General features: G+C 62.0%; 831 protein-coding genes, 15 tRNA genes, 3 rRNA genes, 1 other RNA gene, 14 pseudogenes and 2 riboswitches (2 of these 866 running past the window's edge). Of the genes and pseudogenes, 339 read left to right on the top strand and 525 right to left on the bottom strand.

Features of this window, described 5'->3' with window-relative positions; genetic code table 11:
- The 5 genes from M1D88_RS08360 to M1D88_RS08380 form a co-directional block, all read right to left on the bottom strand.
- Positions 1-244 carry the 5' end (the start) of a lysophospholipid acyltransferase family protein gene (locus M1D88_RS08360; RefSeq protein ID WP_247045276.1) on the bottom strand. It extends 425 nt beyond the left edge of the window, so only the first 244 of its 669 coding nucleotides appear in the window; the start codon lies at positions 242-244; its stop codon lies off the left edge, out of view.
- Positions 231-947 (bottom strand): HAD hydrolase-like protein, encoded by a 717-nt coding sequence (locus M1D88_RS08365; protein ID WP_458114057.1) that lies wholly within the window; start codon positions 945-947, stop codon positions 231-233. Before M1D88_RS08365 ends, M1D88_RS08360 begins: the two co-directional genes overlap by 14 nt.
- A gap of 109 nt (positions 948-1,056) precedes the next feature.
- Positions 1,057-3,984: an excinuclease ABC subunit UvrA gene (gene uvrA / locus M1D88_RS08370; RefSeq protein ID WP_458114058.1), complete on the bottom strand. Its 2,928-nt coding sequence runs from the start codon at positions 3,982-3,984 to the stop codon at positions 1,057-1,059.
- A gap of 46 nt (positions 3,985-4,030) precedes the next feature.
- Positions 4,031-4,411 carry a GntR family transcriptional regulator gene (locus M1D88_RS08375; RefSeq protein ID WP_458114059.1) on the bottom strand — a complete coding sequence of 127 codons (381 nt, stop codon included), beginning with the start codon at positions 4,409-4,411 and terminating at the stop codon, positions 4,031-4,033.
- 99 nt (positions 4,412-4,510) lie between these two features.
- Entirely contained in the window at positions 4,511-5,287 is a 777-nt protein-coding gene (locus M1D88_RS08380) for a trans-aconitate 2-methyltransferase (RefSeq protein WP_458114060.1), read from the bottom strand.
- A gap of 65 nt (positions 5,288-5,352) precedes the next feature.
- Between M1D88_RS08380 and M1D88_RS08385 the strand changes: the two genes are divergently transcribed.
- The 3 genes from M1D88_RS08385 to M1D88_RS08395 are packed head-to-tail and all read left to right on the top strand — an operon-like array spanning position 5,353 to position 9,766.
- Entirely contained in the window at positions 5,353-7,899 is a 2,547-nt protein-coding gene (locus M1D88_RS08385; RefSeq protein ID WP_458114061.1) for a DEAD/DEAH box helicase, read from the top strand.
- A 21-nt stretch (positions 7,900-7,920) separates the two neighbouring features.
- A complete protein-coding gene (locus tag M1D88_RS08390) occupies positions 7,921-8,418 on the top strand; it encodes an N-acetyltransferase family protein (RefSeq protein ID WP_458114062.1) in 498 nt (165 codons plus the stop codon).
- A 52-nt stretch (positions 8,419-8,470) separates the two neighbouring features.
- Positions 8,471-9,766: an alpha/beta fold hydrolase gene (locus M1D88_RS08395; protein ID WP_458114472.1), complete on the top strand. Its 1,296-nt coding sequence runs from the start codon at positions 8,471-8,473 to the stop codon at positions 9,764-9,766.
- A gap of 54 nt (positions 9,767-9,820) precedes the next feature.
- Here the strand turns inward: M1D88_RS08395 and M1D88_RS08400 are convergent, their stop codons facing one another.
- The 4 genes from M1D88_RS08400 to coaE form a co-directional block, all read right to left on the bottom strand.
- Positions 9,821-11,206 carry an MFS transporter gene (locus M1D88_RS08400; RefSeq protein WP_458114063.1) on the bottom strand — a complete coding sequence of 462 codons (1,386 nt, stop codon included), beginning with the start codon at positions 11,204-11,206 and terminating at the stop codon, positions 9,821-9,823.
- Between the two features lie 136 nt (positions 11,207-11,342).
- A complete protein-coding gene (locus M1D88_RS08405; RefSeq protein ID WP_309106866.1) occupies positions 11,343-12,371 on the bottom strand; it encodes a TerC family protein in 1,029 nt (342 codons plus the stop codon).
- A 252-nt stretch (positions 12,372-12,623) separates the two neighbouring features.
- Positions 12,624-14,723 (bottom strand): excinuclease ABC subunit UvrB, encoded by a 2,100-nt coding sequence (gene uvrB, locus M1D88_RS08410; RefSeq protein WP_458114064.1) that lies wholly within the window; start codon positions 14,721-14,723, stop codon positions 12,624-12,626.
- Between the two features lie 64 nt (positions 14,724-14,787).
- Entirely contained in the window at positions 14,788-16,014 is a 1,227-nt protein-coding gene (gene coaE, locus M1D88_RS08415) for a dephospho-CoA kinase (protein ID WP_458114065.1), read from the bottom strand.
- Positions 16,015-16,036: 22 nt separating this feature from the next.
- Here coaE and M1D88_RS08420 point away from each other — a divergent pair, with 22 nt between their 5' ends.
- Positions 16,037-16,729 carry a YigZ family protein gene (locus tag M1D88_RS08420; RefSeq protein ID WP_458114066.1) on the top strand — a complete coding sequence of 231 codons (693 nt, stop codon included), beginning with the start codon at positions 16,037-16,039 and terminating at the stop codon, positions 16,727-16,729.
- Between the two features lie 155 nt (positions 16,730-16,884).
- Here M1D88_RS08420 and rpsA read toward each other — a convergent pair whose 3' ends face one another.
- From rpsA to polA, 6 genes are all read right to left on the bottom strand, one after another.
- Positions 16,885-18,366 carry a 30S ribosomal protein S1 gene (gene rpsA / locus M1D88_RS08425; protein WP_309106871.1) on the bottom strand — a complete coding sequence of 494 codons (1,482 nt, stop codon included), beginning with the start codon at positions 18,364-18,366 and terminating at the stop codon, positions 16,885-16,887.
- A gap of 153 nt (positions 18,367-18,519) precedes the next feature.
- On the bottom strand, positions 18,520-19,269 hold the full coding sequence (locus M1D88_RS08430) for a benzoate/H(+) symporter BenE family transporter (protein ID WP_458114473.1): 750 nt from the start codon (positions 19,267-19,269) through the stop codon (positions 18,520-18,522).
- Complete coding sequence (locus M1D88_RS08435; protein WP_458114067.1) at positions 19,157-19,513, bottom strand: hypothetical protein; 357 nt, start codon at positions 19,511-19,513, stop codon at positions 19,157-19,159. The genes M1D88_RS08430 and M1D88_RS08435 overlap by 113 nt, the downstream gene beginning before the upstream one ends.
- 39 nt (positions 19,514-19,552) lie before the next feature.
- Positions 19,553-19,675, bottom strand: a complete 123-nt coding sequence (locus M1D88_RS08440; protein ID WP_458114068.1) for a hypothetical protein — start codon at positions 19,673-19,675, stop codon at positions 19,553-19,555.
- Between the two features lie 64 nt (positions 19,676-19,739).
- Entirely contained in the window at positions 19,740-21,029 is a 1,290-nt protein-coding gene (locus tag M1D88_RS08445) for a GNAT family N-acetyltransferase (protein ID WP_458114069.1), read from the bottom strand.
- 83 nt (positions 21,030-21,112) lie between these two features.
- Positions 21,113-23,755, bottom strand: coding sequence for a DNA polymerase I (gene polA, locus M1D88_RS08450; protein WP_458114474.1), 2,643 nt, complete (start codon positions 23,753-23,755; stop codon positions 21,113-21,115).
- 244 nt (positions 23,756-23,999) lie between these two features.
- On the opposite strand from polA, the gene M1D88_RS08455 reads away from it, so the two are divergent.
- On the top strand, positions 24,000-24,464 hold the full coding sequence (locus M1D88_RS08455) for a hotdog fold thioesterase (protein ID WP_458114070.1): 465 nt from the start codon (positions 24,000-24,002) through the stop codon (positions 24,462-24,464).
- Here the strand turns inward: M1D88_RS08455 and M1D88_RS08460 are convergent, their stop codons facing one another.
- The 3 genes from M1D88_RS08460 to M1D88_RS08470 all read right to left on the bottom strand — a co-directional run bounded on the left by M1D88_RS08460 (position 24,465) and on the right by M1D88_RS08470 (position 26,514).
- Positions 24,465-25,007 (bottom strand): dihydrofolate reductase family protein, encoded by a 543-nt coding sequence (locus M1D88_RS08460; protein ID WP_458114071.1) that lies wholly within the window; start codon positions 25,005-25,007, stop codon positions 24,465-24,467. It lies immediately after the preceding gene.
- 77 nt (positions 25,008-25,084) lie between these two features.
- Positions 25,085-25,306, bottom strand: coding sequence for a hypothetical protein (locus tag M1D88_RS08465; RefSeq protein WP_458114072.1), 222 nt, complete (start codon positions 25,304-25,306; stop codon positions 25,085-25,087).
- Entirely contained in the window at positions 25,303-26,514 is a 1,212-nt protein-coding gene (locus tag M1D88_RS08470; protein ID WP_458114073.1) for an anion permease, read from the bottom strand. The genes M1D88_RS08465 and M1D88_RS08470 overlap by 4 nt, the downstream gene beginning before the upstream one ends.
- Before the next feature lie 238 nt (positions 26,515-26,752).
- On the opposite strand from M1D88_RS08470, the gene M1D88_RS08475 reads away from it, so the two are divergent.
- On the top strand, positions 26,753-27,208 hold the full coding sequence (locus M1D88_RS08475) for a CHRD domain-containing protein (RefSeq protein WP_458114074.1): 456 nt from the start codon (positions 26,753-26,755) through the stop codon (positions 27,206-27,208).
- A 172-nt stretch (positions 27,209-27,380) separates the two neighbouring features.
- On the opposite strand, the gene M1D88_RS08480 is transcribed toward M1D88_RS08475, so the two are convergent.
- Positions 27,381-28,721, bottom strand: a complete 1,341-nt coding sequence (locus tag M1D88_RS08480) for an erythromycin esterase family protein (RefSeq protein ID WP_458114075.1) — start codon at positions 28,719-28,721, stop codon at positions 27,381-27,383.
- Between the two features lie 151 nt (positions 28,722-28,872).
- On the opposite strand from M1D88_RS08480, the gene M1D88_RS08485 reads away from it, so the two are divergent.
- Positions 28,873-30,504 (top strand): LuxR C-terminal-related transcriptional regulator, encoded by a 1,632-nt coding sequence (locus M1D88_RS08485; protein WP_458114076.1) that lies wholly within the window; start codon positions 28,873-28,875, stop codon positions 30,502-30,504.
- A gap of 183 nt (positions 30,505-30,687) precedes the next feature.
- A complete protein-coding gene (locus M1D88_RS08490; protein WP_458114077.1) occupies positions 30,688-31,818 on the top strand; it encodes a class I SAM-dependent methyltransferase in 1,131 nt (376 codons plus the stop codon).
- 3 nt (positions 31,819-31,821) lie between these two features.
- Here the strand turns inward: M1D88_RS08490 and M1D88_RS08495 are convergent, their stop codons facing one another.
- Together M1D88_RS08495 and ligD (M1D88_RS08500) are read right to left on the bottom strand one after the other, a co-directional pair.
- The gene (locus tag M1D88_RS08495) at positions 31,822-32,241 is read right to left on the bottom strand and encodes a VOC family protein (protein WP_458114078.1); all 420 of its coding nucleotides are present in this window, start codon (positions 32,239-32,241) and stop codon (positions 31,822-31,824) included.
- A 140-nt stretch (positions 32,242-32,381) separates the two neighbouring features.
- On the bottom strand, positions 32,382-33,407 hold the full coding sequence (ligD, locus tag M1D88_RS08500) for a non-homologous end-joining DNA ligase (protein WP_458114079.1): 1,026 nt from the start codon (positions 33,405-33,407) through the stop codon (positions 32,382-32,384).
- Between the two features lie 110 nt (positions 33,408-33,517).
- On the opposite strand from ligD (M1D88_RS08500), the gene M1D88_RS08505 reads away from it, so the two are divergent.
- Positions 33,518-34,183 (top strand): alpha/beta hydrolase family protein, encoded by a 666-nt coding sequence (locus M1D88_RS08505; protein ID WP_458114080.1) that lies wholly within the window; start codon positions 33,518-33,520, stop codon positions 34,181-34,183.
- Between the two features lie 34 nt (positions 34,184-34,217).
- Here M1D88_RS08505 and M1D88_RS08510 read toward each other — a convergent pair whose 3' ends face one another.
- Entirely contained in the window at positions 34,218-34,805 is a 588-nt protein-coding gene (locus M1D88_RS08510; protein WP_458114081.1) for a helix-turn-helix domain-containing protein, read from the bottom strand.
- Between the two features lie 78 nt (positions 34,806-34,883).
- On the opposite strand from M1D88_RS08510, the gene M1D88_RS08515 reads away from it, so the two are divergent.
- Together M1D88_RS08515 and M1D88_RS08520 are read left to right on the top strand one after the other, a co-directional pair.
- Positions 34,884-35,813 (top strand): NAD(P)/FAD-dependent oxidoreductase, encoded by a 930-nt coding sequence (locus M1D88_RS08515; RefSeq protein WP_458114082.1) that lies wholly within the window; start codon positions 34,884-34,886, stop codon positions 35,811-35,813.
- 65 nt (positions 35,814-35,878) lie between these two features.
- Complete coding sequence (locus M1D88_RS08520; RefSeq protein ID WP_458114083.1) at positions 35,879-36,130, top strand: hypothetical protein; 252 nt, start codon at positions 35,879-35,881, stop codon at positions 36,128-36,130.
- A gap of 21 nt (positions 36,131-36,151) precedes the next feature.
- Here the strand turns inward: M1D88_RS08520 and M1D88_RS08525 are convergent, their stop codons facing one another.
- A complete protein-coding gene (locus M1D88_RS08525) occupies positions 36,152-38,329 on the bottom strand; it encodes an elongation factor G-like protein EF-G2 (RefSeq protein WP_458114084.1) in 2,178 nt (725 codons plus the stop codon).
- Positions 38,330-38,622: 293 nt separating this feature from the next.
- Between M1D88_RS08525 and M1D88_RS08530 the strand changes: the two genes are divergently transcribed.
- Positions 38,623-42,492 carry a family 43 glycosylhydrolase gene (locus M1D88_RS08530; protein ID WP_458114085.1) on the top strand — a complete coding sequence of 1,290 codons (3,870 nt, stop codon included), beginning with the start codon at positions 38,623-38,625 and terminating at the stop codon, positions 42,490-42,492.
- A 357-nt stretch (positions 42,493-42,849) separates the two neighbouring features.
- Here the strand turns inward: M1D88_RS08530 and hrpB are convergent, their stop codons facing one another.
- Complete coding sequence (gene hrpB, locus M1D88_RS08535; RefSeq protein WP_458114086.1) at positions 42,850-45,495, bottom strand: ATP-dependent helicase HrpB; 2,646 nt, start codon at positions 45,493-45,495, stop codon at positions 42,850-42,852.
- Between the two features lie 94 nt (positions 45,496-45,589).
- On the opposite strand from hrpB, the gene M1D88_RS08540 reads away from it, so the two are divergent.
- From M1D88_RS08540 to bsaP, 4 genes are all read left to right on the top strand, one after another.
- The gene (locus tag M1D88_RS08540) at positions 45,590-45,850 is read left to right on the top strand and encodes a hypothetical protein (protein ID WP_458114087.1); all 261 of its coding nucleotides are present in this window, start codon (positions 45,590-45,592) and stop codon (positions 45,848-45,850) included.
- Between the two features lie 24 nt (positions 45,851-45,874).
- Entirely contained in the window at positions 45,875-46,471 is a 597-nt protein-coding gene (locus tag M1D88_RS08545) for a 2'-5' RNA ligase family protein (protein WP_458114088.1), read from the top strand.
- A gap of 751 nt (positions 46,472-47,222) precedes the next feature.
- Positions 47,223-48,245 (top strand): biotin synthase BioB, encoded by a 1,023-nt coding sequence (gene bioB / locus M1D88_RS08550; RefSeq protein WP_458114089.1) that lies wholly within the window; start codon positions 47,223-47,225, stop codon positions 48,243-48,245.
- Entirely contained in the window at positions 48,242-48,487 is a 246-nt protein-coding gene (gene bsaP / locus M1D88_RS08555; RefSeq protein WP_458114090.1) for a biotin synthase auxiliary protein BsaP, read from the top strand. Before bioB ends, bsaP begins: the two co-directional genes overlap by 4 nt.
- Here bsaP and M1D88_RS08560 read toward each other — a convergent pair.
- Complete coding sequence (locus M1D88_RS08560; RefSeq protein ID WP_458114091.1) at positions 48,476-49,483, bottom strand: LysR substrate-binding domain-containing protein; 1,008 nt, start codon at positions 49,481-49,483, stop codon at positions 48,476-48,478. The genes bsaP and M1D88_RS08560 overlap by 12 nt on opposite strands.
- A 96-nt stretch (positions 49,484-49,579) precedes the next feature.
- Between M1D88_RS08560 and M1D88_RS08565 the strand changes: the two genes are divergently transcribed.
- The 6 genes from M1D88_RS08565 to M1D88_RS08590 all read left to right on the top strand — a co-directional run bounded on the left by M1D88_RS08565 (position 49,580) and on the right by M1D88_RS08590 (position 54,355).
- Complete coding sequence (locus M1D88_RS08565) at positions 49,580-50,869, top strand: MFS transporter (protein ID WP_458114092.1); 1,290 nt, start codon at positions 49,580-49,582, stop codon at positions 50,867-50,869.
- A 149-nt stretch (positions 50,870-51,018) separates the two neighbouring features.
- A complete protein-coding gene (locus tag M1D88_RS08570) occupies positions 51,019-52,086 on the top strand; it encodes a sulfite oxidase (protein ID WP_458114475.1) in 1,068 nt (355 codons plus the stop codon).
- A 21-nt stretch (positions 52,087-52,107) separates the two neighbouring features.
- The gene (locus M1D88_RS08575) at positions 52,108-52,584 is read left to right on the top strand and encodes an NUDIX domain-containing protein (RefSeq protein WP_458114093.1); all 477 of its coding nucleotides are present in this window, start codon (positions 52,108-52,110) and stop codon (positions 52,582-52,584) included.
- A gap of 85 nt (positions 52,585-52,669) precedes the next feature.
- Positions 52,670-53,263, top strand: coding sequence for a sulfite oxidase-like oxidoreductase (locus tag M1D88_RS08580; RefSeq protein WP_458114476.1), 594 nt, complete (start codon positions 52,670-52,672; stop codon positions 53,261-53,263).
- Positions 53,264-53,273: 10 nt separating this feature from the next.
- On the top strand, positions 53,274-54,011 hold the full coding sequence (locus tag M1D88_RS08585; protein ID WP_458114094.1) for an FAD-binding oxidoreductase: 738 nt from the start codon (positions 53,274-53,276) through the stop codon (positions 54,009-54,011).
- Entirely contained in the window at positions 54,008-54,355 is a 348-nt protein-coding gene (locus tag M1D88_RS08590) for a DUF6510 family protein (protein ID WP_458114095.1), read from the top strand. Before M1D88_RS08585 ends, M1D88_RS08590 begins: the two co-directional genes overlap by 4 nt.
- Before the next feature lie 34 nt (positions 54,356-54,389).
- Here M1D88_RS08590 and ggt read toward each other — a convergent pair whose 3' ends face one another.
- The 7 genes from ggt to M1D88_RS08625 form a co-directional block, all read right to left on the bottom strand.
- Positions 54,390-56,237, bottom strand: a complete 1,848-nt coding sequence (ggt, locus tag M1D88_RS08595) for a gamma-glutamyltransferase (RefSeq protein WP_458114096.1) — start codon at positions 56,235-56,237, stop codon at positions 54,390-54,392.
- 136 nt (positions 56,238-56,373) lie between these two features.
- Positions 56,374-59,730, bottom strand: a complete 3,357-nt coding sequence (locus M1D88_RS08600; RefSeq protein ID WP_458114097.1) for an alginate lyase family protein — start codon at positions 59,728-59,730, stop codon at positions 56,374-56,376.
- Between the two features lie 38 nt (positions 59,731-59,768).
- Entirely contained in the window at positions 59,769-61,319 is a 1,551-nt protein-coding gene (locus M1D88_RS08605) for a DUF3502 domain-containing protein (protein WP_458114098.1), read from the bottom strand.
- 101 nt (positions 61,320-61,420) lie between these two features.
- Positions 61,421-62,431, bottom strand: a complete 1,011-nt coding sequence (locus M1D88_RS08610; protein WP_458114099.1) for a carbohydrate ABC transporter permease — start codon at positions 62,429-62,431, stop codon at positions 61,421-61,423.
- On the bottom strand, positions 62,428-63,429 hold the full coding sequence (locus M1D88_RS08615; protein WP_458114100.1) for an ABC transporter permease: 1,002 nt from the start codon (positions 63,427-63,429) through the stop codon (positions 62,428-62,430). Before M1D88_RS08615 ends, M1D88_RS08610 begins: the two co-directional genes overlap by 4 nt.
- A 235-nt stretch (positions 63,430-63,664) precedes the next feature.
- Complete coding sequence (locus tag M1D88_RS08620; protein ID WP_458114101.1) at positions 63,665-64,723, bottom strand: LacI family DNA-binding transcriptional regulator; 1,059 nt, start codon at positions 64,721-64,723, stop codon at positions 63,665-63,667.
- A 78-nt stretch (positions 64,724-64,801) separates the two neighbouring features.
- Positions 64,802-65,227 (bottom strand): ChaB family protein, encoded by a 426-nt coding sequence (locus M1D88_RS08625; RefSeq protein WP_458114102.1) that lies wholly within the window; start codon positions 65,225-65,227, stop codon positions 64,802-64,804.
- A 257-nt stretch (positions 65,228-65,484) separates the two neighbouring features.
- On the opposite strand from M1D88_RS08625, the gene M1D88_RS08630 reads away from it, so the two are divergent.
- Complete coding sequence (locus M1D88_RS08630) at positions 65,485-66,384, top strand: SDR family NAD(P)-dependent oxidoreductase (RefSeq protein ID WP_458114103.1); 900 nt, start codon at positions 65,485-65,487, stop codon at positions 66,382-66,384.
- 22 nt (positions 66,385-66,406) lie between these two features.
- Here the strand turns inward: M1D88_RS08630 and M1D88_RS08635 are convergent, their stop codons facing one another.
- Positions 66,407-67,198, bottom strand: coding sequence for a TIM barrel protein (locus M1D88_RS08635; protein WP_458114104.1), 792 nt, complete (start codon positions 67,196-67,198; stop codon positions 66,407-66,409).
- Between the two features lie 157 nt (positions 67,199-67,355).
- On the opposite strand from M1D88_RS08635, the gene M1D88_RS08640 reads away from it, so the two are divergent.
- Both M1D88_RS08640 and M1D88_RS08645 read left to right on the top strand, forming a co-directional pair.
- Positions 67,356-67,925 (top strand): MOSC domain-containing protein, encoded by a 570-nt coding sequence (locus M1D88_RS08640; protein ID WP_458114105.1) that lies wholly within the window; start codon positions 67,356-67,358, stop codon positions 67,923-67,925.
- Positions 67,926-67,975: 50 nt separating this feature from the next.
- Entirely contained in the window at positions 67,976-68,914 is a 939-nt protein-coding gene (locus tag M1D88_RS08645; RefSeq protein WP_458114106.1) for a 5'-3' exonuclease, read from the top strand.
- Here the strand turns inward: M1D88_RS08645 and M1D88_RS08650 are convergent.
- The 3 genes from M1D88_RS08650 to M1D88_RS08660 all read right to left on the bottom strand — a co-directional run bounded on the left by M1D88_RS08650 (position 68,886) and on the right by M1D88_RS08660 (position 74,394).
- Complete coding sequence (locus M1D88_RS08650) at positions 68,886-69,932, bottom strand: MsnO8 family LLM class oxidoreductase (RefSeq protein ID WP_458114107.1); 1,047 nt, start codon at positions 69,930-69,932, stop codon at positions 68,886-68,888. The two genes, M1D88_RS08645 and M1D88_RS08650, sit on opposite strands and share 29 nt — an antisense overlap.
- A 103-nt stretch (positions 69,933-70,035) precedes the next feature.
- Positions 70,036-70,611: a dihydrofolate reductase family protein gene (locus M1D88_RS08655; RefSeq protein WP_458114108.1), complete on the bottom strand. Its 576-nt coding sequence runs from the start codon at positions 70,609-70,611 to the stop codon at positions 70,036-70,038.
- A 108-nt stretch (positions 70,612-70,719) separates the two neighbouring features.
- On the bottom strand, positions 70,720-74,394 hold the full coding sequence (locus M1D88_RS08660; RefSeq protein ID WP_458114477.1) for a BTAD domain-containing putative transcriptional regulator: 3,675 nt from the start codon (positions 74,392-74,394) through the stop codon (positions 70,720-70,722).
- 161 nt (positions 74,395-74,555) lie between these two features.
- Here M1D88_RS08660 and M1D88_RS08665 point away from each other — a divergent pair, with 161 nt between their 5' ends.
- The 8 genes from M1D88_RS08665 (at position 74,556) to M1D88_RS08700 (ending at position 83,289) form a co-directional block, all read left to right on the top strand.
- Complete coding sequence (locus M1D88_RS08665; protein ID WP_458114109.1) at positions 74,556-74,984, top strand: hypothetical protein; 429 nt, start codon at positions 74,556-74,558, stop codon at positions 74,982-74,984.
- Positions 74,971-75,246, top strand: a complete 276-nt coding sequence (locus tag M1D88_RS08670; RefSeq protein ID WP_458114110.1) for an SRPBCC family protein — start codon at positions 74,971-74,973, stop codon at positions 75,244-75,246. Before M1D88_RS08665 ends, M1D88_RS08670 begins: the two co-directional genes overlap by 14 nt.
- Before the next feature lie 87 nt (positions 75,247-75,333).
- Entirely contained in the window at positions 75,334-76,641 is a 1,308-nt protein-coding gene (locus M1D88_RS08675) for an SWIM zinc finger family protein (RefSeq protein ID WP_458114111.1), read from the top strand.
- Positions 76,638-78,119 (top strand): DUF5691 domain-containing protein, encoded by a 1,482-nt coding sequence (locus tag M1D88_RS08680; protein WP_458114112.1) that lies wholly within the window; start codon positions 76,638-76,640, stop codon positions 78,117-78,119. The genes M1D88_RS08675 and M1D88_RS08680 overlap by 4 nt, the downstream gene beginning before the upstream one ends.
- Entirely contained in the window at positions 78,116-79,222 is a 1,107-nt protein-coding gene (locus M1D88_RS08685; RefSeq protein ID WP_458114113.1) for an ATP-binding protein, read from the top strand. The genes M1D88_RS08680 and M1D88_RS08685 overlap by 4 nt, the downstream gene beginning before the upstream one ends.
- A gap of 51 nt (positions 79,223-79,273) precedes the next feature.
- Positions 79,274-81,571 (top strand): DUF5682 family protein, encoded by a 2,298-nt coding sequence (locus M1D88_RS08690; RefSeq protein WP_458114114.1) that lies wholly within the window; start codon positions 79,274-79,276, stop codon positions 81,569-81,571.
- Positions 81,568-82,761 (top strand): VWA domain-containing protein, encoded by a 1,194-nt coding sequence (locus M1D88_RS08695; protein ID WP_458114115.1) that lies wholly within the window; start codon positions 81,568-81,570, stop codon positions 82,759-82,761. Before M1D88_RS08690 ends, M1D88_RS08695 begins: the two co-directional genes overlap by 4 nt.
- Positions 82,762-82,809: 48 nt before the next feature.
- Entirely contained in the window at positions 82,810-83,289 is a 480-nt protein-coding gene (locus M1D88_RS08700) for a GNAT family N-acetyltransferase (RefSeq protein ID WP_458114116.1), read from the top strand.
- On the opposite strand, the gene M1D88_RS08705 is transcribed toward M1D88_RS08700, so the two are convergent.
- The 3 genes from M1D88_RS08705 to M1D88_RS08715 are packed head-to-tail and all read right to left on the bottom strand — an operon-like array spanning position 83,284 to position 85,686.
- Positions 83,284-84,024: a CE1759 family FMN reductase gene (locus tag M1D88_RS08705; protein WP_458114117.1), complete on the bottom strand. Its 741-nt coding sequence runs from the start codon at positions 84,022-84,024 to the stop codon at positions 83,284-83,286. The genes M1D88_RS08700 and M1D88_RS08705 overlap by 6 nt on opposite strands.
- Entirely contained in the window at positions 84,014-84,493 is a 480-nt protein-coding gene (locus M1D88_RS08710) for a MarR family winged helix-turn-helix transcriptional regulator (RefSeq protein WP_458114118.1), read from the bottom strand. The genes M1D88_RS08705 and M1D88_RS08710 overlap by 11 nt, the downstream gene beginning before the upstream one ends.
- A 2-nt stretch (positions 84,494-84,495) precedes the next feature.
- Positions 84,496-85,686, bottom strand: a complete 1,191-nt coding sequence (locus M1D88_RS08715; RefSeq protein ID WP_458114119.1) for an LLM class flavin-dependent oxidoreductase — start codon at positions 85,684-85,686, stop codon at positions 84,496-84,498.
- A 195-nt stretch (positions 85,687-85,881) separates the two neighbouring features.
- Between M1D88_RS08715 and M1D88_RS08720 the strand changes: the two genes are divergently transcribed.
- The 5 genes and pseudogenes from M1D88_RS08720 to M1D88_RS08740 all read left to right on the top strand — a co-directional run.
- A complete protein-coding gene (locus M1D88_RS08720) occupies positions 85,882-86,802 on the top strand; it encodes an SDR family oxidoreductase (protein ID WP_458114120.1) in 921 nt (306 codons plus the stop codon).
- 52 nt (positions 86,803-86,854) lie between these two features.
- Complete coding sequence (locus tag M1D88_RS08725; RefSeq protein ID WP_458114121.1) at positions 86,855-87,430, top strand: HhH-GPD-type base excision DNA repair protein; 576 nt, start codon at positions 86,855-86,857, stop codon at positions 87,428-87,430.
- Positions 87,431-87,515: 85 nt separating this feature from the next.
- On the top strand, positions 87,516-88,100 hold the full coding sequence (locus M1D88_RS08730) for a histidine phosphatase family protein (protein ID WP_458114122.1): 585 nt from the start codon (positions 87,516-87,518) through the stop codon (positions 88,098-88,100).
- A 92-nt stretch (positions 88,101-88,192) separates the two neighbouring features.
- Entirely contained in the window at positions 88,193-88,561 is a 369-nt protein-coding gene (locus M1D88_RS08735) for a nuclear transport factor 2 family protein (protein ID WP_458114123.1), read from the top strand.
- An 18-nt stretch (positions 88,562-88,579) separates the two neighbouring features.
- A pseudogene (locus M1D88_RS08740) lies at positions 88,580-88,798 on the top strand (Rid family hydrolase); the annotation flags it as partial.
- 46 nt (positions 88,799-88,844) lie between these two features.
- Here the strand turns inward: M1D88_RS08740 and M1D88_RS08745 are convergent.
- The 5 genes from M1D88_RS08745 to M1D88_RS08765 form a co-directional block, all read right to left on the bottom strand.
- Positions 88,845-89,456, bottom strand: a complete 612-nt coding sequence (locus M1D88_RS08745; RefSeq protein WP_458114124.1) for a TetR/AcrR family transcriptional regulator — start codon at positions 89,454-89,456, stop codon at positions 88,845-88,847.
- A gap of 127 nt (positions 89,457-89,583) precedes the next feature.
- On the bottom strand, positions 89,584-90,378 hold the full coding sequence (locus tag M1D88_RS08750; RefSeq protein WP_458114125.1) for a strictosidine synthase: 795 nt from the start codon (positions 90,376-90,378) through the stop codon (positions 89,584-89,586).
- Between the two features lie 32 nt (positions 90,379-90,410).
- Entirely contained in the window at positions 90,411-91,268 is an 858-nt protein-coding gene (locus M1D88_RS08755) for an alpha/beta fold hydrolase (RefSeq protein WP_458114126.1), read from the bottom strand.
- Between the two features lie 72 nt (positions 91,269-91,340).
- Positions 91,341-92,336, bottom strand: coding sequence for an NADP-dependent oxidoreductase (locus M1D88_RS08760; protein ID WP_458114127.1), 996 nt, complete (start codon positions 92,334-92,336; stop codon positions 91,341-91,343).
- Positions 92,337-92,520: 184 nt separating this feature from the next.
- Positions 92,521-93,540, bottom strand: coding sequence for a LacI family DNA-binding transcriptional regulator (locus M1D88_RS08765; RefSeq protein ID WP_458114128.1), 1,020 nt, complete (start codon positions 93,538-93,540; stop codon positions 92,521-92,523).
- A 112-nt stretch (positions 93,541-93,652) separates the two neighbouring features.
- Here M1D88_RS08765 and M1D88_RS08770 point away from each other — a divergent pair, with 112 nt between their 5' ends.
- Complete coding sequence (locus M1D88_RS08770; RefSeq protein ID WP_458114129.1) at positions 93,653-95,569, top strand: glycoside hydrolase family 127 protein; 1,917 nt, start codon at positions 93,653-93,655, stop codon at positions 95,567-95,569.
- Positions 95,570-95,705: 136 nt separating this feature from the next.
- Here M1D88_RS08770 and M1D88_RS08775 read toward each other — a convergent pair whose 3' ends face one another.
- Complete coding sequence (locus M1D88_RS08775; protein ID WP_458114478.1) at positions 95,706-96,962, bottom strand: LuxR C-terminal-related transcriptional regulator; 1,257 nt, start codon at positions 96,960-96,962, stop codon at positions 95,706-95,708.
- Positions 96,963-97,182: 220 nt separating this feature from the next.
- On the opposite strand from M1D88_RS08775, the gene hxlB reads away from it, so the two are divergent.
- Positions 97,183-97,779, top strand: a complete 597-nt coding sequence (hxlB, locus tag M1D88_RS08780) for a 6-phospho-3-hexuloisomerase (protein WP_458114479.1) — start codon at positions 97,183-97,185, stop codon at positions 97,777-97,779.
- A gap of 78 nt (positions 97,780-97,857) precedes the next feature.
- A complete protein-coding gene (hxlA, locus tag M1D88_RS08785) occupies positions 97,858-98,481 on the top strand; it encodes a 3-hexulose-6-phosphate synthase (RefSeq protein ID WP_458114130.1) in 624 nt (207 codons plus the stop codon).
- 76 nt (positions 98,482-98,557) lie between these two features.
- Here the strand turns inward: hxlA and M1D88_RS08790 are convergent, their stop codons facing one another.
- From M1D88_RS08790 to M1D88_RS08810, 5 genes are all read right to left on the bottom strand, one after another.
- Positions 98,558-100,786 carry an RICIN domain-containing protein gene (locus tag M1D88_RS08790; RefSeq protein WP_458114131.1) on the bottom strand — a complete coding sequence of 743 codons (2,229 nt, stop codon included), beginning with the start codon at positions 100,784-100,786 and terminating at the stop codon, positions 98,558-98,560.
- Positions 100,787-100,841: 55 nt separating this feature from the next.
- The gene (locus M1D88_RS08795; protein ID WP_458114132.1) at positions 100,842-101,765 is read right to left on the bottom strand and encodes a carbohydrate ABC transporter permease; all 924 of its coding nucleotides are present in this window, start codon (positions 101,763-101,765) and stop codon (positions 100,842-100,844) included.
- Positions 101,762-102,718, bottom strand: a complete 957-nt coding sequence (locus M1D88_RS08800) for a carbohydrate ABC transporter permease (RefSeq protein ID WP_458114133.1) — start codon at positions 102,716-102,718, stop codon at positions 101,762-101,764. Before M1D88_RS08800 ends, M1D88_RS08795 begins: the two co-directional genes overlap by 4 nt.
- Positions 102,719-102,793: 75 nt before the next feature.
- A complete protein-coding gene (locus M1D88_RS08805) occupies positions 102,794-104,143 on the bottom strand; it encodes an ABC transporter substrate-binding protein (protein ID WP_458114134.1) in 1,350 nt (449 codons plus the stop codon).
- A 68-nt stretch (positions 104,144-104,211) separates the two neighbouring features.
- Complete coding sequence (locus tag M1D88_RS08810) at positions 104,212-106,314, bottom strand: beta-galactosidase (protein ID WP_458114135.1); 2,103 nt, start codon at positions 106,312-106,314, stop codon at positions 104,212-104,214.
- A gap of 150 nt (positions 106,315-106,464) precedes the next feature.
- Here M1D88_RS08810 and M1D88_RS08815 point away from each other — a divergent pair, with 150 nt between their 5' ends.
- From M1D88_RS08815 to M1D88_RS08825, 3 genes are all read left to right on the top strand, one after another.
- Positions 106,465-107,538, top strand: a complete 1,074-nt coding sequence (locus M1D88_RS08815; RefSeq protein WP_458114136.1) for a LacI family DNA-binding transcriptional regulator — start codon at positions 106,465-106,467, stop codon at positions 107,536-107,538.
- Positions 107,539-107,589: 51 nt separating this feature from the next.
- Positions 107,590-108,012, top strand: coding sequence for an alternative ribosome rescue aminoacyl-tRNA hydrolase ArfB (gene arfB, locus M1D88_RS08820; RefSeq protein WP_458114137.1), 423 nt, complete (start codon positions 107,590-107,592; stop codon positions 108,010-108,012).
- Positions 108,013-108,185: 173 nt separating this feature from the next.
- Positions 108,186-108,893 (top strand): SDR family oxidoreductase, encoded by a 708-nt coding sequence (locus M1D88_RS08825; protein ID WP_458114138.1) that lies wholly within the window; start codon positions 108,186-108,188, stop codon positions 108,891-108,893.
- A 110-nt stretch (positions 108,894-109,003) separates the two neighbouring features.
- Here the strand turns inward: M1D88_RS08825 and rhaI are convergent, their stop codons facing one another.
- The 7 genes and pseudogenes from rhaI to M1D88_RS08860 form a co-directional block, all read right to left on the bottom strand.
- The gene (gene rhaI / locus M1D88_RS08830) at positions 109,004-110,170 is read right to left on the bottom strand and encodes an L-rhamnose isomerase (protein WP_458114139.1); all 1,167 of its coding nucleotides are present in this window, start codon (positions 110,168-110,170) and stop codon (positions 109,004-109,006) included.
- 141 nt (positions 110,171-110,311) lie between these two features.
- Complete coding sequence (gene rhaS, locus M1D88_RS08835; RefSeq protein WP_458114140.1) at positions 110,312-111,406, bottom strand: rhamnose ABC transporter substrate-binding protein; 1,095 nt, start codon at positions 111,404-111,406, stop codon at positions 110,312-110,314.
- Between the two features lie 49 nt (positions 111,407-111,455).
- Positions 111,456-112,472 (bottom strand): ABC transporter permease, encoded by a 1,017-nt coding sequence (locus tag M1D88_RS08840; RefSeq protein ID WP_458114141.1) that lies wholly within the window; start codon positions 112,470-112,472, stop codon positions 111,456-111,458.
- Entirely contained in the window at positions 112,462-113,484 is a 1,023-nt protein-coding gene (locus tag M1D88_RS08845; RefSeq protein WP_458114142.1) for an ABC transporter permease, read from the bottom strand. The genes M1D88_RS08840 and M1D88_RS08845 overlap by 11 nt, the downstream gene beginning before the upstream one ends.
- A complete protein-coding gene (locus M1D88_RS08850; RefSeq protein WP_458114143.1) occupies positions 113,481-115,052 on the bottom strand; it encodes a sugar ABC transporter ATP-binding protein in 1,572 nt (523 codons plus the stop codon). The genes M1D88_RS08845 and M1D88_RS08850 overlap by 4 nt, the downstream gene beginning before the upstream one ends.
- Before the next feature lie 411 nt (positions 115,053-115,463).
- A pseudogene (locus tag M1D88_RS08855) lies at positions 115,464-115,798 on the bottom strand (hypothetical protein).
- Between the two features lie 66 nt (positions 115,799-115,864).
- Positions 115,865-117,373, bottom strand: a complete 1,509-nt coding sequence (locus M1D88_RS08860; protein ID WP_458114144.1) for an MFS transporter — start codon at positions 117,371-117,373, stop codon at positions 115,865-115,867.
- Between the two features lie 310 nt (positions 117,374-117,683).
- Between M1D88_RS08860 and M1D88_RS08865 the strand changes: the two genes are divergently transcribed.
- Entirely contained in the window at positions 117,684-118,235 is a 552-nt protein-coding gene (locus M1D88_RS08865; protein ID WP_458114145.1) for a hypothetical protein, read from the top strand.
- A gap of 15 nt (positions 118,236-118,250) precedes the next feature.
- Here the strand turns inward: M1D88_RS08865 and M1D88_RS08870 are convergent, their stop codons facing one another.
- From M1D88_RS08870 to M1D88_RS08900, 7 genes are all read right to left on the bottom strand, one after another.
- Complete coding sequence (locus tag M1D88_RS08870; RefSeq protein WP_458114146.1) at positions 118,251-118,865, bottom strand: dihydrofolate reductase family protein; 615 nt, start codon at positions 118,863-118,865, stop codon at positions 118,251-118,253.
- Positions 118,866-119,004: 139 nt separating this feature from the next.
- Complete coding sequence (locus tag M1D88_RS08875; RefSeq protein WP_458114147.1) at positions 119,005-120,957, bottom strand: FAD-binding monooxygenase; 1,953 nt, start codon at positions 120,955-120,957, stop codon at positions 119,005-119,007.
- Positions 120,958-121,124: 167 nt separating this feature from the next.
- Positions 121,125-122,603 carry an ABC transporter ATP-binding protein gene (locus M1D88_RS08880; protein ID WP_458114148.1) on the bottom strand — a complete coding sequence of 493 codons (1,479 nt, stop codon included), beginning with the start codon at positions 122,601-122,603 and terminating at the stop codon, positions 121,125-121,127.
- Positions 122,600-123,457 carry an ABC transporter permease gene (locus M1D88_RS08885; protein WP_458114149.1) on the bottom strand — a complete coding sequence of 286 codons (858 nt, stop codon included), beginning with the start codon at positions 123,455-123,457 and terminating at the stop codon, positions 122,600-122,602. The genes M1D88_RS08880 and M1D88_RS08885 overlap by 4 nt, the downstream gene beginning before the upstream one ends.
- A complete protein-coding gene (locus M1D88_RS08890) occupies positions 123,454-124,479 on the bottom strand; it encodes an ABC transporter permease (protein WP_458114150.1) in 1,026 nt (341 codons plus the stop codon). The genes M1D88_RS08885 and M1D88_RS08890 overlap by 4 nt, the downstream gene beginning before the upstream one ends.
- 11 nt (positions 124,480-124,490) lie before the next feature.
- Entirely contained in the window at positions 124,491-126,041 is a 1,551-nt protein-coding gene (locus M1D88_RS08895) for an ABC transporter substrate-binding protein (RefSeq protein ID WP_458114151.1), read from the bottom strand.
- Between the two features lie 245 nt (positions 126,042-126,286).
- Positions 126,287-127,795, bottom strand: coding sequence for a CoA-acylating methylmalonate-semialdehyde dehydrogenase (locus tag M1D88_RS08900; RefSeq protein WP_458114152.1), 1,509 nt, complete (start codon positions 127,793-127,795; stop codon positions 126,287-126,289).
- A 311-nt stretch (positions 127,796-128,106) separates the two neighbouring features.
- Between M1D88_RS08900 and M1D88_RS08905 the strand changes: the two genes are divergently transcribed.
- Positions 128,107-128,679 carry a helix-turn-helix domain-containing protein gene (locus M1D88_RS08905; RefSeq protein WP_247045473.1) on the top strand — a complete coding sequence of 191 codons (573 nt, stop codon included), beginning with the start codon at positions 128,107-128,109 and terminating at the stop codon, positions 128,677-128,679.
- A 102-nt stretch (positions 128,680-128,781) separates the two neighbouring features.
- Here M1D88_RS08905 and M1D88_RS08910 read toward each other — a convergent pair whose 3' ends face one another.
- Positions 128,782-128,946 carry a zinc transporter permease gene (locus M1D88_RS08910; RefSeq protein WP_247045475.1) on the bottom strand — a complete coding sequence of 55 codons (165 nt, stop codon included), beginning with the start codon at positions 128,944-128,946 and terminating at the stop codon, positions 128,782-128,784.
- A 201-nt stretch (positions 128,947-129,147) separates the two neighbouring features.
- On the opposite strand from M1D88_RS08910, the gene ligD (M1D88_RS08915) reads away from it, so the two are divergent.
- Complete coding sequence (gene ligD, locus M1D88_RS08915) at positions 129,148-130,392, top strand: non-homologous end-joining DNA ligase (protein WP_458114153.1); 1,245 nt, start codon at positions 129,148-129,150, stop codon at positions 130,390-130,392.
- Positions 130,393-130,899: 507 nt separating this feature from the next.
- Here the strand turns inward: ligD (M1D88_RS08915) and M1D88_RS08920 are convergent.
- The 8 genes from M1D88_RS08920 to M1D88_RS08955 all read right to left on the bottom strand — a co-directional run bounded on the left by M1D88_RS08920 (position 130,900) and on the right by M1D88_RS08955 (position 139,907).
- Positions 130,900-131,115, bottom strand: coding sequence for a hypothetical protein (locus tag M1D88_RS08920; protein WP_458114154.1), 216 nt, complete (start codon positions 131,113-131,115; stop codon positions 130,900-130,902).
- A 48-nt stretch (positions 131,116-131,163) separates the two neighbouring features.
- Positions 131,164-132,537: an L-serine ammonia-lyase gene (locus M1D88_RS08925; RefSeq protein WP_458114155.1), complete on the bottom strand. Its 1,374-nt coding sequence runs from the start codon at positions 132,535-132,537 to the stop codon at positions 131,164-131,166.
- Positions 132,537-133,175: a sarcosine oxidase subunit gamma gene (locus tag M1D88_RS08930; protein WP_458114156.1), complete on the bottom strand. Its 639-nt coding sequence runs from the start codon at positions 133,173-133,175 to the stop codon at positions 132,537-132,539. The genes M1D88_RS08925 and M1D88_RS08930 overlap by 1 nt, the downstream gene beginning before the upstream one ends.
- Positions 133,168-136,110: a sarcosine oxidase subunit alpha family protein gene (locus tag M1D88_RS08935; protein WP_458114157.1), complete on the bottom strand. Its 2,943-nt coding sequence runs from the start codon at positions 136,108-136,110 to the stop codon at positions 133,168-133,170. Before M1D88_RS08935 ends, M1D88_RS08930 begins: the two co-directional genes overlap by 8 nt.
- Positions 136,107-136,526, bottom strand: coding sequence for a sarcosine oxidase subunit delta family protein (locus M1D88_RS08940; protein ID WP_458114158.1), 420 nt, complete (start codon positions 136,524-136,526; stop codon positions 136,107-136,109). Before M1D88_RS08940 ends, M1D88_RS08935 begins: the two co-directional genes overlap by 4 nt.
- A 15-nt stretch (positions 136,527-136,541) precedes the next feature.
- Complete coding sequence (locus tag M1D88_RS08945) at positions 136,542-137,762, bottom strand: sarcosine oxidase subunit beta family protein (protein ID WP_375164768.1); 1,221 nt, start codon at positions 137,760-137,762, stop codon at positions 136,542-136,544.
- Positions 137,759-139,057, bottom strand: coding sequence for a serine hydroxymethyltransferase (glyA, locus tag M1D88_RS08950; protein ID WP_458114480.1), 1,299 nt, complete (start codon positions 139,055-139,057; stop codon positions 137,759-137,761). The genes M1D88_RS08945 and glyA overlap by 4 nt, the downstream gene beginning before the upstream one ends.
- A 172-nt stretch (positions 139,058-139,229) precedes the next feature.
- The gene (locus M1D88_RS08955) at positions 139,230-139,907 is read right to left on the bottom strand and encodes a GntR family transcriptional regulator (RefSeq protein WP_458114159.1); all 678 of its coding nucleotides are present in this window, start codon (positions 139,905-139,907) and stop codon (positions 139,230-139,232) included.
- Positions 139,908-140,025: 118 nt separating this feature from the next.
- On the opposite strand from M1D88_RS08955, the gene purU reads away from it, so the two are divergent.
- The 13 genes from purU to M1D88_RS09020 all read left to right on the top strand — a co-directional run bounded on the left by purU (position 140,026) and on the right by M1D88_RS09020 (position 156,518).
- A complete protein-coding gene (purU, locus tag M1D88_RS08960; RefSeq protein ID WP_458114160.1) occupies positions 140,026-140,940 on the top strand; it encodes a formyltetrahydrofolate deformylase in 915 nt (304 codons plus the stop codon).
- A 52-nt stretch (positions 140,941-140,992) separates the two neighbouring features.
- Positions 140,993-143,485, top strand: coding sequence for a GcvT family protein (locus tag M1D88_RS08965; protein WP_458114161.1), 2,493 nt, complete (start codon positions 140,993-140,995; stop codon positions 143,483-143,485).
- Positions 143,486-143,501: 16 nt separating this feature from the next.
- Entirely contained in the window at positions 143,502-144,128 is a 627-nt protein-coding gene (locus tag M1D88_RS08970; RefSeq protein WP_458114162.1) for a cyclodeaminase/cyclohydrolase family protein, read from the top strand.
- Positions 144,125-145,000, top strand: a complete 876-nt coding sequence (locus M1D88_RS08975; protein ID WP_458114163.1) for a bifunctional 5,10-methylenetetrahydrofolate dehydrogenase/5,10-methenyltetrahydrofolate cyclohydrolase — start codon at positions 144,125-144,127, stop codon at positions 144,998-145,000. Before M1D88_RS08970 ends, M1D88_RS08975 begins: the two co-directional genes overlap by 4 nt.
- Positions 145,001-145,060: 60 nt before the next feature.
- Positions 145,061-145,936: a methylenetetrahydrofolate reductase gene (locus tag M1D88_RS08980; RefSeq protein WP_458114164.1), complete on the top strand. Its 876-nt coding sequence runs from the start codon at positions 145,061-145,063 to the stop codon at positions 145,934-145,936.
- 12 nt (positions 145,937-145,948) lie between these two features.
- Positions 145,949-148,276, top strand: a complete 2,328-nt coding sequence (locus tag M1D88_RS08985) for an FdhF/YdeP family oxidoreductase (protein ID WP_458114165.1) — start codon at positions 145,949-145,951, stop codon at positions 148,274-148,276.
- On the top strand, positions 148,273-148,875 hold the full coding sequence (gene folE, locus M1D88_RS08990; RefSeq protein ID WP_458114166.1) for a GTP cyclohydrolase I FolE: 603 nt from the start codon (positions 148,273-148,275) through the stop codon (positions 148,873-148,875). The genes M1D88_RS08985 and folE overlap by 4 nt, the downstream gene beginning before the upstream one ends.
- A gap of 312 nt (positions 148,876-149,187) precedes the next feature.
- The gene (gene fdhA / locus M1D88_RS08995; RefSeq protein WP_458114167.1) at positions 149,188-150,405 is read left to right on the top strand and encodes a formaldehyde dehydrogenase, glutathione-independent; all 1,218 of its coding nucleotides are present in this window, start codon (positions 149,188-149,190) and stop codon (positions 150,403-150,405) included.
- A gap of 127 nt (positions 150,406-150,532) precedes the next feature.
- Positions 150,533-151,828, top strand: a complete 1,296-nt coding sequence (locus tag M1D88_RS09000) for a molybdopterin molybdotransferase MoeA (protein WP_458114168.1) — start codon at positions 150,533-150,535, stop codon at positions 151,826-151,828.
- Positions 151,816-152,697: a formate dehydrogenase accessory sulfurtransferase FdhD gene (fdhD, locus tag M1D88_RS09005; protein WP_458114169.1), complete on the top strand. Its 882-nt coding sequence runs from the start codon at positions 151,816-151,818 to the stop codon at positions 152,695-152,697. Before M1D88_RS09000 ends, fdhD begins: the two co-directional genes overlap by 13 nt.
- Before the next feature lie 146 nt (positions 152,698-152,843).
- Positions 152,844-153,647: an IclR family transcriptional regulator gene (locus M1D88_RS09010; RefSeq protein ID WP_458114170.1), complete on the top strand. Its 804-nt coding sequence runs from the start codon at positions 152,844-152,846 to the stop codon at positions 153,645-153,647.
- A 645-nt stretch (positions 153,648-154,292) separates the two neighbouring features.
- Positions 154,293-156,233, top strand: a complete 1,941-nt coding sequence (locus M1D88_RS09015; protein WP_458114171.1) for a BCCT family transporter — start codon at positions 154,293-154,295, stop codon at positions 156,231-156,233.
- A gap of 84 nt (positions 156,234-156,317) precedes the next feature.
- Entirely contained in the window at positions 156,318-156,518 is a 201-nt protein-coding gene (locus M1D88_RS09020) for a hypothetical protein (RefSeq protein WP_458114172.1), read from the top strand.
- Positions 156,519-156,535: 17 nt separating this feature from the next.
- Here M1D88_RS09020 and aztA read toward each other — a convergent pair whose 3' ends face one another.
- On the bottom strand, positions 156,536-157,240 hold the full coding sequence (gene aztA, locus M1D88_RS09025) for a zinc ABC transporter ATP-binding protein AztA (RefSeq protein ID WP_458114173.1): 705 nt from the start codon (positions 157,238-157,240) through the stop codon (positions 156,536-156,538).
- A gap of 56 nt (positions 157,241-157,296) precedes the next feature.
- On the opposite strand from aztA, the gene aztB reads away from it, so the two are divergent.
- The 5 genes from aztB (at position 157,297) to M1D88_RS09050 (ending at position 162,828) form a co-directional block, all read left to right on the top strand.
- Positions 157,297-158,235 carry a zinc ABC transporter permease AztB gene (aztB, locus tag M1D88_RS09030; protein ID WP_458114174.1) on the top strand — a complete coding sequence of 313 codons (939 nt, stop codon included), beginning with the start codon at positions 157,297-157,299 and terminating at the stop codon, positions 158,233-158,235.
- Positions 158,216-159,436, top strand: coding sequence for a hypothetical protein (locus M1D88_RS09035; protein WP_458114175.1), 1,221 nt, complete (start codon positions 158,216-158,218; stop codon positions 159,434-159,436). Before aztB ends, M1D88_RS09035 begins: the two co-directional genes overlap by 20 nt.
- Positions 159,433-160,350: a zinc ABC transporter substrate-binding protein AztC gene (gene aztC / locus M1D88_RS09040; protein WP_458114176.1), complete on the top strand. Its 918-nt coding sequence runs from the start codon at positions 159,433-159,435 to the stop codon at positions 160,348-160,350. Before M1D88_RS09035 ends, aztC begins: the two co-directional genes overlap by 4 nt.
- Before the next feature lie 40 nt (positions 160,351-160,390).
- A complete protein-coding gene (gene aztD, locus M1D88_RS09045; protein ID WP_458114177.1) occupies positions 160,391-161,611 on the top strand; it encodes a zinc metallochaperone AztD in 1,221 nt (406 codons plus the stop codon).
- A gap of 146 nt (positions 161,612-161,757) precedes the next feature.
- Positions 161,758-162,828 (top strand): DNA polymerase IV, encoded by a 1,071-nt coding sequence (locus M1D88_RS09050; RefSeq protein WP_458114178.1) that lies wholly within the window; start codon positions 161,758-161,760, stop codon positions 162,826-162,828.
- Between the two features lie 201 nt (positions 162,829-163,029).
- Here M1D88_RS09050 and M1D88_RS09055 read toward each other — a convergent pair whose 3' ends face one another.
- Positions 163,030-163,377, bottom strand: coding sequence for a cupin domain-containing protein (locus tag M1D88_RS09055; protein WP_458114179.1), 348 nt, complete (start codon positions 163,375-163,377; stop codon positions 163,030-163,032).
- A 690-nt stretch (positions 163,378-164,067) separates the two neighbouring features.
- Positions 164,068-164,226: a hypothetical protein gene (locus M1D88_RS09060; RefSeq protein WP_458114180.1), complete on the bottom strand. Its 159-nt coding sequence runs from the start codon at positions 164,224-164,226 to the stop codon at positions 164,068-164,070.
- 163 nt (positions 164,227-164,389) lie between these two features.
- On the opposite strand from M1D88_RS09060, the gene M1D88_RS09065 reads away from it, so the two are divergent.
- The 10 genes from M1D88_RS09065 to M1D88_RS09110 all read left to right on the top strand — a co-directional run bounded on the left by M1D88_RS09065 (position 164,390) and on the right by M1D88_RS09110 (position 174,325).
- Positions 164,390-165,085 carry a haloacid dehalogenase type II gene (locus tag M1D88_RS09065; RefSeq protein ID WP_458114181.1) on the top strand — a complete coding sequence of 232 codons (696 nt, stop codon included), beginning with the start codon at positions 164,390-164,392 and terminating at the stop codon, positions 165,083-165,085.
- A 15-nt stretch (positions 165,086-165,100) separates the two neighbouring features.
- On the top strand, positions 165,101-165,586 hold the full coding sequence (locus M1D88_RS09070) for a RidA family protein (protein WP_458114182.1): 486 nt from the start codon (positions 165,101-165,103) through the stop codon (positions 165,584-165,586).
- 134 nt (positions 165,587-165,720) lie between these two features.
- Positions 165,721-166,827, top strand: a complete 1,107-nt coding sequence (locus M1D88_RS09075; protein ID WP_458114183.1) for an alanine racemase — start codon at positions 165,721-165,723, stop codon at positions 166,825-166,827.
- Positions 166,828-166,863: 36 nt separating this feature from the next.
- The gene (locus M1D88_RS09080) at positions 166,864-167,598 is read left to right on the top strand and encodes an SDR family NAD(P)-dependent oxidoreductase (RefSeq protein ID WP_458114184.1); all 735 of its coding nucleotides are present in this window, start codon (positions 166,864-166,866) and stop codon (positions 167,596-167,598) included.
- A gap of 36 nt (positions 167,599-167,634) precedes the next feature.
- The gene (locus M1D88_RS09085) at positions 167,635-169,038 is read left to right on the top strand and encodes an NAD(P)/FAD-dependent oxidoreductase (protein WP_458114185.1); all 1,404 of its coding nucleotides are present in this window, start codon (positions 167,635-167,637) and stop codon (positions 169,036-169,038) included.
- A 43-nt stretch (positions 169,039-169,081) separates the two neighbouring features.
- Positions 169,082-170,014: an ABC transporter substrate-binding protein gene (locus M1D88_RS09090; protein ID WP_458114186.1), complete on the top strand. Its 933-nt coding sequence runs from the start codon at positions 169,082-169,084 to the stop codon at positions 170,012-170,014.
- Between the two features lie 65 nt (positions 170,015-170,079).
- Entirely contained in the window at positions 170,080-171,213 is a 1,134-nt protein-coding gene (locus M1D88_RS09095; RefSeq protein ID WP_458114187.1) for an FAD-dependent oxidoreductase, read from the top strand.
- A 60-nt stretch (positions 171,214-171,273) separates the two neighbouring features.
- On the top strand, positions 171,274-171,972 hold the full coding sequence (locus M1D88_RS09100; RefSeq protein ID WP_458114188.1) for a GntR family transcriptional regulator: 699 nt from the start codon (positions 171,274-171,276) through the stop codon (positions 171,970-171,972).
- Positions 171,973-172,011: 39 nt separating this feature from the next.
- The gene (locus M1D88_RS09105; RefSeq protein ID WP_458114189.1) at positions 172,012-172,674 is read left to right on the top strand and encodes a GntR family transcriptional regulator; all 663 of its coding nucleotides are present in this window, start codon (positions 172,012-172,014) and stop codon (positions 172,672-172,674) included.
- Positions 172,675-172,873: 199 nt separating this feature from the next.
- Positions 172,874-174,325: an MFS transporter gene (locus M1D88_RS09110; protein WP_458114190.1), complete on the top strand. Its 1,452-nt coding sequence runs from the start codon at positions 172,874-172,876 to the stop codon at positions 174,323-174,325.
- Here M1D88_RS09110 and M1D88_RS09115 read toward each other — a convergent pair.
- Entirely contained in the window at positions 174,223-174,576 is a 354-nt protein-coding gene (locus M1D88_RS09115; protein WP_458114481.1) for a TraR/DksA family transcriptional regulator, read from the bottom strand. The two genes, M1D88_RS09110 and M1D88_RS09115, sit on opposite strands and share 103 nt — an antisense overlap.
- Positions 174,577-174,707: 131 nt before the next feature.
- Here M1D88_RS09115 and M1D88_RS09120 point away from each other — a divergent pair, with 131 nt between their 5' ends.
- From M1D88_RS09120 to M1D88_RS09130, 3 genes are read left to right on the top strand one after another with little or no spacing between them, the layout of a single operon-like run.
- Positions 174,708-175,310: a helix-turn-helix domain-containing protein gene (locus M1D88_RS09120; RefSeq protein ID WP_458114191.1), complete on the top strand. Its 603-nt coding sequence runs from the start codon at positions 174,708-174,710 to the stop codon at positions 175,308-175,310.
- Positions 175,303-176,025 carry a B3/B4 domain-containing protein gene (locus M1D88_RS09125; protein ID WP_458114192.1) on the top strand — a complete coding sequence of 241 codons (723 nt, stop codon included), beginning with the start codon at positions 175,303-175,305 and terminating at the stop codon, positions 176,023-176,025. Before M1D88_RS09120 ends, M1D88_RS09125 begins: the two co-directional genes overlap by 8 nt.
- Positions 176,026-176,056: 31 nt before the next feature.
- Entirely contained in the window at positions 176,057-177,274 is a 1,218-nt protein-coding gene (locus M1D88_RS09130; protein WP_458114193.1) for a trans-sulfuration enzyme family protein, read from the top strand.
- On the opposite strand, the gene M1D88_RS09135 is transcribed toward M1D88_RS09130, so the two are convergent.
- A complete protein-coding gene (locus M1D88_RS09135; RefSeq protein ID WP_458114194.1) occupies positions 177,240-178,511 on the bottom strand; it encodes an MFS transporter in 1,272 nt (423 codons plus the stop codon). The two genes, M1D88_RS09130 and M1D88_RS09135, sit on opposite strands and share 35 nt — an antisense overlap.
- A 29-nt stretch (positions 178,512-178,540) precedes the next feature.
- On the bottom strand, positions 178,541-179,497 hold the full coding sequence (locus M1D88_RS09140; protein WP_458114195.1) for a dihydrodipicolinate synthase family protein: 957 nt from the start codon (positions 179,495-179,497) through the stop codon (positions 178,541-178,543).
- A 57-nt stretch (positions 179,498-179,554) separates the two neighbouring features.
- On the opposite strand from M1D88_RS09140, the gene pdxR reads away from it, so the two are divergent.
- Positions 179,555-180,964, top strand: coding sequence for a MocR-like pyridoxine biosynthesis transcription factor PdxR (gene pdxR / locus M1D88_RS09145; protein WP_458114196.1), 1,410 nt, complete (start codon positions 179,555-179,557; stop codon positions 180,962-180,964).
- Between the two features lie 12 nt (positions 180,965-180,976).
- Here the strand turns inward: pdxR and M1D88_RS09150 are convergent, their stop codons facing one another.
- A complete protein-coding gene (locus M1D88_RS09150; protein ID WP_458114197.1) occupies positions 180,977-181,783 on the bottom strand; it encodes an alpha/beta fold hydrolase in 807 nt (268 codons plus the stop codon).
- A 624-nt stretch (positions 181,784-182,407) separates the two neighbouring features.
- Between M1D88_RS09150 and M1D88_RS09155 the strand changes: the two genes are divergently transcribed.
- From M1D88_RS09155 to M1D88_RS09195, 9 genes are all read left to right on the top strand, one after another.
- Positions 182,408-183,769: an aspartate aminotransferase family protein gene (locus tag M1D88_RS09155; RefSeq protein WP_458114198.1), complete on the top strand. Its 1,362-nt coding sequence runs from the start codon at positions 182,408-182,410 to the stop codon at positions 183,767-183,769.
- Positions 183,770-183,811: 42 nt separating this feature from the next.
- The gene (locus M1D88_RS09160) at positions 183,812-184,945 is read left to right on the top strand and encodes an ROK family transcriptional regulator (protein ID WP_458114199.1); all 1,134 of its coding nucleotides are present in this window, start codon (positions 183,812-183,814) and stop codon (positions 184,943-184,945) included.
- Positions 184,946-185,181: 236 nt separating this feature from the next.
- Complete coding sequence (locus tag M1D88_RS09165) at positions 185,182-186,108, top strand: ABC transporter substrate-binding protein (RefSeq protein ID WP_458114200.1); 927 nt, start codon at positions 185,182-185,184, stop codon at positions 186,106-186,108.
- 47 nt (positions 186,109-186,155) lie between these two features.
- Positions 186,156-187,058 carry an amino acid ABC transporter permease gene (locus M1D88_RS09170; RefSeq protein WP_458114201.1) on the top strand — a complete coding sequence of 301 codons (903 nt, stop codon included), beginning with the start codon at positions 186,156-186,158 and terminating at the stop codon, positions 187,056-187,058.
- Entirely contained in the window at positions 187,055-187,822 is a 768-nt protein-coding gene (locus M1D88_RS09175; protein WP_458114202.1) for an amino acid ABC transporter ATP-binding protein, read from the top strand. Before M1D88_RS09170 ends, M1D88_RS09175 begins: the two co-directional genes overlap by 4 nt.
- Positions 187,823-187,824: 2 nt before the next feature.
- A complete protein-coding gene (locus M1D88_RS09180; RefSeq protein WP_458114203.1) occupies positions 187,825-188,958 on the top strand; it encodes an FAD-dependent oxidoreductase in 1,134 nt (377 codons plus the stop codon).
- A 38-nt stretch (positions 188,959-188,996) separates the two neighbouring features.
- Positions 188,997-190,451 carry an NAD-dependent succinate-semialdehyde dehydrogenase gene (locus M1D88_RS09185; protein ID WP_458113056.1) on the top strand — a complete coding sequence of 485 codons (1,455 nt, stop codon included), beginning with the start codon at positions 188,997-188,999 and terminating at the stop codon, positions 190,449-190,451.
- Positions 190,452-190,494: 43 nt separating this feature from the next.
- On the top strand, positions 190,495-191,199 hold the full coding sequence (locus M1D88_RS09190; RefSeq protein ID WP_458114204.1) for a GntR family transcriptional regulator: 705 nt from the start codon (positions 190,495-190,497) through the stop codon (positions 191,197-191,199).
- Between the two features lie 70 nt (positions 191,200-191,269).
- Positions 191,270-191,944: a GntR family transcriptional regulator gene (locus M1D88_RS09195; protein WP_458114205.1), complete on the top strand. Its 675-nt coding sequence runs from the start codon at positions 191,270-191,272 to the stop codon at positions 191,942-191,944.
- 20 nt (positions 191,945-191,964) lie between these two features.
- Here M1D88_RS09195 and M1D88_RS09200 read toward each other — a convergent pair whose 3' ends face one another.
- The 4 genes from M1D88_RS09200 to M1D88_RS09215 are packed head-to-tail and all read right to left on the bottom strand — an operon-like array spanning position 191,965 to position 196,529.
- Positions 191,965-192,942: a D-2-hydroxyacid dehydrogenase gene (locus tag M1D88_RS09200; RefSeq protein WP_458114206.1), complete on the bottom strand. Its 978-nt coding sequence runs from the start codon at positions 192,940-192,942 to the stop codon at positions 191,965-191,967.
- Between the two features lie 28 nt (positions 192,943-192,970).
- Complete coding sequence (locus tag M1D88_RS09205) at positions 192,971-194,518, bottom strand: aldehyde dehydrogenase family protein (protein WP_458114207.1); 1,548 nt, start codon at positions 194,516-194,518, stop codon at positions 192,971-192,973.
- Between the two features lie 34 nt (positions 194,519-194,552).
- Positions 194,553-195,830: an NAD(P)/FAD-dependent oxidoreductase gene (locus tag M1D88_RS09210; protein ID WP_458114208.1), complete on the bottom strand. Its 1,278-nt coding sequence runs from the start codon at positions 195,828-195,830 to the stop codon at positions 194,553-194,555.
- Positions 195,831-195,857: 27 nt separating this feature from the next.
- Positions 195,858-196,529 (bottom strand): haloacid dehalogenase type II, encoded by a 672-nt coding sequence (locus tag M1D88_RS09215; RefSeq protein ID WP_458114209.1) that lies wholly within the window; start codon positions 196,527-196,529, stop codon positions 195,858-195,860.
- A gap of 315 nt (positions 196,530-196,844) precedes the next feature.
- Between M1D88_RS09215 and M1D88_RS09220 the strand changes: the two genes are divergently transcribed.
- From M1D88_RS09220 to M1D88_RS09265, 10 genes are all read left to right on the top strand, one after another.
- A complete protein-coding gene (locus M1D88_RS09220; protein WP_458114210.1) occupies positions 196,845-197,915 on the top strand; it encodes a phosphotransferase in 1,071 nt (356 codons plus the stop codon).
- 16 nt (positions 197,916-197,931) lie between these two features.
- Positions 197,932-199,293 carry an aspartate aminotransferase family protein gene (locus tag M1D88_RS09225; RefSeq protein WP_458114211.1) on the top strand — a complete coding sequence of 454 codons (1,362 nt, stop codon included), beginning with the start codon at positions 197,932-197,934 and terminating at the stop codon, positions 199,291-199,293.
- A gap of 199 nt (positions 199,294-199,492) precedes the next feature.
- Positions 199,493-200,341 carry a pyridoxal 5'-phosphate synthase lyase subunit PdxS gene (gene pdxS, locus M1D88_RS09230; protein WP_458114482.1) on the top strand — a complete coding sequence of 283 codons (849 nt, stop codon included), beginning with the start codon at positions 199,493-199,495 and terminating at the stop codon, positions 200,339-200,341.
- 228 nt (positions 200,342-200,569) lie between these two features.
- Positions 200,570-201,385 carry a hypothetical protein gene (locus M1D88_RS09235; protein ID WP_458114212.1) on the top strand — a complete coding sequence of 272 codons (816 nt, stop codon included), beginning with the start codon at positions 200,570-200,572 and terminating at the stop codon, positions 201,383-201,385.
- Between the two features lie 21 nt (positions 201,386-201,406).
- Positions 201,407-201,793 carry a VOC family protein gene (locus M1D88_RS09240; protein ID WP_458114213.1) on the top strand — a complete coding sequence of 129 codons (387 nt, stop codon included), beginning with the start codon at positions 201,407-201,409 and terminating at the stop codon, positions 201,791-201,793.
- Positions 201,794-201,908: 115 nt separating this feature from the next.
- On the top strand, positions 201,909-202,700 hold the full coding sequence (locus tag M1D88_RS09245; RefSeq protein ID WP_458114214.1) for a PIG-L deacetylase family protein: 792 nt from the start codon (positions 201,909-201,911) through the stop codon (positions 202,698-202,700).
- Positions 202,701-203,065: 365 nt separating this feature from the next.
- Positions 203,066-203,497: a hypothetical protein gene (locus M1D88_RS09250; RefSeq protein WP_458114215.1), complete on the top strand. Its 432-nt coding sequence runs from the start codon at positions 203,066-203,068 to the stop codon at positions 203,495-203,497.
- Between the two features lie 138 nt (positions 203,498-203,635).
- Positions 203,636-204,067, top strand: a complete 432-nt coding sequence (locus M1D88_RS09255; protein ID WP_458114216.1) for a hypothetical protein — start codon at positions 203,636-203,638, stop codon at positions 204,065-204,067.
- A gap of 95 nt (positions 204,068-204,162) precedes the next feature.
- A complete protein-coding gene (locus tag M1D88_RS09260; protein ID WP_458114217.1) occupies positions 204,163-204,837 on the top strand; it encodes a DUF6766 family protein in 675 nt (224 codons plus the stop codon).
- Positions 204,838-205,070: 233 nt separating this feature from the next.
- Positions 205,071-207,374, top strand: a complete 2,304-nt coding sequence (locus tag M1D88_RS09265; protein ID WP_458114218.1) for a SulP family inorganic anion transporter — start codon at positions 205,071-205,073, stop codon at positions 207,372-207,374.
- Positions 207,375-207,378: 4 nt separating this feature from the next.
- Here the strand turns inward: M1D88_RS09265 and M1D88_RS09270 are convergent, their stop codons facing one another.
- From M1D88_RS09270 to M1D88_RS09280, 3 genes are all read right to left on the bottom strand, one after another.
- Positions 207,379-207,540: a hypothetical protein gene (locus M1D88_RS09270; protein WP_458114219.1), complete on the bottom strand. Its 162-nt coding sequence runs from the start codon at positions 207,538-207,540 to the stop codon at positions 207,379-207,381.
- 84 nt (positions 207,541-207,624) lie between these two features.
- Positions 207,625-207,768, bottom strand: coding sequence for a hypothetical protein (locus tag M1D88_RS09275; protein ID WP_458114220.1), 144 nt, complete (start codon positions 207,766-207,768; stop codon positions 207,625-207,627).
- Between the two features lie 124 nt (positions 207,769-207,892).
- Positions 207,893-208,873: a LacI family DNA-binding transcriptional regulator gene (locus M1D88_RS09280; RefSeq protein ID WP_458114221.1), complete on the bottom strand. Its 981-nt coding sequence runs from the start codon at positions 208,871-208,873 to the stop codon at positions 207,893-207,895.
- Positions 208,874-209,074: 201 nt separating this feature from the next.
- Here M1D88_RS09280 and M1D88_RS09285 point away from each other — a divergent pair, with 201 nt between their 5' ends.
- The 3 genes from M1D88_RS09285 to M1D88_RS09295 all read left to right on the top strand — a co-directional run bounded on the left by M1D88_RS09285 (position 209,075) and on the right by M1D88_RS09295 (position 212,329).
- Positions 209,075-210,256, top strand: a complete 1,182-nt coding sequence (locus M1D88_RS09285) for a Gfo/Idh/MocA family protein (protein ID WP_458114222.1) — start codon at positions 209,075-209,077, stop codon at positions 210,254-210,256.
- Positions 210,253-211,251, top strand: coding sequence for a sugar phosphate isomerase/epimerase family protein (locus tag M1D88_RS09290; RefSeq protein WP_458114223.1), 999 nt, complete (start codon positions 210,253-210,255; stop codon positions 211,249-211,251). The genes M1D88_RS09285 and M1D88_RS09290 overlap by 4 nt, the downstream gene beginning before the upstream one ends.
- Positions 211,252-211,345: 94 nt before the next feature.
- Entirely contained in the window at positions 211,346-212,329 is a 984-nt protein-coding gene (locus M1D88_RS09295; protein WP_458114483.1) for a substrate-binding domain-containing protein, read from the top strand.
- A gap of 120 nt (positions 212,330-212,449) precedes the next feature.
- On the opposite strand, the gene M1D88_RS09300 is transcribed toward M1D88_RS09295, so the two are convergent.
- Entirely contained in the window at positions 212,450-213,376 is a 927-nt protein-coding gene (locus M1D88_RS09300; RefSeq protein WP_458114224.1) for a LysR family transcriptional regulator, read from the bottom strand.
- Positions 213,377-213,537: 161 nt separating this feature from the next.
- Here M1D88_RS09300 and M1D88_RS09305 point away from each other — a divergent pair, with 161 nt between their 5' ends.
- Complete coding sequence (locus M1D88_RS09305; RefSeq protein WP_458114225.1) at positions 213,538-214,839, top strand: aromatic ring-hydroxylating oxygenase subunit alpha; 1,302 nt, start codon at positions 213,538-213,540, stop codon at positions 214,837-214,839.
- Positions 214,836-216,245 carry a ferredoxin reductase gene (locus M1D88_RS09310; RefSeq protein WP_458114226.1) on the top strand — a complete coding sequence of 470 codons (1,410 nt, stop codon included), beginning with the start codon at positions 214,836-214,838 and terminating at the stop codon, positions 216,243-216,245. Before M1D88_RS09305 ends, M1D88_RS09310 begins: the two co-directional genes overlap by 4 nt.
- Positions 216,246-216,270: 25 nt before the next feature.
- On the opposite strand, the gene M1D88_RS09315 is transcribed toward M1D88_RS09310, so the two are convergent.
- The 14 genes from M1D88_RS09315 to M1D88_RS09380 all read right to left on the bottom strand — a co-directional run bounded on the left by M1D88_RS09315 (position 216,271) and on the right by M1D88_RS09380 (position 233,006).
- Entirely contained in the window at positions 216,271-217,305 is a 1,035-nt protein-coding gene (locus M1D88_RS09315) for an AAA family ATPase (RefSeq protein WP_458114227.1), read from the bottom strand.
- A gap of 99 nt (positions 217,306-217,404) precedes the next feature.
- Positions 217,405-219,120, bottom strand: a complete 1,716-nt coding sequence (locus M1D88_RS09320; RefSeq protein ID WP_458114228.1) for an APC family permease — start codon at positions 219,118-219,120, stop codon at positions 217,405-217,407.
- A gap of 121 nt (positions 219,121-219,241) precedes the next feature.
- On the bottom strand, positions 219,242-220,795 hold the full coding sequence (locus M1D88_RS09325) for an aldehyde dehydrogenase family protein (RefSeq protein ID WP_458114229.1): 1,554 nt from the start codon (positions 220,793-220,795) through the stop codon (positions 219,242-219,244).
- A gap of 25 nt (positions 220,796-220,820) precedes the next feature.
- On the bottom strand, positions 220,821-222,554 hold the full coding sequence (betA, locus tag M1D88_RS09330) for a choline dehydrogenase (RefSeq protein ID WP_458114230.1): 1,734 nt from the start codon (positions 222,552-222,554) through the stop codon (positions 220,821-220,823).
- Positions 222,555-222,948: 394 nt separating this feature from the next.
- Positions 222,949-223,533 carry a TetR/AcrR family transcriptional regulator gene (locus M1D88_RS09335; protein ID WP_458114231.1) on the bottom strand — a complete coding sequence of 195 codons (585 nt, stop codon included), beginning with the start codon at positions 223,531-223,533 and terminating at the stop codon, positions 222,949-222,951.
- Positions 223,534-223,578: 45 nt separating this feature from the next.
- The gene (locus tag M1D88_RS09340) at positions 223,579-224,313 is read right to left on the bottom strand and encodes an SDR family NAD(P)-dependent oxidoreductase (RefSeq protein ID WP_458114484.1); all 735 of its coding nucleotides are present in this window, start codon (positions 224,311-224,313) and stop codon (positions 223,579-223,581) included.
- Positions 224,307-224,537 carry a hypothetical protein gene (locus tag M1D88_RS09345; protein ID WP_458114232.1) on the bottom strand — a complete coding sequence of 77 codons (231 nt, stop codon included), beginning with the start codon at positions 224,535-224,537 and terminating at the stop codon, positions 224,307-224,309. Before M1D88_RS09345 ends, M1D88_RS09340 begins: the two co-directional genes overlap by 7 nt.
- Positions 224,538-224,709: 172 nt before the next feature.
- Entirely contained in the window at positions 224,710-225,846 is a 1,137-nt protein-coding gene (locus M1D88_RS09350) for an alpha/beta hydrolase (RefSeq protein ID WP_458114233.1), read from the bottom strand.
- 191 nt (positions 225,847-226,037) lie between these two features.
- Positions 226,038-227,516: a mannitol dehydrogenase family protein gene (locus tag M1D88_RS09355; RefSeq protein ID WP_458114234.1), complete on the bottom strand. Its 1,479-nt coding sequence runs from the start codon at positions 227,514-227,516 to the stop codon at positions 226,038-226,040.
- 6 nt (positions 227,517-227,522) lie between these two features.
- Complete coding sequence (locus M1D88_RS09360; protein WP_458114235.1) at positions 227,523-228,527, bottom strand: carbohydrate kinase family protein; 1,005 nt, start codon at positions 228,525-228,527, stop codon at positions 227,523-227,525.
- 50 nt (positions 228,528-228,577) lie between these two features.
- Entirely contained in the window at positions 228,578-229,639 is a 1,062-nt protein-coding gene (locus M1D88_RS09365) for an NAD(P)-dependent alcohol dehydrogenase (protein WP_458114236.1), read from the bottom strand.
- A 39-nt stretch (positions 229,640-229,678) separates the two neighbouring features.
- Entirely contained in the window at positions 229,679-230,629 is a 951-nt protein-coding gene (locus M1D88_RS09370; RefSeq protein WP_458114237.1) for a carbohydrate ABC transporter permease, read from the bottom strand.
- On the bottom strand, positions 230,626-231,594 hold the full coding sequence (locus M1D88_RS09375) for a carbohydrate ABC transporter permease (protein WP_458114238.1): 969 nt from the start codon (positions 231,592-231,594) through the stop codon (positions 230,626-230,628). The genes M1D88_RS09370 and M1D88_RS09375 overlap by 4 nt, the downstream gene beginning before the upstream one ends.
- Before the next feature lie 62 nt (positions 231,595-231,656).
- Entirely contained in the window at positions 231,657-233,006 is a 1,350-nt protein-coding gene (locus M1D88_RS09380; protein WP_458114239.1) for an ABC transporter substrate-binding protein, read from the bottom strand.
- A 293-nt stretch (positions 233,007-233,299) separates the two neighbouring features.
- On the opposite strand from M1D88_RS09380, the gene M1D88_RS09385 reads away from it, so the two are divergent.
- Positions 233,300-234,238: a helix-turn-helix domain-containing protein gene (locus M1D88_RS09385; RefSeq protein WP_458114240.1), complete on the top strand. Its 939-nt coding sequence runs from the start codon at positions 233,300-233,302 to the stop codon at positions 234,236-234,238.
- A gap of 21 nt (positions 234,239-234,259) precedes the next feature.
- Here M1D88_RS09385 and M1D88_RS09390 read toward each other — a convergent pair whose 3' ends face one another.
- The 9 genes from M1D88_RS09390 to M1D88_RS09430 all read right to left on the bottom strand — a co-directional run bounded on the left by M1D88_RS09390 (position 234,260) and on the right by M1D88_RS09430 (position 241,394).
- Entirely contained in the window at positions 234,260-235,531 is a 1,272-nt protein-coding gene (locus M1D88_RS09390) for an MFS transporter (protein WP_458114241.1), read from the bottom strand.
- A 48-nt stretch (positions 235,532-235,579) separates the two neighbouring features.
- On the bottom strand, positions 235,580-236,119 hold the full coding sequence (locus M1D88_RS09395; RefSeq protein WP_458114242.1) for a cyclophilin-like fold protein: 540 nt from the start codon (positions 236,117-236,119) through the stop codon (positions 235,580-235,582).
- A 176-nt stretch (positions 236,120-236,295) separates the two neighbouring features.
- Positions 236,296-236,391, bottom strand: a complete 96-nt coding sequence (locus tag M1D88_RS09400) for an SDR family oxidoreductase (protein ID WP_458114243.1) — start codon at positions 236,389-236,391, stop codon at positions 236,296-236,298.
- A gap of 76 nt (positions 236,392-236,467) precedes the next feature.
- A complete protein-coding gene (locus M1D88_RS09405; RefSeq protein ID WP_458114244.1) occupies positions 236,468-236,821 on the bottom strand; it encodes an SDR family NAD(P)-dependent oxidoreductase in 354 nt (117 codons plus the stop codon).
- Positions 236,822-236,844: 23 nt separating this feature from the next.
- On the bottom strand, positions 236,845-237,510 hold the full coding sequence (locus tag M1D88_RS09410; protein WP_458114245.1) for an SDR family NAD(P)-dependent oxidoreductase: 666 nt from the start codon (positions 237,508-237,510) through the stop codon (positions 236,845-236,847).
- Positions 237,511-237,635: 125 nt separating this feature from the next.
- Complete coding sequence (locus M1D88_RS09415) at positions 237,636-238,532, bottom strand: helix-turn-helix transcriptional regulator (protein WP_458114246.1); 897 nt, start codon at positions 238,530-238,532, stop codon at positions 237,636-237,638.
- Positions 238,533-238,816: 284 nt separating this feature from the next.
- On the bottom strand, positions 238,817-239,299 hold the full coding sequence (locus M1D88_RS09420) for a hypothetical protein (RefSeq protein WP_458114247.1): 483 nt from the start codon (positions 239,297-239,299) through the stop codon (positions 238,817-238,819).
- 9 nt (positions 239,300-239,308) lie between these two features.
- A complete protein-coding gene (locus M1D88_RS09425) occupies positions 239,309-240,037 on the bottom strand; it encodes a DUF6152 family protein (RefSeq protein WP_458114248.1) in 729 nt (242 codons plus the stop codon).
- A 559-nt stretch (positions 240,038-240,596) separates the two neighbouring features.
- A complete protein-coding gene (locus tag M1D88_RS09430) occupies positions 240,597-241,394 on the bottom strand; it encodes an SDR family NAD(P)-dependent oxidoreductase (protein ID WP_458114249.1) in 798 nt (265 codons plus the stop codon).
- Positions 241,395-241,466: 72 nt separating this feature from the next.
- On the opposite strand from M1D88_RS09430, the gene M1D88_RS09435 reads away from it, so the two are divergent.
- On the top strand, positions 241,467-242,057 hold the full coding sequence (locus tag M1D88_RS09435) for a TetR/AcrR family transcriptional regulator (protein ID WP_458114250.1): 591 nt from the start codon (positions 241,467-241,469) through the stop codon (positions 242,055-242,057).
- A gap of 97 nt (positions 242,058-242,154) precedes the next feature.
- On the opposite strand, the gene M1D88_RS09440 is transcribed toward M1D88_RS09435, so the two are convergent.
- Entirely contained in the window at positions 242,155-242,424 is a 270-nt protein-coding gene (locus M1D88_RS09440; protein ID WP_458114251.1) for a hypothetical protein, read from the bottom strand.
- 274 nt (positions 242,425-242,698) lie between these two features.
- Between M1D88_RS09440 and M1D88_RS09445 the strand changes: the two genes are divergently transcribed.
- On the top strand, positions 242,699-242,995 hold the full coding sequence (locus M1D88_RS09445) for a putative quinol monooxygenase (protein ID WP_458114252.1): 297 nt from the start codon (positions 242,699-242,701) through the stop codon (positions 242,993-242,995).
- A 120-nt stretch (positions 242,996-243,115) separates the two neighbouring features.
- Here the strand turns inward: M1D88_RS09445 and M1D88_RS09450 are convergent, their stop codons facing one another.
- The 3 genes from M1D88_RS09450 to M1D88_RS09460 all read right to left on the bottom strand — a co-directional run bounded on the left by M1D88_RS09450 (position 243,116) and on the right by M1D88_RS09460 (position 246,095).
- A complete protein-coding gene (locus M1D88_RS09450) occupies positions 243,116-243,610 on the bottom strand; it encodes a hypothetical protein (RefSeq protein ID WP_458114253.1) in 495 nt (164 codons plus the stop codon).
- Positions 243,607-244,932, bottom strand: a complete 1,326-nt coding sequence (locus M1D88_RS09455; protein ID WP_458114254.1) for a protein kinase domain-containing protein — start codon at positions 244,930-244,932, stop codon at positions 243,607-243,609. The genes M1D88_RS09450 and M1D88_RS09455 overlap by 4 nt, the downstream gene beginning before the upstream one ends.
- Positions 244,933-245,216: 284 nt before the next feature.
- Positions 245,217-246,095, bottom strand: a complete 879-nt coding sequence (locus M1D88_RS09460; protein ID WP_458114255.1) for a biopolymer transporter Tol — start codon at positions 246,093-246,095, stop codon at positions 245,217-245,219.
- A 327-nt stretch (positions 246,096-246,422) separates the two neighbouring features.
- On the opposite strand from M1D88_RS09460, the gene M1D88_RS09465 reads away from it, so the two are divergent.
- The 5 genes from M1D88_RS09465 (at position 246,423) to M1D88_RS09485 (ending at position 250,642) form a co-directional block, all read left to right on the top strand.
- A complete protein-coding gene (locus M1D88_RS09465; RefSeq protein WP_458114256.1) occupies positions 246,423-247,334 on the top strand; it encodes an RNA polymerase sigma-70 factor in 912 nt (303 codons plus the stop codon).
- A gap of 42 nt (positions 247,335-247,376) precedes the next feature.
- On the top strand, positions 247,377-247,943 hold the full coding sequence (locus M1D88_RS09470; protein ID WP_458114257.1) for a low temperature requirement protein A: 567 nt from the start codon (positions 247,377-247,379) through the stop codon (positions 247,941-247,943).
- 478 nt (positions 247,944-248,421) lie between these two features.
- Positions 248,422-249,165 carry an SDR family oxidoreductase gene (locus M1D88_RS09475; RefSeq protein WP_458114258.1) on the top strand — a complete coding sequence of 248 codons (744 nt, stop codon included), beginning with the start codon at positions 248,422-248,424 and terminating at the stop codon, positions 249,163-249,165.
- A gap of 193 nt (positions 249,166-249,358) precedes the next feature.
- Positions 249,359-250,102: an SDR family oxidoreductase gene (locus tag M1D88_RS09480; protein ID WP_458114259.1), complete on the top strand. Its 744-nt coding sequence runs from the start codon at positions 249,359-249,361 to the stop codon at positions 250,100-250,102.
- Between the two features lie 96 nt (positions 250,103-250,198).
- The gene (locus tag M1D88_RS09485) at positions 250,199-250,642 is read left to right on the top strand and encodes a carboxymuconolactone decarboxylase family protein (protein WP_458114260.1); all 444 of its coding nucleotides are present in this window, start codon (positions 250,199-250,201) and stop codon (positions 250,640-250,642) included.
- A 612-nt stretch (positions 250,643-251,254) separates the two neighbouring features.
- Here M1D88_RS09485 and M1D88_RS09490 read toward each other — a convergent pair.
- The 4 genes from M1D88_RS09490 to M1D88_RS09505 form a co-directional block, all read right to left on the bottom strand.
- Positions 251,255-251,635: a DUF7793 family protein gene (locus M1D88_RS09490; RefSeq protein ID WP_458114261.1), complete on the bottom strand. Its 381-nt coding sequence runs from the start codon at positions 251,633-251,635 to the stop codon at positions 251,255-251,257.
- A gap of 372 nt (positions 251,636-252,007) precedes the next feature.
- The gene (locus tag M1D88_RS09495; RefSeq protein ID WP_458114262.1) at positions 252,008-252,358 is read right to left on the bottom strand and encodes a YciI family protein; all 351 of its coding nucleotides are present in this window, start codon (positions 252,356-252,358) and stop codon (positions 252,008-252,010) included.
- A gap of 309 nt (positions 252,359-252,667) precedes the next feature.
- Positions 252,668-253,135 (bottom strand): nuclear transport factor 2 family protein, encoded by a 468-nt coding sequence (locus M1D88_RS09500; protein ID WP_458114263.1) that lies wholly within the window; start codon positions 253,133-253,135, stop codon positions 252,668-252,670.
- Between the two features lie 228 nt (positions 253,136-253,363).
- Complete coding sequence (locus M1D88_RS09505) at positions 253,364-253,900, bottom strand: carboxymuconolactone decarboxylase family protein (protein ID WP_458114264.1); 537 nt, start codon at positions 253,898-253,900, stop codon at positions 253,364-253,366.
- A 111-nt stretch (positions 253,901-254,011) separates the two neighbouring features.
- Here M1D88_RS09505 and M1D88_RS09510 point away from each other — a divergent pair, with 111 nt between their 5' ends.
- Together M1D88_RS09510 and M1D88_RS09515 are read left to right on the top strand one after the other, a co-directional pair.
- Positions 254,012-254,617: a CGNR zinc finger domain-containing protein gene (locus M1D88_RS09510; RefSeq protein ID WP_458114265.1), complete on the top strand. Its 606-nt coding sequence runs from the start codon at positions 254,012-254,014 to the stop codon at positions 254,615-254,617.
- Between the two features lie 1,065 nt (positions 254,618-255,682).
- Positions 255,683-256,066: a PAS domain S-box protein gene (locus tag M1D88_RS09515; protein ID WP_458114266.1), complete on the top strand. Its 384-nt coding sequence runs from the start codon at positions 255,683-255,685 to the stop codon at positions 256,064-256,066.
- 66 nt (positions 256,067-256,132) lie between these two features.
- On the opposite strand, the gene M1D88_RS09520 is transcribed toward M1D88_RS09515, so the two are convergent.
- Positions 256,133-256,342: a hypothetical protein gene (locus tag M1D88_RS09520; RefSeq protein WP_458114267.1), complete on the bottom strand. Its 210-nt coding sequence runs from the start codon at positions 256,340-256,342 to the stop codon at positions 256,133-256,135.
- Between the two features lie 512 nt (positions 256,343-256,854).
- Here M1D88_RS09520 and M1D88_RS09525 point away from each other — a divergent pair.
- Entirely contained in the window at positions 256,855-257,478 is a 624-nt protein-coding gene (locus M1D88_RS09525; protein ID WP_458114268.1) for a hypothetical protein, read from the top strand.
- Positions 257,479-258,095: 617 nt separating this feature from the next.
- Here the strand turns inward: M1D88_RS09525 and M1D88_RS09530 are convergent.
- Both M1D88_RS09530 and M1D88_RS09535 read right to left on the bottom strand, forming a co-directional pair.
- The gene (locus M1D88_RS09530) at positions 258,096-259,151 is read right to left on the bottom strand and encodes an isopenicillin N synthase family dioxygenase (protein WP_458114269.1); all 1,056 of its coding nucleotides are present in this window, start codon (positions 259,149-259,151) and stop codon (positions 258,096-258,098) included.
- A gap of 276 nt (positions 259,152-259,427) precedes the next feature.
- A pseudogene (locus M1D88_RS09535) lies at positions 259,428-259,580 on the bottom strand (TraR/DksA family transcriptional regulator); the annotation flags it as partial.
- Here M1D88_RS09535 and M1D88_RS09540 point away from each other — a divergent pair.
- Together M1D88_RS09540 and M1D88_RS09545 are read left to right on the top strand one after the other, a co-directional pair.
- On the top strand, positions 259,513-259,941 hold the full coding sequence (locus M1D88_RS09540) for an SDR family NAD(P)-dependent oxidoreductase (protein WP_458114270.1): 429 nt from the start codon (positions 259,513-259,515) through the stop codon (positions 259,939-259,941). The pseudogene M1D88_RS09535 and the gene M1D88_RS09540 sit on opposite strands and share 68 nt — an antisense overlap.
- Positions 259,938-260,456, top strand: a complete 519-nt coding sequence (locus M1D88_RS09545) for an SDR family NAD(P)-dependent oxidoreductase (RefSeq protein WP_458114271.1) — start codon at positions 259,938-259,940, stop codon at positions 260,454-260,456. The genes M1D88_RS09540 and M1D88_RS09545 overlap by 4 nt, the downstream gene beginning before the upstream one ends.
- Before the next feature lie 329 nt (positions 260,457-260,785).
- Here the strand turns inward: M1D88_RS09545 and M1D88_RS09550 are convergent, their stop codons facing one another.
- Complete coding sequence (locus M1D88_RS09550) at positions 260,786-261,907, bottom strand: IS110 family RNA-guided transposase (RefSeq protein ID WP_458113828.1); 1,122 nt, start codon at positions 261,905-261,907, stop codon at positions 260,786-260,788.
- A gap of 216 nt (positions 261,908-262,123) precedes the next feature.
- Between M1D88_RS09550 and M1D88_RS09555 the strand changes: the two genes are divergently transcribed.
- The 3 genes from M1D88_RS09555 to M1D88_RS09565 all read left to right on the top strand — a co-directional run bounded on the left by M1D88_RS09555 (position 262,124) and on the right by M1D88_RS09565 (position 263,426).
- Positions 262,124-262,462 (top strand): SDR family oxidoreductase, encoded by a 339-nt coding sequence (locus M1D88_RS09555; RefSeq protein ID WP_458114272.1) that lies wholly within the window; start codon positions 262,124-262,126, stop codon positions 262,460-262,462.
- A gap of 41 nt (positions 262,463-262,503) precedes the next feature.
- Positions 262,504-263,028, top strand: a complete 525-nt coding sequence (locus M1D88_RS09560) for a hypothetical protein (RefSeq protein WP_458114273.1) — start codon at positions 262,504-262,506, stop codon at positions 263,026-263,028.
- A 179-nt stretch (positions 263,029-263,207) separates the two neighbouring features.
- Complete coding sequence (locus tag M1D88_RS09565) at positions 263,208-263,426, top strand: hypothetical protein (protein WP_458114274.1); 219 nt, start codon at positions 263,208-263,210, stop codon at positions 263,424-263,426.
- Positions 263,427-263,944: 518 nt separating this feature from the next.
- On the opposite strand, the gene M1D88_RS09570 is transcribed toward M1D88_RS09565, so the two are convergent.
- On the bottom strand, positions 263,945-265,363 hold the full coding sequence (locus tag M1D88_RS09570; RefSeq protein ID WP_458114275.1) for an aldehyde dehydrogenase family protein: 1,419 nt from the start codon (positions 265,361-265,363) through the stop codon (positions 263,945-263,947).
- 68 nt (positions 265,364-265,431) lie between these two features.
- Here M1D88_RS09570 and hisC point away from each other — a divergent pair, with 68 nt between their 5' ends.
- Positions 265,432-266,571 (top strand): histidinol-phosphate transaminase, encoded by a 1,140-nt coding sequence (gene hisC, locus M1D88_RS09575; RefSeq protein WP_458114276.1) that lies wholly within the window; start codon positions 265,432-265,434, stop codon positions 266,569-266,571.
- Positions 266,572-266,712: 141 nt separating this feature from the next.
- On the top strand, positions 266,713-267,402 hold the full coding sequence (locus tag M1D88_RS09580) for a GntR family transcriptional regulator (RefSeq protein ID WP_458114277.1): 690 nt from the start codon (positions 266,713-266,715) through the stop codon (positions 267,400-267,402).
- A 140-nt stretch (positions 267,403-267,542) separates the two neighbouring features.
- On the opposite strand, the gene M1D88_RS09585 is transcribed toward M1D88_RS09580, so the two are convergent.
- The 10 genes from M1D88_RS09585 to M1D88_RS09630 form a co-directional block, all read right to left on the bottom strand.
- Complete coding sequence (locus M1D88_RS09585; protein WP_458114278.1) at positions 267,543-268,397, bottom strand: hypothetical protein; 855 nt, start codon at positions 268,395-268,397, stop codon at positions 267,543-267,545.
- Positions 268,398-268,408: 11 nt separating this feature from the next.
- Complete coding sequence (locus tag M1D88_RS09590; protein ID WP_458114279.1) at positions 268,409-270,013, bottom strand: thiamine pyrophosphate-dependent enzyme; 1,605 nt, start codon at positions 270,011-270,013, stop codon at positions 268,409-268,411.
- 3 nt (positions 270,014-270,016) lie between these two features.
- Positions 270,017-270,907, bottom strand: a complete 891-nt coding sequence (locus M1D88_RS09595; protein WP_458114280.1) for an MBL fold metallo-hydrolase — start codon at positions 270,905-270,907, stop codon at positions 270,017-270,019.
- Entirely contained in the window at positions 270,904-272,535 is a 1,632-nt protein-coding gene (locus M1D88_RS09600) for an FAD-dependent oxidoreductase (protein WP_458114281.1), read from the bottom strand. The genes M1D88_RS09595 and M1D88_RS09600 overlap by 4 nt, the downstream gene beginning before the upstream one ends.
- 113 nt (positions 272,536-272,648) lie before the next feature.
- Positions 272,649-273,377 carry an amino acid ABC transporter ATP-binding protein gene (locus M1D88_RS09605; protein WP_458114282.1) on the bottom strand — a complete coding sequence of 243 codons (729 nt, stop codon included), beginning with the start codon at positions 273,375-273,377 and terminating at the stop codon, positions 272,649-272,651.
- Positions 273,378-273,472: 95 nt separating this feature from the next.
- Positions 273,473-274,339 (bottom strand): amino acid ABC transporter ATP-binding protein, encoded by an 867-nt coding sequence (locus tag M1D88_RS09610; RefSeq protein ID WP_458114283.1) that lies wholly within the window; start codon positions 274,337-274,339, stop codon positions 273,473-273,475.
- 51 nt (positions 274,340-274,390) lie between these two features.
- Entirely contained in the window at positions 274,391-275,155 is a 765-nt protein-coding gene (locus tag M1D88_RS09615; RefSeq protein ID WP_458114284.1) for an SDR family NAD(P)-dependent oxidoreductase, read from the bottom strand.
- Positions 275,156-275,195: 40 nt separating this feature from the next.
- Positions 275,196-275,873, bottom strand: coding sequence for an amino acid ABC transporter permease (locus M1D88_RS09620; protein ID WP_458114285.1), 678 nt, complete (start codon positions 275,871-275,873; stop codon positions 275,196-275,198).
- Positions 275,870-276,526, bottom strand: coding sequence for an amino acid ABC transporter permease (locus tag M1D88_RS09625; RefSeq protein ID WP_458114286.1), 657 nt, complete (start codon positions 276,524-276,526; stop codon positions 275,870-275,872). Before M1D88_RS09625 ends, M1D88_RS09620 begins: the two co-directional genes overlap by 4 nt.
- Positions 276,527-276,563: 37 nt before the next feature.
- Positions 276,564-277,523 carry a substrate-binding periplasmic protein gene (locus M1D88_RS09630; RefSeq protein WP_458114287.1) on the bottom strand — a complete coding sequence of 320 codons (960 nt, stop codon included), beginning with the start codon at positions 277,521-277,523 and terminating at the stop codon, positions 276,564-276,566.
- 285 nt (positions 277,524-277,808) lie between these two features.
- On the opposite strand from M1D88_RS09630, the gene M1D88_RS09635 reads away from it, so the two are divergent.
- Positions 277,809-279,218 (top strand): aldehyde dehydrogenase family protein, encoded by a 1,410-nt coding sequence (locus tag M1D88_RS09635; RefSeq protein ID WP_458114288.1) that lies wholly within the window; start codon positions 277,809-277,811, stop codon positions 279,216-279,218.
- An 84-nt stretch (positions 279,219-279,302) separates the two neighbouring features.
- Here M1D88_RS09635 and M1D88_RS09640 read toward each other — a convergent pair whose 3' ends face one another.
- The 3 genes from M1D88_RS09640 to M1D88_RS09650 form a co-directional block, all read right to left on the bottom strand.
- Entirely contained in the window at positions 279,303-279,569 is a 267-nt protein-coding gene (locus M1D88_RS09640) for a GMC oxidoreductase (protein WP_458114289.1), read from the bottom strand.
- A gap of 133 nt (positions 279,570-279,702) precedes the next feature.
- On the bottom strand, positions 279,703-279,915 hold the full coding sequence (locus M1D88_RS09645) for a hypothetical protein (protein WP_458114290.1): 213 nt from the start codon (positions 279,913-279,915) through the stop codon (positions 279,703-279,705).
- Positions 279,916-280,540: 625 nt separating this feature from the next.
- Complete coding sequence (locus tag M1D88_RS09650; protein WP_458114291.1) at positions 280,541-282,541, bottom strand: primary-amine oxidase; 2,001 nt, start codon at positions 282,539-282,541, stop codon at positions 280,541-280,543.
- A 123-nt stretch (positions 282,542-282,664) separates the two neighbouring features.
- On the opposite strand from M1D88_RS09650, the gene M1D88_RS09655 reads away from it, so the two are divergent.
- Positions 282,665-283,255 (top strand): TetR/AcrR family transcriptional regulator, encoded by a 591-nt coding sequence (locus tag M1D88_RS09655; RefSeq protein WP_458114292.1) that lies wholly within the window; start codon positions 282,665-282,667, stop codon positions 283,253-283,255.
- Positions 283,256-283,430: 175 nt separating this feature from the next.
- A complete protein-coding gene (locus M1D88_RS09660) occupies positions 283,431-284,387 on the top strand; it encodes an AraC-like ligand-binding domain-containing protein (protein ID WP_458114293.1) in 957 nt (318 codons plus the stop codon).
- Positions 284,388-284,541: 154 nt separating this feature from the next.
- On the opposite strand, the gene M1D88_RS09665 is transcribed toward M1D88_RS09660, so the two are convergent.
- The 3 genes from M1D88_RS09665 to M1D88_RS09675 all read right to left on the bottom strand — a co-directional run bounded on the left by M1D88_RS09665 (position 284,542) and on the right by M1D88_RS09675 (position 287,790).
- Positions 284,542-286,020, bottom strand: a complete 1,479-nt coding sequence (locus M1D88_RS09665; protein ID WP_458114294.1) for an APC family permease — start codon at positions 286,018-286,020, stop codon at positions 284,542-284,544.
- A gap of 111 nt (positions 286,021-286,131) precedes the next feature.
- Complete coding sequence (locus M1D88_RS09670; RefSeq protein WP_458114295.1) at positions 286,132-287,436, bottom strand: flavin monoamine oxidase family protein; 1,305 nt, start codon at positions 287,434-287,436, stop codon at positions 286,132-286,134.
- Positions 287,437-287,445: 9 nt separating this feature from the next.
- The gene (locus M1D88_RS09675) at positions 287,446-287,790 is read right to left on the bottom strand and encodes a cupin domain-containing protein (RefSeq protein WP_458114296.1); all 345 of its coding nucleotides are present in this window, start codon (positions 287,788-287,790) and stop codon (positions 287,446-287,448) included.
- Between the two features lie 184 nt (positions 287,791-287,974).
- On the opposite strand from M1D88_RS09675, the gene M1D88_RS09680 reads away from it, so the two are divergent.
- Positions 287,975-288,562 carry a TetR/AcrR family transcriptional regulator gene (locus M1D88_RS09680; protein ID WP_458114297.1) on the top strand — a complete coding sequence of 196 codons (588 nt, stop codon included), beginning with the start codon at positions 287,975-287,977 and terminating at the stop codon, positions 288,560-288,562.
- A gap of 1 nt (position 288,563) precedes the next feature.
- On the opposite strand, the gene M1D88_RS09685 is transcribed toward M1D88_RS09680, so the two are convergent.
- On the bottom strand, positions 288,564-288,758 hold the full coding sequence (locus M1D88_RS09685) for a hypothetical protein (RefSeq protein WP_458114298.1): 195 nt from the start codon (positions 288,756-288,758) through the stop codon (positions 288,564-288,566).
- 477 nt (positions 288,759-289,235) lie between these two features.
- Between M1D88_RS09685 and M1D88_RS09690 the strand changes: the two genes are divergently transcribed.
- From M1D88_RS09690 to M1D88_RS09700, 3 genes are all read left to right on the top strand, one after another.
- Positions 289,236-289,346: a hypothetical protein gene (locus tag M1D88_RS09690; protein ID WP_458114299.1), complete on the top strand. Its 111-nt coding sequence runs from the start codon at positions 289,236-289,238 to the stop codon at positions 289,344-289,346.
- A gap of 54 nt (positions 289,347-289,400) precedes the next feature.
- Positions 289,401-290,102, top strand: a complete 702-nt coding sequence (locus M1D88_RS09695) for a hypothetical protein (protein ID WP_458114300.1) — start codon at positions 289,401-289,403, stop codon at positions 290,100-290,102.
- Positions 290,103-290,250: 148 nt separating this feature from the next.
- Entirely contained in the window at positions 290,251-290,469 is a 219-nt protein-coding gene (locus tag M1D88_RS09700; protein WP_458114301.1) for a hypothetical protein, read from the top strand.
- Positions 290,470-290,579: 110 nt separating this feature from the next.
- Here M1D88_RS09700 and M1D88_RS09705 read toward each other — a convergent pair whose 3' ends face one another.
- Positions 290,580-292,283: a BCCT family transporter gene (locus tag M1D88_RS09705; RefSeq protein WP_458114302.1), complete on the bottom strand. Its 1,704-nt coding sequence runs from the start codon at positions 292,281-292,283 to the stop codon at positions 290,580-290,582.
- A 78-nt stretch (positions 292,284-292,361) separates the two neighbouring features.
- Between M1D88_RS09705 and M1D88_RS09710 the strand changes: the two genes are divergently transcribed.
- Positions 292,362-293,024, top strand: coding sequence for a cob(I)yrinic acid a,c-diamide adenosyltransferase (locus M1D88_RS09710; RefSeq protein ID WP_458114303.1), 663 nt, complete (start codon positions 292,362-292,364; stop codon positions 293,022-293,024).
- Between the two features lie 767 nt (positions 293,025-293,791).
- Here M1D88_RS09710 and M1D88_RS09715 read toward each other — a convergent pair.
- The gene (locus M1D88_RS09715; protein WP_458114304.1) at positions 293,792-294,088 is read right to left on the bottom strand and encodes a hypothetical protein; all 297 of its coding nucleotides are present in this window, start codon (positions 294,086-294,088) and stop codon (positions 293,792-293,794) included.
- A 131-nt stretch (positions 294,089-294,219) separates the two neighbouring features.
- Here M1D88_RS09715 and M1D88_RS09720 point away from each other — a divergent pair, with 131 nt between their 5' ends.
- On the top strand, positions 294,220-294,759 hold the full coding sequence (locus M1D88_RS09720; RefSeq protein ID WP_458114305.1) for a LysR substrate-binding domain-containing protein: 540 nt from the start codon (positions 294,220-294,222) through the stop codon (positions 294,757-294,759).
- Positions 294,760-295,304: 545 nt separating this feature from the next.
- On the opposite strand, the gene M1D88_RS09725 is transcribed toward M1D88_RS09720, so the two are convergent.
- Positions 295,305-296,117, bottom strand: a complete 813-nt coding sequence (locus M1D88_RS09725; RefSeq protein ID WP_458114306.1) for a LacI family DNA-binding transcriptional regulator — start codon at positions 296,115-296,117, stop codon at positions 295,305-295,307.
- A 31-nt stretch (positions 296,118-296,148) separates the two neighbouring features.
- Here M1D88_RS09725 and M1D88_RS09730 point away from each other — a divergent pair, with 31 nt between their 5' ends.
- The 9 genes and pseudogenes from M1D88_RS09730 to M1D88_RS09770 form a co-directional block, all read left to right on the top strand.
- Positions 296,149-297,123, top strand: coding sequence for an MFS transporter (locus M1D88_RS09730; protein WP_458114307.1), 975 nt, complete (start codon positions 296,149-296,151; stop codon positions 297,121-297,123).
- A 59-nt stretch (positions 297,124-297,182) separates the two neighbouring features.
- On the top strand, positions 297,183-297,623 hold the full coding sequence (locus M1D88_RS09735) for a RidA family protein (protein ID WP_458114308.1): 441 nt from the start codon (positions 297,183-297,185) through the stop codon (positions 297,621-297,623).
- A gap of 131 nt (positions 297,624-297,754) precedes the next feature.
- On the top strand, positions 297,755-297,922 hold the full coding sequence (locus M1D88_RS09740; protein ID WP_458114309.1) for a hypothetical protein: 168 nt from the start codon (positions 297,755-297,757) through the stop codon (positions 297,920-297,922).
- 604 nt (positions 297,923-298,526) lie between these two features.
- Positions 298,527-299,834 carry a glycoside hydrolase family 26 protein gene (locus M1D88_RS09745; protein ID WP_458114310.1) on the top strand — a complete coding sequence of 436 codons (1,308 nt, stop codon included), beginning with the start codon at positions 298,527-298,529 and terminating at the stop codon, positions 299,832-299,834.
- A 162-nt stretch (positions 299,835-299,996) separates the two neighbouring features.
- The gene (locus M1D88_RS09750) at positions 299,997-301,877 is read left to right on the top strand and encodes a glycosyltransferase (protein ID WP_458114485.1); all 1,881 of its coding nucleotides are present in this window, start codon (positions 299,997-299,999) and stop codon (positions 301,875-301,877) included.
- Positions 301,867-302,199, top strand: a complete 333-nt coding sequence (locus M1D88_RS09755) for an STAS domain-containing protein (RefSeq protein WP_458114486.1) — start codon at positions 301,867-301,869, stop codon at positions 302,197-302,199. The genes M1D88_RS09750 and M1D88_RS09755 overlap by 11 nt, the downstream gene beginning before the upstream one ends.
- The gene (locus M1D88_RS09760) at positions 302,196-302,648 is read left to right on the top strand and encodes an ATP-binding protein (RefSeq protein ID WP_458114311.1); all 453 of its coding nucleotides are present in this window, start codon (positions 302,196-302,198) and stop codon (positions 302,646-302,648) included. The genes M1D88_RS09755 and M1D88_RS09760 overlap by 4 nt, the downstream gene beginning before the upstream one ends.
- Positions 302,649-302,806: 158 nt before the next feature.
- A pseudogene (locus tag M1D88_RS09765) lies at positions 302,807-303,886 on the top strand (PP2C family protein-serine/threonine phosphatase); the annotation flags it as partial.
- A 174-nt stretch (positions 303,887-304,060) separates the two neighbouring features.
- Positions 304,061-304,432: pseudogene (locus M1D88_RS09770) on the top strand (response regulator transcription factor); the annotation flags it as partial.
- A gap of 373 nt (positions 304,433-304,805) precedes the next feature.
- On the opposite strand, the gene M1D88_RS09775 reads toward M1D88_RS09770, so the two are convergent.
- From M1D88_RS09775 to M1D88_RS09785, 3 genes are all read right to left on the bottom strand, one after another.
- Positions 304,806-305,012: a phosphatase PAP2 family protein gene (locus tag M1D88_RS09775; protein ID WP_458114487.1), complete on the bottom strand. Its 207-nt coding sequence runs from the start codon at positions 305,010-305,012 to the stop codon at positions 304,806-304,808.
- 30 nt (positions 305,013-305,042) lie between these two features.
- Positions 305,043-305,432, bottom strand: a complete 390-nt coding sequence (locus M1D88_RS09780) for a hypothetical protein (RefSeq protein ID WP_458114312.1) — start codon at positions 305,430-305,432, stop codon at positions 305,043-305,045.
- A 109-nt stretch (positions 305,433-305,541) separates the two neighbouring features.
- On the bottom strand, positions 305,542-306,276 hold the full coding sequence (locus tag M1D88_RS09785; protein WP_458114313.1) for a GAF and ANTAR domain-containing protein: 735 nt from the start codon (positions 306,274-306,276) through the stop codon (positions 305,542-305,544).
- Between the two features lie 414 nt (positions 306,277-306,690).
- Here M1D88_RS09785 and M1D88_RS09790 point away from each other — a divergent pair, with 414 nt between their 5' ends.
- From M1D88_RS09790 to M1D88_RS09800, 3 genes are all read left to right on the top strand, one after another.
- Positions 306,691-308,025, top strand: coding sequence for an FAD-binding oxidoreductase (locus M1D88_RS09790; protein ID WP_458114314.1), 1,335 nt, complete (start codon positions 306,691-306,693; stop codon positions 308,023-308,025).
- Positions 308,026-308,107: 82 nt separating this feature from the next.
- Positions 308,108-308,347 (top strand): hypothetical protein, encoded by a 240-nt coding sequence (locus M1D88_RS09795; RefSeq protein WP_458114315.1) that lies wholly within the window; start codon positions 308,108-308,110, stop codon positions 308,345-308,347.
- A gap of 143 nt (positions 308,348-308,490) precedes the next feature.
- Positions 308,491-308,871: a DUF7793 family protein gene (locus M1D88_RS09800; RefSeq protein ID WP_458114316.1), complete on the top strand. Its 381-nt coding sequence runs from the start codon at positions 308,491-308,493 to the stop codon at positions 308,869-308,871.
- A 1,037-nt stretch (positions 308,872-309,908) separates the two neighbouring features.
- Here the strand turns inward: M1D88_RS09800 and M1D88_RS09805 are convergent.
- The 4 genes from M1D88_RS09805 to M1D88_RS09820 all read right to left on the bottom strand — a co-directional run bounded on the left by M1D88_RS09805 (position 309,909) and on the right by M1D88_RS09820 (position 314,670).
- Positions 309,909-312,410 (bottom strand): signal peptidase I, encoded by a 2,502-nt coding sequence (locus M1D88_RS09805; protein ID WP_458114317.1) that lies wholly within the window; start codon positions 312,408-312,410, stop codon positions 309,909-309,911.
- A gap of 27 nt (positions 312,411-312,437) precedes the next feature.
- Entirely contained in the window at positions 312,438-313,061 is a 624-nt protein-coding gene (locus M1D88_RS09810; protein ID WP_458114318.1) for a hypothetical protein, read from the bottom strand.
- A 615-nt stretch (positions 313,062-313,676) separates the two neighbouring features.
- The gene (locus M1D88_RS09815; RefSeq protein WP_458114319.1) at positions 313,677-313,850 is read right to left on the bottom strand and encodes a hypothetical protein; all 174 of its coding nucleotides are present in this window, start codon (positions 313,848-313,850) and stop codon (positions 313,677-313,679) included.
- Between the two features lie 34 nt (positions 313,851-313,884).
- A complete protein-coding gene (locus M1D88_RS09820; protein ID WP_458114488.1) occupies positions 313,885-314,670 on the bottom strand; it encodes an SDR family NAD(P)-dependent oxidoreductase in 786 nt (261 codons plus the stop codon).
- A gap of 98 nt (positions 314,671-314,768) precedes the next feature.
- On the opposite strand from M1D88_RS09820, the gene M1D88_RS09825 reads away from it, so the two are divergent.
- The gene (locus tag M1D88_RS09825; RefSeq protein ID WP_458114320.1) at positions 314,769-315,284 is read left to right on the top strand and encodes a MarR family winged helix-turn-helix transcriptional regulator; all 516 of its coding nucleotides are present in this window, start codon (positions 314,769-314,771) and stop codon (positions 315,282-315,284) included.
- A 340-nt stretch (positions 315,285-315,624) separates the two neighbouring features.
- Here the strand turns inward: M1D88_RS09825 and M1D88_RS09830 are convergent, their stop codons facing one another.
- On the bottom strand, positions 315,625-316,077 hold the full coding sequence (locus M1D88_RS09830; protein WP_458114321.1) for an N-acetyltransferase family protein: 453 nt from the start codon (positions 316,075-316,077) through the stop codon (positions 315,625-315,627).
- Between the two features lie 132 nt (positions 316,078-316,209).
- On the opposite strand from M1D88_RS09830, the gene M1D88_RS09835 reads away from it, so the two are divergent.
- From M1D88_RS09835 to M1D88_RS09850, 4 genes are all read left to right on the top strand, one after another.
- Positions 316,210-316,614, top strand: a complete 405-nt coding sequence (locus tag M1D88_RS09835; protein WP_458114322.1) for a VOC family protein — start codon at positions 316,210-316,212, stop codon at positions 316,612-316,614.
- Between the two features lie 210 nt (positions 316,615-316,824).
- The gene (locus tag M1D88_RS09840; protein ID WP_458114323.1) at positions 316,825-317,103 is read left to right on the top strand and encodes a hypothetical protein; all 279 of its coding nucleotides are present in this window, start codon (positions 316,825-316,827) and stop codon (positions 317,101-317,103) included.
- 161 nt (positions 317,104-317,264) lie between these two features.
- On the top strand, positions 317,265-317,450 hold the full coding sequence (locus tag M1D88_RS09845; protein WP_458114324.1) for a hypothetical protein: 186 nt from the start codon (positions 317,265-317,267) through the stop codon (positions 317,448-317,450).
- Between the two features lie 228 nt (positions 317,451-317,678).
- Positions 317,679-318,170: an ester cyclase gene (locus M1D88_RS09850; protein WP_458114325.1), complete on the top strand. Its 492-nt coding sequence runs from the start codon at positions 317,679-317,681 to the stop codon at positions 318,168-318,170.
- A 154-nt stretch (positions 318,171-318,324) separates the two neighbouring features.
- Here the strand turns inward: M1D88_RS09850 and M1D88_RS09855 are convergent, their stop codons facing one another.
- Both M1D88_RS09855 and M1D88_RS09860 read right to left on the bottom strand, forming a co-directional pair.
- Positions 318,325-318,597, bottom strand: coding sequence for a hypothetical protein (locus M1D88_RS09855; protein ID WP_458114326.1), 273 nt, complete (start codon positions 318,595-318,597; stop codon positions 318,325-318,327).
- Positions 318,598-318,734: 137 nt separating this feature from the next.
- On the bottom strand, positions 318,735-319,577 hold the full coding sequence (locus M1D88_RS09860; RefSeq protein WP_458114327.1) for an alpha/beta fold hydrolase: 843 nt from the start codon (positions 319,575-319,577) through the stop codon (positions 318,735-318,737).
- An 862-nt stretch (positions 319,578-320,439) separates the two neighbouring features.
- On the opposite strand from M1D88_RS09860, the pseudogene M1D88_RS09865 reads away from it, so the two are divergent.
- Both M1D88_RS09865 and M1D88_RS09870 read left to right on the top strand, forming a co-directional pair.
- Positions 320,440-320,532: pseudogene (locus tag M1D88_RS09865) on the top strand (LacI family DNA-binding transcriptional regulator); the annotation flags it as partial.
- A complete protein-coding gene (locus M1D88_RS09870; protein ID WP_458114489.1) occupies positions 320,533-321,450 on the top strand; it encodes a LacI family DNA-binding transcriptional regulator in 918 nt (305 codons plus the stop codon).
- 985 nt (positions 321,451-322,435) lie between these two features.
- Here M1D88_RS09870 and M1D88_RS09875 read toward each other — a convergent pair.
- The 8 genes from M1D88_RS09875 to M1D88_RS09910 form a co-directional block, all read right to left on the bottom strand.
- Entirely contained in the window at positions 322,436-323,098 is a 663-nt protein-coding gene (locus M1D88_RS09875; protein ID WP_458114328.1) for an ATP-binding cassette domain-containing protein, read from the bottom strand.
- A 31-nt stretch (positions 323,099-323,129) separates the two neighbouring features.
- The gene (locus tag M1D88_RS09880; RefSeq protein WP_458114329.1) at positions 323,130-325,193 is read right to left on the bottom strand and encodes a hypothetical protein; all 2,064 of its coding nucleotides are present in this window, start codon (positions 325,191-325,193) and stop codon (positions 323,130-323,132) included.
- Positions 325,194-325,352: 159 nt separating this feature from the next.
- Complete coding sequence (locus M1D88_RS09885) at positions 325,353-325,646, bottom strand: lactococcin 972 family bacteriocin (RefSeq protein ID WP_458114330.1); 294 nt, start codon at positions 325,644-325,646, stop codon at positions 325,353-325,355.
- A 198-nt stretch (positions 325,647-325,844) separates the two neighbouring features.
- On the bottom strand, positions 325,845-328,025 hold the full coding sequence (locus M1D88_RS09890) for an FtsX-like permease family protein (protein WP_458114331.1): 2,181 nt from the start codon (positions 328,023-328,025) through the stop codon (positions 325,845-325,847).
- Positions 328,022-328,735 (bottom strand): ABC transporter ATP-binding protein, encoded by a 714-nt coding sequence (locus tag M1D88_RS09895; RefSeq protein ID WP_458114332.1) that lies wholly within the window; start codon positions 328,733-328,735, stop codon positions 328,022-328,024. The genes M1D88_RS09890 and M1D88_RS09895 overlap by 4 nt, the downstream gene beginning before the upstream one ends.
- Positions 328,732-329,259 (bottom strand): PadR family transcriptional regulator, encoded by a 528-nt coding sequence (locus M1D88_RS09900; RefSeq protein WP_458114333.1) that lies wholly within the window; start codon positions 329,257-329,259, stop codon positions 328,732-328,734. The genes M1D88_RS09895 and M1D88_RS09900 overlap by 4 nt, the downstream gene beginning before the upstream one ends.
- Before the next feature lie 135 nt (positions 329,260-329,394).
- A complete protein-coding gene (locus M1D88_RS09905) occupies positions 329,395-329,937 on the bottom strand; it encodes a hypothetical protein (RefSeq protein WP_458114334.1) in 543 nt (180 codons plus the stop codon).
- 163 nt (positions 329,938-330,100) lie between these two features.
- Positions 330,101-331,126: an AvrD family protein gene (locus M1D88_RS09910; protein WP_458114335.1), complete on the bottom strand. Its 1,026-nt coding sequence runs from the start codon at positions 331,124-331,126 to the stop codon at positions 330,101-330,103.
- 81 nt (positions 331,127-331,207) lie between these two features.
- Here M1D88_RS09910 and M1D88_RS09915 point away from each other — a divergent pair, with 81 nt between their 5' ends.
- From M1D88_RS09915 to M1D88_RS09925, 3 genes are all read left to right on the top strand, one after another.
- On the top strand, positions 331,208-331,807 hold the full coding sequence (locus M1D88_RS09915; RefSeq protein ID WP_458114336.1) for a TetR-like C-terminal domain-containing protein: 600 nt from the start codon (positions 331,208-331,210) through the stop codon (positions 331,805-331,807).
- Between the two features lie 1,004 nt (positions 331,808-332,811).
- Positions 332,812-333,912, top strand: a complete 1,101-nt coding sequence (locus M1D88_RS09920; RefSeq protein WP_458114337.1) for a hypothetical protein — start codon at positions 332,812-332,814, stop codon at positions 333,910-333,912.
- A 454-nt stretch (positions 333,913-334,366) separates the two neighbouring features.
- Positions 334,367-335,530, top strand: coding sequence for a serine hydrolase domain-containing protein (locus M1D88_RS09925; RefSeq protein WP_458114338.1), 1,164 nt, complete (start codon positions 334,367-334,369; stop codon positions 335,528-335,530).
- A 792-nt stretch (positions 335,531-336,322) separates the two neighbouring features.
- Here the strand turns inward: M1D88_RS09925 and M1D88_RS09930 are convergent.
- Positions 336,323-336,404 (bottom strand) — tRNA-Leu (locus M1D88_RS09930).
- A gap of 208 nt (positions 336,405-336,612) precedes the next feature.
- On the opposite strand from M1D88_RS09930, the gene M1D88_RS09935 reads away from it, so the two are divergent.
- Positions 336,613-337,218, top strand: coding sequence for an ANTAR domain-containing response regulator (locus tag M1D88_RS09935; RefSeq protein ID WP_247044559.1), 606 nt, complete (start codon positions 336,613-336,615; stop codon positions 337,216-337,218).
- Between the two features lie 87 nt (positions 337,219-337,305).
- Here the strand turns inward: M1D88_RS09935 and pyk are convergent, their stop codons facing one another.
- The 11 genes from pyk to hisI all read right to left on the bottom strand — a co-directional run bounded on the left by pyk (position 337,306) and on the right by hisI (position 352,678).
- The gene (gene pyk / locus M1D88_RS09940; RefSeq protein WP_458114339.1) at positions 337,306-338,796 is read right to left on the bottom strand and encodes a pyruvate kinase; all 1,491 of its coding nucleotides are present in this window, start codon (positions 338,794-338,796) and stop codon (positions 337,306-337,308) included.
- 72 nt (positions 338,797-338,868) lie between these two features.
- On the bottom strand, positions 338,869-340,326 hold the full coding sequence (locus M1D88_RS09945) for a glutamate synthase subunit beta (protein ID WP_458114340.1): 1,458 nt from the start codon (positions 340,324-340,326) through the stop codon (positions 338,869-338,871).
- Positions 340,319-344,935, bottom strand: coding sequence for a glutamate synthase large subunit (gltB, locus tag M1D88_RS09950; RefSeq protein WP_458114341.1), 4,617 nt, complete (start codon positions 344,933-344,935; stop codon positions 340,319-340,321). Before gltB ends, M1D88_RS09945 begins: the two co-directional genes overlap by 8 nt.
- 262 nt (positions 344,936-345,197) lie before the next feature.
- The gene (gene lgt, locus M1D88_RS09955) at positions 345,198-346,358 is read right to left on the bottom strand and encodes a prolipoprotein diacylglyceryl transferase (protein ID WP_458114342.1); all 1,161 of its coding nucleotides are present in this window, start codon (positions 346,356-346,358) and stop codon (positions 345,198-345,200) included.
- Between the two features lie 3 nt (positions 346,359-346,361).
- Positions 346,362-347,180, bottom strand: coding sequence for a tryptophan synthase subunit alpha (gene trpA / locus M1D88_RS09960; protein ID WP_458114343.1), 819 nt, complete (start codon positions 347,178-347,180; stop codon positions 346,362-346,364).
- A complete protein-coding gene (gene trpB, locus M1D88_RS09965; RefSeq protein ID WP_458114344.1) occupies positions 347,177-348,508 on the bottom strand; it encodes a tryptophan synthase subunit beta in 1,332 nt (443 codons plus the stop codon). The genes trpA and trpB overlap by 4 nt, the downstream gene beginning before the upstream one ends.
- 159 nt (positions 348,509-348,667) lie before the next feature.
- Complete coding sequence (gene trpC, locus M1D88_RS09970) at positions 348,668-349,486, bottom strand: indole-3-glycerol phosphate synthase TrpC (protein ID WP_458114345.1); 819 nt, start codon at positions 349,484-349,486, stop codon at positions 348,668-348,670.
- 2 nt (positions 349,487-349,488) lie between these two features.
- Positions 349,489-349,791 (bottom strand): HGxxPAAW family protein, encoded by a 303-nt coding sequence (locus M1D88_RS09975; RefSeq protein ID WP_458114346.1) that lies wholly within the window; start codon positions 349,789-349,791, stop codon positions 349,489-349,491.
- A gap of 66 nt (positions 349,792-349,857) precedes the next feature.
- The gene (locus tag M1D88_RS09980) at positions 349,858-350,562 is read right to left on the bottom strand and encodes a Trp biosynthesis-associated membrane protein (protein WP_458114347.1); all 705 of its coding nucleotides are present in this window, start codon (positions 350,560-350,562) and stop codon (positions 349,858-349,860) included.
- On the bottom strand, positions 350,562-352,157 hold the full coding sequence (locus M1D88_RS09985; protein WP_458114348.1) for an anthranilate synthase component I: 1,596 nt from the start codon (positions 352,155-352,157) through the stop codon (positions 350,562-350,564). The genes M1D88_RS09980 and M1D88_RS09985 overlap by 1 nt, the downstream gene beginning before the upstream one ends.
- Positions 352,158-352,222: 65 nt before the next feature.
- Complete coding sequence (hisI, locus tag M1D88_RS09990) at positions 352,223-352,678, bottom strand: phosphoribosyl-AMP cyclohydrolase (RefSeq protein ID WP_458114349.1); 456 nt, start codon at positions 352,676-352,678, stop codon at positions 352,223-352,225.
- A 101-nt stretch (positions 352,679-352,779) separates the two neighbouring features.
- Between hisI and M1D88_RS09995 the strand changes: the two genes are divergently transcribed.
- Positions 352,780-353,424 carry a TIGR03085 family metal-binding protein gene (locus M1D88_RS09995; protein ID WP_458114350.1) on the top strand — a complete coding sequence of 215 codons (645 nt, stop codon included), beginning with the start codon at positions 352,780-352,782 and terminating at the stop codon, positions 353,422-353,424.
- A 30-nt stretch (positions 353,425-353,454) separates the two neighbouring features.
- On the opposite strand, the gene hisF is transcribed toward M1D88_RS09995, so the two are convergent.
- From hisF to M1D88_RS10065, 14 genes are all read right to left on the bottom strand, one after another.
- Positions 353,455-354,231, bottom strand: coding sequence for an imidazole glycerol phosphate synthase subunit HisF (hisF, locus tag M1D88_RS10000; protein ID WP_458114351.1), 777 nt, complete (start codon positions 354,229-354,231; stop codon positions 353,455-353,457).
- A 45-nt stretch (positions 354,232-354,276) separates the two neighbouring features.
- Entirely contained in the window at positions 354,277-355,122 is an 846-nt protein-coding gene (gene hisG, locus M1D88_RS10005; protein ID WP_458114352.1) for an ATP phosphoribosyltransferase, read from the bottom strand.
- A gap of 64 nt (positions 355,123-355,186) precedes the next feature.
- Positions 355,187-355,450 carry a phosphoribosyl-ATP diphosphatase gene (locus M1D88_RS10010; protein WP_247044674.1) on the bottom strand — a complete coding sequence of 88 codons (264 nt, stop codon included), beginning with the start codon at positions 355,448-355,450 and terminating at the stop codon, positions 355,187-355,189.
- Positions 355,451-355,535: 85 nt separating this feature from the next.
- Positions 355,536-356,024: a 6,7-dimethyl-8-ribityllumazine synthase gene (gene ribH, locus M1D88_RS10015; RefSeq protein WP_458114353.1), complete on the bottom strand. Its 489-nt coding sequence runs from the start codon at positions 356,022-356,024 to the stop codon at positions 355,536-355,538.
- Between the two features lie 89 nt (positions 356,025-356,113).
- Positions 356,114-356,824, bottom strand: a complete 711-nt coding sequence (gene ribA, locus M1D88_RS10020; protein WP_458114354.1) for a GTP cyclohydrolase II — start codon at positions 356,822-356,824, stop codon at positions 356,114-356,116.
- A complete protein-coding gene (gene ribB / locus M1D88_RS10025) occupies positions 356,824-357,510 on the bottom strand; it encodes a 3,4-dihydroxy-2-butanone-4-phosphate synthase (protein ID WP_458114490.1) in 687 nt (228 codons plus the stop codon). The genes ribA and ribB overlap by 1 nt, the downstream gene beginning before the upstream one ends.
- Positions 357,511-357,545: 35 nt before the next feature.
- Positions 357,546-358,214, bottom strand: a complete 669-nt coding sequence (locus M1D88_RS10030) for a riboflavin synthase (RefSeq protein ID WP_458114355.1) — start codon at positions 358,212-358,214, stop codon at positions 357,546-357,548.
- On the bottom strand, positions 358,214-359,332 hold the full coding sequence (gene ribD / locus M1D88_RS10035; protein WP_458114491.1) for a bifunctional diaminohydroxyphosphoribosylaminopyrimidine deaminase/5-amino-6-(5-phosphoribosylamino)uracil reductase RibD: 1,119 nt from the start codon (positions 359,330-359,332) through the stop codon (positions 358,214-358,216). Before ribD ends, M1D88_RS10030 begins: the two co-directional genes overlap by 1 nt.
- Positions 359,333-359,458: 126 nt before the next feature.
- Positions 359,459-359,609, bottom strand: a riboswitch (FMN riboswitch).
- Between the two features lie 105 nt (positions 359,610-359,714).
- Entirely contained in the window at positions 359,715-360,371 is a 657-nt protein-coding gene (gene rpe / locus M1D88_RS10040; protein ID WP_458114356.1) for a ribulose-phosphate 3-epimerase, read from the bottom strand.
- Between the two features lie 101 nt (positions 360,372-360,472).
- The gene (locus M1D88_RS10045) at positions 360,473-362,077 is read right to left on the bottom strand and encodes an RsmB/NOP family class I SAM-dependent RNA methyltransferase (protein WP_458114357.1); all 1,605 of its coding nucleotides are present in this window, start codon (positions 362,075-362,077) and stop codon (positions 360,473-360,475) included.
- Positions 362,074-362,994, bottom strand: a complete 921-nt coding sequence (fmt, locus tag M1D88_RS10050) for a methionyl-tRNA formyltransferase (protein WP_458114358.1) — start codon at positions 362,992-362,994, stop codon at positions 362,074-362,076. Before fmt ends, M1D88_RS10045 begins: the two co-directional genes overlap by 4 nt.
- Positions 362,991-363,560: a peptide deformylase gene (def, locus tag M1D88_RS10055; RefSeq protein WP_458114359.1), complete on the bottom strand. Its 570-nt coding sequence runs from the start codon at positions 363,558-363,560 to the stop codon at positions 362,991-362,993. The genes fmt and def (M1D88_RS10055) overlap by 4 nt, the downstream gene beginning before the upstream one ends.
- Before the next feature lie 84 nt (positions 363,561-363,644).
- On the bottom strand, positions 363,645-364,511 hold the full coding sequence (locus tag M1D88_RS10060) for a cytochrome (RefSeq protein ID WP_458114360.1): 867 nt from the start codon (positions 364,509-364,511) through the stop codon (positions 363,645-363,647).
- A 117-nt stretch (positions 364,512-364,628) separates the two neighbouring features.
- Positions 364,629-364,700: transfer RNA gene (locus tag M1D88_RS10065), tRNA-Val, on the bottom strand.
- A gap of 262 nt (positions 364,701-364,962) precedes the next feature.
- On the opposite strand from M1D88_RS10065, the gene M1D88_RS10070 reads away from it, so the two are divergent.
- The 6 genes from M1D88_RS10070 to M1D88_RS10095 all read left to right on the top strand — a co-directional run bounded on the left by M1D88_RS10070 (position 364,963) and on the right by M1D88_RS10095 (position 365,902).
- Positions 364,963-365,035: transfer RNA gene (locus M1D88_RS10070), tRNA-Gly, on the top strand.
- Between the two features lie 46 nt (positions 365,036-365,081).
- Positions 365,082-365,152 (top strand) — tRNA-Cys (locus M1D88_RS10075).
- A 40-nt stretch (positions 365,153-365,192) separates the two neighbouring features.
- Positions 365,193-365,267 (top strand) — tRNA-Val (locus M1D88_RS10080).
- Between the two features lie 55 nt (positions 365,268-365,322).
- Positions 365,323-365,395: transfer RNA gene (locus M1D88_RS10085), tRNA-Gly, on the top strand.
- Positions 365,396-365,427: 32 nt separating this feature from the next.
- Positions 365,428-365,499, top strand: a tRNA-Val gene (locus tag M1D88_RS10090).
- A gap of 133 nt (positions 365,500-365,632) precedes the next feature.
- Positions 365,633-365,902, top strand: a complete 270-nt coding sequence (locus tag M1D88_RS10095) for an antitoxin (RefSeq protein ID WP_458114361.1) — start codon at positions 365,633-365,635, stop codon at positions 365,900-365,902.
- Positions 365,903-365,992: 90 nt separating this feature from the next.
- Here the strand turns inward: M1D88_RS10095 and zapE are convergent, their stop codons facing one another.
- On the bottom strand, positions 365,993-367,030 hold the full coding sequence (gene zapE / locus M1D88_RS10100) for a cell division protein ZapE (protein WP_458114362.1): 1,038 nt from the start codon (positions 367,028-367,030) through the stop codon (positions 365,993-365,995).
- 206 nt (positions 367,031-367,236) lie between these two features.
- On the opposite strand from zapE, the gene M1D88_RS10105 reads away from it, so the two are divergent.
- From M1D88_RS10105 to ybaK, 3 genes are read left to right on the top strand one after another with little or no spacing between them, the layout of a single operon-like run.
- Positions 367,237-368,178: a sulfurtransferase gene (locus tag M1D88_RS10105; RefSeq protein ID WP_458114363.1), complete on the top strand. Its 942-nt coding sequence runs from the start codon at positions 367,237-367,239 to the stop codon at positions 368,176-368,178.
- Between the two features lie 51 nt (positions 368,179-368,229).
- Positions 368,230-368,691 carry a SufE family protein gene (locus M1D88_RS10110; RefSeq protein WP_458114364.1) on the top strand — a complete coding sequence of 154 codons (462 nt, stop codon included), beginning with the start codon at positions 368,230-368,232 and terminating at the stop codon, positions 368,689-368,691.
- A gap of 14 nt (positions 368,692-368,705) precedes the next feature.
- Positions 368,706-369,200 carry a Cys-tRNA(Pro) deacylase gene (ybaK, locus tag M1D88_RS10115; protein ID WP_458114365.1) on the top strand — a complete coding sequence of 165 codons (495 nt, stop codon included), beginning with the start codon at positions 368,706-368,708 and terminating at the stop codon, positions 369,198-369,200.
- A 29-nt stretch (positions 369,201-369,229) separates the two neighbouring features.
- Here the strand turns inward: ybaK and M1D88_RS10120 are convergent, their stop codons facing one another.
- Genes M1D88_RS10120 through M1D88_RS10135 form a run of 4 tightly spaced genes read right to left on the bottom strand, consistent with a single transcriptional unit; the run spans position 369,230 to position 375,099 of the window.
- Entirely contained in the window at positions 369,230-370,075 is an 846-nt protein-coding gene (locus M1D88_RS10120; protein WP_458114366.1) for a fumarylacetoacetate hydrolase family protein, read from the bottom strand.
- Positions 370,072-370,758 (bottom strand): RraA family protein, encoded by a 687-nt coding sequence (locus tag M1D88_RS10125; protein WP_458114367.1) that lies wholly within the window; start codon positions 370,756-370,758, stop codon positions 370,072-370,074. The genes M1D88_RS10120 and M1D88_RS10125 overlap by 4 nt, the downstream gene beginning before the upstream one ends.
- Positions 370,755-372,992, bottom strand: a complete 2,238-nt coding sequence (locus M1D88_RS10130; protein WP_458114368.1) for a hydantoinase B/oxoprolinase family protein — start codon at positions 372,990-372,992, stop codon at positions 370,755-370,757. Before M1D88_RS10130 ends, M1D88_RS10125 begins: the two co-directional genes overlap by 4 nt.
- A complete protein-coding gene (locus M1D88_RS10135; protein ID WP_458114369.1) occupies positions 372,985-375,099 on the bottom strand; it encodes a hydantoinase/oxoprolinase family protein in 2,115 nt (704 codons plus the stop codon). The genes M1D88_RS10130 and M1D88_RS10135 overlap by 8 nt, the downstream gene beginning before the upstream one ends.
- A 154-nt stretch (positions 375,100-375,253) precedes the next feature.
- Between M1D88_RS10135 and M1D88_RS10140 the strand changes: the two genes are divergently transcribed.
- On the top strand, positions 375,254-376,267 hold the full coding sequence (locus tag M1D88_RS10140) for a LacI family DNA-binding transcriptional regulator (RefSeq protein ID WP_458114370.1): 1,014 nt from the start codon (positions 375,254-375,256) through the stop codon (positions 376,265-376,267).
- 41 nt (positions 376,268-376,308) lie between these two features.
- Here M1D88_RS10140 and M1D88_RS10145 read toward each other — a convergent pair whose 3' ends face one another.
- From M1D88_RS10145 to M1D88_RS10165, 5 genes are all read right to left on the bottom strand, one after another.
- Complete coding sequence (locus M1D88_RS10145; protein WP_458114371.1) at positions 376,309-377,592, bottom strand: TRAP transporter large permease; 1,284 nt, start codon at positions 377,590-377,592, stop codon at positions 376,309-376,311.
- On the bottom strand, positions 377,592-378,173 hold the full coding sequence (locus M1D88_RS10150; protein ID WP_458114372.1) for a TRAP transporter small permease: 582 nt from the start codon (positions 378,171-378,173) through the stop codon (positions 377,592-377,594). The genes M1D88_RS10145 and M1D88_RS10150 overlap by 1 nt, the downstream gene beginning before the upstream one ends.
- On the bottom strand, positions 378,170-379,195 hold the full coding sequence (locus M1D88_RS10155; RefSeq protein ID WP_458114373.1) for a TRAP transporter substrate-binding protein: 1,026 nt from the start codon (positions 379,193-379,195) through the stop codon (positions 378,170-378,172). Before M1D88_RS10155 ends, M1D88_RS10150 begins: the two co-directional genes overlap by 4 nt.
- Before the next feature lie 89 nt (positions 379,196-379,284).
- Entirely contained in the window at positions 379,285-380,226 is a 942-nt protein-coding gene (locus tag M1D88_RS10160; RefSeq protein ID WP_458114374.1) for a dihydrodipicolinate synthase family protein, read from the bottom strand.
- A 128-nt stretch (positions 380,227-380,354) separates the two neighbouring features.
- Complete coding sequence (locus M1D88_RS10165) at positions 380,355-381,668, bottom strand: alpha/beta hydrolase family protein (protein WP_458114375.1); 1,314 nt, start codon at positions 381,666-381,668, stop codon at positions 380,355-380,357.
- A 96-nt stretch (positions 381,669-381,764) separates the two neighbouring features.
- Between M1D88_RS10165 and M1D88_RS10170 the strand changes: the two genes are divergently transcribed.
- The 9 genes from M1D88_RS10170 (at position 381,765) to M1D88_RS10210 (ending at position 392,009) form a co-directional block, all read left to right on the top strand.
- Positions 381,765-382,256 (top strand): hypothetical protein, encoded by a 492-nt coding sequence (locus tag M1D88_RS10170; RefSeq protein WP_458114376.1) that lies wholly within the window; start codon positions 381,765-381,767, stop codon positions 382,254-382,256.
- A 14-nt stretch (positions 382,257-382,270) separates the two neighbouring features.
- Entirely contained in the window at positions 382,271-382,711 is a 441-nt protein-coding gene (gene msrB / locus M1D88_RS10175) for a peptide-methionine (R)-S-oxide reductase MsrB (RefSeq protein ID WP_458114377.1), read from the top strand.
- 166 nt (positions 382,712-382,877) lie between these two features.
- The gene (locus M1D88_RS10180; RefSeq protein ID WP_458114378.1) at positions 382,878-384,278 is read left to right on the top strand and encodes a DUF6421 family protein; all 1,401 of its coding nucleotides are present in this window, start codon (positions 382,878-382,880) and stop codon (positions 384,276-384,278) included.
- On the top strand, positions 384,275-384,997 hold the full coding sequence (locus M1D88_RS10185) for an SDR family oxidoreductase (protein WP_458114379.1): 723 nt from the start codon (positions 384,275-384,277) through the stop codon (positions 384,995-384,997). The genes M1D88_RS10180 and M1D88_RS10185 overlap by 4 nt, the downstream gene beginning before the upstream one ends.
- A 196-nt stretch (positions 384,998-385,193) precedes the next feature.
- A complete protein-coding gene (locus M1D88_RS10190; protein WP_458114492.1) occupies positions 385,194-386,243 on the top strand; it encodes a threonine aldolase family protein in 1,050 nt (349 codons plus the stop codon).
- A gap of 61 nt (positions 386,244-386,304) precedes the next feature.
- Positions 386,305-386,958 (top strand): DUF3000 domain-containing protein, encoded by a 654-nt coding sequence (locus tag M1D88_RS10195; RefSeq protein WP_458114380.1) that lies wholly within the window; start codon positions 386,305-386,307, stop codon positions 386,956-386,958.
- Between the two features lie 52 nt (positions 386,959-387,010).
- Positions 387,011-388,366 (top strand): HRDC domain-containing protein, encoded by a 1,356-nt coding sequence (locus M1D88_RS10200; protein ID WP_458114381.1) that lies wholly within the window; start codon positions 387,011-387,013, stop codon positions 388,364-388,366.
- 164 nt (positions 388,367-388,530) lie between these two features.
- On the top strand, positions 388,531-389,829 hold the full coding sequence (locus M1D88_RS10205) for a thiolase family protein (RefSeq protein WP_458114382.1): 1,299 nt from the start codon (positions 388,531-388,533) through the stop codon (positions 389,827-389,829).
- Entirely contained in the window at positions 389,826-392,009 is a 2,184-nt protein-coding gene (locus M1D88_RS10210; protein ID WP_458114383.1) for a 3-hydroxyacyl-CoA dehydrogenase NAD-binding domain-containing protein, read from the top strand. The genes M1D88_RS10205 and M1D88_RS10210 overlap by 4 nt, the downstream gene beginning before the upstream one ends.
- Positions 392,010-392,084: 75 nt before the next feature.
- Here the strand turns inward: M1D88_RS10210 and M1D88_RS10215 are convergent, their stop codons facing one another.
- The 12 genes from M1D88_RS10215 to M1D88_RS10270 all read right to left on the bottom strand — a co-directional run bounded on the left by M1D88_RS10215 (position 392,085) and on the right by M1D88_RS10270 (position 407,293).
- Positions 392,085-393,650 carry an ABC transporter ATP-binding protein gene (locus M1D88_RS10215; RefSeq protein ID WP_458114384.1) on the bottom strand — a complete coding sequence of 522 codons (1,566 nt, stop codon included), beginning with the start codon at positions 393,648-393,650 and terminating at the stop codon, positions 392,085-392,087.
- The gene (locus M1D88_RS10220) at positions 393,647-394,429 is read right to left on the bottom strand and encodes an energy-coupling factor transporter transmembrane component T family protein (protein ID WP_458114385.1); all 783 of its coding nucleotides are present in this window, start codon (positions 394,427-394,429) and stop codon (positions 393,647-393,649) included. The genes M1D88_RS10215 and M1D88_RS10220 overlap by 4 nt, the downstream gene beginning before the upstream one ends.
- A 3-nt stretch (positions 394,430-394,432) precedes the next feature.
- Entirely contained in the window at positions 394,433-395,251 is an 819-nt protein-coding gene (locus M1D88_RS10225; protein ID WP_458114386.1) for an ECF transporter S component, read from the bottom strand.
- Positions 395,252-395,316: 65 nt separating this feature from the next.
- Positions 395,317-396,366 (bottom strand): nucleoside hydrolase, encoded by a 1,050-nt coding sequence (locus M1D88_RS10230; RefSeq protein WP_458114387.1) that lies wholly within the window; start codon positions 396,364-396,366, stop codon positions 395,317-395,319.
- Positions 396,366-397,343, bottom strand: a complete 978-nt coding sequence (locus M1D88_RS10235) for an aldo/keto reductase (protein WP_458114388.1) — start codon at positions 397,341-397,343, stop codon at positions 396,366-396,368. The genes M1D88_RS10230 and M1D88_RS10235 overlap by 1 nt, the downstream gene beginning before the upstream one ends.
- A gap of 56 nt (positions 397,344-397,399) precedes the next feature.
- Positions 397,400-397,627: a helix-hairpin-helix domain-containing protein gene (locus tag M1D88_RS10240; RefSeq protein WP_247044842.1), complete on the bottom strand. Its 228-nt coding sequence runs from the start codon at positions 397,625-397,627 to the stop codon at positions 397,400-397,402.
- Positions 397,628-397,660: 33 nt separating this feature from the next.
- Positions 397,661-398,221 carry a hypothetical protein gene (locus M1D88_RS10245; protein WP_458114389.1) on the bottom strand — a complete coding sequence of 187 codons (561 nt, stop codon included), beginning with the start codon at positions 398,219-398,221 and terminating at the stop codon, positions 397,661-397,663.
- The gene (locus M1D88_RS10250; protein WP_458114390.1) at positions 398,218-398,778 is read right to left on the bottom strand and encodes a DUF402 domain-containing protein; all 561 of its coding nucleotides are present in this window, start codon (positions 398,776-398,778) and stop codon (positions 398,218-398,220) included. The genes M1D88_RS10245 and M1D88_RS10250 overlap by 4 nt, the downstream gene beginning before the upstream one ends.
- A complete protein-coding gene (gene dxs, locus M1D88_RS10255; protein ID WP_458114391.1) occupies positions 398,775-400,748 on the bottom strand; it encodes a 1-deoxy-D-xylulose-5-phosphate synthase in 1,974 nt (657 codons plus the stop codon). The genes M1D88_RS10250 and dxs overlap by 4 nt, the downstream gene beginning before the upstream one ends.
- A 198-nt stretch (positions 400,749-400,946) precedes the next feature.
- Entirely contained in the window at positions 400,947-403,790 is a 2,844-nt protein-coding gene (locus tag M1D88_RS10260) for an aconitate hydratase (protein ID WP_458114392.1), read from the bottom strand.
- A 162-nt stretch (positions 403,791-403,952) separates the two neighbouring features.
- Positions 403,953-405,320: a class I SAM-dependent RNA methyltransferase gene (locus tag M1D88_RS10265; RefSeq protein ID WP_458114393.1), complete on the bottom strand. Its 1,368-nt coding sequence runs from the start codon at positions 405,318-405,320 to the stop codon at positions 403,953-403,955.
- The gene (locus M1D88_RS10270) at positions 405,317-407,293 is read right to left on the bottom strand and encodes an APC family permease (RefSeq protein WP_458114394.1); all 1,977 of its coding nucleotides are present in this window, start codon (positions 407,291-407,293) and stop codon (positions 405,317-405,319) included. Before M1D88_RS10270 ends, M1D88_RS10265 begins: the two co-directional genes overlap by 4 nt.
- Before the next feature lie 155 nt (positions 407,294-407,448).
- On the opposite strand from M1D88_RS10270, the gene M1D88_RS10275 reads away from it, so the two are divergent.
- Positions 407,449-408,120 carry a potassium channel family protein gene (locus M1D88_RS10275; protein ID WP_458114395.1) on the top strand — a complete coding sequence of 224 codons (672 nt, stop codon included), beginning with the start codon at positions 407,449-407,451 and terminating at the stop codon, positions 408,118-408,120.
- On the top strand, positions 408,121-408,879 hold the full coding sequence (locus M1D88_RS10280; RefSeq protein WP_458114396.1) for a potassium channel family protein: 759 nt from the start codon (positions 408,121-408,123) through the stop codon (positions 408,877-408,879). It begins immediately after the preceding gene.
- On the opposite strand, the gene M1D88_RS10285 is transcribed toward M1D88_RS10280, so the two are convergent.
- From M1D88_RS10285 to dut, 4 genes are all read right to left on the bottom strand, one after another.
- Positions 408,846-409,697 carry a DUF3159 domain-containing protein gene (locus tag M1D88_RS10285; RefSeq protein WP_458114397.1) on the bottom strand — a complete coding sequence of 284 codons (852 nt, stop codon included), beginning with the start codon at positions 409,695-409,697 and terminating at the stop codon, positions 408,846-408,848. The genes M1D88_RS10280 and M1D88_RS10285 overlap by 34 nt on opposite strands.
- Positions 409,694-410,101 carry a hypothetical protein gene (locus M1D88_RS10290; RefSeq protein WP_458114398.1) on the bottom strand — a complete coding sequence of 136 codons (408 nt, stop codon included), beginning with the start codon at positions 410,099-410,101 and terminating at the stop codon, positions 409,694-409,696. Before M1D88_RS10290 ends, M1D88_RS10285 begins: the two co-directional genes overlap by 4 nt.
- Positions 410,094-410,807 (bottom strand): DUF3710 domain-containing protein, encoded by a 714-nt coding sequence (locus tag M1D88_RS10295; protein WP_458114399.1) that lies wholly within the window; start codon positions 410,805-410,807, stop codon positions 410,094-410,096. Before M1D88_RS10295 ends, M1D88_RS10290 begins: the two co-directional genes overlap by 8 nt.
- 134 nt (positions 410,808-410,941) lie before the next feature.
- Complete coding sequence (gene dut, locus M1D88_RS10300) at positions 410,942-411,472, bottom strand: dUTP diphosphatase (RefSeq protein ID WP_458114400.1); 531 nt, start codon at positions 411,470-411,472, stop codon at positions 410,942-410,944.
- A gap of 105 nt (positions 411,473-411,577) precedes the next feature.
- Between dut and M1D88_RS10305 the strand changes: the two genes are divergently transcribed.
- Positions 411,578-412,060: a DUF3093 domain-containing protein gene (locus M1D88_RS10305; RefSeq protein WP_458114401.1), complete on the top strand. Its 483-nt coding sequence runs from the start codon at positions 411,578-411,580 to the stop codon at positions 412,058-412,060.
- Between the two features lie 9 nt (positions 412,061-412,069).
- Here the strand turns inward: M1D88_RS10305 and M1D88_RS10310 are convergent, their stop codons facing one another.
- Complete coding sequence (locus M1D88_RS10310; protein WP_309105666.1) at positions 412,070-412,369, bottom strand: DUF4193 domain-containing protein; 300 nt, start codon at positions 412,367-412,369, stop codon at positions 412,070-412,072.
- Between the two features lie 288 nt (positions 412,370-412,657).
- On the opposite strand from M1D88_RS10310, the gene sepH reads away from it, so the two are divergent.
- The gene (gene sepH, locus M1D88_RS10315) at positions 412,658-414,163 is read left to right on the top strand and encodes a septation protein SepH (protein WP_458114402.1); all 1,506 of its coding nucleotides are present in this window, start codon (positions 412,658-412,660) and stop codon (positions 414,161-414,163) included.
- Between the two features lie 31 nt (positions 414,164-414,194).
- Here sepH and M1D88_RS10320 read toward each other — a convergent pair whose 3' ends face one another.
- From M1D88_RS10320 to M1D88_RS10335, 4 genes are all read right to left on the bottom strand, one after another.
- Positions 414,195-414,926, bottom strand: coding sequence for a thymidine kinase (locus M1D88_RS10320; protein WP_458114403.1), 732 nt, complete (start codon positions 414,924-414,926; stop codon positions 414,195-414,197).
- Positions 414,919-416,157, bottom strand: coding sequence for an alkaline phosphatase family protein (locus M1D88_RS10325; protein WP_458114404.1), 1,239 nt, complete (start codon positions 416,155-416,157; stop codon positions 414,919-414,921). The genes M1D88_RS10320 and M1D88_RS10325 overlap by 8 nt, the downstream gene beginning before the upstream one ends.
- Position 416,158: 1 nt before the next feature.
- Positions 416,159-416,911, bottom strand: a complete 753-nt coding sequence (locus M1D88_RS10330; RefSeq protein ID WP_309105548.1) for a DUF5998 family protein — start codon at positions 416,909-416,911, stop codon at positions 416,159-416,161.
- Positions 416,912-416,977: 66 nt separating this feature from the next.
- Positions 416,978-419,671: a bifunctional acetate--CoA ligase family protein/GNAT family N-acetyltransferase gene (locus tag M1D88_RS10335; RefSeq protein WP_458114405.1), complete on the bottom strand. Its 2,694-nt coding sequence runs from the start codon at positions 419,669-419,671 to the stop codon at positions 416,978-416,980.
- A gap of 101 nt (positions 419,672-419,772) precedes the next feature.
- Between M1D88_RS10335 and M1D88_RS10340 the strand changes: the two genes are divergently transcribed.
- From M1D88_RS10340 to M1D88_RS10350, 3 genes are all read left to right on the top strand, one after another.
- Positions 419,773-422,289 (top strand): DNA gyrase/topoisomerase IV subunit A, encoded by a 2,517-nt coding sequence (locus tag M1D88_RS10340; RefSeq protein ID WP_458114406.1) that lies wholly within the window; start codon positions 419,773-419,775, stop codon positions 422,287-422,289.
- Positions 422,290-422,321: 32 nt separating this feature from the next.
- Positions 422,322-422,840: a DinB family protein gene (locus tag M1D88_RS10345; RefSeq protein ID WP_458114407.1), complete on the top strand. Its 519-nt coding sequence runs from the start codon at positions 422,322-422,324 to the stop codon at positions 422,838-422,840.
- A 200-nt stretch (positions 422,841-423,040) separates the two neighbouring features.
- Positions 423,041-424,465 (top strand): FAD-binding oxidoreductase, encoded by a 1,425-nt coding sequence (locus M1D88_RS10350; RefSeq protein ID WP_458114408.1) that lies wholly within the window; start codon positions 423,041-423,043, stop codon positions 424,463-424,465.
- Positions 424,466-424,506: 41 nt separating this feature from the next.
- Here M1D88_RS10350 and M1D88_RS10355 read toward each other — a convergent pair whose 3' ends face one another.
- Positions 424,507-425,982: a glycoside hydrolase family 43 protein gene (locus M1D88_RS10355; RefSeq protein WP_458114409.1), complete on the bottom strand. Its 1,476-nt coding sequence runs from the start codon at positions 425,980-425,982 to the stop codon at positions 424,507-424,509.
- Between the two features lie 327 nt (positions 425,983-426,309).
- Here M1D88_RS10355 and M1D88_RS10360 point away from each other — a divergent pair, with 327 nt between their 5' ends.
- From M1D88_RS10360 to M1D88_RS10390, 7 genes are all read left to right on the top strand, one after another.
- Positions 426,310-427,644, top strand: a complete 1,335-nt coding sequence (locus M1D88_RS10360) for an ABC transporter substrate-binding protein (RefSeq protein ID WP_458114410.1) — start codon at positions 426,310-426,312, stop codon at positions 427,642-427,644.
- A 103-nt stretch (positions 427,645-427,747) separates the two neighbouring features.
- Complete coding sequence (locus M1D88_RS10365) at positions 427,748-428,647, top strand: carbohydrate ABC transporter permease (RefSeq protein WP_458110821.1); 900 nt, start codon at positions 427,748-427,750, stop codon at positions 428,645-428,647.
- 11 nt (positions 428,648-428,658) lie between these two features.
- Complete coding sequence (locus M1D88_RS10370) at positions 428,659-429,609, top strand: carbohydrate ABC transporter permease (protein ID WP_458110822.1); 951 nt, start codon at positions 428,659-428,661, stop codon at positions 429,607-429,609.
- A gap of 32 nt (positions 429,610-429,641) precedes the next feature.
- Positions 429,642-430,949 (top strand): family 43 glycosylhydrolase, encoded by a 1,308-nt coding sequence (locus M1D88_RS10375; protein WP_458110823.1) that lies wholly within the window; start codon positions 429,642-429,644, stop codon positions 430,947-430,949.
- A 2-nt stretch (positions 430,950-430,951) separates the two neighbouring features.
- The gene (locus tag M1D88_RS10380; protein ID WP_458110824.1) at positions 430,952-431,623 is read left to right on the top strand and encodes a DUF624 domain-containing protein; all 672 of its coding nucleotides are present in this window, start codon (positions 430,952-430,954) and stop codon (positions 431,621-431,623) included.
- 136 nt (positions 431,624-431,759) lie between these two features.
- The gene (arfA, locus tag M1D88_RS10385; protein ID WP_458114493.1) at positions 431,760-433,274 is read left to right on the top strand and encodes an arabinosylfuranosidase ArfA; all 1,515 of its coding nucleotides are present in this window, start codon (positions 431,760-431,762) and stop codon (positions 433,272-433,274) included.
- Positions 433,274-434,323: an arabinan endo-1,5-alpha-L-arabinosidase gene (locus tag M1D88_RS10390; RefSeq protein ID WP_458110825.1), complete on the top strand. Its 1,050-nt coding sequence runs from the start codon at positions 433,274-433,276 to the stop codon at positions 434,321-434,323. Before arfA ends, M1D88_RS10390 begins: the two co-directional genes overlap by 1 nt.
- Here M1D88_RS10390 and M1D88_RS10395 read toward each other — a convergent pair.
- From M1D88_RS10395 to M1D88_RS10415, 5 genes are all read right to left on the bottom strand, one after another.
- Complete coding sequence (locus tag M1D88_RS10395; RefSeq protein WP_458110826.1) at positions 434,320-435,363, bottom strand: LacI family DNA-binding transcriptional regulator; 1,044 nt, start codon at positions 435,361-435,363, stop codon at positions 434,320-434,322. The two genes, M1D88_RS10390 and M1D88_RS10395, sit on opposite strands and share 4 nt — an antisense overlap.
- 74 nt (positions 435,364-435,437) lie before the next feature.
- The gene (locus tag M1D88_RS10400) at positions 435,438-436,481 is read right to left on the bottom strand and encodes a GNAT family N-acetyltransferase (protein WP_458110827.1); all 1,044 of its coding nucleotides are present in this window, start codon (positions 436,479-436,481) and stop codon (positions 435,438-435,440) included.
- A 9-nt stretch (positions 436,482-436,490) separates the two neighbouring features.
- Positions 436,491-440,030, bottom strand: coding sequence for a thiol reductant ABC exporter subunit CydD (cydD, locus tag M1D88_RS10405; protein WP_458110828.1), 3,540 nt, complete (start codon positions 440,028-440,030; stop codon positions 436,491-436,493).
- 6 nt (positions 440,031-440,036) lie between these two features.
- Positions 440,037-441,086, bottom strand: coding sequence for a cytochrome d ubiquinol oxidase subunit II (gene cydB, locus M1D88_RS10410; protein WP_458110829.1), 1,050 nt, complete (start codon positions 441,084-441,086; stop codon positions 440,037-440,039).
- Positions 441,087-441,107: 21 nt separating this feature from the next.
- Entirely contained in the window at positions 441,108-442,721 is a 1,614-nt protein-coding gene (locus tag M1D88_RS10415; protein WP_458110830.1) for a cytochrome ubiquinol oxidase subunit I, read from the bottom strand.
- Positions 442,722-442,989: 268 nt separating this feature from the next.
- Between M1D88_RS10415 and M1D88_RS10420 the strand changes: the two genes are divergently transcribed.
- Positions 442,990-443,376, top strand: a complete 387-nt coding sequence (locus tag M1D88_RS10420; RefSeq protein ID WP_309105564.1) for a BlaI/MecI/CopY family transcriptional regulator — start codon at positions 442,990-442,992, stop codon at positions 443,374-443,376.
- Positions 443,377-443,382: 6 nt separating this feature from the next.
- A complete protein-coding gene (locus M1D88_RS10425; RefSeq protein WP_458110831.1) occupies positions 443,383-444,372 on the top strand; it encodes a M56 family metallopeptidase in 990 nt (329 codons plus the stop codon).
- A gap of 54 nt (positions 444,373-444,426) precedes the next feature.
- Here M1D88_RS10425 and M1D88_RS10430 read toward each other — a convergent pair whose 3' ends face one another.
- Complete coding sequence (locus M1D88_RS10430; RefSeq protein WP_458110832.1) at positions 444,427-446,535, bottom strand: DNA gyrase/topoisomerase IV subunit B; 2,109 nt, start codon at positions 446,533-446,535, stop codon at positions 444,427-444,429.
- Positions 446,536-446,758: 223 nt separating this feature from the next.
- Here M1D88_RS10430 and M1D88_RS10435 point away from each other — a divergent pair, with 223 nt between their 5' ends.
- Positions 446,759-446,980 (top strand): DUF7455 domain-containing protein, encoded by a 222-nt coding sequence (locus tag M1D88_RS10435; RefSeq protein WP_247044971.1) that lies wholly within the window; start codon positions 446,759-446,761, stop codon positions 446,978-446,980.
- Positions 446,981-447,174: 194 nt separating this feature from the next.
- Here M1D88_RS10435 and M1D88_RS10440 read toward each other — a convergent pair whose 3' ends face one another.
- The 4 genes from M1D88_RS10440 to M1D88_RS10455 form a co-directional block, all read right to left on the bottom strand.
- Entirely contained in the window at positions 447,175-448,482 is a 1,308-nt protein-coding gene (locus M1D88_RS10440; RefSeq protein ID WP_458110833.1) for an RNA polymerase sigma factor, read from the bottom strand.
- Positions 448,483-448,768: 286 nt separating this feature from the next.
- Positions 448,769-450,064, bottom strand: coding sequence for a DUF4192 family protein (locus M1D88_RS10445; RefSeq protein ID WP_458110834.1), 1,296 nt, complete (start codon positions 450,062-450,064; stop codon positions 448,769-448,771).
- A 131-nt stretch (positions 450,065-450,195) separates the two neighbouring features.
- Positions 450,196-451,530 carry an MFS transporter gene (locus tag M1D88_RS10450; protein WP_458110835.1) on the bottom strand — a complete coding sequence of 445 codons (1,335 nt, stop codon included), beginning with the start codon at positions 451,528-451,530 and terminating at the stop codon, positions 450,196-450,198.
- Positions 451,531-451,565: 35 nt separating this feature from the next.
- A complete protein-coding gene (locus M1D88_RS10455) occupies positions 451,566-452,504 on the bottom strand; it encodes a proteasome assembly chaperone family protein (protein ID WP_458110836.1) in 939 nt (312 codons plus the stop codon).
- A gap of 304 nt (positions 452,505-452,808) precedes the next feature.
- On the opposite strand from M1D88_RS10455, the gene M1D88_RS10460 reads away from it, so the two are divergent.
- The 6 genes from M1D88_RS10460 (at position 452,809) to M1D88_RS10485 (ending at position 460,384) form a co-directional block, all read left to right on the top strand.
- On the top strand, positions 452,809-454,335 hold the full coding sequence (locus tag M1D88_RS10460; RefSeq protein ID WP_458110837.1) for a leucyl aminopeptidase: 1,527 nt from the start codon (positions 452,809-452,811) through the stop codon (positions 454,333-454,335).
- Between the two features lie 229 nt (positions 454,336-454,564).
- Positions 454,565-455,200 carry a ScbR family autoregulator-binding transcription factor gene (locus M1D88_RS10465; RefSeq protein ID WP_458110838.1) on the top strand — a complete coding sequence of 212 codons (636 nt, stop codon included), beginning with the start codon at positions 454,565-454,567 and terminating at the stop codon, positions 455,198-455,200.
- A gap of 502 nt (positions 455,201-455,702) precedes the next feature.
- Complete coding sequence (gene lpdA, locus M1D88_RS10470) at positions 455,703-457,085, top strand: dihydrolipoyl dehydrogenase (RefSeq protein WP_458110839.1); 1,383 nt, start codon at positions 455,703-455,705, stop codon at positions 457,083-457,085.
- 117 nt (positions 457,086-457,202) lie between these two features.
- Positions 457,203-458,981 (top strand): 2-oxoglutarate dehydrogenase, E2 component, dihydrolipoamide succinyltransferase, encoded by a 1,779-nt coding sequence (gene sucB / locus M1D88_RS10475; RefSeq protein WP_458110840.1) that lies wholly within the window; start codon positions 457,203-457,205, stop codon positions 458,979-458,981.
- A 162-nt stretch (positions 458,982-459,143) separates the two neighbouring features.
- A complete protein-coding gene (locus M1D88_RS10480) occupies positions 459,144-459,494 on the top strand; it encodes a hypothetical protein (protein ID WP_458110841.1) in 351 nt (116 codons plus the stop codon).
- A 458-nt stretch (positions 459,495-459,952) separates the two neighbouring features.
- The gene (locus M1D88_RS10485; protein WP_458110842.1) at positions 459,953-460,384 is read left to right on the top strand and encodes an OsmC family protein; all 432 of its coding nucleotides are present in this window, start codon (positions 459,953-459,955) and stop codon (positions 460,382-460,384) included.
- Between the two features lie 139 nt (positions 460,385-460,523).
- Here M1D88_RS10485 and M1D88_RS10490 read toward each other — a convergent pair whose 3' ends face one another.
- Entirely contained in the window at positions 460,524-464,024 is a 3,501-nt protein-coding gene (locus M1D88_RS10490) for a S41 family peptidase (protein WP_458110843.1), read from the bottom strand.
- A gap of 84 nt (positions 464,025-464,108) precedes the next feature.
- Between M1D88_RS10490 and M1D88_RS10495 the strand changes: the two genes are divergently transcribed.
- Positions 464,109-465,020, top strand: a complete 912-nt coding sequence (locus M1D88_RS10495; RefSeq protein ID WP_458110844.1) for a TIGR01777 family oxidoreductase — start codon at positions 464,109-464,111, stop codon at positions 465,018-465,020.
- Here the strand turns inward: M1D88_RS10495 and M1D88_RS10500 are convergent.
- Entirely contained in the window at positions 464,996-466,774 is a 1,779-nt protein-coding gene (locus M1D88_RS10500; RefSeq protein WP_458110845.1) for a protein kinase domain-containing protein, read from the bottom strand. The two genes, M1D88_RS10495 and M1D88_RS10500, sit on opposite strands and share 25 nt — an antisense overlap.
- 119 nt (positions 466,775-466,893) lie before the next feature.
- Here M1D88_RS10500 and lipB point away from each other — a divergent pair, with 119 nt between their 5' ends.
- The 4 genes from lipB to M1D88_RS10520 all read left to right on the top strand — a co-directional run bounded on the left by lipB (position 466,894) and on the right by M1D88_RS10520 (position 469,909).
- Positions 466,894-467,562 carry a lipoyl(octanoyl) transferase LipB gene (gene lipB, locus M1D88_RS10505; RefSeq protein WP_247045032.1) on the top strand — a complete coding sequence of 223 codons (669 nt, stop codon included), beginning with the start codon at positions 466,894-466,896 and terminating at the stop codon, positions 467,560-467,562.
- Positions 467,559-468,566 (top strand): lipoyl synthase, encoded by a 1,008-nt coding sequence (gene lipA, locus M1D88_RS10510; RefSeq protein WP_309105583.1) that lies wholly within the window; start codon positions 467,559-467,561, stop codon positions 468,564-468,566. The genes lipB and lipA overlap by 4 nt, the downstream gene beginning before the upstream one ends.
- A 96-nt stretch (positions 468,567-468,662) precedes the next feature.
- Positions 468,663-469,427, top strand: coding sequence for a DUF4191 domain-containing protein (locus M1D88_RS10515; protein WP_458110846.1), 765 nt, complete (start codon positions 468,663-468,665; stop codon positions 469,425-469,427).
- Positions 469,428-469,546: 119 nt separating this feature from the next.
- A complete protein-coding gene (locus M1D88_RS10520) occupies positions 469,547-469,909 on the top strand; it encodes a DUF3817 domain-containing protein (protein ID WP_458110847.1) in 363 nt (120 codons plus the stop codon).
- A 58-nt stretch (positions 469,910-469,967) separates the two neighbouring features.
- On the opposite strand, the gene M1D88_RS10525 is transcribed toward M1D88_RS10520, so the two are convergent.
- Positions 469,968-470,405, bottom strand: coding sequence for an RDD family protein (locus M1D88_RS10525; protein ID WP_458110848.1), 438 nt, complete (start codon positions 470,403-470,405; stop codon positions 469,968-469,970).
- Between the two features lie 301 nt (positions 470,406-470,706).
- On the opposite strand from M1D88_RS10525, the gene glnA (M1D88_RS10530) reads away from it, so the two are divergent.
- On the top strand, positions 470,707-472,131 hold the full coding sequence (gene glnA / locus M1D88_RS10530) for a type I glutamate--ammonia ligase (RefSeq protein ID WP_309105587.1): 1,425 nt from the start codon (positions 470,707-470,709) through the stop codon (positions 472,129-472,131).
- A 118-nt stretch (positions 472,132-472,249) separates the two neighbouring features.
- Here the strand turns inward: glnA (M1D88_RS10530) and M1D88_RS10535 are convergent, their stop codons facing one another.
- The 5 genes from M1D88_RS10535 to glnA (M1D88_RS10555) form a co-directional block, all read right to left on the bottom strand.
- The gene (locus tag M1D88_RS10535; RefSeq protein ID WP_458110849.1) at positions 472,250-472,510 is read right to left on the bottom strand and encodes a hypothetical protein; all 261 of its coding nucleotides are present in this window, start codon (positions 472,508-472,510) and stop codon (positions 472,250-472,252) included.
- Positions 472,511-472,648: 138 nt separating this feature from the next.
- Positions 472,649-473,170: a GNAT family N-acetyltransferase gene (locus M1D88_RS10540; protein WP_458110850.1), complete on the bottom strand. Its 522-nt coding sequence runs from the start codon at positions 473,168-473,170 to the stop codon at positions 472,649-472,651.
- A gap of 57 nt (positions 473,171-473,227) precedes the next feature.
- Entirely contained in the window at positions 473,228-473,647 is a 420-nt protein-coding gene (locus M1D88_RS10545) for a VOC family protein (protein WP_458110851.1), read from the bottom strand.
- An 86-nt stretch (positions 473,648-473,733) separates the two neighbouring features.
- Positions 473,734-476,745 (bottom strand): bifunctional [glutamine synthetase] adenylyltransferase/[glutamine synthetase]-adenylyl-L-tyrosine phosphorylase, encoded by a 3,012-nt coding sequence (locus tag M1D88_RS10550; RefSeq protein ID WP_458110852.1) that lies wholly within the window; start codon positions 476,743-476,745, stop codon positions 473,734-473,736.
- A gap of 9 nt (positions 476,746-476,754) precedes the next feature.
- Entirely contained in the window at positions 476,755-478,095 is a 1,341-nt protein-coding gene (gene glnA, locus M1D88_RS10555; RefSeq protein ID WP_247045066.1) for a type I glutamate--ammonia ligase, read from the bottom strand.
- Between the two features lie 282 nt (positions 478,096-478,377).
- Between glnA (M1D88_RS10555) and panB the strand changes: the two genes are divergently transcribed.
- Positions 478,378-479,283 (top strand): 3-methyl-2-oxobutanoate hydroxymethyltransferase, encoded by a 906-nt coding sequence (panB, locus tag M1D88_RS10560; protein ID WP_458110853.1) that lies wholly within the window; start codon positions 478,378-478,380, stop codon positions 479,281-479,283.
- A gap of 9 nt (positions 479,284-479,292) precedes the next feature.
- Here the strand turns inward: panB and M1D88_RS10565 are convergent, their stop codons facing one another.
- Entirely contained in the window at positions 479,293-479,457 is a 165-nt protein-coding gene (locus M1D88_RS10565; RefSeq protein WP_247045068.1) for an SPOR domain-containing protein, read from the bottom strand.
- A gap of 157 nt (positions 479,458-479,614) precedes the next feature.
- On the opposite strand from M1D88_RS10565, the gene map (M1D88_RS10570) reads away from it, so the two are divergent.
- Together map (M1D88_RS10570) and ppgK are read left to right on the top strand one after the other, a co-directional pair.
- Positions 479,615-480,493: a type I methionyl aminopeptidase gene (gene map, locus M1D88_RS10570; RefSeq protein WP_458110854.1), complete on the top strand. Its 879-nt coding sequence runs from the start codon at positions 479,615-479,617 to the stop codon at positions 480,491-480,493.
- 67 nt (positions 480,494-480,560) lie between these two features.
- Positions 480,561-481,364: a polyphosphate--glucose phosphotransferase gene (ppgK, locus tag M1D88_RS10575; RefSeq protein WP_458110855.1), complete on the top strand. Its 804-nt coding sequence runs from the start codon at positions 480,561-480,563 to the stop codon at positions 481,362-481,364.
- A 46-nt stretch (positions 481,365-481,410) separates the two neighbouring features.
- Here the strand turns inward: ppgK and nrdR are convergent, their stop codons facing one another.
- The 3 genes from nrdR to M1D88_RS10590 form a co-directional block, all read right to left on the bottom strand.
- On the bottom strand, positions 481,411-481,908 hold the full coding sequence (gene nrdR, locus M1D88_RS10580) for a transcriptional regulator NrdR (RefSeq protein ID WP_458110856.1): 498 nt from the start codon (positions 481,906-481,908) through the stop codon (positions 481,411-481,413).
- Positions 481,909-482,026: 118 nt separating this feature from the next.
- Positions 482,027-483,397, bottom strand: coding sequence for a histidinol dehydrogenase (hisD, locus tag M1D88_RS10585; RefSeq protein ID WP_458110857.1), 1,371 nt, complete (start codon positions 483,395-483,397; stop codon positions 482,027-482,029).
- 74 nt (positions 483,398-483,471) lie between these two features.
- Complete coding sequence (locus M1D88_RS10590; RefSeq protein WP_458110858.1) at positions 483,472-483,978, bottom strand: hypothetical protein; 507 nt, start codon at positions 483,976-483,978, stop codon at positions 483,472-483,474.
- A 164-nt stretch (positions 483,979-484,142) separates the two neighbouring features.
- On the opposite strand from M1D88_RS10590, the gene M1D88_RS10595 reads away from it, so the two are divergent.
- Positions 484,143-484,613 carry a flavin reductase family protein gene (locus M1D88_RS10595; RefSeq protein WP_309105669.1) on the top strand — a complete coding sequence of 157 codons (471 nt, stop codon included), beginning with the start codon at positions 484,143-484,145 and terminating at the stop codon, positions 484,611-484,613.
- A 17-nt stretch (positions 484,614-484,630) separates the two neighbouring features.
- Here the strand turns inward: M1D88_RS10595 and dnaE are convergent, their stop codons facing one another.
- The 23 genes from dnaE to dinB all read right to left on the bottom strand — a co-directional run bounded on the left by dnaE (position 484,631) and on the right by dinB (position 511,674).
- Entirely contained in the window at positions 484,631-488,161 is a 3,531-nt protein-coding gene (gene dnaE, locus M1D88_RS10600) for a DNA polymerase III subunit alpha (protein ID WP_458110859.1), read from the bottom strand.
- A gap of 35 nt (positions 488,162-488,196) precedes the next feature.
- Positions 488,197-489,123, bottom strand: coding sequence for an RluA family pseudouridine synthase (locus M1D88_RS10605; RefSeq protein ID WP_458110860.1), 927 nt, complete (start codon positions 489,121-489,123; stop codon positions 488,197-488,199).
- Complete coding sequence (gene lspA, locus M1D88_RS10610) at positions 489,116-489,694, bottom strand: signal peptidase II (protein ID WP_458110861.1); 579 nt, start codon at positions 489,692-489,694, stop codon at positions 489,116-489,118. Before lspA ends, M1D88_RS10605 begins: the two co-directional genes overlap by 8 nt.
- 155 nt (positions 489,695-489,849) lie before the next feature.
- Positions 489,850-490,545 (bottom strand): DivIVA domain-containing protein, encoded by a 696-nt coding sequence (locus tag M1D88_RS10615; RefSeq protein WP_458110862.1) that lies wholly within the window; start codon positions 490,543-490,545, stop codon positions 489,850-489,852.
- Between the two features lie 170 nt (positions 490,546-490,715).
- On the bottom strand, positions 490,716-491,003 hold the full coding sequence (locus M1D88_RS10620; protein ID WP_458110863.1) for a YggT family protein: 288 nt from the start codon (positions 491,001-491,003) through the stop codon (positions 490,716-490,718).
- Positions 491,004-491,123: 120 nt separating this feature from the next.
- The gene (locus M1D88_RS10625; protein ID WP_458110864.1) at positions 491,124-491,654 is read right to left on the bottom strand and encodes a cell division protein SepF; all 531 of its coding nucleotides are present in this window, start codon (positions 491,652-491,654) and stop codon (positions 491,124-491,126) included.
- A gap of 87 nt (positions 491,655-491,741) precedes the next feature.
- Positions 491,742-492,479, bottom strand: coding sequence for a YggS family pyridoxal phosphate-dependent enzyme (locus M1D88_RS10630; RefSeq protein ID WP_458110865.1), 738 nt, complete (start codon positions 492,477-492,479; stop codon positions 491,742-491,744).
- Positions 492,472-493,188 carry a polyphenol oxidase family protein gene (locus tag M1D88_RS10635; protein ID WP_458110866.1) on the bottom strand — a complete coding sequence of 239 codons (717 nt, stop codon included), beginning with the start codon at positions 493,186-493,188 and terminating at the stop codon, positions 492,472-492,474. Before M1D88_RS10635 ends, M1D88_RS10630 begins: the two co-directional genes overlap by 8 nt.
- A gap of 106 nt (positions 493,189-493,294) precedes the next feature.
- Complete coding sequence (gene ftsZ, locus M1D88_RS10640) at positions 493,295-494,527, bottom strand: cell division protein FtsZ (RefSeq protein WP_458110867.1); 1,233 nt, start codon at positions 494,525-494,527, stop codon at positions 493,295-493,297.
- Between the two features lie 189 nt (positions 494,528-494,716).
- The gene (locus tag M1D88_RS10645) at positions 494,717-495,607 is read right to left on the bottom strand and encodes an FtsQ-type POTRA domain-containing protein (protein ID WP_458110868.1); all 891 of its coding nucleotides are present in this window, start codon (positions 495,605-495,607) and stop codon (positions 494,717-494,719) included.
- A complete protein-coding gene (gene murC, locus M1D88_RS10650; RefSeq protein WP_458110869.1) occupies positions 495,600-496,973 on the bottom strand; it encodes a UDP-N-acetylmuramate--L-alanine ligase in 1,374 nt (457 codons plus the stop codon). Before murC ends, M1D88_RS10645 begins: the two co-directional genes overlap by 8 nt.
- Positions 496,974-496,987: 14 nt before the next feature.
- The gene (murG, locus tag M1D88_RS10655; RefSeq protein WP_458110870.1) at positions 496,988-498,094 is read right to left on the bottom strand and encodes an undecaprenyldiphospho-muramoylpentapeptide beta-N-acetylglucosaminyltransferase; all 1,107 of its coding nucleotides are present in this window, start codon (positions 498,092-498,094) and stop codon (positions 496,988-496,990) included.
- Positions 498,095-498,101: 7 nt separating this feature from the next.
- Positions 498,102-499,421 carry a putative lipid II flippase FtsW gene (gene ftsW, locus M1D88_RS10660; RefSeq protein WP_458110871.1) on the bottom strand — a complete coding sequence of 440 codons (1,320 nt, stop codon included), beginning with the start codon at positions 499,419-499,421 and terminating at the stop codon, positions 498,102-498,104.
- Between the two features lie 2 nt (positions 499,422-499,423).
- On the bottom strand, positions 499,424-501,040 hold the full coding sequence (gene murD / locus M1D88_RS10665) for a UDP-N-acetylmuramoyl-L-alanine--D-glutamate ligase (RefSeq protein ID WP_458110872.1): 1,617 nt from the start codon (positions 501,038-501,040) through the stop codon (positions 499,424-499,426).
- Positions 501,022-502,131: a phospho-N-acetylmuramoyl-pentapeptide-transferase gene (mraY, locus tag M1D88_RS10670; RefSeq protein WP_458110873.1), complete on the bottom strand. Its 1,110-nt coding sequence runs from the start codon at positions 502,129-502,131 to the stop codon at positions 501,022-501,024. The genes murD and mraY overlap by 19 nt, the downstream gene beginning before the upstream one ends.
- Positions 502,128-503,615 carry a UDP-N-acetylmuramoyl-tripeptide--D-alanyl-D-alanine ligase gene (locus M1D88_RS10675; RefSeq protein ID WP_458110874.1) on the bottom strand — a complete coding sequence of 496 codons (1,488 nt, stop codon included), beginning with the start codon at positions 503,613-503,615 and terminating at the stop codon, positions 502,128-502,130. The genes mraY and M1D88_RS10675 overlap by 4 nt, the downstream gene beginning before the upstream one ends.
- Positions 503,616-503,621: 6 nt before the next feature.
- A complete protein-coding gene (locus tag M1D88_RS10680; protein WP_458114494.1) occupies positions 503,622-505,181 on the bottom strand; it encodes a UDP-N-acetylmuramoyl-L-alanyl-D-glutamate--2,6-diaminopimelate ligase in 1,560 nt (519 codons plus the stop codon).
- A 205-nt stretch (positions 505,182-505,386) separates the two neighbouring features.
- Positions 505,387-507,189 (bottom strand): peptidoglycan D,D-transpeptidase FtsI family protein, encoded by a 1,803-nt coding sequence (locus M1D88_RS10685; RefSeq protein ID WP_458110875.1) that lies wholly within the window; start codon positions 507,187-507,189, stop codon positions 505,387-505,389.
- A gap of 56 nt (positions 507,190-507,245) precedes the next feature.
- Positions 507,246-507,950: a hypothetical protein gene (locus M1D88_RS10690; protein ID WP_458110876.1), complete on the bottom strand. Its 705-nt coding sequence runs from the start codon at positions 507,948-507,950 to the stop codon at positions 507,246-507,248.
- Positions 507,947-508,945, bottom strand: a complete 999-nt coding sequence (gene rsmH, locus M1D88_RS10695; protein WP_458110877.1) for a 16S rRNA (cytosine(1402)-N(4))-methyltransferase RsmH — start codon at positions 508,943-508,945, stop codon at positions 507,947-507,949. Before rsmH ends, M1D88_RS10690 begins: the two co-directional genes overlap by 4 nt.
- Positions 508,946-509,128: 183 nt before the next feature.
- Positions 509,129-509,557 (bottom strand): division/cell wall cluster transcriptional repressor MraZ, encoded by a 429-nt coding sequence (gene mraZ / locus M1D88_RS10700; RefSeq protein ID WP_247045223.1) that lies wholly within the window; start codon positions 509,555-509,557, stop codon positions 509,129-509,131.
- Between the two features lie 313 nt (positions 509,558-509,870).
- The gene (locus M1D88_RS10705) at positions 509,871-510,239 is read right to left on the bottom strand and encodes a DUF3040 domain-containing protein (protein ID WP_458110878.1); all 369 of its coding nucleotides are present in this window, start codon (positions 510,237-510,239) and stop codon (positions 509,871-509,873) included.
- Between the two features lie 274 nt (positions 510,240-510,513).
- Positions 510,514-511,674, bottom strand: a complete 1,161-nt coding sequence (gene dinB / locus M1D88_RS10710) for a DNA polymerase IV (RefSeq protein ID WP_458114495.1) — start codon at positions 511,672-511,674, stop codon at positions 510,514-510,516.
- 137 nt (positions 511,675-511,811) lie between these two features.
- On the opposite strand from dinB, the gene M1D88_RS10715 reads away from it, so the two are divergent.
- Positions 511,812-512,363, top strand: a complete 552-nt coding sequence (locus tag M1D88_RS10715) for a hypothetical protein (RefSeq protein WP_458110879.1) — start codon at positions 511,812-511,814, stop codon at positions 512,361-512,363.
- Positions 512,360-513,454: a polyprenyl synthetase family protein gene (locus M1D88_RS10720; protein WP_458110880.1), complete on the top strand. Its 1,095-nt coding sequence runs from the start codon at positions 512,360-512,362 to the stop codon at positions 513,452-513,454. Before M1D88_RS10715 ends, M1D88_RS10720 begins: the two co-directional genes overlap by 4 nt.
- 38 nt (positions 513,455-513,492) lie before the next feature.
- On the opposite strand, the gene M1D88_RS10725 is transcribed toward M1D88_RS10720, so the two are convergent.
- Positions 513,493-513,846 carry an Rv2175c family DNA-binding protein gene (locus tag M1D88_RS10725; protein WP_309105620.1) on the bottom strand — a complete coding sequence of 118 codons (354 nt, stop codon included), beginning with the start codon at positions 513,844-513,846 and terminating at the stop codon, positions 513,493-513,495.
- 255 nt (positions 513,847-514,101) lie between these two features.
- Between M1D88_RS10725 and M1D88_RS10730 the strand changes: the two genes are divergently transcribed.
- Together M1D88_RS10730 and pknB are read left to right on the top strand one after the other, a co-directional pair.
- Positions 514,102-515,469: a LysM peptidoglycan-binding domain-containing protein gene (locus tag M1D88_RS10730; protein ID WP_458110881.1), complete on the top strand. Its 1,368-nt coding sequence runs from the start codon at positions 514,102-514,104 to the stop codon at positions 515,467-515,469.
- Between the two features lie 96 nt (positions 515,470-515,565).
- A complete protein-coding gene (gene pknB, locus M1D88_RS10735; protein WP_458110882.1) occupies positions 515,566-517,632 on the top strand; it encodes a Stk1 family PASTA domain-containing Ser/Thr kinase in 2,067 nt (688 codons plus the stop codon).
- A 103-nt stretch (positions 517,633-517,735) separates the two neighbouring features.
- Here the strand turns inward: pknB and M1D88_RS10740 are convergent, their stop codons facing one another.
- Positions 517,736-519,172: a class II 3-deoxy-7-phosphoheptulonate synthase gene (locus M1D88_RS10740; protein ID WP_458110883.1), complete on the bottom strand. Its 1,437-nt coding sequence runs from the start codon at positions 519,170-519,172 to the stop codon at positions 517,736-517,738.
- Between the two features lie 66 nt (positions 519,173-519,238).
- Positions 519,239-520,087: a lysophospholipid acyltransferase family protein gene (locus M1D88_RS10745; RefSeq protein ID WP_458110884.1), complete on the bottom strand. Its 849-nt coding sequence runs from the start codon at positions 520,085-520,087 to the stop codon at positions 519,239-519,241.
- 111 nt (positions 520,088-520,198) lie between these two features.
- On the opposite strand from M1D88_RS10745, the gene M1D88_RS10750 reads away from it, so the two are divergent.
- The 3 genes from M1D88_RS10750 to M1D88_RS10760 are packed head-to-tail and all read left to right on the top strand — an operon-like array spanning position 520,199 to position 522,319.
- The gene (locus tag M1D88_RS10750) at positions 520,199-520,987 is read left to right on the top strand and encodes an alpha/beta hydrolase (protein WP_458110885.1); all 789 of its coding nucleotides are present in this window, start codon (positions 520,199-520,201) and stop codon (positions 520,985-520,987) included.
- Complete coding sequence (locus M1D88_RS10755; RefSeq protein ID WP_458110886.1) at positions 520,984-521,793, top strand: alpha/beta hydrolase; 810 nt, start codon at positions 520,984-520,986, stop codon at positions 521,791-521,793. The genes M1D88_RS10750 and M1D88_RS10755 overlap by 4 nt, the downstream gene beginning before the upstream one ends.
- A complete protein-coding gene (locus M1D88_RS10760; RefSeq protein ID WP_458110887.1) occupies positions 521,780-522,319 on the top strand; it encodes a hypothetical protein in 540 nt (179 codons plus the stop codon). The genes M1D88_RS10755 and M1D88_RS10760 overlap by 14 nt, the downstream gene beginning before the upstream one ends.
- A gap of 42 nt (positions 522,320-522,361) precedes the next feature.
- On the opposite strand, the gene M1D88_RS10765 is transcribed toward M1D88_RS10760, so the two are convergent.
- Complete coding sequence (locus M1D88_RS10765) at positions 522,362-523,462, bottom strand: ROK family glucokinase (RefSeq protein WP_458110888.1); 1,101 nt, start codon at positions 523,460-523,462, stop codon at positions 522,362-522,364.
- Between the two features lie 173 nt (positions 523,463-523,635).
- Here M1D88_RS10765 and M1D88_RS10770 point away from each other — a divergent pair, with 173 nt between their 5' ends.
- Positions 523,636-525,456 carry an AMP-dependent synthetase/ligase gene (locus M1D88_RS10770; RefSeq protein ID WP_458110889.1) on the top strand — a complete coding sequence of 607 codons (1,821 nt, stop codon included), beginning with the start codon at positions 523,636-523,638 and terminating at the stop codon, positions 525,454-525,456.
- An 84-nt stretch (positions 525,457-525,540) separates the two neighbouring features.
- On the opposite strand, the gene M1D88_RS10775 is transcribed toward M1D88_RS10770, so the two are convergent.
- The gene (locus M1D88_RS10775) at positions 525,541-527,037 is read right to left on the bottom strand and encodes a nucleotide-binding protein (RefSeq protein WP_458110890.1); all 1,497 of its coding nucleotides are present in this window, start codon (positions 527,035-527,037) and stop codon (positions 525,541-525,543) included.
- 121 nt (positions 527,038-527,158) lie between these two features.
- The gene (locus M1D88_RS10780; RefSeq protein ID WP_458110891.1) at positions 527,159-530,554 is read right to left on the bottom strand and encodes a pyruvate carboxylase; all 3,396 of its coding nucleotides are present in this window, start codon (positions 530,552-530,554) and stop codon (positions 527,159-527,161) included.
- A gap of 316 nt (positions 530,555-530,870) precedes the next feature.
- Between M1D88_RS10780 and M1D88_RS10785 the strand changes: the two genes are divergently transcribed.
- Positions 530,871-531,692: a ParA family protein gene (locus tag M1D88_RS10785; protein ID WP_458110892.1), complete on the top strand. Its 822-nt coding sequence runs from the start codon at positions 530,871-530,873 to the stop codon at positions 531,690-531,692.
- Positions 531,693-531,863: 171 nt separating this feature from the next.
- Here the strand turns inward: M1D88_RS10785 and M1D88_RS10790 are convergent, their stop codons facing one another.
- From M1D88_RS10790 to gcvH, 5 genes are all read right to left on the bottom strand, one after another.
- The gene (locus M1D88_RS10790; protein ID WP_247045148.1) at positions 531,864-532,457 is read right to left on the bottom strand and encodes a MerR family transcriptional regulator; all 594 of its coding nucleotides are present in this window, start codon (positions 532,455-532,457) and stop codon (positions 531,864-531,866) included.
- Between the two features lie 237 nt (positions 532,458-532,694).
- Complete coding sequence (locus M1D88_RS10795; RefSeq protein WP_247045150.1) at positions 532,695-533,198, bottom strand: bifunctional nuclease family protein; 504 nt, start codon at positions 533,196-533,198, stop codon at positions 532,695-532,697.
- A complete protein-coding gene (gene ftsR / locus M1D88_RS10800) occupies positions 533,198-533,914 on the bottom strand; it encodes a transcriptional regulator FtsR (protein WP_458110893.1) in 717 nt (238 codons plus the stop codon). Before ftsR ends, M1D88_RS10795 begins: the two co-directional genes overlap by 1 nt.
- Before the next feature lie 23 nt (positions 533,915-533,937).
- A complete protein-coding gene (locus tag M1D88_RS10805) occupies positions 533,938-534,411 on the bottom strand; it encodes an FHA domain-containing protein (RefSeq protein ID WP_309105634.1) in 474 nt (157 codons plus the stop codon).
- A 183-nt stretch (positions 534,412-534,594) separates the two neighbouring features.
- The gene (gene gcvH / locus M1D88_RS10810; protein WP_458110894.1) at positions 534,595-534,981 is read right to left on the bottom strand and encodes a glycine cleavage system protein GcvH; all 387 of its coding nucleotides are present in this window, start codon (positions 534,979-534,981) and stop codon (positions 534,595-534,597) included.
- A 132-nt stretch (positions 534,982-535,113) separates the two neighbouring features.
- Between gcvH and M1D88_RS10815 the strand changes: the two genes are divergently transcribed.
- Positions 535,114-535,986 carry a DNA-formamidopyrimidine glycosylase family protein gene (locus tag M1D88_RS10815; RefSeq protein ID WP_458110895.1) on the top strand — a complete coding sequence of 291 codons (873 nt, stop codon included), beginning with the start codon at positions 535,114-535,116 and terminating at the stop codon, positions 535,984-535,986.
- Between the two features lie 104 nt (positions 535,987-536,090).
- Here M1D88_RS10815 and M1D88_RS10820 read toward each other — a convergent pair.
- The 10 genes from M1D88_RS10820 to M1D88_RS10865 form a co-directional block, all read right to left on the bottom strand.
- A tRNA-Pro gene (locus M1D88_RS10820) sits at positions 536,091-536,167 on the bottom strand.
- 138 nt (positions 536,168-536,305) lie between these two features.
- A complete protein-coding gene (gene der / locus M1D88_RS10825) occupies positions 536,306-537,856 on the bottom strand; it encodes a ribosome biogenesis GTPase Der (protein WP_458110896.1) in 1,551 nt (516 codons plus the stop codon).
- A gap of 10 nt (positions 537,857-537,866) precedes the next feature.
- A complete protein-coding gene (locus tag M1D88_RS10830) occupies positions 537,867-538,550 on the bottom strand; it encodes a lysophospholipid acyltransferase family protein (protein WP_458114496.1) in 684 nt (227 codons plus the stop codon).
- Between the two features lie 25 nt (positions 538,551-538,575).
- Positions 538,576-539,289 (bottom strand): (d)CMP kinase, encoded by a 714-nt coding sequence (gene cmk / locus M1D88_RS10835; protein ID WP_458110897.1) that lies wholly within the window; start codon positions 539,287-539,289, stop codon positions 538,576-538,578.
- Positions 539,289-540,398: a prephenate dehydrogenase gene (locus M1D88_RS10840; RefSeq protein ID WP_458110898.1), complete on the bottom strand. Its 1,110-nt coding sequence runs from the start codon at positions 540,396-540,398 to the stop codon at positions 539,289-539,291. The genes cmk and M1D88_RS10840 overlap by 1 nt, the downstream gene beginning before the upstream one ends.
- A 3-nt stretch (positions 540,399-540,401) precedes the next feature.
- Positions 540,402-541,607, bottom strand: coding sequence for a pseudouridine synthase (locus M1D88_RS10845; RefSeq protein WP_458110899.1), 1,206 nt, complete (start codon positions 541,605-541,607; stop codon positions 540,402-540,404).
- Positions 541,608-541,716: 109 nt separating this feature from the next.
- Positions 541,717-542,286 carry an SMC-Scp complex subunit ScpB gene (gene scpB / locus M1D88_RS10850; protein ID WP_458114497.1) on the bottom strand — a complete coding sequence of 190 codons (570 nt, stop codon included), beginning with the start codon at positions 542,284-542,286 and terminating at the stop codon, positions 541,717-541,719.
- Positions 542,287-542,372: 86 nt separating this feature from the next.
- On the bottom strand, positions 542,373-543,215 hold the full coding sequence (locus M1D88_RS10855; RefSeq protein ID WP_458110900.1) for a segregation and condensation protein A: 843 nt from the start codon (positions 543,213-543,215) through the stop codon (positions 542,373-542,375).
- Between the two features lie 6 nt (positions 543,216-543,221).
- Complete coding sequence (locus M1D88_RS10860) at positions 543,222-544,121, bottom strand: ParA family protein (RefSeq protein WP_458110901.1); 900 nt, start codon at positions 544,119-544,121, stop codon at positions 543,222-543,224.
- 281 nt (positions 544,122-544,402) lie between these two features.
- Entirely contained in the window at positions 544,403-545,743 is a 1,341-nt protein-coding gene (locus M1D88_RS10865; RefSeq protein WP_458110902.1) for a cation:dicarboxylate symporter family transporter, read from the bottom strand.
- A gap of 139 nt (positions 545,744-545,882) precedes the next feature.
- On the opposite strand from M1D88_RS10865, the gene M1D88_RS10870 reads away from it, so the two are divergent.
- The 6 genes from M1D88_RS10870 (at position 545,883) to M1D88_RS10895 (ending at position 552,630) form a co-directional block, all read left to right on the top strand.
- The gene (locus M1D88_RS10870; RefSeq protein WP_458110903.1) at positions 545,883-547,505 is read left to right on the top strand and encodes a sensor histidine kinase; all 1,623 of its coding nucleotides are present in this window, start codon (positions 545,883-545,885) and stop codon (positions 547,503-547,505) included.
- Positions 547,502-548,215 carry a response regulator gene (locus tag M1D88_RS10875; RefSeq protein WP_309105647.1) on the top strand — a complete coding sequence of 238 codons (714 nt, stop codon included), beginning with the start codon at positions 547,502-547,504 and terminating at the stop codon, positions 548,213-548,215. Before M1D88_RS10870 ends, M1D88_RS10875 begins: the two co-directional genes overlap by 4 nt.
- Positions 548,216-548,339: 124 nt before the next feature.
- Complete coding sequence (locus tag M1D88_RS10880; RefSeq protein WP_458114498.1) at positions 548,340-548,981, top strand: GntR family transcriptional regulator; 642 nt, start codon at positions 548,340-548,342, stop codon at positions 548,979-548,981.
- Between the two features lie 10 nt (positions 548,982-548,991).
- Positions 548,992-550,512 (top strand): MmgE/PrpD family protein, encoded by a 1,521-nt coding sequence (locus M1D88_RS10885; protein WP_458110904.1) that lies wholly within the window; start codon positions 548,992-548,994, stop codon positions 550,510-550,512.
- Positions 550,513-551,418 (top strand): methylisocitrate lyase, encoded by a 906-nt coding sequence (gene prpB, locus M1D88_RS10890; protein ID WP_458110905.1) that lies wholly within the window; start codon positions 550,513-550,515, stop codon positions 551,416-551,418.
- A 72-nt stretch (positions 551,419-551,490) separates the two neighbouring features.
- Positions 551,491-552,630, top strand: a complete 1,140-nt coding sequence (locus M1D88_RS10895) for a bifunctional 2-methylcitrate synthase/citrate synthase (RefSeq protein ID WP_458110906.1) — start codon at positions 551,491-551,493, stop codon at positions 552,628-552,630.
- Positions 552,631-552,710: 80 nt separating this feature from the next.
- On the opposite strand, the gene M1D88_RS10900 is transcribed toward M1D88_RS10895, so the two are convergent.
- From M1D88_RS10900 to M1D88_RS10925, 6 genes are all read right to left on the bottom strand, one after another.
- Positions 552,711-554,174 carry a hypothetical protein gene (locus M1D88_RS10900; RefSeq protein ID WP_458110907.1) on the bottom strand — a complete coding sequence of 488 codons (1,464 nt, stop codon included), beginning with the start codon at positions 554,172-554,174 and terminating at the stop codon, positions 552,711-552,713.
- Between the two features lie 40 nt (positions 554,175-554,214).
- Positions 554,215-554,724 carry an RNA polymerase sigma factor gene (locus M1D88_RS10905; RefSeq protein WP_458110908.1) on the bottom strand — a complete coding sequence of 170 codons (510 nt, stop codon included), beginning with the start codon at positions 554,722-554,724 and terminating at the stop codon, positions 554,215-554,217.
- Positions 554,725-554,795: 71 nt separating this feature from the next.
- On the bottom strand, positions 554,796-555,287 hold the full coding sequence (locus M1D88_RS10910) for an 8-oxo-dGTP diphosphatase (protein ID WP_458110909.1): 492 nt from the start codon (positions 555,285-555,287) through the stop codon (positions 554,796-554,798).
- A 21-nt stretch (positions 555,288-555,308) separates the two neighbouring features.
- A complete protein-coding gene (gene xerD / locus M1D88_RS10915) occupies positions 555,309-556,310 on the bottom strand; it encodes a site-specific tyrosine recombinase XerD (protein WP_458110910.1) in 1,002 nt (333 codons plus the stop codon).
- Entirely contained in the window at positions 556,310-556,972 is a 663-nt protein-coding gene (locus tag M1D88_RS10920; protein WP_309105656.1) for an NUDIX hydrolase, read from the bottom strand. The genes xerD and M1D88_RS10920 overlap by 1 nt, the downstream gene beginning before the upstream one ends.
- Before the next feature lie 26 nt (positions 556,973-556,998).
- The gene (locus M1D88_RS10925) at positions 556,999-558,777 is read right to left on the bottom strand and encodes a CTP synthase (RefSeq protein WP_458110911.1); all 1,779 of its coding nucleotides are present in this window, start codon (positions 558,775-558,777) and stop codon (positions 556,999-557,001) included.
- Between the two features lie 227 nt (positions 558,778-559,004).
- Here M1D88_RS10925 and M1D88_RS10930 point away from each other — a divergent pair, with 227 nt between their 5' ends.
- On the top strand, positions 559,005-559,367 hold the full coding sequence (locus tag M1D88_RS10930; protein WP_458110912.1) for a DUF2867 domain-containing protein: 363 nt from the start codon (positions 559,005-559,007) through the stop codon (positions 559,365-559,367).
- Here the strand turns inward: M1D88_RS10930 and recN are convergent.
- The 6 genes from recN to M1D88_RS10960 are packed head-to-tail and all read right to left on the bottom strand — an operon-like array spanning position 559,364 to position 565,164.
- Entirely contained in the window at positions 559,364-561,103 is a 1,740-nt protein-coding gene (gene recN / locus M1D88_RS10935; RefSeq protein WP_458110913.1) for a DNA repair protein RecN, read from the bottom strand. The genes M1D88_RS10930 and recN overlap by 4 nt on opposite strands.
- Before the next feature lie 3 nt (positions 561,104-561,106).
- Positions 561,107-562,171 (bottom strand): NAD kinase, encoded by a 1,065-nt coding sequence (locus M1D88_RS10940; RefSeq protein WP_458110914.1) that lies wholly within the window; start codon positions 562,169-562,171, stop codon positions 561,107-561,109.
- A gap of 13 nt (positions 562,172-562,184) precedes the next feature.
- Complete coding sequence (locus M1D88_RS10945) at positions 562,185-563,009, bottom strand: TlyA family RNA methyltransferase (RefSeq protein ID WP_458110915.1); 825 nt, start codon at positions 563,007-563,009, stop codon at positions 562,185-562,187.
- Entirely contained in the window at positions 563,006-563,287 is a 282-nt protein-coding gene (locus M1D88_RS10950; protein ID WP_458110916.1) for a hypothetical protein, read from the bottom strand. The genes M1D88_RS10945 and M1D88_RS10950 overlap by 4 nt, the downstream gene beginning before the upstream one ends.
- Positions 563,288-563,296: 9 nt before the next feature.
- On the bottom strand, positions 563,297-564,286 hold the full coding sequence (locus tag M1D88_RS10955; protein ID WP_458110917.1) for an HAD-IIA family hydrolase: 990 nt from the start codon (positions 564,284-564,286) through the stop codon (positions 563,297-563,299).
- Between the two features lie 5 nt (positions 564,287-564,291).
- The gene (locus M1D88_RS10960; protein ID WP_458110918.1) at positions 564,292-565,164 is read right to left on the bottom strand and encodes a hypothetical protein; all 873 of its coding nucleotides are present in this window, start codon (positions 565,162-565,164) and stop codon (positions 564,292-564,294) included.
- 225 nt (positions 565,165-565,389) lie between these two features.
- Between M1D88_RS10960 and M1D88_RS10965 the strand changes: the two genes are divergently transcribed.
- Entirely contained in the window at positions 565,390-566,313 is a 924-nt protein-coding gene (locus M1D88_RS10965; RefSeq protein WP_458110919.1) for a hypothetical protein, read from the top strand.
- Positions 566,314-566,368: 55 nt separating this feature from the next.
- Here the strand turns inward: M1D88_RS10965 and M1D88_RS10970 are convergent, their stop codons facing one another.
- Entirely contained in the window at positions 566,369-567,049 is a 681-nt protein-coding gene (locus tag M1D88_RS10970) for a hypothetical protein (protein ID WP_458110920.1), read from the bottom strand.
- Positions 567,033-568,814 carry a hypothetical protein gene (locus M1D88_RS10975; RefSeq protein WP_458110921.1) on the bottom strand — a complete coding sequence of 594 codons (1,782 nt, stop codon included), beginning with the start codon at positions 568,812-568,814 and terminating at the stop codon, positions 567,033-567,035. The genes M1D88_RS10970 and M1D88_RS10975 overlap by 17 nt, the downstream gene beginning before the upstream one ends.
- A 559-nt stretch (positions 568,815-569,373) precedes the next feature.
- Between M1D88_RS10975 and M1D88_RS10980 the strand changes: the two genes are divergently transcribed.
- On the top strand, positions 569,374-570,801 hold the full coding sequence (locus tag M1D88_RS10980; protein WP_458110922.1) for a polysaccharide deacetylase family protein: 1,428 nt from the start codon (positions 569,374-569,376) through the stop codon (positions 570,799-570,801).
- Between the two features lie 97 nt (positions 570,802-570,898).
- Here M1D88_RS10980 and rrf read toward each other — a convergent pair.
- The 7 genes from rrf to M1D88_RS11015 all read right to left on the bottom strand — a co-directional run bounded on the left by rrf (position 570,899) and on the right by M1D88_RS11015 (position 581,919).
- Positions 570,899-571,015 (bottom strand): 5S ribosomal RNA (gene rrf / locus M1D88_RS10985).
- Positions 571,016-571,244: 229 nt separating this feature from the next.
- Positions 571,245-574,378 (bottom strand): 23S ribosomal RNA (locus tag M1D88_RS10990).
- A 564-nt stretch (positions 574,379-574,942) separates the two neighbouring features.
- Positions 574,943-576,466, bottom strand: a 16S ribosomal RNA gene (locus tag M1D88_RS10995).
- The 16S, 23S and 5S rRNA genes sit together here, the layout of an rRNA operon.
- 540 nt (positions 576,467-577,006) lie before the next feature.
- Complete coding sequence (gene tyrS, locus M1D88_RS11000; protein ID WP_458110923.1) at positions 577,007-578,320, bottom strand: tyrosine--tRNA ligase; 1,314 nt, start codon at positions 578,318-578,320, stop codon at positions 577,007-577,009.
- 43 nt (positions 578,321-578,363) lie between these two features.
- Positions 578,364-580,592 (bottom strand): HelD family protein, encoded by a 2,229-nt coding sequence (locus M1D88_RS11005; RefSeq protein WP_458110924.1) that lies wholly within the window; start codon positions 580,590-580,592, stop codon positions 578,364-578,366.
- A 79-nt stretch (positions 580,593-580,671) separates the two neighbouring features.
- On the bottom strand, positions 580,672-581,229 hold the full coding sequence (locus M1D88_RS11010; protein ID WP_458110925.1) for an adenine phosphoribosyltransferase: 558 nt from the start codon (positions 581,227-581,229) through the stop codon (positions 580,672-580,674).
- Between the two features lie 9 nt (positions 581,230-581,238).
- Positions 581,239-581,919 carry a DNA-3-methyladenine glycosylase gene (locus M1D88_RS11015; RefSeq protein WP_458110926.1) on the bottom strand — a complete coding sequence of 227 codons (681 nt, stop codon included), beginning with the start codon at positions 581,917-581,919 and terminating at the stop codon, positions 581,239-581,241.
- Between the two features lie 94 nt (positions 581,920-582,013).
- Here M1D88_RS11015 and M1D88_RS11020 point away from each other — a divergent pair, with 94 nt between their 5' ends.
- Together M1D88_RS11020 and M1D88_RS11025 are read left to right on the top strand one after the other, a co-directional pair.
- The gene (locus M1D88_RS11020) at positions 582,014-583,522 is read left to right on the top strand and encodes an AlkA N-terminal domain-containing protein (RefSeq protein ID WP_458110927.1); all 1,509 of its coding nucleotides are present in this window, start codon (positions 582,014-582,016) and stop codon (positions 583,520-583,522) included.
- Positions 583,519-584,013 (top strand): methylated-DNA--[protein]-cysteine S-methyltransferase, encoded by a 495-nt coding sequence (locus M1D88_RS11025; protein WP_458110928.1) that lies wholly within the window; start codon positions 583,519-583,521, stop codon positions 584,011-584,013. Before M1D88_RS11020 ends, M1D88_RS11025 begins: the two co-directional genes overlap by 4 nt.
- Positions 584,014-584,064: 51 nt before the next feature.
- Here M1D88_RS11025 and M1D88_RS11030 read toward each other — a convergent pair whose 3' ends face one another.
- The 9 genes from M1D88_RS11030 to argC all read right to left on the bottom strand — a co-directional run bounded on the left by M1D88_RS11030 (position 584,065) and on the right by argC (position 593,660).
- Positions 584,065-584,817 carry a maleylpyruvate isomerase family mycothiol-dependent enzyme gene (locus M1D88_RS11030; protein WP_458110929.1) on the bottom strand — a complete coding sequence of 251 codons (753 nt, stop codon included), beginning with the start codon at positions 584,815-584,817 and terminating at the stop codon, positions 584,065-584,067.
- Between the two features lie 91 nt (positions 584,818-584,908).
- Complete coding sequence (gene argH, locus M1D88_RS11035) at positions 584,909-586,384, bottom strand: argininosuccinate lyase (RefSeq protein ID WP_458110930.1); 1,476 nt, start codon at positions 586,382-586,384, stop codon at positions 584,909-584,911.
- Positions 586,381-587,586: an argininosuccinate synthase gene (locus tag M1D88_RS11040; RefSeq protein WP_306904756.1), complete on the bottom strand. Its 1,206-nt coding sequence runs from the start codon at positions 587,584-587,586 to the stop codon at positions 586,381-586,383. Before M1D88_RS11040 ends, argH begins: the two co-directional genes overlap by 4 nt.
- Positions 587,587-587,688: 102 nt before the next feature.
- Complete coding sequence (locus M1D88_RS11045) at positions 587,689-588,219, bottom strand: arginine repressor (RefSeq protein WP_458110931.1); 531 nt, start codon at positions 588,217-588,219, stop codon at positions 587,689-587,691.
- Entirely contained in the window at positions 588,219-589,208 is a 990-nt protein-coding gene (argF, locus tag M1D88_RS11050; RefSeq protein WP_458110932.1) for an ornithine carbamoyltransferase, read from the bottom strand. Before argF ends, M1D88_RS11045 begins: the two co-directional genes overlap by 1 nt.
- Positions 589,205-590,512, bottom strand: coding sequence for an acetylornithine transaminase (locus tag M1D88_RS11055; RefSeq protein ID WP_458110933.1), 1,308 nt, complete (start codon positions 590,510-590,512; stop codon positions 589,205-589,207). Before M1D88_RS11055 ends, argF begins: the two co-directional genes overlap by 4 nt.
- Positions 590,509-591,450, bottom strand: a complete 942-nt coding sequence (gene argB / locus M1D88_RS11060; protein WP_309107216.1) for an acetylglutamate kinase — start codon at positions 591,448-591,450, stop codon at positions 590,509-590,511. Before argB ends, M1D88_RS11055 begins: the two co-directional genes overlap by 4 nt.
- Positions 591,451-591,465: 15 nt before the next feature.
- Positions 591,466-592,632: a bifunctional glutamate N-acetyltransferase/amino-acid acetyltransferase ArgJ gene (gene argJ / locus M1D88_RS11065; RefSeq protein ID WP_458110934.1), complete on the bottom strand. Its 1,167-nt coding sequence runs from the start codon at positions 592,630-592,632 to the stop codon at positions 591,466-591,468.
- Positions 592,629-593,660 carry an N-acetyl-gamma-glutamyl-phosphate reductase gene (gene argC / locus M1D88_RS11070; RefSeq protein WP_458110935.1) on the bottom strand — a complete coding sequence of 344 codons (1,032 nt, stop codon included), beginning with the start codon at positions 593,658-593,660 and terminating at the stop codon, positions 592,629-592,631. The genes argJ and argC overlap by 4 nt, the downstream gene beginning before the upstream one ends.
- A 196-nt stretch (positions 593,661-593,856) precedes the next feature.
- On the opposite strand from argC, the gene M1D88_RS11075 reads away from it, so the two are divergent.
- Positions 593,857-594,948: a fatty acid desaturase family protein gene (locus M1D88_RS11075; protein ID WP_458110936.1), complete on the top strand. Its 1,092-nt coding sequence runs from the start codon at positions 593,857-593,859 to the stop codon at positions 594,946-594,948.
- Positions 594,949-595,094: 146 nt separating this feature from the next.
- Entirely contained in the window at positions 595,095-596,060 is a 966-nt protein-coding gene (locus M1D88_RS11080; RefSeq protein WP_458110937.1) for a quinone oxidoreductase family protein, read from the top strand.
- Between the two features lie 96 nt (positions 596,061-596,156).
- Here the strand turns inward: M1D88_RS11080 and pheT are convergent, their stop codons facing one another.
- Together pheT and pheS are read right to left on the bottom strand one after the other, a co-directional pair.
- Positions 596,157-598,700, bottom strand: coding sequence for a phenylalanine--tRNA ligase subunit beta (gene pheT, locus M1D88_RS11085; RefSeq protein WP_458110938.1), 2,544 nt, complete (start codon positions 598,698-598,700; stop codon positions 596,157-596,159).
- Between the two features lie 2 nt (positions 598,701-598,702).
- Positions 598,703-599,764, bottom strand: coding sequence for a phenylalanine--tRNA ligase subunit alpha (gene pheS / locus M1D88_RS11090; RefSeq protein ID WP_458110939.1), 1,062 nt, complete (start codon positions 599,762-599,764; stop codon positions 598,703-598,705).
- Between the two features lie 240 nt (positions 599,765-600,004).
- On the opposite strand from pheS, the gene M1D88_RS11095 reads away from it, so the two are divergent.
- From M1D88_RS11095 to M1D88_RS11105, 3 genes are read left to right on the top strand one after another with little or no spacing between them, the layout of a single operon-like run.
- Entirely contained in the window at positions 600,005-600,523 is a 519-nt protein-coding gene (locus M1D88_RS11095; protein ID WP_458110940.1) for a hypothetical protein, read from the top strand.
- Positions 600,524-600,532: 9 nt separating this feature from the next.
- Entirely contained in the window at positions 600,533-601,177 is a 645-nt protein-coding gene (locus M1D88_RS11100; RefSeq protein WP_458110941.1) for an SIMPL domain-containing protein, read from the top strand.
- A gap of 51 nt (positions 601,178-601,228) precedes the next feature.
- On the top strand, positions 601,229-602,398 hold the full coding sequence (locus M1D88_RS11105; RefSeq protein ID WP_458110942.1) for an Rv2578c family radical SAM protein: 1,170 nt from the start codon (positions 601,229-601,231) through the stop codon (positions 602,396-602,398).
- On the opposite strand, the gene M1D88_RS11110 is transcribed toward M1D88_RS11105, so the two are convergent.
- Positions 602,385-602,840 (bottom strand): (deoxy)nucleoside triphosphate pyrophosphohydrolase, encoded by a 456-nt coding sequence (locus tag M1D88_RS11110; protein ID WP_458110943.1) that lies wholly within the window; start codon positions 602,838-602,840, stop codon positions 602,385-602,387. The genes M1D88_RS11105 and M1D88_RS11110 overlap by 14 nt on opposite strands.
- 151 nt (positions 602,841-602,991) lie before the next feature.
- On the opposite strand from M1D88_RS11110, the gene M1D88_RS11115 reads away from it, so the two are divergent.
- Entirely contained in the window at positions 602,992-604,203 is a 1,212-nt protein-coding gene (locus M1D88_RS11115; RefSeq protein ID WP_458114499.1) for an MFS transporter, read from the top strand.
- 168 nt (positions 604,204-604,371) lie between these two features.
- Complete coding sequence (locus M1D88_RS11120) at positions 604,372-604,641, top strand: GlsB/YeaQ/YmgE family stress response membrane protein (RefSeq protein WP_247048690.1); 270 nt, start codon at positions 604,372-604,374, stop codon at positions 604,639-604,641.
- Positions 604,642-604,769: 128 nt separating this feature from the next.
- Here the strand turns inward: M1D88_RS11120 and M1D88_RS11125 are convergent, their stop codons facing one another.
- The 4 genes from M1D88_RS11125 to infC all read right to left on the bottom strand — a co-directional run bounded on the left by M1D88_RS11125 (position 604,770) and on the right by infC (position 607,695).
- Complete coding sequence (locus tag M1D88_RS11125) at positions 604,770-605,666, bottom strand: TrmH family RNA methyltransferase (protein ID WP_458110944.1); 897 nt, start codon at positions 605,664-605,666, stop codon at positions 604,770-604,772.
- A gap of 37 nt (positions 605,667-605,703) precedes the next feature.
- Positions 605,704-606,153: a 50S ribosomal protein L20 gene (rplT, locus tag M1D88_RS11130; RefSeq protein WP_247048688.1), complete on the bottom strand. Its 450-nt coding sequence runs from the start codon at positions 606,151-606,153 to the stop codon at positions 605,704-605,706.
- Between the two features lie 117 nt (positions 606,154-606,270).
- Entirely contained in the window at positions 606,271-606,465 is a 195-nt protein-coding gene (rpmI, locus tag M1D88_RS11135) for a 50S ribosomal protein L35 (protein WP_009358635.1), read from the bottom strand.
- A gap of 114 nt (positions 606,466-606,579) precedes the next feature.
- Positions 606,580-607,695, bottom strand: coding sequence for a translation initiation factor IF-3 (gene infC, locus M1D88_RS11140; protein WP_458110945.1), 1,116 nt, complete (start codon positions 607,693-607,695; stop codon positions 606,580-606,582).
- A 388-nt stretch (positions 607,696-608,083) separates the two neighbouring features.
- On the opposite strand from infC, the gene M1D88_RS11145 reads away from it, so the two are divergent.
- The gene (locus M1D88_RS11145) at positions 608,084-608,470 is read left to right on the top strand and encodes a DUF1844 domain-containing protein (protein ID WP_309107204.1); all 387 of its coding nucleotides are present in this window, start codon (positions 608,084-608,086) and stop codon (positions 608,468-608,470) included.
- Between the two features lie 118 nt (positions 608,471-608,588).
- Here M1D88_RS11145 and M1D88_RS11150 read toward each other — a convergent pair whose 3' ends face one another.
- The 8 genes from M1D88_RS11150 to M1D88_RS11185 all read right to left on the bottom strand — a co-directional run bounded on the left by M1D88_RS11150 (position 608,589) and on the right by M1D88_RS11185 (position 614,838).
- Positions 608,589-609,887 carry an MFS transporter gene (locus M1D88_RS11150; protein ID WP_458110946.1) on the bottom strand — a complete coding sequence of 433 codons (1,299 nt, stop codon included), beginning with the start codon at positions 609,885-609,887 and terminating at the stop codon, positions 608,589-608,591.
- A gap of 54 nt (positions 609,888-609,941) precedes the next feature.
- On the bottom strand, positions 609,942-610,811 hold the full coding sequence (locus M1D88_RS11155; protein ID WP_458110947.1) for an SseB family protein: 870 nt from the start codon (positions 610,809-610,811) through the stop codon (positions 609,942-609,944).
- Positions 610,812-610,813: 2 nt separating this feature from the next.
- Complete coding sequence (gene priA, locus M1D88_RS11160; protein WP_458114500.1) at positions 610,814-611,560, bottom strand: bifunctional 1-(5-phosphoribosyl)-5-((5-phosphoribosylamino)methylideneamino)imidazole-4-carboxamide isomerase/phosphoribosylanthranilate isomerase PriA; 747 nt, start codon at positions 611,558-611,560, stop codon at positions 610,814-610,816.
- Between the two features lie 52 nt (positions 611,561-611,612).
- Complete coding sequence (locus M1D88_RS11165) at positions 611,613-611,771, bottom strand: hypothetical protein (RefSeq protein ID WP_309107201.1); 159 nt, start codon at positions 611,769-611,771, stop codon at positions 611,613-611,615.
- Positions 611,771-612,559 carry an imidazole glycerol phosphate synthase subunit HisH gene (gene hisH, locus M1D88_RS11170; RefSeq protein WP_458110948.1) on the bottom strand — a complete coding sequence of 263 codons (789 nt, stop codon included), beginning with the start codon at positions 612,557-612,559 and terminating at the stop codon, positions 611,771-611,773. The genes M1D88_RS11165 and hisH overlap by 1 nt, the downstream gene beginning before the upstream one ends.
- Positions 612,556-613,182, bottom strand: a complete 627-nt coding sequence (gene hisB / locus M1D88_RS11175; RefSeq protein ID WP_309107199.1) for an imidazoleglycerol-phosphate dehydratase HisB — start codon at positions 613,180-613,182, stop codon at positions 612,556-612,558. Before hisB ends, hisH begins: the two co-directional genes overlap by 4 nt.
- Positions 613,183-613,243: 61 nt before the next feature.
- Entirely contained in the window at positions 613,244-614,362 is a 1,119-nt protein-coding gene (locus M1D88_RS11180) for a histidinol-phosphate transaminase (RefSeq protein WP_458110949.1), read from the bottom strand.
- A gap of 77 nt (positions 614,363-614,439) precedes the next feature.
- Positions 614,440-614,838 (bottom strand): LysM peptidoglycan-binding domain-containing protein, encoded by a 399-nt coding sequence (locus M1D88_RS11185; protein WP_458114501.1) that lies wholly within the window; start codon positions 614,836-614,838, stop codon positions 614,440-614,442.
- Positions 614,839-615,321: 483 nt separating this feature from the next.
- On the opposite strand from M1D88_RS11185, the gene lexA reads away from it, so the two are divergent.
- Positions 615,322-616,071, top strand: a complete 750-nt coding sequence (gene lexA, locus M1D88_RS11190; RefSeq protein WP_458110950.1) for a transcriptional repressor LexA — start codon at positions 615,322-615,324, stop codon at positions 616,069-616,071.
- Positions 616,072-616,085: 14 nt separating this feature from the next.
- Here the strand turns inward: lexA and M1D88_RS11195 are convergent, their stop codons facing one another.
- Both M1D88_RS11195 and hflX read right to left on the bottom strand, forming a co-directional pair.
- Positions 616,086-618,152, bottom strand: a complete 2,067-nt coding sequence (locus M1D88_RS11195; protein WP_458110951.1) for an ATP-dependent DNA helicase — start codon at positions 618,150-618,152, stop codon at positions 616,086-616,088.
- Positions 618,145-619,713 (bottom strand): GTPase HflX, encoded by a 1,569-nt coding sequence (hflX, locus tag M1D88_RS11200; RefSeq protein WP_458110952.1) that lies wholly within the window; start codon positions 619,711-619,713, stop codon positions 618,145-618,147. The genes M1D88_RS11195 and hflX overlap by 8 nt, the downstream gene beginning before the upstream one ends.
- Before the next feature lie 575 nt (positions 619,714-620,288).
- On the opposite strand from hflX, the gene M1D88_RS11205 reads away from it, so the two are divergent.
- A complete protein-coding gene (locus M1D88_RS11205) occupies positions 620,289-620,903 on the top strand; it encodes a class I SAM-dependent methyltransferase (RefSeq protein ID WP_458110953.1) in 615 nt (204 codons plus the stop codon).
- On the opposite strand, the gene dapF is transcribed toward M1D88_RS11205, so the two are convergent.
- The 6 genes from dapF to M1D88_RS11235 all read right to left on the bottom strand — a co-directional run bounded on the left by dapF (position 620,884) and on the right by M1D88_RS11235 (position 626,505).
- On the bottom strand, positions 620,884-621,828 hold the full coding sequence (gene dapF / locus M1D88_RS11210) for a diaminopimelate epimerase (RefSeq protein ID WP_458110954.1): 945 nt from the start codon (positions 621,826-621,828) through the stop codon (positions 620,884-620,886). The two genes, M1D88_RS11205 and dapF, sit on opposite strands and share 20 nt — an antisense overlap.
- A 92-nt stretch (positions 621,829-621,920) precedes the next feature.
- Positions 621,921-622,853 carry a tRNA (adenosine(37)-N6)-dimethylallyltransferase MiaA gene (gene miaA, locus M1D88_RS11215; protein WP_458110955.1) on the bottom strand — a complete coding sequence of 311 codons (933 nt, stop codon included), beginning with the start codon at positions 622,851-622,853 and terminating at the stop codon, positions 621,921-621,923.
- A 3-nt stretch (positions 622,854-622,856) separates the two neighbouring features.
- Entirely contained in the window at positions 622,857-624,413 is a 1,557-nt protein-coding gene (gene miaB, locus M1D88_RS11220) for a tRNA (N6-isopentenyl adenosine(37)-C2)-methylthiotransferase MiaB (protein WP_458110956.1), read from the bottom strand.
- Between the two features lie 100 nt (positions 624,414-624,513).
- The gene (locus tag M1D88_RS11225; RefSeq protein WP_458110957.1) at positions 624,514-625,056 is read right to left on the bottom strand and encodes a regulatory protein RecX; all 543 of its coding nucleotides are present in this window, start codon (positions 625,054-625,056) and stop codon (positions 624,514-624,516) included.
- Positions 625,043-626,095, bottom strand: coding sequence for a recombinase RecA (recA, locus tag M1D88_RS11230; RefSeq protein ID WP_309107189.1), 1,053 nt, complete (start codon positions 626,093-626,095; stop codon positions 625,043-625,045). The genes M1D88_RS11225 and recA overlap by 14 nt, the downstream gene beginning before the upstream one ends.
- 185 nt (positions 626,096-626,280) lie before the next feature.
- Positions 626,281-626,505, bottom strand: a complete 225-nt coding sequence (locus tag M1D88_RS11235) for a DUF3046 domain-containing protein (protein WP_247048670.1) — start codon at positions 626,503-626,505, stop codon at positions 626,281-626,283.
- A 41-nt stretch (positions 626,506-626,546) separates the two neighbouring features.
- Between M1D88_RS11235 and M1D88_RS11240 the strand changes: the two genes are divergently transcribed.
- On the top strand, positions 626,547-627,077 hold the full coding sequence (locus M1D88_RS11240) for a MarR family winged helix-turn-helix transcriptional regulator (protein ID WP_458110958.1): 531 nt from the start codon (positions 626,547-626,549) through the stop codon (positions 627,075-627,077).
- Positions 627,078-627,227: 150 nt separating this feature from the next.
- On the opposite strand, the gene M1D88_RS11245 is transcribed toward M1D88_RS11240, so the two are convergent.
- The 4 genes from M1D88_RS11245 to M1D88_RS11260 form a co-directional block, all read right to left on the bottom strand.
- Positions 627,228-627,680, bottom strand: coding sequence for a helix-turn-helix domain-containing protein (locus tag M1D88_RS11245; RefSeq protein WP_309107186.1), 453 nt, complete (start codon positions 627,678-627,680; stop codon positions 627,228-627,230).
- A gap of 153 nt (positions 627,681-627,833) precedes the next feature.
- The gene (locus tag M1D88_RS11250; RefSeq protein WP_458110959.1) at positions 627,834-628,313 is read right to left on the bottom strand and encodes a CinA family protein; all 480 of its coding nucleotides are present in this window, start codon (positions 628,311-628,313) and stop codon (positions 627,834-627,836) included.
- On the bottom strand, positions 628,310-628,936 hold the full coding sequence (pgsA, locus tag M1D88_RS11255) for a CDP-diacylglycerol--glycerol-3-phosphate 3-phosphatidyltransferase (protein ID WP_458110960.1): 627 nt from the start codon (positions 628,934-628,936) through the stop codon (positions 628,310-628,312). Before pgsA (M1D88_RS11255) ends, M1D88_RS11250 begins: the two co-directional genes overlap by 4 nt.
- A gap of 9 nt (positions 628,937-628,945) precedes the next feature.
- Positions 628,946-631,858, bottom strand: a complete 2,913-nt coding sequence (locus M1D88_RS11260; RefSeq protein ID WP_458110961.1) for a DNA translocase FtsK — start codon at positions 631,856-631,858, stop codon at positions 628,946-628,948.
- 258 nt (positions 631,859-632,116) lie between these two features.
- On the opposite strand from M1D88_RS11260, the gene M1D88_RS11265 reads away from it, so the two are divergent.
- Positions 632,117-634,003 carry an anthranilate synthase family protein gene (locus M1D88_RS11265; protein ID WP_458110962.1) on the top strand — a complete coding sequence of 629 codons (1,887 nt, stop codon included), beginning with the start codon at positions 632,117-632,119 and terminating at the stop codon, positions 634,001-634,003.
- 84 nt (positions 634,004-634,087) lie between these two features.
- On the opposite strand, the gene M1D88_RS11270 is transcribed toward M1D88_RS11265, so the two are convergent.
- Both M1D88_RS11270 and dapA read right to left on the bottom strand, forming a co-directional pair.
- Positions 634,088-635,779, bottom strand: coding sequence for a ribonuclease J (locus M1D88_RS11270; RefSeq protein WP_458110963.1), 1,692 nt, complete (start codon positions 635,777-635,779; stop codon positions 634,088-634,090).
- Between the two features lie 42 nt (positions 635,780-635,821).
- A complete protein-coding gene (gene dapA, locus M1D88_RS11275; RefSeq protein ID WP_458110964.1) occupies positions 635,822-636,730 on the bottom strand; it encodes a 4-hydroxy-tetrahydrodipicolinate synthase in 909 nt (302 codons plus the stop codon).
- Positions 636,731-636,881: 151 nt separating this feature from the next.
- Between dapA and M1D88_RS11280 the strand changes: the two genes are divergently transcribed.
- Positions 636,882-637,709 carry an alpha/beta fold hydrolase gene (locus M1D88_RS11280; protein WP_458110965.1) on the top strand — a complete coding sequence of 276 codons (828 nt, stop codon included), beginning with the start codon at positions 636,882-636,884 and terminating at the stop codon, positions 637,707-637,709.
- 62 nt (positions 637,710-637,771) lie between these two features.
- On the opposite strand, the gene M1D88_RS11285 is transcribed toward M1D88_RS11280, so the two are convergent.
- Together M1D88_RS11285 and M1D88_RS11290 are read right to left on the bottom strand one after the other, a co-directional pair.
- A complete protein-coding gene (locus tag M1D88_RS11285; protein ID WP_458110966.1) occupies positions 637,772-638,524 on the bottom strand; it encodes a carbon-nitrogen hydrolase family protein in 753 nt (250 codons plus the stop codon).
- A gap of 9 nt (positions 638,525-638,533) precedes the next feature.
- Entirely contained in the window at positions 638,534-638,986 is a 453-nt protein-coding gene (locus tag M1D88_RS11290) for a hypothetical protein (RefSeq protein WP_458110967.1), read from the bottom strand.
- A 105-nt stretch (positions 638,987-639,091) separates the two neighbouring features.
- On the opposite strand from M1D88_RS11290, the gene M1D88_RS11295 reads away from it, so the two are divergent.
- The gene (locus M1D88_RS11295) at positions 639,092-640,327 is read left to right on the top strand and encodes a heparan-alpha-glucosaminide N-acetyltransferase domain-containing protein (RefSeq protein WP_458110968.1); all 1,236 of its coding nucleotides are present in this window, start codon (positions 639,092-639,094) and stop codon (positions 640,325-640,327) included.
- A gap of 211 nt (positions 640,328-640,538) precedes the next feature.
- The gene (locus M1D88_RS11300; RefSeq protein ID WP_458110969.1) at positions 640,539-641,507 is read left to right on the top strand and encodes an IS481 family transposase; all 969 of its coding nucleotides are present in this window, start codon (positions 640,539-640,541) and stop codon (positions 641,505-641,507) included.
- Here M1D88_RS11300 and M1D88_RS11305 read toward each other — a convergent pair.
- From M1D88_RS11305 to M1D88_RS11345, 9 genes are read right to left on the bottom strand one after another with little or no spacing between them, the layout of a single operon-like run.
- On the bottom strand, positions 641,504-641,980 hold the full coding sequence (locus tag M1D88_RS11305; protein ID WP_458110970.1) for a hypothetical protein: 477 nt from the start codon (positions 641,978-641,980) through the stop codon (positions 641,504-641,506). The genes M1D88_RS11300 and M1D88_RS11305 overlap by 4 nt on opposite strands.
- A gap of 6 nt (positions 641,981-641,986) precedes the next feature.
- Positions 641,987-642,745, bottom strand: coding sequence for a 4-hydroxy-tetrahydrodipicolinate reductase (gene dapB, locus M1D88_RS11310; RefSeq protein ID WP_458110971.1), 759 nt, complete (start codon positions 642,743-642,745; stop codon positions 641,987-641,989).
- Positions 642,746-642,768: 23 nt separating this feature from the next.
- Complete coding sequence (locus M1D88_RS11315) at positions 642,769-643,227, bottom strand: molybdenum cofactor biosynthesis protein MoaE (RefSeq protein WP_458110972.1); 459 nt, start codon at positions 643,225-643,227, stop codon at positions 642,769-642,771.
- Positions 643,217-643,729, bottom strand: coding sequence for a MogA/MoaB family molybdenum cofactor biosynthesis protein (locus M1D88_RS11320; protein ID WP_458110973.1), 513 nt, complete (start codon positions 643,727-643,729; stop codon positions 643,217-643,219). The genes M1D88_RS11315 and M1D88_RS11320 overlap by 11 nt, the downstream gene beginning before the upstream one ends.
- On the bottom strand, positions 643,726-644,220 hold the full coding sequence (gene moaC, locus M1D88_RS11325; RefSeq protein WP_458110974.1) for a cyclic pyranopterin monophosphate synthase MoaC: 495 nt from the start codon (positions 644,218-644,220) through the stop codon (positions 643,726-643,728). Before moaC ends, M1D88_RS11320 begins: the two co-directional genes overlap by 4 nt.
- Positions 644,208-645,467, bottom strand: coding sequence for a molybdopterin molybdotransferase MoeA (locus M1D88_RS11330; protein ID WP_458110975.1), 1,260 nt, complete (start codon positions 645,465-645,467; stop codon positions 644,208-644,210). Before M1D88_RS11330 ends, moaC begins: the two co-directional genes overlap by 13 nt.
- A gap of 23 nt (positions 645,468-645,490) precedes the next feature.
- Entirely contained in the window at positions 645,491-647,020 is a 1,530-nt protein-coding gene (locus tag M1D88_RS11335) for a molybdopterin-dependent oxidoreductase (protein WP_458110976.1), read from the bottom strand.
- Positions 647,007-648,233 (bottom strand): sensor histidine kinase, encoded by a 1,227-nt coding sequence (locus tag M1D88_RS11340; protein ID WP_458110977.1) that lies wholly within the window; start codon positions 648,231-648,233, stop codon positions 647,007-647,009. Before M1D88_RS11340 ends, M1D88_RS11335 begins: the two co-directional genes overlap by 14 nt.
- Positions 648,220-649,005 (bottom strand): response regulator transcription factor, encoded by a 786-nt coding sequence (locus tag M1D88_RS11345; RefSeq protein ID WP_458110978.1) that lies wholly within the window; start codon positions 649,003-649,005, stop codon positions 648,220-648,222. Before M1D88_RS11345 ends, M1D88_RS11340 begins: the two co-directional genes overlap by 14 nt.
- A gap of 132 nt (positions 649,006-649,137) precedes the next feature.
- Between M1D88_RS11345 and moaA the strand changes: the two genes are divergently transcribed.
- Positions 649,138-650,271, top strand: a complete 1,134-nt coding sequence (moaA, locus tag M1D88_RS11350; RefSeq protein WP_458110979.1) for a GTP 3',8-cyclase MoaA — start codon at positions 649,138-649,140, stop codon at positions 650,269-650,271.
- Positions 650,272-650,275: 4 nt separating this feature from the next.
- The gene (locus tag M1D88_RS11355; RefSeq protein ID WP_458110980.1) at positions 650,276-650,542 is read left to right on the top strand and encodes a MoaD/ThiS family protein; all 267 of its coding nucleotides are present in this window, start codon (positions 650,276-650,278) and stop codon (positions 650,540-650,542) included.
- A 48-nt stretch (positions 650,543-650,590) separates the two neighbouring features.
- Here M1D88_RS11355 and M1D88_RS11360 read toward each other — a convergent pair whose 3' ends face one another.
- The 7 genes from M1D88_RS11360 to M1D88_RS11390 form a co-directional block, all read right to left on the bottom strand.
- Positions 650,591-651,052 (bottom strand): DUF1579 family protein, encoded by a 462-nt coding sequence (locus tag M1D88_RS11360; protein ID WP_458110981.1) that lies wholly within the window; start codon positions 651,050-651,052, stop codon positions 650,591-650,593.
- A 157-nt stretch (positions 651,053-651,209) separates the two neighbouring features.
- A complete protein-coding gene (locus tag M1D88_RS11365) occupies positions 651,210-652,553 on the bottom strand; it encodes a M16 family metallopeptidase (RefSeq protein ID WP_458110982.1) in 1,344 nt (447 codons plus the stop codon).
- A gap of 134 nt (positions 652,554-652,687) precedes the next feature.
- Positions 652,688-654,958, bottom strand: coding sequence for a polyribonucleotide nucleotidyltransferase (locus M1D88_RS11370; protein WP_458114502.1), 2,271 nt, complete (start codon positions 654,956-654,958; stop codon positions 652,688-652,690).
- Positions 654,959-655,206: 248 nt separating this feature from the next.
- Positions 655,207-655,476 carry a 30S ribosomal protein S15 gene (gene rpsO / locus M1D88_RS11375; protein WP_247048644.1) on the bottom strand — a complete coding sequence of 90 codons (270 nt, stop codon included), beginning with the start codon at positions 655,474-655,476 and terminating at the stop codon, positions 655,207-655,209.
- Between the two features lie 242 nt (positions 655,477-655,718).
- A complete protein-coding gene (gene kynU, locus M1D88_RS11380; RefSeq protein ID WP_458114503.1) occupies positions 655,719-656,960 on the bottom strand; it encodes a kynureninase in 1,242 nt (413 codons plus the stop codon).
- 35 nt (positions 656,961-656,995) lie between these two features.
- Positions 656,996-657,850, bottom strand: a complete 855-nt coding sequence (gene kynA / locus M1D88_RS11385) for a tryptophan 2,3-dioxygenase (RefSeq protein ID WP_458110983.1) — start codon at positions 657,848-657,850, stop codon at positions 656,996-656,998.
- A 29-nt stretch (positions 657,851-657,879) separates the two neighbouring features.
- Positions 657,880-658,893 carry a bifunctional riboflavin kinase/FAD synthetase gene (locus tag M1D88_RS11390; RefSeq protein ID WP_458110984.1) on the bottom strand — a complete coding sequence of 338 codons (1,014 nt, stop codon included), beginning with the start codon at positions 658,891-658,893 and terminating at the stop codon, positions 657,880-657,882.
- 355 nt (positions 658,894-659,248) lie between these two features.
- Here M1D88_RS11390 and M1D88_RS11395 point away from each other — a divergent pair, with 355 nt between their 5' ends.
- On the top strand, positions 659,249-660,541 hold the full coding sequence (locus M1D88_RS11395) for a hypothetical protein (RefSeq protein ID WP_458110985.1): 1,293 nt from the start codon (positions 659,249-659,251) through the stop codon (positions 660,539-660,541).
- Between the two features lie 203 nt (positions 660,542-660,744).
- Here the strand turns inward: M1D88_RS11395 and M1D88_RS11400 are convergent, their stop codons facing one another.
- Positions 660,745-660,993 (bottom strand): hypothetical protein, encoded by a 249-nt coding sequence (locus M1D88_RS11400; RefSeq protein ID WP_458110986.1) that lies wholly within the window; start codon positions 660,991-660,993, stop codon positions 660,745-660,747.
- Positions 660,994-661,108: 115 nt separating this feature from the next.
- Here M1D88_RS11400 and ftsH point away from each other — a divergent pair, with 115 nt between their 5' ends.
- Together ftsH and M1D88_RS11410 are read left to right on the top strand one after the other, a co-directional pair.
- A complete protein-coding gene (gene ftsH, locus M1D88_RS11405; protein ID WP_458110987.1) occupies positions 661,109-663,130 on the top strand; it encodes an ATP-dependent zinc metalloprotease FtsH in 2,022 nt (673 codons plus the stop codon).
- A 358-nt stretch (positions 663,131-663,488) separates the two neighbouring features.
- Positions 663,489-664,482, top strand: a pseudogene (locus tag M1D88_RS11410) (IS481 family transposase); the annotation flags it as partial.
- Positions 664,483-664,841: 359 nt separating this feature from the next.
- On the opposite strand, the gene M1D88_RS11415 reads toward M1D88_RS11410, so the two are convergent.
- Complete coding sequence (locus tag M1D88_RS11415) at positions 664,842-665,693, bottom strand: phosphotransferase (protein ID WP_458110988.1); 852 nt, start codon at positions 665,691-665,693, stop codon at positions 664,842-664,844.
- A 677-nt stretch (positions 665,694-666,370) separates the two neighbouring features.
- Between M1D88_RS11415 and M1D88_RS11420 the strand changes: the two genes are divergently transcribed.
- From M1D88_RS11420 to M1D88_RS11465, 10 genes are all read left to right on the top strand, one after another.
- Entirely contained in the window at positions 666,371-666,874 is a 504-nt protein-coding gene (locus M1D88_RS11420) for a 2'-5' RNA ligase family protein (RefSeq protein ID WP_458110989.1), read from the top strand.
- 307 nt (positions 666,875-667,181) lie between these two features.
- Positions 667,182-667,433 (top strand): dihydrofolate reductase, encoded by a 252-nt coding sequence (locus M1D88_RS11425; protein ID WP_458110990.1) that lies wholly within the window; start codon positions 667,182-667,184, stop codon positions 667,431-667,433.
- 23 nt (positions 667,434-667,456) lie between these two features.
- Positions 667,457-667,693: a dihydrofolate reductase gene (locus M1D88_RS11430; protein WP_458110991.1), complete on the top strand. Its 237-nt coding sequence runs from the start codon at positions 667,457-667,459 to the stop codon at positions 667,691-667,693.
- Between the two features lie 98 nt (positions 667,694-667,791).
- Entirely contained in the window at positions 667,792-668,415 is a 624-nt protein-coding gene (locus tag M1D88_RS11435; RefSeq protein ID WP_458110992.1) for an AAA family ATPase, read from the top strand.
- A 120-nt stretch (positions 668,416-668,535) separates the two neighbouring features.
- Complete coding sequence (locus tag M1D88_RS11440; RefSeq protein ID WP_458110993.1) at positions 668,536-668,994, top strand: hypothetical protein; 459 nt, start codon at positions 668,536-668,538, stop codon at positions 668,992-668,994.
- Positions 668,995-669,483: 489 nt separating this feature from the next.
- On the top strand, positions 669,484-669,831 hold the full coding sequence (locus M1D88_RS11445) for a PadR family transcriptional regulator (RefSeq protein WP_458110994.1): 348 nt from the start codon (positions 669,484-669,486) through the stop codon (positions 669,829-669,831).
- Positions 669,828-670,790: a hypothetical protein gene (locus M1D88_RS11450; protein ID WP_458110995.1), complete on the top strand. Its 963-nt coding sequence runs from the start codon at positions 669,828-669,830 to the stop codon at positions 670,788-670,790. Before M1D88_RS11445 ends, M1D88_RS11450 begins: the two co-directional genes overlap by 4 nt.
- Positions 670,791-671,054: 264 nt before the next feature.
- Positions 671,055-671,579, top strand: coding sequence for an AAA family ATPase (locus tag M1D88_RS11455; RefSeq protein ID WP_458110996.1), 525 nt, complete (start codon positions 671,055-671,057; stop codon positions 671,577-671,579).
- A 14-nt stretch (positions 671,580-671,593) separates the two neighbouring features.
- A complete protein-coding gene (locus M1D88_RS11460; RefSeq protein WP_458110997.1) occupies positions 671,594-672,265 on the top strand; it encodes a class I SAM-dependent methyltransferase in 672 nt (223 codons plus the stop codon).
- 30 nt (positions 672,266-672,295) lie between these two features.
- Complete coding sequence (locus tag M1D88_RS11465) at positions 672,296-672,862, top strand: hypothetical protein (RefSeq protein WP_458110998.1); 567 nt, start codon at positions 672,296-672,298, stop codon at positions 672,860-672,862.
- Here the strand turns inward: M1D88_RS11465 and M1D88_RS11470 are convergent.
- A complete protein-coding gene (locus tag M1D88_RS11470) occupies positions 672,859-673,017 on the bottom strand; it encodes a hypothetical protein (protein WP_458110999.1) in 159 nt (52 codons plus the stop codon). The two genes, M1D88_RS11465 and M1D88_RS11470, sit on opposite strands and share 4 nt — an antisense overlap.
- A gap of 81 nt (positions 673,018-673,098) precedes the next feature.
- A complete protein-coding gene (locus tag M1D88_RS11475; protein WP_458111000.1) occupies positions 673,099-673,530 on the bottom strand; it encodes a MarR family winged helix-turn-helix transcriptional regulator in 432 nt (143 codons plus the stop codon).
- A 102-nt stretch (positions 673,531-673,632) separates the two neighbouring features.
- Here M1D88_RS11475 and M1D88_RS11480 point away from each other — a divergent pair, with 102 nt between their 5' ends.
- A complete protein-coding gene (locus tag M1D88_RS11480) occupies positions 673,633-674,268 on the top strand; it encodes an NAD(P)-dependent oxidoreductase (RefSeq protein ID WP_458111001.1) in 636 nt (211 codons plus the stop codon).
- On the opposite strand, the gene M1D88_RS11485 is transcribed toward M1D88_RS11480, so the two are convergent.
- A complete protein-coding gene (locus M1D88_RS11485; protein WP_458111002.1) occupies positions 674,183-674,545 on the bottom strand; it encodes a GrpB family protein in 363 nt (120 codons plus the stop codon). The two genes, M1D88_RS11480 and M1D88_RS11485, sit on opposite strands and share 86 nt — an antisense overlap.
- A 702-nt stretch (positions 674,546-675,247) precedes the next feature.
- Here M1D88_RS11485 and M1D88_RS11490 point away from each other — a divergent pair.
- The gene (locus M1D88_RS11490) at positions 675,248-675,397 is read left to right on the top strand and encodes a hypothetical protein (RefSeq protein ID WP_458111003.1); all 150 of its coding nucleotides are present in this window, start codon (positions 675,248-675,250) and stop codon (positions 675,395-675,397) included.
- Positions 675,398-675,437: 40 nt separating this feature from the next.
- Here M1D88_RS11490 and M1D88_RS11495 read toward each other — a convergent pair whose 3' ends face one another.
- Entirely contained in the window at positions 675,438-677,084 is a 1,647-nt protein-coding gene (locus M1D88_RS11495) for a hypothetical protein (RefSeq protein ID WP_458111004.1), read from the bottom strand.
- 496 nt (positions 677,085-677,580) lie between these two features.
- Between M1D88_RS11495 and M1D88_RS11500 the strand changes: the two genes are divergently transcribed.
- Positions 677,581-678,678 carry a hypothetical protein gene (locus M1D88_RS11500; protein ID WP_458111005.1) on the top strand — a complete coding sequence of 366 codons (1,098 nt, stop codon included), beginning with the start codon at positions 677,581-677,583 and terminating at the stop codon, positions 678,676-678,678.
- Positions 678,679-679,109: 431 nt separating this feature from the next.
- Here the strand turns inward: M1D88_RS11500 and M1D88_RS11505 are convergent, their stop codons facing one another.
- From M1D88_RS11505 to leuS, 4 genes are read right to left on the bottom strand one after another with little or no spacing between them, the layout of a single operon-like run.
- Positions 679,110-680,129 (bottom strand): hypothetical protein, encoded by a 1,020-nt coding sequence (locus M1D88_RS11505; protein ID WP_458111006.1) that lies wholly within the window; start codon positions 680,127-680,129, stop codon positions 679,110-679,112.
- An 11-nt stretch (positions 680,130-680,140) separates the two neighbouring features.
- The gene (locus M1D88_RS11510; RefSeq protein WP_458111007.1) at positions 680,141-680,965 is read right to left on the bottom strand and encodes a helix-hairpin-helix domain-containing protein; all 825 of its coding nucleotides are present in this window, start codon (positions 680,963-680,965) and stop codon (positions 680,141-680,143) included.
- Positions 680,966-681,014: 49 nt separating this feature from the next.
- Positions 681,015-682,058 carry a DegV family protein gene (locus M1D88_RS11515; protein ID WP_458111008.1) on the bottom strand — a complete coding sequence of 348 codons (1,044 nt, stop codon included), beginning with the start codon at positions 682,056-682,058 and terminating at the stop codon, positions 681,015-681,017.
- 56 nt (positions 682,059-682,114) lie between these two features.
- Positions 682,115-684,640 (bottom strand): leucine--tRNA ligase, encoded by a 2,526-nt coding sequence (leuS, locus tag M1D88_RS11520; protein ID WP_458111009.1) that lies wholly within the window; start codon positions 684,638-684,640, stop codon positions 682,115-682,117.
- A 666-nt stretch (positions 684,641-685,306) separates the two neighbouring features.
- Here leuS and M1D88_RS11525 point away from each other — a divergent pair.
- The 3 genes from M1D88_RS11525 to M1D88_RS11535 are packed head-to-tail and all read left to right on the top strand — an operon-like array spanning position 685,307 to position 692,068.
- Positions 685,307-688,468, top strand: coding sequence for an efflux RND transporter permease subunit (locus tag M1D88_RS11525; protein WP_458111010.1), 3,162 nt, complete (start codon positions 685,307-685,309; stop codon positions 688,466-688,468).
- Positions 688,468-688,923, top strand: a complete 456-nt coding sequence (locus M1D88_RS11530; RefSeq protein ID WP_458111011.1) for a hypothetical protein — start codon at positions 688,468-688,470, stop codon at positions 688,921-688,923. Before M1D88_RS11525 ends, M1D88_RS11530 begins: the two co-directional genes overlap by 1 nt.
- A 1-nt stretch (position 688,924) precedes the next feature.
- Positions 688,925-692,068, top strand: coding sequence for an efflux RND transporter permease subunit (locus M1D88_RS11535; RefSeq protein ID WP_458111012.1), 3,144 nt, complete (start codon positions 688,925-688,927; stop codon positions 692,066-692,068).
- A 136-nt stretch (positions 692,069-692,204) separates the two neighbouring features.
- Here M1D88_RS11535 and glpK read toward each other — a convergent pair whose 3' ends face one another.
- The 3 genes from glpK to M1D88_RS11550 all read right to left on the bottom strand — a co-directional run bounded on the left by glpK (position 692,205) and on the right by M1D88_RS11550 (position 696,472).
- Positions 692,205-693,719, bottom strand: a complete 1,515-nt coding sequence (glpK, locus tag M1D88_RS11540; protein ID WP_458111013.1) for a glycerol kinase GlpK — start codon at positions 693,717-693,719, stop codon at positions 692,205-692,207.
- 92 nt (positions 693,720-693,811) lie between these two features.
- Entirely contained in the window at positions 693,812-694,561 is a 750-nt protein-coding gene (locus M1D88_RS11545) for an MIP/aquaporin family protein (RefSeq protein ID WP_458111014.1), read from the bottom strand.
- A 156-nt stretch (positions 694,562-694,717) separates the two neighbouring features.
- On the bottom strand, positions 694,718-696,472 hold the full coding sequence (locus M1D88_RS11550; RefSeq protein WP_458114504.1) for a glycerol-3-phosphate dehydrogenase/oxidase: 1,755 nt from the start codon (positions 696,470-696,472) through the stop codon (positions 694,718-694,720).
- A 178-nt stretch (positions 696,473-696,650) separates the two neighbouring features.
- Between M1D88_RS11550 and M1D88_RS11555 the strand changes: the two genes are divergently transcribed.
- Genes M1D88_RS11555 through M1D88_RS11570 form a run of 4 tightly spaced genes read left to right on the top strand, consistent with a single transcriptional unit; the run spans position 696,651 to position 700,567 of the window.
- Positions 696,651-697,613 carry a sugar-binding transcriptional regulator gene (locus M1D88_RS11555; protein ID WP_458111015.1) on the top strand — a complete coding sequence of 321 codons (963 nt, stop codon included), beginning with the start codon at positions 696,651-696,653 and terminating at the stop codon, positions 697,611-697,613.
- A gap of 52 nt (positions 697,614-697,665) precedes the next feature.
- Positions 697,666-698,535 carry an aldo/keto reductase gene (locus tag M1D88_RS11560; RefSeq protein ID WP_458111016.1) on the top strand — a complete coding sequence of 290 codons (870 nt, stop codon included), beginning with the start codon at positions 697,666-697,668 and terminating at the stop codon, positions 698,533-698,535.
- 11 nt (positions 698,536-698,546) lie between these two features.
- A complete protein-coding gene (locus M1D88_RS11565) occupies positions 698,547-699,476 on the top strand; it encodes an alpha/beta fold hydrolase (protein ID WP_458111017.1) in 930 nt (309 codons plus the stop codon).
- Positions 699,473-700,567, top strand: a complete 1,095-nt coding sequence (locus tag M1D88_RS11570; protein ID WP_458111018.1) for a glycosyltransferase family 4 protein — start codon at positions 699,473-699,475, stop codon at positions 700,565-700,567. The genes M1D88_RS11565 and M1D88_RS11570 overlap by 4 nt, the downstream gene beginning before the upstream one ends.
- Before the next feature lie 33 nt (positions 700,568-700,600).
- Here M1D88_RS11570 and M1D88_RS11575 read toward each other — a convergent pair whose 3' ends face one another.
- From M1D88_RS11575 to pyrR, 13 genes and pseudogenes are all read right to left on the bottom strand, one after another.
- Complete coding sequence (locus M1D88_RS11575) at positions 700,601-702,745, bottom strand: primosomal protein N' (protein WP_458114505.1); 2,145 nt, start codon at positions 702,743-702,745, stop codon at positions 700,601-700,603.
- Positions 702,746-702,954: 209 nt separating this feature from the next.
- Complete coding sequence (metK, locus tag M1D88_RS11580) at positions 702,955-704,187, bottom strand: methionine adenosyltransferase (RefSeq protein WP_458111019.1); 1,233 nt, start codon at positions 704,185-704,187, stop codon at positions 702,955-702,957.
- Between the two features lie 106 nt (positions 704,188-704,293).
- Positions 704,294-705,571 (bottom strand): bifunctional phosphopantothenoylcysteine decarboxylase/phosphopantothenate--cysteine ligase CoaBC, encoded by a 1,278-nt coding sequence (gene coaBC / locus M1D88_RS11585; RefSeq protein WP_458111020.1) that lies wholly within the window; start codon positions 705,569-705,571, stop codon positions 704,294-704,296.
- A 31-nt stretch (positions 705,572-705,602) separates the two neighbouring features.
- Positions 705,603-705,863: a DNA-directed RNA polymerase subunit omega gene (rpoZ, locus tag M1D88_RS11590; RefSeq protein ID WP_309107109.1), complete on the bottom strand. Its 261-nt coding sequence runs from the start codon at positions 705,861-705,863 to the stop codon at positions 705,603-705,605.
- Between the two features lie 39 nt (positions 705,864-705,902).
- Positions 705,903-706,475: a guanylate kinase gene (gmk, locus tag M1D88_RS11595; protein WP_309107153.1), complete on the bottom strand. Its 573-nt coding sequence runs from the start codon at positions 706,473-706,475 to the stop codon at positions 705,903-705,905.
- Positions 706,476-706,580: 105 nt separating this feature from the next.
- Positions 706,581-706,823: pseudogene (gene mihF, locus M1D88_RS11600) on the bottom strand (integration host factor, actinobacterial type); the annotation flags it as partial.
- Positions 706,823-707,689, bottom strand: coding sequence for an orotidine-5'-phosphate decarboxylase (gene pyrF / locus M1D88_RS11605; protein WP_458111021.1), 867 nt, complete (start codon positions 707,687-707,689; stop codon positions 706,823-706,825). The pseudogene mihF and the gene pyrF, both read right to left, overlap by 1 nt.
- Positions 707,682-711,011 carry a carbamoyl-phosphate synthase large subunit gene (carB, locus tag M1D88_RS11610; protein WP_458111022.1) on the bottom strand — a complete coding sequence of 1,110 codons (3,330 nt, stop codon included), beginning with the start codon at positions 711,009-711,011 and terminating at the stop codon, positions 707,682-707,684. The genes pyrF and carB overlap by 8 nt, the downstream gene beginning before the upstream one ends.
- Complete coding sequence (carA, locus tag M1D88_RS11615) at positions 711,011-712,324, bottom strand: glutamine-hydrolyzing carbamoyl-phosphate synthase small subunit (RefSeq protein ID WP_458111023.1); 1,314 nt, start codon at positions 712,322-712,324, stop codon at positions 711,011-711,013. The genes carB and carA overlap by 1 nt, the downstream gene beginning before the upstream one ends.
- A complete protein-coding gene (locus tag M1D88_RS11620) occupies positions 712,305-712,823 on the bottom strand; it encodes a PH-like domain-containing protein (RefSeq protein ID WP_458111024.1) in 519 nt (172 codons plus the stop codon). The genes carA and M1D88_RS11620 overlap by 20 nt, the downstream gene beginning before the upstream one ends.
- The gene (locus M1D88_RS11625; RefSeq protein ID WP_458111025.1) at positions 712,823-714,187 is read right to left on the bottom strand and encodes a dihydroorotase; all 1,365 of its coding nucleotides are present in this window, start codon (positions 714,185-714,187) and stop codon (positions 712,823-712,825) included. Before M1D88_RS11625 ends, M1D88_RS11620 begins: the two co-directional genes overlap by 1 nt.
- On the bottom strand, positions 714,187-715,185 hold the full coding sequence (locus M1D88_RS11630) for an aspartate carbamoyltransferase catalytic subunit (RefSeq protein ID WP_458111026.1): 999 nt from the start codon (positions 715,183-715,185) through the stop codon (positions 714,187-714,189). Before M1D88_RS11630 ends, M1D88_RS11625 begins: the two co-directional genes overlap by 1 nt.
- Positions 715,182-715,766 carry a bifunctional pyr operon transcriptional regulator/uracil phosphoribosyltransferase PyrR gene (gene pyrR, locus M1D88_RS11635; RefSeq protein WP_458111027.1) on the bottom strand — a complete coding sequence of 195 codons (585 nt, stop codon included), beginning with the start codon at positions 715,764-715,766 and terminating at the stop codon, positions 715,182-715,184. Before pyrR ends, M1D88_RS11630 begins: the two co-directional genes overlap by 4 nt.
- Before the next feature lie 211 nt (positions 715,767-715,977).
- Between pyrR and M1D88_RS11640 the strand changes: the two genes are divergently transcribed.
- Positions 715,978-717,243 (top strand): PrsW family intramembrane metalloprotease, encoded by a 1,266-nt coding sequence (locus M1D88_RS11640; protein WP_458111028.1) that lies wholly within the window; start codon positions 715,978-715,980, stop codon positions 717,241-717,243.
- A 192-nt stretch (positions 717,244-717,435) separates the two neighbouring features.
- On the opposite strand, the gene nusB is transcribed toward M1D88_RS11640, so the two are convergent.
- The 15 genes from nusB to M1D88_RS11715 form a co-directional block, all read right to left on the bottom strand.
- On the bottom strand, positions 717,436-717,846 hold the full coding sequence (gene nusB / locus M1D88_RS11645; RefSeq protein ID WP_458111029.1) for a transcription antitermination factor NusB: 411 nt from the start codon (positions 717,844-717,846) through the stop codon (positions 717,436-717,438).
- Positions 717,846-718,409: an elongation factor P gene (efp, locus tag M1D88_RS11650; protein ID WP_247040184.1), complete on the bottom strand. Its 564-nt coding sequence runs from the start codon at positions 718,407-718,409 to the stop codon at positions 717,846-717,848. Before efp ends, nusB begins: the two co-directional genes overlap by 1 nt.
- A gap of 144 nt (positions 718,410-718,553) precedes the next feature.
- Positions 718,554-719,072, bottom strand: coding sequence for a tetratricopeptide repeat protein (locus tag M1D88_RS11655; protein WP_458111030.1), 519 nt, complete (start codon positions 719,070-719,072; stop codon positions 718,554-718,556).
- Complete coding sequence (aroB, locus tag M1D88_RS11660; RefSeq protein ID WP_458111031.1) at positions 719,072-720,163, bottom strand: 3-dehydroquinate synthase; 1,092 nt, start codon at positions 720,161-720,163, stop codon at positions 719,072-719,074. Before aroB ends, M1D88_RS11655 begins: the two co-directional genes overlap by 1 nt.
- Positions 720,160-720,729 carry a shikimate kinase gene (locus M1D88_RS11665; protein ID WP_458114506.1) on the bottom strand — a complete coding sequence of 190 codons (570 nt, stop codon included), beginning with the start codon at positions 720,727-720,729 and terminating at the stop codon, positions 720,160-720,162. The genes aroB and M1D88_RS11665 overlap by 4 nt, the downstream gene beginning before the upstream one ends.
- A gap of 59 nt (positions 720,730-720,788) precedes the next feature.
- Complete coding sequence (gene aroC / locus M1D88_RS11670; protein WP_458111032.1) at positions 720,789-721,988, bottom strand: chorismate synthase; 1,200 nt, start codon at positions 721,986-721,988, stop codon at positions 720,789-720,791.
- A 26-nt stretch (positions 721,989-722,014) separates the two neighbouring features.
- Complete coding sequence (locus M1D88_RS11675; RefSeq protein ID WP_458111033.1) at positions 722,015-722,875, bottom strand: shikimate dehydrogenase; 861 nt, start codon at positions 722,873-722,875, stop codon at positions 722,015-722,017.
- Positions 722,872-723,612, bottom strand: coding sequence for an endolytic transglycosylase MltG (gene mltG / locus M1D88_RS11680; RefSeq protein WP_458111034.1), 741 nt, complete (start codon positions 723,610-723,612; stop codon positions 722,872-722,874). The genes M1D88_RS11675 and mltG overlap by 4 nt, the downstream gene beginning before the upstream one ends.
- On the bottom strand, positions 723,576-724,589 hold the full coding sequence (locus M1D88_RS11685) for a hypothetical protein (protein WP_458111035.1): 1,014 nt from the start codon (positions 724,587-724,589) through the stop codon (positions 723,576-723,578). The genes mltG and M1D88_RS11685 overlap by 37 nt, the downstream gene beginning before the upstream one ends.
- Complete coding sequence (gene ruvX, locus M1D88_RS11690) at positions 724,586-725,185, bottom strand: Holliday junction resolvase RuvX (RefSeq protein ID WP_458111036.1); 600 nt, start codon at positions 725,183-725,185, stop codon at positions 724,586-724,588. Before ruvX ends, M1D88_RS11685 begins: the two co-directional genes overlap by 4 nt.
- 9 nt (positions 725,186-725,194) lie before the next feature.
- Positions 725,195-727,873, bottom strand: a complete 2,679-nt coding sequence (alaS, locus tag M1D88_RS11695) for an alanine--tRNA ligase (RefSeq protein WP_458111037.1) — start codon at positions 727,871-727,873, stop codon at positions 725,195-725,197.
- Positions 727,874-727,999: 126 nt separating this feature from the next.
- Complete coding sequence (locus tag M1D88_RS11700; protein WP_309107131.1) at positions 728,000-728,230, bottom strand: DUF6167 family protein; 231 nt, start codon at positions 728,228-728,230, stop codon at positions 728,000-728,002.
- Positions 728,231-728,250: 20 nt separating this feature from the next.
- Positions 728,251-728,625: a DUF948 domain-containing protein gene (locus M1D88_RS11705; RefSeq protein ID WP_458111038.1), complete on the bottom strand. Its 375-nt coding sequence runs from the start codon at positions 728,623-728,625 to the stop codon at positions 728,251-728,253.
- Positions 728,626-728,821: 196 nt separating this feature from the next.
- The gene (rpsD, locus tag M1D88_RS11710; protein ID WP_247040174.1) at positions 728,822-729,448 is read right to left on the bottom strand and encodes a 30S ribosomal protein S4; all 627 of its coding nucleotides are present in this window, start codon (positions 729,446-729,448) and stop codon (positions 728,822-728,824) included.
- Between the two features lie 187 nt (positions 729,449-729,635).
- Positions 729,636-731,054: a replication-associated recombination protein A gene (locus tag M1D88_RS11715; RefSeq protein ID WP_458111039.1), complete on the bottom strand. Its 1,419-nt coding sequence runs from the start codon at positions 731,052-731,054 to the stop codon at positions 729,636-729,638.
- A gap of 87 nt (positions 731,055-731,141) precedes the next feature.
- Here M1D88_RS11715 and M1D88_RS11720 point away from each other — a divergent pair, with 87 nt between their 5' ends.
- Positions 731,142-731,819: an acVLRF1 family peptidyl-tRNA hydrolase gene (locus M1D88_RS11720; protein ID WP_458111040.1), complete on the top strand. Its 678-nt coding sequence runs from the start codon at positions 731,142-731,144 to the stop codon at positions 731,817-731,819.
- A gap of 5 nt (positions 731,820-731,824) precedes the next feature.
- On the opposite strand, the gene M1D88_RS11725 is transcribed toward M1D88_RS11720, so the two are convergent.
- Together M1D88_RS11725 and aspS are read right to left on the bottom strand one after the other, a co-directional pair.
- A complete protein-coding gene (locus M1D88_RS11725; RefSeq protein ID WP_458111041.1) occupies positions 731,825-732,595 on the bottom strand; it encodes a GNAT family N-acetyltransferase in 771 nt (256 codons plus the stop codon).
- Between the two features lie 26 nt (positions 732,596-732,621).
- Positions 732,622-734,400: an aspartate--tRNA ligase gene (aspS, locus tag M1D88_RS11730; RefSeq protein ID WP_458111042.1), complete on the bottom strand. Its 1,779-nt coding sequence runs from the start codon at positions 734,398-734,400 to the stop codon at positions 732,622-732,624.
- Between the two features lie 110 nt (positions 734,401-734,510).
- Here aspS and M1D88_RS11735 point away from each other — a divergent pair, with 110 nt between their 5' ends.
- Positions 734,511-735,782 (top strand): APC family permease, encoded by a 1,272-nt coding sequence (locus M1D88_RS11735; RefSeq protein ID WP_458114507.1) that lies wholly within the window; start codon positions 734,511-734,513, stop codon positions 735,780-735,782.
- Between the two features lie 10 nt (positions 735,783-735,792).
- Here the strand turns inward: M1D88_RS11735 and hisS are convergent, their stop codons facing one another.
- Entirely contained in the window at positions 735,793-737,139 is a 1,347-nt protein-coding gene (hisS, locus tag M1D88_RS11740) for a histidine--tRNA ligase (protein WP_458111043.1), read from the bottom strand.
- A 246-nt stretch (positions 737,140-737,385) separates the two neighbouring features.
- On the opposite strand from hisS, the gene M1D88_RS11745 reads away from it, so the two are divergent.
- Entirely contained in the window at positions 737,386-738,198 is an 813-nt protein-coding gene (locus tag M1D88_RS11745; RefSeq protein ID WP_458111044.1) for a peptidylprolyl isomerase, read from the top strand.
- Between the two features lie 67 nt (positions 738,199-738,265).
- The gene (locus tag M1D88_RS11750) at positions 738,266-739,948 is read left to right on the top strand and encodes a DUF349 domain-containing protein (RefSeq protein WP_458111045.1); all 1,683 of its coding nucleotides are present in this window, start codon (positions 738,266-738,268) and stop codon (positions 739,946-739,948) included.
- Between the two features lie 124 nt (positions 739,949-740,072).
- Here M1D88_RS11750 and M1D88_RS11755 read toward each other — a convergent pair whose 3' ends face one another.
- The 10 genes from M1D88_RS11755 to pdxT all read right to left on the bottom strand — a co-directional run bounded on the left by M1D88_RS11755 (position 740,073) and on the right by pdxT (position 751,307).
- Positions 740,073-740,564 (bottom strand): NUDIX domain-containing protein, encoded by a 492-nt coding sequence (locus M1D88_RS11755; protein ID WP_458111046.1) that lies wholly within the window; start codon positions 740,562-740,564, stop codon positions 740,073-740,075.
- 772 nt (positions 740,565-741,336) lie between these two features.
- Complete coding sequence (locus tag M1D88_RS11760; protein WP_375164755.1) at positions 741,337-743,730, bottom strand: RelA/SpoT family protein; 2,394 nt, start codon at positions 743,728-743,730, stop codon at positions 741,337-741,339.
- Positions 743,731-743,863: 133 nt separating this feature from the next.
- Positions 743,864-744,892: a protein translocase subunit SecF gene (secF, locus tag M1D88_RS11765; RefSeq protein ID WP_309107142.1), complete on the bottom strand. Its 1,029-nt coding sequence runs from the start codon at positions 744,890-744,892 to the stop codon at positions 743,864-743,866.
- On the bottom strand, positions 744,893-746,650 hold the full coding sequence (gene secD, locus M1D88_RS11770; protein WP_458111047.1) for a protein translocase subunit SecD: 1,758 nt from the start codon (positions 746,648-746,650) through the stop codon (positions 744,893-744,895).
- Between the two features lie 116 nt (positions 746,651-746,766).
- Positions 746,767-747,162 (bottom strand): preprotein translocase subunit YajC, encoded by a 396-nt coding sequence (yajC, locus tag M1D88_RS11775; protein ID WP_458114508.1) that lies wholly within the window; start codon positions 747,160-747,162, stop codon positions 746,767-746,769.
- A 231-nt stretch (positions 747,163-747,393) separates the two neighbouring features.
- Entirely contained in the window at positions 747,394-748,482 is a 1,089-nt protein-coding gene (ruvB, locus tag M1D88_RS11780; RefSeq protein WP_458111048.1) for a Holliday junction branch migration DNA helicase RuvB, read from the bottom strand.
- Positions 748,475-749,119, bottom strand: coding sequence for a Holliday junction branch migration protein RuvA (ruvA, locus tag M1D88_RS11785; RefSeq protein ID WP_458111049.1), 645 nt, complete (start codon positions 749,117-749,119; stop codon positions 748,475-748,477). The genes ruvB and ruvA overlap by 8 nt, the downstream gene beginning before the upstream one ends.
- An 85-nt stretch (positions 749,120-749,204) precedes the next feature.
- Positions 749,205-749,780: a crossover junction endodeoxyribonuclease RuvC gene (ruvC, locus tag M1D88_RS11790; protein ID WP_247040160.1), complete on the bottom strand. Its 576-nt coding sequence runs from the start codon at positions 749,778-749,780 to the stop codon at positions 749,205-749,207.
- Between the two features lie 9 nt (positions 749,781-749,789).
- Positions 749,790-750,545 (bottom strand): YebC/PmpR family DNA-binding transcriptional regulator, encoded by a 756-nt coding sequence (locus tag M1D88_RS11795; RefSeq protein ID WP_458111050.1) that lies wholly within the window; start codon positions 750,543-750,545, stop codon positions 749,790-749,792.
- A 3-nt stretch (positions 750,546-750,548) separates the two neighbouring features.
- Positions 750,549-751,307 (bottom strand): pyridoxal 5'-phosphate synthase glutaminase subunit PdxT, encoded by a 759-nt coding sequence (pdxT, locus tag M1D88_RS11800; RefSeq protein WP_458111051.1) that lies wholly within the window; start codon positions 751,305-751,307, stop codon positions 750,549-750,551.
- A 91-nt stretch (positions 751,308-751,398) separates the two neighbouring features.
- Between pdxT and M1D88_RS11805 the strand changes: the two genes are divergently transcribed.
- Entirely contained in the window at positions 751,399-752,703 is a 1,305-nt protein-coding gene (locus M1D88_RS11805; protein WP_458111052.1) for a MurT ligase domain-containing protein, read from the top strand.
- Positions 752,704-752,762: 59 nt separating this feature from the next.
- Positions 752,763-753,440, top strand: coding sequence for a type 1 glutamine amidotransferase (locus M1D88_RS11810; protein ID WP_458114509.1), 678 nt, complete (start codon positions 752,763-752,765; stop codon positions 753,438-753,440).
- Between the two features lie 15 nt (positions 753,441-753,455).
- Here the strand turns inward: M1D88_RS11810 and M1D88_RS11815 are convergent, their stop codons facing one another.
- Positions 753,456-754,694 (bottom strand): CapA family protein, encoded by a 1,239-nt coding sequence (locus M1D88_RS11815; protein WP_458111053.1) that lies wholly within the window; start codon positions 754,692-754,694, stop codon positions 753,456-753,458.
- A 67-nt stretch (positions 754,695-754,761) separates the two neighbouring features.
- Here M1D88_RS11815 and M1D88_RS11820 point away from each other — a divergent pair, with 67 nt between their 5' ends.
- A complete protein-coding gene (locus M1D88_RS11820; RefSeq protein ID WP_458111054.1) occupies positions 754,762-756,774 on the top strand; it encodes a M3 family metallopeptidase in 2,013 nt (670 codons plus the stop codon).
- Positions 756,775-756,983: 209 nt separating this feature from the next.
- Here M1D88_RS11820 and pdxS (M1D88_RS11825) read toward each other — a convergent pair whose 3' ends face one another.
- From pdxS (M1D88_RS11825) to M1D88_RS11850, 6 genes are all read right to left on the bottom strand, one after another.
- The gene (gene pdxS, locus M1D88_RS11825) at positions 756,984-757,910 is read right to left on the bottom strand and encodes a pyridoxal 5'-phosphate synthase lyase subunit PdxS (RefSeq protein WP_308198279.1); all 927 of its coding nucleotides are present in this window, start codon (positions 757,908-757,910) and stop codon (positions 756,984-756,986) included.
- Between the two features lie 221 nt (positions 757,911-758,131).
- Positions 758,132-758,767: a phosphatidylinositol phosphate synthase gene (gene pgsA, locus M1D88_RS11830; protein ID WP_458111055.1), complete on the bottom strand. Its 636-nt coding sequence runs from the start codon at positions 758,765-758,767 to the stop codon at positions 758,132-758,134.
- Positions 758,760-759,350, bottom strand: coding sequence for an HIT family protein (locus M1D88_RS11835; RefSeq protein WP_458111056.1), 591 nt, complete (start codon positions 759,348-759,350; stop codon positions 758,760-758,762). The genes pgsA (M1D88_RS11830) and M1D88_RS11835 overlap by 8 nt, the downstream gene beginning before the upstream one ends.
- Positions 759,351-759,371: 21 nt before the next feature.
- Positions 759,372-761,381 (bottom strand): threonine--tRNA ligase, encoded by a 2,010-nt coding sequence (gene thrS / locus M1D88_RS11840; RefSeq protein ID WP_458111057.1) that lies wholly within the window; start codon positions 761,379-761,381, stop codon positions 759,372-759,374.
- 102 nt (positions 761,382-761,483) lie between these two features.
- Positions 761,484-765,005, bottom strand: a complete 3,522-nt coding sequence (locus M1D88_RS11845) for a DNA polymerase III subunit alpha (RefSeq protein WP_458111058.1) — start codon at positions 765,003-765,005, stop codon at positions 761,484-761,486.
- The gene (locus M1D88_RS11850) at positions 765,002-765,346 is read right to left on the bottom strand and encodes a DUF6504 family protein (protein ID WP_458111059.1); all 345 of its coding nucleotides are present in this window, start codon (positions 765,344-765,346) and stop codon (positions 765,002-765,004) included. Before M1D88_RS11850 ends, M1D88_RS11845 begins: the two co-directional genes overlap by 4 nt.
- Before the next feature lie 154 nt (positions 765,347-765,500).
- On the opposite strand from M1D88_RS11850, the gene M1D88_RS11855 reads away from it, so the two are divergent.
- Positions 765,501-765,887, top strand: coding sequence for a hypothetical protein (locus M1D88_RS11855; protein ID WP_309105296.1), 387 nt, complete (start codon positions 765,501-765,503; stop codon positions 765,885-765,887).
- Positions 765,888-765,894: 7 nt separating this feature from the next.
- Here the strand turns inward: M1D88_RS11855 and M1D88_RS11860 are convergent, their stop codons facing one another.
- Positions 765,895-766,215 (bottom strand): chorismate mutase, encoded by a 321-nt coding sequence (locus M1D88_RS11860; protein WP_458111060.1) that lies wholly within the window; start codon positions 766,213-766,215, stop codon positions 765,895-765,897.
- Positions 766,216-766,357: 142 nt separating this feature from the next.
- On the opposite strand from M1D88_RS11860, the gene M1D88_RS11865 reads away from it, so the two are divergent.
- A complete protein-coding gene (locus M1D88_RS11865; RefSeq protein ID WP_458111061.1) occupies positions 766,358-766,498 on the top strand; it encodes a hypothetical protein in 141 nt (46 codons plus the stop codon).
- Positions 766,499-767,100: 602 nt separating this feature from the next.
- On the opposite strand, the gene M1D88_RS11870 is transcribed toward M1D88_RS11865, so the two are convergent.
- On the bottom strand, positions 767,101-767,319 hold the full coding sequence (locus M1D88_RS11870) for a hypothetical protein (protein ID WP_458111062.1): 219 nt from the start codon (positions 767,317-767,319) through the stop codon (positions 767,101-767,103).
- A gap of 258 nt (positions 767,320-767,577) precedes the next feature.
- Here M1D88_RS11870 and M1D88_RS11875 point away from each other — a divergent pair, with 258 nt between their 5' ends.
- The 4 genes from M1D88_RS11875 to M1D88_RS11890 all read left to right on the top strand — a co-directional run bounded on the left by M1D88_RS11875 (position 767,578) and on the right by M1D88_RS11890 (position 770,937).
- Positions 767,578-768,513 carry a phosphotransferase enzyme family protein gene (locus M1D88_RS11875; RefSeq protein WP_458111063.1) on the top strand — a complete coding sequence of 312 codons (936 nt, stop codon included), beginning with the start codon at positions 767,578-767,580 and terminating at the stop codon, positions 768,511-768,513.
- A gap of 31 nt (positions 768,514-768,544) precedes the next feature.
- The gene (locus tag M1D88_RS11880) at positions 768,545-768,925 is read left to right on the top strand and encodes a VOC family protein (RefSeq protein WP_458111064.1); all 381 of its coding nucleotides are present in this window, start codon (positions 768,545-768,547) and stop codon (positions 768,923-768,925) included.
- 138 nt (positions 768,926-769,063) lie between these two features.
- A complete protein-coding gene (locus tag M1D88_RS11885; protein ID WP_458111065.1) occupies positions 769,064-769,894 on the top strand; it encodes a hypothetical protein in 831 nt (276 codons plus the stop codon).
- Between the two features lie 17 nt (positions 769,895-769,911).
- Positions 769,912-770,937, top strand: coding sequence for an NAD-dependent epimerase/dehydratase family protein (locus M1D88_RS11890; protein WP_458111066.1), 1,026 nt, complete (start codon positions 769,912-769,914; stop codon positions 770,935-770,937).
- Here the strand turns inward: M1D88_RS11890 and M1D88_RS11895 are convergent.
- Positions 770,927-772,015, bottom strand: coding sequence for a LacI family DNA-binding transcriptional regulator (locus tag M1D88_RS11895; RefSeq protein WP_458111067.1), 1,089 nt, complete (start codon positions 772,013-772,015; stop codon positions 770,927-770,929). The genes M1D88_RS11890 and M1D88_RS11895 overlap by 11 nt on opposite strands.
- Before the next feature lie 108 nt (positions 772,016-772,123).
- Here M1D88_RS11895 and M1D88_RS11900 point away from each other — a divergent pair, with 108 nt between their 5' ends.
- From M1D88_RS11900 to M1D88_RS11910, 3 genes are all read left to right on the top strand, one after another.
- Positions 772,124-773,050 (top strand): carbohydrate ABC transporter permease, encoded by a 927-nt coding sequence (locus tag M1D88_RS11900; protein WP_458111068.1) that lies wholly within the window; start codon positions 772,124-772,126, stop codon positions 773,048-773,050.
- Between the two features lie 2 nt (positions 773,051-773,052).
- Entirely contained in the window at positions 773,053-773,994 is a 942-nt protein-coding gene (locus M1D88_RS11905) for a carbohydrate ABC transporter permease (protein ID WP_458111069.1), read from the top strand.
- Between the two features lie 102 nt (positions 773,995-774,096).
- Complete coding sequence (locus tag M1D88_RS11910) at positions 774,097-775,437, top strand: ABC transporter substrate-binding protein (RefSeq protein WP_458111070.1); 1,341 nt, start codon at positions 774,097-774,099, stop codon at positions 775,435-775,437.
- A gap of 82 nt (positions 775,438-775,519) precedes the next feature.
- On the opposite strand, the gene M1D88_RS11915 is transcribed toward M1D88_RS11910, so the two are convergent.
- The 3 genes and pseudogenes from M1D88_RS11915 to M1D88_RS11925 all read right to left on the bottom strand — a co-directional run bounded on the left by M1D88_RS11915 (position 775,520) and on the right by M1D88_RS11925 (position 778,683).
- Positions 775,520-777,331, bottom strand: a complete 1,812-nt coding sequence (locus M1D88_RS11915; protein WP_458111071.1) for a glycoside hydrolase family 15 protein — start codon at positions 777,329-777,331, stop codon at positions 775,520-775,522.
- Complete coding sequence (locus M1D88_RS11920) at positions 777,328-777,825, bottom strand: hypothetical protein (protein ID WP_458111072.1); 498 nt, start codon at positions 777,823-777,825, stop codon at positions 777,328-777,330. Before M1D88_RS11920 ends, M1D88_RS11915 begins: the two co-directional genes overlap by 4 nt.
- Positions 777,826-777,906: 81 nt before the next feature.
- A pseudogene (locus M1D88_RS11925) lies at positions 777,907-778,683 on the bottom strand (SOS response-associated peptidase).
- Positions 778,684-778,818: 135 nt separating this feature from the next.
- Here M1D88_RS11925 and M1D88_RS11930 point away from each other — a divergent pair.
- Complete coding sequence (locus tag M1D88_RS11930) at positions 778,819-779,088, top strand: mycoredoxin (RefSeq protein WP_309105310.1); 270 nt, start codon at positions 778,819-778,821, stop codon at positions 779,086-779,088.
- A 32-nt stretch (positions 779,089-779,120) separates the two neighbouring features.
- Here the strand turns inward: M1D88_RS11930 and M1D88_RS11935 are convergent, their stop codons facing one another.
- Together M1D88_RS11935 and M1D88_RS11940 are read right to left on the bottom strand one after the other, a co-directional pair.
- Positions 779,121-779,864: a lipoate--protein ligase family protein gene (locus tag M1D88_RS11935; RefSeq protein ID WP_458111073.1), complete on the bottom strand. Its 744-nt coding sequence runs from the start codon at positions 779,862-779,864 to the stop codon at positions 779,121-779,123.
- Positions 779,861-780,667 (bottom strand): thioesterase family protein, encoded by an 807-nt coding sequence (locus M1D88_RS11940; protein WP_458111074.1) that lies wholly within the window; start codon positions 780,665-780,667, stop codon positions 779,861-779,863. Before M1D88_RS11940 ends, M1D88_RS11935 begins: the two co-directional genes overlap by 4 nt.
- A gap of 210 nt (positions 780,668-780,877) precedes the next feature.
- On the opposite strand from M1D88_RS11940, the gene M1D88_RS11945 reads away from it, so the two are divergent.
- Positions 780,878-781,582 (top strand): endonuclease/exonuclease/phosphatase family protein, encoded by a 705-nt coding sequence (locus M1D88_RS11945; protein ID WP_458114510.1) that lies wholly within the window; start codon positions 780,878-780,880, stop codon positions 781,580-781,582.
- Here M1D88_RS11945 and M1D88_RS11950 read toward each other — a convergent pair.
- Both M1D88_RS11950 and M1D88_RS11955 read right to left on the bottom strand, forming a co-directional pair.
- Positions 781,549-782,088: an NUDIX domain-containing protein gene (locus tag M1D88_RS11950; protein WP_458111075.1), complete on the bottom strand. Its 540-nt coding sequence runs from the start codon at positions 782,086-782,088 to the stop codon at positions 781,549-781,551. The two genes, M1D88_RS11945 and M1D88_RS11950, sit on opposite strands and share 34 nt — an antisense overlap.
- The gene (locus M1D88_RS11955; protein ID WP_309105314.1) at positions 782,085-782,282 is read right to left on the bottom strand and encodes a DUF1918 domain-containing protein; all 198 of its coding nucleotides are present in this window, start codon (positions 782,280-782,282) and stop codon (positions 782,085-782,087) included. Before M1D88_RS11955 ends, M1D88_RS11950 begins: the two co-directional genes overlap by 4 nt.
- A 93-nt stretch (positions 782,283-782,375) precedes the next feature.
- Between M1D88_RS11955 and M1D88_RS11960 the strand changes: the two genes are divergently transcribed.
- Positions 782,376-782,930: a metallophosphoesterase family protein gene (locus M1D88_RS11960; protein WP_458111076.1), complete on the top strand. Its 555-nt coding sequence runs from the start codon at positions 782,376-782,378 to the stop codon at positions 782,928-782,930.
- Entirely contained in the window at positions 782,927-783,058 is a 132-nt protein-coding gene (locus tag M1D88_RS11965; RefSeq protein WP_458111077.1) for a hypothetical protein, read from the top strand. Before M1D88_RS11960 ends, M1D88_RS11965 begins: the two co-directional genes overlap by 4 nt.
- Here the strand turns inward: M1D88_RS11965 and M1D88_RS11970 are convergent.
- The 4 genes from M1D88_RS11970 to M1D88_RS11985 form a co-directional block, all read right to left on the bottom strand.
- A complete protein-coding gene (locus M1D88_RS11970; protein ID WP_458111078.1) occupies positions 783,055-784,263 on the bottom strand; it encodes a type II toxin-antitoxin system HipA family toxin in 1,209 nt (402 codons plus the stop codon). The genes M1D88_RS11965 and M1D88_RS11970 overlap by 4 nt on opposite strands.
- Positions 784,260-784,457, bottom strand: a complete 198-nt coding sequence (locus tag M1D88_RS11975) for a helix-turn-helix transcriptional regulator (protein ID WP_309105318.1) — start codon at positions 784,455-784,457, stop codon at positions 784,260-784,262. The genes M1D88_RS11970 and M1D88_RS11975 overlap by 4 nt, the downstream gene beginning before the upstream one ends.
- Positions 784,458-784,634: 177 nt before the next feature.
- A complete protein-coding gene (locus tag M1D88_RS11980; RefSeq protein WP_458111079.1) occupies positions 784,635-784,904 on the bottom strand; it encodes a hypothetical protein in 270 nt (89 codons plus the stop codon).
- Positions 784,905-784,957: 53 nt separating this feature from the next.
- Positions 784,958-785,614, bottom strand: a complete 657-nt coding sequence (locus tag M1D88_RS11985; RefSeq protein WP_458111080.1) for a DNA alkylation repair protein — start codon at positions 785,612-785,614, stop codon at positions 784,958-784,960.
- A gap of 45 nt (positions 785,615-785,659) precedes the next feature.
- Here M1D88_RS11985 and M1D88_RS11990 point away from each other — a divergent pair, with 45 nt between their 5' ends.
- Entirely contained in the window at positions 785,660-786,556 is an 897-nt protein-coding gene (locus M1D88_RS11990) for a ribonuclease Z (protein ID WP_458111081.1), read from the top strand.
- A 13-nt stretch (positions 786,557-786,569) separates the two neighbouring features.
- Here the strand turns inward: M1D88_RS11990 and M1D88_RS11995 are convergent, their stop codons facing one another.
- On the bottom strand, positions 786,570-786,965 hold the full coding sequence (locus M1D88_RS11995) for a GNAT family N-acetyltransferase (protein WP_458111082.1): 396 nt from the start codon (positions 786,963-786,965) through the stop codon (positions 786,570-786,572).
- A 151-nt stretch (positions 786,966-787,116) separates the two neighbouring features.
- Here M1D88_RS11995 and M1D88_RS12000 point away from each other — a divergent pair, with 151 nt between their 5' ends.
- Positions 787,117-788,388, top strand: coding sequence for an MFS transporter (locus M1D88_RS12000; protein WP_458111083.1), 1,272 nt, complete (start codon positions 787,117-787,119; stop codon positions 788,386-788,388).
- Between the two features lie 29 nt (positions 788,389-788,417).
- Here M1D88_RS12000 and M1D88_RS12005 read toward each other — a convergent pair whose 3' ends face one another.
- Together M1D88_RS12005 and M1D88_RS12010 are read right to left on the bottom strand one after the other, a co-directional pair.
- Positions 788,418-789,881 (bottom strand): protein adenylyltransferase SelO, encoded by a 1,464-nt coding sequence (locus M1D88_RS12005; RefSeq protein WP_458111084.1) that lies wholly within the window; start codon positions 789,879-789,881, stop codon positions 788,418-788,420.
- Positions 789,882-789,890: 9 nt separating this feature from the next.
- Positions 789,891-790,661, bottom strand: coding sequence for an MBL fold metallo-hydrolase (locus M1D88_RS12010; RefSeq protein ID WP_458111085.1), 771 nt, complete (start codon positions 790,659-790,661; stop codon positions 789,891-789,893).
- Positions 790,662-790,750: 89 nt separating this feature from the next.
- Between M1D88_RS12010 and M1D88_RS12015 the strand changes: the two are divergent.
- Positions 790,751-792,278: pseudogene (locus tag M1D88_RS12015) on the top strand (DUF222 domain-containing protein).
- Positions 792,279-792,312: 34 nt separating this feature from the next.
- On the opposite strand, the gene M1D88_RS12020 reads toward M1D88_RS12015, so the two are convergent.
- The 4 genes from M1D88_RS12020 to M1D88_RS12035 form a co-directional block, all read right to left on the bottom strand.
- Positions 792,313-792,561 carry a hypothetical protein gene (locus M1D88_RS12020; RefSeq protein WP_247045912.1) on the bottom strand — a complete coding sequence of 83 codons (249 nt, stop codon included), beginning with the start codon at positions 792,559-792,561 and terminating at the stop codon, positions 792,313-792,315.
- 75 nt (positions 792,562-792,636) lie between these two features.
- The gene (locus M1D88_RS12025) at positions 792,637-792,978 is read right to left on the bottom strand and encodes a dienelactone hydrolase family protein (protein WP_458111086.1); all 342 of its coding nucleotides are present in this window, start codon (positions 792,976-792,978) and stop codon (positions 792,637-792,639) included.
- Positions 792,979-792,994: 16 nt separating this feature from the next.
- Positions 792,995-793,423 (bottom strand): hypothetical protein, encoded by a 429-nt coding sequence (locus tag M1D88_RS12030; protein ID WP_458111087.1) that lies wholly within the window; start codon positions 793,421-793,423, stop codon positions 792,995-792,997.
- Positions 793,424-793,494: 71 nt separating this feature from the next.
- Entirely contained in the window at positions 793,495-794,397 is a 903-nt protein-coding gene (locus M1D88_RS12035) for a LysR family transcriptional regulator (RefSeq protein ID WP_458111088.1), read from the bottom strand.
- Between the two features lie 93 nt (positions 794,398-794,490).
- On the opposite strand from M1D88_RS12035, the gene M1D88_RS12040 reads away from it, so the two are divergent.
- The 4 genes from M1D88_RS12040 to M1D88_RS12055 are packed head-to-tail and all read left to right on the top strand — an operon-like array spanning position 794,491 to position 799,050.
- Positions 794,491-795,696, top strand: coding sequence for an NAD(P)/FAD-dependent oxidoreductase (locus M1D88_RS12040; RefSeq protein WP_458111089.1), 1,206 nt, complete (start codon positions 794,491-794,493; stop codon positions 795,694-795,696).
- A 41-nt stretch (positions 795,697-795,737) separates the two neighbouring features.
- Positions 795,738-797,150, top strand: a complete 1,413-nt coding sequence (hglS, locus tag M1D88_RS12045) for a 2-oxoadipate dioxygenase/decarboxylase (protein ID WP_458111090.1) — start codon at positions 795,738-795,740, stop codon at positions 797,148-797,150.
- A gap of 26 nt (positions 797,151-797,176) precedes the next feature.
- Positions 797,177-798,715, top strand: a complete 1,539-nt coding sequence (gene amaB / locus M1D88_RS12050) for an L-piperidine-6-carboxylate dehydrogenase (RefSeq protein WP_458111091.1) — start codon at positions 797,177-797,179, stop codon at positions 798,713-798,715.
- Positions 798,716-798,747: 32 nt separating this feature from the next.
- Complete coding sequence (locus M1D88_RS12055; protein WP_458111092.1) at positions 798,748-799,050, top strand: FAD-binding protein; 303 nt, start codon at positions 798,748-798,750, stop codon at positions 799,048-799,050.
- Between the two features lie 452 nt (positions 799,051-799,502).
- Here M1D88_RS12055 and M1D88_RS12060 read toward each other — a convergent pair whose 3' ends face one another.
- Positions 799,503-800,120: a MerR family transcriptional regulator gene (locus M1D88_RS12060; protein ID WP_458111093.1), complete on the bottom strand. Its 618-nt coding sequence runs from the start codon at positions 800,118-800,120 to the stop codon at positions 799,503-799,505.
- 52 nt (positions 800,121-800,172) lie between these two features.
- Between M1D88_RS12060 and M1D88_RS12065 the strand changes: the two genes are divergently transcribed.
- On the top strand, positions 800,173-800,610 hold the full coding sequence (locus M1D88_RS12065; protein ID WP_458111094.1) for a hypothetical protein: 438 nt from the start codon (positions 800,173-800,175) through the stop codon (positions 800,608-800,610).
- A 145-nt stretch (positions 800,611-800,755) separates the two neighbouring features.
- Here M1D88_RS12065 and M1D88_RS12070 read toward each other — a convergent pair whose 3' ends face one another.
- The 7 genes from M1D88_RS12070 to nrdH form a co-directional block, all read right to left on the bottom strand.
- Positions 800,756-801,631 (bottom strand): carbohydrate ABC transporter permease, encoded by an 876-nt coding sequence (locus tag M1D88_RS12070; protein ID WP_309105336.1) that lies wholly within the window; start codon positions 801,629-801,631, stop codon positions 800,756-800,758.
- Complete coding sequence (locus M1D88_RS12075) at positions 801,628-802,509, bottom strand: carbohydrate ABC transporter permease (protein ID WP_458111095.1); 882 nt, start codon at positions 802,507-802,509, stop codon at positions 801,628-801,630. Before M1D88_RS12075 ends, M1D88_RS12070 begins: the two co-directional genes overlap by 4 nt.
- Before the next feature lie 3 nt (positions 802,510-802,512).
- Positions 802,513-803,868 carry an extracellular solute-binding protein gene (locus M1D88_RS12080; RefSeq protein ID WP_458111096.1) on the bottom strand — a complete coding sequence of 452 codons (1,356 nt, stop codon included), beginning with the start codon at positions 803,866-803,868 and terminating at the stop codon, positions 802,513-802,515.
- A gap of 691 nt (positions 803,869-804,559) precedes the next feature.
- The gene (gene nrdF, locus M1D88_RS12085; RefSeq protein WP_458111097.1) at positions 804,560-805,534 is read right to left on the bottom strand and encodes a class 1b ribonucleoside-diphosphate reductase subunit beta; all 975 of its coding nucleotides are present in this window, start codon (positions 805,532-805,534) and stop codon (positions 804,560-804,562) included.
- A gap of 85 nt (positions 805,535-805,619) precedes the next feature.
- A complete protein-coding gene (gene nrdE, locus M1D88_RS12090) occupies positions 805,620-807,695 on the bottom strand; it encodes a class 1b ribonucleoside-diphosphate reductase subunit alpha (RefSeq protein ID WP_458114511.1) in 2,076 nt (691 codons plus the stop codon).
- Between the two features lie 71 nt (positions 807,696-807,766).
- Positions 807,767-808,240, bottom strand: coding sequence for a class Ib ribonucleoside-diphosphate reductase assembly flavoprotein NrdI (nrdI, locus tag M1D88_RS12095; protein ID WP_458111098.1), 474 nt, complete (start codon positions 808,238-808,240; stop codon positions 807,767-807,769).
- 44 nt (positions 808,241-808,284) lie between these two features.
- Positions 808,285-808,530 carry a glutaredoxin-like protein NrdH gene (gene nrdH, locus M1D88_RS12100; protein ID WP_458111099.1) on the bottom strand — a complete coding sequence of 82 codons (246 nt, stop codon included), beginning with the start codon at positions 808,528-808,530 and terminating at the stop codon, positions 808,285-808,287.
- Positions 808,531-808,990: 460 nt separating this feature from the next.
- Between nrdH and M1D88_RS12105 the strand changes: the two genes are divergently transcribed.
- The 12 genes from M1D88_RS12105 to M1D88_RS12160 all read left to right on the top strand — a co-directional run bounded on the left by M1D88_RS12105 (position 808,991) and on the right by M1D88_RS12160 (position 821,418).
- Positions 808,991-809,548, top strand: coding sequence for a dihydrofolate reductase family protein (locus M1D88_RS12105; protein WP_458111100.1), 558 nt, complete (start codon positions 808,991-808,993; stop codon positions 809,546-809,548).
- Positions 809,549-809,745: 197 nt separating this feature from the next.
- Complete coding sequence (locus M1D88_RS12110) at positions 809,746-810,438, top strand: GntR family transcriptional regulator (protein WP_458111101.1); 693 nt, start codon at positions 809,746-809,748, stop codon at positions 810,436-810,438.
- A gap of 57 nt (positions 810,439-810,495) precedes the next feature.
- Positions 810,496-811,470, top strand: a complete 975-nt coding sequence (locus M1D88_RS12115; protein WP_458111102.1) for a tripartite tricarboxylate transporter substrate binding protein — start codon at positions 810,496-810,498, stop codon at positions 811,468-811,470.
- A gap of 2 nt (positions 811,471-811,472) precedes the next feature.
- Positions 811,473-812,048: a tripartite tricarboxylate transporter TctB family protein gene (locus M1D88_RS12120; protein WP_458111103.1), complete on the top strand. Its 576-nt coding sequence runs from the start codon at positions 811,473-811,475 to the stop codon at positions 812,046-812,048.
- Complete coding sequence (locus M1D88_RS12125) at positions 812,045-813,601, top strand: tripartite tricarboxylate transporter permease (RefSeq protein WP_458111104.1); 1,557 nt, start codon at positions 812,045-812,047, stop codon at positions 813,599-813,601. Before M1D88_RS12120 ends, M1D88_RS12125 begins: the two co-directional genes overlap by 4 nt.
- On the top strand, positions 813,598-814,737 hold the full coding sequence (locus M1D88_RS12130; protein ID WP_458111105.1) for a sialidase family protein: 1,140 nt from the start codon (positions 813,598-813,600) through the stop codon (positions 814,735-814,737). Before M1D88_RS12125 ends, M1D88_RS12130 begins: the two co-directional genes overlap by 4 nt.
- Positions 814,734-815,612: a dihydrodipicolinate synthase family protein gene (locus M1D88_RS12135; RefSeq protein ID WP_458111106.1), complete on the top strand. Its 879-nt coding sequence runs from the start codon at positions 814,734-814,736 to the stop codon at positions 815,610-815,612. The genes M1D88_RS12130 and M1D88_RS12135 overlap by 4 nt, the downstream gene beginning before the upstream one ends.
- 43 nt (positions 815,613-815,655) lie before the next feature.
- The gene (locus tag M1D88_RS12140) at positions 815,656-817,290 is read left to right on the top strand and encodes a fucose isomerase (RefSeq protein ID WP_458111107.1); all 1,635 of its coding nucleotides are present in this window, start codon (positions 815,656-815,658) and stop codon (positions 817,288-817,290) included.
- A 10-nt stretch (positions 817,291-817,300) separates the two neighbouring features.
- On the top strand, positions 817,301-818,866 hold the full coding sequence (locus M1D88_RS12145) for an FGGY-family carbohydrate kinase (RefSeq protein WP_458111108.1): 1,566 nt from the start codon (positions 817,301-817,303) through the stop codon (positions 818,864-818,866).
- Between the two features lie 19 nt (positions 818,867-818,885).
- Positions 818,886-819,860 carry a ribokinase gene (locus M1D88_RS12150; protein ID WP_458111109.1) on the top strand — a complete coding sequence of 325 codons (975 nt, stop codon included), beginning with the start codon at positions 818,886-818,888 and terminating at the stop codon, positions 819,858-819,860.
- Positions 819,861-819,947: 87 nt separating this feature from the next.
- Positions 819,948-820,865: a LysR family transcriptional regulator gene (locus M1D88_RS12155; protein WP_458111110.1), complete on the top strand. Its 918-nt coding sequence runs from the start codon at positions 819,948-819,950 to the stop codon at positions 820,863-820,865.
- Between the two features lie 46 nt (positions 820,866-820,911).
- A complete protein-coding gene (locus tag M1D88_RS12160; RefSeq protein ID WP_458111111.1) occupies positions 820,912-821,418 on the top strand; it encodes a DUF2004 domain-containing protein in 507 nt (168 codons plus the stop codon).
- 78 nt (positions 821,419-821,496) lie between these two features.
- On the opposite strand, the gene metE is transcribed toward M1D88_RS12160, so the two are convergent.
- The 8 genes from metE to M1D88_RS12200 form a co-directional block, all read right to left on the bottom strand.
- Entirely contained in the window at positions 821,497-823,839 is a 2,343-nt protein-coding gene (metE, locus tag M1D88_RS12165) for a 5-methyltetrahydropteroyltriglutamate--homocysteine S-methyltransferase (RefSeq protein ID WP_458111112.1), read from the bottom strand.
- 107 nt (positions 823,840-823,946) lie between these two features.
- A complete protein-coding gene (locus M1D88_RS12170) occupies positions 823,947-824,915 on the bottom strand; it encodes a methylenetetrahydrofolate reductase (protein WP_458111113.1) in 969 nt (322 codons plus the stop codon).
- Between the two features lie 421 nt (positions 824,916-825,336).
- Positions 825,337-826,077, bottom strand: a complete 741-nt coding sequence (locus M1D88_RS12175) for a hypothetical protein (RefSeq protein WP_458111114.1) — start codon at positions 826,075-826,077, stop codon at positions 825,337-825,339.
- Positions 826,067-827,098, bottom strand: a complete 1,032-nt coding sequence (locus tag M1D88_RS12180; RefSeq protein WP_458111115.1) for a vWA domain-containing protein — start codon at positions 827,096-827,098, stop codon at positions 826,067-826,069. Before M1D88_RS12180 ends, M1D88_RS12175 begins: the two co-directional genes overlap by 11 nt.
- A complete protein-coding gene (locus M1D88_RS12185; protein ID WP_458111116.1) occupies positions 827,095-828,096 on the bottom strand; it encodes a vWA domain-containing protein in 1,002 nt (333 codons plus the stop codon). Before M1D88_RS12185 ends, M1D88_RS12180 begins: the two co-directional genes overlap by 4 nt.
- On the bottom strand, positions 828,087-828,551 hold the full coding sequence (locus M1D88_RS12190; RefSeq protein ID WP_458111117.1) for a hypothetical protein: 465 nt from the start codon (positions 828,549-828,551) through the stop codon (positions 828,087-828,089). Before M1D88_RS12190 ends, M1D88_RS12185 begins: the two co-directional genes overlap by 10 nt.
- Positions 828,541-829,380, bottom strand: a complete 840-nt coding sequence (locus M1D88_RS12195) for a DUF58 domain-containing protein (RefSeq protein WP_458114512.1) — start codon at positions 829,378-829,380, stop codon at positions 828,541-828,543. Before M1D88_RS12195 ends, M1D88_RS12190 begins: the two co-directional genes overlap by 11 nt.
- A 43-nt stretch (positions 829,381-829,423) precedes the next feature.
- Complete coding sequence (locus tag M1D88_RS12200) at positions 829,424-830,431, bottom strand: AAA family ATPase (protein WP_458111118.1); 1,008 nt, start codon at positions 830,429-830,431, stop codon at positions 829,424-829,426.
- A 162-nt stretch (positions 830,432-830,593) separates the two neighbouring features.
- On the opposite strand from M1D88_RS12200, the gene M1D88_RS12205 reads away from it, so the two are divergent.
- Positions 830,594-830,797, top strand: coding sequence for a hypothetical protein (locus M1D88_RS12205; RefSeq protein WP_247045837.1), 204 nt, complete (start codon positions 830,594-830,596; stop codon positions 830,795-830,797).
- A 46-nt stretch (positions 830,798-830,843) separates the two neighbouring features.
- Here M1D88_RS12205 and M1D88_RS12210 read toward each other — a convergent pair whose 3' ends face one another.
- The 16 genes from M1D88_RS12210 to M1D88_RS12285 form a co-directional block, all read right to left on the bottom strand.
- Positions 830,844-832,100: an ROK family transcriptional regulator gene (locus M1D88_RS12210; protein WP_458111119.1), complete on the bottom strand. Its 1,257-nt coding sequence runs from the start codon at positions 832,098-832,100 to the stop codon at positions 830,844-830,846.
- Between the two features lie 135 nt (positions 832,101-832,235).
- Entirely contained in the window at positions 832,236-833,423 is a 1,188-nt protein-coding gene (locus M1D88_RS12215; RefSeq protein WP_458111120.1) for a class I SAM-dependent methyltransferase, read from the bottom strand.
- Positions 833,407-834,537: an NAD(P)-binding domain-containing protein gene (locus tag M1D88_RS12220; RefSeq protein WP_458111121.1), complete on the bottom strand. Its 1,131-nt coding sequence runs from the start codon at positions 834,535-834,537 to the stop codon at positions 833,407-833,409. Before M1D88_RS12220 ends, M1D88_RS12215 begins: the two co-directional genes overlap by 17 nt.
- Positions 834,538-834,765: 228 nt before the next feature.
- Positions 834,766-834,838 (bottom strand) — tRNA-Ala (locus tag M1D88_RS12225).
- Positions 834,839-835,026: 188 nt separating this feature from the next.
- Positions 835,027-835,099 (bottom strand) — tRNA-Ala (locus M1D88_RS12230).
- 147 nt (positions 835,100-835,246) lie between these two features.
- Complete coding sequence (gene rsfS, locus M1D88_RS12235; RefSeq protein ID WP_458111122.1) at positions 835,247-835,648, bottom strand: ribosome silencing factor; 402 nt, start codon at positions 835,646-835,648, stop codon at positions 835,247-835,249.
- A gap of 30 nt (positions 835,649-835,678) precedes the next feature.
- On the bottom strand, positions 835,679-836,974 hold the full coding sequence (locus M1D88_RS12240) for a hypothetical protein (protein ID WP_458111123.1): 1,296 nt from the start codon (positions 836,972-836,974) through the stop codon (positions 835,679-835,681).
- A gap of 11 nt (positions 836,975-836,985) precedes the next feature.
- Positions 836,986-837,600 carry a nicotinate-nucleotide adenylyltransferase gene (gene nadD, locus M1D88_RS12245; RefSeq protein WP_458114513.1) on the bottom strand — a complete coding sequence of 205 codons (615 nt, stop codon included), beginning with the start codon at positions 837,598-837,600 and terminating at the stop codon, positions 836,986-836,988.
- Between the two features lie 55 nt (positions 837,601-837,655).
- Positions 837,656-837,901, bottom strand: a complete 246-nt coding sequence (locus M1D88_RS12250) for a hypothetical protein (protein ID WP_458111124.1) — start codon at positions 837,899-837,901, stop codon at positions 837,656-837,658.
- Positions 837,902-837,981: 80 nt separating this feature from the next.
- Positions 837,982-839,337, bottom strand: a complete 1,356-nt coding sequence (locus tag M1D88_RS12255; protein ID WP_458111125.1) for a glutamate-5-semialdehyde dehydrogenase — start codon at positions 839,335-839,337, stop codon at positions 837,982-837,984.
- Positions 839,338-839,363: 26 nt separating this feature from the next.
- The gene (gene proB, locus M1D88_RS12260; RefSeq protein ID WP_458111126.1) at positions 839,364-840,515 is read right to left on the bottom strand and encodes a glutamate 5-kinase; all 1,152 of its coding nucleotides are present in this window, start codon (positions 840,513-840,515) and stop codon (positions 839,364-839,366) included.
- A complete protein-coding gene (gene obgE, locus M1D88_RS12265; protein ID WP_458111127.1) occupies positions 840,505-842,094 on the bottom strand; it encodes a GTPase ObgE in 1,590 nt (529 codons plus the stop codon). Before obgE ends, proB begins: the two co-directional genes overlap by 11 nt.
- Before the next feature lie 119 nt (positions 842,095-842,213).
- Positions 842,214-842,477 carry a 50S ribosomal protein L27 gene (rpmA, locus tag M1D88_RS12270; RefSeq protein ID WP_247045811.1) on the bottom strand — a complete coding sequence of 88 codons (264 nt, stop codon included), beginning with the start codon at positions 842,475-842,477 and terminating at the stop codon, positions 842,214-842,216.
- A gap of 60 nt (positions 842,478-842,537) precedes the next feature.
- Positions 842,538-842,846, bottom strand: a complete 309-nt coding sequence (gene rplU, locus M1D88_RS12275) for a 50S ribosomal protein L21 (RefSeq protein ID WP_247045937.1) — start codon at positions 842,844-842,846, stop codon at positions 842,538-842,540.
- Between the two features lie 342 nt (positions 842,847-843,188).
- Positions 843,189-844,760: a bifunctional hydroxymethylpyrimidine kinase/phosphomethylpyrimidine kinase gene (locus M1D88_RS12280; RefSeq protein ID WP_458111128.1), complete on the bottom strand. Its 1,572-nt coding sequence runs from the start codon at positions 844,758-844,760 to the stop codon at positions 843,189-843,191.
- Positions 844,743-844,840: riboswitch (TPP riboswitch) on the bottom strand. Its footprint overlaps the gene before it by 18 nt.
- Positions 844,841-844,959: 119 nt before the next feature.
- On the bottom strand, positions 844,960-848,178 hold the full coding sequence (locus M1D88_RS12285) for an Rne/Rng family ribonuclease (RefSeq protein ID WP_458111129.1): 3,219 nt from the start codon (positions 848,176-848,178) through the stop codon (positions 844,960-844,962).
- 488 nt (positions 848,179-848,666) lie between these two features.
- Between M1D88_RS12285 and M1D88_RS12290 the strand changes: the two genes are divergently transcribed.
- Positions 848,667-849,344 (top strand): vitamin K epoxide reductase family protein, encoded by a 678-nt coding sequence (locus M1D88_RS12290; protein WP_458111130.1) that lies wholly within the window; start codon positions 848,667-848,669, stop codon positions 849,342-849,344.
- Positions 849,345-849,456: 112 nt separating this feature from the next.
- Here M1D88_RS12290 and ndk read toward each other — a convergent pair whose 3' ends face one another.
- The 5 genes from ndk to M1D88_RS12315 all read right to left on the bottom strand — a co-directional run bounded on the left by ndk (position 849,457) and on the right by M1D88_RS12315 (position 856,308).
- Positions 849,457-849,873 carry a nucleoside-diphosphate kinase gene (gene ndk, locus M1D88_RS12295; RefSeq protein WP_458111131.1) on the bottom strand — a complete coding sequence of 139 codons (417 nt, stop codon included), beginning with the start codon at positions 849,871-849,873 and terminating at the stop codon, positions 849,457-849,459.
- 39 nt (positions 849,874-849,912) lie between these two features.
- On the bottom strand, positions 849,913-850,377 hold the full coding sequence (locus tag M1D88_RS12300) for a DUF4233 domain-containing protein (RefSeq protein WP_458111132.1): 465 nt from the start codon (positions 850,375-850,377) through the stop codon (positions 849,913-849,915).
- Between the two features lie 3 nt (positions 850,378-850,380).
- A complete protein-coding gene (locus M1D88_RS12305) occupies positions 850,381-851,742 on the bottom strand; it encodes a bifunctional folylpolyglutamate synthase/dihydrofolate synthase (protein WP_458111133.1) in 1,362 nt (453 codons plus the stop codon).
- Positions 851,743-851,745: 3 nt separating this feature from the next.
- The gene (ileS, locus tag M1D88_RS12310) at positions 851,746-855,084 is read right to left on the bottom strand and encodes an isoleucine--tRNA ligase (protein ID WP_458111134.1); all 3,339 of its coding nucleotides are present in this window, start codon (positions 855,082-855,084) and stop codon (positions 851,746-851,748) included.
- A gap of 459 nt (positions 855,085-855,543) precedes the next feature.
- On the bottom strand, positions 855,544-856,308 hold the full coding sequence (locus M1D88_RS12315; RefSeq protein ID WP_458111135.1) for an SDR family oxidoreductase: 765 nt from the start codon (positions 856,306-856,308) through the stop codon (positions 855,544-855,546).
- A gap of 90 nt (positions 856,309-856,398) precedes the next feature.
- On the opposite strand from M1D88_RS12315, the gene valS reads away from it, so the two are divergent.
- Positions 856,399-859,077, top strand: a complete 2,679-nt coding sequence (gene valS, locus M1D88_RS12320; RefSeq protein ID WP_458111136.1) for a valine--tRNA ligase — start codon at positions 856,399-856,401, stop codon at positions 859,075-859,077.
- A 320-nt stretch (positions 859,078-859,397) separates the two neighbouring features.
- On the opposite strand, the gene M1D88_RS12325 is transcribed toward valS, so the two are convergent.
- The 6 genes from M1D88_RS12325 to M1D88_RS12350 form a co-directional block, all read right to left on the bottom strand.
- Positions 859,398-860,012, bottom strand: coding sequence for a mycothiol-dependent nitroreductase Rv2466c family protein (locus M1D88_RS12325; protein WP_458111137.1), 615 nt, complete (start codon positions 860,010-860,012; stop codon positions 859,398-859,400).
- A gap of 67 nt (positions 860,013-860,079) precedes the next feature.
- Positions 860,080-861,369, bottom strand: coding sequence for an ATP-dependent Clp protease ATP-binding subunit ClpX (clpX, locus tag M1D88_RS12330; protein WP_458111138.1), 1,290 nt, complete (start codon positions 861,367-861,369; stop codon positions 860,080-860,082).
- 184 nt (positions 861,370-861,553) lie between these two features.
- Positions 861,554-862,213, bottom strand: a complete 660-nt coding sequence (locus M1D88_RS12335; RefSeq protein ID WP_066291976.1) for an ATP-dependent Clp protease proteolytic subunit — start codon at positions 862,211-862,213, stop codon at positions 861,554-861,556.
- Between the two features lie 36 nt (positions 862,214-862,249).
- Positions 862,250-862,846: an ATP-dependent Clp protease proteolytic subunit gene (locus M1D88_RS12340; RefSeq protein WP_309105495.1), complete on the bottom strand. Its 597-nt coding sequence runs from the start codon at positions 862,844-862,846 to the stop codon at positions 862,250-862,252.
- Positions 862,847-863,090: 244 nt separating this feature from the next.
- Positions 863,091-864,473 carry a trigger factor gene (gene tig, locus M1D88_RS12345; RefSeq protein ID WP_458111139.1) on the bottom strand — a complete coding sequence of 461 codons (1,383 nt, stop codon included), beginning with the start codon at positions 864,471-864,473 and terminating at the stop codon, positions 863,091-863,093.
- An 80-nt stretch (positions 864,474-864,553) separates the two neighbouring features.
- A tRNA-Pro gene (locus M1D88_RS12350) sits at positions 864,554-864,628 on the bottom strand.
- A 147-nt stretch (positions 864,629-864,775) separates the two neighbouring features.
- Here M1D88_RS12350 and M1D88_RS12355 point away from each other — a divergent pair.
- Positions 864,776-864,849: transfer RNA gene (locus M1D88_RS12355), tRNA-Gly, on the top strand.
- A gap of 62 nt (positions 864,850-864,911) precedes the next feature.
- Here M1D88_RS12355 and M1D88_RS12360 read toward each other — a convergent pair.
- The 4 genes and pseudogenes from M1D88_RS12360 to M1D88_RS12375 form a co-directional block, all read right to left on the bottom strand.
- Positions 864,912-865,462, bottom strand: a pseudogene (locus tag M1D88_RS12360) (squalene cyclase); the annotation flags it as partial.
- A gap of 39 nt (positions 865,463-865,501) precedes the next feature.
- Complete coding sequence (locus M1D88_RS12365) at positions 865,502-866,398, bottom strand: Fpg/Nei family DNA glycosylase (RefSeq protein ID WP_458111140.1); 897 nt, start codon at positions 866,396-866,398, stop codon at positions 865,502-865,504.
- Positions 866,398-866,892, bottom strand: coding sequence for a ribose-5-phosphate isomerase (locus tag M1D88_RS12370; RefSeq protein WP_309105384.1), 495 nt, complete (start codon positions 866,890-866,892; stop codon positions 866,398-866,400). Before M1D88_RS12370 ends, M1D88_RS12365 begins: the two co-directional genes overlap by 1 nt.
- Positions 866,893-866,960: 68 nt before the next feature.
- A complete protein-coding gene (locus M1D88_RS12375; RefSeq protein WP_458111141.1) occupies positions 866,961-867,953 on the bottom strand; it encodes a hypothetical protein in 993 nt (330 codons plus the stop codon).
- 145 nt (positions 867,954-868,098) lie between these two features.
- Between M1D88_RS12375 and pepN the strand changes: the two genes are divergently transcribed.
- Both pepN and M1D88_RS12385 read left to right on the top strand, forming a co-directional pair.
- Positions 868,099-870,654, top strand: coding sequence for an aminopeptidase N (gene pepN / locus M1D88_RS12380; protein ID WP_458111142.1), 2,556 nt, complete (start codon positions 868,099-868,101; stop codon positions 870,652-870,654).
- Between the two features lie 3 nt (positions 870,655-870,657).
- Positions 870,658-871,137 (top strand): OsmC family protein, encoded by a 480-nt coding sequence (locus M1D88_RS12385; RefSeq protein WP_458111143.1) that lies wholly within the window; start codon positions 870,658-870,660, stop codon positions 871,135-871,137.
- A gap of 3 nt (positions 871,138-871,140) precedes the next feature.
- On the opposite strand, the pseudogene M1D88_RS12390 reads toward M1D88_RS12385, so the two are convergent.
- Positions 871,141-872,150, bottom strand: a pseudogene (locus M1D88_RS12390) (NAD-dependent epimerase/dehydratase family protein).
- Between the two features lie 135 nt (positions 872,151-872,285).
- Between M1D88_RS12390 and M1D88_RS12395 the strand changes: the two are divergent.
- Positions 872,286-872,951, top strand: coding sequence for a mechanosensitive ion channel family protein (locus tag M1D88_RS12395; RefSeq protein ID WP_458111144.1), 666 nt, complete (start codon positions 872,286-872,288; stop codon positions 872,949-872,951).
- A gap of 2 nt (positions 872,952-872,953) precedes the next feature.
- Positions 872,954-873,424, top strand: coding sequence for a globin (locus tag M1D88_RS12400; RefSeq protein WP_458111145.1), 471 nt, complete (start codon positions 872,954-872,956; stop codon positions 873,422-873,424).
- 10 nt (positions 873,425-873,434) lie between these two features.
- On the opposite strand, the gene M1D88_RS12405 is transcribed toward M1D88_RS12400, so the two are convergent.
- Positions 873,435-874,100, bottom strand: coding sequence for a hypothetical protein (locus tag M1D88_RS12405; RefSeq protein ID WP_458111146.1), 666 nt, complete (start codon positions 874,098-874,100; stop codon positions 873,435-873,437).
- Between the two features lie 63 nt (positions 874,101-874,163).
- Here M1D88_RS12405 and M1D88_RS12410 point away from each other — a divergent pair, with 63 nt between their 5' ends.
- Positions 874,164-875,141, top strand: a complete 978-nt coding sequence (locus tag M1D88_RS12410; protein WP_458111147.1) for an acyl-CoA thioesterase — start codon at positions 874,164-874,166, stop codon at positions 875,139-875,141.
- Between the two features lie 98 nt (positions 875,142-875,239).
- Here the strand turns inward: M1D88_RS12410 and ettA are convergent, their stop codons facing one another.
- The 3 genes from ettA to M1D88_RS12425 all read right to left on the bottom strand — a co-directional run bounded on the left by ettA (position 875,240) and on the right by M1D88_RS12425 (position 878,277).
- Entirely contained in the window at positions 875,240-876,922 is a 1,683-nt protein-coding gene (ettA, locus tag M1D88_RS12415) for an energy-dependent translational throttle protein EttA (RefSeq protein WP_309105393.1), read from the bottom strand.
- An 83-nt stretch (positions 876,923-877,005) separates the two neighbouring features.
- Positions 877,006-877,491, bottom strand: a complete 486-nt coding sequence (locus M1D88_RS12420; protein WP_458111148.1) for a DUF6993 domain-containing protein — start codon at positions 877,489-877,491, stop codon at positions 877,006-877,008.
- A gap of 192 nt (positions 877,492-877,683) precedes the next feature.
- Positions 877,684-878,277: a single-stranded DNA-binding protein gene (locus tag M1D88_RS12425; RefSeq protein ID WP_458111149.1), complete on the bottom strand. Its 594-nt coding sequence runs from the start codon at positions 878,275-878,277 to the stop codon at positions 877,684-877,686.
- 219 nt (positions 878,278-878,496) lie between these two features.
- Here M1D88_RS12425 and M1D88_RS12430 point away from each other — a divergent pair.
- Together M1D88_RS12430 and M1D88_RS12435 are read left to right on the top strand one after the other, a co-directional pair.
- Positions 878,497-878,569, top strand: a tRNA-Arg gene (locus M1D88_RS12430).
- Positions 878,570-878,662: 93 nt separating this feature from the next.
- Positions 878,663-879,859 (top strand): MFS transporter, encoded by a 1,197-nt coding sequence (locus M1D88_RS12435; RefSeq protein WP_458111150.1) that lies wholly within the window; start codon positions 878,663-878,665, stop codon positions 879,857-879,859.
- A gap of 39 nt (positions 879,860-879,898) precedes the next feature.
- Here the strand turns inward: M1D88_RS12435 and M1D88_RS12440 are convergent, their stop codons facing one another.
- Entirely contained in the window at positions 879,899-880,435 is a 537-nt protein-coding gene (locus tag M1D88_RS12440) for a PRC-barrel domain-containing protein (RefSeq protein ID WP_458111151.1), read from the bottom strand.
- 224 nt (positions 880,436-880,659) lie between these two features.
- On the opposite strand from M1D88_RS12440, the gene M1D88_RS12445 reads away from it, so the two are divergent.
- Positions 880,660-881,106, top strand: coding sequence for a LapA family protein (locus M1D88_RS12445; RefSeq protein ID WP_458111152.1), 447 nt, complete (start codon positions 880,660-880,662; stop codon positions 881,104-881,106).
- Between the two features lie 41 nt (positions 881,107-881,147).
- Here M1D88_RS12445 and M1D88_RS12450 read toward each other — a convergent pair whose 3' ends face one another.
- From M1D88_RS12450 to M1D88_RS12465, 4 genes are all read right to left on the bottom strand, one after another.
- Positions 881,148-881,324 (bottom strand): hypothetical protein, encoded by a 177-nt coding sequence (locus M1D88_RS12450; protein ID WP_458111153.1) that lies wholly within the window; start codon positions 881,322-881,324, stop codon positions 881,148-881,150.
- A gap of 188 nt (positions 881,325-881,512) precedes the next feature.
- Positions 881,513-882,352, bottom strand: a complete 840-nt coding sequence (locus M1D88_RS12455) for a sugar phosphate isomerase/epimerase family protein (protein ID WP_458111154.1) — start codon at positions 882,350-882,352, stop codon at positions 881,513-881,515.
- Positions 882,349-883,563 (bottom strand): dihydrodipicolinate synthase family protein, encoded by a 1,215-nt coding sequence (locus M1D88_RS12460; protein WP_458111155.1) that lies wholly within the window; start codon positions 883,561-883,563, stop codon positions 882,349-882,351. Before M1D88_RS12460 ends, M1D88_RS12455 begins: the two co-directional genes overlap by 4 nt.
- Positions 883,563-884,732 carry a Gfo/Idh/MocA family protein gene (locus M1D88_RS12465; protein ID WP_458111156.1) on the bottom strand — a complete coding sequence of 390 codons (1,170 nt, stop codon included), beginning with the start codon at positions 884,730-884,732 and terminating at the stop codon, positions 883,563-883,565. The genes M1D88_RS12460 and M1D88_RS12465 overlap by 1 nt, the downstream gene beginning before the upstream one ends.
- Before the next feature lie 166 nt (positions 884,733-884,898).
- Between M1D88_RS12465 and M1D88_RS12470 the strand changes: the two genes are divergently transcribed.
- The 3 genes from M1D88_RS12470 to M1D88_RS12480 are packed head-to-tail and all read left to right on the top strand — an operon-like array spanning position 884,899 to position 887,518.
- Positions 884,899-886,062, top strand: coding sequence for a LacI family DNA-binding transcriptional regulator (locus tag M1D88_RS12470; protein ID WP_458111157.1), 1,164 nt, complete (start codon positions 884,899-884,901; stop codon positions 886,060-886,062).
- Complete coding sequence (locus tag M1D88_RS12475; RefSeq protein ID WP_458111158.1) at positions 886,050-886,868, top strand: alpha/beta hydrolase; 819 nt, start codon at positions 886,050-886,052, stop codon at positions 886,866-886,868. Before M1D88_RS12470 ends, M1D88_RS12475 begins: the two co-directional genes overlap by 13 nt.
- A gap of 32 nt (positions 886,869-886,900) precedes the next feature.
- A complete protein-coding gene (locus M1D88_RS12480) occupies positions 886,901-887,518 on the top strand; it encodes a GNAT family N-acetyltransferase (RefSeq protein WP_458111159.1) in 618 nt (205 codons plus the stop codon).
- Here M1D88_RS12480 and M1D88_RS12485 read toward each other — a convergent pair.
- The 3 genes from M1D88_RS12485 to mptB all read right to left on the bottom strand — a co-directional run bounded on the left by M1D88_RS12485 (position 887,508) and on the right by mptB (position 890,862).
- Positions 887,508-888,410: an aldose 1-epimerase family protein gene (locus tag M1D88_RS12485; protein ID WP_458111160.1), complete on the bottom strand. Its 903-nt coding sequence runs from the start codon at positions 888,408-888,410 to the stop codon at positions 887,508-887,510. The genes M1D88_RS12480 and M1D88_RS12485 overlap by 11 nt on opposite strands.
- Positions 888,411-888,512: 102 nt before the next feature.
- Complete coding sequence (map, locus tag M1D88_RS12490) at positions 888,513-889,280, bottom strand: type I methionyl aminopeptidase (RefSeq protein ID WP_458111161.1); 768 nt, start codon at positions 889,278-889,280, stop codon at positions 888,513-888,515.
- 28 nt (positions 889,281-889,308) lie between these two features.
- Positions 889,309-890,862, bottom strand: a complete 1,554-nt coding sequence (gene mptB, locus M1D88_RS12495) for a polyprenol phosphomannose-dependent alpha 1,6 mannosyltransferase MptB (RefSeq protein ID WP_458111162.1) — start codon at positions 890,860-890,862, stop codon at positions 889,309-889,311.
- 201 nt (positions 890,863-891,063) lie between these two features.
- Here mptB and orn point away from each other — a divergent pair, with 201 nt between their 5' ends.
- The 3 genes from orn to def (M1D88_RS12510) all read left to right on the top strand — a co-directional run bounded on the left by orn (position 891,064) and on the right by def (M1D88_RS12510) (position 892,573).
- On the top strand, positions 891,064-891,693 hold the full coding sequence (gene orn, locus M1D88_RS12500; RefSeq protein ID WP_458114514.1) for an oligoribonuclease: 630 nt from the start codon (positions 891,064-891,066) through the stop codon (positions 891,691-891,693).
- Positions 891,694-891,824: 131 nt separating this feature from the next.
- A tRNA-His gene (locus M1D88_RS12505) sits at positions 891,825-891,897 on the top strand.
- A gap of 103 nt (positions 891,898-892,000) precedes the next feature.
- Positions 892,001-892,573 (top strand): peptide deformylase, encoded by a 573-nt coding sequence (def, locus tag M1D88_RS12510; protein WP_458111163.1) that lies wholly within the window; start codon positions 892,001-892,003, stop codon positions 892,571-892,573.
- Positions 892,574-892,579: 6 nt separating this feature from the next.
- Here def (M1D88_RS12510) and M1D88_RS12515 read toward each other — a convergent pair whose 3' ends face one another.
- The 4 genes from M1D88_RS12515 to rnpB form a co-directional block, all read right to left on the bottom strand.
- Positions 892,580-893,377: an HNH endonuclease family protein gene (locus tag M1D88_RS12515; protein ID WP_458111164.1), complete on the bottom strand. Its 798-nt coding sequence runs from the start codon at positions 893,375-893,377 to the stop codon at positions 892,580-892,582.
- 167 nt (positions 893,378-893,544) lie between these two features.
- A complete protein-coding gene (locus M1D88_RS12520; RefSeq protein ID WP_458111165.1) occupies positions 893,545-893,757 on the bottom strand; it encodes a hypothetical protein in 213 nt (70 codons plus the stop codon).
- Between the two features lie 63 nt (positions 893,758-893,820).
- Entirely contained in the window at positions 893,821-895,263 is a 1,443-nt protein-coding gene (locus M1D88_RS12525; RefSeq protein ID WP_458114515.1) for a glyceraldehyde-3-phosphate dehydrogenase, read from the bottom strand.
- Between the two features lie 315 nt (positions 895,264-895,578).
- An RNA gene (rnpB, locus tag M1D88_RS12530) (RNase P RNA component class A) lies at positions 895,579-895,972 on the bottom strand.
- A gap of 106 nt (positions 895,973-896,078) precedes the next feature.
- Between rnpB and M1D88_RS12535 the strand changes: the two genes are divergently transcribed.
- On the top strand, positions 896,079-896,843 hold the full coding sequence (locus M1D88_RS12535) for a YaaA family protein (RefSeq protein WP_458111166.1): 765 nt from the start codon (positions 896,079-896,081) through the stop codon (positions 896,841-896,843).
- A gap of 26 nt (positions 896,844-896,869) precedes the next feature.
- Here M1D88_RS12535 and M1D88_RS12540 read toward each other — a convergent pair whose 3' ends face one another.
- Positions 896,870-897,607, bottom strand: coding sequence for a zinc ribbon domain-containing protein (locus M1D88_RS12540; RefSeq protein WP_458111167.1), 738 nt, complete (start codon positions 897,605-897,607; stop codon positions 896,870-896,872).
- A 120-nt stretch (positions 897,608-897,727) separates the two neighbouring features.
- Complete coding sequence (locus M1D88_RS12545) at positions 897,728-898,651, bottom strand: Nif3-like dinuclear metal center hexameric protein (protein WP_458111168.1); 924 nt, start codon at positions 898,649-898,651, stop codon at positions 897,728-897,730.
- Positions 898,652-898,750: 99 nt separating this feature from the next.
- Here M1D88_RS12545 and msrA point away from each other — a divergent pair, with 99 nt between their 5' ends.
- The 3 genes from msrA to epsC all read left to right on the top strand — a co-directional run bounded on the left by msrA (position 898,751) and on the right by epsC (position 900,902).
- Entirely contained in the window at positions 898,751-899,275 is a 525-nt protein-coding gene (msrA, locus tag M1D88_RS12550) for a peptide-methionine (S)-S-oxide reductase MsrA (protein WP_458111169.1), read from the top strand.
- A 65-nt stretch (positions 899,276-899,340) separates the two neighbouring features.
- A complete protein-coding gene (gene cysK, locus M1D88_RS12555; protein WP_458111170.1) occupies positions 899,341-900,276 on the top strand; it encodes a cysteine synthase A in 936 nt (311 codons plus the stop codon).
- A 41-nt stretch (positions 900,277-900,317) separates the two neighbouring features.
- A complete protein-coding gene (gene epsC / locus M1D88_RS12560; protein ID WP_458111171.1) occupies positions 900,318-900,902 on the top strand; it encodes a serine O-acetyltransferase EpsC in 585 nt (194 codons plus the stop codon).
- Between the two features lie 92 nt (positions 900,903-900,994).
- Here the strand turns inward: epsC and gndA are convergent, their stop codons facing one another.
- Positions 900,995-902,431, bottom strand: coding sequence for an NADP-dependent phosphogluconate dehydrogenase (gene gndA / locus M1D88_RS12565; RefSeq protein WP_458111172.1), 1,437 nt, complete (start codon positions 902,429-902,431; stop codon positions 900,995-900,997).
- Positions 902,432-902,670: 239 nt separating this feature from the next.
- Here gndA and M1D88_RS12570 point away from each other — a divergent pair, with 239 nt between their 5' ends.
- The gene (locus M1D88_RS12570) at positions 902,671-903,396 is read left to right on the top strand and encodes a FadR/GntR family transcriptional regulator (protein ID WP_458111173.1); all 726 of its coding nucleotides are present in this window, start codon (positions 902,671-902,673) and stop codon (positions 903,394-903,396) included.
- A gap of 69 nt (positions 903,397-903,465) precedes the next feature.
- Positions 903,466-904,521: a D-2-hydroxyacid dehydrogenase gene (locus M1D88_RS12575; RefSeq protein ID WP_458111174.1), complete on the top strand. Its 1,056-nt coding sequence runs from the start codon at positions 903,466-903,468 to the stop codon at positions 904,519-904,521.
- Positions 904,522-904,874: 353 nt separating this feature from the next.
- Here M1D88_RS12575 and M1D88_RS12580 read toward each other — a convergent pair whose 3' ends face one another.
- From M1D88_RS12580 to M1D88_RS12590, 3 genes are read right to left on the bottom strand one after another with little or no spacing between them, the layout of a single operon-like run.
- Positions 904,875-905,588, bottom strand: a complete 714-nt coding sequence (locus M1D88_RS12580) for a hypothetical protein (RefSeq protein ID WP_458111175.1) — start codon at positions 905,586-905,588, stop codon at positions 904,875-904,877.
- A complete protein-coding gene (locus M1D88_RS12585; RefSeq protein WP_458111176.1) occupies positions 905,585-905,737 on the bottom strand; it encodes a sigma factor-like helix-turn-helix DNA-binding protein in 153 nt (50 codons plus the stop codon). Before M1D88_RS12585 ends, M1D88_RS12580 begins: the two co-directional genes overlap by 4 nt.
- Before the next feature lie 13 nt (positions 905,738-905,750).
- Positions 905,751-905,993, bottom strand: coding sequence for an RNA polymerase sigma factor (locus tag M1D88_RS12590; RefSeq protein ID WP_458111177.1), 243 nt, complete (start codon positions 905,991-905,993; stop codon positions 905,751-905,753).
- Between the two features lie 110 nt (positions 905,994-906,103).
- Here M1D88_RS12590 and M1D88_RS12595 point away from each other — a divergent pair, with 110 nt between their 5' ends.
- Positions 906,104-906,853 (top strand): class I SAM-dependent DNA methyltransferase, encoded by a 750-nt coding sequence (locus tag M1D88_RS12595; RefSeq protein ID WP_458111178.1) that lies wholly within the window; start codon positions 906,104-906,106, stop codon positions 906,851-906,853.
- Positions 906,854-906,972: 119 nt separating this feature from the next.
- Here M1D88_RS12595 and M1D88_RS12600 read toward each other — a convergent pair whose 3' ends face one another.
- From M1D88_RS12600 to M1D88_RS12630, 7 genes and pseudogenes are all read right to left on the bottom strand, one after another.
- Positions 906,973-908,322 (bottom strand): MFS transporter, encoded by a 1,350-nt coding sequence (locus M1D88_RS12600; RefSeq protein WP_458111179.1) that lies wholly within the window; start codon positions 908,320-908,322, stop codon positions 906,973-906,975.
- A 194-nt stretch (positions 908,323-908,516) separates the two neighbouring features.
- Positions 908,517-909,314 (bottom strand): IclR family transcriptional regulator, encoded by a 798-nt coding sequence (locus tag M1D88_RS12605; protein WP_458111180.1) that lies wholly within the window; start codon positions 909,312-909,314, stop codon positions 908,517-908,519.
- A gap of 351 nt (positions 909,315-909,665) precedes the next feature.
- Entirely contained in the window at positions 909,666-909,950 is a 285-nt protein-coding gene (locus tag M1D88_RS12610) for a hypothetical protein (RefSeq protein ID WP_458111181.1), read from the bottom strand.
- Between the two features lie 94 nt (positions 909,951-910,044).
- Positions 910,045-910,117: transfer RNA gene (locus M1D88_RS12615), tRNA-Val, on the bottom strand.
- A 106-nt stretch (positions 910,118-910,223) separates the two neighbouring features.
- Positions 910,224-911,145 (bottom strand): annotated as a pseudogene (locus M1D88_RS12620) (NAD-dependent protein deacetylase).
- Positions 911,146-911,154: 9 nt separating this feature from the next.
- Positions 911,155-911,646: a peroxiredoxin gene (locus tag M1D88_RS12625; RefSeq protein ID WP_458114516.1), complete on the bottom strand. Its 492-nt coding sequence runs from the start codon at positions 911,644-911,646 to the stop codon at positions 911,155-911,157.
- A 2-nt stretch (positions 911,647-911,648) separates the two neighbouring features.
- Positions 911,649-912,068: a DUF3052 domain-containing protein gene (locus M1D88_RS12630; RefSeq protein ID WP_309105427.1), complete on the bottom strand. Its 420-nt coding sequence runs from the start codon at positions 912,066-912,068 to the stop codon at positions 911,649-911,651.
- A gap of 428 nt (positions 912,069-912,496) precedes the next feature.
- Between M1D88_RS12630 and aceE the strand changes: the two genes are divergently transcribed.
- The 6 genes from aceE to M1D88_RS12660 all read left to right on the top strand — a co-directional run bounded on the left by aceE (position 912,497) and on the right by M1D88_RS12660 (position 920,545).
- Complete coding sequence (aceE, locus tag M1D88_RS12635) at positions 912,497-915,238, top strand: pyruvate dehydrogenase (acetyl-transferring), homodimeric type (protein ID WP_458114517.1); 2,742 nt, start codon at positions 912,497-912,499, stop codon at positions 915,236-915,238.
- A gap of 148 nt (positions 915,239-915,386) precedes the next feature.
- Positions 915,387-916,631: a PucR family transcriptional regulator gene (locus M1D88_RS12640; protein WP_458111182.1), complete on the top strand. Its 1,245-nt coding sequence runs from the start codon at positions 915,387-915,389 to the stop codon at positions 916,629-916,631.
- 88 nt (positions 916,632-916,719) lie between these two features.
- A complete protein-coding gene (locus M1D88_RS12645) occupies positions 916,720-917,649 on the top strand; it encodes an ACP S-malonyltransferase (protein WP_458111183.1) in 930 nt (309 codons plus the stop codon).
- Entirely contained in the window at positions 917,646-918,758 is a 1,113-nt protein-coding gene (locus M1D88_RS12650) for a beta-ketoacyl-ACP synthase III (RefSeq protein WP_458111184.1), read from the top strand. The genes M1D88_RS12645 and M1D88_RS12650 overlap by 4 nt, the downstream gene beginning before the upstream one ends.
- A gap of 131 nt (positions 918,759-918,889) precedes the next feature.
- Positions 918,890-919,135, top strand: a complete 246-nt coding sequence (locus tag M1D88_RS12655; RefSeq protein ID WP_214840220.1) for an acyl carrier protein — start codon at positions 918,890-918,892, stop codon at positions 919,133-919,135.
- Between the two features lie 174 nt (positions 919,136-919,309).
- Positions 919,310-920,545 carry a beta-ketoacyl-[acyl-carrier-protein] synthase family protein gene (locus tag M1D88_RS12660; RefSeq protein WP_458111185.1) on the top strand — a complete coding sequence of 412 codons (1,236 nt, stop codon included), beginning with the start codon at positions 919,310-919,312 and terminating at the stop codon, positions 920,543-920,545.
- 178 nt (positions 920,546-920,723) lie between these two features.
- Here the strand turns inward: M1D88_RS12660 and M1D88_RS12665 are convergent, their stop codons facing one another.
- From M1D88_RS12665 to M1D88_RS12675, 3 genes and pseudogenes are all read right to left on the bottom strand, one after another.
- Positions 920,724-921,227, bottom strand: coding sequence for a DUF3145 domain-containing protein (locus M1D88_RS12665; protein WP_458111186.1), 504 nt, complete (start codon positions 921,225-921,227; stop codon positions 920,724-920,726).
- A 232-nt stretch (positions 921,228-921,459) separates the two neighbouring features.
- Complete coding sequence (locus M1D88_RS12670) at positions 921,460-922,386, bottom strand: tyrosine recombinase XerC (protein ID WP_458111187.1); 927 nt, start codon at positions 922,384-922,386, stop codon at positions 921,460-921,462.
- A gap of 161 nt (positions 922,387-922,547) precedes the next feature.
- A pseudogene (locus M1D88_RS12675) lies at positions 922,548-922,746 on the bottom strand (DNA-processing protein DprA); its annotated part runs 281 nt beyond the window's last position; the annotation flags it as partial.

Below are 922,746 nucleotides of genomic sequence, written 5' to 3' on the forward strand. Positions count from 1 at the left end.
CGAAGAATGACTTCATGACGCGGCCCTTAACGCCGCCGGTTGTAAAGTATTCTGCCTTCGCAAAAAAGGCCACCGGACGGGGCATCAACGCCTGGACAATTACGCTGTCCAGGAAGGACAAGTGATTGGGTGCCACAATAAAGGGGCCGTCAGCAGGAACGTTTTCCAGCCCGATGACAGTGGGACGGCACGATCCTGAAATGAGGCCTCGAGTAGTCCATCGGATTGCATCAAACAATGCCATCGTTGTGCACCTCATTCAGAATGGCTGTCCGGACTTCGTCCAGTCTGTTGATGGTCGCGGCAAGGGCAGCCGAGTCATCGACGATTACCATGGCGCCGGCGTCCTGCAGTTCGCCGTCCAAGGCGAACCCCCATCCAACGCCGATGCAGTCCAGTCCGTTGGCCAGGGCGCCTGCCACGTCCTGGGCGCGATCGCCGACCATTACTGCTGACTGGGTACCCAGATCCGCCAGCGCGGCTGCGACAATTGCATTCTTGCCCCGTGGACCCGACTGTTCAAGCGTTTCGTCTGCTGCGGAACCCCTGGTGGCCTTGAAGAATTCAGCGATCCCGTGATGCTCCAGCACAATCCGCGCGAGGCCCTCCGGTTTTTGGGTGGCAACAGCGATGGGCCTGCCGGCCGATGCATAAGCTTCGACCAAATCGCCGATGCCCGGATACAGCCGGCCTTGGGCAATGCCGCGCTCCAGATAGTACGCGCGATACAGCCTGATGGCTTCCGGGAGCAGCCCTTCGGGGACGCCTGCGACGTTCAACAGAGAATCACTCAGCTTCGGACCGATCATCGCTTTGAGCTCTTCCGGTTCCGGAACCTCAAGGTTGAGCTCAGTCAAAGCGGCGGCGATGCCGTCGGTGATACCACCGGCAGGGTCGACAAGAGTGCCGTCCAGGTCGAAGATTACAGGCACTGTTGAATGAGTCACCGGCTTAGTTTCTCACGACTGCGCACGAGCCTGAAACTCGCATTCCAAGTACGGAATATATCGCGGCCCCACCCGATGCCGAACGGTCTCTGGCTGAGCGTGCGGGGCGTTACCCGAGAATCTCGGCCAGGAAGGTGGCGGTGTAGCTGTCCTTCGACCTTGCGACCTGCTCCGGGGTGCCCGTGGCAATGACCTGCCCGCCGCCGGAACCGCCGTCGGGACCGAGGTCCACAATCCAGTCGGCACTCTTGATGACATCGAGGTTGTGCTCGATGGTAATCACCGTATTGCCTTTGTCCACCAGGCCTTGGAGCACCAGGAGGAGTTTACGGATGTCCTCGAAGTGGAGTCCGGTGGTGGGCTCATCAAGGACATAGACACTGCGCCCGTTGGACCGCTTTTGAAGCTCGGCCGCCAGCTTGACCCGCTGCGCCTCGCCCCCGGAGAGTGTGGTTGCTGGCTGCCCCAGGCGTACGTACCCGAGGCCGACGTCGACCAGGGTGTTCAGGTGCCGGGCAATAGGCGAGAAGGCTGCAAAGAACTCAGCGCCTTCTTCGATGGACATGTTCAGCACGTCTGCGATGGTCTTGCCCTTGTAGTGCACCTCCAACGTTTCCCGGTTGTAGCGGGCGCCATGGCAGACCTCGCAAGGCACGTAGACGTCCGGAAGGAAGTTCATCTCGATCTTGAGCGTTCCATCGCCCGAGCACGCCTCGCAGCGTCCGCCTTTGACGTTGAAGGAGAACCGGCCAGGCATGTAACCCCGGACCTTGGCCTCAGTCGTGTCGGCGAACAGCTTGCGGATGTTGTCGAACACTCCGGTGTACGTCGCGGGGTTGGAGCGGGGTGTCCGGCCGATGGGACTTTGGTCCACGTGCACCACTTTGTCGAGGTGCTCAAGGCCCTGGACGCTCTTGTGCCTGCCGGCAACCTGCTTGGCCCCGTTGAGTTTATTGGCGAGCACCTTGTAAAGGATCTCGTTCACCAAGGTGGACTTTCCTGAACCGCTCACCCCTGTTACTGCAGTCATCAGTCCAAGGGGAAACGCTGCATCCACGTTCACCAGGTTGTTTTCCTTGGCACCGATGACCTTCAGTTCGCGCTTCTTGTCGTATTTCCGGCGTTTCTTCGGAACGTCGATGGATTTGCGTCCGGAAAGGTAGTCACCGGTCAGCGACTTCCTGTTTTCGAGCAAGGCACTGTATGAACCGGAGTGAACAACCTGGCCGCCGTGTTCACCGGCGCCTGGTCCAATGTCCACGATCCAGTCGGCCTCCTGAATGGTGTCCTCGTCATGCTCAACGACAATCAGGGTGTTCCCGAGGTCCCGGAGCCTGGTGAGAGTCTCGATCAGCCTGCGGTTGTCCCGCTGGTGGAGCCCGATGGAGGGCTCATCCAGGACGTAGAGCACCCCCACCAGGCCCGAGCCGATCTGGGTCGCCAGGCGGATACGCTGCGCCTCGCCTCCAGACAGCGTGGCAGAAGGCCGTTCAAGATTGAGGTATTCCAGGCCGACGTCGAGAAGGAAGGTCAGCCGTGCCTGGATTTCCTTGAGCACCTGGTGGGCGATTTGGGCTTCACGGCCGGTCAGGACCAGGTTGTTGAGGAAGTGAGCACATTCGCGCATGGGCAGGGCGGCGACGTCGGCAATGGACTTGCCGTTGATGAGCACGGACAGTGAGGCAGGGTTGAGGCGGGCACCGTTACACACAGGGCACGGGATCTGCCGCATGTATTCCTCGTAGCGGTCACGGGCCCAGTCTGAGTCCGTCTCGCCATGCTTGCGGTGCACATACTGGATGGCACCTTCAAAACCTGTGCTGTACTTCCGCTCGCGGCCGAAGCGGTTACGGTACTGCACCACGACGTTGTGGTCCTTGCCGTGCAGGACGGTCTGCCGTACGTCGGGGGCCAGGTCTTCCCAGGCCGTATCCATGGAGAAGCCAAGTTCATGGGACAAGCCCTCCAGCAGCCGGTTCCAGTACTCCGTGGTGGCTGTGCCGAGCGACCAGGGTGCGATGGCGCCCTGGGAAAGTGACAGCTCAGTGTTCGGGACGATGAGGTCCTCATCCACCTCAAGCTTGGTCCCGATGCCGCTGCACGCCGAACAGGCACCAAAGGGGTTGTTGAAGGAGAACGAGCGCGGTTCGATTTCGTCGATGGCCAAAGGGTGTTCGTTAGGGCAGGCGAGGTGCTCGGAAAACGCTCGAAGCCGGCCGTCATCCGTAGGATCCAGGTCCACGAATTCGGCCAGTACCCTGCCTTCAGCGAGACCCAGGGCCGTTTCGATGGAATCGGTGAGCCGCTGGCTGATGCCTTCCTTGACCACGAGCCGGTCAACAACGACTTCAATGGTGTGCTTGAACTGCTTCCCAAGCTTGGGGGGATCACTCAGTTGCACGAGTTCGCCATCAACGCGGGCGCGTGAATACCCTTTGGCTGTGAGTTCTTTGAAGAGTTCAACAAACTCGCCTTTACGGCCGCGGACCACCGGCGCCAATACCTGGAACCGCGTGCCCTCCCCCAGCTCGAGCAACTGGTCCACGATCTGCTGGGGGGTCTGCTTGGTGACCGGCTCGCCGCAGGTGGGGCAATAAGGACGGCCTACCCTGGCCCAGAGCAAACGCATGTAGTCGTAGATTTCGGTAATGGTGCCCACCGTTGACCGGGGGTTTTTGCTCGTGGACTTCTGGTCGATGGAGACGGCGGGAGAGAGGCCTTCAATGAAGTCAACATCCGGCTTGTCCACTTGACCCAGGAACTGGCGGGCGTACGCGGAGAGCGACTCGACGTATCTGCGCTGCCCTTCGGCGAAGATGGTGTCAAAGGCCAGGGAGGATTTTCCCGAGCCCGAGAGGCCGGTGAAAACGATCATGGCGTCCCTGGGCAGGTCCAGGTCCACGTTCTGCAGATTGTGCTCCCGGGCACCCTTGACTATGAGGCGCGACAGGTCGGGGCGGAGCGGCGTGGCACGGGTGAGCGGCGCTACGGCAGAGTGGACATCAACGGCTGGATCTTCAGCTACGGCTTTAGGCACCCACTAATGCTAATCGAAAACTTCTTCGAATTTCCATGACCTGCCATTATTCCGCATCGTAGGCCGCAGCCAGCAACTGCACGGCAGCGGCAAAGCTGGCCCCCTGTGCTTTTGCCCTCGACGCGTACTCGGCGGCAGCCTCCGAAAGCGAGCTCCAGGCATCATCGCGGGCACACACCACCGTGCCGTTCCTGCCGCGAGTGGCCACCACACCTGCGGCCTCAAGTTCCTTATAGGCCCTCGCGACTGTATGGGGAGCCACGCCCAACTCAGCAGCAAGGCTCCGTACCGCTGGCAATCTCGTGCCAGGCGCAAGCCTGCCGGCGTCGGCCTGCTCAATAACGTTCAGCCGCAGTTGCTCGAAGAGCGGCACCGAGCTGCTGTGGTTGGGTTTCCACGTTCCGGGGAACGCTTCAGCGGCACTCACAGTGTTATCTCCATGATGAGAATTAGATCAGCGTACTTCTGCCTGAACAAGCCGCTGTCCTGCCCTTGAAGAGAATCGTCCGGGCCTCCACAGGGAAACTCAGGCAGGCTTGTGGGCAACCGCGAAGGTCCTTCGGAACGGGAATACGGTGCCATGGCCGGTGGCAGGGTACGCCTGGTCAAGCAAGGCAGAGTATTCGGACTCAAACTCAACTGCTTCGTCGGGCGGCAGCGCCGCCAATATGGGCCTGAGCCCGGCACCCCGGACCCACTCGAGAACGGCATTTTCCCCCTGAAGCACCTGATAATAAGTGGTTTCCCAAGCGTCAGCCTCATAGCCGGCGTCGAGCATCACCTCCAGGTATTCATCAGGTTCTCCCGCTGCGTCGCTGTGGCGGAGAATTCCAGACAGCCTGTCCGCCCAGGACGCCGATTCAGCAAGTTCACGCATCAGGGCATGGGAGGGTGCATTGAAATTGCCGGGCACCTGCAGGGCAAACCACGCCCCGGGTTCAAGGGCGTCCAGCCATTTCTTCAACAGTTCCATGTGACCGGGCACCCACTGGAGGGCTGCGTTGGTGACCACAACGTTGGTCGCGCCAGACGGCACCCATTCCGGAATCTGGCCGAGGCTGAAAGTGAGGTTGGGCAGCACGGTCTCGGCAGCGGCATGACGCAGCATTTCTTCAGAGGAATCCAGCCCGATCACTTCCGCCTTAGGCCAGCGCTGAGCGAGGGTCGCCGTGAGGTTACCCGGGCCGCATCCAAGATCCACCACCACTCGGGGTTTCTCGGCCCGGATGCGCCCCACCAGATCAAAGAACGGCCTGTTGCGGTAGTCGCCGAACTGCACGTACCTCGCCGGATCCCACTTCATAAGTGCCTCGCTCCCCATCGTCTCCGTAACAGCGAGCGTAGCAGCGGGCACTAAGCTGGAAGGCAATGAAACTCGTTGATCAGCTCCCCGTTCCCTCCGCACTTTCTTCCACAGGAGCAGGTCCGGATGCAGACGTGCTGTACAGCCGGTTCGTGGAATGGACGGAGAGCCGCGGACTGGCGCTGTATGAGGCCCAGGATGAAGCCATCATGGAGCTTGCGGCCGGCGCCAATGTCATCCTGGCCACGCCCACCGGATCCGGAAAATCCCTGGTTGCGATCGCGGCGCATTTCCAGGCCATGGCGCGGGGTGAACGGAGCTACTACACAGCGCCCATCAAGGCCCTGGTTTCAGAAAAGTTCTTTGCCCTTTGCGAGATTTTCGGCGCAGATAATGTTGGCATGATCACCGGGGACTCCGGCGTGAACCAGGACGCCCCCATCATCTGCTGCACAGCGGAAATCCTCGCCAACATCGCGTTGCGTGAGGGCGCGGAAGCCGACCTGGGCGCCGTCATCATGGACGAGTTCCACTTCTACTCCGACCCTCAGCGCGGGTGGGCGTGGCAGGTCCCGCTCCTGGAACTTCCCCAGGCCCGGTTCCTGCTGATGTCTGCAACTCTGGGTGATGTCAGCCGTTTTGAGGACAACCTGACGGAACTGACAGGACGCCCGACGACGACCGTCAGTTCCGCTGAACGCCCCATTCCGCTGCACTACTACTATCAGCAGACCCCCGTTCACGAGACCCTGGAGGAGCTGCTCTCCACCAAGCAGGTGCCGGTATACGTCGTGCATTTCAGCCAGCTGGAAGCGATCGACCGCGCCCAGAACCTCATGAGCATCAACGTCTGCACGAGGGATGAAAAGGACAAGATCGCGGAGCTGATCGCGAATTTCCGCTTCGCTGCGGGTTTCGGAAAAACCCTCAACCGCCTGGTGCGCCACGGCATCGGCGTGCACCATGCCGGCATGCTGCCGAAGTACCGGCGCCTCGTGGAGCAACTGGCGCAGGCCGGATTGCTAAAAGTCATCTGCGGCACCGACACCTTGGGAGTGGGGATCAATGTCCCCATCCGCACAGTGCTCCTGACCGCGCTCAGCAAGTACGACGGCGTCCGCACCCGGCTGCTCAATTCCCGGGAGTTCCACCAGATAGCGGGCCGGGCAGGCAGGGCAGGCTACGACACAGCAGGCACCGTGGTGGTCCAGGCACCCGAACACGTCACCGAGAACATCAAAGCCATGGCCAAGGCAACAGCTAAATTCGGAGATGACCAGAAGAAGCTGCGGCAGGTGGTCAAGCGGAAACCGCCGGAAGGATTCGTCTCCTGGGGCGAACCCACGTACAAGCGCCTCGTTGAGTCTGTTCCCGATCCCCTGACATCGAGTTTCGCCGTGACCCACGCCATGCTGATGAACCTGATGGAACGGCCCGGTGATCCTTTCACCGCCACCCGGCGCCTCCTGACCGAAAATCACGAGCCGAGGTCCTCGCAACTGCAGCTCATGAAGAAGGCCCTTGGTATTTACCGGGAGCTGCTGGCCGCGGGCGTAGTGGAACGCATCCCTGAACACGAACAGGGTCCGGACGGCAGAAGTGTCCGGCTCACAGTGCACCTGCAGGCCAACTTTGCCCTGAACCAGCCGCTGTCCCCCTTCGCCCTCGCGGCCCTTGAACTGCTTGATCCGGAGTCGCCGTCGTACGCCCTTGACGTGGTCTCCGTCATCGAAGCCACACTCGAAAAGCCCCGCCAGATCCTCTCCGCCCAGCAAAAGAAGGCGCGCGGCGAAGCGGTGGCCGCGATGAAGGCTGACGGCATTGACTACGACCAGCGCATGGCCATGCTGGAGGAAGTCAGCTATCCGCAGCCGCTTGCGGAGATCCTGGGCGAGGCCTTCGACGTTTACCGCAAGGCAGCACCATGGGTCGGCGATTTTGAGTTGGCACCGAAGTCCGTGGTGCGGGACATGTACGAACGCGCCATGAACTTCGGTGAATTCGTTCAGTTCTACGGGCTGGCCCGTTCTGAAGGCATTGTGCTCCGCTACCTCGCAGACGGATACAAGGCCCTGCGCCAGACGGTGCCGCAGGATGCGTTGAGGGAGGACCTGGAAGATCTCATCGCCTGGCTCGGTGAGCTGGTCCGCCAGGTGGACTCCAGCCTGTTGGACGAATGGGAGGAGCTCACCTCCGGCGCCGCGCCCACTCCGCACGACGCTCCCCCGCCGCCACCTCCGTCATTGACCTCGAACATCCGGGCCTTCCGGGTTATGGTGCGGAACGAGATGTTCCGCCGGGTGGAACTTTTCGCCGATGAAGCCGCCAGTGCCCTCGGGGAGCTCGACGCCGGCACCGGCTGGGACGCCGACCGCTGGGAAGATGTCCTGGACGACTACTTCGACGAGCACGACGACATCGGTACGGGGCCGGATGCCCGCGGCCCGGGACTCCTGATCATCACCGAGGAACCGGGGGTCTGGAAGGTCAGGCAGATCTTTGACGATCCCGCCGGGAACCACGACTGGGGTATTTCGGCCGAAGTGGACCTCGCCGCTTCCGACGAAACAGGGACGGCTGTTGTCCGGGTGACGGACGTCAACAGGCTCTGACTGCCCTAGTATGCTCGGATCATGAGTGTAATCAGGCCCGCCACGGCAAGCGACGTTCCCGCCATCCTGCAAATGATCCACGACCTGGCCATCTACGAAAAAGAACCCGACGCCGTCCGGAACACCCCGGAGATGCTCATGGCGGCGCTCTTCTGCGAGCAGCCAAGCGTATTCGCCACCATGGCTGAAAACGAGGCCGGCGATGTGCAGGGGTTCGCTGTCTGGTTCCTGAACTACTCCACCTGGGAGGGTGTCCACGGCATCTACCTTGAGGATCTCTACGTCACTCCGGATTCCCGGGGCGAAGGCCACGGCAAGGCGCTGCTGCAGTACCTGGCCGACACCGCCGTCGAACGCGGCTATGCGCGCGTGGAGTGGAGCGTGCTCGACTGGAACGAGCCCTCCATCAACTTCTATCGGAAACTCGGGGCCGTGCCTATGGACGGGTGGTCCACGTTCCGCCTCACGGGTAATGCCTTGGAAGCCTTTGCCCGGCAGGAAGCCAGGATCGGTGGCTAAGTTCGCGGCCACTGTCCCGCACCTGGTCAAGGCGAGGCACGAATTCCGTGGCATGCGGACCACCGAGCACTTCTTTGAGCTTCCGCTCGACCACTTTCGCAGCGGCAATAACGGTGAAACGATCACCGTTTTCGCCAGGGAATATGTCTCGTCAGACCACAGTCCGGAAGCCGCCGAAGAATTGCCTTGGCTGATCTACTTTCAGGGCGGGCCCGGCGGCAGGGGCAACCGCTTCACCTCCCTGGGCGGCTGGAGCAAGGCAGCGGCCAAGGATTTCCGCATCCTGATGCTGGATCAGCGGGGAACGGGACTCTCCTCCCCCATTGACCGGAACACCCTGCCTCTCCGCGGGAATCCCCAGGACCAGGCTGAGTACCTGACCCATTTCAGGGCAGATTCCATCGTGGCGGACGCCGAAGCAATCCGGCTTGCCCTCGGTTCGGGTCCCTGGACAGTTTACGGGCAGAGTTACGGCGGTTTCTGTGCCCTGAGCTACCTCTCCCAGGCACCTGCCGGTCTGCGGGAAGTCCTCATCACCGGAGGGCTTCCTCCCTTGTCCGGACCGGCTGAACGTGTCTACCGTGCAACATTCCCCCGGGTCGCAGCCCGGAATGCCGAGTACTTCACCCGGTATCCCGAGGACCGTCCGGTACTGCAACGTATTGCCCGGCATCTTGCCCGCGAGGACGAGCGGCTTCCCAGCGGGGAACGCCTGAGCGTGGAACGTCTCCAGATGGTGGGGTCTTTCCTTGGCGGCAATACCCGGATGGATGCGCTCCACCATTTCTTGGAAGACGCTTTTTCGTCCACACCCGACGGCGACCGCTTGTCCGACACGTTCCTGGAGCAGGTATATTCCCTGGTTTCAAGGGCGTCCGGTCCGCTTTATGCCCTGATGCATGAATCGATCTATGGGCAGGGCGGGCCAACTGACTGGGCTGCTTGGCGGGTCCTTAGGGAGTTTCCTGAATTCCTTCCTGATGCTGACCCTGTCCTGCTTACTGGCGAAATGGTGTACCCGTGGTATTTCGAGCAGGACCAGTCGTTAGTACCCCTGCGGGCTGTGGCGGAGCTCCTGGCCCGAAAAAGCGACTGGAAGCAGCTGTATGACCCTGTCCGCCTGGCCGCCAACACCACGCCTGTGGCCGCTGCCGTGTACGCGGAGGATATCTACGTGGACAGGGAGCTTTCATTAGAGACGGCGGCCGCCGTGCGCGGACTCCAGGTCTGGGAGACAGCCGACTTCCACCACGATGGCATTGCCGACGACGGCGAGGCCATCTTCCGGCGGCTCCTGGGCATGGTCCGGTCGGTCCGGCCCGCCGCCCTGTCAGCCATCCGCACCTGATTTCAGCCGGCTTATCCCGGCTTGTCTGTGCCGACGCTGCGTTCGGGCCCCGCCCTAACCAGAGGCTATCTTGCTGCCCTGCTGGGTCTTGGTCCTTTCGGCGAGGATCCTGGCAACGGCGGCGGCAAGCACGGCCGCAGCCACCAGCCCGCCAGCCATGTTGAGTCCCTGATAGCCCACCCAGCTCAGGACAAGGCCTGAGAATGCCCCGCCCACAGCGCCCGCCATACCCATGAGCATGTCCGATGTTCCTTGAACGACGATCCGCTCCCCCGGGCTGACACTCTCGGCCAGCAGGGTTGATCCTGCGATGCTTGCCGCCGACCAGCCTAGCCCCAGGAGAACCAGTCCGATGGCCACTGATGTGGTGGAGGCGTGGCCGAGACCGGAAACCATGACGGCCGCTACAAGTGTCAGATATCCCAAGGCGATGGTTTGGATCCGCCCGGCCTTATCCGTCAGCCAGCCCATCACAGGGGACAGGGCAAACATCCCCGCGATGTGCAGGGAAATCGTGATTCCGATAATCACCAGGACATCCCCGCCGGCAGAATGATCGGAATGGGACACCCCGGGCCCCGCCACCAGGTCCTGCAGGTGCAGGGGTGTCATGGACATGACGCCGACCATCACTGCGTGGGCACCCACCACAGCGGCAAGGGCAAGGATTGCCGCAGGTGAGCTCCGCACGGCACGCAGCCCCCGAGCCAGCGAACCGCGCCTGGCAGTCCCCGGTGTCTGCTGGCCCGCGGAAGGCGGACCCGCCTGCTGGGCAGCATCGGCGGCTTGGGCGGTGTCGGCTGCTGCCAATCGCCGCGCAAGCAGCAGCGGGTCAGGACGGAGTCCCACCAGCAGCAGGGCTGCGGCCAGAAGGAGTCCGGCCGCTGAAATAACAAATGGCCCTGCGATGGGCGGCAAACCCAGCGCCTGGCCGACGACGGCCCCTGGCTGGATCAGGTTGGGCCCGGCAACGGCGCCGACGGTTATGGCCCACACCACCGCCGACAGGGCGCGGCCGCGGTGTTCTGAGTCGGCAAGGTCGACGGCGGCAAACCTGGCCTGAAGGTTCGAGGCTGCGCCCACTCCAACCCCGGCAGCACCCAGGATGAGCAGCACGAAAATTCCGGTGACAACTGAGAGCACCATCAGCAGCGTGCCCGCGAGGGCGGTGGCAAGCCCTGAGACGAGGCCGATCCGTCGTCCCCGGCGATCGGCGAGTGAGGCCAGCGGCAAGGCCGCCAGCGCAGCCGCAAGGGTCATCACGGTTGCCACAGACCCTGCCCAGGCGTTGGAACCGGAGAGGTCCACTGCCAGCAGGGAGCCGATGGAAACGGTGGCTCCTGTGACGATTGCGCTAAGAAGCTGTGCCGATCCGAGGATTAGGACTGTGCGGCGCTGTACCTGTATGACAGTGGGTTCGGCCTTGGAGGAGGTAGCCATTCTCAGAGCATAGACCGCAAGGGCACAACCTGACAGGCCGCTCGGCGTGCCGGCTGCATGCCCCTGAAAAAGAACAACCCCGGCCATGGGAGTGGCCGGGGTTGCAGATGAATCTCAATGCTGTGGGGCGTGACCCTTAGTCGACGTCGCTCAGGCTTTTCCGTGAGTCTTCCTCGAGGCGTGCGTCCAGCTTTGCCTTGGTGGCCTTGGAGCTGACAAGGCTGGCGATGACCGCAACCACGATAGTGCCTACGATTACTGCCAGGGAGACGTACGTGGGGATCTCGGGTGCCCATTCGATGTGGTGGCCGCCGTTGATGAACGGAAGCTCATTGACGTGCATGGCGTGGAGAATAAGCTTGACGCCAATGAATGCCAGGATGACCGAGAGTGCGTGCTTGAGGTAGATGAGCCTGTTCATCAGCCCGCCGAGCAGGAAGTAGAGCTGACGGAGTCCCATCAGGGCGAAGATGTTGGCCGTGAAGACGATGAAGGCGCTCTGGGTCAGGCCGAAGATTGCCGGGATGGAGTCCACAGCGAAGAGCAGGTCCGTCATGCCGATCGTCACAAAGACGATGAGCATCGGCGTGAAGACCTTCTTGCCGTCAACCACGGTACGCAGCTTGCCGCCGTCGAACTTCTCGGACATGGGAAGCACCTTGCGGATCCGGGCGATCAGCGGGTTCTCGGTTTCTTCCTCATCCTCGCCCTCGTCCGTGGCCTGCTTCCAGGCAGTCCACAGCAGGAAGGCACCGAAGATGTAGAACACCCAGCTGAACTGTTCGATCACGATGGCGCCGAGCAGAATGAAGATGCCTCGCAGGATGAGGGCGATGATGATGCCCACCATGAGGACTTCCTGCTGGTACTTCCGGGGCACCGAGAAGCGGGCCATGATGATGATGAAGACGAAGAGGTTATCGATGCTGAGGCTGTATTCCGTTACCCAGCCTGCTACGAACTGGCCGCCGTATTCCGGACCGGCAAACGCGAACATGCATCCGGCGAAAACGAGCGCCAATGCGACGTAGAAGGTGACCCACAGGCCGGCTTCCTTCATCGAGGGTTCATGCGGCCGCTTAACCACCAGCAGCAGGTCGAAAAGCAGGATGACACCGAGGACGATGAAGGAACCGATCTCAAACCAGACGGGAAGTGTGGGCACGGGTGCTACCTTTCGCAGGGTACAAAAAAATGGTGTAAGTCTCTCCGGCTGACCGCGCACTTTGTGCTGAATGGCCGCCCGCTACACCCGGCAAGGCGTCTGTGCCTTGCGTGTTGACGTTCGTAGCGCTTGGGATACTCCCCTACGTCAGAACAACTTTACCTTACCGTCCCGCGTGCCCGTCACCCGGACGTGACCTTTGGGCAGCGCACGTGACCTAAACGTGACCTGAGCGATATCGAGAAGCGCCCGCTAGGCGTGCCCGGCGGCCTGCATCTGGCGGAGTTCCTTCTTCAGGTCCCCGACTTCGTCGCGGATGCGTGCAGCCAGTTCAAACTGCAGTTCGGCTGCGGCAGCATGCATCTGCTCGGTCAGCTGTTCGATCAGACCAACGAGATCCTCTGCCGGAGCAGCAGCCAGGCCGTCCGCCCTGACAGTGGCCGGACCCTTTCCGGCAGGCTTTCCACGCTTGGCGCCCTTTGCCAGGCGGTTGTTGTTCAAGAGCTCCTGGGTGTCGGCGTCTTCCTTGGCAAGCTGGTCGGTAATGTCCGCGATCTTCTTCCGCAGTGGCTGCGGGTCGATGCCTTTTTCGGTGTTGTAGGCCACCTGGATCTCCCGGCGCCGGTTTGTTTCGTCGATTGCCTTCGCCATGGAGTCGGTAATGCGGTCCGCGTACATATGGACCTGACCGGAGACGTTACGGGCGGCGCGCCCAATTGTCTGGATGAGTGAGGTGGCGGAGCGAAGGAAGCCTTCCTTGTCTGCATCCAGGATGCTCACGAGGGAAACCTCGGGCAGGTCCAGGCCTTCGCGAAGGAGGTTGATGCCCACCAGGACGTCGAAGCTGCCCATGCGCAACTCCCGCAACAGTTCCACACGCCGGAGCGTGTCGACATCCGAGTGAAGGTACTGGACCTTGACGCCATGACCGAGCAGGTAGTCAGTGAGGTCCTCGGCCATACGTTTGGTCAGCGTGGTGACCAGCACACGTTCGTTCTTCTCCACGCGGGTCTTGATTTCGCCCAGGAGATCGTCGATCTGGCCCTTGGTGGGCTTGACGATAACTTCCGGATCGATCAGACCGGTGGGACGGATGATCTGCTGCACATAGCCGTCGGCTTTGCCGAGTTCGTACTTGCCGGGAGTGGCGGACAGATAGACGGTCTGGCCGACTCTTTCGAGGAACTCGTCCCATTTCAGCGGCCGGTTGTCCATTGCTGACGGCAACCGGAAGCCGAAGTCCACGAGGTTCCGCTTTCGCGACATATCGCCCTCATACATCGCGCCGATCTGGGGCACGGTGACGTGGGATTCATCGATAACAAGCAGGAAGTCATCAGGGAAGTAGTCAAGGAGGCAGTGGGGGGCGGTCCCGCGGGCGCGGCCGTCAATGTGAGCGGAGTAGTTCTCGATGCCGTTGCAGAAGCCCATCTGCTGCATCATTTCCAGATCATAAGTGGTCCGCATGCGAAGCCGTTGGGCCTCCACGAGCTTGTTCTGGCTTTCCAGTAATTGCAGGCGTTCCGCGAGTTCGTCTTCGATTCGCTTGATCGCCCGAGCCATCCGCTCAGGTCCCGCCACGTAGTGTGAGGCCGGGAAGACATACATTTCCTCTTCGTCCCGGATCACCTCTCCGGTCAGCGGATGCAGGGTGTGGATGGCCTCGATCTCATCGCCGAAAAATTCTATCCGGATGGCCAGTTCCTCGTACATCGGGATGATTTCCACCGTGTCGCCGCGGACCCGGAAAGTGCCGCGATGGAAGTCCATATCGTTGCGCGCGTACTGCATGGAGACGAACTTCCGGAGCAGATCGTCGCGGTTCATTTCGGCTCCCTTGCGGAGCGTCACCATTCCCGCGATGTATTCCTCGGGGGTGCCAAGGCCATAAATGCAGGAAACCGTTGCCACAACGATCACGTCCCGGCGGGTCAGCAGGGCGTTGGTAGCTGAGTGACGGAGCCGTTCAACTTCCTCATTGATGGAAGAGTCCTTCTCGATGAAGGTGTCCGTCTGCGCCACATAGGCCTCGGGCTGGTAGTAGTCGTAGTAGGAGACGAAATACTCCACCGCATTGTTTGGCAGCAGTTCGCGGAATTCGTTGGCGAGCTGGGCCGCAAGGGTCTTGTTCTGCACCATCACCAAGGTGGGCCGCTGGATCTGTTCTATCAGCCACGCCGTGGTGGCGCTCTTGCCGGTACCCGTCGCGCCCAGGAGCACAACGTCCTTCTCGCCGTTCCTGATGCGCTCCGTCAGTTCCGCAATGGCTGCCGGCTGATCACCGGCAGGCTTGAACTCACTGATGACCTCGAACGGGGCCACGACACGGTTAATTTCCTGCGCAAGACTCATGGTTCTAATCTACCGCCGGCCAGGGACATGGAAAGCGCGCCTCAGGACAGGCACTGTCCGCAATCTATGTATTCACCCTTGAGGCGTACGACGGCGGCCTCCAGCCGCTGCGCTTCACCCACCGCTCCATCCCCGGGTCGGCGACCTCCGTGAACCAGGCTTCCTTGTCCACTGCATAGCCAACCGTGGACGTGTCGTTCGCATGGAGGGCGGCCACCCTGCGCTTCTCGGCGCGGTACGCCTCCAGCGCTGAGGCATCTGCTCTGAGCCAGTCGCGGAAGCACAGCGCATAGCGCCATCCCGGGGAGCCGGCCGCCCGAATGTGGAGGTTCACATCCTGGCCCGGATCAGCGTTGCCGTGCAGTCTTTTCCGCCACTCGGAGGGATGCGGGGAGGACGGCCTGGGGTGGTCGGCCAAGACATCAGGAAAAGGTGGAAAACCAGCGCCCGCGAGCAGCGGCGAAATACGGTCGGCGGTTTCCAGGTCCTCCACCGCGAGCTGAAGATCAATGACATCCTTGGCTTCCAAGCCCGGGATGGCAGTGGAGCCGACATGGTCAATGGCCACCACATCATCGGGTGCCGCTGCCTTGATGCGGGCCATCAGCAGGGCAGCCTGCCTGCTCCAGTCCGGATTGGGTGCCACGAGGACGGGTCCTCCCGTCCGGGGAGCCCGGAGTCCATGCTCCAGGTTCTCCGCGAAGGGAACCAGCCTGTCCCGCCATAAGCGGTCTACTTGCTGCAGGAGCGCCTCTGGGGGGCCGGAATTGTCCAGGACGACGTCCGCTGCGGCGAGGCGGACTTCCCGGGACGCCTGAGCCGCCATCCGGGCAGCTGCTTCCGGCTCGCTCATTTGGCGGTACTTCATCATGCGGCGGACACGCACGTCGTCGGGAGCATCGACCACAACCACCAGATGGAACGCCGCTCCCTGGCCGCTCTCGACGAGGAGCGGGATGTCCTGGACCACAACTGCGCCCTGGGGCGCTGCAGTGGCCATAGCCGCCGCCTGTTCCCTGACAAGGGGATGGACAATGCCATTCAAGACCGCCAGCTGTTGCGGGTTGCCGAAGACGACGGCGGCCAGCTTTGCCCTGTCGAGCCGGCCCTCCTCCCCCAGCATCCCGGGCCCGAACGCATCCACCACCCGGGCCAGGCCCTGGGTTCCGGGTTCGACCACTTCACGGGCCAGCGCATCGGCATCGATGACAACTGCTCCGAGCTCACGCAAGCGCGTTGCCACCACTGACTTCCCCGAGGCGATTCCGCCCGTCAATCCAATCTTCAGCACTCCACCAGACTAAACTGATGCGGTGCTGAACGACGCTGATCCGGTGGAAGGCAGGGCAACGTCCTATGCAACGCTGCCGGAAGGACGTGATTTCCGCTCCGAGCTTGAAATCCGCCGCTCCCGGTTCATCACTGTTCTTCGCCGTACGGACACTGAGGACGCCGCCCGCTCCCTCATCACAGAACTCCGCAAGGAGTTCCACGATGCACGGCACCACTGCTCAGCCTTCGTGCTGGGCGCCGATCGCACCGTCCAGCGCTCCAATGACGACGGCGAGCCCTCCGGATCCGCCGGCATCCCCATGCTCGAGGCATTGCTGAAACGGGAGACCGCACCAGGAGGTACAGGCCTAAGCGACGTAACCGCCGTCGTCGTCCGTTATTTCGGCGGTATCCTCCTGGGGACGGGCGGATTGGTCCGCGCCTATTCGGACTCGGTCGCCACGGCCTTGGACAAGGCTCCGCTCGTGCAACGCCGAAGGCTGAGGCTTTGCAGCGTTGCCGTGGCTCATGCCCAGGCCGGCCGATTGGAAAATGAACTCCGCAACAGCGGCTATCTCCTGGCACAGACCCGCTATGAGGCCTCCGCGGCTGTTCTGACACTGGCCCTGGAGGATGATCCCCAGGCGCTGTCTGAAGCAGCAGACCGCATCGCCACCCTCACGTCCGGCGCAGCCACCCTGGTTCGCGGCGGCACAGAGTGGGTCGATGGATAACCACAGATACTCAGCTCCCTGAAGGAAAGCATTCGGGCCAGATCGCCTGATCCGTAACTCCAAGCGTTTAACGAAAGGTGGCCGCCCCCCAACGGGGACGGCCACCTTTCGTTTGCTGGATCAGCTCACTCTCGTGTGCCGGTCAGCGGGACAGACTAGTTGCCGGTGAGCTTTTCGCGCAGTGCTGCGAGAGCCTCATCCGAAGCAAGGGTGCCGGCGTTGTTGTTGTTCTCGGCGGCAGCCGGCTCGGAGGAGTAGCTCGTGGTGCCTGAGTCACTGTCACCGGACGTTGCAGCTGCAGCGTCGTCAGCAGCGTGCTGGGCAACCTGCTTCTTGTGGGCTTCCCAGCGGGTCTGGGCGTCAGCGTACTGCTGCTCCCAGGCTGCGCGCTGGTTCTCGTAGCCTTCAAGCCACTCGTTGGACTCCGGGTCGAAGCCCTCCGGGTACTTGTAGTTGCCCTCTTCGTCGTACTCAGCGGCCATGCCGTAGAGAGCCGGGTCGAATTCGGTGCTCTCGGCGTCAACGCCCTCGTTAGCCTGCTTGAGGGAGAGGGAGATGCGGCGGCGCTCGAGGTCGATGTCGATGACCTTGACGAACAGCTCGTCACCAACGGAGACAACCTGCTCAGCCAGTTCAACGTGGCGGACTGCGAGCTCGGAGATGTGGACCAGGCCTTCGATGCCGTCTTCGACGCGAACGAACGCACCGAACGGAACCAGCTTGGTGACCTTACCCGGCACAACCTGCCCAAGGGCGTGCGTGCGGGCGAAGGTCTGCCACGGGTCTTCCTGCGTAGCCTTGAGCGACAGGGAAACACGCTCGCGGTCCAGGTCGACCTCGAGAACCTCGACGGTGACTTCCTGGCCAACTTCGACAACCTCGGACGGGTGGTCGATGTGCTTCCAGGACAGCTCGGAAACGTGAACGAGGCCGTCTACGCCACCAAGGTCCACGAATGCACCGAAGTTGACGATGGAGGAAACGACGCCGGGACGGACCTGGCCCTTTTCCAGCTTGTTGAGGAACGTGGAGCGGACCTCGGACTGGGTCTGCTCGAGCCATGCACGGCGGGAAAGCACAACGTTGTTGCGGTTCTTGTCCAGCTCGATGATCTTGGCTTCGATCTGCTGACCGATGTACGGAGCAAGGTCGCGCACACGGCGCATCTCGACGAGGGACGCCGGCAGGAAGCCGCGCAGACCGATGTCGAGGATAAGACCACCCTTGACAACCTCGATGACGGTACCGGTGACGACACCGTCTTCTTCCTTGACCTTCTCGATGTCGCCCCAGGCGCGCTCGTACTGAGCACGCTTCTTGGAGAGGATCAGGCGGCCTTCTTTGTCTTCCTTGGTGAGCACCAGGGCTTCGACCTGATCGCCAACGGAGACGACGTCTCCGGGATCAACATCGTGCTTGATGGACAGCTCGCGGGAGGGGATGACACCTTCGGTCTTGTAACCGATGTCGAGCAGAACTTCGTCGCGGTCGACCTTGACGACGGTACCTTCGACGAGGTCTCCGTCATTGAAGTACTTGATGGTGGCGTCGACTGCTGCGAGGAAGTCCTCAGCGGTACCGATGTCGTTAATCGCGACTACGGGGGTACCGGGCTTCTCGGTGGAGGTGATGGTCATGTAGTAGGGGCTCCGTTGTGGATAGTTAGTCGGTCAGGCAAACCGCCAGGCACACGTTATGGAACGCACGACTGGAAAACGGCAGAACACGCGGAACTGCCGGGTCATCCTGATTTTGTGGATTCTAGATACGTGCACGTAGTACACGCCCGTTTATTCTAGTCGTACCCGCCAAGCGGGGTCAAAAGGGGCGGCTATCAGGACTTGCGCTCCGGCGCTTGCTCGCGAAGGGCTCTGACGCCTTCCCCTTCCAATGCCCAGGACACTGCAACGCCGAAGACCAACGACCAGAAACCCAATTACTGCCAACCCGGCGATTCCTACCAGCAGTTCCAACGGCAGGACCACCCTGGCGGCGGCTGCGAAGCCTGCAAGAGGTGTCATCGCCAGGAAGATGACATACGTCAGGATGACGGCTCTGTAGCGGTATCGGTGAGGACCGGCGTCGGGCCCGGCGACAATTGCCGTGGCCGGAAGCGAAAGAGAAAGTCCTGAAGGGCCCAGGAAGGATGCCGATATAGTTCCGATCCCGCTGACGTAGTCCATTGTTCGAACGGGAGGACTGTAGAGCTGGTTCTGCAGGAAGACCAGGGAGGGAACGTTGGACTGAAGGACAATGAGAACCACCATGACCGGAGTGGCCGTTAAGACTGCGTCCCAGGTAAACACCGGCAGCGTTAGGGCCGGTAGGGGCTGGAAAGTGTCTCCTCCGGCGTGCGCGAATCGGCCCAACGCCACTGCAGCAGTAATCCCCACCACCATTGCAAGAAAAACTGACGGAACCCGGCTGTCAAGATACTTTCTGCCCAGGAGGTAAGCAAGGAATGCCAGGCCAATCACCACGGGTTCGGATCCCATGACAGTGAAAACGTCGGCAACAAATGGGAGGGTGGAACCGGCCAGGAGACCGACCACGATTGGCTCGGGGGATGAGGCGTGCCAGCTTGTCTGCGAGCCCCAGGGCCGTGATAGCCACCACTGCAACTCCCGCAACCATTGAAGCCCAGGCGAGTTCCGCGAACGGAAGCCGGCCTTGAAGGGAGACGATGAAAATGAGGACGAAGATGTTCCCCGTCAGGAGGAGCGGCTGTCTGAACCGCAGACACAGAACCAGGCCGACTAAGCATGGCAACGTATAGATGGTCATGACCCAAGCAGTCAGCTGCCTGCGTGACAGGTCCAGTTGTTAAGCGCCGGACAACGGAATGGCAACGAGCGAAGTAGCCAGGGTGACCATGGCCAGACTCGTGCCCAAGGAGGGAGACCACTCCCGGAACCAGTGCGATCCGCCGTCGGAACTCTGACGCATGCCTCACCATACGCCCCTGCTGCGATCCAACGGAATCGCTCCGGGGCGCACGGTGGTACCGGATTTAGAAGTGCGTCATGCAGTGCGCCGAGCGTTCAACAGCAAACATCTGCCGCGCCTTGAGCGCTGCCCCTGGGGTGTTCTCCCCGATTCTCCCCGCCGCGGTAAGGGTCACCGGGCAAACGGCTCCCAGATAGATGGAACCCAGCTCGGCGACGTCCAGGGTGAGGTCCGGTGCCTGGTCTGCCGAGGCGTTGGTGAGGCCGGCTTCCCCATCACGAACCTCCAGGCGGTAGGTGCCCGAGGCGAAACCCAAGGTGTCCGAGATCTTGAGAGTGAGCGTGCCGTCAGCCGAGTAGCGGCGGGCCGTGAGCGCGCCCGCGACGTCGAGGATGCGAAGCCAGAGCATATCCCGGTGGTCTGAAGACTCAATGCACCGCGGATCCTCAAGTGCCCAGCCCAGGGGGTCGTCCACCGGCGCCTCCTCCCAGCTGATGCGCTGGATGAGGTCGATGGTGCCCAGGAATTTCCACAAATCCAGGTAGGCGGCGTCGGAAGCTGCCACCAGGTCCACAATGTTCACGGTGTAGGGCTTTGTCTCCCACCCGGAAAACTTGTACGAGACGTAGCCGTCGATCTCGCCGTCGGAGTTGTAATGGAGAGCGCACCTGATCCCCGGGTCTTCGGCACCATCATGCCCGTAAGCTCCGGAAACCCGCTGGCGGTAACCTTCCTGGCGCACGATCGAGCCAGGCGTAAGATGATGGGCGTCCGCGAACACCCGTGGCGCAACATCGAGCAGCACCTTTCGATCCGCGATCTCCACGGTTCCTGCTGGCAAGTGCCGCAATTGGAACCTGGGGCCGGTATCCACCTTGATGCTCCGTTCGAACGTAGCCACACCGTATCCAAAGCGCCCATAGATCGACCCCTCAGAGGCAGTCAGGGCCGCCATGGCCAGCCCTTCCGACTTCGCAGCAGTCAGGTCCTCCGTCATCATCCGGCGCAAGAGCCCGCGACGGCGGTGAGTGCCCCGAACCGTAACCGCGGTCACCAGGCGCGTGGCCAACTGCCTGCCGTAGCCGGTGTTCAGCGTCTTCAAGAGCGTCCCGAACGTCGCCACCGGGATGTCAGCTGCCAGGGAATGGACCGGAACGGAACCTGTTTGGTAAACACCAGTCAGCTCGCGGTCGTCCGTCCGGTACATGGAAATGATCTTGTCCACGAACTCCGCACTGCGCCGGTTATCGTGGAATCCGTCCTCAACTGCGCGCATCCAGTCAGTGCTTTTTGAATAGTCAGGAGAGTCCTTTTCGGCTGCCCGGAATCGCCTTACTTCATAGTTCTCTACCACGTGATTCTCCCCAAGTTCGGTTACCGGCCAGCGCACGATCGACGCGCGCCGGCCCTCTAAAATGCCTGCTGTTGGTTTTTGACTCAGTGCCCGGCTTCGTACCAGCTGGAACCCACGCCAATCTGTACGTCCAAGGGAACAGTCAGCTGGGCCGCTGCACCCATCTGCTCTGTCACGAGCTTCTCCACCGCAGCCCGTTCGCCGTTTGCTACCTCCAGGACGAGCTCATCATGGACCTGCAACAGCATCCGTGACTTCAGCCCCTGGGCCTCGAGTTCGTACTGCACTCCGAGCATTGCCCGCTTGATGATGTCCGCGGCCGATCCCTGGATGGGCGAGTTCAGTGCGATGCGCTCCGCATTCTCGCGAAGCTGGCGGTCTGTGCTGGTCAGGTCCGGGAGGTAGCGGCGCCGTCCTTCGATGGTAGCTGTATAGCCGTCGACCCTGGCTTGGTCCACCACTCCGCGAAGGTAGTCGCGCACGGCGCCGAAGCGGTCGAAATAATCCTTCATAAGCGTCCGCGCCTCATCGACGGAAATCTCCAGCTGTTTGGAGAGCCCGAAGGACGTCAGCCCGTAGGCCAGTCCGTAAGACATGGCCTTGACCTTTGAACGCATGGCACTGGTGACTTCTTCGGTAGGGACATGGAAAATGTTGGAGCCGACAAACCGGTGCAGGTCTTCCCCTTCCTTGTATGCCTGAATGAGGCCAGCGTCCCCGGAGAGGTGCGCCATGATTCGCATCTCGATCTGCGAGTAATCGGCGGAGAGCAGGCAGTCATAGCCGTCGCTGACCACGAAGATGCCCCGGACCCGTCGGCCTTCCTCGCTGCGGATGGGGATGTTCTGCAGGTTGGGGTTGTTCGACGAGATCCGGCCCGTAGCTGCAACGTTCTGCGCGTAGGTGGTATGGATCCGGCCGTCGTCCGTGACGGATTTCTTGAGAGATTCCAGCATCTGGCGCAGTTTCGAGGACTCGCGGTGGGCCATGAGCTGAACCAGGAACTCGTGCCCCGTCTTCTCCAGCAGGTTCTTGAGCGACGCCGCATCGGTGGTGTAACCGGACTTGATCTTCTTGGTCTTCGGCAGCTGGAGTTCCTCGAACAGGACAGTCTGGAGCTGCTTCGGCGATCCAAGGTTCACCTCATGCCCGATCGCTGCGAAGGCCAGCTCCTGGGCGTTGTCAATCACTTTGGAGAGATCGGCCAGCTGCTCGTCAAGGCGCGGCATGTCGATGGCAATTCCAGCCAGTTCCATATCGGCAAGGACCCGGCTGACGGGCAGCTCCAGGGTGGTGAGCAGGTCCTCGGCCTTGCGTTCCTTGAGTTCGGATTCAAAGTGCCGGCTCAGCGCCTGCACCACAGCGGCTGCCTGGACCAGGGCACCGGAAGCGGCGGCGTCGTCGCCGTCGAACGACAGCTCAAGCTGGCCCGCCTTGGCGGTCTCGGGCGAGATGCTGATGTTGAGGTGGTGCTGGGCCAGTTCGGAGAGCTCATAGGTGCGGCGGTCCGGCTGGATGAGGTAGCCGGAAATTGATGTGTCATCCACCACCCCTTCCAGGCCCAGGCCACGGCTGGACAATGCCTTCAACGCCGCCTTGTAGCCATGCATGACCTTCGGTGCTTGCTCGTCCCGCAGCCAATCCGCCAAGACGTTTTCGGCTGCAGCATCCTGGGCGGCGAGGTCGATATAGACGGCGGCGTCGTCACGGACGATGGCCAGCGCGGCGGCGTCCTCGCCGATCCTGCCGGGCACCAGGTCGACGGCGACGGCGGACCGCTTGCCTGCGCCTGCAGCCAGGAACGCACTCAGCTCCGTTGCACTGGAGGGGGTGATGAAGTCAGGCGTGTCGATGTTCTCGCGCTCAGCGGATTCCAATTCGTCGCTGCTGTAGAGGGCAAAGAGCCGGGTGCGGATGGTCTTGAATTCAAGGTCGTCGAACAGTTGCTCGAGTGCGGCCTCGTTCGGGCGCGGTTCCGCGAGATCGTCCAATGTGAGCGGGAGATCAAGGTCTGTGTGGAGCCTGTTCAGCCGCCGGTTGCGTTTGACGGCCTCCACGTTTTCGCGGAGCGCGTCCCCTACCTTGCCGCCGATGGCGTCGACGTTTTCGAGGACCCCCTCGAGTCCGCCGTAGAGGTTAATCCATTTGGCTGCCGTCTTGGGGCCAACTCCCGGGATGCCTGGGAGGTTGTCCGCGGACTCCCCCACTAATGCGGCCAGGTCCGAGTACTGCGGGGGCGTCACAAAGTACTTCTCCTGAATTGCGGCAGTGTCCAGCCGGGGAATGTCGCTGACGCCCTTCCTGGGGTAAAGCACAAAAACGTTGTCGGTGATGAGCTGAAATGCGTCACGGTCACCTGTCACCAGGAGCACCTCGTAACCGGCCTTTTCGCCCATCGCGGCGAGTGTTGCCAAAATGTCGTCAGCTTCATAACCCGGCATTTTGATGGTCTTGATGCCCCACGCCTGCATGACCTTGTCGATGAGGTCGATCTGGCCGCTCATCTCGCTGGGAGTTTCATTGCGGCCGCCCTTGTACTCGCTGTACTCGGCCTTACGGTGGGTGGTCTCATCCGATACGTCGAAGGCCACGGCGACGTGGGTGGGCTTCTGTTCCTTGATCAGGTTGATAAGCATGGACGTGAATCCATGAATGGCATTGGTGTGCTGCCCGTTTGCCGTGGAGAACTTGTCCGCCGGCAAGGCGAAGAAAGCCCGGAAGGCCATCGAGTGCCCGTCCAGGACCAGGAGGCGCGGTTGATCGGTAATAGGAATCACAGGGGCTTCCGTGGCCGAAACAGAACGATCACCGGGCGGCGGGATCTTCACGTCCTGCAAGGCAGCGTCAGTGGGCAGGGCTGCGTCAGCAGGGGCGTTGGCCTTCAGGGCAGCATCGTCCTGAAGGTCAGCGGTTTCGAACGGGAAGGGGGCCGGTTTGGTAGTTTCACTCACAGGTGCCAGCCTAGTTGGCATGATGGACAATTTCACGCCCCACCGGTTTGCGGACGAACTGACCTCAGCCGGAATCCCCGAGGAACTGCATGATTGGCTCGGCGGCTACGGAATCGGTGCCTTGGTGGTCAAGATGGGCATCCGCTTTCTCGAGATGAGTCCGGCACGCACCGTGGCCACGATGCCCGTGGAAGGCAACACACAAGTGGCGGGTATCCTGCACGGCGGGGCCCACGTTGTCCTCGCCGAGACCCTGGGATCCTTCGCGGCAGGAATGCATGCAGGTCCCGGGAGGCAGGCGCTTGGAATCGAGGTCGGCGCTACCCATCACCGGTCCACCTCCGCGGGTACGGTGACGGGAACCTGTACCGCCATTCACCTGGGCCGCACGCTCACCACCCACGAGATCGTCATGACTGACGAGCAGGGCCGGAGGTTGTCGACTGCGCGAATCACCAACCTCATACGTGATATCGACGGCTGATCAGGGATTTAGCCGGTACCGCAACTCCACTACGCCGCGCCCCAGTGCCGCTGAGGAAACCAGTTCCAAGGGTGGCGTGGGCTTCCGCAGCGGCAGGAGCGGCTTGCCATCGCCAAGAATTAAGGGGATGACCGAAACAATCAGTTCATCCAACAGGCCGGCATCGGCAAATTGCGCTGCGAGGTTACCTCCGCCCACCACCCACACGTTCTTGCCATCGGCATCTGCCTTCAGATCGCCGACAAACGTCCTGACGTCGCCGTGGGCAAAGGTAATATCAGCGTCTTTGGGAACCGTGCCCTCATGATGGGTGAAAATCCAACAAGGTGTGGTGGGATAAGGCCAGTTGCCGGGCTCGTGCTCCAGCAGCCACCGGTAGGTCTCCCCTCCCATGACGATGCAGCCGACGCCCTCCATGAAGGAGTCATAGCTCTCCTTCCCGCCTTCGAAACCGTCGAATTGCAGGAGCCAGGAAAGGTCGTCGTCGGGAGTTGCGATAAAGCCGTCAAGGGAGGCGCCGACGTAATACTGGAGACTCGACATGGCCCCAGCCTAATCACTTCAGGTCCGGGTTCAAATACTGCGTTCGAACCTCTTGGCGCCGGACCGGCAGGTTAAAGCTACTTGCTGAAATACGGAATGATCAGGTATAGCCCAAAGAGGACTGCCAGGCCGCAGAGTCCGAAACAGATGTAGGCCAGAGGCTGAACCCACCGGGGGGCCTCGGGAGTAACATCTCCGGCTATGGCTGTCAGCCGGACTCCAAGGGAGTACAGTCCCACAATTGTCACCGCCGCAACCAGGGTGGCTCCGCCCACCATCAAAAGCTCCAACCACTTCATTTCTGGCCGCCATTCTTCTTGTTCGCCCGTGCTGCCGCTGCCGCCTTCGTCTTTTGGAACCTGACGGCGTGTCCGGCTTCTTCAACCTCGACGGCGTTGTGGTGGCCGACGTGGGATTTGCGGGATTCGAAGTACATCAGCAGCACTGAGGCAAATCCTGCGGCACCAGCGATGACGACGCCGACCATGCCGGTGCTGACCAGCCAGGCCGTCAGAGCACCCATGATGCCGGCAGCCGGGAGGGTGAACAGCCAACCGATGGCGATCCGCCCCGCCGTCGCCCACCTCACCGAGGTTCCTTTGCGGCCAAGCCCTGAACCGATGACTGAACCCGAAGCCACCTGCGTGGTGGACAGGGCGAACCCCAGATGGGATGACGCAAGAATGGCTGAGGCCGTGCTGGTTTCAGCGGCGAACCCCTGCGCGGGCTTAACATCAGTCAGCCCAGAACCCATTGTCCTAATGATCCGCCAGCCGCCGGCGTAGGTGCCGATTGCAATAGCGAAGGCACAGGCAGCAATGACCCAGAACTGCGGCCCGGAACCCGTGGGCTGGGTTCCTGCGGCGATCAGCACCAAGGTGATGATGCCCATAGTCTTCTGCGCATCGTTGGTTCCGTGGGCGAGTGCCACCAGGCTGGAAGTGAAGATCTGCCCTGTGCGGAAGCCGCCGCGCTTCTGCGTCAGTTTGTCCCCTGTTTCGGGATCGTGCCTGGAGGTCAGCGCATAGGCCAGGCGGGTACAGACGTAAGCCACAGCGCCCGCAATGACCGGGGCAAAAATCGCCGGAAGGATCACTTTTTGCATCAGGGATTCAAAGTTGATCGAGTGCAACCCGATGCCGGCAATCGCGGCGCCGATGAGGCCGCCGAAGAGGGCGTGTGAGGAACTGGACGGCAGGCCTTTGAGCCAGGTGATCATGTTCCAGAGAATGGCTCCCATGAGCCCGGCAAAGATGATCTCCGGAGTGATCTGAATGCCTTCGGAGCCTTCCCGGATAATTCCTCCCGAAACAGTCTTGGCCACTTCCGTGGAGAGGAACGCGCCCACGAGGTTCAAAACGGCTGCCAGTGCCACTGCCGTTTTGGGTTTGATGGCCCCTGTGGCGATCGGCGTAGCCATGGCATTGGCTGTGTCGTGAAAGCCGTTGGTGAAGTCGAAAAATAGTGCCAGCGCTATAACCAGCGCCACCATGAAGGTGATATCCACCTGTTGCCCAATCTGCAGAGTCGACGGTCAGCAGTTCCACTCCCCGTTGCCCAAAGCCGAACAGCACAGTTCACGGGGAGTTCACCGGGGTATGTACGGTTCAGCAAGCAGGCTTGAAACCCTATAGATCGTACGCGTCAACAGCATCACGACAAAACATAGGCGGTGAAGCCATTGTGCGCTGCTTCCCAGCGGGCGTACCGTGACGTTGCTGGGGCTAATCGAAGGAGAAACGATCATGCTAAACGCTCACTCGACCAGGTTCCGTGCCATGGCCGTTTTGGCTGCCGTAACTGCCCTTGCCACTGCCAACGTTGGCGCTGCAACAGCGGCGCCTTTTGGTGATGGAGCCGCCATTCCACTGAATGTTGGACAAGAGACCCCCGCTCCGAACTCCCGTGCCCATGGATTCTTCAGTTATGAGATCGTCAATGGGGAATTTTGCTACCGGTTGCGTGTTCAGAACCTGTCGGCCGATGTGTCCGCAGCACACATTCACATCGCACCGCGCAATATGGCCGGTCCCGTGGTCATTCCGCTCGAAGTGGGCAAGGGGACGTCCTGGAACCAGAACGATTGCACTCTTGTGGATTCAACGCTCTTGGCCGCAATTGAGGCCAACCCGCGGGACTACTACGTGAACGTCCATACAATAGCCGTCCCAAGCGGGGAGATCCGCGGACAGCTGAAGTAGTTCCGGACGCCCACAACCACACCGCGCTTGCCCCGGCACAAATTCCCGGGGAACCACCACTGCCGGACAGTCCGACGCCGATACGATCTGGAGTGCCCGGTCAGTTAGCGGACCGCCGTCGGGCCACTGTCGCGTATGGGAAGCTTAAGGGCAGCATTCGGCCTCCAAGCGGTTAGAAGCCGCTGGGCTCAGTTTCGAATTCAGGCCCGACGGGTGGACCCTCATGGTGGAGCGGGCGCAGTGCCCCCGTACGTTCCAGCCAAATAAGAGCGTCATACCGGCCGCCCATCACGGTCGGAACATAATTGGCCTGCTCGCTTTCCGGACTGTAGACGACGCCTATGGCCCGGTGGCCAAGGCTCCGGGACAACCATGGTCCGGGACGGTTCCTGCCGAATTCCAGGATGGCAGGCACACCCAGGCAATGGTGAAGCAGATATTCATGACTTCCTGTCCGTGCCTCGGGCACTCTGACAACCTGTTCGCGGGACCCCCAGTCATCGGCGGCAACCACGGTACCGCCGTAGCCGGCGAACCCGACCAGCAGCACCCGGTCCGCCCCGTACCGCTCCCGGATCAACTGGCCAACGTTCACCAGTCCGTTACGTGCCATATCGGTGGCCCTGGCATCCCCGATGTGAGAGTTATGCTCCCAAATGATCCCCTTCGACGGCGGACCCAAGTGCTGACGGACGCGCTCAATGGTGTCTGCCATGTGGCGGTCGCGGATGTTCCACGAGTCGCGGCTGCCGTTGACCATGGTGCGGTAGTAGTGCTCGGCGTTTGCCGCCACTTCGGCGTTCTGCAAGGCGTCAAAAGCGTCGTCGTGGTCCATGGCGGCGAGCGCACGCTTCCGTACTTCCTCCAGTAGCGCGACAACGTCGGTTTCGCAGGTTTCCGGAACCAGCCGTGTCTTCCACGCATATTCATGCGGATCCTCATGATGCGGCTGAAAACAATGCCAGGCGCGTTTGGCTGCGGGCACAGCTTCCGGAGCATGAAGTTCCAACCAGCCGATGGTCTCACGCAGCGAGTCCCACAGTGAATAGACATCGAGACCGTAGAAACCGACACGTTCAGGCAGCGGACGTTCCATGTTCCAGCCGCGAAGCCAGTCCAGGAACCCGGCCACTTCCTCATTGGCCCACATCCACGTAGGCCACCTTTCAAAGCGTGCCAGCAAGGCGTGCACTCCGACGTCGAGCCCGCTTTGCCCCTTGACCCACCGGTTGATCCGCCAGCAGTCCGGCCAGTCACCTTCGACGCCTATCCAGTTGTAGCCCTGCTCCTCGATCAGCCGGATGCTCAGGCGTGACCGCCATGTGTAGTACTCATGTGTTCCATGTGACGCTTCACCAATGGCCACGAGCTCACACCCTGCAGAGCGCCGGACCAGGCCGTCGAGGTCGCGCAGCCCAGCGAGAGGGCGGGCAAGCGCAAGGATCTCCGCCGTAACTGCTGGGTTGACAGTGACGTCGGTCATCTTGGATCCCCTGTTTTGGCTGTCTTCCATGACGTTCTCCGCTTGCCCTTCTCACTCCAGCTTCCCGCCACTGCGGCCCTCCGTAAAGGGCCCAAGGTCATCGGAGTTGAGGTTCATTGGTTCTCTTTCCCGCTCATCGGGCGAGCAGTACTCTGGAGGAACCATCCGGAAGCCCACTGACATGACCGAAGTTACGGACCTGATTTCCAGCGCGCGAGCCGCCTTTGTCCGCAAGGACTGGGATACCGCCCGCCGCGATCTGCTCGCTGCCCGAAGCAGTTCCGAACTGGAGACTCCGGAGCTGGAAGTCCTCGCCGAATCCGGCTGGTGGCTGGGAATAGTGCCGGAGTCGCTTGCCCACTGGGAGCATGTCTACCGACGCCTGAGTGGAACCGGAGATCACTCTGCTGCTGCGATGAAAGCCATTGAATTGTCCCTGCAGTGGGCAACCCGGGGAGACATCGTTGTGGCTTCCGGGTGGATGAACCGTGCCAGGCGCTTGGTGCAGCAAAATCAGGAAACAGCGGAGTATGGATACCTTCTGTATTTGGAATGCTCCCAGTCCATAGACCTGGAGGAAGATCCCGGCCCGGCTTGGGAGGCAGCCGAGGTGCTGGACCACCTCGCCGAGTTGTTGGACGACCCCACTCTGGCCTCCTTCGCCCGTGTGCTGAACGGGCTGGCCCTCGTTCGCGGAGGACAGACGGAGTCGGGCTTCAAGGAGCTGGACGAGGCCATGCTTTCTGTTCTGGCGGGCGACATGTCCCCCATCTGGGCAGGAGACATCTACTGCACGGTTGTGCATCTGTGCCATATTCTTGGCGACCTTTCCCGAATGCGCGCTTGGAACAGCGCTTTGGACCGCTGGACCGCCGGACTATCTGCCACGTTTATCTATGCCGGAGTCACCAGGATTCACCACCTTCAGTTGATCAGCGCGGAAGGCGACTGGGACACCGTGGAACGGGAGATAGGTCCCCGCAGTGACCAACTCGTGGATGCGCACGGCTGGATGGCCGGCGCTGGCTATTACGAACTGGGCGAAGTCAGGCGCCTCAGGGGAAATGTCCAGGGCGCGCTCGCTGCCTATGCCGATGCAAGAAATGTAGGCGTCGACCCGCAACCCGGAGAGGCACTGCTTCATGACTCCGCCGGCGAACACGACCTCGCGCTCAATCAGCTGAGGGCAGCGATCGGTGAAAGCGGCCCGCTGGAACGGGCACGCCTGCTGCTGCCGGCCGTGGAACTCGCGCTTGCCCAGGACCGCCGGGCGCTGGCGGATACTTGGTCTGACGACCTCCAACGCGTCGCAGCCAAGTACGCTTCGCCGGGAATCCAGGCCTCGGCCCGGCATGCCCGCGGCGCTGTGCTTCTCGCCACAGGCCGGGCAGCTGAGGCGGTTCCCCACTTGGATTCGGCTGCCCGGACTTACCGGGAACAGCGTTTCCGCTACAGCACCGCAAAGATCCACGAACTGTTGGCGGAATGCCGGCGGCAGTTGGACCAACCTGATGCTGCCGACGCTGAACTTGCTACTGCTTTGGCGATCTACCGGCAGCTTGGGGCCATCCAAGACGTCGACCGCGTCGAAGGTGGACCCGCACCGGGCGGACTGACGGCACGTGAAAGCGAAGTCCTCTCGCTGGTCTGCGGCGGGGCCAGCAACCGGCAAGTCGCCCACACGCTGGTCATCAGCGAGAAAACGGTGGGGCGGCACCTGGCCAATATTTTCACCAAGATCGGTGTGGAAAGCCGGACCGCGGCGGCCGCTTGGGCAAGTGAACACAGCCTCCCGCGTCGGATGCCGCGCTGATCAAATCCTGATGACCTGGTCAAGCTTCACATTGCCGGCTGGTAAGGACCGCTGTTCTGCATGATTTGACCCATGCCCGACAGGAAAAGATGAGGCGGATGCCCGACGAAGGGGCAGGGTCCAGGCACGTACTTTCGAGGTATCGGATTCATTAGTCCGTCCAACAGCCGAGAAAGGACCATCATGACCACGCTCGAAGAGCCAACAATCCAGGGTTCTGCCATAACCGCTGAATCCGGCGTCACTGCTGAGGCAACAGAGGCCGCCGCCGAGAGGTTGGTGGACATCCTTAACGATGGGGCCGCGGCGGTGCTCGCAAGTATTGGCCACCAAACAGGCCTTTTTGACACCCTCGCGACGCTGCCGGCTACCACCAGTGAGCAGATTGCCGATGCAGCAGGATTGCAGGAGCGCTATGTGCGGGAATGGCTCGGCGGCATGGTTACCGCCGGGATCGTGCAGTATGAACCCGCTTCCCGCACGTATCTGCTGGATCCTGCCGTCACACCCTCGGTCAGCGGACCGGGGGTGGAGAACCTTGCCCGGACCCTGCAGTACGTCGCGCTGATGGGTGCCGTTTCCGGAAAGATTGCGGAAAGATTCAAAATCGGTGGCGGCCTTGGCTATGAGGACTACCCCGGCTTTGTCCAGTTGCAGGCGGCCGACAGCGGCTCGGTCCATGACGCTTCCCTGATCGACACCATCCTTCCATTGTCAGGCTGTATAGACCGCCTTAGTAGCGGGATCGACGTCGCCGATATTGCCTGCGGTGCCGGACACGCCGTCAACCTCATGGCCCAGGCGTTTCCCGCCAGCAACTTCACAGGATACGACTTCTTCGAAGAAGGGCTGATTGCAGGACGCGCCGAAGCTTCCCGGCTGGGACTGGACAATGTCCGGTTCGAAACCCGTGACGTCGCCTTACTCGATATCCGTGACGGGTTTGACCTGGTCACAGTCTTCGACGCCATACACGATCAGGCACATCCCGCCGCCGTCCTCAGAAATATCCACGAAGCACTCCGCCCGGGTGGGACGTTTCTGATGGTGGACATCAAGGCCTCGAGCAGGCTTGAGAATAACATCGGGCTCCCCTGGGCAACCTTCCTTTACGCCGTCTCCACGACCCACTGCACATCGGTTTCCTTGTCGCAGGGCGGCGATGGCCTCGGAACGGTCTGGGGTGTCGAACTGGCCGAGTCCATGGTTCGCGACGCCGGCTTCGAGCATATAGAGGTCAAGGATCTGGAGGAGGACCCCTTCAATGCTTACTTTGTGGCAACAAAGGCGGCGTCTGTGGTAGCCGGACGATAACTGCTAGGCGGACGGCGCCCCGGCGGCATTGACCAACCAGGAAACACCAAACTTGTCGGTGCACACGCCGAAGGTGTCACCCCACGGAGCCGGCTCGAACGGGACTGTGACCATACCGTCCGAAGAAAGCCGGTCCCAGTAACCCCGCAGTTCAGCTTCGTCCTCACCGCTGAGGGAGACAGAGAAGTTGTCACCCGGGTTGTAGTTCATGCCATTAGGTGTGTCCGCCCCCATCAGCACCATTCCCGAATCTGTGGTGAGCATGGCGTGCATGATCTTGTCCTGCTCACCAGGATCTTCGCTGGCCTGAAACTCGCCGAAAGTACTCATGGTGAGTTCCCCGCCGAAGACTGACTGATAGTAAGTCATAGCTTCGCGGGCGTTGTCGCGGAAGCCAAGGTAGGGGTTGAGGCGGGTTGGCATTTGGGATCTCCTTGGAGTCTGGCGGAGGCCCGGGCGGCGACAAAGCAGCGCGGCGGGCTGGGAACACTTCATATGGTGCCCCAATTCATGTGCCGTTCCTAGACCCTCACAGACACTTTCCGTGCCTGTCCAGCGGGTTGTCAGCCGGCAGCTTTTTTCGCCCGGCTGGGCTGGACCCGGGGCGGTTCACCGGGCATTTTCGGATAATCCGGAGGGAACGGGAGTTCACCCAGACCGGCGTCGATATCGCGCTGCCACCAGCCCAGGAGGGTGTCGATGTTCCCCGGCTTGGAGTGCATATCCGCCCAGGGGTCACCGGTTGTCTTCAACCGCTCGGGAACTGTCAGGATGGTGAATTGCCTGGGATCCACGCTTTCCAGTTCATCCCATTCAATCGGGCAGGAGACCGGCGCATGGGCAAGGGGCCGAGGACTGTAAGCCCCGGCCATGGTGCGGTCACGGTTGGCCTGGTTGAAGTCCACGAAAACCTTCACGCCTCGCTCTTCCTTCCACCAGGCCGTAGTGACCTTGTCCGGCATGCGGCGCTCAAGTTCGCGAGCCGCTGCAATGACCGCGTGCCTGACGTCCAGGAATTCCCGGGTGGCCTCGATGGGGGCGAACACATGCAGGCCGCGGTTCCCGGATGTTTTGATGAACGCAGTAAGCCCGGCTTCTGCCAGCACAGTTCTCAGCTCGATCGCCGCCGGGACGGCGTCGTCGAAGTCCGTTCCGGGCTGAGGATCCAGATCGATCCGCAGCTGGTCCGGGTTGTCCGAGTTATCCGCGCGGGACGGCCAGGGGTGGAAAACGATGGTGTTCATCTGCACCGCCCAGACAGCCGCCGCGGGTTCGTCGATGACCACCTGGGGATGGGTCCGCGCGCTCGGATAGACCACCTTGACGGACCGAATGAAGTCCGGTGCCCCCTTGGGAGGATTCTTTGAGAAGAACTGTTCGCCGTCGATATTCTCCGAGAAGCGCTGGAGCGTAATGGGGCGGCCGCCATTTGCCCTGACGAAGGATTCCCCCACGTCCACCATGAAATTGGCCAGATCCAGTTTGGTGATGCCAGGCTCCGGCCAGAGAACGCGGCTGGGACTCGATATCCGCATCTCCCGGGGACCGTTCGGACCGTCGACGGTGAGGGTGGTTGCTTCGCTCGCCATGGGAACAACCTACCCCGCAGAAGTAGCCACGTCAGCAGATCCGCCGTGTGGATGGCAGACACTCTTTGAGTTGGGTACGGCCGGGCAGCGGGTTCAGGCATTATTGAGGCATGCCCGTCCCCCAAATCCCCCTCAGCATCTCCGTTGGTGACAGTCCAGTTTCCGCGGCTTACGGACGTCCTGACAGTCCCTTCGCGACACTCGTGGTTGCCCACGGCGCCGGCGCCGGCATGGATCATCCGTTTATGGTCGGCTTCACGGCCGCCCTGGGTGATCAGGGTGTTGCCACCCTCCGCTTCAATTTCCCGTACCGCGAGGCCGGTAAGAAGTTCCCGGACAGGCCGCCGACGGCGATCGCGGCTTGGCGGGCGGCCATGGACGTCGCTTCGAAACACTCGGAAGGTGAGCCCTTGTGGGCGGCCGGCAAGTCCTTTGGTGGGCGGATGGCGTCAATGGCGGTTGCCGAAGGTATGCCGGCTGCCGGATTGATTTACCTCGGCTACCCCCTGCATCCTCCAGGAAAGCCCGAGAAGATCCGGGACGAGCACCTCTACGGCCTCACGCTGCCCATGCTCTTCCTCCAGGGAACGGGTGACCCCTTCGTGACGCCTGCCTTGCTTGAGTCTGTAGTCGCACGGATCGGCGACGCGGCGACGCTGAACTGGGTGGAGGGCGGAGACCATTCCTTCGCTATCAAGGGCTTCAAGCGCAGCCCTGAAGAAGTGGGGGCATCGCTCGCGAAGCCTGTGGCAGATTTTCTCCGCGGGCATTCCTGAGCAGCACTATGAGGCGAGCCAGGCCCGCCCATAATCACTCTTTGCTGGCCTTGGCACGTACATGCATCCTCTCCCCTTGTCCTCCGAATACACTCAGAACTTCTGCCGGCTGGTCTCCTGTACTGCCGAACCAGTGAGGTACGCGGGTATCGAATTCTGCTACTTCACCTGCCCGGAGGACGAGGTCATGGCTGCCCAGAAGCAGTCGCATACGGCCGGAAAGAACGTACAGCCATTCGTATCCTTCGTGAGCCTTGAGGTCCGGGTCGGCTTTGGAGATGGGAATGATTATTTTCCAGGCCTGCATCCCGCCCGGCTGTCGGGTCAACGGTACGACTGTCCGGCCGTTCGCCTTATGGGGTTTGAGACGGATCCGGGGGTCCCCGATTTCGGGTGCCCCCACCAGCTCTTCCAATGGCACGCGGTAGGCCTGGGCCAGCGGGAGGAGCAGCTCCAAGCTTGGACGGCGTTGCCCTGTCTCCAGACGCGACAGGGTGCTCTTGGAGATACCGGTAACTGCGGAGAGACCGGTCAGCGTGACGCCACGCTGCATTCGTAGTCGTTTGAGGCGCACTCCAACCTGATCGAGCGCCGCAGCAATCAATTTCGTCGTGTCATTCACAGAACCATCCAACCTTCGTTTCCCGGAAACAGCAACGTTTGTTGTCGGAACAGGAACCCGGGGCCCAGCCTTGGAGACATGAACGATTTTGATGTAGTCATAGTGGGCGGTGGCGCTGCAGGACTGTCAGCCGCATTGGTGTTGTCCCGAGCCCGACGCAAGGTTCTGGTGGTGGATTCAGGGGCGCAACGCAACTCCCCTGCCTCCCATATGCACGGGTTCCTTTCGCGCGATGGCCTGCCTCCCGCCGAGCTTCTGGTGATTGCCCGCCAGGAGGTGACGGGCTACGGTGCCCACGTCTTGAACGGTGAGGTCACAGATCTCGTTGCTTGCGGAAAGTCTCGATTCCAAGCGCTGCTTTCCGGCGGGAGGCGGATTGCGACCCGGCGTCTTCTGGTGGCCACCGGGCTGCAGGACGAGCTGCCCGGCATTCCGGGCCTCGCCAACAGATGGGCGCGGGACGTTCTGCATTGCCCTTACTGCCACGGCTATGAAGTCCGTGACCGGCAGCTGGGTGTTCTGGGCGGCGCACCGGATGCGGTCCGTTACGCCCAGATCGTCCGCCAGTGGGCCAAGGATGTCGTGTTGTTCGTGCCCGCTGAATCGCTGACCAACGTTCACCGCTCGGAGCTGGTTGCCCGGTCGATAGGCATCGTCGAAGGCGATGTCAGACGGGTCGTCGTTGAGGACGATCATCTCTCCGGCGTCGAAATGGAAGACGGGGCCATCATCCGACGGGACGCACTGTTCGTGCCGCCGCGCTTCATCCCGAACAACAGCCTCCTCATCGGTCTCGGCTGCGAACTGGATGAGGCAGGCTGGGCCGTCCGGGACAGTAGCGGCCGCACCACTGTTCCCGGCGTCTGGATAGCCGGGAATGTTGCCAACCCTCGAGCTCAGGTGATCACGGCCGCCGGGGAAGGATCCGCCGCAGCCATGGCCATCAACGCGGACCTCGTCGAGGAGGACATCCGAAACGCCGTCCGCGATTTCAACAGGGGATTTTGACAGGCAGCAACTTGCCCTTCCCCACTTCGTCCCGCCCACTGCCTGCAAGACTCCGAGGAGAACCTATGTCCATCCAGTCAACGTCAACCCGTCCCGCACAGCCCAACAAACATCAGCTCGCGCTGATGATCTGGCTGGCTGTGTTCCCCACCCTGACCCTCATCAACCTGGCTTTCGGAGAGTGGCTCGGGATCCTGCATCCTGTACTGCGGACCTTCGTGCTGGCCACAGTTGCGGTTCCCATCGTCATTTACGGGATCATGCCGCACCTTCACCGCCTGCGCGCACTGCTGCTGAGCCGAGCCGCACGCCGCTGACCTCCGTTTGGGGAGGAAGCGTCAGGCTTTCACAGATGCCGGAATCGCATTCGACGGGACCGGATCATGGCGGACGTACCGGCGGCTAAAGCGTCCAGTGCCTGCGGTCAGGGCGCGCAACTCCACGGCGTACTTCAGCAACTCCTGGTCCGGAACCTCGGCGCTGATCTCGGTCATGTCTCCGACGGACGTTGTTCCAGTTAGTCTCCCCCGCCGCGATGACAGATCACTCATAACGGCACCGACGTAGTCATCTGACACGGTAATAGTCACGGCTGAAACCGGCTCAAGCAGCTGAATGCGGGTGGCCGAAGCCGCCTCCCGCAGGGCAAGCGCGCCCGCCGCCTGGAAGGCGGCGTCGGAGGAGTCAACGCTGTGGGTTTTGCCGCCCACGAGCGTGACGCGGATATCCACCACAGGGAAGCCGGCTGCTACCCCTTTTTGCATCTGCGTCCGGACTCCCTTCTCCACAGATGTTATGTAAGGTCCCGGGATCACGCCGCCAACGGTCTTGTCCACAAACTCAAAGCCGGATCCGCGGTCCAGCGGCTCCACCTCGACGTCGCATACGGCGTATTGCCCATGGCCGCCGGACTGTTTGACATGCCGGCCGTGGCCAGCCGAGGGAGCCGCAAAGGTCTCGCGCAGCGGAGTCACCACCTCCACTGTCTGCAGCTTCACACCCTGCTCCCTCAACCGGTCCAGCACCACTTCAGCGTGCGCCTCGCCCATGCACCACAGGATCAGCTGATGGGTTTCGGAGTTGCGTTCCACCCTGAGGGTCGGATCGCCGGCGGCAACCTTGCCGAGGCTTTTCGCAAGGGCATCCTCGTCGCCATGGGAAGCCGCCTCGATGGCCACAGGCATCATAGGTTCGGGCATATCCCAGGCCTCCACCAGCAACGGCCGCTCACGCGAGGAAATGGTGTCCCCGGTTTCGGCGTTCCCGAGTTTTGCCATCGCGCAAATGTCACCGGCAACACAGAAAGGCACAGGCCGCAGGGATGCGCCGATGGGCGCGTACAAGTGGGTGATGCGCTCGTCGCTGTCGTGATCGAGGTGTCCGCGATCCGCCAGTCCCCGCCCGCCTACGTGAATTGCCGAGTCCTCCCGCAGGGTGCCCGAGAAAATGCGCACGAGGCACACACGTCCCAGGAACGGATCGATGGTGGTCCGCACCACTTCGCCCACCAGTGGACCCTTGGGATCGCAAGTCAGCTCCACTGTGGAGGTACCGTCGACCTGCCTGACCACCGGAAGCTCCCGCTCCGCCCCGGACGGAAATCCGCCGCGCAGGACCTCAAGCACTTCCAGCATTCCGACACCGGATTCAGCGGCGGTGGCCAGCACTGGAAAGAAGGAACCACGGGCGACGGCGGTCTCCAGATCGGCAACGAGGACCTCAAGGGGGACCTCTTCACCCGCCAGATACCGCTCCATCAGAGTTTCGTCCTCGCTTTCGGCGATGATTCCTTCGATGAGCGCTCCGCGAGCCTCTTCCGCGACGGCCAGTTCGCCGTCGTCGGCTTCCCGTACCTGGCGCTCCGCGCTGCCGTCCGTGTAGGTCGATACGGTCCTCGACAACAGGCCGAGCAGACTGATCGACCCGGCGCCGGAGGACAGCGGCAAATACAGCGGCAGTACGGAATCGCCGAACGCCCGCTGGCAGGCCCCTAGGGCTGCGTCAAAATCGGCGCGCGGATGATCGAGGCGGCTGATCACCACCGCACGCGGCATCCCGGCGGCTTCGCATTCCCCCCAGAGTGCGATCGTGGCGGTGTCGATCTCGTCAACGGCTGACACAACGAAAAGCACTGCGTCCGCCGCCCGGAGCCCTGCACGCAACTCACCAGTGAAGTCCGGGTAGCCGGGAGTGTCCAGCAGATTCACTTTGATGTCGTCAAAAACCACGGGCACGACGGCGAGAGCCACTGAGCGCTGTTGGTGGATCTCTGAGGGATCGGCATCGCTCACGGTGGTGCCGTCGGCTATGGAACCCATCCTGGTGATGGCACCGGTCGCGGCCAGCAGGCCCTCCACCAGCATCGTTTTCCCCGCGCCCGAGTGCCCCACCAAGGCAACATTGCGGATTTGCTCCGGGCGCTCTGCCGGCGACCAGGTGGAGGCGTCCGAGCGGCGCGGGTCCCCATTGCCCCGGCCCGAACTTCTCGCCGGGCTCTTTGCTCCTTTTCCCGACATGTGCATCTCCTGCGTGTCCGTGCGCCTTTTGTCTTTGTTAAGGATTGGACACCCTGAGGCACCTGAACAGCAAGAGGGGCCCCGAAGGCTTAACCAAGGTGGGTCTTTGCTTTGGCATCGATTCCAGCAACCCGGGCTTGCACTGGGTGTTCTGGTGTTCTGCTGTGATCATTTCAGTTCGAAAGTGTGCTTTTTGTTGTTTTGGGGGAAACCGCAGGATTAGCTGTGGGCGGGACAAACGGGTGCGACGACGCACCCGGCAAACAAGACCGCACGCACCTGGAGAACCAATCATGATCAGACCCAGAGTCAGGGCCGCCCTGGCCGTAGTCGTGATGGTGGCCACCGGCCATCTTGGCATTGCGACGGTGCATGCCACCGAGCTTCCCACTCCCCCGCCGCAGAGCTCCTTCCTGCTCGCCTTCGGTTCCAACGCTGCCGGGCAGACGACCATCCCTGAAAGCCTCGCCAGGCAACCCCTGAAGGCCCTCGCAGCCGGAAACGGCCACACCATTGCTCTTACCAGCGCTGGCCGGCTCTCAGCATGGGGCAGCAACGTGCAGGGGCAGTCGACGGTACCCCTTAACGCTGAGCGGAAGTTTATGGCGATTGCCGCCGGCGCCAGCCACTCCCTCGCCCTCAGCACGGACGGGAAAGTAGTCTCGTGGGGCGGAAATGCGTCCGATCAGGCAACTGTTCCCGAAGCGGCCCGCACCGGAGTTGCTGCCATCTCAGCGGGCGGAAGCAACTCTCTGGCACTCAAAACGGACGGAACCCTGGTGGGCTGGGGTGACAACGCCTTTGCCCAGAACCAGATTCCCGCATCCCTGGCAGGACAAACTATTAAGCAAATTGCCACGGGCGTCGGGTTCAACGTGGCGTTGACGTCCGAGGGCAAGATGACGGCCTGGGGCAGGAGCGATTACGGACAGATCGAGCTTCCCGCAGCTATAGGCACAGCGAACATCAAGGCCATTTCCGCCGGAGTGACACACTCGCTGGCTCTCACTGATACAGGGGCAGTGCTGGCGTGGGGCTCGAACACCTACGGGCAGCTCAACGTGCCGGCTGAGCTTGGTTCCGAAAAGGTGACGGCAATCGCGGCTGGCGGCTACCACAGCCTCGTCTCCACCGAGTCAGGAAAAATTTACGCCTGGGGAGACAACAACGCGGCGCAAAGCACAGTTCCGGCGGGGTACGGACCCAGGATCGTGGCGATGGCCGCCGGGGAAGCGCACAGCGTGGTCTTTACCCGACCGGATGACGATAGCGCCCCTGCCGCCGTCGTTCTTCCTGGTTCGCCAGCAAGCGGTGCGCCCCTGGATCCGGCGAATGGAATGACCGGCTTTATAACTGCAGCCGTGACGTATGGAGCTGTGCCGTATCTTGCGGGTGCAGCCCTGCTGCTGTCCGGAGCCTGCATGGTGGCATTCCACTCCCGGCGGCCACATCACTCGAGGCGGATTGTGGGCGCGGCGCTGACAGCCGCTGTCGGAGCCGCATTGCTGGTGCCGGCGTCGCCCGCATTGGCCGAGGAGTCAGTCCCGCTGGCGAAACCCAGCCTCGAACAACTGGTGGCGGCCGACGGCGCACTCTACTTCGCGAACAGCGGAGCCACTGTGACAGACAAAGTTGCTCCCGGCGACACCATGGGAATCTATCAATCCCGCTCGGACCAGGCCTTCGGGCCCGACGCCAAGACCGGCGGCAGCTGGGGCTTCGTTTCCGACGCCTTCTCCAATCCGAAACGCAACACCAACAGCACGCTCGGAAAATACGACTCAATCCTGTACGACGCACCGCCCGCAGGCTCTGTACTTTCGAGCCGGGCAGTGAAGTACGACTTCGCGCTTCCCAACGGGAACTACGACGTCACGTTCGGCTTCACGTTGCCCGGCGGGTGGGCCGGACGAACGCTGGACCTGATGGCGGAAGGCCAGGTCCTCGGAACTGCAGCCACGAGCAGCGCAGGGCTGGAGAAGACCTTCAACAGCGTGGCCGTCACCGACGGCATGCTCAGCCTGCAGGCCCACAGCCAGGCCGGCCGCACCAACACGTTCCACGATCCGGCCCTGAACTTCATCGTGATCAGGCAGCCCCTGGACTACACACCGGAACTGCTTGCAGAGAAAATCCGCCAGGCGACGCTTACTCCCGAACAAGCGTCCCTGTATGCGGCGGACTCAGTGGCTGCCCTCAGGGAGAAGCTGGCCGCGGCACAGTCCCTGGTGGATACTGGCTCGGCCGACGCGGCCGCCAACAAGGCAGCCTACGAGGCCATTGGGGCGGCAACCGCCGGGCTGAGGAAGCTTGTCACCTACGATTCCTTCAACCCCGGCCAGCCTTGGCTCGATAACAATGGCCGCGCCATTCAGGGCCACGGAGGCCAGGTGATCCCGTCCAAAGACGCGCAGGGGCGGACCATCTACTACTGGTACGGCGAAGACCGTACTCAGGGCTACCAGCCCATGGCTGGCCTTCACGGCTACTCCTCGTACGACCTCTACAACTGGAAGGATGAAGGACTGGTCCTGAAGACCGCAGAAACCCGCGCCCAGCTGGACACTGATCCCTACTTCACCGCTCTCTACGCAGACTACACAACGCACGAGAAAGACGCTGTGTTCAGGGACTTGGACAGCAAGGGTGCGGGCAACGCCGTGGGCCGAGCCATCGTCCTTGAGCGCCCCAAGGTGATGTACAACGAGTCAACCGGCAAGTGGGTTCTTTGGGTACACACTGATGGCCCGTCAACAACCTCGAATGCCCAGTACGCCAAGGCAACCGCCGGTGTCGCCGTCTCAGACACCCCGTTCGGCCCGTTCCGTTACGTGGACAGCTACCGCCTGGACCGCATTTCCGCGGACAACCCGAACAACCAGTACCCGTCGCAACTCGGAATGGCCCGCGACATGAACCTCTTCAAGGACGATGACGGCACCGGCTACATCATCTATTCCAGTGAAGAGAACCGGACCATGTATGTGTCCCGGCTGAACTCCAGCTACATGTACCTGAATGTCCCGTGGCACCGCTCGGTGGAGGGGGTGGACTTCAGCCGTAACTTCCAGGGCGTGGCCCGTGAGGCTCCCGCCATGTTCAAGTACGACGGCACGTACTACCTGATCACCTCGGGCGCTACCGGCTGGGATCCCAACCCTGCACGGTACGCGACGTCCCCCACGCCCATCGGGCCGTGGACGCAGCACGGCAGCCCCGCCGTTGGGCCCGGCTCGGAAACAACCTTCCGCACCCAAAGCACCTCAGTGATCCCGATTGACCCCGCGGCAGGAAAATTCATCTACATGGGCGACCGGTGGATACCTTCGGACCTCGGAAACTCACCCATGGTTTGGCTCCCGCTCACTTTCGGGGCTAACGGTGACCTGAGCTTCCGCTGGACGGACCGCTGGACCCTGGCAGACCTGGAGAACCGGGGCAAGTTCACTGTGGATATGGCTATGCCAGCCAGCGTTCCGCTGGGATCGGGGCCGTCCGCGCTGCCGGCTACCGCCGTTGTCACGCAGAACGGAAGTTCGACGACGTCGGCAGTCACCTGGACCGGCGCAGACTTCTCAGTACCGGGCTCGGCGACGGTGACTGCCACTTTCGCCTCCAACGGCCGCACCGCCAGCTACACCGTCCTGGTGGTGCCTTCCGGGCTGGTCTACTTCGCAGATCCGGGGTCGACTGACACCGCTGATTACGCCGCGATCCGGGGTGCGGCATCGGCAGCAGGCGCGCTCTCAAATTCGACTAAGGATCAGCCATTGGGAGCTGATCCCGGAACCGGCAAGACATGGGGCTATGACAATCCAGGCACAGCCACCGTGGGCGGCGACAACATGTTCGGCACCCTGCGGTATGTGACCAAGGAGTCCGCGCGGAAGGACGTCAGCTATGTGTTCGGCAACCTTGAGGCCGGCGCCTACACCGTTTACGTGGGGCTTTACGATCCCTGGGCACAGTATGCGCCGAACCGGGCCGCCAAAATCAGCATCAACGGCACCGTGGTTGATGCCAGCAGGCGGATCAGCGGAACCAACACCACGATGAAATACGCCGGGCACTCCCCTGATGGCGAAGGGAAACTGAAGGTGAATCTGGCACCCACCAGCCCCGACGACGTCCAGGTCAGCTGGATCATGGTGGTCAAGGGTTAGGAGCCCGGATAGCCGGCAGCACCTCCTGCCGGCTATCCCGCTTCACCCCGCCCCTCGCTCACCTTTCGCCCCCAAAACGCCGACCCTCCTTCACCTCTCGCCCCCAAAACGCCGACCCTCCTTCACCTCTCGCCCCCAAAACGCCGACCCTCCTTCACCTCTCGCAAGGAAATCGCAATCTACCTCAGTGGGGGTTCCTTCAACTCGGGGAAGATTGTCGCGAAACGTGAAGGAGCGTCCCCGTTTCAACCCCGAAACGTGAAGGAGCGTCCCCGTTTCAACCCCGAAACGTGAAGGAGCGTCCGCATTTCAACCGCGAAACGTGAAGGAGCGTTGCCGGACTGGCCCACGCTGGCCTCACATCCTGGACTTGACCTTCGCGGTGGCGGGAGCTGCCCACGGATCCTCCGGCCAGGGATGCTTCGGATAGCGCCCCCGCATTTCGGAGCGGACCTGTGTATAAGGACCGGACCAGAAGGAAGCAAGGTCATCCGTCACAGCCAACGGCCGCCTGGCTGGCGAAAGCAGGTGGAACAGGACAGCCACCTTGCCTCCCGCTAAACGTGGTGTTTCAGCCCAGCCGAAGCACTCCTGCAGCTTGACCGCAACCACCGGCCGGCCGTCGTCGTCTCCCACGGCCGGGTAGTCGATCCGAACCCGGGAACCGCTGGGCACTTCGAGCCACTCCGGCGCCAGCTCGCCCAGCCGCCCAGCTTCGGGCCAGGGCAGCAGTCGCCGCAACGGCTCCGTCAGGTCCATTCTGTTGGTGGGCGTTCCGCCTGCCAGTGCTTCCAGTTCGGGGGCCAGCCACTCTTGCAGCCGCGCCAGCAGAGCCGGTTCGGATACGTCAGGCCAGGGACTGCCGACTTCCCGGTGCAGCAAGGCGAGGCGGCGACGCAATCCCTCTGCCGCCGTCGACCATCCGATGGTTCCCAGTCCATCCTTCTGCAATGCCTGCGCCACAGCCGTGCGCCCCTCTTCCGCTGAGGGGCGCACCGGCGTCGACGTCAACGTGATTGTTCCCAGCCTGCGTTCCTTCCGCGCCGTGAGGCGGCCCTGGCTGAACTGCGCCTCTACTGTTTCGCTCAGAAGATGCCGGCCGGCGGCCTCCGCCAGTTCCTGGGACAGCGGCGCGGCGGAACGGATGACGGCGCCGGTACCGGCTGCGTCGCGGCCCTGGGCGCGCGACACCTCGGCTACTGCCAGCCATTCGTGTCCGGCCAGGGCACTGCCGGCAGGTAAACCGGCCCTGGTGCCGGATGAGAGCAGGTACCGGTCCGGACCTTGGCCGGGGACACGGCGCGCCAGACGATCCGGGAATGCGAGTGCGACGACGAAGCCCACCATTTCTGCCGCGCTCGCCGATACGGCGATCTCCGCCGCAAGTGCTTCAGGCACGACGTCGGATGCTTCCTCACGCACAATCGCCTCCATCCGCCGGACGTCCTCGGCCCAGCGTCGGGCAGCCGGGTCCTGGCCGCTCCGCAGGATGGTGAGAAGGCGGGTAAGATCCGCTCCGGGAGCGCGCTGGTCGCCGGAAACGACCGCCACGGTTTCTGAAGCAACCCGGCTGCCCACGGCAGCCGCTCCATCCAGCAGTGCACGTCCGAGGCGCGGGTCTGCAGGTATCCGGGCCAGAGTCTTGCCAAGATCGGTGGCCTGACCATCGGTTCCAACGGCGCCGAGTTCCTGGAGGACTTCCATGGCGTCGTCCATGGCGGCTGGGGGTGCCGTATCGGGAAGCGCCAGACCCCGGCCGCCGGGCGAACCCCAACAGGCAAGGACCAGAGCGGCACCCGTCAGATCAGCGACGGCGATCTCCGGGGCCTGGTGGGCAGGTGCGGCGCCGAAGGTCTTTTGGTCGTAACACCTGACTACCTGGCCGGGTCCTTGGCGGGCCGCACGTCCGGCGCGCTGATCGGCGGAGGCGCGGGAGCAGGACACCGTGACCAGTCCCGTCATGCCGCGGCTTGCGTCCCTTCGCGGTTCACGGGAGAGCCCGGCATCGATCACGAGGCGGACCCCGGGCACGGTCAGGGACGATTCCGCGAGCGCCGTCGAAACGATGATGCGTGGGGGGCCGCCGGGTTTCCGTCCCGTGACCGCCCGGTCCTGCTCCGCTGGGCTAACCTGCCCGTGAAGCTCCAGGACTTCCGCACCCACCTTGGCCCGCAGCCGGGAGGCGACGTAGGCGACTTCCCACGCCCCCGGGAGAAACACCAGTGCGTCCGTGTCCCTGTCTTTGGCCAGTGCCCGGGAGTGCGAGGCCGCAGCCGTGTCCGCCACGTGGTTCAGGAAAGCACTGGTGACTCCCCTGTCGTCCAGCCGCGGCAAAGCCGCTGGCGCCCATTCCACTTCCAGCGGGTACAGTGCGGACGGACAGTCGACCACCGGGGCCGGCCCGCCGTCGTCGTGGTTCCCGTCCTGGGCAGTTCCAAGCAGGGCGGCGAACCGGGGCGCGTCCAGGGTTGCGGACATGGCAACCAGCGTGAGGTCGCCCCGGAGTTGTCGGACCTCGGCGAGCATGCCGAGCAGCAGATCTGTTTCCAACCCCCGCTCGTGGACCTCATCCAGGACTACTGCGTCGGCCGACTCGAGCCCTGGGTCCGCAAGCAGACGGCGCAGCAGGATCCCCGGCGTGACAAACTCGATCAGCGTTCCGGGACCGGACTGGCGTTCCCCGCGGACGGTGTATCCGACGCGGTCGCCCACACGGCTGCCATCCAATGAGGCAAGGCGGCGGGCTGCCGAGCGGGCAGCCACCCGCCGCGGTTGGGTGACCACAACACGCGGATGGCGGCCCCCGGCCCGCATTTGGCCTGGAGCCTGACTGGACGCGAGGTTGGCGAGCAGCGGCGGAACGAGCGTGGTTTTGCCCGTGCCCGGAGGAGCCTGGACCACGGCCGTCCCGGCCGGACCTCCCGCCCGCAGCGCCCCGGTGAGCTCCCCCAGCGACTCGGCAAAAACCAGGCCTGCGCCGATGACAGCTAGATCGAAGGTCATCCGTCCATTGTGCCCGCAATCTTGATCCCCGATCTCAGCACGACTGCTACATGGGCGAGAATGGAGGTCATCCAACATGAAAGCGGGAAGACCATTGATCAATCTCCAGCAGGACTCCGAAGGCTTTATTCGGATGAACAGGCACTTCCCCGCCAGCGCCGCCATATCCATCACATTCACCGACGGGAGCGAGGAAGCAGTCACCGGCGCGCGGCTGAATGAGGCCTACGACGAAGCCTTGGCTGTGTATCGTGCCGAGAATCACCTGGACGCCAAGGGATACTCCCGCGGCCCAAAGAAGAAGGTGCAAGCCGGTATAGATTTCGTTCCGGTCCACCCTGGAATGTCGAACTAGCTCGAAGCAGGGGGCGGGATTCCTGTGCAGGTCCTTCCGCGCATCACGGTAGAGGTTCCGGTCCTGAGCATCGGCCGGGGATCCTCAGACTATGAGCACTTGGGCCGCTACGTCGACGCCTTGCGCCGGCCGCAGGGCCTGCACATGACACTCCTGCACCTTGGCGTTCTTGAGGATTTCAGCCAGGACGTTACAGATTGGACCAAAGGGCTCACCAGTGCGGAGGCTGCCACGCGCAAGACCGTGGCTTGGTTACAGACTCTGCCAGTTCTGGGGAGCTTCTCCGGCTGGGCCGCGAGACTGATTGTGCTGGGCGGCGGGAATGTGAGCGGCCTCGAGGTGGACGTGCCCGCTCATGTGCATGACTACCAGGTCTCCCTCGTGAAGGCGCTTCACGAATTACTGGAGGATCTGCTCGTGGATACTGTCGACGACTTCATCCTCAGCTCCCGGGCACTTGGCTTCCGGTACCCGCGTTGGACTCCGCATGTTGCCGTAGGCCGCCCAAAGACGAGGGGCGGCGGATCGTGGGTGATTGAACCCCTAGCCCTCGAGTTCGGCGAGTCCCGCATTAGGAACCAGCGCTTCCTTCCCGCGTTCGACGACGAGCAGGGCGCCTGACTGCCGACGCTCCTTCACGTCTCGCGGGTATTGTGCCGACGCTCCTTCACGTCTCGCAGGTTTTGTGCTGGCGCTCCTTCACGTCTCGCGGGTATTGTGCCGACGCTCCTTCACGATGCCGTTCCCGATACGGCCACGGAAAATGGCGCCGACTTGTCGGGCGTAGCTGGTATCAGTGAAATGGATGAGCCTCTTGGCAAGGGAAGCGTAAAGACCTGGCACGCAGATCAGGGGTGGGGGTCGATAGAGATTGAGGGCGTAGCCGCAGAGTGCTTCGCCCATTTCTCCTGCATCGTCCAGAGAGAACGAAGATCCTGAGCTTATGCCAGGCGAACTGGTGATGCTCACCTGGCACGAGGCGCAGCAGGATGAACTCTGGATCGTCGCAGACCGGATTGAAAGTTCCTGACGGAGTGCCATCCTGAATGCGGGAGGGGCTTTGCTCACGGGCCTTCTAGGGTCACCGGCATCGGACCTGTTCCGCGAAACGTGAGAGAGCGTCCCCAAAAAACCCGCGAAACGTGAGCGAGCGTCCCCAAAAAACCCGCGAAACGTGAGAGAGCGTTTGGCAAAAAACCCGCGAAACGTGAGAGAGCGTCCCCAAAAACCCGCGAAACGTGAGCGAGGGTCGGGGTTTGGGCGCACCCAAAGTCCCGGCTGCAGGCTTGTAGAAACCCGACAAAATCCCGGCAACGCAGGGGAACTAGCGTCGGCTGTGAGGTAAATCAGCAGCCAGCGCAAAGGACCATCAATGACGATTCAGGCAAACCTCCCGACGAGCTACGAAATCCTGGCGGTCGCCCGCAAGCAAGTCCTGGAGGAGGGCCGGGGCCTGACGCAGGAGCAGCTCGTGGACGTCCTGAGCCTGCCTGACGAAGCCCTCCCCGCTGCTCTGCAACTCGCCCACGAAGTGCGGCTCAGGCACTGCGGCGAGGACGTGGAGGTGGAAGGCATCATCTCGATTAAGACCGGAGGCTGCCCCGAAGACTGCCACTTCTGCAGTCAGTCAGGCCTGTTCGACTCTCCTGTGCGGGGTGTCTGGCTGGACATCCCGGAACTCGTCAAAGCCGCCAAGGAAACTGCCGCCACCGGCGCCACCGAGTTCTGCATCGTCGCCGCAGTCCGTGGCCCGGACATCAAACTCATGAACCAGATCAAGTTCGCGATTGACCGGATCAATGAAGCCGTGGACATCAACATCGCCTGCTCGCTGGGTATGCTGACCCAGCGGCAGGTTGACCAGCTGGCGGAGTGGGGGGTGCACCGCTACAACCACAACCTGGAAACGGCGCGCAGCTACTTCCCAGAAGTGGTGACGACCCACAGCTACGAGGAGCGGCTGGAAACCTGCAACATGGTCAAGGCCGCCGGCATGGAACTGTGCTGCGGAGCCTTGATCGGCATGGGCGAATCCCTGGAGCAACGCGCCGAACTTGCCGTCCAGCTCGCCGCACTTGAACCACACGAAGTCCCTTTGAACTTCCTCAATCCGAGGCCCGGGACCCCTTTGGAAAACCAAGGCATCATGGACGGCAAGGATGCCCTCCGCGCCATCGCCGCGTTCCGCCTTGCCATGCCCAGAACGGTACTGCGCTACGCGGGGGGCCGCGAACTGACCCTCGGCGACCTAGGCACCCGCGAAGGACTGCTGGGCGGCATCAACGCCGTCATCGTCGGCAACTACCTCACCACCCTGGGCCGTCCTGCAACAGCGGACCTCAGCCTGTTGGTCGAGTTGAATATGCCCATCAAGGAACTCCAGAAGTCACTGTGAGCGCCGGCGTACCGGCCCACTCGGACCACCTGGATCCGGCCGCCGGCAGCTTCTGCGGGCAGTGCGGGGAGCCCGACGACGGCGTCGCCGGCCCGGCATGGGATCCTCACCTTCGCTGCCGGGAACAGCTGGAACTTGAACCTCCGCGCTACTGCGGTCGCTGCCGCCGTCGGATGAAGGTTCAGGTGACGCCGCTTGGCTGGGCCGCTCAATGCGCCCGCCACGGAGTGTTATCCCGGTGAAAGGGAGTCAGTCTCCTTACCGGACCGGGTCCGGACCAGCCCTGCCAGCAGGCCCGGACCCTCAGTCAGCACCAACTCCCGGAACAGCCTCACTTGATCGGGTTCTGCATCGAAGCCGCCCCGCCGTTCCCGCCACGCCAGTCCGATTTCGCGGTACGCAAGCCCGGACTCCAAGGGAACATCGACCCACCCCAGGTTTCCCGTGTGGGGCGAAACATCCCGGGCTGGCTCCAACCCGTCGGGCGGCAGGATACTGACGCCCAGGTTCGCAGACACCAGTCCTCTGACCGTATGGGAATCCTGGCTTTCAAAGGCGATTCGGGGGCGGAAGCCCGCTTCCCTGAACAGGGCGTCAGTGAGTGAGCGCAAGCCATAGCCAGGGCCGAGAGCGACAAAAGGGTCCTGTCTGATGTCAGCAAGGCGCGCTCGACGGCGGCCCGCGAGAGGGTGTTGGTGGTGAACCACCAGGCCCAACGGTTCGCGATACAGGGCAGCGGAACCGATGGTGCGCGTGGCTGGTGCCACCGGGGCGGTGAGGGCAAGGTCGGCGGTACCGGCAGCAAGCTCAGCAAGGCAGCCATCCCTGGACCCCTGGCTAAGGTCAAACGCTGTCTGCGGATACCGGCTCCGGAATGCGCTGATGAGCAGCGGCAGGGTCGCCTCCCCAAAGGTGTGCTGGAAGGATACCGAGATCCTGCCCCGCACCACCTCCGATTGATGGCGGACCACGTCCAGTCCCGTCTGGAATTCATTGATGGCAGCCTCAACGTAGGGCAGCAGCGCCCGGGCTGCGGGCGTCAGCCGCACTCCACGGCCCTCGCGGATCAGCAGTTCCGTGCCCACAACGGCGCTCGCTCTGGCTAACGCGCGGCTGACAGTGGATTGAGGAATGCCGAGCAGTTCGGCCGTTTCGGTGACGTGCTGGGTCCGCCCCAATTCCGCAAGCACCGGCAGGAGCGGCAGAAGCTGCACCAGTTGTTTGTGTTCAATAGTCACGGCTACCGTCCCGCTCTGGAATCAATCCACTTGTGCGATTGATTCTATGAGAATCATGCATTGGAGGCATCCTTTTGCAAAACCTAGGCTGGATTCATGCCACACGTTCCGACGCACGCCGCCGTCCCCTCAAGTCCCGGCGACCCCGGGGACCTAGACTCAGGGGACGTACACTCCTGGGACGGGCACGCCAAGGGCTCGGTTGGGTACCGCAAAGCCCTGGCCGGGCTGGCCTTCGCGGGCGTGGCTACGTTCGCCCAGCTCTACTCCACCCAGGCCGTGCTGCCCATCATCGGGTCGGAACTCCGCATCACAGCAGCGGAGGCGGCGTTGACGATTTCCGTGGCCACCGTCGGACTGGCAGTCACAGTCATCCCATGGTCCTTCCTGGCCGACAGGATCGGGAGGGTACGGGCCATGTCCATAGGCATCTGCGCAGCCACCGTCCTGGGCCTGTTGGTCCCGCTGGCGTCCACCTTCCCCATGTTGCTGGGCCTGCGACTGCTCGAAGGGATGGCTTTGGGTGGCATTCCTGCCATCGCCATCGCCTACCTGAACGAGGAGGTCCACCGGGCACACGCAGCCCTCGCCGCGGGAAGCTACGTGGCAGGTACAACGCTGGGAGGACTTGCCGGCCGGCTGGTGGCAGGGCCGGTGGGCGAGCTCTGGGGATGGCGGGCGGCAGCCTTGGCTGTGTCTGTCCTGGCAACAGTGGCGGCCGTGCTGTTCCTGGTGCTGGTACCCAGGGCACGTGGGTTTGCGGCGGAACCGGCGGCCGGATTTCGGGCAGCATTGAAGACCCTGGCCGGTCATGGCCGCAACCCACGCCTGCTGGTGCTCTATGTTCAGGCTTTCCTGTTGATGGGCGGCTTTGTGGCCGTCTACAACTATCTGGGATTCCGCTTGTCAGGGGAGCCTTTCAGCCTGCCCGCCACCGTCATCAGCCTGATTTTCCTCGCTTACCTCTCAGGGACAGTCTCCTCGCGCTGGGCTGCAGGCCTGACCCTGAGGTTCGGCCGGCGGAACGTTCTCTTGGCAGGAATTGTCCTGATGGTCCTAGGGCTGGCGTTGACGCTGACCCAAGTACTGGTACTTATCCTGATTGGACTTCTCGTTTTTACCGGCGGCTTTTTTGCGGCCCACAGCATCGGAGCAGGCTGGACGGGCGTGATCGCATTGTCCGGCAGGGCACAGGCGGCATCGCTCTACAACCTCGCTTATTACCTCGGCTCCAGTCTCCTCGGCTGGGCAGGCGGACTCGTTTTCCAGTCGCTTGGCTGGAATGCCCTCGCCCTGACCGTTATGGGACTAGCGTGTACGACGGCGGCAATCACCGCCGTCGTACACACCCGTTCATATCGTGGCGGGATTGAGCAGCGGTCTTGACCCTCCACGCGTGGCGGCGTAGACCTGTGTTCAACGGAAGACCGGCCATCAATGGGGCCGGTCCTGAGCAGAATCGCAGCGCCATGACCGAGCAGCTACCCCGTTCCCAGTCCACGAATTCGGCAACCCCCGTCCCGCCGCCCCAACCGATGCCGCACGCGTCGCCCCCCACCCTGGGCCCGCTGACAACCGAGGAACTGCAGCTGTCAGCCAGGAACCACTCGATGCCGCTGGAGGCGCTGCAGAGGGACATCACTCCCCCGGGCCTGCATTACGTGCTCACCCACTTCGACATTCCCTTCATCGACATCAACTCCTGGCACCTGCGGATCGGCGGAGCGGTGGAGCGTTCCGTGGAGCTGAGTATGGCTGCACTGCGCAGGGACCCGATGATCAGCATCCCCGTGACCCTGGAGTGCGCCGGCAACGGGCGATCCCTGCTCACTCCCCGGCCCCTCAGCCAGCCCTGGGTGCTCGAGGGGGTGGGAACAGCGGAATGGTCAGGAGTTCCGCTTGCCTATTTGCTGGCCCAGGCAGGGGTGGACTCCGACGCCGTCGAGGTACTGTTCACCGGAATGGACTCTGGCGTCCAGGGAGGCGTTCCCCAGCGCTATGCACGGAGCCTGCCCATGGCGGAGGCGATGCGTCCCGACGTCGTGCTTGCCTACGCCATGAACGGCAGCGAACTCCCGCCCCAGCACGGCTACCCGCTCAGGCTCGTGGTGCCGGGCTGGTACGGCATGACCAGCGTCAAATGGCTCGAATCCATCCAGGTCCTGAGGCAGCCGTTTGAGGGATTCCAGCAGTCGGTCGCGTACCGCTACCAGGAGGACGCGGACGACGCCGGCACGCCGGTTTCGAGGATCCAGGTGCGTTCCCTGATGGTCCCTCCGGGTATTCCGGACTTCTTCACGCGCCGGCGGATCCTTCCGCATGGACCAGTGTTGCTGCAGGGCCGGGCGTGGTCCGGGGAGGGTGCCGTGAAGCGGGTGGAAGTAGGGATCGATGGCAAGTGGAGCGACGCCCAGCTGAAACCGCCGGCCGCACCTTTTGCCTGGTGCTCCTGGTCCTTGCCCTGGGTGGCGGATCCTGGCGAACACGAGCTTTCGTGCCGGGCCACGGATTCAACGGGGGCAGTGCAGCCACTTGAGCAAAATTGGAACTATCAGGGGCTGGCGAACAATCAGGTGCAGCGCATCGCAGTGACCGTTGATTAGCCCCGTTCGTCAGGAGCGCAAGTGACGGTTCGCAGCGCAGGCCTCCTGCTGTACCGGTGGAGCAAATCATCGGAGCTGGAAGTATGGATTGCCCACATGGGCGGACCCTTCTGGGCCCGTAGGAAGGATCATTCGTGGTCCATTCCCAAAGGCGAGTACCTCGACGACGAAAACCCCCTGGCAGCTGCGCTGCGCGAGTTTGCTGAGGAAATGGGCAGCCCCGCGCCGCCCGCTGATTACGTCGAACTTGGCATCTTCCGGCAACCCTCGGGAAAGCTCATCACGGCCTTCTCAGCGGAATCCGACTTCGATCCCGGGCGCGTTGTTAGTAACACCTTCTCATTGGAATGGCCTAAAGGATCCGGCACAGTCCGGGAGTTTCCCGAGATCGACGACGCGCGTTGGATAGGAGAGCATGAAGCACGGCTAAAGCTGGTGAAGGGCCAACTGCCCATCCTCGACGCGCTCATTCAGCGTGTCACGACGGGGAACCCGTGAATGTCTGGATACTCTCTGGCCGTTGGCATATCGTTGGGGAACCGATCGCAGTCCGACCGGCGGAGCTCCGTAGCGGAGGTACATGATGGGCATTATTTCGTCCGGTTTTCATGGAAGACGCCAGACCGGCAATCCGGCGCTACCACCGGGACAACACGAGACGGCCGACTTTCCTGTACTGACGGCGGGCCGTGCACCTGAGATCCTTACGCAGGACTGGGAATTCTTCATTGCCACCGAGCAGGGACGGCGGCACGTCTGGTCTTGGGATGCTTTTATGGCCCTTCCGCAAGTCGAAATCCGGACCGACATCCACTGCGTGACAAGCTGGTCCAAGCTTGGGACGACATGGCGCGGGGTATCGCTGGACACCTTGTTCGAAGAGGTGGAAACAACCTCGGAGTTCACCACCGCACATTCCTACGGTGGATATACGGCCAACGTTCCACTGCAGGACCTTCTGGAGGGCCGCGGGTGGGTGGCCTGGGAATTCGATGGACACCCCCTTGAACGCGCCCACGGAGGACCTGCCCGCCTCCTGGTGCCTCACTTGTACTTTTGGAAGAGCGCCAAGTGGATCAATGGCATCGAGCTGACACAGGACGATATTCCAGGGTTCTGGGAATCCAACGGCTACCACATGTACGGCGACCCCTGGCGGGAAGAACGCTACTCATGAGGCAGAACGCATGAGCACCTTGTGGCGCGTCGCGGACGTTGTCAGCGGGACTCCGGAAACTGAAACAGCCAGGACCATCGGGCTGCGGGTGGACGGCCTGATGGGCAACCTCGCCGGCCAGCATATCGATATCCGGCTCACGGCGGATGATGGCTACACAGCTGTCCGCTCCTACTCGGTGGCGACGGCTGGCATGGACGAGCTCCTCGAAATCACCGTGGACGAACTGGCTAACGGGGAGGTCTCACCCTACCTGGTCAGGCACCTGTCGGTCGGAGACCAGCTGGAAATCCGTGGACCCGTAGGAGGCTGGTTCGTCTGGCGGCCGACCAACACCAACCCGGTTCAGCTGATTGCAGGAGGATCCGGCGTCGTGCCCCTGATGTCGATGATCCGGGCTCACGAGGCATCTCCGAATCCGTCACAATTCCAGCTGCTCTACTCACTCAAATCACCGGCATCCGCATTTTATCGGGAGGAGCTGCTCACCCTGAGTCGGGAATCCCCCAAACTCAGTGTCGACTACGTCTACACGCGCGAAGCACCCCCGGGCTGGCCAACTGCTGCAAAAAGGCTTACGGCAGAAACACTGTTGGCGAAGATGCTTCCTGCTGACGATATGCCGGACTTCTTCATCTGTGGTCAAACAGTCTTTGTTGAGACGGTCGCAGAATGGCTCGTGCAGGCAGGCTATCCGGCGGCGTCCATCAAGACTGAACGCTTCGGCGGAACGGGAGGGACGCCGTGACTGTCAACAACAGCTCTGATGACGGGCGCGCTGAAGATCTGCGCATCGAGGACCAGGACATTGCCGGGACCGCACACAACCCAATCCCCCATCTCGACGGGAATGCGGCAGCAGGCGCACTCTGGGAACTCTTCCGCATTGACATCATTGCGGCGATCGGACGCTGCAATCACTGCGGCGCCATCCGGGCGTTCGGAGAGGCGTCGGTCTATGCCGACGGCCCGGGAATCGTTGTGCGCTGCAAATCCTGCGAGGGTGTCCTCCTGCGCCTGGTGGAGACTCCCACCCAGTTCTGGCTCGATCTGAGTGGCCTTAGCTACTTGCAGATCGATCGCGAGGACTAGGCGGGAGCTCTCCCTTCCAGGTCAGGCCCGGCGCTTACGGTGACGGTTTGACCACCATGGCCGAACCGCCCCCGCGCCTCACGGGCTCAGCCGCGGCAACCGTGCGTCCGTCGGGCAGGAACTCAATAGCTGTCGCTGCGCCGATCTGTGCTGCCGAGGTGAACGCGTCACCCGACGGCGTGAACAGGTGCCGGTAGGGCGTCAGCTGGCTTCCGTATGCCGCAATGAACTCAGGTTCTGCCGTGACCTTTTCGGTGTTCCGTTGCGATGCCCGCGGTGCCGCAAGAGCTTCCGGGGTGCTCATCCCCAGATCCACACGGTTCAGAATTGTCTGCAGAACCGTGGTGATGATCGTCGATCCCCCGGGCGAGCCGAGTGCAAGGAACGGCTTGCCGTCCTGGAGGATGATGGTGGGCGACATTGATGAGCGCGGGCGCTTCCCTGGCTCGATCCGGTTCGGATCCGTGGGACTGTACACGGTAGTGAAGTCCGTGAGCTCGTTGTTGAGGATGAATCCGCGCCCCGGTACAACGATGCCGGACCCACCGGTCTGCTCGATCGTGAGGGTGTACTCAACCACGTTTCCCCACTTGTCAGAGACAGTCAGGTTGGTGGTGGAGATGTTCTCAGTGTCGCTGTCATCGGCAAGCGCCGCGGCTGGAGCGGGGCACACGCCGTCGTATCCGGTGACGTCGCCGGGTGCGACGGGCTTCGTGGCAGCCTGCAGCGGATTGAGCTGGCACGCGCGCTCCTTGCCGAAGACGGCATCGGTGAGCTCTGCCGTCGGGACGTCCACAAACGCCGGGTCGCCCACATACTTGCCGCGGTCCGCGAATGCCAGGGCGCTCGCTTCGAGGTAGTGATGGTAGGCAGCAGGTATGTCCTTGGACGAGAGGTCAAACTGGGCCAGGATGTTCAAGGACTCTCCCACAGTGGTGCCGCCGCTGCTGGAGGGCGCCATGCCGTAGACGTCATAGCCGCGGTAGTTGACATGGGTGGGCGCCTGGTCCAGCACCCGGTAGCCGGCAAGGTCCGCCGCCGTCATGTGCCCCACAGGGACGGGCAGCGAGGTTGTGGGCGACTTCGGCGGGTTCTGAACGGTTGCCGCGATCTGCTCCGCGAGCGGGCCTGTGTAGAAGGCGTTCATGCCATGGCGGGCCAGTAGACGGTAGGTCTCGGCGAGGTCGTGGTTCTGGAAAACGGTGCCGACGGCGGGGGCATCCCCACCGGGCAGGAAGAGGCCGCTCGTTGAGGTGAAGGCCTCGAAGCGGAGCTTGTTGTCGAGGGTCTGCTGCCTGAAGGTATCGTCAACCACGAAACCGCGCGTAGCTACCTTGATTGCCGGCTTGAGTGCTTCGGAGAGCTTCACTGTGCCCCACCGCTCGAGGGCCCGCTCCCAGGTGGCCGGAGTCCCCGGAACACCCACGGAGACGCCGGATGTCACGAGCTCAGGGGTGAAGCGGTAAGGGCTGCCGGTGGGGTTGGCGGGCGTGATGGTCGCCGGGTTGATAAAGGCGTCGTTGGGCATGGCGGCCGGCGCGGTTTCGCGGCCGTCAATCGTACTGACCTCCCCGGTCTTCGCATCGTAGAAAACGAAGTAGCCTCCGCCGCCGATGCCCGCACTATATGGCTCGGTGACGCCCAGGGTTGCCGCTGCGGCGACGGCCGCGTCCGCAGCGTTTCCGCCCTTACGGAGAACCTCGATTGCGGCAGCAGACGCCTCCGGGTCCACAGTGCTCACAGCGCCGCCGTACCCCTTTGCTGTTGCGGTCTTTTCAGTCTCCCGGGGATCGGCAAAAGCGGGGCTCCCGACAGCACCGCTCGTGACGCTCATAGCCAACACTGCCGTGACGGCAGCCAATCGACGTCTCACATAAGGCATGGTTTCTCCCGAGTCAGAGTGATGCGAGTTGAAGGTGTGGGCCACGTTACTACGCGGCGGTGCGACACTCAACGCCGCCAGAAACCGGCTGCACGCGTGTCGCACCGCCCGCTAGGAACCGCCTTCGGGCTGCTCGTCAGAAAATTTCCAGGCCTTCGAAAACCCCCTTGGTGAGTAGGCGCTGGCTCCCGGAGCAGACAACAAGCCCAATGTAGTAGGGCGCGTCGCCGAAGCCCGGCAGCTCCTGCTCGGCCAGACCGGTCCAGGTGATGCCGTCCACTGAAACTGCCGCCGTGAAGACGTTGCCCCTTCGTACCAGCCGCACCCACGTCCCGCTAGCGCCGCCGCTGATGGTGGCGCGTCCAGCCACCACAGGACGACGGATGAATTCGCCTCCTTCGGCCGGGGCGAGGACTGTCGCAGCCATGAGGTCGAACGGGGAAAGCGACTTCGACATGATGACGCCTATTCGTGAACCCTGGGCTGCATCTACCCGGTCAGCAACGCGGGCAGTAATCGTTTTGTTTCCCTGCACCGTTTGGTGCGCCACGTGGGCAACCATTCCCTGGTTGTTGACGTTCAGTCCAGGTCCGGCACCTCGGACAACGAACTGTCCTTGATTCTCATGGGCGACACCTGCCACATGAAGGGCAACAACACCCACAGGGCCGAGCATGCGTTCATCCAGCACAAGGTCGCCGAAATCTGCTGAGCTCCACGGGGATGGCAGAGGCTTTCCTACCGTGATCCTGAGTGGTGCCGACGAGGATCCAGCTCCCACAGTCGACTCGAATATGCCCGCTAACCGGGGCGTTCCCGAGATGACGCCCGTCCTGTGGTCGGCGGTCGCCCCAGGCGGGAGATTCCGCCCCCAGTACCGGCCGGAAGCAGGCGTTGACGTGATCCGGTATTCAAAACCGGCTCCGAGGGTCGCAAAGGCCTCGGCGGCCTGCATGGCAGGTGCAACCGCCTCGGGCATGGTGGCTGAGACGGCTTCCGAGTCCGGCCCTTCGCCGGAAAGGTTGGTCTTGGCCAGCTTGAAAAAGTAGAGACGGCCGGGAACGCCGCTGGGGTCCGAATAGCTCAGATGCACACCAAAACCGACCGGTCCGACGTCGGCCGCTATCGTCTTATAGTCCCCGTCGGGCGATTCCGAGCGCTTAACCACATATCTTGCTGCCGGATCGGGGTCGCTCCAGGAAAGTTCAATCGCAGACACGCTGGCAGACGCTGTAGGCCCCTGCGCCATTCCTTCTGGTTTTGGCACTGACCACCGGCCCACAGAGACGTTGTCGAATGTTGAGGTTCCGGACTCCAGGTCCCCAAGACATGAACAACTGGCGAGGCCGGCATAAACGTCGCCTCGAAGATCCAGCTCCAACGAACCAACTTCTGTCCATGATTTTCCATCAGGGGAAATGGAGCCTGCCACCCGTTTTCCCATGCGGGCGATCCGCACCCAGTACGGCATGCGCAGGCGGTATCCGTCGCCTGCACCTTCAACATACGGGGCTGCCAAGGGAGTAGCCGACTCCGGCAGCGACCCGTGATCCATGATGGGAAAGCCGGCCTTGGCGGTAATTGCCTGCTGCTGGGTGGGCGGCACGGGAACGCTGCCGCTTCCATTGCTGGGACCACCCGTTGCTGTTCTTGTGGTCCAGACGCCGCTCCAGGTGTGGAGCGGCAGGCCTTGCAGCAGCATTGCGGCATGCACCGACCCCGCATCGAGGGATGATCGGATCATCACCCCGACCTTGGCGTACTGGGAACTGAGGGGATGGACAATCCGGGCGATGACAGCCCCTTCGTCCGGGAGGCGGGTATAGGTAAACCGGAAGCTGTCGGCATTCCCGGCGATGTCGCTGCCGTGGTCTTCGGTGGTGAAGCGTTCGCCGTCGAAGACTGCATTCCCCGCTTCGGAGGTAGTGCCGATTGCTGCAGTTGCCCAGGCGTCAGGAAGTCCCGTTGTGCCCGCTACCGCCGCTGAATCTTCGCTGGTTCCTGCCTCGTTCGCAGCTGTGACGGCGTAGTAGTAGGTACGCCCGGAACGTGCTGTACGGTCCTCGTATTTCGTGTCCGGCACCTCGGAGGCAATCACGGTGAAGTCTCCACCAAGGTGCTCGGTACGTTTGACGCTGTAACTGCTCGCAGTTGCGCCACTGACGGGATCAACGGAACCCACCCACGAAAGCGATACGGCGCCGCCGGTCCCGGATGCGCGCAGGCCACTGGGAAGGCCGGGGGCGGATGCAGGCACTCCGATCGGCATTGCCGGACGGGCATAGGTCAGGGTTCCCCAGCCCGGGTCATCCTCATGCCAGCCTTCAATCACCCTGGTTCCGCCGGCCCCTCGAAAAACAACCCCGCTGGTGCCCGGGGCGGAAAGTCCCAGGCGGCTGACGTAGTGGGAGTAGGCCAGTTCATAGATGGGACGGAGCTGCCCGCGCCCTGTCGGTGAAACTGTTTGCTTGAAGTATTTGCCGGTGCGGTCCAGGTCGGCCACGAAGGGAACGTCATTGAAACCGAGGTTGTAACGGGCGTTGTATTCATAGCCCGCGAGGATCCGGTTGTCCGCCATGCCAAAAAGGTTTACGCCTTGGTTCCAGGCAACCTGCGCACAATATCCGAGCAGGCCCTGGCCAAGCTGTTCGTGGGGCTGGTCCCGCCCGCTCTCCTGCCCCTGGCCCGATTCGTTGACCACGCGGTTCAGGACTGAGCCGTTACCCGAGCCGTAGGCGGCAAAGCGGAGGCCATTCTCGAACATCACCCTGTCCTCGCTCAGAACGGCTATGGCAAGGATTGTTTGGAGTGCTGCATCATCCCAGTTCCCGTTGGCAAAGAGCGCATAGCCGGACAGGGATTCGTACCAGACACTTCGCAGGGAATCCACACAGGCCTGGAAGTCCTTCTCGGGCCAGCCGTTGTAGCCTGAATGCCTCAGCAGCTCGGCAGCGTTCGCGAACTTGAAACCTTGAAGTCCTGAGCCAAGCTGCCCATCGGCGCCGGTGATGGACTGCAGGCTGCGCGCCCAGGCATTGAGGATGTCGCGCGCTTTGTCAGCATGCCGATGGTCTCCTGTCAGAGTCCACATCAACGCGTTCTGGTAGGACGCTGCGGCATCCCCTACTGACTGGCCTGTGAAGTTTGAAGGTCCCCGCCCCCAGGACTGAATCTGGCCGGTGTTCTGGACCTTGTAGGAAAACGAGGAGCGCGGGTTCGCCGCCATGGCCAGAAAGCCGTCGTAGATCGGGGACTCTTTGGCCGCCACAGCTTTCTTCATCCGCTCCAGGTCCTCGGCGCGATGCAGAATGCCGGGGTGACTGAGGGTACGCCCGGGGCCTGGCACTGTGGACGATTGGTAGCCCCCCTTCACAGACGGGGCCGCCTGCGCCGCGTCCATGAAGGCGAACTGGTAGACGCCTGCGGCTACTCCCGCGAGTCCTGCAGACTGCAGAAGACTGCGCCGGCTGAATTCGAACTTCTCTGTTTTCATCTATTGGGTCCTTGGAGTGGGTTCAGGAGGGGGACGAGTCAGGCCTTCTTGAGGTGGGCGTTGGCCTGTTTGTCCATCTCCTCCTGGAGTTTGGCGACCCCGGCGCCGTCTGCGGCTTTCTTCAGTTTGTCGAGTTGGGAATCAACGTCGACGACGCCATAGAAGAGCGGGTTGGCGAATTGGGTGATGACGTTGGTCATGGCGGCAACCTGCTGCTTGACCGGGGTGGCGTCAGGAATGAAGGACGCGAAGGGATCGACGGTGAAGTTGTCGAAGTTCTGGGCCCATTCGAAGATCTTCTCTTCGGTGGCACTGATGCTGAGCGACTTCCGCTCCAGGCTGGCCCGCCATGACAGTGCGTAGCCAGGAAAGGCATAATCGCTGAGGGGCTTGAATTTGTTGCCGTCCGCGGGTTCCCAGTCGGTGCCTTCGATGCCGTAGGAGATGAGATCGTGGTTCTCCTTGATGGAGAGCCAGTCCTGCAGTTGCATCGTCCGGTCCAGGTTGCCGCCCTTGGAATTGACTACCACCATGTTGTCGGCCTGGAACGTCTGGTTGGGTTTGGCCGACAACCCGTCCTTGAGCGGCATGATGTTCGCGAGGGCGGCAGCGGGGACAGCTTTCTGCAGCGTGCTGAGGGTGTTGCTGGATGTACCGTCCGTCATGGCCCAACCCGCAGCATATTTGCCGGCCGTCCACTGGCTCTTCAGGGTGGCGGCGTCGGTGTTCAAGGCGTCGGCGTTGATAATGCCGTCGTTGTAGTACTTGCGGATCCGGTGCAACGCCTCCACCACCCCTTCGTCGTCCCAGAACGGCGTCGGGGCGGAGGACCCGGTCATCACGGCGTCTTTGGCCAGCATGAAGAACATGCCCTTGCCGCTGAACGCCCGCGCAATGGTGTCCGGATTTTCCCAGGACGTGGCGTTGAACATACCGGTGGGCACCGGCAGCGCATGGAGGTAGCCGCTGTTGGATGCCGCGCCGTAAGCCACGGTGCCGTCGTTTTTCTGCTTCACCGCGTAAAAGTAACGCTCCAGCTGTTCGAAGTCCTTGATGGTGGAGAAGCCGAGGGCGTCGGCGAGGTCCTGGCGGATGACGAAGTGCTGGACACGGGCTGCGCTGTTGACCTGCGGGATGCCCCACAGCTTGCCGTCCCAGCTGTTGGATTCCAGCAGCTTCGTTGGCAAGGTGGCACTGAGGTTCTTGTACTTGGGGATTTCAGTGGTGAGGTCGGCAAGTGATCCGCTCTGCTGCAACTGGGCCATGTTCAGCCACAGCGCCTGCAGGGCCGAGTCGAACTTCTCACCGGCCGTGAACTTCAGCAACGACTGCTGCTGGTAGTTGGACCAGTTGATGAACTGGGCATCCAGCTCGAAACCCCGATCAGCCTTGAGCTTGCCGTTGACTTTGGCCAGGACCGCATTCCAACTGGTTGGGGCGGTGCTGGGGAGCACCGCCGTCGAAGTTCCCGTAACGGGGCCGCCCGAGGAATTGCCGGACGTGCCACAGCCGGCGAGTGCCGCTGCAACGCCGAGGCCTCCGGCTAGGCCAAGGAAACCGCGGCGGGAAACTGCTGGGTTAGCGATCATGTGGTGCACTCCTTTGTACGCTGGCACCGGCGGGCCAGGGAACTTCTCTTGGTGGGTGATGAAGACGGAACGGAGAGAAACTGATGGGTGGGGTCTGTGGCTCAGCCCTTGGTCGCGCCCAGGGTGAGTCCCTTGACGAAGTAACGCTGCGCGAAGGGATAAGCGAGCAGGATGGGGCCGATGGTCACAACTGTCAGGGCCAGGCGCAGCTGGTAGATCGGGGCCACGGAACCTGATCCGGGGAGCGTTGCTGCATTAGTCACGTTGGCAATGAGGTTCTGCAGCATCAGCTGGAGCGGGTATTTGTCCGGGTCGGAAATGAACAGCATCGCCGTGAACCACTCGTTCCAGTAGGACACGGCATAGAACAGGCCGATGACAGCCAGGATTGGTTTAGACAAAGGCAGAACGATCTCAAAGAACACCCGAAGCTCGCCGGCGCCATCCACTCTTGCGGAGTCGAGGATTTCCTCCGGAAGCTGACGGAAAAAGCTGACGGCTACGAATACCAGGAACGGGGCCATCATGTGCGGAAGGATGACGGCGAACCAGTTGTTCTGCAGGTGCAGCACCTGGGTGACGAGCAGGTACAGGGGCACCAGTCCGCCGGTAAAGAGCATCGGAAGGTACGCGAAGATCGTTAGAGGCCGGCTGATCCGAGGCATGCCCCGGGCAATCACCCAGGACAAGGAGGCCGTCGCGCTGAGTGAGAGCGCCGTGCCGATGAAGGTGATGAAGAGTGTGGCCGCGTAGCCCTCGAATACCGCCGTCCCGGAGAAGATCGCGACGTAGGCGTCCAGCGAGAAGGGTTCGGGGAAAAAGCTGTAGCCGCTGCGGGCCAGGGTGGATTCAGCGGTCAGCGATCCTGCCACGATCATCCACAGCGGGATGAGGGCGAACAACCCAAAGACGGTAACTCCGACATAGCTCACAGCCGTGAACGGTTCAATGCGCAGTCTCTTGCGGCGGCCGGGCCCGGACCTCAGCGAATCACCAGTACGCGGCGCCGGCGTCTTTGCTTTGACCAGGGTCCGTCGCGGCCGCCGGGGCACAGTCTTATCAGCTTCCACGATGTCCACCGGGATCATTTTCGGGGTTATGGATGTGCTCACAGGATGCTGCTTTCTTTCGAGTAGCGGCGCTGGATGAGTACTGCCGCCGTGACGAGGATGAACCCGACAACCGACTGGAACAGTCCAATGGCGGCCGTGGTGCCGAAGTCACCGATGGTCCTCAACGAACGGAATACATAGGTGTCGATCACGTCGGTGGTGGAGAACAAGGTGCCGTTATCGCCGATGATTGCGAAGATGGTGCCGAAGTCGCCGTAGAAGATCCTTCCGACGCCGAGCACTATCAGGATGGCCGCTGTTGGCTTCAGCAGCGGCAGCGTGATGGACAACGCCATCCTGGCCCGGCTGGCGCCGTCGAGCATTGCGGCCTCATAAACATCTTCGGGAATGGCAGTGATGGCCGCGAGGAAGATCACCGACATGTACCCGCCCAGCTGCCAGACCTTGACAATGGTGAGGATCCAGGGCCAGGGACCGGGCTCGGTGTACCAGCTCACCTCCGGAAGACTGAAAAGCCCCAGGGCGTCATTGACTGCTCCCCCATGCCCGCCAGCCCCGGCAAGAATGACCTGCAGCATGATGCTGATGACAATCGGGGAGACGAAGTACGGGAAGAAGATCGCGGACTGCATGAACTTCTTAAAGACGCGGGCGCGCAGTTCATTGAGCATGATCGCCAAGGCAAGCCCTGCCCCCAGCGTCGCCGCAAGGAACAAAACATTCAGCACCAGGGTGTTCAGGACAATCGCCGGAGCATCGCCGCTCTCGACAAAGTACTTGAAGTTATCCAGACCGCTCCAGGGGCTGCCGAAAATGCCCTGACTGACATCGAAATTCTTGAAAGCCACCACCAATCCGGCCATCGGGGCGTACGCAAACACCAGGAACCACGCAATTCCCGGAGCGGCCAGCAGCAGCAACACTCCGGAGCCCCGGGACCGCTGGCTGCGCGTGCGCTTCGTCTGCGGCTTGCGGGCGGACGGGGCACTCCGAGAGGACAGGTCAGCCGCCCCTGGTCTCCCTTGTTGGGCCGTCATGCTCTCTTGCATGGCACTCTCCCTTGAATGTAGATGATGTAGGTCGCGGGGATCTGGATGGAACAACAGGGAAATCGTTATCCTGCCTAACAGTCCAAACCCTTGCCGGGAAGGTAGGGGTGGGGGTCAGTGGAATTGGAAATCGCCCAGATTTGCCTGGTGTGAGATCCGCATCACTGATATCGATATCAGGCTAAGCCATGCTTTGGGATAGCGCAATCCCAAACCTTGGGAATTAAGGTTCTATGAAGGTGGGTGGCGAGACTGCGCTGCGGCGTGCGTTTGCAGAGGCTGTCGACTCGCGCTCCAGCAGGAGCGGCACAGCTGTGGAGTCCTGAACCGCATCGGGAACCGCCAGGCTTTGCTGCAGCAAACCAAACGCTCTGCCGCCCAGGCCCTTGAAGTCCGGGGCTACTGTGGTCAGGGCGGGCCAAGTGAATTCACTGAAAGGCTGGTTGTCCCAGCCGACAATGGAAACGTCCTGGGGCACCCGGATTCCCTTCTCCAACAGTGCCCGCATGGCAGCGACAGCCAGGCCGTCGTTGGAACAGAACAGCGCGGTGATGTCAGGGTCGGAGGCGATCCGAAGACCCTGCTGGTACCCGGAGTGCGCGGCGCGGGAGGCTTCGAGCACAGCTGGAGGGGCGATCCCGGCATCGGTGAGCGCGTCCTTCCAGCCTTGGTATCGGCCTGAGAACTGACTGAGGGGGAAGAGACCCAGATGGTGGACGGTGCGGTGCCCGAGCCCCAACAGATGCTCCGTTGCCTGGCGTCCGGCAGCATATTCGTCGATGAAAGCGTAGGGGAAGCCCGCTTGGCCGGCCTGGAATCCTGACGCGGCAACGGTGGGAACGGTTTTGGGCAGCTGTTGGAGCACTTCAGCTGCCGAGGGGTCGAAGTCCAATACGATAATGCCGGCGAGTTGCTGTTGCAGGACCAGTTCCAGGGCAGCCTGAACATCCGGAGGATCAGGAGACTTCACCGCGGAAATGACGATCGTATAGCCGGCAGCCTTGGCCGCTTCTTCAATTCCGGCAATGGTGTAGGCGTAACCAAAGGATTCCGTGCTTGCTGCGAAAATGGCAACCACTGTCCGCTTACCGCTCTTGAGGGCCCGGGCCAGTGGACTCGGGTGGTACTGGAGCTCCTTAATCGCATCCAGTACGCGCTTCCGGCGCTCTTCACTGACGGGGATGTTCCCGGTCAGCACGCGCGAAACCGTCGGCACAGATACCCCAGCCAGCCGTGCGACGTCGGCAATGACGGGCACCCGCTCGTTCTTAGCTATCCTCATTGTTCCGCCCCAGTGGTCCGGCTTCGATGTCTCAGCGAAAGGTTACCCGAATAGCGGTGATATCGATATCAAGACGGATTAATCCGCGCGCGCCTTCCGCGTTGCAGCGTCGTTGGCCTTCTGCAGCGCTTTGACCAGCTGATCCTTGTCCATCTTCGAACGCCCCGGGACGTTCAGTTCCCGGGCCCGCTTGTAGAGGTACTCCTTCGAGGCATTCGCATCCACGCCTCCGGCGGTGGGTACGGAGGAATCGATACCTTCCTCCGCGCGCTTGTCGGACGGGCCACGTTTCCTCTTCGGCTCCCAGTGGTCCCCCACTTTCTCGTAGCTGTGCTTGAGCGATGCGTAGGCAGCGCGGGCTGCCCGGCTCTCGTCATTGTCATAGCTTTCGAGGGCAGCATCGTATGTTTTGGCGAAGGTGTCCTGGGCTTTCTGCTCAGAGCGTTGCAGGGTGGAGGGAAGCTCTTCCTTGCGGGCGTGATCATTCTTTCCGGTTTTTGGCACTGCACCCACACTCCTTTCATCAGCAAGCTGATTATCCGGATGTAACCAGCTTAACCACCGTTGGCTTTGCCCGGACCACCGGCGCTTGCTTTGCCCACTGTTCCGGGCCCGCCTCAGCAGCCCCGGTGTCCCGGCGACCGTCCCCTCGCCAAACTGAGGGAATCGTGCTGGGATGTTGCTAGGTCCGGCTCCTTCGAGCGGACCATTCAGACCGTGGTCGCCCTCAGGGCGAGCATCGCCTGACCGAGGAGACATCAATGCCATCCATGGACGGACGGGTGGCGCTCGTGACGGGAGCCACGGGTGGCATGGGCAAGGCAATCGCGACGGCGTTGGCAGGCGAAGGCGCTACGGTGGCGGTTGTAGGGCGCTCAACCGCCCGAGCAGAAGAGGCGATGCAGGACATTATGATGGCTGTTCCCACAGCGAAGCTAGAGCCGCTTGCCTGCGACCTTTCAAGCCAGGCATCCATCCGCTCTGCGGTAAGCGAGTTCCTTTCCCGGCACCACAAAGTCGACGTATTGGTCAATGCTGCGGGGGTGTTCCGCAAGGAGCGGCAGGTAACCCCCGAAGGGCTCGAGATGACGTTTGCCACCAACGTCATGGCCTACTTCCTCCTCACAAACCTGCTTTTGGACGCGCTCAAAAGGGCTGCGTCCACGGGAGACGGCGCCGATGCCTCAGGGTTCGGCCCTACCGACGGCAATGTGAACACGTCGCGGGTGGTGAATATCGCATCGCGGTACTCGAATACGAAGATCGACTTCGACGACCTCCAGACCGCGAAAGGCAAGTACTCGTACCTGCGCTCGACACCTCCTACGATGCTCGGACGCGTGCTTCTGACCCAGGAGTTCGCGGAACGGCTACAAGGAACGGGCGTCGTTGTAAATGCAGTCCACCCCGGCCTGGTCAAGGACACAGCCCTGCTCCAGGACGTCGGCGGGCCGTTCCGCTGGATAACCAACAAATTCGGCAAGCCGGCAGACAAGGCCGTTGACACCGCCGTTTGGCTAGCGACGGCCCCGGAGGCGGCTGCGGTCTCGGGCAGGGTCTGGTCCAAGGGCAAGGAAATGCCGACTCCGGGCATGGGTTCGGACCCGGAAGCCCGAAAGCGATTCTGGGATGCGTGTACCCGCCTGGCCAATCCCGGCTGAGCAGGGCAATCCCGCCGTTGTGTCAGGCAGTGGACACATCCACGACTGCATCCCTGATGTGGCGGAGGGATTCTGCTGAGTTACCGGTGGACGGCGTGTATTCGAGACCGATGCCTCCCCGGTATCCCAGCTCTCTGAGAGTGCGGACCTGTTTTTTCCAGTCCACAAGCCCGGATCCCGGTTCGTGGCGGCCGGGGTGATCGGCCACTTGGACGTGGCCTATGAGCTCAACAGAGCCGGCGAGAACATCTGCGGGGTCCTCATCCATCACCACAGAGTGGTAGAGGTCGTAGAGCATTTTGACGTTGGCCGACTCCACGTCGCGAAGGATCTCAAGCGCCAGCGGGGTTGAACTGAGGTAGGTGCCAACGTGGTCAATCCGGCTGTTCAGGTTCTCGAGGACCAGGGTGATTCCAGCTTCCTCCGCGTAGGGTGCAGCGGCCCGCAGAGCATCGGTCAAAGCCTTCCTCTGCCCGACATCGGTGGCAACTTCCCGGGTCTCCCCCGCCACCAGAACAAGATTGGGAATCCCAAGCCGCTGCGCGATTGGGAGCGACTCCGTCACAGCCGTGACGAACTCGTCCAGCCGCGCGGGGTCAACAGCACGGCTCTGGGGCTCACTGACCATGGTGACGGTCGAGAGTCCTGTTTCTCCCAAAGCCCGTTCCATCGCGTCTACGTCCTTGTTGCGCCAGAACCAGAACTCCACCGCGTCGATGCCGGACTCTTTGACAGCCCTCAGCTGCGGGAGCGACATCGGCTCGCCGAACTCGCGGAAGAGCATCTCGGTGCAGACCGATAGTTCGTAAGTCATTCGCTGGCCTTTCTCCGTGTTCTCGTGGAAACAACCGCTAGGGAGATTATGCCCAACAACCCCTGCAGAGTCCGCATGGGAGTCCCCGCTCTCGCTCCGGAGAGGCATCGGCCACTTAGCATGGAAGAGGGCCGACGGGATGGAAGGGGTTTGAGCGGTGAAGAGCTACAGGTACGACGTCGAGATCATCCACCTGCTCGTGTCTCCGGAACACGCCTACTTCGGTCGGGCGAAGGACGGAGCCGCGGACGTCCCAACTTCAGACGCCGAAAGGGTGGAACTGGTGGCCGGAAAAGGGATTGTCGGTGATCGGTTCTTCGGCAAAGCCGCCCACATGGATGCGGCAGTGACGCTGTTCGCCGTCGAGGCCCTCGAATCGATTGCCTCAGACCTCGGCGTTGGACCCCTGGATCCGCTCCTGACACGGCGCAACATCGTCTTCAGAGGCGCCCATCTCGCCCCGCTTATCGGAGAGGAGTTCGCGTTGGAATCCCATGGAGCTCTGATCCGGCTACGGGGTGGACGGCCTGCCCACCCGTGCGCCTGGATGGACAAGGTCCTAACTCCCGGGGCACATGCGGCGATGCGTGGACGTGGAGGCCTGCGCTGCCAGACGCTTTCGGACGGCATCCTGCATCGTGGGCCGGCCACACTGCTCAGTCCTGTACCCCTGGAACCTGAGCTGGCCGGCACGGCCACGTTGCTGAGACCAACACGGTTGCCGTAAACCCACTGAGCCGAAGAACCTGGCGGCCCGGATCTGTGTCAGGATCAGTTATGCCTGACCGCCTGATGCTGCTCGACACTGCGTCGCTGTACTTCCGAGCCTTTTATGGCCTGCCCGATACGATCCGCCGCTCCGACGGCACACCGGTGAACGCCGTTCGCGGCCTCCTGGACATGATCGCGAGGCTGACTACCGACTACGACGCGACGCACCTCGTTGCATGTTGGGACGATGACTGGCGCCCGCAATGGCGCGTAGACCTCCTCCCGAGCTACAAGTCGCACCGGGTCGTCGAGGTGGTAACGGGCGCTGCCGATGTTGAGGTGGTGCCGGATGCGCTTGAGGCGCAGCTTCCACTGATTCGCCGGGTACTGGAGCTCGCCGGCGTCGCCGTGGTGGGGGCTCCCGAGCATGAGGCGGACGACGTCATCGGCACCTACGCCAGCCACGCTGACCTTCCTGTCGATGTGGTAACGGGTGACCGCGATCTCTTCCAAGTGGTCGACGACGCCCGTCAGGTGCGCGTCATCTACACCGCCCGCGGGATGAGAAACCTGGAAGTCGTCACGGAGATCGTCATCGTGAGCAAGTATCGTGTACTGCCCCAGCAGTATGCCGACTACGCAACCCTCCGCGGCGACTCTTCGGACGGGCTGCCGGGCGTTGCCGGCATCGGCGAAAAGACTGCTGCCTCATTGCTCAAGGAGTACGGCACCCTCGATGGGCTTTTGGAGGCGGCGTTGATGGCGGGGAGCGGGCTGTCTGCGCCGGTTCGCTCGAAGCTCGCCGCGGCCGCTGACTATCTCATGGTGGCGCCAGCAGTCGTAAACGTCGTCCGCGACCTGAAGCTGCCGACGCTCGAGGAGGCGGGGGCACAGTTGCATCCCGTTCTCAGCGATTCGCGCGCCGAACTTGAACATCTGGCCACAGAGTGGAACCTCGGCGGCTCCGTCAGAAGGCTCATCGAAGCGCTCGACCGGCGCGACTAAGGCTTTCGGTGTCCGTATGGCCACTTCGCGAGAAGATCCTGGCCAACAGCCGGTCGGATTCTGACTGGCCTGCTACGTCGAAAGCCCCTCCGGTGACCAGCAGTTCGTCGGCTCCCGTGGCTTCGGCCAGGCTTTCAAGCTGGCGCCGAACCTCGGCGGTGGTGCCGTAAATCGACGTCGACAGGCTGCTCTCCACGGCAGCCAACTCGCGGGGAGTGAGCCCGCTCCCCAGGGCGCTACCTGCAGGCGCCAGGGCAGCGAATTCGCCTGTAGTCCGGGACCGCGCAAGCGCGATCGCTTCAGGCAGCAGCAGGTCCCTGGCGTCATCCCGGCTCGAGCCGACAGCAATGTTGACGGCAACCATGACGAAGGGCTTGTCGAACCAGCGTGATGGACGGAACCGGGCCCGGTACCTCTCCAAAGCCTGTATCTTTCCGCTCTGATCGGCCTGGAACACCGCTGGCCCTCCTAAGACCACCGCCAGGCCGGCGCGAGCAGCAATGTCGATTCCGGATCCGGTGGCCAACACGAAAACCGGAGGGAGCGTAGCGTTTCGGGGGCGTACAGTGACCGGTGCCGAACCGGACAGGTAGCCGAGGAGTTCGGTCAGATCATCTTCAAACCGTTCCGCGTCCTGCTTCCCGTTCTTCAGGGCTTTCCGGACAGCCTGTGTGAAACCAAGGGAGCGGCCCAAGCCGAGGTCGATCCGTCCGGGATGAAGGGCCTCGAGCGTTGCTGCCTGCTCTGCCACCACGAGCGGCTGGTGGTTGGGAAGCATAATGCCGCCCGAACCGACCCGTATGGAATGGGTCCGGCCGGCAATAGCCGCCATAAGGACGGCGGGGACTGATCCGGCAATGCCAGGTACTGCATGGTGTTCGGCGACCCAAAATCGGTGGTAGCCCAGTTCCTCGGCGAGCACGGCGCGGTCCAGCACCTGATGCAGAGCATCCGAAGGGGGAAGCCCCACCCTGGTGTTGGCGCGGTCGAGAATGGATATCCGTGCGGGTAGGGGCATATTGGGTTGAACCACGTCCGTCCCGGAGGAATTCCTCCTCGACGCTGGAAGCTCGTAGGCGTGGACTCAAGGGCCGGCCGAACGTCCTTGCAAGGGAATGGATTTACCGGTACCCGACTGCATATTCGAGCTCGATCAGCCCTTTGTCGTACGGTTTCGCGCTGAGCAGGTTAAGCAGAATTGGATCGTGGCCGGCGGGAAACACTCCCCTGCCCTCCCCGATCGCGACGGGCATAACAACAAGGCGTACGCCGTCAACTTCGCCGGCGGTGAAGAACGCCTCGCTCAAGGTGAGGCTGCCCCAGAGAACTATGGTGCCCTCGATCTCGCTCTTAATCCGGCGGATCGCCTCCACGGCATCGCCGGACTCAATGGTTGCCTCCTGGTAGTCTCCCCACGGTGCCTTCTCGAGCTGCCGTGAGAACACAAAGCGGCGGAGCCCGTTCAAAGCCGGCGCAATGATTTCCCCCTCTGATGCAGGCGTGGACCAGTACTCCACAAACATCCGGTACGTGGATGCTCCGAGCACCATGGCGTCGACAGTGTCGAGCCAGGTGAGCTGGTTGTGGTCGAACTCCGCGGTGCCACCCTCGAGCAGTTCGTACGCGTTGAACTCGTTGTTGGCGTTGGCTGCGAACCCGTCTGCGGTCACGAACTGCTGGACAACCAGTTGTCCCATGATCGACTCCTCCCTTGCGTCGTTCGAGGGACTTTACGCCGGGCCTGGACAGCCTTCAACCCCTGCGCCTATGCCAATCGTTACCTGCCCTGGCCGAACGCCGCGGCGTCAAAGAAGCTGAGCGACGGCCGCCAGGTTCCCCTTGGCCTGATAGCAGCGCCGAGCTTTCACAAGTGCAGCCTCCCCGCTGGCGGGGTCGCCCCGGGCAAAGTAGACGTCAGCCACGATCCGGTGCACGTCACCGCGCAGGTTCGGCATCTCTGCCGGCGCCCATCGAAGAGCCTCGAGGGCGAGATCAATTGCGCTGTCCGGATCTCCCGACGCCGCGACTTTCGCGGATGCCGCTGCGGAGAGGGCCTGTGCCTCTACGGCCTCGGCCGGTGCTGTCGCGGTTGCCAGCGCGGCCAGCTCGGCGGTCTCGTCGGGGCGCCCCTTCTCGTGCAACAGCAGCGACAGACGGGCGGCGGCCACTGGCAGCTTTTCCCGCTCGCCGGTACGTCGGGCAGTGTCGAGCCAGGTCCGCACGGCGGCTTCGGCCTCGTCGAGGTCACCGGCGAGGAGCTCGGCCGCTCCCCGCGCCGCGGCCACGAACATGAGGAGCCGCGGCGCGTGCAGGGCCTCCCGCACCGCCCGCTGGGCTCGGTCCAGCAGCTCCCGGCCCTCGTCGAAGCGGCGGTCCATCGCGCACAGGACGCCCGAATGGATCAACAAGCCAGGGTGCTCCATCCCGGGGAGAGCGAAGGAGTCGATCTCGGCAAGGCACTGGCGCACCGGCACCGGGCCCAAGGTCAGAGCCTCTGCCAGCACCCAGCGGTTGGCCATCTTCTCCCGCATGCTGTCGGCCTGGTCGGCGAGTTCGATATTTGCCCGGAAAGCCCGCTCCGCCTCGATGAGACGCCCCTGCCTCAGCCGAATACAGGCCTTTAGAAAAACTGCGCGGCAGCGGCCACCGTCGTCGTTGCGTACGGAGAAAAACGCTTCCGCCTCGGCGGCTTCCCGCTCGATAGACGACAACGGCAAGGGTTCCGGACCGATGATGAACTGGATGCGGGCGTGCTCGAGGCTGGCCGCCCGTGCGGCCACGTCGTCCCCCGCGGCGGCGGCATCCTGGGCCAGCTCGAGCAGGAGTTGCTGTGCCTCGGCAAACCGGCCGAGCACGAGGTCGACTTCGGCAAGGCTCTGGGTGAGTGCAGCCCGCTCCGGGTCGCCGCTTGCCATCATGGCGCGCGCCCGGGACAGCAGGTTCTGGGCCGCGGTCTCGTCGACCCTGGCAACAGCGCGTCCCCCCGCGCAGGAAAGGTGCGCAACTGCCTGAGCTGCCAGCGACTCGTCGGCGGCGCCGATGGCCCGAAGGTTGAGCACCGCTTGCTCCAAGTGGTAGCCCACCACTTCGTCGAGCCCTGCTTGCCGCTGCGAGCCGTCCAGGAGCCACTCGGCATAGCGTCGGTGCAGCGCGGCGCGGTCCGGGTGCGTCATGGAGCGGTAGGCCGTGAGCCGGATCAGCACGTGCCCGAAGCGGACCACGCTGCCCTTGTCCCTTGTCAGCAGGCGCCGGCGCTCGAGGGCGGAGAGATGCCGCTCGATGTAGGTCCTTGCCTCGTCCGGCAACAGTGCTGCAAGCGCATCGCGGCCACAGTTGTCACCGACGACGGCGGCCACTCTGAGCAGGTCCCGCTCGCCGGGTCCGAGCCGGTCCAGTCGCGCCGCAAGAAGGGCACGGAGCGATGCCGGGAGCGCGTCGAGGTCCGCCTCCCCCTGTGCTGCCAGGAGCTGTTCTGCGAACAACGGGTTGCCGCGGGCGCGATCGATGATCGTGGTAACAGCGTCGTCGTCGATCCCGGGCGCCCGGGCGCGCAGCAACGTCGCCACATCAACCGAGGGTAGCGGCTCAAGGACGAGCGCGTCAGTCCACTCGGCGCGCTGGTCCAACAGCTCGGAACGGCCGAGACACAGCACGAGCAGCCTGCCGTTCCCGGACCCGACAATCTGGTCGACAAGGTCGAGCATCGTCGGCTCGGCCCAGTGCAGGTCGTCGAACACCAGTACGAGGGGGTGCGCGACCGAGAGTGCATCCAGCAACCGCACGGCCGCGCGCAACACGGCCGGCACGTTGACCGTGCCGTCAACCAGACCCAGCCCTGCTGCCACCACCGGGGCGTCCTCTGGCAGGAGCTCGTCCAGCGCCGGCCAGCCACGGTCGCCGGCGGCGTCGAGGAGGGCCTCCCGGAGCGGCAGGAACGTGATTCCCTCGCCGTATGACGCACAGCGGCCCCAGACTACTAAGGCTTCGCCATGCACGCTCTCGGCGAATTCTGTGGCGAGCCTGGTCTTGCCGATGCCGGCCTCGCCCACCACTAGGCATCGCCTCGGTCGCCCCGACCGGACGGCCGAGCGGAAGGCAGCCCGGATCCTGGCCACCTCCTCCGCGCGCCCCACCATCATGGAGTCAAAGCGGAGCCTGCCACGGGTGTCATCCATCATCCCGATGACCCGCCACGCCGCGCCCGCACCGGGTACGGGGACGACAACGGCCGCACCCCGCACCAGCTGGAGGGCCCGCGGGCCAACGAGGACGTCGCCGTCGCGCACGAGGCGCTGGAGCCGGAAGGCAGAGGTAACCGCTGGACCTGACACCATGTCCGCAAGCGACCCACCCGAGCCGGTAACGACGATGTCGCCGGTTTCGACGACGATGCGTGCGGCATGGCGAACAACCCGTTCGTCGGCCGTCCCGATCCGGTCGCAGACTTCGACGGCGGCACGGACCGCCCGCACGGCGTCGTCCTCGTGCGCGACCGGGAACCCGAAGAAGGCGACCATCAGACCACCGACGACAGACTCAACCCGCGCCCCATGAGTGCGCAACACGTCGGCAGCGACGGCGTTCGCACGTGCGCCGGCCGCCACCAGTGCCTCAGCGTCCATATCCTCGGAATCCTCCGAGGCCGGCACAATCTCGAGGCCGACCACTGTGACCATACGGCGTTCGTTGGGCAGCCAGCCTCCTGCCGAGGTGCGTGTCGGGGGCCGCCGCCCCAGCGAGGGGTCCTGGCGGAGCACCGCGGCCTCAATCTCCCGCAGGTCGGGACCAGGTTCGACGCCGAGCTCGTCCATGAGTAGATCCCGGGCACCGCGGTACGCCGCCAGCGCGTCGGCCTGTCGGCCCGCCCGGTAAAGGGCGAGCATCTGGAGGCCACGCAGCCGCTCCCGGAAGGGATTTTCGGCGACGAGCGTGTCGAGCTCAGCAATCACGCCGTAGTCCCGGCCCATCTCAAGATCGGCCTCTATCCGGGCCTCGAGCGCCACCAGCCTCAGCTCATCCAGAGTGGCGATAGTGCTCTGGGCGAACGGATGGTACGTGAAATCAGCGAGCGCCGGGCCGCGCCAGAGCGCCAGCGCATCCGCGAGGAGTTTCGATCGCCGCTCCGCCGGCTGGCCCGCGGCCTCATCGAGGAGTTGCTTGAAACGACCGGCGTCAACGTCCCTGGGCTCGATGGCGAGCCGGTAGCCACTTCCCTGAGTGACCAGCAGTGTCGGGCGTCCTGGGTCTTTGCGGTCGGGTTCGAGCAGCTTCCGCAGCTTCAAGACATGCAACTGCACAACGGTGCTTGCGGTTGCGGGTGGCTGCTCGCCCCACAGCTCGTCGACGAGGCGCTCGGACGGTACGGCGTCGCCTGCATGCAGGACAAGCATCGCGAGGAGCGCACGGGCACGGCCGGCCGGTACTTCGAGGCGCCGGTCTCCTTCGCGAACCTCCATCGGCCCGAGGATGCGGAATTCCACCAACAAGCCTCCCCGCCAGTTCCTTCCGCACACCAATCTAGCACCGCCGCACCCGGCGCTAACGAGGCCTTACCCAGGCTTTAGCGAGGCTTTAGCGGCCGGGCAGACCCTAGAAGAAAGCGATCCCCCAAAAGAAGAAAACGGAGAGAAGGAGAGACACCATGAACGCAACATTCGTTTACGTCGGCAACTATAGGATCAAGGAAGGAAAGGTTGAGGATGCGCGGAAGCACCTAACTCAGCAAACCGAGCTCTATGAGACAAATGAGCCGCGGCTCATCTCGTTTCACTTCTACATCGACGACGACACACGCCAGGTGACGTGCGTCCAGGTACACCCGGACGCGGATTCCATGGCGACCCACATGGAGCTGATCAGCAAGCACCTCACGGCCGGCCTGGACTGGATGGATGCGATCGAGCTCGAGCAGTACTACGGCGAAAAGTCGCAGCGCCTCGCAGAGCTCCTGGAGCCTTGGTCTGCCCCGCACATCCCGGAGCGGTACCTTCCGGAGCATCTGGCAGGCTTCAACCGCAGTACGGTCCGCCACCTTCCGAACCCGGTTCAAGCCGTTCATGGGACAGCCTGAAGGGACGGGCACCGTTAAGGTGTACGAGCCCCCGCGCACGGTGGTGCTCACGTCGCAGATGGGCAATATGAAGCCTGTCCTGACACTCACCGTGGAACCCGACGGCGGCGGTTCGCGAATCACCCGCCGTTTGGACATGGAGCCCAAGGGGATGCTCCGGATCGTGGCGCCGTTCACCGGTGGAATGATGCGCAAGCGTAACGCAGCCTTCCTCACCAACCTCAAGCGGGTCCTCGAAGCCAACAACCCCGAAAAACCATGATTCAAAACGGCCCAGGAGACATTGCCCTGCCTCTTGGGCCGCCAACACAGCCCTCCTTCCCTTGCGGCACGCCAAGCATCGGGCACAATGAGCATCATGGTGCGTTGGAGCGAGGAAAGAGTGATCGGCGCTGCCCCGGACCAATCTTCTCTGGCGGCTGCCCGCAGGCTGGCTCATCCGGGCCCTTGGTCCGATACCGGCAGCAACGATGTTTTGGTGTGGGGCAAATGTCAGGGCAGCGGAAAGACCCCTTACCAGGTGAGCGTGGACACTGCTACGCCTGCCTATCGTTGCTCGTGCCCGAGCCGGAAATTCCCGTGCAAGCACGCGCTGGCATTGCTTATCCTCTGGGCCAGGGGCGAGGCGGCTGACGCCGGCGAGGAGACCGCTGACTTCGCCCAGGAATGGGCAAAGCAGCGGGAGGACCGGGCCGCAGACCGGGAACGTCGCCAGTCCGGGCAGCAGCCGGACCCAGTAGCCCAGGCCAAGAGGCTGGCTGACCGATTGGCGCTGATGGATGCCGGGATCGCGGACTTTGCCCGTTGGTTGACCGATCTGGTGCGGACGGGGCTGGCTGGCGCACGCAACCAGCCGTACTCCTGGTGGGATGCTGTAGCTGCCCGCCTGGTCGACGCACAGCTCCCCGGTCTGGCCGATCAAGTACGCGCCATGGGATCTGAGGTGCACGCCCGCACGGATTGGGCCGATTATCTGCTGTTTCACGCAGGTCGCTGGTGGGCTCTCACCAAAGCCTGGGGCATGAGGGACCAGCTGACCCCTGACGAGTTTGCGGACCTCCGGGTGGCCGTGGGATGGGCCACGGCCACCGCCGAAGTTCAGGGTACCGGGGCGTTGCCTGGTCCATGGCTGGTTCTCGGCGCACACCGGAGCGATGACGGGCGCCTCCAGCAACAACGCACTTGGATTCGCGGACCCGGCGGGAAGGTCGCCGTCGTCCTCGATTTTGCTGCCCAGGGTCAAGCACTCGCGACGCCTCAACTGGCCGGGGCTGAGTTGGACGTCACCGTCGCTTTGTACCCTGGCTCGGCACCGCAGCGGGCCATGTTTACTACCCCTGTTGCACCCCGCGGGTTGGCCCGCAGCCTGGGTGAGGGCTGCAGCATTGCCCAGGCTCTGGAACAGGAATCGGTGGCCGTCGCTCTGTCGCCATGGCGCGGGCGTTATCCGGTGCTGTTAAGTGGGGTCCGGGTCTCCGCTGGTGACGCCGGCTGGCTGCGTGATGGATCTGGTGACGCCCTGCCAATTGTCGATGCGTCCCTGGACTCCTTGCTGGCACTTACCGGCGGTTATCCTGTCGACCTGTTCGGCGAACTGGAGGAGGGCCGCGTGCGGCCGCTGACCGTCGTCGTCGGCGAAGCTGTGATGACCCCATGAGCTGGCTGCCTGAGCTCCGGACATCTGCGCTTCTCGGCACGGGAAGGCACTCACCGCCGTCGCCGCCCGAAGATTTTGGTTTCCGCCCGCCGGATGGCCTGTCGCGGGAGGAGTCTTTGCTCGACCAGGCAGCTTTGGCCGACGTCATCACCCGTGCAGTTCGCCGCCCCAGCAGTATCGATAGAGCGATCGACACCGCGTACCGGCACAATGATGCAGCGCCGCCTGACGATGCCCCCGAAGTTTCCGGTGATGCCGCCCGGTTGCTGGAACTGCTGCTCACCCAGCCACCGGTCGGCCTGGAACTCCGGGCGCAACTGGTGACGGACTGGCTGCAGCTCGCCAAGGAGTCCCGACGGCGGGTACCGCACCGGCTGCTCCCGGCTCTGCTCACCCTCGCTGACACCAAGCCAGGTGTTGAAGAGCATTTGCAGCCTGCGATCGGAACCCGGGGCCGTTGGCTTCAGGACATCACCCGGCCCAAGGAGGCAGTCCCGTCTTCTGCGAATTCTCCTGGAAGCGCGACTGATTGGGCAGAGCTTGGGACTGCCGATGCCGCCGTAGAAATCGAACGGCTCCGGCGAACCGACCCCGGGGCCGCCCGCGACCTGCTGCGCACGCAATGGGACGCTCTCAGCGCGAGGGAACGCGCCACCCATCTGGGCACCTTCGCTACAAACATCCAGGCGGAAGACGAAGACCTGCTTGAAATGGCCCTGGACGACAAGGCGAAGAGTGTGCGGGAGGTGGCTGCGACCCTGCTGGACAGGCTCCCCGCCAGCGCCCGCGCCCGCAGGATGGAGGCCCGGTTGCGTCCGCTGCTGCGCGTGAAAGGCTTGCTGCGCAAGCAGTTCGAGATCGATCTTCCTCCTGAGCCGGATGCCGCGGCCCTGCGCGACGGGATTGCTCCGGAACCCCGCACCGGTGAACCGGACCGGCTCGGCCGGCTGGAAACGATCATCAGAGGTGCGCCCCTCGACGTGTGGACGACGGCGGCCGGCCGCAGTCCAGCGGCAACCATTGCACTGCTGGAGGGCGAAACCCGGGTCATCAACGCGATTCTCGACACAGCGGTGCTTCGGGCTGACCTCGACTGGGTCCGCGCGCTGTTCAGCGTCCGCAAGGACGTGCGGCTGCTGAACTGCCTGCCCGACCGCGAGCGCGAGCTCTCACTCGTGCGTTACATCCGCGACGGCGGCACGAACCCAATATCACTGGTCCCACTGCTGCGGGACGTGCCAAGGCCATGGGCCCGGCCGTTGGCTGACGAAGTACTCAAACTGGTCACCGCCAAGAACGGCGGCCAGCTGGCCGCGATGCTGGCCGGGTTCCTGCCCCTGGCGGTTCCGCTCGACCTGGCCGATCAGTGCCGCGGGCTGCTCGAGCGCTCAGACGAGGACGCCGCGCGGCGCCGGGTGCTGCGTGATGTCGTACAGTACCAATCATTCCGACAATCATTGACGGAGGCCTTCCGATGACCGATGCCTACTCCCCTACTGACGTTCTTCGCGCCCACGCCGAGGACGCCTATGCCGAGGAACTCAGGGAGTTGGCCGCTGCGGACGACCGGCCCCGGCCCCCCAGCTGGCGCCTCTCGCCATGGGCAGTGGCCACCTACATCCTCGGCGGCACTCTGCCCAACGGCGTCGTGATCAGTCCGAAATATCTGGGCTCGGCGCGCCTCGTGGAAATCGCCGTGGCATCACTTGCCACCGACCGGGCGCTGCTGCTGCTAGGGGTACCCGGCACTGCGAAGACGTGGCTGAGTGAGCATCTGGCCGCGGCCATTTCGGGTACGTCCACCCTCATAGTTCAGGGCACCGCGGGCACCCCGGAAGAGGCACTGCGGTACGGCTGGAACTATGCGCGGTTGCTGGCCGACGGGCCGTCCCGCGCAGCAATGGTCGCCGGGCCGGTGATGCGCGCTATGGAGACCGGAAGCCTGGTGCGGGTGGAGGAGCTCACCCGCATCCCCTCGGACGTGCAGGACTCCCTCATCACGATCCTCAGCGAGAAGATCCTGCCCATCCCTGAGCTGAATGCCGAAGTCCAGGCGCGCAAGGGATTCAACGTCATCGCCACGGCAAATAACCGGGACAAGGGAGTCAACGACCTCTCATCGGCACTGCGTCGGCGCTTCAATACCGTGGTGTTGCCGCTTCCTGACACCCTTGACCAGGAAGTGGAGATCGTCAGCACCCGGGTCCGCAGCCTCGGCACGGCCCTGGAGCTTCCGGCCGATCTGGCGGCACTCTCCGAGATCCGCCGGGTGGTCACCATCATGCGGGAACTGCGTTCCGGGGTAACACAGGACCAGCGGACAACGCTCAAATCGCCGTCAGCCACCTTGTCCACCGCGGAGGCTATCTCTGTGATGACGAACGGACTGTCGCTGGCCGCGCACTTCGGTGACGGAACCGTCAGGGCACCGGATGTCGCCGCAAGTTTGGTGGGCGCTGTGGTGAAGGATCCCGTGCAGGACAGGGTGATCTGGCAGGAGTATCTGGAGACAATCGTGCGCAACCGTCCGGACTGGAAAGACCTCTACCGTGCCTGCCGCGACCTTGAGACCCCGAATTGACCGCCGTCGAAGCGGCCGCCGTCGAACCGCTCCCATGACACGAACCGATCCGTGACAGACGTCCACGTCCTGGGGATCCGGCACCACGGTCCCGGTTCCGCGCACTCGGTCGCCGAAGCCCTGGCAACCCTCCGCCCGGATCTGGTGCTGGTTGAGGGTCCGCCGGAACTTGACCAGGTTCTGCCGCTGCTCTCGGATCCGGAGATGACGGCGCCCGTGGCAGGGCTGATCTACGTGGCTGACCAGCCGCGGCTGGCCTCGTTCTACCCGCTGGCGAGCTTCTCCCCGGAGTGGGTGGCCATCCGCTGGGCCCTGTCGACCGGAACAGAGGTGCGCGCAATTGACCTGCCCGCGGCGCACACCTTCGCGCTGCACCTGGCTGCTGTGCCCGCCGAACCGCAGTTATCAGAGAACGACGGCGGCACTTCCGTTGAAGACGCAGGTCCTGTTGTGGACGTGCAACAGCCATACCGTCCCGACGCCATTGCGATGCTGGCGGAGGCTGCAGGTTACGCCGACGCCGAGCGCTGGTGGGAGGACGCAATCGAGCACCGGAACACAGGTCCCGTGGACCGGTTTGCTGCCATCACCGACGCCATTGCGGAAATCCGGGCGGTTGACAACAGGCCCGGTGACCACCCGGATGTGAAGGAGAACAACCTGCGGGAGGCTGCCATGCGCCGGCTCCTGCGCGCTGCCATCCGTGAAGGGCACGGAACCATTGCTGTGGTGTGCGGTGCCTACCACGCCCCGGCGCTGCTCCCCGCCGGCTTTCCCCCGGTTTCCGCCGACAACAAGCTGCTGGCAGGCCTGCCCAAAGCAAAAGTTTCCGTCACGTGGGTGCCGTGGACCTCGGATCGACTCAGTCTGCGCAGCGGATACGGTGCGGGCGTCACCGCGCCCGGTTGGTATCAGCATCTGTTCGCCCACTGGACTGGGAAAGATTCCACCGGAGATGTGGCCACCACCTGGCTGGTCCGCGTTGCCCGTACTCTGCGCAGGGAAAACCTCGACGCTTCCACAGCGTCCGTCGTGGAAGCAACCCGGATGGCAAATGCCTTGGCTGCGGTACGTGGACGGCCTAGCCCCGGACTCACTGAATTGGACGATGCCGCGCAGGCCGTACTCTGTGACGGCTCACCGCTGCCGCTGGCCCTGGTGCACCGCGAAATCACCGTCGGACTTGAGCTGGGGAACGTGCCGGAGTCAGCGCCCACCGTTCCGCTGGCCGCTGATCTCGCTGCCACTCAGCGCACGCTGCGGTTGAAACCCGGTGCAATGGAAGAAGTCCTGACGATCGACCTGCGCAAGCCGAATCAGCTGGCTCGCTCGGTACTGCTGCACAGGCTGGCGCTGCTCGGAGTGGACTGGGGTATCCCCAGTGAGACCGGCCGGACCACAGGCACGTTCAAGGAGGCGTGGACACTGCGCTGGGAGCCCGAGTTGTCTATCGCCGTGGTGGAAGCCAGCCGCTATGGCACCACCGTTGCCTCAGCCGCCGCAACATATGTTTCCGAACGCGCCCAGGCTGCCACTGGCCTCACCGAACTCAGCGACCTGCTCGCAAGCTGTCTCCTCGCCGATCTTCCTGACGGGATCAGCGCCGTAGTGTCGGTCCTCGCAGAGCGCGCCGCTTTGCAGCAGGATGTCCCGCCGCTGCTGGAAACCATTGCACCTCTGGCCCGGACCTGCCGATACGGCAACGTACGCGAAGTGGACGTTACGGAAGTGCGGAAAATTCTTGACACGACTGTGGTGCGGGCCTGTGTTGGCCTGCCGGTAGCTTGCGCCGGCCTGGACGATGAAGCCGCTGCAGTAATGAGACGGGCCATTGACGCAGCACAGCATGGTTTGTCACTGTTGCCGGAGCTGCCGCTGGCCGACTGGCACCGGGCGCTGGCCGCCGTTTCAGGTTCGGATCGGATCCACGGAGCTGTCGCCGGGCGCGCCACGAGGCTGTTGCTGGACGCTGGCCTGGTGGACAGGGACCAGGTTGCGGCCAGGCTCAGCCGTCGGCTTTCAATCGCCACTCCCGCCCCGGAAGCCGCCGCATGGCTCGATGGCATGCTGTCCGGCGACGCCGTGCTGCTGATTCACGACCGGCGCGTGCTGCAGATCGTCGATGAATGGATCACCGGGGTACAGGACGAAGTCTTTGACGACGTGTTACCCCTGCTGCGCAGAACCTTTTCATTGTTCGGCCCGCCAGAACGGCGCGAGATCGGCGAGCAGCTAAGCCGGGTTGATGATCTCAGGCAGACTGCAAACACGATGGCGCTTGACCTGGCAGACGCGGGGCCGGCAATCCGCACGATGGCGAGGTACCTGGGATGGAAGACGAAATCGTGACTGACACGAACTCTGATGGCCGCGACAGGCTCAGCCGCTGGCGCCTGGTGCTCGGCGGACATGGAGCTGACGGCGTCACAACAGCCGAAGGCCAAAGCGTAGCCCTCTCGGCAGCCGACCAGCTCCGTGACCGTGCCCTGGATGAACTGTACGGGCCTCCGAAAAAGGGCCCGGGAAGCCTGGGCGCGTCCAGTCCCCGGGTGGCCCGCTGGCTCGGCGATATCCGGGGATATTTCCCTTCCTCCGTAGTTCAGGTGATGCAGGCGGACGCCATGGAGAGGCTCGGCCTGCGGCAGCTGCTCCTGGAACCGGAGATGCTGCGCACCGTGCAGCCGGACATCGGACTGGTGAGCACGCTCATCGGGCTCGGCCGGGTTATCCCCGAGCACTCCCGCGAGACCGCCAGGATGGTGGTCCGCCAAGTGACCAGCCAGCTCGAGGAGCGGCTGCGCTCCAAAACAGTTCAAGCCGTTTCCGGAGCATTGAACAGAGCGGCACGGACCAGACGCCCCCGCCATCGGGACATCGACTGGAACCGCACCATCGCGGCCAACCTCAAGCACTACCAGCCTGAACATCGCATCATCGTGCCCGAGCGGCTGGTCGGGTTTGCACGGCGCAGCACGGAAGTACAACGCGAGATAATCCTGTGCATCGACCAGTCCGGGTCCATGGCCGAGTCGGTGGTGTACTCCAGCGTGTTCGGGGCGGTGCTGAGCTCGCTTCGGTCAGTGCGCACCCGCTTGGTGGTCTTCGACACGGAAGTAGTTGACCTGTCAGAGGACCTCGAGGATCCGGTGGACGTGCTCTTCGGCGTGCAACTCGGCGGCGGAACGGACATAAACCGGGCGCTCGCCTACTGCCAGAACCAGATCACCCAGCCCACCGAGACGATCCTGGTGCTCATCAGTGATCTCTACGAGGGCGGCATAGCCGAGGAGATGCTGAGAAGGGCCGCCGCCATCGTGGGATCAGGAGCCACCATGATAGCCCTGCTGGCGTTGAGCGACAGCGGCCACCCGACCTTTGACGCAAACCATGCCGCCGCCTTAGCGGGCATCGGAGTCCCTTCCTTCGCCTGCACGCCAGATCTGTTTCCGGAGATGATGGCAGCGGCCATTGAACGCAGGGATGTGGGCGAATGGGCAGCTGCGCACGACATCGTGACAAATCACGAGACGCAGCAATGAGGATTATTACTTGTGGACGCCGGGTCACGGGCCGAGGATGATGAAGCAGTGACTGCTGATGACTCTGCAAGCGCTAGGATCCCCCGGCGGGCCACTACAGCCGATGCCGCCACCGTTGCCCAACTGCTACATGATTTCAATACCGAGTTCGACACCCCCACCCCCGGCCGGGACGCCTTGAAAAGGCGCCTGACGTACCTGCTGCCCGGGGACGATCTGGTCGCATTGCTCATCGGCGAGCCGGCAACCGGACTCGCTGTGCTCAGCTTCCGGCCCAACGTCTGGTCCGACGGCCCCGTTGCGATCCTGGACGAGCTCTACGTCCGTCCCGGCTTACGAGGCCGACGTTTGGGCAGTGCGCTCCTCACCGAAGCCTGCGACCTGGTCCGCCGTCGGGGCGGCGAACTGCTGGAAATCAACGTTGACGGCGACGATACCGAGGCACGCCGGTTCTACGAAGCCCGGGGGTTCAGAAACACCGAACCGAATCGGACTGACCCGCTGCTTTACTACTTTCGAGAGCTATGAGCCGCTGTCTGGGTGCGACCTTTGAGCGTTGGAGTTTCGGCCCGACCCGCCTGCTGCGAGCTGCATGAGTGTGGAGTCGAAGTCGAGGTCCTGGGTGGTCTGCGCAGCCCTCGTGGCCCGGCTGGCGAACTCGTGCTGGTAGCCATTCCAGGCAGCGTCCGCGATAGCGCGGCCGACGCCCGTACCGATGACCTGGGCGAGTTCCTGAGCGGCGCGTCCGATCCGTTCGCCAAATGCCGGCGAGCCCCAATCCTCGGGCGCTGCGAACACTGATGTGGGCAGGGTCAAGGCGCGGAAATAGGCAAAGAGTGAGCGCAAATGGTCGTCGACGACGAGCGCGTGACGTGCCGTTCCTGCCGTGGCGGCGATCATCACGGGCTTACCGATGAGGAGGTCGTTGTCGATCAAATCCACAAAGGATTTCAGGAGACCGCTGATACTGGCCTTATAGACGGGAGTCGACACGATGACTGCGTCGGCCTCCGAGAGTGTTTTCATGGCCTCTTCGATGGTGCTGCCGGGGAAACCTGCGGTGGTGGCGCGGGCAATATCAATGGCGAGGGGAGCCAGCTCAATGACGCGAACCCGCGCGGAGCCGCCCCGTTCAGCCAGCAGGGCGGTGGTTTTCCCGGCCAGGCGGTCTGCCAGCATACGGGTCGACGACGGTTCACTGACCCCCGCCGTGACGACGACGAGAGAAACTGCAGCCCGGGTTGGGCCTGGATCAGCGCTCATGGTTGTGGGGTCCGTTCTTTGGGGCTGTTGAGGGGTGTGGTGTTGCTGCGAGTTCCCGGCACAGATCCCGCAGCAAGGCGAGCTTGCCGGCGTCGAGCGTTCGGGTCATCGCGTCGGCGACCTGCATGGCGTGCCGGGCTCCAACCCTGCGCTGGAGAGCGGCACCGGCAGGCGTGAGCCGCATCCGGGATACGCGCTTATCGTCAGGATCGTTGAACCGCTGGACCAGCCCGCTCTTCTCAAGGCGGACGAACAGCCTCGACAATCCGGGCTGGGTGAGGAGCACGTCCTCACCCAGTTCGGTGATGCGTTTGCCTTCCGGTGCGGTCGAGAGGGCATACAGGACGCCGTAGTCGCGAGGCGGAAGATCGGCCCAGATATCGCTTTGTTCGAGCTCTCTCACGATCGCTGTCTGCGCCCGGAAGAGCGCTTCCCAGGCCTCGTTGGCCAGGCGGGCGTCGCGTGTCATCGTCAGACCACCGTCGGGAAGCGGGCGATCAGATCCGGATCGCTGTCCTGGTAAGGCGAACTGCCGGTCAGGTTGTCACCGCGGTTGGCGCGGGGTTTTGGCTGACGGGGAGCACCGGCGCCGTACTTGGCCTGCACCAGGCTGGCATGAGTGGGGGCATCGGGAACGCCCGGTGCGCGCCGCGCGTCCATTTCCTTACGCAGGACCGGGACCACTTCAGTTCCGAGCATCTCGATCTGTTCAAGTACCTGCTCGATCGGGAGGCCGAACGCGTCAACCACCCACAATTGGCGTTGGTAGTCGCCGAAACCCTCCTGGAAGGACAGGGTCTTATCAATCACCTGCTGAGGGCTCCCGACGCTCATCGGGGTGCTTTCCATATAGTCCTCGAGGCCGTAACTGTGGCCGTAGATCGGGGAGCCTTCGAAGTACGGACGGAAGGTGTTGACGGCGTCCTGGGAATTCCTGGCGATGAACGAATGGCCGCCCAGCCCCACAATCGCCTGCGCCGCAGTGCCGTGCCCGTAGTGCTCAAAGCGTTGCCGATACAGGTCCACTAGCGGCTTGAAGTGGAAGTTTGGAGCGAGCAGGTTGTTCGCAAAGAAGCCGTTGCCGTAGTAGGCGGCCTGCTCGGCGATCTCAGGGGTCCGGATGGAACCGTGCCAGACGAACGGCGGAACGTCGTCGAGCGGGCGCGGAGTCGAGGTGAAGCCCTGGAGGGCAGTGCGGAACTCACCCTCCCAGTCGACCACGTCCTCACGCCACAACCGGTGCAGGAGGTTGTAATTCTCGAGCGCGAGCGGAAGCCCCTTGCGGATGTCCTTGCCGAACCACGGGTACACGGGAACTGTGTTGCCGCGGCCGACCATCAGGTCCAGCCGTCCCTTGGCGATGTGCTGGAGCATGGCGTAATCCTCGGCCAGCTTGACGGGATCGTTCGTCGTCATCAACGTGACTGATGTGCTGAGGATGATCCGCTTCGTCAACGCAGCAACCGCCGCGAGGAGGGTCGTGGGGGACGACGATACAAACGGAGGGTTGTGGTGCTCCCCTATCGCAAAGACGTCAAGTCCAACCTCATCTGCCTTCTGCCCTATCCGCAGAAGCGCCTGGATGCGCTCTGCCTCGCTGGGGGTCTCCCCTGTAACAGGGTTCTTTGTAACGTCGCTTACCGAAAATATACCGAACTGCATGATGTCCGCCTTTCATTGTCCTGAGGTACAACAACATGCGCAGTCATGTATTCCCGGTGGACTTTCTTCGTTCGCAGGACAAGGGCCCCGGGGTTTGCGACACTACGTGTATGGGAAAACAGAACGGTCCCGACAGTCGGGTATTCCCCGCGAAACGGGCTATGAGTACGTGACAACGGAACTAGACGTCCTGCGATGAGTGACGACAGACCCGTCCTGGTGGTGGGCGGCACCGGTATGCTGGGAGGTCAGGTTGTGACCGAGCTGCTGGCGCGAGGAAAGCAGGTCCGAGCCCTCGTGCGTGTCGGCTCGGATGCGGCCCGCCTGAAAGCCGCCGGGGCCACCATTGCCCGTGGGGACATGATGATCCCGGGCTCGCTGCGGCGGGCGATGGACGGCGTCGACTGCGTTATCACCACGGCGGCGGGCTATACGCGGCATCGGAAGGGTGACACACCCGAAACCGACATCGTCGGCAACGCCAACCTCGTCGAGGCCGCAAGTGTCGCCAAGGTCCGCAGATTCGTCCTGACGAGCATCCTTACCTGCGACCAGACTCCCGGCGTCCCGCACTTCTGGCACAAGAAGCTGGCCGAGGACCGGCTTGAGGCCTTGGGCATACCGTTCGTGGCGCTTCGGCCCGGCGCGTTCTTCGACCAGGTCACCCGTTTTGGTGGCGACCCGGTCACCAATGGACGCTTCCGGTGGCTCGGCGACCCGCGAATTCCGGTCACGTTCGTGCTGACGCCTGACGTTGCCGGCTGTCTTGCAGCGGCAGTGGATGCTCCCGGCGTGGAAGGCCAGCGGATCGATATCGGCTGGGACCGGCCGGTAAGCATGCAGCAGGTGGCCGAGATCTCCGGACGGCTCCTCGGCAAGAGGATGAAGGTGCAGGCGATCCCCGCCAGATACGTCCGCACAATGAGCACCGTCCTTGGGCCTGTGAACCCCATGTTGAAGGACCTCGGTTCGATGATCGACTGGTTCCAGACCGGCCGGTACGTCGCCGACACTACCCGACAACGGGAGGTCTTCGGCGCCCTTCCCACTCCTGAGGATTCAATAGCGCGGCTGATCACCAGCCTCGGCCATGCAATCGAACGCCAAGCGCTGTAACTCAGTGCAACTTCCCCTGACTCCGAAACACCGCCCATGGGAGGATGGGCGCATGGAACTGCATATCACCGGTGATTCAGCCGCCGACCAGCTACTCAGCAATGACGCCTTCGCACTCCTGGTCGGCATGCTGCTCGACCAACAGGTGACCATGGAATCCGCATTTGCCGGACCCGAAAAGATCCGGACACGCATAGGATCAATGGCCCCGGCCGCAATCGCCGAATACGACCCCGCGGGCTTCGTTGAGGTTTTCAAAGAGCGTCCTGCGATCCACCGCTTCCCCGGCTCCATGGCCGGCCGGGTCCAGGCGCTCGCCGAGACTATTCAGCGTGACTGGGATGGGGATGCGGCTGCCATCTGGACCCGGGACGAACCCGATGGACAGGAAGTGCTCCGCCGGTTGAAGGAATTGCCGGGGTTCGGAGAGCAAAAGGCGAAGATCTTCCTGGCGCTGCTCGGCAAACAGCGGGGGCTTCAGGCAGCAGGCTGGCGTGAGGCTGCTGGTACTTATGGCCAGGAGAACGCATTTCTTTCTGTCGCCGACATCGTTGACCAGGAATCGCTGAGAAAAGTGCGCGCCAGCAAACAGGCTGCAAAGGCCGCAGCCAAAGCCGCGAAGACGTGATATGAAAGCTCACGCACTGTAACCATACGGCGTAGAACGCGCCTCTCTTTGGGCGCATGCACCCCTGTCGGGGCAGAATCAACGCGTGACTCTAACGACTTTCGCCCTCGTCCGCCATGGTCAAACAGATTGGAACGCGCAGCGCCGGCCGCAGGGAGCCACCGATATCCCACTGAACGACGTCGGCCGTGGCCAGGCATGTGACGCCGTCGCTGTCCTGTCCGGCTACGAATGGGACGTGATCGTATCCTCACCGCTGAGCCGTGCCGCTGAAACAGCCGACCTGATTGCCGCGGGGCTGGGGCTCCACGTGACCCGGCGGGTGCCTGGTCTCGCCGAACGGAGCTTCGGACCCGCCGAAGGCCTGTGCGCCGGCCCCGAATTGGACGCATTGCGCATCCCCGGTGGCTACCTCGGGGCCGAAACGGAGGATGATGTTGCCCGCCGCGGGCTGGGCGCCCTGGAAGCACTGGCCGAGGAATTTCCAGGCGGCCGTGTCCTTGTCATCGCCCACGGCACGCTCCTCCGTGTAAGCCTCAGCCGCGCCATTGGCCGCACACTCCACAGCATCGACAACGCCACTCTGAACCTCGCCCACCACCACGCTGTTGATGGCTGGCAGCTCGAATATTTCAACGGCGAACAGGTAACTGTAGGCGTCCCAGGCTGACGGAAAGGTTCGCCAAGGCTTAGCGGAACTCTTGTCGGCGGTGCCATCCGCACGTAACCTTTGAGCGAAACGGGTCGGCAGGAGGTCCAATCATGACATCAACAGAGTCAAACAAAGAGACCGTGGCACGTCTTTTCGACGCCTTTCGAGCCGGTGACACGGAAGCTTTCGGAGAGCTGATTGTGGACAACTACAAGCAACACAATCCGATGCTCGGCGATGGTTTGCAGGCTGTAAAAAGTTTTTTCGCTCAGTTCGGTCCCGTCGACGTCGAAGTTCACCGTGTCATCGCCGAAGGTGATCTCATCGCAGTCCATTCGCACTACAAAACGTTCAATTCTGCCGGCGTTGACATATTCCGCTTCAGCGACGACGGCAAAATCATCGAGCACTGGGATGTTCTCCAGGAAGTCCCTGCCACGACGGCCAGCGGGAACGACATGTTCTCGCAACTCACCTGAACTCAAGGCATAATCGGCATGGCACCCATCCAACGAATCCGGCCGGAGGGACTCGTTTCAAGCCCGGCCTTCAGTCACGTGGCCATCGTGCCCCCTGACGCGACCACCATCTACGTCGGCGGACAGAACGCTGTCGACGCCGACGGCTCGCTCGTCGGTGCAGGCGACGTGGCCATGCAGTCTGCCCGCGCCCTCGAAAACGTCAGAAAGGCCCTCGCAGCGGTTGCGGCCGTGCTCCCGTGAAAATGCTCTCCTGAACGTGCGGCTATTCCACACGCGGAGTTCAGGATGAGCTCGTCGGCAAGAGAACACGGACCTGCTCGCTGATCTCAGTGAGGATTTCGTCGACAGAGCTGGAAATGTTGATGGTGGCCGCCATGCTGACAAACATGATGGCCGAGACGATGTGCGCGAGCTTTGCAGCATCGCCGGGCCCGACGCGCGGGTCACGCCCCAACACACCGGCAATGGCTTCCTCGGTCTGAACGGTCAGAGTGAGGGCATCGCGGTGGTGTGGTTCCTGGGGGTCGCCAAACACCAGCTCCCGGAGATACGTCCGGCCATTGTCGATCTGTTTCCGGTTGCACTCCACCACCGGGCGGACGATCGCCATGACCGCCTCAAGTACGCCGGGGATCCCCTCGGCGGCCGCTCTGCCCGTGACCAGCGCATCGGCGTAGGTGGAGTTTTGTACCAACAGGAGTAGTTCCGCCTTGGTCTTGGCATAGAGGAACAGGGTGCCAGTGCCGATGTCAGCTTTGTCTGCAATCTGCTGGGTAGTGACCTCATCCACACCGTACTCGGAGAAGAGCTCGAGGGCGGCTGCCGTGATGCGGTCGAGCTTGTGCTGCTTGTTGCGCTCACGCCGCCCAACCTGCTGAGGGGTGACTGACATTACGTTTCCTCCGGAAAAGTATTCTGATTTTGCTGGTTACGGAGCTTAGTCAGAACTGTTTAGCTCGAATCTGCCTTCGTTCATTCTTTCACGCAGCCATCCTGGTACCGAGGAAGACCGCCGGCGTCTACGCCTCGTAGTGCGGGAGTATGCGCCCGTCCTTCACGAAGGTCAGCGCGTCGGAGAGGTCGTAGGCGTGCACGGCGGAGGCGAATGCCGACAGCGGCCCTGACAGCTTCTTCACGTCATCGCTGTCGAAGAACGCCGCCCGAGCAGATGCGTCGGCGAAGCCGAGGGTCAGCGAGGCGTGGAGCCGCTGGTCGGTGGGATTGTCGTGCGCGACATCCGGCGAGTCCCAGAGCTTCTGGTTCCAGGGCATGAACACCTGAGTTCGCAGCTCGCTCAGCATGCTCGTTTTCGCGAGCACTGGCACGAGCTCGTCGGCGATGTACTTCCGGAACTGTCGGGTGCCGACTCCGTCTCGTCTCCTGAGATAGACCAGGGCTCGAGCCCCGGTCTGCTCGTTGGGCCGGGCGACGTGGTACCAGCGGGTCGAGTTCGGCGGCCCGGCATAGAGGATGGTGCGCCGGAACACGTTGATCTCGTCCTTGTAGGCGAGGCGGGTCTGCTTCCTGCCGAACAGCGGCGACAGAGCGGACTGGAACGTGACTTCGGCGACGCCGTCGATCCTGCGGTCCGCGGGAATCGTGGTCTCGACGCCGGGGGTTGCGGGCCAGAGCCCGGGGTTGGAGGCGGCGAGATGGTTCTGCCGGTACTCATCGAACCCCGGGCTATCCGAGAGGAGCTTCGCGTGCGGGCCCTTCCAGTGGTTCATGCCGGCCTGCCGGGGCTGGTCGGTGCGCATCCAGAGCAGGATCGATGATGCGAACGGCTTCTTCGTGTACGGAGTTGTGGTGGTCATGGCTTTTCCTTCGGGTGACTTCGGATGCCGGCTCAGCGGGCGAGGAACTCAACCGCGACGGGCGCGAACCGGTCGTGGAACTGGAAGATGCCGCCGTGGCCGGAGTCGGGGTAGATGATCAGCTCGGATCCGCTGATGCGGCGGTGCAGGTCGTTGGAGAGTACCGAGGGCACCATCCGGTCGTTGTCGCCGTTGGCGATCAGGGTGGGCTGGGTGAGCTTCGACAGGTCGGCGGGCGCCGAGCGGCCCCACTTCTTGATCGCCTTCAGCTGCGTCTGGAGCACCTTCACCGTGGCCGGGGCGTCACGGTCGACGGTGCGCTCCTGGAGCCGCTTCACAAACGCCTTGCCGGCCGGCTTGCCGGTGGCGTCGCGGTTGAAGAACAGGAATTCCTTCGGGTCGGACCGGGTCAGCGTCGCGCGCAGGATGTCCAAGTACGTGATTCCGGCGACCTTGTCGATGTCCTTGCCGCCGGCTGGCCCCGTGCCGGTGAGCACGAGCTTGCGCACGAGCTCGGGGTGCTTGACCACGAGGGCCTGGGCGACCATGCCGCCGAGGGAGAACGAGAAGATGTCGATCTTGTCGAAGCCGAGTGCTCGGATGAAGGTGTAGGCGTCGTCGGCCATCGCCTCGACGCTGTCGGGCACCTGGCCGGTGGACGCGCCGATGCCGCGGTTGTCGAAGGTGATGACGTGGCGGTTCTTCGCGATCGGGTCGACGATGCGTGGGTCCCAGTTGTCGAGGGTCGCGGCGAGGTGCACGAAGAAGACGACGGGGATGCCGCCCTTCGGGCCGAGCTCGCGGTAGGCGAAGGTGACGCCGCCGGCGGTGATGGTGCGGGCCGGTGTTTTGGCGTAAGAGGTGATGACGGGTGCATTCAAGGCATTCATGATGGTGCTCCTATGAGAAGAGTTGTTGATTGTGCTGGGCGAGGGGCATGCCTCGCTTGGTTCCAGGCAGGGCTAGCTGTTGCTGATGACTGCTTTGCCGCGAATCCCGCCCTTTTCAAGGCCCTGAAGGGCCTGGGCAGTCTGGTCGAAGGGGAAAACCCGTCCGACGATAGGGCGCAGTGCACCGCTGTCGATGAGGGCGGTGATCTGGCGCAACTGGTCACCGCTGGCGCGCATGAACAGGAACTCGTAGCTGACGCCCAGCTTCCTGGCCTGACGGCGGATGCCAGCGCTGAGGCCTGTGATGGCGAGGCGCAGCAGCGGATTCAGGCCTGCTTCACGGGCAAATGCCGGGTCCGGAGGTCCGGTAATCCCGATTGCCTTACCGCCGGGCCGCAGCACCCGCAGCGATTTTTGAAGGGTCTCGCCGCCGAGGCTGTCCAGCACAAGGTCGTAGCCGCTCAGAAGCTGTTCGAAGTCCTGGCCACGGTAGTCGATGGCGATGTCTGCGCCGAGTCCGCGCACGAAGTCCAGGTTCCCGGCACTTGCGGTGGTGGCGACGGTTGCACCCAGATGCTTCGCGAGCTGGATCGCGATCGAACCGACTCCCCCGGCGCCGGCGTGGATGAGGACCTTCTGTCCCGGCTGGACATTGGCGCGCTCAACGAGGGCCTGCCATGCGGTTAATGCCACCAAGGGCAAGGATCCGGCCTCCTCCATACTGATCGATTCCGGCTTGAGAGCCAGATCAGCCTCGTCGACGGCGATCCGCTCGGCGAATGTGCCGATACGGTCCTGATCCGGCCGGGCGTAAACCTCGTCCCCCGGCTTGAATGCGAGTACGGCGGCGCCTACCCGGATTACGGTTCCGGCCACGTCATTGCCAGGAATCAAAGGCAGCCTGTAGGGCAGGATCTGCTTGAACTGGCCCGCACGGATCTTCTCATCGAGCACGTTCAGGCCTGCAGCCTGCACCCGCACGAGAACATCACGCTCCCCCACCGTTGGCTCGGGAACATCCGATTCCTCGAGTGGACCCTTGTACTCCTTGATGACGAACGCTCTCATGCTGCCTGCTCCTGGTTGGTGGAAGTTGAGTGAATGGGCATGCGGCCCAATCAAATAGACGAGCTCACTCAATTATGAGTTCACTCATTTATTTTGTCAAGGGGGGCAGCCGGCATCGGCCTCAAAGAGAGGAAGCCTCTACCAATCGGCAGAGGCTTCCTCTATTGATTTCAGGAATAAAAGGTCACTCAATGCTCCCCCGGTCCACGAGGCGGCCGGGGAGTTTGTGGATTCCCGCAACAGGTCCGCCGGGGGTGATGAGTGCTTGGACGGCCGCACGCCCGAGCGCATCCAGGTTCAAATCGATGCTGGAGAACGGCCGTCGCACATCCGCGCACAGCACTGACCAGTTATCGAACCCGACCACTGCAACGTCTCCGGGCACGCTAAGCCCTCGCGCTTCCAACGCGTCCATTGCTCCACGGGCAATTTGATCGTTACCGCAAACGAGCGCATCAAATTCCCGTGCTTGGTCGAGGAGCCGATGCACCGAGGACCAGCCCCAGGTTTCGTGCCAATCCCCCATCGCAGGTGCGCCCCCAGCGAGTTCCAGTCCCGCTGCGGTTGCAGCCAGACGTGTTCCTTCGGCACGGTCAATTGCGGCCAACGACTGCGCTGGACCTCCCAGATGCACAATCCTTCTTCGGCCGGCACTGATAAGTCTTTCAGTGGCCAGCTTCGCGGATGCAGCGTTGTCGCAGACGAAGGACGTGTCGGCAGGATCCAATGACGGAGCGTAGACGTAAACGACGGGCACGGCTGTCTGAAGGCGCAGCGGCAGCCTGGGCTCAGGAGCATCGCCGACGAGGAGCAGACCATCGACACGGCGGCTCAATAGCGCTTTGGCGTGTTGTAGTTCCAGCTCCTGATTTCCCCGCGAATTGGATAGCAGTACCGTGGACCTGTCGGCGGCCATGGCGCCTTCAGCTCCAATCATGATCGGGAGTGAAAACCGGCCTTCAAGATCGCTCGTGATGATTCCAACAGACTGGGTTCGGCCACCGAGCAGGCCGCGGGCCAGGAGGTTCGGTGAAAACGAAAGCTCCTCGGAAGCCTTGAGAACGCGCGCCTTTGTTGTCTCGGCGACGTCGTAGCGATTGCTTAGCGCTTTTGAAGCGGTCGCTATTGAAACTCCGGCGGCGGCTGCCACATCTGCCAGCGTTGGGCTTTTGTGGGGTGCCGTGCCGAATGGTTGAACTCCCATGAACGCTTCCCTTTCCCTTGACAGTTGAAGATCCACGCTACTACATTTGGGCTTCGAAAAGCCTTTCGAAAAGCTTTTCGAAAGGCTTTTTCATACTTCTAAGGATCAGACCATGGCATCCCCAGCCTTTGCCCGGACCGGGCGCCTCCTGTCTCCGCTGCCCCTTGCGGCTGTCGTTATTGATGACCGCTTCTGGTCGCCGAAACGTGAAGTCGTGCGCAGCCGGACCTTGCCCCAGCAGGAAGAGCAGATGCGCAAAGGTGGTCAGTTTGAGGCACTGAAGCTGGCCTGGAAGACCGGGGAGCCTGAGCCACACATCTTCTGGGAAAGCGATGTAGCCAAATGGATCGAAGCCGCAAGCTACTGCCTGGCCACTTCCGCGGATCCGGAACTTGAAGCTGCCGTGGACGAGGCGATCGAGCTTCTGGAGGGCGCCCAGCAGGAGGACGGCTATCTAAACGTCTACTTCACTGTGGTTCGCCCGGGTGATCGGTTCACCGACCTGAGGGACGGCCACGAACTGTACTGTGCCGGGCATCTGATTGAAGCCGGCGTTGCCCACTACCAGGCCACGGGCAAAACCAGTCTCCTGGGGGTAGTTCGACGCTATGTGGACCTCATTGCCGCCACGTTCGGCCCCGGAGGGCAGTGTGAAGGCGGCTACGACGGGCACCAGGAAATCGAGCTTGCCCTGGTCAAGCTCTACCGTGCCACCGGGGAGCGCCGGTATCTCGAACTGAGCCATCAGCTGATCACGAACCGCGGGCAGCAGCCGTTCTACTTCGACCTTGAAAAGGAGCGCCGTGGCAACGAGGGCTACTTCGCCGGAATGTTCCCGCAGCGGCCCGGGCAAGTCCAGCGTTTCCGTGAATACAACCAGAGCCATCAACCTGTCGCTCTTCAGGAGGAGGCAGTCGGGCATTCGGTGCGGGCTGTCTACATGTATTCCGCTCTGACTGACCTTGCAGCCGAATACGGCGATACTGAACTCGCCAAAGCCTGCGACGTGCTCTGGGAGAGCCTGACCAGCAAAAAGCTCTACATCACTGGCGGCATCGGCTCTGATCACTCCATCGAGGGATTCGGCCTCGACTACGACCTCCCGAACGAAGATGCTTACGCTGAGACGTGCGCCGCCATCGGTCTGGTTCAGTGGGCCCAGCGGATGGCCAACACGCGTCACGACGGACGCTGCGTAGATGTCCTGGAACGTGCCCTCTACAACGGAGTCTTGAGTGGCGCCTCTGCGGAGGGAACGCACTACTTTTATGGGAATCCCCTTGCCAGCAAGGGCGGTGTGCACCGTCAGGAATGGTTCGGGGTGGCCTGCTGCCCGCCAAACCTGGCCCGGCTCCTGAGCGAGCTCGGACGGTACGCCTACTCCCAAGGGAGCAACGAAGCTTTGATCAATCTGTTCATCGCCGGCACCGCACAATTCGCCTTGGACGATGGCGACATCACCCTCAGGCAGATAACCGAGTACCCACGACACGGCAAAACGGAGGTCATCGTGGGCACACCAGGAGCAGTGGCCTTCACCCTTTCCGTGCGCATCCCGTCTTGGAGCAGGCCAGTGGCCACGCTCAACGGCCTGCCCTTGGACACAACGGATGTTCGAGACGGTTATTTATCCCTGACCCGAACCTGGGATGACGGCGACACCTTGATCCTGGACCTGAATCTTGCGCCCCGGCGGACCTGGGCAAACGCCAAGGTGGCCTCGGCGATCGGCAAAGTGTCTCTGGCCTGGGGACCGCTTGTCTACTGCCTTGAAGGAGTGGACCACACCGTGCCGGTAAGCACTATCTCCCTGCCCCGGTCCAGCGATTTGACGGCGGTTGCCGACGACCGAACCGGAGCCGTCACTCTGCATGCCGCCGCAACTGCCCTCAGTTCATCCGATGACGGGGACCTCTATCCGACGTCGCCAATTGACCCTGCACCGCTGGCGCTGACGGCTGTACCTTACTTTTCCTGGGCGAACCGTGGCCAGTCAGACATGACCGTGTGGATCCATGAAACCTCCTGATGTGGTGACAAATCACGTCGTGAAGGGGCCGGGAAGGTGGCGAGGAACATGTGTACGGCAAGGAGGAAGTGGAAAACCGTCATCATCTACCCAAAGGGATAGCTGAAGCTGCGCACAGCCGCTGATGATCCCAGGTTCAGCGCAGGCCATGGCTGTGGGCCAGCGCGATGGCCTCGGTGCGTGAGCCGACGTCGAGCTTTTTGAAAAGGTTCCTTACGTGGAACTTCACCGTGTTCTCGCTGATGTTCAGAGCGGAGGCGATGGTGCGGTTGCGTTCTCCTGCGGCCAGATGCTGAAGGACCTCCAGCTCGCGGGCAGCGAGATTCCAAGCGGCCACATCACCTGCCGGCTTTGCCGGTGGATCCAGCGGCAGGGTGACGCTGACGTCGGCGCCCCAGCCGGCCATGACATCGATCTGCATGCGGCCGGACAGCGCCTGGACCCTCCGGTCGAGCCGGCCAATTCCGGGGTCCTCCGCCGAGAGGGCACCCAGTCCGTCGTCGCGCACATTTATTAGGAGGTTTTCTCCATCGCAGTCCCACTGCGCCCGCACCCTCCGGACCTCAGGCTGTTCCATCATTGCCAGCAGCAATCCCCTGACAATCGCCCTCGCCGCATGGGCAACCTCGCCGGGCAGGGCCCTCCCGCCCAGAGGCGGTTCGATGAACTGGACGCTGATGCCGCTGAACCGGGTCAGTGGCCTAAGATCCTCCCGCAGCCGCTCAAAAGCTGTTGCGACCGGCTCCTCCACGAGATCGGCCGTCCGGTCGCTCAGCGTGCGGAGCCCTACCAGCGCCTTGGCGGTCAGCGACGTGACCGTTGAGCGAGCCCCGGCATCGTCCAGTGAAGTTGACCGAAGGGCCGCCAGGAGTGTTTCCAGGGTGGTGGAGTGCTGGTCCACCAGTTCCCCCGTTACGCGTGTGCGCTCGGTGGATGCCGCTCGGGATTCCAGCAAGTACGACGGCGGAGCGTCCCTGACCTTCTCCTGAATCCTTTGCGCGGCCAGCTGCCAGAAGTACTGAATCAGCTCCAACGACGGGTCGGCCGCAACCCCTTCCATGGAACGGCAGGGATCGGTGATGACGAGCAGGGCGTTGCTGGGTACGTGCTTGATGGCGAGAACCGGCCGGTTTTGAGCCGCAATCTCAGCTTCACCCTGCCAAGGATGATCGTCTGCCAGGGACGCACGCAAACTTTGAAGTTCAGGAATCGAGACCCGGGAAATGATCCCTTCCTCACCCGCCTTCTTCTGCGGACGTCCCGTGCAGTCCTCAGTGAAAATGACCAGGGAGCTGCCGCCTGAGTGTGGCATTAAAGCGTCGAACAACCGCTCTGCGATGGTAGTCAGGGGAGCTTGCGCCACAGCCATTATCGGGCGCAGAACGGACCACATACCGTCGACGGGGAATGGTGGCGGCGCTGATACGAGTGACTGCCCGGGTGTGCTCATTCCGACAGGCTATCCGGAAAAGGACAGCTATCCGAAAGTGTAGCCAGAACCGTCACAAATCAGCGTTATGCCTATCCCCTGTCTTGGACAGGATGAAGGGAGACGAAAAGAAGCTCATCAGCGAAAGGTCGCCGATGACGAAACAAGGAAACCCAAAAACGTGATTCCAACTACAGCTGGTGCAACCACAGTTGATGAAACCGTCAGCATCATTGCCTTCAACCTGTCCCTCGTCCGGAATGAAATTGCCGACACAGCCGCACAAATAGACGACAGGCAACTCGCCGGGCTCACGCTGCACATAGGTCAGGCAGACCGCGTATTTGTCGCAGGGGCCGGCAGGAGCGGACTCGTCCTGCGAATGACGGCCATGAGGCTGATGCATCTGGGCCTCATCGTCCATGTTGCCGGGGATACCACCACCCCTGCCATCAGCTCAGGCGACTTGCTCCTGGTTGCGTCCGGATCCGGAACCACGTCCGGGGTAGTCAAGGCGGCAGAAACAGCGGCCACTGCCGGGGCCCGGGTTGCGGCCTTCACCACTGACCAGGGATCGCCGCTGGCCCTGCTCAGTGACGATCTGGTCATCATTCCGGCTCAGCAAAAGACCGATCACGGATCAGGCGTATCCCGTCAATATTCCGGGAGCCTGTTCGAGCAAGTGCTGTTCCTCGCCACCGAAGCCGTCTTCCAGACGCTCTGGGGGAAGGCTGACGTGCCGGCGGAACAACTCTGGCTCCGGCACGCCAATCTCGAATAGCCACCCGTCGTTCCGCTCACGTCTTCTCCACAGTCTTTCCAGGATCACCGTAATTCCAAACAGAAAGAAAACATCATCATGAAACTTCAGGTTGCCGTGGACCTTCTCACCGTCGAAGACGCCCTCGAGCTGGCCGGCAAAGTTGCCGAATACGTAGACATCATCGAGCTCGGCACACCCTTGATCAAGGCCGCCGGACTGGGCGCCGTCACCGCCGTCAAGGCTGCCCACCCTGACAAAATCGTCTTCGCGGACATGAAGACCATGGACGCCGGCGAGCTGGAAGCGGACATTGCTTTCAAGGCGGGCGCGGATCTGGTGTCCGTCCTTGGCAGCGCTGACGACTCGACCATCGCAGGCGCAGTCAAGGCTGCCAAGGCACACAACAAGGGCATTGTTGTGGATCTCATCGGTGTTCCGGACAAGGTCACGCGAGCCAAAGAGGCCAGAGCCCTGGGTGCCACGTTAGTAGAGTTCCACGCCGGCCTGGATGAGCAGGCTCAGCCGGGCTTTGACCTCAACGGGCTGCTCAGCGCAGGGGAACAGGCCCGTGTTCCCTTCTCAGTTGCCGGTGGCGTTAACCTCAGCACCATCCCGGCCGTTCAGCGGGCAGGCGCCGACGTCGCCGTCGCCGGTGGTTCCATCTACAGCGCGGCAGATCCGGCTCTCGCAGCCAAAGAACTGAAGGCAGCAATCATCTAGCACGGCGCAAAGTTGGTGCGGGCCTCCGGGAAGAACCCGCACCAACCCGATGTGTCCTTACCGCCCCGATTTGTTCCTAACGCATGGTCCACTGCTGGTTGGTCTGGCTGCTGCAGCTCCATATCACCACCGGGGAGCCATTTGCAGTGTTCCCCTGATTTACATCCAGGCATTTACCCGACTGCTGCCCGACCAGCTGCCGGGTGACCTGGTTGTACGTCCACTTCTGGTTGCCGCCTCCTGTGCAGGACCATTGCTGCACCAGGGCACCATTTGAGGTTGATTGGCCCTTGACGTCCAGGCACTTGCCGGAGTGGGCATTGACCAACTGCCCGGAGGAGTCGAGAGTCCAGTTCTGGTTCATGCCGCCGTCGCAGTTGTAGATATCTACCACTGCACCATCCCGGGTATCGAAGCCGAAAAGGTCCAGGCATTTGCCGGATTGCGCCCCGAGGAGGGTCTTCGCCTGCGGCTGCAGCTCAGCCACCAGCTGCCAGTCCTGGGAACCGTCCGTGGCAGCATTCTGCAAGGTCAGCGGCGCATCAGCGGCAGACCCAGTCAGGAACACACTGGTGTTCTTTATGGCCTGGAAGCGGACGAAACCATTGCCGTTATCGATGAGGTTCCACAGCCCAGGGGCGCTGTTATCGACCCATTGGCCGATCCGTTGCCCCACAGTGGCGCTTCCCGTCCAGACGGCCGCTTCACGCCCTCCCGATTTGTTCAGCAGCGTCTCGTTACCGTCCGCCTTGGTTACTACGTGCCAGTACTGTGTATCCGGGTTCTGCGCTGCGCCGGAGTTTTCCAGGACCACGTCGGGGACGTTCGCATTGCCGATGTTGGCATCATTGGTGCTGTTCCCGGTGCCCATGACCTGGCCGGTCTTCCTGTTCACGAGCCGGTAATAGGTGCCCACCGAGTTCCCCAGATCAACCTCGCCGTGCCGGATAGTGGCCTGGGTACCTGCGCCTCCCCAGCTCGCCTGCAAGATGACCACCCGTCCGGTGCCCTTTACATACTGGAGGTTCCGGCTGTAACCGCCCCCGAGCGGGGTCTGATACTCCGTCCATACGCCGTCACTGCGCCCGCTGTCGTTGACCCAGACGTTACCGCTGCCCGAGGCGTTATAGACGATCCGTCCGTCCGGGAGAGTGATCAGGACCGGACTGCCACCCTGAGCCAGGGCACGGGAACCTGCGTCCACGGGCAACCCGGTGATCTCGTTGCCGTCGAAATCACTGGCGGCATGGAACTTCAGCGGATCATCGGCGATTTTGAATTTCACGTTGGTCCCGCCGCCCCAGTACTCATACGTCAGGAGCCATTTGCCGTCGGTGGTCATGGCGACAGTGGTCATGCCGGGGCGGCCACCGCCAATCTGGGTCTTTCCGTTTCCCCGGTTCTCAGTGGCGCCCGCCACGTCTACAACGGGGGTGCTCCAGGAGGCACTGGTCCCGTCCCAGGTCTTGTGGACCAGGATCTGGCCCAGCGAATCCGGAGCCGTTGAGTTGTTGGGGTCTATGACCGGCACTCCCGTGGCCGGGTCGAAGCTCAGGTAGTCATTCTCGTCCGAGTAGTAAGCGACGAGCTTGCCCTCCCGCACCATGAGGTAGGGCTCCCAGAGGGGATCGACCTGCCTGTTGGTGTTGGCCGCGGCAATGTTCTGACCCGTTGCACCGGCGCTGCCGCCCTGCCATCCCCCGGTGGCGATGACGTTGACGACGTTCCAGGTCACCCCGCTGTCGGTGCTTGAATAAAGGGCGATGGAGACGTCGCTGCGGTCGCCGTCGTTATTTGGCAACCAGTTCGGATCCGCGGCCTTGTGCTCCTTGTAGTAAGCGTCCTCGCCAGACACAACACTGGCGAGGAGCAGAGTGCCCGACTTCAGGTTCCCCACATCCTGTGGCAGTACGTAAAGGTAGGGGTTGGTCCAGTTGCTGGTGTACTTCGCAAACTGGGGGTCGCTCGAGAGATACGCAGGGGCCTTGACCTCAGAGAGCGGCTGCCACGTCGTTCCATCGTCGTCGCTCTTGTAGACCGGGAGCGTTTGTCCCGCAGCACCCTGACTTTCGGGTACAACAGTTGACCTCTCGAACGTCGCCACAAGACGCCCGCCCGGCAGTTGAGCCGATTTCGGATAGATGGCGCAGTTGCCCCGCCCCTTGAGGCACGGCTGGGCATCGGGCACCTGGTACACGATCCCTCCCTCTGGGGCGTAAGCCTGGGCAGGGATTGCCGGTAGCGACAGCATCGATGCTGCGGCTGCGAAAATTCCTAGAGCCGTTCCTAACCTGGTTTTCTTCATAGCCCCTCCTTTGGGGATGTGGTCCGGTGACTCTGCGGCTGGCCGCGGAGTCGGTTTATTCCTTGACTCCCCCGGTCGCCAAACCGGTTTCCCAGTAGCGCTGGAGGAACAGGAAAGCGATGATCAGTGGCACCACACTGATGAGTGAGCCCGTGATGACAGTGGAGAACAGCGCCTGGGCGCCTCCACCAGCGGCGCTTGCGGACTGTTGTTGTGCCAGTCCGACTGTCAGCGGATAGAGCGATGACGTGTTCAGCATGATCAGCGGCAGGAAGTAGTTGTTCCAGGTGGCTACCAACGCAAAGAGGAAGACAGTGACAACCCCTGGGCCGAGGAGACGGAAGGAGACCTGCCAGAAGATCCTGAATTCCCCTGCTCCGTCCACACGGGCGGCTTCGATCATTGAGTCCGGGACCGCGTTGGCGGCATACACACGCATCAGGAAAACCCCGAACGGGCTGACAAGTGAGGGAAGGATGATGGCCCAGGGGGTGTTGGTGAGGCTGGCCGCGTTGAACAGCAAATAAGTGGGCAATGCCAAAGCGGTGAGCGGAATCATGATGGCCCCGAGGGTAATGCTGAACAGGGCCCGTGATCCGGGAAAGGAGTACTTCGCGAATCCGTAGCCGGCCATGGTGGCGATCAAGGAGGCTCCGACCGCGCTCACGCCGGCGTAGAGAACGGTGTTCAACGTCCACCGGAGGTAGAGGCCATCGCGGACCGTGAACACAGACACCAGGTTGTCCCACAAGGAGAACCTCTGCCCGAACCAAAGCCCGAAGGTGCTGAAGAGATCCGAGTTGTCCTTGGTGCTGGCAATCAGCAGCCAGAACAACGGGAGAAGGAAGTAGAGCGCGCACAGCCACAACATGATGGTCAGCGGCATGCTGCGTTCTTGCCCGCGACGTACTTTCCCACCACGAGATGGAGCGGGAGCCGGGGTTTTTCCTGTGGCGGGAGCGAGTTGGGTGGTGGTCATCGTGCGGCCTTTCGCTGCTTGCGTTCACTGCGCTGCGTGCCCAGTTGGACGACGTAGGAGACGACGGCGATGATCGCCCCGAGGAGGAATGCCACCGCTGCGGCGTAGTTGACGTCCTGGTTGACGAACGCGAGGTTGTACGCGTAAAAGTTCGGGGTGAACCCGTTGGTGATGGCGCTGGGGGCGATGGCGTCGAGCAGACTCGGCTCGTTGAACAGCTGGAAAGTTCCGATGATCGAGAAAATGACGGTCAGCATGATCGCCGGGCGGATCGCGGGGATCTTGATGCTCCACGCAATTCTGTACTGGCTGGCGCCGTCGATGGCCGCAGCCTCGTACAGTTCAGCAGGAATTGACCGGAGGGCCGCGTACAGGATGATCATGTTGTAGCCCACGAACTCCCACGTGACGATATTCATCATCGATCCGAGGATGTTCTGGGAGTTGAGCAGATTCGGGGATTCCAGGCCGACTGCGCGGAACAGCTGCGAGATGGGGCCGAAATCGGGGCCGTAGAGGTATCCCCACATCAGCGTCGCCACTACACCGGGGACGGCGTAGGGCATGAAATACAGGAGGCGCAGCGCCTTGGCACCATGTGCCCGTCCGCTGTCGAGTCCGAGGGCCAGGAACAGTGCCACGCCGAGCATGATAGGCACCTGAACGAGCAGGAAAATCAGCATCCGGCCAATCCCGCCCAGGAAGTCCGGGTCTGAGAAGGCCTGGATGTAGTTGTCCAGGCCGATGAATGAGAGTCCGCCGACGAGCTGGTTCTTGAACACACTGAGGTAGCCCGCATATCCGAGCGGGATGACAAGCATCGTAGCGAAGACCACGAAGAACGGCAGCACAAAGAGGTAGGCGGCGGTCGTTTGCCTGCGCTTGCTGACGGATGAACGTCTGGCGCTGCGTGCGCCCGCCGTCTTCCCCGCGGGAATGGACCTTATGGCCACGGCTGATCCTTTACTTAGAGAGATGGGAAGGGTGGGAGGCGCCGCCACTGCTGGCGGCGACGCCTCCGGGCCGTCTTATTTGACGGTGAACCCCTGGGCCTTCGCGTACTTGACGAGTACGTCCTGCCACTGGTCAAGGGCTGCGCTGAGGTCCTTCTTCTCACCTATGGCTGTGCCGACAATCTCGTTGAACTGGGAGTAGGCGTACTCGGTGAACGGAAGCCACGCGAACTCGGTGTCGACGGTTCCGGAGATGTCGGCGAAGAGCTCGTTCACCTTCTGACCGCCGAAGAACTCCACGGCTTTCCCGCTGAATTCGGGGCTTTCGAGAACCTTCTTGGACGCGGGGAAGAGGAACTGCTCGTTCGCGAACATGGTGGTTGACTCTTCATCATGGTTGATGAATTTTGCCAGTTCCTGCGCAGCGATCGGGTTCTTAGTGGTTGACAGCACCGCGTCGGAGGAGCCGCCCCAGTTCCCTGACACCTCCTTGGACGTATCCCACTGCGGCAGCGGGGCAGCGCTCCACTTTCCTGAGGTATCAGCGGCCGTGCCCTGCAGGAAGATCGGGCCCCAGGCAGCGGTGAGCCATCCAGCGTACTTGCCGCCGGCGAGGCCCTGGTAGAACTGGTCGTTGAAGTCAGCGTCAGTGGAAACGAGATCCTTTTGAACCAGGTCCTGCCAGTAGCTGAGAACCTTTTTCGATTCGGCGCTGTTGACGTTGATGCTGACCGTCTTGTCGCCGTCGTAGCCGAAAGGCTTAACCCCGGCCTGCCACAACAGTCCGACAACCTGCGCGGGGTCGTTGGTGGCAAGGTTGGAGATGTACGACCCCGTTGAGTCTTTTACTTTTTGGGCCGCTGCCGCGTACTCCTCATAGGTCTTTGGGGCCTCGGTGACGCCTGCCTGGTTGAGAATATCGCTTCGGTACAGGTTGCCCATGGGTCCGATGTCCTGCGGGATAGCCCAGACGGCGTCGTCGGTGGAGACCTGGTTCCAGACCCAGTCCACGTAGTCGCCCGAGATGTCCTTTGCCCCGTAGGGAGCTAGATCCAGCAGCGAATCCGTCAGGGTGAAGGACGGAATGTACTGATATTCAAGCTGTACAACGTCCGGAGCGCCTTCCTTGGACTGCAGCGCCGTCCGGACCTTTTGGTAGTGCTCGAGTCCTTGCCCCACGTTCTCAACCGTGACGTCAATGGCGGGATACTTCTTTTCGAAGAGTGCCACCTCTTTTTCAATGTCCGGTACCCAGGTCCAGAACGTCAGTTTGGTGGGGGTGGTGAGCGCCTTGTCGATCTCGTCCTGCGAGACGGTCTCCGTGGTGGGGGTTCCAGCGGGTGAGCTGCTGCAGCCGGTAAGGAGCAGTGCGGCCATTGCGGCGCTGCTCACCAGCGTCATTGCTGTTTTTGGTGCCTTTTTCATCGTTACTCTTTCTGTGATTTTTGGTCTTGCTGATGTTTCGGAGCGGCATCCGGCTGACCCGGACCAGCTCACTGGCTGATGAAAGTACGTGTTGACCATGCAGCGAGCGAAAGCTCTGTTCCCGCCTCATGAACGGCATCGACGGCGATGTCGCTGACCCTCTGGGCGAGCGTCACATTCCGGTTTTCCCACCCCCAGTTGAAGACGAACCACACACGGCGGCCGTCGGGCAGCGAGCCCGAGGAAACTGTGAGCGGACGCTCCACCTCCCCCGCTAGGGACGAGGACGCGTCCGGGACGGCCCAGCGGACAATGGATTTGGCGAGGGCAGGAGACGGCACGCACCCGACAACAGTCACGCGGCCGGAACCATGGATCTGCGTTGTTACCGCTGGGAAGTCACCGAAGCGGGGATGCTCATAAGAGGCCAGCGACTGGGCGCCCTGCAGGATGAGCCCGTCCACCCACAGCCGGGCGTACGACGCACCGTCAATCTCCAGTTCAGCGCCGGCACCGTTTACTGTCACATCCCGTTCCAGGTTGGAGAATTCCTCGTATCGCACGCCGGCAGCCTCATGAAGGCGGTCAGGTGCGACGGCGACCCGGGCACGCGCCTCTTCGTCCCCATACCCGGTGCGCACGCCGAGGATGAGGTGGCCGCCCAGCTCGGCATACTCCCGAAGCAGCTCAAGTTCATCGTCCGAGGCGATATAGACGCCCGCCGCCACCAGTACCGGGAACTGCTTGACCAGCTGCGCTGCCCCGAGGGCCGCCGCCTGCGGGAGATGCAGCACCCGCGACTGCCGGCCGGAGTCGATAATCCCACGGTGGAACGCGTCAATGATGTGCTCGTAGGATTCCCCGTCAGGCTGACCGTCAGCAGCAAAGGGAGGCATGAACTGCATGGCAAACCGGCTGGGGTTCGACCACAGAATGGCGACGTCGGCGTCCGGCTCATACCCGTCCAGCAGCGTTCCGATCTTCCCGAGTTCGGATCCCAGTTCAGCGAGTTCCGTATAGACCCGTCCCGGCACCAGGCTGTGGGGCAGAACCCCTCCCCAGTACGTTTCGGCTCCATACGGCAGGGTGTGCCAGTGCCAGTACTCGATCATGGCGGCACCCCGGGAGATGAAAGCGTAAGCGGACTGCTTCAGTTGACCCGGGTAAGGTGGCAGGTTCGTTTCGGCGGCGCCGATGGTCTGGGCGTTGGTCTCCGTGACGAGGTACCTTCCCTGCTTGGACCCGTAGAGCCGGTCAGCCTGCCGGAAGAGGCCTGCCACTCCCGTGGTGGTCCAGTAGTTGGGCTGGTCAAGCTCCTGGAGCCCGTCAAGGTGGTCCTGCATGCCGTAGTAGGGGTTGCCTGCTGCGATGTCGAGCCTGGCGAAAAGCTGTTCGTCGTCCAGGCCGCGGCGAGGGTACTGCAAACACGTGGTGATGAACTGGTCGCTTCGCCGATACTCCGCCACGAGGTCCGCTTGCCAGTCAATGAATTCGGTGGTGAGATCGGCCTGGTAACGGCGCCAGGCGAGATCGTACTGGGGGAAAGTGTTGCCGTCCGGGCGCCAGAGTTCGGACCAGTCTGTTATCCGGTGGGACCAGTAGGTGAGGCCCCATTCGCGGTTCAGGGTCTCGACGTCGCCGTACTGCTTTTTGAGCCGCCGCACGAAGCGTGTGAAGGCACCGTGGTTGTGGATGAGTTCCAGCCCGGGCTCGTTATCCACTTGGAAGCCGATGACTGCAGGATGCGTGGCGTGGTGCTCAAGGACTTTGCGGATGACGCGTTCTGCATGGAACAGGAACGCGGGGTGAGAGTAATCGATCTCCTGCCGTGCGCCCCAGGGTATTTTGATACCCGTGCTGCGTTCGGCCGCGATTTCCGGGTAAGCCGCCTGCAGCCACGGGGGAACTGCATAAGTCGGGGTGCCCAGGATGACTTTGATGCCCCGCTCATGGGCGCCGTCCAAAACAGGTGTCAGCCATTCGACGTCGAACTCTCCGTCCTGGGGTTCCCAGGACGACCAGACTGACTCGCCCACACGGATGACGTTGAATCCGGCTTCCTTCATCAGGTCAAGATCTATTTTGAGCCGGTCTGCCATGTGGTATTCGGCATAGTAGGCCGCTCCAAAGAGGATGCCGCTGGGCATAGGGGCGGGGACTGACGGTTGCATTCAGAAACACTCCGTTGGGTTTGGTGCGGGAAGGTTCATTGCATGTTAGCGCTAAATGTTACCGGAAACATAGACCTTCGGAGAGAAATGTTTCCGGTAAACTCGATTAGAGTGGCAGGAGCCGCCACAGGAACGCTGATTGGGGACCGTATGAACGACGAGGGGGCCGCGAAGGTGGTGGAAGCAGGGCAGGCCACTGTGCAGGCGTCGCCGGCGACGAGACAGGCCACCATTTACGACGTCGCCGCGGCAGCAGGAGTCTCCCATCAGACGGTCAGCCGCTTCCTGCGCGGCTTTGAGGGTATCCGGCCTCAAACAAAACAGCGGGTTGTCGATGCACTCGAGAAGCTCAACTACCGGCCCAACCTGTCGGCCCGCTCACTGACCACCGGTGAATCGCATCGGATAGGCGCCCTCACCCATGAAATAGCGCATTTCGGTCCGAGTAAGGTCCTGCAAGGCGCAAGTGCCGCGGCCAGGGAGGCCGGATACTTGCTCGACATCGTCACTCTGGATGTAAGTGACCGCGCTTCGATCGAGGAAGCACTGGCCCTCGTGATGCAGCACGATCTTGCCGGTGTCCTTGGCCTGGCCTCGACCGACCAGATGAGGGAGGCTTTCGAGAGGACCGAATTCCGCGTTCCCTCGTACATCGGGGCCGAAGAGGACGACGCCCTGAGTGGCCGCCCCTCACAATTGACCACCGTTGGCTTTCCAGCTCTCATTGAGCACCTGGCATCCCTCGGTCACCGCAGGTTCCTTCACATCGCAGGGCCTACCACGTTTCCGGCGGCCCGAAACCGCGCGCGGGCCTTCGAGTCGGTCATAGCAGAACAAGGCCTCCAATCCGAAGGAATCGTCTTCGGCGACTGGTCCGCCAGGTCCGGGTATGAGGCTATCTCGCTGGTGTCCCAGGATCTCCGGGCCACAGCCATTGTGGCGGCAAATGACCAGATGGCGCTTGGTGCCATACTCGCACTCTCCGAAAGCGGCTTCAGGGTTCCTGACGACATAAGCGTGACGGGCGTCGATGACATCCCGGAAGCCGCCTTTTTCATGCCGCCCCTCACCACTGTCCGTGTCGACTTCGCCGCGCAAGGGCGCGCCGCAGTCCACGAGCTGCTTGGGCAGATCAACGGCACCCCCCATCTGCCGGGTGATCTCCTGGCTTCAGAGCTCATTTCACGGCGCTCCACTGGCCCTGCTGCCGGAACGCTCGGCTAACGCTCCCATGGGGGTGCGTCCGTTGCGCCCATGTTGTGCGACGCTGGATGCATGGATCTTGAGGTGTTGCCCGCGCTCACGGTTCCCACCTCGGAACTGAATTGGCGGTTCTCCCGTTCGTCCGGGCCCGGCGGCCAACACGTGAACACTTCTGACAGCCGCGTTGAGCTTTCCTGGGACGTTGTAAACTCTGCAGCTCTTTCAGATTCTCAACGGCTGATGCTGCTCACGCGGCTCCAGCGACGCCTGATCGACGGCGTGATCACGGTGACAGCTTCCGAGCGGCGCTCCCAATTGCGCAATCGCGAGATCGCACTGGCCAAGCTTTCCGACCTCGTGGCGGAGGCTCTTGCTCCCGAGGCCGCTCCGCGCCGGGCAACCAAACCCACGCGGGCATCGAACCGGCGTCGCCTGGCCGCAAAAGAACAGCGGGCCGCGACCAAACAGCAGCGGAAGGGACCGTCGGCAGAGTAGAACCGATCAGTACAACCCGTCGGGAATTTAAACTGATTACACTCGGTTTTGAGTAGAGTCATCGTCGCGGGAGCGGATCGCCTTGTTCCGCCCGGGGAAAACCGGCCAACGGTGGCAGACCTATCTCTGCAGCTGAAGTTGCGGAGACCACTCATAACCAGAAAGTTCGTGATATGCCTTCACTTAATGGAGCAGTCGTCCTGGTCACCGGAGCAAACGGCGGCATCGGAACCCATTTCGTCCATGATGCCCTCGCCCGCGGCGCAAACAAGGTCTACGCCACCGCCCGTAACCCCCGAACCTGGGAGGACGAGCGCATTGTCCCGCTCACCCTGGACGTCACAGATCCCGCTTCCATCCAGGCAGCTGTCGAGGCAGCGGGGGACATCACAGTGTTGATCAACAACGCCGGTGCGTCCGTGTCCAGCTTCGGCATCCTTACTCACACCGCTGAGGAAATCCGGAACAACGTGGAGACGAACTTCCTCGGCCCGCTGTTCCTTGCGCGGGCCTTCGCACCGATCCTTTCAGCGAGGGACGAAGCCGTCATCATCAACATCCACTCGGCGATGAGCTGGTACGCCGTCGGTGGCATTTACAGCGCCACCAAGGCAGCCCTCTGGTCGGCCACCAACTCACTGCGCCTGGAACTCGCCCCGGCAGGGGTCCACGTCGTGGGCGTCCACGTCGGCTGGGTGGACACCGCCATGGCAGCGCACAGCACCGATCCCAAGACCGACCCGGCTGATCTGGTGAGCACCGTACTGGATGCAGTCGAAGCAGGCGAGTACGAGGTTCTCGCGGACGAGACATCCGTGCAGCTCAAGGCCGGGCTCAGCGCCCCCATCGAGGCTCTGTACCCGCAACTGGCCCAAGCTTAGGAATAGGGAAGGGCCGTGGTCATGACTCAATGTCCTGACCACGGCCCTACCAATCCAGCCTGAATCAAACCGCCAAGGTTGGCCGCCGTCGCTATCGGTTTGTATGGTTTTCAGGCGCCCCATCCGGCTTGCTGGCCGCCGACGCGGTCCTCGTTGATTTTCTTCTGGTAACCGCTGGCCTTGAACGCGGCCAGCGGGTCCGCGGGAAGCCCGCGGGATTCACGCCACTGGGCCAGAAGAGGCCGGACGTCGGTGTAAAAAGCATCGTTGAAGATACCGTTAGCAGCCAGGACATCCCCGGACCGCTGCGCCTCCGCGAGGGCTTCGCGGTCCACCAGCAGCGCCCGGGCAGTCATCTCCTGCACGTTGAGCACCGAGCGGATCTGCCCCGGGATCTTCTCCTCCAGGTTGTGGCACTGATCCAGCATCAAAGCCACCCCGGAGTCCTTCCCGTACCCTCCCCCGCGGATGACCTCAACCATGATCCGGAACAGCTGGAACGGATCAGCCGCGCCCACGATCAGATCATCATCGGCATAAAAACGGGAATTGAAATCAAAGGACCCCAGCTTCCCCAGCCGCAGCAACTGCATCACAATGAACTCAATGTTCGTTCCCGGCGCATGATGGCCGGTATCCAGGCACACCAACGCCTTCTCCCCCAACGCCAGCACCTGCGCATACGAGGTCCCCCAGTCCGGAACATCGGTGTGATAAAACGCCGGTTCAAAAAACTTGTACTCCAGCACCAGCCTGTGGTCCTCACCAAGACGTGCGTAAATCTCCGCCAGGGACTCCGCCAACCGGTCCTGCCGTCCCCGCAGATCATCCTGGCCCGGATAATTCGTCCCGTCAGCGAGCCAGATCTTCAGGTCCCGGGAACCGGTGGCGTGCATGATGTCGATGCATTCAAAATGATGGTCAATGGCCCGCCGCCGCACCGACGCATCCGAGGACGTCAACGAACCATACCTGTACTCATCATCCTGGAACGTGTTGGAGTTGATCGTCCCCAGGCCCATCCCCAGGCCGGCCGCATACTCCTTCAACGCCGCGTAATCATCAACCCTGTCCCAGGGAATATGCAACGCCACCGTCGGCGCCAGACCCGTCACCTCATGGACCATGGCCGCATCAGCCATCTTCTCCTGAATCGTCCTCGGAGTCCCCGGCGTCCCAAACACCCGGAAACGGGTCCCCGAATTCCCATACGCCCAAGAGGGAACCTCGATAGCAAGCTCCTCGAGCCTGCCCAGCGCCGTCGTCGTGTTGTTCATGAGTGGATCTATCCGTTCTGCGTGCGCGGTACGTCTGGATGAAGGATGGACAGGGCTGGGGGCTCAGATCGGGGCCACTGCGGGCAGGGGCCCCGATCCGGGTTTGCAGCCACCGGCAGCTCGAAGCGGCCGGCTGTTGTCTTAGAAGTTGAACTTGTCCACGTTGTCTGCGGTGAACACCGTGGGATCTCCGAGCAGGACGGTCTTGTTGGCTCCGATGGTGAATTCGCCCATGGTGCCGGCCTTGAACTTCTCTCCCTCTGCGCCTGTAATCTGGCCGGATGCGAGAGCGGCGCCTGTGTAGGCAGCGAGGTAGCCGAGCTTTTCAACGTCCCAGAGGGCGAAGGACTTCATGGTGCCGTCCTTGACGAATTCCTTGAGGTGGCTGGGGAATCCAAGACCGGTGAGCTGGACTTTGCCCTTGTACTCCGAGCCGGACAGGTACTGTGCGGCTGCCGCGATGCCAACCGTGGTGGGCGAGATGATTCCCTTGAGATTCGGGTGCTGTTGCAGCAGCGCCTGGACTTCCTGCTGGGACTTCTGGGCATTGTCGTCCCCGTAGACAGTTGAGACCAGCTTCAGTTTGGAGTATTCGGGCTTCTGGAGCTCTTTCTTCATAAGTTCGATCCAGGCGTTCTGGTTCGTGGCGTTGGCTGTGGCGGAGAGGATGGCGATCTCGCCACCGTCGGCCCCGATTGCCTCGGAAATAAGCTTGATCTGGGTTGACGCAATCCCTTCGGACGTTGCCTGGTTTACGTAAACGTCGCGGCATTCGGGATCTGTGTCTGAGTCGAAGGTTACAACCTTGGCGCCGGCGTTGCGGGCTTCATCGAGGGCCGAACAAATGGCCTTAGGGTCGTTGGCCGAGGTGACGATCACTTCAGTGCCCTGCTGGGTGAGCGTGTTAATGTAGCTCACCTGGCTGGAAGCGCTGCCTTCGGACGGACCAACCTCCGAGAAGTCACCCTTGAACTCCTCTACCGCCGTCTTGCCACCGCGGTCGGTGACAGTGAAGTAGGAGTTGTTCAGCTGCTTGGGCAGGAACGCCACTTTGAGCCCTTCCTTGAGCGGAGCGTTGGGGTCAGCGCTGGCAGTTGACGTGCCGCCTCCGGCATCTGCGGTGGATCCTGAGTTGACTGTGGTCCCCCCGCAGGCTGTCAGGGCCAGGGTAAGGCCGGTGACGACGGCGAGATAGGCCGGTGCGACGCGGCTGGTTCCTCTTTTGCTGAATTTCATGGTGATGCCTTTCGGGTTGAACATCGTTGTTGCAAGTGGGTGGTAGGGGCTAAGTGGTGAGAGGTCTCTTTCGGGCCGAGCGGGCCCAGGTAATTGCATTTGGAGCGATGACCGCAGCGATCAGGAGTCCTCCGGTCAACATTGAGAGCGTGTCCTCCGGGACGCTTGCCAGCTGGAGGGCGTTGCGGAGGATGGCAAGCAGTGCCACGCCCGCAATAACCCCCGGCAGGTTGCCCTTACCGCCGAAGATAGACACGCCTCCAAGAAGTACGGCTGCGATGACTGACAGCTCCAAGCCGGTGGCGTTATCCCCCCGTGCACTTCCGTAGCGCAGAGTCCACCAGATGCCGACCAGAGCCGCGATGGCGCCGGAGACCACGAAGAGCCAGAACTTTGTCCGTGCAACCGTGATCCCGGAGAAGCGGGCAGCGTCTTCGCTGTAGCCGATGGCGAACAGTGACCGGCCGAAGGCGCTGAAGTGCAGGATCACCCCGAAGACAACTGCAAGAAGCAGTACGGGGATGATCCAGACCGGAATGCCAGATGTTCCAATCTTGGCTTGCAGTCCGGAGGTGATGACGCGGCGAAAGCTGGTCACTGCCTGGTCCCCCAGGACCACAAACGCCAGCCCCCGGTAAAGAGCCAAGGTGCCGATAGTCACCGCGAGTGACGGCAACCCCAGGACCGAGACAAGGAATCCGTTTACGGCTCCGGAGATGGCACCGAGCACGAGGCACAGGGGAATGATGGTTTCCAGCGGGAGCCCGCCGCTCCAGAGAGCGCCAAAAACGCAGCTGATGAACCCGGCGATGCTGGCAACCGAAAGGTCAATCTCCCCCGTGAGGATGATCAGCGTCATCGGTAGTGCCAGCAACAGGATGGGGATCATGTCTATCAGAAGAAATCCTGCATTGCGGGGTGAGGCAAACCCGTCCACCGTCACTGAAGCGACAAGGATGCTGAGGAGGACCGCCGCGATGATTGCTGTGTCCCAGCCCTGAAGGAAGCCCCAACGGGAAGCCGCGGGACGGGTTGCCGTAGGGTGTGGTGCAGTTTCAGCCAACATGGGTGTCGTGTCCTCTCAGCCGTCGCTCAGTGCGCAGGGCCAGGTAACGGTCAAGTGCAATCGATGCCAGAATCAGGGCACCGATCATCGCCCGCTGCCAGAACGGGGATACTCCCAGGACCGGCAGGGCAGAGGTAATGGTGGTCAGAAGAACGGCACCTATTGCCGCCCCATAGACAGTTCCAACGCCGCCTGCGATCGCTACTCCGCCAACGACGGCCGCTGCCACAACGTTAAGTTCCAGGCCTTGACCAGCCGTGGCGTCCAGGTTTCCGTACTTTGCAGCGTAAATGACACCCGCCAGTCCGGCCAGAGCGCCGGAGACCGCAAAGGCAATAAAAACCCTCCTGCCCACCCCGATGCCGTAAAGCCGCGCAGCGAGATCATCTGACCCGACTGCATAGAATTCGCGGCCGGAGCGCATGTTCTTCAGGTAAAGCCCGAAGAAAAGAACGACGGCCAACGCTATAAGGGCGAGATAAGGGAGTGCGAAGAGTGATCCGCTCCCAAGATCCAGGAAGGCCTGGGGAAGGTTGGACGGGCTGATCTGCTGCCCCTGCGCCCAGGCGAAATCAACACCCCGGAAGATGTAAAGAGTGCCAAGAGTAACAACCAGGGATGGAACCCTGGCAATGGCAATCAGCGCCCCGTTCAGCGCCCCCAGCAGCATTCCCAGTCCAATGCCGATCACCAACATCGCCAGGACGGGAAGCTCGGGCAGTGCGATGAAAATCTTTCCCGTCGCGAAGGCCGTAAGGCCAAGCACTGCCCCCACCGACAAGTCGACGTTCTTGGTGATGATGACCACTGTTTGACCAACAGCGAGAATCACCAGGATGGAGGAATTCAGGAGCAGGTCCTTGGTGCTCTGGGCGCTGAGAAATCGCGGGTTTGCCGCGACTGTTGCTCCGATGAGAACTGCAAGGGCGAGGAAGACGCCGAATTCCCGGGAGCGGGTCAGGGTCCCCAGCCAAACCAGCGAGGGCTGGCGTTGAAGGGCTAGTGTGGTCACGCTTTTGGCTCCTTGTTTGGGGAATCGACGCCGGTGGCTGCGGTCATGACGGTCTCCTCGGTGGCCTCGCTGCGGCTAAGTTCAGCCGTGATGCGTCCTTCGTGCATGACCAGGACCCGGTCAGACATCCCGAGGATTTCCGGAAGTTCTGAGGAGATCATCAGGACAGCCAGACCGTTTCCCGCCAATTCGGAAATAAGCCGGTGCACCTCGGATTTTGTGCCTACATCAATTCCCCTGGTGGGTTCATCGATAATGAGGATCCTCGGCCCGGTGGCCAGCCATTTGCCGAGAACGACTTTTTGCTGGTTTCCTCCGGAGAGCGTCGAAATAGGTGAATTTGGCGAGCCTGCCTTGATCTGAAGCTTTTTTGCCCAATCCCTGGTGGTTGCGGCCTCGGAGCGGTTGGTCAGCACCCCAAAGCGGCTGAGCTTATGCCTCAGGGTGAGCGTCAGGTTGCGGCTCACAGGCAGTTCCATAACGAGGCCCTGTTTGCGCCTGTCTTCGGGCACCAGACCTATACCTGCTGCCATGGCTGCACTCGGAGAGAGTGGCTTGAGCGGCTTGTCGCGTATCAGGACTTCGCCGGCATCGTATTTGTCCACGCCGAAAATAGCCCGCGCAACTTCTGAACGCCCTGCTCCAACCAGGCCGCTCAGTCCCACGATCTCGCCGGCATTGACGGTGAAAGAGATGTCGTGAAAAACGCCTTTGCGGCTTAGCTTCCTGACTTCCAGGGCAACGTCGCCTATCTCGGCGTCCTGCTTGGGAAAGAGGGACGCGACGTCGCGTCCAACCATTTGGCGGATGACCTGGTCAACGGTGAGCTCAGCGGCGGGTGCTGTGACGACGTGCGCCCCGTCGCGCATGACCGTTATCCAGTCGGCGAGAGCGAAGACCTCCTCGAAGCGGTGCGAAATGAACAGCACTGCCGCTCCCCTGTCCTGCAACGTCCGGGTCACTGCAAAGAGCCGCTCGACTTCTACGCCGCTCAATGCCGCCGTCGGCTCATCCATGATCAGGACACGCGCATCCAGGGAGATCGCTTTGGCAATTTCGACCACCTGCTGATCGGCAATGGAAAGACCCTGTGCAATGCGGTCAGGATCAATCCGCACCCCAAGCTGGGTGAAAAGCTCCACGGCCATGCGCCGCATCTGCTTTCTGTCGATCCGCCGGAAACGCCCGAGGGGCTGGCGGCCCATGAAAATATTCTCGGCCACAGTGAGGTCCGGAAACATTGTTGGTTCCTGGTAGATGACGGCGATTCCTGCTTCGCGGGCCTGAAGCGGATCCCGAAAGGAAACCTCCTCGCCATCCAGGAGGACGCGGCCCTGGTCCTGCTGATGAAGGCCGGCCAGAGTCTTGACCAGGGTTGACTTCCCGGCCCCGTTTTCGCCCACGAGGGCGGTAACCTGCCCCCGGAGGAGGCTGAGGTTGGCGCCCCGGAGGGCCTTGACTGCTCCGAAAGCCTTATGGATACCGCGAAGCTCCAGAATCGGGACAGGATCATCGGCGGCAGCCGGACTGCTGCGCAGGTCGACGCCATGCGTGTACGTGTCGTCCATGCCGGTTACTCCTTTGTAATGAATCGATTCATTGTGAACGTGATCACAACCTAGGGCATGCTTTGGGAGCGTGTCAACAAGCCCTGGAATTTCGCGCCAAGGAAGGCCTTGTCTCCAAAATGTGAGCTGTGCTGCCAGATTGAAACTTCTATTGATTCGATTCATTAAGAAAGCGTTTTATGGAGGGATCCATTCGAAGTAAAGCGCATTCCAAGGGCTTTATAGTACTTTTGGCAAGGCCCTGAATCCTTTGGGACAGTTCCCCTGATGCAGGCGAAAGGTTGCGGACATCATTCGATGGCACCGCTGGTCCTGGATCGATTCACACAACTCTTAGAGAAGCGACGAAGTGCGCCGGCATGGCGAACCAATCCCCCAAAAAGGTCGAAGGCAGTGCTCTTGCCGACTGACTCACACCGATGGGCCGCCCGGCGGACCGGCGAGGACTGTGGGGATGTACTCAAGCAGTTGGAGCCGGCCGTCGAAAGTCCTGCTGTCCACCATCTCAAGCGCAACGTCGGGATAGCCGTCATAGATCGGATCCCGCCCGCTGCGTCCCGTGATCACAGGCGGAGTTCGGCCAGGTCGGTGGCGCCTGCAGGGTCCTGCTCGAGCCAGGCCAGGTATTCGGGCCCCTCCAGGCCCCACCAACCGGGCCATCCCTCCGCCGATGCATACCCATCCAGGGAGATGATCAGATCGACCATGGGCTCCGCTGATGATGTGCCTGCCGTTGTCTCGCTCATAGCCATCTCCTTGATCTGGTGGACGCGCGCCCTTACGCGTGTGTCATGCCGTAAGCGTCAGATTGCTTACCCGGAGGACGGAGAGTCCGCGTTCGCGGTTTCCTTCGCCTCTACGGCCGCCTTCATGTACGACGCCGAAACCCGGCGGTACACCGGGGTCAGGAAGGCCAGCAAGGCGGCTACCACCATGATGATCCCCGCAATCAGGAACACCAGGGCGATGCCGCGGGAGACGCCCTCGCCCAGCAGTGGGGCCAACTGCGCAGCGCCCTCCTCGGACCGGGCATACGGGATGATCCAGAACTGGGCGATCGGCGCAATAAGGAACGCGGTGATGGGTGCTGCAGCGGATTCGAATGCCATGGCGAATCCGAACACCCGGCCCTGACGCTGCAGCGGCACCACCTGTTGGATGACCGTCTGCTCCGCAGCCTCCACGACAGGGATGAGAACCAGGTATAGCCAGATTCCTGCGATGTACAGCCAGGCCCACTCCCGCACTGTGAACACAGCACCGAGGACCCCCATGACCACCACCGCGCAAAGCATGGTTCGCAGCGGGTTGGCCCCAAGTCCGAACTTGCCCACAAGCGCTCCTCCTATGATGAAGCCCGTGGATCCCAGCGCGAAGACGGCTCCCCAGATTTCAACCGGGAACATCTCCAGGCCATAGGGATCCATCAGTGCCATGTACACGCCGCCGATGAAGTTGTTGAACGTGGAGAACAGGATGAGGGCGAAGAGTCCGGTGATGGCCAGCACGGCGGCAATGGAACCGCGCAAGTCGAACGCACCGTGCGCGTCCGTGGAGGCCACCCGCACTTCCTCCGGCATGCGGAGAGTGAGCAGGTGCGCGAAGGCCAGCACGGTCAGCACCACGGCGACGACGACAGTCCAGCCCATGCCCAGGAGCCCGATGGACAATCCGGAGAGCACCGAGGTGACGATAAACGCCAGTCCCTGCACCATGCCCACCATTCCGTTGGCATTGGCCCGCCGGTCCGGCTCGATGAGGATTGTGACAATGGTGGAAAGAGCCACATTGCGCATGTTCTCCACAACTGCGCCAACGAGGATGATCAGGGTGAACAGCCAGAACCACGGCTGTGTAAGGTCCAGCAACTGCGGGGTGGGCGTCAGCAGGAACATGACTCCGGACAACACAAACATCACCAGCGTGAAGCCCGCTGCAAAGCGCATCACAGCAAGTTTGCGGTAGCGGTCCACGAAAGTGCCGAAGCTGATGCTGGAAAGGGCGATCAACAGCATGTACGCACCGCCGACTACCCCGGTGGCGATCACGTTGCGCGTTTCCAGATACACCCAGAATGTCAGCGCGAACCACAGGTAGCTGGTGGTGATGTTGGCCAGAGCCGTGTTGACCAGGATCCCGGCGAATGTGCGGAAACGCTGGGCCGGACTTCGCAAGGATGTGTCGACGGCGTCCGGATCAGTTAAGTGCGGAGCGTCACCGTCCTCGACCTGCGTGGAGCTTAAGGCCGTCTCCTCAGGACGGATCCCATCGCTTTCTGGAGCTTCAGCGGCCCTGCGGCGGACCGGTTCCTGCTCAGTCATGCGTCCCAGTGTAGTGAGAACCTCGCACCGCGGACAGGGTCCGGACCTGACGAAAATTTTCTGGAATAGAGGTGCAATGTGGACAGCGTTTCCTATTTCGTCAGCGACCCAGCAAGCTATATAGGGGCTCAGTAACAAGGTGCGATTGTGACGCACCGCCGCAAAGAAAGGCCCACAAGCCGTGCCACGACCAGAACGGCCACGCAATCCGTTGGTCCGCAAGTACCTCAAGGCCAGCCAAAAAAACCTTGCAGGTGCCAGAGGCCTTGGCGAATTAAAGTCTGTGGAGCCCGCCGCTCGACAGGACGGGATGCCAATCCTCGGCGAGGATCAGGTTTACGTAATAAAGTACGGAATGGAGTACCACAGGGCGTGGTGCCGGGTTGTGGCCAATGCATGGGACCAGGCACCCAGGGGCCTGCACGTGACCCTCTTGGCTGATGTCGGAGAACGAAACGGGTGCATGGAATGCGATGTGGTCCTGAAGAAGGCGTCATCTGCGCTGGACCAGCAGGTGCAACCCCAACTCTCCCCGGAACTTCCGCCGTCTGACGCATTGATCCCGTTGAGGGTCATCGGGGTTGCCCATGGAATCCTCTTCCTAGCAGCGGGGCAGGAACATCAGGAGCGCCTTAACGAGACTGCGGTGGAGCCCGCGACCCCGCTGTCTGTAGACGGGCGGCGTGACGGCATGGTGGTGCGGCTGGATGCCACCCGCACCGAACCACTCCTGGTTGTGCAGTTGGATCCGCGTGCCACCGTAACGGACGGGCCTTACCAGATGCACCTGCGTCGCCCACTCCAGCGATCGGCGACCAAACGTTATGCCGTTGAGTGCGTCGAACCGGTACCGTGCCCGTAGGTCACCCGCGTTGCGCTACCCCTGGCTGATATCGACGCCGGTGATTGGTACCCCCGCCCGCTCGTAGACCAGAGAGACGGCGCCCTTAGGGAACGCCTGGGGCGGCTGAGCGAACCGGAACGCAGCCGGCACCCCGGTGCCATCGGCGAAGAGCCGCTTGCCTGATCCGAAGGTGAGCGGGTAAAGGAAGAGGTTCAACCGGTCGACGAGGTCAGCCTCGAGCAACGATCGTGCGAGATGCCCGCTGCCGATGACGTGGATGTCGTCGAACCGGTCCTTCACCCCCGCCACCTCCGCGACGTCCGACAACGCCGTCGTTCCCTCCCATCCCGGATCCTTCAGGGAGCGCGACACAACGAACTTCGGCAGGGCGTTGAACGTCACCGCAATCGGGTCATCGCCGCCCCTGGTCGGCCAGAATCCGGCGAAGATGTCGTAGGTCTTGCGCCCGAGCAGGAGCGCGTCCATGCGGTCAATTCCGGCGCCAATCGCCTGCCCGGTCTGGTCGTCAAAATACGCGCCCTGCCAGCCGCCGAACTCGAAGCCGCCCTCGCGATCCTCGTCCGGGCCGCCCGGCGCCTGGTACACGCCGTCGAGGGTGATGAACAGGTCAACGGAGAGGATTCCCATGGTGTGCTCCTTCGCATGAACGGCGACCGGGTGCCGCCTCTGCCTGCGCGTCGATCGTGATGGCCGGGAATCGACGCCGCTGGGTGCCAGACTAGCGAGCAACGCACCACAGGTCGAGAGCTGGACGGGCGCAGCCTGGTTACGGTGCCGGGTGCTCCGCCGGACGGACTGTCGCTGGTTGCCTGTTCTGCAGGAGAGGCGCGAAGAACGCACCCAGCTCCGCCGTTGCCGTGAGTGGCAGGACGTTCGCCACGTACTGGTCCGGGCGCACCACCACGACAACGCCGCCCCGGTCAAGGCCGCGCAGTTCGAAGATGTCTGCCGTGGGATCCGTCGCGTAGACCTTCTCGTAATCGGTGAGTTTGAACGGTCCGACCTGGGGTTTGAAGACAGCGGGAACTGCGCCGATATCGATGCCGGCATGCTCCTGCTGGTAGATCACCTTCACATCGAACCATGCGTCAGGATCCGCGCCCTCCGGGGTGGCTGCGAGCGGCGATTCCCGCGAGTTCGCTATCCACTCGGCGAACTGTTCGGTAGGCGAAGCGGTTCCTTGCTGGTCGCTTTCCTGCTTACCGGACGGGGTGGCAGGATCGGCGAAGACATAGATGCGCCAGCGCCCGTCCGCCGTTGCGTGGTGGCCGAGGTGCATGGGGTTGGTGTCCCCGACCCTCACCACGGGAGCTGACTTGAAGCGCTTCCCGACCGTGAAGCCGGTGGCCAGGTCCTGGTGTTCAGAGCCACCGACAAGTACGGACGGTGCGTACTCGGTCATAAAGCCGGCGGGGAACTCGGCGGTGCGGACATAGAAGTCCTCGAGGTCCGAGGGGTGTTCAAACTCCTCGGGCTTTTTGGCCATCATGGTGGACCACTCTTTGTCGAAGTCGATGAGGTTCTTCGCCACCACCTGCCGCTCGGCCGAGTACGTGGACAGCAGGCTCTCCGGACTCCGGCCTTCAAGCACGTGGCCGAGCTTCCAGGCGAGATTGAAGCCGTCCTGCATGGAGACGTTCATGCCCTGGCCGGCCTTCGCGCTGTGAGTGTGGCAGGCGTCGCCGGTGATGAATACGCGTGGTGTGCGGGTGCCGCGTTCGTCCGGGAGAACGTCGTCGAACCTGTCAGTCAGGCGGTGGCCCACCTCGTAAACGCTGTGCCAGGCGACGTTGCGCACATCGAGCGTGTAGGGGTGGAGGATGTCATTGGCCTTGCCGATGATCTGCTCGATGGTGGTGCCGCGCACTGCGCCCTTGTTCTTCGGGTCCACCTCACCGAGGTCAACGTACATACGGAAAAGGTGCCCGCCTTCCCGGGGAATCAGCAGGATGCTGCCGCCTGCGCCTGACTGGATGGCGCACTTAGTCCGGATATCAGGGAAGTCCGTGACGGCGAGGGCATCCATAACACCCCAGGCATGATTGGCCTGGTCCCCCGTGAGGGTACAGCCGATCGATGCCCGCACCTTGCTGCGGGCACCGTCGGCGCCGACGACGTACTTCGCCCGGACGATGCGCTCCTGCCCCTCATTGAGTCCTGCCGTTTGGAGAAGTGTCACCGCGACCGGGTACTCCCCATCATTGGTGACCTCGAGGCTGAGGAACGCGAAGCCGAAGTCCGGAGACATGCGGGCCGGTGAGTTCGCCATGAACTCGGCGAAGTAATCCAGCACACGGGCCTGGTTGACGATCAGGTGCGGGAACTCGCTGACGCCGGCCGCGTCGTCGACAGCACGGGCTGTCCGGACGATCCGGGCCGGGTCAGCGGGGTCGGGCTTCCAGAAGGCCATTTCAGTGATGCGATATGCCTCGGCGATGATCCGCTCAGCAAAGCCAAAGGCCTGAAAGGTCTCCACGCTCCGGGCCTGGATGCCATCGGCCTGCCCAATTGCGAGCCTCCCGGGACGACGCTCGATGATTCGCGTCGTCACACCGGGAAACTGCGACAGCTGGGCAGCTGTGAGCATGCCGGCAGGTCCCGTGCCGACGATCAGCACGTCGATCTCGTCCGGAAGATCTGCCGGCCGGTTTATGCCGACGCCGGCAGCCGGCTGGACGCGCGGGTCTCCGGATACATAACCGTGGTGGTGGAACTGCACTGGCTTTCCTCACTTCACTGTGTGGCTGTTTGAATCAACGGAGCCGTTCTATAATAGAATTCATGTTTCTATAGTTGAAACGGCTCTGATCCAATACTGTACGGCACATGTGACGAGAACAACAAGGGATGCAGATTCCTGCATCCCTTGTCCCCCACCGTGCGTTCTTAGTGTGCTGACAACTCCAATTCAGGCGCTGTCACCGGCGATTGCGCCCCGAACGCGATGGTGCGGGTGGTGACGGCGGCGGCAAGGGCGTCGTCGTGCGTTACCAGCACCAGTGCACAATCCAGCTTGTCCACCTGTTCCATCAGGCACATCATCGTTTCTTCCTGGGTGATGAGGTCCAGGCGGGAGGTGGGCTCATCAGCGAACATGAGGACGGGCTCAAGCAGCATGGACCTGATGATGGCGATCCTCTGCAATTCCCCGCCCGATATCTGCCCTGGTCTGCGGTGAAGCAGCTCGGGGGCAAGCCGCAGTGAGCCCATCAGTTCCTCAAGGCGTGCGCGGTCCAGTCCGTGGCGACGCACCACGTCACCCAGCGAGTCCGCCAGCGATACACGTGCGGGAAAAGCCAAGGCCGGGTCCTGGTAAAGCTTTTGGAGCCCGCCCCGCTGGAGGAGATCTGAGTGCTGAACGGTTCCGGCGTCGGGCGGGAGGAGCCGGAGCAGTACATTGCCCAGGGTTGTCTTTCCGCTGCCGCTGGGACCGCTTAATGCGACGCGCTCCCCCGCTCTGACTTCAAGGGACAGATCAGTGAAGAGCTCTCGACCGCCGAATGATTTTCCGAGGCCAGCACCGGACACCAGCACGGTACCCGAACTTTCGATGGACCCGCCAACCGCACCGTCGGCGCGTTCGGTACCGTCCGTGTTCCTCATCCACTGATGCCGCCAACGTGAGGGTTCGGCGGCCAGGAGACGGCGGGTGTAGGGGTGCGCCGGATTGGCGAGGACTTCACCCGCTGCTCCCTTCTCCACAACATGGGCGTCCTTCATGACCAGGACCTCCCCGCCGAGCTCGCGGGCAAGGTCAAGGTCATGGGTGATGGTCAGCAGGATGCCGCCATTATTGATATGGCTTCTTAACAGTTCCGCCAGTTCGGCCCGGGCGCGGTGATCCAAGCCCTTGGACGGCTCGTCTGCGATGAGGACGGGAGCTCCGCCGATGGTTGCGGCAGCGAACGCGACTCTCTGAGCCATGCCGCCGGAGAGGGTATGCGGGAATGCGGACGAAGCGTGCTTCAGCCCCAGGGAGGTCAGCAGGGCGTCGGCTGCGCGCCGGGAACCCTGTTTGTCGGTCCTGAAGGTGGGAGCGCCCTCTGCCACCTGGTCCCTGGTCCGCATTGTGGGGTCAAGGGCAAGCACAGGTTCCTGGGGAAGAAGGGACATGGTGCGCCCCCAGAGCCTGCGCCTGTTCGACTGGTCGCTTAAGTCGTACACCTGCCCGTCCACAGCAAGGCTTCCCTGTGCTTTCAGGTTGTGCGGAAGGGTGCCCATTATTGCGTGGGCAAGCAGGGATTTTCCGGACCCGCTCTCCCCCACAATCGTTACGGGCTTGCCTGGCTGGAAGTCCAGTTGGGCGGTCTCGACGAGTACTTTGCCGGCGTGGCTGACTACGAGGTCGTTGAGGCGCAGGCTCATGCTGGGGACTCCTTGCTTCGCAGGCCCAAGAGCCCGATCAGGATGGTGGTGAGAACCAGGACGGGCGCCAACGCCATCCAGGGTGCTTCGTGGTAGAACGGGAACGCCTCGGTGATCATCAATCCCAGCTCGGGCGTCGGCGGGCGGACACCGATCCCCACGAAGCCAAGAGTGGAGAGTGCGAGGATGGCGGATCCTACGCCGAAGGTTGCCATGGTGGTCAGCAGTGGCCGCAACTCCGGCAAAAGGTGCCGGCGGATGATATGGACCGGGCCGAGCTGGAGCAGGCCCGCGGCTTCCACAGCCGGACCTGCAAGCACCAGGCCACTCCGGGCGCGGACCATGCGGAAATACTCCACCCATTGGGCCAGCGCGAGTCCCAGGCACAGAGTCCAGAGGTCGCCATTTGCGATGGCCGAGACGACGAGAACCACCAGCAGGGCCGGGAGTGCGATGAAGACTTCGGACAGGCCGTGCAGCAGCGAATCCACCCAGCCTCCGCGCCAGGCGGCAGCTATGCCCGCGAGGGATCCGAAGAGCAGGGCAGCACTGACGCACAGCACAGCCATCACGAGGGACAGCTGCGTGGCGTGGGCCAGCCGCGCAACAACACTGCGGCCCAGGTGGTCACGCCCAAGCGGTTCGCTGGCGCCCGGTGCCTCAAGGAACCGGGAAAGGTCCTGAACAGCGTGATCCGGCCAGATCAGCGGCCCGGCCACGGCGAAAATGACCAGGACGGCCAGCAGTCCGGCCGAAACGAGCTGTGTTACCGTACGGCCAGCCAGCCACTTCGGCAGTTTGGAATCCCGGGCCGGGGCGGGAAGAAGTTCTTGCATGGCGACGGCGTTCGTCACAGTACTGCCTCCTTGTGGCGGGGCCGCGGATCCACAGCCGCTGTTGCGAGGTCAACGAGAGTGTTCATGGCGACCACAAGGAGCGCGAGTGCCAATGCTGCGGCCTGGATCATGGGGATATCCCGCCAGAAGATGGCGTGGACGAGTGCATGCCCTAGTCCGGGCCACGCGAAGAGGCTTTCCACCACCACAACCCCTTCGATGAGAACCAGGATCTGGACGCCCACGTAGGCAATCAAAGTGACGCCGGTGTTCCGGACGATATGCCGCAGGAACACAAGCCAGCTGCCGAGACCCTTGGTAGCGGCGAAACGGACGTAGTCCGATTGCCGGATGTTTGCCATCGTGTCGCGGGTCACCCTTGCGAAGAGCCCGGAGAGGCCGACGGCGAGTGTTACCGCAGGAAGCACGATGTTGTTCGCTTCTCCATGGCCCGCTGCGGGCAGCACGCCAAGATGGACCGCAAACAGCAGGATCAGGACCAGTCCAAGCAGGAAGGGTGGGAGCGCGCGCGTGGCAGACACCCAAACTGTGGTGAGTCGGTCAAGGATGCCGCCCGGCCGGGCAGCTGCCAGGGCTCCCGCCGTCGTCCCAACAATCAAGGCAAGGATCAGTGCAACTGCAGCGAGCTGCAGGCTGCTGCCGAGATTGAGTCCAAGCTCTCCCGCCACACTTGCTCCGGTGACCAGGGAATTGCCAAGGTTCAGGGACACTAAGCCGCCCAGCCAGTCCAGGAACTGAAGCCACGCAGGCTGGTCAAGGCCCAGCTCAGCGCGGACACTGTCCGCTGACGCGGCAGTCACCTGGTCATAACCGTACCTGCCGGCGGCAATCCGGAATGCGATGTCCCCGGGGAGGCTTTGCACCATAGCGAAGCACGCCGTGGAGACGAGTACAACTACTCCCGCCGCCTGGAGTGCCCGGCGCCCTAGAACCCGTGCTGTAGTGCCCAGTGCCGGACGGAGAGAGGGACCGGCGGAGCTGCCGGGTTTGGTAGGCGCTTTGGTAGCCAAGGAAGTCATGCTTGCCCTTCCTACTTCGCCCAGGTCAGGTCGCTCAGGCGCCAAGAGCGCTCGAGCGGATCCAGGACAAGGCCTGCAACCCGGGGGCTGACCACGGCGCTCTGGCGATACCATGCCACGGGGATGACGGGCAGCTGGGTCTGCAGGATCTCGGTTACTTTTTGGCGGTTCTCCACCGATTTGTCCGTATCCTTGCCGCTGGCCAGGGCGTCCAGGGCTGAGGTGAGGGCTGGATCATTCCAGCCCATGGCGCCGAAGTCCGACCCTGCGGGCGCAAAATCTTCGGCCAGGGTTACCAAAGCATCCGGAACAAGTGCGTAGTTTCGCGAGAAAAGTGCCAGTTCCAGCGAGCCATCCTTGTGTCCGGCCGGAATCTCGCTGGAGTTGCCCACTTTCACGTCGAGGGCAATCCCTACTTCCTTCAGCTTGGCTTGGATGGCTGTGGCCAGTATGGGCAGTTCGGGGCGGTCCGGGAACGTGCGCAGGGTGACGGAGAACTTCTTGCCGTTGCGTTCCAGAATGCCGTCGCTCCCCGGGGTCCATCCGGCTTCAACCAGCAGTTTCCGGGCTTCGGAGGGATCATGGGTGAGTGGTGCGGCCGACTCCTGGTGCCACTCCGGCAGCGAGGGCGGGAAGAGCTGGGTGGCTGCCATCTCGCGGTCCCGCAGCAGTGCTGTGGCCATCGCTTCCCGGTCCAGCGCCAGGCTCAGGGCCTGCCGAACTTTAACGTCGCCCAGCATCTCGTGTCCGGCGTTGACCTTCAGCAGGATCGAGCGGGGCAGGGTCACGGCGGCAATGTCCAGCTTGCCTGCCTGTTTGATCCTTTGGAGGCTGGTGGGGTCCATTCCGAAGGTGACATCGGACTGGGCACTTTCGGCCATCAGCGCCCGGCTCTCAGATCTCCCGACGGCCTGGTAGGTAACCTCGGAGATCGCAGGCTTCTTGCCTTGCCACTGCTCGAAGGCAGTCACGTCAATGTGGGCCGGCTGCTCAATGTGTTTCACCTGGTAGGGGCCGGAGCCCACCACCTTCGTTACCGACCGGTCCGCGCCGTAGGAGCTTGGCGCGAGAATCTGGGTGCTTGTGTGTGCCATGACCGCGGGCAGCGGCGCATAAGGTTTGGTGAGATCAACGCGGACAGAATCACCTGCGGCAGAGATCCCCTTGACGGGAACCGTCGCCAGCGGAGTGCCGGCCTTGCCCTGTGCGATGTTGAGTGAGGCGGCTGCCGCTTCGGCCGTGACCGCCGTACCGTCATGGAAGAGGGCGCCCGGGCGGAGAGTGAATCCCCATGACAGCCCATCAGCGGAAACATCCCACCTTTCCGCGAGGCCCGGCTGGAGGACGCCCTTAACGTCTGCGTCCACCAGGGTTTCGACCACCTGCAGTCGGGTGAAGAAGCCACCCGCGGTAGACGGATCCAGGCTGTGCAGCTCGAACTGGCCCACCACCCTCAGCGGCTGGTCGGCTGCAGGACTCTCATTCCCTGCAGCCGCGCACCCCGCCATCATCAATAACGCAACGGCGGATGCGCCCGCCACCCTCAACTTCTGCCAACCCATTTTTCCAGTTCCTTCTGTGTTGCAAATCCGTACGGTTCGACCCATCACACTAGATGCAAACCATTATCATTAGCAATTCAGAGGAAGTTGTGTTGCGGACTGGGTGTAGGAGTTAGCCACTTGCATCGGTTGCTGAGTTGATGCCCTTTTGGAGGCTCAAAAGGGCATCTGCTCAGCAACCGTTGGGTGGGCCCACGCCGCCAGGGTTCCCTGCCGAGCTTGCGAGGCGAGGGTGGCGGTGGGGATTAGTTGGAGGGGAAGTTGTAGGAGGCGCCGGAGGCGTGGGTGGGTTCGGGCCAGCGGGAGGTGACGACTTTGCCGCGGGTGTAGAAGGAGACGCCTTCGGGACCGTAGATGTGTTTGTCCCCGAACAGTGAGGCTTTCCACCCGCCGAAGGAGTGGTGCGCGACCGGGACCGGCAGCGGCACGTTGATCCCGATCATGCCCACGTGCACCGAGCGCTGGAACTTCCGGGCGTTCGCCCCGGAGGAGGTGAAGATCGCCGTGCCATTCCCGTACGGGTTGGCGTTGATCAGGGCGATCCCCTCATCCAGGCTGTTGACGCGGACGACGACGAGGACCGGCCCGAAGATCTCCTCCGTGTACGCGGTCATCTCCGCCTTGACGTGGTCGATCACTGTCGGGCCCACCCAGAACCCGTCCTCATGCCCGGGAACCACCAGATCCCGGCCATCCACCACCATCGCAGCCCCCGCCTGTTCGGCTTCGGTGACGATCCGCACGATCCGGTCCCGGGACTCCGGCGTGATCACAGGGCCCATCTCCGCCCCGGGCACCGTCCCGTTGTCCACCTTCACGGCCAGGGCCCGCTCCTGAACCTTTTTGACCAGCAGTTCAGCGGCGTCCCCCACGGCGACGGCGACGGAGATGGCCATGCAGCGTTCCCCGGCGGAACCGAACGCGGCCGCGGCGAGATGGTCGGCGGCGTTATCCAGGTCAGCGTCGGGCAGGATGATCGCGTGGTTCTTCGCCCCGCCCAACGCCTGCACCCGCTTCCCATGCTTGGTGGCTGTTTCGTGGACGTACTGGGCGATCGGGGTGGAGCCGACGAAGGAGATCCCGTCCACATCAGGGTGGGTCAACAACCCGTCCACTGTTTCCTTCCCGCCGTGCAGGACCTGGAACACGCCGTCCGGCAGGCCGGCGTCCTTCCACAGCTTGGCCAGCAGCATCGACGCGGACGGGTCACGCTCGGAGGGCTTGAGGATAAACGCGTTCCCGGTCGCGATCGCCATCGGCGCCATCCACAACGGCACCATCACCGGGAAATTAAACGGCGTGATCCCGGCGACCACCCCCAGCGGCTCCCGGAACGAAAACACATCAATCCCGGTGGACACCTGATCCGAATAATCACCCTTGAGCAGCTGCGCGATCCCGCACGCGAACTCCACCACCTCCAGGCCCCGCCCGATCTCACCCTTCGCATCCGAAAGGACCTTCCCGTGCTCGGCAGTGATCAACGCAGCCAGCTCATCAACATGGGCCGCCACCAGCTCACGGAACCTGAACAACACCCCCGTGCGCTTCGCCAACGAAACATCACCCCACGAATCCGCAGCGGCCCGCGCCGCAGCAACCGCCGCGTCCAGATCAGCACGGTTCGCCAACCGCAACTCCCCCGAAACAGCACCAGTCGCAGGATTGAAGACGGGACGCGTGAGGTTACCTTCGCCGGCTGTTTCAGAGCCATTGATGAAGTGATTGATGAGAGTGATTGTTGACGTTGTCATAACCAGTTCCTATAGAAGATGAGAGTTGAAGCAGGTTGAGCGGTTCAATGGCGCGTCAGAGCGGTTTTGCGGTTCTCGGCAGCTCCACCCGTTCGGACACGCGGCGCCGGAGAGCGGAGATCCTGTAAAACTCGAGTCCATTCCACTAAACAAAAGTTTAGTGCCACTAATTGCTAACAGTGTGGGCTCTACCTCGGGGCAGTGTCAACAGGAGTGCCTGTCACCTTGACAGCTTCGTGGCCCCGGAGCCAGACTGTTCCTGGCTATTCAGCTAAATATTTGTTTAGTACAGGCAAACCGGAAGTTTCCCCATGACCAGCGAAACTGATCTTTCTCAAGCCCAACTCGGTCAACGGGTTCTCCAGTTTCGTTCTTTACGGCGTATGTCGCTGAAGGAACTAGGCGAAGCAACCGGGACCACCGCGGGGTTTCTTAGCCAGCTTGAGCGCGGTCTAACCAATGCCAGCATCGGCGTGCTTCGGCGGATCGCAACCGCTTTAGGAATGACGCTTGCAGATCTTTTTGAGGAAGTACCCGCAGGCTCACCACGATTGTTGCGCAGGGAAGCGCGCCCGGAACTGTCAACCAATGCGGGAATACACAAGTTTCTGATCTCGCAGCGACCCCTTCGCCACCTCGAGGTCTATGCCGGAGAATTTGAGCCCGGAGCGTCGACCGGAGACGATCCCTATACGCACGGAGACTCGCAGGAGATTCTCTACGTAGTATCGGGCGAGATTGTCATAGAGCTGGATGGGGAGCCTCATTCAATGCAGCAGGGCGACAGTATCGACTACATGTCCTCGTTGCCCCACAGATTAACGAACACCAGCACTCTCCCGGCTGAGGTTCTGTGGATAGTCAGCCCGCCAACCAGTATCTAGCCGTGTGTGATGGCTCCTGGTGAAGATAAACACCCAATGCAAGGGACCGGCGGCCGTGACGGCCGCCGGTCCCTTCGTATCTAACGAGTACGTTTTCCGCGATCAATGCTCGTCGTAATGGCCTTCATGTTCGGCATGCCGGTGACCGTCATGAATGTAGTCCACATGGTCTCCGTGCTCCACGGTCTCATGGGCGCAGTCCGGGCCGCCGTGTTGGTGCTCCGCAAGGCTGTGCTCGGCGTGGACTTCCTCTGTCATTTCACTCATATTCCGTCTCCTTCGAATTGGTCAGGAAAAACCTTGCCGCGGCTTCTTCCTCTGTTGGGTTGACCACTACAGCAATACCTAAGCACCTTTACCTGGGCCCCCGCTAGCCTTCAAGGCTCCAGCGGGTCCTTCCGGCGAGTGAATTTTGGTTGTGGCGCAAAAGCTCTGGCTGGGACATGCGATCGTTGCTAGCGTGGCGCCATGAACCCCTCGAAGACCCCGGCCGAAATCCTCAGTATCGCGGGCAACGAAGTTCGTATCTCGAGTCCGGACAAGGTGGTGTTCCCCGAACCCGGGCTAACCAAGCTCGACCTGGTGAACTACTACCTCGCCGTCGCTGATGGCGCGCTGCGCGGTGCCGGCGGCCGCCCCATGGTACTCAAGCGCTTCCCGAAGGGAATCGATTCTGAGCCGTTCTTTCAGAAGCGCGTGCCCGAAAACCACCCTGACTTCATCGACACCACCACCCTGCGCTACGCATCGGGAACGTCAGCGGAGGAGGCTGTCATCCGGGATGCCGCGGGCCTGGCGTGGGTGGTGAATCTCGGGTGCCTGGACCTCAACCCACACCCCGTTCGCGCCGAGGACCTCGAGCACCCGGACGAGCTCCGCGTCGACCTCGATCCGATGCCGGGGGTCGACTGGTCCCAGATCGTCGACGTCGCCTATGTCGCACGTGAGGTGCTCGACGACGTCGGGCTGGTGGGATGGCCGAAAACGAGCGGATCGCGGGGGCTCCACATCCTGGTGCGCATCGCGCCGCAGTGGTCCTACCGCGACGTGCGGCTGGCCGCCGAGACCCTGGCCCGTGAGGTGGAGAACCGTGCTCCCGGCCTTGCCACTGCACGGTGGTGGAAAGAGGAACGCGGCGAGAGTGTGTTCGTCGACTTCAACCAGAACGCGAAGGACCGCACCGTGGCATCCGCATACTCTGTCCGGCCTCTTCCCGACGCCCGTGTATCGACGCCCCTCTCGTGGGACGAGGTCCGTTCCACCCGGCCGGAACAGTTCACCGTGCGTACCGTGCCGGAGCGTTTCGCCGCCTTGGGCGACCCTCACACCGGAATCGACGACGCCGTCGGCACACTCGATGGACTCCTCGCCCTGGCAGCCGAGCTGGGTCCCGCCGAAAAACCACCACGCAGTGGTGACAGCGTCGGCCGCCGGCAGTCCGTGATGCCTCTCATCGAGGTGGCCCGCACCAAAACGAAGCCAGAAGCGCTGGCGGCACTAGAGGAATGGAAGGCCAGTCATGCCGACATGGTCCCTCTCTTGCATCCCGCGGACGTGCTCGTCGACGGCATGCGCGGATCGAGTTCGCTCTGGTACCGGGTGCGGGTGAACCTGCAGCACGTCCCCGAGAGGGAGCGTCCATCCCAGGAGGAACTCATCGCCGACTACGACCCCTGGGCCGGCAAGGAGTGGCCCGGGCGCACGGGCTCCTGACCCGACTTGCTACCCTCGAACCGAATTTCCGCGGGATGGTGCGCCGCAAGACTTCCGAGCAGGCCCAGAGCTTGATCAGTGGAGGACCGAGGCTCGGCTGTGAAGCCAACGAACCCGAGCCCCGGATCGGTCATGAGCTGCATGGCTTCGTAACTGAGATCGGTGTGCCTCCCAGAGCGCCGCGCACTCGCTACTGCCATTTTGAGAGCTCGTCGATGAGGTTGCGGAGGACATGATCGGAGGGCACTCGCCCTGATTCGGCGCGGAGCAGGGCGACTATTTGCTCAGAAACCGCAGGTGCTGTTGCTGACCTGATCGCCGAGGGCAAGGTTTGACGGCCCATCGGCCGGAGCAACCCCGGCGCAGACCGCCCTCGCCTGGTTGATGACCCGAGCCAACGACATCGCACCGATCCCCGGCGGCTGGGGAACGGCACAACGAGGCCAACATGGCCTCGATCGACCTTTGACCCTTGGGTCAGTGGACGCCGGGGCCCCGGGCGCCTGGCTAAACCCAGATCTGGTATCCCGTCCGCCTATCGAAAAGCCTCCGCGTCTCGGCTCCGGCGGCCGCGATCCACAGGACTGAGTCGTCTGGCGAAGCCTGGTCCACAACACCGGTCATGATGTGTTCCCCCAGGAGCCATACCTCCACCGTGCGGCCGGTCAACCGGGCCCAGTCTTTACGCAATCCACGCCTGGCACCAATACTGGTTGATCCCATATCCAACATGACTCCGCCCTTACCGGTCACCCGAGTTACTTCACCCGATCAGCATTCGATGACGTTCACCGCAAGGCCGCCCCTGGAAGTCTCCTTGTATTTGTCCTTCATGTCCGCTCCGGTTTCCCTCATGGTCTTGATGGCCTTGTCGAGGGATACCTTGTGGCTGCCGTCGCCGTGAAGGGCCAGGCGGGCGGCATTGATGGCTTTGACACTTGCGATCGCGTTCCGCTCGATGCACGGGATCTGCACCAGGCCGCCCACGGGGTCGCAGGTAAGGCCGAGGTTATGTTCGATGCCCACTTCGGCAGCGTTTTCCACCTGTTCGGGTGAGCCGCCAAGCACCTCGCAGAGCCCGGCTGCGGCCATGGAGCAGGCTGAACCAACCTCACCTTGACAGCCAACTTCGGCGCCGGAGATGGAGGCATTGATCTTGAACAGAATTCCGACGGCGCCCGCCGCCAGCAGAAAGCGGACCACGCCGTCGTCGCTGGCTCCCGGGACAAACTTCACGTAGTAGTGCAGCACTGCGGGGACGATTCCGGCCGCCCCGTTGGTCGGTGCGGTAACAATCCTGCCCCCGGCCGCGTTCTCCTCGTTGACCGCCAGCGCGAACAGGTTCACCCATTCCATCGCCCGGAGCGGGTCGGTGACGCCGGTATCCGCCGTCAGGGTCTGGAATAACGACGGCGCGCGGCGCCTGACGTTCAAGCCGCCGGGAAGGATTCCTTCCGCCGCGCAGCCGTTGTCCACGCATTTACGCATGACTGCCCAGAGCCGCAGCAACTTCTCACGGAGCTCTGCCTCGCTGCGCCACGTTACCTCGTTGGCGAGCATGACGTCCGAGATGGACATGCCTTCGCGGCCGCAGATCGCCAGGAGTTCGTCGGCTGTTGTGAACGGGTAGGGCAGGACTGTGGAGTCGGCAACCACGCGGTCACCGGCATCAGCGTCCCCGTCAACGACGAAGCCGCCCCCAATAGAATAGAAGCTTCGCTCGCTGAGTAGCTCTCCGGCATGGTCCAGGGCACGGAACGTCATGCCGTTGGGGTGGGCCGGGAGGGACTTGCGCCGGTGCAGCACCACGTCCTCGTCCCAGTTGAAGTCCACCCGGTGGTCCCCGCCTACCCACAGCTCAGCATCGAGCGCAGCGGCAGCAACCTGATCATCAGCTGTGAAGGTGTCCACGGTTTCCGGGTCCAGCCCCTGGAAGCCCAGGACCACGGCCTTGTCGGAGCCGTGGCCGCGCCCCGTTGCCCCCAGAGAGCCGAACAGTTCGGCCTGGACCCGTGTGGTGGAGCTCAGGTGTCCGTCGTCTTTTAGCCCGTCGGCGAACAACTTGGCAGCCCGCATCGGGCCGACAGTGTGTGAGGACGACGGCCCGATGCCAACGGAAAAGAGATCCAGGACGCTGAGGGCCATTAGGGAACCTCAGGAGAGGCATACTCCCGCATGGCATCCAGGATCCAGCGGCCCAGGAACTCTGCAAACGAGGCACGTGGGTGGATCCGGTAACTCTCATCGCCGGTCTTCCAGAGGACCACGGGGATGTTGCCGATCTCCGTGGACAACGCCGTTCCGGCCTTGAACCCGCGGGGGTGAAGGTCCAGGGAGCAGCCCTTTTCCAGGACTGCACGGGACCGCGGCCCGATGAGTTCGAACGTGGTGCGGTTGGCGGAGAGGTCCACCACCTGGCCTGCGCCGTCGCCGAGGGCTTCCCTCAACGCCTGGATGAGGTCGCCGCCGAGGGATTCGTGGGCTTCCACGGGGGCCACCACCAGGAATTCCTCGGGCCCGAGCCAGAGCACGGAGGTGTCGCCGGTGCCGCTCACGGCCCCGCACGTCGCGGGCAGACCGCCGGTAACCGATGCGATCCGCTCCGCCGCGTCGGTGTCGCGGGGAACCCGGAGGCCCACCATGGTGAGGAAGGTGATTTCGCGGAGCTCAACAACGCCGGGCACGGAGCCGGTTTGAAATGCTTGCCTGAGCAGCTCAGCCGGACTGGTCCGGAGCGACAGGTCAGTCTCAGGGGAGGTTTTGGGTGCTGCTGTTTCAGCCATCTTTGCGGGTCCCTTCAGGGTCAAAAAGTACGGTTTCCGCCACAACAACATCCACCAGCTGGTTTCCGGCGGCGGCCACCAGGGTTTCGCCGATCCGGTTGCGGCCATTCTTGATCAGTGCCAGGGCGAAGGACCTGCCCAGGGCCGCACTGTGGTAGCTGGAAGTGACAAATCCCTGCATGGGAACGGGGCCATAGGCCGGGGTCACGGGGATGCCCTTTTCCACCAGCTGGGTGCCTTCCGGCAACCGGATGCTGCCGTCAATGGGCAGTACGCTGACCAGGTGCTTACGGTCCTCGCGCTGGGCATCGACGCGGGCGTAGGAGCGCTTGCCGATGAAGTCCTTGGCTTTGGAGACGATCCAGTCCATCCCGGCGTCCTGCGGGGTGACCGTACCATCGGTGTCCTGGCCAACGATCGGGTAGCCCTTTTCGGCACGGAGCACGTGCATGGTCTCTGTGCCGTAAGGGGTGATGTTGAATTCGGCGCCGGCGGCCGCGACGGCTTCCCAGGTGTTCAGCCCATACCAGGCCGGGACGTTGATCTCGTACGCCAGCTCACCGGAGAATGAGATCCGGCAGATCCGGGCGCGTACGCCCGAGGCGAGGGTGGTTTCGCGGAACGTCATGAACGGGAAGGCTTCTGCTTCCAGTCCCCCGTTGGCGGCGAGCTCAGGTGCCACCTTGGCGAGGACCGCCCGGGATTTTGGCCCGACGACGGCAATGGTGCTCCATTGTTCGGTCACCGAGGTGCAGTGCACGTCCAGATCGGGCCACTCGGTCTGCAGCCATTCCTCGAGCCAGTCCAGCACCTTCGCGGCTCCACCGGTGGTGGTGGTCATGAAGAAGCGGTCCTCGTCCAGGCGCAGGGTCACGCCGTCGTCGAAAATCATGCCGTCCGCCTGGCACATCACACCGTAGCGTGCAGAACCGGGCGCGAGCTTCTTGAAGGCGTTGGTGTAGATCCGGTTGAGGAACTCGCCGGCGTCCTTGCCCCGGATTTCGATCTTGCCGAGCGTGGTGGCGTCCATGAATCCGACGGACTCCCGGACCGCTGCGCATTCACGCAGGACGGCCTGGTCCATGTCCTCGCCGTTCTGCGGGTAATACCAAGGTCGCTTCCACTGTCCGACGTCCTCGAAGAGGGCGCCCTTGGCGACGTGCCAGGGGTGGATGGATGTGACGCGGGCGGGGTCGAACAGTTCGCCGCGCTGGCGTCCGGCCAGGGCCGCAAACGCTACGGGCGTGAACGGAGCCCGGTACGTGGTGGTGCCGATGTCGCCGATGCCGCGGGATGCTTCCCCTGCATGCTTGAGTGCGGCGGCGATGACGCCGATCGCGTTGACGCCGGAGGTTTTGCCCTGGTCGTTTGCGGTGCTGATGGAGGTGTAGCGCTTGATGTGCTCAACGGACCGCATTCCGGCTCCGGTGGAGCGCAGGACGTCGGCGACGCTCTGGTCCCGCTGGAAGTCAACGAAGTGGTGGTGCCAGTCATCCGGAGTGCCGCTCTGCCCTGGCACCAGCCACAGCTGCCGGGTGGGGGCCGACGCCTTCGGCTCGCCAATCGGTGAAGGCTCGACAGTGGATTCGAAGCCCGCGGCAATGGCCGCCATCACACCGGCGTAGACGCCTTCGGCGACGCAGTCCTGGAGTTCGAAGCTGCCTCGGCCGGAGCCGACTATCTGCTGGTTCGGGACAGCGGTGCTGGGCACAAAGGCTGCCAGGTCATCGTCCCAGCGCAGCTTGCCCTGCCGCTGGGAGTGGAGGTGTACCAGCGGGCTCCAGCCGCCGGAGACTGCCAGCAGGTCGCAGGCGATATCTTCGATGCCAGAGGTGAGTTCGCCGTTGTCGTTGATACTGCGGACGGTGACGCCGTCCAGCCGGCCATCCGTTCCGGCGGCGGTGGCGGCCACCGCGCTGCCGATCAGCACGCGGGTCCCGGCTTCGACGGCGGCAGCAGCCACCTCCGTGAGTTTGGGACGGGCGTCAACAATGGCGGCGATCCTGATGCCGGCCGCCCGCAGGTCGGCGGCCAGGGCGTAGGCGCTGTCGTTGGTGGTGCTGATGACCACGCGCTGCCCGGGGGCCACCGCGTAGCGGTTGAGGTAGCTGCGAACTGCCGAGGCGAGCATGATGCCGGGGCGGTCGTTGTTCTCAAAGACCAGCGGGCGTTCATGGGCGCCTGGGGCCAGCACCACCTGGTTGGCACGGATGTGCCAGATGCGCTGCCTGGACACACCGGGCGCGGCCGGAGTGGACAGGTGATCAGTGCGGTTCTGGACGGCGATGACGTAGTTGGCATCGTAGGCACCGAAGGCGGTGGTGCGGTTCAGGACGGTTGATTCGGCGCCGGAAACGAGTTCGGCTTCGATGTCCGCCACCCATTCAAGGGCCGGCTTGCCTTCGATGATCTGAGCCAGTTCGGGGGCCGTGGAACCGGAAAGCAGAGAACCGCCCAGTTCGGGCTGGTCGTCCAACAGCATGACCCGCGCGCCGGTGCGGACGGCTTCGCGGGCTGCGGCCAGGCCGGCGGGGCCGCCGCCAATCACCAGGACGTCGGTGTGGACGTACTTTTTGTCATATTCCGCGCGGTCCTCCTCGGGATCCAGGCGGCCCAGGCCGTTCAACAGGCCGGCGTTCAATCCGTCCACCAAAGTGACGGTGGTAGCGGGAAGCATGGATTCTGCAACGTGGCCGGGGAATCGCGGTTCCACCTTGACCAGGGCGTTGGATTCCTCAACCCCGGCGGACATGATGCCGCGGGGCCGGTCCTCGTAGAGGGAGTTGCCGACGGCAATGCGGCCGTTGGCGAGCAGGGCGGAGGCGAGGGTGTCCCCCGGGTGGCCCGTGAACTCCTCCCCGTCCACAGTGAAACGCCAGGAAATGGTGCGGTCGATCCGGCCGCCGGCGGTGAGGCGTGCTTTCTGGGAAGTCACTTTGTTGCTCCTTCCGGGGCGGTGGTGCTGGGTGATGCAGTACTTGTGCCGGTGCTGGTTGCAGCAATGCTGGGCCCGGCAGTACCTGTTGTGGTGCTGTCCGGGGCGGTGCTGGCGGTTCCGGATTCGGCGGCCGGCGGGGCGGCTGCGGGCCGGGGCGAGCCCATCGGGTAGACAGCCTGGATCTCGTAAGTGACTGTGTCGCGGAGCATGTTGAACCACTGGCGGCAGCCGGTGCTGTGGAGCCAGCGTTCGGCGAAGGCGCCCTTGGTGTTGTCCCGATAGAACAGGAACTCGGCCCATTCGCGGTCGTTCAGTTCGTTCGGGTTTTCCGGATAGGCCACATGGGCCTGGCCGCCGTAGTGGAACTCGGTTTCGTCGCGGGAGCCGCAGTTGGGGCATGAAATGAGAAGCATGACCGGACTCTCTTCTTAGTGGGCCACGGCGGCTGCGCCGTGTTCATCGATCAGGGCGCCGGTTTCGAACCGCTCCAGCGCAAACGGCTTGTTCAGGTGATGCGGCGTTCCTGTGGCAATGGTGTGGGCAAAGGTGAGGCCGGCGGCAGGGGTGCCCTTGAAGCCGCCGGTGCCCCAGCCGCAGTTGACGAACATGTTTTCCACCGGGGTGATGCCCACAATCGGGGAGGCGTCCAGGGTGGTGTCCACGATTCCGCCCCAGGTCCGGAGTACGTGGGCCCTGGCGAAGATCGGGAAAAGTTCGACGGCGGCCGCCATCTGGTGCTCGATCACGTGGAAGGACCCGCGCTGTCCGTAACCGTTGTACGAGTCCACGCCGGCGCCCATGACCAGCTCGCCCTTGTGTGCTTGGGAAACGTAGACGTGCACGTGATTGGACATGACCACTGTCGGGTGGACCGGCTCATGCAGCTCGGAGACCAGCGCCTGCAGCGGGTGGGACTGGATGGGAAGCCGGAAGCCTGCCATCTCGGCCAGGACCGAACTGTGCCCGGCGGCGCAGAGGCCCACCTTTTCGGTGTTGATGGTGCCGCGGTTGGTCTTGACGCCCACCACCTTGTTGCCGTCCTTGAGGAAACCGGTGACTTCGCAGTTCTGGATGATATCCACGCCCAGCTCGTCGCACTTGCGGGCGAAGGCCCAGGCCACGTGGTCGTGCTTGGCGATGCCTGCCCGGGGCTGGTAGGTGGCGCCCATGACGGGGTAACGGATGTTGTCGTTGATGTTCAGGATGGGGCAGAGTTCCTTGACCTGCTGCGGATCCAGCCACTCCGCGTCCACACCGTTGAGTTTGTTCGCTCCGACGCGCCGCATGCTTTCGCGGACATCACCCAGGGTGTGGGCGAGGTTCATCACGCCGCGCTGGCTGAAGAGGAAATCGTATTCGAGTTCTTCCGGCAGGATTTCCCAGAGTTTGAGGGCGTGCTCGTAAATGGCCGCGCTCTCGTCCCACAGGTAGTTGGACCGGATGATGGTGGTGTTCCGGGCCATGTTCCCGCCGGCCAACCACCCCTTTTCGAGGACGGCAATATTGGTCATGCCGTGGTTTTTGGCGAGGAAGTAGGCGGTAGCCAGGCCATGCCCGCCGCCGCCAACGATCACGGCGTCGTAGGAGGACTTGGGCTCAGGGTTCCGCCAGAGGAAATCCGGATGCTCCGGAAGCAGATCGGCCATCATGCCACCTCGATCGCGTCAGAGGAAAGGTTGGGGTAGAGCGGGAACTTCCCGGCCAGGATTTCAACCCGCTGCCGGAGTTCTGCCACGGTCTCTTCATTGAAATCGTGCTTGAGGGCTGCGGCGATAATGTCTGCGACCTCGGTGAATTCTGCCTTCCCGAACCCACGCGTGGCCAGTGCCGGCGTGCCGATTCGAAGCCCGGAAGAGACCATCGGCGGACGCGGATCAAAGGGGACGGCGTTGCGGTTGACCGTGATCCCGATACGGTGCAGGCGGTCTTCGCCCTGCTGGCCGTCCAGTTCCGAATTCCGCAGGTCCACCAGGACCAGGTGCACGTCGGTCCCGCCGCTGACCACAGTGACGTTGGACTCGGCAACATCAGCAGCCAGCAGGCGCTCGGCGATGATGCGGGCGCCTTCCAGGGTGCGTTCCTGACGGTCACGGAACGCCGGCTCCGCAGCAAGCTTGAACGCAACTGCCTTCGCGGCAATGACGTGCTCCAGCGGGCCGCCCTGTTGTCCCGGGAACACCGCGGAGTTTACCTTCTTGGCGATGTCGGCGTCGTTGGTCAGGATGACCCCGCCGCGCGGACCGCCAAGGGTCTTGTGTGTGGTGCTCGTAACGATGTGGGCGTGAGGGACGGGGTTGGGGTGGAGTCCTGCGGCCACCAGGCCGGCGAAATGTGCCATGTCCACCATCAGGTAGGCACCCACCAGGTCGGCGATACGGCGGAATTCGGCGAAGTCCAGCTGACGGGAGTAGGCGGACCAGCCAGCAACGATCAGCCGGGGCTTGTTCTCTACGGCCAGGCGCTCCACTTCAGCCATGTCAATGAGCATGGTGTCTTCGCGGACTCCGTACGGGACCACCTTGTAGAGCTTGCCGGAGAAGTTGATCTTCATGCCGTGCGTCAGATGGCCACCGTGTGCAAGGTTCAGCCCGAGGATGGTGTCGCCGGGCTGGATCAGGGCGAACATGGCCGCTGCGTTGGCCTGGGCTCCGGAGTGGGGCTGCACGTTGGCGAATTCTGAGCCGAACAATGACTTGAGTCGGTCGATGGCGAGCTGCTCGACCACATCGACGTGTTCGCAGCCACCGTAATACCGCTTGCCAGGGTAACCCTCGGCGTACTTGTTGGTCAGTACAGACCCCTGCGCTTCCATCACGGCAGTGGGCGCAAAGTTTTCGGAGGCGATCATCTCCAGCGTGCCCTGCTGACGCAGGAGTTCCTGCTCCACAGCGGCGTGGATCGCAGGATCGGTCTCTGCGAGCGTGCGGGTCAGAACGTCGACCATCATTTCTCCCTAGCTGTTGCCTAATATCCTGTTGATATATTAGTTGCGTAGCTCCCAGTATGCTACCGGCAGCTATAGGTGTCAACAGATTTTTAGGGTCAGTGCAGAGACGCCAAAAGCGCGGCATTGAGGGCCGCGCTTTTGGGTGACAACTGCAGAGGTGAGGTTTGGACTAGGTGAACAGAGCCCTGCGGACGGCATCCTCGAAGCCGCTGACGTGTGCCCTGGCAAGTTCCGCGGCCCGGGCCTCGTCCCCCTCGATCACTGCTCCGAGGAGCTCCACATGCTCATGCACGTGATGGGAGAGATCCGGAAGGCGATCCAGCACCATGCACCAGATGCGCGTGGCGAGGTTGTCATAGCGGATGAGGACATCTTCGAGGTGTGGATTGGCTGCGGCGGCATAGATTCCCTGGTGAACCTGTGCGTCCAGCCGCAGGGTTTCGACGACGGAGGCCGCGTGCGTGTCAAACGACTCAATCGCACGCATAACAGCGCGCAACTTCTCACGCTGCCCCTCTGTGGCCACGCGGGCAGCCCGAGCGGCTGCGAGGGGTTCAAGCTGGGTCCGGATTTCGGAAATGAACGCAAGGTCGGTTACTTCCACCCTCGTAGCAAAAGTTCCCCGGCGCGGGTACGAAACAACCAGGCGGTCAAGCTCAAGCCGCTTCAAGGCTTCCCGCACTGGAGTCCTCCCCATGCCCAGATCCTTGGCGAGGTGGTCGTCATTGAGAAGATCACCCGGTTTAATGTCAAGCATCAGCAGCCGGTCGCGGATGCGCCCGTACGCCTCTTCCGCCAGCGACTTCTTGACGGTATCGTCCGCGATAGCCAAGACTCCCACTGCCATAACCGGACCCTTTCCGTTGGAGCAAACAGGCTATTGACCTCGCCCAATGACCAGTATACGCTGATGCCAACCCTAATATATCAGTTCATGATTTGAAAATATATCTAAAGGAGTTGACATGGCTCTAGTAGCTACAGACTTATCAACCAGCACCCTGGCTCAGACGGAGCCCCGTTTGGAAGACAAGGCCCAGAAATTCGTACTCACATTGTCGTGCGTCGAACGCGCCGGGATTGTCCAGGCGGTCACTACCTTTCTCTTCGAACGTGGCTTTAACATCGACGAACACCAGCAGTTCGACGACGGGCTCCGCCAGACACTGCACCTGCGCACCGCATTCTCCGGTACCCCTGAGTACACGCCGGAGAGGCTCCAGGAGGAGTTCAACGCAATCGCGGACCGCTTCGAAATGAAGTTCAGCTTCCACGACCAGACCAAGCAGCGCGTCCTGGTGATGGTGTCCAAGTTCGGGCATTGCCTGAATGACCTGATCTTCCGCTGGCGCGGTGGCAGCCTCGGCGGAGACATTGTCCTGATCGTTTCCAACCACGAGACCCACCGGGCCATGGCTGAGGCAGCGGGACTCCCCTTCGTCTACGTCCCGGTAACGGCCGATACGAAGGCAGACGCCGAACAGCGTCTCCTGGATCTCATCGACGAGTATGACATCGACCTCGTGGTGCTGGCGCGCTACATGCAGGTGCTGTCCGACGACCTCTGCCGCTCCCTTGAGGGCCGTGCCATCAATATCCATCATTCCTTCCTCCCTGGATTCAAGGGCGCCCGCCCGTATCACCAGGCGTACGATCGTGGAGTCAAGCTGGTGGGCGCCACCGCCCATTACGTGACCGCAGAACTGGATGAGGGGCCCATCATCGAACAGGAAGTCATCCGGGTGGACCACAGCTATGGACCGACTGCCCTTTCCACAGTTGGGCAGGATGCCGAAGCCCTGGCGCTGTCCCGTGCCGTGAGGTGGCACTGCGAACACCGTGTGTTGCTGGATCAAACCAGCACCGTCGTGTTCCGGTAAGCACCACCACCACATCAGCAGAGAACACACGAAAACCAGCAGGAGAAACCACATGGCTTCCACGCCAAGCATTGTCATTATTGGAGCTGGAATCGTCGGCACGAACCTTGCCGATGAACTGGTCACACGGGGTTGGAACAACATCACTGTCCTGGACCAGGGACCCCTGAATATGCCCGGCGGCTCCACGTCCCACGCCCCCGGCCTCGTTTTTCAGACCAACCCTTCGAAGACCATGGCACTTTTCGCCAAGTACACGGTGGAAAAGCTCCTGTCCCTCACGGAGGACGGCCAAAGCTGTTTCAACCAGGTGGGCGGCCTTGAAGTTGCTACCACGGAAACCCGTCTGGCAGACCTCAAGCGCAAGCTCGGTTACGCGCAGTCGTGGGGCATCGACGGCAAGATCCTCTCCCGCGAAGAGTGCAAGGAGCTCTACCCGCTGATCAACGAGGAAGACATCTTGGGCGGCCTCCATGTACCTACCGACGGCCTGGCCCTGGCTGCCCGCGCAGTCCAGTTGCTCATCAAGCGCACCGAAGCAGCCGGCGTGAAGTACATCGGCAACACCGCGGTGACCGGGATCGAACAGTCCAACCGCCGCGTCACCGGCGTCGAGACCGCCGACGGCGTGATCCCGGCGGACATCGTGGTTTCCTGCGCGGGCTTCTGGGGCGCCAAGGTTGGCGAGCTGATCGGGATGTCCGTCCCGCTCCTCCCGCTGGCCCACCAGTACGTCAAGACCACGCCGGTTCCCGCCCAGAAGGGCAAGAACGAATTGCCCAACGGCGCCCAGCTCCCCATCCTGCGCCACCAGGACCAGGACCTCTACTACCGCGAGCACGGCGAGCGCTACGGCATCGGCTCCTACGCACACCGACCCATGCCCGTGGACCTGGACGAACTGGGCAGCTACGAGCCCAGCAGCATCAGCGAACACAACATGCCTTCCCGCCTGGACTTCACCCTGGATGACTTCCTTCCCGCGTGGGAAGCAACCAAGCAGATCCTGCCGGCACTGCGTGAAAGCGAAATCGAGGATGGCTTCAACGGCATCTTCTCCTTCACCCCGGACGGCGGCTCCCTGGTGGGCGAGTCCAAGGAAGTGGACGGCTTCTTCGTTGCCGAGGCCGTGTGGGTCACACACTCCGCCGGCATCGCCCGTGCCGTGGCAGAGCTCCTCGTGGACGGAAAGTCGCAGATTGACCTCGGCGACTGCGATATCCACCGCTTCGAAGAGGTCCAGCTGACCCCCGAGTACGTCAGCGAGACCTCCCAGCAGAATTTCGTGGAAATCTACGATGTCCTGCACCCGCTGCAGCCCAAGCTCTCTCCGCGCAACCTTCGCGTCAGCCCCTTCCACGCCCGCCACAAGCAGCTGGGCGGCTTCTTCCTGGAGGGCGGCGGCTGGGAGCGCCCCTACTGGTTCGAAGCCAACGCCGAACTGCTCAAGGAGATGCCTGACGAATGGCAGCCGCCGGCACGTGACGCCTGGTCCGGGATGTTCAGCTCGCCCATCGCCGCGGCCGAAGCCTGGAAGACCCGCACCGCGGTGGCCATGTACGACATGACTCCGCTCAAGCGCCTTGAGGTCTCCGGCCCCGGAGCCATGAAGCTGCTGCAGGAGCTGACCACCGCCGACATGACCAAGAAGCCGGGGGCCGTCACCTACACCCTCCTGCTGGACCACGCAGGCGGGATCCGAAGCGACATCACCGTGGCCCGCCTGAGCGAAGACACCTTCCAGCTCGGAGCCAACGGAAACATCGACACCGCTTACTTCGAGCGGGCCGCACGCCACCAGACGGAAAGCGGAAGCGCCAGCGACTGGGTCCAGGTTCGCGACACCACCGGCGGCACATGCTGCATCGGCCTGTGGGGGCCCCTCGCCCGGGACCTGATTGGCACGGTCAGCAGCGACGACTTCACCAACGACGGCCTGAAATACTTCCGGTCCAAGAAGGTGGTCATCGGCGGCGTCACCGTCACGGCAATGCGCCTGTCCTATGTCGGCGAGCTGGGTTGGGAACTGTACACCAGCGCAGACAACGGCCAACGCCTGTGGGATGCACTGTGGAAGGCCGGGCAGCCGTTCGGCGTTATCGCCGCGGGCCGCGCCGCGTTCAGCTCGCTGCGCCTTGAAAAGGGCTACCGCTCGTGGGGCACAGACATGACCACGGAGCATGACCCGCTGGAAGCAGGACTTGGTTTCGCCGTGAAGATGGCCAAGGAAAACTTCGTCGGAAAGGCAGCGCTGGAAGGCAGGACCGAGGAAAACTCCGCCCGCCGCCTTCGCTGCCTGACCGTTGACGACGGCCGCAGCATCGTGCTGGGCAAGGAACCTGTCTTCTACAAGGACCAGGCAGTCGGCTACGTCACCAGCGCCGCTTACGGCTATACCGTAGCCAAGCCGATCGCGTACGCGTACCTCCCCGCCGCTGTGTCCATTGGTGACTCTGTCGAGATCGAATACTTTGGCCGGCGCATCCAGGCCACAGTCACGGCCGATCCGCTGTACGACCCCACGATGACCAGGCTCCGCGGCTGACAGCCCAGGAAGACACATGATCAGTTCAGAATCAATACACGACTACCTCACCAGTCTTGCATCGCGTCAACCCACCCCCGGCGGCGGCGCAGCCGCGGCGCTCCACGCAGCCCAGGGAGCGGCACTCGTCGGAATGGTTGCCAGATACACCACCGGGACGAAATACGAGCAGCATGCCGAACTCGTGACAAGGGTCATCGCCTCTGCCGACAGGCTGGTGGTCGAGGCGCTGCGCCTCGCGGACGCCGACCAGCATGCGTTCCAGGGTGTCATCGATGCGTACAAGCTCCCGACCGGTACTGATGATCTCAAGGCCGCTCGAACGGCATCCGTCCAGGACGCACTCATCCTGGCCGCGAAAACGCCCGCGCAACTGATCCTCCTTGCCGGCGATGTGGTGGATCTTGCCACGGAACTTTTCGAGGTGGCCAATAGCAACGTGATCAGTGACGTCGCCGCCGCCGTCGACGCAGCCCGGGCAGCCGCCACGACTGCCCGAGTCAATATCGACATAAATGTGGTTGCCATCAAGGACAGCGAAGCCCGGTCCCGGCTGGCTGACCAGACCGACGGCCTTGAGGAAAAAGTCATCCTGGCCGCCGACTCGCTCGCCAAGCGCGTTCGCGAAAGGATCCTCGGTTGAACACTACCCTCCTCTCCGGGCGGACCCTCGCCAGGCTCATGCAACAGAGGGCCCACGACGACGCAAGGGACCTCGAAACCGAAGGCCTGCGCCCGACGCTTGCCGTTGTTGTGGCCACCGACGACGGCTCCGCTCACTGGTATGTCCGGTCGATCGAACGGGCTGCAGGAAACGCCGGCATCATGTGCCGGATTGTGGACTTGGGCCACGACGCGACAGAACAGGTGTTGGCCAGTGTCCTGAAAGACCTCAGCGCCGAGCCGTCGGTGCACGGCATCATCCTGCAGACCCCGTTGCCGCCCGGCGTCGATGCAGATGCCCTGGTTGGACATATCGCCCCTGAGAAGGACATCGACGGCGCGAATCCACTGAGCCTCGGCCGCCTGGCAGTCGGCCAGCCCTCGTTCGCGCCCGCCACGGCCCGCGCCGTCATCGAGATCCTTGACCACTTTGATATCCCGGTGGCGGGCCGGAACGTCGTCGTCATTGGACGCTCGGCCGTTGTTGGAAAACCGCTGTCCCTGCTGCTGCTGGAACGCGACGCCGCCGTAACCGTCTGCCACTCCAGGTCAGGGCCGCTCGAGAAATACACCAGGACGGCCGACGTCGTGATCGTTGCCGCCGGGCGCATCGGCCTGCTAAACAGTAGCCATATTTCTCCCGAGGCCGTAGTGATCGACGTTGGCACCAACGTCCTTCCGGACGGGTCCCTCGTAGGGGACGTGGATCAAGCCAGCGTCCGTGGCGTTGCTGCCGCACTGACTCCAGTTCCGGGCGGGGTCGGGTCAGTCACCACGTCCCTGCTTCTCCTTCACACGATCGAAGCCGCCCGCGAACAGTCGCGTGCCTTCGTCAGGAGAGGAGTCGCGTAATGTCGGATGAATGCGATCCGCCCGAGCGGTTGTTGCTGTGACGTGGAAGAACGGAGAGCAATGAGCAACGAAGCTGTTGCGCGGGTACGGCTGGAAGTTGTTCCGTCTGCCGATCTCCTCAAGCAACTCTCCACGGCTTTTGACAGCAAGAGTTCCGTCAGCGTGACGTGTCTCCCCCACCACGGGCCTGGCAGAACGGTGGAAGCCTCAGTAAACCTGGCACGCAAGGGTTATCACACAGTTCCCCATCTCGCTGCCCGCAGCATCACCAGCCAGGCAGAACTGCATTCCCTGCTTCTGCCGCTCCAGGAAGCGGGCGTCTCCGAGCTTTTTCTTGTTGCCGGGGACCGGCGAACGCCTGCAGGTCCCTACTCGTGGAGCGGAGAACTTCTTGAGGCGGTTAAGGCGTATTCTTCTGACTTCTCCATAGGCATTGCCGGCTACCCTGAAGGCCACCCGCAACTCAGCCAGGAGCAACTCAGCGGCAGCCTGCACACGAAAGCACCTTTTGCGTCGTCCATAGTCACGCAAATGTGCTTCTCAGCCGAGGCGATCAGCCGGTACGTCACGACAATCCGCACTAGTGGCCTGGAGTTACCCGTCTGGGTTGGAGTCCCCGGCCCAGTCTCCATCAGGAAGCTGGTGTCCATGGGAGCACGCCTCGGGGTGGGCCGCTCTCTCAAGCTTGCCCGGGGTACGGGGATGGCGGGAGCACTCATGCGCGGAGACGACTTCCTAAGCTACGACAGCGGACGCCTGATTCGGGAGGTCCACCAGGAATTGGCGGGCGATCCCCTCTTTGCCGGATTCCATGTCTACACCTTCAATGACCTCAGCCGCTTGCCTGGCCTCCTGCAAAGTCTGCCGGCCTTGCAGCCCACCGCCACGCTGGCTCGGCGCAATGCCACCACTCCACTGTTTCCTGCGAAGATCTGAAGGGAAGACCCCATGGCTTCCAAAGCCCCTAAGCACAATATCGACGAGTCAGAACTGAGCGTGACGAAGCCGAAGTCCAAGGCCGTCGGCATCCCCGCGGTCGTTAACTCGCTGAAGATCTCCCTCGAGCAGATGGGCCCGCTGCGCAGCGTCCAAACGCTGCTGGCAGTCAACCAAGTGGATGGGTTCGACTGCATGGGTTGCGCCTGGCCTGAGCACGAAAAGCGCAATGCCGCTGAATTCTGCGAGAACGGTGCCAAGGCAGTTGCAGAAGAAGCCACACGCCGACGTGTCACCCCTGAATTCTTCGCGCAGCACTCGATTGCCGACCTGAAGATGCGCGACGACTACTGGCTGGGTCAACAAGGCCGTTTGACGCATCCGATGCTGCTCGACGAAGGTGCCACCCACTACAGGCCAATCGACTGGGACGACGCTTATGAGCTGATCGCCCAGGAAATCAGAGACATGGATCACCCCGACCAATCGGTCTTCTACACTTCCGGCCGGACGTCGAATGAGGCAGCCTTCGCCTACCAGCTGCTCGTCCGGGGCATCGGGACGAACAATTTGCCGGACTGCTCCAACATGTGTCACGAATCATCCGGCTCAGCACTGGTCGAAACCATCGGCATCGGCAAAGGTTCCGTCAGCCTCACCGACGTGGAGACTGCGTCCCTGATTTTCGTGGCGGGTCAGAATCCAGGCACCAACCACCCCCGCATGCTCAGCGCCCTGGAGAAGGCAAAGAAGAACGGCGCCGTCATTATCTCCGTCAATCCGCTTCCCGAGGCCGGGCTGCTTCGGTTCGAGAACCCGCAGACCATTTCCGGAATGGTGATGGGCACCGAATTGACCGACGACTTCCTGCAGATCCGCGCAGGTGGCGATCAGGCCCTCTTCCAGGGGCTTGGCAAGTACCTGCTCGAAGCCGAAGCGCAGGGGCGCAAGACCCCTGGCCTGGGCACAGTGCTGGACCATGAATTCATCAAGCACCACACTGTGGGCATTGACGAATATCTGCGGCACCTTGAAAAGGCCGAATGGGACGACATCGTCGAAGCCACCGGACTCACACTGGAACAGATCCAGTCCACGGGCGAACGCCTGCTGGCCTCCAGCGCCACCATCGTCTGCTGGGCCATGGGCCTGACCCAGCACAAGCACTCGGTACCCACCCTTCGTGATGTGGTCAACGTCCTGCTTCTGCAGGGCAACATCGGGAAGCCCGGAGCCGGCGTCTGCCCTGTCCGCGGCCACTCCAACGTCCAGGGTGACAGGACCATGGGTATCTTCGAAAAGATGCCGGAGACTTTCCACGACCGGCTTGACGAAGAATTCCGTTTCCTCTCCCCCAGGGCCCATGGGTTCGACACCGTGGCTGCCATTCGCGCCATGCGGGACGGAAAGGTGCGGGTCTTTATCGGTATGGGCGGCAACTTCGTACGGGCGGCCCCGGATTCCGAGGTTACGGAACAGGCGCTGGCAAACACACGGCTGACCGTGCAGATCTCCACGAAACTGAACCATTCCCACGTCTCGACGGGCCGTCGCGCCCTGATTCTTCCGACGCTGGGACGCACCGAGAAGGACACCCAACGCACAGGCGACCAGAGAGTGACCGTGGAAGATTCCATGAGTGCGGTCCACGCCTCCCGCGGACGCCTTAAGCCCGCCAGCGAGCACCTGCAGTCCGAAGTGGCCATTGTGTGCAACCTCGCCCATAAGCTGTTCACGGACAATGCAAACCACCCGCTGCCCAACACCCCGAAAGCCGACTGGCTCGCCATGCGGGACGACTACTCGATTATCAGAAAACACATCGAGGGCGTCCTCAGCGGCTTTGAGAATTTCGAGGAACGAATCAAGAACCCCGGCGGGTTCATCCTCCCCCACCCGCCCCGGGACGCCAGGGAGTTCGACACCGCTTCAGGCAAGGCCCACTTCACAGGCAATGACCTCGAATTCATCAGGGTCCCTGCGGGACGGCTGGTCCTTCAGACACTGCGATCCCACGACCAGTACAACACCACTATCTACGGCAAGGATGATCGGTATCGCGGAATCCATGGCGGGCGCCGCGTCGTCATGATCAACGCCGAGGATATAGCGGAACTGGGGTTCACGGACGGGACCATGGTGCATCTCATCTCCGAATTCAAAGGGACGGAACGCCGGGCCGAAAACTTCCGCATCGTGGCGTACTCGACGCCGAAGGGATGCGCGGCAGCCTACTATCCGGAAACCAATGTCCTTGTTCCGCTTGATTCAGTAGCAGACACCAGCGGTACGCCCACCTCCAAGTCCGTCATCATCCGACTCGAGCGCGCTGCACCGTGAGTGCCCGCCTGAGCACACAAACGACAGTGGCCAAGGGGGTGGACGGGCCCAGGGTGGAACGGGCAGTTCGAGAATACCTTCTGGCCATCGGAGAGGATCCTGAAAGGCCCGGACTGGCGGACACTCCCGCCCGGGTGGCCCGCGCCGCCGCGGAAACGTTTGGCGGGCTCCATGAGGATCCCCTGGCAGTCCTGGACAGGACGTTTGACCTGGGTCACGGTGAGATGGTCATCGTCAAGGACATCGCTTTCTATTCCACATGTGAACACCATCTGGTGCCGTTCCATGGCGTGGCGCATGTGGGCTACATCCCTTCGGCAGAAGGACTCGTAACCGGCCTCAGCAAACTGGCCAGGCTGGTGGACGTGTTTGCGCGACGCCCGCAGGTACAGGAGCGACTTACCACCCAGGTGGTGGACGCGCTGGTCTCATCACTGCGTCCGCTGGGCGCGATTGTGGTGGTCGAATGCGAACACCTGTGTATGTCCATGAGGGGCGTCCGTAAGCCAGGGGCAAAGACCATCACCTCCGCAGTCCGCGGCGAACTACGCCTGCCGGCCGCCCGTGCTGAGGCACTGAGCCTCATTCGCAGCCGGTAAGAAATGTCTGGACACTGCCTTAAGGACTACTCTACGATGTAACTGATATATCTTTAGTTGTCATGCAAAAATATCAGTCTCTTTGCATGACCGGTACGGCATCCCGCTGACAGTCTTCGTCTTCGCGAAGTATGAGCTGTCCCGTTCCCGTGAAGGGTGCTTCGGTGGTTTTTGACGCCTGGGGAGGTACATCGAAGCACCGTTTTCGGGTGACGGGGCACTCCGGCGATTTACCGGACCAGTGCAGGGCCAACCGTGAGGCAGGCCTGGCATCAAAATCCCAGCACCACCCCCGTATCCAAAGGAGTGTCCATGTCAGGAAACAGAGCCGTTGCCTATAAGGAACCCGGCGTCGTCGAGATCATCAATACCGACTACCCGACGTTCGAACTTAAGGATGGACCCGGCGTCAATCCCGCCAATGTCGGCCGGAAGGTTCGCCACGGTGTGGTCCTCCGCACGGTTACCACCAACATCTGCGGGTCGGACCAGCACATGGTGCGCGGCCGGACCACGGCGCCGCGGGACTTGGTCCTGGGGCACGAAATCACCGGTGAGGTGGTGGAAGTCGGCCCGGATGTCGAATTCATTAAGGTCGGCGATATCGTCTCCGTGCCCTTCAACATCTCCTGCGGCCGCTGCCGCAACTGCAAGGAACGCAAGACAGGTATCTGCCTGAACGTTAACCCCGACAGGCCCGGCAGCGCCTACGGCTACGTGGACATGGGCGGCTGGGTTGGCGGCCAGGCGGAGTACGTATTGGTTCCCTACGCAGACTGGAACCTGTTGAAGTTCCCCGACCGGGACCAGGCCTTGGAGAAGATCATGGACTTGACCATGCTCTCGGACATCTTCCCCACTGGCTTCCACGGAGCAGTCACGGCAGGAGTGGGCGTCGGTTCCACTGTCTACATCGCAGGCGCGGGTCCGGTGGGCCTGGCGGCCGCCGTCGGTGCGCAGCTGCTTGGTGCGGCAGTGGTCATTGTCGGAGACATCAACGAAGACCGCCTCGTTCAGGCCAGGTCCTTCGGATGCGAAACGGTGAACGTCTCCAAGGGTGACCCGAAGGACCAAATTGAGCAGATCCTCGGCGTGCCCGAAGTGGACTGTGGCGTGGACGCAGTCGGATTCGAAGCCCGCGGGCACGGCAAGGACGCCTCGCACGAAGCGCCGGCCACTGTGCTGAACTCCCTCATGGACATCACTGCAGCAGGTGGCGCCCTGGGCATCCCGGGACTCTACGTGACCGGTGACCCCGGCGGAATCGACGAGGCGGCCCAGCACGGGTCCCTCTCGCTGTCGCTGGGAACCGGATGGGCGAAATCCCTGTCCTTCACCACTGGCCAGTGCCCGGTGATGAAGTACAACCGCCAACTGATGATGGCCATCCTGCATGACAAGGTGCAGATTGCCGAGGCAGTGAACGCCAAGGCAATCCCGCTCGATGAAGCGCCGCGCGGATACGCGGAATTCGACGCCGGCTCGGCAACTAAGTTCGTGCTCAACCCGAATGGATACGTCAAGGCGTAGCAGGCCGCTAACGGGGCCGGAGATCGGGGCAAGCACCGTATGGTGCGATCCCACATTCTCCGGCCCCACCTTTCAGTGCATCATTACCTTCAGAAAAGGGGCACCTTTGCTCGTCCAGGAAACCACCATGAGCAGTCGCACATCGAAGTTGCTCCCTGCTTGGGGCCCATCCGAGCATGCCTCCCCCACCTGGTCCGAAGCGCGCCAGCTGGCTTTCGATTGCGCTGCCCCGCTCGCACCGGTGGAGGTCCCGCTCTCATCGGCAGCAGGCCGCACCCTGACCCGCGACGTCGCCGCCCTGCAGGAGCTCCCCCACTACGACTCCTCTGCCATGGACGGCTGGGCCATTAGCGGATGCGGTCCATGGGTCGTTACCGACAAAAGGAAATTTCTCCTACCCGGGAGTGCCGGCGTCATAGCGACAGGCGGGCTGGTACCTGCCGGTGCCACGTCGATACTCCGCAAAGAAAGCGGGGAGATTCACCAAGACGCTGCAGGCAACACTCTCCTGCGGCTTAATGACGCTGCAAAGCACGGTGAGCCGGGTCAGGGCCGCCATATCCGTCCTGCCGGCGAAGAAGCTGCGGCCGGTGAAGTGCTGATCCCCGCCGGTACGGAATTGAACCCCGGCCACGTTGCGCTCGCAGCCGTGGCCGGCCATGACCATCTCCAGGTGCGGGGCAAACCGCTGGTTGGAATCGTACTGACCGGTGCCGAAGTAGTGACGGCGGGTGTTCCGGAACCAGGACATGTCAGAGACGCTTTTGGTCCCCAGCTGGGCTCAGTCATTTCCCTTCTGGGCGGCACACCCGCCGGCTCCCTGCGCGTCGGGGATTCCTACGGTGAATGGCTCACGGCATTGGGCGGCTCAGAAACATTACCCGGACCAAGGCCGGACGTAACCATCACCACTGGTGGAACCGGATGTTCCGGGACAGATCATTTTCGCAATGCCATCGCCGCTCTCGGCGGACACCTGCTGCTGGATGGCATCGCCATGCGCCCCGGCCACCCGGCTGTCCTGGCCGGGCTGCCGGACGGCCGCTTCGTCGTCGGACTGCCCGGCAACCCCTTGGCAGCAATGATGGCCCTCATCAGTATTGGTGCACCACTGCTGGATGCACTGGGAGGAAGGTCCCTCTCCGCCATCGGGCAGGTGACGTCTGCAGCAGACGTTGATCCCTGCCCCGGCCGTACTCGCCTGATTCCCTTCAGGCTCATCGAGGGGTTGGCCTTTCCCGTCCCGCACACCGGCCCCGGAATGCTCCGTGGACTGGCCGCAGCTGATGGTGTCATGGCTGTTCCCCCTGGCGGAGTCCTGTCCGGCGAGACGGTTTCTGTGCTCCCGCTCCCTTGGACAAAGTCCAACAACACGATCCTGTCCACCGCCAACCGAGTGCGGAGCACCACATGGCACGCATGACTCAACGCCGGAGGATCCATCGCTTCCACCTCGACGGATCCGGCACTGAATACCCGGTACGGTTCAAAGAAGACTTACTTGCCGCTGAGGAGCCCCTGGAAATCCGTATCAGCGGCCGCTCTTTCGCGGTCACCATGAGGACCCCTGGGGACGATTTTGACCTTGTGGCGGGGTTTCTGGTTTCGGAAGGCATCATCAGCTCCCACTCCGAGCTGGTATCACTGCGCTTTTGCAGCGGAGATGCGGGGGCAGAACAGACGTATAACGTCATCGATGCCCAGCTGAGACCGGATGTTCCCATGCCCGACACCATGCGGCATGTCTACACTTCAAGCTCCTGCGGCATCTGCGGGACGGACTCGATCGATTCCGTCCGCAAGACCCTTCGCTTTGACCCGTCCCGTGACGCGCTGCGGATTCCCGTGGATGTCCTCGCCGAACTCCCGGAGCGGCTTCGCGAAGCCCAGGCGGTGTTCGATAAGACGGGCGGCGTGCATGCGGCCGGCCTGTTCAAAGTGGACGGCACCACCCCGGAGTTACTCTGTCTCCGTGAGGATGTTGGACGCCATAACGCCGTGGACAAAGTTGTAGGTTGGGCGTTACGCCAGAACCTGTTGCCGTTGAGCGGCACCGTCCTTCAGGTTTCAGGACGGGCCTCCTTCGAGCTTGTCCAGAAGGCAGCTATGGCGGGCATTCCTGTCTTATCTGCCGTGAGTGCGCCGTCAAGCCTGGCCGCAGATCTCGCCGTCGAGACCGGAGTGACCTTGGTGGGCTTCAGCCGGGGACACAGCCTGAATGTCTATGCCGGCAGGGAGAGGCTGGGCCGCCCGCAGAACGTGAGCCGAGAGGAGAACCATGTCCTGCTTTGACGTCATCTAGGCCGCAAGAGTGAACGGACACATGCTTCCGTTGTAACAGGGGAATTGCGGGGGTCTAACCATTCCGGTCTAGGATCAAACACAAGGCGGGTGTTTTCAGCCTCTTGTTTGGCCACAGAAAGACGTAGGTGTGGATCATGGCCAGAAATGACCTTGACGCCCAAAAGAATGCAAACGGGCAGGCTGGCGGCGTGCAGTCCGTTGACCGTGCCCTGCAGATCCTCGAGATCCTCTCACGCGACGGACATGCAGGCGTGAGTGACATCGCGGAGGAAATGGGGGTTCACAAGTCCACCGTCTTTCGGCTGCTCGAATCCCTTGCGGGCTCTGAAATGGTCCAGCAGAACAGCGGCCGTGGAAAGTATCAGCTTGGCTTCGGCATCCTTCGTCTCGCAGCCTCCATCCCCGCCCGCCTCAGCCTGGTACGGGAGGCCCGGCCGATCCTGGAGCATCTGGCGCATCAGAGCAAGGAAACGGTCAACCTTGCAGTCCTGCGTTCAGGTTACGCCGTCAACGTTGACCAGGCGCTTGGACCCTCCAGTCTGGCCACGCACGACTGGGTCGGAGGCCTGACCCCTCTCCATGCCACTTCCAGTGGCAAGGTTTTTCTGGCAGCGCTGCCCGCCGATGAACGCCGGAAGATCCTTGATGAGGTTGGCCTGTCTGCCCGCACACCCCGCACCATCACCAGCCGGGAAGCACTGGAAAAGCAGTTGCTGGATGTCGCCCATAACGGGTATGCGGAGTCGAGAGAGGAACTCGAGATCGGCTTGAACGCTCTTGCTGTTCCGGTCTATAACCACGTGGCCGCAGTAGTTGGCTCGGTGAGCATTTCAGGACCGGCCTTCCGCTTCGACGCCGAAAAGGTCCCCGAGCTCATCACATCCCTCCGCGAAGCGGGACTGCGGATCAGCGAGAAAATGGGCTACACGCAACGGTGACCCCGCACCCTGGCGGCGTTGAAGTCCTGCTGGTTGATGCGCTGGAGGAGCTCCGCTGAGGTGGCCGCAAAGCTCAAGACCCCGCGGGCGGCCCTTGCTACCGACAGGTCGGCCAAGGAAGCTCCCACGACCGCTGGTGTCTCTACAGAGTGACCCTTCCAAAGTCATCTCGATTGCTCATTGCGCAACAGCTATCAGCATCTGCAACACGGGACGTAGGGCCACGCTTACTGTCAAGGGTGGTTTGGAGGCTCAGAAATATCTTGACATTGAGTGTGACGAGGCGCACGCTGTTGCTTAGCGCGAATTCTGTTGTCCCATGCGGAACGTTATAGAGGTTCCCCCTGCAGCATTCGCTATCTGTTCCCCGACCCTGGAAAGGTGCAACGTGCACAAGCCCTGCCCGCTCAGTGAACTCGCTCCAGGGTTGGCACTTCGGCTTGGCACGGCTCCGCCGATTGCCCGCAAACCGGAAAATCAATGCCCCACCAGCCAAACTGCCCGTCCGGTCCCATGAGGTCAAAGTCACAAACGGCGACATCATGATCACCGAATCCACGGAACCCCCAACCTTCCTGCCGGACTGACGGTCAACGGTCACCTCTAAAACACGCAGTCCATGACTCCCAAGCAAAGGACCAAATCATGGCTATAAACAGCGACACAAAACCCCCCAAGAAACCTCCCGTCAGCGAAGCTGACGCGGATAGGCTAAGAATCGAGGAACTGGCTTCAGAGGACGGTATCGACGCAGTCGTGCTCATCCCTGAGGATGGAACTGCCAGCACTTTGCCGGATTCAGAAGAATACGACCAGATCCTGGAAGAGCTTCGCAATGCCAAAACCGAGCAGGCCGTTTCGGCACGCCGGAAGACGAAACTCACCCTGGACAAAGTCACCTTTGGGATCACAGGCGCCATTGCCGTCGCCTTCGTGATCTGGGGATTCGTTGGCCGGGACAGCCTCTCAGCCTCCTCGACGAGCGCCCTGGGTTGGGTTATGGAGTACACCGGATGGCTCTTTATGGTCCTGGCCTCCCTCTTCGTCATCTTTGTGCTGTGGCTGGCCTTGGGCAAGTTCGGCAACATCCCGCTGGGCAAGGACGGCGAGAAGCCCGAATTCCGCACCGTCTCCTGGGTGGCCATGATGTTCGCCGCCGGCATGGGCATCGGCCTGATGTTCTACGGCGTGGCCGAGCCTCTCTACCACTACGTTTCCCCGCCGCCGGGAACCGTTGACGGCAGCACCCCGGCTGCCATCCAGACTGCAATGGCCACGTCAATCTTCCACTGGACCCTGCACCCGTGGGCCATGTACGCAGTGGTGGGTATAGCCATGGCCTACGGAACCTACCGGCTGGGGCGCAAACAGCTGATCTCCGCTGCCTTCACGTCCCTTTTTGGCATCCGCGTAGTTGAAGGTCCTGTCGGCAAATTCATCAATATCCTTGCCATTTTCGCCACGCTCTTCGGCACGGCGGCATCGCTGGGCCTTGGCGCCTTGCAAATCGGCAGCGGCATGACGTCCAACGGTTGGGTGGGGGAAATCGGCACTCCGGTGCTCGTGGCCATCGTGGCCGTCCTGACAACCTGTTTCGTCGCCTCCGCCGTTTCCGGCATCAGCCGCGGAATCCAGTGGCTCTCCAATATCAACATGGTCCTGGCCGTGATCCTGGCCCTGATCGTCTTCGTTGCAGGACCCACCCTTTTCATTCTCAACCTGATCCCCGCAGCAGTCGGCGACTACGCGAGGGACCTCGCCGAAATGTCCTCCCGGACCGAAGCGGTGGGCGACGAGGCGCTGCGCAGCTGGATGTCTGGCTGGACCATCTTCTACTGGGCCTGGTGGGTCTCCTGGACACCCTTCGTGGGCATGTTCATCGCCCGGATCAGCCGCGGGCGCACCATCCGTCAGTTTGTCACCGGCGTGCTGCTGGTGCCCAGCGTCGTCAGTGTGATCTGGTTCGGCATCTTCGGCGGCACCGCCTTCCATGTGCAGCAGGAAGCCGATAAGGCCGGCACGCCCGGCCTGGTCACCATGGTCGACGGCGTCCCGTCCGTTAGCTTCGACGGCGCCCTTTTCGATCTGGTCAAGAACCTGGGCATGCCGGCCTGGGCTGTCGCGGCAGTCATCGTCCTGGCAATGGTCCTGGTAGGGATCTTCTTTATCACCGGCGCAGACGCGGCCTCCATCGTGATGGGATCGCTCAGCTCCAACGGCGCCGAGGAACCCCGCCGCGGAGTGGTCATTTTCTGGGGCACCCTCACCGGGGCCGTCGCCGCCGTCATGCTCCTGGCGGGCGGAGACGTGCCCTCCGAGGCCCTGTCCGGCCTCCAACGCATCACCATCGTCGCCGCCCTTCCCTTCGTGGTGGTGATGCTGCTGCTGTGCTTTGCCCTCGTCAAGGACCTCCGCCGCGACCCGCTGGCGCTGCGGCAACGTCTGGCCACCAATGTGATGGAACGTGCGATCCGTACGGGCGTGGAGCAACACGGCCATGTCCAGTTCGACCTCGTTACCAGGCATGAACACCACGACGGTTGTTCGGACGGGACACCCTGCCCGGGGAACGACAGAACCAACTAGATACGGCGGCCGAAGATCCTGGCCCTCCGGTGTCAGGATCTTCGGCCTCCCCTTGTCCTCTTGCCTTTAGAAGAACGGAAGCAAATGCACGACTCCCAGCAAAAAGAAAAGGTCCTTCGCATATCAGGTGAAGGCAACACCTCGTTTACCGTCAGCCTCGAAGATGCGGAACCCGTTACAGTCCGGCTGGAAATCGACGCCAAGTGCGGCTGCCAGGGGGACGGCCGCGCAGTTAGCCGCCCCGGGTCATACATCGATACCGAGGTGCCCGGCCAAAAGAATTAGCCACCCATCCCCCTGTCTTATCCAGGCGCCCCGCAGGCAATCCTGCGGGGCGCCTGCGCGTCCAATCCCGGCGTCCGCGGCTTCTGCCGGGTATCGGAGTTGACTCGTCCCCGATCGAGGGTGATGACTCTGCCCGCGCGTTCGATATCCCTCAAGTCATGGGATGACTCAATGACGGTCACACCGCGCCGTAATTCTTCATCAATCGCTGTTCTGATCAGTTGGTATGCTGCCCGGTCCAGGCCAGTCGTGGGCTCGTCCAGGATGAGGACGTCCGATTCCTGCGCCAGCCCTTGTGCGACGAGCGTCCGCTGGTGCTGACCGCCTGAGAGTTCGCTGAGCTGACGGTTGGCAAGGTCCGCGATCCCCATTCTCTTCATCGCCGTTGCGACCACCTGCCGGTCCAGGGCCCGCAGTGGCAGTAATCCGCGCCGGTGCGGCCATCTGCCCATTTCCACTGCCTGGCGGACAGTGCAGGGCATGGATTCAGGTGTCCGCGCCTGCTGGATGACGAAAGCGGCCCGTTGTGTGGTGGTGACGGATACTGTTCCCTGTGTCGGCCGCAGCACCCCCGCCGTGAGCGCGAGCAGTGTTGACTTCCCGGATCCGTTCTGCCCCGTCAGCACGGTGTGGGTTGACGGTTCGAAGCCAAGCGACACGTCGGCTAAAGCCTGCCTGTCCGGGTAGGCAAATCCAGCGTTCCTGAAGATCACCGAAGACATTTCGTCTCTTTTCTTATTGCGAATAAGTCTCATTAGCTAGTGTACGATGAGCGACGATGGAATGGTTATTTGATCCCCTGAGCGCTTCATTTGTACAACGCGCCGTGCTCGGCGGCGCCCTGGTCGCGGTCGTCTGCGCCGTCGTCGGAACCTGGGTGGTAGTACGGGGAATGGCCTTCCTTGGCGACGCGATGTCGCACGGGCTGCTGCCCGGCATCGCCATCGCGTCACTGCTGGGCGGCAACCTCATCCTTGGTGCAGCCTTGAGCGCGGCGGCAACGGCGGCCGGGGTCTCCGCCATCACCCGGAACCGCAAGGTCTCCCAGGACACCGCCATCGGATTGTTGTTCGTGGTGATGTTGTCGCTCGGGGTAATCATCGTGTCGGCCTCGGGCTCATTCGCTGTGGATCTCACCGGCACCCTCTTTGGCGACGTCCTCGCCGTTGGAACCACGGACATTATGGTGCTGTCGGTCGTTGGGATCTTCGTCCTGGCAGCGGCTGCTGTCTTCCACCGCGCGTTCATGGCGGCAGCGTTCAACCAGCAGAAGGCGGCAACCCTTGGGCTGCGGCCCCGGCTCGCCCACTTCGTGTTGTTGTGCCTGATCACCCTCGCCGTGGCCGCGTCATTCCAGGTCGTAGGAACACTCCTGGTCTTTGGCCTGCTCATCGCTCCGCCCGCGGCTGCCCTGGTGTGGGCAAAGACGATCCGGACGGTCATGATCCTTGGCTCCGTGATCGGCGTCGCCAGCGTGGTCGCCGGTCTCTGGATCTCCTGGTACGCATCAACCGCCGCCGGCGCAACCATTGCCCTCGTTGCGGCCCTGTCCTACTTCGTTTCCGCCCTCGCCCGATCCGCGGTCCGCAAGGATGCCACGATCCCCCGCGCCACCGTCCGTAAAGACGTCCTGCCGGCACCCGCAGACGCTTCCCCCCTCACCCCCGTATCAGAGCCAGAATTGGAGCCCCTTTCCAGTGCACCGCACCACCCGTAAACTCTCTTCCCTTCTGCTTGGCCTCCCGATGCTGCTTTCTGCCTGCGCGGGTAACAGCCCAGGCAACCAGACCGCTCCTACAACCGACGCTACGCCCCACGGCTATATCGCAGGGGCACAGGAGAACAGCGAGCCGCAGACCGGCCTGCTTACCTTCGACCGGGAAACCGGGCAATCGCAACTGCTCTCCCTCCTTACTGAAAAGACGGTCGACGCCGGGACGTTCGGCGCCATCGACGCCGTCCAGCAGGATGGCCGTTACGCGCTGGTCACTACGTCAGACGCCGTCAAGGTGTTCGATACCGGTGCGTGGACGGTGGACCACGGTGACCACATGCACTACTACAGCTCCGAGCCCCGTCAGGTGGGCAACATCACCGTTCCGGATCCTGGTGTTGTGGCCGGAGACGGCATTTCCCTGGCGGTGTTCTCCGAATCCGGTGGCTACGCTTCCATCTACGAGCACAAGGACCTGGACTCTGGCGTTGTCGTCGAAGCTGCGCGTATCACCACCACGGCTCACAAGGGCTTTGTGATCCCCTACGAAGGGCACTTTGTCGCCAGCATTGCAGGCGAGGGCACCGCTGCCGGCGCAGTGGAGGTCCGCGACGCCAAGAACAACGTGGTGCTCGGCGAACAGCAGTGCGCCGGTTCATTAGCGCATGCCACTACCCGGGTTGGCGTGGTGCTGGCATGCAAGGATGGTGCCCTGCTCATCACCGAGGACGACGGCAAGTTCGAGGCGGAGAAGATCGTGTACCCTGCCGACGCAGCCGGCATTCCCCCCGCAACACGTCTTGCTCACCGACCGGGCTCCAACGAACTCGCCGCGTTTGCAGGCGACGGCGGCGTCTGGCACCTGAACGTGTCACAACGTACCTGGAAATACCTGAAGACTCCCCTTCCGGTGGTCGCTGCCTCAGCCGTGGGCGACACCAAACGCGTGCTGGCCCTCGGCGTCGACGGTTCTCTGATGACCATCAATCCGTCCTCCGGAGAAGTGACCGCCCAAGCGGCAATGCTCAAACCCCTTTCGGCACAAGAAGGCACCATCCCGCAGCTCCATATTGACGCCGCCCGGGCCTACCTCAGCGACCCTGCCGGTTCAACAGTCCGCGAAATCGACTACGCGGACGGGCTCCGGGTCGCCCGGACCTTCAACGTTCCCGCCGCCGACGTCGTACTGGAGACGGGACTGTGAAGCGCGGCACAGCAGCCAGGGCGGCCGCGGCCCTTCTGGCGCTTGGCCTCGCGCTGAGCGGGTGTTCGGCAGCAACGGCAGAGCGGCCCGCCGTCGTCGTCACTACCAATATCCTGGGCGACATAACCCGCAACCTGGTGGGAGACCAGGCGGAGGTCGTGGTGTTGATGGAATCTAATGCCGATCCGCACTCCTTCGGCATCTCAGCTCAGCAGGCCGCCGTCATCGAGAACGCCGATCTTGTCATCCACAACGGCGCAGGCCTGGAGGAGGGGGTCCTCAACCACGTGGAGGCCGCCGCGGCAGAAGGCGTCCCCACGCTGGCCACCATGGACGCCGTCGAACCTCTGAATTTCACCCACGATGACGGTGACAGCGCTGCAGACCCCCATTTTTGGACGGACCCGTCCCGGGTGGCGCTGGCCACTGAGGCAATCGCGGACAGCATCGTGGAGCACGTGGACGGAGTTGACGGCGCGGCTGTGCGCTCCCAGACGGCCAGCTATGCCGCAGAGCTGGACAAGCTTGAGGCTTCAATGGAAGAAAGTTTCGCCAGCATAGATCCCGGCAAGCGCAAGCTCATCACCAACCACCACGTCTTCGGCTATCTGGCACAGCGATTCGGTTTCGATGTCATCGGAGCGGTCATCCCTAGCGGAACCACCTTGGCCTCCCCCAGTTCGGCTGATCTCAACGACCTCACCGGCAAGATCCGCGAAGCAGGCGTGGTTGCAATCTTCGCAGATTCCTCCCAACCGGAACGCCTGGCGAAAGTGCTCGCCGCGGAAGCTGGACAGGACATCACCGTGGTCCCACTCTTCACTGAATCTCTGGGAATAGAAGGATCCGGTGCACACACCTATCTCGAAATGATGCGGTCCAACACTGAGCGCATCACCAAAGCATTGTCTTGAGTGATCACTCGTCAACCCATAGGAAAAGGAAAAAACACGCATGCATTACCGCACTACACCCGCCCGCCTAGTAACAGCCCTGGCCGTCACAGGCTTGCTGCTCACAGGCTGCGGAGCTAACGCCACCCCGGCCGGGAGCAGCACCACGAGCCCGTCAGCCAGCGCGTCCACTGTTGCCGATGCGGTCGCCCGCCTCGTAACCACCTACGAAGGCGGTGTTAAAGTCCTCGACGGGAAGACGTTCGAGGTCCTCGGCGACTTTCCGATGGACGGCTTCAACCGTGTAAACGCTGCAGGAGACGGCCGCCACGTCATCATCGCCACCACCGAGGGATTCAAGGTGCTGGATACCGGTGCGTGGAGCGAGGGCGACAAGCACTATGCCCAAGCCCCGGCCATGACGGACATCAACTTCCCCGCTAGCAAGCCGGGGCACGTGGTCCGCCACGATGGCAAGACCATCCTCTTCAGCGATGGAACTGGAGAGGTGACCATTTTCGAATCGAGCAGCCTAGCCAACGGGCAGCCGAAGACGGAGATCCACAAGGCCGCGGAAGCCCACCACGGTGTCGCCGTCGAACTCTCCAACGGTGAACTGGTCCTCACCCTGGGCAATGAGAAAGAACGCCCGGGCATCGTTGTCTTCGACAAGGACGGCAAGGAAATCGCCAGGAACGAGAACTGCCCGGGCGTGCACGGCGAAGCCGCGGCCTCCGGAGAAGCGGTGGTCATCGGTTGCCAGACGGGGGTCCTGATTTACTTGAAGGGCGAGATCACCAAACTGGAAAGCCCCACCAAGTACGGCCGCATCGGTAACCAGGCTGGCTCCGAGGAATCCGCGGTGACTCTGGGCGACTACAAGCAGGAGAAGGATGCCGAACTTGAGCGCCCAGAGCAGATTTCACTGATCAACACCAAGACCAAGGAACTCACTCTGGTGGACCTGGGAACCAGCTACAGCTTCCGCTCACTGGCCCGCGGACCGCACGGTGAAGGTCTGGTGCTCGGCACAGACGGCGCCCTCCACGTCATCGATCCGAAGACAGCAGCGGTAACCAAGACCATCCCGGTGGTTGCGCCTTGGGAAGAGCCTCTGAAGTGGCAGGATCCCCGGCCGACGGTTTTCGTGAATGAGCACACAGCCTTCATCACGGAACCGTCCAAAAATACTATCCATGCTGTGGATATCGAGTCAGGGAAGATCACCGGTTCGGGCACCCTGAAAGAGACGCCTAACGAACTCACGGGCGTCACCGGATAGCTCACTTTCCTTCAGCGTCGATTGCTGAGTAGGTGCCCTTTTGGAGGTTCAAAAGGGCGTCTGCTCAGCAATCAATGGCTTCCGAATCGAAGAGGGACTGCAGATAAACGGTGGTGCGGAGCGCCCTCCCGGGGCAGACTGGGGCTGTGATCGAACCATGGGTGCTGCATGTGGACCTTGACCAGTTCATAGCAGCTGTCGAAGTGCTGCGTCGGCCCGAGCTTGCCGGGAAGGCAGTGATCGTTGGCGGCCGCGGTGATCCGACGGAACGGGCGGTAGTCTCGACGGCGTCCTACGAAGCAAGGAAGTACGGCGTCGGCTCGGGAATGCCGCTGCGCATCGCAGCACGAAAAGTGCCCGACGCCGTCATCCTGCCCGTGGACGCTGATGCTTACCTCGCTGTGTCCGAAAAAGTCATGTCGGTGCTCCACTCGCAACCGGGCGCCACGGTCCAGGTGCTCGGCTGGGATGAAGCTTTCGTTGGGGTGCTGACGGAGAATCCCGAGGCGTACGCCCGGCGATTGCAGCAGGCGGTCCTTGAGGAGACCCGGTTGCACTGCAGCGTGGGCATCGGTGACACTCTGGTCCGTGCCAAGGTTGCGACGACGTTCGGCAAGCCAGCCGGCGTCTTCCGGCTCACGCATGCTAACTGGCTCGAGGTCATGGGGAGCCGGCCGACGATCGAGCTGTGGGGCGTGGGTACGAAGGTGTCGCGTCGCCTTGCCACGCTCGGCATCGAGACGGTTGCACAGCTTGCAGCGTCCAATCCTGATGACCTTGTCCCCGAGTTCGGTCCGAAGATGGGCCCCTGGTATGCCCAGCTCGGGCGGGGTGACGGCGCACGGACAGTCGATGACACGCCTTGGGTGGCCCGCGGGCACAGCCGCGAAACCACCTTCCAGCGGGATCTGACTGAGTCCGGGCAGATTCACGACGCCGTCAGGGAGTTGGCGGCGCAGGTCCTGGAAGATGTCGCGGCCGAGGGGCGGCCGGTGATCGGGCTGACGCTTAAGGTCCGCTACGCCCCGTTCCTCACCAAGACGTACGGCCGGAGGATCCCCCAGACGTCGGACCCGGCAGAAGTGCTCGCACGCACCCTCGACCTCGCGGCGAAGATCGAGCCGGATCGCCCCATCCGGCTCCTGGGGCTGCGGGCCGAAATGCCGATGCCCGAAGACTCACGGCAAGGGCATACCCCTACCCGCAGCGGATGGTGACAGAGCGGCCGCAGATCCCTCAAGGATGCGACGCAATGGCAAATCCGAAAGTGGCCGAGTGATTTGAGAGGTCACCGGCCCGTCCGGGCTGCTGGAGCGCTCAACGACGCGACTCGATCCTGCTACAGTGCCGGAGACGCAGGCGGACCGCACCCTCAATGAGGGTACGGCCCGTTAGCACGGCGTGAGGTTAGACGACGATCAGTCGAAGCCGTGGCAGTAAACCTTGCGGATGGTCTCGGTGACCTCCCAGCGGCCCGTCCAGCCCTTGGGCTGAACCACCACGTCGCCGGCAGACACTTCATAAACGTTGCCGGTGGCGTTGTCGGTGACGGTCACGCGGCCGCTCACAATGTAGCAGAGCTCGGTGTCCTCGCGGGGGGTTATGTCCCAGCCGCCAGGCTGGCACTCCCAGACGCCGGTCTTGACCTCGGTGTCGAACTTCAGGATTGCCGTCTTGGGGTCACCTGAGTCGTAGCCGGCGCGGTAGCCGTTAGGCTCGAGTTCGCCCTGAACCTCAGCGGCAGGGACGTATACGTATGGACGCATGATTTTTCCTTCCAGTGGATCGTGAATTGTTGACAATCCTACTCTATTGGATCAGTACGCGTCTATCGCACTCGCGTTTCGACGCTGGCCCCCGGACATCCCTGCAGTCGACTGCGCGCTTGACCTGGTGCTTGCAGCTGGGATGTACCCGCGTCAAGAGGTCAGTTCGGCGTCCGCGGCATCGAGCATCTGTTCTACCGGCGCGCGTAGCTCGTCGGTCATCCGATCTTCGGCGTGAATGCGAATTCGTCTGCAATTATCCGGGCAGTTTCGAGTGCGGATAAGTTCGTGTTATCTATTTTGAGGTAGTTATTTTTGATGAAAGAACCGCCGTCAGAATTCAGCTTGTATTTCTTGTCGTCTTCCAACAAACGCTTCCTGGAACTTTTTATATCCCGCTTGGATGCCTTGTGTGACAACCTGACTTCCGTTTCGTTCCGGCTCAGCCGCTCCTCCAGATCAGCCTGGAGCTCAACGAAGTAGTGTGCACCTTTGTTGGAAAAGTCTGAAGCCGGTGATTTTCGAAAGCTCGTGGCCCACAGTCATTTTGCCAACTGCAGGGGGTCCGAAATATGACGACAAATTTCACAAATTTTCCTATCGAAGCGGCTTCGTGCACCGGCAGACAGCTTCTTCCAGGTCGGCATGTCCCGCATGTCCGGGGGACGCCGGCCTTGCGCGACTAAAGGTCTAGCGTAATGGTCCGGGGCTGGGCGTCTGGACCTCCGGGAGGACCTGCTGAAGTACTCCCTGCAGGATCAGCGGGTTGACGTGCCACGTGTAGCGCATGATCAAGCCGAGGCCCTGGATGCACCAGTCGGTCACCACGTCCCCGTCGTCGCTGATCATGCTGCCCCTGACGTACTACGTACTACGTACTCCTGCTCCTTCTTCCCCAAAGCGTCACAATGAATCGTTGACACCCCCCAACCAAGCGCGTATCGTCGACAATCGACGCAGTTACCAATGTGCCGTCGACAATCGACGAAACATCAATAATTTGGAGGATGAAATGGCATTCGAATTCGAAACCAAGCCGAAGTTCGTGACGTTCGACATGAACGGAACGCTGATCAAATTCGCTATCAACGATGCGATCCGTAAGGTCCTGGGTAACCGGTTGCCGGCTGAGATCGCCGATGATTACCTGCGGGCCTGCAAGGCGTACCGCATCGATGAGTGCACTGGCGAGTACAAGCCGTTCCACCAGATTGTCGCCGACTCGATGGAACGCGCCTCGCGTCGGCTCGGTCTGGAGTTCCATGCGGCTGACGCACGGGCGGTTTATGAGATTGTCCCCTCTTTTCAGCCGTACCCGCGTGTCACAGAGGCATTGAACCGCCTGGCTGAGGCGGTTCCGCTGGTCATCATCACGAACAGCGACACCGCGCATGCTGTGCAACTTGCAGAGAACCTCAAGGCCCCGTTCGAGGTCATCATCAGCGCCGAGCAGATGGGGATGTACAAGCCGCGGCTCGGTGCGTTTGAGTACATGTTCGACAAGCTTGGTGTGACACCGGATGAGATCGTGCACGTTTCCGCGAGCCCGATGTACGACCACCGCCCCGCGGCCATCATGGACATCAAGAACAAGGTGTATGTCGACCGCGGCTTCGAGCACGACGAGCACTGGCTCGGCTACGAGCGGATCACCGACATCGCCGACCTCCCCGTCCTCTTCGGCCTGCCGCGCCCCGCAGCCTCCTAAGGGAGACCTGTACAGATGAGTTTGCCACTGCCACAAACCGTAAAGGGCCACTGGGCTTCAGATCGTCTCGGGGCCCTGGGCCTGGAGCTGCCCGTCCTCGCTGATAATGCGTACTACGTGGATCACAGGGCTGTGGACTCCAGCATCCATATCTCCGGCCAGCTGCCGTTCAAGGACGGTGTGCTGCTGGGACAGGGCGTTGTGGGCCGGGACGTGGACCTGGAGACGGCGCGAGAGCTCGCGCGCCATTGCGCGCTGAACTGCCTGGCTGCCGCTGTGCAGGCGGTAGGCGATCTGGACCGCGTCCGGATCGTGCAGATGCTGGTCTTCGTGGCCAGTGGGCCGGACTTCGGTCTGCAGTCAAAGGTCGCCAACGCGGCCAGTGAGTTGCTCATCGAGGTCTTGGGCGAGAACGGTCGGCACGCCCGCACTGCGATCGGGGTCGCCGGGCTGCCCCTGAACACGCCGGTAGAGATCCAGATGATCTGCACGGCAGTTTAGTAACAGGCACGACGGCGGCAACGCGCGACGGCGATGTTGTTCGGGACCCGCTGCAGCGGGTCCCGAACAATCAGCATCCGAGGAGGCCAGCACCGCGTTCCTCGATTCATAAACAGAATTACAAGGAGTACAGCGTGAACCGCATTCAATCAGCACTCGAGGCTCTCCTCGAGCGAATCGATAGCCCCTCACCGATCGTGCTGGCGCACGTGATGCAGGAGAACATCGACCGCATGCAGGCCTTCGCCAACGCTCAGAACCTCGACGTCAGGCCGCACGTCAAGACCCACAAGTGCGTCGAAATCGGGCGGCGCCAGGTCAAAGCCGGGGCGGTCGGAATCACCGCAGGCAACGTCGGTGAGGCAGAGGTCTTCGCAGCCGCCGGGTTCGACCACATCTTCATCGCCTACCCGGTCTGGGCCGCCGGAACGAAAGGTCCCCGGATCCGCAAACTCGCCGAAACCACCCGGCTGCGAGTCGGCGCCGATAACGTCGCGGCAATCAACGCCCTCGCCGATGCGATGGGGGACGAGCCAGGGCTGCTGCAGGTCGTGATCGAGGTCGACTGTGGTGCCCGCCGTTCCGGGGCTGCTCCCGAGGCCGCAGGCGATCTCGCCCTGGCCGCGCGAAAGCGCGGCCTGGTGCCGGCCGGGGTCTTTACCTATCCGGGCCATGGGAGCGCCGGTCCGGATGCCCGCAAGCGTGCCGCAAGTGACCAGGATGCCGCGCTCGTGACGGCGGTGCGCAGCCTCACCGCAGCCGGAATCACCCCTGAGGTGGTCAGCGCCGGTTCCACACCCACCGTGGAATTCGCCACCAACAGCGTCATCACCGAGATCCGGCCCGGCGAGTACGTCTTCAACGACTTGAACAACACCAGGCTCGGTGCCTGCACCGCGGATCAGATCGCGCTGTTCGTCGCCGGCACCGTGGTCAGCGACTGGGTCCCCGATCAGGTCATCCTGGACATCGGCACCAAAGCCCTCGGCCGCGAAGGCAACCCCGAGATCGGCTACGGCGGCATTGCCGGCACCAACGCCGTCCTGTCCAGGCTCAACGAATACCACGGCTTCCTCCCCCTGCCCGGCGGAGACTTCCGCCCAAGCGTCGGCACGGTGCTTCCCGTGGTCCCCAACCACGTCTGCCCGGTGGTGGTCAATTTCGAGGAGTACATCGTCACCGACAGCACCGGCACAACCCTGGAACGGTGGCCCGTCGACGCCCGCGGGTTCCTCAACTGACCACCCCGAACTAAACCCCACGAAGGAATGTCTGACATGAGACTTGATAAGACCACCGCCCTGGTCACCGGCGCCAACAGCGGGATCGGGGAAGCAGTGTGTTCCCAATTCCGCAACGAAGGTGCCCGGCTGCTGCTGACCGGCCGCAGGGACCAACTCGACAACGCCCAGCCAGAGGACCTGTACGTCCCGGGAGACCTCAATGACGAGGCCTTTGTCGAAAGCCTTGCACGCCAGGCCGCCGAGTCCTTCGGCACCGTGGACGTCGTCGTCCTCAACCACGGCCTGCAGGTCAGCGGCCCGCTGACAGAGATGGCCTACGAGGATGCGAAGAACGTCCTCCACAGCAACCTGCTCAGCTCGTTCCTGGTGATGAAGCACTTCGCGCCGCTGATGCCCGCCACGGGGGGCTCGTTCGTCCTCGTCAGTTCCCGGTTGGGCATGGTCGGCAAGCCCGATGAAGTCCTGTACTCCGCGGCCAAGGGAGGCCTGATCATGCTGGCGAAGGGCGCCGCGATCGAATGGGCGTCACGCAACATCCGTGTGAACGTCGTCGCACCGGGGCTGACCGCGACGCCGATCATTGAAGCATCGTTCCAGCGCAGGGAGGACCCCGAAGCCTACCGGGCCCAGCGCGAGGGCCAGATCCCGCTCCAGCGCCTGGCCACCCCCGCAGAGATCGCCGACGCCATCCTTTTCATGGCGTCGAAGGAATCGTCCTACATCACCGGAGCGGTCCTGCCCGTCGACGGCGGATACACCGCAGCCTGAACACCACAACCGTTCCCAGACAAATAAGGACAACTCATGACAGCGCTTGCGGCAACACCCCGAAACGGAGAACTCGGCTTTTGGATGGCCGGACTCGCCGACAGCAGGCCAACCTATCCCCACTTCACAGGTCAGGACACTGTAGACCTGGCAATTGTCGGCGGCGGCTACACCGGCCTGTGGGCTGCGTACTTCGCCAAGAAACTCGAACCCTCACTCAAAGTCGCGGTATTTGAGGCAGAACAGATCGGCTACGGCGCCTCCGGACGAAACGGCGGCTGGCTCTCGGCAATGCCCCCAGGAAACCGGGCCACCTTCGCCCGCGCCTCCGGCGGGCTGGACGCCAGCATTGCACTGCAGCAGGAGTTTGTCGCCGGCGTCGATTCCGTCCTGGATATTCTCCGGGCCGAGGGCATTGATGCGGATCAGAACAAGGGCGGCGCGCTCGTCGCAGCCCACACCAAGGCGGGGCTGGGCCGGCTCGTGACCAGGCGTGACACTGACTGGAAGTACGGCCTGACCGAGGACGACGTCCACCTGCTGGACCGGAACGAATTCCAAAGCCAAATCAACATCTCCACCGTCCACGGCGGGCTCTTCTATAAGCATTGCGCGCGGATAAATCCGGCGAAACTTGTCTACGGTCTCGCTGAGACCCTGACCTCGATGGGGGTGAGCATTTACGAAGGCAGCCGGGTAGGCAGCATCGAGAACAAGACCCTCACTGTGAACAACGGGCGGGTGACCGCGGCCAAGACGTTCATCTGCACCGAAGGCTATTCCGGAGAGCTGCTTGGCAGCAGGACCCTGATACCGATCAATTCCTCGATGATCGTGACCAAGCCGCTGTCGGAAGAGGCGTGGCAGCAGATTGGCTGGAACGGGCCGCAGTGCCTTAACGACTCCGCGCACACTTTCATCTATTCGCAGCGGACAGCGGACGGCCGCATCGCCATCGGTGGCCGCGGAGCGCCTTACCGCTACGGCTCAGGCACAGGAGGCGCTGGTTCAACACCCCAGTCCACCATTGACCTGATCTCTACAAAGCTTCGCTCCTTCTTCCCCGGTATCCCCTTCGAAGTGGATCACGCCTGGTCCGGAGTCCTCGGGGTTACCCGTGACTGGAACGGCGGCGTGCACTGGGACCAGGCATCCGGGATCGGATCGTCCACCGGCTACGCAGGACACGGCGTCACCGCAGCCTACGTCGGCGGCAGAACCCTCGCGGAACTGGCCTTCGAACACAAAACGGAACGGACAACACTCCCCTGGGTCGGCTACCGCTCACGGAAGTGGGAACCGGAACCCCTCCGCTGGCTCGGTGTCCACGGCATGTACAGGCTCTTCGGACTTGCTGACCAGTGGGAAGAGCGCAGGGACTCCACCAAGACCTCGCTCCTGGCAAAATTCGGCAGCAGACTCGCCGGACTCCACGAATAACCCACGCACCACCCTTCACCCCCAACCCCTTAGAAGGAACACCATGAAGACTACAAACAAGATCCAGACGGCGGCCGCGGGGCTCGCTGTCATGGTGGCCCTGACTGCCTGTGGCGGCGCAGCCACCGGCACCGGCACGCAGGCAACCGACCTGCCCAAGACACAGAACACCCGTGACATCTCAGAAGGCGTCCAGCCCGACGCCACCGCGGTCGCACTGCTGCCCGAGTCCTTCAAAACCAAGGGCGAAATCACCGTCGCCATGGACCTGAGCTCCCCGCCGATGACCTTCCTGGCGGAAGACAACTCCACCCCGATCGGACTCAACCCCGACCTCGCCCGCCTCGTCGCCAAAAAACTCGGCCTGAAGCTGAAGTTCGAAAACACCGCCTTCGACACCATCATTCCCGGCATCGACGGCGGACGCTACGACTTCACCGCCACCACCATGTCCGCCACCGAAGAACGCCTCAAGGTCCTGGACATGATCAACTACCTCAAGGGCGGCTCCGCCGTCGCCGTAGCCAAGGACAACCCGCTCAAACTGACCAACGACACCCTCTGCGGCAAGAACATCGGCGTGACCAAGGGCTCCACCCAGCAACTCAAACACCTGCCCAACGTCTCCAAATGGACCTGCGAGGAAAAGGGCCAGCCCGCCATCAACGGCATCACCCTGCCCAACGTCCAGGAAGCCCTCACCCAGCTCGACTCCAAGCGCATCGACGGCGTCTTCTACGACGCCAGCGCCCTGGCCTGGGCCAACGAGCAGCAGCCCAACCACTTCCACATCCTCGAACCCCGCATGGACACCCGCACCAACACCAACGTCGCCATGGGCCTCAAAAAGGGATCACCCCTGACCCCAGCCCTGCAGGCAGCCATCCAGTCCGTACTCGAAACCCCCGAATACAAGGAATCCCTGGACTACTGGGGGCTCGGCGAATCAGCCATCACCGAAGCCGCAATCCGCTAATAGCCGTCCATTAAGCAAATAACTACCGAAAGAAGCAAACCCGACATGGAACAGGTGCTCTAAACATGGACGGAAAACTGGCAGTCATCGGACTGGGCAGCATCGGAAGCATGGCACTCTGGCAGGCCTCCCGCCTGTCCGACTCCGTCGTCGGGTTCGAAGCCCAGGTACCTGCTCACGGCCGTAGCGCCGTGGGCGGGGACACGCGGCTCTTCCGGATGATCTACCGTGGATTGCCTGACCTGTACCCCATTCTGGAGCGTTCACGGGATCTGTGGGCTGAACTCGAAGCAGAAACCGGACAGGACATCCTCACACGCTGCGGCGGCCTGTCCATCGGGGCCAAAGACGGGCCCTACCTCTCAGCCCTGCTCGAAACCACAACGGCCAACGGCGCCGAACACGAAGTCCTCAGCCGCGAGGAGATGGCCGAACGCTACCCGCAGCACAACCTCGGCCCGGACGACATCGCCGTCTACGATCCGAACGCAGGGGTCCTGCGCACCGACCGCGCAGTCATCGCTGCCGTCGCTGCTGCCGAGGCCAACGGCGCAACGATCCACACCGACACCCCGATCCACAGCATCAGCGAATCGGCCGACGGCGTCGTTATCACCTCGGGTGATAAGTCCTGGACCTTCGAGAAGGTCATCGTCTCCTCCGGTGGCTGGTCCCAGCACCTCATGCCTGATTATCTAAAGGCGCACACGGAAACGCGCAGGGTTATCCTGACCTGGTTCGTTGCCCGAGACGGAGCAGAGTTCAGCCCGGAAAGGTTCCCTACTTTCAGCCGGATCTCCGGGGACCGCGCCATGTACGGGGCACCCGCCGTCGACGGCGTCACAGTCAAAGCAACCTTGGACGGCCGCGGCAGACCAACCCCTCTCGCTGACGCAGTACCCAGGGATCTGACCCTCGCAGAAATCACGGAGACCACCGAAACGATTTCGGACTTCCTCCCCGGTCTCAACCCGACGATCGTCCGCTCCGATGCCTTCCCGGAACTCTACACCGAGGACCGGAACCCACTGTTGGGATGGTTCGGTGAATCAACCAGGATGTACGGCGCCACAGGTTTCTCCGGCGGAGGGTTCAAAAATGCCACCGGCTACGGTCACATTGCCGCCTATGAAGCACTCGGCAAGGGGACGGTCGAGGGTCTGGATTTCGTCAGGCCCGGACGCTTCAAGACGAGCTAGGCCAACCTGCAGCCACAACGAGCTGCCGTATGAAGAAAGCGTGAGATGAGTGGGATGTCAATGGTGGCACCAGAAGAACTGCTTGCCCTGGAGGAAAGACCCACAGCCCAACTGATCGCTGATCATCTGCGCGAACAAATCGTCCAGGGATCCATCCGCCCCGGGCAACAGATCAATGAATACGTCCTGGCGAGCCAGCTCAACATGTCCAGAAGTCCTGTCAGGGAAGCAGTACAGCGTCTGTGCCAGGAAGGGATCCTCGTCTATCGGCGCAACCACGGAGTGTTCGTCTCCCAAATTGAAAGGCATGACCTTAAAGAGATCTACAAGGTCCGCGAGTCCGTCGACTCCGCCGCGGCCGGCAGGCTGTTGGATGGCAGCCCGCGGCAGATTAAAGCTACCTGTGAAGTCCTGAAGGAAATTGTGAATGAGATGGCGAAGCAGGTGGACACGTCCGACCAGCACACAATGGCAGGCCTAGAGCTGCAGTTCCATTCAGCCCTCGTTTCGGGCGCGGGAAATTCCCGTCTCATCCGTATTTACAAGACGCTGGCAGCTGAATCAAGAATGTGCAACGTCGACTTGGTTTTCTCGCACGAACAGAGGGTGGTTCTGGTTGAGGAACATCAAGATATCGTGGATCGCCTGGAGGCCGGCGACAGGGAAGGTCTCCTCACGGCCATCAAGCGCCATATGCAAAAAGCCGTTGAGGACCTCGCCGCAACTCAGCAGGCGCAGTACCCCGGAATACCTAGGTAGTGCGCTGTATAATCGACAATCGACAAGAGGGGCGGAATTATGGACGGCAAGTTCAAGTGGCAGGAACAACGGACGACGACGCCGGACGGCGTGTACCGCGTGCTCCGAACAGCCATCCTGGATGGAACTGTGCCCCCAGGGGAACAGCTGCGCGAGACGCACATTGCTGCCGATCTCGGAATCAGCCGGTCCCCGCTGCGTGAGGCGCTGACCAAGCTTGAGGAAGAAGGGCTGGTAGTAAAGATCCCCTTCCGGGGATCGTTCGTTGTGGAGGTGAGTGCTCGCGACGTCGCCGAGATCGCAGCAATCCGTTTACTCGTGGAGCCTTACGCTGCTGAGCTCTCGGCCCCGGCTTTGCGCGGCCCTGAACAACTTCGGCTGAAGCAAACCATCGAGGAACTTTACCGGGCCACGGACACTCACGATATCCCGGGCAGCGTTGATGCTCACCTTCGCTTCCACAGGCTCTTCTACGAATTCTCGGGAAACTCGGCCCTGCAGGCTCTTTGGAACGGTTGGGAGAACAAGCTGCGTCTCTACTTTGCAGTCGATCACCCTACTTACAGCGACCTCCATGAAATCGCCGTTGAGCACGAGAGACTGGCTGCGCTTGCCTTGGACGGCGACTTCGACGCCTTCCGTCAGGAGATGGGCGGTCAGTTCCGCAACGCGCTCAGCGCTGAAAGTCCGCAGCAAACGTAACCTGGCGTCCGGCGTCGAGAGCGCTATGGCTTCTTCGTAATTTCCGCAGGGGTGTCTTCCATCTGGAAGGCACCCCTGATGTCATATACCGCCACATCAATATTATTGCGAACCATTCTTGATAAGCTTGGAGGACATCCCCACCACCTCTGCACTAAGGATCCGTCATGTTCTCCGCCATCCCAGCAGGCAGCAACAGATGAAGCCGACGGCGGCGCGAAAGTTGCGCCTGAAACCCACCCGGCGCCCTGCAAGAGTTGAGCCTGCGCCGCAGCTACTGCTGGCCAGCCCGCTCATCTTCAACATCGGCTTCTTTGCTGTGGTCCCGTTCCTCGCGGTCGCCATGCGGAACGACTTCGGCATGGGCGCGATGGCCATTGGAATCGTCCTTGGTGCGCGCACTTTCGCCCAACAGGGCATGTTCCTTTTCGGCGGGGTAATCGCGGATCGGTGGGGAGCCCGGCAGTCGATGATCGCCGGCTGCCTGGTGCGGATTTCGGGCTTCCTGACGCTGGCCTGGGCCTCCGACTTCCCGCTGTTCCTGATCGGTGCCGTCGTTACCGGCATTGGCGGTGCCCTGTTTACACCCGCCCTTCAAAGCCTCGTAGCGGCCGCTTCCCAGAGAGGCGCCACCCGGAAGGCGGATGCCGGGGAAGGTAGAACAAAAGAGGATGCCGCCCCCAGCGGCAGGGGCAAGCAGCACAACAGATCATCGCTTTTTGCCTTGGTGGTGGTGTTCGGGGAGATCGGCACGGTCGTTGGTCCCCTGCTGGGATCCCTGCTGCTCCATACCGGCTTTGATACCGCCCTGTTGGCTGGGGCCGCCGTGTTCGCCGTCATGGCCCTGGTCTTTTGGCTGTTCATCCCCAAACCTCAAATCCAAGCAGCCAAAACCTCAAGCGAAGTGCCCGGCCATTCACAGACGTCCGGCCTTTGGTCCTGCCTCAGGGAGAAAAGGTTCATCGGCTTCGCGGCCTTTTACAGTGTCAATCTCCTGGCGGCCAATCAACTCTACTTCGGCCTTCCCGTAGAACTGGAACGCAGCGGTGCGGGCATCCAGGCCCTGGCGATAGTCTTTGCATTCGCGTCCGTCCTGACAATCACTCTTCAATGGCCTGTTGCACGGCTAATGCGCAAGGCCGGACCTAAAACAGCGCTCCCCCTCGGCTTTGCCCTCCAGTCCACGGGCTTCGCTTCCGTCGCTGCGTTGGCGATCATTGCACCGCCAGCCGATCTGCCGATGCTGCCGGCCCTCGTACTGGTGACAGGTCTTGCCCTCGGCAACATGTGCGTGACACCCATAGCGATGGGACTTGTACTCGAGTTTTCCGCCGGACGTCCCACCGGGGCCTATTACGGGCTGCTCGCCAGCGCCGGAGGGCTCGCCGTCGTCATCGGCAACACCGCCCTGGCCCCGCTTTACGAACTCGCCTACACGCCCTCAATCACGGCATTCGCTCCCTGGCTCCTCCTGTCCCTGCTCGGAGCGATAACCGCAACGTTTATCCACAGGTTCGTTCCCAAACCGCCCTCCCCCGCCGCAGTGACTCAGGACCTTCCAGAAGCGTGCTCGATACAGAACGGTGTCCAGGGCCTGGCCTCAAGACGGCCTTCGGGAATGGCAGAGCCACACACTGCACAGAGTCCGTAACTGCCATTGGCAATCCGGGCAAGAGCTGCCTCAATCTGCTCCAGTCCCGCCCGGCTTTGCTCCAAGAGTGCAGTGGCCTGGGAAAGCTCGAAAGCGATGGTGCTGCCTTCGGGATCATGCTCATCATCAACATTGGAGTTCTCCCGGGCTGCACTCACCGAGCCGATGTCCCGGCGGAGTGCCTTCAGGAGGGCATCTTTTTGGTCCCGCTCTCCCTCGAGAAGGACCCGGAAACGTGCCATGTCCACCATGGTCTGCAGGCTACCCCCAACACCGGGCACCGTCGAGGATTCCAGCATTAGAACCGGGCCAACCTTGGCAAATCGGCCTTGGGCGGGTAGCTGTCATTGAAAGTGCACTATGAGTGCATTATGCTGCATGTATGAATGCAAGCATAGCGTCCCTGGCGTCCGCAATCGGCGCCCGGGTCAAACAGGAACGTCAGGCCCGCCGCTGGACCCTGGACCAGTTGGCCGAAGCGGCAGGCGTGAGCCGTCGCATGATCATCAATGTGGAACAGGCAACCATGAACCCCAGCGTGGGCACGCTGCTGCGAATCAGCGATGCCCTCGGAATTGGTCTCCCTGATCTGGTCCAATCCCCCGAACCCAAGGCCGTCAAGGTGATCCGGAAGGGTGAGGGTGCAGTCCTATGGAGCAGCGAATCCGGCGGCCGCGGCGTGCTAGTAGCCGGGACAGAACCTCCCGAAATTGTTGAATTGTGGGATTGGATCCTCGGCCCGGGCGACAAGCACACCAGCGAGGCTCACACGCCCGGCACGAAAGAACTCCTGCAGGTTCAGGAAGGCTCAGTCGCAGTCAGCGTCGCGGACCAAACGGTCGCCCTCAACACCGGGGATTCGATAACCTTCCCCGGGGATGTGGCCCACTCATACGCCAACAACAGCACCGAACCGGCGAGGTTCTCGCTCGCCGTCTTCGAGCGCGGCGTGGGGTCACAGCATAGGGAGGCCGGCAATGCGTAACGCCGAAGCACTCCAGGAAATCCTCAAGGCAGGGCACGTCGAGCCTGCGGTATTCGAGCTCCGGCCCGACTACCGTGCCCTGTTGATCGCCGTCGACGGACTCGTGCCGGGACCGAGCGATGACGCCAGCATCGCCTTGCTGGAGCAGGCGGAAGCAGCAGCCAAAATGGCATTCGCGGAGCAAAAAGTGGAACACCTCCCCCACGTCGCAGCATGGCGGGAGGCGTACCAAGCCTTTGGAGCTAAGCCCAACCGCACCCGTAACAGCCTTGAAGCACTGGTCCGCCGCGCTGATGCCGGGCTCCCCAGGGTCAACAGGCTCACCGACCTCTATAACGCTGTCTCGGTGCTGCACCAGATTCCGCTCGGCGGCGAAGACCTCGCAGGCTACGTCGGGGCACCGCGTCTTATCCGTGCCACGGGTCAGGAACCGTTCGACACGGTGGCAAACGGAGCGCCCCTGACTGAATACCCGGATCCAGGTGAGGTGGTCTGGTGTGATGACGACGGCGTGACCTGCCGCCGCTGGAACTGGCGTCAGGGCCGGCGCACTCAACTCCGCGACGAGACCACCACAGCCTTGTTTATCCTCGACGCACTCGAGCCAATGACCACCGAAGCCCTCCTCGCCGCGGGCGAAGACCTGACAACACACATCGTCCGCCTTGGCCCCGACGTCGTCACCACTCAGCACCTCATTGAGTCCGCTCAGTGAAGCCCAATACTTTCCGAAGGAAACCACAGCAATGAAGCGAACCCCTGATAAGCACAACCGGGCCTCTGTCCATGACTCCACCTGGGCGGTCCATGGAGGAAACAGCATCGACAAAGGTACCGGCGCGCTCCGCACGCCCTTGGTCATGGCAAATTCCTATGTTCTCCCGGACGACCCCTCCGCAATGGATTGGTCGAGTGTTGACGAAGGGCTGGTTTACACGCGAAACGCCGGCGCCAACCAGGTGGCTCTTGAAACCAAGCTCGCGGCCATGGAGGGCGCTGAAGCTGCCGCCGCCTTCGCGACTGGTGTGGCGGCACTGCACGGCGTCTTCTTCACCCTGCTGAAATCAGGCGATCACGTTGTGGTCTCCAATGTGACGTACGAAGCGGTGTACCGCCTGTTCGGCGAACTTCTTCCGGAAAAATACGGTATTCAGGCGACGTTCGTGGACGCCGATGATCTCGACGCAGTACGGGCTGCTGTGCGTCCCAACACGAAGCTGATCCATGCCGAAACCATTGCGAACCCGACAACCAAGGTGGCCAACGTCGCAGCACTGGCAGCCATCGCCAAAGACGCCGGCGTACTGCTGACCATCGACGCCACGTTCACGCCGGCACCGTTCTACCGCGCGCTTGACGACGGGGCCGACCTGGTCATCCACTCCCTGACCAAATACATTAACGGCCACGGCGATGCCATGGGCGGAGTGGTCATCGGGCGACGCGAGCTGGTCCAGCACATACGGCACGACGCCATCGTGGATGCCGGTGGCGTGATTTCCCCGTTCAATGCATGGATGATCATGCGCGGCTCCGTGACGTTGCCGCTGCGCCTCAAGCAGCAGTTCTCAAGCGCCGAGAAAGTGGCGGCGTTCCTGGAATCCGAACCCCGGATTGCCTACGTGCTCTACCCCGGATTGGCCTCCCATCCACAGCACGAACTGGCCGGCAAACAGTTCGCTGGCCGCGGATACGGCGGCGTGCTCGCGTTCGCCATCGAAGGAGACTCGGAGACCCAAAACCGCTTTGTAAAGAACCTGCAGGTCATCACCTCCGCGGTGTCCCTTGGACACGATGAAACGCTCATTGTGCACGTGGGCCCGGACGCCCGTGGAGGATCGGAAAATTACCCGGCCTCGTTCCACAAGTATGGTCACCTGCGACTTTCGATCGGCCTCGAGGACCCGGAAGACATTATTGACGACATCCTCAGCGCCCTGGATAAGACGTTCGGGGAAAACTAACGCCGGAAGCCTGCCGCCCAGCCCTCCCACTCCAGTAGCGGTCCAGGATCGAGGCGATTACAGCGACACCAATGAACCCGCCTGCCAGAAACAAGGGAAGTTGGGCGGCAGGAGCGATGATCGCCCCTGCCAAAGCTGTACCGGCCGAGCCTGCGGTAATTTTCAAGGCACCTACCCAGACAAACACCTGGCCGCGCGCCTCAGCAGGTGCGTACTCGCTTCGCGCTGCCAGGGTTGCGGCGAAGAAGCAGGAGTTGACTACCCCAGCCAAAGCGTAGGCCGCGATGGCCGCCGGAAACACCCCGACGAGCCCAGCCCCGCACAGGGCAGCACCCACGGCAGCCCCGAGCCAGGTCATCAGAGGGTCCGCATCGGTTCTCATGGGCCGGATCATGACACCGGCAGATCCGGCAAGGCCGCCGAGCCCATAAGCTGCCGTCAGTAGCCCGGCGGCAGCCGGTTCAACCCGGAGCATCCCGGTGGACGCGACGGCGGTGATGGGCAGCGCTGCGACAGACAGGGCGACGACGACAGTCAGGTAGAGCGTGCGCCGCAAAGGACCGCTTCCGACCATCATCCCCAGTGTCCGTCCCGGCCGCGGAACGTCCGAGGGAACAGCTACAGGCGCCGAATAGGGCAGGAGCCTGACCAGAGCGGCCGCAATAACCGTTGATGCGGCAAGGAGAAGTGCCGCGATGGCGGGATCCGCCCACGCCGAGACAGCCGCCACCAGCGCAGGCCCAATGGTGCCGCCGATACCGTAAGTGGCAACGTCCCACCCCTGAGCCCGACGCTGGCTTGTTCTGTCACTGCCGGCGATAGCTGCCAGGCGGCTACTGATGCCACCGGTCAGGAGCGGGCCAACCAGGCCAGAGGCCAGGAGCAGTGCGCCCGGCACGATGGGCGGCGTCACCGGGTACAGCAGGACAGCAGCAGCCAGGGTCACACCATGCGCAATGCAGGCCAAGGCGATCACCGTTCGGCCATCACGGGCGGTGTCCAGACGCCTGGCAATGAGGGGACCAAAGAGATGCGGTGCCGTGATGCACGCACCAAGGATCCCGGCCACCCATCCGGGGGCGCCGCTGGTGGTCACGAGCAGGACGATGGCGACGACGGCACCGCCGTCTGCGCTGCGGGCCAACGTGGCCGCAAGGACGTAACGTGCAAGACCTCCGGAAACCGTGGACTTTCCCGTCTCCTTCCGGGTCTGGCTTTTTCCACCGAGAAGACTCACGGTGCCCTCCTCCAAGTCACTCGCACTGGTTATGCCTTCAACCCGCTCTGGCGGATGGCTTGTGCAACCTTTTCCCTGCCCTCGCTGTCCAGCCCGCGCAGGGGTAGCGGCAGCGCTGAAGACCTTACGATTCCGAGGTCTTCTGCAAGGGCCGCAGTTACCCGGAGGCTGCCGTAAGTTCGGAACAACTGCCACATCGGCTCAAGCTCTGCCGACGCTTTCAATGCAAGCTCGCGGCGACCGGCCAAGGCATGATCCACGATGGCCTTGGCCTGTAGCGGAAGCACCCCTGCAATCACCGAATACCAGACGTCGCAGCCGGCCAGCAGCGCCTCGGCCGCAACCCAGTCCCCGCTGATCCCCACGGATGTTCCCTGCGGCAGCCGGGAGCGGAGCTCTCCGATCCGGGCGGAAACCTTACCGGCAGCGGGTGGTGGAATCTTTATCCCCGCGATTCCCGGGATCCTTGCGATGCGAGCGTGAAGATCGTCCGAGAATGTGAAGCCCGTTGTACCCGGGTTGTCGTAGACGACGATCGGAAGGGCTGTTTCAGCGGCGACTTGCTCATACAGGCCGAATACTTCCGCCTCGGTGAGCCGCTGGTAGGAGACTGGAGCCAGAAGCAAGGCAGATGCACCTGCTGCCTGTGCATCCCCTGCCAGTGCAAACACGTCCCGGGTACGTACTGCCCCTACACCGGCCAAGACAGGAACGCCATGAGCGGCATCCACGGACGCCTCCAGGACGGCCCGCCGTTCATCACGGGACAGGTAGGCGTAGTTCCCCGTCGAACCAAGGACACCCAGGGAGTCCACTCCGGCCTGGGCTGCGCGGGATACCAGCTGGGCAACAGCTTTGAGATCGACATCTTCGCCCTGCATGGGCGTGAGGGGGAATGCACTGAGGCCGGTGAACACGGAGTCCTTCTTTCGTGTGGCTGTGCAGGCAGAGGCCAGAGCGCAGCGGGAGGTAGTTACAGATTTCATGCTGTCAAAGGCTTTGGTCCTACACTAGGTCCAAGAATCACCAAGTTTGGAGGTCCAATGAGTGAAGCCGAAATCCCCATCGATCTGGACAGGGACAGCTCTGTTTCCTTGGCCGCGCAAGTAGCCGGCCAACTGCGTGCCGCCATCCTCAACGGAATCCTCCAACCCGACCACACCCTTCCTGCTACCCGCAGGATGGCTTCAGAATTGGGCATTTCACGGGGTGTGGTGGTCCGGGCATTCGAGCAGCTGTCCGGGGAAGGGTTCCTCGAGAGCAGCGGAGCAGGCGGGACCACGGTGGCCGTCCGGCCCGACATCCAACGACCCCCAAAAAAGGAGCAGCATCCCAGCCGTGGCTCCGAGACGGCTGACCTGATAGATCTGACTCCCGGGCGGCCATCAGGGTCACCGTTCAAGGACCGCGAATGGCGCAATGCCTGGAAAAAGGCGTTATCGGAACAGGGAAACACCCACCTGCCGCCGGCACTTGGAACGGTCGCGCTGAGGAAAGCTGTCGCAGGGCATCTGGCGGTGTCACGGGGCCTCGCCGTCGAACCTGAAGATGTCATTATCACTGGCGGAACCAGTGATGCCCTGCACCTGATTGTGTCCATGCTGCGCACCCGCGGAGCTGATCCGCGCATCCTGCTGGAGGATCCCGGCTACCCAAGAGCCCGCCGCGTCATGAGAGCCGCCGGCGCTCAGCTGCAGACTGTTCCATTGGACGAAGACGGTCTGCGAACTTCACAGCTGGCCGCACTCACGGACATTCCGGACGCGGTTCTCATAACGCCCAGCCACCAGTATCCACTCGGGGGCCGAATGGCTGTCCAGGAACGGCTGGGGCTCCTGAAATGGGCCGACCAACACAATGTGCTCGTTCTGGAAGATGACTACGACAGCGAATTCCGTCACAGCAGAATGCCCCTTCCTGCCGTTTCCTCACTTCCCACAAATGCCGAAGTAGTACTTTTGGGAACGTTTTCCAAGAACCTGAGCCCCTGGCTGCGTTGCGGTTACCTCGTGGTTCGCGGCGAATCGGGCCGCGGGCTGAAAGCACTACGTGAAGCCCTGGACACGCCTGTGGCAGGAGTGCTGCAATCAGCCCTGGCGCATTACATCCAAGGGGGAGGACTTTCACGCCACGTCACGCGCGCGCGTCGGGAGTACTCGCACCGCCGTGCCCTGCTTATCGACCGCCTCGGGGCCCGCGAAGACTTGGAGCTCGGCGCTCTTGAGGGAGGGCTCCATGCTGTTATCCGTTTCCAGGAACCCAAGGCTACAGCTGTGGCTGCGAAAGCTCTCGAGCAGGGCATCCGAGTGGTGCCCCTGGCTGACTACTACGCCGACCGGCCCCCAATGAACGGCCTGGTCATAGGGTATGGCGCAGTCACCGACCTCCAGCTGTCCGAAGCTCTCAACGTCCTGGGAAGCCTTCTCGACGCGGACCCAGTAGCGGAAGATTAGCTGCCGCCGGCGTCAATCCAGAAAGGTGGTTACAACATCCCGCACCAGTTCGGTCCTTGCCAGTCCGAAGAAATGTGTTGTGCCGGGAAACACTGCGAGCTGCGAAGCGGGCACTCCTTCAAAGTCGCCGTTCACATCTCCCCCGCGCAGCTGAAGGAAACGCACCGCATGCTCGAGCTTGACCATGTCGCAATCACCGACGGTGATCAGTGTGGGCGCGGCAATGCCGCGGATCTCGTCGTCACTCCAGCCTGTGGCACCCGCATCGTAGCCTCCGAGCTTGTCCAAGAGCACCTGGAGATGCTCGTGGTCCGGGTGCGGCGAAACAGCCAGATAGCGCTCTTTCATTGGGGTACCGGCAATCATATCGACTGTCATCGCAGCAACCGCTTCGGCGTTTCCGCCCCGGTCGCCGTCGGGGCGAAATGACACCGACGAGACAATGAGTTTGCGCACAAGGTCCGGACGGTTGACGGCAAGATGCAGTGCAACCGCGCCGCCGACGCTGAATCCGAACACATCGACCTCCCGGACCTGCAGATGGGCAAGGAGCCCGACGACGTCGGAGGCCAGGTCGGGGGTGTTCAGTGGACGGTCGATGTCGTTGGTTCGGCCGTGACCTTGAAAGTCCGTGGCGATGACCTTGCGTCCGGCCGACAAGCTTGGGATCAATGCCCCAAACTGCTGCTGGATATCGAACAGCCCGCCATGCAGGAGCAAGAGCGGTGTGCCGCCGGCACCATGCAGCTCGTAGTACATCTGCATTCCGTTGACTGGGGCATACCCGCTTCCGGGACCTTCGGTCACATCCGGGTGCATCGCCGCGTCCTCCACTCCCCGTCCACCGCTTCGTTTCGGGCTATCCTAGTCCGGATGCTGTCTCGGCGGCAGGGCAATCAGACGCCCCCTGCGAAGCCCCTGCTCCCTCACTTCCAGGTCCTGCAACAAACTCACCCGAAGCTGGGCACTCCTGAGCCTAGGAACTTAGGTGGAGCGCCGATTCGAGTCCCAGCCCCCGGCTTCCGCCAACCGCCCCTGTCAGTGTCCAGGACGCAGGGGTGCCGCTCAATGCAGGCATTACCTCTCCCCTGATGATGAACCTCGCGTCGCCCGGATCACCACCAGCCGACCACCAGCCGGTTGTTGGGCAGTGATGACCAGTGCGTGATGGTTCCTCGAGAATGAGAGTCGAAGCAGCGGGACGACGTTTCTTCATGACATTCCTTTATTAAGAGGCCGGACGGGTACCGTCCTCGGTTGGTAATGCACATGGTCAGTCTAGCCGATTGTCAACAATCCACAATAGGTCGGAGGGTTGGTTTTCGCGTTTTGTTGACAGTTGAACAGTGGGCATTTAGATTCATAGTGAATCAAATAACCGCAACTCAGCTCGAACCGATGCACTGGGCTCCGAACTGGACCCGCTAGCACCAAGGAGAAATCATGAGCAATAACCCCCAGACCATCCGTAAGCCGTCCCGGGCCATGATCAACGGCTTTGATCCGAACCGCCTCGGTGAGCTACCGGCTCAGATGCAGAAGAACATCCGACGCCGTGACCAGAGCCTCGGGCCGAGTTACCGGCTCTTCTACGACACCCCCCTGGAAATCGTTCGTGGCCAGGGCGTCATCCTGTTTGACCAGGAAGGCAATGACTACCTCGACGTTTACAACAACGTTCCCTCGGTCGGGCACGCCCACCCGAAAGTCATAGCGGCCGTCCACGAACAGATGCAGATACTGAACACCAACACCCGTTACGTCCAGGAATCGATCCTGGATTACTCGGAGCAACTGCTCTCCACGTTCCCCGCAGAACTTGGCCACGTCATGTTCACCTGCACCGGCTCCGAAGCCAACGACCTCGCCATGCGCGTAGCCAAATACGCCACCGGCAACCAAGGCATCATCGTCACCTCCGGCGCCTACCACGGCCTCACCACCGAAGTAGCATCATTCTCCCCCTCCCTGGGCGCAGGCGTGCCCCTGGGCGCAAACGTCCGCGTCATCGACGCCCCCGACGCCCTGCGCTTCTCCTCCGATCAAGGATCCCTCGAAGACCAGCTCCGCAACCAGGTCCGCGCCGCCATCGCAGACCTCCACCGGCACGGCATCGGACTCGCCGCCTTCATCGCCGACAGCATCTTCTCCTCCGACGGCGTCTTCGCCGGCCCCACAGGGTTCCTCAACCCCATCATCGAAGAAGTACACGCCGCCGGCGGCCTCTACATCGCAGACGAAGTCCAACCAGGCTTCGGCCGCACCGGTGAGCAGTGGTGGGGCTTCCAACGCCACGGAATCGTCCCGGACATCGTCACCATCGGCAAACCCATGGGCAACGGCATCCCCGTCGCGGCAGCCATCTTCAAACCCGAACTCCTCGTAGAGTTCGGCAAGAACATCCGCTACTTCAACACCTTCGGCGGAAACTCCGTAGCCATCGCCGCCGCCCAAGCCGTCCTGGACGTCATCCGCGAGGAATCACTGATAGAAAACGCCCTCAAAGTCGGCGAAAAAATCATCACCGGACTCAAAGACCTCAGCCAAGGCCTGGACCAGGTCGCCGAAGTCCGCGGAAGCGGCTTCTTCATCGGCGTCGACCTCGTCACCGACCGAACCACACTCACCCCCAACGGCGACGCCGCCGCCACCATCGTCAACACCCTCCGCGAAGACCGCATCCTCATCTCCGCCTGCGGCGCCCAAGGCAACGTCCTCAAACTCCGCCCCCCAATGCCCTTCTCCAGCACCGACGCCGACCGCCTCCTCGACGGAATAAGCCGCGCCTTCAAAACACTGCACTAAACCCGAACAGACTGGCCGTGCAGACTCACTTAAGGTTGGGCTATGAGTAGCAACCCCTCGGCACGTGACTACAGCAAGGCGTCGGTTCTTGACGCGGTTCTTTCAGAGGCGCCTTTGACTCGTAGCAGGCTTATCGAATTGACGCATTTGAGCCAGCCGACTGTGTCCCGGAAGGTGGATGAGCTTCTTCTTGACGGTTTTGTCGTCGAGCAGGGAGTGGATGCGGTAGTGCGGCGCGGCCGGCGCTCGATTTATTTGGATGTACCCGGTACAGCAGGGCACATTGTCGGCATCGCTTTCGGAGCGCGCACCACTTGTGTCCTGGTAACAGATCTGAGAGGTCGCGAGGTGAGGCACGTGATCGTTCCCAGCCTCGAGGGGAAAGATGGCGCGATCACTGCCCAGTGGCTGGTGGACTTGATTGTGGAGACAAGTGATTCCGCCGAGGGGCCTTTGCGCCAAATTGTTGCCGCACTGCCCGGCCGTTTTGTCAGTGGCAGCAACTCGTCGGCAGGATCAGAATCAAGCAAGATTTTGATGAATTCGCTGCTCCAGAAGTCGCTTGAAGACCGATTGAGAGCTCCGGTGGTCCTTGAGAGCGATGCCAGTGCGTCCCTACGCGAAATCCTGAAGGATGACTCGAGCATCGGGAATGCAGCTTTGTTCATGCTTAGTACTGTGCTGAGCTTCGCCAGTTGCAGGGATCATGAGATCGCGCAGGGGCGGACACCCGCTTTCGGTAATCTGGGCGCTGTCCTCTTTTCCGGCGTCGGCAACGAAACCCTCGATGGGCTCTTGAGCACGAAGGGGCTCCTCCGATTCGCCAAGGGTCGGGGACTGGGCCTGGCGGGCATCGAAGCGCTCTGGGCCCAACCGCACGAAGTGCAGTCCCGCGCGGAAGTGGTGGAGGCGTTTACGACGGCGATCGTGACCGCCGTCGGTGCCGTTGCAGTTACCCTGGACCCGGAATCCGTGTATTTTGTGGGGCGCTTAAGTCCGCTCGTGGACGAAGTGCTCCCCGAGGCGCGCGGGCGACTCGCGCGAAGCCTTCCCGTCGTCCCGGAGATCAGGGTCGTATCCCAAGTGGCCGGACTATCGGTGGCCCGGGGAGCAGCGTATGCGGGACTGGCTCTGGCCCAGTCCCGGCTCAGGGAATTGATGCTGACCAGCTCTTGAATTAGTCGTTTTATCGAGCACATCTAAAGCTGCAATAGTAGTACTGTTCAACTGTTGACATTGAACGAAAAGCAGGGTTTTATTGCTTTACGGAACGAGAGCTGAGTCACAGCTCACATGAGGCATTAGTTACATCGCCGCCCCTCGCACATTGCATGATGACGCCGAGCGGCAGGCATTGGAAAGACTGCACCTTCGGCCGGCACTTGCCGCTGAACCCATTGAAGGGAAACACCATGAAGACCAGAAACACGATCCAGACCGCGGCCGCAGGACTTGCTGTGCTGCTGGCCCTGACTGCCTGTGGCGGCGCGGCCACAGGCACCCAGGCCACGGACCTGCCCAAGACACAGAACACCCGTGACATCTCAGAAGGCGTCCAGCCCGACGCCGCCGCAGTCGCACTGCTGCCCGAGTCCTTCAAAACCAAAGGCGAAATCACCGTCGCAATGGACCTCAGCTCCCCGCCGATGACCTTCCTGGCGGAAGACAACTCCACCCCGATCGGACTCAACCCCGACCTCGCCCGCCTCGTCGCCAAAAAACTCGGCCTGAAGCTGAAGTTCGAAAACACCGCCTTCGACACCATCATTCCCGGCATCGACGGCGGACGCTACGACTTCACCGCCACCACCATGTCCGCCACCGAAGAACGCCTCAAGGTCCTGGACATGATCAACTACCTCAAGGGCGGCTCGGCCGTGGCAGTACCCCATGGCAACCCGCTCAAACTGACCAACGAGACGCTCTGCGGCAAGAACATCGGCGTCACCAAGGGCTCCACCCAGCAACTCAAGCACCTGCCCAACGTCTCCAAATGGACCTGCGAGGAAAAGGGCCAGCCCGCCATCAACGGCATCACCCTGCCCAACGTCCAGGAAGCCCTCACCCAGCTCGACTCCAAGCGCATCGACGGCGTCTTCTACGACGCCAGCGCCCTGGCCTGGGCCAACGAGCAGCAGCCCAACCACTTCCACATCCTCGAACCCCGCATGGACACCCGCACCAACACCAACGTCGCCATGGGCCTGAAGAAGGGCTCCCCGTTGACACCGGCCCTGCAAAAAGCCATCCAGTCCGTACTCGAAACCCCCGAATACAAAGAAGCCCTCGAGCACTGGGGCCTCAGCGAATCAGCCATCACCGAAGCCGCAATCCGCTAGTGGGTGACCCTATGTTGAAAACGATTCCCCAAGGAAGCGGAACCATAATGACCGGGACGGATTCAGCGCTCAAGCCAAGGCTCAAGCGGCGCAGCACGTTCGAGTACGTCGCCTGGGTGGTGTGCAGCCTGATCGGCATCGGCATCCTGGCTTCGGTTTCGACGAACCCGAACTTCAGGTGGGGCATTGTCGCCCAGTACTTCACCCACGACACAATCATCCGCGGGCTGATGCTCACACTCTTCCTGACCTTTGCCAGCATGGCCCTCGGAACGCTCCTGGGGCTGGGCCTGGCAATCATGAGGGGCTCGAAAATCAAGCCGATCGCGGCCACCGCGAATGTCTACATCACCCTGTTCCGTGGCACGCCGGTCCTGGTGCAGCTGATCTTCTGGTTCAACGTCTCCGCGTTGTACCCGGACCTGAGCATCGGCATCCCATTCACCGACATCGGCACCAAAATTGACACGAACGCCCTGATGGCGCCCATCACCGCAGCATTGGTCGGCCTGACCCTGAACGAAGCCGCCTACATGGCCGAGATCATCCGTGGCGGGTTCTCCTCGGTGGGCAAGGGCCAGATCGAAGCCGCCGACTCCCTCGGCATGAGCGGTGCGATGAAGATGCGCAAGGTCATCATCCCCCAGGCCATGCCCTCCATCATCCCGGCCACCGGCAACCAGGTCATCGGCATGTTCAAGGGAACCTCCCTCGTCAGTGTCCTGGGCGTCGCGGAACTGCTCCAAAGCGCCCAGCTCATCTACGCCCGCACCTACGAAACTATCCCGCTGCTTATCGTCGCCAGCCTCTGGTACCTCGTGATGACGCTGCTGCTGAGCTACCCGCAATCCAAGCTCGAACAGAAATACTCCCGCGCAACCTCCAGGCTCCCCCGGAAGGCCAAGAAAGTTGTTGTGTTGGACGAACCGGAAGAAGGTAACCTCCGATGAGCACCGACGGAACGATTCTTGCCCAGAAAATCCGAAAGTCCTTCGGACCCAAAACAGTCCTCAAAGACATCAACCTGGAAATCGCCAGCGGAGAGATCTGCTGCATCATCGGCCCCAGCGGATCCGGCAAATCCACCGTCCTGCGCTGCATCAACGGCCTGGAAACCGTCGACTCCGGAGTGCTGAAAGTCAACGGCGAGGACTTCGGCTACTACGAGACCGCGCACGCCTACCACGCACACAGTCCCAAGAAGCTCGCCGAGCAGCGCACCAGGGTTGGCATGGTGTTCCAGTCGTTCAACCTGTTCCCGAACATGACCGCCCTGGAAAACATCATGTCCGGACCTGTCCTGGTCAAGGGCGCAGCTAAGAAACAGGCGGCCAAGCGGGCGCACGAACTGCTCGCCAGCGTTGGTCTGGCCGGGTTCGGGGACTACTACCCGGCCCAGCTCTCCGGCGGGCAGCAGCAGCGCGTCGCGATCGCCCGGTCCCTTGCGATGGATCCGGAGATCATGCTCTTTGACGAACCCACCTCAGCCCTGGACCCCGAAAAGGTCGGCGAAGTCCTCGCCGTCATGAAGGACCTCGCCAAAAAGGGCATGACCATGGTGGTGGTCACCCACGAAATGGGCTTCGCCCGCGAAGTCGCCGACTCCCTGGTCTTCATGGACGACGGCTACATCGTCGAAAGCGGCGACGCCCGCGAAGTCCTCTCCAACCCCCAGGAACCCCGCACCCAGGCCTTCCTGGAACAGGTGCTCTAACCGTGGATGGAAAACTCGCCGTCATCGGCCTGGGCAGCATCGGTTCCATGGCACTCTGGCAGGCCTCCCGGCTGTCCGACTCCGTCACCGGATTCGAAGCCCATGCTCCCGCCCACGGCCGCAGCGCCGTGGGCGGGGACACCCGCCTCTTCCGTATGCTGTACCGCGGACTGCCTGACCTCTACCCCATCCTCGAACGCTCACGCGAACTCTGGACCGATCTCGAAGCTGAAACAGGCCAGAACATCCTCACACGCTGTGGGGGGCTTTCGATCGGAACCGCGGACGGGCCCTACATCGCGGCCTTGCTGGAGACCACCAGGGCGAACGGCGCCGAGCACGTAATCCTCAGCCGCGAAGAGATGGCCGAACGCTACCCCCAGCACAACCTCCGCCCGGATGACGTCGCCGTCTATGACCCCAACGCCGGCGCCCTGCGCACCGACCGTGCGGTCACGGCGGCGGTGGCCGCAGCGGAAGCCAACGGCGCAACAGTCCACAGCAACACCCCGATCGACAGCATCACCGAAACCGCCGACGGCGTCGTCATCACCTCAGGCGGGAAGTCCTGGACCTTCGAGAACGTCATCGTCTCCTCCGGCGGCTGGTCCCAGCGCCTGATGCCCGATTACCTGAAGGCAGCAACCCAGACCAAGCGCGTCTTCCTGACCTGGTTCGTCGCCAAAGACGGGGCCGAATTCACCCCCGAGAACTTCCCCGTCTTCATCCGGATCTACGAGGACCGCTCCATGTATGGGGCGCCCGCCGTGGATGGGGTTACGGTCAAGGCAACCCTGGACGGCCGCGGAGGACCGACGCCGGACGCCGACGCCGTGCCCAGAGAACTGTCTCCCGCAGAAATTATCGAGACCACCGAAACCGTCACCGAGTTTTTCCCCGGTCTGTTTCCCAACATCGTTCGGTCGGACGCCTTTCCAGACCTTTTCACCACGGACGGTCACCCCCTGCTCGGTAGGGTCAAAGAAGGAAGCAGGATCTACTGTGCCACAGGCTTCTCCGGTGGCGGCTTCAAAAATGCCACAGGATTCGGCGAAATCGCTGCACACGAAGCCCTCGGCAAACGATCTTTCGACGGCCTGGAGTTTGTGCGTCCCCAACGATTCAAAACCAGCTGACCCGGTAGCCCTTTCCCTTCCATCATTGAAAGCGTGACATGAGCACTTCATTTGATTCCAGTACCCTCTACACCGACCTGTTCATAGATGGCGCCTGGCAGAAGGCCAGCAGCGGGGCGACGTTCCCTGTTGAGAATCCGGCCACAAATGAAGTCATTGCCCACGTCGCCGATGGTGGTCCCGAAGATGCTGCCCTGGCCATCCAGGCAGCGGGCCGCGCCCAGGCAGCGTGGGGCAAGTCCACTCCGCGGGAACGGGCGGACATCCTGCGCCGTGCCTTTGAGCTGGTCATTGCCAACACCGACCGGTTGGCTGCGATCATGACAGCGGAGATGGGCAAGCCGCTGGCCGAGGCGAAGGGTGAGGTGGTGTACGGGGCCGAGATGCTCCGCTGGTTCTCCGAAGAGGCTGTCCGGATCGGCGGGGACAACACCACCTCGGTGGACGGCAACACCCGGATTATGATCACCAAGGAACCCGTTGGTCCCTCGGTGCTGGTGACCCCGTGGAACTTCCCGCTGGCCATGGGGGCGCGCAAGATCGCCCCCGCGGTCGCGGCCGGCTGCACCATGGTGTTCAAACCTGCCGAACTGACCCCGCTGACTTCCCTTGCCCTGGTGGACATTTTCCGCCAGGCGGGCCTGCCGGACGGTGTGCTGAACGTCGTGACCACCGCCAGCGCCGCCCCCGTGGTGGAGAACTGGACCGCCAGCGGCATCGCCCGCAAGATCAGCTTCACCGGCTCCACCGGGGTGGGGAAGATCCTGCTGAAGCAGGCTGCGGAGAACGTGATGCGCTCGTCGATGGAACTGGGCGGCAACGCCCCGTTCATCGTCCTGGCCGACGCCGACATCGAAAAGGCCGTCGACGGGGCCATGAAGGCCAAGATGCGGAACATGGGTGAAGCGTGCACCGCAGCGAACCGCTTCTTCGTGCACCGCTCAGTGGTCACCGAATTCAGCGAGAAGTTCGCCAAGAAAATGTCCGAACTGCAGGTCGGCAACGGCGCCCTGGCCGGAACCGACGTCGGCCCCCTGATCGAGCAGAAGGGCCTGGACAAGGTCGAAAGCCTCGTCGCCGACGCCGTGGCCAAGGGCGCCAGCGTCCTCACCGGCGGGAACCGTCCCGAAGGTCCCGGCTACTTCTACACCCCCACCGTCCTGACCGAGGTGAGCCTGGACGCGGACCTGATGAACACTGAGATCTTCGGGCCCGTAGCCGCGATCACCACCTTCGATAGCGAAGACGAGGTGCTGCGCGTGGCCAACGACACCGAATGGGGCCTGGTGGGCTACGTGTTCACCGAAAGCACCGCCAAGGCCCTGCGGTTCTCCGCCGAACTCGAAGTCGGAATGGTCGGCATCAACACCGGCCTCGTCTCCAACCCGATCGCCCCCTTCGGCGGCATCAAACAATCCGGACTCGGACGCGAAGGCGGAAAGATCGGCATCGAGGAATTCCTTGAATACAAATACACCGCAATAGCAATCTAGAAATTATGCAGTAATGCCGAAAAGTGAGACGAGGGGGATGTCAATGGCGGCACCAGGAGCACTGTTTGCACTGGAGGGAAGACCCACAGCGCAGCTGATCGCAGACCAACTGCGCGAACAAATTGTCCAGGGGATGTTCCGTCCGGGAGAACAGATCAATGAATCCTTTCTGGCCGTCCAGTTGAACACGTCCCGGAGCCCCGTCCGGGAAGCCGTGCAGCGGCTGTGCCAGGAAGGCATCCTCACCAACCGGCGTAACCACGGCGTCTACGTGCTCGAACTAACGGCCCAGGACAGCAAGGAAATCTACGCCGTGCGTGAGGCAGTGGAAACCAACGCTGCCGATAACCTGCTCAGCAGCAGTCCCAAGCACATCAAGGCCACCTGCCAGGCCCTGAGAACAATTCTCCGGAACATGAAAAGGCGAGTTGACGCAAACAATTGGCAAGCGGTGGCCCAACTGGACATGCAGTTCCACACCACCCTCGTCGCGGCTGCCGGTAACAGCAGAATGACGCGAATCTACAAAACCTTGGCCGCGGAATCAACCATGTGCATCCTTAACCTGGAAATCGCCTACCCACAGGCTCAGACCCTGATCCAGGAACACGAGAACATCCTCTACCTGCTCGAAACCGGCAATGGGGAAGAACTCAATAAAGCCCTCAGACAACACATGCAAAAAGCCGTTCACGACCTCAGTACCAAGGAGAAACAAGCCGTGGCCAGCACATCTCAGGTGAACTAACGGCAAAAGAAGTCCTGCCCTATGGCGTGGTCTACTGCCCTACAGTTGACCATTCATGTACGATGAACGCATGGTTGAGCAGATTAAGATAGTCCATTCATCTACCGTGCAACAGGTCGCGGATGGTCTCACAGCCATGATTCTTAGTGGAGGACTCAAGCCAGGCGAACGGCTGAGGGAGAGTCTCCTCGCGGACAACCTTGGACTTTCCAGGAACACTATCCGTGAAGCCGTCCGCATAGTTCAAGCGGGCGGCCTCATTCGTCATCGCGCAAATCAGGGCGCCATCGTTTGGGACCCCACCGACGCGGAGATCATGGACGTCTACAACGCGCGATACCATCTGGAGACCACAGCCGCACGGAGTATCTCCGAAAGCACCTCCATGGACGAGGTTCACGCCGCCATGGAGGAGTTCCGGGCAGTTTTGAAGAGTGGAGACCCATTCAAGATTGTCGAGAAGGACCTTGCGGTTCACAGCGCGATAGTCGGACTCCTCGGAAGCCAGAAATTGCGGACCTTCTATCAGCAATTGGTGACTGAGCTGAGGTACTTCATGTTTGTGCTTTCTATCGAGCATCACGAGTACGAGGACCCGGATACGCTCGAATCTGAGCACCAAAACATTGTTGACGCACTTGACTCACGTGACCCAGTACTGGCGGAGAAGGTCATTTCAGACACGATCATCCAGTATCGGGAATCCATCCGAGGCATTATCGCCGAGAGGCATAAAGCAAAGTAAGTTCTGACGCGCAGCGCCGGTCAGGTTGTGGCGACGAACCCGAGTTGTTTGTCCACTATGTTTCCCAGTGGTTCGCCGTTGCAATAGCGTTTGAGGTTGTCGACGAAGAGTTGGCCGAGGTCATCGAGGTAGTCTTCGGTGTCGCCGCTCATGTGCGGGGTGATGATGACGTTCTCCATGCTCCAGAGCGGATGTCCGGCGGGGAGCGGTTCGGGGTCCACAACGTCCAGGGCGGCGCCGTCGATCGAGCCGGTGGCCAGCGCGTGGGTCAGGGCTGCGGTGTCCACGAGCTGGCCGCGGCCTACGTTGATGAGCCGGGCTGAGGGTTTCATCGCTGCGAGCACGTCGGCGCCTGCGAGGCCGGTGGTGTCGGCGGTCAGCGGCGCGGCGAGGACGAGGTAGTCGTAGTCTCCTGCGACGCGGGCCAGGTCCCGGGAGGAGTGGATGACGTCGAAGTCCGCGTCTCCTGGCCGGGTTGTTCTGCCGGCTCCGCTGACTTCCATGCCGACGGCGCGGAAGAGGCGGGCGATTTCGCGGCCGATGGATCCTGTGCCGACCACGAGGGCGGTTTGGCCCTGGATTTTGCGGGTGATCCGGTGCTGCCAGCGCTGTTCCTGCTGGAGACGGTAGGACCCGTGGGAGTCCTTGGCCATGTCCAGGACGAAGCCCAGGGCGAACTCGGCGATGGCCCGGCTGAGCACTCCGCGGGAGTTGGTGTAGACGACGTTGCTGTGGACGAGTTCGTCGAAGAGGAGCTGGCTGACGCCGGCGGCGGAGACGTGGATCCATTCCAGCGTGGACGCGGCGGCCCAGTTCTCCTTCAGCGCGGGTGAGAAGGAGTGCCACTGGTAGTGCACGTCCGCGCCGTCCATGGCTTCGGCGAGTCCGTCGGCTTTGGTGAGGCGGACCTCTGCGAGTTCCTGGACTTCGGCGATGCGTGGCGGGAGGGCCTCGCGGTAGAGGGCCGCGACGACCGGCCGCCTGGGCACGGGGCTCATGCTGTTACCGCGGCGCTAGTGTAGTTAGTCATGGTGTGGTCCTTTCGGTCAGGCCGCCGAGGACCTGCCAGCGGGCCTGTGACTCGCCGAGGTTGATGATGGTGTTTTTGGGTTCTGTCATTTCGCGGACCGCGTGGCGGACCCCTTCACGGCCTACCCCTGATTTTTTGAACCCGCCAAAGGGCATGGAGTCGATCCGGACGTCGGACGTCTCGTTGATGACCACGGCGCCGACGTGGAGTTTCTCCGCTACCGCCAGGGCCAGGTCGATGGACCGGGTGAAGACCCCGGCCTGGAGGCCGAACTCGGTGTTGTTCGCTTCGAACACGGCGTCCCGGACCTCGATGAACGGCAGGATGCTGACCACCGGGCCGAAGATCTCGTCCCGGATGACCCGGGCGTCGGAGGGCACATCGGTCAGGACGGTCGGTTCGTAGTAGGCATTCCGGCGGATCCCGCCGGTGTGGACGGTTGCGCCGGCGGCCGTGGCTTCGTCCACCCATTCCTCTACCCGCCGGGCTTCGGCTTCGGAGATCAGCGGGCCAACGTCGGTGGCCCGGTCAAGCTTCGGCCCCGTGCGCAGCTCCCTCGTCCCGGCCGTGACCAGCTCCAGGACCTGATCGAACAAGGAAGTGTGGACGTAAACGCGCTGCACGGACAGGCAGTTCTGCCCGGCCACTCCGAACGCGCCGGCCACGATGGCCTTCGCCGCGGCCTGCGCGTCAGCGTCCGCGCACACGATCGTGGCGTTGTTTCCGCCGAGTTCGGAGAGGATCTTTTTCGCTCCGGCCGCCGCGGCGATCCGTTCCGCGGTCGCGGGGCCGCCGGTGAAGGAAATCAGGTCCACCCGCGGGTCAGTGACAACAGCCTCGGACACGCCGGGGCCGGTGACGATCGCGGCGATCCGTCCCGACGGGACACCCGCCTCCAGCAGCAGCTGGACAAAAGCCAGCCCGACCAAAGGGGTGCGGGTCGAGGGCTTCAGCAGGACCCCGTTGCCGCCGATGATGGCCGGGCCCAGCTTGTGCGCCACGAGGTTCAGCGGATCATTGAACGGCGTGATCGCCGCGACAATCCCCACCGGCTTCCGGTTGTACCAGCCGATCTTGCCAGCCCCGGCCATACTGTCCTCAAACCCCAGGGTCTCCCCCGCGAGCTCCTCAGAAGCAGCGGCGGAAAGCCGCAAGGTCTCGGCGCAACGCCGCACCTCACGCTCCGCCTCGGTGATGGTCTTGCTGCTCTCAGCGGCAATGATGTTGGCGAACCGCTCAGCCTGCTCCCCCAACAACACCACCGCCCGCTCCAGCGCCTCCCGGCGCAAACGGAGCGGCCACTCGTCCGCCTGAAGGTGGCGGTGGATGTGCAAGGTGGCACGCTCCACGTCCTGTGACGTGGAGGTGCACACCCGGCCGAGCAGGACACCGTCTTCAGGATCCCGCACCTCCAAGGTCAACTCGGAGGTCTGCCACTGACCTTCGAAAAAAGCTCCCCCTGGCAGGTTGGCAAATCGTGCACGCCTGTAGGCAGATTCCTCTGTAGTTTTTGGGCGCGCTTCAGCGACAGTTGGTGATGACATGGGGACCCTTATCTTGCCTGGAGGTGAGAAACGTCTACTTGACTCGGTCGATTATTTTTGCTGCTGCGCCGATGAAGGGCAGGAACCATGGCGGGCCGAAGTGTCCAGGGACGGGAGGATTCTTCAAGTCTTCCCACACGTTCGCGGACTTGTCGCCGGCCATGTAATGGGCCATCCGCTTACCCATGTGCGCTGCCATCTGGACGCCGTGGCCGCTGTAGCAGAGGGAGTAGAAGAGCCCATCGTGCTGGCCTGCATGCACCATCTGGTCCATGGACAGGTCCACCAGTCCGCCCCAGATGTAGTCAACCTTAGCTTTGGAGAGGTACGGGAAGAGTTCGAGCATGGCCTTGCGGAGGATCTCGGCGCTCTTAACGTCCGAATCCGGGCTGGACAGAGCAAACCGGGCACGGCCACCGAACAGCAGCCTGTTATCCGGGGTGATCCGGAAGTAGTAACAGAGCATCTTGCTGTCCGACGCCATGCGCCGGTTCGGCAGGATACGGTTGACCACGTCTTCGGGCAAAGGCTCGGTGCAGATGATGAAGCTTCCCACCGGAATCAGACGGCGCTGCAGCCAAGGCGTCACGTTGCCCGTGTAGCCGCTGGTGGCCACCAGCACCTGCTTGGCGCGGGTAATGCCCCGGGTGGTGTGCACGTCATGCACAGTCCCGGAGACCTTCTTCAGCTCGGTCACCGCAGCGTTCTCGCAAATATCAGCTCCGGCTGCAACAGCCACTCCGGCCAGGCCGTGCACGAACTTGCCCACATGCAAGCCTGCTCCCAGTGGGTCAAGCATGGCCCCCTGGTAGAAGTCGGTTCCGATTTCACCGTGGATCTCGGACTTCGGGATAACAGTGACATGGTGGTCGGCCAGGGCGGCCATCTTCTCCTGCGACCTCAGGAAGCCCTCATAGTGGGACTTATGGAAGGCCAGCGAGAGCTTCCCGTGGCGTTCGTAGTCACAGTCGATGCCATTGTCATGCACCAGCTTCTCGATGCTGTCGATGGCGTCGTTGTATTCCTGGAACATCTCCACGGCACGCGTGCTTCCATACCGCTTCACGGCCGTGCCGAAACCGATGGCCAACCCGGTAGTCGCCATTCCCCCGTTGCGTCCCGACGCGCCCCACCCCACGGTGTGGCGTTCGAAAACGGCAACGCTCGCGCCTTGCTTGGCAAATTCCAGAGCCGCTGACAGCCCGGTAAAGCCAGCGCCGATGATGGCGACGTCGACATTCTCCAGTACCGGCGTTCGCCGGTAGTCCCCGGATGGTTCGGCAGTGTCCAGCCAATAGGGGTTAAGTTTCACGGGTTGGCCTTTCGCCTCGAAGCCGGTTTAGAGACCGAGGTGCTTGTTGATCTCGTCCAGGGACTTAACTGCGTTGTAGTCATAGCCCCCGGTGATCGGGTCATAGCCACGGTCCAGCACCCAGAGGTTACGGAAGCCCATGTCATGCATCGGATGCATGTCGTAGCGGGTGTGCGAGGCGATGTGCAGGAAGTCCTCCGGCTTGGCGTTCAGGGTATCGAGCATGTACTCGAAGGCCTGGTACCGCGGCTTGTAGGCCTGCGCCTGCTCAGCGGTCAACACAGCGTGGAACTCAGCACCGAGCTTCGGAATGCTGATCTCCAGGAAGCTGTCGTCGGCGTTGGACAGAGCCACCAGCTTGTAGTTGTCGCCCATGAGCTTCAGCGGAGCCGGCACGTCATCGTGGGCACCAAAACTGCGAACAGCATCAGCGAACTCTGCGCCCGCACCAGGGGTAGGCCCAATGCCAAAAAACTTGCATACCCGGTCAAAGGAGTTCTGAAGGATCTCCTCGTAAGGCTTGTAGTCACCCAGGACCTCGTCGAACCGGTAACCGCGGAAGACCTTCTTGAAAGCAGGCCACTGCTCTTCGGGCAGACGGCCCGCGAGAAGCCGGAGGGTAGTGGAATCAGTATTCCAGTTGATCAGTGTGCCGTAGATATCAAAAGAGATGTACTTCGGCCGGTTGGAGTCTGCCATGATTCGTCCGTTCATTGAAGGTTGAGAGGCCTGCATGTGGCCTTCCGCTTTTATGAGGTGTCTGGGCTCCACGGCTTCCTTGAGTGAAGACCGGCCGCCCAACACGTCGACTCTAAATCCCCACTTCAGTTTCTGTCAACAGTTGAACAGTTGACACGAGTGCGAGGGCGATCTCACCCTAAAGCGAGACCACACGGCCATCCGCTGCGCAGTTCGAATCCTTGCGAGATCGGTTGGCGTCATGTCATACTCGTTGTAGAACTGTTGAACAGTTGTGCAGCTAGACATCAATCCCTACCGGCAGGAGCCCACGACATGAACGTCAGTACCGACTCCGAATTTATCGATGCCGTGGCATCGGAGAGTGGTCTCCTGGCGGAGCAGTCTCAACTCGCCGACTCGACTGTTTTTGAGCTCCTTGAACAGTCCTACGGGCTGAAAGGGACCCTTGTTCGGATCCCCACCGAGAAAGACGACACTTTCCGGCTCCGGGACGGAGAAGAAACCTATCTGGTTAAGGTGTCGCCACCTGATGAGGATCCGGTGATCGTCCACCTGCAGACGGCATGCATGGAGCATCTGGAACGGACTGCCCCCGAACTGCCGGTCCAGCGTCTTATCAAGAGCCTCGCCGGAGACCCGCAAGTCCTCATCCCCGCGCCTGGTGGACCCTTTGACCGGGTACTCCGGGTTATGCGCTTCATGCCTGGAAATTTGCTCGCCACCAACGAGGCCACAGCCGGTCAGCTTGAGTTGGTCGGCTCTAGCCTTGCCCGTCTGGGCGTTGCTTTGCAGGACTTCGATCACCCTCGTGCGGACCGATTGCTCCTGTGGGACCTCAAGCACTTTCACCGGATGCGTCCGCTGCTTGACTACGTTGATGATGAGCACAAACGCTCCCTGGCCGAAGACATCTTCGATCAGTTCGACCAGAAGGTGGTTCCGCTTCTCGACACCCTCACCTCCCAGGTTGTCCATGGGGATTTCAGCCCGTTCAATGTCCTTGTTGACCCGGACGGACTGGACTACGTGATAGGGATTATCGACTTCGGCGACGTGGTGCGAACCCCCGTGATCTTCGACATCAGCGTCACCATGGCCAACCTCCTCGGAACAAACCCGGCCAATCCATGGGAACAGGCACTTCGCATCGTGGATGGCTACCTGAGCATTCGTCCGTTGCCCGACCATGAGCTGGAGGCCCTTATCGTCTCAGCCCAGGCCCGGCTCCTCCTGCGGGCACTAATAACACAATGGCGGGCAAGTCAATTGCCTCAAAGGCGCGATTATCTCCTCTCCCACTCAAAGCCGGACTGGGACCGACTCGCCGCCACAGCCACAGCCCAGGCGCCAACCCTGCCTCTCACGCTCAACCAGACCCGCTAGCCACCAAGGAGAAATCATGGACAACTCTTCCCAGATCATCCGCAAGCCCTCCAAACCCATGGTCAACGGGTTTGATCCCAACCGCCTCGGTGAACTACCGGCTCAGATGCAAAAGAACATCCGACGCCGTGACCAGAGCCTGGGACCCGGCTACCGGCTCTTCTATGACACCCCGTTGGAAGTCGTCCGCGGCAAAGGCGTCACGCTGTTTGACCGTGACGGGAACGAGTACCTCGACGTTTACAACAACGTTCCCTCGGTCGGGCACGCCCACCCGAAGGTCATAGCGGCCGTCCACGAACAGATGCAGATACTGAACACCAACACCCGTTACGTCCAGGAATCGATCCTGGATTACTCGGAGCAGTTGCTCTCCACGTTCCCGGCCGAGCTTGGCCATGTCATGTTCACCTGCACCGGCTCCGAAGCCAATGACCTCGCCATGCGCGTGGCCAAATACGCCACCGGGAACCAGGGCATCATCGTGACCTCCGGCGCCTACCACGGCCTGACAGCCGAAGTAGCATCATTCTCCCCCTCCCTGGGCGCAGGCGTGCCCCTGGGCGCAAACGTCCGCGTCATCGACGCCCCGGACGCCCTGCGCTTCTCCTCCGATCAAGGATCCCTGGAGGACCAGCTCCGCAACCAGGTCCGCGCCGCCATCGCTGACCTGCACCGGCACGGCATCGGACTCGCGGCCTTCATCGCCGACAGCATCTTCTCCTCCGACGGTATATTCGCGGGACCGATAGGGTTCCTCCGCCCCATCATCGAAGAAGTACACGCTGCGGGCGGCCTGTACATCGCCGATGAAGTCCAGCCAGGCTTCGGCCGCACCGGTGAGCAGTGGTGGGGCTTCCAGCGCCACGGAATCGTTCCGGATATCGTGACCATGGGCAAGCCCATGGGTAACGGAATCCCCGTCGCTGCGGCGGTCTTCAAACCGGAACTGCTCGTAGAGTTCGGCAAGAACATCCGCTACTTCAACACCTTCGGGGGAAACTCCGTAGCCATTGCCGCCGCCCAGGCCGTACTGGACGTGATCCGCGAGGAATCACTGATAGAAAATTCCTTCAAGGTCGGCGGAAAGATCCTTACCGAACTGAAGCACCTCACCCAGGGTCTGGACCAGGTTGCCGAAGTCCGCGGAAGCGGCTTATTCGTAGGAGTCGATATGGTGACCGACCGCTCCACGCTGACCCCTGATGGCGATACAGCCGCCGGGATCGTGAATAAGCTCAGGGAAGAACGGATCCTCATCTCCGCCTGTGGCGCTCAAGGCAATGTTCTGAAACTCCGCCCCCCGCTGCCGTTCTCCAGCAGCGACGCCGACCGCCTCCTCGAAGCACTGGGACGCGCCTTCAAAACACTGCGCTAGGGGCGGGCTCCCAGGGCTCAGGCCTAAAGTTTGATAGCCCAGAAGGGGTGCCCTCCAATTGGAAGGCACCCCTTCTTTCAACAAGTGCTGCCCTCCACCGAAGCCGGGCTTGTTTTTCATCCACGATTGTTGGTTCACCACAAGGAGAATCTTGAACACCTTCTTTTCCACTACGGGCAGCAAGCGCGTCAAGCGCGGTATGGCTGAGATGCTCAAGGGCGGCGTCATTATGGACGTCGTTAACGTCGAGCAGGCCCGCATCGCCGAAGACGCCGGTGCCGTTGCAGTTATGGCGCTGGAACGCGTTCCGGCCGATATCCGTGCCCAGGGCGGCGTGTCCCGCATGTCCGATCCTGACATGATCGACAAGATCATCGAAGCGGTGTCCGTGCCGGTCATGGCCAAGGCCCGCATCGGCCACTTTGTGGAGGCGCAGGTCCTGCAGTCCCTCGGAGTGGACTACATTGACGAGTCCGAGGTCCCGACCCCGGCGGACTACACCAACCACATCGACAAGTGGGAATTCACTGTTCCCTTCGTCTGTGGTGCCACCAACCTCGGTGAGGCGCTGCGGCGCATCAACGAGGGCGCGGCGATGATCCGGTCCAAGGGCGAGGCCGGCACCGGCGACGTTTCCAACGCCACCACCCACATGCGCCAGATCCGTGCCGAGCTCCGCCGGCTCTCCTCGCTGCCCGAGGATGAGCTGTACGTGGCCGCCAAGGAACTGCAGGCACCGTACGAACTGGTCAAGGAAGTAGCGCTTTCGGGCAAGCTTCCTGTGGTCCTGTTCACCGCCGGTGGCATCGCCACCCCCGCTGACGCGGCCATGATGATGCAGCTTGGCGCCGACGGCGTGTTCGTCGGCTCGGGTATCTTCAAGTCCGGCAACCCGGCCCAGCGTGCCGCGGCCGTCGTGAAGGCCACCACCTTCTTCGACGACCCGGACGTCATCGCCAAGGCCTCCCGCGGCCTGGGCGAGGCAATGGTCGGCATCAACGTGGACGAGATCCCGCAGCCGCACCGCCTCGCCGAACGCGGCTGGTAGCGTTCGGGCGCTTCTCAAGCAGCGTGGCGCTTGGCGCCCCGCTTCTTGAGCCTCTGCGCCCTCTCTTATTAAGCCGAGAGAGTTAGGCGCCATTGTCGCCAGACTTAATTTACGACGGCGGTCGGTCACCAAAGGTGACTGGCCGCCGTCGTCCGTTAACCCACTAGGTAGAGGAGGGGGAACTTGGGCCTGCACCACGGTTTCCCGCCGCGATAAACTGGATTGATCATGACCGGTGCCCAGCTCCGTCTTCTGGCGTGGTTCGTCATCCCAGCCACCCTCCTTTCGGCATGCGTGCCGGCTGTCAGCCTCGATGAGGCTGCCACCGATCGACCGAGCCAGACCGCCTCGGCACCGGCGGCCGCTGTCGATAACGTGACTGCTCCTCCCCCGCCTCCTTCCCCCACCCCGACACTGGTTCCCACGCCGCCCCCGGCCCCCCAGCCGTTCGCCCTCAACCTCTACCAGGAGGGGGACTACGTGCCGCAGTACACCTTTGAGTGGTGTGTGGCGGCGAGCATCCAGATGATGCACAACCTCATCGACGACACGGGAGCCGGCACATGGGCCGATAGCGTTCAGCAGGGCGAGCTGTGGGAGATGGCCCGGGCACGGTCGTCCAACTCGTTCAACGGCGCCAACCCCCTGGGCTGGGCGCAGGTGCTGAACGAAGTTGGAATGGGACCGTACACGGTCGTTAGCATCGCCGACTACAAGGAAGCACTGCAGACGGCTGCTCGCGCCATCGTCGAGACGGACCGGCCGGTCGGGCTGGTCCTGTGGCGTGGTCGCCATGTCTCAGTGATGAGCGGTTTCGAGTCACTCGGCCATCCGGGCCAGTTCCGGGAGTTCGCCATCACGGGCATCCGAGTCCAGGATCCGCTCTACCCGTACGGCGGCGATCCGTGGGGACCCTCCCCTGCACCCAACTCCCTGCTCACTCCTGAGCAGTTGGCCACGCAATTCGTCGTCCGCGAGCCCCGACGCTGGAGCAGTAATCTACCCACCGGTTACATGCTGGTGCTGCCGGTCCACAGTGCCTGACAATCCACAAAGTTGGTCATCATGACGGTCAGTTTCAACCACACCATCGTCTATGCAACGGACAAGCGCCGATCGGCGGAGTTCCTCACAAACGTGCTCGGTCTGCCGAAATCCCAAGCAATGTGGTCATTTATGACCGTGCCCCTCGACCACGGCGTGGCCCTCGATTTCGCCACGGCGGACCGGCCCATCACTCCGCAGCACTACGCCTTCCTGGTCAGCGAAGAGGACTTCGACGGACTCTTCGCAAGGATCCAGACCCAGGGCATCCCCTACTGGGCAGACCCGGGACGGTCCCGCCCACAGCAGATCAACCACAACGACGGCGGACGTGGAGTCTACTTCGCGGATCCTGACGGTCATTTCCTTGAGGCGATCACGCGGCCATACGGATCGGGTGCTACGTGAGTCCCAGCTTCGCAAAGGGTCACCCATGGCCGGTCTCCTTCGGGTAAACCTTCCTCAATCCCACCATTGGCCAATGACCTGTTGTTCTGAGTCATAGAGGTTTAGCCTCTCTCGTATGGATGAACCACATTCGCTGGCAGTTGTGGTTGCGCATCCGGACGACGATGCCTACGGTTGCGCGGGCTCGATTGCCATGCATGAGAACGATCCGGGGTTCCGGTTCTGTCTGCTTCTTGCGACCGACGGTGGGGCCGGGCAGATCGCCGAGGGCGTCCCAACCACGCCTCACGAGCTAGGTGCGTGGCGCCGGAAGGAAAGCGTCAATGCCTGGCGGGCCCACGGCACAATTCCGGACCGGCACGAATGGCTGGACTACGCGGACGGGCATGTGGCGGAAGTGGGTTTCGAGGAGCTGGTACGGAGGATTCTGGCGATCCTCCTGCAGGAACGCCCACAGGTAGTGGTGACTTTTGGGCCCGACGGAATCACCGGACACCGGGACCATATCGCCGTCGGCAGGGCTACAGATGAAGCCTTCACACGGGCGCGACAGGTGCCGGGCCCTGGTCTGAAACGACTCGTCCATGGGGCCTTGCGCGCGTCAACCTTCGAACGCTGGAACCGGACGCGACAACAACAGGGCCTGGAGCCTTGGGACCCTGCCCGCGAGTATCATCTGCGTCCGGTGCCTGATGAACTGATCGATATTGACGTGGACACGAGCCACGTAGCGCACCGGATAGTCGCCGGCCTGCTAGAGCACAAATCCCAGCGGCACGTCATCGTGGACCCCGGGGTGAACGAGCGCCGGTGGGCCAGAATCGTATCCAGGGAATCCTCGGTCATGGCGTGGCCTCCGAGGCCGCCCGGCAGTCCATTGCTGTCAGACCTTTTTGAGGGGCTCTGACTCGTCTCAACCTTCCTGGCCGAAGCACTTAACGGCGGTCCCGGAACCGACCTCCCCCACCACCGGCCCCCACCACCGTTGTGACGAGATGAACTCAGGCGGTGATCTACCGGCCCGGACCGCTCTATACAGCACGGGCCCACACGGGGTATTTTCGATGTAGGCCTCCTGCGTGTCAGCGTTCTTCCGCAGAGGAACCACTCCCGGCGTTGTGCACCGCCTGGAGGTAGCGCTGCTGTAGCCTCACGGCGGCCCATCGTGCACCCCAGGAAAGAGCCTGACATGGCGACCTCCCGTTTCCAGAAGTTCCTTCACGACGCCACCTCCCCCGCTCCCCACACGGAATTCCCCCTGGGGGCATGATCATGTCACTTGGATCACCGGGCTTCCGCAGTGACGGCGCCGGCCAACCGCCCCGCGTGCTGCCCGTGATGTGCTTCAACTGCGGCACCGATCGCCGTCTCAGCATCTCAGCGGTCACGCATTTTCCTGATCATCCTGCCGATGTGGTCATGGTGTCCTACACGTGCAGCCGATGCGGACGCTTCGACGAACACCCTGCCGGGGTTGCCGACGTGTCCTTGGTCCTGGCCAACACTGATCAGACAGGTGAAGTGCTCATATTCGGCGGCCATTACATGCATTGCGGACAACCAATGGAAAAGGCAGGCTCGGAACTGCGCAGACTGTCTGCTCCCTTATCCACAGAAGGCGCTGCCGCTGACGCCCTGGACGTCTACCTCTCCACCCGCGTTCTCAGATGCGCCTGCGGCTTCCAAATGGAACTGCCCGAATGATGCTCCGCTAAAACGCCCTGACCTTCGGGCCGGCAGAAAACGGCACCTCACGACGGCGGATCCCGCCGTCGTGAGGAAAATGCCCGTTTTTGGGTACTTCTCCTTTAGGAACAGTTACGGCCACTGTCAGGAGGATGTGTGAGCGAGATGCTACCGGTGTCCCGGTCAAAGAGGGCACCAGGAATCAACGGGACAGTGGGTGGAGTGCTGGTGCTGGCGTTGCTGTCCATCCTGGGTTGCGCACCCGAGGGAAGCGGAGCCGCCGAGGCGGCCTCGTCGTTCCGCGAGGAAATCACTTCCGGAAACACGGCCGCCGCTTGCTCGATGTTGGGGCGGGAGACCCTGGAGAAAGCGGGCGGGGAAAGCACATGTGAGGAGCAACTGAAATCCTTGGATTTGGACGACGCCGGAGCACCGGTGCGGACTGAAATCTATGGGCGGAACGCAATCGTCGAGTTCGAAAATGATGCCGTGTTCCTCAATTCCTCGGGCTCCGGCTGGAAAATCACTGGCGCCGGCTGCACGCCCCAAGGAGAACAGCCATACAAGTGCGAAGTAGGAGGCGAGTAGGCATGCGCTGGAGCTTTGCGCTTTACCTGATCCTGATACTGGGCGGGCTGGTTTACATGGCCGCCGTCGGGCTTGCCCACGGATAGGGGAAGAACGTGAAAACAGCTATCAGAAACAACGGCTTGAGCCTCTTCTTCGGAGTGATCTTCCTGCTGGCCCTGCTCGGACAAGGCCTGTCCGGTCACTTGCTGTTCAACGAAGAGCAGATATCCGCCGGGCTCGAGGAAATCAGCCTCGCCCAATACCTGACCTCATCGAGCTTTGCAGTGGATGTCTCCGAGAACTGGCAGTCCGAGTACCTGCAGTTCCTGCTGTACATCATGGCCACCATCTGGCTGGTCCAAAAAGGATCGCCCGAATCAAAAGAACTGGACCAGACCGGCCCTGAATCAGATGAAGATCAACTCGTCGGCGAGCACAGCAACGAGAAGTCACCGGCCTGGGCCAGGATCAATGGCTGGCGCCAAGTACTCTTCGCGAACTCACTCGGCCTGACCATGGGCGTGATTTTCGTCCTGTCCTGGCTGGTCCAGTCCCTTACCGGGAACAGCGCCTACAACGAAGAACAGCTGGCCAACTTCCAGGACCCCGTTCCCTGGAGCGAATACATTGCCTCTCCGGAATTCTGGAACAGAACCCTGCAGAACTGGCAGTCCGAATTCCTTGCCGTGGGGTCCATGGTGGTGCTCTCGATATATCTTCGCCAACGCGGCTCACCGGAGTCCAAACCTGTCGGAGCGGCCCACGACGATACCGCCTCAACCGGCTGAACTTGGAAACGCCACGGCTACCCACAGCCTTGGCATGTCATCTGCGTCGCTACCTTCGATGAGGGTTACCGGACGAGAGCGTCCAACGCACAGCACCCCTAAAAGGTTCCTATTGTTCCCCAGATGACGGCCCTTGCTCACAAATCCTGTCACACCGGTCACATCGCCTTGTCACCTCACGTGACAGGTTTTCTAGGCTGGAGGAGTCATCATTCGCGAGCCAAGGAGACCTAATGCCACATTCGTCAGATTCCGCCGCCGTCCCCAACGACGCTCACAGCCCGCCCGGCAAGAAGGCAACCAGGCAAGGCAAGGCCAGCCTTCTTAGCAATCTCGGGGCCGACCTCCCCGCATCCCTGGTGGTCTTCCTTGTCGCGCTCCCCCTCTCGCTCGGTATTGCCGCTGCTTCCGGAGCACCGATCATGGCGGGGCTCATCGCAGCAGCCATCGGCGGACTTGTCGCGGGCAGCCTGGGTGGCTCCCCATTGCAGGTGAGCGGCCCGGCTGCCGGCCTCACCGTCGTCGTTGCCGGTCTGGTTGACGAGTTCGGCTGGCAAGTGACCTGCGCGATCACCGCTGGAGCCGGGGTCGTGCAGTTGTTGCTGGGCATCAGCCGCGTTGGGCGGGCCGCACTGGCAGTATCGCCCGTGGTGGTCAAAGCCATGCTCGCCGGTATTGGCATCACGATCATCCTGCAGCAGATTCACGTACTGCTCGGCGGCCATGCTGCTGGTTCCGCCGTAGAGAACCTGACTGGCCTGCCAGCAGCCGTCATCAACGTGGAGCTGCATTCTGCACTGCTCGGTTTGGCGGTTGTGGCCGTCCTCCTCGGCTGGAAGTACCTGCCAGCCGCGGTGCATAGGATCCCCGGACCCCTGGCAGCCGTCGTCGTGGTCACTGCACTGTCCGTGCCGGTGGCACCCAACGTCGAGCGCATCAGCTTCAGCGGTTCGCTGTTCGACGCAGTTGCCTTGCCCAGCTTGCCAGACGGTAACTGGCGTGCCGCCGCCATGGCCGTCATTACCGTGGCCCTGATCGCGAGCATCGAATCCCTGCTGTCCGCAGTTGCCGTGGACAAGATGCATGCCGGCGCGCGCACCAACCTTAACCGCGAGCTCGTGGGGCAAGGCTCCGCCAACCTGGTTTCCGGTATGCTCGGCGGCCTCCCGGTTACCGGTGTGATTGTCCGCAGCGCCACCAATGTTGAGGCCGGCGCCAAGAGCCGGGTATCGGCCATACTGCACGGCGTCTGGGTTCTCGTGTTCTCTGCCCTGTTCGCCGGCCTTATCCAGTTGATTCCGCTGTCAGTGCTGGCGGGCCTGTTGCTGGTCATCGGTGCGAAGCTCATCAAGGTCGCCGACATAAAAACAAGCCTGCGCACCGGTGACCTTCTCGTCTACGTAGTCACCCTGGCTTGCGTCGTCATACTCAATCTGCTCGAAGGCGTCATCATCGGGCTGGCCCTCGCAGCTCTCTGCGTGCTGTGGCGCGTGCTCCGGGCGCAGATCCACGCACACGCACCCTCAGCCGGCTCCCTGCCGTGGCGCGTCACCATCGCAGGGTCCTGCAGCTTCTTCGCCCTGCCGCGACTCAATCGCGTACTCCATTCTGTGCCCGCAGGCGAGGATGCGGTCGTCGAGCTCAATGCCGACTACCTCGACCACGCCTTCCGTGAGGCCTTGGTTGCCTGGCAGATGCAGCATCGGAATACCGGAGCTTCCGTAACTCTCGAGGAGCACGGCACCACCGCGTTCCGCGATGCCGCGGACAACACTCCCCAGCGGCAGGACCCCCGGGAGTTCCCGCTGCCGCCCCGGACTTCCTGGCAGCCGGCACGGCCGGGCGCTGCTCATCAAGCGGGGCACGACGACGGCGCGTCGCTGCCACTGCGGTCGATCCTCCTGGGCATCGATAAATACCATCGCCGGCACGCGGACAAGGTGCGCCCGCTGGTGCAGGACCTCACTGAAGGTCAGAACCCGGACACACTGTTCGTCGCCTGCGTGGACTCGAGGGTCAATCCGAACCTCATCACCAGCAGCGGCCCCGGCGACCTCCTGACACTCCGGAATATCGGGAACGTCGTGTGTAGTGACGGTCGGGATGCCTCGATTGATTCGGCATTGTCCTTCGCCGTCAAAGGGTTGTCCGTTGACTCGATCGTGGTCTGTGGACACTCCAACTGTGGCGCCATGAAGGCTGTTGTTGCCGACGCGGAGGGGGCTTCTACAGCCGCTTTGGGTGCCGGCTTTGATGCATGGCTGGAGCACGCACGGCCGAGCTATCGTGAGCTCCTTGGCGGTCACCCTGTGGCGGTGGCTGCTGAGGCGCAGGGGTACAGCCGCCTCGACCAGCTCAGCATGGTGAACGTCGCGGTTCAGCTCCGGAAGCTGGAAGAGCACCCAGTCACCGGTCCGGCCATGGCTTCTGGTGATCTGCAAGCCACAGGTCTGTTCTACGACATCCCTACGGCGCGCGTAGTCTTGGTGACTCCGCAGGGCATCGAGCAACTGGATCCAAGCATGGCGGTTCGCTAGGCCCTCACGTGATGTGCCAGTTCGCGGTGCCACACTGACCGTCGTCGTTGTTGCCGGCTGCCAAGACGGGCCCATCCGCGCGAAGTCCGAGCGTGTGGGTGGAGCCGGCAGCGACGGCGACGACGTCACTCCACGACGAGACGTCGCACTCCCGTCGCTGTTCCAACGGGCTGCGAGGACGGTATCGTCTGCGCGCAGTCCCACGGTGTGTGATCGGCCAGTGTTCGATGCGTATGGACGTTTCCGACTGCTACTGCGACGATGCCGCTCCACCCGTCGACCCGGCACTCCCCGCTTCAGAAATGCCCGCAGTCAGCACCAGTCCATCCGCCGTCACCCCAACAGAATGACGACGCCCGGCGGCGATAACAGAGCGAGTGTCTTCTCTGGTCACCTGTAGATCGTCTCAGAAGTTACGGTACGGAAGCGGGGGTGAGTGCCAACGTGCAGCTACTGGCACGGACGCTGTTGGCCGCACTTGACGGCCTGGCGCTTCGATATCTCGCGGTCTCCAGCAATTACAGGGGCCGGCTTGTGCTGTGGCGCAGTACAAGCCGGGGTGGCAGGATTTCCGTGACCGGAGCGGCTGTTCCGCCTTGCATCCTGAGCTTGAGCCGCTCAGCTCCGCGGCGCCCGATTTCGTAGCTGACGTTGTCAATGGTGGTAAGTGCGATGCGACCGATGCTGGCGATCGAGGTGTTGTCGTACCCCACGATCGAGACCCTTTGCGGAACAGGAAGGCCGAGGCTATCGGCTGCAGTAAGGGCGCCAACGGCCATCATGTCGTTTGCAGCAAAGATGGCAGTGGGCCGGTCAGGCCGTTTCATCAGTTCCAGGCAGGCCGCGGCTCCGCTGTGCTCGGTCATTTCTTCGGCCGCGGCGATCATGATGTGGTCCGCCAGCCCGTGGCCGGCCATAGCCTGCCGGTAACCCTCGTTGCGGCGTTGCGCGGCTTCGCTTCTGGTTCCGTAGATATGCGCGATTCTGCGGTGGCCAAGGTCAATAAGGTGTTCGACGGCGAGCCTGGCTCCCAGGTGGTCGTCATTGACCACCAAATCCGCGTGAGACATGGATCGCGATGGCGAGCCAAGCACCACTGTTGGAATACTCTTGGCTGCCTTTTCAAGCAGATCTGCCTCGTCGACGTCTCCGGCTATGACCAACGCGTCCACACGCAATTGCAGGAAGGGACTGATCCGGCTCTCTCCCGGGAATGTGAAGAAGTGCGGATCCCCGACGATCATCCGGAGATGCTCTTCCTTCAGCCCTTCCCTCAGTCCCCTCGCCAGGTCCACATACCAGGGGTTGGAGAGATCGTCGACCAACAGCCCGATGATGCCCGTCCGCCCACCGGCAAGGGAACGGGCAGCAGCGCTAGGCAGATATCCAAGTTCCTTGATGGCTGCTAACACAGCGTCCCGCTTTTCGGCGCGGACTTGGGGGGAGTCCTGAAGCACCAGTGACACCAGGGACCTGGAGACCTTTGCCCGTTCCGCCACATCGTTGATGGTGACCTTCGCTGGCCGCTGCCTGTTGTTCCTGGTTTCGATGGCGGCTCCCCTCCCCCTGTGAATTCGTCTGGATCATTTGATAGCCAGACTACCCGCCACTTTGTATTGACAAACATTCATTCCCCAGATTACCTTTCACTTGGAGCGCTCCAAGTAGGAGCCACATCATACTGTGACAGGAGTTCCACCATGATTCAAGAGATTGGCGTGGCCGTTATTGGTGCCGGTATGGCTGGCCGGGCGCATGCCCAGGCCTACGCAACTGCCCCAGCGCTTTATGCCCCTTCGCTCCCACCGATCCGCCGGATCGCCATCGCCGACGTCAACCCTGAAGCTGCTCAGCTTGCCGCCCGAAGGTTCGGATACTCCCGCGCCGAAACCTCCTGGGAAGCCATCGCAGAGGACCCTTCCATTCATGCGGTGAGTGTCGTCGTCGCCAATCACCTCCACAGACCGATCGTGGAGGGACTGCTGGCCGCAGGCAAGCACGTGCTCTGCGAGAAGCCGCTCGCGGATACGGAAGCCGACGCACGGGCAATGGCCACAGCGGCTCAGCAGTCAGGAAGGGTGGCCCGGTTGGGATTCACCTACCGGCGAACCCCGGCAATCAACGCCATCAAGGGGCTCATTGATTCAGGCAGCCTCGGCAGGGTCCTGCATTTCAGCGGCAGGTACTGGACAGACTATGCAGCAGATCCCGCGGTCGCCCTGAGCTGGCGCTTCACAGGGGCACCGGGCAGCGGTGCACTGGCGGACATCGGAAGCCACATCACCGATGTCGCCGAATTCCTTGGCGGCCCGGCCCTCAGTGTCCAGGGCGGGCGTCTGTCCACCGTAATTGCCACCAGACCGTTTCCGCGGGGAAATGCCAGCGGCCATGGCAACAAGGATGTCAGTGCTGAAAGGGGCGACGTCGGCAACGAGGACCATGCGAACTTCTCCCTACAGCTCGAGTCAGCCCCGGCGACCATCGACGTTTCACGGGTGGCTTACGGCCACCCGAACACCCTGACCTTCGAGGTCTTCTGCGAAAACGGCTCGGCCAGCTTCGACCAGCGCAGGACCGGTGAATTTCTGCTGGCTGACTCCACAACGGCAGGGCCTGATAACGGATTCCGCCACGTTCTTCTCGGACCTGAACATCCGTACATCTCGGGCGGACTGGCGATGGACACACCGGGCGTGGGCTTCGGCGTAAACGATTCCTTCGCGTTCCAGGCCCGGGCGTTTCTTGACGAAGTCGCCGGCTTCAGCGAAGACGAATCGCTGCCGCGGTGCGCCAGCTTCAATGAGGGGCTCCACAATATGCAGGTCCTCGCCGGTGTGGTTGAGTCGGCCAACGCCGGAGGAAAGACAGTGGTGCTCTCATGAAGCTGGGCGTCTACACCGCGATCCTTCACGACCGGGATCTGTCGTCGGCCTTGGAAACCATCTCCGCAGTGGGTCTGGAGGGAGCCGAAATCAACTCGGGTGGATTCATTGGAACCCCGCACCTGCCGGTCGATGAGCTCCTGGCGTCAGCAGCAGCCCGCGCCCGTTACCTGGACCTGTTTGTTGCCGCCGGAGTTGAGCTGACCGGCTTTAACGTCAACGGGAACCCCCTGCACCCGGACCCCGCTGTGCAGCACAAGCACTCCGAGGACCTCAAGCGTTCAATCGACTTGGCCGGCCTCCTCGGAGTGAAGCGCGTCGTCGCAATGTCCGGGTTACCCGGCGGCCATCCTGGCGCGACGGCCCCCAACTGGGCAGTCAATCCGTGGGACAGCGCCTATCTGGACATCCTTGACTACCAATGGGACCTCGCGGTCCCCTATTGGCGGGACATTGACGCCAGGGCAGCTCAGGCGGACGTTAAGGTCGCCATCGAAATGCACCCGCACAACATTGTGTTCAATCCCGCGACCCTGCTGCGCCTTATCGAACGCACGGACGCAACACATGTCGGAGCGGAGATGGACCCCAGCCACCTGTTCTGGCAAGGCATCGACCCCATCGCAGCAACCCGCGCCTTGGGGGATGTGGTCTTCCACGCTGCCGCAAAGGACACCCGCATCAATCCTGCCTGCGCCATCAACGGGGTACTGGATGACCGGTTTCGCAGGCTTGGGGCCCAAGAAGAACGCATGAACATCGGCGGCCGGTACTTCGTCAATGAGTGGCCCCGGAATTCCAGCTGGGACTTCGTCTCCGTCGGAAAAGGACACCCCGTGGAATTCTGGTCCAACTTCCTGGCCGTCCTCCAGGAAATTGACCCCGACATGGCAGTCAACATCGAACATGAGGATGCCGAGCTGGGCCGCGTTGAAGGCTTGGAATTCGCGGCCGCAACGCTGAACCGGGCCCGCGCCACCGTCCTGTCCATGTGACCTGGGTGCCGCCTGGGCCGGGGCTCCCTTCCTTGGCGGGCTCGCCTAACCAAACAAAAAGTGCACACCAACAAAGGAGTTCGTTGTGAAAATCATGAAACAGAAACTGGGAGCCATATCAGTGCTGGCCGCCGCCACACTGTTACTGGGTGCCTGTTCGGGAACCGGTGGCCGCCCGGTCGAGAGCGGCGCTTCAGGAGGCGGGCAAGTGGCCTCCACGGAACGTATCAAAGTTGCTTTCATTACCCATGCCGGTCCAGGTGACACGTTCTGGGACGTCGTCCGGAAAGGTGCAGAGGAAGCCGCTGCAAAGGACAATGTGGAGCTGCTTTACACCGCCGATCCGGAAGGTGGCAAGCAGGCCCAACTCGTCCAGCAGGCCATCGACCAGAAAGTTGCCGGCATAGCCGTAACGCTCGCGAAGCCCGATGCTTTGCGCGACGTCCTCAAGAAAGCCCAGGAAGCAGGCATCCCCGTGGTCAGCATCAACTCCGGGGCGGATGTTTTCGCCGAGGTCGGCGCTTTTACACACTTCGGTTCCGACGAGAAGCAGGCAGGACGCGCTGTTGGGGAACGTCTCGCCGCCGAGGGGATCCAGCACCCGGTCTGCATGGTCCACGAGCAAGGCAACGTGGGCTTGGAAGACCGATGTGCCGGTATCAAGGAGAAGCTCCCCGCCACCGAGAACCTCTATGTGCAGGGAACGGACATGACCCAGGTGGAATCCACCCTCACGGCGAAAATCCAGGCAACCTCGAGCGCCGACGTCGTCGTCGCCCTTGGCGCACCCTTCACCGTGACCTCCATGCGTGTGGTTGAATCCACCGGCAACAAAGTCAAAGTTGCCTCAGTGGATATCAGCGCCGACCTCGCCCAGGCCATTCTTGATGACAAGCTTCTCTTCGGAGTAGACCAGCAGCCATGGCTTCAGGGCTACGGTGCTGTGGATGCCCTCTGGCAGAACAAACGCGGCGGCTTTAAGATCGGCGGCGGCGCTGCGGTCCTGACAGGACCGAGCATCATTGACAAGACCAACGCCAAGGACGTCATCGCCTTCGGCAAAGAAGGCATCCGCTAAATCCCCCAGCGGTTCCGGGCGATGATCATCGCCCGGAACTGCTCCTTTGTGTGACAGTCGTCCGGCAGCAGTGATTCGCTGGCCCGTCGGCGACGAATCTTGACCATGCGATTTCAAAGTTCAATCTTCGGGTCTGGCGGCGAGGATCCGATCAGCCCTGAGCTGCAGGATGCCGAGCGACTCCTGGATCAGGGGGGATGCGATGCTGCCCCTGCGCACCGCAGCGACAATTCGGCGCGCAGGCTTCCCCTTGCCAGTAATGCGCAGTCGAACCACGTTTTCGGCACCACGCAGGGGTGCCAATCGCGGCAGCAGGCCCACCCCCAGCCCTGCACCAACGAAGGCGATCTGGGTTTCCCATTCAACGGCCTCATGGGCAATCCGCGGCGTCACCCCGACGGCCGTGAACGCCGCGGTGAACAGGGAATGGTAGGTGGAACCGGCGGCCTCGGTGATCCAGGGTTCCGACGCCAACTCTTCGAGCGTCACCGATTCCCGCGATGCCAACGGATGGTCGGAGGGGATGATCACGTCAAGCGGATCGTCGAGCAGAACGGTCTGCTCGAAGCGCGGATCGTCCTCAACATAGGTGTCGGACTGCATGGCGACGATGACCGCGAGGTCGATTCGCTCGGCAACCAACAAGTCGAAGCAGCGGGCCGGATTTGCCTCGAGTACCTGCACCTCCAGCAGGGGGCGCGTTGAGCGCAGGGTGGCCGCCAGTGGCGCGAGCAACTGGGCGGCCGCCGTGGAGAATCCACCAAGACCGAAACGGGACTGCACCTGGTCGCCGGCCTCCATCGCAGCAGCGCGCAGGCTCTCCCATTCGGCAATGAGGGTGTCCGAGCCCTCCACGAGAAAGCGGCCCGTGGTGGTCAGCCGCACACCCCTGCCGTCCTTCGTCAGCAGCTGCAATCCAAGCACGCGCTGTAGCTCCCGCAATTGCGCTGAGACGGCGGAAGGAGAATAACCTGTGAGCTCCGCGGTTGCGCCTATGGTGCCGGATCGGGCAAACACCCGGAGTGTGATGAGCCTTGGATCGATCATGCAACTATTGTGCACGGTTATCAGCCAAATGTTGCGCTTTTGCTGCAGATCGATCGGCCCTAATCTCGTGAATACAAGGTTTTCGACAACGCCGCTTGCACCGACGCAAGCCGTGGTCGCAACGCATCGCCCGCTTATCCACGCCTCCCGGGAGGAAACACATGTCTGCTCCAGTCTTGCCCCTCAATTCACGCGGAAAACTCGCCTCATCATTGCCTGCCGAGCAGCTGGCGGAAATCAACGAGTTGTTCGATTTCCGGCGCGTGGGATATTCCCTCGATGCCCCCTTCTACACCGACCCGACGATTTTCAACATCGACATGCAGGCCATTTTTGGCCAGCACTGGATCTTTGCCGGCAGCATCGCCGAACTCCCGGAGCCGGGCGACTACATCACCGTCGACTACGGGCCCTACTCCCTGATCGTGCTGCGCAACGACGACGGCGGCGTGAACGTCCTGCACAACGTGTGCCGCCACCGCGGCGCCCGCGTCCTGACTGAGCCCGCGGGGTCAGCGGGAAACCTGGTCTGCGGCTACCACTCCTGGACCTACTCCCCCGAAGGAAATCTGATCCATGCCTCGGCGCCTGGGGAGACCAAGTTCGACAAGGGCTGCTTCGGCCTCAAGCGCGCCCACAGCCGCGTGGTGGCCGGACTCATCTTCGTCTGTATTGCGGACGAACCGCCGGCGGATTTTGACGAAACCTCTAAGATTTTCGAGCCTTACCTCGCACCCCACGATCTGTCGAAGACGAAAATCGCCTATCAGCAGAACATCGTCGAGGAGGGCAACTGGAAGCTCGTCATGGAGAACAACCGTGAGTGCTACCACTGCGACGGCCACCCGGAGCTCGCCTGCTCCCTCTTTCCCACCTGGGGCCTGACGGAGGGCCTGATCCCGGCCCACCTTGAAGAAGTATGGGACCGCAACAAGCAAGCACAGTCCTCGCTCGAGGAACGTTGCCGCCGCTATGGCCTTCCCTACGAGGTCGTCGAGGAGCTCGACACACGCATCGCGGGTATCCGCATCTCACGGGAATCACTCGACGGAGAAGGCGAATCGTTCTCGCCCGATGGGCGCCGGCTCTCCAAAAAGCTGCTCGGCGACTTGCGGGACTTCCGCCTTGGCCGCTGCTCGATGCACCTGCAGCCCAACAGCTGGTTCCATTTCCAAGGGGACCACGTCATCACCTTCGCCGTCTTCCCCGTTAACGAACACCAGACGCTGGTACGCACCACCTGGCTGGTGGCAGACGACGCCGAGGAAGGCGTCGACTACGATCTGGAGAAACTCACCTACACCTGGAAGCAGACAAATCTGCAGGACAAGGCGTTCGTGGAGCTGTGCCAGAAGGGCGCCGGCAGCCCCGCCTACGAGCCCGGCCCGTACATGAAGAGCGAATACCAGGTTGAGGCGTTCATCAACTGGTACGTGCAGCGTGTCCAGGAGCACCTGGCATGACGGAACTCCTCACTGAGACGGTAGTCCACGAACCACATCGCATCCGCGGTCTTGAGATGCCGTGGAACAGGGTCATGGGCAGCACCGAGGGACCAGCCAGTGCGGCCCGTGCCCTGGGTCCCTGGCATCCGCAGGAGTTCATGGCCGAATGCGTCGAGGTTGTTCCCGAAGTGGGCGGCATGATGACCTTCGTGTTCCGTCGCTCCGACGGTGCGCCCTTGGCGTTCCGTGCTGGCCAGTACGTCAATGTTGCCTTCCCCGTGAATGGCGAGGACCAGGATCCGGCGGACCGCAGCTACTCGCTGTCCAGCGCACCCACCAAGCCGTGGACCTTCGACATCACGGTCAAACGCGATGCCACGGGTCTGGTCTCACCATGGGTGCACGAGAACATCAAACCCGGCACCGTCCTTGAGATGCTCGGACCGGTGGGGGCATTCCACCTGCCCGATGCAGACCGGCGGGCACGGTACCTCCTGCTGGCCGCCGGAGCAGGCATCACCCCCATCATGTCCATGGTGCGAACCATTCACTCCCTTCCCGGACAGGCCGATGTGGTGGTGCTTTACCACGGAGCTGCGGCCGAAGACTTTGCCTTCAACAAGGAGCTCGCCTACATCGCCTCCGTGGACTCGCGCATCAAGGTCTTCTACTCCCTGGGCGACCGCGGCAAACCCGAGGACTGGGAAGGGCTCAGCGGAAGGCTGACGGCCGCCATGCTCGACCACGTGGCCCCCGATGCCAACGGCCGCCAGGTCTATGCCTGCGGCCCCGAGGGCTACCTGAACACTGCCACTGAGCTCCTCGGGAAGGTGGGCGTCGACGACACGTCCATCCACATGGAGTTCTTTACGGGAGATCGCCAGACGATCCTTGAATACCAGGCGGAGCTCGCGCTGGCGGCCGACATTGCAGAGGAAATCGCGGAGGAAATCGCCGATTCCGCCGAGGAGTACTACGAAAGCCAGCCCACGGCGTTTGGACTCTACGAGCCAGGGTACGACGCCGAGGGAACCCTGAAGGCCACGGGTCTGCCGCTGGAAACAGCCGATCCGGCCGTATCAGAAGCTTCCGACGCTGGTTCGGACGTTAAGCAGGAGGCTGTTACTCCTGACGCGTCGAGCTTCGACACGGTAGGAACAGGAAGCCTCACCTTGTCCTTCATGCGCACCGGCATCAATGTGCGCATCGACCCCACCGAACACATCCTCGGGGTGGCCCAGCGTGCGGGCGTCAGGATCGGGGCGAACTGCAAGGAAGGAATGTGCGGCTCCTGCAAGGTCGTCAAGCTTTCCGGGGAGGTCGACATGAACCACCAGGGCGGGATCCGGGCACGGGAAATCGATGCAGGCAAGTTCCTGCCCTGCTGCTCCACTGCACAGACCGATTTGGTAATCGATGCCTAGCCGCTTCCAGCTGCTCTAGGGCCTGTCAGACCAGCCAGCGCCACCAGCCTGACCGCTCCGGTTCCGGCGTCGGTTCCGGCTCCGGCTCCTCGCCCAAGGCCAGCGCGGCCTCGACGATGTCGTCCGCGGTGAGCGTCGTGACGGCCTCGCGATCGAGCGCGTCGAGACTTTGTTCCTCGTCGAGCGACAGCCGCAGCGCCTGGCGGTTGAGCGCCTGCTCGAACAGCGTGCGGGCGAACCGTGCGTTGCCGGAGTCCTCACCCGCGTGGAGCCCGGTGAAGATGCGGCGCAGCACCTGGTCCGCACCCGGCTCCAGTGTGTACTGGTGCTGGGCCAGCATCTGGTGGAAGATCGTCTGGAGAGCGTCGACGGAGTAGTCGGGGAACGTGATCTCGCGGGCGAACCGGGAGCGCAGTCCGGGGTTCGAGAGCAAGAAGGACTCCATCAGCCGCGGGTACCCGGCCACGATCACGACCAGGCGGTGGCGGTGGTCCTCCATCCGCTTGAGCAGGACCTCGATCGCCTCGGGGCCGAAGTCCATCCGGCCGTCCTCCGGGGCCAGCGCGTAGGCCTCGTCGATGAACAGGACGCCGTCCAGCGCACGCCGGATCACCCGGTCCGTCTTGATCGCGGTCGCGCCGACGTACCGCCCCACCAGGCCCGAACGGTCGACCTCGACCAGGTGGCCTTTCTGCAGCAGACCAACCGCGCGGTACATCTCGGCCAGGAGCCGCGCCACGGTGGTCTTGCCCGTGCCCGGGTTTCCGAGGAACACCAGATGCTGTGATGTGGCCACCTCAGGCAGGCCGTGCGCCTTACGGCGGGCCTGAACCTGGAGCAGTGCGACGAGGGCCCGCACCTGTTCCTTCACGGTCTCCAGGCCGACCAGCGCGTCGAGCTCGGCCTGCACCTCGGACAGCGGCCGGGCCGGCCCGGGCCTCGCACCGATGAGATCGCCGACCAGGTCGTCGACACGCTCCGAACCGGGCAGCTTGAGCTGATCGGCCAGATGGCCGATGGTTTCGCGCAGGTCCTCGAGCGGATTACGGCTGGCAGCCATGCATCCACTCTAGTACTCGATTCCGCCGGAAAGGCATCCCTCCGCCGGAGCCCGGCGAAGGGATGCCTGAGCAGGACTGGCTACGCCCCGCCGTCGTGCCTAGTTCCGAAAGGTAACCCCGCTATGACCCCGGACCTTTCCCGACGTGGCACCCTGGACCGCCAGTTCATCGGGAGCCTCACCGCCCATGTCCGGAGAGGAGTGCGCCGCCATGGCGTGAGCGGGGGGCGAAACGAGTCCGGTGGCAGCAGGGGATCCCATTGAGGCTGAGCCCTCCGAAGGGTCCACGGAGGCAGGCGCCGCATGCGCGGCCAGCACACCGGTCTGGTGCCTGATCTTCAACCGGTAGAGGAGCGCCCCGCCGCCGGTGACGGCGCCGACAAACAGGACACCGCCCCACTGCAGGTACCACTCAAACGGGGGCACCGAGTTGTAGATTTCCGGGCGGGGCCAGATCAGGTTCACGGTCATGGCGCCGCCCCACAGCACCGCCATAATGTTCACGGGCAGCCCCCACTTGCCCAGGCTGAAGCCGGGCTCGGTGTCGTCGTCCGCGAGCGGCCACTTCTTCTGGAACCGCTTGCGGAGCAGCGGAACGGTGACCAGCAGGTAGGACAGGTAGATCAGGACGATACTGATGCTCGAAAGAATGGTGAAGATGGCCGGCTGGGAGACGTTGACGATCAATGGAATGATGGCAATGATTCCGATAACGATGGCCGCCACCGTTGGCGTCTTCCGCTCCGGATGGACCTTGCTGAGCTGGCGGCTAAAGGGCAGGTTGTTGTCCCGGGCCATGGCAAACATCATGCGGATGGCAGCGGCGTGAACGGCCAGGGTACAGACGGTCACGGCCACGACGATGCACACCAGGAACGCCTTGCCGAAGGGGCCTCCCAACACGGAGAGCACGATGTACTGCAAGCCGCCGTCGGCAGCGCCCAGCTTGGGGTCGTTGAGGTCGGGTGCGGCCAGGAGTCCGCCAAGGAGAATCAGGCCGCCGAGGATGAAGGACGCCGTGATTGCACGAAGGATGGCCTTGGGTGCTGTCTTTTTCGGGTCCTTCGTCTCCTCGCCGAGGGAACTGGCGGTGTCAAAGCCATACATCACGTAACCCGAGGCCATGGCGCCGATGAGGAACACCCCGAAGAAGCCAAGGTCGTGGTCCATGCCGTAGCCTGCGGTGCTGAAAAGGACTTCCGGCCCCCGCACCACATGCCAGGCAAGGGCCAGGATGAGGAGCACGGCGGCAGCGAGCTCCACGAAAACGCCGATGCTGTTAATTTTGGTCATCAGCTTCACGCCGAAGGCGTTAATGATGGTGGAAATGGAAATCATGATGCTGGCGAGCAGCACGCCGTTGAGGGCGAAATCGTAGGTGCCGGTGCCGTCGCCGATGATCTGGAAACCGGACCAGATCTGGGGCAGGGTGAGCTGCAGTGCAAGAGCCACGGCTCCGAGCGCCACGATCGAGGAGATGAGCAGCAGCCAGCCGGCCAGCCAGGCGAACGTCCCTGAAGAGAGCCGCTTCGCCCAGTTGTACACCGAACCCGCCACAGGGTAGCGGCCGGCCAGCTCAGCGAAGCAGAGCGCCACCATCAGCTGGCCGGCGAAAACGAGGGGCCAAGACCACGCGTAGGCAGGGCCGGCCATGGAAAAACCAAAGTAGAAGAGTTGGAATACGCCGGTGAGGATGGAGATGTAACTGACGCCTGCAGCGAAGCTGGCGAACTTGCCGATGCTGCGGTCCAGGGTCTGGGCATAGCCGAATTCGTCCATGCCGCTTGCGTCTGCACGCTTTGTGGGTTCTAACATCTGAGCTCCTAAGTGAGAAAAGCACGATGGTGATGACCCGCGGCCGCCATTGGACGCGGGTTTATATCAGGGCCGGGCACCGCGCTGGGCAGCGCCCGGCCGTTCCCCCAATAGCCGTTGCCTATTCGGCCGGAACCGCCCCCGTTCCGTCCGGAGACGAGCCGAACCAGCCGCTGGGTGCCGGCTGGATGTTCTGCCAGATATGTTTTGCCTCGCGGTATTCGTTGAGGCCCGCGCTGCCAAGTTCACGGCCAATGCCGGACTTGCCGAAACCGCCCCACTCCGCCTGCGGGACGTACGGGTGGTAGTCATTGATCCACACTGTTCCGTGCCGGAGGGCCCCCGCAACGCGCTGCGCTTTCGACGCGTCAGATGTCCAGACCGCCCCCGCCAGGCCATACTCCGTGTCGTTGGCTATGGCAACGGCCTCGGCTTCGGTACGGAACGTCTCCACCGTTAGCACCGGGCCGAATGACTCCTCCCGCAGCACGCTCATACCCGAGCGGCAGTTACCGAGCACGGTGGGCGGGTAGAAGAATCCGTCCGCGAGCGTCCCGTCGTCGGGGATGTAGCCGCCGCACAAGAGCTCGGCGCCCTCCGCGATTCCGGCCTGGACGTAGGCGTGAACCTGTTCGCGGTGCTTGGCGGAAATCAGCGGGCCCGTTTCTGCGTCGGGATCAAACGGCCCGCCCATCCGGATCCTTTTCGCCCGTTCCACCACCTCGGCAACGAAGCGCTCCGCAATTGTCTCCTCGACGAGGAGCCTCGCCCCGGCCGAGCAGACCTGGCCGGAGTGCAGGAAAACAGCTGTCAGGGCATTGTCGACGGCGGCGTCCCAGTCGGCGTCCGCGAAGACGACGTTGGGGTTCTTTCCGCCGAGCTCGAAGGCGACGCGCTTCACAGTCTCCGCGGCGGCCGCCATGATCGTCTGGCCCGTGGCCAGGCTTCCGGTCAGGGAGACGAGATCCACACGCGGGTCGGAACTCAAGGGAGGACCTACCCTCGATCCGCTTCCCGTGACCAGGTTTGCGACGCCGGCGGGAACCCCGGCCTCTGCCAGCGTTTCCATAAGCAGGATGGAAGTCGACGGCGTGAGTTCGCTGGGCTTGAGCACAAAGGAGTTTCCGGCGACGAGTGCCGGTGCCACTTTCCAGGCCGCCTGGAGGAGCGGGTAGTTCCATGGTGCGATGAGGGAACAGACGCCAAGCGGTTCGTAGACCACGCGGCTGATGGCATTCGGCCGGCCCGTATCGATGACCCTGCCCGCATCGAGGCCTGCTATCTTGCCGTAGTAGCGGAAGCATGCGGCAATGTCGTCAATATCGTATTCGGCCTCGACAAGGCGCTTGCCTGTGTCCAGCGCCTCGGCGCGGGCATACGCCGCCTTGTCCCGCTCAAGCAGCCCGGCGATGCGAAGCAAGACTTCGCCGCGTTCGATGTCCGTCAGCCGGCGCCACGCACCGCCGTCGAACGCTGCCCGGGCACTGGCGATTGCCCGCTCCGCGTCCTCGACGGTGGACGAGGCGACAACTGCAACCTCGCGGCCGTCCGCAGGGCAGCGCACAACTGTTGTCCCGCCGTCGGATGCCTGGTGCCAGGCGCCGTCAATGTACAGGCCCTTGACGGCATCCTGCGTCTTCCCGGTGTGGTGGATTTGTTCAACTGTGGCGGTCATTGTTTCTCCTTCTCCGGTTCATCAATCATGCTTGGGCCCTAGCCGCGGGGGCAGTTGCAGTACCGGCACTGTTACGCTCTGTGCCGTCCTTTTCAAGGGGAGAGATCCCGTGGCGGTAGAACTCGGCATGCTGGGCGGCCAGCGGCGCCTTCCCCGAGATCAGATCGGCGGCCTTCTCGGCGAGCATCATAACGGGGGCGTAGATGTTGCCGTTAGTCACGTACGGCATGGCCGAGGCATCCACAACGCGGAGGCCCTGGGTTCCATGGACTGACATGTCAAGCGGGTTCACCACCGCCATCGGATCGGAATCCGGGCCCATCTTGGCGGTGCAGGAAGGATGCAGGGCCGTTTCGGCGTCCCGGGCCACCCAGTCCAGGATTTCGGCGTCAGTCCGGACGCTTTGCCCGGGTGAAAGCTCCCCGCCACTGAAGGGCATCATGGCGGACTGGCCCAGGATATCGCGGGCCACGTGGATGGCCTCCACCCATTCGCGCCGGTCCTGCTCAGTGGAGAGGTAGTTGAAGAGCATGGACGGATGGACGGTGGGGTCGGTGGACTTGATCTTCAGGGTGCCGCGGGCATCGGAGTACATGGGGCCGATGTGCACCTGGTAGCCGTGCTTTGCGTCCGCCTTCTGGCCGTCGTAGCGCACAGCCACGGGCAGGAAGTGGAACATCAGGTTGGGGTACGCAACGTCCTCGTTGGAGCGGACGAACCCGCCGCCTTCGAAGTGGTTCGTAGCCGCTGGGCCCTTGCGTCCCAGCAGCCACTGCAAGCCGATGAGGGGGTAACGCCAGAGGTCCAGGTTTGGCTGCATCGACACCGGCTGGGTGCAGGCGTGCTGGATGTAGACCTCAAGGTGGTCCTGCAGGTTCTCCCCCACGCCGGGAAGGTTGATGACAGGATTGATACCCAGGGAGTCCAGGTGTGCGGCTTCGCCCACGCCGGAGAGCTGCAGCAGCTGCGGGGTGTTGATGGCGCCGCCTGACAGGATGACCTCGCCGGCGTTGACCAGATGGGTCTGTCCGTTGCGGCGGTAGGTGACGCCGGTGGCCATGGTGCCCTTGAAGTTGACCTTGGTGACCATCGCCCGGGTCAGGACCGTCAGGTTGGGACGGCTGGTGTTGGGGCGGATGTGGGCCCTTGAAGCTGAGAGGCGCTGGCCCTTGTGGACGTTGCGGTCAAAGGCCGCAAAGCCCTCCTGGCGGTAGCCATTGACGTCGTCCGTCAGGGGGTAGCCGGCTTCCTGGGCGGCCTTGAAGAACGCCTGGAAGAGCGGGTTGGTGGCCGGTCCGCGCTCCAAGACCAGCGGGCCGTCGTGTCCGCGCAGTTCGTCGTCCGGGTCCGCTGCCAAGGCGTTTTCCATCTTATTGAAGTAGGGCAGGCAGTGGGCGAAGTCCCACGTTTCCATTCCGGAGTCGGCGCCCCAGCGCTCGTAGTCCAGGGGATTGCCGCGCTGGAAGATCATGCCGTTGATGGAGCTTGAGCCGCCCAGGACCTTGCCGCGGGCGTGGGCTACGCGGCGGCCTCCCATGTGCGGTTCAGGATCGGACTGGTAACGCCAGTCGTACAACGGGTTGCCGCTGGGGAATGTCAGCGCCGCAGGCATCTGGATGAAAAGGTCCCAAGGGTAGTCGCTGCGTCCGGCCTCGAGAACCAGGACGCTGCTCTGCCCTCCTTCGCTCAGCCGGTTGGCGAGCACGGAACCCGCGCTTCCGCCGCCGACGATGACGTAGTCGTAGTGGGTTTTTATCATGCTGGAAAGTCTCCTTCTACCTGAATGCAGAACTCGCCGCTGGGGCTAGTGGTCCTTCATGCGGAGGCTGGCGAAAAACCGCTGTGCCCCGGAAAGCTTTGTGGATCCCTGAGTTATTGGATGCGCACCGTCACCGGCAAAGGCCGTTAAGGGACCTGACTGCTGGTGTGGTGTAACTCATATCCATGCACAGTAGTGCACCTTGAACAAGTGTTCAATAGTTCGACTGAACAAATGTTCAAGATTTAACTACGACGAAACAACGGACCGCAAAATGGTTGGGAATACTGCGCCCCGCCATTGAATATGACGAGCGTTGGTCATGAAAAGGCCAGGGAAGGGCCTTGCCGCGGCGGACGGTTTCGACGTCCGCGAATGAGTGTTGCAGCCGTCGCTAAGCGGCGAGTGCGATCTCTTCGGTGCGGGCGATGCTCCGCCGGATGGATTCCTTGTCAACACCAAGGAGCACTGTTAACCACATCCCGTTTTGCACGACGACGATGTCAGCTGCCCGTTCCCTGCACGCCTCAGTGGAAAGCTCGGGCCTGGCATTTCGGATGAGCGTGGCGAGCCCGTCGAGATAGCGCTCGAACGCTGCCGCATTGATGGATGCAAAGTCTTCATGGGCTTGAGCAAGCGCCCACAGATGGAGACGCAGGGACAGGTACTGGGTGGTCAGGAGGTCCGGGCCAGCAACGCGACGGAGGGCCTTCCGGAGCTGTTCTTCGGGGGGTAACTCCGGGTCAGGCGCGACGAGCATCAGGTCATGCTGGTCAATCCGGTGCAGGGCTGCACGGATAAGGCTCAACTTGTCTTCGTAGTAGTAGTTCACGAGCCCGAGTGCGACGCCGGCTTCACGGGCCACTGCCCGCATATTGACTCCTGCGATGCCGTGGCGTGACAGCAGACCCAGTGCCGCTTCAAGGATGCGCGACTGCCTGTCGACCTGTTCGCCGGACTTCACGGTGTTGGTATCCACTTGGCCAGACTATGGCCAAAGCCGTGGTGGCGCATCTTGCCTCCATCAGCGAAGGGGTGCGCCGGTGCGCTGCACGTAAGCCTCCAGCAGAAGATCCTGCGCAGTGGTGTTGCGGACATCGGCATGCACACGTGTTTCCGGTTCGCGATGGAAGAAGAATCCTCCCGTGACCCGGCTCCCGGGCTCGAGACCTTCCGCTAGCAGCACCTGGGTCATGTAGCCTTCGCGAAGGTCGTCCGGGGCGTAGGGGCCATTATGGAATCCCATGGTGGTCGGAACCCATCCCGGAGCCACGGCATTGACCTGCACTTCGGGACGAATTCGGGCGACAGCCATGGCGAGCGTCAGGATTTGAGTCTTGGTGTCGTCGTAGCTGAAATCACGTTCACCCGATCGCACTGCCTCCGGTTTCAGCTCGCCGCTAAGATGCAGGTCCGAGGTGAGGTAGATCAGGTGCTTAGGAGCGTCGACCAGTGCCGTGAGTACGTAGGGTGACAGCGAATTCGCGTTCAGCATCTCTTCGCCGGTTAGGCGGTACTCCCCCGCGTTGTTAATGACGACGTCGAACGCCCCCAACTTGTTGATCGCCCCGGCCAGTGCCTGCGTTTCGTCGAGGTTCCTCAATTCGCCGACGACGACGGCCTCAAGACCCGGCAGGTCTCGCCGCACATCCGCAGCGCGCTGTTCATTGCGCGCATGTGCGACAACCCGGTGACCGCGGGCGAGGAGATGCGCGGCGGCAAGCTGGCCGATACCGGCGGTGGAGCCTGTGATCAGTATTCTTTTCCAATCCCCTCCCCTGTGGGAAGTGGGCGGATGTTCTGCTCGATGTAGCGCAGTTCGTCCGCGACTTCCTGGGTGTTGTAGCGGCCCACACCGTACGGGGCTTCACTCACGGTAGACCGGGGGTTCTCGGGAGATGGTTCCTGGGTGCAAGCCGTCAGGATGCCTGTGCCGAGGAAGGCTGTCGACAGGAGAAGAGTGCGTCGGGTGACTTCGGTCATGGCCGTGTGCTTCTGCTTTCGTCGAAAGGGTGCCCGCCGAAGTCGGTGAACGACGATTCGAGCGGCAGCTGAGCGATAAGGCTTCCTGAGTCGTGGCGGGCTTCGCCGATGGACGAGGAGGATGGCACGAGCGTGGCCGTCTCACCGTCCATCGGCGAAGTGACGGTGCTGATTAGAGCTTGGTCTGGAAGAAGTCCGTGAGCTTGTTGAAGGGGATAAGGCCGACGCGGTCGTAAAGATCTACGTGGCCCGCTCCGGGGACCCAGAAGAGTTCCTTCGGGCCTGTGGCGAGCCGGTAGGCCTCTTCACTGAACTCCCTCGAATGAGCCTGGTCACCGGCGATGAAAAGCAGCGGCCGCGGCGAGAGGAGGTCCATATCCGCGAACGGGTGGAAGTTCATGAACTTGGGGTTGGTGGCCAGGGTGGGATGCGTGGTGGTGTTGGGGTGGTATCCGCGGGCGGTGCGGTAGAAGTCGTAGAACTCCCGGTCCACTGCTGTAGATTCCGGGGTGAGGACGTCGGGTGTTCCCCCGGTGTACTGGATCGCGCCGCCGGCGAACTCGAGGTCCCGCTGCGCAGCTGCCTGCGCGATGATGTCCTTGCGCTGTTCCAGGGTGACGGATTTGCGCAGTCCGTCGCGGTTGGCGGCGCCCATGTCGTACATGCTCACCGTGGCGATGGCCTTGATCCTGGGATCGAGCTTCGCGGCGCTGAGCACAAAGCTGCCGCTGCCGCAGATCCCGATGGCCCCGACACGTTCCTTATCCACAAACGGCTGTGCCCTCAGGTAATCGACGGCGGCGCTGAAGTCTTCGGCATAGACGTCGGGTAAGACCGCGTTGCCGGGTTTCCCTGCACTCTCTCCCCAGAACGAGAGGTCGAAGGAAAGAGTGACGTATCCCTGCTCGGCCATCTTGGTCGCATAGAGGTTGGCGCTCTGTTCCTTTACAGCGCCCATGGGATGCCCCACCACCAGCGCCGGGCCGGGTGTCCTGCGGTCCAGATTGGTCGGGACAAACAGGTTGCCCACTACCTTCATCTGGAATTGGTTCTTGAACGAGATTTTCCGCACCGTGACGCGGTCGCTGGTGTAGAAGTTGTCTGCCCCATTGGAGGTATCGCCGGGTTCCAGATCCTTGCGGGAAGCGGGAGCGGCGAAAGCCTGATCCGCTCCTGCCAGCCCTGCTGCGCCGGAGAGGCCGACGGCCGCCGCGCCGGCACCTGTTAGCTTAATCAGGTTCCGGCGGGAGAAGCCCGCAACCTGGATCCCGTGAGTCGTGGTGTTGTGTGCGGTGGAGTCCGTGCTCATGTATTCATCCTCGTGTTCGTCGGTTACGTAACTTGATGGACTTCGTCGTCCCTTCGAGCACACCACACCCCCACCACCTGTGGGAGTCCCTCTTGTGAGGGGTACTGTCAGGGCCCCCGGGAACTCTGCTGGACTGCTGTCATGCCCGCTCGGGATCAAATTGCCGGCACGAACGCCTGGTTTCCTCCGGCTTAGGGCTGAGAAGTAAGAGATTCCAGAGTCGCCCTGGCCCCGCCATTGTGGAGATTGTTCAGAGCTTCGGTGTAGGCCCGGACGAACTGCTCGTTGTCGATCAGGTCGCCGAAGACTTGGCGGTTGGAGATGAACGCCAAGGGCTCCTCGCGTTGGCGTGCACCAGCTGCCATCAGCGGTTCTTTTAGCCGGTCGACGATGTCGATGGTGTTTCCTTGCTCATCAATACCTTCGGCGTAACGCGCCCAACTGGCCACTATGGCGGCCGAGCGGTGTATTTCCCCGCCCCGTTCCAGGTTCGTGTGGATGACAGGCAGCAACCATTTGGGGATGCGGTCGGAACTTTCGGCGCACAGTCGGGCGAGGGTGTCCCTGATGTGCTCGTTGGAGAAACGCTCAATGAGAGTTCGCTTGTAGCTGTCGAGGTCTATTCCCGGTACGGGCTCCAATGTGGGGGTTGCTTCCTTGTCCATGTAGTCGAGCAGGAACCGGGCAAACAATGGGTCCTGGGCGGCTTCGTGGGCATAGGTGTGGCCGGCGAGGTGGCCGAAATAGCACATGCCTTGGTGGCTGGCGTTGAGCAGGCGGAGTTTCATCAGCTCGTACGGTTCTACGTCGGTGACAAGTTGGACGCCGGCGTCCTCCAACGCGGGCCGGCCGAGGCTGAAGTGGTCTTCGAGGACCCATTGTTCGAACGGTTCGCAGATAACCGGCCAGGCGTCATCGACACCATATTCCCGTGATGCGGCCAGGCGGTCCTCGCCGGTGGTGGCGGGGGTGATGCGGTCGACCATGCTGTTGGGGAAAGGGACATTCCGCCGTACCCACGCGCCAAGTTCCGGGTCTTTGAGGGCTGCAAAGGCGGTAAACATTTCCAGGGCAACGTTGCCGTTGCCCTGGATGTTGTCGCAGGACATCACGGTGAAGGGGGCCAGTCCGCGCTGCCTTCGGCGGGCGAGGGCTGCAGTGATGAGACCGAAGGTCGTCCGAGGCACGGCTCCTGGTTGAAGGTCGTGGACGACGTCGGGGTTGTCCGCGTCGAATTCTCCGGTGACGTGGTGGAAGTTGTATCCACCTTCGGTGACGGTAAGGGAGACGATACGAATGTTGGGAGAGGCCATCTTCTCAATTACCGCTTCGGGGTTGTCCGGGGCGAAGAGGTAGTTGATGATTGAGCCAATAATTCTGGCCTGTCTGGTCCCGTCGGCACGCTTCACGGTGAGGGTGTAAAGGCAGTCCTGGCTGTCCATGACCTTCTTCATGTGGACGTCGCCGGGCAGGACCCCGACTCCACAGATGGCCCAGTCAAGGGCTTTTCCGGCATTCATGAGCCGGTCCAGGTACATGGCCTGATGCGCGCGGTGGAAGCCGCCGACTCCGAAGTGGACAATTCCCTCTGTCAGTTTTGACCTGTTGTATCTCGGTTGGCTGATCGGGCCCGGAACGCCGGGCAGGGTGTAGTTACTCAGGGGTGGCATGGGTGCCTACGCTTCGAGGAAGGACGATGGGATTGCCAGCGGGCCCAGATCAGCCAGTCCCGGCGGGTCTGCGCCCGGGCGGGAGCAGGTGATGCCAGCAGCTTCGTTTGCATACCGTGCCAAGGCATGAAGCTGGTCCTGGGTAATCCCGTGGAGGCGCTCGCGGGCTGCCGCGCCGAGTGCGTTAAGTTGTACGAGCCCGGAAATCAGCGTGGCCATAAAGGAGTCTCCTGCTCCGACGGTATCTGCCACCGCCACCTTGTCACCTGTGATATCAACCCTGCCGGACTGGCTGAGGAGGACCGGGCCGTCGGCACCGCGGGTCAATGCCACCAGGGCCGGGCCCAGAGCCAGCCATGCGTTCATCGATTCCTCCAGGGTCCTGTCCGGGTAGAGCCAGCGCAGATCCTCATCGCTGGCTTTGACGATGTCGCTGGAGGCGACAAAGCCCTCCGCCTGCTTCCGGGCAATGGCCCTGTCTGGGCTGATTGCAGGCCTGCAGTTGGGGTCGAAGCTGATCGTGGCGTGGTGGCGGGCCTCTTCGATCAGTCCCATAACCGAGGTGCTGCCCGGGGGCAGAATGGTGGCAATGGACCCGGTATGGACGTGCATGGAACTTTTCGCTGCTGCCAGGATGGGGACGGAGGCGCCGTTTATGTCCCAGCTGATGGCGAAGGTATACCTGGCGGCTCCTGTGTCATCCAAAGTCGCCACAGCTGTTGAGGTGGGTTGAGAACCGCCGACGATGGTTTCGACACCGTTGTTCTCCAGGTGCTCGGCGATCAACTGGCCAAAAGCGTCATCGGCGAAGTGCGTGACGATCTGGGTCTGAAGGCCCAGCCGGGCGCAGCCGACGGCAACATTCAGAGGGCTGCCGCCCGGATGGGTCTCGCATGCCGCCTTCCCTCGGCGGGGGTCTTCGATGATGTCGACAAGTGATTCACCGATGACAGTGACCAGGGCTTTACTGTCGGAGAGCTTTGCTTGGTGGTCGTTCCCTTGTGATGACATGGCTGCTTCCTCGCAGGTCGGTGCTTGGATTGGGCTGTTGATGCTGGGATTCAGCGGCCCGGGTAGACGACTGCTTTGAGCTGACCGGTCTGTTTGCCGGCTTTAAGCGCGTCCTCGGATTCAGTAAGGGGGAACCTGCCGGTTACCAGAATGTCCAGGTCCAGTTTCCCGTCGGCGATGAGTTGGATGGCCAGGGGCCAGGTGTTGGTGTAGCGGAACACGCCCGAGAGCCAGATTTCGCGGTTTTGAATGTAGGAGACGGGAAGCTCGACGTCATCCGCCCCCAGGCCGACGAGGATGACCCTGCCTGCAGGGCTTACGGCCTTGATGCCTGAACGGACCGCCTGGGGCGCGCCGGATGCATCAATGAACGCGTCGACATCGAGCCCCTCGACCGTGTCGGTCTTGGGGTTGAGCGCATGCGTTGCCCCGTGTTCGAGGGCGAAGGCGAGCCGGTCTTCGGCGATGTCGGAAACGTAGATTTCGGCCGCACCGAAGGCACGGGCAGCTTGCGCCGCAATGATGCCGATGGGCCCGGCACCGGCAATCAGAACCCGGCTGCCGGGCTTGATGTCGGCGCGTTCGCAGGCCCACAGACCGACGGAGAGCGGCTCGATAAGAGCGGCTGCCTCGTCACTGACGCTGTCCGGGATGTGATAGGCGAAATCGGACTGGATGGCCACGTATTCCGCGAACGCGCCGTCGATGGGCGGGGTGGCGTAGAACTCGATGTCCGGGCAGAGGTTGTAGCGGCCGGCTTTGCACTGTTTGCAGGTGCGGCAGGGGCGCTGAGGCTCTACCGCGACACGCTGGCCGATGCGGAAGGGGTCGACGGCGGTGCCGACGGCGGCGATCCGGCCGGAGAGTTCGTGGCCGAGGATCAGCGGATGGTCCACAACGTAGTCACCGATACGGCCGTGCTCGTAGTAGTGGACATCGCTGCCGCAGACCCCGACGGCGGCGACCTGCACCAGGACCTGGTCGGCGTCGAGCTTCGGGAGGGGCAGGGTTTCCATGGCCATATCGCCCTGGCGCCTCAAGACGGACGCCCGCATCGTCTGGGGAAGCGCTGCCCTTTCGGCTGACGGAGCCTGGGTTATAGGTGTTGTCATTAGGAGAAATCCTCTGTGTATGGGAGCGGTGATGTGCGGTTACTTGACCGCACCGAGGGAGAGGCCTTGGACGAGTTTGTCCTGGGCGGCGAACCCTGCAAACAGAACGGGAAGGGAGATCACGACGGCCGCGGCGCAAACTTTCGCCAGGAACAGGCCCTGGCTGGAAACGAAGCCGGTCAGGAAGACCGGCGCCGTCCCGGCCATGACGCCGGTGAGGACCCGGGCCAGGAGCAGTTCGTTCCAGCTGAAGATGAAGCAGATCAGAGCAGTGGCGGCGATGCCGGGCATCGCCACGGGAGCCACCACCGCGCGGAGTGTCAGGAGGAGGCCTGCTCCGTCGATTTGAGATGCTTCGAGCATTTCCACCGGGACTTCAGCAAGGAAGGAGCGCATCATCCACACTGCGATGGGCAGGTTCATGGACGTGTACATCAGGATCAGGAACCAGATGTTGTCCAGCCCGCCGATGGTTTTTGCGAAGAGGAACAATGGCAGGACAGCCGCGACGATTGGCAGCATTTTGGTGGAGAGGAAGAAGAACATGACGTCTGTCCACTTTTTGATCGGCCTGATCGAAAGCGCGTAGGCGGCCGGGATGGCCAGGACCAGCACCAGGACGGTGGACAGGACAGAGGCCGTAGCCGAGTTGATCAGCGGGGGCCACGGGCTGACGCCGGAACTGGCGCCGAAGAACTCCTCGTAGGCATCAAGGGTCAGGGGCGCGAAAAGGGATGGCGGATTCGTCGCGGCGTCCGTCTCGGAGTGGAAGGACGTCAGGACCATCCACAGGACCGGGGCGACAAACAGCAGGGCCAGCAGCCAGGCGGCCATGCCTGCGGCGGTGTTGTTTCGGGTGGGATCCATCCGCGACTTGCCGCGGCCGGATGTGAACAACCCGCGCCGGCCGGGGCCGGTGTTCAGGGCCGTGGGCGATGTTGAACGGGCATGGTCCGAGTTGCTGGGTGCGGCAGGAGTGTGGATGCTCATCGTGCTGCCTCCTTCTTGAAGAGCGAGAAAACGGTGCGGAGCGCGAAGGTGGCAACGATGATCGTGCCGATGACAACCACGACGCCGGTAGCTGAGGCCAGGCCGTATTCGTTGGCGAAGTAGAACGTCTGGTAGATGGAGTACGGCAGGTTCGCTGTGCCCAGGCCGCCGGACGTGAGGGTAAAGACGGCGTCGAAGTTCTGGACGATGTAGATGGCGCCAAGCAGGCCGCCCAGTTCCAGGTACTGGCGAAGGTGCGGCAACGTCAAGTGGCGGAAGATTTCCCAAGGGCTTGCGCCGTCCATCTGGGCAGCTTCCACGGTGTCCATGGGACGGGACTGCAGACCGGCCAGCAGAATGAGCATCATGAAAGGCGTCCACTGCCAGACCAGGGAAAGGATAACGGCCGTCAACGGAGCCTGTGAGAGTAGGTCCGGCTGAGGTGGTGTGTTGCTTCCAAAGAGTGACCAGATCCAGGTCAGGATTCCGTTGATCAGCCCGTATGTCGGGTTCAGGAGGGCATGCTTCCACACCAAGGCGGCAGCAACCGGAACCACCAGGAACGGGGCAATCAGCAGCGTGCGGGCAAGTCCGCGGCCGATGAACTTCTTGTCCAGCAGCAGTGCCAGGACCAGCCCGATGAGCAGGCTGGCCAGGACAACCGAGACCGTGAGGATGACGGTGGTGAAGATGGCTTGGCGCAGGTCCGCGTTGGTGAGGACTTCCACGTAGTTGCTTAAACCGGCGAACCCCGTCTGGTCCGGGCGCAGGCTGTTCCAGTTCATAAAGGAAATGATCAGGGTGGCAGCGAAGGGAAGCTGCGTGACGATGATGAGGAAGATCAGGGCAGGCAGCAGCGGCGCGCGCCGTGCCCACGCCGCGGCGCGTTCACGGGCCCTGGCGTCTTTGGAAGGTTTGAGGGCGCTGTGTCCTTGACGGGCCACGCGCGCTGTTGCGGTAGTCATCATGTTCTCCTGCCGTTCTGTGGCCCGCCCGCAGGCGGGCCACAGCTCCGCTTGGTGGGTGGTTACTTCTTGTACTTGTCGCCGATTTTCTGAGCGGCTTCCTGGCCCTTGGCCAGCGCGTCCTCAACAGTCCCCTGTCCGGCGATGGCCGAACTCACGCCCTGCGAGACAGTTGTGCCGAGGTCGGCGAATTCAGGAATTCCGACAAACTGGATGCCGACGACCGGACGTTCCTGCACGCCCGGGTTCTTCGGGTCTGCGTTTTCAATGGCGGAACGTTCTGCTTCGAAGAACGGGGCTGCCTTCTGGAATTCGGCGTTCTCGTACGTGGAGATGCGCTTGCCGGACGGAACCTTGGCCCAACCCAGCTTCGACGCCACCAGTTCTTCATACTTCTTGGAACTGGCCCACGCGATGAACTTGCCAGCAGCATCCTGCTTTTTGGACGCTGCCTGCACGCCCCAGGACCAGGTCCAGAGCCAACCTGAGGAATCCGTCTCCTTCACGGGAGCCTGGGCGTAACCGATTTTTCCCTTTACGGGCGATCCATCGGCTTCGAGGGCGCCTGCTGCGGAGGTGGCGTCGTACCACATGGCCACCTTGCTCTGGCTCATGTTGTTCAGGCATTCTGTGAACCCTGCCTGCGCCGCGCCGGCTTCACCGTGCTTCTTCACCAGATCCACATAGAACTTGGTGGCTTCGACGAATTCCGGGGAGTTAACCTGGGCATTCCAGTCTTTGTCGAACCAGGTGCCGCCGAAGGTGTTCACCACGGTGGTCAACGGGGCGAAGACCTGCCCCCAACCCGGCTGGCCGCGGAGGCAGATGCCCTTCATGCCCGGCTCGGCACCATCAGCCTGGGCTGCAAGTTCGGCCACCTGGTCCCAGGTGGGCTTCTCCGGCATGGTCAGGCCCTTGGCGTCCAGGATGTCCTTGCGATACATCAGGAAGGAAGACTCGCCGTAGAACGGTTCGCCGTAGAGCTTGCCGTCCTCTCCCGTCAGGGATGCCGTGTAGGCGGGAAGGATATCCTCCTGGTTGAACTCGGCGTCGTTGGCCACGCTATCCAGCGGTGCCAGCCATTTGTTCGCGGAATAGAACGGGATCTCATAGTTCGAAAGGGAGGCGACGTCGTACTGGCCGGCCTGGCTGGAGAATTCCTGGCTGATCTTGGCGCGTACATCGTTCTCCGGCAGGATCGTGTAGTTGACCTTGATGCCGGTTTCCTTGGTGAAGTTATCGGCAGTGAGCTTCTGCAGGTCCTCCATCTGGGGGTTGTTCACCATCAGGACGTTGATACTGTTCTGGTCACCGGCAGACGTGCCTCCGCCGGCGCCCGAACAGGCTGAGGCAGCCAGGGCCAGTGTCAGGGCACCAGCGGCGAGGGTGGCAGCGCGAATTTTCGGGCGCATTTAAGGACTCCTTTGTTCTTCAGGGGGTGCACAACCCATCCGCTGACTGCTGTGTCAGGCGGTGGGCTGAAGCGCGAGGCAAAGACTAAGTAGGGGGACATGCCTCGCTGATGTACTTCAAGACTAGGCGTGTGGGATAGGGCACAACTAGCGCCCCTCTTTCCAATTTCTGATACAAATTTTCCGGCTGTGGCAATGGCATCAGCGCTATCATAGGAACGAGCGGCATCCGTCCTGTCCACAGTTCATAAGCATTATTTTCGAAGATTTGAGCATGATATTGGAGACTTGCCATGGCCACAGCCATTTCAGTTGACGCCGGCTCCGTCGATGGCGCTGCGGCCAGGCTTGCCGAACGCCTTCTCGGGATGCAGGCCAACCGTGAGGTCATCCCGACCGATCCAAACCACTCCGTAAGATGGCATGAACACGACTATCCGAGTCCCATTGCACGCTGGAACTACCACCCCGAATATGAGATCCACCTGATTCGCAAGGGAACAGGAAAATTCATCGTGGGTGACCACATCGGCACCTTTGAAGCGGGCCATGTTGCCCTCATCGGGTCCGGACTCCCCCACGACTGGGTCAGCGACCTCCAGCCCGGTGAGGTCCTGGAACGGCGAGACGCCGTCATCCAGTTCGACGGTAAATGGGTCCAGCAGTGCGCCGCCCTGATACCCGAGCTGGCCGAACTCCATTTGCTCCTGGATCAGTCATCGCGGGGGATCCAGTTCCTGGGCCAGACAGCGCAGAATGCAGCGGTGTCCATAGAAGCCATGGGCGTATCTGACGGGCTGTCCCGGCTACGTCACCTGTTCGAACTGTTCGCTGTCCTGGCCCACGCCCCGCTTGAAGACCGTCTCTACCTCGCAGATGAGTGGTTCCGGCCCCAGCTGGACCGACAGGCCGCCGCCGTCGTCGATATAATTCTCGAATACGTCTTCAACAACCACACCGGCGACGTCAGAATGTCTGAAGCGGCGTCCCTGGTAGGAATGTCCGAGCCAACTTTTTCGAAGTATTTCAAGCGCGCCACCGGCCAGAACTTCAGCGACCTCGTGCGCAAACTACGCCTTGCCCACGCCCGACGCCTCCTCGAAGCCACGGACACTCCCATTTCCACCATCTGCTACGAAGTCGGCTTCTCCAACCTGTCCAACTTCAACCGGCATTTCCTCAACGACACCGGAGAAACCCCTAGAGACTTCCGCCGGCGCGTCCAGAGCTGACCATCCCACTTGTCAGCTTGCCTATGTGGGAAACGCGGTTCTTCGCGCGGCAACTGCGACGAAGAGAGCAGCAGCAGCAAGCCCGGCCATGACGATCGGCAGGACTAAACCATCGAAGTTGCTGATCAAGACTGCACCTGCCACAGCGGCGGCAAAGATTGCAAGGTTGAAGGCTACGCCAAGCATCGAGTTGGCGACGTCGGCATTTTCGCCGCTTGCCGCACTGATGGCCGTCTGCAGTTGGGCTGCTGCGCCTCCGAAGGCGATGCCCCACAGGACGATCGCTACAAGGACTGCCGCCAATGACCCGTTACCCACAACGAAGATTACGCCGGCCACAATGAAGGACCCGAGGCTCAGCAGAACCAGGCGTCGGAGGCCTTTGTCGATCACTGCACCGGTGAACGCAATTCCGGCGATGGCCGCCACACCGAACGTCAGGAGTGCGACGTCGACCGAGAGCTGAGAGCCTGCCGTGCGGAGATAGGAGCCAATGTACGTGTACATGATGTTGTGCCCAAGCATCCACGCGACGATGATGGCCAGGACTGCTGCGACGCCCGGGATGCCGAAGACGCGGACCAGCGGCACACGAGTCCCTTTCCTTTGACCTGGTGCATCCGGCACAAGGATGGCGGCGAGCAGGACGGTGACGATCGTCAGGATCGAGAGCACGCCGAAGGACCAACGCCAGTCAAAGGTCGTACCAAGCCACGAACCGAAGGGCGTTCCCACTGCCAGGCCTATGGGCGTTCCAAGGGATGCAACAGACAAGGCACGGCCGGAATGTTCAGGAGCTGTGATGCGCCGGGCGTAGCCGGCGAGCATCCCCCACAGCAGGCCGGAAAATGCACCCGCCAGGAACCGCGCTCCCAGGGAGAGCATGATGTCAGCGGAGAACCCCGTAATGAGGTTCGCTGCCAGGAAACCGAGGATTCCAAAAATGAAAACAGGCTTCCGGCGTATGCCACGTGTCACGGTGATTGCGGGTATTGCCGCAATCACTGTTCCCAGGGCGTAGGCACTGACGAACTGTCCGGCGGTCCCCTCAGTGATGTTCAGCCCCGAAGCGATCTGCGGCAATAGGCCGGCGGGCATGGTTTCGGTGGCAATTAAAATGAATCCCATCAGGGCCATGACCAGCAGGGCTGCCCAGGGAAAGCGCCCGGCCCGGACGGAAAGATCGCCCTCCCGTGGCGATGCCTTCGTATCCTCAAAGGTGCCGAGATTTTCGTGGGTCAGGCCCTCGAAGGGTGCTTCGCCCACGGGATCCTGAAGGGTTGCTCGAGTCAAAACGGCTCCGTTCTTAGGGAGAGTATTCGGAGTGGCTGGGGCTCCCGCTCAGTCTGAGGAGGCCAACGTGGCGGTGAATTCGCCCGTCCGGTCCCGGATCGAGGCGAGGTCGTCAAACGATCCGACCCGCACGATTCCAGGGAAGTACCCGACGTGCTCGTAGTAGAGAACGAGGGCCTGGTCAGGCGCGTAGTAGCCGATGGTCAGTGGATCTGCATCATCACCGGCGGGTACGCCGTCGAGCGAAAGGGGCTCCGGAAGCTTTGCGATTTTTTCTTGCCCACCGTGATCGCTGAAGGAGAGCGTCAGCGGAAGCTGCTCGATCAGGGAGCGTGCGGTCGCGTTGCCTGAGAGGGTTCCGGTCACGGCCTCGCCATCGATCCGGATGGTGATCCTGGTGCTGTCTGCGGCGCTGGCGGAGGACGGACCTGGCGAGGATGCGGATGACACGGCGGCCGCCGAAGTTAGTTCTGGCTGGGAGGGCGCCGGCGTCGTGGCGGAGCCAGGACCGTTCGAAGGTGTGCTGCACCCTGCCAGGGGCAACGCCGGCACGATGATCGCAGCCAAGATGAGTTTCTTCAGGCGCATGGGAGATGGTTCCCCTTCGAGTCAGGTGAAAGTTTGGTCCATTCCAGCAAAGCAGTCGGCAAACAACAGAGGGAGCCTCTGTTGTTACGGGCACTGGGAGGGACCCCTAAAACGGTGAACCGTCCCGCCAATGAAAGTTCATTCCACACAGGACGGCCCCAAAGCTGCTACCGCTCCTACGCGGTGTAGCCACCATCGACAGGAAGCGCGACGCCGGTAACGCAGCTGGCGGCACCGCTGCAGAGCCACAGCACAGCAGTGGCGATCCTCATGCCGGTCATCCTTGGATCCTGCTTCCCGTGTAGTCGGCCAGCGAGCCGAGGAGCGCCGCCTGGAAACGTTCATCGTTTACGGCCTGATGCGGTAAATCAACCGCCCAGGCCGATGCATCTCCGCCGTAAGGACGAAGGGAGCGACGACGTTCACCGGTAAGAGGGACGGCCCGCCGATAACGCCGGCGTTGTGGATTACTGCGTCAAAGCGCCCCAAGGTGTTTGCTTGCTTGACCAGACGACGTAAGTCGTCGGGCTTGGCCAGGTCACCCACCACAGCCTGTGCGCCCCGGTCGAGGAGATCATGAACGGCAGGCAGTCGGTGGGCGGTGCGGGCATGTGCGACGACGTCGTGGCCGTCGTCAAGCAGCGCTTCGGCAGCGGCGCGTCCTAGCCCGTCGCTGGAACCGGTAACGAGGATGCGGGACACTTTTCTCCTTGCTGTTAGGGCGCTCAGTCGAGCGGTGTCACGAAGGTGCGGAAGTCCTTCCCATCGCTATAGATGCCCCAGAGTGTCTCGGACAGGGCAGCCGGCTCGTGGGCGGGGTCGCCTCCACCTATCCCCAACGGAATAATGAGCTGCGCAACATGGATTCCTTCGGGCGCCAGAGCGTCGTGCAGCATCTGAGCGTACGCGGATTCTGCGGCAAACGCGGCGGAGGTGCCGGCGTACTTGTGATTGGGCCGCACGGCGCTGGAGCCATTGATGAACAGGGCTGTTCCTCTGCCGAGGGCGCGCATGCCGGGAAGTACCGCCTTGACCGCGGCTGCCGCGCCCAGCGCAGAGAATTCGAGCGCCCAGCGCAATTCTTCGTGTGTCGTATCAAGAACGGGCCGCAGATATTCCCTGGATGGCACGGGGCTGTACTGGAGGACTTCGACGACGCCCAGTTCCTCGGCGACCCTGGTGAGGGCGGCGTTGAGCGACTCAGTATCGCGGACGTCGGCGGCGTAACCGCGGGCGGTGATTCCGTCGTCGGCTAATTCCGCGGCGAGCGCATCGACCTTTTCCTGGGTACGGGAAAGGAGAGCAACGTTGAAGCCTTCGGCGCCGAAGCGCCGGGCGGAGGCGAGGCCAAGGCCAGGTCCTGCACCGATGATCGCGATCGTAGTCTTCATGGTGTTCTTCCTTCTTGCACGTAGGCAGGACGAAATGTCCCGCTGATCGGGGCCTAAAGGCTGCACTCTTATACGGTGCAGCTCGGAGTGTCATGGGGCGTTCAGCGGCGGCAGCACCGCCGTCGTCAGCCGTCCGTGTGTGTCCTTTCGGGTGCCGGCCGGACGGCGTCTCCGTATTCGCTCGCCGCCCACGACGCAAGTAGTTGCATGCGCTGAGCCGACGGGGACCCTGGCTCCGCGGTATAGATCGTGAGTGTCAGGCCGGGCTCAGCAGCCATCTCCAGGCCTTCGAACGCGAGGGTCATCTCTCCGACCACCGGGTGATTGAACGTCTTGAAGCCAGTGCCGTGGTGCCGGACGTTGTGGGCACCCCATCGTTTGCGGAACTCCTCGCTGCGGGTTCCCAACTCACCAATGAGGTCATGGAGCTCCTTGTTGTGCGGGTCCCGGCCCGCCTCCGTGCGGAGGATGGAGACAGTCACCTCCGCGAAAGCATCCCAGTCCGGGTAGAACTCATAGGCACGCTCATCAAGGAAGGTGAACCGGGCGATGTTTGGCGGATGGCCCGGCATGTCATAGCAATACTTGTAGAAGGCGCGTGCCAAGGGATTGACCGCCAACAGATCCATACGGCCATTGCGAACAAATGCCGGACCAGCCGTGATCGCATCGAGCGCCCACTGCAGGCTCTGGTGCGGCACATAGGACTTCGAGGTCCGCCGCCGCGGCGGTCGTGCAACCGGGCTGGCCGCGTGAGCAAGGTCGAACAGGTGGGCCCGCTCAGCGTCGTCCAGGCACAGAGCCCTGGCGATACTCTCGAGCACCTGCGGCGAGGCCCCGCTGATCGCACCGCGCTCCATGCGCGTGTAATACTCAACGCTCAAACCAGCCAATGTGGCTACCTCGCTACGGCGCAAGCCGCTGACACGCCGGTTCGTCCCGGCAGGCAATCCCACCTGCTCAGGGGCGACCTGAGCGCGCCGCGAGAGGAGAAATTCGCGTACTTCCGCTCGGTTGTCCATGTCGTCAACGCTAAGCCAACCCAACCGCCCGTGGGAGTCCCTTGCAGTACCCCTATCCCCCCGTATCGCCCGTGCGGCTGAAATTCACGCCTGACAGCGCTCCGCCATCTTTCCGTTGAGGGAATCGAGGTCCGGGCTCTCGCGCGTCGCGCATCACCGGCGGTGACGTAAAGCATGCCATCCGGCTCAAAAGCCAAGCGACCGCCATCGTGGTAGCTTGCAGCGGCGATCCACCGACCATGGCGCCCCCAACGCGGGTCGCCACGGTTTGAGTGTTGCCCGAATCAGGTGTAGGCCAAGAGGCTTCCCGCGACTGTGACGCCTGACCACGACGTGAGTGAGATGACGGCGGCCACCTGCGCAGCTACGGGCGTTGACCGGCCTGTGTCCCAGTCGGCCACGCCGCGGTAGGTGCGCTTATGAAAGATCAGGATGTTCACGCCTGCGAGCACGATGAGGCTGAGCTTCCATAAGGCGCTGCCCCGGTCGGCGATGAGGGTCGCGCTGGACAGGAACATCACCACGCCGGTGGCCGCTGCGATCATGAATCCGAGTTGTGACAGGGGAAGGAGATGGTTGGCAGCGGTCGTCACCCGCAGCGTCTGCCGGCCCAGTCCAAGCAGCCGAAGATCGAAGGCCGCGGCCGGACCGATGAGGAGGGCGATACCGATGATGTGGAGGCTCCCGAGGACCGGATACAGGTAGTCCGTGCCACGGACAGCCTCGGCGAGCCAGCCGTCTTCCAGCCAGGAGAGGATTTCACTCATGACTGGCGCCTAGAGCCGACGCGTGCGTGCTCGCAGATAAACGGCCCCACCCGCGACGATGGCCACCAGTGCGCCGCCGACCACTGCCCACACCGCAATCGGTGTGATGTTGTCGGAATCCGCGTTGCCCGAGATGGCTTCGTTGGCCTCCTCCGCGCCTGGCGCGGCACCCACGGCGCGGTCGGGATACGGGGCCGTCAGCGGCGTCGCAGGCAGCTGGCTACCAAGCACCTGGTTTACCGGGCGGCCGTCCTCGAACCAGAACACGACCGGACGGAACTCATCGGTATGGCTCAGGCCGATGTACCCGACCGCTTCGACCCTCTCTCCGTCTACGAGTGGGCGGTCAAGACCCCATCTGCCTGTGTAGCTCGGAGGGGCGATGACGACCGCCAGTTCTTCATGGGAACCACTGTAGGACGGAGCCTCGTTGATTGGGCCGCTGGCCTCGGGAGCCTGGAGCTGCTCGGGCAGATCCAGTTCAGGGGTGTCAGCAGGCAGGGCGTTGTCGATGGTTAGAGTGAAAAAGGAATGTGGCTCGCCCCATCGGACCTCCGAGACGGTACCCGCAATGTAGTAGGGGCGGGCGGTGTCGAAGTCATCGAACCCGTGATGTGCCTGAGCGGGACCGGCGGAGAACACGGTGAGCATGGCAGCAGAGGCTAAGGACGCGGTCGCCAGCTGGAGAGTACGGGCGTTGGTGCGGGTCAGTGGTGCGATCATCATGCTGATGCCCATGTGAGTTGGTCCTTTCGAAATGATTCGCATCCAGCAAACCCCATCCCGCAGGGAAGAGGGAGACCCTGTGATGAGAGGTACTGACAGGGTCTCCCTGAGAATTGAGCTGGCTCTCGGGCCAGCGCGACCGGTGCTTTCGACACAGGCGTCGAGCAGGCGATGTCAGGTTTCTGGAAGGGACCGGTTAGCCCTGGGACCAGCAGTTCGAGATGACCGTCCCACCGATCCTTCACAATGACCAGCGACGGAAAGCCCCGTTGGGCAGGGCTCCTCTGTAGCGATGCGGGAGGACTAGAGAATCGCCGCACGGCGTTGACGATCAGCGTCATGTTCAGGCCCTTGCCGAGAACCCGGCTGATCATAACTCTGACCACAAAGCCGGTGGCTCCGATCATGAGCAGGAAAAGCACCATGAAAGACGCCGTATCGTCCTTTTTCGCGCGCTTCGTGCAAGTCATGCGAAAAAATGCTACGTCCGTGTCCGCACTTCTGGGGGTTTTGTACACATGGTCTGCTCGTTGCTGGTGGGAGTGGGCATCGGTCAATGTGGGTGGAGTTGTTAGACATGCTGAGCTGGCCGTGCCATCCGGCCCATGGCCTGCACCACCATCCGGCGGGGCAGGAACTTGGTTGCGATGGCCAGCGGCCGGCCGTTGGTCACCACCGACGGCGGCGCGAAGCGACGGTCGAGCGACTCGAGCGCCATCCGCACAACGTGCTGCGGTGTCGCCCTGGCGGCGCCGTAGTCGGCGGACTGACTGCCTGCGGCGTCGAAAAACTCGGTCTGCATCGCACCCGGACACACTGCGAGCACGCCGAGTCCGGAGCCGCGAGCCTCCTCCCACAACGACTCTGTGAAGCTCAGGACGAACGCCTTGGTGGCCCCGTACACACTGAGATAGGGGGTCGGCTGGAGACCGAGAAGGCTCGCGACATTGATGAGCACCCCCTTGCCGGTCTTCAGTGAATCGAAGTACGCGTGACTCAGGTCCACGAGGGAACTGACATTCAAGGCGATCATGCTCTGGAGGCGCTCGGGGTCCTCGTCGCCGAACTCGTCATGGCTACCGAAGCCGGCGTTGTTGATCAGGCTCGTCGCCCGGATACCCCGGCCTTCGAGCTCGGCACGAAGTGTTCGCCCGGCATCTGGTCGACCGAGATCGCGTGCAATGACGGTTACTTTGACCTGGTGGGCGAGCGTGAGCTCCTGCGCAAGCGCCTCTAGGCGGTCGGCGCGCCTGGCAACGAGGACGAGATCGGAGCCCCGGCCCGCGAGCTGCCGGGCGAACTCGGCTCCGAGGCCGGAGCTTGCACCGGTCACGATGGTGGTTTCGGTTGTGTAGTCGACTTTGCTCATACCTACATGATATGCACAGCCATGCACTCAGTGCAAGGATTCGCTTAGCGTGCAAACGTGTACCATAAGTGCATGGTTGCTTCACCTCCTCCCCTTCGTCAACAGACGCGCGCCGTCGTCCGCTCTCTCATTGCCCAGACCGCCATGGCCGTGTTCGCCGAAAAGGGCTACGACGAGACCACCGTGGACGAGGTGGCCGCCGCCGCCGGCGTCTCCAGACGCACGCTGTTCAACTATTTCAAGAGCAAGGAGGACCTGGCCCTCAGCGGACTGGCAGAACAGGGCGAGCGGATCGCTGAACGCTTCGCAGCCTCCCCTGCAGATGAAGACATCTGGGAGTCCCTCCGTGCGGCCTTCCGTGTGCTTGAAGAGATCGAGACCACCGCTGAAAGACGGCTTGAGATCGTCACCCTCCTCTTCGGCAGTGAATCACTGCGCGGCGGGCACGCGGAAAAGCAGTCGCGCTGGCAGGAACTGCTCGCGCCCCAGATCGAGCAGCGACTCCCCCACTCCGAGTACCGACGGCTTGAGGCCCGAGCGATCGCAGCAGCGGCGATCACATCCCTGCAAGCCGCCACGGAGGAATGGTCGCGCCTGGGCGGGCGAGTCGACCTCTTCGAACTCTACGATGCGGCAGTCCAGGCGGTCCGCCGCGCACACTGAATCGCCTGACCGATTCGAACGCAGTCCCACACCGATATGGTTCCGCACAGCTATGCCGGGGCCAGCTCCTGTCGTTTAGGGTCTTCCTGATCCGATCTCAGAAGGACGGTGCCAGCGAGCCAGGAAGTCTAGGCCGACGCGTCAGCGGGCGTCCCACGAGGCGAACGGCGCGCGTTGCCGCGCCAACGACGAGATTGAAGGCCTCGTCAGGGCTGAAGTCATGGCGGTAGCCGTTGATCCAGAACATCAGAACCATCAGCGTCCAGGTCGTGGGCTTATTGCCGTCGATCAGCGGCTGAAACCGCGCCACCGACTCGAGAAGCGCCGTTGCCTTCATCGCTAACTGCGGATAAGCTTCGACCCCCATAACAGTGGTCGCAGGCGTCGCCAGGGCCGAGGCCAAGAGCCCATGTCGCGGATATGGAACCCATATCGGTCAGCGCCCTGTAAAGCGTGCTCAATCGCGAGGTAATCGGTCACCCATCCTAAAGGGAATACGTGCAAATAGAGCTTTTCCTGCCCATCATTCGCGGAGGTTTTCTACGAGTCAGCGCGGACCATTGCCTGTTCCGGAAGGGCAGCCCTAGACTTCCGTCAGGCTGGTTCCTTGCCGGTTCGGATAAATGACTTAGGAGATCACTGTGGCGCCCAAATTCGGCCTTCTTGCATTATTTGAGGCAAAGCCCGGGAAGGAGCAGGAAGTGTGGGATTTCCTGAACGGTGGCCGTGAAATCGTGCTTGACGAACCCGGCACGCGTACTTGGTATGCCTTCCGCGCCAGCGAAACCACCTTCGGCATCTTTGACACTTTTGACACTGAGGAGGACCGGCAGGCGCACCTCAACGGGGCTATTCCGGCCGCGCTCAGCGAACACGGGCCGGCAATGCTGGCAGGGGACCCGAACATCCGGATGATCGAGCTGATCGCCGTTAAGTAGGTTTGCTCCTAACTGGCCCGTCCGGCTTTGACGGCTGCTTGTTCGTCGGTTGCCAGAGCCGCATGACGGACTTGCTGCGAATCAGCGTTTTCCAGGCAGGCAGCAAACGGCTCGCTTAGGTCAGCCGTTGTTTCGCTGCTCTTCGGCAAGTTCCTCGGCCTTCTGGCGTCGCTTTTCGGCCTCCTTCTGGGCCTCTTCACGCTGCTTGTCGGCTTCCTTTTGCGCGTCCTCCAGCGCTTCCTGCTGCTCTTCAGTGAGTGAAGATTCAGGTGCAGAGACGGTCGGGGCCGGAGTAGTTGGTGCCGGAGCGGGGGTCATGGCCGCTTCCAGGTCAGTCCTGATGGTGCTGATGGCGGCTTCGATGCGGGCCTTCCGCTGCCCTGACATCTTTCCCTGCCCAGCAGCTGCGGTGACCTCCTGGCCCAGCTGCTCGAGCTGGGCCAGTGCTGCTGGGTAGTCCTGCTCCGCGGCGGATTGTTTTGCCGCAGCCACGCGCGTCTGCAGGTTCGCGGCCACACCGCCGTCGAGATCCGGCCCGGCCGAGCAGCCAGCAAGGAGGAAAAGGCCAAGGCAGGCGGCCAGGACAGCAGTCAGCGTTCTTGGGCATTGGTTCATGGCGTGACGCTTTCTTCCAGTTCCTTGAAGTGTTCGCCGAGCTGTCCGGGGACTGCCGACGTGGACGTGTCCACCGGCGCGGGCGCAGGCTGCCGGATGGATGTCAGCAGCACGGCCAAGAGGAAAACCACGACGACGGCGGCCGCGGCCAGGAGCCACAGCCGGCGGCCCCGGAGGCGGCCCAGTTTCTCCCGCGGACCCTGCCGGGCAGGTTTCGGTTCTGCCGAGGCCGGGCTGCGTGACGGCATGGTGGGTGCCGGGTGCCAGGACGTGGCGTTGGTTGCCTGGCTGTCCGCGAGGGCGGGCAACCGGGTGGCTGCTCCCGCCGCCTTCTTGCCGACCGGATCCGGTTGGCCTTGTTGACCCGCCTGGCCCGGGGGATGAGGAATAGGAGGTTTGGTGGAGTTCAGGACCCGGGTGGCCGGGGAAGGTGCAGCCGCCATCGATTCTGTTGCCGGCGCCGAGCTGGTCGGAATAGACCACTCGCCGGCGGTGCCGAATGTTGCGGCCACGTTTGCCGCGTCCGGGCGGTCCTGCGGGTCCCGGGCGGTCATGCCGGTGAGCAGGGACTTCCAGCGCGGGCCCAGGGAATCAGGAATCTCAGGACCGCGGGAGAGCCGGGCAACGGCGGCTTCCAGCGGAGGGCCAGGGAAGGCCACGGTCCCGGTAAGGGCTTCCAGCAGCACCAGGCCCAGGGAGTAGACGTCCGCAGGCGGTCCCACCTTGTCTCCGCGGGCCTGCTCCGGGCTCAAGTAGGCCGCTGTTCCGGGGACCATGTTCGTAGCGGTGAGGCGGGCGCCGTCGAGCATTCTTGCGATGCCGAAGTCGGCGAGCTTGGGCCGCAACGGCGACTCTGCCGCGTAGCGGGTCAGCAGGATGTTTGCAGGCTTCACGTCGCGGTGCACCACGCCGCGGTGGTGGATATAGTTCAGTGCTTCGGCGAGTTCGGCGCCGAGCCTCGCCGTTTCCGCGCCGGTCAGCGGTCCGGCTGCGAGATGCCGGCGAAGGTCGGTTCCGGAAACCAGTTCCATGACCAGGAAGGGGACTTCCCGGTGGCCGCGAAGCAGCGTTCCGGTGTCGAAGAGCGTGACCAGGCCGTGGTGGTTCATCTGGGCGAGCATCCGTGCTTCCGACTGCTGCCGGGCCAGTTCCTCCGGGTCGGTGATGTCGTCCCGGAAGATCTTCAGCGCCACCTCCCGGTCGAGGACCAGGTCGGTTCCGCGGTGGACGCTTCCCATGCCGCCGTGGCCCAACACTTCCCCCACCCGATAGCGCTCGCGCAGGACCGTCCCGGCCATACCGGTGTCCGTACTTTCGGTCATGGAACCTGCCTTCCGTCACCAATCACTTTAGCCGGGGCTCCACACGGCAGATTCTGTGGCCATGCGCTTTATGATTCTCGAATGGGGGAAAGTCCGAGTGGAGAAGCATACGGTTAAGCACAAGCCGACCTACGTGGAGATTGGCATTCGGACATTCATTCCGCCAGCCAGAGTTGACGCTTCCATGTGTAACTATGCGCATTCGAGCTACACATTCGGTGGCGCGATGCCGGCTAACCCCTGCGACCACTTCCACACCGCCGTCTATCGGAGGCGAATGGATCTCAGGCAATCGGATAGGCCACAAAAGCGAAACGTGTGCCATCTGGGGACCAGCTGTGGACGTTGATCGTGCCCTGTCCGCCGAAGACCGGGTAGCGCTGAATTGGGCTTGACCAATCCCCCGGAGAGACGACTACGACCTCGACGTCGAGATCCCCAGGGTGACCCAGTGTTCCGGCTGGGTAAGAGATGTAGGCGGCAGCGCGATTGTCAGCGGACAGATGTGGGAACCAGTCGACCGTCTCGCTGGTGACGAGACGCTGGATTGTTCCACTGCTTTCGTGGATCCGTGCCAGCTGAGCGTGCCCTGGGGTGTTGGTAAAGCCTTCCGTATTGAAGTAGATCCACTGACCATCGGGGGACCATTCGGGGCCGTCGATATGCCCGTATCCGGTATCGAGGCGAGATACTTCGCCCCCCGACGTTGGCAATACCGCAAGCTTCCCGTGGTCTCCAAATTCCTTGAGTTCAACGTAGGCCAGGCGCTTGCCGTCCGGCGAGACTCCATGAAGGAAGTGCCTCATACCGTCGTTGGGCGTCATCTGCTCGACCGCACCCCCGTTGAGTGCAGCGCGGTAGATGTGTCCGTCATTCGCCGAAAGGAATATGTGTTCTCCATCCGGGTCCAGCACGTGGTCATTGTTCAGTTCGGGAAGCCCATCGAACATGATCGGCCGAAGACCGGCTTCCGGGTTTGCGACATCCAGTGCCCAGAGCAGGCCGCCACCGTTAAGGTAAAGGTTCCTGCCGTCAAGGGACCAGTTCGGTGCTTCGATCCGGAGTTCGTCGGTCTCAAAGAGGAGGGTCGGATGGGCGTAGGTCGGTCCGCCGATGAGTACCTGGCATCGTTGGCCGTCGGCGAGGTGGGGAGCAAGTGACATTCGAGAATTCTCCTATTCACGTGTCCAACCAACTTAGGCGCCTGCCGCAGCTCAGGGCCGTAGGACACAGGACGGGCTAACCGTTGCCGCCCCGGTACGGTCTGGACAGCGCCCTAAACAAGGGAATGTCCATAAACAGCATCCGAATGTCTATTTCTGCATCTCAGTGATGCACCTAACGTTCAATGTGGTTCTCCTATTGAGCTCGGAACAAGATTAACGGCCTTGGGTTTGCACACGCTTTGGCACATATACCGCCAGATGGCCCGGCGTCGTATGGCCTACTCATGGCCGGGGTCCAATCCTTGGAGCAGTAATATTGGGCGCATGGATGCCGATGCGCGGTCAGCCGCCGAATTAGAGACTGCGTCGACGGTATTCGCGGAGGTCCGTTCTCGCTTGTTCGGAATTGCCTACCGGATGCTCGGCAGCGTCGGCGAGGCGGAGGACATTGTCCAGGAGACTTGGGTTCGATGGCAGACATGCGATCGCAGCCTTGTCCGGAATGCGCCGGCGTTCCTGGCGACCACCGCCACCCGTCTTGCCATCAATGTGGGGCAGTCGGCACGTGTCCGTCGTGAAACGTATGTCGGTCCTTGGCTGCCCGAGCCGGTGGAGACAAGCGCCGACCCTGAACTGGGCGCCGTTAATGGTGAAGCGCTTGAGTTTGCCGTGTTGCTGATACTGGAAAAGCTGTCACCGACAGAACGGGCCGCGTACGTGCTGCGGCAAGCATTCGACTACCCGTATGAGCAGATTGCGGAGATCATCCAACAGACAGAAGCGAATGCCCGTCAGTTGGTCAGCCGGGCGCGCAAACGCCTTGCCGAGGAGAAACGCGCAGCGGTGAGCGTCAGCGAGCAGCGGCGTCTGCTGGAAGCATTCCTAGCTGCGGCGCGTACCGGGAACCTGACTGCGCTGGAAGAACTCTTCGCCGCGGACGTCATCAGCTACTCCGACGGCGGCGGTAAGGTTCGGGCTTCCAAGTTCCCTGTTGTAGGCAGGGAACGGGTCGCGAAGTACTACCGTGCATTCGCGGCGCGCTTCTGGGATGGTGTCGATACCGAGCTCTTCATGGCTAATGGCCAGCCTTCAGCACGGCTGGCGCAGGATGGGGTGGTGTTTGCTGTGGTGACTCTCACGGCGTCTGCCGATGGTATTGATCGGCTTTTGTGGACGATGAATCCGGACAAGCTCTCCGGCGTGACGAGGGTTGAGCCGGTCATGTGGCGCCGCTAATGTCTGAGACTAGCCGGGCCCAGCATGGTCTGGTGGGCGTGGATGAACTTCACTTGGTTTGCGTCCGCGTTCGACACGGACGATGCGTTTTACCGGCTGATGACGATGCTGCAGATGGGAGGTGTGCTGCTGCTGGGTGCAGGTGTGCCCGCGGCATTCAACGACGGTGACTATCTGGCGGTCACTCTTGGTTTCATTGTGATGCGCGTCGGGTTGATCGCCCAATGGCTACGGGCTGCGATTGAGAATCCGGCCAGCCGCCGGACGGCGTTCCGATACGCAGTCGGGTTCGCGGTCATTCAACTGGGCTGGGTCCTGCGGTTGGTGTTGCAGCAGGCGGGGTTGTTGTCGGGGCAGTTGCAGCTCGTCGCGTTCGTGATGCTCGCTATTTTGGAGCTCACCGTTCCGTTATGGGCCGAACGCACAGGTCACAGCAGCTGGCACCCGCATCATATCGCCGAGCGGTATGGCCTGTTCGCGATCATTCTGCTCGGTGAAAGCGTGCTGGCCCCATCGAATGGAGTGGCCGCTGAATTGAGATCCGGCGGCGTGAGCGTATACCTGATTGCTGTCTCTGCGGCCGGCCTCGCGTTGTTGTTCTCCCTGTGATGGCTGTACTTCCTACACCCCGCGGGTGACGCGTTGTCTGCAAATCGTGACAAATCGTACCAATGGGGATATTGGCACTTCGCCATTTTGCGGCTCGCCGCTCACGACCCGGCCAGCCATTCGTCCGGCGCTGATATTGCCAGCGGTGGGGACGGTGCTGGTGATGCCGGCGAGCGTCAGTGCGATCGGGGTTGTCGGAGTGGTGGGCGGAATCGCGGTTGTATGTGCGCTGGTCGTCGTGGTGACGGCATTGCAGCCCGGACAGAAGAGGGAAGCAAGCTGATCGGATCACGGATTCTGCCGTATGGCACTTTTCAACTGCTCCCAAAGTTGGCCCAGACAAGCTCACCGGATTTACGAAATACGGCGCTGAACTAGCGCGCAATCTTCCAAGGCTGTCACAGATTGATTTGGTACCCGGTCATAGCTGGTGGACGGAATGCCACACATTCCGTATGCCACTAACGGAAGGAAGATCATGAAGATCGTAGTTATCGGCGGCACTGGCCTGATCGGCAAGCAGGTTGTGGAAATCCTTAGCAGTCAGGGCCATGAGGCGAAAGCGGCGTCCCCTTCTACCGGAGTGGATTCGGTGACCGGCCAGGGATTGGATGAGGCGATGGTGGGGGCGGACGTAGTTATCGACCTGACAAACACTGCCGAGTTCGATGAGAAGGTAGTCGTTCCCTTCTTCTCCACTTCATCCCGCAATCTTCTCGCCGCCGAGAAAAGGGCCGGCGTGCAGCATCATGTGGCTCTGTCGGTCGTTGGAACCGACCGTATCGGCGTCGGCTACTTTGCCGGAAAAACTGCGCAGGAGAAGGCTGTTAGAGAAGGCGGAGTGCCCTACACCATTCTGCGGGCTACTCAATTCTTTGAGTTCATCCCGATGATCGCTGACGCCGGAACACGCGACGGGTCCGTTTATGCGACAAGTTACCTGATGCAGCCGATGGCTGCTGCGGACGTTGCTCGCATTGTGTCGGAGACGGCGGTCTCGCCTGCGATTGACGGCGTCCTTGAGATGGCGGGCCCTGAGCGCGCAGGACTTAATGAATTCGTGTCGCGGGTTCTCGCGGCCCGCAATGATTCCCGCCCAGTGGTCATTGATACCGAAGCCGGCTACTTCGGTATACGGATTGAAGAGACGAGCATCGTTCCCGTCGGTGAAACCCGCATCGGGGACATCACCCTCAAAGAGTGGCTGAACGTGAGGTCATAGTCTCTCCGGCGTTACAGGGGCAGGCATCTGACCGACGGCCGTTGTGAGCCTATGAACGGCACGACTATGAGGCAGAACCCGGACTTGGACGGGACCACCCTGCTCAGGTTGTCACAGATTGTGTTGGTACCCGGTCATAGCTGGTGGACGGATGTAGCTGCATCCCTCTACGTCACTTATCGGAAGGAAGATCATGAAGATCGTAGTTATCGGCGGCACTGGCCTGATCGGCTCGAAACTGGTCAGCAAGCTCCGCGAACACGGACACGAAGCAGTGGCCGCTTCCCCTGACAGGGGTGTGAACACCCTCACGGGCGAAGGTCTCGCGGACGTGCTCCAGGGAGCCGACACTGTAGTCGACGTGTCCAACTCGCCATCGTTTGAAGATGCAGCAGTGCTGAACTTCTTCACTACATCTACCGGCAACCAGCTCGCCGCGGAGAAGGAAGCCGGTGTCCGGCACCACGTCGCGCTGTCGGTCGTGGGCACCGAGCGCCTGCTTGAGAGCGGCTACTTCCGGGCGAAAATCGCCCAAGAGAAGCTCATCAAGGAATCAGGCCTGCCCTACTCGATTGTTCATGCGACGCAGTTTTTTGAGTTCGTCAAGAGCATCGCCCAGGCCGCGACCGAGGGAAACACTGTTCGTCTGTCACCTGCCCTGATCCAGCCTATGGCCGCTGAGGACGTGGCCACCGCGGTTGCCCGTACCGCCGTCGGAAGTCCACAAAATGCCACCGTTGAGGTCGCCGGCCCAGAGCAATTCGGTCTCGACGAGCTCATCCGCAAGGGCCTCAGCTTCCGTAGCGACCCCCGCGAGGTCGTCACCGACCCCAACGCACGCTACTTCAACGCCCTGCTCCAGGATGGCGAACTGCTTCCTGGCAACGAAGCGACCATTTATAACACCCGCTTCGAAGAATGGCTGAACCAGCAGTAACCGGACAGAGAGGGGTGCCCTTCACAGAGGACGTTGAAGGGCACCCCTCCCCCAGCTTGTTCGATAGAAGGCAATACTTTCTGAAAGCAGACCGCCATGGGCAATCACATTCGCTTGAACCAAGCCGTACCAGCGGCATACAAGACCTTGCTCCTCCTTAACGACGAGTCCTCTACCGCCGCCGGCGTAGCAGGACTGGAACCCCTCCTCATCGAACTCGTCAAGATTCGCTGCTCCCAAATCAACGGCTGCGCGTTTTGCCTCAGAATGCACATCCGTGACGCCATCACTCACGGCGAAACCCAGGATCGACTCGCCGTCCTGCCCGCCTGGCGGGATACGCAGTACTTCACCCCAGAAGAGCGACATGCCCTTGCCATCGCGGAGAGCACCACCCTGATCTCCGGCCGACTCTCCCTGCGCCAAGACGACGCGGCAGCACTTAACGAGGACCAGATAGCCGCAGTGGAATGGGTGGCAATCACAATCAACGCGTTCAACCGGGTGGCAATCTCCAGCCACTACGATGTCCGCAACTGACCTCGGGCATACCGAGGCTCCGCTCGGGCCGCGGATTTGGATCCACAGCTCGACACTTCGCGGTTTGACGACACGCTGACAACCTTCTCTTGCCCGGTTCGATGTAAGGAGCTGATCTCGGTACTCCTCACGCTGAACCAAACCGGTCCGAAAACGGTCGTTTTTGAACAAGCGAGTCAAAGGCCAGCGATGCTTCGTCCGCCCACTATGGCCCTTGACGTCAGTCGGGAATTGGTCTAAACGCAGAGCGCCCCACGTTGCTCGACCCGATATTTATCACAGCAACAGGCGGATCTATCCAGCAGGGTCCATGAACGGACCTCCCCCGGTCTGAATCACCTTGCGTTTCATACGGAAACAGAGGCACAAGTCGATGCCCTCGCCCAGGAAGCCGCGGCAATTGGCTGGGACTCCCTGTTCCAGGACAAGTACCCGCACGCAGGCGGGCCGGGGCACTATGCCGCTTACCTGGCGAACCCCCACGGTTTCGAAGTCGAACTCATCGCCACGGAATGACTTCCAGTACCGGAGAATGCACGAAAAAACTCCGCTGATGCTGCCGGCTCAGTCCCTTCGAACCGGAACGCCTTGGATGGAAGACTTCTCGCGGATCTAGGCGTGGGGTGTCTGGTGAAGCCAGTTCATGGCCTCGTCGCGGGAGGTGAAAAACCGGGTGGGACACGGGAGTGTCCGCCGTGCCATAGCGAAGTTGGCAATGACACGACTGACCGGGCTTGAGCCAAGCAGGGCAATTCGCGAAGCGGCGCACTTTACGCTGAAAACGGACTTGGCCTGACGGGTCACCGCTTGGGTGTTCGTTATGTCGATCAACATCGGATACTCGGCACCGTCGGCAACCTCATTGACGCTTGCCATCGCCGCATGAACATCATCGGCCGCCAGAACAGTCTCCGGCTTCCACACAAGGTGGAGAACCCCATCGGAGTCGAGTTCCACAGTGCCCTTGCCGCCGTCAACAGTAATTGGATTCATTTCTACTCCCCCAAAGCATCTCGTGAAGCTAAGACTAACTGCCTGCTTGGAGGTAAGACCGCGAGAACCACCGACGCGATCTGAGTCACGTCCAAACCGTCAGTCTCAATAAGGTGATCCGCCGGCGTCGACTGAGCGGTAAAGTAGCGGTGCTCATAGAATTCGTCTATGGCTGAAACTCTCCGTTTAGGTAGACCCAAGTCACGATCACAACGTCAACGCCGGCCGTCTCCGCGTTTTCCGGCATGGCCTGGAGGTAGGTTCGTCCCACACCCTTGGAAACGGGACCTCCCATTGGGACACTCCCCCGCTTTTCTGGCGGCCAAGTCACCTTTGCAACGAACGGCATGGGTGGAATTCGACAGCGTTCCCTCAGGTAGGGGCGACGACTCCGCCGCTGTGCACAGGACGGACCTCCACTCCACCGCCGGTGAGGATGGAAGGATCTTTGCGGGCCAGGTCCAGCGCTTCGTCGATATCCGTCGCGTTCAGGATGTAGAACCCGGCGACGACGTCACCGCCGGCGCCATAAGGGCCGTCTGCAGGGCCGGCCGCTCGGATCGTGCGCGCATGGTCCCGCGGCGTGAGCGCATACGCGATGTGCATGCGACCCGTGGCGACGAGAGAGTCGAAGTGCTCGTCGCACTCCTTGAGATCCTCTTTCGTGGCTTTAGGTGCGTGCGAGGAGTCGTTTGCGTAGATCAGTACAGCGAATTCAGGCATTCGTTCCTACCAGGCTCATGGCCAACTGTCGTCAGTTTTTGTCCCAAGGAAGGGATACTACCGGAAGTATGTATATCCCGCCGTTGACCGCACCGGGAGTAGCATTCTTGTTGCCGGCTGACCTGTCCGCTCGGTCTCAGGGGTGTCCCGTTTCCTTTGGTTGTGGGACGCCTCGGTGGGTGAGATTCCTGGGCAGGCACCGCATAGATCATTGCCAGGGCCTGCTTCCAGCGTCTTCAATCCGTCCCTTCTAAGAGTGAATCTTGGAGATGCTTTCATCAGTAATCGGGTTATCTCGTCCTACCCAGGTCAAAGGCCAAGTTGGGAGAGGCCTGGATGGTTAGCCGGGCGAGGTCCGGAACGGTCCCAGTGGAACAGTCGTTCTGACTCCTGGATGGGAACATCGTTGATGCTGGCGTGCCGCTGGGCCATTAGCCCTTCGGCGTTGAAGAACCAGTTTTCGTTGCCGAAGGCACGGAACCATTCCCCATTCTCGGATTGCCACTCGTACGCGAACCGTACGGCGATCCGCGCATCGCTGAACGCCCATAACTCCTTGATCAGCCGGTACTCGTGCTCGCGCTCCCACTTGGCGGTGAGGAAACGCACGATCTCGTCCCGCCCGGTGATGAACGTGGAGCGGTTCCGCCAGCGGGAATCCTCAGTGTAGGCAAGGGACACTTTCTCCGGATCCCGGGAGTTCCAAGCGTCCTCGGCGGCTCGGACCTTCTGCGCGGCAGTATGGTCGGTAAAAGGTGGTAGCGGGGGTCTCGTCATGGTTTTTCCTTTCGCAGGGAGGGTGTTGAAGTTGAAGGTGAGAGGCGCACGGGCGGTTTCGGTACATCGACACCGCCCGTGCGCGGGCTTCAAAGATCGGAAGTCAGGGCCCGAACTGACCCCAATAGACATAAGGAGCTCTCGGTCGGACCGCTCCAAAGCCCTGGCCGGCGGACCGTCCCCTCTCACACTTCTCTGCGCTCGACGCCGTAAACAACTGCAGCCTTCTTAGGCGTTGACGACGGGAAAGTCAATCTCGACCTTGGCGGCCTTGTTGAAGTAGTTAGTCAGCACGTTCAGAGCGACGTGACCGGCAACTTCTGCGAGCTCTTCATCGGTCACGCCAGCGGCGCGAACCCTTCCGACAACAGATTCATCAACCAGGCCCCCGCCCTCGTTCAGCGCGGCTGCGTAAGCCAGCAGTGCGTTGACATGGGGGTCGATGTTCTCGCCGTGGCGAGCGGCCTTAATGTCCTCGACGGACAGCTTGCCAACATGCTCGCCGAGATAGGTGTGTGCCGAAAGGCAGTAATCGCAGCTGTTGCCTTGCGCGATGGTCAGTGCAATCCGTTCGCGGGTAGCCGCTGCGATGACGCCGCGGCTCAACGCCTGGGACATCGTCAGGTAGGCATCAAGAAGGGCCGGGCTGTTGGCCATCGCCTTCGTCATGTTTGGTACGACTCCCAACCGGCTCTTCACCGTCCCCAGCAGTTCGGCGCGGCGGGAATCGGTCGTGTCAATGTCAACGAGCGGAAGAGCGGTCATGGTGATCCTTTCAGGAGCACTTTTATAACGGGTTGGTGCGTTTGCATCCGTTAGAGAAGCTAGCAGTGATTTCTAACGGATGCAAGACTCCTTATGCGTTATACTCTTGATATGGCTGACACTGATCGCGCTTGGGTCCTCCCGGATGAGCCCAGACCCGTTCGTCTGATGAACACCATCTGGGCGGACCGCGGGCAGATATGCGACGACCTCAAGGACACCGGCGACCTAGCAGCATGGCTCGAGCAGGTCGGCCTCACCGCAGTCGTACCGCCCACCACAGTGGAATTGAAGAAGGCACGGGACCTCCGGGACGCGCTTCGCCGTATTGCAGCTTTTGCCACCGAGGACCGCCGGGTCTTGGCGGAGTCGGCAATGCCAGACATCACCCAAGCAGTCGACGTCATCAACGAACGCCTCGGCACCGGAGCCCCAGCAGAACATCTAGTGATCAAAGCCGGAACCCTCGGCCGCAAACAGTCCGATACACGCTCTCCCGTCGCGGCAAGCCTGGCCGTCGTCAGCACTGAAGCTGTCGAACTCTTCACCGCCCCCGACGCCCCCATACTGCGAGCATGCATGGCACCAGGATGCGTGCTTTACTTCGTGCAGACTCACCCGCGGCGCGAATGGTGTTCGGTAGCCTGCGGCAACCGAGCCCGCGCCACCCGGCACTACCACCGGCACCGCGAAAACGCTGTGCTATCCACCACCTAGCAGTCCCACTTTCTTGGTTCTGGGACAGTCCCGGGCAGTTGGACAGCCGACTGCCGTGTCTTCCGCTTTCTTCAACTCGAAGTCATAATTACACCCGCGTAACCTGCCAGCGGAAGGTCCATCGATCCCCCAATTGTCGGCGGGCCTTCTTCTTCCCGAGCCTATGGGGCTGTACCAGTTCGAGGAGCCATTCATCGTGAACAGCAGCAAAATCACGAAAAAGCTTGGCGCAACTGCCACTCCATTCGACAAGGCAATCAGCGGAACACTATTCAGCTACAGCAACACCGAGAGCTGACAACCCCGCGGAACGGCATGTTCAGCTGCCAGCATCCGCATCGGTCCAGTCCAGCGCTGCCGTGAGCCGGTCAGCGTCCGGCAGGTCCTGACGAACATCCGCTGGAAGGGCGTCGTAGGTGTAGGAAGCAACAGCCATGGAGCAGCTGGACGTTAGTCTTCGCTCGCGCTGGCGTGTCGACGGCGATCGCTTGAGGGGTTCCTGGCATAACGCACTGGCTGTGTCCGTGAGTTTCAGTAGCGTTAGTCGCAGACTTTCAGGGGTGCCAGTGCAGCCGTTCTAGGGTCGAATGCCGGCGAGAGCCAACATCACAAGGTCTCCGCAACGATCGCTGTTCAACCCAGGCAACTTCTCGCGGGACGCACACCAGGGGATGGGCTACCGGACACTACGACAGGCGCTTCAGGACCGCATCTCCGGGAAATTTATGACTCGCTCATGCTTAGAGGTTAGAAGGTTGACTTGGCAAAGGTGGGACTGCAGTATCTGTCTATGACGGTCCGCTCGCTTGCTACAGTCCCTCATGTACTCGATCGACTACTACCTGCGTGAGTACAAGTGCGAAATCGAAACAGCTCGCCGAGTGGGGCGCCGACCTGACCACGTGGTTTCTCGATCTCTACGCCCCTGCTCATGGGCGAAGGGCAGCCGTCGCGGGCTACTTCCTGGACAACCGCGTATTTGGGCTTTCAGGACCCAGGAGTCCCCGCGGCTTGACCCAGCCAAGTCCCCCTCCTAGCGTGGTGGCAAGTGAAAGGAGCCTTACGATGACCGTGTCGCATGAGACCGCCTTAGCAGAGCTGGCCGGGCATTTCAAGCCGGTCTTCGAGCAAAGCCCTGACGGCGTTTACCTCTGGCTCGACGAACAGCACAAGGTGTGCAACCAGCGGTTGGCCGCCATGTTCGGGTACGACGTCCGCGAGTGGCAGAAGGTCGACGACTTCGCCCACACGTTCATCGCGGACGAGAGTAGGTCACTGTACGTCTGGCACTACCAGCACCAAGTCGGCGGCCTGCAGTATCCGGTGTCCTTCCGCTTCCGCGGCAAGCGCAAGGACGGGTCAACTTTCGAGGCGGAGACGGACATGATTCCGCTGACGTACGCCGGCCATGTCGTGGCCTACCACTTCGTCCGCCAGATCGGCGCCTAGCTACAGGGGCGGACTGGGGGCGATGAGTGCACCGCCCCCAACCCGTTCCGGTGAGAAGAAGCTCGATCAGCAGGCGAACTGCCACATGTAGCGGCGGCACTCCAGCGAGTATCCGCGCACAGCGGCGTTGTGGGCCGCTGTGCGGAACGCGAATGTGTAGAACATCAGCGGGGCAACGAGCGGTCGCATCCGCGTGGTGATGCCCGGGAGCTCGAGCTCGCGGCTGTCCACGCGGAACATCTCGCCGCTGTACTTCTCGAGAAGCGGTTGACCCACTCGGCCAGGGTGGCCAGCAGGGCGGGGCCAGGGCCGGGGGGCCCACAGAGCTACTTCACGGGGCTGCTATTGTCCTCTCTTTGCTGACCACCGAGCCGAGGCCCCGCGGACTGGGGTGAAACTACCCCGCCACCCCCCCCGAGACTCACGGACAAACCAGGTATACCTGCGGTGACGTGATCGGTGGTCCTGGGGCATCCCCGGTACTCCTCGTGGGGAAAGTTCGCGTCCTACCCGCACGCCTTCGCGGCGGCAGCCAAACTCAAGGACCTCCGTGATGCAGGTGTCCAGATCCGCATCATGGTCCCGACAGTGACGGAGTTCCGCGGCAAAGACTACCGCGGCCACGACATCGTCCTCGGCCGCCCGTCGAATACACCATCACCCGACTCATGGCACGCCTCCTGGCGGAACATCCCGGCGCAGGGAACCTCGTCAAGAATGAAGGCGCCCGCGTTTGAAGTCCAGCATTGCTGTTACTGTGAACCATCGCAGATGACTTGGGGGAAATCATGCACCAACGTTTCGCCACGGTTCTTACCGCCGCATTGACAGCACTTGCCTTGTCCGCGTGTGGGGGCCAGCAGCCGGCCGCGGACGTGACCACCACTCAGCCAGCAGCTCCACAGCCCTCCGCAGCCACCTCAGCGTCGGCGACAGCGAACCCCTCTGCCGAAACGCCGATACGGGTGCCGACAACAGGGCTGCCGTCCGCACAGTTCTGTGATGCCGGCGAGACATACCTTGTGAAGTTTCCGAACCTGCCTCGGGTCCGGCCCCCGGCCGGATCAACCACACCGTCGGCATCAAGTATGTGCGTCTACACGGCGGTCACCGGCGACCTCACTGGTGCCCCGGCCGCAACTCTTGCCCGAGGAGACCTCACGGGTGACAGCCATGAGCTCCCCACGTTCAAACGACTCTGCGCCAACGACACCGAGCTCGTACCCGGCGGCGTCACCATCAAGGCGGAATGGGTTCTGGCCCGCGGATGGTCCGGATGGACCGCTACAAAGGACGGCGCTCAGATTGCGATGCTTTGCACAGCCGAACACCGATTCAGCGGCTCGTTGATGAACGTACCGGGCTCGACTCCGGAGGATGCGCTCAACATCATCCTGGCAGCCATCGACTGAAGCCACTCCCAAACCGAGTAAGACGTACCCTGACGCCCGCTTGCTCAGGATCTGCCAGCACGGGTGCGTCGTATATTCGTGAACAGTCGCCACAGTTTTCCCCGAGTATGGCCGGATAACCCGGCCGACGTACTGGACCAATCTGCCTTTGAATGACACAGGCGCTGCAAGAAACAGGGTATCCAGTTTGGGGCAGTCAAAGCCTTCTCCAATGTATGAGCCGGTACCCACGACCAGCAGGGGCTGCGCATCATCGGTGGTGGCAAGAAGGTCGACGGCGGCCTGTCGTTCCTTGGCGTTCAATGGACGTCCTTTACGGGAACGTGCACGGAGCGCACGGTTCATGCCGCGCAGCGCGCAAAGCCATCTCTGACACCCGCCGCGCCCCTACCTGTGCTGCTGTGGCGGCGCCCGCGAACAGTCCTCCTTCACCTACTGCGGCAACAGTGGGGACGGAATGCGCATCCTGGGCCTCGCATCGGGTCTCCTGGGCGCGCGACGTTCAAGATCGTGGTCGCGGTGTATCGGTAGGAATCAGGTGCCTGGTCTTGGGAATGATCCTTCTGCGCGAGAGCCGCAAGGCCCGGATGTGGACAATGCACACGGGACGTACCCAGTCAGCCTTTCATCAGGTCCGCGTGGTGCACTGCGACAACGTTCGGGTGGGCCCGAAGCCGGTAGCGAAGAGCGTTATCACCGTAGGTTTCCAGAATCGGGCTGTTCGTTGGGTCAACCGAAAGGCCGCGCGCCTTGGTTTGGAACTCTGGGCTCACCGCTAGCTGCGGCATCCTCGCGTCCAGTGCCGGGTTATAGAAGAACGGAAGGGAGACCCTGTCCGTGCCGCGAGGCGGCGAGACCACGCGGTGCAGGGTCGCCTTCAGGTAGCCGTTCGTGGCCAGCTCGAGCATCTCGCCGATGTTGACCACGAAAGTTCCGGGCACCTGAGGTGCGTCGATCCAAGTACCTTGGTACTCGACCTGGAGGCCACCCTTCCCGGGCTCCACCAAGAGGAGCGTCAGCACCCCGCCGTCACGGTGGGAGCCCACACCCTGCTTGGGTTCCTCGCTGGATGATCCCGGATACCGTACAACCTTAAGCACGGGGAAAGCCCGCGCGGCGAAGGCCTCATCGAAAATGTCCTCCGGCACTCTGAGGGACACCGCCAGAGCCCGCAGGAGAGCCAACGAGATCGTGCTTAGCCGCTCCATCCACTCGGCGACAATCTCCCGCATTTCCGGCAGCGCCTCCGGCCACAGGTTCGGCCCCTCCAGGCGCCAATAATCCGCGACCCCCGCGCCCGGCGCCACCACGTGCCTGTCTACCCCGATGTCGATCTGCTCGCGCCAGTCGACTGCACCCTCCGTGAGTTCCCCGCCGACCCGTGTGTAGCCACGAAACTGCGGGCTGTGGACATTCTCAATCGCGAGCTTCTGCTCTTCGGGCAGCTCAAAGAAGCGGCGGGACACGTCCAGCATGGCGTCCGTGAGCTCCTGCGGGATGCCATGGCCGGCCAGATACAGGAAACCGACCTCATGCATGGCGTCGCGCAGTTCGTCACGAAACCGGGATGCCTCCTCCGCGCCCGCGTTCAATCGGGAGAAGTCGACTACGGGCAGTGTTTCGATCGGCAACGTCTCCAGTCCTTTTCCAGCAAACTTGCCAAGCCGGCGCATGTGTCTGCTTCCATGTTACGGCCGGGCAAACTACCTTGGGCAGGAACGTGGCCAAATACCACATCCGGACCGGCGGCACCTCCTGCGCAAAGTCGCGACCAATCGACCGCCCGTTAACGGTTGTGGCATGCCATGAACAGGACAGATCGTTCATGAGCGTTTGTTGAGCTCCTTGCCCGAGGGCCACATCGTGTACCCCCAAACGGCGTTCCTCCCTCTACAGGCGCCGCAATAATGCATAGGACAATGCCGCGAATCCATAACTTCATCGGAAGTCCGCCCAAGAGCGGCCTCGATCTGCCCCAGCCCGGTCCGGCTTTGCTCCAACAGCGCGGTAGCCTGGAACAACTCGAAAGCGATAGTGTTGCCCTCCGGATCATGCTCATCATCGACATTCGAGTTCTCCCGGGCAGCACTCACCGAGCTAATATCTTGGCGGAGTGCCTCCAGGAGTGCATACTTGCGGTCCCGCTACCGCGAACACCCATGCACCGTCGAGGATTTTTCCAAGGCCGCCGTCGTCGCCTTCACCAAGAACCTGGCCCGCGACTACGCCCAGTACAACGTCCGGGTCAACGCCGTCGCGCCCGGCGAAGTTCGCACACCCATGCTCGAAGCCGGGCTGGCACGCAGCGGCCGCACCGTCGCCGACCTCGACGTACTGGTACCTTTTGGGCGCATCGGCAAGCCGGAAGAAGTCGCCGCGCTCGTAGCGTTCCTCGCCTCTGACGAGGCGCCCTATATCTGCGGATCCGTCGTCGAAATCACTGGCGCACAGGCCGTCGCATGAGCGCCGGAATGTTGGCCGGGAAGACTGTCCTGGTCACCGGCGCCTCCCGCGGCATCGGCAGGGCGACCGCCTTCGCGCTTCACCGCGAAGGTGCGAATGTTGTCCTGCACTACGGCAACGACAAAGACTCCGCCCAGGCCACAGCGGATCGGCTCGGTAACCGTGTGAAGCTTGTCCAAGGGGACCTCAGTGAGCCGGCCGAGCGCGGCAGGGTCTGGGACGAGGCTGCCCAATGGCGGGACGGCGTAGACGTCCTGGTGAACAACGCCGGCGCGTGGCTGGCCTCCGAGATTGACGACACTGGCGCGTGGCAGCACGGCTGGCAGGCGAACTACGAGCTCAACCTTCTGACTCCTGCCGATCTCTGCCGGCAGGCAATCCTGGAGTTCCGGGAGCGGGGCGGGGGAATCATCATCAACGTCACCAGCCGCTCCGCGCATCGGGGTGACGACGCCGAACACCTGATATGTAGTCCTGCGTTGTCAATAGGCATGGGGAAGCGGTCCCGGGGTTGAGTTGCCTGGGACCGCTTCCCTGATATGTAGTCCTGCGTTGTCAATAGGCATGGGGAAGCGGTCCCGGGGTTGAGTTGCCTGGGACCGCTTCCCTTTGTGGCCGGGATGGGCGTTGGTGTGTGGTCAGCGTGTCGTTGGCGACGGCGCGGTCAGACTGATATGCGCGGGTTGGTTACCGCAGGACGAAGTGTTCGGCTGGAGGTTACCGCTGGTCTAGCAATGACGGGCGTGGCCATTCCGGTTGCCCATAGGTGTATCGCGGGTTTACTCCACGCGCTGCAAGGACCACTCACGACTTTCACTTCCCGGGTTTTTCCTTGCCCCCTGGATCAGGGGCCGGAAGCTGTCGAGCGGGGGCCGACTTCGGCCTGATGTGCGCCGGTGGCCAGGGACCAGCACCACCCGGAGAGCTCGCGGGCGATGGCGACGTTGGCGATGACCGGACGCTTACGGCGTTCGAGATAGTTGATCCAGCGGTTATGCAGACGCCGATTACCGGCATGGCCGCGGATCCGTGCTTCGGAACTGGCTTCTTCCCACCGTGACCGCATCAGCCGTGACGGGTTGTCGTATGGTCTGCGGTGGTGCCAGGCTGCCTCGACGAGCAGCCGGCGGGCGTGTGTGTTGCCGGTTTTGGTGATGGAGCCCAGAGACCGGGACGCTCCCGATGAATGCTCTGTCGGGACCAGCCCGAGGTAAGCCCCGATCGTGGCGCCGGTAAAGCGATGCCAGTCACCGATCTCCACAGCCAATCCGAAGGCAGTCAGGGTCGAGATTCCCCGCAGGCACTGCAGCGCCCGGACAACGGATGTGTATTCGCTCCCGTACGCCATCGCAGTGATCGCCTCATCGAGGCGGTCGCGGCGGTCCGAGATCTCGTGCATCGCCTCAAGAGAAGACTCGTAGGTCAGTTGCCGGGCAGGGGCATCGAAATGCTGCCGGGCCAACCAGAGCTGATGGGTTCCGGTCCAGGCCTGCCCGCCCGAATACACCATGCCCTGGCGAAGCAGGAGCTTGGAGATCCGGTGCCGGGACCGCATCAGATCCCCGCGGACATCTTCCCGGGCGCGCACGAGGTCCCGTGCCGCTTCTTGGTCCGCTGACGGGATCCTGACCGACGTAATCTCGCCGAGTTTCAGCAGCCGGGCCAGATGGAGTGCGTCCTTGGCATCGGTCTTCACTCGGTCCCCGGACGGGCGCTGGAGTTTGGACGGAGCCGCGACCACCGTGTCGATCCCCGCCGCGAGCAGGAACCGGGCCAGACCGAAACCCGTCGGGCCGGCCTCGTAGACCACCCTCACCGGGGTAGGCAGGGATACGATCCAGGCAAGAATCTCGCCATGGTCCGGAGTCATCCGGTGCGGAATGACTTCACCGGTCTGCCCGTCCAACGCGCATGCGACAACGGTACGGGCATGGACATCCAAGCCAACGCTTGTACGCTCGAACATAGCTGGAACCTCCAATTTTCAAATGTGGCTCTACCTGTCCGCCAAGTGTGGCAGGCAACCCACGCCTTGCTTTGAAAAGGAGGTTCCAGCCCCTTCGGGCCACACTTCCTGGTCCTTCTGGCAGAGGCCATCAGCGCCGGGACCAGGATCCGGAACGCCACTACACTTTTACAAGCGCCCCCACGAACCTGGCGATCCGGATCCGCCCCGGCGACAATGGCATTCAGAAGGACCGCCCCTCGGCAGCGAGCCCCTCCTGCCTCATATCGTCTAGCCTACGGTGCAGCCAAGGGCGGGTTACTCGCCCTGACCAAAGGCATCGCCCGCGGTTACGGCAAAGAAAACGTCCTTGCATACGCCATCGCACCAGGCTGGGTTGCCCCAGACATCGCCGCCCACCTCACCCCAGAAAGATCCATACTCCAAGGCCTTCCACTCAGGGAGGTCACCCCGCCGGAGGATGTCGCCGAGGTCATCACCTTCCTGGCCTCGGGCCGCTCACGGCACACCACGGGCGCCACCATCGATATCACAGGCGCCGACTACGTGCGCTGAGCTCAAGCATCGCAAACCAACACCGAAAGGGCGAGCCGCCAATGGAGCTTAGGCGCATTACTGACTGGACCCTCCTGCACGGAGCCACCATCGAAATCCGCCACCATGGCAGTCCTGTCTGCAGCGGCCATGTCGACGCCGTCACCGACGACGGAAAGATCCTATGGCTGCGGCCCACCGACCAGAACCGGAGGCTGTTCGAAAAGGCCGAGTTCTACGAGGCCTGGGCAGCGGATGACCGCCCAAGCTTCCACTACGAAATTACAAAAGCTCTCCGCGAGCATGCCCCGGTCACGTCAGCTGCTTACCCACGCCCTGGCACCGAAGCGGGATATAGGGTCCATTTCGGCTTAGCCACTGGATCAGTCGATGAGCCCTACGTGCATTGCGACCGGCAACGAGCAGGAGTCGACTCCTGCAGCTGGTCGGCCACACACACTCGCATCATGCTGCTGTCCTTCTACGCGTCCATGAATGACCAAAGCATCAGGGCTGTTTGTCATTCTGATGCTCCATATCGCTGGTCGGCACCTGCACGCAACCCGGGGCGCCAAGCGCCGGGCTAAATCAGGAATTTCCCTCGGCGCTCCTCCGTCGCATATTTCCTCAAGAAATTCCTGACCATCGGCGGCACCTCAAGTTTGTACTCCGGCGCCTATACCCAGCACTGACTCCTGTATCAGAACGCCCAACAGATCCAACGACCGGGCACAACGCCCGCGCCGCGTTCGAAGGAGAAGGAAACATGAAAGCGCTCACCATCAAAACGCCAGCCGACGTCCTCAGCTTTCCTCGCCCTCGCCGCCATCAGGCAGTCACGTCGAAAACCGTCCACCCGGACCTGGCGATGAGCGCAAAAGAACCAACCCAAGGTCATATGGCATATACCTTCTGGCTGCATGAACTCGTGTCAGCAGAAAAGGACAAGGAGAGGGCACCTGATCAACCGCTGCATCATTTGTAGACCGGTGTTGACACTGTCAACACCCCATTTGGACGGACAAATAGCGGCCCGCCCCCGCTCAAACAGCACAGAGGGCACGAACCGGCGAAAAAACGTCAAGAAACTACCTGCAGATCATGTCACCACCGCAACCCAGGGCATGAATAAGTGGAAGGCCAACCACGGCCACCAAAAACAAGCCAGAAAGGAGACATGAATGGCCCCGCAATCCAGCAGGCGGAAGGCCCACTAGCCAGGGTCCGGAAACCACCACCCACACACCTAAGTAGGCCACCGCGGCCGCCAGGCCACAGCCCATGCACTAGCGTGGACATTGTCCACACTTCCTTTTTGCCACCACGAAGCACCTCGGAGCTGCAGGCGAACGTGCGGCTAGCCTCTTAGTCTGTTTCGGGGCCGCTGCAGAACTGGCAATCTTCTTCACACCCGCCCTTGTAACGGGTTGGCACGTAACCGCCCGATTTCGTTCGGTTGTTCGTCACTGGATTCTCCTCAACTGTTTGGTTTGCCTGCGGATGTTAGAAGTGGAGTGACTGGGTCGTGAGGAATTCTTCGATGCCATAGGCCCCCCGTTCCCTGCCATAACCGGACATCCGAAACCCACCGAAGGGCGCATCGGGATGTGTGGCCGCACCGTTGATGGATACGCTCCCGGTACGGATTCGTGCAGCGACCTTGCCCGCCTCGGCGGAGTCGGGTCCCCATACCGCACCGCTGAGTCCGTAAGGGGAATTGTTTGCCATGGCCACTGCTTCGTCGATGTCGCTGTATGGCACTACGGCCAGGACCGGTCCAAACACTTCTTCCTGGGCGAGTCCGCCGTCGGCGTCGGTGAGGTAGGCCTCAGCCGGAACGTAGAAGCCTGCGGGGTCGCCCCAGACTGGACCGGAAGCAAGGAGTTCAGCGCCGGATTCGCGGGCGGCGGCTGTCAGGCTAAGCACTTTGTCTCTCTGGTCCGCGGTTGCGACAGGCCCGAGCACCGTGCTGGCTTTCGAGGGATCGCCAACGGGGAAGGAAGCAACCTGAGTTTTGAGTGACGCGGACACCTGTGCGAGGGCCTCTGATGGAACGATGAGTCGGGTCAGAGCGGCACAGGTCTGACCCGAGTTTTGAAAGCTCTTTTCCAGGGTTTTGCTTACTGCCAGCTGAACGTCGACGCCGGGGAGTACCAGGCTTGCTGACTTTCCGCCTAGTTCCAGAGATACCTTTTTGATGTGCTGGCCTGCTATGGCGGCGATTCTGGCGCCGGCGCGGGTGGATCCTGTAAAGGAGACGAAGTCAATTGCCGGGTGGCTTATGAGAGCCTCTCCTGTGGTGGGTCCGTTCCCGAAGACCACGTTGAAAACTCCTGGCGGCAGGCCCGCTGCTGAGGCGACGTCGGCGAGGATAGCTGCGTTGGTTGGTGCCACTTCGCTTGGTTTGAGGACTAAGGTGCAGCCGGCCATGAGTGCAGCGGCGACCTTTGAGGCTATCTGATAGAGCGGGTAGTTCCACGGCGTGATGCAGGCCACCACGCCGACCGGCACCTTGCGGATCCATGTAGCGTCCAGTTGTTCATCGACGAGCACTTGATGTCCGAGCCTTGCCGCGCTCCTGAACGTTTCGACGGCAGGAGTGACCTGCATTCGGACACATTTGTGCCGGGGTGTGCCCACTTCCAGTGTGATTCCGTCGGCAAGTTCTTCTGCCCGGGCAGCGAGGCCGTCAGCGATACGGGCGACGACGGCCGCCCTTTCGCCCACCGCGGTGTCACGCCAGCCCGCGAATGCCTCTGAGGCGGCGAGGCTGGCGTGCTCCACGTCATGGACACTTGCAGCCGTGACCTGGCCGATGCGACTGCCGTCCGCGGGGTTGTACACATGCATAATGTCTGTTCCGGTGACGGGAGTCCAGCGCCCTCCGGCGAAGATGCGGTTCAACTCTGCGATTTCAGCCATTGTCCTTTTTCCTCAGCGTGTATAGAATCGTATAGGAAAGTCTATAGGAGATTTAGGGATGGGTAAATATGCAAACCGCTATTTCAGAAACCGGCTCGGGTCCAAAGATTCGGGCAGCGATCGAGGAGCTCCCGCCCTACAGTGCAGGCAGGAGCGTCCGTGACGCAGCAGGGGAGGGCGCAGTTCTCGAATTGCTGGGTCTTGCTGCGAATGAAGGGCCGTATGGCCCATTCCCCTCGGCTGCCAAGGCTGCACTGGAACAAGTAGGCCGGGCCAACTTGTATCCCGAGTCAGGTTTCCGCACTCTTCGCGCAGAACTCGCTGACATGCTTGGGGTAGATATCGCAGACGTTGCCGTTGGGGCCGGCGGGATCGGACTGATCCACCATCTCTCAATAGCGCTCCTGGATGAGGGCACAAACATCGTTGTTTCCGCACCCACTTTCCATGCATATGCCCTGGACGCCCGAAAGCAGGGCGCCACAACGCTCAGTACACCTGTCCGCCAGGATGGGAGCTACGATCTTGGTTCTATGCTGGGTCTTATCAGCGATGCAACGCGCATCGTCTACGTCTGCAACCCGAACAATCCCACAGGCGGCATTGTCAGCAGGGAAGAGCTGCTCAGCTTTATTGCGGCCGTCCCGGAGCACGTCACAATTGTCGTGGACGAGGCCTACTTTGAGTACGCCAAGTCTCCGGAGTACGCGGACACCATCGCCGAAAGGGACTTCAAGCGTCGTAACTTGGTCACGCTGCGGACGTTCTCCAAGGCCTACGGCCTGGCGGGTCTGCGGGTCGCGTACCTGGTGGGCTCGCCCGAAATCATCGGGGCTGTTCAAAAGGTGCAGAGCAACTACGAAGTGTCCAGCGTGGCCCAGGCTGCGGCATTGGCAAGCCTGCGAGAGCGAGAAGAGCTGGAACGCCGTGTGGGGCTAAATGAGCATGGCCGCAACGAGCTTACCGAAGGCCTCCGCAGTCTCGGATTTGAGCCATTAGTCTCACACGCGAATTTCGTCTACGTGCGAGTAGGTGACGCGAAGGCGTTCACCAAAGCACTTGAGGCGGAAGGCATTATCGTACGCCCCGGTAACGCCATGGGTGATCCTTCAAGCGTTCGGATCACCGTAGGAACCCCGGAACAGGTGAACGCTACGATTGCAGCCTTGGACAGAGTCGTGACGAAAGGTCTAAGCAGCGGCGCGTAAAGGCAGTTCTACGATCCTCTTTGAAAATCAAGGCAATCGCATAGGATTAGCTATACGCTTTGTTGGCTGTTGGTTGCTGACGCGGAAACGGGCAAACCATGAGCCTTGATTTCGTCCATAAAGTTGCTCCGAGAGGGAAACATGACAGCTGTCCAGTCTAAGGTCGACTTTGCCCATGAAATATTGCGGACACGCATTGTGGGCTCTCAGTATGCAGCCGGACAGCGTCTGATCATCGACAACCTCGTCAAGGACATCGGCGTCAGCCAGGCCCCCATCAGGGAGGCACTTCGTCGGCTGGAAGCCGAGGGACTGGTTGAATACGGGACAAACTCAGGACCTTCCATCGTTCAGCTTGATAAGACACATTGGTTCAACCTTATGGAGATGAAAGCCGTCCTGGAGGCGTACGCCACCCGCGCCGCAGCCCCCCTGCTGTCCCGTGAGGAGATCTCAGCGCTCCGCGAGACCAACGGTAAGCTGTTGGGCGCCTTGGAGGAGTTCGATTTTGAAGCATGGACAACGCTGAACCGTCAATTTCACGAGATGATTCATAGTCGCTGCCCCAATGTTCTCCTGATCCGGGAGCTTCAGCGGCTCTCCCAATGGACCGATACTGTCAGCAGCTTGGTGTTCGCCCGCGAACGCGGCATCATCATTCAGACCTTGGGACTATCTGCGGGTAAGGAAACCATCGGCTTCCATACACGGATCATCGACGCCATCGAGAACGGCGAAGCCGACACTAACCTCGAAGAGATAAGCCGCGAGCACACGCTGGTCCTGGTACGCCGTGTCCAGGAGAAACTGAGCAATCGCAGCGCAGCCTAACTGGATTCCAATTCCCAAAAACGGCGAGGCAGCCCTAAGGGGCCGGCCTGCCTCTTTCGTTGGGTCGCTGCCAAGCTCGAGCTGTCTACTCCAACGCAGGCTGTATGACCGGCAAAGGGCCTACTTCCTACGGCCAACGCCTACGAGCGGAACCAGTCGCTCGTATGTTGGACCAGTTCCTTTTGTGACATGGATTCAACAACGTCCAAGGACCGTTGAACCTGTTCTTCCGTTGCCCAGAGCCTGCTGGACTTGTCTCCCAGTGAGTAGACGGATCCAGTAACCTTCATGAGCTGGTCCGGGCGCAACACGAGAACGTTTCTGTGCCGCAGAACATGTTGCATGAGTTCTGCGTATAGCTCCGGGTCGTATCCGGTGGAGGAGGTGCTCACTATCCCCAGCTCCTGGGCCGGTCCACGCAACGAGTTCGTGAGCTCATCCAGGAGATCCGGCGAGGCGTTGTTACTTTCGTACGAGCCCTCCCCCTGGCTCTCCATGTCCGCGGCTCGCTGGCTTTTCAGCCTCAGCTGAAGGTCCTTGGTAGGGGCCACCAGAACGAATAGCGTGCCCGGCCCCCGCAGGCCTGGTTCGGCCACGTCGTCAACGACGTGGGCGAGTTCTGAGAACCTACCGCCGATGTGTGGGGCTTCGACGATGAGCAAATCATCCCTGTCGGCGTGCTGGGCATACCAGTCTCCGACGGCCTCCCGGACCCAAGTGCCCATCGCCGTTCGGATGCCCTCATGGGTGACGCCATCAATTTCGGGATATGTAGCCGACGCCGAAGGGTGACTGTCCCAGGATTCTCGCGAGACGTCCCATTGCATGACGGTGCTGGGGCGTCCGTCTGTGTCGGCTGCCGCCGCGATCTCACGGACGAGGAGGCTCTTCCCTGTACCGGGCAGTCCGACGACGACGATACAGCGGAGCCCTGCGATTCTGCTCCACAGTTCGTGAAGGTATGGAGCCGGAGGACTCTTCGGTTTGTCTGTCACGGGTTTTCCCGTCACCGGAACTGGTCCACGCTGATCATGTCGCCGACTACAACCTCCACCACGGTGGGTTTGCCGGACCTGAAGGCGTTCTCGAGTACCGGGGCCAGTTCCTGCGGCGATGTGGCACGTCCGTAGGAGGCTCCGAATGACGTGACGAACTGCTCGAAGTTCGGGTTAACCAGGTCGGTGGCTATCACCTTTCCACCGTAAAGGTCCCGTTGCATCTGCTGGACGTTGCCGTACTGGGAATTGTTGAAAAGAACCGTGACCAGTCCGATATTGTGCTGAACTGCAGTTGCCAACTCCGTTGCGGCGAACATGAAACCACCGTCGCCTGTCACCGAAAGCACGCGCGTGTCTGGTTTTGCCACCTTGGCTCCCAGGGCAGTGGGGAAGCCATAGCCGAGCGTGCCCATATAGCCGGTGGAGATGAAAGTCCGGGGCTTGTAGACGGGCAGCAGGATGCGGCTGGCAAAGCCGACTTGGGTGAGTTCATCGACGAAGATGCCATCAATGCCGAGCGCCTCGCGAATGACAGTGAGATAGGCGGTCTGCTGGTCCAGTACGGCGCTGCGTTCCTGCCACTCCTTATGCACCAGTGTCATTTGCTCGGTGATGTCGGCATTTTGGATGCCTCTCTTTTCCAATCCTTCGATGAGGACCGGCAGGTGTGATTCGAGGCGCCCCGTGATTGCCGCATCGGGCTGGCCATAGCGGCCGTGGACAGTCTGGTCGACGTCGATCCGGATCACCTTGCGCGCACCTCTCCCCCAGCCCTGGAGAGCTGAACGGGCGCTGCCGCCCAGAGCGATGAGCACATCAGTCTCGGCCCACAGGGGCTTGGCCTCGGGCAGGAAGCAGCTTAGGGGATGCCGGCTGTCGACGATGCCGCGTCCTGTGCGGTAGCCGACCACGGGTGCCTGAAGAATTTCAGCAAGCCGTGTGGCTTCAGCTGAGACATCCTGTGCCCCGTTGGCGACGAAGATCATGGGATTCTTGGCGTTGGCCAGGATGGAGAGGGCTTTTTCTATTCCTTCCTCATCGATGACGTCTTGGGGACCGTGAGCGACGGGGAACCGGTCCGGGACCGGAGCACGATGCTCCAGCACGTCCATCGGCACCTCAATCGCAGCCGGACGGGGCCGTCCGGTGTTCAGGGCGCGGATGGCAGCCGCAATTTTGGTTCCCGCTTCTGCTGGATGAGTGACCCTGTCGTAGTGCTTTGTCAGGGAACGAAGGAGCCCAGGCTGGTCCGGGACCTCATGCAGCGTTCCCATTTCCCGGCCAATCATCTTCTGCGGGACCTGACCGGTGAGGAACAGCATCTTTGCATTCAGGCCGTACGCAGTGGCAAGCGCCGCCCCGGCGTTTAGTACGCCTGGCCCCGGCACAACATTGCAGACGCTTGGCTTGCCCGTGGCCATGGTGTGGCCCAGAGCCATGTATGCGGCGCCCTGCTCATGACGGGTGTGGATCACGCGAATGTCCTCTCCCGCGTCATAAAAGGCGTTGTAGAGCCAGTCGTTCTGTACGCCAGGCAAGCCGAAAATGGTGGTCAGGCCGTTCGCCTTAAGGCTGTTGACGACGGCTTCGCCGCCGGTGTTGTACGTGGTCATAACTTAGATCTCTCCTTTGATGGGAAGTGGGACTCGCAGGAAGTCTCTGCCAACCCAGGTCTTTCCGGGAAACTCGACGCCGGCTTCGGCCAGTATTTCCTCGTCAGACACCGGTCCGAAGGTGCCGACGGGGCTAAGGAGAAGGGCTTTCGCCTTGGCAGAGGCCGCGATCCGGGCGGCGCCCGTTGGGTCGCTGTGGACTGAATTCATGCGGGGTAGTACGCGGGCTGCCCTCGCTGGGCTGAGGTAGTCCGCAGCGTTGGCCAGATACGTGGTTTCGTGGACGAGCAAGTCCGCGTCCTGAGCGAGCCTGGCCAGGAAATTGGAGGGCCGCGTGTCCCCTGAGAAGCACACACTCAGGCCCGACTGGTCAATTCTGTAGCCGAAGGCATAAGGCACCGGTTGATGATCAACCAACACCGCGGTGATCACCGCATTGCCAAGTTGAATGATCGCATCCGCCTCGATTTCGATGACCTCGACAAACTCCCTCAGATGCTTCCGTCCTTCGTCATCCATGCGGGAGCGGATGTCGAATTCGAAAGCTTCGTAATGGAGCTCGAAAAGTCTTTTCAAGGGCGGTGGCCCGATGACCTGGATAACCCTGTCCAGCTGAGACCACGCCAAGTGCAGCAACATGGCGACGTCAGCCACATGGTCGATGTGATGGTGCGTTATGAGAATCCGTCTGAGCCTGCTCAGATCCAGCCCTGCGGTGACAAATTGGTTGACCGTGCCGTTTCCACAGTCGATGACCGTCACCCCATCATCGATGACGAGAGCATGCGATACCGGGCGCCGGCCGGGCTTGGGTGTGGGGCCACCGGCAGAGCCAAGTACTACGACTTCATTTACGCTCGGGCGTCCGGATACCGTGTCTGCAGTGCTGTTCATTGTCCTGCCCTTTCCGTCCTCGTCATCATGCCTGCGTGGGAGCCCATGGACTCCGGGGCGGGGGGCGAAAGCTTGACTGCAAGGGTGAATGCGGATGTCAGCGCCGGACCGAGAGAGGCACCGGATCCGGCATAGCCGGGGCCCATGAGGGCGGCTGCGGATTCGCCAGCGGCGAAAAGGCCACGGATAGGTTCGCCGCGGTGGTCAAGTACACGTGAAAATTCGTCGGTGACCAGACCCCCCTTGGTGCCATTTGCGCCCAGGGTGATGGGCACGGCAAAGAACGGCGGTTCAGTGATGGGGCCAAGGCACGGGTTGGGTTGATGCGCTTGGTCCCCGTTGAACCGGTCGTGCGCGTTTGCGCCGCGGCTGAACCTTCTGTCCGCTCCGGTTCGGGCTGAGTTGTTGTTCTCTGCCACAGTCAGGTGCAGGGCTGCGGCATCGATGCCGCAGTTCCGGGCAAGGGATGAGAGACCGTCCGCCTCGATGAATTCCTTGGGCGCCGGTGCCGAGGGCCCGATGCCTGCTATGGATCGGGTGCTCCTGAAGTTCGCATCGAAAATGAGCCATGCGGGTTGGTTGGGGAACCGATGACCCGCAGCGTCAAACGTGTAGAACGACTTGCCCAGATCGTTGTAGGAGCTTGCCTCATTTACGAAGCGGACGCCGGCCGCGTTCACTAAAATCGAGCCTGGGAAGGCGAGCTCCCGAACCACATTCCTGTGGAGACTTACGCCGTCGATGGTCTCTCCCTCAATAGATGCGGCGGCAGTCCACCAGGCTTCGCTCATTCCGCGTAGCCTGCCTCCCAATGCCGTGCCCAGCCGGAGACTGTCCCCTAGCGAACCGGGAGCAGCCGTCGGAACAATCTCCACGGGCGGAAGAAAGTCCTTCCGAAGATCGGCGCTGCGGGCAAAACCGCCTGAGGCGAGGACGACGTTCTGGGCCACGATCTCCCCTTCCTCCATGCCGAGCAGGAAGTCTCCAGCCAACCGGCTAACGGACGTGACCCGGGCGAGGGTTCGCAGTTCAACGCCACGCCGCAAGGCCGCCCTTACGAGTCCCGCAACAAGTCCGGATCCCTGGGTCCGCACATCCGACGCTTCCCGCTCCGCCACGAGAACGTTGTCTATCCCAGTGCGGGTCTCGGGCCCCGTGAGGGGACGCCTTGTAGGAGAGGTACGTGTTCGTTCCTTCCAGGCGCCGAGATCCTGGGCCGGAACGGGTAGGGGTTCAACAGTGCGGCCCATCGCCGCGCCGGCCCAGTCCGGGTGGTAGTCGGGGCGGTCAATATTAACGACAGGTATGTTGAGCTCATCCTCAAGGTAGGTGACGAATTTGGGTGCATTTTCCAAGAAAGACCGCAGACTGGCCGCTGGGGATACCCCAAGCGTCACCCGCTGAAGGTAGGCCATTGCTGCGTCGGCAGAATCACTGAAGCCTTCACGGATCATTGCGGGCGAACAGGGAATCCACATCTGGCCGCCCGACAAGGCAGTGGTCCCGCCAAGGAAATCTGTTGATTCCAGCACGATCACCGAAAGACCGCGGTCAGCTGCCGCGCAGGCTGCAACGAGGCCCGCTCCGCCAGAGCCGACCACCGCTAGGTCATATGTACGCCTGCTCATGGTGCTGTTCCTTCAGTAATAGTCGAGAACACTATTGGAAATCCTATAGGATGAAACCGGACTAGATAACTGAACTCGTGCCGCAATCCCTTTCGCATACAGCAGTGTGGCAACTAGAGCACCAGGATTTTGGAGAGAAAGTCGCGGGCACGCTGTGTGGTTGAGTTGGTGAAGAAATCTTCGACGGGAAGATCCTCCAGGATTCTGCCGTGGTCCATAAAAACCACCCGGTCGGCCGCTCGTTTGGCAAACCCCATTTCATGGGTAACGCAGAGCATAGTCATACCCTCCTTTGCCAGACCTGTCATCACAGCAAGTACTTCGTTAACCATCTCTGGATCAAGCGCAGAGGTTGGCTCGTCGAAAAGCATGATTTTTGGGTCCATGGCCAAGGTGCGGGCTATCGCAACCCGCTGCTGTTGCCCTCCGGACAAGCTCTGCGGGTACTTGTCTGCGTGCGCCTCCAGGCCTACACGGGCCAGCAGCTGCGCGGAGCGCTCCATCGCTTCCTTTTTACTCCGACGGAGTACTTTGACCTGCGGCAGAGCCACGTTCTGCAGTGCTGTGAGGTGCGGAAAAAGCTCGAAGTGCTGGAACACCATTCCCACGTTGAAGTGCAGCTTCCGGGGCACTTTCTTCCTTGGCTGCAGCGTGAAGCCCGCGATGTCTATGGATCCGGAGTTGATTGGCTCCAATCCGTTCAGGGTCTTAATGAAGGTGCTCTTGCCCGAACCCGAGGGGCCGCAGATTACGACAACCTCCCCTTTCTCCACCTGGAGGGAACAATCGGTCAGAACCTCTACGTCCCCATAGGACTTCGATACGCCCTTAACACTGATCATCTGTTCTTCCTTTAGTCGGATATCGGGGTGCTTCTTTCGGCACGCCCTGTACCAGGGCGGGTATTCCGTTCATCAAGGCAGATGCGCTTCCGGGGTCAGTGGTGAAGCGCACGGAGGAACTCGATAAAACGGGGATGGGTGGCGTTGTCGATGGTTTCCTTTGCCGGTCCGTCCTCTGTGATTTGGCCGTTCTCCATGAAGATCACCCGGCTGCCTACTTCCCTCGCGAACGCCAGTTCGTGTGTTACGACCACCATGGTCATTCCCTCGGAGGCGAGCTGTTTCATTTCCTCGAGAATGTCGATCCGCAGTTCCGGGTCCAGGGCGGACGTGGCTTCGTCAAAGAGCATGACCTCCGGCTGCATTGCGAGGGCTCGAGCAATCGCAACCCGTTGCTTCTGCCCGCCGGAGAGGCTGCTGGGGAAATAGTCCTTCTTATCCTCCATGCCCACTTTGCGGAGCCCGGCCAGCGCTAACCTTTCTGCCTCAGCCCGGTCGGTGTTTTTGGCCCGGAGGGGACCGATCATTGCGTTCTGCAGCACCGTCCGGTGCGGGAACAGATTGAAGCTCTGAAATACCATGCCCATGGACATTCGCCATGCGGCGATGGCCCGCATTTCTGCCCGTCGGGCCTTGAAGTCGAAAAAATCAATCTGGCTGTTGGACCACGTGCTGCCCTTGAAAGTTATCCTTCCGGTGTCGGGGGGCGCGATGAGGTTCATGGACCGCAAAAGGGTACTCTTTCCGCAGCCACTGGGACCGACCAAAACCACTACTTCACCCGGATAGATATCCAGATTGATGCCTTTGAGGACAGTCACTTCCTTGGGCGTCCCTGCGTTATAGGTTTTCCGGACGTTTCGAAGGGAAATAATTGGCACCCGCGCCTCGGTCGCCGCCGGCTGCGCATCTGGTTCCTGCGTGGGCTTGAACTCGCCGGCTTCGATGTCCTCATCAGTCATGAGTTCATCCTCATTCCTAACTAGCGGATCAGTCATGGCTTTGGGCCCCTTTCATACGGTGAGTCCACCGTCCGCTGTCAGCGCTGCTCCTGTGATGTAGGAGGCGTCGTCGCTGGCCAGGAAGGCCACAACGTTGGCGATCTCCTCATAGCGTCCTTCTCGCTTGAAAGGGACAATTTCCCGCACTCGGTTCCGGCGATTCTCGATCATCTCGTCCGATGAGATAGCTTTCCGATCGGCCATAAAATTTTCGAGAATGCCAGCACAAACTGCGTTGGCCCTGATGTTCGAACCGGCGAAGTCACGGGCGGTCACTTTGGTGAGTTGCAGCAGGGCGGCTTTGGAAACGCTGTAGGCGGCTTCGTTGTTCGATGCCTTGAAGGAGGCAATGGACGCGGTGTTTACAATCACCCCACCGCCGGCTCTGACCATTCCGGGTACAACGCGGGACGTCATCATGAACGCGGACCGAAGATTGATATTCATCGTCAGATCCCATACTGCAAGGCTCGTTTCAACAACGTTTCCTGTCGGATTGACTCCCGCATTGTTGAACAGGACGTCGATCCTGCCGAACTCCGACAGGCCGGCAGCCACTACATCGTTCACGACACTTTCTTGGGCAATGTCACCGCCCAATGCCACCACAGATGAACCGAATTCGGCTCTGCATTTGGCAGCGAGAGTTTCTACCTTCTCCTGGTCCAGGTCTGTGAGGATCAGCTTGGCGCCTTCCGCGGCGAACTTTCTGGTGGACGCCTCACCCAGACCCCCGGCAGCTCCTGTTATCAGGACTACCTTTCCTTGGAAACGCATGAGAACCTTTCGATTTGATGAGTGGTGTCCACGAACGTGATCATGGAATGCGCAGCTTTCTCTCGACCCAGGAGCTGAAGGTGGTAAGGATGAACACGACCACCACATACATGAGTCCGACGAGCGTGTAGTACTCGAAGTACTGGAACGTCAACGCCGCCGTGTGGCTGGCCCGGTACATGATGTCAGCGACACCGATGACGCCAATGATGGACGAATCCTTCAGGATGATGGTCAGCTGGCTCACCAAGGACGGTATGGCCACGCGGATTCCCTGCGGCAGGATGATGTCCGTATAGGTGCGGCCCGTGGACATTCCCAGGACGGCTGCAGCCTCGCGCTGCCCGCTTCCGACGCTGGAAAGCGCTGATCGGAGGATTTCGGCGATGTAAGCGCTGTTGAGGATAGTGAGGCCAATGATGCCTGCGACGATGGGTGGAATGGGGACGCCTATGATGGCAGGCAGTGCGAAGTAGATAAAGAGGACGTAGACATAGGCCGACAGCGATCTGAAGATTTGCGTCAGAGTGAATGCCGTCCTTTCGAGCCACTTCAGCCCGCTCAAACGCATCAGAGTCAAAACCAGGCCACCAACACAAGCGAGGCCGAAGGATGCAAATGATACAGCGAGAGTGATGTAAATGCCCTCAGAAATTGCCCCTGTTGAGCCCAGGACAGGACCCCAGGTGGACCATAGCTTCTCGAACCAGTCGGTCATTTGATCTTTAGCCTCCGTTCAGTGAGGTTGAAGGCGAAGGAGGCTGCGAAAGCCATCAGGACCAGAACTATTGCCAGTGCCCCATAGGCTTCGAACGGCAGGAACAGACTCGTGGAGATTTCCTGGGCCACGAAGACGGCCTCCGCGACACCGATAACAGCAGCGTAGGTGGCTCCTTTGAGCTGCATCACGAAAACGTTTCCCAACTGGGGCAAAGCGATGCGGATCGCTTGGGGGAAGAGTACCGATGTGTAGGCCTGCCACCGTGTCATGCCAAAGGACTTTGCTGCCAGCGCCTGTCCCTTGTCGAGGGCAAGGAACGAGGACCGGAAGACCTCTGCGGTTACCCCGGAGGTTGCTATGCCGAGAGCGATGATCACGGCGGCTATAGGTGGGATGTTGATTCCGATGACCTGAGACACGCCGAAGTAGACCCACAGCAGCAGGACGTACAGCGGCGCTCCTCGGATGATCTGGACAAGAATGTACGAGACGGTCCGGGAAAACCCGTTTCCGCGAGACATCGAGGCCAGGCAAAGTCCAATGACGACCGTGAGGGCGAAGCTTGCCAGCGCGATGTAGATGTCCACTGCGGCTCCGGCAAGGAAGAGGTCATACCGGCTGAGGACTGCGCCCCAATTCATATCAGGCATTATTTCCTATGTGCGTATTGGGCGGCCAGCGTTCGGGTTAGACCTGTATGAGGCCGCCGCCTGGGCCGACGGTCACGACCGGGAGCTTGAATTCACTCCGAAGCGCGTCGCCGACCCATTTGTTCCAAAGCGCAGCGATCGTTCCGCGTCCGGCATGATGCCGCAGCCAGTTCGAAATCCAGATGTGTGACTTGTAGTCACCATGAGGCAACAGGAAAGTGTTAACGTCCACATAAAGGGGCTCGCCCGGCAGGACGGTCAGGCCCGGGTTGTTTCGAAGCCCATTCATGACATTGAAGATTGAGGCCAGTGTAATGTCAGCCCGTCCGGAAGCCACCTCTGCGATCGCCACCGTCGCGTCAGCCAGAGCAACGAACGTGGCCTTCGGATAACGCTGGGCGCCAATTGATGCCTGGGAGGATCCCTGGATCACGGCGATCTTCACAGCGGGATCGTTCAGAGCCTCATCCGTTTCGATAGTGCTCCCGGGCTTACGCAGCGCGTAGATGGGTGCATAGTTCGCAGGGATGTCAGCGAACAGGCCCTCATTGGCCCGGGCGGGCAGATTCGTGACGGGTTCGAGCATTTCAACCTTGCCTGACACCAGCGCGGGTACAAGCTGCGCGAAGGGCATTTCCGTGAAGTTGATCTTTATGTCTTTGTCCAGATCCGCCATCATCATCTTGACCATCTCCACACTGAACCCGTCCGGCTCACCGGCGGAGTTGCGGAACTGCATCAGCGGAGTGGAGAATTCCCAGCCCAGGTTTGCCTCTTTCGTCCGCCGCCACTTGTCCACCAAGGGTTCCTTGTCGGCAGAGGAGCCCGCGCCGGTGGCGCCCGCGCCCCCGTCTGCTCCCGGGATGAGCCGGGTCAGTCCAAAGACTGCCGCGCCGGCTGCTGCGCCGGCGATCAGCCCCCGGCGGCCAGGATGTTCGTTCGTGGTAGTTACAGGCGAAGTGTCGGAGTCATGCTCGGTCTTGTCGCTGATGGCCATTTCAGGTCCTTTCCTGATTTGGACGTGCCCTCGCGGCCACGTCTCTGTGATGATAATCATGCTATCGCATATCGTATAGGAAAACCTACAGGTTTCTTTCCTGGTTGAAAGTTTTGCCGGATTTCCAGTGAGCAGCTCGGAATTGGGAGAGCGCGTTGTCGTTCCCTTGATGACAAGCGTCCTGCACAAAAAGACAAGGTAGCTGCCAAGAACCTGAACCAGACTTGCAGTAACCTGATCGGCTATCCGGCCGTGCTCAGCTGCCTACTCGAAGTGGAGTAACCCATGGAATCCTACGATGCACTTCTCGCGTCCATCTCTGACACCTCCGAGACCACGCGGACGATTTTTGATCCTGCAACAGGCGAACCGGTGGGCGAAGCGCCTGTCCATACGCTCGAATATCTTGAGCAGGTAATCGACGCCGCCCAGGCAGCCCAATCAGGCTGGGCGGACTTGGGCCACGACGGCCGGTCCGCCGCGCTCCTCAAGGCAGCCGACGCCGTCGAGCGCTCAGCGGAAGAACTCGCCCAGCTTCTCTCGCGCGAACAAGGCAAACCGCTCAACGGACCCAACGCACGCTTCGAAGTAGGCGCCTGCGCCGCCTGGCTGCGCACGGCCGCCACCATCCCCCTGGACCCGGAAACAATCGTGGACGACGGCGAGACCCGCGCCGAACTGCACTACAAGCCAATCGGCGTCGTAGGGGCCATCGGGCCCTGGAACTGGCCCATGATGATTACCGTCTGGCAGATCGCGCCTGCCCTGCGGATGGGCAACGCCGTCGTGGTCAAGCCGTCCGAATACACGCCGCTCAGCGTGCTCGCCCTGATCCACGTCATTAACCAGGAGCTGCCGGAAGGCCTCCTGAGCGTGGTCTGCGGCAGTCGCGAAGTCGGTGCCCGCATGACCGAGCATCCCGCCATCGGGAAAATCATGTTCACCGGCTCAACCGCCACCGGCAAGGCCATCATCAAGTCCTCCGCGGACACCGTCAAACGGCTCACGCTAGAACTCGGCGGCAACGACGCTGGCATCGTGCTTCCCGACGTGGATTCCAAAGCCATCGCTCAGGACCTCTTCTGGGGCGCCTTCATCAACACCGGCCAGACCTGCGCGGCCCTCAAGCGCCTCTACGTCCACGACGATGTCTACGACGCCGTCTGCGAAGAACTCACCGCCGTCGCGGCCGCAATGCCCATGGGTAATGGCATCAACGAGAACAACGTACTTGGCCCTCTGCAGAACAAAGCACAGTACGATATTGTGGCCGGCCTCGTGGACGCCGCCCGCGACAGCGGGGCACGCATCCTGATCGGCGGTAACCCCGACCCCGACCAGCCCGGCTACTTCTACCCCACCACGCTGGTAGCCGATATCGACAACGACAACCCACTTGTGGCCGAGGAGCAGTTCGGCCCGGCCCTGCCGATCATCCGGTACAGCAACCTGGACGACGCCGTGTCAAAGGCTAACGGCCTCGACGTCGGTCTCGGCGCCTCTGTCTGGTCCTCCGACCTTTCTGCCGCGCGGGAGGTAGCCGCACGCATCCAGGCGGGAACAGTCTGGATCAACAAGCATGGCGCTGTAGATCCCCGGATCCCGTTCGGCGGAGCCAAGCAATCCGGCTATGGCCTCGAGTTCGGTGTTGAAGGGCTCAAAGCACTCGGCGTACCGCAGGTAATCAACGGCTAAAACCGCCACAAGCGTCTGGCAACGACGAGATGCCCCCGTTGTGTGACGGGGGCATCTCTTGTGGTCTGGAGTTGAAGGGAAGCGTCACCTTTCGGCGTGGCGGCTCCCTTGTTCCTTGATGAACTTCGTAGCCCGCTCGGCGATCATGACTGTCGGCGCATTCGTGTTACCTGTCGTCACCAACGGCATTATTGCGGCGTCTGCTATACGGACCCCCGCAAGGCCCCGGCCCCTTAGCGTCCGAGGGTCAACAACGGCGTTGACGTCGACACCCATCTTGCAGGTTCCGACCTGGTGGTGGTAGGTGATGACTGTCCTGCGAACATACTCTTCGAGCTCGTCATCGGACACGTGGGGTCCCGGTAGAGTAGAGCTCGACGGCGCCACGCTCGGCCAACGCCTGTGCTCGGCCTAGCTCACGGCACTGCCGCTGAGGCGACGAGGGCTTTTAAGTCCTGCTCCTCATTCAATGCGCCCAGATCGATCAGCAGAGGATCCTCGTGGGCAGGGCCGGAGAGTTTGACGGCTCCCCGGTCTGATGGTTGTGCACGTCGAGCAGGCCTGGCATCAAAAACGAGCCGTGGAGATCAACAATCCGGGTCTGAGGCCCGCATGCCAGCTCCGCATCATGGCCGAGCGCCAGAACCTTGCCGTCCTTCACCGCCAGTTTGGAAACCAGTGGTTGAGCGGTATCCATGGTAGCGATGGTTCCATTGACCAGTACCAGATCCGCAGTATTCTCAAGAACGCGAACTCAACCCCTTCAGTAGTGATGACATGACTCCAGCGTGAGCCCGGGGCCCACCTCGTTGTACTTGCGCGCACGCCACTTGACTCTCCGCGACTAGCCCAGATCCAGAACGCTCTGGCGAATCTGCAGGAATGTAAACGCGGGGAACTGAGCGCAGGCGGGCGACCAGGGTTGCGGCGAGCAACGCCGTCGCTATTTCCAGCGCGATGACCATCAAGAGTCCGCCGTCGCCGCTGACGCCGTGAACGTTCGACGGCGGCAAACCGGAGTGAGTGTGGCTCCCGATTGCACCGCCCACCAGTAACATCCCGTGGAGGGCAACCATGACGATGGCACAAACCATGACCCGGTGCAGGGCTCTTACACGACTGTGCTGCCAGATATGGACGGCGCAAGGCAGGCACACAGCCGCCAGGCCCGTCATCAGCGCACCTAGCCAAGGGCCGTGCTGGTTTTGGAACGCAAGCCATACGTGCACGGCACTGGAGCCGGTCACCAGCAGGGCGCACAACCGCGGATGCAGGACGGGCCCGCTGATGCTGACCCGTCGTCTAAATGTCACGGAATTTCCCTAGCCGTGGCAACTGGCGGAGCCGGCGCTGGAGCCGGAAGCGCTGTGGCAGCTGCCCGCCGCGCTTGATCCGCTGGAGCTGGCGGGCACGTCCAGGACCGGGCTTCGGTCGAAAAAGCCTTCAGGGCGCAGCTTGAAACCAACCGTATCCACGGGCATGATGGGCCAGTCCTCCACGCGCGGGAAATGCGTGAGGCCGAAGGTGTGCCAGACGACGATGTCCTGGCCATCGATCTCACGATCCTGGCCCACGTATGCCGGCAGGCCTGCTCCGCCCGGGTGCTGGTTCACGAAATCGCCCGTCGGGTAACGCTCGTTGTCGGCGTAGCGGGTAACCCACACGTCCTTGGTGGCGAAGGCAGCCCGCCGGGCAATGGACGAATCCGGATCCGCCAGCAGCGTGGGCTGGTTCTGCGAGTGGAGCTTGTAGCCCACGGGCTCGCCGAGCCGGTTGCGGGATTCGGGGTTGGAGATGATCCAGGTCCGGCCGGCTTGAGCATCAGCCTCACGGACGGCGTCGGATTCGCGGGTGAGCACGGTCCGTTTGCGGGAGAAGGCGTTGCCCCGCTCGTTCCCCTCCCCCATGGACTGTCGGATGACGTCTTCCTCCTCCACGCGGTTGGTAAAGCCGTCAATGGCCATGTCCAGGCGGGCGCTGAAGAGGTGCTGGTGGAAGGGCGCCCCAAGGCCGGGTGCAAGCTGGGAGATGTTGTCCGAGCCGGCCTCCGGAAACGCGCTGGTGAAGACGACGCCGGTGGCCTTGGCTTCGAATTCGATGGTGCCGTCGAGGTAAAGGTACCAGTAGAAGCCGTAGTCGTAGTTGCCGATGGTGGTGAAGAACGAGATCACGAGCCGGCGGTTGCGGCGCGTGTAGCTGATGCCGCTCCAGAGGTCACTGTGCTTGGACAGGATGCCCCAGTCCTCCTCGTGCATACAGATGCCGTTGCGGATCTCGCGCGGGTTGCCGAACGCGTCGCTGATCACGGGGCTGAGATAGGTGATGTCACCGAGGCAGTCGCAGCCAAGCTCCAGGGAATTGGCGTACTGCCCCACCAGATATTCGCCGGTGTCGAAGTAGTTCTGCCAGGACCGGATGGGCGACGGGTCACCGTACGGAACCACCATCTCGGCGATGGAGGCCCGGTTGATGATGGGCCGCATGCGGTCACCGTCCTGGAAGGCAACGTTGTGGAGCACCACGCCTTCCCTGACGTCGAAGCAGACATCCACGCTCCACTTTTCCCATTCGACGTGGTTGCCGCCGATGACCTTGAAGCTGGGGCCTTCAGGCTGGGTGATGTTGATGGGCTTTTGCGTGGTGCGGAGCGGCCCTGTCAGCTCCGGGTCCGTGTAGTTGCCGTGCTCGGACGGGATGGGCATGGCGCCGAGGTCTATGACCTGCGTGACTTCCTTGCTGACTACGTCGACGTAGGCCACAAGGCCGTCCACAGGATGGGCCCAGGCGCTGTCCTCCGGAAAATCCTGAACAAACGCCAGGCCGCGAAGGATCCGGCGGCCTCTCTCCTCCGGGTACTCGAACACCCCTGCCGAGAGCGGGGCAACGCGGACCTTGGTGACGTCGAGGCCCCGCTCTCCCAGCGCTTTCAGCCAGCGGTTATCGGTGGCCAGGAGCGACTCGACCACCTCGAATTCCTCTTCAAGGACGGGAAGCTCTCCCGTGACGGCTGTATCGAGTTCGACGGCGGACACGACCTCCCGCATGAACGTTGAAACCACCACGTCCACGGGCGCCCCGCCGGTCAGGTCATGGATAAAGATCCGGAAGCGCCGGTCCCCGACGGAGCCCGCGACAGCGGCAGCATCGGCGTCGGCAGTCCCGACGGCGACCGTCACCCGGGCGGGATCCAGCAGGCCCAGGTAGGCGATGCGCTTCTCCGGGCCCAGGTGGCCGGCGGAGCGCAGGATGGCTTGGACCTCTGTGATCTCGCCAGCTGATGCCAGGCGGTACGGGGAAGCTTTGTCAGCTGTTGCAAGCGTCATGAATGACCTTTGTCCGGGACCGTGGCGGTCGTGGTTTTTATTTTCTATACTTGTAGAGAATAAGCATCCGTAAGATGGCTCACAAGAGTCTGAGCGAAAATATTTCCCCCGGGAGTGGACGCGGTGCCGAAAATAGTTGACCATGACGAGCGCAGGCTGGAACTGGTGGATGCCACATGGCGGATCATTGCGCGGCTCGGCATTGAAGGCGCCACCATGCGGGAGATTGCCTTGGAGGCAGGCTTCGCCAACGGGGCGCTCAAACCATATTTCCCCACGAAGGACACCCTTCTGGAGTTTGCATTCGGGCACGTCTTCAACAGGACCAACCAGCGCATCGCCGCAGTGACGGAAGGTAAAACCGGACTGTCGGCACTGCGGGCCTTCTGCCTGGAGGTGCTCCCGCTGGACGAGGAACGGGTCAACGAAGCGCGGATAGTGATCCCGTTCTGGCAGAAGGCGATCAACGATCCCCAGAAGGCGGAGATCCACCAGAAGTCCATGGAGGAATGGCTTGCTGCCATCCGGCAATATCTCGCGGAGGCGCGGGAGGCTGGGGACGTCAGTGCCGCCGTCGACGACGACACGGTGGCGAGCCAGCTCCTGAACATGCTGCTGGGTGCACAGATCGGGGCAGCACTGGGCGCCGGTTCCAGCGCCGGCCCCCGACTTCCAGACCAGCTCGAGGGATTTCTGGCCCTGGTGGCCAACTGAGCCCACCCCTACCCGGAGGCCCCCCGCACGCTTCAATTGGCACTCCAGTAAAAGATTCTTTTTTCGACAACTGTTGAAAAAAGACCTGTTCCGGCGTTAACCTGAGTGGACTGTGTCCCAGGACACATCCATGGGGGAACCCACGCTATGCGGCCATCCGTCGTCAGGAACATCCATGCCAGTTGCAGTCCAGCCCGCCAGCCAGAACGTCAGGTCCAGCGTCGCGCTGACGTTCGACCACTGGAAACACCTCGTAGCGGAGTCCTTTGTGCCGCTCAGCGCCAGGACAGAAGACATTGACGGGTTCCGCGGCCAGATGCGCTTGCGCGTGCTGGACCGGATGTCCGTCGTCGAAGTCACCGCAACCTCCCACGAGGTCCACCGCACCCCCGCCCTGATCGCCCGGGCCACTGAACGCTACTTCAAGCTCAACCTCCAGCTGGAGGGCACGGGACTGCTGATCCAGGACAACCGCGAGGCCCTGCTCCAGCCCGGCGACCTCGCCATCTATGACACCAACCGTCCCTATACCCTCGCCTTCGAGGAAGAGGCGCGGATGATGGTGGTGATGTTCCCCTGCGATGCCCTCTCGCTGCCCACGGACTACGTGGGCCAGCTCGCCGCAGTCCGAATGGCCGGAAGCACCGGCCTCAGCGGGATTGTGGGGCAGTTCATTCGGCAGCTGTCCGAGAACCTTGACGTCCTGAGCGGTCCCAGCGGTTCCCGGCTGGCCACAAACGCCCTGGACCTTGTATCCACCATGCTGCACGCCGAAATGGACATCGCCCCGGACCAAATGAAGCCGCAGGCTCTCCTTGCCGTGTCGGTGCGGGAATACATCGAGGCCAACCTGTCCGATCCACTGCTGTCACCGGCGAGCATTGCGGCCGCACATTTCATTTCCACGCGGCACCTGCACAACGTCTTCCATGAATCAGGGACCACCGTGGCCAGCTGGATCAGAAGCCAGCGACTGGACGGCGCTCGCCGCGAACTGCGGGATCCGCTGCATGCCGGGCGGTCAGTAGGCGCTGTCGCTGCCCGTTGGGGTTTCCTCGACGCAGCGCATTTCAGCCGCATCTTCCGCGACGCCTTCGGCGTTTCCCCTAGCGACTGGCGCCGCGCAGGCTGACCAGGCCGCCCGCCGCAACAACCGCCGCCGTCTGGCGGCAAGCAACCAGCCGCCGTCGTGCGTTGGGAAAATCACCGGCCGCAAGCAAATGACCCGGCCCGGAGTAATCCGAGCCGGGCCAATGCCGCAGTTGCCTACCTCGCTGCAGGCGCACCTAACTGACGGAGTCCCCCATGACTGCAGCCCCGCTGCGCCGCTCCACCCGGCCTTCCACCAGTACACCGGCCAGGAACACCACCGGGACCGCTGCTAACAGGGCATTTGCGGTCTCTGCGCTGCCGCCTATCAGCGACGTAAAGTTGCTGACCACCAGATACAGGACCCAGGCCAGCAACACGGACGCCAGCGCCGGCGCCAGTAGGGTCTGCCAAAGCTGACCCGTGGCCTTTTCCCTGCGAAAGAAGCCGACGACGGCGATGGAGCAGAGCATGTACAGCACCAGGAGTGCCGCAACAGCCAGCCCGCTGAACCACGAGAAAAGAGTCAGGACCGGGTCCAATGCCAGCAGCGCGAAGGGCGCCACCAGTACGACGGCGGAAGCGGTCTGGATCCAGGCAGCCGTGGCGGGTGCACAGTGCCGGTTGGTCCGGGCAACGATTGCGGGCAGGGAACCGCGGAGTGCCAAGGAATGGAGGTAGCGGTTGATGCCGTTATGGAAGGCAATGATCCCCGCCAGCAGGGAGGTGACCAGCAGGATGCCCGTGGTGACTCCCGCCCAAGGCCCGAAAAGTTCCACCATCGGCGTCAGGACAAAGGCGGTTGAATCGCCGGACTCCAGTGCCGCGCCTGCGGCATCGATCACCTGGGACGGGCCGTAGTAGCTCACCAGCATCCACGAGATGAACGAGAAGAAAACAGCAATAACGCTGACGGACAAATAGGTTGCCCGCGCCACCGTGCGGTGCGCATCCTTGGCTTCTGCAGAATAGATAGCCGTGGACTCAAAGCCGAACATGGAGGCCACAGCGAACATGATGGCCACCCCCGGGGCGCCGGAGGCAATAGCTTCCGGCGAGAAGGACGCGGCCAAGCTGAGGCCTTCGGGACCGCCACCGCGGAACAGGACGGTCAAGCCAAACATCAGCAGGACGGCCACTTCCAACCCCACCAGGAGGGCCAGCACTCGGGCGCCAAGTTCGATGTTGAGGGAACCCAGCACCTGTACGCCGGCCATGGTGACCAAAGCCAGCAGCCACCAGGGGATGTCCAGTCCGGTTGAGGCTAGCAGGCCGGAGAACGCGGCACCATAGAGCCCGTACATCGCTGCCTGGACTGTACTGTAGGCCAGCAGGGCCAGCCAGGCCGTGCCGGCGCCGATCTTCCGCCCGAAGGCGGCGGTCACATAGGCGTAGAAGGCGCCGTTCGCCTGGATTCTGCGGCTCATCGCGACGAAGCCGACTGCGAAGATCACGATTACGATGCCGACAATCAGATAGGCACCGGGGGCACCGGCGCCATTGCCGAGTGCAACCGCGAGCGGCGAAGCCCCGACGATCCCAGTGAGGGGCGCCTGGGCGGACAGGACAAAGAACAGGATGCCCATGACGCCGATACTGCCGGCGCGAAGGGCGGTTGAATGCTCGGTGCGGGGAGAGGCTTCAGTGGTCCGGGACTCGGAATTCGAAATACTCATTGGATCCTTCTTAACGGTCATGAGTGTTGGGGAAAGGGTGCCACCCTAGGGGGCAGGTACCGTGAAATCCAGCATCGCAGCGGGCAGGTGGTTCGCCTTGTCGTGCAGCGATCAGTTGTTGTTCCTAAGCGCAGCAGCAGTTGCGAGGGCGGCTTCCATGCCGCTCTCGATTGCGCCATCGATGAAACCACCCCAGCCGTTGGCGATGTCCGAGCCTGCAAACCGGACGTGGCCATGGGCCGACTGCAGGACTGCGAGGTGGGTCGACAGGAATCCGGTGGCGTGCATGGGCCACGTTTCACCGGACAGCGGATCCTCCACCCAGTTGTGGCTGGCCACTCCCGCGACTTCAGCGTCCGGGACAAGGCGCACCAGCTGCTCCTGGACCGCGGCCGCGTCCTCCACGTCGATTTTTGCGGCGTCCGGTCCGAATCCCACCACAATGGTGCCGCCATCGATGCCGTATTCCGTCTGGAAGAAGTTCAGGGGCCAGTCGGCGCCGCCGAGGGCCACGAAGGGTGTGTGGTCTCCCTTCAACCTGATCCAGACCTTCGTTCCTTTGGACACCTGGCCGAGGCGGATTCCTTCGGTCTTGGCGGCCGACAGTGGCGGCTCGAAGTTCACCGCCTGCATCGCATGCAGAGGAATGGTGATAATCGCGGCCAGCCCGCGAACGGTCCGCCCATCGGTGCTGCGGATGCGCACCGACGTGCCCGCGTCGTGCACGCGGTCCACCGTGAAACCGTGTTCGACGCCGACCCCGGAGTCAGCGAGGATCGCGTCGGCGAGGGCAGCTGTGCCGCCGACTATCTTATAGGTGGCGCAGGCCTCGAAGCTGACCGCCCAGTCTCCGTTGGTCAGGGCGACCCAGCGAAGGGCCTGTGTCAGGGCCGCATTCTCCAGCGGACCGTTGAAGTTCAATGCCCAAAAGGACTCCAGGATGTCGCGCTGGGCGCCGGCAGGGAACTGCTGGCGGATCCGGTCCTGGACGGACACATGGTCGATTGCCTTGAAATTGTTGCGGGACAGGGGCCTGAACGGCTCCGGAAAGTACTCGCGGGAGTACTTCACGAATTCGCCATTCATCCCGCCGATGAGCCGGAGCAATTCGTCCGGCCCGCCCTCATGGCGGCGCCCGTCCGCCCACCAGAAGGCCCGTTCCGGTTCAGGGCTGGGCGTGGTGTCCAGGCCGTAGCGCTTCAGCTCAGCCCAGACATAGGGCTGGGTCCAGTGCACCCAGGTGCCACCGATTTCCAGGTCGCGCCCCAGCCGCCGGTCCAGCCAGGTACGTCCGCCGATCCGCTCGCGGGCCTCCACGATACGGACGGACAGTCCCTGCCTGCTGAGCTCGCGGGCGGCCGTGAGCCCCGCGAAGCCGGCCCCAACCACCACAACGTCGTACAGTTCGTGGTCCACGGCCACCACCTAGGAATACACAAAGAATTCGACGGTGGGCGCCAGCACTTCCCACCTGGTGCGGGCGCCTTTGTTGAAGGACGCTGCGGATCCGGCGGTGAGGTCATAGGAGTCCCGGCCCTCCACCTCGATGCGGAGGTGTCCTTCAACAAGGGAAATCGTCTCGTCGGCATGAATCACCAGGTCGAAGGGGTCGGGCGCCTCCGCCGGAGTGACATGCCAGTATCCGCAGGCGAGGTCCGTGCGGCCGCCCTCTCCAAAGCGGCGGACCCATTGGACCTGGCCGAGTTCGAAGGGTTCATTCTTGTTCGGGTCGAGGGCGGACGAAGTGGTGAAAGCAGGGGTTTCCGGCACGTTGGGCTCCAGTGGTTTGCCTTACCGGCGGTTGAACCGGGGCGGTAAGGGAATTTCAGGTGAGGCAGCAACGCAGAATCGCCAATCAGTGATCCACATCACCACTGAGATGAATCTAAGCACTTGCTTAGTTTAAGTCAAGAGGGGTTGCAGGGAAGCCGGAAGCAATGGCTAGACTCGGCATATGAAAAGCTCCGCCGCTCCTGCCGCTCCGTCCAAATACGGAACGGGCAAGGAAGCCCTGCTGCGCGCCGCCGTCGGCGTGGTGGCGGCCAAAGGCCTGCGTGGGCTCACATATCGTTCGGTGGCGGAAGCCGCCGGTGTGAACAACACACTGGTGGCCCACCACTTCGGAACCCGCGATGCGTTGATCGCCGCGGCCCTGGACTGGGCGGCCGACCAGTCCATCAACGCGTCCCAGCTGCGGGAAGCGGCAGCCGTGGGCCATTCCTTCGCAGAGTCACTCCTGGAGCTATTGCTGGCCGAACCGGAACTGCAGGTCTTCCAATACGAGATGATCCTCGAGGCCCGGCGGCGGCCCGAACTGGCGGACGCGGTTACCGCCCTCTATGAGAACTATGTCAACACCCTGGCTGATGGCCTCACCGCGTCCGGGGTCACCACCAACGTGCAGATCGTGGCACGGACGCTGTTCGCGGCACTGGACGGCCTGGTGCTCCAGTACCTCGCGGGTGTGGACCGCGCACTCATTGCGGCGTCCCTTGAGGAAGTTCACGAAGTGCTGCTCCTCCGGACTGGCCCACAACGCTAAGCTAACGCTCGTTTGGCCCGCTGCGTCGATCCAGCCACGACGTTTGCTGCTCACTTAGTTCGATGCCCAGACCCGTCATCGTGCCGCGATACTCTGCGATTGACCGTGGCCCAACCAATGCAAAGGTTGGGAATTGCTGGGCCAGCACGTAGGGCAACGCCACGGCCGTAGCCGGCACTCCGAATTCATTTGCCAACTGTTCAGCCCGGCGCTTCCGTTCAAAGTTCGCATCGCCGTAAAAACAACGTACGAGATCGGGGTCACTGAGGTTGTCAGGGTTCGCGCGGGCGAAAAACCCGCGGGCCTGGGAAGATCAGGGCAGGAGCGCAACGTCACGTTTGTGAGCCAACGCTTGGACTCCGGGTCGGTAGCAGTGCGGCATCCGGCCCACGGGACATCGTAGGCCTCCGCCAAGCCGAAGTAATTGCTCACAACTGTGAGGGGCCGCCTGCCATTCGCGGCCGCCCAGGCATTGGCTTCATCAAACCTCTCCAACGTCCAGTTCGAACCGCCAAAAGCCGAAATACGCCCAGCGCCGGCATGCTCATAACGCCCTCGGCGCTGATGCAAACTGCACTCACGACAGCCCGCTCTGCACCACCAACCCGGTCACACCCCCGCGCTCCCGGAGACACCGGCTGCCAGTCCCCTGGCCAACACGGGATCTCCCGCCATGAACGCACTCCTGCTCCTCGCAGGCCTACAGTTGGCAGCAGGCGGGAGCCTGAGGCTCATGCGCCGCCGCAAAGCCAGCCAGGAAGAGGAAGGGGCACTCCCAACCTAAATCTTCGGTCACCGCTGCTTCCCCCTGGTGTGGCGGTGACCGGAAGCGGCACTGATGAAAACCAGCCGCAAAAAAACAGATGCATGCCCCCATGAGACCGGAGGCCTGTATCTGTTCCATGCCATGGCGGCCCGATCGACGAACAGCACCGCTCTCCTGGTCGTTGGCGTCCCCTCCGGTGGGAGCGACCCGCGAACCAGCACAGACCAAGATCAACACGGGAAGAAAGAAGCCCTACCCATGGGGGCAATGGCTATGTCGAAACCGTGGAGACGCTTTTTGCTTGCTGCCGTCTTATCCATCATGTGCTACGGCTTCGTCGGTCTCCTCGACAAAGGGCTGATGGTTCATCAGTTGCCCAGCATCACCTTCCCTTGTCTCAATGGGTATTTGCCATCAGGGACCATTCAAAATCCTGAAGGCCAACCTGTGCAGCCAGGGGCTGATTACGTCTTCGTGCCTTTGGGGCTGCAATGCACATACACGATGACTGACGGGTCCATCACGCAGTCCTTCCACCTTCGGTACGTCCAGACGGTTATCGCGGGTCTGCCCCTCGTCCTCACTCTGGCCCTGGTGGCAAGGTCTCTCAGAACATCTTCAAAACAACGGGGAAAAATGAATAGAGCAACATTCCGGGTCTGTGTGGCTCTTATAACAGCGCTTATTTCAGCGTCATTGGCAGCCATGCCGGGCACGGCATCCCCGGATATCCCCTTCGAGATGACAAGAGCCGCCGGTTATCGACGCCAATAGAGCACAGGCTTCAACATTCCATTTCACTCCAGGACGCTGCTTCCGAAGCTCCCGGTTTCCCCAGACGGGGGGGTGGGGCTGTTCTGTTTTCTGCTCCAAGAGTCTTCCGGACCGGGCTTGCCGCCAATCGGCCCTCCGCGATGGCTGGATGCTGAAAAACTGCTTCGCGACGAACGCGCTCTGCTCTCCTAGCCGTCCATCGATTCTCACCGGGACCTACAGCCACATCAACGGGGTGACCACCCTCGAGACCCAGATCGACGCTGGAGCATCTCGACCGCACTGGTCCTGCTCAGCGCACTGGCGCTGCACCGGCGCGACGTCGGCGCATAGTGGGCGGAAGTGGCCCACTCAGGCAGCTCCATAGTTCCGCTGCCCCTGGTTCTCGGCGCGCCCAGCTCGGCTGACGCCCAACAAGAGGGGCGCCCTGGGCAAATCCGGCCGAGATCCGCTCCCATCAGCGGGCGGCCAAGGTGTCTATTTTGTCCCGCTTCCGTCGTCGTCGGCCGCTTCGGCACCTTCTTCCGCTTCGACCATGGCCGCCTCGCTGAAGGGGACGGCTGCCTGCAGCCCCGTCGTTCCCCGAACCGGGCCGAGCCGGCGCTGGCGCAGCGGGTCGCGGCGCAGGTCAGCGTACAGTGCGACACAGAGCCCGATGATAATCAGCACAAACGGGCTGGCGGCCAGGATGGTGAAAGTCTGCAGGGCGGCGAGCCCGCCGACGGCCAGCAGGACCGCGGCCACCGCGCCGGTGAGGAGGGCCCAGAAGATCACCAGCGGCTTCCAGGGATGCTTGCTGCCGCGTGTGGACAAGGTCCCCAGAACCAGGGCGCCGGCGTCGGCACCGCTGATGAAGAAAACGGCGGTCAGAACCATAACGACCAGCGCCGCCCCGATGAAGAAAGGGTAGTTCTGCAGGGCTGCGAAGAACCCTGCCGCCTCGCTGCCGGTGCCGGCGATGTCCACGCCGTTCAGCTGCTGGTTCATGCCGGCTCCGCCGAAGATGACAAACCACACAATGCTGACGGCGGTGGGCACCAGCAGCACGCCCAGGACGAATTCCCGGATAGTGCGCCCGCGGGAAATCCTGGCGATGAAAGTGCCGACAAACGGGGTCCAGGAGATCCACCAGGCCCAGTAGAAGATGGTCCAACTGGCCAGCCAGTCACTGCCTCCGAAAACAGCCGAATGGAAACTCATCGGGACCAACTCGGTCAAGTAGGCACCGATGGCAGAGGGCAGCAGATCCAGGATGAAGAGCGTGGGGCCGGCCACAAAGACGAACAGCAGCAGGACCCCGGCCAGGACCATGTTGGTGTTGCTCAGCCATTTAATGCCCCTGGAGATACCGCTGGCGGCGGAGAGCACCACGCCGACGGTCAGCACACAGATCACGATGATCGGCACCGCGGCCGTGGGGTCTTCCTCGAATTTGCCGGTGCGCAGCAGCGCTAGGCCCGCAGCGATCTGCAGCGCCCCGAGACCGAGCGAGGTGGCGGTACCGAATTTGGTGCAGATGATGGCCAAGACGTCGATGGGCTTGCCCCAGCCCCTCTTTTCGATGCGTTCCCGGCCAAACAGGGACTGGAACGGGGCGCTCATCAGGTTGCCTCGGCCCATCCGGTAGGTGGAATAGGCCAGCGCCAGCCCGACGACGGAATAAATCGCCCAGGGATGCAGACCCCAGTGGAACATCGTGTAGGCCATGGCGGTCCTGGCGGCCTCCGGGCTGCCAGGCGCGACGTCGACAAAGGGCGGCGGGGAAGCCAGATGGGTGACGGGTTCGTACACACCGTAGAACATCAGTCCGATCCCCATGCCGGCGCTGAACATCATGGCGACCCAAGAGAGGGTGCTGAATTCTGTCGCTTCGCCTTCATAGGAGAGCGGGATCCGTCCGTAGCGGCCGAAGGCCAGGACCAGGGAAAATACGACGAATCCGGAGGCGCCCAGGATGAACAGCCAGCCGAAGGTGCTGGTGATCCAGGACAGGGCCGCCGCGGCGCCGTCCCCCACGGCGTCCGTGAAGAATACGCCGAGGAGGATGAGCACCAGAATGATCCCGGCCGAGACGCCGAAGACCGTCTTGTCAACGCTCGCCCAGCCCTGGGCCGGCGGCAATGATGCGGGTTCCCCCAGCCGCTCCTCCAGGTCCTGGTCGTCGCTTGAATGATGGTTCATCGGACTCCTCACAAAATCGTGGGCTATGCCGGTCCTTGTGCAGTCCACCGTCCGGGAGGATAGCTAGTTGTTCGCCGCGTGGCCTTCGTCAGTATAGTTGCCGCCATGACTCCCAGTGAAGAATCCCCAGCCCCGGAGCCCGCCGACTACACGCGGGACGGAGACGACGGACACACGGAATTCGGCGGCCACGGACGCGTGGCCAAGCGGGATGCACGGGTTGCCGCCTCTGCTGAGTGCGATGAAGCCAACGCGTCCATCAGCGTCGCCGTCGCTATCGGCGGTCTGCCAATCAACCTGACATCCATGCTGGCGAGCGTGCAGAACGACCTTTTCGATCTTACGGCGGACCTCTCCGTCCCGCTAAGCCGGCCGGAGACGGCGCGGGCAAGGATTGTCCAGGGGCATATCGACCGGCTGGAACGTGCCGCACAACATTTCGCCGCGGATTCCGAGGGCGTCAGCGGCACCGTGCTCCCCGGCGGCACTGCCGGGGCGGCGCTGCTGTATATGTCCCGGGCCGTGGTCCGGCGCGCCGAGCGGGCGGTCTGGATCGCCGTCGAGGAATATCCGGATACGGTCAATCCGGTGACCGCGCGCTATCTGAACCGCTTGTCGTCCCTGCTGTTCGTCCTGGCGCGCGGGGCCAATGCCGAGCACGGGGATATCGTGTGGATCCCGGAGGCATCGGTGCAGCCGGTTGGCACTGACACCGCCGCCGCCCAAAGCCCCGACGAGTAGGAACAGGCGGACCGGCGGCTCAGCCCTCGACGCCGGTGGGCTCGTTCGGCGTGTGGGCGGCAGTTCGGTGCTGAGCCGGATTTCGCCGGAGTCGACGTCCACGGCATGTAGCCCCTGGCAGGCGCGGGGCTGCTGCCATTCGTCCTGCTCGATCCACGCCTGCACCACCGGAATGCTCCGCGGTTCGCGCCCGAGTCCGGATCCGGGACGTGCGGTGCCCCATCCTTCCCGAGCACCACGGCCTCACGCTGCGGGCCGCGGCCCAGCCACTGGTAAGAGTAACTGGCGCCCAACTCCACGATTTTCAGCTCCGCTGTGGCGCTGTCGACGAGCGAGATTCGCTCGGGCCGTTCGAGTTCGGTGTCCGGATCCGTCTTATAGTCGCCCAGTACTACCGCGGATTTGTTCCGGTAGTTCCGGTAGGAGCAGGCCGAGCGCCGGCCCACTTCGTCGCAAGGTTCAGATGCGATGACCTCCACCGCCACCTTGGTCATGTTGCGACCTGAACGAGCAGCAGTGCATCGTGCTTGGAGCGCACATGGTTATATAGCGCGGAGGGCGAAATTTCCAGCCCCTGGGCAGCGCCGTGAAAGTCAGAGCTGACAACATCAATGATGCAAGATCAGTGAAGACCTCCAGCAGTACCTGCGTGATTTCGCCGACCACACCGCACAGATCAATGAAACGCATCGACGGCTTCCAGCTCATGCTCCGGGACATCCTCACTGTCAACGCCACCTTGGTCGCCCAACGCCAGAACGGGGAAATCAAGAGAACAGCTCGTCAAGGTTGCCGAGACTCTTCGCTGACTGAGTTTTGTGCAGCAGAAGCAGGTCGTTATCGCTGGCGATCCCCAGTAGACTCCGGAACTTGCGCGAGAAGGATGAATGCTGGTCAGTCACCGCGGCCGCCTGCGGCCAACTGGACTTGATCTTGGTCTCCAGTCCGTTGCGGGCGAACTCCTGGAAGTCTGTCAATAAGGCGTCTTCCTGCAAGGCCACGTGCAGTTCGCTGACCTCGGCCGGGGAGTTGCTGCCGCGCTTGAGATGGTAGAGCTTCGCCAAGACGACGGGCTCCGCGGCCAGTCCGTTCCGATACCGAAGCAGGATGCCGCTCCAAGTGGCACAAGGACCCAAGTGGTCGCTGGCTACCTCCCAACGTGACTTCATCCGCCTGGCGCCGCCGGGCACCTCGGATGCAGCTAACTATTGGCCGATCTTGCCCACGGCTCATGCTGCTCGCCGGGGAACTTGATGTCGGACTCATGTACTCCCTGCACATCAACACCGAGATGGAGCAGACCACCATTGCACCCGTACGGCTCCAGCTCCTGCTCAACCCCGACCACCCGCTGGCCGTTCAGAACGAAATAGCCCTGCGCGACCTGAGCGACTCCCCCGCCGCGCTCCTGGGCCTGCAGCCTGCACGCGACCTGGCCGAAACACAGCTGCCCAGCGCAGGATTCGAGCCGCATATCAAATGGGGCAGCACCAACGCCGAAACCACCCGTTCACTCGTTGCACGGGGTCTGGCATACTCCGTCCTCATGGGACGACCCCTCGGAGACCGCACCTACGAAGGACTGCCCCTGGCCTACCGGCGCATTAAGGACGAACTGCCGGACAATGCAGTCGTCGCAGCCCATCCCCGCGGCACTACCCCCTCCCAAAAGGTTCGCGCCCTCCTCAAATACTGCCAGGACGAATTCACCCTCGACCGGTCACCGGTGCAGTAACAACCCGACACGGATCAGGCGCGCCCGGCATACCCCCGCAACCCGTCGTCAACAGGACAAGCCGGACGCCGATAACGGCGCATATGTTCTGAACTGTCCCTTCCCTACGACGCCTCAATTGCGTTCTGCGATGCCTTTTCCTCGCGAGTCCGGATAGCTAGGACGGCGTGGCTGTCCCCATCGTCCATCGTCGCTGGTCAGATCATCCGTGCAACTAAGGCGCTACGAGCGCTGGCATCCGCAAAAAATTTCCCTTCGGCGCTCCTGCGTCGCTTACCTCCTCCTGAAATTTCTCGGGCTTTGCCCGGTTCCCCTAGTTGCGCTCCGGACGCTGACTCACCCGCTGGTCGGATATCAGATGGGCGCAGAAATAAAATCGCGGAGGACTTCCCCGGATAAACCCTGAGGTAAACCCATAACTGGCCCAGCGCCAGGAGTTGCCCGGCGCATTCAGTGGACAGAACGTCCGTTGTCGGCAGATAAAGCAAGGGGGTGGATGGAATCGTCCTAGTTTGCACCCGCAACCCGTAGGCAGGCTCCCGCCGTCAGGCAGTAGAAATACGGTTTGGTAGACGCCCCTCAGCCAGACCGGCTTCCGGCACCGTGGACTCTCTGACAATTAGCTGCGGCTCCAGGGTGCGTGAGCTGATTTCCTGACCGTTTATGCGGGCAAGAATCAATTCCAAAGCTTGCTTTCCCATTTCAGTCATTCTCGATCGAACTGTGGTCAAGGGTATGGGGAGGGCTCCAGCTATGGAAACGTCGTTGAACCCTACGATTCCGACGTCTTGGCCCGCTTGCAGCCCCTCTTCACGTAAGGCGCTGAACGCCCCTATTGCCGCAAAATCGTTGACGGCGAAGAGTGCTGTGGGGCGTGGTTGGAGCTGCAGTAACTTCGTGGCTGCCTGGTGGCCAGACTCTACATCGAAGCCTGAGATGAGTACACGGTCTTTATGGATGGGCAGACCGGCATCCGCGTACGTTTTAAGGAAGCCGGCCGTCCGATCAAGGCCTGTGCTTGCATAGGATGCACCGGCAACTACTGCCGGGCTCGTGTGACCCAGGGACAGTAGGTGCCGGGGATCGTCACCGCTGTTTGCGACAAAGACGTTGTAGCCGCGCTCCCGCGCCGCTTCCTCGATGCCCTGGTAGATCGTGGCCAGAACCAAGTCGGTGAGTCGAGGCACGAGGACGCCGATGAGGCTGCTGCGGCTGGTGCGCAGCCCCGTGGCATGCGGATTTGGAGCATAGCCAACTTCCCGGGCAACCTCTCTGATCCTTGACGAGGTCGCCTCAGATGCTGCCTGAAGACCGGGCGTCTTAGACGGCGAGAGAACCCGCGAAACATTCAACAGCATTGCAGGCTTCCGTTTTCTCCTCGGCGTCGGCATGGGCGCCGAGTTCCCGGTCGCGGCAGCATTGATTGCTGAATTCATGCCCGCCAGCAAACGCGGCCGGTACGCCGCACTGCTCGAAGGAGCCTGGCCGGTAGGCTTCATCACCGCAGGCGCCATCGCCTACTTCATGGTGCCGAACTGGGGCTGGCGCGGTTTCTTTGCCCTCCAGGCCGCCCTGGCCCTGTGGGCCCTTGTCATCAGGCGCAGCGTTCCCGAATCACCGCGCTGGCTTGCTTCCCGCGGCCTCACACTCGAAGCGGACCGCATGATGACCGGAATTGAAAATGCCGTTTCCAAAGCCACCGGCGCTTCCCTCCCGGCCTACACGGTCGATGCCTCCACGCATGCCAGAGCAGACAGCCAAGGCGGAATCCGCTCACTGTTCGTTCCTGAATACCGCCGACGGACCCTCATGCTCTGGCTCGTCTGGTTCTGCATCCTTTTCGGCTACTACGGCCTCACCACATGGATCGGCAAACTGCTCACCGACAGCGGATTCGATGTCACCAAGAGCATCGGCTTCATTCTCCTCATGGCCCTCTGGGGCATCCCAGGGTTCCTGTCCGCAGCTTTCCTCATCGAAGTCATCGGCCGGAAATACTGCCTCGCCCTCTACACAGTTCTTTCCGCCATCGCCGCATTCTTCTACGGCCAAGCCGCCGGCGAAACAGAACTGATGATTTATGGCTCGCTCCTGCAGTTCTTCTTCGGCATGTGGTCCTCCATCTACGCATTCACGCCCGAGCTCTTCCCCACACGGGCCCGCGGTATCGGCGTCGGAACCGCCACCGCCGCAGGACGCCTCGGCGCGCTCCTAGGCCCCATCGTCGTCCCCCTTCTGCTCGCCGCGGGAGGAACCAGCCTCGTATTCACCGCAAGCGCCGCACTATTCGTACTAGCCGCCGCCATCGTTCTGATCACTCTCCCCGAAACAAAACGCGCCGTTCTTGAAGACATTTCCCACTAAACCCTCCATCGGGCCAACCCAAAGCAACCGTTGACTATCAAGCAGGACAAGGAAAAACAATGAGCGTGCTAATCCAACCCTCGGGCACCGTCCGAAGAATCACAACTGACACTGCCCCTGCGGGCCCCTACTCCCAAGCAGCCGCCCACAGCAACGTCCTTTACCTGAGCGGCCAGCTCCCGATAAGTCCCCACACCCAAAGAATCGAAAGCCCAGACGACGCTATCGCTCAAACCCACCAAGTGCTCGAGAACATCACCAAAATCCTCAACCACGCGGGCAGCAGCCTCGAACACGTACTCAAAGCAACCATCTTCATAACCCGCACCGAGGACTTCCCCGACGTCAGCAGCACCTACAGCACATACTTCGAAGGCAAATACACTGCACGGTCATGCATCGTCGTCTCGGCCCTCCCCCACCCTGACGCCGTCGTCGAAATCGAACTCATGGCAGTAATCACTGGCGGGAATTCCTCCCCAGTGGAAAGAGCCTTCTGAAAGTCACCACTCACCACCCGGGGGTCAGCGGTCACCAGCCGTTGACCCCCGGACACGGGAACCCGAAAGGAACGTGCGTGGACACAGCTTTCATCCGATTCGATGATTGGTGCACGCTCGAAGGAGTGGAAGTGCAAGTATGGCAATATGGAAAGCTAGTTCGAACCGGCACTATTGACACCGCAACCTCCGACTCGGAAATCGTCTGGACGGCGAGCAATGTCAACGTCATCGACAAGGCCAGCGGCTATGAACTTCGAATAAGCCTCGAACAGATGATCCTGAGGCGCCAACGTTAGGCGTGTCTCTGGCCCACTTCCCAGGTTCCCATCCTGGTTACCCGCCGGAAAGACGACAGCTCTCGATAACTGGACCTGTAAGACGTTGCGTGCCGTTACGCCTGGTCGATGTCAGGAGGTCTCACGACGGGCCGCAAACCAGAAGGCAGCACCGTGAGGACCCTGACTCCAAAAAAGTTCACGGTTCCGGGCATGGCCGGCTACATTGCCAGACTGAACGAAGAATAGCTTGCCACTCCCCTCGGCGGTAGGCGACGCTTTCCCTTGGTGGCGATGAAAACTGCTCGTGCTGCCCGGATGCGGCACCTCCGCGATCGGAATCGGCAGCGCAGGGTTTGCCCAAGATTGTCCAAGCTTCGTCAGGACGTGCACAGGGTTTACCAAGGATTCCTTCCGGTTCCGGATCATGGCCTCTACGGTTTGCGAACATGGTCTGGGGCTCCTTTTCCAACCCGCTGAGCATGGGACTTGGAAGGGGAATGGGGGCGGCCTCGGCGGCCAGGTTGAGCGCGAGTCACCGCGCCTCCCCGTCTAGGGCCACCGAGGCCGGAACTCTTTGCCCCATTACTGGGGCTTCATTTTTCATCGATGCTGGGGAGTGTTTGTGCGTAAGAATCGATTAGTTCGGCTCGTGGTGGCTGGCTTGGTCCTGCCATTGGTTGTTTTGTTGGGCATCGCCGTGCCATCGCAGGCTGCAGGACGGGCAGAGATCACCCTGAGTTCCTTAGCCGGTCCGGCGGGAGCGTCCGTCACCGTGACCGGCGCCGGCTTTGCCCGGCAGTCTTCCGGAACTGTGACGGCTGGCTCATCGAGCGTCCCATTCACTACAGGAGCCAACGGTTCCTTCACAGCGGACGTGATCATCCCGACGACAACCAACGCAACCGTTGTACTGACAGCCACGGCAAGAAAGGCATCGGCGGCCGCGGCGTATACCGTCACGTACAGCCCGGCCTCCCTCAATGCCGGACGTGACAGCGTGGCGGCCGGTTCTGAACCAATGACGATGGCCGCCCGGACGAAGACGTCCACAACAACGTCCACCCCGCCGATCAGTTCCGATCCGCTCAGGTTCGGCGTGTCGACCCCTGGCGGTCCGCTGGCAACCAGCGAGCTCGACGCCGTCGCCACCTTGGTCAATGAAAGCCCCTCCATCGTCATGTCCTACAAGGACTTCAGCCAGGCCGCCCCAATCACGGACCTGAACGCCGTCGATGCCCGCGGCGCCACCAGCCTGATCACCTGGGAGCCCTGGCTGTGGAGCGGAAACGGCGCCAACCAGCCGGCGTACGCCCTGGACCGCATCACTGCCGGAGACTTCGACACCTACATCGCCCAGTGGGGCAATGCCCTGAAGACCTGGGGCAAGCCCGTCATGCTGCGGTTCGCCCACGAAATGAACGGCAACTGGTACCCCTGGGCCGAAGCCGCCAACGGCAATGGCCCCGGAGACTACGTAGCCGCGTGGCGCCACGTCCACGATGTCGTCGCCGCCACCGGTGCCACCAATGTGCAGTGGGTCTGGGCTCCGAACGTTCCGTACTGGGGATCCACACCGCTCACCGGGCTCTACCCCGGCGCCGCCTACGTCGACATCGTGGCCCTGGACGGCTACAACTGGGGCACGTCCCAATCATGGAGCTCCTGGACGTCGCCGTCCGCCCTGTTCGGCGAGGGCCTGACCGCGCTTCGGAGCCTGGCCCCGGGCAAGCCGATCATCATCTCCGAGACCGCGTCGGCCGAGGCCGGAGGGTCCAAGGCAGACTGGAACACCGCCCTGGTCTCCTACCTTGCGGCCCAGCCCGACATCACCGGTTTCGTGTGGTTCCACCACAACAAGGAAGTCGACTGGCGGATCAACAGCTCCACCGCTTCGGCGAATGCCCTCGCCACGGCCCTGGCGGCCCGCTGACCCGCCGGCTCCGCACAGCCGACGTCGCCCCGCACCTGCTGGTAACACTGCAGCGGGTGCGGGGTGACGAACCGGAACCAAAGCTTGAAAGGCCGCTCCTTGAACCACCAACTCATTGTCCGGCTCCTCACCGCACTGACCCTGATTCTGGGCGTGAACTACATGGTGTGGCGTTGGTTGTTCTCGGTGAACTGGTCCGCAGCGTGGATCAGCGTGCCGCTGGTCATGGTCGAAACCTACAGCCTCATCGATGCCTTCCTCTTCGGGCTCACCATGTGGAAGCTCCGCGTCCGCGACACCCCGCCTGCCCCGCCCGAGGGCCTCACGGTGGACGTCTTCATCACCACCTACAACGAGCCCATCGACCTGGTCATGACCACGGCCCTTGCCGCCCGGCGCATCAGTTACCCGCACCAGACCTGGATTCTGGATGACGGGGCCCGTCCGGCAATGAAGCAGGCTGCTGAAGACGCCGGCATTGGCTACATCACCCGCTCCCCGGATTGGGAGAACCTTCCCAGGCATGCCAAGGCCGGCAACCTCAACAATGCCCTGACCGCCACAGAGGGCGAGTTCCTGCTCGTCCTGGATGCTGACCAGGTCCCGGAACTCGGCATCGTGCACAGCATGCTGGGCCACTTCACCAATGAAAAAGTCGCCCTGGTCCAGACCCCGCAGTGGTTCCACAACGTCACCGACGACGACATCCTGGGAAGCCAGGCACCACTGTTCTATGGCCCCATCCAGCAAGGCAAGGACGGCTGGAACGCCGCCTTCTTCTGCGGCTCCAACGCCATGATCCGGCGCGAAGCCCTTATGCAGATCGGAATCACCGGCTACGTCCAAGGCGTCCGGACCACCGTCCAGCAGACCCTGAAAGCCGCGGACAGGGTCATCACCAAGGCACGCAGCGAACATGCCCCCACCGGACCGCACGTAACCCGGGCACTTAACGAGGTTGGGCTTGCCGTCCGCGTCGCCCGGAAGGAACTGCATGAAAACAAGCCGGTCGCGAATATCACCTATGACTTCCAGCGAAAGGTCGACGCCGCGGCCCGGAGCATCGTCGCGGTCGACGTCGCCTCCCTGCAGGAAGACCTGGACGAGATCGCCCGCCTCTCCGGAGACGGCAGGACCCGTGGTTTCATTGACGATGCCGCCATCGACCGGCTCGCACAACGGGACTGGTCACCCATCGGCGCCATAAAATCGGTGCGCAAAATGGTCCAGGCACTGGACGTGGACCGCTCCGAGGAGGCCCTACCCGTCATGCCGATGGCCACCAACTCCGTCACCGAGGACATGGCCACCTGCATGCGGCTCCACAGCCAAGGCTGGGAGAGCGTCTACCACCACGAGATCATGGCCAAAGGCCTCGCCCCCGAGGACCTCGGCACCATGCTGACCCAGCGGCTGCGCTGGGCCCAAGGCACCATGCAGGTCTTCCTCCGCGAAAACCCCCTGCTCCAGAAGGGACTCAGCGCCGGGCAGCGGCTGATGTACTTCTCTACCATGTGGAGCTACCTCTCCGGCTTTGCCGCTGTCGTCTACATCGCTGCCCCCATCATCTTCCTGTGCTTCGGGGTACTGCCGGTGGATGCGTTCAGCGTCGACTTCTTCGCCAGGCTCATCCCCTTCCTGGTAGTGAACCAGATCCTGTTCTTCGTTGCCGCCCGTGGCCGGAAAACCTGGCGCGGGCAACAATACAGCATTGCCCTTTTCCCGATCTGGATCAAAGCCTGCACGACGGCGGCCGCCAACGTCCTGTTCGGCCGTGACCTCGGATTCGCCGTCACCTCCAAAACCCGCCAGGACAACGGTCCGCCCTGGTCCCTCATCCGACCCCAGCTCGTAGCCATCACAGCCCTGGTCGTTGCCGCCATCATCGGGCTCGTTCGGATGTTCACCGGACTCGGTGCACCCGCCGGTACCCTCGTAAACATCGCCTGGGTCATCTTCGACCTGGTGCTCCTCAGCGTGATCATCCGCGCCGCCCTGTACCAAGGATTCACCGGAACGAAAGAGGTAAATGATGGACTTTGACGTCGAACTGTCCGACGGCGACGGGGCCGTGATCCGCACCAGCGGCCGCCTGAACATGGTCGCCGCCCCCAAGCTGCGGGATCTGGTGGCCCACCTTGTCCGTCAGGACGGCCGCTCCCACGTGGTGGTGGACCTCGCGGACACAGACTTCATGGACTCCTCGGGACTGGGAGCCCTGATCGCGGGACTGAAGACCGCACGCGCCGCCGGCGGGGACCTGCGCATCGCCCGCGCCCAGGCCCAGGTCCTGACCGTGCTGCAACTGACGAACCTGGACCAGATCCTCCACCCTCACGAGACCGTGGAAGAGTGCTTCCGGTGAGCGCGGACGGACGCCTGCAGGTCCACGAACTCCACGCCTGCACCGACCCGGAATGCCTGGGCAAGGTCCATAACCTGCTGGCGGACATGTGGGCCACCTCAACGGACGTATCCGAAGTGGACCGAATGATGTTCGAGACCGCCGTCATCGAAATCGCGGCCAACATCGTCCAGCACAGCACGGAGGAGGGACTCGTCAACTGCAACCTCATCCTCGAGGTCTACCCGGACCGTCTGGACGCACACTTCAAGGACGACGGAGTCAGCGCCAACGTCGACATCGGCGCCGTCTGCATGCCGGACGCGTTCGCCGAAACCGGTCGCGGCCTGGCCATGGCCAAAGCCGCGGTAGACATCCTCACCTACGAACGGCGCAACGGAGACAACTTCTGGAAACTCAGCCGAACCCGTACCCCGACTGACAAACCGGAGGACCAATACCCTCACTGACGGGTTCGAGGGCTCCCCGCCCTCTGCAGATGATGATGGCGCACAGCCTCCACGTGATAGACGGACAATCCATCCAATCCAGATCAGCAGTCCGAGCGCGGATTCCTTCGGGATATGACATATTTGTCAATACACTTTAACGGGAGAAGAGGCCATCCATGTCTGAACTGAGACGGGCCGTCGTGATCGAGGACGATGCGGACATCCGCGGCCTGCTGGTCAGCGTCCTTGCCAAGCAGGGCTTCCACGTCACCGCAGCGGCCTCCGGGCTGCCGGGAATCGAGGCAGTCCGGACGGGAAAACCCGAACTGGTCACGCTGGACCTGGGTCTTCCCGACATGGACGGCATGGAAGTCTGCAGGCGGCTGCGCGAGTTCTCGGACGCGTTCATCATCATGCTCACCGCGAGGAATGACGAACTGGACAAGCTCCGGGGCCTGGACAATGGCGCCGATGAATACCTCAACAAACCCTTCAGTCCACGCGAACTCCAAGCACGGATCAGTGCCCTCTTCCGCCGGACACGCACTCCCGCAGCCGATCCTGCCGCCCAACAGGAACTTGACCGGGCGGCCCACGTCCAACAAAGCCTGCTGCCCCGGGTAGAAGTGCAGCTGACCGGCTACGAGATCTCCGGCGCCTTCCGCCCTTCCCGCAGCGTGGGCGGAGACTTCTACGACTGGTACGAGACCCCGGACGGGCTGCACCTGACATTCGCCGACGCCATGGGCAAAGGGATCGGCGCCGCGCTCATCGCCGCCACCGTCCGGGCCGTCATGCGCTCAGTCCAACATGAACCGGACCTGAGCAGCGCCTTCAAGGCTGCGAGCCGGTCCATCACCTCAGACCTTGCCCACTCCGGATCCTTCACCACCCTGTTCCACGCCCGACTGGATGCCCGTACGGGCACTGTCAGCTATGTCGATGCCGGCCATGGCCTGGCCCTCCACATCACGGCAAACGGGACCGCGCAAAGGCTACCGGCCTCCGGCCCCCCGGTAGGTGCCTGGGCAGACGCAGAATGGCCAGTAGCGCACCTGACACTGGCGCCCGGCGATTCGCTCATAGTCGTCAGCGACGGCGTGCTCGACGCGTTTTCCACAGTGGAGGACTTCACCGAGGCCGTGCGGCACGCCGCCTCCCAGCATTCCGACGCCGACGAAGCATGCGCCGCCCTGATGCGCCTGGCCCCCGCCGAATCCGCACAGGACGACGTCACCTCCGTCGTCATCCGACGGAACGCGGCCAGTCACACCGTCCGAGCCACGGCCAGCCCGGCAGACATCGCAGCAAGCCCCATGGCACTACCGCCGAGCCTCCCGTCGCATCACGAGATGAATTCACGCGTTTGCCTGGTCATCGAAGACGACCAGGACATCCGGGACCTGCTCTCCACGATCCTCACCGGACTGGGCTTCACCGTGCACGCCGAAGCCACCGGCGACGCAGGGCTTCGGGCAGCGGAAACACTCGATCTCGACCTCATCACCCTGGACCTGGGCCTGCCGGACGTCAACGGTCTGGACGTAGCGCACCACCTCCGAGCACTCTCAAAGGCACCGATCATCATGATCACTGCATGGACCGAACCCGGAGACGAACTCAACGGCGTGGCCTCCGGCGCCGACGCGTACCTCACCAAACCATTCCGCCCCCACCTGCTCCGGGAACTCGTACAACGGCTCTGCCCACCCCAGCCCCACCACGCCCTACAGGCACACGCCCAAGAAACGGCCAATAGCTCATCTACCCGGTCTACGCCTCCCGGCCTAAACGACCGTTAACCCGGCGCAAATAAGACCCTTTCCACATCCTTGGAACTGGGACACCGCCCGGGTTCCGGGACCCCGTGATCTTCGGCCCTCGCCAACCTGGCAGCCACCCCTCCTCCACCGCACCAGTGAATGAACCCGCACCGCTGGACAGGGAATTCTAAGACAATGCAGGGTGGGCGGGTCCGGAACCTGGTCCAACTCCCATCCACCACACCCTGGCCGGGGTAACCGCATGGCCGCCCTCCCATCCGAGCCTCAAACCATCCCATTCTCGAAAGTCCACTCGATGTCCGAAACGGCTACCGGTACTGTCGGATCCGGAAAGCCCACCTATCCCCCATCTGGTGGGCTTTCTTCATTCATTCGGATGTGACCGGATTATTCATTTGGGCCACCAACCTCTCGTCAGCACCGCCGCGAGACCGATCCCCGAACCAAGCAGGACATCCGAGGGCCAGTGTGCGCCGGTGTGCACGCGGGAATAGGCTACGCCGACGGCGAAAGGAAGAACGGCAATACCCCACCCCGGGCTCACCAGGGCGACACCGGTGACGAACGCCGAGGCGGACGCCGAATGGCCCGAGGGCAGCGAGGAACTATCCGAGTGGGGATGGCCGAACTAGGGAAAACCCAGGTGCTCCGGCCTTGGCCGGGAGGGAAGTATCCCCTTGAAAACCGCGTTCATAGCTGAAGCCACGCTGAGTGCGATCAGGCCATGCACCGCGGCTCGCCGTGCTGGGCCCGTTCGCAGCGCCATCACCGCGGCTATCGCGAGCCAGAGTCTGCTCTTATTCGCCGCAGCGGACAGGCCTCCAAACAGAACGTCGGCTGCCCCGGCCGGCTGGCAGCTACCACGGGCAACCAACGTTCTGTCCAGCTGGCGGACAGTTTTAACTGCCTCCTGCAGGGCTCTCGCCATGGACCGGAACCCATTGATAGGAAGGAGGGCGATGACCAGCAGACCCGGAAGATCGGGCGCATCGAGATTGTGCTTTTTCTTCCTCACCATAACCCCCGTAAAGCCGGACTGCCCCAAGATACCTCCCAGTCATCACAGCACGAATCAACGGCTACGGCGAGCAGGACGTGTGCTGCCGCAGTTGCTTCGCTCCGCTTGATCAGGGCTCGAAGTGGGTCTTCCCGGAGGTTCCAGAGATGCCTGATATAACTCCCCCGGCAACATCGTGCAGCTTCTCATTCCGGTTGCTTGAAGCCAGTCGCAGAATTTCAAAAGCCTCATCGGCGGTACAGCGGTTCTGCGCCATGATGACGCCGCGGGCCAGATCAATGACTGTCCTGGAGTCCAACGCGGCGGTCAGCTCCTCGGCCCTGACTTCGGCAGCAGCGATCCGTATTCCCAGGCGCAAAGCCCGCCCGGCAACGTCCGCGAAGCGCTTCGCTTCAGCCACCATGCCCTCTGTGAAGATGCCCGTATCAACGGCGAAGAAATTCAACACTGCCGAGGCATTACCACCAAGATCCAATGGCACGCCCAAGGCGCTGCGGAAGCCTTTGTCGGCAAGCTCCTGCGCGAAATCAGGCCAACGCGGATCCGAGGACGCGTCTCCCAGCAGCACAGGCGTTCCGGTACGAAGCGCCTGAAGGCACGGGCCGTCGCCAAGACGCTGCTCGATGCCGTCCAGAATGATCGCGTCATCGCTGCTTCCAGCGATCGTATTGGGGCGCTTTCGGCGCTGCAGAGTCACGGCGCACTCGATCCTTGTCCCCGATGCCCGGGTCAAGGCCTCCCCAGCCAGGCCGGTCATGCCATCCAAGAAACCCTTGATATCGCGCATCTCTGCGACCAGATCCTGCAGCCGCTCGAAATCGTCCATTTCCTCCGGCGTCTCCATTAGGTCAATCTATGGGAGCGGCACCAAGGCCACAACGAGTAGGTGATCTGCCATCAGTGAAAACTGCGAGGCAACGACGGCAAGCCGCCCGCATCGACCTCGAACTGGTGCGCACCCGCCGGGCCTGATCGGCGGAATTGTCGACTGGAACGCCGAGCGATCACGGTAATCCTCGGCACGGTCTCCACCAGCGCCACGAGCCTCGGCACCGTTAGCACCGTATCCGTCAGAAAGCGACTCTTACCAGATTGTTTTGCCTGCCCGACTGCGACGGGGGTTAGCCCGCTCGGACGCCCCGGGATCCGCGAACACTTACGGATAGTTTTTCGTAAGCTTTCGCCGTAGTCCCGCACGCCCTGAAGTCGTAACCTTTCTGGTGGAGGCTGGGGGCCGCGAGCGTGAAGGAGTGTCGCCATGAATTGGATCAGGCCCGGTAGTTCGGACTACCACGAAGCCAGGAAAGTTTTCAATGCGATGATCGACCGGCACCCGGCCGTAATCGCACAATGTGCCACCCCAGAGGAAGTGGCCGAAGCCCTCGCCTACGCGCGCAACCAGAACCTCAACATTGCGGTGCGGGCAGGCGGTCACTCGGTGGCCGGCATGTCCACTAACGACGGCGGACTGGTAGTTGACGTCCGTCCCATGAAAGCCATCTCCGTGGATCCCGAGAATCAGACAATAACCGCTGGCGCGGGCGTTACTTGGGGCGAATTCGATCGCGCGGCGCAGGAGCATGGACTTGCAGTGACGGGCGGCCGGGCCTCGACCACCGGTGTGGCCGGCTTCACTCTAGGCGGAGGCTCGGGATGGCTGGAACGCTCGTTTGGTTTCGCGTGCGACAGCCTGAAGTCGGTTGACCTGGTCACGGCCAAGGGGGATCGGGTGACGGCGAGTGCGAATGAGAACCCCGAACTTTTCTGGGCGCTGCACGGAGGCGGCGGAAACTTTGGCGTGGCGACGTCCTTCACCTTCAAAATGCACGAATTGGGGCCCACAGTACAGGCCGGACTGATGTTTTGGCCGGGCGAATCCGCGACGGAGATTTCCCGCAGTTACCGGGATGCGGCGCTGGCCGCCCCGAATAGCGTGGGCAGCGCCCTCGTTTACCTCACGGCCCCTCCGGAGCCCTTTGTCCCTGAAGGCATGGTGGGCAAGATGACCGTGGCCGTGGCCTACCTCTACGCCGGAGACATTGACCGGGGAGCCGAACACGCAGCGCCGTTCCGGCAACTGAAACCGGCCGTTGATCTTGTGGAACCGATGGCCTATGCCGACTTCCAGTGCATGATCGATGATCCACCGGACCACTACAACTACTGGAGCGCCGACTATCACAATGAGCTGAGCGACGACGCCCTGGACCTTTTTGTGGAATCGGCGAACCGCTTGCCCGGCCCGCACTCGCAGCAGCTTATCGCCCACTGGGGCGGAGCCGTCCAGGGACCCGCCGCCGCCCAAACGCCGCTCCAGCACCGGAACGCGACGTGGGTGAGTCATCCCTTCGGCCTTGCCGAAACCCCAGAAGGCGGTCAGGAGGCCAGGGCCTGGGTGAAGCGGTTCCGGCAGGAAATCGCACCGTACACCACCGGTGGCGTGTGGCTGAACTTCATCGGAAACGAAGGCCAGGACAGGATCGTGGCTGCCTACGGCGAGGAGAACTATCGCCGGCTCTCCCGGGTCAAGCGAGACTTCGACCCTGACAACACTTTCCGCGGCAACCAGAACATCCTCCCAGCCGAACATTAGGGGACCGTCTGGGGACCTAACAAAATCCGCTTTTTTGTTGGAAGGTTAGGGGCTGCTTCGTGTTGGGCGAATGCCGGTCGACATGGCATCCACGGAGGCCATCGACAGAGATGCCGGGTCAAGACTCGCCATTCCCTGCACAGCCTCACGGATCGCGCTGCCTGGCTCCAACCCGGTAGACCGCGTCATGGCCAACTTTTTCCTTGCGTCCACCAACCTCCCTGTCCTACCGCTTTTTCAGCTCCAGGACCGAGGCCATGGACTGGCTTGCCCCGGGCGGGGCCAGACCCTGCCGGCTCTCCCAGCCCTTGCGCAGGGTTAGCCAAGGTTTTCCCTAAGAACGGTTCGTCCGGCTTTCCCCCTGTGAAAATTGTTAAGGGACGATAATCACCCCGACGCGCCTCGCCCCGTTATGGAGAAGTGAGGATGATGCGTCCAGTCATTGGTTAATTGGGAGGACGGACAATGGAGCCCCTAGTGGTCGAAGGTGGCAAAGGTACGGTGGAGCTGAAGGCTGACGGGGTAATCCACCTTATCTGGAAACCCAGAGTCAACATCGAGGCTGTCGACGCCCAAGCGGCAATGGCTGCAGTTAATGAAGTCGCCAAGGAGTCGGAATACCCGATGCTGGTCGACATGGCCACCACGGAGTCCGTGCATCGTCAGGCCCGTGCAGTTTTCTCTATCGCTTGTGCGGCCTCCCGAATCGCTTTGCTTGGTACAAGCCCTGTGGACCGTGTCCTGGCAAACTTCTTCCTTGGCGTCCACATCCCGCCATGTCCCACCCGTTTCTTCACCTCGAGAAACGATGCAATGGTCTGGCTGACCCAAGACCTGGCCTACTGACCCCGGGGCTTCCTTGAGCGGGAGGCTCGATCTGCGCCGTCCCACTTCCTTGGAGCCGGGACACCCATCGTGTCCTTAAGCGACAGAATGGCCCGGGTGAATACCAGAGCCATTCGTGCCACCCCGCCTGCCGCATGGCACAGGGACTTTTCGCCTCACCTGCCTACAACCATCGACCAACCCCGCGGTGAGAGCTCCGGAGGTAAAATTGACGGCAGACCGGCGGCGACCGAGCCTGCAGGCGCCGCCCCCCGTGCCTCGGCTCAACCCAGCCGCCGCCGGTCCTGGAATCGGGAACCCGCTGCCGGTGACTCTCAGGATCAAAGGGCAGATACTTTCCGCGACCGCTCATCTTCGCAGTATTTAGTCTGCCTCGCTCACAGGACAGTGGCGCCGGAGGCTCTCTTCTCGATGTTCCGTGCGGCCCGGCGAGCATGTGCTGCCCGGGTAAAGCTCTCGGGCTAATAGGCCATGTAGTAGCTGACGGGCTGCAAAGCCCTCCACCGCCAGCCTCCGTCCGCATGCGGATATATTTCATACTTCGCCCGGGACGCTGCCGACTTGAACGTAGATGCCTCCTGCTGAGGCGAGAGCCAGTGAAACAATGTACATGCCTGCCCAGGCCAGTACATCGTCGTCTGCGCTGTAGAGCCACCAGGAGGGGGCCCGCCCTGGCCAAGCGCTACACGAAATGTCACCTTATTGGCTCCGTTCCTCATGTCGGGACAGAGAATAGAGGGGTCCGCTTCTCCGCCGCTGCCCAGGGACATACCGGGGCGAGCTACCTGCATGATGGGGGCCAAGCGCAAGTTTTGCCCCTGTAAGCGACCAAGAGCTGATGAAGAAAGGCGGCCCGGCCTTCGTCAGGGCCAGGGCGGTGGAGCTGTTCCGGCGTTGGTGCTGTCTCCTGCGCTGGCTTGATAAGAAGCTTGCCCCCGCTTGGGTGTGGCCATCGCAGCAGACCCGCCACGTCGTAATCCGGCATCGATGGCCTCGGCCTCATACCCCGAGTCATCAAATCATCGGGCCCTCTTGTTTTAGAACTCCTGGTCCAGGGGGTTGGGTTCGTTGACGGGCGCGGTCGAGGATGGGGTGCCTGTGAGGTTGGTGACGGCTGCGGTGGGGATCCAGACCATGGTGGATGCGGTGCTCACGGTGCGGAGACTGGTGGCGCCGCTCGAGACGGTGCCGAGGCTTACCGTGATCACAGTGCTGGGTACACCGTTAATGATGGCAGTGGTCGCGGTCATGGTGGCGTTGAAGACGGCGGTCTTGCGGCTCTTGGCATAGTTCTGGTTGAGGTTCACGCTGCCCAGGTTCACGGTGCTGCCGGTGCGCTGGATGTCCACGGTGTCCCCGTTGTTGCCCAGGTTCAGGAGGTTGCCGTCGCGCAGGCGGAGGGTGGCGGCCAGTGGGCTTCCGTTCCAGCCCGGGGAGACGGTGGCTGGGTTGACCTGCTGGCTGTAGGTGAAGGTCATGGTGTCGCCGGTTTCGAGTTTGCCGGTAGTGGCTGATCCGTTGGCGGTCTGGATGTTGATTCCGCGCAGGGGGCTGTTGTCGACCCTGCGGGAGGCTACAGTGGCGGAGATCGTTTCTCTGGCTGCCCCGTCGGTGAGGACGGCACGGAAGTCGTAGAGCGCATCGGCTACGGCCCGGGTGTCCCAGTTGCAGGTGTAGGGGGCCGTGGTGACAGTGCAGCGGGTGGTCCAGGTCGTTGTCCCTGCAGGGGCGGTTTGGATCCGCACGGAGCTGACACCGGCAGTGGAGTTCGCCGATGCAGTCAGCGCTACGGTGCCGGTCAGGTAGGCGCCCGGGTCTTCGAGGGAGACGGATGAGATGGTGTTGTCGATGACCCGGTTGGCGACCGCCGTGGAAGTGGTGCTCCAGCCGGCAGCGTCGGTTGCGATGGCTCTGAAGCTGTAGGTGCCGTTGGCCAGTGTAGTGGTGTCGAACCGGCAGGAGTAGGGGGTGGCGGTGAGCGTGCAGAAGGTCGTCCAGGGCCCGGTGCCGGAGAGGGAGTATTGGAGGGTGAGTTGAGCGATACCGGAATCGGCGTCAGTGGCGGTAGCGGCGAAGGTGCGGGTTCCGCTGAGCGAGGTGCCGGGGTCAGTCATGCTGACCGTGGGCGCCGTATTGTCGACGAGGATGTCGGTCACCGGCGCGGAGGTCGTGCTGGTGGTGCCGGAGACGGCGACCGAGCGCAGGTCGTAGTAGCCGTTGGTGAGCAGGGTGGTGTTCCAGGCGCAGTTGTAGGGGGAGGTCAGGTTGGTGCAGAGGGTCCTCCAGTTGTTGGCTCCGGCGGCGGAATATTCGACCCTGACTGTGTAGGTGCTCGTGCCGGGGTTGTGGAGGGTGGTTGCGAGGTTCACAGTGCCGCGCTGGATTTCACCAGGATCGGTCAGGACCACCAGGAGGCTGTTCGCGACCGTGGTGTTCACACTCGCCGAGGTCGTGGAGTGTGAGGCGTTGTCCGTGGCGATGGCCCGGAGGCTGTAGGAGCCGTCGGTCACGGTCTTGGTGTTCCACGCACACGAATAGGGCGCTGTACTTGCGGTGCACAGAGTCGTCCATGATGAACCCCCGGAGGGCAGGTATTGGATCACGATGCTGCGGACACCGGTTTCGGCGTCAGCTGCCGTCGCGGTCAATATGATCGTGTCCTTCACCGGGGTCCCCGGATTGGCCAGGCTGACCGTGGGTGGAACCCAGTCCACGGCAGCCCTGAACGTGTTCCCGGAATTGGTGGTGGTGGACGTGAACGCCGCGGCTGTGAACCCGGCCGCGCCCAGAACGACCAGGAGACACAGGGCCACGGTCAGGGCGATGCCTACCGCGGTCTTCAACCGGCGCTGCGCCCCCCCATGCCGCCAAGGTGCCTGCTTCAGCCACCGGGTGAAGAATAGTTGGCGGCTCCCGGAAGCCCCCGCAGTGTCCGATGCACCCCGTCCACCCGCCTGGGCTACGGTAGTTGCTGTTGCTGGTGTGCCTGCCGCGCGGGGCCCGTACACTGCGGCGGCAATGGCCGCCACCGTCAGGGACGCCCAGACGCCCAGAGCTGGCAGGTTCTCGGTGCCGAGCCAGAGGCCGGGCAGGCCGATGGCCGGGACCAGCAGGCGGGGCTGGCCGATGATCTGCTCCCGCCTCAGCGGTGTGCTGTCAACATCTGCGTTCGCGTCCCCTGCGGTGATGAAGGTCCCGTCAGGGTTCACCCCTACGATCCGGTGCAGCCGGGTCCTCGCTTGCCCGTCCGGTTCCGCCGCCGCCGGGCTGGTGTACCTGATCACACCGCCAACCGGCACGGGGTCGGCGTTACCGAAACCGGTTGTGACCACGACATCTCCGGCGCCGATGTGCGGCTCCATTGATCCGGTGCGCACCACACTGGCCTGCCACCCGGCAAGGGCGGGCAGCACCGCGATGACGGCAAGGCTCAGCAGGACGCCCAGATACAGCCGGGACACCGTGGCGGCGAGGAACACCGCCCAGCCATCCGCTGAGAACAGAGCGCCCTGAAACCGTCCCGTCGTTTCCCGGGTCACAGGGTCATCATCGCCGCGTCGTTCAGGTCAGGGAGTGGGTGAGTCGTCCGACTGGAGTTCCCACACCAGATCAATGCCAACCCGGGCGCCCTGGAGCGCGTTGACATCTTCCTGGCTCATGCCCGTGGTGTCGAACCGCCATGTTCCGCGGTAGCTTTGCGTCTCCCCGGGGGTTCCGGCGGTCTGCCAAGGTGCCCCGCCTGTGGCGAAGTCATGATTGACCGAAGCCAGCGTGGAGATAGGCAGTTCCGGGACGTTGTTCGCAGTGGGGGTGAACCCGGTGCAGTCATTGAAGGAACCGCCAGTACCCTGCTCCAGATCAAAGAAAATCCTGTTCTCCAGGCCTTTGGAAGTGATCAGGTTCTGTGTGTAGGCCCGGACCTCGCCGGCTACGTTGGAGTTCGAGGTGACAACAATGCATTTCTGGCCCGTTTGCCCGGGAACGATGTTTTCCACGGTAAACGCCGCGGCACCGAGGTCATCGTCAGTCAGGAACACACTACCGGTACTCCAAGAGTTTCCAGAGTTCCGGGTCGAAGCGGTGAAGGCCGCCTGGGAGCCCTGCCAGACCAAGCCACCGGCGATAAGCACGGCAACAGGCCCGGCACTGAGAGCGGCTATGGTGCGGATACGCGCAGAAGGAGTTTTCATGATGAGACCTTTTTCAGTTGGGAGTGCGTAAAGGAAATAGCGTCCACCTCAAGTTCCCCCCGGAACTGTGGGCGCCGCACACGGCGAATGATTTCAGAGTAGACGAATTGATGCGGGATACAAGGCATGCCCGAACGGGAACGACGGGCATTGACGAGAACCGCGGACTAGTGGAAGCACTCCTCGAAGGTTTCATGGGGTTGCTGGATCCCGATCCAGCTTGGTCAGTTGAAGCACCATCTTGACTGGGGAGCCGGCGCGTGCGAAACCTTTTCAGGCTCCAGAAACCATGGTCGCAGCCTAAGTGCGTCGACGACAGCAATTGGACCGAATCCTTTTCTGATCCTGAGCCAAAAGGGAAAACCTGTCAGAATTCTTCGCGAATATCGTGAAATCCCTGCGCTTTGGGCCATCAAAGCGGTATGTGGCGCAGCCGCAGGCGTAAGGCCTTGCATAACTGGATCACTGACGAGCAGTTGGTCGAAGTGCTCGTAGGGAAGCGCGAAGAGGCCGAGGAGACCTGAACCCCAAACACTAGCGACTTCGACGCTGGCTGTGGTTATAGCTGCCGGCCCGGCGATCCCAGTCCGCGCGGCGAGCTTCTTCCTCTGCCCATTACCTTCGATATTTGTGACGCATAAAGAAGAGGATCACAGTCCCGATCCGGAAGAGGGCCAGAAGTACAGCGGACACGTATTCCCTGTCCCGCAACGGGTTGGAGCCACTCGTGGCGGAATAGCTGCGGGAGGACTGCTGCTTGCTAAGCGTTTCGGGCTGGTAGGTGTCCATGACAACTTCAGGGGCGCCACTGCCCGTTTACCAGTCAGAATATTGTGGTCAGTACTCCGCCGTCAGCGCGTACGGCAGCTCCGTTCGTCGCAGAGGAGAGCGGGCTTGAGAGATAAACGGCGAAGTTCGCGATTTCGTCAGGCTCGATGAAGCGCTCGAGGAGAGACGTTTGGTTCTTGCCAATGATGGCTGCCTTCAGATCTTCCGTTGAGAGTCGCTGCGCCTCGGCGATGTTACGGACGGTACTGGCCACGCCGTCTGAGTAGGTCGGGCCTCCGACGATTGTGTTGACCGTCACGCCGGTACCGCGCGTGAGCTTGGCGAGTCCGTTACTCAAAGCGAGCATCCCAGCTTTGGTCACTCCGTAGTGCGCCATGTCAGCGGGGATATTTACACCTGATTCGCTTCCTAAGAAGATGATCCGCCCCCATCCTGCGTCGAGCATCCCGGGTAGCAGCTCCCGGGAAAGTCGGACTCCGCTCATCAAGTTGACGTCAAAGTAGCGCGACCAGTCCTCGTCGGGTATTTCGGCGAAGGGCTTTAGCTCGAAGAGGCCGACGTTGTTGACAAGTATGTCTACGTCGCCAAGCGAAGCCAGCAGGCGCTGCACCTGGGCGGCGTCTGCGAAGTCCGCCGCAATACCAGACACGCTGCCGCTGGGCACTTCGGCTTCGAGACTGTTCACCGCTTGGTGGACCCGGCTGTCGTCGCGGCCGTTGATAACGACCGCGACACCCTCCCGGAGAAGAGCCTTCGCGATCGAATACCCGATCCCCTGTGTTGAGCCGCTTATGAAGGCTCGTTTGTTTTTCAGTTGCATATCCACGGTCGTGCCATCCTTTAGTTTTTACTTGCTCAGTCAAGTAAAAACTAGCCTCGTTTTGCTTGCTCAGTCAAGCAACCTTGTAACCTGTAGGGATGAGTGATTCCAGCGCCCCCAACCGTCTTGTGGGAGACAACCTCGCCACGTGGGCTGCCCTTGCGACGGTACTGGAATGGTTGCCGCCCGCCCTCGACGCCCCTCTGGTCCGTGATTTCGACCTCACACACTTCGAGTACGGCATCCTTTTCGCGTTGGCTGACGCGCCAGACCACGCGCTTAGAATGACCGTTCTGGCTAGTTACGCAAACAGCTCACTCCCACGGCTGTCTCGAGCCGTTTCGCGGATTGAGGCTCGCGGTTTGGTACACCGCACTAGAGACCCCCTGGACGGGCGATCGACCTTGGCCACCCTGACCGAGGCCGGGCTGGAGATATTCGAGGAGGCCACTCCCGTTCAAGCTCAGACGGTTACAGAATTAGTCCTCGAGCCTCTCACGAAAGCCCAACGGGGTCAGTTGCGCGAGATCAGTCTGCGGATTCAGCGAGCCATCCGGGAGCAGGAGGGATGGCAGCCTCCACGACCGTCCTCACCAGGACCTAACGACACGTAGCGAAAACAGAACAACGCCACCCAACGCTCAAGTCCATACTGATCCTCGCCTGTGACCATACACGTCCGAAAACTGTCGTTTTTGACGTTGGCAGCGTTGGCGGCTGATGAAACGTGCTTCCGAGTTAGGGGCATGCCGCGTTGTCCTCGACGGCAGTTGGTGTTAGCGCCCCCTCAACGTTCATTTCACCGTGCGGGTCATACGTACATCGCCCAGACCCGGCGTCACTCGGATCTAATCAGCGGCTTTCAGCGGCACGCTGATCGACCGGCTTATGGGCATCGCTGGGCACGTCCAGCGGTCGCGTTGCACGTTGTATCCATGATCGAACAGCAGGGCCTCACAGTTGAGGACGTTCAAGTAGGTAGGGTGCAGTCACAAAGCCCTCTGCTGAATAGATCGAAGCGGCGGCGGCATTCGCGCTCACTGTCACTCTCGGTACGCCTCGCTCGTCTGCCGCGTCGATCAAGGAGCGAACGAGCGCGCTGCCGATCCCTCGCTGTCGGTGTTGCGGAAGCACGTACACGCTCTGAATGTCACCTGTGAGACGAGTCCGATCGTGAATATCGGGAACCCGTTCGAAGAGCACCAGCCACGCCATGCCCACGAGTTCACCATCGATATCGGCCACATGGCACATTAATGCCTGCCCTTGTGAACGCATCCAGGCAGCAAGGTCTTCAGCAAACTCTCGCCGCTCGGACTCGGATACTGGGCGGGAGAGTTGGGCCCAAGCTTCCTTCAAGGCGGCCAGCCTCGCAACGTCTTCGGGCTTGGCCGGTCTAACGATCATGTTGTTCTTCACGTATCGAGCATCGCCGCAAGGACCGAATGACCGCAAGCCGACCGGCTTACGGGACGACATGTTGATGGACTTTCACCGCCGGTGACTTACGGGATCTGGGTGCCATGAAAAAATCGCGATGTGAACGATGACTACAAAGGCGCCCTGCACCATATCGAACTATGGGTGCCTAATCTCAAGCGTGCCAAGGATGAATGGGGCTGGATCTTGTCCCGCTTGGGGTACGAGCCGTATCAGACTTGGAGCAACGGAATCAGCTGGCGGCTGGGTCCGACCTACATAGTTGTCGAAGAATCACCGGACTTGAGTAGCCGCGAACATCAGCGCACTGCGCCCGGGCTGAATCACCTGGCGTTTAGAGCCGGAAGCCGAGACGGTGTAGACGATTTAGCCGGAGACGGCGCACAGCACGGCTGGAGCCCGTTGTTCGTGGACAAGTTCCCGAACGCCGGCGGGCCCGAGCACTACGCTGCTTACCTCGTTAACTCCGATGGCTTCGAGTTAGAGCTCGTTGCCACAACATAAGAGAACGACGTCCCGCTAAGAACGTCCGCTACACCTTCGGCTTACGTGCACCAACAGTGCGGTGCCCGACCGGCTTACGGGACGTTATGCCGACAACGGGCCTAATGGACAATTTGGCATGATGGGGTGCGGAAATGACACCGGCCTTGACTCCTACTGCCCCGCATACACCATGCCTGGACGAGAACTGCATCGAATAGCATGTCGGGCATGGACGTCATGAATCTCGTTGAGTGCTTCGTCGGGGAGGTTGGCATACGGCAGGTATGGCCGTTCATTGTTTTCTGCGATAACAGAGAGACGCCGGAGACGGAAACCCGCCTCTACATCGATGCGGAATGGACGATAAACGAGACCACTGATGCGGCGGATTCTGACGGCGCCAAGTGGATGATTTCCGCCTTAAAGCTCAACAACTGCACCGTCACGAACGTTCTGCTTGACGCTGACCACAACCTCCGCCGGAAACCGCTGATGGCGATTCACTAACGGTCTCTGGAGAGCCGACACGCACAACCGTAGGGGAACCGTGGTGGCTCGCCCCAACGAGAAGTCTTTGATTCTTCAATCTATCCCGCTCAAGGTTCGGCTATCGGGCGGTAACAGTGCGGTGAGGGATCGGCTTACGGGACCTATGGCAGAGTTACTACATGCGCTTGCTCGTGATTTTTGGTCCGCCCGCCGTCGGTAAGATGACCGTCGGACGCGAGATCGCTCAGCGGAGTGTCCCCCTCCCCTCGGGCCGGCCTAACACACACTTCCAGGCCTTCCCCACAGCCGCGGATACCTCGCTGCGTATTTGTGCAGCCGAACGCAGTCCGGAAAGCCTGACGTGAATCAGGGGTTCCGTCTAATAGCGGTACACCTCAACCTGACGAACTTGAGCGGTAGGTCCCTTCACGGAGATCTGCTCCTGTCTTAGAATGGGGCTGACCGCCTTATGTGCGGCTCTGCTCACGGATTGCCGGGAAACGCTGTTGGGGGCTTTCAAGGCCGCCCCGCATTCAACGCCACGGGCTGGGACTGGCACCCTAACCGGTTTTATCAAGCAAAGAAGCAAGCACATGTTCATTCGTAGATTCATCACGACTCTACTGACCACCCAGAGCCATGACGAAGAGGGCCGAGACCAAGCGATGGATGGCCGGCAGACCCTTGAGGCGCAGTCACGGGCCATTAACGCCCATGACGGCCCTACCTTTGCCAGCTACTATGCAGATGACGCTGTCGTCGTCGATCCCCAGTATCCCGAGCCACTGCGCGGCCGCGCCGCGATAGAACAGGACGTGGCGACGTTCCTCAGGGCCTTTCCTGACCTTGAATTCTCTCTGACCAGCATGCTTGTCGACGATCGCATGGTCGCTGCCGAGGGAAAAATCAGCGGTACCCACAACGGGTCCATCCAGCTGCCTGGCGCAGAAGAGATCCCGGCAACGGGCCGGCGGCTGGAATTCCCCATGGCATTTTTCAGCCGCCTGGACGAGTCCGGCAAGATCATTGAGGAACGCCGCTACTACGATTTGGCGAGCCAGCAAGAGCAACTCGGCCTAACCTAGATGCACTGGTAGAACCGAGGGAAACCGCGGCATACCGTGGTCGCTCCATCCGATTTCCCCCGGTGCCGGGAGGCGGCGATGACAGCCTTCCGCACCCAATGAGCTCGACATCACCGGGCAGCGACACTCCTGTCGATGCCAACATAATCCCCGGTCACCACGGGCCCGCTTGACCAGCAGCACCGAACTGGAGGTCGATGACGACGAAAGCAGGCTTCCGGGCCGGCGGCGGCTGTCCACGAAGATGCAGGCAAAAGACTGCGCGGGTTTTCGCTGCGGGATGCCGGATGGCTGGGGCCGCAGATCTCTGCCCGCGGTCTTTACAACGCAGACCTTCAAGCAGCGCTCCCGGCCGCCGGAACGGTTCCAGGAGTTCTCCGCGGATAAAGTCCTCGCGCAGCACCACAGGGTGGACTGCGATTGTCAACGAGCTCAGCGCCTTAAAGGGCGCGGAGGCAGGGGGATCCTTACGACCGGGGGCGGGAAATGCTGCTCACGACGGCAGTCTTCAGCACGATGTTTTGCAGCGAACTCCGTGCACAATGAAAGGCAACCCGGGGCCGGTCAGCGACCCGGCAAGTCCGTTCCGGCCTGCGCAGGCGATCCGGGCGGCAGATGCCTGCGGAGAAAATCCAACACGGCAGGCCCCGCCGGATCAATGATATGTCCGCCCGCCACGAGTGCCGTCTCCGCGTTGGGCAGCAGATCGGCCAGGCGCCGGTTGACGGCGTGAAGGGCTTCCGGGGAGTCCTCCGCGGAAACGACCAGGGTCGGTTGCCGTATGTGACCGGCTTCCGCTCCGCTCAACTCCAGCGGCGCCTGGCTCAGGTCCAGGCCTCTGCCCCTGATCTCGGCCAGCACGGCAGGGCTTGCTGCAGTGAAGTGCTCGCGTAGCGGGGCGGGGAACGATTCCCACGCCTCACCACCTAGCACCTCCCGGAACACGACTTCGGAGGCTGAAGAGGGGTCTTCCTCCGCTGCGTCCAGCACCGCCCGACGCAGCTGCTGCGCCCACGCCGCAGCGTCCGGATGCAGTGTCAACACTGCTGGCTCGAGCAGCACGAGTGTCCTGACCATCTCAGGGTGGCGGCGAGCCAGTTCCAGCGCAATCAAACCGCCAGTACTGCGACCGATCACCACCGCCGGGGTTGCGGACAAGACCTCCAGCACCGTGGCCGCGTCCTGAACGTGATCGGCGAGATCGACGGCGCCTAACAGATCGGGCCGTCCGCTGCGATAGAAGCCCCGGCGGTCGTAGATGATGCACCTGCTGTTACGGGCGAGCCGCCCGGCGGCGTCTTCCCACATCAGCGCCGAACTGGGCGTGCCGTGGATGCCCAGGACAGGCACTCCCTCGCCGTGGACCTCGTAATATAGGCCGACACCGTTCGCCATCAAGATGGGCATGGCTTCAGCGTAGGAGCAACAACGATCCAGAAACAAGGCGCGGTGCCTGTCCTGAATGCTGTGGCCGCCGCCCTCCGTTTCCATCCCCATCAACGCCGCACAAGTCCCCCGCGCCTTGACCCCTCAAGGGCCAGAACACACTTCGTCCTGCGCCTCACCTGACGCCATCGGAACAGCTTGACGAATCTCCATTATCGGCACTTAAAGCACGGGAGTAGCATGTGGCACTGACCGGTGACCGAGGTGCCTACTTCCTGTCAACCGATTCCTAGCGCTTGCTGCCCGAGTGGCGTCAGGAAGAGACAAAGTCCGCCGCTGTCCGGGTTATCCCACGCTTCAGAGGACGCGATGGAGTCCATCGCGGCTTTGCCTGTCAGCAAGTCGTCCGAGTCTAGGAAGTACGTTCCAACCAGTCCGATATTGATCAACCGAAGAAGCGTCCGACGAGCCGCCGACAGCTCTAGCTCAGGATGGTCCTGCTGCATGCCGTCCTTCGTACCTACAAAGCTCGGGGAAGTAGATCACGCACATAGCCCTCCTCCCATGCGTTGATGAGCACTTTCCGCTCGGCCGCATCGCGCTCTCGCCAGCTGACGGAATCCTGGGGCATTGCACAACGGTAGCGCCTATTAGGTACGGTTCAGCACAGAACCTTCGCCACGCCCGTCAAAAGACGGTCCTAACTCCCGGCTGACGAATAACCGTGCATGCCAGTTACAGCAGCGGGTTCTTTCGGCTACCAAAACGGAGCTGCCACAAATTCAAGCATCGGAAATTCGCGGCGCCCTTCAACATGGCCCTGCCGTATGGAACGTTCCACCAAGATGTTGGTACTCTCGATTCAGCAGAAAGGTTGTGTGTGATGGTTAGAGGGCGGATCACCCTTCATGACGTTGCCGCTGAGGCAGGTGTTTCCAAGAGCTCGGTGTCAAATGTGATCCGGAACCAGCCTCACGTGAGGGAGTCGGTTCGCAAGCGGGTCTATGATGCGATCGAGAAGCTCGGGTATCGGCCGTTGGCCATCGGGCAGAACTTGGTCACGGGCAGCACCGGCGTGGTGGCCCTGGCCATACCAAACTTTGCCCAGCCCTACTTCGCCGAAGTTGCGAGAGCTGCTGTAGCTGCCGCCTCACGGCACGGGCTCAAGCTCATTGTTCAGCAGACAGATAATGATCTGCTGCGTGAGCGGGAAGTTGCTGACGCATGGAACCTGGGGGCCGCTGACGGCTTGATTTTCAGCCCCTCCACCATCACGGATGAGGAGATTGAGGAACGGCGCGGCGGGATGCCCCTGGTCCTTCTCGGAGAGCGTTCCAAGCTCAAAAGTGTGGACCGGGTCGGTATCGACTCAGTTGCCATCGCTAAGCTGGCAACCCAGCATCTGATTGAGCAGGGGCGCCGGCACGTGGCGATGATTGGACACAAAGACACCGGGGACCCCTTCGTCGTTTCCGAGCGCGAAGAGGGGTTCCATAAGGCATTGGCAGGAGCCGGGCTCGTCGAAGCAACGCAGATCGGCTACGTCCAGGACTGGACACGCCAAGATGGAGAGGCTGCCATGGCTGCCCTCCTGAAGCGGGGCGACAAAATCGACGCCATCTTCTGCGCCAATGACCTTCTAGCCTTAGGCGCCATGAAAACCCTAGCTGAGCGCGGCATCGCAGTACCTGCCGAGGTGGCCATCGTTGCCGTGGACGACATCGAGGAGTCGTCATTCGCCAACCCCTCACTCTCCAGCGTGTTCATCGACCGGACTTGGATGATGGACAAAGCCTTCGCCCTCCTCAGCGCCAGGCTCAAGGACCCTCTCTCCCCACCCCAGCAGGTCGACGTCCCGTTCCGGCTGGTAGTCAGGTCATCGACCGGCGCCTGATCCGCGTTGTCCGGCGGGCCTCGTCGGGGTGAGGTCGGTTTAGGTGACGTCGACGAGTGCCCAGGTCAGAACTTTTCTCGGCGGTAGTCATATCGTTCGGCCCATGTGCCGTCAATGAATGCTTGTAGGGCTAGGAGAGAGGAGCAAGCCAACCGTGACCAGGTGCTAAAAAGCAGACTTAAGTGTGGCTAGTGTCCACACGATCTTTGGCCCGACAAATGTCCTTACCGGCCCACACACTTAGACGACTGGGAGCAGGCAGTCAGGAAGAAACTTTAGAAAAAGTTCCCCCAAGTCATCTCATCAAGACAGGCACGGACCATGAACAGGTAAGCGGCCACCCGGGCCGCCACAACGAAGAAAGGAACGCATAGCCCCACTACACAGCAGGCGGAGGGTCCACTAGCCAGGACCCTGACCCCGCCATCCCACACCTGAATAGGCCACCGCGGCGGCCAGGCCAGGCTACAACCCGCGAACCTAGCGTCAGAGGGACGCCATTACAAGCTTTGTACACACGTTGAAGCAAAAATCCCCTCCGACGAGGGGATCTGCTGTGCCCGAGGTGGACTCGAACCGCATTCCAGCCCTTGCAAACACAGGGAACTCCCGAAAACATACCGAATCCGCGCAGTCCGGCCCATGTACGACCCGATCCGAAGCCAAAAGTGTGGACAATGTCCACACTTCTTTTATGTGCCGACATTGAGCAAGCAATTGCCCCTCCCGGTTTAGGTGCGGGCATTTGCGCGACTTCCAGCGAAGAGAACTCGCCGGGCCGAAATAGGCCGGTTCCGCTATGTGGTCTGCGGGTCACGAGCCCTGGAACCCCGCGAGCCGCGCGTGCGGGGACCGATCGGTGATCAGTGGCACCGCCAGCCTCCGTATCAGCTGCAACACCCGGACAAGGACTTTGCCCCGACGGTAGAAGGGTCCTGCGCTCCGATCACTTTAGGTTCACTCGTGCGAGCCGCCTCATTCGGCGTCAGTTCAGAGCAATCGTCCGATCGCACTGCTCAACAACTCGAGGGTCATGAGTAGAAATGAGAACCATGGCGCCATTCGCCTGAAATTCCTTCAAAATTCTCATCACAGTGTCTGCGTTGGTTCGGTCGAGAGACCCGGTAGGCTCGTCGGCTAGTATCACCGACGGACGCTTGAGCAACAATCGAGCCAAAGCAGTTCTTTGCTGTTCGCCCCCGCTAATTTTGAAGACCTTTTCATGCTGAAGATCGGCTAGGCCAACTCGCTCGAGCGCAGTTAGCTTTTCCCGTACCTTTTCAGCTGATCGCAACTTTGAGTAGGCCAAAGCGACATCCAGGTTCTGATCTACGGTCCACGAGTCGACTAACCCGAAATTCTGGAATAGATACCCCAGCTTTTTCCGGAAGAAATTTCGCCGGCCTGCCCCTCTTATTTTTGAGACATCCTGGTCCCCGATGGTTAGAGAGCCCGTGCTGATTTTTTCGAGGAGGCCGATGCAGTTCAGGAGCGTAGTTTTGCCGGAACCGCTGACGCCCGAGATGGCGACCATTTCACCACCACGAATGGTGAACGACATGCCGTTCCACAAATTGCGATCTCCAAACTGCTTTCCTATTCCGCTCGCCTTGATAGAAATCGGGTCAAGAGCAATCGTTCGTTTCATCTCTGTCTTCTCCAAATTCAGCAGTTGTGGTTCACGATCGCTTGACATAGTCCCCTCGAGTCTTCTTTTCATCTGCTTGGACGGCGACCATTACCCCGGTAAGGGCGAAAACAAGGAGGATGCCTCCAATCAGCAGCGCTAGCGTTCGTTCAGTACGGGCCAGCTCGCTGATCGTATTTGTGGCTACCAAAAGTGCTAATGCACCGCCCATCCCATTGATGAGCACGTAAAAACCATGAGTCCTAAAGTAGGTCCACCCGTGAACATGCTTCAGAAAAACGGACACTCTATTGCGGTCGACATAAATCGCAGCCAGGATGCTGATCGAGAGCAAGAGAACCAAGAAGGAAACGGCAATGTTAACTAGGTGCATGGCCATCTCTGTCTTGCGCTTATCCAACTCTTCGAGCGCCCTGATGCTGGAGGAACTGACTCCAACTAGGTGCTTGTCCAAACCGGAAGCCACGACTGCATTGTCCAATTCCTTTGGTTCCGTGAACGTTATCTGCCCGCTGTTCGCGGCTACGGTTAGCAGATACCAGCCGCTGAAGAAATCAGATGCCTCTGTCACTACAGCGATGACCGGGTCCCGCTGGATCCAGCTCTTCATGTCTGCTGTATCGCCGTAGTTGAAGATATCTTGGCCGTCCTTCGTATACGTCACAGATATGTCCACTGGCGGAAGCGTGCCCATCGGGGTACCGAGTTCCCACGTGTGCCAATTCAGGTTTCGGAACTCGTTGACGATTCGGGCAGTGTCGCTTTTCGCGCTGCTCGGCACGAGGAGCTCGATGTGATTGCGTTGTTTGGGCAAAGCGACGATCCGCCCACCTGATTCATCCAAGACCGCATTTCTGTCAAGGTACGTATTGTTGACGATCAGGCTGTTTCCACTTTCGGGGTTGTACGGGCTCAACCCTCTCGCCTCAGTTTGATTTGGATTCTGTCGGGGGTGAACACTCAACACGGCCATGCCTCGAGAATCCATCTCGGTGTACGTAGGGAGGAAATCGCGAAAAACCTGGCGAACGGCTGGGTCAATATTCTTTGAATCCCGGTCGTTGAGTGTGTAGGGGTTGATTTGCATGGTGACGGAGTGTTCTTCGCCGGCCCACCGCTCAAGGCTCAGCTCATCCTTGGTCAGAGTCGAATAGCTTGTCCATGCCGTGGTTGCGACTGCATATACGAGTACTAGGCTCACCGCCTGTGTAAGTCCCGCGGCCATCCCCAGCTGCGTCAAGGGCTTCTCACCCTTGAGTAGCTGCGCGATTCTCAATGGAGGTAAGGCAATCAATGCCGCAGCATAGGCCAGGAGCATGAAAATGTAGATGACTCCAAGGGAGGCCAGCAACCAGGCCATGAACTGAAAATACTGATTCAGCCCGTTATACAAGAGCAGGAAGACGGTTGTGCACGCTGATAGCGCCAGCCCGGCGACGAAAAAAAGGCGGCTGAAGGCAAACAACTCAGCGGCCGCGCGTCGGACGGTTCCATAGCCGTGCAGGAATTTAATGCCAGACGACTTGCGGTTATAGCTTGCGGTATAGAAGACGCTAAGACCCAATGCCAAAAGTAGTGCGATCAGAATGGGTGCTGATGAAGTAGTGAGGACGCCGCGAAGAAAAGTTTCAAGGGCCGTTTCACTCGTGATCTCGTTTTCGATACCGGCGGTGTCTAGGGCCACGAGCAGAGATTTGAGTACGGGGCCGCCGGCTGTCGTTGTGTATGAGCCGGTGACACCTTGGTTGCCAATTTCACTTCCGCTAATTGTGGATGGCGACCGTGATGGGTCAAAGGCGGGGTAGCCGTGTACCCCCATGTTTTTGTTGTGGCTCTCCGAATTACCTATAAACGAGAAGTACCAGGGGGCGGCTGATACCTGAGCAGGATTGGTTCCCCGCTTGTAGACATTGATATTGAGCTTCTGGGCAGCCGTTTCGATGGCCGCTATGGCTTCCGGCTGGGTAAGGGAGCTGCGGGTCACCGCGAATTGGCCCTGCGTTCCCGGCGGGATGCTCGCGTCCTTCATTTGATAGGACAGGAAGACTACGACGATGGCGAATATCACGGCAGAAATAATGCTGATTCTCAGCACGGGATGAGCAACTCTAATAAACACGCGAAATCCCGTCAGGGTGGGCCATTTAGGTATGTGTGGTGCGAGCCGATATCGGCCTGTTCTATCTCATGATGAGAGCTGGTCTGCTATCGACTGGGCGTCGGTAGAAAGCAGCGATGAACATGCGTCTGGGATCTAGTAGCTGTAGTAGTAGTTGCAGCCGCTGGCTGCCCAGAGTCCAGCATTGGACCATGACCCGGGTCCTGCAGTTTTCCTGTCAGAGTTCGCTCCACAGACAACCGTCGAAGCATGGTTATATCCGATATTAAAGTCCGAGTAGTTCCACCCCACGGAGTTTCCATAGTTCCACGTGCCGCCGCCCGGATACTGGGTCGCGGCTTGAGCAGGCACAGCAACACTGAGTCCTGCGACTCCGATACCGATAGCCATAGCGCCCCCAAGAGCGATCTTTTTGATCTTCGTCTGCATAAGCTCCGCCTTCGCTAAATAAGGGCCGCAAACACTCCGTTTGAAGTGCGCATCTCCCTCGAACGTTCACAGACTATTCCCAGTTTCATAAATTTACAAACTGGTCCGTAACGTAAAGATTGCGAGAGATAGAATGCAGGACGCACCTGGAAATCCCTGAATCTAAGAGGGTGGTGCTGGAGTATGGGTCCGGCGATCCTATTCGAAGCGCGTGGTGTGGTTCTCGGTAATTTTTCGGGCGGTCTTGAAAGTGGCGGCAACTGCCAAAACGGCTAGAAGGATACTCATCGCCAGAACAGCGTAGTAAGCGGGGTCAGGCCAGGAAATCGTTCGTCTGCCCTCGGTCAGGCCAGCGAGGATTGCCCAGGCCACAAGGAAGCCTAGCGAGATGCAGACGCCGAAAACACTAGCAAGTGGTAGTGCCGTTTCACCAACGATGATTCTCCGCAGGGTTCGAGCCGGCATTCCAGTGAGCCGCAAGAGGCCGAAAACCCGTCGCCGATCAAGAATGCCGGCCGTGGTCGCCACAGCCAGTGAAATCGCCGAGATAAGCGTTGCCACCAAGATCGCCAGATTTGCCAAATCTGCGAAGCTGCGCGCAATGCTGATCATATCCGTTGACTGCGCCTCACCCCGCGTGCGGGGTGAATCTACAAAAGGTATTCCGCTGGCCACAGCTGCGGTCCGTGCCCGCTCTAATCCTTCCTCCGTACCATCGGTCTCCATAAGGACGATGGGCTGGCTGAGCTCATTCGGGTCGACGTGGGGGGCTTCAGCAGCTGTGATGGCCTCGTTTCCTAGGAAGCCCGGGTTCAGCTCGACGAATTCAGCGTGCTTGATACCATCGCCTTTCGTAGACGGGATAAGTCCTAATGCTTCCGCATCAGCCCGGTGAAAGAAGGGTCCACCAAGACTCCGGTGATAGTAGCCGAGGCCAACATTTTGGATACTTGGTGACTGCTCCAGTTGGGCGAGCTCATTTTCGGGTGGCGCAGAGTGCGTGCTGATAGGCCCTATGAGCGTGGACATTGACAGGTGTTGCGAATCATCGACAGGTCCGCTCTCCTGCTGCACGGTCGTGATCGACGCGGCGATTACTGACACCAAGAACAGAGCCAGTACTAGGCCACTTACAGATCGGAACGTTGCGCGGGGAGTCCTGGAAATCCGGTTCAGGGCTATAACTCCCGCAGCTCCGCGTGCAAAACGTAGTGCCGCTCGGCTAATGATGTACGTGATGTATGTGCCCGCGTAGAGCAAACCTATGGTCGTCAGGATGAAACCCGCGATGAGCACCAAATCAGCGTGGGGGACCTTCAGTTTGTTGGTGCTAGCAACGCCGATGGAAACCATACTGCTCACACCAACGGCGAGGGGTAGCAACGTCACAAGTCTTGGTTTGCGCTCATGCTGCTGCTTCGAATTGCCCAAGGGGCCAATTTCCGCGCGTCGTGTGCGGTGCCACGCCACGAGCGTAGTGGCCAGAACGGTTCCGACTACGACGACTCCGGTGGACAAAGGGCCCACGAAAAGATCAGAGGGGAAGAACGAACCCTCGTCTATGGAGATCCCAGCGGCCAAAGGAACGAAAAAAAGGGCCAAAACCACACCCACGAGGGCCCCTGCGAAGCTGGTGATCGCCGTCTCGGTTGCGGCTATCCGGGCGACTGTACGCGGTGTCGCCCCGATCAGACGGAGAGTCGCGAACCTCTCCCGCCGTTCGGTGGCTCCCAAGTCAGCAACAATACCAACTAGGAGGAGAACCGGGATCAGTACGGCTATCCCTCCGATCACGGCGACGGTCTGATAAGCGGGGTTCCCGCCGAAGGCACTGCCCTCAAAGTTGCTTACCACCATCACGCTGGGAGCGGCCGCTAACTCGTCAAGTGTCTGGCCGACGACGATGACTAGTGAATCGGGACTCGCAAGGGCGCCGTCCGGCAAGGCTCCCATCGAGTTCCCGTACCGTTGCCCTAACTCGTCAGGCGGCACGGAGCCAATCATGTCGGCAAGAGCCGGAGAGGCCAGGTACATGCCCGGCTCCGGGATGTGCCGGGTTCCAGGGATCGACAGCGAAGCTCCCTGAGGTGCGGCGACATTCATTCGGGTAATTATGCGTCCCTCGAAGTAGTCATATGAAACAGCGGCAAGTACTTGGTCCCTTCCGACTTCGCTAACCCCTGTGGTCAACGGCTCCGCCGAGGCACCGGAGAGTTGCGTCCAAGCTGAACGCTGGTCCCGTTCGATGAGCCCGTTATATGAGCCCAACAGCAGCAAGAACAGGGCAACACCAACAGCCACGCCGGAAGAGATTCCCGCCAAACGCCACTTTGATTCCTGATTGCCGGCCACAAGAAGCTTGGTGACTTCGACGCTCATGCAGAAACCGCCGTTACAGACTGGCCAGCAGTGATTCGACCGTCCCGAACGATAATCTCGCGGTCAGCATAGGATGCAGTCCGCGGATCATGCGTAATCACGACCACTGTTGTTCCCAGTGACCTCGCCAGTTCCGTTAGCGTTACCATCACTTTTTCTGCCGCAAGCGAGTCTAGCGATCCGGTCGGTTCATCTGCGAAGACTACCCGTGGTCCAGTGACCAACGCCCGCGCTATTGCGACTCGTTGGGCTTGCCCTCCGGAGAGTTCAGCGGGACGTTTATCGCCGTGGCCGTCCAGGCCCAATCGAGTCAACCAACTCTCGGCCTCGCGAAGCGCCTGCTTTCGCTTCACTCCGGAAAGGAGGAGAGGAATCGTGATGTTGTCGAGCGCCGTGAGGTCCGGCAGAAGCTGTCCAAACTGAAACACAAACCCAAAATCTCCTAGTCGCAGCTGTGCCCGCCTGGCCTCATTTAGACGGGTGAGGTCGGTTCCGTCGTACGAGACGGCTCCCTCGTCAGGGACAATTACCCCCGCCAAGGCATGCAAGAGCGTTGATTTTCCAGACCCTGATGGTCCCATTACTGCGAGAATTTCACCTGGATAGATGTCGATGTCCACGTCTCGGAGCGCTTTTGTCTGGCCATATGTCATCTGCAGCGCGCGCCCACTCAAGATGGGACGGATGGAGGAATCGGTCAACTCATTCACGCGCTCATCACCTGTCCTCGAAGGTCGGTCAATCTCGCCGCAGTAAGATCGATCCAGCGCAGATCCGCTTCGATGTGAAATAGGGCGTAGTCGCACAACAACACCGTCATTAAATCGGCACCCCGTTTTGCACTTGTTAGTTCCCTAAGACGTGTCATGTGTTCCGTTCGTTGCACATCTAGCAGACGGTCAGCGTCATCTTCCAATAGCAGTGCGATGACGGTTTTTGCGAAAAGATTGCTCTGCAACCGCTGGGCCGGGACCTCTGGAGTGAACATCCATTTGTTCACGTGGTCACGGCCTGGGGCTGTGATTTCATACCTTTTTCGTTCGGGTCCGATTCCGGCTTCCTGGCCTAAAGCAATTATCAAGCCGTCGCGGATCAGTCGACCCAAAGTTGCATACACCTGGCCAAAAGCCAGCGGCTTCTTCGACCCAAAAAAGCGATCGTAACTCTGCTTCAAGTCGTACCCATAACTCGGGCCTGTCGCCAGTAGCCCTAACAGGGTTTGTGTGTTGTCCATGTCTGAACTATACACTGCAGATATACACCCCGTGTATATGGCTAGTTTTTCCCGATGCCACGTCCAATATCCGGTCCGATTTTGTCAGCGCTGAGTCCGCCACTGGCAATAGGTTCAATAGGCGCCGGATGATCCTCATACAGGCGTAGGGAACCCATTTGCCTGTCCTTCGGAATTGGTGCTGATTAGGCCCAGCACAGTATCCAGAGCTACATCGAGGCGCTGGCTCACCTCGTCCCAAGCACCTGTAAAGCTGACAAGCTCTTTCGTTCCCATGCCTGAGGAAACCAGAAGCCACGTGACGGCCTCAATATCAACTTCGGGATTCAGCATTGCCTGATCCCTAGCGTCCGAAAGTTGGGCGAGGATAAAAGCCCGCCAAGTCCGATAGGGGTCGATATTGCGTTCAGGGAATTGCTCGTGTGATTCGATGGCCAAGCGCATACCCGCACGTACCACGGGCATTGTTTGCATATTGCGGCCTACGATTCGAAAGGTGTGCCTCAGGACGTCAAGAGGTTGGCCTTGGGCACGTAAAATGGCAACTTGTTGGGCAGTACGCATGCTTGCCCCTTCGGCGTCGAGAATGGCGATAGCAATGCTGCGCATGTTTCCGTAAGTGGCTTCGACGTCACATAGCGGCAACCCGCCCTCAGCTGCCACATCATCAAGGCACACATCCAGGTATCTATTCCGCGTGAGTATCTGTGCGGCTGACTGAAGGATCAGCTCTGGTCTAAGAATTAGGTCAGAACCATTCATCTGGCTACACCACCTGTTAGGGCCATTGGGACTGTAGGATATTCATCCGCAGTCCCTTGGAGAGCCCCGCGCCGCTGACTCATCGTTCACCAATGTCGGTGGCTGCCCCGCAGACGAAAGCTAACGATGCCTCTGCCTGGACCCCATCGGAGGTTCGCGAAGTGACCCGAAGCGTGCGCAGGCGAGTTTGACCTATGGTTATCTCAGAGTCCTGCTCGATACTTGTCCTTGCCCGATAGCGAAGACTGTTGGCTGTGGGCTGAAACGGCATCGAAATTCGCAATGTACGCATCCAAAGATTCCCCACTGTTGCTCTGTTGGTCTCGCAGACTCGATATACGAGGGCCTGAGTCAGTTGCCCCATGGTCACCAGATATTCAATGGCTGTGGGCGCAGGCCAGTACTGGGTCCCCAGCCCTTGAGGCGCCGCGCTCGTGACATGAGTATGGAGCAGCTCATGTTCAGATTCGATGGCGCGGCTGTCCGAACTGAAATTTGTAATTACTGAACGGGAGTCAGTGGGCCAGTAGCCTCCAGCATAAACGGATCTCGGAAACGCAACGGTAGGCGTTGGGGTCAGATTGGTGTTGGAGCACCGTCCTTTTACAAGTTCTATACGGACGCGCATGTTTCCCACGGTGGCTTGCATTTCTGTGCTTTCCTGGAACCGGAGCGTGGGCAAAGCCGAAAAGGAAAGCGGTACCCGAGCGAGGTCTGTCCACGGCACTCTCCCTCCGCGAAGTTCCAGCTTCCTCACCCAACGATGCGGCATCAGGCTTGCCATCGAGGCGTCTTGATATTGGCGTTCAACTGCAAGTATGGGGAGCACAACTGCGTCCACTGAACTGAGATGAGGCGCCCGCTCTGTCCCATCAGCATTGAGCGACCAATTTAGGGGATAAGCGACTTCTCCCCTCCACTTGTTCTCGCCGTTTCCTGGTGAAATCAGCGGCTCCTCGGAGACCACGTGACGAACGTTCCTGTAGCCCGCGCCAAAGTAGCGCCCCTCTGACGGCCCAAGTGCGTCTTCTAACAGCATCGAACTGGCGGCAGCCCCCAAGGTGCGCCCTCCTTCTTGTCCCCACAACCCTCTTACGGGCCGCATTTATTTACAGACTATCCTTTAAACAAAAGAAGCTTGTCCCGGTAACTCAGACGTGCTTCCCAAGGTTGATAGGCTCATCAGATGTCAATCAAGCGTGGCCGCCCCCAAGACCGTGAGATCGGAGATGCGCTGCGTCAGGCGGCTGAACGAGTTATGACCTCAGAGGGATTCTCAGGGTTGACCATTGATGGACTTGTCAGCGAGGTCGGCACCACCCGTCCGAGTTTTTATCGCCGATACCGAAACGTGGCCCATTTGGCGTTTGATGTGATCAGACATCGCTTCGGGACTGAGGCACAGGTCGACACCGGATCTTTGGCTGAAGATTTGCTCCGGCTCCAAAATGATGAGGTCGCCATGTTTGCAGATCCTCTGATGCGCAACAATCTTCCCGGACTGCTCGAATCCGTGCGCACCGACGCTCATGTCAGAGAGCTGTATGCTGAACAATTCATCCGACCGCGACGGGCGGTAGTTCTCGGTGTGGTTAGCGCCGCGGTGGAGCGGGGGGAGATATCGGGATCCGGCTTCGATATCGACTGGGTATGCGACCTGCTCCTCAGCCCTATCCTCACCCGGGCACTGCTCCCGGTGACAGGTGAAGGTCTTGGCGGCGAACTGGCCCGCCGTACCACTCAACTGGCGTTGAACGAACTCCAAGGGCATGTCGATTTCAGCTGAATGGCAAAGACCTCTAGCCATTCTAAGTCAGCTCCGACTTAGCCAGGAATTTCCCTCGGCGCTCCTCCGTCCCTTATTTCTTCTCGAAAATTCCTGACCCGCCGGTACTCAAGTGCATTCCGGCGCCTATTACCCAGCACTGACTCCGATATCAGAACCCCCAACACATCCAACGACCGGTCAGTCCGGCCCATGTACGACCCGGTGCGAAGCGAGAAGTGTGGACATTGTCCACACTTCTTTTCCGGCCCTATGCAGTTTGAGAGGGGCATCACCTGGGGCACAGACCTGCGCTAGATCGTTGCCGAGATCAGTCGCTGTCGGTGCCAGATGGAGGTGGTGCGGCATGAGCGAGGACTCGCAGGGCACGATGGCGGTGGTCTCACCTCTCACACGCATTCATGTCCGGAAGCCTGGGGAATGGCATGACCACAGTCCAGCCGGCAGGTAAATCAATGAGGAGATGCTTCATGACTGCTGCTTGTCGTTCTGATGATCCATCATCGCTGGGCCGGGCTGTCAGTTCCAGAAGTCGACTGCACAAAATGTCAGAAGTCATCTGCACACTTCATTTTCAGAACCCGCACCGCCCATCGACCCGATCACTGCAGCCCGGCTCCTGGCTTATTCCTACGGGAATCCGTCATCGTCTGATGTTCCCTCGCGCTCAATTCGAACAGGATCGGCGTGCACGCGTCCCTCGTTTGGGAACAGGAGTACCGAGCAGAAAGGACCTTTGTGCAGAGGGATACCGACAAGCCAGCGTTCAGAAGTCTTCACGACCCCCGAAAACACGGGAAGGTTTGTGCCGTCACCTTCTGAAAGTGACAACCGGGCAGTGAAAAGCTGCCCCAAAATTTGGCGCCGTACAACTCTTCATTGTCACGGGTTCTGTGCCGGAGGAGACTTGAGGCGACGGTATCCCATCTCGGGCCGCCCGCGGGGCCACCCGGCTGCGGGGCCTCACAGTAACCCTGTAGCGGCTTGGTGGATCGATGAGCTCCATGACACCCCTCGAAGGTGAAGGTGTGGAAGCGAGCAGCGGGGTGTGGAGTCGTAAATCAGGGCGTAAGCGGGTAGCGGCGCTCATTATCAGCCTGGGATTGACGTTTTGGGTCGGCGGCTGCACCTATGAGGAGCCGGATGGGGAGAGACCGCTTCCCGGTTCGGCCTTTCCGGTGCCTTCGACTTCGGAATCTGAATTATCTGATGCCGCACGCGAAGGCTGGGGCCCTGATGCCCTGTTCTACACGGATGCGGGAAACCTATATGTCGGGGAAAACAGATGGCCACCGGCTCGCGTGGCGTCATTCACAACGACATCCACTGGTGTGGTCTATGTGGATGCCGAGACGTCGAGGCTTCTTTGGGCAGACTGGGAACACGGCAGCAGGGAGCTCGCCTGGATGGAACCCAAAGAAACCCGCGCGGGCCGTCAATGGGGTGAGTTTCGGGACATTCGGGACATAGTCGGTAACCCCAGCCATGACCTGGTCTCTTGGGTCCAAAGGGGCGCATACAGCGGGGACATCGTCGTCGTCCGTCCAAGCACCGGGGAGGTGCTCGCCCAGGCACCAATCCCGTCTCTACCCGCCGAAAAAAGTGTGGTTTACGGATCAATCGATGATGCCGCCGTCTACTACGCAACCTCCCCAGGTGGAGGGGCCACCGGGGATGTGTGGGTTTGGCGGTGGGCCGCCGGCGAAGTTCCTCAACTGAGCGACCGGCCCGTTGCCGATGTCAGCGGAGACATTTGGGCGGTGGAGAGGGAGGATCGCATCGATTTCGAGAACGCTGACGGAACTGTCTTGTCATCGGTCCACTCTTCCTATGGAGACCGGACGGCTTTCGGCAGTGCCCTCAGCCCTGGTGGCCGGTTTTGGTACGCCCCGGCCTATGACCTGATCGTCGAGACGGCGACCGGGGCAGCGGTCAAGATCGAACGCGGTTTCAAGCAGCGCTACGGCTGGGCCGGGCCTGAAGAGTTGAGCCTGATCGGCCCAGGTATCTCGGTTTGTTCAGCAATAACGGGAACATGCGAGGAACCATTCAAGTCCATGAACGCGACGAGCTACACCCACCACTTCGGACTTCCACTCAACTAAGAGACCGGGCTAACCATCCCTCCCAAAAGCGTTAAGCAGGTATTCAAAAACGGTCGAATATGGCGCACTTGGCGCATCTCGCCTCTACTTGCACACCAGCGCCTGCGTTCGCTTCTGACTTGCGGAGATCTAATCGCTGGCAGGGACGTTTCTCCTGCCCGTTCGCGTGGCCCCTTGTTTACAGGTTTAGAACAGCGTTATGCCTGACGCAAGACGAACCTGAAACCAGAAGTCCCGCTTACCGGCGGTGCCGGGAATTCGCCGCGTCCACGGATTTCGCCCAGAGAGCCACAACAGGATCCCCAGAGGGCGGAGCGCTCCCTTGTAGGATCCCGACGGTCGCGCCGATCGGCCGGCTATTGACCACCGGGCATCCCGTGAGGAACATGAGGATTCTGGCAGGTATGGCCGATTCCCGGCGCAAATGCCGGCAGGCACAAAAGGATCTGATGCCATGGCGGGATTCCGGCTTCAACCACCGTTCCTGCGGCTGGTGGCATTCACGGCCGCAGCGGCGATGATCGTTGGTACTGGAGGCTGCACACCGGCTCCGAATCCGCCCGAGCAGCCATCTGCATCCCCCAACCCCTACTTGGAACTTGAAATATTCGGCAAGGCGATGATCGAACGCGGCGCACCAGCCGTCCTGATCCACGTCAGGAAAGACGGCCAGGAATGGTCCCAGGCGATCGGCGTCCGAAACCTGGAGAGCAAAGAACCCGTGCAACTCTCAGATCCTGTAGAAATCGCCAGCGTCACGAAGTCCATGGTTGCCGTGACTGTCCTAAAACTTGCTGAGGAAGGCAAAATCAAACTAGATGACCCGGTCGGCAAACATTTGGCCGACTTCGATGGCCTCATGCGTCCTCCCGGGCCCATCACCATCCGCGAACTCCTGAACCACACATCAGGGATGCCGGAGTACACCCGGGACGTGTTCGCATCCAAGCCCCTGAACGAGGTACTTGGTACGAGGCTAAGCCTCACTGAACGGCTTTCCTCGTCTGCAAAAACGCCGTGGACGAACGGCCCTGTCCCGGAGACCGATTACTCGCACTCGAACTACGTTGCGCTGGGAATGCTGGTGGAAAAGCTTCGGGGGCAACCCATCGGCGACGTCATAGAGACGGACATCATTGAGCCACTGGGATTGAAGGGGACGTCCATGACAGCAGCTGGACTGCCACCCCCGAACATGGCCCACGGTTACCTACTCATAGACGCCAAGCTAGTAGATGTTACATACCCCGCGTACCAAATTGGCTCACCGTCAGGCGGTATCGTTTCCACCGTTTCGGACCTGAACACGTTCTACAGGGCACTAATGCAGGGCGAACTCCTGAAGCCAGCCACCGTTGACGAGATGAAAGGAGCCGACGCTTCCTTCTACGGATTGGGCCTGTGGCGCTGGAACGACGCCTGCACGAACGGCTTCGCCTTCGGCCACCCGGGCGACATCCTCGGATACGGCACCGCCTCTATGACCAGCGCCGACGGCAACCGCCAAGTGAGTATAGCCATCACCTATCCGCCCGCCCCGTACGTCGAAGGCGGAGAAAACCGGTTGGACGCGGAAATCGTGGATATCGCGCAAATGACCCTCCGCGACATGTGCTGATCCGCTGGTCGGAGCGCACTTAGGCAAAGGGCCCCATCATCCGCCGCCCTCGGATGATGGCCATGGCTGAACGAATGCAGCTTTACGCACGCGCCGTTAGCAGAATGCAGAAACTCGACGACAAACACCGTGACGGACGGCGGAGGGGCCTTGAAGCTCCCTAATCAATTGGGCTTTCATGCCCCGCTCTCCAAGAACCGTCGGCTCGCCAGTCGACGGTTCTTTTTTGTGTCTGTCAGCTCCCGAGCGCCCCCGCGCCCCGAGGCCTATGACAAGGAAGGCCCCTCGGACGAAGCAACAGCCTCCGTCAGAACTTTGCTCGGCGATAGTCATGTCGTTGGCCCATGTGCCGTCAATGAACGCTTGTAAGGCTAGGAGATCGGAGCAAGCCAACCGTGACCAGGTGCTAAAAACAGACATAAGTGTGGACAATGTCCACACCCACTTTGGCAGGACAAAGCGAGCACATAGGGCTTCTGCGAACGTCTAAGACGAGCCCCCAGAAGACTTTCTTACCAAAGCCAACGCAGTCATGTTGTGCCCGCAACCCCAAACCATGAATAGGCGTTGGCCACCCACGACCAACCCAACAGAACCGACAGGAGGAATCACGCAACAGCTCCACAGCAGGCGGAGGACCCACCAGCCAGGGTCCTAAACCCGCCACCCACCTATCTGAATAGGCCACCGGGGCGGCCAGGCCACAGCCCGCGCACCAGCGTCAGAGGGACGCCATCACAAGCTTTGTACACACGTTAAAGCAAAAATCCCCTCCGACGAGGGGATTTGCTGTGCCCGAGGTGGGACTCGAACCCACACACCTTTCGATACCGCATTTTGAGTGCGGCGCGTCTGCCAATTCCGCCACTCGGGCGCGGATTACACCGAAGTAACAATCGTAGTCTCAACGCGAGGGTGAGAGCAACGCGATAACTTCCAGTGCGCGGAATTACTCTACATGCAGATAGGCTGAATTCCAGAATCGCGCCAACGCCGCCGCAACGAACCATGTACGTCCGAGTACTGGCGGGAGCGCAACCTAAAATGGTCATGTTCCCGCCGTACCTTTCCAAGGAGATCCCGTGTCAGAACAGACGGAGTCAAACCCCACATCCCAGCCGGCGCGCAGAGTTGTAGTCGCGGAAGACGAAACACTCATCCGCCTCGACATCATCGAGATCCTGCGCGGCGAAGGCTACGACGTCGTCGGCGAAGCGGACAACGGCGAAAAGGCAGTGCAGCTCGCAGAGGAACTGAAGCCGGACCTCGTCCTGATGGACGTCAAGATGCCCGTCATGGACGGCATCTCCGCCGCCGAAAAGATTGTCAAGGCCAGGATCGCCCCGGTGGTCCTGCTCACGGCCTTCAGCCAGAAGGAACTCGTGGAGCGTGCCCGCGACGCCGGAGCCATGGCCTACGTGGTCAAGCCCTTCACCCCCGCTGACCTGATCCCCGCCCTGGAGATCGCGCTGTCCCGCCACGAGGAGATCAAGGCCCTCGAAAGTGAAGTATCCGACCTCCAGGAGCAGTTCGCCACCCGCAAGCTCGTAGAGCGCGCCAAGAGCCTCCTGACCACCAAGATGGGCCTCACAGAGCCGGAAGCTTTCCGCTGGATCCAGAAGACCTCCATGGACCGCCGCCTGAGCATGCGCGAAGTGGCCGAAACCATCATCAATCAGGTCAACTAAACAGCATCAGACTAAAACAACTAAGGAGGGTCCCCGCCAATTGGCGGCGACCCTCCTTAGTTGTCTAGCGCCGACACCGCAAAGGTGTCAGGCCTTCTGCTTCCGCTCCGGCCACGGGCCCAGCTTCTCCTTGTTGCTGACCGCTTCGCCCTGGCGTGGGGTGTCGGCGAGGTCGCCTACCTTGTGAACCTTCAGCGAGTTGGTTGAACCGGCTTTTCCGGGAGGGGAACCGGCAGCGATGACCACGAGGTCGCCGTCGTCCACCAGTTCCATGTCCAGCAGACTGCGGTCGACCTGGGCAGTCATTTCATCAGTGTGGCCAACCATCGGCACGAGAACCGGCTGGATGCCCCAAGTGAGTGCCAGCTGGTTCCAGACGTGCTCTACCGGAGTGAACGCGAACACCGGCTTGATGGGGCGCAGACGGGAAAGGCGGCGGGCGGAGTCACCGGACTGGGTGAACGTACAGATGTACTTTGCTTCCAGCTGATCGGCGATTTCGACGGCGGCACGCGTGATGGCGCCACCACGGGTCTTGGGTTTGGTGCCCAGCGGAGGAACGCGCTCGAGTCCGTGAACCTCGGTGGACTCGATGATGCGGGCCATCACCTTGACGGTTTCGATCGGGTACTTGCCAACGCTGGTTTCGCCGGAAAGCATGACTGCGTCGGCGCCGTCGAGCACTGCATTGGCGCAGTCGGAGGCCTCCGCGCGGGTGGGGCGCGGGTTGTCGATCATGGATTCGAGCACCTGCGTGGCGACGATGACCGGCTTGGCCCAGCGTCGTGCCAACTCGATGGCGCGTTTCTGCACGATGGGCACTTCCTCGAGCGGCAATTCAACGCCGAGGTCACCACGGGCAACCATGATGGCGTCGAAGGCGTCGATGATCTCGTGAAGCTGGTCCACGGCCTGCGGCTTCTCGATCTTGGCGATGACCGGCACACGGCGGCCTTCTTCGTCCATGATTTCGTGAACGCGCTTGATGTCGGAGGCATCACGAACGAAGGAGAGGGCAACCAGGTCCACTCCACGGCGCATCGCCCAGCGGAGATCGTCTTCGTCCTTTTCGCTCAAGGCGGGAACGTTGACGGCAACACCGGGCAGGTTGATTCCCTTGTTGTTGGAGACCATGCCGCCGACAGTCACCTGGGCGACCACCTTGACGTCGTCGACCTCAATAGCGCGCAGGGCCACCTTGCCGTCGTCGATCAGCAGCGCATCGCCCACGTTGACGTCATCGGTGAGGCTCTTCAGCGTGGTGGAGCAGATGTCCTTGGTGCCCGGGACGTCCTCGGTGGTGATCGTGAAGGTGTCCCCCACGTGCAGCTCGTGCGGTCCGTCGACAAACCGACCCAGGCGGATCTTCGGACCCTGGAGGTCAGCCATGATCGCGACGGCCTTGCCGAGATCCGCAGCGGCCTTGCGCACGTTCTCGTAGGTGTTGTCGTGCACGGTGTAATCGCCGTGGCTCATGTTCATCCGGGCCACGTCAACGCCGGCTTCCAGCACCGCGAGGGTGTTCTCATAGCTGGAAATAGCCGGTCCGAATGTGGCAACAATTTTTGCGCGTCTCATATGCCTACCCTAGTAGTGTGTTGCGTTGATTAAGCTGTCGCGGAGATGAATTTCCGCTGCCCGCGGATGTGGCTACAGAACGGCGATTGCCCGGTCTGTCGGAGCCACAGGAGCGGGAAGGATGGTGCTTCCCATCAGGAATTTGTCCACAGCTGCCGCGCATGCACGGCCCTCTGCGATGGCCCACACGATGAGTGACTGCCCGCGCCCGGCGTCTCCGGCAACAAACACACCGTCGGTGTTGGTCATGTAGTAGCCATCGCGGGCCACGTTGCCGCGTCCGTCGAAGTCCGCGTGGACCTGCTCGGTAATACCGGCCGGTTCCGGACCCGTGAAGCCCAAGGACAGGAACACGAGGTCTGCGGGGATAACCCGCTCGGTTCCGGCCTTCGGGAGGCGCTTGCCGTCGACGAATTCCGTCTCCGCAACCTTCACGCCCGTCAGCTTGCCGTTCTCGCCGACAAACTCAACCGTGGAGGCCAGGTAGGTACGTTCCCCGCCTTCTTCGTGGGCACTTGCCACTTCGAAGAGTGTGGGAAAGGTGGGCCAGGGCTGGTGCCCCGCACGCTCGGCCGGCGGCTGCTTGCCGATGGCGAGCGTGGTCACGGAGGCTGCCTGGTGACGGTGAGCCGTGCCGAGGCAGTCAGCGCCGGTGTCTCCACCGCCGAGGATCACCACGTGCTTGCCCTTGGCATGAATCTGGTTCTCCACGGCCTCCCCTGCAACCACGCGATTGGCGGGGACAAGGTAATCCATGGCGAAATGAACGCCCTCGAGTTCCCGGCCGGGGATGCGCAGGTCGCGGGGAACGGTGGCACCCGTGGCGATAACGACGGCGTCGTAGCGGCGCCGGAGCTGTTCCCAGGTCACGTCGACACCGACTGCAACGCCTGTCCGGAAGCGCGTACCCTCGGCCTTCATCTGCTCAAGACGGCGGTCAACCTGCTCTTTCTCCATCTTGAAGTCGGGGATGCCGTAGCGGAGCAGTCCGCCGATCTTGTCGTCGCGCTCGTACACAGCCACAGTGTGGCCAACCCGAGTGAGCTGCTGCGCAACCGCAAGGCCTGCCGGGCCGGAGCCGACCACTGCCACAGTCTTGCCCGTGAGCCGGGCAGGGGGCAACGGATTGACCCAGCCGTTGTCGAAGGCCTCATCGATGATGGAGACTTCCACCTGCTTGATGGTCACGGCAGGCTGGTTAATGCCCAGCACGCAGGACGCCTCACAGGGAGCGGGGCACAGGCGGCCGGTGAATTCGGGGAAGTTGTTGGTGGCGTGCAGCCGCTCAATCGCTTCCTCGCCCTTGTCCCGCCACATGAGGTCATTCCACTCGGGGATCAGGTTGCCGAGGGGGCAGCCCTGGTGGCAGAACGGGACGCCGCAATCCATGCAGCGCCCGGCCTGGCTTTTCAGGACACCCTTTTCCTGGGCCTCGTAAACTTCCTTCCAGTCCATGATGCGGACGGGAACGGGACGGCGTGGCTGAGTCTCACGCTGGCGTACTTTTAGAAATCCGCGTGGATCAGCCACCGGTCACCTCCAGGATTCGAGACCATACTTCTTCGCCGTCGGGGTCCAGGCCCTCTTCGATGGCGTCAAGACGGGTTTGCAGGACGGCCGCGTAATCGCGCGGCAGCACTTTGGTAATACGGGCAGCGGTGTCGTCGAAGTTCTCGAGCAACCGCTGGGCAAGGAGGGATTCGGTCTCCTCGACGTGCTTGACCAGCAGTCCGTGCACAATGTCACGGTCCTCTGCGTCCAGCTCGCGGAGCTGCAGCTCCCCCGACTCCAGGGCGTCCTTGTTGACGCGGGCGACCTGGAGGTCCAGCACGTAGGCCGTTCCGCCGGACATCCCGGCGCCGAAGTTCCGCCCGGTCCTGCCGATGATCAGGGTCTGGCCACCGGTCATGTATTCGCAGCCGTGATCGCCGATTCCCTCGACGACGGCCGTGGCACCGGAGTTCCGCACCAGGAAGCGTTCGCCAACCTGGCCGCGGAGGAACATTTCACCACTGGTGGCGCCGTAACCGATCACGTTGCCGGCAATGACGTTCCGCTCTGCCTGGAAGATGTTGCTGCGGTCCGGTCGCACAATGATGCGTCCGCCCGAGAGACCCTTGCCGACGTAGTCGTTGGAGTCCCCGTACATGCGCAGCGTGATGCCGGCAGGCAGGAACGCGCCCAGTGATTGCCCGGCGGTTCCCTTCAGGCTGATGTCGATCGTGTCGGTAGCAAGGACGTCGGTACCGAAGGTCTTGGTCACAACGTGGCCCAGCATCGTTCCGACCGAGCGGTCAGTGTTGATGACGTCGAGCGAGATCCTGACCGGGCTGCGGTCAGTAAGAGCCTCGGTGGCCATGGTGATCAGTCGCTGGTCGAAGTGCTTGTCCAGCTCGTGGTTCTGGCCGGTCAGGTTACGCAGCGGCGCGTCGTCGTCGAACTCGAGGCCGTGCAGGATCGGATCCAGGTCCAGGCCTTCGGCCTTCCAGTGGTTGATGGCTTCACGGGTGTCCAGCATCTCTGCATGGCCGATCGCCTCTTCCAGGCTGCGGAAGCCAAGCTCCGCAAGGATCTCACGGACTTCCTCAGCCAGGAACTCGAAGAAGTTCACCACGAACTCCGGCTTGCCGTTGAAGCGGGCGCGGAGCTCGGGGTTCTGGGTGGCGACACCCACCGGGCAGGTGTCCAAGTGGCAAACGCGCATCATGATGCAGCCGGATACCACCAGCGGAGCCGTTGCGAAGCCGAACTCCTCGCCGCCGAGCAGCGCGGCGATCACGACGTCGCGGCCGGTCTTGAGCTGGCCGTCCACCTGGACCACAACGCGGTCGCGGAGGCCGTTGAGCATCAGTGTCTGCTGCGTCTCAGCAAGCCCCAGTTCCCAGGGAACACCGGCGTGCTTGAGCGAGTTCAGCGGCGAGGCGCCGGTACCGCCGTCGTGACCGGAAACCAGTACGACGTCGGCCTTCGCCTTCGTTACACCGGCGGCAACCGTGCCGATCCCCACTTCGGAGACGAGCTTGACGTGAACCCGGGCCGAGGGGTTGGCGCGCTTCGCGTCATAAATGAGCTGGGCGAGGTCCTCGATGGAGTAAATGTCGTGGTGAGGGGGCGGCGAAATGAGGCCGACACCAGGGGTGGAGTGCCGTGTCCGGGCAACCCAGGGGTAGACCTTTTGCGCCATCAGCTGGCCGCCTTCGCCGGGCTTGGCACCCTGCGCCATCTTGATCTGGATGTCGTCAGCGTTGGTGAGGTAAAGGCTTGTAACACCGAAACGGCCTGAGGCGATCTGCTTGACCGCGGAACGGCGCTCCGGATCCAAGAGGCGGTCAACGTCCTCGCCGCCTTCACCGGTGTTGGACTTTCCGCCCAGCCGGTTCATGGCGATGGCAAGCGTTTCATGCGCTTCCTTGGAAATGGATCCGTAGCTCATCGCGCCGGTGGAGAAGCGCTTGACGATGCTCGAAACGGACTCCACTTCCTCAAGCGGCACCGCCGGACGCAGCCCTGACTTGAACTTCAGGAGGCCACGGAGGGTCATGAGGTTCTCGGACTGGTCGTCCACGCCCTTGGTGTAGGACTTGAAGATGTCATAGCGCCGCTCACGCGTGGCGTGCTGCAGGCGGAAGACCGTCTCCGGGTTAAACAGGTGGGGTTCGCCGTCGCGCCGCCACTGGTATTCGCCGCCGCCCAGCAGGGGCTGGTGCGGCAGTTCGATGCCGTTCTCCGGGTAGGCCATCTGGTGGCGGGCCGAAACTTCCGCCGCGATGACGTCCAGCCCGACGCCGCCCAGCTGGGAATGCGTTCCGGAAAAGAATTCGTCCACGAGTTCCTGGCCAAGGCCCAGGGCCTCGAACGTCTGGGCTCCCGTGTAGGAGGCCACAGTGGAGATGCCCATCTTGGACATGATCTTCAGGACGCCCTTGCCGAGGCCCTTGATGAGGTTGTAAACGCCGTCCTGCGGAGTGACACCGAGGACGTCGCCGGAGCTGATGAGCTGCTCCACGGATTCCATGGCCAGGTACGGGTTGACGGCTGAAGCGCCGTAGCCGATCAAAACGGCAACGTGGTGCGTCTCGCGGACGTCGCCCGCTTCGACCACGAGAGCGGTCTTTGTGCGGTTGGCGCTGCGCAGCAGGTGGTGGTGCACAGCACTGACCAGCAGCAACGACGGGATGGGGGCCCACTGCGCGTTCGAGTCACGGTCAGAAAGGACGATGTACTGCACACCGCGGTTGATGGCACCCGAAACCTGCTCGCAGATTTCAGTGAGCCGGGCACGCAGCGCGTTTTCGCCGCCCTCGGGCCGGTACAGCCCGCGGACCTTCATGGCAACCCTGTCGCCGTCGGGGCTTTCGATGTTGGCGATCTTGGCCAGCTGATCGTTGTTGATCACCGGGAACGGCAACTGAACCTGCGGCTGCCGGACCTGCTTTGTGTCCAGCAGGTTTCCGTTGGGGCCGATGGCACACGTCAGGGACGTGACCAGTTCTTCACGGATGGCATCCAGCGGCGGATTGGTGACCTGGGCAAAGGACTGCACGAAGTAGTCGAACAGCAGGCGCGGCCGCTTGGACAGAACAGCCACAGGGGTGTCGGAACCCATGGCACCGAGAGGCTCGGCTCCGGTCCGCGCCATGGGGCCGAGCAGGATCTTCAGCTCTTCGGTGGTGTAGCCGAACGTGCGTTGGCGGATGTTGACGGAGGCTGCGGTGTGGACCACGTGCTCACGCTCGGGAAGATCCTTGAGGTCAATGAGGTTGTCCTTGACCCACTCGGCCCAGGGATTGGCGGCGGCTACCTCGGCCTTGACCTCGGCGTCGTCGATGATCCGGCCCGCGTCGGTATCCACAAGGAACATCTTGCCGGGAGAAACGCGGCCCTTTTTGACCACCTTGGAAGCTTCGACGTCGATGACGCCTACCTCGGAGGCGAACACAATCAGGCCGTCCTCGGTGATCCAATAGCGGCCGGGGCGCAGGCCGTTGCGGTCCAGCGTGGCGCCGACCAGGTTGCCGTCAGTGAAAGACACGGCTGCGGGGCCGTCCCACGGTTCCATCAGGAGGGAGTGGTACTCGTAGAACGCCTTGCGGGCGGGATCCATGGTGGCGTGGTTTTCCCAGGCCTCCGGGATCATCATCATGATGGAGTGCGTGATGGGGCGGCCGGAGAGCCACAACAGCTCGGCTACTTCGTCAAATGAAGCGGAGTCGGAGGCACCCGGGGTGCAGATGGGATACAGCTCTTCGGGGGCATCCCCCAGCAAGGGGTTGGCCAGCTGGGACTGGCGGGCACGCATCCAGTTCCGGTTTCCCTTGACCGTGTTGATTTCGCCGTTGTGGGCGATGGTGCGGAAGGGCTGTGCCAACGGCCACGAGGGGAACGTGTTGGTGGAGAAGCGCGAGTGGACGATCGCCAGCTTCGTCTTGAAGCGCTTGTCCGACAGATCGGGGTAGAACGGCTCCAGCTGGGCGGTGGTCAGCATGCCCTTGTAGACGATGGTCCGGGACGAGAACGACGGGAAGTACACGCCGAACTTGTTCTGGGCGCGCTTGCGGATCCGCCAGGCACGCGCATCGAGTTCGTTGCGGTCCAGCTGCTCGCCGGTGCTGGAGGCAAGGAAAGGCTGGGAGAAGTACGGCATGCAGGCACGGGCCATGGCACCCACCAGATCAGCCACGATGGGAACCTCGCGCCAGCCAAGGACTGTCAGGCCCTCATCTGCAGCAAGCCCTTCAATGCCGGCCTTGGCAGCGTCCGACTCCCTCTGCTCGGCGGGGAGGAAGGCTGTACCCACGATGTACTGCCCGGGAGCGGGAAGTTCGAAGTCAGTGACAGCGCGGAAGAACTCGTCCGGCACCTGCATCAGGAGGCCGGCGCCGTCGCCGGTACCTTCATCCGCGCCCACGGCGCCACGGTGCTCAAGGTTACGCAGGGCAGTCAGTGCAGCATCAACAATGTCGTAGCCGGGTTCACCGCGGAGCGTAGCGATAATGGCCAGGCCGCAGGCGTCCTTCTCCTGCTCAGCGTTGTACAGACCGCCGGACGCCGGCAGCATGGCGAACCGCTTGAACGGCGACATGGCCGCCTGGGACTGGCTTGGTTCTGACCAGTTGGGGCTGTGAAGAGTTTGGGTCATGGGAGACGTCCTTCCTCCTGATCGTGCGTATGGAAGGGACAACGTTGGCCCCACTTTGCGCACCACTGTGATGGGCACAACAAAGTGTTAGTACTTGGAATTGTAGGCCAGAGGGCCCTGCTCAACTAACAGTTACGCAGGTCCCAGACCCGGGCTTGACCGGTCAGCAGCTGTGTGCTGACAGGGCGGGCCCTCTTGCCACGACGCTGTGGAGCGGGCTCTCGGAGCGGTAACTCTGATGCCCTGCTATGCCGTTACTGGCCTACTTGGTGCTGCCAGCCTCCGGCGCGGTTTCCGTAACCTCATCAGCGGACTTTGCGGCCGGCTGCTTTTCCTGAAGGGAAGTGCTTCCACCGGCTGTATTGTCCGCCACTTCCCTGGAGGAAGCACGGTCTGGATCGCTTTGGTTATCAGGGAGATTACCACGCGCTTCACTATCTGAGACATCCTCGTCCGCATTCCGGATGCTTTTGACGTCACCTGATTCGTCTGTTTCAACTGCCGCTGCGGCGTGGTCCGCAGGACTCCGGCCGTCCAGATAAGGGGTGTCCGGCTCGTCCGGCTTCCTCCTGCCCAGAACGATGAAGACGATCAGTGCCACAACAAACACGAAGATGCTGGTCCAGACATTGAGCCTGGTAGTAATGCCGAACAGGTTGATCTGCTCGGCGTCGTCGATGCGCATGGCTTCGATCCAGACACGGCCGAGGGTGTAATACATGGCGTAGAGCCAGAAGAGCCGCCCGCGCCGGAAGTTGAACCTCCGGTCCAGGATGAGCAGGAGGGCCACGCCAACCAGGTTCCACAATGACTCGTACAGGAACGTGGGGTGAAAGAGCGTGTCAGCAGGCATCCCGGGCGGGAAATTCGCGTTATCGGCGTCGACCTGGAGACCCCAGGGCAGGGTGGTGGGGCTGCCGAAGAGTTCCTGGTTGAAGTAGTTTCCCCACCGGCCGATGGCCTGGGCGAGCAGCAGTCCGGGTGCAGCTGCATCGAGGAAAGCGGTGAGCTTCACTCCTGCACGGCGGCAGCCGATCCAGGCACCGACTGCGCCCAGCAGCACGGCGCCCCAGATCCCCAGGCCCCCACGCTGGATCTGCGGAATCAGGGAAAGGTCGCCTGTGCCGTCAAAGCCCGGGCCGAAGTAGGCATCCGGGGATGAGAAGACGTGATAGAGGCGTCCGCCGATGATGCCGAAGGGAATGGCCCAGATGGCGATGTCCCACAGGCTGCCTTCAGGCGTTCCTCTCTTGTTCCAGCGTCGGGACGTGAGCCACAGGCCCGCAATGATGCCTGCAAGGATACACAGGGCGTAGGCATGGATGCGGAGTGACCCCCACGGCAGCGGGATATCGAAGCCGGACCAGTCCGGGCTCGGGATGCTTGCCGGCACGAGGGCGGCAGCGTGGAGGACAGTCTGCATTATTTAGGCTTCTTCCCTGTTAAGTCCGGTCCGGAGATCTTTGGTGAGCGCGGCAACCGCGTCCACACCGCCGTCGCGGATGGCGGCCACAAGAGCCGTGCCCACGATCACGCCGTCGGCGTACTCAGCAATTTCCCGGACGTGCGAAGCGGTGGAAACACCGAGTCCCACACACACGCGTTCGGCGCCTGCCGCCTTGGCTGCAGCCACTACATCCTTTGCGGCGCTGCTGACAGAGGACCTTGCACCCGTGACGCCCATAATGGAGACGGCGTAGACAAAACCGCGGCTGGCGTCGACAGTGCGGCGCATCCGTTCAGGCGATGAGGAGGGCGCGACGAGGAAAACCCTGTCCAGCCCGTACTTGTCGGAGGCATCCATCCATTCGGCTGCTTCATCAGGGATGAGGTCCGGGGTGATGAGGCCGGCTCCGCCTGCTTCCGAAAGGCGGCGGGAGAACTCGTCCACGCCCATCCGGATCACCGGGTTCCAATAGGTCATGACCAGTACTGCCGCATCGGTTTTGCTGGTGATGCCGGCGACGACGTCGAACACCTGCCGCACGGAGAAGCCCTTGGCCAGGGCCTCAGTGGTGGCTGCCTGGATAACCTGGCCATCCATCACCGGGTCCGAATACGGGATGCCGATCTCGATGAGGTCGGCACCGTTCTCGGCGAGGGCGATGCCGGCGGCAATAGTGTCTTCAACGCTTGGGAACCCGGCCGGCAAGTACCCGATGAGTGCCGCCCGGCCTTCGGCGCGCGCCTTATCAATGGCTGCTGCCGATTTGCTGGTGCCGGTGATGTCCTGAACGGTACTCACAGCTGCTCTCCCTCTTTGCCGATCTCGGCTTCTGCCGAATCCTTGTCCAGGAGATCGAACCATTCAGCGGCTGTCGCCACATCCTTGTCCCCGCGTCCGGACAGGTTCACGAGCACGATCTTGTCCGATGCTTTAGCATCGGCGTCGCCGTCTTCTGTGGCGAGCCGCTGCCCCACCTTGATGGCGCCGGCCAGGGCGTGCGCTGACTCGATGGCGGGAATGATGCCTTCAGTGCGGCACAACAGACGGAAGGCGTCCATGGCCTCGCTGTCGGTGATGGGCTCGTAGCTGACCCGTCCGATGTCCGCAAGGTAGGAGTGCTCCGGTCCTACGCCGGGGTAGTCCAGTCCGGCTGAGATGGAGTGGGACTCGATGGTCTGGCCGTCGTCGTCCTGCATCAGGTAAGAGCGGGCACCATGGAGGACGCCGGGCTTGCCGAGGGTGATGGTGGCTGCGTGGCGGCCGGTGTCGACGCCGTCGCCGCCTGCTTCAAAACCGTAGATCTTCACGGAGGGGTCATCGAGGAAACCGTGGAAAATCCCGATGGCATTGGATCCGCCACCGATGCACGCGCAGACGGCATCCGGCAGACGGCCGGTCTGGTCGAGGATCTGGGCGCGGGCTTCCTCGCCGATGACCTCATGGAAGTAGCGGACCAGCGCGGGGAACGGGTGGGCCCCGGCGGCAGTACCGAGCAGATAGTGGGTGTTTCCGACGTTCGCAACCCAGTCACGGAGCGCCTCGTTGATGGCGTCCTTGAGGGTCTGTGAACCGTTGGTGACGGGGATGACCGTGGCGCCCAGCAGTTCCATCCGGGCCACGTTCAGCGCTTGCCGGCGGCAGTCCTCAGCACCCATGTAGACAACACATTCGAGGCCAAGCAAAGCGGCGGCAGTGGCGCTGGCAACACCATGCTGGCCTGCACCGGTCTCGGCTATCACGCGGGTCTTGCCCATACGCTTGGCAAGGAGCGCCTGGCCCAGCACGTTGTTGATCTTGTGTGAGCCGGTGTGGTTGAGGTCTTCGCGTTTGAGGAACACCCGCACTCCCCCAGCGTGAGCGGAGAACCGCTTGGCCTCAGTGAGCAGCGAGGGACGCCCTGAGTAGTTCTTGTTCAGGTCCGCGATCTGCGCGATGAAGTCGGGATCGGCCTTGGCCTTCTCGAAGGTATCTTCAAGCTCATCCAGGGCGGCGATCAGCGACTCCGGCATCCAGCGCCCGCCGTAGGAGCCGAAGTAGGGGCCGGGTGCATGGCGCAGCGACGGTCCCCCTTGAAGGAATGCGTCCACGGCATCCTTGTCAGAGCCGGCTGTTGGTGCGTCGACCATCAGTCTCACCATCCTGTTCCACTGTTTCAGTGTCTATGTAGTGCTCAGTGTTCTGTGTCGCTCAGCGCTCTTCGTTGTGCGCCGTAAGGTGTCGTGCGGCAAAGCGTCGTGCGGTGGCAGACCGTTGCAGACGGCCGCCTGCAACGGAGTGCCTGGCTGTCAGACGCGGGCGGCGATAGCTTCAGCGCCGGCCGCTGTGAATTCGGCTATGCGCTCCCGCGGCGTCGCATCGCTGACCAGGGCTTCGCCGACGAGGATCGCGTTGGCGCCGTGAGCGGCGTAGTGGGTGACGTCGTCGATGCCCCTCACGCCGGACTCGGCGACAATAACAGCACTTGCCGGGATGCTTCCTGCCAGGGAGGCAAAAACGGAACGGTCGACGTCGAGAGTCTTCAGATTGCGCACGTTGACGCCGATGATTCTCGCCTCCGCCGCGACAGCCCGCTCGATCTCCTCGGGCGTATGCGTTTCCACGAGCACGTTCATCCCCAGTTCCGTGCTCAAGGCGCTGAACTCCTGCAGCTGGGCATCGGAAAGGGCTGCCACAATAAGCAGCACCATGTCCGCCCCGTGTGCGCGGGCTTCCCAGATCTGGTACTCGTCCAGGGTGAAGTCCTTGCGGAGCAGCGGGATATCGACACTTGCCCGGACGGCATCGAGGTCGGCAAGGGAGCCGTTGAAGCGGCGCTGTTCGGTCAGGACGCTGATTACTGAAGCTCCGCCGTCGGCGTACTGGACGGCCAGCGCGGCAGGATCACTGATGCTGGCGAGGTCCCCCTTGGAGGGACTGCGCCGCTTAATTTCGGCAATGACCTTGAGCTGTTCGCGGCTGGCGGAGTTTCCGCCCAGGGCCGCCCAGGCATCGCGGGCAGGGGCGACTGCAGACGTGAGGTCCTTCAGTTCCGCAAGGGAAACGAGGCGACGCCGTGCCTCCAGATCCTCCCTAACACCGGCGTTGATGTCATCGAGAACTGTCACTGCTAGTGGCCGGAGTTCTTCAGCTTGCTGCCGCCGACGCCGTAGCCTGCCTTGCGCATCGCGAAACCGAGGATCAGGCCGACCAGCATCACGATCCCGCCGGCGATGAAGATGGGGGTGCTGGCAATGACGAACGCGATGGAGGCAATGAGTGCACCAACGAGCATCACGATGACGCATGTCCACGCTGCCGGGCTGTTGCCATGACCAAGCTCGATGCTGTGGTCTACGCCTAGGTTGGCATCGGCGGCGGAGGCGCCTGCCGGTGAACCTGACTTGGATGCGGAAACAGTGGCTTTGCTCATGGAAATCTCCTCAGGATGAATACTGCTTACATTCTGCCATTTTTTGTCCTTGCCTTGGACATCGGCTCAAGTGGGGTCGTCGCCTTTTGACAACCGGTCCCAGCTGTCAATCTCGTCAGCGGGACCGGAGGCTTCAGGATTTGTGCCGGCTGCCGCAGCGTCAAACCGCGTGCGCGCCTTCCAATACCGGCTCGCAGGGATTATCAGCAGGGCGCCCAACCCCAGCATTGTTCCGGCAACGACGGCGAGGGCCGGGAAAGCCGTGACGCTCACCTGGACGTTGCTTCCGGAAATGCCGGTTGCTGCGGCTATAGCGCCCTGGGACGCAGTCAGCGGATCAGCCAGGACCGTCAGGGCCGCCGCCACGATTCCCGCAGAAGCGGCGACCACAATCCCCGTAATAATCCAGCGCGCGATCCTGCCGGCGATCGAGGCCGCAAGGCCGCCGGCCAAGGCGACGAGCGCAAGTGCTGTTACCGCTGTTGCGGCTTTACTCCCCTGGACCGGCAAGCCATCCTGGCTGTTGACCGCCTGGCCAAGCTGCGCGGGATCCAAATGGACGGTTATCCAGGTCTGGGTGGTGGTTCCGACGACGGCCAGCGCCATCAGGGCAATGATCATGACGAGGGACGGTTTTCGTGCCCAGGCCGGTATGGGCCTGGTTCCGGTTCCTCCCGCCACGGTTCCCGTAGCGGTGGAGTCGCTGCCGCCTTCTGTGGAGCCCGAGGCGGAAGCAGCACTGGCGCCGCCGGACTTGTCGAGACGGCGCATCAGACGCCCGGACCTGTAGCGGCCGGCGATGGCGGGAAGCTGCCTGGAACGGGCACGCCTTCCTCCTGGATGTTGTGGAGCGAGCCCGCTATGTGGACTGCCCGGAGCGGGGCGGCGGCCTTGTTGACCGTTTCGAGGGCTTCGGTGGGATTGACCGAATCCGCCACGATCCCGCCGCCGGCCTGGACGTAGGCGCGGCCCTCACGCAGGAGTGCTGAACGGATGGTGATGGCCATGTCCATGTCCCCGGCAAAGTCCAGGTAGCCGACCACTCCGCCGTAGATGCCCCGGCGGTGCGGTTCGAGTTCGTCCAGCAGGCGCAGCGCACGCGGTTTCGGAGCACCGGAAAGCGTTCCCGCCGGAAAAGTAGCCTTCAGGACGTCATAGGCCTTGGCTGTGGGGGCGAGGTTGCCCACCACTGTGGAGACGAGATGCATGATGTGGCTGAAACGCTCCACCTCCATGAACTGGGTGACATCCACAGTGCCGGCAACACAGACCTTGGAGAGGTCGTTACGGGAGAGGTCAACCAGCATCAAATGCTCAGCCCGCTCCTTTTGGTCGGCCAGCAGTTCCTCGGCCAGTGCCTTGTCCGCTTCCACGGTCTTGCCCCGAGGGCGGGATCCCGCGATCGGGTGGGTGATGACTTCCTCGCCGTTGACGGTGACGAGTGCCTCCGGCGACGAGCCCACGATCGAGTAGTCACGCCCGTCGGCATCCTGGAGGCTGAAGATGTACATGTACGGGCTGGGGTTGGTGTTCCGGAGCACGCGGTAGACGTCGAGCGGGCTGGCCCCGCATTCCATCTCGAAACGGCGCGAAATGACCACCTGGAAGACCTCGCCGTCGACGATTGCTTCCTTCCCGCGGTCGATAGCGGCCAAATATTCCGGCTCGTTCCAGCGTTCCTGCACGCTGGATGCAAAGTCCAAGGCTGCAGGCTCCAGGACCGAGACGGGCTGCTGCACGGGGGCGCTGACCCTGCTCAGCAGCCCCTTCACCCGAGCGACGGCGTCGTGCCAAGCCTCATCGACGCGTTCGGTGCTGTTATCGAAGTTGATGGCATTGGCGATGAGCAGCACTGTGCCGTCTGTGTTGTCGTGAACTGCCATGTCGGTGACCAGGTTGAGCGCCATCTCGGGCAGCTGGAGATCATCCTCCGGCGGACTGGTGAGCTTCTCCCAGTGGCGCACCGTTTCCCAGCCGAGGAAGCCGACCAGCCCGGACGTGAAGGGGGGCAGGCCCTCGAACCTGTCAGTCCGCAAGGCCTCAATGGTGTCCCGCACAGCGTCCACAGGGTTGCCGTCGACCGGGACACCCTTCGGTGGCTCGCCGAGCCAGTGCGCCTGGCCGTCTTTGGTGGTCAGGGTTGCCCGGGACTTGGCGCCTATGAAGGAGTACCTGGACCAGGAGCCGCCCACGGCCGCGGATTCCATGAGGAAGGTGCCCGGCTGTCCTTGTGCGAGCTTTCGGTAGAGGCCGATCGGCGTTTCAGCGTCCGCCAGGACCTTCAGCCGGACGGGGATGACGCGGCTGTGGCCTGCGAGTTCGCGGAACTCTTCCAGGCCCGGGCTGATGACTCCAAGGTCCTGCATGGCTATGGTTCTCCGCCTGTTCTATGAGTGGCAATTGAAAGTAGGGGGTGTGCTGCAGGTCCTGGTCAGGAGGAACTGCCTGTTACGGCGTCGAGTTCGCGGCCGTCGAAGCATGTGCGCGTTCCGGTGTGGCAGGCCGCGCCTACCTGGTCCACCCGGACCAGCAGGGCGTCTCCGTCACAGTCCAATGCCACCGACTTGACCCACTGGACATGTCCCGACGTGTCTCCCTTGCGCCAGTACTCCTGGCGGGAGCGGGAATAGAACGTCACCCGACCGGTGCTCAGGGTCCGCTGGAGTGCTTCATCGTCCATCCAGCCCAGCATGAGCACTTCATTTGTGTCGAACTGCTGCACGACGGCGGCCACCAGGCCGGCACTGTCACGCTTGAGGGCAGCGGCGATTCCGGCCGGAAGGTCACTGGCCTGTGGCGACGAACCAGCCCATGAACCAGATGCGGCTACAGGCGTGGAAACGGGCGGGTTTGACGCGCGCGGGGCGGGGGCGGGCTGCTCAGACATCAGGTCAAGTCTAGTGCCTGCCGAAAGTGTGAAGATCAGCCACAACCGAGGCGGCGGTTCCACTGCGCGTGTCCCGCCCTCTCGTGCTACTTTCACAAGTGATGCATTTCGTCGAACCGTCCCGAGAAGTTCTGGCCGAGACCCTGCTGGCGGCCGGTCCGGACTCCCCCACGCTCTGCACAGGATGGCGAACCCGGGATCTCGCCGCGCACCTCTATCTGCGTGAGCGGAAGGCCGCCGTCGGCTTGGGGCTCCTGTTCAAGGGCCTGGCAAAGGCCTCAGACAAAGCGACGGCGAAACTGGCCGCCAAACTGAAGACCACTGAGGACTACAACCGGTTGGTCAACACCTTCCGCGCAGGTCCTCCGGTCCTCTCCCCCATGAATATTCCGGCGCTGGATGAAAGCTCGAACCTCATTGAGTACTTCGTCCACACCGAAGACGTCCGCCGCGCAGTTGACCGGTGGGCTCCCCGCGCCTTGGACGCCGAATACTCGGACGCACTCTGGGACGAACTTGTTAAGCGCGCTGCCATTCTGTACCGCGGCGTGGACCTCGGCGTGGTGCTGGTGCGCCCTTCAGGCCCGCGGCACGTTGCCAAGCGCGCGCCTGTTTCAGTTGCGATCGTCGGGGAACCCGGTGAACTGCTGATGCATGCGCACGGCCGGACGAAACACGCCCTCGTAACATTTGAAGGCCAGCCGGACGCCGTTGCGCTCCTCCAGTCAGCAGAAGTCGGCCTGTAGCGCTTTCCTTCAGGTGGTTGGGCCAGCGGGTCAGCGGACTTCGAAACCGGCTTCGCGGATTGCCGTCTTGACCTGTGAAATCATGTCATCTGGCCCGAAGTGGAAGATTGATGCGGCCAGGACTGCGTCTGCTCCCGCGGCTACGGCCGGTGGAAAGTGCGCCGGCTCGCCGGCTCCGCCTGAGGCGATGATGGGCACCCGCACCGCCGCACGGACCAAACGGATGAGCTCCAGGTCGAAGCCGTCCTTGGTTCCGTCAGCGTCGATGGAGTTGAGCAGGATTTCGCCCACGCCACGGTCCGCTGCCTCTTTGGCCCACGCGATGGCATCGATTCCAGTCCCTTGACGGCCCCCGTGGGTCGTCACCTCGAAGCCGGACGGGGTGGGTTTGGAACCGGGGCGGTTGCGTCGTGCATCCACGGACAGCACCAGCACCTGGGAGCCGAAGTGGCGGGTAATCTCATCCACCACGTCCGGGCGTGCCACAGCGGCTGTGTTGATGGACGCCTTATCTGCTCCATAACGCAGAAGCTTGTCCACCTCAGCAACGCCCCGCACGCCGCCGCCTACTGTCAGCGGGATAAAGACTTCTTCGGCCGTCCGGCGCACGACGTCGAAGGTGGTCTCGCGGTTGCCGGAGGACGCTGTGACATCAAGGAACGTCAACTCGTCGGCACTGCCATTGTCGTAGCGGTGAGCGAGCTCCACTGGGTCTCCGGCATCGCGAAGGCCTTCAAAGTTGATGCCCTTGACCACGCGGCCGGCATCAACGTCCAGGCAGGGGATGACGCGTACGGCTACAGCCATGACTACTCCTGAAAATTCATAAAGGAAACTCTGTGGACGAGGCTCTCAGATGCGGCAGGCGTGGATGCTGCTGACAAGGATGGCACGGGCACCCAGGTCATAGAGCTCGTCCATAATCCGGTTGGTTTCCTTCTTCGGCACCATGGAGCGCACTGCCACCCAGTCAGAGTCGCGCAGCGGGGAGACAGTAGGAGACTCAAGGCCGGGGGTCAGCGCGGCTGCCTCTTCCACCAGTTCCTTACGGATGTCGTAGTCCATCAGAACGTACTGGCGCGCTACGAGGACACCCTGAAGACGGCGGATCAGGACATCGGCCGCAGGATTCTTTTCACCCTTGCGTCCGATGAGTACCGACTCGGAGAGCAGGATCGGTTCCCCGAAGATTTCCATCCCGGCAGCCTTGAGCGTGGTCCCGGTCTCGACGACGTCGGCAATGGCGTCCGCGACACCGAGCCTCACGGAGGACTCGACGGCGCCGTCGAGCCGTACCACTTTGGCGTTGATGCCTCGCTCGGCGAGGTATCCGCGCAGCAGTCCGTCGTAGCTCGTGGCGAGCCGCTTGCCCTCAAGCTGTTCGACGGCGTCGAAGTCACCCACGGGCCCAGCGAAGCGGAAAGTGGAGGCGGCAAACCCAAGGCCGAGCAGCTCCTCAGCCTCCACCTCGGCGTCCAGCAGAAGATCCCGGCCGGTGATCCCGACGTCGAGCGTTCCCTGTCCTACGTACACGGCGATGTCACGCGGGCGGAGGAAAAAGAACTCAATGTCGTTGTCCGGATCAACCAGCACGAGCTCGCGGCCGCCATCGCGGCGTTGGCGGTAGCCTGCCTCGGCGAGCATCTCGGAGGCGGCTTCGGACAGGGATCCTTTATTGGGAACGGCAACTCGCAGCATGGAGGAAAATCTTTCTGGGTGGGGACGGAATCGGTTCAAGCAGGGTATGACCGCAACGGGGCGGCTAAAGATGCTTGTAAACGTCTTCCAGGCTTAGTCCCTTGGCAAGCATCAGAACCTGCAGGTGGTAGAGCAGCTGGGAGATCTCCTCAGCGGCTGCTTCGTCGGATTCATACTCAGCAGCCATCCAGACTTCCGCTGCTTCTTCGACAACCTTCTTGCCGATGCCGTGGACCCCGGACTCCAATTCAGCGACCGTGCGGGAGCCGGGCGGGCGTGTTGCAGCCTTCTCACTGAGTTCTGCAAACAGCGTCTCGAAATTCTTCACGCCCTCCAGCCTACTTGCTCAAGGCTGGAGAGCGCCTGCCGGGCCGTAGCATGACGACGGCGTTGTGACAGAAAGCACAGAGGGCTCACTGCCGGTACTGGCTCAGGGTCACTGCCGTTGCGAGGGCTGCCGTCACGGCTTCATGGCCCTTGTCCTCGGAGGAACCCGGAAGGCCGGCCCGGTCCAGGCCTTGCTGTTCCGTGTCGCAGGTCAGCACACCGAATCCAACGGGGACGCCGGTTCTGACGCTGACATCGGTCAGGCCCATCGTGGCGGCCTGGCAGACGTAGTCAAAGTGGGGCGTGCCTCCCCTGATCACCACACCGAGGGCCACGACGGCGTCAAAGTGTGGCGCCAGCCGGGCCGCCGCAACGGGAAGCTCGAAGCTGCCGGGTACCCGCAGGACGGTGGGCTCGCTGATGCCGGCCTCTTTGGCAGCCCGGAGCGCACCGTCAAGCAGGCCGTCCATGATCTGCGTGTGCCAACTGGCAGCAACAATCGCCAGTTTCAGGCGTGACGTTTCGTCAGGGTTCAGGGTGGTCAAGTCGATTTCGGGCGCGCCGTGTCCGCTCATTACGAGGTTCCGTTCAGTAGTTGTGGTGAGTCGTGGTGTTCAGTTTTGACGAGACAGCTCAGCCTGGGTCAGTTCAGGCAGAGGCCGGCTCAGTCCTGTTCGTGGTCAAAGGGGGTGGGGGCCATACCGGGGGCAATGGTTGCAACGGCAGCTGACTCAGGTCCCAGGACGAGCCGATGGTCCATCCGGTCCTTCTTGGTCTGCAGGTACCGGATGTTCTGCTCCCGGGAGGGAACCTCGGTAGGAACCATCTCAATCACTGTCACTCCGGCCTTGGCCAACCTGTTCTGCTTGTCCGGGTTGTTGCTCAACAACCGGATTTTGGTGAGGCCCATTTCTGCCAGGATCTGAGCCGCAGCCTTGTAGCGCCGGGCGTCAACCGGCAAACCCAGCTGCTCGTTTGCTTCTACGGTGTCCAATCCGGCTTCCTGGAGGGCATAGGCCTTGATCTTGTTGGCCAGGCCGATGCCGCGGCCTTCCTGCCCGCGGAGGTACAGCAACGTCCCGCCGTATTCGCTGATCATCTCCAGCGCGTAGGCGAGCTGTTCACCGCAGTCGCAGCGGTAGGACCCGAAGACGTCGCCCGTGAGGCATTCCGAGTGCAGCCGCACCAAGGGTGCCTGCCCATCGGTGGGCGGAATGGGAGAGCTCACTGCCAGGTGCTCGGCACCGGTTTCGAGGTCAATCCACGCCTGGGCAACCAAACCGCCGAACTCGCTGGGCAGCTGGACCACCGGGCCACCGCTGACCGGGTGGGGCTCTGCGCCGTTAGCTGCCTTTTGAGCCTTCGAAGCCGTCATTATTTCTCCTCTTTTCCGGCCGGAACCGATGCCCGCCTACTGTGGTCCCCATTGCCCAGATAGCTCACAAGGTCCTCGATCGAGATGAGTGGGCAGCCATGTTCTGCAGCAAAAACGCGCAGTCCATCCAGCCGCATCATCTCTCCGTTGTCATACACCAATTCTGCAATCACACCCACGGGCGACAGTCCCGCCAGCCGGCACAGCTCAACAGCCGCTTCCGTATGGCCCGGACGTTCCCGTACACCACCCTCAACAGCACGAAGCGGAAAAACATGCCCGGGACGTGTAAGCGAGGCAGGCTGGCTGGCCGGATCGGCCAGCACCCTGGCAGTCAGGGCACGGTCTGAGGCCGAAATTCCCGTGGTCACGCCGTCGGCCGCATCACAGGAAACAGTGTAGGCAGTTCCCTTGGAGTCTTCGTTGACTTCAACCATCGGCGGCAACGCCAGGGCATCAGCGCGGGCACCGTCGAGGGGAACACAAATGACGCCCGAGCTGTAGCGGACGGTCCAGCCCATCAGAGCCGGCGTGGCAAACTCCGCCGCGAAAATGATGTCGCCCTCATTTTCGCGGTCCTCGTTGTCCACCACGATGACCGGTCGGCCCGCGGCGATGGCCCGTACGGCTTCTTCAATGCTGTCCAAAGGTGCAGGAACAACGTCCAATTCGACAGGAGCGCCCAGATCTACAGGGTGGCCGGCCGCAATGGAGGCCGGGCTCACAGCGAGACCCCCGTGTCTACTGCCTGCGGCGCCGATGCGGATTGCTCCCGTGCCGCCGGCAGCGAGAACGCCAACAGGCGCTCCGTGTACTTTGCGAGCACATCAACTTCCAGATTCACCGGGCTCCCTATGCTCTTTGCTCCCAGACCGGTCTCTGCCAATGTGGTGGGGATCAGTCCGACCTCAAACCAGGGCGCCGGCTCCTGCGGCGGGCTGACGGCACTAACGGTGAGGGATACGCCGTCGACCGCAATGGAGCCCTTTTCGGCGATATACCGTGCAAGACCGGACGGCACTTCGAACCTCAGCCGATCCCAGTTATCCAGGGATTCCCGTTCCACCAGGCTGCCGACACCGTCCACGTGGCCCTGGACGACGTGGCCGTCGAGGCGGCCGCCAGCGGGAACACACCGCTCAAGGTTGACGGCGTCCCCCGCCTGCAGCTGGCCAATCGTGCTCCTGAGGAGGGTCTCGCCCATGACGTCGACGCTGAACTCCTTGCCCGCTATCTCAGTCGCAGTCAGGCATACGCCGTTCACTGCAATGGATCCGCCCAGAGCGAGGCCCTCGGTGGTCCCGGGCGCCTGCAGGCGGAGGGTTGCGCTGCCGTCTCCCCTGTCCAAGGACAGGACTTTGCCCTGTTCGGCGATAATTCCGGTAAACATCAATAGCCTCCTGCTGCGCTGCCGGCACCTGTCAGGTGCACGGTTGAATCGGTTGAAGTTGCCTTGGAAAGTTCGGTGATGGCGGAGGCGGCTGATGTTTCTGAGCCGGCAGGACGAAGATGGAGCCGAAGGTCGCGGCCAAGGGACTGAACGGCTCCGCCTCCGGCGGGGTCCCATTCCCAATGCTGGGCATCGGACAGCGTTGTAACTCCGAGGTCGCCCAGCGCTGCGGTGCCGGACCCCAGCAACGTGGGTGCCAGGTAAATAATCAGTTCGTCCACCAGCCCGGCGGCCAGGAAAGCGCTGAGGATGCGGGAACCGCCCTCCACCATCAGGTGGCGCACTCCGGCAGCGAAGAGGGTGTCCAGGGCCTGCCGGGGGTCCCTTGTGGCGAGATGGAGTACGCGGCCCTCTTCTCCATGGATAGCGGCATTCTCGGGAATGCTCCGGAGCCCCATGACAGCCCGCAGTGGTTGCCGGCCTTCGGGCTCACCGGCGGAATTCCTGGCTGTCAGCCGGGGGTTGTCGATCAGAACTGTTTGGGTTCCTACAAGGATCGCATCAATCCGGCCGCGGGTACTGTGATTGTCGGCCAGCGACTCCGGACTTGAAATCCACTGGCTGGTGCCGTCCTGGGCCGCAATTCTGCTGTCGAGGGTCTGGGCGATGTGGAGGGTGACGAAAGGCCGCTTGGACAGTACGGCCTCGAACCATCTGCGGTTCAGGTCAAAGGCGCCCTCGGCGTTCAGGCCTGAACATACCTTGACTCCCGCCGCCAGCAGGGTGGCCGCTCCACCGGCAGCCGGATCATGCGGGTCATCGACGGCATAAATGACTTTGGCCATGCCTGCATCGATGATTGCCTGAGCGCAGGGACCGGTGCGGCCGCAGTGATTGCAGGGTTCAAGGGTGACCACCATGGTGGTGCCTGACAGATCCAGTCCCTGCGATCCCGCCCGCGCAATGGCGTCAGCCTCGGCGTGGGGGGTTCCGGCTCCGCGGTGATAGCCGGTTGCCATCTGGCGGCCGTCGGCATCGAGGATTACCGCTCCCACCAAGGGGTTCACCCCACGGGGTCCCTTGAGGGCCTCTGCCAAGGCGCGTTCCATTGCTGCCATTTCAGGCTGCGTGAATTCACCGTCTGAGAGCACCTGTGCGTCGTTCCTTCCCTCGAAAACCGCGTGGGCTCCGGGGGTATACGACAGCAAAAATCCGTGGCGCATGTAAGCGCCACAGAAACAGCCGTACGTGCTTCTCTCATCCAGACTTTAACTGTCGGTACCGGAATTTCACCGGTTCAACCGTCCGCCGGACACCTTCAAAGAGAAAGCACCGGCTCGCGGGTCGCGGACTGTCACCGCCGGTTCGGACTTACACCGACCCCGGAGCACGTATTGTGTGTTGTTATTCTGTCACAACCTAACTGCCCGCCCGGGTATTCCCGTCAGAATGCGTCACGGGGAATTCTTTTCGCCGTAAACCCGAGGGCGTCACAGACGGCTAGCGGCTGCCGGCCTTCCGAAGCCGCTCCACGGCTTCCGACGGGTCCTCGGCGCCATAAACTGCGGAACCTGCCACAAAGACATTCGCTCCGGCTTCAGCTGCCCTGATGATGGTTTCTTCCGTGATGCCGCCGTCCACTTGCAAGGCCACGCCCGTTCCCGCGCCGTCGATGGCAGCCCGTGCCCGGCGGATCTTGGGCAGCGTGAGGTCCAGGAAGGACTGGCCGCCAAAGCCCGGCTCCACGGTCATGATGAGGAGCAGGTCCAGTTCCGGCAACATGTCCAGGTACGGCTCCACCGGGGTTCCCGGCCGTAAGGCCATTCCTGCCTTCGCTCCCCTTGCCCGCAATTCGCGGGCAAGTTTGATGGGGGCGATCGAGGCTTCGACGTGGAAGGTCACGGAAGCCACGCCTGCGTCGGCGTACGCCGGGGCCCAGCGGTCGGGGTCGTTGATCATCAGGTGGGCGTCCAGTGGCACAGGGCTCACGGCCTGGATCCGCTGCACCACCGGCAGGCCGATCGTCAGGTTGGGAACAAAGTGGTTGTCCATAACGTCAACATGGACGGCGTCGGCGTTGCTGATGCGGCGAAGCTCAGCCTCGAGGTTCACGAAGTCCGCAGAGAGGATGCTGGGATTGATACAGCACTGGGCCATGAGGGAGTCCTTTCACAGTAAGGGCGCTGCCAAGCCAACAACGGCCGGCGTTTTTCAGTTGAAGGTGCTTGCGGGATGGATGATGCCTGGCAATCCCGGTGTCAGGGCTTCTTCCGGATCAGGGCAAGGAACATTGCGTCAGTGGCATGGAGGTGAGGCCACAACTGCGCCGTCCCCTCATGCCCGGCCTCCAAGTGCCCGGTCAGGCTCACGTTGTCCAGCACAGCTCCGGCATCCAGCAATTCAAGGTCATCACGCTTGCGGAGGGCATCGCTGACCACGGCGGTGGTTTCGGCGGGGTGCGGGGAGCAGGTCACGTACGCCACCACTCCGCCGGGCCGGACCGCAGCCAAAGCCGACTTGAGCAAATCCCTCTGCAGGGGGCCCAGGTCTGCGAGGTCTTTCGGAGAACGGCGCCAGCGTGATTCCGGACGGCGGCGCAGGGCTCCCAAACCGCTGCAGGGAACATCCACGAGGATGCGGTCGAACGTCTCGGGCTGTTCGCTGCCGAGCTCCCGGCCGTCGCCGGTGCGGACTTCCCACACGTCGTCCGGCACAATCGACAATGCCTGGCGGACCAGCTTGGCCCGGTGCGGCAGGGGCTCGTTGGCCAGCAAGCGTGCACCCCTCTGGTTGGCGAGGGCTCCCAGCAGGGCTGCCTTTCCGCCGGGTCCTGCGCAGAGGTCCAGCCAGAGTTCAGCCTCTCCGGCGCTGGCGGAACCAGCGTGCCCAGCAATGTCCCGGCCTGCGCCTCGACGATTCCCCTGAAGATCGACGGCGGCCAGCGCACGGGCAACCAATTGGGAACCTGCGTCCTGGACCCTGGTGCTGCCTTCCCGGATGGATGCCAGCCTGCCTAGGTCTCCTCCGCTGGAAAGTGCCGAGTCCTCAACAAGCTCACCGGGTATCGCACCATTCTCCAGCGCTTCGTCGAGGCTCCCCAAGCCGGGCAATGCCACAAGGTTGACCACAGGAGCCGCGTTGTCCGCTTCAAGCAGCCCGGTGATTTCCGTTACCGGCCGGCCGTGCGCCACCAAAGATTGCCGCAATGCCCTGACGATCCACTCCGGATGGGCATGGCGGACTGACGCAATGGCGGTTTCGTCGGTCTCGTCCCGAAGGAGCTCCTCAAGCCATTCATCAAGGCTGCGGGCAGAAACCTTCCGCAGCACCGCATTGATCAGTGCGGACGGCCCGGCTCCGATAACAGCGCGGGCAAGGCCGACTGTCTGATCCAGGGCAGCGTGCGCAGGGACACGCATCGCCAACAGCTGATGGGCTCCGATCCGAAGGGCATCGAGGATTGCCGGATCGAGCTGGTCGAGGGGACGGTCAACGCAGCGGGCCAAAACGGCGTCGTAAGTCCCCTGACCGCGGAGGGCGCCATAGCTGAGCTCGGTGGCAAAACCCGCGTCGCGCCTGTCCAGCCCATGGTGCCGGATGCGGGCGGGGAGGACAAGGTTTGCATAGGCGTCCTCGGACGCAACGGCCCGGAGCACTTCAAAAGCCACCAGGCGGGCGGGATCGGCACGGCGCGTGCGCTGGGAAGGTGCGTTTTCAGTAAAACTGCGCTGCGATGTCCGGTTACGTTCCCGGCCCTGCGCGTTCCGCTGGCTGCCGCCGGCGCCGCTACTCCGCTGCCCACCACTCCGTTGCCCACCGCTGCGCTGGCCACGGCCGTTGCCGCCTGTGCCGGACCCGCTCATTCGAACACCATGCTTTCCACTGAAGTCTGTCCGCGCACCCAATCAGCGGCGGCCATCATTTTCTTGCCCGAGGGTTGGATCCTCGTTAATTCCACAGCGTGTGAGGCTGTTCCTACCAGCACAGCCTTTTCCCTCAGGGCGACGCGGCCCGGTTCCAGGTCAAGGGTATCCGGGCGGAGAATCACTGGCTCCAGCTTCAGACGCTGGCCCTCAAATGTTGTCCAGGCTCCCGGCTCAGGAGTCACGCCCCGGGCACGCCGGCCAACCGCGAGAGCGGGCTGATGCCAATCGAGGCGGGCGTCGTCAATGGTGAGCTTGGGTGCCAGCGAGACCTCGCCGCTCTGGGGCACGGCAGCAGCGGCGCCGGCTTCCACTGCCGAGAGAGTCTGGGCGAGGAGAACGGCTCCGCTGTGCGATAACCGCTCCAGCAGCTCGCCGGAGGTGTCGTCGTCGTGTACCTTTTCGGTGAGCGTGCCAAAAACGGGACCCGTGTCCAGGCCCTCTTCCAGAAGAAAGGTCACGGCCCCGGTCACGTCATCACCGGCGATGACAGCGTGCTGGACCGGTGCGGCACCACGCCAGGCCGGCAGCAACGAGAAATGCAGATTGATCCAGCCGTGTTGCGGGACGTCAAGAGCCGCGCGGGGTATGAGCCCGCCGTAGGCCACGATAGCCGCCACCTCGGGTTTCAGGTCCGCGATCCTGGCGGTGACTTCAGCATCCACCTTTGCTGCGTGAATCACGTCAATTCCGAGTTCCGCGGCCCGGGCTGCGACCGGAGAGGGGGTCAGCACGCGCTTGCGGCCAAGGGGTGCGTCGGGTCGCGTGAGCACGGCGACGACGTCAAACCCGGCACCAAGCAAAGCATCCAGGGAAGGCACTGCGACCGCTGGTGTTCCAGCAAAGAGAACCCTCATCCGGCTGTTCCGGAACCGATGCCAAAGCTGGAACCGACAGTCCGTGCCCGCTTCGCGGTGGTTTGTTCCGCAACGGAGTGGTAGTTGGCGGCGCGGATGGCGCGAAGGGCAGCCTTGCGGTCCTCTCCCTCAAGACGGTCCGTAAAAAGGACGCCGTCGAGGTGGTCAGTCTCGTGCTGGAAGCAGCGGGCGAGCATGCCGTCAGCCTCCACGCTGACCGGGTTGCCGTTCAGGTCTACGCCTGATGCCTTGGTGGCCCGACGACGGCGGACGGGGAATCCAAGCCCGGGAATGGACAGGCAACCTTCCACTTCGTCCTCCTGGAAGTCGTCACTGTTTTCCAGCACCGGGTTGATGATGTGCCCTTCAACCCCGCCGATCCGGTAGGTGAAAACGCGGAGGCTTACTCCGACCTGCGGAGCCGCGAGTCCTGCACCGTCAACATCCTCCATGGTTTCGACCATGTCAGCGACCAGTTTTTCCAGCTCCGGTCCGAAGTCCGTCACGGGATCGGCCACGGTGCGGAGCACAGGATCCCCGATGATACGGATGTTCAGAATGGCCATGGGCAGTCTTTCCTCACGGTGGAGAGGTACGGGATCCCATCCAGTTTAGATGCAGCATCTGTCAGGAGGGGCACGAGGTGTCGGCTAAGGCAGTGGTGTGGCTGGCTGGTGGGACACCGGCGGGGCAACAGGCAGCAGCGCACTTCCGGCGCTTCCCGTGTCGGCGGCCATTTCCCAAACACGCCGGAGAGCACAGAACTTCCACCAGTGATGCTTAAGGACCTCGGGGTTGGCCCTCGAGGGACGCACTTCGGTCTCGCCCAGGGCCACGGCCAGGAGCACGGGTGCTTCTCCGTGCTTCCAGGGTTCCCATTCGCCGGCTACAGGGTCTACGAGGCTCTCTTCGGCCTTCATTCCCGCCACCAGCTGCATCACCACTTTGTCGTCCAGGGGCTTGACCGTTCCATCCCTGGTGGTGCCTTTGGTTTTGTAGTCGATGAGGCAGGTCCGGCCGTTGATGCGGGCCACCAGATCCAGGGTTCCTGCATAGCCCACTGTTTGGTTCCAGACTGTGATCTCCGGAGCGATGGGCTCAACGCGGTACAGCTCCCACCATTCATCAAACCGGGCGGCAAAGGCTTCCTCGCCGTTGGCCGCCAGGGCCTCGCGCGTTTCCTTCATGCGGTGCGGCTTGCCCAGCGCCCTCAGGGCCACCTGCTCGCAGTAGTCATGAACACGGTCACCACGTTTCGCTGCAACATCGCGGTAGGCCTCCGCTGCCTTGGCGGCCCTGTTGACCGCCTGCCTTACTTGCGCCGGACTGCCCAGAATGCCCGGGAGCAGGGGGTCGCTGGCAAGGCTGCTCGCACCCATATAGCCGAACCATCCATCCAGGCCATGAGGCTGTTGCCCTATGACGGTGGTGATGGATGGAACAGAGAAGTCCGCGGTAGTGGAACGGGCGTACATGCGGCCATAATCCGTGGCGTGGGCAAGCAGTGGAGCGGTCATATCTCAACTCTTTCACAAAGGACCGACAGGAAGTCCAGCTCACTGAAACCGTCTGGACCACAAGTAAGAAACACAAAAAGACCCGCTCCGTTGCAATAACGGAACGGGCCTTCGGGGTGGGCGATACTGGGTTCGAACCAGTGACCTCTTCGGTGTGAACGAAGCGCGCTACCACTGCGCCAATCGCCCCTGATGCCTTTGAATGCTAGCCCAGTCCGGTCGATTATAGAAATCGGCTGCCTGACACCATTATCCCACTTCCGGACTGCGCCAAAAGCAGCGGGAATTACACCGCTGTAATTAGCCAAAACCCCTAGAAATCAAGGAAGCAGCGGGGTTCATGTCAGTGGGCGGGAAAGCGATTTGGAGAATCCTTGAACCTCCTATAGAGTTTTTACTCGTTGGAACGCGAGGAAATGCCCGTCAGGGCACGGAATCAACCCTCCAAACTGCGGACGTAGCTCAGCTGGTAGAGCACCACCTTGCCAAGGTGGATGTCGCGAGTTCGAATCTCGTCGTCCGCTCGCAGGACACTGTCACGGCAAGGGTTCTTCGGAACCGTGCTAACACGGTGGGTTGGCCGAGAGGCGAGGCAGCGGCCTGCAAAGCCGTATACACGGGTTCGAATCCCGTACCCACCTCGGTGAAAACCATGGTTTCCGGTTCAGGCTGGATGGCAATGGGCGATTGGCGCAGCGGTAGCGCGCTTCCCTGACACGGAAGAGGTCACTGGTTCGATCCCAGTATCGCCCACCAGAGCAATTCATTTTGCTTGTTGTAGAACGCCTCTGAGGCGTAACGATCTACATGTGCGGACGTAGCTCAGCTGGTAGAGCACCACCTTGCCAAGGTGGATGTCGCGAGTTCGAATCTCGTCGTCCGCTCTCTTTTCTTTTAAACCGCGTTATCTTTGCGCGGGCGATTGGCGCAGCGGTAGCGCGCTTCCCTGACACGGAAGAGGTCACTGGTTCGATCCCAGTATCGCCCACCCACGAAAGCAGCTCCCCCGGAGCTGCTTTTTTTGCTGTTAAAACACCCCCAAACGGTTGGCACCTCCATACTCCCCGGTTAGGATCGAAAGGCCAGGAGCGATCTGGCTCCGCGACTGAAGGGAGGTGCCCGTGGGATTACTTGACGATCTAAAGGGCAAGGCTCAGCAACTTATTGGTGGCAAGGAAGAAGCCATCAAGGACGGCATCGGCAAAGCCGGTGACTTCATCGATACCAAGACCGGTGGCAAGTACGCCGACAAAATCGATTCCGTCCAGCAAGGTGCAGCCGGCCTCGTGGACAAAGCTAACGGGACGCCCAACGCGGCGCCTGCAGCTGATGATCCCCACGTCGACGGTGAGCCACCTGTAGCCGGGGAACCCCGGCAGCAGGGCCTCTGACCCAACTAGGTACGTCAGCGAGGTGTCGGTCCCGCCGAGAGGCGGCGCCGGCACCTTCGGCGCTTAACAGGGCCTAGGAAGGCACAGCCTTCACGAAGGCTCGTGGTTTTGACCCTCGCGGGCCAGGGCTGTCAGGCGTGAGACTGCCCTGAAGTACTTCTTCATGTAACCGCCGGTCATCATTTCCTCGGTGAAGAGGCGGTCGAACGGAACACCGCTGGCCAGGATGGGGACGTCCTTGTCATACAGCCGGTCAGCCAGGACCACGAACCGCAGGGCAACTGCCTGTTCAGTGATGGTGTCCACATCGCGCCACACCACTCCGTCGATTCCGTCAATCAATTGCCGGTAGCGGCTCGGGTGGACGCCGGCCAGGTGGGCAATCAGGGTCTTGAAGTCATCCCTGGCCACAGTCTTGCCGTCGAACTCTGCCTTCATGTGATGGTTCAGTTCGTCATTACGCAAAGGCAGCGGCGCCGCCGGCAGACCGCGGTGGCGGAAGTCCTCGCCGTCGATCCTCACCACGTCGAACTGATCGGCCAGAACCTGGATCTCGCGTTGGAAGTCGACGGCGGCGAAGCGCCCGTCACCCAAGGAACCGGGAAGCGTGTTGGACGTCGCTGCGAGCTTGACGCCGGCGTCCGCCAACTCCCGCATCAGCCGCGACATGAGGACGGTATCGCCCGGATCATCCAGCTCGAATTCGTCGATGCAGACGAGCTTGTAGTGGCTGAGCGCTTCAACGGTCTTGCGGAAGGACAGCGCTCCCACGAGGTTGGTGTACTCAACAAATGTGCCAAAGGCTTTCGGGCCTGGCGTCGCGTGCCAGAGGGACGCCAGGAGGTGCGTCTTGCCGACACCGAATCCGCCGTCCAGGTAGATCCCGGCGCGGGAGGTGTCCTTTTTGCCAAAGAGCCGTTTGAAGAGGCCGTCGCCGTCGCGCGCGCCGACGCCGGTTGCGAAACCTTCAAGGGCTCGGACCGCTGCCGCCTGGCTTGGCTGGGAAGGATCGGGGCGGTAGCTGCCGAAGGAGACCGCGCCGAATCGTGGCGAAGGATAAAACCCCTTAAGGAGGTCATCCACGGAAACCGCCGGAGTGCGCGCGGCGAGCTGTTCGATCTGTACCAAGGTGGTCCGTTCTGCTGGTCTGTCCCCAGAAAGAATACCGGTATCGGCCTGACGGCAGCCGCCACGTGATGAAGGCCATATGTCCCTGTGTTAACGGAGGGAAGCAATAGTCCGGGGGCGTGGCTAGTGTTGGAGCAGGTCCGGCTGCCGTGACAACCCGTGCCCGGCCAGGACCCACTGACCGTTTTCAATGAAAGGCCATCAGAATGCCCTACCCCGTTGAACAGAACGAGAAATTTTCCGGCTATGTCCACCCGGAGCGGCTCGTATCCACCGAATGGCTCGCCGCGGCCATCGAGTCCGGAGCCGTGGGTGACGGCGGGCTTGTCGTAGTGGAGTCCGACGAAGACGTCCTTCTTTACGAAACCGGTCACATTCCGGGCGCCGTGAAGATCGACTGGCACACCGACCTGAACGACGAAGTCACCCGGGATTACGTGGAAGGCGAGGCCTTCGCTGCCCTCGCTGCAGCCAAGGGTATTTCCCGGGACAGCACTGTGGTGATTTACGGGGACAAATCAAACTGGTGGGCAGCGTACGCCCTGTGGGTCTTCACCCTGTTCGGCCACGAGGATGTTCGCCTGCTGGACGGCGGCCGCGACAAGTGGATCGCAGAAGGCCGTGAACTCAGCACGGACGTACCTTCCCCGGCTCCGGGCAACTACCCCGTAGTGGAGCGCAATGACGCCCCCATCCGCGCCTTCAAGGAGGACGTGCTCGCCCACTTGGGCAAGCCGCTGATCGATGTCCGCTCCCCTGAGGAGTACACCGGGCAGCGCACGCACATGCCTGCCTACCCTGAAGAGGGTGCGCTCCGCGGCGGGCACATCCCCACCGCGGCTTCCATTCCCTGGGCCCGGGCAGCTGCACCGGACGGCACCTACCGCAGCCGCGAAGAACTCGAAGCGCTGTATCTCGGAGAAGCAGGTCTGACCCCGGGCGACGACGTCGTGGCCTACTGCCGTATTGGCGAGCGTTCCAGCCACACCTGGTTTGCCCTCAAGTACCTTCTTGGGTTTGACACCGTACGCAACTACGACGGGTCGTGGACTGAATGGGGGAACGCTGTCCGCGTTCCGATCGTCAAGGGTGCAGACCGCGGCACTGTTCCTTCTTCACGGCCGGCAACGGCAGAGGCGTCGAACTAGCCGGGGAAAGCCCACACCACTCCCCTGCAAATACTGCGTAAGCTGGAACTGATGAATACCGATTCCCTCCCCGCCACCCTTGCGGAAATTGTTGATGATTTCCAGGCCCTCACCGAACCTGAGCGGCTCCAGCTGCTCCTGGAGTTCTCACGTGGACTTCCGGAACTGCCCGAGCATCTCAAGGACCACCCTGAACTGCTCGAACAGGTGGTGGAGTGCCAGTCACCGTTGTTCCTGACAATCGAGACGGAAAAGGGCGACGGCGGTGCTCCGGACAGCGTCCGGCTGTACTTTAAGGCGCCACCGGAAGCTCCCACCACTCGGGGATTCGCCGGTGTCCTCCATGAGGGACTTGATGGTTTGTCCGCTCAGGAAATCCTGGCCATACCGGATGACATGCCGGAGCTACTGGGACTCACGCGCGCCATTACCCCGTTGCGGATGAGGGGCATGACGGCAATGCTGGGCCGCATCAAACGTAAAGTTGCGGCCTCAGCCCGCTTCCAAGGCTGAGCCCGCACCAGCGGATGGCAAAAAAACAGGCTTCACAAGGAACACCGGCCACAGCTGCTTTAACTGCGGCCGGTGTTGCTTTTGTGTTGCATCCGTACCATCACGATCCCGCCACGGCGAGCTACGGTATGGAAGCCGCCGAGGTGCTGGGCATTGACCCGGCCAAGGTGTTCAAGACCCTCATGGTCGACGTCGACGGGCAGCTGGCCGTGGGAGTGGTTCCCGTCAGCGGCAATCTGGATCTGAAGGCGATGGCCGCATCACTGGGGGGCAAAAAGGCCGCCATGGCCGATGCCGCCGTCGCCGAACGCCGTACTGGTTATGTACTGGGCGGGATTTCACCCCTGGGACAGCGCCAGGCGGCCCGCACCGTGGTTGACGACAGCGCGTTGGAACAGGAAACAGTGCTCATCTCCGGTGGCCGGCGGGGCCTGGACATCGAGCTGAATCCCCACGACCTGATCCGGCTCACCGGAGCCATCTCCGCACGAATCAGGACGGTCAGGTAAGGGTACCTGCGATGGTTGGTCCCGGTCCTCTAATCGACGACGAACCTGTTGCGGATGGTGCCGAGCCCCGTGATGCCGCATTCCACAACGTCCCCGGGTTGGAGGAAACGGGGAGGCTTGAATCCGAGGCCGACACCGGGTGGTGTGCCAGTAAGAATCACGTCACCGGTTTCGAGAGTGATGGTGGTCGCCAGATAGAAAATCAGCTCACTGATGTTGAAGATCATGTCGGCGGTGGAACCAGTCTGCCGGGCCTCCCCGTTCACGGTGGAAGTGACACTCAGGTTGTAGGGATCGGGAATCTCTTCTGCCGTCGTCAACCACGGGCCGATCGGGCAGAACGTGTCGGCACTCTTCGAGCGGGAGAACTGCCCGTCTGACTTCTGAGCGTCACGGGAGGATACGTCGTTGGCCACTGCATAGGCAAAAACGTGGGAAGCGGCATCCTCGCGGCTGACCCGCTTCGCCGGCCTGCCGATGATGACCGCCAGTTCGGCTTCATAATCGGCCTGATCCGTTACCCGCGGACCGATGACGACATCAGCGAAAGGTCCATTGAGCGAACTGGAGTACTTCGCGAAAATTAGGGGCTTCTCGGGCGGAACGGCTCCCGTCTCCTGAGCGTGGCTTGCGTAGTTGAGGCCAACGGCCAGAATCTTGCCGGGACGAACGACGGGGTTGAGAAGCTCTTCCTGGGCCACCTCGAGGGTGGGCGTTGTGCCGGCCAACCTGCTGTGTACATTGTTGATGTCTTCAATGAGTGCCCGTGTGTCCGGGTAGCTTAGTCCGAGCGAGGTCAGAGGCGTCCATGTGCTCGACTCATCGCTGACGATAAACTCGGGGCCGCCGTCGAACATTGTCCGTGCAATTCTCATCTTGTTTCTCCTGACTGGGCGGCGCTTGCTGTACTTCCCTTGGTTACAGCAGCGTCTTCCTTAGTGACGTGGCCAGGCCTCAGGCCGAAGAACTCGGCCGTACTGAGGCCGTCCAGGATCTGTGCCATGAGACTCTGTTCACGTTTGAGGGTGGCGCGGGTGGAGGCCGCAACGGTTTCCCGCAGCTCCCACGGCACGACAACCACGCCGTCCTCGTCAGCCACTACGAGGTCGCCTGTGTTCACACTGACTCCCCCGCACGAAACGCCTGCGCCCCAGGTGCCCCCACATGCCTTGTGCGGCCCGGCGGCAGAGATCGCTGCGCTGTAGACCGGAAAGCCACGTCGACGGATTGCAGCGACATCACGGACGGCCCCGTCTATAACAGCCCCCACCACTCCGCGATGTTGAGCAGCAACGGTCAGAACCTCTCCCCATACTGCACGGTCAGCGAAACCGCCGGCATCCACAACCAGCACGGATCCCGAGGGCACAACCTCGAGGGCCTGGTGCAGGGAACCGCTGTCCCCCACCACTACCCGCACACAAAAAGCACGGCCAACAAGTCCGCTGACCGTTTGGGGACGGATGCGGGAGGACAGCACCCCTTGGCGCCCATTGCTGTCGGAGATTGCAGGCGTGCCGAAGGCGAGCCACTCCTCTGCCATGGTGCCCTCACTCATGCGCTCATCACCCCTCCACGGAAAATGTTGGAGGAGGGACCGGGGCCGCCGGGGACGACGAGGTCTGCTTCAAGCCGCCGCCCGCAACCCGGACAATAGAACGACCGGATGGCAACCATGACCTCGTCCCCCTCGACGTAGTCCTCTCCACGAATGGGGCCGATCACAGATGCGGGCACTTCTTCGCAAACGCAGCCGTGCCGCAAGTCGGCAGCGGCCGGGCCGAGAGTGGTGCCACATCTGACACAAGCCATGGTGTCCGTCCCGTGATCGATGGCAACAATGTCCCAGTAGTGCACCGCCTCACGTTCAACAGCACTCTCGGGATCACTGGCGGGCATCGATTGCACCCCCGGGAGCGGATGCTTCTCAACAAAGGGCACGGCCCTGCCCAGACGCTGCTTTCGGAGTCCCTGTCGCGTGACGTCGGTCTGCTCGCGGTCCAGCTCGAGGGTTCTTCCGGCTGTCAGGACAACGCCGTAGGTCCTGGCTGCCTCATCCGCGGAGACAAGCCCCGTTCGAACGTCCTTGAGCACTTTGTCCGGATCCCGGTCCAGCGGATCTCCGAATCCGCCTCCGCCTTGCCAGTTGTGATACTCGACAGTGTTTGGACCGAATTCGATCTTCGAACTGTTCAGCGGGCCAACCGTCCGTTCACCGTCGATCTGCTCAAGCGTGCCGACGAGACCGGTGTTTTCCGTCCCCTGGTCCAGCCTGGCGGCGTCGAGGAACCGAAGGTAGCGTACGGTGGCGCCGGGCAGCCCGCCGGCCACTCCGATGGCGTTGGGGGTCAGCGATCCGACTCCGGCAAAAGATGTCGACAGCGGGCCCTTTGCCTCGTAGGGAACAATCGCAACCTCGCCTGACACTCCACCCCGGAAGCGGCCGGCTCCGCCCGAATCAGTCAGTTGGCGACGGAACAGGTACAAAAGCGGGTAGGCGTCCTCCGTCGCCTCAATCGAGGGGATGTTCGCGGTGGTGTTGATGATGATCCCGCCGGTATCGACTCCATCCGCATATGTTCTTGCCCCTGTTCCGGCGGCAAAGTGGCTTGCTTCCGGGGCGACAGTGAACGTTCCGTCCCGGTTGACTCCCACCATGGAGACGCCAAGCGAGGTCGCACACCAGCTGGCCATGGCTTGCTCGTGGTGCTTTGGGCTGGCTAGAAGCATTCGGGACAACACGACGAGCACGAGATTCAACGTCACGATGATTGCGGAGATGGTGGACATCGACACCGGCGTGGGGAATTCGGCAGTCACGATGGTTCGGGGCGGGGCCTTGATCTCGACACAGTCGGCGGCGCCGTCATTCCATGTCAGGTCGTATCCGAGCGCGATGCAGACGCCGGATAAGACGGCCGCCCGAAGCCCTCCGAACGCAGTGTTGGCAAAGCCCTCGACCTGCGCGTCGGAGCCTGCAAAGTCCAGGGTCAGCTGGTCGCCTGTCTTTGTCAGGGTGCAAACGATCTTACGGACGTTTTGCCTATGCCCGTCGTGGTCCAGATACTGCACCTCGCGCCACTGACCGTCCGGCAGCGACCGCAGACGGGAACGCATCCGCCGGGCAACGTGGCCGATGCCGCGACGCATTACCTCATTAACGACAGAGGGCCCTACCTCGTCGGCAACCTCCAGCAATCGCGTGCGCCCGACCTCATTGGCCACAAGCTGCCCCCGTAGGTCCAGTTCGGCTAAGGGTTCGCGCACCTGGGCCATGATGAGGTCGACGATGTCCTCCCGAATCTCGTGGGCTTCAACGATCTTCGTCGGCGGAAGGCGGAGCCCCTCGTCGAAAACCGACCTGGCGGTCATGTTGAATCCCCCGGGTTCGCTGCCGCCAATGTCGAGCCAGTGGCCGGACGAACCCACCCAGGCAAGAAGCTCTCCGGAATGGTGGACCGGAGCGACAGTGGCGACATCCGGTTGGTGCGTGGCACCCAGGTACGGGTCATTGCAGATGAACATATCCCCCGGGTTGATGCCTGGATGCTGCTCGCGTTGCTTGATGACTGAGCCCACGATGAGCCTTAGCACGTGGGCCTGGGTCGAGATGTACGGGCCCATGGCAACCAGCTTCCCGTCGGGCAACGTGATGCCCGTGCTGGCATCATAGGCGCCGACCAGGATCGGCGACCCGGAGGTGCGCATGTACTTGATGCCCATTTCCTCGGTGATATCAAGCAAACGGTGCCACACCACCTCGAACAGCACCGGGTCAATTTTTTCAGTCATCAGTTTCTCCTGCAGCCTCGAGAGAAATAATCAGGTTGCGCAGCTCGTCGACCTGCGCAGTCGCTCCTGGGGGAACTGCGACGCTGGTACCCGGTTGTTCGATGATTGCCGGTCCCGAAAAGTCGTGGCCAATCTCCAATTGGTTGCCGGAGTAGACGGCAGTGGATATCCAGCCACCCGCCTCAGGCCAGTAGACGTCACGGCGGTGCATCGGAGTGTCCAGCTGCGTTATGACAGGAGCGGACCCCTCTTGCCCCACCTCGATCCCGCTGGCGGCAGTTGCATCGACTCCTATCCGGAGAATACGAGGCACCGCATCCTTTAGCCGGGCCGTCTTCCCGAACAACACTTCATAGCGCTCGCCGAAGGCTTTGGTGAAGGCATCCACGATTGAGCCACCGGCTGCTCCGTTTCCGTGAAGATGCACGCGGACATCATGCAGTTGCCGTTCGTAGCGCATATCCGCCCACCGTGTGATGCTGATCCGCTCGGTGGCGACGCCTTGGGCGTTGAGCGCGGCGATGGCGTTCTCAGCGACGTCTTGGAAGCTTCTGGCCAGTACCTCGTCGTCGCGTCCGGCCTCGGTGCTGATGGACCGCTGAACGGTGCGAATGGTGTCCGAGATCACCACCCCATAGGCGGAGAAGGCAGTCGCACTGAGCGGAATCACCAAGCGGGACACTCCGGCTGCCCTGGCATAAGACGCCGCGTGCACAGGTCCCGCTCCGCCATACGCTGCCAGTACGAACTGACGGGGGTCATAACCCCGCTCAAGTGTTGCCTTGCGGATGAGATCCCCCATCTGCGAGTCCACTACTTGCCGGATCCCTGCCGCTGCCGCCACAACGTCCCCGTCGAAGAGTGGATCGGCGATGTAGTCCTTGATTGCGGTCTCAGCCAGATCGAGCCGCAACTGGATCCGCCCCTCCAGGAACCGTGTGGGGTCAAGGTAGCCGAGCACGGCGTCCGCATCGGTGACCGTTGGCCTCATACCTCCCCAGCCGTAACAAGCCGGCCCAGGTGATGCCCCTGCAGACTCCGGACCGATCCTCAAGCGCCCGGCGTCTTCCCAGGCGATACTTCCACCGCCGGCACCGATGGACACGACGTCGATCATGGGCGAGAGCAGCGTGTATTGGTTGATGATGGTTTCCGGGGCCATCGACCATCGGCCATCAACAATGAGGCCAACCTTGAAGGTAGTACCACCCACGTCTGTCGCGATGACGCGCTCCTGCTTCATCGCAGCCGCCAGCTTCTGCACAGCAACCATTCCACCGGCGGGCCCGGACTCAATGGTGCTCACAGGGAGAACAGACGGGATATCACTCACTCCTCCCCCGGCCTGGAAAATGAGAATGGGAACGCGCAGGCCTTCCGCCGTGAGGCGCTGGTTCAGTCGCTCAAGGTACTTCTCCAGGGTCGGCGCAATGAATGCATTAACCACCGTTGTCGATGTGCGTTCGTATTCCCCCGTAACCGGTGAGATCTCACTCGACAATGAGACGTGCGCGTCCGGCGCTAAGTCACGGATCACCTCGCGCACCAGCTGCTCATGCGCGGGCCTTTGATGGCTCCAAAGCAGCGTGACCGCGAACGACGTGACTCCTTGGGCAAGGAGGCTCCGGACGCCGGACTCTACATCCTCCCTCCGAAGAGGCTCGATAACCCGCCCCGACCGGTCTACCCGTTCGGGAAGTTCAGCGATCCTTTCCCGCGTGACGATCTGACGCGGTTTATCAGTCGCCCGCAAGTGGCGGCGTTCGGTGAGCCCAAGCCCTGCCACGCGGCCTCGTGCGCGCATAATGAGGATTTCGTCCCCGAAGCCCCTCGTGGCCAGAAGGCCGACCACTGCACCCTGCTGCCAGGTAAACATCACATTCGTAGTCTGTGTGGTTGCATGCGAGAAGCGCTCGGTCTCTGACAGCAGCTCGGTCAATGAAAGCCCGAACTGTTCCGCAGCCCTCGTTACGCCGTCGAGCAGCCCTTCCATCAGGTCCAGCGGCGTGGTGGGCGACTTCGCGATCACTTCGCACTGGGTTGTTCGATCAAGAACGACGACGTCGGTAAATGTTCCGCCGATGTCGACCCCGATAACGAAAGGCATTTTGCTTCCTCCGTGACTACCCCAAGGACTGGATCTTCCATAGTGCACAATCGTTTGCGCTAATATACAAACGAAGAACCCCAGGGGTCAAGATCCCTGGCAGCAGTACATTTGGATGTGGTGAATGCGAATGAAGTTGGGCGAAAGAGAGAGCATGGAATCAACTAATCGCAAGACGACAATCAAGCACATCGCGGAAGCGGCAGGCGTGCATCCCTCTACCGTCTCCCGAGCCCTCAACGGCCTGCAGGAGTCGCGGATACCGCAGGAAACGGTTGATCGCATCCATAAAGCCGCGGCTGAACTGCGGTACGAACCCAACCCGTGGGCGCAAAGCCTGCGTACCAAGAGGGCCATGATGATCGGACTCGCGATTCCCCGCTTCACCGATTATGTGCTCGCCCAGATGTTTGAGTCCGCGCAGATCCGGGCGACGGAGTTCGGTTATGACACACTGACGGCGGGAGCGGAGGTCGGAGGAAAAGGCAATGCCGCGATCAAGGGTTTGATGGACAGACGAACGGACGGCCTCATCCTTGCCACTGCAAAGATCCATGACGAATACCTGGCGGAGATAGAGCGACGAGGTGTTCCGTTCGTCCTGCTCAACCGCAAGTCCGGCGCCTACCCGGCAGTGACCGGCGACGACGAACTTGGCGGCTACCTCGCGACCCGCCACCTCATTGACCAGGGCCATCACCGCATTGGCCACATCAGCGGTCCGCTGACCGTCAGCACAGCGGACAGTCGCGCGCGCGGCTATCGGCGTGCATTGGAGGAAGCAGACCTGCCCCTCGATCCTGAATTGACGCAGGAGGGCCGTTTCGATGCCGGGTCGGCTGGCGATGCTGCTGAAGCACTCTTGAGCCTCCCCGATCGCCCGACAGCTATCTTTGCGGTCAATGACATCAGTGCACTCGCCGCCATGGCCACCGCGCGCCAACGAGGACTCGCTGTCCCTGAGGATATCGCAGTGGTTGGCTACAACGACTCGGAAGTCAGTTCGCTCCTTCCCATCCCCCTCACGAGCGTCCGGGTTCCCCTGCTGGACATGGGGAGCGCCGCCGTCGACCTTCTCCTGGCTTTGATGAACGGTGAGCCTGTCGAATCGATCGTAAAAGCTCCCGAGCTGATTCCCAGGGAGTCGTCACTGTTCTCCCGCTCCTAGCGTGACCAGACATATTGGAGGAAGCTGATACACGGCAGGGGTTATCCCCCAACCAGGAGCCAGTTGTAGATCTGGGGCACGAAGGTAATGAGGACTGTCAGTGCCAGCAGCGCGATGATAAATGGCGTGACGGCCACCGAGAGGCGTCCCATTGGCACTTTGCTGATGGACATGGCCACGAAGAGACTCGCTCCGACAGGCGGAGTGGCCAGTCCGAGCGTGAGCGCGAGCACGGTGACGACTCCGAAGTGCACGGGATCAACGCCGTAACTGATTGCGGCGGGCAACAGCACAGGGGTAACGATGATGATGGCAGGAACCGGGTCCAGCGGCATTCCGACCAGCAGCAACACAATCAGCGCAATCAGGAGGAACACGGTCTGGCTGTCGGTAATCGACAACATCAGTTCCGCTACGAGGCCCGGCAGCCTCGAATACGCCAGCGCCCAGTTCAGCACGGACGACGAGGCCACGATGATCATGACGGTGGCGGTCATGATCACCGATGCACGAAGCACATGGAGGGCTTTCTCCACGTTCAGTGTGCGGTACACCAGGCCCACGATGAGAGCGTAGAAAACGGCCACCGCCGCCGCCTCGGTTGGGGTGAAGATTCCTCCGAGGATGCCGCCGATGATGAGTACGGGCATAAAGAGCGCAATGAGCGCGTCACGGACAGAAATCGCCAGGTCTTTTCCCTCCAGCACCTGGTCGGGCCGCAATTTCGGGGTGACGAAGCCCTGCCGCCTCAGAAGCACGAAGTTGGTGATCATGACGGTGACACCGATCAGGATTCCAGGGATGATGCCGGCGATGAACAGGTCCCCGATGGAAGTCTGGCTTTGGACGCCATAGATGATAAACGGGATGCTGGGCGGAATAACGGCACCCATGAGGGAAGCGGCCGTAATCGTTGCCACCGAGAACTCCCGCTTATATCCGTCCCGTTGCATCTCGGGAATCATGGTGATGCCAACTGCCGCGAGATCGGCTGCTGCAGCACCGCTGACTCCGCCGAAGACCATTGATACCAGTACGGCGACCTGGGCCAGTCCCCCGTAAATCTTTCGCAGGAGATACCGCGTAAGCCGGACGAGCCGCTCGGTAAGCCCGACTTCATTCATGAGGTAGCCGGCGAGAACGAACAGTGGAATGGCCATCAGAGTGAAATCGTCCATTCCCACGAACAGCCGCTGTGCAACTACAGTCAACGGCGCAGGGGTTGCCAGCATGATGTAGATGAGGCCGGTTCCGATGATGACAATCGCCAACGGGACACCCAGGGACATCAGGCCAACGAATCCGCCAATCAAAATGCCAGGCATCAGATCTCCTCCAATTCAGGGTCGGCAGGCGGAGGAGGTACCGTCGAGAACATGCGGACAATCCCTTGCAAACCCATTAGTGCAAACCCCACCGGAATTGCGAGATAGGCCCACGCAATCTGGATCTGCAACGCCGGGCTCACCTGATTCCGATCGAAATTGGCAGCTGTCCCCTCGGCCCCGTACCAAACCACAGCGAAACTCACGAGGACCGTGATCAATTCGCCGATCCTCCTCGCTACCTCGGGGCTGAAACCGGGGATCCTGCCGAGCAGGGATTGGAGCGCGGGGTGCTCACTGCGCCGGTGTGCGCAGGCAAGCCCCAGGAATACCAGCCAGATTGAGAGGTATCGGGCCAGCTCTTCGCCCCAGCTCAGTGAGGCGTTGAGGACATACCGGAAAAAGACCGCTGAGAGCACCACACCCACGACGCCGACGAATAGCAGGCTGCAGACCCAGAGCAGGACCTGGTCCACCAGGCCGAGAACCCGATCCAGACCCTTCACCACGCGTGCCCCGGGGGTGGACCGGGAGGGTGGGTCGCTTCCGCTCTCGGCCTTGCGGGCAGGTTCTAAGGTCATTCCCTCAAATCCCGGATGGTCTTCAGCATCTCTTCTGCATCCAGATCGGCTGCCCACTTGTTCCAGACGGGCTCGAGAATCTCAAGGAAGGCCTGCTCATTGATCTCGGAAACCTGTACACCGGCGCCCTTGACCGCTGCGATGGCGTCCTCCTGCAGGTTGACGAAGAACTGGCGTTCGTAGGTGGCTGCCTCGGTCATGGCCTCGGAGATAGCGTCTTGCTCAGCCTGGTTCAGCGTGTCCCAGAAATCTGCCGAAACTATCACCGGACGAGGTTCCGCGAGGAATGCCGCCTCCGGAGCAGTGGCATGCTTGATCAGTTCGAAGAGCTTCAGTGAGTTGACGGAGCCCCAGTCAAGGGTTGCACCTTCGATGACCCCGGTCTGGATCCCGGTGTAGACCTCCCCGTAGGGCATTGGCGTGGGGTTCGCACCCAACGCCCTGAGCGCGTCGGTCAGCGCGGGGTTCTCGATAGACCGCAGCTTTAGTCCGTTAAGGTCGGAGGGTTCATTAATCGGGACATCCACAGTCTGAATGGAGCTGTCTCCCGTACTGAACCAGTCGAGCACATGGAATCGGCCTTCGTTGCGGATACGCTCCGCAAGCTGATCGGCGGCCGGCGAGTCAACGATGCGCTGCATGTGGGCCTGGTCCTGGATCAGGAACGGCAGTTCCAGCAGGTTCATCACGGGCGCCAGAGTTGCGAGCGCTCCGGCGCCCACGCCGATATGGATCGAACCATCCAAAATCGACTCGTTGATATCACGTTCCTGGCCCAGTTGTCCGCCAGCGAAGACATCAACGGTGATCTTGCCGCCGGTCTTCTCTTCCACTACCTGCTTGAACTTTTCGGCGCCGTCAAAATAGGGGAATGATTCTGGAGTAATCAGGGCGAAGACGAGCTTCCGCTCGCGAATCTCCTCAGAGTTGCCCCCTCCGGGAGCGCCGCCCTGACATGCCGTGAGAACGAGGGCTGTGGCGGCAAGCATCGCTGCAGCAATGCCGCGTTTTCTGGTACGCAATGTTCCTCTCCTTGCACTTGATCCGTGTAGACGATTCACAGGTGCTCATGAGGGTTCGCCCAGCCGGTTGTCGACGGCGGACGCGACGCTCAGGTGAGCAGACCTACCTTGATCAGCGTTGAACGAACCTCTTCCTTGTCCTGCGGTGTGACGGCCGGCTCGGGTGCCCGCGTTGTTCCCCCTGGAATGAGCCCCATCTGAACGAGCGCCTCCTTCACCCGGGCGATGAAAGAGAATTTGGTCTGCCCCAGGTCCCGGCTGAAAGTGTTGATGAGAGGCACGATCTTGGAGTTCATGTGCTCGACGGCCGCCGTGTGCTCCCCGCTTGATACAAGTCGGTAGAGCTCGGTCCACAGGTGAACGCCAACGTTTCCAATGCCCACCATGGATCCCTGCGATCCATACAGCAGCATGCCAAGCAGGGTGTACGTGTTGTTATCAGCAAAAACTGCCGTCTTGCCTTCCACAGCCTTGTAGTCGGCCTCGTAGGTCTCCATGGACGTTGCTTCCTTGATGCCGATAACATGCTCGATCTCGGCCAGGCGGGCAATGGTCTTTGCCGGGTAGTTGACTCCGGACGACACCGGATACTGGAAGACTGTCATTGGCATATCGATGCCCTCCGCGAGGTCCTGGAAGAACTTCACGACGACGTCTTCATTGTTGATGAACCCCCGCCGAAGGATGTTGTAGAACGGCGTGTTGATTTGGAGCACCGTCGCCCCGGCATCCTTGAGCTGATTGCCGAAGGCGATGGTGTCCTTAGTTGACGTGGGTTCCACTCCCGTCAGGATTGGAATCCTGCCATTGACCACCTCGGCGACTGCACGGACAACTTGCAACTGCTCCTCCCGGTTGAGGCTCGTGACCTCACCCGAATACCCACAAGTGAGAATCCCGTTTACTCCCGGAACGTTCACGACGTGATCGACGTATGACCTCAGCGAGGCGAGATCCAATGATTCGTCGTCGTTAAAAGGCGTCACGACAGCAGTGACCACGCCCTCCAGCTTGACCTGTTCCACGCTCACTTCCCTCTCTCAGCGCAATCGATTGTGCGGATTGAAAAAAGGATACCTATCAGCGTGTGCGCACTGTCAAGAGGGCCCCTTAGTCCCTCCGGCCACCGCCCCTAAGGCCGTGCCTTAGGGCCAGCCCCTTATGGCCCTACGGCTCCCGGAACTATTACTCCCGGGTTCGTCCTGGGCGCCAGCTGCTGCCGTAGCCATGCCGAAACCAGCGACTCCCAGCGCTGAGGATCAACGTTCCATTCCTTGGTGTGCCTGGCCCGGCTGAAGCTTTCGAAGGTGACCATCTCGGGGTTCTTCTCGGCGAGCTCTGCCGAAGGTCCGTAGGGCACATACTCATCGTCCACACTGTGAATAATGAGGGTGGGCGTCCGCAGCTCGACAGCCCTCGCCACCCAGTCCATGGCTTTCAGGTCCACCGGAGCCGCGAGTCCCGTAAGCCTTCGTCCGAGGCGGTGGCTCATCATCAGCTGGCCATACCGGCCGACGCCGGACGGTATCCGATGAATTTGGGCATGGTGCGCCAGGACCTCCACCCAGTTGATGACAGGAGCATCCAGGACCATGGCACGGATCAGGTGCCGGTACCGCGATAAATCGGCGGCTTGAAGACAAATCGCCCCACCCATGGACCAACCGAAAAGGACCACCTCTTTGGCGCCATTGGAGAGGGCATAAGTAATAGCGGCCTCGACGTCGCGCCATTCCGTGGAGCCGAGCCCGTAGCGTCCGTCCGGTGCCGACGGTGCCAGGCCGTCATTCCGGTAGGAGATCAGGAGGCTGGTCAGGCCGTGCTCCCTCGCTGTATGGACGGCCCGTAATCCCTCCTGCCGGGTAGCTCCCCGGCCGTGCACCATGATGGCCCAGATGTCCGTTGCCGGCCCGGCCGGAACCATGATGGCCGGCGCTGATCCGCCGTCGACATCAATCAGCACCTCCTTTGAGGGGAGGCCGATAGCGGCGGGATCGGGGTAGGCAACGCCGCTCCACCAGCCACGCCGGGCAGTGGCAAGGTCACCACTGTACACCGCCTCCACTTCGCGAAGCACCGTGCGCTCTGCGGGCGAATACGACAGGATCCTGCCGATCCGGGCATGGCCGCGGCCGGTGTCGAAAAAGAGTCCGTAAACCCCTTCCACAATGGCGTCATCAGTTGCGTCGAGGATGACCTGTTGCTGGTTGCCTTCGCGAATGACGGCAAGGATTTCCTGGTTCTCGTCACGGATCCGGGCAGGGGTGATCACCCTCCGTGCGAAATACAGGGCGAGGGCAGAGGAACCAGCCCCCATCAGACCCGCCAGGCCGGAACCTGCAATGACTCCCCCCAGAGCCCACTTGGCACCGAGCGACTTCGATCCTGTCGTCGCGGTTCCCGTTACTGAAGGGGTCAGTAATGCGCGCAGCGAAGTACGGGAGGTGTCCGGGCGGCGCATCGGGAATGCCATGCAACCATTCTTACCGCTAACTCACATCTGACATATTCCGGACATGCCGCAGCCGTATGTACTGCGGCGATGATGCGGCCGGACTAGGCTGAGGTCATGAACGATCCGATCGTCATCATGACGGAAGAACCGCTGGGTGCGGATGACCGCGTCAACATTGAACGCCTTGTGGACGGCGGTGATATTCCGTTGGTGGTGCTTGTTCCGGCCAATACCGAGCGCCATATGCTCGTAGATTTCCTCGAGCACCTGTCCTTGCTGGAGATCGCCAAGGCTTTCCGGGAGTTGACAGCACACACTCCCGATCCCGAGTCTGAACGTGCAGAGGCCGCTGAGACCCTTACTGTATCCCTTGCCGCTCTGTCAGGAGTGGGCGCGGGCGTGACAGGCGAGGTTGTGGACGGCCGCGCTGTCGACGGACTTGTGTCCAAGGTTAAGGAACTCGGTGCCAGCCAAGCTGTGGTGATTACCCGTCCGCACGCAATAGCTGACACTTTCCACACGGACTGGGCCAACAAGGCGCAGGACAGGCTGGGACTGCCTGTGCTCCATCTCTATGCAGGTTCGGGATTTATCGGCGACTCCTAGACGTTGACCAAAGTATGAGCACTCAAGGAGACCACGGCAACAGCGAGGCGCCCGTTGTGGCCCGGACCGACGAGGAATGGCGCCGGGAACTTTCGCCCGAAGAATACCGGGTGCTGCGCCAGGCCGGAACCGAGCGGCCCTACACCGGCGAATACTGGGATACCCACACCGAGGGCGTCTACCAGTGCCGGGCTTGCGGAACGGAACTGTTCACCAGCAAGGAAAAATTCGATTCACACTGCGGCTGGCCCTCCTTCTGGGCTCCCTTGGCGGAGGGAAAAGTACGGTACATCCACGATCGCACCATGGGAATGGACCGGGTCGAAGTGCGCTGTGCCACCTGTGATTCGCACCTGGGGCACGTCTTCGAGGGCGAGGGTTACGAAACTCCCACGGACCAGCGCTTCTGCATCAACTCAGTTTCGCTGCGGTTGGTCAATAGTGAACAGGGCTGAAGAGTAGCCGGCCCGGTTTCAGCCAGCTTCGCGCTTGATCTGGATGACTCTTTCTCTGTGCCTTGCCCAAGACTCTCTTATGCTTGATGGCTTTTTGGATTAGAGCCTCTGATTGGTTGCTACGCTCGCCGTAGAAGCACCAGCGACCAGAGAGGCCACTGCCACCATGAGCATTCCCGTCATCACCAGCCAGGACACGATCGTCACTGCCGCGCACCCGGAATGGGTCCGGTTGAAGACTGCAGCCACAGCGTTGCAGTCCCTGCAGGCAATGGACGGCTCCGTTCCTGAGGGGGCCCACCACACTGAAGCGGCGGCTCATGTTGCTGTTATTGTCGGCGCCATCACGGCCTTGGCGCCGTCGTTCCCCCACGACGCGGCCTATCTGGAACTCCTCGCACAGGACTTCGATGCCTGGGCAGACGGAGGCTTTGGCGTGCCTGACTTCCTCGATTCCCTGCTGGCGTTCCAGCCGCAGCAGCACCGGGAAAACGGGCTTCAGCATTTGGTCGTTTTCCCCATGTACACGCAGAACGGCAGCAGCAGCCGTCTCGTCGAGGCCGTGCTGATCGAGGTCATCTGGCCGGAGTTCATCGCCGACCTCGAGGGCGGCGAGTACTCAAACAGGCTTTTTGTTCCCATCCGCTTCCTGGATTTCACCCCCGGCTACGATTCCAATTCAGCTGTCCTGTTCCCGGAAACAGTCGGCGTCCGGGAAACACCCACGTTCACGTGGGGAGCAATTTTTGCTGACCGGGAAGCCGCAAGGTTCCGCAAGGTGCTGCGGGCCGCCGCCCAAATCACCTCGCTGGAGCTTCCGCCAGAAGCCAGGGAGTTGCTGGAAGACCAGCAACTGACGCAGGAAACCTTTGTGATGTGGGACCTGATTCACGACCGGACCCACATGAGGGGCGACCTCCCCTTCGACCCCTTCATGATCAAGCAGCGGATGCCGTTTTTCCTGTACTCCCTGGAAGAACTGCGCTGTGACCTTACAGCGTTCCGCGAGTCCGTAAAGATTGAAAAGGACGAAAAAGCCAGCCCCGAAGCCCGTAGGCATGCCAAGCTCGTGCAGTACGCCGTGATCTTCGACCGGATTTTCCGCTTCGCCATCACCGGCAGCCGTGTCCGCAACTACGACGGCCTCGGCGGGCAGCTCCTTTTTGCCTGGATGCACCAGCACCGGGTGCTGCACTGGACCGACAGCAGCCTCAGCATCGACTGGGATGAAGTCTCCCAGGTGGTCATCGAGCTGGGGCTCCGGATTGAGGAGCTGTACTGGCGCTCCATCGACCGCCCCAAAACAGCACACTGGTTGGCAGCCTATGAGCTCGTATCCGGTACCGTGACTCCTAACCCCGCATCTGTCTGGGCCAAGGGGCCGGAAGCTTTGCCACTCGCCGGGCCACCCCGTGGACTCACCGACCAGGTGCTGGACGACGAATTCCCCCTGTCCATGTTCTACGAAGCCCTGGAGAAGAAGATGCGGCCCATCATCGAATCGACTGCCGGAATGACGGGGACGTCCACCATCACATCCAGCACGGAGGCTTTGAACGCCCTATGAGATCCGGACGCACCCTGAAGGTACTGGTCACTGGCGGCAGCGGAGCCTCGGGGGTGGCGACTGCCAAGGCCCTGCGGCACGCCGGCTTCAGGGTCCTCACTGTGGGCTCTGACAAACAACGGATTGTCGCTGCAGCTGCCCAGGCGGGCGAGGGGGTCATCCCCCTCGTCTGTGATCTCGTAAACCTGGCAGAGGTCCAGGCACTGCATTCGGATGTCACGACGGCCCATGGCGGGATCGACGGCGTCATCCACCTTGTCGGCGGATGGCGCGGCGCCAAGGGCATCACCACTCAGACGGACGAGGACTGGGACTTCCTGGAACGCAGTGCCGTGACCACGCTCCGGAACGTTTCCAGGGTGTTCTACAACGACCTCTCAGCATCGGACACAGGCCGCTTCGCCATGGTGTCATCCACCGCAGTGAACTCCCCCACCGCCGCAACGGCAAACTACGTGGCGGCAAAAGCGGCGGCTGAAGCCTGGACTATGGCTATTGCCCAGGGCTTTGAAGCAGATAAGGACGAGAACGCCGGTCTCCGCAGTGCCGCCGTCGTGTTTGTGGTCAAGGCGCTGGTAGACGACGCCATGCGCCAAAAAGCGCCGCAGCGCACCTTCCCTGGCTTCACTGACGTCCGGGACCTCGCTGCCGCCGCCGTTGACCTGTTCCGCACGGACGCCGTGGAGCTAAACGGACGGAAACTCCTGCTGGTTCCCTGACTGCTGTCCTTCCCTGACGCGGCGGCCCTTTTCTGACTGCCTTTCTCACAGTCTGTCCTCGGAGGCACCTTCGAGGACAGACCTCCCCGCGCATCCCTAAAATGAAAGTGTGACCAAAGCAATGACATCCACAGTAGAGACTTCTCCCGCCTCTGCCGCCGCCGAAGCTTCAACCGCGGGTCAGGAACCGGGGCAGATGCAGCTGCATGACCCGTCGGTGCGCGGCTTCGCCTCGGACAACTACTCCGGTGTGCACCCTGAAGTCCTGGCAGCGCTGGCAGCGGCAAACGGCGGGCATCAGGTCTCCTACGGTGAGGATGACTACACGGCCAGGCTTCAGCTGCTGATGGAGAAGCACTTCGGTGAGGGCATTGAATGCTTTCCTGTTTTCAATGGAACGGGGGCCAACGTTCTCTCCCTGCAGTCCCTCCTGCCCCGCTGGGGCGCAGTGATCTGTGCCGCCACGGCCCACATCAATATGGATGAAAACGGCGCCCCGGAGAGGGTGGGCGGCATTAAGCTGCTCGCGGTGCCCACGGCCGATGGCAAATTGACTCCCGAGATCATCGACCGCGAGGCGTGGGGGTGGGGAGATGAACACCGCGCGCAGCCGCTGGCCGTGTCCATCACCCAAACCACTGAAATGGGGACCTGCTACACGCCTGAGGAGGTCCGGGCCATTGCCGATCACGTCCACGCCAAGGGCATGAAGCTGCACATGGACGGAGCCCGCCTTGCCAATGCGGCAGCCCATCTCCAGGTTCCGCTGCGGGCCTTTACGCGCGACGCCGGCGTGGACATCCTATCGTTTGGCGGAACTAAGAACGGTCTGCTTTTCGGGGAAGTGGTGGTGTCGCTGAATCCGGAAGCTTCCAGCGGCTTGATCTATCTCCGCAAAATGAACATGCAGCTCGCGTCCAAGATGCGCTTCTTGTCCGCGCAGTTCGTTGCCCTGCTGGAAGGCGATCTGTGGCTTCGGTCGGCGGCCCATGCAAACGCAATGGCAACGAGGTTGCGCGCTGGGGTGGAGGATATTGACGGCGTCGAACCCACCCAAAAAACCGAGTCCAACGGGGTCTTTGCTGTCCTTCCTGCAGGAGTGGCGGACAGGCTGCGGAAATCCTTCCGGTTCTATGACTGGAACGAGGCAACCAGGGAGGTCCGATGGATGTGTTCATTCGACACCAGCGAAGAAGACGTGGACTCCTTCATCGCCGCCATCAAACGGGAGTTGACTGCCGGTTGATCAAAGAACCACGACGGCGAGCCTGCAGGAAAATGCTGCGGCCCTTGCGTACCCTGCGAAGGTGAACGCACTCGCCCAGGTTCCTGCAGAGTTTCTCCACGCTCTGGGGACCCTTAGAAAAGCTCGTTGCAGAAGTGAACTTCGGCTCGATGAGATCCCCGCGCCTTCACGGCTGGCACCCTACGCTGTTGCCTTGGGCGCCGAAGTCATGGCGCCAAGCCATCGTCCGGGACCAGCGTCGATCCATGGACCGGCTGCCGCAGCCCTTTCAAGGGCATCCGGCGGCGAGGAGCCCGACGACGAACTGGCCACCGGGCGCTTTATCCTCCTCTACGACCCCGACGGCTCCGCTGTCTGGGACGGGGAATTCCGCATCGTGACGTACATCCGAGCCCAATTGGAACCGGAAATGGGAAACGACGAAATGCTCGGTTCCGTGGCCTGGACGTGGCTGGTAGAGGCCCTCGAAAACCACCGTGCGCCCTACCGTGCTGCCGGGGGAACTGCCACCCGCGTCCTGTCCGAAAGCTTCGGCACCCTCGCTGACCGCCGGGAGTCAATCGATATCGAACTCCGGGCCTCCTGGACCCCCGCCTCGTCGGACGTCCGAAGCCATCTGGAGGCGTGGTCGGACATGGTGTGTACTTTTGCAGGCCTCCCGCCACTGCCCGACGGCGTGTCTGCCCTGCCACGCAGGCGGACCCATTGGCAGTGATGGAGAGGGCGCAGGACATCCGGCCGTGCGTTGTCGGTAAACTGTTGGAATCATGACCCCTAACATTCCGGAACACACCACAGCCGGCGTCCCGGCTGCTGACATCAACCCGCACATCACGGTGGAAGGCTTCGACAGCCTCGTCCCGGAAGTCATAGATCTTGACTCCCCCCGTGACGGGGTGCCGCTCGTTATTGAAACCCCCGCCGGCCTGGAACGCTGTGCCGCCGCGATAGCCGCCGGTACGGGCCCTGCCGGAGTCGACGCCGAACGCGCCTCAGGCTTCCGCTACGGGCAACGCGCCTTCCTTGTCCAGATCCGCCGCGAAGGCTCCGGAACCTGGCTCATCGACCCGGAACCGTTTGGGGACCTCCGGATCATCAACGACGCCCTGCAGGGGGTCGAATGGATCCTGCATGCGGCCAGCCAGGACCTGCCCTGCCTCTCGGAACTGGGCATGTGGCCCGACAAACTCTTTGACACTGAGCTGGCGGCCAGGCTGGCGGGCCTCCCAAGGGTAGGCCTTGCCGCCGTCATCGAGCAGCTGCTGGGCTTTGGCCTGGCCAAGGAACACTCGGCCGCGGACTGGTCCACACGGCCTCTCCCCGAACCATGGCTCAGGTATGCGGCACTGGACGTGGAAGTGCTCACGGAGTTGCGGGAAGAGCTCATCGACCTGCTCGAGGCAGACGGCAAACTCGAATTCGCGGAACAGGAATTCGCCGCCATCCTAGCTAACGGCCAGGCGCCGCCGCGGATTGACCCTTGGCGCAAAACCTCCGGCCTTCACCAGATCAGGGACCGCCGGCAGCTCGCCGCAGTCAGGGAAATGTGGGTGGAACGGGACTCACTGGCACGCAAGCGCGACGTTGCCCCCGGCCGGCTCCTCCCTGACTCAGCGCTGGTTGCTGCAGCCAAAGCCATGCCCTCGACAGTGCCGCAGTTGCTGGGAACCAAGGGTTTCCATGGCCGGGCTGCCCAACGGGAAGCGCCGCGCTGGCTTCGCTGCATCAGCATTGCCAGGAACCTTGAGGAACTCCCTCCCCTGCACCTGCCAACCAATGCGCCGCCACCTCCCCGTGTTTGGGCGGACCGGGATCCTGAGGCGGCCCAGCGGCTTGCAACCGCCCGGCCCCTGCTGCAGGAGGCGGCCGATACGCTCAAGCTACCGGTGGAGAATCTGCTGACTCCCGATTACCTGCGGCGGGTGGCATGGCGCCCCCCGGCCGGGATGGATGAGTCCTCTATCGCCGAAGAGCTTCGCAGGCTCGGCGCGCGTGAATGGCAGGTGGGGATCGTGTCGCCACTCATCACCGAAGCATTCCTCAATCCTCAGCCCCTGCCTTTCAAGGAGCCGAAGGAAGGCCCGGCTGTAAAAGGCAACACAGACGGTCCCGCAGTGGCCTGATAACGGCTGAGCGTCCAGCGGCGGCCCGCTAAGGCCACTCCTCCTTGCAAGCTAAGTTACTCACGAGTAACATGGGTTTCACTTGTCGCCCGGTTCACTGCTGCCTGTGGCCATTTCGGCCCGGACCAGTGCCGCGGCACCCATGTCTCGATGAGGAGTAGCACGTGAGCCAAAGCAGCGGTAATCCGCGGATCAACCGGAACATCAGGGACATAGTGTTTGTGGACGGTGTCCGCACACCATTCGGCCGCGCCGGAGAGAAGGGCATCTATGCCGGCACCCGCGCGGACGACCTGATCGTAAAGTGCATCCGGGAACTTATGCGGCGTAACCCTTCGCTGCCGGCAGCCCGCATAGATGAGGTGGCGATCGCAGCCACCACCCAAACAGGCGATCAAGGCCTCACCATTGGCCGGACAGCGGCCCTGCTTGCCGGTCTGCCGCGGACCGTCCCGGGATTCGCCATAGACCGTATGTGCGCCGGCGCCATGACGGCGATCACCACCACTGCAAGCGGCATCGGTTTCGGCGCGTACGACGTCGTGATCGCCGGCGGTGTGGAGCATATGGGCAACCACCCCATGGGTGAAGGGGCTGATCCCAATCCCCGCTTCATGTCCGAACGGCTGGTGGATCCGGCTGCACTCAATATGGGCAACACAGCGGAGAACCTGCATGACCGCTTCCCCGCCATCACCAAGGACAGGACGGACGCCTACGCCGTCGCCTCCCAGAACAAACTGGCAGCAGCCTACGAAAAGGGCCAGATCCAGCCAGACCTGGTCCCCGTGGCAACGATGAAACCGGGCCAAGGCTGGACTCTCCACTCCACCGACGAACCGCCACGCCCGGGCACCTCACTGGAGGACCTCGCCTCGCTGCGGACGCCTTTCCGTCCCCACGGGCGGGTAACGGCGGGCAATGCTGCCGGACTCAATGACGGCGCAACTGCAGCAATCCTCGCTTCGTCCGATGCGGCTGAGGAACTGGGCCTTCCAGTAAAGATGCGCCTTGTTACCTATGCGTTCGCCGGCGTCGAGCCCGAGGTGATGGGCATCGGACCTGTCCCTGCCACTGAAAAGGCCCTCAAGAACGCAGGATTGGGCATTGATGACATCGGGCTGTTCGAAATCAATGAGGCCTTCGCGGTGCAGGTCCTCAGTTTCCTGGACCATTTCGGGATGGACGACGACGACCCCCGGGTCAACCGCTATGGCGGTGCAATCGCCGTGGGTCACCCCTTGGCCTCCTCCGGAGTCCGGCTCATGAACCAGCTGGCACGCCAATTCGAGGAGGACCCCTCTGTTCGCTACGGCATGACCACTATGTGCATCGGCCTCGGCATGGGGGCGACGGTTATCTGGGAGAATCCGCACCACGCCAACTACAGCGGAGCGCGTCCCGGCAATGACGCCCACACTGAAGAAACCAGCACCACTACTGAGACTGGAGCCGCAGCATGAGCGCCGCAGATTTCCGCAAGCTTGCCAATCTTTTTCCGAACGAGACAGTCACCCATTCCTACGTCCAGGACATTCAACTGCCGCCTGCAGCAGGAAATGGAGGACGTGAAAGTCCAGGCACGTTCGCCCTGGTGACCCTTGATAACGGGCTCGACCACTCCAAGCCCACCACGCTGGGACCGAACACTCTTGTGGAACTCGGTACGGTTCTTGAGGGCCTGCGGGAACGCGCAGCCCGCGGTGAGATCGTCGGCGTCGGGGTTACCGGAAAGCCGTACTACCTCGTCGCCGGCGCGGACCTCTCCGCCGTCAAATCCCTGGACAGCAGGGAACATGGCTTGTGGATGGCCCAACTGGGCCACGACGTTTACGCCACGCTGGCTAATCTGGGCGTTCCAAGCTTCGCCTTCATCAATGGTGTCGCCTTGGGCGGCGGGCTCGAGATTGCCCTGCAATCGACGTACCGCACAGTTTCCACCGGTGCGGGGGCACTCGCCCTGCCGGAGGCTTTCATCGGCTTGGTCCCTGGCTGGGGAGGGGTCTACCTCCTGCCACGGCTCATCGGCCCGGAAAATGCCGTCAAGGTCATGATTGAGAACCCCCTCAGCAACAATCGCAGCCTTTCCGGACCCGAGGCCTTCAAACTGGGCGTAGCGGATGCCATCTTCGAGCCTGCCGACTTTGTGGAACAGTCCATTGCGTGGGCAGCGAGAGTCATCTCAGGCGAGGTCACTCCTGAACGGTCCAACGCCGTCAACACCGCTGACCCGGATGTTGCCCGACGCTGGGAAGCCGCCGTGGCGGCAGGACGTTCTTTTGTGGAGGCAAAAACATCCAACGCTTCCCCGGCGCCCGGCAAAGTCCTGGACATCATGGAAGCCAACCGCACCATGCAGCAACAGGAATCGGCAGAGCTGGAGTGCGATACGCTCGCAGACCTCATGCAGACCGATGAATTCCGGTCCACGGTGTACGCATTCCTGGACCTGGTTCAGAAGCGTTCCAAGCGCCCCGCAGGCGCTCCCGACCGGAAACTGGCCCGTCCCGTGACCAAGATCGGTGTGGTGGGTGCAGGGCTGATGGCCAGCCAACTGGCCCTGCTGTTCGCACGCCAACTCAAGGTGCCTGTTGTTATGACGGACATCGACCAGGCCAGGGTGGACAAGGGCGTAGGCTACGTCCACGCCGAAGTGGACAAGCTGCTGGAAAAGAAGCGCATCAGTCCCGACGCAGCGAACCGTACCCGGGCCCTGGTGACCGGTTCCGTTTCCAAGGAAGCCTTCGCCGACGCTGATTTCGTCATCGAAGCCGTCTTTGAGGAACTCAACGTCAAGAAGCAGGTCTTTGCGGAAGTGGAGGCCATCGTTTCAGCGGACTGCATCCTTGCCACAAACACGTCCTCACTGTCCGTCACGGCCATGGCTGAGGACCTGCTGCACCCCGAGCGGCTGGTCGGTTTCCACTTCTTCAACCCGGTGGCCGTTATGCCGCTGCTGGAAATTGTCCGCGCACCCAAGACCGACGACGCCGTGCTGGCCACCGCCTTCGAACTCGCCAAGGGCCTGAAGAAGACCGCCGTCCTCGTCAAGGACGCGGCTGCCTTCGTCGTCAATCGCATCCTCCTGCGCCTCATGGGTGAAGTAACCGCTGCCTTCGATGAAGGAACGCCTGCCGAAGTCGCTGACAACGCCTTGCGGCCCATGGGCCTCCCCATGACTCCCTTCACCCTGGGGGCCATGGTGGGCCTGCCTGTTGCGCAACATGTCCAGGAATCGCTGCATGCCGCCTTCGGTGACCGTTTTGCCGTGTCGCAGAACCTGCAGAAGCTCATCGACAACGGGATAAAATCCATCTGGGCGCCAGGTTCGGAGAAGACGAGCCCCGACGGCAAACCGGTCATCCCGGCGGAAACGCTGGCCCTGATGTCCTTTGGCTCCTCCCCTTCCACTGCCGAGGAAGTCCTGCGCCGCACCCAGGACGCCCTTGCCGAGGAAATCGGGCTCATGCTTGCCGAAGGAGTGGTGGCAGGCCCGGAGGACATCGACCTGTGCGTCATCATGGGCGCCGGCTGGCCCATGTTCCTGGGCGGTATCACCCCGTATCTTGACCGGGTTGGCGCCTCCGAGCGGGTCAATGACAAGCGCTTCCTCGCACCCGGGGTTGCTTCCCGTCCCGCCTGACGCCCAGGGATACCAGGAGTCTTAGGACGGTTAAAGGACCGGTCGAATGGACCGTGGATGCAGGGTGGGAGGCTCCTAAATTTCGTGGAGCCTTCCAGCCTGCAGCCTGAGCACGCGCCGGCTTACTGTCCTGGCGTAGGCGAGATCGTGCGTGACGATCAGGACAGCAGCACCCCGGAGTGTGACCGCGTCGAGGGCTCTTTCGAGGTGGGCAAGGCCGTGACGGTCCAATCCCACCGTTGGTTCGTCCAGGGCGATGACGGCGGGCTGCCGCGCAAGAACCGTGGCCAGGGCAAGAAGGCGCTGGCCTGACGCCGGCAGATCGTGGGGATGGGCCGAGGCAACACTTGCCAGGCCCACGTCCTCCAGCGCCTGGATGGCACGTACCTCCGCTTCGGCACCAAACAGTCGGTCAAGCCCAAAAGCCACTTCCCGCACCAGGGTCCGCTCGAACAGTTGGTCCCGCGGATGCTGAAAGAGCAGGCCGACGTCTGCGGCAATGACCCCCGTGGATTTTCCCCTGATGGGAAGTCCTCCCACCAGCACTTCCCCGCGCTCAGGACGCAGCAGCCCGTTGATATGGCGCAGCAGCGTGGATTTTCCGGCTCCATTTGGCCCCGTAATGGCCACAGTCTGGCCTGGTCCTACCTCCAGATCCACTTCGGCCAGGACGGCACGGTGCCCGCCTTGCCCGCCTTGCCCGCCGGGCAGGGAATAAGTGACGTTCCGGAAGCTCAGTCTGGACGCTCCGGTTCCGGCTCCGGGGGAAACCTTGTTCGCGGCCGCGGCGCTCCCGTATTCCGGTTCCGGGGCCGTCGCTTCAGGACGGCAACGTCCGTGGCGCACTGCCTCCGATGGCACCACCACGCCCGACTCTGCCAGGCCCCGGCTGAGTAGCACGTCAGCCGGCATACCTTGGGCAGCGACCGTACCGCCGTCGAGCACCAGGCAGTGGGTGGCCTGGAGGAAAAGGCGGCCCGCCACCTGTCCGAACTGGACGACGGCGGTCCCCCGGGCAACCAGCCCCGCGATGAGGTCCCGAATCAGTTCGGCGCCCTCGCCATCCAAGGAGGACAAGGGATCATCCAGGATGAGGACCGCCGGGTCTGTGATCACGCAGCAGGCGATGGCAAGGCGCCGCAGCTCGCCTCCGGAAAGGCTCCCCGGGTCCCTGTCGAGCAGGGGGGAAAGACCTGTTTGCGCGGCCACGTCAGCTACCCGACGATGCATGTTATCGCGATCCATGCCGCGGTTTTCCAGCCCGAATGCGAGTTCTTCCGCCACTGTGGAACGAATCCCGGAAAGCATCGCAGCGGCGTCCTGGGACACATAGCCCACGTGCCTGGACCATGCTGCGGGACTGATCCTCGGGTCGTCCTCGGTTCCGGCGAAGTCAAGCCGTTGGGCACCATTGGGCACGCCGTCCCCGCTCAGCGTCAACCGTCCCTTCAGTTGGCCATCACCACTTCTGAGCCAGCCTGCAAGCAGCCTGCCGAGCGTTGATTTGCCGCTGCCGGCCCCGCCCAGCACCGACGTCAGCGTGCCTGCCTGCACCGTGAGGCCTACGCCATGCACAGCCGGTGCTGTCTCCCCATGGAAACTGAAACTTTCGATGCAGGCGTCCAGAACCGGCGTCGTCATGCGTTTCCTTCCAACGGCGGGGGAAGAACCGGCACGCCAAGCCAGGAAGCTCCCAGCCTCAGGATCACGGCCGCAGCAGCCAGCCCCAGAACTGTACGGCGGAATGTCCGCTGCCCCCGGGAATCGGCGACCTCACGATACGTGCTCCTGGGGCCTGGAGAATTGAACCCGCGCGCGTCAAGGGCATGGGCCCTTTCCCCTGCGTCCTGGATGAGTGCCAGGACCAACGGAACCATCTGCAAACGTGCAGCGGCGAGGCGTTGGAGCAGGCTGCCACCCAGGACCAATCCGCGGGCTTCCTGGGCCTGCCGGATCCTGGTCAGCTGATCCGTGATGGCCGGGGCCAGCGTGAGCGTGGATGCGAGTACGTAGCCGAACTGCGGCGGGATCCTGCGAGTGGTCATGGTCGCCACAAGCTCCGGAACGTTCACTACGAAGGAAAACAGCAACAGCACCAGGACACAGGCTGTGGTCCGCGTTCCCATCTCAAGGGCGAACGCCAGCCCCTCAACTGTGATGCGGGCCGGTCCCCATCCCGCCAGGACGGTGCGACCCTCAGGAAAGAACAGTCCGTGCAGTACCAGCAGGGAGAACCAGAGCGGCAAGAGGATGACGGCGGAGGCAGCGAGGACCCGGCGCAGGACCCCCGCGCCCACGCCCGCACCGAGGGTAGCCGCCACAACAGCAACGGACACCGGCCAGTTCGACGCCGCCATCGTGAGGGTGACCGCGGCGCCGGAAGCAGCGAGGGTGGTGAGTGGATTGAGGCGGGAAAGCACGGGCTAGGAAGCGGCTACCGGGGCCTTGCCGGCGAGGACCTTGAAGCGGCGCACAAACGGGAAGCGGAAGGTGGCCCGGCGCGGCAGGGCGTAAACCAGGAGGGCGGCGATCGCGAACACGATGGCCTTATCCATCGGATCTGAGATCAGGGCCTGCTTGGTGATCGCTGCGAGGAGGGTGTCCCCCATGGCACGGAAAGCGCTGACAATTGCACCGGTCCCGGCTCCGGAAGTGCCTCCAAAAACAAACGCCGCGATGGGAGCCGAGACCACACCGGCGATGATGCCTGTGGCGAATCCCGCAACCGGAGCCAGGTAGAAGCGGCGGAACAAACCGTAACGGGCCGCCATGCCCGCCAGGAACCCGATGAGGGCTGCTCCTGCCGCAAACGGCAGGACTGTCGGGTTGAAGAAGGACCATACGATGCTGCTCAAAGCCCCCGTGGCCGCTCCGGCCGCCGGTCCGGCCAGGACAGCTATCAGTACGGTGCCGATGGCATCGAAGTAGAAGGGCAGGCCGGTGGTGCCCATGATCTGACCCAAGGCAATGTTCAGGACCAGCGCAACCGGGATAAGGACCAGCGTGGACGTGGGCAGGGTCGGGAGCACGCCCAGGATCAGCAGGATCGCCCCGAGGAGGAATCCGCCCAAGGCCACGAGGGTGGAGGCACTCCCCACGCCGTTGGCGATATCCGACGGCTGGGCAAGGACCAGGAAAATAAAGGTGGCCGCGATGGAAGCGGCACCCAGAAGCTCAAGCAGGCGGCGTTTTTTGTCCGCCGCCGCACCAGGAGCGGGAAGAGTAAGGGACTGCTGCGACATGGTGGTTCCTTTGGCTGGGGCCGGTACGCAGGGATTCCGGGTACTGGCAGGGCACAACGATCCGCCTATGTCACCTCGGCGCGGGTACCATGATACCGGCTCGCCGCCAGCCGGCCCACGGAACTGATCAGCTCATCAAAGCACTGCGCGGGGTTGTTGCCCGAGACGATCCTGGTATTCGGCGGCTCGCCCCAGATGCCCCTGAAATCTGCCACCGTGGTGCCCATCAGCAGCCGGGAATCGGTTTCGACATGAACGGTTGCCGGCCTGGTGCTGAACTCTGTCCGTCCCACCGCCACCGCAGCGGCGAAGGCATCGTGCATGTGGGAGATGAACCCCTGGTCATAGAGGCGGTGGAACTCCATGTAGAAGCGGATGGCATCTGACAAGCACGCCACAAGTGGATTAGCTGACTGGCTGCGTTGGCCCTCCGGCTGCTCCGGCAGTACCAGCTCTGGCTCAGGCACTCCGGCGGCTTCCCCCAAACGCCGGACGTGCTCGGGCCGCATCTCAATCCGTTCCGTGGACTCGAGGGCGCAGACTATCGGCAGCTTGTCCTGGGCAACGCCCCGGTAGGCGGCGAAGACCTCCTTGGCCGCGTGCGGATCAACCGAGACGTTCCATTCGGCGGTGGGCGTGGTGTTTCCCTGATAGTTGAAACATCCGCCCATGATCACCAGACCCTTGAGCAAGTGAGGCAGCTCCGGCTCGCGGCGAAGGGCAAGCGCGAAATTTGTCAGCGGTCCGGTGATAAGGCCGGTGATCTCACCGGGATGGGCACGCACTTCCTCCACCCAGATATCCACAGCATGCCGTTGGGAGATCTTCCGGGCCGGAGCAGGCAGCACCGCGTAGCCCATCCCCTGCGGGCCGTGGGTCTCTTCCGTGGTGCGAAGCGGAATCTCCAGCGGCACCTCTGCTCCGATGGCTACCTCGATGTCCTCGGCGCCGCAAAGTTCGAGCAGTGCGAGGTTGTTGAGGGCCACCTGCCGGGCACCGACGTTTCCCGCGGTGCACGTGATGGCCCGAATGTGCACTTCAGGGCGGGACAGCAGGTAGACGAGCGCCAATGCGTCGTCGATGCCGGTATCAACGTCAACCAGGAGCTGCCGCATCAGAAGAGGGCAACCTTTGGGGTGAGCGGGAAAATGTCGTCCAGTTCAGCGCGTTCCCCGGCCGAGGGCACCCATGCAACGGCTTCTGCGTTTTCGCGGACTTGTTCAGGCCTGGTGGCACCGGCAATCACGCTTGCCACTCCCGGTTGCGCCGCCAGCCATGAGAAAGCAACCTGGACTTCGCTGAGGCTCCGTTCCGCGGCAAACATGCTGAACCTGCTGAGCTGGTCCCAGTCGGCCTCGTGAACCAGATGGGTCCGGGTATGGCTCAGGCGTGAACCCTCCGGGGCATCGCCTGGACCGTACTTCCCGGTGAGGAGGCCGTTGGCCAGTGGGAAATATGGCAATACGCCGAGGCCCAAGGCCTGCGCGGACGGGATGACCTCGAGCTCGGCCCTTCGGTCCAGCAGGTTGTAGTGGTTCTGCGTGGAGATGAAGCGCGCTCCGCCCAGGCTCCGTGCCACGTATTCGGCCTGGGCAATCTGCCATCCGGCCATATTGGAGTGGCCGATATACCGCACCTTGCCGCTGGTGACGAGGCGGTCCAAGGCGGCAAGTGTCTCCTCAATGGGAGTAAGCGGATCCGGGGTGTGGTACTGGTAGAGGTCGATCCAGTCCGTTCCAAGCCTGCGGAGGGAAGCCTCTGCCGCCTGGACGATGTAACGGCGGGAGCCCCGGGCACCGAAGTCCTTGCCGTTGGCGCCCCGCATGTCCAGACCGAATTTGGTGGCGACTATGGCGTCGTTCCGCCGGCCCGCCAATGCCTTGCCCAGCATCGTCTCGCTGAGGCCGGGATCCCGCCCATAGACGTCGGCGACATCGAAAAGGGTGATCCCGGCGTCGAGCGCGGCATGAACGACGGCGTCTGTTGCCTCCTGGGATTCGGTCAGGGTGTTTGCCCGTCCCAGATTATTGCAGCCAAGTCCCACGACGGAGACAGTGAGTCCGGAGGCTCCAAGCCGGCGATATTGAATCATGAATTCACCCTATAACGCCGGCCCGGATGCCCGCCCAACGTGTGGCGGCGGGGTGCTCAGCCCGTTTGGCGGGAAGGGAACGTCAGTCCGTGCTCGTCCATTGCATCTTCCAGTTGGGCCATAGTCTTGACGCCCATCCCGTGCAGTTTTGTCAGGTCCGTGTGACCGAACTGCACTACCTGCTCCAGGGTTACCACGCCCGCGTGGGCGAGGGCCCTTCGTGCCGGGGCACCTATGCCCTGAGGCAGTGGTGTGTGGCCTGGTTGGATGGATTTTGGCGTCATAACAGATCCCTTCCAGTGGTTTGATACCCCCTATTAGAGGGTAAAGCCCGAAGCCGGTTTGGGCGAGTGCTTGAGCCTGAAAGCTTCGGGATCAGTGAACGGGGCGGCGCCGATACTGAGCTTGGTGAAGTCCAGATCTTCGCCGCGAATGCACACCTTGATGGCGTTTACGGCTTTGTTCACATCGGGACACAGGCAGAAAATATTAAGCTTCGAGTTCCCGAATTCGGACCGGTCCACAATGCCGAGCCCCCGCCAGGCCAGGTGGCTGATGAGCGCGTCTTTGGCCTTCTCCTCGAGATAACGGTCCCGGTCGGTGCCGTCCTTGGTTTTCAGGGCATATTGTGCCACCACCCAGAACTGCTCCTCATCGGGGATTTCCGCATATCCGTCCTCTCCGCACTGGGCGGCGAAGGCTGCCATGAGTCCCTCGGCCGCCTCGGCATCGGCGACGTCTGTCTCTTCGGTTTTGCTCTGGTGGCCCACCACGCCGTAGTTCATGACCAATTGGCTGTAGTCCTCATCGAACCAGGCCTCCCTGAAATTCAGGATTCCCTCGTCGTCGCGCTTATAAACCCGGATGATTCCGCTCATGCCCGTCCCTTCTTGAACCATTCCACGGCCGAGCCGTCGAATGGTGCGTGGTGTGCCTTCACGGCCTGGTAAAGCTGTTCGGTTTCGCGCAGGAGGAGCTCGACGACGTCAGCCGGGTAGTCCATCCTGACGCGGTGCTCGTCGAATTCGTCTTCGTCGTCCACGTAGACGCCGCGTTTGGTTGATCTGATGACGTCCAGGTCCATGTCGATAACGTGGAACTCGACCGTCCCGGGCCGGATGCTGGTCCACCCATGCTCAAGCGCCAAGTCGACGTACACCCTGAAGTCCCCGGGGTACGTGTCGTCATAAAATGTGGCCACATACTCGCCTGCCCGTGGAACCAGCAGCACGGCGTCAGACTGCGCGTGGAAAGCCGCGCCAGGGCGCGAGCAGAAGGAACCGGCGGGCTGGAAGATCCACCAGCCGTGCGGGTCCTCGCCCAGATAGGTGCCCGGGACCACCCAGTGGGCACCACCGTCCCACTTGCGGTTTCTGGCCACTACCAGGTCCCCCCCCTGGACGCTGTCCGGGGGGATGCGCTCGTGGAGTGTCACAGTTTCGGCAGGCTGCCGGTAGTGGGGTGTTCCTGGCCGGGAAGCGGACGCGCGAAAGGCACCTTGGTCCCCAGAACCTGAGCCACGACGTCGTGCGTTATCTGCTGGGCAGTCAACCCCACGCGGGCAAGGACCTGGCTCCGTGAGCCATGATCCAGGAACTCTACAGGCAAGCCAACCTCGTTCAGTGCGGTGTCCACTCCGGCCGCACGCATCTCCTGCCGGATCCGCGAACCCACACCGCCGGCGCGAACGCCATCCTCAATGCAGATCACCAGGCGGTGCCGTGCCGCCAAGGCCACGATGGACCGGCGGACGGGAAGCACCCAGCGGGGATCCACAACAGTAGAGCTGATGCCTTGGGCACCGAGCCGGTTGGAGACATCGAGCGCAAGTTCGGACATGGCGCCGACGCTGACAATCAGGACATCGTTCTCTGTGGAGCCGGACGGGCGGCGAGCCAGGACATCCACGCCGTCGCTAAGCCGCTCGATAGCCTCTACCTCGGCACCCACACTGCCCTTGGAGTACCGGACCACAGTTGGGGCGTCGTTGATGGCCACGGCCTCACGGAGCTCCTCACGGAGCCGCGTGGCGTCCCTGGGGGCAGCAAGGTGCAGTCCCGGAACGATCTGCACCATGGCCATGTCCCACATGCCGTGGTGGCTTGCCCCGTCGGGGCCGGTGACTCCAGCGCGGTCCAACACGATGGTGACGCCTGCCTTGTGCAGTGCAACGTCCATCAGCAGCTGGTCAAAGGCACGGTTGAGGAAGGTGGCGTAGACGGCCACAACAGGATGAAGCCCGCCGAAGGCCATTCCGGCAGCAGATGTCAGCGCGTGCTGTTCAGCGATGCCGACGTCGAAGACCCGGTCCGGGTGCCGCTCTGCGAATTTGTGCAGCCCGACGGGAATGAGCATGGCGCCGGTGATGCCGACAATGTCCGGCCTCTCATCAGCGATATCCGCGATTTCGTCGGCGAAAACGGAGGTCCAGGACTTGGCTCCGACGGGATCCGTGGGCTCCCCTGTTTCAGGGTCGATGATCCCGACTGCATGGAACTGGTCAGCCTCGTGGGCGCGGGCGGGAGCGTAGCCGTGGCCTTTCTCGGTCATGGCGTGCACAATGACCGGTCCCCCGTAGTTCCTGGCGGTCGAGAGGGCGTGCTCCATGGCCTGGAGGTTGTGGCCGTCAACAGGGCCGATGTACTTCATGCCGAGGTCTTCGAACATGCCCTGCGGGGCCCACCAGTCCTTAACGCCCTTCTTCATGGCATGAAGGCTCCGGTACGTGAACTGGCCCAGCGAGCCGCCGTTCTGCAGCCTTTTCTTCCACCAGTCCATGGCGCCTTCGTAGGCGGGCGCAGCGCGGAAGGAATCGATGGTGGGACGCAACGACGCCAGGTAGTCTGCGAAGCCGCCCACGGTAGCTGCATAGGAGCGACCGTTGTCGTTAACAACGATCACCACGCGGCGGCGCTTGTCGGCGGCAATGTTGTTGATGGCTTCCCACGCCATGCCGCCGGTGAGGGCGCCGTCGCCCACTACCGCGACGACGTAACGGTCGCCTTGGCCTGTCAATTGCCGGGCGCGGGAAATTCCGTCGGCCCAGGAGAGGGAAGAAGATGCGTGGGAGCTTTCGACAATGTCGTGCTCGGATTCAGCGCGGTCCGGGTAGCCGGAGAGGCCGCCCTCCTGGCGCAGTGTGGTGAAATCCTGGCGTCCGGTCAGCAGCTTGTGGACATAGGACTGGTGTCCGGTATCAAAAACAATGCTGTCGCGGGGGGAGTCGAAAATCCGGTGCACGGCAATGGTGAGCTCCACGACTCCAAGATTGGGACCGAGATGGCCGCCGGTCTGTGAGACGCTGCCGATCAGGAAACTCCTGACTTCTGACGCCAGTTGTTCCAACTGCTCGCCAGAGAACTTACTCAGGTCCTGCGGATCCCGGATGGTTTCCAAAATACCCAACGGCCCCTCCTTCGGATGATAGACATGCCGTTTAACTCTAACGCCTCGGACTCAAGCGGCGTGCCGCAGCAGCCGAAGGCCCCGGCGGTCTTGGACCGGCCGGGGCCTTCGGTGGTGCGGCTCTGCGCTCACTCTGTTTCCCCCGTTTTTGGGGACTCAGCTGGGTGCGCTCACCTGGTACAGCTCAATGTGTGCTGATCAGTTGGAGGAGATCTGGCGCAGCACGTACTGCAGGATGCCACCGTTGCGGTAGTAGTCCGCTTCACCCGGGGTATCGATGCGGAGGACGGCGTCGAAGGACTTCACTGAACCGTCTTCAGCGGTGGCTGTGACCTTCAAAGTCTTGGGCGTCGTGCCTTCGTTGAGGGCAGTTACACCTTCAACCGCGAAAACCTCCGTGCCCGTCAGGCCCAGCGTCGCCGCTGACTCCCCTGCCGGGTACTGCAGCGGCAGGACGCCCATTCCAATGAGGTTGGAGCGGTGGATGCGCTCGTAGCTCTCGGCAACGACTGCCTTGACACCCAGCAGCGCGGTGCCCTTTGCTGCCCAGTCACGCGAGGAGCCTGAACCGTATTCCTTGCCTGCCAGGACAACCAACGGAGTACCGGCGGCCTGGTAGTTCTGCGCGGCGTCGTAGACGTAGGCCTGCGGCCCATCAGCCTGCGTGAAGTCGCGGGTGAAGCCACCCTCAACCCCGGCGCCGTCGTTGAAGCCGGCAAGCAGCTGGTTCTTGATGCGGATGTTGGCGAACGTACCGCGGATCATGACTTCGTGGTTGCCTCGGCGTGAGCCGTAGGAGTTGAAGTCCTTACGCTGCACACCGTTGGCCAGCAGGTACTGTCCGGCCGGGGTGTCCGACTTGAAGGAACCGGCCGGGGAAATGTGGTCCGTCGTTACCGAATCGCCGAGCTTCAGCAGCACACGTGCGCCGGAGATGTCAGTCACGGGTTCAGGCTGTGCCTTCATGCCCTCGAAATACGGAGGCTTCCGGACATATGTGGAGCTCGGGTCCCAGGCGAACGTGTCGCCGGCGGGGGTGTCCAGGGCCTTCCAACGGTCATCGCCGTCGAACACCCCTTCGTAGCCGCGAGCGAACATGTCCTTGTCGATCGAGGAATCGATAACCTGCTGGACCTCGACCGGGTTGGGCCAGATGTCCTTCAGGAAGACGTCGTTGCCTGCTTCGTCCTGGCCCAGGGCATCGGCTTCGAAGTCGAAGTCCATGGTGCCGGCCAGGGCGTAGGCGATGACCAGCGGCGGCGAGGCCAGGTAGTTCATCTTGATGTCGGGGTTGATGCGGCCCTCAAAGTTGCGGTTTCCGGACAACACGGCGGTAACGGAAAGATCGTTGGCCTGGATGGCCTCCGACACTTCGGCTTCCAGCGGTCCGGAGTTGCCGATGCAGGTAGCGCAGCCATAACCCACAATGTAGAAGCCGAGCTTCTCCAGGTAGGGCGTCAGGCCGGACTTCTCGTAGTAGTCGGTGACCACTTTGGAGCCCGGAGCGACGGAGGTCTTGACCCACGGCTTAGCCGAGAGACCCTTGTCGACGGCGTTGCGGGCCAGCAAAGCGGCGGCCAGCATGACCGACGGGTTGGACGTGTTGGTGCACGAGGTGATCGAGGCGATGGCGACAGCACCGTGATCAAGTTCGAACTCGCGGCCATCCGCCGTCTTGACGGAAACGGCTTTGGAGATCCGGCCGGCTGCTCCGTGGGCAGCGGAGTAGACCGGAGGTTCGCGGTCCGTATCCGTCACGTGGGAGTCGGGCTGGGTGAACGACGGAGCGTCCGAGGCCGGGAACGTCTCCTCGAGCGACTCATCCACTGTGCCGGCGTCGGCAGCATGGGAGACGTAGTTCAGGAGGTCGTGACGGAACTCGTCCTTGGCGTTGATGAGCTCGATGCGGTCCTGGGGACGCTTCGGACCCGAGATCGAGGGAACAACGGTGGACAGGTCCAGCTCAAGGTACTCCGAGAAGCGGATTTCCTTGGAAGCGTCGTGCCAGAGGCCCTGTTCCTTCGCGTAGGACTCCACAAGCGCCACGTTCTCGTCTGAGCGGCCGGTGAGGCGCAGGTAGTCGAGTGTGACGTCGTCGATCGGGAACATTGCGGCTGTGGAACCGAATTCCGGGCTCATGTTACCGATGGTGGCGCGGTTGGCCAGGGGCACCGCGGCAACACCTTCGCCGTAGAACTCCACGAACTTTCCAACAACACCGTGCTTGCGGAGCTGTTCGGTGATGGTCAGCACGACGTCCGTGGCGGTGGCACCGGCGGGAATGGATCCCGTTAGCTTGAAGCCCACAACCCGCGGGATCAGCATCGAGACAGGCTGGCCGAGCATCGCTGCTTCGGCCTCAATGCCGCCAACGCCCCAACCCAGTACACCCAGGCCGTTGACCATGGTGGTGTGCGAGTCAGTACCAACGCAGGTGTCGGGGTAAGCACGAAGAACGCCGCCGACTTCGCGCGTCATAACAGTGCGTGCGAGGTATTCGATGTTGACCTGGTGGACGATGCCGGTGCCCGGCGGAACCACCTTGAAGTCATCAAATGCGGTTTGGCCCCAGCGAAGGAACTGGTACCGCTCGCCGTTGCGCTGGTACTCAATCTCCATGTTGCGCTCAAGGGCGCCGGAGTTGCCGAAAGCGTCGATCTGCACGGAGTGGTCAATAACCATTTCCGCGGGAGCAAGCGGGTTGACCCTCTTCGGGTCACCGCCCAGCTCCTTGACGGCCTCGCGCATGGTGGCGAGGTCGACTACGCAGGGCACACCGGTGAAGTCCTGCATAATGACTCGGGCCGGTGTGAATTGGATCTCTGTTTCGGGCTGGGCGTCAGGATCCCAACCCGCCAAGGCACGGACGTGATCGGCAGTGATGTTCGCGCCGTCCTCGGTCCTCAACAGGTTCTCTAGCAATACCTTGAGGCTGAACGGAAGGTTTTCTGCACCTTCAACGGAGTTCAACCGGAAAATTTCATATTCGGTTCCGGCTACATTAAGTTTGCCTTTTGAACCGAAACTGTCCACTGTGCTCATCGCAGGACTCCTCTCGCAACAGTTTCATCTTTGTCGCGCGGTAGACCGCTTGCTAGTTAGGTCCTCCTAATTACTGCTAATTAGTCAAGGACTTAAGAATTGCAGGAGGTCAGCCGTGATTACGGCTCGCGACGCGGGACTACTACGCTCATCCTAGTGGCATCATCCCCGCGGAGTCAGCAACGCCACAGTCTCCAGGTGATGGGTGTGGGGGTAAAGGTCAAACGCCCGTAGCTCCTGCAGGGCCCAGCCCCTGTCCTGGAAGTAACCGAGATCACGTGCAAAGGACGCCGGGTCGCAGGACACATACGCGATGGCCCGCGGGGCCGTGTCAACCAGCTGGTGGACCACTGCCTTACCTGCCCCGGCACGGGGCGGGTCAAGAACCAGTGCGTCGAAGTTCCTTGGCTTGTGGCGAAGCACCCGCTCCACCTTTCCCTGAACGATCTCCACCTGAGGAGCGCCGTGCAGGTTCTTCCTCGCGTCCCGGCTGGTGCCGGGGGCACCTTCGACCGAAAGCACGGAACCCGTTGTGCCTACAGCGTCCCCCAATGCGGCGGTAAAGAGGCCGGCACCGGCATAAAGATCAGCTACTACAGCTCCGGCCTCGAGGAACCCGCCGTCGTGCAGGAACCCGGTCACTGCTCCCACCAGCGTTTCAGGTGCATCCCGGTGGATCTGCCAGAACCCCTCTCCGGTCACCCGGAACTCATGGCCGGCGGCAGACTCCTGCACCCATGTGCGGCCCTTCAGCTGGTTGAGATCGCCAGCGACGGGGTCAATTGACGCTACGGAGACGTCGTCAGGGAGTTGCGCAATGATCGCGCTGATCCGTTTTGCCTTGGTTCCGGGGGCGGGCGCCAGCAGCACCAGCCGCCGTGATCCGTTGGCCGGGGCAGCCACCTCCACCCGCTCTATCCCCTGAAGATCGATGTCCCAGAGGTTGAGCGAAGTGATGCCCTCGACGGCCAACGGCATGTCCTGGATGGAGATCACCTGGTCGGAGCGGTGGGCGTGCATGCCGAGCTTGCCCCCGGCGGTGACGGCAAAGCTCGCCCGCGTGCGCCAGGCGAGCCCGGGGACGCCGGCGGGGGCAGCAGTTCCGGCGTTGACAGCAGCGCCGCCTACCGGTTCAACTTCCGTGACAAGCTCAACGCCGGCGAGCCGCTTGAGCTGTTCGGCGAGCACTTCGCTTTTGAGCCGCCGCTGTCGTTCCAGCGAGACATGGCCGAATTCGGCCCCGCCTACCGGAGGATGTCCGTGCGGCCAGGACCGCAGTGAGTCTGCCACGTGCCAGAAGTGCGGAACGCGGTCAGGGGACCGTTCAAGGACCTCGACGACGTCGGCCCGCCAGAATTTGGCGGACTCCCCAGCGTCGGTCAGCCGGATCCGGACCTTTTCGCCGGGGATTCCATGCCGGACGAACACCACGCGGCCTTCATGCCGGGCGACGCAATGGCCCCCATGGGCCACAGGCCCGACGTCGACGACGAGGTCCGCCGGGGTGCGGGTCTTGGTGGCGTGGTTCATTGGATATCCTGCAGTTTCTTGGCTTCCTCAGATGATTTCAGCTGCCAGGGAACGCTGGCAACCATGACTCCCGGTTCAAAGTGCAACCGGGTCTTGATGCGCAATGCCGTTTGGTTATGCACCAATTGTTCCCACCATTTACCGACAACGTACTCCGGGATGTACACCACGATGAGGTCGCGGGGGGAATCACGCCGCATGTTCGTGATGTAGTCCATGATGGGCGTGATGGTTTCGCGGTAGGGGCTGGCCAGCACCGTCAACGGGACTGGAATCTCCAGCTTTTCCCAGTCAGCGAGCGTCTGGGCGGTTTCCTCCGGACTGATGTCCACAATGACGGCGTCCAGCCGTGACGGGCGGGAGGCCCGGGCGTATGCCAGCGCGCGCAGCACGGGTTTTCGCACATGCGAAACCAGGAGGACAGCGTGGACCCGAGTAGGAAGGGCACGCGGTGTCGAGTCTTCGTCCAACGCGAGTTCCTTGGCCACGTTGTCGTAATGGGCACGGATGCTCCACATGATGAGGATCAACACGAACATGGCAAGCAGAGCGAGCCACGCCCCCTGTTCGAATTTGGTGATCAGCACGATCGTCAGGACCAGCGCTGTCATGACGAATCCAATGGTGTTCAGGATCCGGGACTTGATGATCCGCCTGCGCCCGGCCTTGTCCCTTACGCGCCTCAGCTCCCGGCCCCAATGCCTGATCATTCCGAGCTGGCTCATGGTGAAGGAGATGAAAACACCCACAATGTAGAGCTGGATGAGCTTGGTGACGTCGGCGTTGAACGCAAAGATCAGGACCAGGGCTCCGGCCGCCAGTGCCAGGACACCGTTGCTGAAGGCGAGGCGATCGCCGCGGGTGCGCAACTGGCGGGGCAGATAGCCGTCCTGGGCAAGGATGGAGCCGAGAATGGGGAACCCCTTGAAAGCGGTGTTGGACGCAAAAACCAGGATCAGAATGGTGGCGGCAATAACTACGAAGAAGAGGAAGGACCCGATGCCAAAGATCGTCTGGGCGATTTGGCCCAAGGCCGGAGTCTGGATGTAGTCGGCTGCCAGCGGTTTGCCGTCCAGGAGCAGCTCGGTGGCCGGGTCAAAGACAATTTTCACCTTGGTGGCATTGGCCAGGTAGATGACGCCGGCGAACATGACCGAGGCGAAGACTCCGACCATCAGGAGTGTGGTTGCCGCGTTCTTGCTCTTTGGCTTCTGAAAGCTTGGTACGCCGTTGCTGATCGCCTCTACACCGGTCAGGGCGACCGCCCCGGATGAAAAGGCCCGGAGTAGCAGGAACGCACCCGCCAGTCCCACGAGGCCCTCGTCGAAGTGCTCGGTCGGCACAATGGTGAAACCGGCGGAGGGAGCTTCGCCAAGCTGCCCGGTGGCGGCCTGAAAGACGCCGACGGCGGTCATACCGAGAATGGCCGTCATGAAGATATAGGTAGGCGCTGCGAAAAGAGTTCCAGCTTCCTTAACGCCCCGCAGGTTGATCAGAGCAAGCAGAGCAACGCCAGTGGCGGCCAGCATCGCCTGCTGGCCGTGAAGAGCAGGAACAGTGGTGGACAGATAGGCAGCTGCTGACGACATGGAAACGGCCAGTGTAAGGACATAGTCCACCAACAGGGCGGATGCGACGGTCAGGCCTGCATACCTGCCCAGGTTCACTGTGGCAATCTCGTAGTCCCCGCCCCCTGAAGGATAGGCATGGACATTCTGCCGGTAGGAGGCAATCACAGTGAGCAGCACCACCATGACGGCGAGCCCAACCCAAGGGGAAAACGCGACGGCGCTTACCCCGGCCAGCGCGAGCGTCAGCAGGATCTCATCCGGAGCATACGCCACCGATGACAAGGCGTCGGAGGCGAAGACGGGGAGAGCAATCCGCTTCGGCAGCAGTGTGGGAGACAGGCGGTCGTTCCGGACGGGCCTCCCCACCAGCACCCTCTTGGCGGCATTCAGAATTGTCAGCACCAGACAAAGCTAGTCGGATTCGCGCGTGATGTCATGACGGCCCGGACCGTCCTGCTGATGTGACCCGTCTCCCTGCCTGCCCCAGCTGCCCGGCCATGGCTCCTGCTGCCGGTAGAGTCGTACAGGCAGCAGGATTCAGCATTGAGGAGGAACCGGTGGCCCACTTCGTCATCATGGGTTGCGGACGTGTAGGGGCGACGCTGGCGCACACACTGGAGGATGCCGGCCATTCGGTGGCCATCATCGACCAGGACGACCGCGCCTTCCGGCGCCTGCGCAGCGGCTTCTCCGGACGCAAAGTCACGGGAGTAGGGTTCGACCGGGAGACCCTCAAACAGGCCGGGGTGGCTGAAGCCTATGCCTTCGCCGCGGTGTCCAGCGGTGACAACTCCAACATCCTGGCTACCAGGGTCGCGCGGGAAACGTTCCATGTCCCGCATGTTGTGGCCAGAATCTATGACCCTGGCCGGGCTGAGATCTACCAGCGCCTGGGAATCCCCACCGTTGCCGCGGTCCGCTGGAGCGCGGACCAGGTGTTGAGGCGCATACTGCCAGAACAGCACTTGGCGGGTGATTTCCGCGAGCCCTCTGGCAGGCTCGTCCTGGCAGAAATTGAGTTGGATCCGGCGTGGATCGGACAGTCCCTGAGCCAGATCGAAAGTGCAGCGGACATCAGGATCGCCTACCTGACCCGCTTTGGGGAGGGCGTTCTCCCCACGCCCGCAATGTCCTATCAGGACGGTGATACCGTCCACGCCATGCTTCGGGTGGAGCGAAGTGCCGAAGTGGCGCACCTCCTTGCCAAAGCACCCGTGAAGGAGTCTTGAGTGAAAGTCGTCATTGTTGGAGCAGGCAGTGTTGGTTCCTCGATTGCCCGCGAACTCCTGGCCCACAAGCACGAAATCCTGCTTCTTGATCTGAAGCCGGAGGTGATCGGCCGAAGCGGGTTGCGTGGGGCGCACTGGCTTGTTGGTGACGCCTGCGAGCTCAGCACTCTTCAGGATGCCAGGCTCGAAGATGCCGACGTTGTGGTCTCGGCCACCGGCGATGACAAGGTCAACCTGGTGGTATCACTGCTGGCCAAAACGGAGTTCGGTGTTGGACGCACTGTTGGCAGGGTCAACAACCCCAAGAACGACTGGATGTTCAATGATTCCTGGGGAGTGGACGTAGCAGTCAACACCCCGCAGCTCATGACCGCGCTGGTGGAGGAAGCTGTGGAGATCGGGGACCTTGTCCGGCTCCTCACGCTCCAGACGGGAGTGTCGTCACTGGTTGAATTCACTGTGCCCCACGACTCCTATGCCATCGGGCTGACCGTTGGAGACATCAATTGGCCTGAGGATTCCACTCTGGTGGCCATTTTGCGCGACCAGGCACCCATCACGCCCACCCGGGATGACGTTATCGACGGCGGCGACGAATTGTTCTTCGTCACCACCATCGCAGCCGAGGATGAACTGCGTGCTTTGTTGTCCCCTGAGTCGGCCCACGATCAAGAGGAAGGTCCGGCAGAATATTCCGCTGGCGCTGATCAGGCTCCGGAGGCTGTTCAGGCCCCCGAGGACGACGGCTTCGAGGGCTGAGCGCTATCTGCCTCAGGCGATGGGGCAGGCTTCGTTATCAGCCAGGCCACCCAGATGCCGAGGATGTAGAGTGGCGCGCCCATGATAAGCCGCATGGTGGCCAATGCCGCGAGGCCCTCGCCCCCCATGAAATACAGGGGAACCTGAACCAGGAGCCGAAGCGCGAGCACGGCGACTATTACCCAGGTGCCTAAGGAGTAAGCCCGGACGCGTACCGGGTCCTTGCGCCAATCAAGCCCTTCGTTGCGGATGAATCCAAACAGCAGTCCGGTCACCGGCCATTTAATCGCGATGGAAACGATCATGGCGACGATATACGCGGCATTGGTGAAGAAGCCAGGGACGTAGAAGTCCTCGGCCTTCCCCGTGATGTTGGCAAGCCACGCTGAAATTCCTACGCCCACAACGCCGGCGAAGGCCTGGGTCAGCGGCCGCCTCTGGATCAGCCTCGCTACGGTAAAGAGGGCGGCTGCTGACAGGGCCGCGACAAGGGAAACCGTCAGATTCGCGGTGATCGTGAAAGACACCAGGAAAACGAGCCCGGGAAGGATGCTTTCCGCAATTCCCTGGACCCCGCCCGCGGTCTTGAGGACGTTGATGCGGCCGTCGCTGTGACGGTGGAGTCCTGCCTTTGCCGCATAGCCCTCAGCAAGAGCCGCGACGGTTGGTGGAGGAGTCCCATCCACATTGCGTGCAGGATCGCCTGAAACCGGCGTGGGTAGCGACGGATCCTGGGACGGTTCCTGCGGCGTCTCCTCTGTCGGCTTGGGGGCCCGGGATGAATTCGGGGCCGGAGGCGGCGTTTCGGACTCGGTCATTCGTGCTCCTGGCGGGAAAGTATTTCATAGCGGGGGTTGAACATGGTGGGAAGGCCGTCACGGAGGGTCAGCATCCCTTGAAGCTGCAGTTCTACGCCGGCAGCGATGCCGGGGACCCGGCGTCGGCCGAGCCAGGTGACGCGCAACCTGGCGGGAAGTGCAGACGCCCCCGTTACCTTGCTTTCTGCTCCTGAGGAATCAACGGACTTTTTAAGAGTGCTCAATAACCCGGCGCTTTTTGTAACCGTATGGCGGTCCCGGACCACTGCCGTAAAGGACGCGACGTCGGATGCGGGAACAAATGTCACTGATTCAATGAACCCGTGACACACCACTCTCCCCCTCTCCGGCAGTTCACTCACTGACAGGACGGGGCCTTCCGGTACCTGCGCGTGATCAGCCAATCTGGGTAATCTCAGGTCCGCGTTCAGGCTTCTGGAATTCGGGGGCGCCTTGGGGTGTCGTGGTGGCGTCCTTGGGCAGCCGCAACTGCAGGAGATCCCGCGGCGGCATCGGGTTATCACCGCGAACGACGACGATCTGCCGGAAGAGCCCTTCAAGGGCAGCTGCAGCTTCACGGTCGACGGCGGCCTCCCCGCCCAGGACTCCCCGCAGGAACCAGCGGGGGCCATCCACGCCGATGAATCGGGCCACCCGGTAGCCTCGGCTGCCATCGGCCTGACCGGCCGGAAGCTTGGCAACAAGCTCCGTCCCGAAGCTGCCCTGCACCTCCTCCACCTGACCGCCCTGGCCGCTGACGGACTGACCGATCTGTTCGCGGATCTCATCCCAGAGGCCCTCCGAACGGGGGGCGGCAAATGCCTGGAGTTGGAGGCTTGACCCCTGGAGGTCCATGGTGACAGCGACTACCCGCTGCGTGGCCTCTTCCACCTCGAGCCGAAGCTGAAGCCCTTCTGTGGGCGCAATAAGGAGAGCACCAAGGTCAACGTAGCCGTCCTGGCTCTCAATCTCGGCGGCATCGAACGGGCCGCTGGAACGTGGACCCGTTGACTCCTCGCCGCCTTCGGAGGTCCCGTCGTCGGTTTCCGGCCACTCTGCGGACTCTGCCGCCTGTTCCTTCTTGGCTTTCCTGCCACGCCCAAAAACCATGGGGTTGTCTCCTTAGTTGTTCTTGTCCCACGTGGGGAGGACACCTGTCCGCGCTGCTAAGAGCCGGTTATGGTGCCGACGCCCGGCTTCTTTGAAACCTGCTGCTTCGTTGAAACCCTGCCGCTGGGTGGGGATTACACCGGGGATTGACCGAATCCACCGGTTGAGCCGAAGCCGCCGCTGCCGCGGACAGAATCACTGAGTTCCCCTACAGCAACGAAGTCCGCATACTCAACGCGCTGAATCACCATCTGTGCAATTCTATCGCCGCGACTCAATTCAATGGCGTGTTCACGATCCGTATTCAGAAGCGTCACTGAGATCTCGCCCCGGTAGCCGGCGTCGACGGTTCCGGGGGCATTAACAATGGTCAGGCCGTGCTTCGTGGCGAGACCCGAACGGGGATGAATGAGGGCGACGTAACCCTCAGGCAAGGCAATTGACACTCCCGTGGCAACCAACCGGCGCTCACCCGGGGCCAACACCACATCCTCACGGGAGCGGAGGTCGGCGCCCGCGTCTCCGGGGTGGGCATACGACGGAGCCTCCAGGCCGTCGTCGAGCATTTTCAGCTGTACCGTCAAAGTCCTCTTACCGGTTGACGAGGAAGGATCCACCGGCGCATCTCCGGGCACTATCCGCACCGCTGCTAGTTCATCAGTCACAGTCACTCACTCTATCGTCCGAGCCGGAAATCGGCCTAGCCGCCGCTCGTGGCAGGAAGGAGGGGCAAAGATGAATTAGCCTGCGAAAAGTGGAAAGCTTGGCTCATGCCGGAATCCAACGCAGGTTCGCCTGCTCCCAACAGCACTCCCAGCGCCACTGTACTTTTCCGAGAAAAGCTCTGGCCCACCTTTTGGATCTGGCTTATCGCGGTGGGACTGGCCGGTGCGGGCATCCTCGTATTTGCTCCTATCAGCCTGGCTGCCGGCTTCACGGCGGCCGCGGTCCTGTTTGTGATCATGGCCGTCATGCTGATGACGTCGACGCCGACCATTACCGTTACGCCTGAAACCCTCCAAGTGGGCCGCGCGACCATAGAACGACAGTTCGTCGGGGATGCAGCAGCTTTCCGTGGCAAAGAAGCTACAGCGGAACGTGGGGTGCGGCTGAACGGCCTCGCTTACCTTTGCATCCGGGGGTGGGTGGACCCCGTGGTGCGGATCGAAATCACTGATCCGTCAGACCGGACTCCCTACTGGCTTGCGTCCACCAGGCGCCCCGACGAACTGCTGGCGGCACTTCAGCGATAACTGGCCCGCCTAGCCTTCGCATTCTTTGCAGAACTTCATTCCGTCCTTCTCCCGGGCCACCTGGGACCGGTGCCGGACGAGGAAACAGGACGCACACGTGAACTCGTCCGCCTGGGGAGGCAGGACACGAACCAGGAGCTCTTCCCCGGAAAGGTCTGCGCCGGGGAGTTCATAGCCCTCGGCAATATCAGATTCATCCTCGTCCACCACCGCGGTTGGCTTGTCCGTCCGCCGCGACTTCAGTTCTTCAAGGGAATCTTCGCTGAGGTCTTCTTCTGTCTTCCTTGGCGCATCGTAGTCTGTCGCCATGATTTGTTTGCTCACACTCCGCATTGGCTCGGTTGGATCCCCGGCCCCAGGGGAGCCTGGGGCCGGTTCACCGATGTAAACGTTGCGCCATCGGATTTTGTGCCCGATTTCCGCGCTATTTTTCCCTAAGAGGAATGGGAATGCCAGAGCCCCGCCGCTCCTTTTTCCGAACCCCGGCAAGGGGCGGAAAGTCGCGGAAAATCGCGGCGCGCCCTCCGTCCTAACAGCAATTGGTCCCGCCGAGTGGCAGAGTTTCGATTGTTAGTAATGCCAGGGTGGAGGATTTGTATGCAGGATCTAAGGCTTGTAGGCGTCCACGACGACGGAGAGCATCTCCTGTTGAGCGGCACCGGCGGCGAGATGTTCCGGCTGCCGATCGATGAAGCACTCCGTGTCGCGGCCAGCCGCACTTCCGCGAACGCCGCAGCGCGCGCAGCGACCACGCCCATTGCCATGTCTCCACGTGATATCCAGGCCAAAATCAGGAGCGGTTCAACGGCCGCCGAGGTGGCTGACTTGTCCGGAATACCCCTGGCGAAGGTGCAACGGTATGAGGGGCCGGTGCTTGCCGAACGCGAATACGTCGCCCAGCAAGCCCGCAAGATTGAAGTCGCAGCTCCGGCTCCCGGCCATGACATCTATCGGTCAGCCTTTGGGGACAACCCGGCCTCCCTCGGCGAAATGGTTGCCCACCGCTTGACCGCCCATGGCGTCGAGCCTTCCACTGTCGAGTGGGACTCCTGGCGCAGGCCGGACGGAACCTGGACAGTGGTTGCAAGGTTCGAGGCAAGAACGGGCGGACCGTCGAACATCGGCGAGGAGCCCCCTGCGATGTGGACCTTCAGTCCAAGCAGGAAGTCTCTGCAGAATGCCAACCGCTGGGCCCAGCAGCTGAGCGAACTGGAACCGTTGGACGGACCCCTTCCCACCCGCAGGCTCTCTGCCGTCTCAGACCGGCCCTTTGATTTTGAAACCGATGCCGGCGCGGGCCGGAACGCTGCCGGAAAGCAGGGGAAAGACTCCGACGGGCTGCTCGACATGCTGCGCTCCCGCCGGGGACAACGGCTCGGAGTTGACGAAGACAGCGACGACGCATTGGCGCTCCTGCTGACCAACGGGGTTCCCGCAGCTCATCCGAGGCCTTCGGAAGTAGTTCCTGAAGCTGACGGCGAACCCGAAGCGGCAGGGCCGGAAGTCGGAAAGGACGCAGCCAGGCCGGCAGAACGTTCAGATTTCCACGACAGCAAACGGGATGCCAAGGTGTCCATGCTGTCGCGGCTCAGCCTCGCCCCCCGCCCGCAGAGCGATGACGAAGATTCCCTGAAGCTGCAGGACGGCGTCAGTACGGATACACGGGAGATCACCATCGTTCCTGGTCCCCGCCGCCCCGGCGCAGGTGGTGCCGGCAGCGTAGGCGCTGCTGGCAATGCGGGCGGTGCCGCCAATGCGGGGGGTGCCGGTGGGACAGTTAACAGTGGTGGGCAGGGTCTGAGCGGTGCACCTTCACGTCCGGGCCATGAATCCGGCGGAAATGGTTCACGTGATCCCGCTCCTGGCCAAGCGACGAGAAATGCCGGCGGCATGCAAAGTGTCGGGCTCGACGAGCTGCTGGGAGGGCGTGGTGGCCGCCGCTCCGCCAGCGATTCCGCAGGCACCCGGGAACGGGAAGGGAACCGCGAGCGGGAGGGAATCCGTGAGCGGGACGGGGACCAGCCCGAGCGGCAACCATCCAAACCCAAGCGGTCAAGCGTCCCGAGCTGGGACGAGATTGTGTTCGGAACCCGCGGGGATTGAAAGGATCGCGCCGCAAAAAAGCGCTTTGCTCCTAGGAGTCCTTTGCGGGCGGCAAGCCTGTTGCATTCCAGACACAGGCATCAGTATCAAACGGCAGAAGCTGGTCATGCTGGGCTAGGATATTGGCGCCGTGGGCAGTGACCCGGCGCATGTAGTGCCTGCGGCATAGCGTTTCATACCCCACCACCGGCGGCTGAAGTGAGTCTGTACTTCCGGTTCCTCCGCCAATTCCCCGGTCGACGTCGCCGACCACAATCTGCTCCCCTTCCACGACCATGACTCCGTCAACAGTGCGGGCATTCTGGGTGGCCCGCCGCCCGCACCAGCACAATGCCTCCACTTGGAGGACCTGGACGCGGTCGGCCAGCTCAATGAGCCGCTGGGAGCCGGGAAACAACCGCGTACGAAAATCTGCGGTGATGCCGAAGGCGAAAACGTCGAGCTCCATCTCGTCCACAACACGGGCCAGCTGTTCCACCTGCAAAGGCGAATAGAACTGCGCCTCGTCGCAAATCAGATAGTCCACGCGGCCGCCTTTGGTTCTGCGCTGCACCACCTCTTCCCAGAAATCTGTGGAGTCAAGCACTTCCACGGCGTCTGTTTCAAGGCCCAAGCGGCTCGAGATACGGGAGCCGCCGGCACGGTCATTGCGGCTGAATCTGACTCCGCCCCGGCCCCGCGCCCGGTGGTTGTAGTCCATCTGCAAGGCAAGCGTCGATTTGCCGCAGTCCATGGTTCCCGAGAAAAAGACGAGTTCAGCCACGCCTGCCCTTTCTGCCCTGAGCACGGAAGCACAAAAGAGGAACCTCACGTTCGGCTTTGGTCAATGAACCGTGCTGACCGACCACCTCCAGGGCTGTCGGCCGCACCCTGCGGGTGTCGTAGAGGGCCAGCGCGTCCCTTGCGGCGATCATGACGTCGCCGATCCTGGGAACCACCTGCTCGCGGACCCTGCCGAATAGTCCGGCGGCGATGGCCTCCTCACGGGTAAAAGCCCAGATGCGTTCGCCAAATCTGGAACGCCAGGCTGCCAGCAACCGGTCCCGCCCCTCTTGCCCGAGATCGGGCTCGACGTAAAGATGGAGCATCCGGGGCTCACCAGCTGTATGGCGAACGCCTGCAATCAGGGCCGGATCTGCGGAAAAGTCGAGCCGTTGGGACTCTGGGACATCCAGCATCCCGTGATCTGCAGTGAGGAGCATTGTGGTGCCGGCCGGAAAGGTGGAACTGAGCCTGCGGACAGTGGCATCCAGTTCTTCCAGCTGATGCTCCCACTGCGGGGACTGGCAGCCATGCCTGTGGCCTGCCTTGTCGAGTTCATTGACGTAGAAGTACATGAGGGCCCGATCTGTGCTTTCCATCGCTTCAGCAGCGGCCTCTGTCCTTGCATGGGCACTGATTCCCGAGACGTGACGGCCACCGCGCAGGGCGGCCTGGGTCATGGGCGAACTGGTGAACTGGGGAAGGCTGACGGTGATCACGTCCAGGTGCTCTGCCGCGCGCTCCAGGACAGTCGGGAAAGGCTGCCACGTCTGGGGGTCCACGCAGGAGTCCCAATTTCCGAGCATATTGACCACTTTGTCCTGGTCAGGGTCCAGGATGTCGTAGCCCACCATGCCGTGCTGGCCGGGCTCAAGCCCTGTCCCGAGGCTGGCAAGGGAAGCAGAGGTGGTGGAAGGAAAGGCTGCATCCAGCACCACGGGAACGGAGCCCTGACCCGCCAGCACCAGGCTCCGCAGGAACGGTGTGTGGGCAAGTTTTTGCTTCAGCAGGCTGCGTCCCAGGCCATCAGCAACAATGACGCAGATCCGCTGTCCCTGCGGAAGATTGAGACGATTGTCAAAGCCCTCGATGCCCAGGCTGGCGGCTGCGCTGGGAAACACTTCGGCAACCGAGCGGCTTCCGAAGGCCGGGGCGGAAGGAAGGGAGAGAGCACCCGACGGAAGCGGCGGCGCTGTCGCAGGGATCGGGCCAGGACTTTGCGCAGGCGCCATCCTAACGCTGGTGCCCGCGGCTGAGGCGGTTGCCGAAAACGCCCATCCTGGGTCGAGGATGAGCCGAGCCTGCATGGGCGGTGGGAGTGGAAGATCCGGTGTTCACGGCGCGCAGAGCACGGGCGAAAAGCTTCGCGTCCTGGACGGCCTGCAGTCCGTCGGCTTCGGCACTGATCCGAAGGACAATGTCCTCCTGGGCAATGGTTCCGCTGTAGCCGTGATCGGCTTCGCACTGTGGATCTCCACAGCTGGCCGGCCCGACGTCGAGGCGCTGGCCCCCGGACCAGGCGATCGAGAGAGTTACCTCCCGGACGGGATCCGACGACTTGTAGTTTTGCGGCTGGGCGTACATGTAGCTGAGCACGACAGACCGGATCTGCGCGACGGGCACGGACTCGGTGGAAATCTGGGCTACGATCTGCTCGCCGGCTTCGTCGAGCTGCTGATCGTCCACGTGGGTGATGACCAGCATGTCGTCGGTCAGGACCAGCACTGTGATGTGCCGGCGTACTTCGGCCCGGTCGAAGTGCGTTTCCAGATGGACAAGGTGCGCCACGCAGTCCCGCCCATCCAGGGCGTCATCAACGACGTCGGCCACGAGCCGGGGGTAAAAACCGGCCTGCTGAAGCGCTCCCTCCAGGCTCTGTCCTTGGACGCTGTGGTTGTGTGAGCTGTGGGAATGCGGGACCTGCTGGCCTGGCTGGTTCCCGGTCACGGGCGTTTGCGGCTTCGAGGTGGGAGGCTGGGAGCTCATGACCCCATTTTCACAGATCGGCTGGGGAGTTGCTAACTGCAGGCGTGCAGGACGGCGGTGCGGTACCTATCCCAGCATGATCCTGCGGGCGGTATCCGTGCGCTTGGAGGCGTTGGCAATCCGCACGTCTGCAGCCAGGATGGAGAGCCCTGAGGTGCCTGCGAGTACCGGGTTGAACTCCACGAGGGCAACCTCCGGATGATTGTCCTTCAGCATCGTCAAGCGAACGGCCAGGTCTTCCAATGCCGCAACATCCACGGCGGGAAGTCCCTGGTATCCGAAGAGTTTCGGGGCTGCCCGCGGGGCACGAATGAACTCGCGGACGTCCGACGCCGACAGCGGAGGCACCCGGTGGGCCCAGTCATCCAGGAGGTTGACGGCGTCGCCCGCGAGGCCAAACGAAATGACCGGTCCCAGCAATGCATCCTCGATGGCGCGGAACGTGCACGCCTGGCCCACCGGCGCCATGGACTGCACCTCCAGGGTTGTGGAGCCATACAGGTCCAGCACCCGCTGCATCTCCTGGATATTCCGGCGGAGCGAGTCGGCGTTCTGGATGTCCAGCCGGACGCCGCCAAGATCCAGCCTGTGCCGAAGGGTGGGATCCGTTGTTTTCAGGGCCACCGGCCAGCCCAGCCTCCCGGCGGCTTCCACCGCCTCATCCAGGGTGGAGAATTCTTCTGAAAGGACTACCCTGATGCCGTAATGCCCCAGCAGTTGCGCCGCAGTGGACTGATCCAACTGGACAAGCTGCTCCCCGCGGACGCCGTGGAGTAACCCGTCCAGTACTGCGCGGGCAGCCTCAGGATCGCAGCCTGCCGGCTCCACGAAAAGCCCCTGATCGCGGTTTACCCAATGCACATAGCGAACTACGGCAGCCAAGGCCGCCACGCCCGCCTCGGGGTTGGAAAAGCACGGTAAGGGAAGGCTGGCCGGCTGTTCGGCTGCCACCATCCCTTCCACGTAAACCGAGGGATCCAGGATGCCCGTGAACGCGGCGATGACAGGCTTGCCGGCCGCAGCTGAGCACTCTGCCAGCACCTCCGCTAGGTTCTCCACCGTCAGTCCCCGGGCGGGCAGCAACGCCACCAGCACCGAATGAACGGACTCTGCAGCCAGCGATTCGGCCAGCGTCCGACGCAGGGCAGGAAGGGCAATAGACATCCCTGAGTCCAGGTCCACGTCCGTTACGGTGTGCTCCACGGTGAGCCCATGGGCCGTCGCGCTGTCCGCCACCACCTTCCCCAGAGCCTGGGAGTTGCTGACCACTGCCATGGCCGGTCCTGCCGGGAGCGGCTGGCGGGAAACAACCTGGGCAACGTCCATCAGCTGTTCGATCGTTTCCACCGGAATCACTCCGGCCTGCCGCATCATCGCGTCCAGCGCGCCGGCGGGTGCCTGGGTGGTCCGGACCGCGTGGCCAGGCGGCAGTTGCAGGCCCATCGAACCTGACTTGGCCACGATGACCGGCTTGGTCAGCGCCAGGCGCCGGGCGAGACGCGAAAACTTGCGCGGGTTACCGATCGACTCCAGATAGAGGCCCACGGCGGCGGTATCGGCGTCGTCCTCCCAGAACTGCATCATGTCGTTACCGGATACATCCGCCCGGTTGCCTGCAGAGAGGAAGGTCGAAATTCCCAGCCGCCGGCGGCTGGAGGCCGCGTAGAGAGAGACTCCGATAGCGGCGGACTGGCTGAACAGACCCAGCCCTCCCCGCAGGGGCAGGCTTGGCGCCATTGAAGCGTTGAGGGACACAGCCGGGTTGGTGTTCACGATCCCCAGGGAGGCGGGACCGATAACCCGCATGCCGTTGGCCCTGGCCTGCCGCACCAGTTCGCGTTGCCTGGCCAGCCCTGCTTCGCCAGCCTCGGCGTAGCCGGCGGTGGCCACGACCAGCCCCTTGACGCCTGCAGCGGCGCATTCGTCGACCACCTTGGGGACCTCGTCCTGCGGGACGGCCACAATGGCCAGCCGCACGGCGTCGGAGACCTCGGACAGGCTGCCAAAAGAAAGCATGCCGGCCAGCTCAAGTGCCTCGGGGTTGATGGCATAAACGGGTCCGGTGAACCCGCCTTCGATGATGTGTTCGAGGAGCTGATAGCCGATAGAGCCCCATTTACGGCTTGCGCCGATAACTGCAACGGAAGACGGCGCGAGCAGTTCCTGGATACTTCTTGCCTCGGCACGGTGCTCGCGGGATTCCATGACTGCCCGGGATTTATCAGTGGGGTCGATGTTGAATTCGAGGCTGACCACGCCGTCGTCGAAATGACGCTTTACGTCATAGCCGGCGTCGGAGAAGACCATCAGCATTTTCCGGTTCTCCGGCAGGACCTCGGCACTGAACCTGCGGATTCCCTTTTCCCGAGCGGCTGCGGCGAGGTGCTCGAGCAGGATTGAACCGATGCCCCGCCCCTGGTGGGCGTCGGCGATATTGAAGGCCACTTCCGCTTCCACCGGATCATCAAGCCGGTCGTACCGGCCGATTCCTATTATTTCGCCGCCAATCGTGATAACCAGCGCAACCCTGTCCTGGTAGTCGACTTCGGTGAAGCGTTTGAGCTCCTTGGCGCTCAGGCGGGATTTGAACGCGAAGAAACGCATGTAGATTGAATTCTGCGACTGCCCGGTATGGAAGGTCTGCACGGCGTCCGCGTCAGAGGGATGAATAGGGCGCAGATGAGCTGTCCCACCATCCCTGAGGACGACATCGGCTTCCCAATATTCCGGATATTCGCCGTCCCCGGGCTGATCCACCATAGGCTTAGCCTAGCCAAAAACTCCCGCGGCGCACCGCCGCTGCTTGATCAGTAGTTTTATACAGGTACTAACCCGCAAGATACAGAGGAACCTCCAGCCCCATGGCCCGCCGCCAAACTCCCGCCGCAGCCGCATTAGCGCAGGACTACACCGAGAACATTGTTGACATTGACGTCACTTCCGAAATGGAAGGCTCATTCCTTGAGTACGCCTACTCGGTGATCTATTCGCGCGCCCTTCCTGATGCCAGGGACGGCCTGAAGCCTGTTCAGCGGCGGATTCTGTTCATGATGAGCGAGATGGGCCTCCGTCCTGACCGTGGCCATGTGAAGAGCGCGCGCGTCGTTGGTGAAGTGATGGGCAAGCTCCATCCCCATGGCGATACTGCCATTTATGACGCCATGGTCCGTATGGCACAGGACTTTTCCCTGCGGCTTCCGCTCATTGACGGCCACGGCAACTTCGGATCGCTCGACGATGGCCCTGCGGCTCCGCGGTACACCGAGGCCCGCCTTGCGGCCGCCGCACTGACTTTGACCGACCACCTCGACGAAGACGTGGTCAACTTCATCCCCAACTACGACAACCAGCTGACCCAGCCCGAGGTCCTGCCTGCGGCGTTCCCGAATCTCCTGGTCAACGGTGCCACCGGTATCGCCGTCGGCATGGCCACCAACATGGCTCCGCACAACCTCGTGGAAATCATCACCGCGGCCCGTCACCTCATAGCCAACCCGGACGCCACCCTCGCTGACATCATGAAGTTCGTCCCCGGACCCGATCTGCCCACCGGCGGACGGATCGTCGGCCTGGACGGGATCCGGGATGCCTACGCCACCGGGCGCGGCTCGTTCAAGACCAGGGCCAGAGTTGAGGTCGAGCAGCTTTCAGCCCGACGCACCGGCCTCGTGGTTACGGAACTGCCGTACATGGTGGGTCCGGAAAAAGTAATCGAAAAGATCAAGGATGCCGTCAACAGCAAGAAACTGACGGGCATCAGTGACGTTGTGGACCTGACCGACCGGAAGCACGGGCTGCGGCTGGTCATCGAGCTCAAGAACGGCTTTAACCCCAACGCCGTACTGCAGCAGCTCTACCGCTACTCACCGATGGAAGACTCCTTCGGCATCAACAACGTGACCCTGGTGGACGGTCAGCCGCAAACCCTTGGTCTCCTCCAGCTTCTGTCGGTGTATGTTGATCACCGCATCAGCGTGGTCAGACGGCGCACCGCCTTCAGGCTCGGGAAGAAGAAGGACCGGCTGCACCTGGTCGAAGGCCTGCTGATTGCCATCGTTGACATCGACGAGGTCATCCAGATCATCCGTTCCTCGGATGAAGCGTCAGCGGCCCGTGAGCGCCTCATGTCGATTTATGACCTCTCCGAAATCCAGGCGAATTACATCCTGGAACTGAGGCTCCGGCAACTCACTAAATACTCCCGCATCGAACTCGAAAAAGAGCAGGATCAGCTCCGGCGTGAGATTGAGGAGCTCGAGGCGATCCTGGCTTCGGACGAGCGGCTCCGGGACCTCGTGTCCAGTGAGCTGGCGGAGATCGCGGAGAAGTACGGAACCCCCCGGCGGACGGTGCTGCTGGAATCGGAAGCCGTCTCCCCCACCGTTGCCGCAGCCCTTTCCGCCGGTCCGGGGGCCAAAGGCAAAGCCGTTCCGCTGGCCTTGGAAATCGCCGACGACCCCTGCTGGGCGATCCTGACAGCCTCAGGCCAGATCGCCAGGACGTCCAACCGGGACGAACTCGCAGAGACAGGACCCCGCACCAAGCACGACGTCTTCCGTTCCGTCGTGAAAACCTCTGCCCGGGGTGAGGTGGCAGCAGTTACCTCGTTGGGAAGGATGTTGCGTGTCCAGGTGATGGATATGCCGGTGCTCCCTCCGACTTCAGGCCTTCCCAACCTCGCAGGCGGGGTGCCTGCAAAGGACTTCATCACCTTGCTGAAGGGCGAGTCGCTGGTGGCGTTCGCTCCCTTGGATGAAGTGCTGGCCATTGGCACGGCGCTTGGAGTGGTCAAACGTGTCCAGCCCGATTACCCGCTGAACCGCGAGGATTGGGAAGTCATCACTTTAAAGGACAAGGACACCGTGGTTGGGGTGGAGTCCGCCGCCGACGACGATCATCTCGTCTTTGTGACGCGCCAGGCGCAGCTGCTTCGGTTCACCGCTGGTGCTGTCCGTCCGCAGGGCAGGACGGCAGGCGGCATGGCCGGGATCAAGCTGGCCGACGGCGACGAAGTCCTGCACTTCGGCACCGTTCGTCCGGACGACGATGACGCCGTCGTCGTGACCATTGCAGGCACCAACGGTGCCCTTCCCGGCACAGCGCCGGGAACGGCGAAAGTCACAGCGCTGACTGAATATCCGGTGAAGGGGCGTGCCACAGCAGGCGTCCGCGCGCACCGCTTCCTCAAGGGGGAAGACGTCCTGCTGCTTGGGTGGGCAGGACACGGTCCCGCCAGGGCATCATCTCTGGCCGGAGTGGCACGGTCCCTTCCCCAGGAGCATGGCCGGCGGGACGGTTCAGGTATTCCGTTGTCGCAAGCGATCGACGCGATCGGCCCAAGCATGACGTGGTCCGACACCGCCGAGGCTGCTTCCTGAGCCCAACACCTTCCGGGCCCTAGACTACTGGCATGCCTATCATCCCCGATGAAAAAGACTGGACCTGGGTGCTGTCCCGGCCCTGCCCCGAGTGCGGATTCGATGCTTCGACGGTGACTCCTTCCACCGTTCCGGGGACAGTGACCAACATGCTCCCGCGGTGGCGGGCAGCCTTACGGCGCCCGGACGTGGCAGAGCGGCCCGACGACGCCACCTGGTCTGTTCTTGAGTACGCCTCCCATGTGCGGGACGTCTTCAGCCTCTTTGATCGCAGGCTCAACCAGATGCTGACGGAGGACAACGCCCGCTTCGAGAACTGGGACCAGGACAAGACAGCCATCGAGAAGGATTACGCCAACGCAGATCCTGCTGTGGTCAGCTCGGAGCTGACAGCCGAGGGGCACCAGGTGGCTGAGTCCTTTGCCGGCGTGCGCCAGGACCAATGGGGCCGGAGGGGCATCCGCAGCAACGGTTCGGAGTTCACGGTGCTGACCTTGGCGCAGTATTTCCTCCATGACGTCGTGCATCACCTCCACGATGTGGATGGATGAGTCGTGGATGGGTGAGTCGTGAACGGGGTGAGCTGTGGATGGATGGGCTTTGGACTGGTTGTCGGATTGAACTCAGCAATCGTTGACCGGCCACGGCGGTAATCCTAGACTCGGGGCAACGCCGCGGCCAAAGTTTTGCTCAGCGACGTCACCTCAATGTCCGTTTGAGGGTTCATCCATTCGTGCGAAAGCAGAAATCGATGACAACACTTCACCACGGTGACCACGAATCCACAGTCGATGATGCACTTCAGCAGTTGCGTCGCCGGCTCTCCGGGTCGCTGATCGAGCCGCCGGATCCGCAGTACGAGGATGCGCGTCGCGTGTGGAACGGAATGGTCGATCTCCGTCCCCGTGCCATCGCCCGGGCCGGAGCAGCGGCAGACATCGACGCAGTGCTTGACGCCGTCCGGCAATCCGGCCTGCCCCTCGCCGTCCGGGGCGGCGGGCACAACGTCGCAGGCCACGGCACGGTCGATGGTGGCCTCGTGCTGGACCTGGGTCAACTACGCGACGTGACGGTGGATCCGGACCAACAGCTCGTGACTGTCGAACCCGGTGCGACCCTCGCTGATGTGGACGCGGCGACAACTCTGCATGATTTGGCAGTTCCTCTCGGTGTGATCAGCGCCACCGGGATAGCAGGACTGACCTTGGGCGGGGGTGTCGGCTGGCTGACGCGCTCCTATGGACTGACCCTGGATAACCTGCAATCGGCCGACGTCGTCACCGCCGAAGGGGAGCACGTTCGCGCCAGCAGGGAGGAGAACCCTGACTTGTTCTGGGGACTGCAAGGCGGCGGCGGGAACTTTGGTGTTGTCTCCTCCTTCACCTTCCGGGCCCACCGGCTTCCTGATTCGCTGCTGGGCGGGAATCTCTTCTATCGTCCCCCGCACTGGGAGAAAGCCCTGGCCGCCTTCAGTTCGTGGACGCGCGGTCTGCCCGAGGAAATGAACCCGATCATCTCTTTTCTGGTACTTCCACCGGAGTTCGGGATGGGCGACGAACCATGGATGATCATCGGATTTGCCTGGCTTGGCGAGACCCACCAGACCGGGCTTGATTTGGTGGAGCAACTCGCAGTGGAGGCGCCGCCGGATGAGCAGGAGGTGGGGCCGGTCCGGTGGGTCGAATGGCAGAGCGCAATGGATACCGTCTTTCCCAAAGGCTCACGGGGATACTGGAAGAACGTGTCCTTCTCACGGCTGGACGAGGAAGTGATAAAGGTCCTGGTGGGATTCGCCTCCGAGGTGACCTGGCATGGGACCGGGATCGACATCCATCACATGGAAGGCGCCTTTGGCCGTGTGCCGGAGGACGCTACTGCTTTCCCGACCCGGTCACCCCGCTACTGGCTCAACGTCTACGGATTTTGGCGCGATCCGGAAGAGGATGAACGGCTTACCGCGTTCGCCCGAAAGGCCCATGCACTCATGCGCCCCTTTGCCGAGCACGGTGAATACGTCAACTTCCTCGGAGCCGAACTCCACGCCGGAGAGGATGACGCAGCACGCCAGGCCTACGGGCAGGATAAGTATCAGCGGCTCATGGGCATCAAGGACCGCTATGACCCACAGAACATCTTCCGCCTCAACCACAACATCAGCCCAGGGCGTGGGTCCTGAGGCGTGGACGGCCTGGCACCCGCCGTCCACGCCCGGCACTGCTAACCGGTTACAGTCAGCCTGGCAGGCTCCGTAACCGCCTTGCCATGGGCATTCCGGAACACCGCGCGAATCAGGAGTCCGTCCTGCCGAGCGGTCACGGGCGTAAGATCCAGGCTTGAGACGTACGTACCCTCGTCAGTTCGTTTGGTGCCGGCTTTCCCTCCCGCCGCTTTCCATGTAACACCGTTGTCCGACGACGCTTCCCAGACTGCAACGGGTCCCGGCACACCGGTCGCCGTCGCTTTGAAGACGGCAGGCTTGCCGGAATGTGCCGTGACGGGCCGCGGCTGCTTGGTAATCGCAGGAACGCCGACTGTCTGGTTGAATTCGGGCCAACCATCCACCCAGGCAATTTTTTGGATCCCCAAGGTGGGGAAATACGGAATGTCCTCGTTGGATGCGTCGTAGTAATGGAAGGCCAGGTAGTCACCGAAGACGGACTGACCGCCAGGACCGGTCACTGCACCGTGGCTGTCCAATACCACTGAGCCACCGCCACCGAACATGTCTTTGCCATCCTTGTCCAGATAGGGACCGGTGACGGACTTTGACCTTCCCACGGCCACCTTGTAAGTGGAATCGGCTCCCCGGCAGCAGAAGCCGAAGGAAACGAAGAGATAGAAATACTCACCGTGTTTGGTGATGTAGGGCGCCTCAATGGGGTTGCCGGCCATGAAGCGGTCCGCAATATTGACCGTCTTCGACTCCCAGTTCTCCACCGGCTTGCCGCTGGGCCACTCGATCGGGACCAGGAAAATGCCGTACCAAAAGGATCCGATCGCCATGTACGGCGTACCGTCAGCATCTTCGACGATCCCGGCGTCGATGGCGTTGAAGGTCTTGTTCGGGTTATTGGGATCAAGCCCGGTCACTGGGGATGCCACCACCAATCCCCTGTCCACCCATTCGTAATCCGGGTCGGCTGGGTCCAGGGTGGTGTTGGTTGCCAGTGCCGTCAGGGACTTGTTGCCGCCAAAGCGCGAGGCCGAGTAGTACAGATAGTACGTTCCGTCGTTTTCTACGATCTCCGGAGCCCAGAGGTTGTCCGGGAGCTGGCCGTCTGCGAAGTGCTCATCAATCCATGTTGGAATCCGGTCCCAGACAAAGCCCGCGCGCTGCCAGGTAGTGCCGGCGTCGTGCGAGGACCAAATCTGGATGGTCCCGCCGTTTTCACGATTCAAGAGTCCTGTGGAGTACACGTACCAGGTGCCATCATTATCGATGATCAGCGCCGGGTCATGTATGGGCGAGGTCTCCCCCACGACGGATTTGCCGCCCGGCAAGTCCTCCTGGACGGATTGCCGCTCAGTGGCACGGTTTTTTAGTGCGCTGGTCGGTTGGTAGGACGACGGGCTTGCCTTCGCTGGCTTCACGGCTTCGGGCGGCAGCGCCGAGGCCGTCAGGGAGAGGCTGAGCAGAGCTGTCAGGCCGACCAGCCCCGCACCCCAAAGACGTAACAGACGTGACTTCACCATCACGTGTTCCTTCCGAAAGTTGGCTTGAGGGGTAGGTTCCGCGACGCAGGATGCACTGGACGGCAGAAGAATTGCAACGTTGTAACGACGAATATGGCACGCAGGTTTCGAGGAGTCAAGGGTTTTACAGCAGCCGCACATGGCGCAAGTGGCGCCGTGACATCAAAAGAAGTTAGCGTGAACAATTCCTCAAGCGACAGTCTTGACGCAGGGGCAAGGAGCGTGTGATATTTCTTACAACGTTGCAAATCATCCGGGCCCGGATGCCGGTCTGCCTCGACGCCGACCGCTGGCCCTCATCGTAATACCAACCGGAAGGACTACGTGATGAAGAAGTCACGTCCCATGGCCGCAACCCTGGCATTCGTTGCCGCGGCCGGTCTTATGCTCGGCGGTTGCTCCGCCCCCACCGGCGCAGAAGCCGGCGAAAAGAAGCTGACCTTTATGTTCCGAGGCGGAGAGGACGAAAAAAAGGCGTACGAACAGGCTGTCTCCCAATTCGAAAAGGACAACGGCGTCGACGTCGACATTATTGTTACCACCGCTGATCAGTACGCCACCAAGCTGAAGGCCGCCATCGCCGGCAAGCAGGTTCCAGATGTGTTCTACATCGGTCCTGGCGATGTACAGGCGTACGTGCAGAACGGGATTGTCAAAGACATCACCGAATATGTAGAGAAGTCAGACACCATTGACCTGGACAACATTTGGGAATACGGCGTAGACAGCTACCGCTTCGACGGCAAACTGACAGGCCAGGGAGCCATCTACGCCCTGCCAAAGGATGTCGGACCGTTTTCCTTTGGCTACAACAGGACAATGTTCGAAAAAGCCGGGATTCCGCTGCCGGACAAGGATAAGCCCTACACCTTTGACCAGTTCGTCGACATCTCCAAAAAGCTCACGGCCGACACAAATGGTGACGGCAGCCTGGATCAGTGGGGCACCGGCCTGAACGTCCAGTGGAATCTCCAGCCCTTCGTATGGTCCAATGGCGGCGACTGGCTGAATGAGGACCGGACCAAAGTCACGGTGGACACCCCTGAATTCTCCGAGACCCTGCAGTGGTTCGCTGACCTCCAGAACGTCCATGGCGTAACTCCTTCCGTGGCAGAGGCACAGACCCTTGACACCTACCAGCGATGGATGAAGGGCGAAATCGGGTTCTTCCCCATCGCGCCGTGGGACCTGTCGACCTACCAGAAGCTTGGCTTTGACTGGGACGTCATCCCCTACCCTGCCGGCAAGACAGGCAAACCCGCGACTTGGACGGGAACCCTGGGGATCGCAGTATCGGAAAATACCCAGCATCCCGAGGAAGCCGTGAAGCTTGTTGAATTCCTGACAGCAAACAAAGAGGCACAGGAATCGCTGGTAAAGGCCGGCATCCAGATCCCCAACCTGAAGGATATGGCCGAGACCTGGGCCGCCGACACCACCACCAAACCGGCCAACAAGGCTGAGTTCCTGGAGATCGTCAAGGACTACGGACGGGCACTTCCGGGTGGAAACACTTACAACGCAGAGTGGTACGACGAACTGTTCACCAACATCCAGCCTGTGCTGGACGGCAAACAATCGGCCAAGGACTACCTGAAGGAAGCACAGCCCAGGATGCAGCAGTTCCTTGATGCCGCAAACCAGCAGGCTGGTATCGGCTGACCTCACCCACGGTCCCCAAGACCGGTGCCGCGGCTGCATCCGAGCGCAGCCGCGGCACCCCTTCCGTACCCCTCATCACCGCCAAATCAAAGAGGATCCGCCGATGTCCATGACCATGCGCCGCTCAAGGCTCCACCGGAAGGAACACCTGGCCGCCCTGCTCTTCGTGGCTATCCCGGTGATCGGGTTCCTGTTGTTTACACTTTTTCCGCTGCTGTTCTCCGTATACGCGTCGTTCACCAATTGGAACGGCATTTCGAGTCCCAAGTTCAAGGGCGTCGACAACTACGTCAAAATGTTCGAGGACCGGTACTTCCTGAAGTCCTTGTGGAACACGTTTTACATGATGATCGGCATTCCCGTGGGCCTGGTCATCTCCCTCGCCCTTGCCTTGGCCCTGAACCGCAAGATGCGCGGCACAACTTTCTTCCGGACTGTGTACTACCTGCCGGTCATCTCCTCCATCGCGGCAGTAGCCATCCTTTGGCAGTGGGCCTTCAACGGAGACTTTGGACTGATCAATCAAGGCCTGTCCCTGGTCGGCATCGACGGGCCGAACTGGCTTCAGGACACTTCCACCGTCAAGCCTGCCCTCATCATCATGGCCGTCTGGAAGGGCCTGGGCTACTCAATGCTGCTGTACCTGGCAGCTTTGCAGTCTGTCCCCCGCTACCTCTACGAAGCCGCATCCCTGGACGGAGCCAGCCCGTGGCAGCAGTTCCGCCACATCACCATCCCGATGGTCCGGCCGGTCACATTCTTCCTGATTGTTACGAGCATCATCGGAGGCAGCCAGATCTTCGTTGAAATCAACATCATGACCCCTACGGGCGGCCCGGAATTCGAGTCCGCCTCCATCGTCTGGTACATCTGGCAAAAAGCCTTTGACAACCTGCAGATGGGTTACGCCTCCGCCATGTCCGTGGTTCTGGGGCTCCTGGTGTTCATCATCACTTTCATCCAGTTCCGGCTCAACCGCCGCAACCAGTTCTCGATCGATTGAGGCAGGCAGCCATGTCGACACAGCGCGTCATCACCCCAGCGCCCCTGAAACCGGTCCACAGAATCCCCGAGGGGTCCGGCAAGGGCAGCAGCGACGGTAGCCCAACCGCCGTCGTGCCCCAACGCAGCAAACGCAGGACCAACCCCGGGAACATCCTGGTTGGAATCATCCTGTCCCTTGGAGCCGTCATTATGATTGCTCCGCTCGCCTGGACCTTCTCCACCTCGCTCAAGACCCGCGAGGGCGTCTTCGAGCTCCCGCCCCAGTGGATCCCGGATCCTTTCGTGTGGGAAAACTACGCCAGAATCTGGACGGCCGGGCCGTTGCTGAGCGGCATCCAGAACAGCCTGATAGTGGCATGTTCCGTGACGATTGTCGGGTCCCTGACCTCTGCCCTTGCTGCCTTTGCCTTCGCGAAACTGCGGATGCCCTTCAAAAACGCCATCTTCCTTGGGCTGCTGGCCGGGCTGATGATTCCGTTTCCCACCCTGATGATTCCCCAATTCACCATTTTCGCGAGCATCGGCTGGGTGGACACGCTGCTTCCCTTGATCGTGCCGGGTTTGTTTGGAAACATCGTCATGATCTTTTTCCTCCGTCAGTTCCTCAACAGCGTGCCGGACTCTATCGTGGAGGCGGCCAGAATCGACGGCGCTTCCTACTTGCAGATTTTCTGGACACTGATCCTGCCGGCTGTGAGGCCTGCCCTTGCGGCACAGTTCATTCTTTGGTTTATGGCCATGTGGAATGACTATCTGGCGCCGATCATCTACCTCAATTCACCAGGCACACAAACCCTGCAGCTGGTCATTGCCAACTTCAACGCCCAGTACGCCATCCAGACGGACTATCCCCTCATCATGGCTGCTTCCTTCGTGGCGCTCCTGCCGGTCCTGATCGTCTTTGTCGTCTTCCAGCGGCAGATCATTGAATCCATCGCGCTGACGGGAGCCAAAGGGTGAGCGCCGGCGTCATCCCCCAGAGGCTGCAGCCAATGCGCCCGGAACCCACCGGAGTGCCCGCAACGTGGGGTGGCCGGCACGCCCATGACCCAACTGTGGTCCAGTCAGATGACGGAACCTTCTACATGTACTCCACCGATGCTGTCGCGAATTCGGCATCGGTTCCCGCGGGGGTGCACATCCGGACATCGAGGGACCTTTTTACCTGGAGTTATGCCGGAACAGCGCTCGACGGCGTTCCGGGTCCGGCTTTTGACTGGACGGGAGCACAGGGATTGTGGGCTCCCGAAGTTGTCCGCTGGCATGAGGGCAGGTGGCATATGTACTACTCGGCTTCCACCTTCGGATCGAACACGTCGGCCATAGGCCTGGCCGTTTCACCTGACCCTTCGGGGCCGTGGGAGGACCTTGGCCTTGTAGTGGCTACCCGGAGCGGGGAGCACACACAGAACGCCATTGACGCCGCAGTGACCTTCGACGCAGACGGGGCAGCCTGGCTCACTTACGGATCGTTCTTTTCCGGCATCTATACCTTGCCGCTCGACAGGTCCACAGGCAGGCCAATCAGAGATGGTGACCTCGGCTCGCTCATTGCGTGCCGCCAGCTTTCGGTTGAAGGTGCCATCGAAGGCGCCTACATCATGTACCGTCCGGAAGAGGATAAGTATGTCCTGTTCGCTTCCTATGATTCCCTCTTCGCCACCTACAACGTGCGGATTGCCGTCGCCGGCTCGATTACCGGGCCCTATCGGGACTTCAATGGCGCTGCCATGACGGATCTTGAGCAAGAACCGGGTTCCATAGGCACCAAGGTGCTGGGAAGCTACCGTTTCGACGGCGACACCGGTTGGCTCGCACCTGGCCACAATTCTGTTTTCACCCGCCCGGGGCAAGCAGGTGACGAGCACTTCATGGTGCATCATGTCCGCTTTGCCGATGACCCGTCCCAGCACACGGTACAGCTCCGACGGCTGTTTTTTACGGAAACAGGCTGGCCCGTTGTATCACCCCAGCCCTTCGCCGGGGAGGCGGAGGAGGTGATCAAGACACCCCAGGTGATTTCCGGCAAGTGGCGGGTCATCCGCCTGGATCCGTCATCCACGGAGCTGGTGAACGCTGTGGCCGCGGAACTGGAGGCCGATGCCGCAGTGCCGTCGGATGGGTCGCCGTCCAACGTGATGGTCCGTGTCAGCGTTGAGATCGACGGCGTCGAACTCGATGGCGTTGATGTGGACTCTGTGGTGTTTGCCTCCTGGGACTGGTCAAAGGGTCAAGCGGCGCTCTCCTTCAGTGGGATCGACAAGGACGGCGTCGCCTGGTCCGGGACCAAGGAGTCGTAACCATGAACGAGGAAGCCTTGGGTTGGGCTGGCCGGCTGATGAGTTGGCTAGACTTTGCCGTGAATTTGGTCCTGATCAACCTGCTGTTTGTGGCAGGAGTCCTGGCGGGGGGTGTTGTTCCCGGGCTCTTCCCTTCGGCCGTGGCCGCGTCCACCATGCTCGCCCGGCTGCGGACGGGAACCCTGGGTGAGCACCCCGTCAGGGATTTCATCACGGCCTATCGCTCCCAGTTTCTTCACGCCAACAAGGTGGGCAGCATCTTCTGGGTTGCAGCCGCCGTTCTTGTGCTGAACGGACTGTCCCTGGTGAGCCCCGCTTCGCTCCATTCCCCAGCATTGGACCCAACCGCACCGACAACAGGGTCCTCCCCGGTCCTGGCAGTGTTGCTGGTCCTCTCAGTGGTTGCAGGGGCAGCCACGCTGGCCGCAGCCGGGACCGCCGTAGATGTCTGTACGCGCTACCGCGACACCGTGTTCAGGACGTGGCGCCTGGCGTTCATGCTTCCTTTGGCCTCTCCCCTGCTTGGCCTATCCCTGATAGCCAGCTACGTGGCAATGGCCGTTGTCTTCGCAGGCATAAACGTTCTGGTCCCGCTGATGGGCGCTTCACTCCCGCTTTTGCTCTCCGGGTGGCTCGTAGGACGGCATCTAAGCGCTCTGGAACCCTCCTACTAGCCGGATCTGCAATGCTGTGTGGCCCCGGATGCTCCGGCCACCCTTTACAACGTTATACAGAATAGGAAACAGACAATTGACTTCTCCTACCAGCACCAAAGTCGGCAACACGGACACCCCGGACAACACCGTCCAGCTGGACGCGGTCGCCCCGTCGGTCATTACCATTGACCGTTCTGCCGTCGTTGCCCCTGTAAGCCGCCGTATCTTCGGTTCGTTCGTGGAGCATTTGGGCCGGTGCGTCTACGACGGGATCTACGAGCCCGGCCACCCTACAGCCAACGATGATGGCTTCCGGCTCGATGTTGTGGACCTCGTCAAGGAACTTGGCTCAAGCACCATCCGCTACCCCGGTGGCAACTTCGTCTCCGGCTACCGCTGGGAAGACGGCGTCGGGCCCAGGGACCAGCGGCCTGTCAGGAGGGACCTCGCATGGCACTCCCTGGAAACAAACCAGGTGGGGATCGACGAGTTCGCCCGCTGGTGCGCCCTCACGGATTCAGAGCTGATGATGGCGGTCAACCTCGGTACCCGCGGGATTGATGCCGCGCTGGACCTGCTCGAGTACGCCAATCACCCCTCCGGCACCACCCTGAGTGAACAACGCATCGCCAACGGTGCCAAGGACCCTTACAACATCCGCATGTGGTGCCTGGGCAACGAAATGGACGGACCGTGGCAGATAGGCCACATGTCCGCTGACAACTATGGAAAGCTGGCCGCACGAACGGCATCTGCCATGAAGACCGCGGACAAGAACCTCGAGCTGGTGGTCTGCGGCTCTTCGAGTTCCTCAATGCCGACCTTCGGCGAGTGGGAGCGCGTGGTCCTTGAGCACAGCTACGACTATGTGGACTACATCTCCTGCCACGCCTACTACCAGGAACGCAACGGAGACCTCGGCTCGTACCTGGCATCCTCCCTGGACATGCAGTACTTCATCGAGACTGTGGTGGCTACCGCCGACCACGTCAAGCACAAGCTGAAGAGCAAGAAGACCATCCAGCTTTCCTTCGATGAGTGGAACATCTGGTACCTCGATGAGCACCAGGCCTCCGACGAGGTGAATGAGGAATGGGTCCACGCGCCCCGCCAGCTGGAGGACGTCTATTCGGTGGCCGACGCCGTGGTGTTCGGTAACCTGCTGATCACCCTGCTCAAGAATCATGACCGGGTGGCGTCCGCGTCGCTGGCCCAACTGGTCAACGTCATCGCCCCCATCATGACAGAACCGGGTGGGGCCGCCTGGCGGCAGACTACGTTTTTCCCCTTCTCAGTGACGTCCCGGTTGGCTCGTGGCGAGGTACTGCGGCCCCGGATCGATGCCGGAACCTATACAACCGCCGTTTACGGAGAAGCTCAGCTCGTGGATGCCGTCGCCACCGCCGACGCCCGAACCGGACAGTCGGCACTTTTCCTCGTAAACCGGAGCCAGACGGAAGCGATCGAAATTACGGTCAGGGTGGCTGAACTCAATGCCACGGTCATCAGCGAGGCTGTCACTCTGCACGATGAGGACGTTTACGCCAGGAACACGCTCCAGGACCAGAACCGCGTCGGTCTCAAACCGCTCAACGGCACTGTCCTGGAGGACGGTGTGCTCACGGTGACATTGCCTCCGGTGTCCTGGTCCGCCGTCGCGCTCGCCTAATGGGGTTGTTACGCGGGCCCAGCACCGCAGCCAGCCGCACGAAATGGGCGCTGGCAGCGGTGCTGGCCGCAGGACTTGCCGTGGCAGTGGGACTGTCCGGTTGTACGACAGCAGGGACAGACGCTGCGGCAGCTCAAGGAAGCACAAAAGAGCTCACCGGGGACTTCTTCACGCACGACCCCGCCCTTGTTGCAGGGAAAGAAGGCGGTCCTTGGTTTGTATACTCGACGGGCAACGGTCAGACGGCCGACGGAAACATCCAGATCCGACGCTCCGAGGACGGCAAGGAGTGGACCTACGCGGGCGAGGTGTGGCAGAAGAAACCCGAGTGGCTGAAGAAGGCCGTGCCTGGGGTGGACAACCTTTGGGCCCCCGAGCTCTACGAGCACAACGGCATCTGGTACCTCTACTACTCGGCGTCTACCTTCGGCAAGAACAACTCCGTTATTGCCCTTGCCACGAACACCACCCTGGACCCCGAGGAGCCCGGCTACCAGTGGGTTGATAAGGGCGAAGTGATCTCTTCGGGGGGCCAGCACTTCAACGCTATCGACGCCGGCATCGTGGAGGATGACAACGGCACTCCCTGGATGGCCTTCGGATCCTTCTGGACGGGGATACAGCTCGTGGAACTGAAGTGGCCGGGAGGCCTCCGGGCCAACACGGCCGAACCGGTTCGCATTGCCGACAGGAAATCGCCGCCCAACGCCATCGAAGCGCCGTACATTCTGCCGCGGGACGGCTATTACTACCTCTTCGTCTCCCGAGACTTTTGTTGTCAGGGCTTGGAAAGCACCTACAACATTGCAGTGGGGCGTTCCGAAGAGGTGACAGGCCCATATATCGGTCAGGATGGTGTGGCATTGCTCGAGGGCGGCGGCACCCCTGTCCTGACCACGGCTGATGAAAGGGTGGGGCCAGGCGGACAGTCTGTTTCCGGGGACACGCTCGCCTTCCACTACTACGATGCCAAGCTCGACGGCGCTTTCCGCCTTGGCCTGCTCAACCTGCAGTGGGTGGACGGCTGGCCCGTTACCGGCTGGGACTAGGGCCGCGAATGCGGAATCGCTGGACCAGCCGCCTGGCCCAGGGTGGACTCCCGGGCCACCACCTTGAAGGTGGTTTCGATTTCCTGGGGAGCCGAGCCGTCCGGGTGCATGATCCGCTCGAGGAGCACCCGGATGGCCGTCTCGGCAATTTCCACACGGCCCGGGTCCACAGTGCTGAGCGTTGGCAATGAATAGCGTGTCTCGTCCAGGTCATCAAACCCGATGATGGCCACATCCTCGGGCACCCGGTAACCCGCCTGCTGGAGTACGCGCATTGCACCCTGCGCCAGGGTGTCGTTCATGCCGAACACAGCATCAAAAGTGACTCCCCTGGCAAGGAGTTCGCGCATCGCGGCCGCACCGTTGGAACGATGCCAGGACCACATATAGGCCACGATGGAATCGTCATAGGCTATGCCTCGTGCCGCCAAGGCTTCACGGTATCCCCGGAGCCTCAACCCTGCCGAGCCGATGACTTCACCGTCGTGGGCACCCACCACGGCTATGCGGCTGCGGCCCAGGTCCAGCAAGTGATCTGTGGCAGCCCGGGCTGCAGCTACGTTCTGCATCGTGACGTGGTCGCAGTCGCCGGAAAAAATGCGCTCGCCCAAGAGGACCATCGGCACGTCAGACTTCACCAGGGCGGAGTCTTCTTCGCCGAGTCCCAGGGGGCTGAACAGCAACCCGTCCGACATCTGCAGGCGCGGGCTGGAAAGGACCTCAAGTTCGCGCTCGCGGTTCCCACCTGTTTGTTCGATCAGTACAACGAGCCCCCTCGCCTCGGCGGCTGCAATGACGGCATCGGCGAGCTCGGCGAAGTAGGGCAATTTGAGCTGCGGAACTGCGAGGGTGATGGCACCCGTGTGGCCGGATCTCAGGCTCCGCGCCGCCAGATTGGGCCGGTAGCCCAATTCCGCGATGGCCGCCTCGACCTTGCTGCGGGTGACTGGGCGCACGTGAGGATGATTATTGATGACATTTGAGACCGTCTTGAAAGAGACTCCTGCCACCCGTGCAACGTCATGAAGTGTCGCTGCCATGGAGGTTCCCCTTATTTGTGTTCGAAAGAAGTGCCGTTGCTCAAAATATTACAACGTTGTATGGCTGACTGCGCCTACAATTCCTTATCCCACGCCATACTTCGGTTCACAACGGCGTAGCCCATCTTCGTGTAGAGCGCGAGGGCACCTGTCGGGTTCTCCGAGTCGACATCCAGGGAAGCTTTATCCATCCCGGCCGCCGCGAACCTTCTCATGGCGTCTGCAAGGAGTGCACTCGCGATGCCCCGGCCGCGATATTCCCGCCTGACCCCCAGCAAATCCGTGTACCCCTCGGTGTAACCCCGGATCACGGCAATGTGAGGATCATGCGTGGCCAGTTGATAACCTGCAACCCTTCCGGTGAGGGGGTCCAGGACAACGGCACTGAGGTCCGGGCGCGCCAAGGGACCGTTCACAGTATCCGACCAGGATTCCTCGTCCCGTGGTTCGCTCCCCCAATGGTCCCGGAAGGCATCGTTGTGGGCCTCCCGCACTGGCTCGCTAAGGTGCGGCGCCATCCCCACAAGCTCCAGACCGCTATCGAGGTAGGAATCGGGCAGCGGCGTATTCAGCGGCCGGTGCATCTCGTTGTAGTAACGGACGACGACGAACCCGATCCGGTCGAACAGTCCGGCCTGGTGGCGGTGCTGCTCTTCCATATGGAGGCGAAGACGCGCGCGCCGAGACACGGGGCTTTGGTCCGGGCCACCTCCGTTGGCAGCCAGGTCCTCCGCGAACCTGGCTACGGTCCGTGTCTCCAGCCAGCCAAGCAGGGCCGTTCCTATCCCCCTTCGCTGCCACTCCGGATCCACACAGCCAAAACCGTAGGCCTTGTCCCCGTCCGGGTTCTTGGTGATGCGTGCGTACGCCCGGGGAATCCCCTCTTCGTCCACACCGATGATGGTGTTGGCTGCAGGGTGGTTTTTCTTTGACTCCAGGATCTGGATCAGGTCCTCCCGCCGTTCGAACCAGACGGGCTGTTCCACGGCTGCAGTCCGTTCAATCAGTCCGGCCCAGGAATCAAGGTCCTGCAGCGTGGCCGGGCGCCATGACAGCAGTCGTGGCAGTATTCCGGCCTGCCGGGGTGGATTGCGGTAAGTGGCAGGGTCGTGATCCATGGCAACAGGCTAGCCTCCTGCTCCTGCCCGCGCCAGAATAGGCCTCGTAGTACGGCCCGCGTGCTCCTCAAGACGGATGACGTGGTCAGTCGAGTGGATGTCGGCCGGGTTGTGGCTCACCAAAACAACTGTCTTTTCTTTCAGCCCGCTACGAAGGTCCGCCAGCATAGCCCGTCCCGATGCGGCATCCAGATGCGCCGTGGGTTCATCCAACAGAATGACGTCCGCCCCGGCCATCAGCGTGCGGGCCACCGCAAGCCTCTGACGCTCGCCACCACTCAGGAAGGACCCGGACGGCCCGATCCTGGTGTCCAGGCCCTCGGTCAGCCTGTCCATCAGCTGAGCCAAGCCCACCGCGGTAAGGGCGGCCTTCATCGCAGCGTCCGCAGTCTGACGCTGAGCCCCTTCACCCTTCGAGTTTCCATTTTCAGAACCAGGCAGTCCCAGCATCAGGTTTCCCCTGATGGTGGAGTCAAAAAGATGCGCCTCCTGGGGGCACCACGCCACTTTTCCGGTGACGAGAACGCTGCCCTGCCTGGCCGGCAGGAAGCCAAGGATGACGGACAACAGCGTGGACTTACCGGATCCCGAGGCCCCGGTGACAGCCAGCCAGGTCCCGGGTTCGGCAGCGGCTGACAACTCCTCAAAAACCGGCAGCCCTCCCGGCCAGGCTGCAGTAAGGCCATCCAATTCGACTCCCGCCCGATCCCCGGCGCGCCCGCGGACCGGGACCAGACCATCTTTGGTCTTTGCTGCCGGGGCCGGGTTCATCCCAAACTTGTCCCCACCGGCAGGATTCTCCCCGTCGGAACCAGCCAAATCCCCGGCTCCGCTGGTGCGCTGCAGTACCGAGCGGAGGGCGGGATACTGCCGGACTGAGCTTGCTATGGCGGAGTACGGTTCCACGAGCGCCAGCTGAAGCAGAACAACAACTGCCGCCGTCGCAGGTTCCACAGCCCCCGCCAACACAACCGGTGCGGCGAGCACGGCAGAGATCAGGGCCGCTCCCCCGCATGCCAGAACGGTGAGGGCCTGCCCGAGGCCCTCAGCCCAAGCCGAGCGCAGCGAGGCCGCCGTGGCAGCACGGTCAGCGTCCCGGATCACCGAGAGAACAGGTCCTGTGGCGTCGTTTGCATGAAGCTCAAATCGGGCATCCAGCGCTGCCGCCACATCCCGGAGCACCCCGGTTCGAAGCCGCTGTTCCGTGCGGGATGACATCCTGTCGGCAAGGAGCGCCAGAACCGGAGAAACCAGCAGCGACAACAGGGCTGCAACTGCCGTGGCAGGCAAGGCCGCGGGCAGCAGGAGTCCGGTAGACAGGACAGCCGCTGCAGCCACAGCGATTGCGGTCAACGGGGGCAGTACAACTCTGGGCAGCAGGTCACGCACGGTGTCGACGTCGTCGATGACAGAACCAAGCACCTGGCCGCCTTGCAGCAGTTTCCGGACCGCCAGCGCCCGTCTGCTGAGCGATTCCCACAGCTGTCCGCGGAGGGAAGTTAATGCGGCGAAGACGGCATCGTGCAGGAGCAGCCGCTCACAGTAACGCAGGACGGCACGGCCGATGCCGAAGAACCTGACGCCAACGATGGCCGTGAGCAGATACAGAATGGGTGGTTGCTCACTCGCCCGGATGATTAACCAGCCGGACAGCCCTGCGAGCGCGACGGCGAAGAGCGAGGCAAGCACTCCGACGACCGCCGCTGAGGTGAACTTCAGCGCTTCGGGGGCGAGCAGGCTTCGCAATGCCCGGAAGGTACTGCCCCTCCACGCACCCTCTGTGACTGCGGGGATGGAGCTGGAGCTGGAGCGCATTACGGAATGGGCGGAAAGTGCAGTAGAGACGACGGAGGAGACTGCGCCGGAACCGAGCTCAGCTGCCGGCAACTCTGCAACCGGAGCCTCTGCTTCGTGTGAATCCGCCCGGGCGCCAGGTTCAGGTGCCACGTGAACAATCTTGTCGGCCAGCTGTCGAGTGGCCGGATCATGGGCGACGAGGACGATTGTCACGCGGCCTCGCAGTGCCCGGATGACGTGGTTGATGACGGAAGCTGTCTCAGGATCCAGGTGCGCTGTGGGCTCATCCAGCAGCAGCAGGGAGGCTCCCGCTTCGATTCTGGCCAGTCCACGGGCCAGCGCAACGCGCCGCAGCTCTCCTGGGCTCAACTCGGCCGGATGCTTGCCTGCAAGGTGGGCCGCCGCCACTTCAGCGAGGCAGCGCTCCGCAGATTCTCTAATGCCCTCGGCGTCGGGCAGGACACCCTTGTGCGAAGCAGTCAGATAAAGCTCCACCTCATCCCGCACGGTCGGTGCGACCATGACAGGGTGCTGTGGCACCCATGCCAGATCCCCACGGTTGAAGCCTGCTATTCCGCCAAGGACTCTGGTGGAACCACTGTTTCCGACCGTTCCTGCGAGCACGCCAAGCACAGTGCTTTTTCCTGCGCCACTTACTCCGTCCAGGGCAGTGATGCTCCCGGCTGCCGCCTCAAAGCACAGTGGCGCGACGGCGGGAGTGTCTCTTCCACTGAACATCACCTCCAGATCACGGACGACGACGGTTGGCGGACCGCCGTCGTCGTCGTTCCTATGGTGGTCCGCGTTCAGCGGTACGGCTTGTGGCGCGTCAAGGACCCGCGTGGCCTCCGCGAGCGCTGCCCGGCCGTCGTCGCTCGCATGATGGGCAGTGCCCAGCTCGCGCAGGGGAAGATAGCAGTCCGGGGCCAGGATCAGTGCCAGAAGCCCCGCCTCCAGCGGCATCTCCCCGTGGACCAGGCGCACTCCGATAAACACGGCCACGACAGCTACGGAGATAGTAGCAATCAGTTCAAGTGCCAGAGCGGAGAGGAACGCGGTACGCAGTGTCCCCATGGTGCGGATGCGGTATTCATCCGAGATGTCTTCAAGCGCTTTCCTCTGGGCAGTGGCACGTCCCAGGCCAACCAGCACGGGCAGGCCCTTTGCAAGTTCGAGCATGTGCCCGGACAGTCGAGCGAGTGCCGTTTGGGCATCCCTGACACGATCTTCCGTGTACCGGCCGATCAGGACCATAAACACGGGTACGAGCGGGACTGTGAGCACAATGACTGCCGCGCTGATCCAGTCGGCAAAGAGGATACGTGCCCCCAGCAGGAGAGGAACCGCGGTGCAATTGACCAGCGCCGGCAGGAACTGGGTGTAGTAGCTGTCCAGGGCGTCCAGTCCCCGAGTGGCCAGAATGGCGAGTCCCCCATCTGAGGGGCCGGCACCGCGGGTCCCGGTCCGGAGGGCCCGCTCCAAGAGCTCGGACCGCAGTTGTTCCTTGACGCCCAATGCCGCCCGGCGGGCCGCGACTGATTGGGCCCACGTGGTGAGCGAGCGCAGCACAACGCCGGCCATCCCCCAGGCCAACTGCTGGCCCCAGGCCGGGTCGTGGGCCATCAACCCGGCAAGTACAGAGGCAACTGCCTGGGCCATCAGCACAAGAGACAATGCCTTCAGGGCGGCGAGGAGCCCCAGGAGGTAGATGGCGGACCTGGTGGCCGGTCCCGAGGGAAAGCTGGGTCTCACAGCGGATCAGTCCTTGGTGGCTAGGGCTTTGGCAGCAATCGCGGGAAGGAAGCTGTGCGCCTCGGGGATGTGGCTGGCGCTGACCCGGCGCCGGAATACCCAGTAGGTCCACGCCTGGTAAGCGAGGACCAGGGGAAGCCCGACAGCGGCAACAACGCTCATCAGCCCCAGTGTGTAATCGGATGAAGAGGCATTGAACACCGTGAGGCTGAAGTCCGGACTGATGGTGGACGGGAGTACCACAGGGAACGCAGCACCGAAGATTGAGGCAGTGCCCGTCACGAGGAAGACGCCAAGAGCCAGGAAGGCCTTGCCTTCGGAGCCGCGCCGGGCGAACCTCCAGGCCAGGACGGCCGCAACCACCGCCATAACAACCGCACCCCACGTCCAGGGTTCGCCGCTGAGCAGCTGTACGCTTACCGCCCACGCGGCCATGGGCAGCAGCAGGACAGGCAAAAGCCGGACAAACCAGCGCCGTGCCCGGTGCCTGACACCGCCGTCGGTCTTCAGGGCCAGGAAGGCGAGGCCGTGCACTATCGCGAAGCCCACGACGGCGAATCCCCCGAGCAGCGCGTACCCGCTGAACCAGGCAAACGGGCCGCCTTCCCGGTCCCCGTTTGCGTTGAGCGGAAGGCCTGTGGTGGTCAGGGCCAAAGTCGCACCGACGCCAAACGCGGCCAGGAACGAACCGGCAGCAATCGCCACGTCCCAGCGGGCACGCCAACGTTCAGTGTCCACTTTTCCCCTGTACTCAAAGGCGACAGCGCGGAAGATGAGCGCCACAAGGACCAAAAGAAGTGGCAGGTAGAGGGCAGAGAACAGGGAGGCGTACCAGAGCGGGAAGGCTGCGAATGTTGCACCTGCCGCTGTCAGGAGCCACACCTCGTTTCCGTCCCAGACCGGCCCGATCGTATTGAGCAGCACGCGCCGGTCGGTGTTGTTGCGGGCGAAGAGCTTCATCAGCATGCCGACGCCAAGGTCGAAACCTTCAAGAAAGAGGTAGCCGGTCCACAACAAAGCAATGGCGACGAACCAGATGGTGGGTAGCAATTCCATGCTCAGATTCCTCTGCTTTTCCTAGTAGGCGAAGGCCAGGACATCGTCCGGAGCGCTTTCTTTGATGGAGCCGGACGCTCCCGGGCCTTCGTGGTCGTCGGCGGGATCTTTTCCATCAGTCCGTCCATCCATGAGCTCCGGCATGGCCGAAGCCACACCACCGCGAATGTACTTCACCAGCAGCTTCACCTCCACCACGAGCAGCACCGCGTAGATCGAGGCCAGGACCACCAGGGATGTCAGGAGCTCCCCGGCGGAAACCCCGGGCGAGACAGCAGCGGCGGTAAACATAAACACCTGGTCAATGCCGCTGGGATCGGGATTGGGTGCCACAACGAATGGCTGGCGGCCCATTTCCGTGAAGATCCAGCCTGCGGCGTTGGCTCCGAATGGTGCCAGGATCCCGAAGACGGCGAGGCGCATCAGGCCCCGGGAGGCCGGAACCGTTCCCTTCCGGGTGGCCCAAAGCGCCAGGAGCGCCGCGAAGGCCGCGATCCCCCCAAAGCCGATCATCATGCGGAAGCCCCAGTACGTCACCTCCATCACCGGCACATACTCAATTTCCTGGCCGGCCCGGTCGCCGTAAATGGGGTTGTCGGGAAGGTTGGTGCCGTACTTGGCCTGGTATTCCGGGAGGAGTGTGTTGACGCCCTTGACCTCGGTGGTGAAATCGCCCTTGGCCAGGAAGGAAAGGATGCCGGGGACTTCGATGACGGCGACAATATCGTCACAGTCCTGAGAGCCGACGTTCCCGACGCTGAGGACTGAGAAGCCGGTCCCGTCATGGCATGCTGCTTCGGCCGCGGCCATTTTCATGGGCTGCTGCTCAAACATCAGCTTGCCTTGCAGGTCCCCCGTCAGGGCAGTTCCGGCGAACGAAATCATAGCCACCACGGCACCGATCCGCAGCGAGCGGATCCAGACGGTGTGGTCAGTCAGATCACGGCCGGGAATGTCAGCCTGACCGGGGATGACCTTTCCGTCAGGCCCCACGGTGTCGATACCGTCATGCCGACGCCGCCATAGGTGGTACCAGGCGATCCCCAGCAGGAAAGCTCCTGCCACTGCAAGGGCACCAAAGATGGTGTGGGGAACTGCGACCAGCGCTGTGTTGTTGGTAAAAACAGCCCAGGCGTCCGTCATCACGGGCCTGCCGTTGATCATCTCCACGCCAACCGGGTGTTGCATCCAGCTGTTGGCAACAATGATGAAGTACGCCGAGAAAACGGAGCCCACCACGGCAATCCAGAGGCAGGCAAGGTGCACGGCCGGCTTGAGCTGTTTCCAGCCAAAGATCCACAAGCCCAGGAAAGTGGATTCAACGAAGAAGGCGAGCAGTGCTTCCATGGCCAGCGGGGCGCCGAACACATCACCGACAAACCGGCTGTACTCGCTCCATGCCATTCCAAACTGGAATTCCTGCACAATGCCGGTGGCAACCCCCATGATGAAGTTGATCAGGAAGAGCTTGCCCCAGAACTTGGTCATCCGCAGGTACTCGGGCTTTCCAGTGCGGTGCCACAGTGTCTGCATCAGCGCCACCACGAGACCAAGACCAATCGTGAGGGGCACCATCATGAAGTGGTAGACGGTGGTGATTCCGAATTGCCAGCGTGCGATTTCCAAGGCGTCCAAGGCGGTCCCTACTGTTGGCCGGGCTATCAACGGTTGAAACTTCTACAAGGCGTAGAACATCTAACTTCTACAAAGTGTAGAACAAATCCAGGAAGTCTGGAAGCTGCGCTTTCAAACAGCAAAAAATGCCGGCGACACGCGGGAGGGGTGTTCTACCTCATGTAGAAAGAAAGCGGGAAACCGGGTAGATTTGGAGCAGAAGCTTTTAAGATTCGCGCCCTGGCCGAAAACCCGGCCCGGGCGCCGGCGGGACCAGAAGGATGTACGAATGGCAAGTCTTGGGGAACTGGAACGGGCAGTGATGGACCTGCTCTGGGCGGGCCAGGAGGCAGCCACTGCAAACAGGCTTCGTGATCTGCTGGCTCAGAGCACACAGGCGCAGGGCGGATCAGCCGGCCACGTGGGCAAGGATCTAGCCGTGACCACCGTGCTGACTGTGCTCTCCCGCTTGGAGAAGAAGGGGCTTGTGGAGCGCGAACGCGGCACACGCCCGCACCGCTACCAAGCGGTCTCCAGCAGGGAAGACCACACGGCCGAACTCATGCATGAGGTCCTTGGCTCCGCCCCGGACCGCGAAGCAGTCCTCGCCCGCTTCATTGGATCGGTCACTGAAAGTGAAGCTGAAACGCTCCGCAAGCTGCTCGGCCACATTTAGCAGGCCATGTTCTGGACCTCGTATTTTCTGGCGGTCCTGGCGATAGCGCTGGCGTGGCCGGTGCCTATCCTTCTTTCCCGTGCGCGATGGCCTGCCCGTTCGCCGTTTACCGCCATGCTGCTGTGGCAGGCAATAGCCTTGGCCGGCGGCCTCTCCATGATCGGCGCAATGCTGGTTTACGGCCTGGAACCACTTGGGGACAACCTGCTGGCAGGACTCAGCGCCTTGGCGGCCATGGTCCTGCACAACGCTCCCACCACCGAGCTGGGCTTCTGGCACATCTTCGCGTTGTCCGCCGCGGCTCTGCTGACCGCCCACCTGGTTTTTACTCTGTTGCTGACGTACTACCGGATCGAACGCCAGCGCCGCCGGCATCGGGAGCTCCTGGCGCTTCTTGCGTCTCCCTCTGCAGATGGGCCCCGAACAGTCGTGATCAGTCACGATTCCCCTGTTGCCTACTGCCTTCCGGGCGGGGCGCGATCGGTCACTGTCCTGTCAGACGGACTGATGTCAGCATTGGAGCCTGCGGAGCTTCGAGCCGTCCTCAACCATGAGAACGCGCATCTGAACCAGCGGCACCACCTTCTGTTGTGGGCTTTCGCAGCGTGGCGACAGGCTCTCCCCTGGCTCCCCACCACCCGGCTGGCCCAGGAAGCGGTCAACTCACTCATCGAGATGCTGGCCGACGACGTCGCCCTTAAGACGGAGAGCAAAGCCACGCTCATCAAGGCAATCGCCATCGTGGCAAGCGGACCGGTTCCTGCCCCGAACGCCGGTTCCGGATTCACCGGCCAGATTGCGGCGGACGGCGAATCCCAGCCTGAAGGCGCAACCGGAGGTGCAGGGTCGGCAAGGACCACGGCAACTCGCGTCAGCCGGCTGCTGTCGGCCGAACCACCGCTTTCCGCTGCATTCCGTGGCCTGGTTCTCGCAGCCTGCGTGCTGCTCCTTGCTGTTCCCACCGCCTTACTGATTGTTCCCGGCCTGCTTGGCTAGCGCCCTCCTGCGCCCGGAAACTTCCCGGGCGGATTCAGGCGGAGTAAGACGGACTCAGGCGTCAATACGTTCGCGGTCCAGGCTTGCCGCACCGGCGATAATAAAATCCTTCCGCGGAGCCACGTCAGATCCCATGAGAAGGTCGAAGGTCTCCTCGGCGTGCTTGGCGTTCTCGATCCCCACCTTGCGCAGCGTGCGGTGCCGCGGGTCCATGGTGGTTTCTGCCAGCTGCTCGGCATCCATCTCGCCCAGACCCTTGTAACGCTGGATGGGCTCTTTGTAGCGCTTGCCCTCCTTCGCCAGCCTCGCCAGCAGCCCATGAAGCTCGGCCTCGGAATACGTGTAGATCATCTCGTTGGCCTTTTGGCCTGCATTGATGACCTCCACACGATGCAGCGGCGGTACAGCGGCAAAGACCCTGCCTTCATCCACCATCGGCCGCATGTACCGGAAAAACAACGTCAACAGGAGGGTGCGGATGTGGGCACCGTCGACGTCGGCGTCCGTCATCAGGATGACTTTTCCGTAGCGGGCAGCACTGATGTCGAAGCTGCGGCCTGACCCGGCCCCCACAACCTGGATGAGGGCAGCGCACTCGGCGTTGGAGAGCATGTCGCCCACCGAAGCTTTCTGTACGTTCAGGATCTTGCCGCGGATCGGCAGAAGGGCCTGGAAATCCGACGAACGAGCCAGTTTGGCAGTTCCGAGGGCCGAGTCCCCTTCCACGATGAACAGTTCCGAGCGTTCGACGTCGTCTGTCCGGCAGTCAGCGAGTTTCGTTGGCATCGACGACGTCTCCAGCGCATTCTTTCGTCGCTGGGTCTCCTTGTGCACCCGGGCCGAGATCCGCGACTTCATCTCACTGACGATCTTCTCCAGCAGGAGCGCCGATTGGGCCTTGTCGTTGCGGTTGGCAGAGTTGAGCCGCGCTGTCACTTCCCGCTCCACGACCTTGGCCACAATTGCCCTGACGGCGGAGGTGCCCAGGATCTCTTTGGTTTGGCCCTCAAACTGCGGCTCGGCCAGGCGGACCGTCAGGACGGCGGTCAGTCCTGCGAAGATGTCGTCTTTTTCAATCTTGTCGTTCCCCGCCTTGAGCTTGCGGGCATTGGTTTCAACAGCCTTACGGAACGTCTTCACCAGGGCTTGCTCAAAGCCTGACTGGTGGGTTCCGCCCTTTGGTGTGGAAATGATGTTGACGAAGCTGCGGACGGTGCTGTCGTAGCCAATGCCCCACCGCAGGGCAACGTCCACTTCGCATTCCCGCTCGACTTCTGCGAGCTGGCTGTGACCACGTTCATCAAGGACCGGGACTGTCTCCTTGAACTTGCCCGAGCCATGGAGGCGCCAGACATCAGTCACGCCCGGATCGGCAGCGAGGAACTCCACGAACTCTGAAATGCCGCCGTCATGGTGGAACACCTCCTCGTGTGCCCCTGATTCACCCGGGGTACCGGGAAGGCGCCGCTCGTCCCGGACTGTCAGTTTCAGTCCGGGGACAAGGAATGACGTCTGGCGGGCACGTGATGCGAGTTCTTCATAGGAAAAACGCGCATCCGGGGTAAAGATCTGACGGTCGGCCCAGTAGCGGATCCGCGTCCCGGTAACCCCGCGCTTGGCCCTGCCGATGATGTCCAGCACTGAATCTTCGACGAAAGGTTCGAACACAGCCGACGGGTCCGGCTTTGGTCCGACATCCCGGAACCGGCCAGGCTCGCCCCGGCGGAACGACATGCGGTACGTTTTGCCCCCTCTGTCCACTTCGGCGTCCAGCCTGGCTGACAGTGCGTTCACCACTGAAGCGCCGACTCCATGAAGGCCGCCCGATGCTGTGTAGGAGCCGCCACCAAACTTTCCGCCGGCGTGAAGCTTGGTGAAGACCACCTCGATGCCGCTGAGCCCTGTTTTAGGTTCGACATCGACGGGGATACCGCGGCCGTCATCGTGGATTTCCACTGAATTATCAGCGTGAAGGATGACCTTGATGTCATGGCCGAATCCGGCCAGGGCTTCGTCAACTGAGTTATCGATGATCTCCCAGAGGCAATGCATCAGTCCGCGGGAGTCAGTTGAGCCGATGTACATGCCGGGACGCTTCCGGACGGCCTCCAGGCCTTCCAGGACGGAGAGGTGCCGGGCAGTGTAATCAGAACTGGGTGTCACGGGTGGTGAACTCCTTCAGTGACGGAATAGCTGGGGGTGGAAATGCTCTCTCTAGGGTAGTCGCCCCGCCCGCCTGCCCCTGTTTGCCACTCCCCTGAGGCTTCGTAACGCTACGACTCGTTACGCACCTGTGATACGCGGACAGCGAACTTGATCAATCCTTGCCGTGGATCAGCAACGAATGCTGGTTATATAGAGTTACCGATCTACTAAGGAGGCCGAAATGACAACAGCAGTAGCGGACCGCACGCTAAACGCACTGGACCGGTGCGATCGTTGCGGGGCACAGGCATACGTCCGGGTTGTTCTCGGTTCCTCCGGCGGTGAGTTGCTGTTCTGCGGCCACCACGCCCGCGCGGTCGAAGCCACCCTGAAGCCGCTGAGCTCCGACTGGCACGATGAGACCAGCCGGCTTCACGAGAAGGAACCGGTTCCAGTCGACTAGCAGCTCCACTGATCACGTCAGGGCTCCTCCATCTTGGAGGGGCCCTGATTTTTGTCCGGCCCAGGGAAGGCGGGATTCGCCCAACCAGGGTAGCCGGAACAGCGGGGTGGGAACAGCGGGAACAGCAATGGCCTCCATCGGTGATACCGACGGAGGCCATTAGCGTTAGTTCGGACTGCGTTGGGCGGCCGCGTTTAGTCGAGGTAGTCGCGCAGGACCTGCGACCGCGACGGATGGCGCAGCTTCGACATCGTCTTGGACTCTATCTGGCGGATACGTTCACGCGTGACGCCGTAGACCTTGCCAATTTCGTCTAAAGTCTTCGGCTGGCCATCTGTCAGGCCAAAGCGCATGGCTACAACACCGGCTTCGCGCTCGGACAAGGTGTCCAGAACGGAGTGGAGCTGTTCCTGCAGCAGCGTGAAGCTCACAGCGTCAGCAGGAACCACCGCTTCGGAATCTTCGATCAAGTCACCGAACTCGGAATCGCCGTCCTCACCGAGGGGGGTGTGCAGCGAGATGGGTTCGCGGCCATACTTCTGAACTTCAACGACCTTTTCGGGGGTCATGTCCAGTTCAAGGGCCAGTTCCTCCGGCGTGGGTTCACGCCCGAGGTCCTGAAGCATCTGCCGCTGCACGCGGGCAAGCTTGTTGATGACTTCAACCATGTGCACAGGAATGCGGATGGTACGGGCCTGGTCAGCCATGGCACGGGTGATGGCCTGGCGGATCCACCACGTGGCATACGTCGAGAATTTGAAGCCCTTGGTGTAGTCGAACTTCTCAACAGCACGGATCAGGCCCAGGTTGCCTTCCTGGATAAGGTCCAGGAACAGCATGCCACGGCCTGTGTAGCGCTTGGCCAGCGAAACAACCAGGCGGAGGTTGGCCTCCAGCAGGTGGTTCTTGGCCCGCTTTCCATCGTGGATCACGAACTCAAGCTCACGCTTGAATTTCGGATCCATGCTGCCGTCGTCGGCGTTGATCTTCTCTTCGGCAAAGAGTCCGGCTTCGATGCGCAGCGCAAGGTCGACTTCCTGCTCTGCATTCAGCAGCGCCACCTTGCCGATCTGCTTCAGGTAGTCCTTGACGGGGTCAGCTGTAGCACCGGCGGACATGACCTGCTGGACCGGGGCGTCGTCATCATCGGCATCCGAATAAACAAATCCGGAACCAGTGGCGGCACCGGCAGCCTTGGCACCCTCTTCGCCTTCCTCGGTGAGTTCTGAGGGATCAGGGACTACGTCGTCGAGGTCTTCCTCGACGTCCACGTCATCGGAATCGTCGTCATGCGACTTACCGGCAGCTTCCGCTGCCGCTTTGGCGCCGGGCTTAGGCCCGCGCTTCTTGGGTTCGGCTGCGGACACGGCGTCATCGCCGCCTCTGACAGCCTTGTTGGCTGCTCGGGTGGCGGCACGCTTCGCGCTCGTGGCCGCCTTTTTCTCCTCTGGAGACAATTCGGCCTGGTCGGCGGGTTCCTTCTTCGCGGAAGACGGGGTCACAGAAAACCTTTCTAGCGGCGGTCTGTGGAATCACCATACGGGCAACACCACTATGACCCTGTCAAGTCCGTGATTCACATCAGGTGCAACCACGGCCGGCAGGGCCACTAAGTAGAACTGCCGGGATGGCTGCAATGTTCCCGTTTCGGGGTACACGGCTCGCACCTGATTCACGGACCCAACCGGGTCTCGGCATCCATTGTCTCACGGATTTCCGAATCAACCCCTCATGAATCCCTTGTTACCGCATTTTCCGGAGACGCTCGCAGGCAGCGAGCTCAACTGCTCAGGCAGCCTCAGAACCAATTTTTTGCCAGGCAGCCTCCCTTCGTGCCGCCCACCCGCAGACAGTGCCCCGCCGCACCACCTCGTTCAACAGACCCGCGAGCCTGTAGCCAGGGAGGATGTCTGCTGCCTGCCCGAGCAGCGAATGGGCATATGAGCCCCGGCCCCGGCACCATTCGATCCACCCCCGCGCTGTGAGGGCAGCCGCGCTAGCCTCCCCGCCGCCCGGTTCATCCAGGTGCACCAGCAGCCTTTCCAGCCTGTCCATCGACGTCCAATCCGGACGTCGCGGCGCCAAACCCAGGAGCACTTCGCCGTAGTTCGGGACGGACGCTCCCGCAGATGGTGGGGCTGCCTCCGCCGTCGGGTTTCGTCCGGCCGCAGGAGCGGTGCCGGGAAGTGAGCCGGCGATATGGGGACTATAGGGTCCGTCCGGGTGTTCATCGTCATCGGCCTGGAATACACCGAATTCCTCAGCACCTTGAATTGCCGCCTCAGCTCCAGCCGCGGCCATAACGAGCACGGCATCACGCCAGGCCGGGATGCAGAGCGAAGCGCGAAGGAAGCCTGATACCTCCGGTGGCGGCAGCTGGGCTGGCACCGCCGCCAGAACCGAATTCCAGGCCTCCAGGACGGCGTCGAATTGCTGTCGGCTGGCGCTGCGGCGGGCGAACGTTCCGGCCCATGCCAGTTGGGCCGTTGCCATTACCGGATCCGGAGCGCCCTGCTTGACCTGGGAACTGCGTCCCGCCGGAGTGTCCGGGTTTGGGCCGATACTGCTCCCCCGGAAGACCATTTCAGCGTTCAAACGGCTGTCGCGGATCTCATCCAGGGACCGGCCCGGCTGCGGGCAGCAGGAGTCGTCAGCGCAGCCGGCGTTCCGCCAGAAGTCCTCGCCGACCAGCCACACGTCCCTGACAGGCATGCCTGAGTAGTCAAGGACTTCTTCCACCGCGGCAAGCAGCCCGGAGTGCGGGACAGCTGGACTCTCAAAAGGCCCGGTGGACGCATGGTGCCGCGTGTCCCCGGTGAGCTGGCCCCAACCGTCATTGCTGAAGATGATGAGCAATGATCCGTCGGCGGCCTCGTCAGCCTCAAGGTAGGTGCCCACAGCCTCGGCATAGTGCCCGAACTCCAACTGATCCTTCGGCGGAAGATCCACCCGAAGCGTCGCCCCCAGTCGTTTGCCCTGCATGGTCATCGCCACCAGGCTGTTGCTCGGCCAATAGCCCAGCGTGTGGGGAATGAAGCCAAGGATATCTTCAGGACCGCTGATAGTGAGATGGTCTTTTGTCATGCCTCCAGCGTCACCAAGCAACCGCCACCTCCGGGAGACCTGCCTTGGGCTATGTGGACAACCGAGACGGGAACACGGATAACCAAACCGGCAGGGCCTTGTGGAGGAATGGACGCCCGGCAGCACACCCCTTAGCCAGGTGTGCGCCGCTTTTCCGCATTCCGCAGCCGCTGCTCTACCATGGACTTAAGCAGCGGCGGAACAACCACGCCTTGTGCCGCCAGCTGACGCCGGACCTTGCCCCGGCACACGAGGACCGCGCTGACACCGAACGCCAGCAACAGGAAATGGACGCTGAGTGCGATCCTGAAAGGCTCGAGGCCGTACAGTTCCCCACGCGAAAATCCGGTGGAGTAAAGGAGGTCCAGGACCAGTCCGACAAGGTAGATACAAACAAGGGCGGCAATGAATCCACCCACATTAACAATGCCTGTCGCGGTTCCTATCCTGTGGGCAGGATTGAACGTGCGGGCAAAGTCGAATCCGATCATGGAGCCAGGTCCGCCGATCGCCAACACCACCACCAGTCCCGCCAGGAGCCAGAGGGGCGACCTGCCGGGCATCAGCAGCACGGCTCCCCACGCGACGGCTGTGGCCGCCGCGATCAGGAGCACCATTGTTGAGCGGCGCAACGGATGCCGCGAGACGAACCTGCCGATGAGCGGGCCGGTAGCCATAGCCGCGGCAACGTAGACGGCCATCAGGACGGAAACCACACCGGTGTCCAAACCTTGGGCCGAGATGAGGAACGGGTAACCCCAAGTCATGGCAAATACCGTGCCGCTGAACTGAATGGTGAAGTGGCTCCAGAGGCCCAGCCTGGTGCCCGGTTGGCGCCAGGCCCGCGATAAGGACGCACCCGTGGCGCGGAGTCCCTGGACCTTGTCGGAGCGGGGATGTCCAGCGGGCAGATCCCTCAGCAGGACCAGGACCAGGACGACGGCGACTCCGGACATTCCCGCCAACGTCAGAAATGCGGGCGTCCAGCCTGCCAAATGAAGTATGAGAGCGAACGGCACAACACTGAAAAGCTGGCCGAGCTGCCCTGACATCCCGGTGAGTTGGGTAATAAGGGGAACCCGCGCCGGCGCAAACCACAAAGGAATCAGCCGGATCACCGAAATAAAGGTCATCGCGTCTCCGGCGCCCACCAGGACACGACCGAGGACACCGCCGGGAATGTTGACGGCAAATGCCAGCTGGAGCTGACCCAGGCACATCAGGATGGCGCCGCCTGCAATCATGGCCCGCGACCCAAACCTGTCCACCAAAATCCCGACCGGGATCTGCAGACCGGCGTACACCAGCAGCTGCAGGACAGTGAAGAAGGAAATCTCCGCGGCGCTGGCATGGAACCGTTCTGTTGCCTCCAGGCCAACCACACCGAAGGACGTCCGTTGGCTGACAGCTACCAGGTACGCGAAGACACCAATGGTCCAGATGAGCCAGGCGCGGGGTGCAGTCACCACTCCATTATGCCCGCGGGCCGGATAAGTCGTATTTATTGACCCGCTTCTTTGCTGGCCAGATAGGCCTCCACTGCCGCACCAAGATCATCGGCGTTCGGCAGCTGGTCGTTCTCGTCGGCCAGCAGCGATCGGCGGACCGTGCCTTCAGCCTTCTCGTCATACCGCGACTCCAAGCGCGACACGACATTCTGCACTTCTTCAGACGCCTCAATCTGCTCGGCAATCTGCCTCCCGACTTCACGACCCGCTTCACGAAGCCGGTCCGTCGGAAGCATCAGCGACATCGCTGCGCCGAGGTATTCAAATCCTGCGACAGCCGCGGGAGGATACTCCGCCTCGGCGAGATAGTGGGGAACATGGATAACGTATCCAGCCACCTTGCGCCCGGCCTCTGTCAGCCTGAGTTCGAGAATGTGACCCACTGCGGCGGGCACCTCAACTGTGGGCTTCCAAACCGAAATGCCCTCGATGAGTTCCGGCCTGTTGCCGTGAACCGTTACTCCCACGGGCCGGGTATGCGGTACCGGCATGGGAATGGAGTGGATCCAGGTGACGAGGTTTACCTCAAGCTGCTCCACAATGTGCAGCACTGCACGGGCGAACCTTTCCCACTGAAGGTCCGGTTCGAACCCTGCCAGCAACAGAAACGGCTTTCCCAGACCATCAACAAGCCTGTACAGCGAGAGGCTCGGTGCCTGGTAATCCTGCAAATGGTCCTCCACGAAGCTGACGTGGGGGCGCCTGGACCTGTAGTCGATGAGCTGGTCCGCGTCGAAGACAGCCACGGGTTCCGATTCCAGCGTTTCGAGGAGTTCGGTGGTGATCTGCTTGACCACATGACCGGCATCGGCAAAGCCGGTGAACCCCATGACCATGTCCAACCCGCGGTTCGCGGGGTCGTGGAACAGCTCGCTGTCGCTTGCATAAAGCGCATGGGGGTCCAGCAGCGAGCCGGATATCCGTTCAAGCATGGCATGTTCCTTTCACAGTTGCGGTGGGGAGGAGGTGACACCGCACGGGGCGGGCCGGAGGACCGGCACGCCGGACTAATCTTTACAACGTCGAAGAAGCGCCAAGCATTCCTCCCGCCCGATGTGCCGCACATCTCACGGAATTCAGTACGCACCCCAGTGAGAGGCTACGATCGGAACTGGCCCAACATCCGGCAGGAAGACTCCGGATTGCGTCACAAACCGATGCTGGCCGGTCCCCCGGCAGGGGCACCCAACATGTACTCCCTGCCAAGAAATCACAGAGAATTGAGGACTGATCCTCGTGGTCAAGAATACTGAGATCAAACTTAGCGCCATCGCCCGGGACCTGAAAAAATCCCCCAGCGAAGCCCTTGTCATCGGCGTGGGGCAGGGACCGGACGGTCCCGTCCTCCTTGAGAACCCGTTGACGGCGAAGTCGGCCGAAGCCCTCGCCGAATCGCTGAAGGTTCTTGGGGTCACCGGAGCCGCAGACCAGTTGATCCGTCTTCCGGGCCTTCCCGAGACAGGTGCCTCTTTGCTGGTATTGACCGGCCTGGGCAAAGTGCGCGATGGCCAGAAGATCTCCGAGGAGTCACTGCGCCGGGCGGCCGGGTCAGCTGTCCGCCAGCTCGCCGGGCTCTCCAGCGTCACTATTGCGTTCCCGACGGCGGCCCTCGGCGACGTCGCTGCCATCGCCGAAGGTGCCTCCTTCGGCGCCTACTCCTTCACAGAGCACCGTTCAGAGAAAAACGGACTCAAGGACCCGGTGAAGACCGCAGTCATCTTCACCGAACTCGCTGGCGACAAGGAACTCCCCCACGCGTTAGAACGGGCATCACTCATCGGGAAGGCAGTCAACGCAACCCGGTCCCTGGTCAACCAGCCGCCAAGCCATCTCTACCCGGAGTCGTTCGCAGAGGCGGTGAAGGAGTTGTCCAAGGGCCTGCCTGTCAAGGTGACGGTGTGGGACGAAAAGCGTCTGGAGAAGGAAGGCTTCGGCGGCATCATGGGCGTCGGCAAGGGCTCTGCCCGTCAACCGCGCCTGGTCAAGGTCGAATATTCTCCGGCGAAGGCGACGGCGAAAATTGCCTTGGTGGGCAAAGGCATCACTTTCGACACCGGCGGAATCTCCATCAAGCCGGCCCTTGGCATGGGTGACATGAAGAGCGATATGGCCGGCGCCGCCGTCGTACTCAACACAGTCCTGGCGCTCGCAGGGCTCGGTCTGCCGGTCAAGGCGACCGCATGGCTGTGCATTGCCGAGAACATGCCCTCAGGCGCTGCCTCCCGTCCCGCCGACGTCCTGAAGATGTTTGGCGGCAAGACCGTCGAAGTGCTGAACACCGATGCCGAGGGCCGCCTGGTAATGGCGGACGGTATCGTCGCGGCAAGCCAGGAGTACCCGGACGCGATCATTGATGTTGCAACACTGACAGGCGCGCAACTGATCGCACTCGGTAACCGGACGGCCGGCGTCATGGGATCGGACAGTGTCACCGCGCCGCTGAAGGCCGCCGCCGACCGCGCCGGCGAGCTGGTCTGGCCGATGCCGCTGCCCGAAGAACTGCGCCCCAGCCTGGACTCCCAGGTTGCCGACCTCGCCAATATCGGTGAACGTCACGGCGGCATGATGACCGCAGCGGTGTTCCTGCAGGAGTTCGTGGGCAAGGGCAAGGACGGCGAGCCTATTCCATGGGCCCACATCGACATTGCCGGCCCGTCCTTTAACAACGGCAGTCCCTATGGCTACACCCCCAAACAGGGCACCGGCTGCACCGTCCGAACATTGGTTGCCTATGCCGAGGACCTCCTGGCCGCGTCAGCCTAGTTGGACTACTGATCCGGGTGTGCCGGTTTTCGGGAGAGACTGCAACCGGCACACTCGACTGCCACCCGGGCCGGCCCTCGTGGTGAGGCACCCCCTGAAAACGCTTGAGCGTCTCTAAAACTGAGGGGCAAAGCTAAAACATTCATGTTGTTAGGATCAGAAGTCCGCCGGCAGGCACGGGGCGGGGATTTTCGCCGGAGAACGCTTCGTACAGAGTTGAGGTCAATAAATGGTCCTTCAGGATCGCGCCAAAGCAACCCGTGAGGCGATCATTGCAGGCGCGGCTGCCGTCTTTGAAGAGCACGGCTACGGCAACGCAAGCCTGACCCAGGTGTCCCAGGCGGCCAAAGTGACTAAGGGAGCCCTCTACTTTCATTTCCAAAGCAAGGAAGACCTTGCCCGTGCAGTGATCGAAGAACAGCACCGGATAGTTCTCGCGGAGGGCCAGGCCATCCTGGCTGAAAGCCGTCCGGCACTGACAACGATGATCCTGATGTGCCGGGCGTTCGGACTCAAGCTCATCCATGAACCGGTAGTCAGGGCCGGCATCCGACTCACGCTGGAAGCGACCGCTTTCGGACAACCTGTGCGCGGACCCTATGAGGACTGGATCGACGCCATGGGACATCTGGCAGAACAGGCCCGGGAGGAGAAGCAGATCCGGTCATCCGTTACTGCTGCCGCCTTTGCGCGCTACTTGGTCGCTTCCTTCACAGGGGTCCAGATGGTGTCCGGGATCCTGACCGACCGGCGGGACGTCATGCAACGCATCGAAGAGATGTGGTCCATCCTTTTGCCCGGAATCATGCACGAGGACTATGACGAGGACCCCATGGCTCTCGCGGCTCTTATCTCAGGTAAATAACGATCCGCCCATAAACCGGTCAACCATATTGTTTTAGACCCCGGTTGCGCATACCCTCGTCTAGGTACCAATGATTCCCGGCCAGCCATGATGGGGGCCTGGAACGAAGTCTGTGTGCCGGCGCAAGCTTTGGGGGGCGTCGGCAACGCCTGGATCAAGCCGGGCTGTACCGTGATCCGCCTTCCTCGCGGGTCTGCTGGCGGGCAAGCCATTGATGGCCCAGCCCTTCGCAGGCCCGCGACAGGTGTGCCATCGCCCCCGCGTCCGCCGATGTTGAACCTCCCGGCCCTCTGATCCCTTCGACACAAAGCTGCGTGACACTGACCACAAGCGCTCCACAAACGCCGCTCCAAGGTGGAGCATGGATAAGTGGTTCGCTAAGGTGAACTTTGGTAGTCACAAATGCAAGAGAACCTGCCTGCTGGCATAATCACGGCAGAACAAGTTCCAAGACCAGATGATGCGTACTCTCGCGTCATCGTTCACGCGAGGGAGCGTTTTAGTGGCCGATCAGGCAACTGCGCAAGAATTCGACATCCTGGTACTCGGTGGTGGCAGCGGCGGATACGCCACCGCCCTGCGTGCTGTTCAGCTCGGCTTCACTGTTGGGCTGGTTGAAAAAGCCAAGCTCGGTGGAACCTGCCTCCACAACGGCTGTATTCCCACCAAGGCACTCCTGCACTCCGCTGAATTGGCAGATCATGCCCGCGATGCCTCAAAGTACGGGGTCAACGTGACCCTTGACAGCATCGACATGACTGCGGTCAACGCCTACAAAGACGGCATCATCGCCGGAAAATTCAAGGGCCTGCAGGGACTCATCAAGTCCAAAGGCATCACCGTTATCGAGGGTGAAGGCAAGCTCCAGGGCACCGACACCATTGTCGTGAACGGAACAGCCTACAAGGGCAAGAATATCGTGCTGGCCACAGGCTCGTACTCCCGCTCCCTGCCGGGGCTGGAAATCGGCGGACGCGTCATCACCTCCGACGAAGCTTTGACCATGGACTACATCCCCAAGAGCGTCATCGTTCTGGGCGGCGGCGTCATCGGCGTCGAATTCGCTTCAGTCTGGAAGTCGTTCGGAGTTGACGTCACCATCGTCGAAGGCCTGCCTTCGCTGGTTCCCAACGAGGACGCCGCCATCGTCAAGCACCTTGAGCGTGCCTTCAAGAAGCGGGGCATCAAGTTCTCCACCGGCACCTTCTTCCAGGGAGTCGAGCAGGACGAAAACGGTGTCAAGGTCACGCTGGTCGATGGCCAAACCTTCGAGGCCGAACTGCTCCTGGTAGCAGTCGGTCGCGGACCGGTTACTGCCAACCTCGGCTACGAGGACGCCGGCGTCACCATTGATCGCGGTTTTGTCATCACCAACGAGCGCCTGCACACCGGCGTTGGCAACATCTATGCCATTGGCGACATTGTCCCAGGGGTCCAGCTGGCGCACCGCGGTTACCAGCAGGGCATTTTCGTGGCCGAGGAAATCGCTGGATTGAAGCCAGTGATCGTCGAGGATGTCAACATCCCCAAGGTCACCTACTGCGATCCCGAAATCGCGACGGTCGGCTACACGGAAAAGGCCGCCAAGGAGAGGTTCGGCGACGACCAGGTCCAGACCCAGGAATACAACCTTGCCGGCAACGGCAAGAGCTCCATCCTGGGCACTAGCGGCATCGTTAAACTGGTCCGCCAGAAGGACGGCCCCGTCGTCGGTGTCCACATGATCGGTGCGCGCATGGGCGAGCAGGTCGGCGAGGCCCAGCTGATCGTGAACTGGGAAGCCTACCCGGAGGACGTGGCCCAGCTGGTACACGCCCACCCGACGCAGAATGAGTCACTGGGCGAGGCCCATCTTGCTCTGGCAGGCAAGCCCCTTCACGGCTAATCATCCCGCAAGGCAACAGGGTTTAGTGCACCCGGCAGTAACTGCTGCGTGCACTAAGCTCGAACAACGCAGCAGCAACCATCCGCACTAAAGATCAATAAGGAGAACGGGGACGATATGTCTGAATCCGTTAACTTGCCCGCCCTCGGTGAGAGCGTCACTGAAGGAACCGTTACGCGCTGGCTTAAGCAGGTAGGTGACCGGGTAGAAGTGGACGAGCCGCTGCTCGAAGTATCCACTGACAAAGTAGACACCGAAATCCCCTCTCCGATCGCCGGTGTGATCGAGGAAATTCTCGTTGCCGAAGACGAGACCGCCGAAGTAGGTGCGCCCCTGGTCCGAATCGGGGACGGCTCTTCTTCGAACGGCGCGGTGGCTCCGGCCGCTGCAGAGGAAGCACCCGCTGCTGAGGCTGAGGCACCGGCCGCTGAAGCGCAGGCAGCACCTGCCGCAGAGGCGCCTGCCGCTGAGTCAGCCCCGGCGGCTCAGGCGCCGGAAGCTGGAGCTGCACCGGCTGTTGGCGGCGAGGGCCATGAAGTCACACTTCCGGCCCTGGGCGAAAGCGTCACTGAGGGTACGGTGACCCGCTGGCTCAAGGCTATCGGTGACAGCGTCGAAGTTGACGAGCCGCTGCTCGAGGTCTCGACCGACAAGGTGGACACTGAAATTCCGTCGCCTGTGGCCGGAACCCTTCAGGAAATCCGTGTTAACGAGGACGAGACCGCCGAGGTCGGCGCCGTCCTGGCTGTCATCGGTTCCGGAGCCGCGGCTCCGGCACAGGAACCCGCCCCTGCGGCCCCGGCACAGGAACCGGCACCTGCCCCCGAAGCAAAGCAGGAGGCACCCGCTCCTGCTGCTGCACCGGCACCCGCTGCCGAAGCCAAGCAGGAGGCACCCGCCGCCGCACCCGCACCGGCTCAGGCTCCTGCTGCGGCGGCTACCGAGCCGGCTGCAGAATCCGGCTACGTGACTCCCCTGGTCCGCAAACTGGCCAACCAGCAGGGTGTGGACATCTCCTCGCTCACGGGAACAGGCGTCGGAGGCCGGATCCGCAAGCAGGACGTGCTGGATGCAGCAGAAGCGAAGGCAGCAAGTGCAGCTCCGGCTGCTGCTCCTGCGGCGGCCGCACCTGCCGCATCGGCCCCGTCAGCTGCATCGGCTGCCGCTGCTTCCCTCCGCGGTACGGTACAGAAAGCGCCCCGCATCCGTCAGGTTATCGCCCGGCGCATGCGCGAGTCGCTTGATGTTTCGACCCAGCTGACCCAGGTCCACGAGGTGGACATGACGAAGGTTGCGAAGCTCCGGCTCAAGGCCAAGAACTCCTTCCAGGCGCAGAACGGCGTGAAGCTGACGTTCCTGCCCTTTATCGCCAAGGCTGTTGCCGAGGCGCTGAAGCAGCACCCGAAGCTGAATGCAGCCTACGACGAGGAAAAGCAGGAAATCACGTACCACAACGCCGAGCACCTGGCGATTGCCGTGGACACAGACAAGGGCCTCCTGGTTCCTGTCATCTCCGACGCCGGCAACCTGAACCTCGCCGGCCTTGCCGGCAAGATTGCCGACGTCGCCGACCGTACCCGCAACGGCAAGATCGGCCCGGACGAGCTCTCCGGCGGAACGTTCAGCATCACCAACATCGGATCGGTCGGCGCACTGTTCGACACCCCGATCATCAACCAGCCGCAGGTCGGCATCCTGGGAACTGGAGCCATCGTCAAGCGGCCTGTAGTCGTCACTGATGAGAACGGCGATGACTCACTGGCCATCCGCTCCATGATGTACCTCTCCCTGACGTACGATCACCGACTGGTCGATGGAGCAGATGCAGGTCGTTTCCTGCAGACCCTGAAGGCACGCCTCGAATCAGGTGCCTTCGAGTCTGACCTGGGGCTCTAACCCTCAGCAGGGCTGACATTTCAAGCACGGCGGCGGCGCGGGCAACGGTGGAACATCCACCAGAAGCCAGGGCCGCCGTCGTCGTTTGACCTGTAGTTTCCGGAAGCGAAACGCGCGACCGCCTTACTACAGGCCGTAGAACTCTCTGACTAGACTGATGCAATGAACATCGTCTTTGACATCATGGTCTTCCTTCACATCGTTGGCGCCGCAATGATCGTCGGCATCTGGATCGGCAACATGAAAAAGCCAACGGTCCACCCGCGGCAGTTCGACGGCGCCGCGCTGCAGCTCCTCACAGGCATCGTGATGATGGGTCTCATCCCGGCATTGGACAGGGATGCCAACTACCTGAAGCTCGGCGTCAAGATCGTGATCGCCCTTGTGGTCGCCGTCCTGGCTTTCATCGGTAGCCGCAAGTTCAAGAAAGGCGAACCAGTCAGCACGGGACTGGCACACAGCGTGGGCGGACTTGCCCTCCTGAACGTTGCCATTGCAACTCTCTGGAACTAGGTCAATATCTCCCCGGCATGTCTCCGGCGCCTGTTCTCAGGGTTGGGGCTGCCCGGCTATAGGTAAAGGTGCCGTGGCACTGCGAATGTTGAACCCAGCGGCTACGACTGGCCGCACCCTGCGGCCGTCTGCGTCGACGTCGTCACCGTTCCTGATCCCGAAACGGTGAAGTACAGCGTGCACCTCGATCTCGCCACCACGTCTGTTTGCCTTGGGGGCCACTGACGCCGACGTCGGACACGGCAATGTGCCATGGAGGGTGCCTCGCAAACACCGAGGGCAAGGAGTTCTGCGTCCTGTCTCCGGGCTGAGCGAGGAATTCACGTCCCGCAATGTATTAGTTCACAATCCTCTAACAGCGGACACTGCTGCACTTCAACTCGGGAATCCATAGGATTGACCCGGAGGGAAAAAGGCCCCAGGCCTGACCCGGTACCAATTCAAGCTGAGGAGCGGACATGGCAGCAACACGCAACGCACACACTGTATGGAACGGCGACCTGATGACGGGTTCAGGCGCAACGACTCTGGATAGCTCCGGACTGGGCACTTTCGACGTGACCTGGAAGGCCCGCACCGAAGAGGCCGAGGGCAAGACAAGCCCAGAGGAACTGATTGCCGCAGCCCACTCGTCATGCTTCTCCATGGCCTTCAGCAACATGCTTGCCAAGGCCGGGCACACCCCCGAGGAGCTGTACACCACGGCTGCGGTAACGTTTGTTCCCGGCACCGGAATCACGGGAAGTCACCTCACCGTCAATGCCAAGATTCCGGGCATCTCGGAAGAAGAGTTCCAAAAGATCGCCGCGGAAGCCAAGACCGGCTGCCCCGTTTCCGGCGCGCTGGCCAGTATCGATATCTCCCTGGAGGCGACGCTCGCCTCTTCCTGATCACAAGGCATCACGAAGATTCCTGATCCGGGCGCCGCAGCCGTGACGCACCGGGTTGGGACAGCTCAAAGGCCCCGTTGAACTGATAGTCAGGAAAGCCTGACATCAGCCCGACGGGGCCTTTGGCGTCGGCTCGAAGTCAGTCTGCCTGCTTCCGGGCAGGCAATGGAGCAGGGACCACCCGACGGTAACCTTCCCGAAGCGGCGGACGGTCCGTGGGGAGCTCCTGGATCATTTCTTTCAATGCCCCGATGCCATATTCCAACTGCGGATCGCGTCCGGCCGCGTAGGCATGGGGCGGGAACGTTACCTCGATGTCAGGGGTAACACCGAAATTCTCTATGTCCCACCCGACTCCCCCGCTGAACCAGGTGGCATACCGGGGCTGTGTCACTCCGGTGCCGTCGGCGAGCGTAAAGCGGTTGTCGATGCCCACGACGCCGCCCCAGGTCCGGGTGCCGATAACCGGCCCGATTCCCCGCAGCTTCGAAACCTGGGTGATGATGTCGCCGTCGGAACCGGCAAATTCATCCGCGAGGATCACAACCGGCCCACGCGGGGCATGGTGAGGGTAGGTACGGGGCTTCTCTCCCCGTGGCATGCTCCACCCCGTCACCTTGCGTCCGATAAGCTCGGCCACCAGCTGTGATGTGTGTCCACCTCTGTTCCGGCGAACATCCACTATCAGCCCGTCAAGGGCCGTTTCAGTGTCCAGGTCCCGGTGCAGCTGTGCCCATCCATTCGGCATCATATCCGGGATATGGAGGTAGCCAAAGGTAGCGTCAGAGGCCTCCCTGACGGTGCGCCGGTTGGCGGTTACCCATTCCTGGTAGCGCAGCCGCTCCTCGTCCTTCACTGGAACTACAGCGATCCGTCTCTGGTGTCCTGTCGCGTCACCGTGACCGGCGCCGTTGAGGATGGTCAGCTCCACGGCCCGTCCAGCGGCGCCCACCAGCTGGATGGCCGGCGTGAGAGTCTCAGAAAGTTCGACGCCGTCGATGGCCAGGATCACGTCCCCGGCTTTGGCATCGGCTCCTGGACGTGTCAATGGTGACGTGGCGAGGGGATCCGACGATTCACCGGCGAGTATCCGGGTTATTTCCCACCCCTGCCCGGTGAAGGCGAGATCTGCACCCAGGCGGCCCTGCCCGTTGCTGCCGTTTTCGGTGACAGCGGCCGGACGCACATAGGCATGTGACGTGCCAAGTTCACCGTGGAGTTCCCACAGGAGGTCCACAAGATCATCGTGTGACCCCAGACGATCCACAATGGGGCGATACCGGCTGTGCACGGACTCCCAGTCCTGGCCGGCCATGTCCTCAGCCCAGAAGAAGTCACGCTGCAGGCGCCAGGCTTCATCAAAAGCCTGTGCCCAAACACTCACAGGATCCATCAGCACCCGGACCCTGCCCAGATCCACGGAGACCAGCTTGCCGGATTCTTCATCCGCCTTGGCCCCTGACGGCGCGACCTTGACGGCTTTCTCGTGGACGAATACCACCTTCTTCCGGTCTCCGGACAGGGTGTAACGGTCCAGCGAGTCGACGATCGTGGCGTCCTTGCGGGTGCTCAGGTCAAAACGCACCAGCCGAGGCGTGGGTTTCTTGTCTTCGAGCGTTGCCCTGCCGTCCCCCGTCGCTCCGGCAAGGGGGCTGTCCATCCAAAGCAACCCACCGTCGGTTGCCGAGAGAGCGGAATAGTTGCCTTGCGGAATGGGGACGCTGATCACACGGTGGGCCAACCCGTCCGGGTCCACCCTCACCTCGGGAGCCTCCGCTCCTTCCGCCGTCGGATCGTCGCCGTCAGAATTCGGCGCTTCGCCGCCGTCCTGCAGATCCACCGTCGGCCCAAAAGGCGAAGGGGTGGCGGCTGCCAGCGCCACAAGATAGGGCTTGATGGGACTCGGGAAGGACAGGTCGAAGGAATGTCCGTCGTAAACAGGGTCAAAACTGCGGTTGGAGAGGAACGCGAGGAACTTACCGTCAGGCGTGAACGACGGCGACTCGTCCCGGAAGCGCCCATCAGTGACGCTGATGACTTCCATGCGATCAGTCGAAACGCGGGCCATCCTGATCCGGCTCCGGGATCCGAAGGAGGTCACCGGCTCGGACCACCCCAGCCACGAGGAGTCCGCCGACCAGCATAGGCCTTCTATGGTGCCCTCGCCGATGCTGGTAACGAGTGACAAAGAACCCGCACGGGTGTCCGCCAGATAGACGTCGCCAAAGGCGGTGCCCACGGCGAGCCATCGTCCGTCCGGGCTGGCCTCCAGGGCGCTGGCGCGTGTGGGCTTCGGGAAGTCAATGCGCAAGGCCTGTGTCGCGGGGACACTCGAAGCAGCCGATGGCCCGGCAGACCCGCCAGCAACATCAGCATCCTCAAAAGCGTCGTGCTGGCGGCCTTCAGCCGGGAGGCCGGCAGGCGGGCTCTCGTGACCCGCCCCAACCGGGCGGTTCAGGCCGGCAGCCGACACGGGGCTGGGCAGCACGGTTCCCTTGCTTTGCCCGGAATTGGCCTTGGCGGCCTTAATTCCGGCCGGGGCCGGGACGAGCAGGCCGGCGATGGCCTTAACGTAAAGGGCCTCAACCCCGCCATGATCAGCAACATAGGCGATCCGCCCATCCGTCAGCGGCCGCGGAAGCCGTCCACGCACTCCGGGTGTGGCTTCAATGATTCGCGAGGGGCCGTCTTTGTGCCGGAGCCAGTGGATGGTTCCATGGGCTTCAACAGCGCTTGATGTTCCCGTATGATCCGGAATCACTTCCCCAAGATGCTTCGCTGTCTTAAGGAGCGAGCTGCGTCGGGACTGGGACGCCGAGCCCAGCGAGATGTCCAGCCTCACGGCCTCCGAGGCAAGGTCAGGCAGAACCCACAGCTCGCCTGCCGATTCAAAGATGATGCGCTTTCCATCAGTGGCCGCGTGGCGGGCGTAGAAGTCCTCGTGGTCCGTGTGCCTGCGAAGGTCAGCCCCGTTCGGCAGCACTGAATACAGGTTCCCGTACCCTTCATGGTCTGACAGAAAAGCGATCCGTCCGTCCACCCACATGGGGTCAGTAAGGTTCCCGTCAATCTCCGGAAGAAGCCTTTCGAACTCGCCGTTTCCGTCATCATCGATCCACAGTTTGCCGGCTGTTCCGCCACGGTAGCGTTTCCACCAGGCGGGCTCCCGCGACAACACGCTGGCCAGCACGACCGGCCGCTCGTCGCCGATTTCCGGGCCAAAGGCCACGGACTCTACTGGCCCGAACGGAAGCTCCTCCGCCCAGCCGCCATCCAAGGGCACACTGTAGGCGTGGGTATGACGCCCTTCAGCCTGGCGGAAAGCACTAGTGACGACGACGTCACCGGTTGCCGTAAATCCCTTGACGCGCGTGGTGGCGTGTCCGAAGTACGTCAACTGACGGTAACCGCCGCCGTCGACATCGGACGTGACCACTTCCGGGTTGGTACCCTGCACCACTGTCCACACCAGCCGCTTGCCGTCCGGAGTGAACCGGGGATTGCGGGCGGGCAACTGAAGAGACGAGACCCGCCAGGCGCGGCCCCCTCCCAGAGGTGCAATCCAGACGTCGTCCTCGGCCACGAAGGTGATCAGGTCGCCGTGCAGATGCGGGAAACGTAAATAGCTCGAAGAGGTCATCAGTTGATCATAGTCAAAGTCCTGCACTCAACTGTCATGGACTGACACGCATCCGGCGGACGTCTTCCCGTGGTGAGATTGCACATGCAGATAGTCATTTCAGGTGCTTCAGGGCTTATTGGAAGCGCACTGATCCGCAGCCTCCGCGGGAACGGTCACAATGTTCGGACCCTCGTTCGCAGGCCGCCCGCCTCAGCCTCGGAAATACGATGGGATCCTTCGCAGGGTGTTCTCGACCCGAGTGCCATCGAGGGTTCAGACGCCATCATCAATCTCTCTGGCGCGGGAATCGGTGACAGGCTCTGGACTCATGCCAGGATCCGGGAACTGTCTGCCTCACGGGTCCTGTCCACCCGAACCCTTGTCAAAGGAATGAAACAGCTGGGGTCTCCGCCCTCCGTCTTCATCAGCCAGTCGGCTTCCGGCTACTACGGGGATGCCGGCGCAACCATCCTCAGCGAAGAATCACCGGCCGGAAGCGGAGTCTTGGCCAGGCTCTGCCTCGAATGGGAAGCGGCAGCCACCGAAGCCCCACACGGTGTCCGTGTAATCACACCGCGGACGGGAGTAGTGCTCAGCCCGGCTGGAGGAGCCTTGGGCAAGCTGCTTCCGCTCCTGCGGCTCGGGCTGGGAGGCCCGTTGGGCAACGGCCGGCAGTATTGGCCGTGGGTAACCCTTCCCGACGTCGTGTCCGCCTTTTCGTTCCTTCTTCGGTCGCCGCTCGCGGGACCCGTCAATCTGGCAGCACCGCACGCGGCCGAGCTCCACTCCCTTATTTCCCATCTGGGGTCCGCGCTGAACCGGCCGGCGCTTTTGAGGGTTCCAGCGCCCCTCCTGCGCCTCGGCATGGGCAAGCTGGCGGATGAACTCCTGCTGGCAAGCCAGCGGCTCGATCCCGTGGTGCTCACGTCAGCCGGTTTCCAATGGCAACATCCATCGGTGAAGGACGCAGCCAGATGGATCGCAGGCCGTCAGGTGGGAGGCAGGATCTCCTGAATGCGCCATCGGCCGTCCACCAGAAGCAGGACCAGCCGGAGTTGTTCCTCACCGCCGGCCGCCAGATTGGCCACCAAAGCACCTGAAGCATCCAGTTCCTGATAGGCGGATGTGGACGCAGTAATGCTGAGAACTGCCCGATCGGCCGTGCTTTCGCGCTCAGTGTCTACCTTGGAGAGTGTGGTGGTGAAACCTGCCAGCCTGTGGCCGGACCTGGCCAGCACCGCAACAGTCCTGGCGTCAGCCTCCGCCGCATCGGAACCCTTAACATTGACTTGGTTCAGCAGTTCGTGTCTGCCGGAGCTGAATGCTGTTGATCGCAGCCAGGCTAACCCCCGCGCCGCCTGGTCGGGCGCGCTGGAATCAATCTGCTCACGGATCTCCTGAGGCATTTCCGCTGGGAGGTTTCCGGGAACGCCAGCGGAACTCTCTGCAGCGGAGCCTGCCTCATCGCCGGCTCCCCCGGCCCGCGGTGAAACAATCCCTGCTTCTGGCCAGGAGGCCAAGGCAGCCCCAAAAACTTCGGGCAGCCACCAGTTGATACCCGCGCCTGTCGACAACAGCAGCAGGGCGATGCCGGCAAGGCGAAGCGGCCGGGGACTCCTTCGCCTGCAGGCTGTCCGCCGTCCACGCCTGGTCTCCTGACTTGCACTGGCTGTTGCCGATGGGCGCGACTCCAAAAGATTTGCCGGACCGGAAGGAGGTCCTTTGCGTGCCGGATGCCTTGGGAACCGGCGCCTCCACTCCCGGTACCGCCGCATCCATTCCCTGTACCCGATGAAACGGACCAAAGGATGATCCTGGGGAGGCAGGCTCCTTCGCGTCAGCAGTTCCGGAATCACGGTGGGGTGGACGGAGGCGGCAAGATCGACAGGAGCTGCTTCCGCGCTTCGATACACTGCTGTCGCGAACTCGCGTGCGGTGGGGCGCAGTCGTCGCTCATCATGAAGTGCGGCTTCAAGCGCCGCTGCAAGCTCCGGCGGCGCATCCTGCAGCAAAAGTGTCAGAGGGGGCCTGCGGGAAGTCTTCGGCGGCGGGTTTCCGGTCAGGCAGTACCAACCGACAGCGGCAAGGGAATATACATCCCGCTCCGGCTGAAGTCCGGCCCTGAGGGTGTGGTCCGGTGCAGGATCCTTGAAGCCCAAGGTGCCGTGTCCTGAAACGGCTACGGCATCCCCGACCATTTTGCTGACACCGAGGTCTGCCAGCAGAGGCTTACCCTCTGCGGAAAACAGGACATTGCCCGGTGAGACGTCCGAGTGCGTGAATCCCTGGCTGTGAAGGTATGCCAGAGCTTGGGCCATAGGCGTCAGGACGGTGACCGTTTCGCCAACAGTGAGCTTTCCCCGTGTTGCCACCAGTTCAGCAAGAGAGCCACCCGCGGCAAAATCCATGACCAGACCCAAGCTGCCGTCACCAACGCCTCCGAGCCTGACGACGTCGTACGCCCTGACAAGATGGGGGTGATCCAGGGCCGACAGGATACGGATCTCACGGCGAATGGATTCCTCTTTGGAGACGTCATCAGAAGCATCCTCCATGCATTTCAGGGCAAAGCTGCGGCCCGTCGCTTTCTCGCTGACGAGCCAGACGGCAGCTGAAGCGCCTTTGCCCAGTTGACGCCCCACCTCGTAGCCGGACACCAAAGGCCTTGTGTCCCCAATGTCGGCGGCAGCCAGGGCAGGGCGCGTAACGAACGATTCCCCGCCAGTTTCCATGCTGATCTCCGGCCTGGCCCGCTGGAATTTATCCATAGTCAAGGAATAGCCGATTCCGCAGAATCCCGCAGAAGTTATCCACAGCCCCCTCTGTTGCGGTGAGAGCTTAAGCACAGAACCGGGCACGACGGCGGACGGGGTCTAAGCTGTTAGGCATGACTCTTGAGTTTTCCCAGCTGGGTCTGGCCCCGGATTTCGTTGACTACACGCGTGCTTGGGAAATCCAGCGCGAACTCCACGACAACGTCGTCGCCGGCAAAGCACCCAGCACAGTCCTCCTCCTCGAGCACTCCCCCGTTTACACAGCGGGCAAGCGTACTGAGGAACATGAACGTCCCTTCGATGGGACACCGGTGGTACCGGTAGACCGCGGGGGCAAGCTCACCTGGCACGGTCCGGGCCAGCTGGTAGGTTACCCCATCATCAAGCTGAAGAACCCTGCAGGTATCCGCGACTATGTGGAACGCCTTGAAGCAGTAATCATCGCCGTTCTGTCGGACTACGGCCTGAAGGTGGAACGAATCAAGGGACGGGCAGGTGTCTGGATCGACCAGGACGAGAAGGGCCCGGCCCGCAAAATCGCCGCGATCGGGATCCGTGTCAGCGACGGCGTGACAATGCACGGCTTTGCCATCAACTGCAACAACGATCTGGCACCCTATGGCCAGATCATTGCCTGCGGTATCACTGACGCCGGCGTGACCACGATCGCCCAGGAAATCGGCAGAGACGTAGCTCCGGCGGATCTCGTTTCGCGGATCACGGAAGAACTGCGCAAGAATGAAGACGCCCTAGTTGCGATTCCCGAAGGAGCTCTACTGTGACACTGGCACCAGAAGGCCGGAAAATGCTGCGCATCGAGCAGCGCAACTCGGCCACACCGGTGGAGCGGAAACCGGAGTGGATCAAAGCGAAGGTTCAAATGGGACCGGAATTCGTTAACCTCAAGAACCTGGTGAAGAAGGAAGGCCTCCACACGGTCTGTGAAGAAGCAGGCTGCCCCAACATTTTCGAATGCTGGGAGGACAAGGAAGCGACCTTCCTGATTGGCGGCTCCGAATGCACCCGGCGCTGCGATTTCTGCCAGATTGACACAGGGAAGCCATCGCCGGTGGACATCTTCGAACCCACCAAGGTTGCGCGGTCGGTCCAGTCGATGCAACTGCGCTACGCCACGGTCACGGGCGTCGCGCGCGACGACCTCGAAGATGAAGGCGTGTGGCTGTACGCGGAAACAGTCCGCAAGATCCATGAACTTAACCCGGGCACCGGCGTCGAACTGCTGATCCCGGACTTCTCCGGAAAGCCGGAGCACATCGAGGCGATCTGCGATTCCAAGCCTGAGGTGTTCGCCCACAACGTGGAGACCGTACCGCGCATTTTCAAGCGCATCCGGCCAGCGTTCCGTTACGACCGTTCGCTGGACGTCATCACGCAGGGCCGTAAGCTCGGCATGGTCACAAAGTCGAACCTCATCCTCGGAATGGGCGAAACACGGGAAGAGATTTCCGAAGCCCTCAAGGACCTGCACGACGCCGGCTGCGACCTCATCACCATCACGCAGTACCTGCGGCCAAGCGAACGCCACCTTCCGGTGGACCGCTGGGTCAAGCCGCAGGAGTTTGTAGACCTGCAGCAGGAAGCGGATGAGATCGGCTTCCTGGGAGTCATGAGCGGACCGCTGGTGCGGTCCTCGTACCGCGCCGGCCGTCTCTGGGCAACCGCAATGCGTAAAAAGGGCTGGGAAATCCCGGCCGAGCTCGCCCACATCGAGAGCTCCGGCAGCACCCGCCAGGAAGCCAGTTCGCTCATCGCAGCCCGCTCCTAGAACCGCACCCCGAACAATTGCGCAGTGGCTGAGGGCCGGATGCCGGGCTTCCCGGCGTCCGGCCCTCAGCCATCAATCACGTAGAATTGAGGCACTATGGCGAAATCCCCTGATTCCAGCAACACCACTCCGGCATCCTCCGATGAGCCGAAACGTGGCCTCTTTTCACGTAAGCCCAAAGTAGCGAAGGTCAAGAAGCCAAGCCGTCTGAAGCAGATCGGCGAGGTCTTCCAAATGACCCGGCGCCACGACCCCATGGTGCCGTGGCTGATGCTGCTGGTATTCCTTGGCGTCGTCGCTGTCAGCTTCCTGGTCGGTTTCTGGCTGGAGAACTGGGTTACCGGACTCATCATCGGCATCCCTCTTGGTCTGCTGGGGGCAACGCTGATCCTGTCCCGCCGCGCCGAGCGCGCGGCGTTTGCACAGATTGAGAACCAGCCCGGAGCGTCGGGGGCCGCCTTGGGCACACTCAAGCGCGGATGGATCACAGAAGAGCAGCCGGTAGCTGTTAACCCCAGGACGCAGGATGCTGTCTTCCGGGCCATTGGGCGCCCGGGCGTCGTGTTGGTCAGCGAAGGGCCCACTCATCGTGTGAAGCCGCTGATCGAGGCCGAGCGTAAGAAGCTCGCACGCATTCTTCCCAACGTTCCTGTCCACGTGATCCAGAGCGGCCGGGGCGAGGGTCAGGTCCCCCTCAGCGAAGTCGCCAAGAAAATGGGAAAGCTGAACAAGGAGCTCACCAAGATCGAGGTCAGCGCCGTATCGAAGCGGATTGGTTCGCTGGGAAACCGTCTCCCGATCCCGAAGGGTATCGATCCCTACAAAGCACGTCCTGACCGCAAAGCAGCACGCGGCCGCTAGCTGGACCGCAACGCCCCGGTAACGGCCAACTCGCCACAACCGGGGCGTTTCCTTTTGCCGCGGCAGCAACCTCTCGCCTGCCCCCTGAACGCGCCACCCTTGAATCGGAGAACCCGCACATGAAATTTCCCTCGAAACCTGCCGTAATCCGGATCTTCAAAATACTCGCGGTGGCGGAAGCTTTCAGCTGGGCTGCCCTGCTGATCGGAATGTTCCTCAAATGGGTGCTGAGAATTACCGAGCTGGGAGTTGAGATTGCCGGACCAATCCACGGCGGCCTGTTCATCGGCTACGGCATCGCCGCGCTGATCCTGTGGCGCCTGCAGCGCTGGCCGTTTCTCGTGGCGCTCTTCGCGGGACTTTCCGCGGTTCTGCCATTTGCCACGTTGGTGTTTGAACAATGGGCTGACCGTCGCGGTTACCTGACGGCTTCAGCGGAGACTTCCCCGGCAGCGGACGCACTCCAGGAAGCCGGAGTCTGATCGGCCACGCCGACGGCACATACTGGCACGCAAGCCTGCGGGGCCGGGAGGGCCGGCTTTACAGGCGGACGAGTACCGTATTCATCGCCTTGTCATGCAGGCCGCGCTGATCGGGGTCAAAAATTACTGCTGGAATAACCAGGCACAGCAGAAGGGCCCGGACCAGTGCCCGCAAGGGTCCCGCGGGCCCGCCGCCGAGCTTGGTGACGTGGATTCCGGCGATGCGGTGACCAATGCTGTAGCCCAGCGTGCCAACCAGCAGGATCTGCTCGGCGGCAAAGACGGCCAGAGTGGCCCAGGGATCACCCGCAAAGGCAAAGTTGCTGATGAGGAGGGCGATTCCCCAATCAATGCAGATGCCGAGGATGCGTCGGCCCGCCCGCGCAATGGAACCCGGGCCTGATTCGGGCAAATTAAGCCGTTCCCCCGGATATTTGGACGTTCCCGAAGTATCGGGCCCACTGAGCCATGAACCTATGTCTTTTCGATCAACCACTGAACAAGACTATCGGCTTCCCAGGCGCCGGGTGCTCCGCCCTCATCCCCGTGACACCATGGGCGCTCACAGTGTGGAAGCAGGTAGACCACACTGTGGACGCCCATTACCGTTTACATAGCAGGCGCTTCTGTAACCTGCCGGAAACAAAGCCGACACAGCAGAGAAATCCCTTATCCCTAGGGTGTTAACAGTTGCTAGCGAGCTATGAACGGGGACGGCGATTCGCTTTCCCCGCTGTTGTATTGCGCTGGACAGTTTGGCTTTCCAGCCAGTTATTCCACATGCATAAGGAGCATAGATGTTCAAGACTGCGGACGAAGTCCTCACGTTCATCCAGGACGAAGATGTTAAATTCGTTGATATCCGCTTCACCGACCTCCCTGGCGTCCAGCAGCACTTCAATGTGCCCGCCAAGAGCGTTGACGCTGACTTCTTCGTCAACGGGCAGCTCTTCGACGGGTCCTCCATCCGCGGCTTCCAGGGCATCGCAGAGTCCGACATGCAGCTCATCCCCGATGTCACCACCGCTTTCCTGGACACGTTCCGCATGGAGAAGACCCTTGCGTTGAACTTCTCCATCGTGAACCCGCGGACCGGAGATCCTTACCACCGCGACCCGCGTGGCGTGGCTGAAAAGGCCGAAGCCTACCTCGCCTCCACCGGCATTGCAGACACCGCGTTCTTTGCTCCCGAAGCCGAGTTCTTTGTGTTCGACAACGTCCAGTACCAGTCCACGCCCCAGGGCAGCTTCTACAAGATTGACTCTGAAGAGGCTCACTGGAACACCGGCCGTGAAGAAGAAGGCGGGAACCTGGGCAACAAAACCCCGGTCAAGGGCGGCTACTTCCCGGTTTCCCCCACCGACAAGCAGTCTGACCTCCGCGATGCCATGTGTATTGCACTTGATGAAGCAGGCCTTGAAGTCGAACGCAGCCACCACGAGGTCGGCTCGGCCGGTCAGGCTGAGATCAACTACAAGTTCACTACTCTGACTCACGCGGCAGATGACCTCCAGAAGTTCAAGTACGTCGTCAAGAACACCGCTGACGCCTGGGGCAAGTCAGTAACCTTCATGCCCAAGCCGGTCTTCGCGGACAACGGTTCAGGCATGCACTGCCACCAGTCCCTCTGGAACGATGGCGACCCGCTGTTCTACGACGAGAAGGGCTACGCGGGACTCTCGGACACCGCCCGCTGGTACATCGGTGGTCTGCTGAAGCACGCTTCTGCTGTCCTCGCCTTCACCAACCCGACGGTGAACTCCTACCGCCGCCTCGTCAAGGGCTTCGAAGCTCCTGTCAACATGGTGTACTCGCAGGGCAACCGCTCCGCTGGTATCCGTATCCCCATCACGGGCACCAACCCGAAGGCCAAGCGCATCGAGTTCCGCGCTCCGGACCCCTCGTCCAACCCCTACCTCGCATTCGCTGCCCAGCTGATGGCCGGTATCGATGGCATCCGCAACCGCATCGAACCGCCTGCTCCCATCGACAAGGACCTCTACGAGCTGCCGGCCGAGGAAGCCAAGGACATCCCGAAGGCTCCCGGCACGCTTGAAGAAGCACTGACCGCACTGGCCGAGGACAACGAGTTCCTGCAGGCCGGCGGCGTCTTCACCCAGGACCTGATCGACACCTGGATCGAATACAAGTACGAGAACGAAATCCGCCCGCTGTCGCTGCGCCCGAACCCCTACGAGTTCGAGCTCTACTACGGCGTGTAGCAGCATTACAGGGACTTGAACATGGTTCAGTCCGCAGAGAGTCCGCACGCGCTGCCGGCAACGGCAGCACGTGCGGACTTTCTTTTGTCTGAACCTCTTTGCCCTGACTCTGTGCGCTTCAGGGCCCTGACTCTTTGCGCTTTACGCGGATCGGGGGGAAGTCGTCGATGGCAAGCTCAGCGAGCTTCGCATAGATCGCCTGCATGTATCCTACGCTGTCTGCATGGACAAGGATGGACACCACCCGCGGGCCAATCCAAAGCTCCACCAGCAGATCTCCGTTGCTTCGCGTTACGAAAACATCTTCAGCCACCCAGGCCACACCACCCTTGATGCCAAACAGGGCTGTGGCACCCCTGTCCCTTTGAGCTCCACTCATGGGCCGAAGGTAAGTCACATCCCATAGTCGAAACACCAGTAACCTGTACGCGCGTTTATCCAGCCACAAGCCCACGGTACTCAGGTGATGAAGAGAATCAACCTGACGTATGTCCGCCACAAGGGGCCAGGGCAAGATTCAGCGGACGAACGCTCTGTACATGGTCCGCTGAGGGCCTGCTGCGCCGCCCAGATAAGCGCCCTGATCCTCAAACCCGGCTTTTTTGTAGGCGGCCTGTCCGGCGGGGTTGCCCTCATTCACTGAAAGTACGACGCCGGTCTCGCCGCCGCCCAGCCTCGCAGACAAACGCCCTGCTTCCTGGAAGGCCGCCTGGGCTGCGAGGGTGCCCAGGCCCCTTCCCTGGTCCTCCCTGCGGATGAGGAAGCCCCGAAGCAGCCAGGCGCTCTGATCGTCTGCCCAGCCAGCCAGCCGTGCCGCTCCCAGCTGAAGCGTCAGAACTCCGACCGCCCGGCCCTCGGATTCCACGATGTAGGGGAACCGGGACTCTTCTGCCAGCCCCATCAGCATCATCCGCAGCGGGTCTCCGACCAGGTCTGACTGACCCGGCGCCAATTCCAATTGGGCGGCTTCGGCGAGCTGAATGGCGCGCCCGTCTGCGTCGAGGCTCTTCAGGGGGATAAGCCAGACGAAAGCGTGCATGCCTATCAGGTTACCGAACGGGCGGCCTGTGCCGGCCGCCGTCGTCCGCGCTGGGAGCTATTCCTCCGCAGAGTCTGCGGGCGGACCGGCGGGGTCCATCCACATGACTTCCCAGAGATGGCCGTCCGGGTCCTGGAAGCTGTGGTTGTACATGAAGCCGTAGTCCTGGACCTCCTGGGATGGACTTCCACCGGCCGCAAGGGCCTTCCGCACGGTTTCGTCCACGGCTTCACGGCTGTCGACTGAGAAGGCCATGATGGCTTCAGTGGTCTCCGTACTGTCCGCGATGCTCTTGGACGTGAACGTCTTGAAGAAGCCCTCCACCAGGAGCATGACGAAGGCGTTGTCGTTGATGATCATGCAGGTGGCATTCTCATCCGTGAAATCCGGGTTGAAGGAGAATCCAAGCGCGCTAAAGAACTCGACGATCCGATTGAGGTCCTTGACGGGAAGATTCAGATAAATTTGGGTTGCCATCCGCTCAAACTAGCACCCTGAATTGTGCGTGTCAGCCCTTTCGCAGCCGCTGGCGGGCACCTAAGATGTCCTGGGAAACCGCTCGCCTACTGCCCGTAAAATATCCTCTCAAAGACTCCACGGGCGAGCCTGCTCACGCGCAGGTAGTCCTCTTCCAAGGCAGCGGCGTTGCCTGGCTGGTAACCGCACCAACGCGCCACTGCTTCAAGGTCGCGCCGGGACGAGGGCAGGAGGTCTGAGGCCCTGCCGTTCCAGATCACGTTTGCAGACCTGATCCGGCTCGCGAGCCGCCATGCCTTCAGCAGCAGTTCAGCGTCATTCTTTCCAATGAGCTCGAGGGACCCGGCGGCCTCCAGCGCTTTGATGGTGGAGGTGGTCCGGAGCCCGGGATGATGGGCGGCATGCTGCAGTTGCAGCAGTTGAACAAGCCATTCCACATCGCTCAACCCGCCGCGGCCTAGTTTGAGGTGCCTGGCCGGGTCCGCGCCCCTGGGCAGCCGCTCGGATTCGACACGGGCCTTCACCCTCCGGATTTCGCGGATGTCCTGCTCTGAAAGAGATTCCGGATAGCGAATGGGGTTGATGAGGCTCACGAAATCGGCGGCAAGTTCGTCGTCTCCTGCGATTGGCCGCGCCCGCAGCAGCGCCTGGGCCTCCCAGATCAGGGACCACCGGCGGTAATACTCCGCGTAGGAGTCCAGGGACCTGACCATCGCCCCGCTCTTACCCTCCGGACGAAGATCGGCGTCGACCTGCAGGACCCTCTCGGCCATAATCGCCGGCTTCAGCGGCTGAGTCAGGAGGCTGGAGATGTGCCCCACGATTTGGGCAGCCTGCAGCTGGGCTTCCTTTTCCGGAACGCCGGGCAAGCCCCGATGGACATACATGACGTCGGCATCGGAGCCATACCCGATCTCACGTCCGCCTTGGCGGCCCATGGCCACGACGAGGACTCTCGTCTTGAGCGGACCTTCGGAGGATACGATGCCTTCCGCCACCCGGAGCGCCCCGACGATAGCCGCCCGGTCTGTCTCAGCCAGCGCGACACTCACCTGGTCCTGGTCCAGGAGCCCTGCGCTGTCAGCGATTGCCGTGCGCAGGATTTCCCGTCGGCGGATCAGGCGGATCAGCCGCATGGCACTCTCCGGATCCGCATGCCTGGACATCTTGGAGGTGATTTCCAGCCACTGTGCATCGAAGCCAAGCGGTGTGAGGTCCTTTTCCGAGCCCAGCCAGGCCACGGATTCCGGCGAGACCTCCAGCAGGTCCGCGATCAGCCTGGAGTTGGACAGTACGTGGCAGAGCCTTTCGGCCGCGGCTGTGGAGTCTCGCAGCATGCCCAGATACCAATGAGTGGTACCGAGGCTCTCGCTGATGCGCCGGAAGCCGAGCAGGCCGGCGTCGGGATCAACTCCTTCGGCGAGCCATCCCAGGAGGATGGGCAGCAGATGGCGCTGGAGCGCCGCGCGGCGGCTGACCCCGGCAGTCAGGGCCTCGATGTGCCGCATGGCCCCCTGGGGATCGAGATAACCCAAGGCTGCAAGCCGTGCCTGGGCCGCCTCCGGTGAAAGGCGGGCATCTTCGCTGCTGAGCTTGGCCGCCGTGTTCAGAAGAGGCCGGTAGAAGATGCGATCGTGGAGTTCGCGGACTGACCGCTTGGTTTTGTGCCAGGCGGCCAGCAGCGTGTCGGGGTGCGGACGTTCCCGGGAAAAGGGACCAAGCATCGCCTTGGCCAGAGCCCTCAGCGCTTCCTCCCGCACTGGCATCAGGTGGGTGCGGCGCAATTGGAACAGTTGGATGCGGTGCTCAAGGACCCTCAGGTACCGGTAGGCATGGTCAAACCCCGCAGCGTCAGAGCGGCCAATGTAGCCACCAGCGGACAAAGCCGCGATGGCCGACGTCGTATCCCTGTGCCGGAGCGTCTCATCAGACTTACCGTGCACAAGTTGCAGAAGCTGCACGGTGAATTCGACGTCGCGCAGGCCGCCCCGCCCGAGCTTGATTTGCCGTTGTTCCTCTGCCGGCGGGATGTGCTCCGTAACCCTTCTGCGCATCGCCTGGACAGACTCGACAAAACCGTCACGTCCGGCCGAAGCCCAGATGAGCGGTGACACAGCCGCCTCATATTTCGCACCGAGCTCGGTGTCCCCGGCGATGGTCCGTGCCTTCAGGAGCGCCTGGAACTCCCAGCTCTGCGCCCACCGCGCATAGTAGCTCTCGTGGGACGCCAGAGTCCGCACGAGGGGACCTGATTTCCCCTCTGGCCGGAGGTTGGCGTCGACCTCCCACAATCCGGGTTCACGTCCCACCGAGGAAATGGCCCGTGATATTCCTGTGGCCAGGGCGGTGCCGATGGTGTTGGATCGGGCGTCATCCAAGGATCCGCCCTCGATGACGTAAATGACATCGACGTCGGAAATGTAGTTCAGTTCCCGCGCCCCGCACTTCCCCATCCCGATGACCGCAAGGCCCACGTTTGCGACGTCGGACGAGCCATACTGTTCCGCCGCTTCCGCCCGGGACACGGCGAGGGCGGCCTCGATAGCGGCACCGGCAAGATCGGCCAGTTCCCCTCCTGCAGCCGGCATGAAATCAAGCGGATCCGCTGCGCAGAGATCCTTGATCGCGAGATCCACTACTCCCCGGCGGTAGGCAGTGCGAAGCGCCTCATACGCCTCCGGCCCGGTCAGAGCCGCCACCGGCCGAGCCGACCTGGAGTCCGCCTGCACGGAGCGCAGCAGCCGCTCACGGAGTTCCGCAGCATCAGCGGCTGCCGGTTCAGGGCTGACCCTCACGTTGAAGGCGTCCAGATGCTCAGGATGACGGATCAGGAATTCCCCGAGGGCCTCCGAGGCACCGAGGACCCGGTAGAGGGCTTCACTGGTGTCCGGATCGCCGGAAGCAAGGGTTCTGAGCTCCGGATGCTTCTCAAGGAGACGAACAAGGGATTGAAGCGCAGTGTCCGGGCTGGCGGACAGCTGGAATCCGGCAAACAGGACGTCCGGGTGGATGCCTTCCAACTCCGGCATGGCCAGGAAGCGTTCGGCCTTTTCCAGGTCGCTGAAGCCGGTGGAAATCAGCCGACGGGCAAGGCTCATCGCGACGCCCTACAGAATACCGAGATTGCGCTGCAGCTCGTAGGGGGTCACCTGGAGACGGTAATCCTGCCACTCGGCTCGCTTGTTCCGGAGGAAGTACTCAAAAACCTGCTCCCCAAGGATCTGCGGCATCAGCTCTGAATCTTCCATGCTTCGGATGGCGTCGTGGAGGCTTGCGGGCAGAGGATCGTGTCCCATAGCGCGGCGTTCTGCAGAACTCAACGACCAGATGTCGTCCTCCGCCGCTGCCGGCAGTTCATACCCTTCTTCGATGCCCTTCAGTCCAGCCCCAAGCAGCACGGCGTACGCAAGGTAGGGGTTGGCAGCGGAGTCTATTCCGCGGTACTCGATCCGTGCGGACTGGCCTTTTCCGGGTTTGTACAAGGGAACCCGCACCAGGGCCGAACGGTTGTTGTGGCCCCAGCTGAGGTAGCTGGGCGCTTCTCCCCCGCCCCAAAGCCGCTTGTAGGAGTTGACGAACTGGTTGGTGATCGCCGTGAATTCCGGCGCATGCTTGAGGATTCCCGCGATGAACTGACGGGCCGTTTTGGACAGCTGGAACTCTGCACCGGCTTCATAAAAAGCGTTGGTATCGCCTTCAAACAGTGAAAAGTGCGTGTGCATGCCGGAACCCGGGTGATCGGTGAACGGCTTGGGCATGAACGTGGCGTAGGTACCCTGCTGCAGGGCTACTTCCTTGATGACGGTCCGGAAGGTCATGATGTTGTCAGCGGTCTGCAGGGCGTCGGCATACCGAAGGTCGATTTCGTTCTGCCCCGGACCTGCTTCGTGGTGGCTGAACTCGACCGAGATCCCCACCGATTCCAGCATCGTCACGGCGGTGCGCCTGAAGTCCTGCGCCACGCCGCCCGGGACGTGGTCAAAGTACCCGCCCTCATCCACTGGTACGGGAGCACCGTCGGGGCCAGGCTCCTGGGACTTGAGGAGATAGAACTCGATCTCGGGATGGGTGTAGCAGGTAAAGCCCATGTCCGCTGCCTTGGCGAGCGTGCGTTTGAGGACGTTACGCGGATCGGCGGCTGAAGGTTCGCCGTCGGGCGTCAGGACATCGCAGAACATTCTTGACGTCTGCTCAGTCTCACCACGCCACGGCAGGATCTGGAAGGTTGAAGGATCCGGCTGGGCCAGCATGTCTGATTCGAAAACACGGGCGAGGCCTTCGATTGCTGACCCGTCAAAACCCAGGCCTTCCTCAAAGGCCCCCTCAACCTCAGCCGGAGCCAGAGCCACAGATTTAAGCGAACCCACGACGTCGGTGAACCAGAGACGCACGAATCGAACGTCACGTTCTTCGATCGTCCGCAGGACAAACTCTTGCTGGCGGTCCATGATGGCCTCTTCTCCGGTTCAACGTGCGTGCCCCGGGTGTCTCGGAAGCCGGCGGCAGTCTCACGATTCACTTTACTAAGCATTCCGGCCTGATGCGGGAGCCAGTGCCCCGCGTAACACAGCGTTAACACGGAGAGCCTTTATAAGTCACCGATTCGGGGTGTAAGCCGGGTATTCCCGGCCTCGCTAACCGCACTCAGCGCGCCAGGTGTGACTCTTTTCACCTGTCTGGCGGCTACGGGCCAGTAGCTAGGACGCTTGGTATCGCATTACGCTCTAGCCATGGCCACAAGCAACAGCTCCGATTCCAGCATGCCCGCAGAAGTACCTGCCCCTTACGGAAACGGGCCTGTCCCCGCTGTCGGGCCAACTGCGGAGACGGCTCCCAAGCGGCTTCCGAAGGTCCGGACCCATCACCTGCAGCAGGCCAAGAACGAAGGCCGGCGCTTTGCCATGCTCACTGCCTACGAGCAGTACACTGCGGAGATTTTTGATGAAGCCGGCATCGAAGTACTCCTGGTAGGTGACTCCGCGTCAAACAACGTTTTTGGAAACGAAACCAGCCTTCCCGTGACCGTGGATGAGCTCCTCTCGCTCTGCCGTGCCGTTGCGCGCTCCGCAAAGCGTGCCCTTGTGGTGGCTGACCTTCCGTTCGGCAGTTACGAAATTTCTCCCCAGCAGGCTGTAGCTACCGGCGTCCGCTTCCTCAAGGAAGGGCTTGCCCATGGCGTAAAGATTGAGGGCGGGAAGTTCTACGCTGAAACAGTGCGGGCCATGGTTCAGGCCGGAATACCGGTTATGGCGCACATTGGCTTTACACCCCAAAGCGAGCATGCGTTGGGTGGCTACCGGGTGCAGGGGCGTGGCGACGACGCAAAGCGCCTCATCGAGGATGCAACTGCTTTGGCCGAGGCCGGCGCCTTCTGTGTACTCATGGAAATGGTGCCCGCCGACACGGCCGCCGCCGTAGACGCGGCAGTGGACGTACCGACCATCGGCATCGGTGCCGGCAATGCCACCACGGGTCAGGTCCTTGTGTGGCAGGACATGGCCGGGTTGCGGGGCGGCCGGATGGCCAAATTTGTCAAGCAGTACGCGGACCTCCGCACTACCTTGAGCGATGCAGCCCGTGCGTACGGTGAAGACGTCCGCTCCGGCCAATTCCCCGGGCCGGAGCACAGCTTCTAGCCGGGGCGTTCAGTCCTCTTCGTCCTTCTCCCACGCTTCGTTACGGGCCCGTACTTTCTCCAGCGCGTGTTCGGCCTCTTCGCGCGTCTTGTACGGGCCAATCAGCTGGCTCCAGTCAGACATCGCGTCCTCTTCCACCTCGTGGGTGTTGACGTTGTACCAGTACTCGGTCATGGTTCCTTCCCTGCATCCGCTCCACGTGGCTCCAATGCTTCGTGAGCCCTGTAACTTGATCGGCTGAGGCTTCGCTGACTGTTCGGTTCCGTTTCCGGTTCTGTTACATTGCCGATTCTGTTACTTGGCCCACGACGGCGCCTTATATGATCAATCTATGCCTTCCCTAGCCTCGACTGCACCCATCGGCACCCTCATACCGGGAACCGTGAGTCCCCAACTGCCGGTTCCCGCGTCGATCCCCCGGCCCGAGTATGTGGGGAAGCCCGGGCCTGCGAAGTTCACGGGTTCGGAGATTAAATCCGCTGAGACCATCGAGAAGATCCGCGTTGCCAGCCGCATTGCTGCGCGGGCCATCGTCGAGGTGGGCAAGCATATCCGGCCAGGTGTCACCACCGATGAGCTGGACAGAGTTGGCCACGAGTTCCTTCTTGATCATGGTGCTTACCCCTCAACACTGGGCTACCGCGGTTTTCCCAAGTCCCTATGCTCCTCGCTTAATGAAGTCATCTGCCATGGGATCCCTGACAGCACCCGCGTTCAGGACGGGGACATCCTCAATATCGATATCACCGCCTACATCGACGGCGTCCACGGCGATACCAACTACACCTTCCTCGTGGGCGACGTCGACGAGGAATCACGGCTTCTGGTGGAACGTACGCAGGAATCGCTAAACCGGGCCATCAAAGCTGTCGCCCCGGGCCGTGAGATTAATGTCATCGGCCGGGCCATCCAGTCCTATGCAAAGCGGTTCGGCTACGGTGTCGTTCGGGATTTCACCGGCCATGGCGTCGGTGAAGCCTTCCACACAGGCCTCATCATTCCGCACTACGACGCCGCTCCCGGCTATAACACAGTGATCGAGACCGGCATGGTGTTCACCATCGAGCCGATGCTCACTCTGGGGACTGTGGAGTGGGACATGTGGGAGGACGACTGGACAGTAGTGACCCGCGATCGGAAACGCACCGCACAGTTTGAACACACGCTCCTGGTGACTGAGACCGGCGCGGAAATCCTCACACTCCCCTGATAGCCCAGTACCACCTCAGCCGCCGAGCTGATCCCCTAGCCCGCAACCTGCCACGAACGGAAGCCCATTGGCCAAGAAGGACGCTAAAACCGTGAAAAATGCCCCGCTGATCGGAATCGACATTGGGGGCACCGGAATCAAGGGCGGAGTCGTCGACCTGAAGAAAGGCAAACTCCTGGGCGAACGGGTTCGGATCCCCACACCCCAACCGGCCACACCGGCCGCGGTTGCCGAAGTGGTGGCCCAGGTGGTCCAGGAACTCGCCACCCAGCCCCACGCCCCGGCCCCGGACTCCCCCGTGGGTGTCACCTTTCCCGGCATCATCCAGCACGGGATGGTGCTGTCGGCAGCCAACGTTGATAAGTCCTGGCTCAATACCGATATCGACGGCATGCTGACTGCGCGCCTGGGACGGCCCGTGGAAGTGATCAACGATGCTGACGCGGCCGGCCTTGCCGAAGCCCGCTTTGGAGCCGGTGAAAACGTCAAGGGCACGGTCCTGGTCATCACGCTGGGTACCGGAATCGGTTCAGCATTCATCTTCGACGGGAAACTGGTCCCCAACGCCGAACTGGGGCACCTGGAGATCGATGGCTTTGACGCCGAAACGAAAGCCTCTGCTGTCGCACGTGAAAGGGATGGACTGAGCTGGGAAGAGTACAGCGTGCTGCTGCAGCGGTACTTCTCCCACGTCGAGTTCCTCTTTTCCCCGGAACTCTTTATTGTCGGCGGCGGAATCTCCAAGCGGGCGGATGAATACCTGCCAAGGCTGAAACTGCGCACCCCGATCGTTCCCGCGGTGTTGAAGAATGACGCAGGGATTGTTGGCGCAGCGGTTGAAATCGCACTGAAGCACAAGCTCGTCAAGTAGGGGCCGGCGGCGGCCGCGGCTTCCCCTCCGCGGCCACCACCGGAGTCTAAAGCTGGCTGGTCTCCGTGCTCTTCCCCTGAGCGCTTTTCGCTTCCACTTCCGCTTCATGGCGGAGCAGCGAAATGGCGGACTCGAAGTCCTCCAGGGATTCAAACGCCTGATACACGCTTGCGAACCGCAGGTAGGCCACCTTGTCCAGCTTCTGAAGGGGGCTCAGGATCGCAAGACCAACTTCGTGCGCGTCGATTTCGGCTGCGCCGGATGCGCGGATGGTCTCCTCGACTTCCTGCGCCAGCATGGCCAGGTCATCCTCGGTGACAGGACGGCCCTGGCAGGCTTTGCGAACGCCGTTGATGACTTTGCTCCGGCTAAAGGGCTCGCCGACACCGGAGCGCTTGATCACGGACAGGCTTGTTGTCTCCACTGTCGTGAAGCGGCGGCCGCATTCAGGGCATTGGCGACGACGGCGAATGGCAGAACCGTCGTCGGCCATCCGGCTATCGACCACGCGGGAATCAGGGTTACGGCAAAACGGACAATACACGTTTGGTTCTCCCCTCGTCCGCCTTCAGTTTACGACTACATCTAGCGGAATAACAAGGCTGTAATTACTACATATGGTAAAAGCAAGGGCAATCGGCCGCCTGCTTTTGCTTTTTGGACTAATCCGCGAAACGCGCTGTTACCGCCTGGCCGTGGGCGGGGAGGTCTTCTGCATCCGACAGGCTAAGGATGTGGCCACTGACATCGCGCAGTGCTGATTTGCTGTAATTGATCACTTGGATAGCACGCAGGAAAGTGGTGACGTTGAGGCCGGAAGAGAACGCGGCCGTGCCGCTGGTCGGAAGGACGTGGTTTGATCCTGCACAGTAATCACCAAGGCTCACCGGGCTGAAATCTCCCACGAAGATGGCCCCCGCGTTGCGGATACGCGCCGCTACAGATGCAGCGTCCTCCGTCATGATCTCCAGGTGCTCGGCAGCGTAAGCGTCACAGACGGCGATGCCTTGTCCGATGTCGTCGACCAGAACCACTCCGGACTGGGGACCCGAGAGCGCCTTACGCACACGGTTGCTGTGCTTTGTGGCAGCGACCTGCAATGCAAGCTCTGCACGGACTGCGGCGGCGAGGGGTTCGGAATCAGTGATCAGCACGGAAGCGGCCTTGGGATCGTGTTCCGCCTGGCTGATCAGGTCCGCTGCCACCAGGGCCGGAGTAGCACTGGCGTCTGCGAGGATGGCGATTTCCGTGGTTCCGGCCTCGGAATCAATCCCGACTACCCCCTTCACCAGGCGCTTTGCTGTAGCCACGAAGATGTTTCCAGGCCCGGTCACCACATCTACCGGATCGAGTGCAGGCCCTGTGGACCCGCCGGGAATTCCGTAGGCGAACGCGGCGATGGCCTGGGCACCACCGATGGCATACACCTCGTCGATGCCCAACAGGGCAGCTGCCGCAAGAATAGTGGGGTGCGGGAGCCCACCGAAATCCTTCTGGGGTGGCGAGGCCAGGGCTATTGACTCGACTCCTGCCGCCAGCGCGGGCACAACGTTCATGATCACCGAAGAGGGGTAGACGGCAAGACCGCCCGGAACATAAAGGCCCACCCTGGCAACCGGAACCCAGTTCTGGCTTACGACCGCCCCCTCGCCAAGCTCGACGTCGATACTGGCCGGCCGTTGGGCTTCCGCAAACCGGCGTGCCCTGCTAATAGACTCCTGGAGAGCGGACCTGACCTCAGGATCAAGGTTCTCCAGTGCGCGTTGCAGTTCTTCCGCCGGGACCCTCGGATGACGCTGCTCAACGCCGTCGAATAACCTGGCCAGGTCCCTGAGGGCATCAAATCCCCTGCTGCGGACGTCGCTGATGATTTCCAGTACCTTCTGCTCAGCGTCGTCGGCAGTGCTGCCCTGCGCACGCGGCATGGCCGTACGCAACTCGGCCAAGGAGAGAACCTGACCCCGGAGATCAACGCTGCGGAAATTCAGCGTCGGCGAAGGGGCGCTCTGGGTGGTGTCTGGAGAAGAGGTCACCCGAACATTTTACGGGCTAACTCCGGCGGGGCCGCGCCGCCGACAGGACGAAGACACAAAGGCAACCAAAAGCGTCAGTCAGCGATCTCTGCCGGCCGGCGCATAAGACTCACGAGATTGACGACAAAGACCGACAGCGCTGTGGCGGCCGGCCACACAAGAAGCACCGGGTAGGCCCGCAGCGAGAAAGCGATGCTTGGATTAGCTGATGCATCCTCTGCCGTTCCCCACCACTCTGCTGCGAGGATCCCCACCCGCCAGGCGATCACCGATGCAACCGCTCCGCAAAGCACAGCGATCACTATGTTCCGGACTGTCGGCCCGTCCTTTCCGGAAATCAGTACTCCGGTCATGCACCCGCCCAAGAGGAGGAGCCCGGCCAGGACCAGGTCCCGGGGCAGCCATCCGGTGGTGTTCATCCCGGATGCCAGCCCGGGATCTCCGCTCAGGAGATTAAGGCCGCTGGGGGCAAGCAGCCACCAGGCGACGCCGAGCGGGATCCCGGCAAGCAGGATGAGCGCCGGCGCGATGACCGCGGTCCACCTACGGGGAGCGGTGCGGGGCGTCGCTGGCTGTTTCATGAGGGAAACGCTAACAAAGGATCGCCCTTCTATAACAACCGGGGAGCGGCCGGCACCGGCGGAACGATCCCCCGCAGCGCCGGATAGGCTGGGAACCGGGATTTTTACGTTCAGAAGCAGGGAGTTCGATCACAGTGGCCCCAAATGAGGCAGCCTTCGAGGGCATGTTCCGGGAAATGTTCCGCCGCCACGCTGCCGGTGTGTCCATTATCACCGTCAATTACAACGGCGTTCCGTTCGGTTTCACGGCAACGTCAGTCGCTTCGCTCTCGGCCAAGCCGCCCCGTTTCACCTTCAACATGGCCCGCAGCTCCAGTTCCTGGCCCGCGGTGGCGAACACTTCGCATATCGGGCTGCATATGCTCGGACTTGAAAACCAGCCCCTCGCTGACCGGTTCGCACGAACCAAGGACCGCTTCGAGGGCGACCACTGGGCGCTCGGACCACACGACGTGCCTATTCTGAAGGATGTGACGGGCTGGCTGATCGGCAAGATCCAGATGCGGCTCTCCTTCGAGAACAACGCCGTAGTGGTCGTTGAGGTCGTGGACGGCCAGGTGGGCGAGGATGGCTCGCCGCTGCTCTACCACTCGGGCGGATATGGCCAGCCCGTCCCCCTGGATTATGAGATCTGATTCGGACTGACTCGGCACTAGTTGTCCAGGCAGGTTGGCCCCAGTAGCACCTTCAGGTCCCCGAACAACGACGGCGTCGGGTTGACCCGGAGATGAACCGGCAGGCCCATCACCTCTACCCTTGTATCCCCCTGGAGCAGCAGCCGGACCTCGGACGTTCCGCGGTGGGTTCGCAACACATCGCCGAGTTCGGTGACGACAGCTTCGGTTGCTTTATGGGTCTGCATGGTGATGACAACGGGACCGTTCATGTTATCGCTGAGGTCCGGGACGGACAGCTCCATGCAGTTCAGCGTGACAGCACCGTCGTCGCGTTTCTGCAGCCGGCCCTTGACCACAACGATCAGGTCTTCGGCGAGCACTGAGGCGATGGGGCCGTATACCTGGCCAAAGAACATCACCTCCATGGATCCGCCAAGGTCCTCCACTTCGGCGCGGGCGTAGGCATTTCCACTGGCTTTGGCTATGCGCCTGCTCAAAGACGTGATCATGCCGGCGATAGTGATGATGGCGCCGTCGTTGGGTCCGTCCTCACCGATCACTGATGTGATGGTCTGGTCGGCGTGCTGGCTCAACAAGCCCTCCAGGCCCTGCAAAGGGTGATCCGAGACGTAAAGGCCCAGCATGTCTCGTTCAAAGGAGAGCTTGTCCTTCTTTTCCCATTCCGGCAGGTCAGGAATCTCGGTGGTGAGGGACGCTTCCGGCTCCTGGTCCTCGAAGCCGGCAAAGAGGTCGAACTGGCCTATCGCCTCGTTGCGCTTCAGTGTGATGACGGAATCGATGGCCTCTTCATGAATCATGGCCAGTGCTCGGCGTGGATGCCCCAGCGAGTCAAACGCCCCGGCCTTGATCAGCGACTCAATGGTCCGCTTGTTGCACACAATGGCCGGAACCTTGAGCAGATAGTCCTTGAATGAGGTGAAGGCACCCTCTGCTTCCCGGGCAGCCACCATGGCCTCAACCACGTTGACACCAACGTTGCGGATGGCGGCCATGCCAAAGCGGATGTCCGTCCCCACGGGGGTGAAGTTAACGCTGGACTCGTTGACGTCCGGGGGAAGCACAGTGATGCCCATCTTCCGGCATTCGTTCAGGTACATCGCCAGTTTGTCCTTGTCATCACCAACGCTCGTGAGCAGGGCAGCCATGTACTCAGCCGGGTGATGGGCCTTGAGATAGGCCGTCCAGTAGGAGATCACCCCGTACGCGGCGGTGTGTGCCTTGTTGAAGGCGTAGTCGGAGAAGGGAAGCAGGATGTCCCACAAGGCTTTAATGGCGGCGTCAGAATAGCCGTTGTCACGCATGCCCTGGGAGAAGCCTTCGAACTGCTTGTCCAGTTCTTCCTTCTTCTTCTTACCCATCGCGCGCCGGAGGAGGTCTGCCTGGCCCAAGGAGTATCCGGCTACCTTCTGGGCGATGGCCATGACCTGCTCCTGATACACAATCAGGCCGTGCGTGGTGCCCAGGATTTCCGCCAGCGGCTCTTCGAGCTCTGCGTGGATGGGCGTGATCTCCTGGAGCCCGTTCTTACGCAATGCGTAGTTGGTGTGCGAGTTGGCACCCATTGGTCCGGGCCGATAGAGCGCCAGCACGGCCGAGATATCTTCGAAGTTGTCCGGCCGCATGAGCTTGAGAAGCGACCGCATGGGCCCGCCGTCGAGCTGGAAAACACCGAGAGTGTCACCGCGGGCCAGAAGTTCGTAGGAGGCCTTGTCCGTGAGCTCAAGGTCCTCCAGCACGAGGTCAATGCCCTTGTTGAGCTTGATGTTCTCCACGGCGTCGGTGATGATCGTCAGGTTCCTCAGCCCGAGGAAGTCCATCTTGATCAGGCCGAGGCCTTCACACGTGGGGTAATCGAACTGCGTGATGACCTGGCCGTCCTGCTCCCGGCGCATGATCGGGATGATGTCGATCAAAGGGTCCGAGGACATAATGACGCCGGCAGCGTGTACGCCCCACTGCCTCTTCAGCCCTTCAAGTCCCAGGGCCATTTCGAAGACCTTCTGGGAGTCGGCGTCCGACTTCAGGAGCTCGCGCAGCTCATCCGCTTCCGAATAACGCTTGGCTTCAGGATTGTGCACATCGGCGAGGGCGATGCCCTTGCCCATTACATCCGGGGGCATGGCCTTGGTCAGCCGTTCGCCGGTGGAAAAGGGATAGCCCAGGACACGTGAGGAGTCCTTCAGCGCCTGCTTGGCCTTGATGGTGCCGTAAGTGACAATCATGGCCACGCGCTCATCACCGTACTTCTCAGTGACGTACCTGATAACCTCGGACCGCCGCCGATCATCGAAGTCAACGTCGAAGTCGGGCATGGATACGCGGTCCGGGTTGAGGAACCGCTCGAAGATCAGGCTGTGCTCCAGCGGATCGATGTCCGTGATCCTCATGGCATAGGCTGCCATTGAACCTGCACCGGAACCGCGGCCGGGACCCACCCGGATGCCGTTGTTCTTTGCCCAGTTGATGAAGTCGGCCACCACCAGGAAGTAGCCGGGGAACCCCATCTGCACAATAACGCCGACCTCGTAGTCGGCCTGCTTGCGGACGGCATCGGGGATGCCCTTCGGGTACCGGTACTGCAGCCCGGCTTCGACTTCCTTAACGAACCAGGATTCCTCGTTCTCACCTTCAGGAACGGGGAACCTTGGCATGAAGTTGGCCTTGGTATTGAACTCGACATCGCACCGTTCCGCGATCAACAGGGTGTTGTCGCAGGCCTCCGGGTGGTCGCTGAAGATGGCCCGCATCTCCTGCGGAGACTTCAGGTAGAACTCGTCGGCGTCGAACTTGAAACGTTTGGGATCGGCCATGGTGGAACCCGACTGGACGCACAACAGTGCCGCGTGGCTGGCTGAGTCCTCTGCATGCGTGTAATGCAGGTCGTTGGTGGCCACCATGGGCAGGCCGAGTTCCTTGGCGAGCTTGATGAGGTCGCCCTGGATGGCCCGTTCGATGTCGAGGCCGTGGTCCATCAGTTCGCAGAAGAAGTTCTCCGCACCGAAAATGTCCCGGAAATCCGATGCCGCCTGCTTGGCTTCCTGGTACAGGCCCAGCCTGAGTTTTGTCTGGACTTCGCCGGAGGGGCATCCAGTAGTGGCGATCAGCCCCTGGCCGTAGGTCTGTAGCAGGTCCCGGTCCATGCGCGGCTTGTACAGATAGCCTTCCAGCGATGCCAGCGAGGACATACGGAACAGGTTGTGCATGCCTTGGGTGCTTTCGGCCCACAGGGTCATGTGGGTGTACGAACCTGCGCCTGACACGTCATTGCGGCCGCCATCGCCCCAGCGCACACGGGTTTTGTCCTGGCGTGCCGTACCCGGTGTCAGGTAGGCCTCCACGCCGATGATGGGCTTCACTCCCGCATTGCGGGCCTTATTCCAGAAGTCGAAGGCTCCGAAAACGAATCCATGGTCGGTGGTAGCCAGGGAGTTCATCCCCAGTTCCTTGGTGTGGCTGAAGAGGTCGCCAAGCCGGGCGGCACCGTCCAGCATCGAATACTCGGTGTGGTTGTGGAGATGGACAAACGAGTCGTTGCTGGAAGTCACCGAATCATTCTAGTGCCGACGTCGGACAACCTGCTTCAGGCTTGGCCCGAATCCAGGATCTCCAGGGCGTGAGCCAGGTCCTGCGGATATTCGCTGGTCACAGTGACACGATCCCCCGTCCGGGGATGATCGAACCCAAGCTGGCGGGCGTGCAGCCACTGACGGGTCAGCCCCAGGGAGGCCGCCAACCGGGGGTCGGCGCCGTATGTCAGATCGCCGGCGCAGGGGTGACGCAACGCCGAAAAGTGGACGCGGATCTGATGGGTGCGTCCGGTTTCGAGGTGGACTTCCACCAGCGAGGCCTTCCCGAACGCTTCGAGAACCTCATAGTGGGTGACAGAAGGACGCCCGTCCTCAATCACGGCGAAGCGCCAGTCGTGACCGGGGTGCCGGCCAATCGGTGCGTCGATGGTGCCGGCCAACGGGTCAGGGAGGCCCTGGACAACGGCATGGTAGACCTTGTCGACGGTTCGCTCCTTGAAGGCACGCTTCAAGGCTGTGTAGGCATCTTCGGTCTTCGCCACCACCATCACGCCGGACGTTCCGACGTCGAGTCGGTGGACGATACCGGTCCGCTCAGGAGCACCGGACGTGGAGATCCTGTAGCCGGCACCGGCCAGGCCACCCACGACTGTGGGACCGACCCATCCCGGAGACGGGTGGGCAGCGACTCCTACGGGTTTGTCGATGACCACAAAATCGTCGTCGTCCAGCAGGATTTTCAGGCCTTCCACGGATTCCTCCACGACTTCAAGGGGGTCCCGCCGTTCAGGCACGACGACGTCCAGCACGGTGCCGGGCGAGAGTTTGAGGGACTTTCCGACAGCTTTGCCTGCCGCCGTGACATTCCCCTCGGCGATGAGGGTGGCGGCCAGTGAGCGGGAGATGCCCATGAGCTTGGCAAGACCCGCATCTACACGAGTCCCGGCGAGCTCAAGGGGCACTATAACGCGTTCAGGCACTGTGATCCGTCGATTTTTTGGTGTTCGTGTGGATGTGGCGCGACCCGTCAAGGCCTATTCCCTTAAGGGTCAATATGCAGATGATTGCCACCGCGGAAACCACCGCCGAGTCAGCAATGTTGAAGATGGCGAAATTGGGCAACTGAATGAAGTCCACCACGTGCCCCATGGCAAACGAAGGTTCCCTGAAGAGCCTGTCCGTCAGGTTACCCAGTGCGCCCCCCAGCAGGAGCCCCAAGGCGAGTGCCCACCAGGCCGAACCCAACCGCCGGAGCTGGAAAAGGATGGCGATCGAGACCACGGACATGATGATGGTGAAAACCCAGGTTACGTTCTCGCCAATGGAGAAGGCGGCCCCGGAGTTTCGGATGTAGTACCAGTGAAGCAGCGGGGGAAGGACAGGGATGCGTTCGCCCTCTACCATCGTGCTGGTTACCCAGAGTTTGGTCAGCTGGTCAAAGACATAGGCGAATACAGCGAAACCGGCAAACAGGGACATCAGCCGCAGCCGTCGCGGCCTGGGCTTGGCAGGGGACGGTTGCGCAGCGTCAGGGGCGAGTTCGTCAGTCATGAGGGCTTTCATTCCGGTGCCAGCGAAGCGCTGGGAGACGGACCGCGGGTACGGACCTGTCAGGTGCTGTCGTGGGTTCGTGTCGATGGACTTAATGGAAAAACCGGCGGCCAAGGAATCCCCAGCCACCGGCTTTCAGAATACTTCTTACAACATTAGTTGTTGGCTTCGACTTCCGGCGCCGCCACAGAACCACGGGCATCCAAGTCGCGCAGCTGGCCTTCGATGTAGGCCTTGAGGCGTGAGCGATAGTCGCGTTCGAATCCACGGAGCTGCTCAACCTTGCGCTCCAGCACTGACCGCTGCTGCTCAAGTGCACCAAGGACCTTGCGGGACTTCTCCTGCGCGTCGTTGACGAGGCTGCTGGCTTCGATCTGTGCTTCCGCAATGATCTTGTCACGCTGCTGCTCACCGTCGGCAACGTGCTTGTCGTGCATCTGCTGAGCCATGGCCAGGAGCCCGGCAGCGGATTCAGCCGTTGGCGTGATGCCACCGGCAGCAGGAGCGGCTACGGGAACCGCTGCCAAAGCTGCAGCCTTCTCCAACTCCTGCTTGCGTGCGGCTTCAGCAGCCTTCGCCTCGGCTTCGGCCTTGGCGCGGGACTCTTCTTTGTCCGCCTTGACGGGGGCCGGAACCTTCTCTACGACGGGAGCCGCGACAGTCGACGTCGCAGGCGAGCCGGAACCGCCTTCTGCGAGCTTCTTACGAAGTTCGTCATTCTCCTGGTTCAGGCGCCGCAGTTCGACGACGATTTCGTCCAGGAAGTCGTCAACCTCGTCCTGGTCGTAGCCTTCGCGGAACTTGGTCGGCTGAAAGCGCTTGTTGACAACGTCTTCTGGCGTCAAAGCCATCTGGTCACCTCGTTGGTCTAGTTAGTCGGCGGCCTTCCGGCCGTCAAAACTACGGTACCTAAATATGGTCTCGTTCCTCTAATTCAACACGTCAGTGTCAAACCAGAGTTTTTTCACGGCTTAGTGACCCGTTTTCGGGGCCGCTTGCCAGCCGCAAGCTGTTATGAAAATTACGCGAAACCCCGGACGATTGCCATAGCGATGCTCACCGCAATGAACAACAGCAAAAATCCCAGATCCAGGGAGATCCCGCCAAGCCGCAAAGGCGGAATGAACCGCCGCAGGAGGTTCAGGGGTGGGTCTGTGATGGAGTACACACCATGGGCAGCCACAAGGGCGGCCCCACGGGGCCGCCATTCCCGGGCAAACATCTGGACCCAGTCAAAAACCAGGCGGATGATCAGCGCCACCAAAAAGAACAACAGAACCAGGTAGACAAGACCGAAAACAATTCCCATGAGCTAACTCATATCTCCATGTTCATTCCGGAAACCGAGGTGTCCTGTAGAAGTCGTCTTGTCTATTTCAGCACAGATGCCAGACAGGCGGACCTGTCCGGCACCGATAACAGGGCTGCTCTAGCTCTGGTTAAAGAAGCTGGCTTGGGTCTCGCTGGCCTTCTTGTCGTCCCCGATGACCTCGATGTATGAGGGCGACAGGAGGAAAACCTTGTTGGTGACCCGCTCGATACTCCCCCGAAGTCCAAAGACGAGGCCGGCAGAGAAGTCGACGAGCCGCTTGGCGTCGCCCTCCCCCATATCGGTGACGTTCATGATGACGGGGATGCCGTCACGGAAACTCTCACCGATGAGCTTGGCGTCGTTGTAGGACCGCGGATGGATTGTGGTGATCTGGCGGAGCCCGGAGCTTTCTTCGCGACTCGATGCCGCACGTTTAATAGGTGTCACTGGGGCACGGTACTCCTCTTCGGAGGCGTAGGACGCTTCCCGGGAGACCTCGCGGACAGGTGCCGGTGCGCGGCGTTCCTCGCGGTCATGCTCCATCGAATTGTCCTCACCCTTGTGCGATGTGTGATGCTCAGACTCGTAGTGTTCGTCGCCATCAGCGAGCCCAAGATAGATCATTGTCTTGCGCAGAGCGCCTGCCATGGTCGACTCCTATCGTGTCCGTCAGCGGGCAGCTCAATTGACTTGACAGTACCGGAATCCCCGCCATTCTCATCCAGTACTTTGACGCTACCCCAACGCCGGACGCGAACCGAGAATATCCGAACCAATTCGGAGGTGTGTCGCCCCGAATTCTATTGCCGCTTCAAGGTCCTGGCTCATCCCTGCGGAAATGCCTGTCGCCTGAGGGTGGACTGAGGTCAGGGACGCAGAAATTCCTGCCAGCTTCGCGAAGGCTTGCCGGGGGTCACCGCCAAGCGGCGCCACGGCCATCAGCCCAGCCAGCTCAAGGCCCTCCAGGTCTGCCAGGCGGTCGGCAAGGGACTCCACGTCAGCAGGCAGGGCACCACCACGGTGGCCCTGGGGATGGTCATCGAGATTGACCTGAATAAAGCACTTCAACGGATCACGGCCGGAGCCCTCAAGGTGTGCAGCAACAGCTTTAGCCAAGGCGCCGGCGATTTGAGGCCGGTCCACCGAATGGACTGCGTGGGCGTAGCGCACCACTGATTTGGCTTTGTTGCTCTGCAATTGGCCCACAAAGTGCCACCGCAGCGGGAGGTCTCCCAGCAGAGCTGATTTTTCTGTTGCTTCCTGATCCCTGTTCTCTCCGAAGTCCATGACACCCAAGGAGGCCAGGCGCCGGACATCCTCGGCGGGATGAAACTTGCTGACCACAATCAGCTCGGGAGCAGCGGTACGTCCCGCCGCTGCTGTTGCTTTCCCGATCCGAAGGCGGACCGCATTGAGTCGTTCCCGGAGTTGAGAGGTTCTGGAGTCGTCCACGTGCACTGAGGGATCAGTCATCTGTCCATACCAATCCCGCAAACCGTCCAGTGTGCCGGTTCCGGCGGTAGGAATACAGTGACTCATTCTCCAGTGTGCATTGTCCCGAGTATTCGATTGCGACGCCTTCAGCTTCCAATTGGCTCCTTACGCCTGCCGGAAGATCCAGCCCGGGCGTCCCCCACGAGGTCTCCGACCACGCCGCCGGAACGGTGGTGGTCACGCTATCCCTCATGCTGCCAGGGACCTCGTAGCACGAGCCGCAGATCGAGGGTCCTATCCAGGCCCGGATGTCCGCGGCACCGGCGTCGCGCATCTTTTGAATCGCCCCGGGCACGATTCCCGCCGCCACACCGGGGCGTCCGGCATGGACGGCGGCAAGAATCGGCAGGGAGCCTGTACCCGACGGCGGCTCAGCCACCATCACGACGGGGACACAGTCAGCCACCATCACCGCCAGGGGCATCCCGCGCGAGACCAGGCCATCGGCAGTAGGGACGGCTGTGCCATTTGCCTCAGCGCGGGTTTCCAAGAACAGGACATCGCTGCCGTGGACCTGATTCATGTACTGGAAACGCCGCGGTTTGATCCCCGACGCCGCTTCCAGCAGGTCCCTTCGACGCCTGACCTCAGCAGGATCATCACCCACATGCAACGCCAGGTTCCCCGCCCCGGCGTCAGTGAAGGCCACCCACGTGCCGGGACGGACTTCGGTTCGCCACGAAAACAATCAGAACACCTTCAAGCAATAGATCGGCGCCGGGTGCGCCCCGTGTTACCACGAAGCCTAAGCCTACGTCGCCCCAGGAAGCCGATTCACCTCAGGACGTCCGGCGTTACTTCAGAAAGTCGGGGACGTCCAGGTCGTCAGAATGGCTCCCGGAGAGGTCCGGTTCCACAACCGAGGGGAGGTCGACGTCGAAGCCTGAGTCGGCGGGCACAGCGGAGTGCCGCTGTTGACCCCAGTTGCTCAGGCCGGAGGCACCAATCCCGGCGTGCACCGGCTGGGCCTGCACAGGCGACGGCGCCTGCGCCGGTACTCCAACCGGAGCGGATGCCGGCACTGCCGGCCGCTGCGGTGCTGCCTGCGCAGGCGTCTGGTCCATGGAGGGGGAGGTTGCCTTGACGTCGTCGAAACCCGCTGCGATAACCGTTACGCGGGCTTCGTCCCCCAGGGCATCATCGATAACCGCACCGAAGATGATGTTTGCTTCCGGGTGGGCAACCTCTTGTACGAGGCGGGCCGCTTCGTTGATCTCGAACAACCCAAGGTCGGAGCCGCCCTGGATGGACAGCAGCACTCCGTGGGCGCCGTCAATGGATGCCTCGAGCAGCGGTGACGCGATGGCGAGTTCTGCGGCCTTGACGGCGCGGTCCTCGCCGCGGGCGGAACCGATACCCATCAGCGCGGACCCCGCACCCTGCATCACGGACTTTACGTCGGCGAAGTCGAGGTTGATCAGGCCCGGGGTAGTGATCAGGTCGGTGATGCCCTGGACACCGGACAGCAGGACCTGGTCGGCAGAGCGGAAAGCATCCAGGACAGAGACGTTCCGGTCGCTGATGGAGAGCAGGCGGTCGTTGGGAATGACGATCAGGGTGTCGACCTCGTCGCGGAGGGCGTCAATTCCAGCCTCGGCCGAGCCTGCACGGCGCCGGCCTTCGAAGGTGAACGGGCGGGTGACAACACCGATTGTCAGTGCACCGAGGGAACGGGCAATCCGCGCCACAACGGGGGCGCCACCGGTACCTGTGCCGCCGCCTTCGCCGGCGGTGACGAAGACCATGTCCGCGCCGCGGATGACCTCTTCAATTTCGTCAGCGTGATCCTCGGCGGCCTGCTTGCCGACCTCGGGGTTCGCCCCGGCGCCGAGGCCACGGGTCAGCTCGCGTCCAACGTCAAGCTTGACGTCAGCGTCACTCATGAGCAGGGCCTGGGCATCTGTGTTGATCGCGATAAATTCCACGCCCCGCAGACCTACCTCGATCATGCGGTTGACTGCGTTCACGCCACCGCCGCCGATGCCGACGACCTTGATGACGGCCAAGTAATTCTGCGGAGCTGCCACGTTACGTGTCCCTTGTTCGTGTCCTGATGCGAAACCTGATGGAGTCTAGCTTGAAGCTTTCAACCTTAACCCTCGACCTGAGGGTTATAGTTATGTCAACTAACTCATGCCTGTGACGCTATTTCCTCTGCTTGCCACATTCAATTACCACTACCGCGTGTCGTAGGAAAACCCCCGAAATAGTGCTGTTTAGCGGGTTACGGGGTGTCTGGGGACACTGACGTCGTAGACACTGACCGGGTTCTTCGGGTCAGCCGGTGCCTTGAGCAGCGCCTCCAGCACCTTCGCTTTGAGCTCCTTCTCCCCCGCGTTTCCCCAGACGATGGTTTGCCCGTCCACGAGCTTGAGCTCAACGGCATCCACGGACTTTGCCGAGGCATCTGAAAGCTTTTTCAGTACGTCGGCCGGGAGGGCACCAAGCACACCTGTGATGGCATGGAACAGATCCTTTCCCATGGCCCCGGCGCCGCCGTCGATGACGGGTAGCTGGATACTGGACGGATCCGTGGTGCTGCTGAGCTGGACGCCCTCGATATCAACTAGTTGAAAAGTCTCGCCTTGCTTCAGGAGTGCCACCGGGACGCGCTCCTGAACCTGGACCAGCAGCCCTGAAGGAGGCCTGGCCTGCGTCGTAACACCCTTGATTTGGACAAGTGGCTGGAGCAATGCACTGACCTCGGAGTCACTTACCTGCGGCAGGGGCTTGCCCTCCAGAGGTTCCAACGCCGCCTTGATCTGCTCAGTTGTCAGCATCTTGGTGCCCTGCACCGTGATGGTCCTGACCGCAAGCGCCGGGGAGTAGATGGCGGCCGCGAGTAGACCGGCCACCAGCGCTGCAACGATGCAGGCCGTGATGATGATGTTCCGCCTGATCCGCCTGGCCCTGGGCTCGGGAAAGTTGACTACATTGTCCGGGAGTGGCGCGGAGGGCTGATCGCCCGGGCCATCCGCAGATTTGGATGCAGAAATAATCCCGGAACGTTTCCGGTCACCACTGGCTTGCGGGCTGCCAACGGGTGGTTTACCAGAGCTTGGCTTGCTGCCGGAGGGCTTGTACGTTGGCCTCCGGGTGCTAGCCACTCAGCGCCTCCACAATGAGCGGGCCATAAGCTGTGACGTCCCCCGCACCGGCTGTCAGGATGACGTCGCCGGGTCGGGCCGCCGCCGTCAACTGGGATACTGCTTCCGTTCCGGCCCCTACAAGCCTGCCGCCTGCCTGAAGGTACTGCGCAATCAACTGGCTGCTGACGCCCGGGATAGGATCTTCGCGCGCCGGATAAATGTCCAGCACCAGGGCGGTGTCGGCCAGGTTGAGGGCTTCTGCAAAGTCGCGGGCAAACTCCCGGGTGCGGGAGAACAAATGAGGTTGGAAGAGCACATGCACCTTATGGGCTCCGGCCACCGAACGGGCGGCCGATAATGCCGCGCGCACCTCGGTGGGGTGATGCGCGTAGTCATCGTATACCCGGACGGCGCGGCCTTCACCCTTGAATTCGAATCTCCGGGACGCACCGGAGAAGTCAGCAAGGGCCGTGGCTGCCAGCTGTGGTCGGACACCAAGTTCACGGGCCACGGCAAAGGCCGCTGTCGCGTTCAGGGCATTGTGCAGCCCAGGCACCTTGAGGTCCAGCTTGAAGCGTCCCTCAGGCATTGACAACCAGATGCCGTCCGGACCGCCGTGATGCAAGCGGACCTCACAGTCCTCAGCAGTTCCGTAGAGCAGGACCCGGGTTGCGCCTCCTGCCCTTGTCCGTTCAGCCAGGGCGCGTGCGCCGTCGTCGTCTCCGCAGACGATCAACAAACCATCATCCGGAAGGAGCGCCGCGAACCGGTCAAACGATTCATAGACTGCCTCCGGTGTGCCGTAATGGTCCAGGTGATCCGCTTCCACATTGGTCACCACGGCGATCCGTGGCCGGTAGTTCAAGAAGGAGCCATCAGACTCGTCCGCCTCGGCAACGAAGATTTTGGATGCCCCATTGGCGGCATTGACGCCGAGGGCGGGTACGTTGGCACCGATTGCATAGGATGGGTCCAGCCCGGCCCCCTGGAGCAGTACGGTCACCATGGATGTAGTGGTCGATTTTCCGTGCGTGCCGGCAACCGTCACCACGTCATCGTCACCCATCAGCGCAGCCAACGCCTGCGAGCGATGCAACACTGCGATGCCCCGGTTGCGTGCTGCTGCAAGCTCGGGATTGTCCTCGCGGATGGCGGATCCGGCGACCACCGTGTCGGCGTCCCCGAGGTTTGCCGCTCCATACCCGACGGCGATGCGCGCCCCTGCAGCTGCCAGCTCGGCCATCACAGGAAGATCTTTGGCATCGGAACCGCTCACCGCCACCCCACGGGCAACCATGATCCGGGCAACGGCTGACATTCCAACTCCTCCGATGCCGATGAAATGGACCTTGCCGAGGGATTCCTGCTTCCGCGGCTCAGTCATCAGCCCTGGTTGATTCATCGGTTTACCGCTTCCAGGACGAGGCCGGCCATCAGCTGGTCGGCGTTTCTGATACCAAGTTGTTGGGCTTGTGAGGCCATCCGGCCGAGGCGTTCCGTATCAGACAGCAACGGAATGATCTCCTTGCTGACCCACTCGGGGGTGAAGTTCTTATCGTTTACCAACAGAGCGGCTCCGGCATTCACCAGGCCGGAGGCATTCAGGGCCTGTTCCCCGTTCCCGATGGGCAAGGGAACAAATACAGCCGGTAAACCCACCGCGGCCACCTCGCAAACGGTGGCGGCTCCGGCGCGGGCAAGGAGCAGATCGGCTGCAGCATAAATGGATTCCATGCCGTCCACGTATTCGATCTGCAGGTAGCCCGCTGCCTCTAACCGCCGGCCGTTCGAATCCTGCAGGGACTTTCCCCTGCCGGTGATGTGGAGCGTCTGGATGCCCGCAGCGGCCAATGCCTGAAGAGATGCTGCGATGGTGCGGTTGATGCTCTGGGCGCCCAAGGAACCACCCGTGACGATGAGGGTAGGGCGCTCAGGGTCCAGCCCAAGCGACAACCTCGCCGCCCGCCGCGCTGATGCCCGGTCAAGCCCGGAGATCTCCGGACGCATGGGCATTCCGACATGCCGTGCACCTTGGAGCCTTGTCTGCTCGAAGGCGACTGCGACATGGTTGCTGAGCCGGGCACCGATGCGGTTTGCCAGTCCGGGCCTTGTGTTGGCTTCATGCAGGACGATCGGGATTTTGCGCCGCCAGGCAGCGAGGTACATCGGGGTGCAGACGTAACCCCCGACTCCCACCAAAACGTCGGCACCGGCATCGTCCAAGATTTTCCCCGCCTGCCCTACTGCCGCAGCAAGACGTGCAGGCAGGCGGAGGAGATCCAGCGACGGCTTGCGCGGAAACGGGACTCTGTTTATGGTCGCAAGTTCAATTCCTGCAGCCGGGACAAGCCGCGTTTCCATACCGTTTGGCGTCCCGACGGCGAGCAGCCTGGCTTCTGGACGGGCTTTCCGCAGGGCGTTGGCGATGGCAAGGAGCGGGCTGACATGCCCGGCCGTTCCACCGCCGGCAAGGACCACGGACAGGGAGGAGGACTTCGGCTTCATTGGAATGCTATTTCCGCTTTCGTGGGGAGTTTATGCGACCGGCCTTTGCCTGGCCCGGAAGCAGCCGCTTGGGCTGGATACCGGGTGCCATCTGGGCCCTCGCCAACGACAAGACTACGCCGATGGCGCATAGTGACATCAGCAAGGCCGAGCCACCGTAGGAAATAAATGGCAGGGGCACACCGATCACGGGAGCCAGGCCTGTGACGACGGCCATGTTGACGGTCGCCTGTCCCAACAGCCAGACCATGATGGTTCCCGCCAGTACCCGGTGGAACATGTCTTCCTGGGCGACCACAACCCGATAAATGGCTGCACCGAGAATGGCAAAGAGGATCAGCACAACGAGGGTACCGACGAGGCCGAGTTCTTCTCCGATGATGGCAAAAATGAAGTCGTTGTGGGCTTCCGGGATCCAGCTGTACTTTTGCCTGCTCTGGCCCAGCCCCACTCCCAGCCAGCCTCCCGAGGCCAGGCCGTAGAGGCCGTTCGTGGATTGGTAGTTGGCATCGCTGCCGTTGGTGCACGCCCCGCCCGTCCACCAGGACGTGATGCGGCACATGCGGTTGGAGCTGGTGAGTGCCATGGCTGCGGTGCCTGCGGCTCCAACCAGTCCAGCTAAGCCGAAAAGGTAAAGCGGTACGCCGGCAAAGAAGAGCGCCGCAGCAGTAATCATCATGATGATCATGGCCGTGCCGAGGTCATTGCCCAGGACAACCAGACCGATGATGATGCCGGCCAGGGGCACAGCGGGGATCAGGGCGTGCTGCCAGCGGTGGAGGAGCTTCCTTTTCATCGCCAGTACGGTGGCCATCCAAAGGGCCAGCGCCAGCTTGGCTGCCTCGGAGGGCTGGAAAGTGATGCCGCCCAGATCAATCCAGTTTTTGTTGCCGTTGACCTCGTCGCCGATTACCTGGACCAGGATGAGGAGGACGAGGGCAATGCCCACTCCGGGCCAGGCAAAACGCTTGAGCCAGACGACATTAACGCGCGAAAGGATGAACATAAAGAACAGGCCGATGACGGCGAACATGCCCTGTTTGAGGGCAGCGGAATAGGGTGATTCCCCTGCCGCGATCGCTTCCACGCTTGAGGCAGAAAGGACCATCATGATGCCGATGGCAGTAAGGGCCAGTGTGGAACCGAGGATGAGGTAATACGTGGAGCCGTTGCGGGACGTTCCGGTCCCCTCAAGTACTGACCAGAAGCGACGGTATGCATTCCGGACTTTGACGGGAAGAGATGTGTTGGCCTGCCGTGCCGTCGAAGCCTGCCGCGGCTTTGACCCGCCGGCCGTTCCGGGGGTGCGTATTGGCGTGCTGGCCATTCCTACTCCTCGCCGGTCCGGGCCTGCCCTTCCACGAGCTCGCTAACGGCCTCGATGAAAGCGTCGCCACGATGAGCGTAGGAAGAGAACTGATCCATGGAAGCAGCCGCCGGCGCCATGAGCACGGTATCGCCTGGTGAGGCGATCTGGGCCGCCGCCGCAACGGCTTTCGCCATCACGTACCTGCCGGAGTTCGGCCCGGAACCCGTGGAGGCACCACCCGTTCCGGCAGTCTGCGTATTGTCAGTGTCACCCGTTTCAGCCCTGATCACGGGAACATCCGCAGCGTGTCGCTCTAGGGCGGCCGATAGGTCAGCCACATCCTCCCCTATGAGGACCACAGCTTTGAGGCGGTGCGAATTTTCCCGCACCAGGTCGTCATAGCTGACGCCCTTCGAGAGCCCGCCCGCAATCCAAACGACGTTCTGGAAAGCCCCCAGCGATGCCGCAGCAGCATGGGGGTTGGTGGCCTTGGAATCATTGATCCACAGGACGTCGTTATAGCGGGCCACAAGCTGAATGCGATGATCGCCGGGGATGTAGTTCCGTAGGCCCTGGCGGATTGCCGACGCGTCCACACCATACGCCCGCACGAGGCCGGCGGCGGCGAGGGCATTTGCCACCATGTGGCGCGGCGCAACCGGGCCGAGATCGGATCGGGCAGCAAGCTCAGCGGCGCTGTCCTTGCGTTCGGCTATGAAGGCACGGTCTACCAGGAGCCCTTCAACCACACCGAGCATGCTGACGGCAGGGGTCGTTGTGGTGAAACCGATGGCACGGCAGCCTTCCACGACGTCTGCGTTTTCAACCATCCTTTCGGTTTCGACCTGTTCGGCATTGTAGATGCAGGCGACCCGGGTCCGCTCATAGACCTTTGCCTTGTCCGCGAGGTACGAATCGTACGAGCCGTGCCAGTCAACGTGATCTTCGGCTACGTTGAGGCACACGCTTGCGAGAGGGGAAACTGACTCGCTCCAGTGCAGTTGGAAGCTTGAGAGTTCGACGGCCAGGACATCGTATTCCACGGGGTCCCGGAGTGCATCCAGGATGGGCGTTCCCACGTTTCCCACGGCGATGGCCTTCAGCCCTGCAGCCTGCAGCATGGACTCTGTCAGTCCCACAGTGGTGGTCTTGCCGTTGGTGCCGGTGATGGCAAGCCACTCCGCCGTCTTGCGCCCCGCGCGTTCACGTACCCGCCAGGCGAGTTCGACGTCGCCCCAGATGGGGATGTGCGCGCGCGCAGCAGCCGCCAGGAGGGCCTGGTCAGGCCTCCAGCCGGGCGAGGTAACAATAAGGTCAGGTACCGCGCCGTCCACCCTGGGTACGGACTGAACGGCATCTTCCCCGAGGAGGACGTCGACGGCGCCGACGATCTTCAGGGTGTCAGCCTGGGCCTGGGCCTTTGCACTCGTTGAGGCATCCACGACGACTACCCTTGCACCCAGTTCGATGAGGGTGTCGGCTGCCGCAAAACCGGATACGCCGATGCCAGTGACAACGACACGGAGCCCGGCCCAGTCTGAATCCCAGCTGACAAGGCTTTTGAGCCTCAACAGGTTCGCTGACCGGGCTGCGGGGTTCAGTCCACGGATCAGCGCGTTCACAGCAGCACTACCCATTCTGCGTAGAAGATTCCCAAGCCAGCGGCCACGCATAGGCCTCCCAGTATCCAGAACCGGACCACCACAGTGACCTCGGCCCATCCCTTGAGTTCGAAGTGATGCTGCAGCGGAGCCATTTTGAAGAAACGCTTGCCCTTGGTGGCCTTGAAATAGCCCACCTGGATGATCACTGACAGCGTGATCAGGACAAAGAGGCCTCCAATGAAGGCCAGAAGAAGTTCAGTGCGGGAAAGGATCGCGAAGCCGGCCACAGCTCCACCAATGGCGAGCGATCCCGTGTCCCCCATAAAGATTTTGGCCGGCGAGGTGTTCCACCACAGGAAGCCAACCAATGCAGCGCTCATGATGGCCGCGAGCAGGGCCAGATCCAACGGATCACGGACCGAATAGCAGCCGGCGCCGGCCTGTCGTGGCGAGCCACATGCCTGGTTGCTTTGCCAGATTCCCATAACGGTGTAAGCGCCGAAGACCATCACGGAAGCCCCCGCGGCCAGCCCGTCGAGCCCATCGGTCAGATTGACGCCGTTGGTCGCCGCCGTCACGATCAGGTTCGACCAGATCACGAAGAGAATAGCGCCGATGACCGTGCCACCGAAGGCGAGGTTAAGCCACGGGATGTCACGTACCAGCGAAATATGAGTTGATGCAGGGGTGACGCCGTCCGCATCCGGAAATCCCAATGCCATGATGGCGAACGCGACGCCCACCACACCCTGGCCGATGAGCTTGGCGGCAGGGTTCAGGCCCAGGCTCCGCTGCTTTGAGATCTTAATGTAGTCATCCAGGAAGCCCACGAGGCCCATGCCGACGGCAAGGAACAGGAGCAACAGCGCTGACGCGGAGGGTCCGGGCGAACGCGGATTCATCATCCACATGATGAGGTGGGTCAGCCCATAGCTCAGGATGACTGCAAAGACCACCACCGTTCCGCCCATCGTTGGCGTGCCACGTTTGGTGTGGTGGGACGTGGGTCCGTCATCCCGGATGAACTGGCCGTAGCTCTTGTGCACGAGCAGGCGGATGAACAGCGGGGTACCCACCAATGCGAACAGGAGGGCCAGGCCAGCGCCGATCAGCAGTGCGATCACAGCAGTTCGCTCCCTTCGTTGGTGGTTGGAGTGGCAGTTGCCGGAGCATGTGGGGGTAATGCTATCCGATCGCCCAAGTGCCTTAGTCCGATGCTGTTGGAGGACTTGAAGAGAACGAGGTCCCCGGGCCGGAGTTCAGATTGGAGCAGATCGTACGCTTCATCGGCGGTCTCGGTGAAAACACATTCGTCGCCCCAGGATCCCTCCTGGATCGCTGAAACATACAATGACCGGGCCTCCCTGCCGACCACGACAAGGCGGGAGATGTTCAGCCGCACCACTTGCGTGCCCACGGCGGCGTGCTCGCGGATCGAGTCGGGTCCGAGTTCAAGCATGGCTCCAAGGACTGCCCAGGTGCGCCGCCCTTGCCCCAGGTCCGCAAGGGTCCTCAAGGCCGCCCGCATGGACTCAGGGTTGGCATTGTAGGCGTCGTTGATGATGGTAACGCCGTCGGGACGCTCAGTGCGTTCCATCCGCCACCGACTGACAGCCGTCTGTGAACTGAGGGAACGGGCAATCTGCGGTCCGGCAATGCCTGCAGCGTGGGCTGCTGTGGCAGCGGCCAGCAGGTTGGTGACGTGATGAGCCCCGATCAGCTGGCTTGACACCGGAAACCCTTGGCTTTCCCCAGGAAGGGACAGCAGGAACTCAGGATTTCCAGCGCCGCTGGTTTCGGCGTTGACCGCCTGTACGTCTGCCTTCCTGCCCTGCCGGTCGGGCTGTGCCGAGAACCCCAGGACCGAAGATGACGTCCGGTTCTCCATGGCGGCCACCCGCTGATCATCGAGGTTGATCACGCCGATACCAGCCTCAGGAAGTGCTTCCAGCAACTCCCCCTTGGCCTTGGCAATGTTCTCCACGCCGCCGAATTCTCCTGCGTGGGCTGTTCCAACTCCAAGGACCACTCCGATGTCCGGGTGGACCATGTCTGCGAGGTAGCGGATGTGCCCGACTCCGGTGGCCCCCATCTCGATAACGAGGTACCGGGTTTCGAAATCGGCTTTGAACACGGTGAGGGGAACGCCGACCTCCCCGTTGTAGGAGCCCTGCGGCGCTACCGTTTTACCCTCGGTGGCCAGGACCCCCGCAAGCAGGTCCTTGGTGGTGGTCTTGCCGGCTGAGCCTGTGATGCCAATGACCGTCAGCTTGGCGCCCGCGGCCTCACGGTATGCGCGGATTCGCCGCACGGACTCCGCGGCCAGCGCTCCCATGGCAAGCACGGCGTCGGACACAACGACGGCGGGATACGGCCTACCGGTGGCGTCCGCGATGTCATGCTCTACGAGCGCGAGCACAGCGCCACGATCAAAGGCCGCGCCAGCGAAATCATGCCCGTCCGCGTTTTCCCCCGGCTTCGCGACGTAGAGGGACCCGGGCGAGGCTTCGCGGGAATCAGTCACGACAGAAAGTGGCTTGATGGCGGGATCGGCGGCCAGGCGGCCGTTTGTTATGTTGGCAATTTCAGCCGCAGTTAATGCAATCATCTCGGTTTAGGACTCTATCCGCTGGTCTTCGAGAGCCGAGAATCCACGGGCTGTCAAGGCGGCGCGGAGTTCCTCGCGGTCGTCCAGCGCAAGATTGACCCCCCGTACTTCCTGCCAGACCTCATGCCCCCTGCCTGCAACAAGGATTGTGTCCTGGGGGCGGGCGAGTTCAACTGCCTGCCGTATCGCCACATCGCGGGGGAAGCTCTCCATAATGGCGCAATCCAGCCCTTCAGCTTCTTTCGCGGCTGCCGCACCGGCAAGGACATCGGTCCGGATTGCGGCTGCATCCTCATCGTGGGGGTCGTCATCCGTGACTATGACGATGTCCGCAGACCCCGCCGCAATGGCACCCATTGTAGGCCTCTTGCCTTTATCCCGTTGCCCCGTTGCACCAAAAACCACGATCAGACGTGCGTCAGGGGTTGACGGGCGTAACGCCTCCAGGGCACGTGAAAGGGCATCGGGGTTATGAGCAAAGTCCACGACGGCGGCCGGCGACGTCGCCACGAGCTGCATGCGGCCCGGAACCGAAGTACTGAAGGGGTCAGCAGCGTCCAGCGCCTGCTGAAGCCGTTCCTGGTCCACGCCGGATTGGAGCACCATGATGGCGGCCAATGCCGCGTTGGACACGTTGAAGGTGCCGGGTAATCCTGTGTGCACCCGGATCTCCCTGCCATCACGGTGCTGGAGCCTGAAGCCTGTGCCGAGTCCGCGGGGAACGGCTTCCACCACGTTCCAGTCAGCATAGGCGGCCCCCTGACCAACCTGCGTGGAGAGCGTGACGACCGGGATGTCTGCCGTTCTCGCGAGCCGCCGGCCCCACTCATCGTCCACCGTGATGACACCGGCCGCGGCGTGCCTGGACGTGAACAGCTGAGCTTTGGTGAGGAAGTAATCCTCCATGGTGCCGTGCAGGTCCAGGTGGTCCTGGGTGAGGTTTGTAAACCCGGCGACATCGAAGATGACGCCGTCGACGCGGTGGAAGGAAACGGCGTGGGAAGAAACTTCCATGGAGACTGCGTCCAGTCCGCGCTCCCGCATCAACGCGAGGAGCGCATGCACGTCGGTGGATTCCGGGGTGGTCAGCAGGCTGGGGATGGGATCGCCGCCGGCAAGAATTTCAATGGTCCCGATCAGCCCGGGCGTCATGCCAAGGCTCCTGAGGAGGGCATTGATGAAGTAGGTCGTCGTAGTCTTGCCGTTGGTACCCGTCACTCCAAAAACGGTGGGCGTGCCCTCATTGCCTGCGCCGGTCCCGTAGACGTGGGCAGCAAGCCTGCCCACCAGCGAGCGGGGGTCCTCTGCGATCAGCACCGGCACATCGATGTCTGTCGACAGGGCAAGCTGGCGAGCACCGGCGTCGTCCGTTATGACCGCCACGGCACCGGTGGAAACGGCCTGCCCGACAAAGTCGGCGCCGTGCCGTGTAGCGCCTGGCAATGCCACATAGACGTCCCCAGGTTCCACTGTCCGTGAGTTGAGGGAAATGCCCGTGACGGGGATGGCCACCGAAGCCTCGGGGACAACCACGCCTATTTCCTCCCCCAGGCTTCCAAGCGCCACGGCACTGACGGAGGCTGGACGGAAAGAGCCGCGTGTTGTGTTGTGCCGGCTTGTTTCGTCCCGATTTGTGTTGTCCCGAGCGGGAGCATTCTGGCCGGTGTTGGCGGCATGGGCATTGAGCTCTGACAAGTGATCTCCGTTGGTGCTAGTTGATCACACCCCGGGCGAGAGAGTGTGCCCCCGAATACATGCGGTTGTGGACGTGCTACTTGGCGTACTGCGGCAACCGGGCGGGCTCGCCGGTGGATGGCGGGACGTTGTAGGTCCGCAGCGTCTGGCTCATCACGGAACGGAACACCGGACCGTTGGTGATTCCGTAGATGCTGCCCTTGGGCCGTTGCAGGACCACTTCAACAATAAACCGCGGATTGTCCATCGGCGCCATTCCGACCATGGACGCGGTGTAGCCGCAGTAGCCGGACTTGCCGTCATCGCACGGTGACTCCGACGTTCCGGTCTTGGCACCGACGCGGTAACCGTCGATGGCCGCATCCTTGATCTGGCCTTCGGTTACGGCGCTTTCGAGGATGTCCCGGACCTGTTGGGCCGTTTCCTTGGAGACGACCTCCCGTGCCGGTTTGGCAGGCACCTTTTCCTCAGTGCCGTCAGGACTGAGGTAACTGTCGATCAGCCTTGGCTGCAGCATCACTCCGTCGTTGGCGATCGTCTGGTAAGCGCGGACGGTCTGAAGAGTTGACTGCGAGACGCCCTGTCCGAACAGAACCGTGTACTGCTGCCGGTCATCCCATTGGTCAGCAGGGGTCAGGATGCCCTTGGCTTCTGCAGGCAATCCGATTTCAGGAGCCTCGCCGATGCCAAATTTCTTGAGCCAGTCATAGCGTTCCTGCTTGGTCAGCCGCTGACCAGCCATTACTGTTCCTGTGTTCATGGACCAGCCGAGGATCCCGGCCAGCGTGCGGTCCTCGGTGCCGTGGTCAAATGAGTCGTTGAAGGTCTGCCCGTCCACGCTGTACGACGGCGGAATGGTGAACTTTTCGAGGGGGCTGGACCTGCCCTCGTCAATGAGGGCGGCCGCGGTGATCATCTTTTCCACCGAACCCGGCTCATACGCCGCCGTAACGGACCTGACACCTCGATCCTTGGCATCAACCTTTCCGGGGTCGTTAGGATCCGGAGCATTCGTATCAGCCATGGCCACGATGTTTCCGGTCTTGATATCCAGGACAGTGAGGACGCCCCATTCCGCGCTGAGCTTGTCAGTCTGGCTTTGGATCGCCTGCTGGGCAAAGTACTGGAGGTCTGAATTGAGGGTGAGTTTGATGTCCTTGCCGTCCTGGGCAGGAGTGAACTGGTCCACGCCGACGGGAATCCTCAATCCATCGGCTCCAATTTCAAAGAGCCGCTTGCCCGGAGTGCCTTTCAGGATCTCATCCTGCGTCTGCTCCAGGCCGGCCTGCCCCGTGGTTCCGTCCTTGAGGAATCCGACGATTCCACCAGCCACCGGACCGTTCGGGTAAACACGTTTGCTGGTTCCTTCGGTTACGATTCCTGGAATCCCCAGCTTGGAAATCCTGTCTTCAACATCCGGCTTCAAATCCTTGGCCACAATGTAATATCTCTGATCGCCCGTGAGTGCCGCTTTGAGCTCCTCTGAGTCCCTGCCCAGTACGGCGGCGAGCTCGGAGATGCCCTGGTCCCGGGATACGTCCACATACTTTTCTTCGCCGTTTACGGTTTCGAGGCGGGGGAACGAATCTGTTTTGGTGTTGAGCTTCTGGTCCACCACCACGTTGTAGCGGATGACGCTGCTGGCCAGGACAGTACCGTTGGCATCGAGTATGCTTCCGCGCTCAGCGGGCAGCACCGTGGGCTTGAGTCTGTTGTTCAGCGCGGCTTGGGCCAATCCCCCTGCGTCCAGGCCCTGAACCAGGAACAGCTTTCCGCCCACCACAAGGAGCAGCGAGAGCATCAGGCCTAAACCCAACCGCAGGCGCCTGGTGGGGCTCGCCACTTTCTTGGCTGCCGATTTGCCGGTGCTTCGCGCCACAATCGAATCCTTGCTGGTTATCCGTGGGTGGTCTGGGCTGCCCGGGCCGGGATGTTCTACTGGCCGGGCGTCTTCTGCTGCGGTGCCGGCACCGATCCCCCGTGAAGCTCTGCTGCCGGAGCGGCAGCTACCGGAGCAGGTGGCCTTACGGCCTGGGCGGGCGGCCCTGCTGCGCCAGGGGCCGCAGAAGCGGAAGCCCCTGCATTGGGCGCGCCATCCGGCTTCCGGACGGCCAGCGGCTCATTCGCACTTGCAGGCGGAACGACGGCCAGCTGACCGGCAACTGCAGGGGCGGCGATGACGGCGCCGGGATTTGCCCCCTTGGTCGCCGGTAATGCCTTTCCGGTGACGCTCAGGTTGGACAAGTCAATCTGGCCTTTGCCTGACGAGGGAACCATGCCCAGTTCCGTGGCCTTCGCTGCCAGGTTTTGTGGAGCATCGTAATTCTGCACCTGCTGTGTCAGATCCTGGTTCTGCTTCATCAGGCTGGACTGCTCGCTTTTGAGCTGCACCAGTTGATACTGCGATGTCGAGACCTGGATGTTCAGCACAAGGACCAAAATGAGCGCAGCTGCCAACAACGCGAAGCACAATACGACAAATGGGGCGCGTCGTTTGGACGGCATGGAGCGCACAACGGACAGGGGCGTCCGGGATTTGGTTCCTTGGCCTGGTTTAATCCCGGTCACCGACCGGGGGTTCAGGGAATGGGCAGAGCTGCCGGAGACAACTGGAAAGTTCTTGGCTGCTGCGGTGCTCATGCTGATCTCCTGGCTCTGATACGTTCAACTGCGCGCAACCGGGCTGAGGCCGCACGCGGGTTCTCGGCTATCTCATCGGCAGTGGGCACCTCGGTGCCCTTGGTCAGGGTCTTGAGCTCGGGTTTGTGCTGTTCCAGCTCCACGGGGAAGCCGAGCGGTGCTGACGACTTCGAACCTGCCTGAAAGACAGCTTTGACGATCTTGTCCTCGAGCGAGTGATAGGACATCACCACCACACGTCCCCCCACGGCAATCGCTTCCACTGCGGCGGGAACAGCACGTTCAAGCACTTCCAGTTCCTCATTGACTTCAATTCGGAGAGCCTGGAAGGTTCTCTTGGCGGGGTGACCCCCTGATTTCGCCGCAGCCGAGGGCACCACAGAGCGGATTTGCTCGACCAGTTGCCCTGTGGTCTCGAATGGCTTTTCTGCCCGTGCGGCCACGATCCGGTTGGCAATCCGGCCCGCGAATTTTTCTTCGCCCCATTTGCGGATGATCCGCACCAGATCTTCTTCGCTGTAGCCGTTGACGATGTCAGCTGCGGTCTGTCCGCGGCTGGTATCCATGCGCATGTCCAGTGGAGCGTCAAAGGAGTAGGCGAATCCGCGCTCCCGTTCGTCCAGCTGCAGTGACGAAACTCCCAGATCCATCAGGATCCCATGGACTTCCACCACCCCAAGGTCCTGCAGAACTTCAGGAATCTCATCGTAAACGGCATGGACGAGGTCAGTGCGGGAGGAGAAGGGCTTCAGCCGCTCACCTGCAAGAGCGAGTGCCTCTTCGTCCCGGTCTATGCCAATCAGGTGGAGGTCGGGATAGCGCTGCAGCATCGCTTCCGAGTGCCCGCCCATCCCGAGGGTTGCATCAATGGCGATAGGGGTTTCACCGCGGCGGCGTGCTGCTTCGAATCCAGGAGCCAGCAAATTGATGCACCGGTCCCTTAGGACCGGCACGTGGCGTTCGGACGTCGGTTTCGCCTGGTCTGGATCAGTCATACCTTCGTCCTTCCTTGCCATGGTCCTTGCGTGTGCTTCTTGAGCCAGATCCCCATCCGCGCCTATCGTCCTGTCCGCCTGACTTCGGGGAAGTAAGCCAGGAGGACCATCCGATGGGCGGCTGGAGATCTCGTTCAAGAAACGTGATCGGGTCACTCGAGCCCGGGAGCCCAAGCCAGGGACTCAAAGAATTCCCGGAATGGGGTCGTCGGTCTCCGAGAAGGAGGTTTCCTTCTCAGCCAGGTACTCATTCCAGGCTTGGGCATCCCAGATCTCTGCGCGGGATCCGGCACCAATGACTGCCAGTTCCCTGCCGAGACCTGCATATGCCCGAAGCGCGGGAGGAATAGTCACGCGCCCCTGCTTGTCAGGTACCTCGTCCGAGGCTCCAGAGAGAAAGACCCGGATGTAGTCACGAGCCTGCTTGGAGGAGATGGGCGCCTCCCGCATTTGCTCGTGAATTCTTCCGAACTCACGCTCACTGAAGACGTAGATGCAGCGTTCCTGGCCTCGAGTGAGAACCAAGCCGCTGGCAAGTTCCTCGCGGAACTTCGCTGGGAGGATGATCCGCCCCTTTTCGTCCAGACGTGGTGAGTGCGTGCCAAGAAACACCTGGCCCCACCGCCCGTCTGTCGTCGGAAGCTGCACGTCCCCTGTGCTGCCACTACCCTCTTACATCCTCCACTTTACTCCACATTCCCCCACAGTCAACGCAACACGGCAAAGCGTGCGGCGCTTGTCAAGGGCAACTTCCGCAGAAATCCGAGGTTTTTCATGCATGGGGAGAAGTGGAGGGACAAACAGCCCCTCCGGAGGCAGGAGGCCTTAAAAGCAAAAGGACCCGACTCTGCGGGTCCTTTATCTTGCCTTTACGCCAGCGCACAAAACGCGGTGTGGGGGAAAGTGGGGAATCAGCGATTCACGGTCAGGAGTCGCCGCGTCTCCGCTCGTCCCACCTTTCTTCCAAGCCATTCATGAATGAGCTGCGGGGTTTCCCCGGCTTTCGGCCTTGACGGCCGTTCGCACTGCCGGTTGATCTCCGCATGGTGGCGAAATAGACGCCCGCCCCCATCACGACGAACCCGAGGACCCCGACGAAGATAATCTGCACTGATACGCCAATTAACAGCAGCAGCACACCGGCCAAGGTAGCCAGCACGCCAATTACCATGTGCCGGGTAGACCATGTTCTGCCAGGATCCGAGCCCATGGAACTGGCAAACTTTGGATCGTCCTCATGCAGCTGCTTCTCCAGCTGCTCCAGCAGCTTCTGTTCGTGCTCCGAGAGCGGCATCACGACCTCCTTAAGTCGGCCAGCGTCGGGACTGTTCGCGGCCCTTGCCTCTCATCCCTCAACGTCCAACGTGCGTCTGAGGTTCCCGGCCACCTTCTGTGGTGAATTCCGGGAACATCAAGTTGGTCGAGGGGACTGTCGGAGGGTTCAGGCTGAGAGTTCAATATGTCCAGACGTTCGAAATCTATGTACCTCTAAGGATAGTTTGTTGCGCCCGGTTCTGAAAGATACCGGGGAAGGACCTGTGGTATTTACAGGCGTCCGCCAGTGCGGATCAGCGCGGTTGATCCTTGGGGCCAAGGAGCCGCGCCGGAAGGAGCGATTTACTGCCAAATTTCCCGGTCACCCTGTCCAGTGCCTGCTCGGCGGAACGCCAGTTGTCTTCCCTCCGGTCCAGGCTGAGTTGCAATGCCGTCTGCCCTGTTTCCTCAAGGTGTTCGGCGCGCACCCCTATCAGCCGGACGGACATGGGGCGGTTGCCGAGCGAATCCAACAATTGACCCGCCACACCGTAAAGAAGTTGGGCACTGTCAATGGGTGTGGTCACGCTGCGGCTGCGGCTAATGGTGGAGAAATCTGCAAACCGGATTTTCAGAGCCACTGTCCTGGCCACTAAACCCGCACTGCGCAGTCTCGCTGCCGTCCGGTGGGAAAGCCTCAGCAACTCCCGCCGCAGCACTGCGTCGTCGGCCGTATCTTCGGCAAAAGTCTCCTCAGCGCTTATGCTCTTTTCCGCTCTCACCGGGGTTACCACTCGTGGGTCGATTCCCCAGGACAAGCGGTGGACGTGCTCTCCGGATACTCCCAGGACCTTCTTGAGCGATTGCACCGGGGTTGCCGCGACGTCAGCGACTGTCCTGATGCCCATTCGGGCGAGGACTTCGACTGATTTCGCTCCAACTCCCCACAATGCATCCACAGGGAGGCTGTGAAGATACGGGATGGTTTCCTCCGGAAGGATAAGGAGGAGCCCGTCCGGTTTGCATCGCGTGGAGGCAATCTTCGCAACGAACTTGCTGGCGGCAATTCCGACGGAGGCGGTAATGCCCAGCTCCTCCCTGACCCTGAGCCGGATAAGTTCACCGATATCCCGGGGTGAGCCGAGACGCCGGATAGCACCCCCGACATCCAGAAAGGCCTCATCGACGCTTAGCGGCTCCACAAGCTGGGTGATGGATTCGAAGATCCCCATCAGCTCTGCTGAGACTTCGTAGTAGAGCTTGTGACGCGGCTCGATGATGACCGCACGGGGACACATTCTCTGCGCCACAACCATGGGCATGGCGGACTTGACGCCAAATGAGCGGGCCTCATAAGAGGCTGACAGCACAACGGACCTGTCAGCAGGATGCCCGACAATCACCGGTTTTCCCACTAGTTCAGGCCGGCTCCGGAGCTCCACAGAGACAAAAAAGGCGTCCATATCGACGTGCATAATGCTGCTGCGCCGGAGTTCCCGAAGAGCTGCTCCGGGCGGCTGAGGGTTGTTGTCCGGCACCACAGCTCAATCCTAGTCCCGGGGACTGACTAAACTGGAGGCTGAATCCGGCGTCGACCCTAGAAGGAGTACCTGTGAAGGGTATGGGAAAGCTGAAACCAACAGGCCTTGCACTATTGGCAGCCGCAACACTGTTTGCCACGGCCGCGTGCACTCCCTCGGCTCCCGGTAACGGCTCCTCCCCCGAGCCCTCCGCCTCGAACCAAACCGCAACGTCAACCGGATCGGCTGCTGCGACAGCATCGGCTCCGGCTTCACCGGATCCTTCGGCTTCGCCCTCGCCATCGGCAACGGTCGGAGCGCTTGTCGAAGGTTTTCCCTCCAAGCTGCTGCCACTGATGCCTGGAGCAAAAGTTGTTTCGAGCAGTTTCGATAAGACAGGCACCCCCGCGACGGCGGCGATGGTCGGCAGCGTTGGGGTCCCGGCCGCTGATGTCCTGGCCTTCTACACGAAGGAGTTGGAAGCACAGGGCTTCAAAGCCGTCCCCGGGGAGTCGGTAGAAACTGTAGCTTCCAAGGACTTCCTCCGGGGTGAGAACGAAACCATCAACGTGGCGGTGGTTCACAGCGGAGGGGTGTCAACCTTCACGATCGGCGCCAACGTCTCCCCTGAGTCCGCCAAGTGACCACAGCGGAACAGCTGCGGCTGGAGCAGACGGCCTTTGTCGCCGCAGTCGCCGGCAAGCTAAATGACTTCCTGACCTCGCGGCAAAGCATCATGTCCACTATTTCCCAGGACATCGACCCGCTCATGGGCTCCATCGCTAACTTGGTGACGGGCGGCAAGCGGCTGCGGGCGCTGATGTGTTACTGGGGATGGCGCGGGGCCGGCGGAAATGCCTCTGCCACGGAAGTTGTCACTGCCGGATCGGCCCTCGAGCTGTTCCAGGCCGCTGCCCTGATCCATGACGACATCATCGACCGGTCCGATACCCGGCGCGGCGGACCCAGTGTCCACCGCCGCTTCAGCCAATTGCACGCGGATCAGGGCTGGTCACTGGACAGTGAACGCTTTGGCCATGCTGCAGCCATCCTTACCGGCGATCTCTGCCTGTCCTTCAGCGAGGAGTCGTTTACAGACATCGGGGAACGTGCTGCGTCGGGAAGCCAGGCACGGCTGATCTTCAACCTGATGCGGGCTGAAGTCATGGCCGGCCAATACCTGGACATCCTGGAGGAAGTAGCCGGACCGCTGCGGGACCGGGCGGGTGCCGTGACCCGTGCACAATCAATCATCAGGTTCAAATCCGCCAAGTACTCCACCGAACATCCGCTGGCGCTCGGCGGAGCTCTGGCCGGAGCCTCGGAGGAATTGCTCCGCGGGTACTCGGCTTTCGCTCTCCCGCTGGGAGAGGCATTCCAGCTGCGCGACGACGTCCTGGGCGTCTTCGGGGATCCTGTTACTACAGGAAAACCCGCCGGGGACGATCTGAAGGAAGGCAAACGGACTGTCCTGGTCGCGTTCGCCTTGGATCTGGCCACGCCTCAGGAGTCGGCTTTTATTGATTCACGCCTTGGCCGGCCGGATCTCACTGATGAAGACGTTGCAGAGATCCGGCGCATCATTGTTGACTGCGGGGCACTGCAGGCAACCGAGGTGCTTATCGACGAGTTTGGTGCCGCAGCCTTCGCCGCTTTGGACCTGCTCCCCTTGGAGGACCTGCCCAAAACGGCACTGCGCAAACTCGCAGAAGCCACGGTCAGCCGGGCGGCCTAAGTAGAATTCCACCCAGGCCGCACCGGCCTCGAGGCCAGTTACCAGGCCATCGTCTGGGCCCTGCGGCGGATTTCCGTCTTGCGGCCTTCGCGAAGCGCGTCAATCGGCCGGCCACGAAGGGACTCGTCAGGAGTGAACAGCCAGGTAATTAGCTCTTCGTCTGAATATCCGGCGTCAGATAAAACGACGATAGTTCCCTTCAGGCTTTCAACGGCGTGGCCGTCCTGAATAAATGCCGCAGGAACGGACCGGATTCGCCGATCCCCAACCCTTAGGGCGGCCAATGCTTTTTCATCGAGCAGGCCATGCACTTTGGTAATTGACACATCAAGCAGCTGCGCCACGTCGGGCAAGGGCAGCCATTCGCCTACGAGGCTTTCTACATTACTCACGGATCAAGGTTGCCACGGCGGGAGGCACTGCGCCTAGTCAATGGGCGCCTGACGTGGCGCCAAGGCACTGCTCTTCCTGCAACACTCCCAAAATGTCAGTGATTCCGAAAAAACCACAATTCTTGTGCTAATTGGCAATTTGTGAGAGATTCACATTGATCACATTAGTAACAGAACTATCATTAGTCACACAGGCATCATCAGCAACAAAAAGGGCATTCGCAGTATTTCGCCGCCTAGAAGAGGATTTTCCCAATGACGACGTTCCGATCGCCAAAGCAGCAACCCCGGCCGAGCCTCCCCATGATGGCGGCGACAACTGCAGCCCTTCCCGCCGTCGTACTTTCATCCTTGGCGATGGCCCAGCCGGCTGCTGCGGAAAATCGGCCCAAGGCCGTCCCCGCAACCCTTGCCGCCGCAATGCACGCGCGTGCCGTTGCCCTGCAGGCGGAAGTCTCAGCAAAGGCTGCCACCATTCCCGCCGCTGCGGTTTCCACCGCGATGCCGTCTGCACTCCGCCCGACGCAACAACAGGCTCCGGCCGAATACACGGTCGTCAAGGGTGACACGATCAGTGCAATTGCCCGGCGGTATGGTCTGGATACCAATGCAGTTCTCAGGCTGAACAATTTGCAGGCCAACACCGTCATTTATCCCGGTCAGAAGATAAAACTGGGCGGCTCTGCCTCGTCTGCGTCCACACCAAAGGTTGACGCCACGCCCGCTCCGGCTCCCTCAAACGGCGGCAGCGTGTACACGGTAAAGCCAGGAGACACTCTCGGAGCAATCGCTGCACGGCACGGCGTCAAACTTTCCGACGTTCTCTCCTGGAACGGCCTGAATATGAGCTCCATCATCTACCCTGGCCAAAAAATCAAGATTGGTGGGGCCGCCCCCGCACCGTCCCCTTCGTCTCCTGCCCCTGCCGGCTCTCCGGTTGCCACCCCGGCTCCATCCAGCCCCGGCTCCTATACCGTCAAGTCAGGCGATACTCTGTCCGCCATCGCAGCCAAGCACAACGTCAAGCTTTCAGACCTCCTGGCAGCCAACAAGCTGACAATGACCAGTGTCATCTATCCGGGCAACAAGCTGGCTATTCCGGGGTCAGACGTCCAGCCGGTGGGAAGCGTTACACCACTGGTGCCCAGCACGTTCCTCGGCTTTACCTATCCCCCGGCCGTTGTGGACTCCGCCAACAAAAACAAAGCACTCCTCAACGCCTCGCCGGTCCCGTCAAGGGAACAAATGCGGTCCATTGTGGCCGATACTGCGCGTCGGATGGGTGTTGACCCTTCGCTTGCCCTGGCCTTCGCCCATCAGGAGTCAGGATTCGACCAGCGGGCAGTGTCACCTGCCAACGCCATCGGCACCATGCAGGTCATCCCGTCATCAGGCGAGTGGGCGTCGGATCTCGTGGGGAGAAAGCTCAATCTGCTGGACCCCTATGACAACGCCACCGCCGGAGTGGCCATCATCCGCCAGCTGATCAAGACCAGCAAGGACCTTGACCACGCCATAGCCGGCTACTACCAGGGTCAGTACTCTGTCAGTAAGTACGGAATGTACGAGGACACCAAGAGTTACGTTGCTTCCATCAAGGCTCACCAAAAGAATTTTTCCTAGTTCCTCCAGTACCTGATCAGCCCCGTGGGCAGTTCAGAAAGGGTTCGGATCGCATGTCGATTCGGACCCTTTCTTCGCACCAATTAGGATCGTAGGGTGCAGGAACATGGGTCGGGCAATCTCGTTGGAACACTGGTGGACAATCGCTACCAGGTGAAGTCCCGGCTGGCACGCGGCGGAATGTCCACGGTTTACGTGGCAACTGACCAGCGGCTGGAGCGGGATGTAGCCCTGAAAGTGCTCCACCCGCACTTCGTCAGTGACGACACTTTTCTGGACCGGCTCGCGCGTGAAGCCAAAGCAGCCGCAAAACTGTCCCACCCGCACGTCGTCGGGGTTCTCGATCAGGGCACGGACGGCCAGATTGCCTACCTGGTCATGGAATACATCAGGGGCCATACCCTGCGCGACGTCCTGAATGAGAAGGGCGCCCTCTCCCCCCGGCTGGCGTTGGCACTGATCGATCCGGTGGCGGAAGGATTGGCCGCCGCCCACATGGCAGGATTGATCCACCGCGACATCAAGCCGGAAAACGTGCTGATAGCCGACGACGGCCGCATTAAGGTCGGTGACTTCGGACTTGCGCGGGCCGTCACGACGTCGACCAGCACCGGAACCCTCATCGGCACGGTGGCCTACCTGTCCCCTGAGCTTGTATTGGGAAAGCCAGCCGATGCCCGCAGCGACATCTATTCAGTCGGGATCATGCTCTACGAGATGCTCACTGGCAAACAGCCGTTCGAGGGCGATGTTCCCATCCAGGTGGCCTATCAGCATGTCCACGGGACAGTCGAGGCGCCGTCGGCCCAAGTTCCCGGCCTGGCATCGGAAGTGGATGAACTGGTCCAGTGGTGCACCGCAAGTGACCCGGAGAACCGGCCGGTGGACGGGAATGCCCTGCTGTCCGAATTACGGCACATCCGCACCAATTTGAGCGATGCGGAACTGGATCTCCGGCCGCCGGCCGCACGCAGGGACAACGCCGCCGTATCAGGAGTGAAGGAACCAGGGGGGCGGCAAGAAGCAACGGAAGTGGTTATCGGGGCTGCGGAACCGACGGAAATTATTGCCCGCACCAACAATCCCACCACGGTGCTCCCAGCCAGTATTTCACCGGCTGCATTGAAAGCCTCCGGGTCCGTCGGGCTGCCCGAAGATCCCGAACTTCCTGTGAGGCCGCTGAGCAAGCGGGAGCAAAGGAAGCTGGAGCGGGACGACGAGCGCGCCCGTAACCGCGCCGCAGCCACTCCCGTCCGCAGCTTGCGGGAAGGGGATCCGCGACGCCGCGGAGCGCTGTGGATCGTGGTTCTGGTCATCGCGGCTGTTCTGGCTACGGGGGCTGGCTGGTTCTTCGGTATGGGCCCTGGTTCGCCGGGCACCATTCCGGATGTGGCCAACAAGACAGTGGCCGAGGCGCAGCAACTTCTGGGCACGGCAGGGTTTCAGTCGAGCACCAAGGATGTGTTCGACGACGACGTGCCTTCCGGTTTGGTGGTGGGATCCGAGCCTGAAGCCGGACGGGAGATCAGAAAATTCCAGCCGGTCGCCCTCTTCGTCTCCAAAGGACCCCAGCTGTTCCCCCTGCCGGAGATGACAGGAAAGTCACTGGACGAGGCAAAGTCAACGCTCAACGAGGCCGAGATGGCCCTGGGTCCCGTCACTGAGAAGTTCGACGAAACCGCCGCGGTCGGAACCGTTCTGGCGCAGGACCCCGCACCGGGAACTGCCGTAAAAAGGGGAACGCCTGTCAGTCTCGCCGTTTCCAAGGGGCCCCAGCCCATCCCTGTACCGGATGTCAGGGGGAAATCTCAGGACGAGGCCGTGAAGACTCTTGGAGCAGCCGGCCTGAAGGCGGTTATCGCACCTGAGACGGTGAACGACAAAAACGTCCCCAAGGGAGCTGTAGCGGCCCAGGCACCTGCCTCCGGAACTTTGACCAAGGGGCAGTCCGTAACGCTCACTGTTTCCAAGGGACCGAAGCTTGTGGAAGTGCCAAGTTTCATCGGTAAGCAGGCGGATGACGCCCGAAAAGCCCTCGAGAAACTGGGCTTCCAAGTTCGGATCAACAACATCCTTGGCGGTTTCTTCGGCACAGTAAGGGACCAGGACCCGGTTGAAACCGAAGTTCCCGAGGGGTCTGTGGTCACACTCACCGTTGTTTAAGCGGTGTCGTCGATTCAAAGCCCGCGGGGGCCTGTGCCCGCGGGGGCGATAGTCCAGAGCCCCCGCCGGCTCAACGCCAGCCGATGCGGGGGCCGTGCGGGTGCTACCGCTTGGACAGTGAACCCGCTACAAGGAATGCCATCTCTAGGGACTGCATGTGGTTCAGTCTGGGATCGCACACCGACTCGTAACGGTCCAGGAAGGCTTCCTGATCGATCGGGTCTGCTCCACCCAGGCACTCCGCGACGTCGTCGCCCGTCATTTCAACATGGAGGCCGCCTGGAATGGTACCGAGGCTGTGGTGCACCTCAAAGAAGCCGCGCACCTCGTCAATGACGTCGTCGAAGTTGCGTGTCTTGTAGCCGTTGGGAGACGTGACTGTGTTCCCGTGCATCGGGTCCGTAACCCAAAGAACCTGGGCGCCGGAGGCCGTAACCTTTTCGACCACTGCAGGGAGCTTTTCGCGGATATTCCCTGCGCCCATGCGGGTGATGAAGGTCAGCCTGCCAGGCTCTCGGTTCGGATCCAGCTTGTCGATAAGCCTCAGGGCGTCATCACCGGAGGTGGACGGGCCAAGCTTCACGCCAATGGGGTTACGCACCCGCGACAGGAAGTCGATATGGGCGTGATCAAGCTCGCGGGTACGCTCACCGATCCACAGGAAATGAGCTGACGTGTCGTAGGGCAGCCCGGTCCTTGAATCGATGCGTGTCAGCGCCCTTTCGTAATCGAGGAGCAGTGCCTCATGGCTGGCGAAGAACTCCACCCGCTTGAGGGCCTCGAAATCGGCACCGCAAGAAGCCATGAACTGGATTGCCCGGTCGATGTCCCGTGCCAGGGACTCGTAGCGCGCGTGCGCCGGGTTCTCAGTGAACCCCTTGTTCCAGTGGTGGACCAGGCGAAGATCTGCAAAACCGCCCTGGGTGAAGGCCCGGATCAGGTTCAACGTCGACGCGGACGTGTGATAGGCCTTGAGCATCCGGCTGGCGTCGTGGCCCCGGGACTCGGGCGTGAAGTCATAACCGTTGACAATGTCCCCGCGGTACGCCGGAAGGGTGACGCCGTCGCGCGTTTCATCGTTGGACGATCGGGGCTTGGCAAACTGACCGGCCATGCGGCCCATCTTGATGACAGGGAGCGCAGCCCCGTACGTAAGCACAACGGCCATCTGGAGGATGGTTTTCACGCGGGCGCTGATCTTGTCTGCCGTGGCTGCCTCGAAGGTCTCAGCGCAATCCCCGCCCTGGAGAAGGAACGCCTTGCCTTGGGCCGCGGCAGCCAGCCGCTCACGAAGGATGTCCACTTCGCCGGCGAAAACCAAGGGTGGCAGGACTGACAGTTCCCGGACTGAGGCGTCGAACACGGCCTTGTCCTGCCAGCTCGGCTGCTGGGAAACCGGCAGGTTCCGCCAGTTGTCCAGTCCCGGGTAGTCAGCAGCGCCGCTCTGGGCAGTGGCTGTCATCGCGCTCCCCGGCAATGATGCGCCGGAAACAGTTACGCCGGGAACAGGGGAGGCAGATTTTGAAGATAGCTCAGTCACACTACAAGAGTAGTTGCCGCTGAACTGATCGGGGCACAGCAAACGTCATTCGCACCGAGAGTACCGTCACACTTTTGCTTGGCCGGGTGTACCGTCGTCGGTTCCGTCGCTCATGCCGTCCCTCTTGCTGTCGGCAGTGTCGCCTGCAGTGCTGTCCCCAGTGTCGTCTCCAGTGCTGTCCACAGTGCCGTCTGCAGTGCTGTCCACAGTGCCGTCGTCGCTCTTTTCCCTGGCCTTTGCGGCGAGCGCAAGTTTCACGGTGGCAGCGTACTCATCCACGTATTCCTGGCCGGAAAGCCGCATCAGCTCATACATGATCTCGTCCGTGACGGACCGCTGAATGAGCCGGTCATCCTCCAGTCCGTAGTAGCGGCTGAAATCCAGCGGCTCGCCGAAAATCATGCCGATGCGGCGGATGTGCGGCATTCTTTTCCCTATGGGCTGCACTTTGTCCGTACCAATCATCGCAACGGGGATGACCGGAACCCGCGCCTGCAGCGCCAGCCTGGCGACACCCACCTTGCCGCGATACAGCTTCCCATCAGGGCTACGGGTGCCTTCGGGGTAAATCCCCAGGAGCCCGCCACGGGTCAGGACATCCATCCCTGCGTTGAGGGAGAGCGCGGATGCTGCGCCGCCTGACCTGTCCATCGGCAGCTGGTTGGTTAGCCGGAAAAACAAAGCGGTGAGCTTTCCCTTCAACCCGGTACCCGTAAAGTACTCCGATTTGGCCAGGAAAATCACGGGCCGCGGAACCATCAATGGCATGAAAATAGAGTCGGAAAACGACAGATGGTTTGAAGCCAGGATTGCCGCGCCTTCGTGGGGAATGTTGTCCAGACCCTTCACCCAGGGGCGGAACAGCAGCTTCAGAACCGGACCCAGAAAGATCCTTTTCATGACCCAATAGAACACGTGTCGTACCTCTCCGGAGGGCAGCCGGCCAACCCTGCTCCGGGTGTGACCGGGACTTCAGTGCAACCCTACTCTAGTGAGATTTGTCCCCAACAGTGACACGATGGGCACATGACAGAAAGCAGCAATCAACCGGTACCCGCGGCTTTCAGCTACCCGGGTCACGGCCCCAACGCGAGAATCGGAATTGCTATCTGTCACGGCTTCACGGGCAGCCCCCTCAGCGTCCTGCCCTGGGCCGAGCACCTCGCCGCACAGGGCTTCGCGGTCTCGGTTCCCCTGCTTCCCGGGCACGGCACGCATTGGCGGGAACTAGCGCGATCCGGCTGGCGGGACTGGTATGGCAGCTACGAGGCCGCTTATCTTGAACTGGCGGCCCGCACGGAAGCATGCTTCGTGGCTGGGTTGTCCATGGGTGGTGCGATCGCGCTCTTGGCGGCCTCCCGCCACACGGTAAAAGGCGTCGCGGTGGTTAATCCCGGCTTGAGTTTCTATGACCGCCGGGCCCGTTATGTGGGCATCCTTAAGTACTTCCAGCCGACTACCGTTCCGATTGAAGAAGAGAATCCGACGGCGGCCGCGACCCAGGACGGCGACTACTCCCGTACACCGCTCGCCGCGGTGCACCAGCTGAGGAAACTTTTCACCTCCGCCATCCGGGGGTTGCCCCGGATCACCGCACCTGCATTGGTGTTCAAGTCCGAGAAGGATGTTGTGGTGCCGCCCTCTTCCCTGGAAATGATCCGACGCCGTTTGGGGACAGACCAGTTGGAGGTGGTCCCTTTGACAGGCAGCGGCCATGTGGCGACCCTGGACGTTGACGCCCCTGTGATCTTCGAACGGTCAGTGAAGTTTTTCTTGGAGAACGCGGCCAAGGAAGTATCCTCGGAGACATCATGAGCAGCTTCCCGGATCACAGCCCGTTCGTCAGCCCCTTCACCGGTAATGGACCTCGAGTGGGCGTTGCGCTGTCCCACGGCTTCACCGGAAGTCCCCATGGAGTGCGCGCCTGGGCCGCAGCCCTGGCTGAACAGGGGTATGCCGTCCGGATTCCCCTGCTTCCCGGTCACGGAACAAGCTGGCAGGAGCTGGCACGGACGCGCTGGCAGGCCTGGCATGCTGCCTACGATGAGGCTTATCGCGAACTCGCCAGCGAATGCGACTACGTCTTTGCAGCCGGGCTGTCGATGGGCGGAGCTTTAGCGCTGCGTGTTGCCGCGACACGGCCCGTCGCCGGCACCATCCTCGTTAATCCCGGGCTCGTCATTGACGATCCGCGGGCCCCGATTGCCGGCATTCTCAAGTTCGTGCTCAAGAGCACCCCTGCCATTGCCAATGACATTCTGAAACCCGGGATCGACGAAGGCGCTTATGCCCGGACACCTGTGGCCGCCGCTCACGAGCTGAACAGGATGTTCAAGGACACCGTGCGGCTCCTTCCGAGGATAACCGCCCCGGTCCGCGTGTTCCGCTCCACGGTGGACCATGTGGTCTCCGATAACAGCATTACTGCTCTGAGGCGTGGACTGACGCATGCCCCCTTGGAACTGACCATGCTGGAGAACAGCTACCACGTGGCTACCCTTGACAACGACGCCGACAAAATCTTCCAGGGCTCCTCTGCTTTTATCCAGGACGTCCTCCTGACTTCCGGGGCGGAGCACTCCCCGGCGCACCTGAAGGGCAGCTTCCATGACAAAACCTGATGCCAACTCGCCGGATCCGGGCACCAATCCGGACGACGCCGCGTGGCTGGATCTGGTATCAAGGCTGGAGCATGGTGACACGGAGCTGTCCAAGAGCACTGGCAATGAAGGTAACAAATCCACACGTCCGTTCAGCGACTTCGACCCCCTGGGACTTTCCGGCACTGCGCCAACGGAGCCGTCCGCCGCGGAACGCCAGCTGGCGGCCGACGCTCCACAGAACAAGGCAGATGCAGCAGACCCTTCGGAGCCAGGTGGCCCCCGGGACTATGAAGTAGAAGACGAGGATCATGGTTTCGTACCGGAGGAGCCGCCAAGCCTTGCCGGCGTCGATCCCTTGACCATGCTGGCCTGGGTAGGCGCCATAGGCGGACCGGTTGCCTTGTTGCTCGCAGCCATGTTCTGGCGCTCCGCACCGCTCCTGGCGATTCTGGGGATAGTTGCCGTGTTCGTTGTTTCGGTGATTTACCTGATCATGAAACTGCCCAAGGACAAAGACGAGTACGACGACGGCGCCCGCGTCTAGTTAATACCAGCCCTTAGTAGCGTACTAGCGCTTCATCAGGTACTAGCCATGCATGCGGCTGCTGACCCGCGATAGGTCGGCCGCGCCAATCAATCCGGCGTTGGGCCCGAGGGCTGCCAGGGCAATTTCCGCGGCGGGACGGAAGCCCCGGCCGGTGAGATTCCGCGCAAAGGCTTTCCGTGCAGGCGCCACCAACAGCTCGCCGGCGTCGCAAAGGCCTCCGCCGATCACAAACTTCCCGGGATCGAGCGCAGCAGCCAGGTTGGCCAGGCCCAAACCCAGCCATTCCCCCACGTCCTCCAAGAGCTCCCGGGAGGTGGCATCGCCGGATTTAGCCAAGTCGGTAACGATGACACCGGTGATGTCCTCCACCGCCCCATCCACAGCCTTCAGAAGTTCCTGGGCCACGGGGGAGTTAGCAGCCGCCAGTTCCCTGGCCTCGCGGCCCAAGGCATTTCCGGAAGCATACTGTTCCCAGCAGCCCCTGTTTCCGCACTCACAGCGGTGGCCACCCGGCATGATGATCTGATGCCCGAACTCCCCCGCTACCCCAAACCGTCCCCGTTCCACCCGCCCATCCATCACCATGGCTCCGCCGATCCCTGTTCCCAGGGTGATGCAGACCAGCCGGCTTTGGCCCTGGCCAGCGCCGAACCGCCATTCAGCCCAAGCGGCAGCGTCGGCGTCGTTGGTCAGCAGAACGGGGCGTCTGAGGAGCCTCTGGAGGTTCTCCCTCACGGGCTCATTCCGCCAGGCGAGATGGGGGCTGAAGAGCACAGTCCCGCCGTCGAGGTCCATCCAGCCGGCAGCCCCGATCCCTACCGAACGGATCCGGTGACCTTGGCCCAGTTCCTCCACCAGCTCGACGATCACGTGTTCAACTGCCCGAGGGTCATTTCCGGGAGTGGAACGTCGCGCCTGGCTGAGGATCCTTCCCTCCGCGTCCACGACGCCGGCCGCCACTTTGGTTCCGCCGATGTCCACGCCGATGGCCAGGCCCCGACGGCCCAGCCTCAAGTGTTCCCGCAGGCCAAGGCCGGAGATGCCCGAAAGGACTGAATCCTGTCGGTACGGCTTCGGACTCCGCCAAGCTGCCGTCCTGCGATAGGGTCTGGACGAGGGTGCGGGCGGGACTGTGTGCATGGGTCCACTCTATTAGCCCTGATTCCCGAGGCGCGCAGACCACGCTGCCGGTGGCCGTCATGGCGTTAATCATAAAGTTACCGGCTAGTAGGTTAAATTGGGCCCACTCTTGAGGGCCTCGTATTAGTCTTAGATCACCCCGTTGCGGGCTTATGGATATCAAAGGAGCTATCGTGCGCGAATACAGTGTCCCGCCCCTCGTGAATGTGCCTGCGGAAAGCAACATCACCGACCTCGTGCTGCGTCAGGCAGCCAAGGCATCCAACCCCTCGTTGTTTTCGCGCCTCGACTCCGCGGGGCAGTGGCAGGACGTCAAGGCAAAGGACTTCCTGACTGACGTTTCCGCCCTTGCTAAGGGCCTCATCGCCAGCGGAGTAGGCGCCGGGGACCGCGTAGGCATCATGTCGCGCACACGGTATGAATGGGCGCTCGTTGATTTTGCGATCTGGTTCGCCGGTGGCATTTCCGTTCCCATTTATGAGACGTCATCGCCTTCGCAGGTGGCCTGGAATCTGGGTGATTCCGGAGCGGTGGCAGCGTTTGGAGAAGCGGCGCACCACGAGGACATCATCCGGCAGGCGGCCTCCTCCGAGGGCCTGACGGCGCTCACACACGTCTGGCAGCTTGAGGGCCGCGGCCTTGACGAGCTCCGGGCGGCTGGAACCGGCGTGAGCGATGAAGACCTGGAGGCCCGGCGCAGCCAGGCACACCTGAGTGACATCGCCACCATTATCTACACCTCCGGAACAACCGGCCGGCCGAAGGGTTGCGAGCTGACCCACGGCAACTTCGTGGAGCTTTCCGAGAATGCACTGGCCACCTCGCTGCGCACGATCGTGAACGAGAACGCCAAGACGATCATGTTCCTGCCCCTGGCGCACGTCTTCGCGCGGTTTATCTCCGTCCTGGCCGTGGCGGCCGGTGTTACCGTCGCCCACACTCCTGACATCAAGCACCTGCTCCCCGACCTCCAGAGCTACCAGCCCACCTTTATCCTGGCCGTGCCCCGGGTTTTCGAGAAGGTGTACAACTCCGCACTGACCAAGGCGGAGGACGGCGGCAAGGGCGCCATCTTCCACAGGGCCGCGGACACGGCCATCAAGTATTCCCGTGCCCGGCAGGAGGGTTCCGTTGGGCTTGGGCTCAAGCTCCAGCACGCCCTGTTCGACAAGCTCGTTTACAGCAAGCTCCGGGCAGCGATGGGCGGACACGTGGCACACGCTGTCTCCGGAGGCGGCCCGCTCGGCGAGCGTCTGGGACACTTCTTCCAAGGCATCGGTCTCCAGATTCTCGAAGGCTACGGCCTCACAGAGACCACCGCGCCCGTCTCGGTCAACACTCCGGATCTGATTAAGATCGGCACCGTAGGCGTACCGATTCCGGGAAACACGGTGAAAATTGGCGACGACGGCGAAATCCTCGTCAAGGGCGTGTGCGTTATGCGCGGCTACTACAAGCGCGAAGACCTGGCTGCCGAGACCTTCGTGGACGGCTGGTTCCGTACTGGCGATATCGGCCAACTCGATGACCAGGGATTCCTGACCATCACCGGACGCAAGAAGGAAATTATCGTCACGGCTGGTGGCAAGAATGTCGTTCCGGCAATGCTCGAGGACCAGATCCGGGCCGACGCGCTTGTGTCACAGGTTCTTGTAGTGGGTGACAACCGGCCGTTCATCGGAGCCCTGGTGACCTTGGATGAGGAAGCACTGCCAGGGTGGCTCCAGCGCCATGGCTTGCCCGCAACCACAACCCTCCAGGACGCAACTGAGAATCCGGTGGTCAGGGCGGCCGTCCAGGAACTGATCAACCACGCCAACGCCTCAGTTTCGCAGGCCGAAGCCATCAAGTCCTTCCGGATTGTTCCCTCGGACTTCACGGAGGCATCAGGTCACCTGACTCCCTCGATGAAGGTCAAGCGGGCACAGGTCATGAAGGACTTCGATTCCGTGATTGACGAAATGTACGCTGCTCCCCGCCCGACTCACGCCTAAAAGGTAAGTTCACGTGTAAAAGCGGTCAGCCTGCGCAGGCCTGGGGCCTGCGCAGGCTGTGAGCCTACTCAAGGGGGATGCAACTCAGCTTTGCTGAAGCTCCTCCACCACCAGCGCGGCCAGTTCGACTGCAGCTGCCCTTGTGGCGGGCCGCAGTTGGCGAAGGTCAATTTTGGATCCTTCTGCCAAGTGACGGTCGTGGGGAATCCGCACCACGTTTTTGGCCCGGGACAGGAAATGCTGTTCTATCTCGTCAACGTTGACCAGGGTCCCGGCACCGGCAGCCATGTTGATCACTACCGTGGCCTTTGCCACCAGGTCGTGACGTCCATGGGCTTCAAGCCAGGACAGCGTTTCGGACGCAAGCCTGGCTTCATCCACGCTTCCGCCTGAAACCAGCACAACGGCATCGGCTTTTTCCAGGGTGCCCTTCATCACGGAGTGAACCATGCCAGTGCCGGAGTCGGTCAGCACGATCGAATAGTAGCGGCCAAGGATGTCGGTTACTGCCCGATAATCCGCGTCGTCGAACGCATGGGCCACCATCGGGTCGGCATCGGAAGCCAGGATGTCCAGGCGCGAACCGTCCCGCGCCGTGTAATTGGAAAGCTGGGCGAAGGAATCAACTGTAAAACGGTCTTTGACCAGTTGGCGTGCCGTGAAGTCCGCTCGTCCTGGTGAGCGGTCCGACAAGGTGCCACGATCAGGATTTGCGTCCAATGCGATGACGCGGTCCTCTCGCAACTCGGCCAGGACCATTCCCAATAGCGTGGTGACGGTTGTCTTACCGACACCGCCCTTGCGGGAGAGCACAGGAACGTAGCGGGTTCTGTCCCCGAGTCGTGAGGCGATGCGGTGCTCTGTGGCCCTCTGGATACGGACCCTGTCCGAATCCCCTACGTTGACGTAGCCCATTGTTGCGTTGTACAGCCACAGACGCCAGCCGCCCACGGGGGTGGCTGCGGTCTTATTCAGGAGGCGGTCAGCAGTCAGGGATGCCGCTGACTCGGGCCCCTCAGCCCGCTCCCTTCGCTCGCTGATGGGATTGTTCCGCCCGCCTTGGGAACCGTCAGCAGAGGTCTCCACAGGTGCGGCCTCCAACGCCGGGTTCTCCCCGACAGAGACGGGAGTTGCCTCCCCCGCAGGCAACCCGTCTCTCAGGGTTTCCGCTGAGGCGGTTTCAGTGGTGACCTGTTGGAAGGGACCGGCGGTGACAGTGGGCATTCCCTCGGCGGTGGTCGCCGGGACGGACAACATGGTGAAGGATCCGAGGGAGTCTGCAGACGAAAACTCCTGGCCTTTCGTCACAGCCACCACGGAGATCTCATCCTCCTGCATTGGTATTACGGGCGGCGAAGCCGCAGGTTCGGGGGACGTCGGAGCTTCTGGGGCAGAGGCGGGCAGCGATGACGTTTCGGACGCCACGGTTGAAGCAACATCCTCGGCGGCTGCAGGCTTGGGTTCTGGCTTAGGTGGCAGTTTCACGGGCGGTTTCGCGGGCGGTTTCTGCGCAGCGGCGGCCTTGGTCCTTGGACTCCGGACAGGCCGGGGAGTTGGCTTGGGCGTGTTCGTGTCAGTCATGACTTCCCTTTGGTTTGGAACAGGCAGTGGGGGCGGTACAAGAACCGCCCCCACAGTCTTCCGTCAGCCCCAGCTTAACCCGTACACGCTCCGGATTGGGGCTCTAATTCGCTCCTGGTCTCTACTCGACGACCAGCAGCAAATCCCCGCCTTGAACCTGCTCGATGCTGTTGATCGCAACCCGCGACACGGTACCAGCCAGCGGAGTAGTGATCGAGGCCTCCATCTTCATGGCCTCGATGGTTGCAACGGTATCGCCGGCCTTGACCTCATCCCCCGGCTTGGCAGTCAGAGTCACAGCGCCGGCAAATGGAGCCGCTATGTGCCCTGGCTGCGAAGTGTCCGCTTTTTCAGCTGCCTTGACGTTGCTGACCACCGAACGGTCGCGGACCACAACGGGCCTCGATTGGCCGTTCAAGGTACACATCACGGTCCGCATGCCCTTTTCGTCGGGCTCCGAGACTGCCTCCAGGGAGGCTATCAACCGCACGCCCTTCTCCAACTGGATCACATGCTCTTCGCCGCGCTGCAGGCCGTACAGGTAGTCACGGGTATCCAGGACCGACAGATTGCCGTAGCTTTCGACGCTCTTGAGGTAGTCCTTGGTCGGGCCCTCAAAAAGGAGCCTGTTCAGCGTCTGTTGGCGGGTCTGGGAATCGGATTGCAAAGCCGCGCTGTCCGCGGCGCTCAGCTCCGCATCCCTGACCTTGATGCTGCGCCCCTGAAGTGCCTTGGTCCGGAAGGGTTCGGGCCAGCCACCCGGCGGGTCACCGAGCTCACCGGAAAGGAACCCGATGACGGAGTCAGGGATGTCGTAGTTCTGCGGGTTCTCGTTGAAGTCCGCGGGGTCTGCATTGAGGCCGACGAGGTGCAGGGCAAGGTCCCCGACGACCTTTGATGAGGGAGTCACCTTGACGAGGCGCCCGAGGATTCGGTCGGCGGCGGTGTACATGTCCTCGATGGCTTCGAACCGTTCACCAAGCCCCAATGCCATTGCCTGCTGCCGCAGATTGGAAAGCTGCCCGCCTGGAATCTCGTGCTGGTAAACACGGCCTGTGGGACCGGGCAGTCCCGACTCGAAGGGCGCGTACACCCGACGAACGGCTTCCCAGTAGGGTTCCAGCGAGCTCACCTTGGCGAGGTCCAGCCCGGTATCGCGCTGAGTGTGCGCAAGGGCCGCCACGAGGGCTGACGCTGAGGGCTGGCTGGTTGTTCCCGCCAGCGATGCAGAGGCGACATCCACGGCGTCGACTCCCGCTTCCACGGCCGCCAGCAGCGTGGCGAGCTGGCCGCCTGCAGTGTCATGGGTGTGCAAGTGGACCGGGAGGCCGAAACGTTCCCGGAGCGCCGTTACGAGGCGTGCAGCAGCGGCAGGGCGCAGCAGGCCTGCCATGTCCTTGATTGCCAGAATGTGGGCGCCGGCGTCGACGATCTTCCCTGCCAGATCAAGGTAGTAGTCCAGCGTGTACAGCTGCTCATTCGGATCCAGCATGTCGCCGGTGTAGCAAAGTGCAACCTCAGCGACAGCCGTGCCCGTGGCCCGCACAGCCTTGATGGCAGGAGCCATCTGGCTGACGTCATTGAGGGCATCGAAAATCCGGAAGATATCAATACCCGTGGCGGCAGCTTCGTTGACGAACGCCACCGTTACTTCCTCCGGGTACGGTGTGTAGCCGACAGTATTCCTGCCCCGCAACAGCATCTGGAGACAGATGTTAGGCAACGCCTTCCGCAAGGCTGCAAGCCGCTCCCAGGGATCCTCGCCGAGGAAGCGGAGTGCCACGTCGTAGGTAGCCCCTCCCCAAGCCTCTACAGACAGCAGCTGGGGCAAAAGCTCGGAGACGGCGGGGCCCGCTGCTACCAGGTCCCGGGTCCGCACACGTGTAGCCAGCAGCGACTGGTGGGCATCACGGAAGGTTGTGTCCGTGACCGCTACAGGCTGCTGTGCTCGGAGCTCCGCGGCGAAGCCCTCGGGCCCGAGTTCCAGCAGCCGCTGGCGCGAGCCTGCCGGGAACGTTGACCCGGCTACAACGGGAAGCTTGGACGCGGGATCCGAGTGGACGGTGAGCTCCCCATGGGGTTTGTTGACGGTGACGTCGGCAAGCCAGGTGAGGAGCTTGGTTCCGCGGTCCGCTGAAACACGGGACTTCAGGAGCTGGGGGCGTTCGTCGATGAACGATGTCACCACATTGCCCGCAACAAAGTCGGGATCCTCAAGGACAGCCTGAAGGAAGGAAATGTTCGTGGACACGCCTCGGATACGGAATTCAGCGAGGGACCGCTTGGCCCGTGCCACCGCCGCAGGGTAATCGCGCCCGCGGCAGGTGAGCTTGACCAACATGGAGTCGAAGTGCGGACTGATCTCCGCGCCCGAGTAGACCGTGCCGCCGTCGAGCCTGACCCCGGCGCCGCCGGCAGAGCGGTAGCCGGTGATCTTCCCGACGTCTGGCCGGAATCCATTTGCCGGATCTTCGGTGGTAATCCGGCACTGGAGGGCGGCGCCTTTGAGCTGCACGGTGTCTTGGGAAAGGCCAAGGTCGGCCAGCGTTTCGCCTGACGCGATACGCATCTGCGCCTGAACCAGGTCGACGTCGGTCACCTCTTCGGTGACCGTGTGCTCCACCTGGATGCGGGGGTTCATTTCGATGAAAACGTGCTGGCCGGCCCGCTCGCCTACTGTGTCCACGAGGAACTCAACAGTACCCGCGTTCACGTAATTGAGTGCTTTGGCGAACTTGACGGCGTCGCGGTAAAGAGCCTGCCGGATCCCTTCGTCAAGGTTCGGTGCCGGTGCGATTTCGATGACTTTCTGGTGCCGCCGCTGGATGGAGCAGTCGCGTTCGAAGAGGTGCATCACGTTCCCCTCCGCATCGGCGAGGATCTGCACCTCAATGTGACGGGGGCGCAGGACAGCCTGCTCGAGGAACATCGTCGGATCGCCAAAGGCGGCGTCGGCTTCCCTCATGGCTGCCTGCAAGGCCTCCGGGAGAGCCTCGCGGGTGTCCACCCGGCGCATGCCTCGCCCTCCGCCTCCGGCCACGGCTTTGGCAAAGATGGGGAACCCGATCTCGTCCGCAGCGGCGATGAGCTCGTCAACGTCTTTCGAGGGTGCGCTGGATTTCAGCACCGGCACGCCCGCGTCCCGTGCTGCCTGGAGTGCTGCCACTTTGTTTCCGGCAAGTTCAAGGACGTCGGCCGGTGGGCCCACAAACGTGATACCTGCCGCTTCGGCTGCCCGCGCCAGGTCAGGGTTCTCCGAAAGGAAGCCATACCCGGGGTAGATTGCATCTGCTCCGGATTCCTTGGCCACACGGACGATTTCATCAACATCGAGATACGCCCGGACGGGGTGACCCTCTTGGCCGATCAGATACGCCTCGCCCGCCTTTTGGCGGTGAATCGAGTTGCGGTCCTCATAGGGGAATACAGCAACTGTCTTGGCTCCCAGCTCATAGCCGGCGCGGAAGGCGCGGATAGCGATTTCACCGCGGTTTGCCACCAGAATCTTCGAAAACATACTTCTCCTGCATCATCGCGGGTGTATCGGTAGGTGGTCACAGTGTCTAAGACGGTTACGTTCAAAGACAAATCATTGTGTCCGCTATCACAGAATTATCCGTCATGTCGGACTCCATCTGCAGCGGAACCGCCAGCGGAAGCGCCGTGGACAACCGGGATCAGGCCTCTTCCCCGCCTCGGGGACGGATAAAGCAGGATTTGACTCCAGGTCAACATATGATGAGTTGGGCGGCGCACGGTCGCCCCGGGCTTCGGGACACGCCGAAGCCGACTCTACCCCAACACGGCAACCGGCGTTAGGTATTGGTTTTTCAGTGCAAGTAGTCAGCATCAGCAGCCTCAAAGGCGGTGTCGGTAAGACATCCGTTACCACCGGACTGGCGTCTGCGGCACTCGCCGCCGGCATCCCGACCCTCGTTGTGGATCTTGATCCGCACGCCGACGCCAGCACAGCCATGGGCGTCCAGCCTGACGGTCAGCTGGACATCGGGAGAATGCTCAAGAGTCCCAGGCGCGCCCGGCTGGGCGACAACGTCGTGCCCAGCGGCTGGCTCAAGCGCACCCCCGCGAATGGTGCCGCCGCGCCCGTGCTGGACGTGGCCGTGGGTTCGGCCTACACGGGTATCTATGACCGCCCTGACCTGGGCCGCCGCGATCTGCGAAGGCTTTCGCATGTCTTGGCGACGGCGGACAATTACGAGCTTGTCCTGGTTGACTGCCCGCCCTCACTCAATGGCCTCACTCGGATGGCATGGTCCGCCAGCGACAAGGTAACTCTTGTGGCAGAACCCGGATTGTTTTCTGTTGCCGGGACAGAGCGCACCATGCGTGCCATCCAGCTGTTCCGGCAGGAATTTGCTCCGGGCCTCTCCCCCGCCGGCATTGTCGCAAACAGGGTTCGCAGCGGATCATCAGAACATGCGTTCCGCCTGGCCGAGATGCAGACCATGTTCGGAAAGCTCCTGCTGACCCCCCATATCCCGGAGCAGGCCAACTGGCAACAGATTCAGGGCGCGGCCCACGCAGTCCACCACTGGCCGGGAGATTCAGCCAAGAACTCATCAGCCCTCTACGACGCGCTGCTGCAGAACCTTCTGTCCGCCGGGGAGGACTCGCAGAGGCGGGCGAAGCGTTAGGTACGTCTCCAGGGACGGCACGGCAAACGCCTTCTGGGTAATCATGTTCTGATGTACGACGGCGAAGGCCGCCTTCCTGGTGGAAGGCGGCCTTCGCCGTCGCTGTCTAAATAAATCCGAGCAGCTCACCTGCGCGCAATTTCGAGCCCGGCAGTTCAGCTGCCAGCGGGGTCAACTGATTTTCCGCGCGGCCCGGCGCTTGCTGAGTTCGTCGTCGGGAAAGGACTCCGTGGCATGTTCACTGGGCAGTGCCGCGAGGCTCCCTTCCACTTCGCGCCAGACGCGGCCGACTGCGATACCAAATACGCCCTGGCCGCCTTGGACAAGATCGATAACTTCGTCGGCAGAAGTACATTCGTAAACGCTGGCGCCGTCGCTCATGAGAGTGATCTGCGCGAGGTCTTCGACGCCCCGCTCGCGCAGGTGTTCAACTGCAGTGCGTATCTGCTGCAGGGAAACTCCGGTATCCAGGAGTCGCTTGACCACCTTGAGAACCAGGATGTCACGGAAACCGTAAAGCCGTTGGGAGCCTGAACCGGCTGCACCCCGCACTGCCGGCTCAACCAATCCTGTGCGTGCCCAGTAGTCCAGTTGACGGTAAGTTATCCCCGCTGCCTTGCATGCGGTAGGGCCACGGTAACCTGCATCTTCGTCAAGGACGGGAAGGTCCTCGGTGAAGAGGAGGCCCTGGGCACCGCTTGCGGGCAGGGCAACGCCAGCCGTCGAGGGCTGCTTTAGCTCGCCTGCTTCGCCTTTAGGACTCACGTGGACACTCCTTGTCATCTGCTCCCCCAAGGAAGTTGCAACACAGCGGCACGAACAAAAATCCATCCGTGTAATTCTGCCGCGGCTGCACATTCCAGTGTGACTTGCGCGGCTGCTGTATGCAATGGGAACTTGTATCTTCGACGTTAAGCCTGTGGAGGCGCGAGGTCAAAGATGTAGGGGTGTTTGGAAGGGCGTGTCGAAACTTTCAGGCTGAGCTTTAACCTTAGCGTGACCTCAGCCGTCGAAATCCTCGGGTTCCACGTCATCCAGGAACTCACGGAAGCGCCGTAATTCGCGCTCCTCGTCTACTGTGGGGCCCGGATCGGTCTCTTCACCGTCGTCATGCTCAGTGATCCGGACCCCGGCTTCCTCCATCACAGAGTCGGCGCACCAGATGCGGCATTTTGCCCTCAAAGCCAAAGCCAAAGCATCCGATGCCCGGGAGCTGACGGTGCTGCCATTCTCGAACTGGAGCTGTCCGTAGAAGATGTTGTCCTCAACGGCGACGATGTTGACGCTGACGATGCTGTGGCCGAGGGTCTCCACGACATCAATGAGGAGGTCGTGGGTCATGGGGCGTGGCGGGACAACGCCCTGCTGGGCCAGGGCTATGGCACTGGCCTCGGGAGTTCCGATCCAGATAGGAACATGGCGTTCCCCGTGGATCTCCCGCAGGAGAACCAGTGGCTGATTCGAGGGAAGCTCAATCCTCACCCCGACGATCTCTACTTCTATCATCAGATGTCCATCCGGGAGATTCGGTCCTGAACAAGCGCCCGATGCAAGGACAGGCAGATGTCACTGATCTCACGGGCCGCTTCGGCCGCGCGTGCCTGCGACGCAGCATCCTTGCGTGAGGTGAGGGTGGCAACGGCCCGCTCCACCAGTCCGAATTCACGTTCCGCGGCGGCCTGGAACGGGCGGAGGTGCCGTGGTTCCAGTCCATGGCTCTCCAGCTGGACGCAAGCCCGCGCTACCTGGAGGGCGTGTTCATCGAAGGTGCCGTTGACATGTGAAATGAGTCCGAAGCTCAGCAGTGACTGAAGGAGCGGAACACTTGCCCCTGACTCCGCCCGCAACTGGTCTTCGCTTAGGCGGCGAACGCGTGTCTGCAGTTCCACTGCCAGGTCATCCGAAACGATGCGGGGGGACACATTGACGCCCGGAGGCATGTTGTCCGGGCGTTCCCCCCGGTCTATGGCGTCAAGGTAATCCTTGATCACCTTTAGCGGCAGGTACTGGTCGCGCTGCAGAGCAAGTACGAACCGCAACCGTTCGACGTCGCCGTCTGAATACTGCCGATATCCTGCAGGAGTCCGCTGCGGATTGATGAGGCCCTTTTCCTCAAGGAATCTGATTTTCGACGCGGTCATATTGGGAAAGTCATCGCTCAGCTGCGCCAGCACTTCCCCAATATTCAGGACTTGCGGTCCCCGCCGTTCCGGCTGTGCCATGGCCACAGGCAACTACTCCGTAATCAGCCCTGGCCTGCGCGGGCAGGGCTCAGGTAGAACGTAAGACGGAATTTTCCAATCTGGACTTCGTCTCCGGACCTGAGCTCAAGGGCGTCGACCCGGTCATGGTTAATGTAGGTTCCATTGAGGCTGCCCGTATCAACGACTTCGAAGCTGCGATCGGTACGGCGGAATTCCACATGCCGGCGAGAGACCGTGACGTCGTCGAGGAAGATGTCCGCATCAGGGTGGCGTCCCGCCGTGGTCACATCCGAGTCCAGCAGAAATCTTGCCCCCGCATTTGGACCGCTGTGTGCTACGAGCAGGGCAGAACCGTGAGGCAGGGCCTCGACGGCGGCCCGCTCCTCGCGGGACAACTGCGGAGCAATGGCCGGCTCATCCCGAACAGGGGTGAGATTGATGGAGGTGGTTTCCGACGACTTCGTCTCACCCTTACCGAAAATACCTCTGGCTCGGTGACGTTCATGGCCAACCATGGTTCCTCCTCATCCGTTGCAGCCGCCCCGCCTGCAAACAACCCGTCTCGTCCGGAAATGCCTGGCACATCCGATCTGCGGCGCGTCGTCCGGCCATCGATTACTCAATCGAACATCCAAATCGATCGCTCGAATCAGACGCTCATCAAAGTTCAATGGCCGGACGTCGCTGCCCAGTAATCTTTAGCCTACCTGTTGTTCGTACTCGGCTGCACTGAGTAGTGAATCAACCGCGTCAGGGTCCGCCAGCTTCACTTCGATCAGCCAGCCGTCGCCGTAAGGATCTGAATTGATCAGGGCCGAATCGGTGTCCAACGATTCGTTGCGGGCGACCACCTCGCCCGTGACCGGTGCATAAATGTCGCTGACGCTCTTGGTTGATTCGACTTCGCCAACGACGTCGTTTGCCTTCACCGTTGTTCCTACCTCGGGCATCTGCGCGTAGACGACGTCGCCGAGTGCGTCCTGCGCGAAGTCCGTGATTCCCACGCGCACAACGCCGTCGGCATTGGGCGCCGAGACCCATTCGTGTTCCGCAGTGTAGGAGAGGTCTTCCGGGATGTTGCTCATCAGGGGGCCTTTCATCGGGTCAAACACCAATGTCAACGGAAGCCTGCTGAACAAGCCGCCGCTGAAAGTATAGGCACATCAAACCCTCCGAAGGCCGCTGATTTTGCGACCTCCCTGTGGCACAGTGGTGACATGCCAGAACTCCCCGAAGTGGCCGGGCTGACTGCCTTCCTGGGCTCCCAGCTTCGTGGTGCAGTAATGACGCGGTTTCAGGTTGTCTCCTTCGCCGTGCTCAAGACGGCCGATCCGCCTTACTCGGCTCTTGAGGACAGGGAAATTAAGGGAGTACAACGCTATGGAAAATTCATCAGCATAGATGCCGGCAACATCTTTCTGGTCTTCCACTTGGCGAAGGCCGGCTGGCTGCGGTACACGGAATCGCCGACTTCAACCCAGCTCCGTATGGGCAAAGGCCATATTGCCGCACGCTTTGCCCTGACGCGTGGACCGGACGTGCACATCGGTATCGACCTGACTGAGGCAGGGACAAGGAAAAGCCTTGCCGTCTACGTTGTCCGGGACCCCCTTCACGTGCCCGGTATCGCCACCCTCGGGCCGGATCCGCTGAATCCTTCTTTCGACTTCGAAACTTTTGCCGCGATCTTGGCCTCGAACCCGCACCAGATCAAGGGAGTGCTGCGTAATCAGGGAACAATTGCGGGCATAGGAAACGCGTACAGCGACGAAATCCTGCACGCCGCCAGGATCTCACCCTTCGCCGTCGCCAAGTCCCTGGACCGGCCTACAGTCCAGGTGCTCTATGACCAGATCCACACAGTGCTGGGAGCCGCCGTGGCCGAGGCCGTCGGCAAGGCTCCAAACGAGCTCAAGGACGCCAAACGAAGCACAATGCGGGTCCATGGCCGGGCAGGTCAGGTATGCCCCGTGTGCGGTGATACGGTCCGGGAGGTTTCTTTCGCGGACACAGCCCTGCAATATTGCCCCACCTGCCAGACCAAAGGGAAAATTCTCGCGGACCGCCGAACTTCAAAGTTCCTGAAGTAAGCCGGGCGCGCGGTCGAAGTTCCTGACGCACAGGGGAACTGTCGCAATCCCGCGGACACAACAAAACCCCGCCGATCCAGTAAAGGATCGACGGGGTTTTTGGTTGGTCGGGCTGACAGGATTTGAACCTGCGACCCCTTGACCCCCAGTCAAGTGCGCTACCAAGCTGCGCTACAGCCCGTCAGTTCCGCCGTTCTCCGCTTCGATGAGATCTGAGAATTTCATCTAAGCAGTCCGGCCGAACCACCTCCAAAAGCTTACACGATTCCGGAGGGTGTCTGTGACACCTAAGGGGCATCACAGGCCAGGTGTGTCCAGATTAACGCTTCTTGCCGCGCTTTTCGCGCACCCGCATGTTGACCTCGATAGGGGTGCCCTCGAAGCCGAAGGTTTCGCGCAGGCGGCGGGTGATGAAGCGGCGGTATCCCGGGTCCAGGAACCCGGTGGTGAACAGGACGAACTTCGGCGGACGGCTCGACGCCTGGGTGCCGAAGAGAATACGGGGCTGCTTGCCGCCGCGGACCGGGTGCGGGTGTGCCGCGACTAGCTCACCAAGGAAGGCGTTGAGCCTGCCCGTGGGGATGCGCTTGTCCCAGCTCTCAAGGGCCACGTCAAGGGCAGGGACCAGCTTGTCTTTGTGCCAACCGGTCTTCGCTGAGATGTTTACGCGGGGTGCCCAGGCCACATGGGCGAGATCCTGGTCAATTTCACGCTCCAGGTACTTCCGGCGCTCGTCATCCAGCAGGTCCCACTTATTGAATGCCAGGACCAGTGCGCGGCCGGACTCGATAGCGAGCTGCAGGATGCGGACGTCCTGCTCGCTGAGCACCTCATCCACTGCCAGGAGCACGACCGCAACCTCGGCCTTCTCGAGCGCAGCCTGGGTCCTCAGGGAGGCGTAGAAATCCGCACCCTGGGCCATGTGCTGCCGGCGGCGGATGCCCGCGGTGTCGACAAAACGCCAGGTCCTGCCGCCGAGCTCGATGAATTCGTCGACGGGGTCGCGGGTGGTACCGGCAGTATTGTCCACCACGACCCGCTCCGAACCGGCCAACTTGTTGAGCAGTGAAGATTTGCCGACGTTTGGCCGGCCGATCAACGCGACCCGGCGCGGGCCACCGGAGCGCTCAAGGCCCTCGATGGTGGAGAACTCCGGGAGCGTGTCCATGACGTGGTCAAGAAGATCTGCCACACCGCGGCCGTGAAGCGCCGAAACAGGGTAGGGCTCGCCGAATCCCAGGCCCCAGAGTGTTGACGAGTCTGCTTCCTGCGCGAAGTCATCCACCTTGTTGGCCACCATGATGACCGGCTTCTTGCTCTTCCGGAGCATCTTCATAACGCCTTCATCGGTAGCTGTAGCACCGACCGCGGAATCGACTACGAAGAGCACGGCGTCAGCCAGCTCCACCGCCATCTCCGCCTGCTCTGCAACCCGGGCGTGGATACCGCGGGCATCATGCTCCCAGCCGCCGGTATCCACAATGGTGAAGTTGCGGCCATTCCAGTGCGCCGAGTACATCACGCGGTCACGGGTGACTCCGGGGGTGTCCTCTACTACTGCCTCACGGCGACCAAGGATCCTGTTGACCAGTGTGGATTTGCCCACGTTCGGGCGGCCGATGATGGCTAGAACGGGATCCAGCTTGACCGGTCCGTCAAAGTCCTCATCCGCGTAGAGCCCGTCAAGGAGGGCTGCGTCTTCCTCATCAAGGTCATAGTCTTCCAGCCCGGCCCGAAGGGAGGCCGCGCGGACCTCCGCCTCGTCGTCGTCCAGGGCTGCAAGGTTCTCCGCCACCTGGTCCGTGCCGGTGGGCGTGTATTCGTCTTCGCCGGGGCCAAAATTGCCGGAGGTTTGAGTCGTATCGCTCATTGCACTTTCCTTAGTGGTGGTCTGCCGGCGTCCCGGCTACTGCTTCATAACGTTTTTGCGGGGAATCCGCGAGGGGCAGAGGCTGCCCGCTGACTTGAATTGCTTGCTGGATGTGCTGCGCCAACGCAGCACGGATCTCGATCCCCGCCCTGTCCATTGAAACACGCCCGGTCTCGCCGGGTTTGCGGGCAACGTGGAGGGGCTCACCGAAATGGACGTGAAGTTGCCTGCGCGGCCGGGGCAAGGCGTCGAGGTGCTCGCCCGTGATCCTGGTGCCGAGAATTGCAACCGGCACAACCGTTGCACCGGAATTGAGCGCCAGCCAGGCCACCCCATTATTGATCGAGGATGCTGACCCACTCCCCCGGGTTCCTTCGGGAAGTATGCCTATGCACCGGCCGGCGTCGAGCATGTTCTTGCTGAGCTGGAGCGCTTGGCGGTCGCCCGCGCGGTCAACCGGCAACTGGCCGGACGCGCGGAGAACCTGTCCGAGGAAGCCGGTGAACAACTCTTTTTTGACGAGGATGTGCATGGGCCGTGGGGCCGCACCGAACATCAGAGGCCCGTCGAGGAAGCTGATGTGGTTGGCCGCGAAAATCAGCGGACCGGTCGACGGCACCTTGGCGCGGCCAAGGATTGTGGTGCGGTAAAGGACATGGGTCAGGAACCAACCAACGGGTCGGCTCCATGCCATGCTCAGACCGGCCCGAAGTCCGGGCTTAGTCACGGTTGAGTGCCTTGGTGACGATGGCGAGGGCGGCGTCCACGGTCCCGTCAAAGTCGAGGTCTGAGGAGTCAAGGGTGACAACGCCGTCGGCGGCCTGGGTGAAGTTCACAACTGTGGAATCCTTGGCATCCCGATGCGTCACCTGGGCGGCAAGCTCCTGCTCGTTCTGTGAGCCGCCGAGCTGGATGCCCCGTCTGCGTAGCCTTGCTTCTTCGCTTGCGGTCAGAAGCATCCGGACTTCAGCGCCTGGTGCCACAACAGTGGTGATGTCCCGGCCTTCCACCACGATGCGCCGGTGGTGCTGTTCGATGAGTTCGCGTTGGCGCCGGATCAGCTCGGTGCGCGCGCCAAGGGTGGTTGCAACGTCGCTGACAGCCGCGGAAATAGCGGGCTCCCGGATCTCCTGGGTCACTTCCGCACCGCCAACCCTGACGTATTCCTCCAACGGACTCGTGCTGATTTCCAACGGCAACTCCTCGGCTGCCTGCTCCACGGCGGCCCGGTCCTCCAGGTCGATGCCCTGGTCAAGGCAGTACCAGGTAAGTGCCCGGTACATTGCGCCGGTATCCAAATAGGCAAGGCGGAGTCGGCGTGCCACTTCCCGGCTCACACTTGACTTGCCCGAGCCTGACGGACCGTCGATAGCCACAACAAGGTCCCGGCCCTGCCGCAGCGCAGGCAATGTATCGATGAGTTCCTGTGTCATTACTGAAGTACCCGCCATCCGCGGTCGTTGAGCGCCTCGATCAGCAAATCATGCTTGTTTGGCAGAACGGATAATTCCACCATGCCAACATTCTGCCCTGAAGAATGGTCCAGGCGCAGGTCCTCGAGGTTAACGCCAATCTCGCCGATCTCGGTGAGGAGGCGCGCGATTTGGCCTGGCCGGTCATCCACAAGGACAGTAAGCCAGGAATATGCCTGCGGCGGGCCGCCATGTTTGCCGGGAATGCGCGATTGCCCGGCGTTGCCCTCGCTGATGAGCTGAGCAAGGTCCAGGCGCGCTCCGGGAGCGAGCGGATCCTCCAACGTGCCGATGAGCCGATTAAGGTCTTCGCGGACTCCGTGAAGAATATCCACGACCTTCTCCGCATTCGCACCAAGGATCTGAACCCAGAGGGTGGGATCACTCGCTGCTATGCGGGTGGTGTCACGCAGACCGTTTCCGGCCAGCGACAGGGCGTGCAGGGGGGTACCTTGCAGGCGGCTGGCCAGCAGCGACGACATCACTTGAGGCAGGTGGGAAACCAAAGCCACAGCTTCGTCGTGTTCACCGGCGTCGAACTGGGAAACAATGGCCCCAAGATCCGTCGCCAGCGCGTGCGCCGTCAGGAGGGCATCGGGCAGAGTTTCCTCGGAAGGGCACAGGACCCAGGGCATGGATGTGAAAAGTTCACCCCTTGCCGCAACCGGCCCGGCTTTCTCCCGTCCGGCCATGGGATGTGTGCCCACGTACCTGCCAAGGTCTGCGCCACGACGACGCAGTTCCTGCTGGATCCCCGCCTTCACGCTGGCGATGTCGACGACGACAGCCCCGGGGTAGTCCCCCAGGGCACGTTCGACGACATCGGCGGTAACGTCCGGAGGAACAGCCACCACCACCAGTTCGGGCTGCTCCGTTCCGAGCCCGGACAGGGGAAGCCCTGCCCCGATGTCAACGGCAACTGCCTGGTTGGTAGGTGACGGATCCGAAAGGAAAACGGGGACACCCCGGCCGCGGAGGCCAAGACCGATGCTGGTACCGAGCAGCCCGGTACCAATCACCACCACGGGGCCATTCAGGTGGCCGCGCCCGTGAGTACCGAATGCCGACATTCCTTAGAGCCCCACTGATGCCAGCAGGTGGCCGACTTCCTGCTTGCCCAGGTTCCGGATGCTGCCCTGGCGCTGGTCGCCCAGACCGATGGGACCGACCTTGACCCGGACAAGCCGGAGAACAGGGAAGCCCACGGCGTCGAAGAGTCGGCGCACGATCCGGTTCTTACCGGAGTGGAGTACTACTTCGATCAGCACGTGCCCGGGTGTGGAATCCACCAGCTTGAAGGAGTCGACAGAAGCAATGCCGTCCTCAAGCTCAACGCCGGCACGCAGTTGGGCGCCGACTCCCTGGGGGAAAGGGCCCCGCACCTGGACGAGGTACGTCTTGGGCACTTCGTAGGAAGGGTGTGTCAGGCGGTTCGCCAGCTCGCCGTCGTTGGTCAGCAGCAACAGACCCTCGGTGGCGACGTCGAGACGGCCCACGTGGAACAGCCGTTCGCCATGGCTGTTACGGACAAAATCGCTGATGCACGGGCGTCCGTCGGGATCCTCCATCGTGGAAACAACACCCTTGGGCTTGTTGAACACCATGTACACGAGGGACTCGTCGAGCTGGATGCGCAGGCCGTCCACGTGGATGACTGCAGTTTTGGGATCGACGCGGACGCCGAGTTCGGTAACAACCTGGCCGTCGACTTCCACGCGGCCTTCAGCGATCATCTCCTCGCACACGCGCCTGGAGGCAACGCCGGCCTGAGCCATGACCTTCTGCAGCCTGATGCCGTCGGCATCGTGGAGCTCTGACTGGGGTACTTCGTTGCGCGGGCCGCGTTTTCGGGCAGGCTTCCGCACCGGCCCAAGGTTCTGGCCGAAGCGTTCGCTGCCGAAGGCGCGCGGGCCCGCGGAATTCTGTGCACCGGTCGGCGGCTTGGGCTTCAGCGCCCCGGGTGTGCCGGGAGTTTTTCCTGCGCCGGGCTTCCGGGCGGCAGGCTTCCTGGCCGATGGCTTCGCACCGGTCTTCCAGTCACCAGACTTGGCTGCGTCGGTTCCCCTGCCCGCCGGGGCGCTGCCCGTGGGCTGCTCATCGGGGTCGATGAAGCGCTCCTCGCGGGGCTTGGGGTGCTTAAAGGGGCGGTCTCCGCCGCCCTTGGAGAAATCGCGCTGGCCAGCATTACGCTGCGCTCCAGTGCGTGGTCCTGCATTGCGTCCTGAACTGTTACGTCCTGAACTGCTACGTGGTGAACCCTGGCGTCCCGCCTGTGTCATGACCCGTCCTTCGTTAATGTGGCCGAACTGTGTATCTCTCTTCAACACACTAGCCAGCCGTGCAGAATCTTTCTGCCCTTGTGGTTACTCTCGCGCAGGCCTGAGCGGCCTACATTCTTCCGGCATCATAAAATTCTTCTATGCCTTCAAGCCCCGGAAGATGGGGTGAAAGCTGAGGCAACTCAGCCACCGAGCCGATTCCCATGCGTTCAAGGAAATACGACGTTGTGCGGTACAGGATGGCCCCGGATTCGGGGTCGTTTCCTGACTCCTCAATCAGTCCGCGTTGGGTGAGGGTCCGCACGACGGAGTCAACATTGACCCCTCGAATTGCAGACACCCTTGCCCGCGACACGGGCTGGCGGTATGCGATGACGGCGAGCGTCTCCAACGCCGCCTGCGTCAGCCTGGCTGTCTGTCCTTCAAGCACAAAGCTGCCGACCAGATCGGCGAACTCTGCGCGGGAATAGATCCGCCAGCCTCCGGCGATACTCCGCAATTCAAAACCCCGGGGGCTGGTTCCGAAGCCAGCATCGCTGGCATCGTCCATGTCCGGGGCTTTAACAGTATAGCCGTTATACTCGCGCTGCAGTTCCGTCAGGAGCTGTTCGACGACGTCGACGGTCAGGTTGAGCCCGGCAGCAAGCTCAGTGGGCGTGGCCGGCTGGTCGATAACCATCAGAACGGCTTCCAAAGCTGCGCGGGCGCCGCCCGGGAGTTTTGACAGGTCGTTTCCCGTCTGATCGGGTGCCGCAACCGGTTCATTCACGGCTGTTCCTCATATTCTTCGCTCAGATTCTCGCTGCTCCAGGAAGCAGTATCAGCCGTCCAATGAATTGTCAGGTCGCCCAGCGGCTGGAGCTGGTCAAATCCGACCGCCTTGTCCCGGTACAACTCAAGCAGCGCCAGGAAGCGGGCCACCACCACGAGGGTGGACTCGGCATCGGAGATCAGGGCCCTGAAAGACAGAGGCTTTCCCTGCTGCAGCTTCAGCCCGATGATCTCTGCCTGCTCTTTGACGCTCACAGTAGAGCCGTGAAGGTGGGCAAGGCCCACCTGGGTAGCGGGGACATCCTTTGGCTTCAGGGCCGACTGGGCGAGGGCAGCGAACTGTTCGGGAGTATGCCGCCAGACGAGTTCAGGAAGCAATGCCGCAAAATGGCCCTCGAGTGCCACCTGCCGCGGGTAGCGGCCTGCTTCCAGTTCCAGTGTTGAATTGATGAGGCCGGCAACCTCTTTGAAGGCCTTGTACTGGAGGAGCCGGGCGAAGAGGAGGTCCCTGGCCTCGAGCAGGGCAATATCCTCGTCGTCCTCGACTTCTCCAGCAGGAAGGAGCCGGGCTGCCTTGAGGTCAAGAAGTGTTGCGGCTATCACCAGGAATTCGCTGGCCTCATCCAGGGCCCATTCCTCGCCGAGTTTCTGCAGCCCCCGGATGTATTTGATGAATTCATCGGTGACCGTTGCCAGCGCCACCTCCGTGATATCAAGCTGATGCTTGGAGATAAGACCAAGGAGGAGGTCGAAAGGGCCGGTGAAATTCGCCAGGCGCACTTCGAAGCCCGGCTTCTTAGCTACGCCCGTCTCCGCAACATCGACTGCTGTGGTCATCGGTGGCTAGGGTGCGCCACCGCGCGAGATCAGTTCTTTGGCCAGGTTCCGGTACGCATCAGCGCCTATGTGGTTAGCCGCGTAGCTGGTGATGGGTTCAGCGGCTACGGTTGCGTCGGCGAACTTGATGGAACGCTTGATGACGGTTTCGAAGACTTTGTCCCCAAAGGCCTCCACCAGCCGCGTGATGACCTCACGGCTGTGCAGCGTCCGGGCGTCGTACATAGTGGCCAGCACACCGTCCACCTGGAGCCTGGGGTTCAGCCGGTCCTGCACCTTGTCGATCGTTTCCACGAGCAGGGCCACAGCGCGCAGCGCAAAGAACTCACAGATCAGCGGAATGATAACGCCGTGGGCCGCAGTAAGGGCATTGACGGTCAGCAGGCCGAGAGAGGGCTGGCAGTCGATGAGAACGACGTCGTAGTCATCCTCAACGCTCTTCAGCGCCCGGTCCAGAACCTGTTCACGCGCGACTTCATTAACCAGCTGGACCTCGGCCGCGGAGAGGTCGATGTTTGCCGGGAGCAGGTGAACGTTCTCCACGCCTGTCTGGTGGATGGCATCGCGGATGTCCACCTTGCGGTCCATAAGCACGTTATAGACGGTCAGGTCGAGCTCATGCGGGTTAACGCCGAGGCCCGCGGACAAGGCGCCCTGGGGATCGAAGTCCACCAGGAGGACGCGCCGCCCGTACTCGGCCAGGGCCGCGGCGAGATTGATAGTGGAGGTGGTTTTACCCACCCCACCCTTTTGGTTCACCATGGCTATCACACGCGCCGGCCCGTGGGATGTCAGCGGCGCGGGTTCCGGAAACTCACGGTGGGGGCGTCCTGTGGGACCCATGACCGCGTCTTCCAGATCGAGGTCCATGCCTTCCAGAGTTGCTGAACCGTGTTCGCTGCTCACGTATCTATCCACACTTTCGATGACGGTGATTATTGCCGGCGCATTTTTCCGGTGATTGTTGCCGCTGATCTCCTGCCGCTGGCTTCCCAGCGCCGATCCTGCTTCTTCCCAAGGTTACAGCGCCACGCCTGGTATTCAACGAACCACGACACGCCCCCTTGCCCGCGCCTTTACCTTCTGGTATAGCTTCAAGGTTGCCGACGGGAATACGGAAACCGCCCGCTCAGCGTCTGCTGTTCGGGCGGCTTCCGTAGGAAATGTTGAGGGTGTTGCCGGGACTCCTAGACGGTGGCCGGAACGGCCTGGCCCTTTGTTTCCTCGACCTCGTGGTGATGGGCGATCATGGTGGTCTCGTCGAACGGCTCTTCACCCGAGAGCACGCGCTCAACCTGGCCGCCGTCGATTTCCTTCACCCAGGTTCCGATGAGGACCGTTGCCACGGCGTTGCCTGTGAAGTTGGTCAAGGCGCGGGCTTCTGACATAAAGCGGTCGATGCCGACGATCATGCCGACGCCACCGAGCAGTTCCGGCTTGTGGGCCTGGAGGCCTGCGGCCAACGTGGCCAGACCGGCACCGGTCACACCGGCTGCGCCCTTGGAAGCGATGATCATGAAGATGAGCAGTGAGATCTGGGCTCCGAGGTCCAGCGGCGTTCCCATGGCGTTGGCAACGAACAGCGACGCCATGGTCAGGTAGATCGCGGTGCCGTCGAGGTTGAATGAATAGCCCGTGGGAACGGTGACGCCAACAACAGGCTTGGAAACACCCAAGTGCTCCAATTTTGCGATGAGGCGGGGAAGCGCCGCTTCGGAGGACGATGTGGAGAAGATCAGCAGGTATTCGCGGCCCAGGTACTTCATGAGCCGGAAGATGTTTACGCCTGAAACAGCCTGCAGCAGCCCACCCAGGATCACAACGATGAAGAGTGCGCAGGTGACGTAGAAGGCCGCCATAAGCGTGAACATGCTCACGATAGCCGCAAAGCCGGTGGCGCCGACGACAGCAGCGATAGCACCGAAGGCACCGACCGGAGCAAGCCACATGATCATGATGAGGATCCGGAACACGACCGCCTGGCCATGGCCGATTGCCTTGAGAACGGGAGCGCCCTGGGCACCCATCTTCTGCAGTGCGAAACCGACGAGGATAGCGGCAAAGAGAGTGGGCAGGACCGGAATGTCGCCCGGAATGATGCCCAGGAGGAAGGCGACAGTGCTGTCTACTTCAGCCTTCTTGTTGGGGTCGTACGGCGCCAGCTTCAGGCCCTCGCCCGGGTGGATCAGGTTGCCCACCACCAGGCCGATGCCCAGGGCGAATGTCGACATGATGACGAAGTAGCCCAAGGCAAGGCCGCCGACCTTGCCAACCGTTGCAGCCTTGGCGATGGAGCCGATCCCCAGCACGATGGTGCAGAAGATAATCGGAGCGATCATCATCTTGATCAACTTGATGAAGCCATCGCCCAACGGCTTGAGCGATTTTCCAACTTCGGGAAACAGCAAACCGACGAGGGCGCCCAGGATAACGGCGGCGATGACGGCAATGTAAAGGTAATGGGATTTGTCCAGCCCCTTGCGGGCGGCCTTGGCAGGCGCTGCTGACTCTCCTCTTTGAGAAGCCATGATGTGTCTCCTTATGGATAATCTGGAAGACGTTCGGCACAGTCTCTGAGCTCTTCACGTCGGTCCGGTGTGATATCCATCATTGGGTACATAGTGATGTGGCTCACCGTTGCGTTCATATTGGTCATGAAAGGTACCCATGAGGCACAAATGGAGCATTGCCCGCAGGCTGTTCGTGGCGCACCTGCTGTTTGTGCTTGCCCTCACCGCGATCGTAGGCACGGCAACGTTCCTTGATGCGCGCGATCATGCTTATGCAGAGGCGGGACGGCGGATGGCTGGAGTGGCGACGGCGATAGCAGACAACCCGCTGGTCCTGGAGGCGGCGGCCACACCGGATCCCACAGGGACGCTCCAGCCATATGCACTTAATGTCATGAGGGACGCCGGCGCTGATTTCATCACCATCATGGCTCCTGACCGGACCAGGTGGACCCATCCCCGGGATGAAGAAATCGGGCGCCCTTACATTGGCTCCATTGACGCCGCCCTGGCCGGGAGTGTCTACACAGAAGTCACCGCCGGGACACTGGGCCCCTCAGTGCGCACAATTGCGCCCGTCAAGGATGCTGCGGGAAACGTCAAGGCCCTGGTTTCGGCCGGCGTAACGGTGCGGACAGTGGATGTCGCGGTTTCGGGGCGCCTGCCAGCCGTTCTGGCCATCGCTTTCGCGCTCCTGGTGGGCGGTTCGGTGGCGTCGTGGCTCCTCGGAAGGTATTTGCGCCGGGTCACCCGCGGCTGGGGGCCCGAACAACTCGCGCAGCTCTTCGCCTATTACGAATCTGTCCTGCATTCAGTCCGCGAAGGAGTCATCCTGATTGACAGCAAGGGCAAAGTGGTGATGTACAACGACCAGGCAGCGGAACTCCTGGGGCTGACCCCAAGGGAAACTGACGGCGATCCGAGCGATCCGCCGTCGCTCTCTGAGCTGCCTTTGGCGTCAAGCCTGCAGACATTGTTCGAATCGGGAAGGCTGGCCCACGACGAAATTCATCTGACGGGCTCCCGCATCCTCGTGGTAAACCAGGGTCCGGCACTTGGGCCACCCTCCCAGGGCCGCCAGCGCGACCAGGTCTTCGGCACAGTGGCCACCATCCGTGACAGGACGGAAATTGAGTCCCTTGGTTCCGAACTGGAAACCATGCGGACATTATCTGCTGCCCTTCGTTCCCAGACCCACGAACACGCCAACAGGCTGCATACGCTGGTCTCCCTGATGGAACTGGGACGAACGGAAGATGCCCTGGATTTCGCCACCAAAGACCTCGAGCTCAGCCAAAAGCTCACTGACGAGTTGGTTGATTCCGTTGAGGAGCCTGTTCTCAGCGCGTTGGTTATGGGTAAAGCCGCGGAGGCGCACGAGCGCGGCGTCGAACTGGTCCTTGACGCGAAGGGGTCAACAGAGCTTGCCGGCCTTGCCGTCCAGGATCTGGTGACCATCCTCGGCAATCTGTTGGATAACGCCATCGACGCCGCCGCTGAAGCCCCCTCCCCCAAACGCGTGGAGCTGGCTTTGCACTCCACCGGGGAGAGTCTGGAGATCACCGTGCAGGATACTGGTAGCGGAGTTGATCCACGATCTGTAGATGACGTTTTCAGTTATGGTTTCAGCACCAAGGCACCCGGCAAGTACGGTCGGGGCATCGGACTGGCACTGGTCCGTCAAGCAGTCCAGCGTTTGGGTGGAACGTTGACCATCACCAACCCGGGCGGTGCGCTTTTCCGCGTTGTTCTGCCCTCGGGTACTAAGGAGCAGTTTTGAGCGATATCCGCGTGCTCGTCGTCGAAGACGAACCAATCGCCTCCGCTGCACATGCCGCCTATGTGCAACGTCTCGACGGATTCTCACTCGCAGGGACAGCCCCGGACGGGCAGTCGGCGCTCCGGCTCCTGGCGGAGTTTTCCGCTGCCGGGAACCAAGTGGAGTTGGTGCTCCTCGACATGAATCTGCCGGACCTTCATGGGCTGGACATAGCCCGCCGGATGCGGTCCTCCGGCCTGTTTTCCGACATCATCGCCATTACCGCCGTACGGGAGCTGAACATCGTGCGCAGCGCCGTCGCGATTGGAGTAGTCCAGTATCTGATCAAGCCGTTCACGTACGCCACCTTCGCCGAGAAGCTCACAAACTACAGACTCTTCCGCGAGCAGCTGGCATCATCTGACGACGGAAAAACCAAAACCGGGGCCTCCCAGAGCGACGTCGATCAGGCCTTCGCAAGCCTGCGGACACCGTCGGAACTCCAGTTACCCAAGGGTTTGTCCGTATCCACGTTGGACTCGGTCAAGGACTTTCTCCGCAAGGAAGATGCTGCTGTATCCGCCAGTGAAGTGATGGACGAGCTGGGAATGTCCCGCGTGACTGCCCGGCGCTACCTGGAGTATCTGGCGGACGCAGGATCGGTATCGCGAGCGCCGCGATACGGAGCGCCCGGGAGACCCGAGAACGAGTATCGCTGGACCCGCGGCTGACCGAGCCGCAAGGTTCCCTCTGTATACAAAAGCTGTTGCCGATACGAGAACTCCGGTTCTTTCTCCCGATACAGCCCCTTTTGTGTATACACTGAAGGTAAATCAGGATGAAGGCGGGGTGATCATGCGGGCCAGCGATCGGGCTTATGAGGCCCTGCGCGACGACATCATCGAGTGGCGCCTTCGTCCAGGCACCGTGCTCGGAGAAGTCGAGCAGTCGGAGCGCCTGGGCATCTCGCGGACACCCCTCCGGGAAGCCCTCGGCCGCCTCACCGCTGAAGGACTGACGACGGCGTCAGGAGGGCGCGGCGTCGTCGTCACCGACATTTCACTGAACAATATCGACCAGCTGTTCGAACTGCGGGAAACCCTGGAAGGACGGGCCGCTGCCCTCGCTGCCGAACGCGGTGATCCCGCCGCGTTTCAGAAACTCCACGCAGAGTTCCTGAGTGCTCCCGCTTTGATTCAGTCCGATGACCCTGCCCGGCACGACTACTACGGTCTGGTGGGGCGCCTTGATTCAGCGATCGACTCAGCCATAACCAACACTTACTTCGCACAGGCCTTGCGCAGTTTACGCGTACATCTGGTGCGTGTCCGGCGGTTGGCAGCCGACGACGCCGGCCGGCTCACCTCCGCCGCCGCCGAGCACGCCGCCATTGCCGAGGCTATCGCCGCAGGCAATCCCCGCCTCGCCGAAGCGGCCACCATGCTCCACCTGCACCGCAGTCTCTCCCACGTCAAAGCCACGCATACACCTCTTTAGAAGGAGCCCCATGGTCAAGGAACACCACGTCCGCGTTTACCGGAGCGAGGAAAAACTGCCCCGCGAAGAGCAGCTGGCCCACAAGATCGCCCTGGTTGCGGCAGATCCCGTCGCTGTGGCCGATGACGTTATGGCCATGGTGATCAACAGGATCATCGACAACGCCTCCGTTGCGGTTGCCTCCCTGAACAGGGCTCCCATTGTGGCGGCAAGGGCCCAGGCACTGACCCACGGTCCCAGCACCGGTGGCAAGGGAGCAAAGGTGTTCGGGATTGACGAGCGGGTCTCCCCCGAGTGGGCTGCCTGGGCTAACGGCGTGGCGGTTCGCGAACTCGATTACCACGACACGTTCCTGGCCGCTGACTACTCTCATCCCGGCGACAATATCCCGCCCGTCCTGGCCGTGGCCCAGCACGTTGGCTCCAGCGGGCAGGATCTGATCCGGGGGATCGCCACCGGGTACGAGATCCAGGTAAACCTGGTAAAGGCTATCTGCCTCCACAAGCACAAGATTGACCATGTGGCCCACCTTGGCCCCTCTGCCGCCGCTGGCATCGGCACGCTTCTGGGGCTCGATGCCGAGACCATCTTCCAGTCAGTGGGGCAAGCCCTTCACACCACCACCGCCACCCGACAGTCCCGCAAGGGCGAAATCTCCACCTGGAAGGCCCACGCCCCCGCCTTTGCCGGCAAGATGGCCATTGAAGCCGTGGACCGTTCTATGCGGGGCCAGACCTCGCCTGTGCCGATCTACGAAGGCGAAGACGGTGTCATTGCCTGGATGCTCGATGGCCCCGAAGCCTCCTACCTGGTGCCGTTGCCCGAGGCCGGTGAAGCCAAGCGGGCCATCCTGGACACCTACACCAAGGAACATTCTGCTGAATACCAGGCCCAGGCGTGGATTGACCTGGCACGGAAACTTCACGTCGAGCACTTTGAAGTAACCAATCCGGCGAACGTGAAATCAGTATTGATCAAAACCAGCCATCACACGCACTTTGTGATCGGATCCGGAGCAAACGATCCGCAGAAGTACAGCCCGGATGCCAGCCGCGAAACCCTGGACCACTCCATCCCCTACATCTTTACGGTCGCGCTGCAGGACGGCAGCTGGCACCATGTGGATTCCTACGCACCGGAGCGGGCACGCCGCGCGGACACTGTTGAACTGTGGCAGAAGGTCAGCACCGTCGAGGACCCCGAGTGGACGCGCCGCTACCACTCCCTGGATATTTCCGAGAAGGCGTTCGGCGGGTCTGTGGAAATCACCCTCACCGACGGATCCGTTGTCACCGACCAAATCGCCGTCGCTGACGCCCATCCCTTGGGCGCCCGGCCGTTTGCCCGCGAGCAGTACATCACCAAGTTCCGCACTCTCGCTGCAGGGCTGGTGGACGAAAAAGAAATCGACCGCTTCCTCGACGCCGCCGCAAGGCTTCCGGAGCTGGCCGCCGGAGAGCTTGACCAGCTGAACATCACTGCGGCTACTGGTGTCATTGATTTCGCCGCGGCACCGAAGGGACTGTTCTGAGTGCTGTACTCCCACACCACCCCCGAGCAGAAACGGATCCGGCTCCGCGAACTCCTGGCGTCAGGAACGATCCAGCAGTTTCCCGGAGCCTTCAATCCCCTTTCTGCGAGGCTGATCGAGGAGAAGGGCTTTGCCGGGGTCTACATCTCAGGTGCCGTACTCGCCAATGACCTTGGCTTGCCTGATATCGGCCTCACTACCTTGACGGAAGTAGCCACGAGAGCAGGCCAAATTGCCCGCATGACGGAGCTTCCGGCCATTGTGGACGCAGACACGGGTTTCGGCGAGCCAATGAATGTTGCCCGCACTGTCCAGGAGCTGGAAAACGCGGGCCTGGCCGGGTGCCACATTGAGGACCAGTTCAACCCAAAACGCTGCGGACACCTGGATGGCAAGAACGTAGTGGACCTCGACACCGCCACCAAAAGGATCCGGGCCGCAGCCGACGCCCGGCGCGATCCGAACTTCCTGATTATGGCCCGTACGGACATCCGCGCAACTGACGGCCTTGAAGCTGCCCAGGACCGTGCCGTAGCCCTGGTGGAAGCCGGCGCCGATGCGATCTTCCCGGAAGCCATGAAGGACCTGGGCGAGTTCAAGGCCATCCGGGAAGCCGTGGACGTGCCGATCCTGGCCAATATGACTGAGTTCGGCAAGAGCCCGCTGTTCACGGTTGAACAACTGCAGGAAGTCGGCGTGAACATAGTGATCTATCCCGTGACCCTCCTCCGTAGTGCCATGGGCGCTGCGGAGCGTACGCTGGAGACGATCAAGGCTGACGGCACCCAGGAGGCACAGGTGGAGAGCATGCTCACCCGAGCGCGGCTGTACGACCTTGTGGACTATGAGGCCTACAACCGCTTCGATACCGGTGTGTTCAACTTCCAGATTCCCGGAAAGAACTGACACCCGGATCCCACCGGTTTTGCCGGCCCAGGAGGGCCAATAGCGTCTCAAAGAAACAAAGGAGTTTTCAGCATGGCTGCAGAAGAGATCAAAAAGGGCCTCGCCGGCGTCGTGGTGGACACCACCGCAGTCTCAAAGGTCAACCCGGACACCAATTCGCTCCTCTACCGGGGATATCCGGTACAGGAACTCGCCGCCAGGTGCAGCTTCGAGGAAGTTGCGTTCCTGCTCTGGAATGGTGAGCTCCCCACGCCCGATGAACTTGCTGGGTTCAAGGCAAGGGAGCGCTCGGGCAGGGCACTTGACCCGGTCGTCAAACAAGTTATCGATGCCCTGCCCGCCACCGCGCATCCCATGGACGTGTGCCGGACTGCCACATCGGTGATGGGTGCCCGCCACAGCCTTGCCGAGGACTCGTCCCGGGAGGCCAACATGACCAAGGCAATCGACCTCTTTGCCGCAATGCCGGCCGTAGTTGCCTACGATCAGCGGCGGCGCCACGGCCAGGCGCTCGTCGAGCCGCGGGAGGATCTGGGCTACTCGGCGAATTTCCTGTGGATGGCTTTCGGTGAAGAGTCAGTGCCTGAGGTGGTGGAGGCGTTCAACGTCTCGATGATCCTGTATGCCGAGCACTCCTTCAACGCCTCCACGTTCACCGGGCGCGTCATCACGTCCACACTGTCCGATCTTCATTCTGCTGTCACAGGTGCCATCGGCGCCCTCAAGGGCCCTCTTCATGGCGGCGCCAACGAAGCTGTTATGCACACCTTCGATGAAATCGGCATCCGTCCGGAGGAGTCCCTGGAAGAAGCGGCAGCCAGGGCTAAGACCTGGATGGAAAACGCCTTGGCTCAAAAGAAAAAGGTCATGGGCTTCGGCCATCGCGTGTACAAGCACGGCGATTCCCGCGTGCCAACGATGAAGGCAGCGCTCGACAAGATGATCGCGCACTATGGCCGGCCGGAGCTCCTGGGCCTCTACAACGGCCTTGAGTCGGCGATGGAGGAGGCCAAGGGCATCAAGCCGAACCTCGACTACCCGGCAGGGCCTACGTACCACCTCATGGGCTTTGACACCGCCACGTTCACTCCCCTGTTCGTGGCCAGCCGCATCACCGGCTGGACCGCGCACATTATGGAGCAGGTGGAATCCAACTCCCTGATCCGTCCGCTCAGCCTTTACAACGGTGCCGAGGAACGGCACGTCCCGTAGTTCCTTCTATTCCACGTACGACGCCGGCCCGGTTACCTTCACAGGTGACCGGGCCGGCGTCGTACTGCTTGAGTGCTGCGCTAGCCGTTGATCTTCAACGACGTCACGATCCGCTTCAGGGTCTTGAACTCTTCGGTCTCCATGTAGGCACGAGCCTCTTCCATGGAGTAGAACTTCAGGTCGGATGCGGCCCCGGTGTTGTAGTTCTGGGCGAAGAAGTACTCGCCAGACGGAAGGCCGCTAACAACATTCTGGGGATCGCACGTGGTGCCATTCACGCCCCAGCTCTCGTCAGCTATGCCGAGGTTGGCACTGTAGGGCGCGTACATCCCGGAGTTTGTATACGCGCTGTTGTCCCAGACCCGGAAGATAAACTGTGGCGGAATGGCCCGCTCCCCCTGCCTGCTGCTCGGGAAGGACATAGGGGTGCTGTCCAGGACCGTAAAGGGCGGGCACGGGGAAACAAGATTAGGTACATTGCGGGTTTGTCCGAAGCCCAGGGTGAGCAAAGTGCGGCCCTGCTCGTTGACTACATCCGAGTAGCGTCCGTCCTCCCGGCTGGCGATGGTCCAGTTGTCCGGATAGTCGAAGCTGCCAAGCCCGTTCTGACTCGTGTAGTTCTTCCACGTCACCGGCTTCTTCACTGATCTCAACTCGAGCGAGATGAGCATCCGCTTGATGTCCTTGTACTCTTGCGTTTGCATGTAGGCCTCGGCCTCGGCAACGGAGGCAAAGGTCATTGGAGCGTTCTCTCCGTCCTGTTGCAGTGACCACGTATCCCCAAAGGTGACAAGCGGAACGTCTTCCGGTCCGAGAAAGTTGTTGTAAAGGGCGCAGACAGCCGACGGAGGAACTAATTCACGATCGTTCAGAGCCATGGTTCCATACACTTTGTCGGACTGGATGATCCGGAAGGCAAACTCTGAAGGGCCCCGGGGAATCTCTTTCAGTTTCGCCGCTTTCTGCGGAATGTCCAGGACCACAGAGTCCAGCGTGTAGTACGGCTTGGGCTCGGGGCACATGTAACCGGCAGCGTGTGGTGATTCCTGCATTTTGCCCATCACCTTGCCTGCCTCGTTCAGCACCACGATGTTGCTGCCCCAGTACCCCGACGCGAATCCACCCTCGACAGGTGTTTCCTGGACGGTCCAACCCACCGGGTGCTCGAAGGTGGCTTGGCCTGAGGCGTCAGTGAACTTGGTCCAGGCGACGGGGGCCGCCGTCGGCGTGGGGGTGGGGGTTGAACTGGGAGTAGCGGTTGCGGTCGACGCCGGAACCGTCGTCGCTTCATTCGAAATTTCGACAGTAGCCGTGCTGGCGGGTTCGGGAAGTGCAGTCAGCGCACCCAGGTTTGTGGTCACGAGCACTCCCGCGGTCACGGCTGCGGCAGCGATGGTCAACAGGCCGGCAAGCCTTGCCGGCCGGCGACGGGCCGCGTCAAGGGAAGCGACCGGCGGAAGGGTATCGGTAAATGCTGCCGGCTCCGAAAACATCCGGCGCAAGGCCTCTTCCCCGTCCGGAACGGGGTGCGGATCCGATTTCATCGGGTCCGTACCTGAAATCAAATTCTTGATCGGATCCATGTTAGGCGCCCATCTTCTGTGTGACGGATTCGGTGCTGGCGGGTAGGAGTTTCCGGAACGCAGTACGCGCACGGTGAAGCCGGACCTTGGCTGCGGATTCACTGCATCCCAGGACGGCGGCGATTTCCGCCATGGTCAGCGCGTCCCAATAGGCGAGCTGGAGAATGTCCCTGTCCTTCTCGCGCATGGCATCCATCGCTTCCTGGACGGGAGCGTTTTGGTCATCCGCCTCGTAGCGTATTCGGACGTTGTGTTTGAGCTTGTCCTGCAGAGCCTGCTGCCGCTCCCGGCTGCGATAGGCATTTCCGATAAGGTTCCGCGCAATGGTCAGCAACCAGGGGACGGCTTCCCCGACGCTCTCGTCCTGCTTCTGCCAGGCAACCCGAAACACATCCGCGGCCAGTTCCTGCGCGAGCTCAGGATCGTTCACTCTTCGCTGGACGAACGTGTAGACGCGCGGATAGTTGTCCTTGTGAAGGGCGATAAACGCCAATTCGCGCTCTGAAAGCACGCTTTCCCCCTGTGAAACGTAGTGTCCTGACCCGCAGGCTAAATGTGTAGTTTCCAGCCCGAAGGGGATGGTTACAAAAACTCGGAAATTGTCACCGCAGATTGAACTGTCTCGTTGTCCGGGTTGAGCGTCACCACAACGTTGACGTCACCCTTGGTGAGAGCGAGCGGAAGCCAGTGTTCGGCGTCGGCCCACATCCGCTCCAGCGGCAGGGATTCAAGCAGAAACCATTCGGGGATGATTTCAATGCTTTCGGCCGGCTCTCCTTGCCAGGTACGGGTCGTAAAGAGGATTGCCGACATGTTCCAGAGAGGACGGGCCGGAAAAACAAAGTCGACTTTGCCTGCAGGCCGCAGATCGGATTGGAGAACGGTAATTCCGGTTTCCTCGTAAACCTCCCGGCACACAGCTTCAGCTGCCGACTCGCCGGGTTCGATATGGCCTCCCACACCGACGATCTTGCCGGTCCCGAAGCCGGTCTTCTTGAGCCCCAGCAGCACCTCTGTGCCTACTCCCTCAAGATCGCGGAGGAGGAAGCAGAGCGTAACAGGCGCGGAGGTCATACCCCCAACAATATCCCCGGCTTAGCCGAGCGCGCGGGGATGCGCCGCTGCGTAAATTTCGCGCAGGGTATCCGCTGTCACCAGCGTGTACACCTGGGTGGTGGTAACTGAGGCGTGGCCGAGAAGTTCCTGGACCACCCGCACGTCAGCCCCGCCTTCCAGAAGATGGGTGGCGAAGGAGTGCCGGAGCGTGTGCGGTGAGACGTCCTTGGTGATCCGGGCTTTCTCTGCCGCTGCTTTGAGAATGGTCCAGGCGCTCTGCCTGCTGATCCGCCCTCCCCTCGCATTCAGGAACAAGGCTGGAGTCCCTCTCCCCTTGCCCGCCAGGAGGGGGCGTCCCCGGACCAGGTACGAATCAAGTGCCCGTGCACCAAAGGAACCCAGAGGCACCAGACGTTCCTTGGATCCCTTGCCAAAAAGACGCACGATGGCCGGCCCCTCGTCCGCTCCTTGCAGCGAGATATCGTCGACGTCGAGCCCCACTGCCTCACTGATGCGCGCACCAGTGGAGTACAGGAACTCCAGGAGCGCGCGGTCGCGCAGGCCTGTGGGGGTGTCTGTTGCCGCTGCCTCGAGAATCCGCGTTACTTCTTCCACGCTGATGGCTTTGGGGAGCCGCTTGCCAGGCATAGGCGGGTGCACATCACTGGCAGGGTCCGCCGTCGTCGTTCCTTCAAGCGCCCAAAACTTGTGCAGCCCGCGTACCGCAACCACTGTCCGCGCGGCCGAGCGGACACCGAGCACCGATCCCCCATCAGAGCCATCCGACAATGCCTGCACAAACGCCGTCACGTGCCGCCGCGTCACGTCGTCAGGGCGCGCGACGCCGGCCGACGCAAGGTAGTTGGCGTACCTCGAAAGGTCCCTCCGGTAAGCCGACAGGGTGTTTACCGCCAGTCCTCGTTCCACGCCCATGTGCTGCAGGTAGTCGGTGACACCCCGATCGATTGCGGACGGTGGCCGTGGCGTCTGTGAAGTGCTGTCCGGTGCTTCCGCCCCCTCAACCGTCGCAGTGTCGGACATCAGCGCTGGCTGGGGTGAGCCGGCCACGGTGCATCGGCCGGACGGAGGTGCTGAAAGTCATTACCTCTGGCAGCTGCGGCCGCAAGGATTCCGACGACGGCGGAAGGGTTGTGAAGGCGGCCATCCAGCACGGCTTCAACGGCCTCGTCCAGGGAGGTCCAGTGCAGTTCGATTTCCGCTTCCTCGTCAGTGCGGACGTGGAGTTCGTGGTGAGGTACAGCGGTCAGGTCCCGTGCAAGGTAGATGCGGATGGCCTCGCTCGAGGAACCTGGAGAATTAAAGAAATCAACGAGGACGTTCCAGGTTTCTGCGACGAGATCCGCCTCTTCGGCCAGCTCACGGGCGGCACCCACAACGAAGTCCTCGCCATGAACGTCCAGCAGTCCCGCCGGGATCTCCCAAAGGTCCATTCCCACCGGATGCCGGTACTGCTTGATCAGCAGCACCTCGCCAGCGTCGTTCATGGGCAGCACTGCCACCGCGCCGGGGTGGTCGATGTAATCCCGGGTCAGGGCATCGCCGTCGTCGGTCAGTTTGAAGCTGTCACTGACAACATCCCAGATGCGGCCCTCATAGACGGTCCGGGACGACAAAAGACGGCGCGGACTCGGTACATCCGAAACCTGCCGTGCAGCGTTGGGGGTTTCAGATATATGAGGCATCGCGCCGTCCTTTTGTCGTGCTGGGCTTACTTGGCCGGCACCACGCTGTCCGCTTTTTCCTTGCGGACCGGTGCCTCAGCACCCACTGTATTACGTTTTGTGGTGGCTCCCTGCTGGTGGTCCAGCGCAGCCTTCACCAGACCCGCGAAGAGCGGGTGAGGGCGGGTGGGCCGTGAGCTCAGCTCGGGGTGGGCCTGCGTCGCCACGTAGTACGGATGCGTCTCGCGGGGCAGTTCAACGAACTCCACGAGCTTGCCGTCAGGAGACGTGCCTGAGAAGACGAGCCCTTCAGCAGCGATCTGCGCCCTGTACTTGTTGTTGACCTCATACCGGTGGCGGTGCCGTTCGCTGACCGTAGTGACGCCGTAGGTCTCTGCGATAACGGAGCCCTCGTCCAGCTTGGCCTCGTACAACCCGAGCCGCATCGTGCCGCCAAGGTCGCCCTTGCCTTCAACGATGTCGAGCTGTTCTTCCATGGTGGCAATGACAGGATGCTTGGAGTCGGGTTCAAACTCGCTGGAGGAAGCGCCTTCCAGCCCCACCACGTTGCGTGCATATTCAATCACCATGCACTGCAGCCCCAGGCAGAGGCCCAGGACCGGCAGCTTGGTCTGACGTGCGAAAGTCAGGGCGCCCAGCTTGCCTTCGAGGCCGCGGATTCCAAAGCCGCCGGGAACACAGATCGCGTCGACGCCGGCGAGGGAAGTTATTGCACCCTCCTGCGTCTCGCATTCGTCCGATGGAACCCAGCGGATCTTTACCTTGGTGTCGTTCGCAAACCCGCCTGCTCGGAGGGCCTCGGTCACCGAAAGGTAGGCGTCCGGAAGGTCAATGTACTTGCCCACAAGCGCAACTTCGACCTCGTGCTTGGGATTGTGTACAGCTTCCAGAAGCTTGTCCCAGCTGGTCCAGTCCACGTCCTTGAACGGCAGGTCGAGGGCTCGGACAATGTACGAGTCCAGGCCCTGGGAATGAAGGGTCTTGGGGATGTCGTAGATGCTGGGGGCATCCGGGGCGCCAATGACCGCGTCAATATCGACGTCGCACATGCGGCCGATCTTTTCACGCATGGGCTGCGGCACCTCCCGATCCGACCGGATCACGATAGCTTCCGGCTGGATGCCGATGGAGCGCAGCGCGGCCACCGAGTGCTGGGTCGGTTTGGTCTTCAGTTCCTGGGACGGACCGATGTACGGGACCAGGGAGACGTGGAGGAAGAAAACATTGCCCCGGCCGATGTCCTGCCGTACCTGGCGTGCTGACTCCAGGAACGGCTGGGACTCAATATCGCCGACGGTCCCGCCGATTTCGGTGATGATGACGTCAGGGGCATTCTTGCCCTCGGACGGAAGCCGCATGCGCCGCTTGATTTCGTCCGTGATGTGGGGAATGACCTGCACAGTATCGCCCAGGTATTCGCCACGGCGTTCCTTGGCGATAACAGTGGAGTAGATCTGCCCGGTGGTGACGTTGGCCGAACCCTCAAGGTTCTCGTCCAGGAAGCGCTCGTAGTGTCCGATGTCGAGGTCTGTCTCAGCGCCGTCGTCGGTGACAAAAACCTCACCGTGCTGGAACGGGTTCATTGTGCCGGGATCCACGTTCAGATAGGGATCCAGCTTTTGCATTGTTACAGACAAACCGCGTGCCCGCAGCAGGTGTCCGAGGCTTGAAGCCGTCAGTCCCTTACCGAGCGAGGACGCCACACCACCGGTGACGAAGATGTGTTTGGTCGTCTTGGACGAGCCCGGGAACCGGGAATTTACACGGGAATTTGATCGCTGCACCACGGAATTCGAGCCTATCATCAATTGCGCCTTCCACGGGTCCATCCGGTTGTTCCCCCAAAGCCTCAAGTCTCGCTTGTTTGGACGGCTACGATCAAGGGGTGACGACGCCGGATCCCGCACACCCGCCCAATGAAAGCAGCCAAACGCCAACTTTCCCTCCGTCTTTCGTGTCGCTGGCCCTCGCATCGATTCCGGTGCCGGACTATGCCGATGTGATTGTTCTCCCAGTGCCTGCAGGAAGCCCTGTGGAACCACGGCTTTGGGCAGAGACGATCTTTTCAGTCGCCGGCGTCCCGCTCTGGGTCAAGTGGCTGTTGGGCATCCGCCAAGCCTTGGTGCCCTTGATCGGAGTCAAACCGGCACCGAAAGACATTTTCGCCGTGGCCAGTGTTGTTGGTGAAGAAGCTCTTATCAGCGCCGACGACAAGCACCTTGATTTCCGTTGTGGAGTGGCCATGGATGCTTCAGGAAAGCTTCTGCGGGTCACCACGGCCGTGCGGTTCAAGGGATGGAGTGGCCGTCTCTATTTCCTGCCCGTGAGGGTGCTGCATCCGCTCGTGGTGCACGCCATGATGGCCAGGGCCATCCGGGTGCTGGCTCCCCGCTAAGCCCGCTGGGGCAGGAGGCGGGCGTCTTCCAGGAGTTCTTTCGCGTGGGCTTGTGCCGATTCCGAGTCCTCTTGCCCCGCCAGCATCCTCGCAAGCTCCTTGATCCGTTCGGATGCGTCCAGCAACTGCACATCACTGGAGGTGAATCCAGTGGCAGTAGCGCCGTCGGAGCCGCGTACAGAGGTCTTGGTGACGCGGATGTGCTGGTCAGCGAAAGCCGCCACTTGGGGCAGGTGGGTCACCACCAGCACCTGGACATGCTGGGCCAGCATGGCCAGCCGGCGCCCGATTTCCACGGCCGCGCGGCCGCCAACGCCGGCATCCACTTCATCGAAGACGAACGTCGGCACGGGATCTACCGCGGCCAGCACCACCTCGATGGCCAGCATGACGCGGGAGAGCTCACCGCCGGAGGCGCCCTTGCCGAGAGGACGTGCAGGGGCTCCCGCATGCGGCTGAAGCAGGAACGAGATCTCATCCACGCCAAAGGGACCTAGTTGTCCGCCCGCTTCGAGGTTGATGACCAGCGTTGCATCCGCCATGGCCAGCGCCTTCAGCTCGGAACTGACACGGGCTGAAAGATCCTTGGCTGCCTTGGCCCTGATCTTGCTGATGGCTGCTGCCTGTTTCCTCAATTCGGCCTCCGCGCGGACAACTTCGGCGTCGAGCGCCTCGATCCGCGTGGAATCGTCCTGGAGTTCGTCGAACCTGACCCGGGCGTTTTCGGCCCAGACCAGGACTTCGTCGATGCTCGGTGCGTACTTGCGGACCAGCTTGGCTAATGCGGCCCGCCGGTCCTCGATCTCGGCGAGCCGCTCCGGCCCCTCCGAGTCCAGTCCCGCCTGGTAGCTGGCCAGCTCCGTAGCGATGTCGTTGAGCAGGAAGCCGACTTCGGCAAGCCGGGCAGCGGCCGCACCCAGCTCGGCGTCGTGCTCCGCAACATGCTCCAGGGTCCGTTTCGCTGCATCCACCAAGGTGGTTGCGTCACCGGAATCGCCGAAGTCCTCCGCAATAAGAGCCTGGTGCGCGGTATTCGCGGCAATCCTCAGCTCTTCCACATTGGCCAGCTTCACGGCCTCGGCCTTGAGGGACTCGTCCTCACCTGGTTGGGGATCCACCTCATCAATTTCGGCCAAGGCGATCTCCAGCGACTCGGCTTCACGCAGCCTGTCACGGGCGGCGCTGCGGAGCGTATCGAGCTCCGCCTGGATGGACTTCCAGTGACTGTACAGCGCCTGGTAGGTGGCGAGCGGAGCAGTGAGGGAATCACCGGCAAACTTATCCAGGGCACCACGCTGGGCGGTAGCGCCCTTCAACCTGATTTGATCCGACTGGCCGTGGACCACCACGAGGGTTTCCCCGATTTCGGCGAGGACGCCGACCGGGGCGGCCCGCCCGCCAAGGAAAGCACGGCTGCGGCCGTCCGCTCCCAGGCGCCGGGCGAGGATAAGTTCAGCGCCGCCGTCGAACTCCTCCACGTCTGCGCCGGCCTCCAGCGCCCGCACAACGGCGGGATGCCCGTTTTCCAGCTTCAGTACCGCCTCAGCGGTGGCACTTTTTGCCCCGCTCCGGACGGCACCGGCGTCTGATCTTGCCCCCAGCAGGAGACCGACGGCGGTAACCACCATGGTTTTACCCGCGCCGGTTTCGCCGGTCACGACACTCAACCCGGGGCCTAGCGGCAACGTAGCATCCGTGATGACGCCGAGATCGCGGATTCTCAGTTCTTCAAGCACGATTCACCTCGCAGTGGTGGGGTCGGGGGCTGCCGGCGGTTCTTCCGGATGTTCTTCCGAAGAAATTGCCGGCCGGGAAGCTGAAGGCAACGGCGTCGGCGGCAAAGGCATCGGCTTGGGTGTACGGACAATGGGGATGGGGCCGGTGTGAACGGATTCCGCTTTTGGTACAGGCCCCCTCCAGCCGTGGATGGGCAATTCGAACTTCCGGACCAGCCGTCCTGAGAATGGCGTGGGATGGGTCCGGGCCAGGCGTACGGGCGTGGCCGATCGGGTAACCTCCACCCGTGAACCGGGAGGGAGATCAACAGAGCGCCGCCCGTCGCACCACAGAACTCCCTGAGCGTCAGTGCGGCCCAGAACTTCGACAGCGAGTTTCGAGCGGGGCGAGACCACCAACGGTTTGGCAAAGAGGGCATGGGCGCTGATCGGGACAATCACGAGGGCTTCCACTTCCGGCCACACCACGGGCCCTCCGGCGGAAAAAGCGTAGGCAGTGGAGCCGGTAGGGGTTGCCAGCACAATGCCGTCGCACCCGAAGGTGGTCAGCGGGCGTTCGTCCACTTCCGTAACCACTTCGAGCATCCGCTCCCGGTTGCCTTTTTCGATGGCAGCTTCGTTGAGCGCCCACGTGTGCCAAATCTTTTGCCCGCGGACCCAGACCTGAACATCGATGGTCATTCGCTCTTCCACGGTGTACTGCCTGCTGGCGATCCACTCAACAGTCTGGGCGAGGTCTGCCCGTTCACTTTCGGCAAGGAAACCAACGTGGCCCAGGTTGACGCCCAGGAGCGGCACGTCCACTTCACGGACAAGTTCAGCGGCGCGGAGAATGGTCCCGTCTCCGCCGAGGACCATAACAAGTTCAACATCGGGCAGCTGGATGTGATCATGGAGGACCTCAACAGGGTGTTCCAGCCGGCCGAAGTAGCGCTCCATGTCGCCAAGCTCCGACTCCTGCATCACAGGCACAATCCCGGAGGAATGGAGCTGTTCGCAAGCCTCCCATGCAGCTTTCAGTGATTCCTCGCGGCCGGTGTGGGCAAGGACCAGTACACGCCTGCTCATCGGGTTCCGCTTTCTAGTGGTTCTTTAATGGACTCGGCCAAATACTTCCAAGCAACTCGGCAACAGCTGCTTCACGCCCTTCGATCTTAGGCAAGTCTGGAACCATCCTGCGTTTTATCCACAGGAAGTATTCAACGTTTCCGTCCTGGCCGGGCAAGGGACTGGCTGCCAGCCCCCGCAATTCCAGTCCCGACTCTGCGGCAGCCGACGCTACTTTAGCCACTGCCCGGCGCCGCTCCAGCTCGGAATTGACCACACCGGTCCGGGCCAGCCTGTCCTTGCCGATCTCGAACTGGGGTTTGACCATGAGCACCATGTCTCCGCCATGCTCTGTGCAGGCCGCCAGCGGTTCAACCACCAGGGTGAGGGAGATAAAGGACAAATCGGCCACAGTCAGCTGCGCCGGGCCGCCGATATCATCAGCCTTCATGTAGCGGACATTGAGCCCTTCATGGACGTCTACACGCGGATCTGACCGAAGTTGCGGCACCAGCTGTCCATGCCCGACGTCGACTGCCACCACTCGTGCTGCACCGTGCTTGAGCAGCACCTCCGTGAAGCCGCCCGTGGACGCTCCTGCGTCCAGGCAGCGTTTTCCGCGGACGACAATTTCCGGGAAAGCCGTGAGCGCGCCGGCCAGTTTATGGGCGGCGCGGCTGACGTAGAGATCCTCCGCCGCCTCGGCCACGCTTAGTTCAGTTTGTTCCTCGACCTGGAGGGAAGCCTTTGACAGGGTGGTCCCGCCAGAGCTCACCTTTCCTTCAACGATGAGCCGCGCGGCATGGGTACGCGATCTTGCCAGCCCTCGGGCCACAAGCATCTGGTCCAGTCGGGTCATGGGAAGCGGGCGTCCGACGGCGCTTGCGAGTCAGCATTCAGAACCTCGGCGTTCAGCGCCTCCAGCAGGGCATCGTGCAGTTGGGCGTAAACAACCCCGTGCTCTGCCACCGCCAGCTCAGGCAATTTGTTCAGCAGCCCAAGGGCCTTGTCCACGTCTTGGTCACTGGTGCCCGGATCATTGATGCCCGGATCTGAGGAGGCCTGCAACCTGGGAGCCTGAGGCCAGCGGGCTTCCGCGTGGGCGACAGGGTTTGGCGGTTGGTTCAGCTCGGTCATTTCACCAGTCTAATGATCAAGCCATTCGAGGTCTGGCACCTTTGCCGTTGTGGCTCCGGGGTTCGCGGCCCACCACGCTGCGCATGCGGCCCGCCACGAATCCACATCAGAACGGTCCCCGCTGATGCTGACGCTGTTCCCGTCAACAACTGCATGGGATCGGCGGCAATAGTAGCTTCCGTCACGTCGCTCCACGTCCGGGTAGGGCTCATAAAGCTCAGATAACGTGTTGATGAGATACGCGGGGCGTTCCTCAGCCCGGGCAGCCAGGATCGACTCCCGTGTATCGACGCCGGTCAGGACGGCGACAGTGGCGAAGCCGGCCCGGTTGCCCCCGAGGATGTCAGTGTCCAGGCGGTCACCAACGACGAGCGGGCGCTCAGAGCCAAGCCGTTTGGCGGCTGCATGGAACAAGGGAGCTTCCGGCTTGCCCGCCACCAACGGCTTCTGCCCTGTGGCCGACGCCACGGCGGCAACCAGGGTGCCGTTCCCCGGCGCGATCCCCCGCGCCTGCGGAATGGACATGTCTGTGTTCGTTGCCACCCAGAGCGCCCCGCCCGCCACTACGTATGACGCCTCGGCAAGATCCTTCCAGGCGATTTCCGGGTTGAATCCCTGAACCACGGCCACGGGGTGTTCCAAAGCACTGTGGACGGGGATAAGCCCAACGAGTTCAAGCTCATGGGCAAGGGCACGGCTACCCGTCACGAGCACCCGTGAGCCGGCCGGAAGCATGCCCGACAAAAGTTCTGCTGCCGCCTGGGATGAGCTCACCACTTGATGGTCCTCCGCGGGAGCCCCGAGTTCGCGCAGATGAGCAGCCACCTGGGCAGGGGTCCGGGAGGCATTGTTGGTGACATAACCCAGGCCCACGCCTTCACCTTCAAGCTTCCCGAGGGCCTCTACGGCACCGGGGATTGCATGTGGACCGGCATACACCACACCGTCCAGATCCGACAGCAGGGCGTCGAACATCGAAATGAGTGAAGCGGAAGGCATAGGGTCTAGTCCTCTGTGCGGTTCACGCGTTCGGAGTCGTCCGCTGTTTCCGACGCACTGGTCTCGGTCTCTTCGACATCTTCTTCGACTGAATCCTCATCCGACTCTGCGTCATCTGACTCAAAGTAGTCGGACTCGGCGTCGTCTGAGCCTTCGTCGAGTTCTAGAGGGGCAGACGTTGTTGTCGCCGGCCTCGGTTCAGCCTCAGCTGCCTTGGTGCTCCCCTGCGCACCTTCCGTCGTCTCCGCGTTTTGCCGGGCATGTAGACGGCGCAATTCCTCGTCCTGCCGGGCTTCCTCTTCCTCGTCCCAGCCAAGATCGATGATGTCGGGCTCTTCAGAGGCGCCAAGGCCCAGGGCGTTCTCGGCCACGACAGCCTGGCGCTGCCACTTCTCAGCTTCTTCACCACGGCCGACTGCAGCCAGAGCATCCGCATAGGCCCTGAACAGGCGCGGGCTGTAGGAGAAGGCCCGGTTCATGTCCAGCTGGGGGATCTCCAACTCAGCCACGGCAGCGTCCAACTGGCCCAGGTCAGAGCGGGCACCTGCGGCCACGATGGCCAGTTCGACCTTGCCTGGCGCATCCAGGTCCTTGGCTTCCTCGGACCGCACGACGTCCAGGGCCCTGTCCGGCCTGCCCAGCCCTCTTTCACAATCGGCCATCACCGGCAGATGCACATTGGATCCACTGATGCGCCGGTAGGTCCGGAATTCCCGCAACGCCTCGCCATAGTGGCCAGCAGCATAGGCCGTGAGCCCCACGGCCTCGCGCACCGCTGAAAGCCTTCCGCCCCGGCGGCTTGCAGCCAGGGCATGCTGGAAGGCCAGTTCGGGCTCGTCATCGATGAGCCGGCCAGCCATCACCAAGTGGCGTGCCACCCACTCGGCGCTGTTGGCTTCGAGTGTCTTGATTTCGTGCTTGGTGGCCCGATCAAGTTCCTGGCCTGTGACATCTTCGTCGATTTGGGGCGATCGTTCCCGATCGGGACGGTTCGCGCTGCGCAGGTCGCGGGCATTCGGTACGCGTACGGGACGGTCCCTGTCCTCGTCGCCTCGCCCGAACTGGCGGGGGCCTGAGTCGCCACGATCGAAGGTTCTGGGGGCATGGTCCTGACGGTCGCCAAAGGGTCTGCGGTTTTCGCCACCACCGAAGCTACGACGCTCAACATCACCCTCCCGACGCGGACGATCACCAAAAGGCTTCCGGTCCCGGTCACCACCACCGCTAAACGGCTTACGGTCCCGGTCACCACCACCGCTAAACGGCTTACGGTCCCGGTCACCAAACGGCGGCTTACGATCCCGGTCACCACCGCTAAACGGCTTCCGATCCCGATCGCCACCGAAACTCCGACGCTCACCATCACCCTCGCGACGCGAACGATCACCAAAAGGCTTCCGATCCCGATCACCAAACGGCGGCTTACGATCACGGTCAGCACCACCGCTAAACGGCTTCCGATCCCGGTCAGCACCGAAACTCCGACGCTCACCATCACCCTCACGACGCGGACGATCACCAAAAGGCTTCCGATCCCGATCACCAAACGGCGGCTTACGATCACGGTCAGCACCACCGCTAAACGGCTTCCGATCCCGATCGCCACCGAAACTCCGACGCTCACCATCACCCTCACGACGCGGACGATCACCAAACGGCGGCTTACGATCACGATCACCAAACGGAGGCTTACGGTCGGCGTCGCCCTGCGGGCGCTGGCGGTCACCAAACGGCGGACGCGAGCCCTGGCCGTCACGATCCTCGCGGGAACGGAATCCGCGTGGATCTCCGCCCGAATTATTGGTTCCCCGGAAGGGGCCACCAGAACCCCGTCCGCTGGAACCGCCGCGATCTTTTCCGCCGCGGTGTCCGCCGTTGTGCTCAGCCATTATGGAGTCCTCCTATTGCGAGCTGACCACTGGCGCAATCGCAGCCGCTCTTCTCGGTGTTCGTCGTCCTACGCAACCCGAATTCAAGCGCTTCGAAGTCCGTACATCTCATGCAATTCTAGGCGAGGGCAGGCATAGTGGGCACCGCAAGCAGAACGGAAGGTCCAACAGTGACCATGATCATAGCCAGGGACTAAAAACCCGCCTGCCGGGCAAGGTCCACCAGCATCCTCTTAGCCTCGTCAGGCCCCGGCCCCGGACCGCTTGCAGGAGTTGAGAGGAGGAGTCGGGAAAGGCTGGTTCCCGATACCGAGACGACCACGTACTCCGTGCTGCCCGACAGAGAGTTAACGCCATACCGTGCATCACCCTGCAAGCCGGACAGGGGCTCGGGTTTCATCAGCATGGTAAACGGATCACTGCTTTGAAGTGCCTGTGCAGAAGCGAAGGTTCGGCGTTCAACAATCAGGCTGTTGTCGGTGCCACTCCCTGCCGCAAGCGGGTAGACACAGGCATCGATTGACGTACCGACCCGGTCAATCGACACCTCACCCTGGCCGGCCTGTAGTGACCCTGCCCAGGAGCCAAGGACGGTGCGCAAGACCGATTCCGACAACACAGAGCAGGAATCAGCTGACTTTCCAGGCTCCACGGTCCGGCCGTCCTTGCCGATCTGGCTGGTGCCGGTGGGGCTTGGTGATGCCGCAGGAGTACTGGAAGCATCAATCCCGGAGACGGAAGGACCGGGACTGCCACCCGGAGTGGGCGACCCCGGTCCGGTACAGGCCGCAAGCGCTGCACCGGAAAGGAGAAATGCGGCAACAGACATGGCAAGCCGTCGTCGTCGCATTGTTCCCTTATTCGAACACGTCATTGCTTACTCCCATGATCAGCCGATCCCCGGAACTGGCCGTACGCAGGAATCGTACGACATTTGATTCGGTCAGGGAGATGCAGCCCCAAGTTGGCACGGGGTTGGCATGCAGGAAGATCGCGAAGCCGGCATTCATAACAATCTCGGAATCGGGAGGCCTGTTGTAGTTGATGACCGCGCCCTGGCGGTAGTCACCGGAGGGTCTGGTGGCGTAGTACCACATGTTCTCATCCGGAAAAATGTCGGCGCTTGATTCGAAGTACTTGTTGTAGTTGGAATTAAGGCGCCCTCCCCAGCGGGAGTATGGATTCAGTGTCTGGTAGGGCAAGGAAGTACCGGGGTTGGAAAGTCCAAACGCAAGGGTGATCGAGTAGGACCCCGTCGGTGAATACTTGCCCGTGGTGGGCCCGGTGGCAGCACCCGGCGGGGCGAATCCGCTCTCGCCGGCATAACCTGCTGCCGTCCAGTCGTGAACGTATTTGCCGTCCCGCTTCACGCAGTTGGTGAATGTAACAGGAGTGGTTCTGTAGCCTTGGGAAACCGCGAAGGCAACCCGGGGCGCTCCCCCACCGGAATATTTAGTGGCTCCAACATTCAGTGCCCGGCAATATCCCCACTCGGAGTACCTGTGGCCAGCCCCCTGACCCGCGATCCAGTGAATCCACCCACCCTCAAATCGCTGGGTGCAGCTGGTGCTTTGGCACTCTTCTTCGGAAACCGGGTAGCCCAGAGCTCCGTCCTGGGCGCGTTTGGACCCCCACACCTGACCGTAGACGCCGTATACGGAATGGAATCCTATGCCCGCGGCCCAGTAGACATAGCCGCCTTGAAATGACTGAACGCAACCGGAGGCTGCCAGCCCGCATTTTTCTGACGAGACCGGGTACCCCAGGCGGCCTCCCTCCCGTCCGTATTTACTCCAGATCTGGCTGTATCCTCCATAGACGGGATAGGCACCATTGCCTGAGTTCCAATAGATCGCCCCCTTCGCGAACTGCTGGAAACAACCGAGCTTGACCAAACCGCAGACTTCAGCGGCTACGGGATAACCAAGTGGCCCGGCGGCACCGCCATGGCGGGACCACGTTGTGGCATAAATGCCCGCCAGCAGAGTGGTGCCGACACCCGGGACCCATGCAATATAGCCCTTCTGGAACTGCTGGGCACATCCACTGCCGTTCGCGCTGCACACTTCGTTGCCGACAGGGTAGCCGAGCCTTCCGGTTGCTTTTCCGCTGGCCGCCCAAACGCTTTGGTAAGGCTCATGGACAGCAGATGTGCCATACCCTGCCACCCAAATAATCAGTCCTCGCTGAAACTGTTGAGAGCAACCTGCTCCGGATGAGTCGCAAACTTCCGTTCCGACGGGTACTCCAAGGCGGCCAGCGGAGCCCCCGAACGACGTCCATACGCGCGAATACGGCGAATAAACGGCGAAGGTGCCTATGCCTTGACTCCAGACGATAAAGCCTGACTGAAAGGACTGCTGACAGGTGGTGGCCCCTGGTGCGCAGGCAAAGGACTCCACCGGATACCCCAGGCGGCCCGAAGCTTCACCATGGGTAGCCCACACAGTTGCTATTGCACCACTCGTCGCCACGGCACCGGTTGCACTTGTCCAGTGAATTTTCCCGTTTGAAAACTGACGGCGACACCCGTTCTGCGACAGCCCGCATTCCGTTGCACTGACGGCGCTTCCCAATGTTCCTGCAGCTCCCCCCAAGCGCTGCCATTCGGCCTCGATAGCAGCCTCTCCCGGGGACATCGCCTCGGTATCCGGCGTGCTCTGGATGGACTGTGATGGGCCAGCTGCCGGTGGGGAATTTTCAGGTGCGGGGGCTGGGGAGGGCTCCTCCGCCTCTGAAGGCGCTGGTTCGACTGACGTTGGCGAAGGGGACGGAGTCGATTCCGCAGGATCGGTTGTTGGGCTGGGAAGGTCTTGTGCGGGTTCGGCCAAGGAGGGCTCGGCTGCAACGGTAGGTTCGCCGCTTGGATTCGGTGGGGCGGTTGCCGCCGGCTGTATCGATGTCAGCACCAGTGAAAGAGCCAAAAGGACAATTGCGCCCCAGCTTCTCCGAGATTTCACCAAACCACGCCCCCCAAAAATGCAGTTTTAAAAGTTCCAGGCTCTTTTTTTGCAGCCCGGCCCTAAGCCAGAACTAGAGGCTACCCCAACAGCTGCACAGGCCAGAAGATAGAAACCGGAAGTTATTGAATTGATGCCTAGTTTGGCGAACAGATTCACAAAAGAAATTTCACATCTTGCGCAAATCGATAGAATGAGCTATATCCCAATTCGGGATCCCTGCTACTGGGGAACGACCATGACAATCAGAAAACGGCTGACGGCCTTTACCGCTGTTCTCTCCCTCGTTCTTCTCGGCTTTGGAGCGGTCGACACCGCCAGGGCCGCTCCGATCGCCGATGGGTACTACGTACTTGGCTACAACGGCGCCGTCTATCAGGTCAGCTCGAGTGGTTCATCCGTCCGGCACATCTCCTACCAGGAATGGGCTGCAGCGGGATTTCCCACGCCTCAACCTGCCCCCACAGATTACGTAAAGTACTCTTGGGCGCCGACTATCAGCGCAGTAACATACTTCGATCCTGAGGACCCCTCTTCATGGCTGTGGGAACCCCTTAGCCTCCAGTCCTGGCAAAATGCAGGCAAGCCGCAGCCCCGCGATGTGGCGTACGTAGGCGGGAGCTACTTCTACCAGTGGGGTACCTCCTCCCAGATCCTGGTTGAGGAGCCAGGCGGAGTTCGCCACGTTCTCACGTATCCCGAGTGGGCAGATTCCGGATTCCAACCGTTTGATGCACGGCGCAATGAGGGATTCCTGAAGCTGTCTTGGACATCATCCATTGCCCGAATGTCCGACCTTGCCAGAGGAAGGGGTACCCCGATCACCTACGCACAGTGGAGTGAACAAGGCTTCCCGGCGCCCCGCGTGGTGAATCGTGTATCAGGCGACCAGTTCTACCGGGAATACACCAGCCCAACCATCTGGTATGCGGGTCCCACGGAGAACCGTCCCATCACCTATGCAGAGTGGACATTGGCAGGCTTCCCGCCACCGTTGGTGATCAACGTTCCGCCTTCCTATGTTGTCCCGAACCACTGGAGGGGTGTAGACCTTGAGCGCATCCCCACGAACCAGAAAGTGGTGGCCCTGACATTTGACGCCGGCGCCTCTGACGCTGGTACACGCTCCATTCTGGACACTCTGGTGAGGTACGACGTCGACGCCACCTTCTTCATCACAGGCGCCTTCGCCCGTTCTTACCCAGGTGCAGTACAGGGCATGGTCCTTGGGGGGCATCCTGTTGGAAACCACAGCAACACGCATCCGGAGTTCCCCGCTCTGACTGACGCCCAGATAGTGGCTGAACTGGCTGCGGCAGATGCATCGATCAAGGCCGCTGGCGGCCGGGGAACACGGCCATTGTTCCGTTTCCCTTTTGGCGCCCGTACAGCAGCGGATATCGCGGTGGTCAACGACGCCGGATACGTTCCATTCCGCTGGACTGTTGATTCTCTCGGTTGGCAGGGAACCAGCGGCGGACGTTCCGTAGCCTCGGTACGGGACCGCGTCCTGGCGGCCGCTACACCCGGTGGGATAGTGCTGATGCATGTAGGTGCCCATCCGACTGACAGGTCCACTTTGGACGCAGATGCCCTGCCCCAGATCATTGAAGGGCTTCGCGGCCAGGGCTACGGGTTTGTTACCCTCTCATCCCTGATTCCCTGACAGCCTGGACGCTTTTATGCGGATGGCACCATTTGCTTTAAATGAGGGAGAGCCCCAACCGTGTGTGGTTGGGGCTCTCGACCCTTTTTTAATGGTTGTCCGGCGGTGACCTACTCTCCCACACCCTCCCGGGTGCAGTACCATCGGCGCTGTGGGTCTTAGCTTCCGGGTTCGGAATGGGACCGGGCGTTTCCCCCACGCTATGACCGCCGTAACCCTGTGTCCCGTACCCCTGGGGGTGGGAAATCTGGTGGTTACAACATGTTCTCTCTGCCCTTTTGGGGGGCAGGTGTGGTGTTGTTATTCAGTTGTGTTCCCTTGTCAGCAAACCGGTGGTGCGGGTTTGTTGGTTGGGAACCACATAGTGGACGCAAGCAGTCTTGTTTTCTTTTTACCGCCCCCTGGGTGCAAACGCTTTTGAAGTTCGTTTGCGGGGGTGGTGTGTGGTGTAAGTTATCGGCCTATTAGTACCGGTCAGCTTCACGAGTCGTTAGTCCTCGCTTCCACATCCGGCCTATCAACCCAGTGGTCTGGCTGGGGGCCTCTCACACACAAGGTGTATGGAAATCTCATCTCGAAGCGAGCTTCCCGCTTAGATGCTTTCAGCGGTTATCCCATCCGAACGTAGCTAATCAGCGGTGCACTTGGCAGTACAACTGACACACCAGAGGTTCGTCCGTCCCGGTCCTCTCGTACTAAGGACAGCCCTTCTCAAATTTCCTGCGCGCGCAGCGGATAGGGACCGAACTGTCTCACGACGTTCTAAACCCAGCTCGCGTACCGCTTTAATGGGCGAACAGCCCAACCCTTGGGACCTACTCCAGCCCCAGGATGCGACGAGCCGACATCGAGGTGCCAAACCATGCCGTCGATATGGACTCTTGGGCAAGATCAGCCTGTTATCCCCGAGGTACCTTTTATCCGTTGAGCGACGGCCATTCCACAATGTACCGCCGGATCACTAGTCCCGACTTTCGTCCCTGCTCGAGATGTCTCTCTCACAGTCAAGCTCCCTTGTGCACTTACACTCGACACCTGATTGCCAACCAGGCTGAGGGAACCTTTGGGCGCCTCCGTTACTTTTTAGGAGGCAACCGCCCCAGTTAAACTACCCATCAGGCACTGTCCCTGACCCGGATTACGGGCCGAAGTTAGATGTCCAAAGTGACCAGAGTGGTATTTCAACGATGACTCCACCCGAACTGGCGTCCGGGCTTCAACGTCTCCCACCTATCCTACACAAGCCACTCCGAACACCAATACCAAACTATAGTAAAGGTCTCGGGGTCTTTCCGTCCTGCTGCGCGTAACGAGCATCTTTACTCGTACTGCAATTTCGCCGAGTTTATGGTTGAGACAGCGGGGAAGTCGTTACTCCATTCGTGCAGGTCGGAACTTACCCGACAAGGAATTTCGCTACCTTAGGATGGTTATAGTTACCACCGCCGTTTACTGGGGCTTGAATTCTCAGCTTCGCCTTGCGGCTAACCGGTCCTCTTAACCTTCCAGCACCGGGCAGGAGTCAGTCCGTATACATCGTCTTGCGACTTCGCACGGACCTGTGTTTTTAGTAAACAGTCGCTTCCCCCTGGTCTCTGCGGCCCCTGCACGCTCCGGACAGCAAGTGTCCATCACGATGGGGGCCCCCCTTCTCCCGAAGTTACGGGGGCATTTTGCCGAGTTCCTTAACCATAATTCTCTCGATCGCCTTAGTATTCTCTACCTGATCACCTGTGTCGGTTTGGGGTACGGGCGGCTAAAACCTCGCGCCGATGCTTTTCTAGGCAGCATAGGATCACCGAATCCCCCCTTACGGGAGTCCCATCAGATCTCAGGCATCATGAACGGCGGATTTGCCTACCGTTCGCCCTACATCCTTAGACCGGGACAACCATCGCCCGGCTCGGCTACCTTCCTGCGTCACACCTGTTAATACGCTTACCTCCCAGGATCAGGTCCCGCGCTCCACCAAAAACCTCACACCACAAGGGTGATCGGTCAGGTCTCGGGCGGTTAGTATCCCCTGTTCAGCATGGACGGTTTTTCGCCGGTACGGGAATATCAACCCGTTGTCCATCGACTACGCCTGTCGGCCTCGCCTTAGGTCCCGACTTACCCAGGGCAGATTAGCTTGACCCTGGAACCCTTGATCATTCGGCGGACGGGTTTCTCACCCGTCTTTCGCTACTCATGCCTGCATTCTCACTCGTGTAGGCTCCACCGCTGGTTTACACCGCGACTTCACTGCCCACACGACGCTCCCCTACCCATCCAGACGCCTGAACCACAAGGGCTTAGCAAAAATCTGAATGCCACAACTTCGGCGGTGTACTTGAGCCCCGCTACATTGTCGGCGCGGAATCACTTGACCAGTGAGCTATTACGCACTCTTTTAAGGATGGCTGCTTCTAAGCCAACCTCCTGGTTGTCTTCGCAACTCCACATCCTTTCCCACTTAGCACACGCTTAGGGGCCTTAGTTGGTGGTCTGGGCTGTTTCCCTCTCGACTATGAAGCTTATCCCCCACAGTCTCACTGCTGCGCTCTCACTTACCGGCATTCGGAGTTTGGCTGACGTCAGTAACCTTGTAGGGCCCATCGGCCATCCAGTAGCTCTACCTCCGGCAAGAAACACGCAACGCTGCACCTAAATGCATTTCGGGGAGAACCAGCTATCACGAAGTTTGATTGGCCTTTCACCCCTACCCACAGCTCATCCCCTCCATTTTCAACTGAAGTGGGTTCGGTCCTCCACGACGTCTTACCGTCGCTTCAACCTGGCCATGGGTAGATCACTTCGCTTCGGGTCTAGATCACGCCACTGCAACGCCCTGTTCAGACTCGCTTTCGCTACGGCTTCCCCACACGGGTTAACCTCGCGACGTAACACTAACTCGCAGGCTCATTCTTCAAAAGGCACGCCGTCACAACTACACAGCAAGCTGCGGCTGCTCCGACGGATTGTAAGCACACGGTTTCAGGTACTGTTTCACTCCCCTCCCGGGGTACTTTTCACCTTTCCCTCACGGTACTGGTCCGCTATCGGTCATTAGGGAGTATTTAGGCTTATCAGGTGGTCCTGACAGATTCGCACGGGATTTCTCGGGCCCCGTGCTACTTGGGATACTCTCCAGGCGGTACACAACATTTCGGTTACGGGGCTCACACCCTCTCTGGCCGGCCTTTCAAGACCGTTCACCTATGCCCGTACTCTCACCTCACTGTCCCGGCAGAGACAGAACGGAAAGTCCCACAACCCCGACCATGCAACGCCCGCCGGCTATCACACATGGAACGGTTTAGCCTGATCCGCGTTCGCTCGCCACTACTAACGGAATCACTGTTGTTTTCTCTTCCTGCGGGTACTGAGATGTTTCACTTCCCCGCGTTCCCTCCACGCACCCTATGTGTTCAGATGCGGGTCACCAGATCACTCGCGCGTCTGGCGGGGTTTCCCCATTCGGACACCCTGGGATCACAGTCCGGTTATCGACTCCCCCAGGCTTATCGCAGATTCCTACGTCCTTCTTCGGCTCCTAATGCCAAGGCATCCACCGTGTGCTCTTAAAAACTTGACCACAAAAGATCAAAAAAACATTTCGAGAGAACCTATGGAAACCACACCACAAACACAGCCACACCAAACCCCGAAGGGAACAGCACAACCACATCCGCAGCACAGATCCAGGTTCATATTCTTGGAAATTGCTTCTTATAAAAGATGCTCGCGTCCACTATGTAGTTCTCAAACAACAACCCCATGCCACACACCCCACACACACCCCCACCAAAGGGAGCAAAAAACGTGCATGATCGGTCCGACCAGGAAACCAGAAACAAACAAACCCGGACAAAGAGTCACCCCTTCCCCCGGCCCTGTTGCCTCAGGACCCAACAGTGTGCCAAACACCACCCAACAACCCGCACCGGAAACCTTCCTGAACCCCGCACCCCACCCCAACAAAGGAGAAGAGCAACCAGGATCCGTACTAATAACCGGCCCGTGCCACCAGGCACCTATTCGTTGATATTCCACCCTTGAGCACCCACCGCAGAACAATCGCCTGCGCAATGGGCCTTTACTCCTGACAACCCCTCCACACTCACATACATGAGGCAAGGTGACTGTAGGTGCTCCTTAGAAAGGAGGTGATCCAGCCGCACCTTCCGGTACGGCTACCTTGTTACGACTTAGTCCCAATCGCCAGTCCCACCTTCGACAGCTCCCTCCCACAAGGGGTTAGGCCACCGGCTTCGGGTGTTACCAACTTTCGTGACTTGACGGGCGGTGTGTACAAGGCCCGGGAACGTATTCACCGCAGCGTTGCTGATCTGCGATTACTAGCGACTCCGACTTCATGGGGTCGAGTTGCAGACCCCAATCCGAACTGAGACCGGCTTTTTGGGATTAGCTCCACCTCACAGTATCGCAACCCTTTGTACCGGCCATTGTAGCATGCGTGAAGCCCAAGACATAAGGGGCATGATGATTTGACGTCGTCCCCACCTTCCTCCGAGTTGACCCCGGCAGTCTCCTATGAGTCCCCACCATCACGTGCTGGCAACATAGAACGAGGGTTGCGCTCGTTGCGGGACTTAACCCAACATCTCACGACACGAGCTGACGACAACCATGCACCACCTGTGAACCGGCCCCAAAGGGGAAGGACTGTTTCCAGCCCGGTCCGGTCCATGTCAAGCCTTGGTAAGGTTCTTCGCGTTGCATCGAATTAATCCGCATGCTCCGCCGCTTGTGCGGGCCCCCGTCAATTCCTTTGAGTTTTAGCCTTGCGGCCGTACTCCCCAGGCGGGGCACTTAATGCGTTAGCTACGGCGCGGAAAACGTGGAATGTCCCCCACACCTAGTGCCCAACGTTTACGGCATGGACTACCAGGGTATCTAATCCTGTTCGCTCCCCATGCTTTCGCTCCTCAGCGTCAGTTAATGCCCAGAGACCTGCCTTCGCCATCGGTGTTCCTCCTGATATCTGCGCATTTCACCGCTACACCAGGAATTCCAGTCTCCCCTACATCACTCTAGTCTGCCCGTACCCACTGCAGAACCGGAGTTGAGCCCCGGTCTTTCACAGCAGACGCGACAAACCGCCTACGAGCTCTTTACGCCCAATAATTCCGGATAACGCTTGCGCCCTACGTATTACCGCGGCTGCTGGCACGTAGTTAGCCGGCGCTTCTTCTGCAGGTACCGTCACTTTCGCTTCTTCCCTACTGAAAGAGGTTTACAACCCGAAGGCCGTCATCCCTCACGCGGCGTCGCTGCATCAGGCTTTCGCCCATTGTGCAATATTCCCCACTGCTGCCTCCCGTAGGAGTCTGGGCCGTGTCTCAGTCCCAGTGTGGCCGGTCACCCTCTCAGGCCGGCTACCCGTCGTCGCCTTGGTGAGCCATTACCTCACCAACAAGCTGATAGGCCGCGAGTCCATCCAAAACCACAAAAAGCTTTCCACCCCCCACCATGCGATGAGGAGTCATATCCGGTATTAGACCCAGTTTCCCAGGCTTATCCCAGAGTTAAGGGCAGGTTACTCACGTGTTACTCACCCGTTCGCCACTAATCCAGGAGCAAGCTCCCTTCATCGTTCGACTTGCATGTGTTAAGCACGCCGCCAGCGTTCATCCTGAGCCAGGATCAAACTCTCCGTTGAAGTAAAACAAAAACGAAACACAACCAGGAACCACGGGAAAACGCGGAAACCCGGCCGCACAAAATTTGAAACCAGCCAAAAAAACCAGACCATCCACGGGGTGGACAACCTGGCCAATTCAACCAATCAATAAAACAATTGGTATCAACAAACTTGGCACACTATTGAGTTCTCAAACAACAGACACATTCGAATAATTCTCGAAACAATGTTTATTCGAATTACTTCAAATTCTTTTGTTTCGCATTTCTTCGCTGCGATGTTTCCAGCTTATTTCATTCATTTTCACTTTGCAAATCCGGATATTCTCCGGAAATTCACTTCGTTTACAATGAATCCGCCCAGCATAATTTGAAACAATTTTTCATTTTGTGCGCCTTGCGCATGAAGAATTGCTTCTCATTTGTAGGGGGTCTGTCACCACTCAGCGGCGGCGACTCAGAAGACATTACACGCTCCTCTCCGGCCGTGCAAATCGGCGGAAAGGAGCGTGCCCTGTTCAGGTTGTGCGTGGTGCTTTGACCAGGTGGTGCCGTGTATTCAGCGAGCCTCGACTTCCACTGTTGCCAGGTTTTTCTTGCCTCGTCGCAGCAACAAGTAGCGGCCGTGGAGCAGTTGCTCATGGGCAATCACTGCTTCAGGATCGGAGATCTTGGCGTTGTTCACGTAAGCGCCCCCCTCCCCTACGGTGCGCCGGGCCGCCGACTTGCTATCGGAAAGCCCTGAAGCCACCAGGAGGTCAATGATGCCGAGGCCGCCGTCGTCGATCTTCGCGGAGGGAAGCTCTGACGTGGCGGCTGCGAGGGTCTTCTCATCGAGCGCGCTGAGATCGCCGTTGCCGAACAGCGCAGCCGAGGCGGCAATGACTTTTTCGGTTGCCTCCACGCCATGAACCAGTGACGTGACCTCATACGCCAGCTTCCGCTGCCCTTCGCGCGCGAAGGGCCGCTCCGCCACCGAGAGCTCGAGTGCCTCGATCTCAGCCCTGCTCAGGAAGGTGAAGACCTTCAATCGTGCTGTAACGTCCGCATCAGCAGTGTTCAGCCAGAACTGGTAGAAGGCGTACGGGCTGCACATGTCCGGATCCAGCCAGATTGCGTTGCCTTCGCTCTTGCCGAACTTGGTTCCGTCCGAGTTCGTGATCAAGGGTGTTCCCAGGGCGTGCACATGCTTCCCCTCAACCTTGCGGATAAGCTCAGTGCCGCTCGTCAAGTTGCCCCATTGGTCCGAACCGCCGGTCTGGAGTACGCAGCCGTAGTCCCGGAACAGCTGCAGGTAGTCCATGCCCTGCAGTATCTGGTAGCTGAACTCGGTGTAGCTGATGCCCTCTTCGGAACCGAGCCGGGACGCCACGGCATCCTTTCGGAGCATGGTGCCTACGCGGTAGTGCTTGCCGATTTCGCGGAGGAAGTCGATAGCGCTCAAAGGGGCAGTCCAGTCCAGGTTGTTGACCATACGGGCCGCGTTGGCGCCCTCAAAGCTCAGGAACCGGCGCACCTGGGCCTGAAGGTATCCCACCCACTCCGTCACCGTGTCCTTGGTGTTCAGCGTGCGTTCAGCTGTCGGCCGAGGATCACCGATAAGGCCGGTGGAGCCGCCCACAAGCCCAAGAGGCTTGTGGCCGGCAAGCTGCAGCCTGCGCATGAGCAACAACTGCACCAGGTTGCCCAGATGGAGGCTCGGCGCAGTGGGATCGAATCCGCAGTAATAGGTGATCGCGTCACCGGCGAGGAGCTTTTCCAGTTCCACTTCGTCGGTGGATACGTGGACAAGTCCGCGCCATTTCAGCTCCTGCCAGATGTTGGCGAAGCTGGGATCGTTCTGCTGGGATTCAAGATCAGTTAGTTGTGACACGTGATCTAAGTTAGCAGGATTGACGGGTCAGCAGCGCCGGGGTTCAGCCTTCGATGCCGGCCGGTATCCCTGCTGATGCAATGAGTCTCAGCCGCTGGGTGGGCCGGGTCATGGCCACATAGAGATCGCCTACGCGGCCGTGCTCATGGTTGAGCATGGCTGAAGGTTCCAGAACCACGACGCCGTCGAACTCCAGGCCCTTTGCCTCGCGCGGGCTGATGACCACAATGTCCTGTTCGTAGCTTCCCGCGCCGGTTCCGACCCTGCGGCCATAGGCGGCGCGCAGTGCGGTTGTGGCTTCGGGGAGCAACGGACCGTCGGCAATCACTGCCAGCAGTCCGCCGTCGAGCGCTTCCAGTTCCTCGGGGAGTACGTCCACAAGACGACTGACAATGGCACCCTGCTCCACCTCGTCAATGATCGGTGACCAGCGGCCCTCGCGGACAGCCTTCGGCGCTGACACCACCAGGCCAGCCGCATTTGCCATCCGCGCGGCGGCCTCGGCGATCTGGGACGGCGTCCGGTAGTTCACGGTCAGCTCTTCGAGCTGCCAGCGGTCGCCGAAGAGAGGTTCCAACGCTCCCTGCCAGGACTTCGCGCCGGCAACGGAACTGGTCTGGGCGATATCACCTACGATGGTGAAGGACTTGAGCGGGCACCGCCGAACCAGCAGGCGCCACTGCATGGGCGACAGCTCCTGTGCCTCGTCCACCACAATGTGGCCAAACGCCCAGGTTCGATCACTGGTGGCGCGCTCGGCCGCGGTAAGCCGGGCTTCGCGCTCCTGGTTCTGGTCGACCAGTTCCTCGGCGCTCATGAGGACGTCCACGCCGGCAGTCTCCATGTTCACCAGCGTTTGGCGGGCATTCGCGAGATCGCGGGCACGGTCGTGTTCCTGCTGGGCCAGTCCACGGCCGGCAGCGGCGTCCAGTTCGCCGAGCAATTCCGCAGCCTCGTCCAGCAGCGGCACATCAGATTCTGTCCAGGGAGAATCCGCGGGCCGCAAGAGGAGGGCACGCTGCTCTGGGGTGAAGCCTGGGGTGCACGCTTCCAGGATTGCCGGTTTGCTGAGCAGTTCGCCCACCAGCTTTTCCGGAGTCATGGGCATCCAGCACAGGTTCAGGGCGATCCTGACGTCCCTTGCGGAACGGACATCCTCCGCAAGGTAGGAGCGGTCGGCGTTGTTGCCGATACTGCCGGCTTCGACCAGCTCGGTCATTTGCTCCGTCAGCTCCCGGAGCAGGATCTTCACGAAAGTTACCCTGGCCTCGTTGTGGGGCTTGCCGGTTCCACGGGCCTTGTCCCTCGCACGGCGGACCTGACGGGGAGTGAGAACGAGTTTGCGGCCGTCCACCTCGAGAGTCCGGTTCTCCGCTGGAATCCGTTGACGGTTGGCCACTGCATTGGCCACCACTTCAGCCATCTCCAGGCTGCCCTTGAGGGCGGCGACGTCCCCTTCCGGCTCGCCTATGGCATTGATGCCCGGCATCAGCCTGCCGAGGCTGGCCATCACGACGCCGGTCTCACCCAAGGATGGGAGGACGCGTTCGATGTACTTCATGAAGGACGACGACGGGCCGACCAGCAGGACGCCTGCAGTCTTCAGCCGGTCGCGGTGCGTGTACAGCAAATAGGCGGCGCGGTGCAGTGCCACAGCCGTCTTACCGGTGCCCGGACCGCCTTGGACAACCAAGGCTCCGGAAATGGTGGAGCGGATGATCCTGTCCTGCTCGGACTGAATGGTGCCCACGATGTCGGACATGCGTCCGGTGCGTTTTGAATCGAGGGCGGCAAGGAGCGCACCCTCCCCTTGCAAGGACGCGTTGTCAGCCAGCATGTCTGCGTCGAGGACATCATCTTCGATGGCGCGTACCTCCCGTCCCTGAAGGATGAGATGGCGACGGCGGCGTACGCCTTGCCGGTCAAAGGCGGTGGCCTGGTAAAAGTGGCCCGCCTCAGGTGCCCGCCAGTCGACCATGAGCCGCTGGAGATCCTCAGTGGTGAGGCCGATGCGCCCGATGTACTGGGCTTCACCCGAGTCAAGGTCCAGCCGGCCGAACACGAGGCGGTCGTCGACGGCGTCGAGCTGCGCCAGGCGGTCTTCGTAGAGCGCGGCAAAGGCATCACGCTCGGACACGTTCTGCATGGTTCCGACAGCGCCGGCACGGCGCACTTGCGCCAGCTGGGCGCGCTTTTCCTCGCGCAGTTCATCCAAACGGGCATACAACCCAGCTACGTAGTCCCGTTCATGGGCTAAATCAGCGTCGAGCATCGAGACGTTCCCCTATCGCAAAAGACAGACCTAACATTCTACAACCAATCCGTTGCCCGCGTGTGAGATGACGCGCTTGCTACAGGCGCAGTAGCGAACGGACCCGGTGACCGGTCAGGGCTGACCGTCCACGGAGCTCGCCCAGCTCCATCACCACTCCGATCCCGGCCACATGGATGCCACATCGTTCAAAGAGCCGGGTGGCCGCACCGAGTGTGCCTCCGGTTGCGAGGACGTCGTCGAGAATCAGCACCCGGCTTCCGGCCGGCAAATCCGAGGTGTGCAGCTCCAATGTTGCCGTGCCGTATTCCAGGGCATAGTCCTCGGCAAAGACAGTCCGGGGAAGCTTCCCGGCCTTCCTGACGGTCACCACTCCTGTATTCGTTGCGTAGGCGGCTGCGGCAGCCAGCAGGAAACCGCGGGCTTCCACTCCCGCGACGGCGTCGAACTGTCCCCTGAAGGGTTCCACCAAAGATTCGACGACGGACCTGAACGCTGTGGGATTGGCAAAAACGGGAGTGAGGTCCTTGAAGGAGATGCCGGGTTTCGGGTAGTCCGGCACAGTGATGCAGAGGCTCGTGATGAGCTCGTCCACAGGGACGGGGCGCCGGGTGGTAACTGGCTCGCTTGGATTCACGCATCCACCCTACTGGGTGCTGGCCGACTTCCCGGTGATCGCCTTGCTCTTGGCGGCCTTGTAGCGGGAGACTGTGGGGTCACCGGTCAGCCAGAACCGCCAGGGATATTCATGGGTTCCGCCGGCGCCGGCGACACCTACGCGGGGTCCGGCACTGATGGCGGAGGCAGGGGTGGCAGGCAGTTCCAGCGCGAAGGGCGCCTTGAGGACGTCCCTGCCGCTGTCCGCCGTCGTCAGTCCGAGTGCAGTGGCGAGGCGGGCTGGGCCGCTGGCCAAATCAACGGGCGTTTTGGAGGCGGGCCGCCGGGCGAGGGCAACGTCCTGACCGGCAACCACCTCCCCTGCGCGCAGCAGCAGCGCGGATGCCACACCGTCAGGCCCGCAGACAATGTTGGCGCAGTAGTGCATGCCGTAGGTGAAGTAGACGTAAAGATGCCCGGCCGGGCCGAACATTGGCGCGTTCCGGGGTGTCAGGCCCCGGAAAGTATGCGATCCGGGATCAGGATGCAAGGAATCGTGAGGGCCAAGATAGGCCTCGACCTCTGTAATCCGGACAGAGACCGTCCCCGCCGGACTGATGTGGGTGAGGACCGCTCCCAACAGCAAAGGTGCAACATGCCGAGGATCGGCGGAAAGCACCTCGCGCACCGGAGTCGGCTGTGGAGCACCGGTGGGCTGGCTCGCATTCATGGTCAAAACCTTAACAAAGATGGGACGGTTGGCATCCCACGGCCATGTCCGAATTCCGCTAGCCCGGCTGTCCCGGAGCTGACAGGATGAAGACATGGACTTCTGGCAGCGGTACAGGGCAATAGACGCCCGCGATCCCCGTTTCGACGGGCAGTTCTTCACCGCCGTCCGGACGACGGGGATTTACTGCCGGCCGTCCTGTCCCGCGAGGACTCCCAAGGCTGAGAACGTGACGTTCTATGAAACATCGGCCGCTGCGCACGAAGCCGGTTACCGGGCCTGCAAACGCTGCCTTCCGGAGGCCGTACCTGGAACCCCCGCCTGGAACATGCGCTCGGACGTAGCGGGACGGGCGATGCGCCTCATCAATGACGGCGTCATCAATCGCGATGGAGTGGAAGGGCTGGCCTCGCGGCTGGGCTACTCGTCCCGCCAGCTCAACAGGATCCTCACCTCAGAACTCGGTGCTGGGCCCCTGTCGCTGGCGCGAGCGGGCAGGGCACAGACAGCAAGGACACTGCTGGTGTCGACGTCGATGAAGTTCGCCGATATTGCATTTGCCGCGGGCTTCAACAGCGTGCGCCAGTTCAACGACACCGTTGTGGAGGTCTTCGATATGACCCCGACAGCTCTCCGCGGCACAGCCAGGCAGCAGAAGGCTCCGGTGGCCACCACTACGGCGCTGACGCTCCAACTCCCCTATCGGGAACCGTTCAATCCCGACATCTTCACTTTCCTGGCCGTCCGTGCGATCCCAGGCATAGAGGCCGGCACGCAGACTTCCTACGCCCGAACGCTCCGCTTGCAGCACGGTGATGCCCGGTTCAAGGTGGAGTACGACGACGGCGCCCCCGGCCATCCGTTGATTCTCACCATTGGTGCCGTGGATCTCCGTGACCTTCCTGTCCTGTTGAGCAGGGTGCGCCGGCTCCTGGACCTCGACGCCGACCCCGGGGCAGTGGACTCAGCACTGGCGGCAGAACCCCGCCTCGCACAATCCGTTGCCGAAGCCCCCGGTATGCGTCTGCCCGGCGCCGTGGACCCCCGGGAATTGCTGGTTCGGGCCATGGTGGGCCAGCAAATCACCGTGGCGTCGGCCAGGACCGCCCTTACTCAACTAGCCGTAAGCGGCAGCGAGACCTCCGTGCCCGGCGACGGCCTTGATCGCCTGTTTCCAACGCCGGCCCAACTGTCAGAATCAGCGCCCCTGTTACTCAAGGGCCCTCAGCGGCGGACCGACTCGCTGGTGTCGGTGGCAGCCGCCATGGCAGCAGGCGACCTGGCATTTGGCTACGGAGACAACTTCGCCAGCCTTGCGGACAAGCTCTTGCCCTTGGCCGGAATCGGTCCCTGGACCGTGGGATACGTGGCCATGCGCGTTATCGGGGCGCCGGATGTTTTCCTGGCCAACGATGCGGCCGTCCGCAACGGAATCCGTTCCCTTTCGGCCAGCCGGCCTGTGACCAACCAGTACACCGGGACCCCGGATTTCCGGGAAGTGAGCCCCTGGCGGTCCTACGCCACGATGCATCTGTGGCGGGCCGCTTCGTCCGCATCTCCACCAACACGCACAGGCGCCACCGCAACGAAAGTGAAATCATGAAAGCCGAGCTTCTGACCCTGTCCACCCCCGACGGTCCCTTCACCATCATTGCCCGGGATGGCGAAGTCCTCGCGTCCGGCTGGACTGCTGAGCCCGACGAACTGACCGGCCAGGTACACCCCTTACTGCGTCCCTCCGAATTTGTGGCCGTCCAGGAGATGGGTTCCGTTTCTGAGGCCGTGGAATCTTACTATGCAGGAGATCCTGATCCGGCCATGCACGTTCCGGTGCTGCAGAAATCCGGTCCTTTCCGCAACCACGCCTGGGACATGCTTCGCACCGTAAGCCCGGGTACGCCGGTTACCTACGCCCAGTACGCCATGCTCGCCGGGAATCCGCTGGCTGTCCGTGCGGCGGCAAGCGCATGTGCGTTCAACGCTGCAGCCCTTTTTGTACCCTGCCACCGGGTGATCAGGACCGACGGAACGTTGGGCGGCTTCCGGTGGGGCCTTGCTGTCAAGGAAAGTCTGCTGGCGCGCGAGGCCAGGTGAGGCTTGCTGCGGGCTCCGCTTTGGCTCCGGGCCCTGGTCCTTACTGCAGGTCTAGGGCCGGGCGGCCGGAACGCCTGCAGGCCATGGCAGAAGCTCCGGGAGGTCCACACCGTCAGCGGCGGCCGAAGCCCTGAGGCTGCCCAGCGAAGGAGTCCTACCGGCAAGCCAGGCGGCAATGTCAGTCAGCATGCCGCTGACCACCGTTGTTTTCCCTCCGGAACCAAGAGTGATGGGAGGCAGACCGAGCGGCTGGAACACAAACCGCTCGGGAACCCGCGCAGCGAGGAAATCGAACAGGTGCCCGCAAAAGTTCCTGCTCCAGGTCTCCGGACCGCGGCCCATACCGAGGTCAGCGGCGTGGATGGTGAGTTCACGCCAGAGGGCCAGGCCGCCGTCGTACACCACGCCGCCGCGGTACGAGATGGGAGCCTGCCAACCGGCCTCCCCTAAACCCTCGAGCCTGGCTAAACCATCGAAAGCGCGCAGGACCCGCCCCAAGGCAGCGTCGAGGGCTGTCCGGTGCTCCGTAAAGGAACGACTGGCCGCCATATCGATGGCTTGGTTCCGGCCCTCAAAGCCGCCGTCATACAATTCCACGGTCTCGCCACGGGCTGCGTATTCCAGCTGGCGGGCCATGGCGTTGGCTATGCCGCTGATGTGCGCCAGCACGTGTCCCCGGCTCCATCCCGGCAGTTCGGAGGGCGCAGGAACGTCCTCCTCGCTCAGTTTGGCGGCAAGGCCGTCCACGACATCGGCCGCTTTATGGAGCTCTACGAGGAGATCGTCAGTTCTGATCGTGGTCATTGCGCCATCCTAAACGCGAGATGGCACTTCACGGCAGTTATCCCGAAGAATACTGCTGCAAAGTGCCATCTCGCGCGGACTGGTGGCCTGGTCAGCCGGCGTACGCCCTGACCATGGAGACTTCCACTTCGAGGGCTTTCAACTGGCGTTCGACGGCGGCCGGCGCCGTCCCGCCCTGGGAGTTCCGGCTGTTGAGCGAACCTTCCGTGCTGAGGACGGTCCGTACCTCGGGAGTGAGGTGCTCCGAGATGGCTCCGTACTCCTCGTCCGTCAGGTCCCAGAGTTCGACGCCGCGGCTCTCGGCCTGCTTGACGGCGGCGCCGGAAAGCTCATGCGCTTCCCGGAACGGCACGCCCTGACGCACGAGCCATTCGGCAATGTCGGTCGCGAGCGCAAATCCCTGAGGAGCCAGTGATTCCATCCGCTCCTTGTTGAATTTCAGGGTGGCGATCATTCCCGAGACCGCCGGAAGCAGCAGCTCGAGGGTGTCGGCGGCGTCAAAGACCGGCTCCTTGTCCTCCTGCAGATCGCGGTTGTACGCGAGAGGCAAGCCCTTGAGCGTGGCCAGCAGCCCGGTCAGGTTGCCGATCAGGCGTCCCGCCTTGCCACGAGCCAGCTCGGCAACGTCGGGGTTCTTTTTCTGCGGCATGATCGACGATCCGGTGGAATAGGAATCATGCAGGGTGACGAAGGAGAACTCCTTGGTAGCCCACAAAATCACTTCCTCCGAAACCCGAGAAAGGTCCACTCCGATCATGGCCGTCACCCAGGCAAACTCGGCGAAGACATCGCGGGAAGCGGTGCCGTCGATTGAGTTATGGGTTGCGGAGAAGAAGCCAAGGTCCGCAGCAACGGCTTCCGGATCCAGTCCCAATGAAGAACCCGCCAAGGCACCGGAACCATACGGCGAAACACCTGCCCGCTTGTCCCAGTCCTGGAGACGCTGCACATCACGAAGCAGGGCCCAGGCATGGGCCAGGAGATGATGGCTGAGCAGGACCGGCTGGGCGTGCTGAAGGTGGGTCCTGCCGGGCATGGCCACGCCCTGGTGCGCCTTGGCCTGGTCGACGAGGGCGTCGATGGTGGCCAGCACTCCCCGCGCGATGATGCGGGCGTGGTCCCGCAGGAACATCCGTCCCAACGTTGCCACTTGGTCGTTGCGTGAACGTCCGGCCCTGAGCTTTCCGCCCAGCTGCGTTCCGGCACGCTCAATCAGCCCGCGTTCCAGGGAGCCGTGAACGTCCTCGTCTGATTCAGCTGGCAGGTAGGCCCCTGAAGCCACGTCCTCGTCCAGCTGTGCCAGCGCAGCCAGCATGCCCTTGAGCTCGGCCTCGTCCAACAGCCCGGCCTTGTGGAGCACGCGGGCGTGCGCCACCGAGCCGGCAATGTCATAGCGTGCCAGCCGCCAGTCAAAGTGAGTGGATTTGCTCAGGGCTGCCAGGGCATCCGCGGGGCCGCCGGCAAAACGGCCGCCCCACAGTGCGCCTTCATTGGTCCCCGAACGCTCCCCAACCTCGCTGCGCTCGGACGGGGACCCCTGCGTTCGTGGGCCCTGCTGCTGACTCACTGTCCTGCGACGCGGATGTCGCGGCCGGAGGCAACCTTTGCAGACATGCCCCAGAGCTCGATGAAGCCCCGTGCCATGGACTGGTCGAAGGTGTCGCCGGTGTCGTACGTGGCGAGGTCGAAGTCATACAGCGAGGTCTCGGAGCGGCGGCCGTTGACGATGGCCTGGCCGCCGTGGAGGACCATACGGATATCGCCGGAGACGTACTTCTGGGTGTCCTCGATGAAAGCGTCCAGGGAGCGCTTGAGCGGGGAGAACCACTGGCCGTCGTAGACCAGTTCGGCCCAGCGCTGGCCAACAGTGGCCTTGAAGCGGGCCTGCTCGCGTTCGATGGTGATGTCTTCGAGGTGCTTGTGGGCCGTGATCAGGGCCATCGCGCCCGGTGCCTCGTAGATTTCGCGGGACTTGATGCCCACCAGGCGGTCCTCCACGACGTCGATGCGGCCCACCCCCTGCGCGCCTGCGCGGCGGTTCAGTTCCTTGATGGCCTGCAGCGGGGTGACCTTGACGCCGTCGATCGCCACCGGCACTCCGGCCTCGAACGAAATGGTGACCTCATCCGGGGCCGGCGGGAACTCCGGGGTGGCGGTGTAGTCGTAAATGTCCTTGGTGGGGGCATTCCAGATGTCTTCGAGGTAGCCGGTTTCGACGGCGCGTCCCCAGACGTTCTGGTCGATCGAGTACGGGTTCTTCTTGGTGGTCTCGATCGGCAGACCCTTTTCCTCGGCGAAGGCAATGGCCTTGTCGCGGGTCAGGGCGAGGTCGCGGACAGGGGCGATGCACTTCAGGTCCGGGCCGAGAGTCTGGATGCCAACTTCAAAGCGGACCTGGTCGTTGCCCTTGCCGGTGCAGCCGTGGGCAACGGTGGTGGCGCCGAATTCGCGGGCGGCCTTGACGAGGTGCTTGACGATGACCGGACGCGAGATGGCAGAAACCAACGGATAGTGGCCCTGGTAGAGGGCGTTCGCCTTCAGCGTGGGGACGCAGTACTCGTTGGCGAACTCGTCGCTCGCGTCGGCAACGTAGGCTTCGACAGCCCCACAGCCCAGTGCGCGCTGGCGGATGGTCTCCAGGGACTCGCCGCCCTGTCCGACGTCGACTGCCACGGCGATGACCTCGGCACCGGTGGCTTCGCCGATCCAGCCGATGGCTACGGAAGTATCAAGGCCACCGGAGTAGGCCAGCACAATACGCTCAGTCACGGAAATGCTCCTCAGTTGTGTTTGTTGTTGTTGTTTGTTGGTTAGCCGTCAAGTGGTCGCACGGCTGGTCTGCTTACAGCTTAGGGGTCCGCCCGCTAAACCTCATTGGCCTGCTTCATCAGCCAATCTAAGGAACCGGGCAGCAAGTTCGGCTCCGCCTTCAGGATCACGCGTCACCAGCATGACGGTGTCGTCGCCGGCGATGGTTCCGAGGATGGAAGGCATCACCGAATGGTCGATGGCCAATGCCAGGAAGTTGGCTGCCCCCGGTGGCGTCCTGAGCACCACGATATTGGCCGACGCTTCGGCCGTGACCAGGAGTTCCCCGCACAACCGTGCGAGACGGCTGTCCAAAATTTCCTGGGTGACGCCGCTCTTGGCTGCCCGCTCCCCGCCCTCGCCGGGCACCGCGTACACCAGAACGCCTTCCTTGCCGCGGACCCTGACGGCTCCAAGTTCAACGAGGTCACGGGACAACGTCGCCTGGGTGACCTGGACGCCGTCGTCCGCCAGCAGTGCTGCCAGCTCTGCCTGGGAACGGACCGACTCCCCCGTCAGGATGGCGATGATGCGGGCCTGCCGGGCCGTCTTAGTGGCGGGGCTGGCGCCAGGTGAAACAGAGGGAAGGGACACTAATTGCCGTCCCTGGTCACCGGCGGAAGGCCTTCCACCACGGCCAGTCCGGACTGGTGCATCAGCCACGCCATCAGCGCCTTCTGGGCGTGCAGCCGGTTTTCCGCCTCGTCCCAGACGATCGACTGGGGACCGTCGATGACTCCTGCAGAGATTTCGTAACCTCTGTAGGCCGGCAGGCAGTGAAGGACGACGGCGTCAGGTGCCGCGTGCTGCATTGCTGCCTCATCAACGGAGTACTCCCGGAACAGCTGCAGCCGGGCTTCCTTTTCGGCTTCCTGTCCCATGGACACCCAGGTGTCCGTGGCGACGACATCGGACCCGGCCAACGCTTCGGCTGCATCGGTGGTGATCAGGACCGACCCGCCGGTCTCTCCAGCGCGCTTCTCGGCGGCTGCCACGATGTCCGCTGATGGCAGGTACCCTTCCGGGCCGGCGATGCGGACGTGCATTCCGGCTGTCACTCCGGCCAGGAGGTAGGAGTTGGCCATGTTGTTGGCGGCGTCACCGAGGTAGCTCATGGTGAGACCCTTGAGCTCGCCTTTGTGTTCCTTCACCGCCAGGAGGTCGGCCAGGAGCTGGCAGGGGTGGTAGTCATCGCACAGAGCATTGATGACCGGAACGCTGGAATTTTCCGCCATCGCAACCAGGCCGGAGTGCGCTCCTGTTCGCCACACAATGGTGGAGACCATGCGTTCGAGGACCTTGGCGGTGTCTTCCACCGATTCCTTGTGGCCGATCTGTGCTTCCCCTGGGTTGATGATCAGCGCGTTGCCGCCCATATCCGCCACACCCGCCGCGAAGGAGACGCGTGTCCGGGTGGACGTCTTGTCGAAGATCACGGCAACGGTCTTGCGGCCGCTTCCTTCACCGGCGAACGGCTGGGCACTGTAGGGCGCGGCCTTCAGCCGGATGGCCAGATCAAGCACTTCAGCCTGCTCGGCCGCGGTGAGGTCGGTGTCCTTAAGGAAATGGCGCGTGGTGGTCACTGGGCGTCCTTTGCGATGGTTAGGAGCACGGGCAGGGCCTTGATAAAGCGGTCGGCCTGTTCGACGGTGAGAATGAGCGGCGGAGCCAGGCGGATGGTACGCGGGCCCGGGCTGTTGACAATGAACCCGTTCTCGAGGCCGGCTGTGACCAGCGCAGGAGCAATGTCGGCGTCGAGGTCGAAGCCGATCAGGAGCCCTTCGCCCCGCACTTCAGTAACGCCTTCCACGCCGGCGAGGGCCAGCCGCAGATGCTCACCTACCACCCGAGCGTTTTCGAGGACGTGCTGGTGCTCGAGTGTGTGCAACGTCGCCAGGGCAGCCGCCGTCGCCACGGGGTTTCCCCCGAAGGTGGTTCCGTGCTGGCCGGCCGTAAGGAGCGACGACGCCAGCTCGCCGAAGGTGATCAGTGCACCAACCGGGAACCCGCCACCCAACCCCTTTGCCAGGGTTATGGCGTCAGGAACAATGCCCGCGTCCTCGCTGGCCAGCCATTTTCCGGTCCTGCCGATACCGGTCTGGACTTCGTCGAGGATGAGCAGGGCGCCGGCCTTGCTGGTGGCTTCCCGGGCAGCCTGCAAGTAGCCGGCCGGGAGTGGCCTGACACCGGCTTCGCCTTGGATTGGCTCCAGGAAGACAGCGGCGACCGACTCGTCAATGGCGTCCAGAAGCGCATCCACGTCACCGAACGGGACGTGGACGACTCCGGCCGGCAACGGCTCAAATGGCGTACGGTACGCTTCCTTCGCCGTGAGAGCCAGGGCGCCCATGGTCCGCCCGTGGAATGCACCCTCAAGCGCGATGATCTTGGTCCGTGGCTTTCCTTCGGTGCCGGTGTTGCGGCGGGTCAGCTTGAAGGCTGCCTCGTTCGCTTCAGTGCCGGAGTTGGCGAAGAACACCTTCGAACCCGCGGGGGCGTTGGTGACTGCCAGCAGTTTCTCAGCCAGCGCGATCTGCGTGGGACTGGTGAAGAAGTTGGAGACGTGGCCAAGGGTGGCGAGCTGGCTTGAGATCACCGAGGTGACGAAGGGGTGTGCATGACCCAGGGCATTGACTGCGATGCCGCCCAGCAGGTCAAGGTACTCCTTCCCGTCCGCATCCCACACAAGGCAACCGGCTCCACGGACCAGGACGCGCTGGGGAGTTCCGAAGACGCCGATGAGGGACGACGAATAGCGTGCCAGCCATTCCGCGCCGCTGCTATGGGCTGCTACGAGCTCCCGGATCGGAGAGGATTCCACCCCTGTTTGTCCCTGTGCCGCCTGTCCTGCCGCAGTGTGTTCCGTGGCGTTCTCAACTATGTTCATGCGTTTATGTCCTCGTCCGAAACAACCTGGGTGCCAATGCCGGCGGTGGTGAAGGTTTCCAGAAGCATGGAATGGGGAAGCCGGCCGTCCACGATATGCGCCTGTCCCACGCCGCCGTCGACCGCCTTCAGGCACGCCCCCATCTTGGGAATCATGCCCGACTCCAGTGACGGCAGGAGCTTGCGGAGTTCGGACGCGGTCAGTGAAGAAATCAGTGAGCTCCGGTCGGGCCAGTTGGCGTAGAGGCCTTCAACGTCGGTGAGGATCACCAGCTTCGATGCGTCCAGCGCCTCAGCCAAGGCGGCGGCGGCTGTGTCAGCGTTGACGTTGAGGACCTGGCCGGTGGTCTGGAACCCGGTACCGTCGTCGGCGATTTCAGGAGCAACAGTGGAGATCACGGGAATGCGGCCTGCTGCCAGGATGTCCAGGATGCCTTCCGGATTCACGCCCACGACTTCGCCCACGAGGCCCAGGTCCACTTCTTCCCCGTCCACCACCGTTCCGGTGCGCACCGCACGCAACAGTCCGCCGTCTTCCCCGGACATGCCAACGGCATAAGGCCCATGGGAGTTGATGAGGCCCACAAGTTCGCGGCCGACCTGGCCCGTCAGCACCATACGGACCACGTCCATGGCTTCGGGGGTGGTGACGCGCAGGCCGCCCTTGAATTCCGACTCGATGCCGAGCCGGCTAAGCATCGCGTTGATCTGCGGGCCGCCTCCGTGCACCACTACAGGGTGGATGCCCACATGGTGTAGGAACACAATGTCCTCGGCAAAAGCCCGGCGAAGGTCCTCGTTGACCATGGCGTTTCCGCCGTATTTGATCACCATGGTGGTGCCGGCAAAACGCTGGATCCAGGGCAGCGCCTCGATGAGTGTCTCAGCCTTGCTCTGGGCCGCGCTGGTCGCCGTGGGTTCACGGGTCTGGGTGTTCATTGCTGCTGTTTCTCCCTAGCTGGAGTAGGCGCTGTTCTCGTGAACGTAGTCGTGGGTGAGGTCATTGGTCCAAATGGTGGCTTCGGCGCCGCCTGCCTGGAGGTCGATCTCCACCAGGACTTCGCGGGGCTCAAGGTCCACAAGCCCGCGGTCCTCCCCGATGCTGCCCTTCTGGCAGATCTGGACACCGTTCATGGAAACGTTCAGCTCGTCCGGATCGAACGCAGCATCGGTGGTCCCGACGGCTGCGAGCACGCGGCCCCAGTTGGGGTCCTTGCCGAAGATCGCTGCTTTGAAGAGATTGGAACGGGCGACGGCGCGGCTCACGATTTCAGCGTCCCGCTCGCTCTCAGCGTTGAAGGTCCTGATGGCGATATCGTGGCTGGCGCCTTCAGCATCGCCGATGAGTTTCCGTGCCAGTTCGGCGCAGACCTTCGTCAATCCTTCACCAAAGTCTTCGGCGCTGGGTACCGCGCCGGACGCACCGGAAGCCAGCAGCACCACCGTGTCGTTGGTGGACATGCAGCCGTCGGAGTCTGCCCGGTCAAACGTGACCCTGGTGGCGTCCCGCAGGACGACGTCGAGCATTTCCGCCGGGACGTCGGCATCAGTGGTGAGGACCACCAGCATGGTGGCGAGCCCGGGTGCCAGCATGCCGGCCCCCTTGGCGATGCCTCCGATGGCGAATTCATTGCCCTCGGCATCCTGGCCGATGAACACCGCCTGCTTGGAGACGGAGTCCGTAGTCATGATGGCGGTTGCTGCGTCCGAGCCGCCCTCGTCGCTTAAGGCCGACGCAGCGGCATCGATACCGGGCACGACTTTGTCCATCGGCAAGTGCTCGCCAATCAGGCCGGTAGAGCAGACAATAACGTCGGTGGCCGACAGGGACAGCGCCTCAGCTGTCTTCTCCGCCGTCGTGTGCGTGTTCTGGAATCCCTGGGGACCCGTGCAGGCGTTTGCGCCACCGGAGTTGAGGATCACGGCGTCCACCCGCCCGTCCTTTATCACTTCCCGGGACCAGTGAACGGGCGCAGCGGCCACACGGTTGCTCGTAAACACTGCCGCTGCCGCCTTCGACGGCCCGTCGTTGACCACCAGGGCGAGATCCGGCTTACCGGACGCCTTCAGGCCTGCTGTGACTCCAGCAGCGCGGAACCCCTTGGGTACGGTAATGGTCACGGTGCGACTCCCTGCAGGTTGAGGCCGGCGGTCTCTGGGAGGCCAAGGGCAATGTTCATGGACTGTACTGCTCCGCCCGCTGTCCCCTTGGTGAGGTTGTCCAGGGCGCAGGTGATGATGACGCGGCCGGTGTGCTCGTCGAACGCAAGCTGCATGGCCGCGTGGTTGGATCCCACAACGGACTTGGTGGAGGGCCATTGGCCCTGAGGGAGCAGATGGACAAAAGGCTCGTCGTCGTACGCATCCGCCCAGGCCCTGCGGAGGTCCTCAGCTGTCACACCGGCACGGACTTTCGCCGTGGCGGTAGTCAGGATGCCGCGGCTCATTGGAGCCAGGGTGGGAGTAAAGGAGACGGTCACAGCTTCGCCCGCCGCTTTGGACAGGCCCTGCTCAATCTCAGGCGTATGCCGGTGCCCGCCACCCACCCCGTACGGGCTCATGGAGCCCATGACCTCGGAACCGATGAGGTTTACTTTCGCCGCCTTTCCGGCGCCCGATGTCCCGGACGCCGAGACAATGACGACGTCGTCAGGCTGCAGCAGGTTATTCGAAAAGCCAGGAGCGAGTGCCAGGAGAGCGGACGTCGGGTAGCAACCCGGGACGGCAATGCGCTTTGCGCCTTTAAGGGCCTCGCGCTGACCCGGAAGTTCCGGCAAGCCGTATGGCCAGCTGCCTGCATGGGTGGACGCATAGAACTTCTCCCACGCGGCCGAGTCTTCCAGACGGTGGTCCGCGCCGGCGTCGATCACCACCGTGCCTCCCGGCAGTTTTGCTGCAATCTCGGCAGAAGCGCCGTGCGGAAGCGCCAGGAAAACGACGTCGTGGCCCGCAAGGTTCTCGACAGTGGTGTCTTCCAGTATCCGGCTGGCAAGGCCATGGAGATGGGGCTGCAATTCGCCTAGTCTGGAACCGGCGTTGCTGTGCGCTGTGATTGCCCCGATGGTCACGTCCGGGTGAGCGGCAAGCAAGCGCAGGACTTCGCCACCGGCGTAGCCACTGGCACCTGAGACGGCAACAGAAATAGTCATACTACGACCCTACAGCAAAACTATGCATATGTCTCGATATTTATGCACGGCCTTTTCCCGCCCTCTTCGGTGACCGAAGCAGCAAAACGACGATTGATGCTGACCGGACAGCGTATGCTGGGTGGAGGGTGATCCAGACCGTGCAGGCCGAGTGTCGGATGCAGCGTTGCCCGTAACAATGGCAAGGCAGACATCTATGACCCCAACCATCACCTCGGAGCGCCCGAAATCACGTGTCGTGAAGGCAAACCCGGTTGTTCAAAGCTATTCCGAACTCTTGAAGAGCGTCAAAGCCGCAGGCCTGCTTGAGCGCCGTGTCGGTTTTTACGTCACAGTCTTCTCCAGCCTCGTCCTCCTGATGACCGCAACGTGGTTCGGTTTCGCCCTGATCGGTGACAGTTGGTTCCAGCTCCTGATTGCCGCAGCCTTGGGCGTCATTTGCACCCAGCTAAGCTTCCTGGCGCATGAGGCCGGCCACCGGCAGATCTTCGCTTCACGCCGTGCCAATGACTGGTCGGCACGGCTTCTCGCCACCTCTGTCGCCGGAATGAGTTACTCCTGGTGGGAGCAGAAGCACGGTGCCCACCACAATCACCCCAATGTGATTTCCAAGGATCCTGACATCATGGACAGCCCCATCGCTTTCCATGTCGAGGAGTCGACCTCCCGACAGGGACGGCTGTCCTCCATGCTGACCCGCAGGCAGGGCTGGTTCTTCTTTCCGCTTCTCTTGCTCGTAGGCCTGGGCCTTCAGATCGATTCGGTCAAGTTCGTCTTCCGCCGCGCCAAGGTGACGCACCGCTGGGTTGAGCTGCCCATCCTCGTCGTCCGGCTGAGCATTCTGCCCATCCTCGCCTTTTCATTCCTCCCGATTGGAATGGCGTTTGCCTTCCTCGCCGTTCAACTGGTCGTTTTCGGTTTCTACATGGGCGCATCATTTGCTCCGAACCACAAAGGCATGCCCGTCCTGCCCACGAACAGCCGCGTTGACTTCCTCAGCCGCCAGGTCCTGACGTCCCGCAACATTTCCGGTGGCCGCTTCATGGACATCCTCATGGGCGGCCTCAACCGCCAGGTGGAGCACCACCTCTTCCCGGACATGGCCCGACCCCAATTGCACCGCGCAAGCGCGATCGTTCGTCAGTACTGCGACAAGCACGATATCCCATTCACCGAAACCACTCTGCTTCAGTCGTATGGAATTATCGTGCGCTACCTCAATGACGTGGGACTGGCAGCGGGGCGTCACTTTGAGTGCCCCATGGCTACTGTTACCCGCCGGTACTGATTCCCGCTTCGCCGGCTCCTTCTTAACCCGCGCCTCACCTGCGCGCCTGCCTCACCTACGGTCGTGTTCGCTGTGACCGTCATGGATACCTAGGATGGGATTCACGACCCGGGCACAGGAAGTCCCTGCCCCGAGAAGGAGTTCCCATGACGCATGCCATCCTCGCCCAGCAGCCGGGCGGACCTGAGGTCCTGGAATACGCCGACGTTGACCGCCCGCAGCCGGGACCTGGCCAGGTGCTGGTCAAGGTTGCCGCAGCCGGCGTCAACTTCATCGACACCTACCACCGCAGCGGCACCTACAACGTCCCCTTTCCGTTCACTCCAGGCTCCGAAGCCTCGGGTACGGTGGAGGAACTTGGCGAAGGAGTGAGCGACCTTGCCGTGGGAGACCGCGTCGCCACGGCAGAAGGCTCCCGCTGCTACGCCGGCTATACAGTGCTCGACGCCGCTAAGGCTCTGCCTGTGCCGGACAACGTTGATCACCTCACCGCAGCCGCCCTGCCGCTGCAGGGCATGACGGCCCACTACCTGATCAATTCCTCTTTCAGGGTGGAGCCGGGCCACACCATTTTGACTCATGCCGGAGCAGGTGGCGTCGGCCTGCTGCTGATCCAACTGCTCAAGGAGAGAGGCGCCCGCGTCATCACCACAGTCTCGTCCGATGCTAAAGAAGAGCTGGCACGGGAAGCAGGCGCCGACGAAGTCCTGCGGTACGTCGGCTTTCCGCACCACGTCCGCGAACTGACCGGCGGCAGAGGGGTGGACGCCGTGTACGACGGCGTCGGCCGCAACACTTTTGATGGCTCACTCTCGTGCCTGCGCACCCGGGGTTCACTGGTGCTTTTCGGGGCAGCCTCCGGCCCTGTTCCGCCCTTCGACCCACAACGGCTGAATGCCGCCGGCTCGCTGACGCTCACCCGCCCCTCGCTGGCTCATTTCCTCGGCAATCCGCAAGAACGCCGTTGGCGCTCCGGGGAAATCTTTGCCGCCGCAGCCAACGGAAACCTCAAGGTCCGGATTGGCGCCACCTATCCGCTAAAGGATGCCCATCAGGCCCACAGCGACCTCGAAGGCCGGCGCACCACCGGGAAGGTACTGCTGGTTCCCTAGCATCCACCCTTATAGGCATGTAGCTGTGCTGAACGCAGAAGATCCCCCGCAATATTGCGGGGGATCTTCTGCATTCGGTGTCATGGCTGAGACGAATCAGCGCTGAACGGCACCAAACCGGCTGGCGGCCAGGGCAACAGCGCTCTCACGGGCAGCCGACGCTTCTTCCGCCGTCAGGGTGCGGTCAGCGGCGCGGAAGCGGAGACTGAACGCCAAAGACTTCTTGCCGTCCTCAATGCCTTTGCCGGCGTAGATATCGAATAGCGCTACATCCTCCAGCAGTTCCCCGGCACCCTCACGGAGTGCAGTCAGGACCTCATCTGCAGCCACCTCTTGCGGCACCACGAGGGCCACGTCCTGGGTAGCTACGGGGAACGTTGAAATATGCCGGGCCACGATCACATCAGCCGCTGCCTCGAACAGGACATCGGCGTTGATTTCCACGGCTACCGAGCGTTCAGGCATGTCCTGCGCCGCAAGCAGCTTCGGATGAAGCTCACCGGCGTAACCCACAATTTCTCCGGAGCGCAGTGACAGGCGGGCTGCACGGCCTGGATGGAAAGCCTGGTGCCTCCCCTGGCTGACAACCAGTTCCACCCCGAGGACGTCACCGGCGAGGCGGGCTATGTCCAACGCATCTGCCCAGTCCCAGGGACGGGGCGTGTGGTTGGCTGCCGCCGGTGAATCGTGCCCGGTCAACACCGCGGCGATGTGCAGCGGCTGGTCCGGAACGCCTTCGTACAGCGCATCCAGCACCTCATCGGCAGGTTTGACGCCAAGCGGCGGTATGGAAGCTGTCCCCACCTCGCCGGCCGGCAGGAACACCAGCCCGGCTTCAAAAACAGCGAGGTCGCGGAAACCCCGTGAATGGTTGCGTTTGGCTACCTCGATGAGTCCGGGAAGGATGGACGTCCGCAGGAACCCCTGTTCCTCGCTGATGGGGTTGGCGAGCTTGACCGCGGGACGGGGAGCCCCTTCCTCGGGCACGCCGAACGTGTCGTTCGCCGCCTTCGAAACAAACGGGTAGGCCAGCACCTCAGTGAGCCCGGCATCGGCGCAGGCCTGGATGAGCCTCCGGCGCTGCTGCTGCACACGGGTCAGGCCGCGGCCTGGAGGGGCTACCGGAAGTGTTGCAGGAATCTGGTCGTATCCGACCAGACGGGCAATCTCCTCTGACAAGTCTTCCTTGGTTTCCAGATCATTGCGCCAGCTCGGCGCCGTGACCCGCCAGCCGCCGTCGTACTTCTCAACCGCGGCACCGAGGTCCTCCAGCGAGGTGACGATCTGCTCTTCCGTGAAGTCGATGCCGATCCGCTCGGCGGCGAAAGCCGCCGGCAGGGCGATGGACACGGCGTCCGGCGCGGTTCCGACGTCGGTACCCGCCTCGTCAGCGGTGCCCCCCGCAAGCTCCACGAGCAGATCGACCGCACGCTGGGCGGCGATGTTCGCCACCTGCCAGTCAACCCCGCGCTCAAAACGCTTCGACGCTTCGGACGGCAGCTTGTGGCGACGGCGTGAGCGGGCGATCGAGACTTCCTCAAAGTGCGCGGCCTCTATCAGCACAGTGGACGTGGCCTCGGAGACTTCGGTGGATGCTCCTCCCATGACGCCCGCGACGCCGATGGGGCCTGAATCGTCCGTGATCAGCAGATCCTCAGGATCAAGCGCGCGTTCCTTGCCGTCGAGAGTGGTGAGCGTCTCCCCCGCCACGGCACGCCGGACCACGATCTCGCCTGACAGCTTGTCCTGGTCATAGAAGTGCAGGGGCTGGCCGAGTTCAAACATGACGTAGTTGGAGATGTCCACGGGCAGCGAAACGGAACGCACACCCGCCAGCCGCAGGCGCGCAGCCATCCACGGCGGCGTCGGCCGGGAAGCGTCAACACCACGCACAGTGCGGGCGACGAAACGGTCGCAACCTGGCTTGCCGTAGATGGGGGCGTCGTCGTTGAGCTTGACGCCGTAACCACCGGCGAGCTCCGAGGGTGCATGCACCTTGGCAGCCGGGTCCGTGAAAGCAGTTCCCGTGGCGTGAGCGTATTCGCGGGCAACACCGCGGATGGAGAATGCGTAGCCGCGGTCCGGGGTGACGTTGATCTCGGCAGCTTCGTCATACAGCCCCAACAGCTCCATGGCGTCCGTACCGATTTCAGGGTCAAGGCCAATACGGGACAGAACGAGGATGCCGTCATGATCCTCGCCGATTCCGAGCTCGCGCACGGAGGCGATCATCCCGGCCGAGAGGTGGCCATAGGTCTTGCGCGCGGAGATGCGGAAGTCGCCGGGCAGCACAGCGCCGGGCAGCGTGACCACCACCTTGTCCCCTTCAACGAAGTTGTGGGCACCGCAGATGATGCCCTGCACTCCTGACGGATCAATGCCGTCACCGGTGAGGGTCTGTTCCCGTCCCTCGGGGACAACGCGGACCTGGCACCAGTTGATGGTCTTGCCGTTGGACTGCGGTTCCTTTACGAGGCTGAGCACCTGGCCCACCACGATGGGACCCTGAAGGGTGTCTGTAGGCCGGTGGACTGCTTCTTCTTCAAAACCGACCTTGACCAGCTCGGCCATAACGTCCTCGGCCGTGGCTCCGGCCGGTACCTGCGCGAATTCACGCAGCCAGGAAAGTGGGATACGCACTGTTAGATCTCCATCCCGAAGTGCTCGCTGAAACGTACATCGCCTTCGATCATGTCGCGCATGTCGCCAACCTCGTTGCGGAACATGAGGGTCCGCTCGATGCCCATGCCGAAGGCAAAACCTGAATAGACGTCCGGATCGATGCCTGCTGCCCTGAGGACGTTGGGGTTGACCATGCCGCAGCCGCCCCACTCGATCCAGCGCGGACCGCCTTTGGCACCCGGGTGCCAAATGTCCAGCTCAGCGGACGGCTCGGTGAACGGGAAGTAGTTGGGGCGGAGCCGGATCTGGGCTTCGTCACCGAACATCTGCCGGGCAAAGTGTTCCAGGGTACCGCGAAGGTCCGCCATGCTGAGGTGCTTGTCGATGGCGAGGCCTTCGAACTGGTGGAAAACAGGGGTGTGGGTGGCGTCCAGTTCATCAGTGCGGAACACCTTGCCGGGGCACAGCACGTAGATGGGAAGATCGCGTTCCAGCATGGAGCGGACCTGCACGGGTGAAGTGTGCGTACGCATCAGGAGGTGGGCTTCGGGGGGCTCCACGAAGAATGTGTCCTGCATTTCGCGGGCAGGGTGGTCCGGCTTGAAGTTAAGGGCGTCGAAGTTGAACCATTCGGATTCGACTTCCGGGCCTTCAGCGATCTCCCAGCCCATCCCCACGAAAATATCCGCGACGCGGTCCTGCAGGGTGGATAACGGATGACGGGCACCGGCACGGCGACGGCGCGGTGCAGCCGTGACGTCCACTGTTTCCTCAACAAGGATCCGGGCGTCGTTCTCTGCCTCAAGCTCCGCTGTACGGGCTGCGAGCGCCTGGTTGACCCGTCCACGGGAGGAACCCATAAGCTTCCCGGCCACAGCCTTCTGGTCCTTCGGCAGTGAACCGATTTCACGGTTGGCAAGGCTGAGAGGCGCCTTCTCCCCCGTGTGGGCCAGGCGAACAGCCTTAAGCTCCTCGAGGGTGGCCGCGGCGGCGATGGCGGCAATGGCATTTTCAACGGCGGCAGTGATGGCAGCTTCATCCAGAGGGTTCGGGATGGCAGCGTCCGGCAAAGTTTCAGTCATCTACTGTTCTTAGCTACGAGTCGGATGGCGTCAGTGCCTGATTGCACCGGGGCCTGTCCGGTCCGGCAATAGTCTCTGCACTGACAAGTTGTTCGACGGCTCCGATGAAGGTCCCGGCAAAACAACAAAGGGCGGAGCGTACCGGATTTAGTCCGGGACGCGCTCCTTCCCAGTCTAGTAGAGAGCAGCGGTTGGCCTGAACCTGATTGTTCCATTTCCTGCGTTCGCTACCATGGCCACATGACGCCAGCACAGCGGCTCCGGCAGGTTGCCAACCTGCTCAATGGATCTACCGTCCTGGGTCTGGTGCTGGCACGCTTCGCGGGATGCGGTATCCGTAAGGGACCACGTGGACTGGTCATCGCCACCGGCTACCGGCCCCGGTTGCCCGTTGCCGGGGCGTTCGCCGTCGGCAATGTGGTGCTCTTCCGGGGTGGTGCCGGGCAGGTGCGGGGAAACCCGGTGCTGCTTGGACACGAGGAGCGGCACTGCACGCAGTACGCGTGGTGCCTCGGATTGCCGTTTCTTCCCTTGTACTTCCTTGCTGCGGGCTGGTCATTCGTGCGCACCGGCAGCGTCGGGAGCGGCAACATCTTTGAGCGGATGGCCGGCCTTGAGGCCGGCGGGTACGTGGAGTCACATCGGTACCGCCGGACCGGCAACCGAAGCCTGACCAAGAACCGGCGCCGGATCAACCTCATTGGCAAGCCCCGTCGAAGTGTGCCTGCCAGCAAGCTGCCCGGCCAAGAAGAAAAGTGAGGCAAAACCATGAAGAGCCTTCCCAGGACCATTTCGGTCACCGGCACCGGCACGGCTGAAGCTGCACCGGACCTGCTGACCCTGTCGATCGGCGTTGACTGCCATCGCCAGGATGTTGCTGCTGCTTATGGCGACGCAGGAAGATTATCCGGGCAGATTTCAGCTTCGCTCCGCACATTCGGCGTCAGTGCAGCGGACATCAGCACCACCGGCCTGAACGTCAGGGCTGACCTGGTCTGGCAAGAGGGCCATGGGCAGACAGTGACGGGATACATCGCTAGCAGCATTCTCCAAGTACGCCTTCGCGACTTTGCGCGTTCGGCTGAAGCTATCGCTGCAGCCGTTGAGGCCGGGGGAAACGATGTGCGGCTCAACGGCCTGGAACGCGGCTTCACCGATCCTGCAGGCGTCCAGGCACGGGCACGGGAAGCCGCCTGGAAGGACGCCCTCGTAGCAGGGCAACAATACGCAGCGCTCTCGGGCACTGTGCTGGGCAGGGTGGTTTCACTCACTCAGCAGCCGTCGTCGTCCATCCCGATTCCCGTCGCGAAAATGGAAAGGGCAATGGCCGCAGACTCCCTGACGGTGGAAGCCGGGGAAACAAACGTCAATGCACAGGTCCACGTCGTGTGGGAGCTGCGCTCCCCTGACTGAGGATCCCTTCCGCACCTTGACTTTCATTAGAACATAGATTCGAATGGACGTATGAGATGGGACGCACAGGCAATCACTCCGGTTGCTGAAGACGGCAACAAGGACTTAGCTCCCACAGCCGTGCCGTCCGACGCTTTGTTGCCTCTCGCCGGGCTTGTCCGGTCTGTCACCACGCCTGAATTCGCGGGAATTACCTTTCACGAGGTGGCCGCCAAATCGGTCCTCAATAAGGTACCTGCCGGATCCCGGATGCCCTTCGAATGGACCATCAACCCCTACCGTGGCTGCAGTCACGCCTGCGTCTACTGCTTTGCCCGCAAGTCCCACACCTATCTGGACTTCGACGCCGGCCGTGACTTTGACAGTCAGGTGGTAGTGAAGATCAACGCAATCGAGGTCCTCAGAAGGGAATTGGCCAAGCCCTCGTGGGGGCACCACCAAGTGGCGCTGGGCACGAATACGGACCCTTACCAGCGGGCCGAAGGGCGTTATCAGCTCATGCCGGGCATTATCGGCGCGTTGGCGGACTCGGGCACTCCCCTATCCATTCTTACCAAGGGCACGCTCCTCGCCAGGGACATACCGCTGCTCAAACATGCCGCAACCCAGGTACCAGTGGGCATAGGCATCTCCCTGGCCATGACGGACGAAAAGTTGTCAGAGGCTATCGAGCCGGGAACCCCTGGGCCCCGGGCACGCTTGAAACTGGTTATGCGTCTGCGGGAAGCGGGGCTGCCCTGCGGAGTGATGGCAATGCCCATTCTGCCGTGGCTTTCCGATAGCGACGAGGCATTGGACCACCTCTTCAGTTCGCTCGCGCAGGCCGGCGCAACCGGGGTTACCGCCGGGGCGCTATACCTGAAACCGGGCACAAGAGAATGGTTTATGAAGTGGATCGCAGCTCACCACCCGGAACTTGCCGGTAAATACGGCCGCTTGTATGCCTCAGGTTCGTATGCGTCCAAGGAATACCGGATGTGGCTCGCGGGCCGGGTCAAATACTTCAAAAAGCTGCACGGTTTCACTGACGCTTCAGGGTTCAGCCATAGGGACATGGAGGCCGGGGCCACTCAGGACATCGGGGCTCAGTCGGCCGGCACACTTGATGCCAGGGACGAAGAAGCGCAGTATCCGGCAGGCCTTATTCCCGGCGCGGAAGCGGAAACAGCCGTTCGCACTCAGCGCCAAAGCCACGCCCCCGCGCAGCCTACGTTGTTCTGACTCCACTTCTGGCCTGTTGGGCCACTGTTTCCAGCAGCCTGCGCACGATTGGAAGATCGGCCGGAATCCACGGAAGATCAAGCGCCTGGGCCTCGGAACCAAGTTCCACCCAGCGCAATTCATCGTGGTCCTCCAGAGGGGCCGGGACGCCCTCAGTGATTTCGGCGAACCACACCCGCATTGAGGCGTTGGGGTTCAGCGGCCACCCGTCCTCCAGCTCTGAGTGAAGCTCTGCGCCCAGGCGAACCCCTATGCCGAGTTCTTCCCTCAACTCACGATGCAGTGCGTTCTCTGCTGACTCGCCAGGTTCCACTTTGCCGCCGGGGAACTCCCACATACCGGCGTATTTCGGCGGCGACGTACGGCGGGCACTGAGCAGCCGCGTCGGTTCTTCAAGCGAATCCAGGACGGCTCCGCCCACCACTTTGATCAGTCCAGTCACCGCATCAGTCTATGGGGGACAATGGAGAAGCAGCTGCCCACCCTTTCCGGGAATATGCCTCGCAGGGTCGAGGTTATACCCAAGCAGCTAAAATCTGATTTATTGGTGCCATTGCCGCGCCGTCCATCGTTGTCTCGTGAAAAGCAGGCTTATGTCCGTCGCCACCACCCTCCCCGCCCTCAAGCCCAGGCTCAACAGCAGGCAGCTTGCTTGGGCAATCTTCTCGCTCGCCATGGGTGGTGTTGGCATCGGAGTGACGGAATTCACCATGATGGGCCTACTGAAGGAAGTGGAGCTTGGACTCAACATCAGCACTCCTGAGGCAGGTCACCTGATCTCCGCTTATGCTCTGGGCGTGGTCATTGGAGCTCCCCTGCTGGCCGCGGTGGGCGCAAAGCTTCCCCGGAAGTACCTGGCCATGGGACTGATGCTGTTCTTCACCCTGGCAAATCTCACCTCATATATTGCCCCGGACTATGGCACCATGCTTGTCTCGCGATTCGCTGCCGGCCTCCCGCATGGCGCATTCTTCGGAGTCGCAGCCGTCATCGCTGCTTCCCTTGTGGCTCCCACAAAGCGGGGATGGGCAATCTCCATGGTGATGTCCGGCCTGGCCATATCCAACGTGGTGGGCGTTCCGTTCGCAACGTGGCTGGGTCAGACCTTCGGCTGGCGCCTCCTGTTTGTCCTCGTCGGCATGATCGGCTTCGCCACCCTCGCCTGCCTCTGGAAGTACGTCCCGTTTGAAAAAGCTCTTGCCGATGCGAGCATCCGCAGGGAGCTCGGCGCGTTGAAGCGTCTCCAAGTGTGGCTTGCCATCCTGATCGGCATCGTCGGCTTCGGCGGCTTCTTTGCCACCTACACCTACATTGCCCACACCATGACGGGGGTGGCAGGGATTCCGGCCTCGCTGCTGCCAGTGGTGGTTGCCCTTTACGGCGTGGGTATGGTGGCAGGAAACATCATCGGCGGCCGGATTGCAGACAAATCAGTGATGGGCACCATCTATTGGGTGCTACCGGGGATTGCCGTGGCGTTGGTCGTCTATGCCATTGCCGCTCACTGGCCGTGGTCCGCGTTGATTATGGTGTTCGTCGTCGGCGCCGCGGGCTCCCTGCTCATCCCAGCGCTTCAAACCCGGCTGCTCGATGCATCACCGGACGCACCCTCGCTTGCATCATCCCTGAACCACGCTGCCCTTAACGTTGCCAACGCCCTCGGGGCATTCCTTGGCGGCCTCGTCATCGCCTGGGGCTGGGGTTACGTGGCTCCGGCTTTGGTGGGCGCGGTCCTGGCCGTCCTCGGTTTGGGCGTAGCCCTGCTAAGTGGCCTCCTCGAACGGAAAAAGCCGCTGGCCCCTTAGCTGCCCCTCAAGGCGGGTAGAGCGCTGCAGTCCCTGATGCACCCGGAGGCAGGCTCAGACAGCCCCAGAAGGCAAAAATAAGCATACTGACAAGGTACAGGCGGTGTGTTAGCTTGAAGCCATAATCGGGAGCTGTAAAGGAATCCCGACGAATATGTAGGAGGAGAAATGGGCTTTCTAGGCTGGATCATTCTCGGACTCATTGTTGGAGCAATCGTCAAGGCAGTAATGCCTGGGCGAGTCGGCGGGGGCTGGGTAACCAGTCTTGTGCTCGGCGTCGTCGGCGCGATTGTTGGCGGCTGGATCGGCGACCTTCTGTTCGGCGGTGGCAGGATGGAATTCTGGAACCTTGGTTCCTGGATCCTCGCTATTGTCGGCGGCCTCGTCGTAGCCGGCATCTACGGCGCAATCACCGGCCGCAACAAAACCACTACATAACCAACGAATTGAGAGCTTCTGACGGCTCAGCGTCAGGGCGGATTAGCGGCGGGGCTCACCACCAGGTGGGCCCCGCCGCTCTTTAGGCGGCTATCCCCGCTGTTAGGCGGCCGCCGCTGTTTAAGCGACTATCCCCGCTGTTGCGACCGGGCGCTTGCGTAGAGGCAGACAGTAGCGGCAGTGCCAAGATTCAGGCTCTCCGCTGCCCCGTACACCGGCACGGCCACCCGATGATCAGCCAGGGCAAGTTCTTCGTCTGACAGGCCTTGGGCTTCGTTCCCGAAGAGCCAGGCTGTGGGCCGTTCCAAGTGGTAGCCAGAAGGGCCCTCCCGCAGGCCAAGACGCCGGGCTGCGTTTTCGTCCTGCAGTTTGTCGAGGTTCAGCTGTCCGTAGCCGTCCGCCGCCAGGATTCCGATCCCGCGGTCCCGGCATTGAGCGGCGAAGTCCTGGACGTCGACGCCGAGCACGACCGGCAGGTGGAAGAGGGAACCGGCAGTCGAACGAACGGCCTTGGGGTTGTAGACGTCCACGCTGGACTGGGTGAGCACCACGGCGTCGGCGCCGGCTGCATCAGCCGCCCGAAGGACTGTTCCCGCATTTCCGGGATCTCTGACCTGACATAGAACAGCGATCAACCGTGGTGAGGCTTCGAGAACCGATTCGAGGCTCACATCAATAAAACTGCAGACGGCGATGATGCCCTGCGGATTGACTGTATCTGCCATGGCTGCAAGGACTTCGTCACTGGCGAGCCTGGCGTTGGTACCCTCGGCCAGCTCATCAAACTCGGGATAACGGTCGAGGCATGCCTCGCTGGCGAAAACCTCCTGCACCACCCCCGGCTCACCGGCTGCAATTCGTTTTGCATGGAGGACAAGGGCTTCCCTGACGGACTGCGGCCCTTCAACGAGGAACTGTTCCCGTTTTAAACGGGCCGGGCGCCCTGCAAGCTTTGCCACATCCCTCACCCGATCAGCTCGGGGATTGGAGAGTGGAAAGACTTGCGGGCGCCCGGTTTCGTTCATACAAGAACTTTAGTTGCTGTTGCCAGCAGTTCCTGAATTACTCAGCGGCTGCAGCAACCGGCTTCTTGGCGGCCTTGGCCTTTGCGGCCTTAGGTGCCGTCTCTGCCTTGACGGCAGGAGCTGAAGTGTCAGCAGGCAGGGAGTCCTTGGCGATCTTCACCAGAGCGGCGAACGCGTTGGCGTCGGACACTGCGAGTTCGGCCAGCATACGGCGGTCAACCTCGACCTCAGCGGCCTTGAGGCCCTGGATCAGACGGTTGTAGGTAAGGCCGTTGGCGCGCGATGCAGCGTTGATGCGCTGGATCCAGAGGCGACGGAAATCGCCCTTCTTCTTCTTGCGGTCGCCGTAGCTGTACACAAACGAGTGCAGCAGCTGCTCTTTTGCCTTGCGGTACAGGCGTGAGCGCTGTCCACGGTAACCTTTGGCGCGTTCGAGGATAACCCGGCGCTTCTTGTGGGCGTTTACCGCCCGCTTCACACGTGCCACGTGCGTACTCCTTTAGAATTCTGATCCCAAGCGTCTACTGCCGGAAACCCGGCCGGCCTGAGAAGGCTTTTTGGTAGTTGGCTGCTGCCAGGGGGCATCAGCCAGAGAACTTGGAAATTAGATGCCGAGCATCTTGCGGATGACCTTGGCGTCGCCCTTGAAGACGATCTTGTCGCCGGCAAGGCGACGGGTCAGGCGCGAGGACTTGTGCTCGAGGTAGTGACGGCGGTTGGCCTGCTGGCGGCGCAGCTTGCCGCTGCCGGTCAGCTTGAAGCGCTTTTTAGCACCGCTGTGGGTCTTCATCTTCGGCATGGGAACCGATCTCCTTACGTATCCGCAGACAATGTCTGCAGTTCTTTCGAGCAGCCACCTGTGGAGCGGCATGCTGGTTGCTTACTGCGGAAGCAATGCCTCTGCAGCTTTGAACTAGTTGGTCTTCTTCCCCGCAGGCTTGGGAGCCTTGGGGGCTGCAGGCCGTGCAGCAGGCTTCGGTGCCGCTGGCCGGGCCACTGGCTTCGGCGGCGACGGTACTGCTGCCGGCTTGGGAGCCGCAGCAGCCTCAGAGGCAGGCGCCTGGGCTTCCGCAGCCTTGGCAACGGGAGCCTTGGCCGGTGATGCCTTAGGTGCAACCGGTGCTTCGCGCTTCGGGGCAGGTGCCTTGGGAGCAGCCTGACGGGGAGCCTCGGCGGCTTCTTCCTTCACCGTTTCGGTCACCGGAGCTTTTTCAGCTACCGGAGCCTTGACAGCCGGAGCTTCAGCAACGGGAGCGTCCTGGGCAGGCGCCTCTTCCACGGGGCCCTCCTTTACGGAAGCCTCGTTCCCTGCGTCGGGAGCGGATGCCTGCTGTTCCTGGACTGCATCTTCACCATCGATTTCGACTGCCTCCGGGTGAACGCCTTCGGTGGTTTCATCGGTTGAAGACAGGAAACCTTCAGGCAGAAGATCGCCCAAGGTCTGCGTCAGGGAATCCTGGTTTTCGCCGCTGGTGTCTACGCGGCCGGAAGCCTTGGCTTCGTTCTGCGCCTTGGCCTCTGCACGCTGAGTTGCACGGCGTGCTTCTGCCTTTGCTTCGGCCTTGTTCTTCAGCGGACCAACAACCATGACCATGTTGCGTCCGTCGATGCGCGGGCTGGACTCAACCACACCCACCTCGGCAACATCATCCGCAAAGCGCTGAAGCAAGCGGATACCCATCTCCGGGCGCTGCTGCTCCCGGCCGCGGAACTGGATCATGGCCTTGACCTTGTCCCCGGCACCGAGGAAACGAAGCGCATGGCCCCGCTTGGTCTCGTAGTCGTGGGTGTCGATCTTCAGACGGAAACGGATTTCCTTCAGAACAGTGTTGGTCTGGTTCTTCCGGGCTTCGCGTGCCTTGACGGCAGCCTCGTACTTGTACTTGCCGAAGTCCATCAGCTTGCACACCGGAGGCTTTGCCTGCGGCGCAACTTCAACGAGATCCAGATCGGATTCGGCAGCCAAACGCAGCGCGTCCTCAATACGGACGATCCCTACTTGTTCGCCTGCAGGGCCGACCAGCCGCACCTCGGGGACGCGGATACGCTCATTGATTCTTGGCTCGCTAATGTTAAAGCTCCTGTGGTTGTGATGAGTACTCCACCGGCAAACAGAGAAGGCCCCCAATTGCCGGAGCAATCGAAGGCCTCGAGGATCGGATGTGCCCGCCTCAAGGGTGAGGTGGCACGCGCTTCAATCAGGCAATTGCCTAATTGAAACGCCCGACCGCTACCCGGCAACCTTGCTGCCACAAGGAAAGTTCCTCGTGGAAAACGGCTGACGCGGGTGGGAGAGATCTCCGCTTGCAAACTAGATGCCAATTCTACAGAAAGATACCCGTTCTCCGCACATTGGCGGGAATGGGCATCCATAGCAAAATAACGACATCCAGTCGGTCTGTGACAAGCTTACCAGTATGAGCACTCCAGACAGTAATTCACACGTGTATGAGCCCGCGAATGAGCAGGGCAATGTGGCCCAGCAGATCCGGGACATCTCCGAGGTGCCGGCAATCGAGGTGATCACCACTGCCGCAGTTCATCTGATGAGCGCTTCAGCCGTGAAGCTGGGCCTTGCCGCCGAGGACAATGCAGCAGAACTGAAGGACCTCGACGAAGCCCGCAAGCTTATTACCGCCCTGGCAGGCCTTGTCACGGCAGCGGCGCCGGAAATCGGATCCCAGCATGCGGGTCCGTTGCGCGATGGGCTGCGCTCACTTCAGCTGGCATTCCGGGAGGAATCCACCATCCCGGACGCTCCTGGCAAAGGCCCTGGAGAAAAGTACACCGGGCCGGTCAACTAGCCACTACTGTTTGCCCCTGACACACAGCATTTACTGCTGACTGACCACGACGGCGGCCCTCCACCTTTTAAGGTTCGGGTCGCCGTCGTCGTCGTTTGGTCACTTAACCGGGGTTTGGTTACGACGCCGCCTGGCTCCGGCGGCGCTGCTGGAGCAGAAGCCCCAACAGGCAGATGGCTACGCCTGCCACACCGACGGCGACAAAACCTGCGGAGGGTCCGATCCCGTCGATGAAAAGCCCGGCCAGCGGGGCGCCGAGAGCGACGCCGGCGGTGAGGGCGGAGCCGTACCAGCCCATTGCCTCGCCCCGGCGTGCCTCGTCCACGAGGTCAGCTACTTTTTCCGAGGCAGCTGACAAGACGGGAGCGCAAAGGAGACCCGGCAGCAGTGACAGGAGCCCGAGCGTCAGCGTATCCTGCGCGAAGCCCATGGGAATGGTCAGGGCAGCCATTCCCAGCAGCAGGACCAAGGGGGAAACCGTGCGGTGCATGGCTCCATAGATCAGACCACCGGCCACCGAAGCGGCGCACCAGAAGAAGAAGACAAGTCCGATCTCGGCCTGGTGACCGCCTGTCTCAAGCAACGCGACGATCCCGACGTCGGTTCCGCTCAGGACCATTCCGGCCCCGGCCGCGACCGAGAAGACCGCGGCCACTGAGGCGGTAAACCAGGTGAAGTTGCGCGCGACGGCACCCCTGAGGCGTGACGGGGCCCGCTCACCGGAATTCGCCGGCTTCAACCCGGCCGCCGCCTCCTGAACGTGGGCGGGGGCCGCAGCCACGACAGCCAGTTCAGCTGCCTGCTGCTGCTCGGCAGCGCAGTCCTCGTCGGCAGCTTCGCTTCGGGTGGGCGGGTTGAACCACATCAGGAAAAGTCCCGCTGCCGACGTCGTTATTCCCACCACCGTGAGCCCCAGAACGGAGAATCCGCTGGTGGCGACAATTGCTCCCGCAGCGGGGCCGATCATAAAAACCATCTCAGTGGAGATCGCATCGAGGGCGAATGCAGTGCGGCGCTGCTCGCCGGTGGCCATGACGCCGAGCGACTGACGTACCACGCTGAAGATCGGAAGCGTGAACAGTCCGCCCACAAAGACCAGCGGCAGCAGCCACTCGTAACTGACGTGAGGCACTACCGACCAGATCAGGGCCTCCGAAATTACGGAAGGTATCAGGGCTTTCCGCAAGCCGACAGTGTCAACGCGTCGGCCACGCCATGGCGCGCCGACGGCGATGCCAATGGTCATGACGGCGGCGGCAGCCCCGGCGGCTGCGTAGCCCTGGCCCAGAGACAGGACTATATGCAGGGTAAGAAGTACCCCGGCGGCTGAGTGTGGAATGCGGGCGATCATTCCGACGATCAACAGTCGCCGGACGGGCCGGACAGCAAGCAGCTCCCTGTACAGAGCGAAATTCACGGGTTACATCCTTAATCTTGCCAGCGGCAGGAGGATCCATCCCCTGACCGAAAGCTACTCTACTGCGCGCCGCAGCTTGACCTCGATGGAGTCAACCCGTTCGGCCAGCAATTCATTCCGGGCCCAGGCGCCATTCAAGCCTGACACCACTTCCTGGACTCCGGCGGCGTCCAACCCGTCCACCAAGTACAGGACGATGCGCAGCTCCGGACCTGCACCGCCGCCTTTGAGCTGCAGTCCTCCGGATGTCAGGGTGCCTACTCCCCCGCCACGGTGGAGCTCGATGCGCCGAATCTGGGGAACATTAGAGGCAGTTGCTGCCACAGCATCCGCTACATCTGTGTCGGCATAGGACGGTGACCAGGGGAGTTGTTGAGCCAACGCCCAGACGGCAGGCCGCCTAACAACTATGGTGACCTCCGAGCCCGGATCCATCACCATCAGTTCCGCGCCCTCGGCGGCTGCGGATAAGGCAGCCCTGGCAGCGTAGACCGCAACGGGCCTGGCCTCCTGATGCCAAGCGTGGAGGGACTCGGCTGAGGAGAAAACCGGCAATGCGGTGCGCCCGTCAGGAGCCTTCAGCGTCACGAGTGCCATGTCTGCCTGTTTGTCCGCCTGGAGCCCTGCAGCGCCCTGCCCCTCTTGGCCCAGCTGAGCGACTATGGGAACAAAAACCCTGGCATGGGCCAAGGCCTTCACAATGTCTTCTTCGTCACCGGTACCCGCCACCATGGCTGAAACGGCGGCGAGGTATCCGGCGTCGGCTGTGCCGTCGTCGTCCTCAAAGTTGTGGATCCGGGCATCCTCACCGGCGAGGCTGCGCCCTGTCCACGGCTGACCCGCCGAATCGGCGGCGCCCCCGGCACCGGCCAGGGCTGCAGCAATATGGCCTGGCAAGGGCCGGGAGCCGGGTGTGCCTTCCACTGTCAGCGGCGGCCGGCGACGTCGAGCGCCTGGGGCAGGGTGAAGGCGCCGGCATAGAGGGCCTTGCCCACGATGGCTCCTTCGACGCCCAAGGGAACAAGTGAACGCAACACCCTGAGGTCTTCCAGGCTCGAGATTCCTCCCGAAGCGACTACAGGCTTGCGGGTCTTCTCCACCATCTGGCGCAGCAGCTCCACATTTGGACCCTGCAGCGTGCCGTCCTTGGTGACGTCAGTGACAACGTAGCGGGCGCAACCGGCCGCCTCAAGCCGCTCCAGTACCTCCCACAGGTCGCCGCCTTCCTTCGTCCAGCCGCGGCCTGCAAGGGTGGTGCCCCGGACGTCAAGCCCGACGGCGATGCGGTCACCGAAGCGGTCTATGGCACGTTGCGTCCACTCCGGGTTTTCAAGGGCGGCAGTCCCGAGATTGACCCGGGCGACACCCAGATCCAGGGCCCTCTCCAGTGATTCGTCGTCCCGCAACCCACCCGAAAGTTCCACTTTGATGTCGAGCTTGCCAACGACTTCCCGCAGCAGCTCCGAGTTCGAGCCGCGCCCGAAGGCAGCATCGAGGTCAACAAGGTGAACCCACTCGGCACCCTGCTGTTGCCAGTTCAGCGCAGCCTCGAGTGGAGTCCCGTAGCTGGTCTCGCTTCCTGCTTCGCCCTGGACCAGTCGTACGGCCTGGCCGTTCACTACGTCAACGGCCGGGAGCAGTTCAAGTACCGGCAGCGGAGTTTCGTCGTTCATCATGGTCCTCAAGGGTGGTGGAGCGGAGTAGGAAATGTAGCTGGCTGTGATGTCAGGCGGCAGGCAGCGTCAGCATGTAGGCGGCCAGGAGCGCCATTCCAGCAAGGGTATAGAACACCACCTGGATCCAGCGTGGTGCTTTCTGTTGCCGGAAGGACAACGCCCCGCCGACCAGCAACCCGGCGAGGCCCATCAGCACTATGGACCACACTATGCGTCTGCTGCAGGTTGAGCTGAAGAGGGGTTGGCGGGAGCGGTTTCCGCCGAAGCAGGAGCCTCGGCACGCCGCCCACGATGCAGGCCGTTGACCCAGTTACGCAAGAGGCGGGCACCTGCATCACCTGACTTCTCGGGGTGGAACTGCGTGGCAGCCAGAGGCCCGTTTTCAACCGCCGCAATGAAGGGTGCCCCGTGCTCGGACCAGGTGACCAGTGGCGGAGCCATCCGCGGCTGGATCACATCGAAGTCCCACGTCTGGACGCCGTAGGAGTGAACGAAGTAGAAGCGCTCATTCTCGACACCTTCAAAGAGGTGCGAACCCTCGGGAACCTTGACCGTGTTCCAGCCCATGTGCGGCACGACGTCGGCCGGGAGCAACTCGACTTTCCCAGGCCATTCACCCATTCCTTCGGCCTCTGTGCCGTGCTCAACGCCGGCTTCGAACAGCACCTGAAGTCCGACGCAGATGGCCAGGACGGGCCTGCCGCCGGCTACGCGTCGGCCGATCATCCGAATACCGTCTACGGCTTTCAGTTCGTTCATAACGGTCTCGAAAGCGCCGACGCCGGGGACCACCAGGCCATCGGCGTTCAGTACGTCCTGGGGCTTGGCGCTCAGGATTACTTCGGCTCCGGCACGCTCCAGCGCCCGGACAGCAGAGCGGACATTGCCCGAGCCGTAGTCCAGGACCGTGACGGTGGGCTTACCCTCCGGCGAGGAGGGCTTGACGGCGGCGTCCGGATCAAGGATCGCGCCGTCCTGGATGAGCTTTCCGGTCACAATGCCCCCTTGGTTGATGGGATTCCGTCCACGCGTGGATCGGTTTCCACGGCCGCCCGCAGTGCACGGGCGAACGCCTTGAACTGTGCTTCCACAATGTGGTGGGGGTCCCTGCCGGCCAAGACGTTCATGTGAAGGCATATTCCCGCGTGCAGGGTGATGGCTTCGAAAACGTGGCGGGTGAGTGAGCCTGTGAAGTGGCCGCCAATGAGGTGGTATTCCTGGCCGGCAGGTTCGCCGCCGTGGACGAGATAAGGCCTGCCGGAGACGTCCACAACTGCGTGCGCCAGTGCTTCATCAAGGGGAACGGTGGCTTCTCCGAAACGCCGGATGCCTGCCTTGTTACCCAAGGCCACTTTCAGGACTTCTCCAAAGGTAATCGCGACGTCTTCCACTGTGTGGTGGACATCGATGTGGGTGTCACCGGTGGCCTTGACCGTGATGTCGATCAGGGAGTGCTTGCAGAGCGCCGTGAGCATGTGATCGTAAAAGGGAACCGAAGTATCGATATCCGATGTTCCGGTTCCATCCAGATTGATCTCTACCAGCACAGACGATTCACTGGTCGCGCGCTCCATGCGCGCAGTCCGTGCCGCGGCAGCAATGGATCCGGTGTTGCTCATGGTGATGTGTCCTTAGGAAGAAGGGCCTGAAAGCGTGGGGCTTCTGGGTCTTGGTTCAAGTTTAGGCCGGTACTGCGGTTTGCCTTGTCAGGATGCGCTCCAGTGCCTCAAGGAATGCTGTGGTCTCGGCCTCTGTTCCTGCCGTCACCCGCAAATGTCCGGGAATGCCGACGTCGCGAATCAGGACTCCGCAATCAAGAAGTGCCTGCCAGACTGCGTGCGGATTCTCCAGTCCCCCGAAGAAAACAAAGTTGGAATCGGAAGCGGCAGGTGTCAGGCCCATTCGTGTCAGCTCCGAGACAATCCTGTCGCGTTGAGCTTTGATGTCCTCGACGTCGGCCATCAACGCTTCCCGGTGCTGCAGGGCGGCAAGGGCTGTTGCCTGGGTGACTGCTGACAGGTGGTATGGCAAGCGGACCAGGCGCAAGGCATCAGTGACTTCTGGCGCTGCCGCCATGTAACCGAGCCGGGCTCCGGCCAGTGCAAACGCTTTGCTCATGGTGCGCGTTACGATCAGGCGTTCCCGCCCGGGGAGGAGCGTGAGTGCACTGGGAGTACCATCGTGTGCGAACTCGTGGTAGGCCTCGTCCACGATAACAATGGTGCGGCTCTCCTCACCGGCTTCGTAGACAGCCTTCACTACGTCCAGGCCAAGGCCGGTTCCGGTGGGGTTGTTAGGTGAGCTCAGGAAAACTACGTTCGGTCGAAGCTCCCGGACCTGTTCGGCCGCGTACTCTGCGCTTAGCCCGTAATCGGCAGCGCGCAGGCCGGAAACGTATTCGGTGTCAGTACCGCTGGCAAGCAAGGGGTACATGGAGTACGTGGGGGGAAAGCCCAAAGCTGTCCTGCCAGGTCCGCCAAAAGCCTGCAGTGTCTGCTGCAGGACTTCGTTGGATCCATTGGCTGCCCAGATATTTTCGGCCTCGAGCCCATGCCCCAGATACTCCGCCAGGGCTGACCGGAGCTCACTGAACTCCCGATCGGGATACCGGTTCAGTCCGGCGGCTGCAGCGGTTACGGCCTCGGAGATGGCCTTCAGGACATCCTCTGGCACGCCGTGAGTGTTCTCATTCACGTTCAGCAGGATGGGCACATCCAATTGCGGCGCACCGTAAGGCGTCAGGCCCCGGAGATTGTCGCGGAGTGGCAGTCGGTTCAAGCGCGCTAGCTGGTCAGTCACCAGAACAGTTTAAGTGCCTGATGCCGGGGCCGGAAAACTGTGACGCCTCCAGGCGAAGCCGGGCTCGAGGACAGGGCTCACGCGGAGGGGACAAAGAGCTGCTGCCCCGGACTGACCGCACCTCCATCGAGGTTATTCAACTGCACGATGTCAGCCACGACATCCCGCGGATCGCGCTCAGGTGCAACAGTGCCGGCGATGGCCCACAAGGATTGGCCCTGCTGCACGGTGACGGTCACAGTGGGAGTCAGGGAGAGCTCGGCGACGGTGTCAGCTGCCTTGGCCGGAGACGTAAGGAATCCCGAGAGCGACATCAGCAAGGCAGTCAGCAGCATAAGGGGCAAGACCACCAGGACAATCCATCCGCGCCGGGTAAGCCGCAGCGGTGCCTGCACCCGGCCATGGGCTTGACCAGGGGTGCCAGCACCGTAGCCACTGGCTTCGTGGGCGCGGGCCCCGTGACCGGCAGGTGCCATTTCGGGCTCATAGACAGCGGGCCTCTGCGGGGCGAGGGAACTGTGCAGCGTCGTCGCCGACTGAGACTCCCCGGAGACCGATTGCGGAAAGAACTCGTGGAACGCGGATGTAGCTGACATGACCGTCCTCCTGGACCATACTGTGCTGCCCGTCGTGTTCATTGATGGCAAGGTATTCATTGCCACCGGCCTCCGGTTTCGAACGCTTGAACGAATTCGGCGACCGGAGCAAGCAAACTAGAAAACCGACTAGAACACATGTTCGAACCTTACTGACTAAGTTTTAGCATGTATGATCGAACATTGTCGAGACTCACTAGAACAAATGTTTGAAAAACTCCCTTGGCTGGCCTAGGTTTGATCAAAGAAACATTGATCAGGACAACCACATCTGCAGTTGATCAGCAGGGTCTGACATTCAGGCAGAACGTTCCCGGCGGCTGGCGCTCAGAAGCCGGGAGAAATGGAAAGGCGTTGGCGAAAATGGCAGCACAAGCCGCGGGCAGCAAGGCCACCGCAGGGGCCTCGCAGAATGCCCGGACGCCCAAGGGCCTCACTCTTCGCCAAAAGAGAATCCTGGAGACCATTCAACGGTCGGTCAATGACAACGGCTATCCCCCATCCATGCGTGAAATCGGGGACACAGTCGGCCTTGCGAGCCTGTCCAGCGTGACCCACCAGCTGTCCCAGCTGGAGAAACTCGGTTACCTGCGCCGGGATCCGAAGCGTCCGCGCGCCATGGAAGTGTTGATGCCGCTGACCCTGGAAGAAGGCGGAACGGAGCCTTCACGGCCGGAAAAGCCAAACCGGCTCAGGAGTGTAGGCCGTCAACCGGTAACGGAACTCGCTGGCGCAACAGACACCGCCATGGTCCCCCTGGTCGGGCGCATCGCCGCAGGCGGTCCTATTCTCGCCGAACAGCTCGTCGAAGAGTTTATGCCGCTCCCCCGCCAGCTCGTTGGCCACGGAGAGCTGTTCATGCTGAAGGTCGCGGGAGACTCCATGATAGATGCCGCGATTTGTGATGGTGACTGGGTGGTTGTGCGCCGTCAGAGCGACGCAGTCAACGGCGATATCGTGGCCGCGCTATTGGACGATGAAGCGACAGTTAAGACGTTCCGCCAACGGGACGGCCACACATGGCTACTGCCACAGAACACGCAGTACGAGCCCATCCTGGGCGATCATGCCACCATTATGGGCAAAGTGGTCTCAGTCCTGCGCTCCATCTAGGACCCGCGCTCCAGCTAGGTACTGGCCACGCGCGTTTCCTCGGCCAGCCGTTTGAGCGCCGCCACCGCAATCGCAGGGTCGGTGGTGGGCCAGAAGGGCGGCAGGGCAGCACGCAGAAAATTGCCGTATCGCTCAGTTGATAACCGTGAGTCCAGCACGGCGACCACGCCCTTGTCCCCTGTCGAACGAATAAGGCGGCCGGCACCCTGGGCAAGCCGAATGGCGGCGTGGGTGGCGGAAACAGACATAAAGCCGTTGCCGCCTGCCTTTGCTACCGCCCGGGAGCGCGCCGTCATGAGGGGATCATCAGGACGCGGAAAGGGAATCCTGTCGATCACTACGAGGCGACACGAGCCCCCAGGAACGTCCACTCCTTGCCAAAGGGACATGGTGCCGAACAGGCAGGTGTCAGGCTCATCCGCAAACTGCCGGACCAGCGCCGTCATAGTTGAATCACCTTGGCAGAGAATGCTCATGTCGAGCCGGGGACGCAGGGCTTCCGCAGCGTCCTCCGCTGCCCGGCGTGAGGAGAACAGGCACAGCGCCCCGCCCCCGGAGGCAAGAATCAGCTTTTCGAGCTCATCGAGAGCTTCGGGTGAGGTGCCCCGACCCGGTTTCGGAAGATGACCCGCCACGTAGAGAATTCCTTGTTTCGGATAGTCGAAAGGAGAGCCGACGTCGATGCCGGTCCAGCTCGGCGCACCCGGGCCCACGAGACCAAGGCCGCCCGCCGCAGGTTCGAAGGCGGAGCCGATCGCGAGCGTAGCGGATGTGAGCACGACGGTGTGTCCCTCGAACAGTCCCTCGCGGAGCCGGCCTCCGACGCTTAGGGGCGCCACATTGATCAAAGCCGGCGAGGCGTCATCGGGTGCGGAGTAACCGTGTTGCGGATCAAAGGTGCTGTTTCGGGAAATCCACACCACTTCGCCGTTTTCCCGCGCTGCGATAAGTCGTTCACACAATTCCAGGATCACCAGCAGGCGGGAGCGCGCCAGCTGCCGCCCGCCGTCGGCCGTGGTGGAACTGTCCCCCTTGGAATCGGAGAGCGCTGCGCGGCATGCGTCGCGGAGCTGGTCCACACAGTCGAGTTGTTCGTCGTTGAGCCCGCTGGGCAGGAGACCGCTGGGGATCCCGGCAATCGCAACTTCGAGGTTGGCCGCCGCGGAGTTGAGGGCGTCAACGGTGATGCCCGTATTCTTGCGCGCTCCTGATGCCGCCGCATGGACCATGGCAACGGAGAGTTGCCCGGAGACTGCACCCGTGACCCGGTCCTGCAGTTCATGGGCCTCGTCCACCACCACAACATCGTACTCAGGAAGCACCGCCAGGCCCTCGAAAGCGCTGACGGCGAGCATGGCGTGGTTGGTGACAACGACGTCGGCCTCGGCGGCGTTTTGACGGGCCAGTTCACTGAAGCACTCGGCCGCCATGGGGCATTTCTGCGCCCCCAGGCACTCCATTGACGTGACGGACACCTGCCTCCAGGCTCTGTCGGTCACGCCTGGCATCAGCTCGTCGCGGTCGCCGGTGATGGTCTTTTCCGCCCAGTCACGCAGCCGGACCACTTCTTTGCCCAGTTGGGACGAAGGACCACCCATGGCTGCCGCAAAGTGAGGCACGCTGGTGTCCTCTCCCAGAGAGAACAACTGCCCCTCAGACGGCTCCTCGGATGGGAAACCGCCCTCGAGCTTGTGTCTGCAGACGTAGTTGGCTCGGCCCTTGACGAGCGCCACCTTCACAGGCCGGTCCAGCGCCGGAGTTATTGTTTCCAGCAGCCTGGGCAAGTCCCTTCCCACAATCTGAGTCTGCAGGGCCAATGTGGCCGTCGAGACGAGAGTGGGTTTGTCACTGACAAGCGAGTGGGCGATGAGAGGAATCAGGTAGGCGAGGGACTTACCGGTCCCTGTTCCTGCCTGGACCAGCAGGTGGTCGCCGCTGTCTATTGCGCGCGCCACCTGCCGGGCCATTTCGTGCTGACCGGTGCGGCTCTCGCCGCCCATTCCGGAGACAGCCCGGTCGAGCAGTTCAACCACAAACCGCTCACTGGCCGATGCATTCGCCTCCGCATCCGCTTCAGTCATTGCTGATGAAGGATTCCAGCTCAGCGGCAAGACCTTCCCGGACCATCACAACGGCACGTGTGCCATGCTCATCGTGATCCAGGGTAAGGATTTCAGCATCTGTTTCGTGGAGTTTACTGATCAGGTCACCCCGGTTATATGGGATATGCAGTTCCAGCTTGACGCTTGGCCTGGGAATGGAGTCACTGATGGCTTTGAGCAGATCGCTGATGCCTTGGCCAGTCCTGGCGGAAACCACAACGTGCCGGGGTTCGCGCTGCTTCAGCCGCTCCACCACGAATGGGTCAGCAGCGTCTACCTTGTTCAGCACGACGATCTCGGGGACCTTGCGCGCATCAACTTCGCTGAAAACCGCACGCACGGCCGCAATCTGGCCTTCCGGATCCGGATGGGAGGCATCCACTACGTGGAGGATGAGGTCGGAATCGGCCACTTCCTCCAGCGTAGAGCGGAACGCTTCCACCAACTGCGTGGGCAATGAGCGCACAAAACCCACGGTGTCGGCCAGGGTGTAACCCAATCCGTCGGCGGTTTCGGCCTTACGGACCGTTGGATCCAAGGTGGCGAAAAGCGCGTTCTCCACGAGGACTCCGGCGTCGGTCAGCCTGTTGAGCAGCGAGGACTTGCCGGCGTTGGTGTATCCGGCAATCGCAACAGACGGAACCGCATTACGACGGCGGTTGGCCCGTTTGGTCTCCCTCGCAGGCTTCATGGCGGCGATTTCCCGCCGCAGTTTCGCCATCCGTGTCCGGATCCGGCGCCTATCCAGTTCGATCTTGGTTTCACCAGGACCACGGGAACCCATTCCAGCCGCTGCCCCACCCACCTGGCCACCGGCCTGGCGGGACATGGACTCACCCCAACCACGCAGGCGCGGCAACAGGTATTCGAGCTGGGCCAGTTCCACCTGGGCCTTGCCTTCGCGGCTCTTGGCATGCTGGGCAAAAATATCGAGGATGAGCGCGGTACGGTCAATGACTTTGACCTTGACGATATCTTCAAGGCCGCGCCGCTGTGATGGAGCCAATTCGGCGTCGACCACAACGGTGTCCGCCCCCGTGGACATAACAATGTCCTTCAGTTCAAGGGCTTTGCCTGAGCCAAGGAAAGTTCCGGGATCGGGCTTGGCTCTGCGCTGAACGAGGCCGTCGAGCACTTCTGAGCCGGCGGTTTCTGCCAGTGCTGCCAGTTCTCGAAGGGAGTTCTCGGCGTCGGCCAGGGTTCCTTCTGACCACAACCCCGCCAGGACCACCCGTTCGAGCCGGAGTTGCCGGTACTCGACTTCGGTAACGTCCTCCAGCTCTGTGGAAAGGCCTGCAGTACGGCGCAGTGCGCGTCGTTCCTCAAGATCCTGCTGATCACCGTCGTAGCTGGTGTGCTCGTCGTCGAGCCCTGAAATGGCCTGCGCCCTTCCAAAAACAGCCTTGCTGTCCTCGTCCGCCTTCCGGACGTTCCTGGGAGGTACATCCTTGGCGAGAATCCGGTCAATTACAGCCTGGATCTCCTCGGGGGACATATCCTGGGCGGCTGAATCTGGTCCGGTGTTGTGCTGACTGGTCATGGTCTCCTTAAGAGGTTGTACATCTTCAGAATAGTGCCCTTTGCCGGGCTGTGGTGCTGTATTCGCGGTGGGCTGACGGCTGCTGGTCAATTGTTCCTCCGGATGGCCACGGCAGCGGTGCCGTGGCAGGTATGGTTTGGGACGTTTGTGTGTCGGCGGTTCCCAGGAAAGGGAACGGCTGAATGATTTCCAGTGGGGGTTGTCAGATATTTAGGTAGATCATGATGGACTCCATGGGGGTCGGGCGCCCAGTTGATCTGCCAGTCGGATCATTCGCCTCTGCTTCATAGACGTAGGCTCCGGACCCAGAACGGTAGCTGGGTGTGTGAGTCCGGGAGATTTCGTCTGAAGGGGTTCATTGACTTTGAAAGCACTGGTGCTGAGCGCGCTAAGCGGAAGGATTTACCTGCATCGCTGCGGGACATTAAGCTGGGCGTCAGGCGGGCTAGGATGCCAACGCGCCTGCGCCGGGCCGAATCGCCGCTACTCAAAGATCAAGAACATGGATTAAAGAATAGCAGACGGGCCAAGCCCCGGTTTCCCATCCAGCTGCGGGGCAACTAATCTGGCCAGTTATGGAGTCTGCACACTATTTCAGCGCCCAGCCGGCGGGGCCGTTCACCCGCAAGCCGCTGACGGTCGAACTTGCCGGTGAAACGCGGAAGCTCCACACGTCGTCGGGGATCTTTAGCCCGGAAGGTATTGACAAGGGAACGGCCGTTCTACTTGCCGAGGTACCGGCGCCCTCTCCACAAGGGAACCTGCTGGATATCGGCTGTGGCTGGGGTCCAATCGCCCTGACCATGGCTTTGCGAGCACCCCATGCAACCGTCTACGCCGTAGATGTCAACGAGCGGTGTGTGACCCTGACGAACGAGAACGCCGCGGCACTCGGGCTGGAGAATCTCCGGGCCAGCTTGCCGGACGAGGTAGATCCCGGCCTCCGCTTCGATACCATCTGGTCAAATCCCCCGATCCGGATCGGTAAGGACGAGCTTCATTCGCTGTTACTGCGCTGGCTGCCCCGGCTGGCCCCTGGTGGTTCCGCCTGGTTGGTGGTCCAGAAAAACCTCGGTTCCGATTCACTGCAGCGCTGGCTTGCAGCAGAGCTTGATCCATCCTTTACGGTTACCCGTGAGAGTACCTCGAAGTCCTTCCGGATGCTGAAGGTCAGGAAAGCGTCCCACTAGCAACAATGACGGCGGGACCACTAAGCTCCACGTGCTCGCGCCCGTCGGGCCCCGGGAAAAACTTCACGCCGACGACGCCGCCGGGAACTGTGACGTTCCACGCATTCGGAGCGCCCTCGCCGGCCCAGTGCCGGATCGCGACAGCTGCTGCGCAGGCCCCCGTCCCGCACGACTGTGTTTCACCGACACCCCGCTCGTGAACCCTCATTGTGATGGTTCCCACACCGTCGTGAACAAGTGGTTCGGACGGCACTACGAACTCGACGTTGGTGCCGTTGGGAGGGGTGGGATCCACGTGAGGGGCGGTAAACAGCTGGGTCGCCTCGAGCTCGGAAAGCTCTGCAAGGGCAACCACTGTATGCGGATTTCCCATGCTGACGGAGAGAGCAGGCCGGGCCACCTCCAGTCCGCTTGCGCTTACGAGGGAGTCCATTGCCCGGGCTGCAGCGTCCTCGGGAAAGATGAATTCCCAGGGCCCCATGTCCACCGCGTATCCGGAACCGCTGCGGACGATCACTTTCACGCCTCCGCGGGTCCCAATCGTCAATGAGGCTCCCTCGTCCAGACGGACAAGTCCCTGGGCGATGAGGAAATGCACGAAAACACGTACTCCATTGCCGCACATCTCGGACAAGGAGCCGTCACCGTTTCGGTAGTCCATGAACCATTCGGCGTCCGGATGATGGGCCAGCAGGTCCCGGCCTTCAGGAAGGAAACGTGACGGAACAGCACGGATCAGGCCGTCCCCGCCAATTCCACGGTGGCGATCGCACAGTTCGGCTACCTGTTCAGGCCCAACAGGCCACGCGCCGGCCGGATCAGCTATCAGGACGAAGTCGTTTCCCGTGCCGTGCCCCTTCGAGAACGCCATGCCGCTCAGGCCCTGGTGAGCGTGAGCGGGGGTCTCTTCAAGGGTTTCATTCATGGTCCAAGGTTACCGTCTTGGTCGTGTTCGCTGTAAAACCGTCCGCCGGATCCCTTTCTCCCGGAAGTCCGGCATGAATCCGCTGAAGGGCCTCACGTAGAGAGAGCGGCTGCCTTCTCGAGCAGCGCAGGATCCTGCCAGTCCAGCCAAGCGATCCGGGGATCGGCCCGGAACCATGTCAGCTGACGGCGGGCGAATTGCCTGGTGGCAACAATGGTCTCTTCCGATGCTTCCGAAACGTCGCTGACACCGTCGAGTACCTTCAGGAATTGGGCGTACCCGAGGGCGCGGGAGGCGGTTTTCCCCTGCCTCAGTCCGCGTGATTCGAGCCGACGTACCTCCTCCAGCAGGCCGTTCTCCACCATGCTGTGGACACGCTGGGCGAGGCGGGCGCGGAGAACCTCCCGATCCACTTCAAGCCCGATCTGCACCGCGGGCCTGATGTACTCGCGCTTTGGCATGTAGGAGCTGAAAGGGCGGCCGGTCAACTCATAGACTTCCAAGGCGCGGATGACCCGGCGGGTGTCTCCCAGGCGTCCAGCCGATACCGGGTCCAGCCGTTCAAGGCGGGAGCGCAGGCCCGCTTCTCCCTCTGACGCGGCCTCGTTCTCAAGGCGTCGGCGGATGGCGGGATCAGTACCGGGAAACTCCAGGACATCCAATGCAGCCCGCAGGTAAAGTCCGGAGCCACCGGCGAGGATGGCTCTCTTTCCGCGCCTATGAATCGCGTCGATCACCGCTCTGGCTTGCTGCTGGAAGTCCGAAACACTGGCTTCCTCGGTGACATCGAGGGTATCCAGCAAATGGTGGGGCACTCCCCTGCGTTCTTCCACGCTGATCTTGGCTGTACCGATGTCCATGCCCCGGTAGAACTGCATGGAATCGGCATTGATGACCTCACCGTCAAGTTCCAGGGCCAGCTCCACGGCCAGGTCAGACTTGCCGGAGCCGGTTGGCCCCACGACAGCGATCACAGGTGGGCCGCCGGCGGGGACGTTTGCTGTACCAGTACGCGGGGCTGACATTCCCTAGCGTCCGCGGATGGGAAGAGAGGGCATTCCCAGGGAGACTCCGGCCTTACCTGATTTCCCTGAAGGGGCGGGAACTCCGCAGGAGTCTGCCTGGGACCTGTCCCAGGCGTCGCCAGCGCGGGAGCGGCGCAGACGGTAATCCTCCGGAGTAGACGGGTCAGCGACCAGATGGAAAGAAGCGGCCTCAGTAATGGTGACTGTGACAAGATCACCGGGACGGGGAGCTTCTGCGCCTTCGGGAACGGTGAAGTGTACTAGCCGCTGGTCCTGGGAACGCCCGGAAAGCCGGTGGGTCTCCCCTGCCTTGCGTCCGGACTGGGCTGTCACCATCACCTCGACGCGCTTGCCAAGCTGCCGCGCGTTCTCTTCCGCCGCAATCCTGTCCTGCAAAGCGGTGAGCCGTTCGAAGCGCTCCTGGACAACAGCCTTGGGCAGCTGGTCGGGCAGGTCAGCGGCGGGCGTTCCGGGCCGCTTGGAGTATTGGAAGGTGAATGCTGTAGCGAAGCGTGACTTCTCAACGACATCCAGGGTTGCCTGGAAGTCCTCCTCCGTCTCACCGGGGAATCCGACGATTATGTCGGTAGAGATCGCTGCATGCGGAATCTTTTCGCGGACCTTGTCCAGGATTCCCAGGAATTTCGTGGACCGGTAGGACCGCTTCATGTCCTTGAGTACTTTGTCCGACCCTGATTGCAATGGCATGTGAAGCTGCGGCATCACATTGGGTGTCTCGGCCATGGCATCAATGACGTCTTCAGTGAACGCAGCGGGGTGAGGGCTAGTGAATCGAACCCGCTCCAGGCCTTCGATGCTGCCGCAAGCCCGCAGCAGCTTCGAGAATGCCTGCCGGTCCCCGAATTCGACGCCATAAGAGTTGACGTTCTGTCCAAGGAGGGTCACTTCGATGGCACCGTCATCAACAAGGGCCTGGATTTCCGCCAGCACATCGCCGGGGCGGCGGTCCTTCTCCTTGCCGCGGAGAGCGGGCACGATGCAGAACGTGCAGGTGTTGTTGCAGCCAACCGAGATGGACACCCAGCCCGAATACACGGAGTCACGCTTGGTAGGCAAAGTGGACGGGAACACGTCAAGGGATTCCAGGATCTCAAGCTGGGCCTCGTTATTATGCCGTGCCCGTTCCAGCAGAGCCGGCAGGGCACCGACGTTGTGTGTGCCAAAGACGGCGTCCACCCAGGGCGCTTTTCGGAGAATCGTCTCGCGGTCCTTTTGAGCCAGACAACCACCAACAGCGATCTGCATTCCTGGATTGGCTTCTTTGACAGAAGCCAGCATGCCCAGGTTTCCGTAGAGCTTGTTGTCAGCGTTCTCCCGCACTGCACAGGTATTGAACACGACAACATCAGCCTGTTCCGCCCCAGCCGGAACGTACCCTGCAGACTCAAGCATCCCTGCCATTCGTTCTGAATCGTGAACGTTCATCTGGCAACCGAAGGTGCGGACCTCGTAGGTACGAGGAAGTGCCCCTTCCGGGAGAGGGGAAGCGGCTGAAGTGGAATGGGTGCCGGCTGCCGGCGAAGGAATGGTCAAACTCACCCATTAAGGGTAACGGTTGAAACGATTGCCTGCTCGTGGCGGTCTGTCATGGCCATTCTCCCTGCCCTGGAAGCCGGGAGTCAGGGAATCAGTCCTCAACTCAGTCCAGGCCGGGATCGCCGGCCGAATCGAGGACATCCCCGACAATCCTGAAGGCTGCGGACGGGTTGTAGCCCTTGCGTGCAAGCATGGACGCCAGCCGCCGCGTGGCCTTGTCGCGTTCGCTTCGGTCCTGGAGCTGGCCGTAGCCGCGCAGCTTCCGCATGACAAGTTCCCGCGCAGTGGATTCCTCGGCCTCATCAGTGATCTGCTCAAGCGCCTGGGACGCCGTCTCGGAATCGATGCCCTTCTCCGCAAGCTCTCTTTTCAGGGCGCCACGTGCCAGTTTTCGCGACTGGGAGCGGCTTCGTACCCACGCATCAGCAAATTCAGCGTCGTCAACCAGGCGCACCTCTTCGAAGCGGTCAAGGACCGACTCCGCAACGTCCTCGGGTACGTTCCGCTCGGCGAGCTTCCTGGCCAGCTGAAGGCGGCTCTTGGGCGAATTGGTCAGCTGCCGCAAAACTATGGCGCGGGCGACTGACGCTGGATCCGGCTCCGCATCGAGCGCAGCCGGATCCATGGGGCGATTAGAAGCCGTCAACGGCCTTGAGCTTCGGTGCGGCTTCAGTCTCTGCTGCAGGCTTCACTCCGACACCGAGCTTCTCCTTGATGAGCCTTTCCAGCTCGGCGGCAAGCTCGGGGTTGTCGCGCAGGAAGCGTCGCGAGTTTTCCATACCCTGGCCGAGCTGATCGCCGTCGTAGGTGAACCAGGAGCCGGACTTCTTGATGATTCCGTGCTCGACACCCATGTCGATGATGCCGCCCTCACGGGAGATCCCCTGACCGTAGATGATGTCGAACTCGGCGATTTTGAAGGGGGGCGCCATCTTGTTCTTGACGATCTTGGCCTTGGTCCGGTTTCCGACTGAATCAGCGCCTTCCTTCAGCGTCTGGATCCTGCGGACATCGATTCGGATGGAGGCATAGAACTTCAGCGCCTTACCACCTGTGGTGGTTTCCGGTGACCCGAAGAAGACACCGATCTTTTCACGCAGCTGGTTAATGAAGATCGCCGTGGTCTTGGTTTGGCTCAGGCGCCCGGTGATCTTCCGGAGGGCCTGGCTCATGAGCCGTGCCTGAAGGCCGACGTGGCTGTCGCCCATATCGCCCTCGATTTCGGCCCGCGGGACCAAGGCTGCCACGGAGTCAATAACAATGACATCCAGGGAACCGGAGCCAATCAGCATGTCCATGATTTCGAGCGCCTGCTCTCCGGTATCCGGCTGGGAAACCAGGAGGGCATCGGTGTCGACTCCCAGTTTCGCGGCGTACTCGGGGTCCAGGGCGTGCTCGGCGTCGATAAAAGCAGCTATGCCGCCCTGGCGCTGGGCATTGGCCACAGCGTGCAGTGCGACGGTGGTTTTACCGGATGATTCCGGTCCATAGATTTCCACCACGCGGCCGCGGGGCAGCCCGCCAATTCCCAAGGCAACATCCAGCGCGATGGAACCCGTGGGGATAACCTCAATCGGCGCCCGGACCTCGTCCCCGAGGCGCATGACAGAGCCTTTGCCGAACTGCTTGTCAATCTGCGCGAGCGCTGCTTCAAGCGCCTTTTCACGATCCGGGGCTGCCGCCATGGTTCACACCTCTAATGCTTTCTCGCTTTGGAGTGGCCTCAGCGGCCGTTTCTTTGTCATCAACGACGCTAATTGCATCCACCGACATTATGGCCGGGACACATCGCTTATGTGGATAACCTCTGAAAAAAGCATAGTCCTACCCGAACAGATATTCGAACAAGGGCCCGGCGTGTCAGCCGGTGCTAATCGCGACGCGGGCTGATGTCCCTGCCGAGGCGCCGCTCCTGGGGAACATCCTGCAACTCGCAGATCGCAAGCCACACGGCTCGGGGGCTGACGCCGGCAGCCAGGGCCTGGTCCGCCGTTCGTCCACCAACAGCAGCCAGCACCAACGAACTGCTCAGGACGCGTGAGTAACCGGCGCCAAATTCATCGTCCATAAGCCGCCAAAATTCACTGATCCGCACCAATAGAGTCTCTCACGGACCCTGACTCTAGAATTGTTGCCATGAGCAACCCAGTTGACAGCCCAGTTCCGCCCGAGGACCTTACGGGCGCCGACGACGTCGACGCCGCCCTGCAGTCCGTGGAACAGCAGCTGAGCCTTTTCTGGCGGAGGGCACGCTCGGTCTCGGCGCAGCTCTCCCGGCAGGTCCACCCCGACATGGAGCCTGCGGCGTACGGCCTCCTGACCATCATCAGGAGGGAAGGACCAATGCGCCTGACCGATCTGGCGTCCTGCGTTGGCGTTGGAAAACCCTCTGTGAGCCGGCAGATTGCCTTTCTCGAGAGCATCGGCCTTATCTTCAAGGAAGCCGATCCTGTGGACGGGCGCGCACAGTCCATTCGGCTCACTCCCCGTGGCGAGGAGAAGATGCATCAGGTCCAGGACGCGCGCAATCAGGTGTTCCGGGAACGGTTGGGGGAATGGCCGATCTCGGAGCTGCAGACTCTGGCACGCTACATTGCGAAGTTGAACAGCACCTACGAGCGGGATGGCTTCCCCAAGGACGAATCGAAGAGAGACCAGGCGCAGTAGCGGGTCCGGCGCAAAAATTAACGCGAAAAAGAAGGGCCTGACGCAAGCGCGGCAGGCCCTTTTTAATCAAACAGTCGATATGAAGTCATGGGATCCCGAAGTCAGTCCGGGAACCTCAAGATCCGGGGTCACAGCCCAGGCCGGAACGGATCAGCGGGCGCCTGACAGGAGACCCGTGGTGAGTTCGTCGTTAAGGTCCGTGTTCAGCTCGCGGTCAAGGTCACGGCCATAGCGCTGGGAGAACTCCTGCGGGACGGTGTCCGGTACTGCCACTCCCTCAGCAATGGCCACGCGGTCACTGACCTCGCGGAGCATGCCGGACAAGGGAACATCCAGGGCCGAGCAGATCGATGAAAGCAACTCCGAAGAGGCTTCCTTCTGGCCGCGCTCCACTTCACTCAAGTAGCCGAGCGAAACGCGGGCACTGTGTGAGACTTCGCGGAGGGTACGGCCTTGGCGCTGGCGGACATCGCGAAGGACATCACCAATTTCGTGACGAAGAACAACCATCTTGCGCTCCTTCTGTTCGCTCTTAGCCTGATCGGCGAGGCCCACATCCTTCCAGCGGACAACGCCGTTTACGGATACGGGCTGCTTTACCATCTGTATCGCCTTGCTCCCTCATACTTCAGGTTCTCCACTCGGGGGAACCAGTGTGGTCTTTTTATCCTAGGCGCCTCCGCGATCCGGAGGCGACACAATGTAACAACTATTGGGTTTCAATTTTTGTTCCCGGCAACTTTACGCCCGGTAGCTTTAGGAAGGAAGCGCCTTCAACAACTGTTCCAGCGCCGCCGCACATGCCTGTCCGCGGATTTCGGCCCTGTTCCCTTCGAAGTCATACGATGATGCAAAGGAACCTGCCGCTGTAGCGATGCCAATGAACACCCGGCCAACCGCTTTGCCGTCATGCGGATCGGGGCCGGCGACGCCTGTACTTGATACTCCGATATCGGCACCGCAGAGAGTGCGGGCACCTGCTGCCATGGCTTCCGCAACCCTGCCATCCACCGAACCAACTTCGGCCAAGAGTTCTGCCGATACGCCAAGGACAGCGCTCTTGACCGCGTTCTGGTAGGCGACAATGCCCCCTTGCAGCATGGCTGATGCGCCGGGAGTATCGGCTAATACTGCTGCTATCATGCCGGCGGTGAGCGATTCACCCGTCGCGACGGTGAGGCCATGTTCCCTCGCCTTTGTGACGGCGGCTTCGGCACTTCTGTGAAGGTTGCTCATGACGTGCTCCCGTCCGGCTGCCGTTTGGAAGGCAGACCCTGTGCCCGCAGTTTAAGCGCTTCCGCCACATACTGCACGCCAGTCCAGACCGTGATAACGACGGCAACGAGCATGACTCCCAGAGCGAGGAGTCCCAGCCATGGCGCCAGGGACGCCAGCGGAATGACGTACAGGAAGATGGCCAGGGTCTGCACTACGGTTTTCAGCTTCCCGCCTCGAGAGGCTGGAATCACTCCGTAGCGGATGACGAAGAAACGCAGGGCCGTAATACCCCACTCGCGGACAAGAATCAGGATGGTAATCCACCACGGCAGTTCGTTCAGGATTGACAGCATCACCAGCGCCGAACCGATGAGCAACTTATCGGCGATGGGATCGGCAATCTTTCCGAAGTCGGTCACGAGGCCGCGGCTGCGGGCGATGTCGCCGTCGAGCTTGTCGGTGTAAATCGCGACGGCGAACGCCACTACGGCTGCCCAGCGCCAGAGACCGTGGCTGCTGTTATCGGCCGCGAGGAACCACACGAAGAATGGCACCAACACAATCCGGAGCATGGTCAGGATGTTGGGCAGATTCCAGATTCCCGAGGAGGAACCGGCGCTGTGGGCCTCGGTGCTAGTCACCCTCCTAGGCTACCGTCCGGTGAGCGACCAGGCGTCCTCGGAGCCGTCTTCGTCGTCCGGGGTGCCATCGGCGCCGTCGTAATACTCAACGTTCTGGGTGCGGTTCTCCAGGTCTGAAGCGACAAGGTCCTCGGCATACCCGCCCTGGGCGATGTTGGCATTGGCGTTGTCGCTCAGGGCCGCCGTGTGTGAATCAGGCGTGGCCGGGGCTTCCTGCCCCTTCATTGCTGCCAGCACAGGAGCGAGGTCATCGGGCTTAACCAGGACATCGCGTGCCTTCGATCCCTCCGACGGACCCACTACACCCCGGGACTCGAGCAGGTCCATGAGGCGGCCCGCCTTCGCGAACCCGACGCGGAGCTTGCGCTGGAGCATTGACGTCGAACCGAATTGGGTAGTCACCACCAGCTCGGTAGCCTGCAGCAGCACCTCAAGGTCATCGCCGATGTCGTCGTCGATCTGCTTCTTGGGGGCCTCCGCGGCGACGTCGTCCCGGTAGGTCGCCTGGAGTTGGCCCTTGACGTGCTCAACAACTTTGTGGATTTCGGATTCCGTCACCCACGCGCCCTGTACACGCATGGCCTTGGAGGCTCCCATCGGCAGGAAGAGCGCGTCGCCCTGCCCAATGAGTTTCTCCGCACCCGGCTGGTCAAGGACAACGCGCGAGTCGGTGACAGAGGAGGTGGCAAAGGCCATGCGGGACGGCACGTTGGCTTTGATCAGGCCGGTGACAACGTCCACGGACGGCCGCTGGGTGGCCAGCACCAAGTGGATTCCGGCGGCGCGGGCAAGCTGTGTGATGCGGACGATGGAATCTTCCACGTCGCGGGGAGCCACCATCATGAGGTCGGCGAGCTCATCCACGATCACCAGCAGATACGGATAGGGACGGATCACACGCTTGGAGTCCACCGGCGGGTGGACCTTCCCGGCACGGACTGCTTTGTTGAAGTCGTCAATGTGCTTGAAGCCGTAGTTGGCGAGGTCGTCGTACCGGGCGTCCATTTCGCGGACCACCCACTGCAGTGCTTCCGCCGCCTTCTTGGGGTTGGTGATGATGGGCGTGATCAGGTGCGGTACGCCCTCATAAGCGGTAAGCTCCACGCGCTTGGGGTCCACCATGACCATACGTACCTCGTCCGGCGTGGCCCGCATCAGGATCGACGTGATCATGGAGTTCACGAATGATGACTTACCCGCGCCGGTAGCGCCGGCGACGAGGAGGTGCGGCATCTTCGCGAGGTTCGCGACGACGTAGCCGCCTTCGACGTCCTTGCCAACACCCATCACCATGGGGTGGTCGGTACGGCGCGCATTCTGGCTGCGGAGCACATCACCCAGCGATACCGTCTCGCGGTCGGTGTTGGGAATCTCGATACCGATAGCGGATTTGCCGGGAATCGGGCTCAGGATGCGCACATCGGAGCTCGCCACTGCATAAGAGATGTTCTTCGACAAGGCGGTGACGCGCTCCACCTTTGTCCCGGGTGACAACTCGATTTCGTAGCGCGTCACGGTGGGTCCCCGGCTGAAGCCGGTGACCTGCGCCTCCACGTTGAACTGGTTGAGCGTTTCGGTCAGCGAGGCCACAATGGCGTCATTGGCTTCGGTCCTCTCTTTGGGGATGGAGCCTGGCGTCAGGACGTCCGACGACGGCAGGGTGTAGGTGACATCCCCCGCCAGCGAGAGCTGCTCCGTGCGCTGCGGGATGGGGGTGGGCGGAGGGGCGGGTGCAACCGGATTCGCCGGCACGGGGTTCGCCGGAACACCTGATGGGTTCGACGAGGCCGTATTCAGGGATCCTGCGGCCACCATGCCGGGCGTCACCAGGGGAATGGCCTCGGTAGCGTTCTCCGCGCCCATGTCAGTCCGGGAGCCAAGACCCTGGGCCGCCTTGATCTTTTCGATGGCGATTTCAGCCTGGGTGGGTCGGCGGACTCCTGGCGCTGCGGCGGACCGTTTGTCACCCTTGGAGCCGGTTTCGTCGTCGTCGATGACCGGGGTCTCAAAGGCTTCGTCCCCGACATAGCCTTCCAGGCCGGCGTCGGCGTCCTGGTCTTTGCCGAAGAGCCGCATGCGCTTTTTCTTCTTCGGTGATTCCGCCGCTGAATCCCCGTACAGGTAGCTGCGGTCATGACCGTCCGCATGGTCCCCTGGCTCCTGGAGATCGATGCCCATGAGGTGTTCGTAGGCGCCCTTGAGCCTGCGCGGAATCGCTCCAAAGGGAGTTGCTGTAACGATCAGCAGAGAAGTGAATGTCAGGAGCCCGTAGACCACCAGCGGCACTGCGACATGAATGGCGGCCAAGGGGGAGGCAGCCAGGAATCCCAGCATTCCGCCAGCTTGCCTCAGGCCTTCGAAGCCATCCGCCACGGTCGGTTGGCCGCCGATGACATGCGCGAGGGCCGATCCGGCGAAGGTCATGATCAGGAAGCCGATGCCGATCCGGTTGTTGCCGCGGCTGTCAGCCGGCTGGCGGAACAGACGGACGGCGCAAACCAGCAGCATCAGCGGCAGCAGCAGTGACATCCAGCCAAAGGTCCCGTTGACCACGGCGTAGACGGCATCGGGGAACCAGCCCTGCATCCCCCACCATGCGAACGTTGCGATGAAAACAGCCAGAGCGAGGTTGAAGAGGGCTGCTCCGTCCCTGCGGTCCTCTGGTGCCAGATCGCTGACGTCATGTCCTATCCGGCGCACGCCGCCCCCAACGAGGTGGCCGATCCCCAACCACGCACCGGACAGCATCCGCACGGGCCACGGCTGGTGGGGAACGACAGCAGGCATCTGCCGGGTCCGGGCAGCTGCCCCGCTGGTGGACCGGCTGGTTTTGGGCGCGGAGGAGCCTGCGCCCCGGCCGGAGGCAGTGCCTGATTTGCTGCGGGGGTTTCCTCTAGGCGTGGAGGAAGTACGTGTCGCCATAGCAGCCACGCTACCTGAGCCAGGCCGGAATTCCGCGGATTTCCGGGCCGGACTGATCCATGTTGCCCGGCGGCCCGGCTTGCAAGGATAAGACGCATCCACCTACAATCGGCCCATGCGCTTCTCGACCTGCTCCTCTTGGTGGCCCGCCCCTTAGGCGGACAGACGCGCGCACCATTACGCTCACGACCGCCTCGCCAGGCGGTCGTTTTTTTGCGGCACCGGTCGGTGAGGTGGAATCAATTTCAGGGACTGCCAATGACCTCGCTCCTCTCCCGCATCGTCGAATCCTCGGGCGATGCTTCAATTCCTTTCGCCGTTATCCGGCGCCACGAGTCAGACCTCGTCGACGTCCTCACCGGCGGGATCGTCGATGTGGACAAGCTGGCCGACATCCCGCTCGACGCCAGACGGGGCGGGCGTGACGTACTGGCGCTTGTGCCTTTTCGTCAGATCCGGGAGCGCGGATTCGCTGCGACCCACGACGGCGCCCCGCTCCGCTGCCTCCTGGTGACGGAGCGCGAAACCCTCTCCTTGAACAATGCCTTGGCGATTCTGCCCGCGATTGAAGTGCCCATCGAGTCTTTGGGGTTCGATACCACTGACGAGGACTATGCGGAGATAGTGCGCCGTGTTGTCCGGGACGAAATCGGCCGGGGAGAAGGCGCCAACTTCGTCATCCGCCGATCGTTCCGCGGCACAACCCCTGTCTCGCCGGCAACAGCCGTGCTCGCGTGGATGCGTACCCTGCTCCTCTCAGAGCAGGGCGCCTACTGGACCTTCGCCGTCCACTCCCCCGGCCATTCCCTGGTGGGAGCAACCCCCGAGCGCCACGTCTCCGTGAGGGACGGGCTCGTGACGATGAATCCGATCTCGGGAACCTTCCGGCACCCGGCAGGAGGCCCGACTGCCGGAGGCGTCCTGAAGTTCCTGTCCGACGTCAAAGAGAGCGACGAACTCTTTATGGTGGTCGATGAGGAAATGAAGATGATGAGCAGCATTTGCCCGTCGGGTGGACGGATCCTCGGCCCGTATCTCAAGCAAATGTCCAGACTCAGCCACACGGAGTATTTGCTTGAGGGGCGTACCGATCTTGATCTCCGTGACGTTCTCCGTGCCACAATGTTTGCCCCGACAGTCACGGGGTCCCCCATGGAAAACGCCTGCGCCGTTATCGAACGTCACGAACATGGCGGTCGGGGATACTACTCCGGGGTCCTGGCGTTCTTCGAGTCGCGGACTGATGAGAGTGGAGCCGTTTCCTATGAACTCGATGCTCCGATCCTTATCCGCACTGCTCACCTCGACGGCGACGGACTTGTCACTGTGTCAGCAGGGGCCACCCTCGTTCGGTTGTCCACCCCGGAAGGCGAGGTGGCCGAAACGCACGCAAAGGCGTCCGGTATGCTCGCCGCCCTGGGACTTATCCCGCCGGCTCCGCTGCCTCCGGCGATTAACCTGAATGCCCAGCCCGGAGTTGCAGAAGCGCTCGCCGAACGGAATCACCAGCTGGCCTCCTTCTGGATCCGCGCCCAGGAATGGGAACAACATCCTCCCTTCGCCGGCAGCACGGCCCTGGTTATCGACTGTGAAGACCAGTTCACCGAAATGCTTGCCCACCAGCTGCGTCATTTGGGGTTGCAGACTTCTGTGGCGCGCTGGGATTCAGTGGCAGACATTTCCACGCCGGATCTGGTGGTGTTCGGCCCTGGTCCGGGAGACCCCCGCGACGTCAACGATGTCCGGTTCGAGACGGTGCGGGCTCACCTGCGTTCCAGGCTGGATCTGGGCAGGCCTTTGCTTGCCGTCTGCCTCAGCCACCAGATTTTGTCGATGCTTGCCGGGCTTCCTGTAGAGGTGTTACCGGCACCACGTCAGGGTGTGCGGCTGCAGACCGATGTGTTCGGGACGCGGGCTGCCCTCGGCTTCTACAACACCTTCAGCGCTGTTGCTGAAAGAGACCAGCTTGTCACGCCCAGGCTCAATCTTGACATCTCCGCCGAGGACGGTGTTGTTGTGGCATTGAGAGGCGCCGGAGTCGCATCCATCCAGGGACATCTGGAGTCGGTTCTGTCCTCCGACGGCCTCGCGACACTTGAGCGCCTCGTGAGGTCCGCATTGGCGAGGGATAAAGCCCCGGTATAGGCCAGGGGTCAAAAATACGAAAAGGCCCGGTTCGCTGAACCGGGCCTTTTCGTAACTGCTGGAGCTGCGATGGTGCTTCGAGGACTATGCCTCCAGAACCACCGGGATGATCATGGGACGACGGCGGAGCTTGCGGTTGACCCACGTTCCAACGACGCGGCGAACAACCTGCTGGAGCTGATGCGTTGTGTGATCCGTGTGGTTGAGCACTGCTTCTTCCAGCGCTGCATTGATCCTAGGAATGATGTCATCGAACACAGAATCGTCCTCGGCAACGCCGCGGGCATGGATTTCGGGCCCGGAGACCACCTTGCCTGTTGCCCGGTTGATGACAGTGATGATGGAGATGAATCCTTCGTCGCCCAGGACACGGCGGTCTTTCAAGTCGGCGTCCGTAATCTCACCGACGCTGGATCCGTCGACGTAGACGAACCCCACCTCGACCTGGCCTACGACGTCGGCCCGGTGGTCTTTAAGGTCGATTACAGTGCCGTTGTCCGCGAGCAGGATGCTCTCGGCCGGCACTCCGGATTCCTCGGCGATCTTGCCGTTGGCGATCAGGTGCCGCGTTTCGCCGTGCACCGGCATTGCGTTCAGCGGCTCAAGGATGTTGTAGCAGTAGAGGAGCTCGCCTGCGGCTGCATGGCCAGATACGTGGACCTTGGCGTTGCCCTTGTGGATGACGTCGGCACCGAGCTTGAGCAGCCCGTTGATGATGCGGTAAACGGCGTTCTCGTTGCCGGGGATGAGGCTCGACGCCAGGATAACGGTGTCACCCTCGCCCACGATCACCCGGTGGTCTCCGTTGGCCATCCGGGACAGAGCAGCCATCGGTTCGCCCTGTGAGCCGGTGGACATAAGGACCACGCGGTTGTCCGGAAGGTTGTCTATGTTCTTGATATCGACGACGACACCGTCCGGTACGTCCAGGTAGCCAAGTTTCGCGGCAATCGCCATATTGCGGACCATCGAGCGGCCCACAAAGGCGACGTTGCGGTTGTGTTTGACCGCGGCGTCGAGGACCTGCTGCACCCGGTGGATGTGGGATGAGAAGGAAGCGACAATGATGCGTTTTGTGGCCTGGCCGAAGAGGCGGTCCAGGGTGGGTCCGATTTCCTTTTCGGCGGTGGTGAACCCGGGAACGTCGGCGTTGGTCGAGTCCGACATGAACAGATCCACGCCCTCTTCGCCCAGCTTGGCAAAGTGACGGAGGTCGGTGATCCGTCCGTCCAGGGGCAACTGATCCATCTTGAAATCGCCCGTGTGCAGGACCGTACCGCCTGCCGTGCGGATAAAGACAGCCAAAGCGTCGGGGATGGAGTGGTTCACGGCCACAAATTCGCATTCGAAGGGGCCGAACTTCTCGACTTGTCCTTCAGTGACAGTGAGGGAGTAGGGCTTGATGCGGTGTTCCTGCAGCTTCGCTTCGATGAGGGCGAGCGTCAGTTGCGATCCGATCAGGGGGATGTCGCTCCGGAGGCGCAGCAGGTAGGGAACAGCTCCGATGTGGTCTTCGTGGCCGTGCGTGAGGACGACAGCCACGACGTCATCCATCCGGTCCTCAATGTAGGAGAAATCGGGCAGGATCAGGTCCACACCCGGCTGGGTTTCCTCAGGGAACAGGACACCGCAGTCGACAATAAGGAGCTTGCCGTCGATTTCGAAGACCGCCATGTTGCGGCCGATCTCGCCCAGGCCTCCCAGCGGGACAATGCGAAGGGTGCCTTGCGGAAGTCTCGGGGGCGTGACAAGGCCGGGTAGGGCTACTTGGGTCATAATGCACTTCTTTCCAGGCGGAAGAGTGCTGGTCTTACTCCGTCAGGAAAAGACCAGCCCTCCTTGCGCCAAATCCTCGCGGATGGTTTCGATCTCGGCTTCGTCCGGCTCCACGAGGGGCAAACGGACAATCGAGTTGGGCAGGACTCCCTGCCATTTAAGAATTTGTTTGGCCGCGACGGCCCCTTGGACGCGGGTCATCGTTGCGCGCACTACGGGCTCAAGCTCCAGGTGGATCTTGCGTGCCGTTCCCAGGTCGTTCGCATTGACGGCGTCAATCAGTTCGCGGAAGCGGCGGGTGGCCACGTGGGTTGTGACGCCCACCAGACCCACTGCGCCAATCGCCATCCAGGGAAGGGTCAGTCCGTCGTCGCCGGAGTAAAAGAGGAGGTCCGTTTCAGCCATAACCCGTGAGGCAGCAGCGAAATCGGCTTTGGCGTCCTTGACGGCGACAATATTCGGGTGCTGGGCAAGACGGATCATTGTTTCGGGGTGGATGGGGATGGAAGAGCGGCCCGGGATGTCGTACACCATGACGGGGGCATCCGTTGATGAGGCGATCTTCTCGAAGTGTGCGCGGACGCCGCCCTGGCTGGGCTTGTTGTAGTACGGCGTGACGATCAGGAGGCCGTCAACCCCGAGGGCTGCAGCCTGCTGGGAAAGATGCACTGAATGGGCTGTGTCGTTGGTACCGGTGCCAGCAATGATGGCGGCGCGGCCTCCGACTGCGTCCTTGACGGCGCGGAACATTCCGAGGTTCTCCGCGTCAGTGAGGGTGGAGGTTTCCCCCGTGGTTCCGGTAACCACCAGGCCGTCGCAGCCGTCGTCGACCAGCTTGTTGGCGAGCTCTGCGGCCTGCTTATAGTCGACCTCACCGTCGGAAGTAAAAGGGGTGACCATAGCGGTCAGGAGGGTCCCGAAGCGGTGCGAGCGAATGTCAGAGTCAGCCATAGGAAAAACGTTACCTTGTCTGCGGCGTGTTAGAACAACGGCATCTGCGTGATGAACGTCAAACGGACTGCGAAGCGAGCGGTCTTGTGTCACTTTCCAAGGGGATTCGGAGGAGGTTCTGTTGCCGCCAGGAGGCTCCTAGACTGAGGCCATGATGCCGCAAGTCCGCTCTATACGCCTTGGTAGGGAGGTGTCGTTGGCGTGCCTGATGGAGGACCGCCAAGGGGACGTCGGTGGCCGCCCTGGTGACTTGCCTGACACCCCTCTGCTTCTTGTTCATGCCTGGACGGAATCCAGCGGCAGCTTTGATCGCTTGCGTCCGCTGCTGACGGGGCGGCGCGTGGTTGCCCCTGACCTTCGCGGGCACGGAGATTCAGACAAGACGGATTACGGCTATTCCCTGACCGAGGTCGCGGACGATCTGGCGGGACTTCTGGATGCTTTAGCGGTGTCCAAGGCCGCGGTCATCGGCTCCTCCAGCGGAGGGTATGTCGGCCAGCAGCTGGCCGTTTCGCATCCGGAGAAGGTCGCGGCCCTTGTCTTGATTGGCTCCCCGCTGAGCCTCCATGGAAGAACTGGTTTCGCCGATGAAGTTGACCACCTGACCGATCCTGTAGCTGAAGGCTGGGTGCGCGACTCCCTCTCCTGGTTCCCGCTTTTTCAGCCCGTTCCCGAGGATTACTTGGAGGACCGGGTCCGTGATGGCTGCAAGGTGCCGGCCCAGGTCTGGAAGAGCAGCCTCACTGGACTCGTTAGCGCCGTTCCCCCCACGGAGGCTGGAGAAATTCCTGTCCCCACCCTGATTCTCTGGGGCGGCAAGGACAACCTGCTTTCCCGTCAGGACGAGGAAACTTTGGCGCAGCGGATTCCGCAATCCCGGCTTCTGGTCTACGAACAGAGTGGGCACATGCTCCTCTGGGAGTTTCCGGAGCGGATTGCCTCTGACGTGAATCGTTTCCTGGCGGATCTCCCTGTCTGACACGCCTTCTGGCTGGTGGCTCTCCGACACCGCAGCCTCCGGCCAGCTGCCGATGAGGCCTGCTAATTGACGCGGTAACGTTCGATCGCACCGTGACGCAAGGTGGTGGTGAGCACCTCGGAGCCGATCCCGGCGGCCTGTTTTATAACGAGGCCGTCAGGCCCCCAGAATCCGCTGAGCCCACATGAGGTTCCGAGGTCCGTGATGCCTCCGAGATTGGCAACCAGCGTGAACATTCTGTTGTCCATGGCGCGGGCGCCCAGATGCAGACCCAGCCGGTGACTTTCGACATCGGTGTAGAGGGCAGAGACGGCATAAACATCGGCTCCCGCTTGGGCAGCAGAATCCGCGTGGGCAGGGTGCGCAGCGTCGTAGCAGATGGCGAGGGCCACCTTCCAGCCATCAACCTCGATTAACTTGACCCCATTGCCCGGCGTGAAGAGCTCCACTTCCGGCCCATGGAGCCGGGATTTGAAGGCGCGATCAATTGTTCCTTCAGGATGGATGCCGAGTGCGGCAAGCCTACGCGTACCGTTTTCCTCCACCAACGGGGCACCAATGACTGCTGTGATTCCCGTCCGACGACAGATCTCCCTGATCGGATCCAGGCGTCTGTCATCACCGGTGATCCACTGCTGCGGCTCTTGGAGCAGCGCCAGGGAGTAGCCGATAAGTGAGAGCTCGGGAAAAATGACAAACCTGGTGCCGTGAGAAGCGGCGTCTTCAATGAGCGCCACATGTTCAGGAACGTTGGCCGCCACACCCCCGTGGAGGGCTCGATACTGGACGACTGAGACGGTCAGAGGGGAAGTCACAACGCCAGTCTAGGTGGAACGCCCCCGGCGCCGTCCACTGTTGCCGGCACCGGCGTCCCTGCCCTCGTGAAGCGGCACGTCATCGCGCGAATCAGGCCCGCCGCAGTATCGCTGAACAGCCTCCTCCTTTAGGGACTCAGCCCACGCCGCGAGGCGTTGCGCGGCCCGGACATAATGGAAAAGCTCCGTGGGGGTCAGCGCCTCCACATCGGTCTCAGCCAGCCTCCGGGCAAGCTCAGCTCCCACTGGCTGCGCCGCCAACGCCATGCCTTCCCGGTTCCACTGGACATCCTCTGATGACTCACCGGCGACGAGCCGCCGGAACAAGAAGTCAACGACACCGGGACTCATGGCTTTGAGGACTCCTGACGGATCGGGCTCACGCCCAGGGAAGCGGCGTTCAGGAAAATCGCGATCAGAGAGACTGCGCTCAGGAAAAACCGGCTCCATAGGACTGCTCATGCCGTTCATGCTATTCGAACATATATTCGAAAACAAGTGCCACTTCCTGGCCGCGTCCCGAGCATCGACCGGACCTGCAGGGACGGGATGTGAGACGATCGGCTCATGACCTCCCGTGGCACCGCTGCAACCAGCCGGACCATCAAGCGCGGTCAGTCAACTGGCAGGCTGGCAGGTATTGACGCAGCCCGGGGCCTGGCGCTGCTCGGCATGATGGCCACCCATTTACTGCCGACCTTCGAGCGGACCGCGGCCCTGACCCCGACGTGGGTGGGCCTGACGTTTTCGGGCCGGGCGGCTGCGCTGTTTGCGGTGCTGGCAGGAATCGGGCTTGCCCTGTCCACAGGGAAAGAGCGCCCGCTGGCCGGGGACCAATTGTGGGCCGCGAGGCGCGGTGTGGCGCTAAGGGCGTTGGTGATCGCCGTCGTCGGCCTGTTCCTTGGGGGGCTGGAAGTCAACGTCGCCGTGATCCTGGTCCACTACGCATTATTGTTCCTGTGCGTGCTGCCATTCCTGGGAATGAGCCTGAAGCACCTTTGCATTATGGCTGGGACTTGGATCCTGGTCTCTCCCCTTGTTGCATTTATGCTGAGGCCCTGGCTCCTGTCGGCCTCCCCGCCCCTGCAGCTGGGACACAACCCAAAATGGGAGGATCTGGGGACGCCGGCCCAATTGCTGGGTGACCTGTTGTTCACGGGGTATTACCCAGTGCTCCAGTGGCTCAGCTACCTGCTCGTCGGCCTGGTCATCGGACGGCTCACCCTCACCAAAGCGGCGGTTCCCCTTCTGCTGCTGGCGATTGGAACCGGGGTTGCCGTCGTGGCCAAATGGTTCGGCGTGGTGATGATGAATGACTGGGGCGGCAAGGAAGCATTGCAGGACGTGATCAGGGACCCGTCGTATCCCCTGGACAGTGTGCTTCAGGTCAACCTGTCCGGCGTACAGCAGACCGGGTCGTGGTGGTGGCTCGCCTCGAGCGCTCCGCACTCGGCTACCACCTTGGACCTGCTTCACACCTCTGCAGTGGCGGCAGCAGTTGTTGGCGCGTGCCTCCTGCTGGGAAGGCTCGGCGAGTGGCTTGCCCTGGACCTTCTGCTCCCTTTGAGGGGCGCCGGAGCCATGACTCTGAGCCTTTACACAGCACACGTGTGGGTCGTCGCCGCCATGTACCGGCAAACTCTGCCACAGGGGTGGACCGAGGATGGCATGTACTTCGCCCATGCGGCCACTGCTGTGTTACTTGGCACCCTTTTCGCCATCCTCAAATGGCGGGGCCCACTTGAATGGGTTGCGCACGCGGCAAACCAAGTAGGCCGTTACGAGCCACCACGGGTCCAATAACCGGAGTCCGCGCAATAACCGCGGAACACCACCACCGAGCGGCCCCAACAGGCTCCACACGCCCGGAAACGCCCTGATAACCGAGCGCAGCGGCAGGCTAGCTGTATTGACCACGGACATTAGTGACGCTCGGCGTGGTTTGGTGACATGAAGAAGACCTCCGGGTGGAGTGGGGCTTGTCTAGAGTCCAATTCCACGCACGGAGGTCTTCATGTCCCACCCTAACGCTTTCCTCACCCCACGTGGCAGGCTGCACCTCACGCAATGTGTTGTTGAGCAGGGCTGGAGCCTGCGCCGCGCAGCTGAGCGGTTTCAGGTCTCGGTACCCACGGTTGCGCGCTGGGCACAGCGTTACCGCGAGCACGGTCCGGCCGCGATGACCGACCGTTCCAGCCGGCCGCACTCCTCGCCGCAACGGACCGCAAGGCGTACGGAGCGGCGGATCATTGCCGTGCGCGTGAACCGCCGGTGGGGTCCGGCAAGAATCGGGTATCTGCTGGGCATCCACCCCTCCACCGTGCACCGCGTCCTCTCCCGCTACCGGCTGGCGAAGCTGACCTGGCTGGACCGAGGCACAGGACGAGTGATCCGCCGCTACGAACACGCCCACCCCGGAGACCTGGTCCACGTTGACATCAAGAAACTCGGCAGGATCCCCGACGGCGGCGGGCACAGGGCCCTCGGCAGGGCCACCGGAATACAGAACAGGACCAGGACCCCGTCCAACCGAAGGCCCGGCTACCACTACCTCCACAACGCCGTCGATGACCATTCCCGCCTGGCCTACACCGAAATCCTCACCGACGAGACAAAGGAAACCGCAGCAGCGTTCTGGCAGCGAGCCAACGCGTGGTTCCAGTCCCGTGGCATCACGATCCAACGGGTTCTGACCGATAACGGAAACTGCTACCGGTCCCGCCTCTTCGCCGAGGCCTTGGGCCCGGATGTCAAGCACAAACGCACGCGCCCCTACCGGCCCCAAACCAACGGTAAAGTCGAACGGTTCAACCGCACCATGCTCGAGGAATGGGCCTACGCCCGCCCCTACCGATCAGAAACTGAGCGTGTTGCCGGATTCCCGGACTGGCTCCATGCCTACAATCACCACCGAGCCCACACTGCCCTCAAAGGTCAGACACCGGCCAGCCGCGTCACTAACCTCTCCGGTCAATACAGCTAGCCGGGTATCCCTCGGAACAGCTTCACGGCATCCCTCATGGACGCCCTGGCGCGTTTACGGTCCCCGGCCGCGTCATAGGCGCAACTCAGCCGGAACCACGAACGCCAGTCCCCAGGGGCGGCCTCAGCCTCTTCGCGGTACTTCTCGAACTCGACGTCGGCCGCTTCCCTGATGATCCGACCGGCAGGCGTGCGGGGAAGGTTGTCCTCCGGCAGCCCGCCTTCGGCTTCGAGGACCTTGGCCATCTGCTCCGTACGGGCGCCGAACATCAGTTCACGGATCAAAGCCCAGGCACCTATAACGGGAAGCACCAGGTAGCCGGCACCGATGGCCTTGGCAACAAGATTGGGATCACCCAGCAGCAGGACAGAGCGCTGGAACGCGACCACGAGGTAAAAGACGAGCAGGAGCGTGACAGCACCCACCCAGATCTTTGTGCGGTTTTTTCTTAGACTCACGAGGACGTTGGCCATTGCCGCTTAAAGCCCCAGATCCAGATAGCCGTCCAGCCCCACCGTCAGGCCAGGCTTGCCGCCGACGCCTCGGACGCCGAGCAGCACCCCGGGCATAAATGATGCCCGGTCGAACGAATCATGGCGTAAGGTCAGCTGCTCCCCCGGGCCGCCCAGCAGCACCTCCTGGTGAGCCACCAGGCCCCGCAGCCTTACGCTGTGCACCCGTACGCCGTCCACGTCGCAGCCGCGGGCCCCCTGGAGCTCCGAGGTCGTCGCATCGGGACTTGCAGAGACACCGGCTGCGTTCCGCTCGGCAGCGATCAACTGGGCGGTGCGGACTGCGGTACCCGACGGCGCATCCACCTTGTCCGGGTGGTGCAGTTCAATAATCTCCACTGACTCGAAGTACTTGGCGGCCTTGGCTGCGAAAGCGGAAGCAAGGACCGAACCGAGCGCGAAGTTTGGTGCGATAAGAACCCCGACACCAGGCTGGGCAGCCAGGAGGGTGCGAAGGGCGTCCAAGCGTTCGCCGTTCCAACCGGTGGTACCGACCACGGCATGCATCCCGTGTTCGACGGCGAACCGGACGTTTGCCTCAGTGCTCTCAGGAACAGTCAGGTCCACTACAACTGCGGCACCCGAGTCAATGAGCGAGTCCAGGGAATCCTTGCGTCCCAACGCTGCGACGAGCTTCAGGTCCGGGGCGGCTTCGATTGCCTTAACGGCTTCGGCGCCCATGCGCCCGTTCGCGCCCAGGACGGCGACTGCGAGTTGTTCGGTCATGGCGTTAACCCTACCGCCGGGCATCAGGCCCCTGCGCCCACCCATTCAACAGTCCCGTCACTGAAAAACTGTTCCTTCCAAATGGGAACCTGTTCCTTGATCCTGTCCACCAGTTCCGAACACACCGCGAACGCCTGGCCTCTATGGGCCGCTGAAACGGCGCAGACCAGGGCGGGGTCGCCGATTTCCAGGGTTCCTACCCGGTGGGCGGCCCAGATCCGCACGGCTGGCCCCTCCGCGTCAGCGGAATACTCTGCAACAAGCTGCGCGACGACCTCGGTCATTACCTGGTGGGCCGTGGGGTGGGCGCTGTAGCTGAGCCGCTCAACCGCCTTGCCGCCGTCGTGGTTCCGTACCACTCCGCTGAAGCTGACCACTGCGCCGGCTGTATCCGATTCAACAGCGGCGATGGCCTGATCCACCGAAATGGGTTGCTCGCTCAAGACGGCATGTACCACCTCGAAGCCGGATTCAATGCCCATTGCTTCCCTCCAATTGATCACAGAGGTGCCCGATGACCGGATCAAGCACCGTTAATCCGTCCATAACGCCTTTCGGCGATCCCGGCAGGTTCACGATGAATGTTGATCCTGCCGCCCCGGCATAGCCGCGGCTCAACATGGCCATGGGCGTCTTCGCGCGGCCGGCCTGCCGCATGCCCTCCATGATTCCCGGGATTTCACGATCCAGCAGGGGAAGGGTCATCTCGGGGGTGAGGTCGTCGGCGTTGAGTCCTGTGCCACCGCTGGTAATGACGACGGCGGGCCGCTGGGTCAGCAGCGCGCGAATAGCCGCTCCCACGGGTTCCCCGTCCGGAACCACCATTGCAGGGAAGGGCTCAAAGCCGTGTTCTGTCAACCAATCAATGATGACCGGCCCCGTTTCATCCTGGTACATGCCCGCCGCGGCTCTCGTTGAGGCGATGACGACACCGGCCTTCCGTCCGATGACGTCTCCGTGGCGATGTGGGTCGGAAGTGTTCACAGTGCCCAGTCCCCGCTCTTGCCGCCGCTTTTGGCTAGCACTTTGATGTCTGTCAGGACAGCGTGCTTGTCCACCGCTTTGATCATGTCATAAACGCTGAGGGCGGCTACCGACGCCGCCGTAAGGGCTTCCATTTCGACGCCGGTGACCCCTCGGGTCCGGACCGTCGAGAACACGATCACTGAGTCCTCTGCCAATTCGAAATCCACCGTCACTTTGGAGATGGGCAAGGGGTGGCACAGCGGAATGAGCTCAGGCGTCTTTTTTGCCGCCATGATCCCGGCCACCCGGGCAACCGCCAGGGCGTCGCCCTTGGGCAGGCCTCCGGACCCAAGGAGTGACAGCACTTCGGCGGTGCTGCGGACGGTGGCCGTGGCTGTTGCCTCGCGGGTCGTTTCGGCCTTCGCTGAAACATCCACCATCTGGGCGGTTCCGTCGCTGCGCAGATGGGTCAGGGCGGTGGCGTTGTCTTGATCGTTCACAGGATCCATACTTCCACTTCTGCGCCTTCGGCGAGCGCCGCGGTCCCTTCAGGGATATGCACCAGGGCATTGGAATGGGCCAGGGCATGGACGAGGTGGGACGACGGGCCGCCCTCGAGCCTGACCGTGCCGTCAGCGAGGAAAGTGCCCCGGCGGACCTGGTGCTTCCCTTCAGGCGAGGTGAGCGGATCCGCCAGCCGGGCCTTGACCGCCGGGCGCGCGGCCGGTGCGCCGAGCAACGAGGTCAGCACAGGCCTGAGGAACATCTCGAAGGAGACCAGGCAACTGACAGGGTTCCCGGGAAACCCCAGGAAGGGAACGCCGTCGAAGCTTCCTATACCCTGTGGACCGCCGGGTTGCATCGCGACGTGGAGAAACTCAACGTCGCGATCCTCCATGGCCTGGCGGACCACTTCGTACGCGCCCTTGCTGACGCCTCCGGTAGAAACAATGAGGTCCATCCCCTGGGAATGTTCGCGCAGCAGTGCTTGCAGTTCCCGTGGATCGTCCGTGGCGATTCCGGTGCGGGTCACATGAAGGCCGGCTTGCCTCATCGAGGCAGCCAGAAGGGTTCCGTTGGCGTCATAGATTTTCCCGGGTTCAAGCGGATTTCCAGGCTCGACTACTTCGTCCCCCGTGGTGATCAACAGCACCGTCACCGGCGAATGCACCTCCACCTCCGCCATACCCAGTCCGGCTAGGAGTCCCAGCTGTCCCGGTCCCAGATGCGTTCCCGCAGAAAGGGCCAGCTGGCCTGCAGCGACATCACTGCCAGCGATGCGGACGAAAGTCCCTGCCACCGTGGCGGGCAAGCGGACCAAAGCGTCAGCACCTGGGACGGGAAAGGAATCGGGAACTGCCCGCTCAATGGGCACGACGGCGTCGGCCCCCGCGGGCATCATGGCCCCGGTCATGATGGGGACGGCCGTTCCGGGCTCAAGGATCGATGCGCCGGCACCTGCCGGAACAGGAGCTGCCACCCGCAGTTCAGCGCCGCCCGGAGGAACGTCAGCAGTGCGGATGGCAAACCCATCCATCTGGGAATTTGGGAACGGCGGAAGGTCAAGGGGTGCGTGGACGTCGCCGGCGAGCGCCCGGCCCAACGCCTCCAGGAGGGGGAGGCGTTCTGTCCGGCCGGAGGACGTGAGCGGTTTCAGCAGATCCTTGACTGCTGATCTGTGCGCCTCGACAGATCTGTGCCCCTCCACAGATCTGTGCCCCTCCACACTGCTGTGCCGGTGCCGGGTGGAGTCCATTGTCCTGCCTTCGGTGAGAGCTGCTACGACGTCACGACCACTCTAACCGTGTGATAGCCGGTAGCGCCGTCGGGGGCGACGGGCCGGCGTTCTTCTACCTGCACACCACCGTCAAGATCGGTTGCACGAACCTGGACCTCGTACTGCCCCGGCGTGAACTCCAGGGGCAACTGCCATTGGTACCACGTATTGCGGGAAATCCCCGGGGCCAACTGGGCTTCCTGCCACTCCCCCCGGTTCACACGGAGCTCCACCTTGCTTATCCCCGTGTGCTGGGCCCACGCTACGCCAGCGAAGATGGTGGCGCCCGCCTTCACCACCCTGTCCCTAGTGGGCACATCGATCCGGGACGACATCTTGATGGGACCCCGTTCGCTCCAGCCCCTTGGAGTCCAGTATCCGACGTCGTCCGCGAACCTGGTCACCTTCAGTTCCGTGAGCCATTTGGTGGCCGAAACATAGCCGTAGAGCCCCGGGACGATCATCCGGACCGGGAACCCGTGCTCCAGTGGCAGAGGCTCCCCGTTCATGCCTACCGCCAGAAGGGAATCCCTGCTGTCCGTCAGTGCATCCAGTGGAGTCCCCGCCGTCCACCCATCCGCGCTCCGGGACAGCACCATATCGGCGCCGCTCTTGACCCCGGCCATCAACAGCAACTCACGCACGGGCCATCCAAGCCACAAGGCGTTGCCGATGAGATCCCCACCCACTTCATTGGAAACACAGGCGATGGTCACATGACGTTCAACCAGCGGCTTGGCCAGAAGCTCAGCAAAATTCAGCTGAACCTCCCGCTCCACCATTCCCGTGACTTTGAGGGTCCAGGCGTCGGCATCCAGCACAGGCACCCGCAAGGCGGTGTCTATCCGATAAAAGTCGGCATTCGGCGTCACAAGCGGGCCGACTCCGTCCACGGCCACCTCGGCCCCGGTCGGTATCGGCGGAGCTGCGGAGCGCGGCGGGGGAAGGTTCAGCTTCCGCCGCACGTCATTCACCCCGACGACAGCCCCGCTCAGAATCGCTCCGAGCACGCCCCCGCCAGCCGCAAAGGCTCCTCCCCATCCAAGACCCTGCAGAAACCGGCGCCTGGAAGGCTGTCCGGAAATCCGTTCCGCCGCCTCCCAATCCCGTAGTTGCTGAATGAACCGGCGCAGGAGCACGACGCCCAGAACAGCCGCGACCAGAGGCCCGGCAAGCGCTTGTTCGCTGAATTGAGCACGGCTCAGCACTGCGAGCAATCCCACCACGCCGAAGATGCCGATCAGCCATACGCCTGCGAAACGCCGCCGCCGCTCCACGACTCCGGCCACAGCCGCAAGCACAGCAATGATCACCATCATGCCGATCAGCAGTGCAAGCTTGTCCGCGGTTCCGAACACCGCTATCGCCCAATCCTTGACGGGCGGAGGAACGGCATCAATAACCGCCCCGCCCACCGCTGTCATGGGAGTCAGGGAGGGACTAAGGAAACCGGCTACCAGCTCGCCACCCGCCACACCTGCTCCGATGGCCACGATGCCCGCTGCAGCCGCCCATCGCTCAGGCCTTTCCATGCGAGCCTCCTTGATTTCCGTCCCCCGGCAATCCCACCGGCTTCAAGCCCTCTGCCGGTATCCGAAGGGAGAATCGGCAGCCCTCCCCCATGTTGTGCACTGTTACCGTGCCACCATGTGACCGCACAATCCCTGCCACCATGCTCAATCCGACCCCCGCCCCGCTGTATGGCGTGCGTTGATTCTCTTCAGTGCCCGTGACTGTGCCGTCGTCGTGCCCGGCACGACTCCGGGCAAGATCCTTCTGCCACCCGGTCTCGAAAACGTGCTTCAGGTCCTCTTCGGCTATCCCGCCGCAGCTGTCCCTGACAGAGACCATTGCATCCTGACCCTCACGGCCAACCTCAACATGCACCAGTGAGTCCCTGGGGCTGTAAAGAATCGCATTGAGGACGAGGTTGCGGATGGCCCGACCCATCGACGGACCGTCCGCGACGGCAAGGCACTCGCGTTCCCCTCCGCCGTCGAGCGTTATATTCCTTTGGGCAGCCAACGGAGCGAGGTCCGCGATGGCATCACTGGCAAGGTCATACAGGTCCAGTGGCTCGGAAGTCAGCTGCAGGGTACCGGCCTGTATCTTGGAGAGTTCCAGGAGATCATTGACCATTCCTGCCATCTGATCCGTCTGGGAGATGATTTGGCGATGGTAGGTGTCCGGCTCCTCTGCCATTCCGTCCTCCAGCGCTTCGGCCATGGCGCGCATGCTGGCCAGCGGAGTGCGAAGGTCGTGGGAAATCCAGGAGACCAGCTCACGGCGCGATTTTTCCACGGCTGCCTCGCGCTGACGGGATTCCTCCAGTCTCTTGCTGCTCAGCTGCAGTTCGTCGGCGAGCGCTGCCAGCTCGGAGCTCATCACGGGAATGGCTGTGCCGGCCTTCTTGCCGCGGCCAAGATCACGGGCGGCGTCAGCCAGCGCGCGTGCGTTCCGTGATACCCGTGCCCCCAGCATCAAGGACATGGCTACGGCGACGACGGCGGCAATGGCCAGGATGTACCACATCACTTCGAGGTCGCGGGCGGATATGAACATCGCGTTGAAGGCACTGACCACGCCCGCCGTCAACACTGCGACGGTCGCAAGAACGGCGACGGAAATCTGAATGGCGAGGGAAGTCCGGCGCAGGGACCTGAGGACCAGCATGGAGGCACCACCGATCACGACCGCCCAGAGCAAGGCCCAGGCGACAATGCCGAACAGCTCAGCGGCCTGCATCTGCAACACCCTCGTCGCGGGCCAGTCTAGGCTCACTGTCGGCTGAGGGATCCAGCCTGTAGCCCACCCCCCAAACCGTCTTGAGGAGCGTTGGCCGGGCAGGGTCGCGTTCAATCTTTTCCCGGAGCCGCCGCACATGCACCGTGACGGTGGAAAGATCGCCAAAGTCCCATCCCCACACGGCACGGATGAGGTCCTCCCGGTTGAAGGCCTGGTTCGGCCGGCGCAGGAAGAAGGCCAATAAGTCGAACTCCCTGACAGTGAGCGTAAGAGGCCGGCCGTTATGCGTCACGGTGCGGGCCGCCGGATTGAGATCAAATCCGCCAATTTCAACGGGAGGTTCCGGAGTGAAGGCCTGGATGCTGCGCCGGAGGACGGATTTGACCCTCAGCACCAGCTCCCGGGGTGAGAAGGGCTTGGTCATGTAGTCGTCCGCCCCGGCTTCAAGGCCCAAAATACGGTCATCTTCGGTCCCCAGGGCGGTAAGCATGATGACAGGCACTTCCATGCTTTGCCTGAGCCGGCGGCATACCTCCACGCCGTCCAGGCCGGGCAGCATGCGATCCAGGATAACCAGGTCCGGATTCCGCTCGGACGCCAACCGCAAAGCGGTAAAGCCGTCCCCCGCGACGTCCACCTGGAATCCGGACTGCAGCAGATAATTCCGAACGACATCCGCGAGGATCTGTTCGTCTTCGACAAGGAGGATACGCCGATTGCCTGTTTCGGCCGGACTCCCGCTTTCGTGGGCCGGCACCGGGAACTTGGTCACGTCTTCAGCATAGGTTCGCGTTCACTGCCCGGCATCCGTTTCAGCACCTGGAGGGCCAACCGTTGGGATTCCGTAAGATCCATGGAAGTCACAGGCGTGATGGATGCCCCTCTGGTGGCGTAGCCTGATTTCATGAGTGTTCAGCTAGGCATGCCGCAGCCGCGCGAAGGTGGCTCCGGTCCGGGTGACCGGGCGACTCTGCCCCGCGCCCGTCCGGTCGGTCTCGCACCCGGCCTGGTGGACCGCTACGGCCGCCGTGCCACCGACATGCGGTTGTCCCTGACGGATAAATGCAACCTGCGGTGCACCTACTGCATGCCCGCAGAAGGCCTCGAATGGCTGGCAAAGCAGGCGGTGATGACCGCAGAGGAAATCGTCCGCATTGTCCGGGTCGGCGTCGACCACCTCGGAGTCCGTGAACTTCGCCTCACCGGCGGGGAGCCCCTGGTCCGGGCCGACCTGGTCGACATCATCTCCGCCCTTCGAAAGGCACATCCGGAACTCCCCATTTCGATGACCACCAACGGCGTGGGGCTGGACAAGAAGGCCCCTGCCTTGAAGTCGGCCGGGCTTTCCCGTATCAACGTCTCCCTCGATTCGCTCCACGAAGAGACTTTCGCCCAGCTGACCCGCCGCCCGTTCCTGGACAGGGTGCTCGCCGGGGTGGACGCCGCATGGGCTGCCGGGCTGGGGCCCGTGAAGCTCAATGCCGTCCTGATGCGCGGGATCAACGACGAAGAATCCCCGTCGTTGCTCGCATGGGCACTTGAACGCGGCTACGAGCTGCGTTTCATCGAACAGATGCCTCTTGACGCCGACCACGGGTGGACCCGCCGGAACATGATCACGGCCGCGGAAATCCGCGAACTGCTTTCGGTGGATTACGTCCTGGGTCCGGACCCGCGTGCGCGGGACGGGGCTCCCGCCGAACGCTTTGAAGTACGACGGCGGGACACTGGTTCCGGTGATGCCACCGGTCCCGTGCTGGGCACTGTCGGAATCATCGCCTCTGTCACCGAGCCCTTCTGTTCAGATTGCCGCCGGACGCGCATCACTGCCGAGGGCAAAATCATGAGCTGCCTGTTCTCGCGGGAGGAGTTTGACCTCTTGGGGCTCTTGCGGGCAGGTGCCACTGATCAACAGCTCGCCGAACGGTGGCAGGACGCGATGTGGCTCAAGCCCAAGGCGCACGGCATGGATCATGTAGGACTCGACGCCCCGGACTTCGTCCAACCGGACCGCAGCATGAGCGCCATCGGAGGCTGAACCCTTGAACGTCCGTTACTTCGCTGCCGCGCGCGCCGCTGCAGGTGTGGAGGAAGAGCGCTTCGAACTCCCCGCGGGATCTTCAGTAGAGGACCTCCTCGCCGCCGTGCTCAAGGTGGAACGTCCCGAGCCGCCTGCCGGGACCCCGCCGCTGGGGCGCCTCCTGTCGCGGAGCAGTTTCCTGTTGAACGAGGTAGCTGTCCGGGACCGGTCCGTTGTGGTGAGACCGGACGACGTCGTCGATGTACTGCCGCCCTTCGCGGGCGGTTAGGCGTAGCAATCAGAGGGCGCGGTTGGTCAGTTACGCGCGGTCCAGCAGTCAGGCGCGCCGGCAGACTGACGTCATGAACGGTCGGAAATCGTGGTCATCCCGGAGCCTGAGATCGGCTGTGTGCGTCAACACGCCGTCGTCGACACGGAAACGGTGCCTTGCCGTTCCATCCTCACTGCGACGCTCAACCGTCAGTGTTCCTTCATGCCAGGAGCCGCGGGCGGGAGTCCCGGGCGGCCCTCCCATACTGTCCACGTAGTACCACAGGGTCTCGTGGTGGTCAGGGTCCACTGTGAAGACTCCGTGGCCCTCGAAGTGGGTGCCGTCTGCTTCGACGTGGCGGTAGCTCTGCACGATGGCGAAGCCTCCTGCCGCGCGTGTGAAGGTCACCTCTGCGTGGGCTGTCCGCGGCGGACTCCAGGCGGTCGCAGCGAGCTCTGTGACGCCCGTCCAGTGTCCGAGGAACACCTCCAGAGCGGAATGTCCCTTGCCGGGCTGCCCACCGTCCATGCTTCCTCCCGACTGGCGCCGCCTATGGCACCATCATCGCCACAGCAACAGACGGTGTCCAGAGCAACAGACCGTGGCCAGAGCCGGGGTGGGCAGCAGGGGTCAGCGGCCAGTCGAGAGTCAGCGTCAAACCCAAAGGCCCAACGACGATAAGGAGTCAGAGCCCGAACGTTTCGCTTTCCTCAAATGGGCCCACCACGGTCACAGTCCGTGGAGCCGCGGCGAGCTCGCGCGCCAGCGTCTGCACTTCAGCTGCCGTCACCGACTTGATGAGGCGAAGGGTCTCATCGATGTCCTGGTACTCCCCCGAGACCAACTCGGCCCTGCCCAGCCGTGACATCCGTGACCCGGTATCTTCCAGGGCAAGGACAATTCCGCCACAGAGCTGACCCACGGCTTTACGGAGTTCGTCCTCCGAGATTCCGTCCTGGGCGAGCTTATCGAGCTCGGCGCCCAGGAGCTGGAGGACCTGCCGTACCTTGGACGGAGTGCAGCCTGCATACATGCCGAAGTAGCCGGCATCGGCGTAGGAGGAGGCAAAGGAGTACGTGGAATAGACCAGCCCGCGCTTTTCACGGACCTCCTGGAACAGCCGGGAGGACATCCCGCCGCCCAGTACAGCGTTCAGCACGCTCATGACAAACCGACGGTCGTCTGTCGCAACGATGGTGGGGCAACCCACAATGATGTTGGCCTGTTCCACCGGTCGCTTGACCACGTGCAACCCCGCGGTGCCCGTAATTTGGGCAGGGACTGTGGAGCGGCGCTGGACGGGCTCCGCGCCACTTTCGAGTTCCCAGCCCGCAACTCGCAGGGCGTCCACCACAAGGCGGCAGACGACGTCGTGATCCAGTCCGCCGGCGGCGGTAATCACCAGTTCGTCAGGGCGGTAATAGCGCCGGTAATGGTCCCAGACGGAGTCGCGGGCCACCGCCATGATTGCTTCAGGGGTTCCGCCGATGGGCCTGCCGAGGGGATGAGTTCCCAGCACGGCCGCCACAAAGTGCTCATGGGCGACGTCGGTGGGGTCGTCGCTGTCCATGGCAATCTCTTCCAGGATGACGTCGCGCTCCTGCTCCATCTCCTGGGGATCCAGGACGGCCCCGGTGATCATGTCGGCAATGACATCGATGGCCATAGGGAGGTCCGTGTCCAGCACCCGGGCGAAGTAGCACGTGCTTTCCTTGGCAGTGGCAGCGTTCGATTCCCCACCCACCTCATCAAAGGCGGAGGCGATTTCGAGGGCCGTACGCCTGCGGGTCCCCTTGAACAGAAGGTGCTCAAGGAAGTGGGTTGAACCGTGCTGGCCAGGAGCCTCATCCCGGGAACCGACCCCCACCCAGAACCCGATGGTGGCAGAGCGCTGACCCGGCATTTCCTCCGTCAGGACGCGCACACCTCCGGGGAGCACAGAGCGCCGGACCACGGCCCCGCCGTCGGCTCCATGGATCAGAGTCTCACCGGGCTGGTTCTGCTTGAGCGGCAGGGGTACGACAGTCATTAAGGCCTTTCAATGATGCAGGTCAAATCTGCCTGCAATGCTATCAGCGGCTGCTGTTCCAAAGGTTCAGGGGATTAACGGCTGAGGGCCGGTGGATCATCCACCGGCCCCGCCGTTATTGCTGGTGCTGCTGACTACTCGGAGTCAGCGCCCTCGCCCTCCGAAGGAGCCGAAGCGTGAACGCGTTCGGATTCTTCGCCCGCGCCTTCTTCCTCAGCCACCACCGGAGACAGGGACAGCTTTCCGCGGTCATCGATCTTGGTGATTTCCACCTGGATTTTTTGGCCCACCGAAACAACGTCATCGACGTTATCCACGCGCTTGCCGCTGGCCAGCTTGCGCAGCTCGGAGATGTGCAGCAGGCCGTCCTTGCCCGGGGTCAGGGAGATGAACGCACCGAAGGTGGTGGTCTTGACGACCGTACCGAGGTAGCGCTCGCCTATTTCCGGAACCTGGGGGTTGGCAATGGCGTTGATGGCGGAACGTGCTGCATCTGCAGACGGACCGTTGGTGGCGCCAATGTAGACCGTGCCGTCATCCTCGATGGAGATGTCAGCGCCGGTGTCCTCCTGGATCTGGTTGATCATCTTGCCCTTGGGGCCAATGACCTCGCCGATCTTGTCCACGGGGATCTTGACGGCGATGACGCGGGGGGCGAACTCGGAGAGTTCATCCGGGGTGTCGATCGCTGCGTTGATGACCTCGAGGATGTGCAGGCGGGCTTCGCGGGCCTGCTTCAGTGCTGCTGCAAGGACCGACGCCGGGATGCCGTCGAGCTTGGTGTCCAGCTGGATGGCAGTGACGAACTCGGACGTACCGGCGACCTTGAAGTCCATGTCGCCGAAGGCGTCTTCTGCACCGAGGATGTCGGTCAGCGCAGCGTAGCGGGTCTGGCCGTCAACCTGGTCGGAGACCAGGCCCATGGCGATACCTGCAACAGCGGCCTTCAGCGGCACGCCTGCGTTGAGCATCGACAGGGTTGATGCACAAACTGAACCCATCGACGTCGAACCGTTGGAGCTGAGAGCCTCAGACACCTGGCGGATGGCGTACGGGAACTCCTCGCGGGACGGCAGCACCGGCACGAGCGCGCGCTCGGCAAGGGCACCGTGGCCGATTTCGCGGCGCTTCGGGGAACCGACGCGGCCCGTCTCACCGGTGGAGTACGGCGGGAAGTTGTAGTTGTGCATGTAGCGCTTGCGCGTCACAGGCGACAGGGAGTCGATCTGCTGTTCCATCTTGAGCATGTTCAAGGTGGTGACGCCCATGATCTGGGTTTCGCCGCGTTCGAAGATCGCGGAACCGTGCACGCGGGGCAGAACCTCAACCTCGGCTGTGAGCTGGCGGATGTCCGTCAGGCCACGGCCGTCAATGCGGATCTGGTCCTTCAGGATACGCTGGCGCACAACCTGCTTGGTGACCGAGCGGAATGCAGCGGAGAGCTCCTTTTCACGGCCTTCGAACTGGCCGGCGAGTGAGGAGGTGACCTCGTCCTTGAGCGCGTCCGAAGCGTCGTTGCGCTCCGTCTTGTCGGCGATCTGGAAGATAGCGGCCAGCTTGTCCGCGGCGGCAGACTCAACTGCTGCGTAGACGTCGTCTTCGTAGTCCAGGAAGACCGGGAACTCGACGGTGGGCTTGGCCGCGCGGGCGGCGAGGTCAGCCTGGGCGTCACACAGGGCCTTGATGAACGGCTTGGCAGCCTCGAGGCCCTCGGAAACAACCTCTTCCGTGGGGGCAGTAGCGCCCTGTTCCTTGATGAGGTTCCAGGAGTTATCCGTTGCTTCGGCTTCAACCATCATGATGGCGACGTCATCGCCAGCGATGCGGCCGGCAACAACCATGTTGAACACGGAGTTTTCGAGCTGCGAGTGCTTCGGGAACGCGACCCACTGGGAACCGTTCTCGTCGGCCACGAGGGCAACGCGCACGCCGCCGATGGGGCCGGAGAAGGGCAGGCCCGAGAGCTGTGTGGACATCGAGGAAGCGTTGATGGCTACAACGTCATATAGCTCGTCCGGGTTGATGGCGAGGACGGTAACAACGATCTGAACCTCGTTGCGCAGGCCCTTGACGAAGGCCGGACGCAGGGGGCGGTCCATGAGGCGGCAGGCCAGGATGGCCTCCGTGGACGGGCGGCCTTCGCGACGGAAGAACGAACCCGGGATACGGCCCGCAGCGTACATGCGCTCTTCGACGTCGACCGTCAGCGGGAAGAAGTCAAAACCTTCGCGCGGCTGCTTGCCTGCGGTGGTTGCGGAGAGCAGCGCGGTGTCTTCGTCGATGTACACCATCGCTGCGCCGGCTGCCTGCTTGGCGAGGCGGCCGGTTTCGAAGCGGATTACACGCTTGCCGAAGCGGCCATTGTCAATAACTGCTTCTGAGAACTGGATTTCGGGACCCTCCAAGAGAGTCACCTCCGTTTCTTGTTTAACGGAAGTCCAGCCGCATCAACCCAACCCAGCATCTGTCGACTGGATTGCACTGCACCCGGTCATCGATCGAGACCCACGGGCCGGGGCTTCGTTCTTCGAAGCCGTTCCCGGGGATCACTACCGAGGACCGCGAATGCGTGATGCGGTTGATCCTCCTGTTGAATTTTATTGTGAAGAAGGCGGCCCGTTCCGTGCAGGAAAGGGCCGCCCCCTAAGTCTGACTAGCGGCGCAGGCCGAGGCGCTCGATGAGCGCACGGTAGCGGGCAATGTCAGTGTTCTTGAGGTAGGTCAGCATGCGCTTACGACGCCCAACCATGGCCAGCAGGCCGCGCTGGGTGTGGTAATCGTGCTTGTGCTCCTTCATGTGCTCAGTGAGATCCTTGATCCGCTGAGTCAGGACTGCAACCTGGACCTCCGGTGAACCGGTGTCGGCCTCGGACGTTGCGAAATCCTTGATGATGGACTGCTTTACAGCGGCGTCAAGTGCCACAATAACTCCTAGAGATGTGCCGTGAGGCCCGAATCAGTAACTCACTGCCGGGGATGCTGGTCCGACTTTCCAGAGAAGGCCCGACACAACAGGAACCAGCCGCCACGGACTGCAGCCGGATCCATCGTTTAGTTTACCGGCAGCGGCCTAATCTTGTCGAAACAGAGGGTGTCTGAGCAGAAGCTGCCCAAGTGTTGTTGGTCTGGCAGCCGGCCGTATTGCACCGTCAGATCGTTCACCTGTCAGTCGTCCATGAGCTGACGGATGGCAGCCATGCCCTCGAACAGCTCATGGAACGACGTGCTCAACGGTGACAAACCGATCCTGAGCCCGTGCGGAGCCCGGAAGTCCGGGATGATGTCCCGTTCCCAGAGCGCCGACGTCATCTCCCGGAACGCAGGGTGATCCACAGTGATGTGACTGCCTCGCTGATCCGGATCCCGCGGAGTTGAAAGTTGGGCTCCCCGCGGTGCAAGCCACGAGTCGTGGAGTTCCACAGCAAATGCGGTAAGAAGACACGACTTCCTGCGGACTGCCTCCATGCCGGCCTCCTCAATCAGGTCCAACATGCCGCGCATGGCCATCATGGCGAATACGGCAGGTGTCCCGCTGAGGAAGCCTCGGATTCCGGGCGCTGCTTCATAACCGACAGCCATCTCGAAAGCGTCCTTGCGACCCATCCAGCCCCAGATGGGTTGAGTCAGTCCGGGAAGGTGCCCGGCGTTGACATACGCGAACGCCGGTGACCCCGGCCCACCGTTGAGGTACTTGTATGTGCAGCCGGCAGCGAAGTCCACTTCGTTGGCGTCCAGCCCAATTTCTACCGACCCGGCGGAGTGGCAAAGGTCCCAGACCATTAGGGCACCGGCGTCGTGCGCTGCTTTGGTAATGCCCCGAAGGTCCGCAAGGTGGCCCGAGCGGTAAGCCACATGGCTCAGGACGACGACGGCGGTGGCCGGCCCGGTGACGGCTCGCACCTCTTCGACCGTGACGCCGGCGGCTGGATCCGGTGTGATCCACCGCAGGGTGAGGCCTTGCTCGCCGGCAATCCCTTCGACCAGGTATCGGTCCGTGGGGAAATTTTCGGTGTCCAGGACGATTTCGTTTCGGCCGGGATCGGTGACGGCTGCAAGCGCCGCCCTTATGAGCTTGTACAGCACCACGGTGGTGGAATCCGCGATAATTACTTGTCCTGGGGCAGCGCCCAGAACAGCGCGTCCCAACTGGTCGCCGATGGCCTGCGGCAGGTCAAGCCATTCCTCGTCCCAACCCCGGATGAGCCGGCCACCCCAGCTTTCTTCGATAAAGCGGCTGATATCTTCCGGCGTTCTTTTCAAAGGGCGGCCCAGCGAATTGCCGTCCAGATAGGACAAGGTGCTCTCGGCGCCGATGAACTGGCCTCGGTAAGCAGCCAGGGGATCCTCTGCGTCGAGTTGCTTAGCGCGGGCCAAAAGGCTGTCATCACTGGCTGTCCGCCCGGCCAATTGGTGCTGGTGGACGTCTGCCGGTGTTGGTCGCTTCACTGCCCGATCTCCGTCCGGACAGCGAATAGCTCGGGAAAGAAGGTCAATTCCAAGGCTTTCTGCAGGAAGGCAGCCCCGGTGGATCCGCCAGTGCCCGTTTTCATGCCGATGGTCCTTTGAACGGTCCGCAGATGCCGGAACCGCCAGAGCTGGAAGTTGTCCTCAAGGTCCACCAGTTCCTCACACGCCTCATAGGCCCCCCAGTTGTCCACCGCGTTTTCATAGATGTACTTGAAGACAGGGACCAGTTCAGGGCTGAATTCGTGGGCACGGGTGACGTCGCGGTTCAGCACCGACTCAGGAATGTCGAAGCCTTGCCGGTGCAGATATGCCAGGAACTCGTCATAAATGCTCGGAGCCTCCAGGAGGAGCCTCAGTTGTTCGTGCGCTTCGGGATCGGATTCGAAGACTGGCAGCATTTTGCGGTTTTTGTTGCCCAGTACGAATTCCACGGCCCGGTACTGGCTGGATTGGAACCCTGAGGAGTTACCGAGAAAGCCGCGGAACTGGGCGTATTCCGTGGGTGTGAGGGTAGCCAGGACGGACCATTGCTCGGTCAGCGTCTTCTGGATGTGCTTTACACGGGCAATTTCCTTCAGTGCCGAACCAAGTTTGTCCGCGCGGAGGTGCTCGGCCGCGCTCTGGAGTTCGTGAAGCACCAGCTTGAGCCAGAGCTCGGTGGTCTGGTGCTGGATGATAAAGAGCATCTCATCGTGGTGTTCGGGGCTGCTCACAGGCTGTTGCGCGCTAAGCAGTGTCGGCAGCTGCAGGTAGGAGGCGTAGCTCATGCGCGAGCTGAAATCGCGCACGATCCCCTTGTCCAGCTTTCTGGTGTTGTTCTCGACAGCCACGGTGCCGCCTTCCTTCCAAGGACCGGAAATCAGCGCCTCACAAGCAGATCGTGAGCCTGTACGACGTCCAGGCGCATCTGCTCGACGAGCGCTTCAGGCCCACGGTACGCCACCATTCCCCGCAGCCTGGCCACAAATTCAACGACTACTGTCTGGTCGTACAGATCGAAGTCATCGGCGGACTCTTCCGGCCTGTCGATGACGTGTGCTTCCACTTGGCGGCTGACACCTTCAAAAGTGGGGTTGGAGCCGACAGAAATAGCAGCGGGCCACCGCGTGCCCGCCTGGTCCACGAGCCAGCCGGCGTAAATGCCATCAGCAGGGATATAGCCAGTTGCATCGGAGGACAGGTTGGCGGTAGGAAATCCAAGGGCACGTCCCCTTGCTGCGCCATGGACCACCTGGCCGCGCATGCGGTGTGGACGTCCCAGCACAGCCGCTGCGGTGGCGACGTCGCCGTCGCGCAGGGCTTCCCTTACCCAAGTGGAAGAACAGCGGCGGTTTCCGTCGTTGTCGCCGTTGTCCTTGCCTGCCCCAGCTTCGGGCTCATGCAAGGGGTAGCCTTCGGAACCGAACTCGCTGATGACCTGGACGTTGAAGCCGAACTTCTCCCCCAGTGCCTGCATGGTGGAAAGATCGCCGGAATTGCCTCGACCGAAGCGGGCATCATGGCCGATCACCACATGGCTGGCCTTCAAAGCACCGACGAGGACCTGCTCGACGAATTCCTCCGGAGTCAGGCTCGCGAGTTCCAGGGAGTACTTCATGACCAGTATGGCGTCGAGGCCAAGTTCTCCCAGGGCATCCAGTTTGTCCTGCAGTCCCATGATGAGTTCGGGCGCGGATTCCGGCCGATGCACTTGAGCGGGATGAGGATCGAAAGTGACTGCTACGGACTTGGCACCGTTGAGGCGGGCTGTCCGGATGAGCTGCGAAAGCACCTGCTGATGCCCGCGGTGCACGCCGTCGAAATTTCCGACTGTTACAACCGAGGGGCCGAAGTCCGCCGGGACCTCAGTCAGATCGTTCCAGATGTGGGCCATCAACCTCGCCTTACTGCCTGCCATGGAGTCGCACCGGGCCGCTCTGGGCCCGGAACACTTTTAGATTACCTGCAAATGCCGGTGGCAACCGACGCGTCGGCCGCCACCTGCAAGCCTGCTGCCCGTCCCTGTCTACGACTCCACGGGAAACAAGTCGTGGGTGAATTCGTCATTGCCTCCGGGCAAGGGGGAAATCACGGACAAAACGACCTTGCCAGGACCACCCTCACATTAAGATCCCTTAGGGCCGGAGGCGTTCAGGGCTTGGCTATGTACTCCACACCTTCTCTATGTTCCAATGCGGGTACTCGAGGCGAACGCCTTCCGTAGCTGTATTGCGTGAGAGGCAGGGCCTGTGATTGAATCGGCAGCTTTCGTTATCAGGGCATCGGGCCATGTCGTGGATTTCGTCGTGGCGCCCTTTCCGCCGGCAGACCGTGTAGCTGCCCTGCAGGCGTCGGTGCGGGGCGAGCGGCAGGAGGCTCCGTTGAGGGTTCCGTTGGTTTCCACCGGAGTGCATTCAGGGCCCATTGACTTGACGGTGGAGATCCTCGATGCGAGGCCGGAGGTCATCGCGTCAGGATGGGAAGACATCCACGAGGTGTCCCTGATGCTCCCCGAGGGCCGAGCCTTCTTCAGTGAGCCCGCAGGCTCGGAGATGAAGGACATCGGCATCATCACGGGCAATGCAAGGGGCAGCTACCGTGCCCGGCTTCACGCCACCGGCCGGGACACAGCCTTTGACTTGGTCGTGGAATCACCCGTCGAGCGGCACCTGGTCCAGTTCTGGAAGGAGCCTCCATCACCGGTGTCCGTCCTGTCCTCCAAATCCGAGCGAGGCAAAAGCCTGCCCGGTTTCATCAAAATGTGGCAGGGCCAGGGACCGCCCACCGCCACGGCCCACGCAGGACCACAACTGATAACCCAAGATTCCCCGCCGCCAGTGCACGTTATCAGCGCTGAGGCTGGTGAACGAGCGTGGCATGCCTTCAAAAGCACTTCTCGGCGATCACCTACCAGCATCAGCCGATCCCGGCCGGCGGCCCGTTCCTTGTCTCCATCATCGATTAACGTAGGCGCGGCCCGGATGACAGTGACCACAGACAGGGTAGACATCAGCTATCGCGGCTACCGTCTGGTTGACGACAGGATTCCAACGATTCCCTCCCCGCAGCAGCTGAAAGACTGCAACGGTCTCGTGTGCCCTCTGGATGCCGGGGCGGTCATCCGGACAGGCACCGATACCGGTTTCATCACCGTCGGGGTGTCGTTGCTGAACTCCGAACCAGAGTTTGCCCTCGGCGGCTGGGAGGAGGCCGTTGACGTCTCGGTTCATTCCCCTACAGGGCAGTTGGCTGTGGATGGGTTCGACCAGACTCCATCGCTGCCGGAACTGAGTACCGCCGGCCCCGGCTGGTACAGGGTCCGCTGTATGGCGCGCGGCCGGTTGTCCGAATTCGACACCATTTCCCGGGAGTCGACTGAGGAACACCTGCTTCTGGTGTGGCAGGCACCGCCCAGCCCCGAAAAGGTTCACAACATAGCCCTTCGGCCTGGTGATTCCACCTACGAATACCGGGGCGGCAGACCACTGAGCAAACCAGATCACGGCGCCAAAAAGATGTTCGACGGACCGAACGGAAGATAGATAGACCTGGAGACCTGGTCAAGGGACTGCGGTGTTTCCTAAAAGCCTGTTGAGATTGAGAATCAGAATGCAGCAACAAAAAGCAGAGTGATGATGGGCATCTGCCATCTTTTCATCGCTTGTCCTTCCACGGCCTCTTACGTGATGGGAGGACGTCATGCAGCTATTTACCGGCCCTCGCTGTAAATGAGTGCAGGTGTAGATTAGGGCATCGCAAAAGCCAGGGTGCGGGTCACGGAAGGGTCGTCTGGAGAAGCAATTCGCGAAGCGGCGCACCGAACGCTGGAAACGGACTTGGCCTCACGGGTCACCGCTTGGGTGTTCGCTATATCGATCAACATCGGGTACTCGACACCATCGGCAACCTCGTTGACCTTTGCCATCGCCGCATGAACATCATCGGCCGCCAGAACAGTCCCCGGCTTCTGCACTTGCCGCCGGAGCTGTCTCATTTTCTCGGATGTGGGACGGCTGGCCCGCAGCCAAGCCTCGCTGGACGGGTTGACGGCACGGCATCGAGTAGCTAAAACGTGAACACGGGAACGTAATAGATTCCGGAGGTGGATCATGAGCGATGCAACCGCACGCCAGGACAGCCCACGCGAGGATGCAGGAACCCCGCCCCGCCCGTCGTGGCCAAAGGTGCCGTGGCGGACAGAAGGCCTGCCCACCTCGCCCGAGCCAGGGAAAAGAGGCCGGTGGTGGCGCACGCTCATCATTGTTGCCCTGTATATCGCCGTGTTCTCTGCCCTGTCACTCCAGGACCAGCAGAGCCAGCCGCAGTCCGTACCCTACACCGAGTTCAAAGCACAGGTCCGGGACAACAACGTCGCGGAAATCTTCGCCAAGGGCCAGACCATAGACGGCACCCTCCGCACCGAGAAACCTCTGCCCGACAGCGACGGGAGCAGCTACGTCCAATTCACCACCGAACGTCCGCTCTTCGCTGATGACAACCTCCTGAGCGAACTTGAACAAAACGACGTCACCGTCCGCGCAACCCCGCTCGTGAATGAACGTGGCGTTCTGACCAACCTGCTCATCTCCGTCGCCCCCATCGCGCTGTTAGTCCTGTTTTACCTGTGGCTATTCAAAAAGCAGTCAGGCATGCTCGGCATGGGCGGCTTCGGGGCAGGGAAAAAGTTCCAGCCCGTGGACCCTGAAAAGGTCCGGGTCACCTTCAAGGACGTTGCCGGAATCGATGAGGTGGAGGCCGAAATCTCAGAAGTTGTTGATTTCCTCAAAGACCCTCAAAAGTACCAGGCCATCGGAGCCAAAGCACCCAAAGGCGTCCTGCTCAGCGGCCCGCCCGGGACCGGCAAAACCCTGCTCGCCCGTGCCACTGCAGGCGAAGCCCGCGTCCCGTTCTTCCACGCCAGTTCTTCCGAGTTCGTTGAAATGGTGGTGGGCGTCGGTGCCAGCCGCGTCCGGGAACTCTTCCAGGCAGCCCGCACGGCAGCCCCTTCCATCATCTTCATCGACGAAATCGACGCGATCGGCCGCAAAAGGAGCGGTTCCCTAACAGTCGGCGGACACGATGAACGGGAACAAACACTGAACCAGATACTCACTGAAATGGACGGGTTCTCCTCATCCGAAGGAATAGTTGTCCTGGCAGCAACAAACCGGCCCGATGTCTTGGACCCTGCCCTGCTCCGGCCCGGAAGGTTTGACCGCTCAATCACCGTGCACGCTCCAGACCAGGCCGGCCGCCTGCAAATCCTGCGCGTCCACTCAGAAAACGTGCGGCTTGCCCCCGACGCAGACCTTGACAAGGTCAGCCGCATCACCCCCGGCATGACAGGCGCAGAGCTGGCCAACCTCGTCAACGAGGCTGGACTGCTCGCCGTGAAACGTGCGCACCCCGCCGTCACCCAGCGCGACCTGCTCGACGCCCTCGAGAAAATCCAGCTCGGTACCGCCAGGAACGTCGTTATGCCCGACGACGAACGCAGACGCACCGCCTACCACGAATCCGGGCACGCCCTCCTGGGAATGCTCGAGCCCGGCGCCGACCCAGTCCGCAAAATCTCCATCATTCCCCGCGGCCGTGCTCTCGGCGTCACCCTGTCCACCCCGGACACCGACCGGTACGGGTACGACGAAAACTATCTTCGAGGCAGGATCGTTGGCGCACTGGGCGGAATGGCCGCCGAAGACCTCGTCTTCGGGGTGATCACCACAGGTGCAGAAAGCGACCTGCAGACCAGCACCCACCTGGCCCGAATGATGGTCGGACGCTGGGGCATGTCCAAGAGAATTGGCCCTGTCCAGGTCCTCCCCGAAGAAGGAGACCCCCGCAACGCGGGCGTATCCGAAAGCATGCTCGACACCGTAGCCGAAGAAGTACACACCCTGGTGGAACAATGCCACCAACGCGCCCTCACACTCCTACAGGAAAACCGGTGGCGCCTGGACTCCCTCGCCCAACGGGTCCTCGAGAAAGAAACCCTCGACGAACACGAAATCTACGAAGCCGCCGGCCTCCACCGCGCCGAGAGCCACATCGGAAAAGAAGAAGACCAAAGCCTAAACCAGTCCGCCCGGACGACCACAGCACTTGACACATCGCCTCAACACCGAACCTGACAAAGTGACCACGACCAGCCATGCTCGCCTACACGACGAGACAGTGTCTGTCCCACTTCCTTGAAACCGGGACGCCTTTGATGGGACACTCGCCGCGCGAATCTAGACCTAATTTTCCGAAGTCGTTTACACGGCACTCTGCCTGCCTGCCGGCGAAGTTCTTAACAGAACGGTGTTTCCGACCCCCCGAAGTCCGGACAGGAGCATCCCTCGCTCAACGGCCTGGCGTTTGGTCCTGACAACCAGGCGGTCGAATGCTTCTATTTCTGTTTCTCGTCCCTCCAGCGCAGGAGGCTTGAGGGCCCCAATCAAAAGGGCAAGAATCCGTTTCGGGGACACCCCTCGGATCCGAATCCTTGTGCCGTCTAGAGTTCGAGCAAGAGCTGTCTTTGCCGCCGTTGCGGCCGCGAACGCACCGCTTACTCCAGAGGGCCGACGCAGGCTCGCTTCCTGATCGTTGAGAAAGGATGGCCGGTACGTCGTGCTGCGGACCGTTTCCAATGTTCACCGTCAACCGCCTCAAAATGGACGCGTCGATACCGAGCCGGACTTTCGCTTCCTGATCGCAGCTCGCGCCCGCATCGGCAACCGGCCCGCACGCGCCAACACACCGAACGTCGCATCATCGCTCTGCGGTTCACCCGCCATTGGGGTCCACATCGGATCGGCCATCACCTCGGTATCCCGCGATCCACTGTCGGACGTGTGCTCGATCGGTACCGGATGCCGTTGCTCACCCAACTTGACCAAGCCACCGGACTCCCCGTCCGCAAGAACAAACCGGTCCGCTACGAGAAGAGCAAACCGGGCGAGCTGGTCCACGTCGACATCAAGAAGCTTGGGCGCATCCCCGATGGAGGCGGTCACCGTGTCCTTGGGCGGCAGGCCGGCGCAAGGAACAACAAGAAGCAGGGTCGCGGTTACGCCTACCTCCACCACGCGGTCGATGACCACTCACGGCTCGCCTACGCCGAAATCCTGAACGACGAGAAGAAGAAGACTGCGGCCGCGTTCTGGCGGCGCTCACGCGCGTTCTTCGCCGAGGACGGCATCCAGGTCAGCGCCGTCATACCGACAACGGTTCCTGCTATCGATCACACGCCTTCGCGGACGCCCTCGAAGGGATCAAGCAGCGTCGCATCCGCCCTTACCGGCCACAGACGAACGGGAAAGTCGAGAGATTCAACCGAACCATGGCCGCCGAATGTGCCTACGCCACCGCCTACCATTCGGACGAGGCTCGCGCGGCGGACTATCCGCGCTGGCTGCACCACTACAACCATCACCGCCCGCACTCAGGAATCGGCGGCGATGTCCCCTCGTCGCGCGTTCGCAACGTCTCCGGGAAATACAGGTGTACGGCTGGCTGTCCTGTTCCCCGTCGTACAGGAGATCGCCAGCGGCAATGGGCGCGGCTGTGCGCCGGTACGCTTCAGCGATGTAGTCTTCCAGGTCCTGGAGACCGATGCGCCACAGGCCGCGGTTATCTTGCCCGATAAGTGCTGTAGGAATTGTTTGTTTGAGCATCGTGCTCTCGTTCCTAACTCTTTTCGCAGTCCTGTGAGGATGGCGTCACCTCTCCTGCAGCTGGGCGTCTCCTCCTTTAAGCGACGGGTGGCCATCTGACTGTTTTCAGTCTGATCGGAGCCAGCCTTCCCGCGAATGATCAACAGGCGTGGTTCTACGTGTCTGGCTCAGGGAAGAGAATTATTCAGTAGCGGGCCAAGGCGTCACGGAGCATTCGGTGACCCTGTTCCTCAAACTCATAGTCGCCAACCTGGTATGCCCAAGCAGCAGTGGAAACCGCTTCCCGCAGCAGCATTGCGTTCCAGAGTTTGCTATCCCGGGGATCTGAACCGTACCCCGCGAAAAAGGCTGACTCCAAGTGAGGAGCCGTTCTCCATTGTTGTACGGCAAGGCGGCAGAAATCGCTGGCAGCTGGTCTTAACTGATACCTGCCAAAGTCGATGATCCTGAGCTCCGTGTCGTCTATGAGCCAGTTGCGTGGCTGCCAGTCACCGTGGGTCGGAACGATTACAACCGGTTCCGGCCGATAAATGCTGAATATGGCTCTGGTTTTTTCTGCGACAGACTCTTCGATGCGGTGGGGTGTGTCCAGCCAAGCCACAGCTTTGGCCGTGGCTGCCAACTCATATTCCGAGTCACTATGCCCGGTTTGCTCGTGAAAAGCACGAAGAAGATACCCGGCCTGGACGTAGGTCTCCGTCGCATGTTCGGCTTCCGTGCCTTCTACCAGGCAACCTTCCAAATAATCAGTGATCAAGATGTTCAGGAAGCTGTCGGACTGTATGAGCTTCGGTGCACGGTTCCACCCGACCAGGACCCTGGTCGAGGACTGGTGGGCTTCTATCTCACGGCGTATGTGGTGGTTGGAAGGGCCTGCGGCTTTGATAATGTACCTGCGCTGCTCATGTTCCACTTCAAGTACGGCGGTATCTGTGAGCTTCCAGGAAAGATCGTTCAGGAGACGAATGCCTGGGAGCCAGGTTTCCACGAGCTCAGCCTGCCGCGTGCTCAGCCGCTTCCGGTGCCAGGATTCCATTCCAGCAGGGTATCCGGTTTGGCGGAGCCGTGCGGATCAGGGTCTCCCGCTAGGGGCCCAACGATCCTCACGAACCGCACAGAAACCAATCACCGGCATCAGACCCTCTGCCCACGAACTCCGGGCAGAAATGGCATCTACCCACTTGTCTGAGCAAGATAACCTCTCCCGCCGACCTGAATGGCGCGCAGCTCTCCACTGCTGACCAAGCTAGAGGCTCTACCGTCTCCTGGCCTTGACGGCACGCCCGGGCGGCCCCCGTCCCGGAACGGGGACCGCCCGGAAACCTGGGCTGTCCACAGTTGGGGTCAATCCGTGTTATTCACGGCTGGAAATTGGGAGCCATAGGGGTTGCTCCCTGGTGGCAGCAGTAGCGATGGATAATTCATGAGGATTGTCCCAGGTTGTGGGCTTGGCTACACAACGAGCGGAAATAGACGGGTAGTGGCCAGGGCCGTCCGAATCATCCCCTCGGATTTTCTTCGTCCGGAATGGAACATAACGGTTTAGCGCGGCCAGAACGGACGTAATAGGGCCACAAGTAACTGATCTCCAAGCCGCCCCAAAGCAATTGCGAGAATCTTCTTCCCGGCCTCCACAACCGTTTTTGACTTCATTGAAGGAACCGCCAAGGCGACGGTTGCCTCGCGTGTGACGATATAGCTAGAGTCGGCTTGGTGCAGCACTTCATTGCGGTCATCCCGCCATCACGACTCGGCGACACCCTGCGTGAGGTGGGCAACTACCTGATGGTTGGCCCGCACATCACGGTAAAAGCGCAGCCCGGCCTCAATGGGGAGGACAAGCCCGACTGGATCAGTCGGCTGCGGCAAGCCGTGGTGCACTTCGGCGAAGTGAAGGTGCAGCTGGGTTCACTTGCGTCCTTCGGCGATACGGTCGCATACCTTGAGGTCGATTCCCCACGTATCCACGACTTGCACGACGTGCTCCTGAAGAGCATCAACCCAGCTCCGGAAGATGCAGCACGCTACTTCGAGCTCGACGGGTGGACCCCCCATCTGACCCTCGAACAAGGCCAATCGATCGACTTCAACCAGATTCGTGCAGCGGTTGATCGGCTCGGCCCTTTGCCGCCATTCACTGTCGACACACTATGGGTCTGCCGACAGGATCGCGCAGGTCAGCCCTACTACGTGGAGACTCCGATCAGTCTCCAGTAAGACAGCAGTATGAGGGGAACGACACTAACCAGGGTTCACAGTGCACATCTGCGGCCCACCGCCGCCCGCACCATCAACGAGTGCGGCCCACTGTGGGACGAAGATCGTAAAAATTTCGAAGGAGAACCGTGCGCCCTCCAATAGGTAGCCTCGATGGCAGGTCTGTGGCTTTCGGCGATAAATGGCGGCTTTTTCACGGCCCTATTTGGCGGTTGTACAGCCCGCAAGGGATCCTTGACCGGGAGGCGGCTTATTGCGCAACACTTCGATCCAAGCCAACTCTGCCAGACATCGATACTGTTGCTTCATGAGCATCAAGTTGGTTGTCGCGCATGATCGAGAACGAGGAATTGGTCGAAGCGGACAATTGCCGTGGAGTCTTCCCGGTGAGATGAAGAGGCTTTCGGCCACGACGCTTAGGACTATGGTTCCCGGACGAAAGAATGCTCTTGTAATGGGGCGAGCGACTTACGATTCCCTCCCAAGCGGTAAGCGTCCTTTGCCAGGACGCCTCAATATTGTTGTCACGAGTCGCCCAATCCGGAGACCGGGGTACTGACGGCTTCAAGTCTGGATAGTGCCATGAACCTGGCCGCCAGCGCCGATGTGGAGGACATCTTCGTCTTCGGTGGAGGCCAAATCTACGAACAAGCCCTGGAGTCGTTAATCCCCGACGAACTCCTGATTTCGGTCATCGACGAAGTGTTCGAATGCGACACCTTCTTGTCGGAGTTACCCGAGCCATACGTCCTGCGGCGTTCAACCGAACAGATCTATCACGGGACACGGGTATTCCACGAGCAATACGAACGCCTCTGACAGAGTCTTCGTGCCCCGAATAGATGACTCACCCTTTGTCTAGAATCGCGGGCCTCCGGTAGAGGATCGGCTTACGGGACCTATGGCAGAGTTACTACATGCGCTTGCTCGTGATTTTTGGTCCGCCCGCCGTCGGTAAGATGACCGTCGGACGCGAGATCGCTCAGCAGAGCGATTTCCGCCTGTTCCATAACCACACGCTCATAGAGCCTCTACTCGAAGTGTTCGACTACGGGACACCCCCGTTCAATCGACTACTTAGCGAATGGCGTGAGCAGGTCGTCGAGGAAGCGGCCATGTCAGGCACCGACCTGCTGTTCACGTTTGTCTGGGGCCTGGAGCAGCAGGCCGAAGCCGATGAGCTGACGAGATACATCCGCCCTTATGTCGAGAAGGGTGCCGACGTAGCATTCGTGGAACTGTCGGCGGATTTGGACACGCGCCTGCGACGGAATCGGACCGAGTTACGACTTGCTGAGAAGCGATCGAAGCGCGACGTGGAATGGTCGGACGCGAATGTTCGCGAGATGGAGCGTTTTCTCATGAATACTGACAGCCATGCCAATGCCGGCCAGGCTTTGCCAGGAGCCGCGCTCCTGGCGGAACACCGACATATGCGGCTGGACAACGGCGACCTCACACCGCAGGAGGCAGCGGCTCGGATTCTCGCCTGGTTGGACAAATCCCCAACGGGACGCGTGACTCAAGAGTCGTCATCCTAGCGCGTAAGCTGCGAGAACGTAGGCATGCCTGAGGGGAAGCCACCAGTCATTCAACTGCTAGGGATGGCTTCGGTCGGTTGCGCCTTCGCTTGCTTGGCTGTGGCATGACAGCATGAGGCTATGGGGAATTTTCAACGATTTCATGCAAACTACGTAGGGCGGACCGGTGTTGGCGTCGGGGTCTTCGTTGCGGTTGATCATCTTCGCCGGACCGGAAGACTCAGCGAACAAGAGATAGTTCTCCATGCCCTCACCGATGACTGGTTTCAGCAGAACCTTCCCAATCCGCCTTTTTACGATGACGGAAATTCCATAGGTGCCGTGACCTGGTTCCGGGAGGCAAGTGAGGAAATGACGGACCGTCTGCAGCCGCTCCTGTCGATTCTAGATTCGAAGGGAGTCGCATGGGAGCGGTCAGTGTCGGCTGATCCCGGGAAAGTTGTCTACGAAGATCAGTGGCAAGTGGGTGTCATCCCGTCGTCACGGCTTGTCATGACACCTTTGCCGTACCCAGGCAAGATGGGACCGAGTGACTGGTTTGAGGTTCGGAAGGAGATTCTTTCGAATTATCAGCTGTGAACCTTGGTGTCCGCGCTCCGACCGGGAAAGGTAGGAGCGCTATTGTTCGAACGGCTCTGTATCGCAACCTGGAATGGACGAAGGACGACCCCTTCAACCCCTGCGGCAGCCCGGTCACCACACCGCAGATCGTCTTCATAGTGGGTGAACGATGAGTACCGATGTCGTGCGCTCTTTCGGTTCGGACCTGCCACGTTCTGCACTGTGATGTTGGCGGCCATTGACAGCCTGCGAGGGGCAAACGGACCCTCTTCCTGGTTCCAGCCCGCCAACAGGCAAGGCGGTTCTGCCTATCGGAACCCAGGCCAAGTTGGGGCTGCGAGAATCGTGCGCTGTAGCAGTTGAGGCAGGCGTCACTAACACTTTCCTGTGGGTGTGAGGATGGTGTCTGTGGCGGAGAGCGCCCCCACGCTCGTGAGCGATACGAATCTAAGCGGACACGCCGCGAACGTCCCCGGCATATATCGGTTAACTAAATATCTTTATGGCATGACTAAGCGTCCCATGCGTGAACCAACGTTCCTGATCCTTTCCGTGCTCGCCCAGGGCCCGGCCCACGGCTATGCATTGATTACCGAAACGAAAAAGCTATCGGGAGGGCGCGTAACGCTGCAGCCCGGCACGCTGTACACGGCCTTGGACCGGTTGAAGGAAGAGGGCCTGGTGTCCGTGACCCGGGAAGAAGTCGTGGACAGCCGGCTACGCCGGTACTACGAGTTGACCGATGTCGGGGCGGGTGAGTTGGGCGGAGAAATTGCCAGGCTGGAGTCGAACGTGGTGGCAGCCAAAGCTTCTCTGCAGATCCGCTCGGCACGTCTGGCAGGTGGGCTGACATGAGCATGGATTCGGAGCTGGAACGCCGGTACAGATTGGCTTTGAACTTCTACCCCTCCAGCTGGCGACGGGAACATGGGGATGAGCTCTTAGGGGTGCTTATGGATGTGGCCGAGGATCAGCAACGGGTGAAGCCCGGAGCTAAGGAAATGCTCAATCTGGGCCTCAGTGGACTGCTCGCCCGAATCATGCTGGTTGTTGGAGGCATCCCAGTGCACCGCCGTTCCCGTATTGCCGTTGGGGCGACGGTCATCGGTTCCGCGGCGGCAGCGACGATGATGGTGCTGGGGGAAGTGGGGCGCTGGTTCCGGTATGGCAGCTATGGGACCGACGTGATGCTGTTCGGGCCGTTTACCACGGCGGCATCCGTGGTTTATCTTCTGTGCCTGTGCGCTTTCCTGGCAACCATGCTTCGAATGCCCAAAGTCCGGGTGGCCGCTCACGTGCTGACGATAGCGGCGGCAATCACGCTTCCTCTCGCGACATTTTTGACGCATACCGTCGTCACTCCTGACTGGTACATCCCGGCATTCTTTGCCGTCGCGGCCATCCTTGCCCTGCTCGGGGATCCCAATCGAACCGTTGGTGCCCCCGCATTGATGCGTTGGGCTGCGCCTGCCTTGGCAGCTGGCCTGACCTTCGTTGCGTACCGTCATGGGGCCGGCGCACGGATGACCTTTTACAGCGATTACTCCTGGAACCAATTCCCGGTCAGCATGTCGTTTGTTCTCGCTTTGGTCTTCGTAACGGCGCTTACCCTCAGTAACAGAGCGGTTTTGCCTTGGGTGACATACCTCGTGGTGTTCGCCCTGCCGCTTTACCTCTGGTTCACCGGACTTCTCGCCGTGCAATACAACCCCGCCACCTACTTCATCGGATCCAGCATCCTGGCTGCCATGGCCGCCTGGTACGTGGCCAAGTACCCTCTCCGTGCTGGTGATAAATACACACCCGCAGGCTAGGCGCAGCCACCCCCGCGTGGGGTGCCGAGGCCTCCCAAGGCGTTGGGCCCAAGGTTCCCCAATCGGGACTGGCTAAATCATGCTTGCCTCGCCGTCCAGCGAAACAACGGAACGAGACCGCGAACGTGCTGGAACTCGCCACACGGGGAACGCCGGACAAGACCTAAACCTCGGCGCTGTCGCTCCGCTCGGCGGACCTGTGGATGAAGAACCCAAACAGCTTTGCCCGATCCTTTGTCTCACGCAGCGCTAGCATTGGGTCTCATGATCGTATGGCTCAATGGCACGCACGGCGCAGGAAAGACAACGACCAGCGCACTAGTACAGCAACTGATTCCGGATTCTCGGGTGCTCGATGCTGAGAAGGTCGGCGAGACACTCATGGACATCAAGCCAGGGCTGCCCGAGACAGACAACTTCCAACACTGGCCACTGTGGCGGCCACTGGTCGTCGAGACCGCCCGACGCGTACTCGACTTCACCGGCGGCACCTTGGTGATGCCCATGACGGTCCTGGTCGAGGAATACTGGCGTGAGATCAGCACGGGTTTCGCCGAACACGCCATTCCGGTGAGGCATTTCGTCCTTCATGCTGACCAAGACACCCTCCGCGCCCGCATCGCGGAGGACACAGTTCTTGGACCCAACTCCCCGTTCCGTCTCAAATACCTTGAGCCATACGCCCAAGCATCCCGCACTTGGCTGCACAGCGAAGCCGAGGTTATCGACACCACACACCTCACGCCCACCGAAGCCGCACTGCAGATCGCAGAGGCGGTCAACAATTGATGCCCGCTCGACGCTTGACGATACGGGTACTCGATGGCCTCTCCCGTTTCAATCACGAGCATCCGTGGTCCCACAACGACTTCTACATCCCGTGGGTGATGTGGCACGCGCGCAGGGTTCGGCGTGGAGGCGGTACCCGGGCTTTGGACGTCGGTTGCGGCACGGGCAATCTCCTGAAGCGGCTCGCTAAGGTGATGGATGAGGTGACCGGGGTCGAACCTCATCCGGCTGCCGCAGCCGCCGCCCGCGCCAACCTCGCCGGCGTCCAGAACGCTGTGGTTGTCGAACGCACATTCAACGAGGAATTGCGCGGGGCCTACGACGTGATCACTTTCGTTGCAGCGCTTCATCACATGCCGCTGGCGGAAACCCTCCTCACAGCCGGCCGCGCCCTGCGTCCAGGAGGCCGCCTGTTGGTCTTAGGCGTGCACCGCGAGGCACCAGGCGATTGGCCGTGGTCACTGGCCTCGATGATCCTGAACCCCGTCATCGGTGCCGTACGGCACCCACAACGTGCTCACACCCTCCCGGCGAACATGTCCGCACCGACAGCAGAAGCGGGCGAGACGTTCAGTGAAATTGCCGCCGTCATGAGGCAAGAACTTCCCGGCGTACAGATGCGCCGCTCCTTGTTCTGGCGCTACACGGCCGTATGGACGGCCCCAGCGGCAAGCCTCACGACATGAACCTAGTGCCCACCGTAGAAGGGACATTCGATGTCTGTACAAAACTATGTAATTTTCATCAACGGGACTTACGGAACCGGAAAGTCCTCTGCGCTGGATCACGTCGGCGATGCCCTGGCCGCAGTCGGTCAACCGTTCACGCTCATGGATGTGGACTGGTTCCACCGTTCCTGGCCACCGGCAATCGATGATCCCGAGAACGTCCTGACCGAGGCAAAGAACTTGTCAGCGGCGTGGAACAACTACAGGGCAACCGGCGCGCGCCAACTCGTTGTCAGCGGAGTGATCTCCACAACGGAGGACCTTGCGCGATACGCGTCCGCATTTGACCTGCCGGTTCGTCCAGTACGCCTGGTTGCAAACGGGGAGCAAATTGAAGCACGTCTTCGCCGTCGCTATACCCCTGCGCAGACGCACAGCCTGGACTGGCACCTCGCACGTTTCCGGAACCTGGACGAACAGCTTACAACTGCCAGAATGGACGAGATCACCATCGATACCTCGGAGCGCACGCCTGCAATGGTGGCCAAGGACGTCCTGACGCACTTCGGATTCAAACTGTCCGCGGAGGCGGCGGGGCGGGACTTGGTCAGCTAAGGACTGTCGGCGAGATCGAGCCAGACGACGTCTGCGATGATCACGGCGAGCCAGAGCGTCTTGGTCCACGTGGGCCCCATCGAAGAACATAGGCCCCAGGTCGCCCGAACCGACGGCTCCGATGCCGGGCCCAGACGGCGTACCGATGCTGACATCGATCCTCTTCAGCGCGATCCGGGGCGCTCCGGACGCTGGATACGCGCACGTCCCTATGCGCACCTAGCGCCAGCCGGGAACTATCGAGAATAGAAATCGCTGACCGCGTCCAAGTATCGGACGACGACGGCAAGTTCGCTTCCACTGAACTGCCCACTCAACACATCGAACTCGCGATCCACACGGCCATAGAACGCATGCAACGGCTCGATGGCATCGGGAACAAGCTCCAGTACTGTCTTGCGGCGATCGCCTGGAGCGGGAGTGCGGCGAATGTAGCCGGCGGCTTCGAGCCGGTCGACCAGCTTGGTCACCGTACTGCCGGGCATGCCCGTGGTCGTACTGATCTGTCGCGGTGTGCGCACGTCATCGCGGAGCACCATCAGGTGCAGTGTCTGTAAATCAGTCACCCTCAGTCCGTGAGCGCGCGCCACGCGATCGTTGTCAAGGATCGCGTGCACCAGCTGCCGCTGCATCGCCGCCCGCACCCGCGCCACCTGGTCCTCAGCCATCCGTATGCCTCCACTGATAGACTCGCTCCCGAACCGGAAATATCCCGATTCGGTACTATCCATGAAGTGTAGCGGCTCTTCGGGGGTGAATGGAGGAGACGCATGAGAATCTTGATACCAGGCGCGACGGGCACCGTCGGCGGGCATGTGGTGGAAAAAGCACTCGCACGGGGGCACGAGGTGGTTGCGATCGCACGCAACCTCGCGACGCTCACCATTGAGCATCCGCGCCTCACGAAGACGCCGGTCGACATCCTCGATCCTGCCGCGGTCGCACCGCTACTCGAAGGAGTCGACGCCGTGGTGAGCACCGTGGGCATCGGGGCGTCCAAGACACCCACGACGCTCTACTCAGCGGGCACTAAGAATCTCATCGACGGCATGACCACCCACAACGTCCAGCGGCTGGTAGTCATCTCCTCGGAGGTCGCCGAGCACTGGGCGCATCAAAGCCCACTGAAGCTGTGGCTCGTGCTCCCGCTGCTGCAGCGATTCCTGGGCGCAACCTACGACGACATGCGCCGGATGGATGTCGTGCTCTGGGAGAGCAGCGTCCAGTGGACTGCGATCCGCGCTCCACGCATCCAGCCGGCCCAGGCGAAGGGCCAATACCAGTTGAGCAGCGACGGGCCGCTCAAGCGCGGATGGATGATCACCGCTCCGGACATAGCGACCGCGCTGCTCGACATCGCCGAGCGCGACGATCTCGGACGCAGCCACGTCTTCGTCTCGAACTGACCGTACCCGCAGCACCTCTGCGAAGGTAGAAGGCATGGTCCTTCGGTCCCAGCACGCGCTTCGTATTTTCGATTTCGGCCAATGGGGTCTCCAGATCGAACGGGACGGACTCTCCCGAGTCTCTCGCCGCGAGGTCGATGATCGGCTTTGCTTGCATGCCCGGTAACACGGTGCTCCCGATGTGCTCGATAGTGTCGATCCGTTCGGTGAGCGCATTGAGGACGCAAGTCGCCTCGCGCTCGAACTCCATCGCCCAGGCGACGTCATACGCCTTCATTTCGACAACAAGCCCGATCGTATTCCACCCGCCTCAGGCTCGGTCATTTGTCGTCGACGGGCAGCGCGAGAGTCTCGCCACGCTCGAGGACCTGGACTGCGTCTCGTGCGACCAGTTCGATTGCCAGTCACAACTCGCTGACCAGCAGCCAACCCCTACACGGTCGACGGGCTGACTCAGACGAGAAACACCCTGGCGAGGTCCTCCATCACATGCAGCAAAGACGTCGCCGGGCTCATTCCCTAACGCCTGCCACGGCGGAAATGAAGGCACCAACGTTACTAATGAGATGGGTCGTTCCCGTGCCGCAAAGACGTCCGGACATGGACCAGAACCCGCGTCATGCCGGGGATTTTGGTACCCACCTCCCATATCGATTTGGGTGCCACGGAGCTCATGCGGTCTGGCCAGTGATTGTTAATTTAGGAGGTGGGTGGCCTAGTCCTGACGTTTTGCCTGGTCACCTGCTCATTTGGACCAGCGTCTCCCCTCTCGCCGCACTGTTGGGGGCCCGCGAAACAGCTCTTCTCCTATTCGCTCTCTATTCGACTGGCAAACTAGGAGGGGCAGAATAGTCCACCAAAGATCACTCGAGAGATGGGTCGAACAGCACACTTAAGGCCGCCTCATCGCCTGACCCATAAGCCTTGGCTACAGGGCGCGGAGTGGCGGGATACTGAGATCTGTCGAGAGGAGCGTCACATGGCAACGAGTCTAAGCGACTTCCTCGCTGAGCACCCGGTAGACCGCACTCAAGTAGACGCGCACAAGAGGCGCATTGTCACGGCCATCGAGGAGTTCCGCCGCGTCTATTGCTCGGCGGATGGTATCAACGAGGAGTGCCGAGCGTAAGTCGGCCGCGATACCTCGCGGAGGCTCCCTGCGGAGTACGTTACTCCGACTCCGCTAGCAGCTCCTGGAGAAGAATGTTGAGGATCTCTGGCGCATCAAGTTCCGTCCCACCTCCACGCAGTGCCTCAAAGAGGTGCCGGATGGGTTCGATGGGCATCCACGCTGGCATGTCGCGATATCTTCGGTCGAACCGAAGGACCTCCCATGTGCGTGGGTCGAGCTGCTCACTCCAGCCGGCACAGGATACGACCATGGCTCCCATCACGCCCGGGTTCGTCTCTAGACCTTGAGCCAAGCGATCATGCACGCGGTCATTTGACATCACGCGTGCGAGGGCGTTCATCATGGCATGCCCATGCATGTCATTGCCCTGCCATGCGCTTTCGCTAGACCAGTCCGTGTCCTCCCACACACGACCGAGCCGTTCTAGCGCAGCCGCTCCGACCGCGCCCTCATTACCGTGGCTGAGAACATGCTCTTGGAGAAGTGCGACTGCGGCACAAGCCGGGAGTCGGCCTCCGTCTTCTTCAACGAGCCTGAGCTGCTCCTCTTCGACGGCATTGCGCGCCACGGCAACCGCGAGGGCGGCCGTCGTATCGAGCGTCAGGGGCCGCAGATGCGCGGTCGGCGGTACTCGTGCGGCAAAACAGGTGGCGTCGGCAACGCGCTCCCGAAGCGCAGGATTATACGGCCGATGGGTGACCCTGTGGAAAGGGCGCGCCTCGTCCAACAAAGCCCTATGCTCAGCCAAAGGATCTGGACCTTCAGCACTGGCAATTGCTTCCGAAATCACGGGTAACTCGATGTCTTCGCCACGCGTTGCGCGAACGAATGCATCGATGACCTCGCGCAGCTTCGTAAGAGACAAATTGAATCCAGCATCGTCCTCGGGGTCTGCCTGGCCAGTCCACGTTGACGCTGTCCTCACGACGCCGGAGATCACATGTTCCAACGCGTCACACCAGGGTGCAGCTTGATCTCGCGTAACGCGAACGGCAGCGAGCTCAATCCGGGCCGCGTCAGCCAGGGGCTGAATTTCCTTGAGCGCGTCCGCCAAGGCGTTGCGAATGCCATCCTCCATCGGGCGCACTTCCGCCACCGAGGGCTCGCCGTAAACGGGATTTCCGTCCTCGTCCCACATGCTGTAAGACCCGTGGGTCCGCTCCCTCAGCTGCTGCCAGCGCGCCGCCCATGCTCTGACATCTGCACGGGTGCGCTCGGCCGCGAGACGAAACGCCTCTACCCGTCGAACCAGTTCAACGGTGGACGCTGCATGGAGCGTATCGAGAGATTCGGATGCTTCCAGCACCTCTTTCGCCTCATCGTCGTTGATCGGCCAATTGCGCTGAATCTGTTCATACTCCGCGACCTGCCGCGCTTTCCACTCTCGAAGAAGATCGGGCGCGTATGGGTCCGGATTCTCATCGATCTCGTACGAATGCTCGATACAAAGGAGGATGAGGTTGGCAAATGCCCGGTTCTCCTCCGCGGGCATATCAATCCAGCGAGGTCCACCCTTTCGCCGCGCATGAATGTGCGCTACTCGGCTGTTCAGTACGCGATCTCCATTTTCGTCGGAGACCTTGTACAGAGGTCGGTTGCAATCGGGATGCGCACACCGAAATGCCGACGCGTAGAGCTCGCGCACTGTGGAAGCTTTTGGAGCCGGATAGGCGGAGACAGTCATAGCCCCAAGTTTCTCATCGTGCCTCGATTCGCCGATGTTCACGATGTCATGCGGCGTTACCGAAGAACCCCGCACCTGACGACTACCCTCGCGAGTTGTGGAACGAGACAGAAGCAAAACGGGTCAGATTGGGTGGCCTCTCCTTCCCACAATTGAACGCCTCATTAGCCTCTACGGTAGTCTGCTTCGGTCCACACCGTGATGTCCGCTGACAGGTCGAACTGTCTCAGCGGGCTTTCGGGGCCGCCTGCTTCAAAGCCTCCGCCAGCAGACCGGATCCCAGCCGCAGTCAAGTTACCCCCAATCCAAAACACGTCTACTGCGACGACTATGCCACGTCGCTCCGGCCTGCTCCCGTCGATACATCCCTGCCTCAATGGTGGTGTCGTACGAGCAGATCGCGTGCCGCGTGGCTCATGCTGTTCCTATGGGAAAATCGGTACCGCCTTGGGTTCGCAGCAGAGGTCTTGGCCGTCTTCTGGCCCAGGAGACGAATGTGTCAGACCTCATCCAGTTCCTGAGTGACCGTGACCCCTCGCCATGGATCGAACTTATCGGCTTTGTCCCAGACAACGTTTCCCGAGAGGTACAGAAGGCCAACAACGCGGACCTATTGCTGACCTCAGGTTCACGAACAGCCGTGGTCGAGGTGAAACTCGGACACCTGATGAGCGAGGACCAGCAGAAGAAGTACGAGGCGCTCACCTCTCACCCGGACCTCTACTTGGCTGCCCTGGCCTCGGATCGTCGTCGGCTGAGGAACAGCCCTGGGCGATGGAGATTCCTCAGTCTCAGTGAGCTCGTCGGCCGCTGGGAGTCAGCCGGCGACGACCTGGCCCGCGGCTTGGCGAGCGAGGCCGCCAACGTCCTCCGCACATGGGACACGTTGATCTCCGGGGTGTTCGAGGCAAGGTCCGAGGAAAGCTGGTCGCCTCTGAGTGCTCTGAACCAGAAGTTCCTGGCACGTGTGGTGACCCGTCAGATTGCCCACGAACTGAAGGACCGCGGCCGGATGGCCTGGGCAGGTGTGACAAGCGGAGGCGGTCTGCCCATCGTCCAGAGTTGGACATCGATTCGGGGCGAGGGAGATGACCGCTGTTTCATGGCTGAGGTCCGCTGGTGGGAAACAAAGCCTGGCGGCGAGCTGCGGTTCGGTGTGGACTTCGATGCTCGGCCCGGCAGCGTTGAGGATGAAGAAGTGCGCCGTGCCGCGTACGATCTGGCACGCAGCATGGACACTGATATCGATTTCGCTGGCCTCCATGCTCATCTCACCACAGTGCGGCCAGACCTGGCAGTACTCCTGAGCCGGGACAAGAGAAGCCGTCCTGACGCCAAGGGAGACTGGGAGCAGGTCATTGTCCACGGGATGAAGGCGGCACCTCAGCAGGGCAGAAACACGAACAACCGGCGGACCATCACGCCCGCCTTCTTTGGCGACGGCGTGCTCCGCTTTCAGGCCATCGTCGACGTCGACTTCGACCGGGCCTCAGCCCGCGATCTGATCGACTTGATCGACGCGACATTGACGTATTTGAGCGTGCGCGAACCCAACTCACAGCGCAACCCTGTCGCGGCCGAGAGAATCCGATGAATGGCTGGAAGGATCGGCCACATGGGTTATGACTGGAGCGAGGAACCAAGGGGTCTGTCACACGGTGGCACCGGACGACCGCCTACAGCGCTACCGGAAGTCAGCTTGGACCGTTGGAAAACTTCCGCCACCATCCAATGATGGTAAAGACGAGGATCTCAACAATCAGGCTCGCTGAGCAGCAGCCAATCCCTACACGGTCGACGGGCTGACTTAAACGAGAAACACCCTGGCGAGGTCCTAAATCACATGCAGCAAGGACGTCGCCGGACTCATTCCCTCACGCCCGGCACGGCGTGACATGAAGGCACCAACGTTACTAATGAGATGGGTCGTTCCGTGCCGCAAAGACGTCCGGACATGGGCAAGAACCCGCGTCATTCCGGGGATTTTGGTACCCACCTCCTATATCAATTTGGGTGCCACGGAGCTCATGCCGTCTGGCCGCTGACAGCTGTCAGGTGGGTCATCCCTACTGTTTTCATGGCAGTATTCAGTTCGTCATCGAGGCCACTGGTGTCTCCTGTCACCATGCCAGGCAGCAGCCCCCGGGAATCTCCTGGCAATGCCGAGCTGCTTTCCCGGAACAAATCCCTGAGTGCGTCCGGGCCATGGTTCCAGGGACCGGCCGGAGTGAGGACAACGGGAGGCGAGGTGCCGGACAATATAGCCGCTTCCGCCTGCCCGCCGTCCGGGGATCGCAGCTTGCCTGTGGTGCGGAGTCGCTGGCCGGCCCGCAGATGCTGCCACTCTTCACCCCCCATTACCAGCAATTGTGCACGGGCGTGGATGACATTGCCCTTGGCGGTCAACGAGTGTGCTGTGACGTTGGTGGCCCATCTGTCACCGGCTCCGGAGCCGCCGGGATCGGCCAGCCTTCTTGGCGATGCCTCGACCGTGAGTTCGGCTGTAACGGCCGCTTTCGTCGAGATGGCATCTGCCAACGCGGCGTCATGTCTCTGGCTTGACGCTCCGGCTGAGTGGCCTGCGACAGCAGCGGCCAGCAAAAGGGAAATGGCCAGAGTTATGAGAATGCTGCGTCCGGGAGGCTGCCTGCCGCGGCGGAGCCTGACCCGGGTACGCCCGCGCTTCCTGCCATGGAAATCCCCCCGCCACACCCAGGCCAAGAGAGTGCCCCCGACAACGACCAATCCTGCGCTGAGGACCACCAGTGCAGCGGGCACCAGCCAGAGACCCGCAACGGCCGTTAGCCACGTAATGACCGCCGCAGGCAGGAGTCGAAGGTCACCGCGTCTACGGGGTTCCGGACTGTTTCCGGTACCGGCGTCGGAGGCGTAGGCCACCCGCAGCCTCTCCAGGATGTTTTTCTGCCAGGCTGCCTTCGGTGAGAGGGCTGCAGCTCGCGTACGGACTGGGGCAGGGGGATCCGGTTCATGTCCAGGCTGAACGGCCGCATCCACATATCGCTTCCACGGGCTTACATGGGTCATAGCAGCGCCCGTCAGACCGTAACGAGAGGCAGGAGGGCTTCCAGCATTTTCGGTCCCACCCCGTCCACGGCATCAAGTTCCTCCACAGTCTTGAAGTTCCCGTGCTCCTTTCGCCAGTCGACTATGCGCTGGGCGAGCACGGGGCCGACCTTGGGCAGGGTATCCAGTTCGTCCACCGACGCGGTGTTGACATTGATCCTGTCCGTTGTTGCCGCCCCGGAACCGGCAGCATCTCCATCCGCATCATTTACCGGGTCAGCGGAGAGCTGTTCGCCCACTAAAGGTACGTGCACCTTCTGCCCGTCTGTCACGACTGCCGCGAGATTAAGCCGGTCCAGGTCTGCACCGGGCAAGCTTCCGCCCGCACCCCGTATCGCCTCGTGAATCCGGCTGCCGGTGGGTAGTTCGACCACGCCCGGTGTGTGCACAGCTCCCGCGACATGGATCACGATCTCCACTCCGCCTACCTCTTTTCCCTCGTCCGCGGCGCTTTCCGAGACAGAGGTTCCGGAATCCGCCGCCGGAGGACTTTGGCTTGCGCCGGCAGCACTGGATACGGCGCTGATCGGAACTACCTGAGGGCTGTTCGCTGCAGCCGACCACCAGAACCACCCGGCCAGAATCAATGCGGTGAAGGCAACCAGCAGACCGGCGCGCGGACCGGTCCGCCATCGGGTGCGCCTGGGCTGCCGGGAGTCTGCGCTTTCCACAAAATCATGCCCGTCCACAAAAGCGGTCCCGTCCAGGAGACCGCCAGCTTCCGGAGAACCGTTCCCGGCGAGTACGCGCCGGGCCCGGTCAGCGCTGGGGGCGGCTCCCGGATTCCGACGTGACATGGAAACCACGCTAGGAGAGTGCCGCGGACCAGGACAGCCGGCGTCGCCCTTATGTGGAAAGCTTTCCCCTCGGTGACTTCCCCTTCGCGGGCGCCGTGCCCTGGTCCGGAGACAGGGCGTCGTCGGCGTCACTTCCCTCACCGACGATGACAGCCAGCACGCCGAGTCCTGCGTGGGCGGCCAGGACGGCGGGGAGTGAACTGATCTGTACCGGGGCTACACCGTCCAATGAGGCGGACAAACGGCGGGCCAGCTGCTCGGCCTCCCCCGCGTTGCCGAAGTGGTGCACGGCTAACCGCGCCTTGCTGGCCCCACGCTTTCGGACATCAGCTGCAACCAGCTCCTCAAGCCGTGCGACTGCCCTCGCTGCAGAGCGGACCTTCTCGAGCGGGATGATTCTGCCATCCTCGACTCCCAGCAACGGCTTGATCGAAAACATGGTGCCAAGGAGCGAAGCTGCCGTCCCGACCCTGCCCCCGCGCCGCAGCTGTTCCAGGCTGGGGACGTAAAAAAACACCTTCGTGTGGGCCAGCCGTTCCTCCGCTGAGCTTCGGACCTCGGCGGCAGACAGCCCGACTGCGGCAGCTTCCACGGCACTTTGGACGCCCATCCCCTGGGCCATCCCGACGGTGCGGGAATCCACCACTTCCACAGGGATCCCCACCCGTGTGGCGGCAAGCCGTGCGGAGTCAGCGGTTCCGGACAGCTCACCCGAGATATGGATAGAGACAACAGCCTCAAACCCCCGTTCGAGGGCGGCCCGATAGGCCTGTTCGAACTGCCCCGGGGACGGCCGGGAGGTCTTGACTGCCTGCCCTGAAGCCAAGGCCACCGCAATTGTTTCGGCGATGTCGTCTTCACCTTCGCCGTAGATCTCTTCGCCCACCATTACAGGCATGGGGATGACACTGAGGCGGCCATCTGCCAACGCATCAACCCACTCGCGCGGCAAGGCAGCTGCGGAGTCCGTTACAACGGCCGTACGCACCACGGCAGTGGGGACTGCCGGCGGACCTCCAGGCCGGTTGACACTTCGAAGGCGAACAAGCCGATCCCTCAGCCAAGGCCAGCCCGCGCGTTCGCGTTCTGCCACCAAGCACCTCCTGAGGTCAGATCGGCCCCCGAACGTACCGGAGGCCGATTACCCGGCTAGGCCGGGACGATGTTGACCAGTTTAGGCGCACGAACGATCACAGTGCGGATGCCCTTGCCGTCAAGTGCCCGCTGGACGTTCTCCGAGGCCAGCGCAAGCTCACGCAACTCGTCCTCCGAGATACCCGGAGACACTTCCAAACGGTCCCGGACCTTGCCCTGCACCTGAACTACGGCTGTGACCGTTTCCTGTACCAGCAGCGTTTCGTCGTGCGCAGGCCAGCCGGCGTTGGCTACCGAGGCGGGGTGGCCGAGGACGCTCCACATATCCTCCGCCGTGTAAGGCGCGAACAGGCTCAGGATCACAGCTACCGCTTCCGCTGCTTCCCGCACTGCGGGATCAGCGCCACCGGCACCGGAATCAATGGTCTTGCGAGTGGCATTGACCAGTTCCATGAGCTTGGCAACCACAACATTGAACTTGTTGTGGTCCAGGAGAGCTGCGGCATCAGCAATGGCGCGGTGCGTCACTGAGCGCAGGGCACGGTTGCCCAAAGCGGGAGCCACCCCCGGCTCGCTGGCAACATCCTGGGCGAGGCGCCATGCACGCGCCAGGAATTTAGCGGATCCCGACGGCGAAACATCGGCCCAGTCGACGTCGTCCTCCGGAGGAGAAGCGAAGATCATGGTCAGGCGGACGGCGTCTACACCGTACTTGTCCAGTTGCTCGCCGAGGTCCACGCCGTTGCCCAGCGATTTGCTCATGGCCTTTCCGCCGTTGAGGACCTGGCCTTGGTTCAGCAGGGCGGTGAAGGGCTCGCTGGTTTCGATCATGCCCAGATCATGGATGACCTTCGTGAAGAACCGTGCATACAGCAGGTGCAGGATGGCGTGCTCGACGCCGCCCACGTACTGTCCCACCGGCATCCAGTCGTTGATCTTTGACGGGTCGAATGGTCCCTCGGTGTAGTGCGGGGATACGAAACGCAGGAAGTACCAGGAGGAGTCGACGAAGGTGTCCATGGTGTCCGTGTCCCGTTTGGCAGGACCGTGGCACTCCGGGCACTCAACGTTGACCCAGGCTTCGGCAGCGGCAAGCGGCGACGTCCCTTTTGGATTCAGGTCTTCGCCGCGGAGGTCTGCCGGCAGGGTGACGGGGAGTTGCTCATCGGGAACGGGCACCTCGCCGCACTCCGCGCAGTGGATGATGGGAATAGGCGTACCCCAGAAGCGCTGGCGGCTGAGCAGCCAGTCCCGGAGCCGGAAGTTGACGAACTTCTCCCCTGTCCCCTGTTCCTCCAGCATGCTGATCGCGGCCGGAATCGCTTCAGCCTTGGGCAGGCCGTCGAGGACACCGGAATTGATCAGCGTGCCCTCGCCCGTTGTGGCGGTGCCCGAGACTGCAGGGTCCTCCTCGCCGGTATCCAGCACGGCCCGTACAGGCAGGTCAAAAGTCCTGGCGAAGTCGAGGTCGCGCTGGTCGTGGGCAGGGACGGCCATAATGGCGCCGGTGCCGTAGTCCGCCAGGACGTAGTCCGCGGCCCAGACCGGCAGCTTCTCGCCGTTCAGCGGGTTGACGGCGTAGCGGCCGGTGAAGACTCCGGTCTTTTCGCGCTCAGTTGACTGGCGCTCGATCTCAGTAAGCGCCTTGACCTGCTCGCGGTACGCCTCAAGGGCGCCGGCGTGTTCTTCAGTGACGAGTTCGACAGCGAGAGGAGCGTCAGCGGCGACCACGAAGAAGGTCGCACCGTAGAGGGTGTCAGGACGCGTGGTGAAGACTGTGACGTCCTTGGCCGGCTTGCCGCCGTCGGCCTCGATGGCGAAGTTGACGTGGGCTCCCTCGGAGCGCCCGATCCAGTTCTTCTGCATGGCCAGTACCCGCTCAGGCCAGTGTCCGCGCAGCTGCTCCATGTCGTCCAGGAGCCTGTCCGCGTAGTCAGTGATCTTGAAGTACCACTGGTTCAGCGATTTCTTGGTGACCGCGGTGCCGCAGCGCTCGCAGGCACCGTTGACCACTTGCTCGTTGGCCAGCACGGTCTGGTCCTTGGGGCACCAGTTGACCGGAGAGTCTTTGCGGTAGGCCAGGCCCCGCTCATAAAACCGCTTGAACAGCCACTGCGTCCAGCGGTAGTACCCGGGATCGGAGGTGTGCAGGCGCCGCGACCAGTCGGCCGAGATGGCATACCGCTTGAAGGATGCTGCCTGGGTGTCGATGTTGGCGTAAGTCCACTCGCTCGGGTGGGCGTTGCGCTTGATGGCAGCGTTCTCGGCAGGCAGGCCGAAGGAATCCCAGCCGATCGGGTGAAGGACGTCGTACCCCTTCTGGCGCAGGTAGCGTGCGACAACGTCGCCCATGGCGAACGCTTCTGCGTGGCCCATGTGGAGGTCCCCGGAAGGGTAGGGGAACATGTCGAGCACGTAGCGGCGCTCGCGGGAGCCGTCGTCAACCGGCGTGAAGACCTTGAGGTCTTCCCACACCTGGGGCCATTTGGCTTCCATGGCCGCAAAGCTGTAGGCACCCTCTTCGGGTCCGGCCATCGCGGCTGATACTGTTCCGGTGTCTGTTTCCGGCTGAACGCTCACTGCTGCCCTCTTCTGGTCTGTACCGCTTTTCGTACGGCCGGCTTCTGTCCCGCCGGGCCCTTCGATCCCCTGCTGTCCGCGTCGATGCCGGTCCACCAGCCCCAGACACACGAAAGCCCCTCGACAGGGAGGGGCGGCCGCTCGGCAATCCGAGTCCTCGTCGGATGCCGGGCGGCTAGCTAAGCATAAGGATCGCACGCATAGCTCTACTTTAGCCTCTCGCGCAGGCTCACAGTGAACTGAGCAGGGAAACGTCCGGGGCGTGTGCCCGAAATAGTCTGGAAACTATAATTCTATTGCGATTTCCCGAGCTGCCACAGCACGTAATCTCAACCCGGAATTACGTACTTTCAAAGCAAAAACAAGTACTGAGAGCAGCTGGCTCGCGAGTCTCCAAGTACCGGACTAAGTACAATTCCGGATCTCGAGCACAAGTATTTCTTGCGCGTAATGGCGGGCCTGAATTGCATAATTTCTTCACTTGCAAAATCCATTAAATGGGAACATTATTCTCGTAAAGATCTCCTGGGGGATTTCGCAATGGTCTCGGGTTGAGGAGCCTGACATGTGTGCATTGCGCCTTCCGTATGAGCCGCCGCGGTTTAAAAACCAGACCGCGTGCTGCACCCCCAACATCCTTGAAAAGGGTTAGCCATGTTTGGCTGGGTGACCCGTTTCAGTATGCACTTCCGAATCCTGGTTCTCGCCCTTGCGGCAGGCCTCATTACTTATGGTGTGGTGAACGTTCCCCGTATCGCTGTGGACACCATGCCCGAGTTCGGCCCCGCTCAAGTCGAGATCCAGACTGAGGCCCTCGGCCTCTCCGCTGTGGAAGTTGAGCAGCTGATTACCGCTCCGATGGAGGCCGACCTCCTCAATGGTGTGGCTTGGCTTGACGAGATCCGTTCGAAATCCGTCCCGGGACTCTCATCAATCGAACTGGTCTTCGAGCCAGGCACCGATCTCCTGCGGGCACGGCAGCTGGTCGCAGAGCGGATGACCCAGGCGCACGCTCTGCCGCAGGTCTCGTCGCCGCCGCTCATTATGCAACCTATGTCCTCCACCAGCCGTGTGCTGATGGTCCGGATGAATTCCAAAGAGCTCTCCGGCATTGACCTCTCAGTCCTGGCGCGGTGGAAAATCAAGCCGCGGTTGCTCGGCATTCCCGGAGTAGCCAACGTATCCATCTGGGGCCAGCGCGAGCAGCAGCTCCAGGTTGAGGTGACCCCGACCCAGATGCGCGACAAGGGCATCACCCTGGAGCAGATCGTCAAGACCACCGGCAATGCCGTCTGGGTCTCGCCCTTGAGCTTCCTCGAGGCGTCAACTCCCGGCACTGGCGGCTTCGTGGAGTCTCCCAGCCAGCGCCTCGGCATCCAGCATGTCCTCCCCATCCGCACCCCGGCCGACCTTGCGAAGGTCAGCCTGGAGGATTCGGACCCGCCACTGCTCCTGGGCGACATTGCCCAGGTCAAGGAAGACCACCAGCCATTGATCGGCGACGCCATTGTGGGGGAGGATGCCGGCCTGATGCTTGTAGTGGAGAAGTTCCCGGGCACGAGCGCCGTGGACGTTACCCAGGCAGTTGAAGCCGCCCTCAAAGACATGGAGCCCGGCCTTACGGGCGTTGAGATCGACTCTTCCGTGTTCCGCCCCGCAACCGCCGTCCAGGATTCAGTAAACAGCCTCGGACTGGCCCTCCTGATCAGCCTGCTGATCGCCGTGGCGCTGTTCTGGCTGCTCTTCAGGTCCTGGCGGGTAGCCGTAATCGCACTCGTGGCCATCGTGACCACGGTCATGACGGCGGCGGCGGTGCTGTTCGTCCAGAACGCAACCCTCAACATCACGGTACTGATGGGCATTCTGCTCGGTGCCGCTGTGATCGTGGGCGACATCGTGGAGGACGTACAGGCCCAGCGACGACGGCTCCTGGTCCCCGAGGCCACGGAAACCAAGACCACCCCGAGCTCACGTATCGCAGACATCGCCCGGAGTGTCCGCACGCCGCTGCTCCACGCTTCGCTGATCATGGTGATCGTCCTCATTCCGACGCTCTTCCTGACGGGAATCGGCGGCTCGTTCTTCTCGCCGCTGTTCTGGTCGCTGGTTCTGACCCTGACCGCCTCATTGTTCGTAGGCCTGTCTGTCACGCCGGTGCTGGCGCATTTCCTGCTTCCGCGTCAGACGGCACCCCGCAGGGACCTTCCCATCGCCGGACGTGCGACGGCGTACTACGACCGCGCGCTGGGCGGCGGGCGTTCCCGGAGAACACTGGCCATCGTGGCCGTCGCTGTCGTTGGGGTCCTTGGCCTCGCTGCCGGCTCCCAGCTGATCGGCAACCGGCCGATCGTTCCGACGATACCGGACCGTACGTTGCTGGTTCAGTGGGACGCGATTGCAGGCACGTCCAATGAAGAAGTCCGGAGGATCGCCTCAAGGGCCTCCGAGGAGCTGAAGGCCCTCCCGGGCGTGTCCGGAGTGGGTGGCCATATTGGCCGCGCCATTTCCTCAGACCAGGTGGTCGGCAACAGCTCGGCCGAGCTGTGGGTGTCGATCGCCCCGGACGCAAACTTTGGGCAGACGGAGCAGGCGATCCGGGACGTGGTGCAGGGCTACCCCGGCATCGCCCACAACGTCCTGAACTACTCGCAGCAGACCATTGGCGATATGCGCAGCACCCTGGAATCGGGCTTCGCGGTCCGGGTCTATGGACTGGAGATGCCGATTCTGCGCGAAAAGGCCGAAGAGGTCCGCACCGCCCTCCAGAAGATCGATGGCGTCAGGAACCCTGTCGTCAATGCCACGGACATGAATCCGATCGTTGAGGTCGAGGTCAATCTCGAAGCTGCCCACAAGGCTGGCATCAAGCCCGGCGACGCCAGGCGCGCTGCGGCGACACTCATGCAGGGCATCATCGTCGGCAACCTCTTTGAGCAGCAGAAGGTGTTCGAAGTCGTAGTTCGCGGCGCGATCGGGGTAAGGGATGACCTGACCAGCATCCGTGAGCTGCTGCTTGATGCTCCCAATGGCGGCCACGTCCGACTGGGCGAGATCGCCGACGTGCGGATGGTCCCCAACGAAGTTGTCATCCAGCACGATGACACCTCGCGGCGGATCGACGTGGTGGCCGACATCAGCGGACGCCCGCTGGCAGACGTCCAGCGCGACGTCGAAGCTGCAATCAAGCAGATCCAGTTCCCGCTCGAATACCACGCAGAGATCCCGGCCAAGTATGGCCAACTGCAGGCTGCGGACACCTTGCTGCTCTGGCTCGGAGCGGCTGCCCTCCTGGGCGTCCTGCTTCTGCTCCAGACCGCGGTGAGGAGCTGGAAGCTGGCCTTCGCCCTCTTCCTTTCACTGCCGGCGGCGCTGGCGGGAGCGGCGATCGCAGGATGGATCGGAGCGGCAACGCTGTCCTGGCTGTCGCTGACAGCCCTCGCGGCAGTCCTGGCCATCGCTTCACGCAACGCGGTGCTGCTCTCAGCGCGGGTCGACGAACTCTGGCGGGAATCCCAGCAGATGTCCCGTGCCAAGGTCGTCATGAGTGCGGCCCGGGACCGGGTATCGCCAATCCTGAAGTCCGCCCTCATCACGCTCCTCGTGCTGGTACCGCCAGCAGTGCTCGGCGGCACAGTGGGCCAGACCCTGCTGGCACCGATGTTGCTGATCATTGCCGGCGGTCTCGTCACCACAACGCTCGTGGGGCTCTTTGTGCTCCCGCTCCTGACGCTCTGGTTCGGTCCCCGTACCGCCCCCGAAGAGTGGTCGGAAGTCTATGAATCGGAAGTACCCGTTGCTCCTGTTATGCCAGAAAAGGTGGAAGTATAATGACCAGCCGACAGCCCCTGCGACGCCTGCCAGTGGCGGCCGCTATCTGTGCAGCCCTGCTGTTTTCCCTGCCGGGCTGCACTCAACCCGCAGCCAAGGCAGAGTCTGCTTCCGAAACGCCGGCCACAGTGGAAAAGAATGCCACCACGGGCATAGCACGCATCACCCTGAGCCAGCGCGCCATTGATCGGCTGGAACTCCGCACAGACACTGTCAAGCCGGCCGCCGGCGACGCAGGCCTCCTGATCCCCTACGGTGCACTTCTCTACGAAGCCAACGGCAAGACCTGGGTGTATGTTAACCCCGCCCCGCGGGTGTACGAGCGCCAGCCCCTTACCGTCACCAAGGTGGAGGCCGGCGTGGTCACGGCCAGCACGGGTCCCGCCGTAGGGACAGCAGTGGTAACAGTAGGCGGACCTGAACTGTTCGGCGCCGAGTTCAATACGGGCAAATGACATGCGCCGGATAGTAGCGGCCAGCCTGAGGTTCAGATCGATCATCATTGCGATGGCGGCGGCGCTGATGATGGTGGGTGGGACCCAACTCAGCAGCGCCTCGGTGGACGTATTCCCCGAGTTTGCGCCGCCGAAAGTCGAAGTCCAGACAGCCTGCCTCGGACTTACCGCCGCCGAGGTGGAAGAACTGGTATCGGTTCCGCTGGAAGAGGCCTTCAACGGCATCGACGGCCTCGACCAAATGCGGTCCAAGTCGGTACCCCAACTCTCGTCCATTGTGCTGGAGTTCAAGAACGACATGGATCTGCTCACCGCCAGGCAGTTGGTGTCCGAGCGGATGGCGAATGTAATTCCCACGCTGCCCACCTGGGCGTCGCCGCCGATTATGCTGCAGCCGCTGTCCTCCACCAGCCGGGTCATGAAGATAGGGCTGTCCTCCGACACGCGGTCCCTGATCGAGATGTCAATGATTTCCTACTGGAAAATCAGGGCTCATCTGCTCCGCGTTCCGGGCGTGGCAAACGTAGCAATCTGGGGCGAACGCCTCCAGATGCTTCAGGTGCAGGCTGATCCGGCCAGGCTGGCAGCCCACAATGTCAGCCTCGAAACCGTGATGAATTCCACCGCCAATGCCCTCGACGCTGGCCTGCTCCAATATTCCGACAGTGCCATGATCGGCACAGGTGGTGCCTTGGAGACGCCCAACCAGAGCTTGGGGATCACGCATGTCCAGCCCATCAAATCACCCGCGGACCTGGCCAAGGTGACGCTGGAGGATCGGGAGGGACTGCCTCCCCTCCGGCTGAGTGATGTGGCAAATGTGGTGGAGGATCACCAGCAGCTGATCGGTGACGCAGTCATTAACGGCGGCCCGGGTCTGATGCTGATCGTGGAAAAACTGCCATGGGGCAACACCCTCGAAGTGACGCGGGGGGTGGAGGAGGTGCTGAAGCAACTCGAACCCGGTTTGACCGGGATCGCGGTGGACACCGCTATCTTCCGGCCGGCGACCTTCATTGAGGAATCCCTCGGCAACCTCGGCGTAGCCCTGCTGCTTGGATGTCTGCTGGTCATCCTGGTGTTGAGTGTCTTCCTCTTCCAGTGGCGGACGGCCCTGGTCAGCGTGCTGGCCATCCCGTTGTCATTGATGGCCGCGGCGCTCGTGTTGTATTGGACAGGCGGCACTATAAATACCATGGTGCTTGCGGGGTTGGTGATTGCCGTCGGAGTGGTGGTGGACGATGCCATCATCGACGTCGAGAATATCGTCAGACGGCTCCGGCACCACCGGGCCAGTGGCGGGACCGGAAGCACAGCCAGGGTGGTGGTCAACGCTTCGCTGGAGGTCCGCGGACCGATTGTGTACGCCACCCTGATCATCGTCGCCGCCACTGTTCCGATCTTTTTCCTGGACGGGCTGACCGGGGCGTTCTTCCGGCCACTGGCCACCTCTTACACCCTCGCGGTAATGGCGTCCATGGTCGTGGCGCTCACAGTGACGCCGGCAATGGCGTACATCTTCCTCCGGAACGCCAAACTGGAGGACCGGGATCCGCCGGTGGTCAGGGTTCTGAAACGCTGGTACGCCAATGCGCTCCGGCCCATCGTCCGCCGGCCCGTTCCGGGGTACGTTGCCCTGGGTGCCTTGGGCGCCGTCGGCATCATGGCCGCGCCGCTCTTGGGCCAATCACTGCTCCCGTCCTTCAAGGAGCGTGATTTCCTGATGCACTGGCTCACGCAGCCCGGCACGTCCAACTCCGAGGAAGTCCGCGTCAGCGAACTGGCCTGCAGGGAACTCATGACGATCCCTGGGGTGAACAATTGCGGGGCCCACACAGGACAGGCATTCAACGCCGATGAGGTGGTGGGCGTCTACTTCGGTGAGAACTGGATCAGTGTTGACCCCTCCGTCGACTATGACAAAACCCTCGCGGCAGTTCAGGAAGTGGTTGACGGCTACCCCGGAATCGTACGGGACGTCCAGACCTACCTCAAGGAACGCATCCGTGAGGTCCTGACAGGCACTGGTTACGCTGTGGTCGTCCGCGTGTACGGCGACGACCTTGCCACGCTGCGCCAGGAGGCTGACAAGATCAAGGGAATCCTGGGCGGCATTGACGGCGCCATCGGTGCGAAGGTTGCCCTCCAGGCAGATATTCCGCAGATAGACGTGGAAGTGAATGTGGACGCCGCTAACCGCTACGGGCTCAAACCGGGCGATGTGCGGCGTGCCGCGGCCACCATGGTTGCCGGTGAAGAAGTAGGCGACATCTACCGGGAAGGCAAGGCCTATGACGTCCAGGTATGGAGCCCACCGGAGACCCGGACGAGTGTCACAAGCATCGAGAACCTTCCGCTCGATACGCCGAGCGGGACCAAGATCCGGATGGCTGACGTAGCCAAGATTTCCATCAAGCCCACGCCCAATGTCATCGAGCGTTCGGAGGGATCCAGGCGCATCGATGTCAGTGCCAACGTCAAGGAAGGCGATCTGGCGAAGGTCGTGGAAAAGTTGAAGTCCGAAATGGAGTCGGTTGAATTTCCGGTCGGCTACAGCGCGGTTGTCCTCGGCGAATATGCAGAACGGCAGGCCGCTTCACAACGCCTGCTGCTCTTCTCAATTGGCGCCGTCATCGTCGTCTATCTGCTGCTTCAGGCTTCATTCAGAAGCTGGCGGCTGGCGACCTTGGCCATCCTGACGCTGCCCGTGGCCCTCGTAGGCGGGATAATCGCCGCCCACCTCAGCGGCGGAATCCTGTCCCTCGGTTCGCTGGTCGGCTTCCTGACGCTGATGGGGATCGCAGCCCGCAACGGCATCCTGCTCATCAACCACTGCCAGCACCTGGAGCAGTTCGAGGGTATGCCCTTCGGACCGGCACTGGTGCTGCGGGGGGCCTCCGAACGCTTGTCCCCGATCCTCATGACAACCCTCGCGACTGCCCTGGCCCTCGTGCCCCTCGTCGTGATGGGCACCCTCCCGGGCCACGAGATCGAGCACCCCATGGCGGTGGTGATCCTGGGCGGCCTCGTCACGTCGACGCTGGTCAACCTGTTCATCGTCCCCTCGCTCTACCTGCGCTTCGCCAAACGCGGCCGAGGCGGTGAACGCGAGCCCGAGAAGCCGGAGCTGGTGCCAGCGGTTTAGAGATCATCATTTCACTCAGCTAAGAGACGCACCGCAATTCAGGGCAGAGAGCGGGAGGGTGGCATGTCGTGCCACCCTCCCGCTCTCTCAGTTCACCTGCTTGTCCGGGGAACGTCGCCTATTTGCCTAAAGCAGCTCAGCGCACGTCCTCGTCGACCCAATCCATGGACTTGGTCACAGCCTTCTTCCAGAGCCGCATCTGCCGGTCCTGTTCGGCCTGGTCCATCTTGGGCTCCCAGCGCTTGTCTTCGGACCAGTTCGCCGAAAGCTCACCGAGATCCTTCCAGAAGCCGACAGCCAGCCCGGCAGCATAGGCAGCGCCAAGGGATGTCGTTTCCACCACCTTGGGCCGGATCACCGGGACGCCCAGAATGTCCGCCTGGAACTGCATCAGCGCATCGTTGGCGACCATACCGCCGTCGACCTTCAGTTCAGTCAACGGCACGCCTGAGTCAGCGTTAACCGCGTCCAGTACCTCGCGGGTCTGGAAGGCCGTCGCCTCCAAAGCTGCACGGGCAATGTGGTTCTTGTTCACATACCTCGTCAGGCCAACGATGGCGCCCCTGGCATCCGAACGCCAGTACGGCGCGAAGAGTCCCGAGAATGCGGGGACGATATACACGCCGCCGTTGTCCTCCACCGAGGCTGCCAGGGTTTCCACCTCTGGGGCGCTGCTGATGAGGCCAAGATTGTCCCGCAACCACTGGATGAGGGAACCGGTGACGGCGATGGAGCCTTCCAGCGCGTAATGCGGTGCCGCATCTCCAAGTTTGTAGCCAACCGTGGTCAGCAGGCCGTTCTTGGAATGGACGATCTCCTCCCCTGTGTTGAAGATGAGGAAGCAGCCGGTGCCATAGGTGTTCTTCGCTTCGCCGGTCTGGAAGGCGGCCTGACCGAACGTGGCAGCCTGCTGGTCGCCCAGGATGCCGGCAACAGGAACTTCACGCAGCAACTGGGAGGTGTGCACGGTCCCATAGACCTCCGAGGAGGACTTGATGGCGGGCATCATGCTGGCCGGGACCCCGAATGCATCCAGGATCTCCTGATCCCACTGCAGCGTCTGGAGATCCATGAACATGGTCCGGGAGGCGTTGGTGACGTCGGTGACGTGCACGCCGCCGTCGACTCCTCCGGTCAGGTTCCACAGCACCCACGCATCAGTGTTTCCGAAGACAAGGTCACCCGCTTCGGCCTTGGCCCGCGCGCCCTCGACGTTGTCGAGGATCCACTTGATTTTGGTGCCGGAGAAGTATGTTGCCAGCGGCAGTCCGACCTTCTGCTTGAACCGTTCTGGACCTCCGTCCCTGGCCAGTTCGTCCACGATTCCCTGGGTTCGGGTGTCCTGCCAGACGATGGCGTTGTATACGGCTTCACCGGTTGTTTTGTCCCATACGACGGCGGTCTCGCGCTGGTTGGTGATGCCGACGGCGGCGATGTCATGCCGGGTCAGGTTCGCCTTGGAGAGGGCAGAACCGATGACTTCCCGCGTGTTGTTCCAGATCTCGGCGGGATCGTGCTCCACCCAGCCGGCCTGCGGGAAGATCTGCTCGTGTTCCATCTGGCCGGAGGAAACGATGTTGCCGCTGTGGTCAAAGACCAGGGCCCGGGTGCTGGTGGTGCCCTGATCGATGGCGATTACGTACTGGTTCATTGTGACGTCCTTGTCTGTTGTTCAGATGCTGTGCAGTTGCGTTTGGAGGATGGTGGAACGACCGGCGGGACTTTCAGTCTCAAGGTGCCGGGTTATGACGCCGCGGTGGCGATGATCGGAACCACGGCAGCGACGAGGCCGCCGAGGGCGCCACCCACGAGAGGACCTACAACCGGAACCCAGGAGTAGCTCCAGTCGCTGGAGCCCTTGCCCTTGATGGGAAGGAGTGCATGGGCGATGCGGGGGCCAAGGTCGCGGGCAGGGTTGATGGCGTAGCCGGTGGGGCCGCCGAGGGAAACACCGATGCCTACAACGAGGAGTGCCACTGCCAGCGGGCCGAGGCCTGAGGGAGTGCCTCCGAAAGTGAGGATGACGAACACCAGCACGAAGGTGCCGATGATCTCAGTAACCAGGTTCCAAGGGGTGGACCGGATGGCAGGACCTGTGGAGAATACGGCCAATTTGCTGGCAGGCTCGGGCTCGGCATCAAAGTGCTGCTTGTGGGCGAGCCAGGCGACGACCGCGCCCAGGAAGGCGCCGACCAGTTCTGCACCAAAGTAGGTCAATGTTGAGAGGACATCAACAGGAACGCCTGGTGCATACTCGCCCTTGCCATTGACCAGGAGGCCCAAGGTGACGGCCGGGTTGAGGTGGGCGCCTGATCTGGCTGCCACGTAGACACCGGCGAAGACTGCAATACCCCAGCCCCAGGTGACCATGAGGAACCCGCCGCTGTTGCCCTTGGTGCCCTTGAGGGCCACGTTGGCAACAACGCCGCAACCCAGGAGGGTCAGCATTGCGGTTCCGAACACTTCGGAAAGGAAAACTATTCCAAGAGACATCTTCGACTCCATCTATTTTCTGTTGTCAGCCCTCGCGGGTTTGAGGGGCTGTTTAGGCTGGCAGCAATGCCGAACTGCCGGCCGACGGCTGCACCGGAAGCAACTTCAGCTTCCGCGCAGTCCTTGCGCCCGAGGTGACCCGGGCACGCAAGATAATCAGGTCACCAGACTATGGACCTGGACGCCGTGGAAACGGTTCAGGACCTCCTGGGCGTGGCGGATCTCGGTAGCACGCGCTGCAGCATCCCAGCCGAGAGGTATGGCGAGGACATCAGCAATTTCATTCAGCAGTTCGCCCGTTACGAGTCCTCGAAAAGCAAGCGATGTGCGGCGGATCAGGATGTCCACCAGGTGGCCGATCTGTTCATGCCGTGCCATGAATTCAAGCTCCCGGACGCTGAGCTCGCGGGTCGAGTGCAGGAGCCGGTCAGGCCCGGCATCGAGGTAGGAGATTACTTCTTCTGCCCTGGTGCCGTAGCGAGTCAGCAGCACTGCGGCCCGGTCAGCGTCGCGGCCGGGAGACATGTGTGCCTTGATCCACTTCTGGACTCCAGCCTCTGTCTCAGGGAAACCCGCGCCGCCCCCGATGGCGAGTTTCGCCGTCGAGATCCTGCGTTGCCTTCCCAGCTCAGCGAGCACGTCATCGCTGAGATGCTCCGCCAGTGCCCGGAAAGTGGTCCACTTGCCGCCCACCAGGCTCAAAACAACACCGCTGTTGCTGCCCGCGACACCCTCTGGGACCTGCTGCGTTGCCTGGCGTTCAATCCGGTAGTCGCGGCTGACGAATCCGGGCTGCGTTTCATCATGTCTAGGCAACGGGCGCACCCCGGAGAACGTGTATACGATCTGGCCGCGGTTGACTGTGATATCCGGGAAAACATGTCCGATCAGATCGAAGAAATAGTCTATTTCCGCATCGGTGCATACCGCGTCCCGGGACATATCTGCGTGGATGTCGGTGGTGCCGACCAGCACGCGGTCCCCCATCGGGTAGATCAGCACGATCCTGCCGTCGGTGTGCTCGAAAAAGATCTCTCGGCCGTTGCATGCAGCAAGCAAATCAGGGTGGTCCAGGACAATGTGGGAACCCTTGGTGCCGCCCATAAAAGCTGACGCTGCGCCCATAGCCTGGTTGGTCAGGTCAACCCACGCTCCGGTGGTGTTCACAATGACGTCGGCTGTGAAGTCGAACACCTCACCGGTCAGCTCATCCCGGAGCTGCACAGTGGTGCCCGATTCAGCCGTGGCAGGCTTCTTGCCGACAAGGGAAAGGTAATTGCTGGCCCTGGCGTGTGCCTCAGCGGTGCCTGACTTGCTTCCGCCACCGGCTTTTTCGCCATCCTGAAGCACATCGAGGGTAAGACGCTCGGGGTTATGGACTGAGGCGTCGAAATAGGTGGCGGCATACTTAATGCCCGGATGAAGCATGGGGAGCTCAGCCAAAGCGCGTTTTCGCCCACGGAACTCGTGGCGCGGGACGTTGCCGCCGTCGCGGGAAAAGGAATCGTAGAGGGTAAGCCCTGCCTTGATCAGGAAGGCCCCACGTTCCTTGGGCTTGCCCTGCTGCTTGTGAGTGAGGAAGCGCAATGGCGCGGCCAAAATCCCCGAGAAAGTGCTGAAGATGGGAATGGTGGTTTGCAGCGGCTTCACGTAGTGCGGAGCAATCCGCAGGAGCCTGTTGCGCTCCACCACGGATTCCCGGACGAGGCGGAACTCGCCGTTTTCCAAGTAGCGGATCCCGCCATGGATCATGTGTGATGAAGCTCCGCTTGCCCCCTGGCAATAATCGCCGCGCTCCACGAGCGCCACGTCCACGCCCTGGAGTGCAAGGTCACGGAAAGTCCCGACGCCGTTGATGCCTCCTCCGATGATGAGAACCTGGGCGCGGGGCCGCTGACGCAGGCTCTCCACTGTTGGGCGATGCCGGGGGGAGGCTTGGTGGCCAGGTGTTTCATTGCGTCCCAAAACAACTCCTTTGGGTTTGGTCCTATGCGGCGCACCCACAGGCACGGCGCCGTTCACCACTATTCTTTGGAGTAATGGAAAATGGAGTCAAGCACTATGCACAAACGTGCAGATTGGATCTCTAATGCCTAACTCACGGCACGCTGACGCGCTGAGGGCCGCACAGCTGTACTACATGCAGGACCTCACAATGGACGCCATCGCCAGGGAGTTGCGAACGTCCAGATCAACGGTCTCCCGGCTGCTTTCCGCCGCCCGCGACACCGGCCTGGTCCAGATCCAGATCCGCAGCCCCTTGGACACCGGGCCGGAGCTGGAAAGCATCATCCGAAGCGAATACAACGTGGATGTGCACGTTGTCCCGGTGCTGGAATCCCTGAATGAAGCGGAAACACTGGACCGTGTTGCCATGCAGGCTGCCAGGACCATCGGCCCGCTGGTGGATTCCAACGCCATTATCGGCGTCGCGTGGGGCTCAACGTTGAGCGCCGTGAGCAGGCACCTGACCCGGAAGATCACTCACGACAGCGTCATCGTCCAGCTCAACGGGGCCGGAAACATGCACACCACCGGCATCACGTACGCAAGCGACATCATGCGACGGTTCGGCAGTGCTTATGGTGCGCGGGTGGAGCAGTTTCCGGTTCCCGCGTTTTTCGACCATGCCAGCACCAAGACGGCCATGTGGAATGAGCGCAGCGTGCAGCGGATCCTTGACCTGCAGTCCCGCATGGGCATTGCAGTGTTTGGTGTCGGCTCGGTGGATGCGGACTACCCGAGCCACGTTTACGCGGGCGGCTACCTCGATGAAAATGACCTGAAGGTCCTCGCGAGTTCTGATGTTGTGGGTGATGTGGCCACTGTATTCTTTCGGGGCGATGGTTCTTCGGATGGCATTACGCTCAACGAACGCTCCACTGGGCCCTCGCTGGCGCAGTTACGCCAGGTCAGGCGGAGGATCTGTGTGGTGTCGGGAGCGTCCAAAATTAACGGGTTGCGCGGGGCGCTCGCTGCGGGACTGGCAACCGATCTGATCCTGGATGAGGCCATGGCCCGGCGGCTCGTGGCCTCAGGGAACATGGCTTGATGCGGCATGACGGAACGCAGTCTGAACCTTACGAGTCGGTAGAGTCGGTGTTATGAAACCTGTCCCCCGCCTACAGCTCAACAACGGCGTGCTGATCGACCAATTGGGCTTTGGGCTGTACAAAGTGCCGCCGCCGGATGCGGCCGGCCTGGTCACCATGGCCCTTGAAGCCGGCTACCGCCATTTCGATACAGCCGCCATGTACGGCAACGAGGCGGGCGTCGGAAGGGGCATTGGTTCCTTGTCCGGATTTCAGGGCCAGGAACGGGGCAGCGGAGCGGGAACGCCATCCCTCTCACGCCAGGACCTGTTCATTACTACCAAGGTGTGGAACGAGGACCATGGCTACGACTCCACGTTACGCGCCTTCCAAAAGTCCATGGCCAGCCTTGGACTGGATTACCTTGACCTTTACCTGATCCACTGGCCCTGCGCCCGTCGGGGACTCTATGCCGGAACGTATCGTGCCCTGGAGACCCTCTACAGGGAGGGAAAAGTGCGCGCCATAGGAGTCTCGAACTTCCAGCCGGCGCATCTGGAGCACCTGCTGGAAACGGCAGAAGTCATCCCCGCCGTGAACCAGATTGAGCTCCATCCCTGGCTCCAGCAGGAGGAACTGCGCGAGCAGCACACACGGTTGGGGATCCGCACCGAAGCCTGGAGCCCGTTGGGACGCGGCAAGGTGCTCCAGGACCCGGTGATTCTTGATCTTGCCTCTAGTCATGGAAGGACTCCCGCGCAGATCATCCTGCGTTGGCACCTGCAGCTGGCGAACATCGCCATCCCCAAGGCCAGCTCCTATGAACGGCTCAGGGAGAATCTGGACATCTTCGACTTCAGCCTGGAATCGTCAGAAATGTCCAAAATCGCGGCCTTGGACCGCGGTCAGCGCACAGGCTCCCACCCGGACAACGTGAACTAGGATTCAAAGTCATGGAACAAGTGGACACGGACACGGGCCGGACTCAGCCCCTCTTCAGCCCTCAGCTCGCCGCCCGCACCCGCGCCGCTGACGTCGACGTCGACGGCGTGAGGGTGGCGTATTGGATTTACGAGCCGGTCCAGGTGACGCCCGAGACCCGGACAATCCTGGTGATTCACGGTTTCCGTGGAGATCACCACGGCCTCCTGCGCGTTGCGGACCAGCTCTCGGAAATGCGGCTGATCATGCCCGATTTGCCAGGCTTTGGGAGCTCAGAGCCGTTCAGGTCCCTGGAGCACACAGTCGAGAATTACGGCCGTTTCATCAGCGGATTTATGGCTGCCCTTGGACTGGGCCGGGACACAGTCCTGCTGGGTCATTCATTCGGTTCCATTGTTGCCAGCCACTTTGTGGCATCACATCCGGGCACTGTCCGTGAGCTGATTCTGGTCAACCCGATAGCCAGTCCGGCATTGGAAGGGCCGAAGGGTGCCATGACCAGGCTGGCCGTCTTTTATTACCAGCTTTCTGCCAGGCTTCCCAGCAAACTCGGACTCTTTATCCTGCGGAGCCAGATCATTGTCAGGATCATGAGCGTGGCGATGGCCAAAACCAAGGACAGGCAATTGCGGCGCTTCATTCATGCCCAGCATTCCGCCTACTTTTCGGCCTTCGCCAACCGGCAGAGCCTTCTCGAATCCTTCCGTGCGTCGGTGGGCAGCAACGTTGCCGAAGTGGCCCCTGCCCTTGGGCTACCTGTGCTGCTGGTGGCGGGCGAGAAGGACGAAATCGCAGTCCTCCCGGACCAGCACAAGTTGCTGGCGCTTTTGCCCGATGCCCGCCTGAGAATCATCCCGGGCGTTGGCCACCTCATCCACTACGAAACCCCAGCACCCGCGGCCGGGCATATCCGCAGCTTCCTGAAGGACCATGCCTCGTGAAAATCGTGATTGACGCCCGCTTCACCCGCACGGATCACCACGACGGGATCAGCCGCTACGGTTCAAGCCTCATCGCAGCGCTGGCAAAGATCAGCGACGTTTCGATGCTGATCAGCGACCCCCGGCAGCTTAAGTTGCTTCCTGACGTCCCGTACACCCTCATCAACAGCCCGCTCTCCCCCGCTGAGCTCTTTGTCGCGGCGAAAGTCAACCGGCTGGGGGCCGATGTGGTGGTCTGCCCGATGCAGACCATGGGCTCATGGGGCCGAAACTATGGCTTGGTGCTCACCCTGCACGACCTGATCTACTACGAACACCCCGCTCCTCCCGGTTTCCTTCCTGCACCCGTCCGCGTCCTCTGGCGCCTTTACCACAAAGCCTTCTGGCCGCAACGGCTGCTGCTGAACCGGGCTGACATCGTGGCAACCATCAGCCATACCACTGCATCACTGATCGCGAAGTACCGTCTCACCAAGAGGCCGGTCAGGATTGTGGGCAACGCCCCCCAACACGTGCACTCCCCCCGCGACGTCACGGCAGGTTCCGATAAGAGCCTGCTGTACATGGGCTCGTTCATGCCCTACAAAAACGTGGAAACGATGATCAAGGGCATGGCTGAACTGCCTGGCATGACGCTTCACCTCCTGAGCCGTATCACTCCTGCCCGCAGGGCAGAGCTTGAATCGCTGGTGCCCCACGGGACGGACATTGTGTTCCACAACGGTGTGACGGAAGACGAGTATGAGGCCCTGCTCTCGCGGGCTACGGCACTCATCAGTCTTTCCAAGGCCGAAGGCTACGGGCTCCCGCTTGTGGAAGCCATGTCTCATGGAACCCCCGTAATAGCCAGCGACATCCCAATCTTCCGGGAAGTCGGCTCGGACGCCGTGACGTATGTCCATCCCGATTCCCCGACCGAGTTCGCAGCCGCGGTCCGTGCCTTGGAGGATCCTTCGGCATGGGATGTGCAGTCACGTCGCTCTGTTGAGAGGGCGGCGGAGTTCAGTTGGGACCACTCCGCACGGCAGCTGCTGCAGGTGGCAGAGGAAGTGGCTGGCCAAAGGCAGCGGAGGAGCCGGACCAGCCTTTAGAGGCGGCGTATCCCCGGGGTGCCCGACTGCGGGTTAGAGGACGTCCACACCGTCCAGTCTCAGCTGTACGGGGTCGTCGTTCCGTTTCGCAGCCGCAGCCGCCCTCGCTGCCCTCATGGCCTTCGTGGCTCCAGTGGCTTGAGCATAGGGAATGAACAAAAGGGTCCTGACGTCTGCTTCTGTTTCCCTTGACCCCACACCGGCGGCTGATGGCCCGGCAGGTGATGGCACTGCGGCCGCCAACACCAAAGGAGCGGGCCCCGCTGTACGCAGCACAATCCCCAGCCTCGCGAGACGCTGCTCGAGGGCTTCGACAAAGTGCCCCACGGCAGTCCTGCCTCCCGTGATGGAAGCGATGCGCACGGCCGGTGGCAACTGGAGTTCGCGCCTCAACGAGAGCTCTCGTGCCGCATAACCGCCGGAGTCCCATCTCAAGAGGGCGCCGACGGCGGCAGCGTCATCGGCTGTGATGACCACCAGCCCGCCCTCGGTTGATGGGCGTACCAGGGCAGCAGCGTTGAACCATCGGCGGACAGCATCCTCACCCGCGCGGAGGCTTTCCCGCCGCAGCAAAGAATCGCCGTCCAGCAGCAAGGCGGCCGCGTACCCATTTTCGGCTACTGGTTCCGCGCCGACGGTGGCCACCACCAGGGCCTTGGCGTCCGGGACCGTGGCCTTGACCTGATCCGCTGATGATGTGATCACCGGAGCTCCTGGAAAAGCACGCCCCAATTCCTCAGCAGTCCTTAACACCCCCGTCGCACCGCGGCGAAGATGCCTCCCGCCACAGTGAGCGCATTGCCATTCGGGCGCCGGGGCGGAGCACCAGCGGCACTGCGGAACAGCGGACGGGCCACTGGCCCCAGCAATGGCCAACGGTCCCTGGCAGGCTCCGCAACGTGCCTGTTCGCGGCATCGCTCACACGCCAAGGACGGCGCGTATCCCGTGCGCGCCACCTGCACCAGGACCGGCCCTCTCTGGAGCCCTTCCTTGGCCGCACGCCAGGCAGCACCGGGAAGACGGGCAATCCTAGCGAGAGGATCGCGCTCTTGCTCGTAGCTGTCCGCCGTATTCAAGACGCGCGGCACAGTGCGGCGGACCTCCCTGCGTTCAGCTTCCACTGCCCTTGCCCAGCCCGACTCCACCAGTCGCTGGAGTTCTGTGCTGCGCGTATGGGCAGCAAACAGGCATGCCGCATTCTCCTGCCCCGAGCGCAAGAGCAAAATCTCCCGCGTGTGCGCATAAGGTGAGCGTTGCTCGATATGGAGGTCATCGCCGTCGTCCCAGCACGCCACCAGCCCAAGGTTCTGCACGGGGGCATAGGCTGTGGAGCGGGTGCCGACCGCCACGCGTGCGGATCCTGTCAGGATGCGCAGGTAATTGCGGTAGCGCGGCGTCGGCCCGTCTTCGGCACTCAGGCGTGCGACGTCTCCGGGTGGCAGCACCTCCAGGAGCGCTGCCTCCACCCGATCCAGGTCGCGGTAGTCAGGAACAACCACCACGGCGCCCCGGCCGGAGGATCTGACAGCTGCAACAGCTTCCGCCAGCAGTCGCGGCCAGCCTGCAGCTCCAAACCCCTGCAGGGCGCTGAGAACGGCCTTGGGTGATTCGCCCGCCGAGAGATGCTTAAGGAATGCCGTCGCCGTGCCATATGTAGCCCAGTTCCCGGACGGCTGATATCCAGGAACTCCGGATTCAGGGCCCTCAGGACGTTCAGGGAGCCCAGAGAGCTCCTTTTCCAGCTTGGCCACGCGCGGCGGGATGGCAAGCCTCAGGACATCGCTCACCGTCCCGGCGTACCTTGCAGCAACACTGCCGGCAAGCCTGGCCAGCGCAGGGGTCAGGACGGCGACGTCGGAGACAACCTTGTGCAGCGGTACCAGTGAGTGCCCGGCATCCGACTCTGCGACCCGTTCCAGGAGATACCCGGAGAGGTCCTGCCCGTTGAATTTCACCTTGACCCGAACCCCTGGCTGCGCCGCTTGATCCAGGGTTGCCGGAACGCTGTAATCGAATGGCCTGTCCAGATGTGGCAGCGGCGACTCGATAAGGATCCGCGCCACTGGCAATTCCGGAGCAAGATCCGGACCAGCCGGTGATGGACGTGGCACCAGCGGCGGAAATCCCTGTAGCAGCGAAGGCTGGACAGACTCCGGAGAATTCGGTTGTCCACTCATAGCCATGCTTCCGCCCTCGGCGACGTTTCTCCTGACTGCCGTCATTTTTTCTTGCCTCCCCTCGGCATCGCCCATGTTTCGCCCGTATGCAAGCACTGCAGCCCTTAAGGCATACAGCCTGCGCAGCGTGATGGCGGGCCAACTACAGCCAACCACCAGGCACTGACATTTGCAGGGACGTTCTCAGCAGGCGAAGCCCGGGAGGAGGGTCAGGCGTTGAAGAAGGCCTTCAGTTCCTCGACCCGGTCCAGCCGCTCCCAGGTGAAGTCAGGGTCATCCCGGCCGAAGTGGCCGTGAGCAGCCGTCTTGGCGTAAATGGGGCGCTTCAGGTCGAGCGCATCGATGATAGCCCGTGGGCGGAGGTCGAAGATCTCGGCGATGGCTTCGCCGATCCGCGCAGGGTCCACCGTTTCGGTCCCGAAAGTTTCTACATAGGTACCCACGGGCCGTGCCTGGCCGATTGCATAAGCGATCTGGATCTCTGCCCGCTTAGCCAAGCCGGCCGCAACCACGTTCTTCGCGACCCAGCGCATGGCGTAGGCAGCGGAACGGTCAACCTTCGACGGGTCTTTGCCACTGAAGGCGCCGCCGCCGTGGCGGGCCATTCCCCCGTAGGTGTCCACGATGATCTTGCGTCCGGTCAGACCGGCGTCGCCTACGGGGCCGCCAATAACGAAAGCACCCGCAGGATTCAGGATGTTGACCGTACGCGAAATATCAAGGTTGGCAGTCGCCAGGACGGGATCGATGACGTACTCAACCAGATCGGCCCGAAGCTGCTCAAGGCTTGCACCCTCAGCGTGCTGGCTGGAGATGACAATGGTTTCCACTGAGACCGGGCGGTCGCCGTCATACCCGATGGTGGCCTGCGTTTTGCCGTCCGGGCGGAGATAGGCGAGCTGGCCGTTCTTGCGTACTTCCGTAAGCCGTTCCGAGAGACGGTGGGCAATCCAGATGGGAACCGGCATGTACGAAGGCGTTTCGTCGCTGGCATAGCCAAACATCAGGCCTTGGTCGCCGGCGCCCTGGAGGTCGTAGTCGTCCTCCTGGCGGCCTTCGCGGGCTTCCAGCGAATTGAAAACCCCACCTGCAATGTCGTTGGACTGTTGGCCGATCGACACTGACACACCGCAACGGGCGCCGTCGAAACCGTTGGCGGATGAGTCGTAGCCGATGCCAAGGATGGTCTCGCGGACAAGCTGCGGGATTTCAACGTAGGCGTCTGTCGTGACTTCGCCGGCCACGTGGACCAGGCCGGTAGTGGCCATGGTCTCTACCGCTACCCGCGATTCCGGGTCTGCAGCCAGCAGCGCATCGAGGATCGCATCACTGATCTGGTCGCAGATCTTGTCGGGATGCCCTTCAGTCACCGATTCAGAGGTGAAGAGGCGCAAGGCCGAAGGCGCAGGATGGGATCCGGGAAGGTGCAGCGGTAAAGTCACTCAACTACCTTACTTGTTGGGATACGGATGGTTGGTGACATGTTTCCCCAGACTAAGGAGAACATGGGGGCTAAGGAGACCATGGGCTGGCCGGACATGGACAAGTCTAGGGTCGCGGATAAACCCGGCTCAGCTCCGTACTGATCCGGTCAATCACGGCTGAAGCGACGTCAGCCTTCGAACCGGACGCAGATTGCGGCTCCGAGCCGGCACGGGAGAGGATAACCACTGAATTGTGTTCCCGGCCAAAGACCTTGCCTTCGCCGACGTGGTTAACCACCAGCAGGTCACACCCTTTGCGTTGAAGCTTGGCGTTGGCATACTCAAGGACGTTGCCATCAGCATCACCGGTTTCCGCGGCAAACCCCACGATGAGCTGGCTGCGGGAAGAGCTGTTCCTGACTTCAACGACCTCTTTCAAGATGTCCGGATTCCGCACCAGGGTAATCACTGGGTCCTCGGTGTCGTCCCGCTTCTTGATTTTGGTCTCAGAGACCACGGAAGGGCGGAAGTCTGCCACTGCCGCGGACATGATCACGACGTCGGAACCCGTCGCCCCCCGCAGGACTGCTTCGCGCAGCTGCAGCGCCGACTCCACCTCCACCAGCTCAACCCCGGGAGGCGCTGGAACATCCATGTGCGCGGCGATCAGCCGGACCGTCGCCCCTGCGTTGAGCGCTGCAACAGCCAGAGCCACTCCCTGCTTTCCGGAGGAGCGGTTGCCGAGGAAGCGGACGGGGTCCAGCGGTTCCCGGGTTCCCCCCGCGCTGATGGTTACGGTTCGCCCGGCTAAGGGCAATACGTCGGATTCCGTAAGGCCCGCCGGGGAAACCGGCTGCCCCTCGGCCGCCTCGGCCAGGGACTGCGTAAGCGCCATGGCTGCTTCGAAGATGGCCTCCGGCTCCGGCAGACGGCCAGGCCCGGAGTCAGTCCCTGTCAGCCTTCCGCTTGCCGGTTCCAGCACTGTCACTCCACGGGAACGCAGTGTTTCAACATTCGCCTGCGTCGCCGCATGCTGCCACATCTCGGTGTGCATGGCCGGAGCCATCAGGACGGGTCCGCTTGCCATGAGCAGGGTGTTGGTGAGGAGATCGTTGGCAATGCCATGGGCCGCCCGCGCCAGGAGGTCCGCGGTGGCCGGAGCGACCACTATCAGGTCAGCCTCGTGTCCCAGACGAACGTGATTGACGCTGGGGACGTCGTCGAACACGCTGTTGCTGACCGGGTTTCCCGAGAGCGCTTCCCACGTTGCCACTCCGATGAAACGGCTGGCGGCCTCGGTGGGGATAACCGTGACATTGTGGCCGGCTTCAGTAAAAAGCCGGAGGAGCGATGCCACCTTGTAGGCGGCAATCCCTCCCCCGACTCCGAGGACTATGCGCACGTGACCTCCGTCAACAGGCAGTCTTTAGGTTCTACTCTGCAGGTTCGATCGGCGAGGAAACCAGTTTGCCTTCGTTGATTTCACGCAGGGCGATTGAGAGTGACTTCTCGTTCAGCTTGGTATCGACCAGCGGGCCGACGTACTCGAACAGGCCCTCGTGAAGCTGGGCGTAGTAAGCGTTGATCTGACGTGCACGCTTGGCACCGAAGATCACCAGGCCGTACTTGGAATCAGCAGCCTCCAGCAGCGAATCGATCGGCGGGTTGATGATGCCTTCAAGGTTCGTGGACACGAATTCTCCAAATTCTAACGGGCTGACTTTTCCCGGCGCCTAACGCGGGTTCGGGACCAGCCCCATGAGTGAAACAAGCTCGTCCGCTGCCCGTCGAACGTCATCATTGATGACGGTGTGATCGAACTCCGGTTCAGCGGCAAGTTCTAGTTTAGCGGTTTCCAGCCTTTGCTGCTGTTCGTCCGCTGTTTCGGTGCCGCGTCCCACGAGCCTGCGCACCATTTCCTCCCAGCTGGGAGGAGCAAGGAAGACGAATTTGGCGTCGGGAACGGCCTGCTTTACCTGCCGGGCCCCCTGCAGATCGATCTCGAGGAGAACCGAGCGCCCGTCGGCGATAGCTGCTTCAACAGTGCTGCGCAGAGTCCCATAGCGGTTCTGTCCGTGCACCACTGCCCACTCCAGGAGTTCCCCGGCCTCGATCAGGGCGTCAAACTCTTCCGGGGACTTGAAGAAGTAGTGAACGCCGTCCTGCTCGCCTGGCCGGGGCGGGCGGGTGGTTGCCGAGACTGAGAGCCACACGTTGGGGTAGTTGTCCCGTATGTAGGTGGATACGGTGCCTTTGCCAACAGCAGTGGGGCCTGCGAGGACTGTCAGTCCGGGATTCTTGCTCACGTATTCCTTTGAGGCGGTATGCGGATGGATCTGTTTCTCGTTCGTAAAATCTACCAGCGCCTCGCGCTGGCGGGTTCCCAGGCCCTTCACCCTTCTCGAGGCAGCAATCCCCAATTGCTCCAGTAGGTTGCGCGCCGTTACTGCGCCAACGCCAGGCAGGGACTCAAGGAGTTCGGTGACCCTCATCCGTGCGATCGCGTCGTCCTGGGTTGCTGCATTCAGGAGCTCATTGACGGAAAGAGTTCCGGCCTTCAGTTGCTCCTTAGCGGCGGCGCGTGCGGCCCGGGCGGCGGCTGCCTTGTTCAGGGCCGCCACCCGATCCTGTTGCGTCAGTGCCGGCAGGCCCATCAGGCGGCCCGTAGGCCTTCAAGGGTGGCAAGGGCAGCGTCCCGAAGGGACGTGAGCCCCGGACCCGCTTTCAGGATGTCCCTGCTGGATGTCCCGAGGACCTGCGCGTACGCCGGTCCGAACGTTCGGCGGAGGTCAGCTGGTGTGGCACCTTGGGCACCGAGGCCGGGAGCCAGAATGGGGCCCCGGACCGAGGCGAGGTCCAGGTTGAGGTTGGACAGGGCGTTGCCCACTGTTGCGCCGACCACCAGGCCCACAGAGCCCAAGGACCTCCCGTAGCGGGTGTTCTCCCCCGCTGCGGCCTCAACAATGCGTCGGGCGACCGAATCGTCACCACCCACGTGCTGGACGGATGCGCCTTCAGGATTGGAGGTCAGCGCCAGGACAAAGACGCCGCGCCCATGCTCGGCCGCCAGATCCAGGGCCGGCCGCAAAGACTCGAAGCCGAGGTAGGGGCTGAGGGTAACCGAGTCCGCCGCAAGCGACGAGCCGTCCCGCAGCCAGGCATCAGCGTATGCGGCCATGGTGGATCCGATGTCACCGCGCTTGGCGTCGGCGATGGTTAGCACGCCCTCGTCCCGCGCCACGGCAAGAACTTCCTCCAGCACCGCCATGCCGGCCGAACCGTGACGCTCGTAAAGCGCCACCTGCGGCTTTACCGCGGCAGCGAGCGAACCGACCGCCTCCAAGGCCTTCAGCGAAAAGCGCCTCAAGCCAGCGGCGTCGTCGTCCAGTCCCCAGCTCTTCAGCAAAGCCGGGTGTGGATCAATGCCGACGCATAGCGGGCCGCGCTCGGCCATGGCTTGGCCCAGCCGGGAGCCAAAGGACTCCCGGCTGGCCGTGATTGCTGCCTCAGGCTCAGGCATTCTTGGCTGCTGCTTCCTCGGAATCCCTGGTTTGCGAGGCAAACAGTGCAGCAGCGTGCTCCTGAAGGCTGGTCACCGACCACTCATACGTCCGCAACGCCTCAATGGCCTGGACGGCTGCATTAAACTCGGCCACCGTCGTGATGCAGGGGATGCCGATGGACGTTGCTGCGGCGCGCAGTTCGTAGCCATCGCTGCGGGCTTCGCCGCCGGAAGGCGTGTTGAAGACCATGTCAATTTCACCGGCAATGATGAGATCGGCAATGGTGCCTTCGCCCTCGGCGCTGCTTCCTTCAGCGACCTTCCGAACGGGGGTCGCCTGGATTCCGTTGCGCCGCAGGACATCAGCAGTGCCCCCCGTGGAGACAATTTCGAAGCCGAGGTCGGAGAGGCGCTTGACACCCATGATCACCGAGCGCTTGTCGCGGTTCGCCACGGAGACAAAAATCTTGCCTTCGGTGGGTAGGGCGTTGTTGGCGGCTGCCTGGCTCTTGGCGAAGGCAGTGTCAAAGTGCTTGTCGATCCCCATGACTTCGCCCGTGGAACGCATTTCCGGGCCGAGCAGCGAATCCACAACTGTGCCCTCCGGCGTCCGGAACCGGCTGAAAGGCAGGACCGCTTCCTTGACCGAGACGGGAGCGTCCAGGGGAAGAGTGGAGCCGTCACCGCTTTCGGGCAGCATCTTGTAGGCGCTGCGCAACTGGTTGATCGTGATGCCGGTACCGATCAGTGCCGCGGCCTTCGCCATCTGCACTCCGGTTGCCTTGGACACGAACGGCACTGTACGGGAAGCGCGCGGGTTGGCTTCGAGCACGTACAGGACGTCGGAGGCCAGGGCGAACTGGATGTTGATGAGACCGCGGACACCCACACCTTCAGCGATGGCCCGGGTGGCAACCCGCACCCGCTCGATCACGTTGTTGCCCAAGGTGATCGGAGGCAGCACGCAAGCGGAGTCACCGGAGTGGATCCCGGCTTCCTCGATGTGCTCCATGATGCCGCCGAGGTACATGTCCTTGCCGTCATAGAGGGCGTCGACGTCGATCTCGACGGCGTCCTCAAGGAAGCGGTCAATCAGCACCGGATGATCGGTGGTGATTTCCGTGGCGTTGGCGATGTAGCGGGAGAGGTTGGGCTCGTCGTAGACGATTTCCATCCCGCGGCCGCCCAGCACGTAGGACGGACGGACCAGCACCGGGTAACCGATTTCATCGGCGATCTTCTTGGCGTCGTCGAAGGAGACCGCGGTCCCGTTCTTCGGCGAGATCAGGCCCGCTTCGTCCAGCACCCGGCTGAAGGCGCCGCGGTGCTCAGCGAGGTCGATCGCTTCCGGGGACGTGCCGAGGATGGGCACGCCGGCGTCGGCAAGCTGCTGCGCCAGTTTCAGCGGCGTCTGGCCGCCGAGCTGGACGAAAACGCCCATGACACCGCCGGTGCGCTCCTCTGCCGCGATGACTTCGAGGACGTCCTCGAGGGTCAGCGGTTCGAAGTACAGCCGTGTGGAGACGTCGTAGTCGGTGGATACCGTCTCCGGGTTGCAGTTGACCATGACGGTCTCGTAGCCGGCCTTGCGCAATGCCATGGAGGCGTGGACGCAGGAGTAATCGAATTCGATGCCCTGGCCGATGCGGTTGGGGCCGGATCCGAGGATGAGGATGGACGGCTTGGAGTGCAGCGCCACCTCGTCCTCTTCGTCGTAGGAGGAGTAGTGGTACGGCGTGTAGGCAGCGAATTCAGCGGCACAGGTATCCACGGTTTTGTAGACCGGCCGGATGCCGAGGGCCTGCCGGACACCCCTGACTACGGCCTCTGAGTTGTGGGTCAGGCTGCCGATCTGCTCGTCGGAGAAACCGTGGCGCTTGGCCCGCTGCAGCATCTCCTGCGTCAGCGCGGTGGACGTCCGGATCTCGCGGGAGATTTCGTTGAGCAGCTGCAGCTGGTCCAGGAACCAGGGATCGATCTTGGTGGCTTCGAAAAGTTCCTCGACGCTCGCGCCCCCAAGCATGGCGCGCTGGACCTGGTGGAGGCGCTCCGTGGTGGGCCGCTTGGCCTTTTCGATGAGTTCCGGGACTTCCCATTCAGGGACCGAGCTGAAGTCCAGCTGCGAACCCTTCTGCTCCAAGGACCTCAGTGCCTTCTGCAGCGCCTCAGTGAAGTTGCGGCCCATGGCCATGGCCTCGCCCACCGATTTCATGGTGGTGGTCAGGGTGGGGTCAGCGGCCGGGAACTTCTCGAAGGCGAACCGGGGCACCTTCACCACAACGTAGTCCAGCGTCGGCTCGAAGGAAGCCGGGGTCTTCTGCGTGATGTCGTTGGGGATCTCGTCCAGGGTGTAGCCGAGTGACAGCTTGGTGGCTATCTTAGCGATCGCGAATCCCGTCGCCTTGGAAGCCAGGGCGGAGGAACGGGAGACGCGGGGGTTCATTTCGATGACCACAACGCGGCCGGTGTCCGGCTCAATGGCGAACTGGATGTTACAGCCACCGGTGTCCACGCCCACTTCACGGATGACCGCGATAGAGATGTCGCGCAGGCGCTGGTATTCGCGGTCCGTGAGCGTCAGGGCAGGTGCAACAGTGATTGAGTCACCGGTGTGGACGCCTACGGGATCGAAGTTTTCGATGGAACAGACAACAACGACGTTGTCGTTCTTGTCCCGCATCATTTCGAGTTCGTATTCCTTCCAGCCGAGGATGCTCTCTTCGAGCAGCACCTCGCTGGTGGGGCTGTACTGCAGGCCCTGGCCAACGATCCTCAGCAGGTCACCCTCGTTGTAGGCGAGCCCTGAACCGAGGCCTCCCATCGTGAAGGAGGGGCGGACCACCATCGGGTAGCCAAGGTCTTCCGCGGCCTTGAGTGCTTCGTCAATGGTGTGGATGATGTGGCTGCGTGCTGATTCGGCACCGCAGCGCTCCACGACGCCCTTGAATTTTTCGCGGTCTTCGCCGAGTTCAATGGCAGCGATGTTCGCACCAATGAGTTCCACGTTGTACTTCTCGAGTACACCGTTTTTGTCCAGCGCGATGGCCGTGTTCAGTGCCGTCTGGCCGCCAAGGGTGGGCAGTACCGCGTCGGGGCGTTCCTTCGCGATGATCTTCTCCACAACCTCGGGGGTGATGGGCTCGATGTAGGTCGCGTCGGCGAACTCGGGATCCGTCATGATGGTGGCGGGGTTGGAGTTGACCAGGATAACGCGCAGGCCCTCCTCCTTGAGGACACGCAGTGCCTGGGTGCCGGAGTAGTCGAATTCAGCGGCCTGGCCGATGACAATCGGGCCGGAACCGATGACCAGGACGCTCTTTAGGTCAGTTCTCTTGGGCATTACTTGTTGTCCTCAGTCTTGTTTTCGTTAACGTTCTGGGCGTCGCCTGCGGCGGAGTCTTCGGATTCCGCTGCCTCTGGTCCCTCAGAGAGGTTTGCCGTTTGGCCGTCCCGCTGGCCAGCCATCAGCTGGATGAAACGGTCGAACAGGTACGCGGCGTCGTGCGGACCGGCGGCAGCTTCGGGGTGGTACTGGACCGAAAATGCCGGGATGTCCAGGCACGCAAGGCCCTCGACGACGTCATCGTTGAGGCTTACGTGGCTGACCTCAACACGTCCGTAGCGCTCCTCGGGAGCCATGGTGGCTCCGTCCAAGGGTGCATCGACGGCGAAGCCATGGTTCTGGGACGTGATCTCGACCTTGCCGGTGCGGCGGTCCATCACAGGCTGGTTGATGCCGCGATGGCCGTACCGGAGTTTGTAGGTGCCAAAGCCCAATGCCCGTCCCAGGATCTGGTTGCCGAAGCAGATACCGAAATAGGGAAGCTTCTCATCCAGGACCGAACGCAGCAGTTTGACCTGGTTGTCGGCTGTCGCGGGGTCGCCGGGACCGTTGGACATAAAGAATCCGTCCGGGCTGACTGCGTTGACTTCCTCGATGGTGGCCGTGGCAGGCAAAACATGGACGCGTACGCCGCGTTCCGCGAAGCGCTTGGGAGTCATCGCCTTAATGCCAAGGTCGATGGCGGCAATGCTGAAGCGCACCTCGCCTTCCCACCCGTGATCCTTGGGCTCTACGACGTAGGCTTCCTCGACGCTGACCTCTTCGGCCAGGCGTGCTCCCTCCATGGGAGCACTCGCCAGCACCTGGTCCAGGAGCTCCTTGTCCGTGGCGGTGGCGGCGTGGCCTGAGAAGATGCCGGCGCGCATGGTCTTGTGTTCGCGCAGGTGGCGGGTGATGGCGCGGGTGTCCACGCCCTGGATGCCGACGATGCCCTGCTCGATGAGTTCCTCGTCAAGGCTCCGCTCAGAGCGCCAGTTCGAGGGACGGCGGGCCGCGTCGCGGACAATGTAGCCTGCCACCCAAATCCGGCGGGACTCGGCGTCGTCGCTGTTCACGCCGGTATTGCCGATGTGCGGAGCGGTCTGCACTACCAACTGGCGGGCGTAGGAGGGGTCCGTGATGGTCTCCTGATAGCCGGTCATGCCCGTGGCAAACACCGCCTCGCCGAGCGCGGTGCCCTGGGCGCCATAGCTGCGGCCGCGGAAGATCCGTCCGTCCTCCAGTACCAGGGCGGCACCGGTGGCCTTCGAAATCGCTTCTGTTTCTGTCAGTTCTGTTGCCGTCACGTCTTTACTTTCCACTATCGGCATCTGCCTGGGGGCCTGCCGGAATTAATTCTTGAAATACTTTGAGGAGCGCTGTCTTATCTTCAGCGCGCCGGGTTCGGAACCCGGTGTCCAGTTCGTGTTCGCCCAGCATCCAGCTGATGATGAGCAATCCGTCCTTTTCAACGAATTTGCCGGCCATTCCGCTGTCGAGCCGGATACCGGTGAGATTGCCGGCAGGGATAAACAGGGGTCCGGCGCCGTCACGCTCGAAGAGCGCACCCTCAGGGTGCGCCTGCAGGACGGCGTTGGTTCGGATTCCCAGCCCGTGGACGGCGATGCGGTCCAGCCAGTCGCCGGCCGTTGTGGTGGTTACGTATTGGCCCTCGGCTTTGGTGATTGCGGGGTCCAGCCGGGCAGGAACGGCAGGCAAAGGTTCGAGGTCGGCCTGCCGGCGACGGCGGTTGCGCCAGCCGATTCCGATCATCACGAAGATGACGGCCGCCACGGCGAGCATCCCGATTCCGGGCAGTATTTTGTCCATCAGAGGCCGCTCACCGGATCAGCGGCCGGTACCGCCTGCTGCACAGCGGCAGTGTTGCGGTAGGGCGTGTTCAGCTTGCCCTCGAGAACCGTGGGATGGCCTTTGAAGAACGTCGCCACGACCTTGCCCGGGAGTTCCCTGCCGGCAAAAGGAGAATTGCGTCCCATGGTGGCCATGGTGGAGGGGTCAACTGTCCAGCGCGCGGCGGGGTCCACCAGAATGATGTTTGCTGGTTCGCCTGTTTCGAGCGGGCGGCCCTGATCTGCCAGCCGGCCGATGGCCGCGGGAGCTGTGGAGGTGACCCTGGCGAAATCGGACCACGACATCAGCCCGGTTTCGATCATGGTCTGCTGCACCACGGAGAGGGCAGTTTCCAGGCCGGTCATGCCCATCGCAGCCTGTGCCCATTCGCATTCCTTGTGTTCGCTGGGGTGCGGGGCGTGGTCTGTACCCACGACGTCGATGGTTCCATCGGCAAGGGCGGCACGCAGAGCCTGGACGTCGGCGTCAGTACGCAACGGCGGGTTCACCTTGTACACAGGATCGTAGCTGCGGACCAGCTCGTCCGTCAGCAGGAGGTGATGCGGGGTGACTTCGGCCGTGACGTTGATGCCGCGCGCCTTCGCCCAGCGGATGATCTCAACAGACCCTGCCGTGGAGACGTGGCAGACGTGGAGCCGGGATCCGACGTGCTGGGTCAGCAGCACATCGCGGGCAATGATGCTTTCCTCGGCAACGGCCGGCCAGCCTGCCAGTCCCAGGACTGCGGAGACGTCGCCTTCGTTCATCTGGGCACCCTCGGTGAGCCGGGGTTCCTGCGCGTGCTGAGCTACGACGCCGTCGAACGCTTTGACGTATTCCAAGGCACGGCGCATCAGCACGGGATCATGGACGCAGAGGCCGTCGTCGGAGAACATGCGCACCTGCGCACGGGAGTCAGCCATGGCGCCCAGCTCCGCAAGCTGCTCGCCGGCGAGTCCGACGGTGACGGCTCCTACGGGCCGGACGTCCACCCAGCCCGCTGTCTGGCCAAGGCTGTGGACCTGCTCCACCACTCCGGCGGTGTCTGCCACGGGAGTGCTGTTGGCCATCGCGTGCACGGCAGTGAAACCGCCCAAAGCCGCAGCCCGTGTCCCTGTTTCCACTGTTTCAGCATCCTCGCGGCCCGGTTCCCGCAGGTGGGTATGGACATCCACCATGCCCGGCAGTGCAACCAGGCCCTCGCCCTCAATGACGGTGGCGCCATCTGCGTTGATGTTGACACCCCGGTCCACGATGAAGCCGTCCCGGATAAGGAGATCTTCCTTGGCACCATCGAGAATTGCGGCACCCCGGATGAGGTATACGCCGTTGTTGCTGACCATCAGTTGCTCTCCTTGCTCAAATTGGCGGCTGGCTCGCGGGTTTCCCCGGAGAGCAGCAAGTACAGGGCAGCCATCCGGACGGACACGCCGTTCCGCACCTGTGAAAGTACTGTGGAACGGTGCGAGTCGGCAGCGGCTGCAGAAATTTCGAGGCCCCGGTTCATGGGGCCGGGGTGCATGATGATGGTGTCCTTGAGCCCTATACGGTCAAGCGTACGCAGCCGGTTGTCATCGAACCCCCACCGGCGGGAGTATTCCCGGGTTGAGGGGAAAAATGAGGCATTCATCCGCTCGCCCTGGACACGCAGCATCATGACGGCGTCGACGCCTTTCTCAAGGGTCTCATCGAGGTCATAGCTCACGCTGCAGGGCCATTGCTCGACGCCGATGGGCAGCAGAGTGGGGGGCGCAACCAAGGTGACCTGCGCTCCCAGCGTCCGGAGGAGCCATACATTCGACCGCGCAACCCTGGAGTGCAGAACATCGCCGGCGATGGCCACGCGCATGCCCTTCAGGTCACCTCCCGCTGACGGGAGTCCACCGAGTTTGGCCCAGTGCCGGCGCATGGTGAACGCATCCAGGAGTGCTTGCGTGGGGTGCTCGTGAGTACCGTCGCCGGCGTTGATCACCGCCGCATCAATCCAGTCCGTTGCTGCCAGGCGATGCGGTGCGCCGGACGCCCAGTGACGGATGACGACGGCGTCGGCTCCCATGGCTGCCAGGGTCTGCGCCGTGTCCTTCAGCGACTCGCCCTTGGAAACCGATGATCCTTTGGCTGCGAAGTTGATGACGTCGGCGGAAAGCCTCTTGGCGGCGGCCTCAAAGGAAATCCGGGTCCGTGTGGAGTCTTCGAAGAACAGATTCACCACGGTGCGGCCACGGAGCGCCGGGAGCTTTTTGACTTCCCGCTCCCCTACGGCGGCCATCTCTTCGGCAGTGTCCAGGATACGTTTTGCGTTGTGCAGGCTGAGATCCTCGGTGGACAGCAGATGCCTCATGCGCCTGCCTCAATAACGACCTCGTTGACGGGCCCGCCATCCCGGGAATCAGTTTCTTCGAGCCTTACACGGACTTTCTCCGCTGACGAGGTGGGCAGATTCTTGCCCACGTGATCGGCCCGGATGGGGAGTTCCCGGTGTCCGCGGTCGATGAGGACCGCCAATCGGACAATCCGGGGGCGGCCGAGGTCGATGATCGCGTCCAGGGCTGCACGAATGGTGCGTCCGGAGTAGAGGACGTCGTCTATGAGCACAACAACCTTGTTATCGATTCCGGTGAGCGGAAGCTGAGTGGGATATGGCGGCCGGGTTGGCTGATGCGAGAGATCGTCCCGGAACATTGTGACGTCCAGTTGGCCAACGATGGCGGCGGGGTCGACGTCGGGATCGGCGGCTGCGATTTTTTGCGCCAGCCGGACCGCGAGTGGGTAACCACGCCGCGGGATGCCGAGAAGCACCAGATCCCGGGAGCCTTTGTTGGACTCGAGGATCTCATGGGCGATACGAGTGAGTGCACGGTCGATGTCCGCCTGATTGAGTACAACCCTGGCGGGCACGGGTGCCTGTGTGACAGAAGCCAACGCTCGTCTCCCCTTTCCCCGCCTCACGGGACGGAATTAAAAAAGGAACATTTGCCTTCCAAAATTACCACACCAGCTGCCCGAGCCTGACCCGCCAGGGAGTGTCCCTACCCACACTTACGGCCCCTTCCGGCTCATCCAACAGCTGCAGTTCCCGTCTTTGCGGCCGGGCTGTCTGCGCATGATCCCTGGAGCCCCTAGGCTTTTGTTCATGACCAGCAACCAGCCGTGGCCGGATCCGTCCGGCCGAAATCCGCATGCGCACCAGGTCCCCTTCAGGGCGGAAACGAACCCAACGTGGATGGGAAGGGTCCAGCCGCAGAACTACCGGCAGGCACCCATCAACCCTGCCGGAGCGGTCAGCCCGGTGGTACCGCCCGCGTTGCGGGTGGAATCCCGGCGCCGCACCTCTGCGGGGGTCCTCGGACTTGTGCTTGGTGGCGTGGCCGTGGCCTTCATGGGCCTGTTCCTGGTCCTCCCGTTCCTGGTGGGCAATACAGGCATTGCAGGATTCGTCATTGGTTTTGTGGCTTCGCTGATTCCCCTGGGCGCCGTCCTGCTGGCCGTCTCTGTCATAGACCGCTGGGAGCCTGAGCCGAAGCGGCTGCTGATTTTCGCGTTTATGTGGGGCGCGATTGGCTCAATTTCCGTCACCCTGCTCATCCAGCCTTATTTCCCGCTGATTGCACCTCCACCGGCCGGAATGGACTTCCTGACATTCGCTGTGACAGTCAGGGCCCCTGTGGTGGAAGAGTTTGCGAAGTCCCTCGGGCTGCTCCTGCTCCTCTTGCTGGCGCGGAAGCATTTTGATGGTCCAGTGGACGGCATCGTGTTCGCCTTCACCATTGCAGGCGGGTTCGCTTTCACCGAAAACATCCTCTACTTTGGCCGGGCCATTGCTGAATCCAGCGACCCCGGCAGCGACCTCGCCCGTGTGTTCTTCCTCCGCGGCGTCATGTCTCCCTTTGCCCACGCCATTTTCACGGGGGCTACCGGCCTCATCATGGGACTCGCTGCCCGCCGCTGGCACCATGGGCTGTCAGTTCTGGGCTTCGTCTTTGGGCTCATCCCAGCGATGATTCTGCACAGTCAATGGAACAGCATGGGACAGAATTTCCTCACGCAGTACATCTTCGTCCAGGTACCCATTTTCGTGCTGGCCATCGTCGTTGTGATCCTGCTGCGTGTTGCCGAGAACCGGCTCACGCGCCAGCGCCTGCTGGAGTATTCGGCCGCAGGATGGTTCACGCCTCCCGAGGTGGCCATGCTGGCCACAGCGAGCGGACGCCGCTCCGCCATCCGCTGGGCGAAGAGTTTTGGCCGAGGGCACCAGATGAAGGCCTTCCTGCGCGCCGCGACGCAATTGGCGTTTACGCGGCAACGCATCCTCAGCGGACGTGACGTCCAGGGCCACCAGCATGATGAGCAACGTCAGTTACGCAACATCGTCGCCTTGCGGGCTGCAGTCGCAGGCTGAGAAACAGGCCACACGGGGAAGAAACGCCTCCGGCCGGCCGCCTCGAACCTGACCATGCAGCCCGGGCATGCAGCGGAGTTCGCCCGCTACGTCGTTGGGCGGAGTGGCTCGTCCGGCATGAGGGACAGAAAAGCCCCGGCCAGGGTTGAACTTCTCAATTCCTGGTCGGGGCTATCCGGGAGGTGCTGCAGGTTATGCCAGCAGCGATGGCTTCAGCTGCTGGAGCCGGCCCAGAAGGCCATTGATGAACGACGGCGATTCATCGGTCGACAGCGTCTTGGCCAACGCCACGGCTTCGCTGACGGCAACACCGTCAGGAATGTCGTCGTTGTAGAGCAACTCCCAGGTGCCGATCCGCAAAATGATCCTGTCCACCGAGGGCATCCGCTCCAGGGTCCAGCCCTGGGAATAGGTTTCGAGGAACTCATCGATGGCGCTCTGGTGAGAAACCACGCCCTCAACGATTTCGAGGGTATAAGGATTGACGATCTGGTCGGTCTTTTCGCGTCGTGACCTCAGGACGTCGAACGCTGAAACGGAACGCTGCTCCGCCTCAAAAAGTACATCAAGAGCCCGGTTCCGGGCTTTACCGCGTGCACTCACTAGTCGTTGACCCGGCCAAGGTAGCTACCGTCACGGGTGTCGACCTTGACCTTGGTGTTGTTCTCCACGAAGAGCGGGACCTGGATCTCGTAGCCGGTCTCCAGGGTTGCCGGCTTGGTACCGGCTGAGGAGCGGTCGCCCTGCAGGCCCGGCTCCGTGTAAGTGATTTCAAGAACAACGCTCGGCGGAAGCTCAATGTAAAGCGGGGTGCCTTCGTGGATGGCGATGTTCACCATCTGGTTTTCCAGCATGAAATTGGTGGCGTCCCCCACCGTTGCACCGGTTACGGTGATCTGGTCGTAATCCTGGGTGTCCATGAACACAAAGTCCGCGCCGTCCTGGTACAGGTACTGGTAGTCCCGACGGTCCACTGTGGCTGTTTCGATCTTGAGCCCGGCGTTGAAGGTCTTGTCCACAACCTTGCCGGACATAACGTTCCGCATCTTGGTGCGGACGAACGCGCCGCCCTTGCCGGGCTTTACGTGCTGGAACTCGATGATGTTCCAGAGCTGGCCCTCCAGCTTCAGGACGGTACCGTTCTTGATGTCGTTAGTGGTTGCCACTGATTTCCTCTGGTTTCTCTGTGACTGGTTCTGGCTGCCAGCCGCTTATGCCAGGCAGGCACGCCAAACGGCCCGCCAGCGCGTATTTATCAAAAATCCAAAGACCATTCTACCGGTACAGCGGACCCATCGGGTTCTGGCTTCTCAGCAGGCCATTTCAAGGACGTTCCGTGCGCGCTGCAACGCCACCGTGGAGCTGTAGATCAGCGCAGCGTCCGCCGCTTCCGCGACGCGAAGGTCCAACGCCTTGGCGAAGGCGTCCACTGCCGACGCGGTGTTGCCCGCTGCATAGTAGGCACGTCCCAGATGCTGCAGGACGACGGCTTCCCGCGGGGTGCCTTGCACCTCTGCCAGCAACTGCTTATACAGTTCAACCGACCGGTCGAAACGGTTAGAAACCCGCAGCACCTCAGCCTCGAAAGTCCGCAGGCGGAAGGATTCAGGATCCTTGTAACGTGCTTCAGCCAGCAACTCGGCTGCATCAGCGGGATGGCCTTGGGCGAGAAGGACAAAGATCCTGTCGGAAGGGTCAGTGGACGCAGCCAACGCTGTCTGGCAAAGTTCGTCGTCCACGATGTGGGGCGTGAGCGTGTCCGGGTTGATCCTGATCCCGGGAAATCCTGCGTCCGGCCATTCGCTGGTTCCTCCAGTTAGCGAATACATCAGGAGGCAATCTCCTGGTAGGCGGCAAACAGCAGGGAGGTATCGGGAACCTCCAGGATTCCGGGACGCCCGACGCCGTCGAGCACCACAAACCGCAAGAGGTCACCACGGGATTTCTTGTCCCGGCGCATTCCGTCCAGAAGCCCTTGCCACCGGTCCCTGCGGTAGGTCACCGGCAGGCCGAGGGTTTCAAGGATGCTGCGGTGCCTGTCGGCCTCCGCGTCACTGAGCCGCCCCACGCTCCGGGACAGTTCCGCAGCGAACATCATGCCGACGGAAACAGCTGCCCCGTGCCGCCAGGAGTACCGCTCCACCAGTTCGATGGCGTGCCCCAGCGTGTGTCCGTAGTTGAGGAACTCCCTGGATCCGGATTCCTTGAGGTCCTCGGAGACGACCTTGGCCTTGACTGTGATGGCCCGCTCGATGAGTTCACGAAGCACTGCCGACTCCGGATCCGTGACAGCCTCCGGGTCCTTCTCCACGAGATCCAGGATGGTGGGATCGGCGATGAACCCACATTTGATAACCTCGGCCATTCCGGAAACCATCTCGTTCCTGGGCAGTGTGCTCAGGGTGTCAAGGTCCACCAGGACGGCGGCGGGTGGGTGGAAAGCTCCAACCAGGTTCTTGCCTTCGGCGGTGTTGATGCCCGTCTTACCGCCAACGGAGGCATCCACCATTCCAAGGAGGCTGGTGGGCATGTGGACAACCTTCACGCCGCGCAGCCAGGTAGCCGCGACGAATCCGGCAAGATCAGTCACGGCTCCGCCACCAACTGCAACGATGGCGTCAGAACGGGTGAAATCGTTCTGGCCCAGGACCTGCCAGCAGAAAGCGGCAACCTGAATGTGCTTGCCTTCTTCGGCATCCGGAATTTCAGCAGTGAGCGCCGTGAATCCGGCAGCAGTCAGCTCATCACGGACGGTGTCTCCGGTCAGCCTGAGAGCGCGCGGATGGATGACGAGGACCCTCTTTACCCGCTCCCCCAGCACCGCGGGAAGTTGATCGAGCAGGCCATGGCCCACAACGACGTCGTAATTCTCTCCGGCCGACTGGCCGGTGACTTTGATGACGGTTGATTCGTTACTCACTGCTCAACTTCCTCTTTCACGGCTACGTTTTCGGGTACAGCCGGTGCCGCGGCCGTTTCCTTCGCGATTGATGCTGCCCCTTCGGGGAAGTCACGCAATGCTTCCTCCAGACGCCGGCCCAGCTCTGAAACAGAACCGTGCCGGACGTCAAAGACCAGATCGGCGAGCCGTTCGTACACCGGGCGCCGGGTGGTGAAAAGTTCCATCCAACGGCTCATTGGATCTCCGGCCAAAAGGGGGCGGCCGGAATTCCTGGCGATACGTTCCGCGACCGTTTCCGGATCGCATTCCAGATACACCACCATGCACCGGGCCAACAACTGCTGGGTGCCGGAATCCAAAACCGCTCCCCCACCCAGTGAGATCACTGTCGGGGTTCGGGCGGCCTCCTCAATGACCCTGGCTACTGTCCGGGCTTCGATCTCCCGAAAAGCATGCTCGCCGCGGCCAGCGAAAATATCGGCGATGGAACCGTGATTTTCAACAATCAGGGCGTCCGTGTCGACGAATGGCGCGCGCAGTTGCTTGGCGAGCTGTTGGCCAATGGCCGTCTTCCCGACCGCCATTGGCCCGATCAACGCAATGGGCCCGGGAATACTCAACCGGGCTCCCTTACCAGCCGGCACTACTGGCCGATCGTATCCAGGGCCGCCGGGATGCTTTCCAGGTAACCCTTGATGTTGCGTGCAGTTTCAGCCACCGAATCTCCGCCGAACTTCTCCGCGACGGCCTCCGCGAGAACCAAGGCCACCATCGCTTCAGCGACCACTCCGGCAGCAGGAACCGCGCAGACGTCCGAACGCTGGTGGTGGGCCTTCGCAGCCTCGCCGGTGCTGACGTCAATTGTCTTGAGTGCCCGAGGCACGGTGGCAATGGGCTTCATCGCGGCACGGACCCGCAGCACGTCGCCAATGCTCATGCCGCCCTCGATCCCGCCTGCACGGTTGCTTGTGCGGATGATTTTCCCGTCGATGTCCCTGACGATTTCATCATGGGCAGCCGAACCCCGGCGGGCTGCGGTCCGGAAACCGTCGCCCACTTCCACACCCTTAATGGCCTGGATGCCCATGAGCGCCGCCGCGAGGCGGGAATCCAAACGACGGTCCCAGTGGACGTAGCTGCCCAGTCCCGGCGGGAGCCCGTAGGCCAACACCTCGACGACGCCACCGAGCGTTTCGCCCTCTTTGTGGGCAGCATCCACTTCGGCGACCATGGCGTCGGACGTCTCGCGGTCAAAGCAGCGAAGAGGATCAGCGTCGAGTGCAACGACATTAGCCGGGACCGGCAGAGGCCTGCCTTCGGGTACTGAGACGCTGGCGATAGCAACAGTGTGACTCACAAGTTCAATGCCGAGTTGCTTGAGGTATTGCGAGGCCACAGTGCCAAGGGCAACACGAGTGGCTGTTTCACGGGCGCTGGCGCGTTCCAAAACCGGACGGGCCTCATCGAAGCCGTACTTCTGCATACCGGTGAAGTCGGCATGGCCGGGGCGCGGCCTGGTCAACGGTGCGTTGCGGGCCTGGTCGGCCAGCAGCTCGGCGTCGACGGGATCAGCAGACATGATCTGTTCCCACTTGGGCCACTCAGTGTTTCCGACCTGGATGGCGACGGGCCCTCCCTGGGTCAGCCCGTGACGGACGCCACCGAGGATGGATACGGCATCCTGCTCGAACTTCATCCGGGCGCCACGCCCATAACCGAGGCGGCGGCGTGCCAACGAGTCGGCTATCTGACCGCTGGTGAGTTCAACACCTGCGGGAACGCCTTCAATAATTCCGACCAAGGCCGGACCATGGGATTCACCGGCAGTCAACCAACGCAACATATCTTCCATCCTGCCACGTATGGCGGTTACAACACCCGTCGGGGTGCCCCGACTGAGTCACACATCACATCTATGACTTTCTCATTGACATCGGCGCCACGGCCGGTGAAGAGACGCACTTGCTCGGCCGCCTGATAGATCAGCATCTCAAGGCCAGGGACCACCCGGCCCCCCGCGTTCTGCCATGCTGCCGCGATCCGGCTCGGCCACGGATCGTACGCGGCGTCCAGCAGAACGCCGTCACACGACAAGCCGAGTACGCTCATCTCGTCCGCCAGGGCGTCAGCGCCGCGGGGAGGCAAAGTGGATATGACGACGTCGGCAGCAGCGACGCCGGATGCGGCCTCTGAAAAGGGGAGCACCTGGATGTCCAGCCCAACGCCGGCTGATGCTGCCTTGACCTCAGCTCCACGGTTCACGTCACGGACAAAGACATCCGCCGAGGCAGCACCGAGGTCTTTCAAAGCGGCGACGGCGGCAGCAGCAGTGCCACCCCCGCCCAGGATTACTGCTGATGGCGCCGGAGGGCAGCCTGCGTGACGGACGGCATTGACGATGCCGGCGACATCGGTGTTGTAGCCGATTCTGCGGACGACAGACCCGTCAGCTTCGAACACTACGGTGTTTACCACCTTGAGGATCTGAGCGATTCCTCGAACCTCATCCATTTCATGCAGCATCGCTGATTTCAGCGGCATGGTCACTGAAAGCCCGCGCCATTCCGTTTCCGAACGAAGGGCGGCCATAAATGCGGGAAGGGAATCTTCCGTGACATCAATGGCTGAATACGAGATGTCCTCGTCCAGGAGGGCATACGCCGCCCGGTGGAGTGCCGGCGACTTGGAATGCGAAATGGGGTGTCCCAGTACTGCAGCCCGCTGGCTCATACGCAGCGGCCCGAATTTGCAGCACACCATTCGTTGTACTGCTCGACGTAGACGCTATGCTCCGCCAACGTCTTCGAGAACTTGGTTTCCTTCGTGTCCAGATTGATGGTCACCCAGTACAGGTAGTCATTTGCCTTGGGTTTCGCAGCAGCGTCAATGGCTGTCTTTCCCGGCGAACCGATCGGTCCCGCCGGCAAGCCAACATTGGCGTACGTGTTGTACGGATTCGACTTGTCGGCCTTCTGCTCTTCACTGATGTGGAAGCTCTTGATGCCCAGCCCATAGGTGACCGTGGCATCGGACTGGATAAGCCCGTTGGTCTCTGTGTTGTCCTGCTTCAGACGGTTGTAGATGGCACCGGCAACGTCTCCATACTCGGCCTGCCCGCCTTCAGCCTGGACGATGCTTGCAACGGTTACGACGTCGTATTGTTTCTCGGGATCCGTCACGCCCTGCGCCTTGAGCTCGTCCACTGTTGTGGAGACAAGCTTCTGCACGATTTCTTTGGCTGTTGTGCCAAGGGGGAAGCGGTATTCGCCGGGAGCGAGGAAACCTTCAAGATTCTTTGCCTTGGCGCTGACACCGAACTGGGCGGGGGAATCGCTGAGCGCCTTTAGTTCAGACTCAGGTATTCCGGATCCCTTCGCAATGGCGGCAAGTGATTCATCGATCCGCAGCCCTGCGCTCAAGGCGAAGTACATCACCTTGCCTTGGTCCTTGCCCACCAGGATGGCCACCGCATCTGCTGGCGGAAAACGAAATCGCCAGGACTGAGCGTCCCGCCGTCGGCCTCAAAGGCTGACGCGAAAGTGTCTGCGTTCGCAACGATTTTCTCGCTCTCGAGCCTTGTGGCGACGGACCGTACGCCCTCTCCGGGCTGGACCGTAACGCTCACCTGACCGGTGCCCGGCCCAGGGTAATCCGCCACCTTATCCATTCCCAGCAGCGGCTTCAGGAACTGCGCACCGACCACCAGCGCGGTGACGAAAACGGCCAGCGTGAGCAGCAAGGCGAGAAAGCGACGGCGGCGGCGGACTTTCTTCGAAGGGCCCTTCTTCACCACCGGCGTATCAGCGAACAGCGGGTGGCCATGCGCGTCCAGATGATGGCCGTGCTCATGCGCGTGCTCGCCCAGCGGATGACTGTGCTGGTCCAGATGATGGGCCTGTTCATCCGCGTGATGGTGTCCGTCCAGGGCCTCGTCATGGAAATGGTGTGCATCGGCCCCAACATGGTCGTCGAACTCGTGGTGCCCGTGACCGCCATGATCGGGCACGGGCTCCGAGAGCTGTGTGAAGTGCGAGGCGCTGTGGGTCGCCGGCAACTCCCCCACGGTGACAAGCTCATGACCTTCCTCGTTGTGAATTGGCTCATTGTGAAGGGGCTCGTCATGCACCGGCTCCTGATACACCGGCTCCTCGTGCTCCACCGGCACCGGCTCCTGGTACACGGGCTCCGAGTGGTAGATGGGCTCGTCCTGGACGGATGGCGGCTCCGGTGTCGCTGCGGGAACCTGCGGACTCTCAACGGGAGGAGCCGGCACCTCGGGCAGGGGCCTGCTGGGAGGATCTTCAACGTAAGCCTGGGGAGGCACGGCATCCTGGCTCTGTGTTGCCAGCAGCTTTTCCCGGGCTCGCAGTTCCTTGCGGGTCAGAGGGCGTCCGAGGTCACTGAAAGCATCACCTGAGGACTCGTCACGATCGACCGGGCTCACTGTAGCCTTCCATGTTCTGAAGATTGCTCGTTTTCTCCAAGAACAGTCCTACCAGCGTCCTCCGCTGTGGTGTCCCCGGATTGCCCCGCACGGGAAACCGCGTAAACGCGGCTTCCAACGTCCGTTCCCCTGGCCTTTTGCATATCAATTGCGTGCTGCAGAATACCTGCTGCCGCAACCTGATCAACCACTTTACGGTGGTTACGGCTGCTCATGCCAGCCGCGTGAAGGTCGCGGTGCGCCGTCACCGTGCTGAGTCGCTCGTCAATAAGGCTCACCGGGACCTCGAAACCGCTACGCTCCAGAGCCTCTACCAGGAGGCGTGCATAGTCCTCGGCCATGCGCGCCGAGGCATGTTCCTCCCCCTTGAGCGTGCGGGGCAGACCCACGAAAATCTGCACCGCCCCCAGTTCCGCAGCGAGACCGGCGAGAATCCTGACGTCGATATTCTTCTTGGCATTGCGTTCCAGGGTCCTGAGCGGCGTGGCCAGTATCCCGTCACGGTCGCAGACAGCGACGCCGACACGAACCGTGCCGACGTCCACCCCCAGCTTGATGCCGTGGGGGTAATCGCCGCCTGCTGCTTCCTGATTCATCTGCAGCCGCTACCGCCGTGTAATGGCGTCCACGACGGCGGTCAGAGCGGCCTGGACTTTACCCGCGTCAGTGCCGCCACCTTGGGCGACGTCGTCCTTGCCGCCACCGCCGCCACCGAGGATTCCTGCAGCGAGGCGCACCAGTGCTCCCGCTTTGATTCCAGCCTCGCGGGCTGCCTCATTGGTAGCGATCAGAATAATGGGGCGCTCGTTGCTGACACCGGCAACTGCAACGGCCGAAGCCGCAGAACCGAGGCGCGTGCGCAGATCCAGGGCCAGGCCGCGGAGATCGTCGGCACCGCTCACCTGGCCGGCGTCGTGGGCAATCACCTTGATTCCGGCGGCATCCCGGGCCGTTCCGATGAGCTGCGCGGCCGCTGCCGTCAATTGCTCCTTGCGGAGCTTCTCGAGCTCTTTCTCGGCTGCCTTCAGCTTTGCGAGGGTGCTCGCGATGCGGTCCGTCAGCAGTCCGGACGGGACCTTGAGCATTTCGGTCAGCTCCGTCACGAGGGCGCGCTCGGCGGCCAGGTGACGGAAAGCCTCCATGCCTACGAACGCTTCAACGCGCCGGTTTCCTGACCCCACGGACTGCTCGCCCAGCAAGGACAGGCTACCGATCAGGGAGGTGTTGGGAACGTGGGTTCCACCACAAAGCTCACGCGACCAGGCGCCGTCGATCTCTACAACACGCACCTCGCTGCCGTAGTTCTCGCCGAAGAGCGCCATGGCGCCCAATGCCTTGGCCTCTGCCAGCGGCATGACCTTGGTCTCCACCTGGAAGTTGTTCCGGATGGCGATGTTTGAAACTTCCTCGATCTCGGAGCGCGTGGCAGTGCTGAGGCCTTCGCCCCAGGCAAAGTCAAAGCGAAGGTAGCCGGCCTTGTTGTAGGAACCGCGCTGGACGGCCTGCGGACCAAGGATCTGGTGCAGCGCTGCATGAACGATGTGTGTTCCGGTGTGGGCCTGCTCGGCAGCATGGCGCCGCTCCCGGTCCACGGCGGCCTGGACGAGGGCGTCAGAGCTGATTTCCCCTTCACGCACGATGGCCTTGTGCACGCTGAGTCCCTTGAGCGGACGCTGGACATCCAGCACCTCTACGACGAACCCGTCACCCGTGATAAGGCCGGTATCAGCAGCCTGGCCGCCGGCCTCAGCGTAGAACGGCGTCTCGCCCAGCACCAGTTCGATCTCGTCGCCGGTAGCGGCCTGGGACACCTTGGCCCCATTGGAGAGGATGCCACGGACCCTGGACTCCCCGTTAAGTTCGGTGTAACCAGTGAAGACGGTTTCGCCTTGCGCCAGCAACTCCTGGAAAGCGCTGAGATCCGCGTGACCGCCCTTCTTACCCTTGGCGTCGGCCTGGGCCCGCTGGCGCTGCTCAAGCATGAGCTTGCGGAACTCAGGCTCGTCAACCTTCAAGCCGGCTTCTTCAGCCATTTCAAGGGTGAGGTCGATCGGAAAACCGTAAGTGTCGTGGAGGGCGAAGGCGTCCGCCCCGGACAACGGTCGTCCCGCGGCCTTGGAATCCTTAACGGCGTCCTCCAGGCGGGCAGTGCCGGAGGCGATGGTGCGCAGGAACGCCTTCTCTTCGGCGTAGGCAATGCGGCTGATCCGGTCGAAGTCGGTCTCCACAATCGGGTAGACGCCCTTCATGGCGTCACGCGATTCCGGCAGGAGGTCAGGCAGGCAGGCCTTTTCAACACCAAGCAGCCGCATGGAGCGGACGGCACGGCGGATCAGTCTCCGCAGAACGTAGCCACGTCCCTCGTTCGAGGGGGTGACGCCATCGGCGATCAGCATCAGGGCCGACCTGATGTGGTCGCCCACGACGCGCATCCGGACGTCGTCGGTGTGGTGGGGGTCCTCCGGCGTCTCCGCCGAGGTGTACTCCTTGCCTGACAGCTGGGCGGCCTTGTCGATGACCGGGCGGACCTGGTCGGTTTCATACATGTTCTCGACGCCCTGCAGGATCATGGCGAGGCGCTCCATGCCGAGGCCGGTGTCGATGTTCTTCTTGGGCAGTTCGCCCACGATGTCGAAGTCGTCCTTGGAGCGGACGTTGTCGATCTGGTACTGCATGAACACAAGGTTCCAGATTTCCACGTAGCGGTTCTCGTCGGCGATGGGTCCGCCTTCGACGCCGTAGTCGGGGCCGCGGTCGTAGTAGATTTCCGAGCAGGGACCGGCGGGGCCGGGCTGGCCGGTGTGCCAGTAGTTGTCAGCCTTGCCCATGCGCTGAATGCGGTTGGCCGGAACGCCCGTGTTCTTCAGCCACAGGTCCTTGGCCTCATCGTCTTCTTCGTAAACCGTCACCCACAGCAGTTCCGGGGGAAGTCCGTACCCGCCGTCGTCCACGCTTGTGGTCAGCAGTTCCCAGGCGAACTTGATGGCGTCTTCCTTGAAGTAGTCGCCGAAGGAGAAGTTGCCGCACATCTGGAAGAACGTCCCGTGGCGGGCGGTCTTGCCCACTTCCTCGATGTCGCCCGTACGGATGCATTTCTGCACACTCGTGGCACGGGTGTAGGGGGCTTCTTCACGCGCCGTCAGATACGGAATGAACGGCACCATGCCCGCGACTGTAAACAGCAGGGAGGGGTCGCTGGAGACCAAGGATGCGGAGGGAACCGCGGTGTGGCCTTTGCTGACAAAAAAGTCCACCCAGCGCTTTGTGATCTCCTGCGACTTCATGAGTTTTTTACGTACCCTTCTTGCTTCACTGCATTTGGTTCGCGTGACCGCTTGATCCGCGCAGCAGCTCCTAACGGACCTGCCGATATCTAGTTCTTCTCCGACTTCCACCGGCCAGCGACAAATCTAGCGCCGGACGATGTCTTCCACATCGATTCCGAGCGCTGAGCGAAGCTCGGATTCGCGTTCCTGCATCCCGCCGCGTACGGCGTCCGCAAAGTCGTACAGCCCGTCGGTGAGGCGTCCTACCGCACGATTAAGGCCTTCAGGCCCCAATGCTGACTGGGCTTCCGTCACTTTACGAAATGCGATGACACCGATGGCAACGCCAATGCCCATCCAGATAATTCTCTTCATTTTATGTTCTCCGGGTGCATTCAGCGGCTGCGACGGCCGGTTGCGGGCTTCTTGCGGGCAGACAGGGCCGTGCGGACGCCGTAGCTGAACGCAGCAACCTTAATGAGAGGAGATCCGACCGTAGCGGCCAGGAGGGAGGAGAGCGCCGAGATGTTCGCTGAGGCGTCGGAGACGTTGGACGAGATACCGTCCACCTTCTTCAGCTGCTGGTTGGTGGTGGAGACAGTCGCGGTGACTTCGTCCATCAGCGGGGTGGCGCCGTCGCTAAGGGAGCGGATGGACGTGCGGACTTCATCGAGCACCCGGCCGAGCTTGAAAATGGGTACAGCCAGCAACAGCACCAGGACTGCAAACACTCCGGCCGCGATCAGGCCGGCGATATCGCCACCAGACATAGACGTTCATCTCCTTCAATACTGTGAATGCTGCGGTACTTCCGAGGTATTGCTGCCGCACTTCCAACGATCGTCTGAGGAACCCAGAACCTGTGGAACGAAGCCGGCCGCAACCGCGGAACTCCCCCAAGTACCTTACATACAAAGAAGCCCGCGGCGCTTGCCACGGGCTTCTTTGGGTACGCTGCCGAAAAATTTAGCGTGCGTAGAATTCGACGACGAGCTGCTCTTCGCAGGTTACGGGAACCTCAGAGCGCTTCGGGCGGCGAACCAGGCGCGCCTGCAATGCATCCAGCTTGACGTCCAGGTAAGCCGGGACGATGGGCAGAACGTCGCGGTGGGCGCCGGCTGCTGCAACCTGGAACGGAGGCATGGTCTCGCTGCGGCTGTGAACGTGGACCAGCTGGCCCTCGGCGACGCGGAAAGACGGGCGGTCAACGCGGATTCCGTCAACCAGGATGTGGCGGTGGACAACCAGCTGGCGGGCCTGGGCGATGGTGCGGGCAAAGCCAGCACGCAGCACGACGGCATCCAGACGCATTTCGAGCAGTTCGATGAGGTTTTCACCGGTCAGGCCCTTAGTGCGGCGTGCTTCTTCGAAGGCACGGGTCATCTGTGCTTCACGGATACCGTACTGGGCGCGCAGACGCTGCTTTTCGCGCAGACGTACGGCGTAGTCGGAGTCCTGCTTCTTGCGGGCACGGCCATGCTCACCGGGGCCGTACGGGCGGCGCTCCATGTATTTGGCGGCCTTGGGGGTCAGAGCGATGCCGAGTGCACGCGAAAGGCGTGCGGTACGGCGAGCACGAGTGTTGTTAGCCACTTGTGTCCTTCCAATATCTGCGGTGTGTCAGTGTTACTGGCCTCCACGATGGAGAGCATCGGCCAACCGCTGCCTTTTGCTACTGGGCGCAGGGCACAGTCCAAACAAACCGGCATTCCTGCCGAATCAAGTGGATTGTGCGTCCGTGCCTTGCCAGACAACGAACTATCCTACCACGGGAGGGCTGTCACTCGCCGCGGATGATCTTCCTCAAGCGCTCCAGCCGAACGGCAATCTCGCGCTCCGAGCCGTTCGCCGTTGGTTCATAGTAGTTCCGTCCTACCAGATCATCAGGCGGGTACTGTTGCGTGGCCACCGAATGGGGTGCGTCATGGGCGTACTTGTAGCCCTGGCCGTGCCCCAACTGCTTGGACCCGGGATAGTGTGCATCCCTCAGGTGTGCCGGTATTCCATTGCCAAGCCCGGCCCGGACATCGGCGATTGCCTTATTGATACCCATGTAGGCGGCATTGGATTTTGGCGCTGTTGCCAGGTGAACCACTGCTTCCGCCAGGATGATCCGCCCCTCGGGCATCCCGATGAGCTGCACGGCCTGGGCAGCAGCCACCGCTGTCTGCAAAGCCGTGGGGTCTGCCATACCGACGTCCTCCGCTGCCGAAATAACGATGCGGCGGGCAACAAAGCGGGGGTCCTCCCCTGCTTCCAGCATCCGCGCCAGGTAGTGCAGGGCAGCGTCGACGTCCGAACCCCGGATTGATTTGATGAAGGCGCTGGCAACATCGTAGTGCTGGTCCCCGGCCCGGTCATATCGGACAGCAGCAACGTCCAGTGCCCGCTCCGTGTGGCGCAATTCAACCGAGATAACAGAATCGACGTCGGTATCGGCGTCGTCGGCATCACCAAAGGCCACTCCGGCTGCTGCCTCAAGCGCAGTCAGCGCCCGCCGGGCGTCGCCACCCGAAAGCCGCACGAGGTGCGCCCGCGCTTCCTCGCTCAGTTCCACTTTTCCATTTAGCCCCCGGACATCCGCGACCGCCCGGAGCAGCAGCCCTTCAACATCGGCGTCGGTGAGTGGCCTGAGCGTGAGCAGCAGTGATCGGGACAGCAGCGGGGAAACCACCGAGAAGGACGGGTTCTCAGTGGTGGCGGCGACCAGCACCACCCAGCGGTTTTCGACGCCTGGCAGCAGCGCATCCTGCTGAGCCTTGTTGAAACGGTGGATCTCGTCGAGGAACAGAACGGTGGTTGTCTTGTAGAGATCCCTGGCTGTCAGCGCCTCCTCCATCACCCGGCGGACATCCTTGACCCCAGCAGTAATGGCAGAAAGCTCGACGAATTTCCGGCCAGGACCCCGGGCAATGACATGGGCAAGACTGGTTTTGCCGGTGCCGGGAGGACCCCAAAGGATCAGCGAACTTGGCCCGGCCGGCCCCGACGCATTGGCACCTGCCGCGAGCTGCCGCAACGGCGAGCCCTGGCCCAGGAGATGCTGCTGCCCAGCTACTTCGTCCAGGGTCCGGGGTCTCATCCGAACTGCAAGGGGGCTCCGTTGCGACGGCGTCTGGCCCCCCGGCCGGGAATCGGGAGTGGCGGAGTCCGCGTCGTCGTCGTCGCGGTCTTGCCCTTGCCCAAATAAATCATCCACATAGATAGGCTACTCATAGTTTCATCACGCGGGTTTCCTGCATGTGAAGCCGTGGACAAGCCGGGCAATGGACAAGGGGATGCAGCAATGATCGAGAACCGTCCGGCAACCGGACGCCCCGGCGTTGCCATGCGGACCGCCTTCGTTGCAGGCCAACGGCTGGCCGGCTGGGTGGAACGGTTTGAGGCGAGCCACGGTGCCGTTCAGTTGGAGGAGCTCGACGCCGGTCTGCAGCTGAGGGCCGCGGACGGCTCCGCTGCCCTCTTGCAGCCGCCTTGGCCCGCAGACGGACGTCCCGGCAAGGGCGCCGATCCGGTTGCCAGGATGGCTTCGCTGGCCGCACAGTCCCGCAGCCTCGGACTCGTACTGGTCCGTCGGGGCGGTTACGCGGCTGCGTCGGTCCGGGAGGGGCGCGTGGTTCTGTCAAAAACCGGGACACGGCATGTGCAGTCGCGGACCGCTGCCGGAGGTTGGTCACAGCAAAGATTTGCCCGGCGCCGCGCCAACCAGGCTGACGCCCTCGTCGAAGCGGTGGCGGACCATGCCGCAAGGATCTTCCAGGGACAGGCCGTCGAGTACATTGCCCCAGGCGGGGACCGGACCCTGACCGACCTGGTGCTGGGAGAGCCGGCCCTCAAGGAGTATGCCCGGCTCCCCCGCCTGGCTTTTATGGATGTCCCGGATCCCCGTGCTGACGTGCTCAAGAAAGCAGCGGCTGACTTTTGTGCCATCAGGATAGTAGTGTCAGATCCTCCCGGAAGCTAGCAGCATCAGCACCCCGTCAGATGCCGCTTTGGCCGCTCCTGGCGGTATACATAGCGGCCAACTTCGGTAAAGCCTGCCCGCCGGTAGAGCTCCTGACCGGCAGGATTCGACGCTGTGACCATGAGCCAGTAACCCGACAGGCCATGGGACCGCCCTTCACCGAGCAGGGCGTTGATGATCCTGCGGGCATAACCCTGGCGGCGGGCGTCCGGCCGGGTGGCCATGCAGTAGAACCCGCCGTAACTGCCCACTAACGCAAGGCGTCCGACGGCGGCCGGGACGCCGTCGTCGTCCCTCACCAGCGCATAAAGGGCTGGGCAGCCGGTGAGGATCCTGCGCGCAACGGCCAGCTCCTCAAACCCGCCGCGGCCATCAACACTCCACCACAGCTGCAGCCATTCCTCCGACGGATCCTGGAGGACTTCGATGCTGGTCCCAGCTGCTGCCCGGTTGGAGGCCGAACCGAGGTGCATAACGAGCGTTTCAGATTGCCGCGTGTAGCCTGCGGCGTCGAGCAACGCATGCAGAGACTCATGCCGCTGATGCCGGCGGTCGCGTAGGTCTTCTGCCAGCTGATAAATGACGGGGAGCCTGTTCCGCCGGTACCACTGAACGGCGTCCCGCATCGCCGCTGATTCATTGGCAGCGGTGTCCCTGACCCAGATCGAGTTGGCACGCTGGGTGACGCCGGACGCCGCCCGGAATACCCACTCTCCGGTGTCCTGCCGTTCATGGGCCGGCCACGCGGCATCCATGAGTGCCTCCAATTCAGGCATTGCGGGACGGCCAGTCACCTGTGCGGCTACTTCGCTTCGGGTTTCTTGGCCTCGGGCTTGAAGTCGACGCCGGCTTCCTTGCGCTGCTGGGGCGTGATGGGAGCAGGAGCTGCCGTCAGGGGGTCGTAGCCGTTGCCTGTCTTGGGGAAGGCAATGACGTCGCGGATGGAGTCAACGCCGGCCAACAAAGCGACCACGCGGTCCCAGCCAAAGGCGATACCGCCGTGAGGGGGCGCCCCGTACTTGAAGCCTTCCAGCAGGAAGCCGAACTTCTCCTGGGCTTCCTCGTGGGAGAGGCCCATGACCTCGAAGACGCGCTCCTGGATGTCGCTCTGGTGGATACGGATGGAACCGCCGCCGATTTCGTTGCCGTTGCAGACGATGTCGTAGGCATAGGCCAGAGCAGATTCGGGATCGGTGTCAAAGCTGTCCATGTACTCGGGCTTCGGCGAGGTGAACGCATGGTGCACAGCGGTCCAGTTCCCTCCGCCCACTGCAACATCGCCCGATGCCACGGCAGCCGCAGCCGGCTCGAACATAGGGGCGTCCACCACCCAGGCGAAGGCCCAGTCGTTGGGGTTGATGAGACCGGTACGATGCCCGATTTCGACCCGTGCCGCACCCAGCAGGGCGCGGGCCGATGACTTCTCGCCTGCAGCGAAGAAGATGCAGTCCCCGGGCTTGGCGCCTGCGGCGTCAGCAAGTCCCGCGCGCTCGGTCTCTGTGAGGTTCTTGGCTACGGGGCCGGCCAGTTCGCCGTCCTCCTTGAACAGGACGTAGGCAAGGCCCTTGTGCCCACGCTGCTTGGCGAACTCCTGCCAGCCGTCCAGGGTGCGGCGCGGCTGCGAGGCGCCTCCCGGCATGACGACGGCGCCCACGTACGGAGCCTTGAAAACGCCGAAGTTGGTGTCCTTGAAGAACCCGGTGAGCTCCGTCAGCTCCACTCCGAAGCGCAGGTCCGGCTTGTCAGATCCGTATCGCGCCATGGCGTCGTTGTAGGTGATCCGCTGGATCGGAGTCGGGATTTCGACGTCGATCAGGCGCCACAGTGCCTTCACGATGCTTTCGCCTAGCGCGATGACGTCATCCTGCTCCACGAAGCTCGCTTCGATGTCCAGCTGGGTGAATTCAGGCTGGCGGTCCGCGCGGAAGTCCTCATCGCGGTAGCAACGTGCGATCTGGTAGTACTTCTCAAAACCGCCGACCTGCAGCAGCTGCTTGAAGAGCTGGGGAGACTGCGGCAGTGCGTACCAGGATCCCGGGGCCAGGCGCGCGGGAACCACGAAGTCGCGGGCGCCTTCCGGCGTCGAACGCGTCAGCGTGGGCGTTTCGATCTCGACGTAACCGTCCTGGTGGAGGAGTTCGCGTGCCACGCGGTTGGCCTCTGAACGCAGGCGGAGGTTCCGGCCGGGACCAGGGCGGCGCAGATCGAGGTAGCGGTGCTTGAGGCGTGCTTCCTCGCCGACTTCGACGTGCTCATCGATCTGGAACGGCAACGGGTCAGAGGTGTTGAGGATCACGACCTTTTCGGCCATCACCTCGATTTCACCGGTGGCCAGTGCGGGGTTTTCGTTGCCCTCCGGGCGCTTGGATACCGTTCCGATGACCTGAAGCACGTATTCGTTGCGCAGTCCGTGGAACACCTCTTCTTCACGGACCACCACCTGGGCAACGCCGGAGGCGTCACGCAGATCGACGAAGGCGACACCACCGTGATCACGTCGGCGGCCTACCCAGCCGGCCAGGGTAACGGTCTGTCCAATGTGCTCGGAACGAAGGGATCCGAGGTCATGTGTGCGCAGCACAGCACGCCTTTCTAAAGGAGAACGGAAGCAAAAACAGAATCAAGTTGACTAGGATCATTGCGGGAATGATCCCGTCCGAGTTTACCCGTTGGAAAGGCCTCCCCACCTCCATGCAGAGCCACCGCCAGTTACAGCGCAGGCTGGGCGTGTTCGACGCCACGTCCATAGGCCTCGGCTCGATGCTTGGCGCCGGAGTTTTTGTTGTGTTTTCTCCGGCGGCTTTATTGGCCGGTGAACAGCTCATCTTCTCGGTGGTCCTTGCCGGGGCGATCGCGTATTGCAATGCCGTGGCATCGGCGCAGCTTGCCTCGGTTTATCCGGCAAGCGGCGGTACCTATCTGTATGGGCGGAAGCAGTTGGGCGAATGGCCAGGATTTATTGCCGGCTGGGGCTTCGTGACAGGCAAGACGGCGTCATGCGCCGCAATGGCCCTGACGTTCGGGCACTACGTGGCACCGGATTATGCGATTCCGGTAGCCATTGCTGCTGTGGTGGTGCTGACTGGAGTCAATCTGCTGGGCATCACGCGGACAGCGCTTCTCACCCGGGTCCTGCTCGCCATCGTCCTTGCCACGCTGGTGTTCGTGGCCATGGCAAGCATCATGGGGCCTCATCCTGTAGCTGCCGGCTCCGGCGAAGGTCCGGTGGGCAACGCCTGGGGAATCCTTCCCGCCGCGGGCCTGATGTTCTTCGCCTTTGCAGGGTACGCCCGGATCGCCACCCTGGGCGAGGAGGTCAAGGACCCAGCGAGGACTATCCCGCAGGCCATTCTTGCGGCCCTTGCCGGTGCCTTTGCCATCTATTTGGTGCTTGCATTGCTTTTGATGGCCCACCTGTCCGTTGAGCGGTTGGCCGAATCCACGTCGCCGCTGCTTGACGCGGTCACTGATTCGGGGCTGAACGCCGGTGCACCGTTAGTGCAGGCAGGAGCGGCAGCGGCCAGCCTTGGCGCCTTGCTGGCCTTAATCACCGGGGTGGGCAGGACAGCCCTCGCGATGGCACGGGAGCGGGACCTGCCCCGACCGCTTGCACGTATTGGCGGGAGTCACACAGTCCCTTACGTCGCTGACCTTGCTGTCGCGGGCGCTGTTATTGTCCTGCTGCTGACCACCAATGTGCTGACGGTGGTCGGGTTCTCAAGTTTCGGAGTGTTGATTTACTACGCCGTCACCAATGCATCAGCCTTCACCATGGCCAACCGTCCGGCGTATGGACCCAAATGGCTGAACGCCGTGGGGTTCGCCGGCTGCCTCATCCTGGCAGTGACGCTCCCGCCGGCCTCAGTGCTGGTCATGGTTGTGGTCCTTGCTGTTGGCCTTGCTGGCCGGTATGGGGTGCTCCGGCTCCGCAAGCGCAGAGCCGTGAGCAACCCCTCCAGCTAGGTCCTGCCAGTTACGTGCGGTCCACCTGGACCTGGAGATCCTCTTCCGGGGGCATCCAGGTCTCGGGGGCAACACTGACCTGTTCGCCCGTGCGGATGTCCTTGACCTGGTGCTTGCCGTCGTCGTCCGTGAACCAGACAAACGGGATTCCCCGACGGTCCGCAAATTTGATCTGTTTGCCGAACTTCTCCGCCTTCGCCGCTACCTCAGTGGAGATACCGCGGCTGCGCAGCAACGCGGCAACGTCCTGGGCCGTGTCCCAGCTCTCATCGTTGTTCAGGGTCACCAGCACAGCCGTTGGGACGGACCGGGATGCCTTGGCCAGATCCTGGCTGAGGATGCGGGAAACCAGGCGCGTCACACCGATGGAAAGTCCGACGCCGGGGAACTTCCGGCTGCCCTTGCTGGCCAAGGCGTCGTAACGCCCTCCGGAGCAAATGGAACCAAGCTGCTCGTGGCCAACAAGGACCGTTTCCACCACTGTTCCTGTGTAGTAGTCGAGCCCGCGGGCAATGCTGAGGTCTGCCACTACCTTCCCCGGTGCGCGCTGGACGGCAGCATCTATGACCTGCTCAAGCTCGCTAAGGCCTTCCTCCAGCAGGTCATCGGTGACGCCCAACGCCCGAACCTGTTCCACAAACGATGTGTCTTCCGTGCGGATGCCAGCCAGCTTCAGCGCTGCTTCGGCCTGCTCCTTGGTGGCACCAAGCTCGTTTTGGAGCAACTCTGAGACCTTGTCCGGACCGATCTTCTCCAGCTTGTCGATGCTGCGCAGCACCCCCGCGGTATCTGTCAGGCCAATACCGCGGTAGAAGCCCTCCGCCAGTTTGCGGTTGTTGATACGCAAGCGGAAGTCGGGGATGGGCAATGCGTTCAGTGCCTCTGCAATGACCAGTGCTATCTCGACGTCGTAGCGGAACGGCAGGTCGCCGTCGCCCACTATATCGATGTCCGCCTGGGTGAACTCACGGGCGCGCCCCTCCTGGGGGCGCTCACCGCGCCACACTTTTTGGATCTGGTAGCGGCGGAAGGGGAAAGCAAGGTATCCGGCGTTCTCCACCACGTAGCGGGCAAAGGGAACCGTCAGGTCGAAGTGCAGTGCCAGGGCATGCGGATCAGCTTTGCCCGCTTTTGCCTCGTCGCCTTCTTCTTCCTGGAGCCTGCTCAGCCCGTAGACTTCTTTGTCGATCTCTCCCTTGCGCAGCAACTGCCCGACAGTTTCCACGGCGCGGGTCTCGATCGAGGAGAAGCCATGAAGCTCAAAGACCCGCCGCAGGGTATCCAGCACATGCATCTCGACCAGCCGCTCCTCGGGAAGCCACTCGGGGAATCCGGACAGGGAGGCGGTGCGTGCCATGGGGGATTTTCTCCTTAGGTAAGCAGGGCGGCCGGTACCCCCGGCGCAGTATTCCTCCCGAAACGGGCGGGAAAGGGCGGGAGTCCGGTCAGACATGCATAAACTATGTGCGGCAGTCAGTTTATGCTTCCGGCGCCTGCAACTCTAATGCGGCAGGTGCCTGCTATTCGGCTGGCCACTCTGCACCTGGTCTAGGGACGCTTGCCATTGGCACGCCTGACGCCAGCACGACACCCAGGAGGACTTTTGGCGGCCAGTTCACGCAGTGCCCGCGAAACCAAGCGACGCATCCAGCAGATGGAAGCGAAGCGAGAGTTGCGCCGGGAGCAGGAAAAACGCCGCAAACGGGACAATATCCTTGCGGCAGGCGCCGGTACCGCGGTGCTGATCCTCGCCGTCGTCCTCCAGCTGACGGTCTTTTCCAGCAATCCCACGGAAGAGGAATACGCCGCGGCCCAGGCCGGCCTCACCAGCCCCTCGGCTACTGCCTCCGCCACTCCTTCAGCAGCTCCCACCAATGCCGAGAACATCCCCAAGCCAGAGACGGCGGCCGGCAAGGTGTTTACGGGAGAGCTCGCGCTTAACCGCGGCACGCTGGGTGTTGAATTCGACGGCACCAAGGCGCCCCAGGCGGCAGCCGTGTTCAAGTCCATGGCTGACGAGAACTACTTTGCCGGGACCAGCTGCCACCGGCTTACCACAGCCGAGAACTTCGGCGTCCTGCAGTGCGGCTCCTCCACCGGCGACGGCCAGGCGGATCCCGATTTCAAGTGGGGTCCGCTTGAAAACACCCCGGCCGACAACAAGTACCCGGCTGGAACCATTGCCGTAGCCCGAGGCGGGGATAACGCCTACAGCAACGGCCGCCAGTTCTTCATCGTCTACAAGGACACCGAAATTCCGGCAGACTCGGCAGGCGGCTACACCGTGGTCGGCAAGGTTACGTCCGGGTTGGACGTAGTGTCGAACATTGCTGCGGCCGGCCTCAAGCCTGGTGGCAACCCAACCGACGGCGCACCTGTGGAACCAGTCACGATAGACTCGTTTTCTCTGAAGTAACCAACTCCGGCCAGCGGCCGGGGCAGCATTACCTGAGCAGTTCCCTCCAAGCGAAAGACTTTTAGCGGTGACAGACAGTCAGAAATCCGACGAAACATCAGCTGCCGACGCAAGCGAATCCACGGTTCCCGTAACCGTCGATGCCATCAGCGACGCCGCCGACACCACCCCAGCCGAGATTGCCTCAGTCGAGGAAGCTCCAGTTGAGGAAGCTCCTGCTGCAACCGCCTCAGTTGACGCGGCTCCGGCAGAGGAAGCTCCTGCTGAGGCCGCCTCAGTTCAGGAAGCTCCAGCAGACGAGACTCCCGCTGAGCCCGCACCTGCGGTCGATGCTGCTCCGGCGGCCGACGCTTCTCCTGCAGCTGCGGTACCAACACCAAGTCCCACGCCGCGTCCTGCTCCCCGGCCTGCGCCTTCGCCGGCGGCGTTTGCAGCCCGGCCCAAGACGGCTCCGTCAGCCGTTGCGCCTGCCCCCGCACCCGCTCCCCCAGCGACGTCGCTGGCGGAGGCTGCGCGGTGGGGCCGGGTGGAAGGCGACGGACAGGTTTTCCTGACCGTCGACGGCGTCGAGCATCCGGTCGGGCAGTTTCCCGGTGCGACCGACGACGCAGCACTGGCCTACTTCGCCAAGAAGTACGACGACATCGTGGCGCAGATCGTTCTCCTGGAACAGCGCGTCAGTTCCAAGGCTCCTACCGCGGACATGCAGAAAACCGTGTCACACCTGCGCGAGCTCTTGGCAGAGCGCAACATGGTGGGCGACATCAGATCAGCCGAGAAGCGTCTTGACGCCCTGTCCGAGCAGATTGCTGCCTTGGAAAAGTCCGAGAAAGCAGAGCATGACGCCGTCCGCGCTGCAGAGTTGGCCGCACGGGAGGCCATCGTTGCCGAGGCCGAGGAAATCGCAGGACACGATCCTTCCCAGATCCAGTGGAAGACGTCCAGTGCCCGGATGAACGAGCTGTTCGAAAGCTGGAAGGCCGCGCAGAAGAGTGGTGTCCGGCTTGGCCGCAGCAACGAGGACGCGCTCTGGAAGAGGTTCCGTGCAGCACGTACGGTCTTTGATCGTCACCGGCGCGCCTACTTCTCCCAGTTGGACAGCAACAATTCCGCTGCCAAGTCGGTCAAGGAAAAACTCATTGCAGAGGCTGAGGCTCTGTCCTCTTCCACCGATTGGGGCTTCGCTGCTGGGGAATACCGCCGACTGATGGATGAGTGGAAAGCTTCCCCGCGGGCCAGCCGTAAAGATGATGACGCTCTGTGGGCACGCTTCCGCGCCGCCCAGGATGTCTTCTTCTCCTCACGTCAGGCTGCAAACGACGAGATCGACCAGGAATACAGCGCCAACCTCGCCGTGAAGGAAAGCCTCCTGGTCGAAGCCAACGCCTTGCTCCCCATCACGGACCTGGCAGCTGCCAAGAAGGCGCTCCAGTCGATCCGTGACCGTTGGGAAGAAGCCGGCAAGGTTCCCCGTGGCGACATGGGCCGGATCGAGGCCGGGCTCCGCAAGGTGGAGGACGCCGTCCGCCACGCCGAGGACGAGAACTGGAAACGATCCAACCCGGAGACAAAGGCACGCACCAACAGTGCCCTGTCACAGCTGGAGTCCGCCATCGCCTCCCTTAAAGAGGACCTCGCGAAAGCCGAGAAGGCCGGTGACCAGCGCAAGATCAAACAGGCCAAGGAAGCCCTTGAGGCGCGTCAGGCCTGGCTGGACCAGCTTGAGCGTTCCGCGAACGAACTCGCCTAACGTTCTCAAACATCGGAGCGCCCCGTTCAGATTGAACTGCCTTTAAGGGACCAGTTCAGATTCTGGACGGGGCTCTTGTCTTCCGCCCGGCTCGGGTCTCCCCCCGGCTCCGCCCCCCAAATCTTCAATGATGACCAAGGCCCCAGGTACGCGCCAGGTGTAGTGCGACCGGCAAAAGGTCGGCATGGCCGGCAACCAGTTCGTCCTGGCGGGACGTTCTTGTCCATGAAAATTCCGCAATGATGTCCGCTTCCCCGCCCCGGCGTTCTACGTGGGTCCACGGCCTTGGCGGGAAATCATCGGCGGTCGCTACTCCCAAGAACCAGCTGCGCAGGTGAATCTCCGGCTTGTACTGGCGCATGTCGTAAACGCTGTCCGCGAAATGGAAAAGGGGCAGCCCGCGGCCTCGACCTGTCTCTTCCTGAAGCTCTCTAACGGCCGCCTGAGGAGGGGTTTCTCCCGGTTCAATCGTCCCGGCCGGTACCTGCCTGCCCGCTTCGGAATGACGGGGCTGGATGAACGTGATGTAGTGATCAAGCTGCTGATTGAAAACATACATCGCAACTTTGCCCTTGGTGGGCAGCTCAGCCGTAGCGGGCATACTGAATCGAGTCATTGAGACAGGATATGCCTCCGTGGAAGTCTCCTCAGAGCCTCAATCCGGGTTTTCCACATAACCGCTGCCGGGACTGTCCCGTTCAAGCAGGGCACGGGAAGATTGCTCAATGGCCACCACCTCCCGTTTTTCGCCCCTGGCAGGCTCCTTGGGGAGTGCAGCTACGCCGCCTTCCGTGGATGCTGCCGCAACCGTATCCGCGGAGCTGCTTTTTCCCGGCCGGCTGTTCTCCTGGCCTGAGCTGCAGGCCATGGCGTCCGACGGCGTGCTGACGCAGCTTTTCCAGCGCGGTTACCTTGTGCCCGGGACACCTGAAACACCGCAGTTGAGGGCAAGGGCTGCGGCGTTCGCAGTGCCCCAGGCAATCAGGCAACGGGTGGTGGCGGGCCGCATGACTGCTGCCTGGATCTATGGGTGCGCTCCCGAACCGGATCGCCTGGCACTGCTTGTGGATGCAAAACGTCGCGTGTCCAGCCTTCGATCCACTCGGGGATGCACCTTGCACGAAGTCCGGTTGGGCCCGTGCGATGTGGTCAGTCTTGGCGGATTACTGGTCTCCACTCCCCTGCGCACAGCGCTGGATATAGCACTGCACGTGGAACCGGTCCGGGCAATCCCGGCCCTCCAGGAACTGCTGGATCGTCCCGAACTGAACGTACGGCTGCGCCTGCTGGTCCTGGCCATTGAGGCAACACCAAGAGTTCCTCACAAAAAGGCGGCCTTGGAGAAGCTCAGCCAGCTCACCGGTAGCTCAGGGCAAGGCAGGGCCGGGCTAGTTGCGGCGCCTGTTGCCCGTGGTCCTGTAGACGTCGAAGACGCCGTCGATTCGCCGCACGGCACTCAGCACGTGGCTGAGGTACTTGGGGTCACCCATTTCGAAGGCGAACTTGGAAATGGCCACCCGGTCAGTTGAAGTATGCACGCTGGCCGCCAGGATGTTGACGTGATTCTCAGACAGGACCCGGGTAACGTCCGAAAGCAGCGACTTCCGGTCCAGGGCTTCCACCTGGATCTCCACGAGGAAGACGCTGGACTGGGTCGGAGCCCAGTCCACTTCCACGATGCGGTCCGGCTGGTCCTTCAAATCCGAGACGTTGGTGCAGTCGGTCCGGTGCACCGATACACCGGAACCGCGGGTCACAAAACCGAGGATCGGATCCGGTGGAACAGGCGTACAGCAGCGCGCCAGCTTCACCCAGACATCCCCCACGCCGCGGACAATGACACCGGAATCGGAGAACCGGGCCTTCGTGACCTGAGTGGGGATGCTGACTTCGGCGAGGTCATCGTCGGGGCTTTCTTTCCCGCCCAGGCTCTCAACAAGCTTTTCCATCACGGACTGGGCCGACGTATGCCCATCCCCCACCCCGGCGTAAAGCCCGGAAATGTCAGCGTACTTCAAGTCCTCGGCGACGGCTGCCAAGGCGTCATGGGTCATGAGCCGCTGCAGGGGAAGGTTTTGCTTCCGCATCGCCTTGGTAAGAAGGTCCTTTCCACGGTCGATGGCTTCTTCCCGGCGTTCCTTGCTGAACCATTGACGGATCTTGTTCCGTGCCCGCGCACTCTTGACGAAATGCTGCCAGTCCTGGCTGGGACCTGCCCCCTCAGCCTTGGAGGTGAAGATCTCCACCCAGTCGCCGTGATTAAGTTCACTGTTGAGCGGCACCAGCTTGCCGTTGACCCTGGCGCCGATGGTGCGATGGCCCACTTCTGTGTGCACTGCGTAGGCGAAGTCCACGGGGGTTGAGCCGGCCGGCAGCGCCATGACCTCACCTTTGGGAGTGAAAACGAACACTTCCCGGGCGTTGATCTCAAACCGCAGGGAATCGAGGAACTCGCCCGGATCGGATGTTTCCTGTTGCCAGTCGACCAGGGAACGGAGCCAGCCCATGTCGCCGTCGCGCGGGCTTCCAGGCCCTGCTGCCGTCCTGTTCGGCTGGTCCTTGTACTTCCAGTGAGCCGCGACGCCGTATTCTGCCCGGCGGTGCATCTCGTGGGTACGGATCTGGATTTCGACAGGCTTCCCGCCGGGACCGATCACTGTGGTGTGCAAAGACTGGTACATGTTGAACTTCGGCATGGCTATGTAGTCTTTGAACCGGCCGGGCAGGGGGTTCCACCGGGAGTGCAACGTGCCGAGTGCCGCATAACAGTCGCGGACCGAGTCCACAAGGACCCGGACGCCCATGAGGTCGTTGATGTCGTCGAAGTCTTTGTCGCGGACAATCATCTTCTGATAAATCGAGTAGTAATGCTTGGGCCGGCCTGTAATAGTGGCCTTGATCTTCGCCGTCCGCAGATCCTCAGTGATCTGGTTTCGGATGACGCTCAGGCTCTTTTCACGTTCCGGGGTCCTGTCCCCCACCATGCGGACGATTTCCTCGTACACCTTGGGGTAGAGGGCAGCGAAGGAAAGGTCCTCGAGTTCCCACTTGATGGTGTTCATGCCGAGGCGATGCGCAAGCGGTGCGAAGATTTCCAGGGTTTCCCGGGCTTTCCGTGCCGAGGATTCGGCCGAAACGAACCGCCAGGTGCGGGCGTTGTGCAGGCGGTCGGCCAGCTTGATCATCAGGACCCTGATGTCCTTGGCCATGGCCACAACCATCTTGCGGACTGTCTCGGACTGGGCGGCCTCGCCGAAGCTGACCTTGTCCAGTTTGGTGACGCCGTCTACCAGCATCGCCACTTCCGGCCCGAAATCCGCCTTGAGATCAGCCAAGGTGTAGGGCGTGTCTTCTACAGTGTCGTGGAGCAGCGCTGCGGCGAGGGTAGCACCGCTGAGGCCAAGCTCGGCCAGGATGGTTGCCACGGCCACGGGATGGGTGATGTACGGATCCCCGCTTTTGCGTTTTTGGCCGCGGTGACTGCGCTCGGCCACGATGAACGCCCGCTGGATGAGGTCAAAATCTTCTTTGGGATTGTTCACCCGCACGGTTCGCAGCAGCGGTTCGAGGATGGGCGAATACGTGATGGCGCCCCTTCCCGTCAGCCGGGCGAGACGGGAACGCGTACGCTCCCGTCGTCCCGGGAACGTCTGGCGCAGGCCGGGATTATCGACGGGGACGCCCGGTCCGGGGCGCACTGAAGCCACCACGCCAGCCTGTGGAGCCTGGCCCGGATCGGCATTTCCGTCTGCCATTGCCGCCGACGTCGAACGTTCTTCCAATGAAGCACCCCTCACGACCTGTTTAATTATTCCAGTCTATTCCCGCAGCAGGACACTTCGATAACCGGGTGCAAACGCCAATGGGCCAGGCAGCGTCATAGTGACGCAGCCCGGCCCATCCAAAAAACAACAATCAGGCGGAAGCTGTTTCCGAGGAAGCGGAAGCAGCAGCCCTGGCGGCAGCATCGTGGCGGCGGTGTTCCACCCTCTTGGCCTGGCTGACGAGCTGTGGCTCCCTCTCCCGCAGCCATGCGTACAGCGGCGCGGCTATGAAGATGGTTGCCGCAGTGCCGATCAGGATCCCGACAAACAATGCCAGGGAAAGGTCGCGCAGGGTTCCGGCCCCAAGCAAGCCCGCACCGATGAAGAGGATGGCGCCCACAGGGAGGATCGCCACCATCATGGTGTTGATGGACCTCACCAGCGTCTGGTTGACGGCAAGATTGACCTCCTCAGCGAAGGTCCGGCGGGTGGAGGCATCAAGGTCGGCAGTGTTCTCGCGGATCTTGTCGAATACCACCACGGTGTCATACAGCGAGTAGCTGAGGACCGTGAGGAACCCGATGATTGCCGAAGGGGTCACTTCGAAGTCACTGAGGGAGTAGACGCCCGCCGTGATGAACATCGTCACCAACATGCCTGCGATGGCCGACAATGACATCTTCCAGGTGCGGAAGTACAACGCCATCAGGACAGACGCGAAGGCGACAAACACCAGCAGGCCCACCAATGCCTGGCGCGTGACGTCAGCGCCCCAGGTGGGACCGACGAACGTGGAGGTAACTTCGTTGTCCGTAACGCCGTAGGCGGTGGTCAACCCCTCCTTGATGGCCAGCGTCTCTTCATCGGTCAGTTTGTCTGTCTGGATGCGCATGGTGGTACCGGCAACGTTCGCTACACGGGGAACGCTACCCTCGACGACGTCCTGGACCGCCTTGGTTCCCAGCGTGGTGTCGGTGTTCTGCACGTTGGATACCGTGAACTCGGACCCCCCGCGGAATTCGATACCCAGATTGAAGCCGCCCTTGACCGCCGGAAGCAGGATGGACAGGGCAACCGCAACAGCAGCTATGAGGAACCAAATCTTCTTGGAACCGACAAAGTCGTACGAGCGTTTGCCCGTGTAGAGCTCATTGCCGAAATTTGCGAAAGTATTGGACATTTACTTGCCCTCCTTGGCCGAGCTCTTGGAGGAACCGGCGAGCTGCTCCTGCTTTTCCGCGTGGCGGCGTTCTGCAATGGTCATTCTGCGCTCTGCTTCCGCAGCAGCGCCGGCGTTCTTGGCACGAACAGCTGCAGGCCTGTCCTCGGGGCTCCGTACCCGTCCGGCACCGCGATACAGGGGAACAGCGCCCAGCCGCTCCGGGTCAAGACCCGAGAATCTGTGGCCCTCGCCAAAGAACTTGGTCCGCGCGAGGAGCCGCAGGGTGGGGTGCGTGAACATGAAGACCACGATGAGGTCAGCAATGGCGGTCAGGCCGAGCGTGAAGGCGAACCCACGTACGTTGCCGACTGCCACGAAGTAGAGCACCAGAGCCGCCAGCAGGTTCACTGCCTTGGACGCAAGCACTGTCCGCTTGGCACGCTTCCATCCGTTTTCCACGGCCGAGACAAGTCCCCGGCCTTCACGAAGCTCATCACGGATTCGTTCAAAGTAGACAATAAAGGAGTCGGCTGTCTGACCGATGGCCACGATGATACCGGCGACGCCTGCAAGGGACAGGCGGTAGTTTTCTGTCCAGCCCAGGATGGCTATGGCCAGGTAAGTGAGTGCACCCGCCACTACCAACGAAGCGATGGTCACGAGGCCCAGAGCCCGGTATTGGAAGAGGGAGTAGACCACCACCAGGAGCAGCCCGATGACACCTGCCAAGAGGCCCATCCGTAGCTGCTCACCGCCAAGGGTCGCGGAAATCTGCTGCTCACTCTGGATTTCAAAGCTGATCGGCAGTGCACCGAAACGCAGCTGGTCCGAGAGTGCTTTTGCCGTCTGTTCAGTGAAGCCACCGGTGATCTGCGGGCGACCATCAGTAATAACGGCCAGGGACCGCGGAGCGGAGATCACCTGGTCATCCAGCACAATGGCGAACTGGGACTTGGGATCTGAACCGGCTTCGCCGCCAGCGGCCGTATAGAACTGGAAGAGGCGCTCGGTAACTTCCTTGAATTTTGCAGTGCCTTCGGCGTCGAACTGGATGTTGACAGCCCACTCGTTGGTAACGGCACCCTGGGCACCCTGCTGGAGCTGGAAGGAGGAGGACTCAATGTTGGAGCCCTTCACTTCGACCGGTCCGAGGATGTACTTGATGGCAGGCTGGGCTGCGGTGGCGGGCTCACACGTGACGAGGGGCTTCGCAGGATCGGAACGCTCCTGCTTGTCCTGTGCCGGGTTGTCGCAGTCAAGCGCCTCGAACTGCTTGTAGATCTCCGGGGTTACCCAGTTGATGTCACTGCCGTTGGTGGGCTCGGCAGTGGGCTTGGGCAGCTGGTCCTCCGGGGTCTGCTGTTCGGCAGGAACCGGAGCACCCGGACCCGCCTGCAGCACTGGACGGAAGTTCATGTCTGCGGAAGCCTGGATCAGTGCGCGGGTCTGGGAGGACGGCGTGCCAGGAAGGCTGACCACAACGTTCCGGCCCGACTGCGTGCTGATTTCCGCTTCCGCGACACCGGAGCCGTCCACGCGTTGGCGAATGATGGCTACAGCCTGGTTCAGCTGCTCTTCATTGATGTCCGAACCGCCCTCAACCTTGGGCGCCAGGATCATCTGGGTGCCGCCCTCGAGGTCCAGTGCAAGTTTTGGAGCCCAGCTCGCTTGGCCGGCCATGGTGCCGCCAGCCAGGACAGCCGTGAGGACTGCCAGGATAACGCCAAGCCAGACCAGCACCCGGAGTGCTGAGTTTTTGGGGCCAGTTCGTGCCATTGTGGATCTTTCTATTAATTACGGAGGAGCCGCCGGCAGGTGCTTTGCAGCACACTTACCGGCGGCGGCCCGCAGCCGTAGGATCGTTACTTTGCGGGAGCTGACGGAACGTCGGACTAAATGTCCTTCTTGCCCTCGTCATTGAGGCGCTTCCCGGCCTCGTCAGGAGTCTCCACAACCGGGTTGGGAGCGGCATCAGTTTCCTGGGCGGTGAGGGAGGAAGCGTCATCGGGAACAGCTGTGGGCTCTTCATCCGTAACGGGAGGCTCAACGATTTTGGTCACGGCCTGGCGGTGCACTGTTGCCAGGTGGCCCGGAGACAGCTCCAGGACAACCTTGTTTTCGGCATCGTCGATCGAGACAATACGGCCGAAGAGACCGAAGCTCGTCATGACCTCAACCCCCGGTTCGAACTGCGACTGCAGCTTGGCCTGCTGCTGCTGCGTCTTCTTGTTGCGGCGGAACATCATGAAGATGAAGAGACCGAGCATCGCGAACAGCAGGATGGTCATGAAGTCGATGCCGCCGCCGGCCTGCGGCTGGGCCTGGGCAGAGATATTTCCGAACACAGGAAAATTCCGTTCTGTACTTGCGTCACTGTTTTTCAGCAACGTCCGCTTCACTTCCATCTGCCCGGCAGGAGACCATGCCGGCGGGCGACTCATTGGAGCCGGCGCACAGAAATAAAGACCCGAACGTGCCGAGCGTCATACCAGTCTAAAGGGAAACACGCGGCAGCGGTGCTATTGACCGTTCCGAATCCACTCGTCAGTTGGATCCTGGCCAACCTGGGCGCCGTCGAAGAGATCCAGGGGCTCCTGGCCGAAGGCCCCGGGAGGGATGGCAAACCCCAAGTGCGTCCACGCCGGTCCCATGGCGATTCGGCCCCGGGGTGTACGCCCGAGCAGCCCTTCACGCACAAGAAAGGGTTCGGCGACCGTTTCCACAGTCTCGGGTTCCTCCCCCACGGCGATAGCCAGAGTTGAGAGACCCACCGGTCCTCCGCCGAATTTGGTGATCAGTGCTTCCAGGACGGCGCGGTCCAGCCTGTCCAGGCCTCGCGTATCCACTTCATACATGTCCAGTGCGGCCGAGGCTGCACGCGCGTCGATCTGGTCAATGCCGTGCACGAGCGCCCAGTCACGGACACGGCGCAGGAGCCTGTTGGCTATTCGCGGCGTGCCCCGTGAACGGCCCGCGATTTCGCTGAAGCCCGCCGAATTTACTTTCAGATCCAGGAGCCCGGCTGAACGGCGAAGTACAAGTTCCAGCTCCTCCACGGAGTAGAACTCAAGGTGGCCAGTGAAGCCGAAGCGGTCCCTAAGGGGGCCGGGAAGGAGGCCTGCGCGAGTCGTGGCGCCCACCAGCGTGAACGGCGGCAGCTCCAGTGGAATAGCTGTGGCACCGGCTCCCTTGCCCACCACGATGTCAACCCGGAAGTCTTCCATGGCCATGTAGAGCATTTCCTCAGCAGGCCTGGACATGCGGTGGATTTCGTCCAGGAACAGTACTTCCCCCTCCGAGAGCGAGGACAATATTGCTGCGAGGTCACCGGCGTGTTGGATGGCCGGACCGCTGCTGATCCGCAACGGAGCGTTCATTTCAGACGCGACGATCATGGCGAGGGTGGTCTTGCCGAGTCCGGGCGGCCCGGAAAAGAGTACGTGGTCGGCGCTGCGTCCTCGCATCCGCGACGCTTCAAGGACCAGCGACAGTTGCTTGCGGACACGGTGCTGCCCCACGAAATCGTGAAGGTTCCTCGGGCGGAGGGCGGCTTCAATGACCCGCTCTTCCGGCTCTTCGCCCCCGGTGACCAGGGAGGGCTCAGCCACGGCTGCCTACTCTGTTGCCAGCGCGGGCGCCGTCCTGGCCCAACCAGCGCAGCGTGGTTCGCAGAATTTCCGCCACGTTGCCCTTTTCCGCGATTTCCGGTGAATCGGCCAGGGCCTTTTCGATGCTGGCGGTGGCGTCTTTTTCGGACCATCCCAGGCTGGTCATGGCTGCGACCACCTGGCCCTTCCAGGCGGTGACCGTAACGGCAGCAGGCGCAGCTCCAATGGGCGTCCCGTGCGGGACGAGTTTTCCGGCCAGCTCCAGCACGATCCTGCCAGCAACCTTCGGACCGATGCCCGGCACCTTGGTGAAAGCCTTGCCGTCGCCTGAGTGCGCGGCCACGCGGACGGCCTCGGGGTCGTGGACAGCCAGGACCGCCAACGCCAGCCTGGGACCAACACCGCTGACGCTCAGTAAAACGTCGAAGACTTCGCGTTCATCATCGCTGGAGAAACCGAAGAGGGTCAGGGAGTCCTCACGGACGATGAGCGATGTGAACAGCTTTCCTTCTTCGCCCTGGCGCAGCCTGTTGAGTGTCTGGGGTGTCGCGTTGACGCTCATGCCGGCGCCATTGAGGTCGATGACGGCACTGGACAGTCCGACGTGAGCTACTGTTCCGCGGAGAAAACTGATCAAGGCCGGGCTCCTGAAATACCACCGGCTTAACCGGTTATCCGAACATACTTACGAATACCCTAATACCCGAACGACTAACATCCATTCACCGTGCACGGCGCGCCTTGGCCTCCGCTTCAGCCCATGCACGTTGTGCCGGGGTGAGTGACAGGCTTCCCGGACCCGTCGTGGCCACTGCAGCCCCGCTGCCCGCCCGCCAAGCGTGGGTTATGGCCAAGGCCAGCGCATCTGCGGCATCGGCAGGACGGGGCGGAGCGTCAAGCCGCAGGATCTTGGTGACCAGTTTGGTGACGGCCTCCTTATTCGAGGTGCCACTGCCTGTCACGGCTGCCTTAACCTCCGACGGCGTGTGGAGGGCTACCGGGATTCCCCGCCGGGCCGCGGCGGCGATCACCACTCCGGACGCCTGTGCCACACCCATGACGGTACTGACGTTCAGTTGCGAAAAAACACGCTCCACCGCCAGGACATCGGGTTCGTAACGGTCCAGCCAGTCATCGATCGACGTGGCGATCAGCAGCAGCCGCTGGTCCAGCGTCTCACTCGGCGAGGTACCCACAACACCCACAGCCACCATGGTTGCACGGCGGTTTTTTTCAACATCCACGACGCCGATACCGCATCGCGTGAGCCCCGGATCAACCCCCAGTACGCGGAGCAAGGCCCTAGATCACTCGGCTTCCAGGGCGGCCTGCACTTCGTCACTGAGGTCAGCGTTGCTGTAGACGTTCTGAACGTCGTCGAGCTCTTCAAGCGCGTCCACGAGCTTCATGAACTTCTTGGCGGCGTCGAGATCCAGCGGAACCTGCATGGACGGCACGAACTCCGCTTCGTCGGTGTCGTACTCGATTCCGGCCTCGGTGAGGGCATCGCGGATGGCCTGCAGATCAGTGGGCTCGGAGTGGACCTCGAAGGTGTCCCCGTTGTCCTTGACTTCCTCGGCGCCGGCATCCAGCACGGCCATCAGGACATCGTCCTCGCTGAGGCCGTTCTTGGGCAGCGATACAACGCCCTTCCGGGAAAAGAGGTAACTGACCGAACCGGGATCGGCAATGGTGCCGCCGTTGCGGGAAATGGCAAGCCGTACTTCGGAGGCGGCACGGTTCTTGTTGTCCGTCAGGCACTCGATCAGCAGGGCCGAGCCTTGGGGGCCACGGGCCTCGTACATGATCTCTGTGTAGTCAACCGTTTCACCGGTGAGGCCGGCGCCGCGCTTGATGGCCCGGTCAATGTTGTCAGCCGGGACGGAGGTCTTCTTTGCTTTTGTAACGGCGAGTTCCAGGCTCGGGTTTCCGGCAAGATCCGGCCCGCCCATACGAGCTGCGACTTCGATGTTCTTGATCAGCTTGGCAAACGACTTGGCCCGCCGGCTGTCGAGGATGGCCTTCTTGTGCTTGGTCGTCGCCCATTTGGAGTGGCCTGACATGCTTTACGCTTCTCCTCTGATCATTCGAATAAACAGTTCGTGCACACGCTTCTCCCCCGTCACTTCCGGGTGGAATGAGGTGGCCAGCAGGTGACCTGAACGCACTGCAACAATTCTAGCCTTCCCGTGCAGGGCCTCCGAGTGGGCGGCGTTGGCCGGTTCCACCTGCGCCAGCACCTCCACGGCCGGGCCTACCCGCTCAACCCACGGACCACGGATGAACACTGCATGCACGGGAGCAACGCCGGTACCTGTGGCACTGAACTCGAGTCCCTTGAACTCAAGGTCGGTCTCAAACGATTCGCGCTGGCGCCCAAAGGCGTTGCGGCGGACCGTCATGTCCAGCCCGCCAAAGGTCTGCTGGGGATTCCCGGACAAGTCCTTTGCTGCATCGGCAATTTCGTCGGCCAGCAGGATCATGCCGGCGCAGGAACCGTACACGGGGAGCCCGCTGGCAATCTTTTCCCGCAGCGGCTCAGTCAGCTCGAAAATCCTGGCAAGTTTGTCAATCGTGGTGGACTCGCCGCCTGGAATGATGAGGCCGTCCAGATCGTCGAGTTCCTTCGGCCGCCGGACTGCCACGCCCTTGGCGCCGGCGTCTTCGGCGGCGTGAAGGTGCTCCCGGAAGTCACCTTGCAGCGCCAGGACGCCGATGCGAAGGCCTGCGCCTGCTCTTGATGATTCCTCTGCTGACCATGAAGAGGACAGCGATGAACCCCGCGCGGAATCCAGCGAAAATTCCTGGGAAGTGGGATTGGTCATTCATCCAGCATAATCTCCCGCAAGCGGCTCCTGACGCAGCAGGGACAAGGCCCGGCAAGAGTGCATGCCTGTGCTGGGATATATTCGGAGCATGTTTTTCTTCAGCGTCCCCCTTGGAAAGCTCGTGCGCCGGGTCACCCGGCTAAGGGGAGGCGGCTCGGCTTTTCCCGGCCTGGTGGTCGAAAAAATTGACCCCGGTTTTATGGCGCGGACGTTGACCACGCTCCCCCACGGCGTGGCCGTCGTCAGCGGCACAAACGGCAAAACCACCACAACCAAAATGGTGGTGGAACTGCTGGAAAGCCAGGGGCTGACGGTCTTCACGAACCGCACCGGCAGCAACTTCACCCGTGGCGTTGCGGCCGCCCTACTGGGAGAAGTGGACTGGCGCGGACGACTTAATGCCGATATCGCTGTGCTGGAGCTTGACGAAGCCCATGCGGTTCATTTTGTGAACAGGGTTCCACCGCGTTACAGCCTGCTCCTGAACGTGCTGCGCGACCAGCTGGACCGGTTCGGAGAGATCGACAAGACAGCTGAGCTGCTGCAACACGTTGCGTCCAAGACCACTGGCACGGTGGTGCTCAACCGTGAGGACCCGAGGGTGGCCAGGATTGCTTCTGCACTGGCCCAGCCGGGGTCCGGCGGACCCGAGGTCCGCTATTTCGGTCTTGATGACTCACTCTTGAGCACCTTTCCCAATGACGATGACATGCGTGCCGGTCCCGGCAGCCCGGTGCCGGTTGTACCGGAAAGGCCGCATGCCGACGTCGTGCTTCGCCGCACGGGTGTGGATGACGCCGATTTTGAGTACGACGGCGCGATCGTCACCACGCATATGAAGCTTCGCGGCGTGTACAACATCTTCAACGCTGCCGCTGCCCTCACGCTGGCCCGTTGCATCGTAGGGCAGGGGTCCGGTCCTACGAACCATGAGTCGCTGCTGTCGGCGCTTTCCAACGTGGCCCCTGCTTTTGGTCGGGGCGAGAGCCTGATTGTGGACGGGCTCCCCCTTGACCTGGTCCTGGTCAAGAATCCCAGCGGCTTCCGGCTGGGTCTCAAGTCGTTCCCCGCAGGGGGGTACGCCACCATGATTGCCATCAACGACAATTACGCTGACGGCCGCGACATGTCATGGCTCTGGGACGTCGAATTCGATTCCCTTCGTAACAGCGGCGTCGAGCAATTGAGCGGCTCCCGTGCCTACGACATGGCGCTCCGGCTTCAGTACGACGAGGTCCCTGTCGGTGAGGTCAACACCGACATCACTTCCGCTCTGGCAGCCTTTATCCGGGACGCCAAGGACCAGCCGAAACGGATATTCTGCACATATACAGCGATGCTGGCCATCCGCCGGGAGCTGTCCAAGATCACGACCGTGGAGGTGGTCTCTTGACGCAGGAGGCTTTGGAGAACAAAGGCATCATTCGTGTCGTGCAGCTGTATCCGCGGGACATGAACATCTATGGCGACTGGGGCAACGCCCTTGTCCTGAAACGGCGCCTGGCCTGGCACGGCTACACTCCGGAACTGCTCGAATACAACGTGGGCGACGACTTCCCGGACGATGCGGACCTCATCGTTGGCGGCGGCGGGCAGGACAGCGGGCAACTGGTTATTCAGGCCGATCTCCTGAGCCGGGGGTCAAGGCTGCAGGAACTTGCCGAGGATGGCACGCCGATGTTGCTGATCTGCGGCATGTACCAGCTCTTTGGCCGCTTCTTCAAGACGCGCACGGGTGCAGTCATTCCCGGCATCGGCGTCCTGGACGTGGAAACACACGGCACAGACGAACGGCTTATCGGAAACGTGAAGGTCGAATCCGAGGAGTTCGGGGAAATCCTTGGCTACGAGAATCACAGCGGCCAAACCACCCTGGGTCCCGGCGTCCGCGCTCTGGGGACCACGGCCAAGGGCACCGGAAACAACAGCAGCGATGGGCAGGAAGGGGCCCGCTACAGGAACATTGTGGCCAGCTACCTTCATGGTTCACTCCTGCCCAAGAATCCGGCCATCGCCGATTTCCTGATCCGCACCGCCGTCGAACGTAAATACGGAAGCTTCACAACCGGTGCACCGGATGACCGTTTCGCAGTCCTTGCGAGGGAACACGCAGGGCGCAGGCCCCGCTAGCTCACCACCTCGCGCTCAGGGCTCCTTGCTGATGAGGAGTTCGTGAGCGCCCGCTGCTGCCGCTCCCATTGACTCCACGACCGTCTTGGTCCGCTGGTGTGTTGCGGCGTCCTCGGCCGGTGTTGCACATGGTCCTTGCGGCGCGTCCGAAGCAATCGAGCACCACCTGTAAGGGTCACTGACAATAACCGAAGGGGCCCAGGCAAGATCTGCCGCAGTCCATTTTCCGGCAGCGTCCTGGCTGAACTGCGCCCGGACCAACAACCCCTCGTTGTTGACTTGGTACCAGGGCGACAACTCCGTAACGCCGTTGCCCAGACCGTAGACAATCCACGTTCCTTTGTACTGCTCGATCGGCAGGACGGAGTGGGTGTGATGCCCGTAGATCATAGTGAATTCGCCGCTGTCCACCAGTGCATGGGCGGTCTCCTGCTGCTGGGCGTTCGCCTCGCTGGCGTATTCATCGCCTGCGTGCATGACTCCCAGCACGATGTCTGCACCCATGGTTTTGGCCTTCTTGGCCTTGGCGATCATGGTGGCTGCGTCGAGCATGTCCACCTGCCATTCCTGCTCCGGAATCTGGCCGTTGAGCCCATAGGTGCCGATGATGACGGCAATGTTCGCCGCCGGAGTAGGGAGGATGAGAATTCCCTGCGCCTCGGCCTCCGTCCGGTACGAGCCGGTGTGCTTCAGCCCGGCAGCGTCAAGGGCATCCAGAGTGCGGACCAGGCCCTCGGTTCCGCGGTCAATGGTGTGGTTGCTGGCCGTGGTGCACGCCTGATAGCCCACCGCTTTGGACGCGGAGATGATCTGCGGGGGAACGTTGAACGACGGGTAGGCCGAGAAGGGGCCATCAGGACCGGCTACCGGCGTCTCCTGATGGCAGATTGCGAGGTCGCTCCGCTGGATATACGGCCGCTGACCTTCCAGGAGCGGAACGAAGTCCAGCCCTGGCTTTCCGGCTGCGGCTGCGTCCTGCTGGGCTTGTTGCCACAATTGCGTGTGCACAAGCATGTCGCCTGTGACCAGAACAGAAGCGCAGCGCAGCGTGGGGCATTCCGGGCCTTTGCCGGGGGTCGGCGTCGGAGTGGGTGTTGGGGAAGGTGACAGGGTCGCCGGGGCCGCCGCTGCCGACGTCGTTGCCTCACGGTCCTGGTCGGCGATCACTCCGCAGGCTGCCGTCGAAACCATGAGCGCCGCTGCGGCTGAGACCGCGGCGAGCCCATGGGAAAGTTTCCTGGAATTGCTTGACATGTTCGACATCCTACGGCGAACGCCGCCGATGCTGGTCAACCATGCCGCCGCGTGAAATTGTTGCTTCATGACGAACCCCCTTCTGACACCCAGCCCTCTGCCCTTCGGCCTGCCGCCCTTTGCCGATATCGCGGAAACCCACTACGGGGAAGCGATCCGGGCCGGTCTGGCGGAGCAGCTTGAAGAAATAGGGGAAATCGCCGCGAACCCAGAGCCGCCAACGTTCGAGAACACGGTTCTGGCGATGGAGCGCAGCGGTGCCCTCCTTCAACGCGCGGCGGCCTCCTTCTTCACGCTGGTTTCGGCACACGCATCAGATGCCATCCGCTCCCTGGAGACAGAAGTGTCACCCCTGTTCGCGGCGCACCAGGACGCAATCTACATGAACAGAGCACTGTTCGAACGCTTCGATGCGTTGAAGACAGAAGGACTCGACGACGAATCGGCGCGGCTGGTCCAGGAGTACCTCAAAGAATTCCGGGAGTCAGGGATCCAGCTGGACGACGCCGGGCAGGAAAGGCTCAGAGAAGTCAATGCGGAGCTCTCCCGCCTTGGCACCGAGTACGGCCAACGCGTGAAGGAAGGTATGAAGCAGTCCGCCTTGCTGCTGGAGGACGAAGGTGAACTGGCAGGGCTTCCCGCCGATGACATTGCCAATGCAGCGGAAGCCGCGCGCCTGGCCGGACATGAGGGCAAGTTTCTCCTCACCTTGATCCTGCCGAGCAATCAGCCGGCAATGTCAGCCTTGGAAAACCGGGCCGTGCGCCGCCGGCTGTACGAGGCATCTGTCAGCCGCGGGAGCAGCGGCGGCAGCCTTGATGTCCTGGACCTCGTCAAGGACCTGGTGCGGCTGCGATCTGAAAAGGCTGCCCTGCTGGGCTTCGGAAACTATGCAGAACTGACTGTGGACCGTCAGACAGCCCCGGACTTCGAAGCCGTGCAGTCCATGATGAGAAGGCTGGCTCCGGCTGCTGTGCGGAACGCTGACGAGGAGGCTGCTGCGCTGGCGGAGATCGCAGGCCACCGGTTGGAAGCATGGGATTGGGCGTACTATTCGGCGCAAGTGAAGAAGGACCGGTATTCGGTTGATGACCAGCAACTGCGGCCCTACTTTGAACTGGACCGGGTGCTGACAGACGGCGTGTTTTTTGCAGCCACCACCCTTTACGGCGTCACATTCCACGAACGAAACGATCTCCCGGGCTATCACGAGGATGTCAGGGTGTGGGAGGTCCGGAACGAAGACGGCTCTGAGCTTGGCCTGTTCCTGGGCGACTACTACAGCCGTGAATCCAAGCGGGGCGGCGCGTGGATGAACTCGCTGGTTGAACAATCGGCCCTGCTTGGGAGCAAGCCTGTGGTCATCAACAACCTCAATATCTCCAAGCCTCCCGCTGGCGAGCCGACCCTCCTCACCCTCGACGAGCTGCGTACCGCTTTTCACGAGTTCGGCCACGCGCTCCACGGCCTGTTCTCCAATGTCACCTTTCCCCGGTTCTCAGGCACGTCAGTGCCGCGGGACTTCGTTGAATACCCCTCGCAGGTCAACGAAATGTGGATCATGTGGCCCGAAGTCCTGGCCAACTACGCCCGGCACCACGAGACGGGCGAGCCCCTTCCCCAGGATTTAGTTGACCGGCTTAAAGACGCCGAGCTTTGGGGGGAGGGTTTCGGCACCACGGAGTACCTGAGCGCCGCCCTGCTTGATCTCGCCTGGCATGTACTCGACGCCTCTGAGGTTCCTGCCGATCCCTTGGAATTCGAGGCGAAAGCACTGGCTTCTGCCGGCGTCGCCCACACGCTGATCCCGCCGCGTTACAGGACCGGCTATTTCCAGCACATCTTTGCCGGAGATGGCTACTCGGCCGGCTACTACTCATACATCTGGAGCGAAGTGCTCGACGCCGACACCGTCGGGTGGTTCAAGGAGAACGGTGGATTCAACCGGCAGAACGGTGAGTTCTTCCGCACTGAGCTGCTGGCCCGGGGAAACAGCCGGGATCCCCTTGAATCGTTCCGCGCATTCCGCGGCAGGGACGCCCAACTGGAACCCCTCCTCAAGCGCCGCGGCCTCGAGTAACGGTCCCAGTCCTAACTCGTCCATATAAACGACGGCGGCGAGTCACCTACTGCAGGTGACTCGCCGCCGTCGCGGTTTGTTGCTAGACGCTGGTCATGGTCCGGCAGTTTGCGTAAAAGGGGCCCTGCGTCCCCGCTCGCCGCGAAGCGGCTTCAGCGGGACGTGGGGAATAGCAAGCAGAGGATCAGGACCAGCCGTAACGCAGAGGACTACCAGCCGCGTTCGGCGAGGCGGTGCGGCTGCGGGATCTCGTCCACGTTGATGCCGACCATTGCCTCGCCCAGGCCGCGGGAGGCCTTGGCGATGACGTCCGGGTCATCGAAGAAGGTGGTGGCCTTCACGACGGCGGCGGCGCGCTGGGCCGGGTTCCCGGACTTGAAGATACCCGAGCCGACGAACACGCCGTCGGCGCCAAGCTGCATCATCATGGCCGCGTCAGCGGGGGTGGCGATGCCACCGGCGGTGAACAGGACCACAGGAAGCTTGCCCGAAAGCGCTACTTCCTTGACCAGTTCATACGGTGCCTGCAGTTCCTTGGCGGCCACATACAGCTCATCCTCGGGCAGTGAGGAGAGCCGGCGGAGCTCGGCACGGATCTGGCGCATGTGGGTGGTGGCGTTGGAGACGTCTCCGGTGCCGGCCTCGCCCTTGGACCGGATCATCGCCGCGCCCTCGTTGATGCGCCGCAGCGCCTCACCGAGGTTGGTGGCACCACAGACGAAGGGAACAGTGAATTCCCACTTGTCGATGTGGTTGGTGTAGTCGGCCGGGGTCAGGACTTCGGACTCGTCAATGTAGTCCACTCCGAGGGACTGCAGGACCTGCGCCTCAACAAAGTGGCCGATCCGGGCCTTGGCCATGACCGGCACGGAGACAGCTTCGATGATCTTGTCGATCATGTCAGGATCGGACATGCGGGACACGCCGCCCTGGGCACGGATATCGGCCGGAACACGTTCCAGCGCCATTACTGCAACGGCACCGGCGTCTTCGGCGATGCGGGCCTGCTCGACGTTAACGACGTCCATAATGACGCCGCCCTTGAGCATCTCAGCCATACCGCGCTTGACGCGCTTGCTGCCCGTGACGCCGTTCGCCGACGAGCCGGCTTCGCTGCTTACATCAGGTGTAGACACAAAAACCCCTATGGGTAGATAGATGTTACTTTGATCCGGATTCCCGATCGGTGCTGACGGCACGCAAAACCAGCATCGCCACACCGGATTACCGGATCCATTGATTCAGGTATTCCTAATACTAGTCCCCCGTGGCTGAGGGGCTTAATTCCTATGACGGACAGCGGCAGACCGCTGGTCCAGTGCGGGTTAGGTGCAGGTTCAGGCGGGGTTGGGATGCTTTAGGCGGGCTGCTCGAACGCGGTGCCCGCCTCGTCCAGGGACTGCCGCCGGACGGTGACAATGCGCTGCACAATAGTCACAAAACTTGCGGCGGCGAGCACAGCCAGGGTCACCAGCAACACAGCCTGCGGCAGACCGAGCCCGGTAAATCCGGTCACAACCAGCACAGACACCAGCCGCTCCGCACGTTCGGCAATGCCGACATTGGCGTTGAAACCCAAGGACTCAGCTTTGGCCCGCACATAGGAAACCACCATTCCCAGCACAAGGCAGATCAGGGCGCCAATGCCGATTGCCGTGTTGGCTCCGCCCATAAAGAACCAGATGGCAAGTCCGGCGAACAGCGCGCCGTCGGCTATCCGGTCCAGCGTGGAGTCAAGGAAGTTTCCCCACCGGCCGCCCTTGTCCGCAATCCGGGCCATGATGCCGTCAACCACATCGGAGAAGATGAAGGCTGTGATGAAGATCGTCCCCCACCACAGCTGGCCAATGGGATAGAAAACGAGGGCTCCCACCACCGCGCCTGCTGTGCCGAAGATGGTGACCGCGTCCGGCGATACTCCATGCTTCAGCAGCCAACGTGCCAGCGGGGTGAAAAGCCTGGTGAAGAAACCACGGGCGTGTCTGTTAAGCACCTTGGTCCTCCGGCCATGCCTCGGCAACCTGTTGGCGCACCTCGTCCAGCGTCTGCGTGACGGCTTTGGTCTGGGCGATGATCGGGAAGAAATTTCCGTCCCCGCCCCAGCGCGGCACTACATGCTGATGCAGGTGACCCGCGATGCCGGCACCTCCCACCACGCCCTGGTTCATCCCAAGATTGAATCCTCCGGGGTTGGCCACTTTCCGCAGAACCCGCATGGCCGTTTGGGTCAGGGCGGAGAACTCGGCGGTTTCCTCTTCAGTGAGGTCTGTGTAGTCAGGGACATGCCTGTATGGGCAAATCAGCAGGTGTCCGGGATTGTAGGGGAACAAGTTCAGTACCACGTAGTTGCGCTTCCCCCGATACACGATCAAGGATTCCTCGTCGCTGCGCCCTGGTGCGACGCAGAACGGGCAATCATCCTGGTTTTTGAACTGGTGCTGCCCACCCTTGATGTAGGCCATACGGTGCGGAGTCCACAGGCGCTGGAACGCGTCCGGAACTCCGACCAGGCCGAAGTCGTCAGTCACCCCGGCGTCGCCGGAATAGTCCGCGTCCGCGCCTGTGTTCTCCTGCACGCTCTACCCTTCCGGTTTCCGCTACCTGGTCCGGTCGCGGACGGCGTCGACAATGCGGCGGACAGCCTCAGCAACCGGCACCCCGTTATCCTGACTGCCATCCCTGAACCGGAAGGATACTGCTCCGGCTTCAGCGTCTTCGCCGCCGGCGATCAGGACGAACGGGATCTTGTCCTTGCTTGCTGTGCGGATTTTCTTGGGAAACCGGTCTGATGAAATGTCCACCTCGGCACGGATGCCGGCCGCCTTAAGCTGATCCACGACGTCGAACATGTAGTCGTTGAACGCTTCCGCCACCGGGATGCCAACAACCTGCACGGGCGCCAGCCATGCCGGGAACGCTCCGGCGTAGTGCTCGGTCAAAACACCCATGAACCGCTCAACCGAGCCGAACAGGGCACGGTGGATCATCACGGGGCGCTGGCGTGTGCCATCAGCGGCCTGGAACTCGAGCTCGAAGCGTTCGGGCAGGTTGAAGTCCAGCTGGATGGTGGACATCTGCCAGGTCCGGCCGAGGGCGTCTTTGGCCTGTACCGAGATCTTGGGACCGTAGAACGCGGCTCCGCCCGGATCCGGAATGAGGTCCAGCCCCGAGGCCTCGGCGACTTCGGCGAGGGTCCGGGTGGCTTCTTCCCAGGCGGCGTCCTCACCGACGAACTTGTCTTCGTTCTTGGTGGACAGCTCCAGGTAGAAATCATCCAGGCCGTAGTCCTTGAGGAGACCCAGCACGAAGTTCAGCGTGGTGGTGAGCTCGTCTTTCATCTGCTCGCGGGTGCAATAGATGTGGGCGTCGTCCTGTGTCATACCCCGCACACGGGTCAGGCCGTGCACCACACCCGACTTTTCATACCGGTAGACAGACCCGAATTCGAAGAGCCTCAGTGGCAGCTCGCGGTAGGACCGCCCGCGGGAACGGAAGATGAGGTTGTGCATGGGGCAGTTCATCGGCTTCAGGTAATAGTCCTGGCCTGGTTTGCGGACCGTGCCGTCCTCGTTGAGTTCCGCGTCAACGTGCATTGCCGGGAACATGCCGTCCCTGTACCAGTCCAGGTGGCCTGAGACTTCGTAGAGGTGCCCTTTGGTGATGTGCGGGGTGTAGACGAATTCGTAGCCCGCATCCACGTGGCGCTGGCGGGAGTAGTCCTCCATGGCCTTGCGGATGATGCCGCCCTTGGGGTGGAACACCGGCAGGCCTGAACCCAGCTCGTCGGGGAAGGAGAACAGATCCAGTTCGGCGCCCAGCTTTCGGTGGTCGCGGCGCTCCGCCTCGGCGATGCGCTCCTGGTAGGCCTTAAGGGCATCTTTGGTGGGCCAGGCTGTGCCGTAGATCCGCTGCAACTGCTGGTTATTCTGGTTGCCCAGCCAGTAGGCGGCCGATGACCGGGTCAGGGCGAAGGCATTGGAGATCAGCTTGGTGTTTGGCAGGTGGGGCCCGCGGCAAAGGTCGCACCAGACGCTGTCGCCGCTCTTGCGGTCAACGTTGTCGTAGATGGTGATGTCGCCAGCACCGACCTCGACATTAACCCCCTCGCCGGCGTCGGCGGCGTTGTTCTTCTTGCCCAGCAGTTCGAGCTTGTAGGGCTCATCCTTCATGGCTTCACGGGCCTCGTCCTCGCTGACGACGCGCCGGACGAACTTCTGGTTCTGGTTGACGATCTTAAGCATCATCTTTTCAAGCTGACGCAAGTCTTCGGGCGTGAAGGGCTCCTCAACGTCGAAGTCGAAGTAAAAACCGTCCGTGATGTACGGGCCGATTCCGAGCTTGGCGTCAGGGCGAAGCTGCTGTACGGCCTGGGCCATGACGTGGGCTGTCGAATGCCGGAGGACGTTCAGTCCGTCAGGGGAATCGATGGTGACGCCTTCAATAACCGCACCTTCCGGCAGCGGCTGGTCCAGGTCCTTGAGTTCGCCGTCCACGCGGGCTACAACGACGTCGCGGCGCTCAAAAAAGAGTTCCGCGCCGGTGGTCCCGGTAGTCACCTTGGTCTCTTCGCCATCGACGATGAGGGTGATCTGCTGGGCATCTGACACGGGTGTCTCCTATTCAATGTTGAGGCTTCGTAGCTTGTGGCGTACGGGGACCACAGCCAGCCTCGTCCATCGTATCGGTTTCTGGGCAGCCCCCGACGCAGCTCAGCTGCCGAGCCCGGTGATGGCCAGGTTGCGGGCGATCCCGTCCAAAGGCCCGGCCTGGCCAAAGGTCATCTGGTCCTCCTCGGTGCTTGTAGTCAAGCTGTACTGGTTTTGATCCGCCGGCGGGAAGGGGAGGGTTTCTATCCTGCTGAGGTCCCATGCCATGCTGGCACTCAAACTGATCCCCCTGGGTCCGGTCCTGCGGGTGGTTCCCCGGATCAGGAGCAGGCGTGTTCCAAAGAGCAAAGGACCGGCCAATTCCTGCGCCTCGTGGAAAAAGACAGAATCCACGCATCCAGTGCCGTCATCGATACTGATGAAAACCACACGGCGGCCTCCCCTCATGGGCGGTGTCTGGGTGGCGATCCGGACACCGGCCACCAGCACCTCAGTACCGTTACGAAGGCCAAGCAGCTTGTCGGCGGTTGTTACCCCCAGCCGGTTCAGGAGTGGCCGATGGCTCTCCATCAGGTGCTCACTGACGTCCACGGCCATCAGGTCAAGTTCTGCACGGACATTCTCCACCATGGTGGGAGCCGGTAGCCCCCGCTGGAGATTGTTCAGTTCCACGTCCCCTAAAGGCAGAGCAAGTTGCCCTTCAATGACATCAACGCCTTTCTTGGTGGGACGGCTCTGAAGGTTTTGCAGATGAAGGACGAGGTCAGCACGGTTCGCATCATTTCCGGATTCACGGTGAAGGGAATCAAAAGCACCCAGTTGGGCGAGCCGCTTGATGCCAGGTTTGGATAGGCGTGAACGTGCCCGCAAATCCGCCAGGGAATCGTACGGTTGTCCGGCAACGATCCTCTTAAGCTCTGAGGCCGACAATCCGAAGATGCCCTTGAGGCTTAGCCGGATCCCCAGCTTCCCGGCATGCTCCCCCGACTCAACCCGTTCTACCCGGTATTCGGCTTTGCTCCTGTTGATGTCCAGGGGAAGGATGGGGATTCCCAGCCGCCGGGCTTCCGCAACAAGAAGCCGCTTGGGGTACATGCCAGGATCATGTTCCCAGAGCCCGGCAAGGAACGCTTCCGGATGATGCGCTTTCAACCAGGCCGACTGGTAGGTGGGTACAGCAAAGGCCGCCCCGTGAGCCTTGCAGAAACCAAAGCTGGCAAAGGATTTCAGGGTTCCCCAGACCTTGTCCACCACTTCGGGGGAATAGCCTTTGGCTTTGGCCTCGCGGCGGAAAAACTCTTCCACTTTGAATTCCAAGGCCTCATTTCCAAGCACGCGGCGGAACTCGTCAGCCCTGGCAAGCCCGCACCCTGTCATCACGTCCAAGGTCTTCAGGATCTGCTCATGGAACACCGTGACTCCATGGGTTTCCTGCAGGACAGGCTTCAGATCAGGATGGGGATAAACCTCCGGTGAAAACCCATGCCGGTGCTCCAGGAAAGGCCTGACCATGTCCGACTTCATGGGCCCAGGGCGGAAAAGCGAAATGTCGATGATGAGGTCATTGAAATCCCGGGGGGCCATTTTGCCTACCAGTTCCCGCTGCCCCGGAGATTCGATCTGGAAGCAACCAAGAGTGTGGGTACTGCGTATCAGTTCATAGGTTGGTTCATCATCCAAGGGCACTGCATTGAGGTCTATATGCCCGTCATCAGAGATGTAGTCAGGACCTTTCCCGTCATTGCCAGGAGGATGCAAACCAGCTGCTGTTACCTCTGCCTTGGAGGGATGAAGCCGGATCACTTCCCGGACCGCAAAGGCCATGGCGCTTTGCATCCTGACCCCCAGGACATCGAGCTTCAGCATTCCCATGGGATCCATGTCGTGTTTATCGAATTGGCTCATCGGTAATCCCAGTCCGCTGGGCTGGACCGGGGTCCGGTCCAAAAGGGTGGAATCGCCCAGGATCACTCCGCAGGGGTGCATGGAGATGTGGCGAGGCAACCGGTCCAGTCGTTCAGTGAGATCAACCAAAAGATCAAGCTGCTGGTTTTCAGAAAAATCCCGCTCAACCCGGCCAGCGAACTCCCGTAGTTCCGGCTTCTCAGCAAGGGCTTCGCGGAATTTACGCGCGGAAAAGCGCCACAGCTGTTTCGCGATTTCGCCTATTTCGCCGTCGTCCATTCCAAGTGCCATGCCTGCATCCCGGACAGCACCGCGAGCGCGGTACCCGTTTTGCATGCTCATCAAAGTGACCCGTTCAGCCCCGAACCGGTCAAAGATTTTCCGGTAAACGTTGTGCCTTTCGGCGCTTTCGACGTCGATGTCAATATCGGGCAGGGTCGCCCTGTCGCCGGAAAGAAACCGTTCAAATACGAGGTCGTGCTGGAGGGGATTCACCTGGCTGATATCAATAAGGTAGTTGACCAGGCTTGAGGCTCCGGAGCCCCTGGCCGCCGCCCTGACGTTCATATCCAGGATCATGCGGGAAACTTCGGCAACGGTGAGGAAGTAGGAAGCAAAGCCGAGGTTTCCGATGATCCTTAGTTCATGCTCCAACCGGGAGCGCATTTCAACTTCCTGCTTTCCGGAGATCCCCGGGAAGCGGCGGCCGATCCCGGCCTCACACCGCTGGATCAGTTCCACTAAAGGATCACCGGCGATGCCGATGACGGAAGTTTCAGGAACAACCGGTTGCTTCCAGCCCATGTCGGAGACTGGATCCATCCGGCAACGATCCGCGAGCGCCTCCGTTTGAGCCAGCAGTCTTTTCAGGTCAGCTGTGCCGTACCCCGCTGAGTGGATGATTTCTTTTGCCAGCTGCACCATGTGCGCCTTGGACTTGAACCAGCCTTGTCCTGTTGGTTGCAGAAGGGGGGCTGAGGAGAGTTCAGGAAGTGATTTCAGTGTGCGGGCGGAATCGAGGACATCTGCTGTGGCAGCTCCATCCTCTTCGCAGTACCTGACGGCGTTGGTCAGGACGGCTGGTACATGGTGTTCGGCGGCGAGTTTGAGCATGCGCACAGCATGGGCAGTGCTCAGTGGGGCTCCTGGGGGGCTTAGCTGTGACACGACTTCGGCCACTACTGTTCCCTGGGGCATTGCTTCCAGCCAGCGCTTGAACAAGGTGCGGGGAAGTAGGTATTTCCGTCCTCCCATGGACCGGCCGACGTCGGAATCAGGTCCGATGAGAACGGTCAGGACCGGTTTCAAAGTGTCGGGATCCAGTGTTCTGGATGCCAGCTCCGCCCTGGTCACTGCGACAGGAACCACTCCCCCTGCCTTGCCTGTTGTCCTTGCATGGGCGTCGGAGATAAGCCGGCAAAGGGCACGGTAGCCGGCTCCGTTGTTGTGTCCATGGGCGAGGACAACAACCCGGCCCGAAAGCTGGGTGCGGTGATCGCCGTCGTCGTCAAATACTGCGAGATCAACTCCCACTACCGGATCGATGCCCGCAGCCATGCATGCCTTTAAATGTTTGACTGTTCCGTACAGCCCGTCCCTGTCGGTGCACGCCAATGCTGTTGCCCCGTCAGCCGCGGCTGCACTGGCAAGTTCCTCCGGCCAGGAGACTCCGTAGTGTGCGCTGAAGGCAGTGGAGACGTGAAGGTGGGTAAAGCTCATGCTGTTTTTGGTGCTGTTCTTGGCTGGAGGGCATCATGGATGCGCAGCAGCCTCCAGCGCCCGCTGCCAATATCGCGCGACAGGTCCAGCGTTAATGGTTCCTGCGGCACCCCCGGTGAACGCTGATCTTCAGCTTTGACTTGCACCCGCCAGATTTCATGGTCTACCAGTCCCTTGCCTGCCCCCAGGGGTGCCCTTTTTTCCTCTGCCCACCATTGACGGCGTTCAAACCAGCGCACCGGTTCTGCACACACGGTGTAGCGGCACCCTGCCCAGAAAAGGTTCAAGGGCTGGCCTTCAGGAGCGCATTCCACCTCTACACCCTCACTGAATATCCCCATGGATGCCTCCGTGCAACTTTCTTACAGCTTCCTTGCAACTTCTAACAACTTCCTTCTTCGAATATATCTTCGAATACTTTCAGTCTACGCCCGAGGCATGACAAAACCTAGGTCGGGGGTGGACGGAAGGGGAAGCAGAGAGCAGGATGGAGCCATGAGTTCCAATGAAGCACTCCTGAGAAACGCCAGCATCGCCGCCAAGAATTCACATTTGGTGGCGACTTTCGATATTGATGGCAATATTCCGTCGTCGGGCGCCTACGTCGTGGGGCTTGTTGCGTCCACTCCTGACCTGTCACATCAACGAAGGCTTGGAATCGAGTTCATGAATGGCGAGGCAGTCTCGTTCTATGCCTTCAACCATGACGGCACCGAGGAGAACTTCGACCTCGACGGAGTGGAGCATTCAGGCAATACCATCACAGGGCATTTTCCCCTGAGCACCATAATGGGTCTCGGCAAGGGGCATCTGATATCAGCCTTCAGCGAAGCCGACGGGCGGGAATTCCAGGCAGGCGTTCAGGTCCAGGAATCTCTCTGAAGCTGAATCAGTCGTTGTTTTCCTGGACTTTGAGTTCCAGTTCGATGAATTCGGAGATCATGGTCCGGTAGGTCGTTTCCACCAGGCCGGGATCAATGCCCTTCTTTTCGGCCGCGAACCGGACGTGCTCGATGATGCGCTCCACCCGGCCCGGTGCGCGTACTTCCGCGCTGTCCCCTTTTAGCGTCCCGGCGATGCGGATCAGACGTTCCCTGCGGGCGATGAGGCTGACGATCTGCTCGTCCACTTCGTCCACGGCCACGCGCACGGCGGCGAGCTGTTCTTTGTCGGCCTGGGCGTTTTTGTCGAGTCCGTATTCTGTGGGCATGTGACTGACAGTATCTAAGGATGCAACCCGAGTCGACTACATTTCCCTTGGCGCTGGCCGCGTACAGGTTTAGAACAGGCTGGCCAAGTCTGAAACGCGTGTCTTGGATTCACTACCACCAGAACGCACATAGGGTCGGTACATGGACAAGGAACATACCGGCGAGCTGGACGGGCAGACCTCTATCAACGAGCTGCTCGACGAACCGGTCGGCCATGCTCACATCCAGATGGCGCTGCCCCTTCATGTCCAATTCTCCGCGGGGAAATTCGTACGCCTGTAGGGAGGAGCAGCTGCCACTTTTTGAGGTTGCCCACAGCGCCGAATTTTCCCGTGGAGCGGAACGCTCTCATTGTGCTGGGATGTCATGTAAGACTCGGAAGATTGACTGCACCCCCCTTGGGCGCACTGCACCACGACGTCGAAAGGTCCTGGTAAGGCGTCTTAGAACGTGCCGATCCCATTCTGCGTTGGTCAACATCGAAGAATCGAAATTCTTGACCAGAGGAACCAGGTAACTGACGTAGTTTTTGTTTTTCATGATTATTCGGAACTCTATCGCCCCCTGGTTGGAGTGGCGCCGCTGCGCTTCTCTGGCTGGCACAAGAGGCACGGCATAAACTTGGGATGTTCACGTGGCGATCGCGGTTTGCGGATTAAACGTGCGTCAGAACGGAGAGCGCCATGCTCAAGATCCTCATGTGCAAACTGAACTTGCGCCATGCGTGGCACATAGAATCCGCAGAGGACGGCAGCGGCCGCTATAGGCGCTGTACGCGGTGCGGTAAGTACGACCGCGACATGGACGGCAGCGGCTTTATGCACTGACACCGGCATCCGGATTTTGACGGCGGCTCGACAGACCTCCCGTTTGAGACATCACAGCTAGTCAAGTACGACTATGACTTTCCCGCCCTCATAGAAGCCCTCTCCATCGGCCTGGATCATTGCGCCGTTGTTTTCAACCAAGTAGATCAGAACATGCCCCAAGGCCGTGTATCCATCGTCGTCAAAGTCGAAGACCGGCAACCGGGCCGCAACGATGAAAAGGGGTCTTCCGCAGATGTTTCTCCACGCGTCTTCGGTTCCTACCCTTGGGCGCATCCTCCAGGAAATCCATAAACTCCTCGATTTCTTCGCCCATGAGGGACCCGTCGTCCCCATCTTCACCATGGACTTCCAACAGGACCGGCCCCAGCGGCGGAGGGTCGCCATGGGTACAAAACGCTCTGACGTAGTAACTCACGGCCACGAGGATACCGTCCAGTCAAGCGGGATGACATGACTTCCTTCAGACGCGACGTCAAAGGCAATCAATTCGGCAGTATTAGACTTCTGAAGATGTTTCCACCTGGATTATCGATGCTTTGGGAATCGACAGAACCACAAATCGCGCTGAAGAACAGGTTTGGCCTTGGCAGCTTCGACGAAGCAGCCGGCTGGCTCACCAAGGTTCTCGCCGAATCCTGGGCGATTGAGGTGAAGGCCTGCGAGCGAATCATCATCAGCGACCACAACGCCATCGCCTGGATCAGCACGGACCGCGGACGCTTGGTGGCGAAGTGGTCCCGTGATGAGGATCAGTTCGTCAAATTTTCCGGAACCGCAGATCTGCTGGCTGCGCTGCACAAAGAAGGGCTGCCAGTGGCGCCCCCGCTGGCGGCCACTGACGGCAGGCACCGAGTGATCTTCGATTCCTCGTCCGTCACGGTGCAACCTCATATAGACGGCGACCTGCTTGACGTCACTGCTGACACAGCGGTCCGAAAGGCCGGGGCCTCTCTGGCCCGCTTGCACTGCGCTTTGGCAACGCAGGGAGACAGCCGGTTGACCAAGCTAGGGCGACACACTGGTGGAACGCTGGATTTGCGGCGGCGGATAGGGACCTGGCTGCAGCATGCGGACATCGGGAGTGCGCCGGAAGCGTCAGCAAGACTTCGTGACCGGATAGCGTCGCTGCCGCCGATCGACAGCGATCCGCAGCTGATCCACAACGACTACAGGGCCTCCAATTTGCTCACCTCTGGTACAGGGGTCATCGCCGTTCTCGACTTCGACGAGGTCGCCCTGGACTACTGCGTCAGCGACCTCGCGTACGCTTTCGTCTTCCTCGGAACCCGGTTCACCAATTGGCAACCAACACCGCCCAGGGTCCGCGAGGCCCTTCTGCATGGATACGAAACAGTGAGGCCACTCACACAGCTTGAGCGCCAGTGGCTACACATTCTCGCACTGTGGCAGGGAATCAATGCAATCCCCCCCGGCGACGATCCGGCGGGGTGGGCAAGGGCTGTGTGATGTCCCTCCCGCAGTCGGCTATCGTGGTGCCATGCCGAGCCGATTAGCTGTTATCGCCATCGACGCGATCCACCCACAGGTGGTGGCCGAATTCTGGTGTGCCGTCCTTGACTGGCATGTTGTTGACGAGGATACGGACATCATCAGCATCGGACCGCAGGATGGGAGCTCGCCTTCCATTGACGTCATCGCGGTGCCCGAAGGCAAGACCGTCAAAAACCGGCTGCATTTCGACCTCCGGGCTGACGGCGTGTCCACCGCGGAGGAGCTTGAGCGCCTGCTCGCCCTCGGCGCCCGGCGCACAGACGTGGGTCAGGGGCCGGACGTCAGTTGGGTGGTTCTCAGCGATCCCGAGGGAAACGAGTTCTGTCTGTTATCCCGATCCGTCCAGGATGTCGAAGGCGAGACCTGAGTCTCACCTTCCGCCCGGCGCCAACGTCACGGTCTGAATACAAAAACTCCCACAGCCCCGGAAGTTCTATCCCGGCACTACGATCAGCCCTAATCTTGGATTCATAAGCATGCTTTCGATTATTTAGGGGTGGTTCAAGTGAAAAACTTGTCCGTGCTCAGCCTGGCCGCAGCTGCCGCCGTCGCCCTGTCCTCCTGCACCGGAGGTGGCGGTTCCGGCACCACCAGCCCCGGCAGCCCTACCCCGACAGAGGCGCAAAGCAAGGTCTACAGCCAGGAAGAACTCCGGGATCTGGTGTCAGGAATGAAGGACGACGACGGGAACGAGCTCCGGCTCTACTCCCCGGAGCAGGTCGACCAGGGTGAGAGGATTGCGCGGCTCCTGATGGGTACAGCAACCGTGAATCCCGGCGGCTGCAGGTCCATTGCCACCGCCGGGTTGCTTGAAAGCGTGGAAAACGGCGAAGTAGCCGTGGCAGTTTCCGAAAGCGAGGAACCCCGCACCCTGTCAGCACAGTCCGGCCCGGGAGGACCCGACGCCGAGTCACTGGTCAGGGACATCCGGGGAAAGATGGGCGAATGCGCCCAATTCACGGTCGACGTCGCGGGTCAACGGCTCGATGTCAAAAGTGAAGAACTCCAGGCCCAAACTCACGCGGACGAAACGTTCGCCACCCTCAGCACCCGTGGCGAAGGCACATCGGACATGCTGATGCAGGTTTCAGCCGGGAAGGACAGGCTGCTCGTCGTGGCTACGAAGAGCGGTGCCTCCCTTGGCGACGCCGATCAGAAGGAACTGGAGAAACTCATTAACGATGCCCTGGACAAGGCCGACGACGGTTCCTCACCGACAGCCACAAGCTCACCTACCAGTACGGTAACTGTCTCCCCGTCCCCGACAGGGTCCGGACCCGACAACACAACCGAGCCGTCGCCGTCGGGCACGGGAGGGGCGGGAGGCAGCAGCTGAGCCGATAGAGTCGGCGTATGTCAAAAGCTGTGATTTTGGGAGGAACCGGGGTTATTGGACAGGCTGCGGCGCGCCGGTTTCTGGCCGCCGGCTGGCAGGTCGATGTGTGCAGCCGGAACCCTGACCGGATGCCGGCGGATCTGGCGGCGAACGGTGCACGGCACCGGATCCTGGACAGGGCCGATGCTTCATCACTTCGGTCAGCCCTGAACAATGGCGCCGATCTGCTGGTCGACTGCCTTGCCTTTACTGCCGCAGATGCCCGGCTCGTGATCCCGTTCCTTGGGTCCGTCGGGTCGACGGTGATGATCTCAAGCAAGGCTGTTTACGTCGACGGCGACGGCAGGCACGTCAACTCTGAGGTGCGCCCGCAATTCAACAGCCCCATCTCTGAGACGAACCCGACGCTGGCTGCAGGGAGCGGTGACTACAACACCGCGGAAGGATACGGCCCCAACAAAGTAGCTGCAGAACAGGCCTTCCTCGCCAGCGGGAGTCCGGTTACCGTCATCAGAGCCTCAAAAGTTCATGGCCAGGGTGCCGCTCCCGCACGCGAATGGTTCTTCGTGAAGCGGATCCTGGATGGTCGATCCGCTATTTTCCTCCGCAACGGCGGAACGTCAATCGATCACACCAGCGCTGCCGTAAACCTCGCAGCACTGATCGAAACTGTCGCAGGGCTGCCTGGATCCCGCGTGCTCAATGGAGCAGATCCTGATGCGCCCACTGTCCTGGAGATTGCGCGCACCGCGGCCGGACATTTCCGGCACTCCTGGGCGGAAGTGCTATTGGAAGAGGACTCCACGTCCGACGTCGGACGGACGCCTTGGGATACCGCCTCGCCAATCGTGCTGGATATGAGCGCCGCCGCCAAACTCGGTTATGTTCCCGTGGGAACGTACGGGCAAACCGTGTCCGAAACCCTCGATTGGCTCGCTGGCGCCTTCCGCAAGGATGGTACAGGAGCCCAGGGCCTGCCCTTCTTTGAAGGCCGCTTCGACTACGGTGCCGAAGATGAGTACCTAAAAATACTCACGCATTGACGTCGAGGTCCCGCGGGGCTGCCGTGCTCTCGCGGACCACCAGGCTCGTGGGGACGAGGACCATGCCGGGTTCAGTGGAATTACTCCGGATCTGGTGGAGGATGTCGTCCACGCAGCGGTGCCCCACCTGCGCGAAGTCCTGGTGAACTGTAGTCAGCGGCGGGCTGTAGGACGACGCTTCCGGCACGTCGTCGAATCCCACCAGACTGATGTCCCCAGGGACTGCCTTGCCCTTCTCCCGGAACGCCCGGAGGACGCCAAGAGCCATGTGATCGTTGGCGGTGAAAACAGCCGTGCAGCCCTCCTGCCCGGCGAGCCAGAGTCCGGCTTGGTACCCCGACTCGGCCGACCAGTCTCCCCGCACTACCGGCGGGAGGTCCTTTCCGTGAGCCAGCAGGGTTTCCCGCCAGGCCTGCTGGCGCCGGCCGCTCGCGAATGATTCCTCAGGTCCTGCCACATGCCAGACAGTCTGATGTCCCAGGCCAAGGAGGTGCTCCACGGCCTTGTGCGCGCCGTCAGCCTGATCCGTATCCACCACGCTGTACGTCTCACCGGCATTGGAATCCACGACGACCACCTTGACTCCCGGGGGCACCGAGACTGTGGCGGCATCCAGGAGATGGATCTCCATGATGGCGATAACGCCGTCGACGGCCAACTCCCCCATTCGTGAGAAAGCCCCCTGAACCTCTGCCTGAGTTGGTGCTGTCACCGGGATAAGCGTGATGGCGTAGTCCTTTTTGGCGGCATGAACGGCGATGGCCTCTAACGTCCTGACGTTACCGATCGAGGAGAGGGAGAAGAGGATAACCCCGATGGTGCGGAAGCTGCCGCGTTTCAGGGCACGGGCAGCGCTGTTGGGCCGGTATCCGAGCTCGTTCATAGCGGAGATGACCTGCTGGCGGGTCGCCTCAATGACATCCGGGCTGCCGTTGGAGACCCTGGAGACTGTCTGCGACGACACACCGGCAAGCTCTGCCACATCGGCCATGGATACCCGCCGCTTCCGGTCACGGGCCGGAGATCCCTGCTGGACTTCCGTGGCAGCAGGGCGAGGTTGACCAGACTTTGTGAGCATGCCAACATCGTACCCAATCATGTTTACGTAAACACCACATTACGAGCCAACGCATGTTTACGTAACCAAAGCCCTGCTTCCACTCATTTGAGAACGCAAAGGACCTTCATGACAACGGCGTCCCCTACGCTGGCCGCGCCCGCGGCCTCCGCTGCATTCGAGCGGAAACCCCGCCGGAGATCTTGGGCAGGATGGTGGTTTATTGGCCCTTTTATGGCGGTGTTTGCCCTGGTATTCCTCGCGCCAATCACTTACTCGATCTACCTGAGCGTCTTCCGGAACCAGCTCATCGGCGGGACCACCTTCGTCGGCCTGGACAATTACGTCCGCGCCCTGACTGATCCGCAGTTCTGGTCTGCCCTGGGGCGGGTCTCACTGTTCCTCACCGTCCAGGTACCGGTGATGCTCTTTATCGCCCTGCTTGTGGCCCTGGCGCTGGACAGCGGCCGCTTGTACGGGAAGTCCTTCTTCCGCATCTCGATCTTCCTGCCCTACGCAGTACCCGCTGTGGTGGCTGCCCTTATGTGGGGATTCATGTACGGAACACGCTTCGGGTTGGTCGGGAACATCAACCAGGCCCTCGGACTGTCACTGCCGAGCCCGCTGTCCGCCGAACTCGTCCTTCTCTCGATCGGGAACATCGTGACGTGGGAGTTCATCGGCTACAACATGCTGATCTTCTTCTCCGCGCTTACGGTGATTCCGAAGTCACTCTATGAGGCAGCGGAAATCGACGGGGCGGGGCAGGTCAGGGTCATTACAGCCATCAAACTGCCGGCCATCCGGGGCGCCATTGTGGTTGCGACGATTTTCTCCGTCATCGGGAGCTTCCAGCTCTTCAACGAACCGAGCATCCTCAAAAGCCTGTCGCCAAACACCATTTCCACATACTTCACCCCCAACCTGTACGCCTACTCCCTCTCTTTCTCGGGCCAGCAGTACAACTACTCCGCCACAGTTGCCATCATCATGGGCCTGCTCACGATGGCAATCGCCTTCGCCGTTCAGGTTCGCGGCATGCGAAAGGAACGCTGACCATGAGCGCCCCCACGGCCACCCGCCCCGGCACCATCCCCCCGTCCGGACGATCCGCCTCCCCAGTGCGCCTCCGGTCCTCCCGTACTTCCCCGAAGCGCCGACCGCGGAGAAGCATAGGGCTGACTCTCGCCATGGGCCTGGTTCTCCTCTACAGCCTTGCGCCGCTGTTCTGGCTGCTCGTCAACTCCACCAAGACCCAGGAAGGGCTCTTCAGCTCCTTCGGACTCTGGTTCGACAACGACTTCGCCCTGTGGGACAACATTGCCCGTACTGCCACGTATGACGGCGGAATATTCCTCCGCTGGCTCGCCAACACCGTCCTGTACGTGGTTCTCGGCGCCGGGGGCGCCACCTTCCTTGCCGTGCTTGGCGGCTACGCGCTCGCGAAGTTCGACTTCCCGGGCAAGAAGGGGGTTTTCGCCGTAGTCATCGGCGCAGTCGCCGTACCAGGTACAGCGCTGGCTGTTCCGACCTTCCTCATGTTCAGCCAAATGGGCCTGACGAACACCCCCTGGGCCGTGATCATCCCCTCCCTCATCTCCCCGTTCGGCCTCTACCTCATGTGGACCTTCGCCTCTGAAGCGATCCCCACCGAAATCCTGGAGTCCGCCCGCATTGATGGAGCCAGTGAAGTGCGCACGTTTTTCCAGGTCTGCCTGCCGCTGCTGACGCCGGGCATTGTCACTGTGCTGCTGTTCACGATGGTCGCGACGTGGAACAACTATTTCCTCCCGCTGATCATGCTGAAGAACCCGGACTGGTACCCGCTCACCCTTGGCCTGAACGCGTGGAACGCCCAGGCCGCCACCGCTGGAGGCGAAGCAATCTTCAACCTCGTCATTACCGGATCGCTGCTCACCATCCTGCCCCTCATCGCCGCCTTCCTGCTCCTGCAGCGCTATTGGCAGGCCGGACTTTCGGCCGGAAGCGTCAAAGAATAACGTCCTCCTCCCACCATGGGTCCGTCGCAGCGGGCTCCCCAGAACGCACTCGGCACCACCGCGCTCCGTACATGCACCACTAACGCAAGTAGAAGGAAGACCATGAATAAAACTTTGACCCGTCGCGGCCTGCTGCAAGGTTCGGCAGTCGCAGCAGCACTCGCACTGGGCCTGACCGGCTGCGGGGGCGGCGCCCCCGCAACCCAACAGACCGTCAGCAGCAACGCCGTCGAAGAAGCCCTTCAAAAGGGCGGCAAGCTCACTGTATGGGCCTGGGAGCCGACGCTTAAGAAAGTCGTAGAGGGCTTCGAAGCCAAGTACCCCAACGTGGACGTTGAACTCGTCAACGCCGGTACGGGCAATGACCAGTACACCGCCCTTCAGAACGCCATCTCAGCAGGATCCGGCGTCCCTGACGTTGCGCAGATCGAGTACTACGCACTCCCCCAGTTTTCGCTTGCCAAGTCTGTGACTGATCTCTCCCAGTTCGGCGCCTCAGAATTGAAGGACACCTTCACGCCCGGCCCGTGGGCTTCGGTGCAGGCCGCAGGCGGGGTTTACGGGCTGCCGATGGACTCAGGTCCCATGGCACTGTTCTACAACAAAGAGGTGTTCGACAAACACGGGATAGCCGTGCCCACGACCTGGGACGAATTCCTGGAAGCCGGCCGCGCCTTGAAGAAGGCGGATCCGAACGCGTACATCGCCAACGACACCGGCGATGCGGGCTTTACGACGAGCATGATCTGGCAGGCCCGCGGAAAGCCGTACAAGGTGGACGGCAGCAACGTCACTGTCAACTTCTCCGATGAAGGCTCCAAAAAATTCACCGAAACCTGGCAGAAGCTTATCGACGAGAAACTCCTGGCTCCCGTCGGTTCCTGGAGCGATGAGTGGTACAAGGGCCTTGGCAGCGGCACTATCGCCACCTTGCCCATCGGTGCCTGGATGCCCGGCAACCTCTCCTCCGGTGTGGCCGAGGGAGAAGGCAAATGGCGCGCGGCGCCCCTTCCCCAGTGGGAGGAAGGCGGCAAGAGCAGCTCCGAAAACGGCGGAAGCTCACTGGCCATCCCGGCCGACGGTAGCCAGGCTGCCCTTGCCTACGGCTTCCTCAAATACTCCAACGTCGATGACGGCGTGAAGACCCGCATTGACGGCGGCTCCTTCCCTTCCACGGCAAAGGAAATCTCTTCCCCCGAGTTCCTCAATGCGGAATTCAAGTACTTCGGCGGCCAGCAGGCCAACAAGATCTTTGCCGAGTCCGCTCAGAACGTGGTCCAGGGCTGGTCCTACCTGCCGTTCCAGGTGTACGCCAACAGCATTTTCAACGACACCGTTGGCCAGGCCTACGTCTCCGATACGAAACTCACGGATGGGCTGACGGCCTGGCAAGAGGCCACGGTCAAGTACGGCTCCGAGCAGGGCTTCACCGTAAAGGAGTAGCTGAAACACAGGGGGGCGCGGGGATAACGGCCGCGCCCCCATCATTTTTGATCAGGTTCCTAATCAGGCACGACGCCGATAATCACGCGTCGCGAAGTGCCAGGGCTGCCTGGACAAGCGCGGCATGGGTGAGGGCCTGGGGGAAATTCCCGAGCATGGCTCCAGTAGCAGGATCGATTTCTTCGCTGTACAGGCCCAGTGGGTTGGCCACACCCAAAAGCGCTTCGAAGAGTTCAGTGGCTTCGGACCGTCTGTCGGTGAATGCCAGGGCCTGAACAAGCCAGAATGAACAAGGCAAAAAGGCACCCTCCGTTCCCGGAAGACCATCCCGGCCTGGCGGATAACGGTAGAGGAGCGGGTAACCTGCGGACAGTTCCTTCCGAACGGCGTCGACTGTTCCATTGACGCGGGGCGAGTCTCTTTCTTCAAGACCGATGACCGGAAGAACCAGCAGCGCGGCGTCCAGGTCCGAGGATCCGAAGGTACGGGTGTAGGAGTTCAAGATGGGGTCGAAACCCTTACTCCTGATCTCGGCGGCGACATCGTCCCTGGCCTTTTCCCATCGCAGTCGTTGCGACCGGCGAAGAGGATGGGTTTCAGCGATCCGGAGGGCGCGGTCCAGCGTCAGCCATCCCATCATCTTGGAGTGCACATGGTGGGATGCGTCCGCCCGGATCTCCCATATGCCGGCATCCGGATCCCGCCAGTGTGAGGCTACAAGATCGGTGAATCCCCGCATTGCCCTCCAGGTTTCCGAATAGAGCCGCTGACCGCTTTCCACGAAAAGCCAGGCGGCATCCAGGACCCAGCCGTAGCCGTCCAGCTGGTGTTGGCCTGCAGCCGCATTGCCTGTGCGGACCGGCGCGCTGCCCGCATATCCGGGCCACTCCTCGAGGATGCGTTCACGAGGGACTCGACCCCCGGCCAAAGTCAGCAGGGCAGGCAGCCGTGGCCGCTGGAGCCTGCTGGCGTGCAACAGCCAGCCGAGGAAGTTCACAGCTTCAGCTGACTTTCCTACGCCTAGGAAGGAACCGACCCCAATGCTCGCGTCCCGTGGCCACGCGTATCTGTAATCCCAGTTGCGTATCCCGCCCACCGCTTCAGGCAGTGACGTGGTGGGGGCCGCAACAGGCGCCCCTGAGGGAGAATACGTCAGCAGCCGAAGCGTGAGCAGGCTCCTGAGGACAGCCTCGCGGAAGGGAACCGTGTTGCCGCTATCGATCCCGTCCATCCAGTCGCGCCAACGGAGTTCGTCGGCTTCGACCAGATCCCAGGCTGTTGCCGGGTTGACATAGATAAGCGGCTCGCCGTATGCCACGGCCATGACGAGTGTCACCGGCTGGCCAGGTGTGACGGTCAGTGACGCGGGCTTGCCTGGTTCCAGCTGCAGCTCTTGGCTGCAGCCCAGGGACAGAGCCAGGGGGCCCCATTCGCAGACGAGATGCGGTCCGGGGCGGACGCGCGGGCGGCGGTGTTTTTCGCCAAGCCGGGGGTCGAAGTTCACCACTGCCGGCATGGGCGAACCTTCTGCCCGGAGACGCCTGACCAGAATAGTCGTGGGCAGCAATTGGCCGGACACCTCGGACACCATTGCCTCAGTGAGAACAAGGCGACCTTCTCCACGACTCCATACCGTTTCCAGGGTTGCACTGTTGTGGCGGTATTGGCGCGTCACCCGCCGTGCAGGCAGGACGGGTCCGGCCAGAAAGGTTCCTGCTTCGGCCCCACCGAGGAGTGCGCCGAATACAGGTTCCCCGTCGAATGAGGGGACGCAAAACCAATCTATGGCACCGTCTGCCGAGACAAGGGCCGCCGTGCGTGTATCGCCCAGCAGCCCGTAATCTCCAATGGGCGGGTAGTTCAGTCCTTCCGGAGCTCTGTTTGCCGGCTTCACGATGCCCTCAGCAGGAGTCCGAGCACAGCGCCGTAGATCACATGGGCGACTATGGCGACAGCCGGCGTCTGAATGCCGTAATTAAGGCCCAGCAAGCCGGGCGGTTCCAGCACAGCGGTACTGGACGGGCCTGCCCTCGGGGAAGCCATGCGGGGGTGGATTGCCGGCAGGAGCGGCAGGATCACGGTCAGGGCAACCGCGACATGAAGAAGTCCAAGCACTGCTCCGAGCCACCAGGTTGCCTCTCCAAGGAGAGTGAATACTGCGGCGTAGCCCAAGGCGAAGACCTGGCCCGCGGCGAGGTGGATGAAGAAACCAGCGATCCGCGCGCGGTCCGGATCAGGTGTAAGCAAGGAGCCGAGCACCAGCGGCAGGTCAAGCCGCGTCCAACCAGCCATTTGCGCGACGATCATGACGACGGTCAGCACGGTGGTTGCGAGCAGACCGAACAGCGCCCAGCCTTGCCAGTCCATCTCAGTCGCCTCCACTGACATCGACTCTTCTAAAACAAGATACTTTGACTTTAGAACGCCTTACTCGTGCAGTCAATCATTCAGCGGGCGGCGGCAGAGCAGCTAGAACAGAGCCTCCGCCGTCTCGATCGGTTCCACTCGCTGGATGAGTTCGGCGGAATCGTTGCGCACACTTCCCACCGCGGCGCCCACCGGATCGATTCTCCAGCCCTCCGCCACCCGGTGGGCCTGGGAACGAACCAAGTGGACCAGCGCCGCCGCATCAACAGCTCCGGGGCTCAGCCATTCAGCCATGGCCGCGGCGCTCATGGCCACGGGAACCCGATCATGAAGCGCGGCCAGCTCCCCCAAAACCGGCGCTTCGGATCCTTCCCGCCGTGATCCTTCCCGCCGTGACCCTTCCGTCTTGGAGGACGTTGTCAGGATGGAGGTCGCGAGGATCCAGCGAGCCGGATCACCCGCGGCCTTGGAAAGGTCCCTCCACCATTCGTACACCCCGGCGAAGACCATTCCGCCGTCGTCGGCCGCTCACACGTAGTACGGCTGCTTGCCCTTGCCGGAGCCTTTCCATTCGTAGTAACCGTCGGCCGGTAACGCGCAGCGCCTGGAGGTAACAGCTTCCCGGAAGGCGGGCTTCTCCAGGACTGTTTCGCTGCGGGCGTTGATCATCTTGGCGCCGATGCCTGGATCTTTCGCCCACGAGGGAACCAGACCCCAGCGCGCCAAATGCAACTGCCGTGCCACGCCGCCATCAATAAGCCTTTCCAGCACAACGGGAACGTCAGTGGTAGGAGCAATGTTCCACGAGGGCCGCACCGTAAGTTCCTGGTCCAGCTCAGCATCAAACCTGGCAAGAAGGTCTCCCACGGCCCGGGCCATCACATAGCGTCCACACATCCGATCAGCATGCCATCACTGCCCGTCCAGTGTCATCTGGGGCACTCAAGAGCAAAGGAATACCGGCCTGCAGGTTACCGTTGAAGCAAAGGAACCCCCTGATTGAAGGAGAAACCCGTGGACTTTACCCCCGAAGACGGCACCATCACCATGTTTTCGACCACCTGGTGCGGTTACTGCAACCGGCTGAAGAAGCAGCTTGATGGTCAAGGCATCGGCTACACCGAAATCAACATCGAGGAAGTAGCAGGCACCGCCGAACTCGTGGAGCAACTCAACGGCGGCAACCAGACGGTCCCCACCGTCCTGTTCCCGGACGGCACCGCGGCCACCAACCCCTCACTTGCAGAGGTCAAGAGCCGGCTCGGGGCCCTGGCGGCGCTCTAGGAAAGTGTCCGCCTGAACGTTAAGGCCGGACGTTAGGGGTGGACGCTTGCGAAGGCCCCGAGGTTCAGGTCTGTGTAGCCGCCATAGGTATTGATGACAGCTGCCTCGATGGCAGGCACATCAAGGCCGGGTACCAGATCGTTCACAGCTCCCGCCGTCCTGGGATCCCAGTCGAGCCCCAGGGCGGCGTAACTGGCCGTGAGGACCTCGCGGATCGGCTCTGAATTCTCCACCACGATCACCGAGCTGAACAGCCACCCGCCCGACACAACACGCTGTGCTGTGCCGATCAGCTTGACCTGCCTGCCAGGATCATCGGCAGCCTGTCCGTGAACACTGAACTCCCCGGGACAATACTCCCCTGGTATCTCTCCGACCCCGGCCTGCACGCCTACGCTGCGCAGAGCCTCGGCCAGAAGCTCACCAAAAAATGCAAACCTTCCCTTTGCCCCGGCAATGGCGTCCCGGTGCGGTTCCACGTGATCAATAATCAGGGTGCCCTCGTGATAGGCAGCGGCCCGCCCCCCGGCCCGGCGGACCAGCGGTTCGAATCCAAGTTTCCGGCAGGCCTCAGCGGCGGCCTCGAATCCGGGGAGGTTGGCATCCCGTTGGCCGAACGCAACTGTCGGTGCGGGGCGGTAGAGCCTGAGGCTTGGGCCGACCTCCCCGGTCTTGACCTTGCCAAGGAGCTCGATGCCAAACTCCAGGTCCCGCGCCGCCCCAAGCGACTCCTCCTGCCGGAACACTGTGAGCGTCGGCGGCGGCCCGTCTGTCATGGGGTTTTACGCAAGGTCAGGATCTGTTCTGCCCGGCCGAAGGGACCCTGGAGATCGTGCAACACCGTTGAGGTCAGCCCAATACCGTCGGCACCGAAGGAGACGGCGTTATCCAGCCCCAGCCACTCACCCGACGGTTCGCGGTACATATGAATCTGCAGGTCCACATTGGGAAAGGCATAGCTACCGGCGCCGGGGGGCACCCGTGCGGCGATGCCATTGGCTGTGTCTACCAGGCCAATGAGCCGTGCGACATCGCCGCTGTCCGCTGCATTGGTCAGCGGATGGGACGTGCGAAGCCACACCTTGCCGGACCCGGGACGATGCCCCTCCGCCACCCGCATTTCCAGTGAAGCGATAAAGCCGCCCGGCCAAACGCTGGCGCCGTCGTAAGGCTTGCAATCCTCTAACGCGGGGATCGGGGTCTCCTCGATGGCCGCTACAGCTGAGGTGTCGCTTGTCATCATCCGCCAGGCCGTGGCCCGGATTGCAACGCGGCCGCCTGCCACCAGCTCGGCCTGGACCAGCTCAATGGTCCGTCCCGGGCGCAGGGTTGTTGTAACGATGCTGAATTCGCCGCCGGGAATCAGTCCCAGGATCTCGTAGCTGAGACGGGCCATCCTCAATCCGGTCCGCGGCTCGTGACGTTCCAGGCATTCCGCCATCAGCCCGGACGCCGGAGCCATGTGCTGTTCATGCTCATTCCAGGCACCCTGGGCGTGAATGGTGGAGCGGAAGCGTCCGCTACCCAAGGACTGGTAGTAAAAGTCGCCTTCGGCAAGTTCCGGGAGAGCAGCAGTCAACGGTGACCCTTTCGCCTCGCTGTTGCAGATTCCAGAACACACTATCTCTTTCCGCGGCGTCCTTCCGCCGTCGGTGCCCGATGGGGATCGCCGTGACCGGCCTTGCACACCCGGACGCGCTGAAGACATTTCCGGCACGCACGCTTTTGACTGGGTAGACTCGGTGACTGGTTTCCTATCCAACTTCCCTCCGAAGAGGTGCTCACCCTGATACGAGTCATCAGCTACAACCTCCGGAAGCACAAGGCCAGCGGTGAACTGCTCAACCTGACCCAGGACTTCGAGATCGACATCCTCTGCCTGCAGGAGTGCGACACGACAGACCTGCCCGAAATCCTGGGGCCTCTGCATCTGGCCGATGCAACCAAGGGCAACCGCCTGGGCCTTGCCATCTATTACAGGATGGACCGCTTCGCCTCGCATGAAACGAAGACGTTTGCGCTGAAGAAGTCCCTTCACGACCTCGTGCTGGCGCCTGCCCACGAGCGGCTGATCGGCATCCGCGTCACGGACAAGGAGACCGACCACGAACTGGTGATTGCTTCGTTCCATGCGGCTCCCCTGACGGCGTCAAATTCCTTGCGGCGCAACCAGATTCATGCCGCCCACGCCGAACTGCTCGGCATGGGGGCCGGCCTGATGACCCTGATGGTCGGCGATTTCAACTACCCGTTCTTCACCAAGAACCTCACCGAACACATGAAGAACTCCGGGTATGAGTTGTCACTCAGCGACCGTCGAACGTACACGCGGTACAAGGTCTTCAAGGGTCACTTCGACTTTGCGACGTCGCTGGGGCTCAACATCGAAAGTGTTGAGACCCTGCCCCGGGGCGCTTCGGATCACCTGCCCATCCTCGTCACGGCGCAGTACGGCGAAGACTACGGGCCCATCCAGGGGATAACTGAGTCCTGACGGGCGTCCTCCAGCAGCCTCGCCCGAAGTTCAGGCCAGGATGAAGCGAAGCCCGGGTGAAGCTCCTTTTGGTGGACCGTATCGAGTGGAACCCATTCGAGGGCAATACTCTCGGGATCGTTGATGGCGGGTTCGAAGGGCTCCAGCGCGCGGGCTACCACTGTTGTGTAGGACCAGTAGCCGATGTCGAGCACTGATGTGAACAGAACCTCCACACCGTCAGGGGGAACGGCGGCTTCCTCGAACGCCTCACGGAGCGCACCCTCCACCGCATCCTCGCCTTGATGCAGGGCTCCGCCGGGCAGGCCCCAGGTACCGCCGCGGTCGCTCCAGACCGCTCTGTGCTGCAGCAGGATGCCGCGCGCAACGTCATGGACCAGTACGCCGGCAGCACCGAAACGGCCCCAATATCTGCCGTGCTCCCCTTCCACCCAGGCGTCGCCGGGGTCACGGGGACCAGGACGTCGGGGCGGACCTTCTGATGGCTGGTGAATGGATCCGTTCATTCAGCAGGTGGCTGTTTACGGTCGACGACGAAATCCCCGCCGGGAAAGACGATAGTCTCGTGACCGTCGTCGAACCTCACCTGGTACGGTGGAGCGCCGTCTGCCCCGCGGACTTCGATGATTTGGCCGTGCCGGTCCGCTGACTCGACGGTCTTGCCGCGGATGGTGATGCGGTCGCCTTGGGTTGCTTTCATGGCAATTTACCTCCCAGCCATAGAGTACTTCGCGCCCATGTGCCGGGGGAACAGGATGCTGACAGGGAATCGCGGCCCATGGGAATATGCCCTATGACCGTCCGGCTTTTGTTGGTTTCAGACACCCATGTCCCTGTACGTGCACGGAAGCTTCCGGAGCAGGTGTGGGCCGCGGTAGCCTCCGCCGATGTGGTTTTTCATGCCGGCGATTGGGTGTCAGTGGAGTTGCTGGACGAGTTTGAGAAGCGCAGCCGCCGGCTCGTTGGCGTCTACGGCAACAACGACGGCGAGGACCTCCGCCTCAGGCTGCCGGAAACCGCAGCAGTCACTCTTGAAGGCGTCCACTTCGCCATGATCCATGAAACGGGGCAGGCCGCGGGCCGTGAGCAGCGATGCGAAGCATTGTTTCCGGAAGCGGATGTCCTCGTCTTCGGACACAGCCACATTCCCTGGGACACAACTTCGCAACGTGGCCTGCGCTTGCTGAATCCAGGGTCGCCAACAGACCGCCGTCGCCAACCCGTGTGCACCTACATGGCCGCAACCGTGGCTGACGGAACGCTCTGGAACGTGGAACTGGTGGAGGTGCAGCGAAGAGCTTCGCCGGAACGCACGAGAACTACACGTTCAGGCAGGCCGACGGGATGATTGTTCTCGACGTTGAGATCGACGTGGAAGCGGACAGCGACGACGAGTTCGTTCAGATGTTCAACGACCTGTGGCCTAAGGCTCTGGACAAGCTTAAGGCAATGTGTGAACGGGAAGCCTCCCGCTAGTCCTGCAGTTGGCTGCGGCGAAACCGCAGTTCACGCTGGGCACCACGCAGCGGGGACCCGGAAAATGGCAAGGAATCCAGATTGATGGCAGTCGCGGCCGTTATCGCCAGACGGTTGGCTGACGCTGCTGACTTGTCCGGCAAGCCGATGGATGCAGCAAACTCCGCCCAGTGCTTGGCCTTAAGGTTCTTCGTCTTCCCTGCGACCGGAAGGGCAAGGCTGTCATCCCCATAAACCAAAGTGCAGGGGATGTCATAGATGGGAGCCATCACAAAGCCCCTGCTTCCGCCCAGGATCGCAAGGTTCTTGGCGTGGAGATCTCCGTTGCCAGTGAGCCAGGCGAAGACGAACTGCAGATACAGGTTACGTCCCGCCACCATCGGTGCCTGGCAGATCCGCATCAGGGCCGTTGCCACGTCTTCGGAGTTGACGGCGTACTTGGAAGCGGGCGGGAGGCCTAAAACCTGGGTTCCGTCCTCAAACGGCAACCGGACCCAGCTCCCGTCCGCACTCTTGACCCTGTCAAAGCGTTGCACGAGCAAACCCGGAAGCCCGTTCTTGTCCGAGATCACCGAGCTCACCGCCACCGGAATCTTCAGTGCCCTCGCGGCTGACAGGTGCATTGACTCGTTCACCACTAGATGCGGATGTTCCGGCGGATCAAGCTTGAGCAGATACCGCTGGCCCCTCAAAGCCAGTGGTGTGGTGAGCATGGAGGCACTGGTCTTCCGCTGCACCCCTGGGAGTCCGTGAAGATCCACAACGTCCGCCAGAGCCGAGAAGTCGAGCTCCTCGGGGCGGGTGGTGTCGGCCAGGGGCGGAGGTTCCTCCGGGAATGCACCAGCCGGAACCACCTGCACATCGCCGGGGACATCCGCTCCCACTGCAAGCAGGAGGGTCAGTTCGTCGTCGAAGCTGGTCTTGGCGGCGTTCTTCAGCACGGTCAGTCGGTGCCCTTCGGGCAGCAGCCCAGCGAAGAAGGGAGGCAGGGCGCCGGCAGGGGTTTCTACAGGCGTTTCCGACAATGGCAACGAGATGGCAACTGGCAGTCCCTGTCCGTTCAGGTACTTCCGCTCGTAGGAGAACCTCACGCCGCCGTGATCAGTCCTTGCGAGTTGACCGGCAAGAACGCCGTTCTTGTAGACATCGGCCGTCCTGACGAACTTGAGCTGCTGCAGATCCTGCGGCATGAGCGGCGCCGTCATTCTGCCGCCAGATGGAGCCCAAGCACATTGGCGATCGCTACGACGGCCCGCAATGACGGGTTTCCCGTTGCCGTTTCCAGGCCACGCACGGTCCGTTCAGACGTTCCGGCCAGATGCGCGAGGTCTTCCTGAGTGAGGCCCGCTTCTTTCCGCGCAGCACGAATGCTTGACGCGATGGACTGAACGTCCTCCATGGTTTCGCTCCTCAAAGGCCTCCGATAGGGGCAGAATTTTGCCGGTTAGGGCATCTTCTACTCCCATCGTTCCCTAAAGAGGGCATTTCGGCAATATTTTGCCGAATTAGATGATCGGGTGACGCTGGAACATATCCCAAGCGCTAATCGGCAGGATACTACCGGTTTACTTGCTGCTCAACTCGAGGCGTCCTTCTCGATCTCCTCGGCGAGATCATCGACGTCTTCGGGGCGCATCTCTATGCCTGCCTCATCCAGACGCTCTTCAAGAACATGGCTCACGTCATCCTGGACATGGCCCAGCCTGACATCGTCGCGAATATCCTCGGCGATTCTTTCCACGGTTTCAGCGCTGTCTTCACGAGCAGGGCGGGCGGGATTCCCCACGTCCAGGCCCTCTGTTACGCCTGAAGGAACATCTCCGGTATCGGCTGCAGAATCACTCATACCTCATGGTGGCCGGACACCGGAACAGGGTCAAGAAGCCGCGAATAGGAGGATCAACCGTCGTGGAACGAGAATTCAAGTCCTGGTCCGTTTTTCGCAGTTTCCCCAACAACACGTGAGATAGCCGCCCTGACTGCCAGTCCGCCGTCGGACATCTCCTCAGCGTTTTCCAGCGCCAGGCTCGCCCTCCGGACAAAGGCGGTCCAACTGTCCGCGCTCCGTCGAAGCTCGCGAAGTTGGGAGAGTATGGCCGCCCGCCGTAGCCACTCGTCGGGGTCCCGTGCCCAGCGGTCCAGGACGCTGTCGGCCCGCACGCGTCCCAGTACGTCCAACCCTGTCACCAACGGGCCAATCACGTCGACTGCAAGCGGATCCACCAGTTCAGGCAGGCGTGAGTCCCGCACAAAGCCCTCAAGCCGTGTCAGATCGGTATTCTTCAAAAGACGGACATGGGATTGCAGGAGGACTATCGCAGCCAGCCGACGCTCGAAGACCGGGACTTCCCATAGTTCGGAGCTCAGCGCAGTGATCTCGTCATGGGTCAGGCCACGGTATCGGCGGGAAGCATCGCGGATCGCGCCTCGGACAGCGCCAACAGAGGCGCCGTAGAGACGCAGGTCACCACCTAAGCGGTCCTGTGCATCCTGCGCCCGGTACCACGAGCCCTCCCGTTGCAGGGCGGCGTCCACGAATTCGCCCGGATCAGTCACGCGTCCATTCTCGCTTGTTGGCGGAGCCGTGGCACACTCGGTTCCATGCGTGAATTCGTGGTCCTCGGCACCGCCTCCCAGGTCCCCACCCGGACCCGCAACCATAACGGCTATCTGCTGCTGTGGGACGGTGAGGGCCTGCTCTTCGACCCCGGCGAGGGTACGCAGCGCCAAATGATGCTCGCAGGCGTTTCGGCCACCCAAATCACCCGCATCTGCCTCACCCACGTCCATGGCGACCACTGCTACGGCCTGCCGGGAGTGCTTTCCCGGATGGTCCTGGACGGCGTCCAGCACCCGGTTCATCTGCACTTTCCCGCTTCCGGCGAGGACGTGGTCCGGGCCCTGGTATCCCTCGCCTCCCCCGGCCTTGATCTTCGGCTGCGTCCGCACGGCGCCAACGCAATGGTGGCTCCTGGCCTGGAGGTGCGGCCGCTCAACCACAGGATCGAGACGTACGGCTACCGGCTCGTGGAACCCGACGGCCGCACCCTCCTTCCTGAGCGGCTGGCCGCGGCTGGGATTTCAGGACCCGAGGTCGGCCGGCTCCAACGGGAAGGACGCCTGGCCGGCGTGCGTCTGGAGGACGTCAGCGTGCCGCGGCCCGGGCAGCGCTTTGCTTTTGTGATGGACACGGCAGCGTGCGCTGGGGCGGAGGAGCTTGCCGACGGCGTCGATCTGCTGGTGGCGGAGTGCACGTTCAGTGACGACGACGCTGCGCTCGCTGAGCAATACCGTCACCTCACAGCCGGCCAAGCTGGTGATCTGGCGGCCGGCGGGGACGTTGGCACTCTCATTTTGACGCACTTCTCAGCCCGCTACGAGGACGTCGCGCCACTGGCCGGGCAAGCCAAAGCCCGCGCAGGCCGGACCACCGTCCTAGCCGCGAACGACCTCGACCGGATCCCATTTCCCAAGAGGCAGCGGGGCATGGCCGGCTAGCGGAGCACTGCGTCTAGCGGAGCTGGATCAGCCCCGCATTCGTAGGGCGGAAACCGCAGGCCTCGAAGTAGAAGCTCTTGAGATGATCGTCGAAGTCAACATGGAGCCATTCACAGCCGGCCGCCTTAGCTTGCTCCGTTGCCACGGAGACGAGTTTCTTGCCAATGCCTTGGCGGCGCGCTCGATCCGCGACCAACGTGTCTTCAATGAACGCGTGCACCTGTCCATCCCAGATCACATTGACGAACCCCACCAGACCTTGCTCGTCGCGTGCTGTAACCCAACCCAGACTGAAGCGCGCGAGCATGCCAGTCCAATCGTCGTCGCCGGGTTCATGGTTGAAGCCCTCTGCGTGCAGTTGGTTGATCTCTTCGTTCTGAAACGTGCCGCGCCATTCCAAGGTGGTCATGCTGAACAGCATTGCAGATAGATGCTTGCTCGCGTACCGTTGCAACAAGTTCGTGAACGTTCACGTTTCGCCCGCACGGCGGGATTCAAAAACTGCAATCCGATCCCAAATGCCGTTGAAACCGCCAAGCCGAAAAGAAGAATCGAAACCTATGTCGCTTGCTCCGCTTCTGGATCAACTCCCTACCAAGGCCCTGCGTCATGCCCGCCTTGGAGTCAACGTACTGTTCTTCACCAACGGCGCCATCTTCGCCAGCCTTCTGCCGAGGTATCCGGAGATCAAAGCCGATCTCGGGCTGACGAACGCTGCCTTTGGCTTCGCCATTGCTGCTTTTCCGGTGGGCGCGGTCCTGGCTGGCCTGAGTGCAGGCCCGCTGGTTCGCCGGTTTCGTTCTTCCAGAGTGGCAATCGTCGCAACAGTGCTGTCCTCGCTGGGGATCCTCCTCGCGGGAAACGCTCCAGCCTGGGTGGCCCTTGCCGTCGGTCTTTTCGTCGCCGGCGCGATGGACTCCATCACGGATGTTGCGCAGAATTCCCACGGCCTTCGAGTCCAGAGGCTCTACGGAAGATCGATTCTTAACTCCTTCCATGCGGTCTGGAGTGTGGGGGCTGTAATGGGAGGCCTCCTGGGTGCCGCTGCAGCAGGGATGGCCCTACCCCGTCCCCTTCACCTCGCCCTGGCGGCCGTGATTTTCAGCCTCATGGCTGTTCTTTCGTACCGGCTGCTGCTTCCCGGGCAGGAACCAGCCGAGCCCGCCGCGGAAGGGGATGCCGCGGAAGGGGATGCCGGCGAAGGGGATGCTGGCGAAGGCCCGGCCGGCGGGTACGTGACGCGATCGGATGGTGCCTCAGGTCGATCCATGGCCAAGTACGGAGTCCTTCTTGCGCTGGTGATGATCGCCTCAGCCGGGGCGCTCGTAGAGGACTCGGGGAGCACCTGGTCTGCCATTTACCTCGCAGGTTCCCTTGAAGCCTCTGCCTTTATGGCAGGCGCTGGTTTTGTGGCCTTGCAGGGAATGCAGTTTGTGGGCCGGATACTGGGTGACCGGATGGTGGACCGCTTCGGTCAGCGCGCCGTTGCGCGCACCGGGGGCTTCATCGCCTTGCTGGGAATGGGCTGCGCACTCATGTTCCCCACAGTTGTTGGGAGCGTCATAGGATTCGGCCTTGCGGGATTCGGTGTTGCCACCCTTATCCCGGCGGCGATGCACGCTGCCGACGAACTGCCCGGGTTCCGTCCGGGCGCGGGACTCGCCATCGTCAGCTGGTTGCTCCGCCTCGGTTTCCTCTTTGCACCTCCCCTCGTCGGTGCCATTGCAGATGCCTCTTCCCTGCGCCTCGGCCTGGTTGTTGTCCCCGTCGCAGGCCTGCTGGTCATCGTCTTCGTCCGAGTCCTTGCGCCAAGGGCCACACCTCTGGATTAGCCACTGAAGGGCCGCAGGCCCAGGCTGGCTCAGGTTCCGCAGAAGGTCCGGTAGGGGCCGAAGTCCACGGGGGCGGGGGCTGCGTAGCGCTCCAGACCAGGCCGCTCGTCGTACGGGTCGGTCACCGCATCCAGGAGCTGTTCGAGCGGACCCAAGTCGCCCAGCGTCGCAGCCCCGAGGGCTTCTTCAACGAGATGGTTGCGGGGAATATACACAGGATTGATCCGGTCCATCGCGTCAGCGTCCGGGTGCAAGGCACGCCAACGCTCTACCCAGGCATCGAATGCCGCCAAATCCAGAACCATGCCCCGCGCCGGCTCAGCCTGGCCGCGGGCGCTCTTGCCGAGGTTCCGGAAAAACGATGTGTAGTCGACGCGCCCCTCCTGAAGGAGAGCCAGGAGCTCATCGACGAGAGGCGACGTCACGTCGTCGTCCACCTCCTTGTGCAGGCCCAACTTGGCCTTCATGCCAGCCAACCAGGCAGCGCTGTACTGTGAACGGAACGCCTCAAGTGACTCCACCGCCAGGGCGACAGCCTGATCCTGATCGTCGTGCAGAAGGGGCAGCAGGGCCTCCGCAAGGCGCGCCAGGTTCCACTCGGCCACAAGCGGCTGGTTGCCGTAGGCATAGCGTCCGGTCTGGTCGATGGAGCTGTAAACCGTGGCGGGGTCGAACCCCTCCATGAAGGCGCAGGGGCCATAGTCGATGGTCTCGCCGGAGATTGTCACGTTGTCGGTGTTCATCACTCCATGGATGAACCCCACGAGCATCCACTGGGCGACGAGGGACGCCTGTGCCGCTGTCACGGCCTGGAACAGCGCGAGGTACGGGTTCTGGGCCTCGGCGGCCTCAGGATAATGACGCGCGATGGCATGATCGGCCAGGCGGCGGAGCAGGTCGACGTCGTCCGTTGCCCGGGCATACTGGAAGCTGCCCACGCGCAGGTGACTGCTCGCTACGCGTGTGAGCAAAGCCCCTGGCAACTGCTTTTCGCGCTGAACCGGCCGTCCCGTTGCCACCACGGCGAGGGACCGGGTTGTGGGGATGCCAAGGGCATTCATGGCCTCACTCACGACGTATTCGCGCAGCATGGGACCGACTGCTGCCAATCCGTCACCACCGCGGGCGAACGGTGTGCGCCCCGAGCCTTTGAGGTGGAGGTCGCGAAGCCGGCCGTTGGCGTCCACTACCTCACCGAGCAGGAGTGCCCGTCCGTCGCCGAGACGGGGGCTGTACCCGCCAAACTGGTGGCCTGCATAAGCCTGCGCTACGGGAGTGGCATCCTCGGGAAGGCTGTTACCGATCAGCAGAAGCAACCCGTCGGCACTCCGCAGGCTGGTGGGATCGAGGCCCAGCTCAATGGCGAGGGGCTCATTGAGTACGAGGAGCTTCGGGTCAGGGACTTCCTCCGCCTGCCAGGGAATGGCCATTTCAGGCAACTCACGGGCGAAGCGGCCGTCAAAAGCGACGTTTGTCTGGGCTACAGAACTCATCTATAAAGACTACCTTCGGCGTCCTAAGAGCTCGACGACGGCGTCCGCCGGACGCATCCGCAACGCCGGCCCGTGCCCCGGCAAAATCAAGGAGGCATCGACGTCGGACAGGCGCCTTAGTGCCTCCCGAACGTCGCCGGGCCGGCTATGGAACATGGGATGCAGCATCTGAACCACACCTGTCTCCTTGCTCACCGGATGGCCCGTCACCAGGGCATCACCCGTAGCCACCGCCTGGGCGCTGGGCAGCCAGAAAGCAGTGTGGCCCGGTGTGTGGCCAGGAACAAGTACGGCCCGCGGCGAGCCGGGAAGCGCCAGGAGCTCATCGGCGGCCCATGATCGTGCCTTGGTCGCAGGCTCTGAGGACAAGGCGCCGGCCCTGATAACGTGCAGCATCCAGCGGAAGACCCGGGGCCGCGATACCCGTCGCAGGACCTGGCCCAGCGTCACCTGGTGTTTTTCCTGACCGCGAACATGCGCCTCCTCCTCCGGACTGCAGAGGATCGGGGTGCCGTACTCCCTGGAGAAATGGGCAGCCGAACCTGTGTGGTCAACATGGCCGTGAGTGATCAGCATCGCCTTGGCCTCTGCAGACTCGAGACCGACGTATCTGAGCGAGGCCAGAACGTGCTCGAGATCCCGAGGGTAGCCGCCGTCGATGAGGATGAAGTCACTCCCCTCACGAACAATGATCCAATTCGACGCCGGGCCCTCGACGAAGAACACGCCCTCCGCTGGCTCCGTGATCCTCTGATTGGGGAGCCAATTAGCATGACGCATGGCGTACTCCTTGAGTTTGAGGTGGCGTAGCACTGTTAGTGCTCACGGGACACCGCTTTAATGTCAGAGCCTCCTGGAAGACTCTGTCCATGGAGGATATTCAGGGGTCGACGGCGGTACTCGCTTTGGCGGGCAGCCGCGGCACGTCTGTGGGCGATGTGCTGTCGGCCTTGGCGGGGGTTCGTCCCTGCGGTGACGGCCCCGGGCTCATTGGGCAGTTGCGGGACCTGGAGGACCTGAAGTCCGCCGCGGCAGCGCTGCAGGCCGCATCGCCGTGGCGTTCGACGCCGACCAGCGCCGCACCCAGCGGGAGGCCGGGGTGCCTGCTGCCGAACTGGGCAAGGGCGTGGCCGCGCAGATCGCCCTGGCCCGGCGCGAGTCCCCCGCCCGCGGCGGCCGGCTCCTCGGCCTGGCCAAAGCCCTCGCCACCGAAATGCCCCACACCCTCACCGCCCTGCAGACCGGACAGCTCAACGAATGGCGCGCCACCCTCCTGGCCAGGGAAACAGCCTGCCTCACCGCCCAGGACAGGTGCGCGGTGATGAAGAACTCGCCGCAGACACCGGAGCGCTCTCCGGGCTCGGGGACCGCGCCCTCATCGCCGCGGCCCGCACCGCCGCCTACCGGACCGATCCCCGCTCCCTGGTCACCCGCGCCGCGAACGCCCACACCGACCGGCACGTCAGCCTCCGCCCGGCCCCGGACACCATGACCTACCTCACCGCCCTGCTCCCCGTCACCGCAGGCGTCGCCGTCCACGCCGCCCTCACCCGCCACGCCGACACCCTCACCACCACCGGCACCGGTGCCGGTGCCGGCTCGGATACCCGGTCCCGCGGGCAGATCATGGCCGACACCCTCGTCGAACGGATCACCGGAACCCCCGGCGGGATCACCGGCATCGAAATCCAACTCGTCATGACCGACCGCACCCTCCTCCAAGGCCACAACGAACCCGCACGCCTGCCCGGCTACGGCATCGTCCCCGCCCACTGGGCCCGCACCACCACCCACCCCACACACCTGCAGCCCACGGACCCCGGGCAAGCTCTCGAGGCCACTCCCGGCACCGGCCCCAACACAAACAAGCCCCTGAACGTCTGGCTCCGCCGGCTCTACACCGCCCCCGGCACCGGCGACCTGATCGCCATGGACTCCCGCGCCCGGCTCTTCCCACCCAGGCTCCGCCGCTTCATCCAGGCCCGCGACCACACCTGCCGCACCCCCTACTGCGACGCACCCATCCGCCACGTGGACCACATCATCCCCTGGCACCAAAACGGCACCACCACCACAACCAACGGCCAAGGCCTCTGCGAAGCCTGCAACCACACCAAAGAAACCACCGGCTGGACCACCCACACCCACCCCGGCCCACGACACACCACCGAACTCCACACCCCCACCGGCCACACCTACCACTCCACCGCCCCACCCCTCCCCGGCACACCACCGATGGGTGTAGCTGAACCCCGAACACCAATACCCGACTCATCACCACCCCGGACACCACCACATGACCGGCAGCACACCCCTGCCTTCCGCATACGGCGAGAACTCCGGCATCGAGCTAAGGCACTCAAACGAGCCCGGAATTCAGCGGTAATCGCTGCCTGAAGCGGGTAGGGACACCGCGGCGGGGAAGAAGAAGTTAGAAGTTAGCCGGCCAGGAGAGATGCACGTGGGCTTCGCTGGCGTCAGCTCGCCCGTCCCCGCCTGAGGTATTCCAGGAGTCGGTGACAAGGGCGTTGTTTGCGACGTCCTCCAGGGTCACGGATATTCCCTTGCTGGCCAGGCCGGCTTGCAGTTCCTGACGGGCTTTGATAATCGCCTGATCGCGTGTGTGAGGTGCGCCCGTGGCATCAGAATAAGGAACGGTAACTGTCCAATATGCGATCATGGCCCTTACTTTGACAGCCGGTCGATCAAAACTCAACACCCTAACGGTGGCCGAACTTGTGGTTGGCCGAACACCTCAGACGTACCTGCCGAACCAAGCCAGAGTGTCGTTCCAAGCGGCAGTTGCCTGCTGCTCGTTGTAGCGGTCGGAGGTGTCATTGTGAAAGGCGTGGTCGACGCCCGGATAGACCTTGAGCTCGTGGCGGACATCAACGGCGGCCAGGGCATCCCGAAGAGCTGGCATTGCTCCGGTGATCCGTCTATCGCGTTCAGCATAGACGCCAAATACAGCCGGCTTGATGTCCCGGACCTTCTCCAGATCAGGAGCAGGCCCGTAAAACGCAGACGTTGCCTTCAGCCCAGGCAGTTCCGTCGCTGCGTGCCACGTGATGCCTCCGCCAAAGCAGAAGCCAGTCATGGCGATCCGCTCAGGGTCAACACGCCGTCAACCCGCGGTTCTCGTGGCAGATCAGCACAGCTGGTCCGGTGGCCCCCGCATCCGGATGCGCAAGATAGCCGCTGACGTCGGTTTTGCTGGAAGGAAACCGCACCGTCGTCGTGATCAGGCCTGGGGAACCTTCAGGGACCGAAAGCGGACTTTTTGCTCCCGGCACCGCTCCACCGGGAGCGGTACCTGTCCCCGTGGGCGACGAGGAGGATTCCGGTGTCGGCATCGGGTCCGTGCTGCGCGGAACTTCATTCGGCATGCAACCGACCAGGAGCATTGCAGCCGAAGCTTCCGCCATACTCCCAGTGATAAACGCAACCCGCCTGGTGAACGTGCGTTGCGTCATCTCACCGGCGCGGTAATCATCGAAGAATTCCTCGATGAGATACTTTTCAAACTTGCCAAGCTGGAGCATAAGGAACCTCCTGGAGTTGCCGCATATCCTCCTCCGAAGCACCTTCTACGGCAAGGCATATTGAGGCTGCCTCAAGCAGAGAAGGCGTGAATCAGGGCATCCCTAACGGCACTGACACTTTCCTTTTGCAGTGCCGACGAGCGGGCAATTGCGACGATGCTGCGGTGTGTGTTGCCGGGAAGCTTCGCGACGGGACTGTCTGTGGGCCGGAGGCCCATCATGAGCGGCGTGGCCAGCGTAATACCCACACCGGATTCCGCCAGAGCGATCGAAACGGCAGTATCCGTCACCGTGTGTTGCACTTTTGGCTCTATGCCGGCTTCCGCGCAGGCGAAGCGGCATGCCCTGCCGAAATATGTCTCGACCGGGGGGAGCACCCAGTCTGTGGCGTTGGCGTAATCCACCAGCGCGCTGCGGTCATTGGCAATGTCCATGGCTTCGGGAGGAAGCACCATCAAAAACGGCTCGTGGTGGAGTACTTCCACTTTCACGCCGCGGAGAGGTGGTTGGGGCGCGTTCTGATAGCTCAGGCCCAAGGCTATGTCGATCTGGTAGTCGAGGATCGCCTGCGGCATTATTTCGACGTCGACTTCCGTGGCTTGGATGACGACGTTCGGGGACGTTTTTCGCAGATCCTCGATGGCAGGGCCTATGGCCGAAACCGCTGCGGATCCAAAGACTCCGACCGAAACCACGGTTCTCTGCTCGGACTGGGGTCCGCTAAGGGCAATCGCAGCCTTTCGTTCGTCCTCAAGGAGGACGCGGGCATGCCGAAGCAGAGTCACGCCTGCGTCGGTAAGGGTGACCCGCCTGCCATCGCGGGCAAAGAGGGAACGCGGGAGCCCAGCCTGAAGTGCCGCCATCTGCTGGGACACAGCTCCGGGAGTTAATCCCAGTGCTTCGGCCGCTGAAGTCATGGTGCCCACCTCGGCCACCACTTTGAAGGTCTTCAGCTGCTCGAACGTCCACTTCATATAGCAATTCTATACAAACCGTTGACAATCTATCGATTGACCTAAACAGCCGCCACGTCGAAGCTGGATGAAGGGAACGGTGGAAGGATCAGCATGCAGACAAAGCACGTGGACAATGTTGTTCCCCTTGTGAGGTCCTCCGCATGCCCACTACCCGCAGCAGGAGATGTCATTATTCTCGGCGGCGGAATCATGGGAACCAGCATCGCCTTTCATCTGGCTGAGGCTGGAGTAAACAACCTCGTCCTGGTCGAGCGTCACGCGCTCGGATCGGGATCTTCTGCGAAGCCGCTTGGCGGCGTGCGGGCAACGTTCTCAGATCCCGGCAACATCAAACTTGGCCAACGCAGCCTTGAAGCTTATGAACGGTTCGGCGAGAAGTTCAAAACTGACATCGGCCTCCGTCAGGTGGGCTATCTCTTCCTCTGCCGGAATGAAGCTGAGCTTCTGCAGGTGGAAGACAGCACGCACATCCAAAATCGTCTTGGCGGCTCGAGCCGGATGGTTTCCCCTTACCAAGCTCATCAAATCAATCCCTTCATTGATCCGCAGGCGCTGGTCGCTGCCTCTTACTCCCCGCGGGACGGGTTCGCTCAGCCTTCCAAGGTGGTCCGTGCCTATGCGGAAGCCGCCCAGCAACTGGGAGTGACCATCTGCCAGGATACGGAAGTCCTGGACATCGACGCCTCTGGTGGTGAGGTAAGGGCCGTTCATACCAACCGCGGCTCGATCCTGACTTCCACAGTCGTCTGCGCGGCCGGTGCCTGGTCAACCAGGCTGGGAGCGATGGCCGGCGTTCATTTGCCAATTGAGCCGGTCCGGCGCCAGATCGGAATGACTCCGCAGGGGGCCAAAGCACTCCCCACCGTTCCCTTCACCCTTGACCTCTCCACGACGCTCTATTTCCACAACTACCTGAACGGAATGCTCTTGGGGATTTCGAACCAGGACCAGGAACCGGGGTTCTGCCGGGAGTTCGACTACCAGTGGCTGCCGGCCTTCAACACCGCCGCGGAAGTTGTAGCGCCGTCCCTGGCAAACCGGGAACTGGAAGTCGGCTGGGCAGGACTCTACGAAAACACTCCGGACCACAATGCCATGATCGGTAGTTCCGAAACTGTGGCCGGGTTCATGTACGCCACAGGGTTCTCGGGCCACGGTTTCCTGCAGGGGCCGGCGGTGGGCGAACTTATCCGGGACATGTATCTGGGGAGGGAATCTTTTATGGACCCGGCCCATTTCAGCGCCGCAAGGTTTGCTGGCGAACTCTCCCGGCTCAGGGAAGTACACATCATTTGAGCCGCTCAGGCAAAGCGCAGCACCAGAAAGGACAACAGCCCATGTCAACCACAACCAAACTGCAGCTTTGGGAACTGCGGGCCGAATTCGCCCTTCGCCTGGCGACGCTTTACGGCAATGAAGTTCCGGCCTACAACACCCTCGTGGACGTCTCACGGGAGGTCAACGAGGACTTCATCCGCCAAAACGGGCAGGATGCGGAACGGCTGGGGAGCATCCAGAGGGTTACTGCAGAACGCCATGGCGCCATCCGGGTTGGGTCAGCCAGGGAACTTGCCCAATTGGCGCGGCTCTTCGCAGCCTTCGGCATGTATCCGGTCGGCTTCTATGACCTACGGGACGCGTCCAAAAGCTCAGTTCCAGTTGTATCGACGGCCTTCCGTCCTGTCGATGGCGGCGAGCTGGCCAAGAACCCGTTCCGGGTGTTCACCTCGATGCTCACTCACGACGACCGGCGGTTCTTCGATGAGGAAACCCAGAAGCTGCTTGAGTCCTTCATTGCAGCCCGCACACTGTTCAGTGAGGAACTTCTTGAGCTGGCGGACACGGCGAGCGCGGAGAAGGAATTGGCGGCGGAAGAGGGCACCCGTCTTCTGGACCTTGCGACGGCGGCTTTCGAACTTTCCCGGAAACCTGTCGACCATGACTGGTACTTCAGACTCGAACGCATCTCCGCGGTGGCGGCGGATATCGGCGGCGTGCGGTCCACCCACATCAACCACCTCACACCGCGCGTCCTGGACATTGATGACCTCTACGCCCGGATGGAAGCCCGTGGAATCGCCATGATCGACGAGATCCAGGGTCCGCCGAACTGGGAAGGACCGGACGTCCTGCTCCGCCAGACATCCTTCCGCGCCCTTGCCGAGGAACGGAGCTTCCGCCATGCCGACGGCGGCGTCCGCCCCGGATCGCTCCGCGTGCGCTTTGGAGAGGTAGAGCAGCGCGGCATCGCTTTGACCCCACGCGGCAGGGACATCTACGACAGGATGGTGGCCGACGTCGACACTCGGCTCGCCGAGGCCCCGCCGGGGGCAACCCGGGTAGAGGTGGCCGAGCAGGTCTGGCGCAAGATCCTTCCGGACAGCGAAAAGGAACTCGCCCTCCAGGGCTTGGGGTATTTCACCTACCGCGTGGCCGCTCCGCGACAGTCCATTGCACAGCCATCCGCTTCCCTGCGTGAGCTCGTGGAGGCAGGCGTCCTGATCCCCGAGCCCATCGTCTACGAAGACTTCCTGCCGCGCTCGGCGGCTGGGATCTTCCAGTCGAACCTCGATGACGACGGCTCGCGTGACGAGGAACAACTGGGCACCCCCTACGACATCCACCGCCTGTCAGAAGTTCTGGGAAGCAGAATATTTGATCCCAATGATCTCTACGCAGCGCAGCAATCTGAGTCCGTCAAAGAGGCCGAGCGCCAACTCGGCGTCACCATTACCGGCCTCTCCTCCTGACCCGCCCCTACCGAAAGAAGGCAATCATGACCACCCTCATCTCCTCCATCCCGGCGACTGCTGAAATCGCCGAAGAAGTTCGCAAGAGCCTCGAGGCAATCGGAGTCGATCCGGCCTCGGTCATCGGGACGCACGAAACACGCTCCCCCATTACAGGGGAAGCCATCCTGCACACCAAAGTCCATTACGACGTCGACATCGAATCAGCCATCGCTCAAGCCGCGGAAGCCTTCAAGAGCTGGCGCAATGTCCCGGCTCCTGTCCGCGGGGCGCTGATCAAGCGCTGGGGTCAGCTGCTGACCGAGCACAAGGAAGATGTCGCCACCCTCATCACCGCCGAGGTCGGGAAGATCCGTTCCGAGGCCCTCGGCGAAGTCCAGGAAATGATCGACATTGCTGACCTTGCGGTCGGGCAGTCCCGTCAGTTGTATGGCAAGACAATGCCCTCGGAGCGGCCCGGTCACCGCCTAGGGGAAACCTGGCACCCGCTCGGCGTGGTCGGCATTATCTCGGCCTTCAACTTCCCTGTTGCCGTGTACGCGTGGAACACTGCCCTCGCCCTGGTTGCCGGAGACACGGTTGTGTGGAAGCCTGCGGACGCAACACGCCTGTCCGCCCTTGCTGTCGACGCCCTTCTGGCACGCGCAGTCAAGGATGTTGGAGCGCCGGATGGAATCCACCAGCTGATCCTGACCGATCGTGTGGGCGGACAGAAACTGGTTGAAGATCCGCGCATCGCTCTCGTCTCAGCCACTGGTTCCGTGCGCATGGGCAAGGAAATCGCGCCGATTATCGCCGAACGCTTCGGCCGCGTCCTGCTGGAACTTGGCGGCAACAACGGGGCAATCGTGGCGCCCTCGGCGGATCTTGACCTTGCCTTGCGCGGCATTGTGTTCTCGGCCGCCGGTACAGCGGGCCAGCGCTGCACGTCACTCCGCCGGCTCATCGTTCACTCATCGATCGCCGACAGTCTTGTCAGCCGGATCGTGGATGCCTACCGCACGCTGAACATTGGCAGCCCCACCCAGGAAGAAACCCTGGTGGGACCGCTCATCAACGCCAGCAGCTTCCGGGCCCAGCAAGCCGCGCTGGCTCAGGCCTTGGCCGAAGGCGGCGAGGTGGTTTACGGCGGCAACCGCGTTCTCGCAGAAGACCAGCCCGGTGCTTTCTACGTCGAACCGGCGGTCGTACGCATGCCGACCCAAACCGCCGTCGTCCACGACGAAACGTTCGCCCCCATTCTGTACGTCATGACATACGACTCCCTGGATGAGGCCATCGAGATCCACAACGCTGTTCCCCAGGGCCTGTCTTCGGCAATCTTCACGCAGGATCAGGGCGAAGCCGAACGGTTCCTCTCGGCCAGCGGATCCGACTGCGGGATCGCCAACGTCAACATTGGAACGTCCGGAGCCGAAATTGGGGGCGCCTTCGGCGGCGAAAAGGAAACCGGAGGCGGCCGCGAGTCCGGCTCCGATTCCTGGAAGGTCTACATGCGCCAGGCCACCAACACCATCAACTTCTCCGGGGAATTGCCGCTCGCCCAAGGTGTGAAGTTCCTCTAAGGGAAACCATCCATGACCAGTACCAGGATGTTGTGGCCGGGGTCCGCTGGGGCGGCCGGAACAGCGTCCCCGTATCCGTCCGCGGTGCAGGCACCCGCCTTGCCGGCGGTGCCGTCGCTTATCCCCGGGGCCTGGTCATTTCGCTCGCTGAAATGAACGCTATTCTGAGCGTTGATCCGGGCAACAGGCTGGCAGAAGTCCAGCCCGGAGTCATCACGGCCGACATCGACGCCGCCGCGACAGTGCGGCCTGATCCTGCCACGCGGGCTGCGCACCTGAGCATAAAAAAGGCCTTTGACCCGCAGGGAATCCTTACCCCTGGCCGCGGGGTGTGAGCCGCTTGCTAGCGGTGCTCGGTTCTCCAGGTGCACATCAGGGCTGCGGTGCCGCGGGTGCTGTCGCCAACGGAATCCGCGCCGCAAGTGATTCCGAATGTGACGGATCCGAAAGGTAGGTCCATGCCGGCTGAATGTCCGGAGCCTTCATCGGCAGTCGGAGGGGCAGCTGGGGTGACATGAACTGTTCGGTTCAGCACCGGTACTGTCTGGCACCCAGTCAGAAGCAGCGCCCCCGCTGCCAGGAGAAGGGCTGCTGCTCTCCGTGCGGACGGGTTTTTCCTCAGTGAGCTGGGGCTCGAAATCAGCCCCCGTACTGTCAACACAACTGCGGGAACCTGGGTTCGCGACAGGTGTCCGCACCGAATGGTTGGAGTGAACTTCGCATATGCAAAAGCTGTGTAGGACGCATTTCTGAAGCTTATGGGAAGGGACTGACAATAAGCCGGGGATTATGCCCCACCGGGGCGGCCGCCGAGTTCGGAGCTGCTGACATCCTGGTGGGCGAGGCGCCGCAGCGCCGCGAGAATCGGTTCGTAGAGGGCTGTGCCGAGCACGGCGTACTGGATCGCAGCCTTTGCGTCGCCGGAAGGAACCTGAGCAATATCAATCTGCGCAATGGCACGCAGGTGCTCACCATAGCCTCGCAGCCTTTCCGCGCTCATTGGCATCCCTACAGACTCGGCAGCAGCGAGGGCGCGCTCGAGCTGGGCAACAGCGGGATACGAGGGGTCGTAGATCCAACCGAGCGTCTCGATCGCCGATCGCGCCCTCGCGAGGTCTTCGACGTCGTCCTCGGCATAGGGCGGAAGCGCCGCAACGGCCTCCCCAAGCGTTACATACAGGTCGGTCCGTGGGGAGTCGATGAGGCCCAGCACCACTTTGGTCTTCGCGACGCTCAGCCCCACGACGTCTGTCAATGCCCGGATCAAGGCGAGTCGACGGACGTGGTCCTCTCCATAGAGCGCCGACGTCGCGCCTGTCGACTCGCCCGGAGGCAGCAAACCCTCACGTAGGTAGTACTTCACGGTTGCCACCGGCACGCCGGACCGTTCGACTATCTCTGACATGCGCAAAGTGTTCCCCTTGATTAGATAGTTCTAATATCCAATACTGGATACTATGACTATCCAACCACAAACTGTCCTGCTTATTGGAGTCCTGCTGCTGTTCCTTGTGACCGTGGAGTCGGGCGGATACTTCCTCACGAAGGTTGTACGCCAGCACGTTCCGGCGAACGACCTGCAGAAGGGCTTCTTCCGCGCGGGCCACGCCCACGCGGCGGTGCTGCTGATGCTGAGCATCTTGATCCTGCTGGTCTTGGACCAGGTTCAACCAGTGACGCCGCTGGAACTCGTCGCGCGCAACGGCGTGCCCCTCGCGGCGATCCTCATGCCTGCGGGCTTCTTCCTCTCCGTGACGGGCAAGGATCCACAGCGGCCCAACAGGCTTATCGTCCTGTTGTGGCTTGGTGCTGCCAGCCTCACGGCAGGCCTGCTCGCTGCCGGGATCAGCCTGGTGATAGCCGGAGCCAGCGGACTTCAGGGCGTGGCCTCTTGACGCCGTGAGCTAGTGGGTTTTCTGCCCCACACGTTCCGCTTCATTGCCTGGATTCTCTACAACCCGGACCCACCCCGGTCACCAGGCACATGTGGACGACACCACTCCGTTCGCAACGTCGTCGAGGCATCGACCGACCGCGCGCTTAGCCCTTGACCGCCCCGGACAACGCGAACGATCCGCCGGCCCCGCGCGCGACCAGAACGTACAGGACCAGGACCGGCACCGAATAAAGGATGGAGAATGCGGCCAGCTGGCCGTAGGCGATGGCTCCATGCTGGCCGAAGAAGCTGAAGATCGAAACGGACGCAGGCTGTTTCGACGGGGACAGCAGGAGTATGAAGGGCACGAAGAAGTTGCCCCAGGTCTGGATGAAAACGAAGATGAATACTACGCCCAGCCCCTGGCGCATTAGGGGCAGCACCACGGTGCGCAGGGCCGTCAGCCCGGAGGCACCGTCCATCCAGGCGGCTTCCTCCAGCGAGACGGGCACCGTGTCCATGAAGTTCTTGGTCATCCAGATAGCCATTGGCAGCGCCGTTGCCGCCATAAAGAGAGCGGTTGACGGCACGGAGTCCAGCAGCCGCAACTGGACGAACAGGCCGTAGACCGGAACCATGATCGCGGTGATGGGCAGGCAGGTCCCGCACAGGATCGAATATAGGAACGGCTTGTTGAACCTGGACTGGAACCGGGAAAGCGGGTAGGCGGCCAGCACGGCAGCCGCCACGGTCACCGTTGCCGTCCCTCCGGAGAGCAGCAGGCTGTTCCATAGCGGCCTGAGCAGCAACTCCGGCGTGAGGACCGCCGCAAAGTTGGTGAGCGAGGGGTTGGCGGGCAACTGTGTCTGGTAACCGGCGTTGGTATCCAGCGAAGCGAAAACCAGCCACAGTAACGGCAGCAGAAAGCAGGCGCCGATCAGCAGCAGCGCGGCATCTGCCGGAGCACTGGACCGGCGGCGTTCCGGCGGGGTTAACCTCCGGTTAGCGGTCCGCCGGACCGCCTGTTCCGCCGTCGTCATCGATTGGCCCCCTTGAGCAGCCGGACGTATGCAATCCCGAACACCAGGCCCAGGACAATGAGCACGGAGGCGATGGCGGTGCCGTAGCCGATGTCGCCGAACTTGAAGGCCTCCTGATAGGCAAGGACCGGCAAAGTGGTGCTGGCATTGGACGGTCCGCCGGCCGTCATCACCCAGATCAGGGTGAAGACCGCCAACGTCTGGAGGGTCACGAGCATCAGGTTGGTGGCAATGCTGGACCGGATCAATGGCAGCGTGATGAACACCAGCCGCTGCCGGTTGGATGCGCCGTCCATGAGGGCGGCTTCGGAGATGTCCTGCGGCACGTCGGCGAGGGCCGCCCGGTAAACCAGCATAGAGAAAGCGGTGCCGCGCCAGATGTTGGCGAGCACCACGGCCACCATGGGGAACGCGTACAGCCAGTCGGCACCGGCCCAGCCCGCACCCGCGAGCAGCTGGTTGAGCGTCCCGTCCTTGCTGAAATAGGCGTAAGCGGCGAAAGCAGCAACAATCTCGGGAAGCACCCAGGCCGCCACCACGGCGGTTCCCACGACGGCGGAAACAGGCTTCCGGGCACGCGTCATCAGTCCGGCAATCAGCAGTCCCAGCAGGTTCTGGCCTACTATCGCGGACGCCACCACGAAGACAACCGTCAGGACAACTGAGGCCGGGAACGCGGAGTCGGTCAGCAGCCGCGCGTAGTTGTCGACGCCGGTCCAGGCCGGATTCCTGGCGTTCCGGCCGGTAAGGGCCGCATTCGTGAAGGAGGCGTGGAAGGACCACAGGACGGGCGCCGCGAGGAAAAGAAGGAGCAGCAGGACGGACGGCACAACCGGCAGCAGCCGGAGCTGCTGCCGGATGGACTTGCGTGCACTCATGCGTTATTTCTGCAGAACCTTGGCGTCACCCACCAGGTCCCTGACTGTCTTGTCGTATTGCTCGGCTGCCTCCCGCGGCGAGAGCGTACCCGTGATCACTGCTTCAGTGGCAACCTGCACGGCCGCGGAGATCCGTGGGTAGTCCGCTGTTGCGGGCCGGTAGTGGGTGACGGAAACGAGTTCTGACACGTCCTTGACGAACGGGTTGGCCGCCAGATAGTCGGGTTCGGCGGCAACGTCTGACCGGACTGCGATTTGGGAACTCGCAATGGTGAACGCCAGTGAGTTCTTCTTGTTCAGGGCCGTTGCAAGGAACTGGAACGCCTGGTCCGGATTCTTGGAGTCAGCACCGACGGCCAGGGTCCAGCCGCCCGACATGCTGACGCCGCCCGGCTCCTGGCCGCGCTGGGTGGGGAACTTAGCCACGCCCATATCTTCGGCGTAGCCTGCCCACTCGTAGCTGCCGCCCTTCTGCCAGAACGACGGCGAGTAGGAACCTTCCACGACGGCCCCCATTTTGCCCTGCGGCAACCATTCGCCGAAGACCTTCTTCCAGACATTCGCGTCGAGCGCCTCGGCAGGCGTAACAGCCAGTTTTTCGTCGTAGAGGGTTTTCAGGAAGGCCAGCGAATCGGTGAAGCCCTGCGAACCGACCACCCACTTCTTCTCCTGCCGGGCATACAGCTCACTGTCCGTGCCATACAACAGCTCGTAGAAGCTTTGCATCACGCTACCTTCACCGGACGCCTTGCCGGCGTACATGTTGAAGGGAACCACGGACGGATCCGCAGCCTTCATTTTGCGGGCAGCGTCGAGGATTTCATCCCAGGTCCGGGGCTGCCAGGGCACGGCGATCCCTGCCTTTTGCAGGACCTTCTTGTTGTACCAGATGCCGCGGGTGTCAGTGCCCAGCGGGACAGCGTAGATTCCGCCGTCGTCACCGGTGCCGGCAGCTTTGACGGCTTCACTGTAGGCCTTCCAGTCGTCCCACTTCTCGAGGTAACTGTCCAGCTTCAGGAGGTATCCGGCGTCGACGTCCGACCGCACCTTGAAGGTGTCCTCGTAAAAGACATCAGGTGCGGTTTCCGCGGACCTCAGGGCCAGTGCAAGCTTGGTGCCATAGTCGTCGTCGTTCGCCTCGATGGGCTGCAGCTCAACGGTGGTGCCTTGATTGGCAGCTTCAAAATCCTTCTTGGCCTCCTTGAACAGGGTGTCGAGGGCGGTAAAGGAGTCTGTCTTTTGGTAGACGATCTTCAATGTCCGGTTTTCTGCGGCCGGCTGTTCCGGGGAACAGGCCGATGATGCCAGCAGCACTGCCGCAGACAACAGTGCCACGAGTAATCTGGGAGGGCGGTGCATGACGCTCCAATCTTCGAGCGGCTGCAGCCCCCAATATCCTCCAGCTGGCCCCAGCCTGTATGCAATTTCAGTTGAATATCACCCACAAACAAAGCGGCGGGAGCCGGTCCTCAGCCTTCAAGCACTCAGATAAAAAGAATAGACCGGGAAGAACCTGGGAATCATCGATTCTCTCGCGCCGGAACCCGTGTCCTCCAGGGCGTGGTCGTTGGACCTCTCCCCTGAGTCGTTCCCTGGTTTGACTGTCATCGACATTCCCGCACTGCTTGGCACCAGCTGGCCCCCTCTAGCCTTCAGTTTCCGACCACCCAGGAAAGCTTGCGGCCACCCCTGGAAGTCCAAGCAGCAAACGCGCCCCGAAGTAGGACGTGAAGCGGTGCTCAAAGTGGCCAAGCGAATAAGCTGGCCAAGTTAGTTGGCCGCGCCAATCAAAGAAACACCAGCTCGAGGGTAGCTACGATCCTCTGCCTCAGTCCATGCGAGGATCCCCCTTCCCCAGGCTGGCCATCATCGCATCGGTACTAAAGCCGGCACGACTGGCGGGTACAGTCGCGAGCAACCAGCCCTCACATCTTCAGCCTTGCGACTCCTGCCTATTTGCGAACTCCGCCAATGAGCGAAGGGTTGGCACCACGATACGATGCCGCGGTGCCAACTGCTGCGTCTTATTGCCCCGAGCTAACAGGAGGAACTAGAAGTCCCAGTCCTCATCCTCAGTATTGACAGCCTTGCCGATCACATACGAAGACCCTGACCCGGAGAAGAAGTCGTGGTTCTCGTCCGCGTTCGGGGACAGGGCCGAGAGGATGGCCGGGTTCACGTCGGTGACGGAAGCCGGGAACATGGCCTCGTAGCCCAGGTTCATCAGCGCCTTGTTGGCGTTGTAGTGCAGGAACTTCTTGACGTCCTCGGCCAGGCCAACGGAGTCGTAGAGGTCGTGCGTGTACTGGACTTCGTTCTCATACAGCTCGAAGAGCAGCTCGAACGTGTAGTCCTTGATCTCCTGCTTGCGCTCCTCGGAAAGTCCCTCGAGGCCCTTCTGGAACTTGTAGCCGATGTAGTAGCCGTGCACTGCCTCGTCGCGGATGATGAGGCGGATCAGGTCGGCCGTGTTCGTCAGCTTCGCCCGTGAGGACCAGTACATGGGCAGGTAGAAGCCCGAGTAGAAGAGGAAGCTCTCCAGCAGAGTGGAGGCTACCTTGCGCTTCAGGGGGTCATCGCCCTGGTAGTAGTCCATGACGATCTGAGCCTTCTTCTGAAGGTTCTCGTTCTCGGTGGACCAGCGGAATGCCTCGTCGATCTCCTTGGTGGAGGCCAGAGTGGAGAAGATGGACGAATAGCTCTTGGCGTGCACGGACTCCATGAACGCGATGTTCGTGTAGACGGCCTCTTCATGCGGGGTGATGGCGTCCGGAATCAGAGAGACAGCGCCAACGGTGCCCTGGATTGTGTCCAGCAGGGTCAGTCCAGTGAACACACGCATGGTGAGCTGCTGCTCGTCCGGGGTGAGCGTTGCCCAGGACTGAATGTCGTTGGACAGCGGCACCTTCTCCGGCAGCCAGAAGTTGTTGACCAGGCGGTTCCAGACGTCAACGTCCTTGTCGTCCTGAATACGGTTCCAGTTGATGGCTTCGACGTGCGTCAGCAGCTTGACCTTCTCGGTCATTTCGTCCCCTAAAGGTTGGGTTTCTTCTTAAGGTAAAGCGTACGACGGCGGGCGGTGGCCCGCCGTCGTAATCAACCGATTTCGGTTACAACATACACGAGACGCAGTTTTCCACCTCGGTGCCCTCCAGCGCGAGCTGGCGGAGACGGATGTAGTAGATGGTCTTGATGCCCTTGCGCCACGCGTAGATCTGCGCCTTGTTGATGTCGCGGGTGGTGGCGGTGTCCTTGAAGAACAGCGTCAGGCTCAGGCCCTGGTCCACGTGCTGGGTGGCAGCGGCGTAGGTGTCGATAACCTTCTCGTAGCCGATCTCATACGCGTCCTGGTAGTACTCCAGGTTGTCGTTGGTGAGGTAGGGCGCCGGGTAGTACACGCGTCCCAGCTTGCCTTCCTTGCGGATTTCGATCTTGGATGCCACCGGGTGGATCGAGGAGGTGGAGTTGTTGATGTAGCTGATGGAGCCCGTGGGCGGAACAGCCTGCAGGTTCTGGTTGTAGATACCGTGCTCCATGACCGAAGCCTTCAGTTCGCGCCAGTCATCCTGCGTGGGAATGTGGACGTTCTTGAAGAGCTCCTTGACCTTCTCAGTCTTCGGAACCCATTCCTGCTCGGTGTACTTGTCGAAGAACTCGCCCGAAGCGTACTTGGACTTCTCGAAGCCGCCGAAGGTCTGGCCGGTCTGGATGGCCAGCTTATTGGAGGCGCGGATTGCGTGGTACACAACCGAGTAGAAGTAGATGTTGGTGAAGTCCAAGCCCTCTTCGGAGCCGTAGTGGACCCGCTCGCGGGCAAGGTAACCGTGCAGGTTCATCTGGCCCAGGCCGATGGCGTGCGACTGGTCGTTGCCCTTTGCGATGGAGGGCACCGAGGTGATGTTGGACATGTCCGAAACGGCTGAGAGGGACCGGATGGCCGTCTCGATGGTCAGGCCGAAGTCCGGTGAATCCATGGTCTTCGCGATGTTCAGCGAGCCCAGGTTGCAGGAGATGTCCTTGCCGGTCTCAGCGTAAGACAGATCATCGTTGTACGTGGTGGGCTGGGAAACCTGGAGGATCTCCGAGCACAGGTTGGACATGATGATCTTGCCATCGATCGGGTTGGCCCGGTTCACGGTGTCCTCGAACATGATGTACGGGTAGCCGGATTCGAACTGGATCTCGGCGAGGGTCTGGAAGAACTCGCGCGCCTTGATCTTGGTCTTCTTGATCCGGGAATCGTCCACCATCTCGTAGTACTTCTCGGTGACCGAGACGTCAGAGAACGGCATCCCGTAGACACGTTCGACGTCGTACGGCGAGAACAGGTACATGTCCTCGTCCTTCTTGGCCAGCTCGAAGGTGATGTCCGGAATCACGACACCGAGGGAGAGGGTCTTGATGCGGATCTTCTCGTCCGCGTTCTCCCGCTTGGTATCCAGGAACCGGTAGATGTCCGGGTGGTGGGCGTGCAGGTAGACCGCTCCGGCACCCTGGCGGGCACCGAGCTGGTTGGCGTAGGAGAAGCTGTCCTCGAGGAGCTTCATCACGGGGATGACACCGGAGGACTGATTCTCGATCTGCTTGATGGGCGCGCCGACTTCGCGGATGTTGGTCAGCGCGAAAGCCACGCCACCACCACGTTTGGACAGCTGCAGGGCGGAGTTGATGGAGCGGCCGATGGATTCCATGTTGTCTTCGATGCGGAGCAGGAAGCAGGACACGAGCTCGCCGCGCTGGCGCTTGCCGGCGTTAAGGAAGGTGGGAGTGGCTGGCTGGAAACGCCCCTCGATGATCTCGTCCACCATCTGCAGGGCAAGCTGCTCGTCACCGCGGGCAAGGTGCAGGGCCACCATGCAAACGCGGTCCTCGTAGCGCTCCAGGAAACGCTTGCCGTCAAACGTCTTCAGTGTGTACGAGGTATAGAACTTGAATGCGCCAAGGAAGGTTTCAAAGCGGAACTTCTTCTGGTACGCCCGCTTGTAGAGTTCGCGGATGAAGTTCATCGTGTACTGGTCGAGGGTTTCGCGCTCGTAGTACTGGTTCTTCACCAGGTAGTCGAGCTTCTCCTCAAGGTCATGGAAGAAGACCGTGTTGTTGTTCACGTGCTGCAGGAAGTATTGGTGAGCCGCTTCGCGGTCTGCCTCGAACTGGATCTCTCCGTTGGGACCGTAGAGGTTCAGCATCGCGTTCAGTTCGTGATAGCCGAGGCCCTTGTAGGCAGCCGGCAGCGCCGGCTTAGTGGGGGCGACGGCGGTTACTTCTGTGTCTGCGACAGTCGTGTCCAAAACTTGTCCAATCCTTGGTTGACCAGGCGGACGTCGTCTGGCGTCCCCATAAGTTCAAATCGATAGAGGTGTGGGACCTTGCACTTGGCGGCGACGATGTCGCCCGCCATGCAGTAGTTGTCCCCGAAATTCGTGTTTCCCGCGCCAATGACCCCGCGGATGAGGTTCCTGTTCTGCGGATTGTTGAGGAAACGGATAACCTGCTTGGGAACCGAGCCCTCTCCCCCGGTCCCGCCATACGTTGGCAACACCAGCACAAAAGGTTCAGTAGCGACCAACGGACTCTCGCTCGCGTAGAGCGGAATCCGCGCCGAATCCCGTCCAAGCTTGTCGACGAAGCGCTTGGTGTTCTCCGACGTGGAGGAAAAATAGATAAGTGCGCTGTGAGTGGTGTTGACGGCCTGTGCTCCAACCGGAGCATCGGCCATTGCCAGTGCTGCCATGGGAGTCACCTCACCTGTGCTTGTGTCGGGCGCTTGAGCCCGTGCTATGCGACGGAGGAAGTGGCCAGCACGGCCAGTTCCTCGATCTTGTCCGGACGGAAGCCGGACCAGTGATCCTGGTCGGTGACCACAACTGGTGCCTGCATGTAGCCGAGGGCCTTCAGGCGCTCGAGGGCATCCGCATCCTGCGAAATGTCGACGCTCTGGTATGTGATGCCCTTCTTGTCCAGCGCGCGGTATGTCGCGTTGCACTGAACACAGGCCGGTTTCGTGTAAACCGTAACGGTCATGGTCCCTGTCCCCTTTGTTGAACTCTTCGTTATCCGTAGGCCGCAACCGGAACTGGGATTCCTTGTCCGCTACTGCCCCTGGTTCAAGCTGCCTGAGCCACACTGAACCAGTTTGTTGTCTTCGCTGATTCCCCGATCAATCAGTAACTCGATACTACATGTAGTGCACGTTCCTCTGCGGAACCCCAAGATGATGTATTACAAGTATGTCATTTAATGCACCGTTAATCCACAGGCAAGGTCCTTCAAAATGTCCGTATTTCTCCTGTTTTGGCGGACTTAATCCACACCCTGTGGAGTACTTAGCCACATTTAAACCCCAGCGTGTCGCTTCGTGGACGGCGTGTCGCGGCCCTCCCCTTGAAACGCTGGACGCCACTGTTGCCCTGGCCTAGGGTCGAACCACCTGCACGAGCCTGCAACCGATAAGCCTGGAACCGACAAGGAAGGCCGAGTGGCCATGGCGAAATTGATCTACAGCGGGATCACGTCCCTCGACGGCTACATAGCGGACCGCGATGGAAACTTCGACTGGAGTGCTCCGGACGAAGAAGTCCACACGTTCATCAACCACAATGAAGGGCTCGTTGGCACGTTCCTCCTGGGGCGCCGAATGTACGAAGTGATGGTCTGGTGGGAGACTCTTCAGCTAGACGACGAGCCCCCTGCCATACGGGATTTCGCCCGGATCTGGAAGCAGGCGGATAAGGTGCTCTACTCCACTACGCTCGACACCGTATCCAGCACCAGGACCAGAATCGAGCAGAGTTTCGACCCCGCAGCAGTCCGGCAGTTGAAGGAAACGGCGGACCGGGATATCTCTGTTGCCGGTCCGGTTCTTGCTGCCCACGCCATCAGGGCAGGGCTGGTAGATGAATACCGTGTCTATGTCACGCCCATGATCGTCGGAGGGGGCAAGCAGTTCCTGCCCGACGACGTCCGCCTCGGGGTCGAATTGCTGGAGGAGCGCCGCTTCGCCAGCGGCGTGGTCTATCTCAGGTACCGCAACAGGTCCTGAAAAGAACGCTTTTTGACGTTCGGCGGGTGACCCCACCCGCGACGCATCCCTCCCTTCGCCTTGGCCTTTCTAACTTGCCTAGGGTTCGTAGCCCTTCACCCTTGACGTGTCTCATGTCACGTTCTAGATTGGTAAACAGTAAACGGTTAACCGTAAACCGAGCGCCAAGCCAAGAGCGACGGAGGAAGTAGTCAACGATGACGAGCCTGCTTTTCACCAATGGGGAACGCCCCATATCCCAAGCAGAGGGCTTGGGCGCCCAAGTGGTTTCACAGTTGCGCCACGCAATCGTGGCCAGCGAAATCCCTCCCGGAACTCACTTGGTTGAGTCGCAAGTGTCCGCCAGTTTCGGCGTTAGCCGCGGTCCCATCCGCGATGCCTTCCGTCAGCTCGAGGCGGAGGGGCTGGTTGAAAGCCGGCGGCGGGGTGTCTTTGCCGTGGGCCTCCGTGCCTCAGATGTTGAGGAGCTCTACGAGCTGCGGGAGCTTCTCGAAGTCAAAGCTATGGAACTGGCCTACGGAAAATCCGAGGATGCCGACTGGGAGCCAGTGCTGCAAAGCCTGGAGGCCATGAAGGACCGTGCACAGGCGAAGGATTCTCTTGGATTCGCCCGAGCCGATCTCAGCTTCCACTCGGCGTTTTACACAGTTAGCGGCACCAAGCGATTGGAGAGTATGTGGAAGCAATACGAACCCACGTTCTCGGTGATGCTTCAGCTGACCAATGCTGAAGAGCGCGACCTTGAACCCATCTATCAGGACCACCTCGATCTCTATACAACGCTGCGCGAGGGCGAGCTGCAAAAGGCTGTGGACATGCTTCGACTCCATTTGCAGGGTTCCCGCGACCGCCTAACCAAGGCCTTCAGCCGGCTCCACAACGAATCCTGAAACAACGGCTCTCAGAGCCAAGCACCACCCGCACCGCAACAACAAGGAAGTTGGATCATGAAAAAGTCTCGCAGTCTCACCTTTGCCAGCGTTTTTTCCGCTGCTGCCCTCGTGCTCACAGCATGCCAGGGAGGAGGTGGCGGAACCGGTGGTGCGCCCGCTGCGGCTAACTATCCGGAAAAGGACATCACCTTCATAGTCCAGGCTGCGGCTGGTGGCGGTTCAGACCTTGCCTCCCGCGCCCTCGCGGCCGAGCTTGAGAAGGACCTCGGCGTGTCCGTAATCGTGGAAAACCGTCCAGGTGCTTCCGGTTCCACAGCCATGCAGTACGTTGCGGATGCTAATCCTGACGGCTACACCATCGGCTTCGTCCCGGTGGAAATCTCCATGCTCGGACACCAGGGCTTCGACGTCGATCCAGCGAACTATGACTTCCTCGGACAGATCATGCTCGCACCCGGCGTCGTTTCTGTTCCCACGGACAGCCCCATTAAGACACTCGACGACCTGGTGGCTGCCGGTAAGAACGAGCCGCTGAACATGGCAAACTCAGGCCCCGGTTCGATCTGGGAAGCAGCGGAGCTGGGCCTCGCCGAAGCCACCGGTGCCCAGATAGTTCCTGTACCGTTCGACGGCGGTGCCCCAGCAGTTGCAGCCGTCATCGGCAAACAAGTGGACGGGGCAGTAGGCGGGACCTCTGAATCACAGGCTGCGCACAATGCCGGCCAGATCCGTGCCCTCGCTGTGCTCCACAACGAGCGTCACCCGCTGATCAAGGACGTCCCCACCGCAAAGGAACTTGGATATGACCTTGAATTCGGCGGCTGGGGTGGTGTCTATGCTCCCAAGGATCTGCCCGCTGAAGTCCGTGACCGCCTTGCAAGTGCAATCGAGAAGTCAGCCAAGTCAGAAGGCTTCATCAACACGATCTCCAAGGGCGGGGCTCTGCCGGTCTACAAGTCGCCTGAGGACTTCACTTCCTTCATTGACAGCGAGTACGAGCGCTTCGGCAAGCTCCTGAAGAAGAGCTGATCATGAACGCCAGTCCCCTCAATCGCCGGGACCGTAAGGCCGAGGCGCAGGTGCCTAACGGCGTCGAGCCGGCTGGTATGACTGTCGCGCCGGGCGAGGAGGCAGAAGCACCGGTTGCTTCTGCCTCCGCCAGCCCCTCAAAGTGGCTCGAAATCGCAGTGGCAGCCGCCGCCGTCGGCCTCACAGCCGCGGTCTACCTGCTGGGCGGGGCCATCGAGCTTCGGATTGAACAGCCGGGCATGACGCCGCGGTCCTGGCCGCAGTTGCTGGGCGGACTGGGACTTGCACTCTCCATCGTGCTGCTGCTCATCGCTGTTCTCCGCCCGCCACAATCACGATCCGAACTCGAAGCCTCCACCCGGCCAGGATGGCTGCGGCTGCTCCTCACAGTGGCCGCCACCATCGCGTTCCTCGCGGCATGGCCCCTTCTCGGCTTCGTCTTTACGGCCCCGGTGTTCATTGCCGTGGTGACCGCCATTGGGGGCGGACGGGGAGTCCGGGCGCTGCTCATCTACCCGGTTGTAATGGCAGCCCTGATCTATGCCCTGTTCAACCTACTGCTGAAAGTGCCGCTATGAATGCTTTGGAAGCCGGACTCAGCGCCGTCACGGATCCCGTCACCCTGCTGTGCCTGATCATCGGCCTCGCCGTGGGAACACTCGTGGGGGTCTTCCCAGGTGTCACCGGATCGATGGCCGTCGCACTCGCATCCGGATTCACGCTGACGCTGGAACCCGTGCAAGGTCTTGCGGTACTCCTCAGCATCTATGTCGGAGCCAACTATGGGGACCGCGTCCCGTCCATTCTGGTCAACACCCCCGGAACTCCGGCGGCCATAGCCACCACCTTCGACGGCTATCCGATGGCGAAAGATGGCCGTGCGGGATTGGCTCTTGTCATCTCGTCGATCGCGTCGACCGTGGCCATCCTCGTTTCGATCGTTGTCTTCATCGTGGCGGCGCAACCTGTGGCCGCGGTTGCCTTGAACTTTGGTCCAGCGGAAATGTTCGCACTCGTGGTCTTCGGTTTGACCATCATGGTGTCTATCTCGTCGAAATCCATTATTAAGGGGCTTCTCGCGGGCATCGTCGGCCTGGTGCTCGGTGCCGTCGGCCGGGACCCGATCACCGGGGACCGACGATTCACTTTTGGCATCAATGATCTTGCCGGTGGGCTGGACTTCATCGCCATCATCATCGGCCTCTTCGGTATCGCGGAGCTCTTTGACCAGCTCCTCACCCACCACGAGCACAAGATCAAGCCCATTTCCTCCTTGGGGAGGTGGTGGCCCAACAAGGCGGAGTACAAGCAGATGGGCAAGCCCATGGCCCTGGGCACCGGCATAGGTGTATTCGTTGGGGTCGTGCCGGCTGCCGGCGGGGATATCGCCGGCCTGATCGGCTGGGACCGGGCGCGGGCAATCTCGAAAGAAAAGGACAAGTTCGGCAAAGGCTCTATCGAAGGCATTACCGCCGCAGACAGCGCTTCCAGCGGCACGCTGGGAGGATCCCTCACCACCACCATGGCATTGGGTATCCCCGGTGATTCCGTGATGGCAGTGATGATCGGATCCATGGTCATCTGGGGTCTTCAGCCCGGGCCGCAGCTGTTCAGCAACAGTCCTGAACTCGTGGTCTCGATCGCGGCAATCATGATCATCGCCACGGTTGTCTCGCTGATCGTGAGCCTGGTGCGCATGCGTGGGATGGTCAGGCTCATGGATTTGCCGAACCACTACATTTGGTCAGCCATCCTGATTTTCTGCCTGGTAGGGACCTACACCGTCACCAACAATATGTACACCGTGATCGTCATGCTCATAGCCGGCGTCATTGGCCTGATCATGAAGCGGACCGGGTTCCCCGCCGGCCCTGTAGTGCTGGGGCTGCTGCTTGGTCCCCTGGCCGAATCCAACCTGCGCCGTGCACTCCTGATCGATGGTCCTGCGATCCTCGTCACCCATCCCATATCCTTGGTGCTGCTGTTGCTGGCCACTGTCTCGTTGGCTCTGCCCATCATTGCCAAGGTTCGCAGTGCGCGTCAGGGCATAGGCGGCGCTGCCTCCCTCGAAGAACAGCTCGCAGAGCGGACGCGGCGGGAAGCAGCCGGTCAGGTGACGGAAAAGAAATGAGTGCTGCCACCATCACCTCCGGGGTGGCGCGTGAGTGGGTGGCGTCCCCGCACCATGCGTTCGGGAGGCTGTGGCGCCAGTGCCATGCATCAACAGTTCTCGCTATTGGAGATCGGCTGTTGTGCGCCTGGTTCGCTGGAACCGAAGAGGGCACTGCCGACAACCGGATCTGGAGCTCCAGACGTAACAGCGACGGCATCTGGAGTGATCCGCGCATCATCGCAGGGACAACCCACATTGCCCATTGGAATCCAGTGCTTGCCCTCGCCCCCAACGGCGAAGTCTGGCTTTTCCACAAACGCGGGGATCGCATCTCCTCCTGGAGCACCTGGGTGTGCACAAGCACAGATGAAGGCACCACCTGGGGCGAGGCCAGGGAACTTGTTCCGGGTGACAGCGGTGGGCGCGGACCGGTTAAGAACCCTCCCATCCAGACGGCGGACGGAGCTTGGCTGGCACCGGGCTCCACCGAGAAGTGGGATCCCGCCGGGGCTGTATGGGAGTGTTTCGTTGACCGCTCCACTGACGGCGGCTCGACGTGGACTTCCTCGCCCATTCCACTCCCCCGCAATGGGCTTACAGGTGCAGGGATCATCCAGCCGGCGCTCTGGGCCAATGGCAGCTCAGTCGGCGCGCTGATGCGGTCCACCGAGGGCCGGGCCTACGTCTCCTTCTCGGACGACGGCGGACGGACCTTCTCGATTGCAGAACCGAGCGCGCTGCCCAACAACAACAGCGGCCTCACGGTGGCCCGGTTGCCTGACTGGACCCTCGCCTGCGTCCACAACCCCACGACCGCAAACTGGGGCTCACGGTGCCCACTTGTTGTCTCCGTCTCCGACGAAGGCCGCAACTGGGAGCCTGCCGTCGTCGTCGAAGATGGCCTGACGCCTTTGGACGGCTTTGAACCAAGCCTCCCCGGAGAATCCGCCACGGGCTTCCAGCCTAGGGATGAAGGAGTGCGCACGGACGGTACCGGCGAATACTCCTACCCGGCCGCGGTGGTGCTCGGCGAGGATCTGATCATTACCTACACCTGGCAGCGCAGGGCCATTGCCTGCGCGGCCGTACCCCTCAAATTGTTAACCGACCCAGAACAACAGCATTCTGAACCACACCGAGAGGCTTCCTCATGACCGCGCAGATTATCAGCGCCCTCCCCGTTCCCTTCACTGCCGAAGGCACCATCGAGTGGGACAGCTACGACGCCCTGCTGCAACGCATTTCCCCGCATGTGCACGGAGCCCTGGTTGCCGGAACCACCGGCGAGTTCCCGGCTCTGGACGACGACGAACGGCTCGAAGCCTTCCGCCGCGCCTGCCTGGTTCTCGGCACGGAACGCGTGATCGGCCACATCGGCCACCCCAGCCTCCGCCAGGTGGTCCGGCTCGGCAAGGCCGCCGCGGCACTCGGGATTACCCGGATGGCAACCCTCAGCCCCTATTACCTGCCTGCCGATGACGCCGCCGTCGTCGAATTCTTCCGCGGCGTTACAGCTTCCCTCCCCGGGATCGATCATTACGTCTATCTCTTCCCAGAGCGCACAGGCATCACCGTCTCCACTGGTGCGTTCCGGGAAATCATGGCACTGCCAGGGGTTCGCGGCACAAAACTATCGGGAGCTGCCACCTTGGATCTGGTGGCCTATTCCGCTGAGCTCCAACCCGGGCAGGAAGTATATTCCGGCGACGATTCCACCCTGCCGCAGGTCCTTGAAAACGGCGGCACTGGAGTGGTGTCCGGCGTGTCCGCTGCATTCCCGGAGACCTTCGCCCGCCTCGCCGCTGCCCTCGACGCCTCCCCGCAGAAGGGTGACGGAATTAGCGACGAAGCGCAATCCGTGCAGAAGACCGTAGTGGAGCTGGTCCGCTTGGCTGGGCCGTCCATCATCCGCCTGAAGGAAGCGGTCTCGGTAAACGTCGACGGCGAATGGGCCTCGCGCATGCCGATGCCGGCAATCGATGACTCTCTGCGCAGCGAGCTCCACCAGGCCGCTGCCCTCAATTCCTGAACCCTGCGAGCGCCTAAACCGTTCCAAACCCGAGGAGATTTACGTGACCACCTACGCATTCCCCGAGCAGCTCCAGTTGCCGGCCCTTCAGGAAAAGACCGTCTACACCGTCGCAAGCGGGGACCTCCGCCTCAGCGCCAACACGGCTGGCTGGCCCACCCAGCAGAAGCTGGAAGCGGACTTCTCCGCCGCCGTCGAACGCTTCGGTTTCCAGGTCCACCGGGCACACGAAGTGGATCCGGAGACCGGCCACGGTTTCATCGACAGCCAGCGCGCCGGGCTGGAGGTTTTCCGGAACGTTCCCGCCACGGCTCCCCTGGTGGTGGTTGATGCCGTGTGGCAGTACAGCCATCATGTGTTGGCCGGGCTGCGCTCACACCAGGGACCCATTCTGATCGTGGCCAACTGGGCCGGCGATTTCCCGGGCCTGGTCGGCCTGCTGAACCTGACCGCTTCGCTGACCAAGGCAGGGGTGGCGTACTCCTCGCTGTGGAGCAAAGACTTCACTGACGAGTGGGCAACGGAAAAAGTGGGGGAATGGCTTGAAACGGGCACTATCCGGCACGACGTCAGCCATGTTCGCGACCTGGGAGGACTCCCGGACACTGACGAGGCACGATTGGGCCAGGCCCTGGCACAGCAGCTGCGGCAGGAAAAGGCCATCATCGGCGTGTTCGATGAAGGCTGCATGGGCATGTACAACGCAATCATCGACGACGAGCTGCTGAACCCGCTGGGTATCTACAAGGAGCGCCTTTCGCAGTCGGGGCTGGTGGCCGAAATGCGGAAGGTTGCCGATGATGAGGCGCAGAAAATCCGTACCTGGCTGGACGATGCGGGGTTCACTTTCCACTTCGGCACTGACGACGCCGCTGAACTCACGGAAGCCCAGGTACATGAACAGCTGAAGATGTACATCGCTGCAATGAGGATTGCGGACGACTTCGGAGTTGACGCGATCGGCATCCAGTACCAGCAGGGCCTCAAGGACATGACCCCGGCCTCGGACCTGGTGGAAGGGCTGCTCAACAACGTCTCCCGCCCGCCCGTGCTATCCCGGGACGGATCCCGGGAACTGTACGAAGGAGCGGCGCTGCCACACTTCAACGAAGTGGACGAAGGTGTGGCTGTAGATGCGCTGGTCACCAACCGCATCTGGACGGCCATGGGCCTGGATCCTGCCACCACCCTTCATGACATCCGCTGGGGTGAGGAATACGATGGCGAATTCGTGTGGGTCTTCGAGATCTCCGGTTCGGTTCCTGCCTCGCACAATGGCGGCTACGACAAATCCCACGGCCTCAGGCAGCCCGCTATGTTCTTCCCCAAGGGCGGCTCCACACTGTCAGGGACATCGAAAGCCGGCGAAATTGTCTGGTCCCGGGTTTTCATCATGGACGGTGCACTCCATGTGGACCTTGGCCGGGGCCACGCGATTGAGCTGCCTGACGAAGAAACCCAACGTCGGCTCAATGCGACAAACAAGGAATGGCCCATCATGCACGCCGTGCTCCATGGCGTGTCTCGCGACCAGCTCATGGCGCGGCACAAGGCCAACCATGTGCAGGTCGTTTATGCGCCCGACGCGGAGACTGCAGACAAGGCCCTGGTGGCCAAAGCCGCCCTCTTCCAGGAACTGGGCGTCCAGGTGCACCTTTGCGGCGACGTAAACCTTTAGGGGATCCGTCATGGCGGACGTAGTACTCGGCGTCGATATCGGCACCTCCAGCAGCAAGGGCGTGCTGGTTGACCTGGCCGGCAATGTGCTGCGCAGCGAGACCCTGGAGCACCGGGTCGACCGGCCGCAGCCAGGCTGGGTCGAAATGGACGCAGGCGTGTGGTGGGAGGAGTTCGTGACGATCGCCCGCAGCGTCGTCACGCCCGAGGATTCTGTTATCGCCGTAGGCGTCAGCGGGATGGGGCCGTGTGTCCTTTTGGCCGACGCCGGCGGCACTCCCCTGCGTCCTGCGATTCTGTACGGGGTGGACACACGGGCCACCGTCCAGATCGCGGAGCTGACGGAACGCCTCGGCGGCGCGGACAAGATCCTGGACAGGTGCGGCTCCGTGCTGTCTACGCAGGCCGTGGGTCCGAAAATCGCCTGGATAGAAGAACACGAGCCGGAGGTTGCCCGGGAAGCACGGATGCTGTTCATGCCGGCTTCCTGGCTGGCGTATCAGCTAACAGGCGAATACGTACTTGATCATCACTCGGCCAGCCAATGCACGCCCCTCTACGATGCCGGAGCCCTCGACTGGTACCAGCCCTGGGTCAAGGAGATTGCACCGCGCCTTGCCCTGCCGCCGCTGCGCTGGCCCTCGGAAACGGCCGGACAACTCACAGCGGAGGGGGCTGCACAGACCGGGCTGCCCCAGGGAATTCCGGTGATAACAGGGACCATCGATGCCTGGACGGAATCGGTCAGTGTGGGAGCGCAGGAACCGGGTGACCTCATGCTGATGTACGGCACCACCATGTTCCTCGTCCACACCACGGCCAAACGCATCGCCGTGCCGGAACTGTGGGGAACCGTGGGCGCCTATGAGGGGACGCGTTCCCTTGCGGGCGGGATGGCGACGTCGGGAGCGATCACCAGCTGGCTAAAAGAACTCTTCGGTGCGGTGGATTACCCGCAGCTGCTTGCTGAAGCAGAAGAGTCCGGGCCTGGTGCCAAAGGCCTGCTCATGCTGCCCTACTTCGCCGGCGAGCGGACGCCCATCGCCGACCCTGAAGCGCGCGGGATTATGGCTGGATTGACCCTCACCCATGGCCGCGGCGATCTTTACCGGGCAGCGTTGGAGGCTACAGCCATGGGCGTACGCCACAACATCGACAGAATGGAGGAGGCCGGGGCCTCCATTGATCGACTGATAGCCGTTGGCGGCGGCACGCAAGGCGGGCTGTGGACCCAGATTGTCTCCGACGTCACCGGACGCGAGCAAATTGTTCCGGCCAAAACCATCGGCGCGAGTTACGGTGCAGCTTTCCTCGCAGCCCAGGCCGTCACAGGGCGGTCTTCCACGGGCACCGCCGGTGAGGCCGGTACAGCCGCTTCGATCGCTGAATGGAACCCCGCGTCCCATGTTGTATACCCGCAGCCTGCGCTCAGGCAGAACTATAACGAGCTCTATGGCCTGTACCGTGAACTGTATCCGGCAACCCGTGAGCTTCAGCACCGCCTGGCGGAGCGCCAGCAGCGCCTGTCCAGCAATCGCGAAGCCCACCATGCAGCACCGCCAGCAACGCAACATTAAGGGAAAAGAAGCCATGACAATGTCAAAGGGAACCGTTGCCGTTGTCGGCTCCATCAATACCGACCTTCTGCTGATGGTGGATCGCCTTCCTGCAGCGGGCGAAACCGTCTTGGGCACTGGCGGGACACTTTCGCCGGGCGGGAAAGGCGCCAACCAGGCGGTCGCTGCTGCCCGCCAAGGAGCCACGGTGCTGATGGTGGGCGCGGTGGGCAGTGATGCCAACGCCTCCGAAGCAACGAGGCTGCTCCAGGACAGCGGAGTGAGCCTTGAGCTGGTAGCTGCAGTTGAAGGCCCCACCGGGTTGGCGGTGGTGAGCGTGGACAGCAACGCAGAGAACAGCATCGTGGTGATTCCCGGGGCTAACAATCACGTGGATGCCACGGTGGTATCGGCTGCGCTTCCTCGCCTGCGCTCGTGTGATGTATTAGTGCTCCAAGGCGAACTGCCTCTGGCCACGACGGATTTCACGGTCCGGGAATTGCGGGACTCGGAAGTCCTGATTGTTTTGAATCTTGCTCCGGTGATCCCCCTTTCAGCCGAAAGCATCCGCTCGGCTGACGTGCTGATCGTTAACGAACATGAGGCCATCGAAGCCCTGCGGCTGCTCACCAGGGAGGCAAAAGTCCAAACGTGGCCTGAGATGCACGACGCCGATTTCATGCACGATGCCGACGCCGTGCGGAGCGGGTTGGCCCTGGCGGACTCGCTGGTTTCCGCAGGCGTTCAATCCGTCGTCGTCACGCTGGGCGCCCGCGGGGCAGTCGTCGGCGAGACACGGGGCTCCGTCCACGTTCCGCCGGTAGCCGTTGATGCGGTAGACACGACCGGCGCGGGCGATGCTTTTGTGGGCGCCGTTGCTGCCGGACTGGCTGAAGGCCTGACACTGCACGCAGCTGCGGAATTGGCCGTTGCTGTCGCGGCAGAATCCGTGGTCTCCTACGGCGCCCAGCAGTCGTACCCCTGGCGGTCGGGAAGTTCACCGGCTCTGAGCTAACGCGCCGCGTCTTTGAACTAGGATGATCGGACGGCGCGTTGCATCAGCATGTCTGGTGCAAGTAGGTAGCCAAGGAAAGGACTTCTGATGGTCAACCCCGTCCACCTCCGCACCCTGGTCGAAGTGGTTCGGCTGGGATCTTTTGCGGCGGCCGCCACCCGCCTGGGCTACACGGCGTCCGCCGTCTCCCAGCAAATGTCTGCCCTGGAGCGCGACACCGGGGTGGACCTGTTCCATCGTTCAGCCAAGAGCATCCTGCCCACCGAGGCTGCAGTGGTGATGACCCGGCATGCTTCCAAAGTGCTGACTGACATTGAGGCTCTCATGGCAGCAGCCACCAGGACGCACGATGTCACGAGCCAGGAACTGAGGCTTGGCATCTTCCCCAGCCTGGCCACCTACGTTCTCCCCAAGATCCTGCAGAAGCCGGCCTGGAAAGATCTCGGCATAGACCTGCGCGTCTCGGTGGCAGAACCGTCACAGACGATCCAGGGCCTGCGGACCGGCGGCGAGCTGGACCTGGCCCTCGTCTATCAGGTGGGTCAGTCCGGGCTGGCCTGGCCCCACACTTTGAACCGCCAATGGATCGGTGACGACAACTTCAGGGTGGTGCTCCCTGCCGCCTGGGGAATCCGCACGGACGCGAAAATGGCCGCTGACCACCTGTCCGAGATGCCTTGGATCGTGCACCATCCGGGAACCAGTGACGCAACGGTTATCGAGCGGCTGTTCGCCGGCTGCAACCTGCATCCGCGAGTAGTGGCGTACAGCGACGATTTCCATGCGAGCCTGGAGATGGCCGCTGCGGGACTCGGCGCCGCCCTTGTTCCGGAGCTCGCCCTTCTGCGCCAGCCACCGGGCGTCGTCGTGCTCGACGTCCCTGAAATCCGACTTGCCCGGAACGTCTTTGCCCTGTTGTTCAACGAAAAGAAGACCGCCCGCGTCCAGCTCTTCGTGGATCTTCTGGCCGAAACACTCAGCAGTCTGGGCGCGAAGGGGAAATAATCCCGGATGCTGGAAATACGGTGCTTTTGGGGGCTATGTTGAACTCATGAACAAGGTAGCGAGCCAGCACTTTGGTGAGATTGAACTGAATCACGGCCGGGATCACAATATCGCGGCCAGACACGAGCTGGCGGGTCAGACCCTTGAGCTGGACCTGAACATCAACGCACATGACCATTTCGACGAAGCTGCCATGCACAAGGTGGACTACCGGCTGCGCTTCCTTCCCGAGCTCGTAGACGAGGTGCGGGACATGATCGCCATCGAACTTGAGCAAGAAGGAACCAGCCCCCAGGAATACCTCCGCTTCCACAGCAACGCACTCAAAGAGGAGCACCTCCAGAAGGTGTTCGGCGTCTCGGATAAGAGCGAGCTCACTAACGCCGTTTTCCTCAAGGCGCTGAAACTGGGCCACGTAGGGATCTATCCTGGGCAACCTGAGCGGTATTTCGTCCTCGATTTCACCCTCGGCCAGCACTTCACGGATGAAGTCCTGGTTGCCTCGGCGGATGAAGACGGCGTAGTGGACGACGAAATCGTCTGGGAGTCCTGACCTCAACCAGTCACGTTAAGTACGACGCCGGCCGGTCACCTTGTGAGGTGACCGGCCGGCGTCGTACTTAGTCAATTACTACTTGGCGGTTTCCAGCAACTCGGCGCGAACCGTCTTGGTGGCCTCAACCAGGTTGCGCAGGGACTCTTCAGTTTCGGCGTAGCCACGTGTCTTCAGGCCACAGTCCGGGTTGACCCAGAGCTGGCGGGACGGGACGTGCCTGACGGCGGTGCTCAGCAGTTCGGTGACTTCCTGCTTGCCCGGAACGCGGGGCGAGTGGATGTCGTAAACGCCCGGGCCAACACCGCGGCCGAAGCCATGGGACTCGAGGTCGTGGACGACCTCCATACGGGAGCGGGCAGCCTCGATGGAGGTGACGTCCGCGTCCAGCCCGTCTATGGCGTCGATGATGGCGCCGAACTCCGAGTAGCACAGGTGGGTGTGGATCTGTGTTGCATCCGCAGCTCCGGCTGTGGACAGGCGGAACGAGTTCACGGACCAGTCAAGGTAAGCGGCCTGGTCTGCCTTCCGAAGCGGCAGGAGCTCGCGCAGTGCGGGCTCGTCCACCTGGATGACCTTGATGCCTGCGGCTTCGAGGTCGGCGATCTCGTCGCGGAGTGCCAGGCCAACCTGGTTGGCGGTCTCGCCCAAGGGCTGGTCATCGCGGACGAAGGACCAGGCCAGGATGGTGACCGGACCGGTGAGCATGCCCTTCATCGGCTTGCTGGTCAATGACTGGGCGTACTTGGCCCATTCCACCGTGATGGGGGCGCTGCGGGTGACGTCCCCCCACAGGATGGACGGACGCGTGCAGCGTGAGCCGTAGGACTGGACCCAGCCGTGGACGGTTACGTCGAAGCCTTCGAGGTTCTCGGCGAAGTACTGGACCATGTCGTTGCGCTCGGGCTCGCCGTGCACCAGGACGTCGTAGCCGAGCTCTTCCTGGAGCTCCACAACGCGCTTGATCTCGTCCTTCATGAGCGTCTCGTACTGCTCGTTGGTGAGGTCACCCTTGTTGTTGCGGGCACGGGCGGAACGGATTTCGGACGTCTGCGGGAACGAACCGATGGTGGTGGTGGGCAGCGGCGGCAGGTGCAGGGCCTCTTCCTGGGCTGCTTCCCTGACCGAGTACTCGGAGCGGTTGAAGTCAGCGGCAGTCAGGGCCGCGGTGCGGGCACGGACGTCGGCGCGGCGGACGCCTTCGGCCTCCGCGCGGGAAGCAATGATGCGGGTGGCTTCGTCGATGGCGGGCTGAACAGCAGCGGCGTCGGTCAGCAGGCCGGCGAGGGTAACAACTTCCACTGCCTTCTGGTCGGCGAAGGCCAACCAGCTGCGGAGCTGTTCGGGCAGCTGGGTCTCTTCCTCGACGTCGTGCGGGACGTGCTGGGTGGAGGTGGAGGTGCTGATAGCCAGCTTGGCCACGGACTTCTTCAGCTCAGCGATCTTGTCTGCGGAGGCCTGGAGGTCGTTGCGCCAGATGTTGTGGCCGTCAACCACGCCGGCAACGAGGGTCTTGCTGCCCAGGGCGGCGAGCTCTTCGGCGGAGGGAACAGCGCCCTTGAAGGCGTCAATGTGCAGGGCGTCGATGCCGGTGGCGGCAAGCGTTGCGAACTGGCCGTTGAGGGCACCGTACGGGGTGGACACGAACAGCTGTGGGCGGTTGACCGCGGCGGAAAGGACCTCGTAGGAGCGGGCGACGGCGGCCTGGATCTCCTCGGCCGGGCTGTCCTGATCCACCACCAGGGCGGGCTCGTCGAGCTGGACCCAGCTGGCGCCGGCAGCAGCCAGCTTCTCCAGCAGAGCGGTGTAGACCGGCAGGACATCCTCGAGGCGTGACAGCGGGCTGAAGCCGGCCGGCGCGTCGTCGGAAGCCTTGCTGAGCAGCAGGAACGTCACCGGACCCACAATGTACGGGCGGGTTTCAACACCGTTGGCCAGGGCGTACTCGAACTCTTCAACGATGCGGTTGGAGGTTAGGGCGAAGTTGGTCTCCCGGCCGATTTCCGGCACAAGGTAGTGGTAGTTGGTGTCGAACCACTTGGTCATTTCCAGCGGCTGCTGTTCCTTGTTGCCACGGGCAAGGGTGAAGTAACCATCGATGTCCAGCTGGCCGTCGGCGTTGAGGAGCTGACCGAAACGTGCCGGCACCGCGCCAAGGTGGGCAGCGGCGTCGAGCACCTGGTCGTAGAAGGAGAAAGTGCCCGGAACGGCAGCCGCCTCGGTGAGCCCCAGGCCCTGGAGGCGCTTGGCCGTCCCGAGCTGGATTTCCTTGGCTGTGGCATCCAGGGCAGCGGCGTCGATCTTGCCGGCCCAGTAGGCTTCAACGGCCTTCTTCAGCTCACGGCGGCGGCCGATGCGAGGGTAGCCCAGGATCGAGGCGGACGGGAAGGCTGTGGCTGCGGTGGCAGTCTGTTCAGTCATGTGATGATTCCTTGAAGTTTGTTGGTGAAATTCTTGGAGGGTATGAAGAAGCGGACGGGTGTTCACCCGTCAGGAGACGGTGTTCATCCGCACGTGCCAGCGGGTATTCAGCTGGCGAGAACCTGCCGGCGGGCGATGGCACTGAGCCGGCTGGCCGGACGGGCCGGGCGGGGCAAGGCCAGCTTGTCCAGGACATCGAGGGCACACGCATGCTCATTGAAGGTGTAGAGGTGGATGCCAGGGGCACCGGCGTCCAGGGCAGCATTGGCGAGGTCTACTGTGGCGGCCACACCAATCCTTCGGCGCTCGATGTCGCTGTCCGCGGACGCGAGCCGTTCCATCAGCCGTGGATCCGGTGCGACACCTGCAAGCTCACCGAGCCGCGTGACCCGGCGGAGGCTCGTCAGCGGCATAACGCCGGGGATGATGGGGATGGTGACGCCGGCGCGGCGTGCCCTTGTCATCAGGTCCGCGTACTGCTCGGAGTGGAAGAACACCTGGGTAATAGCGAAATCGGCCCCTGAGCGCTGCTTGGCAAGCAGCACCTCGACGTCATGGGCCTCGTTCGGCGATTCAGGGTGCCTTGTGGGGTAAGCAGCGACGCCGACAGCCACCTTGCCTGCACAGAGCAGGGCAGAACGGCGCTGCTCCACGCGGCGGATCAGTTCGATGAGGTCCTGGGCGTAACGGAGGGAACCGCTGGCCGGCGCTGCGCCGTCCTTGGGCTCGTCTCCCCGCAGGGCCAAGATGCCGCGGACGCCGACGTCGAGCAGTTCACCGATGATCCCGGCAAGTTCCTCGGGCGTATTGCCCACGCAAGTCAGGTGCGCCAACGGGCGGAGCGTGGTTTCGAGGATGAGCCGGTTGATCAGTTCGACGGCGGTGTCCCGGTTGGAGCCGCTTGCCCCGTAGGTCACGGAGACGTAGTCGGGGTCCGTGGACTCCAGTTCTCCAATGGTGGTCCAGAGCGACTCGGCGGCAGCGGGCGACCGGGGAGGGAAGAGCTCGTAGGAGAGCGCCACCGGAGCGGTTTCCGAAAGATTTGAATGTGCCTCTATAAGGCTTGGTGGTGACATTTGCGTCCTTGGCTTTGACATTGGTGATACGTTCGTCCGGTCCTGTGGCTGGAAAGCCCGATACCAGTACGGCAGTGCCGTCAATGAATGGAGTTTGGGGAACACGAAAAGACTTCCGCAGGACGCAGCCGCGACTGTTACGCCTGGAAGGAAGTTCTCCGTGAGCAAATGTCAGGCCCACATGGGGGCACCCACACCCTCCTCACACGCCGCATTTGCGACGGGCACTGCGGAGGATCGCTGACACGTTACCTCGGTAACTTGTATAGAACTCTATGGGCCCCGCAGGACGGCTTCAAGTTGACCTCCGAATTAAGACGCAGTTTTACGGTCCATTGGCGCGGCAAGCAGAAGAATCTTCGACCGAATCAGGCTGATTGGTTATGGTGACCTTTTTCCGCCAGCGCTGCAGGGCCACAGGTCACCACGGCCGGTCGGTGCCGGCGCCGTCGCTGTCGAGGTACTCGTCCCTTTGCCGGCCGGTATTGCGTTCCTGCTGGGCTGTCTTTCCCCTTTGCTCGAGCTTCTGGAGCTGACTCTGCCTGGCCCCATCGGAAGGCTCTGGCTGGGCGTCGTCCCCGTCGCCTTGCTCCGGTTGCTGCTGGGAACCCTGCCCGGATTTCTCTTTCAGGCGTGCGCCGGCACGATTGAGCTTCTCACCTTCGCTGCCCTGCGCGCTCGAGGATTCTGGAAAACATTCCGGTGGTGCTTCTTTGATCACTGCGAGCCCTTCTGCATAGAGCCGCGCAGCTTCAATGCTGTCCCCGGCCTCCAGCGCAGTGTCTCCGAGCGCTTCGATGGCCAGCACAAGGTTCACGCGGATCCGGCACGCGTCCGACGCCGGAGCTGCTGCCAGTGCCTCCGAGAACTTTCCACGCGCACCTGCATAGTCCTGTTCCAATACCAAAGCGTCCCCGGCGGCAAAGAGTGCCTTGTGCGGCTCGAAAATGTTGGCGATGGCCAACCCTGACGCAGCTGAAGCCACGGCCGCAGAATCGCCCCGGTCAAAACCTTCCGCCGCGGCGTTCCCAAGTGCTCCGAGGCTGAAGATTTTGGCTGTGACAAGCATCACCAGAAGGACTGGGACCGCAGACCACAACAGCAGCTTGCGCCGCCGCCTGAGCTGTTTTGTCCCGTCGGCGCCGTAATTCCTATCCCTCACGGAGCGGCCTCAACATCCTCAATTGCCCTATGACCAGAATGCCCTCGCGCAGGGCGAGGAGAAGAGCTGCGAGCGCCGGGATCCAGTACAGCTCGGTCCGGCCGTCGAGGACCTGTTCGGTACGGTCCAGGTTGCCGGGACTGGCATCCTGAAGCATCGGGGCAGCGGAAGCTCCAGCCGTGCGGTGCACATAGGGGACCCCGAGCTGGTCCGCAATTTTCCGTAGCTGGTCCTCATCAATTTTGGAGATGGCATCACGGGATTCGCCGCCGGTCCTGTCCTTGATGTAGCCCGCTTCGGAGTCGTCCGCTGCGCCGGTGTTTTCCCTCATTTTTCCGCCTTCCGGCGTGCCGTATCCCAGTACCGCCCCGCCGTCCACAAGGCTGGTCTCCACTCCCAGCGGTGTGGGCCGCTCGGCACTGGTCTGTTCGCCGTCGCCCAGGTAGTAGACAATCCGGGGCCTTTCGGGATGGCTTTCCCTGGCCGCCTGGAGTCTTGCCTGCAGCGCCTTCCCCGCCATGGTGACGCTGCTTCCGGTGGAGTAATTTGTGACCTGGGGACCCAATATGGAAATGACCGTTTCCAGTGCCGAAGAATCGACCGTCAGCGGCATCCGTACTGCGGCCGACGAGTCGAAGGTGATGACCGAATAGCGTGCCCCGCTGAGCTCCCGGGCGATGGACAGGATGTCCGCCTTCACTCCCTGCAGCCGCGGCTCCGAACTTCCGAAATCCTCCGCGACCATGCTGCTGGTGGTGTCCACGACAAAGAAGACGTTCAGGTTGGAGGCGGCAGCAGTCAGGTGGCCGCCTGGCAGTCCCGGGCGAAGGGCTGCAAGGATCAGCAGGATCACAAGGCCACCACGGAACAACCCGTCCCTCGCATCTGCCCTGCGGGTTGCTGCCTGGCCGGGGCTTCCCCTGCCGACCCTCCCTCTCTGAAGCATCCGGAAAACGAGCACCATGGAGGCCAGGAAGACCAAGCCCAGCATCCACCAGGGAACAATCGGACTGAACGTCATGGCTTCAGCCGCCATGAGGCCCCTGCGAGCACCAATCCGGACACCAGCGCAACAGCCAGCGGAACCTCTGCCCGGTCTGCAATCACTGCCCGCGGCGACCCCTGGAACCTGGAAGCCTCGGTGGCCTGCACCTGCTGGATAATGCCTGCCACGGCTTGGGGATCGTCCAGAACGAAATAGCCGCCGTTGCTTTTCTCGGCGACAGACCGCAGCTGGGCTCCCGGCTGCCCGGGATCGCTGCCAAAATCGTAGTCGCCGGGATTCACCGCATAGATTCGCACGCCGTTTTCCTGGGCGAACGCGCCCGCTTCGGCGAGGGTGAAGATCGGGTTTCCCGACAGATAGTTGTCGGTTGCCAGAATGATGGACCGGGACCGCTGTTGCGCAGCCCCCTGTTGACCGTCAGCCTCGGGGAAGCTCCGCACGCAGGACGCCAGGCCGTCTCCGATGAGCGATGACCCCTCACCGCCCCATGTTCCGTCGAGGAAGCCGGTGGCCTCTGATTCCCCATCAAACGCCCGTCGGGCTTCCTTGAGCTGAGCGGCGACGTATTCGTAGTCATCCGTTAGCGGGAAGACCTGGACGGCGGTGCTGTCGAAGATGGTCAGCCCTATCCGCTCGCCGTCGAACTCCTGAGCGAGGCGGCCGAAGGTCTCTACCACTGCCGAGTCGGCACTGCTCATCGAACCCGAAGCATCGAGGCAGAGCACGATATCCCGGTTCTGCTGTTCGGGCCGGACGGTGCTGCGCTCGGCCGGCCTCGCCGCTGCGACAGCACATGCGGTGATCAGCATCCCTGCCGCCACCGCCATCACCGTGAGCCAGCGCCGATACCGCCGGAGCGCCGACTGGTATTCGGGCAGGGCGGTGAGCCGATCGCCATAGGCCACCGGCCGCCGTCGGGCGTTCCCTTGCTTCGATCGCGTTAGTTCCCACCAGACTGCGGCTCCAGCCATCACCAGTGCCGCGGGGAGAACCCACCAGAAAGTCAGCTCCATGATCGGACCACCTCGCGGGCAGTCTCCGCGGCAGCCGCCGGCGATTCCTGTGGATCCGCTGCGAACTCGCCAGGGTAGAGCCGGGCGATGGCTGTGGCCAGATGGGGCGGGCCCTTCTCCTGCAACTCGGCAAGGGTCATCCGGGGAGCAGCGACGCCTGAAGCGCTTTGCACAAATATCCGGACCAGGAGACTGAGTTCCTGATGGGCCTGCCGTGCCGGCAACCGGCCCGTATGGGCGTCACCGGCCACCTTGTTGATGCGTTCCAGAAAGTCCTTCTGTAATGCGGTCAGGTCCGACGCCGGCAGGAGATGCTCCGTTTGAACCTGCGGACGCCTGGTACTCAGGAACACAAACAGGAACCACCCTGTTACCAGGGCCACCAGGCCGACCCCGAACCACAGCAGCCAGGGACTGTAAAGCAGCGGCCCGTAGAAGTCCGCCTTACCGTCCATGGCGGTGCCGTTCCAGCAGGGAGAAAATCGCAGGAACAACCTCGTGGCTGCTTCCGGCGGTCACTTCAGCTATCCCCAGCCGCCGGAACATTCCGACCCGTGCGGCTGTCCGCTCGGCACAGGCAAGCCCGTAGGCGCGGCTGACTTCTTCTGATCCCGCCAGATGGCTCAGGAGGACGCGCGAATCCGCGACGTCATACTGCTCCCCCGGCGCGCCCAGGTCAGCGTCACGTATGGTCAGCCACAGGATCTCGTGCTGCGCCCGGAGCCGTCGGAGCAGCCTCTCCATTCCTGGATCCGCGAGCAACTCGTCGGCCACGACGAACAGCAACATCCGCTGCCGATAGTTCCGCGCCACTTGTTCCAGCTGAACGCGCAGATCACTCGGAGGAACGGTCAGCCCCGCGCTGGCATGCACGTCGCGAAGAAGCCGTTCAAGATGGGCTTCTCCACCTTTTGCAGGCAGCGAGCGTGATCCGGCCGAGTCCCCTGCCACGAGCCCGACGACGTCGCGGTGGCGGAGGGCAAGGTATCCCAGGACCCCGAGGGCCATTGCCGCGATGTCCTTCTTGTCCTCACCGTCAGCCGCCGTGGCTGCCATGTTGCGGCCGGTATCAGTCACCAGCAGCAGTGTCTGGCGCCGGACAGCAACGTAGCGCCGGATCAGCGGTGAGCCGTGGCGGGCCGTGGCTTTCCAGTCGATGTCGCGGACTTCATCACCGGGAACGTAGGCCCGCAGGTCCTCGAAGTCGAGGCTGCGGCCCTTGAAGACAGAACCGTACTCGCCGTCGAGCATTCCACGGGCTTTACGGTGGGCGAAGATGGACATCTTCGACTTCACCCGCTGCACAAGGCTGGTGGTCACGGCGGACTCAGGGTGTCTGGACGGAAGCGACAACGGCGTCGATCACAGTTTCCACCCGGACCTGCTCGGCAACAGCTTCAAAGCCCAGGATCAACCGGTGCCTGAACACACGGTGTGCCAGGGACTTTACGTCCTCAGGGATCACGTGGTCGCGGCCGTTCAGCAAAGCAACCGCCCGCGCTGCCTGACTGAACGCGATGCTGGCACGGGGGCTGGCGCCGAACTCGATGAAGCCGGCAAGCCTGGCATCGATGTACTGGGCGGCGTTCCGTGTGACGTAGACCAGTCCCACAATGTAGCGGACGATCGCGGGATCGATGTATACGCGGCGGACCAGCTCCTGGACCTCTGAAATGGCGCCCAGGGATGCGGCTGCGGCAGGCTTCTGTTCATCAGTGAAGATCCCGGCATCGACCCGGCGGATAATTTCAGCCTCTTCGGCGGGCGTTGGATAGTCCAGTACGTCCTTGAGCATGAACCGGTCCATTTGGGCTTCGGGGAGAACGTAGGTCCCCTCCTGCTCAATCGGGTTCTGCGTGGCCAGCACGAGGAACGGCGAGGGCAAACGATGGACCGTTCCCCCGATGGTGGTCTGCCGTTCCTGCATGGCTTCCAGCATGGCGCTCTGGGTTTTGGCGCTCGACCGGTTAATTTCATCCAGGAGCACGATGTTGGCATGCACCGGCCCCAGCTGGGTGATGAACGTTCCCTTGGCGGCGTCGTAGATCTGGGTGCCGGTGATGTCGCTGGGCAGCAGGTCCGGCGTGCACTGGATGCGGCGGAAGTCAGCGCTCACGGCGTCGGCAACGGTCTGGGCGGCAGTTGTTTTGGCCAGCCCGGGCACACTCTCAAGAAGAATGTGCCCGCCGGTCATCAGGCCGATGAGGAGCGATTCCCGCAGCCTGGCCTGTCCCACTACTTTCGCTTCAAAACTGCGGGAAATGTCCCCCATGATCTGCTTGGCCCGGGAGAGTTCAGCGGGTTCGATCCTGACGGGCGCCGTGGTCTGAAGCACTGAAGTCCCCCTGAAAGCTGCTGGTAGCCGAGGGGAGGTGCCTCCCGGCGGCGCGACGGCGGCATCAAGCGCCGCCACCGGCCATCCTATCCAAACGGGACCAGCAATTTTGGGCAATGGGGACCTCTCCCCATGCGCGGGCCACAGGTCTATCCTGATGGCATGATTCAGCTTCCAGCCAGCTACCAGCAGTATCTCGCCGCGCAGGACCAGCACGTTGTGGACACGATCCGCCCCATCCTGATGCAGTCAGCAGCCGACCAGAAGTATGGCGTCCGGGTGGTCTACAACGCCGGGGCCACCGGCCACCAGGCCCATCTCGATGAGACGGTGCCTTATGGAACGATTGTGGAGGATATCGACTAGAACGGGTTAGCCCTGGAGAGCCCGCGTGTTAGGCCCTCGCGCCGTGTCAGCCCTCGAGCAACAATCGCTGTGAACGCGGTGCAAGGGTGTGCTCGAGGACCAGGCACGCGGCTCCCACCGCGCCTACATCCTCACCGACGCCGGTGCCCACTACCTCGATGCTGTGGATCTGCCGCGCAGCGCTGTTGCTTTGAAGCAGTTCCGGGATCCGGTTGAGATAGCGCTCTGACAGGAGGTTCCAGAAGGGGCCGCCGAACACAACACGTTCAACGTCCAGGGTGTTGGTGATGACCGCCACAGCCCGCGAGACCAGGACTGCCGACCGGTCAATGATCTCCGCCGCGGCACTGTTTCCTGCCTCAGCTGCCTCGAACAGTTTGGCAAAGCTGTTCTGAATTGCGGACGCCGCGCCGGAATTCCCGGCGTCGTGCTCCAGCACCCCAGCCTCCACTGCCTGCGCGACAAGCACTTGAGGGATGCAGGAAGACTTGACGCAGCCGCGGAGGCCGCAATCACAGGGCGGGCCGTCAGGATCGACAACGATGTGGCCGATTTCTCCCGCGTTTCCTGACGTTCCTCTTACCAACTCGTCATTGAGCACAATTCCGCAGCCGATGCCCGTGCCCATATACATAAAGACGAAACTCCCCGAGCCGCTGGGACCACCCGCCCAGGTCTCCGCCACAGCAGCGCTCGTAACGTCCTTATCCACCAGGGTGGACAGCCCCGTGGCCTCGGCAAGAGCATCACGTAGGGGCACCCGGTCCCAGCCGGCCAGCAGCGGAGGGGCCACAACGGTGCCGTGCTCCAGGTCTATAGGCCCGGGCGCAGCGACGCCAAGTCCGGCAATCTTTGAGGCATCCACTCCTGATTCGTCCACGAGTTTCCTAATTTCGCCTGCGATCGTCGCAATCACAGCAGCGGGGTCGGATCCTCCAGGCGTGTTGATCTTGGAATGTTTCACCACAGCACCGACAAGGTCCAGGACCACGAAGGTGGTTACCGCGGGGTCAAGGTGAACGCCCACCGCGTACATTCCCGAAGGATTAAGCTGCAGGATGGTCCTTGGTTTCCCAGGCCCATTACCCTCTTTACCGGCCTCGATGATCAGATGCTGATCCAGCAGGCGACGCGAAATGTTGGAGATGGTCTGCGGGGAAAGTCCGACAATCTGGGCAAGTTCCACCCGGCTCAGTCCGGCTGTTGACCGGCGAATGGCGTCCAGGATGACTGTGAGATTAAAGTCGCCCATCCGGGGCAGATTGGTTCCGCGCCTTGGGGACGGCTGGCGGATCTCAGTCAAGGATTCCCCTACACTTTCTCGGCAAATTTATTAGTGATGTCTGCATCGTACGTTACTCCCGGGGGTCCCGGCACGACCCCCCGCGCGCACTTGACCATGCAGTCTGGCACAGGCCGAAAAGTCGGTTGTCCGGTTTCAGGTTCCTCTCCGCGAAATGCTCCTGGCGACAGTGAATTTTGGGTTCCTTCCCTGCACTGTTGTTCGCCCCACCAGCCGTTCCAAAGCGGGTAAGTACGGCAGGTGGCTGTTGAAGACGGTCCACAGTTCGCCGCCGGGTTCCAGTACCCTTGCCGCGGCCTCAAACAGCTTGATGCCGGCGCCTGCATGCACGCTTGCTCCCAGGTGGAACGGCGGGTTGAGCAGGATGAGTCCGGCGCTGGCCTCAGGCAGTGATTCCATGGCGTCATCCTGCAGCACTCTAATGCGACCCGACAGTCCGTTTGCCTGAGCGGTGCAAGTGGCCGAAGCGACTGCCGCAGCGGAACGATCGGTCGCAGTGACCTGGGCATCGGGATGGCTTCGGGCGTACATGGCCGCCAAAATTCCCGTTCCGCAGCCCAGGTCCACTGCATGGGAAGCAGAGGCCATTTTGGGAAGGAACGTCAGAAGGAACCTTGTTCCGATGTCCAGTTTGGTGCCGGAGAACACGGCGCCGTGGGCGCAGACAGTAATGCCGAGCTCGGTGTTCTCCTCAACAACCGGATATGGCAGGGGTGCGGTCCGGAGCTTGGGAGTACGCGCCACCAGCACGCGGGATTTCTGCCGTGCCAGCTGCGGCTCCACATCTTCGAAACAGCGGGCAAGAACCTCGTTCATACTCAGGCTCATGTGTTTGATCCGGCCGCCGGCCAGGAGAACCACGTCCGGTTCGGCATAGCGCGCCACGGCATCGGCAGCTTCTTCGAGTTCGGCCAGGGTCCTGGGGAGCTGCATCAGGACAAGGCGCGCTCCCGAGAGAAGGGACGGGCCCAACGGCAATTGCTCAAATCCGCCGATGCCAAGGCTGGCAGCGTTGTTTCGCAGGGCTTTCTCCCCCGTGACCAGGTCCTGGTGGACACGAATTGTGCCAAGCATGGTGGCTTCCGGGGAACCTGGCGCGGCAAGGGGCTGCGCCAGTGAATGAGTTCGTGCCAGCGAAAGAGTGAGCGCCCCGTAGCGGTCGCCGATCACCGTTACGTTTCCGTCCTCCGGCAGGAAACCGGCTGCCGTGTCGAGCAGTAGGCTGTCCGTGGCATCCCACGCCTGCAGGTTGGCGGCCTCCACGTCGGGGAACCTGCGGAGGCGGTTCAGCAGGGGAACGCCGCTCTCAGTTGTGTGGTTCATGTTGCCCTTCAAGAAAACGCAGAATCGCTGCAACAGCAGCCCTGCCTGCGCGGTTGGCCCCAATGGTGGACGACGACGGGCCATAGCCCACCAGGTGAACCCTGGGCTCTGCAGCCACCTGCGTTCCATCCATGGCGATTCCGCCGCCAGGGCCTCGAAGATGCAGCGGGGCCAGGTGCTCCAGTTCTGCCCTGAACCCCGTGGCCCATAAAATGACGTCGGCGGCGAGGAAACCGCCGTCAGCCAGTCGGACTCCGCCAGGTTCAATGGCAGTAAACATCTGCTTGCGGTTGAGAGCACCACGCTTCTCAGCGGCCCTGAGCGTCGGAGTCCACAGAAGGCCGGTTACCGCCACGACGCTTTGCGGCGGCAAGCCCAGCCTGACCCGCTCTTCCACAAGCGCGACGGCGTCGTGGCCTGCCTTCTGGTCGAAGTCGTCGTCCCGCCAGACTGGCTCCCTGCGGGTGAACCAGCTGGTGCTGGTGACTTTGGAAATCTCGTCCAGAAGCCCTACGGCCGAGATTCCGCCGCCCACCACCAGAACGTGCTGCCCGCGGAATTCCTCTGCGGAGACGTAGTCAGCCACGTGCAGTTGCCTGCCACGGAAGGTGAACTGGCCCGGATACACCGGCCAGAAGGGCCGGCTCCACGTTCCCGTCGCATTGATGACAGTGCGTGCGTTCCACAATCCTGCGGATGTTTCGATCCGGAGGCGCCCGGACGGGTCAGCGTCCTGCCGGGACACGGTTCGCACTTTGACAGGACGCTGAATCGCCAGGCCCAGTTGGTGCTCGTAGTCGCTGAAGTAGCGGGTGAGGAACTCGGAGCTTGGTTCTGACGGGTCCACTTCCGGTTTCGGGATGCCAGGAAGGTCACTGATCCCGTTGACGGTAGCCATGCGGAGGCTCTTCCAACGGTGTCGCCATGCTCCCCCGGGTCCTTCTTCGGCGTCGAGCACTGCGTAAGTCCAAGGTGCAGTTGGCGCGCTGCTGGCCGGAGCGACACCAGTCGCCGGAACGACGCTGGCGGCCGGAACAACACCGCGGCGGGCCAAATGGTAGGCAGCGGACAGGCCCGCCTGGCCGGCGCCGATAACAAGGACGTCGGCCTCCACATCCGGCTGGGTTGCGGTCAGACCTCTTTCACCACGCCCGATTTGAGCTGCATCGGACCCACGCCGTCGACTTTGGGCGTTCAGGGCAAGGGGGCAATGCTTCATTCACCTTGCCATCGTAGTCCAGTGCCTCAATGACGGCATGCCGGTTGCGGATCCAGGACGGGGCTAATGAGACAAAGAAAAAACGCCAGAACCAAGGACAACCATGGTTCCAGCGGTGATGGGTGGAGCTGAGGGGACTCGAACCCCTGACCCCCTGCATGCCATGCAGGTGCGCTACCAGCTGCGCCACAGCCCCTCATTGCCGACCCGTGAAGATTTATCCTTCGCGGAAGCAACTCGATCAGCTTAATGCACAAACTGGCGGGATGCGAATCCGACAGGAACCTCCACGACGGGACGCGCAGATCGAAATCACCGGCCCCCGGAACAAAAACCGGGAAACAAAAAATCCGCCGGAACCTTGCGGTTCCGGCGGACATCCGGTGGAGCTGAGGGGACTCGAACCCCTGACCCCCTGCATGCCATGCAGGTGCGCTACCAGCTGCGCCACAGCCCCGAATTTTCGTTGCCCCTGCATGAATTCGACCGGCGAATCGGTCTCATTCAGCTGATTTCCTGTCCGGATTTCTCCGGAGCAACTCAAATATCTTAGATCAGCCTTTCCGAAAATTCCAAATCGGGCATATTCGTCTTTTCCGAGCGGTTACTCCGTATCGGAGGAGACAACAGCTTTGGCTGACGCGTCATCTCCCAGCTGCAGATCCACCACAGGGCAGTCCTTCCACAGGCGCTCCAGGGCGTAGAAGACCCGGTCTTCCTCGTGCTGGACGTGGATGACAATGTCGGAGTAATCCAGCAGCACCCAGCGGCCGCCGGACCTGCCTTCGCGGCGGACCGGGCGGAGCTCCTGCTTGGAGAGCTCCTCTTCGATGCCGTCAACGATGGCATTGACCTGACGCTCGCTCGGTGCCGACGCGATCAGGAACACGTCGGCGAGAGCCAGTCGCTCACTGACGTCGAGGGCAACGATGTCCTCGGCGATTTTCTCCGCCGCAGCCTTGGCTGCGAGGCGGGCTGTGGCGATGGATGATGCAGATGCAGTCACGGGGACTCCTTTTAGTGGGTTAAAGCCGGTTCAGCGGGTCAGGCCGCTGATAATCATGGTGACGCCGGCAATCAGGGCAACGATGCCAATGGCAAGTACAGCCAACTGAAGCAGGCGCAGGCGGTGGGCCCTTCCCAGGCCTGCTGTGACGGCATCCAGCGGTTCAAGGCCATACGCTGCATTTGCGCTGACACGCGGATGCTCGGTGAAATTATCTTCTGCCTCTGCGTCCCAGGTCTGTGTCTGTCTGCGCTGAACGCTGACCGGGGTTGTCTGGGGGGCTGCAGGGGCTGGTGGGGCGGCTGCCTGTGCCACGGCCTCAGCGCGAGCCAACACGCCGGAGCGCCCCGTGATGGGACCGCTGCTGTTCAGCCGGGGCGGGCCCGGTCTGCGTGGACCGGCCTGCCGTTCCGCCGGTACACGGGGCCCGGGGTGGGTTACCACCGGAACGTAGGACGTAGCCGGCTTCTTCATGACCGGGCGGTCGATGCCGGGAACCTGCACAAATTCGAGTGGCGTCACCATGGCAAGGTTGCTGGCAGCTGTTGGATCATGGCGTAGTTGTTGAGGGGCCGTCGCTTGTTCGGCAAGCTTCTGCTTCGCCATGGCGCGCTTATTGAGCACGGCGGCGCGCTCTGCAAGGGCAATCTGCTGGGCCAGGATCTCGGGGTCAACGGCCTCCGGATCGTTCGCCACGATGTGCTCCATTTTGGCCAACTGGTTCTTGGCCTGTTCAGCAATGAGCGTGCGCGTGGCCAAAGCCTGCTCGACAGTCATGCCGTTCGGAACATTCAAACCATCCAGGCCGCCGTCCTGACGTTCGGCAGGCAAACCAGCTGATTCCTGGCGCCGCGGCCTATGGCCCTCGGCCTGGGCATCCGTACTACCTCGCGGTGGGGAGATCACGGGATTCGCAGCCGTTGGAGGAGACGCCTCAGCCCTCAACTGCTGAAGCCTCAACTGACGCCGCGTGGGCGGCCCGCCGGCTGAAAGCTGCTCTTCCTTCTCGGCCAATTCCTTAATCGTCCGCAGGGCAGCACGGTCCCGGGCGCGGATCTGGGAAGAACGCTCGGCCGATGTCCTGACCGAATCCACCGGCTCAGGCGCAACCCGCCTCACGCGGGCGGTGCTCCCAGTGTCCAAGGGATCTGTGGCCGGGGTGTTCGTGGCCGGGCTCTCTTCGGGCTGGGGGGCCGCCGGCTGTTTCGAGACAAGAGGAACCTGACCGAGTGCCTGTGCTCCGGCGTCGCGGGTTTCTTCCAGACGCGCATCTCTTGCCTGACGTAGTTCACGACGGCTGCGGACGGGTGGCTGTTCCTGACTCATTCAAAACTCATTCAGTGCTTGCTGGTTTGTCTGGCGGTGGATTCTGCGCGGTGCTCGTTGCCGGGCTGCGTCCCGGCGTAGAGCCCGTATTTTGCAATGTATTGGACAACCCCATCGGGTACGAGGTACCAGACCGGCTCCCCTGCGGCGACCCTGGTGCGGCAGTCCGTTGAAGAAATAGCCATGGCAGGCACCTCAAGGAGACTGACGTCATCGCGCCCCATTCCATCCAACACATGACCTGGCCTGGTCACTCCCACAAAGTGTGCAAGCGACCAGAGTTCCTCGATGTTCTTCCATGAAAGGATCTGGGCCATGGCGTCCGCACCGGTGATGAAGAAGAGATCAGCATCGGGACGCTGGATGTGCAGGTCGCGGAGGGTGTCGATCGTGTAGGTCGGTCCCGGCCTGTCGACGTCGACACGGCTGACAGTGAAGCGGGGATTGGATGCCGTGGCAATGACCGTCATGAGGTAACGATGCTCCGGCTCACTGACTTTCTTAGTCATTTTCTGCCAAGGCTGCCCGGTGGGCACAAAAACAACTTCGTCCAAGCCAAACTGTGCGGCAACTTCGCTGGCCGCGACAAGGTGCCCGTGATGGATGGGATCAAAGGTGCCGCCCATCACGCCCAGACGCAGACGGCGCTTCGCGCCGGTCTGCTGCAGTTTGGCGGAAATGTTAGTGACCTTGGCCGTGATCGTGCTTGTTCGGGTGCTGGCGGTGGGGATCGGCATGTTCGTCAACAGCTTCGTGGCGCCTGCCGAGGTTCGTGTAGGAGAGGGTCACAAACATCAGCGCCAGGAGGATGGCAAACATCACCGCGCCGAATACCCAGGGCTCGGCCCACAATGGAGCGAGCTCCTCATGGCCGGCTTCGCCGCCGGCGGTGGCAGCGATGGACGTGGCGATCTGCTGAAGCAGCATTTTCTCCCCTACTGAGTACAAAGGATGACGACGGCGGGCGGTCCCGCCGTTCAGGACTTCTGTTCTATGTTACAGCTTTGCTAGCTGCGGATTTGGCCCTCGCCCTGAACGATCCACTTGGTGGTGGTCAGTTCAGGCAGCCCCATCGGTCCGCGCGCGTGCAGTTTTTGGGTGGAAATTCCCACCTCTGCCCCGAGACCAAACTCACCGCCGTCGGTGAAGCGCGTTGACGCGTTGACGATCACTGCGGCCGAATCCACCTCGGCGATAAACCGCTCCGCGTTAGCGAGGTTGTTCGTCAGAATGGCCTCGGTGTGGCCTGTTGACCACGTCCGGATGTGCTTCACCGCGTCATCCAGGGTGTCTACGATTGCCACTGCGAGGTCCAGGTCCATGTACTCGGTGGCCCAGTCCTCGTCGGTGGCAGGGACGGTGTCAACCGAGGCAGGCAAAGCTGCACGGGTCCTTTCATCGGTGTGAAGGGTGACACCTGCCTTGCGGAGCGCCGCTGCAACAGCGGGAAGGACAGTCGATCCGGAATGCACCAGGAGGGTCTCCACGGTGTTGCAGACGCTGGGGCGCTGCGTCTTGGCGTTGAGGAGGATCTCGGTTGCCATCTCTTCGTCGGCGGATTCGTCGATGAAGATGTGGACGTTTCCTTCGCCGGTCTCAATGACCGGAACTGAGGAGTTCGCCACGACCGTCTGGATGAGCTCCCGGCCGCCGCGGGGAATAAGCACGTCCACACGCCCACGCGCACGCATCAGTGCATTCGCGCCTTCACGCCCGAACTGGTCAACAGTCTGGACGGCGTCGGCCGGCAGGCCTACTGATTCGAGGGCGTCGCGCAGGATCTGCACCAAGGCGTCGTTGGTTGAGGCTGCTGCCGTTCCGCCACGAAGGATGACGGCGTTTCCACTCTTGAGGGCTAGGCCTGCGATATCAACGGTGACGTTGGGGCGGGCCTCGTAAATAGCGGCCACCACTCCCATGGGGACGTTAATCTGGCGCAGGCGCAAACCGTTGGGCAGTGTCTGCCCCCGCACCACGTTTCCCACGGGATCAGGCAGATTGGCGAGGCTTTCCAGGGCCGCGGCGAGGGCTTCAATGCGCTTCTCGTCCAGTGTCAGCCTGTCCAGCAGCGCAATTGAGGTGCCGTTGGCTTTTCCGGCGGCTACATCGTTTGCGTTAGCGGCCAGAATCCGGCCGCGGTGCTCGAGCAGGGCATCGCCGATGGCCCGGAGCGCCTTGTCTTTCCACGCACGATTGGCGCGCGCCATCCGCCGCGCGGCGTGGCGGGAGCGGTCTGCGATGGCGTGGACGGCGGCTTCTACTTCGGCAGGAGTCGACGGCGTAATTCCAGCGTCCGGAACCGGGGCAACCACAGGGGTTTCCTCGGAAATCGCAGGTGCAGTGGGAATCAGGGCCTCAGTCATGGTTCAAGTTTAGGCGAGCGGGCGGGCTAAACCAGCACCAGATCGTCAACGTGAACAACTTCACGGTCATAACCTCGCCCCAGGGCCTTGCCGAGTTCCTTCGTGGAGCGGCCCAACATCTGGGGAAGTTCGGAGGCAGAGTAGTTAACGAGTCCGCGCGCAATTACGGTGTTGTCGGCGGAAACCATTTCGACGGCGTCGCCCGCTTCAAAGTCGCCGTGCACGGCGGAAATGCCGGCAGGGAGCAGCGAAGTCCGGCGGTCCCGGACAGCCAGCACCGCGCCGTCGTCGAGAACCAGGCGCCCCTGCACTGAGGCGAGGTGGGCCAGCCAGAGGAGCCGAATGGGCTTCCGGGAGCCGTTGACGGAGAACCAGGTGCCAACATCCTCCCCAGCCAGCGCTGCGGCAGCGTTCCGGGTGGAGGTAACAAGCGCGTGGATCCCGGAGCCTGCGGCAATTGATGCCGCTTCCACCTTCGTGAGCATCCCCCCGGTTCCTACTCCTGCCTTGCCGGCGCTGCCGATAGAAACCCCGTCAAGGTCGTGCGGGCCGGCGACGTGCGGGATCCGCAGGGCACCGTGCGAAGGCGGCCCGTCGTAGAGGGAGTCAACGTCGGACAGCAATACCAGCACGTCGGCGCGCACGAGGTGGGCTACCAGGGCAGCGAGGCGGTCGTTGTCACCGAACCGGATCTCATGGGTGGCCACGGTGTCGTTTTCGTTGACCACCGGAACCACGCCGAGATTCAGGAGCCTGTCGAGGGCACGGAAGGCATTGGTGTGCTGGCTGCGGCGCATGAAGTCATCGGCGGTCAGGAGCACCTGGCTCACCGTTACCCCGTGGGCTCCGAAAGCTTGGGTGTAACGGGCCATCAGGAGCCCCTGGCCAACGCTAGCAGCAGCCTGCTGGGTGGCAAGATCCCTGGGCCGTTTCGCCAAGCCGAGGGGCGCCAGGCCCGCGGCGATGGCCCCTGAAGAGACCAGGATGATCTCAGTTCCGGCGTTCCGTTTGTGGGCCAGAGCATCAGCAAGGCCGGTCAGGGCTTCTTCGGAAATACCGCCTTTGATGCTGGTAAGGGAGGACGAACCCACCTTGACCACAATGCGGCGGGCACCCGAAAGGACGCTCCGGTCAGGAACCGTTGAGGTCCTGACCGGGCTCACCGCCTTAGTCGTCATCTTCTGCGCCCAGTCCACTCTCCTTGAGCGGGCGTGCGACACGGCGGCCGCTCACGGATTCGGTCCAGATACCAGCCTTGCGTTCTGCTTCCAGTTCGGCGCGGGCGGCGGCCTTGGCGTCCTTACGTTCCTGTTGCTCATCGCGCTTCTGGCCACGCGTGGGGCGGTCGCCAATGTCGGCAAAGCGGACATCGGTGCCGCGCGGTGATGCCAGCAACTCTGCACCCGCCATCATGGTGGGCTCCCAATCGAAGACCACGCCGTCATCTTCGCCGATCACCACGGTGTCACCGGGCTTAGCGCCCTGTTTGAACAGTTCGTTTTCCACGCCAAGCTTGGCCAGGCGGTCGGCGAGGTAGCCGATGGCTTCCTCGTTGGTGAAGTCCGTCTGCTTAACCCAGCGCACCGGCTTGTCGCCAAGCACGCGGAAAAGCGGTTCCAGGTTCTTCTCTTCCCGGCGGATCTTGAATCCTGCTTCATTGACGGCGCGGGGACGCAGCACGGGCGCGTGAACCTTCGGCGGGGTGGCGGCGATGGCGTCACGGGCTGCCTTGACGATTTCAGCCATGGCAAACCCCAGCTGGCGGAGTCCCTCGTGGCTTGTCGCGGAAATCTCGAACACACGGTATCCACGCGATTCCAGCTCGGGGCGCACAAATTCGGCCATGTCCTTGCCGTCCGGGAGGTCCACCTTGTTCAGCGCAACCAGGCGCGGACGGTGGTTCAGCGGAACAACCTCGCCGTCGGTTCCCGCGTAGCTCATGTCGACGGCGTACTTCTCAAGTTCAGCTTCAATGATGGCGAGGTCTGACAACGGATCGCGATCCGATTCCAGAGTGCCGCAATCGAGGACGTGAACCAGGGCCGCGCAGCGTTCGACATGCCTGAGGAAGTTATGGCCCAGGCCCTTACCTTCGCTGGCGCCTTCGATGAGGCCGGGAACATCGGCGATGGTGAAACGGACGTCGCCGGCCTGGACCACGCCCAGGTTGGGGATGAGAGTGGTGAAGGGGTAATCGGCGATCTTGGGCCGGGCCGCAGACATGGCCGCGATCAGGCTGGACTTGCCCGCCGATGGGAAGCCGACAAGTGCGATGTCCGCGATGGACTTGAGTTCCAGGACGATATCGCTGGACTCGCCTTCGATGCCGAGGAGGGCGAAGCCCGGCGCACGGCGCTTTTGGGAGGAGAGCGAAGCATTTCCCAGGCCACCGATTCCGCCGGCTGCCGCAATGTACTCTGCACCTTCTCCTACGAGGTCAGCGAGGACTTTGCCGTCCTTGGATTTGACCACGGTGCCATCCGGAACGGGAAGGATCAGAGTTTCGCCGTTCTTCCCGCCGCGCCAGTCGCCCATGCCAGGACCGCCATTGGTCGCGTGGCGGTGGGGTGCGTGGTGGTAGTCCAGCAGGGTGGTGGTCTGGTGGTCAACGCGCAGGATGACATCGCCGCCATTGCCGCCGTTGCCTCCGTCGGGACCGCCGAGGGGCTTGAACTTTTCACGGTGAACGGAAACACAGCCATGGCCGCCGGTACCGCCGGATACGTGCAGTACTACCCGGTCTACAAAGCTCGCCACGTGGATCTCCTCAGTGCTGATTTCCGGACGTCCGAAAGATGCCCAAGATGATTGTAATGCGGTTAAAACACCGGTGGAGCGGACCATATGGCCCGCTCCACCGGTTCAAAAACTATTTGTTACTCTGCAGCTGCAGCAGTAACGATGTTCACGACCCGACGGCCGCGGCGGGTGCCGAATTCAACAGCGCCTGCCTGCAGTGCGAACAGGGTGTCGTCGCCGCCGCGTCCTACGCCGGCGCCCGGGTGGAAGTGGGTGCCACGCTGGCGGACGATGATTTCGCCAGCCGAAACGACCTGGCCACCGAAGCGCTTGACGCCAAGGTACTGTGCGTTCGAGTCACGACCGTTGCGAGTGGAGCTCGCGCCTTTTTTATGTGCCATTTGAAATGCCTGCCTCTAAATTCTGGGGAATCTGCTGAAAACCTGAACAGTAACCAGTGGCTACTTGATACCGGTGATCTTGACCTTGGTCAATTCCTGACGGTGACCCTGGCGCTTCTTGTAGCCGGTCTTGTTCTTGAACTTCTGGATGACAATCTTCGGACCACGGAGGTCCTGAAGGATTTCAGCCGTAACCGTTACCTTAGCCAGGTCCGCAGCTGCGGACGTGATCTTGTCACCGTCTACCAGGAGCAGTGCGGGCAGCTGAATGGTGCTGCCGGCTCCACCGGTGACGCGGTTCAGGGTAACGAAGTCTCCAACGGAAACCTTCTCTTGGCGGCCGCCTGCGCGGACAATCGCGTACACCACTTGGGAACTCACTTCTCTCGACGTTTCTTACTAAATTTGCGTGCGGAACCTGGGTCCGGTTGTTTGGCCTGGCTCACGCTGTGCCTCAACGCCGTGGATTCCTCAAGGAAATCCGTGAGCTAGCCCGGAAACAATGTCCACCCGTTTTCTAAGTGGCCCGTTCCCGAGGTCAAAACCCAAGTGTTGGCGTAAGCACCGAAGATCTAGTTTACGCTAATTTTGCCTTCGGTCGCAAATGAGGCTGGTTCCGGGGCTGAGTACGTGATAGGGGCCACATGGGCTTACCTCACGACTTCCCGAACCTTGCCCCATGATCTTACAGGCTCTCCGCCCGCTTCACGTTCATGCGTGCAGGCGCGGCGCGTCAAAGAATTCCACCTCGTAGCGGGAGGACTGCCCGAACGCCACCGCCATGGCTCGGCGCTCGGCTTCGGAACCTGCGAGAGCAGCGCGTTCCGTAAACCCGATGGCCTGACGCGTGGCGGCGGCAAAATCCTCGTCCGCGTACGTCCGTAGCCAGTCGGCGTAGGCATGTTCCGCCGGAGCTCCGTTGGCCTGGAATTCCAAGTGAAGGGTGGCCCCTACTTCTGCATAGAGCCAGAAGCATGGCAAAGCAGCAGCAACAAGCACTCCGTAGCTTCCCGCCAGAGAGCTGGCAAGGAGGTGGTCCACGTACGACTTTGTCACTGGTCCCAGCTCAGATTGAACAGGGCGGGTGCTGAGCCAATTGCGGTGGAGCTCGGATTCGACTTCCAGACACTGCTGTGCGGACCGCGCCCAGAACAATTGTTCCTCTTCGGTGGGAGCCATTGCGGAGGCCCTTGAGAGCACCCTTGAGTATCCATTCAGGTAGATCGCGTCCTGGCTGAGGTAGTAAGCGAACTGCTGTTCAGGCAGTGAGCCTTCAACCAGGCCACGGATGAACTCGAGGCGGTAGATGGACGCCAAATGATGATCGGCGCTCTCGCGCAGTTCCTCCATGAAGACTCTTCCGGACTGCACTTCTGTCTGTCCTTTGGGCTCCGTTACGGGCATGGCCGGAAACTGGTGAAAGTGATGAACAGGGCCGGCTCCCCTGCCCACTTCCAGGATGTCTGATCCCTCCAGGGCTCCGCGCAGCCAGGGCTTGACCTCCCGCAGGGCCTCTTCCCAGTTTCCCAGCCGCGCCTGGCTTGTCGCCAAAGCTGATGAAAGTGAACATCCAGTACCGTGGCTGTTTCGCGTGGGCACACGCTCGCCCGGAACCACCACCACCTTCGCCTGAAACCCAGCCGAAACACTCACGAGGGCATCGGGGCACTCCCCGCCGTCGAGATGCCCGCCCTTTACCAATACCGTGGCGCCGGTGACGGCTGCAAGGCGTTTGCCCTGCTCGAGTGCCGCTTTCCAGTCCTTCGCCAGGGGCTCCTGAAGCAGCATGGCCAGCTCGGGGAGGTTCGGCGTGAGCAAATCAGCCAGCGGCAGCAGCGCCCGGAGTGCTGTTTCGGCGGATTCCTGCAGCAGCCGGTCCCCGCTGGTGGCCACCATGACAGGATCCAGGACGACGACGCCGGGACGGACCTTCGTGAGCCAGGCCCTGACCACGCCAATGACGTCCGCGTCTCCGAGCATCCCGATTTTCACGGCGTCCACGACGATATCGTCGCTGATGGCCTCCAACTGTTCGGCCAGAAAGGAGGCGGGCGGCACGTGGACGGCACGGACGCCTTGGGTGTTCTGCGCCGTAAGGGCCGTTACGACGGCCATCGCGTAGCCGCCATTGGCGGCGATGCTCTTGAGGTCTGCCTGTATCCCAGCGCCGCCGGAAGGATCAGAGCCGGCTATCGCCAGTACCCGGGGAATAGTGCGGAGAACTGCGCTGGCGGAATCGGCAGCCGCAGGTGACGGCAAAAACGTTGAGGACAAAGGAGACATCCCTTCGCCGGTGCTAACCGGACAGGTTCAACGGGTGTGGATCTCAGCCGGCCCTTTGCGCGGCACCCCGTGTCAGGATCCCAGCCTAGCGGGTGTGGGTGAGTGTTAAACAGCCGAAGCCCGGACCGGGATAATCCGGTCCGGGCTTCAGCCATTGACTGTCGCCTACTGGCTGCAGTTCCCCTTGGGACAACTCACCTCACAACTCTGAGGCAGGCACTCCCACACCCAGGATGATGGGCTCGCTTGCAGTGGTGGCAGGCTTGGCCGGCGCTGCCGGGGCCTTGGCCGCGTGAGTGGAACCTGTGGCGGCAGGCGCATCCTGGTTCTGCTCGACGGCGGTCTCGTTCGCAGCTCCCTGCGCACGGCTGGCGCTGCGGTTACGGCGTCCGCGCCTTGAGGAGGATCCTGCTGCTATCGGAGCGGCGTGGACCCCGGGGGCAGTGACCGGCGCGGCGGCAGGCTTCCGGGTTTCCTCAGTCTCCTGTGGCTGATCGCTCTGTTCACCCAGGTGGGCGAAGGCCTCGGCCAGCAGGTCCAGGGTCAACTCCGGTGTCCCCGTTGACGCTTCACCAGCGTGGTCCACGAACGGAAGAACCACTCGTTCACCACCGAAAGTAAGGACAGTAGCGGGACGTCCGCCTGACGTGTCGTCGCCCTGGCCGGTGCGCCCGGCGTCGGAACCTGCCTGAACTGGCTCTGTGGCCTGCGGGCGTGAGGTTTCACGGGAGCGGGACGGTGCCTGGGCAGCGGGTTCTGACCGGACAGCTTCCCGTTCCGCCCCGGTTGCGCTGGCCCGGGCGGCCTGAACGTCGTCGTCATGAAGGTGGGCGGCGTGGGCTGCGGCGGCAATGTTGGCCAACGCTGCCCGGGTTGCTTCAGCCTTGGCATGACGCTCGGCGTCGGTGGGTTCGGCGTGAACGGGTGCCGGAAGCGTCAGCGGCTCTCCCAGGGCCTGCCCGCCCTTGCCGCGACGCCGCTTGCGCTCAGTCCGCGCAGCGGGCTGCACTTCGGCGCGCGGCACGTAGTGCTCCGCGGCGACGGTGTTGGCCCTGCGGTGCTCCACTGGCTCGTCGTGGGTGACCACGCCGCGGCCGGCGCAATGTTCGCATTGCTCGCCGAAGACCTCCAGGAGGCCTGTGCCCATACGCTTGCGTGTCATCTGGACCAGGCCGAGGGAGGTAACTTCAGCCACCTGGTGCTTGGTCCGGTCCCGGCCCAGGCACTCGACCATCCGGCGGAGCACCAGATCCCTGTTGGACTCCAGGACCATGTCGATGAAGTCGATCACGATGATGCCGCCGATGTCCCGCAGGCGCAGTTGGCGCACTACTTCCTCGGCGGCTTCCAGGTTGTTCTTGGTGACGGTCTCTTCGAGGTTTCCGCCGCTCCCCGTGAACTTGCCCGTGTTGACGTCGACTACCGTCATCGCCTCGGTACGGTCGATCACCAGGGAGCCGCCTGACGGCAGGAATACCTTGCGGTCCAGTGCCTTGTGGATCTGCTCATCGATGCGCCAGGCCGAGAAGATGTCCTGGTCCTTGGTCCACTTTTCCAGGCGGCCAACGAGGTCCGGAGCCACGTAGGTCACGTAGGCCTCGATGGTGTCCCAGGCTTCCTCGCCGGAGACGATCAGCTTGGAGAAGTCCTCGTTGAAGACGTCGCGGACAACCTTGATGGTGAGGTCCGGTTCCCCGTAAAGCAGTTCCGGTGCCAGGACCTTCGTGGAGGTCGCCTGGCTTTCGATGCCTTCCCACTGCGCCCGAAGGCGGTTGATGTCGTGGGTCAGCTCCTCTTCGGAAGCCCCCTCGGCAGCGGTACGGACGATGACGCCCGCATCTTCGGGCAGGCGGTCCTTGAGGATTCGCTTGAGCCGGTTCCGTTCGACGTCGGGAAGCTTGCGGGAGATTCCGGTCATGGAGCCGCCAGGCACGTAGACCAGGTAGCGTCCGGGAAGGGAAATCTGGCTGGTCAGGCGTGCGCCCTTGTGCCCTACGGGGTCCTTGGTGACCTGGACCAACACGGAGTCGCCTGATTTAAGGGCGTTCTCAATGCGGCGCTGCTTGCCTTCCAGGCTGGCCACATCCCAGTTGACCTCGCCGGCGTACAGCACGGCATTACGGCCGCGGCCAATGTCGACGAAGGCAGCCTCCATGGACGGCAACACGTTCTGGACCTTGCCCAGGTAGACGTTGCCGATCAGTGAATCCTGCTGGGTCTTTGACACGAAGTGCTCGGCCAGGACGCCGTCTTCGAGAACGGCGATCTGAATTCTGTCATCGCGCTGGCGGACGATCATCTGCCGGTCAACTGATTCACGGCGTGCCAGGAATTCAGCTTCAGTGATGACCGTGCGACGACGGCCCGTGTCGCGCGACTCGCGCCGGCGCTGCTTCTTCGCCTCAAGGCGGGTAGAACCTTTGACGCTGGTGACGCGGTTGCTCACCGGCGCCTCGGTGACGGCCCGGGGTGCGCGGACCCTCGTTACGGTGTTGGGAGGATCGTCGTCTCCCCCGCCGGTAAGTTCGATGTCCTGGTCACCACGGCGGCGACGACGACGGCGGCGCGAGGTGACGCCGTCGCCCAAACCTGCAGTTCCCTGCTCATCAGCTTCCGCTTCACCGGCGTCACCGTCGGTGTCCTCTGTCTCGTCTCCGGCTTCACGCTCGGTTCCGCGGCTGCGGCCACGGCGGCCGCGGCTGCGGCGACGGCGACGGTTGCCGGATTCGTCCAGCTCGCCCTCGTCAGAGGTGTTCTCGGTTTCATCGTCATCCTCGACAACAGGTGCCGGGACAGGCCTGACAACTGTACTGAGATCGGGTGCCTGGAAAATCATGGAGGTTACCGAGCCGGGTTCCAGGAAGAGGGAGCCCACCGCGGGGGTCTCAGCTTTAGGCTGCTCATCGTCCGCAGCTTCCTGGGCTTCCGGTTGTTCCTCGGCAGCTTCGGTTTCCTGTCCGGGAGCAGTAACAGCCGCACCGGCAGACTGGACGGCGTCAGTTGGTGCTTCTTCAGCCTCCGGAGCGGTCTCGGTGGTTTCGTCTTCCACCTCGGCAACAGCTGCTTTCGCGCGGCTGGCGCGTCGACGTACGGGCTTCTTCTTCGGGGCGTCTTCCAGCGCAGGGTCTGTCACTGCGGGTTCGTCGGCGGCAGCTGCTTCCCCAGCGACGGCTGCTTCCTCGGCGACGGCGGACTCAACAGGTTTGCGTGCACGGCTCCGTTTGGCGGGGGCAGCCTTTTCCGGTGCCGCTGCTTCGCCCGTGTCCGTGGGGGTCGCGTCGGGATCGATGGGGATGCCCTCTGCGGTGACGGCCTGGGTCTTGGGGATGGCCTTGCGGCGGGTCCGGGTGGCCTTCTTTGTCGCTTCGGGTGCTTCCGCAGCTTCGACGTTAACGGCTACAACTTGGTCTTTATCCATATGTGGCGATACTCCTGCCCCTGACGTACCGCCACATTCGGCACCCATTGGGGCACTTATTGTCAAAACCCGCAGGCATTGACAGAAGTCAATTGAATACCCTCAGGTTCGCACCGGCAGTGGGGTGCGGCAGCCCTGGAGAGCCGGCGAAATTGTTCTGAAAACCCGTTGTTCTACCAGCCACAACCAGGTGCCGTCCAATGGCATTGCGGGATAGGCCGTGATCGAAGGATCCCCGGCGTGCCCTGCTCATCATTGGCGGTCTTGGGAAACAAGTCACCGGACCGGAATCCGAATGTGGTTCGTCTTCCAGCCACGTTCATTCTCTCACATGGGAAGTCGATTCACCGGGGACGCGCACAACAGGGGCAACGGTGCAAGGACTCTGGGTGGACTATCACACCGGTACACCGCCGTCACACCCCGCACCCAGAGTCCGGCGTTACAATCGGGCAAGGACCATTCAACACAAAGGACGCATCAAGCTCATGCCCAGCATCTCCAAGACCACTGGCGGCGCTGCGCCTGCACAGGGTTTCGCCGACTCCGCCGGAAGCCCCGAGGAGCAGGGGTTGCCTCCGATGACCCGTGCCCGCCCGTTCGCCTGGCTCCTGGTCACCACGGGCATCATCGGCTGGATAGCCTCCGGAATCCTGGTTCTCGAGAAACTCGAAACTCTCAAAGACGCCAACTACACCACTGTCTGCGACGTCAACCCTTGGATCTCTTGTGGTCAGGTCATGCAGACGTGGCAAAGCTCTGTCTTCGGATTCCCCAACATGTTCATTGGGATCGTGGCGTTCGCCATCATTATCACCACGGGCGTGGGACTGCTCGCCGGGGCCACTTTCGGCCGGTGGTACTGGCTGGGCCTTCAGACCGGCGTGACATCAGGCTTCATCTTCGTGATCTGGCTCTGGTCTCAGGCACTCTACGACATCCACGTCCTGTGCCCCTTCTGCATGGTTGTCTGGGCCGCCATGATTCCGCTGTTCGTCTGGGTGACGGTCCGCAACGTCAGCCACAAAGTCATTCCCGTTCCCGCCGGTCTGGCCAAGACACTCGGCGATTATGGCTGGATTATCACGGCACTCCTGTATGTAGCCGTGATCGCCTCGATCTTTTTTGCGTTCCTCAACATGTTTGTTGGCAACGGCGGTATGTAACCGGGCTTCCCTCTAAGGCGCCCAGATGACAGATAAGGCCAATGTTCTTCACGAACATTGGCCTTATCTGTCATCTCGCGGGGTGGTCTAGTGGCCCCAGAAGATTGCTTGCCTACGGGAACCAGATGCCGATCTCGCGTTCGGCCGAGTCGACGGAATCGGAGCCATGGACCAGGTTCTGCTGGACCTTCAGGCCCCAGTCACGGCCAAAGTCGCCGCGGATGGTTCCGGGGGCCGCGGTGGTGGGATCCGTGGTACCCGCCAGTGAACGGAAGCCCTCGATCACTTTGTGGCCTTCAAAGATGGCAGCCACGACCGGGCCGCTGAGCATGAACTCCACGAGGGGCTCATAGAAAGGCTTGCCGGCGTGCTCGGCATAGTGCTGCTCGAGCAGCTCCCTGCTGGCGTTGACCTTTTTCAGCTCGGCCAGAGTATAGCCCTTGGCCTCAATCCGGCTCAGGATGATGCCGCTCAGGTTACGGACTACGCCGTCGGGCTTGATCAAAACGAGGGTGCGCTCAACGCTCACAGTTGCTCCAAGGTAGTGGTTGTGGGGTTCCCGGTAAGTCTACGGGGTTTCGCTGCCGGCTTCGGGCTCGCTCCCGACGGGATGCGAGGCCTCCCATTCGGCTTGTTCGCGCTCCCGTTGGGCGGCTTCCGAATCAAGCCGGATGCCTGTTCGTATGCCGTACCACCAGGCAAGCGCGAACAGCCCCCCAACGAGGAACATCATGGGTTCCACGATTCCGGTAAGGATCAGCACGAGCTGCAGGGCCCAGCCCAGGCCTACGCCCCAGGGTTTGGACAGCACAGCGCACGTGAAAACCAGGACGAGGCTTAGCCCGATGCCGACGGAGAGAATGAGCACGGGTGAAATCTCCCCGCGCCTGAGCCCGAATACCGCGAGTGTGGCGAAGAACGCCACGAAACCCTCAAGTAACAGGACTGTCGAGGCGAACATCACTTTCGTGGAGCGGCGTTTTTTGGGCATGCCTGGCTGCCATTCACGCTGGGCCTTGGTGAGTCTGGCCACCGCTTATACCTCCGTCTTCCCCAGCAGGATGCGGGCTTCTGCAACGAGGGTGATGGAGCCGGTCACCAGGACCCCGCCGGAGAGGTCGTCATTAGACTCGGCGCGCTCCACGGCCCATTCGAGGGCGTCGTCCAACTGGGCGGTGACGTGGACGTTGTCCTCGCCGAATCCCAGGTCCCGGGCCAGCTCTTCGAGGTCTTCTGCCGGGACGGCGCGGGGCGAGTTGGATTGCGTAAAGCAATATTCAGCGGCGAGGTCTCCCAGCGACTCTTTGAGCTGGCGGAGAATCTCCTCCGCATCTTTCTCCTTGAGCACTCCGACCACCACCACGAGCTTGGTCAGGGTGAAGGCTTCATGGATGGCTTCGGCCGAGACCCGGATCCCTTCGGGATTATGGGCGGCATCCACGATGATGGTGGGCGCAGTCCGCACCACTTCCAGACGGCCGGGCGAGGTCACGGAGGCGAAGGCCTCCTGGAGGATCTCGGCGTCGAGCTCTTTCTCCCCTCCGCCGAGGAATGCTTCGAGCGCTGCCACTGCCACTGCGGCATTCTCTGCCTGATGCGCGCCGTGCAGCGGCAACAGCAGGTCCTCGTAACGCCCTGCGAGTCCCTGGATGGTGACAACCTGGCCGCCGACAGCAACGGTCCGTGACGCTACACCGAACTCAACGCCCTCGAACCGGAAGGGAACCTGGACTTCCTTCGCCTTTTCCAGCAGCACCTGTGCGGCGTCCACTGGCTGGGCTGCGCTGATCAGGAATCCGCCGGGCTTGATGATGCCCGCTTTCTCGTAGGCGATGTCCTCGGTGGTGTCACCGAGAAGGTCGGTGTGGTCCAGCGAGATCGGTGTGATGACGGCGACCTGACCGTCGCCCACGTTCGTCGCGTCGGTGATGCCGCCCAAGCCGACTTCCATGACCGCAACGTTGACCGGCTGGTCGGCAAAAACGGCGAACCCGAGGATGGTGAGGCATTCGAAGTAGGTCAGCCGGGGCTGCCCTTCGGCAACGAGTTCTTTGTCCACTATCTCCAGGTAGGGCCTGATCTCATCCCAGATCCGCACGAAGGTGTCATCCGGTACCGGCGAGCCGTCAATGCTGATCCGCTCCGTCACCTTGGAAAGGTGCGGACTGGTGTAACGCCCGGTGCTGAGGCCATGCGCGCGCAGGCCGGCTTCGATCATGCGGGCGGTGGACGTCTTACCGTTGGTACCGGTGATATGGATGATCGGGAAAGCCTTGTTCGGCTCCCCCAGGATTTCCATCGCGCGGAACAAGGGGGCAAGCCGCGGCTCCATTTTGTTTTCGGGGGCACGGCCCAACAGCTCGGCGTAGACACTCTCCACGGAAAATTCGTCGGTCATTGCTCAGGCCCCTATTTTTTCGACGGAAATTTGCGGTTCTGCTGAGTCAGCGGGAGTGGCGACGAGATCAACAGTCAGCGTCTCGGTCTTGACCAGAACCGCATTGGCCAGCAGGGAGTCAACTACGCCCTGTGCGGCTGTGACAGTGGTCCGGATACGGTCACTGACATTCAGTCCGGCATCCTTGCGTGCCTGCTGGATGGCGCGGACCATGTCGCGAGCCAGTCCCTCGGCCTCGAGTTCGGGCGTGACCTCGGTGTTGAGGACCACGAATCCGCCTCCTGGCAGAACCCCGGCTGCCCGGGAACCGGTGCCTGCTGCGGATTCCGCCACGACAGTCTCCAGCTGGTACTCCTGCGGCTCAAGTTCCAGCCCACCAGCAGTAACGACCCCGGCTTCATCTACCGACCAGTCTCCGGACTTTGAGCCCTTGATGGCCTGCTGGACGCTTTTCCCAAGACGCGGACCCGCCGCCCGGGCGTTGACCACGAGCTTCTGCTCGATGCCGAACTCCTCCGGGGAGGCGCTGGCGGCGTCTAGCAACCGCACTGAGCGCAGGTTCAGTTCATCGGCGACGACGGCGGCGAAACCTTCCAGCGCGTCTGCGCCGGGTGCCACCACAGTGAGTTCCTGCAGCGGCAGGCGGACACGCAGGTTCGCTGCCTTGCGCAGGGACGAGCCCGTGGAGCAGATCTGCTGCACGCGGTTCATGGCCTCGACGAGGCCCGCGTTTGGCGGGAACAGCGCTGCGTCCGGCCAGTCGGCCAGATGCACGGAGCGTCCGCCTGTCAGTCCGCGCCAGATCTCCTCGGACACGAGCGGCAGCAAGGATGCTGAGACGCGGCAGACAGCCTCAAGCGCGGTGTAGAGCGCGTCGAAGGCATCAACGTTCTCGTCGAAGAACCGCTGGCGGCTGCGGCGGACGTACCAGTTGGTGAGCATATCCAGGTAACTGCGCAGTTCATCGCAGGCACCGGAGATGTCGTAGCTGTCCAGCTGCGTGGTCATATTCCGCACCAGGTCACCGGTGTTAGCCATCAGGTACTGGTCCAGGGTCTCGGAGTAGCCGTCGTAGCGGAGCCTGGCTTCGTAGCCGTCGCCACCAGCGGAGGCATTCGTGTACAGCGTGAAGAAGCTGTAAACGTTCCAGAGCGGCAGGATGACCTGGCGGACGCCGTCGCGGATTCCCTGTTCAGTGACTACAAGGTTGCCACCGCGCAGGATGGGGCTGGACATCAGGAACCAGCGCATCGCGTCAGAGCCGTCGCGGTCCAGAACCTCGGACACGTCGGGGTAGTTTCGCAGGCTCTTGGACATCTTCTGCCCGTCAGAGCCCAGCACGATGCCGTGGCTGATGACGTTCCGGAAAGCCGGGCGGTCAAACAGTGCCGTGGACAGGATGTGCAGCATGTAGAACCAGCCGCGTGTCTGCCCGATGTACTCCACGATGAAATCTGCGGGGTTGTGGGTATCGAACCATTCCTCGTTCTGGAACGGGTAGTGGACCTGGCCGTAGGGCATGGAACCGGAGTCGAACCAGACGTCCAGGACGTCCTCGACACGGCGCATGACCGACTGGCCCTCTTCCGGGGTCCGGGGATCGTCCGGGTTGGGCCTGGTCAGCTCGTCGATGAAGGGCCGGTGCAGGTCAACCTGGCCGTCCTTGTTCAGCGGCAGCCGGCCGAAATCGGCCTCGATTTCAGCTAGGGAGCCGTAGACGTCGGTGCGCGGGTACTCGGGGTCAGTCGACTGCCACACCGGGATGGGGCTGCCCCAGTAGCGGTTCCGGCTGATGGACCAGTCGCGGGCGTTTTCCAGCCACTTGCCGAACTGCCCGTCCTTGACGTTGCCAGGGATCCAGTTGATTTCCTGGTTGAGCTCTGACATCCGGTCTTTGAATTTGGTGACTTCCACGTACCAGGAGGACACGGCGCGGTAGATCAGGGGGTTGCGGCAGCGCCAGCAGTGCGGGTAGCTGTGCTCATAGCTGGCCTGGCGGACCAGGCGGCCCTGTGCCCGGAGCACCTGCGTGATGGGCTTGTTGGCGTCGAACACCTGTAGCCCGACAATGTCGTGAAGGTCTCCGTGGGAGAACAGCGGCAGGAATTTGGCGCCCTCATCCACGGACAGGACCACTGGAATGCCGGCCTCTTCACAGACCTTCTGGTCATCTTCACCGTAGGCCGGGGCCTGGTGGACGATACCGGTGCCGTCGGTGGTGGTGACGTAATCGGCCACCAGGAACCGCCAGGCATTCTCCGTGCCGAATTTTTCGGCGTCGCTGAAGTCGTTCCAGAGCGGCTGGTACTCAACGCCGTCAAGCTCAGCGCCCGTGACAGTTGCCGTCACCGCGGCCTCGGCAGCTTCAACACCCGCCGTGCCGTCGCCGTATCCGAGGTCTTTTGCGTACATGCCCAGAAGATCGGCAGCGAGAAGGAAACTTCCCGTAACGGGAGCTTCCGGGGAGGCGGCCTTGATCCCGTTGGGACCGGCCGGAAGCACGGCATACGTGATGGACGGCCCGACGGCGAGGGCCAGGTTGGTGGGCAGCGTCCAGGGGGTGGTGGTCCAGGCGAGCGCCTGCACCCCTTCGAGGCGCCGGGACAGTTCCGATGCTCCGGCCTTGATGGGGAACGTCACGGTGACGGTCTGGTCCTGGCGGTTCTTGTAGACGTCGTCGTCCATACGCAGTTCGTGGTTGGAGAGCGGTGTCTCGTCCTTCCAGCAATAGGGCAGCACCCTGTAACCGTTATAGGTGAGGCCTTTTTCGTGGAGCTGTTTGAAAGCCCAGAGCACAGACTCCATGTATTCGACGTTGAGCGTCTTGTAGTCGTTTTCAAAGTCCACCCAGCGGGCCTGGCGGGTGACGTAGTTCTTCCACTCATCGGCGTACTTCATTACCGAGGCCCGGCAGGCGTCGTTGAATTTATCGATGCCCATGGCTTCGATCTGGGTCTTGTCCGTCATACCCAGTTGCTTCATGGCTTCGAGCTCGGCAGGAAGCCCGTGGGTGTCCCAGCCGAAACGGCGTTCGACGCGCTTCCCGCGCTGGGTCTGGTAACGGCCCACCAGGTCCTTGGCATAGCCTGTCAGCAGGTGGCCGTAGTGAGGCAGTCCGTTGGCGAAGGGCGGGCCGTCGTAAAAAACGAACTCGTTGCTGCCTGGGGCACCGCCCGGCAGATCCGAAGGGCGCTGGTCGATGCTCGCCTGGAATGTCCCGTCCTGGTCCCAGTACTTCAGGATCCGCTCTTCAATTTCCGGGAACTTCACGGAGGCTGAGACACCTGAGGTAGGGGAAGCTGCACCGGCGGGTGCGGCCGAGGCCTTGGGGTAATGGGTCATTTCGACATCCTGGGTTGAGCTGGTGAATAAGTGGATTCATTCAGGATGCGAGGACGGCTCCTGGCAGATTGTCCAGTCTCGCTGTCCTGCGATACTTTCCAACGTAGCCCGGCACCGCGGTACCACCTCACTTACCTCCACCGTCTGGCTCCCCCGTGGAGGAGCTGGCCGGCGTCGGCCGCTCATTACTGCTGTAACGGGCTTACCCGTCCGGCTCTACTGACCTTCTCCGCACATGACGTTCGGTGAAGGCGTTCTTCCGGAAGCTCGCCGGTGATTGCCGGGTCAAAGCTGTTGCAGCAAGTCTAACTGTTCCCGCCGGGGCCCTGCTAACCGGAATTCCTCCCGGCGAGGGAGGTGGTGACGAGGCAATCATCCTTGGGCTCGTGCCTATGACACGTGCAAAGCGGACACGTGCAAAGCGCTACCCTCCGGGTCCCGGCGGTCGGCTGACGAGGATCAGGGGCTCTTCCGGATGACTTTGTGATTGGCAGCCTGCGCTACCGGCCGGATCACAATCTGATCCAGATTCACATGGTGGGGGGCCGTGACTGCATAGCGGACGACGTCGGCCACGTCTTCGGCTGTCAACGGGTTCTCGACGCCCTGGTAGACATTTTCGGCGGCGGTGCGGTCTCCACCGAGGCGGTTGAGGGAAAATTCCTCGGTCTGGACCATCCCAGGCGCAATTTCGATGACGCGGATGTTGTGCTCTGCCTCTTCCAGCCTGAGTGCCCCGGTCAGGGCGTGCTGCCCGAACTTCGCTGCGTTATAGCCCGCACCGCCCTCATAGGCGACCAGCCCGGCGGTGGATGTGAGGTTCAGCACTGTGCCTTTGCCGTTGGCCCGGAGCATCGGCAGGAAGGCGCGTGTAAGTTTCATGGTTCCCAGGACATTCACCTCGAACATCCAGGTCCACTCTTCAGTCTTTGCCTCCCCGACCTTGTCGGTGCCGCGGGCACCGCCGGCAATATTGACCAGCGTGTCAGCGCCTCCGGCCTCGGTGACCACAGCCAGCAACCGTGCGACGTCGGCGTCCTGGGTAATATCCGCCGCGATAGCGACCGCACCAGTCTCGGCCGCCAGTGAGGCCAGCCTTTCCTCCCGGCGGGCTACCGCGAAAACGTTCCAGCCCTGCTTTCGGAGCGCACGGACGGTAGCCTCGCCGATCCCTGTGCTTGCCCCGGTAACCACTGCCGTCTTGTTCGGTGTCTCCTCAGTCATGGCACCACCCTAGCGGGATTGCGCGCTCCGCGATTCGAGTGTGACCAGCTCCCGTGCGGGCCATGGAAGAGACCATGAAACAATTGCTCCATGGCTCAAGCAAATCAGGGTACAGACACGCCCACCACTGCCCCTATTAACGTTCCCGACAAGCCCGCGCTGGAAGGGCTGGAAGCTGCCCTCACGCAGCGCTGGCTGAACGAAGGTACGTACAAGTTCGATCCGCAGACGACGCGTGAACAGGTCTATTCCATAGACACTCCCCCGCCGACGGCATCAGGATCCCTTCACGTGGGCCACATGTTCTCGTATACGCAGACAGACGCGCTGGCACGCTATCAGCGGATGTCCGGCAAGAACGTCTTCTACCCCATGGGCTGGGACGACAACGGCCTGCCCACGGAACGCCGCGTGCAGAACTTCTACGGCGTGCGCTGCGATCCTGCCGTTCCCTATAACGCCGATTACCAGCCGCCGGCGGTGCCAGCCAAGAACCAGCGCGATTTCGACGTCGTCTCGCGCCGGAACTTCATTGAGCTATGCGAGGAGCTGGCGGTTGAGGACGAGAAAGTCTTCGAGAACCTCTTCCAGACCCTGGGGCTGTCCGTCGACTGGAACCTCACCTACCGGACGATTGACGACAACTCCCGCGCCGTCTCCCAGCGAGCTTTCCTGGCCAACCTGACCGCCGGTGACGCCTACATGGCCGAGGCCCCCACGCTGTGGGACGTGACTTTCCGCACTGCTGTGGCGCAGGCTGAGCTGGAGGACCGCGAGGTGGCCGGCGCGTACTACCGCTACCCGTTCTTCACTGAAGACGGCGAAAAGATCTACATCGAGACCACCCGCCCGGAACTTCTGGCCGCGTGTGCCGCATTGGTGGCAAACCCCGACGACGAGCGCTACCAGTCGCTGTTCGGCAAGAAGGTCACCTCGCCCCTGTTCGGAGTGGAGGTGGAGGTGAAGGCCCATCATCTCGCCAAAGCGGACAAGGGTTCAGGCATTGCCATGGTCTGCACCTTTGGTGATCTCACCGACGTTACCTGGTGGCGGGAGCTCCAGCTGCCCACCCGCGCCATTGTTGGCCGGGACGGCCGGATCATCGGCGAGACGCCGGAATGGATCACCACAGACGCGGGCCGTGAAGCATTTGAAGCCATCTCCGGCAAGACGGTGTTCAGCGCGAAGGAATCGGTAGTGAAACTCCTTTCCGAGGCTGACCTGCTCGACGGCGAGCCCAAGAAGATCATGCACCCGGTCAACTTCTACGAAAAGGGCGACAAGCCCCTCGAAGTGGTCACCTCCCGCCAGTGGTACATCCGCAACGGCGGACGCGACGAGGACCGCCGCGAACGCCTCATAGCCCGCGGGCATGAGATCGAATTCCACCCCTCATTCATGCGTTCACGTTACGAGAACTGGATCTCCGGGCTGAACGGAGACTGGCTGGTTTCCCGTCAGCGCTTCTTCGGCGTGCCCATTCCTGTCTGGTACCCGCTGGATGCTGACGGCAACCCGCAGTATGACGCGCCGATCCTTCCGGCGGACGAGCAGCTGCCGGTGGACCCGGCAGCCGATGCGGCACCCGGCTATGAAGAAGCCCAGCGCGACGTTCCGGGCGGCTTTACCGGAGACGCAGATATCCTGGACACCTGGGCGACTTCCTGCCTGACGCCGCAGATCGTGGGCGGCTGGAGCCGTGACGAGGAACTCTTCGCCAAGGTCTTCCCGTTCGATCTCCGCCCCCAGGGCCACGACATCATTCGGACCTGGCTCTTTTCCTCCGCCGTCCGCGCCGATGCCCTGCAGAACACCGCACCCTGGAAGCACGCTGCAATCTCCGGCTGGATCCTGGACCCGGAGCGGAAGAAGATGTCCAAGTCCAAGGGCAACGTGGTGGTTCCCACCGACATCCTGGAAGAGTTCGGCTCCGATGCCGTCAGGTACTGGGCTACGTCAGCGAAGCTGGGAGCGGATACGGCCTACGAGATCGCGCAGATGAAGATCGGCCGCAGGCTGGCCATCAAGCTGCTGAACGCCTCCAAGTTCGTCCTCAACCTTGGCGCCACCGAGAACTCCGTGGTTTCCGGCGACCTGTCGGTGCTGACCAATCCCGGGGTTGGTCTGCCCAACCCGGAAAAAGCACCCGCGTCGGGAGCCCTGACCAACCCCTTGGACCGGGCAGTGCTCGCGCAGCTTTCGGACGTGGTGCAGCAGGCCACCAAGGCTTTCGAGAACTACGACTACGCGCGTGCGCTGCAGATTACCGAGAGCTTCTTCTGGCAGTTCACGGACGATTACGTGGAGCTCATTAAGGACCGGGCCTACGGTGCGTCCGGGCCTACGGAACAGGCATCAGTTCTTGCTGCCCTCGCTACCACCCTGGACACGCTGCTGCGCCTGTTCGCCCCCTTCCTGCCCTTCGCAACCGAGGAAGTGTGGAGCTGGTGGCGCTCAGGTTCAGTTCACCGTGCAGCCTGGCCGTCAGCCTTGGAGGTTTCCGACGGCGACACCACCATGCTCGCAACCGTGGGCACCGCACTGAGCGGAATCCGCAAGGCGAAGTCCGAGGCCAAAGTCAAACAGCGCACCGAGGTTCTTTCCGCAACGATCACTGCGTCCGAGGCCCTGACAGCGCAGCTGCGGGCTGGCCTTGGCGACTTAAAAGCTGCCTCGAATGCCCGCGAACTGACCCTCGAAGCCTCGAACGGCGAATTGACTGTGACTGCCGTGGAGTTGGCTCCCGCTGAAGAGGTGCAGAAGGCCTAGGAGCGTCAGGAGCTATTTTTGGGCAAAGGGGAAGCCCCATCAGCGTTTTGCCGTTGGTGGGGCTTCGACTTTTCGGCTGTCTGGTGACGTCTTTGACAGTCTGGCAAGATCCTCAGATTTTCAGGTCTTCCTACCCCGTCACTGGTAGTCTGCTTCTGACTTTGCCGAAGGCTGCGTCAGATGCATGTCACTGAATCTTTGGTTCTTGCGTCCCACTTCTTTCGAAGTGGGTAAGACCTATTGTTGTCCCGCGGTCAGTGATGCGCAAGGGCACCGGGAGAACTACAACATGGTAGTTTTCCGGTGCCCTTGCGACAGCTTCAGTTGAACTCCGGGCGTTCCGTCCGGCTCCGCTTGAGCTCGAAGAAATGCGGGAACCCTGCAAGAGTTACCGTTGCATCCCACAGCCGGCCTGCTTCCTCACCCCGCGGTATCCGAGTCAGGACCGGGCCGAAGAAGGCGGTGCCGTTGAAGGCAACAACCGGGGTTCCGACGTCCTGGCCCACGAGGGAGATTCCGGCTTCGTGGCTTGCACGCAATTGCGAATCGAGGTCATCCGAAGCGGCCGCCTTGGCAAGATCCGACGGCAGGCCGCATTCTGCCAGTGCTTTCGCGATCACGAGCCCGTAGTCCTTCTCGCCGCCGTCGTGGATCAAGGTGCCCATCGCGTCATACAACGGCTTGATAACCTGAGCCCCATGCTGCTCGCTGGCGGCAATGATGACGCGGACCGGACCCCATGCCTTGTCCATCAGTTCGCGGTAGCCGGCGTCAAGATCGCGGCCCTCGTTCAGGACGGCCAGGCTCATGACGTGCCATTCCGTGGCGATGTCGCGGACTTCCTCCACCTCACCGATCCACCGGGACGTGATCCAGGCGAAGGGGCAGACGGGGTCGAACCAGAAGTCGGCTTTACTGGCAGTGGTTTCAGGCACAGTGAATCTCCTCGAAAAGGCGTCAGGGCATGGCACGATACAGGCGCACGCTCAGCACAGCGAAGGCCTAGGCGGATTTATTCCGCCGTTTCGCCACCACGTCATGGGCGATCATGGTGGGTTGGGCCTTCTTGGAGACAACGTCGGCCGTGATGACAACGCTGGCGATGTCATCACGGCTGGGCAGATCGAACATCACGGGAAGCAGGACTTCCTCCAGGATGGCACGCAGGCCGCGGGCTCCGGTGCCCCGCTCCAAAGCCTGATCGGCGATGATGTTCAGGGCCTCGTCATCGAACACGAGCTCCACGCCGTCCAGCTGGAACATCTTCTGGTACTGCTTGATGAGGGCGTTCTTGGGGGTGGAGAGGATCTGGATCAGCGCCGAACGGTCCAGGTGGGAGACGGTGGTGATAACGGGGAGCCTGCCAATGAACTCCGGGATAAGCCCGAACTTCAACAGGTCCTCAGGCATGACTTCGCCGTAGGAGTCGACCTTGTTCTTGACCTCGTTCAGCGGGGCACCAAATCCTATGCCCTTGCGCCCGGAGCGGGAACCGATGATTTCCTCCAGGCCAGCGAACGCGCCGGCGACGATGAACAGAACGTTCGTCGTGTCTATCTGGATGAACTCCTGGTGCGGGTGCTTGCGTCCGCCCTGCGGCGGAACTGACGCGACAGTTCCTTCCAGGATCTTCAGGAGCGCCTGCTGCACGCCTTCACCGGAGACGTCACGGGTGATGGACGGGTTCTCGCTCTTCCGCGAGATCTTATCGATCTCGTCAATGTAGATAATGCCCTGCTCGGCCTTCTTGACGTCATAGTCCGCTGCCTGGATCAGCTTCAGCAGGATGTTCTCGACGTCCTCGCCAACGTAGCCGGCCTCGGTCAGCGCCGTTGCATCGGCGACGGCGAACGGAACATTAAGCCGGCGTGCAAGGGTCTGGGCAAGGTAGGTTTTTCCGCAGCCGGTGGGACCGATCAGCAGGATGTTGGACTTTGAAATCTCGACGTCGTCATGGTGGACGCCTTCCGCAAGGCTGCCGCTCTTGGGTGCGTGCCCGGCCTGGATGCGCTTGTAGTGGTTGTAGACAGCCACTGCCAGCGATCGCTTGGCCGGCTCCTGGCCGATGACGTATTCCTGCAGGAAGTCGAAGATCTCGCGGGGCTTGGGAAGCTCGAAGCTGCCAAGATCAGCTACTTCCGCAAGTTCTTCCTCAATGATCTCGTTGCAAAGCTCGATACATTCGTCGCAGATATAGACACCCGGCCCGGCAATGAGCTTGCGCACCTGCTTCTGGCTCTTTCCGCAGAAAGAACACTTCAGCAAATCGGTGCTCTCGCCAATCCGAGCCATATGGAAACCCCTTAGTATCTTGCCGCGAAAGCAGCTTTGCACCGGTTGTTGGAATCACCGACGTGCCTGAGACAAGCCCCGCAGTGACAACATCCACTCTAGGTCACATTGGGCCTGAAGGGTGGAAACCGGACGCCGATACGGTCCAAAAAAATCTGAACCGTACCGGCGTCGGGCGGAATTGCTACCGCGTGATAGCCTGCGGCTTGATCTTGCGTGAGTCAAGAACCTGGTCGATGAGGCCGTAATTCATGGCCTCCTCTGCGGTGAGGATCTTGTCGCGCTCGATGTCATTGTTGACCTGCTCGGACGTCCGGCCCGAGTGGTGGGCGAGGGTATCCTCAAGCCAGGAGCGCATGCGCATGACCTCCGCGGCCTGGATTTCGAGGTCCGAAGCCTGGCCGCCCTGTCCGCCGGAGAGGGCGGGCTGGTGGATGAGGACCCTGGCGTTCGGCAGAGCGAGGCGCTTGCCCGGGGTTCCTGCGGCGAGGAGCACTGCTGCGGCGCTGGCAGCCTGCCCCAAGCACACGGTCTGGATCTCGGGACGGATGTACTGCATGGTGTCATAGATGGCTGTCATGGCCGTGAAGGAGCCGCCCGGCGAGTTGATGTACAGCGTGATGTCGCGGTCCGGGTCGGTGGACTCGAGTACGAGCAACTGTGCCATGACGTCGTCGGCCGAAGCGTCGTCAACCTGGACGCCGAGGAAGATAATACGGTCCTCGAACAGTTTGGTGTAAGGATCCTGCCGTTTGAAGCCATAGGGGGTGCGCTCTTCGAACTGCGGCAGTACGTAGCGGCTGGTAGGCAAATTACCGGCAGACGATCCGAAGTTGTAAGTCATGTCCATTGCTCCTGAATTCAGTTCTGTCTGTACCGGTTAGTTCTGCGCGGTTCCGCCGCCACCGGCAACGGATCCGGCGTGGGCGGAGATTCTGTCGAAGAAGCCGTATTCCAGGGCCTCTACGGCGGTGAACCACTTGTCGCGGTCGTTGTCCTTGAGGATGGTGTCGACGGTCTGGCCGGTCTGCTCTGCCGTGAGTTCGGCCATGACTTTCTTCATGTGCAGAATGAGTTCCGCCTGGATCTTGATGTCCGAGGCCGTGCCGCCGATGCCGCCTGAAGGCTGGTGCATCAGGATGCGGGCATTCGGTGTGGCGTAGCGCTTGCCCTTGGTGCCCGAGGACAGCAGGAACTGGCCCATGGAAGCCGCGAGGCCTGTAGCCACGGTGACAACATCATTCGGGATGAACTGCATGGTGTCGTAGATAGCCATGCCGGCGGTGACGGAGCCGCCGGGAGAGTTGATGTAGAGGTAGATGTCCTTATCGGGATCCTCTGCCGAGAGGAGCAGCAGCTGGGAGCAGATCGCGTTGGCGTTCTCGTCACGGACCTCGGAGCCGAGCCAGATGATGCGCTCTTTCAGCAGTCGGTTGTAGATGTAGTTGTCCTGGGCGGCCGGATCGACAGTGGCCATTCTCGGAGCCGCTGATTGCTGTGACATATGTGCTTACCTCTCGCTGGTGACGGTGACGTCACTGAACGACATCACTGAACTTCACTACTTGGACACTAACCGTTTTCGCGGCCGTTTTGTTCTCAGGAATCGCGCTGTTCGCTGACGGCGCATCGTACTCACGCAGTTGGTTCCGTGCGTCAAAACGGTGGTTAAATGCGGCAGCCCCCGGATCAGGAATCCAGGGGCTGCCTTGCAACATAGCTTAGAACTTTACGGCTGCCGGGTCGTCGCTGGCAGCGACCTCGGTTGCCGGGGCATCGGTCTCTTCGCCTTCGGCGACAGGTGCCTCTTCGGTACCGGGGCGCACGAAGTCACTCAGGTCAACAGCCTTGCCGTCGGTGTCGGTTACCTCCGCCTGGCCCAGCACAACAGCGAGAGCCTTGCGACGGCGGACCTCGGAAACCATCATGGGCACCTGGCCGCTCTGATCGATGATCTGCGCGAACTGGTTCGGGTCCATGCCGTACTGGCTGGCAGTGGTCACGATGTAGTCGATGAGCTCGTTCTGGCTGACCCCGACCTCTTCTTTGTCCGCAATGGCGTCAAGAATGATCTCGTTCTGGAACGCCCGCTCCGTGTTGGCCTTTACTTCGGCGCGGTGCTCTTCGGTGTCGTGATCGCCTTCACCGTGGGAGTTCTCAGCCTTGAAGTGGGCTTCGAGCTGCTCTTCCACTACGGAGTCCGGAACGGGAACCTCAACCAGCTCGACCAGCTTGTCAAGGACCTTGTCGCGGGCCTCTACGCCCTGCTCCACAACCTTGGACTCAGCTGCCTGCTTGGCAAGGTCCTCACGCAGTTCTGCAAGAGTGTCGAACTCCGATGCAAGCTGGGCGAAGTCGTCGTCGGCCTCAGGGAGCTCGCGCTCCTTCACGGACTTGACTACTACCTTGACCTGCGCGGATTCACCGGCGTGGTCACCGCCAACGAGGGTGGTTTCGAAAATGGCGTCCTCATCGGCACTCAGGCCGGTGACGGCCTCGTCGAGGCCTTCGAGCATGGTGCCGGTTCCCACCTGGTAGGAAAGGCCGGAAGCCGAATCGACTTCAGCGCCATCAATGGTGGCTGTGATGTCGATGGTGAGGAAGTCACCATCAGCGGCCGGGCGGTCAACGGGCTTCAGGGTACCGAAGCGGCCGCGAAGCTCATCAAGGGCCTTGTCGACATCGGCGTCCGAAGAAGCAGCGGCAGCGACCTCAACCTTGATGCCGGCGTAGTCAGGAAGTTCAACCTCGGGACGAACGTCAACCTCGGCGTGGAACTTCAGTTCGCCGTCGGTGGAGGACGGGTCCGGCACCTCGGTGATTTCAACCTCGGGACGGCTCAGGGGACGGATTCCCGACTCCTGAACAGCAGCCTGGTACCAGCCGTTGAGGCCTTCGTTGATGGCAGTCTCCAGCACGTAGCCGCGGCCGACGCGCTGATCGATCAGCTTGGAAGGAACCTTGCCCTTACGGAAACCGGGGACCTGGATCTGCGAAGCGACAGTCTTGTATGCCTCTTCGATGCTGGGCTTCAATTCCTCAAAAGGGACCTCAACATTGAGCTTGACCCGTGTAGGGGTGAGGTTCTCGACAGCGCTCTTCACAGTCTAAGTACTCCTGGTTTTTGTGGGATGGATTTCTGCGAACTCAAGGTCCTGTCCGGCCGTCGGCCGGGACTGCAGAGTCGGGGTGACAGGATTTGAACCTGCGACTTCCTGCTCCCAAAGCAGGCGCTCTAGCCAAGCTGAGCTACACCCCGTTAGTGCACAGGACAGTCTACGGGGATTTTGGCTTGGAATGCACATTTGACACTTGGGGCATGAATTAGGTTTAGTTGTATCCGGCTTGAAGAAGCCACCGGAAAGATCTGCGAGAATAGCTACAGACGCTGTTGTTGCGCCTTCCCGGGGACGTAGCTTAATGGTAAAGCCTCAGTCTTCCAAACTGATTACGCGGGTTCGATTCCCGTCGTCCCCTCCAGTTGCCAACACCCTGGTCCCCGGACCAGGGTGTTTCTTTTTGCCTGAAATCAGTGGCTGAAATCAGGCTGGTTGACTCGCGCCGTTCTCCTCGTCCCACCAAGCAAGTACGCGGGTGCCGTAGAAAGTGAGCCACTTGGACGGCTGGCCAGGAGGCACGTCGACCTCGAACCACACCGCCCTGGATGACGGCGTTCCTGCAGCCACGTTCCGTCGGGACGTCGGGCTGCGCGGATCACTCCCATCGCTTCTGCGAGCCGCGGATCGGGTGCTTTGCCATCGTGGCCCTTCAGCGAGTTAAGCGTGGAATGGAAGGAGGAGCGGGTGGAGCCCTCCATCCACTCGCAGTTCCAGCCGGCGTCGGCCATCCGGTGGTCGAGAAACCACTGGGCGACCCCGGAGACGTCGGCCCCGAGCCAGAGACTGTTGGAAAGTGTGAATGCATTGATGCAGCAGTCCACCTCTCCGCCCCAATACGGGAGGTTGTCATACTCCCACCGGCTGTTGGCCGCCAGCAGCCCGGCTGTACCGGCGAGCGCGCCAGCATCCAGCCCGCAGTCCCGGAGAGTGTTGAGTGCATAAGTCGTCGCGGTCCACGGTTGCCCTGCATCTTCGAGCAGGGCTGGTTCGGGGGCCATCGTTGTCAGGCTACCTCAACCGGTTTGCTGGCAGACAGGGCACCAATAAAGTTTTCTGGCCGAGAGTTCGGTCATTGCTATGGGCGTGCCGCAGACCCGGCACTCGAGGCCCTGGCGGCGATAAGTGAAATGGGCCTCCTCCTGATCCGGCAGGAGATCGGGCCCGGCGGACCAGTATGCGGAAGGGGTGGTGATGATCCTCCCGTCCCGGGCACCGTCGGACATCATCGACACTGCGTCATCCCACAACTCTTCAGCAGCGGCAGGTGTCAGCGACGTCCCGGGCAGCCAAGGGTTTAGCCGCTGCCTGAAGAGCAGTTCCGCCCGGTAGACATTTCCGACGCCGGCAATCACCTTTTGGTCCATAAGTAACGCCGCAATGGGGGTTCGTCTGGTCAGCACGCCACGAACGAAGGTTTCCCTGTCCCCCGGCATGTTCCGCAGCGGGTCAGGGCCCAGCCGCTTGAGCACAGTGGCGAGGTCCTCCGCCGTAATGACGGCACACGTCGTGGCTCCCCTGAGATCAGCCCAGCCGTGGCTGCCCACCAGCCGTACCCTGACAGCTCCTACCGGTTCCGGCGGGCCGGCATATATGATGGGAGCGCCGTCGTCGAACACTTCCTGCTCCCCCACTGTGCGGGGAGCACCGATACTCGAGGCGCCACGGAAGGAATCATCTCCACCAAAGTTCCAGGCCCCGTACAGGCCCAGGTGGACGTGCAGGAAAAGGCCATGGCTGAACTCGAGGAAGAGATGCTTTCCGTGAGCCTGCGAAGCGGAGAGCGTGTGTCCGTCCAGGAGCCTGGCACCGGCGGAGAACCTTCCCTGGGGGCTGCTGACGCTGAGCTGTTTTCCCAGGAAGATGTCCCGGAACTGCCGGGCGAGGCGGTGTACCGAATGCCCTTCGGGCACTAGTCGATGACCTCACCGGTGGTCTCGTAGGCGGCGATCTTCGAGATTCTGCGGACGTGCCGTTCGTCGTTGCTGAAAGGTTCCTTGAGGAATGCCTCGATGAGCGCGGTGGCTTCCTCGACACTGTGCTGGCGTCCACCGACTGCGACGACGTTCGCGTCGTTGTGTTCGCGGGCCAGGGTGGCCGTCGAGTGGTTCCAGGCCAGTGCGGCCCTTACGCCCTTGACCTTGTTTGCCGCGATCTGTTCACCGTTACCGGAACCGCCCAGGACAATCCCGAGAGCGTGGACACCCGCCTGCTGGTCTGCAACAACAGCCAGGGCTGCGTTGATGCAGAAGGACGGGTAATCGTCGAGTGCGTCGTAGACCTTGGGTCCGTGATCCACTACGTCATACCCCTGCGAGGTGAGGTGGCGGACGAGGTGGGCGCTGAGCTCCATACCGGCGTGATCTGTGGCGATATGAACCCGCGGAAATGAAGGGGATGTGGTCACGGCGTTGTCCGTTCTGGTGGTGAGCACCGGGAAGCGTCCGGGCTGTCTTGGGGTTGAAGCTAAGACTACTAGGAACGGCCCTCCCCCCGCGCCCGTGCGGCCACTCGTGACAACACCTCGGCCAGCCTCTGTGCGGAGTCCGGATTGCCGCCGCTGACAACTGCCCTTTGTCCGTCAGTTTGCTTCAGCACCACAGCGGGACCACTGCTGACCAGCACTGCTGTAGTGTCCCCGTGGCTCCGGTATCCCCATCCCCCGTATTCGGCGGCCCGTACGTTGGAGGCGGCGGCAGAGGAAATCGTGGCTGCGGGCACGTTCATAACGCGGACGAAACCGGCCACAAAGACGCGAAGGCCGCTCCGGTCAGCAGTGATGCGCGCAAACAGAAACGCTGCCAGCACTGCCGCCACCGCCACCAGCAGGCCGCTAAGCCATGGCAGGGCCAGTGCAATCAGCGACGCCGGGAACAGCGTGGCCACAATGAGCATCACAAAGACCGAACTGCGGGCATGGACCCAAAGCCTGACGTTGTCGCGCGCAAGATCAGGATCGAGTTGCTGCTCGAGGGCCTGTTCCAGCGCACGGTCATCGTCAACCGACCACTGCTCATCTGCCTTGAAGACAAAGCCCACCACCACACCCATGGCAAGGGCAAAGCCGCTTCCCATCGCGAGCACAATGGCGTCAACCTGCGCCGCCCGGGCGTCAGCCACGCCTGCCTGGCCAACCAGCACCGCAGCCAGGACAGCGGTTATGAACAGGCTCAGTGAGATACCTGTTCCCATCATGATCCTGCGCATGAGCACCGGCCTGGAGACGGGGACGGCCTGGAGCAGGACCAGCCAGCTGATGATCACAATGAGGCCTCCGCCGACCCCCACAAAGGCAGGAAACGGCGCAAAGCCCGTAACGCCGTCGGACGTCCACAGGACAGCCAAGGGCTCGGGCAGGTCAGGACGGAGGAGAACGGCGCAGACCACGAATGCCGCGGCCAACAACACCGGAAATCCCAAAGCGAACCGCAGAGCCTTGGCATCCACAGCGTCACGGAACGTTCCCATGGTTCAACGCTACCCCTGCCGGCGGGCGTGTGAGCTGTGTAACTTGCCAACGCTGCCCTAAATGAAAGAATGACTTCACAGTGCTTGGTGGAGGCAGTTTCCCACCGGCAGCCGCAACCTTTTTGGAGGCAACACTTTGCCAGGTATGAACCTGACGCGCGCCGAAGCGCGCGAGCGCGCCGAACTGATCACCGTCGAGTCGTACGAAGTCAGCCTGGACCTGACCAAAGGGGACAAGGTCTTCGGCACCACCACCGCCGTGAATTTCGCTGCAAGACCCGGTTCGTCCACCTTTATCGATGCAGTGACGGAGACTGTCCACAGTGTCACCCTCAACGGGCTGGCCCTGGATCCTTCCGTTGTGGCCGACGGTGTCCGGATCCAGCTCCCCGAACTTGCGGAGCGGAACGAACTCCTGGTTGTTGCGGATGCGCCCTACATGAACACGGGCGAAGGCCTCCACCGTTTTGTCGATCCGGTAGACAACGAGGTCTACCTCTACACCCAGTTCGAGGTCCCGGATTCACGGAGAATGTTCGCTGTGTTCGAACAGCCGGACCTCAAAGCGACCTTCACGTTCACTGTCACTGCCCCTTCACACTGGAATGTGGTGTCCAACTCGCCCACACCAGCGCCGGTGGAGACCATCCCGGCCGTCGACGGCGGTGCCCGGTCCGTGTGGGAATTCGCCGCGACACCACGGCTGTCGTCCTACGTCACTGCCCTCATCGCCGGGCCGTACCAGTCAGTCAGCAGCGAGGTGAAGAGCTCCGACGGCAGGGTTGTTCCCCTGGGAATCTACGCCCGGAAATCGCTGATGCAGTACCTCGACGCCGATAACATCTTCGACCTGACCCGGCAGGGCTTCGAGTTTTTCGAAACCCAGTTTGGCTGCCCGTATCCCTTCGATAAGTACGATCAGCTCTTTGTTCCCGAATTCAATGCGGGAGCCATGGAGAACGCCGGCGCGGTGACCATCCTGGAGGGCTATATCTTCCGGGGCAAGGTGGCCGAAGCGCAGGTGGAGCGCCGTGCCATCACTGTGCTGCACGAACTGGCCCACATGTGGTTCGGAGACCTCGTGACCATGCGGTGGTGGAACGACCTGTGGCTGAATGAGTCCTTCGCCGAGTACATGTCCCATCTCGCGGCGGTGGAGAACACCAAGTTCGATCGCGCCTGGACCACGTTCGCTTCAGTGGAGAAATCCTGGGCGTACCGTCAGGACCAGCTGCCCACCACGCACCCCATTTTTGCCGAAATCAACGACCTGCAGGACGTTGAGGTGAACTTCGACGGCATCACCTACGCCAAGGGAGCGTCGGTACTGCGCCAGCTGGTGGCCTGGGTGGGCCCGGAACAGTTCATGGCTGGCGTGCGGGAGTATTTCCGTAAGTACGCCTGGCAGAACACGGAGCTCAGCGACCTAATGGCTGAGCTGGAGACTGCCAGCGGGCGGGATCTGGACGCCTGGGGCCGGCTCTGGCTCGAAACGGCTGGAGTGAACACGCTCAAGCCCGAACTGGAAGTCGACGACGAAGGCGCCGTCACCTCGTTCGCCATCCTCCAGTCCGCTGTTGAGGACCAGCCCACCATCCGGCCGCACAGGCTGGCTGTGGGGTTCTACAACCTCACGGACGCCGGCAAGCTGGAACGGGTCCACCGCGCAGAGCTCGACGTCGACGGCGAGCGCACGGAAGTTTCCGCCCTGGCCGGATTGCAGCAGCCTGACCTCATCCTGCTGAACGATGATGACCTGGCCTATGCCAAGGTCCGTCTGGACCCTAAATCCCTGGCCACGGCCACGGCGCACCTCAAGGACTTCAGCGAGAGCCTTCCACGCACGCTGGTCTGGGGTTCAGCCTGGGACGCCGCCCGTGACGGCGAAACCCCCGCCCGCGGTTACGTTGAGCTCGTTCTCGCCAACATCGCTCAGGAATCGGACTCGTCGGTCATCCTGGTCCAGTTGCGCCAGCTTGCCACTACATTGAACTTCTACGTGGCAGAAGCCCACAAGGAAGCAACGGCAATTTCGGCAGCGGACCGGTTGTGGGAACTCGCAGGTGCGGTCCCGCCGGCCTCCGACGCCCAGCTGCAGTTCGTCAAGTCCTACGCCCTCCTCGCCAGGAGCGCCGGTCAACTGGACACCGTGGCCGGACTGCTGGAGGGTTCCGTGGTCCTTGACGGGCTTACCGTTGACCAGGACCTCCGGTGGGAGCTCCTGGTTTCGCTGGTTGCCGGTGGCAGGGCTGATCAGGGCCGGATTGACGAGGAACTTGAACGTGACAACACCTCCAATGGCCAGAACGCAGCAGCACTGGCTAAAGCGGCCATTCCCACCCCGGAAGCCAAAGCGGCGGCCTGGGATTCGATCGTGGTCAACGGAGAGCTCTCCAACGCCTTGCAGGCCTCGGCTGTTGCCGGCTTCTCCCGGGTCCTGGACTCCTCGCTCCTCGAGCCGTACGTGGAGAAGTATTTCGACGCCGTCCCCGGCATCGTGGCGTCCCGCACCCATGCGCTGGCCCAGCAGATCGTCGTCGGGCTCTACCCCTCCCAGCTGACAACGCAGGCCACGGTGGACAGGACGGACGAGTTCATCGCCGCCCTTCCCGAAGAAAGCGCAGCGCTCAGGCGCATGATGCTGGAAAACCGCGACGCCGTGGCCCGGGCACTGCGAGCCCGGAAGGCTGATGAGGATTAGGACATGACATTGGCTGAACACCGCTATTCCGTCACTGTCCGCTGGACAGGCAACCTCGGTACCGGAACATCGGCCTACCGGGCGTATTCCCGCGACCACGACATCCGGATTGAGGGGTTGCCCGTCCTGAAGGGTTCGGCGGACCCCACGTTCCACGGGGACAGGACCCGCTACAACCCCGAACAGCTGTTGCTCACCGCCCTGTCACAATGCCATATGCTTTCCTTCCTTCACGTGGCAGTGAAGCGCGGGGTTGTGGTGACGGACTACGAGGACCATGCCGACGCCGTGATGCGCCTCAACCGGGACGGCAGCGGCCAGTTCGAGGAGGCCACCCTCAATCCCCATGTGACCACAGCTGAGGCTACGCCGGACGGGCTGCTGGCGGACATGCATCACGAAGCCAACCAGTTGTGCTTCATCGCACGGAGCGTGAACTTTCCCGTTCGTCATTCCCCGACTTCCGAGGTCGCCGCTGCCTAGTCGTCAATACGCCCGGCCCTGGCCCGCAGGGAGCAGGCTTGCTACCAGACGGTGTTCAGTCGCGGGACTGAGCCCGGCTTTCCGCTCCCTGTCCAGTCCGCGGTTCCGTTCATCCTCAAGCGTGTCACGGAGGGTGTCCTGCCAGGGCCTCAGGGTAAGCCCGCGCGCAACGGCGGCTGAGTTGCTGCGGGCACAGAATCCTTCGTGGTCCGGCGGCAGCCACAGCGGGAGCGAATCCTGGCCAGCCCAAGGAGCAACTCCTTGATTGATGAGCCAGTCTTCGGGGGCTTTGACTGTATCCGTGGCACCGGTCAGCCTTTGCGATTCCTCAATGTACTCTCGGAAGGGGACCACTGTGCCAACCGCATTCAAGGGTTCCGTGATCCCCTGCCGGGCTGCACAGAGGACCCACGCGGCGAGATCCCTGACGTCGATTATCTGGGTGGCTGCGTCGGGAATGTCCGGCACCAAAGCGGGCCCGGTGCGCTCGGCGGCGGCCCGCGCAAACCGGGCAGGCCAGTACCCGTAGCGGTCGGTTTCGTCGCCTGGGCCGCCGATCAGGCCTGCCCTGCAGAGATGGGCTGGACGCATCTGAGGGTCAGCGCCTCGATGGCCGACTTGGCCTCTCCATAGACTTCGGGAGAGAATGGTGTGCTGTCGGGCAGCGGGTTCAGCAGCATCGCGTCCTCGCCGGCTCCCAGTACTGAATGATCTGCATAGACTGAACAACTCGACACGAAGGTCCAATGCGCAGCCCGGTCCCCCAACGACTCCAGGGCAGCCTCCGCTTGGTACGGATCGCGTGCCACGTCGATGACTGCGTCCCATTCCCGGGCGGCTTCAGCATAGGCGGAAGTTCCTTCGCTGCGGTCCGCTGAGATCCAGTGGGAGCCGGCCGGGGGTTCCGTGGTTGAGCCCCGTGCCAGGCACGTCACGTTGTGGCCGCCTGCTACCGCTTGCCGGGCAATTTCCGCCGAAAGGAAAGCTGTACCGCCAAGAATCAGGATGCGCATGTGGCCACGCTACGGCGCTAGTGTTGAAAGTAACCAGAGTTTATGCGCCGGGTGAACGCCGGTAAAGTCCGGTAGAAATAACCCCCGTAGAAGTACGCCCGGCACCAGCCGGTGCAGTGAGGAGAACATCCACAGATGTACAGCACGTTGTCGATCGCACCGCCCCTTACGTCCGCCACGGACGGAATCAGCGTTCCGGGAATTGTGATCAGCCTGGGTGTTGGTGTCGCCATCTGGCTGGCGGCGACCTTCGTGATTTCCCGGATCTCCCGACGCGTCGCATCCGGGAGCAGTTTCTTTAAGAAGCCCCATTTCCGGTGGGTGGCGCCGGCGTTGCGTGCCCTTGACCATGAGCGGCGAGTGCAGCGGGCAAACACCATCGGTTCCCTGCTCAACAGCGTGGTGGGGGTGCTCGTCGCAACCATCACCACCATGTATGTGCTCCGCAACCTGGATATCGACATCGCGCCACTGCTGACGAGCGTCGGCATCCTGGGTATCGCCATCGGCTTCGGCGCCCAGCAGCTGATCCGTGACTTCCTCGCCGGGATCTTCATCACCATTGAGGACCAGTACGGAATCGGTGACGTCATCGAGACCAGCGAAGTGGTGGGCACAGTGGAGTCCATGGGCTTGCGGATCACCAGGGTACTCGCCGAGGACGGCACCATCTGGTACCTGCGCAATGGCGAGATCCTCCGGGTGGGCAACCGGTCGCAGGGGACCTATGTTCCCCCGGAACCGCAGCCGGAAGTTGCAGACGACGATGAAGCACCAACATCGCAGAAAGCCGGAGAGTAGTTATGACCAATTCCCCCGTCGAGCCCGGGCAGCCGAAGATGCTGATGCAGAATGATCCATTCAGCCAGCCGGGCTACACTGACAACTTTTACGATGCCGTAGGGGGCCACGACACGTTCGTGAAGCTCATTGACGTCTTCTACGACGGCGTTGCAACGGACCCGATCCTGCGGCCGATGTATCCCGAAGAGGATCTTGAACCGGCCAAGCGCCGCTTCCTGATGTTCCTGGAACAGTATTGGGGTGGGCCCACCACCTACGGCGAAGAACGCGGCCACCCCAGGCTCCGGATGCGGCACATGCCGTTCAGCGTCACTCCTGAAGCGAAGGACCGGTGGCTGCTCCACATGCGGACGGCTGTTGACTCCCTCGAACTTCCGCCGCTGTACGAAAATACCCTGTGGGACTACATGGAGCGCGCCGCACTGTCCATGGTTAACAGCCCTTCCGGCAACGGCCCCTCACGCGCTTAGAGAGTAACGGTCAGAGCCCGAGTCCCGCGCCGCTCCGGGCAAGGACATGCCCCCTGGGGCTGCTGAGCCTGAACCAGCGCCCGGCGCGGTAAAGCTGGTGCTCACCGCTGCCGAGAAAACCCAAAGTCAGGGCGGCGAAGGCCGCTCCGGTGGGGAGTCCCCCGGCCCCGGGAAGATCACGCCCCCAGACGGATGCCCTTGCGTTGTTGACGATGAGGGCACCGGGCTTATCCGGAACAATCCGCGCGACCTCGGCGATCCCGGCTTGCGCGGCATCCTTCAGCGCAGAGTCTGTCAGTGAGCCCAGGAGCTCCCAGCCGGTCCGCGGCGCGCCGACCCCCGCCCAGGACTCGGTGACCGTCGACGGCGGGACCGGGAGTTCGACGTCGGACTCCCCTGCCCGTGCCAGACGGTCAAGGACCGCCGCGAGTGTGACAGTAACGTCAGCTTCGGCTGGCTCCGCCAAAGCCATAGTGCGCAGGCCGAGGATGGTGGGCGTGGCTTCGCCGAGCAGCCTCGGCCGCAATACGCACACATAAGCAGCAAGGACCGATCCGGACGCCTGCAGCCGGATGGCGCCGTCGTCCACCGCCTTTGCACGGGTCACGTACGTACGGAGGTCCGCCAGATCCTGGGGATCGGCGAAACGGAAAGGTTGGGTGAGAACATCTGACACCTTAAGGACTCTACCGCCAGGTGTCCGGTTGAGCAGTACCGGGGTGACGTCTAGAGTCAAACCATGACTGAAGCGGAAGCCGGATTGCAGGCATTGCCCACGCAGGACCCCACCACCTCCTTGATCGAACTTCTTGATCTGGGGGAACTCGAAGGTGCCCGGACGGATGAGGACATCTTTATGGGTCCGTCACAGCGGCAGCCGCGGCAACGTGTTTTCGGAGGCCAGGTTCTGGCCCAATCGCTCATTGCCGCAAACCGCACCGTGGATCCGGCCCGCCATGTGCATTCGATGCACGGTTATTTCCTCCGTCCCGGGGATGCAAACCAACCCATCACTTTCGGCGTGCAACGTCTCCGCGACGGGAGGTCGTTCTCGGCCCGCCGTGTCCACGCTTACCAGGACGGCACACCGATCCTCTCGATGATCGCCTCCTTTCAGGAGGACGACGAGGGCCTTGACCACCAGTCCGAGATGCCGCTGGGAATTCCGGAACCTGAATCGCTGCCCAGCACCGCCGACCTCCTGGGCAGGTACGATCATCCCGTCGCCAGGCATTGGGCCTACGAGCGTCCCATAGACATCCGGCACGTCGACCCCGCACTGTATGTGTCAGCCAACGGCACCAAAGAAGCCAGGAACGCGGTCTGGATGAAAACGTTCGGACCCATGCCGGATGACGCCAACATGCACCGGGCCGCCCTCGCGTACGCCAGCGATTACACCATCCTGGAATCGATCCTGCGAAAGCACGGCCTGAGCTGGGTCACCCCCGGAATGAGCGTCGCCAGCCTTGACCATGCCATGTGGTGGCACCGCCCGGTACGGGTTGACCAGTGGCTGCTCTACGTGCAGGAGTCTCCCAGCGCCCAGGGCGCACGGGGCCTGGCCACCGGCAAGATCTTCGACCGGGAAGGCCGCCATGTTGCCTCGGTGGCGCAGGAAGGCATGGTCCGGATCCCTACCGACCTGAAGAATAAGGTGGTGGGTGCTGTCCAGTCCAAGGTTCTCAAGCACCAGATGCGAAAAGCCGAACGGTAAAAAAGTCAGGCAACAGCATTGGGCAAAACGAAAGGCCGGCTCGGCGGGTGATATCCGCCAAGCCGGCCTTCTTCGTTTCCGGACTTTTCCCGTAAGGATCAGTCGCGCGTGAGGCGCCGGTGAGTCACACGGTGCGGCTTCGCGGCATCGGGACCGAGCCGCTCCACCTTGTTCTCCTCATAGGACTCGAAGTTGCCCTCGAACCAGTACCACTTGGACGGGTTCTCCTCATCACCTTCGTAGGCCAGGATGTGGGTTGCCACCCGGTCGAGGAACCAGCGGTCGTGAGAGACGACCACAGCGCAGCCAGGGAATTCCAGGAGGGCGTTTTCAAGGCTGCTGAGCGTTTCGACGTCGAGGTCGTTAGTGGGCTCGTCAAGGAGCAGAAGGTTTCCACCCTGCTTGAGGGTCAGAGCCAGGTTCAAACGGTTACGCTCACCGCCGGAAAGCACTCCTGCTTTCTTCTGCTGGTCCGGGCCCTTGAATCCGAAAGCTGCCACGTATGCCCGGGAGGGCATTTCGACGTGGCCTACCTGGATGTAGTCCAAACCATCGGAAACTACCTCCCACAGCGTCTTGTTGGGATCGATCCCACCGCGGCTCTGGTCCGCATAGGAAATCTTGACGGAGTCACCGATCTTCAGGTCGCCGCCGTCGAGGGGCTCAAGCCCGACGATGGTCTTGAACAAGGTGGTCTTACCCACACCATTCGGGCCGATGACGCCGACAATGCCGTTGCGGGGCAGCGAGAAGGACAGTCCGTCAATGAGGGTCCTGTCCTCGAAGCCCTTCTGCAGGTTCTTGGCTTCGAGCACAAGTCCGCCCAGGCGCGGTCCGGGCGGAATCTGGATCTCCTCGAAGTCGAGCTTGCGCGTGCGGTCAGCTTCCGCCGCCATTTCCTCGTACCGAGCCAGGCGGGCTTTCGACTTGGTTTGCCGGCCCTTGGCGTTCGAGCGGACCCACTCAAGCTCTTCTGTCAGTCGCTTGGCCTGCTTGGCGTCCTTTTTGCCTTGAACTTCCAGGCGCGCACGCTTCTTCTCCAAGTAAGTGGAGTAGTTGCCTTCATACGGGTAGAGGTGCCCGCGGTCCACTTCGGCGATCCACTGGGCTACGTGGTCAAGGAAGTAACGGTCGTGGGTTACGGCCAAAACAGCGCCGTGATAGTTGGAAAGGTGCTGCTCGAGCCATAGCACGCTCTCGGCGTCGAGGTGGTTGGTGGGCTCATCGAGAAGCAGCAGGTCAGGCTTCTGCAACAGCAGCTTGCACAAGGCCACGCGGCGGCGCTCACCGCCGGAAAGGAGCGTCACGTTGGCGTCCGCTGGCGGGCACCGAAGAGCATCCATTGCCTGTTCCAGCTGTGAATCCAGGTCCCAGGCGTCGGCGGCGTCAATCGCTTCCTGGAGGTGGCCCATTTCCTCGAGCAGGGAGTCATAGTCGGCGTCGGGGCTGGCCATTTCCTCGGAGATGGCGTTGAAACGCTCGATCTTTCCGATGATTTCGCCGACGCCCTCCTGGACGTTGCCGAGGACTGTCTTCTCTTCGTTCAGCGGCGGTTCCTGAAGCAGGATGCCCACAGAGTAGCCGGGGCTGAGCCGCGCTTCGCCATTGGAAGGTGTGTCCAAGCCGGCCATGATCTTGAGAATGGTGGATTTACCGGCGCCGTTGGGGCCGACCACACCGATCTTGGCTCCGGGAAAGAACGACATGCTGACGTCGTCGAGAATGAGCTTTTCGCCAACAGCCTTACGGGCCTTGGTCATTGTGTAGATAAATTCCGCCATGGTTCCAAATCTAGTGGGTCGGCCGGGATAACTCACATTCGGGACGGTCTAAGGACATGGAAGGAACCAGGCGTCCTGACAGTTCAGAGCTGTGTACCTGCGAAGCATTTGCCGGTAGAGAGCACGGGCAGAATGATCACCGTGACCTTTCCCTCGCGTACTTGGCCGATCACGCAGTCCTTATCCTGAAGCGCCGCAGCTTCTATCGCATCAACTTCCAGGCCTGTAGGAGTCTGGCTGGCTGACACTTCCAACGCGGACGACGACACCCCTGCAGCAGTAAGCGCGGCAACCATCTGGTCCCTCGTGGGCTTGGCCGAACCGGCCGCCAGATTCTTGAGGGCGTGTTCAACCTTGTCCCTCAGGAGGGCGGTGGCGGGGGCCGGGGCTGCGGCGGAAGGAGTGGGGAGCGCGGAGCCTGCACCCGAGGGAGAACCAGCATTCGGCGTGGCGGAGCCCCCAGGAGAAGCCGGGCCGCCCACATCCGTACCGGCGGGGGGCGTGCAGGCAGACGACGCGATGAGCACGAGAAATGCCAGAACTGCTGCGCGCTGATGGCGTGCGGGCAAAATACGAAGGGTTGGCGTACGACGGGTCGGCCTCAGAGGTTTAGTCGCTCGCATCACCTTGCCATTCTGCCATGCAGTTCGCGCCCCTTTCGGCACCCGGGCGCCCTGCGCCCGGCGACGCCGCTGCAGCTGCGGCGCCGCCTTTCACCGAAACTGCCTTGAGAAGCCGTGACACAGCGATCCTGTTCTTTATCAGGCCGCGGCGCCCGTCAGCTCGCCAGTACTGGAATCAACGGCGAACAGCTCTCCGCTTTCCTCATCGACGAAAACTGAGGGTGGTTCTTCCATCCCTGGCGGCACGTCGGAAGCGTCGCCGGGTTCGCGTCCCGGGCCGTCGTCGTCCGGCTCTGCAACGAATTCGCCGGACGCGCGCCCGGAATCTCCCTCAGGGGCAATCTGCACAGCCTGGGTACTGGATTGTCCGTTCTGCCCAGAGGTCCGGATGAAGTTGGCTGAACCCCACATGAGGTCGTGACCGACGGATTCGGCGTCAATTTCCGCCACGTGGTAGATACGCCCGTCCTTCTCCCAACTGCGCATTTTGAGGCGGCCAACCACGATGACGCGCTGCCCCTTCTTGATGCTGCAGGCCAGGTTGCCTGCCAGTTGCCGGTACCCCTGCACAGTGAACCAGTTGGTATTGCCGTCCACCCAGGCGTTGGTGGCGCGGTCAAAGCGGCGGTCCGTGGAGCCAATCCGAAAGGACGCGGTGGCCGTTCCGCCTGGCGTCGTTGAAGTCTTGATCTCGGTGACCACGAAGCCACGGACCGTAATGTTGTCAGTCATGGTGATGTCCTGTCTCGAAGTGTGCTGCCCAAGCGGGCACTTCCAGCTTCATCGAGGGTGTCAGCCGCAGCGAGGGATCAACGTGGCTATGTGCAAAACTCCGCTCATGAGAGTGTGTTGGGGACAAGTGAAAATCGCATGGGACAGCTGGCGGTTTCCGGGAGCAAGTCACTGTAAACTTTTTGAGTTGCCTCTTGGACAGCCTCGAGGACACGTACTGCCCCAGTAGCTCAGGGGATAGAGCAGCGGCCTTCTAATCCGCCGGTCGGGGGTTCGATTCCCTCCTGGGGCACAGGAATGAGGCTCTGGCCTGTGGAGACACAGGCCAGAGCCGATTCCGTTGAATACGTTCGTGCCTCCCTCGTCCAACCAGGAGCTGCCCCTTATGAAGTCGGCTGCTCCCGAACTGACCGCACGGAAACCCCCGGCCGCTTTGTATGCGGCAGGTTTTGTGACCGCTTTTGGCGCCCACAGCATTGCCGCCGGAATGGGTGCACAAAGCGAAAACATCGGCCTGACCTTGCTCAACCTGGGCATCCTCCTCGCCGTGTACGACATCTCGGAGGTATTCCTCAAACCAGTCTTCGGCGCCCTCAGCGACCGGATAGGCACGAAGCCCGTTATTGTCGGGGGGCTCCTGGCCTTCGCCGCACTCTCACTTATCGGGCTGTGGGGAGCCGATCCGCTCATGCTGGGTCTTGCCCGTCTTGGGCAGGGAGCGGCTGCTTCGGCCTTCTCCCCCGCGTCCTCCGCCATGGTTGCCAGACTGGCCCGAGGAAAGAATGCCGGAACCTTTTTCGGCCGTTACGGTTCCTGGAAGAGCCTGGGATACGTCATCGGGCCGCTGCTGGGAGCCGGTTTGATTCTCGCGGGCGGCTTTGCCCTTTTGTTTGGCGCATTGTCAGTACTGGCAGCTGCCACGGCCGTGTGGGTGGTGGTGGCCGTACCCAACCTTCCGCCGCTTCCCCGGCACCGCTACACAGTGCTGGATCTGGCACGCCAGGCCACGGAACGGCGGTTCCTCGTCCCCACACTGGGGCTGGCGGCGTCGACGTCGGCGCTCGGTGCGGCTATTGGGTTTCTTCCCGCATTGGCTACCCGCCATGGCCTTGATCCCCTTGCCGGCACTGCTGCAGTCAGCGTCCTGGCCATCGCCTCAGTACTCATCCAGCCAAGGGTCGGCCACCTCCGCGACAGGGGAAGCATCTCCGACACCCAGGGCATGACAGCAGGACTTTTGCTGACGGCAGGAGGAGTCGGGGTCCTGGCGGTCGCCCCAGGGCCTATAACGATCTTCATCGCAGCAGTGGCGATTGGCGCCGGGGTCGGCGCCGCCACACCAATTGGCTTTGCCCACCTGGCAGATACCACTCCACCTGAACGGATCGGCAGGACCATGGGTTCCGCCGAGCTCGGCCGGGAACTTGGAGATGCCGGCGGGCCTTTGCTGGTAGGCGGAATCGCGACGCTCACCAGTCTTCCACTCGGGCTTGGTGCGCTCGCACTAGTGGTTGCGGCGGCAAGTCTCCCACGACTCGCCGGGGACCGCCGGACGCAAACCGACGACCAGTCTCTGGTCTGACCACCAACAGCAGAGGCCTCGTTTTGGACGGGAACTGTTTTAGTCACGCTTTTCGGTGGTCACATACTTACGCAACCTTGCCCTGCCAGTCTCCGGGCGTCCGGTCTCACCATGGGGCCGCTCCTCGGAGCGCGTTATGGCGTCGTCGGTGGTAGGTCCGGACGTGTCGCGGCCGACGGTGCCGGCTGCATTTGTTCTGTCATCGTCTGCCTCAGCGGGCCCGACGCCACCTATACCGGCCTTTGCTTCGCTGTAGGTGCGGCCCAGGCTGTAGTGCTCGTAGAGCCGGTCTTCATCGGTGGGCTCCAAGTGGCCATCGTTCTCGACGCGCGGAGCGTCCTTCACCTGGTCCTTTGAGTAAGGCACAAGGATGTCGTTGCCTTCAAGACGAGCGCCCTCAAGGGGGACGAATGACTCCGATGTACCGAACAGCCCGGTCTTTACAGTGACCCAGGTGGGCTGATCGTTGTCATCGTCGATATACACCTGCCCGATGGAGCCAATCTTGTCTCCGTCAGTGGTGAGCACACTGCCGCCCCTGTCAAGCAGTTCGTCGATATTGTCCCTGGTGAGCATGTTTCTCTCCTTGGATCTCGTCTTTCCAGCTTGGAAAATGAGGCAGCCTCCCCCGGTCCGGACATCCATAATAAGCATGCTTATCATCCTATTGGCAAGCATGCTTAGTAATTTCATTGATTGGGCTTATGATTCGAAGTAGGGCGGTCGGGCCGCCGCCGGCAACCCCGCCATTCCAGGGGTAGCTGCCTCTGGAGAGCTGCCTTTGGGGAGGATGAAAAGCCATGACACAACAACCCAACCATCAGGATCCGCCCGAGCCTCGCGAAGCCCGGGCGGGCTATGTCACGCCGGAAAGTCCAGGCCGAAGTGTACCTGCGGCAGGGACGGCAGGCGGCACCGAAGCCAGCCGCATCCAGGCTTCCGAGCGCCCGGTCCCGGCTGCGGCGCCGGCTGAGAGACGGGTTACCCGAGCCGGAATGGTGTGGGTTTCCGTGGCCACGGCCCTCGTGGTCCTGGTGCTCCTTATCGTCTTCATCCTGCAGAACCAAGACTATGTGCAGGTGAGGTTCCTGGGACTCGAGGGGGCTGTGTCCTTGGGGATGGCTCTGTTCATCGCAGCAGTCGCCGGCGGGGTACTAGTGGCAATCGCAGGCGCTGCACGGATCATCCAGCTGCGCACCGCGGCGCACCGCCGGGCTCAGGCTGTCCGAACGCCCACGGTCAGATAGCGACGCCGGACATCAAGACGCCGGACACTAAATAGCGCCGCTCAGGGATCGCGATTCACCGGATTCCCGTCAGGGGCCTCGTCGTCAAGCTCGGAGATGTCAGGGTCAACATTCCTGGCCAGGTCCCCCTCGAGGGATTCACGGCCAGTATCTTCCTCATTTTCCTGAATCTGACCATCGCCGCTCACTGCCCGGTATTCATCCGGAATCTCAGTCATGTGCCCAAGCTAAACCCGTGGCGCGGCTATGTCGAGGGCGAGTCTCGCAGACTCCTCTACCGGCGAGCTCGACAGTTCGGCGTGGGGAACGCGAACGGTCCCGCACCGCAAAGGCGATGCAGGACCGTTTCGTGGGGTGCGGACCCTTGCCGTGACGAAGCAAGGGCCCGCAGTCTGACTCAGGCCACTCAGGCGTACGGGAGAACAAGCTCCGCGTACCGCTGCTTCATGGAAGCCAGGACGCTGTCACCATCGGCGTCCCAGATCTCCTGATTAAAAATTTCGACTTCGATGTCTCCGGTGTAACCGGCATCCCTGACCCAGGTGCCGATAGTCGCAAAGTCAATGACGCCGTCGCCCATCATGCCCCTGGACAACAGGGCGTCCGCGGCGATGGGCAGGTTGAAGTCGCACACCTGATAAGAAGCGATGCGGTTCTCCCTGCCCGCCCGCTTGATCTGCATATGCAGCTCCGGATCCCACCACACATGGAAAGAGTCGACGGCGACACCGACAGCGTCCGTCCCGTACGGTGCCGCAAGATCGAGTGCCTGGCCAAGGGTGGAGATGAGTGCGCGGTCCGCCGCGTACATGGGGTGAAGAGGCTCCAACACGAGCCGAACGCCGTGCTCGACGGCGAAAGGCACCAGGTCCTCCAAACGGTCGGCCACACGCTGGCGGGCGGCCACAACATCCTTCTCCCCCGGGGCCAGCCCACCAACCACGAGGAAAAGCTCCCTGGTGTCCAGGGCAACTGCCTCCAATATGGCGGCACGGTTATCCGCCAACGCTGCGGCTTGTCCCTCTGCATCCGGTGCAGTCAGGAACCCTCCACGGCAGAGCGATGAAACCCGCAGCCCGGCGTCTTTGATCAGCTTGGCCGATTTTTCCAGCCCTGCCTCGGCAACGCGGTCCCGCCACGGGCCGATGGCCGGGATTCCGGCCCGGGCACAACCCTCCACAGCCTCGGCCAGCGTCCACTTCTTGGTGGTGGCACTGTTCAGTGAAAGCCTCGAGAAGTCGCTCATACTCCCACCCCGTTGATCCTCAGGTAGTCGGACATCCGGAAAGCTGCGAGGGCAGGATCCTTCAAAAGGCCGGCCTGGTCAGCGAGTTCGAACGTCTGGGCCAGATGGACCACGGAACGACCCGAATGCAGTCCGCCCACCATTTGGAAACCAGGCTGCTTGCCGTTCAGCCAGGACATGAAGGCGATACCGGTCTTGTAATAGAAAGTCGGAGCACTGAAGATGTGCTTGCCCAACTCCCGGGTGGAGTCCAGGATGGCCCGGGCCTTCTCCGCATCTCCCGCGTCGTAGCTCTGCAAGGCGGCCGATGCCGCAGGATAGATGGCGGCGAAAATTCCCAGCAAGGCATCTGAGTGGCTGCTGCCATCACCGTGGATGAGCTCAGGGTAGTTGAAGTCGTCTCCGGTGTAGAGGCGGACTCCTTCAGGCAGCGACGCACGCAGGGCCACTTCATGGCCGGCGTCGAGGAGCGAGACCTTTACCCCGTCCACCTTGTCCGCGTGCTCCCGAATAAGGCCCAGGAAGGTTTCAGTGGCCTGAGCGACGTCATTCGATCCCCAGTATCCCGCCAGGGCGGGATCGAACATGGTGCCCAACCAGTGCAGGATAACTGGCCGGTCCACTTCTGCAAGGAGGGTTGCGTACACGTGGAGGTAGTCATCAGGACCCGAGGCCACCTTGGCCAAGGCACGGGAAGCCATCAGGATGACTTTAGGTCCTGCTTCGCTGACGACGGCGATCTGCTCACGGTAGGCGTTGAGGACAGCCTGGACGCCCTCCGGGCCGGGGAGCAGCGAATCCAGATCCAGTTGATCTGTGCCGGCGCCGCATGAAACGAGATCACGAACGGACTTTCCAGCGGTGGCTGCGTTTCCGCTTGCCACGACCGACGCCGCTTCGGCACCACTGCGCTTGATGAGCTGCTGGGTCGCTGCCCAGTCCAGGCCCATGCCCCGTTGCGCCGTATCCATGGCATCGGCAACGCCAAGGCCGTAGGACCACAGTTCGTGGCGGTAGGCCAGCGTGGCTTCCCAGTCGAGGCGGGCAGGCGCGCCGGGGGTATTGTCGGCCGTTACTTCCGGAATGACATGGGCTGCAGCGTAAGCCCTGCGCGACGTCAGCGGAGCTGTCGGCTTAGGCCAGGAAGGAGCCGATTGGAGGCGGTACTCGCGCGTTCCGCCGTCGGAAGTGGGAAGGATCAGGGAAGTCATCAGAGGGTGATCTCCGGGATGTCGATGGTGCGACGTTCGTCCGAGGACTGCAGACCCAGCTCGGCGAGCTGCACGCCACGGGCAGCGGAAAGGAGGCCGAAGCGGTGCTCCCGTCCAGCGACGACATCACGCAGGAACTCTTCCCACTGCAGCTTGAAGCCGTTGTCCAGGTCGGCATTTGCCGGAACTTCCTGCCACTGGCTGCGGAAGGATTCCGTCACGGGGAGGTCCGGGTTCCAGACAGGCTTCGGAGTGTGCGCACGCTGCTGGGCAACACACTTGTTCAGGCCTGCGACTGCTGAGCCGTGCGTTCCGTCGATCTGGAACTCCACGAGCTCATCGCGGTAAACCCGCACGGCCCAGGATGAGTTGATCTGGCCGATTACTTCATCGCCACCAGGCGTTTCCAGTTCGAAAATGCCGTACGAGGCGTCGTCTGCGGTGGCCTTGTACTCCTTGCCCAACTCGTCCCAGCGGGTGGGTATGTGGGTAGCTGTCTTGGCGCTGACGCTCTTAACCTTGCCGATGATGCCCTCAAGAACGTAGTTCCAGTGACAGAACATATCGGTGGTCATTCCGCCGCCGTCCTCTTTGCGGTAGTTCCAGGAAGGCCGCTGCGCCGCCTGGACGTCGCCTTCGAAGACCCAGTATCCGAATTCGCCTCTGATAGAGAGGATGCGTCCAAAGAAGCCTTCATCTACAAGGCGGCGGAGCTTAACGAGACCGGGCAGGTAGAGCTTGTCATGGACAACGCCGGCGGTAACGCCGGATTCCCTGCCGATGCGTGCCAGTTCGATGGCTTCCTCAAGCGTCTCGGCCGTGGGCTTCTCAGTGAAAATGTGCTTGCCGGCCCGCATGGCCTTTTTCAGGGTGGCAGCACGCAGGCTGGTCATGGAGGCATCGAAGACAACGTCCACAGTGGGGTCATTGATGACGGCGTCCAGATCGGTGCTCCACTCAGCTACTTTGTGGAGCTCGGCAAGTTCACGGATTTTGGCTTCGTTTCGGCCTACCAGGATGGGTTCGACCTGGACCTTGGTGCCATCTTCAAGAGTGAATCCCCCGGCGTCCCGGATAGGCAGGATGGAACGGAGCAAGTGCTGCCGGTATCCCATCCGGCCTGTGATGCCGTTCATGGCGATGCGGATCGTCTTTGTTTCGTAGCCCATGTGTCCTCCACAGCTCATTGCTGTAACGCAGTAGTGGTGGGAAAGCGCATTCCCGTTTCATTCATGATGCCCTTTCCAGCCAGACTTGGCAAGCGCTTTCCTGAAAGTCGTCACACCTGTCATAATGTGGAAAACGCAGAAGTTTTGCCGAACAGGAGATTTCCCCGTGGCAGCAAGTACCCTGACCGAGGTGGCGCGCCTGGCTGGCGTGTCACCAGCCACAGCCTCAAGGGTGCTCAACGGATCCGACCGTAAACCGGGACCTGGCGTTTCCGAACGTGTGCGTCAGGCCGCTGAGGAGCTGGGCTACATTCCCAATGCACAAGCCCAGGCGTTGGCGAAGTCGAGTTCCGGACTCATCGGACTCATCGTCCACGACATTGCAGATCCTTACTTTTCCGCCATCGCGCGAGGGGTCCAAAGCGTAGCCAAGACCCAGAACAAGATGGTGCTTCTTGCAACCACTGGAGGAACTCCGGCAGACGAAAAGGAGGCCGTCGCTGCTTTTGCTGCCCGTCGGGCCGATGCGATCGTCATAGCCGGTTCCCGGTCCTCGCGGCCGGAGGACCAGAAGGCCAACAGCGAACTGGCCGCCGAGCTGGACAGGTATTGCCGCAACGGCGGTCATGTGGGAATTGTCGGTCAGGCAATTGTCGGGGCGGGGAGATCCGAGGGCTATCACCTCGTGGAGCTTCCCAATGAGCAGCTTGCCTCAGAGCTTGCCGGCCAACTTGCCAAACTCCACACCGGCGAGTTTGTAATAGTCGGTGGCCCGGAGGGACTCGTTACCTCGGATGACCGCATTCGCGGTTTCCAGAAGGGGCTTGCCAATGCAGGCCGCGCCCCCGCCGAGGTTGTGAACACATCCTTCAACCGGGCCGGGGGGTATGACGCCGGACGCCAGTTGGCCGATCGCATCCGCTCCTCCCAGGAAGCACAGGACGGCGCAGATCCCGCTGACACAAAGAAATCCAGGCTTTGTATCTTCGCTGCCAACGATGTCATGGCCATAGGTGTCGTTGCTGCATTGCGGGAGGAGGGTTTGCGCATTCCCCGTGACACCCTTGTCGCAGGGTTCGACGACATTGAGACCCTCAGGGATTTCCGTCCCGCACTCTCCACGGTCCGGCTACCTTTGGAAGAAATCGGCCGCCTGGCAACCATGAGCACCGCCGGTCACAGCCGGAAGGAAACTTTGGCCAGATCAAAGACGGCGGACGAGTCGGGGCACCAGCAAGGAAGTACTGGCGCAGCCCACCTTGGTGACGGTCAGGGGCCAGCGGTTACCGGCGAGGTCAAGCTTCGTCGGAGCACGCAATGGACCCCGTAGCCCAGGCTTTCTCCATGCCGGAAGGAATGACAGTAGTGGCTGCGGGCACTCCGGCAGCTCATGCCCTGCCGGCCATGCTGGTGCTCCCAGGCGGCGGTTATGCCCATCATGCAGAACACGAGGCAGAACCAGTTGCCCGCTGGCTCGCTTCCTTGGGTGTGCACGCCTTTGTGCTGCGGTACCGAGTTGCACCGCACCGGCACCCGGCTCCCCTGATAGACGCCAAACGTGCAGTGCAATGGATCCGCTCAGGCACACATGGTTTGCCCGTGGATGCGGAAAGGGTCGGGGTTCTGGGCTTTTCTGCCGGGGGCCATGTAGCCGCGACACTGTCCACCTCCGTTGCAACCGGAGACGCCTCACTGGATACCGATACGTCTGTGCCTGATCTCGCCGTCCTCTGCTATCCAGTGGTTTCGTTCACGTCCGCCGTGCATCAAGGATGCGTGGATAATCTGTTGGGCGTCTCCCCCTCCGCCCCTTCCCTCAGAGACCTGTCAGCAGAGCTGAATGTCACCCCAACCGTACCCCCCACGTTCGCCTGGCACACGGCAGATGACGCGGCAGTGGATGCCGAACACAGTCTGGGCTACGTCTCAGCCCTGACCAGGGCCGGCGTACCCACGGAGCTGCATGTGTTTCCGCACGGCCGCCATGGTTTGGGCTTGGCTTCCGATGACGCCAGCGTCAGGCAATGGACCCGGCTCTGTGAACGATGGCTCCTAAGCCGCGGCTGGATCTCAACGGAAGCAGGATTGGTCACTGAGGCAACTCCCGCTGCTGTCAGCGCGGGACACAGGCAGTAGTCAACGGCGTGCAGGGCGTCTAGCCTTTTGGCATGCCGAAGATGAACGATGTTCCGGATTCAGCGGTCACCACTGGCCCGGCTCTTTGGCCCGACGTTGAGACCCTGTTCGGAATTCGCGGTGACCCCTCCCGCTGTTGGTGCCGTTTTTTCACCCTGACTTCCTCTGAATACAACAACACCTCTCCAGAGGAGCGGAAAAGTCAGTTACGCGCCCGTTTCGACTCCCCCAAACCGGAACCAGGAGTCATGGCCTACCTCGAGGGCAAGCCGGTGGGATGGTGCGCGGTGGAACCCCGCTCCTGCTATCCCCGCATTGAACGTTCGCAACTGATGCGCGATGCGGCTCCGCGTCTGGCTGAACTTCCCGTTCCTGGCGACATATGGTCAGTCACTTGTTTCGTCGTCGCCTCCGGACACCGCCGCAAGGGAATTGCAGCGGCCTTACTACAGGCGGCCGTGGAACACGCCTTCACCCATGGTGCCGCCATGGTGGAGGGCTACCCGATCGATCCGGCCGCAAGGCCGAAGGCCGGTGCCGCCGACCTTTACCACGGCCCGTTATCCTTGTTTCTGACCGCCGGCTTCAGGCTGGTGGACACCACGACGCCGGGCCGCGCCGTGGTGAGGCTGGACAAGGTCAGCGGCTAAGGGCCCTGATGATCCAGGCACCCTCGTGGGTAGCGCCGGGGGCCAATTCGACGACGTCCACACCGGTGTTGAAGGCATCCGGCGGGCAGGTCATGGGTTCCACCGCCAGCCCGAGCCGCGATGGGCCCGTGGGCTTGTCAGCGGTGTGGATCTGCAACCAGGGCCACTGATGGTCCCATTCGAGCTCGACGCCCGAGCCTGAAGGATCAAAGACGCGAACGGACGCAGAGCCGGAGGACATTTCGATATCGGTGAAGGCATGGTCAATCTCCACCGATCCCAAAAGCCTTTCACTGCGGAAATCAAAGTCATGCCCCTCAACTGTTACCGTCCGCACAGGCAGCAACCTGTCCTGGGTGACTTCCAGGAAAGCAGCGGCGGGCATTTGCAGTGTCCATTCGTCCAAGGGGGCAGGGCCTGCAACGAGGTAGGGATGGGGACAAACACCATAGGGGGCGGCTTGGTCTCCCGTATTCCGGGTAGTGACCGTGCTGTGCAGACCGTCTTCCTGGAGCTCATAAGTGACGCTGATGTCCAGATCGCCCGGATAAGCTGGCCCGCCCGTCACCGTGGTGCCCAGACTGATCGAAGAAGATCCCTCGTGACGCACTTCCCAGGTCTTGCCGATAACAAGGCCATGGAGCGCCGTTCCGCGCTCCGGTTCATTGATCTCAGCCTGATAATGCATTCCGTGGAAGCTGTACATACCGTCAGCAAGCCGGTTGGGCCAAGGGGCACAGATCGTCCCTCGGTAGTCAGGAATGCCACCTTCCGGACCGAAGCTGATCACCAGGTCGCGGCCTTCATGGCGCAGTTCCCGCAGGGCCCCGCTCCTGGACGTCACAATGGCCGTGTATGGCCCGAAGCTGATGTTGTGCTCTGTGAGTGCCATGGCGTTCCTTTGTGACTGAGGGCTGTTAGCGCTAACCACTATAGTGCGACCGGGAGACCGCCTTGCAATGGTTACGAGAGAGGAATGCTGGGCCCAGCTGCGTTAAGGAAGCGTCAGGATGACAGGGCCGTCGGCGGTTATGGCCACGGTGTGCTCGCTGTGGGCGGCGCGGCGGCCGCTGGTGGACCGCAAGGTCCATTCGTCGTCGTCGTGGTAGTAATCATCCTTGCCCCCAAGAATCAGCATGGGTTCAATGGCAATGACCAATCCTTTGGTGAGCTTGATGCCACGTCCAGGCCTGCCCTCGTTGGGGACGGCAGGATCAGCATGCATAGTGCGGCCGATGCCGTGTCCGCCGTGATCCGCCAGCAAGCCGTACCCTGCCCTCCGCGCAGCGCCGCCGATCGCATACGCCAGGTCCCCCATCTTGTTGCCGACCCTGGCGGCATCAATTCCGCGCGCCAGTGCTGCCTCTGTCGCCTCGATCAGCGCGATGTCCTCCGGATTGGCTGTACCCACGACGAAACTGATGGCCGCATCGCCGCACCAACCGTCCACGAACGCTCCGCAGTCAACGCTCAGCAGGTCGCCGTCCTGGAGCTTGTATTCGTTTGGCACGCCGTGCACCACTGCGTCATTAACGCTGGTGCAGATCACGCCAGAAAACGGCACACTTGCCCACCGCGGATGGTAATTGAGAAAAGCGGGAGCAGCCCCGGCGTCGGAAATTAATGCCGCTGCCACCTCATCCAGCTCCTTGAGTGCCACGCCGACTCCTGCAGCCGATTTCACGGCGGCCAATGCATTGGCCACGACCCTCCCGGCCTCGCGCATCCGCGCGATCTCATCGGGGCTCTTGATCATGGACATTGCGGGTTCTCCGGACGTGTAAGGGCGCTCAAATGACAGGGCGCGTAGGGATTGGCTCGTGCATTTTGGTAAAGAGCCATTTGGTTCTGGGATCGAGGAAAATCAAGTACAGGGCAAACAGCACAGCAATGACCGCGGCAGCAATACGTGCCAATGCAAGAGCAAGGCCCAGATCCTCAGCCTGGTAGGGAAAGACGTCCAACTGGTCCGAAATGGCGTAGATCATGAAGAACGAGACGATGAAATACAGCGCTTTGACCTGCCAGTCATCACGGATGCCTGTGACGGCAAAAAGCGGGATCAGCCACACGACATACCAGGACTGGATCATCGGGGCCAGCACAACGATGGCGGCGAAGGCCAGCGTAAGGCGCCGCATGAGGCGATCGTGGTCCCCACGGAAGATCTGCCAGGCGACTATTCCGAGCGCCAGGACCTTGCCGGCGTCGTAGACCCATTTCGCCAGTGCCCAGCCGTCAAGGCCGAAGGCGTCCAGGATGGACGCGACGATCAGCCCTAAAAGACCCACAGGGGCGTACCAGATCCAGATGCTGCCCGGCGCGGAGAGGCCGTTGATCCAGCCAAAGCCGAAACCGTTGACAAGGCTCAGGGCATACAGAATCCCCAGGCTGATCGCTGCGGTGAGTCCCCAGAAGAGGAATTTCCTCACCCAGCCTGCGTTCTTTCCTGCCCAGAGCAGCCCTATGAAGGGCAGGAAAACTATGGTGATCGGCTTGACGGATATGGACAAAGTGACCAGCACCAGTCCCAGGAACATCCGCTTGGTGGCGCAATAGTAGAGCCCGGCCAGGGCCAGTCCCATCATCAACGCATCGTTGTGCACGCTGGCAATAAAATTGGTCAGGAAGAGCGGGTTGGCCGCAGTCAGCCACAATGCGCGGTGTGGATTGACGCCGTGAAGTTCGGCCAGCTTTGGGACGTAAACGATGCACAGGATGACGCCGCACAGTGCCACCAGCCGGAACAGCATGATACTCGCCTCCGGGTGGACATTTGTGGACCACACCACGAACTGTTCGATCCAGAGGAACAGTTGACCGTAGGGAACCGGTGCCTCCGTCCACATCTTGTCGGCGCCCAGCTGGAAGTAGTTGGACAAGGCGGAGATCCCGTTCTCATAGGGATTAAAGCCCTCCACCATGAGCCGGCCCTGGCCGATATAGGCGTAGACGTCGCGGCTGAACAGCGGTACCGACAACATCATCGGAAGGCCCCACAGAGCAACGGCCTGGAGAGTGGCTTTCCGGGCGCCAGGTCCCCAGACCTTCACGCGTTGTCCCAGTCGAAGCCATGCGCGAACCAGCAGCATGCCACCGATCGCCAGCAGAACAATGGACAGGGCAACTCCAAGTCCCTCTGTGCGCATCCAGATGAAGAGCGGCAGCCGCCACAGCTCCGAAGCCTGGGCCAGCCACCCCACTCCCACGGATCCAAAAGCCATAAAAAGGGAACCGACAAAACCTGCCAGCAGTGGCGACGCCGGGTTGTCAACTTCAACCACAGCCGGCTCGGGAGACTTAACGGCAGCCAGCTCCCCCGAAGCCGGTACGGGCGCCGTCATCTCAGGAGGGTCCAATCTGTTTGGTGGTACAGGGTTCGCCGGAAGGCCGGGCGGGCTTACCGGCCCATAGCTGAGCGCAGCATAGTAATTGATCCCGCTGCGTACCCAAAAATCCTAGCATCGGACGGGCCTTAGGCAGCGTAACGGTAGGCTGGACGGGTGCCTATATCTAACGAACGCATCGTCTGGATCGACTGCGAAATGACCGGCCTGGATCCCGTCAATGATGCCCTCATTGAAGTGGCCGCGCTGGTGACTGATTCCGAGCTGAACATCCTTGGCGACGGCGTTGATGTCGTGATCAAGCCGGATGATTCCGCTCTTGCCCAGATGAACGACTTTGTCCGCGACATGCATACCCGATCGGGCCTCCTCGAGGAGCTGCCCCATGGGAAGACCATGGCCGAAGCCGAAACCGCCATCCTGGAATACATCCGGAAATGGGTGCCCGATGCGCGCAAGGCACCACTGGGAGGGAATTCGGTGGGAACGGACCGGGTCTTCCTGGTCCGGGACATGCCTTCCGTGGTGGAGCACCTGCACTACCGCGTCATCGACGTCAGCACAATCAAGGAGCTGTCCCGTCGATGGTTCGCGCGCGCCTACTTCCAGGCGCCCGCGAAGCTTGGCGGCCACAGGGCCCTCGGCGACATCAAGGACTCCATCGATGAGCTCCGGTACTACCGCGAGGCTGTCTTCGTTCCCGCCCCCGGACCAGACAGCGCCACGGCCCAGAGGATCTCCAAGGCTGTGATGGCGGGCAATACTCCGGCCACTGAAGCACCCGATACAGCCTCGGCTATCACCTCCCCGGCAGCACAGGAAAAGTAATGTGCACCACGTTTGAGGGATTTTTTGGCAAAACACGAAAAAGTGGCAAAAGCACCCCCTGACAGCAGGTAAACTATTTGACGTTGCCTTTTCAGCCAGCCGGTCCGCCGGAAGGCATGACAGGGCGCATGGTGGGCGTAGCTCAGTTGGCAGAGCGCCTGGTTGTGGTCCAGGAGGTCGCGGGTTCAACCCCCGTCGCTCACCCTCAGGAAGACCGGCACCTCGCCGGCTTTCGCCAAAGACCGTACCGGAATCCGGTACGGTCTTTGTTGTTTTTGTTGCCCCTGCACTGAAGGAATCCGCCGAGATGACCGTTCTGCCAATCACCATCTGGGGCGAGCCGGTACTCCACCGCCGGGCCGCCGAGGTCGACGTCTTCGACGACGAACTCCGCAGTCTCATTGCGGACATGTTCGAAACCAACGACGCCGCCAACGGCGTCGGGCTCGCAGCGCCCCAGATCGGCATCGGCAAGCGGGTCTTCATCTATAAGTTCGCGAACGATGACGATGTCCCGCCGACCGGAGTGGTGGTGAACCCCGTCCTGACCTTGTCCAAGGTCTCCGGGGCCCTGCCCGATCCGGATGAGGAAGTCGAGGGCTGCCTCTCCTTCCCGGGTGGGCAGTATCCGCTAAAGCGCGCTGAGTGGGTTCGAGTGCAAGGATTCGACGGCGACGGCAAGCCTGTGGATTTCGAAGCCACTGACTGGTTCGCACGCGTCATCCAGCACGAATACGATCACCTCGACGGCAAACTGTACGTGAACCGCCTGATTGACAGATACTCCCGCAAGGCCCTGAAGCAGGCCAAGAAGAGCGGATGGGGCGTGCCGGGCCTTACCTGGATGCCCGGCGTGGACCCTGACCCGTTCGGGCACTGACACGGCTCATTTCGCCACAATGGTCTGCTGCCACGGGCAGGAATCAAGCACCCGCTTCATTGCGTCCTTCTCGGGCTGCGTCACCCAAAGCCGGTAAGCCGCTTTGACCGAGATCTGCCGTGCCACGTAGTGGCATCTGAAAGCCTTGTTGCCGGGGAGCCAGGTTGCTGCGTCCCCGGCGCCTTTCTCCTGGTTAGCGGGGCCGTCAGCCGCGATGAGGTTCAGGGGATCGTTGGCCAGGTTCTGCCGCTGTTGCTTCGTCAGCTGCTGGGCGCCTTTCTGCCAGGAATCCGCCAAGGCCACTACGTGATCGATCTGGACCTCCATGCTGCTCTCCGAGCCTCGGCGAAAGGAGACCATGGATCCGGTGTAGGGCTCGTGGAAATCGCCGCTTGCCACCTTGCAGCCTGAACCCTCCGTGAACAACTCCCCTGTCAGGTCGCGCCTGAGAATATCGTTGCGGGTGTCGCAGCCGTTGTGGTCGGCGTCGAACCATGCCTGTCCGAACGCGCTGCGATCGTAGTCGTTCTTGGGTGCCCGGCCCTTAACGGTCAGCTGTTCCAAGGCTCCGGCTGCGCTTCCGGCAGGAACCGGCTGCACGGGAACTACAGGCTTCATCCAGTCCGGGTCCAGCACCGGAGCTTCCGAGGGCCCATTGACGCGGGGCTCCGCGATGGCGAACTGTCCAGCGGTGAAGAACCAGCCGATGACACAGACGATTCCCAGAATAAGGACGGACAGCACGGCCCACGCCTGCCGGGAACGGCGTCGGGCACGGCGGTAAGCCGACCAGTGAATGGTCATGGCTGTCCCGCCATGCTGGTTCGCGTATTTGGACTTTTGAAGTTCAGCGGAAGTCTGTGGGGCACTCGAAAAGCCTAGGGCAGGCCACCGACAATTCCGGCGCTATCCACAGTGTGGAGGAACAGTGCCAGGCGAAGGTATGGCCAGCCTGGTACAGCGACCTCCGATTACTGCTCCCTTGTCACCCTTCGCAGGTCTTCCTCGGCGAGGTTCATCAGGTCCTCGAGCTGCCTGATCCTCTCGTCGCCGATTTCTCCGGCAGCATGTGCGGCCCGGGCCTGGTCCAACAGCCGTTTGGCTTCTTTATGGTTGGCGCGGGCTACGTCAAGCGCATGTTCAAGGGTGGTGTCATGTTCTCCGAGAGCTGAGTCTGTATCCATGACACCATTCTGGGCACCTTTCCCGGCTGATACCAGAGTGTCAGCCGGGAAACTCCCGAAATGCTAGACGGCGATGGCCGCAAGCACAGAGGCCGGCTCTTTGGCCGGGAACGATGGCGGATTGACTCCGGCCATCTCCTCCATAACGCGGACTACCTGGCAGCTGTAGCCGAATTCGTTGTCGTACCAGACGTACAGTACGAGGTTCTTTTCATTGGAAATCGTCGCGAGACCGTCGACGATGCCCGCACGGCGGGATCCGACGAAGTCGGTGGACACAACTTCAGGAGAGTCAATGTAGTCAATCTGCTTGCGCAGTTCCGAGTGCAGGGACATTTCACGGAGGTAGTTGTTGACTTCCTCCTTCGTGGTGCCGTTTTCGAGGCTCAGGTTCAGGATGGCGAGGGAGACATCCGGCGTGGGAACGCGGATGGAGCTGCCGGTGAGCTTGCCCAACAGCTCGGGTAGGGCCTTTGCCACGGCCTTGGCCGCACCGGTCTCGGTGATCACCATGTTAAGCGCTGCCGAACGGCCACGGCGGTCACCCTTGTGGAAGTTGTCGATCAGGTTCTGGTCATTGGTGAAGGAGTGGACTGTCTCGACGTGCCCGTGGACCACACCGTACTTGTCATTGATGGCCTTCAGGACCGGAGTGATGGCGTTGGTGGTGCACGATGCCGCGGTGACGATCTTGTCCGAGTCCAGGATGGTCCCGTGGTTGATGCCGTGAACGATGTTCTTCAGCTCGCCTTTGCCCGGGGCCGTCAGCAGTACGCGGGAAACGCCTTTGCTCTGCAGGTGCTGGGACAGGCCCTCTGCGTCGCGCCAGCGGCCCGTGTTGTCCACCACGAGTGCGTTGTGGATGCCGTAGCCGGTGTAGTCGATGGTGGCAGGATTGTCAGAGTAGATGACCTGAACCTGGACACCGTTGGCCGTGATGGTGTTCTTGTCTTCGTCAACACGGATGGTGCCTTCGAACGAACCGTGCACTGAATCACGGCGAAGCAGGCTGGCCCGCTTGGCAAGGTCGTTGTCCGAGCCGCGGCGCACAACGATGGCCCGCAGGCGCAGGCCATGGCCTCCACCGGCCTTTTCGATGAGCAGGCGTGCCAGGAGGCGGCCGATGCGTCCAAAACCATAGAGCACGACGTCGGTGCTGGTGCGGTCGTCGCCGCCGCGCTTGCCCACGATGTCCGAAAGCTCGTCGCGCAGGAAGTCTTCAAGGGTGGCGCCGTTGCCCTCGACCTTGTACTTCTGGTTGAGGCGGGCGATGTCGATTGCCGCAGCCCCAAGTTCCAGCTGGGACAGGACATTCAGCAGAGGAGCTGTCTCTTCGAGAAGCAGTTCGTCCTTGCTCATCCGGCGTGCAAACCGGTGTGCCTTCAGGATGTTCATGGTGGACTTATTGATCAGGCTGCGTCCGTGGATGCTGGTGACCACGTTGTTCTCGCGGTACAGCCGGCCGATCACGGGGATCATGGCCTCAGCAAGCGCCTCCCGGCCCATCCACGTATCAAGACAAGAATCTGACGTCTGGCTCACAGAACTACCTTCCTTGGGTCAACTGCATACGTCTTCGTATGAAGATGTCGGCCGCCGGAGGTATTCCGGGGCACAGGCACCAGCGGGGATTCGGTCCACCCCGGGTGCCTTGGAGAAGCGCAAAGAAAAACCGCCGCTGCAAACGCAGATCCGGCGGCAGAACTTCTACGTTCACTCTCCATTCTAGAGGCGAAGGGCTTGACTTCCTGCCTCGGCTGAGCGTGAAGTCACTCACATGGAGTGCGTAGCCTTCCCTTACCGGGAACGCGACGCAGTGTGTGGATGGGTTGACCGATACGCCGGGTTCTGTGCTCCCGTGCTGTTACCGGCACGGGAGTAGCGGCCATCCATCTACGGACGCCGTTGCCGACGCCCTCCAGCGGCCTACCCGGGCACTCGGGCGAGCAGCCCTCAAACGCGCCCTGTATGGCCTTGCTCCGGGTGGGGTTTACCTAGCCTTCCCGGTCACCCGGGAAGCTGGTGGTCTCTTACACCACCGTTTCACCCTTACCTGCGCGTCCGGCTGTGCGGACACAACCGAACTGCAGGCGGTCTGTTTTCTGTGGCACTGGCCTGCGGGTTACCCCGAGTGGGCGTTACCCACCACCCTGCTCTGCGGAGCCCGGACGTTCCTCGAGCCACTTTCGTGACGCGCGGCCGCCTGGTCAACCCATCCACGTTCCATTCTACGGGCAGCCGCTCCAGCGGCTGCACCGCTGATCCACTGCCTGGCCTTTGTCATCTTTGGAGGCCTCCATTGCGGCCCCTAAGATCGTACGGTGCTGATTCTGCTCCCCCCTTCCGAAGGCAAGACCCCCGCCGTCCGCGGCGACGCCGTCCACTGGCCCACGCTGAGTTTCCCCGAACTGAATACCCACCGGGCAGAAGTACTGGAGGCGCTCGGTACTGTGAGCGCGCATGAAGACGCCCTCGCCCTTCTGGGCGTTGGGGCATCGCTCAAGGACGACGTCGACCGCAACACCCGCCTGCACCGGGAGCCAGCAGCTCCCGCCCACCAGGTCTACTCGGGCGTGCTGTACGACGCACTGGGCTACCAGTCCCTCACTCCGGCGCAACGGAAAAAGGCGCATGACTCTGTGGTGGTCATCTCGGCCCTGTGGGGAGCCATTCGTTTCGATGACCGGGTGCCCGCCTACCGGTTATCCATGGGAACTGCACTTCCCGACGTCGGACGCCTGGCTTCCTTTTGGAAGCCCAGGATTACGGAAGCCCTGGCCGGCCTGACAGCCGGCGAGTTGTTCGTGGACTGCCGCTCAAGCACCTACGCCGCGGCCTGGGCGCCGCCGGCCGGCCAGACCGTAGCGGTCAATGTCCTCACCGAGGTGGCAGGAGTGCGCAAGGTGGTCAGCCACTTCGCCAAGCACACCCGTGGTGAGGTGGCCCGGCACCTGCTGACGCGTAGAGGGAACGCTCCCGCCACCCCGGCGCAGCTGCTGAAAGCTGCGGGCGAGAAGTGGAGCTGCGAACTCGTTGAAGGCACCGCCCGCAAGGCTCACGCCCTCAACATCATCCTGCCCGGCTAAGGAAGTAGTAAAGGCTGGAGACGGCCTTAGGCCCACTCGGCCGAGCGGACAAGGATGCAGCCGGAGTCCGGGCAGAACACGATATCGTCTTCTGCCGCTGCCTTGATCTCGGCGAGGTCGCCCGGGCTGAGCTGCATACCCGAACCTTCAGACTTGCCGTGGAACAGCCGCGCGGCCCCGACTCCCCTTTTGGCGAGGGTCTTTTCATAGACCGCCAGCATCCCGGCGTCGAGTCCGGAAGCGAAAGCGGAACGTTGGGCGGAAACTGTGTGCTCCTCAGCAGACACTTCGGCCAGGGCGGCATCGAGTTCTGCCCGGATCACGCTGAAGGAAGCCTTGATATCGTCCACGATCTGCTGCTGGGCCGCTTGACGTTCCCGCAGGGCGTCGAGCCGTTCCATTACCTCGAGTTCAACGTCCTCGAGGTCTGACCGCCTCTTGTTCAGCGAGGCAATGTCTTTCTGAAGCGCCACAAGATCCTTTGACAAACCCGTGCCGCTGTTGAGCCGCGCTTCGTCCCGAGCGATCCGCGAGGTAACCTGCTCGACGTCGTCCTCGGCGCGCTTAAGCTCCGTCTCGGCGTCGTGAACGGCCATCTTTGCCGCCCCCAGCTCGCCGTTGGCGACGTTAAGGGCCGCCTCAAGGTCCGTGATGCGGGGATCGTTTTCAAGGGTACGACGGCGGTTGGACAGTGACTTGAGTTTGGCGTCAAGCCCCTGAAGTTCCAGCAACTTCAACTGTTCCGCCGGTGCTGCCTTGGCCACTGCTACCTCCGCTTGTTCCAACCGGCCGGAGCCGGACGCCGTGCGGCGCTCTTTAGACTCTAGCGCCTGCGCTGCTCCCCTGCCTCGCTGCGCTCACCCGGGGCCCCTCGCACCTCAGGCTTAGCCGGGAGTCAGAATGAAGTCCCACGGATCACTGTTGGTGGTGCTCACCTGGATTTCCACCTCGTGGCCCTGGTCGTTCAGGACGTTGCCCAGTGCTTCCGCGGCCGCCGGCAGCCACAGCCACTCGCTGGCGAAGTGTGAAACGTCAATCAGGTAGGGCCTGCCGTTAACAGCGGCCTCGCGCGCTTCTGAGGCAGGGTGGTGGCGCAGGTCGGCCGTGACATAGATATCGGCGTTGCTGGCTCTGACCTCATTGAAAAGAGAGTCCCCCGCCCCGCCGCAGACGGCGACCCTGCGGATGAGGCCGTCCTTGTCCCCGGAGACTCGGACGCCGCCTGCAACTGAAGGAAGGATGCCGAACACCCGGGCGGCAAAATCCCCCAGGGTCATAACGTCGGCGAGATCGCCCACGCGCCCAATGCCTTCTTCCGGAAGGCCATTTGCAGCGGCCATTAGCGGGACCACATTCTGGAGACCCAGGGCATCAGCAAGGACGTCCGAGACACCCCCGACGGCGGAATCACCGTTTGTGTGAACCGTGAGAAGCCCGGTACCGGACTCGATCAGCCGGTGGACGGCTGCACCCTTGGGCGTGGTGGCTGCGACAGAGCTGACGCCCTTAAGCAGCAGGGGGTGGTGGGTGATCAGGAGCTGGGCACCCCATTCAATGGCCTCTTCGATGACTTCAAGGGTGGGATCCACAGCGAACATGATCCGCTTGACGGATGCAGACGGATGCCCGGCCACAAGGCCCACTTCGTCCCATTCTTCTGCGAGGGACTCCGGCCAGAGTTCCTCCACGGCGAGCAGAATTTCACCCAGCGTCGGTGTCAAGGATACGTTCTCGGTCCCCGTGGGGTCCGTAGTGGGCGAGCCCTGGGCGGAGGGCGCCGTTGAAACATCCGTGTTCACTGGTTCCATACCCCCATTTTTACCCTATTGCAGGGCCTCGCCTGCACGCGTTGCACTCTCGTAAGGTTGTCCGGGAATCATCGGACTGCTTCAACCATTGAAGAGGACATGAAAACGTTTGTACTTGGCGGAGGCTGCTTCTGGTGCCTTGACGCCGTCTACCAGATAACCAAGGGTGTCAGCTCCGTTGTCTCCGGCTATACCGGAGGCCACGATCCCCATCCCGATTACTACTCAGTGTGTGCCGGCACCACCGGACACGCTGAAGTTGTTGCCGTTACCTTCGACGAGGAAGTGATCCCTGCAGACGTCATTCTTGACATGTTTTTTGCCCTGCATGATCCCACCACGCTGAACAGGCAGGGTTACGACGTCGGCACCCAGTACCGTTCCTCGATGTTCTACCAGACAACGGAAGAGAAGATCCTTTTTGAGGAGGCGATTGAGCGCAACCAGGCGCTGTGGTCGCATCCGATTGTTACCGAGGTCAGCAGGCTGCCGCGATTTTATGTCGCGGAGGAGTTCCACCAGAACTACTACGGCAAGCATCCTGAGCAGGGCTATTGCCAGGTGATCATCAACCCGAAGCTGGCAAAGGCCCGGAAATATTACTCTGCATGGCTTAACGCTTAGCAAGGGTTCCCGGGCCTCGTTAGGCTGACCTCAGTATTCCCACCTCAGAGAACAGGCTCAGATACATGGCACGGATCTATGACGACGTTACCCAGTTGGTAGGCGGCACCCCCTTGGTCAGGCTCAACCGGCTGACCGAAGGCCTTGATGCAACTGTGGCGGTCAAGCTCGAGTTCTACAACCCGGCCAACAGCGTCAAGGACCGCATCGGTGTTGCCATCATCGACGCAGCCGAGAAGTCCGGTGCGCTGAGGCCCGGCGGAACCATCGTCGAGGGAACCTCGGGCAACACCGGCATCGCCCTGGCGATGGTTGGCGCAGCCCGCGGCTACAAGGTCATCCTGACCATGCCGGAAACCATGTCCACCGAGCGCCGTGTCATGCTGCGCGCCTTTGGTGCAGAGATTGTGCTCACGCCAGGTTCTGAGGGAATGCGCGGGGCAGTTGAAAAGGCGCAGGAGATTGTCGCCAACACCGAGAACTCCATCTGGGCGCAGCAGTTCGCCAATGAGGCCAACCCTGAGATCCACCGCACCACCACGGCTGAAGAAATCTGGACGGACACCGACGGCAAGGTCGACATCTTCGTATCCGGCATCGGCACCGGCGGAACCATCACCGGCGTCGGGCAGGTCCTGAAGGAGCGTAACCCCCGCGTCCAGATCGTCGCTGTGGAACCGAAAGACTCGGCCATCCTCAACGGCGGCGCACCCGGCCCGCACAAAATCCAGGGAATCGGGGCGAACTTCGTTCCGGAGATCCTGGACACCAACGTCTATGACGAGGTCCTGGACGCAACCCTCGAAGACTCCGTACGGGTCGCACGCGAACTCGGCGTCAAGGAAGGCATCCTGGGCGGCATCTCCTCCGGAGCCATCGTGTGGGGTGCGCTCGAACTGGCGAAGCGCCCGGAAAACGCAGGCAAGCTGATTGTGGCAGTCGTGTGCGACTTCGGCGAGCGTTACATCTCCACCGTGCTCTATGACGATATCCGCGGCTGATACTTCGCCCGCTCTCCCCCGTTTCCTGTAGAAAGACCTTTGTGAGCTTTTTCGCAAGACTTAAGGAAGACCTCGACGCCGCCCGGTCACACGACCCGGCGGCTCGAGGTTCTTTTGAGAACTTTTTCGCCTATTCCGGTTTGCACGCCATCTGGGCACATCGCCTGACCCACCGGCTCTGGCAAACTCCTTCGTTGCGCTTTCCGGCCCGGCTGATCTCCCAGCTGGCCCGGTTCCTCACAGGCATCGAAATCCACCCGGGAGCCACTATCGGCCGGCGGTTCTTTATCGATCACGGGATGGGTGTGGTCATTGGCGAGACTGCGGAGATCGGCGAGGATGTGATGATCTATCACGGTGTGACCCTCGGCGGGCGTTCCCTTGCCAAAGTTAAGCGCCACCCCACCATTGGCGACCACGTCACCATCGGTGCGGGGGCCAAGATCCTGGGCCCCATCACCATCGGGCGCGACAGTGCGGTGGGTGCCAACGCCGTCGTCGTCAAGGATGCACCTGCTGAATCGATCGTCACCGGCGTTCCTGCTACGTGGCGCCACCGGGATGCCCAGCGCGAAACAAAGGCAGCGGTTGACCCTGCCGAGTACTACATCGAATACCGGATCTGACAGCTTCCCGGAACCTCGAACCACTTACGCATAAACAGAACGGCCGGCGCCTCCCACTCGGGAGTCGCCGGCCGTTCTGTTTATGGCAGGAACTAGTGTGTGTCCACGGCCGCGATTTCGGACTTGTCTTCGCCCCACAGGGTGTGGAATGTACCTTCGGCGTCAACACGGCCGTAGGTGTGGGCTCCGAACAGGTCGCGCTGGCCCTGGATCACAGCGGCCGGGAGGCGCTTGCGGCGCAGGCCGTCGTAGTAAGCCAGTGACGAGGAGAATACCGGAACGGGGATACCCAGCTGAACGGCGGTGGCGACAACACGGCGCCATGCCGGAAGGACCTCGGCGATTGCCTTGGTGAACGCCGGCGCGAAAAGCAGGTTTGCGGGCTTCTCCTCGGCGGCGTAGGCCTTGGTGATTTCCTTGAGCAGCTCGGCGCGGATGATGCAGCCGCCCCGCCACAGCGAAGCGATCTCGTCCAGCTTCAGGTCCCAGCCGTATTCCTTGGCAGAGGAAGTCAGCATGTCCAGGCCTTGGGCGTAGGAGACAAGCTTGGAAGCGTAGAGGGCCTGCCTGACGTCCTCAACGAACGTCGCGGGAACCTCGACGTCGATTTCCTCTCCGGCGAGGAGCTCCTGCGCGAGCTTGCGCTGCTCCGACTGTGAGGACAGTGCCCGAGCGAAAACGGACTCGGCAATGCCCGACGTCGGGGAACCGAGTTCGAGCGCGGAAATGACCGTCCAGCGGCCGGTCCCCTTTTGGCCGGCAGCATCCACGACGACGTCGACAAACGGCTTCCCCGTCTTGGAATCCACGTGGCCCAAAACCTCGGCCGAGATCTCGATCAGGAACGAAGCGAGATCGCCCTGGTTCCACTCAGCGAAGATCTTCGACTGTTCTGCCGGCTCGATGCCCGCCCCTGAACGGAGCAGGTCGAAGGCTTCACCAATAACCTGCATGTCGGCATACTCGATACCGTTGTGGACCATCTTGACGAAGTGACCGGCGCCATCAGTGCCGATCCAGGCGCAGCACGGCTTGCCATCGACCTGGGCTGCGATCTTCTCGAGCAGCGGTCCGAGGGCGTCGTAGGACTCCTTTGAGCCACCGGGCATGATGGAGGGTCCGTTAAGGGCGCCTTCCTCTCCACCGGAAACACCGATGCCCACAAAGTGCAGGTCCTTGGCAGCAAGGGCAGCTTCCCGGCGACGGGTGTCCTCGTAGTGGGAGTTGCCGGCGTCGATGATGATGTCGCCGGGCTCAAGCAAGGGCTCCAGCTGCTCGATCACTGAGTCGACGGGCTTGCCCGCCTTGACCATGATGAGCACGCGGCGCGGCTTCTCCAGGGAATCAACCAGCTCCTGCAGGGTTTCGGTTCGGACAAAGTCGCCGTCGTGCCCGTGCTTTTCCAGCAGAACATCCGTCTTCTCCACGGACCTGTTGTGCAGGGCAACGGTGAAGCCGTTCCTGGCGAGGTTTCGGGCCAGGTTGGCACCCATGACCGCGAGGCCGGTGACACCGATGTGTGCAGACATCAAAACTCCAATTCATTCATGTGCAGGTTTGCATCCAGTCCCGCACTTCCTGGGGAACACAGTTTGAGAACCAGTGGATATGAATAAAGCATATGTATTGCCGGTCAGTACGGGGAAGTTCAGCCCACGTACTGGAAGGCTTTGCGTCATAAAAAGGCCCAAGGCCTGCCCGGGTGCGTCTCCCGAACTGCCGGCAACCAGCTGAAGGAAACAACACGGGCACGATTATGCTTACCACTATGTCAACCAGCCTCCACCATCGTGCCATTGAACATTTGGGGACCAGCATCGTCGGAGGAAGCCTTCCCGCAGGCCATGTCGTCCTGGCTGAGCAGCTGGAGGATGAACTCAAAGTATCGCGCTCAGTGGTCCGCGAGGCCGTCCGGGTCCTGCAGTCCCTCGGCTTGGTCGAAACAATTAAGAGAGTTGGCATCCGGGTCCTTCCCGCCGATCACTGGAACCCGTTTGATCCGCTCGTGATCCGGTGGCGCCTGGCCGGGGACGCGCGCGGAGCTCAGCTCCGCTCACTTGCGGAGCTCCGCTCGGCGGTTGAACCAATAGCTGCAGAGCTTGCGGCTCTCAACGCGCCGGAGGCCCTTCGTAGGGAGCTCCTTGAGGTGTCCGACGCCATGAGAGCCGCAGGCGAGGCAGGCGACCTCCCCCAGTTCCTGAACCTGGACATCCGGTTTCATTCTTTGCTGCTGACGGGTTCGGGCAATGAGATGTTCGCAAATCTTGTGGGGCAGGTGGCCGAGACGCTGACTGGCCGGACTGTCCTTGGGTTGATGCCCGATCACCCGAGTGAAGCTGCCTTGGGATGGCACAGGGAGGTGGCGGAGGCGATCGCGGCTGCAGATTCTGCCGCGGCACGGGAAGCTGCGGACAAGATCATGCGGCATTCCCTGGCAGAGCTGGAGCCCAATTGGCGGGATCAGCCACGGGTGTTTCTGGAGCCTCGCAGATGAGGCCGTAAGCTGGGGACATCCTTTGGTCCAGTGTTCAGTATTCTTGACTGAATTCAGTATGATGAACACATGACGCCTCCTGAAACCATCGTCGCGATCGCCGTCCCGCTCGAAGCTGAGCATGTGGAGCGGATCCGTGCCGTGGATCCCACTGTGACTGTGCTGTACGAACCCGACCTTCTTCCCCCGGAACGTTTCCCGGCGGACCATTCAGGCGATCCGGATTTTCAGCGAAGCCCGGAGCAGGAAGAACGCTATTGGGCGATGCTCAATAAGGCCCAGGTCCTGTACGGCTTTCCCAACGAAAGCCCCGGAGGCCTGGCCAGAATCGCCGGCAGCAACCCCCATCTGCAATGGATCCATGCCATGGCTGCGGGAGCAGGAGGTGCAGTCAAGGCCTCGGGACTGGACAGTCAGACACTCCAGAAGTTCCAGGTCACCACCTCTGCCGGCGTGCACGCCCTCCCCCTTGCGGAATTCACTGCCCTCGGCATCCTCAACGGATTCAAGCGCAGCGCTGAACTGGCGCAGGACCAGGCTGCCAAAGCGTGGCCTGAACTCCGGATTCCCACCCGCTTGGTCAACGGCTCCCGGCTGGTGGTGGCAGGACTGGGTGAGATCGGCCTTGAGACGGCCAGGATCGCCCGGGCCTTGGGCATGAAGGTCAGTGGCACCAAGCGCTCGGTGGCACCGATCGACGGAATTGATGAAGTAGCAGACAACAGCGGCCTGGCCAGGCTTGTGGCTTCGGCAGACGCCGTCGTCAACACTCTGCCGGGCACTCCCTACACAGAAAAGCTCTTTAACCGGGAGATCTTCTCGGCCATGAAGCCCGGTACGGTCTTCATCAACGTGGGACGCGGGACCGTGGTGGACGAGGACGCCCTGCTTGAAGCCCTGAACAACGGCCAGGTCTCCTATGCTTGCCTGGACGTCTTCGCCGTCGAGCCTCTCCCAGAGGAGAGTCCGCTGTGGAACCACCCGAAAGTTATGGTTTCACCCCACACGTCTGCACTGAGCGCCGCTGAGAACCGGCTCATCGCCGAACGCTTCTGCAGCAACCTGCGCACCTACCTCGACGGCGGGGAACTCCCGCACCTGGTTGATACCGTGCACTTCTACTAAGCCTCAAAGGCAAATCCCCCGAAAATGAGGGCGTCGCCGGCACCACTCCGCGGCCCTTCTGGAAGGGGCTGAACCCTATCCCTGGCGGCATAACGTCGAAAACCGGGAGGGTCTCGCCGGCGCAAGAGGCAGTTTCGAGACTCAACCGTCCCTTGACCAGCGGCCCCGGGTCACCGTCTGTCATGGAGATGAATCCCCATTCATTGAGAGTGACTGCTTTGTCGACCTCAAATGCTCCACGATAGCGAACGTTTCCTTCCGCATCCGCTGACATTGGTCTGACGGCTGCCGTGAATCCCCGCGGCCAGCGCAGGTAGACCTTCTCTGTGCTGTTTTCGAAGGTGAAGCATGCCTCAGCGGCGGAAACATGGCCGCGTACCAGGCCCGCTCTCTCCACCTTCCCCTGCGGTGCCCCAGATGACATCGGTGGCGGTCTCAGGCGACAGGCTGTCCGTGTAAGTGGCCACAGGCACGTCCCCCTTCGGCGCCACGTCTATGCGCGATCGGAGGTCATCACCGATGTCCACCGGTTCGTCAGTGAAGGGGGCCGTCGTGGTGGACGTCCTGATGTTCCGGATCTGCAGAAGCGCGTGTGCTCTCTCCATCAAATGCATCTCACCGTCGGCGCCAAGGGCAAAGAACCCGAGATACGTCATGGGCGCTTCTTTCTGGCTGTGCTGCCAAAGCAGGGTACCGCTGGCGGTCCTGTCTTCCACTGCGGCAATATCCACGGAGGTGGTCCCCAGGCTACGCGAACCTTTCAACACCTGCCGTACATCCACCGGTTCGACCCCGATCCGGTCACCTAAGTTCCGGGAGGTGGGCAATGCCTCCAGGACGAGCACTTCGTCTGCTTCGGCGAATAAGTCGTGGAATGGTCCGGCGGGAGGGTTTTGACCGGGATCAGGGGCGGCAGCAGATGGAGCGGGATTCGGAGGAGCCTCCATCGTGGCCGCTGGTGCCGCGACGGGCGGGGGCTGGACGTAGCTTGCAGTAAAGACTGCTGCCGCTACGGCGGCAACTGCCAGGAACCCTCCGGCCATGTCGTCGGCGGAAAGGTCCTTCATCGTTGGAACTCCTCTGAATCTCGTTCGGTCTGAAGCAGCTGACCGAGCGCCTTGCGGGCACGGTGAAGCCCCATCCTTATGGCTGTAGCGCTGGTATTCAGGAGATTTGATACCTCGCCGGAACTGAAGCCATCCCAGTACGTCAGCAATAAGACCTCGCGTTCAATTCCGCAGAACGTTGTGTGCCACCCCGAAGAGGACCATGACGGACAGTTCGTCCACGTGCCTGGATTTCTCCCACACGATCCGAAATACTTCCGCGCAAAGGTCCTCGGCAGTAGAAGGGTTTTCAGTTCGCCGGCGGAAGTATCGGTAGATGCGGTCGTGGCAGGCTGCGTGAGCCGCCGTAAACCGCTTTTGTCTTTCCAGGTCCACGCGATCCCCCAGATGCGTTTGTAAGCTCATGCCCGGTTAATGTCCGGCAACCGGGAATGTGTAACCAGGAATCGCAAGTTGCCCGTTTCCAGATGGTTTGCCGGCCCGGTTCCGGCTCGGCTGTGTGCAATAGTGGCGGGATGGTTAATCAGCAACAGCTTTGGGACCATCATGTCGCGAAAGAGTACGACACCCCGGGGGAGGGAATGTTCTCCCCCGAAGTTCTTGGGCCCACGATAGAAGTCCTGTCGAAGTTCGCAGGTCCGGGTCCGGCCGTCGAGTTCGCCATCGGTACGGGGCGTGTCGCCATTCCCTTGGCAGAAGCTGGAGTCCAGGTCAGCGGCATCGAACTGTCTCATGCGATGATCTCCCGACTACGTGAAAAGGTCGGCGAAGACCGCATTCCCGTCGTTCAGGGCGACATGACTGAGGCATCGGCGGGCGAGGACTTTTCGCTGGCTTTTCTGGTGTTCAACACCATCTCCAACCTCCTCACACAGGACGAACAGGTCCGGTGTTTCCAGAACGCCGCCCGTCATCTGGCACCAGGCGGACGCTTCGTTATTGAGCTCTGGGTGCCGCAACTGCGTTCGCTGCCGCCCGGACACGGCGCGACAGTCGAGGTAAGTCAGCCCGGATACCTGCTGGTCGATACCTATGACGTGTTACACCAGCACGTCGTCTCCCACCACGTGCAATTCGGCCCCGAACTGTCGGAAGGGCGCGATGCAAAGATCGGACGGACACCACACCGGTACGTCTGGCCCAGCGAGCTCGATCTTATGGGGCGGCTGGCCGGATTTGAGCTCGAATCAAGATGGGCGGACTGGGACCGCAGCGAATTCACTGCGGAAGCCCGCAGCCACGTCTCCGTGTACCGGAAAGGCTGAATCTCTCGTTCGTACTTTTGAGGTTAGAGTCGACGTGCAGGAAGAGAACATGCAAAAGACGGCCCTCTGAGGAGGGCCGTCCTTTGCTCCAGACAACGAGGAATCGTGCAGTACGAGGACTAGCTGGCGTCCTCGACGAGCAGGAGGTCCCGGCCTCTGGTTTCCGGAGTGAAGAAGGTAGTGGCAAAGGAGATCAGCGCCAGCACTCCCGAGTAGACAGCCAGAACGAGCCACGAGTATCCGGTCGCCGCAAGCAGGGCGGCGCCCACCAGGGGAACTAGACCGCCGGCCAGCACTGCGGAAAGCTCACGGCTCATGGCAACGCCCGTGAAACGGTACTGGGATCCGAACAGTTCCGGCAGGAGCGGGCACTGCGGGCCAAGCATAGACTGCACTCCCAGTGCGATGCCCACCACCATGACGACCCAGACGAGCGTTACGTTGCCAAGGGTGACCAGGTAGAAGGCCGGGAAGGCAATGAGAGCCTGGAAAAGGGCACCGTAGCGGTAGACCGGGACTCGTCCGAACCGGTCGGACAGGGCACCGAACGTAACCACCATAACGGCGGCGAACCCTGCGGCAATGAGGAGGCCGACTGGACCAATGAACTTGTCTCCCGGGAACACTCCGGCCGGAGCAGCGAGGAAGGCAACCAGCAGCGCGGAGTAGATCGAGGAGTTTCCGTTCTCACCCATCCGCAGCCCGATGCCGATCAGCACATTCTTTTTTGAGTGCTTCCAGAGCTCTCCCACCGGGTTTTTGACAACATTCTTGTGCTTCTCCAGCTCCTGGAAGACCGGTGTTTCCTTCAGCCGCAACCGGATGAAGATAGCAACAGCAATCAACAGGATGCTGGCCAGGAACGGAACGCGCCATAGCCAGCCTTCAAGAACGGCCTTGTCTGCCATTGCGATGAGGGCAAACGTACCGGCGCCCAGCAGTGTCCCGAGCTGAATGCCGACGAAGGGAAGGGAGGCGAAGAAACCACGCCGCCGCCTCGGGGCAACTTCCGAGATGAGCGTTGTGGCTCCGGCTTGTTCTGCGCCCGCACCAAGTCCCTGGAGGATCCGCAGGGTTACAAGGAGAACCGCACCCAGCATGCCCGCCTGTTCAAAGGTAGGCAGGAGCCCGATCGCGAAGCTGGCGGCTCCCATAAGGCCGATGGTCAGGATCAGCACCATCTTTCGGCCGAAGCGGTCCCCGATGTAGCCGAAGATGACCCCACCGAAGGGGCGGGCCGCAAAGCCAACACCGTAGGTAGCGAAGGATGCAATCAGCGCACCCTCAGCTCCAAGAGGCTTGAAAAACAAGGGCCCAAAAATCAGGGCAGAGGCCAAGCCATAGATATAGAAGTCGTAGTACTCAAGCGCGGAGCCCACGGAGCTGGCAAGAGTTGCCCTTCGCAGCTGTTCCGGTTCGACGACGGCGCCGTCCGCATCAGCCAGCGGTAATTCAGTACGAGTTGTCACAAGCACTCCCTTAAGAACACTCCAGACCCCCGTTGGTCTGGCGGGATAGCCCAGCACCGTGGTGCTGATCACTATGATGAACACAGTACAACATAGTGAACGCTTGGCCAAGGAGTATTTTCGATGTGTCATAGGAAGGGATGCATATGCCTCTTGCAGGCTGAATCAGCTGCGAGGGCCCATCCAATTCGCCCCTACCCCATGGGATTACCCAGGGAATGGGCCAGCTCCTGCAACTCCTTTACCATTTGGGCGCCCTGTTCCGGCGAATAGGTGGCTTTGAGTGCCGTTACTGAAAGTCCAAGACTGGGCCCATGGGCTCCCCGCGTGGGCACAGCCACAGCAAGGCAGACCACCCCGGTTGTTGACTCCTCGTCCTCGAAGGCATAGCCCTGTTCACGGATTTGCCGGATCTGGGCCTTCAGCTCCGCTCCGGTGCGGAGCGACTTGGGGGTCATTACAGGCAACTGCAAGTCGTCCGGGAACTTCTCTGCGAGGTCGTGATCGTGGAGGCGGGCAATAAGGACTTTCCCCACCGCACAGAGGGATACCGGCATCTTGTCGCCGATGTTCGACGTCAAGCGAACGGCAGGGTGGCCTTCGTAGCGTGCAAGGTAAATGACGTTCATTCCCTCAAGCATTGCGATCCGAACAGTCTCACCGGACAGGGTGGGAGCCTGTTCGCAGTAGCGGTAGAACTCCTGCACTTCATCCAGCCGGCTCAGGTAGGCTGCGCCCAGCTCCACGAGCTTGCGCCCTAAGGCAAAATCCTGACCCTGCCTGTTGACGAGGCGTGCCTCCTCCAGAGCAAGCAGGAGATTAGAAGTTGATGATTTCGGGATGCCCAGCTCGCGGGCTAGATCACTTAACGTCAGGCGCCCAGTGGCCGACGCCGCCAGGGCGTCCAGGACGGCCGACGCCCGCGTTACAGCCGGCGCGGGAGACGCGCTTCCTGCTCCCTCAGACGAACGGGACGTTCGGGAATCCACCATGATTCTCCTTAGCTCGATGCCGCAGTGTCAGCCCTCTGTTCATTCAGCTGAACACTAAACATCCTAGTGGTAATGCGAGTTGGGCAACCCTGCTCTGGGGCTTATGGGAGGGCTCAATGGGTGGCCCACTTCGGCGACCACTCACCCCGGATGGGTACATGAGACAGATGTTGCCCTGAAGTTTCCCTAAAAGTTACGAGCTGTTTCGCTTTTCCAACGCTTCGCGGTATATTCATTTCAAGCCTTCCACCGCGGCATCCCCCAATAGCCGCGGTGGAGGGCTTATCCAATTCTTGGGGTTAGCGCTAATTTTTGGGCGATGACCGCCCTACCGGCGACGACTGCCCCTCCTTAGGCGGCCACCGCCGAGCGAACCCGCCAGCCTCCGCCCAATCCGTCGCGAATCAGCTCCATGGTGGTCAATGGAGACGAACAATTCTGGCCCAGCCTCGCCTGGATCTGCCATACCTCGACATCTACCCGGCTCAGCCCCTTTGGCATTCTCCGCTCGGCTTCCCACCACTTTGTCCGCTCAAACCACCGGACGCAGTCGGGGGCCACGGTCCACTCGCGGCCACTTCTGACTACAGCCGCGGGATGACCATTGGGGGTCAGGCGTACTACTACGTGTTCCATCTGCCGAAGCTATAGCGAGGGTACGACAATCACCGATACGCGAGAAACCCCGCCACTCTGGCCGAATAAGCCAAAATGACGGGGTTTATTGTAGTGGGTCCTACCGGGATCGAACCGATGACATCCACGGTGTAAACGTGGCGCTCTACCAGCTGAGCTAAAGACCCATCGTATGGTTTGAACACTGCGGTGCGTCCAACCAACGAACATAGACTCTACCTGAACCTGGGCGGAGAAAGCCAATCGCCTTCGTCGTCCTGTAGCCTCCGGTCCCTACAGCGGAGAAAGATTGGCCGCCAGCCACGTCAGTGACTCACTTACGCCGGCTTCGAGTTTTATGGTCGCCAGGTTGTCCCCGCGGGTTTCACCCCGGTTGATGATGACTACCGGTTTTCCCTGCTTCGCTGCATGGCGCACGAACCGCAAGCCGCTCATAACGGTCAGCGAGGATCCTGCCACCACAAGCGCTTCGCCTTCGTCCACCATGGCATAAGCCTGTTCCACTCTTTCCTTCGGAACATTCTCGCCAAAATAGACGAAATCGGGCTTCAGCAGTCCACCGCAGGCAGGGCAATTGCCCGATCACAAAACTCTCGATCAGCCGGAGGTCATCCACTTCAGCGTCAGCGTCAGGCGCTATTTCGACCACTCCAGCTGCAAGGGCTTCCTCAAGGAATCGTGGATTGAGTTCTTCAAGCACGCCCGCCACAAGTTTCCGGCTGTAGCGGCGGGAGCACGACAGGCAGACGACCTGGTCAAAGCGGCCGTGCAGGTCAACCACGTTGACGCTCCCGGCGTCTTCATGCAGGCGGTCCACGTTCTGTGTAATGAGGCCGGTCAAGAGCCCACGCTGTTCAAGAACGGTGACGGCCAGGTGTCCAGGGTTGGGATCCGCACGCTTGAGGTGGGACCAGCCGATGTGGTTGCGTGCCCAATAGCGCTGACGGTTGTGGTGCTCCCCCACGAACTCCTGGTAAGTCATGGGTTCACGGGGAGGCGAACCAGGGCCGCGGTAATCGGGAATTCCCGAATCTGTACTCAATCCGGCTCCGGTGAGCATTGCAAACCTGGTGCCGGCAAGGAGATCAGCTATGGCCTGGAGTATTTCCAGCTGATCGGGGGCGGGGCCTGCGGCAGGAACCGAGGGCAGGATTGCAAATCCAGTCATCCCAATCCCCGGCCGCCGCTGCCTCATCGAATCCAGCTACCTGGCCAGTCCAGCCAAGGCCTCACGATAGTCGGCCAGGTCCCGGGCTTGTCCCCGGGGATTGACGACGACGTATTGGATCACGCCGTGCGCGTCGATGATGAAAGTGCCCCGCAAGGCCATCCCCGTGACGGCGTCAAACACGCCGTACTGCTGTGCCACCGCTCCGTGGGGCCAGAAGTCCGCCAGGAGGCTGAAGCCATAGGCTTCCGCCTCTGCGTAGGCGCGAAGCGTGAACTTACTGTCAACGGATACTGCCAGCACGGTTGCGTTCGCCTCGTCAAACACAGCGAAGTTGTCCCGGATCTCACACAGCTCTTGCGTACAGATCCCGGAAAACGCAAACGGGTAAAAAAGCACAACCACGTTTTGGCCACGCAATGCAGAGAGCCGGACAGGCTCACCGAACTGATTGACCAGTTCGAAATCGGGAGCCGGTTGGCCGACGGTTGGAACAAGCGTATGTTCCGCTGTGGCCTGAACGGGCAGGGTCACTTATTCTTCCTGGTCACCAACCGGGTGGCGCTCCAGTCCTTGGACACGCCGGCTGACGTAGTGACGTGAAGGCCGGCGGTGGGGGCAGCATCCTGGATGTCTGCAGGAGACACGTAGCCGGGCCGGCCGGATTTCGGTGTCAGAACCCAGATGGCACCGCCCTCGGAGAGGGTGGTGAGGGGTTCGACGAGAGTGTCCACGAGGTCGCCGTCGTCGGCCCTCCACCAAAGAATGGCGGCATCAACGACGTCATGGTCATCTTCATCGAGGAGTTCCGAGCCCGTGAGGTCTTCAATATCGTCACGCAAGTCGAAGTCGACGTCGTCGTCGTAGCCGAACTCCTGAATCAGATCCCCGTTTTTGAAACCCAATTTTTCCGCCACATTTACCGAAGTGGCGGCGTCGGCCTCGCTCACGTGTTCCTCCAATACTCTTGATTGCATAAAAGTCAGATGACCTCCATTGGTACAAGCCAACACCCTTTGTGCCTGTGCATCAAGCTGTTGACCCCGTGGCCCCGCAATTTCTGCGTCAAAGGGCACGCCGGATCCGCTGAGGCTACCCGACGGATTGTCACACAACCAGTATGACGGCGAAATACGACAGGGGTGTAAAGCACGCGGCTACGCATCGCATCGCGGTCGGAGTTAGAGTTGCTGATGACGTCTATGCCTGCGGGGCAACCGCTCTGGCTTTATGTGTGGTCATAGACGTGATAGGACCCCTGCCCGGCGCACATGACCGGGCTGATGTTACCGATACGTCGCACACGTCGCGTTCACGCCAGGCAGTTACCCTGCCGGACCTGAGGGCGCCGCTGAATGCGCGCAAAGAGAGGTTGGACGTGGCTGCAGGAGAAGATACCTCCCATATCCTCAGCGGGTTGACTAACCAGCTGCCTGATCGTGATCCGGATGAGACCGCCGAATGGATGGAGTCCCTCGACTCGCTGATCAGGGAACAGGGCACCGAGCGTGCCCAGTACATCATGCGCAGTCTGTTGCAGCGTGCCGGCGCTCAGAGCGTCGGGGTGCCGATGGTTACCACCACGGACTATGTGAACACCATCCCGGTGGACCAGGAAGCAGAATTCCCGGGGAACGAGGAGTATGAGCGCCGCTACCGGGCGTACATGCGCTGGAATGCAGCAGTGATGGTGCACCGTTCCCAGCGCCCCAATATCGGTGTTGGCGGGCACATCTCCACCTACGCGGGCGCTGCGACCCTGTATGAGGTGGGGTTCAACCACTTCTTCCGCGGCAAGGACCATCCCGGCGGCGGGGACCAGGTGTTTTTCCAGGGACACGCGTCCCCCGGAATGTATGCACGCGCCTTTATGGAGGGCCGGCTCAGCGAGAAGGATCTCGATGGGTTCAGGCAGGAAAAGTCCCGTGAGGGACATGCCCTCTCCTCCTATCCCCACCCCCGGCTCATGCCGGACTTCTGGGAATTCCCCACTGTGTCCATGGGCATTGGCCCCATGAATGCGATTTACCAGGCCCAGTCCAACCGGTACCTGCACAACCGCGGCTTCAAGGACACCTCAGACCAGCAGGTCTGGGCATTCCTGGGCGACGGCGAAATGGACGAGCCCGAGTCCCGCGGCCTGCTCCAGCTCGCAGCGAACGAGAACCTGGACAACCTGAACTTCGTCATTAACTGCAACCTGCAGCGCCTTGACGGGCCGGTCCGCGGCAACGGCAAGATCATGCAGGAACTCGAAGCGTTCTTCCGTGGCGCGGGCTGGAACGTCATCAAGGTGGTCTGGGGCCGCGAGTGGGATGACCTGCTGACGCGCGACTCGGACGGGTCGCTCGTGAAGATCATGAACGAAACCGCGGACGGCGACTACCAGACGTACAAGGCCGAATCCGGCGGATTCGTGCGCGAGCACTTCTTCGGCAAGACTCCGCAGACCAAGGATTTGGTCGCGGACCTGAGCGACGACGACATCTGGAACCTCAAGCGCGGCGGGCACGACTACCGCAAGGTCTACGCCGCGTACAAGGCCGCCACTGAATTCAAGGGCAAGCCAACCGTCATCCTGGCCAAGACGGTTAAGGGGTATGGTCTTGGACCGCACTTCGAAGGCCGCAACGCGACTCACCAGATGAAGAAACTCACCCTGGATGACCTCAAGGCCTTCCGCGACCACCTGCGGATCCCCATCTCGGATGACCAGCTTGAAGGCGACCCGTACCAGCCGCCGTATTTCCACCCCGGAACTGAAGCCCCCGAAATCAAATACATGATGGAGCGACGGGCTGCCTTGGGCGGATCTGTTCCCGAGCGGCGGTCCGAGCACGTGGACGTCACACTTCCGGACACCAAGGCCTACGAAGTGGCCAAACGCGGTTCGGGCAAGCAAATGGCGGCCACCACCATGGCGTTCGTCCGGCTGCTCAAGGACCTCATGAGGGATAAGGAATTCGGCCAGAGGATCGTGCCGATTATCCCCGATGAGGCGCGTACGTTCGGCATGGACGCCTTCTTCCCGACGGCTAAGATCTACAACCCCAAGGGCCAGAACTACCTTTCCGTGGACCGGGACCTCGTCCTGGCTTACAAGGAGTCTCCCGCCGGGCAGCTGATCCACCCGGGCATTAACGAAGCCGGAGCAGTGGCGGCGTTCACGGCAGCCGGAACCGCGTACGCCACCCACGGCCAGCCGCTGATACCGGTATATGTGTTCTACTCAATGTTCGGTTTCCAACGGACAGGCGATGCTTTCTGGGCAGCAGCTGACCAGATGACGCGTGGTTTCATCATCGGCGCCACGGCTGGCCGCACCACCCTTACCGGTGAAGGCCTCCAGCACGCTGACGGACACTCCCCGCTTCTTGCCTCCACGAACCCCGCCGTGGTCACCTACGACCCCGCTTACGGTTACGAAATGGGCCACATCGTCCGTGACGGCCTCGAGCGGATGTACGGCGAGAACAGCGGCGACCGGAACCTCATGTACTACCTCACGGTCTACAACGAGCCCATCCTGCAGCCTGCTGAACCCGAAGAACTGGACGTCGAAGGACTCCTCAAGGGCATCTACCTGCTGGCACCAGCCAAGATCGACGGTCCCCGGACCCAGATCCTGGCCTCGGGCGTGTCGGTTCCCTGGGCCTTGGACGCCCAGCGGATCCTTGCCGAGGACTGGGGCGTTTCCGCCGACGTCTGGTCTGTAACGTCCTGGAACGAACTCCGCCGCGACGGCCTGGCTGCCGAAGAAGAGGCGTTCCTGAACCCGGGCCAGCCCGCGAGGACACCTTTCGTGGCCCAGCAGCTGGCCGGAGCCACCGGACCGATTGTTGCCGTTACCGACTACATGAAAGCCGTGCCGGACCAGATCCGCCAGTTCCTGCCGAACGAGTTCGCCTCCCTCGGGGCTGACGGGTTCGGTTTCTCGGACACCCGTGCCGCTGCACGCCGCTTCTTCAAGAACGACACTCATTCAGTGGTTGTCCGCTCCCTTGAGATGCTGGCCCGCCGCGGAGAAGTGGATGCCGGAGCACCCGCTCAGGCAATTGAGAAGTACCGCCTGCACAACGTCAATGCCGGCAGCACCGGGAACGCTGGAGGAGACTCCTAGCCCCGGACAGCGCCTGCATTGAGCATTGCCATGGCGACGGCGGTTCCCACCTTTCGGTGGGGACCGCCGTCGTCGTTCTTGGGCCCAAAGGCGGTTTGTAGCCTTTGCACAAATGGAGCTTGTCCGGCGCGCACCGTATGCTCATTGCATGGCAGAGCCAAACCCAACTCCCCCAAAGCGCAAACCTGCGTCACGGGCCCTTAGCCCCGAAAAGACCGAAACGCTTAAGAAGCTGCGGGCAAGCGTGGGCCAGCTGTCCACCACCACTTTGCGACAACTGGAAAAATCGCTTCCCTGGTATAGCAGGCTCAGCTCAGATGAGCGGTCTGCCCTCGGCATGGTCGCCCAGAACGGTATCGCAGCGTTCGTGACCTGGTATGAAAGGCCGAGTTCGCCGTCGTGGATTCTTTCTGATGTCTTCGGGACGGCGCCCACAGAACTCACCCGCTCCATCAGCCTGCAAAAAGCCCTCCAGCTGATTCGTATCGTGGTGGAGGTAGTCGAGGACCAGGTGCCGGTGATCGCCCCGGAGGCGGATCAGCCTTCATTGCGCGAAGCTGTGCTGCGTTATTCCCGTGAGGTGGCCTTTGCAGCCGCCGACGTGTACGCCCGCGCCGCGGAATCCCGGGGTTCCTGGGACACGCGGCTCGAAGCACTGATTGTTGATGCCATCCTTCGTGGGGAAAACACGGACGCATTGAGGTCCAGGATCGCCGCCTTGGGCTGGAAAGCCCAGGAACGGTTCACGGTAATGGTCGGAAACTCGCCGTCCGAGCCCAGCGCAAGCTATGTGAGTGAATTGCGCCGGACCGCCGGCCGCTTTGCCGAGGACGCCCTCGTAGGGATCCAGGGAGACCGCCTGATCCTGATCCTGGGCGGTTTGCAGGACAGGGAGTCCGCTTACCAGAAGCTCAGCGAGCTGTTCGCGCCGGGTCCGGTGGTCTACGGGCCGGAAGCCGGGTCGCTGCTGGAAGCGAGCGGCTCTGCCCAGTCCGCCTTTGCCGGATTGACCGCTGCGCGAGCCTGGCCGTCAGCCCCCCGGCCCGTCGCCGCCGATGATTTGCTGCCCGAACGGGTCATTTCCGGCGACGATGCGGCGCGCAGGTGCCTCGTGAAAAACATCTACAGACCCCTTGTGGCCGCTTCCAACGGCCTGGTGGAGACGCTGGGAACGTACCTTGAACTAGGGCATTCGTTGGAGGCAACAGCCCGGGAACTCTTCGTTCATGCCAACACCGTGCGTTACCGCCTGAAGCGGGTATGTGACGTCACGGGATGGGATCCGCTCCTCCCCCGGGAGGCTTTTGTTCTCCAGGCCGCGCTGGTTGTAGGCCGTTTGTCCGCCCCTCCTAAGGCTGCCACGGAACGCCAGCCGTCCCGAAACAACAACTGAACCGTTGTAGACTTCCTACAAACTGACCCATGGAGCTTGGTGCATCAATGCACCGCTGAATCGCTCGGTAATTTGGAAAGCTGGATACGTGCTTGCAATCGTCTGCCCTGGACAGGGCTCCCAGACCCCTGGTTTTCTGGCCCCTTGGCTAGAGCTGCCTTCCGTAGCAGGCCATCTGGCCGCCCTGAGTGAAATCGCAGGCCTAGACCTCACCGCGCATGGAACCACTTCTGACGAAGAGACAATCAAAGATACTGCTGTCGCGCAGCCTTTGATTGTGGCCGCCGGCCTGGTGGCAGCAAAGTCGCTGTTCGACGTCGAACTCAGCACCCTTCCGGTGGTCCTGGCCGGCCACTCCGTGGGAGAGATCACCGCTTCCGCCCTTGCCGGTGTCGTCACTGAGGCTGAGGCTATGACCTTCGTCCGCGAGCGTGCCAACAGCATGGCTTCGGCTGCGGCCGTGACCCCCACCGGAATGAGTGCTGTTGTGGGCGGCGATCCCGCGGAGGTCCTCGCTGCCATCGAAGCCTCGGGGGCAACGCCTGCCAACGTCAACGGAGCCGGCCAGACTGTCGCAGCGGGCACCTTCGATCAGCTGAAGTTTCTCGCTGACAACCCACCGGCGAAGGCGCGGGTCATCCCGTTGAAGGTGGCCGGAGCCTTCCACACCTCGCACATGTCACCCGCTGTGAGCGCGCTGGAGGCCTTGAAGCCCACTCTGTCCCCGCAGAACCCCCAAGTGCCGCTCCTCTCCAACTTTGACGGCCAGGCAGTAACAGAAGGCTCCGCGGCAGTGGAGAGCCTCATCGCCCAGGTATCCCGACCGGTGCGCTGGGACCTGTGCATGGAATCCCTCGTCCAGAGGGGCGTCACCGGAGTCATCGAACTTGCCCCCGCCGGGACCCTTGCCGGTCTCGCCAAGCGAGGAATGCCGGGCGTCAAGACAGTCGCCGTCAAGACCCCCGAAGACCTTTCCGCAGCCCTTGCCCTCTTCGCAGAACTGGATGGCCAGTCATGAGCGTTCCCGTTCTCAAACAGGCACCCGTAAACCCGAACACCAGGATCCTTGGCCTCGGGGCCTACCGCCCGGATGTCATTGTCACTAACGACGACGTCTGCCAGTGGATCGACTCGTCAGACGAATGGATCCGGCAGCGCACGGGCATCGTCACCCGGCACCGTGCGGCCGCTGACGTCAGCGTAATTGACATGGCGGAGGGCGCGGCCCGCGAGGCTCTCCAGAAGGCCGGCATTGATGCCTCCCAGTTGGGCGCTGTGATCGTCTCCACAGTGACCCACCCCTACGCGACGCCTTCCGCGGCAGCGAGCCTTGCGGATCGGATCGGAGCGACGCCCGCTCCGGCATTCGACATATCCGCAGCCTGTGCCGGCTACTGCTACGGCATTGCCCAAGGTGATGCCCTTGTCAGGTCCGGAGCCGCAGACTACGTGCTGGTGGTCGGTGCGGAGAAACTCTCGGACGTCATCGACAACACGGAGCGCACCATTTCGTTCCTGCTCGGTGACGGCGCCGGCGCCGTTGTCATCGGCCCTTCGGACACCCCCGGCATCGGCCCGTCGGTCTGGGGTTCGGACGGCAGCAAGTGGGACGCCATCGGTATGACGCATTCCCTCAATGAAGCCCGGGACCAGGCACTCGACCCGCAGGGACTGTCTGCAGCGGTCAGCTCCCAAGGGAATGCCACCCATGGAAACGCCACGCTCACGGCCGTGAGCACCGCCGAGGCGGCTGTAACGGAAGCAGCCATCTGGCCCACTCTCCGCCAGGACGGCCAGACAGTCTTCCGGTGGGCTGTATGGGAGATGGCCAAGGTAGCCCAGCAAGCACTCGATGCCGCAGGCGTCACGGCAGATGACCTTGTGGCCTTCGTACCCCATCAGGCGAACATGCGGATCATCGATGAGATGGTGAAGAAGCTCAAACTCCCGGAGTCGGTCACCGTCGCCCGGGACATCGCCGATGCAGGAAACACCTCCGCCGCATCCATCCCCCTGGCCACCCACAGGCTGCTCAAGGAAAACCCTGCCCTGAGCGGCGGGCTTGCCCTGCAGATCGGCTTCGGCGCAGGCCTTGTCTTTGGCGCCCAGGTGGTCGTGCTCCCCTAAGCACCGGTCCTCCGGTCAGCGATCCGATAACTGAATACGTTCTGAGAAGCACGCATTTTTCCACACCAAGCCGTATCCGCGGTTTGCACCATTTCCGGTAACTGCCGGCAACACAAGAAAAGGAGCCATCAATGGCTAGCAACGAAGAGATCCTGGCCGGCCTGGCTGAAATCGTCAACGAAGAAACCGGCCTGGCTACTGAGGCAGTAGAGCTGGACAAGTCCTTCACCGAGGACCTGGACATCGACTCCATCTCCATGATGACCATCGTGGTCAACGCCGAAGAGAAGTTCGGCGTGCGCATCCCGGACGAAGAGGTCAAGAACCTCAAGACCGTTGGCGACGCCGTCAGCTTCATCTCCAACGCCCAGGCCTAGTCCGGGTTTCGGGCTCCAAGCCTGAGGGGCCGCTGGTCCCGGTCCGGCGATTTCCGCCACCGGGACCGGCAGCCCAAAGAAATTCCAAGTTTTCGATAGATCCTTACGCACGCCCCCGCGCAGCCTCCCGGCCGCCAGCGGAGGGCGCGGCAAGCACCGACAGAGAGTGATCCCATGACACGCAAAGTAGTCATTACCGGTCTGGGTGCCACCACGCCCATCGGCGGCGACGTACCCACGATGTGGACGAATGCGCTGAAGGGCGTCTCCGGAGCCCGCACCCTCGAAGATGACTGGGTGGCCAAGTTTGAGCTCCCCGTTCACTTTGCCGCCCGGGCCTCCACCCCGGCCCTGGACGTTCTCGCCCGGGTTGAAGCCAAGCGGATGGACCCGTCCACGCAGTTCGGCGTTATCGCTGCCCGCGAGGCCTGGGGCGACTCCGGGATCACCGAAGTTGACCATGACCGGCTCGCCGTTGCCTTTGCTACCGGTATTGGCGGAGTCTGGACCCTGCTCGACGCCTGGGACACGCTGCGCGAAAAAGGTCCCCGCCGCGTTCTTCCCATGACAGTTCCGATGCTGATGCCCAACGGAGTGGCCGCAGCAGTCAGCCTTGACCTCGGTGCCCGTGCAGGCGCCCACACTCCTGTCTCAGCATGCGCTTCCGGAACGGAAGCCTTGCACCTTGGCCTTGAACTGATCCGTTCCGGCAAGGCAGACGTCGTCGTCTGCGGCGGTGCGGAAGCTGCCATCCACCCGATGCCGATCGCAGCCTTCTCCTCCATGCAGGCACTGTCCCGGCGCAATGAAAACCCTGAGGGTGCTTCCCGGCCATACGACAAGGACCGGGACGGCTTTGTGATGGGTGAGGGCGCCGGCGCCATTGTCCTCGAAGCCGAAGAACACGCGCTTGCCCGCGGGGCACGCATTTATGCAGAGCTCGCTGGCACGTCGGTAACAGCTGACGCGTACCACATCACTGCCCCGGACCCGGAAGGCCTTGGCGCAACCCGTGCCTTGAAAGCCGCGATGTTTGACGGCCGGGTGCAGGCGGAGGACGTTGTCCACGTGAATGCGCACGCCACCTCCACTCCCGTAGGCGACAAGCCCGAGTACACCGCTCTCAAGGCCGCCCTGGGTGCCCAGGTGGAGAACGTGGCGGTCTCTGCCACCAAGTCCCAGATGGGGCACCTCCTGGGCGCCTCAGGAGCGGTTGAAGCGGTGCTGACAGTACTCGCTGTCTATGACCGGAAGGCGCCGGTGACGATCAACCTTGAAAACCAGGATCCTGAAATCCCGCTCGACGTCGTAACCACCGCCCGCGATCTCCCTTCCGGGAACATCGTCGCATTGAGTAACTCGTTCGGTTTCGGCGGCCACAACGCGGTCATCGCAGTCCGCAGCGTCTAGTACCGGAGCGTCCAGTACCGATCCACGGCCAACGCAGAAGTGGCCCCCGCGGAGCAAGTTCACTCCGGCGGGGGCCACTTCTTTGCTATGGAAGGTCAATCAGTGGAGGCGTGTGCATTGATGCTGACTTCGGTCGGCTTTCGGCACGTCCGTCCCGGTGGACAGACCAGACAGCGTTTTAGCCGACCTGATGCAGCCAGCGGACGGGTGCACCTTCCGCGGCATGCCTGAAGGGTTCCAGTTCCTCATCCCAGGCCTCGCCAAGTGCCAATGACAGCTCGTGGTAGACGGCGGAAGGATCGCCGGCGCCTGATTCGTAGGCGTAACGGATGCGGTCTTCAGACACCATGATGTTTCCGTGAACGTCCGTCATAGCGTGGAAGATGCCGAGCTCCGGTGTGTGCGACCAGCGACCGCCGTCGACACCGGGGCTGGGCTCTTCCGTGACTTCATAGCGCAGATGGGCCCATCCGCGCAGGGCAGAAGCCAGCTGGGCCCCAGTTCCCTGGTTGCCCGTCCACGACAACTCCGCCCGGAACATTCCAGGCGCAGCAGGCTGAGCAGTCCACTCCAAGTCCGTTCGCTTGTCCACTACTGACCCGATAGCCCACTCAACGTGTGGGCACAGGGCAGTCGGGGCCGAGTGAATGAACAACACACCGCGGGTTATTGCAACAGACATTCCATCCTCCATAGCTGTAGGTACGTCTTCCCCAACGACCTCTGCCTGGATGTGTGTCCGCTGCCCGGTTACCGCGTAGTGCGGGTGATCCTTGCCAGACTTATGAAATTTTCAGGACAACGCCGGCTTCAATAGATGCCCGATTGTTAGCTTCAAGCATCAGTTGAGAGTTGCCGACGTGAGTCTTATTGTGCCGTACCACGCCTAATTACGCCAGTGCAATTCGAAGAAATCAGGCGCGGGGATGCGCCTGAAGGTAGCTCTTCCGCAAGCGGTCCACTGAGACGTGGGTATAGATCTGGGTGGTGGCAAGGCTGCTGTGGCCGAGGATTTCCTGGACGGCCCGCAGGTCAGCGCCGCCGTCGAGTAAATGGGTGGCGGCAGAGTGACGCAAGGCATGGGGCCCGGTTGCCGAAGTATCGCCCAGCGTCTCCAACAGGCCCTCAACGACCGACCGCACCTGGCGCTGATCAACCCGTTTTCCCCGCAGGCCCAGGAAGAGCGCCGGGCCGCTGACTTCGGTAGCCAGCCTTGGCCTCCCGCGACGGAGCCAATCATCCACTGCGACAGCCGCCGGCAGTCCGTAGGGAACCGTGCGCTCTTTATTGCCTTTGCCCAGGACGCGCAGTGTCCTCCTGTCCGGATCGAGATCGTCGATGTCCATGCCGGCAAGTTCTCCCACCCGCACCCCTGTTGCATAAAGCAGTTCCACCATTGCGCGGTTCCTCAAGGGGACTGGGGCGCCGGCCGTTGCGGCGGTTTCCAGATCCGTGAGAATCCGGGTGATCTGTTGCTGGTTGAGGACGCCCGGGAGGGATCCTTCCCGCTTTGGCGCTTTGAGTCTGAGAGCCGGATCGACGGCGATCAACTCCTCGCGCAGTGCCCAGGCAGTAAAAGCCCGCGCGGTAGCGGCCCGCCGCGCGAGAGTTGACCGGGATATCCCGGCTTCGCTTTGGGCGCCCAGCCAACGGCGCAGCGTCCCAAGCTCTATTTCCTGCGGACTGCTGATGCCTTCCGATACAACGTGGACAAGAAGGCTATCCAGGTCCGAAAGATAAGCCCGGACCGTATGCGGTGACCGTGACCGCTCCCCCACGAGGTACTTGCCGAAGCTGTCGGCAGCACCGGCCAGGGCGGAGGGCAGGTTCTGGATCTTCACGTCTTCACTTTCCCACCATTTGCTCCCGGATCAAGGACGCAGGCGGCGAGTCCCGGGGGCACAAGGGTATGCCTCAAAATCACTTCAAAAATTGCTGATACATGGCGGCGTGCAAACGGATGTCTCCTCCCCTCGGCTGCGGGCCGGAACAATCAACCGGATCAGCACGATTTCTTTGACCGCTTCCAGCCTCCACCTTCAGAAACGGCGAGTCCAAGGAGACCAAGCCGCCCCAAGCCGGCACGGACCGATTCGATGCCCAGACCGGCGACGGCGGTAAGTTTCTCCACCGAACTGGTGGAGCGCAACGGAAGCGCATCCAGAAGGATCAGGTCTTCAAGCGTCAGGCCGTCATGGTCC

Source organism: Arthrobacter sp. R1-13 (assembly GCF_054161475.1).

Coding starts and splice junctions, on each gene's coding strand:
- pdxR (WP_458114196.1), top strand. CDS start 179,555: ATGAGTGAAGCCGAAATCCCCATCGATCTGGACAGGGACAGCTCTGTT.
- M1D88_RS09080 (WP_458114184.1), top strand. CDS start 166,864: ATGAGACTTGATAAGACCACCGCCCTGGTCACCGGCGCCAACAGCGGG.
- M1D88_RS09550 (WP_458113828.1), bottom strand. CDS start 261,907: ATGTTCGAGCGTACAAGCGTTGGCTTGGATGTCCATGCCCGTACCGTT.
- M1D88_RS09265 (WP_458114218.1), top strand. CDS start 205,071: ATGCCACATTCGTCAGATTCCGCCGCCGTCCCCAACGACGCTCACAGC.
- M1D88_RS09790 (WP_458114314.1), top strand. CDS start 306,691: ATGAATTGGATCAGGCCCGGTAGTTCGGACTACCACGAAGCCAGGAAA.
- M1D88_RS09165 (WP_458114200.1), top strand. CDS start 185,182: ATGAAGACCAGAAACACGATCCAGACCGCGGCCGCAGGACTTGCTGTG.
- M1D88_RS09690 (WP_458114299.1), top strand. CDS start 289,236: ATGAACGCACTCCTGCTCCTCGCAGGCCTACAGTTGGCAGCAGGCGGG.
- M1D88_RS12590 (WP_458111177.1), bottom strand. CDS start 905,993: ATGAGCTTACAAACGCATCTGGGGGATCGCGTGGACCTGGAAAGACAA.
- M1D88_RS08985 (WP_458114165.1), top strand. CDS start 145,949: ATGGCTTCCAAAGCCCCTAAGCACAATATCGACGAGTCAGAACTGAGC.
- M1D88_RS09600 (WP_458114281.1), bottom strand. CDS start 272,535: ATGAGCAGGCGTACATATGACCTAGCGGTGGTCGGCTCTGGCGGAGCG.
- M1D88_RS12480 (WP_458111159.1), top strand. CDS start 886,901: ATGCCGAAGATGAACGATGTTCCGGATTCAGCGGTCACCACTGGCCCG.
- M1D88_RS09755 (WP_458114486.1), top strand. CDS start 301,867: ATGGACTTTGACGTCGAACTGTCCGACGGCGACGGGGCCGTGATCCGC.
- M1D88_RS11205 (WP_458110953.1), top strand. CDS start 620,289: ATGGAGTCTGCACACTATTTCAGCGCCCAGCCGGCGGGGCCGTTCACC.
- M1D88_RS09200 (WP_458114206.1), bottom strand. CDS start 192,942: ATGAGCCCCGTGCCCAGGCGGCCGGTCGTCGCGGCCCTCTACCGCGAG.
- lgt (WP_458114342.1), bottom strand. CDS start 346,358: ATGCAGACTGTCCTCCACGCTGCCGCCCTCGTGCCGGCAAGCATCCCG.
- rsmH (WP_458110877.1), bottom strand. CDS start 508,945: ATGACTGATCCAGACCAGGCGAAACCGACGTCCGAACGCCACGTGCCG.
- M1D88_RS11665 (WP_458114506.1), bottom strand. CDS start 720,729: ATGGCGGTCGGGAAGACGGCCATTGGCCAACAGCTCGCCAAGCAACTG.
- M1D88_RS08720 (WP_458114120.1), top strand. CDS start 85,882: ATGAGTGACGACAGACCCGTCCTGGTGGTGGGCGGCACCGGTATGCTG.
- M1D88_RS11450 (WP_458110995.1), top strand. CDS start 669,828: ATGAGCATGGATTCGGAGCTGGAACGCCGGTACAGATTGGCTTTGAAC.
- M1D88_RS10955 (WP_458110917.1), bottom strand. CDS start 564,286: ATGCCTTCCGCTTCACTCATTTCGATGTTCGACGCCCTGCTGTCGGAT.
- M1D88_RS11810 (WP_458114509.1), top strand. CDS start 752,763: ATGAACATCTATGGCGACTGGGGCAACGCCCTTGTCCTGAAACGGCGC.
- M1D88_RS08735 (WP_458114123.1), top strand. CDS start 88,193: ATGACATCAACAGAGTCAAACAAAGAGACCGTGGCACGTCTTTTCGAC.
- M1D88_RS10815 (WP_458110895.1), top strand. CDS start 535,114: ATGCCAGAACTCCCCGAAGTGGCCGGGCTGACTGCCTTCCTGGGCTCC.
- M1D88_RS11955 (WP_309105314.1), bottom strand. CDS start 782,282: ATGAAAGCAACCCAAGGCGACCGCATCACCATCCGCGGCAAGACCGTC.
- M1D88_RS08825 (WP_458114138.1), top strand. CDS start 108,186: ATGCCTTCACTTAATGGAGCAGTCGTCCTGGTCACCGGAGCAAACGGC.
- M1D88_RS10500 (WP_458110845.1), bottom strand. CDS start 466,774: ATGGATAAATTCCAGCGGGCCAGGCCGGAGATCAGCATGGAAACTGGC.
- M1D88_RS12190 (WP_458111117.1), bottom strand. CDS start 828,551: ATGGACGGTAAGGCGGACTTCTACGGGCCGCTGCTTTACAGTCCCTGG.
- M1D88_RS12435 (WP_458111150.1), top strand. CDS start 878,663: ATGAAGTCGGCTGCTCCCGAACTGACCGCACGGAAACCCCCGGCCGCT.
- M1D88_RS09100 (WP_458114188.1), top strand. CDS start 171,274: ATGGTGGCACCAGAAGAACTGCTTGCCCTGGAGGAAAGACCCACAGCC.
- M1D88_RS08580 (WP_458114476.1), top strand. CDS start 52,670: ATGGGCATTATTTCGTCCGGTTTTCATGGAAGACGCCAGACCGGCAAT.
- M1D88_RS08440 (WP_458114068.1), bottom strand. CDS start 19,675: ATGCGTCAGAGTTCCGACGGCGGATCGCACTGGTTCCGGGAGTGGTCT.
- ribA (WP_458114354.1), bottom strand. CDS start 356,824: ATGACGGCTTCGAAGGCTCAAAAGGCAGCTAACGGCGCAGAGCCCCAC.
- M1D88_RS11075 (WP_458110936.1), top strand. CDS start 593,857: ATGACCCCAACCATCACCTCGGAGCGCCCGAAATCACGTGTCGTGAAG.
- M1D88_RS11265 (WP_458110962.1), top strand. CDS start 632,117: ATGACCTCGCTCCTCTCCCGCATCGTCGAATCCTCGGGCGATGCTTCA.
- M1D88_RS09440 (WP_458114251.1), bottom strand. CDS start 242,424: ATGGGGGTCGAAGCTTATCCGCAGTTAGCGATGAAGGCAACGGCGCTT.
- M1D88_RS11080 (WP_458110937.1), top strand. CDS start 595,095: ATGACGCATGCCATCCTCGCCCAGCAGCCGGGCGGACCTGAGGTCCTG.
- M1D88_RS10865 (WP_458110902.1), bottom strand. CDS start 545,743: ATGGCTTCTCAAAGAGGAGAGTCAGCAGCGCCTGCCAAGGCCGCCCGC.
- M1D88_RS09250 (WP_458114215.1), top strand. CDS start 203,066: ATGTCACTTGGATCACCGGGCTTCCGCAGTGACGGCGCCGGCCAACCG.
- M1D88_RS09610 (WP_458114283.1), bottom strand. CDS start 274,339: ATGACTGATGAGGACATCGAAGCCGGCGAGTTCAAGCCCACGCAGGAA.
- M1D88_RS08955 (WP_458114159.1), bottom strand. CDS start 139,907: ATGGCAGTGGGAGTCTTGGCTATCGCGGACGATACCGTCAAGAAGTCG.
- M1D88_RS09525 (WP_458114268.1), top strand. CDS start 256,855: ATGCACCAACGTTTCGCCACGGTTCTTACCGCCGCATTGACAGCACTT.
- M1D88_RS08920 (WP_458114154.1), bottom strand. CDS start 131,115: ATGGGATCAACCAGTATTGGTGCCAGGCGTGGATTGCGTAAAGACTGG.
- M1D88_RS10355 (WP_458114409.1), bottom strand. CDS start 425,982: ATGGTGAAGTCACGTCTGTTACGTCTTTGGGGTGCGGGGCTGGTCGGC.
- M1D88_RS09645 (WP_458114290.1), bottom strand. CDS start 279,915: ATGGATACCGCTCAACCACTGGTTTCCAAACTGGCGGTGAAGGACGGC.
- M1D88_RS09820 (WP_458114488.1), bottom strand. CDS start 314,670: ATGCAACTGAAAAACAAACGAGCCTTCATAAGCGGCTCAACACAGGGG.
- M1D88_RS11055 (WP_458110933.1), bottom strand. CDS start 590,512: ATGAACATAGTTGAGAACGCCACGGAACACACTGCGGCAGGACAGGCG.
- M1D88_RS09370 (WP_458114237.1), bottom strand. CDS start 230,629: ATGAGCATCCACACTCCTGCCGCACCCAGCAACTCGGACCATGCCCGT.
- M1D88_RS11965 (WP_458111077.1), top strand. CDS start 782,927: ATGATTGTTCTCGACGTTGAGATCGACGTGGAAGCGGACAGCGACGAC.
- M1D88_RS08910 (WP_247045475.1), bottom strand. CDS start 128,946: ATGAGTGAAATGACAGAGGAAGTCCACGCCGAGCACAGCCTTGCGGAG.
- M1D88_RS09555 (WP_458114272.1), top strand. CDS start 262,124: ATGGCATTCAGAAGGACCGCCCCTCGGCAGCGAGCCCCTCCTGCCTCA.
- M1D88_RS09850 (WP_458114325.1), top strand. CDS start 317,679: ATGTTCATTCGTAGATTCATCACGACTCTACTGACCACCCAGAGCCAT.
- M1D88_RS08570 (WP_458114475.1), top strand. CDS start 51,019: ATGCCGCACGCGTCGCCCCCCACCCTGGGCCCGCTGACAACCGAGGAA.
- M1D88_RS10165 (WP_458114375.1), bottom strand. CDS start 381,668: ATGGCATTCCCGATGCGCCGCCCGGACACCTCCCGTACTTCGCTGCGC.
- M1D88_RS09785 (WP_458114313.1), bottom strand. CDS start 306,276: ATGGAGACGCCGGAGGAAATGGACGATTTCGAGCGGCTGCAGGATCTG.
- M1D88_RS09375 (WP_458114238.1), bottom strand. CDS start 231,594: ATGACTACCGCAACAGCGCGCGTGGCCCGTCAAGGACACAGCGCCCTC.
- murC (WP_458110869.1), bottom strand. CDS start 496,973: ATGACTGAGCCGCGGAAGCAGGAATCCCTCGGCAAGGTCCATTTCATC.
- M1D88_RS09490 (WP_458114261.1), bottom strand. CDS start 251,635: ATGAATCCAATTACTGTTGACGGCGGCAAGGGCACTGTGGAACTCGAC.
- M1D88_RS11095 (WP_458110940.1), top strand. CDS start 600,005: ATGACGCCAGCACAGCGGCTCCGGCAGGTTGCCAACCTGCTCAATGGA.
- M1D88_RS11535 (WP_458111012.1), top strand. CDS start 688,925: ATGCGCCGGATAGTAGCGGCCAGCCTGAGGTTCAGATCGATCATCATT.
- M1D88_RS09055 (WP_458114179.1), bottom strand. CDS start 163,377: ATGCGTCCATACGTATACGTCCCTGCCGCTGAGGTTCAGGGCGAACTC.
- M1D88_RS10200 (WP_458114381.1), top strand. CDS start 387,011: ATGACCCCTAACATTCCGGAACACACCACAGCCGGCGTCCCGGCTGCT.
- ftsR (WP_458110893.1), bottom strand. CDS start 533,914: ATGGCACAGCCGGAACGGCGGGGACCGCAAGTCCTGAATATTGGGGAA.
- M1D88_RS08385 (WP_458114061.1), top strand. CDS start 5,353: ATGAAACTCGTTGATCAGCTCCCCGTTCCCTCCGCACTTTCTTCCACA.
- M1D88_RS11335 (WP_458110976.1), bottom strand. CDS start 647,020: ATGGAAAGGCCTGAGCGATGGGCGGCTGCAGCGGGCATCGTGGCCATC.
- M1D88_RS10975 (WP_458110921.1), bottom strand. CDS start 568,814: ATGTCCCCGGGAGAGGCTGCTATCGAGGCCGAATGGCAGCGCTTGGGG.
- M1D88_RS11465 (WP_458110998.1), top strand. CDS start 672,296: ATGTCTGTACAAAACTATGTAATTTTCATCAACGGGACTTACGGAACC.
- pdxS (WP_458114482.1), top strand. CDS start 199,493: ATGGCTGAGATGCTCAAGGGCGGCGTCATTATGGACGTCGTTAACGTC.
- M1D88_RS11430 (WP_458110991.1), top strand. CDS start 667,457: ATGAACCTGGCCGCCAGCGCCGATGTGGAGGACATCTTCGTCTTCGGT.
- M1D88_RS09245 (WP_458114214.1), top strand. CDS start 201,909: ATGGATGAACCACATTCGCTGGCAGTTGTGGTTGCGCATCCGGACGAC.
- M1D88_RS12655 (WP_214840220.1), top strand. CDS start 918,890: ATGGCTAGCAACGAAGAGATCCTGGCCGGCCTGGCTGAAATCGTCAAC.
- M1D88_RS09190 (WP_458114204.1), top strand. CDS start 190,495: ATGGCGGCACCAGGAGCACTGTTTGCACTGGAGGGAAGACCCACAGCG.
- M1D88_RS12460 (WP_458111155.1), bottom strand. CDS start 883,563: ATGACTTCCCTGATCCTTCCCACTTCCGACGGCGGAACGCGCGAGTAC.
- M1D88_RS10615 (WP_458110862.1), bottom strand. CDS start 490,545: ATGGCTTTGACGCCAGAAGACGTTGTCAACAAGCGCTTTCAGCCGACC.
- M1D88_RS09295 (WP_458114483.1), top strand. CDS start 211,346: ATGAAACAGAAACTGGGAGCCATATCAGTGCTGGCCGCCGCCACACTG.
- panB (WP_458110853.1), top strand. CDS start 478,378: ATGGCCACAAGCAACAGCTCCGATTCCAGCATGCCCGCAGAAGTACCT.
- M1D88_RS10145 (WP_458114371.1), bottom strand. CDS start 377,592: ATGCCTGGCATTTTGATTGGCGGATTCGTTGGCCTGATGTCCCTGGGT.
- M1D88_RS11865 (WP_458111061.1), top strand. CDS start 766,358: ATGGACAAGGAACATACCGGCGAGCTGGACGGGCAGACCTCTATCAAC.
- M1D88_RS09975 (WP_458114346.1), bottom strand. CDS start 349,791: ATGAGCAAAGCCACTGTTTCCGCATCCAAGTCAGGTTCACCGGCAGGC.
- M1D88_RS09840 (WP_458114323.1), top strand. CDS start 316,825: ATGGACGTCATGAATCTCGTTGAGTGCTTCGTCGGGGAGGTTGGCATA.
- M1D88_RS08615 (WP_458114100.1), bottom strand. CDS start 63,429: ATGACGGCCCAACAAGGGAGACCAGGGGCGGCTGACCTGTCCTCTCGG.
- M1D88_RS12280 (WP_458111128.1), bottom strand. CDS start 844,760: ATGTCTCCTTTGTCCTCAACGTTTTTGCCGTCACCTGCGGCTGCCGAT.
- M1D88_RS08645 (WP_458114106.1), top strand. CDS start 67,976: ATGCCTGACCGCCTGATGCTGCTCGACACTGCGTCGCTGTACTTCCGA.
- M1D88_RS08880 (WP_458114148.1), bottom strand. CDS start 122,603: ATGAGCCTGCGCCTCAACGACCTCGTAGTCAGCCACGCCGGCAAAGTA.
- lexA (WP_458110950.1), top strand. CDS start 615,322: ATGGCAGCACAAGCCGCGGGCAGCAAGGCCACCGCAGGGGCCTCGCAG.
- M1D88_RS08485 (WP_458114076.1), top strand. CDS start 28,873: ATGACCGAAGTTACGGACCTGATTTCCAGCGCGCGAGCCGCCTTTGTC.
- M1D88_RS08745 (WP_458114124.1), bottom strand. CDS start 89,456: ATGTCAGTCACCCCTCAGCAGGTTGGGCGGCGTGAGCGCAACAAGCAG.
- M1D88_RS09800 (WP_458114316.1), top strand. CDS start 308,491: ATGGAGCCCCTAGTGGTCGAAGGTGGCAAAGGTACGGTGGAGCTGAAG.
- M1D88_RS08925 (WP_458114155.1), bottom strand. CDS start 132,537: ATGGCCCTCAGCGTCCTGGATCTCTTTTCCGTTGGCATCGGGCCGTCG.
- rpmI (WP_009358635.1), bottom strand. CDS start 606,465: ATGCCGAAGATGAAGACCCACAGCGGTGCTAAAAAGCGCTTCAAGCTG.
- M1D88_RS10895 (WP_458110906.1), top strand. CDS start 551,491: ATGGCTGCAGAAGAGATCAAAAAGGGCCTCGCCGGCGTCGTGGTGGAC.
- M1D88_RS09195 (WP_458114205.1), top strand. CDS start 191,270: ATGGTTGAGCAGATTAAGATAGTCCATTCATCTACCGTGCAACAGGTC.
- M1D88_RS08870 (WP_458114146.1), bottom strand. CDS start 118,865: ATGGGAATCCTCTCCGTTGACCTGTTCATCACCCTCGACGGCGTGTAC.
- M1D88_RS11100 (WP_458110941.1), top strand. CDS start 600,533: ATGAAGAGCCTTCCCAGGACCATTTCGGTCACCGGCACCGGCACGGCT.
- sepH (WP_458114402.1), top strand. CDS start 412,658: ATGCAGGATCTAAGGCTTGTAGGCGTCCACGACGACGGAGAGCATCTC.
- ftsH (WP_458110987.1), top strand. CDS start 661,109: ATGAGCGATGCAACCGCACGCCAGGACAGCCCACGCGAGGATGCAGGA.
- M1D88_RS11960 (WP_458111076.1), top strand. CDS start 782,376: ATGACCGTCCGGCTTTTGTTGGTTTCAGACACCCATGTCCCTGTACGT.
- ileS (WP_458111134.1), bottom strand. CDS start 855,084: ATGACCCATTACCCCAAGGCCTCGGCCGCACCCGCCGGTGCAGCTTCC.
- M1D88_RS11655 (WP_458111030.1), bottom strand. CDS start 719,072: ATGTATTCGCTAACTGGAGGAACCAGCGAATGGCCGGACGCAGGATTT.
- M1D88_RS12020 (WP_247045912.1), bottom strand. CDS start 792,561: ATGATCGCATATTGGACAGTTACCGTTCCTTATTCTGATGCCACGGGC.
- M1D88_RS10390 (WP_458110825.1), top strand. CDS start 433,274: ATGGGGTTGTTACGCGGGCCCAGCACCGCAGCCAGCCGCACGAAATGG.
- M1D88_RS11980 (WP_458111079.1), bottom strand. CDS start 784,904: ATGAGTGATTCTGCAGCCGATACCGGAGATGTTCCTTCAGGCGTAACA.
- M1D88_RS12525 (WP_458114515.1), bottom strand. CDS start 895,263: ATGGGCCGGGAGGCGCTTGCTGAGGCCATGATCCCCGTGATCGGCCGG.
- M1D88_RS10805 (WP_309105634.1), bottom strand. CDS start 534,411: ATGGTTGGCCATGAACGTCACCGAGCCAGAGGTATTTTCGGTAAGGGT.
- clpX (WP_458111138.1), bottom strand. CDS start 861,369: ATGGCTCGGATTGGCGAGAGCACCGATTTGCTGAAGTGTTCTTTCTGC.
- M1D88_RS09615 (WP_458114284.1), bottom strand. CDS start 275,155: ATGCGTTTCCAAGGAAAGGTAGTCCTGATAACAGGAGCTGCCGGGGGT.
- moaC (WP_458110974.1), bottom strand. CDS start 644,220: ATGGATCCTGTGAACGATCAAGACAACGCCACCGCCCTGACCCATCTG.
- map (WP_458111161.1), bottom strand. CDS start 889,280: ATGTCCATGATCAAGAGCCCCGATGAGATCGCGCGGATGCGCGAGGCC.
- M1D88_RS11390 (WP_458110984.1), bottom strand. CDS start 658,893: ATGGCCCACATCTGGAACGATCTGACTGAGGTCCCGGCGGACTTCGGC.
- M1D88_RS09420 (WP_458114247.1), bottom strand. CDS start 239,299: ATGAGTGAAATCCTCTCCTGGCTGGAAGACGGCTGGCTCGCCGAGGCT.
- M1D88_RS09515 (WP_458114266.1), top strand. CDS start 255,683: ATGACCGTGTCGCATGAGACCGCCTTAGCAGAGCTGGCCGGGCATTTC.
- M1D88_RS09925 (WP_458114338.1), top strand. CDS start 334,367: ATGGCGGGATTCCGGCTTCAACCACCGTTCCTGCGGCTGGTGGCATTC.
- M1D88_RS10130 (WP_458114368.1), bottom strand. CDS start 372,992: ATGACTGAAAAAATTGACCCGGTGCTGTTCGAGGTGGTGTGGCACCGT.
- M1D88_RS11195 (WP_458110951.1), bottom strand. CDS start 618,152: ATGACTGAAGCGGATGCGGAGGCGAATGCATCGGCCAGTGAGCGGTTT.
- M1D88_RS10060 (WP_458114360.1), bottom strand. CDS start 364,511: ATGACCGCTCCACTGCTTGCCCACGCCACGGATTATGGCCGCATGTAC.
- M1D88_RS10240 (WP_247044842.1), bottom strand. CDS start 397,627: ATGACGCCAAAATCCATCCAACCAGGCCACACACCACTGCCTCAGGGC.
- M1D88_RS10855 (WP_458110900.1), bottom strand. CDS start 543,215: ATGACCACAGCAGTCGATGTTGCGGAGACGGGCGTAGCTAAGAAGCCG.
- ribD (WP_458114491.1), bottom strand. CDS start 359,332: ATGGCAGCAATGGAACGCGCCTTGGCAGAGGCCCTCAAGGGACCCCGT.
- M1D88_RS10885 (WP_458110904.1), top strand. CDS start 548,992: ATGGTCAAGGAACACCACGTCCGCGTTTACCGGAGCGAGGAAAAACTG.
- M1D88_RS12375 (WP_458111141.1), bottom strand. CDS start 867,953: ATGGGAACGTTCCGTGACGCTGTGGATGCCAAGGCTCTGCGGTTCGCT.
- glyA (WP_458114480.1), bottom strand. CDS start 139,057: ATGGTCGACGTTCTGACCCGCACGCTCGCAGAGACCGATCCTGCGATC.
- M1D88_RS11820 (WP_458111054.1), top strand. CDS start 754,762: ATGACGAACCCCCTTCTGACACCCAGCCCTCTGCCCTTCGGCCTGCCG.
- M1D88_RS08390 (WP_458114062.1), top strand. CDS start 7,921: ATGAGTGTAATCAGGCCCGCCACGGCAAGCGACGTTCCCGCCATCCTG.
- metE (WP_458111112.1), bottom strand. CDS start 823,839: ATGACTGAACAGACTGCCACCGCAGCCACAGCCTTCCCGTCCGCCTCG.
- M1D88_RS09360 (WP_458114235.1), bottom strand. CDS start 228,527: ATGTCATCACAAGGGAACGACCACCAAGCAAAGCTCTCCGACAGTAAA.
- M1D88_RS10920 (WP_309105656.1), bottom strand. CDS start 556,972: ATGCCTCATATATCTGAAACCCCCAACGCTGCACGGCAGGTTTCGGAT.
- M1D88_RS09170 (WP_458114201.1), top strand. CDS start 186,156: ATGACCGGGACGGATTCAGCGCTCAAGCCAAGGCTCAAGCGGCGCAGC.
- M1D88_RS10950 (WP_458110916.1), bottom strand. CDS start 563,287: ATGACCGAGCTGAACCAACCGCCAAACCCTGTCGCCCACGCGGAAGCC.
- M1D88_RS12570 (WP_458111173.1), top strand. CDS start 902,671: ATGTCAACCAGCCTCCACCATCGTGCCATTGAACATTTGGGGACCAGC.
- hisS (WP_458111043.1), bottom strand. CDS start 737,139: ATGGCACGCACCGCCTCCCTGTCCGGATTCCCCGAGTGGCTTCCCGAG.
- M1D88_RS12385 (WP_458111143.1), top strand. CDS start 870,658: ATGACATTGGCTGAACACCGCTATTCCGTCACTGTCCGCTGGACAGGC.
- M1D88_RS09680 (WP_458114297.1), top strand. CDS start 287,975: ATGAAAAGCTCCGCCGCTCCTGCCGCTCCGTCCAAATACGGAACGGGC.
- M1D88_RS10125 (WP_458114367.1), bottom strand. CDS start 370,758: ATGAGTGAGGGCACCATGGCAGAGGAGTGGCTCGCCTTCGGCACGCCT.
- M1D88_RS11935 (WP_458111073.1), bottom strand. CDS start 779,864: ATGACAGACGGGCCGCCGCCGACGCTCACAGTGTTCCGGCAGGAGGAG.
- M1D88_RS11510 (WP_458111007.1), bottom strand. CDS start 680,965: ATGTCACGTCGGAATCCGGGAGCCGCCCCCAGCGCTGACCGGGCCCGG.
- M1D88_RS09625 (WP_458114286.1), bottom strand. CDS start 276,526: ATGCCTGATATGAATTGGGGCGCAGTCCTCAGCCGGTATGACCTCTTC.
- M1D88_RS11920 (WP_458111072.1), bottom strand. CDS start 777,825: ATGTCAGTGGAGGCGACTGAGATGGACTGGCAAGGCTGGGCGCTGTTC.
- M1D88_RS09240 (WP_458114213.1), top strand. CDS start 201,407: ATGACGGTCAGTTTCAACCACACCATCGTCTATGCAACGGACAAGCGC.
- M1D88_RS10780 (WP_458110891.1), bottom strand. CDS start 530,554: ATGTTTTCGAAGATTCTGGTGGCAAACCGCGGTGAAATCGCTATCCGC.
- M1D88_RS11120 (WP_247048690.1), top strand. CDS start 604,372: ATGGGCTTTCTAGGCTGGATCATTCTCGGACTCATTGTTGGAGCAATC.
- M1D88_RS09355 (WP_458114234.1), bottom strand. CDS start 227,516: ATGCCACCCCTGAGTAACTACACCCTGCCCGGCGTTCCGGGCCCGATC.
- hflX (WP_458110952.1), bottom strand. CDS start 619,713: ATGACCAGTCAGCACAACACCGGACCAGATTCAGCCGCCCAGGATATG.
- M1D88_RS10030 (WP_458114355.1), bottom strand. CDS start 358,214: ATGTTTACCGGAATTATCGCCGAACAGGGCAAAGTCCTGTCCTTGGAC.
- M1D88_RS11360 (WP_458110981.1), bottom strand. CDS start 651,052: ATGGACGGTGGGCAGCCCGGCAAGGGACATTCCGCTCTGGAGGTGTTC.
- M1D88_RS11125 (WP_458110944.1), bottom strand. CDS start 605,666: ATGAACGAAACCGGGCGCCCGCAAGTCTTTCCACTCTCCAATCCCCGA.
- hisI (WP_458114349.1), bottom strand. CDS start 352,678: ATGTCTGAGCAGCCCGCCCCCGCCCCGCGCGCGTCAAACCCGCCCGTT.
- aztB (WP_458114174.1), top strand. CDS start 157,297: ATGGAATGGTTATTTGATCCCCTGAGCGCTTCATTTGTACAACGCGCC.
- M1D88_RS11905 (WP_458111069.1), top strand. CDS start 773,053: ATGAGCGCCCCCACGGCCACCCGCCCCGGCACCATCCCCCCGTCCGGA.
- M1D88_RS11975 (WP_309105318.1), bottom strand. CDS start 784,457: ATGGAGGACGTTCAGTCCATCGCGTCAAGCATTCGTGCTGCGCGGAAA.
- M1D88_RS10490 (WP_458110843.1), bottom strand. CDS start 464,024: ATGACCTCTTCGAGCTATTTACGTTTCCCGCATCTGCACGGCGACCTG.
- M1D88_RS12170 (WP_458111113.1), bottom strand. CDS start 824,915: ATGTCACCACCAAGCCTTATAGAGGCACATTCAAATCTTTCGGAAACC.
- M1D88_RS11020 (WP_458110927.1), top strand. CDS start 582,014: ATGGACTTCTGGCAGCGGTACAGGGCAATAGACGCCCGCGATCCCCGT.
- M1D88_RS11705 (WP_458111038.1), bottom strand. CDS start 728,625: ATGTCTGGTGGCGATATCGCCGGCCTGATCGCGGCCGGAGTGTTTGCA.
- M1D88_RS10625 (WP_458110864.1), bottom strand. CDS start 491,654: ATGGCAGGCGCTCTGCGCAAGACAATGATCTATCTTGGGCTCGCTGAT.
- M1D88_RS11575 (WP_458114505.1), bottom strand. CDS start 702,745: ATGAGTGGACAACCGAATTCTCCGGAGTCTGTCCAGCCTTCGCTGCTA.
- fmt (WP_458114358.1), bottom strand. CDS start 362,994: ATGAGGGTTCTCTTTGCTGGAACACCAGCGGTCGCAGTGCCTTCCCTG.
- M1D88_RS12185 (WP_458111116.1), bottom strand. CDS start 828,096: ATGGAGCTGACTTTCTGGTGGGTTCTCCCCGCGGCACTGGTGATGGCT.
- M1D88_RS11735 (WP_458114507.1), top strand. CDS start 734,511: ATGCAGAGCCACCGCCAGTTACAGCGCAGGCTGGGCGTGTTCGACGCC.
- ftsW (WP_458110871.1), bottom strand. CDS start 499,421: ATGGCCAGCACGCCAATACGCACCCCCGGAACGGCCGGCGGGTCAAAG.
- M1D88_RS10845 (WP_458110899.1), bottom strand. CDS start 541,607: ATGACACAGGCGGGACGCCAGGGTTCACCACGTAGCAGTTCAGGACGT.
- ribH (WP_458114353.1), bottom strand. CDS start 356,024: ATGAGCGGACACGGCGCGCCCGAAATCGACTTGACCACCCTGAACCCT.
- M1D88_RS12005 (WP_458111084.1), bottom strand. CDS start 789,881: ATGAGTTCTGTAGCCCAGACAAACGTCGCTTTTGACGGCCGCTTCGCC.
- yajC (WP_458114508.1), bottom strand. CDS start 747,162: ATGACCATCCTGCTGTTCGCGATGCTCGGTCTCTTCATCTTCATGATG.
- M1D88_RS10170 (WP_458114376.1), top strand. CDS start 381,765: ATGAACGATCCGATCGTCATCATGACGGAAGAACCGCTGGGTGCGGAT.
- gcvH (WP_458110894.1), bottom strand. CDS start 534,981: ATGAGCAACATCCCGGAAGACCTCTCCTACACTGCGGAACACGAATGG.
- M1D88_RS09665 (WP_458114294.1), bottom strand. CDS start 286,020: ATGAGTATTTCGAATTCCGAGTCCCGGACCACTGAAGCCTCTCCCCGC.
- M1D88_RS10400 (WP_458110827.1), bottom strand. CDS start 436,481: ATGGATCACGACCCTGCCACTTACCGCAATCCACCCCGGCAGGCCGGA.
- valS (WP_458111136.1), top strand. CDS start 856,399: ATGGCTCAAGCAAATCAGGGTACAGACACGCCCACCACTGCCCCTATT.
- amaB (WP_458111091.1), top strand. CDS start 797,177: ATGACCACCCTCATCTCCTCCATCCCGGCGACTGCTGAAATCGCCGAA.
- M1D88_RS08790 (WP_458114131.1), bottom strand. CDS start 100,786: ATGAAGAAAACCAGGTTAGGAACGGCTCTAGGAATTTTCGCAGCCGCA.
- M1D88_RS08865 (WP_458114145.1), top strand. CDS start 117,684: ATGCCAATCCTCGGCGAGGATCAGGTTTACGTAATAAAGTACGGAATG.
- M1D88_RS09505 (WP_458114264.1), bottom strand. CDS start 253,900: ATGACCGCTCTTCCGCTCGTTGACATTGACACGACCGATTCCCGCCGC.
- M1D88_RS10945 (WP_458110915.1), bottom strand. CDS start 563,009: ATGACCCGACTGGACCAGATGCTTGTGGCCCGAGGGCTGGCAAGATCG.
- M1D88_RS09650 (WP_458114291.1), bottom strand. CDS start 282,541: ATGACGCTTGCAACAGCTGACAAAGCTTCCCCGTACCGCCTGGCATCA.
- M1D88_RS12545 (WP_458111168.1), bottom strand. CDS start 898,651: ATGGAACCAGTGAACACGGATGTTTCAACGGCGCCCTCCGCCCAGGGC.
- glpK (WP_458111013.1), bottom strand. CDS start 693,719: ATGAACCAGTACGTAATCGCCATCGATCAGGGCACCACCAGCACCCGG.
- M1D88_RS08670 (WP_458114110.1), top strand. CDS start 74,971: ATGGGACAGCCTGAAGGGACGGGCACCGTTAAGGTGTACGAGCCCCCG.
- M1D88_RS10185 (WP_458114379.1), top strand. CDS start 384,275: ATGAGATCCGGACGCACCCTGAAGGTACTGGTCACTGGCGGCAGCGGA.
- M1D88_RS09415 (WP_458114246.1), bottom strand. CDS start 238,532: ATGGACAACCGAGCGGAAGTACGCGAATTTCTCCTCTCGCGGCGCGCT.
- M1D88_RS10620 (WP_458110863.1), bottom strand. CDS start 491,003: ATGGGAATTGTTTTCGGTCTTGTCTACCTGGTTCTGTTGTTCTTTTTG.
- M1D88_RS09830 (WP_458114321.1), bottom strand. CDS start 316,077: ATGATCGTTAGACCGGCCAAGCCCGAAGACGTTGCGAGGCTGGCCGCC.
- M1D88_RS08980 (WP_458114164.1), top strand. CDS start 145,061: ATGAGCAACGAAGCTGTTGCGCGGGTACGGCTGGAAGTTGTTCCGTCT.
- M1D88_RS10590 (WP_458110858.1), bottom strand. CDS start 483,978: ATGAAACAGCCAGCGACGCCCCGCACCGCTCCCCGTAGGTGGACCGCG.
- carB (WP_458111022.1), bottom strand. CDS start 711,011: ATGCCCAAGAGAACTGACCTAAAGAGCGTCCTGGTCATCGGTTCCGGC.
- M1D88_RS12125 (WP_458111104.1), top strand. CDS start 812,045: ATGAATGCTTTGGAAGCCGGACTCAGCGCCGTCACGGATCCCGTCACC.
- M1D88_RS11115 (WP_458114499.1), top strand. CDS start 602,992: ATGTCCGTCGCCACCACCCTCCCCGCCCTCAAGCCCAGGCTCAACAGC.
- M1D88_RS10550 (WP_458110852.1), bottom strand. CDS start 476,745: ATGAGCCTTGCCCGTCGGCTGATTTCCACCGGCTTCAGCGACCTGGAA.
- M1D88_RS10435 (WP_247044971.1), top strand. CDS start 446,759: ATGACAACAGCAGTAGCGGACCGCACGCTAAACGCACTGGACCGGTGC.
- M1D88_RS11805 (WP_458111052.1), top strand. CDS start 751,399: ATGTTTTTCTTCAGCGTCCCCCTTGGAAAGCTCGTGCGCCGGGTCACC.
- M1D88_RS10830 (WP_458114496.1), bottom strand. CDS start 538,550: ATGGCATGGAGCCGACCCGTTGGTTGGTTCCTGACCCATGTCCTTTAC.
- M1D88_RS11545 (WP_458111014.1), bottom strand. CDS start 694,561: ATGTCTCTTGGAATAGTTTTCCTTTCCGAAGTGTTCGGAACCGCAATG.
- M1D88_RS08840 (WP_458114141.1), bottom strand. CDS start 112,472: ATGTTGGCTGAAACTGCACCACACCCTACGGCAACCCGTCCCGCGGCT.
- ggt (WP_458114096.1), bottom strand. CDS start 56,237: ATGCCTTATGTGAGACGTCGATTGGCTGCCGTCACGGCAGTGTTGGCT.
- map (WP_458110854.1), top strand. CDS start 479,615: ATGCCTTCCCTAGCCTCGACTGCACCCATCGGCACCCTCATACCGGGA.
- hisC (WP_458114276.1), top strand. CDS start 265,432: ATGCAAACCGCTATTTCAGAAACCGGCTCGGGTCCAAAGATTCGGGCA.
- M1D88_RS09310 (WP_458114226.1), top strand. CDS start 214,836: ATGACGGAACTCCTCACTGAGACGGTAGTCCACGAACCACATCGCATC.
- M1D88_RS11700 (WP_309107131.1), bottom strand. CDS start 728,230: ATGAAGAGAATTATCTGGATGGGCATTGGCGTTGCCATCGGTGTCATC.
- M1D88_RS09085 (WP_458114185.1), top strand. CDS start 167,635: ATGACAGCGCTTGCGGCAACACCCCGAAACGGAGAACTCGGCTTTTGG.
- M1D88_RS10285 (WP_458114397.1), bottom strand. CDS start 409,697: ATGACCGAGTCCGAAACGCCGCCTCCGGCCCCGAATTCATCCCGGGCC.
- M1D88_RS08890 (WP_458114150.1), bottom strand. CDS start 124,479: ATGACTTCCTTGGCTACCAAAGCGCCTACCAAACCCGGCAGCTCCGCC.
- M1D88_RS11365 (WP_458110982.1), bottom strand. CDS start 652,553: ATGACTGTCGTACCCCTGCCGCTCAAGCAGAACCAGCCCGGTGAGACT.
- M1D88_RS10150 (WP_458114372.1), bottom strand. CDS start 378,173: ATGACCTTAGAACCTGCCCGCAAGGCCGAGAGCGGAAGCGACCCACCC.
- M1D88_RS08795 (WP_458114132.1), bottom strand. CDS start 101,765: ATGACCACCACCCAACTCGCTCCCGCCACAGGAAAAACCCCGGCTCCC.
- M1D88_RS11860 (WP_458111060.1), bottom strand. CDS start 766,215: ATGCCCACAGAATACGGACTCGACAAAAACGCCCAGGCCGACAAAGAA.
- ybaK (WP_458114365.1), top strand. CDS start 368,706: ATGGCAAAAAAACAGGCTTCACAAGGAACACCGGCCACAGCTGCTTTA.
- M1D88_RS11875 (WP_458111063.1), top strand. CDS start 767,578: ATGCTTTGGGAATCGACAGAACCACAAATCGCGCTGAAGAACAGGTTT.
- M1D88_RS09015 (WP_458114171.1), top strand. CDS start 154,293: ATGGCTATAAACAGCGACACAAAACCCCCCAAGAAACCTCCCGTCAGC.
- msrA (WP_458111169.1), top strand. CDS start 898,751: ATGAAAACGTTTGTACTTGGCGGAGGCTGCTTCTGGTGCCTTGACGCC.
- M1D88_RS09825 (WP_458114320.1), top strand. CDS start 314,769: ATGAGTGATTCCAGCGCCCCCAACCGTCTTGTGGGAGACAACCTCGCC.
- M1D88_RS09995 (WP_458114350.1), top strand. CDS start 352,780: ATGCATTTCGTCGAACCGTCCCGAGAAGTTCTGGCCGAGACCCTGCTG.
- M1D88_RS08685 (WP_458114113.1), top strand. CDS start 78,116: ATGACCGATGCCTACTCCCCTACTGACGTTCTTCGCGCCCACGCCGAG.
- M1D88_RS09630 (WP_458114287.1), bottom strand. CDS start 277,523: ATGGCCATCAGCGACAAGACCGAGCATGACTCCGACACTTCGCCTGTA.
- M1D88_RS11895 (WP_458111067.1), bottom strand. CDS start 772,015: ATGCTCACAAAGTCTGGTCAACCTCGCCCTGCTGCCACGGAAGTCCAG.
- M1D88_RS12450 (WP_458111153.1), bottom strand. CDS start 881,324: ATGACTGAGATTCCGGATGAATACCGGGCAGTGAGCGGCGATGGTCAG.
- M1D88_RS12215 (WP_458111120.1), bottom strand. CDS start 833,423: ATGAACCACACAACTGAGAGCGGCGTTCCCCTGCTGAACCGCCTCCGC.
- M1D88_RS08515 (WP_458114082.1), top strand. CDS start 34,884: ATGAACGATTTTGATGTAGTCATAGTGGGCGGTGGCGCTGCAGGACTG.
- M1D88_RS10120 (WP_458114366.1), bottom strand. CDS start 370,075: ATGAGAATTGCACGGACAATGTTCGACGGCGGCCCCGAGTTTATCGTC.
- M1D88_RS12285 (WP_458111129.1), bottom strand. CDS start 848,178: ATGGATAAAGACCAAGTTGTAGCCGTTAACGTCGAAGCTGCGGAAGCA.
- pheS (WP_458110939.1), bottom strand. CDS start 599,764: ATGACTGAAACTTTGCCGGACGCTGCCATCCCGAACCCTCTGGATGAA.
- M1D88_RS12010 (WP_458111085.1), bottom strand. CDS start 790,661: ATGCGTCATGCTAATTGGCTCCCCAATCAGAGGATCACGGAGCCAGCG.
- M1D88_RS12610 (WP_458111181.1), bottom strand. CDS start 909,950: ATGGAACACGTAGTAGTACGCCTGACCCCCAATGGTCATCCCGCGGCT.
- M1D88_RS11425 (WP_458110990.1), top strand. CDS start 667,182: ATGAGCATCAAGTTGGTTGTCGCGCATGATCGAGAACGAGGAATTGGT.
- M1D88_RS10910 (WP_458110909.1), bottom strand. CDS start 555,287: ATGACCTCCGCGCCTGTTACGCTCTGCTTCCTCCTCCGCGATCTTGAG.
- M1D88_RS12075 (WP_458111095.1), bottom strand. CDS start 802,509: ATGAGTGCACGCAAGTCCATCCGGCAGCAGCTCCGGCTGCTGCCGGTT.
- M1D88_RS10140 (WP_458114370.1), top strand. CDS start 375,254: ATGGAATCAACTAATCGCAAGACGACAATCAAGCACATCGCGGAAGCG.
- M1D88_RS09700 (WP_458114301.1), top strand. CDS start 290,251: ATGCTGAAAAACTGCTTCGCGACGAACGCGCTCTGCTCTCCTAGCCGT.
- ligD (WP_458114079.1), bottom strand. CDS start 33,407: ATGGCGAGCGAAGCAACCACCCTCACCGTCGACGGTCCGAACGGTCCC.
- M1D88_RS12115 (WP_458111102.1), top strand. CDS start 810,496: ATGAAAAAGTCTCGCAGTCTCACCTTTGCCAGCGTTTTTTCCGCTGCT.
- hglS (WP_458111090.1), top strand. CDS start 795,738: ATGTCAACCACAACCAAACTGCAGCTTTGGGAACTGCGGGCCGAATTC.
- sucB (WP_458110840.1), top strand. CDS start 457,203: ATGTCTGAATCCGTTAACTTGCCCGCCCTCGGTGAGAGCGTCACTGAA.
- M1D88_RS09150 (WP_458114197.1), bottom strand. CDS start 181,783: ATGCACCCGGATGTGACCGAAGGTCCCGGAAGCGGGTATGCCCCAGTC.
- M1D88_RS09750 (WP_458114485.1), top strand. CDS start 299,997: ATGGTGTGGCGTTGGTTGTTCTCGGTGAACTGGTCCGCAGCGTGGATC.
- M1D88_RS09915 (WP_458114336.1), top strand. CDS start 331,208: ATGTCAATCAAGCGTGGCCGCCCCCAAGACCGTGAGATCGGAGATGCG.
- M1D88_RS12440 (WP_458111151.1), bottom strand. CDS start 880,435: ATGCTCACCAGGGACAATATCGACGAACTGCTTGACAGGGGCGGCAGT.
- M1D88_RS08860 (WP_458114144.1), bottom strand. CDS start 117,373: ATGACTGAGCAGGAACCGGTCCGCCGCAGGGCCGCTGAAGCTCCAGAA.
- M1D88_RS10705 (WP_458110878.1), bottom strand. CDS start 510,239: ATGCCGCTCTCGGAGCACGAACAGAAGCTGCTGGAGCAGCTGGAGAAG.
- aztD (WP_458114177.1), top strand. CDS start 160,391: ATGCATTACCGCACTACACCCGCCCGCCTAGTAACAGCCCTGGCCGTC.
- M1D88_RS09315 (WP_458114227.1), bottom strand. CDS start 217,305: ATGGCTGCCAGCCGTAATCCGCTCGAGGACCTGCGCGAAACCATCGGC.
- M1D88_RS09580 (WP_458114277.1), top strand. CDS start 266,713: ATGACAGCTGTCCAGTCTAAGGTCGACTTTGCCCATGAAATATTGCGG.
- M1D88_RS09125 (WP_458114192.1), top strand. CDS start 175,303: ATGCGTAACGCCGAAGCACTCCAGGAAATCCTCAAGGCAGGGCACGTC.
- M1D88_RS09285 (WP_458114222.1), top strand. CDS start 209,075: ATGATTCAAGAGATTGGCGTGGCCGTTATTGGTGCCGGTATGGCTGGC.
- M1D88_RS10595 (WP_309105669.1), top strand. CDS start 484,143: ATGTTCCGGGAAATGTTCCGCCGCCACGCTGCCGGTGTGTCCATTATC.
- pyrF (WP_458111021.1), bottom strand. CDS start 707,689: ATGCCTGAGCCTGAGGCAGCAATCACGGCCAGCCGGGAGTCCTTTGGC.
- M1D88_RS09890 (WP_458114331.1), bottom strand. CDS start 328,025: ATGAGCGTCGAAGTCACCAAGCTTCTTGTGGCCGGCAATCAGGAATCA.
- nrdE (WP_458114511.1), bottom strand. CDS start 807,695: ATGCTGAACCTCTACGGTCCCAACGGAGAGATCCAGTTCGAGGCAGAC.
- carA (WP_458111023.1), bottom strand. CDS start 712,324: ATGCCGATAGTGGAAAGTAAAGACGTGACGGCAACAGAACTGACAGAA.
- dapF (WP_458110954.1), bottom strand. CDS start 621,828: ATGAATGAAACCCTTGAAGAGACCCCCGCTCACGCTCACCAGGGCCTG.
- M1D88_RS12410 (WP_458111147.1), top strand. CDS start 874,164: ATGACTGAAGCGGAAGCCGGATTGCAGGCATTGCCCACGCAGGACCCC.
- M1D88_RS08435 (WP_458114067.1), bottom strand. CDS start 19,513: ATGACCATCTATACGTTGCCATGCTTAGTCGGCCTGGTTCTGTGTCTG.
- rpsA (WP_309106871.1), bottom strand. CDS start 18,366: ATGACCATCACCTCCACCGAGAAGCCCGGTACCCCCGTAGTCGCGATT.
- M1D88_RS11480 (WP_458111001.1), top strand. CDS start 673,633: ATGAGAATCTTGATACCAGGCGCGACGGGCACCGTCGGCGGGCATGTG.
- M1D88_RS10775 (WP_458110890.1), bottom strand. CDS start 527,037: ATGACTGACACGAACACGCCCAAGCCAACTCCCCGGCCTGTCCGGAGT.
- M1D88_RS12195 (WP_458114512.1), bottom strand. CDS start 829,380: ATGTCCATCTTCGCCCACCGTAAAGCCCGTGGAATGCTCGACGGCGAG.
- M1D88_RS09365 (WP_458114236.1), bottom strand. CDS start 229,639: ATGACAACACCTATAACCCAGGCTCCGTCAGCCGAAAGGGCAGCGCTT.
- M1D88_RS10465 (WP_458110838.1), top strand. CDS start 454,565: ATGGTCCTTCAGGATCGCGCCAAAGCAACCCGTGAGGCGATCATTGCA.
- M1D88_RS11845 (WP_458111058.1), bottom strand. CDS start 765,005: ATGAGCTTTACCCACCTTCACGTCTCCACTGCCTTCAGCGCACACTAC.
- M1D88_RS10630 (WP_458110865.1), bottom strand. CDS start 492,479: ATGACTGATCCCTCAGTGCACGTGGACGACTCCAGAACCTCTCAACTC.
- M1D88_RS08665 (WP_458114109.1), top strand. CDS start 74,556: ATGAACGCAACATTCGTTTACGTCGGCAACTATAGGATCAAGGAAGGA.
- dapA (WP_458110964.1), bottom strand. CDS start 636,730: ATGGCTGACTCTGACATTCGCTCGCACCGCTTCGGGACCCTCCTGACC.
- M1D88_RS11625 (WP_458111025.1), bottom strand. CDS start 714,187: ATGGTCAGCAACAACGGCGTATACCTCATCCGGGGTGCCGCAATTCTC.
- M1D88_RS09095 (WP_458114187.1), top strand. CDS start 170,080: ATGGACGGAAAACTGGCAGTCATCGGACTGGGCAGCATCGGAAGCATG.
- M1D88_RS11475 (WP_458111000.1), bottom strand. CDS start 673,530: ATGGCTGAGGACCAGGTGGCGCGGGTGCGGGCGGCGATGCAGCGGCAG.
- M1D88_RS11270 (WP_458110963.1), bottom strand. CDS start 635,779: ATGACCCAAGTAGCCCTACCCGGCCTTGTCACGCCCCCGAGACTTCCG.
- M1D88_RS08495 (WP_458114078.1), bottom strand. CDS start 32,241: ATGCCAACCCGCCTCAACCCCTACCTTGGCTTCCGCGACAACGCCCGC.
- M1D88_RS10350 (WP_458114408.1), top strand. CDS start 423,041: ATGACAACACTTCACCACGGTGACCACGAATCCACAGTCGATGATGCA.
- M1D88_RS09620 (WP_458114285.1), bottom strand. CDS start 275,873: ATGACCGACTGGTTCGAGAAGCTATGGTCCACCTGGGGTCCTGTCCTG.
- M1D88_RS09380 (WP_458114239.1), bottom strand. CDS start 233,006: ATGCGCCCGAAAATTCGCGCTGCCACCCTCGCCGCTGGTGCCCTGACA.
- M1D88_RS09985 (WP_458114348.1), bottom strand. CDS start 352,157: ATGCAGGACCTTGGAGTCATCAGCCCGGGCCTGGAAGAGTTCCGCGAA.
- M1D88_RS11755 (WP_458111046.1), bottom strand. CDS start 740,564: ATGACTCGATTCAGTATGCCCGCTACGGCTGAGCTGCCCACCAAGGGC.
- M1D88_RS09350 (WP_458114233.1), bottom strand. CDS start 225,846: ATGAGCACGGACTCCACCGCACACAACACCACGACTCACGGGATCCAG.
- M1D88_RS10190 (WP_458114492.1), top strand. CDS start 385,194: ATGCAGCTGCATGACCCGTCGGTGCGCGGCTTCGCCTCGGACAACTAC.
- M1D88_RS09545 (WP_458114271.1), top strand. CDS start 259,938: ATGAGCGCCGGAATGTTGGCCGGGAAGACTGTCCTGGTCACCGGCGCC.
- M1D88_RS10260 (WP_458114392.1), bottom strand. CDS start 403,790: ATGAGCACAGTGGACAGTTTCGGTTCAAAAGGCAAACTTAATGTAGCC.
- M1D88_RS12240 (WP_458111123.1), bottom strand. CDS start 836,974: ATGAGTCAGGAACAGCCACCCGTCCGCAGCCGTCGTGAACTACGTCAG.
- M1D88_RS09480 (WP_458114259.1), top strand. CDS start 249,359: ATGAAGATCGTAGTTATCGGCGGCACTGGCCTGATCGGCTCGAAACTG.
- M1D88_RS10540 (WP_458110850.1), bottom strand. CDS start 473,170: ATGCACGCTTTCGTCTGGCTTATCCCCCTGAAGAGCCTCGACGCAGAC.
- M1D88_RS09560 (WP_458114273.1), top strand. CDS start 262,504: ATGGAGCTTAGGCGCATTACTGACTGGACCCTCCTGCACGGAGCCACC.
- M1D88_RS12425 (WP_458111149.1), bottom strand. CDS start 878,277: ATGACTGACAACATTACGGTCCGTGGCTTCGTGGTCACCGAGATCAAG.
- murD (WP_458110872.1), bottom strand. CDS start 501,040: ATGGGTAGTGCTGCTGTGAACGCGCTGATCCGTGGACTGAACCCCGCA.
- M1D88_RS09980 (WP_458114347.1), bottom strand. CDS start 350,562: ATGCGCCGTCTCGACAAGTCCGGCGGCGCCAGTGCTGCTTCCGCCTCG.
- M1D88_RS11640 (WP_458111028.1), top strand. CDS start 715,978: ATGACCAGCAACCAGCCGTGGCCGGATCCGTCCGGCCGAAATCCGCAT.
- M1D88_RS12445 (WP_458111152.1), top strand. CDS start 880,660: ATGACACAACAACCCAACCATCAGGATCCGCCCGAGCCTCGCGAAGCC.
- M1D88_RS10105 (WP_458114363.1), top strand. CDS start 367,237: ATGCCCTACCCCGTTGAACAGAACGAGAAATTTTCCGGCTATGTCCAC.
- hisB (WP_309107199.1), bottom strand. CDS start 613,182: ATGAGCAACACCGGATCCATTGCTGCCGCGGCACGGACTGCGCGCATG.
- M1D88_RS09395 (WP_458114242.1), bottom strand. CDS start 236,119: ATGCGCCTGAAGAAACTCATCTTGGCTGCGATCATCGTGCCGGCGTTG.
- M1D88_RS10795 (WP_247045150.1), bottom strand. CDS start 533,198: ATGATAGAAGTAGAGATCGTCGGGGTGAGGATTGAGCTTCCCTCGAAT.
- aroC (WP_458111032.1), bottom strand. CDS start 721,988: ATGTTGCGTTGGTTGACTGCCGGTGAATCCCATGGTCCGGCCTTGGTC.
- M1D88_RS08395 (WP_458114472.1), top strand. CDS start 8,471: ATGCGGACCACCGAGCACTTCTTTGAGCTTCCGCTCGACCACTTTCGC.
- M1D88_RS10545 (WP_458110851.1), bottom strand. CDS start 473,647: ATGGCAACCCAAATTTATCTGAATCTTCCCGTCAAGGACCTCAATCGG.
- pdxT (WP_458111051.1), bottom strand. CDS start 751,307: ATGACCAATCCCACTTCCCAGGAATTTTCGCTGGATTCCGCGCGGGGT.
- M1D88_RS11795 (WP_458111050.1), bottom strand. CDS start 750,545: ATGTCAGGCCACTCCAAATGGGCGACGACCAAGCACAAGAAGGCCATC.
- M1D88_RS09400 (WP_458114243.1), bottom strand. CDS start 236,391: ATGAGGATCGCCACTGCTGTGCTGTGGCTCTGCAGCGGTGCCGCCAGC.
- M1D88_RS09090 (WP_458114186.1), top strand. CDS start 169,082: ATGAAGACTACAAACAAGATCCAGACGGCGGCCGCGGGGCTCGCTGTC.
- M1D88_RS11185 (WP_458114501.1), bottom strand. CDS start 614,838: ATGGCACCTGCCGGTCACGGGGCCCGCGCCCACGAAGCCAGTGGCTAC.
- M1D88_RS08400 (WP_458114063.1), bottom strand. CDS start 11,206: ATGGCTACCTCCTCCAAGGCCGAACCCACTGTCATACAGGTACAGCGC.
- M1D88_RS09175 (WP_458114202.1), top strand. CDS start 187,055: ATGAGCACCGACGGAACGATTCTTGCCCAGAAAATCCGAAAGTCCTTC.
- M1D88_RS09810 (WP_458114318.1), bottom strand. CDS start 313,061: ATGAAAACTCCTTCTGCGCGTATCCGCACCATAGCCGCTCTCAGTGCC.
- M1D88_RS11620 (WP_458111024.1), bottom strand. CDS start 712,823: ATGGACAAAATACTGCCCGGAATCGGGATGCTCGCCGTGGCGGCCGTC.
- priA (WP_458114500.1), bottom strand. CDS start 611,560: ATGAACGACGAAACTCCGCTGCCGGTACTTGAACTGCTCCCGGCCGTT.
- M1D88_RS12155 (WP_458111110.1), top strand. CDS start 819,948: ATGGTCAACCCCGTCCACCTCCGCACCCTGGTCGAAGTGGTTCGGCTG.
- M1D88_RS10480 (WP_458110841.1), top strand. CDS start 459,144: ATGAACATCGTCTTTGACATCATGGTCTTCCTTCACATCGTTGGCGCC.
- M1D88_RS10840 (WP_458110898.1), bottom strand. CDS start 540,398: ATGTCGGCATTCGGTACTCACGGGCGCGGCCACCTGAATGGCCCCGTG.
- M1D88_RS12135 (WP_458111106.1), top strand. CDS start 814,734: ATGACCGCGCAGATTATCAGCGCCCTCCCCGTTCCCTTCACTGCCGAA.
- M1D88_RS08760 (WP_458114127.1), bottom strand. CDS start 92,336: ATGAGAGCGTTCGTCATCAAGGAGTACAAGGGTCCACTCGAGGAATCG.
- pepN (WP_458111142.1), top strand. CDS start 868,099: ATGAACCTGACGCGCGCCGAAGCGCGCGAGCGCGCCGAACTGATCACC.
- M1D88_RS09705 (WP_458114302.1), bottom strand. CDS start 292,283: ATGAACCATCATTCAAGCGACGACCAGGACCTGGAGGAGCGGCTGGGG.
- M1D88_RS10235 (WP_458114388.1), bottom strand. CDS start 397,343: ATGATTCAATATCGCCGGCTTGGAGCCTCCGGACTCACTGTCTCCGTC.
- M1D88_RS12040 (WP_458111089.1), top strand. CDS start 794,491: ATGCAGACAAAGCACGTGGACAATGTTGTTCCCCTTGTGAGGTCCTCC.
- M1D88_RS10455 (WP_458110836.1), bottom strand. CDS start 452,504: ATGCTTGAACGGATATCCGGCTCGCTGCTGGACCCCCATGCGCTTTAT.
- M1D88_RS08620 (WP_458114101.1), bottom strand. CDS start 64,723: ATGAGGATAGCTAAGAACGAGCGGGTGCCCGTCATTGCCGACGTCGCA.
- M1D88_RS10325 (WP_458114404.1), bottom strand. CDS start 416,157: ATGGCGCCTGCGCAAAGTCCTGGCCCGATCCCTGCGACAGCGCCGCCG.
- M1D88_RS11560 (WP_458111016.1), top strand. CDS start 697,666: ATGAAACCTGTCCCCCGCCTACAGCTCAACAACGGCGTGCTGATCGAC.
- M1D88_RS11970 (WP_458111078.1), bottom strand. CDS start 784,263: ATGACGGCGCCGCTCATGCCGCAGGATCTGCAGCAGCTCAAGTTCGTC.
- M1D88_RS10180 (WP_458114378.1), top strand. CDS start 382,878: ATGAGCATTCCCGTCATCACCAGCCAGGACACGATCGTCACTGCCGCG.
- M1D88_RS08480 (WP_458114075.1), bottom strand. CDS start 28,721: ATGGAAGACAGCCAAAACAGGGGATCCAAGATGACCGACGTCACTGTC.
- M1D88_RS09495 (WP_458114262.1), bottom strand. CDS start 252,358: ATGCCTGAATTCGCTGTACTGATCTACGCAAACGACTCCTCGCACGCA.
- xerD (WP_458110910.1), bottom strand. CDS start 556,310: ATGTCCGACACTGCGACGGTTGAGGGGGCGGAAGCACCGGACAGCACT.
- M1D88_RS08715 (WP_458114119.1), bottom strand. CDS start 85,686: ATGCAGTTCGGTATATTTTCGGTAAGCGACGTTACAAAGAACCCTGTT.
- M1D88_RS12515 (WP_458111164.1), bottom strand. CDS start 893,377: ATGACCATTCACTGGTCGGCTTACCGCCGTGCCCGACGCCGTTCCCGG.
- M1D88_RS12465 (WP_458111156.1), bottom strand. CDS start 884,732: ATGGGCTACGAAACAAAGACGATCCGCATCGCCATGAACGGCATCACA.
- M1D88_RS10690 (WP_458110876.1), bottom strand. CDS start 507,950: ATGAGCACCGCAGCAGCCAAGAACTTTCCAGTTGTCTCCGGCAGCTCT.
- proB (WP_458111126.1), bottom strand. CDS start 840,515: ATGACGACTAAGGCGGTGAGCCCGGTCAGGACCTCAACGGTTCCTGAC.
- M1D88_RS09305 (WP_458114225.1), top strand. CDS start 213,538: ATGTCTGCTCCAGTCTTGCCCCTCAATTCACGCGGAAAACTCGCCTCA.
- orn (WP_458114514.1), top strand. CDS start 891,064: ATGACCGGCCTGGATCCCGTCAATGATGCCCTCATTGAAGTGGCCGCG.
- ruvX (WP_458111036.1), bottom strand. CDS start 725,185: ATGAATCAGGAAGCAGCAGGCGGCGATTACCCCCACGGCATCAAGCTG.
- M1D88_RS11300 (WP_458110969.1), top strand. CDS start 640,539: ATGTCCCACCCTAACGCTTTCCTCACCCCACGTGGCAGGCTGCACCTC.
- M1D88_RS10760 (WP_458110887.1), top strand. CDS start 521,780: ATGACAAAACCTGATGCCAACTCGCCGGATCCGGGCACCAATCCGGAC.
- M1D88_RS09215 (WP_458114209.1), bottom strand. CDS start 196,529: ATGGCAGACTCCAACCGGCCGAAGTACATCTCTTTTGATATCTACGGC.
- M1D88_RS10210 (WP_458114383.1), top strand. CDS start 389,826: ATGAGCGCCGCAGATTTCCGCAAGCTTGCCAATCTTTTTCCGAACGAG.
- M1D88_RS09065 (WP_458114181.1), top strand. CDS start 164,390: ATGGCATTCGAATTCGAAACCAAGCCGAAGTTCGTGACGTTCGACATG.
- M1D88_RS08520 (WP_458114083.1), top strand. CDS start 35,879: ATGTCCATCCAGTCAACGTCAACCCGTCCCGCACAGCCCAACAAACAT.
- lspA (WP_458110861.1), bottom strand. CDS start 489,694: ATGACTGACGAACTCGCCCCTGACGCTGCGCAACCGTCCCCTGCCAAG.
- M1D88_RS10360 (WP_458114410.1), top strand. CDS start 426,310: ATGAAGAAGTCACGTCCCATGGCCGCAACCCTGGCATTCGTTGCCGCG.
- M1D88_RS11445 (WP_458110994.1), top strand. CDS start 669,484: ATGACTAAGCGTCCCATGCGTGAACCAACGTTCCTGATCCTTTCCGTG.
- M1D88_RS09570 (WP_458114275.1), bottom strand. CDS start 265,363: ATGGCTGAAATCGCAGAGTTGAACCGCATCTTCGCCGGAGGGCGCTGG.
- M1D88_RS10900 (WP_458110907.1), bottom strand. CDS start 554,174: ATGAAATCGGATCCGCACCCCGTTCCGGACGGGGAAGAGGCCTTGCGC.
- M1D88_RS08905 (WP_247045473.1), top strand. CDS start 128,107: ATGACCAGCGAAACTGATCTTTCTCAAGCCCAACTCGGTCAACGGGTT.
- gltB (WP_458114341.1), bottom strand. CDS start 344,935: ATGACCCAAACTCTTCACAGCCCCAACTGGTCAGAACCAAGCCAGTCC.
- M1D88_RS12120 (WP_458111103.1), top strand. CDS start 811,473: ATGAACGCCAGTCCCCTCAATCGCCGGGACCGTAAGGCCGAGGCGCAG.
- nrdH (WP_458111099.1), bottom strand. CDS start 808,530: ATGACCGTTACGGTTTACACGAAACCGGCCTGTGTTCAGTGCAACGCG.
- M1D88_RS09290 (WP_458114223.1), top strand. CDS start 210,253: ATGAAGCTGGGCGTCTACACCGCGATCCTTCACGACCGGGATCTGTCG.
- M1D88_RS12150 (WP_458111109.1), top strand. CDS start 818,886: ATGTCAAAGGGAACCGTTGCCGTTGTCGGCTCCATCAATACCGACCTT.
- M1D88_RS11470 (WP_458110999.1), bottom strand. CDS start 673,017: ATGTCAGCATCGGTACGCCGTCTGGGCCCGGCATCGGAGCCGTCGGTT.
- M1D88_RS11145 (WP_309107204.1), top strand. CDS start 608,084: ATGAGCACTCCAGACAGTAATTCACACGTGTATGAGCCCGCGAATGAG.
- argB (WP_309107216.1), bottom strand. CDS start 591,450: ATGAACACCCAGACCCGTGAACCCACGGCGACCAGCGCGGCCCAGAGC.
- M1D88_RS09500 (WP_458114263.1), bottom strand. CDS start 253,135: ATGACGAGACCCCCGCTACCACCTTTTACCGACCATACTGCCGCGCAG.
- M1D88_RS09060 (WP_458114180.1), bottom strand. CDS start 164,226: ATGATCAGCGACGACGGGGACGTGGTGACCGACTGGTGCATCCAGGGC.
- M1D88_RS10965 (WP_458110919.1), top strand. CDS start 565,390: ATGGTCCTGACGGTCGCCAAAGGGTCTGCGGTTTTCGCCACCACCGAA.
- M1D88_RS09605 (WP_458114282.1), bottom strand. CDS start 273,377: ATGATCAGTGTTAAGGGCGTATCGAAGTCCTATGGGGACGTAGAGGTT.
- M1D88_RS09910 (WP_458114335.1), bottom strand. CDS start 331,126: ATGCGGCCCGTAAGAGGGTTGTGGGGACAAGAAGGAGGGCGCACCTTG.
- M1D88_RS10135 (WP_458114369.1), bottom strand. CDS start 375,099: ATGCCTTTCGTTATCGGGGTCGACATCGGCGGAACATTTACCGACGTC.
- hisG (WP_458114352.1), bottom strand. CDS start 355,122: ATGCTGCGAGTTGCCGTTCCCAATAAAGGATCCCTGTCCGAAGCCGCC.
- M1D88_RS10535 (WP_458110849.1), bottom strand. CDS start 472,510: ATGAGTGGAGCTCAAAGGGACAGGGGTGCCACAGCCCTGTTTGGCATC.
- M1D88_RS11290 (WP_458110967.1), bottom strand. CDS start 638,986: ATGAGCAGTCCTATGGAGCCGGTTTTTCCTGAGCGCAGTCTCTCTGAT.
- M1D88_RS12035 (WP_458111088.1), bottom strand. CDS start 794,397: ATGAAGTGGACGTTCGAGCAGCTGAAGACCTTCAAAGTGGTGGCCGAG.
- M1D88_RS08565 (WP_458114092.1), top strand. CDS start 49,580: ATGCCACACGTTCCGACGCACGCCGCCGTCCCCTCAAGTCCCGGCGAC.
- M1D88_RS09470 (WP_458114257.1), top strand. CDS start 247,377: ATGAACTTCACTTGGTTTGCGTCCGCGTTCGACACGGACGATGCGTTT.
- M1D88_RS09430 (WP_458114249.1), bottom strand. CDS start 241,394: ATGAGCAAAGTCGACTACACAACCGAAACCACCATCGTGACCGGTGCA.
- M1D88_RS09000 (WP_458114168.1), top strand. CDS start 150,533: ATGAGCAGTCGCACATCGAAGTTGCTCCCTGCTTGGGGCCCATCCGAG.
- M1D88_RS10870 (WP_458110903.1), top strand. CDS start 545,883: ATGAGGCACAAATGGAGCATTGCCCGCAGGCTGTTCGTGGCGCACCTG.
- M1D88_RS08705 (WP_458114117.1), bottom strand. CDS start 84,024: ATGAGCGCTGATCCAGGCCCAACCCGGGCTGCAGTTTCTCTCGTCGTC.
- M1D88_RS12400 (WP_458111145.1), top strand. CDS start 872,954: ATGACCAATTCCCCCGTCGAGCCCGGGCAGCCGAAGATGCTGATGCAG.
- M1D88_RS10370 (WP_458110822.1), top strand. CDS start 428,659: ATGTCGACACAGCGCGTCATCACCCCAGCGCCCCTGAAACCGGTCCAC.
- M1D88_RS10310 (WP_309105666.1), bottom strand. CDS start 412,369: ATGGCGACAGACTACGATGCGCCAAGGAAGACAGAAGAAGACCTCAGC.
- M1D88_RS11105 (WP_458110942.1), top strand. CDS start 601,229: ATGAGATGGGACGCACAGGCAATCACTCCGGTTGCTGAAGACGGCAAC.
- M1D88_RS12575 (WP_458111174.1), top strand. CDS start 903,466: ATGACGCCTCCTGAAACCATCGTCGCGATCGCCGTCCCGCTCGAAGCT.
- M1D88_RS11440 (WP_458110993.1), top strand. CDS start 668,536: ATGGGGAATTTTCAACGATTTCATGCAAACTACGTAGGGCGGACCGGT.
- M1D88_RS10340 (WP_458114406.1), top strand. CDS start 419,773: ATGGCCCGCCGCCAAACTCCCGCCGCAGCCGCATTAGCGCAGGACTAC.
- M1D88_RS10330 (WP_309105548.1), bottom strand. CDS start 416,911: ATGAGCTCCCAGCCTCCCACCTCGAAGCCGCAAACGCCCGTGACCGGG.
- arfB (WP_458114137.1), top strand. CDS start 107,590: ATGGATCTTGAGGTGTTGCCCGCGCTCACGGTTCCCACCTCGGAACTG.
- M1D88_RS10295 (WP_458114399.1), bottom strand. CDS start 410,807: ATGGTTTTTGGGCGTGGCAGGAAAGCCAAGAAGGAACAGGCGGCAGAG.
- M1D88_RS09815 (WP_458114319.1), bottom strand. CDS start 313,850: ATGGACACCTACCAGCCCGAAACGCTTAGCAAGCAGCAGTCCTCCCGC.
- M1D88_RS09225 (WP_458114211.1), top strand. CDS start 197,932: ATGGACAACTCTTCCCAGATCATCCGCAAGCCCTCCAAACCCATGGTC.
- M1D88_RS10425 (WP_458110831.1), top strand. CDS start 443,383: ATGTTCTGGACCTCGTATTTTCTGGCGGTCCTGGCGATAGCGCTGGCG.
- M1D88_RS11305 (WP_458110970.1), bottom strand. CDS start 641,980: ATGGCCAACGTCCTCGTGAGTCTAAGAAAAAACCGCACAAAGATCTGG.
- M1D88_RS08940 (WP_458114158.1), bottom strand. CDS start 136,526: ATGCTTCTCATTTCATGCCCCAACTGCGGCTCCCGCGACGAAACCGAG.
- M1D88_RS09695 (WP_458114300.1), top strand. CDS start 289,401: ATGAAAACCAGCCGCAAAAAAACAGATGCATGCCCCCATGAGACCGGA.
- M1D88_RS12485 (WP_458111160.1), bottom strand. CDS start 888,410: ATGGCACTCACAGAGCACAACATCAGCTTCGGGCCATACACGGCCATT.
- M1D88_RS09780 (WP_458114312.1), bottom strand. CDS start 305,432: ATGGTGAGGAAGAAAAAGCACAATCTCGATGCGCCCGATCTTCCGGGT.
- M1D88_RS08945 (WP_375164768.1), bottom strand. CDS start 137,762: ATGATGGCCGATCTGCTTCCGGAGCATCCGGATTTCCTCTGGCGGAAC.
- M1D88_RS09590 (WP_458114279.1), bottom strand. CDS start 270,013: ATGACCACGTACAACACCGGCGGCGAAGCCGTCGTCAACAGCCTTAAG.
- M1D88_RS09455 (WP_458114254.1), bottom strand. CDS start 244,932: ATGACCGAAAGTACGGACACCGGTATGGCCGGGACGGTCCTGCGCGAG.
- M1D88_RS09725 (WP_458114306.1), bottom strand. CDS start 296,117: ATGCTGTTGAATGTTTCGCGGGTTCTCTCGCCGTCTAAGACGCCCGGT.
- M1D88_RS08770 (WP_458114129.1), top strand. CDS start 93,653: ATGGCATCCCCAGCCTTTGCCCGGACCGGGCGCCTCCTGTCTCCGCTG.
- nrdI (WP_458111098.1), bottom strand. CDS start 808,240: ATGGCAGCACTGGCAATGGCCGATGCTCCGGTTGGAGCACAGGCCGTC.
- M1D88_RS11005 (WP_458110924.1), bottom strand. CDS start 580,592: ATGCTCGACGCTGATTTAGCCCATGAACGGGACTACGTAGCTGGGTTG.
- M1D88_RS10110 (WP_458114364.1), top strand. CDS start 368,230: ATGAATACCGATTCCCTCCCCGCCACCCTTGCGGAAATTGTTGATGAT.
- M1D88_RS11030 (WP_458110929.1), bottom strand. CDS start 584,817: ATGACCACGATCAGAACTGACGATCTCCTCGTAGAGCTCCATAAAGCG.
- M1D88_RS12305 (WP_458111133.1), bottom strand. CDS start 851,742: ATGACCGACGAATTTTCCGTGGAGAGTGTCTACGCCGAGCTGTTGGGC.
- M1D88_RS12660 (WP_458111185.1), top strand. CDS start 919,310: ATGACACGCAAAGTAGTCATTACCGGTCTGGGTGCCACCACGCCCATC.
- M1D88_RS09435 (WP_458114250.1), top strand. CDS start 241,467: ATGGTTGCTTCACCTCCTCCCCTTCGTCAACAGACGCGCGCCGTCGTC.
- M1D88_RS09450 (WP_458114253.1), bottom strand. CDS start 243,610: ATGAACCAATGCCCAAGAACGCTGACTGCTGTCCTGGCCGCCTGCCTT.
- M1D88_RS09155 (WP_458114198.1), top strand. CDS start 182,408: ATGAGCAATAACCCCCAGACCATCCGTAAGCCGTCCCGGGCCATGATC.
- hxlA (WP_458114130.1), top strand. CDS start 97,858: ATGAAACTTCAGGTTGCCGTGGACCTTCTCACCGTCGAAGACGCCCTC.
- murG (WP_458110870.1), bottom strand. CDS start 498,094: ATGAAGCCGAAGTCCTCCTCCCTGTCCGTGGTCCTTGCCGGCGGTGGA.
- M1D88_RS08810 (WP_458114135.1), bottom strand. CDS start 106,314: ATGCAACCGTCAGTCCCCGCCCCTATGCCCAGCGGCATCCTCTTTGGA.
- M1D88_RS11630 (WP_458111026.1), bottom strand. CDS start 715,185: ATGAGGCATCTGCTGTCCACCGAGGATCTCAGCCTGCACAACGCAAAA.
- M1D88_RS12130 (WP_458111105.1), top strand. CDS start 813,598: ATGAGTGCTGCCACCATCACCTCCGGGGTGGCGCGTGAGTGGGTGGCG.
- M1D88_RS11995 (WP_458111082.1), bottom strand. CDS start 786,965: ATGACCACCTTGGAATGGCGCGGCACGTTTCAGAACGAAGAGATCAAC.
- M1D88_RS08930 (WP_458114156.1), bottom strand. CDS start 133,175: ATGGCTGAAACAGCAGCACCCAAAACCTCCCCTGAGACTGACCTGTCG.
- secF (WP_309107142.1), bottom strand. CDS start 744,892: ATGTCCAATACTTTCGCAAATTTCGGCAATGAGCTCTACACGGGCAAA.
- M1D88_RS08600 (WP_458114097.1), bottom strand. CDS start 59,730: ATGAAAACAGAGAAGTTCGAATTCAGCCGGCGCAGTCTTCTGCAGTCT.
- M1D88_RS10980 (WP_458110922.1), top strand. CDS start 569,374: ATGACAATCAGAAAACGGCTGACGGCCTTTACCGCTGTTCTCTCCCTC.
- M1D88_RS11025 (WP_458110928.1), top strand. CDS start 583,519: ATGAAAGCCGAGCTTCTGACCCTGTCCACCCCCGACGGTCCCTTCACC.
- M1D88_RS09875 (WP_458114328.1), bottom strand. CDS start 323,098: ATGAAACGAACGATTGCTCTTGACCCGATTTCTATCAAGGCGAGCGGA.
- bioB (WP_458114089.1), top strand. CDS start 47,223: ATGACGATTCAGGCAAACCTCCCGACGAGCTACGAAATCCTGGCGGTC.
- M1D88_RS11280 (WP_458110965.1), top strand. CDS start 636,882: ATGATGCCGCAAGTCCGCTCTATACGCCTTGGTAGGGAGGTGTCGTTG.
- secD (WP_458111047.1), bottom strand. CDS start 746,650: ATGGCACGAACTGGCCCCAAAAACTCAGCACTCCGGGTGCTGGTCTGG.
- M1D88_RS11250 (WP_458110959.1), bottom strand. CDS start 628,313: ATGAGCAACCTTCACAGAAGTGCCGAAGCCGCCGTCACAAAGGCGAGG.
- M1D88_RS09465 (WP_458114256.1), top strand. CDS start 246,423: ATGGATGCCGATGCGCGGTCAGCCGCCGAATTAGAGACTGCGTCGACG.
- M1D88_RS12000 (WP_458111083.1), top strand. CDS start 787,117: ATGTCGCTTGCTCCGCTTCTGGATCAACTCCCTACCAAGGCCCTGCGT.
- M1D88_RS11725 (WP_458111041.1), bottom strand. CDS start 732,595: ATGCCTGAATTGGAGGCACTCATGGATGCCGCGTGGCCGGCCCATGAA.
- glnA (WP_247045066.1), bottom strand. CDS start 478,095: ATGGACCGCCAGCAAGAGTTTGTCCTGCGGACGATCGAAGAACGTGAC.
- M1D88_RS11435 (WP_458110992.1), top strand. CDS start 667,792: ATGCGCTTGCTCGTGATTTTTGGTCCGCCCGCCGTCGGTAAGATGACC.
- M1D88_RS08525 (WP_458114084.1), bottom strand. CDS start 38,329: ATGTCGGGAAAAGGAGCAAAGAGCCCGGCGAGAAGTTCGGGCCGGGGC.
- M1D88_RS10375 (WP_458110823.1), top strand. CDS start 429,642: ATGCGCCCGGAACCCACCGGAGTGCCCGCAACGTGGGGTGGCCGGCAC.
- M1D88_RS12180 (WP_458111115.1), bottom strand. CDS start 827,098: ATGACGTTCAGTCCGATTGTTCCCTGGTGGATGCTGGGCTTGGTCTTC.
- hrpB (WP_458114086.1), bottom strand. CDS start 45,495: ATGACCTTCGATCTAGCTGTCATCGGCGCAGGCCTGGTTTTTGCCGAG.
- M1D88_RS09115 (WP_458114481.1), bottom strand. CDS start 174,576: ATGGTGGACATGGCACGTTTCCGGGTCCTTCTCGAGGGAGAGCGGGAC.
- M1D88_RS11295 (WP_458110968.1), top strand. CDS start 639,092: ATGACCTCCCGTGGCACCGCTGCAACCAGCCGGACCATCAAGCGCGGT.
- M1D88_RS10565 (WP_247045068.1), bottom strand. CDS start 479,457: ATGACCGAGTACTGGTACAACGTCAACACCCACGAGGTGGAAGAGGAC.
- M1D88_RS08775 (WP_458114478.1), bottom strand. CDS start 96,962: ATGTGGTCCGTTCTGCGCCCGATAATGGCTGTGGCGCAAGCTCCCCTG.
- M1D88_RS09070 (WP_458114182.1), top strand. CDS start 165,101: ATGAGTTTGCCACTGCCACAAACCGTAAAGGGCCACTGGGCTTCAGAT.
- dapB (WP_458110971.1), bottom strand. CDS start 642,745: ATGACCGAACAACTCGCAGTCGCCGTCCTGGGCGCGAACGGGCGCATG.
- M1D88_RS09475 (WP_458114258.1), top strand. CDS start 248,422: ATGAAGATCGTAGTTATCGGCGGCACTGGCCTGATCGGCAAGCAGGTT.
- scpB (WP_458114497.1), bottom strand. CDS start 542,286: ATGGTTATCGACCAGCCGGCCACGCCCACTGAGCTTGCTGCCGGGCTC.
- M1D88_RS08635 (WP_458114104.1), bottom strand. CDS start 67,198: ATGACTTACGAACTATCGGTCTGCACCGAGATGCTCTTCCGCGAGTTC.
- rhaS (WP_458114140.1), bottom strand. CDS start 111,406: ATGAAATTCAGCAAAAGAGGAACCAGCCGCGTCGCACCGGCCTATCTC.
- M1D88_RS08765 (WP_458114128.1), bottom strand. CDS start 93,540: ATGGGAGTTCAACCATTCGGCACGGCACCCCACAAAAGCCCAACGCTG.
- M1D88_RS08805 (WP_458114134.1), bottom strand. CDS start 104,143: ATGAAAAAGGCACCAAAAACAGCAATGACGCTGGTGAGCAGCGCCGCA.
- rpe (WP_458114356.1), bottom strand. CDS start 360,371: ATGGCCCAGTGCTGTATCAATCCCAGCATCCTCTCTGCGGACTTCGTG.
- M1D88_RS12290 (WP_458111130.1), top strand. CDS start 848,667: ATGCCCAGCATCTCCAAGACCACTGGCGGCGCTGCGCCTGCACAGGGT.
- cydB (WP_458110829.1), bottom strand. CDS start 441,086: ATGGAATTGCTACCCACCATCTGGTTCGTCGCCATTGCTTTGTTGTGG.
- M1D88_RS09565 (WP_458114274.1), top strand. CDS start 263,208: ATGAAAGCGCTCACCATCAAAACGCCAGCCGACGTCCTCAGCTTTCCT.
- M1D88_RS11315 (WP_458110972.1), bottom strand. CDS start 643,227: ATGGGCATTGAATCCGGCTTCGAGGTGGTACATGCCGTCTTGAGCGAG.
- M1D88_RS12395 (WP_458111144.1), top strand. CDS start 872,286: ATGTACAGCACGTTGTCGATCGCACCGCCCCTTACGTCCGCCACGGAC.
- ligD (WP_458114153.1), top strand. CDS start 129,148: ATGAACCCCTCGAAGACCCCGGCCGAAATCCTCAGTATCGCGGGCAAC.
- M1D88_RS12475 (WP_458111158.1), top strand. CDS start 886,050: ATGGACCCCGTAGCCCAGGCTTTCTCCATGCCGGAAGGAATGACAGTA.
- gndA (WP_458111172.1), bottom strand. CDS start 902,431: ATGTCTGCACACATCGGTGTCACCGGCCTCGCGGTCATGGGTGCCAAC.
- M1D88_RS10925 (WP_458110911.1), bottom strand. CDS start 558,777: ATGATAGGCTCGAATTCCGTGGTGCAGCGATCAAATTCCCGTGTAAAT.
- M1D88_RS11555 (WP_458111015.1), top strand. CDS start 696,651: ATGCCTAACTCACGGCACGCTGACGCGCTGAGGGCCGCACAGCTGTAC.
- M1D88_RS12160 (WP_458111111.1), top strand. CDS start 820,912: ATGAACAAGGTAGCGAGCCAGCACTTTGGTGAGATTGAACTGAATCAC.
- M1D88_RS11400 (WP_458110986.1), bottom strand. CDS start 660,993: ATGAGACAGCTCCGGCGGCAAGTGCAGAAGCCGGGGACTGTTCTGGCG.
- M1D88_RS08755 (WP_458114126.1), bottom strand. CDS start 91,268: ATGAATGCCTTGAATGCACCCGTCATCACCTCTTACGCCAAAACACCG.
- M1D88_RS08815 (WP_458114136.1), top strand. CDS start 106,465: ATGAACGACGAGGGGGCCGCGAAGGTGGTGGAAGCAGGGCAGGCCACT.
- M1D88_RS11880 (WP_458111064.1), top strand. CDS start 768,545: ATGCCGAGCCGATTAGCTGTTATCGCCATCGACGCGATCCACCCACAG.
- nadD (WP_458114513.1), bottom strand. CDS start 837,600: ATGGGCGGCACCTTTGATCCCATCCATCACGGGCACCTTGTCGCGGCC.
- alaS (WP_458111037.1), bottom strand. CDS start 727,873: ATGAAGTCGCAGGAGATCACAAAGCGCTGGGTGGACTTTTTTGTCAGC.
- M1D88_RS12145 (WP_458111108.1), top strand. CDS start 817,301: ATGGCGGACGTAGTACTCGGCGTCGATATCGGCACCTCCAGCAGCAAG.
- M1D88_RS09595 (WP_458114280.1), bottom strand. CDS start 270,907: ATGAACAGCACTGCAGACACGGTATCCGGACGCCCGAGCGTAAATGAA.
- cmk (WP_458110897.1), bottom strand. CDS start 539,289: ATGACACAGGAACTCATCGATACATTGCCTGCGCTGCGGCAGGGCCGG.
- purU (WP_458114160.1), top strand. CDS start 140,026: ATGGCTCTAGTAGCTACAGACTTATCAACCAGCACCCTGGCTCAGACG.
- M1D88_RS09300 (WP_458114224.1), bottom strand. CDS start 213,376: ATGATCGATCCAAGGCTCATCACACTCCGGGTGTTTGCCCGATCCGGC.
- M1D88_RS08725 (WP_458114121.1), top strand. CDS start 86,855: ATGGAACTGCATATCACCGGTGATTCAGCCGCCGACCAGCTACTCAGC.
- M1D88_RS09220 (WP_458114210.1), top strand. CDS start 196,845: ATGAACGTCAGTACCGACTCCGAATTTATCGATGCCGTGGCATCGGAG.
- M1D88_RS10940 (WP_458110914.1), bottom strand. CDS start 562,171: ATGAGCAGGCGTGTACTGGTCCTTGCCCACACCGGCCGCGAGGAATCA.
- M1D88_RS11720 (WP_458111040.1), top strand. CDS start 731,142: ATGATCGAGAACCGTCCGGCAACCGGACGCCCCGGCGTTGCCATGCGG.
- fdhD (WP_458114169.1), top strand. CDS start 151,816: ATGGCACGCATGACTCAACGCCGGAGGATCCATCGCTTCCACCTCGAC.
- M1D88_RS08655 (WP_458114108.1), bottom strand. CDS start 70,611: ATGGGACAACTGGTTGTCCAGCAGTTCGTGACCGCAGACGGGTTCGCA.
- M1D88_RS08750 (WP_458114125.1), bottom strand. CDS start 90,378: ATGACCACCACAACTCCGTACACGAAGAAGCCGTTCGCATCATCGATC.
- M1D88_RS09510 (WP_458114265.1), top strand. CDS start 254,012: ATGGCTGACACTGATCGCGCTTGGGTCCTCCCGGATGAGCCCAGACCC.
- glnA (WP_309105587.1), top strand. CDS start 470,707: ATGTTCAAGACTGCGGACGAAGTCCTCACGTTCATCCAGGACGAAGAT.
- M1D88_RS11815 (WP_458111053.1), bottom strand. CDS start 754,694: ATGTCAAGCAATTCCAGGAAACTTTCCCATGGGCTCGCCGCGGTCTCA.
- M1D88_RS09160 (WP_458114199.1), top strand. CDS start 183,812: ATGAGTAGCAACCCCTCGGCACGTGACTACAGCAAGGCGTCGGTTCTT.
- M1D88_RS12665 (WP_458111186.1), bottom strand. CDS start 921,227: ATGTCTGTTGCAATAACCCGCGGTGTGTTGTTCATTCACTCGGCCCCG.
- M1D88_RS09845 (WP_458114324.1), top strand. CDS start 317,265: ATGCGCTTGCTCGTGATTTTTGGTCCGCCCGCCGTCGGTAAGATGACC.
- M1D88_RS12105 (WP_458111100.1), top strand. CDS start 808,991: ATGGCGAAATTGATCTACAGCGGGATCACGTCCCTCGACGGCTACATA.
- M1D88_RS12595 (WP_458111178.1), top strand. CDS start 906,104: ATGGTTAATCAGCAACAGCTTTGGGACCATCATGTCGCGAAAGAGTAC.
- M1D88_RS09235 (WP_458114212.1), top strand. CDS start 200,570: ATGACCGGTGCCCAGCTCCGTCTTCTGGCGTGGTTCGTCATCCCAGCC.
- M1D88_RS08605 (WP_458114098.1), bottom strand. CDS start 61,319: ATGATCGCTAACCCAGCAGTTTCCCGCCGCGGTTTCCTTGGCCTAGCC.
- M1D88_RS10265 (WP_458114393.1), bottom strand. CDS start 405,320: ATGAACCACGCCACCAAGACCCGCACCCCGGCGGACCTCGTCGTCGAC.
- M1D88_RS11485 (WP_458111002.1), bottom strand. CDS start 674,545: ATGAAGGCGTATGACGTCGCCTGGGCGATGGAGTTCGAGCGCGAGGCG.
- M1D88_RS10520 (WP_458110847.1), top strand. CDS start 469,547: ATGAAATTTCCCTCGAAACCTGCCGTAATCCGGATCTTCAAAATACTC.
- M1D88_RS11505 (WP_458111006.1), bottom strand. CDS start 680,129: ATGACCCATGTAAGCCCGTGGAAGCGATATGTGGATGCGGCCGTTCAG.
- M1D88_RS10230 (WP_458114387.1), bottom strand. CDS start 396,366: ATGCGGCAGCTCCTGGTTGACGTTGATACCGGCATCGACGACGCATTG.
- M1D88_RS11850 (WP_458111059.1), bottom strand. CDS start 765,346: ATGGGGATATTCAGTGAGGGTGTAGAGGTGGAATGCGCTCCTGAAGGC.
- def (WP_458114359.1), bottom strand. CDS start 363,560: ATGGCCATTCTGAACATCCGTATCATCGGGGATCCTGTGCTCCGCACC.
- ettA (WP_309105393.1), bottom strand. CDS start 876,922: ATGGCGGAATTTATCTACACAATGACCAAGGCCCGTAAGGCTGTTGGC.
- rhaI (WP_458114139.1), bottom strand. CDS start 110,170: ATGAACAACACGACGACGGCGCTGGGCAGGCTCGAGGAGCTTGCTATC.
- M1D88_RS09795 (WP_458114315.1), top strand. CDS start 308,108: ATGGCATCCACGGAGGCCATCGACAGAGATGCCGGGTCAAGACTCGCC.
- dinB (WP_458114495.1), bottom strand. CDS start 511,674: ATGCACGTCGATATGGACGCCTTTTTTGTCTCTGTGGAGCTCCGGAGC.
- M1D88_RS10515 (WP_458110846.1), top strand. CDS start 468,663: ATGGCGAAATCCCCTGATTCCAGCAACACCACTCCGGCATCCTCCGAT.
- M1D88_RS10970 (WP_458110920.1), bottom strand. CDS start 567,049: ATGACGTGTTCGAATAAGGGAACAATGCGACGACGACGGCTTGCCATG.
- cysK (WP_458111170.1), top strand. CDS start 899,341: ATGGCACGGATCTATGACGACGTTACCCAGTTGGTAGGCGGCACCCCC.
- M1D88_RS12315 (WP_458111135.1), bottom strand. CDS start 856,308: ATGACTGAGGAGACACCGAACAAGACGGCAGTGGTTACCGGGGCAAGC.
- M1D88_RS12335 (WP_066291976.1), bottom strand. CDS start 862,213: ATGACTTACAACTTCGGATCGTCTGCCGGTAATTTGCCTACCAGCCGC.
- M1D88_RS10225 (WP_458114386.1), bottom strand. CDS start 395,251: ATGTCGCAGCAGTCCCTTACTCTTCCCGCTCCTGGTGCGGCGGCGGAC.
- M1D88_RS12080 (WP_458111096.1), bottom strand. CDS start 803,868: ATGCACCGCCCTCCCAGATTACTCGTGGCACTGTTGTCTGCGGCAGTG.
- M1D88_RS11990 (WP_458111081.1), top strand. CDS start 785,660: ATGCGTGAATTCGTGGTCCTCGGCACCGCCTCCCAGGTCCCCACCCGG.
- M1D88_RS08970 (WP_458114162.1), top strand. CDS start 143,502: ATGATCAGTTCAGAATCAATACACGACTACCTCACCAGTCTTGCATCG.
- mptB (WP_458111162.1), bottom strand. CDS start 890,862: ATGACGGCGCCCGTACCGGCTTCGGGGGAGCTGGCTGCCGTTAAGTCT.
- M1D88_RS08380 (WP_458114060.1), bottom strand. CDS start 5,287: ATGAAGTGGGATCCGGCGAGGTACGTGCAGTTCGGCGACTACCGCAAC.
- argC (WP_458110935.1), bottom strand. CDS start 593,660: ATGACTATTTCTGTTGCCGTCTCAGGTGCCAGTGGCTACGCCGGTGGC.
- M1D88_RS11565 (WP_458111017.1), top strand. CDS start 698,547: ATGGAACAAGTGGACACGGACACGGGCCGGACTCAGCCCCTCTTCAGC.
- M1D88_RS10215 (WP_458114384.1), bottom strand. CDS start 393,650: ATGACGACGCCGGTTCTGGACGCCTGCATCGAAAGTTTCAGTTTCCAT.
- M1D88_RS12640 (WP_458111182.1), top strand. CDS start 915,387: ATGGCAGAGCCAAACCCAACTCCCCCAAAGCGCAAACCTGCGTCACGG.
- M1D88_RS12030 (WP_458111087.1), bottom strand. CDS start 793,423: ATGCTCCAGCTTGGCAAGTTTGAAAAGTATCTCATCGAGGAATTCTTC.
- der (WP_458110896.1), bottom strand. CDS start 537,856: ATGAGCGATACGACTCAAACCTCCGGCAATTTTGGCCCCGGCGAAGAC.
- M1D88_RS09660 (WP_458114293.1), top strand. CDS start 283,431: ATGCCAGTTGCAGTCCAGCCCGCCAGCCAGAACGTCAGGTCCAGCGTC.
- M1D88_RS09730 (WP_458114307.1), top strand. CDS start 296,149: ATGGGCGCCGAGTTCCCGGTCGCGGCAGCATTGATTGCTGAATTCATG.
- M1D88_RS11330 (WP_458110975.1), bottom strand. CDS start 645,467: ATGGACTCCACCCGGCACCGGCACAGCAGTGTGGAGGGGCACAGATCT.
- M1D88_RS11495 (WP_458111004.1), bottom strand. CDS start 677,084: ATGACTGTCTCCGCCTATCCGGCTCCAAAAGCTTCCACAGTGCGCGAG.
- fdhA (WP_458114167.1), top strand. CDS start 149,188: ATGTCAGGAAACAGAGCCGTTGCCTATAAGGAACCCGGCGTCGTCGAG.
- M1D88_RS10335 (WP_458114405.1), bottom strand. CDS start 419,671: ATGGTGGATCAGCCCGGGGACGGCGAATATCCGGAATATTGGGAAGCC.
- M1D88_RS09720 (WP_458114305.1), top strand. CDS start 294,220: ATGCAGCTAACTATTGGCCGATCTTGCCCACGGCTCATGCTGCTCGCC.
- M1D88_RS12520 (WP_458111165.1), bottom strand. CDS start 893,757: ATGGATACAGACTCAGCTCTCGGAGAACATGACACCACCCTTGAACAT.
- M1D88_RS08460 (WP_458114071.1), bottom strand. CDS start 25,007: ATGTCGAGTCTCCAGTATTACGTCGGCGCCTCCCTTGACGGCTTTATC.
- miaA (WP_458110955.1), bottom strand. CDS start 622,853: ATGTCAGCCCCGCGTACTGGTACAGCAAACGTCCCCGCCGGCGGCCCA.
- M1D88_RS12255 (WP_458111125.1), bottom strand. CDS start 839,337: ATGACTGAGGCCCTGATTCCCACTGCACCTGCGATTTCCGAGGAAACC.
- M1D88_RS08490 (WP_458114077.1), top strand. CDS start 30,688: ATGACCACGCTCGAAGAGCCAACAATCCAGGGTTCTGCCATAACCGCT.
- M1D88_RS09205 (WP_458114207.1), bottom strand. CDS start 194,518: ATGTCATCACCAACTGTCGCTGAAGCGCGCCCAAAAACTACAGAGGAA.
- M1D88_RS12110 (WP_458111101.1), top strand. CDS start 809,746: ATGACGAGCCTGCTTTTCACCAATGGGGAACGCCCCATATCCCAAGCA.
- betA (WP_458114230.1), bottom strand. CDS start 222,554: ATGATAAAAACCCACTACGACTACGTCATCGTCGGCGGCGGAAGCGCG.
- M1D88_RS08465 (WP_458114072.1), bottom strand. CDS start 25,306: ATGAAGTGGTTGGAGCTTTTGATGGTGGGCGGAGCCACCCTGGTTGCG.
- M1D88_RS12340 (WP_309105495.1), bottom strand. CDS start 862,846: ATGGCCACTGTCGATCCGGCCGCCCAGGACAACTACATCTACAACCGA.
- M1D88_RS12580 (WP_458111175.1), bottom strand. CDS start 905,588: ATGAAGGACCTTTCCGCCGACGACATGGCCGGAGGGTTCCTGGCAGTT.
- M1D88_RS12060 (WP_458111093.1), bottom strand. CDS start 800,120: ATGTCAGAGATAGTCGAACGGTCCGGCGTGCCGGTGGCAACCGTGAAG.
- M1D88_RS10730 (WP_458110881.1), top strand. CDS start 514,102: ATGACGACGTTCCGATCGCCAAAGCAGCAACCCCGGCCGAGCCTCCCC.
- M1D88_RS09425 (WP_458114248.1), bottom strand. CDS start 240,037: ATGGGCATCAGCATGATGATCGCACCACTGACCCGCACCAACGCCCGT.
- M1D88_RS11455 (WP_458110996.1), top strand. CDS start 671,055: ATGATCGTATGGCTCAATGGCACGCACGGCGCAGGAAAGACAACGACC.
- M1D88_RS10395 (WP_458110826.1), bottom strand. CDS start 435,363: ATGGCAGCGACACTTCATGACGTTGCACGGGTGGCAGGAGTCTCTTTC.
- M1D88_RS10755 (WP_458110886.1), top strand. CDS start 520,984: ATGAGCAGCTTCCCGGATCACAGCCCGTTCGTCAGCCCCTTCACCGGT.
- M1D88_RS08455 (WP_458114070.1), top strand. CDS start 24,000: ATGATGGACAATTTCACGCCCCACCGGTTTGCGGACGAACTGACCTCA.
- M1D88_RS10365 (WP_458110821.1), top strand. CDS start 427,748: ATGTCCATGACCATGCGCCGCTCAAGGCTCCACCGGAAGGAACACCTG.
- M1D88_RS09130 (WP_458114193.1), top strand. CDS start 176,057: ATGAAGCGAACCCCTGATAAGCACAACCGGGCCTCTGTCCATGACTCC.
- pyk (WP_458114339.1), bottom strand. CDS start 338,796: ATGAGACGCGCAAAAATTGTTGCCACATTCGGACCGGCTATTTCCAGC.
- moaA (WP_458110979.1), top strand. CDS start 649,138: ATGAGTGTTCAGCTAGGCATGCCGCAGCCGCGCGAAGGTGGCTCCGGT.
- M1D88_RS10495 (WP_458110844.1), top strand. CDS start 464,109: ATGCAGATAGTCATTTCAGGTGCTTCAGGGCTTATTGGAAGCGCACTG.
- M1D88_RS11490 (WP_458111003.1), top strand. CDS start 675,248: ATGGCAACGAGTCTAAGCGACTTCCTCGCTGAGCACCCGGTAGACCGC.
- M1D88_RS08675 (WP_458114111.1), top strand. CDS start 75,334: ATGAGCATCATGGTGCGTTGGAGCGAGGAAAGAGTGATCGGCGCTGCC.
- M1D88_RS10305 (WP_458114401.1), top strand. CDS start 411,578: ATGCCGGAATCCAACGCAGGTTCGCCTGCTCCCAACAGCACTCCCAGC.
- lipB (WP_247045032.1), top strand. CDS start 466,894: ATGACTCTTGAGTTTTCCCAGCTGGGTCTGGCCCCGGATTTCGTTGAC.
- M1D88_RS08475 (WP_458114074.1), top strand. CDS start 26,753: ATGCTAAACGCTCACTCGACCAGGTTCCGTGCCATGGCCGTTTTGGCT.
- M1D88_RS12250 (WP_458111124.1), bottom strand. CDS start 837,901: ATGCTGCTTCAGCAGATCGCCACGTCCATCGCTGCCACCGCCGGCGGC.
- M1D88_RS12205 (WP_247045837.1), top strand. CDS start 830,594: ATGATTCAGCTTCCAGCCAGCTACCAGCAGTATCTCGCCGCGCAGGAC.
- M1D88_RS12455 (WP_458111154.1), bottom strand. CDS start 882,352: ATGAGCGACTTCTCGAGGCTTTCACTGAACAGTGCCACCACCAAGAAG.
- M1D88_RS09885 (WP_458114330.1), bottom strand. CDS start 325,646: ATGCAGACGAAGATCAAAAAGATCGCTCTTGGGGGCGCTATGGCTATC.
- trpB (WP_458114344.1), bottom strand. CDS start 348,508: ATGGTCGACGCACCAACAGCCGGCTCTGACAAGGATGCCGTGGACGCA.
- M1D88_RS09410 (WP_458114245.1), bottom strand. CDS start 237,510: ATGAAGACTACGATCGCGATCATCGGTGCAGGACCTGGCCTTGGCCTC.
- rpmA (WP_247045811.1), bottom strand. CDS start 842,477: ATGGCACATAAAAAAGGCGCGAGCTCCACTCGCAACGGTCGTGACTCG.
- M1D88_RS08710 (WP_458114118.1), bottom strand. CDS start 84,493: ATGACACGCGACGCCCGCCTGGCCAACGAGGCCTGGGAAGCGCTCTTC.
- M1D88_RS09460 (WP_458114255.1), bottom strand. CDS start 246,095: ATGTCACTTGCTCCCCACCTCGCCGACGGCCAACGATGCCAGGTACTC.
- M1D88_RS10445 (WP_458110834.1), bottom strand. CDS start 450,064: ATGACAAAAGACCATCTCACTATCAGCGGTCCTGAAGATATCCTTGGC.
- M1D88_RS11855 (WP_309105296.1), top strand. CDS start 765,501: ATGAGTTCCAATGAAGCACTCCTGAGAAACGCCAGCATCGCCGCCAAG.
- M1D88_RS10345 (WP_458114407.1), top strand. CDS start 422,322: ATGCCTATCATCCCCGATGAAAAAGACTGGACCTGGGTGCTGTCCCGG.
- M1D88_RS11340 (WP_458110977.1), bottom strand. CDS start 648,233: ATGCAGGCCGCTGAGCTGTTCGGCATTGTCGCCTGGGCCTTGCTCTGG.
- M1D88_RS09010 (WP_458114170.1), top strand. CDS start 152,844: ATGGCCAGAAATGACCTTGACGCCCAAAAGAATGCAAACGGGCAGGCT.
- M1D88_RS11900 (WP_458111068.1), top strand. CDS start 772,124: ATGACAACGGCGTCCCCTACGCTGGCCGCGCCCGCGGCCTCCGCTGCA.
- M1D88_RS09530 (WP_458114269.1), bottom strand. CDS start 259,151: ATGCGCCGGCTTGGCAAGTTTGCTGGAAAAGGACTGGAGACGTTGCCG.
- M1D88_RS08530 (WP_458114085.1), top strand. CDS start 38,623: ATGATCAGACCCAGAGTCAGGGCCGCCCTGGCCGTAGTCGTGATGGTG.
- M1D88_RS12650 (WP_458111184.1), top strand. CDS start 917,646: ATGAGCGTTCCCGTTCTCAAACAGGCACCCGTAAACCCGAACACCAGG.
- M1D88_RS11890 (WP_458111066.1), top strand. CDS start 769,912: ATGTCAAAAGCTGTGATTTTGGGAGGAACCGGGGTTATTGGACAGGCT.
- M1D88_RS11015 (WP_458110926.1), bottom strand. CDS start 581,919: ATGAATGCGAGCCAGCCCACCGGTGCTCCACAGCCGACTCCGGTGCGC.
- msrB (WP_458114377.1), top strand. CDS start 382,271: ATGAGCACTCAAGGAGACCACGGCAACAGCGAGGCGCCCGTTGTGGCC.
- M1D88_RS08630 (WP_458114103.1), top strand. CDS start 65,485: ATGCCATCCATGGACGGACGGGTGGCGCTCGTGACGGGAGCCACGGGT.
- M1D88_RS09105 (WP_458114189.1), top strand. CDS start 172,012: ATGGACGGCAAGTTCAAGTGGCAGGAACAACGGACGACGACGCCGGAC.
- M1D88_RS09345 (WP_458114232.1), bottom strand. CDS start 224,537: ATGACCGAAGTCACCCGACGCACTCTTCTCCTGTCGACAGCCTTCCTC.
- M1D88_RS10380 (WP_458110824.1), top strand. CDS start 430,952: ATGAACGAGGAAGCCTTGGGTTGGGCTGGCCGGCTGATGAGTTGGCTA.
- M1D88_RS11530 (WP_458111011.1), top strand. CDS start 688,468: ATGACCAGCCGACAGCCCCTGCGACGCCTGCCAGTGGCGGCCGCTATC.
- M1D88_RS10675 (WP_458110874.1), bottom strand. CDS start 503,615: ATGATTGCATTAACTGCGGCTGAAATTGCCAACATAACAAACGGCCGC.
- M1D88_RS10245 (WP_458114389.1), bottom strand. CDS start 398,221: ATGAGCGGAATCATCCGGGTTTATAAGCGCGACGACGAGGGAATCCTG.
- M1D88_RS08650 (WP_458114107.1), bottom strand. CDS start 69,932: ATGCCCCTACCCGCACGGATATCCATTCTCGACCGCGCCAACACCAGG.
- polA (WP_458114474.1), bottom strand. CDS start 23,755: ATGGCCTTCCGGGCTTTCTTCGCCTTGCCGGCGGACAAGTTCTCCACG.
- M1D88_RS12025 (WP_458111086.1), bottom strand. CDS start 792,978: ATGACTGGCTTCTGCTTTGGCGGAGGCATCACGTGGCACGCAGCGACG.
- M1D88_RS08850 (WP_458114143.1), bottom strand. CDS start 115,052: ATGGACGACACGTACACGCATGGCGTCGACCTGCGCAGCAGTCCGGCT.
- M1D88_RS08900 (WP_458114152.1), bottom strand. CDS start 127,795: ATGACAACGTCAACAATCACTCTCATCAATCACTTCATCAATGGCTCT.
- M1D88_RS08965 (WP_458114161.1), top strand. CDS start 140,993: ATGGCTTCCACGCCAAGCATTGTCATTATTGGAGCTGGAATCGTCGGC.
- uvrB (WP_458114064.1), bottom strand. CDS start 14,723: ATGAGTCTTGCGCAGGAAATTAACCGTGTCGTGGCCCCGTTCGAGGTC.
- M1D88_RS09185 (WP_458113056.1), top strand. CDS start 188,997: ATGAGCACTTCATTTGATTCCAGTACCCTCTACACCGACCTGTTCATA.
- M1D88_RS10880 (WP_458114498.1), top strand. CDS start 548,340: ATGCGGGCCAGCGATCGGGCTTATGAGGCCCTGCGCGACGACATCATC.
- M1D88_RS11260 (WP_458110961.1), bottom strand. CDS start 631,858: ATGGCGACACGTACTTCCTCCACGCCTAGAGGAAACCCCCGCAGCAAA.
- M1D88_RS11240 (WP_458110958.1), top strand. CDS start 626,547: ATGAGCAACCCAGTTGACAGCCCAGTTCCGCCCGAGGACCTTACGGGC.
- recA (WP_309107189.1), bottom strand. CDS start 626,095: ATGGCGGCAGCCCCGGATCGTGAAAAGGCGCTTGAAGCAGCGCTCGCG.
- M1D88_RS08585 (WP_458114094.1), top strand. CDS start 53,274: ATGAGCACCTTGTGGCGCGTCGCGGACGTTGTCAGCGGGACTCCGGAA.
- M1D88_RS08680 (WP_458114112.1), top strand. CDS start 76,638: ATGAGCTGGCTGCCTGAGCTCCGGACATCTGCGCTTCTCGGCACGGGA.
- M1D88_RS12065 (WP_458111094.1), top strand. CDS start 800,173: ATGACTATCCAACCACAAACTGTCCTGCTTATTGGAGTCCTGCTGCTG.
- M1D88_RS12605 (WP_458111180.1), bottom strand. CDS start 909,314: ATGGTGGATTCCCGAACGTCCCGTTCGTCTGAGGGAGCAGGAAGCGCG.
- M1D88_RS10420 (WP_309105564.1), top strand. CDS start 442,990: ATGGCAAGTCTTGGGGAACTGGAACGGGCAGTGATGGACCTGCTCTGG.
- aztA (WP_458114173.1), bottom strand. CDS start 157,240: ATGTCTTCGGTGATCTTCAGGAACGCTGGATTTGCCTACCCGGACAGG.
- M1D88_RS10485 (WP_458110842.1), top strand. CDS start 459,953: ATGGCAGCAACACGCAACGCACACACTGTATGGAACGGCGACCTGATG.
- M1D88_RS11950 (WP_458111075.1), bottom strand. CDS start 782,088: ATGAACGGATCCATTCACCAGCCATCAGAAGGTCCGCCCCGACGTCCT.
- M1D88_RS10750 (WP_458110885.1), top strand. CDS start 520,199: ATGACAGAAAGCAGCAATCAACCGGTACCCGCGGCTTTCAGCTACCCG.
- def (WP_458111163.1), top strand. CDS start 892,001: ATGACCGTTCTGCCAATCACCATCTGGGGCGAGCCGGTACTCCACCGC.
- M1D88_RS11910 (WP_458111070.1), top strand. CDS start 774,097: ATGAATAAAACTTTGACCCGTCGCGGCCTGCTGCAAGGTTCGGCAGTC.
- M1D88_RS09485 (WP_458114260.1), top strand. CDS start 250,199: ATGGGCAATCACATTCGCTTGAACCAAGCCGTACCAGCGGCATACAAG.
- M1D88_RS09900 (WP_458114333.1), bottom strand. CDS start 329,259: ATGGACAACACACAAACCCTGTTAGGGCTACTGGCGACAGGCCCGAGT.
- M1D88_RS09020 (WP_458114172.1), top strand. CDS start 156,318: ATGCACGACTCCCAGCAAAAAGAAAAGGTCCTTCGCATATCAGGTGAA.
- M1D88_RS08895 (WP_458114151.1), bottom strand. CDS start 126,041: ATGGGTTGGCAGAAGTTGAGGGTGGCGGGCGCATCCGCCGTTGCGTTA.
- M1D88_RS09140 (WP_458114195.1), bottom strand. CDS start 179,497: ATGAAATCTGTAACTACCTCCCGCTGCGCTCTGGCCTCTGCCTGCACA.
- M1D88_RS09110 (WP_458114190.1), top strand. CDS start 172,874: ATGAAGCCGACGGCGGCGCGAAAGTTGCGCCTGAAACCCACCCGGCGC.
- M1D88_RS11245 (WP_309107186.1), bottom strand. CDS start 627,680: ATGGTAAAGCAGCCCGTATCCGTAAACGGCGTTGTCCGCTGGAAGGAT.
- nrdF (WP_458111097.1), bottom strand. CDS start 805,534: ATGACCGAGAAGGTCAAGCTGCTGACGCACGTCGAAGCCATCAACTGG.
- M1D88_RS09385 (WP_458114240.1), top strand. CDS start 233,300: ATGGCCACAGCCATTTCAGTTGACGCCGGCTCCGTCGATGGCGCTGCG.
- M1D88_RS09860 (WP_458114327.1), bottom strand. CDS start 319,577: ATGCCCATCTTGATGGCGAACGGTGTCGGCCTATATTACGAGGTCCAC.
- M1D88_RS09325 (WP_458114229.1), bottom strand. CDS start 220,795: ATGACCGCCACAGTTGAACAAATCCACCACACCGGGAAGACGCAGGAT.
- M1D88_RS10045 (WP_458114357.1), bottom strand. CDS start 362,077: ATGAGCGGGTCCGGCACAGGCGGCAACGGCCGTGGCCAGCGCAGCGGT.
- M1D88_RS09635 (WP_458114288.1), top strand. CDS start 277,809: ATGGAATCCTACGATGCACTTCTCGCGTCCATCTCTGACACCTCCGAG.
- M1D88_RS12070 (WP_309105336.1), bottom strand. CDS start 801,631: ATGACGACGGCGGAACAGGCGGTCCGGCGGACCGCTAACCGGAGGTTA.
- M1D88_RS11870 (WP_458111062.1), bottom strand. CDS start 767,319: ATGCGCCCAAGGGTAGGAACCGAAGACGCGTGGAGAAACATCTGCGGA.
- M1D88_RS09320 (WP_458114228.1), bottom strand. CDS start 219,120: ATGTTAGAACCCACAAAGCGTGCAGACGCAAGCGGCATGGACGAATTC.
- M1D88_RS11415 (WP_458110988.1), bottom strand. CDS start 665,693: ATGGAATCCTGGCACCGGAAGCGGCTGAGCACGCGGCAGGCTGAGCTC.
- M1D88_RS08505 (WP_458114080.1), top strand. CDS start 33,518: ATGCCCGTCCCCCAAATCCCCCTCAGCATCTCCGTTGGTGACAGTCCA.
- M1D88_RS09120 (WP_458114191.1), top strand. CDS start 174,708: ATGAATGCAAGCATAGCGTCCCTGGCGTCCGCAATCGGCGCCCGGGTC.
- M1D88_RS11675 (WP_458111033.1), bottom strand. CDS start 722,875: ATGAGCCAGCGGGCTGCAGTACTGGGACACCCCATTTCGCATTCCAAG.
- hisF (WP_458114351.1), bottom strand. CDS start 354,231: ATGGCTGTAGCCGTACGCGTCATCCCCTGCCTGGACGTTGATGCCGGC.
- M1D88_RS10765 (WP_458110888.1), bottom strand. CDS start 523,462: ATGCACACAGTCCCGCCCGCACCCTCGTCCAGACCCTATCGCAGGACG.
- M1D88_RS09735 (WP_458114308.1), top strand. CDS start 297,183: ATGAGCGTGCTAATCCAACCCTCGGGCACCGTCCGAAGAATCACAACT.
- M1D88_RS09920 (WP_458114337.1), top strand. CDS start 332,812: ATGACACCCCTCGAAGGTGAAGGTGTGGAAGCGAGCAGCGGGGTGTGG.